Here is a 922,746-nt window from a genome sequence, read left to right on the forward strand (position 1 = left end):
GATGAGACGCTGACAGGCAAGCTGGAAGTGTACAATAATCTGGGCAAAAAAATGCTCTCGCATTATAACGATTTGTTCCTCGAGTTTAAAATGCATAGCAAATAAAAGGCATTCGAGTGAGATGTATCGGATAAATGTTTGTTTCATGCCCGTCCAACCCGCTAACGAATCTATCGTACCTTATTGGGCTGATTTGCTTGGGTTACGAATGCTAACGAACTTCAGCGAAGCTATTTTCCATTTAACAGGTGCCAAACGGCAAATAAGCTGCTATTTACGCAGGATAACGTCTCTCTGATTCGTTAAAACTCCAATTGGAGTAATTGACCGCCAATAGTGCGTGTATAGTTCGTTAGACTTGGAAAAGGAATAAACAGGGGTGCTGCTCGTCATTTCAATTGAATGACGAGCAGCACCCCTATATTTTTACCCTACCTCAGAGCAAATAGCTGAAGTAGGTTGTCTTATTTTTGTTTACACATTAACGGAGAGGGCAGAAATAATCTGTAGAAGCGAAGCGCTCGCCTTTATCGCAGGATTTTACCCTTTATAAAAAGGGAATCAAAAAAATCCGGCGATAACAGCGATCGGAAGATTATTCTGCACGCGGAGTGGTCTAGTGTAAACGCTATAAGATTTACATGCGCTTTTTGCGTCCCACAATGATCCACGCCCCACCCATAATCAGCACAATCGCCACGAACGGTTGAACAAAGGTTAGACTGTTCAGCATCGTGCCAATCGACATGACGGAGAAGAATAACAGGGAGATTACCGTCAGGATGTTGATCGGAATCAGCAGCCATTTGTTACGGCCACCAAACCAATACAATTCAAACAGACCTACCGCTACCGCAAGAATGAAGCCAGGCCACATTGTGCTCCAGTTGCCAAAGAGCATGGCGATCTGGCTGACAACACCTGCCGTAAGCAAGATACCCCCAGGAACCAGCAATCCAATTCCTCGTCCAATCATGGAGAAGTACAGCCAGTGGAAGAACAGCCCCAGCGGAATCACAAACAGGGTGGGCCAGAATGTGGCAAAGATCGTACCTGGACCGAGTGAACCTCCCTGGTTCAAAATCAGGTACACGCCCAGCAAAATAAGGACGGGCGCAAGGATGGTGCGTTTAGCCATGATATCTCTCCTTTTCAATACAAGATCAATTCCCGAACGGTCATGGAGTATGTTTTCTCGTTATTTACAGCATACCATGAACCTCAAAAGGGTATCCTCGGTCTTTGGAGTTAAACTGGACCTAGACTAAAGTCTAGGTACGAAATATGCAATCGAGATCAGTCCAATCAAAGGCTCCACAGAAACGTTCCGTCTAAGATGGCTGGATAAATTGATGGAGATGGGGATGAAGCAGGGTGGGCGGAAATAAACCCTATGACAACCCAGTCAGTGAATTCTAACCAACAATTTTAACGCTCCCATTCAGTAGCCATGCAGTTACCTATGCCATGTAGTTAGCTACGCGAAGAAGCCCACTCCGCGAAGAGTGGGCCTTTTTCTTTTATAAAAGAGGGTAATTCCTCACTTCACCACATCCGAATGCTTCTTGCCCCAGCTGTTCACGCCATCATCTTCGATAATGGAGATGGCCGCATCGGCGATGTCGGGATCTGTCATTAACTTCTCCTGAATACGGAACTTGATATCATCGGCATCAGCAAGGCTTAGCCCTTTCGTTAGCTCGATTAGACCCTCGACGTGGTAATAACGGCCTTCCTGAATAATGCGCATCATCTGGATATCTGCAACATGAGTGTCGGCCAGAATGGTCTGGGATACTTTGTCCTCAACATCCTGTGGAGCCGCTACACCAATCAGTCCGATCATATTGTCATAGCCGACACGGAAAGCGACAGCGATCATCAGGCATCCAATAATGGTCGTCACGATTCCATCGAGCAATGCAAAATTGGTCAGTGCAATGACAACAACAGAAATCAGGGCGAGTGTCGCACCGATTACTGCTACAACATCTTCGTAAAATACAAGGCGTGTTGGCGGTGCAGCGCGTCCTACATTTTTGATTGCAGCAGGGAACAGGGCCAGGCCTGACGCTTTGGGAGCGCGTGCTTCTTTGAGAATTTCTTTCATCGCTTTGATCAGAATGGCTCCATCGATCACAATGTTAAGCACCAGCACACCGATGTTAATCCAGAGACCACCCGAATGACCAACAGGATGCTGTAAGAGGTGAATCCCTTCATGAATCGTTTCATAGGCCATAATGGTCACAACGATAACGGCAATCATACAGAAAATGTTGATGACCCGTCCGAATCCGGTTGGAAAGCGGCGTGTAGGTTTTTTCTCGGACAGTACACTTCCGACAAAGACAAACCCTTGGTTGATGGCATCGGCCATAGAGTGCATCGCCGAGGCGAACATGGCTCCACTGCCACTGAATAGAAAAGCTCCTCCTTTGCACAGTGCAAGTACCGCATTACCTGCCATGGCTACGGCCGAGGAGGTGTTTCCCTTTTGACGAGAGACATCAAGCTCTCAGACTTTGGTTGTTCAGCCACTTCGAATGTTCCTCCCAGAAAGATATGATAGGTGTAGAAAGAGTAATCCGTCATTACAGCTTGTTCATTTCCACTAAATGTTATTATAGCTTGCTTTAGAGCCCCCAGCATTATGCAAAAAAGGTCATATCACTCCAAACACCCGTGCGGTTTCACACGAGTGTTTGGTTATTTTTATATATGGAGTTATATAAACTAATCAATCGATGTTCAATCAAATTTCCAGCAAGACAGGCTCAGGTTGCCATACTGATAGGCTTTGAACAGGAGTGATGCTTGCTTGTTCTGGTCTCCGGCGCCCATGGCGAGCAGCAGCGGCAAAAAATGCTCTGGCGTAGGCACAGCCGCTTGGGCGGATGGTGCGAGCTTGTCATAGGCAAAGAGGGATTCTGTATCCCAGCTCACCAGCTTGTCATGCAGCCAGTTGTCAAACGCCATGGCCCAAGGATCAGCGCCTGCGCTTTCCCAGTTTAACTGACGCAGATTGTGTACCGTTCCACCACTGCCAATGACGAGAACATCCTGCTCACGTAATGTGGCGAGCGCCTGTCCTACCCGATACTGCTGTTCACTGGACAGATAACGGTTTACAGACAGAGCAACAACCGGGATATCCGCATCCGGATAGAGCAGGCGAAGAACGACCCAGGCACCGTGATCCAGACCACGAACGGGGTCGCTCTCTACCGGAATCCCAGCATCCGCGAACAGACGCTGAATCTTCGCAGATGTCTCTTCATGTCCTTGTGCCGGGTATTTGATCTGATACAGCTCGGGTTGGAAGCCACCAAAATCATAGATGGTCTCGTAATTCGCTGCCGAAGAAACCAATTGGGTTGTGGATTCCCAGTGAGCAGAGAACAGTACGATTGCTTTAGGTTTCGGCAGTTCCTGTCCGAGCTTTTGCAGAAATTCAGTGTACTCATTCTCCTCCAGTGCGAGTGATGGCGCGCCGTGAGCGACAAACAGGGATGGCATCATTATGAATTCAGTCCTTTCAGGTCTTCGGCAGCCAGCTTGGCATCCGTCCGAAGCCATTGTTGAAATTGTTGATATAGATCGGGGGTGACTTGGTGCCCACCGTGATATGGAACATACGTAACGTTATGGGTGTGTTCACGGAAGAAACTTGCGTTATCCTCGCCAAGTTGCAGCGGGAAGAGATGATCCTGATCGCCATGCGATATGAATACAGATAAATCCGAGTTGGGCTGTAACTTGTATTCGTCTTTCACAAATTGCGGAATGTAACCACTCATAGCTACAATTCCCTTGATTGCATCTCCCATGATTAGCGAGAGCGTCATTGCCATAATGGCGCCCTGACTGAATCCGGCGATATAACGCCGTGCGGGATCCATGGCATATTTGGCGGACAAGTCAACGATTAGCTGCTGCAATCCCTGAACAGACGCGTCGAACAATTCCCGGACGGGATTGCCAATGCTTTTAATCTGAAAATAGGCGTAGCCGCTACCCTGAACAATGGGTCCCCTTATGGCCACGATAATAAAATCGGACTGAAGAGGCTCCATTAAACGAAGCATATCCTGCTCATCCGAACCCATGCCATGCAGGGCAAAGATCACGGGATAGTGTTGTACTGTATTGTAATCGGAAGGAAGCCGAACCTCGTAAGTCAATGAATAACTCAATGGAATCACCACCTGATCAGAAATGATAATCTAGATAAAGTTTGCTGATATAAAACTAATATTCTTATTGATGAACAAAATTTATCATGATTCCATTGTAGGGTCAATATTTTTTTTGTATTATGAAAATATGTTCCGTATAAGAAATCCTAGACAGGCATTTCCGACACGCCGTGGAATCTAAGGGAAATGACAGTGATTGATCCGTTTGGCAACCGGATTGTTTTTTATGAACCTGACGCAAAATAGATTGAAGAGTTGATATTTCTATAGAAGAGGAGGTTTTGCAACATGGATATCGGCCTAGCCATTCGTACGATCCGCAAACAGAAACAGATCACCATCATGCAAATGTGCGAAGGTACGGGGCTGTCCAAGGGGTTTATCAGCAACGTGGAAAATAATAAAACCTCACCTTCCATTGCCACACTCGAAAGTATCGCGGATTATCTGGAAGTTCCACTTCCTTACTTGCTGCTGTCACCAGAACAACGGATGAACGTGGTGCGCAAGGGTGAGCGCAAGGAAACAACTGCCGGGAGCGGGCAGATCAAGGTACAGCATCTAACGGCAAAGGGTGCCATGCGGATGTCCATTGTGGAGCTGCCCGCAGGTGCATCAACGGGGGTAAACAAGCATGCTGGAGAAGAAAGTCACCTGATTCTGCAGGGCAAGATTCGTGCAGAGCAGTGTGAGGATGTAGAGATTCTGGAGGCGGGGGATTCATTTAGCTGGAATGCCATCGTTCCCCATGAAGTAACCAATATTGGGGAGGAGCCCGCGGTGGTGCTGATCGCCGTGTCCAAGGAGCTGGATCTGGACCATTTGTGGGACGCATAAGCAGAGGATAATGGAATGAAGAAATGAGAGAAGTGACGCTGCATTAATCATAAGGGTAGAGAATCAGCGCGATGAATTGTATTCAGACACGATGGCTGCTGCTGAATATGTAAAAGGCCGCCCAGAGGTTTCTCGGGCGGCCGGATGGCGACGGATTGCATCATTAGAAATGGTTGCTTCCGTCATTCATTGTTCTTTATAAATGGTTCGACTACTCCTGCTTACTGCGGATTAGTTGTCCAGATGCCTGCGGCTTTAACAAATACACGGTCCGACAGCTTGAGCGTCGCCAAAGCCAGTTCAGCTACGTCCTCCGCTTGCATCATTCGGTCTTCGTCTCCAACTTTCAGTCCGGCATTGGTTGCCAGCTCTGTGTTCACCGTACTTGGTGTTAATGCAGTAACCCGGATATTGGATTTACGTACTTCCTGCATCAGGGATTCGGTCATGCCGAGCAGGGCGAATTTGGATGCACAGTAGGCTGAACCCGTTGCGAATCCACGCTCACCAGCAGTAGAGGCGATATTAATGATGCTGCCACTGCTTTCCTTGATCATGCTTGGCAGCACAGCACGAGTTACATAGTATGTACCCATGACATTGACATGCAGGATGCGCTCCCACTCTTCCGGGTCCATATCCAGCAAGGTGCCGAAGCTTGCGATACCTGCATTGTTAATAAGGATATCCACCGCGCCAAGCTCCATCTCGATAGCTGCTACGGCTGCCTCAGCCTGAGTGCGATCCGAAATATCCGCAATGGCACTGGTTACTTTCACACCATATTCTTGACTCAGCGATTGCTGGAGAGCCTCCAGATCGGAGGCCGTCCGAGCGATAAGTCCGAGATGTACACCTTCCTTGGCAAGTGCCTGAGCAATGGCACGGCCAATACCTTTACCGGCGCCAGTGATGACAGCCGTTTTATTTTTAAGTTCCATGTGGGTAATTCCTCCTTAGAATTGGACTAGCATTTAATTATACTATATTACCCACAGTTCGAATATTTGCTTCATCATAATTTAACATTATTGCTTGATCTTGATGCTGCCTGAGGTGGTGCGAGCTTTGATGACATCACGGCTTACCATAGGGGAATCAGGGATATTCACATCACCGGAAATAGCCTGTGCGTCAAATATACCGTCAAAATCGGGCGCTGCCTGTATGGAAATATCTCCTGACTGTCCCGATACATCCATTGAACCGGAGGAAGCTTGCTCGATCTTCACACTGCCGGAAGTGAATTTAACGTTTGCCGCACCGTTTAATTTCATAATTTTGGTATCCCCCGACTGCACACTGCGGGTTACATCGCCATTCATGCCATCCAGCGTGAAGCTTCCGGAAGTTTGTTTTACTTCCATAGTTCCCTCAATTGCCGTGGCTTTGATGTCCCCTGAAGCTAGATCCAGTTGAATGGTTGGTACATTTATGTCCTGAAGGTGAATGCTCCCAGACGTATTGTTAAGGTCCAAGGTTTTGGCATGCAGACCCTTCAAATCCAGATCACTGGAAGTAGAGACGATGCTGACGTCATCCAGCTGATGTCCTTCAGGCAGCGCAACCGTGATCGTTTGCTGCTGAGTATTCCAATAAAGGGTGAAAAATTGCAAACGCGGGCGCTCTTTCTGGTTTAACGTAAAGGTTCCATCCGTAATCGAGGCCTGTTTAAAACCTTCAATGGTGGCCGGGTCCCACTTACCATCCACTTCAATGTAACCATTGGAATCGGGACTTACTACGAATTCAATATCTGCGTTAAAGTTAGCGTTCATCATGATGTTGTGCAGCTCATCGTTTTTGAATTCCCAACGTTTGGAGTAGGCTTCTCTCTGATCTCCGAACTGAACTCCGTATATGGAGGTTCCGAGCAGGCCGATGCCGATACATAGTATCGCTAAAGCGATCCACTTTTTGGTGCTCATGGTTAGACATCTCCTTTCATCGTCTTTTGATTCCATCTTATATACTGAAGAGTGACCAGCTTAAAGGCTTTAAAAATCCATTTTGTCAAAAGGGCAAATAGAATGCCTATACCGAATACTCCAATCGAAACGAACATCTCAGAATACTCGAAATGGTCAAGATATAAGAAATCCACTGCTGCAGCGACCGGTGCCAATACCAGCAGCGACATACTGGCAATTGTGAGCCATACCGACCACAGCGTCAATCCTATTGGAATTGCCAGCATGATGTTCAGGAAAAAAGTCCGATTGCCGTGAAGAAGCTGCGTGCAGCGCGATTTCCTCTTTGCTGAGGACGCATTTCTTCGAATGTTGGCGCATAGAACGGATCAGATCCTGGCGTCTGTGCATCATACCGATCACCGAGCGCTTCTTTTGCAATCTCGATCGGATGCCCCAGTTCCCTTGAAATTTCTTCTTCCGGTCTTCCTTCTCTTAATCCCATCTCAAAATGCTGTTCATAATCAGCGAGCAGTTCAGCCCGTTCCAGCGGGTCCATCGGTCTCAGATGAATCTCCATTGCCTGCATGAATTGTTGTCTATTCATTGGGGGTACCTTCCTCTATAAGATTTGCGACATTGCGCACAAAATTATTCCATTCATTCGTGAGAGTCTTCATATAGTCACGACCAGTATCAGACAGTTTGTAGTATTTACGCGGTGGTCCTTCACTGGATTCTTGCAGGTAAGTCGTACAATAGCCGTCATTGACCAATCTTCGCAAAAGGGGATACAGTGCACCTTCCGCCACTTCAATATGCTGGGATACCGCCTGAGCCAGTTCGTAACCGTAACGATCCTGGCGGTTGATCAGCACGAGTACGCATAGTTCCAGCACCCCTTTTTTGAATTGAATATTAACATTCACTTGGGTTCCTCCTTGTTGCTCTATCCAATCACTAGTGTGTATTGTTCAGTAGTCGTGAATTCATCATAGCATCCGGTACTGTTTAATGCAAGGTAGTGATTTTAAAATAGTTCCTTGTCACGGTGTGCCGCAAATGGGACTAACTTCGATTTCTCGCTAATTCACTTATAAATCAGCATACGCAAAACCCGGATCGGTTACTTCCGTCTGAGGACGGATTCCGATCCGGGTCTATGGGATGAAGATATACAGCGATGGGGGTATCAGCTTTAATTTATTCTTGTGCGTCCAATACCGTAAGGTCTTCAACGGCAGGGCCTTCGATCACTTTACCTGCGTAATTGAAGCGTGAGCCGTGGCATGGGCAATCCCAGGAACGTTCGCCGGCATTCCATTCCACTTCACAACCCAAATGGGTGCAGGTGGTATCCACCAGAAAGAGTTTGCCAGTTGGGTCCTTGTAGGCGCCGGCCCGTTTGCCTTCATGGCGAACGACGGCTCCTTCATCGTTACCAAGTTGTCCCGTGTTCTTGTGAATAATGCCGACCTTGCCAGAGATCAGTTCCGTGGCTACATTGACATTCTCTACGAGGAAGTTTTTCACACCAGGGTCTACCTTGAACCTTGCAGGATCGAATACCGCTGCGTAAGAGTTGTCGCGTCCGGTAATCCGGTCCGTAAGGATGTGTCCAGCCATCGTTCCTGTGGTCATGCCCCATTTGGCAAAGCCGGTAGCCACATAGACACGTTCATGTCGTCCGGTAATGGGTCCAATATAAGGGACCTTATCGATGGAAATCAGATCCTGAGCTGACCAGCGGAATGGGATGTTGCGAATGCCAAATGTATCGGCCGCATAGCGCTCCAAATTTTCATAATGACCGACGGTACAAATGCCCTGCCCGGTTTTATGGTTCTCTCCTCCAAAGAGGATGTGTTCTTTCCCTTCATGAATGACAGTACGCAGTGAACGGGAGGGTTCATCGTCAGAGATATACATGCCACCTGTGAAAGGTTTCTGAGGTTCAACCATAACAGCATAGGATCGTTCAGCGTGCAGCCTTGAAAAATAAAATCCAGGGTCGTAGACCGGGAAATGGGAGGCAACGACGACATGTTCGGCCGTTACGGATGGACCATTCTCATAGGTCCGCACATGCAGTGAGGCGTCTTCCTCTACATCGGTAACCGTTGTATGTTCGAAGATGCGGACACCTTGCTTGACTGCGGATTCCAGCAGGTAATGCAAATAACGGAGCGGGTCAAAGCGGGCTTGTCCCGGCATCTTAATACCTGCTCTAGACGGGACAGGGATGGGAAGTGGATCGACCCATTCACCAGGAATATTTAACTTGCCATAGGCGGTCAGTTCAATCTCCAGCTTTTTGAGGTTTTCCTCGGATTGAATGTAGACATAGGCATCTTCCTCAGCCCACTGGCAATCGATTTTTTTCTCTTTACCAGATCGCGCATCCACTTGGCGGCTGTAGCATTACCTTCATAATACATGCGGGCCTGTTCCTCGCCAAAATGATGCAGTAATTCATCGAATATCACACCATGCTGCGCGGATACCTTGGCAGTGGTATGGCCGGTTGTGCCATCCAGTACTTTTCCGGCTTCAAGCACAACCACACGCCTACCCGTCTGAGCCAGTAAATAGGCTGTCGTAATGCCTGCAATGCCTGCACCAATGATGGCTACATCCGCAGTTGTATTTTCTGTCAGTTTCGGATATTCATTGAATGTGTTTGTGGCTCTCCACAGGGATTCCGGAATGGAGGGCAAACCTGTCGGGTCTGTTGATGATCATTCACTCGATTTCCTCCTTATATCTTGTTCATTAGTGCTTATGCTCAGCTTATAAATACGTCAAAACTATACTCTTATCCATGATTACCATACTGTGCCAGAATGAAACGATTGGCCTCATACTTTCCTGAGGAAAATTCACATTTTCCTGTGCAAGACCCCTGTTTTTTTTGCTAAACATGCTATATGATAGGTTTACCGAAACCGTTTTAGTAAATGAAGACAAGAGTTAACAGTGGACAAATAAATGCTTGTTTTATAAGGTTAAATCTTCGATTTATGAGGTCGGATACATTAAAATTACATCATAATTATGTCATGTTAATGTATTCGCTATCATTATAAATAAACCATTGAAAGCCCAAAGGAGAATTCCATATCATGACTAACCAAACGAAATATCCTTTCCAGGATACAACGCTTGAACTCGATACACGTGTAAAGGACCTCGTATCCCGCCTGTCGGAAGATGAGAAAATCGAATCCATGCTGCAATACCAACCAGCAGTAGAACGCCTCGGTATCGCAGCTTACAAACACGGCACAGAAGCAGCTCACGGTCTGGCTTGGCTGGGCGAAGCCACGTCCTTCCCGCAGCCGGTAGGGCTGGCGTGTACGTGGGATGCAGACCTGATGAAAGAGATTGGCTCCGTGATCGGAGACGAGGCACGTGTATTTTACAAACGCAATCCAGCCGTGAACGGTCTGACGCTGTGGGCACCTACGGTTGATATGGAACGTGATCCGCGCTGGGGTCGGAATGAGGAAGCCTACGGGGAAGATCCGGAACTTACGGCCGAGCTGACCACAGCTTTGGTTAAGGGTATTCAGGGTGACCATCCGAAGTATTACAAGGCGGTTGCCACATTGAAGCATTTCCTGGCAAACAATAATGAAGTGGACCGCGGCAGTGGTTCATCAAGCATTGATCCACGCAACATGCGAGAATATTACCTGAAAGCGTTCGAGAAACCGTTTAAAGAGGGTGGGGCGCAGTCCATGATGACCGCGTACAACTCCATTAATGGTACGCCAGCATTGTTGCATCCGTTCGTAAACGAGATTGTGAAGGGCGAATGGGGCATGGATGGCTTCATTGTGAGTGATGCAGGGGATGTCATGGGCATCAAGAACGATCATAAATACTATGATTCCCACACCCCTGGTACAGTAGAGTCTGTCAAAGCCGGCATTGACAGCATTACCGATGATGCGGATCTGTCGAAGCAGGCGCTGCGTGAAGGGCTGGAGCAAGGTACGCTCACGATGGAAGACATCGATCTGGCGTTGTTCAATACGTTCCGTGTGCGTTTCCGTCTGGGTGAATTTGATCCGGCTGAAGGCAATCCATATGCTTCGATTGGTGAAGAAGCGATGATGACGGAGAACGCGAAGGCTTTGTCGTTGAGAGCGGCGAGAGAACAAGTGGTATTGCTCAAAAATGATCAAGGCACACTGCCGCTGGATAAAACGAAATCCGGCAAAGTGGCTGTGATTGGTCAACTGGGCGGAACAGTCTATCGTGACTGGTATGCAGGCACCATGCCATATAGCGTATCCCCGCTTGAAGCGATCAGTTCCAAAGTAGGCGGCGACAAGGTTACGTTCAAGGATGGTAATGACCGTATTACATTGACTTCCGCGGCAAGCGGCAAAGTTGTCGGACTGGCTGAAGATGAGAAATCATCCATCATTGCTTCAGGAGATGCCGAGACATTTACACTGAGTGACTGGGGATTTGGCAGTTACACGCTGCAGGCGGAAAGTAATGGCAAATACCTGACGACGGATGAAGAGACGGTTACGGCATCAGCGGATGAAGTATATGGCTGGTTTGTAAAAGAAGTATTTCATCTGTTGCCACAACAGGACGGAAGTGTGGGACTGACCACTTGGAACGGCAAAACCGTAACTGCACCCAATGGCGGAAACGATGTGTTCGCCGTATCCGAAGAGTTGAAATCATTCGGTGCTACGGAAACATTCAAGAAGGATATTGTGGTGAATGGATTAGAGGAAGCGGTAGCAGCTGCGAAGGAAGCGGAGACGGCGATTGTATTTGTCGGCAACAACCCGCTTGTGAACGGTAAAGAAGAGATCGACCGTCCAAGCCTGGATCTGGCAGAATCCCAGCAGCGTCTGGTTGAAGCCGTTTATGCAGCGAACCCGAATACCGTTGTAGTTATCGTGGGAAGTTACCCGTTCACATCCAACTGGGTACAGGAGAACATCCCAGCTGTATTGTATACCTCCCATGCTGGACAAGAGCTGGGCAACGCTGTAGCTGACGTATTGTATGGCGATTATGCGCCAGCAGGCCGTCTGAATATGACGTGGGTGCAATCCGCAGATCAGCTGACTGATATCAGAGACTACGATATCATTCAATCTGGACGCACGTATCAGTATTTTGAAGGTGATGTACTATATCCGTTCGGACATGGATTGACGTATGCATCGTTTAAATACAGTAATCTGGAGTTGAATCCGTCCCAAACTGGAACTGAAGGCACAACTACGGTAACTGTGGACGTGACGAATACAGGGACGATCGCCAGTGATGAGGTTGTGCAATTGTACGTGCGTGCCGGACAGTCCCGTGTGAAGCGTCCGCTCAAAACGTTAAAAGGTTTCCGTCGTCTTCATATTGAAGCTGGAGCTACAGTGAAAGTCAGCTTCACGTTACCGGTTCAGGAGCTGGCAATCTGGGATGTAACCCGTGATCGTTATGTGGTTGAAAGCGGCACGTACAGCATTATGGTAGGCAAATCTTCCGCCGATATTCAGCTTGTTGCTGACCTGACGGTAGATGGAGAGATCATTCCTTCACGTAACCTTGGTGTGGCTACTCGCGCCGAGAATTACGATGCATACTTCGGTGTGGATCTGGATGAGAGCAAGGAAGGCGGAACATCTGTCCGTGTGATTGGAGAGCAGGGATGGATTGCCTTCAAAGATGCGGATCTGGGCAGTGCAGCAGCGCTTGAAGCTCGTGTATCGGCAGAACAGGCAGATGCGGTATTGGAAGTTCGACTGGGCGCACCTGACGGTGCATTGGCAGGACGCGTGGAACTGGCACAGGGCGAGGCCCAGCAGTGGTCCACGGTTAAGGCAGACCTCCAAGGTGCATCAGGTCAGCAGGATGTTTATCTGGTATTGTCCGCAGGAGTGCGTATCAGCTATTTCGAGATTCGTTAAACCTGCAGCCTATGGAAGTTGCAGCTCTAATAGCAAGTGCTCAGTTCGTTAAATAAAAACGCTAAAAAGGGATGTCCCCTTGTCATCTTCATGACTAGGGGGACATCCCTTTTGTTAATAAAACAACTTTTTCCAAAAGCCTAGGTGGCGAAATATCGAATTTAGATTGAGGAGTCAGCCGTTACCCGTTCTCTTGCTGTACGAGCAGCATCTACCATGATGCTTAATGCATCCACGACTTCGGCTTTACCACGTGTTTTCAGTCCACAGTCAGGATTCACCCAGAACAGATCGGCTGGCAGCACTTGAAGTGCGCGCTCGATCATATGCAACATCTCGTCCTTGCCTGGAACACGCGGACTATGGATATCGTATACACCGAGACCGATGCCTTTATCATACGTATTTTGCTCAAAGCTGCCTACCAGCTCCCCATGGCTGCGGGATGTCTCGATCGAGATCACATCCGCATCTAGGTCGCTGATGGCTTCAATAATATCATCGAACTCGCAGTAGCACATGTGAGTATGCACCTGCGTTGTTGGTTTCACGGTTGCTGTTGCCAAACGGAAGGATTCCACGGCCCATTGCAGGTACTCATCCCACTTGCTTCGTTTGAGTGGGAGTCCTTCACGCAGAGCTGGCTCATCGACCTGAATCATCTCAATGCCTGCTTGCTCCAGCGCTTCAACCTCGTCCCGAATGGCACGGGCAATCTGATAGGATACTTCGCTGCGCGGAATATCCGAGCGGACGAAGGACCAGTTCAGAATCGTTACCGGACCTGTGAGCATGCCTTTTACCGGTTTGCTGGTCAGTGTCTGAGCATACGCCGTTTCTTTCACCGTCATCGGTTCATTGAACAGCACATCTCCGTAAATGACAGGTGGCTTCACACAGCGTGAGCCGTAGGACTGTACCCAGCCATTTTTGGTAAAAGCGAATCCAGTCAGCTTCTCACCGAAAAACTCGACCATATCGGTACGTTCGAACTCACCGTGTACCAGCACATCCAGACCAATTTCCTCCTGAATGGTAATCCATTCCTGGATCTGTTCACGCACATAGGCATCGTATTGCTCCGCATTCCATTCGCCTTTGCGGAACAGGGCACGTGCCTTGCGCACGTCTGCCGTCTGCGGGAAGCTGCCAATCGTAGTCGTTGGCAGCAGCGGGAGCGGCCATTTTTGCTGCTGCAATTCGCGCCGCTCCTGGAATGACGCGCTGCGAAGCAGCTGCTCGTTGGCGTGCACCCCTGCTGGAGCGCCACTCAGGCGTGTCCGCGACTCGGACTCGCTTAGCAGGCGCACCGCTTCTGTGCTCGCCTGGGCGCGGCGGCTGGCTTCAGCCACAGCCGCTGCCTGGTCCGCCTGCTTCGCACCGCCGGACAACAACGTGCCGAGCGTCGCTATTTCTTCCAGCTTCTCGTCGGCAAAGGCCAGGGCATTGCGCAGTACCGGATCAAGCGCGCTCTCCTGAGCGGCAGTCACCGGTACATGCAACAGGCTGCAGGAAGGCTGAATGATCAGCTTGCCTTCGGCAGCGAATTCAGCCACCTGCTCCAGCAGCTTCGCCGTCTCTGCGAGATCGGCGCGCCAGATGTTGCGCCCGTCGATGACACCGGCGCCCAACCATTTAGCCTGCGGGAAGCCATGCTCCCGCAGGCTGGCCAGGTTGCCTTCATAGCCGTGGACCAGGTCCAGGCCGATTCCGGCTACAGGCAGTGCTGTCACGACCGGATAAGCTTCCACCGATTCGAAGTACGTCTGAAGCAGCAGCTTCAATTCCGGTGCGGCTTGTGCCAAGGCAGCATACACCTGTTGCAGCAAGGCTTCATCTTCGGAAGAGACAGCCAGCGTCAGAGCAGGCTCGTCGATCTGTACCCACTGTACGCCTTCGGCTTGAAGCTCGGCCAGAAGCTGGGCGTACACCGGAACGAGGCGTGTGACAATCTCCGCGAAGCGTTCCGTGTCATAGCCTTTGGCGAACCGTACATACGAGTACGGACCGACCACGACCGGTTTACCTTCCAGCCCAAGCTCCTGCTTTGCTTCGCGATAGGCGGCAAGGGGTTTATTTTCAAGCAATGCAAATGCAGTATCATTATGAATCTCCGGTACGATATAGTGATAGTTGGTGTTCAGCCACTTGGTCATCTCACAGGCCGTTGCCTGGTCATTACCCCGGGCCATAGCGTAATAGGTAGATACGGATACCGGTCCGCCTGTATGGTTAAAGCGCTCAGGAACGACGCCAAACATTGCGGATACGTCGAGAATATGATCATAGTAGGAGAAGTCGCCCACAGGAATCAGATCGAGCTGCTGTGCCTGCTGTTTCTTCAGATCCTGCAACCGAAGCGTGGTCAGTTCCTGATGAAGTGTGGATTCATCGATTCGACCAGCCCAGAAGGACTCCAGTGCTTTTTTCCATTCACGTCCCGCACCGATGCGAGGGTAACCGAGGTTGCCTGTCAGAACTTGTGCCTGTTGTTGCTGTGATTGCGACATGTAAAATTCCTCCTCATTTATAATGGTGAACTCATCATTCAGGTTGAAGCTATGGTGATGTGTTTCATTTGAAAGCATCAAAAAAAGGCGTTCCTTCCGATGTCATACCCTGAGAAACAGGCATCATGAATGACGACTGTGCACAAAGATAGAATGGGAAAGAACACCTGCTATAAGTTATTTTAGCGGTTGCTCTAACACCTCCCTATCTTCCGTAGGTCATGCGATGCTGTCGAAACAGGCAGGTCTCCTGGCTTACGGATCATGGTCTTGTACATGTCCTTCCCGGTGGATACACCAGTGGATTGTTTATGTACAGACTCCCCGTTTACAGTGGCGGGACCGCGACGGACTTACACCGTTCTTCCCTTTTAAGCCTGACCACGCCTGTAGCGCGGTTGGCACCTGTTTCCGTGTGCAGAAATGTGCGTACACATCTCCAGCTATGAAATTGGTGACCAAGTATAGATGATAGATTATATAATGATGCAATCGTCGTATACTTGCTTGTATGCTACCAATCATAGACGATAACCTACTAGCTTGCAACATATATCATTAATCCGATCGGAAATAAAAATGAGCCGTATGAAACCTTGGTTTAGTGACAGATTTGTCTCCTTAAAATGAAGTTTCAAAATGAACTGAATATCCACATGTTGTGGTAGATTCAACCCAATAAAAAAATCGTTACCATGTATCCATCTGCATGGTAACGATTGTGTGGCAAGCCATCGTTGCGGCTACATCAATGATGCGCTGATTGCGACTGCCGCGATAAGGAAGAGATACATCACGCTCAGCTGCAATATAAGGTCCATCAATAATAACGTCGCATAGGCGGGATAGTTCTGCTCGCGCAGGGTCGGCTACAAGTTCCTCATATACAAATCCGGTATAGGCCCATACCGTCAGATCAGGCCGTACCGCACGAAGCTGTCGAACCCAGGATGCACAATCTGCGGCAGAGAAAAAAGGATCGCCTCCGCATAACGTAACCCCTTCCAGCAAGGGATGCGCGGTCACTTCATGCAAAATCTGCTGCTGCCGTTCCTCCGTGAAGGGTTCACCCGCTCGGAAGCTCCAGGAGTCCGGGCTGAAGCAGCCCGGACAGGCATGTCGACATCCGCTAATGAACAACACGGCTCGCAGGCCCGTTCCCTCATTCACCGATTCGGGGATATAGCCATACAGATTCACCGATGTTTCACCCGATCCCGTACTTCAGCTTGCTTTGCCGTATTGAAGCGTACTTTGTAATCTCCGGTCAGGTATCCCGTCACCCGGCGCAGTCTCTGGAAATGCACCTGATTTTCATGAGCTTCACATCCGGGACATACTTCTCCGATTACGCCTTCATAACCACAGGCCGGACAACGGTCAATCGGGTGATTAATGGAGAAATACCCGATATCCTGGGCCAGCGCGTATTGCACGATTCGTTGGAAAGCCATGGTGTTGGCCCGTACATTCCCGTCGAGTTCGACATAAGAGATTGCCCCGGCATTACATAGCTTGTGGAAAGGAGCTTCCAATTCAATTTTGCGATAGGCCGGAAGGGTATGATAGACCGGAATGTGAAATGAATTGGTGTAATATTCCCTGTCGTTGACCCCCGCGATGCTGCCGTATCGCTCACGATCAAGCTTGGTGAATTTGCCGGATAGACCCTCGGCGGGCGTAGCGAATAAGGTGATATTCAAGTTATGCAACTCACTCATCCGGTCGCAGAACTCTCTCATCGTACGAATGATATTCAAGGCTTCTCGATGTACATGAAGGTCTTGTCCATGGTGACGGCCATATAGGGCGGTCATACATTCAGCAAGCCCGATAAAACCAAGGGATAACGTACCATGCTTCAACAGGTCAGCCACCGGTTCATTCGGAGCCAATTGTTCTCCACCTTCCCACACCCCTTCCCGCATCATAAAGTCCGATGCTTTGGCAGGCTGGTTAGTCTGAATTCGATAACGGTGCAGCAGTCCATCCGTAGCATTGTGCATGACGGATTCCAAAGCCATATAGAAGCCGGCCCGGTCAGCGATGGCTCTTGTTCCCTGGCAGATCCCATATCGTATGCCGAGCTTGACCAGATTGATGGTGTTAAAGGACAAGTTCCCTTTACCGCTTTGACGATTGCGTCCGAAGCGATCAGCCAGTGTGCGTGTACGACATCCCATTGTGGCAATGATCGTGTCGGGATCTTCCGGCCGATAATAGGGAAGGTTGAAGGAAGCATCCACATTGACAAAATTCGGATACATACGCCGGGAGGAGCAGGTCACAGCGAGCCGGAACAGATCGTAATTCGGATCTCCCTCAGATTGGTTTATGCCTTGTTTGCACTGGAAAATATGCTGTGGGAACACGGGCGTTTCCCCGTTACCGAGTCCACGAATGGTCGCTTGCAGCAACGACCGGGAGACAAGCCGGCCTTCGGCTGAAGTGCACAGTCCATAATTCAGTGAAGTAAACGGAATCTGTCCGCCAGCACGACTGCTCATGGTGTTCAGATTATGGATTAGCGATTCCGCAGCCTGTTCGGTCTCCAGTTCCGTTTCTTCACAGGCAAAGGCAAAGGCTCGTGGACATTTTACCTTCGCTTCATCACTATTCAGATGTAGCTGCTCATCCTCAATTCGGTTATTTTCCCCAAACAGCCGTTGTGCTTTCCGGTAATGCTTACGGAACGATCGCTTCACATAAGGTGCCAGATCCCAGTCGATTTTGTTGGCCGATACGCCGCCATACTGGCTGTTCTGCTGGGATTGAAAAATAATGGCGACCAGCGCCATGGCAGACATAATCGTCTGTGGTGTACGAACCGAACCATTGCCAGTATTAAATCCGGAGGCCAGCAGTCGGTCAAACGGGATGAATATACAGTTGGTCGTTCCAAGGGCATACTGATCCAGATCGTGTACGTACAGATCACCATTCTCCACAGCTAAAGCAAGGTCCTCTGGCAGCACATGACGCAGAGCATGCCACTTGGCCGTCTCCGAACCGAGCCTGCTCATCTTGCCGCTGAACGAGTCTCCGTTCAGATTGGCATTCTCCCTCAGCGTATCAGCGTCTTCTGCACCGATAATTCGTCTTCCCAGGTCAGATAGCAGATCAGGCGCAGGTGGAGAGGCATACTCAAGCATGTTCATATCAGATTCCTCCTAAAAAATGAGATTGTATAGGGATAATGTAAATTCATTGAACACTATATGTAGAGTTTCTTTATCCATTTATAAACTATATCTTGTTATTTGGGTGTGATAACCGTCACATAAGAGGAGCGCGTTGAACGTGGCGATTTTCTAGTCTGGCATGATAAAGGTTTTCAAAGGCGGAGGGTAAGCGTATAATTTCTTATTACCGTGTCAGTATAGTTGACGAAGCTAGAAATAAGGACAGAAAACCTGCCAGGTAAGCGGTTGCTAAACTTTCCTGTCATCGAATCATAACGTCCATAGCAGATTCCCGTACGTGGAATAAATTGGATTCGGGTATGTTTCCCTTTGATTCCTACAGTGTTAATCATATATGAATAGGTTGTGACAGCTGTTTCGGAACATTTGAACCCTCGTTAATCGATTGAATCATCATGTGCAATACGGATTTGAAATGCAGCCAAAACAAGAGGGGTGAGTCATGGGAACGGTAAGCATTACAAGGGGCTTCTATGAAAATATCCAGGAAGCCGCGTCCCATATTGTAGAAGTGTTAAGCGGCATATTAAAGGTGAACACTATCTTTGTTGCGACGAATGATGGCGTGACCAATGTTATTATGGAGGCTTTTAACCGAGAGGAACAGTTGATTGCCAAAGGCAGTGCGCTTCCATTTGAAGCTTCATATTGCAGCCTGGTATTGAGAGATAAGGAAGGCAGTATGGTTATCACGGATACATGCGAACATCCACTTACGGAATCGATGAACGTAACGAGCGAACTGGGCAATCGTTTCTTTGTGGGCATTCCGATTCTGCGGAGGTCAGGCGAAGCGTTCGGCACCATATGTCTGATGGACAATCCCGATTATGTGATCAGTGAAACGGATATGAAGACGCTGAAAGCTATGGCTGTTTTCCTGGGGTATGTCGTGGATCTGGAAGATACACTGCAGGTCCAGGAGCAGAAGCTGAGTGATTCGGAGCAACTACAGGAGCAGCTGCAGGCAGAGAAGGAACGTGCGGAATCCGAGGCAATGACCAAGACACAGATGCTGTCGCTGATGAGCCACGAGATTCGTAATCCGCTGAACGGCATTTTGGGATTGACGGATCTGATGCGTACACCGGATATGTCGGACGAGCAGACAGAGTATGTGAATATGATTGAGACTAGCGGTAACATTCTGCTCTCACTGCTAAACAACATGATGAGTTTTAACGTCAACGATGCAGGCAAAACAGTTGTACACGATGATCCATTTGATCTGGTAGCCACGATCGAGAATACCGTTTATCTCTATGTGGGACTTGCGCTTAGCAAGAACATTGAGCTGGGATTGAACCTTGATCTGAATGTATCTCAGGTTTACGTCGGGGATGAAATCAAGATCGGACAACTTTTGGCCCATGTCATTCAGTATGCCATAGATTCAACACGCACAGGATCAGTGTTGGTTACAGCAACCGTGGATGGTGGAGATGCAGAGGAAACGGGGACGCTTCGACTTCATGTGAAGTATACCGGTCGCATGCTGTCTTCGGACAAAAAGCTTAGATCATTTAACAATTTAGACGGAAATATAAGTACACAGAAGCTGGTGGGAACCAATCTCGGTTTGGCGGTCAGCCAAAACCTTGCCATCCTTATGAACGGCCGTATTCAGGTGCGTGGCCTGGGAGACAAGGAAACAGAATTCGAGATCTGCCTGCCGCTCCGCAGACATTGGGAACTGCCTCAGCTTGCCAATATTCAGCACCGACTGAGGGGCAATAAGGTGTTGCTTGCGAAGGATCCCGACATTTTGCAAGGGGCCTCCTCCCTGATGCGAAGATGGAAGATGGATGTGCATATGACCTCGTTTACAACCGAGGCGTACAACTGGATTCATGAGGGCTTTAAGCCTGACGTGGCCGTTGTGGATATGGGACTGCTGGAGGGCGGCGCTGTGGATTTTGTGCACAAGCTGAAGCACCTGATTACCGATTCACCGGTCATTGTGCTGATTCCGTATGGTATGCATATCGATCCGTATGAAGCGGAAGTCTTCGATGCGGTCCTGACCAAGCCGGTGAAGCAGGCTGAATTGTTGAATGCGTTAAGCATCATTGTGCATTAAGAAAATGAAAAAAATATATTAAATTAGGCGCACCTGTTAGGGGTGCGCTTTATTTGTTATTTGCAAGGAAGACGATCCTCGAACAAGCAGCTCCGAGTCGACTTTAAATACGCGTTTATCCTGAAATTCATTCGTATTCATCATGTCAATCATCTTCTCCATCAGGATGGCTCCCATCGTATACTTGGGCTGGTTCACCGAACTTAGCGTTGGATGAATGTATTTGCTGATTCGATTGTTGTCCACACCTACGATAGCCAATTGCTCGGGAATACGTATTCCGTATTCTGTACATGCCTTATATACGCCGAGGGCCATTTCATCATTGGCCGCATATACCGCGGAGAAGGACAGGCCTTTGTTAAACAGCCTTTTGATGGCCTCGTACCCGCCTTCCTCGTTGAAGTTCCCGTTCTCAATCAGTTCGGGACGAAATGGAATTTGATGCTTGCGCAGGGCTTTCAAATAGCCTTCAAGCCGCTCATAGCTGTCGATTGCTTCGGGATAACCGTTCAAGAACACGATATTTTGATGTCCGGCCTCAACCAGATGCTGAACAACTTCCTGGGAAAATTTCACGTTGTCAGTATATATACAAGGAATCTGATCATGTTCGATATATTTGCCAACGATGCCAATACGGTACCCCTTGTCCGCGAGATTGAATAATTCCTCATCCGCCAGCATGGGAGTGATAATGATGACACCGTCAATCGTCCGGTCCAGCAGCAAATTAAGATAATCGACTTCTCGCTCTTTCAGGTTATGGGCATCACATATGATGACTTTGTAATGGCGGGCGTAGGCGATGTTCTCAATGCCTTTGATTATTTCCGCATAATAGGAATTGTTGATATCCGGAACGATGACACCAATCGTCATGGTTCTTTGTGAACGAAGATTCTTGGCTGCTGCGTTGGGGTGATATCCCAATTGCTCGATGGCGCGCATCACCTTATCTTTGGTTTTGGTGCTAACCTTGCTATGCTGATTAATAACTCGTGATACGGTTGCCGGGGATACACCTGCAATGGCAGCGACATCAATGATTTTGACATCCATATGGTTCACAACTCCAAATAAGTGATTGACAATTCATTCAAATTCATTATAATTCCAATTGAAAACGATTACAAGATATAACCGATTGAAGCAATAATTGGGGATAATGTAGGAATAGAGGGTTTGTATTCAATTTAATGTAATCGATTTCATAAATCTCCTTCGTTGCGATAAATAGCGGTGCATCCATGAATCTTGCCACTTGTAGACCCGCTGTTTCTATAGCATTATGTTACCCGTCGTGAGTGCTGCATCCTGGTTCAGTCATACTTCAAGCTATGACCATTTAAGGGAGGCGTCAACATGTTGAAGAAGAGCACCATTATGCTATTGTGCAGCTGTCTGCTGCTCGGACTGCTGGCTTCAGCCGTAGGTTCTTCGAAGGCCGAAGCGGCTTTTGGATCAGGGGATTTCCTGAAAGCTAACGGGACGGTTGTCCGCAAAAATTCGGGTACAGGTAACGTGGTAAACCTGCGTGGAACCAATTTGGGTGGCTGGCTGCTGCAGGAAGAATGGATGACGCCATCCGGGGCGGTAGATGAATACACACTGCGACGTACTTTGACAAATCGTTTTGGAGAATCGGGTGCACAGAGCCTGATCAATGGATATCAGGACAACTGGATTCAGGCTGGCGATCTGGATAACATCAAGAACTGGGGCATGAACGTTGTGCGTGTGCCGATCTATTGGGAGGACTTTATGAACACCAGTGGTGTCATGAAACCTGATTCGGTCACGTTCCGCAAGCTCGACTGGCTCATTGATGAAGCGGGCAAACGGAACCTGTATGTGATTCTCGATCTGCACGGGGCACCGGGAGCAGCCTGTCCGTGGCATTCCTGCGGTCAGGAGAATTCCAACCAACTGTGGACCAACTCTACATACCAGAACTGGACCATTCAGATCTGGGAACGGATGGCAACACGTTACAAAGGCAATCCAACCGTTGCCGCGTATGACCTGCTCAATGAACCTCTTGTAACCATGGGTACAGGTGAAAATGCAGCTCAAATCAAGCAAAAGATGGATTTCTATGACCGCATGTACAAAGCGGTTCGTGCCAAGGATGCGGATCACATGATCATCATCGCGGCATTCTTCGACTGGTGGGCAGCTTCACCGCCAACGACTTATGGCTGGACGAATGTGATGTATCAGACGCATCACTATCAATTCACGGATTATAACAACTGGGATCTGACCAATTCAGAGATGGATCGCTGGTTGAAGGATATGGCGTCCTATCAGAAGAATTGGAATGTTCCGGTGTTAGCTGGCGAATTCTCGTTTGGTCAGGATGATCTGACCGAGAAGTGGCTGTCCGGTCTGAATGCACTGAATGCTTCGTGGACGAACTGGAGTTATAAGGTCAAAGGGGGCGGGACCTGGGGTTATTACAATAATAACAACAACCCGGCACCTAACCTGAATACGGACAGTGCGGCAACGATTGCTTCAAAATGGAGCAAGTTCACCACGGCGAACTTTGCTTCTAATACCACATTTCAGAATGTGGTCAAGAAACATACGGGCACAGCTCCGTTTACAGAGATCTGGTCCAGTCTGAAGGCCAATGCCAACGGTACGTTTGTCAGCGCAGAGAACGGTGGGGCGGATTCGCTGGTTGCCAATCGGGATACTGCCGGACACTGGGAACGGTTCAAAATCATCCAAAACTCGGATGGAACGGTATCCTTCCTGTCGATGAGCAACATTAAATATGTGCAAGCCGATCTGAATAACGGCGGGCGTTTGATCGCCTCGGCCACGTATCCATCTACATGGGAGAAGTTTACCCGTGAAGATTTGGGCGGGGGACTGGTTGCTTTTAAATCCGTTGCGAACGGTAAATATGTCAGTGCGGATCTGAATAACGGGGGCGTGCTGTACGCCAATCGGAACGCTGTGGGTGGAGCATGGGAACAATTTATCGTTACAGCTAACTGAGACAAACTAGGATCTCTCATAAATAATGAAGAAACGTAGTGTAGTGACCCGCATGATTGCTCCGCTTTTGCAGCGGAGCTTTTTAATATTCATCCATAACTATTTCCCAAATTCTGCTCCAAAGCCCTTTTAATCCGAGCCGAATACGATACAATAGAAAGGGAACTTCATCATTAATCAATTTAGAGGAGGATGTGCATTCAATGGAATACCGTAGATTGGGTGGAAGCGGACTGAAGGTAAGCGAGATCAGCCTGGGTAGCTGGCTGACATACGGAGGGTATGTGGAACGTGAAAACGCGGTGAAATCAATTGAAGCCGCATTCGATGAAGGCATTAACTTTTTTGACACAGCCAATGTGTACGAGCGGGGTGCAGCAGAAGAGCTGCTGGGGCAGACGTTGAAAGCGTATTCCCGTGATTCGTATGTGCTTGCAACCAAGGTTTTTGGCAAAATGGGTGACGGTCCAAATGATCAAGGGTTGTCCCGTAAACATATTAAGGAACAATGCGAAGCCAGCTTGCAGCGGCTGGGTGTTGATTATGTAGACATATATTATTGCCATCGCTATCATACCGAAACACCGATTGAAGAGACACTGCGAGCACTGGACGATCTGGTGCGTCAAGGCAAAGTGCTCTACGTAGGTGTTAGTCAATGGACGGCGGCACAGATGGAAGCGGCGCTGGGTACCGCTGATCGCCTGCTGCTGGATCATATCGTGGTGAACCAGCCGGTGTACAACATGTTCGACCGTTATATCGAAAATGAAATCATCCCGCTGGGCGAGCGCAAAGGAATTGGACAGGTGGTCTATTCCCCGCTGGCACAAGGGCTTTTAACCGGTAAATACACTTCGGTATCTGATATCCCCGAGAATAGCCGGGCAGCAAAGCTGGGCTGGGATGAAGGGAAAATTAACGGTGACCGGATCGCGAAGGTTCGCCAGTTAATTGAAGTAGCGGACAAGCTGGATCTGAAGGTTGGTCAATTGGCTCTGGCGTGGATTCTGCGCCAAAATAATGTGTCCAGTGCGCTTGTAGGCGCAAGCCGTCCTGAGCAGGTGAAAGAGAACGCAGCCGCTTCGGGTGTGAAGCTGGATGCTGCCATCGTTGAAGAAATCGAACAAATATTAGCTTAAGGCAAGCTAAACTACACAGGCTGTTCTTGAGCTGATAAATCAGAAAGGGATGTCCCATAGCCTGTATGGCTACTGGGACATCCCTTTTGCATTTGAAATTAGATTGAATTTGGGCCGGAAAGGGTGATGGAACGCAGTGGAATGGCACAGACTCGATTCCTGCCCGTATTCTTGGCTTCATATAGTGCACGATCTGCCTGTTCAAAGAAATCGTTATCATCCCGGTCGTCACAGTGATCCGGAAACACAGCAACACCGATCGAGATGGTCAGCCGGATCGTATTGCCATCCGGCAGGGCGAAGAGGTACTTCTCCACCGCTTGCCTGATCGACTCAGCAATCGCCATAGCCTGGTGATGACCACAATCGAGCAACAGAATAGCAAATTCCTCGCCTCCGTTGCGAGAAACGATATCGGCCGATCGGGCATGCTTGATGAGCAATTGCCCGAGCTGTTTCAAGACCGCATCGCCCGAAGTATGGCCGAAGGCGTCATTTACTTTTTTGAACCGGTCAATGTCGATAACCAACAGGGATAGTTTTTGCTTGTTCTCACGTGCCCGTTCCAGTTCCAACTCGAGTGATTTCTCAAATTGTCTGCGATTACTTAGGTTGGTTAGATGGTCGGTGGAAGCTTTTCGCTCCAGCAGGAACAACATTTCATTGGATTTATTAATGAATTCTGCGATGAAATAAATAAAGATTCCACCGACAAAGGAAATGGTTATCTGTAATGGATATACTTTCATTAAAGAATTCATGCTGGAAGTATTGAGCATCAGAATGACAAAGATCAGCGTCATACCCAGCAGGTTCATGGTAATAATTTTGGTTAATCTCGACCAAGGAGCATAGGCAAAATATACACCGGACAGTCCGATGATTGTCATGACGAAGGCTGCATCGATAGCAGCGGATGACATTCCAAACATGATAATACGCAGGATGGAGATGACGAGTCCCGAGATGACCGAAGCGAGTCCTCCTACATATACGGCTGCTGTGACGATAGCCAAATGACGCAAATCCACAATGGTAGTTTCATTCAAAGGAAAGGAATAATTCATCAGTACCGTTCCATAGATCCCGAACAGCAGACCACCGATCATCTGAACACGCATTGAGGGAAAGGGCACACGGATACGATAGAATTTGGCGATGATTCCGGACACATACATGAACGTGATCATGACACAGACATTAACGAAAAATGTGCTTAGCAACCAGCATCCCCCCTTTAGCGCACATTACTATATTTTAGCTGAAAAGCAGTGTGGTAGCGAACCATAATATCCCAAATGGAAGAGGGGGAGCTGTGAAGAGGCTTGGCTATGGCAATTCATGAATAAATTAGTCGGATATTGACTTCATTATACAATGAGATTTATACTTAATCTAAATCAAAATTGATTTTGATGTTTCTGGGAATCATAGCAGTCTGTAGATTGCTGTGTCATCTTATATACTATTGAATGGGTAAATAAAGGAGAATTGCTGGTGAGAACTCTAAATCTGACGATACAGCGTCAAGCCGTTTATGATGTCGTCCGTCATTCCGAAGACCATCCAACCGCAGCAGACGTGATGAATCGTCTGGTGGAGCAAGGTTATAATTTGGCTTATGGTACAGTATATAATTCGCTCCGATATTTGACGGATAAAGAATTGATTCGAGAGCTCAAGTTGGGCGAGACGGCGAGTCGTTATGATGCCCGCATGGACGATCATCAACATATTATGTGTGAAGTATGCGGCAAGGTGGATGAAGTTATGACGGAAGTTCCTCCGCAATGGATGAAGCAAGTTGCAGAGGAAACCGGGTATGCGATTGATCACGCTCATGTGGTCTTTGGAGGTGTCTGCGCAGAATGCAGAAACAAACGGGTCAAGTAAAAATCAACCTGTCCGGTCGTCGTTTGCCGATCCGGGTCAAGCCTGCCCTTGCCGATCCAGCTCCCCTCGTAGATAATTGTCCGATCACGAGACGGGTCATTCTGATCAGTCCGATGCCGGGTCAGGTACATGAACTGGTCAAGGCATTAACAGATAGCTGCTTCGATGTGCTGGTATTCCATCGCTGGGAGCCTGATTTGCATGAACGGCTTGTATTCGATCTGTTAATCTATGACCTGTCTGTTGCTGGAACCATCGATGCATTTGCCGGCATCAGCAGTCGACTGAACCGTGAAGCTGAATATGCAACACCCTGTCTGTATTTGGTGGGGGAGAAGATGATTGGCAGTGCCAGTGGCCCGATGCTTCAGGAGGAATTACTGGTTTGGCCGGCACGTCCGCAGGAGGCGTTATATCGTGTGCAGCGCATGATCGGCAATAGTCCTGCAGCACCGAAACGCGGATTTCTGCCTCAGGAGGGACAGCGTATCGGTTTCAAGGATTTATGGCTGGATCGTGAGCGGATGAGCGTGCACCGGAATAATGACCGCATTCATTTAACCAAGACAGAGTATGATCTGCTGCTGAAGCTGATTGACGCCAAAGGTGCAGTCATTTCTCGTGAGGAGATGCTCAGCGATATTTGGGAGACGGATTTTACGGGTGGAAGCAATGTAGTGGATGTTCATATTAAAAGCTTGCGCAAAAAACTTGGCGATAACGCGGCTTCGCCTCAATATATAGTAACGGTAAGAGGAGTGGGCTACCGCCTGGCGGATTAGTCCGCTTTTTTTGTGGGCAGATTATGCTGTTCATGTCACACGTATGCGGGTATCCACTAGATAGCGTAAATCAGACCCATCCAATCGAAATGGATCAATGCTCATCTTTCTCAAAGTTGATGTTCATATTTCATTCATGAAACGAACAAGAAACTCATCTGAATCTCATGTGAACCTCATGCAAGAGGCGAGTGGGACATGTTAGAATCATTTTAACAGTTAGATCAAGTCTAAATGTATATTTAAAGCGATGTCGAATATGATTTTAATAGAGTATATACAGCAGGCATGAGACCAACATGAGGAGGATAACGATATGACAGAACGCATGACAACCAATCAGGGCGCACCCGTAGGTGACAACCAAAACTCCCGTACCGCAGGAAGAAGAGGCCCGACATTACTTGAGGATTATCATCTGCTTGAAAAGATCGCCCACTTTGACCGTGAGCGTATACCGGAACGGGTCGTTCATGCGAGAGGTGCCGGTGCACATGGCGTATTTACACTGGAGCAGAGCATGAAGGCTTACACAACTGCAGACTTCCTGCAAGACCCTGGCACAGAGACGGACGTATTGGTGCGATTCTCCACAGTAATTCACGGCACAGGTTCCCCGGAGACAGCGCGTGACCCACGTGGTTTTGCCGTGAAGTTCTATACCCGTGAAGGAAACTATGATATCGTGGGGAACCACTTGCCTGTCTTCTTCATCCGTGATGCCATGAAGTTCCCGGATATGGTCCATTCCCTGAAGCCTGCGCCGGATACGAATATCCAGGACCCTGCACGCTACTGGGATTTCATGACACTATCACCAGAGTCGACGCATATGATGACCTGGTTGTTCTCCGATCTGGGTACGCCAGCAAGCTACCGTGAAATGGATGGATTCGGCGTACACGCCTTCAAATGGATCAATGCGCAGGGGCAAGTTCATTATGTGAAATACAAGTGGGAGTCAGCTCAGGGCGTACGAGGTTTCTCTCGTCAAGAGGCAGCTGAAGTACAAGGGCAGGATTTCAACCATGCCACCCGGGATTTGCACGATCATATCAAAAATGGTCAATACCCGCAGTGGAAGCTGCAGGTTCAATTGCTGAAGCCGGAGCAGATGGATGATTTCGCTTTTGATCCACTCGACCCAACGAAGACTTGGCCCGAGGATGTGTTACCGTTCCAGACCATCGGAACGATGACGTTGAACCGTAATCCACAAAATTTCTTCGCAGAAGTGGAGCAAGCAGCCTTCTCTCCAAGCGCTCTGGTACCTGGAATCGAGCCTTCCGAAGATAAATTGCTGCAGGGTCGCCTGTTCTCCTATCCGGATACACAGCGCCACCGGCTCGGACCGAACTATTTGCAGATTCCGGTGAACTGCCCTTATGCTCCGGTTCGTAATCATCAGCGTGATGGACTCATGAATGTGAGCCAGGACCCTTCTCCGGTAAACTATGAACCGAACAGCTCGGGCAGCAGCCCGGTGGAAGCACCGGAATACCGTGACAGTCAGGCTCCGCTGCAGGGTCATGTTACACGCGAGAAAATTGAGAAGACCGATAACTATACACAGTCAGGGGAATTGTTCCGTTCCTTCACGGCGGTAGAGCAGCAACACTTGCTCGATAATCTGATCAATGACCTGAAGGCAGTTCCGGAACAGACTCAGTTGCGTGCCTTGTGTCACTTCTTCCAGGCAGATGGACAGCTCGGTGGTCGTCTGGCTCATGGACTTGGTGTAGATATCTCCGCATTTATGCCATCACAGGATCGTAAATAAAGCACTTAAATTCATCTTTTTCAGAAATGAATAATTGATTTTATAACAGACCGGGTAGGACTGCAGAATAGCAGGCTTGCCCGGTCTTTAGACTTTTTTCACCTATAAACCGACCTTGTGCAATGAAATGATATTCTGAAATAGAAAACATATTTACAAATTATTTACAATAAATAGCTGACATAGAGGTTGACTTCTCGTTTGTTGGCACTACAATGGGTAGTGTGAGGGGTGTCTGAACATATGAGAATACACAATTTTAAAGTGGGTGAGCGTGGGCTGAATCGATTTTTCGGTCCGCTGGAGGCGAAGATCATGGACATTTTATGGACGCGTCCAGGCAGCAGCATTCGCGAAGTGCAAACCGCACTTGAACAAGATAAAGACGTTAATTTCAATACAGTCATGACGGTGATGAATCGCCTCGTGGACAAGGAGCTGCTCCGCAAGTCGCAGAAGGGCCGAACGTCACTGTACCATCCGGTGCAGAGCAGGGAGGAGTTTATGAACGACCAATCCAAGGAATTATCACATGAATTGGTGGATGAGTTCGGGGCACTTGCTCTGAATCATATGCTGGATGCGCTGGATGAAGCAGATGCAGGGTTGATAGAGCGTCTGGAGCAGAAGATTAAGCAATGGAAAAAGGATAGCGATTGACATGTGGAAGGCCCGCTCGAAGCTCTTGTTTACCGTCGGGTTTGGCATTCCGTTACTCGTGTTCATGCAGATGTTCATGTACGCGATGTACAAAATATTCGGTTGGGATATTCCGTTTAACCTGCTCTGGCTGTGCAATCACTGGATGAGCAGACTGGGCTGGTTATCCGTAGGCCATGTTCTTATGGCGCTGGTGATTCTGACGTTTGCTGGTACAGGCTGGTTGCTGCTGGATCGGATGATTAAGACATGTGCAGCGGTACGAAAGCTTCGGTCGATGGAGGATGGGATCATGTCTCGGAAACTGGAAGCGAGATACCGTCATCTGAAACAAGCCCGATTCATTGTGGTGGACAAGCCGTCACCGGTTGCATTTACGATAGGTCTTTGGAAACCCGTTATTGTACTTTCCACAGGGCTGCTCACTATGCTGGATGCTGAAGAAGAAAGAGCGGTTGTGTATCATGAGGTCCATCATCTGTGGCATCGTGATCCACTCAAGACGACATTGCTGTCGGTATTTGCCTTCATGATGCCGTATATTCCGGTGTTGAAGCATACGTCAAAACATTACAATATCATTAGAGAAATTCTGGCTGACAATGAAGCGATTGAACGGACAGGGAACGCCGCGGGCATTGGTAGTGCACTGCTTAAACTGATCCGGGCTTGCCCTGAACATTGGAGAATTAGCGAGACAGCTATTCAATCATCTTTTGCCGACACTTCGGTGAATGTGCGTATATCCCGTCTATTAGACCCGGAACAGGATGTTGCGCTGACGCTTCCCCGTTATGCGGTATTCATATCGGCTACAGTAATCCTGCTGCTGTCTGTCTTGTTTGTATGGTCCATTGGTTGAATTTAACGTTGAACTTAAACGCCAAGGAGGAAGATGAATATGAATCGAAGTGTGGAAATTGGACTGTTTTTCTCAAGAATCATGATTGGTCTCATCTTTGTATTGCATGGCTGGAGTAAATTCGAAGGTGGAATTAGCGGTACCGTCGGGTTTTTTGAAAGTATCGGCATTCCCGGTTTTCTGGCATCTGTTGTAGCGATCATTGAGCTGGTGGGTGGTGCAGGCATGATTCTGGGATTGGGAACCCGTGTATTTGCTGCATTGTTCATCGTCGTTATGGGAGGCGTTCTGCTTACTGCCAAAGTGGGACAGCCGTTCATAAGTGGTACCGAGCTTGATTACCTGCTGTTGGCAGGTTCATTGACAATGCTCTTCACAGGCAGCCGTTTTCTGGCGGTGGATCATCTCTTCTCCAGACAAGGCAACACTCGCCAGAATGTGAGTGCATAACGGGTCTAACATCCAATAGGGATGGAACAAGTTCATTTTATAAGCAGGTATATCTCATATCTCCTGTATAAAGCCTTTTCTCGCTAAACCGGATTACGTGTAATTGTATGCGTGAACCGTTCTAGCCGCGAAAAGGCTTTTTGTTTTGGACGACAAGCCCAACTATTTGGTACAATGAGAATAAGTATGCTACTAAGAAAAAATAAGAGAACCTGTAGGAGGGTGCGCTTTATGATAAACGTCATTCCATCCGATTCCCGCTCCAGCTTCGACCGGGGCTGGCTGCGCGGCAATCACAGCTTTTCCTTTGGTGAATACCAGGACCCGGAGAATACCGCGTTTGGACCCATGCGGGTAGCCAATGACGATGTAATTGCTCCTGGCCGTGGTTTTGGGGCACATCCGCATAGTGATATGGAGATTGTATCCATCGTGCTGAGCGGCAAGCTGCGTCATGAAGATAACCTGGGCAATGTGGCAGTTACATCATTTGGTGGAATTCAGCGCATGTCAGCAGGTACTGGCATGATTCATACCGAGCACAATGCTTCGGATACCGAAGAAGTACGTATATTACAGCTCTGGTTCATGCCATATACAAGAGGGCTGAAGCCGTCTTACGAGACGACCTCGTTTGATCCAGACGCACTTTCGGGAGCACTTGTACCCGTGGTATCGCCTGAAGGTGGGGCGCGTATCGCATCCATTCAACAGGATATGACCATCTATCTTGGCCGATTGGCTAAAGGCCAGACGTTAACCTATGAACAGGCAGAAGATCGCCGTATGTACATTTTTGCCATTGAAGGAGTGCTTGGCTTGAACGGAGAGCATCAGTTAACTGAAGGGGACACGGCTCGTGTGGAACAGACGACATCCATGAACCTGGATGCAAGCGAGGACGCCTTCTATATGTTAATTGATTTGCCCTAATTTACCGAAATGGAATGAAACTCCAAGATCCAAAGGAGGATGTACTTTATGACGCAGCAGGAATGGTTTATGGTTAAGCATGCAGTGACTGGGCGGGGCTGGTGAACAGTAAAACCGATTCGTTGTCCTATCGTTATCAAAGAGAGGGCACGGGATTTGTTTTTACCGTTACGGGTCTGGAGCAACAGGTGGTGGACAGCATTATGGAGCTCAGACAGGAGCTCAACGTGTTTCGCTTTGTACAGCGCAAGGATCAGCCCCTGGTGAAGCACTGGTATTACGTTCAGGGAGACCGGGTGCATTATGATGGAGAACGCCATACATTGACCATATATGCGGAATCTGAGATCCGCTATGTTCCTGAAGATTATTTTGCCGACTAAATGAATCATTAATGGGACCTTCCAATTGGAAGGTCTTTTTCCTTATATACAATTAAATTTGAATTATATGTGTTTCAGGTTGTTTTATGAAATTAAGGAAAAGAGAAGCAGAGAATGGTTGACATGACGAAATGAATATCGATATAATTATTTTAATTGATAATGAGTATCAATATCAAGTTGAACTAAGTAGAGCAGCTACAAGTGTTTTACGGCTAATGGTGAGGGGATTAGTAGAGAGATGAAGTTAGGCTATATGTTGATCGGACTGGCTTTTTTGTCTATCGTATACCTGTTTATTGGCAATTCAGACATTTCGCCTATGGATATTTTTCATTTGACCCCAGTCCAGCTTCAGGTGTTACAAGTCAGTCGTTTTCCCCGCTTAATCAGCATCCTTGTGGCGGGTATCAGTATGAGTGTCATTGGACTGATCATGCAGCAGCTGACACGCAACCGATTTGTTTCTCCAACAACGGCCGGAACAATGGACTCCGCCAGGTTGGGTATCCTTATTACTTTGATGTGGTTTCCTGGTGCTTCTCCACTGCAAAAAATGCTGGTCGCTTTTGCCTTTGCACTGGCTGGAACGCTAATCTTTATGCGGATACTGGAGAAAGTTAAATTCAAGGATACGATTTACATCGCTCTCCTTGGTTTGATGTTTGGCAATATTGTAAGCTCGGTCACGACTTTTTTTGCCTACAAAAACGATTTGATCCAGAACATGTCCTCATGGCTACAGGGGGATTTCTCCACAATTATGAAGGGACGTTATGAACTGATCTATATCAGTATTCCGCTGCTCATTATCGTTTATCTGTTTGCTAATCGTTTTACACTTGCGGGTATGGGCGAAGATTTCTCAACCAATCTTGGACTGGCTTATCGAAAAGTGGTTAATCTCGGGCTGATTCTGGTTGCCATGGTTTCAGCTGTCGTCATTATCACCGTAGGTACAATCCCGTTTCTCGGTCTTGTAGTACCGAATATTGTAACGCTGTATAAGGGCGATAACTTAAGGGATACATTGCCTCATACGGCAGTGCTCGGTGCGCTTTTTGTCCTGGTCTGCGATATTCTGGGTCAATTGATTATTTATCCTTATCAGCTGTCCATCAGTTTGACTGTGGGCGTTGTGGGCAGCGTGTTGTTCCTGTATTTACTGCTTCGAAGAAAGGCTTATGGATCATGAGAATGAAGTATACGGCAAATACCTGGAAGTTTGGCATTTTGATTGCAGCGGCAGTGCTGTTGATTGGTGTATTTCTGGTCATTCAATCCGGGGGCAACTGGGATTATATTCTGCCTCGCAGAGGAAAAAGATTCTTGCCATTGTGCTCACGGGTGCCTGCATCGCGTACTCCACTGCCATTTTTCAAACGATAACCAACAACCGAATTCTTACGCCTGGCATTATGGGGCTTGATTCCCTGTATATGTTGTTTCAGACCTTTGCCGTGTTTGTGTTTGGGAGCACGCATATCAGCTTTGTGAACAAAAATCTTAACTTTGCGGTATCTGTGCTGTTAATGACCCTGTTTGCTCTACTTCTGCATCAGTTTATGTTCCGTAGAGAACGGGGCGCAATATCTATTTGCTGCTGCTCGTTGGCCTTATTCTGGGTACGCTGTTTCAGAGCATGTCCTCCTTCATGGAGGTACTGATCGACCCTAATGAGTTCCTTGTGCTGCAAGGCAAGATGTTTGCGAGTTTTAACAATGTGAATACGGATCTGCTGATCATCTCCATGGTGGCCATTATTTTGATCTTGCTGTATGCACAGAAGTTTACCAAATATCTCGACGTACTGTCCCTCGGCAAAGATCACGCGGTTAACCTTGGGGTGGATTACCAGTACATTGTGAAAAGGTTATTGCTGGTTGTGATGGTTCTGGTGTCAATTTCCACAGCGTTGGTCGGCCCAATCATGTTCTTGGGGCTGCTGGTCGTGAATCTGGCGCATCAGTTATTCCGGACACATCGTCATAAAGTACTGATCTGGGGTTTCGGTCATTATCGCAGTAGTTTCATTAGTCGGTGGACAGCTCATTGTGGAACGGGTATTTACCTTTGCTACGACAGTAAGTGTCATTATCAATTTTGTAGGCGGTGTGTACTTCATCTATTTACTGCTAAAGGAGAATAAGTCGTGGTAGAAGTCAGAAATGTAACCAAACAATACGGCGGCGTCCGGGTAGTGGATGACGTATCACTGAATATTACCAAAGGGAAAATCACTTCATTTATCGGTCCCAATGGCGCAGGCAAAAGTACATTGTTGTCTATGATCACCAGACTGATCAGCAAGGATGCAGGACAAGTCCTGATCGAAGGAAAAGAGATCGAAGGTTGGAAGAACAAGGATTTGTCCAAAAAAATATCAGTCCTCAAACAATCCAATCACATAAATATCCGGTTGACTGTGGAGGACCTTGTGGCTTTTGGCCGTTTTCCTTATTCACAAGGAAGACTCACGGCAGAAGATCGGCAGTGGATTCAGGAAGCCATCGATTATATGGAGCTGGCTCCTTTCCGTAAAAAATATTTGGATGAACTAAGCGGTGGACAACGACAGCGGGCATATATCGCCATGGTTATTGCGCAGAACACCGAGTATATTCTGCTCGATGAACCATTGAACAATTTGGACATGAAACATTCCGTGCAAATTATGAAGGTGCTTCGCAAAATGGTGGATGAATTGGGGAAGACAATTGTTATTGTCATTCATGACATCAATTTTGCCTCCTGTTACTCAGACTATATCGTTGCACTCAAAGACGGGCGTGTCGTGCAGGAAGGTAAAACGGAGGACATCATTGATACGGATGTATTGCAGAAAGTATATGACATGCACATCCCTGTGCAATGGATTGATGGTCGTAAGATTTGTGTGTATTTTGCTTAAAAAGGTAAACCAATATAGAGAGAGCGAGAGGTGTCTATTTATGAAAAAGGGTTGGTTGTTTACGTTGCTTGTGGTGTTGTCGGTTGTTCTGGCAGCTTGTGGTGGAAGTAAAACAGCAGAAAATACAGGTGCCAGCAGTGGCACAGGATCAGAAGCGAATGCTGCAGCAGAACAGTCCAGTGATGAAATCGTCATTAAACATAAACTTGGCGAAACAACTGTGAAGAAGAATCCGGAGAAAGTGGTTGTGTTCGACTATGGTGTGCTGGATACTTTGGATCAGCTTGGGGTAGAGGTTGCCGGTGTACCTCAGGAGGGAGTTCCCTCTTATCTGGCAAAGTATAACGATGCAAAGTACACCAATGTTGGCGGTTTGAAAGAGGCTGATTTTGAGAAAGTAAATGCCATGAAGCCTGACCTGATTATCATCTCAGGACGACTGCAAGACTCCTATGAAGAGCTGAGCAAGATCGCACCGACCATTTATATGGCGGTAGATACAGAAGATTATATGAACTCCCTGACTTCGAATGTGAAGACGCTTGGAGAGATCTTTGGTAAAGAAAAAGAAGCAGAAGAGGCACTGGCATCGATTGATACCTCTGTTAAAGCTTTAAAAGATAAAGTAACGGCTGCTGGAAAAAATGCACTGGTTGTCCTGACGAACGAAGGCAAATTAAGTGCGTATGGTGCAGGTTCCCGATTTGGTGTCATACATGATGTGTTCGGTTTTACTCCAGCAGATGCAAATATTGAAGTATCCACCCATGGACAGAGCGTTTCATTTGAGTATGTTATGGAGAAAAATCCGGATTATTTGTTTGTGGTAGATCGGAGTGCGGTGGTTGCAGGTAATGGTGAAGCAACTCCAGCCAAACAGGTGATCGAGAACGATTTGGTCAAAAATACAAATGCCTTCAAAGATGGACACATTGTATATCTTGACCCCGATTACTGGTACTTGTCCGGTGGTGGTCTGGAATCCATTCAAGAGATGATTAAAGAAGTGGACGAGAGCATCCAATAAGTAAATGAAGATTGCTGCATACTTTGATTAGGCCTCAAAGGTCTCTGTTATTTAAACAGGGGCCTTTTTTTGTTGCCTGAATTAAAAAAATGATTGGATATTTTACAAAAAGACCACATAATTCCGTGTGATCTGGCACAAGCTACCTTGTATAAAAAAACAGGAACGGAGGGCGGCATATGGCGGATAAAACATCAGGGAAAGATGGTTCAAGGGATTCGGGAAAAAGAAGCATGTCCCTTTGGGGCTGCCGTCTCCCCCTATTTTGCGGCAGCCGATAGGCCTCTCACATGAAAGCCATATGCTGGCACTGGAAGACATTTTCTCGGATTGTTCGGATGTCATATTCCGCAATGTCAAAATTACACCTGAAGTGGAAGGCCTGCTGGTGTACATCGAAGGTATCGTGAATTCAGCAGATATTCAGGAGCATATGCTCCGTCCTCTGATTCGCGGCCTGATTGAGCAACGAACCGATGAGCCTGTTGCTCCTCTCGATGACACAAGAATCGCCTTGTCGCAGGTGAAAAAAGTGGATTCCTGGGCAGCCGCAGCGGAGGGAGTGCTGGAATCCTCCGCGCTGTTGTTAATCAACGGGAGCAAGGAGGCCTGGCTTTTCAACGTCAAGGGCGGTGTGCGGCGTGGTGTCGAGGAACCCCAGACGGAGTCGGTTATTCGCGGGCCACGTGAAGGGTTCACGGAGACATTGCGTGTGAACACAGCTCTGCTTCGTTTCAAGCTCAAAACACCTGCGCTTAAGATGTTAAGCATGACGATTGGAACTGAGACCAAAACCAATGTAGTGCTGACTTACATCGATGACATTGCCGATCCCAAGCTGATTAAAGATGTCAAGGAACGTCTCAACAAAATTAAAATCGATGGCATTCTCGAAACGGGATATATTGAGGAACTTATTGAGGATCATCCCTATTCTCCTTTTCCGCAGATGCATTATACCGAACGCCCCGATACAGTGGCAGGAAACCTGCTGGAAGGACGCTTTGCCATCTTTGTGGATGGCACTCCATTTGCCCTCATTGGCCCGATCACAATGTGGCAGATGCTGCAGGCCAGTGAGGATTATTATGAACGGTTCTTTATAAGTAATCTGTTGCGCTGGATTCGTTTTCTGTTTGTGGGTATCGCCCTATTTCTGCCGGCGCTCTACATCGCTATTACGACCTTTCATCAGGATATGTTACCAACAACACTGATCCTGAGTATTGCGGGGGCAAGGGAGGCTATTCCATTCCCTGCATTGGTCGAAGCCCTCATTATGGAGCTGTCCTTCGAGGCTTTACGAGAAGCGGGGTCCGGTTGCCCAAAACGGTAGGTCAGGCCGTCAGTATTCTGGGGGCTCTTGTCATTGGACAGGCAGCTGTTCAGGCGGGAATTGTTTCTGCACCCATGGTTATTATCGTATCCATGACAGGGATTGCTTCGTTTACGATCCCTCGCTTTAATTTTGCCATTACGGTTCGTTTGCTGCGTTTTCCTATCATGCTGCTTGCGGGGGCGCTTGGTTTGTATGGCATCGTGATTGGACTGGTGCTGATCTCCGTACATTTGACACAAATGACTTCCTTCGGCGTGCCGTATCTGACCGGTCTAAGTCCGTATAGCAAAAAAGATACCAAGGATATTGTCATCCGTGTACCTTGGTGGAAAATGATCCATCGTCCCTCAACGGTGCACCGTGACCAGAAGCGTATGAATGAGAAAATTAATGGCTCACCTGAAGCTGAGGAGGGGTGGTAAGCACATGTTCTTTATCCACAAACGGCATGCTGTGGCCATTATGCTCCTATGTACTATTTTTATATCAGGTTGCTGGGATCGGAAGGAGATTAATGATATCGCTTTTGTCATTGGTCTGGCTATCGATAAGGAGGATGGTAATTACAGATCCAGCTTGCAAATTGCTCTGCCCGGTCAATCCGGTTCCTCCGGGAGTGAGGGTGGCGGTGGAGGCACAAGTGGTGACAAATCCTGGTTCATGTTGTCCAATACAGCCAAAACGTTGCGCGGAACGTCTATTGAAGGTCAAAAAGCGCTCTCTCGTGAACTTTATTATGCCCATCGGCGTACGATATTGATTGGAGAGGAGCTTGCCCGTGATGGCGTTGCTTCTATGTTGGACTTGCTTACACGATACCCGTTGAATCGTTTCTCTGCTTTGCCGATTATCACCAAAGGCCCGGCATTCAAGGTACTGGATACCGATGCACCGATTGAGAAGTTTCCTTCCGAAATGGTACGGGAATTGTGCTTCTTGAATATGCGCAAACCGCGTACTCTCAAAACCTTTACGGATGCGATTCTTTCCGAAGGGGTGGAGCCGTTTCTACCTGTTGCCACGACCGTTGACAATGTGCCGGGCAACTGGAAGGACGTTAAGACGAACATCAAGTTGGATGGAATCGCTATTTTTAAGAAGGACAAACTGATAGGCATGATTGAAAAAGAGCCTGCTGGTGCACTTATACTGGCTATGGGTGAAGCTAACGAGCCTGAAATTATGGTCAAGGCTCCTCGAGGGAGTGGTGATATTTTTATTAAACTGAACGAAAACAACTCCTCATTGCACCCTCATATCAAAAATGGAAAAGTATCGGTGACGATTAAACTGTATGCCAAGGGAGTTGTTGTAGACAACGAGTCGAACTACGGCGACCTGCGAGAGCAAGAGATTAAGAACCTGAATCAAGCAATACATCAGAAAATCCAAGATGACATTCTGGAGGGGGTAAGGCTGATTCAGAAGAAATATCCTGCCGATATTTTGGGTTTGGGTCGCTCCATTCATCAGCAATTGCCCAAAGAGTGGGACAAGTTAAAGGATCGCTGGGATGACATTTATCCGGATGTGAAAGTTAGTGTGGAGCCACATATTGTTATTGAAAATGTAGGGGTTATCAACAAACCGTTTGGATTGCCTGAGGAGGATATCGTCCATGATTAAGCCGCTGCTGTTCACATATTTGGGTGTAGTCGTTGCCGTAATTATTATGGATTTCAAACATTTGAAGCAGGCAGCGGCTATTAATCGCTGGTTAGCCTACGGTCTGATCGTAATCAGCGCCGGGATTTGGTTTTATGTAACGCATTTGAGCAAAACAGTCTTTGTCACTACATGGCTTACCCATTTGATTCAGCGTTGGCTGCCGTTACCTTAAGGCTACTTCAACAAATTTCGAAGCTTGAAAGATAAGATAGAAAGGAGGTATTGCATGAATCAGGGAGTGACCGGTCGTCAGTTGGTGCTGCTCATCATGCTGCTCAGTATTACAGGTACGTTGATGCAGCCCCATGCGCAAGCCATTTACTATGCTGAACAGCATGCTTATTTATCCTACATCCCTGTGTTTTTTGTCACGGTAGCATCACTTTGGATGTTAAGCCGTGTTCAGCGCCGATTCCCCAATCAGGATCTGTTTGAATCGCTGGTGGGACGTTTTCCTTTTTTGGGGCGTGTGACAGGCTTGCTGTACATCCTGTTTTTTCTCTTTATATTTGCCCGTGATATCCGTCTCATCGGAGATTACGTAAGTATCACACTGCTAGAAACAACGCCTCTATCTATCATTGTAGTATCCCTGTTACTGATGGCTGTTTTTATCGTAAGGGGAGGGCTAGGATCCTTAATTGGCATGTCTGAGCTGTATGTTACGTTGTTTCTGCTAAATTCGTTGATATTGCCTTTCATGCTTATTCAGCAAATAAACATGGATAATCTCATGCCGTATTTTGACATCGATGTTGCCGGTGTTGGGAAGGGAAGCTGGTACATATTCTCCTTTTTCGGTGAGATGATTGCAGTCCCCTTTGTAATTAAAGGCAGTGATTTTCGATTCAAGTCGGTCTTGTGGGGGATTACGGTAGCGGCTCTGTTAATGATGCTGATTGTTGTCGAAACCATCCTGGCGGTGGGAGTGCCGATCGCATCCAGACTGGTGTATCCTTCCTACGAGCTTGCAAGGCAGCTGCAAATTAGTGATTTCCTTGATCGATTTGACCTTGCACTAGCAGCGGTAACTCTACCTACATTGATTACAAAGATCGCATTCGATCTGTATTTTGTCTGTTGGGGACTGAAGCGAATGATTCCGAAGGTTTCGGGTAAAGTGATGACGGGACCCGTGGCTTTGGTAGGTTTTGTATGTGCTTTCTGGTTTTTTAAAAATGCGATTGAGCTCTTTCGTTTTACAAGGGAGTGGACATGGATTGGGATTGTGTTCGAGGTGTTATTTCCCATCATACTCTTCGTGTTCCTTCGCCCCCGCAAAAAAGACAGGAATGATCAACGGGCAGGGGATAATCAGAAGCAAAAGCAGCAGCCAAAAGAGGATAAAAAGAAAGAGCAGCTCAGGAACGAGATGAGTCTGACAAAGGGAAACGTGAAGGACCACAGGGTGGAGAATTACAGCCTTCCTGATATATCCCATCAAAAATCGTTATAGATGAACGGCCGAAAAGCGGGGAAACTCGGTTTCCCTCCAAAGAAGTACCCTGTATACTGTAGTCAGACTGATGACATTCGGCTGAATAAACGGGGGAACATAGATGGCTCAACATTTGGCGGGTATACGCGTAGCACTGACAGGACCACGGAAATCCAAAGAGATGTCCTTGCTGGTTGAGAAAATGGGCGGTATTCCGCTTGTCCGACCTGCACAGGGAACTGTTTTTCTGGATGACCGTAATATTCGGGACGGACTGGTATCCTGGATATCGGACCCGCCAGACTGGACGGTATTGACGACGGGGATGGGACTGGATGCTATTTTTGATATGGCTGAGGATATGGAAATCGCGGATCAATTGCTGGACGTATTATCGGATTCCATGATTGCAGCAAGAGGGTACAAAACTGTTAATTCTCTGCGAAAGCGTAAATTGACTCCGCTGGTGCGGGATGATGATGGCAGCACAGACGGGTTGATTCGGGAGTTCGCTCCTCATGATCTTGCGGGAAAGAAGGTAATGTTGCAGCTGCACGGGGAGACGGCACCGAAGCTGGTCAGATGGCTGGAGGATCAGGGCGCTCAGGTTCGTCAGGTACTCCCTTATCGCCACGTCCCGCCGGAAGAGGGCGAACTGGAACAGCTATTAAATGAAATTTTGCGGCATGAGGTGCATGCGGTCGCGTTTACAAGTGGACCGCAAGTACGGTTTCTGGTCGAATATGCGGCGTCAAAGGGAAAGCTTGGACCCATGCAGGAAGCCTTCCGTCAAGGTGTGGTGCCCGCTTCGGTAGGCAGGGTTACGGCAAACGCGATGCGTGAAGAAGGTATTGAGGCGCTTGTGGTCCCGGAAGATGAGAAGATGGGGGCCCTCATTGTTGAACTGGGGCGTTATTACGCTGCCAGATCTGCGGACAAGGCTCAGCTTCTGCCTTAATATTGATCCCGCCTAGACTCATTTTGAAACATTAAATGAAACGTAATTAAGATGACGAAGTGTTTTCCGTTCTGATCCGACGATAGGGGTCAGAACTTTTTTGTTTCCTGTTTCTGTGAAGGACATTTTATATAAGCTGAACGACTCTGATGGATAGGGATTCTCCTGAGACTTTGGTCGTGAAGTTACTTGTACCCATTCATAATTAAAGGTTTTTGGATAATAATGTGGAATGAATTAAAGACAGATTAAGCTTGCGAGGGAGGGACAGCATGATGAAAACCGTATGTGTAACCGGGGCGGCCCGGGGACTGGGGTTGGCTCTGACGGCGCAGATGCTGAAGAGAGGTTATATCGTCTATGCGGCAGGATTGGACATGGAAGAGTCCAAAGGGATTCGTCTTCTGACGGATGCCTATCCGAAACATTTACGCGCCATCGAACTGGACATTGCGGATGATCTATCTGTAGCTTTGTTCACGGAGACACTTAAGCTGGATACAGAGCATTTGGATATGCTTATCAATAATGCGGCTATACTAGGAAGTATTACGGATCATATCCGCGGACCGTTAAACATGGCGGAGATGGCAGAAGTATTCAATGTAAATACCTTGGGGACATTGCGTGTGACTCATGCCCTGCTGCCCCTCCTTCTTCAAGGGACAAATAAGCTGATTGTCGATATATCTTCGGAGGCAGGCAGTATTGAGCAGTGCAGCCGAGATGGATGGTTTGCCTATTGCATGTCCAAATCTGCGCTAAATATGCAGGCCCGCCTGGTGCATAATGGTCTGAAGGATGAGGGTGGGCAGGTGATGCTGATTCATCCCGGCTGGGTACAGAGTTATATGAGCGGGGAATTGAATACCGCTGCAGATCTTACGCCAGATCAATCGGCTCAGTATATTACAGCACTCATTGATCGCCATAAGGAGTTTAGGGGAGATCAGCCCGCGTATGTAGATTACAAGGGGGACACCCTTCCTTGGTAATTCTGTTATAGGTAATTTGAAAGGAGTTTTTAATGATGGATCATCGTAAAAAAGCGTTATTACTTGGTGATTATACTCATCCGGACTGGCATCCGCTGCAAGGTGTGGACGCGGAGATCAGTCGGATTTTTCACGATACTATGACTGTGCAATGCAGTGAGAATCGCAACATGCTGCTGCAAGAAAATATAACCGGCTTTGATGTGTGTATCTGTTACATGGACGATTGGAAGGGGAAAGTCTCTCCACAGCAGACAGCAGGCTTATTGTCCTATGTTAGTAATGGTGGTGGACTGGTCATCATACATAACGGAATTTCGCTCCAAAATCGTTATGAGCTGAAGCAGATGGTCGGTGCCAAATTCCTGCATCATCCACCATATGCACCACTGGAGTTCACAGTAACGGCGGAGAGTCATCCGGTGACTGAAGGTATTTCGGGCTTTACGATGGAAGAAGAGCCTTATCAGTTCGAATTCGGTTCATTTGCCGAAACGAAAGTTCTGCTTGAGTATCAATCCGAAGAAGGGCCGAAGCCCGCAGCTTGGGCACATAGATATGGTGTTGGACGCATAGTTTACCTTATGCCGGGACATCATGTACCTTCTTTTGCACATGAAACCTATCGTCAGTTAATTTTGCAGGCAGGAAAATGGGCTGCGCGTTACGTATAGCCGGACCGTCTCTTTTGTGAGTAGGTGATTTAAGGGGTATACTATAGAGATCAACGAAGAGGAGGATGACAAGAATGAGCGATTTGTTCAAAAAGGCGATCTCGTTAGGGCTCGGTCTTACTGTTGTAAGCAAGGAGAAAATTGAGAAAACCGTGGATGATCTGGTCAAGCGCGGGGAACTTGCGCCCGGTGAATCCAAAGCGTTGGTCGAACGGCTGATGGAACGGGGCGATGAAGAGCAGGGCCAGTTCAAGAGAATGATTCACGAACAGGTCAAGCGTGTCCTTCAGGAAGTGGGCGTTCCATCCGAGAGTGATGTAACCAGTTTGGAACAGCGTGTTACCGTCCTTGAGAAAAAGCTTGCGGAACTGGGTCACACACCACAGCTTCAACCTGATGTATCCCCAGCTCCACTTGAAGTTCCTCCTCTCAAAGGAAACGAGATCGAGTAGATGGCTGTGCGAATCAAACATGTCGGCAGATACCGGGAAATTGCCATGGCGCTGGTGCGTCATGGCTTCGGTTATATGGTCGAGGAGCTGGGCTTGTTCCAGTTGCTGGCCATACCCCGGCGATGGATGTCGCGTGAGGCACCCACTACCAAAACACTGAGTGAGCGCATTAGACTTGTGCTGCAGGAGCTGGGGCCGGCTTTCGTCAAGCTGGGGCAACTCGCAAGCACAAGGGCGGATTTGTTGCCGGAGTCTGTCATCCGCGAACTCGTGAAGCTGCAGGATCAGGTCCCGCCGTTTTCCTCGGAGACGGCACGGGGTATTTTGGAACAGGAATTGGATACACCGCTGGAGGAGATCTTTTCCCGGTTCGAGGATACCCCTGTGGCTGCGGCTAGTATCGGACAGGTGCATCTGGGCAAACTTCAGAGCGGTGAGGCGGTAGCCATTAAAATCCAGCGACCTGGCATTTCGCGTATTGTTCAGCGCGATCTGGATATTTTACGAGAGTTGACAGCTATGGCGGAGAAGCGCTGGGATTGGGTGAAGCAATATCAGATCCCGCAAATGGTAGAAGAGTACGCCCAGGCACTGATGGCCGAGCTGGATTATACGATCGAGGGTCGTAATACGGAAAAGATTGCACAGCAATATCAGCAGGATAACAAAGTGAAAATACCGCTGATCTACTGGGATCAAACTTCTTCTCGTGTGCTCACCATGGAGTACATCGAAGGCATTAAGCTGAATGATCGTGACGAGCTGATTAAACGTGGGCATGATCTGAATAACATTGCGCAGAGACTGGTGGATTCGTTGTTGAACCAGATCTTCATTCATGGATTCTTTCATGCTGATCCACATCCGGGCAATTTGATGGTGTTGAAGGATGGCCGGCTTGCCTTTATCGACTTCGGCATGGTGGGCAGCCTGAGTGATGAGATGAAGCAGCATCTGGCTTCGCTCATTATCGGATTGATGCGCAAGGATACGGACAGCATGATCCGGGCGATTGAGAAGCTGGGCATGATGCCGGATGATATGGATTTGCGTGGGCTTCATAGCGATCTGGACAAGCTCCGCAGCAAATACTACGATATTCCCTTTTCCAAAATTAGCGTAGGTCAAGCGCTGAATGACCTGTTCGGCGTGGCCCAGCGACACCGGGTTGTGATGCCTGCCGACATTTTGCTGCTGGGTAAATCGCTGCTCACGATGGAGGGCGTCGTCGAACACCTTGATCCTACGTTGAGTATTGTGGATATGGCAGAACCCTTTGGTCGAAAGCTGATCAAGGAACGCTTCAATCCCGGAAGGATCAAGAATCGTCTGTTCCGCAGTGCTGCGGATATGGCTGAGAGTGTCATGGGTCTGCCTGGACAGCTAAGACAGCTCTCCTCCATCATCAGTAAAGGCAAGCTAAGGCTGGAGATCAGTGTACCTGAACTGGATGCGCTCATGCGAAGAATGGATCAGATCAGTAATCGGCTGTCTTTCAGTATTGTTCTGCTCGCATTTTGTATCATTATGGTCGGGTTGATCATCGGTTCTTCGATCAGTCACCAGTCAACCATGCTGTGGGATATTCCGGTCATTGAGATTGGATTCCTGGTGGCGATTCTGATGGTGGCCTTCCTGCTGTATTCGATATTCAAATCGGGAAGATTTTAATAACAACAAGACCCGTAAAGAGACTTTTTTTAAAGGATCTTTGCGGGTTATTTTTTTTGAAAGGGTGAGGTTTGTTTGAAAAAGATGCGTAGTAACTTGATTTTATCGTTTTTAACCGGCATTTTTGCGTATTATATCATTGCTAGGACCATAACCATGAATGCCATAATGGTTTGTCTAGCAGCTACAGGAATCTTAGCTATAATTTATCTGGTCATTTTTTTAATAAAGAAAAACCGTCAGGCTAAAGGATAGAGTCGAGTCGCAACAGATTTTTTGAGAAAAGTTTGTTTGAGAAAGAGTATCTTGGAGTAAAATAACGCAAGCTTAAGAAAATACGAGATTTGCTCCTGATTTTTCAGTTAAACTGTGTTAGTACATATCGCTTTCTATGTCTATAATAATAGGTCAGTACATTAACGGACCCGGTTTTTCTGAGAGGGAAAAACCAAGAGGCATTATGATCGGCTCACGATGTCTCGAAGGCAAGAAACCTGGAAGTAGCAATGGAATTACGTGGTGCTCACTGGAACGGATAATGACATGTTCCGACCTGATGTCGGATAATTTAGCTAAATCATGGGAAATCATGTAATTCAGGCACGTATAGATTCATTTTGCGGGAGGGTATTCCGCTGTTTTGTGCTGTCTGTCGTGGTTGATCAGTGACGAACCGTTCCATTGCAAATCAGGAGAAGACAAATTTGAAGTTATACACGTAGGAGGAACGGCAAGAGACATATGAATACGTTAAAACAACAATGGTTTGGTAACATTCGCGGTGACGTGCTGGCAGGCATTACGGTAGCGCTGGCGCTTATTCCGGAAGCCATTGCCTTCTCCATCATTGCAGGCGTTGATCCGATGGTCGGCTTGTACGCTTCCATTACAATTGCCATTGTGATCTCGATTGCGGGTGGAAGGCCAGGTATGATCTCGGCGGCAACGGGTGCCATGGCGGTGCTGATGGTCGGACTCGTCAAGGATTATGGCGTGGAATACTTGTTTGCCGCTACGATTTTGACGGGTATCATTCAGTTTATTCTGGGGATTTTCAAGGTTGGACGGTTTATTACGTTTGTGCCCCACTCGGTACTGACCGGGTTTGTGAATGCCCTGGCGATTCTGATCTTTATGGCACAGCTGACCCACTTCACAGGTGCGAATTGGATCATGTATGCGATGGTAGCGGTTACGCTGGCGATCATTTATATTTTGCCGCGTTTTTTCAAAAGCGTTCCGGCGCCCTTGATTGCTATTGTGATCATGACGATCATTACGGCGCTGTTACATCTGGATGTCAAAACCGTAGGTGATATGGGGAATCTCACGAGTACCCTGCCGATGTTCCATCTGCCCAATATCGACTGGTCCCTTAATACCCTAATGATTCTGCTTCCTTATTCGTTCACGCTGGCTCTGGTAGGTTTGCTGGAATCCTTGCTGACTGCAACGATTGTGGATGAAATGACCGAGACCAAGAGCAGCAAAAACCGGGAAGTGCGTGGTCAGGGGATTGCCAACTTTGTTAATGGCCTTTTCGGTGGCATGGGTGGCTGTGCGATGATCGGACAGTCGGTTATTAATGTGAAGTCAGGTGGCCGAGGTCGATTATCGACATTTACGGCTGGGGCTTTCCTGGCCATATTATTATTATTGCTCAGTGGTGTGGTGAAAGAGGTGCCGATGGGTGCGCTCGTAGGCGTCATGTTTATGGTGTGCATCGGTACGTTTGACTGGAGCTCCATCAAAAATATTGCGCGTGTGCCACGGGCGGAAGCTATCGTTATGGTCGTTACGGTAGCGATTGTGGTCTACACCCATGATCTGTCGATTGGTGTTATGGTCGGCGTTGTGCTCAGTGTGCTGCATTTTGGCTGGAAACAGACCAAGATTCGCGTGCAGGCCAATCAGGAACAAGGGCAGAAGGTGTATCGGGTTCACGGACCGTTCTTCTTCGGTTCATCCGCTCGTTTCGTTGATGAGTTCAATGCGGAGGCAGACCCGGAGGTGATCACGATTGATTTTGGAGGCTCACATATTTGGGATAACACGGCGGTTGTTGCCATTGGTAAAGTGAAATTCAAATACGCGAAGCTGGGCAAAACGGTGCATCTGCGTGGACTGAACGAGGAAAGCTCCCGTTTGCTTGAGAAGAGCGGATTTGCTACGGCACAAGGGCACGGTTCCTAATAACTTATACAGATGAACAAGTGAGCTTAATATGTAGATAAATGAATTTAGATGAGTCACATGGATGAATGATAAGGGGCTGTCCTGCAAGTCATGAAGGATCATGACGGGACGGCCTCTTTCGTTATCTGCATTTTCTCGTTAAATCAGCTTGGAATAACGTGGCTGGAATTCGTTACAATTTTAAAGGGTACCATCACCACAGTATAAGGTGTGTACGATTCGTTAACGCTTTAAACACAATGATCAGGGACAATTGTGGACAAATGCAGGAAAGTAACGTTCAATCCCCTTTTGTTTTGCTTGACTAACGTGTAAACTACAGGGTATGGAGAAGAAGAGCAACGGACCGATTGCTTTTTAAAAAATTCATTTCATAATCATGATTGATATACGGAAAACTAGTCTTGATTGAAGCCAAGTGAAAGCAATTATGAAATGGACTTATCTAAATGAATATACAGAGGTGTAACGATTGGCAAACTTTGAACAACTGGGCATTCGCCCGGAATGGTGCGAGATCCTGAAACATCAGGGCATCGCCGTGCCGACTCCGGTACAGGAGCGTTCGATTCCGGTATTGCTGGGTGGGCGCGATATTATTGCAGAGGCGCAGACGGGTACAGGGAAAACGCTCGCTTTTTTGCTGCCGATTATTCAGAAAATTAACGTATCCGACCGCTCGCCGCAAGCGCTGATTATTGCCCCTACGCGTGAGCTGGCGCTGCAAATTACGGAAGAAGCGAAGAAGCTGACTGCAAACGACGATAAGCTGCACGTTCTCGCGGTATACGGCGGACAAGATGTGGACAAACAGCTGCGCAAACTGCAAAACGGTACACAGATCGTGATTGGTACGCCGGGACGTCTCCTGGACCATCTGCGTCGTGGCACGTTGAAGCTGGACAATGTGAAAAAACTGGTGTTGGATGAAGCCGACCAAATGCTGCACATGGGCTTCTTGGATGATGTAGAGACTATCCTTAGTGAACTGCCACACAAACGGCAGACGATGCTGTTCTCGGCAACGATGCCGAAAGGCATTCGCAACCTGGCGAAGAACTACATGAAAGACCCGGAGGATGTGAAGGTATCCTCCAAGTCCGTGATTCCGATCAATCAGATTCGTCAGCAGGTGCTGGAGTGCACGGATCGTGGCAAACTTGAGGCACTTCGCGGCATGATTGATACGTATCGCCCGTACCTGGCGATTGTTTTCTGCCGCACCAAGCGCCGTGCATCCAAGCTGAATGAAGATCTGCGTGAAGCAGGTTATGCGAGCGATGAACTTCATGGTGATTTGTCTCAATCCAAGCGTGAGAACGTAATGAAAGCATTCCGCGACGCGAAATTGCAAATCCTCGTTGCTACGGATGTTGCGGCACGCGGACTGGATGTTGAAGGCGTAACGCATGTATTCAACTACGATATGCCACATGATGCGGAAAGCTATATCCACCGGATTGGCCGTACGGGTCGTGCTGGCGGCACGGGCCTTGCCGTGACATTTGCAACACAGCACGACAGACCTGAGCTTGCTCGTATTGAGGAAGGCACTAATCAGAAGCTCTCCCGTATCCAGTGGACAAGTGAAGGTCCGGTAGCATCAACTGGAGCAAATAGACGTTCCATCAACAGTCAGGGTGATGAAGAACGTTCTGGCGGACGCTCCGCCGGGACAGGCAGTGCCCGTCGCGGCGCAGGTCGTACTGGCCGCAGTGAAGGCGGACGTGGCGGACGTGGTGGTTCCCGCGGCGGTGAAGGCGGACGCAGCGGTGGTCGTAGTGGCGGCCGCAGTGGCGACGAGCGCAGCGCAGGCCGTGGTTCCGCGCGCAGCAGCGACAGCAGTCGCAGCACAGCGAGTCAAGGCGGGCGCGGTGCAGGTCGCAGCAGCGATGAGCGCAGCAGCGGCTGGGGCGGCCGTAGCGCCGACAAGCGCAGCTCCGGGCGCGGTAGTGAAGGCGGCCCAAGCAAGCAGGGGCGCGCAGGTCGGTCGGACTCTGCAGGACGCGGTCCAGCCAAGAGTGACCGCCGCGATTCTCGTCGCGGACGATAAAAGATAAAAACCTATGGCAGGTAGTCCTGGAAGAATGCCATACATTTTCCAAACATCAAAACACCTCATCCTAGACCTAAGGATGGGGTGTTTTTTCGTCGAAGCTTATATGATAAAAATGATACGATGTCACGCGTAATTCCATTACGCATGCAGGGGTGAACGAATTTCAGGTCGTCTATATACAGGGATTGAGTTTGCACTAATTTACGTTTCGAGTCCATATTTAACAGCTTTACACACGAGCATCTGCGTAAGAATCCCGATATTTCTCGTTATACACCCGACCCACTGATTCCGCCAGACCACCGCGTGCCTTACCCGGATACAATTCCAGAGTTTGATAGAGTCGCATGAAACGATCTTTGGGCATAAAGCGGGCGTAGCGGGTAATAAGACTAGGGAACAACTCAATATATTTACTTTTACGTACAGCCGCGGCGGCGACAGCCGTCAGGATCTGAATGCCGTTGTGCAGCTGCAAAATATTAACCTCGTATGTGGCGATATACCGGATCGCATCCTCGCGAATTAATTCCGGCTTCAGCCGTGCGATTTCACCGATATATTCAGCGAGCAGCCGCTCGAAGCTGCGCAGCAGCAGAGGCTTGAGCTGCAGGTCCATATCGCTGCGCAGCACGAAGGATTGCAGCAACGCAACCTGCTGCAGACGAATCCGGTCGTTGTAGACGAGTGAGCCGATCTCCCTGAGCATTTCGTAGGCGAGCGCTTCATCCTGCTTGCGCGCTTCTGCGACAAGGGCCCAATTCCGGTTAATGCCCTGACGAATCGCCTCCTCATCCTGACGAAGCATTCGTTTGAATTCTCGCTGCTGTTCGATCTGGAAAGATCGCTTTTGCATGAAGATCAGTCCAGCGAGGAGCAGCAGGGAGACGCTGGCCGCTGCCATGGTCTGATCAATCGTTTCGCCGAAATAAGTAGCAGCCGCACCAAGAATTACTGTAATGAACAGGTCGCGTACAATTCGACGTTTCACGCGGGAAGCGGCGCGTTCTTCGGCTGAGGTGAGTGTGCCCCGCCCACAGGCGGTACACTGGTCCTCCCAAAGACAGGTATACTGTCCGCACCGCTTGCAGACACGCAACTTTTGAAAAGCATGCGTCGTTCTTATAAAAGGCCTGATGGATACAACTTGTTTAGAACTCATGCTCAATCACGCTCGCCATTCAGAATAGTGTAGAGGGTTCGATCTGCATCTTCCCGGGAAACGGGTTTGCGCCGATGAAGCAGGAACGCAATTCCCTTTATCATGACAAAAAGAAACAATATGGCGAGGCATCCGTATGTAACCATAATCCGTTCCTTTCTATGGCTTGATCATTTTGCTTATATTATAAGATGAACTATTGTTTGCACACCCGAGTCAATTCGATGGCAGTACAACCTTTCTGCCCTCTCCGTTAACGTGTGATGCTTATATTCATTTTATAAACGATAATGTTTACGGATCAAGCGTCGTTATATTGCAGTTTACTGGCAATAACTATATCATATTTCCATAGTTGGAACTTTAGTGACAGATTAAGACGTGAGAACGTCGATTTTTGTCAGTCATTACAAAACTGTAACTGAAGATAGGGGTGCTTTTCAGAATTTATTAGTAGACTGTTAAGATTTCCTTAAGGCTTGACGCCTATAATAAACTATTCCCATTTTAATCTCAAACGTGAAGGAGTACACCTAATGCTGCGGACAAGCAAAATACGCTGGCTCAGCGGAACTCTGGTTCTGCTGGCAATTCTAACGCTGCTGCTACCTCAGGCGTTGCTGCCACATGCTGCAGCGGCTCAGGCACAGACAAGTGGAATCGATGCGGTACTTGTAGCCGATGTAAGTAATTCAATGAATACAAGTGACCGTGACAAGATCAGCAATGAAGCCATGAAAATGTTTATTGATATGCTGCCGGTCCAGGGGGACAAGGTAGGGATTGTTGCTTACACCGATCAGGTGGAGCGGGAAAAGGCATTGCTGGAGATACAGTCCGATGCGGACAAGAGCAGCCTGAAAGATTTTATTGATCAGCTGGGCCGAGGGCCCTATACCGATATTTCTGTCGGAGTGGCTGAAGCGGTGAATGTACTGAACCATGGAGCTGACAAGTCTCACTCGCCAATGATCGTGCTGCTGGCTGACGGCAACAATGATTTTAACAAAACCAAAGGCCGCACTCAGGCTCAGTCCGATGCGGATCTGGCAAAGGCCGTCAAGGAAGCAAAGGATCAAGGGATTCCCGTTTATACGATTGGACTGAACGCAGACGGTAAACTGAACAAGGATGCACTTGCAGATTTGTCTCAGCAGACCGGAGGCAAGTCCTTCATAACGGATACGCCGGATGACCTGCCGCAGATTCTGAGTGAAATTTTTGCGGATCATGCCAAGCTGAATGTGGTGAAGCTACCCTCCATTACAGGAAACGGCAGTTATCAGGAAGTTACCGTGAACGTACCGAACGACAGTGTACTGGAAGCGAATATTTCGATCATGTCTTCAAAACAAGTGCAGATCGAATTAACCGATCCTTCCGGCAAAGCCGTGGATCTGAATTCGGATGCAGCCAAGCTCTCGACTTCGAAGAGTTATTCCTTGGTGAAGCTGCTTAAACCCCAGGAAGGCGACTGGAAACTTCGGGTAAAAGGGGCTCCCAAAGACAGCATCGATATCAACCTGTTGTTCAACTATGATCTCCAGCTCGTCGTGGACCCAATTAAGACCAAGTCCTATACGAAGGGCGACAAAGTCGATCTGACAGCCAAGCTGGAGAATGGGGACAACCGCTGCAGGATAATGATCTGTATGCCGATATGAAGGCGGCACTGGTCGTAAACGATCTGGATACAGGCAAAAGTGCGGAACAACCGCTAGAAAACACGGGCACCGGGTTCGCCGGAACGTTTGAAGTGCCGGACAACCATAACTATGAGCTTGTTATCCGTGCAGAAGAGGACAGCTTCTACCGGGAAAGTGCTCCAATCACGATCAACGCGGGTGGAGCAGCCGGAAGCGGAAATCAACCTACGACTTCTGCTGGCGAACAGGATAAACCGTTCCCATGGTTACCCGTTATTCTTGGCGTGATTGCCCTGGTCGTTGTAGCTGTTGGAGGCTGGTTCCTCATGGGCTGGCTAAAACGCAAAAACCGCGGATTTGTTGGGCAGATGGTTATTGAAATTCGGGATGAAAACACAGGGGACAAGTCGTATCCGCAATATAAAAAGCTGGCCTCCTTCCGGGGCAGATTTCATTTGCATCAGCTGTTACAGCTGGACCCTGAATTGAAGGAAACCGAAAAATATGTATTTACACCCAGCAATGGGGATCGAATTATAATCCGTAATACCGCAGGCGGAACGTTGGAGAAATCCGGCCGTGCCGTTGATGCAAGCTCAGGCGTTGAACTGAAGAACGGTGACCGACTGAGCATCCCGCTGCAACAGGCGGACAAGACCATTTTAATTGAGTATCTGGTCTAAGAATGAATACCAATTTAAGTTGAACCAACCATTTACACGAGAACGTAGAGGACAGAAATAACCTGAAGAAGCGGAAGCGTTCGCCTAAAAGCTTTCTGAAAGAAAGCTACATCGGAAGCATACGCTATCCCCAGATTTTCACCTTTGTAAAATATAATTAAAAAATCTGGGGATAACAGCGATCGGAAGGTTATTCTGTCATCGGAGTGGCAAGTGTAATTATTTTGTAGTTCCAACTGTGTTAACCAAAGGGAGGACTTGGAATGAAACCGATTGTTAGAGAACATATTCAGCAACTGGATGTATCGCTTGGCGGAGGGATTGTCAGCGAGAAAATTAGAGTCGATACCATTGATAACCCGATTCTGATTATCGGCCTTGGAGGAACAGGTATCGATGCGCTGCTGCGTCTTAAATACCAGATTAACCGACGCTTCAAGCTGCCACAGGACCCGGTATCCAAGAAAAAAATGGACAAACCGTCCAACGTGGAATTTCTTGCTTTTGAAACGAACGAACAGGATCGCGCCAAAAAGTATAAGGGCATCGGACTTGATCCAATTAATGAATTCGTATTGCTGTCCAATGCCGAGATTGGTGGACTGCTTCAGAACCGCAGCGTATTGGAGCCGTATATTACGGACTGGTTGTCTCCGGAGCTGAGCATCACCGATGGCATGAACGGTGCCGCAGGGGTCCGTCAGGCTGGACGTTTGCTGCTGTTTACGAAGATTAACCAGGTCGTTCAGGCGATCGACAAAAAGATCAAAACCTTATCCGTAGGCACCAACAAAAAACTGATGGTGTTCCTGCTGACAGGTCTTTCCGGTGGTACGGGCAGTGGTTGCTTCCTGGATATTTCCTATATCGTGCGCGGGATTATCGAACGCGATCATGGCTCTGCCGGGATTGACCGCGTGAACACGCTTGGATATCTGTTCACCCCAGACGTGAACCTTTCCAACAAAAGCTTGAGTGAACACACTCGTGAGTACATCCGCAAGAATGGTTACGCTGCGCTCAAAGAGCTGGATTACTGGATGAACGTGGATAGCCGGGGAGAACGTTTCTCCCAGAAATACGGCAATATTCTGACAGTAAATTCACCGCTGCCGCCGTTCAACCTGTGTCATCTGATTTCCGCAACCAATACGGAAGGCAAACTGCTGGAAAACGCCTACGATTACTGCATGAACGTCACCGCCGAGAACATCACCAACTTCATGGCGAGTGAGGAAAAGCAGTCGGGTGAGGAGTTCGCCATCCACGACTATATTAGCAACATTCGTACGAACATTGCGCAGATGAACAAGGCTTACCCGGCGAACTATGATTACAACATTATCGGTGCATCCTCCGCGGTACTGCCGATTGAAGAGATGACGACCTATCTGGCTTACCGCATGTTCGACAAAATGAGCACCATGTTCTCCAAAGCGCCGAATCAGGAGGATACCGAGAAGTTTGCCCGCAAGCTGGGCATTGATCTCGAAAGTGTGGTCAAGTCCTTTGAAGCCCGCGTGCCGGAGCCGCTGCCAGGTTACCAGAATAGCGAGCGTCTGTCCTATGGCAATGTAGTGAAATCACAGGTGGTAAACATGGACACCGAACTGGAGCAGAACTTCCTGGCTCGTGCCCGTGAAGAATATATCAAGGCGAAGAAGCAGCTGCCGGGTGAGATTGCGGGTCAGTTCACCGAACAGATCCGGCGTATGTTTTTGCATCCCGAACAGGGTCCGTTCTATGTGTCCCGTCTGATCTACACGGAAAAAGGCTTCTGTGTACTGAAGATGATTCAGTCGTACATTGAAACCCTGCGTGAGAATGCTTTCCGCATTCCGCGTGATATTGAGGCCGCTCAGGAGCAGTCCGAAGAGAAACTCGGCGATGCGAAGAGTGCTTTTGTTTCCAAAGAGAAGAAGAAGAATGCTTATATTGAAGCAAAAATTCATGAGTACTGGCTGCACGCCGATGTGGAACGCAATGATCAGATGATCGAGTTCTACGAGGATTTGTACGAATTGCTGAATCAGGAAAACAGTCGCATTTATAATGTATTTACCGAAACGCTGAACGCGCTCAGCTCGATTTTCTCCAAAAACGGGGATATTCTCACACGCGGCGAAGAACAGTCCGATCACAAAGGCAACAAGACGTACTATTGGAACGTTGTAAGTGTACCGGATATCGTCAGTGTGGTAGATGGACTGCTGGACAAGCGCGATACGGATGACCTGATTCGCGACTTCTCGCGTGAATTGCTGGAGAACTCCAGCCAGTGGGTGAAGGAAAATGAGATCGATATCGTCAGCTCCATCTCTGATTTCCTGACTGAAAAATTCGGCGATCTGATTACCCGCTCGATGGAAGACTTCCTGGTTATCAAGTATGGACAGGACGAGTCGGTCGAGAAATTCGTGGAACGCTTCATTGCAGGCAAACTGGATGATGAGGCCGTTCCGGTGTTCAATCTGAGCAACAGCACAGGCAGTCTGCATTTCCCATCTTGGGGATTCGTATCGGTGCCAGCACAGGCGCCGGGCATTCTGAGAGGGATTCGCAACTATCAGAACAATGCGGTGGGCAAATCCCATTTTACCGTCAAGGAAAGTGAAGTGCGCAACCGGATCTTCTGGCTGAACACTCGCAACGGGGTACCCCTGTTTGTGTACACGCCGCTTAAAGTCTATGAGGAGAGCTATGAACGTACCATTTTGGACAAAGAAGGCATCGGCCGCCATCTGGTGCAAACCGAGAAGAATAACTGGACCTATCTGCCATCTCCGATCCCTGAAAAGTCATGGGGTGATGTGTACGAGAACGCTCGGGTGAAGCAATACAATGCCCGTGTGCGTACGGAATTCGAGCAGGCGATTGGATACAGGATTGTTACGGCCAAAACGATTGACGAAAATACAAGCAACCGTTACGCCGTTGTTACGACCGAACCGTTCGATCTGTCCGCAAAGCTGGGTGCCTACGACATGCGCCTGACGTCTACTACGCCGAACCTGGGTGAAGTGAAGCGTGCAGTTATGGAACTGAAACGTCTGCAATCCGAAGGATTGCCACGGGTGTCGGTGAAGGACATTTTCGGAAGTATTAATGAAGATATGGCCAAAGAAAACCTGGTACGTTCCCCGCAGCTAATCGCCCGGGTACGTGAAGAGCTGGCGAAGATGAACGCCATCTCGGCCAAAGTCGCCGAACTGGAAGGCATTCTCGCCCAGCACCAGGACGAGGAGCAGTGGTATGACCGCTTCATCGAAGCACTCTACACGGATACCATCGTGAAAAAGGGCGCGCTGTATGTCTATGACCGTGATCCGGAAGAAGACGCATGGGAGCCGTTCGCAAACCTGATGAAGAGCCGCAACTTTGCTGAATATGAAGTGTTTGGCAACTTCCGTGGACTGGCGGAGAAGGATCGCAGCACATTGCTTCGCAAAGCTTCCCGTCGTGATAACGACCTGACCGCTTCCGAAGATATCACGCCACTGCTTAGCAAGGTGGATGATCTGGCTGCATTGTTCATGGAATCCCGTGATCGCCTGGAATACGAGCGAGTGGAATTGGCGAACGGGGAAGACATCTACCAGTTCTACAGAACGATGTCATCGAAACTGAATGACATTCGCAGAAGGCTGAAGTAAGATGGCGGCCGGGATGGAGTTCAGCTCGAACAATGCCCTGAAGCGTAATCTGGAGAAGTATGCAGCCCAGTATGCAACAGAGCAGGAACGCCAGGGCAGTCTGGGTGATGGTCGCAGCAGTATCCATTACCCTGCTCTGTTCCTGTTCGTGGGTGATCAGGTCGCTCCGGCAGTATCTGCTGTTCAGGAGATCAACCGGCTGAAATGGGATAACGGAGAAGGCGTAGTGTACGTACAGATTGGGACGGAAGATCAGGATGATGACCGTCATCGGAACCATGACAGCAGCGGACGAATGAAGCATGATAATGATAACGGTGGTCAGCTTGACCACCGTGAACATAGCGATGACCGTCAATCATCCTATCCAGTTGGGCATCGTCCGGCTGAAGCTATGGATCGCAGCACGTTCGATGACGGTCAGGTGACCCGCCACGTGCTTCCGATATCCGGGGCACAGACCGGGCGACCTTCCAAGACACTTCGTAAGGATGTACATCGCAGTTTTCACGATTCAGATCAGGCTCTCTATGGTCTGAATCGCACCTTGCGACGGGTGAGTAATCGTATTGCTGAATACGGACGTTTGTATTCATCATTCGATCGGATCTACGTGACGGTCGTGACTCGGGCAGACGATCCATTAAATGTGTTGTTACCGGAGCTTACCAAGCTGACCGAAACGATATTGGGTCAATCCTTCAAATCGGTACAGACCGATCTGCATGTGCTGGTCAGCGAGATGGAGCAGGTCGATTCCTTTGGATATGCAAGTGCAGCAGGACTCGCTTTTTTGCGGGAACTGGATTACATGCAAGGGCTGGACTATACGTTCAGCGGTAATCTGCTGGTTACAGAGGACGGTATCTCTATTCCGGTCGTGCATCCTGCATCGCCATTGTTCGATCTCGTATATATTTTGTCAGACAAAAACGAGCGGGGAACCGGCGTACCTGGCGGGTGGATCGAAAATGCCGAGATCATTTGCCGAATCTGTCTGCTCAAGAACCGGAAGCAGGAGCCTGATAGCTCCGGTGCCGTTTCAAGCACTGGAGCCAACACCTATAACAATACATCGTTCAAAAACAATATTCGTACCACTTCGGATCAGCATGGTTATGCTAGTGCAGGTTTTGCCGAGATCAGACGGCCGAACAAACCGATTGCACTTGCGGTGTTGTATCACCTATATCGTTATCTGCTTGAACGGATGCGGCAGGAACCCGAGTGGAGCATCAAGGACAAGCTTGTCTTCTTTGGACTGGACGGGGCTTCGGTAGAGCGTAAAGTGGAAGGTATTCTTCCCGATGAGGACCTGGTTAGCGGCATGAGCGGCATTATGACGCATAACGTCAGCTTCACGGAACTAAAGCCGCTCTCACTGCGTGAAGCGGAGAGAGCGCTGTTCGGCCATGGGGCAGAGGCGTACTTCCGTGATAACGTGGTCCGTCTTGCCGAGGAACGAGTGCGTCAGCGCAGCACAGAAGGCTCGCTTCGTCGCCAAGCCGAGCATTCACGGACGGAGCATCCCGAGATTGGCTATTTTCAGTGGGCCGCCTGGAGTGACAACGGGTTCGGCAGTGTGCGTGAGGCCTTGCTTGGACTGATCCGGGATAAATCGGTGCAGCTTGAATCCGCACGTTCTTTGCTTGAGCAGCGGCAGCAGGAGCGGGTAGAGGATCAGTCGTTCAAACGGGCATTGTTCCGTGACAAACAAAATGTGCGCAACCTGATCGATTGTTTGCTGGAGCGCGTGTATGTACCCAAGGTTGAATTGCTGCGTCTGGAGAATGAATTGCAGCTGCTTCGTGTCTACGACACAGAGATGGAGCATCTGCATACGTTCAGTCAGAAGGTAACGGAGACACTGGCAGCGCTGGAACGTACCATGCGTGAGACCGCTCTAGAGAGCATCGCCGCAGCCGATGAGTACATCGGGCAGAACGTAATGGAATACTACGGCAAAGTGACGGAAGCGCTGATCGCCGATTTGGAGGCAAAGCGCGGACGGGATGTTTGGTTCGAAGACCGCTATATGGGGGATATGAACCGGCTTGCTACGGAAGGAAACGAGCGACTCCTGCAACGTCTGATGGAAGTATGTCATGCCATGCTGCTTACAGCAGATCCGCTCCGGGTACCTTTTGAAGAAGAGCTGCTGCTACGGGCGAATGTTACCATTACCTATGGCGACAAAAACGTACTGACCCGTGATGATCTGTTCCGCAGATTGTACCGTACACTGGAGGAGCAGGCGGTCGTTCGGGTAAGGGTATTCGACTATACGCAGGAACATCGTTATGAAGAAAAATATTTCTTTGGTGATCACCATAGTGCCTTCATGGACTACGCGGCGCATGCCGAAGAGACGTCACGTATTTATAAACTGGGTGTGGTATACGAAGAACGAAGCAGTGGTGTGGAGAAGCTGAATCTGATGGGAGGCTTCCATCTGGAAGACCTGATGGTGTATCGTAACGGCCGGGTGTATTACGATTCGTATACGGAGAATGGTTATGAGCTGCATCCCTCCGATCTGGCCGAGAAGCTGTCAACCATGCGCTAAAACATAAGGCCGTGTCTCTTATGGACGGAAGGGAGGTACAGATGGGGTTGAACTATGAGGGCGGGCAAGTTTAATTTTCATTGTTCCTTCATGGCTCAACGTCGATCTGTTTTCCGCTTGGGATACGGAGTCGTTCATTTTTGATTGCCCATCTTGTATTAATTCAGCCTACTCTTGGCTGGTTTGGAAAGGATGCATGCAAACATGCAGCGAAAAATCAATCTTCTCCTGGTCCTGTTCAGCCTCATTGGCGGAGCTGTGGGCTTTGCGGCTGGAGAAATCATGCTGCGTCAGTGGCTTGGAGAAATGCCTCGTCTATTGTTGATGGGATTATACTTTGGCGTGCTGGCGCTTAGCGTGGGATTGTTCTGCTTACTCGCAGAAATGATCTCGCCAAAGCTGAACGGAGCTTCCTGGAAGCTAAGATATTTGGGGCTGTCCTGGAAACTGCTTGTTCCGGCAACGCTGGCACTACTTTTTGTCGTCGGACTAGCCCTGCAATTGCTGTATCAGATTAACCCGGGCGGTGCAAAGCAAGTCAAAGATATTATACTGATGATCGATAATTCAGGCAGTATGAGTGATACGGACCCGGATAACGGCCGCTTTGAAGCAGCCAAAACACTGATCAGCCAAATGGAGAGCGATAAACAGGTAGCTGTGATTACCTTTGATGATCAGCCGCAGCTGCTGCAGCCGTTCATTCAGATGGACAGTGAAGCGGCCAAAAATGAGGTATACAGCAAGATTGACGGCATCGTGACGACCTCCGGCGGCACCAATTTCGATGCAGTGCTGCGCGAAGCGATGGAGCAGATTAAGGGCAAGCAGGACTCGAAACGCGGTACGGTGGCGATCCTGCTATCCGATGGATTTAGTGATGTAGACACATCCGGCATTTTGTCTGAGTATGCAAATGAACAGATTGCCGTCAATACGGTGGGTCTGAGTCTGGTAGACCCTTCTGGAACCGATTTGCTGCGTCATATTGCACAGCAGACGGGTGGTACGTACTATGATGTACCGAATTCCGGGGGCCTTAATCTCGCATTTCAGCAAATTTACGATACGATCGATGAACGTACACTGGTGACCGAACGTACAGGCATGATGGAGCACAGTACGTATCTGGCTATTTTCCGAGTGGCTGCCCTGCTTCTGATTGGCGTAGCGCTGGGCATATCGCTTGGGCTGGTATTCGATAACCGCCATTTGGCGGTCAGCTTCGGTATAGGTGGTGCCGTATCCGGTCTATTGGCAGGACTCCTGCTTGAATGGGGTCTGGACGGATCAGCGGTTGGTGATGCATTTGTAAGATTCGGAGCGATGCTCATCTTATCTGCTGTGTTAACCCTGTTCACCTGGATCATTCCAATCAAGGAGAATACACCGCGGAAGACTCGTGGGCGCCGCGAGGCTGGTGCAGGAGCCAATTCGGCGGAAGGATTCGGTCAGCGGGGAAGAGATACGCGCAGCAAAGGATTTTAACGTCTGGAGGTAGACGATAGATGCGTTTTACGGATGCAGAACCTTCAGCGCCCCTGATTCGCAGACTGACACTTGCAGTGGACGAGAGCCAGTGTACACTTCGCTGGCTCTGGCCAGATCGTGTGGAAGCTGTATATGTTGAACGGCTGGAGCTCGATATGATGAGCGATGATCGTACCGGGGAAGAGGCTGCTCAGGGCAAGCTGAAGCTATACACGAAAGAAGAATACAAGGCGAGTAATGGATATATGGATCGCATCACGGGTTTTGGTGCCATCCGGTACACGGTGTATGGCTGTCAGATGGAGGAAGATGGGCCAGTTCTCGTGCGTCAGCGTGATGGGGACAACACGGTGATTGCAAGCGCAGGCAAGGCGGATATTCGCTTTTCCATCCGGTACAAGAGCGGTTTTTTTCAGAAACGAAAAAGTGTGCTGATGACCATCACGGCCGAAGCACCTGTTCCGAAGGAAGCGCTCTGTTATGTCCGCAAGCAAGGCGGGGTTCCGTTGAACAAGGAAGATGGCACGGTGTACCCTTTTGTGAGTGATTTTGCTCCCGGAAGAAATGAGATGCCACCCGTCGAGGTAGCCAAGGACGATTACGTGAGATTGTTCTTCACGGACGGACCAAAGTATGGATCCGCCTATAGGCTTATATCAGATTAGATAGTTAGGAATCAAAAAAATCTGGGGATAACAGCGATTGGAAGGTTACTCTGCCATCGTAATGCGAGTGTAAATCAACTTTGTCTAACTGATCAGGGGAGGGGAGTGGCTATGAGCTTTTTTAGTCGGTTTTTGAAACGACAGCAGCCGGAGGAGCGGCCGTTGTTTTACGATATCGTATGTCCGTATTGCTTCAGCAAGTTTTCACCGGAGGAGGTTGTGTTCCGGGCTGCGCATCATCGCGACGACGATGAGGACTACGCACTTGGGGAAGATGCGAAGCTGAATCGGTATCGCGAACGGTTTGGACTGGATACGGTGTTTGATATGGAGGCCGTACTGGCTCCGCATGATGTACCTGAGGAACATCGCATCTATTCGGATAACATTGTGATGGGACTGAACGATCGGTATGGTGTTGTTACGCGGCGTCGGCTGTGTCCACAGTGCCATAACGAGCTGCCTGTCACGGCAGGCAAAGCACCAAGCAATATCATTTCCATTATAGGTGCATCACAGGTGGGAAAATCCGTCTACATGACTTCATTGATTCATACATTGCAGCATTACACTGCAGATCACTTTGATGCGGCCTGCATGCCGCTGAATGCGGAGATTAGTCGCCGGTTCCGTGCGGATTATGAAGAACCGCTGTTCGAGCGGGGCGATCTGCTGGATTCCACGCAGAAGGAGAAGCTGCAGGAGCCGTTTATTTTCCAGTTTGTATTCAAGGATGAAGATAAAGCTCCGCTGACACTGGTGTTCTTTGACGTTGCTGGTGAAGGTATGGTGGAGCAGGACTATCTGGGACTCCACGGGCAGCATATCAAGAACTCGGCAGGCATTCTGTTCATGGTGGACCCGCTCCAGATTCGTTCCATCCGGGACAAGATCCGCATCAACCTCGGCAATGAGCCAGGCGAGTGGACGCCAAGATACGATGAGCCGCGTGATGTGGTGCTGACGATGTTCGGTGACTTTATCGCTTACCAGGACAAAGCCAAGACGAATATTCCAACTGCCGTTGTACTGACCAAAAGCGACATGCTGCATTCCCTCAAGGATGAAGAGGGTGATTACATCAAATCCAACAGTAATGTGTTCCGCAACATGGTGCACCGCGACTGGTTCGACCTGACCGAATTCGAGAATATCGACGGGGAGATCCGACGGTTTATCGAGAAGGTGGACCGTCCGTTCAAAGGCACGATGGATGTGTACTTTAAGGATACGGCTTACTTTGCGGTATCTGCGCTGGGAAGCAATCCGGTGGATATGAAGCTGCAAGGTGTGGTCAGTCCAATCCGTGTCGATGAGCCATTCCTCTGGCTGCTTTACAAGCTGAAGTACATTGAGGGGAGAGTGGGATGATGCGTTCTTCCATAACCCCGCCGATTGAACAGCAGATGTACACCAGAGAGCGGCGCGGGGTGTTTCGCACAACGGAGGGGTTCGATACGGTTGCCGCATCGCCGGGACTGGACCCTTCTTTATCAAAAAAGTGCTTCATCCCTACTGCGTCTATGACGCTCCAGCAGAACTGACGGGCCGGAGTGAGAAGGATGAAACGAAGTTCCCACCGTCCATTCATCTGCTTCACCTGGAGAGCGGGGAGACGATCCTTGGGCAAAATGTGTACCAGTCCGCTGATTTTACCGGGCTGCGCAGTGCTTTTTTCGCTCATAACTATGTCTTGTCTCCCGAACGCTCGGAAGAGCAAATGAAGCAGGGCGGCTGGCTGGATGCTGTGTTCGCCACGTCATATGACATCGAGCAAGGAACAGTACTGCCTGCGCTTACTGAATTGCCGCGTACAGCTGGAGTGGGACAGGGGTCTGCCAGGGGGACAGGCTCGGGCTTCGGCACAAGCCCGGCTGGTGACTTCGGCCCAGGTTCATCTCCAAGCCAGATCCTTGGCGCTTTGAAAATGGACGAAGTGGTGTTCAAACGTCTGCTCTACGCCGTCATGCAGGCTGTAGCGACACGTCGGAAGGTATATATTGCGCTGGATGTGCCCGCTGAAGAAGTTACAGCCGGAGCCAAGGGGTTGCTGCGTTTGTTGTTTACGGCGCTGCCTTACGCGTTCCGGCGGCAGCTTGGCTTCATGACATTTGCCAAGGAGCCGCAGGCGAAGAAAGGCATCCACCTCCAATTTGTGGAGCGAGGCACTCTGCGTCCGAAGGACCGGAATACGGAGAAGGATTTCACCTTTGATCTGGTATCGGGCAGAGTTACCCATGCAGATGCATCTGTGGCAAAGCTTCCTTACGCGGAATTTGCCTGGTCTCTGCTGCATGAGCCAGCGGCTGCCGATCCATTTTATGCTTTTGCGGATGAGATGCTGTTCGGGATGGAACCGGGACGAGAACTCTCCATTGAAGCATACGGGGAACTTTCGATGTTCTATCGTCTGGAGCAAGGCAGAGAAGATATATACCTGAATAACAAAAGCGATGTCCTGAGTGGCTTGCTCACCTACTTGAAACCCGAAGGCGGAGCGAGGCAACGTGCACGTTTGAACGAGTTGTTCCTTACATTGCTCAGTCGTGAGCTGGACAGTGTAAAACGGGAGAATGTGCCTGAGGACTCGGTTGCTGCACGCATCGGAGAGTATTTCCGGGTCGCTGCGTCAGTCGTACAGTCTCGAATCGTGGACTATTTCATCTATGGCGTTAATAACGCCCGTTCGCAGAAACGAATCCGTGCTGTGCAGGAACTGTATGGCTTGCTGGATCGGGACAGCCTGTTAAGCCGTGCTTTCTTCGACAAAGTGCTGGCGAACGAATCACTGACCAAGCTGTTGTTCGAACCCTATCTGGATAATCAGCTGAAACGCACGGAATCTGCTGCCGATGTCGTGGAAGTGATCCAGAGATGGATTACATCACACTCGTCTGCCATCCACAATAGCTTCTTGGTGGAACGGACTGCAACCGAGCTGCGTGAACGTTTGTGCTCAGCGCCCAACCCTGTTCAATCTGCCAATGAGGCACTTAAGCGGGTTAGTGTATTGGATCGTGTATCAGTCGCAGGTTCAGTAGACACAGGGATTACCGCCCGGATTGGGCAATCTGGAGCTGCAGTCCGCGCTAACCGGAAAGGTGGACCTGAGTCCGCTGTCCAACCACCGGCATATCAGGAGGATTTAACCCGACTTGCCGATAAGCTGGCTTACGTCATTAATTTGTTTATGATCCAGGATCTTGATCTGGAGCGGGTTAATCGTGAACAGCTGTTAAGCATTGATATTTTGTTGCATGGAAACGAGGTTCGGGACTGGGCTGCTCGTCAGGGCTCAGATGTATCTGCACGTACAAACATGATGCTGGCAGCGAGAGCATGGCTAAGCGGTGAGGGGCGCAGCGAAGAGGAGCTGGAAGTTCTCTCCTTGGCTGAGCGTAATGAACTCCAGCGCTGGACGCGTCGCTGGCTTGTCTTGGAGCTTCGAGATCATCCAGGTACGACTGCGTTTGAAGCGCTGCCGCTGGCTTTCTATCGGGGTGGTAGCGGCAGCAACAGGCTCGATTATCCAGGCCTTATTGAATTTATCTACAGTAGTTCAGGACGTACAGAAGTGTTGTATCAATTTATGGAGTGGTCGGGGAATCAACGCTTGTTTATTCGCGGCTCTAACGCACACAAGGGATACGCGGATGCAATCGTGGCCTATTTCAAGGCCCACGATCGCGAGGCCTTTAAGTCCAAGTCAGCTTTCAAGCCCTATTATGCCAGAGCAAGCAAGACGATGAAGCCTGCCTACGACCGCGCCAGAACAGAGTTGTCGTCTCCGCTGGTACGCATGCTGACAGGTAAAAGGAAAAACCTTTTTCTAGGGTCGGTCATCGTCATCCTGATTCTTGGTATTGCCGGAGGTACGTATGCTTTGATGGGGAATAAGGCGGAGACGCCAGCAGCATCACCTCCACCAACACAGGAGCCCGTTGTTCCTGCTGAACCGGAGGTGCAGCTCGCAGATCAGATCGCCTACCTCGTTCCGGCATTCCAAGCGGACGACGGTACACAGACGCCTGCCCGGTTGGTTATCCGTTACCGAAACGAAACCGACAGCAACGCTTTGCAAACGGACACTCTCCAATGGAACTTGAAAGATGGTACTACGCAGAAGCTCAATGCTGAGGGAGAATGGGAGAGTTTCAACCGTAACGAGGAGCCGGATGGGGAAGGTGCAGCCGGAAACAGCACAGAGGGCACGTCTGAAGGAAGCTCCGCGGATTCTTCTACCCATACTGCGGATGACACTCAGCAGAGCGGAGAAACCGAGCAGGGGGCAGATTCAGCCACAACGGAGGGCACCACTTCAGATCCAGCAGCAGGGAGCACAGGAACGGATACGGGGACTGGCGCAGCTACGGACTCCACGGATAAAGGCACAGCGGAGGGAGCAGCAGGCGAAACGCCTTCAGATTCATCTCAGTCTACAGGAGCAGGTTCGTCTTCAGAGGAAAATCTGACTGTTGCCGAAGCAGACCGACTGTATCCTTATGGGCAGCAAGTAGAGCTTCCGGCCGATATCGATCTGGAAGACATCGTGAGTGTTCAGAGTGGAACGACCGTCATCAACCTCGTCCCGGAGCCTAAGCTCTGAGCGAGATTACTTGAATATGTGATTCATGCAAAATACAGCCACCTCGAAGAATTCGTAGGGGCTGTATTTTTGTTTTGTTCAAGCGATGGAGAAAAACATGTACAAATTGAAGCGATATAGGTCTATTTTTCACAATTCGGACACATTATTAAAATGTTGGGCACGAATGACCATGCGCAAAGCGATGTAATGCATGTACACGATGAGAAAAGCTCTCACATGAATGGTGGACAATCTGACTCATTTTTAGTAAAACACTTCAAAATAGCTCACAACCATCAAGGAATTTGGTATTTAGTGTTGACAAATGATAATGATTATCAGTATCTTTAGTGTATAAGATCTTGTTGCGCCGGAAATACGCTGAACTATAATTTCGTTTTCGTTGTCATAGCCGGAATACATAACCGGGATAAATGAGAGAGGGATGATCGCATGTTTCGTCTGGAGACGTCCAAGTTGGATATCGCTTATGAGGAAAGACTGATTGTTGATAATCTGAATATTCAAATTCCCCAAGGGAAAATTACAGCACTTGTTGGAGCCAACGGTTCAGGGAAGTCCACCATCCTGAAAACGATGGCACGGATCATGAATCCAAAAGCAGGTAGCGTATTGCTCGACGGGAAGTCCATCCATAAGCAGTCCACGCGTGAAGTAGCCAAGCAGCTTGCGATTTTGCCACAGAATCCAACAGCGCCCGAAGGACTTACGGTAACCGAACTGGTGTCCTACGGACGTTTCCCTTATCAAAAAGGTTTTGGGTCGATGCGTACTGAGGACAAACGCATGATTGAATGGGCCATCGAAGTGACAGGCATGACGGAGTTCCATGATCGTCCAATCGATCAACTGTCCGGTGGACAGCGTCAACGTGCCTGGATCGCCATGGCTCTGGCACAGGAGACAGATATTCTGTTTCTGGACGAGCCGACAACGTTCCTGGATATGGCTCACCAGCTTGAAGTACTGCAATTGCTTGAGCAGCTGAATGCTACAGCAAATCGTACGATTGTTATGGTGGTGCATGACTTGAACCATGCTTCCCGTTATGCGCATCACATGATTGGTATTAAAAAAGGTAAAGCCATCGCTACAGGCTCACCTGTAGAGGTTATGAACTCCGATGTACTTCGCGAAGTATTCAACATTGAAGCGGATATCGTGATTGATCCACGTTCAGGTGTACCGCTCTGCTTGCCATACGCCCTTGCGGGTGAACGCCAGCAATCCGCACCTCCAGAACAAGTGGTCATGAACAGTGCAATGGTTCATGCTGGAGGACGGACAGAGCAACGTGTTCGTCACGCGACAGGAATTTAATGAAACGGGCCATAGGGGTCCTCAACGATAGAATGAAGCCGCTGTGCATTATGCACGCGGCTTATTCGCATTCTAGGGGAGATTGACCAAGGTGGAGCCGCATGAGCGGTATGATTATTTTGGCTGCAAAATTCGACTCAAAAAGCCCTTGTCCATATTGGTGAAGGGAGTATGCTTCACGTATGAACTGGGGTCGGGTTTAATCGCAGATTTGGTAATTGTTCGTCTCGGGTCTATAATATGGAGACAGGTTGTGTGCCGTATTATTATTCGGTACAGTACATACAGCAGCCCAACCTACATCATACTCATGGGAGGAATCAGTCATGTCCGTATATTCGTATCAGGCGGTAACGACCGCAAATCAGGAAGTTCCACTCGATCTGTATCAAGGTAAAGTGTTGGTCATCGCCAATACAGCCAGCAAGTGTGGACTGACTCCACAATACGGTGAATTGCAGAAGCTCTATGATCGCTATCGTGATCAAGGTTTGGTTGTGCTTGGGTTCCCTTGTAACCAGTTTGGCGGCCAGGAGCCAGGGTCAAGTGAAGAAGCAGAATCATTCTGCCAAATCAACTATGGCGTTAATTTCCCGGTATTTGCCAAGGTCGACGTAAATGGAGAGGATGCTCATCCATTGTTCAAGTATCTGCGTGAGCAGCAACCTGGTGTTGGTGAAGACAACAGCATCCAATGGAATTTCACCAAGTTTCTCGTGAATCGTGAAGGTGAGGTTGTGGGGCGTGTTGAACCGAAAGAATCCCCGGAATCTATGACTGCAGAGATTGAAAAGCTGCTTGGCGTATAAAATATAACGAAGAAGCCTGCCTCCAGAATTGGAGGACAGGCTTTTTTTGTAGCATAAACAAGTTTCAAAAAGGGGAAACTGAAGTTAATTGAAGATGAATTATCAACGGCCGGCTGAAACGTCAAAAAAACCATTCTACAAATTTATTTTGATTAACCCCTTGTAATGTGAAATAGATCACATTATAATAAGTGTATAAAGTGAAATAAATCACATACAAGGTGTTCACTTAATAGTGAAATATTTCACAACTACAATGACGTTCATATTCAATTTCATATTTATATAATTCCAAGGGGGAACCTTATCATGAAAATCGCAGTTATCGGATGTACACATGCAGGAACAGCAGCCATCGTTAACACCGCCAAATTGTACCCGGATGCTACCATTACCGTGTATGAGCGCAATGACAATATCTCCTTCTTATCATGTGGTATTGCGCTGTATGTAGGTGGTGTGGTGAAAGATCCGGACGGACTGTTCTATTCTTCGCCTAACCAACTGGCCGAACTTGGTGTCGTTACCAAAATGCTTCATGAAGTGACGGCAGTAGATGCTGCAGGTCATAAACTTCAGGCTAAAAACCTGACAACCGGGGAAGAATTCGAAGATACGTTCGACAAGCTGATCGTAACCACAGGTTCATGGCCTGTTGTACCGAAGCTGGAAGGCATCGATATGGATAACATTTTACTTTGCAAAAACTACAACCATTCGAATACCATCATCGAAAAAGCGAAGGACGCCAAACGCATTACCGTGGTGGGCGCAGGATACATCGGCATCGAGCTGGTGGAGGCTTTCCAAATGAACGGCAAGGAAGTTACGCTGATCGATAGCGTGGACCGGATTCTGAACAAATATTTGGACCCCGAGTTCACGGATGCCATTGAAGAAACATTGACTGGACGCGGTATTAAGCTGGCTTTGGGCCAAACGGTGCAGAAATTCACCGGAGAGAATGGCAAAGTGAACAAGGTCATTACATCCAAGGGAGAATTTGAAACAGACCTCGTTATTCTGTGCATTGGTTTCCGTCCAAATACCGAACTGCTCAAAGGCCAAGTGGATATGCTGCCGAACGGCGCAATCATCGTGGATAAATATATGCAAACCAGCCAGAAAGACGTCTTTGCCGCTGGAGACAGCTGTGCAGTTCATTACAACCCAACGGGCAAAGCAGCTTACATCCCACTGGCAACCAACGCGGTGCGGATGGGTACACTTGTAGCCCGAAACCTGGTTCGTCCAACGACCCCGTACATGGGTACACAAGGCACATCAGGTATCAAAATATATGAGCAAAATATTGCAGGCACAGGTATGACGGAAACGTCTGCTGCTGACGAAGGTCTGGTCGTTGAAGCGGTAACGCTTGAAGATGCTTACCGTCCAGAGTTTATGCCAACAGCAGAGAAGCTGCTGCTCAAAGTGATCTATGAACAGGCTACCCGCCGCATTGTTGGTGCACAGATTATGTCACAGGCTGATCTGACACAGTCGATCAATACGATCTCTGTCTGCATTCAGAACAACATGACGGTAGATGAGTTGGCCTTCATCGACTTCTTCTTCCAGCCGCATTACAACAAACCGTGGAACTTCCTGAACTCGGCTGGTCTTCAGGCGTTGCCTCCAGTAGATGTAAAAACACCAGCAATGGTATAACGGATACTGCTGAGATATAGGAGAGTTGCCGCATCCTGCGGCAGTTCTTTTCTTTTTATTTTTTCTGAGATCGACCGAACAAGATAGAACGGAAGCATTAAAAAATGTAGTTTTCAGACTTTGTGATAAAAGTAACAAACCTCTCGAAACCTTCGCGATACAATGAACATATCAACAATAGAATTTGATTTATGATGTTCATGAACTGTGAAGGAGAGGATCGTTATGGCAGCAAAAACACCTCTTGAGGTTGCACAATATACGGCGCATACGGGGATGAAGAAAGCTCAAAATCCGGTGTCCTCCGTATTGATACTCAGTTTTCTGGCAGGCGCTTTTATTGCGCTCGGATTTCTGCTGGATATTCGGGTCATTGCCTCTGCTCCGGCCGAGTGGGGCAGCTTGGTTAATTTGATCGGTGCAGCAGTGTTCCCGGTAGGTTTAATATTGGTGCTGATTGGCGGCGGGGAATTGCTGACAGGCAATATGATGGCTGTTCCACTCGCGACGATTGCGCGCAAACTGTCCGCAGGCAGCATGTTGAAGAATCTCACCTTAGTAACGATAGGTAATTTCCTTGGGGCGATCTTTGTAGCCTATGCGTTTGGGCATGTGCTCGGTCTTACAGCAGAAGGTGCCTACTTGACCAAAGTAGTCGATATGGCTGGACACAAGCTGGACGACAGCTTCCTTCAGGCTTTTATATCGGGGATCGGGTGTAACTGGCTGGTAGCTCTTGCGGTGTGGTTATCCTATGCATCGGATACGATGAGCGGAAAAGTACTGGGCATTTGGTTCCCAACGATGGCTTTTGTGGCTATTGGATTTCAGCACGTTGTCGCCAACATGTTCCTGATTCCTGCGGCGATCTTCGAAGGGCATTATTCGTGGGGGCAATACGTCATGAATTTCATTCCGGTATGGCTTGGTAATCTGACGGGAGGGGCGCTGTTTGTGGCGGCTGCTTACTGGATGGTGTATCTACGCAAACATGAGCCGGAAGTACAGCCTGAGGTGGCAATGGCGGTGGCCCAGCCTGTAGAGACGGAAGCCAGAACGATGTGGAGCAAGCAGGCGTAGCGGCATTTTTCTGAGTAATCGAGTAGCGTTGTAACCGTGGTACAATTGCGAAAACGAGTGAAAAGACAAGTACAAAGACAAGTGCAAAGTAAACAGGAGAGGCGATTCTGATCTCGTTCAAGTCATGGCTGTCGGCTGTGATGAGCGGGAAAGGAGTCGTTTTTTTGATGTAAAAATATCCACACAAAATAAATTCGCCATGACAAGGTTCGGGGGAACGAAACCTGTTCATGGCGAATTTCGGGAGTGGTCCATGATATGGCATGAGGAGGAAGTGGGGAAACACTAGCCTAATGCCTTATTTTTAATTTACCCCTGAATTTCGAGATTGAATCAAGGGGAAATAAGATTTTTTTAAAATAATTTCGAGCAGCTGTGGCGGTGAAAAAAGACTGTTCTCTTTACGCGATTACCATGAAGAAGATATGATATGAAGATAGCTTTGAAGGGGGAGGGACTTGTATATGATCGATCAGGAGAATGGCGTATTCCCGGCGGTTTGCCCGCTCGATTGTCCGGATACTTGCGGCCTGCTGCTTCATAAGGAGAACGGCAAAATCGTGAAGGTAGCAGGCAATCCGGACCATCCGATTACCAAAGGCGCCATCTGTAACAAGGTCCGAAATATGACGGAGCGGGTGTATCACCCGGAGCGGCTGCAATATCCGATGCGACGCATCGGAGCCAAGGGGAAGGCCAGTTTGAGCGAATCAGCTGGGATGAAGCCATCCGCGAGATTACGGCGAAATTCAGTTCACTGTCAGATACCTACGGACCGGAGAGCATCCTGCCATACAGCTTCTATGGAAACATGGGCATTCTGGGTGTGGATGGCATGGATCGTCGGTTTTTCAATGCGTTAGGCGCGAGCAAGCTGGAACAGACGATATGTAACGCGGCCGGAAATACTGGGTGGAAATATACGATGGGTGCGAACCGGGGCACACTTCCCGAAGATACGGAGCATGCAGATGTCATTCTGGTGTGGGGAGGCAACATCGTCAGCACCAATATGCATCAGGTCGTTCTGGCCGAGAAAGCCCGCAAGAAGGGAGCCCAAATCGTCGTCATCGACGTTCATCGCAATCGGACCGCCCAATGGGGAGACTGGTTCATTCCACTCTACCCGGGTACAGACAGTGCACTGGCACTCGGATTAATGCATGTACTGTTCGAGCAGGGACTGACAGATGAGGACTTTATGCAAAAGTATACCGTCGGCCATGAGGCACTGCGTGATCATGTCGGCAGCTACACCCCTGAGCGTGTTGCACGTATTACAGGCGTACCGGAAGCGGACATCGTGAAGCTGGCTGAGCTGTATGGCAACGCACAGGCCGCCCATATTCATATCGGCAATGGCCTGCAGCATCACGACAACGGTGGCATGAACGTGCGCAGCGTAGCCTGTCTGCCTGCGATTACAGGTCAGTGGCTGAAGCGCGGCGGTGGCGCGATTCGTACCAATAGCTACGCGAGCACCAATAGCGATGCGTTGGAGCGTCCAGAGCTGCGCCAGAACCCGGAGCCGCGCGTGGTGAACATGAACCGGATTGGCGAAGCACTGCTGGAAGCGGAGCAGCCGATTCGGGCGTTGATGGTTTATTGCAGCAATCCTTTGGTGGTGGCACCGGATACCGAGCGGGTGGAGCGAGGTTTTGCACGGGAGGATCTGTTCACGGTTGTCCATGATCTGTTCCTGACGGATACGGCGAAGTACGCGGATATTGTACTGCCTGCGACGTCTTCATTTGAAACGACAGATCTGTATACGTCCTACTGGCATCAGTATGTCCATTTGCAAGAGCCGGTCATTGCGCCTTTGGGTGAGAGCAAGAGCAATGTGGAACTGTTCTCTTTGCTTGGGCGGGCGATGGGGTATGACCCGGAGATTTTCGGTGAGACACCGGAACAGATGATTGAGGAGGCACTTCAGGGTACGGGCAATCCCTACATGAACGGAGTAACATTAGAAGGGCTGAAGCAGCATCATTTTGTCAAGCTGGATATGTCTCCACATGATTCATATTTGGATCAGCTGCCTACACCTTCGGGGAAAATCGAGCTGTATTCGGAAACGATGGCTCAGCGAGGATTGCCTCCGCTACCTACGTACAGTGCACTGGTTGAAGGGTATGACGGGGAGAACCCGGCTGGACCTGCGGACGTCTATCCGCTGATGTTTCTGTCGCCACCGAATCATAATTTCCTGAACTCGACCTTTGCCAATTCGGCCAAACATCAACGCTTGGAGAAGATGCCGCTATTGCAAATGCACCCGGAGGATGCCGCTCGCAGACAGGTGGAGGACGGGGATACGGTGGTCGTATGGAATGACCGCGGCCGAATCGAATTAACCGCCAAGGTGAGTGAATCCATGCTGCCAGGAACGGTGATTAGTCAAGGCTTATGGTGGGATGGCAATGGCAAAAAACAGCGGGCAAACTCGCTCACGTCCAATCGACTGTCTGACATGGGCAACGGAGCTACATTCTTCTCGGCCACTGTCGAAGTGAAGCGTCAATGAATGTGCTTGCAGATCGGATCTTTTCAGGTAAGATGAACAATGGATAGATTGTAAGCAATGAATAGACCGAAAGCAATGAGTAGATCACAAGCAGAATGTAGAGCAAGATTCAAAATTTAGAATTCAAATGGCCTTCGCTCTGGCTAATCATGCCGTCTGGCGAGGGTCTATTTTTTATGGCAATATGCTTCTTGAAGGTACTAAGGAGAATAAACAAGATGATGAGATGGCTGGATACGTATCCAAAAGAAGTGAAAATATTTTTGCTGGCTAGTCTGGTCAATGCGACAGGCAGTGCCTTGATGTGGCCGCTGACCACAATGTATGTATTTGATGAGCTTGGGCGCACGATGGCGAACGCGGGGTTTGTCATTCTGATTCAGTCGCTGGGTGGTATCTTCGGTCAATTGCTCGGAGGTGCACTGTACCACCGGGTGGGGGTCAAGAAGCTGATCATCGGATCACTGGCGTTAAACGCTGTGGGGTTGTTTGCTCTGCCGTGGATCAGCGCGTATTGGGTTATATTTATATGTGCGATGGGCTGGATCGGCCTATTTAGTTCATTATCGCTGCCAGCGATTCAAGCCTTTATCGGCTTCCGGTTTGCGGAGCGACGCGGGGAATTGTTTAATGTGATCTATGTCGCCAACAATATCGGTGTGGCGATTGGTACGGCGCTCAGTGGTTTCCTGGCTGATTTTTCCTACCATCTCAGCTTTGTACTGAACGGGGTGACTTCGGCCGGGTTCGCGATCTTCTTCTGGTATTATCTGTCGCGGGCAGAACCGGATCAGGGCGAAGTGCATCTGACCAAGCGCAAAACGGTTCCCGATGGGCCGGGCGTCTGGGCGCTGCTGGGCAACACCAGATTATATCTATTTATGAGCCTGGGCGTGCTGTTCCTGCTATTTGGTAATTCCATCTGGAATACTGGTGTGTCTCCGTATATTATTTCCGAGGGTATGGAGAAAAGAATGTACGGTCTGCTCTGGACGCTGAACGGAGTTCTGATCTTCGTGGGACAACCCTTCACCAGTTGGGTCAAGCGTACGATGGCCCGTACATCGACTGCTCAGATGACGGCAAGTGCAGTGTTCTATGGCATGGCTTACATCGTCATGATCACCATGTATAGCTATCCGGGTATGGTGCTTGCGATGGTGCTGGCTACCTTTGGGGAAATGCTGATCTCACCTGCTACGCCGGCATTTATCTCAGAGCATGCGGGAAGATCGGCACCCTTCTACATCGGGATATCCGGTGGAATCGGTGCGGTCGGCCGGGTTATCGGGCCGTATGCCATGGGCGTCATGTACGACAAACAAGGATTGATTCCTGTAGCATGGCTGGCGACTGTCACGGCGGGTATTGCAGTGCTTGGTTTTGTACTGCATGCGGTGCTGAACCGCAATCGTGAAGTGAAGGAGTATGGATTGGACGCTTAGCCTCTTAGGCTAGGTGGTGTAAGGAAGAGAGAAGACAGGTGGAAGTGGAGGGAAAAGCCGCAAGGCCACTTTAATCTGTCTGATCATTCCGTAAATTTTGATTGACAAAAAAATCTTTTTATGCTATAATTTACATATAAATGTATTCCGTATATACTAAGGTTCTCCTGGCCAGGGGAATCTTATTTTTGTTTGTACGGGAGGATAAAACATGAAGCAAAATGAGTCCAGTATTACATCCCTGATTTCGGCTTTTGGCCGAGCCTACCACTGCCAATACGATACACCTCTTATTTTCGATGATTATATAGCCAAAGAGCTTATCACTCCGCAAGAGTTTTCGGATATCCGCGCGAATATGATTCAAGGCATCCATTATTTCAACCCGGAGATGGCTCACCAGTGCAAGGACGACCCGGATAAGATCCTAAAATGGATTACCCAAGTACAATTATCTCCAATAACACTGGCTCGGGCTGCCTATTGTGAGCATGTACTGCTGCATGAAGTCACGTTGGGATTGAAGCAGATTGTTATTCTTGGCGCAGGGATGGATACATTTGCTTTGAGGCATCCGGAACTGGAAGACACGCTGGAACTATTTGAAGTAGATTATCCAGCCACTCAGCAATTCAAGAGGGAGCGGCTGCATCAGGCCAAGCTGATCATTCCAGGCAATCTTCATTTTGTGCCAATGGATTTTACCCGTGAGCCTTCGTATGAAAGTTTGACTAATGGAGGTTTGGAGAAGCTGAAGACGCTGGTTACTCTGCTGGGTGTTTCGTATTATTTGACCAAAGAAAATCTATCCAACTTGCTCCGACATGTATTTTCGGATCTTCCAACGGGGAGCTCCATTGTGCTGGATTATGCAGATGAACATCTCTTTGAGGAAAAAGGAAGGTTTAACCGGGTTGAAAATATGGTGAAGATGGCTGCAATGGGGGCGAGCCGATGCAATCCTGCTTCACGTATGAGGAGATGGAGCGGTTGTTGGCGGATGCAGGACTACTCATATATGAGCATCTATCGCCGGAGGACATCCAGGATCGATATTTCAGCAATCGTACAGATGACTTGTCCGCCTTCGAAACAAACCATTTTATCCATGCGGTAAAAAAATAAGAATTTATTCCTGATGTGATCATCACAGAATAGGATCTGAATAAGGAAGGGATGTCCCATAGTCATGAACATGACGGGGGCATCCCTTTTTAGCGTTAGTACTGTCTAAGGAATTGAGCGCGTGTTATTAGCGCCAATTCGCAGGTCTGCGGTTTAACGAATGCAAGAGACGTGAGACGTTATTTCCACAACTTATCCAAACTGGGCTTGATGCAATCGACTATATGAGCCCTGGCGTGCCAAAAGTTCATCATGGCTGCCTTGTTCGGCTACACCGCCGTTCTCCACAACCACAATGCGATCCGCGTGTCTGATCGTTGCCAGTCGATGGGCGATAATTAGCGTTGTACGCCCCTGTGCCAGTTCGGATAAAGCCAGCTGAATGGCGGCTTCCGTTTCAGTATCAAGTGCGGAGGTCGCTTCATCCAGAATGAGGATCGGCGGATTTTTCAGAATCATGCGAGCAATGGATAGACGCTGCTTCTGTCCGCCGGACAATTTGACACCTCGTTCACCGATCAGGGTATCGAGTCTTTCCGGTTGGGATTGGACGAGCTCTTCCAGTTGGGCGCGGCGGATGGCTTGCCAGATTTCCTCATCAGGCGCATCCAGTTTGCCGTAGGCAATATTCTCGCGGATCGATCCGTCAAACAGGAAAATATCCTGCTGCACAATCCCGATATGGGAGCGCAGTGACTCCAGCGTCATATCTTTTACCGGAATCCCATCAATAGAGATATGCCCCGCATCCACATCGTAAAAGCGTGGAATGAGACTGCATAGCGTAGATTTGCCTGCACCCGAAGGTCCAACCAGCGCAACAGTTTGTCCTGCCTGAATCTCCAGATTGACCTGATCCAACGTAGGTTTGTGTTCGCCGTAAGCAAATGTGACGTTATGGAAGGCGATGTCGCCTTTCACATGTGAAATCGGTTTGGCTTGAGGCATATCATCTACATCGGGCTCGGCCTCCAGCAGTTCCAGGTAACGTCTGAAACCGGCAATGCCTTTGGGATAGGTCTCGATGACGGAATTGATCTGTTGAATCGGTCCAAGAAACACATTGGATAACATGACAAAGGCGATGAATTGTCCGTAGGTCATCCTGTCCTGAATGACAAACCACGTACCGCACACCAGTACAAACAGTGATACGAATTTCATCAGAATGAAGCTGAGCGAGGAATTCCACGCCATAATTCGGTAGGTGATCAGTTTGGTAAGGCGAAAGCGTTCATTATTTTCGATAAAACGTTTCACTTCATGCTTTTCATTGGCAAAAGCCTGAACTACACGAATCCCGCTCACATTGTTCTCTACGCGTGCGTTGTAGTCTGCAATATCCGCAAACATGCGTTTGAACGCTTTGGACATTTTGCGGCTGAAATAGAGGGACAGGAAGATCATCAGCGGCACGATGATGAAGGTCATGACAGCCAGTTGCCAGTTGATGCTAAGCATAATGCCGAAGGCCCCAGCCAACGTCATCAGGGCAATGAACAGATCCTCGGGGCCATGATGTGCAATCTCACCAATATCCATCAGATCGTTGGTCATGCGAGAGACGAGGTGCCCGGTCTTATTGTTATCAAAAAAGCGAAATGATTGCTTCTGCACACGCTGGAACAGTTCCCGCCGCATATCAGACTCGATGTTAATGCCAAGCTTATGCCCCCAGTAGGTAACTGCATAATGGAAAAGGAACTAAGCAGATAGATGCCCAGCAATCCGGCACAGGCTGCTAATATCATGGACCAGTTGCCTGCGGGAAGCAGCTGATCGACTACTTTGTTTACAGCTAAGGGAAACGCTAGCTCCAGCAGTGCAGCCAGAATGGCACAGGAGAAGTCCAATATAAAGAGTCCCCGATAAGGACGATAATAGGCCATGAAACGGCGAAGCATATGTAAGTCCTCCTCCATATAACGCAAATGCCCGGACAGACTCCATGGCCTGACCAGACACTTACACCCTTCATATGTTATTTACGATTTTGCTGTGCACGTTCTACAATCATATCGGCAAATTCTTCAGCCTGAGCCTGTATTGCAATCGGGTCGAAGTACCAGTAGCGATCTTCTTCCAGCTCATACACTTGATTGTTTTTCACAGCCGGGAGCGACTGCCAGATGGAGTCACCTTGGTAATTTTTATTGTTCTCCCCTACAGTTAAGAAGATATGGTCTCCGGCATAATCACCAACGACTTCCCGGGAAATCTCTTTCCATTGGGTATCGCCCATCAGCTCTTTCTTGGTGATTTCGAGTGGTGCAAGTTGCAAAGCACGATATACGGCCTGTCCACCACGACCAAAGTTGTCTCCGTAACCATAGTAGCTTTTGTCAGATACTTCGAGGATCGAGAAGGTCTCCTCAGGTTTAATGACTTCTTTTACTTTGGCGCGAGCGGCTTCAATACGTTCGTCATATGTTTTTAGCCAGGCTTCGGCTTCTTCCGATTTGTTCATGAGTTCTCCGAAGCCCCGAATTTCATCCTCTACATTGGTAAATGTACCGTAGGGAATGACCACGGTCGGAGCGATTTTTTGATAACTCTCAATTTCTTCGGCTTTATCAGAGTAGGTAATGATCAGATCCGGGTCCAACGCAACGACCTTCTCCAGGGATACAGCACCCCGATCACCAATGTTCTCTATGCCCTCCACCTGATCTGCGTAGAATGGATTTTCCAGATAATATTGAACAGCACCAACGGGTTTCACACCCAGTGCTAGCAGGTCACTTACGTACATGTCCGTAACAATCCGTTTCGGTTCAGCCGGAATTTCCACATCTCCACTTAATGACTTATAAATCCTTGTCGTATCCGAAGAACTGGTGTTTGTTTCATTCGAACCTGTGGTCGATTCTGAGCCCGCCGCTGTTGGTTCCGTTGTGCCCGAACCCGTACCACTGTTACAGGCAGCCAGGACCATGATGATGGCGAGCATAAGCAGCAAGCCGGAAAATCGTATTTTTGCAGCAAACATATCCTTGTTCCCCTATGTATAATCAATAATGATTATTATTCTCATTAATAACATAGAGGATGACGTAACATTTGTACATGGACATCTATGATGACTAATGCATGGACAAATGTGATGTGAGTTTGTGCATGATGTGCTGTAATTGCTCTATAACCGAGATCGGGTCGAATCCATAAAACATATCCGCATCAATCTCGTACAGTCGCCCTTCACGAACGGCACTCAAGGTGTTCCAGGACTCCTGAGCGAACAGGTTGTCCACAGCATTCTGCTCCGACGATTCCCTGGCATAATCAATAAAAATATGATCTGCCGCATACAAATGAATCTCTGTTAACGGAACATGGATGTAACCTGTGAGCAGCTGACCATCCTTCTCCATCCGTGCAGGAGGGGCGAAGCCCAGCGAATGATACAAAATATGAGAAGCTCGGCCCCACCCGTGGCCATAGATGTACGCTCCGCTCTCACCAATCATGAATATACATACTGCTGATCCACGTACGCCCATCATCTGATCCAGTGTACGATTGGCCTCTTGCTGAAGTGTATCATAGCGTTCTAACAGCGTACGAGCTCTGGCTTCCAGGCCCGTGATACGTCCCAAATGAATGAATTGCTCCTGCCAGTCGAGTTCTTCAAAGGGCATGAGAATGGTAGGTGCGATCTGACGTAATTCATTCATGCCGGAATGTGGTGCATAACCAAGAATCACATCGGGATGAGTGTCTGCGATTAGATCCGTATGATTAATAAGTTCATGCTCAGAATACTGTATGAATGGTTCTGACCCGTATTCAACTATTTTCGCTTCCATCCATTCCGCGACGGCACCCATATGAGGGATATGGCCCAGTGCGAGTAAGGACGCAGTATAGTTGTAAGTAAGACTTACGATTTTTTTTGGTGTTTTCCGATAGAGGGTCGGTGCGCAACCTACCGTTTGTTTAAATTTTCGACTTAGATAAAAGGTGTCTCTGTATCCCGTCAACTGCGCAAGTTCCTGTAATGTCGGATTAGCAAAAAGCAGCTGTTCCTGAGCGATTCGGATTCTTAGCCGGGTAACATACTCCACAAACGTAAGTCCGGTGTACTTCTTGAATTCTCGTGAAAAATGCTCTGGACTCACATTAACCTCTCTCGCTAATTGCTCCCGTGTAAAGGAGTGATTAACCTTTACATGGATGTGCGCGATGACGATGTCCAGCCAGGAATGATCTTCATGAGCCAAACGTTCAGCGTGATCACGTAACGTATCCAGTAACTGATAGAACAGCATATGAGGTTTGAATGGTCCGGATTCATTACGTTTCGAGCTGGACAGAACCAACTCGGAGATCAGCTCGGCAATAAGGCGGCTCGTAATGGGAACAGGATGTCCGAACGGCCAGTGCTTTTGTTCGCTATCTGCAAAATCAAAGGCCACTGCAATACCCTGAACCGGGGACAGAGAACCACGCTTGCTTTCATGCTGAAGCTGGGTTCCAGCTTGGCGTACGACAGCGGAGCCGGTATTTACCATCAATTGACCATTCGAACTGATCAATCTTGCCTGACCGGAGGTGATGACATAAAGAACATGCTTGCTGCTCCACAGTTCATCGATACCGGAGAAGGCTTCTCGATCATGGAGCTGCACCAGATGACATAGCCTGAACAGTGCTGGAGGGACAGTTGTAATTTGCTGCAAGCGGCCAGGGGTGTTCAGGGATAATTTATGAAAGCTTAGATCCAGGTTGCTCATAACATAACGAACTCCTTATAGAGGATTGGACTAATATGCAGTATAATACCACAAAGGTGTAATTGGGGACCCCCAAATCCTTCCCTTCACATATTTCTGTGAAAAATAGATAAAGAGGTTGAAATCGCTATCAACACCGACTATAATAAAAATGTCGAAACGTTTCAATTTATGGTTTACAGGCATATTCATTATGATTTATAATGAATTTCTCCCTTTAGTCCATTATTGAAATGCTAACAATCGACTAAGATATATCTACGATTAAAGGGTACATTTTACAGCGGGGATGCTTAAAAGACGCGAAGAGAGATTTTTTTTGAAAACACTTCGAAACGTTTCGATAAACAGGAAATAGATGTAACTCCTAATGGATAATGAATAGGAATGAGTGGTTGTTGCAACCATTTACAGTATAAAATGATAGGTAACAAGAAGTTGGAAGGAGCGAACGTGGAATGGCAACGATTAAGGATGTGGCAAAGCTGGCAGGTGTGGCGCTCTCAACCGCCTCTTATGCGCTGAACGGAGATAGCAAGGTCAGTGCCAAGACCAAGGCCAAGGTGCTGGATGCAGCACGAGAACTGAATTATCGCAAAAACGGCTTTGCCATGGACCTGAAGCGGAGCCGGACGAATACGATTGCGTTGATTCTTACAGATCTGTCGGGTCCGTATTACTCCGAATTGATTCGCAGCGTTCAGGATGTAGCGCTGGCTAACGGATATGATCTGATTGCTTGCAGCTCTATGGGAGGACGCGACTCCACAGCGGTTCGTTTCTTGCGAGAAAAAGAGTGGATGGCGCTATTATTCTGGCTCATAACATCCATGATGATATCCTGGTGGAATCTGCGGGAGATCGTTTCCCTATCATTGTGATGGATCGGCAGCTGACGAGTAACCATCTGGTCAACGTTTTGGTAGATGGGGAGCAGGGCGGTTACTTGGCTACACGTCACCTTATTCAGAAGGGCCATAAGACCATCGCCTATATTAGCGGGCCATCTAATTCTTATGATAATGCACTGCGTTATCAAGGGTATTTGCGAGCAATGCAGGAAGCGGGTCTTGAAGAAAAGTCCAAATGGCGTCTAAGCGGCAACTTTGTACGTGAGGGCGGATATAGTGCAACCAAGATGATGGTTATGCAGGGCGAGCTTCCGACTGCCGTATTTTACGGGAATGACGAGATGGCGATTGGTGGACTGAAAGCATTTGAAGAGAGCGGCATATCGGTACCGAATGATATTTCGGTAATTGGATTTGATGATATTCAACTGTCCGAATATGTTCTCCCTCCGCTTACAACGGTGCGACAGCCCAAGCATGAGGCGGGTTCATTGGCAGGACATTTGCTCTTCCAGATGCTGAATGGCGAAGCTGTGAATCCATCGTATACGTTAACCATTGATCTGGTGGAGCGAGAGTCTGTACGATCGGTAGAGGTGCAGTCGGGAAACCAGCCAGCATAGGAAGTGAACTGTCCGAGGCTGGATCTGCTAAAAGGCTGCTTTGTAGTAGTTTGAATCTTTTCTGTTGAGAGTTGAATGAGGGGGATCATCGTCCGAAGGGGCCAGTCAAAGGTCACTTCGCAGAGGCCCCCTATTCTTTTTCAGATTTATCGAAACGTTTCGATTTTATACTAATTGAAGGAGTGAAGAGTATGACAACGATGATTAATGAACCAATTCGGCTGACTGCCGGGGATTTATCCTTTACCTTTTTGAACAGTGGGGATCTGTATCAGGCCAAGTCCGGTACAACTATGTTGAATCAGCTGCTCAGCAACCAGATCGATGGATCTTTGAATAATCTGTACCTGCGTGTACACGAGGGGGAGAAGATCAGCTCGTTCCCACTGCTGGGTGTGCGTTCGAACAGCAAAGTGATCACAAGCCAGGCGCAATCCGGCAATCAACTGATCTGGGAAGGTACAGTGCAGCTTGAAGGCAAAGAACAAGGCATTGGCTATCAGGTCGTGTTTACAGCTACAACGCAAGGCGTCTGGTTCTGGGATGTGAAGCTCACAGGACAACAACATAACGTTGACGTGGTATATGGACAGGATGTAGGGCTTGCTGATCCAGGTGCAGTACGCAGCAATGAGGCCTATCTGTCGCAGTATATTGACCATACGGTGTTCGAGGATGAAGCGAAGGGATATGTGGTATGTTCCCGTCAAAACCAGCCTCAGGGCGGCGCTTTCCCATACATGCAGCAAGGTTCGCTGACTAAAGCAATCGGCTACTCCACAGACGGATTCCAATTCTTCGGTCTTTCCTACAAGGAGACCAATCAGCCTGAGAGCCTGAGCCGTAATACACTGGCAAATGAGACGTACCAATATGAATTTGCCTACACCGCGTTGCAATCGGAGCGCGTTAACTTGGACGGGGAAGCCCAAGTGGTCTTCTACGGACTGGCCAAAGCAGATCATCCTGCCGGAATCTCCGCACTGGAATTCGGGGATGAAGTGACAGCCGCATGGAACGAAGTACAAGCATTGACTGTTCAGCAAGGCGAGACGTTGGAACAGGTGAAACTGTCATCCTTCTTGGGTGAACCGCTTGCTGCGCTTGATTTGACACAAGATGAGATTAATGAGCTGTTCCCTGATCGTCATCAGGAAGAGCATAGCGGTGACTCGCTGTTGTCCTTCTTTACAGGCAGCTATGAACATATCGTCCTGAAAGCGAAAGAATTGCTCGTAGAGCGTCCGCACGGCCATATCCTGATGAGTGGTGGCAACGTACAGCTTGGTGCGCAGGTTATTACGACGACGTCGTATATGTACGGTATTTTCAACTCACAACTCGTTATTGGTAACACCAATTTTAATAAAATGATCAGTAATGCCCGTAACGCATTGAACGTTCCGAAGACGGCTGGACAACGCATTTATGTGGAAATGGACGGACAGTATCGTCTGCTGACCATGCCTTCCCTGTTTGAGATTGGCTTCAACTACGTGCGTTGGATCTACAAAACCGAATCCGATACCATTATCGTGACGAACTACACCGGGGCACACACCACTGAAGTGAGCATGAACGTACGCTCGACAAGTGGCAAAGCTTATCGCTACCTGGTAACCAACCAAATCACGATGAATGTAAATGAATACGAGTATCCGCTGCATATGACGCAGGATGGCAGCACACTGATCTTCAAGGCTGATCCACAAGCGATTAGTGCTGGAACGTATCCTGACCTGCAATACCGCATGTCGGTGGATGGAGCAGCCGTAAATGTTGGGGACGAAACGTTGCTGGCGAGTGGCATCCGCAGTGGATCAGCATCGCTGGTTACACTTAGTCTGGAAGAGAGTGCAGAATGGACGCTGAAAGTACAAGGCGTGTTGGAAGGTCAAGCTAACGAAGCAGACGGTTCTGTCGTAGCAGGATCCAGCCTTACTTTTGAAGAGGAAGTTCAGGCGTACCGCGAATTCTTCGCAGGCGTAATGAATGGTTTCCGTTTGTCTCGTGGTGAAGGCCAAAGTGCAGAGGATCTGTTCAAAGTGAACGCGCTGGCTTGGTGGTACACACACAATATGCTGGTTCACTACTCCGTGCCTCACGGATTGGAGCAGTACGGCGGCGCAGCATGGGGCACACGTGATGTATGCCAAGGTCCGGTTGAATACTTCATGGCCACGCAAAAATATGAGCAGGTTCGCGATATCATCAAAATGGTGTATACCCACCAATATGAAGATGATGGCAACTGGCCGCAATGGTTCATGTTTGACAAGTACTTTGCAATTCAGCAGGAAGAGAGCCATGGCGACATCATCGTATGGCCGCTGAAAGTGCTCGCGGACTACCTTACAGCGACTCGTGACTATGCGATTCTGGATGAGAAAGTGCCGTATACCGTTAAGCACAGCTTTGGATTCACGGAAGAAACGGCAACTGTATTGGATCACGCGAAAAAGAGATTGAATACATCCGCTCACATTTCTTGCACGATACATTCCTGTCTTCCTACGGGGATGGAGACTGGGATGATACACTCCAGCCAGCCAATGCACAGCTCAAACAATACATGGTGAGCAGCTGGACTGTTGCATTGACCTATCAGTCTGTCAATGTGCTTGCACAGGCACTGCAGCATAAGGATGCTGCATTTGCACAGGAGCTGGACGTTCTGGCTCAAGGCATCCGTGAAGACTTTAATCGGTACATGCTGGGTACGGATGTGATTCCAGGCTTCGTATACATGGAAGAAGCCGATCAGGCGAAGCTCATGCTTCACCCAACAGATACGGAGACAGGCATTCAATACCGCCTTCTGCCGATGACACGCAGCATGATCGGTGAATTGCTGAATGCAGAGCAAGCTGAATCACATTATGCGTTGATTCGTGAGCAGTTCCTGTGCCCGGATGGTGTACGCTTGATGAATCGCCCGGCTCAATATGCAGGTGGAGTGAGCAGTCACTTCAAACGGGCAGAGCAAGCGTCCAACTTCGGACGTGAGATTGGTTTGCAGTATGTGCATGCGCATATCCGTTACGTGGAAGCGATGGCGAAGCTCGGTAAGACGGATCAGGTGTGGAATGGTCTTGCCATGATTAACCCGGTCGGCATCGGCGAAGTTGTACCTAATGCGGAGATTCGTCAGGCGAACGCGTATTTCAGCAGTTCCGACGGCAAGTTCAACACGCGGTACGAGGCGCAGGAGCATTTTGACCAGCTTCGCAAAGGAACGGTACAGGTGAAGGGGGATGGAGAATCTACTCCAGCGGTCCTGGAATCTACATGAACCAACTGATCTCGAACGCACTCGGCATTCGTCAGGAAGGCGGAGATCTGGTTATTGACCCGGTATTGCCAGCTGAACTGGACGGTATGCAATTCGAATTCGAATATGCAGGAGAGCCGGTAACGTTTGTCTACCATCTGAACGAAGGTTCGGTTAACCGTGTAACAGTAAACGGCAAGGATATCCGCACCGAGCAAACAGCGAACCGTTACCGTCAGGGTGGGGCTCGCATCTCGCTGGATGAGTTCAAACAAGCGCGTAATGCTTCGGAGCGCACGATTGTTGAAATTTATGTGTAAATTCAATACAAGCTCGAAGCTTCACTAGAGTGGAAGGTCATCCTCCTTAACAGGCAGGGTGACCTTTTTTTATTTGAGAAGGATTCAGTGGCAGGTCCGGGGAACCCGTTACGATACGATGATCATTCTAACGCAAAGGAACGGCCAGCAACGTGTGCAGCAGCGTATTATGGCGTACATGCTTCGTCACATAGCCTGCGTCCTCCAGCGAGCCGCACAGCTCGTCCAGCAGCGGGAAATGACGTTCTTTTATCGTTTGCAGTGGCTCCTCATGACCTGCTACCTCAGCCTGTTCGATATACGTCTGGCGGTGAGCTGTATTCGCAAACATCAGGTCTGTCAGGCAAATCCGTCCTCGTCTGGTTAACACTCGCTGTATCTCCTGTAATGCCAACTGCTGCTGATCTGGGCTCAGATGATGGAAGGCGAAACTGGATACGACAAAATCGAAAGACTGATCGGCAAAAGGCAAAGCCAGAAAGTTGCCAAGCTTCACATGCATCTCTGGATGCTTGGTGCGGCATGTACGCAGCATCTCCCGGGATTGATCAATGGCGGTCATCGTTGCGCCTCGTTCTAACAATTTGCCTGCCAGATTGCCCGTGCCAGTCCCAATATCGAGACCTTTCTCGCCGGGTACAGGAAATATCCAGCTTGCTGTCTGCTCCAGTGCTTCGTCATAGTTGTCATATATATTGAACGCTCCTGCACCTACTCCTACTCCTACTCCTACTCCTACTCCTACTCCTACTCCTACTCCTACTCCCAATTCTTCCAATCTTGATTCTGCATCGTCTGGATACGTTGTAGCACTGTTTGGCTTGTGTGCTGTCCAGCTATTCTTCTGGCTGCGAACTTCATCATCATTAGGTTCTGGCATACGGTCATTCGACGCCTGTACCCGCTGATCATGGATGGCTGCTTGCCTATCATAATTCCAGCGGTCATGCCAGTTCTGCCGGGCTTCTCTGAGGCGGCGTGCACTGTCTGCAAGATCATGCAGATGGGTGACGTCCAGCGGCCCATCCTGACGGTTCAGGTCAATCATGCGCTGGGTCGTATCGAGCATGCGTTTTAGCTCGACCCACTGGGCATACATGACCGCCTGCTGCAGCTCCAGATATTCTTCCAGCCGCTGCTGATTGCCCTGGTCAATCTCTCCGAGCGCTTGGGTGATATCCTGAAGCGACATCCCGATTTCACGCAGGGCTGCAATGGTTTGCAGCCGCCAGATATCATTCTCGGTATATGTGCGATACCCGTTATTCGTCTGTTTGGCGGGCTGAATCAGTCCTTTTTCCTCATAAAAGCGAATGGCTCTCGCCGATATGCCAAGTCTGTCAGCGGCTTCCTTAATGTTCATCACGTACACCTCGAATCAAGTATATTATCGAATTAGTATAAACGATGACGTTACGGAAAGGTTAAGTGAAAATTTCATTCAACGAATTGAAATTTTAGTCAAGCCTGAGGCTATGCTACAATATATAGCAATGGAGCATTAGCATCGATATACCCTGCAAAATGTTCAATAAGAACCGAACAAGCCCTATTTTTGAACGCTGCTTCTCGCAGTGTTAATCACTAATGTACGAAAGGTTGAACTTTTATGCTTACCAGCCATACGTATATGATTCGGCTATCTGAGCTTAAGGATGCGGCGCAGCTGATGGAGCTGGATGCTCTGGTATGGGATAAATATACCTCTCCTGAGCCGCTCAACTGGCGATCAAGACAACAATACCTGCAGCATTGCCCTCCAGGCAGTCAGTTGATTGCCGTTCAGGGAGAGCGGGTATGTGGTTATGTGGGCTTTCATCCGGCGACAGGCATGCCTGTTAACCGTCATGTATACGAGATTAATATCGCCGTTCATCCCCATGATCGTCGCTGTGGTATTGCTACGGCCCTGATGGATGCCATGAAGCAATATGCCCTTGAACAAGGGATCACCAAGCTTAGGTTGCGGGTGTTATCCAGCAATCCAGGAGCCATTGCGTTTTATACACAGTGCGGATTCATGACGGAGGGCAGACTGATATCGGAATTTTATATCGCAGGCAAGTATGTGGACGATATTCTTATGAGTTATTTCATCCAGGCCAAAGGATAGAACAGCGTAGGAGGAGGAACAACAATGGACATGGGACTTCGGGGTAAAAAGGCACTGGTGCTTGCATCCAGTCGAGGACTTGGCAAAGCTGTAGCCGCTCAATTGGCGGCCGAAGGCGCTGACGTTATGCTCGCCAGTCGGAGCGAAGAAAAGCTTGCAGGGGTGAAGCAGGAGCTGCTGGCGCTTGGTGGTGGCGGACGTGTCGAATATTGTGCAACGGATGTGACAAGTAAGGAAGATATTGATGCCCTGATTCACAAGACAGGTGAATTGTTCGGTCAGATTGATATTTTGGTGAACAATTCAGGCGGCCCGCCTTCTGGAACATTTGAGTCATTGACCGATGAAGACTGGGAACGCGCATTTGAATTAAATGTACTTAGCTATGTCAGACTGATTCGCGGTGCACTTCCTTACATGAAGGAGAATGGCGGACATATCGTGAACATTGCCTCAACCTCTGTGAAGCAGCCCATTCCGGGTCTGATTCTGTCCAATACGTTCCGTACAGGGGTGTTCGGATTGGCCAAGACCTTGTCACAGGAGCTCGCACCATATGGCATTCTGATCAATACGGTTGCGCCGGGTCGAATCGGAACGGATCGGATACATGAATTGGATGCTGTGCGTGCAGAACAGAACGGAATAAGTGAGGAAGAGGTTGCCGAACAATTCCGTAAAGAAATTCCATTAGGACGTTATGGTCAACCCGAGGAGTTTGCCAAGGCGGTTGTGTTCCTCTTATCAGGAGCGAATACATACATTACAGGTACATCCCTTGTGGTGGATGGTGGTATGGTACGTGCACTCTAAGAAAAGATGGATCAGAAGATCTTAAGTTATACGTAAGTAAAAAATTTAAAAACAAGGTAAAGCCCCTCCTTATTCTCTACGTGTTGTGTAGAAGGAGGGGCTTTTATTTGATGTAAGCATTGTGTGTGGGAACGGCTTCCCTCACCACGTCGACCACATTAAACCAGGTGCACAGAGGGGTTGTGCATACCTAACTTATCAGGTCCGGACCGAATGGTTAAGCCGGGTCTTTGCTGCTGCTACTGGCTGATGTATCGGCTTTACCGGAATCGGGAGCAATCGTTGTTTTGGATTCTCCGTCACGTTTTGCCCCATGACCATGACCTTCCCGGTCTTCGGACAGTTTGCCGTTGATAAGGTCGGTAACCCGTTGAGTGATGTCGGCAGCGCGTTCATCGTACTGAGCTTGTGTAAGTTTTCCATCGGTCAGCTTTTGTTGCAGATTGGCTTTCTGTGCTGCAACAAGTTTATCGATAACGGTCTGCACGTCCACATTTTTGGCAGCTGCAATCTCGGCAATGGTGCTGCCCGCTTCGCGAGCTTCCTTCAGCTCGTCCGTTGTAATCCCAAGGACAGAGGCCAGCTCTTCGGTATAACGTTCTGCTCCCGGTCCGCCGAAACCGCCGCGTCCGCCTGCACCAACTTCCGACAAATTGCCATTAACAAGGTCCGTTACGCGCTGAGTGAGCGTAGCCAAACGCTCATCGAGCTGGGTTTGCGTAAGTTTTCCGTCGGTGAGACGCTGTTGCAGTTCCGTTTTTTGTGCGGCAACAAGTGTATCAATGACGGTCTGTACGTCCACATTTTTGGATGCTGCAACCTCGGCAATGGTGCTGCCTGCTTTACGGGCTTCTTTTAGCTCGTCGGCTGTCATTCCAAGGACGGAGGCCATTTCGTCCGAATAGCGGCCAAATCCTTGTCCATGAGCTCTCTTCCCATCTGCCGATTTAAATGTATGTGAATTCGATGTGGAGGCACTGTCGGTCTTCGTTTGACCGGAAGCACTTGCCACCGGATCTGCATTAGCCACTGAATGTGCAAACAACCCTCCGCCCAGTGCTATTGTCAAAGCCATCGTGCTGGTTACCATCACTGTTCTTGATGTTTTCGTTCTCTTCATGCGTGATCATCCTTCTTTCTTCAATAGGTTGATGTGGAGTGAATCCACAACGTTATCTTAGGCAATAACCATGAAGAGAGGCTGAACGTAACCTTAATTCGCGTTAAAAATTGGTCCTCTAACCAGAAATGCCCCTCACCCATGTTTGAAAATCTCACAGGCAAGAGGCATATTAATGTTCTCCGAATGATGTATTAGATTATGTAAGTCTATTTAGCGCAAAAGTTCCCATTCATGCTGCAGCATGCCATACACTGCATGGTTAACATAGCCCTTAGGCAGCTTCTCGGCCTGACGTATAACGCCTTCAAGGACAAATCCAAGTCGTTCAGGGATGGCCCGGCTTCGCTTGTTGTTGGTAGCAGAGCGAATCTCGACACGGTTCAGATCCAGAGTGACCAGAGCGTAATCCACCAGAACGCGGCATGCGCTGGTCATCAAGCCTTGACCTTCAAAGCCTTTGCCAAGCCAGTATCCGATGCTTACCGAACGGTTGGTCCAATTAATTTCATGGAAACCGATGATGCCTGCAAGGTCGCCCTTCAGCCAGACACCTGCGGTGAAACCACCGTTGTCAGCTCCCTGTTTCAATGCATTGCTGATAAAATTCGAAGTATGCTCAATCTCGGTAACGTGGTCCACCCACGGTAACCAATGTCTCAGCTGATCCCGCGAGCGGTCTGTGAGTTCGAACAACGGTTTGGTGTGCTCCATCGCAAGTGGGCGGAGTTCGGTATATTCATCCAATGAATAGGTAAACATGAGTGCAACCTTCTTTCTTTGAAATAATGGTTTATCGGGAAGTCTTCGGTAGCTTGCGCTCTAGTGAAAACAGGTCTTCTTCCATCGAGGCCATGCGTTGGTTCACCGTAGTACGGGCGTCACCCAGTGCCTGATTATATATGAAGGGAGCCAACTGGGTCATGAAAAGATCCAGCACACCCCAAGCTGCCAGATCGCCCAGTTCTTCGCCGCGTTCCTCTTCGAAATACGACTGGATGGTACGTATGGCTTCATCCTGTTGTTCTTTGGTCAGTTTTAGCGCGTTCAATGGGAAACCCTCCCTTAAATTCTGTTTTTCTATCATGCTACATGATTCGCGCGAACCCGTCAAAATGGTTTTGGGCCTATCTTGTGTCAGCCTGTCATGACTTTGGTGCCGTTATTTATTGAACTCGTCCCTCGTTAAAGGTATATTTAGATGAAACGCATTGTAAATGCTGAAAGTTCCAATCAATTCATGAAAGGTTTGATACCTGTGGACAATCGTACAACCCCACCTAACTTTATCAAAAATATTATTACCGAAGATCTCCGGTCAGGGAAAGTCCAGGAAGTCATTACCCGTTTTCCTCCGGAACCGAACGGTTATCTGCATATCGGCCATGCCAAAGCGATCTGGATTAACTTTGCACTGGGTGGCGAATTTGGCGGCAAGACGAATCTGCGCTTCGATGACACGAATCCGGTCAAGGAAGATGTGGAATACGTACAATCCATTCAGGAAGACGTAAAATGGCTCGGCTACGAGTGGAGCGAGAAACGGTTTGCTTCCGATTATTTTGATGAAATGTACAACCGCGCGGTCTTGCTGATTCAAAAAGGCAAAGCCTACATCGACGATCAAAGCGCCGACGAAATCCGTGCCATGCGTGGAACGCTAACCGAGCCGGGCAAAAATAGCCCATACCGTGACCGCACGGTAGAAGAGAATCTGGACCTGTTCACCCGCATGCGTGCAGGCGAGTTCCAGAACGGTGAGAAAGTGCTGCGTGCCAAGATTGATATGGCTTCACCGAACATCAACCTGCGTGATCCGGTCATTTACCGAATTTCGCATGCACATCATCACAATACAGGGGACAAATGGTGCATCTATCCGATGTATGCATTCGCACATCCGCTCGAGGACGCCATTGAAGGGGTAACGCATTCCCTCTGTTCCCTGGAGTTTGAGGACCAACGTCCATTCTATGATTGGGTTATTGCCGAATGTGAGATGGAGAATCAACCGCATCAATATGAGTTTGGCCGCCTGAACCTGTCGCAAATGGTGACAAGCAAACGGAAGCTGAAACTGCTTGTGGACGAAGGCCATGTGGATGGATGGGATGATCCGCGCATGCCAACGATTTCGGGTCTGCGCCGCCGGGGATATACACCGGAAGCCATTCGTGATTTCGTATACGAAACGGGAATTTCCAAAAACTATGGCGTCATCGATCTGCAAACGCTGGAGCACTTTGTCCGTGAAGATCTGAAACTGAAAGCTCCGCGTACGATGGCTGTCCTGCATCCGCTCAAAGTGGTCATTACGAATTACCCTGAAGGGCAAGTAGAATGGCTCGAAGCAGAGAACAATGTGGAGAATCCGGAGATGGGTAATCGTCAGATTCCATTCTCGCGCGAGATTTACATTGAGCGAGATGATTTCATGGAAAATCCACCGAACAAATATTTCCGTTTGTTCCCGGGCAACGAGGTTCGTCTGAAGCATGCGTACTTCATCAAATGTAACGATGTGATCAAGGATGCGGAAGGCAATGTGATCGAAATCCATTGTACTTACGATGTGGAGACGAAGAGCGGCAGTGGCTTCACAGGCCGTAAAGTCAAAGGAACGATCCACTGGGTAGAAGCGACCCAAGCGGTACCTGCGGAGTTCCGTCTGTATGAGCCGTTAATCTTGGCAGAAGCACCGGAAGCAGAAGTGGAAGTGGAAATAGCAGGGGCTGATAATGAAGTTTTGGAAGAACAACCGGAGAAAACGTTCCTGGATCAATTGAATCCAAACTCTCTTGAAGTAGTTCAAGGGTTTGTGGAGCAAGAGATGAAGGAGGCGAAAGCACAGGATAAATTCCAGTTCTTCCGTCATGGTTACTTCAGCGTGGATCCAAAACATTCCGAGCCAGGCCGTCCCGTATTTAACCGGGTCGTATCCCTGAAGAGCTCGTTCCAACTGCCAAAAGCATAAGATAAAGCATAGCGATAGAATACAAAGGTAGAGTATAAGATTTAAGGTCAATGCTACAGGTTAGGTGTATAAACCCAAACTTAAATCTATAAACGCAAAAGGCGTCTCCAGGGCAATAAGCCTGGAGACGCCTTTTTCTTTATTACTACTATTGTTAATCTTTTGTTTGATTGTTTGAACTTTTTATTTACACCATAACGGAGAGGACAGAATAAAGCTGGAGAAGCGGAGCGTTCGCCTTTATCTCCGAATTTTACCCTTATAGAAGGGAATCAAAAAAATTCGGAGATAACAGCGATCGGAAGGTTGTTCTGTCCTCGTAGTGCTCCAGTGTAAATCTTGCAAGGTTCAACCTTTGCCAACAAAAGATTACCTCTCACCCATTTCCGTCAGCACCGTTGGCTGATAACCATTGCGGCGGTTCGAGAACCACATGATCCCAAACCCAACAGCACCAATCAGGGAGAAGAATACTCCGATCTTATACATCACTTCAGCACCGAAGCTCTGGAACAGCCAACCGCCGAACAGGCCGGCAATGACACCGGATATGCCGCCCCAGGCCATCGTATACACGGCCTGACCAGACGAGCGGTACGGCCTTGGAATGAACAGCATCGTCAGCTGGGTCCCGACATAGAAATATCCGCCGAATGTAATGGAATGCATGAGCTGGATGAATACAATCTCCAAAGGATTGTTTGCCAGAGCCATGAGCTGCCAGCGGATGGCGAACAGCAGACTGATCCATATCAGCGATGCGAGAAGCATGCTCATTTTACGCTTGAGAAAACGGTCCAGGAGCAGGAACACACCGACTTCAAGTATGGATGATGAGAAGATGGCCCAGCCAACCATCTGTTTATCGCCACCCATCTCAACGATGTACAATGACATGAATGTACTGTTCATGGCGTTGGGTACGGATACCAGCACACCAAGCCCGATAAAGATCATAAAGTACGGATTAAACATGACTCTGCCGAAACGTCGAAAGCTCACTACAGGGGTATCTGAAGCGATCGGCTGTCTGGGTAGGAGCAAGGCAAAGATAAAGGCAATGACGATCATGAAGGCAAAGACAATCGATACACTGCCTGCACCCAGGCGGTCAATGAGCGGTCCGGCAGCTGCAGCGGTCAGAGCCCAGCCCAGCGATCCCCAAAGCCGGAACGTACCAAATTTCTGAGTAGTTCCATCAATATAACCGAGAATCAGGCTGTTGGTTTGAGCAAACAAAGGACTTTGAAAAAAATAAAAAAGATCATGGCTGTATAGATCCAGGCATACGTAGGCGCATAGAATACGGTCTGAGCAAGCACAAAGGTGCCGCCCATCATCATCATCAATATAATACGAATATTGCGTGATTTATCGCTCCAGAAGCCCCAGAACGGATTAGCGAACAAGGATACAAACGGACCAATCGCCATCAGACTGCCAATCTCCAATTTGGTCATACCGATTTCCTGCAAATACAACTGAAGAAAACCGGCGAAGATTGAAATGGCTCCATAAATGAAAAAGTTATATAGTTTCAGCGAAACCAAAGAGGGGTTGCCTCTTCCGGGTGCAGATCTGTCCAATAGAGCCATTCCTTTCAGGATCATATTCTTCAATGTATCATTTGTTGAAAGGGTATTCAATGTATAGAATACGTTTATAGAACGAGGAGGATGGCTGTGAGCACAATAGAATGGACAGGTATTATTTTGGCAGGCGGCTTATCCCGCCGTATGGGTTCCAATAAAGCATTATTGGAATGGAATGGTTCCAGCGTGCTGGAACAGGTTATCCAAGCGATGACACCGGCTGTGAATCGTATAATCGTTTCCGCAGGAAACAACACGACAGCGTACAACGCATTGCCCTACGACTGCGTTCAGGATGATTACCCGGGAAAGGGCCGCTCGCAGGACTGCATGCCGCGCTGGAAGCCTCAGAGACGGACTGGAACCTCGTTTGTGCCTGTGATATGCCGCTGTTAGAGCTATCCTTTTTCAAAGGCATGAAGAGGCTCACTGAGTCTGCTCAAGAGCATCATGCGATCGTTCCGCGATTGGCAGGGCGGGTTCATCCGCTTGCGGGTGCTTACCATAAACGTGTTCTCCCCGAACTTGAACAGCGCTTAACAGGGGACAGACTAAGAGTAACTGAGTGGCTTGAAGAGATGGGCTGCCGATATGTCGACGTGGACGAGCTGGAAAGCGCTGGCGTCCATGATGTGGCAATTCAGCTGAGCAATATGAATACCCCGGAAGACTATGAGTTTATTCGTAATCGATAGGACGCCCTAACCATGAGTCATTCATCATCACATTTAACATCTAGCCAATCACTTATACCTACCTCATTCCAAAGTGGTCCGCGAACTCTGGTGCACTGGGCCCGATTCGTTAGATATATCCTGAACCCCGTTGCGATACTGAAGTGGGCTCTGGCCAGTCCATCGTTTGAATTGCCGACTGAAGTGTGACAGATGGGTATAGCCCAGCTTCCATGCAATTTCACTCAAAGAGAGCTTGGGCTGTTCAATTAATACTTTGGCTTCCTGCAGCTTTATGCTGGACAGATACGCCCGTGGAGATTGTCCGTACACCTTGCGGAAGATCTGCAGCCCATATCCTGGACTGATGCCAAACGAGGATATGATTTGCTCCACTTTGACGGTGGATACATTGCCCTCCTTGATGCGCAGCTGCGTATGGAATGCTTGTTTGATGGCTTCTGCGATGGCCCCTGCATAATGCATCGCTGCTGGAGCTGGAGCATTAGGCGAAGCTTCAGATCGGTTGGACAACGGTTCACGATCCGCAGCCTGGGACAGCAGGGCAAATAGTTCAAACATGCGTGCCTGCATTATAAATTTGTCTGTGGAAGTGTATGCCTCCGATGTTCTGATCATGTTCATCCAGTTCTCCAGGACGGGACGCATTTGCATGTTATCTGTAGTGCCTGCCTCATAGATTCGGCTGTGATGGGACATCAGTTTCAGGGTAAATACAGGATCATCCACATTAAAATGAGCGCTGAAATACGTCATGCCCTCCGGTGATACACATTGGTTTGTATGCTTGAATCCGGGTGGAATGAGCAGAATGGAACCTTCCTCAACCGTATAGGTATACCCGTGAATCACGCTCTCCTGAGTACCCTTTATAATCAGCATCATTTCAAAGCCCGGATGGGACTCCTCCGGCATCGCCCAACCGTATGGAACTTGTTGGCTGTGCGCTCCATAGAATTTAATGTTACAGTCGATAATAGGCAGCCAGTGAGCCATTGTATGATGTGGCATTTCTCGAAGCTGTGATCGGATATCCATGAGATTCACCTCGGAAAAGGGTAAAAACTACTCGCTTTGTACAATCGGCACCCATAGTATACTTTATTATAATCAGATTAACGCCAACGATGGAAATCGTAGGACGGGTGAGCGTTTGAACTGATGGCTAAGCATCTAATGTACTTCAATAGATATTAATGTAAACGTTATCATTTATCAATTGAATTATTTCATTTTGTATAAATGCCAAGAGCTCCATACTTCCAGATGAAAAGGGGATTTTAATATGGACAAGTTATTATACGGGGTAGCCTATTATGATGAATATATGCCTTACGAGCGATTGGACAAGGATATTCAGATGATGAAGGATGCGGGCATTAATGTGGTACGGATTGCGGAATCCACCTGGAGTACGCATGAACCACAGAGTGGTGTCTTCGACTTCTCCTCCGTAGGTCGTGTACTGGATGCCATGCACGCAGCGGGCATTCAGGTCATTGTGGGCACGCCTACGTATGCTGTTCCGACGTGGATGGTCAAGGAGCACCCGGAGGTTCTGGCAACGACCGTGCAGGGACCCGGAAAATATGGTGCGCGGCAAATTATGGACATTACACATCCGACATACCTGTTCTATGCAGAACGTATCATTCGCAAGCTGATATCCCGTGTCAGCAAACACCCTGCCGTGATTGGCTATCAGACGGATAACGAAACGAAGCATTACAACACCGCTGGGGATAATGTACAATTGCAATTCGTCAAATATATGCGTAACAAGTTCAGCTCACTGGATGATCTGAACAAGGAATTTGGCCTGGATTATTGGAGTAACCGCATCAATAGCTGGGAGGACTTCCCTTCAGTTGTCGGTACGATCAATGGCAGTCTCGGAGCTGAATTTGCCAAATTCCAGCGCCAGCTGGTAACCAACTTTCTAGCGTGGCAGGTCGGGATTGTAAATGAGTATAAACAGGAAGGACAGTTTGTCACCCAGAACTTTGACTTCGACTGGCGTGGATATTCGTACGGCATTCAAGGGGATGTGGACCATTTTGCCGCATCCAAGCCTTTTGACATCACCAGTGTGGACATCTATCATCCGTCGCAGGATGAGCTGACCGGCATTGAGATTTCATTCGGCGGTGACGTCGCGCGCTCCACCAAACAATCGAACTATCTCGTACTGGAGACGGAAGCGCAGGCATTCTGGCACTGGGTTCCTTATCCGGGACAGCTTCGCCTTCAGGCGTTTAGCCACCTGGCCTCCGGAGCCAACATGGTCGCTTATTGGCACTGGCATTCCTTGCATAATTCGTTTGAGACGTATTGGAAAGGATTGCTGAGCCACGATTTCGAACCGAATCCGGTATACAACGAGGCCAAGACGATCGGCCGGGATTTTGCCAGACTCAGCCCGCAGCTGGTGAATTTGAAGAAAACAAATCGAGTAGCGGTGCTGTTCAGCAATGAGGCATTGACGGCGATCAAGTGGTTCGGGTTTAATTTTACCAGTGACAAAAAATACAACGACGTTATCCGCTGGATGTATGACGAATTATACAAAATGAACATAGGCTGTGATCTGATTGATCCGTCTGTTGAGAGTTATGAAGGCTATGATGTGATTGTTGTGCCTGCTTTGTACGCAGCTTCCGATGCCTTGCTTGAGAGGCTGAACCAATTTGTACTGGATGGTGGGCATGTCGTTTACTCCTTTAAGAGCGGGTTCGCCAATGAACACATTAAGGTTCGCTCTACCCGCCAGCCTGGACTGATCAGTGAGGCTTGTGGCATCCGTTACAACCTGTTCGTTGAGCCGAAAAATGTGTCGCTGCGAGATGATCCGTTCGAGGTTGGAGAGGAACAGAATCAGATTCACACCTGGATGGAGCTCATTACACCAACAACCGCTGAAGTACTGGCCTGGTACGATCATCCACACTGGGGTGAATATGCGGCAATTACCCAGAATGCCTATGGCAAGGGCAAAGCAACGTACGTTGGATGTTATACCAGCTCCGCGGTGATCCGCAAAGTGCTGGAGCGTGTTATGAAGGAAGCCGGACTATGGGGAACTGATCAGGAATTGGCTTTTCCAATCATCGTGAAGAGCGGAGTGAATGAGCAAGGCAATACGATTCGGTATTTCTTTAACTACTCCGATCAGGCGACTTCGTTCGTGAATGCCTACGGAGACGGAACGGAACTTCTGGCAGGAACAGCGGTGTCCGGAGGGCACAACATTGAACTGGAACCGTGGGGATTCTGCATTATTGAGCAATAATGGGAAATCATAAATGAATTGACAAGTCTGTTTTCAATGATTATAAAAAGAATACCAAGACCAAAGCGCCCTCGGCTTCACGCTGGGGCGTTTATCTTATTTTAGCTCATAGCTCAGGAGTGGATGCCTCGTGTTTACCGAATTATATCGGAAGCTTATTGATCCGTTCAAACGCAGCATTCGCAACAAATTAATCCTCACCATGACGTTTCTGGCCATTTTGCCCGTCATCGCTATGACGGTTGTAGCGGCCGAGAATACCCGCTCTTCCATGGAAGAAGAGATTATGGAAACCAACCGTGCGAATATGAATTGGGCCTCCATCTATTTGGGTGAACAATTCGCGCGGATGAACAATCTCATCTATTCCATTCAGATCAGTGATGAGCTGCATCAATACTTGGCATTGAATCAGGATGCTCCGGCTGCCAGCCGATTCGATGAACAGAAGGCGGTGTTCAACATGCTGAACAGTGTCTATTATTCGGCTGGCAACTATGTATTTGGTGTGGAATTATACCTGAAGGAACTGGATACGCTGTTCACCTTCAATTCAATGGAGAGCCGAATCAGATCAGTCCCGGACATTCCTTCGGCATATCATGAGCTTTTTGAGCAGCATAAGGACTTTACGATTATTAATGATCCGAATGATGCGGAGAAGTTTCATATGACCCGCAGCATGAACCGTTTCGAGGATCAGGCGCAGATCGGTGCAATCAGTCTGGAAGTCAAATGGGCCGAATTCAATCAGACGCTGGAATTGCTGGACAGCCGGGGAGATTATTCGGTGTACATCGCGGATAGTACGGGAAGTCCGGTCTATCAGCCCAACAAAGAGATACAGCCTTCAGCAGAAGCGCTGGAAAGACTCGCAGCTACGAAGGATAGTTCCGGTTTCATTCGAACAGCCAAGGAATATGTATTTTATCATGCCATTGACCCGTCAGGAATGCGGCTGATCAAAATTGTTCCTTCCCATGTCATCAATGAGAGTGCATTGGAAACGATGAAGTATGGTCTTGTTGTGGGCGGGTTGGCTACCGTAGTTTCGGTGTTGTTGGCAGCATTCGTGGCATGGCGAACATCCAAACCGATTGTTACTCTGGCGAATTCCATGAAGGGCATCCAACTGATCAAGGACAAGGAAGTGGTGCGCAGTGGTCGGGTGGATGAGATTGGCCTGCTGGAGAAAAATCTGCATGGTATGGCAAGTCGCATCCGGGAACATATCCGGGACAACTATCTGATGAATCTGGAGAAACAGACTGCTGAGCTCAAAGCGCTTCAGTCCCAGATTCACCCGCATTTTCTGCAAAACACATTGCAGATGATCGGAGGTATGGTGTACTCACAGAAGCCGGCAGATAGCTACAAAGTGATTCGTGCATTAAGTGAGATGTTCCGTTATATTGTCAGAGCGCCGGATGGTCTCGTGCCATTGCAGTCCGAATTGGATCAACTGGAACATTATATGCTCATCCAGAAGCAGCGTTTTGCCAGCAGGCTTGAATATAAACTGGAGATTGAAGGCGGGCTGGGTGACTGCTACATTCCCAAGTTGTCCCTGCAGCCGATTGTGGAGAATGCATTTGTCCATGGTCTGGAGAGAAAGCAGGGAGAGTGGAAATTGAACATTAAAGTTGTTCGACGGGATTATGAAGTAACCATCCGCATTTCCGATAATGGGTTGGGTATGGATCAAGAGAGGTTGGCCGAGATGCAATCCAGATTGTCCAAGCTGTCCCAGCAAGGGGACAGAGTATGGAGCTCGGGGACAAGCATTGGACTGGTCAATGCCGCATCACGCATCGTGATGCACTTTGGGCCTGAATACGGCATGAACATGGAGAGTGGGGAAGGACAGGGAACCAGTGTCACTGTTCGAATTCCTTGCCATACAGGAGGCGAGATCTCGTGAACAAGGATTATTATCGAGTGGTTTTAGTGGACGACGAGCCATGGAACAGAGATATTTTACGCAATTTGGGCACGTGGGATGAGCTGGGCATGGTGGTTGCAGGTGAAGCTGAGGATGGCGGAGAGGCGATACAGCTAGTAGAGCAGTACCAACCCCATATTATTATTACAGATATGCGTATGCCGGGTAGAGACGGTGTGGAGCTGCTCCAGACGCTGAGCGCACAATATCCGCATATCAAAGTGATTGTGGTCAGTGGATATGATGATTTCAATTATGCGAAACATGCGATTCATCACCGTGCCGCTGATTATCTGCTCAAGCCGGTGAATCCCGATGAATTGAATAACGTTCTGGCTAAATGTAAACGAGAATTGGAAAAGACCGAATCCGGACCGGAATCCTGGGAACCGTATCCTTCGGCTTTTTCCGGGGAATTCTCGCTGTTCCAGCATCAGGCACGCCTGCGTTTTAACGACTTGAACGTTCAGGGATTACGGGAGCTGTTCCAACAGCTGGAGCAACGGCTCGATACCAGTGGCATTCAAAGGCCTCAACAGCTTGGGCGGATCGCATATGAATTGCAGACGCTGCTGGGTGAGCTGTGTGTTTCCAATGGTTTATGCGAGCAACCTGTAGCGGCTGTGCTCCCGCCACCGGCTGCTCTGGCGTCCATCGGATCAGCTGTGGAGTGGGTATCCGCGCCTTACTATACTTCGTTGGAGCAGCTGATTGCGCAGCGCAAATTCAAGAACAAGCTCAACCTGGATGAGGTGAAGCAATATATTGAGCAGCACTGCATGGAGATGATTACGCTGGAGCAGCTGGCTCAGATCTTTTTTGTCAGCAAAGAATATCTCAGCAAGGTGTTCAAAAAGAATACGGCGTGAATGTGACCGATTATATCGTACAGTTACGCATGGCAAGAGCGAAGGAATGGGTGCTGGATGATCAGATTCCATTCAAACATATTGCCGAGATGACTGGTTATGAGGATGTATCGTACTTTTACCGGGTATTCAAGAAACACTTCGGCGTTTCCCCTGGCGAGATGCGGAAGGGACAGCCTCGTATGTCAGGTAACAGCCCCGAATAATTCATTCCCAGAGAGTTGATTACTGGATTAAGGTTTAAAATAATCCAATAAACGAGTCTAATTTTGTCCAATGAAGCGCTTTCATTTCGTGATATATAATGATCCTATGAAAGACAAACCAGTTACACCGGGAGGTCATAAGAGATGAAAGTATGGAAAAGCGTAGCAAGTGCGGTACTTGTGAGTGTTCTGCTCGCAGGCTGCGGCTCCAATGCGGGTACGGATGGTTCGACGGAGGGAGCTGCATCAGGCAGTACGGTATCCCTCAAAGTATTCATTGCACAGCCGCGGCTGAAAGAACATTACGATAAATATATAGAACAGTTCAAAGCCAAGGAGAAAGCCGAAAAAAATATTGAAGTCAACGTGCAGCTGGAGATGCCGCCAGCAGATAATGCGCCGCAGATTCTGAAAACACGACTGGCCTCCAATGATGCACCGGACGTGTTCGCCCTTCATGCGGTGAATGAGATTCCACCGTTTAGCAAAGCGGGTTATCTGGAAGACCTTTCGGGTCAGCCTTTTGTCGATAAATTACTTGATTCTGTTAAACCTTCCGTAACGGATGCTTCGGGTAAAGTCGTGGCTGTTCCTTTGGAAACGCTATCTTGGGGATACCTGTACAATAAGGACATTTTCAAAGAGCAGGGGATAGAGGTACCTACAACTTTGACGGAAATGAAAGCGGTCGTGGAGAAGCTGAAAGCAGTCAACATCACACCGTTTGAACTGTCGTACAAAGAAGCCTGGATTCCACAACTCTTCCTGCCACTTACCGTAGGTGCACTGACTCAGTCAGAACACAAGGACTTCTTGGATAAGATGAATCAGGATCAAGGTTCCTTCTCGGATATGAAAGCATTGTTCGACATCTTCGATCTCGTCAATGCCAATGGAACAGAGAAAGCGCTTGAAGTGGGCGGCGATGATGGTTCGGCAGCCTTTGCAACAGGCAAAGCAGCAATGTGGATTCAGGGACCTTGGTTCGCAGAGACCATCCTGAAGTCCAACCCGGACATCAACTTCGGCGTAGCTCCACTGCCGATCAATGACAATCCGGATGATACCAAAATCAATCTGAGCACATCGACGTCACTGGCCGTATCTTCCTCCAGCAAAAACAAGGAAGTGGCACTCGACTTCGTAAACTATGTTCTCGATGACAAGGATTCAAGTGCATTCTATGAAGCACTGAAATTCAATCCGGTTGCCAAAATTCATGACTTCAAAAGCTTCCCATGGGTAGACGATGCCCTGAAATATGTTAACGAAGGCAAAGCGTATCAGGATCCATCCATTCCTCAAGCGGTTAAGGATGAATCAGGCAAAGCACTGCAAGGTTACTACTCCGGACAACTGGATCAGCAGCAGGTGATTGATGCGCTAGACAAGGCGTGGAAATCCTACAACAAAGTCAACAAGTAAGCAGATGAAACGGCTGGGCAGAACGGTCATCGTTCCCCGTTTACACGAGTCTGCTTAGAGTGAAAGGGGGAGAACCAATGGCTACGAATGTGTTCAAGAAGTATCTGTCACTGCTCGTGTTCACTGCGCCTGCCTTTGTCATCTATGCCATTTTCCTGCTGTATCCCACATTTAGCGGTTTGTTCTACAGCTTGACGGACTGGAATGGTCTAAACCGGGATTACAGCTTTATCGGTCTGGGGAACTTCGTGGAACTGTTCAAGGAAGATCCCGACTTTCTCAATTCCCTGTGGTTCACGCTGAAATATGTGGTGTTTATGCTGATTTTGCAAAACGGGATTGCCTTGCTGCTCGCCGTGTTCATTGAGACACGGACGCGCAGCAAGGGGTTATTCCGGACCCTGTTTTTCATGCCGAATATGATCAGTACGATCATCAGCGCTTTTATGTGGACATTCATCTTCTCCCAGGTGCTGCCGCAGCTGGCCGAGAAGCTGGCCGTGTCCTTTCTGGATCAGCAGTGGCTGGGTGATCCTAAATTTTCATTCTACTCCATCCTGATCGTATCGCTCTGGAATGGTGTGGGGTATATGATGATCATCTATCTGGCAGCACTCCAGGGTGTACCGAAAAGTCTGAAGGAAGCGGCAGTTATCGATGGAGCCAACGCGTTCCAGGTACTACGTAATGTCGTATTGCCGATGATTACGCATGCCGTGACGATCTGTTTCTTCCTGACACTGAACGGAGCCTTCAAAGTATTTGAAGTCGTCTACGGTCTGACAGGTGGCGGTCCGGGCAGAGCCACTCAGGTCATTACGATGAATATCTATGAAGAGGCATTCTCCAACAATTTTAGATACGGATATGCCAGTGCCAAGTCGGTTGTGTTATTCGTCATCGTGCTCATCTTCACGCTCATTCAGATTACGGTGATGAAGAAGAAAGAGGTGGAAGCATGAGGATGCAACGAATTAACAGCTATCTGATTCGACTGCTGCTGGTGCTGGGCTCCCTCGTCGCTATGCTGCCAATCTACATGGCGATTGTGAACTCATTCAAAACACAAGGCGAAATGTTTCAGTCCTTTATTGCGCTCCCTACGACATTTCACTGGGAAAACTATTCGGATGCGTTTAACAAAATCAACCTGCTGGGCAGCTCCTTGAATTCGGCAATCGTATCCTTCCTGGGCATCGGCGGTATCGTATTCTGTGCTTCATTGGCCGGATACAAGCTGTCGCGTACCTCGGGCAGATTGAGCAACCTGATTTTCTTCCTGTTCGTGGCATCCATGCTCGTACCTTTTCACTCGATCATGATTCCGCTGACACGGGTTGCCAAAGGACTTCACGTTCAAGGAAGCACATACGGCCTGGCCCTGATCTATATCGGACTTGGTGTGAACATGGCGATCTTCCTGTATCACGGGTTTGTTAAGTCCATCCCGCGTGAATTGGAAGAGTCGGCACAGATGGATGGATGTAATGAGTTCCAGACGTTCTTCCAGATTATCTTCCCACTGTTGCTGCCAATTACAGTCACCATCGCCATCTTGGACTTCCTGTGGATCTGGAATGACTTCCTGCTGCCACTGCTCATGCTGACGGATGTGAATCGTTATACGCTGATTCTGTCCACCAACATGCTGTTTGGCGAATACAACAAGGAATGGCCGCTGATTCTGTCTTCCCTGGTACTTACCGCGATCCCGGTGGTTCTCATCTATGCGTTCTTCCAAAAGTTCATCATGGAGGGTATTGCAGAGGGTGCGGTAAAAGGATAAGAAAACCTGCGATCTGAATGTATCAGTCTCATTTATACTAAAACTCAAACAAACCGCCTTGATCAGAGGGATTCATTCCTTCCGGTCAAGGCGGTTTTTTCATTGCATTCATTTCATCATGCCATTAGCTTCTTGACTGCCTGTGCCAGCAAGTAGAGACCTCGCTCCATCTCATCCGGTGAAGCATAGGCGTAGGACAGACGAATATGGTCAGCATCCAGGCGGTCATAGAGATAACCCGGATGAATCAGCACATGATTGTCCAGACAGGCATGGAACAGTTCGCGAATGGAGAGTGGGTCAACCGTAAATCGGAGCCAGATATAAAAGCCCCCGGCGGGTATGCTCCACTCAGCAAGTTCACTGAAATCGCATTGCAGAAGATCAAGCATGAACTCTCTGCGTCTACGAAGTTCTGGTCGTAGACGATCCATATGCTGCGCATGGTATCCATCGGCAAACCAGAGCGCAGCAGCCTCTTGAGCGAGGGAGCTGGTGCCATAATCCGTCTGCATCTTGATGTCTGCGAGGCGACGGATGACCGGCTCTGGGCCAACCAGCCAGCCGAGGCGCAGACCGGGGCTCACCGCTTTGGACAGGGTGCCCATATGAAGCACCCGTCCTTCCTTGTCGCGCGCCTTCAGCGATGGCGGCGGGGGCTCGTCCAGCCACAGGTCGCTGTAGGCGGCATCCTCCAATATGGAGATGCCGGTGTTCCGCGCTGTGGCGAGCAGCTCTTCCCGGCGGCTGTCACTCATGACAGAGCCGGTAGGATTGTGGAAGCTCGGAATCGTATATAGCAGCGAGATGCGGTCTCTGTTGGTTGCATTCTGGACGGCATCTTCCAGACGTGGAATGTGCAATCCCGCGGCATCCATCGGAATGCCGCTCATTTTCAACCCGGCGGATTGAAAGGCATGAATGGAGTACAGATAAGATGGCTTCTCCAGCAGGATTGCCGATCCGCGGGGCAGGAGTCCAACTGAAATAAGGTGCAGCGCCTGGAGAGAGCCGGATACGATCAAAATGGAGTCAGGGGAGGCTTGTATGCCACTTGCTTGTAAGTAAACGGACAAAGCCTGTCGGAGCTCCAGACTACCCTGAGGTTCGAGGTAGTTTAATGTACGAGAACGACGGGATAGAGCATGGAGGATGTCGTTAAAAGCCTGCTGGGGCATCAGCTCAGGGGCAAGCTCACCTGTTCCAAGCCTGATAATGCCTGGCTGGAACTCAGCCCGGTTAATCTGCTGTACCTCGGGCAGATTGGGGTAATACCAGCCCTCTTCGATGGCTTCCTCCCAGTTGGGCAGGGCTCCGTGAGCAAGCACATGCCAGCCAGAGCCACAGACATATGTTCCGCCGCCATGCCTACCTTCAATCATGCCTGCGGCGGCCAGATTTTCCAAAGCAGTGACCAGCGTGCTGCGGTTCACACCCATGGATTGAGCCAATGTCCGTTGTGAAGGAAGTCGGTAGCCTGCTGTCCATTCCCCGGCCGTGATTTTCTCGCTGATATAGAATTCAATCTGTCGGTACAGAGGTAAGGAATGGGAGGGGTCCGGCTTCCAGTTACCCCCCTGTCGAGAATCGGAACGATTCATGGGCAGGTTCGCCTCCTTTATAGAATGAGTGATGGGATTTACGTTTTCTCTTATTTCGAACACTATATCATTTGGTTGGGTTCAATGCCATCCAAGTGGTTGGTTACGTCTGGCGTTATCCCATTTAATATGGAGACAAATATGAGGGGGATGAACGATGGGTGTAATTATTCACGCGGTGGTGCTGGCTTTTGGCCTGATCTTGCCACTCGGTGTACAAAATGTATTTATTTTTAATCAGGGTATGAGTCAGCGAAGTTATACGCGGGCGCTGCCAGCGATATTAACCGCAGGAATCAGTGATACGTTGTTGATTGGTGCAGCGGTCGGAGGGGTGTCGCTCATCTTGCTGCAATGGCCGCTGCTGGCGACTGTATTGTATGCAGGAGGGAGTCTATTTTTGCTCTATATGGCATGGAGCATTTGGAGGTCATCCGGGCCTGCGAATGGTTCAGCAGCAGTGCTGTCTGCGGGAAGGCAGATTGCCTTTGCTGCTTCCGTTTCCTTGCTTAATCCGCATGCCTTGCTGGACACGGTGGCCGTGATCGGCACCAGTTCACTTCAGTATGATGGACAGGCACGCATTTATTTTGCCATAACGGCGGCAGCGGTATCATGGATTTGGTTTCTGGGGCTTGCAGGTGCAGGCAGACTTATTGGGAGAACAGATCATACGGGGCAGGTCAGTGTTTTCTTCAATCGGTTGTCCGCTGTAGTCATGGTCGGAATGGCGGGCATGATGCTGTGGAAGCTGGCCTTCTCGTAATGGAGTGGAATGTTATGGGAAGGTATTGATTTTGAAAATAGAAAAGAATCCCCTCATGTTAAACGTGCGGGGGATTCTTTATATGCTTGCGTTATGCGCCAAATAAGTCTTCTATATTATTCCGCCTTTAACAGCATGGATTCAATGAATGCTTTGAGATCCCTGGATGCATTGTTCAGCTGATCAATCACCTCGCTGAACTCGGTGACGAGCTCGGCTTGCTGGTTGCTGGATTGGGCGATGGATGTAATCTCCTGTTCCATCTGACGAATGGAATGCTGTACTTCCTTCAAGGAACGTTCGATGTTCACTGTGGCTTCTTTGGTACCGGTCGATAATTTGCGTACCTCGGTAGCAACGACGCCAAATCCGGCTCCTGCTTCTCCTGCTCGTGCCGCCTCAATGGCAGCATTCAGGCCCAGCAGGTTCGTCTGCTCCGAAATTTCACGAATGAAGGAAGCGACCTTGGTGACTTCACTGGAGTTTTGCACAGCCATCCGTGTGTTGTCCAAAATTTGCGAAGATGATGCGGTCAGCTGCTGGGATTGGGCAGCTACGGTCTGTACCATTTCCGTCAATCTGCCACTGATGCCGCCGATCAGTTCTGTGAGATGCTCCAGTTGTTCCTCGTTTTTGAGTGAAAATCCAATTGCGAGGGCACCGACGATATGGCCTGCTTCATCGCGAAGCGGGGTGGCTGCCGAGTTGATAGGAGTACCATAAAACTTGGCATCGATACGATTGGCTGAAGTCTCACCATCTATAAGTGCCCGGCGCAGAGTAGGATCGTCCAGCGAGATGGGATCTCCGGCCTGAATGCCCAGATCGAGATCTTCGCTTCGTACGTAATACCGGAACTGCTCCATATCGGTAACAGCAATCATCAAATCATTTTCCTTAAGCATGATTTTAAAATACGGGCTTGCTGCCACAAGTGCTTCAACAATATTCAATCGAATCAACTCCTATTTATGGGTACGTATAATCTTGATGTATGGTATATACATCGTCACAATTACAGCATTCCTGAAGGCCCGGCGAGGGCATGGAGAGATTAATTTTATTTTAATCATGAAATCAGGAAAATCAATGAATCTTATTAGGCCATGGAATGATGAAGTGACAAAAAAAGCTACTGAGGGCCTTGGGTCCTTCAGCAGCTTGGGATATAACGATGATCCACACAAAAGTTACGTAAAGCAGGTCATGTTGTTTATGGATATTGGATTGTTCAGATACATGCAGATTAGTATCAATATGCATGTATCTAGAAGTAAAATGCTTGTTTATCCACCGATTTGGGACATGCGTCGTACCGTCGGCGTATGACTTTGCATTTTTTGCTCCAATGCCAGCGCCATTTCATGGTTCTTCGGTTTAGTGCCAAGAGCCTTGAGAAAGAGTGCTGCCATGGCATCGGGATCATCCACGAAGCGGCGAATATTGTATTCATCCGACCAGTACAAACAAGCTTTGATATGCCCGTCTGCTGTAAGGCGGAGACGGTTGCAGTTGTCACAGAAGTGGTCACTCACCGGATGAATCAATCCGAATGTACCTTGTGAACCGGCAATTTTCATATTCCGAGATGGACCATTCCCTGCCGGCCCCGCTGTACTTTCCACCGTCCAACCCGCTTCTGCACATACATCCGTAACAGCCTCCAGCGGCAAGTACGATTTGCGCCATGAATCGGAAGCCTGCCCAATCGGCATGTATTCAATGAAGCGCACATGCAGTGGCTGATCTATGGTCATGGCAATGAAATCCTTAATCTCATCATCATTGATGCCTTTCATTAAGACGACATTCAGCTTGATCGGAGCAAGTCCAACGGCCGTGGCAGCTTCTATGCCTTTCAGTACCTTGTTTACATCCCCGCCGCGAGTAATCATGGAGAAACGGCTCGCCTGCAGGGAATCCAGACTGATGTTAATCCGGTTCAGTCCGGCGTCTTTCAGAGCTCGCGCCTGTTTGTCCAGCAACAATGCATTGGTCGTCAAAGCAATATCTTCAATCCCGTCAATGGCCGAGATCATATTTACGAGTCTATGCAAATCTTTCCGTACCAGCGGCTCGCCTCCGGTCAGGCGGACTTTGCGCATTCCCATAGGAGCCAACACTTTGAGCACCTGGGCAATTTCCTCATAGCTCATAATTTGGTCATGCGGGGCAAATTCCATGCCTTCCTCGGGCATACAGTACACACAACGCAAATTACAGCGGTCCGTAACCGAAATACGGATGTAGTCATGTATTCTGCCAAAAGAATCCTGGAGCATTTCCATGCAGACCACCCTTTCATTGATTCAGATTGGAAAGCTTCTATATAAAATGAACCGACAAGGTCTAAACGAACAGTTGCATCAAATTTTAGCTATTTCTCCAATCCGCGTCAATGATGACGTCAGGTAATCGCGTTTTTATCGGGATGAGTCAGCTGGAATTGTCCGACAAGTTGTTGCAAAAAGACCGTGATAGCTTCTACATTGTGCGATGAATGCTGAACGTGCAGCATGTCGTTAATTAGTTCAATCATCTCGGTTTCTACCTCGGAAGATGTGGAACGGTTTTGGTGGCTAATGGCGGCGATGTTCTCCATCAACACCACAACCTGATCCACAACCTGTGTTCGTTGAGGTTCTTCAGCTGTAGCACTTTGGAGTAACTGGGAAGCAGCCTGAACGAGCGTGGTGCCTTCAGCGAGCACCTGATCGCCTTCCTTGATGGATTGCGAAGCTGCGCCTGCCGCTACAGAGATATTATCCAGAATCTTATGAATATCTTCAGTGGAGGAACGGGATAGTTCGGCCAGCTTGCGAATTTCACCGGCAACCACGGCGAATCCAAGTCCATGTTCGCCGACATGGGCTGCTTCAATGGAAGCATTCAGTGCGAGCAGGTTCGTCTGTGCCGAAATTTCATCAATGACAGCAAGTGCGCGGTAGATGTCCTGCATGGTCGCCATAAAGGACAGAATCGTATGATTGGTGTCGGATACGGCTCCCGAGATCTGGGTCATTTTATCACCGATGCGTTCCACTTCCTGGCGAGCAACATCGATTTGCTCTGTGGCAGACACTTCAAGCTGCTGCAGGGTGAGGCGCATTTCGTCGGCAGCTACTTTGGCCTGATCCAGATCCTCAAGCTGTTTGCGTATCCCTTGAATCATGGAGCCAAGTTTGAGATTTACACGTTCGGTCGTCCCTTGTGTAGTCTCCGTTGATGCCCGCATTTGGTGCTGGTTGTTCATCACATCCACGGTGGCAAGCTGTACCTTGAGCATGATTCCTTCAAGAGAGTCGATCATGTTGTTGATCCATTTTGCCAGTTCACCTGATTCATCCTGGGCAAAAGCGGATGTATCCAGACGCTGGGTCAAATCCCCTTGCCTTCGGCGTTGATTCGAATAAATCGGCTAATGCGGCGCAAATCCTCATGAACACGTCGAACTTGTTTTCGTTGCAGTTGGTTTGCAGTCAGGAATCCATAAATGACATTGAAGGCAGCGATGGCTGCTGCGCTCCATGCGCTTCCAGTCAGCGCATATACAAGTGCCGCTCCCGCAATGCCTGACAACAGGATGTACAGGCTGTGCTGTTTGAATTGACGCCACCCCATGCTGCGTATCCGATACACTTCCTCCAGATCGCCTTCACACATCATGCCCCACAGATCCGGACAGTGGGGAAGCTGGAACGTGATGCCTTTGCCAATAACCGAGATATGACGATAATCCGAATAGCCCGGGTAAGCTACAAACAGATTGGAGCCATTGCGAATGGTATTTGCTACACCGGGGTGCAGATCGTTGGTGGAAGGATCAGTAAACATCAGTTCCAATTCGGTATGCTCATTAACGGATACAACGCCCCATTCGGTGGTTACACCGTCTTTCAGATTCTCCCCATGGGTGAACGTATGATCCTCGAAACGGCTGCGGGACAAGGCTGTTCCGGGCTGTAGTTCGGGGCGCAATCTCGATTCGGCCATGAAGAGATAATCGTCCCCGGAATCGGGGTAGATGTGGCCTGATTCTCGCTGGATCAGATCGCCCAATACATCATTTGGCACACGATTGCACAGGGTGCCGATGCAGCGGCCATTTTCCATGATTGGTACGATAAACATCAAGGTTACATCATCGTGAAAAGTGGAAGAACGGGGTCCGATTTCTAGTGTGAGTGGATCAGAATAGGGGCCATACAGACACTTCTGACCGCTGCCATTTGCTTGGGTATAACGCAGCCCGGGACCCATCAAAGCCCCATCTTCGTAGACTTTTCCAATATGTTTCTTATATGTAGAAAATACAACCTGGTTTTGCTCGTTCAGCATAAAAAGCTCAGTACTATCAAGAGCGCGGGTATAACTTGCAGCGAACCATACGTCCAATGCCTTTACATCTTCCGTTCCTTGCAGCATCCCTTGCGGCTGAACGGACTGTACTTGCTGAAGCAATCGGTCCAGATGATTCCATTGCTCCTCAGCCCAATCCATCAAAAGCTGCCGCCTTGTCTCCGCGATCCCTTCAAAGATTTCCTCCACATCCTGCTGAATAGCTGCATTCAATCGATACGACCGCCACAGCGGCCACCCTTTTCTCCATCCCAACCAATCAAACATACGGACCACCCCGCTTTCTGATTTTAAAATTCCTTTGCGAAACTGTTGAATGGAATGATACAAAATGCTGTTATCAATGTTTATACAAGAAAATCAACAAGAATACGAGGGTATATGTCATATTTTCCGAATATTTATCCAATAAATGCAAATGATTATGCGTCTTTGTTTGGAGAGGGTTTTTCTATGTTCATGTGTTACCAAGGTAAATGTAAAACACCCCTTAGCCGGATATCAGAATGTACAAATCATTCTAATATGGACTAAGGGGTGTTCTAAGTTAGAAGCTCATCTTAATTCGGAATGGTGATCTAATTCGATCAACAGAAGGTGTCGTTAATCTTCGATTCTTTTCTTTTTGAACTTCATCAGGAACTCATACACGATTGGCACGATAACCAGCGTCAGCAGCGTGGAGCTGATCAGACCGCCGATTACGGTAATGCCGAGACCTTTCGAGATGATCCCTGCGCTTTCTTCGAGTCCTGTTACCAGTGGCAGCAAGGCACCAATGGTAGCCAGTGCTGTCATCAGAATTGGACGCAGACGTGTTGCACCGGCTTCCAGCAAGGCTTCACGGGTAGGCATACCCTCTTTTCCTTGTGAATAACACGGTCGATCAGAACGATGGCATTGGTGACCACGATCCCGATAAGCATCAGTCCACCCATCATGGCAGATACATCAAGCGTACCGCCAGCCACGAACAGGCCGACCATAATACCAATGATGGTAAACGGCAGAGAGAACAGGATGGCGAATGGCGCCAGTCCGCCGCCGAATGTAACAACGAGCACAAAGTATACAATCGCAATGGCAGCTACCATCGCAAGTCCAAGTTGGGTAAACGTGTCATTGATTTGTTCAGTTGTACCGCCAAATTTCACTTCAACACCATCAGGCAGATCGAGCTTATCGATGTTCGCCTGCAAGTTGGATGAAGCTTTTTGCACATCGGATGCCAAAATGTTGGCTGACACTTGAACGACGACTTTACCGTCAATACGCATGATGGAGTTCGGCGAGGTGCCTTCTTCCACTTTCGCGACATCTTTGATAGGTACTTCGATGCCGAGCGGCGAAGTCACTTTTTCATTTTCAATATCAGCAATGCTGTTGAAAGATTTTTTGTCTGTCTCTACATAGACTTTATACGTTTTGTTGTCGATATCCACTTCCGTGAGTACTGGACGTTCCCGCGCAGGGCTAAGCGCCATGGCCAGTTGGCCTGCAGTCAGACCCAGCGAGCTCAGTTTCTCCTGATCCGCGACGAGCGTGTACTGCCCGTAGGTATCGGAGAGTGTGGTGTCCGCTTTTTCAAAGGATTCGGTATCTGCTTCAACCAGTTTCAGGATTTCATCCGAGACAGGTTTGATCTGATCTACATTGTCACCATAGATAGAAAGGCTTAAGCTGCTGCCTCCCAGACCCCGGACATGTCAAGCTCACTCCAGGTTCCTACAGTAACTTCCTTCTTCAGACCTTCCACAAGCTGTTCTTTCACTTGAGTGAAATCTTTCGTATCTTCGTTGTATTCAATATAGAACAGGGCAGAGTTGGAGCTTCCGCCACCCATGCTGCTCAGTGGATTACTTCCGCCGATAGAATATTGCATTTTCTCCAGACCCGGCTGTGTCAGCAACCACTTCTCAGCTACAAGCGCTTCTTTCTCAACGTCTTCACGCAAAGCTCCAGTTTCCGGGCTGTACGTAATGGTCACATATTTATCCTGTTGTTCCGGCAGGAAACTTGCACCGATGAACGGGTACAGAAACAAACTGCCGACCAGCAGCAATACAGCGACGCCGACCGTAATGAGTTTGTGTGACAATGTCCAGTTCAGAAGGCGTTTGTAACCTTCCGCCATCTTGCCTGGTTTTTCATCATGATTCTTTTTGTTCTTCAGACCTTTGCGGAACAACGTATGTGCCAGCATAGGTACAATCGTAACAGCCACAATCAGGGACGCCAGCAAGGCAAAGACCATGGTCAGGGCAAATGGCATGAACAGCTCACCGACCATACCACTCACCAGTGCGAGCGGCAGGAATACCGCGATGGTTACGATCGTGGAAGAAAGGATCGGAATGAACATTTCCCGAGTGGCTTCCCGGATCAAATCACGGCCTTCTGAGTTTTTCTCCCTGGAGTGTCAGTCTGCGATAGATATTCTCGATAACGACAATGGAGTCATCGACAACCCGTCCAATCGCAACCGTCATGGCACCCAGTGTCATCATGTTCAGTGTAATGTCCATCATATTCAGTGCTGTCAATGCAATGAGCAAGGAGAGCGGGATGGATATAATAGAAATAATGGTGGAGCGAATATCACGCAGGAACAACAGAATGATCAAAATGGCGAACAAAGCACCAAACATCGCTTTGAACAACATCGTGTTTACGGAGTCCTGGATCGGTTTACCTTGGTCGAGCAAAACAGTCAACTCGGCGTTTTTGAACTGCGTCTGCAACTCTTCCGCTTTGTCTTTAACTGCCTTGACGACATCAACCGTGTTGGCATCATTGGACTTCACGATGGAGATCCCGATGGATTCCTTACCGTCTGTCCGGGAAATGGATTCCGCCTGACCAATGACTTCAATTTTGGCGATCTCGCTTAATTTAACCGTTGGAATTCCAGGTGCGTTAGCGGCACCTGAAGTGCTGCCGACACTGGCATTTCCGCCAGCGGTTTGTCCAGCAACCTGATCAGCACCTTGTGCAGAACCTTGAGCTGCTCCGCCAGCTTGTGCGTTGGCGCCTTGTGGTGCTGTGGCCGAACCACTGCCTGCTCCCGCACCGCTTGGTACAACCGGAATGGCGAGATTTTTCAGATCATCCAGATCGATGATATTGCCGTCAACAACAACAGCTTTCTGTGCTTTATCCAGTTCGAACAGTCCCAGTGGTACACGGACAGAAGAACCTTGAACGATGCCGTTGACTGTGTCTTCAGTCAAGCCTAGTTCATTCATTTTTTTCTGGTCAAACTTCAGTTGAACTTCCTTGACATACTGACCGGATACTTGGACTTGAGCTACACCGTCAATATCTTCGAGTGCAGGCTGGATATCCGTTTCAACCAGTCGAGTCAGTTGTTCCAGATCGCCGCCGTCCTTGTCGGACAAGCTGAGCGAGACAACCGGGAAGGAGTTGATACTGAATTTGGAGATGGTTGGTTTCTGTACGCCGTCAGGCAGCTGCACCTCATTCAGTGCTTCGCGTACCGCTGCTGTAGCGTTGTTCAGATCGGTACCATAATCAAATTCGAGAGTAATGGAAGAGGCATTCTCCATGGAGGTGGAGGTGAGTGTCTTAATTCCCTCAACATTTCTTAAGGTCTGTTCCAATGGCTTGGTGACATCCTCCACAATACCTTCCGGAGCAGCCCCTGGGTCAATGGCCGTAACATTCAGGAATGGCACATTGATGTTTGGAATGGTCTCCTGTTTCATCGTCAGTCCGCTGTACAAACCGGCGAAGGAAACGATGATGGTCAGAATCCAGATCGCAAACTTGTTGTTCAGTGAAAAATTGATAATCCCTTTCATACGGTGGTTTCTTCTCCTCTCTGTTCTCCCTGTATTTCTTTATTGTTGTGACGAGTCAGCCTGGATAAACCGGCTATACATGGCATCCATAATGTGCTGAAGCTCGGAGTGCAATGGCTGGATGACAGGAATGTGATCCAGATTGTGCATCATGCCCAGAATAATGGCACGTCGCGGTGTGAATTCCATCATCTCCTGTCTCAGGATGGCGATGGTCTCCAGCGCATCGTTGCGCACCTGCCCTGGAGGCATATCCGAAGTGATGATATCCTTCATCTGTTTGATGATGTGAATGGGATGACGCATCACTGTGGAATCTGTATCTGAATCGCTGCTCCATGCGGGCCAATGTTCCAAAGGAACCAATGGAGCAGGGCGTTGATCTAGCAATCCGCGAGCTGCATAATCGATCGTTTGCAGCATGTTGCTCGCCATCTTGGATACGGTAAGGGAAGGCATTTCCGTAAACCAGATTTTGACGTAGGAGAGGAACAGACCATGTGTAAGCAAAATAAGGTCTATGATATAGGGTTCAATCTCCGGTCCGTACAGATCCTCCAGTTTGTCCTTGAACCAGTGCAGGGTACGGATCTCCAAATCCTTGTGCTGCGGCTTGCACTTTTCCTTGCGATGCTGCTCTTCATCCATCATCATGCTGCGCATTTGCACGCGTAAAAATTCCTTCAGCTCGGATACATGGACAAGCAGTGTTTCAATCTGCTTATGCAGACGTTCTCTTGAAGTGAGCCCAGTTTCATGTTCAATCTGGGACATTTCATCCATGAGTGTGAATATGCAGTACTCCATCGTACTGGCCTCTAATTCCTCTTTCGATTTGAACATAAGGTAGAGGCTGCCTTTCGACATCCCGCATATCTCTGCAATCTCCTGCATCGAGGTTGCAGCACTGCCTTTGGCTGAGAACAGCCTGAGTGCTGTGGTAATAATAAGCTTTTTCTTTTCATTCATTTCATGGATAGGGTTCATTAACGATACATTCACCTCACCTGCGGAACTTACGAGTTCTTGAATTGACTTTATGGTCAAACCAAGTATAAACGATATGGACAATGGAATTCAAATGGGAGAAAAATGGAAAAAGAAGAGGGGATAACATAAGGGGTCTGGAGCATATTTACCGCGTCATGTAGACAAGATAGTAGCTGATAACGAGCGACGATATATTCATTGCAATAGGTATGATAATCACGAGTATCAAGGTTGGACGAGCAGACTAAGGTTGATGAGTTGCAAATGATCTATTTCAGGCTCCGCCCTTAAAAACATAAATAGCTAGAAGAATAATGGCTGCAAGAGCAATCAGATAAAAGGCTCCCACAGCGATCAGGAATATGTATCCGGTAAAAGAACCCATGCGCACGAACCATTTCTTCATCATCACGACATCCTTTCATACGTAACAGAGTGTAGGATGGTTTCCTATTTACATCATATCCCAAAAGACGACTTCCTGAATGAAGTCGTCTTTTTAATCATTAATTTATATGAGATTATTGAAGTGAAGTTAACAATCGCTGATAACGGAGAGTACGAAGCCGATAACTTTTACGTAATCAGTTTCAATCCAATTGCCGCCACCAAAATCATGGCTATAAACAGCAGCCGCTTGGCTTCCTTCCGCTCACCGAACAGGAACATACCTGTTAACGTACTGCCCACCGTGCCGATTCCAGTCCATACCGCATACGCTGTGCCCATGGGAATAGAAGTCATCGCATAGGATAACAGAGAGAAGCTGATCACGAAGGATACGAGCATGAGCACGATATAAGGCCAGCCCTTCCGGGAAGAAGCACCATTAATGCCGATGACACCAAAAATTTCACATATGCCTGCACCCACAATTGCTATCCAAGCCATTATGCTTCACCTCCTTTTGCCGATTGTTGATCTGTGACCAGTTTCAGTCCGACCACACCACATAGCAACAGGCCGATGAGCAAAACCTTGGCAAGCGAGAATGCTTCACCAAATAGCAGCATTTCGGTCAGTACCGTACCTGCGGTACCAATCCCCGTAAATACGGCATATACCGTGCCCACAGGCAATCTTTTGGAAGCAGCAATGATTAATCCAAAGCTGAGGATGATGGCCAGGGCCGTCAAAGCCCATTCCCACACATTGGAGGCGTGTTTCAGCCCACTTACCCATACAATCTCAATGAGTCCTCCGATAAATACATATAACCAGTTGCGGTTCATGATGATGAATCTCCTTTCGGCACAACGGACCGTGCCCCTTGTTTCAGATGATGAATGCCATGCCAGTAGACAGGCCAGGAAGCTTCAATCCGTCTCCTATATCGACGTGAACTTCCATAGATAATCTCAACCGTGATGCCATCGAGAAAAGTCATAAAAGCAATCGCAGCTTGTTCCGCCGGAACAGCCTGTAGTTCTCCCTTACGCGTCGCCCTTTGCAGCAGCCGTGACAGTGACCGCTCCATACCGTCCAGAAACGGGTACACCATATCCATGACTTCACTGTATAGCGAAAGCGGTGGGAAGTAGCACATACGCAGCATAAAGCGGGCAGAGGCGTTACAGTTATACTCTTGCTCAAACCATATCAGCAAACCCTTCAACCTTTGCTCCAGAGGGAGATTGGCGTGATCGCGGAAGTATTCCAGCGTTCGACGCTGAACATCCTTGAACGCATGCGCAAGGGTGTGCAAAAACAGGTCATCCTTGCCGCTGAAATGTGCATATATGGACGGTTTTTTAATCCCGACTTCGTCAGCAATAGCTCTTAAGGAGGCCCCTTCATATCCATCTCTTGCAAAATGGAACAGGGCTGCATCCCGAATCGAATGTGCAGTCATTATTATCACCTTCCTAACGGTCGTTAGGTAACCTATATTTTCACATTTTACTTTCGCTGTCAAGGCACAAAAAACGCCTGCACGATAGAGTACAGGCGGGTTTATGCTTGGAATTTCGTTTTCAATTAGAAGGTTGTTAAACCCAAAATCAGCTGCAGCTTATATACGATTTCTTTCAAAAATGTAGTCTTTTCCTGAAATTCATCCAGGTTCAGGGTGAACTCGGCATCTTCATTATTCCATATACGGTCAAAATAAGCGGCGATATCTCGAGTAAATGAGTTATCTGGTGGCGCAGCAACCCATAGATCATTTTCCAGATTATAATCATTCATGTTTCTGGGAGTGAAGTTGGTCGATCCTCCAAGAACGATATGATCTCCGGTCGCTTTGGCAATGTACATCATCTTGGTATGATATTGCTCCTTGGTTGTGTTGTACCAGCGAATCTTGATTTTGCCATCCGATTTATCATGCAACTCCGCAGCTACAGGGCGATTGGGAATGCCGGTCTTCTCCTGACCAAAGGCATTTTCGTTCGGATCGAGCACTAGCCTTATTTCGGTTCCCCGTTTCGAGGCTTCAAGCAGGGCGTCCAATACTTTGGGTGAAGCGATGTAGAACATGCCCATCCACAGGGTATCACCTTTTACCGTTTGCTTAATCTCGTTTAGCACGGCGTCATTTACTTTGCCCTCGGTCAGATAGCGAATTCGCAAATCCCCCTTATTCGGATCTGTGGGAGGAGCTGTATAGGATGGGAGCTTTCCTCCACCCGAGAAATTCAGCACAGCCTGCTCCGACTCAAGGATATCTCCAATAATCGGTCCGGTTATTTCATAAGCAATGTTGGAGTGGTAGGCACTGGCGTCATGAATATTACCTGAGGAGACAATAGCCGTCTTCTCGTTGACCACAACTTTGCGATGGTTGGCCTTCACATTGAGCAATTTAAGGTAGGAGCGTACAGTGACATCCGGGCCATCGGATGCCATCAGGTTCGGAATCCACCCTTTCCCGGATTGTCCAAACCACTGGAAGAAGGTGCGCCACACAGCGGAGTAGACAGGGGTGGAGTCGCGTAAAGGATCAACATCTGTAATGACCACGTGAATTCCTGCCTGTTTCATCTGCTCCAGTAACGGGTTGGGTGCAGAGTTATAGTTGGTGTTCACTTCATCCGTAATGAACCAGATGTCCATTTCCGGTTTCTGAAGTTTTTTGGCAACCAGGGTTTCCGTAAACTCGGTGCTGATGGGTGGAAATTGCTGACCCTTGTGCTGGTAGTTATTGAATAAAAACATATCAACCACCACGAACTGTTCCGCGTCCTCAACAACCTGAAGCATGCGCTGGAAGATCTGCTGTTCATGCTCCATCTGTCCATCAGCGGAGGGATAGGTCAGATCATGCAGAAATTGTACCTGATCCACACGGTATTCCGGACTTTCATAAGAAATGCCGGATGGTAACGGTTTATAGGTCTGGTAGAGCATGACGGCGATGAGCCATAGCACCAATAGTACGAGACCTGTTCGTATGTATGGAAATTTGCCGCGTGAAGACTTGCGGTCTGATGTCTTGCGGCGATTAGAAAACAACAATAACTCCCCTTTCTGAACTTGCTGACTTCTATTACCACCCGGATGACAACGTTGACGCAGAGAGCCTGAAGCAATATTTCATTTATTAGGTAGATGGAGATCCAAGAATAGGACGGATGCATCGACAGTAATATGAGTGTTGTGTATAATAAGCGTATTGTTTTTGTAGAATGTTCGGATTTTCATATACCTGACAATGACGGGACCAGGCTTCGTTTTTAACCTGTGAATTGGAGCTATTTCAGGAAAGAAAGTGGGTAATAAGGTGTATTCCATCAAACAAGTCGCTGCCATGTTGGGTATTCCAACGGTAACCCTCCGGGCTTGGGAGAATCGATATAGTGCGGTCACCCCTGAGCGGACGGAATCGGGTTATCGCTTATACACGGATGAGAATGTTGCCGATCTGCGCTGGTTGAAAGAACAGGTAGAACAGCATCAGACCAATATCTCCGAAGCGGTTCGTATGCTTAAGGTGAACAAAACCAACCCACCTCCTGAAGCTGCTGTGCCTACGCCGTTAACGGCCCCCGTACCCACGTTGGAAGAGGCATATGTACGTATAGCCGATCAGATCTATGACTCGTTATACAATTTCCAGGGGGAACGGGCCAATGGGCTGATTGATTTTGGCTTCACCATGTACGGATATGATTCGATGTTTTATCATGTGCTGGTTCCCATACTCGTTCGGGTAGGAGATGCATGGGAACAGGGCAGAGCTTCGGTTGCTCAAGAGCATTTCATGACACAGCTGATCTCGCAGCGCTTCTATCAGTTTTTCCATCTGTTCCCGATCTATCCGCATCTGCCTAAAGTTCTGGCTCTATGCCCGGAAGGGGAGCATCATCAGGTTGGATTATTGCTGTTCTCGCTGTTTATGCGCAAAAATGGTGCTGAAGTGCTCTATCTCGGAGCCAACACACCGGAAGAGGGGATATTTCCAATCATTCGAGAGCAGAAAATCAGATTGGTCTGCCTTTCGGTTACCAGCTCCGAACTCCTTGAGCGGTGCGATCAGCTTGTGGGTCGAATTGCGGACGAGTTCCCGCATATGCGCTTTGTACTTGGAGGTAAAGGGTATGAGCGTGCAGAGAACGCCCGTTACCCACAATGGATTATGCCCGAAGATTCAGCGGATTGGCAATCGTGGATGGAACGTGAGTATTTCACAGAGCGGCCGTCCGGATTAGGCTATTGAATGCCATGCTTCTAAAATGAGTCTAACAATAAAATGTATAGGTTCGTGTATACAGGACATCCTTTGACGCAAGAGCGCGAGGGGTGTTTTTTTTGCATTTCAATTATTATTTACGTATTTTGACCAGTGGGTCATTTTTTTGATTTACAAGGTCGTATAATATTTGTATTATATTTGTATAATGTTTTTGCGTTTACCCGCTTGAACTGCTTATGGGCGGTTTAATAGTAAGTTAGAGACTATAGTACTAGAGGTAGTTCCTAACATAGGAAAGGTGAGTGGCATGATACCGAACCAGCAACGCAAACGTGCAGCTGTCATTGGTGCAGGTCCGGGTGGACTTGCAGCGGCCATGTTATTGTCCGGCCAGGGGTATGAAGTAGATGTGTATGAGAAGCAGCCTGTGATTGGCGGGCGTTCTTCCAGACTGGAGCTGGGAGACTACCGATTCGACCGGGGGCAACATTTTGATGATGCCTCAGTTGATTGAAGAGATGTTCGAGGTGGTGGGACGCAAATTATCCGATTATGTGGAGATGAAAGAGCTGACTCCGCTGTACGCACTGAATTTCGGTGATAAGGTGTTTACGCCCTCCCGCAACCGTGAAGATACTGCTGCACAGATCAAGGAGCTTTTCCCGGCAACGAGGACAATTACCTTCGGTTCATGCAGGAAGAAGAAGTGAAGTTTGGCAAAGTCATGCCTTTGCTGCGCCGACCTTTCGGCAAGCTGGCCGATTATTTGCGAAGAGATGCCATGACAGCTCTGCCGAAACTGGACATCAACAATACGGTCTATGGCATCCTGTCCCGCTATTTTACCGATGAGCGTCTGCGCTGGGCGTTTACGTTCCAATCCAAATACCTGGGCATGTCTGCCTGGGATTGTCCGGGTACGTTTACGATTCTATCGTTCATTGAGCACAACTACGGATTATTTCACCCTACGGGTGGCGTCAATCGGGTATTTCAGGCCATGGCTGATGTAGTTGAAGAATATGGAGGACGAATACATACATCCTGTCCGGTTAAACAGGTCATGGTTCGCAATGGGCGAGCAGAAGGTGTGCTGCTTGAAAACGGTGAACGCATCGAAGCAGATCATGTCGTCGTCAATGCAGACTTCGCCCATGCCGTGAATCATCTGTTTGAACCAGGAGTGCTTAAGAAATATACACCGGAGAAAATGAAGCGTAAAAAGTACTCCTGCTCCACAGCCATGCTGTATCTGGGCGTGGACGGTGAAGTGGATTTACCGCATCATTCCATCTATTTCCCCGAGGACTATCGACTGAACGTGGATGAGATTACGAAGCACAAAGTGTTGTCTGCGGATCCGTCCCTCTATATTCATAACCCTTCCAGACTCGATTCGACGCTCGCACCGGAAGGGAAATCTGCTTTATATGTGCTGATGCCCACGCCCAACCTAACCGGAGACATCGACTGGGAGACAGAACGAGAGAATGTGCGGGAGGCAATGTTGAAGCGGATGGAATCGATTACTGAGTTGTCAGACATCCGCAGCCGTATTGAAGAATCGATGATGTTTACACCGCTGGACTGGGAAAATGAACTGGATGTGTACCGCGGAGCGACGTTCAACATGGCTCACAATCTCGGCCAGATGATGTATCTGCGGCCCCATAACCAGTTTGAAGAGTTAAAAAGGGTGTGGCTGGTAGGCGGTGGAACCCATCCGGGCAGTGGGCTGCCAACCATCTTTGAATCGGCTCGGATTAGCGTAAAACTCATTCAGGAAGAGGATGCTCGCAAGCGCTCGAAACGATCCTCGTATGTGAAAACGGCGGAAGCGGGAGGCCATTCATGAAACGGGCAGCTATTGTAGGTGCAGGTATTGGCGGCCTGACTTCAGCCTTGTTGCTGAATAAACAGGGTTGGGACGTCACCGTATATGAACGGGGTTCCAGAGTTGGTGGTCGTATTAGTTACGAACAGGAAGGCGATTACCGGATTGACCAAGGCCCTACGATCGTGCTTCTGCCCGAGATGCTGCTAGGCATTTTGGAGGAAGCGGGTGTGGATCGTTCGAAGATTGAGCTGCTGCGTTGTGATCCCTTGTACAGAGTGCACTATAGCAGCGGGCGTGTGATGACCAAAATGACGGAACGTAAACAGCAGGCCGAAGAGATTGAACGTCTCTTCCCTGGAGAAAGTCAGGGATTCTCAAAATTTATGAACGATATGGACACGTTGTTTCCGGCGGGACGGGCTGCGTTTCTGGAACGGGCTTTCCCTCGGAAAAGGGATTTCTTCACTCCTTCTCTGATGTCCCTGATGGGCCGATTGCGTGCTCATAAAAGTGTGCGTAAGGCTGTAGGTGATTATTTTCAACACGAGGAACTGCTGGATGCTTATTCGCTGCAAAGTCTCTATATTGGTGGATCTCCCTTTGGTACACCGGGCATTTACTCCCTGCTCCCTTATGCAGAACACGAATATGGCATCTGGATGGTGAAAGGTGGCTATGCTGCATTACCTGCCATACTGGAACAGGAACTGATATCACGTGGTGGCCGTGTCGTGCTGAATTCGGAAGTTACCGGGCTGAATATCGAAAAGGGGATATGCAAAGGTATAGAAACAGCCGCAGGCGCAGAAAATGTGGATGCAGTTATCTACAATGGGGATTTCCCCCACCTGTCGGGTCTGCTTGGTCAGACGCCTGAAGGTACACGCAAACGAAAGCCATATCGTCCCTCATCGGGATGTGTGTTGATCTATGTGGGCGTAGACAAAACCTGGGAGGATGCAACGACGCATCAATTTTTTCTGCCTCCAAGTCTGGACGGCAGTTTGCGGGAAGTGTTCGACCAGCGCCGCATTCCGGCGAAGTCCTCATTTTATGTATTTAATCCGGCTGCATTGGACGAAACGGCAGCTCCGCCAGGTCAGAGTGTATTGTACTTCCTCATTCCGGTGCCGGATGCCGATGGTGTCAACTGGTCTCAGGAGAGCGAGGCGCTGGCAGAGCGTGTACTGGAAGAAGCGGAACAACGTGGGTTTCCGGGACTTCGTGCAGCGATCCAGTGGCAAAAAATACGTACTCCCGCTGACGCTGAGCGCGACGGGCTGTATGGGGGGGCAGCTTTGGCATCGCACCCGTGATGTTCCAATCCGGTGTATATCGGCCGCAACCGAAGCCGTTCCCGGCGATCCGGGACGATATGCCGCAGGCGCGTCCGTACATCCGGGAGGCGGGGTTCCTATTGTAATGCAAAGTGCTCGCATGGCAGTCAATCAACTCATAAAGGAGATGGAAACATGAATGAAGCGATTTTGAACAGGTGTGAAGAATTAATGCAAAAGGGCTCGTCATCTTTTTATCTGGCCTTTAGAGGGCTGCCAAGTCCGCGCCGTGAAGCTGTTTACGTTATCTATGCTTTCTGCCGCATGATCGATGACAGTGTGGATGAGCCGGAGCAGTCGCCCTATACGATTCATGAAATCCGCAATCTGTTCAATCAGCTGGAAGAAGCGGAAGGGCATTTTATTTGGCCGGCATTACGATGGCTGTTTACGAGCTTCCCTCATTTGGACAAAGGGCCTTTCTTGCGTCAGATCGAAGGACAATTAACCGATCTTCAAGTGACGCATTATACAACGATGGAGGAACTGGAGCAATATTGTTATCTGGTTGCAGGGACTGTCGGCGAGATGTTGCTGCCTGTATTACGCGATGACAACGGTACAGAAGTGGCAATGAACGGCATTGCGCTGGGCAAAGGCATGCAGATCGTAAATATTATCCGTGATGTGGGCGAGGACCGGACACGAGCGCGTCGCTATGTTCCACTGGAGATGATGGAGAAGCATGGGTATTCGGAACAGGATTGGGTTGACGGTATTGTGGACGAGAGGTTCATAGCCATTGTGCATGAATTAAAATCAGCTGCGCTGAGCTGGTTTCGTATCGGTATGGACCGTCTGGATACGTATCCAGATGAAAGTGCATTTGCCATTGAGCTGGCGGCAGCCTTTTATTCAACCATTCTGCATGCCGTTGAGCGCAACGACTATGACGTGTATACGAAGCGTGCGTTCGTTAGCGATGAACTCAAACTGGAGATGCTGGGTGCCATTGTGAAACGTTATCCAAGGCTGGCTTATCAAGCTTCCCGCACGGCGGTATCCTGATGATTCAGGGCCTGTACTGGGCATGGTATATCATCGGAGCAACACTGATGCTGACGATCGGAGTGCCAGATGTACTGTCCTTCTCCAACGGTTTGTTTCTAATCTTCTATGCACTGTATGTGCTGGATCTGATCTATCAAGGACGGAAACGGACGCGGCTGTCCGACCAGTCAGTCATTTGGATGAAACCCGGACTCTGGCTGGCTTCCGCTATTATATGGCTGGGAGGCATGGGCGTGGAATGGGTCGGTGTGCATACACATTGGCCCTTTGGCGAATATTCGTATTCGGATTTCTTCGGAATCCACCTGTTCAGTGTACCCGTTACATTAGGCTTCGCCTGGATTGCAGTGGTTGGAAACTCGGCTCTGCTCAGTGGTGGCGGCTCCTCGTGGACGGGTAAACTGATTCGAGCGGTCAAGACCGGATTCTGGGCCATCGTACTTGACTTGGTGCTGGATCCGGTTGCTCATGCCAGAGGATTCTGGCAATGGCAGGCCCCGGGTGGATTCTACGGTGTACCCTGGACCAATTACATAAGCTGGTTTGTGATGGGAGCGTTCCTCTCCTTGTTTCTTCCGGCAATGCCTTCGGATCGAAGCTCATTGCTGCGTGCAAAATGGTTATATCAGCTGTTTATTCTTTTGTTTGGGCTGTTAGCTCTCAAAGAAGGAATTACAGGCAGCTTCATCATTGCTATTGTGGGAGTGCTTCTTGCTGAGGGGAGCTGGCGATATGATTCGCGCCGTAAAATCAAAACCGTTTAACCGGATTTTTTCCTTATACAATCATTATTACTTGCTGCGGAGACGTTTTCGCTCGTTTACGTTATCGGGGTCATTGGACCCCGGCTCTCGAATAATGGCTCACCCATGGACCCGGATCAGCCTGTCATCTATTTCATGAACCATAGCTCCTGGTGGGATGGTCTGCTGCTCTATCATGCATCGCAGCAGACTTCCCTGGGAGATCATTATGTCATGATGGAAGAAGAACAGCTGCGACAATATGCTTTTTTTCGCAAACTTGGCGCGTATTCAATCAATAAGGAGAATGCATCCGGCATTCGAACCTCCTTGCAATATACGACCGAGCTGCTACACTCCGGCAAAAGGGTCTGGATCTTTCCCCAAGGGGAAATTCTGCATCAGGATGCCAGACCCATCGAGTTTCGTCCAGGCATTGGGTTGCTGCTCCGCCGCTCCCCGCGCACCGTAGCGGTACCTGTTACCTTGTGTCATGGCATGGTGCAGCATGATTTGCCAGAAGTATCGATGCAGGTGGGTACACCTGTGAACGAAGATTGGAAGACATGGAAAAGTGAGGAGATTGCGACCAGATTGAGCAAGGTACTGGAGCAGCAGTTAAATGACCATAAATCAGAGCTGGTACGCATTGGGCAGGGGAGTTTGCCGGGGGCCTTTCCACTGATTCGCCATGTGAGTTCCACGAGTGAAAAATACGATGCGGCACGGAAGCGGGTGAACCGTTAGCAATGAGTGCGTCTGAAATAGGATGGATCATACTGACTTGTGTATTGGGCATTCAATTGGTGTTTGCCATATGGAACGTCTCCTGTCTGCCCAAAGTGCGTTCATTCAACGCAAGCGGATGGAAAGACAAAGACATGCTGGTCTCTGTGCTGATTCCTGCCCGTAACGAGAAACTGCATATCCAAGGGTGTCTGGAGAGTGTGCTTGCCAGCGATACAACCGGATTTCGGATGGAAGTATTGGTGCTCGATGATCGCTCCGAAGATGAGACAGCAGCCTTGATCCAGGTCATTGCAGACCGTGATCCACGTGTGCGTCTACTGCATGGTGTGGAGCTTCCCGCAGGTTGGATGGGTAAGTCTCATGCCTGCCACCGACTGGTGCAGAAGGCCAAGGGTGAATGGTTTATGTTCGTGGATGCCGATGTGCGCTTGGAACCTGCGGCGATTCGTCAGTCCCTTGCTGCAGGGTGTGCACAGGGCGGCGGCCTCGTAACAGGATTCCCCTATCAGGTGACGAAGACCTGGATGGAGAAGCTCGTTGTGCCCATGATGGTGTTCACCATCATCAGCCATCTTCCCATTTTCATGATACGCAGATCATCCCATCCGATGTTTGTAGCCGCTACAGGGGCGTTTTTGCTCATTCATCGTTCCAGTTATAAGGCCGCCGGCGGACATGCTGCGATCCAGGCCGATCTGGTCGATGATATGAGCCTGGCCAAGGCCGTTAAGCGTGCGGGACATCCCGTCATGCTGGCCGACGTTCATGACGTGACGAATACACGAATGTACCAAGATGGTACAGAAGTGTGGAACGGCTATAAGAAGAATATGTACGAAGGCATGGGGCGCAAAGATGTGCTGCTGTTAGGCACGATGCTGATGTATACATTGATGTACATTGTGCCTCCGCTCGGTCTGATCATCGGTTTGTTGTCGGGCAATGCTACGTCCGTTATCTATGGTCTTGTGGGAACCGTGCTCGGGATAGCAGTCAAAAGGGTATCGGATTACGCTGGAGGACAACCTTGGTGGCTTGCTTTCCTGCAACCGATTAGTATGGCCTGTGTCATTGCGATCGGCATAGCTTCTTGGCAGGCAGGTCGTTCCGGTAAGGGGTATGTATGGAAAGGTAGGCGGTACAATTGAAGGGGAACGTCATCATTATCGGCGGAGGATTTGGAGGTCTATCGTGTGCCATTCGGCTAGCTTCGCAGGGTGTACGGGTCACCATTCTGGAACGGCAGGATCGGGTCGGTGGAAAGCTGCAGCAGATCGAGCAGGATGGATATCATTTTGACCGGGGGCCGAGTACAATTACGATGCCCGCCAGCTTCCGTTCCGTCTTCGATCACGCAGGTGTAGAGATGGAAGATTATGTGCAGCTATATGAGCTGGAGCCACGTACGCGTAATCGTTTTGCAGATGGGACCGTGGTTGATTTGTCGGGCAATCGAGAGTGGATGAAGGAGCAGATTGCTGCCTATAGCCCGGAGGATGCGACCGGTTATGATGCATTTATGGATGAATCTGCTGCGCTGTATGCGGAAGCCAATCGTCATTTTCTTGGAAAACTGCTGTTGTCGCCCAAGGATAAATACAATCTTCGAATGCTTCGCAGTTTGCTGCGTGTACGACCAACAGTGAAGCTGGACAAGCTGCTGCGATCATATTTTCAACACCCGCATACCCTTGCGATGTTCGGCCGGTACGCAACCTATGTTGGATCATCGCCCTATCAGGCGCCTTCAATCTTTGCCATGATGGGACATGTGGAAGCAGAGGTGGGCATCTATGGGGTCAAGGGTGGAACCTATCAACTAATTGAAGCGATGACACGGCTTGCACAGGAAAAAGGGATACAAATCATTACTGGCACCAATGTCCGGCAAATTGTGGTCAGGAATGGTCAAGTGGCAGGCGTGGATACGGATCAGGGCTTCCGGGAGGCCGATCAGGTTGTTGCCAATGGAGATGTTCTCAGTGTCAATCGGCTGCTGCTTGCACCAGAATATCGTAAACAGATGAGCGATGCACGGATTAACAGGTATGAGCCTTCGATATCGGGGTTTGTAACATTGGCTGGTGTGAAGAGACAGTATGAATCCCTGCTGCACCATACCGTCTTTTTCCCGGAACGGTATGAACCGGAGTTTGACCATATTTTCCGCGACCGAAAGATGCCTGCCGATCCCACAATCTACATCTGTTATTCCGGTTATTCGGAAGAGGGCATGGCTCCAGCCGGAGCCAGTAATCTGTTCATTCTGGTGAACGCTCCATATTTGTCGGACTCATGGAATTGGGAGGAGCAGATGGAGCGTTATGGCGAACTGGTGTTGGAGAAGCTGGCCGAGCGGGGCATTAAGGGATTGAAGCAGTCGGATGTGCTGATCCGGTACACTCCGCAGCATATAGAACGGGATACACTCGCTCATCAAGGGTCGATCTACGGCATCTCGTCCAACTCGGTGAAGCAGACCTTCATGCGTCCCGGCAACAAAAGCAAGGATGTCAAAGGGCTGTGGTACGTGGGTGGAACGACGCATCCGGGCGGCGGAACACCGATTGTAACGTTATCCGGGCAGCTTGTAGGGGCGCAGCTTGCATCTGAAATCGGACGGTAAGATGTGGGTGAGGATTTCATATAACAGAATGGCTGATTTAGCTTCCATATATCTTCATAGTAAATATAAGGTGGGCCCTCGGAATTCAAGATATTATCGGGTTTCGGGCACCCTTTCCATAGCGGGGTCAGAACGGTATACTGGGTAGAGTTGACGCGTCGTGCATGAAAATCATTTATAATATAGATCCAATTCATATCAATTGTACGTTACATAATAAGTAAGAACTATTTCCGAGAATCTCACTGCTGCACTGGGCGAAACCCTAAACGGAACATAGCCGGAACTGGCAATTATCCTGTCCATCAGCACTATTCTCACATAAGGAGGTCTCATCATGAATGAACAAGAGCGAGCCGGCGAACGGCTGCTTCCCGAGGTGGCTACGGGAGAACGGAAGCTGGAGCATGTGCGCCTCTGTCTTGAGGAGAATGTTGCAGGAGAAGGAGTAACCAGTGGAATGGAGCGGTATGCTTTTCGTCATAACCCGTTACCTGAACTGAATTTTGACGAAGTAAGTATGGACACTTTTTTTATGGGCAAAAATGTGCGTACGCCCCTGCTCATCAGCTCGATGACGGGCGGAAGCAAAACCACGGGCGCCATCAACGAACGGCTGGCGCGTGTAGCGAACGCCAGAGGCTGGGCGCTTGGCGTAGGGTCGATCCGTGCTGCCGTGGAACAGCCCGAACTGGCGAGTACCTTCGATGTGCGGCGCTGGGCACCGGACATTCCGGTCATCGCGAACCTCGGTGCGGTGCAGCTGAATTACGGATTCAGCACTGCAGATTTCCAGCGGGCAGTGGATATTGCTGGTGCGGACATGCTCGTGCTTCATCTGAACAGTTTGCAGGAAATCTTCCAGCCTGAAGGCAATACGGATTTTAGCGGATTACTTCATCGAATCGAGGAGTTATGCCGTCAATTGGATGTGCCTGTTGGTGTGAAGGAAGTGGGCTTTGGCATCGATGGAGTGACGGCGCAGCGATTATACGAAGCAGGTGTGGCCTTTATCGATGTAGCTGGAGCAGGTGGCACCAGTTGGGTGCAAGTCGAGAAGTTCCGGAATTCCAATCCGGTACGTCGTGCGGCAGCAGAAGCTTTTGCAGACTGGGGCATTCCAACAGCGGAGTGCATTCAGGAAGTGAGAGCGCTGAACCCGGATGGTGTTCTGATTGGCAGCGGTGGACTATATAACGGTGTGGATGCAGCCAAAGCACTTGCGCTTGGTGCGGATCTGGCCGGATTCGGTCGATCTTTGCTCGAATCCGCAGTAGCTTCGGAAGAAGCGCTGGATCAACGGCTGGAACAGGTTGAGTTCGAACTGCGTACGGTTATGTTCGGGATTGGCGCAGGGCGGATCGAGGGTTTGCAGGGTACGCCACGTCTGGTGCAACGGCCTTAGATTGAGGGTTGAAATAGAGGTGCGAACCCTAAGCTCACACGATTTCCCTGGGGATTCGCACCTCGAAGTTTGTCGTAAATGACTTTTTTGTGCCCTTTTGGCAACACCAATGTTCGATTTAGACTGTTTTTTTATCATAAATGTAAATAAGATTTGTTGTAATTATTGGATACACGTAATAATGTCTAAATTTTACGACTTTATTACGTGTGTTTTCGCTGTCGCACTCTGTATGGAGTGCGTGGATTGAAATAACTGATGCTGTCATCACAAACTGATCATCAATGTAGTCGCACTCCGTATGGAGCGCCAATATAATTAAATTCTTAAAGCGTCATACATTTCTTATGCTCGTTTTACATAATCAGAAGTCAGAGCAGTAACACCAAAAAAACCGTCCAATGGTATTATCCCCTTTAAGTAGACACTTGAAAAAACCTTCATGTTATCATGAGGGTTCAAGTGACACTTGGAGGGGATATTTTTATGGCCAAAAAAGGACAAACATTTCAGACGTATACCGAAGAGTTTAAATTGAATGCAGTTAGATCCTATGTCGAAGGTTCTTCAAGTTACAAGGTGGTCGCTGATCGCGAAGGAATTCGAAACTGTTCACAACTGAAGGTGTGGGTAAAAAAATGGAAAAACGGGGAAGCGTTTGATGATCGAAAAAACAATGTTCCGAATCCAATGAAAGGACGTCCCCGTACTGCCTTTAGCAGTGTAGAAGAAGAACGGGATTACCTTCAAGCACAGGTGGATTATTTAAAAAAGCGGTATCCAAATCTAGTAAAGGAGAAGCGCTGAGCCAACGGGAGAACTACGATATCATAGACGAATTGCGCTGCTCGCATGGCATTACACGCCTATTATCGATTACAGGAATACCCCGTTCCAGTTACTACAAATGGCGAGCAACACAGCCGCAGCGAGACGCAAGACAAGACCGTGAGCGTGAGATCAAAGAACACATGATGGCTATTCATTTTGCAAACCGAGAGTTTGGTTATCCTCGCATGACAACGGCGTTGTGGGAGGCTGGTCTGAACGTTAATCACAAGAAAGTATGGCGAATCATGCGGGAACTATCGATACAATCGGTAATTCGTAAGAAGCGGAAGAAGTCCAGCTATACGCCATCTGTGATTTATCCGAATCGCCTGAAGCGCAAATTTCATGCCACAGCACCCCAGCAAAAAATGGTGACGGATATTACTTATATTTCAGATGGAAACACATTCGTTTACCTGTCTGTGATTCAAGACTTGTTCAACAACGAAATTGTAGCTTGGCAATTATCTAAACGGAACGATGTTCAGCTCGTATTGGATACGGTGGAACAATGGACAAAAAAGAGACGTTTCGGAAGCCGTGCTCCATTCGGATCAGGGCTTCCAATACACGTCTCAGGCGTACAACACACGATTAGAAGCATTCGGCGTGAAGGGCAGCCACTCTCGCAAAGCAACCTGCCTGGATAACGCATGCATCGAATCCTTCTTTTCGCATCTCAAGACAGAGAAGCTGTACCTCAACCAGTGTAATTCAGAAGTAGAGATTCGACGATTATATGTACAATTACAATTACCGACGTTTTCAAGCCAAACTCAAACAGCGCGCACCGATTGAATATCGATGCGCACTGGCAGCATAGCTTTTTTCATCTGTCTACTTGACAGGGGTAAGACCACCAAAGTAATAATGGACGGTTTTTTGGTTTCTCTTTGAAAGTAGAAGGTGAACTATATAGCCCATTCCCTGTCATTGCCCGAAGAGTGTTCACGATATTATTTAAGGTATCTAAATCAAGCCTTTTTGTTTTTCCTTCGCACAAATCATATATGAGGTTAGGTCTAACTTTTGCTTCCCTTGCTAGTGCATTTTTTGAGACGCCAGCTTCATCTAAAGTATAGCCTAATCTTATTTTATAGACATAGCAATTCCGCCTTTCACTTTAATCATAATCTAACGTTAAATGTTTCATTATGTCTTTAACTCAAGTGATTTGAACTTGCTTCGATTGTACTCGGCCCCTTTGAACAAGATCGAGAATTGTATATTTCCAAGGATGTGTCCTGAATGAACGCTATATATTTTTTTGTGAATGAAGGTAAATTATGGCTTCAGCATGTACAGAAGGTTGCACATATAGATCATTTTTATATTGATGGAGATAAATGAAATTTCCTATCACCATTGGAGCCATTCTGTACAACCATCGAAAATTGAAGATAATTATCATTATACCAAAAGTAAATTATTTACAAGTAAAATATTGATATTAAATTCAAAAATATAGTATAATTTTATTGAGCTGGCTTAACTTTTGCTTAAAGGCGGTGACCCCTTGAACTCAGTAACCACAATACGTGATTATTTAGAAGACTACTTAAAGAGCAACAATATGACTCTTAGTCGTTTTTCAGAGATATCTGGGATTAACTCTGGAACGTTGAGTGGGACGTTGAAAGGACTTCGTCCAATAGGCATGAAACAGTTGGATCAACTTACTGCGGGTATGGGTCTGTCTGAAGGTTATTTATATGAATTATACATAAATGAATTTTTGGTGCTTATAAGCCCGGATTGGCGACGACTTAGACCCTTTCTGTACCGTTGTGCGGAACTTGGCAAGATAGAGTATATGGAAAAAATTGTTGGTAAAATGATAGATAATCTATCTTACGCCTCCCTGTTGTTCGAGTTGGCCGAGCAGTTATATCATGAAGGGAAGCTGGAGGCATCAAAACCTCTATATCGCTGTGTAGCTGAAAGCGAGAAAATGCAACATTCGGAACGTTTGGCTTTAAGTCAGTATCGCCTGTTCACGATAGGGCTCTCCAATGATCAGATAAATAATCTTTCCCTAGCAACACAATTTGAGTTATTTGTAGATCGTCTTGACGAACCTTATCAGTTTGATGGATTGAACGACTTAATCAATGTATATGCTTCCTTACGTCGATGGGATAGGGTGAAGGGGTATGCTGAACAGTTACAGGTAAAAGCAATAATCCAATATGAGCTAAAGAAAACTAAAAGAGAAGTCGAAACGAAGACCAAAAAGAAGATTGTTTTTTACGTGTTATACTCTTATCTGGCACTCGCTGAGGTTTGTTATCAATATGAAGAATATGAAAAGGCGTTTCAGTATGTTTCTATGTATGCCGATTGTAGCTTGATTAAAGATCCTAGCGAAGAAGAAATGGTTGTTATTCATCAGTTTCGAGAATGGGCAGAGGGAAATTACTATCTGTTTAAAATATTGTCAGGTGAGACAGATGTAATTCAAGACTATTTAAATTACATCTCTAATAGGAAAAAAGAGGTTTTTCCTGCATTGTGTGCAATTGTGACTGCAGCGAACCGCTATGATATGAATATTGATTCAGTTCTTGAAGAGTATGAGCCTTATTTTGTTTATAAGGAACAGAGCAGCCGAAATCGGAAAAATTAATGAACAGTATACGAATGATCAATATGGTATTTTGCTGGCGGGATTAGGAACGTATTATCTAACGCATATGGACTATGATAGAGGTGTTGAATTTATCCGCAGGGGTATGGAATTTGCGATTGAAAATATGAATAAAGATGGTTTGCTTGACTGTTTAGGTCTGTTTGAAGATTTTCAGTACTTTACAACTGGACGTGGGGTTAAGCCAAGTGCAGCAGCGCTTATAGAGAAGATTCAGAGACTATATAATCTGGACAAGTTAAATAAAAAAACATAAATCTAATTAAGAAGTAATCGAACTTGGAGGTTAATAAATTTTTCCTCAAACTACACCCTTTCTTGGCAATGCTCCCTCAAGCAGACTAGATCTAGGCGCCTGCTGTGAAGGGCTTTTTTTTGTGAGGGTGTCTTTTGCCGTGTTCAGGATAATGATGCCCAATTACATTGCCACAAATATTATGACTAAAAGGTGTTGGAGTTCGCCTGATTTCCTACTAATTAGCAGAACGGACTAAAATGTTACAACAGGGAGGGGTGAATATGGATTGTGGTAAACTCAAGTTGCAGATCGAAGCTGCGAGACAAAAGCTTTATCAACTAAAGATGGACTATAATGGATATCTGCTTCATCCTCATGTTATAAAGCAGTCTATGGTCTTGGATGATCTCATTAATCAATACAATCAAGTTAAAATAAAAAAGCCGATGGGTTAATCCAATCGACTTTGGGCGAGAAACTTTGGCGGGTGCTCGCCCCTATATTTTAACATAAGTTCATGGAGCGAAGTACGCTATTACATACATTCTTCTTTTACAGTAATCTTTTCGTTGGTTACAGTTACATACGAGTTGCCAGACAAGTATTCGGTATATCCGCATGCGGTTTCGGTATAGATTTTACCACGGCTGTCCGTGAACTCCAGATAGATGGATGCTTCACCGGAAAGCCGCAACTGCGGAGCGAACTTCATTTTTTCACCGCTGGCTACACCTTTCTTTAAGGTGTGTATAGTACCCTCATTGTTTGTATTGAACGAATCAACGCCGCTGCTCACACGTGCTGTAATATTTGAAAGATCATAGTCGGACTGATTATGAATCGTGATCCTTAAATGTCTGAAGGGGTCCATCGCCTGATAACCCATAGAAATAACTAGTCCAATGAAGAGAATCACTATGGATAGGATGATTATTTTCCATTTTGAAAAGGGACGACGTGTATTCATAATTGATCTGCTCCTCTCTTTCATATAGATATAAACAGACTGAGGTTAGCAAAAGTTGTATAGAAATTTAGCTATGAACGTGGGAAGAGGGGGCCTCAATTATGGACTGCACATTAAAATGCGTGTTATAATAAGGGCAGAAGATGTATAAAATGCAAAGAGAGCCGTGATACCAACACGACTCCCCGCTGCAACAGCCGCTTTTAAGGGCGGTTCGGCTCCGGATTTAGAATGAAAGCCTAAAAATAGACCGCTTCCTTTTGCCGAGGGCGGTCTATTTCCGTTTGTTTGTAAGTATCAAGACAACAAGAGTCGCAAATGAAATCATTAGCGTCATCGCTTGGTGTACTTCCACGGGGCATCACCTCCCTTCCGAGAGGTTAGCCGAGACCGCCCATATTAGCCTTTCTGTTGCTTCAGTGATTATACCATAATCTTCTTTTTGTTGAATAGGATAACAAATGTTAGATAGGGTTGGACAGTGAAGACATCACCATAATTGTATACATATCTATTAATTTGGAGGGATATCCTGATGAAGCTAAACCCAATGAATCAAGAAGAATATGCTAATTTCCGTATTCGTTCGATTAAAGATTTTGCAGAAGAGAAAGTGGAAGCGGGTACTTGGGCTTCGGAAGAGGCGCAGGGACTTGCAGAGGCATCCTACGACAAATATTTGCCTGAAGGGCTGAATACACAGGGTGCTTACCTCTATAATTTGGTGCATGAAGTGGACGGGAATGTGGGTTATATCTGGTTTAACGTTACGGATAACCGCCGTGGCAAGGACGCGTTTTTGCTGGACATTGTGGTCGAAGATGCCTATCGGGGCAAGGGATACGGTACAGAGACGATGGAGGCACTTGAGAGGGAAGCCTTGAGTCTGGGCGTGGATCGCATTGGTCTGCATGTGTTTGGACATAATGTGCGGGCAAGCAGCCTGTATCGCAAGATGGGGTATGAGGTAACCGATCTGACGATGTATAAGGAAATCAAAGGGTAAACCTAAAAACGGATAATCTAAGCCAGACGTATGATCTACGCAAAACGAATCACCCGCAGTAACTGGGGATTTCGGGAAGCGGATGGTGCTCTGGTCGAATTGGCGAAGTTCCTTGATGCCTTGGGGTTTGTCATATATAATGTATAGGATTATCCATACCGAACAAGTAATCAATGAGGAGTTGTCATATACATGGCTTTGAAAGCTGGAATCGTGGGCCTGCCTAACGTTTCAGTAGAGATTCAATAGCCACGCCAAGCTATGCTCAACTCTTCACTATTGCTTATTGTAATGGTGTCTATCAGTTTACGTATCTCTTGCTTGGCCTTTAATCGATCTCCTGAAATAATATCCTTCAATGACTTGTTCGCTCTAACTTGTAATTCCGCTTCGTCTTTCTTCTGCTTGTCTCCTGTTGACTCACTCAATAGCTGCGTTAAAATCTCTCTTTCAGACTTCGCTTTTTCAGAAGCCAATTTTAAATCATGAGCAGAAATCAAATCCTCATTGTAAGCATCTAACTGTTTTTGCATCTTCTTATCGATTTTTTCTAGTTTAGCTTTGATTTGAGCAATGTCGTCTTTTGGGTTACTAGGTCTCGAAACTATTAGCTTAAGTTTGCCTGTGCCCTTGCTGGCTAATTCTTCGATTCTCTTCATCACCAATTCTTCTATTTCGTCACGTCTCACAAAATGATGGAAGCATGTGGCCTTTTTTAAATACCCGTCACACAGGTACTGATAATGTAAATTTTCACGATTGAGCTTTTTAGAAAAGCTTCGATTCATTTTGCCATTCATTTTTGAGCCACAATGTTTGCAGACTAACAATCCAGATAGCAAATAAGTTTCATTGCTAATATGTCTTCCAACTGTCTTGCGGCCCACAAATATAGTTTGAATTTTCTCGAAAACCTTAATATCAAGAATCGGATCGTGATGATCTTTAACTGTTATCCATTCTGAAGGGTCGCGGGTAATTGTTTTCGAATCCTTTTTGTATGTTTTGTTGTAAACAAATGAACCAACTAAAGTTTCTCTTTGAAGAAGCTCCCTCACAATTTTATCATGCCACTGATTTCCTTCTTTTGTTTTAATTCCTCGTGCGTTCAGTCGTTTGGCGATTTCACGAGGTCCTTTCCCATCAATTGCCCACTGGGCCATTTCTTTAACAATTAAAGACTCCTCTAAATTAATCACCATCTGCTTGTCAATAACACTATATCCAAAACAAGGTCTGGAAACGACTCTCTTTGAATTATTTACTATTGATGTCATATTATCACGCACACGTTCAGAAATACGCTCTCTTTCAAATTCAGCTACCATACCAAGCATTTGCAAGACTAACCTGCCAGCAGGGGTTGAGGTATCAAAACCCTCAGTGGCGGAAACGTAGTTATAACTGTATTTATTGAAATATTCATTTAAGTTAAGGATATCAACTAGTTTACGTGACAATCGATCTAATTTAGTCGTTATGACTATGCCGGGACCAGGCTCGGTTTTTACCCTTTGAAGCATTTCGGTTAGATGCGGACGGTTTAAGTTTTTAGCACTATATCCGTCTTCAATAAAGAAAATAGGATCATCCCAGCCCATAGCTCGACAATATGCAGACATTCGTTCTTTTTGCTCGGTCAGAGAGTTTCCTTTATCGGCTTGTTCATCTGTACTCACTCTTAGATAGGCAAAGACTTTCAAATGAAAAAACCTCCTCTATGCTAATTCCTTAACAGGCTTGAAATGCCCCATATAAACACCACAAACTTTAAATTCACCTGGGCTTAATTCCATCGTCGAATAATTCTTGTTTTCTGGATGTAATTGCATCAACGGTGACCCTTCTGTCCATTTTAGTCTTTTGAGCGTGCCATCTTCCTGATCGTTTATAATTGCTGCAACAATTTGACCATTAAAATCTGCCCATGATGCAGAACGCATGTATACAATATCGCCGTCTTCTATCCCAACTTCACACATGCTATCCCCTTTGACGCGAAGTGCAAAATCAGGTTGAGATTTATTCATAAACGGATATTGAACATAGTTCTCAATATTTTGTTGAGCTAAAAGCCCTTCACCTGCACATATAGTCCCAATGAGTGGCACTCCATCAGGGATGTAACCTCCGTTATCTACAGTAGTGAGAGAACCTGAAATATCTTTCGCTTGTACACCAAGCGCCTCAGCTACAGTTTGGATAATGCTAGGTGTCATCAATGTTTTGGCGTTTATGTAATCGGATATTGCACTGGTTGAGAGTCCCGTAAGGTCACTGAGTTGCTTTTGATTCTTTTTCTTTTTTATAAGTATTGATTTTAAATTCGCTGCGATTTCGCGCATTATCTCACGTTCCACTTCAGTTATTCGCTTTCTAGACACATTCATTCTCCTTTGTGAGCGGATTTATATCCGTATTATACGGATTTTATTATATGTTGTAAACAAAAGAATCCGGTTTTTCCGGTTGACAGTCCGGGAATCTCGGATTAAACTGTAAACACAGGAGGTGAAGACACCCGATGCCATTCAAGATCACGTTACGTGCAGCACGTGTCAACAGTGGAATGACAATGCAGGCCGTAGCCAATGCCATCAACAAAAACGTTGATACAATAAGCAAATATGAGTTGGATTCATCAAATATACCTCATGATCTTATGGTTGCGTTGCTGGAATTGTATAATGTGCCTTTTATGCATATTTTTTTCGGTAAAGAATCCGAGTTTCTCGGCCGTCGCAGGCGTAAGAATGATGAATCCGTCTCTTGAAAATCCGAAAGGAGGTGTAACCATGAAGACAGCTTCGAAGTTAAGGATCGTTTCTGAGTCAGTTTTGGGAGAAAACGGCGAGAAGTTGACCGTATCTCCCGAAGTACTACCTTCGTTAACTAATAACTGCAAACTTGCGATCACATCTTTGGCAACAGGGCAAGAATTCAAACTAATCCAAGGCACTGCGTAAAGGAGGAATCGCCATGCAATTATCAAACGTCATCGTTCCTTTGGAACAAAAAATGGTTGAGTTTAACGGGTCAGAGATTTTGGGAGTAAAAGCGTCTGATGGGAAAGTATACGTCGGAGCCCGCTGGGTTTGTGACGGGATTGGTTTGAGGGAAGGACAAAGAAACAATCAGTTAAGTAAGATACAGTCTGACCTTGTATTAAAACAGGGGGTACGAAAATTCATACTCCCAACTAATAGTGGAGACCAGGAGGTCACTGTTGTAGAAATTGATTTCCTTCCGTTATGGATAGCCAAAATCAGCCCAAACACTGTGGAGGGTGAAGTTCAAGGGAATCTAATTAACTACCAATTAAAAGCAAAGGATGTACTCGCAGCAGCCTTTCTACCTCCAACCTTTAATTTAGATTCACTGAGTCCTGAAATGAAAGCCGCTTTTCTTCTCGATGTAAAGGTCCAGAAGTTGGACACCAGAATAGAACATTTGGAGAACAACACAACAATTGATCACGGACAACTGTTAACGCTTCAAACGGCTGCCAACAAAGTTGTTACTGACTTACTTGGCGGAAGAGATACAGGAGCCTATCAAAACAATGGCTTGCGGAGCAGAGTTTACAAAGCACTCTGGAGGGATTACAAAGGTTACTTCAACATTAACTCCTATCACAACACACTCATAAAGAGCTTTGACAGAGCTTTGGAACACATTGAATCTTGGAAGCTCCCTGGTCAGCTACAACGCGAAATTGAAGAAAGCAATCGCCAGATGGCATTTTAAGAAAGGGTGAACAGGATGAACGAAGTGATAACAGAAAACACCGTTTCGTGGATTTTCCCCGGAGCGGTATCGCTCCAATCGTTACAACATTATCGCAAGACGTTGGAAAAAGATTTCTCCAATGCCGAGTATGATTATCCTGAAATTTACGGCATGCAAGCGAATACCATCATGAAGATGGATTGGCCGAACGAAAACAAATTTCAATACATTCAGGTCTTGGATGATGTGTATACAGAATTTATGGATAAGGCGGGACGCTTATGACAGATCAACGATTGCAGGAGCGTATTGAGATTCGTCAACGGATTATTGAGTTGGAACGGATGAAGGCGAAAGCACAGCCTGGTACGGGAGATTGGTTCGATGAAGACATTGAATACTTGAATTTCACATTATGGCTCCGGGAGGGACAAGCATGAACCAGAATACAAAGGATCGCCAACGTCGGGCTTTGAGAGCGCAAATGCTTCAGGCACGCACTAATATGCTTAAAACGGATGATGTTGAAAAGCTGGCGGACTATCGGTTGAAAATACTTCGGCTTGAAAAGCTATTAAAGCGAGTAGAAAGTCCTGTTGATGATCGGGAGTATACAACTCAAGGCATGACAGTAGGCCATTGCATGAATTGTGAGGTTTCAATATCACGGTATAGCATTTTGAAAGTGGAGGATAACGGATCAATGTTTTGTAGCGATGGATGCCGGGTGCATTATGACGAGCTTTGTGGGCATAAAAAAGCGGCTGCGTCTCGCGAACGCAACCGCCATTCAAACCACTTTTTCAATTCAATTAATGTAATTTTACCAAATACTCAGCGGCAAATCAAGTTGGGTTAAGGGAGGCGCAGTACATGACAGATTTCAGGCCATACCCTAAATCACAACAGGTAAAGAGTAAACGGGTAAAGCCGACACAGCGGCAAAAGGGAGATATAAGCCATCCAGTAGATGTCCTACTGAAAGAACGTTCTCAGGGAGTGTGTGAAGCGTGTGGTAAGGCTCGAGCAATTGATCGTGCTCATCTTACTGGACGTACTCATATTGACCACAGAACGCAAGTTTATGACTTGGCGCACCTTTGCAAAGAGTGCCACAAGATGTTCGACGGAACTGTCGAAGGCATTAGAATGCGGCGTCTATTGACGAATATAATCAATCACGCCTTGGAACTTCCGGGAAATTCCCGGAACTCCAAGGATACGAACGGAAGTGTTTTTGATGGCTGAACGAAGAATGCTTTCAAAAATTATATCGGTTAGCGAAAAAGTAAATAAGCTACCGGACATTTTTGATATGTTGCTTTTTACTTGGATGATTCCGCATGCAGATGACTTTGGTCGACTCGCTGGCTCACCATTTAAAGTGAAGAATTTGGTTGTACCAAGTATCAGGAGAATAGAAGAGGCTGATATTGAGGTTTCACTCGGACATTTGCAGGCGGCAGGCCTGATCTACTGGTATACAGCCGACAAAGACAAGGTGGTCCAAATAGTGAATTTCGAGGAACATCAGCAGGGTTTGCACAAGAGAACCAAGTCGAAATTCCCTGATCCACCTATCAATGATTCCGAGGCATTCCCGGAAGTTCCCGGAAAGTCTGAGGAAGTCCCTAAAATTCCCTCTGAACTGAATAGAACTGAACTGAATGGAACTGAACTGAATGGAACTGAAGAGAACAGAACCGAAGGGAATGGAAAAGAACAACAACATATAGCGAAAATCCTTCCTGATGATCCACTCTTCAGACCTCTTGGAACCGAAATAGATAGTAGTAGTTGTAGTAAACCTGATATTAATCTTTTTGATATTTTTGAAAGAGAAGGATTCGGGACAATTAGCCCGTTTACTTCTGACAAGATTCAAACATTGGAAAAAGATTATGGAGCACGATGGGTGCAAGAAGCTATGAAAATAGCGGCATTGAATGGGAAAAGAAAGCTTGTATACGTCGATGGTATCTTAATTAACTGGAAAGCTGATGGAATAGATGAACCGTGGACTAAAGAAGCTCCACCAGGCAACGGCGGGAACAAGTCGAAGGGTCGCAACGGTAAGCCGATCATAGATGTGGTTCAGCCTGAAACTGATCCTGACAAATCTGAATTATCAGATGAAGAATATGAACAAATGATGCGGTTTGCACAACAAATGCAAGCAAGTAAACAACAACAGGAGGTGCCACATTGACACTCCAAGGAAATAGAGGCATGGGATTTGAAGCAATCATAACTTTCTCTAATGAACGATATGACAAATTAGGACTGGCCGTAGTAAACAAACGGCCTACTCCGGTCAAAGTGGTAAAGGTCGCCGGAAGCACAGTCATTGAAGGGTATTACGAAGAACCATCAACGGTTGACTATGACGGGATTATCAAAACGGGTCGAGGAATTGCTTTTGAGGCAAAGTCGATAGCGAGCCTGGACCGGTTCCAACTCAAGAACCTTAAAGACCATCAAGTAGAGTATTTGTTGAAAGCTCACAAGATGAACGGAATATCATTCTTGCTGGTGGAGTTCCGTAAGCAGCATAAGACATATTTACTGCCGTATACGGTCCTCCGGTTCTTCTGGGATGCTTACAAACGGAAACAGGGTTCCAGTATTCACATCTCGGACTTCGACATTCACGCCTACGAGGTTCCAGACAGAGGGTACCCGTAGATTACCTTTGGGCAGTAGAACGTCACTGGCAGGCGTCTGGGTCATGATTATCGCCTGTTATGTATGTTCGTCGGATATGAAGGAGATACAGACGGATTTGTTCCGCTGCCCATTCTGTGGATTCGAGGCAAAGCAAATGTCCATATCGCAGGAAATTACTCAGGCTGATATTGAAGCAGCTGCCAAGAACGATATAAGCAAGTGGCAACTGATAGAACGGGTGAAACGGTATAACTGGGCGATTGAAGAAGCGGTGACGGATCCGGTACGAAAACATGAAAAGCATGGGAAATGGCCGGAGATAGCCAAGGCGAATGGCATACCAAAGGCGACCTACTATGCCAGATATAAGAACGGCTGGGATCATGAAAGAGCTGCAACCGAGAAGGTTGATAAAAAGAAAACGCCATATAGCAAGAGGGGTGTTACGACATGAGAAAAGAATCGGGCTGGTTGAGAGTAAAGGAAACGGCAAAAATCAACGGGATATCTTACAGCACTTATGTATATCGCATCTACAGCGGTCAAACACCTGAAGAAGCTGCATCGATCCAGACCAAGGAAATAGAGAGAAAACCAAAAACAATCCCTCCAGTACGTGAGGAGTACAAGTATAATGTCCCGGTTCCTAAAACCAGGGTAGAAGCATTGCAGCAAATAGACAAAATCATTGGGTCCGAATGTGATCCGTGTGAAATCAGAATTGCAATGACTCTTCGTAACAAAAATAACTCATCACCGCTGGAGAAAATTTGTAACGTCCAATGTCCTGTCGGGAAGCAGATACAGGATCTGAGTGAATATCTGCAAGTAGCTCCTAGAAAATCAGTCAAGGGGGGATGGACATGAATTACGAACATCGCGTTATTACTCCAAGGCAGTATGAAGTTGCGGCAGCGAATGGAATCCGAAACCGAGTTTTAGAGGATAGAGTCAGAAAACTTGGATGGTCCATGAAAGATGCAATCAGTAAGCGGCCAGGGAAAAATGTTAAACACGGAGATTGGCCGGATCGCGCGGAAGCGAATGGAGTCACCCGAGGCAGTTATTACAGACGAACCAGTCAAGGATGGTCACCCGAAAAAGCAGCTACGACTCCACTCAGGAATATGGTGGATAAACACGGGAAGCCAAAGCCGACATGGGAAGATGTGAAAGAACGTGCTGCGCGTAACAACGTGTCATACAGCACATTTATGCAAAGGTTGTCTGAAGGGGAGACGCCAGAAGAGGCGGTAACCAGACCGCCATTAACTCGCCGGGAGAACATGAAACGTCAGTTGGAAACAGGTCAAATTAAATACGGAGTTAGGGGATAGGGAGGGGATAGGCAACATGATAAAGATCCTCGAACTGTTTGGAGGCATTGGGGCGCCGCGTAAGGCGCTGATCAATCTTGGGATCGAGCATAAAGCGATTGACTATGTGGAGATTGATGAAAAGGCCGTACGCAGCTACAACGCGATGTATGACCGATTGCATAAGCCACAGTCTGTGGTCGGTTGGAACCTGCGGCCGGACATCCTGGTGCACGGTAGCCCATGCCAAGACTTTTCAAGGTCAGGTAAAAGATTAGGCGGTAAGGATGAGGACAAAACACGGTCATCGTTAATGTGGGAGACGCTACGAATAATCGGAAACATGGGTGAGTGGATGCCGAAAGTGGTTATCTGGGAAAACGTGAAAGGCGTACTGGACAAAGACATGATCAACAGCTTCAACAAGTATCTGCATCGGATGAACGAGCTCGGTTATGTCAACAGTTTTGAGGTTCTGAACGCTATGGACTTCGGCATACCTCAAGGCAGAGATCGGGTCTTCACTATCAGCATAATGGACGGTGCGCCTTTTGACTTTGGACGGCTGAAGAAAAGAGCCATGAGGCACATTAACGAATTTTTAGAACCAAACGTGACCGGAGAACAGTACCAGGTAAATATCCCGTCCATGTTAAGCCGGATCGAAGAATTCAATCCTGCAGTACGCGGAAAATATCGGCCATTGGATGTCATTGAGGATAGATGCTGGACCATATCCACAAGGCAAGACCGTTGCCCAAATGCAGGCATTATCAAGCAGGACAACGGGACATACAGATATCTGACAGAGCGCGAGTGCTGGAGGCTCATGGGCTTCTCTGATGAGGACTTTGACCAAGCGGCGGCCGAGTTCCCTTCTACTGCAGGAAAGCGAAATGCCACACTGTATAAGCTTGCCGGAAACTCAATTGTTGTGCAGGTGCTTGAAGCAATATTTGAGGCAGTATTGATACCAAGCGAGAAAGAAAGTCACTTTAACTCTACAACTGACGGACAGCTTCAGCTGATCATATAGCACCACATATCACAGAGGCCATAGGCCCACCAAAGGAGAGATAACACATGGCATGGATCAGTGTGAATGATAAATTACCAGAAACTTGTCAGAGAGTAATAGCCAGATTTGAAACGACTTACAAGGACAAACAAATTCCTCATGTAACTATTGCTGATTACATTGCTCCGCGCAGCGTACTGGAATCTGATTACATGGACGAAGACTTTGCTGGCGAAGGTGACTATGACGAAGAAAAGGATTGCTTCTGGACAGTATCTGGATGGTACGAGAGTAGCTATGAAGCGGATGTAAACTGGCGTTTAAGCCATGAAGTCACACATTGGATGCCACTACCGAGCATGAATATAGAGGTCTGAGGTCTCCGGGCCTCTTTCCCAGGGAGGGATATACAGATGATCAGGACAATTGAGACGGTTGGAAGATTCGTCATTCAGGACAGGAAGACGGGGCAGTATCTGCAGTACGATGGCACGGAGCAGGATCACCCGTATAACGATGTTGATACCACGGACGAAGCAACGGTATGGCAGACGCTTGAACACGTTTCATACGTGCTCTGGTGGTTTGTGGACATGGGTGGAGATTATCGGATCGTCAATCTTGGCACAAAGCAGAAATATGTGAAAGACAAAAAGCGCGGAATAGCGCATGTGTTGAGAGAGGAAGAACAGTCATGAGTGATGCAGATAAAGGATTGCATAACAAATATATGGTGATCAACCGTGAGACGGGTGAAGAGGCAGAAGGTGATTATTTTATTCTCAAGCCCGGAACGGACAGGGCGGCGCGTATGGCCCTCCTCGAATATGCCGCTAATACGGAAAACACGTTACTGGCAGTAGATTTATACGTTTGGGTCAAAAGATTGGAGGAACAAGGACATGAGTAAGCAGGAAGAAATCAAACAAGCGTTGGCGGCAGCTACCGTTACACCTGATTCGTGGATGGTATGGGACAAAGAAGAAGGATTGGTTTGCATTGATGAATATAGCGAGGCATTGAAGCAGTACGAGGAACAGCTTGAAGCGACAAAGGAGTTAGTGTCGTCCTATGGCGTAGAAGATGGAGAACGCGTGGTGTTGTCTAGGATTGAGAAACAAGCTTACATCACTCTTTATTCAATCGACGAACACTCTGATTTAGTTGCTGAATGGACTGAGTATGAACGGAAAAACACCGAAAATACAGAGTTGGAGAGGCTCCGCAAGAAGCTTCAAGAGGTACACACGTATCGCAAGAGCATGGTTAAGTTGATGAAAGATGTGACGGACATCCTTTCTATGAGCAACCCAGCTTCTCAGGATGTAGCACTGGAGCGCATCTATAGATGGTTGGAAGAGAATAAGCCGGTGGGTCAGGAAGGAGAGGGGAACCATGAACAGGAGGCATTACCTAAAAATATTACCTGAATACTTTCACGCAGTTATACAAGGTTCCAAACCATTTGAGGTTCGTAAGAACGATCGTGATTATCAGGTGGGTGATTTGCTAGAGCTGGAAGAATGGACGCCAGAGACGCAGTATACAGGCAATAGGACGTCCGTTGGAGTCACCTATATATTGAATGACCCTGAGTATGTAAAGCCCGGATACGTGATTATGGGCTTGGATTTAGCGCCATAAAATGCGGGGCCTGTGGGCCTCTCCCTACTAAGGAGGATATAACACATGACACAAACAACGACAGCGTTGACCCGGGAGCAAGCGTTGGCACTCAAGTCCGGAAATAATCTGGATCTGGTTGTAGCCATTGAAGTGATGGGACATGAACCGGGTGAATTCCGAGATGATTGGATCAAACTGGGGCCGAAATTTGAAGGTTGCCCGAAAAGATACAGCTCGGACATGTCCAAAGCATGGGAAGTAGAAAAGAAGATCAAGGAACTGAGGTTGCAGGCTAAATATTGTGAAGCATTAAAACGGGTTGTGATTGGCACGGGCGAGTATGTTGGAATGTTCGATTTCATCCATGCAACACCAGCACAACGTTGTAAGGCAGCTCTATTGGCTGTACTGGACCTATAAACCAAAACCAAAGGAGATAGATTACTATGAGATATTTCGAATTCAACGGCCCTTACTGGGCACTGATTAAAGCGGAGACAGAAGATCAAGCGATTGAAAAGTATAACGAGATCGTAGCAGATTACGATGAGGAAAAAGACGATGAAATCAAAGAAGTGGATCGTGATTATGCACTTGTGATTCATGCGAGAACTGAATCTGACGATGGCGGACCTGTAAGAAGTGTAACTGAAACACTTGAGGATTTTAATAAGCCAGAAGCAGAAATTTTAGCGATAACAAGCGAGCTTTGCTAGGTACTGGACATATAGGAGGGATAGACGTGCCAAACAACTTTTTAATATAGCTAGAAAATGAAATTCAACGTGCTAAAAATGAACGGAGAGAAGCACTTGAGAAACGCCACATGCAACAGACGCTTATCTCAGACGGGACTATCGAAGGATTAGAAGCAGCTAAGGGATTAGCAGAAAAACTCCTGTTAGACGGAAAGGGTTGATCACTCATGGCTGGCGGCGTTCTGTTCGGGACGTGTCAACGTTGCAATGAGTTTGTCTGGGAAGACGAAAATTGGGATTTTGTCGGTGAAGGAATGATCGAACACACTCGCTGCCAGGCAGAAGGAATCAAGACAATCAAAGTTACGGGCATTGTACTTGCGAAGGTTGTTAAGAACGGAGTTATGACGCTTGTAATGGATGTCGGAGAAGAAGAGGACGTTGAGGAATTGGCCGAAGGCGACCAATCGACTGAATAAACTTAACGAAGTGGAGGCCGTATCAAGATATTTTGGTCGGTCTCCCCAAATAGGAGGATATACAACCTCTACGTCATATACATTGAACAAACCATTAAACGGAGGTAGTAACCATGAGTGAAAAATTAGCAAATTACATCAATAGCATTTCTCCAGCAGCAAGCCAGTTTGTTAAAGATAAACTGGAGGACATCGAATTCAAAGATCAGTTTCGTGAGCCTGAACGTGAAGATATCGCTTGGTTGGATGTGGCCCGCCTGTTGCAAAGCATGCCAACACATGAATTGGCAGCGATCATCAAGTCACAGGCGGTAGAAGTGAGTTTCACGGACGATGAGCTCCGAGAAATATCAAGAGCCTTATTCAAGAATGTTGCAAACATTGAACGGGCGATTGAGTCCAAAAAAATAACTGAAGAAGATAGATCAGATATAAAAGAGTGGAAAAAGCACAACGATAGTGCGCAAACCAAAATCGAAAATCACTTCGGGTATGCTGTGTTGGCTCCCAAGGAAGGAGCGGAACAATGAGCCTGTATGAATTTGGAGCGAGAGCATGGGATACCGAAACTAAAGAGATGTCATACGAATTCTTAGATCGGAACTGGTTGAAGGTATGCATATGGTCACCGTACATGGTGTTGATGCTTAAATCCGGGGTGAAAGACAGCAAAGGTAAGGATTACTACGATGGCGACATCGTTAAAGTAAACAAGCTGAATTTTGAGAGCAGCGGTCCGTTGCCCGAAATTCTGGTCGTGAGGTTATACGGAGGCATGTTCCAGTTATTCAGAGGAAAGGAACCTTTAATGGGCCTTCATTTGGGGTATATAGCAGACGGAGAAGTGATCGGAAATATCTACGAAAACCCTGAATTATTGGGTGGGGAAGGAGCGGATACAGAATGATAGAGTGGCGTAAATACGATCCAACAGACCGAAGCATACCAAGTCATGTACCACACTTGGTTTATGACAAGCATAGAGGTGCAACGATTGCGGAACGTTCTAAAAGCTTCTTTCCAGGTCAGCATTACGATTGGATCGGAATAGGCAGTCATTTGCTCAAAGATGTAACGCACTGGTCGCCCATCAATAAGCCCGGGAGGAAGAAGCATGAGAAAATTCGGGTTAACTTATGACGATGCGGTAGATATCCAATCAAGCTTAATCTTAGGGCTTAAACTACAACGGAAATTTCATGACGCTAACAGCCATCATATGTCCTCCGCAGAAAAGAATACCGCAAAAATAGAATCCAAACGTGCCATGAAGAAAATCGCATTCCTCAACAGGTTCACCAATGCAAAGACAAAAGCGGAGATTCGGGAGATTGGGAAGTTGGTGGTGGAATGAACAACCGTGTAGCACTTCACATGAACGAATTGGAAGGTGCAGCTACTTCAGACCTGATTGATTTGATTGGGGAGAAAGACCAAGCGTTACAGGCCATTACTGAAGTTAACTGGCAGCTTACGTTTGAACGGGATCAAATTCAGCGTGAAGCTGCTTATTATAAAGCAAGATGTATTGAATACCAGATGGCTGAAAAACGGCGACAGCAAGCGGGTGGTGGAATCAAATGACCCAACAACTCGAAGCCAACACGTATTGGGAATGGACAGAAAAAGCAGTTGAGGAAAATAAGTTCCAAAGTATTGCGGCGGGAACACCTGTTTGGGATAATTATAAGAAGAAAGCACCAAAACGTTGGCTGGATGAAGGATTGATTCGCGAAGCAGGTAAGGAAATCTTACCTGAAGGACAAGCTGCATTTGATTTTGATTCATAGGGAAAGGGGCCATATATGGGGGCTGCGGTGTACCAAATGGAATTTTACGAGAGTGTAACAGAGACGGATAAGTTGATTGTTAGGTCCATGCTGCGTAGGTATCCGAAAATGAAGCTCACAGTGGATCTGTTGAGTGGTAAGGAAAGAAACGAGCGTCAGCAGGCTTTATATATAGATTGGAAGACGAAAGTGGAAGAAATCGAACTGGCTGTAAATTTGATCATGGATAAAGAAGTGAAAGAACTCATTGAATATCGTTTCATTAAAGGGCACCCGCGAAAAGCGGCTGTAGTGAAGTTCCGTCTTATTACCGACAGATCAGTTGATAGATGGATTGACGAAGGAATTGAGTCCATAGCAAGCACACTGAAACTCATGGGACCTATCTCATGAAAAACGTGTCTGTATCCTGTCTGCATTACGTCTGTTAACTGTCTGTACCACGTCTGTTCCATGTCCGCTTTGCGTCTGTATTTCAGTTATACACTAGGCACATAAGAAGGGAATTGCTTCCTTCCGGTGTGCCTAGTTCCGTTATCCCTAGGCGACTCGGCCGTGCTGTGGGATTATTCCTTAGCGATACCCTGATGGGTTAACTGCGATGGTATGGTGTGAGGTGGGGTTAGATGCCCTGAAGTCGCTCCGTCCGGGCGGCATATAAATACGGACTACTTTATGGCCTTTCAGGAAACGGTGGGTTCGAGTCCCAACAAGGCCGGATAAAATTTTCTTCATATTCTTTTGGAGTCATTCGGAGGGTTACCGGATGGCTCTTTTCTTTTCAACAAGGAGGTGTTGGCTGGTGAACGAAGTGCAACCTATCCGAGATCCAGCCAAGATCGAGGAGATAAAGGAATACTTGGGCGCTAAAAGTAAGAGGAACCGCATGATGTTCGTTGTTGGAATAAACACCGGTTACCGAATACAAGATATGCTTCCGCTTCGTAAGCGGGATGTCATAGGCGAGCACATCACATTAATTGAAATGAAGACCGGCAAAAAGAAAATGCTGCAGATCAACCCAGTACTCAAGCGCGAGCTTAAACGATATACAGCAGATATGAATGACGATGACTTTTTGTTTAAATCAAGACAAGGTAAGAACAAGCCGATCAAGCGAGACATGGCCTACAAGATATTGCGAGAGGCAGCTGAACATTTCGGAATGAAGGATATCGCCTGCCATTCCATGAGAAAGACATTCGGGTACATGATGTATCAGAAGACGAAGGATATCACGCTCATTCGTAAGCTGCTTAACCATTCATCCGATGCCAACGCATTCAGATACATTGGAATGGATCAGGACATGATGGATGCTGCTATGAATCGATTCGGCCTATGAGTTATTCATAATGCCGAACTTGTATAACTCAAAATTAATAAGCATCATAAACCCTTGATTTTATTGGGAAAGCGCAACGCGAACAGTTATACAAAATAATAAGATATGAATAACTCGATATTTATGCAGAAATCAATGCAATGTGACAGTAAATATAACGAAACAGGTGTGATAAACCCTTATTTTAAAAGGGTTATTTGTGCGTTAAATGGACTGAATATTTATACAAAAACAGAAACGGAGGAAGAATGATGGCTAAAGTCGATAGCATCAAGGTTGAAATCAACGTAGACACTCGTGAACTGGATGAAGCTATAGCTAAGGCAGAGCGCCTTAACACCTTACTTGAAAGAGGTAAGGAACTGCGAGATGAGGAACATCATGAAGATGAAGCTACAGCAAAGGAAAAGCTTCTCAATGCCTTACTTGAAATAGCCAAGGAACTACGAGGCGAGGAACAACATGAACCTGTACAAAACGATTGAACAGAAGCGGAAGTTCTACGATAGCGGTGAATGGAAGCGGCTGAGGGCAGAGGTTAAGCAGCGTGACAACCACGAGTGCCAGCCATGCAAACGAAATGGATTGGTCAGCATCGACACAAACGAATACAGCGAGTCGGCTCGCCGCAAGAAGATTCAGTTGGTTGTCCATCACATCAAGGAACTTGAGGATCATCCAGACCTTGCGCTTGATATAGACAACCTAGAAACAGTTTGTGTTGACTGCCACAACAAGGAGCATGACCGGGTGTTCGAACGGAACGTGAACAAGTGGGAAGGAGATGAGCGCTGGTGAACAATGAACATTGCATTAAGTGCGGCGTCAGGATAAATGAGAAACGCGGACCGAATGACAAACCGTCAGCTAGAATTGTTTGTGACAATTGCTGCAGTAAGGCTCCTTGCTCACAGTGCAACAAAGCCTTGGATGTTATTGGAGTAAGGACTGATGGACTGGAACTGCTTTGTGATGCGTGTAAGAGTTCTGTTCCGTTGTTGGTCATAGAAGTGAAGGATCTAAACAGCGTCCCAATTGTGAGACACAATGGTGTAGCAATCAATGGGATGGTCGTAATCGAGTATTTATATGGAACCAAGACACACGAGGTTGGCAAACATGAGTACACGATTGAACATATGATCAATCAAGGCAAAGACAAAGTTCCTTTGATTAGAAAATTGAAAGAAAAAATATTCGGATAACACCCCCCCGGGTCAAAAGGTTTGGCGATTCCCTGGGCTCGGGCACCGGAGGTGGGGTGTTCTGTCGGGTTTTTTGGGTGAAATTATAATTCTTGCATATTGGTCATAAATGGAAAATTAATAAAAGGGGGTGATTTTGTTGACTGATGCAGCCGAAAAGTTAAGAAGACAAATTGAACTGGATCTCATGAGGCAATTAAGAGCGAACGGGACACCGCCTTCTTATCACAAAGATTTGATTCAAGATTATTTATCTCTTTGGGATTTGAAAAACGAACTGATTGAAGATATTGAAACCATCGGAATTCAGATCAATGGCATGCACGGCAAGAAATCTAACCCTTCCATTGCCGACCTACACAAAACCAATGATCGTATGATTAAAATACTGGACGCCTTAAATCTGAATGTGCCAAAGCCGGAGAAAACAGGGGCAGGTAAAAAGGGCGGGACGAAAAGTGATTTGACATGATTCGGCAAAAGTATGTAGACGACTATATTCGGTTATTCCGTTCTGGAAAAGTTAAGTTCAACAAAGAACGAGAACAGCTAATTGAATACCTGGAGCGGGATGTTCTTTCCCGAGATGACTTGTATTTCGATGACGAAATGATTGAGGACTGCATTCGGTTCGCTGCGAAGTGGTATTTTCCTTTGCAACCGTTCCAGAAGTTCTTAGTTGCTTTCGTCTTTTTGTTTTTCCAAGAGTCGGATAGGGTGTTTTATCGGAAGTTCCTATGGATGATGGGGAGGGGCGGAGGCAAAAACGGACTCATTACTGTGATATGCCACTTTCTAATCAGTGATCTTCACGGAATTATGGAATACAACATATCCGTTATTGCTAACTCCGAAGAACAAGCTAAAACCTCCGTAGAGGAATCGGCCAAAACGATCAAGAGGGAATCAATGCTGCAGAAGCATTTTAAGGCTACAGCAACACAAGTTCTGGCAAAGGGCACGGATAGCATTTTTAAATTCAGAACGTCTAACGGAAACACGAAAGACGGTCTTCGAGACGGTGCGGTTGTATTTGACGAGATCCACTATTTCGAAGACAACTCGGACGTCCGGGTGCACATATCTGGTTTAGGTAAGAAGAAAAATCCACGAGAGTTCTACATCGGGACGGACGGTTATGTCCGTGACGGGTTCTTGGACAAATTCAAAGATAAAGCCAAGAAGGTTCTGAGTGGTGAGGCCAGAGTAAACTCAGTCTTCCCATTCCTCTGCAAACTGAACGATGAAAAAGAGGTTGATAGACCGGAGTTGTGGGAGTTAGCAAACCCAATGCTGAGCGAGCCGAGGAATGAGTACTCTCAGGGTCTTTATGACACTATCTATGAAGAATATGAAGACCTAGCGGACGATCCTTCAAACCGTGAAGAGTTCATGACCAAACGCATGAATCTACCAGTTACTGACCTGGAACGATCTGTAGCGAAATGGGAAGAGATTGCTGCAACAGATCAACCATTACCGGATCTGGAAGGCAAGGAAGCCATCGGGTGCATCGACTTTGCACAAATTCGAGATTTTGCATCTGTTGGTTTAGTTTTCAAACATGATGGAAAGGTGCCGTTTATCACGCACTCATTCACAAGAAAAGAATTTGTCGATAAGTATTACGGATACTCCATGAAACGAGTGGATAGCAAAGAGAAGTTTGCTCCGATAAAAGAATGGGAGTCCAAAGGGTTACTCACTGTTTTGAACGAGGAAATGATCAACCTGGAACATATCGTGAATTGGTTCGTCACAATGAGGATGAAATACAGCATCAAGAAAGTCATTGGTGATAACTACCGCATGGAAATGCTGAAACCTCTGCTTGAGGCTGTCGGCTTCGAGGTTGAGGTAATTCGTAGGCCGGAAGCAATTCACGGCCTCTTAGCGCCGCGTGTAGAGATGTATTTCGCCAAGGGTATGTTCATATGGGGTGACAACCCGTTGATGCGCTGGTACACAAATAACGTGCTTGTGACGATCAAAAAAGATGGTAACAAGATATACGGCAAGAAAGAACCGATCCGGAGGAAAACAGACGGTTTCCAAGCTCTTGTTTGCGGTTTGTATCGCTTTGAAGAACTGAGCGAGGAAGGTATTGATGATGCTTTGGATGCACTGGAGGCCTTGAACTTCTAGGAGAGGGGGTGTAAGAAGGAATGGGATTTCTGGATGGTGTGTTCAAACGTAACAGCGAGCTGGAAACCTTGTTTGATTTTGATATTTTATACGAATCCTCCAATCGGTCATATCTAAAAAGGATTGCGCTTGAGACATGCATTAACTTCATAGCCAGGACCATAAGCATGAGTGAGTTCAGGATTATGAAGAACGACAAGCGAATTATGGATGATTGGGATTATCTACTCAATGTACGTCCAAATACAGACCAATCCGCAGCAGATTTTTGGCAACAGTTCACGTACAGGCTTATCTATGAAAATGAGATACTTGTCATTTTGTCTGATAATGATGATCTTTTGATAGCGGACAGCTTTTCAAGAGAAGAGTACGCAGTTTATCCAGATGTATTCAAGGACGTTACGGTAAAAGATTACACATTCAAACGAACATTTAGGATGGATGAAGTCATCTACCTGACGTATAACAACGAGAAGCTAACCAAATTCATGGAAGGCATTTTTAAAGACTACACAGATTTGTTTGGACGAATGTTGGAAACTCAGAAAATGAGCAACCAAATTCGAGGAACTGTTGGTGTAGAAGCAAATCAATCACTTGACGAAAAAACTAGGAATCGGCTTCAAGAGTTTATCGATAAGCTATTTACTGCATTCAAAACAAATGTTGTGGCTCTTGTCCCGAAGTTAAAAGGGTTTGAGTACACAGAGGTCAACGACGGTTCTAATAACGGTAAATCGGTAGAAGAATTGGCGAAATTAAAACGAGATTTGACTGATGATGTAGCTAATATTCTTGGTGTTCCAAACTCATTGGTTCACGGTGATATGGCTGACTATGAAACGGCTATCAAGGCATATATCAGGTTCTGTACAAATCCTCTCAGTAAGAAGATCAGGGATGAAGTGAATGCCAAACTGGTGACCAAGAAAGAGTACCTGGGCGGGAAAAGAATTAATGTACACGGAATTGCAGACATGAATCCGCTTGAACTTGCAGAAGCGATTGACAAACTGCGTGCGAGTGGAACTTACAACGGAAATGAGATTAGAAAAATGGTCGGAGGCGAGCCGGTGGACAATCCAGCGTTGGATGAGTATGTGTTGACTAAAAATTATCAATCTGCGTCGGCTTCTAAAGATCGGGAAGGGGGTGACTAAAAAGTGAAGCATAAGATCAAAGGCGATATTTCAAGCTGGAATTCGAGCGTGTGGGATTTCAACTACATGATGAGAAGCATTGGGGAAGACGAAGAAATTGACCTGGATATTAACTCATACGGCGGGGACGTATTTGTCGGGATTGATTTGATGAACACGTTGCGAGCTCACAAAGGCAAAGTGACAGTTACTGTTACGGGTATTGCTGCAAGCGCGGCTGGTCTTATATGTATGGGTGCAGACGTAGTAAGGATGTATTCGAACACTCAATTCATGCTGCACCATGCATGGACAGTGGTTGCGGGTAACGCCAAGAAGCTGCGTAAAATTGCGGATGACTTGGACAGCATCGGTGAATCGGTTTTAGCTTCATACACCCATAGGTTGGATGAGAGTACAGCGAAGAAATTGTTGGACGAGGAAACGTACTTGTCCGCAAGCAAAGCTCTTAAATTGGGTCTAGCTGATGAAATTGTGGATGGGAAAGCGGAAGAAGTTGAATCCGGGATTTTCAAAGATCAGGCCGAGAAATTCAACAACAAAATCACACAAATCACAAACGTTGGCAACGCAGAGCCTGGAGCGGATAACGAACAAGTTAACGCCTTGAAAGCTCAATTGAGCACTTTGCAAACTGAATTCGAAGATTTTAAAAACAAGCAGCAAGGACCATTGCATGATCCTGGGAAACCGTCAGGAAATCGCAGGGTTCTTTTTTAATTTGAATGATGGAGGTCATTAAAAATGACAATGAAACTTAATCAGCATACTGACGCTTACGAAAACGCAAAACTGAACTATGCCAACGTGGTGAAGAATGAAGCATCAACAAACGAAGAAATTGAGACAGCTTGGGTTGCTATGCAGGATGCACTTGTAACGTCACTGACGACTCAAATCACAAACCAAGTGTCTGCTAACAATTTGGACAGCGTAGTACTGGCCCAACGAGGCGTCAACGTATTGACTGCGGAAGAAAAGAAATTCTTCAACGCGGTTGTACAGTCAGATGGATTCACAAATGAAATTATCCTACCTAAAACCATTGTTGAACGAATTTATGACGACCTGACAACCGAGCATCCACTACTATCGGTTATCAATTTCCAAGACCTTGGCACAGTCACACTTACGGCAATTACTTCTGAATATGAAGGCGCTGCTGTGTGGGGGCCTATCTTTGGAGACATCAAAGGTCAGTTGAATGCGGTATTTAAGCAAGAAAGTATCACTCAATCTAAATTGACAGCTTTTGTTGTGCTGCCGAAAGACCTTAAAAGGTTCGGGCCGACATGGGTAGAAGCTTACGTCCGTGCACAAATTACCGAAACTTACGCTGTTGCCCTTGAAAGTGCGGTCATTAACGGAGCAGGGCCAGTAAAGCATCAACCAATTGGACTGATCCGTGATTTATCTGCAGCTGTGGACCCTACAGCGGGACACGCCAAAAAAGCCATTGCCGGAACGTTGACGCTTACTGATGCTGCCAAAACAATTGAAGAATTTGCAGGAATCGGAGAATTGCTATCAGTAAAGCAAGATGGTAAGCCGCTGAATGTAGACGGGAAAATTGCATTAATCATTAACCCATCTGATTCTTGGAAAATGCGCGGTAAATTTACAACCAGGAACGCCACTGGTGCTTATATCACAAATGTTCCTTTCGACTTTCAAATCATTCCTTCCGTATTCGCTACAGCAGGCGAAGTAGTGGCCTTTGTAAAGGATCGCTATGACGCATATCGTGGTGGTGGTGTAGAGGTCACAGAGTACAAGGAAACCCTTGCTCTGGAGGATTGCAATCTGCATGTGGCTAAGACATTTGCTTTCGGTAAACCGCGTGACAATAAAACTGCAGTAATTTATACGCTTGATCTAAGTAGCGGCGTAGACACTCCTTAATTGGGGTGTCTAACTTTTTGAGGGGAGGGAATTGCATGAGTTTACAAGCTAAAGTAGTCAACCGGTTCCAAGAAAACGGTCACGATGATCGAATCTATCAACCTGGTGAGATTTATCCAGCAGAGGGGTATGAGTCCGATGATGATCGTATCTTTTATCTTGCGGAGATTCACCCGAAGTACAACAAGATTTATTTGGCTGAGGTTCAGGAGATTGAAAGTGCCGCTGGACCCGTGAAGGATTCGGCCGTAAAGGAACAGGATGATACCGAGAAGACGTTCCCGCATCATGTCGGGGGCGGAACCTACGAACTCTCCAACGGCGAGAAAGTGAAGGGGAAGGAAGAAGCCCTTGCTGCTGAATCTGCCCTGAAGGAGTGATTCTGGTGGCCGGAATTGTTACGCAAGAGGTTGTAAAGGAATTTTTGGACAGAATGCACCTGGATGACGAGGAAGATGGGAACCTGTTGAGGATTCTCAAAGCTTCGAACGATGACTTGGTAAGGGTTTGTGGTGATTACGACATCCAAACACATGAAGTTTTCAAAGAGCTGGTGTTCGAGCGCTCCCGGTACGTCTACAACGATGCTCTGGAGTACTTTAACATCAACTTTTTGACTCAAATCAACAATCTCATGTTGGACAAGGCTTTAAGCGAGGTTGATGCAGATGAGGGACAATAAATACAACGCCAACAGCCATAGCGGCAGATTCAACAAGCGGATCACAGTCATGGGCCCGGTTATTATCAAGGACGATATCGGGAACGAGTCAGAGGCGTTCAGTGAATTGCGCACGCTCTGGTCCATGGTCAAAACAACCAAGGGATCTGAATTCATGGCGGCAGCTCAAAACAACACAGAGCATGTCACTAGATTTGTGGTCCATTACTCAAAGGCGCTGGACGAGCTGTTTGCGGAAAAGAAAACGCGGATCGAGATCCGGTTTAAAAACGTGACGTACGATGTGAAAAGTATCATCAATGACGATGAGTTGAACATCACGTTCACCATTATCGCTGAAGGGAGGCTTTAAAGCATGGTCTCGCTTGATGATCTAGCGAACGAAATCACTTCAGCTGTAAAGGCGTATACGGAGGATGTTACAAGAGGGATAGAAAAGGAATTAGACAAGACATCAAAACAACTCACTAAAGAAATATCGGTGAATTCTCCGAAAAGCAAAGGTAAAAACAGCGGTAGATACGCAACCGGATGGACCCGTAAGAAAATGAACGAAGATGGCGCGGTAAAGTATATCATCCATAATAAAAACGCGGTAGCTTCGCTCACTTGTTGGAATTCGGGCACGCAAAACGAGGTGGTGGTCGCGTTCCTGGGAAACCGCATATTTTGCCTGCTTATGATCACGCAGAACCAGAACTCGTGAATAGAATTAAATCTATCGTCCGTAATGGAGGATGATGTGGATGAACCAAACAGAACTCTATCAAGGCCTTGAAGCGATTGGATACCCAGTCGCTTATTCGCATTTCAAAACAGAACCAAAAGCGCCGTATCTGGTATACCTATTTGCCTATGACGGTGATTTTATGGCCGACAATATAAACTTTCTTGAAGTACCTAATTTTCAGGTGGAGTTGTACACCGAAAAGAAAGATTTGGTGGCGGAAGCGAAAGTTAAAGGCAAACTCAAAGAAATGCAGTTACCATACAGCTCGGTCGAAACATATCTGGAAAGTGAAAAGTTGTTCCAGATGGTCTTCACAATTCAATTAATCGGAGGGTGAAATATATGTCAGAAAATAAAGTAACGTTTGGTTTGGACAAGGTACACATTGCGTTTTTCGATGATGCTGTTACCGAGCAGCCAGCTTGGGAAGTTCCGATTCCAATTCCTGGTGCAGTTCGTTGGGCGCCAGAGGCTCAAGGTGAGGCTTCTACCTTTTACGCCGATAACACTGCGTATTTTGTAGCAACAAGCAATAACGGTTATACAGCTGAACTGGAAATGGCCTTGATTCCTGATGAAGTCAAAGTCCGGATGTTCGGATGGAAAATTGACGATAACGGACTATTGGTGGAAATTTCAGATGGAATGCCTGAGAAGTTTGCTCTCTTGGGTCAGGTCTTAGGCGACAAGAGAAATCGCCGGTTCGCTTACTACGATTGCCAGGCGTCTCGGACAGCAAAAGAGTTGACGACCAAAGGTGAATCAATTGAGATCACGGGAGAAACGTTGTCGGTAACCGTATCGCCAATTGAATTGGATGGTGTGAACATTGTCAAGGGTGATCTAGAACTGAGTGCAACGAACGCTACACAGTTTAATTCCTTCTTTACGAAAGTTTACACACCAACATTCACCGCGGGGGAGTAAACGCCTCTAATGCCATGTTAAGCCCGTCTGACGATGAGGTGCAGCCGGGTGCAACGGGGGCGGATGACCTCGACTTATCCAAAATAGAGAATGGAGACGATGAAAATGCGTGAACTTACAATCGGGAACCAAACAGTACGGGTCAGAGCAACCGCTCTGGCTCTTCTTTACAAGAAAGAATTTAAGACGGATTTGCTTGGCGACATGATGAAAATGGTCGGTGGGGATTCGGACGGTGGTGAAGTTGACCCAACCAATATTGATATGCTATCTAATCTGCAAATGGTATGGGCCATGGCAAAAGCAGATTCTTATGGCAAAGAGTTTCCGAGTTTCGAGCCATGGTTGGCCTCTCTGGGCGACGACTTGGATTTATCCGACCCAGCGTTCTTGGTAGCGGCCTTGGAGGAAGCCACAGACGGCTTTTTTCGTAAAAACAACGGGGTCAAAGGCGGAGTCGCAACCTAACGAAGAATCTCGTCTGGAACTGGATCTAATAGCGATTGGTAAACGGGTTGGGCTCAGCTTTGAAGAGTTGAACAATCTGAGTTGTGGGGATCTAATTGATCTCGCTAAAAGTTTTACGGGCAACGACAAAAAAGACGATGGTCCAAGAGAAGCTACTCAGGCAGATATCGATGCCTTTTATGGCAAGTAGGAGGACGACCGAATGATGAAAGTGGAATGCAATGATGGTTGTGGTCAGGAGTTCGTGTTGATCAGCTATGGCAAAGAGAAAGTTACTCCGAAAGTGGATCGCGTGGGTTTCTCTTGTCCTCATTGCGGCCATGTATACACTGCTTATTATGAGAATGAGAAAATCAGGACATTGAATGCATTGATAACAGTTCTGATGGAACGTCCTGCAAAAGGCGGAATGACTGAAAAGCAAATTGAAGCCCTTGACATTCGTATCTCCAATATAAAGAAAAAGGTGTCTGTTGAGATGGAAAGGCTGAATAAAATGGTTGAATCAAAAACCTAAGCGATTTGCAACTTGTTATGACTGTGTGGTGATTTTATGGATCTAAAAGAAGCGAGATGCCCACACTGCGGGCATCTTTTATTTTATGCGAGGGTAGCGGATGTTGAAATCAAATGCATGCGCTGTAAACGTGTTGTGCAAGTGAAAATTAAGGAACAGAGCGAGCCGCACATTAAGTAGCGAGCCAATGCCTGCCTGGAACATAGGGTAGGTGGGCTGTGTGGCAGAAACCATTAAAGGGATTAACGTTGTCATCGGAGCGGAGACGTCCGGTTTGGGCAAGGCGCTTGCCGATGTCAACAAAAAATCAAGAGATATCCAGTCGGAGCTAAAACAGGTTGAAAAGCTCCTGAAGTTTGACCCTGGAAACACCGAGTTACTTGCTCAGAAACAAAAGTTGCTTGCCAGCTCCGTTAGTAACACTCAAGAAAAGTTAAGCCGATTGAGGCAAGTACAGGAGCAAGTTAATCAGCAATTTGCACGTGGAGACATTACAGAAGGTCAATACAGGGCTTTTCAACGTGAAGTGGCTAAAACAGAGCAAGAGCTTCAGAATCTGAATAATCGTTTGGAAGATACGACTCGTGAGATTGGCGATCAAGGGAAAAAAGTAAGCAAGCTTGGTCAAGATTATAAAGAATCGTTTGAACAGGCTAAGCAGGCAATGGGAAATTCCTTTGAGCAAATGAAAAAGGTTGGCGCGGGGATTACTGCCTTTGGGGGATTGCTTGCTGGAGCTCTTGGTGTCGCCGTAAAAAGCGCCGCAGACTTCGAGCAGGGTATGGCAAATGCTTATTCTGTTATGGATCCGGCTGAGGTTAGCAAATTCCGTGGTGAGTTAGAACAATTGGCGATCACTATGGGCGCAGATACCAAATACAGCGCAACCGAAGCGGCTCAGGGTATTGAGGAGCTTATCAAGGCCGGGGTAAAAGTACAAGATGTCATGAATGGTGGGCTATCGGGCGCACTCTCTTTGGCTACTGCTGGCGAATTGGAACTGGCGGACGCTGCTGAAATTGCCTCTACTGCTCTTAACGCTTTCAAAAGCGACTCTCTTTCCGTGCAGGATGCGGCCGACATACTAGCCGGGGCTGCTAATGCTTCAGCAACAAGTGTATCAGAATTAAAATTCGGATTATCTCAATCGGCTTCCGTTGCTGCATCGGTTGGTCTTTCTTTCAAAGACACTGCCACTGCACTGGCTGCATTTGCTCAAAATGGCCTTAAAGGGTCGGACGCGGGTACATCTCTCAAAACGATGCTTATGCGTTTGCAGCCAACTACAGCGGATGCGTATGCAACGTTTAAAGATTTGGGCTTGTTAACATTGGATACGTCCAAGGCAATGGAGTACTTGGCAAAACAAGGAATCAAGCCTGCGGAGATGAGCATTGATGGTATTACCCAGGCACTAGCGACGTACTTGGCGCGCGCTGATGGCGCAAAAACAGTTACAGGCAAGTATTTCAAAGAGGCCAAAGCCATGGCAGAGGCCAATGGTTGGGTGTATTCGTCATTTTATGATGCCAACGGTTCTCTGAAGGATATGTCCGAAATTGCTGGGCTCCTGAATGAAAAGATGTCCGGTTTGAACGACATGCAGCGGCAAGCGGCCATGAATACGATGTTTGGTTCAGATGCTATCCGTGCTGGTAACATCTTGTATAAAGAGGGTGCGGAGGGGATCGACGCTATGGCGGCGGCCATGGATAAGATCGATGCTCAAATGGTTGCTGCGCAGAAGATGGATACCCTTAAAGGCGCGCTTGAAGAACTGAGCGGAGCTATGGAGACGGCACAAATCACCATAGGGCAGGCACTTATCCCTGCATTGCGGACAGCAGCAGGCGTGATGCAATCTGTCGTTGACGTGTTTAACCGATTCCCGGAAGGCGTCAAAACGTTTATTGCTATTGCGGGGGCAATAACGGCAGCACTGGCTCTCATTGTTGGTCCGTTATTGATACTTATTGGTTTCATACCTCAGATTGCCGCAGGGTTAACGATGCTCACACCGATGTTCACTGCCCTGTGGGCGGCCATTACTGGTCCAATCGGCATTGTTGTGGCGGCAATCGCGGCTGTTGCGGTAGGGCTGACATACCTGTACAAAACCAATGAAACGGTGAGGGACGCGCTTAACGCAGCATGGACTGGCATTAAAGCAGCGGCCGAAGCTGTTTTTGGTGCGCTCAAGTCGTTTTGGGCAACGTGGGGCGGAGAGATCACCGGACTGTTCAACACACTTTGGAACGGCGTCAAGCTTGTCTTTAATACGGTGCTAAAAGCCTTGTCCGAAGTTGTGAAATCCATCTTTGCCGGGATTAAGTCATTCTGGGCCACGTGGGGCAATGACATTACGATATTCTTCAAAGCTACCTGGGCAGCTTTAACATTGATGTTTAATACCGTGTTCAAGGCTTATTTCGAACTGATCAAGTTTATCTTTAACGAGATTAAAGCGTTCTGGGATAAATGGGGTTCAACAATCACAGCTGCATTCAAAGGCGTCTTTGAAATCCTTAAGACTATATTCAGCACGACATTCAATGTGATTTTCACGGTCATTAAAACCATTTTCAATAACCTGAAGGCGTTTTGGGATACGTGGGGAGCCACCATTACAACGGTCTTCCGAACGGTGTTTAACGTGGTGAAATCCGTCTTCTCGGGTGCTTGGAATGCCATCAAGATTATTGTGGATACTGTGATCGGTGTAATATCGGGCATTATCAACACATGGTTGGCCATCTTTAAAGGTGATTGGGCAGGGGCGTGGAATGCAGCCAAGGGCGTAACCGAAACCGTCTGGAAGGGTATTGCAGGCATCTTCAAAAATGCGTTCAATACGATGAAAGATATCGGGAAGAACATCATTCAAGGTCTGGTGCAGGGTATCGCGAATATGAAGGATGTCGTTGTCCAAAAGGCTAAGGAAATTTCGGAAGCCATTGGCGGATTCTTCAAGAAGTTTTTCGATATTCACTCACCATCGAGACTCACAACCGGATACGGGGAAAACATCGGCCAAGGTTTGGCTAACGGTATCAGTAACAAATCCAAGACAGCAGCCAAGGCTGCCAAGGATACGGCAACCAAAGTCAATAAGGCTTTCAAAGATGCTTTTGCCACAGCCCAGTATAACTTCAAAATGGGCAACGTTGATACAGCCGGTTACGTGGCGGCCTTGCAAAAGATCAAAGACCAGTACGCCAAAACGTCTGCCCAGGTTCAGAAGGTCACGCTTGAGATTAAAAAGGCCCATGAGCAACAAACCAAATCGGCTGAAAAAGCGGCCAAGGATTCCTTCGCGGCTTCCAAAGCGTACATTGATGCCAGGGCTTCCACAGGAAAGGCTACACTCCAACAGGAACTAGCGATGTGGGAGAAGGTTCAGGCCAAATACAAAGCCGGGACCACGCAGTACATTGCAGCAGAAAAAGAAGCGTATAAAATCAAACAGGAAATCGCTAAAGCAAGCTTCGAGTCTTCAAAGGACTATATCGAGAAAGCGGCAGCGGCCAACGAAATGTCTCTTGCTCAACAGCTTGCTGCCTGGGAACGGGTTCAAGCGAGGTACAAGGCTGGATCTGCTGAATCAAAAGCAGCTGAAGAAGCGGCAGGCAAAGTTAAGTTGGAGATTTACAATCAACTGACTCAAGCCAGTGAGGACTTCTTAGCGAAAACCAAAGAGATTAACGCAAATGTCGCAGCTGAAGAGTTGCGGCTAAATGGCGTGTATGAACAGGCTGTAGAACAGCGAGCCAAGGCAATCAACGACTTTGCAGGATTGTTTGATGAGGTTGTTGCTAAATCGGAAACATCCGGTCAACAGCTACTGGACAACCTGCGGGGCCAAGTCGACTACTTGGCTACATGGGCATCAAATATTGAAACTTTGGCGGCGCGAGGAATAGACAAGGGCCTGCTTGAGGAATTGCGGCAGATGGGGCCAAAAGCGGCTCCTGAGTTGGCGGCACTGAACACACTGACAGACGAACAGCTTGCCGAGTATACAAACCTCTGGCAAACGAAGTCGGCAGAATCCCGAGCTATAGCGGTTCGGGAGCTCACCGGATTACGCGAAGATACCAATAAACAAATATCTCAGTTACGAGTGGATGCGGCAACGCAAATAGACGGACTCAAGGCAGACTTTGATGCAAAAGTTAAAGCGATACGAGTTGGTACGACAAACCAGTTCAATGCGATGAAGGCAGACTTGCCTACGATCGGGAAACAAGCGATGCAAGGGTTGCTTGATGGTCTGGCATCTATGCAGGGTGCGGTGCAGGCGAAAGCTAAGGCAATTGCAGATTCTGTCCGGACAACCATGCAAAAGGCGCTGGACATTCACTCTCCATCTCGTGAAATGGCGTGGATCGGGGAGATGGCTGGGGCCGGACTGGTTCAAGGTATGGCAAACATGATGTCAAACGTTCAGAATCAGGCGAGGGATATGGCACAAGCGGTTCAACCTTCCGTGGGTAATTCAAATGGAACAGATTCAACAGGAATGGGGCCCGTGACACTCAATATGGAAGGTATATTTGCCGGGACAATCTTTAACGTTCGAAGGGATGAAGATATCCGGGCAATCGCCAAGGAACTGGCTGCAGAAATGTTTATGATGGCTCAGCAGGCAACGAGAGGAACAGGAGGTGCAAGATAGTGCATGAAATGATATGGCTTGGCGGGAAGTCCAACATAGAGTTGGGCTTCTTGGTGCGTGGCACGTCCAAGCGCCCGGGTCTACCTGATACGGTGGATCGAACACTGAACATCCCTGGACGTAATGGACAATACAATTTCGGGGCTGATATCGGGGCAAGGACGTTCGTTTACGATTGTGCAATGATTACCAAGGACTATATGGCTCTACAGCAGGCCGTTATGGGTTTGTCTTCTCATTTAGTGGACAGCTACGGAAAACCTCGCAAACTCGAACTGAGACAGCGAGAGAGGCCAAATCAGGCGTTCGCGGTGCAACTGACGGGTGGTTTTGATCCTGACAGAATTATGGGACTCGGGATGTTCTCACTCTCTTTGATTGCCCATGATCCATTTGCTTATGGCTTGGAACAGATTGAAGAGACTTTAATCACGACATCACCGCACAAGCAGCAGATTGTCAGTCAAGGGAATGTCCGAACGGCACCATTGATTGTAATCACGAACCAAGGAACCGTACCTTTGAGCCATTTACGTATAACGAATGAATATTTATTAGAGGGGTGACACGCATGAACATATCCTTATACTTGGCAAATGCTATACTTAACCACGTTTTCAGAAACATTCCTTATACAAGTCCAGAGAATATTTATGTAGCCTTATACACTACAAACCCAACAGCGGCCGACACAGGCCAAGAAGTATCAGGCGGTGGATATACGAGGCTGAAAGTTGTTTTCGGTCCACCTGCTACTGAGGGAGGGAAACCAACCATCAAGAATGCGGCAGACATTGCTTATGCAATTGCCACTGCATCGTGGGGAACGGTTTCTCATATTGGCACACGAGACGCCTTAACAGGAGGCAATCTTTTGTACTTCGGTCCTTTAGAATCACCGCGTAGTATACTGGCAAATGACGTTTTCAAACTATTGACCGGAAACATTGTACAGACACTTAGTTAAGGAGGAATGACCAATGCTTGAAATCATGTACCCAGCTGCGGTCAATAGCAGGCAGACCGAGCTAGCGGCAGACATTAACGATAGCCAAACCAGTATCACGGTATTAGATGGATCTGTATTACCTCCAGCGCCCAACCAATTGACGATTGGGACGGACGAAGCAGCAGAAACGATACTTTACACCGGAAAGACCGGAAACGACCTAACAGGTGTAACTAGGGGGTTTGAGGGTTCGACTAAATCTTGGGTTGCGGGAACGAAAATAGCAAGATTCTTTACGGCATATGATCACGATACATTCCGAGGAAACATCACTGACCTGGATCAACGATTAAACAATATTGTAATACCTGATGCTTCCCTGACCGAAAAAGGGATTGTGCAATTGTCTGATGCTACTGATGGTTCTCGGAGCGATGTTGCAGCAACGGAGAAAGCTGTTGGACTGGCTTTTCAAGCTGGAGTTGAGCGGAAAGCGGAAGTGGTTGCCGCGCTTAACTCCATAGGTGTATCGGCATCCACATCAGAAACGTGGGATCAACTTATTTCTAAAATAGCTGCGGTTATTCGTGCAACGGGTTCAGCTACATCAGCACAAGTTTTGACCGGAGTTACGTTCTCGAATGGAACAGGGAATAACCGCGCTGGAACCATGGCCGATAATGGGGCTATTACAAAAAACATCACTAATCAAAACGAAGCGTACACAGTCCCCGAAGGTTATCATAACGGGGCTGGTATAGTACAGGCAATCATAACAAATTTAGCCGCAGGAAATATCAGGTCCGGCGTGTCCGTTGGCGGGGTGCCTGGTACGTTTACTGGTTCGATTTCTGCAGGAAGCGGCCCGATTTTCAGACGAACTAATTACGCGAATAACAATTCTAGTACACCGTACGAGGTGGTTGGCATTGTATTTAACTTGCCAGGGACAATACGAATCTCGTTTGACTTGTACACATCATCTACTAATGCTCGCGCCCAAATATATAAAAATGGGGTTGCTTTCGGCACACTCCGAAGCTCAAGCTCATCAACACCAACAACATATGTACAGGATATAACCTTTATTGCTGGTGATAAAATTTCTGTTTATTTATGGGCACTTGGATCATCTGCGTCGATAGAAAAGATAATTTATGGTACTAATCTTTTGACAATAACGCAAGAGTAGGAGGTTGACGGATGAAAATAGTTTTGGAATATAAAACTCAAGCTGAACGCGAACGACTCATTGCAGAGAATGCACATAAATTTCTCGTGGAAGAACGCAATATCATTGATGGGAATTTCTTGGTTTTTGCAGATGAAACCCCACCTGTCCCTATAGTATATGTGACTGTACCGCAAGAGGAGTTTGAATCAATCAAGCAAGATAGCACACTCCTGAAAGCACAGAGCAAAGCATTGTCTGACCGTGCCGAATTCACAGATGAAGTAATCGCAGAAATGGCGTTGGAGTTATACAAGTGATCCGGCGTTTCTTATTCTGGCTTCTTTTAAGCTTGGAAGGAGGTGATACCATGGTAGCTATGTTCTTTGCACAGCGTGTGATTCTGGGTAAAACCGAATACAGAACAATCCCTCCAACTCTTCGCGATCAAGTAAACGAGATCCTAATTGACAGTGGAGTTGAATTCTTAATTACGGAGTAACCGGCACGCCAATTATGGAGCGTGTTTTTATTTTGTCCAGAAGGAGGGAAGGCCGTGTTTAACCGGGGAGCATTTAACCGAATGGCATTCAATCGGCAGATATCCGTATTCGTCTTCGGTCGAGCGGTACTGAACGGAGTGGGAGGGTTAACCGCTTCTTCCAGTGCCGAAATGACAGGAACCGTGATTATGGACGGTGTGGGCGAACTGCATGCGGATTTCGTCCGTGAAATATCCAATGCGGCGAAGTTGGACGGTGAAGGCGGCCTTTCTGCTACCTTCATCCGTGAACGACTACAAAAAGCAATCATGCATGGGGTCGGTACACTGAAAGCAAACGGTAGCCGGTTCCATGTTGACTATATAGATTACGTTGGACCGATAAACCCAGGCGACCGGATCATCATTGATTCCAAGAACCTGAAGGTTACACATAACGGAAATAATGCCTTGTTCAATATGGATGGGAATTTCTTCGATTTGAATCTCGGCAACAATACAATCACGTATACGGACCCGGATACTGGCCGATCTGTGTTAATGCGGATTACATTCCAGGATCGATTCGTATAGGAGGGTTAACGTGTTCAAGATGATACTGGTCGATACTCAAGCTGATTTGTGCAGCAAATTCGAAAAGCATTTTAGTGGGATGGATCAAGTAAGTGTAATCAATGCTCGGTTCCAAGATGTTCAGGAATGGGACTGCGTAGTCACTCCTGCAAATAGCTACGGCATTATGGATGGCGGGTTTGATTACTATTTGGCGGAGTACTTCGGTCCGGAACTACAGCGTTCTGTCCGATCCGGGCTTTATGTTCATTATTCAGGAGTCCAGCCAGTAGGGACTTCAATGATTGTAGAGACCGGGAACGAAAAACATCCGTTTGTTGCCCACACACCGACAATGCGTTATCCCATGAGCATTCAAGGAACCATCAATGTGTTTTTGGCTATGAAAGCAGCCATGGAGGCTGTCCAAGACCATAACGATAACGTCAGAGGTGAAATTATTGACACTGTGTTATGTCCAGGTATCGGGACGTGTGCTGGTGGAATGGATAGTAATGCAGCGGCTTATCAAATGAGATTGGCCTATGACATGGTTTTCAATCCACCAAAGAGAATGACATGGGATGTAGTCAGAGAAATTGAAGGGAGGTTTCATGGGGGCTTATGAGAAGACCAGCATATGTAACAGTATATGACTTGCAAATGCGCAAGGTGGCGTATCTGGAAAATGCGTTTGATGTAAGTTATGACGCACCCATGAATGCCTTATGGAGCGCGTCTTTCACTCTTCCGGCTGATGATGCCAAGAACAGTGAGTGTCAACCACTTTACTTTGTGGAGATCCATGACGGGGATGAGAGATTGGAGTTATTTCGGATCTTACCGAGCCAAACACGGCGCGGATCTGATGGGGCGACAATCACATACACATGCGAGCACGTTCTGGCTACTTTGCTGGATGACGTGCTTTTTTTGTATCACACGGTTGGGAATCTGGGCGTGTATACACGAGATGTGATTCAGTACATCTTGTCCAAACAGCTTGTAAAGCGTTGGCAGCTGGGTACAATCCAGTTTGATCGTCAGTTTGAATACAACTGGGAGAATGAAAACCTACTGGGGGCATTGTTCTCCATTCCTCAACCTTTTCCAGATGAATATATGTGGACGTTTGATACAACCGTTTACCCATGGAAACTGAATCTGATAAAGCCGTCCGAACAGGAAGATGCATATATCAGGTACGGGGTTAACTTACAGGGCATCACACGCACTGTGGACCCGTCTAAGGTGTCTACTCGAATTTATGGACTTGGATATGGGGAAGGCGTAAATCAGCTCACATTCGCGGATATCAATGGCGGCAAGCCGTATATCGAAGCGGAGTCGGAGTACATCCAAAAATACGGGATCGTACAGACTATCTTTGTGGACCGGAGGTTTGAATATCCTGAAACGCTTCTGGCACGATGTCAAACGTTACTGGACGAACTGAAAGAACCAAGTGTGCAGTATACGGTAGATGCAGCGGAGATATACGCACTCACCAATGATCCGATTGACCGATTCGTTTCCGGGGCTATGGTTCGGGTGCAGGATGCTGACTTGGGTATTGATATCAAGTCTCGTGTGGTTAAAGTAAGCAAAGGCAATTTGATTGGTGATCCAGGAGCGGTAACGCTTGAGATTGCGAACAAGTCCCAGGACATTGCGGGGAGCATAGCGGAGCTGCGGAACCGGATGCATATCAGTGAGGTATATGCCCAAGGTGCTACCAACTACGATAGTCACGATTTTGCAGATAACTGTGATCCTACACATCCGGCTGTACTACGGTTTTGGCTCCCGGCAGAGACAGCCAGGGTGAACAAAGTAGCGTTGTCGTTCCGAGTAGAGCCATTCCGAGGATATAGCCGAGCTATTGAATCAGCGCCTTCAGTGTCATCGGGTCCAAGTACCAGAAATACAACAGCGAATGGCGGCGGAGAAACGCCAACGACTTCAACTCAGCCGTCTCGGATTGAATCGTCATCCACGTTGGATGATTGGGATCTTTTCGCCATCAACATTCCGGAATACGTAAACAGTGTTCTGGATCATAATCACGGCATTCCTGCTGGTACTTCGCTCATGAAAGCGGATGGAACACCAATCACATTCGTCCCATCTGGCGGGCACGGCCATTCATTGACTACCGATCATCGGCACAGCGTAACAATACCATCACATAATCATACGGTTTCCATAGCGCCACACACTCACAATATGGACCATACACATACCATACCTGCGCATTCTCATGAGATTGAGTTCGGGATTTGGGAGGGGCCTATACCTGAATCGGTTCAGGTGAGGGTAGATGGCGTTTTGGTACCGGGATTGAATACATCTGGCGAAGAAATAGATATTATCCCATTCCTTTCAAAAGATAATAGCGGAAAAATAAACCGGGGAGATTATCACGAAATCACAATAACCCCAGTTAATTCACTGGGGCGTGTCGTGGCGTCAGTCTTCACGCAGATATTCGCGCAAAGCAGAGGCGGCGGGGATTATTAAATTATTCCAGCTGCTTTCAGGTCGGATTCGCTAATGAGGATTTGGTTGCCTTTGTTTATTTTCAATGAAATAGGGTGCCCGTCTTCAGTATAAGCAGTGTAACCTTGTTCAAGTTTTGTGGAATCAACGGTGAACAGTACAGAGTCGCCTGACTTTACATCAAAGAGATCATGTGATCCGCTCTTTTGTTGCTGCACCTTGAGTGTGTATTTTGAAGCGATATCACGTAGGAATACCCATTCTTGCTCAGTTTCTGTAATCACTGAAACGTCTCCTTTCGAGTTAAGGCTGATTTGTTTGTTCTTGGCATCATATTTTACATCTGCATCAAGCAGACTTGCCACTTCGCGCACAGGTAAATAGGTTACACCATCACTGACGATAGGCGCGTTTTTTAGGTTTGCTTGCTCATTGTTTACAATGACTTTGAAATTTGAAATAACAGCTTGGATTGTGGATGGAGCTGCTGCAGCCAAGGTTGCCGATCCGATCATCATACCAACACCAAGAGTTACGACAGTTTTTACCAAAGACTTCTTCAAGGGGCATATCTCCTTTTAAATAGACTATAACATCTATTACGGTAATCACTGGTAAAAGTTTTATAGTATATCAAAATAAGGTGGTGGTGACCATGCTTGTATAACTGAAAATCTTAGTTTGCTCCCGGAGTGGTTGGGGGCTATTTGTATTTCTAAATTATTAGAGAGAGAAAGCGGGGGTTTCGGTATGCAAGAGGGGATGTCTAATGTCATTAAAATGGTATCCGCAGTTTTGGGGGCTGGCGCGGGATACCTCTTTGGAGGGTGGAATATCTTGATACATTTACTTTTAATTTTGGTGGTAGTGGATTGGTTGACGGGATGGGCAGCTGCTTGGATCAAGCATGAGTTGCGCAGCCGTGTAGGTTTTGAAGGTATTGCACGAAAGGCGGCCATTTTCCTTATCGTAACAATTGCCCACTATATAGATGCGGCATGGGGAAGTACTGGATACATCCAGGACGCGGTTGTTTTCTTTTATATTGCAAATGAGCTATTGTCTGTTATTGAAAATGCTGGTCGTATGGGTTTGCCTATGCCGGATGCACTCCGGAACGCGGTGAAAATATTCGAATCCAAATCTTCAGTTCCGACAAACCCGAACCTTCCAGATCCGCCGCAAGATGAAACTACTCAAAAACCAGCAGTCTAATATAAAGAATGGGGTGTTTTAAATCATGCGTAAAATATCAAATGCAGGAATTGCTCTGATTAAATCGTTTGAAGGATGCAAACTCACAGCGTACAAGCCAGTACCAACTGAAAAGTACTGGACAATCGGTTGGGGGCACTATGGGGAGGATGTAAAACAAGGACAGAAGATCACACAGGCGCAGGCTGACGCTATGCTAATTACTGACCTGGCTAAATATGAAGCTTATGTCAATAATCCGTCTTACGTGCCAGTTACGGATAAGCTCACACAGAATCAATTCGATGCGCTCACAAGCTTTTGCTACAACACTGGCCCGGGAAACTTAAAGCAGCTATGTAACGGTCGCACACTAGCCCAGATTGCCGCGAGCATCACCAAGTATAACAAGGCAGGGGAAAATGTCCTGAATGGTCTGGTGAAGCGCAGACAGGCCGAGCTCGACCTATTCAACTCGCCTGATGTGAAGAAGGCCGATGCGGATGACAAAGTAACAGCAATCGTTAATGGTAATCAAATCAAGGGCGCAGTTTTAAAGGATGGTACAGTTCTGATTCCCTTACGAGCTGCTGGCGACAATATTCCAGGTTCAAGGATCGGATGGGACCAAGTAACAAAAACAGCCACGCTTGATACTCCTTGACAATTCATTACCGCAACTACCTCACTAGATTTTCGTGATTTTTGCAACCGCAAACCTTCGACATATATAATTCCCAACAAGTTGGGAAGAACACATGGCGCCACTGGGCTTAATACTGGCGGCGTCTATTTTGTTATTGATAAAGAACGTATGTTCGCATATAATACAAACAAACGTACGTTCTTATCAATTGGAGGCGGAAGCATGAGTAAGAAACTTTCCGGTAACGGAGTCTATGAAGGGTCGAGGTTTATTATGCCCGAACATCTCGAAGCAATGTTACAGCAAGAGAGGGAACAACGGCGTAAAGGAAAACCAATTTTGGATGAGCAAGCTATCGAAGAAATTGTTCGTACTTTAGCTGAATCTTTCCACGAAAAAACAAAGGTCGATCTGGTTGTGTTTAGCCCGTTTGACGACGAACATTATAGTGGAGTTGTAATTGGTATTAATCAAAGCAGAGGTAAGGTCAACCTGTTGTTAGAAGATGATGAACGCCAAATACCGATTGCGGAAATAATCTCTGCAAACGTCTGAAATTGTATGAATTTGGCTATGGAATTGCCACTCCTTCCGGTATAATTAAAGTATACGCTTTATACTGCCGATAAAGGAGAAATGTAGGGTGTGGGAGCTAGTTTGGTTTCTGCTTTTTTCTATGATAGAGATGTTCGGGGCATTTTTGTTTATGATGCTCCTGTTTAGAGAAAACCCAAGAGAATACATCTGGCAAGCAGCTGTTGTTGCGGTTATTATGGGTCTTCAAAGTTACTACTTACGAGGAATTGATCTGGGGTTTGTAGCAGTAGTTATCAATATTTTGTTTTACGTGCTCTTGCTGGCAGCGGTGGTTAAGTTACCAGTAATTTGGTCAGCTATTATAGCATGCGTGGGATTCTTCCCATACGCTTTCGCCCAAGCTGCTCTCTTCGAATTTTTCCAAGGAGAACTACTCCAGTTGATAACCAGTATTCTTTTTATGACACTGGCGTACATACTGTACCGTTTTGGATTAGGATTCGAAGCTCCTTACCACCTTTTGAGATTCCGATGGGAAAAGGTATTGGTCGTGCTCGTGGTACTGGGTTCGTTTGCTCTTACAGCTATCACGATGTATCAAAATTCAGTATGGATTAACATTATATTCTTCGGTGCTGCGTCAGTATTATTCCTTTACTACGCAATTCGTAAAGAAAGGGAACAAACAAGTGATTGAGAATGCAGCCGGTCGAGTGGCTCGACATATTAAATCAGTAGTACCAAATCACCCAGTCCACGAAGAGGACATGCAGCACACGCTAATAATTATCATGAACACGGCCGCTGTTGTTCTTTTTACGTTAATCGGGGTGTTGTTTACGGACAGGGGATCAGAGGTCATAATGCTACTCAAATGCTTTGCGTTACTTCGGCTGGTCTCAGGCGGTCTACACCTTGAATCAAGTATGGGCTGTGCAATTGTAACGGCAGGAACAGCGACGTTGCTCTCTATAATAAATGCCAATACCACTTGGACAATTTCTCTAACGGCAATCAGCATGTTGATTGTCCTGAAATATGCTCCATCAGGAATCGAAAATCAATCTCGCATACCTGAGAGATTTTATCCTCTCCTTCCAGTAATATCTTTCATCATTGTTGCATCAAATCTATGGTTTTTATCGTCTATGGCTGCAATAGCATTTTTTGTACAAGCGTTGACGTTGGTTATAAATGAGCATTTCATGAAGAGGGGGTGACACACATGTTCAAAGTAGCTATGTATTCAGCAATCGCTTCAAGCCTTGGCGTTATTGCTGCAATTACAGTACTGCCTGCAAGTTTGGTATTCGTGAACAATCCGCGACCATCCAAACGACTGCTTAAAAAATAATGGAGGACCACATATATGGAACCTATATCATTGCTGGTTGATCCAAAGGGCAAGAAAGGTGTTACTGCCGTTAAGATCACTGACATACTGTACCTGTCTTATATTAGCGGGTACAGAAAGGTTGCATTCTATACTGCGGATGCGACGTATTACTTTACTGGAAGCAAAGAATACTGGACTGATGTACTAAACAACAGCGGGGCTCGCTTCGTTGGTGTGGATCGTACCAGCTCGGTCAACGCTGAGAAGGTTGCCCGGACGGAAGAAGATCCGCATTACGCCTATTTCGAAAAGTTTCGCCGGATAGGTGAGAAGAGATGTTGGTTGTCTAAAAGAGGTCATGCTGATCTCTTGAAAGAAATGAGCATGATTCGAGAAGAGGCTAAATCACAGTTTATGCCAGTATATCAATACAAAGAGGGGCTGCCATCATAGCAATGGCTGCCCCATTTTTTTAATGAAATATTATATCATAAACACGAACAAATATGTTGTCGAATGGTGGTGTCGAATGCAAAGAATTCAGCCGCCCAATTTATGTTTACACAAGGGTAATAATGGGATTTAATAGAGATGTGAGGTATGAAGATTTTGGGATTGATGTATGTTTGCTGGTTTATTTTTACCCAGGGTTAACTTTTATCCCGGGGAGGGGCTTTCGCCTCCGCCGTTCGCCTAGTCATCCCATTCGTGCAGTTCTTCCATAGTGCAGTTGAGTATTCTCGCTGCATGGGCTGCGTTTTGATATGAGAAAAACTTTTTCCCAGAGATGACTTGAGATATGAAACCGTCAGAAAGGTTCAATTCTTTAGCAAGATCAGTCGCTTTGATCTTGCGTTTGGCTAAAAGGTATGGCAAACGGCTCCTCCCAGGTTCGGGATGCATCCATTCACACCTCATATGCCTAAATTATTCCACTTAACTATTATAGGGGGTAGCAACATGAATATACAATGGCTAGAGCCCGTCATTAAAACAAGGTCTGAAGAAATTGCAGATAGTATTCTAAGTTCGGATGGTTCAAGTCATGATATCCTTTTGGAGTTGATTGCGAAAAGGGACCAGATGAGTGTCGATGAATTCAACTTTGAACTTGAAAATTTATTAATTGTACATACAAAGGCGATAGTTGAACGATCATACAGGGTCGGAGTACAAGAAGCGTTAACATTCAGAAACATGATGGTATAACATAAATGAGCGGCCCTGCATGTAAACAGGGCCGCTCATTTATTATTTTGTGAATGTGTTGTAAAATGAAACCTGACTGAATTCACAAGTAAAGGATGGTTATATAAATGCTCTCTCTGTTGGAATCGTGGGTCTGCCTAATGTTGGTAAATCCACACTGTTTAACGCAATTACACAAGCTGGTGCCGAATCGGCAAACTATCCGTTCTGTACGATTGACCCTAACGTGGGGATCGTTGAAGTACCGGATGAGCGTTTGGACAAATTGACAGAACTCGTTGTACCGAAAAAAACGGTACCGACGGCGTTTGAATTTGTAGATATTGCAGGTCTTGTTCGTGGTGCGAGCAAAGGCGAAGGTCTTGGTAACAAGTTCCTTGCCCACATTCGTGAAGTAGACGCGATTGTACACGTGGTACGCTGCTTTGTAGACGAGAACATCACACACGTCGATGGCAAAATCGACCCGGTAAGCGACATCCAGACGATCAATCTGGAGCTGATCCTGGCCGATATCGAGAGTGTCGAGAAAAAAATCGATCGCTCCAAGAAAAACATGAAGGGCGGCAACAAATCAGCTGCTCAGGAAGTGGAAGTACTGGAGAAAGTGAAGGCTGTTCTGTACGAAGACAAGCCAGCACGCAGCATGGAGCTTACCGATGACGAGCGTCTGATCGTGCGCGATCTGCACCTACTTACCCTGAAGCCTGTTCTGTACGCAGCCAATGTAGCTGAGGACGAAATCGGCGATGTGGCGAACAATGCCTATGTGCAAAAAGTAAGAGAATTTGCAGCTGCTGAAAATGCAGAAGTTGTGCCGATCAGTGCAAAAGTGGAAGAAGAGATCTCCGAGCTGGAAGGCGAAGATAAACAAATGTTCCTGGAAGAACTCGGTATCGAGGATTCCGGTCTGAACCTGTTGATCAAAGCCGCTTACAAATTGCTGGGTCTGTACACGTACTTCACAGCAGGCGTACAGGAAGTTCGTGCATGGACGATTCGCAAGGGTACGAAAGCACCAGGGGCAGCGGGTGTTATTCACACAGACTTTGAGCGCGGATTCATCCGGCAGAAGTCGTTTCCTACGACGATCTGGTTGCAGCCGGTTCCATGAACGGTGCCAAAGAGCGTGGACAACTTCGCCTTGAAGGTAAAGAGTATGTTGTCAACGACGGCGATGTTATGCACTTCCGCTTCAACGTTTAATTCATATTCAATCTACAATCAGATATAACGTTACCAAAAGCCCTGTTGTCTTCCCGTGAAGATCGCAGGGCTTTTTTATATTCTAATCCTGCTGCAGATCGTTACTTATGCTGGATTGTTTGTCATTGGTGGATATAATAAAAATGAGGCAAGCCAAGGGAGGCGGAAATGAGACATTATAACGGGAATTCATTATGTTTCGCCTTAGTTATAAAAGTAATATGGTTGTCTGCCCGGTGAACTATTGCTATCCAGAAGCATAAGAATATGCTATAATTAAGAGTCGTATACCTATGTTAAATTTCACGCTCGGCTTAATGAGTTGAAGCGGGTTTTCAACCGGGTACGCGATTTCTTTTATATAACTTAAAAGTAAAGGATTTGATGACGTTGTAGCGATGTTATACGTCGATCATAAAATGAATCTTTCAGTCAGGGATTTCTGTGAATTCCGTGCCTTGTGAAATATAAATGGTCTGATGATGCATGAAATGAATGCCTATCAGGATCGAATGAATGATGAATGCTGGAACGAAAATAATGCGTGAGGTGACTATATATGTTTGATAAATTACAGGCGTTAGCCGACCGTTACGAGAAACTCAGCGAATTGCTGTGTGACCCGGATGTAGCAAGTGACAACAAGAAGCTGCGGGAATATTCCAAAGAACAATCGGATCTCCAGCCTACCTATGAAGCGTACAATGAGTACAAACAGGTAAGCCAGGATCTCGAAGCTGCAAAAGAAATGCAGGGCGAGAAGCTGGACGACGAGATGCGTGAAATGGTCAAAATGGAAATCGATGAACTGAGCACTCGCCAGAAAGAACTGGACGATCTGATTCGTGTTCTCATGCTGCCAAAAGACCCGAATGATGATAAAAACGTCATCGTTGAAATTCGCGGAGCGGCTGGTGGAGATGAAGCGGCGCTGTTTGCAGCGGATTTGTACCGGATGTACACACGTTTTGCTGATACGCAAGGCTGGCGTGTGGAGCTGATGGACGTGAATACGAACGACTTGGGTGGCTTTAAAGAGGTTGTTTTCCTCATCAATGGACGTGGTGCATACAGCAAACTGAAATACGAAAGTGGTGCACACCGTGTGCAACGTATTCCTACAACCGAAATCGGCGGACGGATTCATACGTCTACTTCGACAGTAGCGGTTATGCCTGAAGCCGAAGATTTCGATATTGAAATTCACGATAAAGATATCCGTGTAGATACGTTCTGTTCCAGTGGTGCCGGTGGACAATCGGTTAATACGACGAAATCGGCTGTACGGGTAACTCACGTTCCAACAGGTATTGTGGCGACGTGTCAGGATGGTAAGTCCCAGAACTCGAATAAGGAAAAAGCATTGCAGGTTCTGCGTACGCGTATCTTCGATATGATGCGTCAGGAAGAAGAAGCGAAAATTTCGAGTGAGCGGAAGAGCAAAGTAGGTACAGGTGATCGCAGTGAGCGGATTCGTACCTATAACTTCCCACAGAGCCGTGTTACGGATCACCGGATCGGATTGACGATGCACAAGCTGGATCAAATTATGAATGGTGAGATTGCGGATATCGTGTCTGCACTGACGATTGCCGAGCAGACGGATATGATGGATAGAGGAGAATAATCTGTGACCCGCGCGCAGTTTGTCATGACGCCGGAACAGAGCTGTCGGGAAGCCTTCGTGGAGGCTTCCTCTTTTTGGAGAAGTGCGGCGTGTACGAGCCGCACAACAATGCCCGGCTGCTGCTGGAACATGTACTCGGCCGCGAAGGGGCCGAGTATTACATGATGCAGCCGGAGCCCTTTCCCAGCGAGCTTCGCAGCCGCTGGGAAGACGCCATCACGCGCAAGGCTGCGGGTGAGCCGGCGCAGTACATTATCGGCAGCCAGGAATTCTACGGGCTGCCGTTCGAGGTCACGCCGGCCGTGCTGATTCCGCGGCCGGAGACCGAGCTACTGGTCGAGGCTGTGCTGCGCGAAGCCGACCGCGTGTTTCCCGGCGGCGCTCCGCTCGCCGTCGACATTGGCACGGGCAGCGGAGCCATCGCAGTGACGATGGCTTCGCAGCGCCCGCGCTGGCAGGTAGGCGCCGGAGATATCTCGGCGGCAGCCCTGCAAGTGGCCGCGCGGAACGCGGCCGCGAACGGAGTACAGATCGACTTCCGCGAAGGCGATCTGCTGGCCCCGTTCGCCGGGGCACGGGTGGACATCCTGGTGTCCAACCCGCCCTACATCCCGGCGGCAGATATCGCCGGGTTGCAGCCCGAGGTGCGCGATCATGAGCCGCGCACGGCACTGGACGGCGGCCCGGATGGACTGGGGCCGTACCGCATCATGGTGGAGCAGCTTGCGCTGCTGCCTGCGCCGCCGCAGATCATTGGTTTTGAGCTGGGTCAGGGACAGGCCGGGGACATCGCAGCTCTGCTTGAATCAGCTGGATATTGGCCGGAAATTATCGTCGTCCCAGACCTTGCAGGCATTGAACGGCATGTATTGGGTGTTCGCACTTCGGAACAGGTGACGAAAATGTAAGGTTCCACGGGTTTTCTTTTTGCCGTGAAATCCTCTACAATGAGATATACCGAAGATTGCTGAATGCTTGGAGGAACATAACTACATGCTGCATAAATTCAAAAAAATAGACTATTCCATTGTTTTTATATTGCTCATTCTGATGGTCATCAGTATTTTGTCGATCTATAGTACCACCTTTGGCAGACCGAAGCTGGAGGGACTCACGAAAAGTGCAGTGTTGTATTATATTTTAGGCTTCGTGGTCTTTTTTGGGATGACGATGATCAATTACAAATTCATTATCAAAAATTATTTGTATATCTATGGCGTGGGTATGCTGCTTCTCATTTTCGTTATGTTCTTTGGTAAAGAATATTACGGAGCGAAAGGTTGGCTATCCATATTCGGAGTCAGTTTGCAGCCTGCTGAATTGTTCAAGCTATGCCTGATTGTGTTTTTATCGGCCTTTTTGGCCCGCAAGAAGAATTGTCCGCTTTATTTCGGACGTGATGTCATTCCAATCTCACTCTGTGTACTGCCGCCATTACTACTCGTATTACTCCAAAATGACTTGGGGAATGCGTTAAGTTATGTGGTCATTCTCGTGGGACTATTATGGATTGGTAATATTAAATTTACTCATGCCCTTATCGGTTTTATTATTGCTGTGGCTGCATTTATCGGTGGTATACAGGCTTATATTCATTATCATGATGAGATTGTGAAATTTCTGAAGGATGTTGGTCGTTCGCACTGGGCCGATCGTTTCGACCCATGGCTCGTGCCGGAACTGACCTCAAGAGATGTGCTCTGGCAGACGTATAACGCGAAGCTTGCGATCGGTTCTGGCGGCATTACAGGCAAAGGGTATTTGGAAGGAACAACGATTCAGTCCAATCGGGTGCCATTGGCATATGCCGATTCGATTTTTGTACAGATCGGGGAGGAATTTGGGTTTATAGGTGCCTCCGTGTTGCTGCTACTGTACTTTATTCTTATTCACAGGCTGGTGCTGATTGCGCTGGAATGTAAGGACAGGGCAGGGCCATATCTAATTGTCGGCATTATAGCGATGCTGCTCTACCAGATCTTTGTCAACATTGGTCCGTTCATTGGTCTGATGCCATTGACAGGGATTACGTTGCCGTTTATCAGTTCAGGTGGTACCTCAATTATGATCAACATGATTAGTATGGGGATTGTGATGAGTATCAAGGTGCACACGGAAGAGAACGAGGATATTCTGGGTTCCGCTGAACAACCTGGCATTACAGAAATGGTCATGAAGCTATTTAGACGCAAATCAACACAGCAGGAGCAGTAATTTTTATTCAAGGAAGAACCTTTTCCAAGAGAATACGATATATGTTAACCCTGGAATCAACAGATCGGAGCAAGATAGATCTGTGGGTTTCAGGGTTTTTCGTTATTTTGTTTGGCAGGTTTCCAATTTGTCTTCCAATTCTATACAATGGTAATATTGAAGACTACTGGAAAAAATTAATGGGTTGTTGAGCCTCAGGAGGATATGTGGTGCGAACATGCTGAGAATGCTGAAGAAGATGGACGGGGTTATTTTGTTTGTGTTGCTGCTGCTTATGGTTATGAGTGTGTTTACGGTGTACAGTGCCATTCAGTCCGATCCGAAACTTGGGAATCATCATATCAAAACCTTGCTGTTTTACGGGATTGGATTCGTAGCTATCATTGGTATTGGATTGGTCAATTATAAACTGTATATCCAATATGCATTTTATATTTACGGAGTCGGGATCGTGCTGCTGATTCTTGTCAATTTTGTTGGCGGACCTATCAATAATGCGAATGGCTGGATAAAGATTAATGAATATCTTTCTTTTCAACCGGCAGAATTGTTCAAAATGATCCTGATTCTGTTTCTGGCGCATGTATTGGTCAAAAGAAAAAATTCTACGCTTCGTTTCTGGAAAGACATCGTGCCTATTGGTTTATGGACGTTCGTTCCCTTTGCACTTGTAATGATTCAGAATGACCTGGGCAACGCCCTCGGATACATCGTGATTCTGGTTGCTGTGTTATGGATTGGGAATATCAAGCTGTCGCACGCATTAATTGCTCTTGCCATAGTGGGAATATCCTTTTTTGGATTCGTCAAAGCATATACGTCGTATCACGATGAGATTTTTACCTTTCTGGAAAAGGCGAACCGGGAGCATTGGGCCGAGCGAATTGATCCCTGGCTTGTACCGGATAAAGCCACATCGAAGGCCTCGTGGCATACGAAAAACGCCGGTCTTGCCATAGGATCGGGAGGCATAACAGGCAAAGGTTACATGCAGGGAACTTCCGTTCAATCGGGGCGTGTACCGTATACGTATTCGGATTCCATTTTTGTGGTTATTGCTGAGGAGTTTGGTTTTGTAGGCGGCTCTGTTCTGCTCTTACTGTATTTTATCCTCATCCATCGTATGGTGTTAATCGCCTTCCACTGTAGAGACCGGGCAGGACCTGTCGTGATTGTAGGTATTATCGGCATGCTGTTATATCAGGTGTTTGAAAATATTGGTGCTTTCCTCGGACTGATGCCGCTTACGGGCATTACACTGCCGTTTATAAGCTACGGAGGAACCTCGTTGCTCATTAATATGGCATGTATCGGGCTTGTGATGAGCATTAAATTGTATGGTCAGGAAGACGAGGACGAGCTTTTTATGGGAGAACAAAGACCTACCTTACTGGAACGCTTATGGAGTATAGTCAAAAAGGAAAAGACAACAGCGTAACTTTGAACTTTGGTATGATTCAATTCTGCCATGGACATCCATCATCCCATTCAGAGGATGTTGGAGTATGTAATGGAGCCGTATATGATTTATTTGCTATCCGATCTTTGCCTGCGCAGCTAGGTGAAGATCTTTTTTTGTTTTAAAAGTAAAGTAATCTTTGAATCTTGGATGGATACCAAATTTAATTTTTATTGACAAATATTTCAATTCTGTATTATCCTAATTTTAACTAGATTTAAAACGTATTTTAACAGACCCTTAACCCTGCACGACAGACAGTAATAAATACGTCAACTATGAGTATCAAACAACTCCCCCTCCCAGCACTCAGTCATGCTAAGTCGAATGTATTCGTCATTCGTTGGTGTACTCTTCCCTAAATCATCAGAATAAGTCAGCTAAATTGGAGATTCCTGTATTCTTTATACCTCCCAGGTCAATGTTCAACGTTCAATAATTCATTCTTATCATAGCTTGTTTGCTATTCTATAAAATCATCTATTGGTTCTGTGCAGAACGTCGATGGCTTGTTTATTCTTCAAAAGTGAAATCGATTTCAATTTTATTGTAAACGCTTACTTATATTTTGGTTCTCTCTGATTTGAAGCAGAAAGGATGAGAAGCTATGTGCGTTAACACGTACAGGTATGGATGCACAGCGGCGTTGATGAAGGAAGAGGTGAGAATTGCAGGGCGCGGCCCTCCTGTGAAGTGGGATACAGTCATAGGCCACGCTGCTGAATTTAAAAATTTAAACCCCGAAGGAGCGTTCGAAAATGAATATTAATCGAGTTGGTAAGGCCCCATCGATCGTAAAAGTGTTCATGCTCTTGTTTTTATCTTTAGCATTAATAGCTTCAACGATTGTCATTGGTCCTGCCAAGAAGGCAGGGGCTGCTCCACTCCCGAAGAAAATCATTGCTTATGTGGCGGGGTGGGCCAATTGGACCGCGAATGATATCAAGGCAGAGCAGCTCTCTCATATCAATTACTCCTTCGCGCTCATCTCCAACGGCAAAGCGACGATTACCAATACAGATCGTACCAAACTGCAGCTCATGGTTGGATTAAAATCCAGAAACCCTGACCTGAAGGTGTTATTGTCTGTCGGTGGCTGGGGAGCTAACGGTTTCTCTGACGCCGCGCTAACAGACGCCTCACGTACAACGTTTGCCGACAGTATTGTGCAACTGGTAACCTCCAATAATCTGGATGGCGTCGATCTGGATTGGGAATATCCTACTAACCCTGCTGCCGGTACAACTGCACGACCGCAGGATAAACAAAATTTCACACAACTGCTCTCGAAGGTTCGTGAGAAGCTGAATGCTCAAGGACAAATTAATGGAAAGCAATATCTGCTGACTATTGCCGCAGGAGCGAGCAGTAGTTATCTGAACGGTGTGGAAATCAATAATATCACGCCATTGCTGGATTGGATCAATCTGATGACTTACGATTTTCATGGAACCTGGGACGCAACCACAGGTCATCATACGAACTTGTCCGGTAGAGATATAAGTGTAACGTCTGCGGTCAATCTATTCAGAAACAGCGGTGTTCCCGCGAACAAGCTGGTCATTGGTGGAGCCTTTTACGGCCGGGCCTGGACTGGTGTCCAGAATTCAAATAATGGTCTGGACAGACCTGGTTCCGGTGGATTTGAACCCGATTACAACACGATTGTCAGCCAATATTTGAATAAAAACGGATATACACGGTATTGGGACAGCAGTGCCCAAGCTCCATATCTGTTTAATGGGAATACCTTTATCTCCTATGACGACCCGCAATCGCTCAGCCTGAAGGTACAATATGTGAAAAACAGCAATCTGGGTGGTATCATGTTCTGGGAGTACAGCAATGACCGATCTGGTGCGCTGCTTCAGGCCGTATATTCAGAGGTTACAGGTGGTGGTTCGGTGCAGCCGCCAAATCCAAGCGGGTACGCGTATTTGGTTGCACAAGCGAATCAGCAAATTGTCTCCGCCGAGAATAAGGGCAATGACCAGCTTGTCGCCAATCGGACAACGGCAGGAGACTGGGAGCTTTTTGAATGGATCACTAACTCCGATGGAACGGTGTCCCTCAAGTCCAAAATCAATAATAAATATGTCACAGCAGATGTTAACGTGGGTGGTGCTCTGATCGCCAAAGCCACAACCATTCAGCAATGGGAGAAGTTCAATCGTGTGGATTTGGGTGATGGAACAATTGCATTGCAAGCCCTCGCCAATAACTTGTATGTGACCTGTGATCTGAATAATGGCGGTAAGCTTGTAGCAAGCCGCAATTCGGTTGGCGGGGCATGGGAAGCTTTTCGGGTGAATAAGTAACTGAGAAGCAAGAGCTCCATGCAGCTTGATAACAAGAGGGTAGGCTAGAATTGAGATGGATCAAGGAAGTGCCAGCCGACAAGTGTTCCATGGGCAGGCGCTTCTTTGATTTTCGTCAGACATAAGGCATGCTAACGGTCCTTTCGTTTTAAGTCTGTCCATCCTATTTAAATTTTAGTAGATTTGTAATCTAGCAGGTTTACTTCGGTCTCTTCCGGGCATACTGATAGACATGAGAGAGTTACAGGGGCCGAGGGGGAGAACGGAATGAGCAGAAGAATCGTGAAACAAATTGGACTTATTATTGTATGTCTTATGATGATCATAATGATGTGGGAAGGTCAGAAAACCGATGCAGCTGTGGCGGCCACAGCAATTCCGGAACAATCCATTCGCTTGCGTATTCTCGCAAACTCGGATGCAGCGGGAGATCAGCTGGTCAAACGCGAGATTCGTGACGCGGTCGTTGCTCAGATGGGTGAGTGGGTAACTCAACTGGAGAATCCGCAAAGCCTGGATGAAGCACGTGGGGTCATTCGTCAGCATTTATCTGAAATTGAGGATCGTGTGGAGAAGAGCTTGCCAATCGTGGCTTAACCTATTCGTATCAGGTGGAACTCGGGGTTGTTCCTTTTCCAACCAAATTATATGGGGGTACCGTATATCCTGCTGGAGATTACGAAGCAGTACGGATAACACTGGGGAAAGGTGAAGGGCAAAACTGGTGGTGTGTGCTGTTTCCACCGTTATGCTTCATAGATGCAGGCACAGGTGATGCACTTGCGAAGCCTGCAACAGCATCTGCTGCTGCTGCTTCTGAGCCTGGGGATGCACAAGCATCTGTACAGGCAGCAACACCGGAAGCGCGTTTCTTCCTGTGGGATATGGCCGTCAAATTGTGGGACTGGGTAACGGGATTGTTTGCATAACATGCTGCTAGACATAGGCTTTATCAGGGGGCTTCGATTCAGGGAAGTGCCCCTTTGTCTTATTCTGGATTGGAGTCAAAGTCCCCGTGATGTTAATCGCTAGATAGAATTCTGACCGCATCCTTGGAAAGAGCAGATATGTTATAATTACAGGAATCAGCAAATATAAGCGAAGAAGGCAGCGCGCAAGCGCGTTTTCTTGCATAAACTACCTTACTGAAGTTTAGGAATGATGGATATATGACTAGAGAGAACGAACGATTGCATCAGTCTTTCATGAATGACATGGAGAAAGATGGAAGTATAGAGAAAATGGTTACGAGCATGTGGGACGTCAATGTATTGGTAACCAATGAGAATACTGAAGATGCGGCCAAAGGAAGTGTGTATAAAAAGGCCCTCGCTGACTTGCAGGATGCCGCAGCCTGTCTTCGTCAAGGGCAGACCGTAGCCTTCCCGACCGAGACGGTATACGGTCTGGGCGCTGACGCTCGCAGCACAGCAGCGGTGGAAGCTGTATTTGCAGCCAAGGGGCGGCCTTCAGACAATCCGCTGATTGTGCATATTGCACAGCGTGACCAGCTGGATTCACTGGTCACGGAAGTGAATAGCACAGCGGAGGCCCTCATGGCGGCCTTCTGGCCGGGGCCGCTTACGCTCGTGCTGCCGGTTAGGCCAGGGGCGGTATCCCGCGGGTTACCGCCGGTTTGGATACGGTGGCCGTGCGTATGCCGGACCATCCGGTGGCCTTGCAGTTGATCGCGGCGGCGGAATGCCCGGTCGCCGCGCCGAGCGCCAACCGCTCCGGGCGGCCAAGCCCGACACTCGCTGCACATGTGCGCGAGGATCTGGCAGGCCGCATCGGCGGCATCGTGGACGGCGGCCCCACCGGGGTGGGCGTCGAGTCCACGGTGGTGCAGGTCGGTGACGACGGTACCGTCACCATCCTGCGCCCTGGCGGCATTACGGCGGAACAGCTGTCCGCCGTTGCCGCCCGTGTCGCCACGGACCCGGCGCTGCTCGCCGAGGGGCCCGGTGGCGATGACAGCCCGGCGCCGCGCTCGCCGGGCATGAAGTACACGCACTACGCGCCCGCAGGTGCGCTGTGCGTGGTGGAGGGGCCGCCCGCAGCGGTGGCGGCCTGGATCAGCGCCGCCCTCGCAGAGGCGGCGCAGCGCGGGGAGCACACCGCAGTGCTGGCGTTCGCCGAGCACGCGGAGCAGTACCGCGCCGATGCCGTGTTCTCGCTGGGCGAAGCCAGCGAGCTGGAGGAAGCAGCGCGCCGGCTGTACGCTGCGCTGCGCAGCTGCGATGAGCAGGGAGCCACATATATTGTGGCTGAAGCCTGCTCGCGCGAAGGGCTGGGAGCAGCCGTCATGAACCGGCTGCTCAAGGCGGCAGGTCACCGACTCATACAGGTCGGTAACCAAAACTAACTAATACTACTGGTGCCTAACTTACGGGTTGCTCATCATTCTATAAAGTGTAGTCTGTCTTTCCCTTATGAAGGTTTGAAAAGGGCTATTCTACGCGTTTGTAATCCAAAGTTAAGGGGGATTCGTGTGGATTCTATAGTGAGCTCGGGGATAAGAGAATATGGCGAATACAAGCTAGATGATTTTCATATTGCTGATGTTACTATACCGCAGTCCAGGACGACACAAATACAAGCCTCAACACCTTCTTCTTTAGGCGTACTAAGAAAGTTTAATATACATCATGATAAATCAGGGCTTCTGTACGTAAAATCGGGTTACAGCAGAGGCGCTTTCTTCTCTATAGATCAACCTCTTTCAGAAAAGATAGCGTGCGAAATAGGTGAATTACTAGGTTTTAATGTGGTTCATTGTTAGTCAGTCCTTCAAACTCCCTCACCAGGAATTTGCTAGCTGTGATGTGATTACGGACAAAAAGGGGAAAGAGTTATATAAGGAACTAACGGCAGAGGGTCTGGATGATGGTAAGAAAAATATAGATCAGATGATTGTATTTGATTACATTATTCATAACACAGATCGGCATAAGAAAAATTTTGGATTCATAGTGGATAGGAAAGAAGGTAAATTTCCTTTTGCACCGCTGTTTGATCATGGTCTTGCTTTTTGTTCAGAGTTTAGTAGCTCTGATATTGCTAACGATGGTCAAGAAATTTTGGGATTTTCAATAGGTAAACCCTTTACCAATTTGAGTGGAGCTTTGGATTTAGTAGATAAAGATAGCCTACAAGGAATTAATCTTAATATTTCGATTGAAGAGGTCATTGCTGTAATTAACAAATATGCTCCGTTGATGTCATTTGACAGAGCAGAATTTATTAAGCAGTTTATCGCTAGGAGGTATAAACATGTCCAAGGTTTATTTTCTCAGGTATAAAAATGTTGTTATTGGACATTTTTCATTGGATGGAAAAAAATATACGCCAACAGTTGATGCAGGAAAATTAGGGGATGCGGGATACCCCTTTGGACTATATAAACTCACTCACACCAGTTCGGGTGAACTCTACATTGACAGAGATAAACAGCCAAGCTACGAAGATATTAAACTCTGGCTAAGTGAGCGTGTTTTCCCGAAAGAACGTCAAGGAGCCAATCAAATACTTGAATCGCTGGGTTTGTCCACGTATAACCCTTGGGAAATTGCGAAGAAGACTAATGCTATAAGTTTAAACGATTTTTATTGGATGAGTGACAAGCTGGAAGATTCATTCGAAAATATTAACGCTTATCATGCTTCTTTTGAGAACTTTAATGATTTGGCTGCGAAGTCGACACTACAAGACCCTGTAAAGAAAATTAAAGGTTTTGAAGATTTTGAGGAACCTAGGGAAGAATTGGCTATTAAATGGGTTGAGTAAGCAGGTATTGTAGCAAATCATAAATCATTGACGATATTTTATCGTGTTCTGAAGACAGACATTCTCAGGTTATGTTTAGGTCCTTGTCCGCATATGGTGTACAAGAACCTTTACGTGACTTGGGGGTATGGGGATGTGGGATGTGTCTGCCCATGTAGGGCAGTTGGTAACCATTTTGATCATGGCAGTCGCACTCGGACTCGACGCGTTCTCACTCGGCATCGGGATTGGCATGAAGGGCATTCGTCTGAGAGACGTATTGCGAATCAGTACCGTAACGGCCCTGTTTCACATCATCATGCCGCTCATCGGCATGTATACGGGCAAATATGTCAGTTCCCTGCTTGGTGACATTACGACGTATGCAGCTGGCGGTTTGCTGGTCCTGCTCGGTGCCCATATGATTTTGAACGCTTTCCGGGAGGGAGACACCAAACTGGTGGATCATCGCTCTCTGCTCGGTGTGATTCTATTCTCTCTGAGTGTCAGTGTGGATTCGTTCTCCGTTGGAGTCTCGCTCGGCATGTTCAGCAGTGATTTGGTGTTAACAGTGTTGGCTTTTGGCGTATGCGGTGGATTAATGTCCGTTATGGGTCTGCTGTTGGGACGGCGTGTGAGCCAGAACATGGGGATTATGGAGAAGCGGTCGGCGGAGCAATCTTGCTCGCTTTTGGACTTTTGTTTATATTTTAAAATATAACGTTAACTATAATTACAGCCTAGTGCAGTCTTCAATATATAGGTATGAGGTTCATTGGATCAGATGGAGTTTCAACATGATTCGACAACATTTGCAAAATGGGGAGGCTAACCACAATGAAACATATTTTGTTTGTATGTACAGGGAATACTTGCCGCAGCCCCATGGCGGAGGGACTTTTACGTAAACTGGCGTCTGAGCGTGGCATTCAAGTGGACGTTCGTTCCGCAGGTGTAGCCGCAACAACGGGCATGCCGATTTCCCGTCATGCGGAGGCCGTATTAAGGGATCACAACGTGGAGGGACCACCTCATTCGACGCTTCTAAGCGCGAACCTGGTTGGCTGGGCCGATCTGATTCTCACATTGACACGCAGTCATAAACAGCATGTCATGCAGGTTTTTCCTGACTCGGTACACAAGACATATACTTTGAAAGAATACGTGGAAAATGACGAGCAAGTCCTGAATGATCTTCAGGAACTGGACAGCCTGTTTGCGACATTGGAGATGAAACGTGCGCTCGGTCAGGAGATTTTGGCATCTGAACGTGAGCGGGCGATCGAGATTAGGCAGCGCATTCCGAGCTTTGACATTTCGGACCCGTTCGGCGGCAGTCGCGACGATTACAACATTGCCGCGGCAGAGATTCGGACCGCGCTCGACAGACTTTTGGACAAGTTGGAGTAATTGGAAGCCTTATTAAAACGGACATGGGATGTAAATTAGTCGTTGATTTTAAACGCAGGTTGTTTTATGATGAATGGGAAAACAGGGATCCGGTGTAACTGGCGACGAAGTGGGCACAACCACAATGGAGCACCGGAACGAACGGCCGGTCGCCTGGGCAAAAGAGCAATTCTGCGTTACCCGCAGACTGCTCTTTTTTTCGTCTTTCATCTGATTATTCGCTATAATAGTACCTGAAATGCCATGCAAGAATACGAAGGGCAGCCAAGAGGAAGCCAGGCATGATTTTATCGGGAGGCGATAGGATGACTATTGAATTAGATTCGGAACAACCCGGATTGCATGAACAGACTGCATCCATACTGCGTGAACTGGCGCTTGCCGGACAGCTTGGACCTGGACAGATGGTTGTGATCGGTACAAGTACAAGTGAAGTCGCAGGCAAACGGATTGGTACAAGCGGTGCAGTTGAAGTGGCGCAGCAGCTCCTTGCGGGTATACGCGAGGTGCAGCAGGAGTTCGGTTTTGATGTTGTATTCCAATGCTGTGAGCATCTGAACCGCGCACTGGTTATGGAGCGTTCTCTGCTTACACGTCTTGGATTGACTGAAGTGGGTGCAGTACCTGTGCCCAAAGCAGGTGGTTCCATGGCATCCGCAGCATATGGCTCGCTGACCGATCCATGCTTGGCAGAACATGTGCAGGCCCATGCGGGACTGGATATTGGCGAGACGATGATTGGCATGCACTTGCGGCATGTGGCAGTACCTTTCCGTACAGCCCTCCGCTACATTGGTGATGCCCGTGTAACTACAGCGTTGACCCGTCCCAAGTTGATTGGTGGCGAGCGCGCAGTGTATCGCATGGAAGAGCAACCGGATTCGACATTTTGTGACTAATTTTTACTCAACCAATTCACTTAGGGAGGAATTTAATCATGGAACAATTGCGCAAGAATGACCCGGCAGTACTGGAAGCGATGAATTTTGAACTGAAACGTCAACAGAACAACATCGAGCTGATCGCATCCGAGAACATCGTAAGCGAAGCAGTTATCGAGGCTCTTGGATCTGTACTTACGAACAAATACGCTGAAGGCTATCCAGGCAAACGTTACTACGGTGGTTGTGAACATGTCGATATCGTTGAGGACATTGCCCGTGACCGTGCCAAAGAACTGTTTGGAGCAGAACATGTCAATGTTCAACCTCACTCCGGTGCACAAGCGAACATGGCAGTATATCTTGCGGCTTTGAAACCAGGTGACACTGTACTGGGCATGAACCTTGCGCATGGCGGACACCTCACACATGGTAGCCCGGTTAATGCTTCCGGCTTGCTGTACAATTTCGTGGCTTATGGTGTACAAGAAGATACGTTCCTGATTGATTACGATGAAGTGCGCAAAGCCGCATTCAAACATCGTCCTCGATTGATCGTTGCAGGTGCAAGTGCATATCCGCGTATCATTGATTTTGAAAAGCTTGCTTCCATCGCCAATGATGTAGGCGCTTTGTTCATGGTGGATATGGCTCATATTGCAGGACTGGTAGCTGCAGGATTGCATCCAAGCCCAGTTCCACATGCGCATTTCGTAACAACAACAACACACAAAACGCTTCGTGGACCTCGTGGTGGTATGATTCTGTGCCGCAAAGCATGGGCAGCAGCGATTGATAAAGCGGTATTCCCGGGTTCCCAAGGCGGACCTCTGATGCACGTGATTGCTTCCAAAGCGGTAGCCTTCGGTGAAGCACTGCAACCTTCGTTCAAAACATATGCACAAAATGTGGTGAAAAATGCACAGGTGCTGGCTGAAACGTTGATTGCTGAAGGATTGAACATCGTATCCGGTGGTACAGACAACCACTTGATGCTGATCGACACACGCAGCGTGAATATCACAGGTAAGGAAGCTGAGCATGTACTTGATTCCATCGGCATTACCGTGAACAAAAATGCCATTCCGTTTGATCCGACCAGCCCGTTTGTAACGAGCGGAATCCGGATCGGTACACCTGCCGCTACTTCCCGTGGTATGAATGAAGAAGCGATGGTGGCGATTGGTAAGATTATTGCCAAAACATTGAAAAACCCTAAAGATGCAGCGAAATTGGACGAAGCCCGTGCGGAAGTAACTGCACTGACCGATCAATTCCCACTCTACACTGACCTTAAATACTAAAAAACATTGCACGTGCTGCTTGTATTTGAGGTGTTCTTAATGTAAACACTCAGACGGAGCAGACAGAATGAAGATGGAGAAGCGTAGCGTTCGCCTTTATCCCCGGATTTTCCCTTAATAAGGGGGTTCAAAAAAATCCGGGGATAACAGCGATCGAAAGGTCATTCTGTTTGCGGAGCATTGCTGTGTTTACATGCATTTGATCATCTCAACGACATAACATCACGAGCAAACAGGACCGGAAGACTCATTTTTCCGGTCCTATTTTTGTAGGATTCGGTTTTCTGTGATGATTAGGTGCCCTTTGATGGTGTAATTCGGTGTAGGTGATGATATAATATACAGGATTTATCGGGGCCTATGAATGATGATTAGGCATATTTGGTAATGCTGAACATGAAGAACATACCGGAGGGACAAATTAGATGGGAAAATTAGTAATATGTGATCACCCTTTGATTCAACACAAACTGACGTTTATACGCGACATGCGTACGAATACGAAAGATTTTCGTGAATTGGTGGATGAAGTAGCAACGTTGATGGCTTACGAGATTACAAGAGACGTTGAGCTGGAGACGATTGATGTACAGACTCCTGTAGCTGCAACACAAGGTAAAGTTATTTCTGGACGTATGCTCGGACTGGTACCAATTCTGCGCGCAGGACTCGGCATGCTGGATGGTGTTGTAAAATTGTTGCCAGCTGCAAAAGTTGGACATGTTGGTCTGTTCCGTGACCCGGAAACACTGCAACCGGTAGAATATTACACCAAGCTGCCTACAGACGTAACTGAGCGTCAACTGATTGTCATCGATCCGATGCTGGCAACGGGTGGTTCTGCCATTGCTGCTATTGACGTGCTCAAAAAACGCGGCTGCACACAAATCAAAATGATGAATCTGGTTGCAGCTCCTGAAGGAGTAAAAGCCGTTCAAGAAGCCCATCCGGATGTAGACATCTACGTTGCTGCGCTGGATGATCGTCTGGATGATCACGGCTATATCGTTCCCGGACTGGGAGATGCAGGAGACCGTCTGTACGGCACTAAATAAGCATATTGCATGCTGAATAGAAAAGGGGCTTTGCTTCAATGTCCAAGAAAATTAAAGTCATGACGATATTCGGGGTGCGCCCGGAAGCCATCAAGATGGCTCCGCTTATTTTGGAACTGCAGAAACATCCCGAATCTATTGAATCGATCGTTTGCGTTACTGCACAGCATCGTCAGATGCTGGATCAGGTTCTTGAGGTATTCGATATTCATCCGGACTACGATCTCGATGTGATGAAAGACCGCCAGACGCTGAATGAAATTACGATTCGTGTGCTGGGAGGTCTGGAGCCGGTTTTGCGTGAAGCAAAGCCGGATATCGTATTGGTTCACGGGGATACGCTGACAACGTTTGTAGCCAGCTATGCTGCGTTCCTGCAACAGATCCAGGTGGGGCATGTGGAAGCGGGCCTCCGGACGTGGAACAAGCTCTCTCCATACCCGGAAGAAATGAACCGTCAGTTAACCGGGGTGCTTGCTGATTTGCATTTTGCGCCTACGGACTGGTCGTCTTCCAACCTTGCCAAAGAAAATAAACCGGAGTCTAGTACGTATGTCACAGGCAATACGGTAACAGATGTGTTTCAATATACAGTACGGCAGGATTATAAACATCCGGTACTCGATTGGGCACAGGGCAAGCGTCTTGTGCTGATGACAGCTCACCGCCGTGAATCCCAAGGCGAGCCTCACCGTAACATTTTCCAGGCTGTCAAACGGATTGCCGACGAGTTTGAGGATATTGCCATCGTGTACCCGGTGCATCCAAGTCCTGCTGTGAAGGAGCCGGCTCACGCGATTTTGGGGAATCACCCCCGTATTCAACTTATTGATCCACTAGACGTGGTGGATTTGCATAACTTTTACCCGCATACGCACTTGATTCTGACAGATTCAGGCGGTTTGCAGGAAGAAGCACCTTCGTTTGGTGTGCCTGTTCTCGTTCTGCGGGACACAACGGAGCGTCCGGAGGGAATCGAGGCTGGAACACTGGAGCTGGTGGGTACCGAAGAGGAACATGTATATGAGCGGACCAGAGCTCTGCTTACAGACGAAACACTGTATGCAAGCATGAGTCAAGCGGCCAATCCTTATGGAGATGGACATGCTTCGGAAAGAATTGTCAATGCGATTTTGCATCATTTTGGTGTGAATAGTGAACGTCCGGAATCATTTCACAGAAAATTCAAAAAATAATTCATTTTTTCTGACGGATTTATAAAGGGTACAGCATACAGTTAAACTGTACGGTTTACGCGGGTTTATGGGCTCTGAGGGCCTGTAATCCCGTCGTTTTCCCCTTTAAAACACTAAAATCATTCAATTGACAAAGGCTCTCATCATTCAGTAAAATTAACTGGGATTGCAAGGGTGGCGTGGAAAATGGCCGATTCGAACAAACCAAATTCATCCCGTAACCATGATGATAATGTGTGGAAAGCAATGGGGCTCGTGACAGCTTTTGGAATCGAGATTGCCATTCTCGCTGTTGCTGGATATTACGTTGGCTCCTGGTTGGACAAGACCATCGGAGGTAACGGAATATGGATCGCCGTAAGCGTTCTCTTTTTCTTGGCGGCGGGCGGTGTAAGCATCTACTTTATCGCGAAAAAATTCATGGGGGAAAGTGATGAGTGAACTAACCAGATACCGCAGAATGATGACTGTTTTCATCATGTACTTTCTTATGATTTGTTTTCTCGCTGCGGCCTTTATGCCACGTGTGGAGACAATTGCTTTGGGACTGGCCCTGGGTACAGGAATTAGCTGGATAAATGCATTTTACCTGGGCTACAAAGTAAGGAAAATGTCGGATGATGCGGCAGAAGGTAACTTGAAGCGTGTGAACCTGGGATTTTTGACAAGAGCGGCACTCGCAGTGCTCGGTATCTTCATATCGATGCGCTTTCCGCAGTACTTCAATACATATGCGGTTGCAGGCGGTCTGGTCCTTGCACAATTTTCCTTACTGATTATAGGGATCGTCTATTCCCGCAGAGCAGAATGATGTTAGGTGCTGCAGCTTTCAAGTCGAGAAAGGGGTGAGAAAAATATGCATGAAGCTCCAATTATTATGCTTGGCGGATTTCGACTGGATCTATCGGTTCTGTTGATGCTGGTTGTAACAGGTGCACTTGTTTTTATTTTTGCTGTACTGGCAACACGGAGATTATCCGTTGAAAATCCCGGCAAGCTGCAAAATTTTATGGAGTGGGCAGTAGAATTCGTCCGCAATCTGATTTCCAGCACGATGGACATGAAGAAAGGGAAACATTTTATCTCTCTCGCTCTTTCCATGATTATGTTCATTTTTGTAGGCAACATGCTCGGTCTTCCGTTTCAGGCGGTAACCGCGGTGGATAGCGCAGAACATGCGCAGGTGTTCGGTCAACCGATTGTTACGGCAGTAGACGCGTTTGAAGAAGCGCATGCCAAGGACCCTGAAGCACACCCGCACGTTGAGCTGGCCTGGTGGAAATCACCGACAGCTGACTTGTCTGTAACGATGGGATTGGCACTCGTAGCATTCCTGGTGTCTCATGGACTGGGATTGTTCCGTAACACAAGAGGATATCTGCAACATTATCTTAAACCGTTCGCCTTGTTCTTGCCGATCAACCTGATTGAGACGGCATCCAAGCTGCTAACACACGGAATGCGTTTGTTCGCGAATATTTTCGCGGGCGAGGTACTGATTACAACGATCCTGAAGCTGACCACATTCAAAGTGTTTGGTGCCATTGCAGCGATTCCGTTGCTTATGGTGTGGCAGGGCTTTAGTATCTTTATCGGCGCAATCCAGGCATTTGTTTTTGTAATCTTGATGATGGTGTACATTTCACAAAGCATCGAGACGCATGACGAACATTAAGTTTCAAGCCCTACGAAGATTTCTTCACCAGGCTGAACAATAAAAAATTCGATTTAACATTTTAAGGAGGATATACAAATGGGAGCAATGGCATTAATCGCAGCAGCAATTGTTGCAGGACTGGGCGCGTTTGGCGCAGGTATTGGTAACGGTATGGTAATCAGCAAAACGGTGGAAGGGATTGCCCGTCAACCGGAAGCAAAATCCACTCTTCAAACAACAATGTTTATCGGTGTAGGTCTGATCGAGGTATTGCCGATCATCGGTGTGGTATTGGCGTTCATGTTCTATGGTATGGCTTAATTAAATCGATACAGGTTTGGCGGGGAAGGCCATAGCCATCCGCGCCTTCTTTTTAGGTAATGTCCGTTCTAACGGATGACGTTTCAAGGATACCTCCAGGAAGGAGTGAACAGATTGAGTTTCATATGGGAAAATACGCTTCTTGCGATGATTGCATTTGTAATTTTATATTGGCTGCTTAGCCGTTATGCTTTCGGTCCTTTGTTCTCCATTATGGAAAAACGTCGTGAACTCGTGATGACGCAGATGAATGAGGCTGCTCAGACTCGGGAACAGGCCATTGCCTATGTGGAGGAACAAAAACAAGCTCTGGAGCAAGCGCGCAAAGATGCTTACGACATTATTGAACAATCCAAACAAACGGGCGGCAAACAAGCCGAATCGATCCTGGCTGATGCGAAAGCAGAAGCTAATCGTCTCAAAGACGATGCTGTACGTGAGATCGAGAGTGAGAAGAACAAAGCGGTCGCAGCGCTTCGCAGCGAACTGGGTACAGCTTCCGTTCAAATCGCTTCCAAATTGATCAAAAAAGAAGTTGAGAACGGTCCTGCACAAGAGGAACTTGTGAACCAATACCTCAATGAGGTAGGAGGCCGACAATGAGCCGCGATACGATAGTTGCCAAGCGTTATGCGAAAGCATTGTTCGAAGTTGCTCTTCAGCAACAGCAGGTACTTCAAGTTGAACAGGAACTGCGTGCGGTTGTTAGTGCATTGACCGGGGATGCTGATATTGAAAAATTTATCGTATCTCCGAACATCTCTGATGAAGCCAAGCAGAATGTGCTTCATTCAAGCCTTGATGGCAAGGTATCCGAACCTGTCCTTCGCACCGTGCTGCTGTTGATTGAGCGCGGACGCGTTGAATTGCTGGAAGCTTTGCTGAATGATTATCTGAAGATCCAAGGCGAGTCGCTCGGCATAGCTGATGCGCGCGTCTACTCGACTTATGCATTGAATGATGAAGAAAAAGAAGCGGTAGCCCGTGAATTCGGTGGCCGTGTGAATAAAAAGATTCGTATCGAGAATATTGTTGATCCGACTCTGCTGGGCGGATTGAAGGTCGCCATTGGCGATACGATCTATGACGGCAGCTTGGCTGGCAAGCTCGAACGTCTTGAGCAGTCTTTTAACAGACGAGTACAGTAGATTGGGGTGAGGACACTTGAGTATCAAACCAGAAGAAATCAGTACATTAATTAAGAGCCAAATCGAACAATACAAGACCGATATCGATGTAGTCGAAGTCGGGACGGTTATTGAAGTCGGTGATGGTATCGCTCGTGTATACGGACTTGAGAACGTTATGTCCAATGAGTTGGTTGAATTCCCAAGCGGTGTTATGGGACTCGCCATGAACGTGGAAGAGAGCAATGTCGGTGTCGTTATCCTGGGACCTTACTATGATATTCGTGAAGGCGACCAAGTAAAACGTACCGGTCAAATCATGCAAGTGCCAGTTGGCGAAGCTTTGATTGGACGCGTTGTTAATCCACTCGGTATTCCTGTGGATGGCAAAGGGCCAATCGCAACAACGGAATTCCGTCCGGTTGAAGGTAAAGCACCAGGCGTAATGGATCGTAAATCGGTTCATGAGCCGATGCAAACAGGAATCAAAGCGATTGATGCCATGGTTCCAATCGGTCGTGGACAACGTGAGTTGATCATCGGTGACCGTCAAACAGGTAAAACATCGATCGCAATAGATGCCATCCTGAACCAAAAAGGCAGCGGCATGAAATGTATCTATGTTGCTATCGGTCAAAAACAATCTACAGTTGCACAAGTTGTGGAAACTCTTCGTCGTAAAGGCGCTATGGAGTACACAATTGTTGTAACTGCGGCAGCATCCGACCCATCACCGCTCTTGTACATCGCACCGTATTCCGGTTGTTCGATGGGTGAGTACTTTATGTACAAAGGTGAGCACGTTCTGGTCATTTATGATGACTTGACCAAACAAGCTTCCGCATACCGTGAGCTTTCCTTGCTGCTTCGTCGTCCTCCGGGCCGTGAAGCATATCCAGGTGACGTTTTCTATCTGCACTCCCGTTTGCTGGAGCGTGCTGCGAAGCTGAATGATGAACTTGGTGGTGGTTCTTTAACCGCACTGCCGTTTATTGAAACACAAGCTTCCGACGTATCTGCATACATCCCGACGAACGTAATCTCCATCACGGACGGACAAATCTTCCTTGAAGCTGACCTGTTCAATGCTGGACAACGTCCTGCGATCAACGTAGGTATTTCCGTATCCCGGGTTGGTGGTTCTGCTCAGATCAAAGCGATGAAAAAGGTTGCAGGTTCCCTGCGTCTCGACCTCGCTCAATATCGTGAGCTTCAAGCGTTCTCCCAGTTCGGGTCCGATCTGGACAAAGCGACTCAGGCCCGCCTGAATCGTGGTGCTCGTATGATGGAAATTCTGAAGCAGGGTGTGAACCAGCCTCTGCCTGTAGAACAACAGGTAGTCAGCTTGTACACAGCGGTTAAAGGATTCCTGGATGAAATTCCTACAGGTGATGTGACTCGTTTTGAGCACGAATTCCTCGCGTTCATGGAGAGCAGCCATCCTGAGATTCTTCAATCCATCCGTGATACCAAAGAATTGACTGCAGACAATGAGAATGCGCTGAAGGGTGCTATCGAGAAGTTCAGAAAGAGCTTTGCTGTCTCCGTCTAAATAGATGATATGCAGCTGCGGAGTTGTCTAACCGATTCCGCATGTCTGCATGCAAAACTTTGACGCTGTCCAAGTTTTGATAGGTTTACGAAGTAACTTTGACGTTGTCAAAGTAAGATTATGCTTACGATGTAGTTTTGACTTCGTCAAAACTTTAAGGTGGTGAAATCATGGCAAAAGGCATGCGCGAAATAAAGCGGCAAATTAAAAGCGTACAAAGCACCAAGCAGATCACCAAAGCAATGGAGATGGTAGCTGCCGCTAAACTGCGTAAAGCGCAGGAGAAAGCTGAGGCAGCCCGTCCTTATTCGGAGAAACTGAAAGAAGTTGTGGCTAGTATTGCTTCAAGCACGCAAGGTATTCAGCATCCGATGCTGGAGAGCCGTCCGGTTAAAAAGACAGCGTATCTGATCATTACATCGGACCGCGGACTTGCGGGCGGATACAATGCCAACGTTTTGCGTCAGGTCAATCTGACGCTCAAAGAGCGCCACAATTCTCAGGATGATTACGAATTATTCGTCATTGGGCGTAAAGGACGCGATTATTTCAGACGGCGCGAAATTGCGATGGCATCCGTTACAACGGATCTATCCGATTCACCAGCATTTGCAGATATCAAATCCATTGCACACGAGGCTGTTCAAGGGTTTGAGCTGGCTAAATTTGATGAGTTGTACATTTGTTATAACCGCTTTGTGAATGCGTTGACCCAGATTCCTACGGTAGAGCGCCTTCTTCCGATGGAGACACCTGAGGTAACTGCTGCGGAAGGACCAACGGCAAGCTACGAATATGAGCCTTCAGCGGAAGCTGTACTGGAAGTTTTGCTACCTCGTTATGCGGAAACGCTGATCTATGGTGCACTTCTGAACGGTAAGGCGAGTGAGCTGGGAGCGAAAATGACGGCGATGGGTAATGCAACCAAAAATGCATCCAAACTCATTAACGACTTGTCATTGACGTATAACCGTGCCCGTCAAGCGGCGATTACGCAGGAGATTACGGAAATAGTGGCAGGTGCCAACGCAGCACAAGGCTAACCGTTTTTTATTAATGAAGGCTTGCAGTGCAGAGATATGAGAGAACGGAACATTATTTCTGCAAAACTAGCAGGCTTGTAGGAGGGGAACGTTAAGATGAACAAAGGACGCGTTGTGAGCATCATGGGTCCGGTTGTTGACGTCGAGTTTGATCGCGGCGGTCTGCCGGAAATCCTCAATGCCATTACGATCACTACAGTAAGCGAAAGCGGCGTAAGTGTGAATCTTACACTCGAAGCTTCAAAGCATCTGGGTGACAACCGGGTACGTTGTATCGCGATGTCCTCCACGGATGGACTCGTTCGTGGTATGGAAGCCGTAGATACAGGAGCTCCAATCTCTGTACCAGTCGGGGAAGCGACACTGGGTCGTGTATTTAACGTACTCGGCGAAGCTATTGATACTGGCGGCACTGTAGCTGCTGCACATAAAAATCCGATTCACCGCTCGGCTCCTGCATTTGATGAACTGACTACCCAGGCTGAAATGCTGGAGACAGGAATCAAAGTTATCGACTTGCTGGCTCCTTACGCCAAAGGTGGTAAAATCGGTCTCTTCGGTGGTGCCGGTGTAGGTAAAACCGTAACGATTCAGGAATTGATCAACAACATCGCACAAGAGCACGGTGGTATCTCCGTATTCGCAGGTGTTGGTGAGCGTACACGTGAAGGTAATGACTTGTATCACGAGATGAGTGATTCCGGCGTTATCAACAAAACAGCAATGGTCTTCGGACAAATGAACGAGCCTCCAGGCGCACGTCTTCGTGTAGCCCTCACAGGTCTGACCATGGCGGAATACTTCCGTGATGAAGAAGGCCGTGACGTGTTGCTCTTTATCGATAACATCTTCCGTTTCACCCAAGCAGGTTCAGAAGTATCTGCCTTGCTCGGACGTATGCCTTCCGCGGTAGGTTACCAACCAACGCTGGCAACGGAAATGGGTCAACTGCAAGAACGGATCACTTCGACTAAAAAAGGTTCTGTAACGTCCATCCAGGCCATCTACGTGCCTGCGGATGACTATACTGACCCGGCTCCAGCAACGACGTTTGCCCACTTGGATGCAACGACGAACCTGGAACGTAAAATTTCCGAGATGGGTATCTACCCTGCGGTAGATCCGCTGGCATCCAGCTCCCGGATCTTGTCCCCTGAAGTTGTAGGCGAAGAACATTACAACGTAGCTCAAGGCGTTAAACGCATCTTGGCTCGTTACAATGAATTGCAAGACATTATTGCGATTCTGGGTATGGACGAGCTGAGTGAGGAAGACAGAGCGCTCGTTTACCGTGCTCGTAAGATTCAACGTTTCTTGTCCCAGCCATTCCACGTTGCTGAAGCATTTAACGGTATTCCGGGTAAATACGTTCCGGTTAAAGAAACGGTGCGCAGCTTTAAAGAAATTCTCGAAGGCAAGCACGACGATCTTCCGGAAGCAGCTTTCCTCTTCGTGGGTACGATTGAAGAGGCAGTGGAGAAAGCTAAAACACTGGTATAATCTGAATCCAGGATTGTCCTTATGAAGCGAGCTATCGGATAGTTTCAGGAGGGATGGAATTGAGCACCTTTTTGTTGGAAATTGTAACGCCTGAGCGTCTGGTATATTCAGAACAAGTGGATAGTATCACAGCTCGTGGCATTGAAGGGGAGCTGGGCATTCTGCCAGGTCATATCCCTATGGTTACACCTTTGCAAATTGCACCAATCTATATCAAAAACGGTAAAGAGAATAAACGCGTCGCTATTGGCGGCGGGTTTATCGAAGTCCGTAAGGATAAGGTTGTTGTCCTCGCAGAAAGTGCCGAATTCCCGGAACATATCGATGTGGACCGTGCGCGTGCGGCGAAAGAGCGGGCAGAACGCCGTCTTGGTAGCCAAAGCAATCAGGACCATTTTGATCACCGCCGGGCAGAGATTGCTCTGCAAAAAGCGGTTAACCGGATCAACGTATACGGCAAATAGACTGTTCATTGGAGCCTGGCGGCTTAGTCTGCCGGGCTTTTTTGAGTTTTCAGAGCGTTATCTTTTCCAGTTACAGTAAAATATACGGATGCAATCTTCAGCTGAAGCACGAAATTTAACGGTAAATAAAGTTAATTGTATTCACCGTTTATGGGCAGTTGAATAGAATGTAGGACTAAAGTCGTGGCGATAATGATCACTGTTGGAACCATTTTTAACGACGAAATTCCAAATTATTTCCGAGGAAATGACAGGATCGATATCGAAATAGCGCTCTTTTATGTCGTTTTAGTCACAAAATCCCGGCATTTTGAATTTAAAATATGATCTAAGTGGAAATCAATGTAATTGACAATGTATGATGAAAGAGCCTATATTCCATAGAGTCAGCAGATGCAGGAAGCTGCGTTGATGAATTCCATAGTCATTCACAGCCAAGTAGTTGCTGCTCCGTGATTGGGCATCCAGATTTCCTGAATAACAGGAGTAAGTCCGACAGTAAACTCAGTATGTTGTGTTCAAGTCATTCCATTGTTCTAACAAGTTATGAATGTCAGGCATAATTATGCTGATCGCTGCAACAAATGTGGAGGTAATGAATATATGGATACTGACCTGACGAATCAGTTGAACCAGACATTAAGTACGAATGGCTTAGTCTCAATTATCGTCTCTCTTTTATGTATAGCGTTGGCGTGGTGGGCTTTGCAGAATCTCAAGCTGGATTTAATTATCAGGCAGCCACGAGGAGCACAGGGAAGACTGTTACACTTATTGTTGGCCATTATACTGGGGCACGCTGTTTCAGGTTTTGTCATTGACTATTTGTCATGGACACAAATGTTGCGCAATTTGTTTTAATGTCGAGATGGTTGGTTAATCATCTGTTAGGTTCTTCAAGCAGTTCAATGTCGAATAACATCGATTAATTGTGTTAACAATTAGAGTATGAGTTGTCGGCAAAAGAAATTAAGTGAAAAGTGTGACGTGTAATTGGATGAATTTGAGATGTTTTATGTAAAAATGCTTGTATCGTACAATTCAACAATGTTATGATGGAAGTTAGGGAATTCACAATTGTTCACTTATTTTGTGGTTATAAACGGGATATCCGGTTGAATCCGGCTAATAATCATCCCAATCTGTCTGTTCAGATGCTTGCTGGCCTGTAGGCAGTATATTTACAAGTCGGAAGGCATCATGCAATGCACGTGGTATCATCGATATGGATCATAAACCAATTCTTTTCTGAATAGACATCAAGGGCATTATTTGCCAGGTTATGTCGAAATTCCACACACAGCAACAGTCTTTTCTATTACAGAAGGGCTCACGTATTCCGGAATGAAGAAAAGGGAATAAAAGCGCGGAGGGAACCATGATGAGCAAATTTATCGTCCGCGGTGGCAAAAGGTTGACCGGAAGTGTCAAAGTTAGCGGCGCTAAAAATTCTGTTCTTCCGATCATCGCTGCCTCTCTCTTAGGGGAAGAAGGACAAAGCGTTATTATTGACGCTCCTCCTCTAGACGATGTGATGACGATTAACAAGGTGTTGGAATCGCTGGGAGCGGGTGTTACATACCGGGACGAAGTGATTACCGTAAATGCGGAGAAACTTACTTCCTGTGAGGCACCGTATGAATGGGTAAGTAAAATGCGGGCGTCTTTTCTGGTCATGGGGCCATTGTTGACGCGTATGGGTCATACAAGAATTTCACTTCCTGGTGGATGTGCCATCGGTACACGGCCAATTGATCAGCATTTGAAAGGTTTTGAAGCCATGGGCGCTGAGATCAGCTTGGGCCAAGGCTATATAGAAGCTCGCAGCCAAGGACGGTTGCGTGGCGCGAAAATTTATCTGGATGTGGCTTCCGTTGGTGCCACTCAAAATATTATGATGGCTGCAACATTGGCTGAAGGTGTAACTGTTCTGGAGAACGCGGCAAAAGAGCCAGAGATTGTGGATCTTGCCAATTTCCTGAATGGAATGGGTGCCAAAGTGCGGGGAGCCGGAACAGGAGTCATCCGCATCGAAGGTGTGGAGAAACTGTCTGGTGTGAAGCACACGGTAATTCCGGATCGGGTTGAAGCAGGTACCTACATGGCTGCTGCTGCAATCTCCGGTGGCGATGTGTATATCGAAGGTGCGATTTCAGACCATTTGGGTTCTGTTATTGCGAAGATGGAAGAGATGGGTGTAACAATTCATCCTGACGAGAATGGCGTTCGCGTTATTGCGGATCGTCCGCTCAAGGCTGTGGATGTGAAAACATTACCATACCCAGGCTTCCCTACCGATATGCAATCCCAGATGATGGCACTCTTGCTTGCTTCTGAGGGAACCAGTGTTGTGACAGAGACTGTTTTTGAAAATCGCTTCATGCATGTGGATGAATTCCAGTTGATGAATGCGGAGATCAAAGTTGAAGGACGTTCGTCCATCATCACGGGTAATGCCAAGCTGAAGGGTGCCAAAGTGACAGCTACCGATTTGCGTGCGGGTGCCGCACTCATTATTGCGGGTCTTGTTGCCGAAGGTACAACAGAAGTAGGCGGTGTTCATCACATCGACCGTGGCTACGTCCATCTCGCTGAGAAGCTTAACGGACTCGGAGCCGACATTTATCGTATTTCGGTGGAAGAGCCTAAGCTGGATGCAGTTAAAGCATCGAACGAAAAAGTCGGGGAAGAAGTACCGATGTTCAAAGTACAACCGACCTGGGCTTAACGTCCACTGGGACGATGGTCGTTGCTCTGCGTAGGATCAATCACACATCAATCAGTGTGAATTGTGGTTACGAGAGCATCTCCCGTCAACTAATTTAAATTCGAAAGCTAAGCCATATGGCTTGGCTTTTTTTTATGTTCTACGATCCACTGAATCAGTACCTGATTCTATTAATAGCTGGTCCTAACTTATATAGCATAACATCATATTCTGTACCAATTCTGAACAGAATGAAAGAGCATGCTTTTAGTGGGAGGGGGCGTGCCCTATGTAACGGAATACCGCGACAGATCAACGTTTTTGAATAATACATAACAGGAGTAAGTTAGAAGTAACCACATATGGAATGCCTTCGTTTCTCTTAAATCAGGTTCTATCAGATCGGGCAGGCTCATACCCTAAACTATGGATTTGAACAAAAGGACCGGCACTTTGACCGGCCATGGACAACGGAGGGTTATATTAAAATGAAAGAAGCCCGTGTGCAGGTTAAGGTACCTCTTGTGCCTCGTCCACAAGTGAAGGAACCTGAAGGGAATGCTGGTTTCGGTGTGGAAAAGACAAGCTTGCTTCAACGAACATCAGAACTGTCCCAGAAGAAACGATACGAACATCTCCTAGACGGCCTGGCCCAAACAGGAGTCAGCCGGGCAAGCTGCAATGCGGGTACACATGCCCGTCATTGAATTGGACCAGTTTCGTCGTGTGAAGCGCCGACGAATGCGTACGTTTGGCCGAGGCCGCAGATGGGGCAAGAACAACACTCGCTGGCAGCCGGCAGCGGCTGTTTCTGCAGTACTGGCTCTCGCGTTGCTGATCCCCGCCATTCTGGTCTGGCCGCGGGCGAATGATCCTGTTAAACCGATCCCTGTCCCACCTGGTACAGGCAGTATAACGACTCCAGCACCTTCGCCAGCGGTGCCAGTAACCTACCCAGAACCTAAGGTGAGGGTGTACCTGTCTGCAACCGGTACGACGATGAACCTGCCACTTGAAGATTATGTTACGGGAGTGGTCGCTGCCGAGATGCCAGCTGAGTTCAGATTGGAAGCTCTAAAGGCGCAGGCCATTGCAGCCAGGACATTTATCGTAAGAAGGCTGGCGGCAAACGATACAAGCGGTGTACCTTCAGGAGGAGCCGATGTGACGGATACGGTGAGTCATCAGGTGTTTATACCACCTGAACAAGTAAAAGCGGACTGGACGCGCCTGGGGAAAGCGAAGGAATGGGAGAAGCTGCAGCAGGCTGTTCGTGAAAGCCAGGATGCCGTCATGACATATCAGGGCAAGGCGATTACCGCCTCCTTTTTCTCCACAAGTAATGGATATACGGAAAATGCAGAGGATGTATGGGCAACCCTGTACCTTACCTGCAAAGTGTAAGTAGTCCGTGGGATAAAAACCTGGCTCCAGGCTTTGAAGAAACGATTACAATGAAGCGCAGTGAGATTCTCCAGAAGTTGAATCTCGGGGCGAGCTCCATCCCGGTTACAGCTCAGCAGAGTGGCTCATGGATGGAAGTTTTATCTACTACAAAGGGCCATCGGATTAAGGAGATACAGATTGCAGGAAAAACGTTTAGCGGGCCAGAGGTTCGAAAGCTGCTTGGGCTGAGATCCAGCCAGTTCAGTTGGAAGACGGACGGGGATGAGGTTCAGCTTACAACCTATGGATACGGTCACGGGGTGGGTATGAGCCAGTGGGGAGCCAACGGCATGGCACAGGAGGGTCACACCGCGACCCAGATTCTCAAACACTACTACACCGGTATCTCCTTCGGACAGGCATCCAAGATGCTGGCATCGAAGTAGGAAACTGAAACGAATGAATATAAGGAGATAAGCAGTTGTTTAACAGTGATCTATGTAGGCTCTCCTTCTTCCCGGTTGGAGGGCTAACGAATCTCAAACATCTTATTAGGCCTTATGTTGAACAATAGAAATTCTAACGAATCTCAGAGAAGCTAATTCCGCAGAAAAGCTGCAATTACATCGAAATATCCCAGTAATCCAGAGAATAGCGTTTCTGAGATTCGTTATATGACCCAACGGACGTGAAATGCCGCAATAGCGCTGATCAGGTTCGTTAGATGCTTTTAGTAAAATCTGCTGGGAATAGTGTTCTTTTTTCAATAAAATGCACAGTGTTGTTAGGAAGTTTCCGGTAGTAGATTGCTCTCGAATTGTTGTGCGGTAGAAATAACCATTAGAGCGGCCTCTGCCGCCCTGCTCTTTCGCTTCTTGCTACTCTACCGGAACACTCTAACGATTCTCAGACATCTTATATCGCGAAATAGAGCTAATCTCATCCACCTATAATCACGTTAAATTGCTTTCATCAACTCATTTCATAGAAGGATCGGCCATTACAGCCAATCCAGGTTTCTCTACCGCCCCCCTTTCCGGAGCCTTCAAGACTTGGCTATATCAGGCTGATCATAGTTACACCGGAACGGAGAGTTCAGAAAAAACCTGTAGGAGCGAAGCGTCCGCCTTTACTCCCGGATTTCACCTTTGAAGAAGGTGATAGAAGAAATCTGGGAGTAACAGCGGTCGAAAGGTTGTTCTGAACGCGGAGTGGTCCAGTGTAACACCCCAATCTCGCCTTATATAGCACTCTTTGAAAGTTTCGTGAAAATAATTAGAGTCGCGCGTGTATAAAAGAGTTGCACCCGGTAACACTTGTTACTGAGGTGATCAAGATGAATGAACAAAACAAAAAAACAGTCCAAGAAGAAACTCCTAAAACAACTCAAGGAGTACCGGCTAGCCAGCCCTCTTCATGGAGAAGAGCAATGTCCAAACGTTGGGTCTTCCCGGCAGCCTACATCGCAGCAGCAGGCATTATACTAACCTTAGTGTGGGTCTATCAGGGCACAGGCAAAAAACGCTGAACTCGGATCCTACGAGTGGGGTAGTAGAAACAGGCGCATCGGGCACAGAAGGAACAGCGGTAAACGGAGAGCAGGAAAGTGTGGAAGTTGTTGCAAAGTCGGAGAATTTTGTATGGCCGGTAGCGGTTCCTTCAGAAGTTTCGGTAGTTAAACCTTTCTATGACAACGAAGCGTCTACGGAGGAACATGAAGCAGCGATGGTGCAGTACAATGACACATTTATTCCGAACACGGGTGTAGATCTGGCACGCGGGGATAACAAAACGTTTGAAGTCAAAGCAGCACTCGGCGGAAAAGTGACCCGGGTTGAACAAAACCCGCTGACAGGTCAAGTTGTGGAAATCACACATAGTGATAACCTCAAAACCGTGTACCAAAGCTTGGCTGACGTCAAAGTAAAACAGGATGATGAAGTGAAGCAAGGAGATGCAATTGCATCGGCTGGCGTCAATGAACTGGAAAAAACGCTGGGCAACCACCTTCACTTTGAAGTTTACGAAGACGGACAACCGGTTAACCCGCAAGGATATCTTCCGGAAAAATAAATGATTTTTATCGCAGCAACATGACGGGCAGAGGGAATTCTCCTCTGCTCTTTTTGTGCTTTTCAGAAAATAATGGGACCTTCGAAGCTTGTCACACCTTTAAACCGCGAATATATAGGCATGCTCCTCATATAATGTACCAAACTATCCACACAGTAGGGAGGCGGGAGCGTGCACGATTACATCAAGGAACGGACCATAAAAATTGGTCGCTGCATTGTTGAGACGAGGAATACGGTCCGTACCATTGCCAAGGAATTCGGCGTGTCAAAGAGTACTGTGCATAAGGATCTGACGGAGCGTCTGCCGGAAATTAACCCTGATCTTGCTGACCAGGTGAAACACATTCTGGAGTATCACAAGTCCATCCGTCATTTGCGGGGCGGTGAAGCGACCAAAATTAAATACAAAAAAACAAGCGGTAAAAAACGCGAGGTGCTGGCTTCGGCTAAATCGTAAGGACCTGCGGAAAGACGTAGGCTAAAAAGCTCACACATGCATTGAATCCCTCCCCTGAAGTATGATATGTTAAAAGCTGGTACAGGATCGAATTATGACATCTTATCAGCCCGATTTTTACATATATATGTTGCACTTTGTCGAACGAGCGGTGACGTGATAAGGGACTCTTTTTCACAGGATACGCTGACCAAATAATATCACTTTGGGGGCTCTTTTATGTTTAGCAAGGATATCGGTATTGATCTTGGCACGGCGAACGTGCTTATTCACGTGAAAGGAAGTGGGGTTGTCCTCGATGAACCTTCCGTCGTGACCATTGAAAGCGATACGAAGCGGGTCCTTGCTGTTGGGGAAGAAGCGCGTCGTATGGTGGGGCGTACTCCAGGTAACATTGTTGCCATTAGACCGCTGCGTGACGGTGTTATTGCGGACTTCGAAATTACGGAAGCAATGCTTAGACATTTCATTAATCGTGTGGGAGCAAGAAGCTGGCACAGCCGCCCGCGTATTTTGATCTGTGCACCAACCAACATTACTTCCGTGGAGCAGAAGGCTATCCGTGAGGCTGCTGAGCGCAGCGGTGCCAAAGAAGTATTTCTGGAAGAAGAGCCGAAAGCGGCAGCGATCGGTGCGGGAATGGATATTTTTCAGCCGAGCGGCAATATGGTCGTGGATATCGGCGGCGGAACGACTGACGTTGCAGTCCTGTCTATGGGCGACGTAGTCACCGCCTCTTCTATTAAAGTCGCAGGGACAAGTTCGACGAAGCGATTACCAAGTTTATCAAAGCCAAATACAAGCTCATGATCGGTGAACGTACAGCCGAAGACCTCAAAATTGCGATTGGTTCGGTACATCCGGGCGGACGTCAGACGGAGATGGACATTCGCGGACGGGATATGGTATCCGGGTTGCCTGTTACCGTAACGGTGTCGGGAAATGAAGTGCAGGAAGCGCTATGGGATTCCGTGCAATCCATCATCGTTGCAGCCAAGTCGGTATTGGAGCGGACGCCACCAGAATTGTCAGCAGATATTATTGATCGAGGTGTCGTGTTGACAGGCGGGGGTGCTTTGCTGAACGGATTGGATGAACTGTTGTCCAATGAATTGCATGTACCGGTATGGGTTGCAGAGGATCCGATGCATTGTGTCGTCAAAGGTACAGGCATTATGTTGAATAATTTGGATCAGGTGGTTAAGAAAAAGTTCTAATCTGCCGATATAAAAAGCAAAGGTTCGCCCAGGCTCGGGAGAAGAACGGACAAGCAGTTATCCTGTTATGCAGGACAAGCGCTTGAGGAGAGGGGTTAATACATGTTAAGAGGTCTGTACACCGCTACGGCGGGAATGATTACGCAGCAACGCCGCCATGACACCGCAACGCAGAATATCGTAAATATGAACACAACGGGATATAAACAAGTGAACAGCGTAAGCCGTTCTTTTCCGGAAATGCTCATTACGTTGGTAGGCGGAGATGCCAATCTTCCGACGAAGCGGCTGGGCAAGCTGAACACGGGTGTGTTCGCGGAAGAAAGTTTGTCCATGAATTTGCAGGAGCCATTATGGAAACTGGGCAAAAGAGTGATTTTTCCATTTCGTCCAATCTGGCCGTGAATGATCCACAGACAGGACAACCTATCTCGTTTGACGGTTCAGGCAAATTTGTACGGGCTGATGGTACAGTAACCTACCAGCCTCAAGCGTATTTTACAGTGCAGGATGCAGAAGGTAACACAAGATATACGCGTGATGGTCACTTCGAGGTTACAGGAACAGGACAGCTGTTGAGCTCAACGGGATCACAGATATTGGATAATAATGGACAACCCGTTGTGTTGACAGGTGCAGTAGACCAATTTAAAGTGGATGAGCAAGGTCGTCTTGTCAATGCAGAGACGGGTGTACCGACAGGAGTTACATTGGGAATCAGCGTCATCGATCAACCCAACCAACTGGTACGTCAAGGTGATGGTAATTTCAGCCTGAATGATCAGAATGGAGCAACTGCACGGATGTTGGCTGCCGGTGATAATGTGCAGATCCGTCAGGGCTACCTGGAAGGCTCCAATGTGGATGCATCACAGGCAACTGTGGATATGAACGCCGCATTCCGTGCATATGAAGCGAACCAGAAGGTCGTACAATTCTACGACCGTAGTCTGGATAAAGCGGTTAATGAAGTTGGGCGTGTATAACGCCGACATACCAATATAACCGCGTAGCGAAAAGCCAAACGCCCTTTGCGCAGCAAAGCAGAGAGGCTCACGCGAAGCGGTAATCCAAGCGCAGCGACGGTCTCGACAGTCCTTTGCGAAGCAAAGCAGGGAGAGACCCGCGGAGCGCAAAGCCTGAACGCAGCCGAGCCTATGCGAGGATTGCGCAGCAGTACCCTTAGCGTAGCGACGGTCTCGACAGTCCTTTGCGAAGCAAAGCAAGGAGAGACCACGCGGAGCGTAAAGCCTAAACGCAGCCGAGCCTATGCGAGATTGCGCAGCAGTACCCTTAGCGCAGCGACGGTCTCGACAGTCCTTTGCGAAGCAAAGCAAGGAGAGACCACGCGGAGCTACCCGCAGCATAAAGAGCGTGCCCAGCTGTGATTCAGCCATGTGAAACCATGGCGAGAATCATAGCTGGGCAGTCGCGGCGCACACATACCACCGTCACTTAGCAAGATCGTACCTTACTTACCTACTCCGCCTGTTTCGGGAGTCCAGAGGGCAGCGCCATCTGGGGCCCTCCCTACCAGGGAGTGTTTGGGAGGGTAGAACCAGGGGAGGGTAACCACCGAATGAATAATTCCATGATTAGTGCAATGGTCTCCATGACCGGAATACAGCAGCGTCTGGATGTCATTTCCGATAATATTGCCAACGTGAATACGGCAGGCTATAAGAGTAAGCAAGCAGCCTTCGAGGATGTACTGACCCGAGTGCAGCAGCAGCCGGATAAGTATAAGCTGGATGGACGCTCAACCCCAATGGGATATAATCTCGGGTTTGGCGTACGTTTAGCGGATGTGACAAAGGATATGACTCAAGGTACGCTCAATGAGACAGGCAACCCTACCGATCTGGCGATTGAAGGCAATGCGATGTTTGCCGTTGAAGCAAATGGTGAGAAAATGTGGACGCGTCAAGGCGCATTCCATTTTGTCCCTGATACAAGACCCAAAACGAATCCCAATGCACCAGACATGATGGTATTGGTCAATGGGGAAGGCCATTTTGCATTGGATCGTCAAGGTAATCGCATTACGGCACCGAATAACAGCAAGGTTGCTTTTGATGAAAAAGGCAATCTGTTGATCCGTCGTGGCAATGAAGCCAATGCAACGATTGGTGCCCAACTGCAACTCGTTGATATCGAGCGCCCGGAAGGGCTTGTGCAGTATGCAGATAACTTGTTTGGTCTGGATGCTGGTCTAACCGAAAATGATGTATTTGGAGCCAATGCTGCTACACGTGAAGCGACAGCTATGATTCGTGCAGGCTACATTGAACAATCCAACGTGGACTTGACCCAGGAGATGGCTTTGCTGATGCAAGGACAGCGAACTTACCAACTGGCGGCACGTGCGTTAACATCCAGTGATTCCATGGCGGGTCTCGCCAACAATATGAGAGCATAAAAGGTGAATGTGATGACAGATACACAGCAGCAGAACAGCAAGCCGGATAAGACGAAAGTCAAGAAGAAGAGTGGATGGCGCATCGCAAGATGGTTTCTGGTTCCGGTCCTGCTTGTTCTTGCCCTCGCTGGCGGATTGGTGGCTGGCTACGTGGTACTGGGCAAACAGGATATCGGTTCCGTATTGCAGTGGAGTACATGGGAACATGTATATGATTTGGTGTTCGCTCCGTAGATGAACGATATATGCGAAACTCCTGCGCAGGCAGGAGTTTTCTTTTGGCGTTGAAAACAGTATAATGATGGATGACGTTTCACAGCAAAAGAGGCCTCCCCTGCGAAAGACTTTCGTCATCGCGAAGAGAGACCCCTTATCTCAACCTTCACTACTGCAGTCATGAAGGATATAACTAGTGTTAACTGAAAATATGCTTTTCATACACAATTAAATGAAAACCACATTTATATGAGCATCGACTTGATCATGTTGGGGTTGACGGCTTCCGCACTAAAGTAAGTGGAGGGGACGGAATCGTTCAGAAGAAGCGAAGCGCTCGCCTTTGTCACCGAATTTTAGACCACTCTAAAATGTATCAGAAAATTCGGGGACAACAGCGATCGAAAGAACGATCCGTAACCGTAACGACCGCTATTGCGCTTGACGTCAGTCCATGATGGAGAATTCTCATATAAATGACCCTGAGAGGAGATTACACTGTGCTCGACATCAAACAGATTCAAGAAATTATTCCGCACCGTCCCCCATTTTTGCTGGTGGACAAGATTGTAGAGTTAGAGGATGGCAAACGTGCCGTTGGATTAAAAAATGTAACCATTAACGAACCTTTCTTCATTGGTCATTTTCCAGAGTATCCGGTTATGCCGGGTGTGTTGATTACAGAAGCACTGGCACAAGTTGGTGCAGTAGCCATTCTTAATCTGGAAGGCAACAAAGGCAAAATCGGCTTTTTGGCGGGACTGGATAATTTCCGTTTCCGTGGACAAGTTGTGCCTGGAGATACGTTGATGCTGGAAGTGGAAATTACGCGTCTTAAAGGTTCCATTGGTAAAGGCAAAGCTACAGCCAGAGTGGGCGACAAAGTGGTAGCTGAAGGCGAGATCATGTTCGCACTGTCTGACCCAAGCTAATGATTGTATAGTTCAGAACTCAATTGAATTTTATATAGAAGGAAGGGGTTTGCAGGAATGGAACAGTTAAGCGGAACAGCAGCACAAACATTGCAGCAGTGGTTGGAGGATGCTTCGATTGATGAAGCGACGAAACAGGAGCTTCGTGATTTGCAGGATCAGCCGAAAGAGCTGGAAGATCGTTTCTACAGAAATCTGGAGTTTGGTACAGGTGGATTGCGTGGTGTAATTGGAGCGGGAAGCAACCGGATGAATCGTTATACCGTGGGTCGTGCAACGCAAGGGTTTGCGCGTTATTTGCTGGAGCAACATGGCGACAAAGAAGGTAAGCCTTCTGTAGTGATCGCACATGACTCCCGTCATTTCTCACCTGAGTTCACACTGGATGCGGCCCTGGTTCTGGCTGGGAATGGCATTGTAGCTAAGCTGTTTACTTCCCTGCGTCCTACGCCTCAGCTTTCCTTCAGTGTACGTCATCTGCAAGCAACCGGCGGTATTGTGGTGACGGCAAGTCATAATCCTCCTGAATACAATGGCTACAAAGTGTACAACCATGAGGGTGGCCAACTGGTACCGCACGAAGCGGAGAAAGTCATCCAATACATTCAGGAAGTTCCTTCCCTCGCGGATGTGAAAAAGCTGACGCAAGAAGAAGCCGAAGCCCAAGGATTGCTCGTATGGCTTGGAGAAGAGGAAGATCAGGCATTTGTTGATACAGTTGCCAGCCTGAGTCTCAGTCGTGATCTGATTCAATCCGGCGTCGGCCGTGATTTCAAAATCGTCTTCACTCCTCTGCACGGAACAGGAAATGTGCCTGTAAGACGTGTGTTGGAACAAATCGGTTTCGAGCAGGTTCACATTGTAGCAGAACAAGAACAACCAGACGCTGAATTTTCAACTGTGAAATCCCCTAACCCGGAAGAACGCGAAGCGTTCACACTCGCAATGAAGCTGGGTGAATCCGTGGGTGCGGACATTCTGATCGGTACAGATCCGGATGCAGACCGCATGGGTGCGGTAGTTAAAAATAATGATGGCAAGTATTTCGTACTCTCAGGTAACCAATCCGGAGCCATCATGGTGCATTATGTGTTAAGCCGCTTGCAAGAGACGGGTAAACTACCTAAAAACAGCGCGGTTGTCAAAACGATTGTAACCAGCGAGATGGGAGCGGTCATTGCCGAGCATTACGGTGCAGAAGTGATGAACACCCTGACAGGCTTCAAATATATCGGTGAAAAAATGAACCAGTTCGAAGCAACCGGCAGTCATACGTTCTTGTTCGGTTATGAAGAAAGCTATGGCTACCTGGCAGGCAGCTACGCACGTGACAAGGATGCTGTCCTGGCGGCGATGCTGATTGCTGAAGCAGCTGCTTATTATAAAAACCAAGGCAAAACTCTCTATGATGTCCTGCAAGAGCTGTACAGCCAATTCGGATATTTTCTGGAGAAGTTGGAGTCCCGTACGCTGAAAGGCAAGGATGGCGTAGCTCAAATTCAGGCGAAAATGACCGACTGGCGTTCCAATCCGCCACAAGAAGTAGCCGGTATCGCTGTACAAGATGTGCTGGATTACTCCCTTGGCTTGGATGGCTTGCCTAAAGAGAACGTTCTGAAATATATTTTGGCAGACGGATCATGGTTCTGCCTGCGTCCTTCGGGAACAGAACCGAAGATTAAAGTGTACTTCGCCGTGCGTGGAGAGAGCTTGGAAGACGCGGAAAGCCGTATCGAACGTCTGGCAACTACAGTGATGACGCGTGTAGACGCACAATAAATACGAATGCAGTACTGAGCAAGAACATGAGAAAGCCTCTCCGCACCGTAAGGTTGGTTGGCGGAGGGGCTTTTCTTTTAGGTAAAAAGGGTGAATGTCTATGTCTATTTTGGATGAATTGCGGATAGATGCACGTTGGTTAACACAAGCTGTGTTTATCCGGTATTTATTCACTATATTGCAATGAAAATCATGAGCTGAACGTGTATTTGGTTCCAACACTTGAGGAGGTACATGTAGTGCGTCAAAAATGGCTTTATTGGAATACCGCTTCCCGGAAGTGGCTGTGGATTGTTGTCATTATCGGTTTGATTGCTTCCATCCCTGTCATCAGTGATCGGGTGCAGACGGAATCTTCCGCCAAAAAGGTGGAGCTTGTCTTCAATTATCGGGGTCTATTGGATATTTCGGCTTATCAGGCCCATCCGCAAGACTTCATGAATGAGCAGCTGACTCGTTTGAAAGATGCCGGAGTGACAACCATGGCGGTGTTCGAAAGTACACTGGATGAGTTGAAGAAGTCCCGCCGTCTGATGGTGTATAACGGGCAGGATATTGCGAATATGACTAAAAATGTCATTCCTTCTAACGATAATTACACGTATGTGCTGTTCACCAACGAGGAAAATGCACAAACGTATACTCCTATCATTGAACAAACGTTCGCCGATCGGGAGATTCCTGTGGTTCCATGGGAATATGAAGGTCGTAGCGGCTTAATATTGCAGACTCCACCGGAGAATGCGAACATGCAGCCTTTGCAGCCAGATCCAGTTGCCGTGAAGATGCTGCGTGATAAAGGATTTTACATTTTGCCGCGGATTTCAGACAGCGTTCCTTACAATCAGGAATCCATGGAACGCCTGCTTACCTTCTTCGAAGAGAATGGGGTAAAGCGCATCTTGTTTGATGGCGATGCTGTGAAAGGGTACAATGATAATGCAGAGATGAAGAGTCTCGATATGTTCGCTCAGTTGCTGAATAAGCACCATATTGGTCTGGCGGCTATTGAGAATTTGAAGAAACCACAATCCGGTTTTGAGACTCTCTCCTATAAAATTGACTACAATGTAACTCGTCTGTACTCCTTAAGTGACGGGGACGCCAATCTGGATGTAGACACTATTGCTGACCGTTTTGTTTTGGCTACCAAAGACCGCAACATTCGTATGCTCTATATGAATGCTTCGCCAAGTCGGAATACAGCCAAAGCCATGATCACCAATCCAATTGATAATCTAATCAATAGTTTGGGTGAACCTGGTCATGCGATTGAACGTATGGGGAAACATGGCTACGAACTGGGACAAGCTGAAGCGTTCACGGTTAAAGATTCTTCCATTCAGCGTTATGCCAAGCTGGTTGCCCTGATTGGTGCAATCGCAATGATTACGATTATGGTTTCCTATTTTGTACCACTGCTTACATTGCTGGTATTTGCTCTGGCTCTGGTGGGTAGTGCCGGTTTATTCTTGCTCAAACCGACGTTGCTGGAGCAAGGAATTGCCTTGCTGGTCGCAATTAGCGCGCCAACCATTGCGATGGTGCTCGCGGTTCGTACAGTGAACTATCAGCAACAGCGTCAGCCTGACGCTTCAGCGGGTCGTCGATTGGCACAAACGATATTCTTATATGTAAGAACGTCGATTCTTTCGTTCCTGGCGGTGCCTTTTGTCATCGCATTGCTGAACAGCATTACGTACAGTCTGGTGATCAACCAGTTCCGAGGCGTGAGCCTGTTACACTTTGCACCGATGGGGCTTGTTGCGATTTATATTTTGTTTTACCGTGGTTCGGGTACGTTCTCCATTAAACAAATTAAGGAGATTCTGCGTACACCGATTAACGTATTAATGGTTGTATTGGCATTGGTTGCTGCTGTGGTTGGATACTATTATTTGAGCCGTACAGGCAACTCGGGTTCGGTTACACCATTCGAGATGTTCCTGCGTACAACACTGGAAGATACATTCGGCGTGCGGCCAAGATTCAAAGAATTTATGCTGGGACACCCGCTGTTTATCGTTGGCGTGTTCGCCGCTTTAAAATATCGTAAAGTCATCTTTGTGCTCATTATTGCAGCAATTGGACAATTGTCCATGGTGGATACGTTCGCGCATATCCATACGCCAGCTGTATTGTCACTCATTCGTGGAGTGATGGGATTGGGACTTGGCTTAATCTTCGGTATCGTTGCTGTGGGTGTGTGGCAAGTAGCGGAAGGATGTTGGAAAAAATGGTCACCACTTCTCAAAAGTTAGTCATCTCGGGATATTACGGATTCAACAACAGCGGAGACGAAGCGGTACTTAAGTCAATCTTGACCGCGCTGGAAGAGGAGAGCCACAGATCGAACGTCACGATTGAGCCGATTGTGCTCTCCGGTGACCCGGAGTCGACCACTTCAATGTACGGTGTACGTTCAGTACATCGGATGAAGTTGAAGGAGGTTCGCGAAGCGATCAAGGAAAGTGATGGTTTAATTAGCGGAGGAGGAAGTCTGCTGCAGGATGCAACCGGACTGAAATCCATCCCTTACTACTTGGGTGTCATCAAACTGGCCCAATGGTTGAAAAAGCCAACATTTATCTATGCGCAGGGTATTGGACCTGTAAATCGCAAAATTTTTAATCCAATGATTCGTTCGGTCTTCAAGGCCTGCAATTATGTATCTGTGCGTGATGAACAATCCGCTGAATATTTGCGTGGGCTCGGATTGCAGTGGAATCAGATTCATGTGGTCCCTGACCCGGTGATGGGTCTGCCACTGCCTGAGGCTAAAACGGAAGATGCAAGTTCTGTGAAACCGAATATCGAACTTTCAAACTCAGCTGAAACTCCTTTTGAAGAATCATCTGAAAAATCTACTGAGCAAACAACTTCTACCGAGAAGATCGTGGTTAATGCTAAGGGAGCAAGCGTTCATACTAAACTCCCGGTGATCGGCATTTCCGTGCGTTTCTGGGAATCGGATCGTAAAGAGCTCACAGCCATTGCTGCTGGTTTGAAGAAGCTATGCTCCAAAAAGGCCGTTCACTTGCGCTTTATGCCATTTCACTTGCCTAATGATGAACAGGCTTCACGTTTTGTCATGGAAATGCTCGGTGATTTGGGTAACAAGGGCAGCGAAGTTAGCATTACCAAGGATCTCACTGATCCACAGCTAATGCTGCAGGAAGTCAGTAATTGTGATGTCGTTATCGGCATGCGTCTGCACAGTCTGATCTATGCAGCTTCACAGTATGTCCCACCCGTTGGTATCTCGTATGATCCGAAGATCGATCAGTTCATGCTGCGTTTGGATAGTGAATCCGTGGGCAGTACAGAAGCGCTGGATGCGGATAAACTGGCGAAAACGGTGGCTCACCTGTTGGATCAGCGTTCACAGTGGTTGAAGGAACATGAAGAAAGCATTACCGAATTGAAGCAGGAGGCCAGAGTGCCTGCACAGCAAATTATTAAATATTTAGGCCGCAAAGGGTGAAATAAGATGAATCAGACCGGACCAATACCTACCGTTTCGATCTATGGTATTCCTTTTTCCAAATTAACGATGAAAGAAACGGTGGAGGTTCTACGCCAAGCAGTGCTCACGAAGCAGCCGCACCAAGTCATCACAGCTAATCCGATCATGGTCATGGCCGCGCTGGAGAATCCGGCAATGATGAAGGTTATGCAGTCTGCTGAAATGATTGTTCCCGATGGAACAGGCGTTGTATGGGCTGCCAATTATTGTGGGGAGCCTGTGGCAGAACGGGTGCCTGGATTTGAGCTTTTACATGAATTGCTGCGTGTTGGAGAAAACTATCGGTGGGGCGTGTATCTGCTCGGTTCCACACCCGACGTGATTCAAGAAACGGCAGTTCGGTTACAAGAGCAATATCCGGCGATTCGAATTGTAGGTTATCGTGACGGTTATTTTGGTCCGGCTGAGGACGAGCAGGTTGTCGCTTCCATCCGTGAAGCTGCACCTGATCTTCTGTTTGTTGCACGTGGGGCAGATACGCAGGAACCGTGGATTCACAAGTACAAAGACGTGCTTCAAATTCCCGTTACCATGGGGGTTGGAGGCAGCTTTGATGTGATATCGGGGAGAACCAAACGTGCACCTAAAGTGTTCCAAAAGTTAAGACTGGAATGGTTTTACCGTCTGCTTCGCGAACCTAGCCGGGCTGGCCGAATGCTTGCACTTCCGAAATTCGCCATCAAAGTGATGCGGGACAAAGAAAACGTGACTAAAGTCCGTTAAAATTAGGCTATTACGCGTAAAATGCACGTTTTTGCTAAAAATTGAGGTTGGCATTTCGGCTGTGATCAGCGTATAATTCATTCCGGATTACATGTGTCGTACTGCTTGAATTAAAACGTTACACTGAGCAACTACGATAGCAAGGCAACCTTTCGATCGCTGTTATCCCCAGATTTCTTTTATTACCCTTTTATGAGGGTGAAATCAGGTGATAGCGTATGCTTTCGAAGTAGCTTTCTTTCAGAAAGCTTTCAGGCGAACGCTTCGCTTCTACAGGTTTTCCTTGCCCTCTTCGTTATCGTGTAACAAGTTTTCAAAAATGACTAACAAAACATTTTTATATATAAAAAGAGATCAGGGGATTTATAATTTCTTACAGGTATTATAATTGGGGGTCGAATGTTCAAATGGTAGCGATCTTTATCATTGGATTTATCGTGTCAATGGGACTGGCTCTTGCCCTGACACCACTTGTCAAAAAGTTCGCAGTCAGAATTGGAGCAATGGATACGCCGAATGCGCGTAAAGTGCACACTCGGATTATGCCGCGTCTTGGTGGTTTAGGAATTTTCCTGGCCTTTATTATTACGGTTGCTGCGTTGCTTCCTTTTGTGTCATCATGGTTTACTACAAGAGATATGAGCTTTGTCAGTGCTTTTCTGATTGGTGGCTCGATCATCGTACTGATTGGTGCGTTGGATGATCGTTTTGAACTGTCAGCCAAAGTGAAGCTGCTTGGACAAATTATAGCTGCTGCTGTAGTCGTATTCGGATTCAATATTCGCGTAGACTTCGTCAACATTCCTTTTCAGGATGCATACTCTTCATTGGAAGCTTGGGTGTCTATTCCGCTGACGATCCTCTGGATTGTTGGTGTAACAAATGCGATTAACCTGATTGATGGTCTGGATGGTCTGGCCGCCGGTGTATCCGGTATTGCCATTGGTACCATTGCTGTGATGTCCTTCCTGATGGGTAATATGATGATTGCCTTGATGTGCCTTGTGCTTCTCGGTAGTATTGTTGGATTCTTGTTCTTCAACTTCCACCCAGCCAAGATCTTCATGGGGGATACGGGATCGCTATTCCTTGGTTTCTCTCTGGCAATGCTATCCATGCTTGGTTTCAAACAAATTGCTGTCGTATCCTTTATTACACCGCTGATCATTATTGGTGTGCCGCTCTCGGATACCTTCTTCGCGATCATTCGTCGTGCGGTACAACGGAAACCGATTTTCTCACCGGATAAAGGCCACTTGCATCACTGCCTGCGTGAGCTTGGATTCAGTCATCGTCAAACGGTGCTGATCATCTACGGTATTGCCGCATTCTTCGGTGTACTGGCAATTATCCAATCTTCCGCTGCGATGTTCGAAGCCAACTGGGTAACATTCGTCGTGATCTGTATCATGATGTTCTTCCTCCAGGTCGGAGCAGAAGTCATCGGACTTGTAAGCAAAACCAGAAGGCCTGTTATTAACTTCCTGATGCGAATGCGTGTTAAGATGAACCCGGAAACCCGCTCGAAATCCTAAATAGAAACGCTCGTTTACTGATCTTATTGAATATTCTTTCAGACCCAACTCTTGTCCCTCGTGGACAAGGGTTTTTTTGTTTATTTTGCTGTTTTTACTAAATAATTGGAACCTTTCGACCGATATATAACGGTAACTGACTTAAAAAGAGGAGAGATGATACGTAATGCAACAAAAGAAACGGCCGTTGGCATGGATCATGTTGGTCGCTATGGTATTCTCATTGTTCCCACAAGGTCTATTCGGTGGTTCCGTTGCTTCGGCTGCCAACGCACAGACTACCTATTTTACACCAGACAATACTCTGATTAGTAACACATCTGATCTTAATTTGGATGATTCAGCTAATACGAGATTTCTGTCCCGGTCTTTGGCTTATCAAACGACTTCAGGGACAATTACAATAACAGGTGCTTATGCATTTGTATCAAAAGATACGATGCGGGTTAAAGTGGAGCAACTAAACTCCGTTGTAGAAGGCAATAAGACAAAATGGGAGCCAGATGCCACACGTTCCAATACAAGCACAGTTACTGCAAGCACCGCGGGTAATAATAAATTTTCCGCCAACAATCTTACTCTGTTCCCCGGGTTCAATCGGATCACGTTCTACGGTAGTCAAGGTTCAGTAGAGCGTTCAGATACGTTCTATGTACTCTATGATCAGGTTCCTTTTATTCAAGATTTTAAAATTTTCACTGATCCAAGCACGGGTTCTAACACATCGTATGGTCTAAATGAAGGATCGCAGACCGTTGTAAATACACAGTTCGTATCTGTTCAAGGTAAAGTGCAAAATGCGAATAAGGTCACCGTTTCTCTGAATGGAGAAGAAGAGCTTGATTCCTCTTTGCTTCAGAACGGGACATTTTTCACACCACAATTGAAGCTGAAGGCCGGATTGAACAATTTGAAATTTAAGATTGCGAATGGCTCAGATTCAGTGATTACCGAGCGTGCCGTCTATTATTATGACAAGGATCAGCCGTTCTCTACCCTCAACGTGATGTTAAGTACGACAGACAGTAAGTCCGTTCTGGATAATATACCAACGTTCTCTACAACAGCTGCACAAGCACAACTTGAAGTACAAGTGGTGTTGCCATACGCGGCAAGCAACAGCACATTCAAGGACGTGGGCTCGTTCACAGTGAACGGAACGACCATGACCTTTATTGATCCAACAGAAATTATTATTCCAGGTCCAGACGGATCTACACCGGAATATCGTATAGTAACGTTCACAACAACCAATGCATATCCGTTACAAACAGATGGAGCAACACCAGCAGTAATTCTCAAGAATCAAACGGTCAACGCTGTTGTTGGGTTTGGCAACTTCAGTTCCGGTTATCAAGGGAAGTTCATTTATGCTCCAGGGGTAAAAGCGATTACGAACATGTACTACCTTCCGGATTACAATGGTGGTGCAGTGACGAATAAAGTTGCTTTGAATAATGCACAGATTGACAAAGAAAGCTTTTATATTATGGTGGAATCCAGTCAGGATATTGGAGCAGAAGTGCCAATCGGAGAATATTTGCCTACGGGTGCAACGAAATTAACCATTGAGGCGCCTGTGTTTACAACTCCCCCTACGCTGACATCCAAGCAAGCTGTCTATTTGGTGAAAAATTTGGCCAATGGTACGCAAAAGATTCGTTTTTATTATTCAACGCCAGACCCATCGTATGATGTGACTGTATCATATTCATCTAAAAGTTATATTTATGTAGCTAACTTGTATGATGGACAGACCTATTCATTCAATTCTAAAGTAACGCAAACATTGAAGGTAGATGGTGAGTTTGTAGGATTTAGTACATTGCAATCTCCTCAATTTGTTGGCCAGTTATTGGTCAATGGTGTGAACACAACTGTTACAGGTTTTCCTGGAACAACAGATGGAAAGTTTTCTTTCGCACTTCAGATTGGCGGTACGAATGGTAATCTTGTGTACGGTGAAAATACAATTACCATTACAGGTACGGATAAGGACGGCGCTGGAAAGACGAAAGTAATCGAGAAAAAATTAAGGATTTATATCTCGGATAGTAATGTTTCCAATATTGATAAATTCATGCCGGTTCCTGTTCCGACGGATACTCGTCAGGATTTTACCAAGGCAGATGTTAGTCAGTATACACCTGAGGAAATGTCCAATATTTTTAAAGTTACAACGGACTTTATCATTAGGGACGGCAAATACGTAACGAGTGAAGAGAGATATGATCTGGTATTCAAAGGTGGCGGTGCACAGATCGCTAACTTGTACTTCGGTTCTAAGTTGATCTATACGTATAATCCAATGCCAGTCACAGATACAGCGGATACCAATAAGCAAACTTTAGATAGTCACATTTCTGATTTTGCAGGGAATCAGGATGAATTCATGGTTCGGATTCGTAACTATGTATTTGATACACCTGGCAGCCATGTATACACGTTAGAGTTAATTAACAGTACAGGTGCAAGAACAACACAACGACTTGAGATCGTAAGGGAGCCATCCTCCTATCGCATTCTTTCACCTGTAGCAACTGTAGGTGAGCAGATTGTTGTAAATAAAAACTATGTACACTTTGATATCGAAGCGGAAGGAGCTACGCAAGTTCTGATCGATAAAGAGCCTGCCATCAAACGTCCAGATATGAATGATCGCTTCGTTCTGAATTACGTGGGGTTGAAACAGGATAAGAGCAATGCTATCAAAATTCAGATTATTAGGGATGGCGCTACTATCAACGACACGATTAATGTGTTCTATACGGGCACAGTCGGAACAGATGCACAGTATATGACACCTAAAATTGCCAACAAATATTCGGTATTTAACAAGAAGGTTGAATTAGCCTTCCCTAAAGGCACCATACTTCAATCAGCTGCCAAGTCGAGCAGTGGTGTAGTCAAATTTTATCCTGACAACAAAATTCTGTTTGGTATTGCCGATCCGAAGGATGGCGTGCTTGAACGGAAAAATGACTATGGCTTTAATATCGGACAGGCTGATCCTCGCAGTACGGGAGGACTGACACCAATCACGGTGCCAACCATTTTGACAGAGTTGTTCAACTCGAATCTGACCACAAGTAACTTTGTGCCGATCTCGGAGACGTATTGGATCAACGGCGGAATTGGTGAGCTTGGAGATAAAGGATCGAGTGGGTACAAGCCTGGAACAGATGGTGTGACACCGTACTCGCTGGAAGGGAGCTTTACGCAATATCCAACAGAACGTGTCCTGGTTCCTTCTAACCGGGGAACGTTAACGCTTGCGTATGATCCGACTATTGTTGATGAAGTGGGTTCAACGATTACGGTATTCCGTTACACAGACAAAACCAACATTGGTGAATGGGTACCGATTGGCGGAGTAGTAGACACCAAGAAACATACGATTACAGTTTCCTTTGATGAGTTTGGCTATTACAAAGTTATGAAGCAAAGTAAAAGCTATCAGGATATCACGAATCATCCGTGGGCAAGAAATCTGCTGAATGCATTGTATTCCAAAGGGATCATGAATAACCTGCGTTTCAACGCGTTTGGTTCAGATGATCAGACGACACGCGGAGAATTCGCTACCTTGCTGGTTAAAGGTCTGGATATCCCATTGAACTATACCAATACACAGACCTTTACTGACGTGTCTCCTACAACCAAGAGTGATACGTGGGACTATGCCTCCATTGAAACGGCCGCGAGAGCAGGTATTGTAACAGGTTTGAGCGACGGGTATTTTGGAGTAGAGGACTCGATTACGCGTGAACAGGCTGCGGTGATGATTGCACGGGCAATGAGCAGCAAGCTTGCGGCCAACGATAGCAAATTATCTTCAGCTTTAGCGAAGTCGTTCCAGGATTCCACCTCCATTGAGTACTATGCTCGTCCATCAGTACAGGCAGTAACCAAAGCAAAAATTATGGAAGGTAGCCCTGTGCAGGTCACAGGATCTACCAAAACGTTGTACCAGTTTAATCCTAAAGGGAATTTGACACGTGCAGAAGCAGCCAAGATTGCTGTAGAATTGCTTAAGAAGAGCACGAAGTTATTCCCTAAAACATTGAGTTAATCTAGCATAGTTGAAATGATTTTAGGAAGGACCTGTCCCTTTTGCTAAAAGGGGCGGGTTCTTTTTATGACCAAGGAACATCTTGTATAGAATTCATTTATAATAGAAGAAATCTGTTTTTTACCAATAACTATTTTTGTAATTTGCTAGAGATTAAGATACAATAACGGTAAATACACAATGATCTAGAGGGTGAAGTTAGCTAATGAAACCGATTTATTCGAGAGCCCAATTGGGTTACATGAAGGCAAAGACACAGTTCGAGAAGCAGGCAGTCATTCTGGAGAAAAAGTTGGAAGATACACGTAAGACCGAAGAGATCTCTCAGGAAGTAATGGAAGGACTTGTACAGTCTACCGGCTTCCATGATGCGTATAACAGTCTGGTTCTGGCCGAGAATGAATTGATTGAATGGTCTCACACCACGATGAAGCATGAGAAGACATACCGGGAGAACAGACAGCCAATTGACGATATGTATCTGAGATTGAACAGTGATCCAAATATGCGTGCTCAAATTATTGAGCTGGCGATGAAGATCCGCTAAGTTATAGTCACTGATCCAAGAAGAGGGCCTTGAGGGCTCTCTTTTTTATTTTCAATTTTGTAGAATTTGTCGCTTCATCGTGGAAAATAACGGGTATAAATAAACGTTCACATCATTCCTTACACAGGGTGATTTCGAAGAAAACGTCATAAGTACATCCGCATTAAAGGTTTTGAACCCGTTATAGACCCGCACTGTATCAATACATAAATAAATTCAAAACTTTTTTTGGGGAATCCGCAACTTTTTGAAATCTACTGCGTTTAAGATGTAGAGTCGAAAACATTGGGCAACTTACCAAGAATGACCTCGTGAAGAATCTTGTCTATTTATTAGAAAAAATTTCTTTACGGCACGAGAGACCCATTGTATAATACGTAAGGTAGGATTAGGAAACTACTCTATTTACGTATGACTCTATCATTTATTCTTGTTTACAAGTTTCTGTGATATGCTCACAGACATCATTTATATTAACTTGCTCATAACTCTGGAAAGGGGGTGCGACAATAGAATGAGGAATACGAGCGACCCTATTAAAGAAAATTCCAATGTTATGAACGCCCAAGGAGGAGACAAAAAGGTTATGAAGAAAATTTTATCCGTAGCACTGTCTACAGCAATGGCATTCTCAATGTTTGCATCTGTAGCATTCGGTGACACAGCAGTAACACCACAACAACAGTTTGATGCATTGAAAGCAAAAGGTATCTTCAATGGTTACCCAGATGGCACAGCTGGTCTGGACAAAGAGATGACTCGCGCTGAGTTCGCAAAAGTTATCACTAAATTGTTGGGTCTGAAAGAGATCACTGGAACTCTTTCTTACAACGACAAAAACTACACAGCTAAGAACTGGGCTGTACCTTACATCGAAGCAGTAACTGCTGCGGGTATCATGGAAGGTAAAAACGTAGAGAAAAAAATCTTCGACTTCAATGGTAAAGTGACAGTAGCTGAAATGGCTACAATCTTGACTCGTGCACTTGATCTTGAAATCCCAACTGAAACTAACAACAATGCAGCAGCATGGGCTAAAGGTTATGTTCAAGCAGCGATCAACGCAGGTCTGATCGACGCTAACGCTAACTTCAGCGGCAACGCTTCCCGCGAATTGTTGGTAGGTGCAGCTTACTCTATCGATCAAGCTCAAAGCTTGAAAGTGGAATCTTACACAGTAACTGAAGCTGGTAAAGTAGTTGAGTTCAAAATCAGCGACGGCGAAACTGTAAAAGTAACTTTGGATAAAGCTCTCGAAGCTAACAAAGAAACTGAAGTGAAATTCACTTACAAAGATAAAGAGTTCACTGAGAAAGTTACTTATGTAGTAACTACAGCTACTAAGCTGGAAAGTGCAAGTGCTACTAACCTGGCTCAAGTAGTTCTGAACTTCGACGGTAAAGTTGACAAAAACACCGCAGAAGATGCTGACAACTATACTATTACCGAGCGTGATAGCAGTACTGCTAAATCTGTAAAATCTGCAGTTCTTTCTGCTGATGAAAAATCAGTGACTTTGACAGTTGCAACTGGTAGCGAAACTGGTTTCACTAACCAAGTAGCTTACAAAGTGAGCTTCAACAATGTTAAAGCTGGAGATAAAGTTTTGAGCGTTAAGGACCAAGAATTCACTCCAGTTGATTCCACATTGCCTGTTGTTGAGAGCGCTCAAGCTCTGGGTAACAAAACAATCCGTTTGGTGTTCAGTGAGCCAATCAAATCCGCAAACCCAGGTAACTTCCAAGTTGACGGAAACACTTTGGTTGGAACAACTAAAGTTACAGGTAACACTGTAATCGTTAAATTGTACACTGCTCTATCTGATGGTGCACACAAAGTGACAGCTACAAACGTTGAGGATTATGCTGGTTTCAAATCTTTGGCTAAAGAGTTGAGCTTTGATGTAGTTGCTGATACAACTGCTCCAACAGTTGCTGTAGAAAGTGCTACTTTCGAAGCAGTTACGTTGAAATTCAGCGAACCAGTTGACCCAGATACAGTGTTGGCTTCCAACATCTATTGGTTGCAAGGTTCTACTAAGAACTACGCTACTGGATCAGTACAACAAATTTCCGATGATACTTTCAAGTTCACATGGGCTAACAAGTTGCAATACGCAACTGATGTTTATGTGACTAACGTGAAAGATTACTCCGGTAATGCAATCGCTGCTGATACTAAAGTTGCAGTAAACCCTGTATTGGATCAAACTCGTCCAGAAGTTGTTAATGCTGAGCTGAAATCTGATGCTAAAACAATTACTGTGAAGTTCTCTAAAGCATTGGAAGCAGCTTCTGTAGCATCTAGCGACTTTGTGATCAAAGATGCTGATGGTAAAGAAGTAAGCAAATTGAAAACAACATCGGTTTCCGCTGATGCTAAAACTGTAACAGTTACTCTTGCTACTGCACTGACAGCAGGAAAAGCTTACACTTTGAACATTACTGGTGTTAACGACAACACTACATTGAAAAATGTAATTCTTCCTTACTCTAAAGAGTTGACAGCTAAAGATTCGACTGCTCCAGAGTTGGCTTCTAACACTGTAGTTAGAAATGCAACAAACAATACAATCACTGTAACCTTTAACGAGGCTATGGCAGTTTCTGGTGATGGTGCGGTTACTGATCGTGCTAAATATTCTTACTTCACCACTGAAGATGGATGGCAAGTGGTTCCTTCTTCCGTGAATATCAACGTTTCTTCTGATGGTAAGTCTGCAATTCTTGGTTTCCCGCAAAACATTCAAGTTTCCAAAGTTACAAAAGTAACAGTTCGCTTGGTTAAAGATGTTGCTGGTAACTACTTGAAGGATCTTACTTCTGGTGAGTTGGCTGTTGCTGATGCAGGTAATGTTACTTACAATGCTGCTGCTGCTACAGCTACAAACAAAATTGAAGTTGCATTCGATAAAGCTTTGCTTTCTAGCACAGTGACAGCTTCTGATTTCACTGTGAAAGCTGGTAACGCTGAACTTAGCGTAATTGGTGCAGCCTTGTCTTCTAGCAATTCTAATAAAGTTGTTCTTACGCTGGCTGATTCCACTAAGCTGAAAGAAAACGGTAAATTCGGTTCTGACAATTCAAGCGTTACTGTAACTGTTAGATCTGGAGCAACGACTTCTACTTCAGCTGGTGAAGTGATCAATGCTGATACTAAAACAGTAACAGATAGCATTGCAGCTACAATTGATTCTGTTAAGGGGTTAGCTAATGGTAACCTCCAAGTTACTTTCAATGAGAACCTTAAAACTGGTCAAACACTTGCAGACGTTGCAATTGACTTTGTTATCAAAAATGCTGATGATAAAGTGCTGGTTCCAGTTACTGACTACACAGTACAATCCATTAATGATGGTATCGTAACTATCAGTTTCACAGCTGATCAAAAAGGTGTGGCTGAAGTTTCTATCCCTAACCCAAGATACCTGAAAGATGCTTCTGATGTAGTTGTTGCATCTTCTGAGGCTAATCAAGTGGAACTTAAAGCGTTAGATGTTACAGCTCCTACTGCAGCTGATTTTACTAAATTGACTGTTGCAGCTACAGAGGTATCTGGTTCTGCTGGTGCAGTTGAAGCTAACGCAACTGTTAAAATCGTTGCTGATGGTGCTGCTGCAACTGCAACTGCTGTAGGTACAGCAACAGCTGCTGCTGACGGTAGCTTCGGAGCAATTACTGGTCTAGTAACAGGTACTGATTATGATCTTTATGTAATTGATGCTGCTGGTAATGCTTCCACTAAATTGGACATTACTACTCCTTAATTAACAGGTCATATATTTATTAGTTAAAAGGGTTAAATCTGATACTATATCAGATTTAACCCTTTTTTATAACTTCGTAACTTTCTCCCCTTCCCAAACGTTTATACTATAATAGCAACAAGCAACTTATGGGAGGTTTGGAAGTGAATCAAAAGAAAATGTTTGTGAGCTTGCTCGCAAGTGCGTTGTTAATCAGTTCAACAGCTGGCATCGCCATGGCAGCGAGCACAACTAATAAAACGGCTGCCACCAGTTCAAATAGCAGTACATCGAAGAAAACGACAACAACAACGCAGAAGGTTGTACATACCTTGGGTAACCTGTCAGCTGTTAAAGTGACAGCACGAAGTTCCGTAAGATTAACAGATGTCAATATCTTGGCTCAGGACGATGGTAATGTGGTTACGTATACATTGTCGTACAAGAACAATGACAGCACCCCAATGATGATGCTCGATTACTGGAGCAAAGTGAAAACCAAGGGTGGAACATCGTTCTCGCCCAAACTGATTGCAAAAGATCAGGAAAAGAAAACAGTCGCGCCTGGATCAACGGTTGACCTAACCTATGTCATGAAAGTGGGTCGCGAAGTGAAACTCAGTGATCTGAACTTCCTCATCGTGAAATGGGATTTCAGTCAAGCTAACTATGAACGTACGCTGGGTAAGTTTAACGTGCCCGCATCCTATAGCATTACGACACCCGTAGGCAAACCAAAGACAGTTCGTCTAAGCGACTCTGCTGTGAAGGTGAAAGTGTCAGGGATTAAAGTGTTTCCAGGTGAAGATAAGAATCAGTATGTGAAAATTGGCGTGAATTTAAACAATATCAGTTATAAATTGCTTGAAAATCCGAATATCAAATGGATTTTACGTACGCCAAGTGGTACGAACTATCCCTTAACTCCGGATAAAGACAGTACCAATGTTAGCATTCAGGCACAGGCCAATAAGGCACTTAGCCTGATGGCATCTCTCCCTACGTCAGTGAAGCTGCAAAAGTCTGAGTTGTTGCTTGTAGAAGAACAGGGTGAAGAGAAGAGTGTTCTGCCTGTTGCTGCTCTGCAATTGCCAGAGGCTAGCAAGACGAATGTAGAGGTTGCTGCCAATCAGCCAAACATCATTTCTGTTGAAGGACAACGACTGTCCACATTGCTTGAATCTGCCAAAGTCCGAATCGATGATGGTGAGTATAGTCTTAATCTTCAAATGAAGCTCAAGAATGAAGGCAAGAAAGCCATTAAGGTGCCGACGTATACCTTCGAGGTACGTAATACAGACGGAACAGTTTATCCGATCGAAACCAAAGCTTTGGATACATTGAAATTGAACCCAGGCGATATCAAGACAATTAAGCTGAGTGCAACCCTTCAGGGTGATGGTAATACAAGCAAAATCAAGCTGTATGTAATGAGTCCGGTAGACAAAAATGAAAGCACAGAATCCACCACAACGTCTTCTCCAACGAATGGATTTGTTTTCTCCTATCCTGTAGGTGTCTATGCGATTCCTAAATCGGTATCCAGTGGAGATGGATTGACAACCGAAATGGTCATTAAGAATAACAAAGGTACATTTGGTGTGTCTTTTGGATCGTTACAGCGGTTGCCGTGGCTTGATAGTGATATTATTGCTGCAAAAGTGACTATTCGTAATGCAGGTAACAAAACAGTTCAACTTCCTGAACTTGAAGCAATGTTTATGATTGATTCTGCTGAGATTGAAGGAGACAAGAAGTTAATCTACACACAAAGTGGCAAGTTACTTGGAGCCGGCATGACAACCGAGGCGTACCTGTTGACCAAGATTCCTTCTGAATTACGTATATCTCGTCTGGAACTTAGTCTGAACGAGAAAGTTAGTGAGGAAGAAACGAATGAATGGATTACGTTAAATACGTCCGGATTAATTCCACCGGTATCTTATGTTGGAAGTGGTAAGACATATACTTTGGGTACTGCTGATAAAGAGACCGAAATGGGTGTGCGGAGAACGATTCGTTATCCGGGAACGTCATCGGACATCGTATATACCGAATTCGAAATGACGAACAAATCACTGCGTCAAAGTGGTCTCGGTAAACTAGTAGGATACTTCAAAACATCGGATGGCCAATATTACAGGGCAACAGCGAAACAAGCAGAGCGTTTGCCTGGACCGGGTCAAAAGTCGATTGTTACGTTCTGGGTTAAAATTCCGAAATCCGTTACCTTCTCTGACCTGCGTCTAATTGTGGGTGAAGGTATTGCAGACAGCAAGTTTGTAACCGGTGAAGGGGAAGCGACTGCTTATGTGAATGCTCTGGCATTCGAAGTACCGCCAACTTCCATTAGTGTTCAAGGCACGCTGACCAATATTAATCTCTACCCTTACTCCTGGACTGCCAACAGTGTGAGAGCATATCTGGCAGGAAGTTCGTCTGTACAGATCGAGATGAATTACAGCTTATCCCGTAATGAAGAGATTGAGATGGGTGAGAACGAGCATAAGTTAATCCTCACTCTGACGGACCAAGCAGGTAAATCATATGAGAAAGAGCTGACTTTGGGAACCGATCTGAAAGTGGGAACCAACCAGACACTGAGCTGGAGCGTAGAAGACAGCTTCTTCGAGAAGTTGCGTGGTGGTTCGTATCGCTTAAGCGTAGATGATCAGTTCCAGGGACAACGTATTCGTCTTGCAGAGCAAAGCTACGGATATGACCTGACCAAACTTCCGAAGGAAGAGCCTGTTGATATAAGATAGATGCATAGATTCGAATAATCGTTAGATTTGTCCACAAAACCTCGTTTCCACCCAAACGGAAACGAGGTTTTGCTTGTCGCATCCCTACTTTTTCTCTATAGTTAAAGTTAATAGATTACCAGAGGAGGAAAATGATTCACATGAAACCTTATATGAAAGTATCCCTTGCAGCGCTCGCGATTGGTGTTGGCGTGTGGGTCGGGTCGGTATACAGCAATACAGCCATCGGTGCAGGTACAAGCCAGCCAGGAACAGCAGACGATCCGGTTGTAACGAAGAGTTATGTAGACCAACAGATTCAAAAGGCATTGGGTGGCGGTGCTAGCACAGGTTCTGGTAACTCATCCGGTAATAACTCCGGCTCTACAGGAACCGGGAACTCCGGTAGCACAGGTGGAGATACTTCGCTTCCTCCACTGGTATCAGGCGCATCTGATGCCGTTGAGATCGTAACCGTGAAGCCAGGTCAACAGCTAATCGGCAAGTCTGGCGCGGAGTTCATTGTACGTAGCGGTAAAGCTGTGATCGTCAGTGAAGGTACGAATGGTGTAGCGGATCTGACGGACGGGATTGACCTGACAAATGGACAGGCAGCGCCGACCAATCACCTGCTCTCTTTTCCAAGGGATGGACGAGGGATCACGGTATTGGAAGGAAACAAATACAGCTTAACTGTAATGGTTCGTGGTGGATATACTCTGAAATAGGATTTGTAGCTTTTAAAGGAATTATTCATTAGTTATACTTTTCATTTGCTCAGATTACCCAGTTCTAACAAACATTAATACGGCTAGCCAGCCTTGTTCCTGCTCACTCTATAACTGTAAAAAACCAAAACCGGAGGTGCAGGGATCATGGCTAGAAGAAACAGCAAAGTGGTGCCGGAAAGTCGTCAGATGTTGGATCAGATGAAGTATGAAATTGCTGCTGAGTTTGGTCTGAATGTGGGATATGGAGGTAGAGGTCTTGCTGGTGCAGATACCGAATTTGGTTCTGAATTGGGTGAGGTGAGTGATCACTCCTATGGCCAGTATAAAGGCTGGGGCCATCTGACTTCCCGTGAAAATGGGTCGGTCGGTGGAGAGATTACGAAAAGGCTGATTCGCCAGGCAGAGCAGCACTTATAGGGTGTTTTCCTTATCCCCATTTGTTTGACACGTCTTGACAAATACGTTAAGATGGCAGTTGAGGTACGCAGCCTTTTCCACTAGGGAAAGGTTGATTTTTTGTTGAGGCCATTACCTGAAAAATCCTTATCTTCGTAACTGCGGACCCTGCGTCCTTATTCCGCCCGGAAAGCTTTCGAGGGTACAGTGAACGAATCAACGTAAATGTTTTGTTCGGGCAATCGCCATACTACTGGTTATGGGAGGTTGAAACTTCAATGTCTATTAAAGGCCGACATCTATTCACATCGGAGTCTGTAACTGAAGGACATCCGGATAAAATTTGCGATCAGATTTCGGACGCCGTGTTGGACGCGTTCCTGGCGAATGATCCAAACGCTCGTGTAGCGTGCGAAGTTTCCGTGGCTACAGGCCTTGTGCTTGTCATCGGTGAGATCAGTTCAGCGTCTGAATACGTGGACATTCCGTCCATCGTTCGTAATACGATTAAGGAAATTGGGTACACTCGTGCCAAGTTCGGTTTCGACTTCAATACATGTGCAGTTCTGACTTCTCTTAACGAGCAGTCTGCTGACATTGCACAAGGCGTTAACGCAGCTCTGGAGAACCGTGACCCGGAACAAATGGCTCGTGAAACAGAGAATATTGGTGCTGGAGACCAAGGTCTAATGTTTGGTTTTGCAACCAACGAAACACCTGAACTCATGCCTTTGCCAATTGCATTGTCTCACCGTATCGCTCGCCGTTTGGCTGAAGTGCGTAAAAACGGTACATTGGAATATCTTCGTCCGGATGGTAAAACTCAAGTAACGATTGAATACGACGGTGACAAACCGGTACGTGTTGATACAATCGTCGTGTCTACTCAGCATGCTGAAGAGACCACATTAGAGCAGATCCAAAAAGACATCAAAGAACATGTAATCCTGCCAGTCGTTCCAGCTGAATTGCTGGATGAGCAGACTAAATATTTCATCAACCCAACAGGACGTTTCGTTATTGGCGGACCTCAAGGAGATGCAGGCTTGACTGGACGTAAAATCATCGTAGATACCTACGGCGGTTATGCACGTCACGGCGGTGGTGCGTTCTCCGGTAAAGATCCAACAAAAGTAGACCGTTCCGCAGCTTATGCAGCTCGTTATGTAGCGAAAAACCTTATTGCTGCAGGTCTTGCCGACAAAGTGGAAATCCAGCTCGCTTACGCGATTGGTGTAGCCAACCCGGTATCGATCAACGTAGATACATACGGAACAGGCAAAGTCAGCGAAGAGAAATTGGTTGAGCTTGTGCGTAACAACTTCGATCTTCGTCCAGCTGGTATCATCCGTATGCTGGATCTGCGTCGCCCAATCTACAAACAAACAGCTGCATATGGTCACTTCGGCCGAACAGACCTGGATGTTCCTTGGGAACAAGTGGACAAGGCGGACGTTTTGAAAGAGCAAGCAGGTCTGTAAGTTAACGATACAGTCATCAATAGAAGCCCTTGGTTCCGATAAGGAATCAGGGGCTTTTTGCATACTCAAATATCGAATTACTGAAAGGGTCAATAGACTAGATTAATATTCCTTTTATTCCCTTTTAGCTAAAAAAAAACTACGATATGACCGACATACATAATGAGGTCTGTATATCAGACATTAGGAAAAAATCAGATTGAGGGGGAAGGATGGGTGTTTATGAAAAATATGGCCCGTAAGGGATTAGCAAGTCTAATGATTCTGATGTTAATTACACAAGGCTGCTTCACGGGATGGTTGGGAATGGAGCCTGCATATGCTGCTGAAGATCTGGCGGGGAAAGGTATTAGCGCGACTTTACCTTTAGTAAATGCTACGAATGTAAGTACCTCGGCACCACTAGTGATTGAATTCATCAACCCTGTTAAGAAAGTAACAAATTCTAAAGAGACAATTACAATTCGAAGAGTCCAGGATGATTCCATCGTGGCAGAGATTGCTGTAAATAGTAGTGACGTTACTATTGTTCCAGACAATATAAACACAGATCCGGAACTTGGAAAAATGGTGAATATTAAACCATCTGAGTCATTACCTAATGGTAATTTATATGTCATGGTGGGTGGTCAGTCTTTTGTTTATGCGGATAATCAGCGCTTTGTGGGATTAAACAAGGAGTGGACTTTCCATACAGAGGGAATTGCTACAGCCTTACTTGTGGGACGAACTCCTGTTAATGCTGCTTCAGGTGTATCTCCTTCTGCGAATATTCAGCTTACATATAATCGAGCTGTAATAAATGGCGCAGGAAAAATGCAAATTTATCAAGGTAATACCTTATTCGAAGAGATTGATGCGAATTCATCTCAGATTAGTTTTAACGCTGACAGAACGACGGTAACCATTGATCCAGCGAGGAATTGGAGTAATAATAGTACGATATACATAGCTGTACCGGAAGGTTTTTTCCGAGATACACAGGGGAATGATATAAGTTCAATACAGCGAAGTGATTGGGGATTCAATGTTATCTCTGATCCGACAGCATTAACTGTGTCATCCCTGTCTCCTTCAAATGGAGCAGCTGGAGTATCGCTCACCAGTGAACTGACATTAACATTCAACAAAGAACTGGATACCGCTTATACCGGGTCAGCGATTTTGAAGAATACCAATGGGGGAACTGTGACGGCGACCACTCTCATCAACAGTTCGAACAATAGGCAGTTACGTATTATTCCACAAACGAGTCTGATGAGTAACACCACGTATTCTATAGATATTCCGGCTAATGTTTTCCGTGACAAATCCGGTAATCTCTTTACAGGCTTGACGGGTGCAAGCTCGTGGTCCTTCAGAACACTGGCATTGGATACAACGGCTCCTGTACTTAAGACAGCGAAGATGTACAGTAATACGATCATTCGGTTGACGTATGACGAGTTACTCTCAGGCCTTGATCCCTTTTCCTCAAGCTTCACAGTCACGGTTAACGGAGAGAATCGAAATGTAAGTACATCTTATGTTTCGGGAGATAGCGTGTATGTTGTCCTGGATACTGGTGTAGCGGTGGGACAAGTAGTGAGAATAGCCTACACTCCCGGAACTGGGACACGTAAAATTCAAGATCTGTCACTTAATGCAGCAGCAGCGTTTTCTGCAAGAGATGTGGAAAACGGTCTGGATTCCATCATGTCGAAGCCACGCGAAGGCACGGCATATACGAATACGATTAGTCTCTATTATCCAGAAACGGTATATGTCAATTCAAGTGAGGCATACAAACAATTTAGTGTGTCTGCGGACGGGGCACCAGTGGGTGTAAGTAGTATGTCTACCAATACTAGTTCACTTGTCACTCTTAACCTCAGTCGTGCGATTACGAATGGAGAAGTTGTTCGTGTGGCTTATCAGCCTACTGAGTGGCCGATAAAGGATAGCCGAGGGCAGGCACTTGCAGGATTTAGCGGGTTCTATGTGCGAAACAGTACAGATACGAAGCCACCTGAATTTCAGAATGCTGAGGTGAGTGGCAATAAGCTCTGGATTTACTATAACGAACCGTTAAACCGATTAAACAAGCCGTTAAACAGCCAGTATTCTGTACTGGTAGATGGAAAAGCCGTATTCGTTAAGGATCTGGAAATTGAGGATGATCTTGTGACGCTAACATTGGCATCACCTGTGACAAGCGCACAGATTGTGACACTCTCTTACGTTCCAGGTACGAATCGTCTCACAGACATGAATGGTAACCACGCAGGCTATTTGGAACTGGTTCCCGTGACATATACATATGGGAACGGAACCATCTTGTCTGGTGTGTTACAAGGAGATACTGTGCTGATTAACTTCCGAAATGGATTAAAAACAGAGGCATCTTTGTCTCCAGCACAGTTCAAGGTACAGCTCAACGGCACAAATTTCACCGTTAATTCCGCTTCTGCCTCAGGCACTGTTGTTATCCTGAAGTTATCCGGATCAGTGCCTGCATTAGCAGCAGGACAAACGGGTACAGTTAGCTACACAGCAGGAGGTGCAGTTGCACTCAGAAATGCACTGAATGCTGAAGTAGGGACATTCGGTCCACTGACATTGCAGCAAAGCACAGACTCCAATTCTACCGGTGGGAGTACTGGGGTGGAGGGACGTCCTTCTTGGCTCACTGAATGGAGCGCAGCGGAATCCGGATTTGGGCAAGCTATTTTTGTAATGAGTAGCGATACGGCAGCAGTACAAAGTGCGACCTCGCATAATAATCGTTCATCAAGACAATATATCATTGATGAGACGAAGCTTGGGCAGGCGTTTGACTACGCGTCTTCAATCCAAAAAATAGGTCAACCTGTATTGTTTGAGGTTCCAGCAACTGAAGAGAATGCATATGTAGGAATTCCCTTCCACAGGTTGTCTCAGATCGCTGCGAGCTACCGAACAGGCACAATTGGCATAAAGTATAAAGAAAGTATATGGAGTATTCCCTTGTCACAATTGAATCTGGTATCCATGGGACAAAGTGCGGGCATAACGACTTCTCCGGGTGCTTCTGTACTATACGTACAACTGGAGTCTGTTCCTAAACTTTCTTCAGGCACCCTGGAATATATGTTATCACGGTCCAACGCTCAAAGTTTGGCAGATGCAACAGATATATATATCACTCTATACAATGGAAATACCGGAAAAAATGTGGAGCAAAATATCAAGAGTCAGTATTCTATAAAATTACCAGGCAATACTTCAACGATTTTAACCGGATTTACAGCTGTTGATTCCAGCACAAACTCACTCTCTTATGTGCCAACGGCATATAGAAGTACATCAACTGGAATAGTAGCTAGAGGGTTGTTAAATGGTAATCAAACTGTGGCTCCAGTTACTCATTTGGTCAACTATCCGGATAAAAAGTACTGGGCATATAATACAATTAATGAGTTGGCCTCAAAATGGATTATTAGCACTGATTTGTCTTTATACAAACCTAATCAGAAGATCACCAGAGGTGAATTTGCAGAAATGGTTGCTAAAGGGTTAGGTCTTCAAGGGAATCTTGAAGCCGCCAAACGGTTTAGTGACGTTAAAGCCAAGAGTCCGACAAGTGCTTATATTGGTGCGGCAGCAGAAGCTGGCATTATTTCTGGAGTCAATAAAACTACATTTAAACCGGATAGCTTGATTACTAGGGAGCAGATGGCAATCATGATTATTCGGGCGATGGATTATGTGGGACAACCTGTATATCTTCAAACATCTAAGAAAGAAATATTATCTCCTTTTAAGGATAAAAAGGAAATTAAGTCCGAAGATGCGGTTGCCAAGGCAATTCAGGCAGGGGTCGTTCAAGGCGTTAGTTCAACAGAATTCAGTCCCCTTCAAAAAGCAACAAAAGTCCAAGCGGCAGTAATGCTAAAACGTATGCTTAACCGAATTGGATATATGTAAAAATAAAAAATGTTACATTTCTGAAGAAGAAGCATAGCAGATGTGAGTCTGGATCATATGCTTCTTTTTTTGCGTAGAAAATAAATAAGTCGTTATAAGCTTTATGAAAGAATCAAGAATATACATACGAGAGAAAGAATTTCCTTGGGGTGGTATCCAAATCTTCTAATGATTGAGTGCTAATATAGGATACAGGCGTAACTTTTTCCACAAAAAGTAGTCTATTAATAGAAGAGTATACTAGAAATCTCGCTATCTGCTGCCACGTGGTAGAGATCGTGATATCTAAGATTGATATACAAGATGGGAGAGACGTTTCAAACATGCTGGGGAAACAAGGGAAACGGCTGAACGACGTTAAGGGTAGCAAGGCGAAGAAATGGGCGATTGTGACGCTGGCAGGCGTGATCTGGATTGCACCGGTTCTGGGAGCGGGACAACAGGTGTGGTCGGGAAGTTCATGGCAGTCAGTAGCCGCTGCGGCATCTACAACGACAAGCAAATTAAGTGAAGAAATTCTGACTTCGGGTGCGAAGTTGATGAAATACAGTTATACAACAACACGTTCCGGCTCGAAGGTGAACGTATTGGCGGACGTCATTCAAGTGGATTTGCAGAATCCTTATGTGAAGCTGGACGTCATGACAGGCAAGGGCGGCAATCTGAACAGTAAACAAAGCACGGGTGGCATGGCCAAGGAAAATGGTGCAGTAGCCGCTGTGAACGGCGATTACTTTAATGTATCCGGGGAACTGGCACCGATTGGTGGACAGGTCTCGGATGGGGTCCTCGTGTCTACACCATCGGAATTGTCAGGCATGTATGCCCTCACCGTAACCAAGGACGGCAAGCCGATGATTGATGAATATTCATTCGATGGCACGGTGAAGGCAGACGATGGTTCAACGTTTGCTTTGCGTGGGATAAATAAGGAGGATTACACGGTCGAATCGGGCTCGGTGAAGTACAGCCATGCCAATTCGATGTATATTTATACACCGGCTTGGACGTCCACGAAGCGGCCTAATGATCCTTCTACCACACCAACTGAGGTACTTGTGCAGAACGGTGTAATTACCCAGATTTCCGATAAAAAGGCGTTAGACATGACGGTGCCGGAAGATGGGTATATTTTGCGTGCGCATGGAACGGCAGCGACATGGATTATGACTCACCTCGCAGTTGGGCAGACGCTGAATGCGGATTACAAGCTAAAAGCCAAAACAACTGGAGAATCCGTTGATCCGAGCAAACTGCAGATGATGATTGGTGGTCATACCATTCTGGTGAATGGTGGCAAGGCGGCAACGTTTTCCCGCGATATTGTAGCTTCCGGGATCGGTGGTGTTCGTGCCAGAACGGCAGTAGGGTATTCTCAGGATGGTCGATATGTCTACATTATTGCAGCGGAGAAAAACAGTAATAGCAGCGGCATGTCGCTGACTGAACTGCAATCCTTCATGACCAGCATTGGTGTATGGAAAGGCATGAATCTGGACGGAGGCGGCTCCACAACGATGGTAACTCGTCCGCTCGGCGAGGAGACAGCAGGACTTACGTTCAATACGGAGTACGGTACAGAGCAGCGTCAGGTCGTAAACACGCTGGGCGTGTTCTCTACGGCGCCGGAAGGCAAGCTGAAGGGCTTTGCCGTGAGTGGCAGCCAAACGTTGCTGGTAGGGCAAGAGGGCAAATATACAGCCAAAGGATACGACACCTACTATAACCCGATTGCGACAGGCGATATCAAAATGACGTGGAAATCGAGCAACAACGGCATCGTGAGTGTAAGTAATGGAACGATCAAAGGTTTGAAACCAGGTACAGCGACGCTGACCGCAACAAGTAACGGTGCTTCATCTTCCATTAAAGTAACCGTGCTGGGTGGCAGTGAACTGGCTTCACTGACAGCAGGATCTGGCTTGGGATCGCTCCAAGCGGGCACAACGATCTCCATTCCGGTGACGGCGAAGACCAAAGACGGACAAAGTGTAACGGTTCCGGCGGACTCGCTGACATGGGAATTTATCGGTTTCAAAGGTAAAGTGGCTGCAGACCAATTAACTGTATCTTCTGTGAATTCCGGTGCTCAGGTGGGTTATGCAATCGGTCGTTACGACGGTTACAGCACGGTGGTTGTGCTCTCCGCTGCGGCAAGTGAAACGATATGGAGAACTTCGAAAATGTAAGCTACCCGATCAACTTCACCACCAACGCAGCAGGTGTAACCGGATCGGCTTCCGTGACAGCTGGAACAGGTGAAAAAGCGGGCTCCAAGGTGCTGCAGCTGAGCTATGACATGACCGCGGGAATAGGTAAAATGTATGCTTATGCCCAACTGAACGGTTCCACTGGCAAAGAGGTATCTGCGACAGCTACATCCATGTCGATGGATGTTATGGGAGATAAGAGCCTGAACTGGCTGCGTGCTGAATTTACTGATGCCAGTGGCAAAACAGTTTATGCCGACCTCGCTAAAGCAATTGATTGGGACGGTTGGAAAAAGCTGAACGTGGACCTGAATGGGCTGAACATTGCTTATCCGGCGAAGCTGAAACGGGTTTATGTGGTGAATGTGGAAGAAGGTCAGGATGAGCGTGCGAAGACAGGCACGGTTGCTTTTGACAACATTGCTTTCACCATGCCATCCAAATCCAGTGAAGTAGGGTTGCCTACAGGAACTGCTTCGCTGGTGCTTGGACAGAAATCCATGACGGTGAACGGAACGAAAAAGGCAATCGACGCCGCACCTGTGCTGAAAAATGGAACAACCTATGTTCCAATCAAGCATGTATTGGATGCTTTTGGCGGACAGGCGAGCTGGGACAGCAGAAATCAACGGATTACTGTTGTGCGTGGTGGTAAGCTAATCGATCTGGTTGTAGGTCAGAAAGAATTCATTATTAATGGTAAAAGACAAAGCGCAACAGTCGCACCTTATGTATCTGGTGGCAGGACTTTAGTCCCTCTCAGACTCGTTTCGGAGCAGCTTGGACTGACTGTAAAATGGGAACAGAACACGAAGACCGTTACCATCTCATCGTGATATGGTATGATATATACCGGAAACGATAGAAATGGAGTCGAACAAACGTGGATTTACAAGCCGATGCCATAGACCGCGTCATAAAAAACGCCATTCAAGTCATGGAAAACAGTAAATATCAAATGTTTGAGATTATGGACTCAACCCGTAATGAGCTGAAAACGCTGAACGAGGAGTTGAAGTCGGTTCTGAAGGAGACGGCGGAAACGATCGAGAAAGTAGATCAATTGGAGCTGAACTACCGCCGCTCCCGGATCCGGCTAACCGAGGTTAGCCGTGACTTCGTCCGTTATTCCGAGCATGATATCAAGCAGGCGTATGAAAAAGCGACGCAGTTACAGCTGGATCTGATGATTTACCGTGAAAAGGAAATGTATCTGAAAGCCCGTCGGGATGATCTGCAGAAGCGTGCCAAAAATGTGGAAGCTTCGGTGGAGCGCGCCGAGACGATCGGTTCCCAGATGGGGGTTGTACTGGAGTATCTGTCGGGTGAGTTGGGTCAAGTGACCCGTATTATTGAATCCGCCAAAAATCGACAAATGATTGGTTTGAAAATAATTTTGGCCCAGGAAGAAGAGCGGAAACGCATTGCCCGTGAGATCCATGACGGACCTGCACAGATGCTCGCAAATCTAGTGCTTAGGACGGAAATTGTAGAAAGAATGCTCATAAAGCAGGATTTTAAGATGGTCCAGGCCGAAATAGTAGATTTGAAAGGCCAGGTTCGTTCGAGTCTTGGAGAAATGAGAAAAGTTATTTTCAATTTGCGTCCTATGGCACTGGATGACCTGGGATTGATTCCGACGCTTCGGAAGTACGTGCAGGATTTTGAAGAAAAACAAAAATCCGCTCGCTTTTTGAAACGAGAGGCAAGGAACATCGTTTGTCTTCCGCAATGGAGGCAGCGATCTACCGCCTCGTGCAGGAAGGTCTGTCCAATGCTGCAAAGCATGCTTATCCCACTTATGTTGTAGTGGAAATTACATACCAGGCTCAGCTCGTCAAAATTGTCGTGCAGGACAATGGGCTTGGATTCAAACCGGAGCTTCTTGCGAAGAAGAGCAAGGATCATACCCACTTCGGTCTGATTGGGATGAGAGAGCGGGTTGAACTGTTAGAAGGAAGAATAGAGATCGAATCCGCGGAAAATCAAGGAACCAAAATAGTGATTCATATCCCGACAAACGTGGATAAGGGAAAGGAGTAGCAGGATGGAAAACCGTGATACTGGTAAAGCATCAATTAAAGTTCTTTTGGCTGATGATCATCAGCTGTTCCGTGAAGGTCTGAAACGCATTTTAAATATGGAGGACGACATTGAGGTCATCGGCGAATGCGGCGATGGAATTCAGGTGCTCGAATTCTGTAATCAGGATAAACCGGATATCGTATTGATGGACATCAATATGCCGGTAAAAACGGGGTTGAAGCAACGGAGAAATTGCGAGAGCTGTTCCCGGATGTCAAAGTCATTATCTTGTCTATTCATGATGATGAGAGCTACGTGTTCGAGACGCTGCGTAAAGGCGCTAACGGATATTTGTTGAAAGACATGGAGGCCGAGTCCCTGATTAATGCGATTCGTTCCGTTCATGAAGGTCATGCATTCATCCACCCTAAAGTAACGGGCAAACTGATCATGCAGTTGCGTCGTATGACGTATCTTAATGAGACAGGGGCAATGAGCGAGGGGGCTTCGAAAGAGGCAGGCGTTAAATTTGTCGCTGGCGACAACAATCCGCTTACTCGTCGTGAGGCTGAAGTGTTGCGTCTGATGGCTGAAGGTAAGAGCAATAAAATGATTGGTGAGTTCCTGTTCATCAGTGAAAAGACAGTAAAAAACCATGTCAGCAGTATTCTGCAGAAGATGGAAGTGGACGATCGTACGCAAGCGGTTATCAACTCGATCAAATATGGCTGGGTTACGCTCTAATATACAATTGTAATTATGTAGTGTGTTGTTAACAAATATAGGCTTCTGTTTACTCGCGCCCATTCCAAGATATTGGACTGGTTAGCGGGTTAATGGACTTTATTACAGCAAATGATCAAAGTGTGAAGCTGTGTAGAACTTACGTTAGCTTCGGCATGAATGAGTGAACGACCTGGCCTGTCTTCTTCGTCCAGTGTCGATCAGAATGGAATATGAGCGTTCGGGATTTGCAAGTGTAACCCTTCAGGGGATGCAGCATATACTGCTGTATACAGGGATGTTCGCCATGGGTGAGCATGACCTTCCGAGGAGGTGCAGTTGCCATGGTTGCTCATCTGACTATGATTCTGCTCATATACTTCCTGGCGGCAATGGCCGTTCATGCCATGCACCAGCGCGATCTTTCTCGTCCGGACCCCGAAGGCTACGAGCAGATTCTGCTCATTCCTTCCAATCAGGAGCAGCGGATTGAAGGTATTGTAAGAGCGCTTTGCCGGGAATTATTTTACCGTGGAAAGAGCTTCACATTGACGGTTGTCGCTGATCGTACGGAAGCCGAAACGGTTCGAATCATTGAAAAGCTTATGCATAGGCAAGGAATGGAGTTATCCTACTTATCTGCTGTCCCTTCCGATATGGAGCAGGGGAATCAGACAGGGAATCGTTCTATTCGCCTTATCGATTTGCGTGAGCCGAAGCAGTAGTTGCTTTTTTCGGGTTAAAATCATTATCCGTACGAAATGCTGAGACAGACCGGCTAAAGAATGTCATCAGTCAAAAAGTACTTTTAATGAAGTCATACCTGCTTGCCAAGTTAAGCTTGGATTTCATAAGTTCGAGGTTAAAGATTACAGCGTATGCTGTAGTCTTTTTTGTCATTGTAGCCAAGCTTGCTGATAAATTAAATATGGGTTTTTATGCAATGTATGGTTATTGCAGGGTTTCTGTTCTTCTTTAGTTAACAATCAGAAGCTTTTTGAAATCAGAACTCTTAAGTTAAAAGTATAGACGGTACGGATTGGAAAAAGTTTCGCGTATTCAAAGAAAGATTATCATTAATAAGAGAATTGGTAAAAGGATATGATGAAGAGGATTTGGAATTACAATAACTTGTAACACAACTCGACGATTGATATAGTGGTAGTACAAATGGATATGATTTGATTGGGATGGACATGAAGCACATGCTCCGACGAAAAGTCGGGTTGGCATGTGCTTTTTTTTGCGTTTCGGGATATTGAAGCTGAGGGAGGAGAGCAGATGAAGGTTGGTTTATATGTGTGTCAAGTGAGAGAAGGGTGGAAGATGATTCTATCACTGGATATCCGAGTGGATGTGGCGTGGTGGCTTGAGGGGGTGAGCGGACAGCGGGTGTTGCGATGGTTGCTGTTAGGCAGGGAGCTGCCTTTAAGTCAGGCCTCATGGATGGTAGAGAATTTTGAGATGGAGCGAGGGATGGATCAGTGGGGAGGGGAGCATTGGAAGGCGTATATGCAGCGCAAAGTGGATGGGTACGAGCGGGCCTCCGGGGAACTGGAGCCTAGGGGAGAGATGGCGGGTAATGTAGGGAGTGCCGCTGAAAGAGGTGCGGAGGTGGGCGGGATGGCAGAGCCATATCCCGCGGGGAGTGGGCTCAGCTGGAGCGGGGCGCGGCCCTGCTGGCTGAGCGGCTTCGCGGCCGCCAATTGCTGGCGGCCGAGGCAGAGGCGCTGCTGGCGGACACAGCGCCGCAGCTTGCCTCGGTTTGGCGCGCGGCTGCGCAGCTCGCGCACCTATGGGGCGGCTGAGCATAGCAGCCGCCCTGAAGGCGCCTGCCACGCGGCGGCGACGCCTCGCGTGGCTTGGTCGCGCGCACAGCGCGCCCCGCTGCCGCCGATGCGGCAGCTTTGCCGGGCAGCGCGTGCCCTGCGCTGCCTGCGGCCTGGCGGCGTGCGCCTACTGCGAGGCATGCCTCGCGCTGGGGCGCAGCCGTGCTTGTGCGCTGCTGCTGCTTAGCGCAGCGCCAGGAGCCATGCCACGACGCGGTGAAGCATCGCGTCGTGGCATGGCCGTTGACCCCACCGAGGGCGGACTTGCCCGGTGGGGGTTGAGCCCGGCGCAGAGCGCGGCGGCTGCCGAGGCGCTGGCGTTTTTGGCCCAGTCATCCGCAGGGGATGGGCCGGGGCGGTTTTTGCTGTGGGCCGTGACCGGGGCCGGTAAAACCGAGATGATATTCCCTTTGCTCCAATACATATTGGAGCGCGGTGGACGAGCTCTTGTCGCTACGCCGCGGCGGGATGTCGTGCTGGAGCTTGCCCCTCGTTTGGCGAAGGCGTTCCCTAACATCTCGCTCGCTACACTATACGGAGGCAGCACCGAGCGCTGGAAAGACGCACAGCTCACACTCGCGACAACGCACCAACTGATGCGTTTTTACCAGGGATTCGATCTCGTCATTATCGACGAACTCGATGCTTTTCCCTATCACAACGATCCTATGCTCGCTCATGCTGCAGCCTCCTCGTGCAAACCTCATGGACACTTTGTATACCTGTCTGCTACGCCGCCAGCTCGGCTGCAGAAGGAAGCCGCTCAGGGGGACTCGCTCACGCCAGAGTACCGGTTCGTTTTCATCGCCATCCTCTTCCTGTGCCACACCTGATGAAAATGCCTACCGTCGCTGAATGTATTCGGAAGCGGGAGCTGCCCGCCACACTAAAAAAGAGCATTCAAACCTCCTTGCTGCGGGAAGCTCAATTATTTGTTTTTGTGACACGAATCGCTCAGATTGAGGCATTTGTAAATCTCATGCGTCGCATGTTTCCACAAATTCATATCGAAGGAACATCATCCCAAGATCCAGATCGTGCGAGCAAGGTTATTGCTTTTCGTGAACGGACCATACGTCTGCTCGTGACCACCACTATCTTGGAGCGAGGCGTCACCATTCCCCGTAGCGATGTATTCATTTTGGATGCGGATAATAGCCTATTTGACGAAGCGTCTCTGGTGCAGATGGCGGGCAGAGCAGGTAGATCTATGGATGATCCAGCTGGAAGAGTCGTCTTTGCATCATCCCGTCGTACACGTTCTCAGGTCCGAGCAGTGGCACAGATCCGAAAGATGAATACCATCGCCCGCCGCAAAGGATACCTGCACCCACCGTCTCATCCATAAATTCAACTTTGGAGGCTCACACTTATGCCCATCTGGCTAAACGATTTAACCGATTATTTGCACCAGCTTACCCATCGTCTGCATAACCTGCTCGCCCCACCAGGAGCAACTTGCCTGACCTGTGGAACCCGAGCGATCCTTTCAACAATTTATCCAGAGGTATGTACCCGATGTGTGCAGCAAATTCCGTGGATTCGTACCATTCGCTGCTTGCGCTGTGGTCGAGGAATAGGTTGCCCGGACTGCGTCCGACCACACATGCAAAACCGTTCTTTCATCCTCAACCGCAGCGCCGTTCAGTACAATGCTTTAATGAAGGAATGGATTGGCATGTACAAATTTAGAGGTCACGAGCGCTACGCGCCGTTATTAACATCTCTTTTGATTCAAGCATTTCAAGCAATGAGTGAGGAACTTAACCCTGTTTTGGCAAAAGAAACCCTGGCCCCCGCGGCTCGTCCCGCCACGCCTGCTCAATCTCATATGGATGCCAGTCCACATCCATATAATTCGAGTGCGTCAACAAACGCACTCGTTCACCGACCTAGCGGGGGCGATGTAAACAACAACGCGCCCGTTCACCGACCTGGCTCGCTTCAATCATTCAGCGCACCCGTACAATCTCCTGCCGTGTTTGCACCCGCAAATACACACGCGCAACACCACACCACATACGCGTGCTATACGCACGCTCATCCCGGAGCAGCACCACGCAACCGCCAGTCGCTGCTCCAAAACAACAAGCCGCGATGGCGGCCAGACGCGGTGACCTATGTCCCCGTCAGCAACGAACGCCTTGCCGAGCGCGGCTTCAACCAGGCAGAGCGGCTCGCATCAGGACTCGCCGCAGCCTATCGGCTGCCAGTTGTTGATCTGCTACAGCGCCGGATCAACACCACCAAACAAAGCTTCAAAACACGCGGCGAGCGCATCCAGACCATGCAGGATGCTTTCTCAATGCAGCCGGGTGGAACGGAGATAATGGCTGATCTCTACATAGCTTCAAATGAAACCATGCCAAAGAACATGTATTCACAGCCAGTTAATTCATACACGATTGGAAAAGAAGCCTCTTCACATATCACATCAACAACACAAGATTGGCGGTTAACTCCCTTACGCTTGTTACTGATTGATGATATTTACACAACCGGTAGTACCCTGGATGCCTGTGGACAGGTGATCTTAAAAGCTGGATTTTCTATGAACCTCCCAATAGAGATTTACACGCTGACTTTGGCCAGATCCTGACCTGAGTATTTGCATATTCACTTAATAGGTGGCTATGTGGTTATCATACGCAAGTTAGATAATGAAATAAAATTTATAGCTTTTATATACAAAAGGGAAAGTACGTTCTTGTATGTACAGAGTTATCACTTTTGTTTATTTTCATATACATACATATAATTTGTGTGTTGGTTGTTTAACGAAATTATAAGCATTAAATTAGACAAGAATATTTTTACATGTAAAAAGAGGAATTGTTTCTGCCATGTAGAATAGATAGTTCTGCCGTTCACCATAGGTGACAGCACAGGGAGTGGCAAAACATATCTTTTTAAGGGAGAACAACGGTGAGTGCAGGAAAAAGAAAAAATGGGTTTTACTTATGGACCGTCCGTTTACTAGTGCTGATGCTGGTATTCGGACAGTTTGGCGTGTACGGGGGAACCGTGCAGATGCCGCAACGAGTAGTGGTATTGTCTCATCGAGTAATGACTTTCAATATGTAATGACGAATAACAACGGTAAATTACAGGTGAACCAGAAGGATGTTAATCTTAGTTGGGTTAGATCCTACAACATTTCAACGACAGGTTACTCTTTTACAAGAAGGCAGTCCATCTTGGGATTCACCAGTGATATTACAAATATAAGCTTCGGATCGTATACATCCAAATATGCTGGACAGATCGACAATGCATTTCTAATTGATCTAAGTAAGGTTCGCGAGATCTCCACTGAAATGACATACAGACAATCCGGCATGGAAGTGGGGCAATGGACCATTTCGAACTATAATGTTTTGGGTCAGCTTACACCGGTTGATGTATACAATTATGATGTAAGGCAGTTAAGTTTGGTTGTTAATGCGGATACGGGGGAGGTCGTAGATTTCTATTCTGAACTGAACCCATATTATACACGCAAAGCGGAACCAGCCTCTTTTACCAAACAGTTGGTGGCCCCAGTAACGATTGACAACATGCCAGCTATTCCAGCTGGGATCACAGGAAAACAAAGTGAAAATACAGTTAACTTGAACTGGCAGCATGCACAGCAGGCCGTGCAATATGTAATTGAGGAGAATGGAATCATTAAGGGACCTTATTATGGGACAACCTTTGTCAGCAACGGATTATTGCCAGATACGTTGTATTCCTATAGAGTGCGTTCTCTTAATTCAATAGGTACAAGTGAATGGAGCTCTTTGTACGAGATCAAAACCTTGCTCCAACAACCGGTGATTTCGGCAAGCTCCCAGGAAGGTAAAAATATTATCCAATGGAACGCGGTTGATCAAGCTAGTCATTATCAATTAAAGATTGATGATGAAACGCCTATTGAGCTTGGCAATGTGACATCGTATGAGCACGAGGGTCTCGCAGCAAACTCAAGTCATACGTATACGCTAAAAGCTCTGTCTTCGAACAATGAGAGCGATTGGAGTAAAACCATAACGCAACTGGTAGTTCCGGACTCCGTCAGTGGTTTGAAAGTAACAGAAGCAACATTTAATAAAGTTGCACTATCCTGGACCGCTGTAAAAGGTGCGACAGGTTACGATTTAGAGATTGACGGTAACATCGTCGCTGTGACAGGTACCACATACAGCAAAACAGGACTCATTCCTAATACGGAACATACTTTCCGATTAAGACCTAAAAATACAGGCGGGGCAGGCAATTGGTCTGATCTGTTAACTGTGTCAACTCAATTAAGCACACCCGTACTGAAATCAAGCCCTTCACAGGAAGAAATTATTCTCGTTTGGCCTTCCATTGACGGTGCTACTTCATATGAAGTGGAAGCCGATGGAGTAATTGTTGGTAATGTTGTAGATCCGACATTTACGCATACCGGACTCACACCAGCTACAGCTCATAAATACCGTGTGCGTGCTTTGACAGATACCAATACAAGTGCATGGACAGCCGTACTGACTCAAAATACGTTACCAGGTTCTGTGGCAGGATTAACAGTGAATTCTGTAACCAATACGGCTATAGCGTTAAAATGGACAACTGTAACTGGAGCCACCGGTTACGATCTGGAAATCGACGGCATAATTGTCGCTGTCACCGGCGTTGCCTACACGAAGAGTGGTCTTGCAGCCAACACAGATCACACCTTCCGCATACGGTCGAAGAATGCCGCTGGTGTAGGAACATGGAGTGATTTAATCAGCGGAACCACGTTATTGAATACACCTGTTTTGAAAGCCACATCGGAAGAGACCGCTATTAATCTGACGTGGGCAGAAATAGCCGACGCTACGAAATATGAAGTAGAAGCCGATGGCGTGGTAGTGGGGACGGTGAGCGAACCTTCATACACGCACAGCAGTCTGCTCGCAGGAACAGCACATAAATATCGTGTACGGGCTTTGATCAATACCAACACAAGTGCATGGACAGCCATTTTAACGCAAAGCACATTGCCTACCTCTGTTACTGGACTGACTATTAACTCCGTAACGAATGTAACAATAGCTTTGAAATGGAATGCAGTAACCGGAGCAACGGGATATGACCTGGAGATCGATGGGACCGTAGTATCCACTACCGCTACTGCATACAACAAAAGTGGTCTTACAGCAAACACAGATCACACCTTCCGCATTCGTTCCAAGAATGCCGCAGGAGTAGGAACATGGAGTGATTTGATTAGAGGAACCACGCAATTGAACACTCCTGTGTTGAAAGCCACATCGGAAGAGACAGCCATTAACCTAACATGGGCAGAAATTGCCGACGCTACAAAATATGAAGTTGAGGCTGATGGTGTGGTGGTGGCCACAGTGAACGAACCATCGTACACGCATAGCGGATTGCTTGCAGGAACAGCACATAAATATCGCGTGCGTGCACTGACCAACACCAATACGAGTGCATGGACAGCTATTTTGACGCAAAGCACAATCCCAGCTTCCGTCAGCGGACTGACTATTAACTCGGTAACGAATGTAGCAATAGCATTAAAATGGAACGCAGTAACTGGAGCAACTGGTTACGATCTGGAAATCGACGGTACAGTTGTCGCTGTTACTGGCGTTGCCTACACGAAAAGTGGTCTCGCAGCAAACACAGATCACACCTTCCGCATCCGTTCCAAAAATGCCGCAGGTGTTGGAACGTGGAGTGATTTAATCAGCGGAACAACACAATTAAACACTCCTGTTTTGAAAGCCACATCAGAAGAGACGGCTATTAACCTGACATGGGTAGAAATCGCCGATGCTACAAAATATGAAGTAGAGGCTGATGGCGTGGTAGTGGCCACAGTGAACGAACCTTCATACACGCATAGCAGTCTGCTTCCAGGAACAGCACATAAATATCGCGTGCGCGCTCTGACCGACACTAATACGAGTGCATGGACAGCCATTTTAACGCAAAGCACATTGCCTGCTTCGGTTACCGGATTGACCATTAACTCCGTAACGAATGTGGCAATAGCTTTGAAATGGAACGCAGTAACCGGAGCAACGGGATATGACCTGGAGATTGATGGCGCGTTAGTATCCACTACTGCTGCTGCCTACACGAAGAGTGGTCTTGCAGCAAACACAAATCACACCTTCCGCATCCGCTCGAAGAATGCCGCGGGAGTAGGAACATGGAGTGAATTGATCAACGGAACTACGCAATTAAACACCCCGGTGTTGAAAGCGACATCGGAAGAAACGGCTATTAATCTGACATGGGCAGAAATCGCTGACGCTACGAAATATGAAGTTGAAGCTGATGGAGCGGTAGTAGCGACAGTGAACGAACCTTCGTACACACATAACAACTTGCTCGCAGGAACAGCACATAAATATCGCGTACGTGCTCTGACAGACACCAATACCAGTGCGTGGACAGCCATTTTAACGCAAAGCACAATCCCAGCATCCGTTAGCGGATTGGCTATTAACTCCGTAACAAATGTAGCAATAGCTTTGAAATGGAACGCAGTAACCGGAGCAACTGGTTACGATCTGGAGATCGACGGTACAGTCGTCGCTGTTACTGGCGTTGCCTACACGAAGAGTGGTCTCGCAGCAAATACAGATCACACCTTCCGCATCCGTTCGAAAAATGCTGCAGGAGTAGGAACATGGAGTGATTTGATCAGCGGAACTACGCAATTGAACACTCCTGTATTGAAAGCGACATCGGAAGAGACGGCTATTAATCTGACGTGGGCAGAAATAGCCGACGCTACAAAATATGAAGTAGAGGCTGATGGCGTGGTAGTGGCCACAGTGAACGAACCATCGTACATGCATAGCGGCTTGCTTGCAGGAACAGCACATAAATATCGTGTACGTGCTTTGATCAATACCAACACAAGTGCATGGACAGCCATTTTAACGCAAAGCACACTGCCTGCTTCCGTTAGTGGATTGACTATTAATACGGTAACAAATGCAGCAATAGCATTGAAATGGAACGCGGTAACCGGAGCAACGGGATATGACCTGGAGATTGACGGCACAGTTGTTGCTGTTACTGGCGTTGCCTACACGAAGAGTGGTCTTGCAGCAAATACAGATCATACCTTCCGCATCCGTTCCAAGAATGCCGCTGGAGTAGGGACATGGAGTGATTTGATCAACGGAACTACGCAATTGAACACTCCTGTATTGAAAGCGACATCGGAAGAGACGGCTATTAATCTGACGTGGGCAGAAATAGCCGACGCTACAAAATATGAAGTGGAAGCCGATGGCGTGGTAGTAGCGACAGTGAACGAACCTTCGTACACACACAGTAGTCTGCTCGGAGGTACAGCACATAAATATCGCGTACGTGCTTTGACGGACACCAATACGAGTGCATGGACAGCCATTTTGACACAAAGCACAATCCCAGCTTCCGTTACTGGACTTACCGTAAACTCCGTAACCAATACGGCTATTGCCTTGAAATGGAACGCAGTAACCGGAGCTACTGGATACGATCTGGAGATCGACGGTACAATTGTCGCTGTTACTGGCGTTGCCTACACGAAAAGTGGCCTTGCAGCCAACACAGAGCACACCTTCCGCATCCGCTCCAAGAATGCTGCAGGAATAGGAGCATGGAGTGACTTAATTAAAGGAATAACACAATTGAGCACTCCTGTAGTGAAGGGAAGCCCAGACAGGACCGGCATTCTATTAACATGGGATGCAGTCATCGGTGCCTCTACTTATGAAATTGAAGCAGATGGTCAAATCGTAGCGATTATAAATGATACAACCTTTATTCATTCCGATTTGCTACCATCAAGCCTTCATAAATATCGCATTCGTGCACTGAATGATCAAAATATAAGTGCATGGACTTCTGTACTAAGCATCAAAACATTGAATTAAGGATGTAAATCAGGGGTATAGGTTGCGCATACATGCACCTTATACCTCTTTTTATTCGCAAAGAGGCTATGGACTTGAAGTGAGAAAATAAGGTAATGTATAGTTATTATCCATTCGGAATAGGAAGTTTGAGAGGGGCGTTTTAACGATGAATCTGGGTAATTGTCCGCGTTGTGGCAAATTATATGCGTTGAATTTTCGGGATGTATGCTCGAATTGTATCAAGGAAATTGAACTGGAATACCAGACTTGTGTGGAATATCTACGCGAAAACAAAGGCACTAACATACAGGAACTATCTGATGCAACAGAAGTTTCAATTAAAAATATTACCAAGTTCATTCGGGAGGGACGGATTTCCATCGAAAACGCCCCAAATATGATGTATCCTTGTGAAGTGTGCGGAACCCTGATTCGTGAAGGCCATATGTGCGACTCTTGCCGGAATCGTTTGACGAAAGATTTGGCTGGTGCGGCTAGAGAAGTAGGTCAGAAGGATAACGGCAGCATAGGCGGACGAACCTATAATGCTGTCGACAAACTACGGGATCTATAGGAACGAGGGCTTAAATACAAGTTTTGCTATAACAAATGTTTTGGAACGTACCGATAAACTTATTAAAGATTATCGGTTTTTTTTATTATCCTAATCGTTCGACAACATAAAGATAATGTAAAAAATCCTAAGGTGGAAGGAAGTGCAATTCGTATGAAAATCAATGAACCGAGTAGAATTGGTGCAATCAATTCATATCAGAGGAACGTTGAATCCAATCAGCAGGCTGATGCCAAAAAGAGCCGCCGTAAGGACGAGGTATCCATTTCTCCGGAGGCGATGAAGATGCTTGAGGAACAAGGTCGTACACAGGATGCAGGACGTATACAGCGGATACAGGAACTGAAAGAACAGGTAAGTTCGGGAACTTACCAAGTGGACAGCAGCAAACTTGCTGACAAGTTACTGCCGTACTTTAAGTCTTTTGATAAGGAATAGGTGATCACGTAATGGCAGCACTGGACAGATTAATTGCAGTTTTGCAGCAAATGGAACAAAGTCACCGCGAGATGTTGGCACTCAGCGAGATCAAGAGACAGGTCATTGTCAAAAACGATGTGGATCAACTCATTGCTGTAATGAATAAGGAATCCAAGTTTATGAAACAGCAGGAACCACTTGAGAGTGAACGGTCGAGTGCAGTTCATGAACTGCTTCAGGAGCGGGGCATCAAATCGATGCTTAACCTGAATATCACAGAGATCTCCAAGCTGATCTTTGATCCGGCTGATAAACAGCGATTGCTTGAAGTCCAGAAGAAGCTAGCGGGAACATTGCAGGAATTGAAAGAAATTAATCAATTGAATCAAAAACTGATCGAGCAATCATTGATGTTTATTGATCTCTCAATGGACATATTTGCTTCTCGGCCGGAACAGGATGCCACATATCAGCATCCTGCTGATAAGAACGGTAATCCAGGGCGAATTGGTCTTTTTGATACACGTGCCTGATTAATTAGGGGGAAACAAGGTGACATCTACTTTTCATTCAATCGAAACGGCTAAACGCAGCTTGTTCACGCAGACGACAGCGCTTAGCACAACAGGACATAACGTGGCAAATGCCAACACGGAAGGGTACTCCAGGCAAAAGGTAAACATGCAGGCGTCCATCCCTATGGAGCCGTTTGCATTTTTGCACAGTACAACACCAGGACAACTCGGAACAGGGGTGGAGTTTGACTCCATTACCCGTGTGCGTGAGAAATTCCTAGACGATCAATTCCGTAATGAAAATACCAACTTCGGAAGTTGGTCCATTCAAAGAGATACGTTGGAGAAACTCGAAGCCATTGTGAATGAACCATCCGACACCGGATTTCGGACCGTAATGGATAACTTCTACAAATCCTGGTCGGATCTGAGCAAAAATCCAGAGGATGTTACTGCTCGTCGTATCGTGAAAGAAACGACTCTGGCACTTACAGATGCGATGAATCAGATTAGCCGCCAGTTAGGCGCGCTTAGCGAAGATCTGAATAGTAATATTGCTGTGAAAAGTAATGAGGTCCAGGGCTATCTTGGTAACATTGCGAACCTCAATAGTGCCATCGTGAAAGTTGAGTCTCTTGGTGATAACGCCAACGATCTGCGTGACCAACGAGATCTGATGACGGACAAGTTGTCCAAAATCATGAACGTTACTGTCACGGATTCTCCACAAGGCTATGCCATCCAGATGAATGGACAAGCACTTGTTACAGGCGGAGCCGTACAGGTCGCAGTAGATCCTGCTTTTCTGAATGCTGCGTACACAGCCGGAACGCTTACTAACGGCGAAGTTCACGGCATGATTAAATCCAGAGATACATTAGTCAGTGACTACCAGAAACAAATGGATGACCTGGCTAACACGCTTGCCAACGGAGATATTGAGATCACGCTTCCTGCCGGTTCTGTCTTGCCAGATAATACTGTACTGGATGGTGTTACATATACTGGTGCGGCGCGGACATTGGCTACAGATCTGAAGGTTACGGTTAAAGGCTTGAATGGTCTGCATCAGCTTGGGTATAGCATGGACGGAACCAATTCACCAGGAGTGCCGTTCTTTACAGCAGCTGGTGGTGGAACTACGATTACAGCTGGTAATATCTCATTGAATGCAGAGATTTTGGCCGATCCAAACAAGATTGCTACATCATTGCGGACTACGGATGCCTCGGGAACGGAGACCGTAATTAAAGGGAATAACACACTTGCTATTCTGCTTGCCAACCTCAAGGATACACCAATGAAGTCAGCTGATGGACTTCGTAATGCAACCATTGGTGCACAATTCAGTGCAATTGTAGGACAACTGGGGGTTCAATCCCAGGAAGCGGCACGTCAAACATCCAATTCGGAATTCTTGGTGGAACAGGTGGATACACGTCGCCAATCCGTCAGTGGTGTATCGTTAGATGAAGAGATGTCAAATATGATCAAGTTCCAGCATGCATATAACGCATCTGCTCGATTTATGACCACATTTGATGAATTACTTGATAAGTTGATTAACTCTACTGGGACAGTAGGTAGATAATAGAAAGGAGTGACTTAACAGACCATGAGAATAACGAATAATATGCTCAGTTCACAGCTGCTTTTGAACCTGAACCGGAATGCACAGCAGATGAATAACACCCAAACCCAGTTGGCGACAGGTCGTAAAATTAATAAACCATCCGACGATCCAGTAGGAATAACATACTCCCTTCGTTATCGTGCAGAACTTTCATCTAACGAGCAGTATCAGAAAAACGTAGACAGTGCTATATCATGGCTTGAGTTTAATGATACGGTTATGAATCAGGCGGGTAACGCCGTACAACGTCTACGTGAATTGACGGTACAAGCTTCGACAGGGACGAATCCTCAGTCCGCGCTGGACAGTATCAACGAAGAGGTTAAGCAACTTAAGGAACAGCTTATTGATATCTCCAACAGTAAGCTTAACGGAAAATATATTTTTAACGGCGAAACGTATGACGTCAAACCTTATGATTTCCCCTCGAACCCTGACGGTACATTAGATACAACCAATGCTGCTTCTGTTGTGACGGATAAAGGGAAGATTAACTTTATCGTAGGTGAAAGTGTTCAATTGCCTATTAACGTGAGTGGTAATGAAGTGTTTGGCACAGAGACGGAAGAAGATAACTTGTTCAACATCGTGAACAACATCATGAAAGCTCTCACAGAGGGAAATCAAAAAGAGTTATCCGATCAGTTGGACCATATTGATAGCCGTACCGACAAGATGCTTGCGATCCGTTCGGAGATTGGTGCCAAAACGAACCGGGTTGATCTGATGATGGGACGTTTGGATGATCTCGGCATTAACCTGACAGATCTGCAATCCAAAGTCGAGGATGCGGATTATGCGGAACTGGCGATGCAATCAAAGATTCAGGAAAACATCTATAACGCTTCCTTGTCTGCCGGTGCCAAAATTATCTCGCCATCTTTGGTGGACTTCTTAAGATAAAAAGGAGGAGTTAACGTTTGAGTACTCTTCCCGTTCTTCAGATTAGGACAACGCCGACTTTATTAAGTATTGATGCTGATCCAGGACAGTTCTCCATTCGTCAACCCAAAGCTGAGGTACAGTTGAACACCAGACCTGCCAAGCTAACGGTGGAGAGTCATCCGATGAGATTGAGTGTAGATCAGAGCAAGGCATTCTCTGCTTACACGGGCGGCAACATGATTGATATGAATGCACGGATCTATTCAGGCATTCAACAGATATTTCTGCAAAATATGGCTGAACGAGTTCAACAGGGTAATGAATTGGCTGCAATTCATAAGCCTGGAAATACCATTGCAAATATTATTGGCTCAGACTGGCAGGCGAGGCCATTCCCGGAAACGCGGACACCCGCTTCTTCTGGGAATGTGGAGACTCGTGTTTATACTCAGGCGCCGGATATCAACTTCACTCCAGCTGTCTCGGAAATGAATGTCATTGTGAATAGACCGGAGATTGAGTATAATCGAGGCAAGCTTGATGTCTATGTGAAGCAGTATGCATCGATTCAGTATACGCCACCTGCCATAGATATAGGATTCTAGTTATTATAAAGTAGAGCTATAGACGGTCTTGATCTTAGACATCTATGGCTCTTTTTGCATAAAACTTTCGCCAGGGAGGCGTTTATTATTCATATTCAGACAAGCATGTGGGGATCATTAGAGGTTAAAACGGAAGATGTGTATCAATTTCCTAAAGGTTTACCCGGATTTGAAGAGGAAACCGAGTTTGCTTTGGTTCCTTGGGAAGATACACCTTTCAGTTATTTGCAATCTACAAGAGAGCCGGGACTGGCATTCCTCTTGGTAAGTCCGTTTACTTTTGTACCGGATTATAGTTTTGAATTGGGAGAGGTAGATAAGGAAGAATTGGAGATTGAAGAGCAAGTGTCCGTATATTCTATGGTCACCATTCATTCACAGGCGAATAAATCAACAATGAACCTGCTTGCACCAGTAGTTCTTAACCCCGAGCGACATTTAGGTAAACAAGTCGTGCTCCATCAGTCTTCTTACGATACACGCCATCTGATCTGGGCAGAAGACGATGCCAAATCAGTGAAAGGTGGAGTGTAAATGCTGGTATTATCACGTAAAAAAGGCGAGTCTATTATCATTCAGGATCAGATTGAGGTGACTATACTCGCTGTAGAGGGAGATACAGTACGTATTGGAATCTCCGCACCCAAGCATATTGATATATTCAGACAGGAAATATATGCATCCATTCAAGAGGCCAATCGGGAGTCTGCAACCCCGCTTGCAGCCAATATTGAAGCCTTTATGGAACGTCTGCGAAATACAGATATCAAAAAAGATTAAAAATATTCCAATTTGCTATAAACAGTTGCTCACCTTCCGTCGATATATAATTTAGACGCTGCTTCGGCAGGGCGGCCGACCTTAATGTCGCGGCGTTTACCACAAGGATGTGGAACTAATTTATCTTCAGGGAGGAAATATCAAATGATTATCAACCATAATATTACGGCGTTGAACACTCACCGCCAACTGTCCACTAACTCTGCTGCTACTAGCAAAAACATCGAGAAATTGTCTTCCGGTCTTCGTATCAACCGTGCTGGTGACGATGCTGCAGGCTTGGCAATCTCCGAAAAAATGCGCGGTCAAATCCGCGGTTTGGATATGGCTTCCAAAAATGCTCAAGATGGTATCTCTTTGATCCAAACAGCTGAGGGCGCATTGAGCGAAACTCATAGCATCCTGCAACGTGTACGTGAACTTTCCGTTCAATCCGCTAACGGTACGAACACTGAAGAAGATCGTAAAGCATTGCAAAGCGAAGTAACACAATTGAAATCCGAAATCGACCGTATCGGCGATACCACTGAGTTCAATACGAAGAAATTGCTGAACGGTGCTTTGAAAACTGCTGGCGCTTCTGTGGGCAGGATTCTACAACTGGTACAATAGTTGCCAAACAAACAGCTGCTTCTTTGACTGGTGCTGCTGCAATGAACACAGCACTAGCAATTACGTCCGCTGACTTTAAGAGTGAAACTATTAAAATTGATGGTACTGATATTAAAGTCGATTGGCAAAACCTTTCCACAGATGAGCAAAACACAATCTTGGCAGGTAAAGGTACTGGTGCCACTGATTCGTCAATGAAAGCTGCTGCTGACCTGATCGTAAGCAAAATCAATGAAGCAATTGATGCATCCGGCGCAAACATTGCACATATTTCTGGTTATGTAGATGCTTCTTCGAGCCTTGTTCTGGAAAGTGGCTCTAAAGGAACAGATTCGGGTATTTCGATTGCTACAGCTAATCAACAGCTTGTAGGTAAATTCATTGGAGCTGCTGCGGCTAATACTGGAGCTACTGGTACTAGCACTTACAATGGCACTGATGTAGCAAATGGTGACCAATTCAACTTCCAAATTGGAGATACTAAACTTCAAGCAACATTGACGGGTGCTATTGATAGCACAACTACAATGGCAGCAGCAGCAACACAGTTGCAAACGGATATTAACACAGCAATTGCAGCTGCTAATACTGCAGCTGGAGCAACTAAAGACGGAGATTTCGGTTTTATCAAAGATGTTAAAGTAAATGCTCTGTCTGATGGTCGTTTTGAAATCGTAAGTGAGAGCGGTCCAATCAACCTGCAAGATTTGGCTGGTAAATCAACTGTCAAAGATCTGGGTCTTTCTCAAGCTCAAACTGATGCTTCAGGCAACGGTGGTGTTACATTCCAAATCGGTGCAAACAAAGGTCAAAGCATCACTTTCGGTGTGAATGACATGCGTTCCGCTGCTCTGGGTGTAGCTGGTGTAGATATCTCTACTACAGCTGGCGCTTCCAACGCAATCACTTCTTTGGATAAAGCAATCAGCTCTGTTTCCAGCGAGCGCGCTAAATTGGGTGCGGTTCAAAACCGTCTGGAACACACAATCAACAACTTGAACACATCTTCCGAGAACCTGACTGCAGCTGAGTCCCGTGTACGTGACGTAGACATGGCTAAAGAAATGATGGAACAAACGAAGAACAACATCCTTGCACAAGCTGCTCAAGCTATGTTGGCTCAAGCGAACCAACAACCACAAGGCGTTCTGCAATTGCTTCGTTAAGATTCACTTTAATACCGAAAGCTCCGGATTATTCTGGGGCTTTTTTTTGTTTTGCTAGGAATTCCCTAAAATAACGATGGACGATGACCGATATATATAATAAATCAAGCGTTCTTGGAGGATAGAGCACATGAATGTACAGTTTTCCTTCTCGGCTTCCGGAGCAGTTAACGGACAGTCTCGATCAGAAGCAGCTCCTGTTCAAAGTGCAAGCGAACAAATATCTTCAGCGTCGGCTATTAAGAATTATAAAGATTTAAGCACCAAAGAGAGCCAAGGTGCCAAAATTTCGGTTGCAGACGAGCAACTGATCAAAACGATTGAACGTGCCGTACAATCTTTGCAAGGCCCGGAGACCACCTTGGAAATCAGTGTGCATGAGAAGACCCATGATATTATGGTGAAAGTTATGAACAAAGATACAGGAGAACTTATCCGTGAGATTCCACCAGAGAAAACACTAGACTTGGTTGCCAAGATGATGGAGATAGCAGGTATATTGGTAGACGAGAAAATTTAATTATAGGAGGGATTTAATGGTTACTCGCATTAACGGCTTCTCAGGTATGGACGTAGATAGTATGGTTAAGAGCATGATGACTGCCAAACGTATTCCACTGGATAAACTCAATCAGGAAAAGCAACTGCTTGAGTGGAAACGGGACAGCTACAGAGAAATCAATAGTAAACTCGTAGATTTTCGGACAAATAAGTTGATCGATAAATATGGTAAAAGTGCTGCCTTGAATACGCAAAAAGCTGTAGTGGGTGGGAATGCAGATGCCCTTAAAGCCGAAGCTTCAGCTACTGCCAATGGCATTGATATGAAAGTTAGCATCACGCAAGTGGCAACCAAAAAGACAGTCGCGACTAGTGGGTTGGACAGGCCTGTAGCTAGCACCAAGACCTTAGCTGATTTGCAAATTTTACAGATGGATCCTACAGACGCTGCTAATATGACTGATGCTGATCGCAAACAATTATCAGAAAAAGAATTTAAGTTAACAATAAATGGTGAAAGTTTTTCTTTTACAGGAGGAAATTCTATCTCCACGATGATTGCTACCATCAACGGAAATTCAAAAGCGAACGTTACAGCAAAATACGATGAAATTTCAGGTAAATTAATTATTAACTCTAAAACAAGCGGCAAGGATGGGAAAGTAGAAATTGATCCAGATGCTAATACTAATAATACCGTATTAAATCTCTTTAATCCTAAAGACACTACCACCGACCTAATCAAACAGACTGTTGAAGGGAAAAATGCATTCTTATTTGTAAATGATAAGAAGTATGAGAGCGCAAGTAATACGATTACAATTAATGGTGTCCAGCTGACACTTGAAAAAACCACAGTAACTCAAGCTGATCCCGAAGTGATTCCAACAACAGGTGACACTCCAGTTACGATTACAACATCAAGTGATACTGACACTGCTTTACAGACCATCAAAAGTTTTGTTGAAGATTACAATTCTTTAATCACACTGCTTAATACCAAGTTAGACGAGAATAAATATCGTGACTTCAAACCGTTGACCGACGAACAAAAGACGGCAATGAAAGATACAGATATCACCAACTGGACTGACAAAGCTAAGAGTGGTCTACTGAAAAATGATGACATTTTAAGATCAGCTCTTTCTAACATGAGAGGGATTATATCGGGTCAAGTCGTCGCTTTGTCTGAGATGGGGATTACAATGGGATCCTACAACTCAGGAGGCAAAATTGTTCTGGATGAAGTCGTCTTGAAAAAAGCTTTGACTGAGAATCCTCAAAAAGCGGTCGATTTGTTCCAGGGCACAGGTAGTGAGGCGAATAATGGTATTTTTGACAAGTTGGCAGACAAAATATCAGGTTCGTTGGATAGTCTCGTTACACGTGTCGGAACCAGTAAATTCTCAGCTGATCTCACAGTCAGTTACAAAGAAGAAAGTGCTATGGGCAGGAAACTCAAAGAGTACAATACTAGAATTACTAATATGCTTACAATTCTAGAAAACACAGAGACACGTTTTTATAAACAATTCACTGCGATGGAAACAGCAATGAATAAACTCAGTTCACAGTCGGCCAGTCTATTCTCTACCACCAGCTAAGAGAAATTTTATAATAGAGGGTGACCTAATTGATTAAATCTCCTTATGAAAAATATCGTCAATCTTCCGTTCAGACTTCAACGCCAGCTCAACTGGTTATTATGCTCTACGATGGGGCAATCCGATTTGTAAAGGTTGGACTTGAGGGCCTGAATAACCAAGATATTGAGAAAGCAAATCTTAATCTGGGTAAAGCTCAGACGATTATTAGTGAACTTATGTCTACATTAGATCAGTCATACGATGTGTCCAAGAATCTTTTTGCTCTCTATGAATATACAAATTACCTTCTCATTGAAGCTAATATTCGTAAAAGCCCAGAAAAAGCCGAAGAAGCTATCGGGTATTTAATCGATTTAAGAGAGACATGGGTGCAGGCATCCAAGATCGCAACGGGTCAGACCGAAATTGCTCATGGATGAACTCATCCAGCAATTGGCTTCAATTACGGATGAAGTAATTGAACGCCTTGAAGAGATGACTTATGAGGATCTAGAGAACTTTGTAGAAGAGAGACAGCGAATCGTAGATCAAATAATGGAAGAGACTGGACAACATCCGCTTGACTCAAGACAAAAAGAGAAGGTTAAACAGATTCTTGCATTTGATGCCACCTTGCTTACCCGTATGAATGTACTCCGGCTTGAGGCCCAAGATTGGCTTCATAAGCGTAACCAAGCGAAAATGCAGCGTAATGTTTATGAGGCAGCTTATGCCCCTGATAGCATGCTTATGGATAGAAGGAAATAGCAGATAAATCAGTACAAGGTTTACTTTTTTGAGTTTTAAATTACAAGCTGTACTTGCCCAAAATTAGTTCCATGAAATGTAAATAGAGACACACTTGACTCTCTGCGTAAAATAGAAGTACCACCAACCACCCCACGCAGAGGAGAACAAGTTATGTCTCATACGTCTACTTTATCACAAGAAAACCATTGGAACAATCGCTTGGACGAGTGGAAACTTCCGCTTTATTTCTCCAAACCTGCACTTCACCACATCAAGCATTTCGTGGATGGGATGATTTCCACCGGTTTTACAGGAACGTTAACAGATATTCACCGGGAAAGCCTGCAAGAGCGAGATCGCCGGACGCTGAGTCATTTCTTATCTTATGGGAACTGGGATGCTTCTCACCTGAAACGCGTAGTTCAACGTGTCGCTTTTCAGCAAATTCAGGCGTTCGCTCGGCGAGAACGCAGCCCCATGTTTGTTATTCTGGATGATACCGTGTGTGAAAAAACAAAGCCTTCGTCACAGGCCACACACACGATTCAAGGTGCTTCGTTTCAACATTCTCACCTCCAGCGGCGACATGTTTACGGGCACGCTGTCGTTCAAACGCTGCTTCGCTCAGGGGATCAGGTATTTCCTTTTGCCACAGCGCGTTACGATCCACAAGGAAAAAGTAAAATTGAACTCGCTGGTGACATGATTCAGGCCGTCCCTCTGTCTTCCTGCCAAACCTACGTCCTGATGGATTTGTGGTATCCATCTGCTTACGTACTTCAAACCTGCGCGGAGCGCGGCTTTCATGTCATTAGTGGCTTGAAAACAAACCGGATTTTCTATCCGCAAGGCATCCGGCAATCGCTCCAAAGCTTTGCTTCGTACATCTCAAAAACGGATACCGATCTGGTGACCATCGGCTCCTCCGCTTACCGAGTATATCGTTATGAAGGCAAGCTTAACTTGGTAGAAAACGCCGTTTTGCTCCTGTGTTGGACCGAGGGAGAAGGCTTCGATCCCAAGCAGATGAAAGCTTTTCTAAGTACGGATGTTTCCCTAAATAATGAAGAAATATTGAGCTATTACAGCAAACGTTGGGCCATTGAAACCTATTTTCGTACGGCGAAAGTTCAGCTGGCCATGGATCGTTACCAGGTTCGTTCGGCTCAGGCCATTGACCGTTACTTGACCCTTCTTCTGTTTGCCGCGCTGTGTTGTACGTATCGTAGCCACGGAAGCTTGATTGACGGGATACATGGCTACCGCATTCAGAAAAAGCACGACATGATAGAATATATTTACAACCAAGCTCAGTGCGGAGCGACATTAGAGCAAATTAAAACGCGGCTTAGAGTCGCATAGGGGTACTGTCAGGTTTTTTAACTTACAAATATTTGAAGCGATTATTGGCAAGTACAGTTACCAGTTGGACTAACATGATCGTTCTAAAAAGAGGTGCCTTGTGGATAATTCCACAGGCTCCTCTTTTCAGAAAAACTATTTTCTTGTTCTGCACAATAATAATCAATAAATATTCGTAAAATCAATCAAATCGTCTTCTTCCTCATAATTAAACACTAATGTATGTTTCCCCAACCTGTAAGTCATTTCATATCCGCCGGCCGCTTCGTTATAATATTCATTATAAGGTTTACCTAGCCATAGCCGCACATTCTGTGGAGCGAGATTTTGTTTCTCGTTGTATAGTTGCAGAATGGCTATGCGTGACTTGGCATTAAGTTCATGCATATACGAATCAAAGCCAAGGCCAAATTGAGGATAGTAATAAAAGGCTCCCCATTCCCCGTTTCCACGAGACTCGGGTTTATTTAGTATACTTTGCACGGACTTGAGAGTCATTCCAATCCTGATGTCAGATCGACCTGGTAGCATGCCCTTTGATGCAGCGGCCTTAAGACTCTCCAGATAAGCACGATCCCCATCCCGGAGTTTGGCCAAGATGATTGATCCAGATAGCGGGTATCGTTGAGACGCAGCTCCAGCTTGCTGAGATTTAGCTTGAATGTATCGACTACATACTTGAACTGCAGATTGTTATAATATTTGAATTGAACTCTGAAGCCTGACAAACTGCGGATACCATTATTTCTTAGAGCCCAGTATGCGTCGGAAATCTTTTTGCCTTTATTGTCGGTGAATTTTATTGGTTGTAACACACCAGAACGGATTATATAAGTATGCACCTCATTAAAGTTGGAAGTTCCCCAATCTGTAAGCATTAACATGTCAGGCGTTCCTGCTTCTTTCCCTTTAATTGTATAATTCCACGTCTGAGGCAGAATAATGGTTTCGATGGGTAACTTAGTGGTTTGAACGGTTCCATACTTGGCTCCTTTTTTAGAAGCGCTGCACTATACGTTCCAGAATAACTTTTGTCGCCTGTTTTATTGTTTGTCCAATCATTAGGCTCCGTAAGGGTAGATTTTTGCTCGTCATCCGCGAAAATATAAACGGTGTAAGGCGTATGATTTGCATCCCGCAGTGTAAAGGTCAGGCGGCTTTTACTTTTGAGTTGCTCGGCAGAGATTTGTTTTTCCTTTGCAGCGGCAGTTGTTGGTAGAATTAGTAATGTGCATAAAGTGAAGCTGGTGAAAATTAGTATTGCTAGTAAAGTCCACTTTCTGTAATGCTTTGAATAAATCATCGTTGATTCTCCTTTGGCTATTCTAGTAAAAATATGTAATTTAAAACTTTATAAATTGTATCATTTTTGATGTTATACGCACAGTAGAGGAATTCCAATTTAATCTGTAATTAATACATAAAAATAGGCATATCACTAGTCTAATAACCTGATATATTAACAATACCCCATCGTTCCTCAAAATCCCCAATTAATCTACAAAAAATTCCAAGAAAACATTTACTTTACCAATTGACAATGGATAAGTTTGGATGGTATCATCTGAATTGTGGGCAGAGGTTAAGGCCGTAAGCTTCACTTCATTTGATGACGAAGGGAATGTTAGTGCATGCAAGGTAAAGTAAAATGGTTCAACGCAGAAAAAGGTTACGGTTTCATTGAAACTGAAGACGGCGGCGACGTATTCGTACATTTCTCCGCAATTCAATCCGAAGGATTCAAAACTTTGGAAGAAGGTCAATCCGTAGAATTCGACATCGTCGAAGGCGCGCGTGGACCGCAAGCAGCTAACGTAATCAAATTATAATCATCCGGACAATCCGACCTACATATATGGTTAGATGGTTACCAATTGAATTAACGCTAGCATCAGACTCCGGTTTTTCCGGGTCTTTTTTTGTTTTAATAGATTCGAAATTTGAGAATCAGCCGGAAACATTATTCTTATGAATTTGATAGATTCAACACATAGTTTGTATTCATTTTACATAATAGATTGAAGGAGCTCGGAAACGGTTAATTACATCATCAAGCGCCTATTAAGATAATCCATGTTAATGGATGATTATGCCTCAAAATGGAGAAATATCGCGAAATATGGCGGTAAGCCTATGTTGGCTGATGTGGCTTGAACAGATGTCATTATTCGGTCACCCGGAGTTTTTACATGGCGCTTACATTCGTGTTATAATGAAGTGGCAAAGGAAAAGGAGGAGTGCCCTATGAATTTAAGTATTCGAGGTCAACAAATCGAGGTTACCGATGCTTTGAAGGATTATGTCGACAAAAAGTTGAGTAGACTCGAGAAGTATTTCGATGCACCCCTTAACTCTGACGGTGCTGTTACATTGAGCACGACGAGAGGCTTGCATACGGTAGAGGTGACGATCCCTTTGAAAGGCATTGTGCTCCGCGCCGAGGATGAGAGTGACGATATGTACGCTTCCATTGACTCCGTGGTAGACAAGCTGGAACGTCAGATCCGTAAACACAAAACGAAAATTAACCGTAAGTTCCGTCAAGAAGGCAGCCTGAAAACGCTCTTCGTGGAAGATCCGACAGGCACAGTAGCTACTGCTGAACTGGATACGGATACGGACGATGATGATTTTGAAGTGGTTCGTACAAAACGGTTTATGTTGAAACCGATGGACGTGGAAGAAGCCATTCTCCAAATGAACATGGTCGGCCACAATTTCTTCGTATTCTCTAACATTGAGAATGAAGAAGTCAGCGTTGTGTACAAACGGAATGATGGAAAATACGGTTTGATTGAACAAGGTTAATGGACTCGGTGAAGATCTAACCTAGTTTTAATGACTGAACCTATGTGTGAAAAGAAAAAGTGATTACTTAATGATAACGAATAAAGACAGGGACACAATGGCTTCCTGCATTGGAATTGAAAAAACTAACAAGAGCCTTCATCCTTTATGGGATGGGGGCTCTTTGGCGCGCGGCGGGGCTGGAAAAAAGTCGCTGATGCAAGATTGTGAAACTATTTCCCGTGCTGCTGCGTCTAATAGATAGTAGGAATGCGACAGATCCGTGTAATGGGTATATTAAATTTTCATAGGCACGAAGATGTCAACGTTGATATAATTCTCAGATATGTTCTTTTTCTCAACATTGAGATTTTAATCCAAATTTACCACCAAAATTCGTTAACATGGCTTATCTAAATGGAAAATGAAATGTTAGAATTAAGGGCTTCCGCTAACGACTATGATTTTTTGCACTTAAACTCCATCGGAGAGGCTTCGAAAGTTCAAAGAAGTGTGCCGTGGCGTGTTGCGGCGACCCTTACAAACTGTTACAATTTATGCAAGAGAATCATTGTCCTGATGAGGAATTGTCAACGAATGATCGCTAATCATAATCAATGACAGGCACAGCACCATGAACATGATTCATAAGGCTCGGTATTCGGCTTATTTCTAATAACCGGATCCGGTTGAATACCGAATCAGCTTCATGAGGGAACCTTGGCAAGCCTGGAGTTGATTCATCGTATATTATTATTTCTTCATATAATTTGAATTTGATTTTTACACGGATGACGAAGAGGGCAGAAATGACCTGTAGAAGCGAAGCGTTCGTCTGAAAGCTTTCTGAAAGAAAGCTACATCGGAAGCATACGCTTTATCCCCAGATTTCTCCCTCTGAGAAGGAGGTAAAGAAATCGGGGATAACAGCGATCGGAAGGACATTCTGCCAGCTGAGTAATGGAGTGTAACCTTCAGTAAGCTCAAATTATATCGTTTGTCACCCCCGGGCAAGTGGATTCTTATCCATCCGATGGTGTCGCGTGGCGGCAGCAGGGGGTCTATTCTGTTTTGCACGAAAGGGGTATACCATGCTAGGACTTGTCAAAAAGATCTTCGGCGACATGAACGAACGTGATGTTAAACGTCTGATGAAGACAGTCGATGTGATCAATAAACTGGAACCACAATTTCAGGCTCTGTCTGATGAACAACTGAAATCCAAAACGGATGAATACCGTGCCCGCATTGAAAAGGGAGAAACAACAGATGAACTTCTTCCGGAGGCATTTGCAACCGTACGTGAGGCATCGCGTCGTGTATTGGGCAAACGTCATTATGACGTACAGATGCTCGGAGGCATTGCTTTGCATGAAGGCCGGATTTCAGAAATGAAAACGGGTGAAGGTAAGACACTGGTAGGAACACTCCCGGTATACCTGAATGCATTGATGTCCAAAGGTGTACACGTGGTAACGGTCAATGATTATTTGGCTCAACGGGATAGCCAGGAAATGGGACAAATTTATGAATTCATGGGCATGACGGTTGGGGTTAACCTGAGCGGTATGGACCATGCTTCTGAAACAACATGCGTATGCATGTGATATTACGTACGGAACCAATAACGAATTTGGCTTTGACTATCTGCGTGACAACATGGTGCTCTACAAAGAGCAGATGGTACAACGTCCATTGTTCTTCTGTATCATTGATGAAGTGGACTCCATTCTGGTCGATGAGGCACGTACGCCTTTGATCATTTCCGGACAAGCTCAGAAATCAACGGACCTGTATTATGCAGCCGACCGTTTCGTGAAACGGTTGGTTCCAGAAGAAGACTTTACGGTGGACATCAAGGTGAAATCCGTAGCGCTGACTGAAGCGGGTGTGGCGAAGGCGGAGAAAGCATTTGGTATTGAAAACTTGTATGATCATGCCAATGTTACGCTCAACCATCACATCGTACAGGGATTGAAAGCGAACGTAATCATGCGTCGTGACGTTGACTATGTGGTGAGTGATGAAGAAGTACTGATCGTCGATGAGTTCACAGGCCGTTTGATGGCAGGACGTCGTTATAGCGATGGATTGCACCAAGCGATTGAAGCCAAAGAAGGCATTGAAGTACAGAACGAGAGCATGACTCTTGCTACGATTACATTCCAGAACTATTTCCGGATGTACCGCAAACTTGCGGGAATGACGGGTACAGCGAAGACCGAGGAAGAAGAGTTTAAAAAAATCTACGGTCTCGAAGTACTGCAGATCCCAACCAACCGTCCGAACAAACGGGATGATATGGCTGATGTGGTGTACAAGAGCATTGATGGTAAGTTCAAAGCGGTTGTGGAAGAAATCGTGGAACGTCATAGCAAGAACCAGCCGGTTCTGGTTGGTACGGTTTCCATTGAGAACTCCGAGCGTCTTTCGGACATGCTGAAACGCCGTGGAATCAGACACCAGGTATTGAATGCCAAGTACCACGCTGAAGAAGCGGAAATCATCTCAGGTGCAGGTCAAGCAGGAGCGGTGACGATTGCTACTAACATGGCTGGACGGGGTACAGATATTATCCTGGGCGAAGGTGTCGCTGAAGTGGGCGGTCTTCACATCATCGGTACAGAGCGTCATGAATCTCGCCGGATTGATAACCAGCTGCGTGGACGTGCAGGACGACAGGGTGACCCGGGTTCCACACAGTTCTACCTGTCACTGGGTGATGAGCTGATGAAACGTTTCGGTGCAGACAATGTACTGAACATGATGGAGCGCCTTGGTTTTGAAGAAGACCAACCGATTGAGAGCCGGATGATTACCCGTGCGGTAGAGTCGGCACAAAAACGGGTTGAAGGTAATAACTTTGACGTACGTAAAGTCGTTCTCCAATATGATGATGTCATGAACCAACAACGTGAAATTATATATAAACAACGCCGTGAGGTGCTTGAGTCCGAGAATATCAAACAGATCGTTATGGATATGATCAAGCCTTCCATTGAACGTATCGTGGAAGCACATTGTAGTGACGATATCCCGGAAAACTGGGAACTGCAGGAAGTTGCCGACTACATGAATAGCAAATTGCTGGATGAAGGCTCAGTAACGAAAGATGACCTGTGGGGCAAGGAAGCCGAAGAGATTATCGACTACCTGTTTGAGAAAGTTCAGAACAAGTACAATGCACGTGAAGAGCGAATCGGTGAAGAGATGGTTCGTGAATTCGAGAAAGTGGTTGTGCTCCGCGCAGTAGATAGCAAATGGATGGATCATATTGATGCGATGGATCAATTGCGTCAAGGTATCCACCTTCGTGCCTACGGCGGTACAGATCCACTCCGTGAGTACCAGTTCGAAGGCTTCGAAATGTTCCATCAGATGATTGCTTCGATTCAGGAAGAAGTGGCAACCTATGTGATGAGAGCGCAAATCGAGAGCAACCAGGAGCGTCAAGCGGTTGTTGACGAAAGTCAGATCTCGACAAGCGGCGAACCTACGGAGAAACGTCCGGTAAAAGTGTCTGACCAAATCGGACGTAACGATGCTTGTCCATGTGGTAGCGGCAAAAAGTTCAAACACTGCCACGGTCAAGAGTAGTACAAAGCTCCTCTTATATACCCTGTGTATAAGTTGGATCTGAATTTTTTACACCATAACGGAGAGTGCAGAAGCAATCTGGAGAAGCGGAGCTAAAAGCTTTCTGGAAGAAAACTGCATCGGAAGCATACGCTTCGCCTTTATCCCCGGATTTTCACCTTTGAAAAAGGAAATCAAAAAATCTGGAGATAAGAGCGATCGAAAGATGCTATTGCAATCGGAGTGGTAAGGTGTAACGAATGCTGGCTCAACTTAAATAGAATGACATGAACGGCTCCTTGCAGCCGGGTATTCTAATTGATCAAGTGAAGGATGCATAACCTGTAATTGGTGCATAGTTATAACTATGTGACCATGATCATGGAGAAGAGGATTGCCGATAGAAAGGTGACCGAGACTCCAAGGTGAAGCATCAGATACTTGATCTGGAGGAATGCCCTGGATGCGGGGAGCTTATCTTAATGAAAAGAGGAATTGCACATGATCGATCCAAGCGTGAAGCAGGACCTGCGTGAAATAGGCAAGAAACTAACAAATCTTAGGGGGTCTCTTTGACTTAGATCTCAAGCAAGAGATGATTGAGAACTTCGAAGTGAAGATGTCCGCCCCGGATTTCTGGGATGATAATGATAAGGCACAAGCCTTAATCGCTGAGCTGAACGCGGTGAAGGGTTCTGTGGACCAGTACACCAAACTGCAGCAGGATTATGACGATGCGGTCATGATGGCAGAACTGGCTGACGAAGAAGGCGATGATGATCTGGCTGTGGAGATCGGTAACAGTGTGACAGCCATCGTGAGCAAGGTAGAAGAGTTCGAGCTACAGCTTCTACTGAACCAGCCGTATGACAAGATGAATGCGATTCTAGAGCTTCACCCGGGTGCTGGTGGTACCGAGTCTCAGGACTGGGGACAGATGCTGATGCGGATGTACACACGCTGGGCCGAGAAGCGTGGCTTCAAGGTTGAGGTGCTGGATTATCTGGCAGGAGATGAAGCAGGAATCAAGAGTGTCACATTATCCATCAAAGGGCATAATGCTTATGGGTATCTGAAAGCCGAAAAGGGTGTTCACCGATTGGTGCGAATCTCACCTTTTGACTCCTCGGGACGCAGACATACTTCCTTCGTATCCTGTGATGTGGTTCCTGAGATTGATGACACGATTGAATTGGACATTCGAACAGAAGATCTCAAGATCGATACGTACCGTGCGAGCGGCGCGGGTGGACAGCATATCAATACCACAGACTCAGCCGTACGGATCACTCACCTTCCAACTGGTGTGGTGGTAACGTGTCAGAACGAACGTTCACAGATCAAGAACCGTGAGCGGGCGATGACGATGCTTCGTTCCAAATTGTATGAACGTAAAATTGAAGAACAAAAACAGCATCTGGACGAAATCCGAGGAGAACAGTCGGATATTGCGTGGGGTAGCCAGATTCGCTCCTATGTATTCCATCCCTATAGTATGGTAAAGGATCACCGTACGAGCGTAGAGACGGGAAACACTGGTGCAGTAATGGATGGCGACCTCGATGGATTCATCGACGGTTATTTGCGCAGCCAGATTAAAGTAGAAACCGATTAATCAAAAGTTCCTGTATAGACCCGATACGTGTAGGCGTATGCTGGGTATATACAGGGGCTTTTTTTGAGCATATATACAAAAAAGGAGAGCACGATGACATGCAGCAGCAACAGCATTTACACAATAACCGCAAGAAGAGGCTAACTACCCTCATTCCCCTGAACGGTCCATGGAGAAATGTAGTGGATACCGTATCCATCATATTAGGTTCGTTTTTGATTGCCGTGGCCTTTAATTTATTTTTACTTCCGAATCAGATTGCGTCAGGCGGGGTATCCGGGTTATCGATATTAGGCAAACAATGGCTGGGGCTTGAGCCGGCATACACTCAGTGGGCTATTAATATTCCGCTTCTGATCGCGGGTTTTCTCCTGATCGGCAAGCAGTATGGTATCCGTTCTGTGCTTGGAAGTATCGTTCTGCCTTTGTTCGTATTTCTCACGAAGGACTGGGCGATTCCAACAACGAATCCGCTCCTAGGTTCACTCTATGGAGGAATTGGAGTTGGTCTCGGGATTGGGATTGTCTATCGGGGGAGAGGTTCAACAGGAGGCATGAGCATTCTTGCCAGGATCGTACAAAAATACAGTGGGCTGAGTTATTCCCTTTGTGTCGTGATGATGGATGCTACAGTTATTATTATGGCTGCCTTTGTACTGTCATTGGAACAGTCGCTTTTTGCTCTGATCGGGTTATACGTTACCGGAAAAGTCATTGATGCCGTCGAGATGGGGCTTGGTTACTCGAAGGTAGCTTACATTATTTCCAACCAGACCGAACCGATTACGAAGGTGATTCTGGATGATCTGGATCGCGGACTGACGAAGCTGGAGGCAAAAGGTGGCTACACCGACGATCAGCGAACCGTTCTGATGGTAGTCGTTGGACAGAATGAGGTGCCGAGACTGAAAGCCTTGATACGGTCCGTTGACCCGGGGGCTTTTGTCATTATTAGCAATGCGCATGAAGTATTGGGCGAAGGCTTTAAGCGCGAGGAAGTGTAAGGTACAGCGAGTAGGCATCTATAAATTAAACTTAACATTCACGTGATAACAGAGAGCAGTGTAAGCAGTTCGTTTAACTAACAAGAAAGTAAGCATATAATCAAAAAAAAGCAGGTACTCCTCCACCAGACATGGCTGGAAAGGAAGTACTTGCTTTTTGTTTTGTCTTTTGAACGAAAATCACTGTACTACTTACTGTATATCTACTATCACTATTATATCTACAGAATCGGAGACAACAGACGAGAAATGGCTTCTTTAAATTTGATCTTCACACTGCGTTTATTGTATTCATCAAGCGTTATCTCACGGGATACAAGAAGATCATGCTCAAACGTCTGCACAAGAGCAGTCGCAATTGCTTCATCATACATAAATGCATTTACCTCAAAGTTCAGGCGGAAGCTGCGGTAGTCAATATTGGCGGTTCCCACAGATGCGACCATACTGTCGATAATGAGTGTTTTGGCATGAATAAAGCCGTTATCGTATATAAATACAGTTGCCCCCACTTTTAACAACTCGCCGATGTAAGAAAGCGTAGCCCAATATACGAAGGCGTGATCCGGTTTATTGGGAATCATAATGCGAACATCAATCCCTGACAGGCACGCAAGACGTATGGCTTCAAATACACTGGCGTCCGGGATAAAATAAGGCGTCTGGATGAGAATGGAGTGTTTGGCACCATTGATCATTTTCAGATAACTGTTTTTGATGTGCTCTGTCTCAGCATCCGGTCCGCTGGATACAATCTGCATCGCAGTTGTTCCTGTACCCTCAATATGAGGGAAATGCGCCGGAACATAAGGGGTATCATGCTGCTTGGACGCTTCATTCCAATCCAGAAGAAAACGGGTCTGAAGCGCATGAACAGCATTACCCTGAATACGCAAATGCGTATCGCGCCAGTAACCGAACTTGGAATTCAAGCCGAGATATTCATCCCCTACATTAAACCCACCTGTATATCCAAGGTTACCGTCAATGATGACGATTTTGCGGTGATTTCGGTAGTTCATACGCAGGTTAATCAGACTGAATTTGGATGGGAAAAAGACTTCAACCAAACCGCCTGCTTCGCGCAATTCTTTGAAAAAGCGTTTGGATACCCGCCGCGAGCCCAGGGCGTCATACAGCAAACGAACTTTGACCCCTTCCCGCGCTTTGCGGATGAGTGCATCCCTTATTCTTTTGCCGAGTCGGTCGCCTCTATAAATGTAATATTGCACATGAACATGATCTTGCGCTGCTTCGATATCATCGAGTAACCTTTGGAATTTATCTGTCCCGTCAGTAATAATCTCGACCGCATTGTCTTCAGTCAACAGAGCATCGTTCTGCTTCAGGTTCATATAAATCATGTCCTGACTGCTCTCTGTGGCCTGATTACGGAACGGTGTTCGGTTGTCTTGCAGCTGTTCAAGCTGGGCGGCAATACGTTCTTCAAGCCCGAGCTTCTTGCGCTCTTTCCACTGGAAAAGCCGGTAGCGCGTCAGATTTTGCCCTGTTAATAGATAGAGTACAAACCCGAAAACCGGAATAAAGTTCAAGACGAGCAGCCAAGCCCAGGATGCACTTGCATCCTTTCGTTCGAAGAAAACGACCGCTGCTGCGAAAATAATATTCAGGCCCAGGAGTACAACAAGTAAAATGGATTCGATATGCACTGTAGTCCCCATGTCTCATAATGACCATCATGAATCCATTCATAAACCCTTCCTCGTATAGATTGATTATGAATTAGACCCTGGTTGTAATGTTTCCTATAATACGTATTTTAGCAGAAGTATACGGGTTCGTCCGCAGATGTTGGAAAGATATGTTCGGGATACAACATTATCCGTGTTAAATTGATGGTAGAGTGTTGTATTTATATAACTAGAGTTGTATAATAATACACAAATATGCATAGAAGCGACGGAATTGCTGTATGAACGTCCCTTGAGGGCAGGAGAACAGTTATAAATAACGCATACAACAGGATTGGGGGAGCGAGAGTGAATAACAAATTAAAAGTGGCGATCGTCGGTTCCACCGGCTACGGCGGGGTGGAACTGATTCGTTTTTTTCAGAACCATCCGCAGGTTGAAATTACTTCGGTAATCTCTTCATCCAGCAGTGGTGAGTCCATCGCAGATGGATTCCCGCATTTGACGGACGTGATTCTGAGGCCGCTCGACGGCGTAGACCCGGAAGAGATCGCAAGTCGTGCAGATCTGGTGTTTACAGCTACCCCGTCTGGTGTAAGTGCGAAGCTCGTTCCAAGCCTGCTTGAGGCTGGTCTTAAGGTCATTGATCTCTCTGGAGATTTCAGACTCAAGGATGGAACGGTGTATGAAGAGTGGTATAAACATCCGGCACCATCTGCTTCATTGTTGGAACAAGCGGTATATGGCATGGCAGAGGTGTATGGAGACGAAGTGAAGGGCAAGAACTTTATTTCCAACCCAGGCTGCTACCCAACGGCGACGTTACTTGGATTAATTCCAGCTGTTGAGGCAGGATGGATTGACCCTACCAGTATCATTATTGATGCCAAATCCGGCGTGTCGGGTGCGGGACGGGGAACAAGTCTGATGAATCATTATGCAGAAATGAACGAGAATTTCAAAGCATACAAACTCAATAAACATCAGCATATTCCCGAAATCGAGCAAGTGCTGGGCGATATCACTGGAACTCCAGTCACAGTAACATTCACAACGCAGCTGGTGCCGATGACGCGTGGGATCATGAGTACGATGTATGCCAATCTAATTGGCGAACACAGTGACCGTGAAATCGTTGATCTGTACCGCAAATATTATGAGAATCGGCCTTTTGTGCGTGTGCGTGAGCCGGGGATCTGGCCTTCAACGAAGGAAGTGTACGGATCGAACTATTGTGATATCGGATTTGCAGCTGACCCTCGTACAGGTCGTTTGACGATTATTTCGGTCATAGACAACCTGGTGAAAGGTGCATCCGGGCAAGCCATTCAAAATATGAACCTGATGATGGGATGGGAGGAGAACCTCGGGCTGAACATGACGCCGGTATATCCATAAGGGCTGAATAATTGGGGAGCGTCCAGACGCAATTCCGAAACCATGTGGGGAAGACGGATCAGGCAAAGCAAGCGGACAATCGGCATGCAGCCGAACGCATAACGGGGGATAACATATGGAAACGAATGTGGAGCAAAAGGCTTTTACGATAGTTGAGAACGGAACGATTGTAACCCCGCGCGGGTTCAGTGCTGGCGGATTGCATTGTGGTTTGAAAAAAACATCACGCAACGACATCGGAGCGATCCGCTGTGACGTGCCGGCAACTGCAGCTGCGGTGTATACAACGAACGTATTCCAGGCCGCACCTTTGAAAGTCACGCGTGAGAGCTTGAGCAATGGACGCCTTCAGGCAGTCATCGTGAACAGCGGGAATGCCAATGCCTGTACCGGACAACAGGGGAAGAGGATGCCTACGCCATGCGTACGGCGGCTGCACGTGAATTGGGCGTAGCGGAAGAGGATGTTGCTGTCGCTTCCACAGGTGTCATTGGTGAATTGCTAAAGATGGACGCTGTGCACTCGGGGATTAGCGGACTTCCGGCACGCTTGGGCAAGGAAGCAGGAGAAGCAGAGCATTTTTCCCAAGCTATTTTGACAACTGATCTGGTGAAAAAAGAAGCCTGCGTCGCCGTTGAGGTGAACGGCAAAACGATTACGATTGCAGGTGCTGCCAAAGGATCGGGGATGATTCATCCGAATATGGCGACCATGCTGGCCTTTATGACCTCGGACGCAGTCATTGGCGCAGAAGCGTTGCAGCGCCTGCTGCGCCAGGCGACCAATCATACATTCAACATGATTACGGTAGATGGAGATACGAGCACGAACGACATGCTGGTGGCAATGACAAGCGGTCTGGCAGACAACGAAGAGCTGACCACGGAACATCCGGACTGGGAAGCTTTTGCTGCTGGATTTACTTATGTGTGCGAAGTACTTGCCAAAGCCATTGCGCGTGATGGTGAAGGAGCAACCAAGCTGGTTGAGGTACAGGTAACCGGTGCGGTAAGTGATGAATCCGCGCAAGCCATTGCGAAGACTGTCATTGGATCGAGTCTCGTGAAATCCGCCATGTTTGGCGCAGATGCCAACTGGGGACGAATTATTGCAGCTGTAGGGCGCGCAGGACAGCCAGTGAACCCGGAGACGGTGGATATCCGTCTGGGCGATATCTCTGTACTCGCACAGTCTCGTCCGGTCGTTTTTGACGAAGAAGCAGCGTTGGCCTACTTGCAGACCGATACAGTACGCATTGTAGTCGATTTGCACCACGGCGAGGGAACAGCCATCGCTTGGGGCTGTGACCTGACGTATGACTATGTAAGAATTAACGCGGCATACCGCACGTAAAAGTATTTCGCATTTATTTTATTGAAGTTAACAGCTTCCCTATGAGAAGCTGTTTCGCAAATATATAGAAAATGTATAAGGATTGAACTTTATGTGGTAGTTGATAACTGGCGAAGGCAGTGGAGAAGACGGAATCGATTCTGTAGAAGCGTAGCGTTCGCCTTTGTCTCCGGGTTTTCCCCTCCAAAAGAGGGGATTCAAAAAACCTGGAGACAACAGCGATCAAAAGAACGATCCGGATTCGGAACGGTCAGCCACCGAATATCGCATCAATTAAGTGTTAAGCCCTTTAGAACTTTTTAAACGAAAGGAGTGCCCTCATGAATTCAACATTGCAAAATGAGAGTACCGGAGCTGAGGCAGGTGCCGAGAAGCAGACGTTTGTCATGAAATGCGGAGGCAGCACGCTGGCGGCGTTGCCTGACTCCTTTTTTGCAGATCTGCGTGACTTACAGTCCCAGGGAACTCAACCTGTCATCGTGCATGGCGGCGGCCCGGCAATCTCGGATAATTTAGCGAAGCTGGGCATTGAGACCGAGTTCGTGAACGGATTGCGGAAGACAACGGAACCTGTATTGGATGTCGTGGAGATGGTTCTCGCGGGGAGTATTAACAAACAAATCGTACGTCTGATCCAACGTGTGGGTGGACGTGCGCTGGGCTTGTCGGGTGTAGACGGTGGTCTGATCCAGGCGAAACCGGTTAGCAATCATGCAGAGATAGGCTGGGTAGGTGACGTAACGGGCGTTAACGCGGAGATTATTCAAGGAATCGTGGAAATGGGCTATATGCCAGTTATCGCGCCGGTTGGTGTAGATGCAACTGGTCAGCGTTATAACATCAATGCGGATACAGCCGCAGGTGCCGTAGCTTCCCATCTCGGAGTTAGCCGGATGATTGTAGTAACCGATGTCCCTGGCATCATGAAGACCGCAGGCGGCGAGAAAAGAGTATTGGCAACTGTCTCCGTACAGGAGATTGAGGATATGATTCAAACCGGAGAAATCTATGGCGGCATGATTCCAAAGGTGCGTGCAGCCATCGCTTGTATTCAAGGCAAAGTGCGTGAGGTCGTTATCGTAGACGGTAGCGAACCACAGATCCTGAGCCGTGTGCTTGGCGGAGAAACGATCGGAACCCGAATTGTGCGTATGCAATAATGCGAACTTGTGATAACCAGAGTAATCAACATTTTGTACACGAAGTTTTGTGAAGGGGTGCATAACACGATAACGAAGAGTGCAGAACCAATCTGAAGAAACAAAAATGCGAGAACGGAGAGGACAGAAACAACCTGAAGAAGCGGAGCGTGCGCCTTTATCACTGGATTTCCACCTTTAAAAATTTATTAAAGAAATCTGGGGATAACAGCGATCGGAAGGTTGTTCTGTCATCGAAGTGGGAGTATGCATATGTTCCGAAGGTGGACTGCAATCGAAGTGGTCTAGTGTTATGTTTTATTCACCTTAGGAGTGTACCAACAAATAAGGAGTGATAGGTGATGGCAAAAGGCAATGAACAGCCAGGTTCTGGCACAGCAGTAGCGGGCGTAGCAGCGGCAGGTGCAGCGGTACAGACAGATAGCTCTCTTTTCCAAACGTACGCGCGTTATCCAATCAGTCTGGTCAAGGGTAAAGGCAGCTGGCTATGGGATGATCAGGGCAATCGTTATCTTGATTTCATGTGCGGGTTGGCTGTAACGAGTCTGGGCCATGCACCGGAGAAAGTCGGAGCCAAGCTGAAAGCACAGATTGATGAGCTGTGGCATGTATCCAACCTGTTCCAGATTCCGGGTCAGGAAAAAGCAGCGGCTTTGTTGACAGCAAATACATGCGCAGACGCGGTGTTCTTTTGTAACAGTGGTGCAGAAGCGAATGAAGCGGCGATTAAACTGGCTCGTCGCTACCACCAGAAGGTAAAAGGCACAGGGCGGTACGAAGTCATTACATTTGCCCAATCCTTCCACGGACGGACACTCGCAACCTTGACAGCAACTGGACAGGATAAGGTGAAAGAAGGATTTTTGCCATTGCCAGCCGGATTTATAACGGTTCCTTTGCATGACACAGCGGCACTCGAAGCGGCAATCGGACCCAATACAGCAGCGATTATGCTGGAGATGGTGCAGGCCGAGGGTGGAGTACATCCGGTCAAACCAGAGTTTGTCCACCACGTTCGGAAACTGTGTGAAGAGCATGGACTGCTGTTGATTGTAGACGAAGTGCAGACGGGAATGGGACGTACAGGCAAACTGTTTGCGCATGAGCATTATGGCATTGAGCCGGACATTTTCACAGTAGCCAAAGGTATTGGCAGCGGCTTCCCTGTAGGTGCGATGCTGGGTAAAGGTTATCTGAAAGATGCGTTTACTGCGGGCAGCCATGCAACGACGTTTGGCGGTACACCGCTCGCTTCCTCGGTTGTCATTGCAACGATTGAAACGATGCTCGAAGATCAACTGCCAGAGCGTGCAGCTGAAATGGGCGAGTACCTGATGAACTCATTGCGGGAACGTATGGCAGGCAACTCATTTGTGAAAGAAGTTCGGGGATGGGTCTGCTTGTTGGGATCGAATGTGCTGAAGCGGTGGGAGACATCGTGCTCGCTGGTCAGAAGCGAGGTATTCTCTTTGTTTCCGCAGGACCGAATGTCATTCGTCTGCTTCCAAACTTGTATGTGAGCAAGGAAGAGATCGATGAGGCGGTATCCTTGGTAGCAACGTTAATTGAAGAGCATGTGGCGGCGAAGAACGCTTAATAAGACTTTATAAAACCTTTCTGACTCGGGGCCTTCACTGGCCTCGAAGCCAGAACAAGATGATGAATCCCTGTAGCCGCGCGGTAAACTAGCGGAAGATGAAAGTGAGCAGCCGGATGGCAAGAGCTCAACCTTCTACACTCTTCTGCCCATGCGGGTGCAGGGAACCGGAAATAAGGAGGACAAAATGAACATGACACAAACACAACAGACGGAGAAGGTCAAGAAGGTCGATCTTAGAGGCCGTGATTTTATTGAATTTACAGATTATACAGCGGAGGAAATTCGCTATTTGCTGGACCTTGCGATTGAGATTAAAGGCAAACATAAAAACGGCGTGCCGTATCAGCCACTCCAAGGCAAAACGATCGGACTCATTTTTGAAAAATCATCTACGCGTACCCGTGTATCCTTTGAAGTAGGCATGTTCCAACTAGGTGGTCACGCGCTCTTCTTGAGCAAAAACGATATTCAACTCGGTCGCGGCGAAACGACACATGATACAGCTAAAGTCTTGTCACGTTACCTGGATGGCATCATGATTCGGACCTTTGGACACCATAATGTGACTGAACTAGCAGAACATGCGGATGTTCCAGTTATTAACGGCCTGAGTGATGCAGCACATCCATGCCAGGTACTCGCAGACTTCCAAACCGTGCTGGAGCACAAAGGCAAGCTGGAAGGTCTGAAAATGGCTTATGTCGGAGACGGCAATAACATGGCGCATTCCCTGATGCTTGGTGCAGCCAAGATGGGTATGCATGTAGCAGTAGCGACTCCGGGAGGTTATGAGCCTGACAGCGAAGTGGTTGAGCAGGCGCGCAGCATTGCACAGGAGAGCGGCTCGCAAGTGACTGTAACCTACAGTGCACAGGAAGCTGTGAAAGATGCAGATATCGTGTATACGGATGTATGGGCAAGCATGGGTTTTGAAGAGGAACAGAAGGTTCGTGAACAAGCATTCGCCGCGTATCAGGTGGATGAGGAACTGATGAAAGGCGCGAAGCCGGATTATATGTTCCTGCACTGCCTGCCAGCTCACCGTGGAGAAGAAGTGAGTGCCGGAGTTATTGACGGTCCAAACTCCCTGATCTTTGATCAGGCGGAGAACCGGCTGCATGCGCAGAAAGCGTTAATGGCCGCGTTAATGAGCGAATAGACGCTGTTTGCCTGAATGGGTTGATTTTAGGCATAGATTTCGCGATGATAGATTAAGCAACTGAACTTGGGGAGGACCATTGAACATGGCTAAGGAAAAAATCGTACTCGCTTATTCTGGCGGGTTGGACACATCTGTAATTTTGAAATGGTTGAAAGAAACATATGATGCGGAGATTATCGCATTTACGGCGGATATCGGACAAAAGGATGAACTGGACGGCCTTGAGGAAAAAGCTCTCGCTACAGGTGCTTCCAAAGTATACATCGACGATCTGCGCGACGAGTTCGCCAAAGATTTCATCTATCCAATGTTCCAGGCAGGCGCCCTTTATGAAGGACAGTACCTGCTTGGTACAAGTATCGCACGTCCGCTGATCGCTAAACGTATGGTTGATATCGCTCGTGCAGAAGGTGCTACAGCGATTGCTCACGGCGCTACGGGTAAAGGGAATGACCAGGTTCGTTTTGAGTTGAACGCAGCTGCGTTGACACCAGACATTCAAGTCATCGCACCTTGGCGTCTGGAAGAATTCCGCAACCAGTTCCCGGGACGTGCTGAGATGATAGCTTATGCTGAAAAACACGGCATTCCGGTAACGGCGTCGGCGGCTAAACCGTACTCCACAGACCGTAACCTGCTGCATATCAGCTATGAGAGCGGTGTGCTCGAAGATCCTTGGTTCGACCCAAGTACGGACGAGAACAAGGACATGTTCCTGCTCAGCAGTGCACCTGAAGATGCACCGGATCAAGCGGAATATGTTGTACTTGATTTTGAACAAGGTAATTGTGTTGCACTGAATGGTGAGCGTTTAAGCCCACTGCAAGTGATGGAGCAACTGAACGAACTTGGTGGTAAACATGGTATCGGTCGTGTGGACATGGTTGAGAACCGCTTTGTTGGCATGAAGAGCCGGGGCGTATACGAGACACCGGGTGGAACCATTCTGTTTACTGCACACCGCAAAATGGAATCCATCACGATGGACCGTGAAGTCATGAACCTGCGTGACAGCCTGATCACACGTTACAGCACACTCGTTTACAACGGCTTCTGGTTCGCACCGGAACGTCTGGCGCTGCAAGCACTGGTAACGGAAAGCCAGAAAAATGTAACAGGTACCGTTCGGGTGAAACTGTATAAAGGCAACATCATTGGCGCAGGTGTGAAAAGCCCTGTCAGCCTGTACAACCCGGACATTGCCACAATGGAAGCTGATCCAACACAAGCATACGATCAAGGGGATGCAACGGGCTTTATCCGCCTGAATGCATTGCGTTTGAAAGTAAACTCCGGTGTGGAGCAAAACAAAAACTAATTTCATCTGCATATAGAGCATCACGATTATAACTGACAAGGCGGGCCGTTCTTGCACATCTGGCAGGAGCGGCTTTGTCCATGAGCGAAAGGGGAGCACTCACTGTGAGCAAGCTGTGGGGAGGACGTTTTACCAAACAAACCAATCACCTGGTTGAGGAATACACAGCGTCAATCAATTTTGATAAAGCGTTGGCCGAGGAAGATATTCAAGGAAGTCTGGCTCATGTAACGATGCTGGGCAAATGCGGCATTCTTCCGGCAGAGGATGTAGAAACGATCAAGGAAGGTTTGATCACCGTTCTGCACAAAATCCGCGCAGGCGAAGTGGAATTCTCCGTATCGGATGAAGACATCCACATGAACATTGAGAAAAACCTGATCGATACCATCGGCCCTGTAGGTGGCAAATTACATACAGGACGCAGCCGGAATGATCAGGTAGCAACGGATATGCATTTGTACTTGCGTGAGCGCGTGGTTGGATTTGTTGGCATGCTGCACTCGTTGCAGGAAGCGCTGATCGGACAAGCCAAAGATAATCTCGATACGATCGTACCGGGATATACGCATCTTCAACGTGCACAACCGATTCTGTTCGCCCATCACCTGATGGCGTATGTATCGATGTTCCAACGGGATGCGGAGCGTCTTATGGACAGCTACAAACGCATTAACGTTTTGCCGTTGGGTGCAGGTGCCCTTGCAGGCACAACGTTCCCGATTGATCGTCATTTTGTGGCGGAACAACTGGGCTTCGACGGTGTCTACGAGAACAGTCTGGACGCGGTCAGCGACCGTGACTTTATCGTGGAGTTTCTGGCAGCCGCTTCGCTGATCATGACTCATTTATCCCGTCTGAGTGAAGAACTGGTCCTGTGGAGCAGCACGGAGTTTGGTTTTGTTGAACTGGACGACGCATTCTGCACCGGCAGCAGCATTATGCCACAGAAGAAAAACCCGGACGTTCCTGAACTCGTTCGTGGTAAAACAGGACGTGTGTACGGCAACCTGATCGGTTTGCTGACCGTACTGAAATCTCTGCCGCTTGCTTACAACAAGGACATGCAGGAAGACAAGGAAGGCATGTTTGACACTGTGGCGACGCTGGAGGGTGCGCTTCAATTGTTCGCACCGATGATCGCAACGATGACGGTCAACAAAGGACGGATGCGTCAAGCGGTTAATCAGGATTTCTCGAACGCTACGGATATTGCGGACTTCCTCGTGGGCGAAGGTTTGCCGTTCCGCCAAGCGCATGAGGTTATTGGTAAAACGGTATTGTACTGTATCCAGAACGGCAAGTACCTGCTGGATCTGACAATGGATGAATTCCGTCAATTCTCTCCGCTGTTCGATGAGCGTATTTATGACGTGCTGCAACCGGAAGCGGTTGTAAATGCCCGTAATGTTTATGGCGGCACAGCTTCGAATCAGGTGGCTGAAGCAATTGCCCGCAGTGAGAAGGTGCTTGAAATGACAGAGCAATGGATTACCAATCGGGGTTAATGTCACATTTACTATAGTGAAAAAGAGTATGAAATGTAAAAGCAGGCCAGAGATTTATTCTCAAGGGCCTGCTTTTTGTGTATTACAGAGATCAGAAGCTTGTTCTGGTCATTGGAGTGCTAGTGTAAATATCATTAGTTGAACTTATAAAACTTATATAGTTATTCCCTGTACATATCCATGTAAAATGCAGTTGCTACATTTAAATTTCTCGACTAGACGCGTTTAGGTAGAGGCAACCATTTCAATACATTCTGAATCTTCTTGTCCCAATAGCCCCACTCATGTTCACCGGGTTCCTCCTCATAGGTCAATTGGAGATCGGTCTGGGAACAGGCTTCACGGAAGGACTGGTTCTGCTCATACAGGAAGTCTTCCGTACCACAGCATTGATAGAGCAATGGCCGAGGTCCACTGCTCGCATGGTTCTCCTTCAGTAGTTGCAGCAGATCGTTCTCCGAGCCTGCAATCTTCGGCCCAAAGATACGTTCCATTTCGGCCCGCCAGAGTGGGCTGGAATTCATATTATCCAAATGCGCTACCATGTCGAGCGCTCCCGACAAACTTGCCGCGGCAGCGTATTGATCCGGTTTCCGAAGCGCAAGCTTGAATGCCCCGTAGCCACCCATGGACAATCCGGCAACATAGTTGTCTTCACGTTGGTGAGATAGCGGGAAGAAGGAACGCGCGAGTGCAGGCAGCTCTTCGCTAATGAACGTCCAATAACGTCCACCCTCAGCCATATCCGTATAGAAGCTGCGATGAACCTGAGGCATCACAACGGCAATACCAAGGTCGGCAACATATCGTTCGATGGATGTACGGCGCAGCCAGATGGAGTCATCGTCCGATAGACCGTGCAGCAGATACAGTGTGGGATGCAGTCCTTGGCCCGATACGCTCTCCATACCAATCTGATTTTGGGTTTGTTGTGGCAGGATAACATGCATGCTGGTGCTTAGACCAAGCGTGTCCGAGTAAAAATTACATTGAATAAGTGCCATGTGTTAAATTAACCCCTTTCATAATTCATTGATGAAGGTCCTGAATTGAAACGAGAGGATGGATCTGGAGTGGAAATGGCTCCAAAGTGTCTGTAGTAAACAGGTTATACGTAAATCACTTTCGACGCAATAACAAGATCCACTGTAGAAACAAAGAAAATAAGCGCTTCCAAAATCATATGAATTTTTATGTGGGAACAGTAGATATGAACAGAAATCGGAGATTCCATTCACCATGTTGTTCGCTCTCTTTACAGCGTAACAATGTTATGTTACACTGTTTTCAACGTAAAGGGGGACCATATATGACGGATGATTTGATCTCCAAGAAAGAATTGCTGGACCTGACGGGCATCTCCTACGGCCAGTTATACCGCTGGAAGCGGAAGAATCTCATTCCAGAGGAATGGTTTATTCGGAAGTCGTCCTATACCGGACAAGAGACTTTTTTTCCAAAGCAACAGATATTACTGCGGATTGACAAGATTCTCAATATGAAGGACGGATTGTCTCTGGATGAACTGGCAGACGTGTTTTCACCAACTTTGGGTGAAGTGGAAATGTCCGCTGAGCAGCTATTGGAGCGAAACATTGTTTCGAACATTTCGCTCGAGCTGTTGAATGAAGCATGCCGGGAGCGGCCGCTGTATGCATTGGATCAGATCATGATGCTCTATGTCCTTGATAAGCTGCTAATGAGCGGGGATATTACCCGCCAGGAGGGTACAATGCTCATCGACGTCATGTCGGAGCATTACTATCGTTTCACAGGCAAACCAAGCGAGCTGGTGCTTATTCGCAAGATGGGTGTCCCTTTATTCATGCTGGTAACGGCAGGGACGGAGCTTTATTTTGACAATGGTGTGAAGGTTGTTCTTAGACAGCCCATGGGAACGTTTATGGAAGAGCTGAAACTCAAATTGGGATAAGGAGTGGGTCATATATGGAGGAACGTAATTTGCGAAACGATCTGAACGTAGCAGGTTTGAGCCAAACGGCAGGCGGGGAATTTCACCGGGTATCCATTGATGGCATGGCTAAGGTAAACGGTAACCTGGACTGTACCTCCCTTAATGTGAATGGAACATTGAAGATGCATGGAGCTTTGAGTGCAGAAAGTGCAACGATTAACGGCATGTGCACGCTGAACGGCCCTTTGAACAGTTCTCGTGTTCGTGTGGATGGCTTGACTACGATTAATGGAGACCTCCATAGCCCTGAGCTTGAAGTTAACGGGAAATGTACCGTACGCGGACGAGTGAATGGGGAACGAATCGATATTGGTGGCGTGATTGATATTGAAGGTGACGTACAATGCGAGTCCCTGAACGTACAGGGCAATATTAAAATCAGCGGCTTCCTGAATGCGGGAACGGTAGAGATCAGGTTGCATACATCCTCTTCGGCCAAAGAGATTGGTGGGGAGCGCATTGATATCCGTCGTAAGGAACAGACTGGCTTTTGGAAAAGTATTGGACTGGGCGGTACACCTTCATTCAAGACATCCTTGATTGAGGGGGATGAAATCGTGCTGGAAGATACCGAGGCAGATATTGTTCGTGGCAACAAGGTTCATATCGGTCGCGGATGTAACGTCAGAGTGGTCGAATATTCGGGTGAACTAGAGGTTGATCCAGATGCCAAGGTGGGCAGCAGTCAGCGAATTTAATTTTGATTTGGAGTGAAAGGGATGTGATCGACATGAATAATCATTTTGCCAGTTCAATGGATAAAAAACATGACATTAGCATCATCGGCGACGGCAGTTCTTCTGGTGGTGTATACGGAAAGATCAAGGTAGTAGGGGATGCCTCGTTTAATGATAAACTGATCTGTGATCAATTCAAATGTACCGGTACATCGGTCATATACGGATCTCTTGAATCGACAGATATCAAAATTACGGGAACCCTTACCCTGAAAGACCAGGCTGCTGCTGATAATGAAGATCAGGAGGGGCATTATGCTTCTAACCTGTATGCAAAAGCTGAACATATGAAAGTGGTAGGGGAGCTTCATGTATCAGGCGATTGTCAGGTGGAGGATATGAAGCTGAACGGCCGTTTTACGATAGCGGGTATGCTCAGCGCTGAACAAATGACACTCAAAATCATGGGTCCATCCGAGGTTAGGGAAATGGGCGGATCCATCATTTCAGTGAAGAGCGGCAAGGGCAAACTGTTCGAAGGTCTATTTTCGGGCAGAAGTCAGTACTTAAGGCAGGGATGATCGAAGGCGACGATATCGAATTGGAGTATACAGAGGCAGAAGTTGTTCGAGGGGATAAAATAAAAATTGGCCCCGGCTGCCGGATCGGCACGGTGGAATACCGCTCTTCTCTGCAAATTCATACGCTATCGGAAGTTTTGGTGCAAAGCAATCGGTCCTTGGACTGATTATCCGCCGTAACTTTTCGGATATACTAATTCAGTCATATGAATCGGTTGTGAATGGGAGAGATTGAGTACAATGGCTACACGTAAAAATAATATTGGATTGGTGCTGGCAGGGCTGCTGCTGAGCATACTGATGGCTTCGATGGACAATACCATCGTGGCAACAGCTATGGGCGACATTGTCGGGAAGCTGGGTGGGCTTGACAAGTTCGTATGGGTTACTTCTGCGTATATGGTAGCCGAGATGGCGGGTATGCCAATCTTCGGTAAGTTATCCGACATGTATGGAAGGAAGAAGTTTTTTGTTTTCGGAATACTGGTATTTATGCTTGGCTCCGCATTATGTGGAACGGCAACAACAATCGTCGAGCTGACGATGTACAGAGCTATTCAAGGTATTGGTGCAGGTGCACTGGTGCCGATTGCCTTTACGATTATGTTTGATGTGGTCGCACCAGAATCACGAGGCAAATTGGGCGGTTTGTTTGGAGCCGTGTTCGGCTTGTCCAGCGTATTTGGCCCACTGCTGGGTGCTTACATTACGCAGTATGCGACATGGGAATGGGTATTTTATATCAACCTGCCGCTTGGTCTGATCGCGTTTGTGTTTATTGCATTCTTCTATAAGGAATCGCATCAGCATCAATCCCAACAGATTGACTGGCTGGGTGCAATCACACTGATTGGTGCGGTGGTCTGTCTCATCTTCGGGCTTGAACTGGGTGGCAAAACGTATGCTTGGGGCTCGTGGCAGATCCTCGGTTTGTTTGCCGGATTCGTGGTGCTTGCACTGCTATTCCTGTTTGCAGAAACGAGAGCCAAGGAACCAATCATCTCGTTCGGCATGTTCCGCAACCGGGTGTACTGGTCTAGTAACGTCATTGGCATGTTCAGTGGTGCGGCGTTTATTACCGCATCCGTGTACATTCCGATCTTCATTCAGGGTGTTCTTGGTGGCAAGGCGACCAACTCTGGTCTCGTGCTGTTGCCAATGATGCTTGGATCCGTTGTGACGGCGTCCTTGGGTGGGGTCCTGATGACCAAAATCAAATATCGCAGCATTATGATTCCTACGCTGGCCTTGCTGGTGGTTGGTCTTGGCTTGCTGACAACGCTGGATGAAAGTTCATCTTTATGGACGATTCGTATATATATGGTGATGGTTGGTCTTGGTGTCGGAGCTTCATTCTCGGTACTCAGCAATGCAGCCATGAACGCGTTTGAACCGCAAAGACGCGGAGCAGCGAGCTCCACACTTAACTTCCTGCGTTCGCTGGGGATGACGATGGGCATTACGATCTTTGGTATCGTGCAAAGCCAAGTATTTACTCGCAAAATGAATGATGCCCTCGCCGGATCAGCGGCGGAAGCGGGTGGAACGGGTGCTCCTGCAGGCGGCGTGCCTCAGGGAGTGGATCTGAGCGATCCACATGCATTGCTGTCACCAGAGCTGAGAAAGGCGATTCCGCCTCAGGTGCTGGATGCCATTACGCACGCGCTGTCTTCATCCATCGTGCAGCTCTTTGCCTGGGCTGCGATCCCGGCTGCACTGGCGTTGATTGCTGCATTCTTCATGGGTAAGGAGAAGATGGTTATAGGTGAAGAGCAGGGAGAGTACACAGGCGGACATTAAAAAGGTCTGGTCTGATCCATACACAATATGAATCTGTAGAACAATTCTATAGAACTAATTAAGACACATCTCTGAGGAGCCCAAGTATGGGGAACGGGAGATGTGTCTTTTTCTGTTTGTTATTATTTTGCTGAGTTGGACCTATCCATGTGTATGTGTAGTGGCCCTCCAGTGGGAGAAAGTTTAAGGCTGCTTCGTGTCGCTGATCCCATCCTCTACGACAGAAGGCTCCTTGGGATCAGGGAGGTTGGTATGACCAGAGCGGGCAATCAGGCGGTTCTGGGCTTTGTACGTATCACGTGTAATGGTTTTGGATTCGACGACTTTGCCATCTACCCTTTTGGTGCGCAGTGTCTCCACAATATATCCGGGCTGACCATTCTGGAGCACCTGCTGGGCACCGTCAGGCAGCACATTGCTCGATACATATTTCACGGGAACACTTAACGTCTCAATCGTACGGGATTCCAGTGCATAACTGACGTTTTCCGGGAAGGTGCCGAAAAATTTAACTGTTAACCTCCCGCCCTCTACTTTGGCAAGAATGAGCAGGGACTTACCGGTATTGTTTTTGAACCGAAAATTGATCGAACCTGAGGCGAACGTGGCATCGAGTCCCTTTGGCAAATATTTGACGGGCAGGGAGTGATTGCGACGCTCTACAATGTCCAGTCCGGTTAAGAGAGCTGCATTATAGACTGTACTCGACACCTGGCAGATGCCGCCTCCAATGCCAGGGGTCAGCTGCCCGTTTACGATGACCGGGGCTTCCCGGAAACCGTAGTCTTCTTCGGCTTTACGGATGACCTTCTCATAATCAAATGTACCATTTGGCGGTAAAATCAAGCCGTTAACCGCTTGCGCTGCTGCACTGACGTTATGTATCCGGCCTTCACTACTGTTTCCGAGGCCAGTGGAGAACTGAATGATTTTCCGATCAATTCCCTCCTGGCGCAGCGAATTAAGGGTCACTTCAGGTTGCAGCGTATAAAGTGGCAGCTGAATCAGTAGAGGGTTCGGCTTCGTATCATGATCCAGTGCAGCGAAATCCCGGTGCAGTTTAGCCTGCATCAGGTTCCCGAGTTCATCCCAGGCGATCCGGCGGACGCCTTTTTCCGGGATGTATTGCACTTTGTCACTTGCGGTAATGCGGCGGACAGCGTCCGCAGGTGAACCGAAGGTTTCCTTTTCCCAGGCAGGATTAAGTTGTTCTTGCAGTGATTTTGAATTATACGTCAGCTTCAGGGACCATTCCTTGGTGAAATGATATCGGGCGTAGGCTCGCTCCCACAGATTGCCTTCGTCCAGCTGCTGTACGGCAGCCCGGAAGTCGTCAGCGCTGTAATTTGCACCCGTCTGGGCGGCGGTGAACGTCATCATTTTGGCTGCCGGATCGTCCACCTCAAGAGTAACTGGCCACTCCTTCAGTTGTTTCAATCGCGCATCCAGTGCTTGCTGCACCTCCTTGCGATTCATACCTTCCAACGACCATTCCCCAACACGCACATCTTTCGGTAGAGCAGGCTGGTTCACGTACATATACAGCAATCCATAGGACGCGGAACCGATCAAGAGGATAGAGAACAGAATAATGACCGTCAAATGTATTTTTTTCATATCCGTACACTCCTTTGTACTTCTGTTGTTCCGCAATTCGTAACACTTTCCATATATATGATCCTATGATGGAAAACTTTCGGGTACTCAATAGGTAACAAATTTGTTACAATAAAACTCATATGAATCCAAGCTTCACCATCGAAAATAGGGCGAAATGGATTTCTCCTGATGAAATTCAGGTCTTTTTAAAGGAAATGCCGGGATTGTGTCGAAATGATAATGGCTAACTATGCAACGGGAAGTGATGATGTGATAGAAATGCAGGACGTGTGGAAGACCTACGCCAATGGTACCCACGCATTACAAGGGGTGTCGGTGAAGATCGACCGCAATGAATTTGTCTATATCGTCGGTCCGTCCGGCGCAGGCAAATCGACATTTATGAAATTGATGTACCGTGAAGAAGTTCCGACCAAAGGACAAATATCCATTAACGGATTTAATATCGGGAAGTTAAAGCCACGCAAAATTCCTTATGTACGCCGGAATATCGGCGTTGTGTTCCAGGATTTCAGGTTGCTGCCACGCATGACCGCATTTGAGAATGTGGCATTTGCCATGGAAGTTATCGAAGCGCCGAAGCGTCACATCAAGAAGCGAGTGATGGAAGTGCTTGATCTGGTAGGGCTGCGCAGCAAGGCGAACCGTGAACCTTCGCAGTTATCGGGTGGGGAACAGCAGCGTATTGCCATCGCGCGTGCCATCGTGAACAATCCGTCTGTTATTATCGCGGACGAGCCTACGGGGAACCTTGATCCGGAGACGTCATGGGGCATTATGCAGCTGCTGGATGAAATTAATTTTCGCGGGACAACCATTGTGATGGCGACCCATAACAAAGATATCGTGAATACGATGCGTAAACGGGTTATTGCGATTGAACGCGGACAGATTGTACGGGATCAGATGAGAGGGGAATACGGTTATGAATTTTAGTACTCTCTTGCGCCATTTGCGGGAGGGATTCAAAAATGTATTCCGCAACGGCTGGATGTCCGTGGCCTCCATCATGTCCATTATCGTGTCACTGCTTATTCTGGGTGTGTTCATGCTGCTGGTGCTCAACGTGAATTCCATGGCCAACCAGGTGGACAGCCAGGTCGAGATCAGTACGTATCTCGAACTGAACGTGGATGAGAACCTGCGTAACACGCTGGAGCAGGAAATCAGTGCCATGCCTGAAGTCAGTGAAATTCGTTTTGTCTCCAAAGAAGAAGGACTCAAGGAGTTCCGTGAACGTCTGGGATCAAGTGCAGACAACGTGCTGAGCGGTTTCGATGTGGATAACAACCCACTGCCGGAGACCATTGAAGTAGAGGTCATTGAACCGGAAACCGTCACTTTTGTGGCGCAAAAAATCGAAGCATTGAACGATAAACATCCGGAGAAGCCGATCATGAAAGTGAACTACGGCAAAGAAACGGTGGAAGTGTTGTTCAAATTTACAAAGCTTGTTCGGAATATCGGATTTATTTTTGTCGGGGACTGGGTTTGATGTCCATGTTCCTGATCTCGAATACGATTCGCGTAACGATTCTGGCCCGGCGCCGGGAGATTGGTATTATGAAACTGGTTGGAGCCACCAACACGTTCATTCGCTGGCCTTTCTTTGTTGAAGGGGCATTGATTGGATTGATCGGTTCGGCGATTACGGTAGCGGTACTGTTCTTCGGCTACAGCCGACTGATGGCAACAATTGGTCAGGATGTATTCATGCAGATGCTTAATCTGATTCCACTCGGCGATATTTGGCTGCTGTTTGGAACACTCTTGATTGGACTTGGTGTGCTGGTTGGTATTTTGGGAAGTACATTGTCCATCCGCAAGTCTCTTAACGTTTAATCGAAAAAGAATGGCAAAGCAGGTTCACTACTGAACGCTGTTTGACGATATGTAGTAAAGACGGAGTCTTTAGTGTAAAGAAAGCAAAGAACATGCTGTTCACCACCTGTGCAGGTTGCTTTCTTGTGAAATCATAGGATGGGGGATCACATTTTGAAAAAACAGCTTCGCTGCTGGCTTTAACGTTATTGGCCAGTTTGACGCTTCAACCTTCTGACGGATATGCCAAGAGTAGCATTAGCGACATTGATCAGCAGATTCAGCAACTGGAGAGCAAGGCGGCTTCGGCCAAAAAGGAGCAGCAAAAGGCTGCCAGCAACAAAAAGGAAGCCCAGCATTACAAGAACAAGACCAATGCTTACTTGAAAGTGGTCATGGAACAGATCAATGTGGTTAGTGATGAGCTGGCAAACGTATCCTTGCAGATTGAAAATACGGAAGAGGATCTTCGGACAACGAAAAAAGATCTGCAAGCCGCAGAAGAACGTATCGTTGCAAGAGAGAAATTGCTTGAATCACGTGTACGGCTGATGTATACAGACGGTGCCGTTTCGTATCTCGATGTGTTGTTAACCTCAACAAGCTTCTCTGATTTTCTGACTCGTGCCGATTCACTAAAAACGATTGTGGATCAGGATCAGCATCTGCTGGATGAACACAAAAAGGACAAGCAGCTCGTCGTGGACAAAAAGGCAGAACTGGACGTGCAATATGCAGAAGCTAAGAGTCTATATGCGCAGAAGAAACAGCGCAAGTCCCAATTGAACGAGAAGGAACAGGAGAAGCAAGTGCTTCTCGCTTCCTATGATGCTAAAATTGAAGAATCGGAAGAGCTGACGCAAGAACAGGAAGACGTATTGATGCAGATTGCAAGCAAGCGTTCATCCCTTCTCCAAGAGAAAAACAAATTGCGTGAACAGCAAGCGGCCGCGGCCGCCAAAGCAAAAGCAGCAGCAGCTGCACGTGCGGCGGCAGCTGCGAAGGCGCCGACCAAGGTCAGCACAGGCAGCAGTGAGACCAGTGAGACCACGTATTCAGCGGGGAATGGCATTTTCTCCAAACCCGTATCCGGTGGACGTATTTCTTCTCCATTCGGTCGGCGTACACACCCTATTACGGGGGAAGTGGGAAAAATGCATAATGGTGTTGATTTCGCTGTTCCTGTGGGTACCTCAGTTCATGCTGCATCAGGCGGTATCGTAATCATGGCTGAGTGGTACACTGGATACGGCTATACCGTTATTGTAGACCATGGTGGCGGTCTTTGGACATTGTATGGTCACCTGCGTGAAGGCGGATTTAAGGTGAGCAAGGGAGATACGGTCAGCAAAGGCGATCTTATTGCCGAATCAGGCAATACAGGCAACTCTACAGGACCTCACTTGCACTTTGAAGTTCGGGATAATGGTACGGCAGTCAACCCAATGAATTATCTATAATAGATGGATTGCAAGGGAATGGAATAAACATATTCCGTACAAGCTAGGCATATACTAAGCTGGCATGTTCAGGGAATGTTTCACGGAACAATTGAATTTGACACGCTTCAATACTAAAGGCGGTGACAAACGGATGATGAAGAAAAGATCGGCCCTGCTGCTTGTCATTGTAGCCCTTCTTGGAGGCAGCCTGCTTACACTGGTGCTAATGAGTTCCCCAGGCCTAGCAAAGACGGCACCTGGTGAAGGATTGCTTGCCAGTGTAACTGGCACGGCACAGCAGAAGAACGATTTAAAGAAGATTGAAACCGCGATGGATTTGATCTCAAGCAACTATTATAAAGACGTGGATCGAACCAAACTCATTGATGGTGCGATCAACGGCATGATGGAATCCCTTGGTGATCCGTACTCCAATTATATGGGACAGGAAACAGCAGCCCAGTTCGAGGAATCGATTGAAGGTTCGTTTACCGGAATCGGTGCAGAGGTATCCTCTCAAGACGGGAATGTCGTCGTGGTATCGCCGATCAAAGGATCACCTGCCGAAAAAGCGGGTATTCGTGCGAAAGACATGATCATGTCCGTGAATGGTGAATCCCTGCAAGGTTTGGAACTGAACAAAGCCGTTAACAAAATCAGAGGTCCAAAAGGCAGTGAAGCGAAGGTGCAGGTTAAACGTGCCGGATCTTCCGAGCTAATTGAATTTGTCATCGTGCGTGCTGATATTGATTTGGAAACGGTCTACGCCCACATGGAGGATAACGGTGTTGGTGTGATTAGCATCACTCAATTCTCGCTGAATACTGGCGATCGCTTTAAGGAAGAACTGGCGAAGCTGGAGAAGCAGAACATGAAGGGCCTGATCATTGATGTACGGAATGACCCGGGTGGTGTTTTGCAGGTCGTTATTGATATTGCAGAACAATTTGTTCCCAAAGGCAAGGTTATTGTTCAAGTCGAAGACAAGAACGGTAAAAAGGAACAAAGCAAATCAAACGGATCAGGTAAATCCTATCCAATTACGGTTTTGATGAACAAGGGCAGCGCGAGTGCGTCAGAAATTTTGGCTGGTGCATTGCAACAGTCGGCAGGCGCAACGTTGGTTGGAGAAACTCCTTTGGTAAAGGAACCGTACAGACGAGTTATGATAAGCAGATGGGTGATGGCAGCTTGCTGAAAATCACCATCGCGAAATGGCTGACTCCGAATGGAGACTGGATTCATGAAAAAGGCATCAAACCGGATATTGCGGTGAACCAGCCGGATTACTTCTCGGTGGCACCAATCAATAAAGAAAAATTACCTTTGAAATACGACAGCAATAGCACGGATGTGAAAAGTGCGCAGACGATGCTGAGAGGACTTGACTTCAAGCCGGATCGTGTGGACGGATACTATGACCAGAAGACAGAAGAAGCGGTCAAAGCATTCCAGAAACAAAAAGGCATTCAGGCAACAGGCCAGATTGACGAGAAAACCGCGGAATCACTTGAAGCGGCTCTGATTGAACGCATTGCCAATCCTCAATATGATGCACAGCTGAAGCGCGCGATTGAAAATGTCTCAAAGGATATTTCATCCGCTGTGTCGAAACCATAAAGAAGGCTGATTTTCAGCCTTCTTTTTTCTGAACCGGCTGAAGGAGAGGAGTGACCATCCACAATGGAATGGGCTTGGCCATGGTTAACTACATTAGGGGAAGCATTGTTGCAGTTGTTTATTCAGCCGTTTTATTATATTGCGGTAATCTTGATTGCACTCGTTTATCATCGTCAACTATTGCAGGAACGTAAATTGTTCCACGTTCGTCTGCAAAGCTCGATAACACAGACCATTCGTGCAGTGCTCGGAGGTATTCTGATCGGTGTAATGGTCTCCATCGTGTCGCTGTTTCTCGGGGCACATCTTACACTGGGCAGCCTCATCTGTATATGGGCAGCAACGTTATTTCTGGCCTTATTCCGTATCCGATACTTATGTTTTGCTTATGCTGCAGGTTTGCTTGGTGTGTTGCAGTTTGGTTTAAATATGGCTTCGGGCTGGCAGCCCGCAGGATGGATAGGAACTGTCACCGAAGCCTTACGTGAGCTGGATATGCCTGCACTTCTTGTGCTCGCAGCTGTATTACATATCGGTGAAGCACTGATGGTTCGTATGCAAGGGGTATCTATGGCATCGCCGCTTCTCTTCGAAGGCAAACGCGGCAAGCTTGTCGGAGGGTACCAGCTGCAGCATTTCTGGCCGATTCCGTTACTGATCCTAGTTCCAGTTACGGGCGGGGCAGCATTACCATGGACCGCCTTAATCAGCGGAGGAAATGGCTACATGCTGGTTGCACTGCCGATTATGCTTGGATTCGGAGAGGTGACTCAAAGTATGCTCCCGGGAAAAAAGTTCAGATTTCCGCAAAGCGATTGCTGTTATATGGGACAGGGCTGCTTGTGCTCAGCCTTCTGGCTGCGTGGTGGTCTCCACTCATGATTGTTGCAGCTTTGGCTGCTTTCATTGGACATGAGTTCCTGGTGTGGTATAGTGGCTTCGAAGAACAAAACCGCAGCCCGCTGTTTGTTCACCCTGAGCACGGCTTGAAGGTGCTGGGTGTCATTCCCGATAGTCCTGCGGAAGACCTGGGGATTGAAGCAGGAGAGACCCTGTACAAGGTGAATGGCGTGCTGGTACATTCGCCTGAGCAATTACATCGCGCCTTGCGCATGAATCCGGCTTTTTGCAAGCTGGAGGTACGCAATCATCAGGGAGAGAGCAAGTTCATGCAGCGGGCGATCTATGAAGGCGAGCATCATCAACTTGGCGTCCTCATGGCTCCGGACAATCATGAAGCCTGGGCGCTCCGCTTGCGTCCGCTAACCCTGTTTCATATCGTAACTCTCAAGTTGTTTGCAAGACGTCGGAAAGACAAGCATGAGGTTGAAGCTCCACTGGCACTGCCGCCAGCTCCTGTGGGAGAGAAAAAGTCGATAGAGATGTAATAATTAAAGGGTATTTCCTCCGCCTAATGAGGCAGGGGAGATACCCTTTTTGCTACTTATTTTTCAACATGAAAATGGCGATTTGTGTCCGATCTCGCAAACTAAGCTTGCCGAGAATATCAGTAACATAGTTTTTGACCGTACCTTCGCTCAGAAATAGCTTTGCAGCGATTTCTTTATTGGACAGCCCTTCAGAGATAGCCTCTGCAACAGCTAGTTCCATACGAGTTAGGCCGTAAGAGTCAATGGTTTCATGGGTCTGAGCCGATGCAGCAGGGCGGAGCAGAGTCGCTAGCTTACGAGCAATATCAGGATGAATCAACATATCCCCGTTATGTACAGTCTTGATCCCTTGAATGATTCGGTCAGGTGGCACAATTTTGAGCAAATAACCGCTGGCCCCGTTTTGCAAAGCCTGAATAATATACTCATCATCGTCAAACGTGGTAAGCATCAGTACACGCACGTCAGGGAAGCGTGTCTTAACGATTCGGGTACCTTCGACTCCGTCACCATCGGGCATGCGAATATCCATAAGTACAACGTCGGCAGGTGTTCCTGACTCCAGCAGTTCGAGAGCTTCTCGTCCGTTGGAAGCTGTACCTGTAACGCTAATAACGGGATCGAGTCCAAGCAGGACTTTAAGACTTTCACGGATAAAGGAATCATCATCCGCAAGGATCAGCCGAATGGACTGAGGTTGGACAGAATGGCTCGGGTTATTTAATTCATTCAGGTCAGACATGAGCAAATCACTTCCTTTTTCATATCAGTTCAGCTTTGTTCGTTATGGGCAGTCGTGTAATCACCGTATAGGGATAGTCCGACTTGATTTCCAGTTTCCCTCCAACCAACTGTGTGCGTAGACGCATTCCTTCAAGCCCCATGCCGAGCCCTGTAAACGCTGCTTTTACACTCGGGTTAGCACGAGATCCTTCATGGCTTCCTTTTGTTTGTTCCTTCGCGGAAAGGGTATGGATCTTCCCATCGTTGCTGATAGACATACAGATCTCTCTTTCTCCAAATTCCAATTCCACCGTAATCGTAGTGGCATTTCCATGACGGAGGACATTGGTCAGGGCCTCTTTAGCATTTTTGTACAAGACGATCTGTATGCTGGGATAGAGTACATGTGAATGCCCACGCACTTCGTAACGCGTCTTCACACCCGTTTCCCGGCCAACGTCTTCCAACAGACGATCTAGTGCGTAGGCATCGGATATATAAGAGTTTGGCCGCAATTTGTGGAGCGTGGTTCGCATGTCATCCATACTGGCGGCCAATTGATCCCGAATCTGTCTCACCATTTCCGTGCCCTGTTCCGGATGTATAGGGAGGGTTAGAAGGGCTGCGTCAGACATCATTTTGGTGCGAATCAGGCGGTGACCAATGTCATCATGAAGCTGCCGGGATATTCGGGTACGCTCCTCAACCTGTGCAGCTCCTTCAAGTTGCTTCGTGAATTGCAGCAATTGCTCTCGTGCGTCCTGAAGCTCGTAATGTTTACTGCGCAGCTCATCATACACCTGTTCAAGCTGTCCCGGCTGCTCGCAGTTCTAGACCCCTGCCAAGAGAGTGTTGCGGTGATGAGCAGGAGCAGGTTACCTGTAACCCGAGCCATTGTCTCTTGGGTGAAGGTAAAAGGAATGGCAGTGTTTGTGTGAAGTATAAGCCATGCATGAAGCCCCTGTGGTGGGGCGTAATACCAATGTAACGCGATATTGCTGGCGATAAGCTGAATTGCGAGCATTAACCAGCGCTGGGCCCCATCTAGTCTGTACATGTACACATAAAGCGCAGATAAGGAGAGGAAAAACATAAATGGGCCATATAGAGCGATCAGCCAGCAGCTGAAAAGGATTTCGGCCACAAGCAGCAAACGCTGCATACCTGAACGGGTGAAATCTTTCCACACCGCGAGTCCAAGTGTAATGATAATATACAGCGTATAGCTATCTTCTTGTTCCAGGGGCAGCACCAGAATGTACAGGACCGAGGGAACTATAAGTAAACCGTATTGCAACAACCGCATCGGCATATGTCAGAGACATCCTTTATTTTAAAAGTGAAGGTATACCTTCCGGTAATCTATGTCGATTATATCATAGGCAGTTTTCTCATCCGAAGATGACTTAAGTCACCTTTGTTTCATGACCTTTCGTACCTTCGCAGAAGATCACAATTCGTTACAATACAGATATATAATTCAATGGTAGGAAGCTGGACGGAAGAGGAGTGCATAATCTATGGCTATGCTAGAAGTTGATCATGTAGTAAAACGATACGGCAGCAAGCTCTCGGTGGATCATTTAAATCTGAGTGTCGGTAAAGGTGAAATTTTTGGATTGCTTGGACCCAATGGAGCAGGGAAAAGTACCACTATTAGCATGATTGCCGGTCTTTTAAAGATTGATCAAGGTGAAATTCGGTTGGATGGCATATCGGTCAAGGAACGGCCGCTTGAAGTGAAACGCAAAATCGGGCTGGTACCACAGGATCTGGCTCTATACGAAACGATGACTGCTGCGGAGAATGTAACTTTTTTTGCCCGGTTGTACGGACTTCGTGGAAAGATGCTTAAAGAAAGAGTGCAGGAATCCCTCGAATTTGTAGGATTGCAGGACAAAGCGAAGGATACCCCATCCACGTTCTCTGGCGGGATGAAACGCAGGCTGAACATTGCGTGTGCCATTATGCATCGCCCGGATTTAATCATCATGGATGAACCGACAGTGGGTATTGACCCGCAATCGCGTAATCATATTTTGGAGTCTGTCCGCACGCTTAATCAGATGGGATCAACCATCATTTATACAAGTCATTACATGGAGGAAGTAGCTGCAATCAGCCACCGGGTAGCGATTATGGATCAGGGGCATATCATTGCCTGCGGCACCGAAGCAGAGCTGAGAGAACGGGTTGCATCCGAGGAAAAAATCGTTCTGACCACTTTGGGCGTCGGTCCCGCTGTTGTGGAGGAGTTAAAGCTTCACCCCCGTGTCCGGGCGGTAGAAGTATCAGACAATATATTGACCATTACGCTGCCATCCGCCCAGCAGGATCTACAGGATATGCTTTTCATTTGCAGCAAACATGAAATTTCCATCCAATCGCTCAAGGTCGAAGAGCCTGATCTGGAAACGTTGTTCCTCAATCTGACCGGACGTACGCTTCGGGACTAGGAGGATCTCAGATGAACATATGGCATATTTGCATCTTTGAGCTGAGACGGATTCTGAAAATTCGCTCGGTTCTGCTGAATCTGTTTATTCTGCCGCTGCTGCTCATCTTTATATTGGGTACTGCACTTTCCAGTACAATGGGCACGGCAAAAGAAGCCATTCCTGACCCTGTGAGAGTAGGAATCATTCAGGCTGAAGAAAATTCCGGTTCCGGTGCGATCAGCGAAGCTTTGAATACATTTGTGACATCCCCGGCGGTAGCCGACATGATGAAGGTACAGAACATTTCTACGGAGGAAGAGGCTGTAAGTGCACTGCGACGTGGTGACATTGATTTTGCCGTAGTTGTCCCATCCAATCTGGAGGAGCAGATCATGAATGGGGAAGAAGCGAGGTTGCAATGGATACTGGGGAGAGATGGCACGCTCAATGTTGTGGGTGAAACATTGTTTACCCGGTTTACGGATGAACTGAACAGGCAGGTCGCTATGGTAAACGTATTTGGTCCCGAAGTGGTCGCTGCCATGGCTTCCTCTTCTGAATCAGACGCTGCCAATTCCTCTTATATTGCTATAAGCAGCCCTGGAAAGGCCGGGACATCATACAGTGCCTCCCAATATTATGCAGCTTCTATGCTGGCTATGTTCATGCTATATTCTGGACTGACGACCAGCAACAGCCTCTTCGGCGAGCGTGATAAAAAAACGTTAACCCGTCTGCAGGCTGCCCCAATAGGCAATGGCGTTATCTTTGCAGGGAAAATTGCAGGAAACAGCCTGCTTGCCTTTATGCAGGCCATCATTATTGTACTGATGACACACTGGTTATACGGCGTAAATTGGGGTACACATCCATGGCTGCTTGTTTTGATCTGTGTGCTGATCACGCTGGCTTCCATGACTCTCGGCGTGATTGTCGCCCTGGTCTGCAAAAATGTTGCATCGGCAAGTGCTGCTCTACAGGGCATAATCATTGCGATGACGTTTATCAGTGGTGGCTTCACACCCATAGCGTCCGATTTTGTACAGCAGATTAGCGAATTTACGGTAAATCATTGGGCTCTTCAGAGTTTTTTGCAAATGATGCTTAATGCTTCACTAAGTCAGATTATGTACAATATCATGATGCTTGGTACGGTAGGTGCAGTATTATTGGTACTTGCGGCATTGATCTACAGAAAGGCGGGATACCGCTATGAATAGTCTGAATATTGCCTGGTTAATGATTAGACGCACACTTGGACGTAAGTGGGGTTTCATCACATTTCTCCTTCTTCCTTGTTTAGTCGTCACAGGGGCAGTTTCGATATTTGGGGGCAGCATGAAACGCGTGCAATTATTCCCTATATAAACGAGGATCATGGTGCGGCAGGTGCGATGATTGTGGATGAACTTGCCCGCAAGGAGGAGTATCTGCTCAAGCCAATGGATGATGTAGCGGAGCTTAAGGAAGCCATCGCCCAGCAAAAGGGGAGTTCCGGCATCATCATTCCGGCGCATTATACAGATGATCTGCTGCAAGGCAAGCAAACGAAAGTACAACTGGTAGAACTTCGTGTAAGTGAAAGCTCCTATACATTAAGAGCCGCGGTTGAAGGTTTGGCAGCCGGGCTGAAACAGTCTGCAACAGCAGTGTTGACTACAACAGGTAGTCCTGCTGGTGCGGCCCCTGATCCTGTATTAAACCAAGAGAAATTCGAACAGTTGTTACAGGAAACGAGCAAACATCAAATTTCGGGTGAAGCAACCGATCTTCACATTTATCCGAAACCGGGTCTGAACAATGTGACGGGATTTACAATCATGTTCATGATGGGTTTGCTTACAAGTGCAGTAGCCGTCATAATGGAGGACCGCAGGCAGCGTACGATGGCACGAGTCTACACAGCTCCGGTCCACGCCTATGAAATCGCGCTGGGTAATTTTCTGGGAAGTTTTGCGATCGGTTTGATCCAAATTGTCTTGGTGCTGGGGATTAGCCGATGGGTGCTTCATTACGATGCGGGAATTCCATTTGGTATCCATCTTCTCATCCTGGCCGCGTTTATGCTGGTTTCGATGGGGATTGCGAGTACGGTTGCCGGATTGATTCGTGAATCTAAAAATGCAAACATGCTGAATTCACTAATCATCACACCGACGTGTATGATTGGCGGCTGTTTCTGGCCACTGTCAATCATGCCGGATTATATGCAGAAACTCGCTAATTTTGTTCCTCAGAAATGGGCGATCCAGGCGGTTGAAACGATCTCCGCTGGTGGTACGATATCGGATATTGCCCTGCCGCTGCTGATTCTGTTTGGGATGGCAGCCATCTTGCTGACGGTGGGTTCTGCGATTCTTCGTCCAAGTCAGCCAGGCGTGGATGCATAATGTATGAAATCGGTTGTAAGTTGAAGGTGATCCATCAGGTGCCATTACCATAAAACGAAGAAAATAAATGATCTGCTGTTTAGCAATAGGAGATAGAAGTAAAACAAAAGCACGCTCTGCTGAATCGAATTCAGTAAAACGTGCTTTTTATAATAGTGCTAGGATGTTTCATACGAAATGTTGGCGATTAAGGCTGGAGTTGACGCAAGACGGTAATTTCCACACGTCTATTTTTTTGCCGTCCTGCGGCGGTGGTATTATCCCCAGTTGGGCGGGTGTCCGCGTATCCGGCATATTGAAAACCGTCAGGGTCAAGCTTTTCTTTGTCGATAAAAAATCGCAATACAGACAGTGCGCGTTCACCGGAAAGCTCCCAATTGTCTTTATAGGTAGCATTCGCCCCGACAGGAACGTTATCCGTATGGCCTTCAATGCTGACAACGGTGCTCAGATCACGGAACAGGCTTGCTAATTTGCTCAGCGTGGGGGCAGCATCGCTTTTGAGGGCTGCTTGTCCCTGATCAAACAGGAAGCGGTCACTGAGTGTAATGGAGATGCCCTGAGGCTTGTCCGCAACAAAAATCTGATTTTCCAGTTTGTTGTCCTCGATATACTGAGTAATTACATTGAAGAGATTTTGCAGTTCCAGTTCCTGTGATCTGAATTGCTCTTCCCGCTCCGTAAGTGGCTGATTATCATCTTCTGACGTACCTGTCTCGGAGCCGGAAGAAGATCCTTCGCCTTCTCCGGGTTCTTCTCCCTGAATCTGGGAAGGTGGATTTTTGATGATGGCTTGTCCCGCTGTACCGGCAATCCCTTCACCTTGGTCAAGCAGGGAATTGGATTGGTTAAATGTATTTTGCAATGATTGAGTAACAACATCATATTTACCAGAATCCAGATGGCTCATGGCATACATGATCACAAAAAAGATCAGCAGCAGGGTAATGAGATCGGCATAGGTAATCATCCAGCGATCTCGATGATCTCCAGGTTCACGTTTTCCGCGCCGTTTACTGCGCCGACTCATCCAATCCCTCCTTCACTACAGGACGTATAATCTGGCGGTGAGTGAGTGTGAAGGACTCCAGCCGTTTACGCACGAGCTGGGGGTTCTCCCCGTTCTGGATAGAAAGTACTCCTTCGAGCAGCATTTCCATCGTCTGAATTTCGTCTGCGCCACGGGATTTAATTTTGGACGCAATGGGTAAAAAGATAAGATTGGCACTGGCGACCCCGTACAGGGTTGCGGTAAAGGCAACAGCGATCGCTGGTCCGAGTCCTGTAGGATCGGTCAGACTGCCAAGTACCTGAATAAGTCCCATTACGGTACCAATGATCCCCATCGTTGGGGCATAACCGCCTGCTGATTCAAAGATTTTGGCATATCCATCATATTTTTGTTCGACGGAATCAATCTCCATCTCCATGATCTGGCGAACAACATCCTGATCTGTGCCATCGACAACCATCTGAATACCATCTTGCAAAAATGGATGCGGATGGTCCATCACTTTTCGTTCCAGTGCAAGTACGCCTGAGCGGCGAGCAATTGAAGACATATCTACAAGTTCTTCAACCCACTGGCTTGAGTCATTGTTATTACGCCCAAAGGCCATGCGGAGGGCGGCAGGAATCGTACGCAGCCGATGTGCAGGGAAACTGGCAACGACTGCAGCAATCGTTCCACCAAATACAATTAGAGCAGCCGTCTTTTGCATCAGACCGGATAATTGGCCGCCTTCCCATAAAAAACCACTAATGACTGCGGCAATCCCGGCAATAATGCCGATAAGTGTCGCAATATCCATAAATTAACCCACTCCTATCTTTACTTCGCGATTGCATCACTTGCATAGACTTGGTATAATTAAACGGGAACAAATATTCCTATTACTATAAGTTTTCCCATATGTAAATTCGGGGAACTTCGACAATATATAGTGACTATTATTTTAGACGATAGGGTGAGATACGGCAATGAGCGATATTATAATGAGCGACAAAACGTTCGAAATCGAGTCAGAGTTTTCTCCCAAGGTGATCAGCCTGTAGCCATTGAAGAGTTGGTGAAGGGTGTTCAGGAGGGGAAGAGATACCAGACGCTGCTGGGTGCAACCGGTACGGGTAAGACATTCACGATTGCACAGACGATTGCCAAGCTGCAACGTCCCACGCTGGTTATTGCCCACAATAAAACGCTGGCAGCACAGCTTGCAAGTGAGTTCAAAGACTTTTTTCCAAATAACATGGTTGAGTATTTTGTCAGTTACTACGATTACTTTCAGCCAGAGGCCTATATTCCCTCCTCGGATACGTATATCGAGAAGGATTCAAGTATTAATGAAGAGATTGATAAGTTGCGCCATGCGGCTACGAGTTCATTGTTTGAACGCAGGGATGTCATTATTGTAGCGAGTGTATCCTGCATCTATGGTTTAGGTTCGCCGCATTCGTATTCCAGCATGCTTCTGTCCTTGCGGGTAGGGATGGAGAAACCACGTAATCAGATTTTGTCGCGTCTGGTAGAGATTCAATATCAGCGAAATGACATTAACTTTGTGCGTGGCACGTTCCGCGTTCGCGGCGATGTTATCGAGATTTTCCCGGCATCGAAGGGTGAACATGCGATTCGGGTTGAATTGTTCGGTGATGAGATTGAGAAAATTACGGAGATTGACGTGTTAACCGGAGAACTGGTTGGCGAACGTGAACATATCGCTATTTTCCCGGCATCTCACTTCGTAACCCAAGAAGAAACGATGCGCGTCGCGCTGGTGAACATTGAGCGTGAACTGGAAGAGCGTCTTGAAGTGTTGAGAGAACAAGGTAAACTGCTGGAGGCTCAGCGACTGGAGCAACGCACACGGTACGATATCGAGATGATGAAGGAAGTCGGGTTCTGTTCAGGAATTGAGAACTATTCCGGACCACTGACATTCCGCGAACGTGGCGATACACCGTACACATTGATGGACTATTTTCCGGATGACATGTTGATTGTGGTCGATGAGTCCCACGTGACCTTGCCACAGATCCGTGCGATGTATAACGGTGACCAAGCACGGAAGACCGTACTGGTGGATCACGGTTTCCGTCTTCCATCTGCGCTGGATAACCGTCCGCTCAAATTCGAAGAGTTCGAGGGAAAGATGAATCAGATCATCTATGTATCTGCAACACCGGGTCCCTACGAGATTGAGCATACGGATACGATGGTACAACAGATCATTCGTCCAACGGGTCTGCTTGATCCAATTATTGAACTGCGTCCAACGAAGGGTCAGATCGATGACCTGATCAGTGAGATTAACGACCGGATTGCAAAAGATGAGCGGGTCCTGATCACCACATTAACGAAGAAGATGTCCGAGGATCTAACGGATTATCTCAAGGAGATCGGGATCAAGGTGCGTTATTTGCACTCCGAGATTAAGACGTTAGAGCGTATGGCGATACTGCGTGATCTCAGGCTGGGGGTTTTCCATGTACTGATCGGGATCAACTTGCTGAGGGAAGGTCTGGATCTTCCAGAAGTTTCTTTGGTAGCCATTTTGGATGCCGACAAGGAAGGCTTCCTGCGTTCTGAACGTTCACTGATCCAAACGATTGGCCGGGCGGCACGGAACAGCGAAGGTCGAGTCATTCTGTACGGTGACAAAGTGACGGATTCGATGGATAAGGCGATTAAGGAAACGGAACGCCGCCGCGCAATCCAGATTGAATATAACGAAAAGCATGGCATTACACCACAGACGATTCGGAAAAAAGTGCGTGATGTGATTGAAGCAACCAAAGTTGCCGAATCCAAAAAAGACTATCTTACAGGCGCTGCCGAGAAGATGTCGAAGAAGGATCGTCAGGCGCTTATTCAACGCCTAGAGGTAGAGATGAAGGATGCTGCCAAAAACCTGCAGTTTGAGCGTGCGGCTGAACTTCGCGATGCATTGTTGGAACTGCGCGCGGAGTAGCTCGTAAGGGCCGGTTGCAGGTTGTTTAGAGATAAGTAGAGGCACAGATAGTGAATATTTCGCTGCAAGGATAGATCTTCAACAAGAGAACGGCCGCGTGGCCGTTCTCTTGTTGAGTAAGGAAATCAATAATCTATCGATAATTAGGCATGTTGAAAACTTAAAATCAGGTCTATACTGATAGAGAAGTTGAAATTGGTTAAAAGGTTTATAGGAAAGCATTTGGAAGTTGTGTCCTTTGGAGCCGAGCCGAAGGTAATGGTGACCTCTCGTGAGCGAGGCAAAGCCGTGAGCGTCCCGGTGTTTAAGGGGAGCCGAGCCGAAGGCAATGGCGACCTCTCGCGAATGAGGCGGAGCCGTGAGCGTCCTCTCGTGGTAGAGGCAGCCGTCCAGGATACCGGCAAGAGCCGGAATCTTGGACGAAGCTGCGGGCACACAACAACCATTCACATAGCAAGACCCGACCATTCACCACGCACCGCCTGTTTCGGGTGTCCAGAGGGCTGCGCCCTCTGGGGCCCTCCCTTGGAAGGGAGGGTTTGGGAGGGATCGAAAAGCCTTTAATAAAGGTTGGAATTACAACATTGAGAGGATGAATACTATTGGCGAGCGAGAACATTGTCATCAAAGGCGCGCGAGCGCATAACCTCAAAAACATTGATATCACCATCCCGCGTGACCGTTTTGTCGTATTGACCGGTCTGAGTGGCTCAGGCAAGTCCTCGCTGGCTTTTGATACAATCTATGCCGAAGGACAACGACGTTACGTGGAATCATTATCGGCATATGCACGACAGTTTCTGGGGCAAATGGAGAAACCGGATGTCGATTCCATTGAAGGATTGTCGCCGGCTATTTCCATAGATCAGAAAACGACAAGTCGTAACCCGCGTTCTACCGTCGGAACCGTTACGGAAATCTATGATTACCTGCGTCTGTTATTTGCACGTGTGGGACATCCCCATTGTCCGGATCATGGCGTGGAGATCACCTCCCAGACCGTAGAGCAGATGGTAGACCGCGTGATGCAATATCCTGAACGGACCCGGCTGCAGATTTTGGCACCGATCGTTTCAGGCCGTAAGGGTGAACACAAAAGTGTGTTTTCCGATATTTCCAAACAAGGCTTTGTCCGTGTTCGGGTGAATGGGGAATTACGTGACCTGTCTGAAGATATCCAATTGGAAAAGAACAAGAAACACACGATTGAAGTCGTCGTTGACCGGATCGTGATTAAGGAAGATGTGCAATCACGTTTGGCCGATTCGATTGAGACTGCACTTAATCTGTCCGGTGGACAGCTGCTGGTAGATATTATGGGTGAAGAAGAACTGCGTTTCAGTTCCAACTTTGCCTGCCCAGTGTGCGGATTCAGCATTGAAGAGCTGGCACCACGGATGTTTTCTTTCAACAGTCCATTTGGGGCTTGTCCCGATTGTGATGGATTGGGCGTTAAAATGATTGTTGACCCGGATCTATTAGTACCGGATCGAAGTAAAACGATTGAAGAGGGTGCGTTTGACGCTTGGACAGGCGGTACATCCACCTATTATCCGCAATTCCTGAAGTCGGTATGTGAACACTTCAACATCCCGCAGAATGTGCCTGTAGAGGATCTTCCTGCAGAGCAGATGAACAAGCTGCTGCAGGGTACAGGTACGGAGAAAGTTCGTTTCCGGTACGAGAATGACTTTGGGCAACGGAAAGAAGCAATGGTTACCTTTGAAGGTATTGTGAATAACTTGGAGCGTCGTTACCGTGAGACAGCATCCGAAGGTATCCGAGAATTCATTGAAGGTTATATGAGTGCGAAGCCGTGTGGTTCTTGCAAAGGGCACAGACTGAAGCGTGAGAGTCTTGCCGTTACAATTAACGATCACAATATGGCGTATGTGACAAGCTTGTCCATTGGAGAAGCAGGTCGTTTCTTCGACTCACTGCAATTGAGTGAAAAAGAGCAAACCATTGCCAAACTGATTTTAAAAGAAATCAACAGCCGTCTTGGCTTCCTGGTGAACGTAGGCCTGGATTATTTGACCCTTAGCCGTGCTGCCGGAACGTTGTCCGGTGGTGAAGCCCAACGGATCAGGCTGGCGACACAAATTGGTTCCAGTCTGATGGGTGTACTGTACATTCTGGACGAGCCAAGTATAGGTCTGCATCAACGGGATAATGATCGTCTAATTTCTACACTCGCTCATATGCGGGATATCGGTAACACACTGATCGTGGTTGAACATGATGAAGATACGATGCTTGCTGCCGACTATATCATCGATATTGGTCCGGGTGCAGGTATCCACGGCGGCACTGTGATGTCCCAGGGAACACCGGAAGAAATCATGAATGACGAGAACTCGTTAACAGGTCAATATCTGAGTGGGCGTAAGTTTATTCCGGTACGTACCGAGCGCCGTAGTGTCGGGGACCGCTGGCTGGAAGTGCGCGGAGCGAAGGAAAACAACCTGAAAAACCTGAATGTAAAAATTCCGGTGGGTGTATTCACGGCTGTAACGGGTGTATCCGGCTCAGGTAAATCGACACTAATTAATGAGATTTTGTATAAAACGCTGGCTCGGGACTTGAACCGCGCACGGGTGCGCCCAGGTCAGCACAAAGAGATTCGGGGTCTGGAGCATATCGATAAGGTCATTGATATTGACCAGTCGCCAATCGGACGCACACCACGTTCCAACCCGGCTACCTATACGGGCGTCTTTGATGACATCCGTGATCTGTTTGCACAGACCAATGAAGCCAAAGTGCGCGGATACAAAAAAGGCCGGTTCAGTTTCAATATTAAAGGTGGACGTTGTGAAGCTTGTCGCGGGGACGGCATTATCAAGATCGAAATGCACTTCCTGCCAGATGTCTATGTCCCTTGCGAGGTCTGCAAAGGCAAACGGTACAATCGCGAAACCCTTGAAGTCAAATACAAAAATAAAAATATTGCAGATGTGCTGGGAATGACAGTAGAGGATGCAACGCAATTCTTCGAGAACATTCCTAAAATTCATCGCAAAATGCAAACCTTGCTTGACGTGGGGCTAGGCTACATTAACATTGGGCAGCCTGCAACAACCTTGTCCGGTGGTGAAGCACAACGTGTGAAACTTGCTTCTGAGCTGTATCGTCGCAGTACGGGTAAAACCATCTACATTCTGGATGAGCCAACCACAGGTCTGCACGTCGATGATATTGATCGCCTGCTGACCGTATTGCATCGTCTGGTGGATTCCGGAGAGTCAGTACTGGTGATCGAGCATAATCTGGATGTAATCAAAACAGCCGATTATGTCATTGATCTGGGTCCTGAGGGCGGAAGCGGTGGCGGAACCATTGTTGCGACAGGTACGCCAGAGGATATTATTAAAGTGGAAGCTTCTTATACAGGCAAGTACTTGAAGCCAGTATTGGAGCGGGATACAGAACGAAGCAAGACGCTACAATTGACGGAGTAGCTGCCCAAGGCTATCCTGAGAAAGTGGACATGGATCTACCTTTTCCGAGTAGTCATCTTTGGTAGTTCATTCAAACTAGCTGCAAGGCTATGTAGTACGGCTATAGGAATAAAATATTATCTAACCCTTCTTATTGCGAAGTGTGAGGCATCCATGTATCATCTGATGTTCTCGTCTTCCCAAGAGAAGGGTTTTCTGATATTGTGGCGTTTGGCCAATCTCAATATGACATGGGTGAAAGTGTTTACATATGCGATAGAGCAAGCATTCCATCAATCGACTGCCAAACTGGATTTTTTTCATTTTTCTGGATGATAGGGCTTGCATTACAGGCAGGGTACAGATAACATAGAGGAAGATATTAGGGTATGCGTTAGCATTCTGTATTTTGCATCACTTGAATCGGTTCTGGATACAAGTTGTAAATGAGAGTCTCATTTCAATTTACATCCTGCTGATTGGAATTCAATGATTGGGTTGTTGCAAAATGCATGTTCAACTATGGTGAGGAGGTCTGTCTATCCATGCTGTTTGCAGAAGCTGCCACGGCGAGTACTTCAAATTTTAATGCGTTTGATATTTTTGTCATCTTATTTACGATCCTGATTTTCATCGGAGTGGTACGCCTGATTCGTGCACCGAAGAAAAATTTGTTTGCTATCGGATTTGCAGTAGTCAGTCTGCTGGTATTTCTGTTGACCGACTATGCCATGATTACCGGTTGGTTTGGTTCATAGAGACACCGCTGAACTTATTTGAAAACAGCAAATAGAAGAACAGACAAACACTTTCCAGGGGAGTTTAGGAGGGTGTTTTTTTGTGTTTACAGAATGTGTGGAAATATGCGGGTTTTTTCTGTTGAAAAATAGGGCTTGAAGCGATTGTACAGGAATAATTTGTATGTTAAATTGAAGGATACCGGTATTGCAGATGGTAGAGAAAGAGATTCAGCAATGAGTCATATGGTTCGGTTGCATAACGGAAGATATATAGAGAGGGTTAGGTGAGAGAATGAGAGTGTTGGGGAAAAAGGGCGTAGCCACGCTGATGGCTGCTGTACTCTCGATCAGTGTTGCAGCAGCGGCTGGCGCAGCGGAGTCTTCATCAGGAATGCAAGCCAAAGTGGTAGATGGACAAGTATATGTTAGTTCAACAGATTTGGTCAAAGCACTCGGAGGAAGTGGTCAATATGATGCCAAATCCGGAACGTTTCAGTATAAGGGCAGTGAAGCAGTCCCAAAAGTAATTGAAAAAGTATCTCCGTCTGTTGTAGGCATCATCGGCAAATCTACTGAATTACAGGATGGCGTCACATCGGATCGTTATAATCTAGCTCATGGTACTGGCGTGATCATCCGCTCCAACGGCTGGATTGTGACGAATGCCCATGTGGTTGATGGGTTAACCGATCCGCTGGTTGTGACGACCGATGGCAATACATATAAAATCACCAAAACATACAGTGACCCGTTAAGCGATATCGCTTTGATCAAAATTAATGCCAAGTCTCTTCAACCGGCGACCTTTGCCAAAGCTTCACAGACAACCGTTGGAGAAACCGTTATTGCTATCGGTACACCGATATCCTTCTCTTTGCGTAACTCGGCAACAGTAGGCGTAATCAGTGGTCTTAATCGGGGAGTGGAGGCCACCTATCGATTGATTCAAACAGATACGGCCATAAACCCAGGCAACAGCGGCGGACCTCTGGTCAACCTCAAAGGCGAAGTCGTGGGTATTAACTCTATGAAATTTTCAGCAGTGGGTATCGAGAGCATGGGATTTTCGATTCCAGTAGATACCGTTCAATATATTATCAATCAGTTCTTTGAATACGGGAAAATCAAGCGTGCAAGCCTTGGCCTGCAACTGGAAGAGAGCTGGTCAGCGATTGTGGGCCTGCCTACAGATGATCCTTTGACGATTACCGGCGTACTGTCAGCTCAAGCGAAGAAAGCGAAAATCAAAGAGGGGGATGTGTTATACAGTGTGGCAGGCACACGTGTGTCCTCTGTGGTGGATATTAATGAGCTGCTCAAAAAGTATGTGCCAGGACAGAAAGTCAAACTGGTGATGCAAACGGAAGGCGATATTGTCACTCGTACGGTGGTCCTTGCTGATCGAGCGGATATCCAAGACGATGAAGATGAGCAGTTCCCTGTAGATGAAGACCAATAAAGCCCGGCGAGCAATCCGGATCCAGAGAGGACGAATGAACGGAATGAAGAAATCTTTTTTACGTGTGCTGAGCACAGGTATGTTAGCCGGGATGCTGAGTATTGGAGCGGCATTGCCTGCATGGGCATCCGATCTTACGACAAGCGAGCTGCGGATCACCGCAGGTAGTACGAGTGCCTACATCAATGGCAGCAAGCAGACAATCGCTAAACCATATAAATTCAAAGGGGTTACGATGGTTCCCGTCGGTGTATTTAAGAAGGCTTTTGGCAGCGAAATTCGACTGGAGAAGAATGATGTAGTCAAAGTCAAAGAAGGTCCGCATACCGTCACCTTAACGATTGGCAGTTCGATTGCCTGGGTGGATGGTATCAAAAAGAGATGGGCGCGGCCCCAAAAATGATGAACGGGGTGCTCATGGTGCCACTTCGCCCGGTAGCTGCGGGGATTGGCGCTACACTTGCCCCAAGCAGCTCAGGAGAGATGGTCATTCGTTTATTACAAACGGATGAATCGACGGATGACGACGAGGGCAGCATTAATCTGGATGAAGGCAAAACAAGAATTGGTAACAGTTATTATGGCTGGTCCATGAATTATCCATCCGACCTCATGATTCTGCAAACGGGTGAGCAGGAGCGCATGATGACTTTTGGCGCAGAGGACAGCAGTTATTATCTTGAAGTGTATGTGAGTGACCAGGATGTCAATCTGGACTCGGATGATTTGTTACAGCAACTTGTTCAGGAAGCCAAAGAGGCCGGAGATACAGTGCTTGATCGGGAATCGATTGCCAAAGGGAAAACCCCGTATGCCCGGATAGTGGTTAAAGATGCGGACGGTGTTTTATGGGAAATGCGTCAATATATCAAGGATGGTCGCCAATATGATGTATACCTCGCCGATTATGGAGCTCTGAATTACAAGGATCTGGGCAAACGTGCAGCGCTGCTCAACTCATTCCAACCTACGTATGTTCAGTCGGATCGTACGATTAAGGATCTTTCAACCGTGGATGAGGGTATGCGCGCTACCTGGAATGACGATTATGGCATTGAATTGAAGATTCCAGCAGGCTGGTCTATGGACAACACCCAGATGATATACGAAGCCAAGGATGGTGCATATCTGCAACTTCGTGTTACATCTGCACCGAAGGGTGCAACAGTCCAGGAGTGGAGCGGCCAACTGGACAAGTGGATGCGTGAGACGTTCACGCCTGAAAGTTATGAGCCGATCGGTTCGTATACGATGGATGTATCAGGCGAGACTGCCGAGGTGAATGAATTCCGTTATAACTTTGGCGATGGATGGCAGACGGAGTTCGATGTTCTTTTGCAAAAAAAACGGGTATCGTTACTATGCAGAGTATACGTTCCCTGAGGAGCAGACGAAGGACCGTGAATGGTTTAAGAGTATCATGAAGAGTGTTGAGATTGACTTTGATACGGTAGCCGATAATTTCGGACAGCTGGATGAAGACCCGTATTTGACAGATAAAACAAAATCCATCACACGAACATCCAAACGTTATCATTACAGTGTGGATATTCCACGTTACTGGACGCCGTACAATGACCGATTTGAGTATTCTCCTGTCGTTTATACGTTCACAGGGGGGCAATTCTCCATTGCCGCGAGTGAGGACAAATCCATTGAAATGACAGTCAGTCAACTTCGAGAGGCATATGCGGAAGCAACCAAAACACGTAAAAACTTCAAATTGATTAGCAGTGAGGAGATGACGTTTGCGGGTGTGCCTGCGTTTTCCTTCATCTATCATGAAGTGGACAATGGTGTGCCATATACCGGACGTCAGATTGTGTTTGAACAGAACGGAACGACGTATACGATAACAAGTGGGCTGAATGACGCCAACAAGACGGAAGTCCAGGCAGCAGCGCTGGAAAAAGCCGTGAACTCATTTACATTTATTAAATAATGCAAAATGCTGAAATAACAGAGATACATGTTGCCGGAGGGTCATAAGACCTTCCGGTTTATTATATTTTTATATCTATATAGATCCTTCGACTGAAGTGGTCGATGTAAACTGGAGCAAACATTTACACGATAACAGCGATCGGAAGGTTGTTCTGTCATCGGAGTGCCGAGTGTAAATATTTTTTAGATCAATGTATATAGTGTGCATCTATTGTTGTAGAGATGGAAATGAAAATGATAAACGGTTTTTTCAGGAAAGCGTAGAAGAGTCGTTGCAGAAGTGGTACACTATACTAGTTCAGGAGTTATGACTGCTGTTCTGAAAAATAAGAATGACTGTAGGCTTGGGAATCAGGCAATACAGACATAATGTATAGATATAGCGATACAGTGACAATGCAGGCGTATGGAATCAAGGTACAGGATTTAACGTACAGGGTACAGGGATGAAATCCGGCTATGCCGGTTATGGGGAGGATACACATGAAAACAGCAACAATACGAAGAGAAGACGTTGAGCTTCTGGCACCCGCAGGTGACTGGGACTGTATGCGTTCGGCGGTAGCCAACGGCGCGGATGCGATTTTCTTCGGAGTCGAAAAATTTAATGCACGGGCACGTGCGAACAATTTCCGTATGGACGAGCTGCCGGAGATTATGGCGTTTTTGCACAGTTATGGCGTAAAAGGTTTTTTGACCTTTAATATATTGATTTTTGAAAATGAATTGACGGATGCCAAAGAACTGATCGACGCTTGTGTCGATGCAGGTGTGGACGCCGTGATTGTACAGGATCTGGGCCTGGTCAAAATGATCCGCGAGATCTCACCGGACTTCCCGATTCACGGTTCAACCCAAATGACGATTACGTCACCGGAAGCGGTGGAGTTTACGAAGCCGTTTGATATGGAACGTGTCGTGCTTGGACGGGAGAACAACCTGAAGCAGATTCAGAAGATCGGAGAACAGGCGAAGTTGCCAATGGAGGTATTCGTGCACGGTGCGCTGTGTGTGTCCTATTCCGGGCAATGTTTGACTTCTGAAATGTGGGGCGGACGCTCCGCCAACCGTGGGGAATGTGCACAGGCTTGTCGTCTGCCGTACGACCTGATGGTGGATGGCGAGCATAAGCCGATGGGCGATGTAGCGTATCTGCTGTCTCCGAAGGATCTGGCTGCGATTGACTTGATGCCGGAACTGATCGAAGCGGGCGTAACTTCCTTCAAAATCGAAGGACGTCTCAAAACGCCGGAATACGTGGCCAACGTGGTTAGTAAATACCGCAAAGCGATCGACCGTTACTTTGATGGAGATAATACGCCTCCAAGTAAAGAAGAGGTTCGTGAATTGCAGCAGAGCTTCTCGCGTGGATTCACGCACGGTTTCCTGGACGGAACGAACAATAAACAACTGGTTGACGGTACGTTCCCTAAAAGCCGTGGCGTCTATCTGGGTCGTGTAGACCAAGTATTACGTGATGGTGTTGTCCTGAAGCTCGATGCACCAGTAAAACGTGGAGACGGAATCGTATTTGATGCCGGAGATCCGACGAAGAAGGAAGAAGGCGGACGTGTCTACGATGTACGTCGTAAAGGCGTGAAGCTTGAAGGCGAAGCGGAGGAAGGCTGGATCGTGGACGTCGTACCAGGCCGTAGTGACGTGGACCTGCGCCGCGTGAAAGTTGGCGACAAAGTATGGAAAACGAATGATCCGGCACTGGACAAACGTCTTCGTCAAAGCTTTGAAACCGAGAAGCCTTATCGTATCTTCCCGGTAAACGTGAAAGTCATCGGCAGCCCGGGGCAGCCGCTTAGCACCTGGTGGACGGACGTACAGAAGGGTACGACGGTCCGTGTGAATTCCGAGATGGAACTGGATATTGCCCAGAAGCGTCCTATGACGCACGAACTGCTCGAAGAGCAATTCGGACGTCTGGGCGGCACTGTATTCCAGCTGGAAGAGCTGGACGTCAACCTGCACGGTGACGTCATCATTCCGATGCGCGAGTTGAATAACATTCGCCGTCAGGCGGTGGAACAACTCGCGGGCGAGCGCCCTAAACCGCCCGTCTACGTGAAACGGGCGGTAGAAGTTTACGGCGATGCGGTTAAACCGGCATCGCCAGTCGCTCGCGGTCAAGCGGAGCTGACCGCGCTCTGCCGCAGCCTGCCACAAGTAGAGGCAGCGCTGGAAGCAGGCGTCGGCATGATCTACGCCGACTTTGAGTTTATCAAGCAGTTCCCGGCAGCAGTGGAAGCCGTTCGTGCCGCAGGCCGCAAGATTGCGTTGGCAACACCACGCATTCATATGCCTGGGGAGAACGGGTATCACAACAACATCCTGCGTTTGCAGCCGGATGCTGTGCTTGTACGTAATACGGGTGCATTGTACTTCTACTTGCGCCATCGGATGGAGAACCCGGATGCGAAGCACCCGGAATTGATCGGTGACTTCTCACTGAACATCGCCAACCACAAGGCAGTGGAACTGTTCCTGGAAGCGGGTTGCGACTGGATTACGCCTTCTTATGACCTGAACATTCAGCAAATGGTTGATTTGCTGGGACACTCCCGTACAAGTCAGACCGAAGTGGTTATTCATCAGCATCTGCCGATGTTCCATACCGAGCACTGTGTGTATTGTACGTTTATGAGTGAAGGAACAGACTTTACGAACTGTGGACGTCCATGTGAAGATCACCGTGCTTCTTTGCAAGACCGGATCGGCATGTCCCACCCTGTACGTGTGGACGAAGGCTGCCGCAATACCGTGTATAATGCGGTGGAGCAATCTGGTGCTGAATATCTGACCAACTTTATGGATCTAGGTGTATCCCGCTACCGTGTGGAATTCCTGGAGGAAACTCCAGAGCAGGTGCGCGAGGTTATTGATCTGTACAATCGTGCTCTGCGTGGCGAGATCAGTGGGACACAAGTATGGAAAACACTGAAAGCAACCAACCAGCTTGGCGTAACACGTGGTCAACTGGTGAAATAATAGACACCAGTATGCAAGGTTGCAACAATTATCACGACAATAAGTTGACATCTCAGATCATATTATTTTTCGATCCATAAATTGCCGCGACAGGCAACTGGCTTGAAGCAACCCCAATCTCTGCTTTACGGAGCTCTTGGGGTTTTTTCTATAAAAGAGACTTGAACTATACCGAGTTCAGATTTGTATGTGGTATCTTGTTTATCAGAGAATGTTTGCATCGGTGTATTGTTTATTATTGGCTAAGAAAGCTACAACACATGACATAGGAGGCGAAGAAGCGTGGCGCCATTCACGATGATGGATATCAAATTGCTGTGCGGGGTCACGGCATTCAAACGGGGAGAAGATTATAATTTATCTGGAAGAGTGACCAATCTGATTGTCAGCGAGGATGAGTGTCATTACGATGCTGTAGTTCGAGGGACCAAACGATATCAAGTAACGGTAGATCTGGATGAAACAGGTGAAATTGAAGCCTATTGCAACTGTCCTGCGTATGGCAACTATTATGACTATTGCAAGCATGTCGCTGCAGTCCTCCTGGCGATCAATGAACGGGGAAGAGGAACTGGGCGGCCATGCTGCGAACAATAAAGCGGACAAGAAGCAAGCCAAAAAGACTGAGGAGGGGAAAGGAAAGGAATTACTCAATCCAGTCATGGATTAATTTCTAATTCTGCTTTCGGCTACGACTCTGTTTCCAGAGTAGGCACACTGGTGGAAGAAAGTCATTGGGAACGTCCCGACTCTCTTCCAATTCAAGGCACCGTCGCGATTCTGACCTGAATCCACCCTCTGAACCTTTCGCTCAAGCAGGTCGACCAAGTTCTGCCCCTGGATGGGGAAGATCAGCAGATAAACCTTCGTACCGCACAGCGGATCAGATTCTTTCCATGTTTGCCAAAGAACGCAGCCCCTTGCATGCAAATGAGCGTAAATACACTGCGCCTGTGACCCGGTCTTCATTACGGGAGGAGCTGCAGTTCCAATTTATATGCAAGCTTGTGCAGGTTCACAAAGGCGGCGCCAAACTCGCGCTCGAACTGAAAGTAGGAAATAAACGCCTGTATGTCGTTCAGAAAGTGAAGCAATTCCTGAACTGCATTGAGAATGGTGAACCCATGTCGTTTACCAAGCTGTTTTTCTACGATCCGTCAATGCATTATTTTAGTCCCCAGGATCAGGCGATCCTGTCTATGCTTATTCGGATGAGGCAGAGTGAGGAAGCATACCGTGAGTCCATCTCGGGTTACTTGGGAGCTTCAGACGGCAGAGATATATTGATTGCTCCACTGGTCTGGAAGCCTCTACTGGATTTGCTGCTTCAGGCAGATAGCCGGATGGAGGGAACGGGGTTGGCGAATGGACCGCTCACTTTGGGTGAGGGGGCACTGCCTTTATTTTACCGTATTGCGCAGGGTACTAATGAAGGGTATCAGCTTGAAATTTCCGGATTGCGTGAGCTGATTCTTCTCCCAGCCTATGATGCTGCCGTGGTGGAAGGGCAATTGCATATGTTGGAGCCGATGCAGATGCGAAGTCTGGAGGATCTGAGCAGAGCGCTCACTTCTTATGGGATCAAGGAAAGTATCGATATTTCCGCTCAGCAGGTGGACGAATTCGTTCAGCATGTTGTGCCGGAACTGCGTACACTGGGGCATCTGTCCATCGACTCCCAGGTGAGAGAACGAATCGCAGAGCCGGAGCTTGCACCAAAGTTGTATATCGATTTCTATCGGGAACGGATTACAGCGCGTCTGGAGTTTGATTATGGTGTAATGGTGATTAATCCGCTGGCTGAATATTTGATTGATGAAGAAGAAAAAAGGTGATTTTGGTACGTGACCGCCATGCAGAGCGTAACCTTATCGACCGGCTAGATCGCTCTTTCCTGGAACGGGATGGAAGTGTATGGGCAAGTGAACGAGAAGACGCGATATATGATGTGATGTATCATCTGCTGCCGGAGCTTGAGAAGCAGGTAGATATCTATATCCCGAATGCCGTGAAGGCTATGGTGCAATCCTATCCGACACCGCCGAAAGTGCGGGCAGATCTGGGTAAAGGGTTGGACTGGCTGGAGATCTCATTCGAGATGGAAGGTGTAGATGAGCAGGAACTTCAGGAAATGATGCGTAACATCGTGGAAAAGAAACCGTATTTCCGTTTGCGCAGCGGTGTGTTTGTCTCTCTCGAAAATGAAGGGGCGGACAGCTTCGCACACATGGCGGATTCGCTTGGACTTGCTTCGGGCGACATCAAGAGCAGTCATATCCGCCTGCCTGCCGTTCGGGCTCTGCAGCTCCCTGGCCGGGACGAGGTTTCGGGACATGTGAAGTGGGGAAATTCCCTGAAACGTTTCCTGGATGATCTTCGTGATCCCGAGCGGATGGATTTTGCATTGCCGGATGCGCTTGCTCCTGTGCTGCGTGATTATCAGGCTAGTGGATATCAGTGGCTGCGTACACTCGCATTTTACCGATTTGGCGGCATTTTGGCCGATGATATGGGGCTTGGCAAAACGCTGCAAAGTATTGCCTATATCGCGGCAGAACTGAAAGAAAAGCCGCAACAGCACCATAGCAATCTTGATGATGCTAATCACATTGTTGATGGTGGAAATTTTGGAAGTAACATCCCGGATGAAGTAAAGGCCGGATTGTTGGATCAACATACTGCTCATCCTCCTGTACTCGTGGTTGCACCAGCTTCATTAACGTACAACTGGGCGAATGAATTTGCCCGATTTGCTCCGCATTTGCGAGTAATGATTGCAGCAGGTCAAAAAGATGAACGAGCCAGTATGCTCGCAGGCATGGATGACGCAGATGTTATTGTGACGTCCTACCCGCTATTGCGCCGCGATCTGGACACATATCTCGGAAGAACGTTTCATACGCTTATTTTGGATGAAGCCCAGGCGATCAAGAATTCTTCTTCGCAAACGGCTCAGGCTGTTAAACAGATTCAGGCACCACGTCGCTTCGCACTTACAGGAACACCCGTAGAAAACTCACTGGATGAGCTTTGGTCGATCTTTGAAGCGGTATTCCCGGGGTTGTTCCCTAGTTATCGCAGATTCCGGGATCTGCCTCCTGAGCGCATTGCCCGGATGGTCCGTCCGTTTATTCTCCGTCGTCTAAAGAAAGATGTGCTGGAAGAACTGCCGGATCGTATTGAAACCGTACAGCGCTCCGAGCTGAAGGACGAACAGAAGAAACTGTATGCCGCGTACCTGTCACAGCTTCAGGATGAGACATCCAAGGATATGGAAGAGAACGGTTTTCAGAAGAACCGCATCAAAATACTGGCAGGCATTACACGCCTGCGCCAGTTGTGCTGTCATCCCGCTCTCTTTGTGGAGGGTTATCAGGGAGATTCCGGGAAAATGGAGCAGCTGCTGGAGACGGTTCAGGATTGTCTGGCTGCGGGCAAGCGGATTCTCATCTTCTCCCAGTTCGCTAGCATGCTGAATTTGATTCGACAGACGCTCGCTGCACAGGGGAGAGATTTGTTCTACCTGGATGGTCAGACACCTGCACAGAGTCGGGTAGAGATGTGCCGCAGATTCAACGAGGGTGAAGCTGAGCTGTTTCTGATCTCGTTGAAGGCTGGCGGTACCGGATTGAACTTAACGGGTGCAGATACGGTTATTTTATATGACCTTTGGTGGAATCCCGCCGTGGAAGAACAGGCCATTGGACGCGCCCATCGTATGGGGCAGAAACAAGTCGTCCAGGTTATTCGTCTCGTTACGGAAGGGACGATTGAAGAGAAGATTCTGGAGCTGCAGCAGCGCAAAAAAGATCTGATTGCCGAAGTCATTGAACCTGGAGATGGAGGATCCACCACCTTATCCGAGCAGGATATTAGGGAATTGTTGATGGTATAATGAAGTCTAGCCATATTAGTTTTCGTTTCATCAAATATATAATTATTTCTCCACCAGAAGGGGTGATTCTAGCGTGCGTATTCGCAAAGCAATTATTCCAGCAGCCGGGCTCGGTACCCGGTTTCTGCCTGCCACGAAGGCGATGCCCAAGGAAATGTTGCCCATCGTCGATAAGCCGACGATTCAGTACATTATTGAAGAAGCTGTGGCTTCGGGCATTGAGGATATCATTATCGTCACAGGTAAAGGTAAACGGGCCATCGAGGATCATTTTGACTATTCATTCGAGTTGGAGCAGAACCTGGCTGGTAAACAGAAGTGGGATCTGCTGAATGAAGTTCGCAAGCCCTCCGAAATGGCAGACATCCATTATATTCGTCAAAAGGAACCAAAGGGCCTTGGACACGCCATCTGGTGTGCCCGCAAGTTTATTGGGGATGAACCTTTTGCTGTTCTGCTTGGGGACGACATTGTGGAGTCTAATCATCCCTGTCTTCAGCAGATGATCGAAGTCTATGATGAATTGCAATCACCGATCGTAGGCGTACAGCCAGTCGATTGGAGCGAAGTGTCGCGTTACGGGATTGTGGACGGAGAATTGGTATCTCGTACCGAAGATCGTGTGTACCGCGCGCGTCGTTTGATCGAGAAACCCAAGACGGAAGAATCACCTTCCAATCTGGCTATTATGGGTCGTTATATTCTGACGCCGGATATCTTCGATATCCTGGGTCAGCAGTCTGCTGGGGTAGGTGGAGAAATCCAACTGACGGATGCCTTGTCCCGTCTGAACGACCAGCGCCAGATTTTGGCCTATCACTTTGACGGCCTGCGCCATGATGTTGGGGAGAAGCTTGGTTTTATTGAAACCACGATTCATTATGCCCTTCAGCGCCCGGATTTGCGGGAGGATTTGTTGAAGTATTTGGAGCAGATTGTTCAGAACAAATAGAGAAATCGCTAGTAGTAAGCCCAGCCGAAAATTAAACACGGCTGGGTTTTGATTATTTTATGGAACAACGTATTGAAATATCATGATATAACCAGGCCAATGAACGATCACTTGCCTGATGCCCTACATATACATAGTTATTATGAAGAAATGCTGTTATTAGCAAAAACGGAGGGGTAACATGAAGGTGATTCCGCTGTTTATGGATGGCGCAGCTATATTGGAACCCAAGGTATATGGCGATCATCGGGGATATTTTATGGAAAGCTACAATGAGCGTGTTCTGTATGAGAATGGTATACATCATGTGTTCGTTCAGGACAATCAATCCCTGTCCGCCGAAGCTGGAGTTCTTCGCGGACTTCATTACCAGCTTCAACCGAGAGCCCAGACGAAGTTAGTCAGAGTTATATCCGGAGCTATTTATGATGTTATTGTAGATATTCGTCCCTCATCACCAACCTTCGGACAGTGGAAAAGTGTCATTCTCAGTGAGTATAATCAGCGGCAGTTGCTTGTCCCTCAAGGCTTTGCTCATGGATTTTGTACACTGGTGCCACATACCCAGGTGACATATAAGGTGGATGCATACTATTCCCCTGAACATGACCGTGGTATTTTGTGGAATGATCCTGCACTCGCGATTGATTGGCCTGTTACGGCTCCTACTTTATCAGAGAAAGACCAAAAGCATCCGTTACTCAAAGATGCAGAACTGAACTTTGACTAACAAAAAGACTTCTCAGGTACTTCTGTATCTGGAGGCAGAAGGAGAGAGACGGCATGAAACTACTCGTTACTGGTGGAGCTGGATTCATCGGCAGCAACTTTGTGATGTATATGCTTCGTGAGCATCCTGATTATGAAATTGTTAACGTGGATTCCCTAACTTATGCAGGCAATCTGGAGAATTTGCAATCCGTGGAATCCAATCCTCAATACACGTTTATCCGAGCGGATATCACTGACGTACAGCAGATGGAACAAATCATCTCCAAAGGAATTGACGTAGTGGTTAATTTTGCAGCTGAATCTCATGTGGATCGCAGCATTCTCTCCCCAGATATTTTTGTGCGTACCAATGTACTAGGGACTCAGATTTTGCTGGATGCGGCGAAGAAATATCAAGTTACCAAATACGTTCAGGTATCTACAGACGAAGTATATGGCTCACTCGGCCCCATAGGGTTGTTTACAGAAGAGACACCTTTGATGCCGAATAGTCCATACTCTGCCAGTAAAGCTGGTGGAGATTTGCTTGTAAGAGCGTATCATGAAACCTTTGGTTTGCCTGTAAACATTACACGTTGTTCAAACAATTATGGACCTTTTCAATTTCCAGAGAAGCTCATTCCTTTAATTATATCCCGTGCATTAAATGATGAGGCTATTCCTGTCTATGGCGATGGACTGAATATTCGTGATTGGCTTTATGTAGAGGATCACTGCAGCGCTATCGATTTGGTCATTCACAATGGCAAGATCGGAGAGGTTTACAACATTGGGGGAAATAATGAGCGGACCAATCTATATATTGTTGAGACTATTCTAAAACAACTGGGCAAGCCGGCCAATTTGATTCAATATGTTCAGGATCGGCCGGGGCATGACCGGCGTTACGGAATTGACCCGACCAAGTTGGGTACAGAGCTTGGGTGGAAGCCTGTGCACAATTTTGAGACAGGGATTAAGGAAACCATTCAGTGGTATCTGAACCATCAGGATTGGTGGACACAAATACAATCAGGAACGTATCAGGATTATGTTCAACTTCAGTATGGTAAGCGAATGGGTGATTCCTCAGAATGAAGTACAGAGTACTGGTAACGGGAGCTGCGGGACAGCTCGGATACGATGTTGTGAAAACATTTCAAGCAGGTGGTCATGATGTCATGGCCTGTGACAGGGATCAATTGGACATTACCGACCAACAGCAATGCAGAGAAACCATTAATGCATTCCAGCCTCACATTATCGTTCATTGTGCTGCATATACAGCCGTCGATTTGGCCGAAACAGATGAGGATATGGCATACACAGTCAATGTAGCAGGCACTAGAAATATTGCAGTTGCTGCGGAGAAAGTGAAAGCCAAACTCATTTATATTAGTACGGATTATGTATTTGATGGCACAGCAACGAGACCTTATCAGGAATTTGATGTGACAAATCCGCAGACTGTGTATGGCAAGTCGAAGCTTGCGGGAGAGAGACTGGTCGAGGGGCTCTGTACGCGATGGTTTATTATCCGAACATCATGGGTATTTGGAGTACACGGTAGCAATTTTGTCAAAACCATGCTGGAGCTTCTGGAGAAGCGTCCCCGACTTCAGGTGGTTCATGATCAACAAGGATCACCCACATATACTGTGGATTTAGCTAGACTCGTAAGTGAGCTTTCTTTAACTGAAAAATACGGTATCTACCATGCCTCTAATTCGGGAACATGCACATGGTATGAATTTGCTCAGGCCATCGCCGAAGAAGCAGCCAAGCAATCCCGATTCAAACAAAGCGCTGTTCTTGAGCCCTGTACCACCGAGCAATTTCCGCGTCCTGCTCCTCGCCCTCAATATTCCGTAATGGATCATCTCGCTATTCGTACAAATGGTCTGCAACCTATGAGAGCTTGGAGAGAGGCTTTGATCGCATTCCTGAATGAATTAAGTGTAGAGCAAGCCGATTAGGTAGGGCTTCTTATTCATCCGAATATTGTATCCCTAGATTTTACAGCCGCCTTCGGGCGGCTTTTTGTTTTACACCTCTCCAATCAGGGTAGTTAGCTATCAAAAAGGAAAAACCGCACATGCTTCGTCATATCATGATTATCATACTCTTTTCTTCCCTATCACCCTATTAAGGATGTGAACGCCATATGAAACGAATTGCCGCAGTCATTACACTACTCATCGTAACCGTGGGCACACTCTTTTTTGCCTATGACAGTCAAAGCGAGGAGCAGCACGATGGATTTACGGCCTATCGATTGATTGCCCATGCGATGGGCAGTATCCGTGAGCAGCCTTACACCAATGCCTATGAGGCGATGATTGCCAATTATGAGAAGGGCACACGTGTGTTTGAGATCGACTTTATGCTTACCTCGGACCGGAAAGCAGTAGCCAGACATGAATGGACCGCCAACATGAGCAAAATGCTGGGACAGGACGAGGAGTTACCCGAAGACAAACAGGCTGGGGCGCTGACACATGATGAATTTATGAATACGCCCATTCTGGGCAAGTACCAACCCATGGATGCCGACGGCATTATGGACGTATTGGCCAAGTACCAGGATATGTATATCGTGACCGATACCAAAGAACAGAAGGATGAGGATATTCAGCAGGTGCTGAAATCACTCGTGGACGCAGCCAAGCAACATGATCCGACAATCCTTAATCGGGTCGTTGTGCAGATCTATAACGAGCCGATGCTCGAAACCGTGAAAGAAATCTACGCATTTCCTTCTATTATCTATACTCTTTATGCTACGCAAGATACGGAAGCCCAGGTGGTTGATTTTGTACAAAAGAATGACATCGATGCCGTAACTATGCCGGAGTATAAAGTGAATCAGAATTTCGTTGCCAAGCTGAAGCAGGCAGGAGCCGTTACCTACGTGCACACCATTAATGACACCGACCAGGTGGCGAATTATGAGAAATGGGGCGTGTACGGCGTGTATTCGGATGTATTGACCGAGCAGGAATTGGATGATATGAACACACGTTTTGCCTGGAAGCCTTGAGATATTATATTTTGATTCAAATGGATACAGTGCTCCTACGAAAGACTGTTGAGCTCTACTCATAATATTGATGTTCGTAGTGGCACCTGCACCTGGTACCTAACTTGAATTCTTCTGTAACATCGCAATCGTATCTATTAAAATTACAGGCTTCTCCTGCAATTCCAGGGAAAAGTCTGTGATTTTTTGTTCCCCTTTTTATACGAACATTGACACTCAATCCCTGCTGACTTAGACTTAGTTTACAAGCTTTTTAGGATGCAGAAGAACCTCTGGAGGAATGTTCGTTGATAGACATGATTAAGCAGTGGAGACATGTATTTAAGCTCGACCCGGACCGGGAAATAACGGATGAAGCACTCGACCTAATTTGCATGTCGGGGACCGATGCCATTATGGTAGGGGGATCTTCGGGAATTACCTATGATAACACGGTGGACCTGATGTCCCGAGTACGTCGCTACGAGCTGCCCTGTGTGCTGGAAGTATCCGATTTGGAGGCCGTTGTGCCCGGTTTTGACGGATATCTGATTCCGATGGTACTGAATGCAACGGATAGCCAATGGATCATTGGACAACACCAGCAAGCCATTGAGCGTTACGGTTATCTGATTCCATGGGATCTGCTTATTGCAGAAGGCTATATTGTCCTCAATGCCGACTCCACTGTTGCCCGAATGACAGGAGCGGATACGGAATTGACGACTGATGCTGCGGTTGCTTACGCCCAGGCTGCGGAACGTCTGCTTAACCTGCCTATCGTATACATGGAGTACAGTGGGACGTTTGGAGATATGGAGCTGGTTGGAGAGACGCACAGACAACTCACCAAGGCGCATCTCATCTATGGCGGCGGGATTGATAGTTCGGAGAAAGCTGGACAAGCCGCTCAGGTCGCAGATACCGTTGTGGTTGGCAACATTGTGTACAGTGATTTGAACAAGGCGCTGGAGACAGTCCAAGCTGTGAAACAATCCGTTTAATCGGTTTAGTTTACCATTCCCCAATTTACCCTCCTGATCTGTTAAAATAGAACTTTGACCTTACTCATTAAACAATTTATATGAGCGCAATGTTGTTTTACACGAGAACGGATAGGGCAGAACCAATCTGAAGAAACGAAGTCCCTTTTTAAAAACTGAAAGAGTCATTACAGTTTTCTTGTTATTTTAACTATCTCTAAATTATAAGCTGACTATTTTTACACGCGAACGGAGAGGACAGAAATAAGCTGGAGAAGCGGAGCGTTCGCCTTTATTACCGGATATTCACCTTTAGAAATTTAATTAATAAAATCCGGGAATAACAGCGATCGAAAGTTAATTCTGTCATCGGAGTGGCAAGTGTAATTGTTAGTGACCTTATATCGATCTCAACCAACGAAAGGAGCATGCATGCATGCAACCTGTAAATATACATGATGCCGTTGCACGGCTTAACCCCCCCCAACGGCAAGCCGTCGAAGCGACGGATGGACCGCTACTGATAATGGCTGGAGCGGGTAGTGGCAAGACCCGGGTGCTCACACACCGGATTGCCTATCTGATTGCAACACGAAAAGCACCGCCATGGGGCATTTTGGCTATTACTTTTACGAACAAAGCGGCACGCGAGATGCAAGACCGGGTATCCCAACTGGTTGGCGGCTCTCAGGGCCGTGATATTTGGGTTTCGACGTTTCACTCCATGTGCGTGCGTATTCTGCGCCGTGACATAGAACGTATCGGATTCACCTCAAATTTCAGCATTTTGGACTCATCTGACCAATTATCTGTAATTCGTAGTTGTATGAAAGACCAGAACATCGATACCAAGAAATTTGAACCGAAAGCTGTTCAGTCGATGATGAGCACCGCGAAGAATGAATTGATCAGTCCGGAGCAATATGAGAAGCAGGCTGCTGACTATTTCGAAGGCATTGTGGCGAAGGTATATAAGATGTATCAGAAAAACTCAGAGCCAACAACTCGCTCGACTTTGACGATCTCATCATGGCGACCATTCAACTTTTCAAAGAGGTACCGGAAGTTCTCGACTTTTACCAAAAGAAATTCCAGTACATTCACGTGGATGAGTATCAGGATACCAACCGCGCGCAATACATGCTTTGCCGCATGCTCGCTGATAGTCATCACCGTATCTGCGTCGTAGGGGATAGTGACCAATCGATCTATCGCTGGCGTGGAGCGGATATCAGCAACATCCTGAATTTTGAGAAGGACTATCCTGAAGCAAGTACGATTTTGCTGGAGCAAAACTATCGTTCCACTTCAAATATCCTGAATGCAGCGAATGAGGTAATCGGCCTGAATACTGGGCGCAAACCGAAGAAGCTGTGGACGGACAAAGAGGGTGGCTCAAAGATCAAGGTGTACCGTGCGGATTCCGAACATGATGAGGGATACTTTGTAACCTCCGAGATTAGTAAAAATGTGAAGAACGGCAAATCCTATCAGAACCATGCCATTTTGTACCGTACAAACGCACAGTCCCGGGTTATAGAGGAAATTTTGATCAAGTCTGATATTCCGTATCAGATTGTTGGCGGCATCAAGTTCTATGATCGTAAAGAGATCAAGGATATTCTGGCGTATCTGCGCCTGCTTTCCAACCCTGACGATGACATCAGCCTAACCCGGATTATTAATGTGCCGAAACGCAGCATTGGTGATACAACGGTAGCGAAGCTGGCAGCTGCGGCAGGAGAACGGGGGATTTCAATATACCGTGTGCTTCAAGTTGTGGACGATCTTGGTTTTGCTGGTCGAACGCGGAATGCGTTGGTGGAGTTCTATGACATGATCGCCGCGCTGCATCAGATGGTAGAATATCTGTCTGTGACTGAACTAACCGAGAAGATTCTCGAGATGAGTCAGTACCGACTAGAGATGCAAAATGAAAACACGCTCGAATCCCGTGCACGGCTGGAGAACATTGATGAGTTCCTGTCCGTTACGATGGAATTTGAGAAAAATAATGAAGACAAAACACTCGTTTCGTTCCTCACCGATCTTGCACTGATTGCGGATATCGACAGCATGAACGATGATGAAGAGGATCAGAGTGACGCAGTTACCTTGATGACAATGCACAGTGCCAAAGGTCTGGAGTTCCCTGTCGTCTTTATCGTTGGTATGGAGGAAGGGGTTTTCCCGCACAGCCGGGCCTTTATGGACAACGAAGAGCTGGAGGAAGAGCGCCGGCTGGCTTATGTAGGGATTACGCGTGCGGAAGAACAACTCTTCCTGTCTTGCGCGCAAATGCGGACCTTGTTCGGACGTACAACTGCGAACCCGCCTTCGCGTTTCCTGGATGAAATCCCGGATGAGCTTAAAGAGGATACCTCAATGGCTCGTGACCGCTACCGTCGTGGTAGCAGCGCAGGTGGATCATATGGTGGTCGTGGACTTGGGGCAAGTGGTGGAAGTAACTTTGGTGGGGGCAATACGGCCAAGCTTTTCGAACAACAAAGCAGAAGTGGTTCCTCTGCTACCACATCCACGCCAACTTCGCGTGTGACCACAAGTACTTCCCGCCCAGCTTATTCTACGCCATCATCTGCGTCCAAACCCGCAGCTTCTAATGGAGAAGCAGGTTTCAAAGCCGGAGATAAAGTACAGCACGGCAAATGGGGGACAGGTACGATTGTTGGGGTGAAAGGCTCGGGTAATGACACGGAGCTTCAGATCGCATTCCCGGCCCCGGTGGGTCTAAAACGTCTGCTTGCAGGTTTTGCTCCAATTACCAAAGTGGAATAGATTTAAGAACGAAACATTCATGTTGCACAAGCTGTAATGTCAGCGGAGATCGAGTGCCATATGAATGTTCGTTCTACATAGATTTAAATTTTATTTACGGAGGGATGGCCCTATATGGACCCGATGCACCGGATGGAGCAACTCGTTACCGAGCTGAACCAGTATAATTATCAGTACTACACGATGGATCAGCCGCAGATCAGCGACAAGGAGTATGATCTTCTGTACGATGAACTGGTTACGCTGGAACAGGAGAGTGGCATGGTTTTGCCTGATTCTCCGACACAGCGTGTGGGGGGTGAACTGCTCAAAGGGTTTACACCGCATCGCCACTTATCTCCATTGTGGAGCTTGGACAAAGCCCAGAATATTGAGCAGCTGCGGAGCTGGAATACGCGTGTGCTCAAGCTGGTCAATGATTACAACACCAAAAATCCGGACAATCCGTTGCCTGAACCCGGCTATGTCATTGAACTGAAGTTTGACGGTCTGACCCTGAATCTAACGTACACGAACGGAGAGTTGGTTCAAGCCTCTACCCGTGGGAACGGAACCGTAGGTGAGGGCATTTTGGCTCAGGTTAGAACGATTAAGTCTGTCCCGCTCAAAATCCCTTATACAGGCGGCACGATTGAAGTCCAGGGTGAAGGCATCATGAATCTGTCTGTGTTGAATCGATATAATGAAACCGCAGCAGAGCCGCTTAAAAATGCCCGTAATGCAGCAGCAGGAGCGCTGCGTAACCTGAATCCGAAGACAACCGCTGAGCGGCGGTTAAACGCCTATTTCTATAATGTAGGTTATTCGGATGATATTCAGTTTGCCAACCATCAGGAGATGATGGATTTTCTCCGTGAAAATCGATTCAAAGTCAATCCATCGATTACGTATTTCCATGAGTTTGATGATGTGATGGACCAGCTTGCAGCGATACAGGAGAGCCGTGCCCAACTGGATTATCTGATTGATGGAGCCGTTATCAAAATTACAGACATGCGCACCCGTGAGGCACTGGGTTACACAGACAAATTCCCTCGTTGGGCGGTGGCGTACAAGTTTGAGGCCGAAGAGACTACGACCGTTCTCAACTCTGTTGTTTGGAATGTGGGTCGTACCGGCAAAGTGACTCCGCTTGCGCGGGTAGAACCGGTTGAGCTTGCTGGGGTAACGGTACAGAACTGCACATTGAATAACGTCGGTGACATTGAGCGGAAAAATCTGAAGTTTGCCTTGGGCACACGTGTCTTTATCCGTCGTTCCAATGATGTCATTCCTGAAATTCTGGGCAAAGTGACTGAAGAGAGTGATGGCGAGGAGATTGTGTTCCCTGAGCAATGTCCGGCATGTGGATTCCCGCTGGAACAGCGTGGAGCGCATTTGTTCTGTAACAACAAGCTGGCGTGCAAACCACAGACCGTAGCCCGCATTTCTCATTTTGCTTCCCGTGATGCAATGGACATCGAGACGTTCAGCGAGAAAACGGCGATTCAGCTGTATGATGAATTGAACGTGCGTGAGCCCGCTGACCTGTATACACTGCAATTCGATGATTTGGTTAAGCTCGAGCGGTTTGGTGAAAAGAAAGCAAACAACCTTATTGCTGCCCTGGAGCAGAGCAAGGATCGTGACCTCGCTTCGTTCCTATATTCACTGGGTATCCCGAATACAGGCAAATCAACTACACGCATGCTGGCTGATCATTACCGCGACCTGCATGCCATTATGAATGCTACGGCAGAGGAGCTCGTTGAACTTCCGGACGTCGGTGGTATTGTAGCCGAAAGCATTGTGACTTTTTTTGCAGATCCGTTTACACAGGCGGCGATTGAGAAAATGCTGAATTTGGGTGTGAAAGCCCAGGCGCCTGAGGCACCAGCAGCGATTGTGGAAGATTCCTTCTTCAGTGGCAAAACGGTCGTGCTGACCGGAACGCTGCATCAACTGACGCGGGAAGAGGCAACGCAACGACTGGAAGCGCTTGGAGCGAAGGTAACGGGCAGTGTCTCCAAAAAGACAGACCTTGTTATTGCCGGAGAGAAGGCCGGTTCCAAACTGGCCAAAGCTCACGATCTCGGCATACCTACCATTGAGGATGAGGACGAACTCGTACGTCTTTTGAATCAACAGGGATAGATCCTGAATGTGAAGTATGACTGGGTGATTTAGAACGCTTTGTCATCCAAGTGAATGATAAATAACTTAAAGACCCTGTAGAACGAATGAGTGGAACGGGGGTCTTTGGTTTACACGTATATTTAAACTTAACCTTACATCCGTATCAACTTAAATCAGGAACGCGCCTGGGAAGCACCCGTGAGCCATGCGTCCTTGTCGTATCCACGTTCTTCCCAGTAACCGATATGGTCGCTGTCGATCAGTTCAATGCGATTCAGCCACTTGACGGACTTATAGGCATACATCTGGGGAATGACCAATCGTACCGGACCGCCCAGATCTGCGGGGATCGGTTTGCCATCATGCATGACAGCGACCATAATATCATCCATCTGCGCCTGATCCATCGTAATGGCATCCGTATACACACCATCTCCAGAGTAGAACTTAACACTTTGCGCTTCGGGTTTAACTCCGGCTTGAGTCAATAGTTTTTTAAGGGATATGCCTTCCCAAGTATTCTTATATACAGACCAGCCTGTAACGCAATGAAAGTCACTAACCTGAACCGTACGTGCAAGCTTCACGAACTGTTCCCAGTTCCAGACTTGCGCCCGTTCAACAAGCCCATCGAGCCGGAATGACCAGTTTGCATTGGAAAAGGAAGGTATCGGTGTTACCGTATAAACGCGAAAATGACCTTCGGCTCCGCCTCCCACGGGTGGTGAAGAAGCAGGTAATGCTTGCGGTAAGGGCACCATGCGATTGGGGTCATTCTCCAGCATGCTATCAATGTTGTTGTCTATATTGAGGTTCCGTCCAACCCAAGATATAAAAGTAGGTCCCAAAGTCACAGCTAGCCCCACGCCAACAGCAGACCGAATAAATGCCCGCCGTGTATACACAGGTTGAGGTTTCTCAGTTTGATGGAGAGAACCATCCTTTGGGGTACGTAAAGATTCTGTAGGAGCTATCGCTGCTGGTGGCGTAATTTCATCAGGAGCATCAGTTGGATGAGCCATTTTTCTAGCTTCTGCTACTATTGTCGTTGTATTTACTGCGCGTCGTGCAGGGTCTTTTAACCACTTGGTTCGCGTGATGGAGTGGTAGATAATATAAGGCAGGCCAACCCAAGTCAGCAAATCATGAATTAGAAGCGCAGCGTTCGACCATCTCGGTCCAGCGATCTTGAACTGCCATAACACAATACCTGATAACAGCCACCCTACCAGCAGTGCAAGAACAACGATAGTATTTGCTCTCTGCCAAGGCCTATTGCGAAGTTGTTTCCAGTGCTTTCCTGCCAAAAGCAAGTAATATACTACGGGTGCCAGCATAGCTAGCCCGACGATAATATGCAGCCACTTTAACCATACGCGTCCAATCCCGAGTAACTCACGCCAGAAACCACCAACTAACATAAGACCTGTTACCGCGAGGATGACAACAATCCAGGCATTCCATGCATGAATGGAAACGAGCTTTTTACCATAACCCTTTCGAATGTCCTTCAGCCATTGTTTCATATGCCTTCACCCCATATAGGTTATTCATCCTTGTATCTTCAATATGAATAAAGCCGATTGTGATTTAGAAAGCGGTTCTGAATTAAGTATCATCGAGCAGCTGTCATAAACAATTGGAATGGAAGTAGCATTCATCCCTTAATCTATACTATATATACCGTATTATAGAGCGTTTGGATCACTTACATCAAAGGGAGTAGAGGAAAACACTTCTTATATATAAGTATCCTCTAAATAGTTATCTAATACTATTTGCGTAAAAGTAGATGGGCTATCCGTTTTTAGTAAATAGAATTATTCATTTGTTCAGTAAACCGAAAGTATCTGTATGTAAATATAGTCGATTCTTCTGGATTGATATAAGCTGTCGAATGCTGTAGTTAAGAGTTTCTTTATTTATGGTACTTGCGGATTATAAAGTATTTATATAAAGGTTATTAAAAAGTGCTTGCTAAATGAATTAGATCATGATATATTATTTCTTGTCGCCTCAAACGAATGATTGTCGAAACGCTTTGAACGCTGACGAAAAAAAAGAGTTGACGACTACTTGGTCAACATGATAAGATAAGATTCCTGTCCGGTTGACAAGCGTCAACACGAACGGACACAAGTTCCTTGAAAACTGAACAAATGGATAGTAACTTTTGATTCATAATGAATCGTCAGTTTCAAAATGAGCTTATCGCTCTTTTCAATACTTTATTGGAGAGTTTGATCCTGGCTCAGGACGAACGCTGGCGGCATGCCTAATACATGCAAGTCGAGCGGACTTGAAGAGAAGCTTGCTTCTCCGATAGTTAGCGGCGGACGGGTGAGTAACACGTAGGCAACCTGCCCTCAAGTTTGGGACAACTACCGGAAACGGTAGCTAATACCGAATAGTTGTTTTCTTCTCCTGAAGGAAACTGGAAAGACGGAGCAATCTGTCACTTGGGGATGGGCCTGCGGCGCATTAGCTAGTTGGTGGGGTAACGGCTCACCAAGGCGACGATGCGTAGCCGACCTGAGAGGGTGATCGGCCACACTGGGACTGAGACACGGCCCAGACTCCTACGGGAGGCAGCAGTAGGGAATCTTCCGCAATGGGCGAAAGCCTGACGGAGCAATGCCGCGTGAGTGATGAAGGTTTTCGGATCGTAAAGCTCTGTTGCCAGGGAAGAACGCTTGGGAGAGTAACTGCTCTCAAGGTGACGGTACCTGAGAAGAAAGCCCCGGCTAACTACGTGCCAGCAGCCGCGGTAATACGTAGGGGCAAGCGTTGTCCGGAATTATTGGGCGTAAAGCGCGCGCAGGCGGTCATTTAAGTCTGGTGTTTAATCCCGGGCTCAACCCCGGATCGCACTGGAAACTGGGTGACTTGAGTGCAGAAGAGGAGAGTGGAATTCCACGTGTAGCGGTGAAATGCGTAGATATGTGGAGGAACACCAGTGGCGAAGGCGACTCTCTGGGCTGTAACTGACGCTGAGGCGCGAAAGCGTGGGGAGCAAACAGGATTAGATACCCTGGTAGTCCACGCCGTAAACGATGAGTGCTAGGTGTTAGGGGTTTCGATACCCTTGGTGCCGAAGTTAACACATTAAGCACTCCGCCTGGGGAGTACGGTCGCAAGACTGAAACTCAAAGGAATTGACGGGGACCCGCACAAGCAGTGGAGTATGTGGTTTAATTCGAAGCAACGCGAAGAACCTTACCAGGTCTTGACATCCCTCTGACCGGTACAGAGATGTACCTTTCCTTCGGGACAGAGGAGACAGGTGGTGCATGGTTGTCGTCAGCTCGTGTCGTGAGATGTTGGGTTAAGTCCCGCAACGAGCGCAACCCTTGATCTTAGTTGCCAGCACTTCGGGTGGGCACTCTAAGGTGACTGCCGGTGACAAACCGGAGGAAGGTGGGGATGACGTCAAATCATCATGCCCCTTATGACCTGGGCTACACACGTACTACAATGGCCGGTACAACGGGCAGTGAAACCGCGAGGTGGAACGAATCCTAAAAAGCCGGTCTCAGTTCGGATTGCAGGCTGCAACTCGCCTGCATGAAGTCGGAATTGCTAGTAATCGCGGATCAGCATGCCGCGGTGAATACGTTCCCGGGTCTTGTACACACCGCCCGTCACACCACGAGAGTTTATAACACCCGAAGTCGGTGGGGTAACCGCAAGGAGCCAGCCGCCGAAGGTGGGATAGATGATTGGGGTGAAGTCGTAACAAGGTAGCCGTATCGGAAGGTGCGGCTGGATCACCTCCTTTCTATGGAGAATCGTTTCCTGTAACGGAAACATTCAAATAAGCAGGTTCTCAGAACCTGCGACAGCGATTCGTTTCGGTCCATCACTTCGGTGTGGATGAAATGAAAAGCAAAAACACAGTTACTTATCCATTTGTTCAGTTTTGATGGAATTTGAGGGGCCATAGCTCAGCTGGGAGAGCGCCTGCCTTGCAAGCAGGAGGTCAGCGGTTCGATCCCGCTTGGCTCCACCAAAGAATTTCGTCTATTTAGCTTGTTCTTTGAAAACTAGATATCGAAACGAAAATTGCGATTTAGAACATTCCTTTTAGGGATGAATGCTTGTTCGGTGCAAGTAACCGATCAACAATCATCCTAGCTGAACTTGTGTAAACAAGTGAAGTGTTTATAAGGTAGACTGCTATTGCGATGGTATCGAATGGGAGCGACTTTTGGATTTGCGTAAGCAAAACAAGGGAAGCTAGCAGTCGAAACCGGAGCAAAATGGTTAAGCTACTAAGAGCACACGGAGGATGCCTAGGCGCTAGGAGCCGATGAAGGACGTGGCGAACAACGAAACTGCCTCGGGGAGCTGTAAGCAAGCTTTGATCCGGGGGTGTCCGAATGGGGAAACCCAGCTGGGGTAATTTCCAGTTACTCATAACTGAATACATAGGTTATGTAGAGGCATACCAAGGGAACTGAAACATCTAAGTACCTTGAGGAAGAGAAAACAATAGTGATTCCGTCAGTAGCGGCGAGCGAACGCGGAGAAGCCCAAACCAGAGAGCTTGCTCTCTGGGGTTGTGGGACGTCTCACATGGAGTTACAAAGGAACCGGTTAAGTGAAGAGGTCTGGAAAGGCCCGCCAAAGAAGGTAAAAGCCCTGTAGTTGAAAGTTGGTTCCCTCCGAGACGGATCCCGAGTAGTGCGGGGCACGTGAAACCCCGTATGAATCCGGCAGGACCATCTGCCAAGGCTAAATACTTCCTAGCGACCGATAGTGAAGCAGTACCGTGAGGGAAAGGTGAAAAGCACCCCGGAAGGGGAGTGAAATAGAACCTGAAACCGTGTGCTTACAAAAAGTCAGAGCCCGTTTTAGGGGTGATGGCGTGCCTTTTGTAGAATGAACCGGCGAGTTACGTTCCCGTGCAAGGTTAAGGTGAAGAGCCGGAGCCGCAGCGAAAGCGAGTCTGAATAGGGCGACTTAGTACGTGGACGTAGACCCGAAACCGGGTGATCTACCCCTGTCCAGGGTGAAGGTGCGGTAACACGCACTGGAGGCCCGAACCCACGCATGTTGAAAAATGCGGGGATGAGGTGGGGGTAGCGGAGAAATTCCAATCGAACTCGGAGATAGCTGGTTCTCCCCGAAATAGCTTTAGGGCTAGCCTCGGAAAACAGAGTCGTGGAGGTAGAGCACTGATTGGGTGCGGGGCCCGCAAGGGTTACCAAGCTCAGTCAAACTCCGAATGCCATAGACTTACTTCCGGGAGTCAGACAGTGAGTGCTAAGATCCATTGTCAAAAGGGAAACAGCCCAGACCATCAGCTAAGGTCCCCAAGTGTGTGTTAAGTGGGAAAGGATGTGGAGTTGCACAGACAACCAGGATGTTGGCTTAGAAGCAGCCACCATTGAAAGAGTGCGTAATAGCTCACTGGTCGAGTGACTCTGCGCCGAAAATGTAACGGGGCTAAACACACCACCGAAGCTATGGCTTGATGCATTGCATCAGGGGTAGGGGAGCGTTGTATAAGGGTTGAAGGTGTACCGTAAGGAGCGCTGGACATTATACAAGTGAGAATGCCGGTATGAGTAACGAAAAGATCAGTGAGAATCTGATCCGCCGAAAGCCTAAGGGTTCCTGAGGAAGGCTCGTCCGCTCAGGGTAAGTCGGGACCTAAGGCGAGGCCGAAAGGCGTAGTCGAAGGACAACAGGTCGAAATTCCTGTACCACCGTAAGCCGTTATGAGCAATGGGGGACGCAGCAGGGTAGTGACGCGGACTGATGGATGTCCGTCTAAGCAGTGAGGCTGATGTGTAGGCAAATCCGCACATCGTAAGGCTGGACTGTGATGGGGAGCGAAAATTATAGTAGCGAAGGTCATGATCTCACACTGCCAAGAAAAGCCTCTAGCCAGGTGATGGTGCCCGTACCGCAAACCGACACAGGTAGGCGAGAAGAGAATTCTAAGGCGCGCGGAAGAACTCTCGTTAAGGAACTCGGCAAAATGACCCCGTAACTTCGGAGAAGGGGTGCCCCGGTAGTGTGAATAGCACGAGGGGGCCGCAGTGAAAAGGCCCAAGCGACTGTTTAGCAAAAACACAGGTCTGTGCGAAGCCGTAAGGCGAAGTATACGGGCTGACGCCTGCCCGGTGCTGGAAGGTTAAGGGGAGCGGTTAGGAGCAATCCGAAGCTGTGAACCGAAGCCCCAGTAAACGGCGGCCGTAACTATAACGGTCCTAAGGTAGCGAAATTCCTTGTCAGGTAAATTCTGACCCGCACGAATGGCGTAACGACTTGGGCGCTGTCTCAACGAGAGATCCGGTGAAATTTTAATACCTGTGAAGATGCAGGTTACCCGCGACAAGACGGAAAGACCCCATGGAGCTTTACTGCAGCTTGATATTGAATTTGGGTACGATCTGTACAGGATAGGTGGGAGCCTTTGAAGCATGAGCGCCAGCTTGTGTGGAGGCACCGTTGGGATACCACCCTGATCGTATCTAGGTTCTAACCTGGTACCGTAATCCGGTGCGGGGACAGTGTCAGGTGGGCAGTTTGACTGGGGCGGTCGCCTCCTAAAGAGTAACGGAGGCGCCCAAAGGTTCCCTCAGAATGGTTGGAAATCATTCGAAGAGTGCAAAGGCATAAGGGAGCTTGACTGCGAGACCTACAAGTCGAGCAGGGACGAAAGTCGGGCTTAGTGATCCGGTGGTACCGCATGGAAGGGCCATCGCTCAACGGATAAAAGCTACCCTGGGGATAACAGGCTTATCTCCCCCAAGAGTCCACATCGACGGGGAGGTTTGGCACCTCGATGTCGGCTCATCGCATCCTGGGGCTGAAGTAGGTCCCAAGGGTTGGGCTGTTCGCCCATTAAAGCGGTACGCGAGCTGGGTTCAGAACGTCGTGAGACAGTTCGGTCCCTATCTGTCGTGGGCGTAGGAAATTTGAGAGGAGCTGTCCTTAGTACGAGAGGACCGGGATGGACGTACCGCTGGTGTACCAGTTGTTCCGCCAGGAGCACCGCTGGGTAGCTATGTACGGAAGGGATAAGCGCTGAAAGCATCTAAGCGTGAAGCCCCCCTCAAGATGAGATTTCCCAGTATGTAAGACCCCTTGAAGACGACGAGGTAGATAGGCTGGGGGTGGAAGTGCAGCAATGCATGGAGCTGACCAGTACTAATCGGTCGAGGGCTTATCCAAGATATGCAGGTGATACATCGCGAATTTCGTTTCGGATCTAGTTTTCAGAGAATGATCTCTGAACAACCGCTGAACCATTCATCCACACAGCCGTGTCGGACCGAATGGAACGCGAACGCATTTGTTACACAAATGCTCGTTTGGTGGCGATGGCGGAGGGGTTCCACACGTACCCATCCCGAACACGACCGTTAAGCCCTCTAGCGCCGATGGTACTTGGACCGCAGGGTCCTGGGAGAGTAGGACGCCGCCAAGCGAAGAACCACTGCCGATGTTATTCGGTGGTGGTTTTTATTTGCGTTTTTACTATAAATCATAGGTGAAACGATTATAATATACGAATATATGTTATTTCCTGAGAGATGCCCGTGCATCTCTTGTTTGACTTTGTCCCGTTCCTCTGACACACTCATAATTGGATACATACATCACGTATCAGGACATGATTTGAAAGATATCATAACTTAGAGAACGGGGTGCAGGACGACATGGAAATTCAGAAATTGACGGTAGATGATTTTGAACCAGCTATGGCACTCTCCGAGTATGCTTTTCAAGTGGTAATGAGTGAAGAACAAACGGACAGGCGGCGGAGTCAATTTGATTCACAGGATATATGGGGTGTATTTGAGGAAGGGCAATTGGGTGCGAAACTTCACATTATTCCTTTTCAAACCTATATCCATGGGAGATCATTCGAGATGGGTGGTATTGCGGGTGTAGCCACATGGCCAGAATATAGACGCAAAGGCTGGGTAGCTGGGCTGTTGAAGCATGCGCTGGAGGAAATGAACCGTAATAAACAAAGTATATCGTTTTTGCATCCGTTCTCGTTTGCTTTTTATCGGAGGTATGGTTGGGAGACTTATGTTGAATTTAAACGATATAAAGTGCCTACAGCTCATCTGCCTGCGAAAAAGGCAACCCCTGGAACAATTCGGCGCGGTGATCCGGGACTCAACACATTAAAGGAAGTATACAGTGCTTATGCTGAGCGCTATAACGGAACTTTGATTCGGGATGATGCGAGATGGGAGAATTCTGTTCTCACTAATGGAGCCAACCAGAAGGCTGTATATTATGATGAAGCTGGTAGAGCGCAAGGGTATCTTTTGTATGAGGTTAAAGAAAGAAAGTTTAGCATTAGAGAGATCATTTATCTGAATGAAGAGGCTAGACAAGCCTTGTGGACCTTTATAGCTAACCATGATTCAATGATAGAGGAAGTTACCTTACAGGCACCAGCCAGTGATATGCTTGCTTTTCAATTGGATAATCCGCGAATTCAGCAGGAAATTGTACCTTTCTTCATGGCACGTATTGTCAGTGTGGAACAATTTATTTCACAGTATCCTTTTGCGAGTCAAGACTCACCAGTACAGATTAATCTTCAGGTAGAGGATGCCCATGCACCATGGAATGAAGGGGTATGGCAGTTGAATGTGGCGATGAACGGTACAGCTTCGATTTGGAAAACAACTGAGCCGGCAGCTAAAGATCAGACCGTTAAGGTAGACATTCAGGCGCTCACCGCGATGCTGATGGGTTATCGCAGACCTACGGAGATGGCTCAAATAGGCAGAATTGAAGGACCGACAGAAGCGATTAAGGCTTTGGAACAAGCGATCCCTAAACGGGAAACGTATTTACTTGATTTCTTCTGATGCGTTTTGACTCTCATGACGAGAGTTCTGACTCATTTTCATAGAGATTTAGCTTGCATAGCAATACGTTGCTAGTGTGAGGAAAATAGACTTCTCCAGCTCTTTTGGAGAGGTTTTTTTGTGTCAGCCGAATATTTCGTGTAAAATCGTAAAAAATGAATAGTGCTCCCTCTTGGCAAAACCACAAAATATGCTATAATGTATATAAAGTCAAAGAAAGTCAAAGTCAACTAAAGGTTAAATACTTACGTAGCTTTCTTTCTGCAATCCGGTGATGGGAGCCATTTTGAAGGTAGTACACATCAGCGGATATAGGCAATATTAAAGGACCTTCGAGCGTCCTTCGCTCTCCTGTAAACGACCATGAAAGATCAGTTTCGCTGTTTCCTTGATTGGTTAAATTGGTTAAATGGGTTGAGAAGGTGTACTCTGTAGGGGCGTGTGGGTCCTTATTGACTTAACGTTTCAGACAGTGGAGGATGATTGGATGCGTAATATCTCTGATATTATCGAACAATATCTGAAGAGTATTTTGCATGAAAGTCCCGAAGGAATGGTCGAAATTCAACGTAATGATCTGGCTGACCAATTTTCATGTGTGCCTTCCCAGATCAATTATGTCATCAGCACCCGATTTACACTCGAAAAAGGTTACCTTGTAGAGAGTAAACGTGGCGGCGGCGGTTATGTTCGCATACAGCGGATTGAATTGCCGGCTCACTCGGCTCTGCATAACCATTTGCACCATAGTATTGGAGATGAGATCGGGCAGACAGCTGCCGAAGGTCTGATTTACCAACTGGAAGAAGCACGTTTCTTAAGCAAAAGGGAAGCCGGGTTGATGCGGGCAGCTGTATCGAGAGAGATTATATTGGTCAAACTTCCTTACCGGGATCAAATTCGTGCCAGAATGTTAAAGGCGATGTTAATATCTTTGCTCGGTAAATGAAAACTATCGGGATCAAGGGGGTACATCATTGTGCTGTGCCAAGAATGCAACAAACGTCCGGCTACACTCCATTTCACCAAGATCGTGAACGGAGAAAAGACGGAATTCCATATTTGTGAGTCATGTGCTCGTGAAAAAGGGGAAATGATTCCCGGAACATCCAATGGTTTTTCCATTCACAACCTATTGTCCGGGTTGCTTGATTTTGAACCCTCAGGCAAGAATGGAAGTGCGGGAGCTACACCTGCGCAATCCCTTCGTTGTGAAGAATGCGGCATGACCTATTCACAGTTTAGCAAAATCGGCCGCTTTGGCTGTAGTTCATGTTATAAATATTTTGACAGTCGTTTAGACCCGCTATTCAAACGGGTTCATGGCAGCACTTCTCACGTGGGTAAAGTGCCTGCACGAGCAGGTGGTCGCATCAAGGTCAAAAGACAGATTGCTGATTTGAAACGGGATCTTCAGGAGAGCATCACGCAAGAGGAGTTTGAAGAAGCAGCTCAAATTCGTGATCAGATCAGGGAACTTGAAAAAGAAATAGCTCAGGAGTAAAGTTTGTGATGAGTAGGAGGGATGCGTAATGTCTAATCTGCGTTTTACAGAGAAGGCGCTCAGCGACTGGATGCGTAGTGATGCGGCTGATTCCGAAATTGTGATTAGCAGCCGGGTCCGGATCGCACGCAACCTGCAGCATTATCCGTTTCCGATGCTGGCTTCCAATGAGCAATCGGAAGAAGTGCTGAATAAGCTGAGCGAGGTACTTCAATACGACGACGTTCATGCCTTTGGAGATTTTCATACCCTGGATCTGACTGATATCGATGACCTTGACAAACGGGTACTGGTGGAGAAACATCTGATCAGTCCCAGTCTTGCGAACGAATCCAGAAATGGTGCTGTTATTCTCAGTGAGGATGAGTCTGTCAGTATTATGATTAATGAAGAGGATCATCTTCGTATCCAGTGCCTCTATCCGGGGTTCCAGGTGAAAGAAGCCTGGGAGAAAGCTTCCGCCATAGATGATGCTTTTGAAGCGCATGTGGATTATGCTTTTGATGACCGCAGAGGATATTTAACCAGCTGTCCTACGAATGTAGGTACAGGTGTAAGAGCATCTGTCATGATGCATCTGCCCGCTCTGGTGATGACACAGCAGATCGGCCGCATTCTAAGCGCAGTCTCCCAAGTCGGACTGACTGTACGAGGAATTTACGGTGAAGGCAGTGAGGCGATGGGCAACCTGTTCCAAATCTCGAACCAGATCACACTGGGGCAGACAGAACATGAAGTCATCGATAACCTGCATAGTGTTGTGTTACAAATGATCGGGCATGAGCGTACCGCCAGAGAGCGGTTAATTACCGACTCCAGATTGCGGATTACCGACAGAGTTATGCGTTCTTACGGCATTCTGTCCCATGCAGCTATCGTCGACTCAAAGGAAGCTGCACAGCGTCTGTCTGATGTTCGACTTGGTGTAGATCTCGGCTTGTTGGACGGCTTGTCCATAACCGTGATGAACGAGCTGAATGTGATGACCCAGCCGGGCTTTTTGCAGAAAACATTTGGGGAAGACATGCGGACAGATGAGCGTGACATTTATCGTGCTCAGTTGATCCGTGATACGATTAGTGCAGCCAATCAGTCTTAGGCTAACAAGAGTTATTAACAAAGGTTTCACGTCGCATCTGCGGCTTTATATAATAAAGCATTTTATAATAAATGCTGAATGATTTTATTCGCAGCACGGCTGCAAACAAAAATGATATGAAGAATACGGCGGGATTCTTTCAACAGCCCCCGTTTTATCCAAAACCATGGAGGTGCAGGAGATATGATGTTTGGAAGATTTACGGAACGTGCCCAAAGGTGCTCGCATTGGCGCAGGAAGAAGCTGTCCGTCTTGGTCATAATAACATCGGTACAGAGCACATTTTGCTCGGCCTCATTCGTGAAGGCGAAGGCATCGCAGCCAAAGCGCTGATCGGCCTGGGACTCGGATTGGAAAAAATTCAAGATGAAGTAGAAACGCTGATTGGCCGTGGCCAAGAGCAACCTACGAACATTGCATATACGCCTCGTGCGAAAAAAGTAATTGAATTGTCTATGGATGAAGCCCGTAAATTGGGTCATACCTATGTAGGCACTGAGCACATCCTGCTCGGATTAATTCGTGAAGGCGAAGGGGTTGCAGCACGTGTGCTGAACAATCTCGGTATCAGCCTGAACAAGGCACGTCAACAAGTGCTGCAACTGCTGGGCAGCAGTGAAGCCGTATCCAGTCATAATGGAACCCCTGCCAATGTCAGCACACCAACGCTGGACAGTCTGGCACGTGACCTCACGGCTTATGCGAGAGAGAACAACCTGGACCCGGTTATTGGACGTAGCAAAGAAATTGAGCGTGTCATCCAGGTACTCAGCCGTCGTACCAAGAACAACCCGGTACTGATCGGTGAACCAGGTGTAGGTAAAACAGCGATTGCTGAAGGACTTGCACAAAAAATTATCGCCAACGAAATTCCAGAGACTTTGCGTGACAAACGTGTCATGACCTTGGATATGGGTTCCGTTGTTGCAGGTACAAAGTATCGTGGTGAATTCGAAGATCGTCTGAAAAAAATTATGGATGAAATTCGCCAAGCGGGTAACATTGTCCTGTTCATCGACGAATTGCATACCTTGATTGGTGCAGGCGGAGCGGAAGGTGCAATCGATGCTTCGAACATTTTGAAACCGGCTTTGGCCCGTGGAGAATTGCAGTGCATCGGTGCAACAACACTGGATGAATACCGCAAATATATCGAGAAGGATGCTGCTCTGGAGCGTCGTTTCCAACCGATTACGGTAGATCAGCCTTCTCCAGAAGAAGCAATTCAGATCTTACACGGCTTGCGTGACCGTTACGAAGCGCATCACCGGGTTAAAATTACCGATGAAGCGATTGTACAGGCGGTTAAACTGTCTGATCGTTACATTACAGACCGTTTCCTGCCGGACAAAGCGATCGACCTGATTGATGAGGCGGGTTCCAAAGTAAGATTGAACTCTTACACGATCCCACCAAACCTCAAACAACTGGAAAGCCGTCTCGAAGATATCCGTAAGGAAAAAGACGCAGCGGTACAAAGCCAGGAGTTCGAAAAAGCAGCAGCTCTGCGTGACACGGAACAAAAAATCCGTGAAGAGCTGGATGTAACGAAGAACCAATGGAAAGAAAAACAAGGCCGCACGGATTCGGAAGTAACGCCTGAGGATATTGCGCAAGTGGTAGCCAACTGGACTGGAATTCCGGTGAACAAGCTGAAAGAAGAAGAGACACAACGTCTCATGACTTTGGAATCGATTCTGCATGAACGTGTCATTGGCCAAGATGAGGCTGTGAAGTCCGTCAGCCGTGCAGTTCGTCGTGCCCGTGCTGGATTGAAAGATCCAAAACGTCCGATGGGTTCATTTATCTTCCTTGGTCCTACTGGGGTAGGTAAAACCGAGCTGGCTCGAGCGCTTGCAGAAGCCATGTTTGGAGATGAGAATGCAGTCATCCGGATTGACATGTCCGAGTATGGCGAGAAGCATTCCACTTCAAGACTGGTCGGAGCGCCTCCGGGATATGTGGGATACGAAGAAGGTGGACAGCTGACAGAGAAAGTTCGTCGTAAACCTTACTCCGTCGTCCTGCTCGATGAAATCGAGAAAGCACATCCGGAAGTATTCAACATCTTGCTGCAAGTCCTTGAAGATGGCCGTCTGACTGATTCCAAAGGTCGCGTCGTGGACTTCCGTAATACGTTGATCATCTTGACATCCAATGTCGGTGCAGAAGCGATCAAACGTAACTCTACACTGGGCTTCACAGCAGTTGTGGATGCAGGTGCGGATTACGATAACATGAAGGGTAAAGTGATGGATGAGCTGAAGAAAAGCTTCCGTCCTGAGTTCCTTAACCGGATTGATGAAATTATCGTGTTCCACTCTCTTGAAGAGAAACACATTGCTGAGATTGTTACCCTTATGAGTGAAGAGCTTCGTAAACGGCTGCGTGAGTATGAGGTCGACTTCGAGCTCACTGACAATGCCAAGGATTTCCTTGCCAAAGCAGGCTTTGATCCAGCCTATGGTGCTCGTCCGCTTCGTCGGGCGATCCAGAAGCATATCGAAGACAAATTGTCTGAAGAGTTGCTCACAGGTAATGTGGTCAAAGGAGATTCGTTGCTTATTGACGAAGAGAACGGAGCATTGTCTGTAACGAAAAAGACGTTGTAGTTCCTTCCAATGAGGAAATCGAAACAAAATAAGTGACCCTTAATCAGTTTACTGATTCTGATGCATAAAACAAAAATCCTTCCTGGCTTTAGCTGGGAAGGATTTTTTGTGTTTTTGGACCAGTTAGAGCCCGAAAGCTCTGTTGTTTATCAAAACGACATTTGAACTGCTACGAACATGTGTAAAGTTTGCGATAATCCTTTACGAAAAATCTCAAACAATGGTAAACTTTTATTAACCCTACACGTCAGGGCATATAGGGCAAAATTCGTCGAAAAATGCAAAATGCTGTTATAAAATAAATCCTAGGAGTGCTGAAGTGGCCAAAGTTAAAACCAAGTTTCAGTGTACGGAATGCGGCTATGAAGCCCCCAAATGGTACGGCAAATGTCCGGGTTGTCAGTCTTGGAATTCAATGGTGGAAGAAACCGAAACGGTGGTCAAAACACAAGGGAGAAATTCCCCTCTCTTTGAGAGTAAAGATAAGCCACTTCCCATCATAGATATAGATAGCGGTCAGGAACCGCGTGTACAGACTGGAATTGAAGAGCTGAATCGGGTTTTGGGCGGCGGAATTGTTCCGGGATCTCTCGTTCTGGTGGGCGGAGACCCGGAATTGGAAAATCAACGTTGATGTTGCAGACATCTCATGCTTTGACCCATTCAGGTTTGCGTGTGTTATATGTCTCGGGTGAAGAGTCAGTCAAGCAAACCAAATTGCGTGCTGACCGTTTGGGTGCGCTGTCTCCTGAGTTATATGTATTGTGTGAGACCAATATGGAGCGGGTCGAGGAAGCGGTGGAGCAGATCCAGCCGCATTTTCTTGTCATCGACTCCATTCAAACTGTATATCTGCCAGAAGTCACCAGTGCACCCGGCAGTGTAGCTCAGGTAAGGGAATGTACGTCACGGTTCATGCGGATCGCCAAAGGCCGAGGCATTGCAACCGTGCTTGTGGGGCATGTTACGAAAGAAGGCGCCATTGCCGGTCCACGTATGCTGGAACATATGGTGGACTGTGTTCTTTATTTTGAAGGAGAGCGGCATCATACGTATCGCCTTTTACGTGCGGTAAAGAACCGTTTTGGTTCGACCAATGAGATTGGCATTTTTGAGATGGGTGAAGAAGGACTTCGTGAAGTGGGTAACCCTTCAGAACTCTTCCTGTCGGAACGTCCGCTTGGTGTAGCGGGTTCTACGGTAGTTGCCAGCATGGAGGGCACACGTCCTCTGCTCGTGGAATTGCAGGCGCTCATCTCGTCTACACACTTTCCTTCCCCACGTCGCATGGCCACAGGGATAGACCATCACAGGCTGAACCTCATTATTGCTGTACTTGAGAAAAGAATGGGCATGTTTTTGCAAACACAGGATGCGTATCTAAATGTAGCTGGGGGCGTGCGGCTGGATGAACCAGCTATCGATTTGGCGGTTGCGGTCAGCATTGCATCCAGTCTGAGGGATGTACCGACCAAACCGGATGACGTCGTCTTTGGCGAAATCGGTTTGACGGGTGAGGTTCGGGCTGTTTCACGGGCTGAACAACGGGTGAAAGAAGCTCAGAAATTGGGCTTTAAGCGTGTTATTTTACCAGAAAAAAGCTTAAAGGGCTGGAAACATCCTCGCGGGATACAACTGATCGGTGTGAATACCGTGGCAGATGCACTAGCGGTTGCTTTAGATTAGGGGGCATAACAAGATGAAAGATTCGAGCCAACTGGATAATATGAACGAATTGTTAAGGCTGATCGCACCAGGTACACCTTTCCGCGAAGGTCTGGAGAACGTGCTGCGCGCCAAGACGGGTGCACTGCTGGTTGTAGGATACAGCCCTGAAGTGATGGAAGTGGTGGATGGAGGATTCTCGATTAACTGTGATTTCTCTCCGAACTATCTGTATGAACTCGCCAAGATGGACGGTGCCATTATCCTTAGCGAGGATTTGAAGCGTATTCTATACGCCAATACTCAGCTCATTCCTGACTCATCCATCTCTTCATCTGAGACGGGGATCCGTCACCGGACGGCTGAGCGTGTCGCGAAACAAACAGGTAAATTAGTCGTATCTATATCGCAGCGCCGGAATATTATCACCTTATATCAAGGAACACTACGGTATTCCCTCAAGGAAATCGGGGTTATTTTGACCAAAGCGAATCAAGCGATCCAAACCCTGGAGAAATACAAAGCTGTATTGACACAGTCCCTTACGAATCTGAGTGCCTCCGAGTTCGAGGAACTGGTCACGATTCCTGAGGTGGTGAATGTCATTCAGCGTACAGAAATGGTTATGCGCATCAAAACGGAAATCAAACGTTACATTCATGAACTCGGCAACGAGGGACGTCTGATCTCCATGCAGATGGAGGAACTCGTTGGTACAACGGAAGAGGAAGCCTGGTTGCTGTATAAGGACTATGCCCGTGTTGACAGTGATGACAAAATCCGTGAGATTATCGTGGGTCTGAAAAGATTGTCGGACGATGAATTGCTGGATGCACATCATATTGTACGTCTGCTGGGATACCCTTCGTCAGCGGCTACCTCCGAAGATTCGGTTGCGCCTCGCGGATATCGGGTATTAAATAAGATCCCCCGCCTGCCGAATGTCATTATCCATAACCTGGTGGGTCAATTCGAACAATTGCCTCATGTCATTATGGCTACAATTGAAGAGCTGGACGAAGTGGACGGGATTGGAGAGGTACGCGCCGGACTATTAAGGAAGGTCTCAAGCGTTTGCAGGAGCAGATGTTTATTGACAGACAGATGTAAGGGTTTGCCTATAACGGCTTGAAAATAATGAGGTGAAACAACGATGTTAACCAGATTCATTCCGAATCTCTTTACCTTGGGTAATCTGTTTCTTGGAATGATGGCAATCCTGCTTGCAATTGATGGGAATTATAGTTTGGCTGCTATTTTGGTCATTATTGCGATGTTGCTTGACGGCCTCGATGGTCGTGTAGCACGGGCACTGAATGCCCAGAGTGAATTTGGTAAAGAGCTGGATTCTTTGTCTGACATGGTGTCATTTGGTGCAGCTCCGGCCCTGATTATATTCATGGTCTCGTTTCAGGATGCAACTCCGGTTCTTGCCTGGATCGCAACCGCAAGCTTTCCCATTTGTGGTGCCATCCGTCTTGCCCGGTTTAATGTTCGCCCCGGTATCCCCGGGTACTTCACAGGCTTGCCGATTCCAGCAGCCGGAGGTGTACTGGCTACACTGTCCCTGTTTAACAAGGATATCGGTCCTGTAAGTATGATGATTGCGACGCTGCTGTTATCATATCTGATGGTAAGTTCGCTGAAATATCCCAATTTCAAAAAGGTTGGTCTGCCGCGTAAAGCGATCTGGATTGCACCATGGGTTATCGTCTTTGCGGTAGTGGTGGCGGTCATGTTCCCAGAACAACTATCCAAATTGATCTTTATTCCACTTGTGTTATACGCTCTATATGGAATGAAGCATAATGTGCGGACGGCAGCCTCACGTAACCGCGCCAAAAAGCGTAAAGAAGAGAAGTCTTCACGTCCTTCCGATCGCTAGGCATTCCATCATTCTGGAAGTCGGTCGGTGTCTCCTATATCCAAACAATACAAAGAAAGCACGTACGCTCCTGAACGGAGAATGCGTGCTTATTTTTGTTTTCCAAATCTATAAGGTAACTTAACCATTTGCAACGAAATACGTATTGTTTACGACAAATTGAACATCCCTAACGTCGAACATTTCTGTGACTCGTGATTTACGACTTCTTCCATGTTGATGTCCAGCAGATTGCAGAGAGCCGACATATAAAACAGGTTCCGCCCCAGTTCAGAGCTGATCACCTCTTTACAATTCTCGCACAATTCACCTTCCACATGCGTTTCCAGCAGCCCTTTGGATTGAGCGATATCGCTCTCCGGGGCATATTTCTGCTTGGTGGCGTGCAGCTCAATGCAGCCGCATTCGGTAATGGCCTTGGATACGGCACGATTGACAGAAGCTCCGGCTTGTCCCGTTTTGGACAGTACATCAATCAGGCTGCGATGACGCAGCAACAGCTCGGAAACTTGATCCTGAAAAGCCTGTAAACTTAGCGTACTCATTTTGCTACTCACCTCGGGATATGAATTGAATTCATTATATGCCAATAATTTACCTTCTTTCAACTGACGATTTCAACATTTCCAAAAAGTTCTTGTAAAGCGGGATTAGCAATCCGGGAATTGGATCATACTGGATATAAAGATGAAGATATATTGAAGGAGGTGCAGGGACTTATGTGGAAAAAAGGCATTTTAACTTTTACAGGATTGTGCGGTGCATGGTTCGGCTACACGGCATATCATCTGGCAGGAAAATCTGTCCCTTGGATGGCTGAATGGATTCAGTCAGCAGGACTGTTAGGGGCTGGGGTAGCAACGCTATTAGGAGCAGTAATGTTTATGTCTGTATGCAACATCGGTGGAACATTAATGGCAACCAGACTGCAGAATGGGATTGATTCTCTAGCAAAGGTGCCGATGAATGAATTGGCTGCAGGTGCCGCTGGTACCGTTGCTGGTTTACTGATAGCCTTGCTTTTATATCCTTGTGTGGCATGGCTGGGGACGGCTGGAGAAGTGCTGCAGGTGGCACTGACGGTCGTAAGTAGCTATGCAGGCTATATGCTTGCCATGGCAAAGAAAGACGATCTGGCGGCATTCTGGATGTCAGGACGCTGGGGTCATCCCGAGGTGGACGAGGAAAGACGTCTGGAAGAGCACAAAATTTTGGATACCAGTGTCATTATCGATGGTCGCATCGCAGATATATGCAAAACCGGATTTATTGAGGGCACGATTGTAATCCCGGAATTCGTTCTGGAGGAATTGCAGCACATTGCTGATTCATCGGACTTGCTCAAGCGAAACAGAGGACGCAGAGGGCTTGATATACTGAATAAAATTCAGAAGGAATTGGATGTTAAAGTACTCATCTACGAAGGAGATTTCGAGGAAATTTCCGAAGTGGACAGCAAACTGGTCAAGCTCGCCAAGGTGCTTCAGGGTAAAGTCGTCACCAACGATTTCAACCTGAACAAGGTCTGCGAATTGCAAGGAGTATCCGTGTTAAACATCAACGATCTTGCCAATGCTGTTAAGCCGGTGGTATTACCGGGTGAGGAGATTATGGTGCAGATTATCAAGGATGGCAAGGAGCATGGTCAGGGTGTAGCTTATCTGGATGATGGCACAATGATTGTTGTGGAAGGCGGACGCGAGTATATCGGCATGATGATGGAAGTGCTGGTGACCAGCGTGCTGCAGACGTCAGCAGGACGAATGATTTTTGCCAAGCCGAAACTGTTGGAAAAAGCCCAATAAAGCGGTATGATGGGTAGTGTATCGTTTAACGATATTTTATATCGAAAGTTAGATATTTTGTATCTTAAGACGATAAACTGACAGACAAGGCAGGGATTGCGGCATGGATAAAGGGTGGGGCGTTGTCATTGTGGCAGCAGGTCGAGGGACCCGGATGGGAACGACCGAGAGCAAGCAGTTTCTGCTGCTGCAGGACAAGCCCGTTTCATACATACGCTCGAAGTGTTTGCGGCTTTGGACGAGGTCAGCGAAATGGTGCTGGTCACAGGATCTGCCGATGTTGAACGCTGCCAGGATTGGGTAAAAGAATACCGACTGGAATCACGTGTCCGTGTCATCCCCGGAGGGAAAGAGAGACAGCATTCTGTCCACGAAGGCCTTAAGGCACTGGGGACGGATTGGGTCCTCGTTCACGACGGGGTACGCCCTTTTATAAACCGTGAGCAGATTATGGGGTGTATGAAGGCGGCCATGTCGGGTGGAGCAGCTGTACTGGCCGTTCCAGTGAAGGATACGATCAAACAAGTCAATGCGGAGGGAATCGTTACGGCGACGCCTGACCGCAGCAGTCTGTGGAGCATTCAAACCCCGCAGGCTTTTCGTCTTTCTTCCCTGGTGCTCGCATACGAATCGGCGGAACGGGACGGATTTCTCGGAACGGATGACGCGATGCTGGCTGAACGCCAGGGAATGTCGGTCAAGGTTGTGGAAGGCAGTTATACGAACATCAAATTAACGACACCGGAAGATTTGGAATACGCTGCGTTTATCCTGGGGGAGAGAAGAAGCGATGATACGTGTAGGACAAGGATTTGATGTACACCAGCTGGTAGAGGGACGCCCATGCATTATTGGCGGGGTGACGATTCCTTATGAAAAAGGACTGCTGGGCCACTCGGACGCAGACGTGCTGCTGCATGCCATTAGTGATGCTATTCTTGGTGCGCTTGCGCTTGGGGATATTGGCAAACACTTCCCGGATACCGATCCGGAGTTCAAGGATGCCGATAGCCTGAAACTGCTGGAGCATGTGTGGCAGTTGGTGAAGGATCGCGGATACCGTCTGGGGAACATCGATTCAACCATTATTGCACAGAAACCGAAGATGGCACCTTACGTTCCGCAGATGGCCGAGATTATTGCCAAGGCACTGGAAGCGGATGTAACTCAGGTGAATGTCAAAGCGACAACAACAGAGCAACTGGGATTCCCCGGACGGGAGAGGGCATAGCAGCCCAATCGGTTGTTTGCCTTGTTCGCGTGTGATATTATCAACCAATTAGAGACGGAGGGGATATTATGAGCACCGAAGTTCGCGTGCGTTACGCGCCAAGTCCAACGGGACACCTGCATATCGGGAACGCCCGTACAGCGCTGTTTAACTATTTGTATGCCAAACATAATAACGGCAAATTCATTATTCGTATTGAGGATACGGACGTGAAACGCAACATTGCCGGTGGTGAAGAAAGCCAGCTGAAATACCTGAAATGGCTCGGAATCGAGTGGGACGAAAGTATTGATGTCGGCGGAGAGTACGGACCATATCGTCAGACGGAACGTCTGGACATCTATCGTAAATATACGCAGGAATTGCTGGACAAAGGTCTGGCTTACCGCTGTTATTGCACAGAAGAAGAGCTGGAACAAGAACGCGAGGAACAGACAGCTCGTGGAGAAACACCGCGTTATTCGGGCAAACACCGTGATCTGACACCGGAGCAACAAAGTGCATTTGAAGCGGAAGGCCGTGTGGCAAGTATTCGTTTCCGTGTACCGACAGAACAGACATATACGTTTGATGATATGGTAAAAGGTACAATCTCATTCAACAGCAAGGAATCCGGCGACTTCGTTATTGTGAAAAAGACGGCATTCCCACGTACAACTATGCAGTTGCTGTGGATGATCACCTGATGAAGATCTCTCACGTCCTGCGTGGAGAGGATCACATCTCTAACACACCGCGTCAACTGATGATCTATGAAGCGCTTGGCTGGGAACCTCCGCAATTCGGTCATATGACGCTGATCGTGAATGAAAACCACAAAAAGCTGAGCAAACGGGATGAGTCTGTTATTCAGTTTATTGAACAATATGATCAGCTCGGCTATTTGCCGGAAGCAATGTTTAACTTCATCTCCCTGCTTGGCTGGTCGCCTGAAGGAGAAGAAGAGATCTTCTCGCAGGAGCAGTTAATCTCCATTTTTGATACGAAGCGTCTGTCCAAGAGCCCGGCGGTATTTGATACCCATAAGCTGGCTCACTTGAACAACCATTACATCAAAAATGCGGACCCGGATCGCATTGCCGAAATGGCGATTCCCCATCTGCAAAAAGCGGGACGTATTCCGACTGAGCTGTCTCCGGAACAGAAAGAATGGGCATATACGCTTGTTCACCTCTACCAGGAACAGATGAATTCTGCCTCCGATATCGTGGAATTGTCGGAAGTGTTCTTCCGTTCCCACATGGAGCTGGAAAGTGAAGGGGCCGCTGTACTGGCTGAAGAGCAGGTGCCAACCGTTCTGAAAGCATTTGCTGATAAGGTACAGGCAAGCGACGAATTTACACCAAGCAAGATGGCTGCGCTGATCAAGGAAGTTCAGAAGGAGACCGGATTTAAGGGCAAACAGCTGTTTATGCCAATCCGTGTTGCTCTGACAGGACAGACTCATGGCCGCGATCTAAACCAAACGATTGTATTGCTTGGTCGCGATACGGTTATTGATCGATTGCATGCTCAGGTTAAAGGCGCGTAAGAGTACCCCTGTTTTAGTCTGCTTTGGACTTAAGGGTGGAGCTTCGTTCAGACCGATATGAAGGAAGATTGTTGTCAGTCCATAACCTTTTCGCTATAATAGCAACACAAAGGTTAAATGGTATGATTTTATCATTCATCATAAAAACAGCAAAGACCGGGAGAAGTAGGCTGAACCGGACAGATTCAGAGAGGATGGTCCTGCAGTAGAGAACAAGATTCTTTACTGCGGTGGCTGTGAGCCATCCGCTGTCCGCCAGTCGAAATGCACCCGTGAGCTGCACAGCCGAATCCGGCCCCGCCTCTTGTTTTGTAGAAGAGAGGAAAACGTCAGGATAGGTTGTGACGGTTGGTTCCCGTTACGGAACTGTTGAGGGTTCATTCTTGTGCTAGGATATGAAGCAGCTATAACAGGCTGCTCAGTTCTTGTATGTTAAGGCATGAACCGAGCAGAGTGGGACCGCGATAAACGCCTCTGCAGCTTAAATAGCTGCAGGGGCGTTTTCTGTTTAGGTCGAGTCGGAAGTACACTACCATGAGGGCCGCGCCATCCGGTAAGCCGGAGGACGAAGACCTGAACAAGAGGGGAACGAGCATGTTCAAGAAGATCAGATCAGATATCCAGGCGGTGTTTGAAAACGATCCGGCGGCCCGGGGTTGGTTTGAGGTTGTATTTACCTACTCGGGGCTGCATGCGATATGGGCGCACCGGATGGCACACTTTTTATACAAGCGGAAATGGTTTTCTTTCGCCCGCTTCATTTCACAGGTCAGCCGTTTTATGACAGGCATCGAAATCCATCCTGGGGCTACCATTGGCAATCGGCTGTTTATTGACCATGGCATGGGAGTCGTAATTGGGGAAACGTGTGAAATTGGGGATGATGTTGTCATTTATCAGGGGGTAACGCTTGGCGGAACGGGTAAAGAAAAAGGGAAGAGACATCCGACAATTGGCAATAATGTGGTTATATCATCCGGGGCGAAGGTGCTTGGTTCCTTCAGTGTGGGGGATCAAAGCAATATTGGTGCGAACTCGGTTGTGCTGAAGGAAGTCCCCTCAAACAGCACCGTTGTAGGCATACCGGGCAGAATCGTGAAGCAGGATGGGCGCCGGGTGGACCGTCTGAATCAACAGCTTCCCGATCCGGTCATCGACTCCCTGCGTAGCATGCAGCAAGAAATCGAACGATTGCGTGAAGAAGTGCGTACTTTGCAGAGTACCCGTGAAAGTGAGTCTTCCCGTGGTACAATAGAATAATGATGAAAACGGATGAAAGGAAAGTGACTATGACGCTTCAAATTTACAATACGATGAGTCGTACCAAAGAGAATTTTGTTCCTCAAGAGCCAGGAAAAGTGAAAATGTATGTGTGCGGGCCAACGGTATATGATTACATTCATATCGGAAATGCACGTCCGGTTATTTTTTTCGACACGGTTCGCGGATACCTGGAACAGACCGGTCATGAGGTGAACTATGTCGTGAACTTCACGGATGTCGATGACAAGCTCATTCGTAAAGCCGAGCAGCTTGGGACGGATGTTCCTCATGTCGCCGAGAAGTTTATTGCGGCTTATTACGAAGACCTCGAAGGGCTGGGTATTCCAAAGGCAAGCAGTAATCCTAGAGTGACGGAAAACATGCCGCTCATTATTGATTTTATCCGTGAGCTGGTTGAAAAGGACTTTGCCTATGAAAATGGCGGTGATGTATATTATCGCACAGGCAAATTCGCAGAGTATGGCAAACTGTCGAAGCAAAACCTTCAGGAATTACAGTTTGGAATTCGCATTGGTGTAGATGAGCGCAAAGAGCACCCGGAAGACTTTGTGCTCTGGAAAGCTGCGAAGCCGGGTGAGATCTTCTGGTCCAGTCCGTGGGGGATGGTCGTCCAGGCTGGCATATTGAGTGCTCTGCCATGGCACGGGAGTATCTGGGGGACACGCTGGATATTCACGGTGGAGGACAGGATCTGCAGTTCCCGCACCATGAGTGCGAATGCGCTCAATCCGAGGTGTTGACGGGCAAACCGCTCGCAAACTACTGGATGCATAATGGATTTATCCGTATTGATAATGAAAAAATGTCGAAATCACTCGGTAACGGTGTGCTTGTTAAAGACCTTCGAAATCAATACAAACGCGAAGCCATTCGATACTTCATGTTGTCTACTCACTATCGCAATCCGTTGAACTTTACGGAAGATACGATGGAGCAGGCGCAGAACAGTGTAGACCGGATCGCCAATAGCGTGGGCAACCTGAAACATCGCTTGCAGGCTGTAAGTGTGGACCAGGCTGTGTCGGAAGAGTTCGCTGCTAGGCTGGAGCAAATTCGTCAGCAGTATCATCAAAAAATGCAGGATGACTTCAATACGCCTGATGCAATCACGGCGCTGTTTGAGTGGGCTGGGGAAGCTAACCAACTGCTGCAGCAAGATGTGGTTAATGCTGCGGACATTCGTGCCCTGTTGGAATTGTTCAGTGAGCTGAATGCGGTGCTTCGCATTTATACCGAGGCGGAACCAGAACTCTTGGACGAAGAAATTGATCGTCTAATTGAAGAACGTAACGAAGCACGTAAGACCAAAAACTGGGCACGTGCTGATGAAATTCGGGATGAACTGTCTGCGCAGGGTATCTTGCTTGAGGATACGGCTCAAGGAATGAGATGGCGGCGCAAATGAGCGAGGAACAACTGAATAAGTTGTCTGAATCTGTCGAGCATGTCGAGCAACCGAAGGAACAACAGCCAGATGAACAGTCTCTGCAAGTTGACCAAGGGGGATGGTTTCCTTATCCCCATCTCGGCCTGCACGGTTGATTCCACCTATTGCTCTTGCCTATATTGGGGATGCGGTATATGAGGTAGCCGTACGACAGTATCTGTTATCTAAAGCCAACATGCGCCCCAACCATCTGCACCGTAGTGCGACAGGCTTGGTATCGGCGAAGGCACAGAGCCGTATTCTCACAGGTATTGAGGCTGAGCTGACCGAGGAAGAACGTGACATTGTCAGACAAGGTCGTAATGCCAAGTCCGGCAGTATTCCCAAAAACGCAGACGTTTTGGAATATAGACATGCCACAGCTTTAGAGTGTCTGATCGGTTACCTGTATAGCAGTGGTCGGCATGATCGCATGATTGAACTGATTCGTCAGGGTATCGAGCATGCCGAACAAAATTCGCAATTACCTACAAAATAATACTAATTACAACAAAATCGCTCTGTAAGGTACGCTGATCATGGCGTAGTAAATTACAAGGCGTTATAGAGAGGATCGAATAAAGATGGAAGAAGAATGGATCGCCGGTAAGCACTCCGTGACGGAGGCGCTGCGTTCAGGCCGGACCATTAATAAAATATGGATTGCAGATACCGCGCAAAAACATCTGACTCAACCGATTATCACGGAAGCGAAAAAACTGGGTATTGTCATTCAGCATGTAGACAAGCGTAAACTGGATCAGACGGTCCCGGGCGTTCAACACCAGGGAGTGGTGGCACAAGCGGCACCTTACGCTTATGTGGAGGTTGAAGACATTCTTGCTGCAGCGGCTGCAAAAAATGAACATCCATTTTTGATTTTGCTGGATGAGATTGAAGATCCTCATAATCTTGGATCGATTTTGCGGACGGCCGACTGCACAGGTGCCCATGGTGTCATTGTACCCAAACGGCGCTCAGCTGCAGTTACAGTGACCGTATCCAAAACATCTGCAGGTGCGGTAGAGTACGTGCCAGTTGCTCGTGTAAGCAATCTCGGTCAAACCATCGATCGTCTTAAGGAAGAGGGCGTGTGGGTTGTGGGTACGGATGTTGCTGCTCAGGAGAGCGTGTTTGGGAACGGAGTCTTTACAGGCCCGGTAGCCCTCGTGATTGGGAACGAGAACAAAGGGATGGGACGGCTCATTCGTGAAAAATGTGATGTGCTGATCAAATTGCCGATGCAAGGACAGATTAATTCCCTGAATGCTTCTGTGGCAGCGGGGGTTGTCATGTATGAAGTGCTCCGCTCGCGCCAAGCGCAGGACTAGAAGATATGGCTGATTCCCGTGATGTGCTTCTTGTAGACGGGTACAACATGATTGGTGACTGGCCGGAGCTATCCCGATTGGCGGAGAGTGGGCTGGAGGAGGCCCGCAACAGGCTTCTCTCTCGTCTAGCCGACTATCAGGCATTCTCCGGCTTGAGAGTCATTGTTGTTTTTGACGCCTACCTCGTGCCTGGACTCGGTAAATCCTTTACACAGAGCAAAGTACAGATCTTTTTCACAAAGGAAAGAGAGACGGCAGACGAATGCATTGAGAGACTCGTTCGGGAACTAAGCACGCGAAGACGCCAAATCTATGTGGCTACAAGTGATATGGTAGAGCAGCATGTTATTTTTGGACAGGGAGCTCTGCGTGTATCCGCAAGGGAATTGCTCATCGAAGTAGAGCAGAACGAAAAAGAGTTACAGAAACGTCTGGAAGAAGATCAGGCTAAAGCAACGCGAAATACGCTCGGCGGGAAGTTAAGTCCGGATGTTTTGAAGCAGTTTGAGCGATGGCGCCGGGAATAACAGCACGGTTTTACAGAAATTAGAATTTTGAAACTCTTGACAATTATGTTATTGATGTTCTTTTTTAGGCAGAGCGTGGTTGACGGTGTGAGGTACCATCATATATACTGATCCTATATTTCATAGAGTAGAGTAACGGGGTACCTTGCGTTGCAGCCGGAGGGATTGTCTGTGAGTGTCGACCTCAAAGATATCATGTTATCCAAGTATGATTACCAAAGTGACGAAGACATTGTCGAAGCGGTCCGTGAAGGTGAAAGCGAAGCGCTGGAGTTTTTGATTAACAAATATCGTAACTTTGTACGCGCCAAGGCAAGATCTTATTTTCTGATTGGAGCTGACCGGGAGGATATCATTCAAGAAGGAATGATTGGACTCTATAAATCCATTAGGGATTTCAAAGGGGACAAGCTCGCTTCTTTCAAAGCTTTCGCCGAGTTGTGTATTACACGACAGATTATTACGGCAATCAAGACAGCAACACGTCAGAAGCATATTCCGCTTAATTCTTATGTATCACTGGACAAGCCTATTTATGACGAAGAGTCCGATCGTACGTTACTCGATGTGATTTGTGGAACACAGGTCAGCGATCCGGAAGAGCTTATCATCAATCAGGAAGAGTTTGTGGGCCTGGAAGATAAGATGTCTGAGATTCTGAGTGATCTGGAACGTAAAGTATTGATGTTGTATCTGGACGGGAGATCTTATCAAGAGATTGCAGTGGATTTGGACAGGCATGTGAAGTCCATTGATAATGCACTTCAGCGCGTGAAGCGCAAACTTGAAAAGTACCTGGAAGTTCGAGATAATTGAACACATGTTGTCGTTGACGGAAAAGGCTCGGGGTTTGAGTCTTTTTTGCTGCCTTAAGTTTATAAAGTAAAAGAATGATTATACTAGTAATCGCTTGGTCCATGCAGGAGAAGAGAAAAACAGAGATGCGAAACCAAATGTGTTGGCAAGGAACTTTTACCCACTGATGAGAGGCTAATCTTTCATTGACAGGGTTATACCCATATGATAAAGTGTTTTAGGTAGGCCTAAATTCGCGGCTTTTTTTTAGGATCAATTTAGAGACTCCGCTTCAATGTGGAAGTCTTCGGGAGGTGTACATCATGCGGGTAATTATTACTTTGGCTTGTACGAATTGCAAACAAAGAAATTACACTACGACGAAAAACAAGCGTAATCACCCCGACCGCATGGAGATGAAGAAATTTTGCAAGTTTTGTAACGAGCAGACTTCTCATCGCGAAACCAGATAGTTTTTTGGAGGTGTAGTCGGCGTGAAACGTAGTTTCAAATCTCTGATTTCCTTTTTCTCTGAAAGCTGGGCTGAACTTAAAAAAGTTCGCTGGCCTAATCGTAAAGAGCTGACCAACTACACATTGATCGTTCTTGGTACTGTTGTGGTTATGACGCTGTTTTTTTGGGTCGTTGATATCGGCATCTCCGCTGTGATCGAAGCGATTATTTAAGAAGGGTCCCAGGTGGCTTGATATGGAAAAAAGATGGTACGTCGTTCATACCTATTCAGGGTATGAGAATAAGGTCAAAGCCAATTTGGAAAAACGCGTAGAGTCCATGGGCATGGAAGACAAGATTTTCCGCGTTCTTGTTCCTATGGAAGAAGAAGTGGTGAACAAAGACGGTAAGAAAAAAACCGTTATGCGTAAAGTTTACCCCGGTTATGTCTTGGTCGAAATGGTCCAGACGGATGACTCTTGGTATGTTGTTCGCAACACACCAGGTGTTACGGGATTTGTCGGTTCGACAGGTTCCGGGTCCAAACCAACAGCCTTGCTGCCTGAAGAAGTGGAACAAATTCTGAAGCATATGGGCATGGTTGAGCCGAAGCCTAAAATTGAATTCGATATTAAGGAATCCGTACGTATTAAAGTTGGTCCTTTTGCGAATTTTGTGGGCTCCGTGGAAGAAATCTTGGTAGACAAAAGCAAGTTGAAAGTGCACGTGAACATGTTTGGACGGGAAACACCGCTTGAGTTGGAATACACGCAAGTGGAGAAGATATAGTTTCTTCAAGTTTCTTGTGGGAGGGCTGAGAGGCCCGTTAACCACTATTTTGCAAGGAGGTGTCAATCATGGCAAAAAAGGTAATCAAAATGGTAAAACTGCAAATTCCAGCAGGTAAAGCGAATCCAGCGCCTCCGGTAGGTCCAGCTTTGGGTCAAGCAGGTGTCAACATCATGGCATTCTGTAAAGAGTTCAACGCTCGTACAGCCGATCAAGCGGGATTGATTATTCCTGTTGAAATCACAGTATTCGAAGACCGTTCCTTTACTTTCATTACTAAAACTCCACCAGCAGCAGTTCTGTTGAAAGTGGCAGCTAAAGTAGAAAAAGGATCCGGCGAACCGAACAAGAAAAAAGTAGCTACCGTTAAACGTGATGCGGTACGTCAAATCGCGGAACAAAAAATGCCTGACCTGAATGCTGCTGACGTTGAGTCTGCAATGCGTATGGTCGAAGGTACTGCCCGCAGCATGGGTATCACCATCGAAGACTAATTTTTCATCTGAAACATGGCTTCGTAAAGCCGGCCGATTCGCGGCCGGTTGATGTGGGAGGTATATCCGCTAACACCACAAAGGAGGAATATAACATGGCTAAACACGGTAAAAAATACCTGGAAGCTGCCAAGCTGATTGACAGCGAAGCAACTTACGAGCCTTCAGAAGCTGTAGAGCTTGTGAAAAAGGCAGCCACTGCAAAATTCGATGAAACGATCGAAGCAGCAGTACGCTTGGGCGTTGACCCACGTAAACAAGACCAGGCAGTACGTGGTGTTGTTGTCTTGCCACACGGCACAGGTAAAACACAACGCGTATTGGTATTTGCAAAAGGTGACAAAGCGAAAGAAGCGGAAGCGGCTGGCGCGGACTATGTTGGTGATGCAGACATGATCAACAAAATCCAACAAGGTTGGTTCGAATTCGACGTCTGCGTAGCGACACCGGACATGATGAGTGAAGTAGGTAAATTGGGCCGACTGCTCGGCGGTAAAGGTCTGATGCCTAACCCTAAAGCCGGAACGGTAACTTTCGATGTATCCAAGGCTGTTCAAGAAATCAAAGCCGGTAAAATCGAATATCGTCTGGATCGTGCAGGTCAAATTCATGCACCGATCGGTAAAGCTTCTTTCTCTGCAGAGCAACTGAATGAGAACCTTAAAGCTCTCATGGATGCTTTGACTCGTGCTAAACCGGCGGCAGCAAAAGGTGTTTATCTGAAGAATGTAAGTCTTTCTTCCACGATGGGCCCTGGAGCACGCGTGAACGCAGCATCTTTTAGATAATATCACTTGACAGGCTTGTCCTGTTCTGATAATCTATAAAAGTTGTGAGTCCGAGTGACTGACCGTTGACATTTGAATATGCTTACCGTAGACAGTAGGTGCCATTTTGGCTTAATTTCCTGCCGAGGTGTGATTATAGAACTTAGAACGATGCAAATCGGTTATGAGTATATATCAAGCCTTCGTGATTCTACGGAGGCTTTTCTTAATGGGATAAATTTGATCAGGAGGTGTACAGTTTGGCAAACGCAAAAGTGATTCAAGCAAAACAAGAATCCGTTGATGCAGTAACAGCAAAATTGCGCGAGAGCGTTACTAGCGTTGTTGTTGACTATCGCGGTTTGAACGTTGCCCAAGTAACTGAGCTGCGTAAGCAGCTTCGTGAAGCCGGAATCGAATTCCAAGTGCTGAAAAACTCGTTGCTTCGCCGCGCAGCAGCTGCAGCAGAACTGACAGAACTTAACGAAGTACTGTCAGGTCCTAGTGCAATTGCATTCAGCGTAGACGACGTAGTGGCTCCAGCCAAAATTCTGAACGACTTCGCGAAAAAGAACGATGCACTGGAATTGAAAGGTGCAGTCGTAGAAGGTCGCGTAATTGGAGTAGAAGAAGTCAAAGCATTGGCAGAATTGCCATCCCGCGAAGGTCTCCTCTCCATGCTCCTCAGCGTGCTTCAAGCGCCAGTGCGCAACTTCGCGCTTGCGGTTAAAGCTGTTGCTGAAAAAGAAGAACAAGGCGCGTAAGCAACTTGATCTGAACGCTGCTTAGCAGTGATGAAATACAAAAAAAATAATATTATATATGGAGGTTCAATCATGAGTAAAGAGCAAATCTTGGAAGCAATCAAAGGCATGACTGTACTGGAACTGAATGATCTCGTTAAAGCAATCGAAGAAGAATTCGGCGTAACTGCTGCAGCTCCAGTAGCTGTTGCAGGTGGCGGAGCTGCTGCAGCTGAAGCTGAGCAATCCGAGTTCGACGTAATCTTGACTAGCGCTGGTGCTTCCAAAATCAACGTTATCAAAGCAGTTCGCGAAATCACAGGTCTTGGCCTGAAAGAAGCAAAAGAAGTAGTTGACAACGCTCCAAAAGCGTTGAAAGAAAAAGTTAGCAAAGAAGAAGCAGAAACGGTTAAAGCTAAGCTTGAAGAAGCAGGCGCTACAATCGAAGTTAAATAATTTGGCTTTCATTAGCTAAATGAACAAAACAACAAACCCCTTGACTTATATCAAGGGGTTTGTTGCTGTAATTGTAAATGGAAAGTGAGTGAGGACATGTCCAATCATTATTATTCGGACAAACCGCAGGTGGCACATGACAGACGGGCTACAGAAGCGGAGCTACGCGGATGGAAATTACGACTCGTTACGGATGCAGGGGTATTTTCCAAAAACGGAATCGATTACGGCAGCAGAGTGCTGATTGATGCTATAGAGTTGCCTGCTGGAGCTCATGTACTGGATGTGGGTTGCGGGTATGGGCCAATTGGTCTTACAGCAGCTAAACTTGTACCGGATGGACATGTCACCATGATCGATATCAATGAGAGAGCCGTTGAGCTTTCCAAGGAAAATGCAAAAGCGAATGGTATAACGAATGTAACGGTTATGCAAAGCAATCTTCTGGCTGAAGTTGAAAAGGAAGACTTTGACGCGATTCTGACAAATCCTCCGATCCGTGCGGGTAAGGAAACCGTGCATTTGATCTTTGAACAGGCGTATCGCCATTTGAAGGTGGGCGGGGCGTTATGGATTGTCATTCAGAAAAAGCAGGGAGCACCTTCGGCAAAAGCGAAGCTGGAATCTCTCTTTGGACGAGTGGAGGAAGTAACGAAGGATAAAGGCTACCGAATTTTCAAAGCGGTAAAATTGGAAGAGACGCCTTTAGGCTAAATCCTGATTTGTAAAGTAAGCAGGGGAGCATTTTTTTTGCAATAGGACTATTGACTTGAAATTCAGGTCGTGGTATTATTGTAAAATGTCAGTATTAAGATGCCCTATTTGGCTTTAGCTAACTAAAAATGTCAACCTTTTTTACGCCGAACGGGCTTATTATGCCAACGTTTGGCGTATAATATGTACATTTTGGGCAAACTGGGGATAAGTATGTTTTGGAAAGACATCCGCCGATCAAAGTTGCTCTTTTTTCGAACGACATTCGAGTAAGGGCTTTTCTTTATTTGTGGATGCATTGCTTTGCTCTGTATGTGTACCATTATAAGGTTACAAACAGAGGTTCGCAACGAAATTTTTAAAGTGAGTAGACATTGAGGGGTGAGTTTAAGTTGGCAGGACATCTTGTTCAATATGGTCGACGCACTCGGCGCAGTTATGCACGAATTAACGAGATACTCGAAGTTCCGAACCTGATTGAAATCCAACAAAAATCTTACGATTGGTTTTTGGAGGAAGGGTTGCGCGAAATGTTCCAGGATATCTCGCCGATCCAGGATTTTACAGGTAACTTGATTTTGGAATTTATCGACTACAGTCTCGGTGAACCGAAGTATACAGTAGATGACGCGAAAGAGCGCGACGTTACTTATGCAGCACCGCTTCGGGTCAAAGTCCGGCTCATTAATAAGGAAACCGGCGAAGTCAAAGAGCAGGAAGTATTCATGGGAGATTTCCCGCTGATGACCGACACCGGCACATTTATTATTAATGGTGCGGAACGGGTTATTGTCAGCCAGTTGGTTCGCTCTCCTAGCGTTTACTTCAGTACCAAAGTAGATAAAAACGCCAAAAAAACGTATACCGCTACAGTTATTCCTAACCGCGGCGCTTGGCTCGAACTGGAGATGGACGCGAAGGATGTTGTTTACGTCCGGATCGACCGCACACGTAAAATACCGGTGACGGTTCTCCTGCGTGCACTTGGTTTTGGCACAGACGCTGAGATTCTGGATCTGCTCGGTAATGACGAATATATCCGCAACACGCTGGACAAAGACAATACGGATTCTACGGAGAAAGCGCTGATTGAGATTTATGAGCGTCTTCGTCCGGGCGAGCCGCCAACGCTTGATAATGCGAAAAGCTTGCTCGTCGCTCGTTTCTTTGATCCAAAACGTTATGACCTTGCTAATGTGGGTCGTTACAAAATCAACAAAAAGCTGCACATCAAGAACCGTTTGTTCAACCAACGTTTGGCTGAGTCTCTTGTGGATACCGAAACCGGTGAAATCATTGCCGAAGCAGGTCAAATGATAGACCGTCGTCTGTTGGATGAAATCATGCCGCAACTGGAGAAAAGCGTTGGTTTCCGCACATATCATGTGGCTAACGGCGTTTTGGATGCCAATGATATCCCGATGCAAACGATTGATGTGTTTTCACCGATTGAGGATGGTAAGGTCGTTAAACTGATTGCCAATGCTAATATTGATAAATCAGTGAAGAACGTTACACCAGCTGATATCATTTCATCTATCAGTTACTTCATTAACCTTTTGCATGGCATCGGAAGCACAGATGATATCGATCACCTGGGTAACCGTCGTCTTCGCTCGGTTGGTGAACTCTTGCAAAATCAATTCCGTATCGGTTTATCCCGTATGGAACGTGTAGTTCGTGAGAGAATGTCCATTCAGGATGCTAACGTAATCACGCCTCAGGCTTTGATTAACATACGTCCTGTTATCGCATCCATTAAAGAGTTCTTCGGTAGCTCCCAATTGTCACAGTTTATGGATCAAACGAACCCATTGGGTGAGTTGACGCATAAACGCCGTCTGTCCGCTCTCGGACCAGGTGGTTTGACGCGTGAGCGTGCCGGCATGGAAGTCCGTGACGTGCATCCATCCCACTATGGCCGGATGTGTCCAATCGAGACACCAGAGGGACCAAACATTGGTTTGATCAACTCATTGTCGACATTTGCCCGTGTGAACGAATATGGTTTCATTGAAGCTCCTTATCGCTGGGTAGATCCGAAGACTGGTGTCGTAACCGAGCAAATCGATTACTTGACAGCAGACGAAGAGGACAACTATGTAATCGCTCAAGCGAATGCGAAGCTGAATGAAGATAGTACATTTGAAGAAGAAGCGATCATTGTACGTTACAACAAGCAGTCGGATAACATCCTTACGATGCCGAGTGAACGCGTTGACTACATGGACGTATCTCCTAAACAAGTTGTATCCGTCGCTACGGCGCTCATTCCGTTCCTTGAGAACGATGACTCCAACCGTGCGCTCATGGGATCAAACATGCAGCGGCAGGCCGTTCCACTCTTGATTCCAAAAGCACCGCTTGTCGGAACAGGTATGGAACATAAAGCCGCGAAAGATTCCGGTGTATGTATTGTCTCCAAATATGACGGGATTATTGAACGTTCTTCTGCGAATGAAATTTGGTTGCGTCGTATTGAAGAAGTCGATGGTCAAGAAGTTAAAGGCGATATCGTTAAATATAAATTACACAAATTTATGCGTTCGAACCAAGGAACATGCATTAACCAACGTCCGATTGTCAAAAGAGGTGCTGTTGTCAAAGCTGGCGACATCCTTGCAGACGGTCCTTCGACGGAAATGGGTGAATTGGCACTGGGACGTAACGTCGTTGTTGCTTTCATGACTTGGGAAGGTTACAACTACGAGGATGCGATCCTGCTCAGCGAAAAACTCGTGAAGGAAGATGTCTACACATCGATCCATATCGAGGAGTATGAGTCTGAAGCACGTGATACTAAGCTCGGTCCTGAAGAGATCACGCGTGACATCCCTAACGTTGGGGAAGAAGCGCTGCGTAATCTGGATGAGCGCGGTATTATCCGTATCGGTGCAGAAATCAGTGCTGGTGACATTCTGGTTGGTAAAGTAACACCAAAAGGTGTAACAGAACTGACTGCAGAAGAGCGTCTCCTTCATGCGATCTTTGGTGAGAAAGCACGTGAAGTACGTGATACTTCCTTGCGTGTACCTCACGGTACTGACGGTATCGTAGTCGATGTAAAAGTCTTCACCCGTGAAAATGGTGATGAACTGCCTCCAGGTGTTAACCAGCTCGTTCGTGTCTATATTGCTCAAAAACGGAAAATTTCCGAGGGTGATAAAATGGCCGGACGTCACGGTAACAAAGGGGTCGTGGCCCGTATCCTGCCGGAAGAAGATATGCCTTTCCTGCCAGACGGTACACCAGTTCAAATCGTTCTTAACCCGCTGGGCGTACCTTCCCGGATGAACATCGGTCAAGTGCTTGAAGTTCACTTGGGTATGGCAGCCATGCAGCTCGGTATTCACGTAGCTACTCCTGTATTCGACGGAGCGAAGGAGTATGACGTCTTCGATACGATGGAAGAAGCAGGTATGCAGCGGAATGGTAAAACCGTTCTGTACGACGGTCGTACGGGAGAAGAGTTCGAACGTGAAGTTACTGTTGGCGTCATGCACATGATCAAGTTGGCGCACATGGTTGACGATAAAATCCATGCTCGTTCCACAGGTCCTTACTCACTCGTTACGCAACAGCCTCTGGGTGGTAAAGCCCAGTTCGGTGGACAACGTTTCGGGGAGATGGAAGTATGGGCGCTTGAGGCTTATGGTGCGGCCTATACACTGCAAGAAATCTTGACTGTTAAGTCCGATGACGTTGTAGGTCGGGTGAAAACATATGAGTCCATCGTCAAAGGCGAGAATGTTCCGGAACCAGGTGTTCCTGAGTCATTCAAAGTATTGATCAAAGAGCTGCAAAGCTTGGGTATGGACGTTAAGATTTTGAGCGAAGATGAGCAAGAGATTGAAATGAAAGAAATGGACGATGAAGATGACGCTGCGAGCGATAAGCTCAGCCTCAACCTTGAGGGTACAGAGGTCGGAGCGGAGTAACCGCTTCGGGCGCATGATGACCGGCGCTTTTCATCAGGCTCGCGTCTTGCTCCGGCTTCGGCCGGAGGGGGCGTAACCTAGAATACAGGACTTGGTTAAGGAGGGTTGCTCCTTGTTGGACGTCAACAATTTCGAATACATGAAGATCGGGCTTGCTTCCCCAGAAAAAATTCGTTCTTGGTCCCGCGGAGAAGTGAAAAAACCGGAAACGATCAACTATCGTACGTTGAAACCGGAAAAAGAAGGGCTGTTCTGCGAAAAGATTTTTGGCCCTACAAAAGACTGGGAATGTCATTGCGGTAAATACAAACGCGTCCGTTATAAAGGCGTTGTCTGTGATCGCTGTGGCGTTGAAGTCACACGTGCGAAAGTACGCCGCGAACGGATGGGCCATATTGAGCTCGCTGCTCCGGTATCGCATATCTGGTACTTCAAAGGTATTCCGAGCCGCATGGGTCTCGCTTTGGATATGTCTCCAAGATCTCTCGAGGAGATTATTTATTTTGCATCATATGTAGTAACTGATCCAGGAGAAACTCCACTGGAGAAAAAACAGCTGTTGTCCGAGAAAGAATACCGCAGCTACCGTGAGAAATACGGATATGGGTTCCAGGCTGGTATGGGCGCAGAAGCAGTTAAAAAATTGCTTCAAGACCTTGATATAGACAAAGAGCTTGAATTCCTTAAGGAAGAGCTCCGCACTGCTCAAGGACAACGTCGTAACCGTGCTATCAAACGTCTGGAAGTAATCGAAGCATTCCGCAACTCGGGTAATAAACCTGAATGGATGATCATGGATGTACTTCCTGTTATCCCGCCGGAACTTCGTCCGATGGTACAGCTGGATGGTGGACGTTTTGCAACGTCTGACCTGAATGACCTGTATCGCCGTGTAATTAACCGGAACAACCGTCTGAAACGTTTGCTTGATTTGGGCGCGCCAGACATTATCGTGCAAAATGAAAAACGGATGCTGCAGGAAGCTGTTGATGCATTAATCGACAACGGCCGTCGTGGACGCCCTGTAACAGGTCCTGGTAACCGTCCATTGAAATCTCTCAGCCACATGCTGAAAGGTAAACAAGGACGTTTCCGTCAGAACTTGCTCGGTAAACGGGTTGACTATTCTGGTCGTTCCGTTATCGTAGTTGGACCTTACCTGAAAATGTATCAGTGTGGTCTGCCTAAAGATATGGCACTTGAACTGTTCAAGCCTTTCGTTATGAAAGAACTTGTAAATAAAGGGCTTGCCCACAACATCAAGAGCGCTAAACGTAAAGTTGAGCGCGTAAGTCCTGAAGTATGGGATGTTCTTGAAGAAGTCATCAAGGAGCACCCGGTTCTTCTGAACCGTGCCCCTACGCTTCACCGTCTCGGTATTCAAGCATTTGAACCGATTCTTGTTGAAGGTAAAGCAATTCGTCTTCACCCGCTCGTATGTACGGCATACAATGCCGACTTTGACGGTGACCAAATGGCCGTGCACGTTCCATTGTCCGCTGAAGCTCAAGCGGAAGCACGTATTTTGATGCTTGCATCAGGTAACATTTTGAACCCGAAAGACGGTAAACCGGTTGTTACCCCTTCCCAGGATATGGTGCTTGGTTCTTACTACCTGACCATGGACAACAAGGAAGAAAAGGGAACAGGTATGATCTTGCGTACGGTTAACGAAGCTGTGTCCGCGTACCAACGTGGTACTGCAGGATTGCATGCACGTGTAGCCATCCCGGTTAGAGCGCTTGGCAAAACAATCTTTACCGAAGAGCAACAAGATGCAATGCTGCTGACTACCATCGGCAAAATCATCTTTAATGAGATCTTCCCGGCAAGCTTCCCTTACATCAATGATGCAACTCGTGCGAACCTTTACCAAGGTACTGCAGAGCATTCATTTGTTTATGAGAAGGGTGCTGACCTTAGAGAAGCGATCATGAATGCTCCTTTGGCTGGTGGTGTCGGTAAAGAATATCTCGGTTCTATCATCGCGCGTTGTTTTGAAATTTATCATACAACGGAAACTGCCGTTATTTTGGATAAAATCAAACAACTCGGATTCACATACTCCACTCGTGCGGGTATCACTGTAGCGGTGTCGGATGTTATCGTTCCACCTGAGAAATTTGAAATCCTTAGACAGTCTGAGGAAAAAGCACAAATCGTTACGAACCAGTACCGTCGTGGTCTGATTACGAACGAGGAGCGCTATGACCGCATCATTGATATCTGGTCGAAATCGAAAGATGATATCACCGAGATTCTGATGAAATCGATGGATCGTTACAACTCCATCATGATGATGGTTGACTCTAAAGCACGGGGTAACAAATCGCAAATTACCCAATTGGGCGGTATGCGTGGTCTGATGGCCAACCCGTCTGGTCGAATCATTGAACTCCCAATCAAATCGAACTTCCGTGAAGGTCTGACGGTACTCGAGTACTTTATCTCGACTCACGGTGCCCGTAAAGGTTTGGCCGATACGGCCCTGCGTACAGCGGATTCAGGTTACCTGACTCGTCGTCTCGTAGACGTGGCACAAGACGTGATCGTGCGTGAAGATGATTGTGGTACTGATAAAGGCTTTACGGTAAGTCGTATCCAGGATGGTAAAGAGGTTATTGAGGATCTCTACGACCGTATTGAAGGCAGATACTGCTTCGAGACTGTTCGTCATCCGGAAACAAAAGAAATTATTGCACACCGCAATGAGCTGATTGACTCTGATAAAGCTGAAGCAATCATCAAAGCTGGCGTAACCAAACTGCAAATCCGCTCCGTACTTAGCTGCCGTGCCCGTCACGGTGTCTGCAAGAAGTGTTATGGTCGCAACTTGGCGACTGGTAAACACGTGGAGATCGGTGAAGCAGTTGGTATTATTGCAGCACAATCCATTGGTGAGCCAGGAACACAGCTGACAATGCGTACATTCCACACCGGTGGTGTAGCCGGAGACGATATTACGCAAGGTTTGCCGCGTATCCAGGAGTTGTTTGAGGCTCGTAATCCTAAGGGTCAAGCAACAATCAGTGAGATTGACGGTGTTGTCAAAGAAATTCGCGAAGCGAAAGATCGTCGCGAAATTGAAATTCAAGGTGAAGCAGAATCCAAAGTTTACTCTGTTACCTACGGTTCCCGTGTACGCGTTAGCGAAGGCATGGAAATTGAAGCAGGCGACGAGTTGACAGATGGTTCTATCGATCCAAAAGAAATGCTGCGCATTAAAGGCGTACGTGGCGTGCAGAACTACATTTTGCAGGAAGTACAACGCGTATACCGTAACCAAGGCGTAGAAATCAATGACAAACACGTTGAAGTTATGATCCGTCAAATGTTGCGTAAAATCCGTATCGTCGATGCAGGGGACACTACGTTGTTGCCAGGATCGTTCGTGGATACGCATGAGTACGAAAGAGCTAACAAGACAGCGATTCTGAGTGATAAAGAGCCTGCGGTTGCGAAACCAATCCTGCTCGGTATTACGAAAGCATCCCTGGAAACAGACTCCTTCCTCTCGGCGGCTTCGTTCCAAGAGACTACACGTGTACTGACAGATGCAGCGATCAAAGGTAAAGTCGATCAGTTGCTCGGTCTGAAAGAGAATGTAATCATCGGTAAATTGATTCCTGCAGGTACAGGTATGCACCGTTACCGCAGCATCAAATTTGCTGAGCCGGAAGATGGTCAATCTTCAGTAGAAGAACTTGAACCAGTTTCGGTTGATTAAGATATTCAACTAGATTCATCGTTACCATTAGGTTGAACTAGAGTTTTGTACGCCGGGAGGCGACGGCTGTTTCGTACAGAAGGATGTTTCCCGGTGTGGCAAAACTTTTAAATAAAATGTTTTAGGATTAGCATTGACATTGCTTACGCTAGATGCTAATATATCAAAGGTGCGTGAGTAGCTGATTGTATTTGGTCCTATTCGGAGGAATGAACAATGTCTAATGAAAAAGGTCTGCAAGATGCTCATGTCAAAATAGGTACCAAACAGACCACGCGGATGGTTCAGACAGGTATGGCTTCTGAAGTTTATGTGGCTGAAGATTGTGATCCGCAGCTTACTTCCAAAATCATTGCCTTGTGTGAACAACACAATGTGAAGTGCACGAAAGTGGACACAATGAAAAATCTCGGCAAAGCTTGCGGGATTGGAGTAGGAGCAGCAATGGCTGCTGTCGTAAAATGATACGGTAAGGAACGTTTTTGTCCGAGAACTTTTAGGGATTCTCCAAGGCAAAAACTTTTCATTTGTCTTTTTATGAACCGCCTGGGTCTGTGGACTTAGCATAAGAGGTTTATAAAGAAACATGAACAATTGAGGAAGGGGGTGGCAATCACATGCCAACTATTAACCAACTGGTACGTAAAGGACGTCAAGCTAAAGTTGAAAAGTCCAAATCACCAGCTTTGCAAAAAGGGTTCAATGCTTTGAAACGTGAATCAACTAACATCAGTGCCCCACAAAAACGTGGTGTCTGCACTCGTGTAGGTACAATGACTCCACGTAAACCAAACTCTGCACTTCGTAAGTATGCCCGTGTTCGTTTGACGAACCGTCTCGAGGTAACTGCTTATATCCCGGGTATCGGACATAACCTTCAAGAGCACAGTGTTGTGTTGATCCGTGGAGGTAAAGTTAAAGACCTTGCAGGGGTTCGTTATCACATCGTTCGCGGAGCTCTTGATACTGCAGGCGTGAACAACCGTATGCAAGCTCGTTCGAAATACGGTGCTAAACGTCCAAAAGCTAAAAAAGCCTAAAATATTATAAGTAGCAGTCCTGAATATCTTCTGGGTTAATCCCAGGAGGTGTAGGATGTGCTCATGAAGAAAGAAAGGGGGATATCCATGCCACGCAAAGGTCCAGTTACGAAAAGAGACGTGTTGCCAGATCCGGTATACAGCAGCAAGCTGGTTACTCGTTTGATCAACCGCATCATGCTCGACGGAAAACGCGGTGTTGCTCAAAGCATTCTGTATAATGCGTTTAAGTTGATTCAAGAACGTACGGGTAATGACCCGATGGAAGTATTTGAAGCAGCAATCAAGAATATCATGCCAGTCCTGGAAGTTAAAGCTCGCCGTGTCGGCGGTGCCAACTACCAAGTACCAATCGAGGTAAAACCAGAGAGACGTACTGCTTTGGGATTACGTTGGCTCGTGAACTACTCCCGCAACCGCGGTGAGAAAACAATGGAAGAGCGTTTGGCGGCTGAGATCATCGACGCTTCCAACAACACAGGCGCTTCCGTTAAAAAACGTGAAGATACGCACAAAATGGCTGAAGCGAACAAAGCGTTTGCTCACTACCGTTGGTAGGATTCGGTTCACAATAATAACTTCAATTTTGAAGGGAGACCCATTTCATGGCAAGAGAGTTCTCCTTGAAAAATACACGTAATATCGGGATCATGGCTCATATTGATGCGGGTAAAACCACGACAACTGAGCGGATCTTGTTCTACACAGGACGTACGCACAAAATCGGTGAAGTACACGAAGGCGCTGCGACAATGGACTGGATGGAACAGGAACAGGAGCGCGGAATTACGATTACTTCCGCTGCGACTACCGCTGCTTGGAAAGGCCACCGCGTTAACATCATTGATACCCCGGGACACGTTGACTTCACTGTTGAAGTTGAACGTTCCCTTCGTGTATTGGACGGAGCAGTTGGTGTATTCAGTGCGAAAGAAGGCGTTGAGCCTCAGTCCGAAACCGTATGGAGACAGGCTGATAAGTACGGCGTACCTCGTATCGCTTATGTAAACAAAATGGATATCATCGGTGCTGACTTCCTGAACGTTGTCTCTGACATGCGTGATCGCCTTCAAGCGAACGCAGTTGCGATTCAACTTCCAATCGGTGCTGAAAATGATTTCAAAGGTATCATTGATATCGTTGCACAAAAGGCTCATATGTACAAAGATGACCTGGGACAAGATATCGAAGAAACTGAAATTCCTGCGGAATTTGCTGATCAAGTTGCAGAACTCCGTAACGAATTGGTTGAGCGTGTTGCTGAACTCGACGAAGATTTGACAATGAAATACCTGGAAGGCGAAGAAATCACTATTGATGAGATCAAAGCTGCCCTCCGTAAAGGTGTAGTTGATGTTAAGATCTTCCCGGTTATCTGTGGATCCTCGTATCGTAACAAAGGTGTTCAACTGATGTTGGATGCTGTTATCGACTACTTGCCGGCTCCAACAGATGTTCCATCTATCACGGGTCATCTTGAAGATGGAACTGAAGCAATTCGTAAGTCATCCGATGAAGAGCCTTTCTCCGCATTGGCCTTCAAAATCATGACTGACCCTTACGTTGGTAAATTGACATTCTTCCGCGTTTACTCCGGTGTTCTTCAATCCGGATCTTACGTATTGAACGCAACTAAAAACAAACGTGAGCGTATCGGTCGTATCCTTCAAATGCACGCGAACAGCCGTCAAGAGATCACTGAAGTTTACTCCGGTGACATTGCAGCTGCCGTAGGTTTGAAAGATACAGGTACAGGTGATACACTGTGTGATGAGAAAAACCCGGTTATCCTGGAGTCAATGAACTTCCCTGATCCGGTTATCGAAATCGCCGTTGAACCTAAAACCAAAGCTGACCAAGATAAAATGGGTGTTGCTCTCGGTAAGTTGACAGAAGAGGATCCAACTCTTCGTGCTCATACTGACGAAGAAACAGGCCAAACAATCTTGGCAGGTATGGGTGAGCTTCACCTTGATATCATCATCGACCGTATGCGTCGTGAGTTCAAGGTTGAAACTACTGTGGGTAAACCACAAGTAGCTTACCGTGAAACATTCCGTGCACCAGCGCGCGTTGAAGGTAAATTCGTTCGTCAATCCGGTGGTCGTGGTCAATACGGTCACGTATGGGTTGAGTTCGAACCTCTCGAGGCGGGTACAGGCAGCCAGTTCGAAAGTAAGGTTGTCGGTGGTTCTGTTCCAAGAGAATACATTCAACCAGCTCTTGCAGGTATCGAAGAGCAAATGAAAAACGGCGTTATCGCAGGCTTCCCGCTTGTTGACGTTAAGGCTACAATCGTAGACGGATCTTACCATGATGTCGATTCCAACGAGATGGCATTTAAAATTGCCGGATCGATGGCGCTGAAAGCTGCGAAAGACAAATGTAAGCCGGTTCTGCTTGAGCCAATCATGAAAGTAGAAGTAACCGTTCCAGAAGAGTATATGGGTGACGTTATGGGTATGCTTAACTCCCGTCGTGGCCGCATCGAAGGTATGGATTCCCGTAGTGGAGCCCAAATCATCCGTGCTAAAGTACCTTTGTCTGAAATGTTCGGATACTCTACAACTCTTCGTTCCGGTACTCAAGGACGCGGCGTATTCTCCATGGAGCTCTCTCACTATGAAGAAGTTCCTAAGAGCATCGCTGAAGAGATTGTTGCTAAAACAAAAGGAACCGAGTAGTTTTCTCTCATTGGATGAAAGTGCATAAGAGTCATGTATTCTTTGCACTTCATTTAGTGAAAACATAAAATTATAATTTTAAGGAGGCCACGTTCAAATGGCAAAGGCTAAATACGAACGTAATAAACCCCACGTTAACATTGGTACTATCGGTCACGTCGACCATGGTAAAACAACTCTGACTGCTGCAATCACAACTGTATTGTCCAAAACTTACGGTGGTGCAGCAATCGCATTCGATCAAATCGATAAAGCTCCAGAAGAGCGCGAACGCGGTATCACAATTTCTACATCACACGTTGAGTACGAAACTGATACTCGTCACTACGCTCACGTAGACTGCCCAGGTCACGCCGACTATGTTAAAAACATGATCACTGGCGCGGCACAAATGGACGGAGCTATCTTGGTAGTATCCGCAGCTGATGGCCCAATGCCACAAACTCGTGAGCACATCCTGCTCTCCCGTCAAGTAGGCGTACCTTACATTGTTGTATTCTTGAACAAATGTGATATGGTTGAAGACGAAGAGTTGTTGGAATTGGTTGAGATGGAAGTTCGCGACCTTCTTAACGAATATGAGTTCCCAGGTGATGATACTCCAATCACTCGTGGATCCGCTCGTGAAGCTCTGCAAAACCCTGATGGTGAGTGGGCTCAAAAAATCGTTGAGATGTTCAAAGAAATCGATACGTACATCCCACTGCCTGAGCGTCAAACTGACAAACCTTTCTTGATGCCTGTCGAGGACGTATTCTCTATCACTGGTCGTGGTACTGTTGCTACAGGTCGTGTAGAGCGTGGTACTGTTAAAGTCGGCGAAGAGATCGAAATCGTTGGTATTACTGAAGAAACTAAAAAATCCGTAGTTACGGGCGTTGAGATGTTCCGTAAATTGCTGGATTCCGCTCAAGCGGGTGACAACATCGGCGCATTGCTGCGTGGTGTTGATCGTACTCAAATCGAGCGTGGACAAGTTTTGGCAAAACCGGGTTCTGTTAAGCCTCACACAGAATTCACAGCTCAAATCTACGTTCTGACTAAAGAAGAGGGCGGACGTCACAAACCTTTCTTCACTGGTTACCGTCCACAGTTCTACTTCCGTACAACTGACGTAACAGGCATCATTAACTTGCCTGAAGGTACTGAAATGGTAATGCCTGGTGATAACATCACTGTTACTGTTTCCTTGATCTCCCCAATCGCGATTGAAGAAGGAACTAAGTTCTCCATTCGTGAAGGCGGACGTACAGTAGGTGCCGGTTCCGTCGCAAGCATCCAAAAATAATTCAGCTTAACGCTGAGTAAGCATATGCAACAGTGTACTGGAACGAGTAACATTGTATTGTAACGAAGCTTCGGAAGAGTTCTTTATCCGACATCGGATAGAGAACTCTTTTATTATGTAAATGATTCGGAACCTGCGTCATCAGGTTTAAACTTTCATTCGGAATTGTAAAGAAAGATTGGTTAAGGCAGCTAGTATAGAGTAGGAAAACAGCACATTAAACAAATTCATTTCACTCGAAAAGATTAGTTTAAATGTTTTTCTTAATTATGCTTGCAATACGCCCATCTTTTCTATATAATAATGAATGTTGTTCTGTGACGTTGCGATGATGTGAGAGGTTACTGGCACACCCGGCCCCTTTGCCATGGGACAGTGGCTAGAAAATTTTCACGGAGTATGTCCGATAAAAAATTGGGCGATAGAAGGAGGGACTAAAATGGCAAAGCAAAAAATTCGTATTCGTTTGAAAGCTTACGACCACAGAATTCTTGATCAATCCGCGGAGAAAATTGTTGAAACAGCAAAACGTTCGGGTGCTGGTGTATCCGGTCCGATTCCGCTTCCTACTGAAAAACAAATCATTACTATTCTTCGTGCGGTGCACAAGTACAAGGATTCTCGGGAACAATTCGAACAACGTACACATAAACGTTTGATCGACATCGTTAACCCGACTCCACAAACTGTGGATGCCTTGATGCGCTTGGATCTGCCGTCCGGTGTAGATATCGAAATTAAATTGTAATATAAGCTACAACAAAGACCATGTATAAAGGAAAAGAGGTGTCAACATGAAAGCAATCTTAGGAAAAAAACTCGGAATGACTCAAGTATTTACTCCTGAAGGTAACGTCGTTCCAGTAACGGTTATCGAAGCAGGCCCTTGTGTTGTTTTGCAAAAGAAAGACATTGAGAACGATGGCTACGAAGCAATTCAAATCGGTTACTCCGATAAGAAAGAGAAAAATGCTAACAAGCCAGAAGCAGGTCACGCTAAAAAAGCGAACACTGCCCCTAAGCGCTACGTTCGTGAAGTTCGCGGTATCAACATCGCAGAATATGAAGTTGGCCAAGAACTGAAAGCTGACATTTTCGCTGAAGGCGAATTCGTTGACGTAACGGGTGTTTCTAAAGGTAAAGGTTTTGCCGGCGTTATCAAACGTTGGGGACAAAGCACTGGACCTATGTCACACGGTTCGCGTTACCACCGTGGCCCGGGTTCAATGGGTTCGATCCAAGCTAACCGCGTTCCTAAAGGCAAACGCCTGCCAGGACACATGGGACATGATACTGTTACAATCCAACGTCTTGAAGTAGTTAAAGTAGACGCTGAGCGTAACGTGTTGCTCGTGAAAGGTTCCATTCCTGGACCGAAAAACAGTCTCATTAAAGTTAAAGAAACGGTGAAAAAATAACCACTGAAGAAAGGAGGAACACAAAATGCCAAAAGTATCAGTTTACAATGTAGATGGTAGCCAAGTAGGCGAAGTTGAATTGAACGATGCGGTTTTCGGAATTGAGCCGAACCAACACGTTCTGTACGATGCAGTTCTTATGCAACGCGCTTCCCTTCGTCAAGGTACCCACAAAGTAAAAGGACGTTCTGAAGTACGTGGCGGTGGACGTAAGCCTTGGAAACAAAAAGGTACAGGTCGCGCTCGTCAAGGTTCAATTCGTTCACCACAATGGAAAGGCGGCGGTATCGTATTTGGTCCAACACCACGGAGCTATGCGTATAAACTGCCTAAGAAAGTTCGCCGTTTGGCGATCAAATCAGCCCTTTCATCCAAAGTGCTTGACAATGACATTATCGTTTTGGACGCTCTCACGTTGAGCACGCCTAAAACTAAAGAATTCGCAGCCATCTTGAGTAACCTCAAAGTGGGACGTAAGGCTTTGATCGTAGCTCCTAGCTATGATGATAATGTAGCTCTTTCCGCACGGAATATTCCAGGCGTGAAATTCGTAGCTGCTGACGGCATTAATGTTCTTGACGTGCTTTCGCACGACAAACTGATCATTACGAAAGAAGCAGTTCAGAAGGTAGAGGAGGTGCTCGCGTAATGAAGGATCCTCGTGATATTGTAAAACGTCCGATTATTACGGAACGTACTGCTGACATGATGAATGACTTGAAATATGTATTTGAAGTCGATATCCGTGCAAACAAAACCGAGATCAAGAAAGCCGTGGAAGCTATTTTCAACGTAAAAGTGAAAAACGTGAACACGCTTCGTGTTCCAGCTAAGCCAAAACGGTACGGACGTTATTCCGGATATACTAGCGAATGGAAAAAAGCGTTTGTAACGCTGACACAAGACAGCAAAACGCTTGAGTTCTTTGAAACTGTATAATTGAATTTTTGAAGTAAGGAGGGAAACCCAGTGCCAATCAAAAAGTATAAACCAACTTCCCCGGCAAGACGGAACATGTCCGTTTCTACATTTGAGGAAATCACCACAGATCAGCCGGAGAAATCGTTGTTGGCCCCATTGAGCAAACAAGCAGGCCGCAACAACCAAGGTAAAATTACAGTTCGTCACCATGGTGGTGGACACAAACGTAAATACCGTATCATTGACTTCAAACGTACTAAAGATGGAATACCGGGCCGCGTTGCTACGATTGAGTATGACCCGAACCGTACATCTAACATCGCTCTGATTCACTATGCTGATGGTGAAAAACGTTATATCATCGCTCCTAAAGGTTTGAAAGTTGGAGATCAAGTATTCTCCGGACCTGAATCAGACATCAAAATCGGAAACGCATTGCCACTCGAAAATATTCCAGTAGGTACTGTTATCCACAACATCGAGTTGAAACCAGGTAAAGGCGGACAATTGGTTCGTGCTGCTGGTACAGAAGCTCAATTGCTTGGTAAAGAAGAAAAATACGTTTCAGTTCGTCTCTCTTCCGGAGAAGTTCGTCGTATTTTGAAAGTTTGCCGCGCAACAATTGGATCTGTTGGTAACCAAGACCACGAGCTTATCAAAATCGGTAAAGCCGGTCGTAGCCGTTGGTTGGGTAAACGTCCTGAAGTTCGTGGTGTAGTAATGAACCCTAACGATCACCCACACGGTGGTGGTGAAGGTCGTGCTCCAATCGGACGTAAATCGCCAATGTCACCATGGGGTAAACCTACTCTTGGTTACAAAACGCGTAAGAAAAATAAAGCTTCTGATAAATACATCATTCGCCGCCGCACGAAGTAATACACACTGTGCATAACTTCGTGAGGCATCTGCGGATGCATAATAGCTACGTTTGAAGGGAGGATCTCCACATGGGTCGCAGTTTGAAAAAAGGGCCATTCATTGATGGCTACATGCTGAAAAAAGTAGAAGAGATGGAAGCATCCGGTAAGAAACTCGTTATTAAAACCTGGTCCCGTCGTTCTACAATTTTCCCGCAATTCATCGGACACACATTTGGCGTATATGACGGTCGTAAACACGTACCAGTATACGTAACTGAGGACATGGTCGGACACAAACTGGGTGAGTTCGCTCCAACCCGTACGTACAAAGGCCATACTGATGATGATAAGAAAACAAGAAGATAAATGAACATCTTTAATGTTTGAGAGGAGGTTACACAATGGAAGCAAAAGCACATGCTAAGTTTATCCGGATTGCTCCTCGTAAAGTTCAACTCGTTGTTGACTTGATTCGCGGCAAGCAAGTAGGTGAGGCGGTTGCCATTCTCCGTCACACTCCGAAATCCGCTTCTCCGATTGTTGAGAAGTTGCTTAACTCCGCGATTGCAAATGCGGAACATAACTATTCTTTGGATGTTAATAACTTGGTCATTTCGCAAGCTTACGTGAACCAAGGACCGACAATGAAACGTTTCCGCCCTCGTGCAATGGGACGTGCAAGTCGTATTAACAAACGTACTAGCCACATCACTTTGGTGGTATCTGAAAAGTAGAAGGAGGGGAAATGTGTGGGCCAAAAGGTAAATCCAGTCGGACTCCGTGTCGGAATTATCCGTGACTGGGAATCTAAGTGGTATGCAGGTAAAGACTTCGGCGATCTTTTGATGGAAGACGTGAAAATTCGTGAATTCCTGAAAAATAAATTGAAAGACTCCGCTATGTCTCGTGTTGAAATCGAGAGAGCGGCTAACCGCGTAAACGTAACGATTCACACTGCGAAACCAGGTATGGTTATCGGTAAGGGTGGTTCGGAAGTTGAAAATCTTCGTAATCAAATTACGAAAATCGCAGGCGGTAAAAAAGTACACATCAACATTTCTGAAATTAAGAACCAAGACCTGGACGCGATCCTGGTAGCTGAAAGCATTGCACAACAATTGGAACGTCGTGTTTCTTTCCGTCGTGCTCTGAAACAAGCTATTCAAAGAACAATGCGCTCTGGTGCAAAAGGTATTAAAACTCAAGTGGGCGGACGTCTTGGCGGTGCTGAGATCGCACGTTCGGAAGGCTACAGCGAAGGAACTGTTCCACTGCACACGCTTCGTGCCGACATCGACTACGGTACAGCAGAGGCTCATACTACTTACGGCCGTATCGGCGTAAAAGTATGGATCTATCGTGGAGAGGTTCTTCCTACGGCTAAGAAACAGGCTGCTAAGGAAGGAGGCAACTAATCATGTTGGTACCAAAACGTGTAAAACACCGTAAGCAACAACGTGGACATATGAAGGGCCAAGCTAAAGGCGGAACTACGCTGAACTTTGGCGAGTATGGTCTGCAAGCTACGGAACCGGCTTGGATTACGAACCGTCAAATCGAAGCGGCTCGTATTGCGATGACTCGTTACATCAAACGTGGTGGTAAAGTTTGGATCAAAATTTTTCCAGACAAACCAATCACTCAAAAGCCTCTCGAGGTTCGGATGGGTAGCGGTAAAGGTAACGTAGAAAAATGGGTTGCAGTTGTGAAACCAGGTAAGATCATGTTTGAACTTGCTGGTGTACCGGAGGATGTTGCACGCGAAGCAATGCGTCTTGCCGCTCACAAACTGCCAATCAAAACGAAGTTTGTGAAACGTGAAGAATTGGGTGGTGAAGCAAATGAAAGCTAGTGAATTTCGCAACCTAACCTCTGCTGAAATCGAGCAAAAGATTGCCGGATTTAAAGAAGAACTCTTTAACCTCCGCTTTCAACTCGCTACCGGTCAGCTGGATAACCCGACTCGAATCCGTGATGTGCGGAAAGAAATAGCTCGTGCTAAAACCATTATCCGTGAAAGAGAATTGGGAATCGGTTAATTAGGGATCGGATGTCTAATCCGTCCGTAATCAGGAAGGAGGCCAACAATGAGCGAAGAACGTAACGCACGTAAAGTGCAAACAGGTAAAGTAGTCAGTGATAAAATGGATAAAACGATCGTTGTTGCTGTAGAAACTTACAAAAAACACGACTTGTACCATAAACGTATCAAGGTTACTAAAAAATTCAAAGCGCATGACGAAGAAAACACTGCGAAAATCGGTGACACTGTGAAAATCATGGAGACTCGTCCGCTTTCGAAAGATAAACGCTGGAGACTTACTGAAGTCGTAGAAAAAGCGATTATCATCTAATGCATCAGCAGCATAGCTGAAAGGAGGAATACTAAATGATTCAACCATTTACACGTTTGACTGTGGCTGACAACTCCGGTGCGAAGGAACTGATGTGTATCCGCGTACTCGGCGGTACGGGACGTCGTACAGCTCAAATCGGTGATCTGATCGTTTGTTCTGTAAAACAAGCAACACCAGGCGGCGTTGTCAAAAAAGGTGATGTAGTTAGAGCGGTTGTCGTTCGTACGAAACGTTCTGTACGTCGTAAAGACGGTTCCTACATCGGTTTTGATGAAAATGCAGCGGTTGTTGTAAAAGACGACAGAAGCCCACGTGGAACACGTATTTTCGGACCTGTTGCTCGTGAACTCCGCGAGAAAGACTTCATGAAAATCGTTTCCTTGGCCCCAGAAGTTATCTAAAGCTTAATCTCGTGATGTTAGAAACAGGAGGTGTACGAAATGCCAAGAGTGAAAAAAGTTCTGGAATCCCATAACAATAAACTTCATGTTAAAAAAGAAGATACAGTTATGGTGATCAGCGGTAAAGACAAAGGTAAAAAAGGCCGTGTCATCGCTGCTTATCCTCGTGAGAACCGTGTCCTTGTGGAAGGTGTTAACATGATTAAAAAACACCAGAAGCCTAACCAGCAAAATCCGCAAGGCGGCATTATCGAGAAGGAAGCTCCGATTCACGTTTCCAACGTAATGCACATCGATCCAAAGAGCGGAAAAGTAACCCGTGTAGGTTACAAAGTGTTGGATAACGGAAAGAAAGTGCGCGTTGCTAAACGTTCCGGAGAAATTATCGACTAATTGAACCGAATGAGAAAGGAGGTCTATGATTCATGGCAGCAAGAATGAAAGAACGTTACCTGAACGAAATTGCTCCTGCTTTGATGCAGAAGTTTAACTATACAACGGTAATGCAAGTGCCGAAAATCGAGAAAATCGTTATCAACATGGGTGTGGGCGACGCTGTCCAAAACTCCAAAGTGTTGGATTCCGCAGTAAACGATTTGCAATTGATCGCAGGTCAAAAACCTGTAATCACTCGTGCTAAAAAATCTATTGCAGGTTTTAAACTACGTGAGAACATGCCTATCGGTGTGAAAGTAACATTACGCGGCGAGCGCATGTACTTCTTCCTCGATAAATTGCTCAACGTTACGCTTCCTCGTGTCCGCGACTTCCGCGGTGTATCGAGCAAAGCTTTCGACGGACGTGGTAACTATACACTGGGTCTGAAAGAACAACTGATCTTCCCAGAGATCGAGTATGATAAAGTAGACAAAGTCCGCGGTATGGACATTGTCATTGTTACAACGGCGAAAACAGACGAAGAGTCCCGTGAGTTGCTCACGCAACTGGGAATGCCTTTCGTAAAATAATGTTACTATAACGTTTCCGGGTGTCTGGAAAGACTCCCTTTTCTCCGAAATTATTTAGGAGGTGTCAGGCTAAGTGGCAAAAACTTCGATGAAAGTTAAACAACAACGTACACCAAAGTTTAAAGTACGTGCTTATACACGCTGTGAGCGTTGCGGACGTCCACATTCGGTACTGCAGAAGTTCAAAATTTGCAGAATTTGCTTCCGTGAATTAGCTTATAAAGGCCAGATCCCTGGCGTGAAAAAAGCAAGCTGGTAAAAAGTCCTGAACGGGAAGGAGGTTAACTCACAATGACTATGTCTGATCCAATTGCAGATATGCTTACTCGTATTCGTAACGCGAACACAGTTCGTCACGAAACGGTAGAAATGCCTGCTTCGACAATGAAAAAACAAATCGCCGACATCCTGAAGCGTGAAGGTTTCATCCGTGATGCTGAAGTTATCGACGATAACAAACAAGGGATTATCCGTGTTTTCCTGAAATACGGTCAAAATAACGAGCGTGTTATTACTGGTCTGAAAAGAATCAGTAAACCTGGTCTTCGTGTTTACACGAAAAGCAACGAAGTACCTCGTGTACTTGGTGGTCTGGGTATCGCTATTATCTCGACATCCAAAGGTATCATGACGGACAAAGAAGCTCGTCAATCGAAATCCGGCGGAGAAGTCGTCTGCTACGTTTGGTAATATAACGTCACAAGATAGGAGGTGCAACATATGTCTCGTATTGGTCGCAAACCAATTACAGTACCAAGTGGTGTGGACATCACACTGGACAACACCGTTATTACGGTAAAAGGACCTAAAGGATCTTTGACTCGTGAACTTCATAAAGACATGAAAGTAACGGTTGAAAACAACGAAATTACAGTTGTGCGTCCTTCCGATAACAAAACTCACCGTTCTTTGCACGGCACAACGCGTAGCGTTGTAAACAACATGGTGAGTGGCGTTACTGAAGGATTCGCAAAATCTCTGGAGCTGGTTGGGGTCGGATATCGTGCAAGCAAATCCGGAGATAAAATCGTTCTGAACGTTGGCTACTCTCACCCGGTTGAAATTACACCGGAAGCGGGAATCGAGTTCGAAGTTCCTTCGAACACGAAAATCATCGTTCGCGGAATCGATAAAGAGCGTGTAGGTGCTTACGCTGCTAAAATCCGTTCCGTTCGTGAACCTGAGCCGTACAAAGGTAAAGGTATTAAATATGAAGGCGAGCGTATCATCCGTAAGGAAGGTAAAGCCGGTAAGAAGAAATAAGATTTTTCTTGCCGCCTTTGCGCGGTTTTCGGCTTGCTTGCTTCTTGTGTTTCTAATATACCCCGTGGCTTCTGGTTTGAAGCCAGCGAGGTAACCTGAAAGGAGTGAATCCCTGAGATGATTACGAAACAAGATAAAAACAAGGCTCGTCTGAAAAGACACCTGCGTGTTCGTAAGAAAATCCAAGGAACGGCAGCACGTCCTCGTTTGAACGTATTCCGTTCTGGTAAACATATGTATGCTCAAATCATCGATGATGTAGCTGGTGTTACGATCGCTTCCGCGTCTACTGTAGACAAAGAATTGAGCGGCGACATCCAAAACGGCGCATCTGTTGAATCTGCTCGTAAAGTTGGCGAACTCGTTGCTAAACGTGCGAAAGACAAAGGCGTTTCAAACATCGTATTTGACCGTAGCGGTTATCTGTACCATGGTCGTATCGCAGCATTGGCTGCAGCGGCTCGTGAAGCAGGACTTGAGTTTTAAGATATTTTTAAAAAGGAGGTTAACGACTTGCGTGTAGATCCGAATACTTTGGAACTGTCTGAAAGAGTTGTAAATATTAATCGCGTAGCTAAAGTAGTAAAAGGCGGACGCCGTTTCAGCTTTAGCGCACTGGTTGTAGTCGGCGACGGCAACGGCTGGGTTGGAGCTGGTATCGGTAAAGCGGGCGAAGTACCTGATGCAATTCGCAAAGGTATTGAAGACGCTAAGAAAAACCTTGTACACGTTCCACTCGTAGGAACTTCGATTCCTCACTTGGTAACAGGTAAGTTCGGCGCAGGACGCGTCCTGTTGAAACCAGCATCTGAAGGTACTGGTGTTATCGCTGGTGGTCCTGTACGTGCGGTTCTCGAACTTGCTGGTGTAGGTGACATTTTGACAAAATCTCTGGGTTCTTCGAATTCCATGAACATGGTCAATGCGACTTTGGAAGGTTTGTCCCGTTTGAAACGTGCTGAAGACGTGGCAAAACTGCGCGGCAAATCCGTCGAAGAGCTTCTGGGTTAAGGAGGGAATCTCATGGCTAAATTAGAAATTACCCTCGTCCGCAGCTTGATCGGACGTCCGGAGACGCAAAGAACAACTGTGAAAACATTGGGCTTGCGCAAAATCAACAGCAAAGTGGTTCAAAACGACAATCCTGCCATTCGTGGTATGATTAACAAAGTAAGCCACTTGGTCGCTGTTAAAGAAGTAGAAGTTTAAAAAAGGGTTAATCCCACAAATCTTTAAGGAGGTGCAACGAACGATGAAGTTACATGAGCTTTCACCATCTCCTGGATCCCGCAAAGAACGTAAACGTCTTGGTCGCGGTCCAAGTAGTGGTACTGGTAAAACATCAGGTCGCGGTCACAAAGGACAAAATTCTCGTTCCGGCGGTGGTGTTCGTCCAGGCTTCGAAGGTGGACAAAATCCATTGTATCGTCGCTTGCCAAAACGCGGTTTCGTAAACCCAACTCGCAAAGAATACGCAGTTGTGAATACTGAAGACTTGAACAGTTTTGCTGAGGGTACTGAAGTAACTCCAGAATTCTTGATGACGAACGGCGTAGTTAAAAACGCTAAATCCGGAATCAAAATTCTGGGTAACGGTGAAGTCACTGTGAAGTTGACTGTTAAAGCTAACAAGTTTTCTCAATCTGCGGTGGAGAAAATTGAAGCTGCCGGCGGTAAAACCGAGGTGATTTAATGTTCAAGACCCTAAAGAATATCTGGCGGGTTGAAGATCTGCGCAAAAGGGTATTATTTACCCTTTTTGTACTGATCATTTACCGCATCGGATCCTTCGTTCCAGTACCTGGGGTTAACAAAGAGGTTTTCGAAGCGACAAATTCTGCGGGTAAAGAAGTTTTTGGACTTCTCAATACGTTCTCGGGTGGAGCGCTCTTTCAGTTCTCGATATTTGCGCTCGGGATCGTGCCTTACATCACTGCGTCTATCATAGTGCAGCTGCTTTCCATGGACGTTATTCCTAAACTAGCGGAGTGGGCAAAGCAGGGTGAACAAGGTAAGAAGAAATCTGCACAACTGACCCGTTATTTAACGGTAGGTCTGGCATTGATTCAAGCGTTTGGTACGTCGATCGGATTCAACCGCTTATACAATACAGAAATGGTGCCTAACGCAACATTTGCAGATTATATCTTGATCGCGATTGTACTTACGGCCGGTACTTCATTCCTAATGTGGCTTGGTGAGCAGATCACCGAGAAGGGCATAGGAAACGGGATTTCGATCTTGATCTTTGCGGGTATCCTATCAACGGTGCCTAATATTATCAAACAAACGATCGAATCCGACTTTATCCAAGCTGATCAAATGTTCATGAACATTCTTAAAGGGGTAATCGTAGCAATTGTTATTGTGCTGATTATCATAGGTGTCATTTACATTCAGCAGGCGATTCGGAAAATTCCGGTACAGTACGCTAAACGTGTCGTAGGTAACAAAATGTACGGTGGACAGAACACACATATCCCGCTGAAGATTAATGCAGCAGGTGTTATCCCTGTCATCTTTGCTTCATCTCTGTTGATGTTCCCATCGATCATCGCAAACTTCTGGGCTGATCGTACATGGGCACAGTGGATCGGAGCCAATCTCACTACTCACAAACCTCTGGGTATGTTACTCTATGTAGTGATGATTTTCGGATTCACATTCTTCTATACTTTTGTACAGATGAATCCACAGCAGATGGCTGACAACATGAAAAAGAACGGCGGTTACATCCCAGGCATTCGTCCGGGTAAAGCAACCGAGAAATATCTGACCCGTGTCATGACTCGTTTGACAACGGCAGGTGCCATCTTCTTGGCAGTAATTTCCGTTCTGCCTGTAATCTTGGGGGCACTTTCTGGTTTGCCTCAATCCGCGCAAATTGGAGGAACTTCTCTCCTGATCGTTATCGGTGTTGCGCTGGATACGATGAAGCAAATCGAAAGCCAATTGATCAAACGCCACTACAAAGGTTTTATCAATAAATAGGCAATAGGTACCGGTCAAGCTAAGATTTACTTGCCGGCACCTATTGTGCTGTTTGTTGATGTAGGGTAGTCTTGGAGGGAGTGACATAACGTGAACATCCTATTCATGGGCCCTCCGGGGGCAGGAAAAGGAACGCAAGCAGACGTCATTGTGAAAGAGTTCGGTATTCCCCACATTTCAACAGGCGATGCATTTCGTCTCGCGATTAAGCAGGGAACTCCCATTGGCCTGAAAGCCAAGGAATATATGGATCAAGGATTGCTCGTACCAGATGATGTAACCATTGGCATCGTTGAAGAACGTTTGCAGCAGCCTGATTGCAGAGAAGGATTCCTCTTGGATGGATTTCCAAGAACCCTGTCTCAAGCAGAAGCGCTCGATGGCATTCTGGATCGACTGAACTCAGGTCTCGATCATGTAATCAACCTGAAAGTGGACCGCAACAAATTGCTGGCCCGTTTGACGGGTCGTCGCATTTGTAAGAACTGTGGCGCCACTTATCATGTCGTGTTCAATCCGCCCAAGCAGGAAGGTATTTGTGATAAATGCGGCGGTGACTTGTACCAGCGCTCTGATGATAATGAAGAGAGCGTAGGCACACGTCTCGACGAATATATCAACAAAACAGCACCACTCCTCACATTTTATGAGAACAAAGGCCTTCTTCGTCAAATGGACGGAGAGCAGGATATCGATCAAGTTTCTCATGAAATCGTGTCCCTGCTGCGAGGTTAATTGAATGATCATTGGTAAGTCCGAAACGGAACTGGGCTTGATGAGGGAAGCGGGGAGAATTGTTGCGGAAACGCATCGTCTCTTGGCAGAGCATATCGCTCCCGGTATTACGACTGGAGAACTTGACCATATGGCCGATCAATACATCCGCAGTCAAGGAGCTGTGCCGTCTTTCAAAGGTTATAACGGTTTCCCTGCCAGTGTGTGCGCTTCAGTGAATGAAGAGTTGGTGCATGGATTTCCCGGCAAACGAAAGTTGAACGAGGGCGATATCGTTACGTTTGACATTGGCGCGCAGTACCAGGGTTATCACGGAGATTCCGCCTGGACTTATCCAGTCGGCCGTATTTCCGAAGAAGCCCGTCGTCTTCTGGACGTTACCGAGGCTTCGTTATACGCAGGTCTGGCGCTGGTAAAACCGGACGTTCGCTTGTTTACAATATCTCATGCGATTCAGAAATATATTGAAGATGAAGGGTTCTCGGTAGTACGTGAATATGTCGGTCATGGCATAGGAGCGAATCTGCACGAAGAACCACAGATTCCGAACTATGGTCTTCCTGATCGGGGACCACGGCTTAAAGCGGGCATGGTGCTGGCCATAGAGCCGATGGTTAACGCAGGTAGACGGTATGTGAAAACGTTGGAAGATAACTGGACTGTCGTCACTGTTGATGGATCGTTATGCGCCCACTTTGAACACACCGTAGCAGTTACACCGGAAGGCATGGAAATTTTCACAAAACTGAATGCGTAGGTGATAAGGCATGAACAATCAGTCTAATCCGCAGCTCGGTCAACTTGTGAAGATCCGTAAAGGCCGCAATGCGGACCAAGCCGCAGTAATTGTTGCTATAGCGGACAGTAAGTTCGTATATATTGCGGATGGGGACAAACGTAAGTTTGATCAACCCAAGAAGAAGAATATTCTTCATCTTGAGCTCCAGCCGATGATTAGCAGCGAGGTCGTAAACAGTTTAAACGAGAGTGGTCGGGTGACAAACGGAAAGCTCCGCTATGCGGTTCATTCGTTTCTGGAATCCACCAACATTCAAGCTGAAGAGAAAGGAGACTGACTAATGGCCAAGGAAGATGTCATTGAAGTGGAAGGTACGGTTCTCGAGCCGCTACCGAATGCAACGTTCAAGGTTGAGCTTGAGAACGGTCATCAAATTCTCGCTCACGTTTCCGGCAAGTTGCGGATGCACTTTATCCGTATCCTGACTGGAGACAAAGTGGTTGTTCAGTTATCACCTTATGATTTGACAAAAGGTCGTATAACTTACCGTAAATAGTAGTAGACAGTTGCAATGAACTGTGAAGCTTATGAAGCGGGTTTTGCCCGGCAAAACTTGCGAAAGCTTCGAAGCCGGTTTTACAATAGTAAAACAAGGTCAATGCTTACGAAGAGGGTTTTGCTAAGCAAAACTTTGAGGAGGTAATTCACATGAAGGTAAGACCTTCGGTCAAGCCGATTTGCGAAAAATGCAAAGTCATTCGCCGCAAAGGGAATGTTATGGTTATCTGTGAAAATCCGAAACACAAACAAAAACAAGGTTAAAGAAGGGGGTGTAGCGTAAAATGGCACGTATAGCTGGTGTGGATTTGCCACGTGATAAGCGCGTTGAGATCGCCTTGACTTATATTTTCGGAATCGGTAAAACGACTTCCCAGAAAATTCTGAGCACAACAGGCATCAACAAGGACACTCGTGTCCGTGATTTGACGGAAGATGAAGTCAGCAAATTGCGGGAAAGTATCGACAAAGAGGTCAAAGTAGAAGGTGACCTGCGTCGTGAAATCTCTTTGAATATTAAACGTTTGACGGAGATCGGTTGTTACCGTGGAGTTCGTCATCGTCGTGGTCTGCCTGTTCGTGGACAACGTACGAAAACGAATGCTCGTACTCGTAAAGGTCCTCGTCGTACTGTAGCGAACAAGAAGAAATAATAAGGGGGATAAGAGAAAATGGCTAAACCGAAAAAAGTCGTACGTACTAAACGTCGTGACCGTAAAAATATTGAATCTGGCGTGGCACATATCCGCTCCACGTTCAATAACACTATCGTTACCATTACGGACCCTCACGGAAACGCAATTTCGTGGGCAAGCTCCGGCGGCCTCGGATTCAGAGGTTCCCGTAAATCGACTCCGTTTGCTGCACAAATGGCTGCTGAGACTGCTGCCAAAGCTGCAATGGAACATGGGATGAAAGCCGTTGAGGTTATGGTTAAAGGACCAGGCGCAGGCCGTGAAGCAGCGATCCGCTCTTTGCAAGCTGCTGGTCTTGAAGTTAACCTGATCAAAGACGTAACTCCAGTCCCGCATAACGGATGCCGTCCTCCAAAACGTCGTCGTGTCTAATGAGATTTGCCCCTGCGTGTGGTATATTTCCGGCACAATCTGCTAATAATGGTTGTTTAGGCATACTACTACATGTTTTCGCAAGAGAAGGTAAATGTTTCATAGAGGACCGACGTTTTGAAGGAGGGGTATTGCAGTGATTGAAATCGAAAAGCCGAAAATTGAGACGGTAGACGTCAACGATGATGGCACCTATGGGAAATTCGTAGTAGAACCGCTGGAGCGCGGATACGGTACGACGCTTGGAAACTCGCTTCGTCGTATCTTGCTCTCCTCACTGCCGGGTGCGGCAGTGTCTTCGGTTCAAATCGATGGCGTTCTGCATGAATTTGCTACAGTTCCTGGCGTTATGGAAGATGTAACGGAGGTTATTCTTAACCTGAAAGCTTTGTCGCTCAAAATTCACTCTGACGAGGAGAAAGTGCTCGAGATTGATGCTGAAGGCGAAGGAGCAATTACGGCGGGAGATATCCGTGCTGACTCCGATGTGGAGATCCTTAACCCGGATTTGCACATTGCTACGCTCGGACCAGGTTCGAGACTTCACATGCGTATTTTTGCCAATCGCGGTCGCGGCTACGTCCAGGCAGATCGGAATAAACGCGATGACCAGCCGATCGGCGTCATCCCAGTCGATTCCATCTTCACCCCGATCAGCCGCGTTAACTACGCTGTGGAAAATACGCGTGTCGGCCAAGTAACCAACTATGACAAGCTCACGTTGGAAGTTTGGACTGACGGAAGTATTCGTCCTGAAGAGGCTGTAAGCCTTGGCGCTAAAATTTTGACCGAGCACTTGATGCTCTTCGTGGGTCTTACAGACGAAGCGAAAGACGCAGAGATCATGGTCGAAAAAGAAGAAGACAAAAAAGAAAAAGTACTCGAAATGACGATCGAAGAGCTGGATCTCTCTGTTCGTTCCTACAACTGCCTCAAACGTGCTGGTATTAATACCGTGCAAGAGCTGACCACGAAAACGGAAGAAGACATGATGAAAGTCCGTAACCTCGGACGCAAGTCTTTGGAAGAAGTTCAAGAGAAGCTTGAGGAACTCGGTTTGGGACTCCGTACAGAAGAATAGACAGCCGAGTGCTTGAAGTGAAGGAGGGAAAACAATGGCATACCAAAAGTTGGGCCGTAATTCCAGCGCACGTAAAGCTTTGTTCCGTGACCTGGTAACCGACCTGTTCTTATACGAACGCATTCAGACAACTGAAGCGAAAGCAAAAGAGGTTCGCTCTATTGCTGAAAAACTGATCACTAAAGCGAAAAAGGGAGATCTTCATGCCCGTCGCCAAGTGGCAGCTTATGTTCGCCGCGAAACAATCGATGGTGAGCAAGATGCAATCCAAAAACTGTTTAGCGAATTGTCCGGTCGTTACGCTGAGCGTCCAGGTGGGTACACTCGTATCCTTAAACTGGGACCTCGTCGTGGTGACGCTGCGCCTATGGTTTACTTGGAACTGGTTGACCGCGCGTAAAACAGATGAGATGAGGAAAGGGGACAGAATCACTGATTCTGGATTAACCCTTTTTTTCTCTTCATTTCGGAATTCGTGCTGTAGTAGAAGCTCCGAAAGGGGCTTCTTTTGCTGTTCGGGATAGGCACATGTATAGTATGGAACAAAGGTGTGGTAATGATGCGCAACTTATGTATGACGTTAACTTATGATGGCACTGCCTATTACGGCTTTCAGGTTCAGCCGGGAGGGAACACCATCCAGGACCATCTTGAAGATGCCATTCGTGCTTTGACCGGTGAGAAGGTTAAAATTACGGGATCAGGCAGAACGGATGCTGGCGTCCACGCTCGCAGACAGATCTTCAATTTCCCTACGGAATCCCAGATCCCGATTGAACGATGGTGTATTGCGCTCAACTCCAGATTACCTTCGGATATTATCGTTATTGATGCGGCTGAAGTACCACACGATTTTCATTCTCGCTATGCAGCGAAAAAGAAAACGTATCGGTACACCGTCAATGCGAATCAATTCCCGGATGTATTCAACCGGAGGCTGCAATATCATCATCATGCCAAGCTGGACATTGTGGCAATGCAGGAGGGGTTGCGTCATTTTATTGGTACGTACGATTTCACCTCCTTTGCTTCACGCAAGTCTCAGAAAGAGAATCATGTACGTTCGGTATACGATGCATGGATAGAAGTGGACCGTTCAATGTGTAGGGACCATCCGCGCGATCAGGGTGTCATTCACATCTATGTGAGTGGTAACGGCTTTTTGCAGCATATGGTTCGTATTATTGTAGGTACCTTGCTGGAGATCGGAGAGGGCAAAAGGAAAGCCTCTGATGTACCGAATATGATTGCTGCTTGTAATCGTTCTGCTGCAGGACCTACTGCAGTTAGCTGCGGTTTAATGCTCTGGGACCTCGAATACAGAAAAGATTAAATTTGCGAAGTGAAATGCTTAATTAACACTTGCGATTTAAGCTCCTATCATGTAATATAAAAGTTGTGTTTTCTTAATGGCTTTCCCACAGCCCCAATTAAGAGGGTCACAACGAAAGAACTATCCATCAACACCTAAAAGTTATCACTTAATGAACGAAGATAAATGAATATAATGATGTTGAACATTTTAAGGAGGAACTTTTCATGCGTACCACGTACATGGCGAAGCCTAACGAAGTTGAGCGCCAATGGCACATCATTGATGCCGAAGGCAAAACGCTCGGACGTTTGGCGAGCGAAGCAGCTGCTTTGATCCGCGGCAAACATAAGCCACAATTCACTCCACATGTGGACACTGGCGATTTCGTTGTTATCATCAATGCAGAGAAAATTGTATTGACTGGTAAAAAAATGCAAGGTAAAAAATACTACCGTCACTCGATGCACCCAGGTGGTTTGAAAGTAACTACAGCTGAAGAGATGGTTAAAAACAAACCGGAACGTATGTTGGAGTTGGCTGTTCGCGGTATGCTTCCTAAAACTCGCATGGGCGAGAAAATGAAGTTGAGACTTAAAGCGTACAGAGGCACTGAGCATCCACATGCAGCACAAAAACCAGAAGTTTATGAACTTCGCGGTTAATTAAAAGGAGGACAGTTTCATGGCACAAGTACAATACTATGGGACAGGTCGTCGTAAACATTCGGTAGCTCGTGTTCGCCTTGTACCGGGTGAAGGACGCATTGTCATCAATAAACGTGATATTAATGAATACTTCGGTTTGGAAACACTCAAACTGATCGTAAAACAACCACTGAACCTGACAGAAACACTCAGCAACTATGATGTTCTTGTTATCGCTCATGGTGGCGGAATCTCCGGTCAAGCCGGCGCGATCCGTCACGGTATCTCCCGCGCTTTGTTGAAAGCAGATCCGGAATACCGTGCTTCCCTGAAAAAAGCAGGATTCCTGACTCGTGACCCACGGATGAAAGAGCGTAAAAAATACGGTCTCAAAGCCGCACGTCGCGCACCACAGTTCTCCAAACGTTAATATGCATTACAAGCCTTTGGCCTCGGCCGAAGGCTTTTTTATATTCTATAAACCCATTAGGCTACAATGATCTTTCTTTACTCCAGCTGAGGTTGTGGATTAGCTTCAGATTCTTCTGTAGCTATGTGAAAGTATCTCCCTACAATCCAATGAATTAGAACCACCCCATCTCATCATCTCAGCTCATTATGACGGACTGCGAATTGCATTCCTTCTTCCTCCAATCAAACCCTTCAGCAAATGCAATTCTCCGACATTCATTAACCTATTTCTTGAATTTAGACTTCACCATGTTTGTAATTAATCATTTTTCATCCCCTATTTTCATCAGTATTTCTTATGGTTTTGATAAAGGTCCCTTACAATTGATGAATAAGATCCATTATCTATTTCATTAATAAATTCACCTTTCCCTTTGATATCCCCAAGGATCTATAGAGTTGTTCTATACTTCGAATGATTCACTTGTGACGATAAATCCAGCAGTGGCAACGTTTTTCAATCATGAATGACTAAGATGAGGTGAGATATGATGAGATTACAGATGGATGATTTTATCTGCTAATCATTTTAAAGGATAATCAACACCAAATTATTTTCAAAAAGAACAACAAAAAATTGGGCTAAAACTGATGTATTTTACCATATGGCAGGCATTGACATCCACCATGAAAGATTTATACTATACATAATTCATATTAGATTAGTCGGCTTTAGTGATTGTTGAAATGCAGAATGGGGGAAATGCAGACATGAACTTGTTGGAGAAAGAAGAACTTGCACGGACGAAAGCTGAAGAGTTGGAAAACGCAAGTCCAGAGGATATTATTCGTTATGCTATTGAGACGTTTCCAAATATCACTTTTGCATGCAGCTTCGGTGCGGAGGATGTGGTACTTGTAGATATGCTCCAGAAGATCAGCCCATCCACAGATATTTTTTATCTGGATACCGATTTTCATTTTAAGGAAACATACGAAACTCGTGACAAAATGAAAGAGAAGTACAATCTTGATTTTGTACGTGTTGCACCAAAAATCACTCCTGAAGAGCAGGCAGCTAAACATGGAGAACAATTGTGGAAGTCGGATCCGAATGCTTGTTGTAATATTCGGAAGGTTGAACCACTGACCCGTATCTTATCCCAATACGATGCTTGGATTACCGGTATTCGGAGAGATCAAGCACCGACGCGTGCAAATTCCAAAAAGGTAGAATATGATGCTAAGTTTGGACTTATGAAGTTCAACCCGATTGCACATTGGACTTCAGAGGATGTATGGGACTATATTCGTGCCAATAATGTCGTATACAATCCACTGCATGATCAGAATTACCCGAGTATCGGTTGCGAATATTGCACACGTCAGGTTATGCCTGGAGAAGATCCACGTGCGGGACGCTGGTCTGGGAATGATAAAACAGAATGTGGTCTTCATAAATAATTCAGTTCAGAGTAAGTTTGGATAAAGCATTGAATTCACTCTTAATGATATAAAAAAATGGAGAACAGGGAGCTGACAAGATGACTTCGATTCTGCCTCATGGAGGTACGCTGATTCAGCGTGTCGTACAAGGAGAAGAACGGGAACAATTATTACGAGAGAGTGAGAAATTGTCCTCTTTACGTATTAACAGCTGGACAATTTCGGATTTGGATCTGATCGGCGTGGGTGCGTTCTCCCCGCTTCAAGGCTTTATGACTGAAGAAGACTATCTTTCGGTTATATCTCGTATGCGTCTTGCTGATGGAACAGTCTGGAGTATTCCTATTACCCTGGCTGTAGGCGAGCAACAGGCTGCATCGCTCCAGATTGGTGAGACGGTGGCACTCATTGGTGATGATGATGGGGTAACCTATGGATTGTTGGAAGTGAAGAGCTTATACCAGGTAGATCAGGGTGAAGAAGCACGTCGTGTCTTCAAGACGGATGACCCAGAGCACCCGGGCGTGAAAAAACTGCTGGAACGACCTGCAACGTATGTAGGAGGTCCAATTCAAGTGCTGAATCGCCCCAAACCTGCCCAGTTCGAACAGTTTTACTTTGATCCCGCTGAGACACGGAAAACGTTCCAAGATAAGGGCTGGAAGACGGTTGTCGGTTTTCAGACACGTAATCCGGTCCATCGTGCCCATGAGTACATTCAGAAGAGTGCAATGGAGATTGTGGACGCTCTGTTCTTAAACCCGCTTGTAGGCGAAACGAAGTCAGATGACGTACCTGCTGATGTACGTATGAAGAGCTATCTGGTTTTGCTGGAGAACTATTATCCAGCTGATCGTGCTTTCCTCGGTGTATTCCCGGCGGCTATGCGGTATGCTGGTCCAAGAGAGGCCATTTTCCACGCGATGGTACGAAAAAATTATGGTTGTACTCACTTTATCGTAGGCCGCGACCATGCAGGTGTGGGTGATTACTACGGAACGTATGAAGCGCAGGAGATCTTTACTAACTTCACACCAGAAGAACTGGGTATCACGCCGTTGTTCTTCGAACATAGTTTTTTCTGTACCAAATGTGGCAACATGGCATCAAGCAAAACCTGCCCGCATGATAAAGAACACCACATGGCTCTGTCTGGCACCAAAGTACGTGGCTTGCTGCGAGATGGCCAATGCCCTCCACCTGAATTTACACGCCCTGAGGTAGCTGAGGTGCTGATTGAAGGAATGGCTGAGCAAGTCCGCTCCTAACGGTATATTTGTCCATCTTGTCCCATATAGATGATTAGAATCATTTATAGGGACGAGGTGGTTTTTTTATGCGTAAAAATATGGGGAAGAAGCACTTTGTGGTCTGGATCAGGTTACGCACCATGAAGAGGGTCATGTTAAGCCTCTGTTTGCTTGCCATGTTTGTGGCAGTGGTCACGTATGAGCTGCCGTCCTCCAAAATGTCCGGTTACTGGGGGTTGCCATTAGCAGGTAAAGTCATAGCCATTGATGCAGGACATGGTGGCCCGGATGGGGGAGCAGTAAGTAAGCAGGGAGTCATTGAGAAAGATATCAATTTATCGATTGCGTTGTACGTACGAGATTATCTGCAGCAAGCAGGAGCCTTAGTTGTGATGACCCGAGAGATAGACACCGATCTGGCAGCTTCAGATACCAAAGGATACTCCAAACGCAAGACGGAGGATCTGAAACAACGAGTAAGAAGAATCGAGGACAAACAGGCGGATCTCTTTATCAGCATTCATATGAACAGTGTTCCTTCGAACCGCTGGAGTGGTGCACAAGTTTTTTATACACCCAATCATCCCGATAATGAAGGATTAGCCAACCTGCTTCAGCAAGAAATGATTCGTAATCTGGAAAATACAGATCGAATTGCGAAAACGGTCAATACCGTTTATTTGCTCCAGGCACTAAAAATTCCCTCGGCACTTGTGGAGGTAGGTTTCCTTTCTCACCCTGAAGAGGCGCGTCTGCTTGCAGATGAATCCTATCAGCGCAAAGTGGCCGCATCCATCTACAACGGAATTCTCCGTTATTCCTCAGGAGAACGTCCTAAAAGTTAGTCACAATGAGAAAGGTAATGATATAATTGGTTCAGCATACCTAATTACATGCCAATAGATAAAGCTGAGGTGCTGTCTGATGTTATCAAAAGAACAGATACATGAACTATTGCAGCCATTGCAGGAACCGCAATTGGGCGTAAGTTTGACAGAACTGCAGTGGGTCCGTGATGTCATGGTTAAAGAAAATCATGTTGCTCTAACTATGGTGACGCTGGAGAACCGCACAGAGGATACAACTGCTCTAAGCGATGCCGCGCGCAACCTGCTGTCCCAACACGGAGTGAATGATGTACATATTCGTCTGCGTGCAGCGTCTGAGCATGAGCGTGAGAGCCTGAACATAGGACAAGCGGATGAGGAGGACAATCAGGACGAAGTGCTTGTCAAAGGCCATGCAGCAGGGCTGGACGGGCATGAGCTGTTAAGTCCTGAATCCGGTGTTCGTTTTATTGCTGTGGCTAGTGGTAAAGGTGGCGTCGGTAAATCGACGGTAACCGTTAATTTGGCTGCCGCTCTGGCACGCCAAGGCAAGAAGGTTGGTCTGATTGATGCAGATATATATGGCTTCAGTGTACCTGATATGATGGGCATTGAGGAATATCCGGTCGTTGAGGACGGAGTTATCCAACCTGTTGAGCGTTTCGGCGTAAAAGTCATGTCGATGGGATTTTTTATTCGGGAGAATAACCCGGTCATTTGGCGTGGACCCATGTTGGGCGGATGCTGCGCCAATTCTTTACCGATGTAAATTGGGGAGAGCTGGATTATATGCTGCTTGATCTGCCTCCGGGTACGGGGGACGTCGCACTAGACGTACATCAGATGCTGCCACACAGCAAAGAAATCATCGTAACAACACCGCATGCAACCGCTGCTTTTGTAGCTGCACGTGCTGGCGCCATGGCCATTCAGACGGAACATGAGCTGCTGGGCGTCGTAGAGAACATGGCTTATTATGAATGCAGCAAATGCGGCGAAAAAGATTATGTATTTGGTCGGGGCGGTGGTGGTACTCTTGCCGAGAGCCTTCATACAGAGCTGTTAGCACAGATTCCATTGGGAGCGCCGGATAATCATATCTCGGAGCCTGATTTTTCGCCATCCGTGTATAAAGCAGAGTCAAGCATCGGTGCGATCTACGATGAGGTGGCCCAGTCTATTGATGCCAAGTTTTAATTTTTCTAATAACGTAAAATATAAAATGGCCCACATCCAATGGATGCGGGCTTTTTTCAACATGATAACTTTAACATTAAATGATTCTATGCTTCTTATGATCAACCATTACTTCCGTCGCCACCACTGTTGCCATCACTACTACCGCCGCCGCCTCCGCCATCTCCGCTGCTGTCTTTGCTTTGGCCTTCCTGTTTCCCGCCTTGTTCTGTTTTGGGTTGAAGCTCATCCTGGACTACTTTTTTAAGCAAAGTCAGCACTTCCATCCGGAACAAAGGATTTTGCATGACTTCCTGCATAACGGTCATCGTTTGTTTACGATATTCTGGCGTTTTGGTCATGTCCATGAACATCTTGGATACTTCCGGAGACTTCATCACATCGCCAATGGATTTTTGATACGTTGGATCTTTGATTAATTGCATATGCAGTTGCTTGCTTTGGGAGTTGATTACTTTGGCGAATTCACCTGCAAACTGTGGATCCGTCATAATTTTCTCGAATTCCTTCTGGTATTCAGGAGCCGTGAGGGTATCTTTTACAGCTATACGTATTTGTTCTGAAGATTGCATAGGCATTAACATTTTCATACCCACTGTTCCAGATCCACCGCCTGAAGCACCACTTTGTCCAGAACCACCGCCACCACCACCAGAAGAACTTTGTCCAGTGAGAGCTTCCTCGACCGCTTTTTTGCCTTCGTCGCTTTTGAGAATATCCACGACCATCGTTTTCATCTCTTTATAACCGCCCTGAGGAGGCGAGTAATTCTGATCTGAGCCACAGCCGGCGAGCATGACGGAAAGTCCAAGTACGACACAGCATAACTGCCACAAAGGCCGTTTCATGTGCACAACCCCTCCTTGATTAGATACTGGATGTAGTATGTGATGGGAAACCGCTAAATATGTTGAATGATGATGGTTTTTTGCTGTGAAGGTTGGTAAAATAAACTCTCGGGGGTGGAAAACATTTGAATTTACGTAAATGGTTTTTCCTATTTTGGTCAGCTTTGCTTATTGGGGCTGCAGGATCATTAGTGACGGGTCTAATTATGATGTTGGTTAATGGAGAAAAAACGAATGGAATGACCGATTTTTTAATTTATCTCCTCATCTTGTTTGGTTCCGGTATTATGATTAGCGTGTATTCGCAAATGGGTTTTTTCGCATACTTGATATTGAACTATATGGGCAAAGGTGTATTTTCGAAACGCAGTTGGCAAATTGTACAGATTGTTCTAACGGTTTTGGCTTTGCTTGATGTCATGTTTTTACGGTTGTTCGTCGGTGGGGAAGAGAACGCCTATCCGATATTGTGCTTGGAATCATTATTTTGGCAGCTGGAATTGTTACCGCTTACGTAAAGGTGAAGCAGACACATATTTCGGCGCTGGTGCCTACACTCTTTTTCATGGTGGCTGTTACTGTAGTAGAGACGATCGGTGTGTTGCGAATTGATGTGAATGCGGCTACCATCTTTATTGTGGTTCCTTTGTTAATCTGTAATGCATACCAAATGCTGATATTGCACAGGCTGGTAGATGGGTCGGTGGAGCAGCGGGTGAGTCGAAAAAACGAGCAGATACAAGAAAGCCATGCGTAGCAATTTATCTTACAAAAAACGCCAAAAAGAGCTAACCTGGTTAGCTCTTTTCATTTATGGCGCTTCAGTGCCTTTTTGCCATGAAATGTCCTGAAGGTTATTATACAGTTGCAGCAACGGCCACGGCCGCATTACTGTGTTCGTTTACTGTGCGCTGGCCTGATCACGAACTTCCGTACCTTTGACACTTGAATGGTTGAGCAGCTCGGAAACCGTCACGAATTCATACCCTTGATTTTTTAACTTGTCGATAATGACGGGTAAGGCTTCATGCGTTTGTTTCGAGGAATCACTGGCGTGCAGCAGCACGATATCACCCGGATGTGCCTTGCTGACAACACGATCAACGATGGTCTGTACACCAGGGTTCTTCCAATCCTGCGAATCAGTGTCCCATTGGACAACTTGGTAATTTAGACTGCTGGCTACCTGGAGAACACGTTTGTCAAAGTCTCCATTAGGCAGACGTAGCAACTTCGGTTCTTTTCCCGTTAAATCGGTTAAAATACTATGAGCTGTCAAAATTTCCTTGCGGATTTCCTCTTCAGTCAGACTGCTGTAGTTATCATGTCTGTGGCCATGGCTGCCAATCTCGTATCCTGCGTCTTTGATGGCTGTTACAATCTCGGGGTGTGTCTTACTCCAGGGGGAGGACAAGAAGAAAGTAGCCTTCTGCACTTTATTATCTTGGAGAACCTTCAGAATAGGCTCTGTCCTTTTATCTCCCCAGCTAATGTCAAAGGTGAGTGCAATAACCTTCTTATCGGTTGGAACGCTGTATACGGCGGATGGTGCGTCCTCCGAGAATACAGAAATATTGCCGCTCTCCAGATAAATAATCCCGATAGCAAAGACGGCAGCAACCAGCACAATCAGGAAACGTTTGATCTTTTTGCCGCTAAATACATAGAACGAGTTCATTTCAATAAGCGCCCCTCTCCCATAAGAAATGCTTGTTTACTCTCCAATGTATGCTCGTACCTCGCAGTTATTCGTATCAGACGTTTGTTTGTCCAACATCTTGGTTTCACAGGAGGATATTATGTTAAAATTCAGTACATTTCTTAGAGCGTTAAGTTCCATTCGTGGTGCATTAATCTGGTCGATCGTATTGTTTGTTATTGGAATAGGCACGGGATGGGTGAGTACAGGACCACTTGAGGATATATTGTTGAACCAAATTGGGGACTCCGGGAGATTAGTGAAAGGCTGGAGCAGGGGAGCAATGTGCAATGGAACTTCTTCCTCTTTATCTTTTTCAATAATGCGATCAAAAGTGTACTCGTAATCTATGCCGGTATCTTCTTTGGCATTCTGCCAGTCGTTTTCCTGTTGATTAACGGAATGGTTATCGGTTTTCTGGTACACACCACAATGAACTATGGGGCCAGCTTCTTTGATATTGTTGTAAAAGGACTTCTTCCACATGGCATTATTGAAATTCCGGTCATTATTATCGCTTGTGCCTTTGGTCTAAGATTCGGTGGGCTGGTTCTCAAAAGCCTTATTCAATTTGGCGGGGCAAACGAAATACGATTAGCAGCCAGTGGAGTACGTTTATGCGCACAACGGTAACTGCATCCTTCTGGATTGTTATTTTGCTTCTTGTTGCAGCGATTATCGAAAGTACACTTACCTACAGCCTAGTGCGAGGATAAATTTGTATGGGATGACATTCATAAATTTTCAGAAAGTTGACCATAACAATAAAACGGGTTTCAGTAGCAACCGCAAAAGGACAAACAAAGATGATCCTAGGTTTGCTACTAAAACCGGCGCTGTCCGATATATAGCCTGAATTAAAGGGGCTCGAATATGACATACAAGGGGACACGCCATTATCCATATGCAGAAAAAGGAGAACTCTAATGCTTGGTATGCTGTTTAACGAGAAGGAATGCAAGGAACTGGATTATGTATTGCGCAAAGAGCTCGATGAAATGTTGTTCGACCTAAGTGACAACCGTCTCGATCAAGAAATTAAATACGCCATTGCGAGTCGCTACAAGACTGTGTTCCGTATGTATGCACGCTTTGCGCCACCTAAAGAGTTATCCAAATATGCTAGAGGCGGTAAATTAAAAAAGTCGAAGCCCTAATGCTGCGGTCAGTGGAATAATTGAAGTTCACCAATATAAGAGAGGTGCGGCCCGTAAAGTAAAGCCAGCGCTGTACCTCATACATTATGAATTACGAATAGATTGAACCAGCTTTGAAAAGGGATATGAAGCAATTTGTCGAAAAAGGGTTGACCTTTTTTGTTCAATATGATAAATTAATTTTCGTTCCTTTTTTAAGGAAAAGTTAACCGGAACAAGCGCTGGAATAAAGCGATGAAAATTAAATCGAAAAAAGTGCTTGCAAAGTAAACTTAAACATGATATATTATAAAAGTCGCCGCTGAAAATACGGTGACATGAAAAACCGAAACAAATTGAATGTTTGATCTTTGAAAACTGAACAACGAGTGAGTAACGATCTTGCTTGCAAGATCGACGCTGAGAAATCGGTACACGTCTTCGGACGGTATGATTTCGAAGCATAAATGAGATTTTTAATCTCGTCAGTTTCAAAATGAGCATATCGCTCTTTTCAATACTTTATTGGAGAGTTTGATCCTGGCTCAGGACGAACGCTGGCGGCATGCCTAATACATGCAAGTCGAGCGGACTTGAAGAGAAGCTTGCTTCTTCGATAGTTAGCGGCGGACGGGTGAGTAACACGTAGGCAACCTGCCCTCAAGCTTGGGACAACTACCGGAAACGGTAGCTAATACCGAATAGTTGTTTTCTTCTCCTGAAGAAAACTGGAAAGACGGAGCAATCTGTCACTTGGGGATGGGCCTGCGGCGCATTAGCTAGTTGGTGGGGTAACGGCTCACCAAGGCGACGATGCGTAGCCGACCTGAGAGGGTGATCGGCCACACTGGGACTGAGACACGGCCCAGACTCCTACGGGAGGCAGCAGTAGGGAATCTTCCGCAATGGGCGAAAGCCTGACGGAGCAATGCCGCGTGAGTGATGAAGGTTTTCGGATCGTAAAGCTCTGTTGCCAGGGAAGAACGCTTGGGAGAGTAACTGCTCTCAAGGTGACGGTACCTGAGAAGAAAGCCCCGGCTAACTACGTGCCAGCAGCCGCGGTAATACGTAGGGGCAAGCGTTGTCCGGAATTATTGGGCGTAAAGCGCGCGCAGGCGGTCATTTAAGTCTGGTGTTTAATCCCGGGGCTCAACCCCGGATCGCACTGGAAACTGGGTGACTTGAGTGCAGAAGAGGAGAGTGGAATTCCACGTGTAGCGGTGAAATGCGTAGATATGTGGAGGAACACCAGTGGCGAAGGCGACTCTCTGGGCTGTAACTGACGCTGAGGCGCGAAAGCGTGGGGAGCAAACAGGATTAGATACCCTGGTAGTCCACGCCGTAAACGATGAGTGCTAGGTGTTAGGGGTTTCGATACCCTTGGTGCCGAAGTTAACACATTAAGCACTCCGCCTGGGGAGTACGGTCGCAAGACTGAAACTCAAAGGAATTGACGGGGACCCGCACAAGCAGTGGAGTATGTGGTTTAATTCGAAGCAACGCGAAGAACCTTACCAGGTCTTGACATCCCTCTGACCGGTACAGAGATGTGCCTTTCCTTCGGGACAGAGGAGACAGGTGGTGCATGGTTGTCGTCAGCTCGTGTCGTGAGATGTTGGGTTAAGTCCCGCAACGAGCGCAACCCTTGATCTTAGTTGCCAGCACTTCGGGTGGGCACTCTAAGGTGACTGCCGGTGACAAACCGGAGGAAGGTGGGGATGACGTCAAATCATCATGCCCCTTATGACCTGGGCTACACACGTACTACAATGGCCGGTACAACGGGCAGTGAAACCGCGAGGTGGAACGAATCCTAAAAAGCCGGTCTCAGTTCGGATTGCAGGCTGCAACTCGCCTGCATGAAGTCGGAATTGCTAGTAATCGCGGATCAGCATGCCGCGGTGAATACGTTCCCGGGTCTTGTACACACCGCCCGTCACACCACGAGAGTTTATAACACCCGAAGTCGGTGGGGTAACCGCAAGGAGCCAGCCGCCGAAGGTGGGATAGATGATTGGGGTGAAGTCGTAACAAGGTAGCCGTATCGGAAGGTGCGGCTGGATCACCTCCTTTCTATGGAGAATCGTTTCCCGAGTGGAAACATTCAAATACAAAATCTAGCCAGGTCGGCTAGTTACTCACTCGTTGCTCAGTTTTGAGAGCTCAAACTCTCAAACGTTTGGTGGCGATAGCGAAGGGGTTCCACACGTTCCCATCCCGAACACGACCGTTAAGCCCTTCAGCGTCGATGGTACTTGGACCGCAGGGTCCTGGGAGAGTAGAACGCCGCCAAGCGTAAACCCATTACGGGTTTCAATATGATATATAATGTGGGCCCTTAGCTCAGTTGGTTAGAGCGCACCTCTGATAAGGGTGAGGCCGGTGGTTCGAGTCCACCAGGGCCCACCATGTATACCTTAAAATCTAATATGGGGCCATAGCTCAGCTGGGAGAGCGCCTGCCTTGCAAGCAGGAGGTCAGCGGTTCGATCCCGCTTGGCTCCACCAACAAGATTTTACAAGCTTGTTCTTTGAAAACTAGATATCGAAACGAATTTTTGCGATTTAGAACATTCCTTTTTAAGCTGAACTTGTGTTAAACAAGTTTCAATAAATAGTGAAAACTGCATTGCGATGGTATCGGATGGGAGCGATTTTTGGCTTTGCGTAAGCAAAACAAGGGAAGCGAGCAGTCGAAACCGGAGCAATTATGGTTAAGCTACTAAGAGCACACGGAGGATGCCTAGGCGCTAGGAGCCGATGAAGGACGTGGCGAACAACGAAACTGCCTCGGGGAGCTGTAAGCAAGCTTTGATCCGGGGGTGTCCGAATGGGGAAACCCAGCTGGGGTAATTTCCAGTTACTCACAACTGAATACATAGGTTGTGCAGAGGCATACCAAGGGAACTGAAACATCTAAGTACCTTGAGGAAGAGAAAACAATAGTGATTCCGTCAGTAGCGGCGAGCGAACGCGGAGAAGCCCAAACCAGAGAGCTTGCTCTTTGGGGTTGTGGGACGTCTCACATGGAGTTACAAAGGAACCGGTTAAGTGAAGAGGTCTGGAAAGGCCCGCCAAAGAAGGTAAAAGCCCTGTAGTTGAAAGTTGGTTCCCTCCGAGACGGATCCCGAGTAGTGCGGGGCACGTGAAACCCCGTATGAATCCGGCAGGACCATCTGCCAAGGCTAAATACTTCCTAGCGACCGATAGTGAAGCAGTACCGTGAGGGAAAGGTGAAAAGCACCCGGAAGGGGAGTGAAATAGAACCTGAAACCGTGTGCTTACAAAAAGTCAGAGCCCGTTTTAGGGGTGATGGCGTGCCTTTTGTAGAATGAACCGGCGAGTTACGTTCCCGTGCAAGGTTAAGGTGAAGAGCCGGAGCCGCAGCGAAAGCGAGTCTGAATAGGGCGATGTAGTACGTGGACGTAGACCCGAAACCGGGTGATCTACCCCTGTCCAGGGTGAAGGTGCGGTAACACGCACTGGAGGCCCGAACCCACGCATGTTGAAAAATGCGGGGATGAGGTGGGGGTAGCGGAGAAATTCCAATCGAACTCGGAGATAGCTGGTTCTCCCCGAAATAGCTTTAGGGCTAGCCTCGGAAAACAGAGTCGTGGAGGTAGAGCACTGATTGGGTGCGGGGCCCGCAAGGGTTACCAAGCTCAGTCAAACTCCGAATGCCATAGACTTACTTCCGGGAGTCAGACAGTGAGTGCTAAGATCCATTGTCAAAAGGGAAACAGCCCAGACCATCAGCTAAGGTCCCCAAGTGTGTGTTAAGTGGGAAAGGATGTGGAGTTGCACAGACAACCAGGATGTTGGCTTAGAAGCAGCCACCATTGAAAGAGTGCGTAATAGCTCACTGGTCGAGTGACTCTGCGCCGAAAATGTAACGGGGCTAAACACACCACCGAAGCTATGGCTTGATGCTTTGCATCAGGGGTAGGGGAGCGTTGTATAAGGGTTGAAGGTGTACCGTAAGGAGCGCTGGACATTATACAAGTGAGAATGCCGGTATGAGTAACGAAAAGATCAGTGAGAATCTGATCCGCCGAAAGCCTAAGGGTTCCTGAGGAAGGCTCGTCCGCTCAGGGTAAGTCGGGACCTAAGGCGAGGCCGAAAGGCGTAGTCGAAGGACAACAGGTCGAAATTCCTGTACCACCGTAAGCCGTTATGAGCAATGGGGGGACGCAGCAGGGTAGTGACGCGGACTGATGGATGTCCGTCTAAGCAGTGAGGCTGATGTGTAGGCAAATCCGCACATCGTAAGGCTGGGCTGTGATGGGGAGCGAAAATTAGAGTAGCGAAGGTCATGATCTCACACTGCCAAGAAAAGCCTCTAGCCAGGTGATGGTGCCCGTACCGCAAACCGACACAGGTAGGCGAGAAGAGAATTCTAAGGCGCGCGGAAGAACTCTCGTTAAGGAACTCGGCAAAATGACCCCGTAACTTCGGGAGAAGGGGTGCCCCGGTAGTGTGAATAGCACGAGGGGGCCGCAGTGAAAAGGCCCAAGCGACTGTTTAGCAAAAACACAGGTCTGTGCGAAGCCGTAAGGCGAAGTATACGGGCTGACGCCTGCCCGGTGCTGGAAGGTTAAGGGGAGCGGTTAGGAGCAATCCGAAGCTGTGAACCGAAGCCCCAGTAAACGGCGGCCGTAACTATAACGGTCCTAAGGTAGCGAAATTCCTTGTCAGGTAAATTCTGACCCGCACGAATGGCGTAACGACTTGGGCGCTGTCTCAACGAGAGATCCGGTGAAATTTTAATACCTGTGAAGATGCAGGTTACCCGCGACAAGACGGAAAGACCCCATGGAGCTTTACTGCAGCTTGATATTGAATTTGGGTACGATCTGTACAGGATAGGTGGGAGCCTTTGAAGCATGAGCGCCAGCTTGTGTGGAGGCACCGTTGGGATACCACCCTGATCGTATCTAGGTTCTAACCTGGTACCGTAATCCGGTGCGGGGACAGTGTCAGGTGGGCAGTTTGACTGGGGCGGTCGCCTCCTAAAGAGTAACGGAGGCGCCCAAAGGTTCCCTCAGAATGGTTGGAAATCATTCGAAGAGTGCAAAGGCATAAGGGAGCTTGACTGCGAGACCTACAAGTCGAGCAGGGACGAAAGTCGGGCTTAGTGATCCGGTGGTACCGCATGGAAGGGCCATCGCTCAACGGATAAAAGCTACCCTGGGGATAACAGGCTTATCTCCCCCAAGAGTCCACATCGACGGGGAGGTTTGGCACCTCGATGTCGGCTCATCGCATCCTGGGGCTGAAGTAGGTCCCAAGGGTTGGGCTGTTCGCCCATTAAAGCGGTACGCGAGCTGGGTTCAGAACGTCGTGAGACAGTTCGGTCCCTATCTGTCGTGGGCGTAGGAAATTTGAGAGGAGCTGTCCTTAGTACGAGAGGACCGGGATGGACGTACCGCTGGTGTACCAGTTGTTCCGCCAGGAGCACCGCTGGGTAGCTATGTACGGAAGGGATAAGCGCTGAAAGCATCTAAGCGTGAAGCCCCCTCAAGATGAGATTTCCCAGTATGTAAGACCCCTTGAAGACGACGAGGTAGATAGGCTGGGGGTGGAAGTGCAGCAATGCATGGAGCTGACCAGTACTAATCGGTCGAGGGCTTATCCAAGATATGCAGGTGATACATCGCAAATTTCGTTTCGGATCTAGTTTTCAGAGAATAAACTCTGAAATGTAAGGCTAAGCTATGCGTTTGGTGGCGATGGCGGAGGGGTTCCACACGTACCCATCCCGAACACGACCGTTAAGCCCTCTAGCGCCGATGGTACTTGGACCGCAGGGTCCTGGGAGAGTAGGACGCCGCCAAGCGAACTCTTTCATCCTACATAGAAAACAGGCTCTGCATGTTAACGTTGTATGATGAATTGCATTTGCCCTGCAAATGCATATTATTCCCTGATAGCTCAGTTGGTAGAGCACTCGACTGTTAATCGAGTTGTCACAGGTTCGAGCCCTGTTCGGGGAGCCATTTGCTCTCATAGCTCAGTAGGTAGAGTGCATCCATGGTAAGGATGAGGTCACCGGTTCGATCCCGGTTGAGAGCTTTGGAAATGGGGCCCGTTGGTCAAGGGGTTAAGACACCTCCCTTTCACGGAGGTAACAGGGGTTCGAATCCCCTACGGGTCATAGCTATATTTATTAGCTTAAAAAAGGGATGAGAATCCCAAAGGTTCGTCGGAGGATTAACTTCGTTAGCAACTGCTTCGCAGTCTCGAATGAAGTGAGAGTATCCCCTACGGGTCATAGGATGGAGGCTTAGCTCAGCTGGGAGAGCATCTGCCTTACAAGCAGAGGGTCGGGGGTTCGATCCCCTCAGCCTCCACCATTTAACTTAATGGGGATTAGCCAAGCGGTAAGGCAACGGACTTTGACTCCGTCATGCATAGGTTCAAATCCTATATCCCCAGCCATTTAGTTTTTAGTTTGAGTCATTAGCTCAGTTGGTAGAGCACCTGACTTTTAATCAGGGTGTCGAAGGTTCGAGCCCTTCATGACTCACCATCATATGCGCGTGTGGCGGAATTGGCAGACGCACTAGACTTAGGATCTAGCGTCTTTGACGTGGGGGTTCAAGTCCCTCCACGCGCATCCTTTATAAGCGGACGTGGCTCAGCGGTAGAGCATCGCCTTGCCAAGGCGAGGGTCGCGGGTTCGATTCCCGTCGTCCGCTCCAATATTTTGCGCCCTTAGCTCAGCTGGATAGAGCGTTTGACTACGAATCAAAAGGCCGGGAGTTCGAATCTCTCAGGGCGCGCCATTATTTTCATAAGTATCGGGATGTAGCTCAGCTTGGTAGAGCACCTGGTTTGGGACCAGGGGGTCGCATGTTCAAATCGTGTCATCCCGATTTTTATTTGCGGGTGTAGTTCAATGGTAGAACTTTAGCCTTCCAAGCTAATAGCGTGGGTTCGATTCCCATCACCCGCTTCATGTTACATTGAAAGGTCTCTGTTTACACAGAGGCTTTTCTTTTATTTATAGGAACAATACCTCATTATAATATCAATCTTCCCCTCTACTCATTTGATAAGTGTAAGAATACCTCTAACCTCTTCATTATTTCTGCTAAAAGAAGCAAAAAATTATAAATACACTCTTTAATTTATTGCATCACTGTGATAAAGTATACAAAAGCTTGCTTTGCCGGTCATGTTTCTTTATGTTTCGTCTGGTTTGTAACAATGGAATATGTAGATATGAACCCAATCAGGTACAATGAACATTCTCAGTCTAACTGTATATTTATGAGGAAATAAGTATAGGTATGAGTGATTCGAATGATGAAAAGTGCGTGAAAAGGGTATCATGCGACAGCATCAGACCATTAATCGAAGCAGAACAAGAAAATGAATAATAAAGCGTGTTTTTGTGCTGTAAATCAGGGTAAATCCCCATTTTTACTAGTAGAAAAATAAAGATTTTCGTACCATTTTATTGTATGATGTTATGAAGGTGTCAAATTTACGTGTACGAATGGAACGATCAGATGGGAGGATAAGCATGACTGAAACTATGGTAACCGCCAGCAAAAGCCAATCCAACAACCTGCTTCGGCGAGACGTGCGGTTCCTGGGCAATATACTCGGAGAAGTTCTTGTCCATCAAGGAGGCACGGAGCTTCTAGATATCGTTGAGAAGATTCGGGAAACGAGCAAATCGTTGCGTGCAGAGTTCTTGCCAGAACTTTATGCAGAGTTCAAAACGATGATCCAGGAATTAGACTCGGAAAATCGCCATCAGGTGATTCGAGCTTTTGCGATTTATTTTCAATTAGTTAATATTGCTGAACAAAACCATCGGATCCGGCGTAAACGGGATTATGAACGTTCTGCAGGAGATTCTGTTCAGCCAGGTTCGATTGAAAAAGCAGTACAGGATCTGAAGGAACGTGGACTGTCTCATACGGAAGTAGAGGATATTCTAGACGATTTATCGCTGGAACTGGTGATGACAGCTCATCCAACCGAAGCTATGCGTCGGGTTATTCTGGACATCCACAAACGGATATCCGAAGATGTCATGTCACTTGATAATCCTACGCTGACGTTGCGTGAACGTGAACAGTTGCGGGAGAAGCTGCTGAACGAAGTCATTACACTATGGCAGACCGATGAGCTTCGTGACCGTAAACCGACTGTGCTCGATGAAGTGCGGAACGGAATGTATTACTTTCATGAAACGTTGTTCCATGTACTTCCGGATGTATACCAGGAGCTTGAACGCTGCCTGAATAAATTTTATCCTGACCATGACTGGCATGTGCCGACGTATTTGCGGTTCGGTTCCTGGATCGGTGGAGACCGGGATGGAAATCCTTCGGTAACTTCAGATGTAACATGGCAGACCCTGTTGATGCAGCGGAAGCTCGCTTTGCGTGAGTATCAACGGATTATGATTGAACTTATGGGGCATCTCAGCTTCAGCACGAACATCATCAGCGTATCGGATGAGCTGGTGCAGTCTATTGAGCAGGACCGTAGTTGTGTAACCTTGAAAAAAGTGGATATGTGGCGGAACGAAAAAGAGCCATACCGCATCAAATTGGCTTACATGATTGCCAAGCTAAACAATGTTTTGGATGAGAACAAAGTAGGACAGCCAGACCGCTATGACAATGCTCAAGGACTGATGGATGATCTGATGATTATTGATCGCAGCCTGCGCCATCACTTTGCCGATTACGTAGCCGATACGACTATCCGCAAAATGATCCGTCAAGTGGAGCTGTTCGGATTCCATACAGCTGCATTGGATGTGCGCCAACACAGTAAGGAACATGAAAATGCGATGTCGGAGATTTTGGCGAAGATGAACATCGTAGAAGATTATGCTCGTCTGACGGAGGATGGCAAAATCGATTTGCTGGCTCGTTTGCTGGATGACCCTCGTCCGCTGACTTCCCCTTATCACCAATACACAGAGGGGACCAAAGAGTGTCTGGACGTATTCCGTACGATCAAGCGTGCACAGAGCGAGTTTGGGACCGGTTGTATCACAAGTTACCTGATTAGTATGACTCAAGGGGCAAGTGATTTGCTCGAAGTTATGGTATTTGCTAAAGAAGTAGGTTTGTTCCGCAAAGAACATAACGGTGAAGTGGTATCTACGCTTCAAGCAGTTCCATTGTTTGAAACGATTGATGATCTTCATGCCGCTTCGGAAATTATGCAGAAGCTGTTCAACCTTCCGGTTTACCGTGCAAGTGTAAGCGGGCGGAATGAACTGCATGAAATCATGTTGGGTTATTCGGACAGCAACAAGGATGGCGGGGTTGTTACAGCGAACTGGGAGCTGCGTGTAGCGATGAATGCCATTACCGCTGTTGGTAATGAACATGGCGTTAAACTGAAGTTCTTCCATGGACGCGGCGGAGCGCTTGGACGTGGAGGTATGCCTCTCAACCGCAGTATTCTTGCTCAACCACCACATACTATTGGCGGGGGCATTAAGATTACAGAGCAGGGTGAGGTTATCTCTTCCCGTTATTCCCTTCAGGGAATTGCATACCGCAGTCTTGAGCAGGCCACATCGGCTTTGATCACAGCTGCGCTGAACGGTCTGGAGCCGCAAGAGTCGGAATCGGAGCAACAGTGGGACAGCATTATCAAGGATATTTCCGAAGTATCCCTGACGAAATACCAAGATCTTATTTTCCGTGATCCAGACTTCTTTACCTTCTTCAAGGAATCGACACCGCTGCCTGAGGTGGGAGAACTAAATATTGGTTCACGCCCATCCAAACGGAAAAACAGCGACAAGTTCGAGGATCTGAGAGCGATCCCTTGGGTATTTGCCTGGACCCAGAGTCGTTATCTGCTTCCCGCATGGTATGCGGCAGGAACGGGACTGCAAAGTTACTATCAGGATAAGGAAGATAATCTGAATGTCCTGAAAGAAATGTATGAAAACTTCCCATTCTTCCGTACACTAATTGATACGGTGCAGATGGCTGTTGCCAAAGCAGATCTGGTCATTGCGAAGGAATACTCGGCCATGACTTCCAATAAGGAAGCACGTGATCGCATCTATGGTCAGATTGAATCGGAATTCAAGCTTACCAAAGAGCTGATTCTGAAAATTACCGGAGAAGCTGAAATTTTGGATGATGTACCGGTGATTCAAGAGTCGATCCGACTTCGTAATCCGTATGTCGATCCTTTGTCCTACATGCAGGTCCAACTTCTGAGTGAGCTCAGAGACATGCGTGAGCGCGGCGAGGATGACACAGAACTACTGCGTGAAGTGCTGCTGACGATTAACGGTATTGCTGCAGGACTTCGGAATACGGGCTGATCGTTAAGCTGCTTAAGAATTAATGAAATGAACTTTACAGCCATGTAGACAGCAAAAAGCTTAATTCTTTCCTCAGCTTGGGTGAGAGATGAAACGGGACTCCTTCTGGAGTTCCCGTTTTTACTGTTTTTGGCGGATATTTTCCGGCACAGTCTTGATTTTTGACCAAAGTTGATTTACGATTTGATTGGTGAATTACAAGTGTGGACGGGTATCAGAAGGCGGAAGACCCATCAGCATGTCTGGGGGAATAAGGGTGGACAATTTGGAGAACAGGCTTGTTAAGCTGGTACTGAAGGGTGACCAGCGAGCCTTTGCAGAAATCGTTGAATTATACAAGGACAAGCTGTTTCATCTGGCATACCGGATGCTGAACAATCGTCATGAAGCCGAAGACGTTGTACAGGAGACGTTTTTGCGTGTGTTTCGCAATATGGAGAAGTATGATCCGAACCAGAAGTTCTCAACCTGGATTTACCGGATTGCAACCAATCTGTGTATTGACCGTTTACGACGGAAGAAGCCCTCTTACTCATTGGATGCAGAGCTGAATGATCAGGAAGGATCCGACGGTTATGCGATGCTTCCCAGTGATGATCGTACACCAGAGAGCGAAGCACTTTTGTCTGAGACACAGACACTTATCCGTGAAGCGATTGACAGTTTGCCGGCCAAGTATAAATCAGTCATGATTTTGAGATATTTACAGGACTTGTCGCTACAGGAAATCAGTGATGTGACAGGTATGCCCGTAACAACGATTAAGACTCGTGTTCATCGGGGTCGTGATTTTTTGCGTAAAAAACTGGAGTATAAGTTGTAAATGTAAAACGTCTTTATTTTGGGCGAAATTATTTGAAACATATCCGAAACGGATACGTATGTAATGTATGCAAGTCTTATGCGTGCTTTTTGGCAATGCAAGGACTAAGTGATCTAAGAAAGGATTGGCTCTCATATGGATTGCAACTCGGCCGTCTCTTTAATGCATGAATGTTTGGATGAGTCGTTGTCCCGGCCCAGAAGGTTGACCTGAAAAGTCACCTTGTGACCTGTCCGGATTGTCGCATGCGCTTTAAAGAGTTGGAACAGACGGAAATGCTACTCTTTGCCATGAAACACTATTCACCGTCTGCCTCGGATGAGCTGACCAATCGAATTATGAATGCTCTGCCCCAGCCCAAGAGACAGCAAGTATGGCTCAAATGGGTCAAAGGACATCCCGCGCTGACGGCGGCAGCCTTCTTTTTGGTCGTGATGCTCTTTAGCGCCTGGAATTTCTGGAATCAGAATAACGAAATGGTCGTTAAGGGAAATAATCTGGACCAGATCGTGATTGAAGGAAACACGGTTATTGTTCCGGAGGGTAAGTCCATTGCTGGCGATCTTACGATAGAGAATGGAACTGCCCAGGTGTACGGTGATGTAAATGGCAATCTGACGGTCATCGACGGACAGCTGTATCAGGCTTCAACGGCGCATATTTCCGGTCAGGTGAAAAGTATTGATCAGGCGCTGGACTGGTTCTGGTACAAAATAACCAATATGGTAAATGAAGTGGCATACCGCTAATATAGGGTGACTTCTTCAATGGTATATACCAAGCAGGGTACCTCCAGATTGCTGGGTACTCTTTTTTATCTTATGAACTTTGTAATTTATGGGATTTGTGTTGTTTCTGCGCAGTTTGTGACTCCCGTAACTTGCAACCTGAACGTTAACGTTATAACCTAGATACTAAAGAGAACATACTACTACATATAGATAAGCATTTTGCATAAATTCAAAGAGCGTCCTTCAATCAGCAAAATATAGATCGAAATGGTTCAATTCGTTTATATTTTGTGCCTGGGAGCGAGCTTGAATCGAATGATGCAAAAATGCGAGATAAGGATTATTTAAATCCTAATGGGTTAATATGAGATCAGGGTTTACTCATCAATGGGGATAGCGGGGGCTGGCTTATGAACTATTTTGCTGACTTAACGTGGAAAGAGTCCATTAAGGACGTTATCGATATATTGATCGTTACCTATATTATGTACAAACTGATTTTGCTCGTGCGAGGCACCCGTGCGGTTCAACTGCTAAAAGGTATATTGTTTCTTGTGGTGATCTGGGCACTAAGTACGTGGCTAAATCTCTATACGCTCAAATGGCTGATGAACCAGATGTTTACGTTTGGTGTCGTTGCGGTCTTTATTATCTTTCAGCCGGAGCTTCGCCGTGGTCTGGAGCAATTGGGCCGTGGCAAGCTGTTTGGACGCTCGGCAGCGGCAAGTGACGAAGAATTAACGGTGTTAATTGGTGAGATCATTAAGTCCGTCAATTATTTGTCACGGCGAAAAATTGGTGCATTGGTTGTATTCGAACGCGAAACCGGCCTGAACGATTACACGGAGTCCGGGATCCAGATGCAATCACTGGTTAGCTCGGAGCTGATGATTAACATTTTTATTCCGAATACACCGCTCCATGATGGAGCCGTCATTATACAGGGCAAACAGATTTCGGCGGCAGCCTGTTATTTGCCATTGTCCGAGAATCCGTTTATCAGCAAGGAGCTGGGAACGCGTCACCGTGCAGCGATCGGGATTACTGAGGTGGCAGACGCGATCTGTCTGGTTGTTTCAGAGGAGACGGGACAAGTGTCTCTTGCAATGAATGGACAGGTCGTCCGGGATATCAAGGAAGAATCGCTGATTGCCAAACTGTACGAAGAACTGCGTCCAACATCCAATCTAAGTAAAAAGAATGGTTGGACTACCTTCTGGAAACGGAAGGGGGGCGTAAAAATGGATAAATGGTTTAACAATAACAATTTTGCGAAGATTCTAGCCTTAGCGGTGAGTTTGTTGCTCTGGTTCATGATACATCTGGATGAAGTACCAACTACGCCGACAATCTCAACTGGGACGACCAATAAGGTTGTGGAGCGTACCGTGCCTATTCAGCCCTATGGGCTCGACAGCAACTCCTACGTCCTTACTTCATTAAGTACGGATGAAGTACGTCTGGAGATTAAAGGGCAGCGCTCGATGTTAACTTCAATTTTTACGAATGATGATTATAAAGTGCTAGTGGATCTGAGTCAGGTGAAAGATGGGTCCAACACGTTACCTTTAGTACCGGATCTGCCTTCCGGAGTTGAAGTGGTGAGCATGGAGCCTTCCATGGTTACAGTCAACGTGGAAAAACTGGGCACCAAATCTTTCGACGTGAATATTGTACCCGAAGGAGAACCTTCCGCCGGATACAGTGCTGGAACGCCTGTTGTTGAACCTTCGGGGCCAGTTAAGGTAACTCTGCCGGAAGGGCAGCTTGACGCCGTAGCGAAGGTTCAGGGCAGTGTGAGCGTGAAGGATGCGAAGGATGATGTGGTTCAGAAAAAGGTGAAGCTTCAGGCATTGGACGCCGAGGGCAAGGTCATTGAAAATGCGATTGTTACACCAGAGACCGTTGAAGTTCGGATTCCGGTCAGGCAGCCCTATACAACTGTACCCTTAAGAATCAAATATTCAGGACAACTGCCGGAGGGGCTGGTGCTCTCCACGGTTGAGCCAAGCGTGAAAGAAGTCTCGGTTTACGGTACAGAGGATGCTCTTGCGGGTATACAGTCCTACGACCAAGTAACCCTTGATCTTACACAGTTTGATGAGGCAGGAACATCGACAGTTAACGTGGACTTGACGCCGCCTTCCGGTTTTGAGAAAATCGAGCCTAGTTCGATTCAGCTTAAGGTGACGGTATCGCCTTTCGATGAGCTTCAGGAGACGACCAAAGTCTTTCCGAACGTACCCATTACGCTTACTGGCGCCGGGAACGGGCTGGAAGGGACATTGGTTACTCCCAAAAGCGGTGGCTTAAATATTACGCTTAAAGGTTCTTCAACGATGCTTGAAGGTCTAAGTAGCGATGATATTAAGTTGACTGCGGATCTTGCTGGACTTACGGTAGGCACGCATGAAATAAAGCTTGAGGCTGACTTGCCTCGTTTTGCCAAACTGGATGAATCATCAGTTGATCTGAGCGCTACCGTCAAGATTAGTGAAAAGGCTGATGATACGACGGTTGCTCCCGGCGAGGATCCGAAGGATGAAGGGACGATAGGGCCTGATCCTTCACCAGTCGAAGTTGAGAATGGGGATACCGAAACTGCTCCTGGAGAAGAAGAAACAGAATCGAATACGGACAATCAGGAGCAGAGCCCGCAGGGGAATACCAATCGAGGTAACTCTAATAACAGCGGCAGCAGCAATAGTGGCTCCAACCCGTAAAAGAAAATGTTCAGATCAAAATTTTAAAATAACGTTTATGCTCTTATATGATGCGAATAGAAGGAGTTAGATCATGGGGAAATATTTTGGTACAGACGGTGTAAGAGGTGTTGCCAATAAAGAGTTAACGGCGGAGCTGGCTTACAGCATCGGACGCTGTGGTGGTTATGTGCTTGCAGGTGGTGTGGAAAGACCAAAAGTGGTTATCGGTATGGATACCCGTATCTCGGGGCTGATGCTGGAATCCGCACTGGTTGCAGGTTTGCTATCCATTGGCGCCGATGTAATTCGTCTGGGCGTTGTATCCACTCCTGGAGTGGCGTATATTGCTCGTCTGCTGAAGGCCGATGCGGGGGTAATGATCTCGGCTTCCCACAATCCGGTTGAGGATAACGGAATCAAATTTTTTGGCGGAGATGGCTTCAAGCTGTCGGATGAGACGGAGAACCGGATCGAAGAACTGATGGATGCAGAAACGGATCAATTGCCGCGTCCTGTAGGTGGTGGTTTGGGAACCGTGACCGTGGATGAAGAATCCCGTTATCGTTATTTGGACTTTCTGAAAACAACTGTAAATGAGTCGTTCTCAGGACTCAAAATTGTTCTTGACTGCGCTAATGGAGCAGCTTATGAGCTGGCACCCAAATTGTTCAGAGAACTTGGTGCAGAAGTCATTGCTATTGGCGCTGAGCCTAACGGCCTGAATATCAATGAGCAATGCGGATCAACTCACCCGGAGAATTTGAAACAAGAGGTGCTGAAACATAAAGCGGATCTGGGTCTTGCTTTTGACGGGGATGCGGATCGTCTGATTGCTATTGATGAGACAGGTGCTGAGGTTGATGGTGACTTTATTCTGTGCATCTGTGGTGATGCGATGAATCGTGCAGGCAAGCTGAAAGACAGTACCGTGGTATCTACTGTAATGAGTAACATCGGATTCTACAAAGCAACGGAGAAACTGGCACTGAAAACAGCAAAGACTGCCGTAGGTGACCGTTATGTGATGGAAGAAATGCGCCGTGGGGGTTACAACCTGGGTGGAGAGCAGTCCGGTCATGTTATTTTCCTGGATTACAATACAACAGGCGATGGCATGCTGACAGCGATTCAGCTAGTGGATACCTTGAAAGCTTCCGGTAAAAAGCTGAGTGAACTTAAGGCGCTGATGACCCAGTACCCACAAGTATTGGTGAACGTGCGTGTTGAAGATAAGAGCAAATACGAGGGCAATTCTGCCATTGAGCAAGCGATTGCTACAGTAGAGCAACAGCTGGGCGATAATGGACGCGTACTTGTTCGTGCTTCCGGGACTGAATCCCTGATCCGTGTTATGGCGGAAGGACCAGATAAGAATGAACTTGAACAATTCGTGTCTCAAATTGCAGATGTAGTGCAAAAAGAACTGGTATAGAACCTGATCGATAGGTTTTACAGACACAGTTGCATGAAGGGAATCACTGTCACATAAGGCTTAATCTAACAGGGTTTATTCTATATAAACCCATATTCCTACGTCCCGGCCTAGTGAGACCATGGGTCTGTTTATCGGGTCGGGATTGTGGGTAAATATGCCGAAATTGTCACAGGTACTTTGCTCCATTGCAAAATGAACCTGACGTGCATATAATGAGTGGAGTCGTCATTCAGACACAGAAAGTGAGGATCGTAAGGTACTAGTTACACAAGCGCCAGAGCTTGAAGTTGCGCGGGAAGGATTTTGATCGGTACGAATCTTGAAGCATAAGAGACTACTGAGCAGGATCGACGGCAATCAAGCTGACGAGGTGGAGGTGTTCGGATTGTTCGGCGGGGACCTCCCGGTGATGCACCAGAGCCGTAAACCGGATTGCGGAAAATGGATAGGTGACTGTTCACACAACGCGCCGGTAGGTGCAGAATCAACTAAAATTAAAATGAATGTGCGCGAAGAGCGTGAACAGTGCGCGGACGGGAAAATGATGTACATTCATGATTGCATCTAATAACAGCTTATGACTGCGGAGCGGCAAGAGGCTGCTCTGATCATTGATAATTGAATAGTTGAAAAGTATTCATGATACGTTAGGCAATCATTTTCATTTTTCTGATATGCCGTGCCAGCCTGTTTCTCTTCGTGACACAGTATTCATATACAATCGGAGGAACTAAACTATGTGCGGTATTGTTGGATATATTGGTAATAAGAACACTCAATCGGTATTGATCGAAGGATTGAAAAAGCTTGAGTATCGTGGTTATGACTCTGCAGGTATTGCGGTATTTACGCCGGAAGGTCTGCAAATTTCCAAAGCTCTGGGACGTCTTGCGAACCTTGAAGCCAAATTGGAGGGTGCTCCGCTGGTAGGTAATGCCGGAATCGGACACACTCGCTGGGCTACTCATGGTAAGCCATCAGATGAGAACTCCCATCCCCACACGGATGAGAGCCAGAAGTTCTCTGTTGTTCATAACGGAATTATCGAGAACTATCTGGATCTGAAAGACGAACTGATTGCTCAAGGCCATACTTTCACATCCGAGACAGATACTGAAGTTATCTCTCACCTGATTGCACGTGAATACGATGGAGATATCGTTAAAGCTGTGCAAAAAGTGATCACATTGATGCGCGGAGCGTTCGCGCTGGGTGTTCTGACAGAGTATGAGCCTGAGAAACTCGTAGCTGTGCGTCAAGCAAGCCCACTGATTATTGGTATTGGTGAAGGCGAGAACTTTATCGGTTCCGATATCCCGGCAATTCTGGAGCATACACGCAATGTGTACATTCTGAATGACGGTGAAATGGCTGTTTTGACACATGATGCTGTCGAATTGATGACGATTGAAGGCAACTTTATTTCTCGGGAAATGATTCATGTCGATTGGGATGCTGTGACCGCAGAAAAAGGCGGATTTGAGCACTTCATGCTGAAAGAAATTCATGAGCAACCAAAAGCATATCGTGATACAATGCTGGGTCGCATCGACAATGAAGGCAAAAAAGTTCAACTTCCTGAGTTGAAAATGACAGAAGAGCAAATTAAAAATATTCGTAACGTTCAAATCATCGCTTGTGGTACGGCGTACCATGCAGGTCTGGTTGGACGTACTGTAATTGAGCAATTGGTGCGTATTCCGGTAGAAACAGATGTTGCTTCTGAATACCGCTATCGTTCCCCGATCGTGAGCAAAGATACACTTGTAATCGTAGTGAGCCAATCCGGTGAGACAGCAGATACCCTTGCTGCACTGCGTGAAGCACAGTCTAATGGTGCGCATGTACTCGCCATCACAAACGTTGTGGGCAGCTCCATTGCACGTGATGCAGACGATGTAATCGCAACGCTGGCAGGACCGGAAATTGCGGTAGCCTCCACCAAAGCGTATACTTCGCAATTGATCGCGTTCAACCTGCTGGGTCTGTACCTTGCGCAAGTTCGTGGAACACAAACAGCAGAAGAAATTGCGCACACGCTGGCAGCAATGCAAGCTCTGCCTGAGCAAGTGGAATCCATGCTGGAGCAAGCGGAAGCCATTAAAGGATATGCAGAACAAATCTCCAAACATGAACATCTCTTCTTCATCGGCCGTGGTCTGGACTATGCAGTAGCACAAGAAGGTTCGTTGAAGTTGAAAGAGATCTCTTATATTCACTCCGAAGCGTATGCTGCGGGTGAGTTGAAACATGGTACGCTCGCATTGATCGAGGACGGTATCCCTGTCATTGCTCTGGCAACACAGGAGAACGTTCTGGAGAAAACCGTGAGCAACATCAAAGAAGTGAAAGCACGTGGCGCAGACGTACTGGCAATTACGTACGAAGAGCACGTAGCACCATTGCTGAAATCCGTTGACCAAGCGTTTGCTATTCCTAAGACGCTGCCACTGCTTAGCCCGGCTCTGTCTGTTGTAGCATTGCAATTGCTTGCTTACTACGCTTCCCTGGCCCTTGGTCACGATGTGGATAAACCCCGTAACCTGGCGAAAAGTGTAACGGTTGAGTAAGGGATTATTCTTTAAGTTTAATGTTGTAAGTTTAAAATAAAGTCGCGACGTTTGTAAAAAAGATGCGATGTTTAAAACAAAGTCGCGATGTTTATAAAAAAGTTGCGAAGTTTTACCCCTTTGGATATGATTGTCTAAAGGGGTGTTTTTGTGGCGAAAAGAAAAAGAACATCTAAAGTCGATAAGTGGATTAAAGAAGGTAGAGGAACTGGAAGTGGGGCAGATTATCAACCATGGCTAAAAATTCAAGATGTTTCCTCATTAGGTCGGTCAACGAGGTTAAAAGGTATAAAAGCCGGCAGACAATATGAGTTTTTATCGGATTTGGAACGAAATTACTTTTATTTGACTGAATTTTCCGATGTTGTCTTAGATATTCGTGAACAATTTCCTTTATTACCACAAGAAGAGACGATTGTCATTGCGGAAGAGCTTGGAATTAAACACCCAACTGATCCAAAAACAGGCGATCCAATTGTTATGACAACGGACTTTTTATTAACAGTTGATAAGGGTCAAGGTGTATTTGAAGTCGCTCATACTATCAAAATGAAAGATAAGTTACTAGAAGAGCGTGTGTTAGAGAAATTCGAAATTGAACGGGAATACTGGGAGCGTAAAGGTACTAGTTGGGGTATTGTAACAGAAGAAGAAATCGATAAGACTATGGCTAGAAATATTAGTTATATCCATGATTACTTTGATATTCGTAGCTATGATGTATATCGAGAAATGGCTAACCAACATATAGAAGATTTATCAATGTCTCTTATGAATCGTCTATTGAATAATTCGCAAAGTATCCGGGAAATTACTAGTGAGTTTGATGCAGATACACACTTGCCTTTTGGAAGTGGTGTTACGTTGTTTTATCATCTGCTAGCTAAAAAAATAATGGTTACAGATATGTACAAGCCAATTGATTTAGAGCAACCAATTGATGTTAAGTATATTGATGAAAGTAAATTGGAGAAGGTGAAGTACGGATGATTTATATTAATCAGGTATTTCAATATGTAACAGATTCAAAAAGAATTCGGGTAATAGATATGGAAGAACCGCATGTCTATATAGTTAATATTGACACCAACAGTGCTATGCCACGCAAAGAGCTATACTCTAGTCTAACCACAGATATCAAGCAAGGTGAACTGTTAGCGATTAGTGATCCTTATGCAAAGGTGATTTCCGAAGATGATTTAACAGAGGTGCAGATTCGTAAGCGTGAAGAAGATTGGGGAGATATACAAAAATACTGTGTCCCCAATATGCCAGATTTGCTCCAAAAGCAAGGAAGAGAAAGCAAGATTCGTGAAATCGTTCAAGAGAGCAACTTAGGCAAGACAAAGGTTAAAAAGCTACTAACTCGATATTGGCAGCGTGGCATGACCAAAAACGCCATGTTACCTGACTACTCTAATTCAGGTGGTAAAGGTAAAACGAAAGCTTTAACGAAAGAAAAAGTTGGTCGTCCTAGAAGAGTAAATATAAATAATGAATATCAAATCGGTATTAACATTACAGAAGAAGTAAAGGTCCAAATTGAACACGTTATCAATAAGTACTACAGGAAAAAGAATAAATACTCTTTAAAAGATGTTTATAATTTTATGCTACGTGACTTCTATTCTAATCGCTATAAGGAAAACGGTGAGCTGAAATACCGTATTTGGGATGCTACCCGAACCCCCTCATATCATCAGTTTTACTATTGGTTTAAAAAGCTTGAAGATCCGAAAAAGATATTCAATTTCGTAAAAGTACGAAAGAGTATGAGTTGAAGCATCGCCCGATTTTAAGTAATTCTAAATTGGAAACAAATGGTCCTGGAACTAGATTTCAGATTGATGCAACTATTGCGGATATTTATTTAGTTAGTTCGCTTGATGTAAATAAAGTAATTGGACGACCAGTTATTTATGCGGTATTAGATGTGTATTCACGTATTATCACAGGTCTCTACGTTGGACTAGAAGGTCCATCATGGGTTGGTGCAATGATGGCTTTAGATAATATGGTTGCAGACAAAGTAGAATTTTGTAAGCAATATGGAATTGATATAACTCCTGAGCAATGGCCAACACATCATTTGCCTGAAATAATTATTGCTGACCGAGGTGAGTTTGAAGGTTATTCGGTAGACAACTTAATTAATAATCTTAATATTAAAATTGAGAATACTACGGCTTACCGTGGAGATTTGAAAGGGATTGTTGAAAGAAAGTTCCGTACGTTTAACGGAAAGGTAAAGCAAAAGGCACCTGGAGCAATTCAAAAGGAATTTCGAGAGCGTGGTGATCAGGATTATCGCTTAAATGCTACGCTGAATTTAAAGGAATTTACGTCTCTTATTATCACAATGGCGCTGCATCACAACCAAAAAGTCATTGAAAAATACCCTGTTGAAAAAGAAATGGTTGCTGAAGAATTAGTACCAACGCCAATTAATTTATGGAATTGGGGCATTCAAAATCGCAAAGGAAGGCTAAGAACAATTGATAGAAATATTCTTCGCTTGAACGTGCTACCACGAGGAAAGGCGACAATTTCAAGGGCTGGCATCAAGTTTAAAAATCTCTTATATGGTTCTCAAAGAGCGATTGAAGAAGATTGGTATTTGAAGTTGAAAAATAGAAGTGTAGAAATTGTTTATGACCCCCGACACGTTGAAAAAATCTATATTCCACACGATGACGGAATGGACTTTGAGACGTGTGTTTTGTTAGAACCAAGTCAGCAATATAAAGAAGATTTCTTAGAAGAAATTGTATTCCAACAGCAACTCCGGAATGAACTAGAGGAAATAGAACGTACAAATCAAATTCAACACACCGTAAATACTGATGCAGCAATGGAAGAAATTATTAAAAAAGCTGTGAGGAACAAAAAACAATCTTATAACCAACCAACGAGTAAGAAAGCCAAAATAGCTTCTATTCGTGACAACAAGGATGTTGAAAAACAATTAAATCGTGAATCTGAAAAATTTGATTTATCGCCTAATAAAGTTAGTGAATCAGCTGAAGTAATCAACTTCGCTACAAAGAGAAAGTCGATGAGACACCACCGAAGAAATTACCCTCACGCCTAATGCAAAAACTAAAGAAGAAACGAGATGAGGAATTTGGGAAAAACAAATGACATGGTTGTCTTAAAAGGGGAGTTTAAGAAAGGCGTCTATAAGGAACAACCTTTAAGTGAATATACCAATAATCCTTTCATCGAAGCCCTTCCACCGATTTTTAGTGAGGATGATGTGCTAGAAAGATTTATGGTGACTCCCCGAATTAGCGAGCAAGATAAATTAAGTGCAACGAATATTCGTTATCACGTATTAAAACGTGTAAGGAACTTTATACAGCCGTTGCCGATTCACTTTGAGGTTGAGCGTCGGTTATCCACCCTGATTCGGCGAGGTTATTTAGCACGAAATCCATTAGACATAACATTTTTAGAGCGTGTTCGAGTGTTGCATGAATTACGTGAAGAGGAAGAGCTTGCACATAAGCATATCAAGGACCGTTTAAATTATATTCGCTCTACAGCAGATAGTTTATCAATTATAGGTATCTCTGGTATAGGCAAAACCACGGCAATTGAACGCTTGCTGCTCATGTATCCGCAAGTGATTAAGCATGAAACTTATGAAGGACAATCTTTCAATCGTACACAAATTGTTTGGCTTAAAATCGATTGTCCATATGATGGTAGTTTGTCAACGCTTTGTAAAAGTTTCTTTAAGGCAATTGATGATTTACTAGGTACGAGATATTTAGAAAAATACGGTTATTTGAATCGAGTCACATCGACAATGTTGTTGCACATGACCTCACTGGCGAGTATGTATGGCATTGGTGTTTTAGTCATTGATGAAATACAACACTTACTGCATTCAAAAAATGATCAGGAAGAAATGCTGAATTTTTTTGTAACACTGTCTAATACAGTTGGTATTCCCACGGTCTTAATTGGCACTTCTAAGGCACAAAAGCTATTTAAGGGGAACTTCAGGCAGGCTAGACGGGCTGCAAGTGATGGAGCTATTATTTGGGATCGTATGGCGGAGGATAGTGAAGAATGGGAGTTCTTCCTTGAAACGCTTTGGGAATTACAGTGCTTAAAATCCTATTCCGAGCTTACAGAGAATACGAAAAAGGCATTTTACTATGAGTGCCAAGGAATTACTGCTGTCGCTGTCAATTTGTTTATTCTAGCACAAGAACGAGCTTTATTCGATGAAAATAACCCGAATGAAATAATTACTCCACAAGTATTAAAAAAGACTGCTAAAGAAGATATGCAAACGATTCAACCAATGATGACAGCGATTCGGACGAACAATTTAGCTGACATGATGAAATATGAAGATATCATGATCAATCTGGATGAAGTCATGCTGAATCATAAGCGAAACACAGAAATAGCAGGACGTATTCAGGAGGCGTTTAAAGAGCGCAAAAATACAATCGAGTATAAACGACAAGACACGATTGAAAACTTAAGTGTTGAAGTAGCAGCCCTGGGTATTTTTGATAGTTTGAAAGATAAAGACATTAAAAAAATCGTACAAAAAATTGTTGGGGAAAATCCATTTGATATAGACTTTCATCAACTAAAATCAGATGTAATTCAGCAGGCGATTAACTTAAATCAACAAAAGAAAGATAATAAAGCAAAGGAAAATATGAAAAAGGCAGAGGTTCTCCCATTACTTAAGCTAAGAAAGCGAGCATTAGACAAAAAACAACATCCTCATGAACTATTGAAAGCAAATGGGTACATTAAAAATCCTTTGGAAGAATTCTATTAGGAGGTAATTCAATGCTGCCATTCTTTACGGATCCATATCCAAATGAGTTGATTTATTCGGCGATTGCACGTTATCACTTTTACAGTGGAAATATTGATTACAAAGATACGTTGGAAGAGGTATTTCAAAGTCGCTCTGTGATTCCGAGTGTAGAGATTGGCAGCCATTTTCATGCCTTGGTCCAACAGATGGGAAATCATTATTCGGTAGAGAAGTTGTTAGCGAAACATACCATTTACCCGTTTTATGCCCCGTTCCTTTCCAAACAACGACAGCAAGAGATTATGCAGGACGTCCAAGGTGATGGCAAAGGTCTTTACACAAGGCTAGGTATGGTTTCAGGAGGTATTTGCAAAAAAGATGGATTATACTATTGTTCACAATGCGCCCAGGCTGATATTGATAAATATGGTGAACCATACATACATCGGGAACACCAATTGCAAGGTATAAATTTGTGCGCACATCACGATTTACAACTGAAGAAATATCCAGATGATTTCACCGAACAAAGTAGAATCAAATTTATTCGGTTTGAGGCAAAAAGAATGGATTTTTCAATTTTAGAGGAAGTTAAGTCCCTTGATAATACTGATATTCAAGTAAAGTTAGCAAAAATGGCATATCGACTATTAAATATTGATATAAATGCAATTTCACGCAAGGATATTTTTAAAAGGTATCGATTGCTTCTTAGAGAAAAGAATTTAATTACTACGGCAAATCGAATAAGGCAAAATGAGTTATTTGATACATTCCAAGCAAGGTTTCCAATAGGGTTCTTAGAAAAGTATGATTCAGGGTTAAAACAGGAAAATGAGTACAATTGGTTAAAGGTATTAACTCGTAATGAGGAACGTCATGTACATCCTTTTCGCCATTTGTTGTTTCTATACTTTTTAGAAAAAGATGTAGAGAAGCTTTTGCATGTTGGAGATGATGCAGGTTCATTTGGTACAGGTCCATGGCCATGCTTAAATAAGGCTGCTGATCATTATAAGCAACTGGTAATCAAAAATGTAACGATTACTAGAGATTTTAAATCAATTTCTCCTATTGGGACGTTTAAGTGTTCTTGTGGCTTTATTTATGCCAGAAAGGGTCCTGATAAATCGAACGAAGATATATATCGCATTGGTCGTGTAAAAGCATTGGGAGATACTTGGAAAGCAAAATTAAAAGCTTTAGCAAACGGAGAGGGTCTAAGCATAAGGGCCAAAGCCGAAATACTCGGGGTTGATTCTAAGACAGTGAAAAAATATTCATCTATGGACGGGCAAAACAAAAAGGCCAAAAGTAAAAAAACTTCTCCATTGTTACTACGATACCGTGAGCAACTACTTAAAGGAATAAAGCAATATCCTAATGAATCAAGAACTCAAATTAGAGGACGCTTTCAAAGGGAATATACCTACTTGTATCGCCATGATAAGGAATGGCTATTTAAACAGTTGCCTAGAATTCGGACAATGGGGAAACCAAAAGCAATTGTGGATTGGGAAGCCCGTGATCTTGAATATTTATCAAAGGTGAAAGAGCTTTACAAAGAACTTATTATGCTAAATAAGCCTGTTCGAATTACTATTTCGATTGTTGGAAAACGTCTTGGAATATTATCGAACTTAGAGAAGCATCTTCATAGGCTGCCACAAACTAAACAGTTTCTTGATGAAATCACAGAAACGGCACAGCAATTCCAAATCCGACGATGTTGTAAAATTATAGACCAAATGTTGCAGAAACAAGAACCTGTTAGTTTATGGAAAGTGCAACGAATTGGTGCTGTGAAATCACATCATTTTCGTCAAATAAGACCACATATAGGGTCATATATACAAATGAAACAGGAAGTGGACGATTATGAGCGCACAACAAGTTAAAATTAAATGGCCATTTGGAAAAGACGAAAAGGTAAAGCTAATATGGATTGGAGATCCTTTTCGGTATGACAATAAAATAATGCTGCATGCGTATTTTCGGGCAAGGGGAGTCACAATGAAAATACTATTGGACTGGGGTACGTTGCCTTGCTTGGCTATCCAACATTATTATAGCGATGGAGTAATTACCACTAGTCAGCCACCGCAGGGTGCCAAGGAGGTAGATATTACAATTTATCCTAATAGAGTGCATTACTATGAGAAGCCATGGAAAATCCAAGGAAGCTATGACCCTGCAACCTCACGCAGTTTCATATTTTCCTTTGATAGCAAGCAAGTCATTCTGCCATTCATTGAAGTGTTACGTAGTATATTAGCACCGAACGGCTTTCTTTTATATCGCTTGCTTGAATCAAATTCATTTCCTCAATTTTTCACAGAAACATATGAAACAAATAGGATTCATCTTAGCTTTTCATCACTGTATGAATTAAAATACACCAAAACAACTTTCATTTATCAATTGGTTTGGCTATTAACGAATCGTGATTTACGTCAGGTCTATGAAAGCATCGCCTTTACATGGTTGCAAGAACAGTCATTGAAATTCGAATGGAACTTTACACAGCCAATTATTGTCACTGCACGTGTAAAAGAGGACAATAATACATGGACTGTACTACAAATTGTAAATGTAAAAAATAAGCATATTCCTTATGAAAATATCTCGATTTCACATCCGGAAATACAACATTCAGAGAAGTCAAAAGAAGCGAAGAAATATACATATCGTTCCCTAAACAAAAACGATGATGAAGAAGGCTTTACATTAGACGAGCAAGTAGATGGATCCACGGAGGATTTTGATTTAGTACAGATGAATCAGTTGAAACATGAATATACATCGGTGCCAATAGTCAAACGAATAAAACGAGGTTCATCCAAGCAACGTTTGGAAGAGGACGAAAATACAAAGAGGTACTATGGAGAGAATAATTCTATTCATTCTACAGCAGATAGTGGCGGACAGCAATTGGCAAGGGGTTTAGAACATCAAATGCTACATGAGATTAAAGCCCAAGGGGAGCTACAGGAATTTATTAATGTCTTGAAAGTATTGGAACAGTATCCAGAGATAAAAGCAATTAGAGCATTTACCGATGTATTACCAGAGGTCCTAGGAGAACGAAAATTTACAAAGCTAAGCGATGGTATTGCAAAGAGACGTTATGTAATTGCTGAAGTATATGTGGTACATGGCAGTCGATTCAATATTATTGAGGTAGAACGCGAAACCCGTTCTTTATCTACTCTTATTTTATATTCTCCCTCAAAACAAGACTGGAGTACGATTTATCATAATCTGCTTATAAATCTTGTAAATGCTAGCGGAGCATGGTCCAGAAAATCTTTAAAAACTATTGAAACTAGAGGAATAAAAATTGTTAAATGCAAACATAGCCGTAAAGGAATAAGACATAGATCAAATATGTTGTTAAACAAATTAATGTAACAATTCGATTATATTCATAAGCAGAGTTGTTTAACCGAGGACACTTTTGACTAGACAGAATTAGAGATGTAAGAATTAAATATAACGAGGGGGAGCTTAAATGTCTAAGGCATTAAGAGAGTTTAAGCAATTTATAAAGAAAAATGTTGATGATTTATCTAATTATGAGATAAAGCTGGCGAAGAGAGCGTGAAGAGGCAACGAAGTCTTTACAGAAGTATAAAGATCAAATTTCTTTAAAGGACCTGTATACAGCTATTTTACAAAATGAAGATAAATTTCAAAATATCTGCCCTGCATGTGAATCAGAATTGTATATAGATGGTGAACTCGCTGTTCCTTTAAATCCTTTTGATAAGCAGTATTTTTAAATGCAACAATCGGGCCATTTAGGGTAATACCAGCGTCCATGCAATCAGGGAAAAAGTAAACTATGAAATGACAGAAAGTATTATACACAGTATTTATACACTATTATTTTAACCCCGTCCCTACTCAGAACGGGGTTATGTATGTTTGCAATTTGAACATTAAATAACTTTATTGTCTTTCAACAGCTTAACGTTGTAAATATGCGTTTATCTTAACCATTCAAAACGAGTGACTTTACAGTATTCAATGTAAAGTTATTCGTTTTTTTATTTCTTTAAAAACTATATAACCATACTAATTTTTATAGTATTTATAGTAAATAAAGAAAGGCTGAATATTACATCCCAAATGAGTCAGCTACTCGAATTAGAGTAGAATCCTACTTACAATGAGAGTGCTGAGGTATACGCCATCGAAGCCAGGCTTTATATTGAGCAGCGGACATGATAGCCTCGTTTGGCAGAGCCAGCTGCATTAAGCTGGTTCTCTGGCGCAAGTTTCATGGCCGCAGAGGCTCGATGTCAAGCCATCTGAACGTAACCGATAGCCCCAGTGGATTAAATATCCGCATTACTTAACAAGACATAAAAAATGATCATCTCGTGTAAACCAACATTTACATTAAATACATGTAAATGATGTGAGAACCGTTGATATTTCAATAGTTCTCACATCGAAGTTAAGATAAGCGCGTTTTGCTTATGGTACCCCTAATTTGACTAACTTTGATTCCTAACTTTGTAATAGTTCAGAGAATAAAAAGTGTATTATATGCATAGTCAAACGTCGAGATTCTCCTTTATATGGATAGATATGCATATACATTGATGGATTAAAGTTCGCTTCAATAATCCCATAAGCATTTTTATTAGCTGCAGGAACTTCTATATTTTCAATAATCAAATCGATACCACTAATTTTAGCTCCCAGTGCAGATACCGCATCCACTGCTATTTTTTTATAGTCATCGGGAATTTGATCTGTCACATCAATCGAATCTCCGCCTGTACTAACATTAGAATTTTCACGCAGATAGACGATTTCACCATTTTTTGGAATCGAATTCATTTGATAACCTTGGCCTTTTAGCATAAGTTTTTCCAAGTCACCTAATTGTATAGTTTCTAAAGGTGTCCTATGGTCTTTTCCTCTTAACGGATCACGATTCTTTTCAATGACTAACTCTTCGATTGTATGTTTACCATCGCCTTTAACATTCGCAGGAACTCGTAATAAAACCGCCTGAACTTTATCATGTAACACAAAAAATCGATATTCTGTTCCATAGAGAAACTCTTCTATTAGTACAGAAGAATCTTCTTTAAATGCGAGTGTGATTGCTTTTTGATAATCTTCGTAATTTGCCTCGTCTTTGAAGATTGATATTCCCAATCCATAGTTTGTTGTTTTCGGTTTTACAACAAAAGGTTTAGCAGAAAACATATTATAAGAATTTAAAGCATGTTCTATATCATTAAATTCCTCACCTGTTGGTACACGTAATCCATGTTGTTGAAGAATTTTCTTTGTTACTGTTTTATTTTCCATAATTAAAGGGGATACATAACTATCTTTACTTGTCATATTACCATTTTTCACATATTCAACATGATCTTTTAATTGAAGCTTCAAAAATTGATCTTGCCGATCCAAAACTTCTACCTTTATTCCTTGCTGTAAGCAATCAAACATTAAAATCTGAGTGGACAACTCCAAGTCAGTAAATCCTGTTAATTGATATGGCTTATCCCATGATTTTTTATAGTTTTCTTTCGCAATACACGTAGCCACTTGACCTTGACTGCTTTTTTCACTCTCTTTATAAAGCCTTCCAGCTAAAGTCTTACTTGGGTCCATTAGCATCTCTCTCAGGTTAACAAATAACGTATCTGAAATAGTCAAATCTAAAATTTCTGCTAAATGTTCCATTTCATCAATCATATTTTTAGCATCTACTTCAAATTGTGTATGCTCTAATGGATGCTCAAGAGCCACTACATCATTGTAAGAATCACCCATTTTTACCCACTCATCACAATTATTACCTTCTTCTTTCCATAGTAAATAAAATAAGAAAAGATGTAGAAATTCTGCTTGTTCATAGCTAATTCCATTCGTTTCAAAAGGATTTAAATCTATATTTCGCAATTCAAGATAACTAACACCATGAGCTTCTAAATCTGAAACATGATGTCCACCTCTTAAACGGACAGATGCATAAAATTCTTTTTCTTCTGATAGAAGCCCTCTTTTAACCATCAAAGAAAGATCTGATATATAGTTCTGTATACTACTATAAGACACTTGAACATCATCAGAATTAGTATAACCAAATTTACTGCTTCTAATGCTTCTTATTGCCCTATTCAAAGAATCTTCTTCAAAAAAATTCTTTTCGCTACTAGGAGAAGCTCCATAAAAATAAGTTACTAACCATCGATAGTGTAAATAGTTTCTTGTGACTTTTAGATAAATCTCTGTTTTAAACTGTAGATAATCTTTTATCTCCGATTGTAAGTTAAATAACGCTTGGATTAACTCATCGCCGAATTCAAAGTTAAAATGAACACCACAAAGCATTTGTTTACGACGGCCATAAGAATTGGATAAAGATTGACGATATAGAACATTTTCAACATTTTTCAATTTCGCAATAACAATATCTTCTTCTTTTTCTGGTAACTGTGGTGGCATGCTTAATGGCCAAAGCATTTCATGATCACCCATAGAACGATAAGCAACATCATGGATGGCTGCTAAGTAATTAAACAGTTCCTCTAATGTCTCAGTAACAGGTGTGATTAATTCCATCTGTGTTTCTGAAAAATCCCGCTGAATATACGGGTGTTCATCTCTTATCGATTTAGGATGATCCGTTTTAGCTAAATTTCCTGATAAGTCAACTCGATTACTTTCTTTTTCAATCCCATAACGGGCTTTTAATAAGTATGGTTTAACACGGTCATTGACTAATATTTTTTTAATATCCATATTAACTATACCTCCTTATTCTCTTACCTTTTAAAAACAATCAAAAACATCCACAATCTAATTAAATGTGAATATTTACCGTTCCGAATCTTATTTGTTAAAAAGCATCATCTTAATTGCTTCATATGGAATTCGAAATGTTCTTCCAAGAATGTAGAGATGAAGAAATAGCTATGATCATAACCTTTAACTTGCTTATAGTTTATTTCTACGTTATTTGCTTGGGCATTTTCTAAGAAAGTCGTTTCTTCCAATTGTTCTGGATAAAACTGATCTGCAGTTCCTTGTGTAATAAGAATAGGGAGGGTGTCAGTTGCTTTAATGAGTTCTGAAGCATCCCATTCTTTCCAAGAAGCTTTGTCTTCACCTAAATAAGTTGAGAAAGCTTTTATTCCCCAAGGGACTTGACTAGGACTTGAAATAGGAGAAAAAGCAGAAATCGCTTTGAATCTTGCAGCATTTTTCATCCCAATTACTAAAGCACCATGACCTCCCATTGAGTGGCCCATTATACTTTCTTTTCCTGAAAATTTAGGTACTAAAGTGGACGTAATACCTGTTAACTCCTCTGTGATGTAAGTATACATATGATAATTCTTTGCCCATGGATTTTGTGTTGCATTTAAATAAAAACCGGCACCTTGTCCGAGGTCGTATGCATCATCATCAGCAACGTTTTCTCCGCGCGGTGAAGTATCAGGAATAATGACTGCCACTTGATATTTTTCAGCCAATCTTTGAAATCCACTTTTTTGACTAAAATTATCATCTGTACAAGTTAATCCAGATAGCCACCAAATAAGAGGGATTTTTTTCTTTTCTTTATTTGATGGTAAGTAGATACTAAATGTCATATCACATTGTAAAACTTTTGAATAATGGATGTACTTACGTTGTTCCCCATCAAAAGAGCGTTGTTGTTCAATTAGTTTAAGACTCATTTATTTCACTCTCCATTCTCCATTTGTTTATATTGTACGGATTGATTTAACTAATGAAGTAAACCAAATGCCTTATTGATATCCATACCCATAATTACATAATAAAATGCAATCTACAATACTGACGTTTTTGTCACTATGCTATAATAGTAAAAGAAAGGAGCATTACTGTTAGAAAACTTTAAGACAACTTGTAAATAAGAAGCCCTATTGGTATGATGCGGAGATTGCTTCTATAGAAAACTTAACCTGAGCATCAAACAAGGCAAGGATTAGAATTCTTAATATGCGAGAATTTCCGGAAAACCAAAAGGACATTCTAATATCGTTTCGACGGTTTAAACCGTGATATATCAATACTTATAGAGAGAGTGAATATAATTGGAAATTAATTATAAAGATAAAACTTATTTTACTGGAAAAGATTTGGCTTTATCAGTTATAGGTGGACGTTGGAAAATAGTGATTATATGGTGTTTGATGCAGGAGTCTCCATTAAGGTTAAGTGAAATGCAAAAAAAACTTCCCGAAGTCAATCAACGCATGTTAATTAGACAGTTAAGGGAATTAGAAGATGATAACATAATTACTAGAACTGTATATCCCGTTGTACCTCCTAAAGTTGAGTATCAACTAAGTGAAATTGGTTGTCTCCTAGAATCTGTTGTAACTTCAATCTGTGAGTGGGAGATATTTTTAGCGACTCTTTAGAAAGAGACGCTAATAAAACAGAGATTGAATAACATCTATGTATACTTAGCATGGGTGTAAGAAAGAAAGAACAGGCATTAATTTTTCAGTTCGCGTACCTATCCATTACACTTTTGGTTATTATGACATATTTGTCAGTATGGTAATTTGAATTACGATATGTAATCATGGAAATGTAAACAGCATAGTGTTTCACATTTTTTACGTATTAATGTGTCCATGATGACAAATATGTCAGTATTGTCAACGGTATATTGATATGTAATTATGGGTATGGTAACGCTATAAAACAAAAGAAAGAAGGGTTTCATTTGAAAAGTAAAGCAGCCGTTGCATTTAAAGCGGGAGAACCGCTTCAGATTGTAGAAATCGATGTAGAGGATCCAAAAGCCGGAGAGGTTTTAGTAAAGATACTGTACACTTCAGTCTGTCATACAGATGCTTATACATTATCAGGGGATGATCCAGAAGGCGTATTCCCTGCCGTTTTAGGTCATGAAGGCGCTGGTGTTGTAGTAGCCGTAGGTGAAGGAGTTACTTCAGTAGAACCAGGAGATCATGTTATTCCACTATACACGGCTGAATGTGGGGAATGTAAATTCTGTCGTTCTGGTAAACAAACTTATGTAGTGCTGTACGAGAAACTCAAGGTAAAGGTTTAATGCCTGACGGAACAACTCGTTTCTCTTATAATGGAGAGCCTATTTATCATTACATGGAACAAGTACATTCAGTGAATATACAGTCGTTCCTGAAATCTCTTTAGCAAAAATTGACAAAGAAGCGCCACTTGATAAAATTGGTCTATTTGGATGCGGTGTGACTACAGGTATTGGCGCTGTACACAACACAGCAAAAGTGGAAGAAGGAGCTGTGACAGCCGTATTTGGTTTAGGAGCCATTGGATTAGCCGCTATTCAAGGATTGGTTCAAGCAAAAGCAAGCCGAATTATTGCTGTAGACTTAAATGAAGATAAGTTTGAATTAGCTAAAAAAATGGGCGCAACTGATTTTCTAAATCCTGCTAAATTTGATAAACCAATCCAAGAAGTCATTGTTGAAATGACGGATGGAGGAGTAGATTATAGCTTTGAGTGTATTGGAAATGTTGAAGTAATGAGGTCTGCTCTTGAATGTTGTCATAAAGGTTGGGGTGAAAGTACTATTATCGGTGTAGCAGCTGGAGGGAAAGAGATTCATACGCGTCCATTCCAATTAGTAACGGGTCGAGTATGGCGTGGTTCTGCCTTTGGCGGCGTGAAAGGCAGAACGCAGCTTCCAGGAATGGTTGAAGATTATATGAATGGTGAAATCGATATCGATTCGTTTATCACACACCACTTAAACTTTACAGACATCAATGAAGCATTTGATTTGCTTCATAAGGGTGAGTCAATCCGTACGATGTTAACGTATGAAAAATAATGAATATATTCAAGGAGGAAAACATATGACTACCACTAAATTACATCCAAGATTAGATAACGGGATTAATGATTATCCAGAAGTAAAAGACTTTGCAGGAGGAACACTAAAGTGTCTTTGTGAATCCAATAAAGTAGAAGTCAAGGTAGATTCACAAACAATGCACAACCATGCATGTGGTTGTTCTAAGTGTTGGAAACCAGAGGGTGCCAATTTTTCTTTAGTAGCTGTAGCACCTCGTGACAAAGTTCATGTCATTAGAAACGGCGATAAGTTAGAGATTGTTGATGAAACAGCTACAATTCAAAGACATTTTTGTAAAGAATGTAAAGCACATTTATTTGGTCGTATAGAAAATAAAGATCATGCATTTTATGGTTTAGATTTTGTTCATACAGAATTATCAGAGGATAAAGGGTGGTCTGCACCACAATTTGCAGCATTTGTTTCGTCTGTAATCGAAACAGGTACACCGGCTTCAAAAATGGCTGATATCCGAAAAGATTTAAATGATATTGGATTACCTACCTATGATGTCCTATCACCTGAGTTAATGGATTTAATTTCTACTAAAACTGCTGAACTGAATGGCACATTGAATGAATAAAAGTTATATTTTAATGTAGTAATTAAGAAATAATAAACTAGTTACATGTGCTTTCTGTTTTTATAAACTAGCGGTTCTTCATTAATCGTAAAATTGTTAGTTTATAAAAACTATTGTCGTCAAGAGTCCTTTTAAACTCAAGTTTCGCTTCAATCTCACATATTTTAAAGAATTCTGCAGATTGAAAAGATATGCAAAGGCACTTACTCTATTTCAGAGTAAGTGCTTTTGTATATTCATTATTTAGGGTGTGGGTCTAAATCAACCTCTACCGATAGAAAATCTAACTGCAAAAGTAGCAATTGAAAAACTAAGAAATTCCGATGAAGAGATAATAGAGATCGTAACAGACGATGATTCCACTTGGTATATCATAAGAAGCGAGAATGACGGTATTTCGATAGCCGATGAAAATCTTAAACAAATGATTGGTTCAAACGGCTGGGAATTTGAAGCGAAAGAAGGCTCAGGTCTGTTCTTTGAGAAAGAGGATGAACAATTAACTGTTGCTACACAAATGTGGATTAAAAGATACGTTCTTGTTCAGGTACAAAATAAATATATAGAACTTTAAAACATTAGGCTAACGTGCGCGAGATTGTAGAGTAAACTCTTGTGACATACGGAAGAATTTATCAAATCGTAGGAATATATTTTGATTGAGATCAATTTTTGTGTTTCACATCAATTTTTGATAGGATTGAACATTCAAGCACGTAATCGTAATTTATTTGAGTATTTACACATTATTGTATAGTAATAACATTAGAAAAAGGAGATTGAGCGATGATGACTACTTATGAAGAAAATGTAGCTAGTTTTGATAAAATCGATTCCGAAAAAGCACAGGCATTGGTAAAAGGGGAATCCGAAGCCTTAATCTATATTGGAAAGGCTGTTTGTCCTTTTTGTCAAATATTCGTTGAAAAACTAAAAAAAGTTGCTGAGGAAACTGATACTACTATCTACTATGTAAATAGTGTGGAAAAATCTGATATGGAAGGTATTACGGCCTTCCGTAATGAATACGACATTCCAACGGTTCCTGGTTTCGTTTTTACTAATGGTGACACAATAAACGTGAAATGCGATTCATCCATGTCAGAAGAAGAAATCAAAGCTTATATGAATAAATAATTCAATTGCAAACAGTGATCTTCTGCAATCGGGCGCTATTGTGGAACGTCAAGGGTAGAAAGTGATCAAACTTTATTTTAAAAAGTGTAAAAAGTGTATACTAACCCACAAGAAAAGAATCCATTTTGATCAATCATTTTTTCAAAACGGATTCTTTTTATTTGCCCGAAAAATGAGCTTTTGCGGGAACTTTTGATCAAACTTTATTTTAAAGCTACACAAGGAGGTGGAAATATCGCCATCTCTTTCACGTGACGTGCAGGAACTCGCACAGAGGACGCTGATTCCAATCAAGAGCTGGCTGCTGGCCGTTCACATACACATTTTAAAAACATTAACCAATCAACGGGACATCACAACGGGAGTGCTGTTCCACGGTCGTCTTGAGCAGAAGGATGGTGACCGCGCCCTGGGCTTATTTCTTAATACACTGCCATTTCGCATGCAACTGGACGGAGGAACCTGGGCCGCCATTGCGGAAAAAACGTGGGAAACTGAAAAGGAGATGCTGCAATATCGCAGATACCCTATGGCCCAGATCCAACAGGATACCGGAAACGGCAAGTTATTTGAGACATTCTTTAATTTCACTCATTTCTATGTATCCGAGCAGAAGCTGGGTTCCTATGGGAGGCTGCACATTGTTGAGGAGCCAGGATACGCCGACAACAGTTTTCCATTCGGAGCAGAATTTTCTCTGGATGGAGAAAGCGGTGAATTAAGGCTGGCGCTCCGTTGGGATCAGGTGTTGTTCAGCGATGAGCAAATGAGCCGAGTTGCCGGATACTATCAGATGGCGCTGCGTGCAATTGTTCAACATACCTATGAGGTTGCGGATCACGACACCTTACTGTCTGTTGAGGAAATTCAGGAAATAGATAGCTGGAATCAAACGGAAAACCATTTTCATCAAGTCCATCTGCTGCACAAGTTATTCGAGCAGCAAGTGGAGAGCACCCCTGAGCAGCTTGCTCTTGCTTATCAAGGTCAACGCTTAAGCTACCGTGAGTGTAATGAACAAGCGAATCGGTTAGCTCATTATTTGCATAAACTTGGAGTTGGGCCAGATGTGAAAGCAGGTATATGTTTGGAACGATCCACTCAACTGGTCACCAGTCTGATGGCTATTCTGAAGGCAGGCGGCGCCTACGTACCGATTCATCCGCATCATCCGGCAGTTTTCGTTCAGGAACTTATTCAGGATGCTGATCTTAGACTTGTCGTAACAAGCGAACAGTGGGCTTCCTTATTTGAAGGATACGCTGGAACGGTTCTGTATATGGAACGGATTCATGAGGAATTAGCCATCGAATCTGCCTCGAATCCCAATGTCCTGTGCCTGCCCGAGCAGCTTGCATACATGATTTATACCTCCGGCTCCACGGGAAAACCCAAGGGGGTGTTGATCGAGCATAAAGCGATTGCCAACCGACTTCTCTGGATGCAGGAAGAATATCGATTAACCGGGACGGATCGGGTGCTTCAGAAAACACCGTTTACATTCGACGTCTCCGTATGGGAATTTTTCTGGCCGTTGATCACGGGAGCGGGATTAGTCATTGCAGAGCCTGAAGGGCACAAGGACCCGGAATATCTGATTAAGCTCATTCAGGAAGAAGAGATTACAACGATTCATTTCGTGCCTTCCATGCTGCATGCTTTTTTGGCTCAACGAGAAGTAGAGCAATGCACTGCACTGAAAAGGGTCATTTGCAGCGGGGAAGCACTTACGCATATGTTAAAGCAACTATTTTTTGAAAAGCTGTCATGTGAACTGCACAACCTGTATGGACCTACGGAGGCTGCTGTTGATGTAACCAGTTGGTCGTGCAGACCGGAAGATATAAACGTTCCAATCGGTTATCCAATTGCAAATGTCTATCTGCGGGTACTCGATGAACAAATGTCGCCTGTCCCTGTTGGTGTGCCTGGTGAGCTGTATATCGGCGGCGTCTGTCTGGCACGCGGATACCATCACCGACCAGAATTGGATGCGGAGAGATTTATACTCGACCCGCTCCGAACCGAGCCGAATGCACGCCTGTACAAAACAGGGGATGAAGTCAGGTATCTTCCGAACGGGGCTATTGAATATATGGGTCGTCTGGACCAACAGGTCAAAATACGTGGTCATCGTATTGAAATAGGGGAGATTGAGGCCAGATTGGGCGAACATCCCGGCATTGCGGAATGCGTGGTGTACACAACCAGTCACAGTAGGCAGCATGTGCAGCTAGTTGCTTGCATCGTGCAAAGAAACCCGAATGTTCCGCTGGATCGCAAGGACTTGTATAGCTTCTCAAAAAACTGTATGCCTGAGTATATGATCCCTGGTCACTGGATGTTCATTGATAAAATGCCGTTAACGACTAGCGGAAAAATAGACCGGAAGGCGCTCCCGCAGCCAGATACGAGCCCTGTGGCAGAACTGAATGATGCATTCCAGCCACCAAGGAATTCCTGTGAGCACCAATTATCGGATATTTGGAAACAGGTTCTTCAAGTCGCTGCTCCAGGCATCAGGGACTCATTTTTTCACCTAGGCGGTAACTCATTGCTTGCGATTCAGCTCATGGCCAGAGTAGAGCAGGCGTTTGAACGCAAGCTGCCATTATCAACGATTCTGGAGCATGACACGATCGAACGGTTAGCCATGCTGCTGAGTCAGGCTCCGGCAGGGGAGTCAAAACCATCATCTCTTGTTGCCTTAAATGCTTCAGGTTCCCGAAACCCCCTTTATTGCATTCATCCTGTAGGTGGAAGCATCGTATGTTATAACGCTTTTCCACAGGCTTTGGGAGCGGAATGGCCTGTTTACGCCATTCAGGACGAGCATTTGAACGGAACCATGAACTACGACATGCCAGAGCGTTCCTTTTCTTCGATTAAGGATATGGCTTATCAGTATATTGCACGGATCAGGGATGTGCAGCCAACAGGACCCTATGCCTTGTTAGGTTGGTCATTCGGCGGTATTGTGGCGCATGAAATGGCTTGCCAGCTTGAACAGGTAGGAGAAGAGGTCGAGATGCTGATGCTGCTTGATGCAAGGCTAAGGTCTCATGAAGAAGCAGCGTTTGAGCTTTCGGAGAACGAATGGAAGGAACATTTCCTGCAGGACATTACAGGCGTACAAATGATAGGGGATCGTTCAAATGAGCAAAAAAAGACTGGAGTCCCGATGAAGAGCATCTGAATCATTTCTATACTCTGTTCAAATCCAATTACAGGGCGATGCAAGAGCATGTTCCCCAATGGTTTGGTGGCGCGTTAACCTGGTTCAGGGCCCAAGAGGAGGAACAGGCTCTGTCTATGGAGGGTGACTGGAGCAACTATGCCAAGCAGGTAGATAGCATCATGCTGGACGGGGATCACTATTCCATGATGAATCCCTTGAATGTTGCACGGATTGCAGCGTATCTGAAATCCTATACCCATGAAGCGAAGGAGTCGGTCTGATGTCAGCCCAATTGCGATATATAACGCTTAGAAATAGCGACGGACAATATTCTATCTGGCCTGTGGAGAGAGAGCTTGCATATGGCTGGGAATACGCGGGCTTTGAAGGAACAGTCGAGGAATGTCTGAAGCAGATTGAAGGCGTCTGGACGGATATGAGGCCGGTAAGCTTGCAGCCCAATCCTTCATATGTCAGCGATTTAGCGAAAGAGGCATGTATTCAGGAAATTTCGGAAAGGGAGCCAGCCCCGTTTTGGAGCGGGAGCATCATCCCCTTGAATCCGTCTTCCTGCATCCATCACTTGTTCGAACGCCATGCACAAGCGAATCCTGATGGTGTTGCACTGACCTATGAATCTAGACATATGACATACCGTGAACTGGATGAAGCTGCCGAAGCTCTCGCAAACAGGCTGGCAGAGTTTGAAGTTGGCCCTGACAGCATCGTTATGGTTCTTGCCAATCGTTCTTTGGACCTCGTGATTTCGCTATTAGCAATCCTAAAGGCAGGGGGATGCTACTTGTCGCTTGAGACAAGTATCCCGCAGGCAAGGCTGAATTTTATCCTTGAAGATGCTTCGCCCTGCCTGGTTATTACTCAAGGCTGCTTCAGTGAGCGGTTCGAAGAACATTCGATACCTGTACTGCTGCTGGATCATGACAAACAGACGTTTGCTTCGGCCCCTAGGCGAGAGAGGGCAGAAGTGACACCAGAGCACTTGGCTTATATCAGCTACACATCAGGCTCGACAGGCACGCCGAAGGGCGTATGTGTACCGCATCGGGCGGTTTCTCGTTTAGTCGATAATGCGAAGGATTTCTCGTTTACACCCAATGATGTATTTTTGCTTGTTTCACCGGTCGCTTTCGACGCTTCCACGTTTGAACTTTGGTCTCCTCTCACCAATGGCGGGCGACTGGTTATCTACGATAGCGGAATGATACGTCCGGACCTGCTATCTGAAACGATCCGAACGGAGGGAGTAACGACGGTATGGCTAACAGCGGGATTGTTTCAGGTAATGGTGAATTCCTATCTGGATATGTTTAAGGGGCTTAAACATGTGTTGGCAGGTGGGGATGTGATCTCGTCTGCACACCTTGAGCTGCTTCTGGCAACCCATCCGCATCTGACGTTCACTAATGGATACGGTCCAACGGAAAATACGACATTCTCGACCTGCTGGACCACTACGACGATGACCACCCACCCTACTGTCCCGATTGGTTCACCGATCAACGGAACGTGGGCAATCGTCTGCGATGAAAATCTGAATCCGATGCCCCCGGGCAGGAGGGTGAATTATACGTTGCCGGGGCAGGTTTAGCGAGAGGATATCTGAATAATCCGGCAGAGACGGCGAGCAGATTTGTGCCGAATCCATGGAGCAAAACGGCCGGGGCCCGAATGTTGAGAACAGGGACCTTGCCCGGTGGTTTGAAGACGGAGGCTTGGAGTTTATCGGTCGTGCAGATCGACAGGTTAAAATTCAGGGATACCGAGTAGAGCCGGATGAAGTCGAAATGGTCATCACCAAACATAGAGATGTTCAGGCTGCCGTGGTTACAACTCAAGAGGACGGATTGGGGAACAAGCGTCTGCTTGCATATGTTGTGACCAATTCTTCTCCAGATGAGGAATCCAGGAAGCTGACCGGGTTGTATGAATACCTGTGTCAGCAGTTGCCTCCTTACATGGTTCCATGGGCCATCATGCCGCTGGCGGAAATGCCGTTAACGCCGAACGGGAAGGTAGACAGGGGGCAATTGCCTGCGGCTGTGCGCTCTCCTCGCAGATTGGGCACACCCTATACTGCCCCGAGAAATGCGATGGAATCGGAACTTGTCAGACTATGGGGAGAGAACTTGTTGGTGGAGCCTGTGGGCATTCACGACAACTTCTTTTCACTTGGCGGCGACTCGCTGATCCTGTCTGAACTGATCGTTAATATGGAGAACTTGCTGGAAACGGTCATACCTGCCCGCTTCCTTTATCTGAAGCCGACGGTTGCGGAGCTTGCTGTCATGATTGAGGATAGTAAACCGGTCACACAAGGCTAACTCAAGGAGGATGGATACATGCCAACAACCAATGCCCCGAATACATCACAAGTGAATTTAGCCGAAGTCGATTTGCTCGACCCTCAGTTATATAGCCATGGAGAGCCTTACGCTGTATGGGACGTTATGCGCCGTGAGGCGCCTGTTCATTGGCAGCAGGTTAATGAGGAACTGGGATTTTGGTCCATTACGAAGCATAGGGATGCCATTCAAGTTTTAAAAGACTACAACACATTTACATCGGAACAGGGCAGCTTGGTGAACCTGCTGGGAACAAAGGACCCGGCCGGTAGGAAGCAAATGGCGGTCACAGACCCGCCGCGTCATACCCAGATTCGCCGCCCGCTCCAGCGCGGGTTCAATCACAATTCAATTGACAAACATGAGGAACAGATTCGCAAGACCATCGGCAGATTGTTATCTCCTTGCTTGGAACCGGACGGAGTAGATTTTGCCCGTGCCATGTTCGAGATGTCCATTGCCGTGAGTGGATGCATGCTGGATCTGCCTGAAGAAGATTGGCCGATGCTGACGCAGCTTACCACGATGGCCATTGCTCCTGATGATGAAGAATACATGTTGGCAGAGGGGAGTACCGCCACCCTGCAACGTGCCCATCGGGAGTTGTTTGGTTACTTTCTGGACATCGTTAGTGAGCGTCGACGCTCTCCAGGTGAAGACTTGATCAGCATTATGATGAATGTGGAGATGGATGGAGCCAAGATAGATACGGGGGCCGTGATTTCCAACTGTTACAGTATTTTGCTTGGAGCGACGGTTACTACACCCCATGCTGCGAGTATCTCTTTTTGGAACTGGTCAAAAAGGATCTGTACAGTGAGTTTGCCTCCCACCCGGAATGCATGGACAGTGGGCTCGAAGAAGTATTTCGCTGGTCTTCTCCAGCGAGTCATTTTATGAGATACGCGACGCGTGATGTTGAAATCAGGGGAACGCAAATTAAGGAAGGCGATGCTGTTGTTGTGTGGCTCGGCTCAGCTAACCGCGATGAGGATATCTTTGCCGATCCCTATACCTTCGACATTCGGCGAACGCCTAATCCGCACATTGCCTTTGGCAGTGGCCCTCACCATTGTATCGGTCACAAAACTGCGAAGCAGACGATGACCATGCTGTATGAGGAACTATTCGCGAATTATGAACGCTTTGACATCCTGGGCCCCATCGAATATTTGGGCTCCAACTTTATTAGTGGCATCAAACATATGCCTGTTCGCGGGTATGCCCGAAAATCGTAAGGAGTGGATAAGCTTGGAATACGTTATTGAAGAAGCGGTTCAAAACAATCCATGGCTCCTCAGAGAGCCGTCCCCATTTGCCAAAGCACGTTTGTTCTGTGTACCATACTCCGGTTGCGGTGCAAGCATGTATCGCCACTGGCCTGAATTCATTGGCAAGATCGAAGTATGTCCGATCCAGCTTCCAGGTCGAGAGAACAGATTTCATGAACCTACTTATTCATCCTATGAGGAGCTGGCAGAGAATTTTAATGAAGCACTACGCCCTTATATGGATCGTCCCTTTGCGTTTTTTGGCCACTGTGGGTCGGCGTTACCCAGCTATGAGGCTTCCGTTCAATTGATGCGTAATGGAGGGCCATTGCCGTCACACTTGTTTATATCATCCCAAGTCGCACCCCATGAAGGCCCCTATGGCAGGTTTCTGGAACTGGATGATCAGGAACTTGCAGTGGAGATCGAATTGCTCATTCATAAAATGGGGGAAAGGCTTTGCCTGATATTGTCGAGCTGAACACAGGAATCATGCGTTCTGATCTGGAAGCAAATCGCAGTTATATACAAAGTTGCCCTGAGACTCTTCCTTTTCCGATCACGGCTATCGGCTGGAATAGAGATAAAGAGGTGAACCCGTCCCTATTAGGTGGCTGGAAAGAATACGGACAAGCGTCCTTCAAAGTGCTGGATGGGGATCATCATGATTTCCTCCAAGCCCCGATGGAGTTGCTAAGTACCATTGCCGAAGCGATGAGGCGTTATATTTAATCGCATGAAATGAACATCATGCTTTTAGTCTGGAGGAGACGGTATGTCTGATTTTGCCAAGATTGAACTTCGCAGCGATACCTTTACTCTGCCTACTCCTGAAATGCTGGAAGCCATGGTTCAGGCTGAGCTTGGGGACGATGTGTACGGTGAAGACCTTACTGTAAAAAAGCTGGAATTGAAGGCAGCGGAAATGCTGGGAAAGGAAGCGGCCATTTTTATGCCCAGCGGCACGATGGCTAACCTTGCTTCTATCATGGCCCATTGCCCACGTGGATCAAAGGTACTCGTTGGTGATGAGTCGGATATTTATATTTATGAAGCAGCGGGGGCGAGTGTTTGCGGAGGGATTATGTACGAACCAATCAGGACCCAAGCGGATGGGCGTCTTGATCTTGAAGACCTACAAAAGGCAATTCCCCGGGACCCGGAAGACCCGCAATTTGCTTTGCCGGGATTGCTCTGCCTGGAGAATCCCCATAATCGCATGGGCGGACGAATATTACCACTGTCTTATCTGGAGGACATTCGAGCATTTGCCAAAGAGCATCAAATCCCTGTGCACATGGACGGTGCTCGAATCTGGAATGCCTCTGTAGCAATGGGGATACCGGCAGCCGTAATTGCCGATTACGCCGAATCCCTTCAGTTTTGTCTTTCCAAGGGCTTATCTGCTCCCATTGGCTCCATGGTTGTTGGCAGTGAGACGTTTATCCAAAAGGTATACCGAATTCGCAAAATGCTTGGCGGAGGCATGCGACAGGCAGGAATAGTTGCGGCAGCGGGACTAGTCTCCTTAAACAAAATGGTATCGCGGCTAGCGGTAGATCATTCGAATGCCAAACGGCTCGCGGAAGGGTTATCGTCCATTCCGGGTATTGCGTGTGAGCCTCAGACTGTAGAGACCAATATCGTTTTTTTTCGCGTAACCGACCCCCGATTTACGTGGCAGAGCTTTGTACAGAAATTACATCAAAAAGGAGTACACGTCGATGAGCTTGGACATGGCCGTATTCGCGCAGTGACTCATGTAGGAGTCAACTCGCAGCAGATTGAGGAGGTCTTGCATCATATAAGGGATACACTGGCATGAACAATTAAGGGAGGGGAATGGCTTGGAATTTCCGAATGCTTGCCTTCATGAGCTTTTCGAACAGCAGGTCGAGCGGACTCCGCGGCATATTGCGGTCCTCATGAATGATTCATGCCTTACATATGAGGAATTAGACAGACAGTCCAATCGGCTGGGACATTATTTAATCCAAAAGGGGTAGGCCCCGATATACCCGTAGGCGTCTGTATGAATCGCTCGCCAGAGCTGATTGTGGTATTACTCGGGATATTAAAAGCTGGCGGTGCTTACGTGCCGCTCGACCCGGAAGCTCCATATTCCCGCAAGCAACAAGTATTGATCGATGCAGGAGCTCGCTGTTGTATCATCGATCAAGTCGGGCAGCCCGATACTTCATACATTGCAGAGGAGATGCTTGTCCTCGCGGCCTTCTTCGAGGAACTCAAGAATCAGCCTGACAGCTCGCCGCGTACCGGGGTTCGTCCTGATCATCTTGTCTCTGTTTATTATACTTCAGGTTCTACCGGCAAGCCGAAAGGTGTTGCCAACATGCATCAAGGCTGGGTGACGGCGCTATTGTCCATGCAGCAGGTCTTGCAGCTACAGCCTGGAGAGACCGTTTTGCAGAAAACGACACTGACCTTTGATGATGCGGCGCTGGAAATCTTTTGGCCGCTGCTTGTCGGGGCAGAATCGCACTTCTTGAGCCAGGATTGCATCGGGACCCTGAGGCGATCGTAGAGGCTGTCATACGATATGACGTCGCTTTCCTTGTTCTAGTCTCGAGTATGCTTGGCCGATTGCTGGATGTGGTTACGTCGCAACAGGTCCAAAGAATGACACACTTGAGGGGTTGCTTCGGAGGGGGCGAGGCACTTCCAGCACAGATGGGGCGCCGATACATGCAGCTTCATATGCCCGGTGACTTATACAATCTTTGGGGGGCAACGGAACTATCTATTGGTTCCACGTTGCATCGCTGCACGATAAAGGACTTCTCGGCAGAGGGCCAAATTTCCATTGGAACACCTTTGAGTAACAGCAGGGTCTATATTCTGGACCACAGTTTACAAAAGGTAGCGACTGGCATGACCGGTGATCTTTATGTCGCGGGTCAAGGCTTATCAAGAGGATATGTCAATGATCCCGAACGAACGAACTTGGTGTTCATCAAAGATCCGTTTGTTCCAGATGAACGAATGTATCGAACGGGGGATCAGGCCTATTTTCACGAGGATGGAAGCATTGGGTTTGTGGGACGGTCCGATCATCAGGTCAAAATTCGCGGCATTCGTGTTGAACTTGGTGAGATTGAATCCGCGTTGATCGCCGAACCCCACGTTAAAGAAGCTGCGGTGCTGCTACGCGAGGACATTCCCAATATCCAGCGCCTGACGGCATATGTCGTATTGTACCCCGACCAGTCAACAACGGCGGGACAAATCAAGGAGGCCTTACAGGAAAAGTTACCTGCTTATATGATCCCGCATTTTATTATGCTGCTGGATGAGCTGCCGCTGAACAGCAATAGCAAGCTCAATCGTCTCGCCTTGCCCATCCCATCGGTTGCTGTTGGCGACTCTACGACAGAGAATGAACCGAAAACAAAGATGGAAATTTTTCTCGCTGAAACGTTCGCGGACGTCCTACGGCTTGAACGGGTCGGACGGAAGGATGACTTTTTTGAAGTTGGGGGAGATTCGATTTCTGCTTCAAAGGTTATGAGTCTGCTTCGTTCCTGCACAGATCCGAACCTGCCGCTGACATTGATCTTTGCCCAAAGAAACGTGCAGGATTTAGCCAGATATCTTGAAGATCGTGGGTACCATGGCGAGAATTTGAATACACAGACATTGTTTACTTCCAATAAATTGGCCGATCAAAAGCTGGAAATGTCCTTTGCCCAGGAACGTCTCTGGTTTGTACAGCAAATGGAACCGCTTGATCCGGTTTATAACGAGCCTTTGGCTTACCGACTGGAAGGTGAAGTGGATACCCGGGCGATGCATGAGGCGTTGCTCGAATTAATACGCCGGCATGAGGCGTTGAGAACAACCTTTACCGTTGTAAATGACCAACCCGTACCGATCATTGCTGAAGAACTGGAGCTACAGTTCCCGATCATTCCATTGGAAATGGGTGCAGAGGATCATCTGGAAACGCTCATTCAGCAAAGACTGAGCGAGGAAGCACGCAAGCCTTTTGACCTGGAGCAGGGACCTTTGATCCGAACGGTTCTGTTCAAGCTTGAAGAGGGTAGCCATATTCTCTTCATCAATATGCATCATCTGATAACAGATGCCTGGTCGAACGTGATTTTCCTGGATGAACTGAACATTCTGTACAAAGCTTACCTTGATTACAAACCAAGTCCGCTATTGAAGCTACCCCTGCAATACTCCGATTATGCTGTATGGCACAAGGAATGGATTCGGGAGAATGGTCTTCGGAAGCAGCTTGATTTCTGGAAAAACGAACTATCGGGAGAACTGCCCATTTTGCAGATACCAACCGATGAACCTAGACCGCCTATTCAAACCTTTGCAGGGGATAAAATACATTTTACACTTCCAGAGCAGTGGATGCCGCGCATTCAGGCGCTTGGCCGGCAGACGGAAGCATCCGTATATATGATTTTGCAGGCCGCTTTTAGCCTCATGCTTCATCGTTACTCCGGTCAAAAGGATATCGTTGTCGGGTCACCCATAGCAAACAGGAATCAGCATGGACTGGAGCAAATGATGGGCTTTTTCGTGAATACGGTAGCTATACGCAGCCAATTTAAGGGTGAAGACAGCTTCCGTGTCTATTTGCAAAAGGTGAAAGAACGGTGCCTCAACGTCTATGAGTATCAGGACATACCGTTCGAATTACTGGTTAGGGAGCTGCAACCTGAACGGAATCATGCCTATTCTCCGATTGTTCAGGTCATGTTCGCTTATCAAAACCAGTTAGAGGAAAGGCTGGAGCTGGGTGATCTGACTGTGCATCCAATCGAAGTCAACAGCAAGGTTTCACGATTTGATCTGACCCTTTTTGTGAAGGAAGCAGCTTCCGGACCGTTGTCATGTACGTTCGAATATAATACTCGACTGTTCAGAAGAGCAACAATAGATCGAATGATCAAGAGCTTTACATCCCTGATGGAAGCGATTTTGGGTGATCCAGAGCAGAGCATAGCCAGGCTGCCTCTGTTATCGGCGGATGAGCAGCAGCGCATGCTTTATGCGTGGAATGATACTTTTGCAGCGTTTCCTTCTGAGGTATGCCTGCATGAATTATTTGAACGTCAGGCAGGTGAAACTCCCCAGCTTATAGCGGCAATCTATCAAAATAAAATGTTAACTTACGAGGAACTGGAGAAGCGCTCGAATATGCTTGCGAACTACCTGTTGCTTCACCATCTTGGAGAACGAAGTGTTGTAGGGGTTTGCGTAGAGCGATCATTGGAGTTGGTAGTCAGTCTGATGGCGATTTTAAAAGCAGGCGCTGCTTTCGTTCCCATCGACATGGAACTGCCTTCAAGCCGAATTCGGCACATTTTGCAAGATGCGGATGTGAAGGTATGTCTCATCCAGGAACATGCAAGGGAGAAGCTTGCTATGGACGGAGTTGACCTCATATGTCCCGATTCGGAGTGGGATCTCATCAAGCAGCAGCCAACAATTAGACCTTTACGCAACGTTACAGCGGAATCGCCTGTGTCGGTGTATTATACCTCGGGCTCTACCGGCAAGCCAAAGGGACTTATCAATGTTCACCGGGGCTGGGTAAATCGAATGTGTTGGATGCAGAAGCACTTTAAGTTGCAAGCAGGGGAAACCGTTCTTCAGAAAACAACGTTGACCTTTGACGATGCAGCAGTGGAGTTCTTCTGGCCTTTGATCTCTGGCGGACGTGTGGCACTGCTTGAGCCTGGTTTCCACCGTGATCCACGTTCAATTATTGAAGCGTGTATTCAATATGAGGCTGTTCACGTTCAATTCGTGCCAAGTATGCTGAATCTGGTACTGGATGAAATCACGTCTGATGATGAGCGGCGACTCCGTAAGCTTCGCAGTACGATCTCGTCCGGGGAAGCGCTAACAGCAAACACAGTTAAACGCTTCTTCGCCAAGCTGCCGGGTACGCTTAATAACACTTGGGGTGCTACGGAGGTGTCGATTGACTCCACGCTTCATGTAGCAACGAGCGAGGATATGGAAGCCGAAGGGGCTGTGTGTATCGGCAAACCGATTGATAACAACCGCTGTTACGTGCTGGATGATTATTTACAGCCGGTCCCACCAGGAGTTAACGGTAAACTGTATCTCGCTGGAGTAGGGCTTGCTCAGGGCTACCTGAATATGGCGGACCGAACGGCTCAGGCATTTGTTCCAGATCCATTCGTTCCAGGAGAACGGATGTATCATACAGGAGACCTCGGCTTTTATCGTCCCGATGGCTCTCTCCAGTTTATAGGGCGTGCCGATAATCAAGTGAAAATACGCGGCATGCGGGTGGAACTGGGGGAGGTTGAAGCGGTGCTGCTGCTTCATGAAAATGTAAAAGAAGTCGTCGTGCTTGTGGATGAAGACTCATCTAACATCAAACGTTTGGTAGCTTATGTTGTGCCTTTGGATACCTCCGCAGATATAAGTGAGGAACTTCGCCAAATGGCAAAGGACATGCTGCCTGATTATATGGTTCCTTCCTTTATCCTGCTGCTTGATCGGATGCCTCTGAATGCGAACGGAAAGATAGACCGAAGCCAGCTTGCCAAGCCTGAACGACTCAGCCACTATGCTCCTGCCAGCTTCGTGGAGCCTCAAACTCAGATGGAGGAGTACCTTGTAGGAATCTGGCGTGAGCTTTTAAATATGGAGCATATTGGTGTAGAGGATCATTTCTTCGACTTGGGTGGACATTCCTTGCTGGCTACACAAATTGTCTCCAGAGTTCGCCGTCAATTGAAGCTGGAGGTTCCATTACGTGAAGTGCTGCTACATCCAACCATCAGGCAGTTTGCATCCAGAGTGGAGGAGTTTCTCTACGAGCAGATTCAGCAGATGAGTGACGAAGAAGTAGAAGCTATGATGAGATCCTGACCAGTTGTGCAAGAAAAGAATACTAAGGCTTGGGGGAAGCTGTTTGATTTGCACAAACATGATCGAGACGATAGGCAATACACCCTTGGTGCAATTAAACCATAATCGGATCATCGGTGGTAATGTCTATGCCAAGCTGGAATTGATGAATCCCTTTGGGATGAAAGACCGCGTAGCCAAACAAATTATTTTGGAAGCGAAGTATAGTGGGCAATTGCAGGATGGAGCTCCCATTATTGAAAGTTCGTCCGGAACAATGGCTTGTGGCGTTGCAATGGTTGGGACCTGCCTGGGGCATGAAGTTCATATTGTTACCGATCCGCGAATGGACCAGATTACTCTAGCCAAGCTGACAGCGTTAGGCTGCAAGATTGATATTGTGGAACAGATGGGCACAAACGGATGGCAGAGCGCACGATTGCAGCGACTCAACGAATTGATGAAGGAGCTTCCGGGGGCCTACTGGCCCAGACAATATGAAAATTCCAACAACCCTGCTGCATATCGTGAGCTTGCTCATGAGGTCATGAATGATCTTGGACGTGTAGATTACCTGGTTGCTTCTGTTGGAAGTGGCGGGTCTATGACAGGAACAGCCCGTGCACTCAAAAGGTACAACCCAGATCTCAAGGTGGTGGCGGTCGATTGTATTGGCAGCGTTATTTTTGGACAGCCTGATTGGCCCCAACGTTTGCAAGGCGGGCTGGGCAATTCCCTAATTGCACCAAACGTGGACCATTCGATCGTTGACGAAGTGCACTGGCTGAACGACGAAGAAGCGTTTGCTGCAACGCTTGCTCTGGCAAGAGAACAGCAGATTTTTGCTGGAAATTCCTCTGGTTCGGTCTACGCGGTAGTCAAATGGCTACAGTCTAATGTGCCTCAAGATACGAATATATTGGCCATTTTTCCGGACCGGGGAGACCGTTACGCCAGTACCATCTATAACAGGGACTACAGAAAAGAAAAGCAAATTGATGCTTTGCGCTTGCCTGAGGGACCGCAGTTTGTTCCTTATCAGACTGTCGTCCATTCGTGGTCCTACGCTAGGCTCTCGGGAGTGATGCACCGTGTCTAGACTGGTGTTTATTGAAGCAAACACGACAGGTACAGGAATGCTCGCCTTGACTCGTGCAGCAGGTTGGGACTTGACCCCGTATTTTATACCAATAATCCAGATAGGTACGCCGGATTAAAGGAAACGGGATGTCAGGTTCATGTGTGTGACACGAATGATTTGAATCAGTTGCGTAAACACCTTGCAGAGACGATTGATCCTTCGGGAATACAGGGGATAACGACAACCAGCGAGTTTTACTTGGAGCAGGTGGCTGCGCTGAGCGCAGAGTACGACCTTCCAGGGAATCCCCTTGAAGTTATTCACAGGGTACGAAACAAAGCAGAGACGCGCAGGAGACTTGCACAGGCAGGTATGCTTCAGCCCCCCTTCAAGGTGGTTCGCCATGAATCAGAACTGGCTACCGCACTGAAAGATATTGGTCTTCCCTGTGTAATCAAGCCAACAGAGGATAGCGGCTCAAATGCAGTTCGTCTCTGTATTAGTCTTGAAGTGGCTGAACAGCACGTGTCTAACATCCTTTCACATAAATTTAATGTACGCGGTCAATTAGCACCGAAGGAAGTTCTGATTGAGAGATATATCGTGGCTCCTGAATATAGTGTCGAGACGATTAGCTGGCAGGGCAAAACGGATATTATCGGTATTACTCAAAAGTCGCTTACAGGCCTTCCTTTTTTCGTAGAAGCAGGACATCTATTTCCGGCAAAATTAAGTTCAGTGCAATCCGACACGATCATTCAGACTGTGCTGCATGCCCTTGAGATCATCGGATTTCGTAATGGAGTTGCACATACCGAAATCAAATGGACGGAGAAAGGCTGCTCTATTATTGAGATTAACGGTCGTTTGGCAGGAGGGATGATTCCGGAACTGATTCGTCTCACCACAGGGGTGGATATGTTGGAGCAGCAAATATTATGTGCTTTTCGCGGCCCTACCATTCAACAGGTAAAGTATGAGGGTGCAGCCGGCATCCGGTTTCTAATGTCAGATACGGAAGGGCGGGTTGAGCAAATTATCGGCAAAGATCAGGCAATACGGATAAGTCATGTGAAGGAAGTTAAAGTTAACGTTCTTCCCGGGGAGCGTGTAACTCCTCCACAAAATGCCTATCACCGTCTAGGCCATGTTATTGCTGAAGGGAGCACCTTCGAGGAAACGGTTGGGACTCTCGATCATGCCATGAAACTTATTCAGATCATAGTAAAGTAATTAAGCGTGTAGGAGGACTTCATGAGTAAAATTTCGTTGGGTTTATTGAAGCAGAATGATTTTAGGAATTTCTGGTTGGGACACACGGTTTCGTCATTTGGTGTTCAGATTACGACCGTGGCTATTCCCCTGATTGCAGCACTAACCATGCATGCATCACCGCTTGAAATGGGATTTCTGACTGCAGTCGAATTTTTACCTTTTTTGCTAATCAGCTTGTTTGTTGGTGTGTGGGTGGACCGCAAGCCTAAACGTCCGATGATGATCGCAGCTGACATTGTTCGTGCTGTTGCACTCATTGCTATTCCTGTTGGAATCTTCATGGACATATTAACGATGCCCTTGCTTTATATCATTGCAGCAATCGTCGGTATAAATACGGTTATTTTTGAGATTGCTCACGTTTCGTATCTGCCTACGGTTGTCAAGAAAGATGAGTTGGTAGAGGGGAACAGCAAACTGGAGTTTAGCAGTTCTAGTGCCACAGTTGTAGGGCAAAGTATCGGCGGGGCACTGATTCAGATATTCTCAGCCCCCTTCTCTATTCTATTTAATATCGGCACATATCTGGTATCAGCCGTATATCTTGCTCGTATTAAAAAGCAGGAGGATGCAGTCGAGGTACCAGAGGGGTCCAAACAGAACATGGGAGCTGAAATTCGTGAAGGAGCAAAATTTGTTTTTCATAATAATATCCTGCGCGCTATTTTGATCGGAACAGTCATTTTTAATCTGTTTACCTATGTAATAGAACCTATTTTTATTTTGTATATTTCACGGACCTTGGCACTGGCCCCCGTCTATATTGGCTTGATCTTTTCGATGTCCGGTGTAGGTGCCTTGCTCGGAGCTTTTATTGCTGGTCCCATGGTGAAAAAACTGGGTATTGGTAAAACGATGGTGACTTCGTTGTTTCTTGCAGGTCTTGTCTCACTGGTTATTCCTGTAGCTACATTATTGCCTACCTTACCAGCCGTCATCCTCATCATGGTGATGTACATGATTGATGCTGCAATGGTCATTGTGTATAACATCAACCAGCGTAGCTTGAGACAGGGCATCACCCCGCAAAATTTACAGGGAAGAATGAATGCCTGCATGCGGATGTTTGGCATGGGTGTAGTTCCGATTGGCGCGGTGCTTGGAGGTTGGCTTGGAGGAATTATTGGTACGACGCCCACCTTGATTGTGGGGGCAATTGGACTGATGGGTTCATCTATTTTTATCGTGTTTTCATCGGTCCGAACCATTACAGAGCCTACGGGTCCGGATGTTACTTCATATGGGGGGTGATTGCTGAATCATTTGCAAGCCGGTCAGAGGCAGGAGAGTACAACAATTTTTCGATTTTGAAAATCAACTAAATACATGCTCTGAGGAGGATTTAGTATGCGTGGAGATTGGGATTGGGATAACTGGAAGGCACAATTTCGCAATCGGATTCAAACGGTTGAGGCGCTAAAAGAAATGATCCAATTAAGTCCTGAAGAAGAAAGAGCGATTAAAAAAAGTGAAGGGCTGTACCGTTGGGCCGTCACTCCATATTACGCTTCGTTGATGGACCCTACAGATTCCAATTGCCCAATTCGCTTACAAGCTCTGCCAACGGTTGACGAGTTGATGCCTAATATGTATTCCGACGTTGACCCCGTGGGAGATATGAAATATCGCAAAACGAATCGTATTGTTCATAAGTATACGGACCGAATTGTCATGCTAGTTACAGAGCAATGCTCCGTATATTGCAGACATTGCACGCGCAAGTATCATACGACGGATGTAAACGGGACTTATTTTGAGAAGCAGGAAGCGGAATCCTTTGAAGAGGATTTCAAATACATTGCAGAACATCCAGAAATTCGCGACGTACTATTAACCGGCGGAGATCCTCTGACCTATTCCGATGACAGGCTCGAGCATATCATTTCACACCTCAGAAGTATTCCACACGTCGAAATTATTAGAATTGGGACAAGGTATCCCGTTCTCCTTCCTCAGCGCATTACGAAAGAGTTTTGCGAAATGCTGGAGAAATATCATCCGGTTTGGCTGAATACCCACTTTAACCATCCGAAAGAAATTACGGAGGAATCGGCGAAAGCCTGTAATTTGTTGTTGAAGCATGGTGTTCCGGTACAGAATCAGTCCGTTCTGCTTAAAGGTATTAATGATGATCTGGAAACGATGAAAGCATTGCTCCATGGCCTGTTGAAGATTCGTGTAAGGCCTTATTATCTCTATCATTGCGATAATGTGACGGGTGTTTCTCACTTTATGACTCCGCTGGAAAAAGGGATAGAAATATTGCGTGGACTTGTCGGACATACGACCGGATTTGCAGTCCCAACGTATGTTGTGACAACCATCAACGGTAAAATCCCGATTTCGCTCGATACCATTGTCGAATACTCAGAAAAAGGATTAACGCTGTTGAGCTATGAAGGGAAAGAGACGTTCATTCCTTATCTTCGACCGCAGGGGGCAGTTAGTTCCAAAACATAATGACTATTTGAACACCGCTCAAATCCATCCAGGGTTTGAGCGGTAGTTCATCATTGAAAGTAACGGATAGTGGGCGAAAGCAATATCATTGTGGGAGGGTTCGATATGTTACTAACAGCCGAGCAAGTTGAGAGCTATAACCAGCAGGGGTATTTGTTTCTGGAGTCAGCAATTCCGAAGAATATATTAAATAAGTTGAATGCAGAAATTCCAGTTGTTTTTGCCGAAGATTCCCCAAGGAGAGTCTTTGAGAAAGATAATCGAACGATTCGCTCTATTTATGCCCCTCACTTCACGAACAACACCTTTGATCAGCTCAAATCCTACTCGAGGCTATTAAATCCGGTGATGCAGCTCCTGAATAACGAAGTATATCTACATCAATACAAAATTAATGTAAAAGCGGGCTTGGCAGGTGAAATGTGGAACTGGCATCAGGATTATGTATATTGGGAAAAGGAGGACGGGATTGCTACGCCAGAATTAATTAATGTAAGCATTTATCTGGATGAAGTGACGGAGTTCAATGGTCCGCTGGCTATCATTCCGGGCTCCCACAGATTGGAGAACATGGACACGGTGATCAGTGGATCTGAAGCTGAGTCAGATGAAGCTTGGCAGAATCATTTGAGCGTTGATTTAAAGTACACACTGGATAAGCCCTTACTACGCAAACTGGTCAATGCTTACGATATTGTTGCCCCTAAGGGGCCAGCGGGCTCTGTACTGATTTTTAACCCATTAGTGGCTCATGCATCAGCGCCTAATATTTCTCCATTTGATCGCAAACTGTTAATTATGACGTATAACGCGGTGAATAATTTGCCTCAGATTGAATTAACACGTCCTGATTTTCTTGCTGGTCGTGATTTTAATGCATTAGAGGTTTTGGAACATGAAGAATGGAAAGAGGAGTTGCTTGAACAGCAAGGTTCCGTTTTCTAATTCTATACCTGCTTAATTCGGGATATAAGTTCAGAATGTGGAATGTTGCTTTTCCAAAGTATGTCTCTACAAAACGTCTATAGACACTGTGTGCAAATACAAACTCAACTTTGTTTAGGAGGTATAATTTGGTGTTGTTAATCAAACCGCATGAACTGAATTTTATACGTAAACAGCTTAGTTATTTGATTCAAACGGTTTATTTCGTAGGTGATTACCGGACATTGAGAGCAACTGAGGAAGAAGTTGAATATAAGATTGGGGAGGTCATCCAGCACCTGAACCCTGAAATCAAAGATCTGTTTAAGAACATTAGACGATTTCGCGGACAAGATGAGGTTATTCAACTGCTGGAGTCGCTGTCCCCTTATATAGAGAAGTTTCCCATAATAACGAATAAACAAGTGCGAAAGCTGTTTCCAAAGGCCAAATCATTTAGTATTCCAGATTTTGACAACCTTAAGAATTTGATGCTGGATTATGTGGGATGGAAGGATATTTCCTCAAATTCCTTGTATATGATGTATCATGAGCAAGGAAAATTGTATACGCTTGAATGCCGTTACACCGCACTTTTGGGAAGGAAAACGTGCTTTTGCCATTTGTGTAATCAAAGCCGTACCGGCAGCCAAATTGGATTGGTCACAACCAAACGGCGGAATGATCTAGTGACGGGAAACTATATGTGCCTGGATAGTGAACAATGTAACCATGATATGACGGATGCGAGTAAACTTAGAGAATTTTTAACGTATGAGAGAAAATATGCAAATAAGAATGAGCATTAATACATTCCATGTCAATCCTCATAGAACAGCCTGTACGGAGACATAACTCTTCCAATGAGGCAATCTTTTTAATGGTGCCATAAATTGGCGCCTTTTCTTGTTGTACTGAACAGTATAACGAAAACTGGAAAACTAACGCCAGCAGTCGTACCGACGTCAGTTTGGAATATAGCTCTTTTTTCATTGTCAGAAGTCTACGCACAAGCCCTGCAGATTTAAACCGAAACAATAGAGTATAAACCGTTCTGCAACGAAATACTCCCAGTCTGTCCAGTTTCAACTTTTACCTCCGTGGCAAAAACACCAGGCATACGCCCGTCTGGGAACCAGGGCATCTCTTTGTCGATGACAATAAACATACCTTCTGCGTCACCGATGGGGGCAAATTGCTTTCCGTCTCCGGCAAAGGGTTCAAGTTGATACTGTCCATTCATTGTACTTATTGTATTGGGTACATCATCGACGGGCAGGCCGATCTCGCTAATGCACAGCAGCTGCCCAGAACCAAAGGCTTCGTCGACTGCATTATCCAACGAATGGTGAGCGATGAACTCCATTAAATTGCCGCTTGGGTCATAGAAATAGAAAGCTGTTGCATCCCAGTAGGGGAAGTAGAACTCATCCTTATCATCTTTGGAAAGCAATGAGATGTTTCGATCTTGAACCCACTTCTTGGCTGCAGCAAGTTGGTTTGTCGGAATTGTAAATGCCACATGATAGAATGGCTTATCCTGTCCAGGAGCTTGCTGAAATGAAAGAATCGAACCTCCAGTGCGGAACGATACAACCGCTGTATTCTCCTTCAGTAGCTCCAACTCCAATAACGTACCGTAAAACTTCTTCATTGCCTCCATTTGATCTGTGAGCAAGCCCACCTCTTTTATTTGCATTCAAGTCACTCTCCCTTTGAACTTATCCTTGATTAAAATAATCAATGGTTTTCTCGATAAATGCCTTGGCAGATTGGGTCAGGTAGCGATCGGAACGATGAATGACTTCAAAGTGACGGTAAGGGGCATCGTCCGTAATCCGAATGATGCGAAGTGTTGGTTCATTCATCGCCTTGATTAGTGGATAGGGCAGCACAGTTCCGCCAACATTCGCTTTGACCAGACTAATGATGGAGGTAGCCGAGCTCGTCTCCATAATCGTATTCAGAGTAAACCCATATTTGCGGCAATAGCCATCAACCAGTTCTCTGCCTGTGAATCCTTCGGGGAACATTACCGTTTGAATATCGCGTAATTCCTTGAGTCCAATCTCTTTCCGTTCGGCCCAGACATGGTTCTCAGAAACGACGAGTACATATTCTTCGCTGCATAAAGGGATGCGGACAAGACGGTCATCAGGAGCAGTCGTTAGCTCGATACCGATGTCTACTTCGTTATCCAGCACTTGATTCAATACATAAATCGAAGAAACAACCTTTAATTTGACCTTGGGAAAACGGGCGTGAAAGTTTACAAGCAAAGGAGTAAGGCGGTAGTCCAAATCGGACGGAAGGACTCCAATCACCAGCTTACCTCGTTGATCATTGCGGAATTCAGCTAACGCATCCTGGGTATTCTGTAAATGGCGAACCATTTGTACACAGTGCTCCAGAAACAGCGTTCCCGCCTGGGTCATCACAATCTTTTTGCCCACCCGGTCGAACAAGGGGACACCCAATTCATCCTCCAAGGCTCGAATCTGTTGGCTCAAGGTAGGTTGAGAAATGCCAATTCTATCTGCTGCTCGTGTGAAATGGAGCTCTTCACAAACAACGATAAAGTTCTCCATTTGACGGATTTCCATATGTTTTCCCTCTAATCATTGGTTTTTATAATCATTTTAATAGAAACTATTGCATTGTTCAATCATCATAATACTTCTATACTAGTCTTGCACTACAATAAGAACTACAGGGTGGATCAGTAGTGAATGCAACCATATAACCATACATGAGGTGATCATAGTGAAACTGTTTTATATTGTCCTGGCGCTTATTCTGGCTTCATTGAATTTGCGACCATCCATTACATCCATTTCTCCATTAATGAGTACCATACAAAGTGATCTGGGTATAAACGGAATTACCGCAAGTCTGTTAACTACGCTTCCCGTATTATGTATGGGCATATTCGCTCCATTTTCCGTAAAGTTAAGCAGGAGGTGGGGGAATGAGGGTGCGATCGTGTTGGCTTTAATTCTCATTGGAGTAGGTACGGCACTGCGGTTGTTCGTGGGTGCAACGCCTCTGATGATGTTTACTTCTTTTCTATCCGGAGTAGGGATTGCTTTGGCAGGACCGCTGTTGTCCAGCTTTATCAAGCAATACTTCCCCACACGAGTTGCTGTCATGGTGGGTATCTACTCTACAGCAATGGTCGTGGGAGCCAGTATTAGTGTGGGGTTATCAGTCCCCCTTCAAAATATTCTGGGTGGGTCGTGGAAAGGTTCACTTTCGCTGTGGGCATTACTTGCCGTCATTGCTTTGCCGATCTGGGTGAAATTAGCCTTGTCAGCAAGAAAGGTTCGACAATCCGGGCAGATTTCTGCCCTGAACGTTGAAGCTCTTCCGGTGAAAAATAGTCGAGCATGGATACTGACGATGTTCTTTGGTTTGATGGCAGCGATTTTCTATTCCTTAACGGCCTGGCTTGCACCCGCGATCCAAAGCCAGGGATATACGAAAGAGACTGCCGGCAGCATCCAAACATTATTTACGTTGATTTCATTACCATCTACTTTGTTGATTCCGATGCTGGTACATCGATACCAAAGACGTGTGTTCTGGCTTGTAGGGTGTGCGTTAATGGAGTTAATTGGCATCTTGATGCTGAACCTGTCCGTCAGTCCTTGGCTGGCCGCGATCCCACTCGGCATTGGTGCCGGGGACTGTTCCCAATTGCATTGATGCTGCCTATTGATGAGACGAATAACGCTCAGGAAGCCAGCGCATGGTCAGCGATGACTCAATCCGGCGGCTATATTCTGGGCGCGCTTGGTCCGCTGGGGATCGGCTGGCTACACGATGCCACGGGCAGCTTCATCCAAGCGTTCTATGGTCTGGCTATCATCATTGTGCTGCAAATTATGGTTCAGTTGGCAATTGGCAATAAAAAAGCTCTCCAGCGGTTCATGATAAACGAAAGTTCTGACCGCCAATGATCCAAAGTAAAATCATTAGTTTAACTTATATCATTTGTAGCGATAACTAAACATGATCGAGCAAATCCAGATAGTGCTGTCTTAAAGACTCTTTTAATGTGTCGGGTTCCATGATCTTGATGGATTTGCCGAAGCTTGCGAGATAACGAATGATGAATTCAAGCTCATGGGCTTCATACGACCCGACAAGAGTCATCTCTCCAGAATCGTTGATAAGCTGCATGGAAGGAAACTGTTCTTGCTGGAACAGCTCGATCCCGTCTTCATTAATCAGGCATTTGAATAGGATGGCGTCTTCTGATGGTTTCCATAACGAATGGGCATCCTGTAGATTCAGTTCATTAATATGAGTTATAGGTTCGATGTCTGTCATCTGAGGTGATGTGATACGGTCACAGCGGAACACACGGTACGCCTGTTTATCCAGATCATACGCTTGGCAATACCAGTAGCCTTTCATGGCATAGAGGGCAATTGGCTGAATGGTGCGGATACTAGGCCTAGGGTTTGGTTTGTCGGGATTAGAGCTGTGATGTGGGTTGCTGCTACTGCGAATGTTCTGATACGTAATTTGTATCACTATATTCTGAACAGCAGCCATCAATAGAAACTCCAAATGCTCACTATCCCGGATTTGCTCGGTGTGCCGGAAAGAGACACGATGTTGGATTCGCTCGATATCCTGTCTCTGGTTATCGGAGAGGGCGCTTAGAAACTTCTCGTGAATGGAACGAAAAGACACCTGAAAGGGCAAATTGGTAAAGCTTCGCAAAGCCTGCATGGCAAAGTAGAGGGCATGAAGCTCACTCGTATTAAACGAAATAGGTGGCAGCTGCATCTGCTGAAGCAAACGATAACCGCCGTAACGTCCGTACTCAGCATAAATAGGTGCACCGATTTCCTCCAATGATTCGATGTCTCTTAATGCGGTTCTCTTGGATATCTGAAACTCCTGCATAAGATCTTGCAGGGTGAAGTGTTGTTTTTGATTGATAAAGCGCAGCATCTGGTTCATGCGTTCTGATTTTTTCATAAAAATACCTCTCAATGGTGCCATATGTTGGCACCTTTTATCGTTATAGTAAACAGTGTAATCCAATCAAACGAAGGAGGCAATACAGATGAACTTTGAAGTGATCCCGTTTCTGTCGATGAATGGAGACGCTGCGGCAGCCATTGCTTTTTATGAGAAATACCTGGGTGCTAACGTGTTGTTTAAGAAAAATTATAAAGAGATGAAGGAAATGAACCCGGGGTTTGAATATCCTGAAGGCCAGGATGAATATATTACACATTCGGTGCTTCAGATCGGGGTAAACAAATTGATGATTGCTGAGGAGGAAATGGATAGGGAGCGGCCGTGGCAGTTGGGAAACAGCACTTCACTATGTATTCAATCGAAAGACAAAAGTACAATGACTGAGCTGTATCATTCTCTTGTGCAACATGAAGAGGTTAGGGTGCTGGTGCCTTATGAACAAAACGAGTTTAGTCCAGGGTATGGAATTGTCCGTGACCCGTTCGGAATCGTCATTCAATTATGTGTGACGGTGCATGATTTTTAATTAAGGAAAAATGAATCCGTAATGAGCCTGCAGGATGTATATCCTTTGGGCTCATTTTGAATTCTTTAGAAGCTGTCGTTTTCTCTAAACTCTAAACTTCCTGCAAACGTGAGGCGTCCAGCTTGGCCAGACGTTTCATCACTTTCTTAAGCATCACGGAAGCTTTGACGCGGAGGGGAAGGTCCGGGGAGATTTCGATGCTGTACGCTCCGGCGAGAATCTGCTCTTTGAGCTCGGCAACCGATCCGCAAGGACGATCCAGCACATTGTATACACTGCCGTATTGCAGGCATTGGTGGGTATCACTTCCGGCAGTGACCGGTTTGCCGAGGGACTGGGCGAATGGATCAACCTGATTGCGGCACGTCTCGATGCCGTATTCATACATGTCCTTGGCGTTCAGATCAAAGGCGTCCAGACGTCCCAGCAAATCACGATCCAGCTGATACAGCGGAGTGGATTCGCGGAAAGGGTGTGCGCCAATCTTGAGCAGGGGCCAGGCTTCGGCCAAATCCAGCAGTTCGGCAAAAGGAATGAATGAACCTTTGGCCGTATATTGCTCCAGGCCGCTGCGGACGGCAAGGATATGTTCTTTTTGACCCATCAGCAAAATATGTCCTGTCTCCTGAATGTCCACTTCCATGCCGGGAAAAATGCGCAGCCCGTCTGCATCATAGTACTCTCCGTTATAAGGATAGAGACGATCCAGTGTCTCGTAGACATCGTAGAAGTTGCGGGTATTAAAATGCTCGGTTAGCGCGAGAGCTTCGAGCCCGCTGGCTTTGGCTTCGCTGACCATTTCGGTGAAGTAATCGACCGAGAAGTCAGAGTTTTTGGATAGTTTGCCGTGTGTATGAAGATCAATGCGCATAAAAGACACTCCTTTATTCCATGAATGGTTAATGATATAAATTTGAATTACAGAATTTCATTTTGGATTACAGTATTTCGTAATGCCCACCGAGCCAGAACAGCAGTGCAACATAGATGGCCGATCCGGCGAGAAATCCGAGGTCACGCGAGGTGATTTTCAGATGGGCCAGCTTTAGACGTTTGGACTCGGGATGCTTCATACCGTACGAGAAACCACGTGTCTCCAGTGCTTCTACGGTTGTACGGGAACGCTTGGCGGTAGCCAGCATTAGCGGGAAGAAGGACACAACGAACAGCTTCATATAATAAACAACAAGCCGCCAATAGAGCAATCCGTGCCGGGAGGGAACTTGACCCCGTAGTCTGTAGGACAGCATGATATTGCGGAATTCACCGAACAGCACCGGCAATATGCGATAGGCATAAGAGAGGCTGAAGGAGAAGGTTGCAGGCATGCCGAGCGCAAGTAATCCATCGCCGATGCGTTCCGGGTCCATGCCCGAAAAGACGGTGATACTCGCCAGTGAGACGATGGACAGCTTCAATGTCAACAGCAGCAGAGGGAATGCAGATTCCAGATTGCCACCGAAAAACAGCGAGATAATGAACATCCATCCGACTTGACCGATCAACCCCAGGCAGAGAATGATAATGATAAAGGGTGCGGCTCTGGACAATATGGTGGTAGTCACCATCAACAGGAACATGCCAAGCAGCACAGTCCCGTTATGAACAAACCAGGGAACGATGGCAAAAAGAGATACCAGATCAGCATGGCACGGGGATCAATCCGCGACAGGCTGGCATGCCCGCTGCCATATACGGTATTCATCAGCTCAAGCTGAATGCGTTCAATGGAAATTTTGTCAAACCAGTTGCGGACAAGCTGCATGATGCACATCCTCCTTGGTGATTGATTGATTCAACAGGCTATCAACAAAAGCATCGGTTGTCGGTGAAAGTGTTGACAGTCCCATCCGGTGCGAAAGCTCCATGATCTGTGTAAGCGCAAGTCCGGAGCGGCGCAGAAGGGATTCATCTGCAAATACGTCCGCAGGTGTACCGTCTGCTTCCACCTGGCCATTGTGAAGCACGATAACACGAGTAGCCCATTGGGTAACCAGCTGCATGTCATGCGTGGCAATGATGGTTGTTCGTACATGCTGATCCAGCTCATCCAGCACACCGATCAGTTCTTCGCGGGTGGCGAGGTCCAGATTGGCGGTGGGTTCATCCAGCAGCATGAGTGAAGGCTTCATCGCTGCACCAATGGCAAGTGTGACCCGCCGTTGTTGTCCACCACTGAGAAGTCGTGCATCCCGCTCTTGCAGTGGAGTAAGCCGGAAACGCTCCAGTACGTGTGCAATCTGCTGCTCAGCTTCAGGGATGCGCCGGCTTTTCAAGAAATACGCGACCTCTTTGCGGACACTGTCTTCGATAAACATTTCGGAAGAGTTCTGAAAAATATAAGCTACCTTGCCCGCCAGCTGCTCCAAAGAGGAACGGTGGGTAACTTCACCCAGAACGCTGACGCTACCTTCCTGTGGTAGGCTAATACCAGCCATCAGCTTCAATAATGAGGATTTGCCGGCACCATTGTTGCCAATTAAGGCAATCCGTTCTCCTTCATGGAGTGAAATATTAACACCGCGAATGACCTCATGTTCTTTTTTGCCCAGTCCTCTGTAACGCAATCGGGTCTGATGAAACTGTACAATAGGAATCAATGGTTCAGCAGCCGAGGCGGGCGTTGGGCGCTCGGTATTTACAATCCGATTGGAAGTATCGCGTGCCAAGGTTGAATAAGATGAATGTTCATTTTGCAAAGAACCGAATGGAATGGACGAGTAGTGCTCGGCAAAATAAACCTTGGCTTCTTCCACAGTGACCGGGAAACGTTGGGCTGAACCTGAGAGGCCTGCCTCTTTTTTGCTCCCTGCGATAACTCAGCAGCCTGAATAGCTGCACGCGTCACCTCAGGAGGCTGAATGCCAAGCCGCTCCAAATCGGCGATTCGATTCAAACCTTCCTTAACCGGAAGATTCCACAAGACACGACCCTTGTCCATCAGGACCACATCCGCACAGAAGTCGGCGATAAATTCAGTATGATGTTCAATGACGATTATCGTCTTGCCATATTCGGTATTCAATCTGGAAAGGCACTCATAGATGAGTCTTGCATGCTGCGGGTCAAGCTGTGAGACAGGTTCATCCACGATCAGGATATCCGGGTCGAGCGACAGGGCCCCAGCCAGAGCGAGCAGATGTTTCTGACCACCACTCAACTCCCAGATGTATCGATTATGAATGGCATCCAGACCACACATGGCAAGTGCACGTTCGCCGAGCTCCCGATAGTTGGGCAGTCCGTAATTGAGAGGTGCAAAGCAAGCCTCGTCCAGGACGGTAGGCCGCACGAGCTGATTGTCGAAGTCCTGATAGACGTAGCCGATCTTTCTGGACAGATCTGCAACACTTCTGCCCTCGGCAGGTACGCCAAGCACATGGACTTCACCGGAGAAGTCACCCGTATAGAATTGGGGGATAAGGCCGTTGAACAACTTGCACAGGGTTGATTTGCCGCACCCGTCGCCCCCGATAATAGCTGTGAAACTGCCTCGCTGTAGTTCTAGTGAAGCTCCGTTCAGGACAGGCTCTTCCGAGCCAGGATAGGTAAAAATGACATTTTGAATGGAAATGGCGGAATCCGGTGCAGTAATATGGTCAGATGTGGGTAGGACATTATGCTTATGCATAGGGTCTGTTCTCCGTACCTGGGCCACCCTTGTTCTTGTTGCGTCTTGACCGCATGATTAAAAGTGTTACTACGGCGACCAGGGTCGCAGCACCGATGCTGATCCAGATCGAAGCAGAACCGTACTGATCTTCGTAATCCGTCTCCCACACTGCGAAATTGATGTCCATCTCGGACAGAGATTCCGCGCCAAAGGCCACTGCGAGCAGCAGCACACCGATGAGGATCAATTTTGGACGAAAGAAGCCAATGCCTTCATATTTCATACCTGGATTACGAGGCTTGATGCCGAGCAGCGGTTCAATTTTGCCGTAGAGCAAAGGAACCAGATACAGCGTCGGCAGAAGAGCGAACAGGATACCTGAGAACAGTACGTCATTCAGAAAGCCAACCCCTTCGATCAGTACAACACTTTCCGCAAGTCCAGGAACTGCTTCCAGCTGCTCCACACCAATCCACACTTTACCGATATCCACCAGTGAACTGAGGAACTGATGAATAATGACTCCCGTCATGGCTGCGATTCCAACCTGTCTGCGATTGCGAGGATCACTGACCATACGTCCTGCCACATACATGGCAAAGGAAAAGGTAATGAATTTCTCCAGCTCGCCCAATCCGCCGAATTGACCCAGCATCAGCTCACCGAAGATCACTTCGCCAAGAGCTGCACCAAGAGCGGCAATCATAGGGTGAAACAAAATGCAGAGTGTCAGCGGAATGAAAGCAAAATATTCAACGGACAATTCAATGGGGCCCAGCTGAAGCTTGGGAATAAGCTCTGTGAACATGTTGGACAAACCGTACAATGACATGGAAAGCACAAATACCATCATTTTCTGTGAAGACGTCAGCGTATAACGCTCAGTCATCTTCTTCATCGTTACATACCTCCCTGAAAGTTGGTGATCATCATAGCCACAGTCTAGGGGCGGAGTATTAACGGAAAAGAAGACATTTGTAAATCGAATGTAATTTTTATTACACAATAATAAATTGATGAAAAAAATATTACATACATAAACGACTTCCTCTTCGTTCAACTGATATACTAAGTGCAGAGCGAGAAAAGGAGTGCATACGGAATGAATTTGTTTACTCATAAAGAACAGCTGTCACCAGGGCAGCTAAAAATTGCTGATTTTGTTGAACGCAATCCGGAGGAAATCCTATTCATGACGGAGCAGGAGATTGCGGACAGGCTGGGGGTTAGTATTGCAACAGTATCCCGTTTCTGGCGGGCAGTAGGATATGACAATGCCAAAGCATTCAAAATCCGGCTTCGTACATCCGAAGACACCACACCTGCCCTCAAATTAAATAAAACAATCTCCCGCATGGATACGGACAGCCTTCCCGTTCAGTTGCTGGAAGCCTCCGTCACCCATTTGCAGGAGACGTTGTCTCATATGAAGCAGGGAGATCTGGAGCAGGCAGCCGCCATCCTTGCAGAAGCACGAAGAGTATATATCTATGCCCCAGGGCCATCCGCAGGTTTGGCGGAGTTATTGTCCTTTCGGCTGTCCAGATTCGGATTGACGGTCATCCATCTGGCTGGTGGGGGTCATGAATTATTGGAATCACTAATGCATATGCAGCAGGAGGACGTGGTACTGTTGATGTGCTTCACAAGGCTGCTTCCCGAAGCAGAGGTCATTCTGGATTATGCCAAAGATACAGGCAGCAAAGCCGTACTTGTGACAGATCGCGAAGACCTGTTATATGGATTGACGACGGCGTTATCTTTTTATGTCAGCAGAGGGGAACTTGGCGAATTTCATTCCATGGTTACTCCACTTCTCTTAATGGAGCAATTGGTGTTGGCAGTGGGATTGATGCAGAAGGAGCATGCACTGTCCAAGCTGGAACGCTTAGCTGATCTCCGTAGTCGGTACGCGGATAAATTGCCGAGAGGCTAATGGATGAACAGGTAACGTAATGCACAGAGATGCATACAGATCACAACATAAATATGGAATGTTATACCCCTATTAGGGGCGGTTATACCGCCTCTTTTTGTGTTAGAATCTGCTGATGAAAAATAATGTTTAGACGGGTGGGTTATGGGGTATAAAAAGGCAAGCCGTAACCTAATTGTTGAAAATTGATTTGGGAGTGATCCAATTGACTGCAATTGGAGTATACAATAATAGAGTCGTCTCTATTCAGTTGGATACATAATTGCAAAACAGCAGGAACTGCCAGAAGGAGAACGGTTTAATCACGGGAAGAAGTCAGGGAGTGGGGATCGCTTTGCCTATAGTAGATGTGGAAAAGAAAGATGTTGTCACCGATGCGCTGGTCATCAAGGCCATGGAGAAAAGCCTGGCCATGATTCGATTCGATCTGGATCGACGGGTTACTTATGTTAATGAAGTGTTTGCCCAGACGATGGGCTATACGGTAGCTGAGATGTATGGCATGCAGCATCAGCAGTTTTGCTTCAATGAATTTGTGAACAGCCCCGAGTATGAGGCATTCTGGAGTAGTATGCTTAACGGTACCAGCTTTCAGGACAAGATTGAACGCAAGGATGCAAAGGGCAATTCCGTATGGCTTGAGGCAACGTATATGCCTGTCTATGATGAATTGAATCAGAACATAGTGGGTGTGTGCAAAATAGCTACAAACATTACTACCCGTCAGAACAATATTTCAGCTGTCGTTAATGAATTGAAGACGATGTCACATGATCTGAACGAGCATGCTGATATCGGCATTGAGCGAAGCCGTGAGCTGATGTCCAGTATCACGTATATATCTGAAGTTTCCACCCAGAACCGAGCAACACTGACTCATTTGCAGGAACAGGCACGTTCGATCCAGGGAGTTGTTAAAACAATTCGCGAAATTGCGTCGCAGACCCAGCTTCTGGCCCTGAATGCTGCGATTGAAGCTGCACACGCTGGCGAGTATGGACGCGGGTTTGATATTGTAGCGAAGGAAGTACGGAAGCTTTCGGCCATGGTCGAGAATTCCATTAATGAGATTCGGGATAGTGTGAATGGGATAACGAAAGAGATTACGAACATCTCTGGCGGAACACAGCAGGTTGAAGGGTACGTGGAGCGAAGCCAGCAGCAAATCGAGGTGGCGTTGAATGATTTTACAACCATTGCGGCATCTGCACATCTACTGGACACAAAGGCCCAACACGTAACCAAAATCGTATAGATAAGGTAAACTCCATTAACCCTATAGGGAAGCAGTGCTGATCGAGGCATCTGCTTTTTTTGTTGTTCAAAAAATCGGGAATTATTGTGAGCAGTCAAGGTAACAATACTCAATGATACCAAGAAAGTCTAAATAATGGGGTGAGACAGATGTGGGCGAAAATATTCTCTTATGTGCCGGAGTGGTCTACTTGGGACAGGCCTTTTTATTATTTTTGATGCCAATCTTGTTCTTGAAAGGATTCCAGTGGGTGCGTTCATCCTTAAAGAAAGGGACCTTTTCGAATAAAGATCAACAAAATCGGGATGCTGACTCCAATCCTTCTACGGGCGAAGAGACAGGAAGTTACGCAAATATAAGGCTTACCGGGAAGTATGCTACGGATCTGATTAGTGTAAAAGAAACGTTTGGTCAAAATGCAGACGTACATATACGGGAGTTTACGATAAGGGGAACCAATACGCCCGCGACTGTCATGTACGTGGATGGTTTGGTAGATCATGATCTGATCGATACGCACCTCATCACACCCCTTATGACTGAGGGGGTACCCGAAACAGAGCGGGAAACATTTCAACACCCCGAAAATGCAAATGAACTCAAAGCTTATATAAGCAGTCAGCTGCTGCCTGTTAGTGAAGTTCAGGAAGCGGAGACGTTGCAACAAGCGGCACGGGCAGTTCTTATCGGCAAAAATGTATTGTTGATTGACGGGATGCCAGGAGCTCTTCTTGTCGGATCAGCAAAAGGGAAAACCCGGAGCCTGGAAGAGCCGCTATCTGAAGCGCTGCTTCGCGGGCCAAGAATCGGCTTCACCGAACGGCTGAGTGATAATACCGGCATACTACGGCTATTCGGAGGTAACGAGGCTTTGTTTATGACCAAGCATCAGGTTGGTACCCGGATCAAAAGGGATCTCGTCATTGCGTATATCCAAGATATTGCAAGTTCCGATCTTGTCACTGAGGTGGAGAAAAGAATCCAACGCCTGGACATGGATATGATGCTGGAATCAGGTTATGTGGAACAGTTGATTGAAGACGATGAACTGAGCCCCTTTCAACAGGTTCAGAATACAGAGAGACCCGACCGTGTAATCAGCGGGTTGTTGGAAGGACGCGTAGCCATCTTACTGGATGGAACACCCTTTGCATTAATTGTGCCGTCGACCTTCAGCATGCTGCTTCAATCCCCCGAAGACTATTACGAGCGCTGGATTCCGGGAACGTTTCTGCGTATGCTTCGTTTCCTGGCGGCCATGCTTGCCCTGCTCGCGCCTGCATTGTATATCTCCTTTATCTCTTATCATCCGGGTCTGATTCCAACGAAGCTTGCTCTAACCATTATTCAAACCAGACAGGGCGTGCCTTTTCCCTCTATTATTGAGGCGCTGATTATGGAAGTCTCCATTGAAATTTTGCGGGAAGCGGGAATTCGACTTCCGAAGCCGATCGGACCTGCGATGGGCATCGTTGGCGGTTTGATTATTGGAGAGGCCGCGGTGAAGGCCGGTATGGTCAGTCCATTTCTGGTGATAGTTGTGGCCGTTACTGCGATTTCTTCGTTCTCGATCCCTTCATATAGTGCGGGGATTACACTGCGTATATTACGTTTTTTTGGAATGTTCAGTGCGGCGGCCTTCGGATTGTTTGGGGTAGTCATGTTTTTCTTGCTGCTCTGCAGTCATCTGGTTCGGTTGAAAAGCTTTGGAGTTCCTTACGTCACCCCGGCGGTGCCGTTCAGCCTGTCGGATTGGAAGGATTTCGTTATTCGGGTACCCTTACGAATGATGAGGCAGCGCCCAAGCATGATGCAACCAAAAGACCCTGATCGCAAAAAGTAGGCATATCCGATATTCAGGAGGTGGATCATGAATCCTAAACAGGATCAGCTGACGACAGTTCAAGCCGCAGTCTTTATCATCAATCACATGCTCGGTGCAGGAATACTTACACTTCCCCGAACTACGGTAACGGTGGTCAAAACGCCTGATGTGTGGATTTCAATTATATTGTCCGGTCTGTTGGTTATGCTGCTGGGTATAATCCTGGTGACCCTGTGCCGAAGATTCCCAGGGAAGACCGTTTTTCAATTCACTGAGGAAATCACAGGGAAGTGGATTGCTTATATTTTGGGAGCTGCGATCATCCTGTATTTCCTTGCCATCTCTGCCTTTGAAATCAGGGTGATGGCTGAAGTCACCCGATTATATTTATTGGAGGGAACCCCGGTGTGGGCCATTGTCATGGTGTTTATGTGGGTCGGCTTTTATTTGATCTCAGGAGGGATCAACTCCATGGCGCGTTTGTATGAGATCATTTTACCCATTGCGCTTATTCTTTTTGTACTGGCCATTTTTCTGAGCAGCAGTCTGTTTGAGATCAATAATTTGAGACCTGTGCTGGGAGAGGGGATTATGCCGGTGTTTAAAGGGCTGAAATCTTCGATGCTTGCCTATACGGGTTATGAAGTCATGTTTGTGGTGATGGCATTTATGAAAAATCCGGAGAAGGGCAAGAAAGCCATGTTATGGGGAATCCTTATCTCTATGGTGATCTACCTCATCACATTGGTTATGGTTGTTGGCAGTTTATCTATTGAAGGCATGAGAACAAGAACGTGGCCAACACTTGATTTGATGCGCAGCTTTGAGATTGAGGGATTGTTCTTTGAACGGTTCGAATCCCTGCTGCTGGTTATTTGGATTATGCAAATTTTCTCTACGTTTACCATCACGCATTATGCCGCTTCTCTTGGATGTTCGCAATTGTTCAAGAAAAAAATGCTGCCTTTTCTGATCATTCTGCTCCCGATCAGTTACATCACTGCTATGCTTCCGCAGAACGTGGACGAAACGTTCAAACTCGGCAACTTTTTGGGGGATGCATCCATTTATTTGTTTGGTATTTTGCCACTATTGCTTCTGTTGTTGAGCATGTTACGAAAGAAAGGAGGCAAATACAATTGAACAGGATCAGAAAGACATTAACCATTTTGTCAACGGCGCTGCTGGTTTTTGCCTCAGGGTGCTGGAGCAGCAAAGAGATCGAAGATTTAAGTGTTTATGTGGGTCTGGGACTGGACGTCGCTGAGGAATCGAAATTTGAACAGGACATTAATAAACAAGGAGGTCATTATCCCAAAAACAATGTATTTACATCTACCGTACAGATTGTCCCACGAGTTGGGGGAAACAGGAAAATCAAAGCAGTTCCAGTGGTTCTTCCGGCGGACAAACCTTTTTGAATGAACAGCTTACCGGAGATTCCCTTTTTCAGATCTTTCGTCAGTTTGCTCTAAGAAGAGACCGTCCACTCATTGGTCATCATTTAAAGGTTATTGTCGTTTCCCAAGAGTTGTCGAATAAATATAGTCTGGAGCAGCTGCTTGATTTTATTTTGCGGGACAATGATATCCGACCCAGTTCCCTTATTCTGGTGAGCAAAGGACGCGCTTTGGATGCTCTTAGCTCCAAGGAGCCGGGAGAAATCCCAGCCTTTTATCTGAGAGGGTTGGTGAATAATGCATATCGTAACAATAAAATTCTTCCTCCTGTATCCCTCGCGAAACTTGATGGCAAAATGCAGTCAGGATCAAGCTTTTTGCTGCAAAATGTCCTTACTGCTGATGGGGAGCATAAATTCTCAGGAGCAGGCGTCTATAAAGGGAAAACGAAAAAGTGGATCGGCAGCTTAAATCAGGTGGACCTTCAAGGATTGTCCTGGATCACTGGGGAGGCTAAGGGAGGGGCCTTAAAATCGTATGCACCGAAAAAGGGACATACGATAGTCTATGAAATCAAGTCTACTAAGAGCAAAATTGTGCCAAAAGTCCACGGAGATGACATTTCTTTTCATGTAAAGGTTGAATCAGAAGGTCAGCTCATGGAAGATTGGAGTTCTCCGGAAATTCCTGCGACGGAAGAGTACATTAATGAATTGGAGGTTCAGTTCGCTGGTGCAGCCAAAGAACAGATGCAGCAGGTTATGAACAAAATGCAGCACACCTATCGGGTGGAAGTGGCCGGATTTGGAGAGCAGTTGCGGATCAAATATCCGAAGGTATGGAAAAAGGTCAAAAAAAATTGGGATGAAACCTTTAGTCAGATTCCCGTGACCTATGATGTGAAAATGAAAATCACAGATTATGGATCATCGATAGATTAAAGATGGGGTTGGAGATTTCCTTTATCCACAAATGGATGATGATATTTAATAGTTGACACAACCATGATAGATCGCTATATTTATAAAAAATCATTTTCTTATCCAGAGAGGTGGAGGGACTGGCCCTTAGAAGCCTCAGCAACAGATCTGAACGATACTGTGCTAATTCCAGCGGGTGAACAGCCTGATAGATAGGACGTTTGTTTTTATTTGTCAGTAACGGCGCACTCTTCAGGAAGAGTGTGTCTTTTTGTTGTTCTGGATGAAGAAGCAGGGGAGCAGGCATGGATAACAACAAAGATACTGGGCATTTTCAGCGTAAAATGCAGGCACGACATGTAATTATGCTCTCACTTGGTGGAGTCATTGGTACAGGTTTATTTCTTAGCTCTGGATATACCATCCAGCAGACCGATCGGCACGATTCTATCTTACCTGATTGGAGCGATTGTCGTTTATCTGGTCATGCTCTGTCTTGGTGAGCTGTCCGTTCATATGCCGGAGACAGGGGCGTTTCATAGCTATGCGGCAAAATACATCGGACCAGCAACAGGATACACCGTGGCCTGGTTGTATTGGTTAACCTGGACGGTTGCCCTCGGTTCCGAATTTACAGCAGCCGGACTGCTGATGCAGCGCTGGTTTCCTTCCGTGAATGTATGGATCTGGAGTGCGCTCTTTGCGCTCATGATCTTCCTGTTCAACGCGCTGACGGTCAAATTTTTTGCGGAATCGGAGTTCTGGTTCTCATCGGTTAAAGTCCTTACGATTGTGGTCTTTATTATTCTAGGAGGCGCAGCCATGTTCGGTATTATCCCAATGGCTGATTCGGAACCTGCACCATTTCTAACTAATATTACTGCATCTGGTTGGTTCCCGAACGGGGCTACTGCGATACTAATGACGATGCTTGCCGTAAACTTTGCGTTCTCGGGCACGGAATTGATCGGGATTGCAGCCGGGGAGACCGAGAATCCGGAGAAGACCATTCCAAAAGCAATCAATACCACGTTGTGGCGTTTAATACTCTTTTTTATTGGAACGATCGTTATTCTCTCTGCGTTATTGCCGATGTCGGATGCCAGTGTCCTTGAAAGTCCATTCGTGGCCGTGATGGAGCGAGTTGGAGTACCCTATGCAGCAGATATTATGAACTTTGTCATTCTGACGGCAATTCTCTGCTGCCAACTCGGGTCTGTATGCCTCTTCGCGGATGTTGTGGTCACTCGCGGATAAAAAGACGATCTCTCCGTGGTTTGCCCGGTTGACCAAGCGTGGTGTACCGCTGAATGCACTTCTGATTAGCATGGTTGGGGGCGGTCTGGCCTTGCTGTCCAGCATTATTGCCCCGGGTACTGTGTATATTACGCTGGTGTCCATCTCAGGCCTCGCGGTTGTCGCCGTGTGGATGAGCATCAGCGCTTCACAGTATATGTTCCGCAGGCAATATATTCGAGAGGGTAACTCGGTAAAGGACCTGGTTTACCGAACGCCGTTTTATCCGGTGGTACCGATTATTTCGTTTGTATTGTGCCTGGCTTCATGCATAGGTATCGCCTTTGACCCGACACAGCGTATTGCGCTGTATTGCGGGGTTCCATTTATCGCACTATGTTATGCAGCGTATTATCTGACAGAACGTGCGAACAAGAAAAGAGGACAAGTACATGACGCAACCAACGCAAACTAATCCCATAGAACAAATATTGTGCCAATATCCGGTGATGATTTTGGATGGTGCACTGGCAACCGAATTGGAACAGCATGGCTGTGATCTGGATGACCCGTTATGGTCAGCACGTGTACTGCTGGAGAATCCGGACGTGATTTCCCAGGTGCATGCTGATTACTTCCGTGCGGGAGCGGACTGTGCTATTACATCCAGTTATCAGGCGACTGTGGACGGCTTTAGCAAGAGAGGCATCGGAGAGCAGGAGTCGCTGGAACTGATAAGCAAGACAGTGAAACTCGCTGCGCGAGCCCGAGATGAAGTCTGGGCTGAAGTGCAAGATAGGGGGAAGTTAGAGAATTTAGAAGCTAACGAGTCAACCGATAAGAAACATACGGCAGTGGTAACGGAGAAAAGGGTATTGGCTCGTCCGCGTCCGATTGTTGCTGCATCGGTTGGACCCTGATGGGGCTTATCTGGCAGATGGTTCGGAGTATGTCGGTCACTACGGTGTCTCGGACGAAACATTGAGCGCGTTTCATCGTCCACGGATTGCAGCACTGCTGGAGGCAGGTGCGGATATTCTGGCTTTTGAGACGATCCCATCCTTGCAGGAGGCGCAGGTATTGGTTGCTTTATTAAAGGAGTTTCCCAACGCCTATGCATGGATGTCTTTCTCTTTGAAAGACGGGAAAGCAATCAGTGAGGGTACACCCTTGGAAGAGTGTGCTCGCTTACTTGGTGCTGAGCCTCAGATTGCCGCGATTGGCTTGAATTGTGCGCCGATGGAATTCGTGACAGAAGCGGTCGGTATTTTGAGTCAGGCCAGCGATAAACCGGTTATTGTCTACCCTAACTCGGGTGAAATCTATGATGCAGTAACGAAGACGTGGAGCGGCCAGGGTACTTGTGGCAGCATGAGCGATGCATCGGAGCAGTGGGTTGCGGCGGGGGCCAAGATTATTGGCGGCTGCTGCCGGACTACACCCTATCAGATTGGTGAACTGGCGAAGAAGTGGCGGAGCCAAAGCTGAGAACATGAGAGGTTAAGTTGCAGTTATGAACGTGCAGTTCTACACTTTCTAAATGCAAAGAGCCCTTTCATATCCTTTAACGGATTTGAAAAGGCTCTTATTTGTGTTGTTTGTTAAAGGAATACAAACTATAAACTGTTTGAGCTGGCTTCCATCCCCAAGGTTATTCAAATCGAGACGAATGGTACCCGCATCGGATTTAACCGAGGATTTCCCATCCACTTCTAATTCCGCAAGATCAATGGATCCTGCGCATGTTATGCCTCCTTCATTCTTCATACGTTTTGTATTATTCAACGACCAGAATGCGTGGGGAAGCATCACGAATCACTCTGGATGATACCCAGGAGCCCAGAGCTGCTGCAAGAATGCTCATGCATGCAAATAATAGTATGCCTCCCCAGTTCAGGATGAGGGGAATCTGTACGATTCCGTATCCGGAGAGGACCTTTTCAAGCAGAATTGGCAGCATATATACACCTACGACGATTCCAAGGATTGCCCCAATTGAAGAAAGAGCTGCAACCCCCAGCGCAACGGACAACCGAATTCTTCGGGATGTCATGCCTATGGACTTGTAAATTCCGTAGGTTTTACTTTCTTTGCGAATGCTGATCCGGCAGGTACTGAAAATGATAATGAACGTAACCAGAATAAACAACAGACCGATGAGAGCCATAGGGTAAATGAGAATGCTCGCAGCTTCTGCGTAAACAGAATCAAGCAATGTCTTCTGTGTGACAATTGAAGCGGAATCCTTGAACTGTTCGTTTAACTGTTGGGCAATGACATCTGCCTGTGCCGGATCATTGACATTGATAAAGGCTACGTCGACATCCCCATAGTCTGGATTCACACTTCGCACGGCATCTGCGGTAATGCGCCCGGATACGGACATGTTGGAGATGGCCTGATAGATCCCCGTAATCATGAATGTACGTTTTTCACCCTCAATGTAGAGGTCAATCAGGTCGCCCAAGTCCTTGTTCAACATGCTTGCCACACTTACACCAATCGAAATTTCATTTTCTCGCTCAGGGTTGGTACCTCTCAACGTTTCGAATCCTAGCTCCTGATAGCTCCCATCAAGAACACTCAGATAGAGGCTGGTGGATTGGCCAGCCATGCCCGCTGACGATTCGGGACTGACAATTCCCGTGATGTTGCCTTGCCAGCCCATATTTTTAATACGGGAATCCTCTTCAAGGACTTGCTTTAGCTCATTCTTGGGAAAGGTGGCTTTGTTCACAACGACGGCTGCAATGTTTGCATTGTCATAACCCCATTTTGCAGCTGTCTGATCAATTCCGGTAATGCTGGTCAGTACAACATATCCCAGGACAAGCACAGAGGCAGCCATGGTGGTTAACAACAGCATCAGTATGGAGCTTTTGGTATTCTTGATCAGATTGCGTATGCCAATAACGGCGGCAACAGGCAGTCGGGCAAATCCAACCCGGCCCGCGAGCGGGGAATTCATTCGGCGTGCCAATCGGGTGTTGTCCGTTTCCGACATACCATAGCGAATGGCCTGCACGGGTTCAATCCGGCGTGCCTTTTTGGCATACAACACAACGAATAAGATGACCAGAGCAAATAGCAGTATGCCGATCAACATGGCGGCTCCGATGCCTTCCATCGGTATATCATCATTGCCAGCTCGAAGAGAAGAAACAGAAATATGGATAATGAACTTGGATACAAAAACGCTTAGCGCAACGCCTGGAAGAACGGCGATCAGGGAAAGCAGCGTATATTGAATGACGTATGTACCAATTGTTCTTCCAGAGGTCAGTCCCAGTGATTTGAGGATACCTATCGTTTTGTAATTGGCTAAGATGGCATCAGAAATGGTAAATCCAATAGTGATGAGGGCAATAACCATCATGACGGCCCCCAGGAAAATCATAATGAATCCAATAATCTGATTGATGATCAGATAGAAGGAAGAGATGCTCTCAAACTCCATCTTGGTTTCCAGAAATGGTGCACCCGTATCGCTGGCATAACGCTCCCAATAGCTGGAATTCGTTTGATAATCATCAAAATGTATGCCCATCATATGATTATCTTTTCCTGCGAGTGCCTGAAAATCACTCTGGTAGTCTGTACTGTTCATCCAGATCCTTGCCGTATTAGTGAAAGGTGCCCCATAAGGCACATCGACTACAATCCCGGAAACGCGAAGATCAAGGGTGGTCGACCCGGTCTTGAAATTAACGGTATCTCCTACAGCCATATCATAGCCATTCGCCATGGAAGTGGGAATCCATATCGTCCCCTGTGCTGGAGCAGAGCTCTGTGTACCGCTTGAGAAGACCAATTCATCCACAGCCCATGGTGGTGAAGGGGGATTCATCATGTATAGATACAGGTTGGGAATATCTGTGCCTTTGAAAGTGATGCCAGACAGCGTACGGTAAGTCAGCAGAGGTGACACCTCAACTCCGTCCTGGGCAGCCCACCAGTCATGCACGGCTGTAGGGTCATTCAGCCCTTTATCGAACGTCAGTATTTGATGAGACCCATTGGTTCGGTTGTGCATTTCGTTAAATAGGTTACCTGTATTGGCCAGAATGATGACCGCAGTGGATACCAGTAGGGTCGACAGCAAAATGAGCAGGGTGATGAACCCGTTTTGTATTTTGTTTTTGTTCAGGTAGGAGAGGCTCAGTTTCAACATGGCAGCCATAAATTACTCCTTTCCCGATACAAACGCGAAGACCATTGATTCCCGATCCTGGATCTGGTGTTCGTCATATTTGTCAAACTCGAGGATACCACCAACCTTGCCATCCCGGATAAAGATCAGACGATCAGCCCGGCACGCTGCCTGGATATCATGCGTAACCATGACGACCGACTGTCCCTTCCGGTTGATATCGGTCAGGATATCCAGTACCGCTTTCCCGTGGTCATAGTTGAGGCTCCCGGTAGGCTCATCCGCAAAAATAATGTCCGGTGAATTAATCAGTGCGCGTGCGATTGCTGCCCGTTGCTGCTGTCCTCCCGATGTTTGGGAGGGAAGGCGGCTGTTCTGTCCATCAATATCCATTGCCTTCATGAGATGGGAAGTACGCGCCTTGATCTCATTTCTTTTACTACCGGCAATATATCCAGGTAAAGCAATGTTGTCCTGAATGGAAAGGTCCGGTACCAGATTAATGCTCTGATAGATGTAACCAATTCTACGAGTACGGAATTCGGACATTTCCCTTTCACTGTAGGCATCAATGCGCTGATCCCGGAAGTAAACCTCCCCGGCTGTCACTTGGTCCAGTCCGCTCAGCAGATATAACAGCGTGGATTTGCCTGAACCGGAATTGCCCATGATGACCGTGAAGTCCCCTTCGTAAATATCAAGATCGACATTTCGTATGGCGTGGTATTGTTCACTTCCAGTATTGTATGTTTTGCACAAGTTTTGAGCCCGGATAATGTTTGTTTTGGTCAAGCGGATCACTCCCCACTGCAGTATACGATTCATTCTAAGGGGAGGATGTTGAGGAAGAATTATCAAATTATGAATAAAGTATTACAGTGTGCTTTGGGTGAGACAATGGAAATTTCACTTAACTGCTCAGCAGATCGGAAGATTGAACTGAAACTGAGTACCCTGACCTTCTTTGCTCGAAAAGGAAATATGTCCCCCGTGCGCTTCGATAATGCTTTTGCAGATGGACAGACCGAGGCCGGTTCCTTCATGTACATTCCTTGAGGACGATGAGGAATTTCCCCTGAAATACCGCTCAAATACAAAAGGCATATCTTGTGCTCTTATTCCCTGCCCCGAATCAGAAATACTGAGCCGGAATTGTCCCGAATCCAGTACTGTATTAATGCGAATGGAGTCTCCCGGAACAGTATGTTTGAGCGCATTGGATACGAGATTGGATAAAACCTGTTCAATTCGTATGGGGTCCATTCGTATGAGCACATTGGGAATGTGCACAGGTTCCTCATAATTAAGGCCGTTCAATCGTACGATATGTCCGATGGGCTTCAACATGGCTTCGAATGCAGAAAGGCTGTACATTTCACGCGGCTCCACCGAAATCTGGCCCAGCTCCTGCAAGGCATGTACAAGCAGGTCCTCAACGAGACGAGCTGTTTTGTCCGTATGAGTACGCATGATCTCCATATACTCCATCAGCGTCTCCTCATCGGAGCACAACCCTTCAAGAATGGCTTCTATGTATACTTTTACAGTTGTAATCGGAGTTTTGAGTTCATGGGATATATTCGTAATCAGTTCTTTTTGTGCCTTCTCCTGTCTAATATGCTGTTCACTCAAATGCATAATTTCGGTGCGCATCAGATCCAGCATGGCGTACAGTTCGCCCATTTCATCTGTCCGGTTGTACTGGATCTGCTCATCATACTGTCCCTTGAGAATGAATTCAGCATGTTGCTTCAGCTGCTGGATAGGGGAGAGCACTCGTTTTCTGATCTTACGTTTCATAACGATCAGTAGAAGCCCCAGAATGAGCGAGATCATAAATAGGGTTCCCAGGACAAAAAAAGTGAACGTAGAGGACTTCTGAACGATGACAAGCGACTGCGGAATCGTAAAAATGGCGTTACCGATTTGTCTGCCCACCGGGCCGTCCATTACAGGAAAAGCGATGTTAAGTGAATTGCTCCCATCCATAGCTTCTAAAGCATGATTCAGATCATAATGCAATTCAGATCGCAGATTAATCTTTCTGCCCTCGAAGGAAGGAGTGGAGGATAGCAGCACCGTTCCGTCCAATCCGACATAGTCGAAATCAACCCTGCTTTTTTCGGCGAGGGAACGCAACTGTTCCTTGATATTGGAATCATTCAATTGATCATGGGTTTGCTCCAGTTGAAGCAGAATGGGGTTAACCCTGAGTCGAACCTGATTGATTGCCAGATTGGACTCACCTGAATGTCTGCCTATAAGCAAATCAAGAAAGAAAGCGAGGCTGCATCCAATGAGAATAAACAGGAGAGTTAATGACGTTTTGAGCCAACGTTTGGTCCAGGTGTGTAGTGACATACAGTCGTCTCCAATCCCACTTATTCATGGTTGAATTTATATCCGACGCCCCATACTGTTTTCAGAACAGAAGGGTTGGAAGGGTCTGCTTCGATTTTTTCTCTCAATCTTCGTATGTACACGGTAACCGTATTTTCATCTCCATATTCGGCATATCCCCAAATCGCGTCAAGTAACTGGGATTTGGAAAAAACTTGATTCTTATGGCTTGCCAGATAAAACAACAGCTCAAATTCCTTGGCGGAGAGAGAACTTCATCCCCATTGAGGGTAACCTTATAGGCTTTCTTGTCAATTTCCAGATTAGACAAACGCAGCAGGTGAGTGAGATCATGTTCTGTACTCAGACTGTCATATCGTCTAAAGTGGGCATTGATTCGGGCAAGTAATTCGCTCAGGGAAAAAGGTTTGGTCATATAGTCATCCGCTCCGAAATCCCAGGCCGAGCACCTTGTCCGTGTCACTTCCCCTTGCGCTCAAAATGAGAATAGGAATGTTGTTTCTCCGGCGAATTTCCCGGCATACATCAATTCCGTCCATATCCGGAAGCATGATGTCCAGAATAATATAGTCCGGCTGCAGAATGTCCATCATCTGCAACCCGTCCTGACCGTTACCGGCTACTGCTGCTTCATACTGGTTCTTGGTCAAATAGTCTCCTAAAATGCGTGAAATATCATGTTCATCCTCAATGATGAGAATTTTACGTTTAGATTCCATTGAAATCTCTCCAAATTGTAGATTAATAGATTATAAGATTGAGTATGTATGAATCTATAAGAATACTATATTTAACTATACAGGTTTGTGGTTGTAGCGTCATGTGAAGTAGGAGATTTTTTTGGAAGAAAGTAGCAGATGAGGAATCGGCTGCTTTCTTCCTGAAGTAAGGAGAGAATCCAGTCACAACTAACACTTATAAATGCTCCAGATCAATGGACTGATGGGCCTGGGATTTGAGATATTCAGCCGGAGACATCCCAAAATGAGACCGGAATACCCGGTGGAAATAGGAATAGCTTGCAAAGCCGCATGTTTCGGCAATATGCTCCAAGGTCATATCACTGTACTTCATACGCTCCAAGGCAGCGTTCAGCCGAATCTCAATCGCATACTGGATCATCGTTTGGCCGTAGTGCTCCTTGAACAATCGCACCGCACGAGACAGGCTTAGTCCTGCGTAGCGGGCGGCTTCTTCGAGTTTGAAGGTCACAGTGGCATGCTCTTCAATGAATCGTTTCAGCTTCAGCGTCGAAGAAACAGATCGATCCGTCTGAATATTCTCCTTGATGGCTCGATCGATATACAGGCACAAGCCCCGCAGCAGTGCGTCACTCAGTTCTATATTTTCCTCCAGTGGTCCACGACGTTTCTCCAGGAGCATGTTGCGCCAGAGGCTCACCAATTTATCATCCAGTCCGATGTGACTCACGGTGGACCGATGGTGACGCTTCCACCAGCTTTCAATCCACGTCCCTTCACAGAACAAATAATAGTCTCCGCTGGACAACCTGCCCTCCTTGTGAGGTTCTTCAACAACGAGATGATAGTCGTCCCCGGGTTTGAGCAGCAGTAAATCCCCGCCAATCATCTTATATTCTTCATCTTGTACATATACCTTGCAAGAGCCCTCGGTTTGCAGACGGAACAGATACGTTTGCAACTCGCCCTTCATATTGTGGTTAAACGCCTTATAGTGATAGGAATAGTCACAGATCAGTATTGAGGTTTCCAAAAGAAGTAATCCTCCAAATATAAAAATTTGATCAGATAGTTCATGTTCTGACGATATTGTATATGTTCATTCTAGCCTGTTTTGCGTTAGGATGATACCAGATAGAGCAATGAAAGCAAATTTGAGAGCAGAGGTGTATCTAATATGAAAAAACTTAATATTGGTTTGCAATTGTTTACGCTCCGTGATGAAACTGCAGCAGATTTCCGTGGAACTTTGCGTAAGGTAGCAGAGCTTGGTTATGGAGGTGTCGAATTCGCCGGATATGGCGACATTCCTGCCGAAGAAATGAAAGCGCTGTTGGATGAGCTTGGACTGAAAGGTTTCAGCAGCCACGTTTCATTACATGCGATGCGTGAAGATTTACAACAACAAATCGACTACCTCAAAACTATTGGTGCTCAATATATGATCTGCCCTTACTTGATGCCTGAAGATCGTCCAGAGAATGCAGAAGGCTGGACCAAACTGTTTAATGAATTGCAACAATATGGTGCAGAAGCGACCAAACAAGGTCTAATCTTCGGTTATCATAACCATGATTTCGAATTCCACGGTCAGGTTGGCGACGAAAATGCCTTTGATGCGATGTTTTCTCAAACGACACCTGAAGCGGTTCAAGTGGAAATGGACGTATGTTGGGTACAATTTGCCGGACAAAATCCGATTGAGTACATCAATAAATATGCAGGCCGCTTGCCGCTGCTTCACTTGAAAGACTTCAGCAAAGACGAACAGGGTCAGATGAAGACTTTGGAACTGGGACAAGGTTCGGTTAATCTGCCAGCTGTTATTGAAGCAGCTACAAGTGCAGGTGTAGAATGGCTGATCGTGGAACAGGACGTTTGCCAGAATCCACCGCTTGAAAGCGTAGCCAACAGCCATAACTGGTTGAAGCAGAATTACCTGAACCAATTCTAATTTATTTGTCAAAGGGGACATTTGTACATGAGTAAAATTAAAGTTGCTGTATTCGGCTGTGGAGCCATTGCCGAGCGCAGACATATTCCAGAATACGCTGCCAATGAGAACGTAGAACTTGTCGCTTTTGCCGATCCGATCGTGGAGCGTGCGGAGAAGATGGCCGAAACTTACGGAGGTAAAGCTTACTCCAGCTACGAAGAATTGCTTGCAAGCGAAGAAGTGGATGCAGTCAGCGTTTGTACGCCGAACTACCTGCATGCCTCAATGGCCATTGCTGCTGCGAATGCCGGTAAGCATGTATTGGTTGAAAAACCGATGGCGGTTACAACCGAAGAAGGCGAGCAAATGATCGAAGATGCCAAGAAAAACGGTGTGTATCTGATGGTTGGACACAACCAGCGTTTGATGCCTCCGCACATAAAAGCCAAAGAAATTTTGGATTCCGGCAAACTCGGCAAAGTTCTGAATTTCCGTACTTCCTTTGGTCATCCGGGTCCGGAAGGCTGGAGCGTAGACGGTGCAGAAAGCTGGTTCTTCCGTAAAGAAGAAGCGATTATGGGTGCCATGGGTGACCTGGGCGTGCACAAGTCGGACTTTATCCGTTATTTGCTGGATGATGAAGTGTCCGAAGTTGCTGGTTTCATCAGCACGCTGCATAAGGAAAACACCAAAGTGGACGATAACGCAACTTGCCTGCTGCGCATGAAGAGCGGTGCTATCGGTACGCTGGTTGCCAGCTGGACACAATACAGAGCAGGAGATAACAGTACGGTTCTGTGGTGTGAAAATGGTGTGATGAAGATCGGAACGGTTGAAGGCGACGAGGTTATTGTTGAACTGACTAACGGAACGGTTGAGACATACAAAGTCGGTGCGATGGCTACAAACGAGAAACAAGTACCAAGCGGCGTGATTGATGCTTTTGTAGAGTCAATTGTAACGCAAACCCCTCCAAGCATTTCCGGTGAAGAAGGTCTGCGTTCCCTGCAAGTCATTCTGGCAGCATTCGAATCCGAGAAGACAGGTCAGATTGTGAAGCTGTAATCGTTACGATATTATCGTCATTACTTTAAAAGTTTGACTATTTCATATTAAAAAGGGGCTTACCTTCAGAAAAATATTTCTGATAGGTAGTCTCTTTTTATTACTTTTTTCATGATAATCATATATGTAGAATACAAGGGACCGACCACTCCGCTATATTGCGGAATAGTCAGCCCCTTGACCTTTAAGGTTGAATCACAGCGCATATTTGAATTAAACGCTTGGTTTTACATTACTGCCTAGGTCCAGCCAATCCAGTTCCTCACGTGTCAATGTGATACGTGAACCTTCGTCACAGGACAGAAGCTCTTCCCGATTTTGAGCGCCAATCAGCGCACAGGTCGGAAATGGTTGGTTTAATACATAAGCAAGTGCAATCTGAATTGGTGTGGTATTTTTGGACTCGGCCAATTGTTCCGCCCGATGCAAACGTTCCCAGTTGCCGTCACTGTAAAATACACGAACCAGATCTTCATTATCCCGTACTTCAGGTGTGAATCGTCCGGTAAAGAAGCCACGAGCCTGAGATGACCAGGACAGCAAAGGAAGCTTGGTGCGCTCATGCCATGCCAGCGTTTCTTCGTCTGCCGATACACAGCCTGCCCAGAACGGTTCGTTTGCTTTGGCAAGACTGAGATTCGGGCTGCTGAATGTGAAACCTTTCAGACCATTAGCGGCTGCATATGCGTTAGCTTCCTCCAGCCGCTGCCAGGTCCAGTTGGAGGCGCCGATCGCGCCGATTTTACCGGATTCAATATGTTCGTTCAGCGCTTCAAGGATCACACCAACGGGGATGTTTGGATCATCCCGATGCAGGGCATAGAGCTCCACATGTTCGGTTTGAAGCCGTTCCAGACTGGTAAGAAGATCGCTGCGGATAGCATCAGCGTTAACACGTGGACCCTTCTGATCGTGATGTGCACCTTTGGTCAAAATAACGATCTCGTTACGGTTACCCCGTTCCTGCATATAACGTCCGAGCACTTCTTCACTCTGCCCGCCACAATAAATATGCGCGGAATCAACGGTATTACCGCCAATCGCCAGGAATGCATCCATGTTCGTAGCTGCTTTCTCATAGGAATCATTGTAAAAATAATCGGTTCCTTTAATCAATCGGGAGATCGGTTTCCCTGCACCAGCAATTTCAATGTATTCCATAATTCAGTTCATCCCCTTTTCTTATAGTGTGATTCGTGTACGTTCTTCTGCCGAGCGAAGACAAGCTTCGAGTACTTTCATATTGGCTACAGCATCGGATGGAGCGAAGCGCAGAGCCTTACCTTGAAGCACAGCTCGTGCCATGTCGTCCCCTGAAGGGAGTAGTGGTTTACCTGTGGGACTTCAATTTCTTTACGCTCGCCGTCAACAATTACGAAGAAGTTGGAGCCGCGGTCTGGATTGCTGATATAAGCAGATGGTACCTCGATGATGCCATCTGAACCAAGCACCTCCAGTGTGTTGCGGAAGGCAGCCCACATGCTGCTATCAAAGGTGACGCCAATATGATTGTCGAATTCAAGCAAGCCGGATGCCATCATATCCACATGACCATGCTCGGGAGAAAACATGCCAATGACGGTCGCGGCCGAAGGCTCCTGACCAAGCAGCAACCGTGCTGCACTGATGGAATAGCAACCGATGTCATACAGAGCACCGCCGCCCCAATCACGCCGGAAACGGACATTGCCCGTCGAGCCGGAACTGTTGAACGAAAATGTACTATGAATGCCGCGGACTTCACCAATTTCTCCGCTGGCGATAATATCCTTAATCTGATCATAACGTGGATGGTGTCGGTACATGAGTGCCTCGGAGAGATGAACACCGGCGTCTTCGCAGGCTTGCACCATCTCCTGAGCTTCCTGCTCCGTCAGGGCAAGGGGCTTTTCACACAAAATATGTTTACCAGCTTCAGCGGCACGGAGTGTCCACTCCCGGTGCAGATGGTTCGGAAGCGGAATATAGACCGCATCAATGGAATCGTCAGCAAGCAAAGCTTCATAGCTGCCATAAGCTTGAGAAATGCCGAGTTGGTCAGCGGTTTGTTTCGCTTTTTCTTCATCCCGGCTGGCAATGGCGGTCACTTCATTCAACTCGGATTGCTGCAAACCTGGAATAACGGATCGTACGGCAATGCTAGCGCTACCAAGAATTCCCCAGCGCAATTTTCGATCTGAATTCATTTGTTGTTTCCTCCTATGAATGAATGTATATTGTGATTATATGTAATAGATGAATGAATGAAAATGATAATATATTGAAGTGAGTTAACACAATATTGTTTAGAAAAGAGAATAGGCCATGATGAGACAGACGGTACTGCTAACCTTGCAGGATATTCCCTATTTTTGTTATCCAGAGTCCGTTGGACTTTATGTCGACCACCCCGAGCACACTGTGTTACGGGAGGCTGGCGCACTGAACAACTTCAATATTCACTATGTGGCTGCGGGCAAGGGGTACGTGGAAGTGGATGGGGTAGTGCATGAGCTTCGTGCGGGTCAGGCTGTACTGTATTTCCCGCAACAGCGGCAGCATTACTACAGTAGTGAGGATGATCCATGGGATGTGCGATGGGTTCATTTTTACGGTGAACGTCTGCATGATTATATGATTGAGCGGGGGTTGCATCGCAATCTGTTGTGGACGCTGCGGCAGCAGGCTCCATGGGAAGAAGCACATATGGCTCTACTGAATGAAGCTGAGCAGAACCGGATGCTGCGTCCTGCCCAACTATCTACCCTGACCTACGCTGTGTTGGCCGAGTTCGTACAGCATGCTGTTCCACTGAAAAGCACACGCACAAGCAAGGCTGAAAGTCGTATCCTTGGACTGCTTCCACAGATGCAGCAGGAGGCATGCCAACCGTTTTTGTTGCAGGATTGGGCGGATATGGCGGGTGTGAGTTCGTATTACTTTTGCAAAATGTTTAAGAGTGCTGTGGAGATGACCCCGATGGAATTTATAACCCGTTCGCGGTTACAGATGGCAAAGCAGTGGCTGCTGGAACGGCCTACGGCCAACATTGGACAGATCGCTGAGGAGGCGGGGTATCCCAATGCCAGTTATTTTAACCGCCAGTTCTTAGCCCATGAAGGCATGACTCCAACGGATTATCGCGGGCTTTATCACATTTAGATGTTATGATGTTCATTTATTTGATTATGCGGGAACTTACGACGTTTGACAGAGCGTTCAATCAAGTCTATTATAGATAAATTAAATCCGTATATAATGAGGTGCCCTCATGAAATATTCGAAAGCTACAAACTATGCCCTGCATACCATGCTTTTCCTGGTTGCGACCGAACCGGAACAACTGGTCAGTGTACATCAGTTAGCTGAGATGCAGAAAGTATCTCCAACCTACTTATCTAAAATATTGACCAAGCTGGTCAAAGCCGGCATGATCGAATCGACTTCGGGTGCCAATGGTGGTTATCGGCTTAGCCGGAAGAATCCGGACCCTTCTTTTCTGGAGATTATCCATGCGATTGAAGGACAGGCTTCCCTGTTCGAATGCTCGCAGGATCATAACGAAGGCTGCCTGATTCAGCAGGTGATGGTTCGTGCGGAAGAAGAGATGGAGAGTTATTTACACAATAAAAAAATGTCTGAGCTGGCTGCCCAGATGAAAGCTGCACATTCCGTATAATATATTTGCTTACATCTTAGATTTCTGGAGGGACAACACATGAGCCAAACAACCATCACAGGACTGGAACAACTGCTTGCACTGGAAAACATTCGGAACACCAAAGCGCGTTATTGCCGTTATATTGATACGAAGCAGTGGGATACGTTGGGTGAGGTGTTTGCTCCGGATGCCGTAGCTGATTTCAGTACAGAAGGCAATCCAATACCGGTATTAACCGGCCGTGACACCATCGTTCAAGTATTCCGGGATCTGGTGGATGTTGCCGTAACTGTGCATCACGTACATAGCGCCGAAGTTGAATTTGTATCCGAGAATGAAGCCAAAGTCATCTCCCCAATGGAAGATTGGGTGACATTCCCCGAAGGCAATGACAATAAATCCTTTCACGGATTTGGACACTATCATGAGACTTTTGTCAAAATGAATGGTCAATGGCTCATCCAGCATACCAGCCTGAAGCGTCTTCGTCTGGATCTGTTTGAATAATGATTGTATTCATATAAGCATATTAAAACGATAATAACGAAAGCCCCAGGAGCGCAAATGCTGCGTCCTTGGGGCTTTGCTTTGTTTCAAGCCTTTCCGTTAGCTTTATTCGCGGCAACAGTTCGTAGAGGGAAAGACTGAAATTCCGGGATTCATCGGGAGCATCTTCTCCAATCGGTCGATGTGCAATTTCCCGTTCTCCAAATTAACGCCATCCAACTCGTCAATGTGGTCCGAAATCCAATGTAATCTTTGAAGAAGTGATTCAGTCCGTTCTTCAAGATATTCCTTCGCGGACAAGCTAACGGCAAGCTTTGTAGTGTTAGGATCGCTTACCTTTTCTTCCGGAACCAATTTAACCGGCTTCGAAGGGTCACGGCGAATCCTTGATTCCGACACGGCCCACTCAAAAAAACGTTTCAGGGTATTAAGCCGCCGGTTTCAATTCCATTATTTTTTGTGCTGCTTCCCGATATCGCGTTAATGTTGGAGTAGCCACATCTTCAATTCGAAATATAATCTCTTCCTCTTGGTGGTCGGCGGTCTCAAACCAGCCGATGAAATGTTTTAGATCGCTTGCATACTCTTTTAGTGTTTTGGGATTCAAATCTTCGTGGGTCGTGAGAGCATAAATGAAGTCCTGAATCGTTTGCTCGCCCCATTCTGAAATCCTGATCGCCTCTCTCATATCAGACAGAGCATCAAGCTCAATAAAAGCAGGCAGAGATATTTCCACTGGCTTCAGTCCTCTAAAGGAAGCTGGCCTTGTTCAAAACTTGTCGCCTATAAGTTGAGACATTTCCTGCTGACTTGGCTCAAACATCAGGGCATCGATGACGCAATCATACAACCCTATTCCGGACATGAAAGCCGGAAGTATTGGAAATCTATTCAAAGCTTGCAATCACCGATGCCCAGCAGGAATATAACGAGGTCATTAATAAATTTCCCATTTGATTACATCTACTTTGCCCTAGGTGACAGCTACGCTGGTACTACCCCTATACAGCCAATACAATCCTCCAAGCGAAACCAAGATTTGGACGGATACGATTCCACAAGATGCGAACAGTTCCAATTATACGCTTGGAAAAGTCCCCTATGATCTGTTTTTGTTGGATAATCGCCATCTTGAGGGAGAAGCAAATCAATGGGTTAGAGAAAAACTACCGTTGCTGAGCCTTGGGGCTCAACTCATCCCCGGCCACCCCGTATACCCCGTATACTTTGATACCTCCCTGCTGGAGCAGTTCGACATTATGTTCCACATTCGTAAAACAAACCCGTCCCACATCAAGTAAAGGTAGGACGACAATCCCTTCCTGGGCAATCTGGAAGGGGGGTGTTCAGTTTAGTTTCGGCATGCCCCGTGGACATGATCATGATCTTACCTGCCGGAAATGTCATATGACATTTTTACACTGGTACTGTTGACGGAAGATGCCGTACGCTGAGGATATTATACAGAGAGGAGCGGTGAACCTTATGAAATCAGGTTTCATCCAGAATGGTTATTTTTTATTATTAACTTTCGTTACAGGATTGTTTTACTTTTGTTTTTACATGGTTGCTCTGTCATTCAGTTTAAGTCTTTCCTTTACGGTCATCGGCATTCCACTAGTTACACACGTATTGCGAACGACGGCAACCTTCATCCAATTCGAGCGCACGCAGACGAAAATTTATACCGACATTACGACGGACGTTTACGACAGAAATGGAGCAACGGGCTCATCCGTTTGGGCGCAAGCCAAAGCAGAGCTTAGGGATGGCCGCAACTGGTCCGCCGTCTTTTGGTTAATGCAGAAGTTCGCGATCGGACTCATCAGTCTCGTCAGTGTAGCCATTTTCTATGTAGCACCACTTGCACTCCTGTTGGCGCCGCTGTTGTATCGTTACATTGATATGAATTTCATTTTCATGCAGGTAGATACGTTGGCGAAAGCACTCATTATGATGGTTGTGGGACTGATGCTTGCCGCAGTAAGTTTCATGCTGTCAGGTCGGTTGGCAAAAATAATGGGAGGTTATACGCGCTTCATGATTCGGCAGTTGAACCGATAGCTGTTTTTACCCGGCCTTCGTGCAGGTGCCACACCGCAAACAGCAAAAATGTGCACGGCATGAAGGTTTGGTCTATAATACTGTGGAAACAAAACAGAAAACGGCTTAGGGGTTGATCGACATTGTTGGAGATGGTTAAGCAGTGGGTTTGGTATGATTGGATTATGCTGGCGCTCCGCCTTATAGTTAGCATTTCGCTCATCCTCACGACGAGTATAAATGTTCAGGAAAGTTTAACGTTGCCTCTATGGAGCGTTATTTTTTGGGAGCTTGCCGCTCTCTCCATTCCGTGGTTTTGTTTGATGTTCAACTACAAGTATTACTTGCTCACGGAAATACTGCTATTTGGCGGGCTATGTATCTATTTAACCTCATTGTTTCCGGAAGCTTACCTTACCTATCTTATATCGGCGTTTCTTATTGCCGCGAACAGCGCCCATAGGTCCTATCGTTGGATGGCCCCAGCAACGGTCCTTGTGATACCTGGCATTTTCTATGTGATTGCGCCAAGCAACAGCTATTGGCTTATGGTCACCTACTATGGGCTTGCTTATGTGATGGGATTCGCTTTTCATTTGTTGATTGTTAATTATCGGCAAAATGAAACGATCCGCAAGCAAAATGCGGTGCTTGAGCAATACATGTCCCAAATCGAGCGCATTACACTGGCAGAAGAACGAAACAGACTGTCGAGGGAACTTCACGATACAGTCGGCCATGCCTATACGTCCATCATTATGGGGATGGAAACGTTACGCCCCGAGCTGGCTACCGAAACGGGGATACAGCGGCTGGATGACTTGCTTGAGTTGGGCCGCAAAAGCATCGAGGAAGTGAGGGGCTACTTGCATCAAATGGAGTCTCCTCAGCAGTTGCTTTCCCTGGTCCAGTCTCTGCAAAAGCTTGCCGATGAATTTCGGGAGCATGCCCAGGTCGATGTAAGCTTTCGGGCGTTTGGAGAGGAGTACCTACTGTCCCACCAAGCGAAGATGGCGTTCATTCGCTGCTTGCAGGAGTCGCTTACGAATGCGGTTCGTCACGGCCAAGCGACGGAAATTACCGTTTCTCTGCACTTCGAGCAGCAATATACGAGGCTAGAGGTGCAGGACAACGGAAGTGGGCTGGAGGAATGGCGGGAGGGTTTCGGCATGAACGCGATGAAGGAACGGGCGATGAATTTGCAAGGTCAAGTGTCCGTCTATACAAAGCCAGGGGACGGGACGCTTGTCATCTGCACTTTGCCGCGACAAGCGGAAATGGCCGACGAGCTTATTCGCTTGTTGATCGTTGATGACCAGCCGTTTATTCGGGAAAGTCTGCGGACGCTGCTCGACAGTTACCCAGATTTGAACGTAGCCGATTTGGCTGAGGATGGCAAACAAGCCGTCGAGCTGTGCGGACGCCATCAGCCCCACGTAGTGCTTATGGATTTGGATATGCCGGATATGGGCGGAGCCGAGGCAACTAAAATGATCAAGCAGCAATGGCCGCATATCCGCGTATTGATTTTTACGACGTTTCAGGATACGGAGCAAGCGTTGGACTTGCTACGAGGCGGCGCGGACGGCTTCCTGCTGAAATCGGCCGAACCGCTCGAGTTGGCCGATACGATTCGGCTTATTCATCGGGGAGGCACATTAATCGATCAGAGGATGTCCCATAAAATATTCGATAACCTCGATGGTAGCATCGAATCGCCGCAATCGAAAGCCGCCGCCGACTATGGCCTGACGGCCAGGGAAATAGAAATATTGCAGTTTGTTGCCAAAGGGCTCCGGTACAAGACGATAGCGTCCAAGCTGTATTTGTCGGACGGCACGGTCCGAAACTACGCCTCCTCGGCCTATTTAAAGCTAGGAGTGCGTAACAAGGAAGAAGCCGTCCAGAAAGCGTTAGAAATCGGGATAGTCGAATAGTGAAAAGGTAACCATAGGAGAAGCAGACTGCACTGGTTATGAATGGATGCGACATGCCAATCCGGTAACGATCGGGGAACTGGAAAAAGCGTTAGCTCAATTGCAATCGAAACAGTCGCCGAAGCAGCAGGGACGAAATGGCGATCTTTTTAACGAGGTCATACACCATGAACACCAACATCAAAATCCCCCGGAATTAAACTAAGAAGCGCCTCCTTTGGCGGAATTGTATTAAGGGGGCGTCACTTGCAAATCAAAGCCTGTTGGGGGATTTTTTTTCGTATGTAAATAATTCGGAAATGGTAACACTACGATATCCCCTTTCCACAAGCCCGGGCAATAGTTCTTTAAGGGGTATCTCCAACAAAACGCGGAAAACGTACGCTAAGGCATAATTATTTGGTACAGCCGCTATACGCGTTAAAACAGGTCACATTTGAAAAACTAAATATCAGAGTGTGACCTGTTTTTTGTTTCACCTGTTTTATTATCAAACTAAGTATTGAGTAGAAGGAAATCTCGTTACCAACATCCGTCTTATTCGAGTAACGTAACGTGTTTCGGTTATACGGATGTTAAAATAAAGTTTTCGAGGCCTCGGCTGTAAACGGCACTAACTCTTTCACACGCCCGTTACGTATCTTCTCTGCCCAAGCTGGATCAACCAGTAAAGCCCGACCCACCGCTACCAAATCGAATTCTTCCCGTTCAAGCCTCTCGATCAATCCTTCGATATTGACATTTTGAGCTCCTTTCCCTTCTGCAAAAAAACTAATAAACTCTGCATCAAGACCGACCGCCCCGACCGTAAATCGTTGGTTTACCCGTCAGTTTCTTTGCCCAACCTGCAAGATTGAGAGAGGAGCCTTCGAATTCTGGTTCCCGGAAACGGTGGGATGAACAATGGAATATATCGACTCCAGCTTCGGAATTACGTCCGTTCCGGTGACGTATCCATTGTCGGTAGCCGTCAACTGGAGAAGCTGCTGCGTGGACAGATCAATACAAAGGTCATTCAGGAGAACTACGATGATGTATTGCGGCTTGCGCATTCCATCCGGGAAGGAACGGTTTCGGCATCACTGATTATGGGGAAACTCGGATCTTATGCTCGCCAGAACAGTTTGGCAACTGCATCCGTGAAATGGGACGAATCGAGAAAAATATCTTTATTATGGATTACATTTCAAGTGAAACACTACGGCGGAAGATCAATCGGGGGTTGAACAAAGGAGAAGCCATGAATGCATTGGCCAGAGCAATCTTTTTTGGCAAACACGGCGAGCTGCGAGAACGTGCTCTGCAAGATCAGCTCCAGCGAGCCAGCGCATTAAATATCCTCATCAATGCAATTAGTGTATGGAATACTACAGTCATCACCTGCAGAATAAAAACACAAGCCGGATTTCCTTAGCGTACGGAATTTCCGGCTTGTTTGAATAAATTTTCGCTTAGCGTACGTTTTCCGCGTTTTGTTGGCGGGACCCGTATAGGCAGGAAGATTTCTCGCTCCCCACTTTGGCAATATTTTACAGCTTGCGGGGCATTCCTCCTTGACCGTTGCTCGACGAGCGTGAAAGGCGAAGATCGACCTGATCAGCTCTCAGCCTCCAGAAGAACTCCAGAAGCGCCGAAGAGGCCCAAGCACGTTCGAGTGTCATTCGATCGTACTCGGGCCTAAGAAGATATTCCTTAATTGGGATCAGGCAGCGCTGTTCGTGCCTTCCGTAATCGGGGGCCGCATTCTTTGAATCAAGCACATAAAGATGCCTCCCACGAGTAACATCACCGCGACAATCCAAGTATAGTACAGAGCCGCGCTTCCTTTATAATCGGTTAAGAGGAACGAGAAATCAAAGAGAATATTCGTTATTCCATGGGCTACAACAGCAGGCCATACGGAGCCTGTCTTCAGAGTCAACCATGCGAATGTGAACGACATGCCGATGCATGCTAGCGGCATCAAGACAAGTGCCCCTAGCAACGGCGCGCCATTAAAGGTAGCTCCCGTAAGGGTAACCCCGAAATGCCAGTATCCCCATACGATGCCCAGAATCACAATCCCTTTCACGGAACCGAATGAAGCGATCATCCGGCTTTGCGCATACCCTCTCCAGCCCAACTCTTCGCCAAGCGCGAACAGGCAAGATTTAGCTACGACCACGAGGATCGTGACGAGGAGATTCAGCGTGAAGCTGTCCGTCATAGCCATAAGCTTGTAATCTCCCCATCTGACGCTGCCCTCGAATAATAGAGCCGAGCCTGCGATGGTAATGACAAACGTTAGGATGGGAATTGCAGCTGCCATAATCAAATCATAGGGGCGGCATAATCGTAAACCAAGCGTTCCGGGCCGCGGCGTCTTGCCGAGCAAGGTGAATACCACGGCAGCTATGCCTGGCACCCACATCATTAAGAGGATATTTTCGGGGGTGTAAGCCGCCCTGATCACCGCTTGCATAATGAAAGTAATCCCAAGCGTTATCCCCAGATAATAGACAATCGTTCGTTTAAGCGGCATCATTATAGCCTCCTAATCCTAAGAGTAATGTACAGAAAGAAAGTTCCAATAGAACAAGTAAGCCGTATAAAGGAGCGTAAGCGCGGCGATCCCAACGTTTACAGTCTTCCATCGGTCAAGCTCCTTGGCAGTAAAGACTCGAATCAAGAAATAAACAGCTGCGGCCGACGACATAAGAGGCATAGAAGCGACGACGACCTGATAGAACTGCGAGTATCCGTATAAAATCTCTCCATTCCCATACATGAACTGGACAATGAAGAATATGCTCTGAAGGAGAGCGATGATTGGAATGACGACAGAGATGCTGTGCGATTGCTTCCGCCATTTCCGTATTGCGTACCTCACGATCCATAGGAGCGGAATAAGCGTGAACAAAACGCCGGGTACCACATACAGCGCCAACAAGACGGATCCCGACTCAAAGGAAGCCGTGCGCGGGATTGAGAAGTACATCGGCCCTGTTAGCGTCCATCTCCCCTGTTCTTTATGAAAGTACAGCTGTTCCTCCCCGCCGACTTCTTGGAAGAACCTTTCATCTACTTGGGTAAACTCTTTCCTGAGCATCTGTTGCCCGTCGTTCTGGAATAAGCCGGTCACCACTAATGTTCGATCGTCTTTTGCTTCAACCGTATAGGGTACGCTGCCTAGCAAGCGAAGCCCCTTGGCCCAGCCATGCTCCGCTGCCAAGTGCAGCTCGTATCGTCCTTCCAGTTCCTTGATCGCACTCCCTGAACTTTCAAAGGGAGGAAGCGGATTGCGGTCTACTTTCGAGTCGATCGTTTGGGATATGGCATGAACGACTTTCCCGTGCATTTCCATCCCGCTATCTCCAGTGTTGGCGGTAATGAAGATACCGATCGAATGGGAAGGAATGAGCACCATTTTCGAATTAAATCCGTCAATTCCTCCATTCGCCCACAAGTAGGGAACTCCATTCACCGTCTCTGATCGAAAAAAACCATACCCAATCCCGTACATGCGTTCATGAGAAGAGAACTCCTTCGCATGCATCATCTGAACCGTCTCCGGTTTAAGCAAGGACTGACCGTGGAAATAGCCTTTGGACAAATGCGCGATCATGTAGGGGGCGAAGTCATTCGGCGTCATATTGACGGCTCCTGCCCCGGGAAAATGAATTCCCGAATAAGGAACCACGTGATAACCGTTATCCGTATAAGTATAGCTCTTGGCCAACTTGGTCCGATCCTGCGGGAGATTCAAGTTCGCGCTGCTCATGCCGAGTGGCTGGAACAAGCGTTCCCGCATGTAATCATTCAAGGGAAGTCCGGATACTTGTTCAATCACACTTCCCACAAGCCCTATCCCGGCATTGCTGTATAGGAATTTACTTCCGGGGGCAAACACCGTCGGCTGCCTCTCCAAATACGTCCGAACCGTATCCGTCGACCATTGCGGGGTCAATCCTTGGCGATTATCTCTTTCATACGTGATTACATCCAGACCTGCCGTATGCGTAAGCAGGTGATGGAGTGTAATTGGGCCGTAATTTCCATTAACCTGGTAATCCTTCAGGGCTGCATTGATATCGTCATGCAACGAGAGCTTTCCCTCCTCGACCAGTTGCATAGCCGCCGTAGCGGTGAGGGATTTGGTTAAGGAACCTAGCCGAAACAGCGTGCTTTCCGGGTTAACGGGCACTTGTTGTTCCAGATCGGCGAAGCCATACCCTTTGCTATACATGATGTGTTCTCCTTGTGTAATGACAACCGCTGCGCCGGGAATATGAAGCTTGCTCATTTCCTCCTTCATGAGAGGATCAATCAATTGTTCCAACACTTCTGTGGAGAACGGCGAAGCCTCATTCGCATTAGTCTGTGGCATGCATAATAGGAATAACAAGCAAGAAGTTAGTAGAGCAGCCAACCATTTCCGTGTATCCGACATATTCATCATCTTCACCTTTCGTTTTTGAGCGATGGATTTCGCCAGGTTGTAGCGATAAGGTTGAGTATGAGGTCGAACTTGTCATTTTGGGAAGTTATATACTGTCATCGTATTCGTGACATCGCTTCATGGGGGCACATGCTATAACGGTTGACAGCTAAATCCGGAAATGAGGTGTTCATCCTTATGACAATAGCCAACCGATGGGCATGGTTCGATTGGGCAATTTTCACGATCCGCTTCATGTGGTGGATCACGATTGTCATCGGGCTTGTTCGATATCACGATCGTTTGCCGTACCCTGTAATGGCGATGCTATTCCTTTCGGTTCTTGCGTTTGTTATTCCTTATTGGTTTTACCGGTATTCCACCGGCGCTTATTTGATTGCTGAGATCGCGCTGAGCGGGAGCCTTTACATTGCTGTAAACTACTATTTTGAAGCGACCCAATGCAGTTTGTGATTGTCGCCTTTGCGTGGGATTCCATAGCAAGGAACGAAAATACCGTTGGGCGGGGCCTGCTACGATTCTTCTTGTTCCCTTTCTCGCATGGAATACCGCTCGTTTTGATTTCGATGGCATCGCTTTTCAAGCCATCTCGTACCATTTGGGAATGTACGGATGCGGTTTCGGTTTTCAATTGTTGGTTCGTATGCAAAAGCAGAGCCTGATTATTAAGGAACAGAACCAAATTTTGGAGCAATATGCGAGTCGAGTGGAGCAAATAACGCTGCTTAAGGAGAGAGACAAGATATCCAGAGAGCTGCACGACACGATCAGACAGACAATGACATCGCTAATTATGGGCATGGAGACGCTTCGGTCTCGCTTGCCCGATACCGAAGTAAATCGACTGGACACTCTGCTTCACATGGCGCGCCGCGGTTTGAATGAAACCGGGGGGATCGTTCACAATTGGGCGCAAACCACCGGGGAATCGTTAACGACCTTGGAGCCCTCGTTTCGCGAATTGATCGAGCAATTTCAGCAGTCAACAGGGTGATCGTCAAGCTTTGCATCTACGGCAAGGAATATGAATTAAGTCGGTCCCGGAAACTGCCCCTGTATCGTTGCTTGCAGGAAGCGCTGACCAATGCCGTGCGCCACAGCAGTGCTTCACTTATACAGGTGGAATTGTACTTTGAAGAAGCCCAAATCCGAATGCAGGTTGAAGATAACGGGAATGGAAACAAGGATATTGAATTCGGATTCGGGTTGCAATCGATGAAAGAGCGGCTTGAAGCCCTAGATGGACATTTATCTCTTCATTGTCTGGATGAAGGAGGTGTAGCGGTTATTTGCTGCCTGCCTCATCAGGCGGTTCTTCTACAAGCAGCAAGCATTCGCATACTTCTCGTTGACGATCAGCCGATCATCAGAGAAAACTTGCATTTACAACAACAGCAGGATATGCAAGTCGTTGGGCTCGCCGGAAACGGGCAGGAAGCGCTCGACATGATTCCAAACGTGAATCCCGATGTGGTGCTGCTGGACTTCCGAATGCCTGTATTGGACGGACCGAGTACGCTGCGAGCGATACGTGAACGATGTCCCGCCTTACGCGTCATTATGGTGACAACTATTGAAGAGGCTTCGCAGGCCACCGATACGCTCAAGAACGGTGCCAACGGTTACTTGTTGAAATCCGTTTCCCCTATTGAGTTAGTGGAGGCGATAAGGGTCGTCCACCAAAGGGAAACGCTGATTACCCGGTCCATCGCAGATGTCCTCTTCAAAGAGATGAAATTGCAGCAGGAAGAACTGGATGGACTGCGTAAATTGCAAGGGCGCGTGTGCCCTTACGGGTTGACGGAGCGTGAGCGGGGAATTCTGGCATCCCTAGTGAAGGGGCTTCGCATAAAAGCGATTGCGGAAAAATATTTCTTTCCGAAGGTACCGTTCGTAATTGCACTACAATAATTTATGCCCAGCTGGGTGTGAATAACCGGGAAGACGCGGTAAGGAAAGCGCAGGAGGAAGGACTTGTCGTTTAGGCGGGCCATACAAATGAAGTGAATTTGAACGGCATCATGATCTACCCGGCTTCAGATAAGGTGGATCGTGATGTCGTTTTTACGCTATCCAATAAATCTGCCCAAACGGGTGATCCGCGATGTACCGCCATTTGCGGGGTAGCGACTTTCCACGATCGCTTTCCAAAAGACGAAACCAGTTCCGGCCCTCGAAGACGAGTGAAAACAGAATTTTTGAAACACGGCCAAGCTGGAATAACCGAATGATTTGGAAATACCAGCCTTACGTAGCAAATGGCCTACTTGCAGGGTGGAAAACACGGCTAAAAAGCGACTTTTCGCCTGTTCAGACAAGGAATTAGGGTGTACCATAGGAGTTACGCATCTTTTTTTGTTTGCATGGTTGCTGGACACTTCCATGATATCAAACAAGAAGGGTGTTTTTCTGTCAAGAGCGGACTTTTTATGTCATCGAATCCTGCAGTACAAATTGATGGTGCCGATTTTCAAGCTGAGAAAGTTGAGTTACTATAAACCATATAAATCTCAGGGAAGAACTTTATATGTGCAGCAGACTTCTTTTATTTGTGGTAACGGTAGAGCAACGAAAATACGACGCGTCGGCCTTGCTATTAAGCTAAAGGGCACAATTAAAGCAGTGCCGTAATCTAGGTCTTTCGAGTTCCCTAGTCCGTCACTGCTTTTTTACGAGTCTAATTCAGTTTGTTGGGTGATCATGTCGTTTGAGCTTAGAATAAGGAGAAACGCCAGGGATCAGAAGGAATCCCTGGCTTTACATATGAAGAATCTGCTAAAAGATGCTTGTGAAACTGACTCATATTACGCGGACATTCTTTTCCGTGATTGCATTCTCAGATACACTTGGGAGAAAACAATAGATGCCAGAGCAACCACGGTCATGCCCCAGAAAATGTTGGTGTAAGCTGATGATAATGGCATTTGCTGCATTGCAGTCAATGCTACACCAGTTACCGCAACGCTAAATGCACCGCTGAAGAACTGGCTAAGCTGGAACAGTCCCATGCCAGCACCGACCTGATCCATCGTCAGATTGCCTGACAATTCATTGGATACGCTGGTTGTCAGTGCAGAGAAGCCTACGCTAAGCAGAATATACACGGCCATAATGGCATAGATACTATCGTCTGCAAATAGAGCAAACAGTCCTGCAGCAGCGAGCAGCAACCATGGTGCGAACTTGAGCAGTTGTGTATTGCCATGCCGGTCAATCATGCGGCCGATCCGATTGGATAACAGCATGGATACAATTGCACCCGGGAAGATGACGAGCCCGGATTGGGCCGGAGTGAGGGCATACAGGTGTGCCAGAATCTGTGGCAGCAGGAACAGCGTTGAGAAGTTGTTAATATACGATACAATCCCCAGTGAGCTGAGCATCATATATTTTTTGTTTTTGAACAGGGCCGGTTGAACAAAGGGATCAGCCGCACGGCGAATACGCAACCAGAACAGAACCAGTGCAGCCGCACCAATAACGAGGGTTAACCATTCACGCGAAGTCAGGAATAGCAGGATACCGGTTGTTCCGATGGCCAGTAACAGCGCGCCGAGCAAGTCGAATGAACCCTTTTGCGGTTTCTCACTTGGAAGCAGCCTGAAAAATACAGGGATCAGAAACAAGGTTAGTCCGGTAACGATAAACAAATCATGCCATCCGAGAAATTGTGTAATACTGCCCCCGATCACAGGTCCGAGTCCAAGACCCAGTGAGCTGGCAGACATGACAACAGCCATGGATTTACCCCGGCGGTCACTTGGAATGTAACGAGTAATAAGCACGATGGCGAGCCCCGGTACAGAAGCTGCACCCGCAGCCTGAATCAGACGTGCAATGAGCAGGAAGATAAAATGGTTACTGAAGAAGCCAAGGACGGATGCCGCACCAAGCAAGGTAAGACCGGTCGTAAACAGGGTGCGAATTGGTACAAAATCCGATAGACGTGAGAACGTAATTGAGGAAATAGCAAAAACGATGGAATAACCGGTGACAATCCAGGAAGAAGAGACAGATGAAAGCATAAATTCGGCTGCAATTTTGGGCAATGCCAGATTGAACATCATCGTGTTCATAACGACAAGTACAACCGTGAAGCCCAGCAGACCTACGATTAAGCCTTCCTGTATTCCTGCTGTCCGTTCCCCAGATGATGCAGCTGCGGTGTTGTTCATAAAAACCTCCCAGATTAATGTGTATTTCGCAACATTTCAGAAACGGAGTGTAACATTTGCAAAATGGGGTATGTGTGAGTCCCATGCCTGACAGCAAGGGATACATAAACGAAATAAGTTTATAAGTTCGATTGGTATCGAACATTAGAAATATATCATGGAACTGTGTTAAAATACAATGGATAGTCTGAAAAAAAGGAGACTACAACGATGAAGATTTTACACCATCCCCAAGTGGAGGATATTGAACTTTCCTCCGTATTGTACGCTTTAAGTGATCCCATCCGTCTAGGGATTGTAACAGAAGCAGCCAGAAATGGTGAGCAGCCATGCAGTCATTTTCGTGCACCTGTTGTGAAATCCACGATGTCACACCATATTCGGACCCTGCGGGAAGCCGGAGTCATTCGAGTGAGAGTGCAAGGTACACAGCATTTCCTGACGCTAAGATCCGAGGATCTGGAAGTGCGTTTTCCTGGTCTGTTGCAGCCGTTGTTACAAGCGGCAGCTCAGTCTGAAATACATGAATCCTAAAAAATGTCCTTTCTTCAAGTTGAAGAGGGGACATTTTTTATATGTGGCATGTTCCATACTGCTGCGACATTCTATGTCGTACCACTTCCTCTATAATAACGGTGAACACACAAACCATATCGAAAAGAGGTTCACATACGTTGGCAAAAACAAAAAGAGGACGCGTCCTGTGGAATCTACCATCCCGAGGAAGAGGAACATGCCCGGTGTGCAGCAGCACCCGGATTAAATTGTTATATTCGCAAACCAAAACAGATGGTACGAGTCTGAAAGTATGCAAGAAATGCTCCAAAGCTGTGCAGTCCAGAGTGGACAAGGTAACCGTATAATATAACAGGCCTGTTCTTCGGAACGGGCCATGTCTTTTGGTATAATACAATTACGAAATACGGAATGAGATAGGGGGCGGGGAAATGAGCAATATGCATCGTATTCACTGGTTTGACGAGCAGATTCGGAGTGGACGTTTTCCGAACAGCAGCTGGCTTGCACGTGAATTTGAAATATCCCGGCGTCAGGCCCAGCGTGATATTGAATATATGGCGATTTCTCTGCGCGCCCCCCTGGTGTATATCGCAAAATATCGGGGTATTGTTACGAGGATCAGACCTACCGACTGCCCCATTTATATATGACGCAAGAAGAGCAGCGGGTGCTTAAATATCTGGCACATCGTTATCGGCATTACAATTATGATCAGTCGGATGCGGTGAAACGTGTGGCACATTTGCTGGAGCGTTTTACACTCGAGGAACAGCAGACGGAGAGCAGTCAGCTTCCTGTGTTTAAAGCAGATCCGCAGCAGCTTCAGTTCTTTGAGATTTTGTCCCATGCGATTGTCGAATCCCGCCAAGTACATATCCATTACAGAGATCATGCCGGAGAACGGCAATTTACCTGGTGTCCATTGAAGATGCTGTCCCAGTTCAACGCCGATTACGTGGTTGGTTATGAAATGGACCCTTTACAGCAAACGGCCATCCGGCTGGAGGGCATGATTCATGTGCAGATGACGAACGAGACGTTTCAGTGTCAGACAGACGGGTTGCTGGGTTCATGGGAAGAGGCGCTGCCTGTCCGTAAACCGTTTGTCGCTGAGATAAGATTGAGAGAAGTGCGGCAAACAGAGCAGTGGCATGGATATCGGATTCGAGAGAAGCAAGGTCAGGTTCACTGGATTGAATTTTATGATACGGATGCTTTCCTACAGCATTTGTTCATTAGCGAGTGGGAGGAACTGTTGTCTCCAACGTGGCTTAGACGAAAGTTTCAGCAAAGTGCTGAAGGAATAATCGACAGGCTTGCAATAAGCGCAAGGCAAACGTGAATTAGAACAACCATGGAGAGGGGATTTTTTTTGACTGAAGTTGTGTTAGACAACCTGATCATGAAGCGGGAGTCCAAATCGTATGTGGATAGCCTGCACGCTGTATTGACCCATGCGGGTCTGTTTCAGGGTTCTAAATATGGGCTCGCTGGATATACGGGGATGGCATTCAAACTTTCGGTACACCGCAGATTGCTGCATTTGTCGGTTACAGCCTACGGTCAATGGGGCGAATCCCATCGCCAAGGAATCGATAATTTGGGATTATTCACGATTAGTGATGGAGGACGGACACGTCATCCCACCTTCGAGTATTACCAGCAGGATGCGGTGAATTGGGTGAAGCGCAGTCTGGATGGGGGCATCGGGGTGATCTACTGGATTCCGGAATTTGGTGTCATTCACGGGTATGATGACAGTGATCGCATCTTTTATGTGCAAGACGGCTGGAGCAAGGAACCTCAGATTTTGCTGTATGACAATTTCGGACTAAACTTCACCGGGTTCTGGTATTGTCAGGTTTTTGGTGAACAGGTACATATCCCCGAACAACAGATGCTGCTGGAATCTTTGAGATTGGCGATTGAGGATTGGGATATACCTTTCAGGCTGCTGCCTGATCAGAATATCGCTTCGGCAGACTGGCGTATGATGTGTGGGTGCAAGCCCTTCGAAGTGGAGATTACGATGAATCGGGTGCTGCTTATATTTTGGAATCCTATTGCCAGTCCCGAACTGAAATTCAGATGTACTTGCAGAATGCGCGCGGAATATGGACTGAACTGGACCAGGCCTATGCATGCTATGAACAGCTTGGAGCATTGATTATACAGATGAAGGGATACATGATTCAGGGGCATAACAGATGGATCATGCAGGCAGACGCCACAGAGAAGCTGGCACAGGCTTTATTGGAAGCGAAGACATTGGAAGACCAGGCTGTTGATTATTTTCGCTTGATCTCCCTAAAGTATCCTGACCGTAAACGGTCTACTGTGCCCCGGTGGGGTGCACACTCGGCAAGGTAGGAAGGGAGGAGTAGAGGATGGGGAGCAAAATACTGCCGGATTGGATTCATTTTATACAGAGCAGCAATTCTGCACGTGAACACATATCATGGAACGGAGCGGGCTCCTATATAGATGCGATGTACCGGATTCTGATGCATAAACAGTGGACGGATTTACCGCGTCACATGATTGCGGGGATGACCACAAGTGTGTTTCGATTAGTAGTAGATCGGGGTCTAACGACAGAATCGATTTCGGCATACAACTGGATGGCTGAGAATTTTGTAGCTGCGGATTTCATTGGCGTCACGACCGGACAACACGGGGGCTTTTCGTTCGAGCTGACCTTTCCGCTCTATCAGAAGCAGGCCCTGCTGGATATCAAAGCTTCCATTGACCGGGGGTCGGGGCCATTCTATGGCATGATCAGTTTGTCATTTGCACGGGGTATGATGATGGGGAGCAGGTACTGTTTATCTGTGAAAGTAAAGGAAATGAAATTGTTCGTCTGCCCTATGATTCTTTTGGTCGGAACAGTACACCATACTGGTACTATCAGGTGCTTGAATCTCATACAACCGTAGACGTATGGGAAGTGTGCAAAGAATCATTAATTCAGGCTGTATACAAATGGGAGACCCATGATTATATGCTGCCACCCCAAGATTACGCCTGTGGACCTGCTGCATATGCAGCCATTGCTGCTGCCCTGCAATCTGGAGTATATGAAACCGATCAAGCCGCCAAGGTCCTGCGCTATTATGCTAATTCAAGACAGGATATGGCCGCCTATGTTGTAGAGCTTGGGCATTTGTCCAATCAGATGAATCATGTGGTGCGGGAGTATGCGTTACTCGCAGACTTATATGCACAGATGATGGAGAAGGTTGAGGATTCACCAGCATGGGATGCGAAGGAGCCGGGGCTTGTACTGAGGGTAATCAACCTGATCAAGCAGGTGGGGAAACGGAACAGCGTGCCATCGATGCCATTAAACAGGCCTTCCCTGAGACAATTGGTAACCGTTTTGAGGATATCGGATTAAGATGAATGGAACCGTTTTACCGTAAAATAGAAATACCGGATAAGGCTATAAGCCTATCCGGTATTTTTTCGTGTTTTTGCACCATCGAAGTCCATTGCTCATCTTATTTCAACCTTTACAAGAAAAAATAACCATAAATTCGATTTTGGGGTAATATGCAGCTACCTTCGTTCCGAATATTATAATAGATGGTCTTTTTTGGATGGAGGATATTGAAGGACAACAGGGGGCGGGAGTATGGTGCATAATCCGGAAACCATTCAGGAATGTATCGAAAAGGCAAGACAAAGGCTCCACCAGATTGCAAATTCTCATAAAGAACTGTGGCATCCGGAAGTCATTCGTCAATCGATGGTTCTGGATGAACTCATTAATGAATATAACAACGCTATTCGCGGGAAATCATCCCGAAGTAAATAAATGCGTTATGAACCTCGGGATAAATTATGTGAATTTATGCGAATGCATTCAGTATACGAACCCTATTCTTTTACAGCCCCAAGCACAATACCTTTTACAAAGAATCGCTGCAAGAACGGATACACGAGCAGGATTGGCAGTGCCCCGATAAAGATCTGGGCTGCGTTAACGGTACGCTGCGACATGTTCTGAAGCTGTGTTGCATCGACATTCATGTTGGAGAAATCCTGCTGTACGATAATGGTTTGCATCAACGTAGCGAGCGGGTATTTGGCTGCGTCATTCATGTAGATCAGTCCGTCGAACCAGGAATTCCATTGCCCCACCATCGTGAACAGGGAGATCGTCGCAATGGCCGGCATGGATACGGGCAGATAAATACGGAACAGTGTGGTGATATGGTTGGCACCATCGATGAACGCTGCTTCTTCGAGCTCTTTGGGCACGTTACGGAAGAAGTTCATCATGAGAATCAGGTTCCAGACCGCCACAGCCCCAGGTAAAATCAGAGCCCACAGGGTGTTGATCAGTCCCAGCTTTTGAATCAGGATATAGGACGGGATCAGTCCGCCGCTGAACAGCATCGTGAAGATGAAAAACCACGCGTACAGCGAACGTCCCTTAAAATTCAAACTCTCTTTAGATAGAGGATATGCCGTCAGGGTGACCAGCACCATGCTGAGCAGCGTACCGAACACGGTACGTTGCACCGAGATCCAGAGTGCGCTGAGAAAGTTACTGTTACCGAACGTTTTGGTATAGGCATCGACGGTAAAATCAATCGGCCAGAGCGTTACCAGATTGGCGGAAGCTGCCGCTTTACCGCTGAAGGAAACCGCCAGAATGTGGACAAGCGGCAGCACACACAGCAGCGAGACGGCCGCGATGAAGAACAGGTTGAAGCCGTTAAATATACGGTATCCGGTCGTTTTGTGATACACCTTAATTCCTCCTTAGAAAATGCGGTAATTGGCGATTTTGTAAGCCATCCGGTAGGCAGTAATAACGAGGAACATGGCGACAAAGGATTTGAACAAACCAACCGCAGTCGCAAAGCTCATTTTGCCATTCAAAATACCCATCCGGTAAACAAACGTGTCAATAATATCGCCTTTATCATATACAAGTGGATTGTACAGGTTGAAAATCTGGTCAAATCCGGCATTAAGAATATTCCCCAGTGATAGTGTTCCCACGACAATAATCATCGGCACGAGTGCAGGCAGCGTAATGTGCAGAGTCTGCTTAAGCCGTGTTGCCCCGTCAACTTCGGAAGCTTCATACAGCGCAGGGTTAATGCCTGCGAGGGCTGCAAGAAAGACAATGGTACCAAATCCAAATTCCTTCCATACATCACTGATAACCACGGTTACACGGAACCAGTCGCCATCGCCAAGAAGAAGATCGGTTCAATGCCAACAGCCGCGAGCACCTGGTTAATCAGACCGCCTTCGGGAGAGAGCATGTCTAGCAGGATGCCGCCCAGTACAACCCACGACAGGAAGTGGGGCAGGTATACCAGCGTCTGCGAGAACCTTTTGAACGTGGAGTTCCGTACTTCATTCAGCAAAATGGCAAACACAACCGGGGCCACGAGTCCGGCCACAATTTTTATGGCAGCGATCAGCACCGTGTTCCAGATGACCTGAACACTGTCCGGATATTCGAACATGAATCGGAAGTTATCCCATCCTACCCATTTGGAACCGGTGAATCCCAGCCATGGTTTGAAATCCTGAAAAGCAATAATAATGCCGCCCATAGGCACATAGGCGAACAGCAATGTGAGCAGTACCGAAGGCAGCAGCATCAGATGCAGCGGCCAATTGCGTTTGAAATTCCAGCGGGTACGTTTGCGTGGATTGTGTGTTGCCTGCCGCACCGGCGTATTGGTCGTTAGTGGTTGTTCCATAGCCATCAGGTCCCTCCTTTATATCGTCCAGCCTCTGTCATGAGGCCAGTCAGCCTCTGCAAAAAGTGGAGCAACTGAATTATAGCAATGGAAACGGGTGAGCTATAGAACAACATTTCAAGGCGGATGTTGATTTATTAACTTGTTGATATAACAACACATAAAGGGAGGAAGCAGAGCACTATTCAATAAAAATGAACATCAAATAGAGAAGCTGACCGAGAGGCTGAAAAGGGCTTTATGCGAAATTCAGTATAGATATGTAAGGGGTTTCAATATAAAATAGGACTTCGATATGTATCTTTACTTTAACCGGGACAGGGTGAAGCAATGAAATTTACAGTATTCTCAAAAACAGTTATGTTGCTGGTCTGCTTGCTGGTACCCATCTTGTTGCTCTACACCTACGCCAATCAGGCGAACGTGGACATGATCGTCGAGGAGAAGCAGCAGTCCAGCTTGAACCAGTTCAACTATTTTAGCTCTCAGGTAGATAAAAATATTGAGCAGCTTTCGCTCTACGGGCTGACATTACTGCGCGATCCAAGTATTTTGCATTATCGTTACATGACGGAATCGACCAGCCAATATGAGAAAAATAGCATCTATCTCGATATTCTCGACAAATTGTCGCTGTACCAGTCCACCAGCCGCTGGAAGAACGATATTACCATTGTTCTGCCTCAGGCAGAATTGGTTCTATCCACCAAGACAAGTCGAACCGTATACAATGAGAACATGTTGAAGTTTCCCCAACCTGGACAGTGGCAATTGGATCAGGGGAGCTTCACCTACTTCTTCACGGATAATTATGAGTGGAGTGCAAAACCGGTGACTACGGGTGTTCGAACCGTGATGGAGATTAATTTTGATCCAATGAACATTGTAGCCATGCTGGACGACTTCAAGGAGGCCCAAGGGGGAGATCCCTTTCTATTCGTACCGGGCAATGAGCCGTTATTGAATCGAAGTGCGGACCCTGAGCTGATCCAGGCCATCATGGAGGACATGCCGATAAACGCGCTGGGCAGTGAAGGCAACCATCAGCTGGAGGTGGGGGCAAGCAGTACTTGGTCAGTTATGTGCTCTCCAAACAGCTGAACGGAATCTATGTTAACCCGGTTGTGCTGGATGATTTGCTTACCCCGATGGACAAGAGTCGAAATATGTTTATTACTTCCATTTTGCTGCTGCTCGTGCTCAGTATTGGTGCTGCACTGTTGTTATACCGAAAGGTACAGGTGCCGATCCAACGTCTCATGAGAGGGCTTCAACAGATTCGCAAAGGACAGCTGTCCACACGAATTCCGGTCGATCACTCCCGTGATGAATTCGCGTATCTGACGCAGAGCTTCAATCACATGGCCGAGCAGATTCAGGAGCTGATCGAAAAGGTATACGAGGAACGCATCCGTTCACGGGAAGCAACGTTAAAGCATCTGCAATCACAGATTAATCCTCATTTCCTATACAATTGTCTGTTTTATATTAAAAATATGACGCAGCTCGGCAACCGCGAAGCGGTTATTGCCATGTCGCTCAGTCTGGGAGATTACTATCGCTACATCACACGTGATGAGAACGATATGACGACCGTGGAAGAGGAGATTCGGTTGCTTGACAATTATTTGTCCATCCAACAGATGCGTACCAATCGTTTGTCGTATGAGATCGCTGTACCGCAAGAGCTGATGCAGCAGCACATTCCAAGGCTGCTGATCCAGCCTATCGTGGAGAATGCAGTCATTCACGGCATTGAACCGATGGAGGGTAGCGGTCACATCGTGGTTACAGGCATGGTAGCACAAGAGCAAATGGATGGAAGGCAATACACACGATACAGTCTGTTTGTTGATAACGATGGTGTTACTTTGACGCCGGAAGAGATTGCTGGTCTTGAACGAGAAATCAATGAACCGATGGGTGAAGAGATTGGCACGGGTACCTGGAATGTACACCAGCGGCTCGTTACACGATATGGTCATTCTTCGGGGCTTCACTTTGCATCGATCCCTTATGGGGGGCTCAGTGTAGAAATACGATGGTTTGAGGAGGAATATCCTAATGATGAATCTAATGGTCGTGGATGATGAACATTCAGCGGTGGAATCGATTGCATCCTCCATACCGTGGAGGGAACATGGGATTGGACAGGTGTATAAGGCGTATTCAGTTAAAGAGGCTTTGCAGCAAATGACGGCCCATCAAATTCATATTATCATCACCGATATTCGTATGCCGGGCTTGTCCGGTCTGGATCTGGTGAGTCATATTCGGCAAAAGTGGGAGCGGACCAAATGTATCATTTTATCTGGACACGCATCCTTTGATTATGCAAAGCAGGCACTCCGTCATGGAACAGTGAGTTATCTGCTGAAGCCAGTGCGGGATGAGGAACTAATTGAAGCCGTGCAGCAGGCCTCCGTCCAGATTCGGCTGGAGGGAGAGAAACAATTGATGCATCAGCGCGCTATGTATTCGGTGAGAGAGCATTTACCGGAGAAGCGGGCTGGATTAATGAAGGATGTGCTGCTGGGGCACAAATTTGCAGAGAGTGAACTTGTGGAAAAGCTGGAGCAATTGGAGATTGGTTTCCGCCCTCAGGACAAAATGCAGCTGCTGCTTATTCGTTATGATGATCCGCAGCCAACGCACAAGGCATTCCGATTAATGAAATACGCTATCTCCAATGTGGTGGAGGAGATCTTTGGCAGCAGCTATCATCTCTGTCATACGGACGATGCCTATGATGATCTCGTTTTCATGGCTAGCCCCAAACAGGCACAGTCTGAACCGGAAATCTTAATGGGACGGCTTGGAGAACGATTACTTCACAGTGTGAAGCAGTATTTAAACGCGACGATCTCCCTGTCCGTTAGCCGGATCGGTCGTTTTCCAGAGCAGGTTCCGCAGCTGTACCATCAGGCAGTTAGTGCCTTGCGCAAGCAGGCGGAAGCGGGCAAAGGACTGCATCTCAATGCGGCTGCCGGCTCCCATGGGGCAACATTGAAATCACTTGCCGCACTGTATGAGCCACCTGGACTGACTTCATTGCTGGAAGCAGGACGGATGGAGGATGCAAACCGCAAGATTGATTCGATTTTCGCCGAGTTATCGGATAGTGTGTTCCCGGAGCATGTGTATGTTGCTTTTCACTATCTAGCAGCGGCTTTCTCATACATGGCTCATCGGGAGGGCAGACAGTTGTCCGATGTCCTTGGTGAGCAGTATCAGCAGCTGTTGAAGGATGGTTACGGTGTGTCGCTTCGCAGTCTGGAAGCATGGACCCGGAGTGTGATGGAACAATGGGCTCAAAGTGCAACCGATACGGGCCAGGAAAGTGGATCAAGCATGATTAGACAGGTCCAACAATGGATTGACCATCATCTGGGCGAAGATCTTTCCTTGCAGGTCATTGCAGGGGAGGTACATCTGCACCCGGTATACTTATCTAAAATGTATAAACAATCAACGGGTGAAGGCATCAGTGACTACATTATTCGTTCCCGGATGGAACGTGCTGTCCACTTGCTGAAGCATACGGCAATGAAGATCTATGAAGTCGGCCAGGAAGTGGGATACAACAATACCCCTTATTTTATTCAAGTATTCCGCAAACATTATGGATTGACCCCGCAGGATTTTCGGAACGGTTAACAAATCAATATGAACATTGAAATTGTGATATATGTTTGCATCCCCGGCTGCACTATCCTTTTCATGTAAGGGTATTCAAAGCGATTGAGGAGGGGTTTCATGTATAGAAAAATGATGACTGCATTGCTTGCACTGACGATGGTTGCCGTAACGGCATGCAGTTCGGGGCAAAGGAAGAACCGTCCAAGGAAGCGGCTGCGCCACTTGCGCTGCAAGACGGCAAGTATGAACCTGCGGTTCAAATGAGCTATTTGCGAGCCTGGAATGATGATACAAAGTTCAAGAACGGAGAGACTGCACAGAACAACGTGCACACCAAATGGGCCAAAGAACGTCTGGGCATCGACCTGACTACACCTTGGGCTGTGTCGGTGACCAACGATGCTTTCTACACGAAGCTTCGCCTCTCCCTGTCGGCTAACGAAGAGCTGCCGGATATCGTCTCCATCCGTGGTGACTACAATCTGGTACGTGAGTTGATTGAGTCAGGTAAATTCGCCGATGCAGGTGAATTGTTCGACAAGTATGCATCCGACACATGGAAAGGGGCTGCCGAATCCGCACCGGAAGAATGGTACCCGTACATGTACGAAGGTAAACGGTATGGTATTCCGATCTTCGACTATGCCTACAACGGCGACCCGGTTATGTTTATCCGTGAAGACTGGCTGAAGAAGCTGGGGCTGGAAGAACCAAAAACGATCGATGAGCTCGTTACGGTAATGGATGCATTTACGAATAAAGACCCGGATGGTAACGGGAAGAAGATACGTACGGTCTGACAGTCGGCATGAAGATTGCCCTCAATACGTGGATGAGTGAATCCGGCTGGATCTTCGGAATGTACAATACGATGCCGGGGCAGTGGAATGTGAATTCAGAAGGAACACTGGAATATGGCTCAATTCAACCAGGTGTGAAAGAAGGACTTGCTACGATGAAAGACTGGTTGTCCAAAGGCTATCTGCCGAAGGAAGCCGGCGTATATGACGAGATCAAGGCAGCCGAACTGTTTACAGCAGGCAAAGCCGGAATCATTGTGGGACCACACTGGATGCCGAACTGGCCGATCGATGATGTGAAGAAAAATGTGGACGGCGCTACCTACAAAGCAATCGCTCTGCCAACTGGACCAACTGGCGAGAGCCATCACCACGGTTCAGGTGCGAGCAACGGGGTTGTGTTGATCAATAAAGATATGGCCAACCCGGAAATTTTCTTCACATATCAAAATTATTTGTTCGATAACTTCGCTAATCCAGAAGTGGGTGGGGAGTTTGAGCATGGCTTTGCCCAAGGATATGACTTTGATATTGTAGATGGCAAAGTGCTTGGTGAAGCTGATTTGAAAGACGGCGTATCTCCGCTGAAGTACACACTCACTTATGATGGTGCACGGATTCCCAACCTGATGATGGATACCCTGGCTGAACTTGCTTCGGGTAAGGAGCCTGAAACACCATTTGAGAAAAATACGAAAATTGCCAACAAACCTGAAGTGTTCGCTGCGGCTCAAGTCGTGGTAGCCCATAAGGATGATGCAATCAAGAACAAATTCACGGGTGCACCTACGGATACGATGAAAATGAAGAAAGACGCACTCGACAAGCTGGAGAAAGATACGTTCAGCAAAATCATTTATGGTCAGGTTGGCATCGATGAATTCGACGCGTTTGTGACGAAATGGAAATCCATGGGCGGCGATGAAATCACAACTGAAGTCAATGAATGGTTCAAAACAGTCAATTAATACCGTGAATGGTTTACGAGATGAATCATACTAAAGTTATAAAAAAGAATCGTAATATTTCGTGAATACACCGGATATGGGCGGAAAATCGCCTAATCCGGTGTTTTTGTCTTGGTCTGCGGGATGCACAGACAGGGCAGGAGAGAGGATCATTCTTTTTCTAGCGAACAACCGTGCGTAAGACTTATTGTTCCGGGTGAGCTTGAGAGAGTAAAATAATAGGTGGAACTACGAACGTAGATACGTATTTTATATAGATGGTATGCGAAGTTATCAGAGATTAGTAAGAACTTTTGGGCAGAAGACCTTAGTGGACATCAGCAGACATTAGATCAATGGGAAGGCGGTCGAGAGGATGAGTACACTCTATGATCAGGCAATGGAAGAGATGATTGCGGTAATTCATGAATGGTTTGAGGAACAATTGAAGCGGAATGACCTGGAAAAGGCTGTGAAGCGAACAACGCTGCAAATGGGGATCTTTAATGATATTTTGCTGGATTACAGACCTGGAAGGACCACGATAGACAGTGTGGATCTTGGATTGGATGAAGGATTCAAATCGAAGAATCCAGGTCCTTTTACCGAGGAACAGGTGCGAAATGAAATCCAGCCCAAGCTTGTAGAAGTCGTTCAAGAGAAATTGGATAAGTTGGCGGATACAGCGTTGATCGACTATCGGTTTACCTTTCGCGGGAAATTCCCCACGACAGAAGGAAAGCTTCAAGTGACCATGCTCGAATATATCAAAGAAGGGAAAAGGCAGCAGCTGCTTGAGCGCATTCATACATACGTAGACCAAAAGCTGCTGAAAGGTTCATATCCAACAAAGCCGTTGGAATCCTTTTTCTGACACGTCATCTGCTTGATCCAAAATTGTTTCCTGAACTCAACGTAGCGTGGACTATAGCGCAATATGATCGAATACAGGAGTTAAACAAAGGGCGTCAGGAAGCTCTGGCGGAGCATCGTGGTGATATTATCCGTGCGATAACGTCATGGGCGGAGAATTATTTTTTGCCACAATACTTTGATGTACAGCCTTCAGCGTACAGCGCCAATGTATATACACTCAAGCCAGGTGCTTCTTTGGAGGAAGACGAGGCTCATAGTGAGCATGAGAAGCAGGCGGCACAGCCTATTGATCTGCTGCTATATGCAGCCGTAATGATTCTTCGTTATGAGCCTAGTTACAGTAAACCGAAAGGCCTTACTTTCTTGGAGCTGGCCAAACAATTGGGCAGCGGCCGTGCGGTTCGCATGATGACGGAAGGTAGCGGAACCTATGCCAAGGAAGATATTTATGTGAAAAATGAGCTGGTGGAGTTCACCGCGAACGATGTGTTCTCTATTATTACCATCCACATTCGCAAGGAAGAAGCAGCTGCCTACGAACAGGCCATTGCTTTTATCATCCGTCTGTTGAAGCAGGGCTTCCCAAAAAGCTACAAGATCAAGCTCAAATCCAGCGTGAAGCAATACCTGCCGATTAAAGGAATCGCGAAGTCGGATACGCATCGCTTTTTTGCTAACGCATTGGCATATCCAGAGCTGTTACCGCTTCTTGAAGAATATGCACGTGAAGCCATTGAGGAATTCGAATTTTACGAGGATACCGAAGGTGAGAAGAGCTGTATGCCAGGCAGCTATGCAACATTCGGACTTGGGCTGACAGATGAGCGGTATTTCCCTTTGGTTGAATATTACATGGGCAAAGTAGATGATGAGCATCAGCTGGTACAGGATAAGTTTACCGCTGCCTTTACTGAGACACATGGTGTTACGGTTAATTCTATACCTGCGTTAGTTGCTTGCTTGCGCCGTTCTACGGATTATCTGAAGCTGAAGATCCAGCCGGAACTGGAAAATGAAGAGAAGCTTGAGCCTTTGGTGAAACAGTTGCAAAAGCTGGAGTATTATGAAGTGGAGCGAGCGCTATATCCGATCTGGGGCAAGGTGGAGAAGCTTGCAACGCTGGCCCGCAAGGCCGATGGAAGACGGAAAGAATTGCTGTTAGAACTGTTAAAGGCGGCTGGGAAATAAGGGTATGCCCGTGAGGGCTTTAAGGTAGTTGAGGGCAAAAATGAAAGGTGGGAGAGTGCGTGGAAGCATTAAATCGGGAGGCATGGAAAGGATTATCTGCTCAGGAAAAAGAGGAACTATTGCGTGGTTTGGTTAGTCATTTTCCCGTAGGTATGCAGTATAAAGGATTAGAGACATTTGAACGATACGGTCAGGGAATCGAGACAGGTGTATTTTCATATGATGAGCAGAAATTTGTGTTTGTGCCTGGTGATCGGGTAATACTCGGGTGGAATCGCTGGCAGGATGGGATGAACGACGAGACTTCCGCGGATTTGCTGGAGACGGTCAGTGAGTATGGTGTGGAGGATGTGGATTCTTTTTTATGTAGCCAGATGTCTCCTGTGAGAGAAGTCCATATTGCGCCCATGTTAGTGGAGTGCAGCAACCATTCCCTTGGCTGGATTGAAGTGACGGAAGCTGAAGCGGTAGCGCAGGAGAATGCCTGTTTTACAGAAGAATTGGAGAAATTTAAGCTGTCCGATCTGAACCAATATGAACTGCATCAAGAATTCCGTCTGGTTCGTCAAGGTGAGGCAGTGCAGATTTTTTGGTTCAATGAAGATTTGACGCTGGAGTACCTCATTGAGGAAGAAGAAAAATCGGGTTTTGGTTTATTAACTGAAGATGAGTGGGAGTATCTGTATGGCGGTGGCTGCCGCACATTATTTCCATGGGGAGACAGCTTTGACTACACGATGAAATTAAAGCATTTTGGGAGCCTCGAGGGATTGGAGGGAATCATGGATGAATCGGCAGAGCCGGGCCCTTCCCTATTAGGAGAGGATGATCGACCATATGATCTGGAGCTGCCTAACTTTTTTGGTATCCAGTTTGCAGGAGATCCCTATACGTATGAACTTACGCTTGATGCATCTGGAACCATGATGCCCAAAGGTGGCGACGGTGGCGCAATGATCTGTGGTGGCATGGGACCGTTGGTCGGTTTTCTGCCCGCTGCAGCCGTATACTATCGTGATGGTAATGCTGGTGAGTTGGACTGGGAGGAAATGATTGATTATATGAACTATCGGAGAGTGATCCGTTTAGGCGATTTGGCAAGGTGAATTTTATAGTGGACAAATTAGTAGGGGGACGGTGTCATTTGTTGTGCCTCTATGCATTTTTTGGGTAAATATAATCATGTTAATCACCCCAATATCAGGAGCGAGGGCGCATTGAGTGCAGTTGTATAACCTTTTACAATAAAATGATAGACCTTTTCCATAACATGTTTAACCTATACTAAGGAAAAGAGGGAATATCTTGCCTTCATATACATCGTTTGAATGTTCCGGCCGAGAGGCCTTGTTTCTGTTTCAACTGATGAATATTCCCGAAGCGGACCAGCTTATCAGAGATCTGAATGATCCCCATTGGAGGGTAAGCAGGCGGAGTGCATATATAAACAAGTTGTTAACCGTCTGGTTAAAGATAGTGTCATTGAAGTAGAAGGTGGACAAGTCACTATAGATCCGCAAGTACATAACCTGCTGATGGGGTGTAAGCTCAGTAGTGCAGTTACCCGACTTGATCTGCATATTGCGGATGGTGAATCGTCCGTGATTTATGGTTTTTTGTCAGGCATGCAAATTGTTGAATGGGTATGGACACCCACACGGGATCAGGCGTTACTGTCTACTTTCGAAGAATTGCAGGATCTGTTCCAACTCATGGGAAACCGGATCGAGTTGCCCGATACGGCAGAGGAAATGATGCGCACACCCATTCAGGCAGAAACGTTGCAGCAACTATCCGCGTTACCGATTGGATCGGACTTCGAGACCATGCAATCGATTCTACAGCAGGACCATCATCTCAATGAATCGTTGATCAACGAGCTATCCCATGCTTTTTCGACGATCCGGAGAAGGGGGCAATTTGACGTGTACACTCGTGGCACGGAGGGTAAGTCGCAAACCATTTATTTTCTGGGCAGTACCGATGGCAATTGGTTATTCCTGGAAGGTAACGATACAGATCTGACCGCATTCAAGGTGACCGAAGAAGAGTTGGTGCAGAGTCTGTTTTGCTAACGACACGTTCATTATCTATGTTGCCTGCGGTTTAAACAGGTGGAAGCATCTTCTTAAGTCGAAGGAGGAAGTCCAGTTGACCAAAATTATCATGAAAGCGGAGTACCTGAACTCCCTCGCACAGCAGATTGAACAAGTTACCGCACAACTGCAGCAGGTAGATGGCGCTCTGCAACGTTCCATTCAGGGTGCAGCCTGGCAGTCTGGGAATCGTCAAACCATCATTGGGTTATACCAGACACACCAGCAGCGGTTTCAGAGCGCTGGAGAGAATATGCACCAACTGGCGGCATTTGTGAAAACCACCCGTGAGCGAATGGAACAAGAGGATCAGTCAGGTGGTACATTTGGGCTGACCGGAATTAATCCAATCGCTCCATTTGACGGACCAGGAAGCACGGTAGGAACACTGACGGGAGCCGCGGCTGTTGCCCGGTTGGGATATCGCGTGAAAAATGGCTACATGGTCAAGCCGCAGCTGGACCGGAATACGCCACGTATTTTGGTTCGTGAAAGCTACGATTCGGTCAAAGATAACAAGATTGTGAACGGAAGACCCAGAGACTACAAAATTCACTATGTCCGTGACATTGAAGCCAAACTTACCAATGGAACCGCTACCCCGCAGATTAAGGAAATAGCCTCTATGTTCAAGCCGGGTTATGCGGTCAAATCTGCATTAACGGACAAGCTGGGATGGGCAAGTGTTGGCATTGATGTTTTCACAGATACCCAGGAGAACATTAGCCATAATGCATCTAGTGACAAAATTGCTGGAGATATCATCGGTAATGTTGTTGTCGGCAGCGCAACAACCGTTGGCGCAACACTCCTGACAGCGGCTATTCTGCCTGCAGCAGCACCTGTGTTGGCAGTAGGCGCAGTTGGTTTGGGCGTATCCGTAGGCCTGACTTATCTTGCGGAAGGGGTAACGATGAATATGGATCTGGATGGGGATGGGAAGGATGATTCTGTGAAGGATGTCGTTAAGCATGGTGCGAAGAAAGCCTGGTCTACAGTAGCGGGGTGGTTTAAATAAATGGCAAGCAAAAAACGTAAAAATTCAACGACCGGTACCACGGTTTCTGCAATGTATGAAGGAACGTCCTATCACCGGGAGACATTCGAAAACTATCTGGCTGTATATGCGGTAGAGGGCATTCGGTTCAGTGTGGGTACGCTGGTACTTTTCTTTCTTAACATATTTCTGTTGATTCCCGTGTTCAGTGTTCCGTTCCAACCCGTATACGCTTATATTCTCCTGCCGCTGCTGGTGGTGATGAATGTGTGGGCCGTCGCCTTGATCGTAACACCACGAAGGTTGCAGCTGAATTATGTCCTGTTTCGGGGTGTGTTTGGGATCGTCTGTTCTTTGGGCTTTATGATTATTGTGCAAAAGTTTGCATACGGCATGTTGGGCTTCACAACGCCGTGGTACGCCATTGCATCGTTTGTCTTATATGGATTTGCCTTATATCAGTATGCGAAGTTTCATTTGCGTAAACTGCGACAGTCCCCTCACCGAAAAAAAGGGGAAATGGGCTCCAGAATGCCAGTCGCTATGTTAACGATGTTAACGGGAGCTGGATATCTTCTGGCCAACATTTCACTGGCTTTTATTACGCAGCAGACCGTAGCTGTTGTGCTCATGTGTGTGTACATTATGCTGGCTTTTGTCGTATTTCACTTTATTATGGATGTACACCGATACTACTGGCTTCGCCGGGTGTTGAACAAGTCTGATGAAGTTCATGCCAATAAAAACATAAAATGATAAAGGAGGGCGATCACTATGGAAAAAGAAACATCCACTTTACTGCCCAATGGCTCCGTCGTCCTTTTAAAAGAAGGCACCAAAAAGTTAATCATCTATGGACGCAAGCAAATGTTGATGACGGAAACACCACGTCAGTTCGATTATATTGGCTGTTTGTATCCGGAAGGGTATATCAATGCGGATTATACGTATGTATTTAATCATGAAGATATCGAAGAGATCATTTTCAGGGGTTATGCAGATGAGGAAGAAGAGGCGTTTGCTGTAAGTTTGAGTGAATCATAGAAATCTCAAAAAGCCATGGCCTTGAAAGAATGATAAATCATCATCTTCGGGTACATGGTTTTTTTGATGCGATGTGATGTGACATGTGTTTTGCTTTATCGGGACTGATCCACTTCACGAAAACGGGTCGCCGTCTGCTGAAGACTATTGCTTGTCTCCTGCAATCCACGCAAATAATGGCTTATAGACGTTATGCTACCATTTATTCGTTGTAAAAACTCACGCTGGCGCTCACCTTCCCACTGACCTTCAGACTGGTCAATTATCGTTTTGAGCTGCGCAAGGATATCATGTCCGTTCTGCGAGGCCTTGTTGAATTCACCCGCAAGTTGCTGCAGTTCCTCCGGGGATAGATCGATCCGCTGGTCCATTATGATCTACTCCTTATCTTTTCTTCTGTTAAATGCAGTATACTTCATTATAACGTTATTCAATATGAAATGAATCTGGACAAAAGCCTTGTTTTTAGAATCATAGCGATCATTTGGAATAGGACAAAGCACACATCGAATCTGTCCCGCATCAGGAAGAACAGAATGATGTGTGTTGGTTATGTTGTATGATTTCAGTGTGATTCCTTAATTTTAAATTCGAAATTATTTCACTTTTTGCACAGATACCGCCATTTGCTCCAGCTGTGTGTGAGTTAATGCGTTTTTTGGCGAGCTGAGCGTCACATAGCGATCATCCAGTTTGAATGTCAGCATGTCGGTTTGATCCGGTGTGTACCATTTGGCGGTAACGCCGTTGGGCAGTTTTACATTTTTGCCGTCATAGCTGAAGGAGTAGTCTTTGGGTGATACTGTCACGTTCATGTGATTAAAAACAAAGTTTACACCATCCCCGCCAGCACCTACACTTTTAAACGTATCCCCGGCAATCATATGTTGTGGTGCGTAAGCAGTCTCAAATCCTTGGAATTTTGCAAATGCTTTGCGGATGGCAGCCGACTGTTCTTGTGTATATTTCACATCAGCGAACCCGGTAACGCCCTGATCATTGCCTTGTACCTTTTGTACAGATACTGCCACTTGCTGCAGCTGAGCCTGAGTCAGCTTATGATCCGGTGAGCTAATCGTAACGTAACGATCATCCAGTTTGAACGTGAGCATACCCGTTTGATCTGGTGTGTACCATTTGGCTGTGACGCCATTGGAGAGTTTTACGTCTTTGCCATTATAACCGTCCGAATAATCTCTTGGAGACACACCCACTTTCATATGACTGAACGTAAAGCTTACGCCGTCTTCTCCAGCTCCTACACTCTTGAACGTATCACCTGCAATCATTTGCTGAGGAGCGTAAGCTGCCTCGAAACCATCGAACTGTGCAAATGCCTTTTGAATGGCTTCTTTTTGCGCTGCGCTATAGGATACGTTGTTCAGCGTGGATGGGTTGCTTGTAGCCTCACCGATAATGACCTGTCCTTTTTTGCCGTCATACGATACAGGTACATGCAGTGCATCAGCAATGGCCCGTACAGGCAGATAAGTGGAATTGTTGTAAGTGATTGGAGCCAGTTTGTTGCCATTGCCATCCGTTGGTGAGTACGCCGCACCGTCTACATTGAAGCTGATACCATGGTTGAGATATGCCGAGATTTTCTCCAATTGAGTGCCAGCGAATACACCCGTTGCTCCTGTTAAAGTCATGCCCAATACCATCATCGTTGCTGCAGATTTCTTCAAGTTTTTCTTCATCATATTTCTCTCCTTTAAATTGTGTTATTTATAATGGCTTGCTGTCCTTATGGCTTTATATTACCCGCTGAACATATCCAGAATAATTCTGAATTATCTCCAACTTGTAAACATGTGTATGGACGCGGCAAAATATCATTTTGCCTAATTTAGAGAATCATTAAGAGTCAGGAAATGAGGGAAGTCATGACAAACATCGATTTTGTGGCAGAGCATTACGATATTGGGAATATTCTAGACTGCCATTCCATACGACAAGGAAATAGTTCAAAGGCGATGCTCGTTCAGGCTTCATACGGGAAGTTCGTACTGCGTAAACTGAGGGATGAACAACAGGCGTGGACTGAATATAAAATGTATCAGGCATTGGCATCCGCAAATATCGCCCCATCCATGGTACATGCCAAAGACGGCCTTCCATTTATCACGGACAACCATGAAGTCTTTAATCTACAGACTTATATAGAGAATGCCCTTCCCCGTAACCAGATTAACTTGGATTTCATTCGGATAGGTCGGTTGATCTCTCTTTTCATCGTGTGACGAGTCATCTTGAGATTACCGAACAGGCAGATCGCTTCGCGTTACCCCGATTATGGAGTGAAGTTTCCAGAGAAGTAACCACATCAATATCTGAATGTATACGTTCTCTGCAACAACATACAGAGCATTGCATGGAATACAAGGATCACTATAAAGCAATCATTCACGGGGATCTTGGCATTTGGAATTTGTTATTTACAGAGGAGAGCATCCACATTATTGATGTTGGAGAAGCAAGGAGAGGGGATATTCATTTTGATTTGGCAGCCACGCTGAGTTCCTCCGTTTTTACATCTGTTACAGAGAGAGAAGCAGGAGAGATTGTAGCTGACTTTGAGCAGGGATATACTCAGGGAGGTAATTCTTTCAGCAGGAAAATTCTTTACGAACAAATGCATTTGTGGGTGGTACGAGGACTCTTGACCGTCATAAGAGAGAGGGGGATGGTTCGCCAAACCATCCCATATGTACAACGAAACCTTCAATTACTCGAAAAGTTCAAACATGTACTTTGCGGAGAGTAAGGTTATTCAGTTGAATAAATACAGGACGAAACCGCCTATGCCGAGAACGATGGCACCCACGTATACATAGGTAAGTTTGCTCAGATTTTGCTTGGTCCTGCGATCATACTCGGGGTTGCTGGTCTGATTCGCTTTCGAATTCCCGATGATCATTGTAGCAATACCACCGAACAGGGCAATACCAATAATTAAAATATAGGGCAGCAATGTCATGCGATGACCTCCTTCATTGAAATCAATCGTTCTGTTCATTGTACTTCAGGTTTACCTTGGATGTAAGCTTTTATTGATAAATATAGGAAAATAAAGTTCTTCTCTTACAGTATATATATAGCGCTGAATGGAGCGGATCACTATAATTTTAAAATTTTAAATTTGAGATAAACCTTGTTGTGGCGCGCATTCGCGGCTTTCCTGGACGGAGGCTGCGATTTTTTTGCCCAGAGAGGTGATCCAGATGGAAGAACTCTACGTTACACCCTATGAAGACGACGACGAGGAAACAAAGGATAAACAAAACTAACCGAGGAGTGAACACGTAATGAAAATGAAAATGAAGAAATTTATCGCACCCATGCTGAGCTTGACGTTATTGATGCCGGGAATCGCCGGGGCTGCTTCAACACCACAGACACCGATGGCTACGATGAAAGCAAGTGTTAATACACCTGCTGCTGACCTGAGAGCGAGCTTGGATCATCTGTTATCCGAACACTTTGCACTCGCTGTAACCGCAATGGCGAAAGCATATGACGGAGCAAAAGATGCGGACGCAGCTTATAAAGCACTCGACCAAAATGCATTGGATATGCAGCCGGCTATCGCTTCCCTTTACGGTGATGCAGGAGCCAAAGAATTCGAACGCATCTTCCGCGCTCATAACAAATATACAGACGATCTTGTGAAAGCAACTAAAATGGGCAACCAGGCTGGGATCAAACAGGCACAGGATAACATCAATGGTTTTGTAGAAGAATTCTCTACATTCTTGAGCACAGCAACCGAAGGAAAATTGCCAAAAGCAGCAGCCAAAAATGCTTTGAAAGTACATGAAGATCTCGTGCAAAAAGTATTTGATGAGTATGTCGCTGGTGACTACGCAGATGCATATAAAGCGTATCGTGAGGGCTTCAAAGAAATGTTCGATGTGAGTAAAGCACTTTCCACAGCAATCACAACACAAATGCCTGAGAAATTCGAGAATAGCAAAGCAGATTCACCAGCAGCTGATCTGAGATCCGCATTGAATCACTTGGCTTCCGAGCACTTTGCTCTGTCGGCTCTGCAAATGCAAGAGCAATATGATGGTCGCACAGCAGCATCGAATGCACTGGTTACAGCTGAAGCTGGAAACACAGCGGATTTCAAAGCAGCGATCGCTTCCATTTACGGTAACGACGGTGCAAGTGCGTTCGAGGAAATTTGGGTAACCAACCATGTGAATGCACAAAGCGACTATGTAACAGCCGTTAAAAACAATGATGCAGCGGCTCGTGCAGCTGTCGAGAAACGTATTGACGGATTCACGACGGAGTTCGCGACATTCCTGGATTCCGCAACTGCAGGTAACCTGCCGAAAGCTGCTGGACAACAAGCACTGACTACACATGAGAAGCAAGTGCAGCAAGTATTGGATCAATACGCTGCGGCTAACTACGAAGGTTCGTACACCACCAACCGTGAAGGATTCAAAGTTATGTTTGGTGTAGGTCAAGCCCTTGGTAATGCAATCGTGACGCAATTCAACGACAAATTCCAAGAGCAGCCCATGACACCGACAATGCCCGGAACAGATACAACTACTGTATGGATGCAACTGAACAGCAAAATGCTGAAAATCAATGACAAAACAACCAATATGGACACAACACCAATGCTCTGGAAAAACACAACCTACATTCCACTGCGTTTCCTGAGTGAAGGAATTGGTGCAACTGTGAAATGGGATAAAAAAGCACAACAAGTAACCGTAATGGCTGGTAATGATACGCTGAAATTCTGGGTGAACAACAACGTTATGGAAGTGAACGGCATGAAGAAAAATGTAGGTGCAACGGTCTTTGTAAACAAAGATGGACGTACGCAAGTGCCACTGCGTTTCATCGCTGAGCTTCTTGGCTGGGATGTAAAATGGGCTCAAAAAGATGGTTCCATCACACTGACTAAATCCATGTAATCGCTATTTATAAAAGAAGAACGAAAAGGCTGCCCCATACGGCAGTTTTTTTCGTTTCAGCGGCTTCACTTGGACGCAAAAAGACCACATCAAAATATTCAAATATTTGGTATAATCAGGGGAGTCAGCAACCTCACCGCAACGTGTATATGGATCACGGTACGGTTATGGACTGTACATAATTGTAACACTAGCCCGTTGGAGTCATGTATGTTGTATTATTATTCGGTATGATCAAACAAGAAAAGGGGGTTCAAGCGGATGGACACAGCTTCAAAGCCTGAGGGACGGGCAAAAAACATTGATACCCGTCTGTTTATTGCCTGGGCTGTATCAGTCATTGCGACTGGAGGCAGCCTTTATTTTAGTGAGATTAAGGGATACATCCCCTGTGATCTGTGCTGGTTCCAACGGATCTTTATGTATCCGTTAACGATTTTACTGGGCATTGCCTACTTCAAGGATGATGTGGGCATCACCAAATATGTTCTTCCACTTAGTTTCATTGGGGGCGGAATCTCGTTATATCATGTAACGATTCAGCGTATTTACTCCGCTACGGGGAGTTCAGTGGCATGCGGACAAATTCCGTGTTATACCGATTACTTGAACTGGTTTGGTTTTATTACGATACCGTTACTTGCACTGATCGCATTTATCATCATTATTGTGATGCTGTGGGGAATTGGAAAAACACCAAAATCTTCTTCATAAGAAAGGACAGATAATTGATGAGCGGACAAGTCCGTTGGTTCATGCCCTTCATCATTCTGACCCTCCTGATTGCGGGATGCTCCTATGAGGAGCAGTCCCAGTCTGGTGAGATGCCGGAGATGATCAAAGTACAGTTGGTGGTCCCTGACAAAGCTTCTCTCCATAAGCCTGTGACCTTGCAGGTGAAGCTTACTCAGGGTGAAGTGCCGGTAAGCGATGCGGATCAAGTTCAATTCCAGATATGGGATGAGCTTGAGGATGCCCCGGCAGTCTCGCCTGAACTAGGAATGATGACAGAGGATAAGCTGGAGGAACAAGGCGCCTTGAAGGCAAGCGAGGTAGAGAATGGTCTGTATGAGGTGCAGTATACTTTTGAGCAGGCAGGTACGTATGTGGTTCAGGCCCATGTGACACATGGGGCCATGCATAGTATGCCCAGAGCGAAGATCCAGGCGAAGTAAAGAGCAGACTGGTGTGCGGATTGGTTCGGGCTGAAAATACGTATATAATTATTAAGATATGAAGAATGTTGTAGGAAAAGAGGCTGTTATGGCAACAATTCATGATGTTGCACTCAGAGCTGGGGTTTCGGTAACCACCGTCTCGCGTGTATTAAACAACCGGGGTTATATCAGTCAGAAGACACGGGATAAAGTGTACCAAACCATGAACGAACTGAATTATCGTCCCAATGAAATTGCCCGTTCTCTGCTGCGCAAGCAGTCAAATGTAATAGGTTTGATTATTCCTGATGTGTCTCACCCGTTTTTCGGAGAACTGGCAAACTATATTGAGTATCATGCATACCGGAACGGGTTAAAAATGATGCTGTGCAACTCACACATGGACCCTTCCAAAGAGCGAGAATACGTGGAGATGCTCAAGGGTAACCGGGTCGATGGAATTATTATGGGAAGCCATACGCTCGAAGTGGATGAGTACATGAATCTGCATTCTCCCATCGTTACATTGGACCGACAAATCAGTACTGACATCCCGTTCATCTCATCTGATAATTATCAAGGTGGGGTTATGGCAGCCGAATTGCTGCTCTCCAAGGGCAGACGACACGTGGCGCATATCTGCGGCAATCTAGGGCTGCAAATGCTGTCTAATCGCAGAACTACAGGTTTCACGGACACACTGAAGGCACATGGAATCCAGCCGGTCATGATCCATGAAACCGACCTGAATGTGTTCAGTCAGCATCAGTATACCGAATTGGTCGGAAAACTGCTTGCTCAGCATCCCGAAGTGGATGGACTGTTCGTAACCAGTGATCTGATGGCCATTCATGCCTTGAAGCAAATCGTGCTTCATGGTCGCAAAGTTCCCGAGGATATCGCAATTGTTGGTTATGACGACATCCAGGCGGCGGGTTACGCGATGCCAGGAATTACAACCATAAGGCAGCCAATGGAGGCCATGGCTGAGCTAGCCGTAGAGTTGATCCGAGGCCAGATCGCTGAGGAGGAAATCGGGATGGAGCATATATTGCCAGTCACACTGGTGGAGAGAGAGACGACCTAAACAAGGTCGTTTTTTGCATGCTTTTATGCGTCTATACATTCTAATAATTAATGGGAAGGTAACTTATTTATTTTATGTCAAACGATTGACATGTCAAACCTTTGACACTATAATCATTTTTGTAAGCGGTTCCTTTTATAATATTGAACGGGGGCAATAACAGATGAAAAAAGAATGGAAATGGATGAAATTATCAGTCTTATCATTGGTTATGGTAGTTATTCTTTCGGCATGTGGCGGTGCCAAGTCAGGAGCGGGAACGGAGTCATCGTCCGCATCCGGTGATAGTGTCAAAATTACACTGCTGAATTCCAAAGCAGAAATAAACAGTCAGTTGGAGCAGGCAGCAAAGGATTTTCAATCTGAGAACCCTAATATAACACTGGAAATCGTACCTGTAGGAAGCGGGCAATCTCCTTTTGAGAAAGCCTCGGCGCTCTATGCATCTGGCAATCCGACAACAATGATGATGCTGGATACAGGGGATGTTGAGAAATTCAAGGACCGTGTTATGGACCTTACCTCTGAAAAGTGGATGAAGGATGCCGTCGAAAATAGCACCACGGCAACAACATTTGAGGAGAAAAACTATGCATTTCCACTCTCCATTGAAGGATATGGCTTCATCTACAACCAGAAGATACTGGATCAGGCCGTAGGCGGCACATTTGATCCCCAATCGGTGCAAACCACTGCACAGCTCGATGAATTGTTTCAGAAGATTGCATCAACCGGAAAATCACCCTTAATTGTATCACCTATGGATTGGTCGCTTGGCGCCCACTATCTGGCACTTGCATATGGCGGACAGTCTCCGGATCGCGCCAAAGTGGATCAGTTCATAAGTGATCTGAAAGCAGGTACAGTGGATTTGGCTTCCAACGCTGTATTCAATGGCTTGATGGATACGTTCGATCTGATGAAGACCTATAACATCGACAAAGCCTCCCCGTTGTCCGGGACGTATGAGCGTGGACCCGAAGTACTGGGTAAAGGCGAGGTTGGCATCTGGTTTCAAGGCAACTGGGCATGGCCGCAAATTCACAGCTTTGATACCGCGGATGGGCAATATGGCTTCCTGCCGGTTCCTATAAGCAACAATCCCGATGATTTTGGCAACACGCAAATTTCTGCAGCCGTATCCAAACGCATTCTGATCGACAAAGAAAAAAGCACACCAGCGCAGCAGGAAGCTGCGAAAAAATTTCTGGACTGGATAGTCTATGAGGCTAAAGGTCAAGATTTCCTGGTGAATCAGGCCAGCGTCATTCCTGCATTCAGCAATATTACACTTGAACCGGCTGATCCGCTGGGCAAGTCGATTAGTGAATACATTAAGGCAGGCAAAATTGAGGAATCGATGAGCGCGCTTCCAGCTGACCATTGGTCCAAATTGGGTGCTTCCATGCAGAAATATTTGGCTGATGTGATTGACCGTAATGGACTCGCCAAAGAAATTCAAGATTATTGGACCAACGTGAAATAAACTGAAGCAGCGTTAGGGCATAGATAAAAGCAACTCTTTATCTGTTGTCCACCGGGTTTTGGATGCTTCACATAGAGAATGGTAGGGATTTCGGGGACACTGGTCGGGCGGGAGATCAACTTTCCGCGCCCGCTTCGTCTTCGGGCAACCGACTGTATACACCCTGGGATAGAGTGGAGGATAACGATGCTTACCGAAAAAGGATTTTGGACCCGATTGCGCACCCGACTAATTTTTACGGGTCCAACACTATTTGCGTTTGCAACGGTCATGATTATTCCGTTTCTGTACGGGATTTATCTGACGTTTACGGATTGGGATGGTATTGCTGTTGAGCAAAGTCTTGTGGGCTGGGACAATTATATCGGCGTGTTCAAGGATACCGTGTTCTGGAAGTCATTCGGGATGACTCTGGAATACGTATTTATTACCGTGGTGTTGACCAATGGCGTGGCATTTCTACTTGCTTACGCGGTAACACGTGGTATGAAGGCACAGGGCTTGTTCCGGGCTGGCTTTTTTCTACCCAATCTGGTCGGCGGAATTGTGCTTGGATTCATATGGCAGTTTATCTTCAATCAAGTACTGGTTTTTGCCGGTCAGAAAATGAACATTCCGCTGTTCGGAACATCATGGTTATCGGACCCTGATAAAGCGTTCTGGGCACTAGTTGTCGTTACCGTATGGCAGTACGCAGGATATATGATGGTGATCTATATTGCAGGGCTGATGAATGTGCCCAAGGATGTCATGGAAGCGGCCAGTATTGATGGAGCAAGCAATCGCAGAATGCTGGCACGGATCGTTTTGCCACTTATGGTACCGTCGTTTATCGTATGCATTTTCCTGTCCCTCCAACGGGGCTTTATGGTCTATGATCTCAATGTCTCCCTCACTAGCGGAGGACCCTTCAAAAGCACAGAAATGGTATCCATGCATGTGTATGAACAGGCCTTTCTGGCACGTGATTACGGGCTTGGTCAAGCAGAGGCGTTTGTACTGTTTATTCTAGTCGCTACGATTACATTACTCCAAGTCTATTTCAGCAAGAAATTGGAGGTGGAGGCATAATGGCTGGACAATCGCGCTTGTTGGGCTGGGCCAAGCTGTTTTTATTAATTGTAGCGATGATGTTGTTCATTTTTCCGTTTCTGCTGCTCATTACGAATTCATTTAAGGCAAATCAGGCCATAACTTCAGATCCACTGGGCCTGCCAGTGTCCGTTCAATGGGATAATTACGTTAGTGCCTTCGATAAATGGGGTATATGTCTGCCTTCGGAAATTCTTTGCTAATTACGGTGGCAGGTGTGTTACTGATTGCAATGCTCGCTGCGATGACAGCTCATTATTTTGTACGGCACAAAAGCAAGCTGAACCAATATCTTTTTTTTCTGATGGTGGCAGCAATGATTATTCCTTTTCAGGCAATCATGATTCCACTCGTGAAAATATATGGTTCACTGGGGATGCTGGACAACAAATGGTCACTTATCTATATGTATATCGGCTTTGGCAGTCCACTCGCCGTCTTTATTTATCATGGCTTCATCAAGAGCATCCCGCTGGAACTGGAAGAAGCGGCTCTAATAGACGGCTGTGGCCGAGTACAGACCTTCTTTCGCATCGTATTGCCGGTGCTCCTACCAACAAGCGTTACGATTACCGTGCTGAACGTCCTGTGGATCTGGAATGATTTCTTGTTGCCCTCTCTGGTACTGACTTCATCCGAACAGCGGACACTACCGTTATCCACCTTTTATTTTTATGGTACCTATACGGTTGATTATGGTCCATTAATGGCTGGTTTGGTGCTCACCTTGCTGCCAGTGCTAGTCGTGTATCTGTTTGCACAGAAGTATATTATCCAAGGCGTGATGCAGGGGTCCATCAAATAATTGGTTTCAGATTGATTGCAGTAGAGAGACAGGAGTGATAGACATATGAATCAGGAATCATACTTGAAACGGGAAACAGAAACAAAACAAGACACGGACAATGAACTACTGGAAATATCGCATCCTGCACAGGGAACTTATACACTAGCCCGCTCAAATGCGTATATCAGGGAACAACGTCAAAAGGTTAATCCGGCTTACCGCCTGGCATATCATTTGATGCCTGAAGTGGGCTGGATGAATGATCCTAATGGTTTTGTATACTACAACGGGATGTATCACATGTTCTATCAGTACTATCCCTATGCTCCGGTATGGGGACCGATGCATTGGGGACATGCGGTGAGCAAGGATCTGGTTAGCTGGTCTTATCTCCCGGTGGCGTTAGCTCCGGATCAGAGTTATGACAGTGGAGGGTGCTTCTCAGGAAGTGCTCTCGTTCAGGGCGACAAGCTGCTGCTTATGTACACGGGACATGTCGTGACTGGACCAGACAAAGACAATGATTACAGGCAGACGCAGAATATCGCTGTATCGGACAATGGCGTTGATTTTGTCAAAAGTGTGCTGAACCCGGTCATTGGGCTGGATCAGATTCCAGAGCATACAAGTCCGAGGGACTTCCGTGATCCCAAGGTGTTTGAACGAAATGGGATTTATTATTGTGTGCTGGGTTCAAACGACGGGGCTGGCCGAGGTGTAATTCTGTTATATCAATCCACCAATCTGGAAAAATGGAGCTACGTCAACGTCATGGCGCAAAGCGACGGTACACTTGGAGACAACTGGGAATGTCCCGATTTATCTCTCTTGGAGGCCGAGATATTTTGATCATGTCACCGCAGCGGATGCCCGCTCAGATGGATAATTATCGAAATTTACATTCCACGGTTTATATGATTGGTACATTGGATGAGAAGCAGGGTGTACTGGAATATGAGCAATATGATCCACTCGATTACGGGTTTGATTTTTATGCACCGCAGACAACGGACGATGAGCAGGGCCGACGCATCATGGTGGCGTGGATGGAAACATGGGAAACGGATATCCCAACGCAGCATGGTCATCATTGGGCAGGAGCGATGACGCTGCCACGGCAGATCGTTCTGAGAGGAGAGCGATTGTTCTTTCTGCCGATCGCGGAGCTGAAGCAATATCGCACAAACGAGATCAAGCAACAGAACATCCATTTGGACGGGATACGTGATTTGGATATGCCAGGAGACCGCTATGAACTGTATGTTGTTTTTGAATCGGGAACGGCAGAGAACTTTGGATTGAAATTACGTGTGGGTGAGGGGAAGAGACCGTTATCACCTATCAGGTGGAAGAGCGTAAGCTTCGTCTTAATCGGGATCGTTCGGGAAATGGCCTCGGAGGTGAACGTGCTGCAGAAGTGGAGCTGAATGACGGCAGGCTGGAGCTGCGAATTTTTGTGGATGTCTCATCGGTTGAAGTATTTATTCAAGGCGGGAGAAGGTCATGACAGCGCGTATTTATCCGGGACCGGACTCAACGGGAATATCAGCATTTTCCTCCGGTAACTGCACGTTGTCTGAAGTATTCAAATGGGATCTGAAGGTTTAAATGGGATCTGAAGGTTTAAATGGATAGGAACTGTTCCCACGCGGATTGCTGCGTCAGGAGCAGTTCTTTTTGCGTAAACGAGAACTTTCCAATGAGTTGAGTATGGTTTAAAATTTGACCTTGACCTTGAATTATACTTCAAGGTTTATCCTTGGTGTATTACATCAAGTTGGAGGTAGAATAATGAGGATTTTAGAATGGATATTGGTACTCATCACGATATTAGCTACGGCACTTATGCTGGCGGCTCCTAAGCGCCGTGCGTATTCCATGGGGATGTTTTCCGCTCTCGTGCTGGCAGTGCTGCTGCATGGCATTATCAATCATTTACGAGTGCAGATGCTGCCTACCTATATCGTGTTGCTTGTACTTATAATTCTGTGGAGCGTTCAATTCGTAAGATGGGGACGCCGTAGACACTATTCTCACCATGCACCCCAGAGCACGTTGAAATCCAGACGTCGCTCATGGATCACAACGTCCCTGTCCTCTGTTCTGGTGCTGGCTCTCAGTGCAGGTTCCATAGTGTTGACGTCGTTTTTCCCTGCGTTCACGATGCCTGAACCAACAGGTTCATTCGCCATAGGCACCTTTTCTCAGCAGCTAACGGATGAATCCCGCGAAGAGACCAAGACGGCTGAAGCGGGTGATAAGCGTGAGCTTATGATCAATGTTTGGTATCCTGTAGATCAGGAAACGGCCAAAGGATTGCCGCTAGAACATTATCCGGCCGAGTTGGGAGAGGCGATCAGTCTCGTATTTGGAATTCCACCGATGGTGTTCAGTTACCTGGATACGATTCCCACACATGTTGTTAAGGGTGCTGAGGTATCTGCCGCACAGAGTAAATATCCAGTATTATTGTTCTCCCCTGGAGTGCGCTCAGCACGTTTTCAAAGTATGACCGCGATTGAGGAACTTGTAAGCCATGGCTACATTGTTGTTGGGATCGACCATCCGTATACATCTGCTCAAGTGACATTCCCGGATGGACATATTGCTTCATATGAGCCAGATCCTGACTATCCAACGTCAGAGGAGCTATATCAACATAATATAGAAGGTGTTGGTATTCGTGCAGCCGACGCAAGCTTTGTACTGGATACACTCACCCAGTGGAATACACAAGATCCGAATCAGCTGCTCGAAGGCAAGCTTGATCTGGATTCTGTCGGTATTTTTGGTCACTCCTATGGTGGTGCAACAACAGCGGAAGCGTTAGCCCAGGATGACCGTTTCAAAGCAGGACTCAGTTTGGAAGGCGGATTCTGGGGCAGTGTTTCTACGACAGCTTTGAAACAGCCGTTTATGTATATTATGTCAGGAGAAACAGCCAAAAGCCTGGACCCAAGCGTAACCGAGAGAGACAAGGTGTTCTATCCCGAGTTTGAACCGGATTTGGATTACGTGATGTCACACAGCTTGAATGATACGTATTACTTAACCGTGGATGGCTTTTTCCATCAGAGTTTCACGGATATCTCCTTAATTTCACCCAAGATGTTTGCCAAGGGCATGACGCCGGAGCATAATGTGGACATTACCAGATCGTATACATTGGCATTCTTTGACCGTTACTTGAAGGGAGAAGAGGAGCAACCATTGCTGGAAGGGCCGTCAAACCATTTTCCGGAGGCCACCTATGATATGAAGTATACCAAGCTGCGCAGCAAGCAGGAGGAATAATGCATAGAAGGATGGAGGAGTAGGCATGAAAACGATGACAAGAGGAGAGTTGGCCAAACGTACGGGTGTAAGCATGGCAACACTTCGATATTACGAGGACAGCGGGATTCTGCCTGCTCCCCGTCGTTCATCCAACGGATACCGTGTGTATACCGAAGATTATCTGGTTAAGATCAAATTCATTAAGGATGCTCAATCACTGGGTTATTCATTAAAGGAAATAAAGGATACGTTACAGCTGCTCAGTCAGGAGGATGTGGAGAGCGAAGCACTAAAAGAACTCGTTCGTGACCGAATTGAAGAGATTCAACTGCATATCGATAACCTGCAGCAGATGCAGACGCTTCTTGCCGGGTTGCTTCTGACGCCAGAGCATGATATTCACAATTATATTGAATCTTTCCGAATCAATAGGGAGGAGGGGAATACGTAAGGTGACTTCATAATGTAACTTCATAATGTAACCCTGTAAACAATTAACACCTTCGAAGAATTATCTCTGACGCGTCCGGCGTGAGAGATATCCTTGAAGGTGTCTTTGTTGTTCCAACCATCCCGAAATTGATTCAAAACAAACCTGCTTCACGCAGAAAATGGTGCACAATTGCCGTCTGATACTTGATCCGTTCCGAACGGTTCAGACTCCAGCAGGTTTCTACCGTAACCGAGCGCGCTTGAAGCAGGCGAGCTGCGGCTGTTCGTGCTGAACCGGGCAATTCGTGTTGCTTCAGGTTGAAGTGTCTGTCACGAATGGGAATTGACCGATTCATTCGCGCTATTATTCGTTTGCATACCGGAACAGCCCGGCTGCCAGGATTGGTAATCAAGGTTTGTCCCAGTACCTGTGAACTGCGTTGGGATAATCCGTTTGCTTCATGCAGGTCCAGCCACCAGGCAGGCCCATATTGACGGGCAAGCCCAAAGACAGCGGAAGCAAGCGGATGTTTGGCTTTGCCAGAGAGATGCCGCGGGAACGTGCGGTTTAAATCAGGTTTTCCTCGGCTGTTGTTCCGATAGGCCTTCTGATTCACCCGTGGCACAATAATGAGGATTCCGCGAACCACGTGTCGTCGTCCTGTCATGCAGTCATTAGCCAGCTTCTGCGCAGCGGCCATGCTTGCGGTTTCGTTCCCGTGAACTCCTGATGTGATCATGATGACGGGTCCGGGCTTCGTGCCTCGAACGATGTAATAGGGAGTGGCGTGTGCACTGGATGCAGCAAGTGTGTGTTTGGTAACAAGCATGACACTTCACCTCCAATATTACAGTACGTCATGTCCTTCCCGCATGTAACGGCATTTGAACAGGCCCTCATCCAGATCCTAATAAAATAGGCCAGTCAGTACACCCGATGAATAATATCCTCAAAATCCGGTTCTTTCATCTCGACATCTTCAATCTGGCCCCATTGCTCGAGCTGTTTCAGAATGTCCATCGTGCTCCACTCTTTACGATTAACTTCGACGGTGACGACTTGGCCTTCTGCCCCTGTAATCTGAATGGCGGACGATATGATATCCGGCATATGAAACGAACCCCGATACGTCACCCGGATAAGCGTTGGCAGACCGATGGTGTCACGTAGGGAGGGAATTGAGCCGTCATACGTAAGTTGGCCGTGATTGATTACCATCACCCGACTGCATAGCTGCTCAATATCGTCCATGTCATGGGTGGTCAGCAAAATCGTTTTGCCAAACTCTTCATTTAATGTACGAAGAAATTGACGAATGTTCCGCTTCGCATTCACATCTAGTCCAATCGTCGGCTCATCGAGAAAAAGTAGTTCCGGATCATGCAGCATGGAAGCTGCGAGATCGGCACGCATTCGCTGACCAAGCGAGAGCTTGCGGACAGGCGTGGCCCAGAATGATTCAAGATCCAGCAGCTCGGCGAACTGGCCCAATCGTCTCTTTTTGTCCTCGGGACGGACTCCGTACATCTCGGCCAAAATATCATACGAATCCTTCACAGGCAGATCCCACCAGAGCTGGCTGCGCTGTCCAAACACCACACCTAGACGTCCAACCGTGCGGCGTCTTTCCTGATGTGGATTCATGCCACCGAGCAACACCTCACCCGAGGTTGGATGGAGGATACCCGTCAGCATTTTGATCGTGGTGGATTTGCCAGCCCCATTCGGGCCGATATAACCAACAAACTCTCCTTTGCCAATATCAAAGCTAATGTCTCGCACCGCTTCCTTGGACAGATATTCGCGTGAAAACAAGGTGCGAAGCCCGGAGAACCGGCCTTCGCGTACCACAGGAGTTTTGAATTCCTTTTGCAGATGGCGCGCTGTAATCATGGTCATGACGATATTTTCCCCTTAGCTACCCGTACTTTGATATTTGGTTAAACCGAATTTCCAGAAACGCAGACTTGCGGCCAGGCTCAGGATGGCAACTACGACAATCGCAACAAGAACCCATGCTCCTAATTCCCCGCGAAGCAGATAGAGTGACGGAACATAGTTGACAAAACCCACCGGGATTACGGTCAGCAATATGCCGGACATCCATTTGGGATATAACGTCAGCGGATATTGGGCAGCCGTACGGGCCGCATCCTCGGTGATGGTCTGCAGCTCCTCAATGCGTGTGGTCCAGAATCCAAGCGTTGCCGTGGCCAGCCCAATTGAAAAAAGAATAATGGACCCGGTCAGGATGATGAGCAGAGAGAAGGGGATGACAGTCCAGCCGATCTGTCCGCTATGCATCATGCCCGCCAGCGACCAGCAAAGAATAAACCCGCCTTGTAACACCTCACCGGCCATAATGCGAAAGTTTTGGGGCAGTAACGCCAGCAATACGGGCATGGGTCTGGTTAACAGTTGATCGAGTTCGCCGCCGACCAAATATTTTTCCAGATGATGCACTTCGTTGCCAAATGTTCGATATAACGTCTTGGATAGGGTCATGATCGCGAAGAGGTAACCAATTTCATGAAGGGACCAACCTTTGATGGCTCCGAATTTGTGCAGCACCAGGGCAACCATTAGAAACTCGGAGATTTGAATCAATGCGGCCAGAACGGAGGCCATGATGAAATTGAACTTGTATTGCATCCGACTACGGATGCTCGTTCGAATGAGCATTTTATATAAAGTGAACCAGGAAGTGGTCTTCATCCGCCCTGCACCTCCACTTTACGGCGCAGTACCTGGGTTATCGCCAGACAGACGAACGTCATGAGGACACACCAAATCAAGGTTCCCCATAGCAAGGAGCCGTTTTCGTAACCCAGATAGATCCGGGTTGGGACATAGAGCAGGAAAGGATAGAGTGATAACCAGGCGATTCGTTCCAGCCAGTCTGGCAGCCATTCCAGCGGGATGAAGAAACCTGCGAGCAGATTCATCATGGCGTGATTGCCCCAATGCAGCCAGGAGGACTCCGTAGTCCACATCGCGGTGGCGCCAATAATGTAATTCATACAGATGGATAAATAGGATGCGCCGGCAAGACCAATTGCGGTAAATAGCAGGGTTGAAGCTTCTGAGGGCCATTGCAGAGAAAATACGATGGAGAAGAGCAGGTAAATCGGAATGCTTTTGTACACGAACTGGTAGGCAATCTGCCCCCATTCACGTGCCATCAGGTGGGTGAATAGATGAACCGGCCTCATGAGATCAAGCGCGATCTGCCCTGTCCTGACCGTGAGTGGAATACCCAGTCCATTGGTGAGAAAACCTGAGATCCAGAGAGAGGATTGCGTAAACGCAATGTAACTGATCATCCCCTGTGTCCCATATTCTCCGAGAGAGTGGTCAGCCCCGATGCCGATCCAGAGGCAGGCGTACATGTAACCGAACATGGCGCTTGCCAGGTTATGTACCATGTGAGCTCCGCGGTATTGCAGGTTCCGGGAGTAGGCTTTGGAAGCCAGAGTGAAATAAAGCATGTGACACCTCCGATAAGTTGGTTGAACGGCGGTTCCGTTCACTTCAGTCAAGGCGAAAAGAGAGAAGGACAACAGCATACCAATTTATTCCTTCACAGGCAAGACATTTTTTTGGCATATACCGGAAGAAATGAGGCTGTTCAACAATGCGCCACAAGACAGCGGTTTGTCCGTTCCTTTATAATTGAGGGGCAAGAACGCAAACGTTTACAATATAAACTATTCAAATTATAAATAATCCGCCGGGCATGTGCCTGACGATTGAGGATACAGCTTCAACAATCCGGCAAGAGAGAAGGTTGGAATGAGGAAAATTGCATGGGTCACCGACAGTACGAGCACACTCGATCCGCTATTTGCTGAGCAGAATCATGTTTACATCGTACCTCTGCGCATTGTATTTGGAGAGGAATGTTACCGGGAGACGGAAGATATTTCATCGGAACAATTCTATGAGAAACTTGGTGAGGCATCACGGGCAAGCAGTTCACAGCCGCCGATTGGTGAATTTATTGAACTGTATGAGTCGTTGAAAGACCAGTACGATGAGATTATTACTATTCATTGCTCCACTGCACTTAGCGGAACACTGCACACTTCGATGCAGGCTGCCGAGATTGCAGGTGTGACGATTACCGCCATTGACTCCAGAGCAGGTGCGTATCCGTTGCGGGAGATGATCTTGCAAGGATTGGAAAGGCAGAAGCAAGGCTGTACGGCATCCGAGATCAAAATTCATATCGAACAGATGATTGATAACATGTCCTTTTACCTCATCCCGGCCAGTCTTCAGCATCTTCACCGCAGTGGTCGTGTGTCGGGGACCCAGCTTATCCTTAGCCAATTGTTGAAGATTCATCTGCTCTTACGATTCGAAGAGGGCAAAGTGGTTGTGAATGAGAAAATTCGTACGTTCAAACGGGCCAAACAGCGCATGCTGGATGTGCTCAAGGTGGATATGGGGAAAGTGAAGCATGTATGCATCATGCATGCGAACAATCAGGAAGAAGCTGTTACAATCAAACAGCAGATTGCAGATTTGCTTCCCCGCTTAAAGACGGAAATTATGCCTTTTATCCCTGTGGTAGGCATTCATGCAGGTGCGGGAACGATCGGACTGTGCTGGATACGCAGCGAGACGGTATAGGATTTGTTTATTAGACCTGGCAGGTGGTTCACTTTGAAACATAAAGTGGCGATCCGGCCGGGTTTTTCGTATTTCATTGCCAATTCATGCAAACTGTGAGGTAATAAAGGAAAACGTTCATGTTGGAGGGAAGCTCGTGTCAAGTTATCGCTTGCTGCTTGTTGAAGATGATCGCTCAATTAGTGAGATGGTTGGTCCTTATTTGGAAAAAGAGGGCTATGACGTCTCTTATGCATATGACGGATTAGAGGCAGAACGCCAATTCAGCCAATCCCAGCCAGGCTATGATCTGGTCATCCTGGATCTGATGCTGCCGCATAAAAGCGGTATGGAAGTGCTTCAGGCCATCCGTGCCGTCAGTCTGGTGCCTGTTCTCATCCTGTCTGCGAAGGACGGGGAGGTGGACAAAGCCCTTGGACTTGGGTTCGGCGCTGATGATTACTTGAGCAAACCGTTCTCGTTGATTGAGCTGACCGCCAGGATCAAGGCGGCTATTCGGCGTGCCAATTATAATGCACAGTCTGAGATTACAGCTCCTCCAAAGTCCCAGCGCATTGAGATTGGCGGCATTACGGTCGATATGGAGACGTATGAGGTGGAGCGGGATGGGACACCTGTAAGGCTTACCTCCAAGGAATTTGGCATTCTCAAGATGTTTGTAACCCATCCCGGCAAAGTATTTACCAAGGCTCAGATTTACGCTTCCGTTTGGAACGATCACTACTATGGTGACGAAAATATCATTAACGTTCATATGCGCCGTCTGCGCGAGAAACTGGAAGCTGATCCTTCAGAGCCGCGATACATCAAGACGCTGTGGGGAATTGGTTATAAGCTGGAGGTGGACCCGGGGTGACGCTGCTCTTTGCTGTTTCTACCATGATCTTGGCTTTTATCGTTATCCTACTGAGCGTAAGGATGCATAAACGCAGTAAAGATCTGTCCTACATCCATGAGAAATTAACGGCGATTGTGAAGCAAGGGAGCTTTGAGCGCCTGCTTGTGTTTAATAGCGATGCTCAAATCAGCCAGCTTCTCAAGGATGTCAACGAGCTGCTGGATTATGCCCATCGGGCCAAAGCGGGTTATGCCAATCAGGAGAAGGAAATGCGCAATATGCTCTCCAACATCTCACATGACCTGAAGACACCGCTAACGGTCGTGCTCGGTTATAGTGAAACACTCCTGCACAGCCCTTCCATAACAGATCAGGAACGCGTGATCATGACTGGCAAAATTCAGGATAAGGCGCAGGAGGTGCTGCGTCTGATTCATTCTTTTTTTGACTTGGCGAAGCTGGAATCTGGAGACACCGAGCTTGCACTGACAAAGGTTAATGTAAGCGAATTGTGTCGAGTGAAGATGCTTTCTTTTTATGAGATGTTAACGAATCTGGGTCTGCAAGTGGAGCTGGAGATTCCCGAAGCAGATATCTTTGTGAGAGCCAACGAAGAAGCACTGGACCGTGTACTGGATAATCTGATTACCAATGCTATGAAATATGGAGCGGATGGCAAGATGCTTGGTCTTTCACTCGATTATTCGACAGGGGAGCAGGTAAAGCTTAGCGTCTGGGACCGGGGTAGGGGCATTCCAGAACAGGAGCACAGCCGTGTATTCGAACGCATGTATACGCTGGAGGATTCCCGTAATCGTCTCTATCAGGGTAGCGGACTGGGGCTGACCATTACGAAGCGGCTGGTGGAGCGAATGGGTGGGAGCATTGATTTGCGCAGTGTTCCTTATGAACGAACGACGTTTTCGGTTGTTTTAAAACCCTTTTAGGTGCATTCAATAAGGATTTCGTTAAGCTTAAGATTTTTGTAAGATTTGAGTAATAAAAAGAAGACTTTTCTCTTTACAATACAGATATAAGAACCTGTCAGGGACGAACGTAAAGGAGAATAAGAACATGACATATATTGCGCGGACGATAGGTGTGACCAAAACCTATGCAGGGACAGAGGTTGTATCCAACGTCAATATGAATATCAAGCAAGGAGAGATTTACGGGTTTCTTGGTCCGAATGGAGCTGGAAAAACGACTGTGATGAAAATGCTGACCAATCTGGTCAAACCGACTGTAGGGGAGATTGAATTGTTCGGTGAGAAGCTGACCCCAACGTCCTATGAACTGCTGAAGCGTATGGGCAGCATCATTGAATATCCTTTTTTCTATGATCATTTGTCCGCGAAGGAGAATTTGGAGCTCCATTGTGAATACATGGGATTCTACAACAAAAAGGTCATTGACAACATGATGGAAAATGTAGGGCTGAAGGACACGGGCAAGAAGCCGGTACGAGACTTCTCTTTGGGGATGAAACAGCGTCTGGGCATCGCCCGTGCGCTTATCACAACACCGGAACTGCTCATTTTGGATGAACCGATTAATGGGCTCGACCCCCTAGGTATAAAGGAGATGCGCGATTTATTCAAACGTCTCAGCTCCCAGTATCGGATTACTCTGTTAATCTCCAGTCATATCCTTGGGGAGATCGAACAGATTGCGGACACCGTTGGGGTCATTCGGAATGGACGTCTGGTCGAGGAAGTATCAATGGACAGCATCCGCGGCAGCCATAGCGAATACATTGAACTGCAAACGCTGGACCCGCGTAAAGCGGCCTATGTCCTGGAGCACCAATTGGAGTTGAATAATTATAAAATGGTCAATGACCAAACCATACGCATCTATGATCCAGGTATCGCTCCATCGCAATTGACAGGTAAGCTGATCCAGCATGGCGTTGAGATTGAATCCATTTTCAAAAGGGCACATTCATTGGAAGAACACTTCATGAACTTAATGAAGGGGGATGAGGACGTTGCTTAAACTAATCCAGCTGGAACTGCGCAAACATCGGTTTGCCCGGAATTTCAGAACCGCAGGTATTGCCGTTCTCGTCCTGATCCTGTTTCTATTCCTGATTGGGTACACCGATTTGGGTGCTGAAGATTATGCCTTTGCCGATTACTCCGTTTCCTTCATGTTAATCGATACGTTCGCCAGAGCTGTTTTTATTATCTTTGGCGGTGCGCTCATAGCGAAGCTGATTATCAGTGAGTATCGAAATAAAACGATGAATGTCATGTTTACCTACCCGATTAAACGGCATAAAATCATTGCTGCCAAATTGATTATAGTGTTTGTGTTTACTTTCATGATGATTTTATTAACCGATGTGCTGATGGGGGCATTATTAGTTGCGGTAAACCAATTCTATGACTTCATTCCCGATACGTTGACGATGCGTGATGCATGGGTACTGCTGCTGAAGTATGTCGTCAGTTCCCTCTCCGCTGCAGGCATGGCCCTGATTCCCTTATTCTTCGGGATGCGTAAACATTCGGTCACGACTACATTGGTGTCATCCATTTTGCTTGTTATGGTGGTATGTTCGGGCTTTAACGGGCCTACGTTTTCAATTAACACGATTATCGTGATTCCCCTGACATTGGGGGCCATAGGAATATGGGTTGCTTCACTGTCCATGTTCAGTCTGGAGACAAAAGATATGAACTGAATTCCTCTGGAAACCATACTCCGTATGGCTTCAGATGCCATTGACATCCGCTCGTACAAGGGATAGGATAATGTCAACTGAAGGACGAAGGAGAATGCAACTACCATGACGATTCCAAAAACATTAACAATAGCTGGTTCGGATACGAGCGGAGGCGCAGGGATTCAGGCAGATTTGAAAACTTTTCAGGAGCTTGGTGTGTATGGCATGACGGTGCTGACTACTGTTGTGGCGATGGAGCCTGACACGTGGGATCACCAGGTCTTTCCTGTTGAATTAAATGTAGTAGAGGCACAGCTGCGTACCGTTCTGGATGGTATCGGTTTTGATGCAATGAAGACGGGCATGCTGGGTTCTGTAGACATCATTGAATTGGTTGCGAAGCATATCCGCCGGAGTGGATTGCCACAGATTGTTATCGATCCGGTAATGGTCTGCAAAGGTACGGACGAGGTGCTGCAACCTGAGAATACAGAAGCGATGATTGAATTCCTGTTGCCGGGTGCTGATCTGGTTACCCCGAATTTATTTGAAGCATCGCAGCTGGCGAAAAGCGGACTGATCCGCTCCAAGGAGCAGATGGAAGCTGCGGCAGCTGTCATTCACGCTCACGGGGCGAAGCATGTCCTGATCAAGGACAGAGGCGTTATTAACCCGGGCAAAGCGATGGATCTTCTCTATGACGGAACGAACTACGAATGGTTTGAAGCCGATGTTGTTGGCTCCGGATACACACACGGTGCAGGCTGCACCACATCTGCGGCTATTACCGCAGGTTTGGCGCGCGGTCTGACCGTGAAAGAGGCTGTTCGTGAAGGTAAAGCCTTCGTGACCAAAGCGATTGCTGGCGGATTCCCGCTGAACCGCTTTGTTGGCCCAACATTGCATGTGGCACACCGACTGGAGCATCAAAGCTAAGCGGTGCGCACGTGTAGTGTGTAATCGCGGAGAAAAAGCGTGGTTTCAACTTGAGTAGCTGTCAATGAGCAGGATGTTGCTCGTTGACGGCTTCTTTTTTGCGGCTGCTTATAAAATTTAGTAACTTCTGGTATATATTAATCGTATATAAGATGGAGTCCGTTCCAGAACATGGATGGACACACGGACGACACATGGAATCGTTATGTTATCAACAGAATGCTAAAAGGAGAGTCGGTCATGGTCAGAACAGTGCTTCTGGTGGAAGACGAAAGCCGCATTCGTGAGATTGTGGCCGATTATTTCATAAAAGAACAATGGAATGTGATTGAAGCAGAACATGGGGTTGAGGCGCTGGAATTGCTGGCAATGCATGAAGTGGACCTGGTCATTCTGGATGTGCTGATGCCCGAAATGGATGGATGGACCCTATGTGGGCATATTCGTTCTCAGTCTACCGTACCTATTATAATGCTGACTGCGAGATCGGAAGATGATGACAAGATTCATGGCTTTCAGCTTGGTGTGGATGATTATGTAACGAAGCCTTTCAGTCCTCGTGTGCTGGTGGCACGTGCAGAGACATTAATGAAACGGGTAGAGGGTGCAGTTAGCAGGGAGCAGGGCGTAATCCGGTTTGGACATGTAACGCTCGATCCCTGGGCTCGTCGGCTTGAGAAGGATGGAGCTGAGGTGGAGCTTGCACCCAAAGAGTATGATCTGCTGCTGTATTTAACTCGTAATCAGGGAATTGTATTGTCCCGTGATGCCATCCTCAACCGGGTATGGGGATACGACTTTGATGGGGACTCCCGTGTTGTGGATACCCATATTAAGAAACTGCGCAGCAAACTTGGCGATGAAGCCAAGTGTATCCGTACCGTCATTGGTACCGGCTATCGATTCGAGGTTGAGGCATGAGACGTAACGGTGTAACGATGAAGCTGTTTCTGGTCATGGCCGGGTTCCTTCTCCTTCTATATGGAACCACGGTGATTGCCCAACTGGTCTGGTTCCCGGACTTTTACCAACATCAGAAGATTAGCAGTATCAAGAAAAATCTGACCAAATTCGAGCAGCAATATTCAGCTGGACGTTGGAATGATGTACAGCTGGCCAAGGAAACCGGGAATTTCATGCGACAGAATCAATCGCATCTGGTCATCCTGACGAATACGGGCAAGCTGGTCAATGATCCGTTCCACATTACATTGCTCCGTGAGGACGGCACTCAGGTGAAGGTATCCTTGTCACTGTTTATCAACAGTGAGAATGCAGGCTGGATTGCTTCCCATCTCAAATATGGACAGCAATTAACGGTAACAGGTCCAGCCAGTGGGTTGACGGAACCGATGGTTTATCCATTTAAGATCAAAGATACCAGCTCTTCTGTGTGGGGAACAGAAAGTTTTCAGGAATTAGCTGAACCGGTACAGGAATGGTCAGGGGTATTAACGGATGTGGTTCTTCCTAATCTGGCAACCTGGAGTCAAAGGCAGGGCTTGCTTGTGCAGGCACTGGACAGCCGCTTCCCGCTGGCTAAGGAAGATCAGCAGAGTCTGGCCAATGGTAAGATGATCAATGAAGAATGGACCGATAGCTGGAGCGGTGTACGAAATGTGCTCACCATTGCACCTGTACACAGCTCAGGACCCCAGCAGCAACTTATTTTTTCGCTGACATCACTGCAAGAAATGAGAGAGGCCAGTAAAGCGACGCAGCTATTCTATGCGTATTTCGGTATTGCTGCATTTGTACTCATTGTATTCCTTTCCCTGCTCTTGTCCCGAATTGTCACTAAACCCTTGCTCGCTCTGAACCATGTTGCCAAAAAAATGTCGACCCTTGATTTCACCGTGAAATCACCGATTCGCCGCAATGATGAAATTGGCAGCCTTTCCGACAGCCTGAACGCATTATCAACGACACTGGGTCAGACCCTGGAAGAGCTAAGGCAGGCTAACAGCCAGATGCGTACGGATATGGAAATGAAGCAGCAGATCGAACAACGGCAGCGTAAATTTTTTGCCGATGCGTCTCACGAGCTCAAAACCCCGATTAGCATCATCAAAGGGTACTCCGAAGGGTTAAAGGATGGTGTAAGTGAGGGCAAGCGAGAGCGATATATTGAGATCATTGCCGATGAAGCTGTGAAAATGGAAACGATGGTAGAAGAGATGCTGGATCTGGTACGGCTTGAATCCCAAGCGGTTAGGCTGAATACCGATGCGGTGGCTCTTGGAGATATGATTGAGGATATTGCGGGACGTCTTGGGCCGCAGTTAAAGGATAAAGGGCTGGAAGTTGTGCTTGTATCTACCACAGAACAGTCTGTGGAAGGGGATCGCAGCAAGCTGGAGCAAGTGATCTACAATATGATGATGAACGCCATACGCCATGCCGTTCCCCATACCGATATTTTGATTGAGATCAGCAGGCCGGAAGGGCAGGTTCGAATCTCGATTGAGAATAAAGGGGAGCGGATTTCGGAAGCCGAACGCCAGTATATCTGGGAAAGGTTCTACCGGGTGGAGCGTTCACGTAATCGTAAAATGGGGGGAACCGGGCTGGGCCTGGCCATTGCGAAGCAAATTCTCGATCTGCACGGATGCAGCTATGGCGTAGAAAATACGCCGGATGGAGTCCGTTTTTATATTGTTTTTCCTAATGCTTAGTACGAAAGGGAGTCAAGTCTATGAAATCTTTACCGTCCATTCTAACGTTGGGCAACCTAACTTCAGGTATGCTGGCTGTCATAATGGCTATCCATGGCGAGTTTGCGCTGGCCGTGACGCTGATTTGGGTAGCGATGTTCTTTGATCTGTTTGACGGGTTCGCTGCCCGGAAATTGCATTGTGAAGGGGAGTTCGGCAAAGCGCTGGATTCACTTGCTGATGTTATTTCGTTCGGAACAGCCCCTGTGCTGATCCTGTATTTGAACTCTATGTACGAAGTAAGTACGCTGGGGATGGCTCTGACAGCACTATTCCCGGTATGTGGTGCATTGCGTCTCGCCCGTTACAATTGCCAGAAGACAGCAAGCCATGGTTTTGTTGGCATGCCGATTACGTTTGCAGGCGGTCTGATGTCCTTTTTTGCGCTCTGGAGTCCTTATTTCACTCATGGTGTAGCCTATCTTGTCATTATCGTATTATCCGGTCTTATGGTTAGCCAAATCCGATTCCCGTCTCTAAAACAAGTGCTAGCCCCCATGAGAAGGATATTGTGGAGCCGAAATAAGGAGCGAGTCAGTATGGAATTTGCAAGAGAATTTATTGGTCAATATGGTTATTTCGCAATTTACGGACTGCTGGCTCTTGGCGTGATTGGCATGCCTATTCCGGATGAGGTGATGATGACCTTTGTCGGTTATCTCGCCTCCATCTCGGTGCTGAATTATTCGGTGTCCATCGTCGTCAGCTTTGGCGGAGCGTTCACCGGAGGACTTCTCAGTTACACCATTGGCAAAAAGGCAGGTCGGCCACTGGTTGAGAAGTATGGTAAGTGGGTCGGAGTCAACGCCAAACGGCTCGGCAGGGTAGAGTCATGGTTTTTGAAATACGGGTACTGGTCCATCATATTGGGATACTTCATTCCAGGCATTCGTCATCTGATGTGCTGCTTCTCCGGGATTAGCCGTATGGCTATGGGGCGTTATGTTCTGGTCTCCGGCATTGGGGCGTTTATATGGTGTGTTGTCTTTATATCCATCGGTTTTTATGTAGGGGTGCTAACTTAAAATGGGACAGCCTGTTATGAACAGGCGAGGATAAAGACCTTTTGTATGTAAGGGGTCTTTTTTTGTTTCCACATGAATCAACTCTATGGAAAATATAAAAAAAGCCCACCGTGGAATTTCCACGGCGAGCTGGTACATAACATTTCGTTTTACCCACTTAAATGCGAGTCTTCAATGCCTTGTTCAACACGGGCTTCGCCTTTTTTACGAGCAAAGGTGATTTTGAGCAGAGGTGGCGTAACCAGTGTTGTAATGATAACCATAATAACCACACTAGTGAAATATTCAGGATCCAGTAATCCGGAAGCGAGTCCGGTGGAGGCGATAATAAGAGCAACTTCCCCCCTGGAAATCATACCTGATCCAATAGCCAAGGATGAGGCCCGATCAAATCCAGTCAGCCGTGCACCCGCTCCTCCGCCGAGAAGCTTGGTAGCAATGGCGATGAGACTGATGACAACAATGAACCAGATCTGTGAACCGACACCCTCAAAAGTAACATTCAAGCCAATACTTACAAAGAATACAGGGACAAAAATGCTGTAAGCGATCGGCTCAAGTTTGGTTTCGACTTCATGTTTGAAGTTGGTTTGGGAGATGGCGATACCCGCCGCAAATGCACCGATAATCCCGGCAACACCCATCCACTCCGCAAAGTACGAAAATCCGAAACAGATGATCAGGCCCGCGGTGATAACGGTTTCCGTAACCTTCAGCGGGGCCATCCATTTCATGATGCGTGGAACTAGGAACCAGCTGGCAGCGATAATAATAATAAAGAACAGCAGCTTTTTACCAATGAGAAGAGGGATGGATGTGTCTCCAGCACCTGTTCCGAGCAAACTCATCATTACAGCGAGAATGACCACGACCAGGACATCATCTACAACAGCTGCCCCCAGAATCGTAGTGCCTTCACGTGAGCCCAACTGATCCATGTCCTTCAATGTCTGGACAGAGATACTTACGGATGTTGCACAGAACAAAAGTCCAAAGAACAATGCATGTGTCTGCGACATGCCGAAGGCTATTGCGGAACCGTAACCCCCCATAAAAGGTAAAATAATACCCCCAACGGCTACGGCAAAGGCCGCCTTCCAGTTTTTCTTCAATTGCTCCAAATCGGTCTCAAGTCCGGCAATGAACATGAGCAGCAATACCCCAATTTCGGCCATATAATGGATGAAATCATTCGGTTGAACCCAACCGAGCAAAGCAGGTCCGAGAATGACACCAACGATCAATTTACCCAATACGGACGGTTGACCAAGTCTTACCGATAAATCTCCGGCTAACTTGGTGAAAATCAGAATTAGCGCAAGAACCAAAATAAATTCCATAGATGTGCTCCTCTCCAGCAGTAGCGTTTATAGGATTACCTGTCCAAGGGGGATCATTCCAAGCTTAAAGAACAAAAAAAGGCATAAAACAGCGCTTGTAAAAGTGCCGCTTTATGCCTTAAAAAAAGACAAGGAGGGCCCTTGGTGACAGGCTCCTCCAGTTCAACGCGTATGTGTTTAATTGCATTAATTATACCACAAATACAGGATGGGGTAAACCGGTGAAGGCGAGCTTTTAATGAAAATGGCCTTAAGAGGGCACTTTAAAGGAACCTGACAAGGCTTTTTGTTCAGAGTGTTGTCACTTAACAGTCGAGATATGGCAAGATATAATGAGATAGAACATAGAAGTTAGGATATGAGGAGGATTTTTCATTGGGCAAACAGGACAAAGGGGACCCGAACATTCAATCCAATCAGATTGCCCCGACCAGTAATAAAAATTTCGCAGGTCTCATTATTACCATTTCCATTCTCGCCAACGTCATTATTTTATTGTTGTTCTTTGCACCATCTATCGGATACAAAGGCGATGTGGCCTTTGACATTACAATTTTGCCGCGGTTTAACGCCGTTTTCAACAGCTTTACCTTTATCTTTCTGCTCGCGGCACTAATTGCCATCATCAAACGGAATGTAAAACTGCACAAAAGGTTTATCCTTGCTGCATTCACAACGACGCTTTTATTTTTAGTTACGTATTTGTCGTTTCATTATCTGTCTCCTGAGACGTCCAAATACGGCGGGGAAGGTATCATTCGTTCCATCTATTTCTTCATTCTGATTTCGCACAGCATATTGGCAGCCATCATTGTACCGCTTGCTCTGTTCACTCTGGTATGGGGCTGGACGAATCAATTGAAGAAACACCGTAAAATTGCTCGCTGGACGATGCCAATCTGGCTCTACGTTAGTTCAACGGGGGTAGTTGTGTATCTGATGATGGCACCTTACTATTAATCATTTCACATATCATGGGCATATCCGGCTCGCCTTGCGGGTAATGGTTTCATGGAAGGAGGATTCACGCTTATGTACAGAGTTGTATTGATTCGCCATGGACAGAGTATGTGGAACGTGGAGAACCGTTTTACCGGTTGGACGGATGTGGATCTGACGACCGATGGATACGGAGAAGCACGGAAAGCGGGAAAGATTCTGAAGGAACAGGGTTTTGATTTTGACTACGCCTATGCTTCGGTACTTAAACGCTCCATTCGTACATTGGATATTGCACTCGATGAGATGGATCGGATGTGGATTCCGATTACGAAGACGTGGAAGCTGAACGAACGTCACTACGGGGCACTGCAAGGACTGAACAAACAGCAGACTGCGCTGAAGTATGGCGAGGAGCAGGTGATGGAGTGGAGACGCTCCGTCAGCATATCTCCCCGGCCCTGGACGAAACAGATGATCGTTATGTTCAGGATCAGGACAAATATCAACGGTTGGGCTGTACCATCCCGCGTACCGAAAATTTGATGGATACATCGAAGCGGGTGCTGGAGTACTGGAATGCAGAGATCAAGCCGGTTGTATCAGCAGGCAAAAGGGTGCTAATCTCCGCGCACGGCAATACGCTCCGTTCACTCGTCATGCATCTGGACCAAATGTCCGAGGCGGACGTAATGGCGCTTAATATTCCGACAGGCATACCGTTGGTCTACGAACTGGATGAAGATTTGCATCCGATCGGTCACTTTTACCTGACTGCGGATGGCTCTACGTACAAACATGAGGAAATGACTCATGTCGCGCCACCGTCCGATTGATTGAATGCTAAGCCAGCACGTTAGAAAATGGCTCCTGAATTCTCAGGGGCCATTTGTTTTAAGTTATAATAGGCCATTCTTTAATTTTAGAGATGGCATCTGACGTTTCGTTTTTCTCCTACAGGGTAAATTCAAGCAAGACACAATGTACATTAATCCTGAAGGAGGATCAACATATGTCTAAGAAAAGTGGAATCATTGTAACAGCTATTGGAGCAGGCGTGACGTACTTGATGAGGAACAAACAGGCAAGGGATAAGCTGTTCACTACGGTGTCAGGACTGATGAAAAATTCAAGTTCATCTTCTAGACCGACTTATGGAAGCAAAACAGGTTCACGTGTGGATGTAAAATAGATTTTGGTATAGAAGACTTTGCATGAAAAGCCCGGAGCTGGTACGGTCCCGGGTTTTTGTGTGCGCTCATATGTCATATGCGATTTTTGCCAGCAAGAATGATACAATGGAAACTTGCAGAACGTATGGAAGGGGATGTGCAACTTATGAAGAAAAATCGTCTGGGTTCGTCCGAACTCATGGTTGGTGAAATTGGGCTTGGCTGTATGTCGCTTGGAATCGAAGCGGGACCTGCCGTCGCCTTGATTCATGAAGCATTGGATCGTGGTGTTAATCTTCTGGATACCGCTGACCTCTATGATGCGGGAAAAACGAGGAAATCGTGGGACAGGCCATTCAGGGCCGCCGGGATCAGGTGATTGTGGCAACCAAAGTTGGCAATCGTCGCCTACCGGGGAAAGAAGGCTGGTCATGGGACCCTTCCAAAGCCTATATCAAACAGGCTGTTCGAGACAGTCTGAAACGGCTGCAGACGGATTATATTGATCTGTATCAGCTGCATGGCGGTACAATGGATGATCCAATCGAAGAGACGATTGAAGCCTTTGAGGAACTGAAGCAGGAAGGGCTTATCCGGTATTACGGCATATCCTCCATTCGTCCTAACGTAATTCGGGAATATGTGCAGAGGGCTTCCATTATCAGCGTAATGAATCAATACAGCGTAGCAGATCGTCGGGCTGAAGAGGAAGTATTGCCTTTATTGGAGCAAAAGGGCATTAGCGTTATCGCTCGTGGACCCGTCGCAAGTGGGGTTCTCGCCGATTCTGGTGCTGCCAAGGCAGATAAAGGTTATCTGGATTATACACCAGAGGAGTTGCATTCCATACGCCAAGGACTGAGCCGTTTGGTTACAGACAATCGCAGCATGGCTCAAACGGCCATTCGCTATGCACTAGCGCATCCTGCTGTTGCCGCTGTTGTGCCAGGAGCCAGTTCGAGAGAGCAGTTGTTGCATAATATCGCAGCCTCGGAATCAGCAGCACTTACGGATGCGGAGATTAACGAAATACGGGAGCTCAGCCCCGCTAATCTGTACAAGCAGCACCGCTAAACGTTGGCAGCCTATTTTCAATTGTAACTATACGAGGTACAATGAAGGTCAACCATGAAGAATCAAATAAGGGAGAGAAGACATATGGATAGAATTCAAAGTGAGCAACAATATCGCGATACAATTAATTCTGACGGGCTTACCGTCATTAAATTTGATACAACCTGGTGTCCGGATTGCAAAAACCTGGATCGTTTTATCGGGGATGTTATCGACCAGCATGCGGATAAAACCTTCTATGCCCTGGATGCAGAAGAGTTCCTTCCTTTTGCTGAAGAAAACGGTGTACGCGGCATTCCAAGTCTGCTGGTATTCCAGAACGGCAAGAAAATTGCGCATCTGCACAGCAAATGGGCAAAAACGCCTGCTCAAATCTCGGAATACCTGCAGACTTTGGAGTCCAAGGTATAAGCGGAATCAGTTTGTTTAGATCGCATTAGTTATACGAAACACACACCTCCTATCGCTGATAGGAGGTGTTTTTGATGTTGGGGCGAGGAGGAAGGATGCTGTTCACAAATGAATCGAATTGTTGAGAGTTTGTTAAGAACGCTCTCGTATAATGTTCAGGATAAACAAATATTGGGGTGACAGAGACGGAGATGAGCAATACGATTCTTAAAGAAATGCATCAATTGAGCCATGAGGATGACCTGAGATACCTTTTATTGATGAGAGGTGTGAAACAACTGTTGGAAGAAAGAAAGCGTAATAGGAAGCATATTATTAAAAGAATCAGGGATCTAAAGAAATTAAATAAAGTTCAGGCCAGAAAGTGGTCCTGATTTTGTTTAGTACATAAAAATGGCGACCAGGTTCCGTAGGGAAACAGGTCGCCATTGGCTTTTTGGTTACATGAATTGAAGATAGGGTTACATCATTAAAATGATAAAGAATACGGCTGCCAGCACGAAGCGATAAACAGCAAAGACGGTCAGGCTCAGTTTTTTCAAAATGGACAGGAACGTCTTGATGGCAAGCATGGCCACGATAAATGCGGCAATGAATCCAATCGCGAAGATCGGGAGATCGCTGCTGTTCAGGTGATCGATACTTTTGTACAGATCATATCCTGTGGCTCCAATCATAATCGGCACAGAGACCAGGAATGTAAATTCCGCTGCTGCAACCCGGCTTACTCCTGCGAACAGTCCACCGGAGATCGTCGAACCGGAACGGGAGAAGCCTGGCCATAATGCGAGAATTTGAAAAAGCCCCACAACAAACGCCTGTTTATACGTAATATCGTCTACATCATGGGTTGTAATGCGTTCGCTGCGGTGACTCCAACGTTCAGCGACAATCATCAGAATACCACCTATAACGAGACTGTACAGTACCGTCTGTGCACCAAACAGATGCGCTTTGATCCAGTCCCGGAATACAAGTCCAATGACCACGGCAGGAACCATCGCCAAAAAGATATGTATGAGATTCAGACGGGAGGTGTAGCTCCTTTTGCCTCCGGTGAAGCGGAACATATCAATGAATTTGTTCCAGTACAGCACAACGACAGCAAGTACAGCTCCGAGTTGCACAACCACCTCAAACGTTTTGACTGACTCGTTGTCCTCCGATAATCCCAGCAAGTGGGCAGTCAGAATCATGTGTCCGGTCGAGGACACGGGCAAAAACTCAGTCAAACCTTCGATGATGCCCATAATAATTGATGATATAAAGTCCAATTCTCTTCCTCCTTGAAATGCAGATGACAGCATAAAGGCTGTCCTGCGTGACAATGCCCGTTCATTTGAACAAGGCTATCATCTATTATGATCACAAATGCGCTCAACTTCAACTTATGCTTGTAATGAATTGTTTAAAACTATATTGACAAAAACCTAGTTATCCAATAGGATATACATTAACTGACTGACTGATCAATCGGGAGGGTAGGCAAATGTCTAAAAACAATCATTTGGAACCCGGAGAAGAACGCCGGGACCAAATTATACGTATAGCGATGGAGCGTTTTGCAACCCAGGGCTATCATCAGACCAAAATTTCTGATATCGTCCGCGAAGCCGGTGTAGCGCAAGGCACCTTTTACTGGCACTTCAAAAGCAAGGAAGCCATTGCCTCGGAGATTGTGTTAACCGGCAGGGAGGAGCTGCTTGAAGCGATCGGGCAAGGTTACCGCAAAGATGCCGGATCGGTTGAGGATATGGTGAGAGCTTCGGAACGGCTGTTCACCGACCTGTTTTCCTTTGCAGCGGACAATCGTTACTTTATGGAATTGTTGCTCAAAGGCATCGTGTCGGAAGAGTCGGTACGTCGTTTGGTTGAAGAGACACGGGGCGCGGTAGAACAAGCATTTCGTCACAACATGCAGCGGGCCATTGAACTGGGCATGCTGCCACAGTCCATGGATGTTCCGCTCCGCGCTGCGCTGCTGGTTAGCATGATTGAAGGTATGATTACGCGCTGGCTGTTTGGCTCGGAAGAGTTGCACAGCGAGTTCTCATCAATGACCGCAACAACGCTCGCTGCGGAGGCGGCAAGCTTTGAGTTTTACGGACTGCTCGGTATTTAAAGGTGTGATGGCCCCGGTGGTTTATTTTCAATAACGGGATTAAATATTCACATGATTAAGCCAGCAGCAGGGAATAATGGGTACAACTGTAGTTAGAGAACTAAGGAAACATAAGTTTCAACAAGACATGACTAGATGGATGAGAGGAAGTTAATGACATGAATAAAACATATGGAATGAAATCACGCAAAGGCTGGACTTTAACAGCTCTTCTGCTTATGACCGTGCTGGTACTGAGCGCTTGTGGCAGTAAAGCTACGGATAATGGAAGCAGTAATGGAGCACAGGCGAATAATGAACTGGAGCAGATCAAGTCTGCTGGCGTCATTAAAGTGGGCATGATGGGCACATACGCACCATACAACTTCCTGAACGATAAGAAAGAAATGGATGGCTACGATGCAGATATCGCACGTGAGGTTGCGAAGCGTCTTGGGGTTAAGGTTGAATTTGAATCCCAGGAGTTCTCCGGGCTGACACCAAGTCTGCAAGCCAAAAAGCTGGATGCCATCATCAGCCAGATGACGATTACCGATGATCGGAAGAAAGTACTGGATTTCAGTGATCCGTATATTACAAACCAAGTCAAAATCATTGTGAAAAGTGATAACAATGATATTACCAAGCTGGAAGATTTCAAAGGAAAAACGATTGGTGTAGGTCTGGGTACGAATGATGAAACATATCTGCGTAATGAAGTGTTGCCAAAAGTGGGCGACTTCACGATTAAAACCTATGACGATGTGATCTCTTCACTCAAAGATCTGAATGCTGGACGGATCGATGCCACAATCAACAACATGTATGCGCTGAAACCCATTGTAGATGCCAACGGCTTCAAAATCAAAGCCGTAGGTGAACCGATTAAGAGTGACCAGGCAGGTATTGCTGTGCGCAAAAACAATCCGGAACTCGTAGCAGCACTGAATGATGCGCTCAAAGGAATGAAAGATGACGGTACGTACAATACCATCTTCAAAAAATGGTTTGGTGAAGAGCCTGCGCAATAATGAACCGGCAGGGCGAAGGGAAGTTTGATCGATGGAATTGGTATTTGAAAATATCCCCTTCTTTCTGAAGGGGGCGTATTACACGCTGTATGTAACTGTAATCTCCATGTTTTTTGCCTTTATCATCGGGGTGCTCGTCGCTATCGCGCGTCTGAAAGGTCCGATGTGGCTCAGGATGATCGCCCGTTTCTACGTATCCATCATGCGGGGAACCCCGCTGCTGGTGCAATTATACGTTATTTATTATGGGCTGGTCGATTACGGTGTAACCCTGGGCTCACTCACGGCAGCCTGTCTCGGTCTTAGTCTTAATGCAGGTGCCTTTCTGTCCGAGACGTTCCGCGGAGCGATTCAAGCTGTACCGAAAGGGCAGACGGAAGCTGCATACGCAACGGGAATGACCCCGGCTCAAGCGATGAGACGGATTATCTTCCCGCAGGCTGTTCGTATTGCCATCCCGCCGATGGGCAACACGTTTATCGGCATGCTGAAAGAAACATCCCTTGTGGCAGCTCTTGGGGTTACGGAGCTGCTTCGCTCGGCACAGCTGCTGGTCGCGCAATATTACGTTAATATGCCGTTTTATCTGGCGATTGGCGTGATCTACTGGATCATGAGTATCGGCTTCTCGGCCATTCTGGAACAAGTGGAGCGCCGGCTGGCCCGGGCTTACTGATAGGAGGGGAGAAGCGATGATTACAACGACAGGATTGACCAAACGTTTTGGGAAAAATGAAGTTCTCACAAATATAGATCTGCATGTCGATGCAAAAGATATTGTTGTACTGCTGGGACCCAGTGGATCAGGCAAAAGTACGTTACTGCGCTGTCTGAACGGTCTGGAAGAGCTCTCCGGCGGGAAGATTGAAGTCAATGGAGTGGTGGTAGACAGTACCGACTCGCAGCGAATCCAGCGGTCAAGGGTACTGGAAATCCGCCGACAAACCGGTATGGTATTCCAGCAGTTCAACCTGTATCCGCACAAGACGGTGCTTGGCAATGTGATGGAAGGTCTCGTGACAGTGAAAAAAATCAAGCGGGACGAAGCAGCCGAACGCGGCCGGATTCTGCTGGATCGGGTCGGGCTGTCGGACAAGCAGGATGCATATCCATCCCGTTTGTCTGGTGGACAACAGCAGCGTGTGGCGATTGCTCGCGCACTTGCTATGGAGCCTGAAGTGATGCTGTTTGACGAGCCTACCTCAGCCCTTGATCCTGAACTGGTGGGAGAAGTACTCTCCGTTATGAAGGAGCTGGCACAGGAAGGCATGACGATGCTGGTGGTCACGCATGAATTGAAGTTTGCCCGGAATGTGGCGAACAAAATCGTCTTTATGGCGGATGGATCGATCGTGGAAGAAGCAAGTCCACAGGCCTTTTTTGAACATCCAACGCAGGAGCGTACACGCAGATTTTTGCAGCAAATTACTGAATTCTAAGAATTTTCAGAGATAAGCAGACTGAGTGAAGGGGACGGAATCGATTCTGAAGAAGCGTAGCGTTCGCTTTTGTCTCCAGAAGAACGATCCGTACCCGGAACGGATATCTGAAGAGCGTAAACTATTCTAAGAAAGAAGGATAAACATCATGAATGTAACAACTGTATGGAAAGGCAAACGCGCGTTTACTTCCGAAGGACCCTCTGGCTACGCGGTTGGCATGGATGCCACAGCTGCCTATGGTGGTGACAGCAAGGGTGCTACACCCATGGAATTGTTACTGGCGGGTCTCGGAGGCTGTATGGGGATTGATATCACGATGATTCTGGACGCTTTCCTGGACAAAATTACTGGCATTGAGATTGAAGCACAAGGTACACGCAGTGAAGGCATGCCAAAAGGTTTTACTGCCATTGACCTGATCTTCAAAGTAGACGGCGATATCCCGGATTACCGGATCTGGAAAGCCATCCAAATGGCTGAAGAGAAGTATTGTGCAGTTTCCGCTTCGCTGAGCGCAGATATTCATCCCAAGCTGATTTTGAATGGGGTAGACACTCCGCGTCCATAATGCAAATGTGAAAACTCTATACTTGAGAGGCACTTCCAATCATGGGAGTGCCTTTTTGGCTTTTTTTATACCTCATCGGTCAGTAAGAAAAAGTCAGTAAACAGGTCAGGCAGGCTGTTGAGCCAGGTCCCAGATGCCCATAATTTCCGTGATGGCCTGATCAAGCGTTGCAAAAGGGACGCCGTCCCGGGCTTGTGTAGAAATACCTTGCATAAAAGTATCAAAAACAGTAGTCAACATGGATACATCAGTAGAGGCTGGCAGTTCACCGATCTCCACAGCACGCTGGATGCATGCCTGCAGACGGCCGCGAGTCAGCTTTCTTTTCTCAGCGACGATATCACGAATATGATTGTTTCTGGAAGAACATGTGCTGGCTGACAGCACAATTAAACAGCCGGATGGATGAGCGCTGTCTGTTTGCATTTTGGCGGTACTTTTTAAAGTTGTTTCAATCGCTTTCCTTGGAGACAGCGTAAGATCCGAGAAGCTTTCCGTTACGCGTCCAAACGTACCCATATATCGTTCTACCGCTTCTTTATACAGAGCTTCTTTGGACTCAAAGGCCGCATAGAAGCTGGCAGCAGAAATATCCCCATGGCCGCTCGCAGCTGAAGCAATGAGGTGGCCTCGAATCCTTGTTCCCAAAAGAGCATCATTGCCTGCAATAAGGCTTCTTCCCGATCAAAAATGCGCGGACGTCCGGTTCTTGCCATAAGAGATTCCCCTTGTTTTTCTTAATTATATACTAATCGATCCAAAAGTCGTTGACAAGGTGAAGGGGGGTGGATAATATAAGGAATGATCGATCCATAATTTGATTATTGTCCTATATTATCTGAAAAGGAGCTGCACAGATGTCCGATAGATATTCTCTACGCTTCCCGTGGTTAGGACTGCTAGCCTTGGCTATGGCTGGCTTTATAGCCATCATGACTGAAACACTTCCGGCGGGGTTGCTGCCACAAATCAAGGAAGGACTGCAGGTCTCTGAGGCAGGGGCAGGGCAGCTTGTCACATTTTATGCAGTTGGATCGTTGATTGCCGCCATACCTGTGGCCGTGCTGACAAGAGGCTGGCGACGCCGACCGCTTTTACTTCTAGCGATTATCGGTTTTCTCGTCTTCAACACCATTACAGCCCTCTCGTCAAACTATGTACTGACACTTGTCGCTCGTTTTTTTGCCGGTGTTGCAGCAGGTGTCTCCTGGGGCCTAATTGGCGGTTATGCGCTGCGGATGGTGCCTGATCATCTCAAGGGCAGGGGCATGGCTGTTGCGATGATCGGTACACCGATTGCCTTATCGTTCGGTGTTCCGGCAGGTACACTGCTGGGTTCCTATATGGGCTGGCGCTCGGTATTTTGGCTAATGTCATTGCTGGCGTTTGTACTGATTTTCTGGGTGCTCTGGAAAGTACCCGATTATCCAGGACAGTCTGCTGATCAACGCATTTCTTCATTAAAAGTGCTGCTGACCCCAGGCGTAATTCCCATTCTGGCGGTCGTACTGACCTGGATGCTGGCTCATAATATTCTGTACACGTATATTGCTCCTTTCCTCGCCGATGTTGGTCTGGAATCAAAGGTCGGACTCATGTTACTTGTGTTTGGCCTGATGGCATTGGTGGGCATCTGGATTACAGGCTTTCTGATCGATCGGTGGTTGCGTATGCTGGTTCTCATCAGTCTTGCGGGTTTTGCGCTGATCGCACTTGTATTGGGCCTTTGGAGTGAGCACGCTGCCGTTGTCTTTGGTTCTGTTGCGCTGTGGGGTCTGACATTTGGTGGCGCGGCTACACTGTTGCAGACCGCGCTTGCCCAAGCAGCCGGGGAGCAGGGTGTGGATATCGTTATGCCGATTAATACGACCGTCTGGAATCTGGCTATTGCCATTGGCGGATTGGCGGGAGGTGTACTGCTGAATCAATGGGGAGCTTCGTCTTTTTCCTGGGCTATTCTGCTTCTATCCCTTGTGGCTCTGATTGTTGCGCTGCGTGCCAAAGGACATGGATTCCGCTCAACACGCAGCCGATAAGCTTCTGACTTCCTTCCTACATTAGAATGACCTATATAAGCATATGGTTTGTTTTATCATTCAACATACAGCCTTTTTTTCGGAGCCCTCTTGCAGGGCTTTTGCTGTTATGTGGTATGATAAATTGGAAGGGCAGGCGTAATATGTACTGACCTTTATATGTAAGCGCTTATAAGCGACGGAAGGTGCAGATATGTTTAGAAGGCTCATACGAACATCCAATAATCTTAAATTAAAGCATAAATTGCTCATATCCTATGTACTTGTCGTCATGATTCCGGTACTGATTATTGGACTTGCTGTAACCGGATACTTTCGCAAGCAGGCGCTGGACAATGCCATTGGACAGACGATCAACAACGTGGAAAAGGTCAAGAGTCAGACCGCCACACTGCTGCGTGTACCCACAGATATTTCCAACATTTTGATGTTCAACAATGAACTGAAGGAAATTGTGAACAAACGATATCAAAGCGTTGTGGAGCTGACTTCGGCTTACCTCGCGTATAAAGATTTTCAGGAATATAAGCGTCTGTACCGTGAGGTTGCCGGCATTCGGTTTTACTCGACCAATCCGACGCTGATCAACAATCTGGAGTTTATCCCGGTGGACGAGCAGACCCAAGAGAGCTATTGGTATCAGAAGGCGTTGGAAACGACCAGTATCGGCTGGTTTTACATCCCAGACAAGGGAGATAATCCTGTGCATAAGCTCAGTCTGGTACGCAAAGTGCCTTTTGCCGAATATCGGACCGAGGGTGTGCTGATGATTGTGATCAATCAGGATGAGTTGAATGGATTATTACGTCAAGAACCGTTCGAGACGTTGATTACGGACGAGCAGGGTTATGTGGTTGCGGCCAAAAATACCGATCTGGTGGGTAAAACGTTGGATGAACTGGACTTTGGCGTAGATTTGCAAAATCAGGCAAAGGGCACAATTGAAGCTGATTTTCAAGGAGAGCCATCCAACATTGTCATTGATGAGATCAGTCCTGGATCAAGCATGAATAGCCTGAAAATCATTTCGGTATTTGCCACCAAAAATATCGTCAAAGATGCCAATACGATTAGCATGATCGGTATGCTTTTCATTACGCTAGTGCTGGTCATTGCCTTGCTGCTTGTATATATCATTTCATTTCTCACGTCGAACCGATTGTTACGCTTGAGTAAACATCTGAACAAGCTCGCGCTGGGTGATCTGAATGTCACCTCCCGTATTGACGGGAATGATGAGATCGGACAGCTGTCGAGGCAGTTCAATTACATGGTGAAGAGTATTAATGAACTGATGACACAGGTGGTAGAGGCAACGGAACAGAACAATCAATTGGAAATCGCACAGAAAGAGATTAAACTGAAAATGATGGCCAGCCAGATCAATCCTCATTTTTTGTTTAATGCACTGGAGTCGATCCGCATGAAAGCCCATATCAAAGGGGAGGCGGAGATTGCCAATATCGTCAGGCTGCTGGGCAAGCTTATGCGTAAGAGTCTAGAGATTGGTAGCGGCAAAACGACGTTCAGAGCCGAACTGGAGATGGTACGTTCTTATCTGGAAATTCAGAAATTCCGTTACGGCGACCGTCTTGCTTTCCAGATCCATATCGACCCGGAGGTGGAGAAGATGTACATCCCTCCTTTGATCATTCAGCCTCTGGTTGAAAATGCGATTGTGCATGGTTTGGAAAATAAAGAGGGCACGGTCCGTGTGAGTATAGATATTCGTTTGGTGAAAGATGAAGTGCAGGTGCGTGTCGATGACGACGGGGCAGGCATTACGCCGGAGCGTCTGGCTGAAGTGATGCAGTTCATCTGTGGACCGGAAGAGCAGGAGAAGAGCCGGATCGGCATGCGTAACGTACATCAACGTTTAACGTTGACCTACGGCGAGCCATACGGATTACAGATCAAGAGTGTGTACGGGGAAGGAACAGAGGTTTCTTTCACCTTGCCAGCAGGAGGAGACCAGCATGTATAAAGTATTTTTGGTAGATGATGAACCGAGCATACGTGAAGGATTGACAACGATTATTGATTGGGAACAATACGGCTTTCAAGTGATCGGCACAGCTGCCAGTGGGCGTGAGGCCATCACCCGCTTCGAAGAGCTGCAACCGGACCTGACGATCATTGATATTCGCATGCCCGGCATGACCGGACTGGATGTCATTGAAGAAGTGCGGCAGACCCATCCGGGTTCGCACTTTCTGATCCTGAGTGGATACGCCGATTTTGATTATGCCAAAAAAGCTATCAGTTTTGGCGTGGATGGATATCTGCTCAAGCCAGTGGATGAAGAGGAGATTATCAGTGAGCTGGAGCGGATTTCTGTGATGCTGAAACGGGAGAGGGAAACACTGGCCCGCCATGCTGGTGAGGATACAGCCTACCGGGAGCATCAAATAGAAGCGTTGCTTTTTGATAGCCTGGAAGGTGCAGGCACGATGGAAGCAAATGCGCTAGGGTTGAATTGGCCGCAGTATCAGGTTGTGCTGCTGGAGATGCATGCCGAACCTGATTTACAGCGTGGTAGTGTGGTGAAACGCAGACTGGCGGAAGCTTTTGACCAGAAAGATCGGGGTATTGTGTTTTCATTCCATTCCGGACTGGGACTGCTATGCAAAGAGCCTATTTTGACTGTACAGTCTGCTCACAGTTTATATGATGAATTGAAAGTCATGCTGGAAGAATGGAATATTCACATGTACGCGGCAGCAGGTCAACCTGTGAATTCCACAGCAGACATCGCACATTCCTATACTCAGGCCAACGGAGTATTAGGCGGACGTTTTCTGTTTGCGGAACAACGCGTGATGTTATGGAACGAAGAGGAGAACAGCGAAGGTGTGTCTGGGCCCGTTGTAGTGCTTGGGGAAGAAAGTGGTGAACCGGATGAAGCAGAATTGGCAGACAAGCTGTATTATGCGCTCGACATTCGGAGCAGTGAGTCCGTAATGCGTGTGCTGACGGAGATGGAAGAACGCCTGGTTCCGCATCACCAGACAGAACAAGCGATTAAGACGGCGTTCTCCCAAGTGTTTTCATTGGCGATTAACAAACTTGCAGCAGCCAATCAGCATATGCAATCCATTATGCAGGAGCATTCCGTTCTCATTACGGAGGTTTACCATCAATTAACGCTGTTGGATCTCAAAGGGATGGCCGCTGAACACCTGAACCGGCTTATTCAGCGCATGGGTGGAGGCAGCAAGGATACGGTACTGAAACAGATGATTGAGTTTATCCGTCGTAATCCCGGCGAAAATCTCAAGCTGGAGGTACTCGCAGAGGTATTTAACTACAATAGCAGTTATCTGGGCAAGCTGTTCAAGAACCATACCGGGAATATTTCAATGCATTTCTCGATAAGGTTCGAATGGAGAAGGCAAAGGAACTGCTCGATGAAGGGTTAAAGGTTCACCAGGTTGCCGCAAGAGTAGGGTATGCCAACGTGGATTATTTCCACGGCAAATTCAAGAAGTATGTAGGGGAATCACCTTCCGCATACAAGCATGCTAGAGAGCTTGCCAGATCACAGTCTAAGGACTCTTCAGGAGAGCCGGAACAGGAGTAGGCCATGATTTAGTGGAGGTGCTTCTGTCGCTAGGCATTTCTCCAAATTAGTTATAAAACGTTTTCGAACATAAAGTCTCTATTTGAAGGACCATTGAGGTCCTTTTTTCTTTTCAATTTGTGCAAAGTAAACGATTTCTATAAAACGTTTTCGAAAATTACCATTTTCAAATTAAATTCCCTTTTAATTTCATTAATAAATAATAGACAGCGTCATTATCACTAATTTTATAGATATAATATCGGATTTTATAGGGGGATATCTAATTTTTATATGATTTTCTCTAAAATCCAGCTGGTATTTTGAAAACGCTCTATCAGGTATGATTATTTTATAAAACAGAGGAGGGGGAACGGAGATGGAAACGCTAACAAATAAATCCGCTTCCGCGAAAAGAAGCAGTGACCCCAATCCGCCAACACAAAAACGGCGGAACAGAATTTGGGACAGCATGAAACAGCAAAAGTATCTCTATCTCATGTCATTGCCATTCGTAGTTTGGGTTTTTGTATTTAACTATCTGCCGCTATGGGGATGGACGATGGCTTTCCAAAATTATAAACCGGCCAGATCGTTCGGCGATCAACAGTGGGTTGGTTTTAAACACTTTGCAGAGCTGTTCAGTGATGATCGATTCTATCTGGTACTTCGAAATACGCTTGCAATGAGCTTGATGGGACTGGTTATCGGTTTTATCGTGCCGATTTTCTTTGCGATTCTCTTGAATGAGATGAGAGGCATGTTCTTCAAGCGTGCCGTGCAAACGGTATCATATCTGCCTCACTTTGTATCCTGGGTCGTTGTGGCAGGGATTATTACCAAGATGCTCTCCACCGATGGAGGGATTATCAATGACCTTTTGGTAAACCTAAACATTATTGACCAGCCGATCCAGTTCATGGCCAAGGGGAACCTGTTTTGGTACATTGTAACCGCTTCAGATATGTGGAAGGAAACGGGCTGGAACGCCATTATCTATCTCGCAGCCATTACGGGTATTGACCAAGAGCTCTACGAAGCCTCCCGTGTGGATGGAGCGAACCGCTGGAGACAAATGTGGCACATCACGCTGCCAGGCATACGGACCACGATTTCCGTACTTTTCATCATGTCGATCGGGCATCTGATCAGTATCGGTTTCGAGAAGCAGTTCTTGCTTGGCAACAGTCTGGTCACCGACTACTCGGAAGTTCTGGATCTATACGCGCTCAATTATGGTTTGAATATGGGACGATTCTCGTATGGTACAGCCATAGGCATATTCAACTCCGTTGTCAGTATCATCCTTCTGTTTACAGCGAACGGATTGTTCAAAAAATTCACCAAAGAAAGCATCATGTAGGGAGGGGACGACATTATGGCGAACAAAGCATTCAATGCTACTCGGGGCGATAAGCTGTTCGATATATTCAACATCCTCGCGATGACCCTGGTGCTGATTGTAACACTGTATCCATTCCTGAACGTACTGGCTATCTCGCTCAATAACTCTACAGATACCGTACGTGGTGGAATTTACTTGTGGCCTCGCGAATTCACATTGCAGAACTATAAAACCATTTTCCAATACGAAGGATTGCTGCAAGGTTTGCAGATTTCCATTCTGCGTACCATTGTAGGTACATTGCTCGGCTTGATCAGTTCCTCAATGATTGCATTTACACTGAGTCGGCCTGACTTCAAACTGAGAAAATTTGTTTCGACTACACTTGCACTCACGATGTATTTCTCCGGTGGTCTGATTCCGGTGTACATCCTGATGCGTGACCTGAACCTGATCGGTACATTCTGGGTATATGTATTGCCAGGCATGATCAGTGCGTTTAACGTGTTCATTATCCGTTCCTTCATTGATGGCCTGCCATATGCATTGCAGGAATCTGCGAAGCTGGATGGTGCGAATGACTTTAAGATCTATTACAAAATCATTTTGCCGCTCTGTAAACCGGTACTTGCAACCATCGCGTTGTTCCTGGCTGTAGGCCAGTGGAATGCCTGGTTCGATACGTACCTGTATAATGGTTCGAAGGCTCATCTGACAACGCTCCAGTACGAGCTGATGAAAGTACTGCAAAGTACACAGCAAGGCTCGGGAGCCGGGCGTAACGCCAATGACATGGCACAGCAGATGACACAGATTTCACCGGAATCCATCAAGATGGCAATTACGATTGTTGTTACCGTTCCAATCCTGATTGTGTATCCGTTCCTGCAGAAGTATTTTGTGGGCGGTATGACATTGGGTGCAGTAAAAGCATAAGCAAGTCTGTACAGGTTGCCACATAGAGCGGCCGTACATTTATACAAGAAGCATCAGGATGCCCGAAGCGCAGCCATTTGGCCTGCGCTTCACCGTATAGGGCTGCGGAGTGGCATTCATGAAGCTATAGACAGGGACAAAAAAGTCCCGAATAGACAGACATATGAAACGGGAGGATTACCATTATGGCAAGAAACAAAATGAAGATTGCACTGGCTCCAGTGCTTGCGATGTCTTTGCTCGCAGGTTGCGGTGGAGGAAACAGCGGCGATACGTCGTTTAAGGACACAAGCGGGGATACATCTCCAATTACTTTTGACTTTTTTAGCGTAGATCCCAGTCCGAACTGGAACGGTATGAAGGATGAAGTGGGGAAAGTCCTTACAGAGAAAACAGGAGTAACCCTTAACGGTGAATTTGCCGTCAGTGGTGGTCAGGATAAAGTATCCTTGATGGCAGCAAGCGGAGATTATCCGGATATTGTGTCACCCAAAGGAGAGCTAAGCAAGCTCGTGGATGCTGGGGCCATGGTCGATCTGACTGATCTGATCGAGCAATATGCTCCCAATCTGAAGAAGCTGTATGGTAATTACATGGACCGGCTGAAATATAGCAACGAAGATCAAGGAATTTATGTACTGCCTACGTATTATGCGGTAGACCAGAAGTATTTTGATGCAGGTGGCGGATTTGGAATTCAGCAGCGTGTATTGAAAGAGCTGGGATACCCTGAAGTACGTACGCTCCAGGATTACGAAAATGTATTGAAGGCATATAAGGAGAAACATCCAACGATTGACGGACAACCAACGATTCCGTTATCCCTGGATGCGGATGACTGGAGAATTATGATTACCGTAACGAATCCGGCATTCTTAGCAACAGGCGCGCCCGATGATGGCGAGTACTACATTGATCCTGAGACATATGAGGCAAGTCTGCATTACAAACGTCCGGAAGAGAAAGAGTATTTCCGTTGGTTGAACCATATGTACGCAGAAGGACTGCTCGATCAGGACAGCTTTGTACAGAAAACGGATCAATACAAATCCAAAATTGCAAGTGGACGTGTGCTGGGCGTCATTGACCAGGATTGGGGTTATTCCGATGCGGAGAACGCATTGAAAGCAGCGGGTAAAGACGAAGCTACCTATTCACATTTCCCAGTAACACTGTCTAAAGATATCAAGGATCATTCCTTCCAGGACCCTGGTTTTGTATCTGGCTGGGGTGTAGGGATTACAACATCGAATCCGGACCCGGTTCGTACAATCAAATTCTTTGATTACCTGGCTTCTGAGGAAGGTCAAGTGCTGATGAACTGGGGTATTGAAGGCAAGCAGTACGAAGTGAAAGATGGCAAACGTGTGATTCCTGCGGATGTGCTGGACCAAAAAACGAACAATGCTGCCGTATTCCAGAAGGAAACAGGTATTGGCCTCTACACCAATATGTCTGGTCACTATGGAGATGGTGTCAAAGATTCAACGGATAACTATTACACAACGAATTTCCCTGAACAGATTGTAGCGGCCTATTCCGATGCGGAGAAAGAGACACTCAAAGCATACGGAGCAACAACGTGGAAAGATCTGTTCCCAAGTGAAGATGAGTTCCCGGTTAAACCATGGGGAGCAGCGTACAATATGCCGACTCCAGGTGACTCAAATTACAACGTTATTTTCCAAAAAACACAGGATATTATCCGTAAACGGATCCCAGAAGCAATCCTCAGTTCACCAGAGCAATTTGATGCCATCTATGACGGTATGATTGCTGAACTTAACAAAGCCGGAGCAGAGGACATGGAAAAACAATACACTGAACTTGTCCAAAGCCGTGTTCAATTGTGGAGCGGTGAAGAGAGCAAATAATGCGTTTTAGCCGACTGATTTTTTTGAAAGAAAGGGCCCAGGAAACTGGGTTCTTTTTTATACCTAAAACGTTTTCCGAAAAACGTTTTCAATTTTGTGAATTCACTATTGACAAGGACTTTTAGAGGGATTATTATTCAATTATGAAAGCACTTTCATTACTGGTTTATCAGGACTTGTACATGAATCTCTTCAGTCAGAATAGGTAAGGAATAGCATCCCGAATTGTTGAATTGAGTGTGGGTTTTTCACTTCATTTAGAAAACGCTTTTTATGTTATGAAATCAAACGTTTTACAATCAGAATCACCCGATATCGGTATGTGCAGGTCAGCCTGTTCTACAATAGATAGCTTCATTTTATCCATAAGGGGGATTACACATGAAGGGCAAAACACCAAAAACATTCGCAATGCTTCTGTTAGCCAGCGCTCTTGCCATTACAGCAGGATGCAGTGGTAGCGGAGGAGGAACTACGGCTTCAGAGACACCAACGGACACTGGGGATACGACCAGTCCAATCACCTTTACGTTCTTTGGTGCTGACGCAAGTCCAAACTGGAACAATATGAAGGACGCAGTCGGCCAAGAAATTACGAAACAAACAGGTGTTACAATTGAAGCGGAGTATGATGTGAATAATGGTGGCGACCAGAAGATACCTTTGATGGCTGCCAGCGGTGATTACCCTGATATTATCTATCCTAAAGGTAACTTGTCTAAGCTTGTGGATGCAGGTGCGATGCTTGACCTGACAGATCTGATTGATCAATATGCACCAAACCTGAAGAAAATCTATGGGGACCAGATGAACCGTCTGAAATACAGTTTGGAAGATCAGTCCATTTACACGATCCCAACAAACATGGGTGTAGATAATGTTGCGTTTGATGCTACAGGCGGATTCGAGATTCAGCAAAAGGTATTGAAAGAACTTGGCTACCCAGAAGTAAAAACACTTGAGGATTACGAGAAAGTTCTGAAAGAATATTATGCAAAACATCCAACCATTGACGGACAACCAACCATTCCGCTGACGCTGAATGCCGATGACTGGAAGATTATGATTACGGTAACGAACCCGGCCTTCCAGGCAACAGGTGGACCGGATGACGGTGAATATTACATTAACCCTGAAACGTATGAAGCGGTGCTGCACTATAAACGTCCAGAGGAGAAAGAATACTTCCGCTGGTTGAACAAAATGTACAATGAAGGCATTCTCGACAAAGATACATTTGTGCAGAAGGACGATCAATACAAATCCAAAATCGCTAGCGGTCGGGTACTGGGGCTGATTGACCAGGAATGGAACTATGGCGAAGCTGAGAATGCATTGAAATCAGTTAACAATGGCGAGAATACGTACGCTCACTTCTCTGTATCCCTGAACAAGGATATTGTGGACCATACATTCCAACCAACCGGATTCGATGGATATGGCATCGGTATTTCCACAACTGCGAAAGACCCTGTACGTATTATCAAATTCATGGATTGGCTCGCTTCGGATGAAGGCCAGGTGCTGAGAAACTGGGGTATTGAAGGCCAACATTACAACGTTGAAAATGGTAACCGCGTTATCCCTGCTGATGTGCAGGATCGCAAAGTCAATGACAACTCGGCGTTCACCAAAGAAACAGGTATCGGAATGTACAACATCTTCAGTGCTAGATATGGCGATGGTGTCAAAGATTCCACAGGTAACTACTACACAACGAACTTCCCTGAGCAGATCCAAGCAGGTTATACTGCCGCAGAGAAGGAAACATTGAAAGCCTATGGCATTACAACGTGGAAAGATTTCTATCCTTCTGAAGATGACTTGAAGCTGAAAGATTGGGGCGCAGCATATAACATGCCTGTACCTTCCGATACGGATTATAACGTAACGTTCCAGAAAACGCAGGACATTATCCGTAAACGTATCCCTGAAGCCATCCTTGCCAAACCAGAGAACTTCGACAAAGTGTATGATGATCTCCTGGCTGAACTTGATAAAGCAGGTGCGGTAGACATGGAGAAACAATATACCGTTTGGATCAAGGAACGTGTATCTCTCTGGACAGGTAAAGACGTGAAATAATACTGAAAACAAGGCAGGATAAATGATCATTTTCAAATCAAAATGGGTCCCTTTAAAGCCCTTATAAAGGGGCCTTTTTTGTTGTTGACGAAAGGGGGTGAATAGCATATAATCGTTAATGTAAGCACTTTCAGTAAGCGTTTTAAATTATTTTCCGAAAACGTTTTACGAATGTTAGAAGAGAGTTTTCATGAGTTAAGTTTTTGATAAAAAAGAGTACAAATTTAATTTTTAGTAAGCGCATACAGAAATGTGTCTTACGGCGGTATCCTCAGGCCTTAAGCCTGTTATACAGATAAAACCTTCATAATAATAGGGGACTAGACAATGAGAGGCAAAATGAAAGGCAATACACCCAAGACGTTTGCAATGTTGATGCTCGCAAGTGCAATGCTGGTTACAGCTGGCTGCGGAAATTCGGGAAGTAAAGAAGCCTCCGAGTCCAGCGGAACCGAACCCGTCACCATCACATTCTTTGGTGCGGATGCAAGTCCAACCTGGAACAAGATGCAGGATGCAGTTGGTAAAGAGATTACCAAGCAAACAGGCGTTACAATTGAAGCGGAGTATGATGTAAACAATGGTGGAGACCAGAAAATTGCACTTATGGCGGCTAGCGGCGAGTACCCTGATATCGTTTTTCCAAAAGGTAACTTGTCTAAACTGGTAGATGCAGGGGCAATGATTGACCTGACGGATTTGATTGAGGAGCATGCTCCAAACCTGAAAAAAATATATGGGGACCAGATGAACCGGCTGAAATACAGTTCGGAGGATCAGGCCATTTATACAATCCCAACGAATATGGGTGTTGATAATGTTGCTTTTGACGCAACAGGCGGATTTGAAATTCAGCAAAAAGTATTGAAAGAGCTTGGATACCCTGAAGTAAAAACGCTTGAGGATTACGAGAATGTATTGAAAGAATATGTGAAAAAACACCCAACAATTGACGGGCAGCCGACCATTCCATTGACGCTGAATGCTGATGATTGGAAGATTATGATTACGGTAACGAACCCGGCCTTCCAAGCAACAGGAGCACCGGATGATGGAGAATATTACATTGATCCTGAGACGTATGAAGCTACGCTCCATTACAAACGTCCAGAGGAGAAAGAATATTTCCGCTGGTTGAACCATATGTACAATGAAGGACTGCTGGACAAAGATACATTTGTCCAAAAGGATGACCAATATAAATCTAAAATTGCAAGTGGACGTGTACTCGGTCTGATTGACCAGGAGTGGAATTATCAAGAAGCAGAAAATGCACTCAAATCAGCGGGCAAAGATGACAGCACATATGCTCACTTCTCTGTATCCCTGAACAAGGATATTGTGGACCATACGTTCCAGCCAACCGGATTTGACGGATATGGCATCGGCATCACAACTTCGGCCAAAGATCCGGTACGCATTATCAAATTCATGGACTGGCTCGCTTCGGACGAAGGTCAGGTGCTGAGAAACTGGGGTATTGAAGGCGAGCACTATAATGTAGAAAATGGTCAACGGGTGATCCCTCAAGACATCCAGGACCGTAAAACCAATGACAACTCTAACTTTACCAAAGAAACAGGAATCGGAATGTATAGCGTGTTTAGTGCGAGATATGGTGATGGCGTGAAAGATTCCACGGATAACTATTACACAACGAACTTCCCTGAGCAGATCCAGGCTGGATATACTGCGGCAGAGAAAGAAACGTTGAAAGCATATGGCATTACAACATGGAAAGAATTCTATCCTTCTGAGGATGATCTGCAACTGAAAGACTGGGGCGCAGCATACAACATGCCTGTACCTTCAGGCACAGAATATGAGGTAACGTTCCGAAAAACACAGGATATCGTGCGCAAACGTATTCCTGAAGCTGTTCTTTCCAAGCCAGAAGACTTCGATAAAGTATATGATGGTTTCCTGACTGAACTGGATAAAGCAGGTGCAGTCGAAATGGAGAAACAGTACACCGTTTGGGTTAAGGATCGTGTGTCCCTGTGGACAGGAAAAGACGTAAACTAACAGAAGTTTAAGTAACCAGATTGATATACAAAATAAGGCCCTGACCAAGGGTCTTTTTTTGCTGTTCATGTGATGTTTAACATTGACGCAAAATTCGAAATCCAATATAATTTTCTTACTGTAAGCACTTTCAGTTAATCGACACTTGGGTCATGCCTTTAACACAGGTTCAGGCCAATTTTTATCGGAAAATATGTGTTTTATTGCTTGTAACGAAAACGTTTTAGTTACCAAACAAAAAATAGCTGATTCATGAACAGGAGTTATCTATGTCCCCATTCAATGAGAGAACAAAAGAAAACCGTCTGTGGTATCGTCAGCCGGCCACTCGCTGGGAAGAGGCACTGCCTATCGGGAATGGTCGCCTCGGAGGTATGGTGTATGGCGGAGCAGCAGATGAACAAATCCAGCTTAATGAAGATACATTGTGGTCCGGATTTCCACGTGACACCATTCAGTACAGCAGTCAGCGTTACCTGAAACAGACCCGTGAACTAATCATGTCTGGTCAATATAGCGAAGCTGAAGAATTGCTGAACCGCGAAATGCTCGGACGAGATGTGGAAGCGTATCAGCCGATGGGTCACTTTAAACTGCAGCACGCTGAACTGGATGAGATCCCATATGATGAATTTGAGCGGGAGCTTAGTCTCCACACCGGAATTACAACGACGAAATATTCATATAAAGGGACTCGTTATGTACGTGAGGTATATGCCAGTGCACCGGATGACCTCATGGTCTGTACCATCACTGCCGATCGTGAGGGAGCTGTTAATGTCAGCGTTACGCTGGACAGTCCACATCCGTATAACGTGCAGACTTCGGACGATGGACTTACACTGTTTAGTCGCTGTCCGAGTCATGTTGAATCGAATTATTTCAGGGATCATCCAGAGTCTGTCATCTACGAAGAAGATCGGGGAACGGCTTATGCTGTGCAATTGGCCGCGACCGCGACGGGCAAGAAAGTTGAAGTGTCGGTTAAGGACGGGAGACTTCATGTTCAGGGAGCAGATCGGGTTATTTTTTACCTGGCAGCAGTGACCTCCTTTGAACGCTACGATGTGGCGCCTGTGAAGGATGACGTGCTGCTGGAGCAGGAATGCAGAGAGGTAATCAGCAAAGCGATGACTCATGGCATGAAAGCACTTCGGGAGCGACATGTGATGGATCATAGTGATTTATTTTCAAGAGTATCTATTGATCTCGGCGCATCAGCGAAAGAAGAATTACCTACAGATGAGCGGTTGCGAGCTTATCAGGCTGGAGCTAATGATCCCGGTCTGGAGGCCCTTTATTTTCAATACGGCAGATATCTGTTAATGGGTAGTTCACGTGAAGGAAGCCAGCCTGCCAATCTGCAGGGAATCTGGAACCATCAGGTGGAGCCGCCCTGGCACAGTGATTACACAATTAACATCAATACCGAGATGAATTACTGGCCGGCAGAAGTATGCAACCTGAGCGAATGCCATGGGCCACTGTTTGGCTTGTTGGAGGATCTAAGCGATACGGGGAGAAGAACAGCACGCATCTTGTACGGGGCGCGTGGCTGGACAGCCCATCATAATGTGGATATCTGGAGGACATCCACGCCTACAGGGGGGACGCAAGTTGGGCGTTCTGGCCGATGGGCGGTGTGTGGCTGACTTCACATTTATGGGAGCATTATCTGTTTACTCGCGATCAGCAATTCCTCGCAGAACGTGCGTATCCAATCCTGAAGGAAGCGGCACTCTTCTGTCTGGACTGGCTGGTAGAGGGACCGGACGGATATCTGGTTACAGCTCCATCTACCTCTCCAGAGAACAAGTTCCTCACCGAGGATGGTGAAGCTCGCAGCATCTCCATGGCTTCGACGATGGATATGACTTTAATTCGTGAGTTGTTCGATCGATGCATTGAGGCAGCTCAACTGCTCGAAGTGGATCATCAACTGGCGAATGAGTGGAGCGAGGCACGCAGCAAACTCTATCCATTCCGTATCGGAAGTGAGGGGCAGCTGCAGGAGTGGTTTAAGGATTTTGCTGAATCCGAACCTGGGCATCGTCACGTCTCCCATCTGTATGGTCTGTATCCGGGGAGCAGATCAATCGACTGGATACACCGGAACTGGTGGAAGCAGCACGAGTGTCTCTTGAACGTCGCATCGAACGAGGTGGCGGGCATACGGGTTGGAGCTGTGCCTGGTTGATCAATCTGTATGCGAGGCTGCTGGATAGCAAGCTGGCGCATCAGTTTGTCCGTACGCTGCTGGCCCGATCCACGCATCCCAATCTGTTCGATGATCATCCACCGTTCCAGATTGATGGCAACTTTGGTGGTACTGCCGGTATTGCAGAGATGTTGTTACAAAGCCACTTGAGAGAATTACATCTGCTGCCAGCACTACCTGAGAACTGGGTCAGTGGCAGTGTGAAGGGGCTTCGAGCACGTGGTTCATACACAGTGGCAATCGAGTGGACAGATGGCAGACTCTCAAGCGCCGAAATTAAGGCAGATTACGATGGTTCGGTAACCATTCGAAGCGCATTTCCACTGCATGTGGAAGGAAACGACAAGGCCAAGGCGCAGCTTACACCTCAAGGTGATTATGTAGTTATTTTAACCATGACCGCAGGACAGAGGATCCGCGTGTCATCATGAGACGGAGGAGTAAACGATGACAATTTTTCAATTTCCACAAGATTTCCGCTGGGGAACAGCAACAGCTTCTTATCAAATAGAAGGTGCAGCGCAGGAAGGCGGGCGCGGGGTGTCCATCTGGGATACGTTTGCTCGTACGCCTGGCAAAGTGTTTAATGGAGACAATGGTGATGTGGCTTGTGATAGCTACCATCGCTACGAGGAAGATATCGAGCTGATGAAAAAGCTTGGTATAAATACCTATCGGTTCTCCATCGCCTGGCCGCGTATTGTTCCGGATGGAGACGGCGAGATCAATCGGGAAGGGTTGGACTTCTATCATCGATTCGTGGATAAGCTGCTTGAAGCGGGAATCGAACCTTTCTGTACGTTGTATCATTGGGACCTGCCTCAGACGCTGGAGGATATTGGAGGATGGGGCAACCGCAGGACGGTGGATGCGTTTGTCAAATATGCTGAAGTCATCTTCAAGGAGTTTCCGGAAAAATCAATTTTTGGCTAACCTTCAACGAACCCTGGTGTATTGCGTTTCTGTCCAACCTGCTCGGTATTCATGCTCCTGGCAACAAGGACCTGCAAACATCGATTAATGTTGCTCACGGACTGTTGGTTGCCCATGGTAAAGCCGTTCAATCGTTCCGTCGCTTGGGAACAACAGGACAGATTGGTATTGCTCCCAATGTATGCTGGGCTGAGCCTTACAGCAAATCTCCGGAAGATCAGGCAGCGTGTGATCGGGCGATTGCACTGAATACAGATTGGTTCCTGGATCCGATCTACAAAGGAGCTTATCCACAATTTATGGTTGACTGGTTTGAAAAGGCTGGTGCAACTGTCCCGATTCAGGAAGGCGATATGGAAATTATCTCGCAGCCCATTGATCTTCTAGGAATTAACTACTACACCATGGGAATCAATCGTTTCAATCCTGAGGCGGGTGCATTGCAATCCGAAGAGGTCGATATGGGACTTACCAAGACCGATATTGGTTGGCCTGTGGAATCACGCGGATTGTATGAGTTCATGCACTATTTGCAAAAATACGGAAATGTGGATGTTTACATCACAGAAAATGGTGCTTGCATCAATGATGATTTGGAGAACGGTAAAATAAATGATGATCGCCGAATTGCATATTATGAGCAGCATTTGGCGCAAATTCATCGGATTATCAACGATGGGATCAACCTGAAAGGCTACATGGCTTGGTCTTTGATGGATAACTTTGAATGGGCGGAAGGATACCGTATGCGCTTTGGTCTTGTGCATGTGGATTTCCGTTCCTTGGTCAGAACACCCAAAGAAAGCTTCTATTGGTATCAGAATGTCATCAAAAATAATTGGTTGGAAACTCGAATTAAATGAAATAATAACATTTGGTTAATGGTTAGATGCAGGATATTTATGTTTACTCAGAAGAAAAGACGGTGGCTTCGGAAAATCCGAGGCACCGTCTTTTTTATTTTATTTCAGCAAAGACCCTTAATGTTCATAAAGGTTTCATAAGGTCTGGACTGTTTCATGTTATGAGACGAGCGATTTTGGGTTATAAGAAGTAAGTAGAAGTGATCTGATCCTTGTCAACAGCCAAAATACAAATAAAGTGTCCAAATTGCGAAATAAATTTGAACATTTGTTGACTAAAAATCATACTGATGTGGTATATTGGTATAAGGAAAGCACTTACAAAAAGGGAAAAGGAAGTGTTTACTATGGCATCGAAGACAGCAATGGTAAGCCAATTGGAGCGCAAAGATAAAAATATGCGGCGTGCGGTGTTAACGATGACAGTTCTGGCTTGGATTGCTCTTATTACGGGAGTAGTTATGTGCCTGATCAACCTGAATGATTTTAATGATCGCAACCTCGGATTAATGGTCGGTATCGGTTTCTTGGTTGGCAGTGTATTTATTTATGTTATTGCCAAATCGATTGGACTTGTTCATACACGCCGGGAAGACGAAGGCGCCGATTAAATAATCCTGCGTTAATTCGTTCATAATAAGACTGGATGAGCACCCGGAATCCCAGTCAATAAAGCCCTTTGCGGATTCGTTGATCATGTTCAACGGGACTGCAAAGGGTTTTATTTTGTGACTTGAAGTGTAAAGATTACAATGAGGAAATATCAAGTATGCAAGTGATTTGTGAGAAAAAATTCACACATTTTAGGTGTAAAATCGACAAATTTGTTAACATGAACAAAAAAGTTGCTCATTTCTGATATCTTTAGAAGGAAGAGAGTAGTATACTGTTTTTTCAGTATGAGCGAATTTAAGGAGAGGGGATCAAGATGAACAAGAAACCTAGGTCGCTAATTCGGATAATCATTCCGGTTGTCCTGACGTTGGTTACAATTGCATTGATTGTCTGGCCAATGCTGGCAGGCGGGCAGTACGTTGTTCTGGATCCGAAAGGGCCTGTTGGCGCTTCGCAGAGAGATTTAATTGTCATTTCGACAATTCTGTGTGCAGTCGTTATTGTGCCTGTATTGATTTTGTCTGCAGTAATTGTATGGCGTTACCGCGACAAACCGGACAATAAATCTGCATATGAGCCTAACTGGTCTCATAGCACAAAAGCGGAGGCAATTTGGTGGACCGTTCCGATTATTATTATTGGATTGCTGGCGGTTGTAACGATTCGCTACACCTATGATCTGGAACCTTCGAAGCCATTGGCTTCCGAGAAAGCACCGGTTACCATTCAAGTTTCTTCACTGGACTGGAAATGGCTGTTTATGTATCCGGAGCAAGGTATTGCAACGGTCAACACGTTGAATATCCCGGCAGACCGGCCCGTTAAATTTGAGCTCACCGCGGATTCACCGATGAACTCGTTCTGGATCCCGCAGCTTGGTGGACAGATTTATACGATGTCGGGTATGGCGATGACCTTGTACTTGCAAGCTGATCATGAAGGTCAATATTGGGGTTCAGGTGCCAACTTTACCGGGGAACACTTTGCCCAAATGCGCTTTGATGTCAATGCTACTTCGGAAGAAGACTTCGACAAATGGGTGAAAGAAGTGAAGCAGCAATCTCAACCGCTGACGCAAGAGACATATAAAACTCTGGCGGAACCGGGAACAAGCAATGTAGCTTATTATTCTTCCTTCCCAGAAGGGCTGTTCCAGGACATCGTGACCAAGTATGTTGTTGACGGTCAAAGTGCCCACAGCAAACATGGTGGAAGTTCGGATGAAGCTTCAGGTACCAAAGAAATTACTACGAACGGCGTGGACAAGAGTGCTAACTAAAGATTCGAAAGGAGGCCCCCAATGTTAGAGAGACTTAAGGAGTTTGCATCGGAGTTTTTCGTTACCGGTGATCCGCTGATTTATGGTGCGGACGTGGCGATCGGAATTACGATGATTACCATCGTAGCGGTGCTGACTTATTTCAAAAAATGGGGCTGGCTCTGGCGTAACTGGTTAACTACCGTCGATCACAAAAAGATCGGTATTATGTATATTATTGCTTCCATTATCATGCTTTTCCGTGGTGGTGTGGATGCACTGATGATGCGTCTTCAGCTAGCTATGCCTAACATGGATTTCTTACATCCCGAGCATTATAATCAGGTCTTTACGACTCACGGTACGATCATGATCCTGTTCATGGCGATGCCGTTTATGTTCGGTTTATTTAATGTTATTGTACCGCTTCAAATCGGGGCAAGGGACGTTGCGTTCCCGTTCCTGAATGCATTGAGCTTCTGGTTATTCTTCCTGGGAGCAATGCTGTTCAACCTGTCCTTCGTTATCGGTGGCTCACCGGATGCAGGCTGGCTCAGTTATCCGCCTTTATCGGAGCTATCGCATAGCCCGGGGGTGGGACAGAACTTCTATATATGGGGTATTCAGATTTCGGGTATCGGTTCCCTGGCTACCGGTATCAACTTCCTGGTTACCATCATTAAAATGCGTGCGCCAGGCATGAAATGGATGAAAATGCCGATGTTTACATGGTCGGTATTCTCCACTTGTATTATCATTCTGTTTGCATTCCCAATCTTGACCGTGACACTTGCTTTGCTCTTCCTCGACAGGTTTGCGGGGCGCATTTCTTCACACTTGATTTGGGCGGTAATCCGATGATGTATATCAACTTGATCTGGATGTGGGGTCACCCTGAGGTATATATTGTGGTCTTGCCGGCATTCGGTGTGTTCTCCGAGATTGTAAGTACATTCTCGAAGAAAAAATTGTTTGGTTACAAATCGATGGTATTTGCGATGCTGATCATTAGCTTCCTGTCCTTCTTTACATGGGCGCATCACTTCTTCACGATGGGTTCGGGAGCGGACGTCAATGCATTCTTCGCCATAACAACGATGTTGATTGCCATACCAACAGGGGTTAAAATATTTAACTGGCTGTTTACGATGTTCAGGGGTAGGATACGCATGGATACCCCGATGTTATGGACATTGGCATTTATACCATGCTTCATCGTCGGTGGTATGACGGGGGTTATGTTGTCCGTTGCACCTGCTGACTTCCAGTTCCACAACAGTTACTTCCTGATTGCCCACTTCCACCAAGTATTGATTGGTGGCGTAGTATTCGGATACTTTGCAGGTCTGTACTACTGGTGGCCTAAAATGTTCGGATTCCAACTCCCGGAAAAACTGGGCAAATGGGCTTTCTGGACTTGGAATATCGGTTTCTATGTCTGCTTCATGCCGCAGTACGCTGTCGGTTTGATGGGGATGACACGTCGTCTGAGCACCTATGGCTGGGATACCGGCTGGTGGGAACTGAACTTTGTATCCACAATCGGGGCATTCCTGATGGGTGTCGGATTCTTGTTCCAGGTTGCACAAATCGCAGACGGCGTTCGGAAATACAAATCACTCAAAGCATCCGGCGATCCATGGGGTGGTCGTACGCTCGAGTGGTCAATTCCTTCACCTGCTCCTGAATATAACTTCGCCATTACACCGCGCGGAGATGATATTGATGAGTGGTGGGAAGAGAAAGAACGTCGTGCTAAAGGCATCTATCCACCTGAACAGCCGCTTGAGCCGATTCATATGCCTAAAAATTCCGCGATTCCGTTCATCATGTCTATATTCTGGTTCATCGCCGGTTTCGGCTTTGTATTCGGATGGCTGTGGATGGCAATTCTTGGACTCGCTGGCGTAGGGATCTGCATGATCGCTCGTTCATTCTCATACGATACGGATTATTATATTCCGGTTGACGAAATTAAGCGTACCGAAGCGTCGTTAAGGGGGTCGGTATAAATGGCTCAAGCAGCCGCAAAGCACGGTCATGACCATACACACGATCATGACCATGGTCACCATGACCCGCAAGAATTAAAAATACTCGGATTCTGGTTCTTCCTGATTTCCGACGTTATCCTGTTCTCCGTATTGTTCGCAACCTTTATTGTGTTGCGTGACAATTCGGCGGGCGGACCGGTGTTGTCTGAATTGATCAAAATGCCTGGCGTTATTGCCGAGACATTTATCTTGCTCACAAGTTCATTTACAAGTGGACTTGCGGTTCTTGCCATGAACCAAGGCAAGGTGAAGCAATTAATCAGCTGGCTGGCGGTTACAGCTGTTCTGGGTGCGAGCTTTATCGCCCTGGAAGTAATGGAGTTTGTTGAGTTGATTCATGAAGGGTTCAGTTATACAACGAGTGCATCTTCTGGTGCGTTCTTTACCCTCGTGGGTACTCACGGACTTCACGTATCGCTCGGTCTGATCTGGATGATCGGATTGATGCTGCAACTGAAAAAACGTGGAATTACCGATGTAACTCGCGGTAAAATCAACGTAATCAGCTTGTACTGGCACTTCTTGGACGTCGTCTGGATTTTCCTCCTGTCGATCGTCTATCTGATGGGGGTGATGTAGATGGCAGAGCATAACTCACATGAGTCCCATGGGCACGAACAGCATGGTTCACTCAAGTCCTATGTCATCGGCTTCATTCTGTCCGTTGTTCTGACCATTATCCCTTTGGTAGTGGTACTGAATGACATGATGGGCAGAACAGCAACGCTGAGTGTCGTTCTGGTAACAGCAGGACTTCAGTTTGTGGTTCAACTCTTCTTCTTCATGCATATCCGTGAATCGGAGAAGCCGCGTTGGAATGTAATGGCTTTGATCTTTGGTCTGTTGATCATGTTGACCATCGTTATTGGTTCCATCTGGATCATGTTGAACAATACAGTTGCACATTAAGTTGTATTGAATCTTTATCGAAATGTTTTTGCAATAGATTAACGGATCTCCCGACTTTAGTTAAAAGGTCGGGAGATTTTTTTTACCCATTTGTTTATACTGATTGCGGGTAGATTAAGGAAGGAGACTTTCCGCGTTTATAAAAGATGAGAATATTGTCGAAAATAGTTCTTGATTTTTTTTCTTGAATCCGTATACTCAGAAATATAAGTAATCCGAAACGTTTTGGAGGAAAGCAATTGGCTACAATTAAAGACATATCACAAATGACGGGATTTTCGATTACGACTGTATCCAGAGCATTGAATGGGTACTCGGACGTCAGCGATAGTACGCGCAAACTGATTAAGGAAGCCGCCGAAACCCTGAACTATAGTCCAAATGGTCTAGCGAGAGGCCTGGTCATGAAGGAAACCAAAACGCTGGGGTTGCTCGTATCAGGCATGACGTACAAAAACATCGATAACAACTTTGTTTTCGAAGTGCTTTGCGGTATTAATGACAGCGCTGCCAACTCAGATTATGATCTGATCTTGTTTAGCACGAATACAGCGAAGCAAAAGATGAAAACGTACACACAGCTGTGCAGGGAACGAAAAGTGGATGGTGTCATTCTTCAGGGAGTGAAAACGGATGATCCATATTTGCAGGAAGTATTGGACAGTGACATTCCTTGTGTATTGATTGATATACCCATTCACAGTGAGTATGTTGGTTTTGTATCAACAAATCATAAACAAAGTGCACAGGCTGCTGTAGAGCACCTTATTGGTTTGGGGCATCGGCAGATTGCCATGGTGAACGGTTACCCCGAGGCTTTTGTATCCAAGGAGCGTTATGAAGGATATTCCGATGCAATGCGCAATGCAGGATTAAGCCTGAAGCCTGAATGTATTGTAAACGGGAATTTTACGGAAGAGGAAGCACAGCAACAAGCTTCTGAATTGTTAAAGGCTTACCCGGAAATTACCGCAATCTTTTGTGCAAGCGACATGATGGCTCTGGGTGTAATGAAGGCTGCGAATGAACTAGGCATCTCTATACCGGATGAATTGTCTATAGTTGGATTTGACGACATTCCAACAGCCGCCTATTTTCAACCACCACTCACGACCATCGGACAGAATATGTATCAGTTGGGACATGAGGCTGCAAACCTGCTGATGGGCATGCTGAAATCGGAAGATAGCCCCAAATTTAATATTTTGCAAAATGAATTGGTTTTGAGATCCTCGACAGCCAAACCAGGTCGCTGAGTTTAGCTGAGAATACGTTCGCGAGGTATTGCAAAATGAAATGAGAAGAGAAGAGCACCGAAATGTTTTATTATATCCGAAACGTTTCGGTATTATTTTCACTCTAATCCAAAACGTTTCGGATACAACATAAGATAGACATAGGGGGAATACAAATTGCTGAAATACGATGCAGGACAAGGAGAATGGAGTAACTGGCTGGTAACTGAAACGGGGTTTGATCCGGCTCATCAAGGGAAAGGCGAGGCTGTGCTTTCACTTGGAAACGGCTACATGGGGCTTCGCTCCGCAACGGACGAAAATTATGTTGGACAGGTACGGAACTGGTTCGTGACTGGAACGTTCAATAAATTTGACGAGCATGAAGTAACAGAACTCCCCAATGCAGCAGATGTGACGGAGCTTTCAATCACTCTTAATGGGGAAACCTTCAGCTTGGAAAAGGAAGAACGATTAGCTACAGTCGTCAACTGAATCTCAAGAACGGTGAGCTGACCCGTAATGTAGTCTGGCAGAGCCCGACAGGAGAAAGCTTTGATCTTCAATTCCGCCGCTTTGTTTCCTTGAGCAACCGTCATCTGGTTGGTTCATCCGTAAGCATCAAGCCACTGGATGGACAAGCGCATGTTCACATTGCGTCCGGTATTAATGGACAATGGACGAACTCGGGTGCGCAGCATTTCACGGAAGGCGAAAAACGGATATTTGAAAAGACTTATATTCAAATGACGTCAACGACGACACAATCGGCAGTTGATTTTGTAACCAATACGGTGCACCACTGGCAGCTGAATGGTGAAAAGGTTGAGCCGGAATTGCGTCAAACGATGGGACGCCGCAAGGTAGGTATTGAAGGCACATTGACCGTGGAAGCCGGACAATCGGTGACACTGGAGAAAATCTCGAATGTGCATACCAGCCGTGATCTGGTTTACAGAGACGGTGGATATTCACTGGAGCAAATGCGTGAATCGGCGCTGACAGAGCTGAAGCAGGAATCACAAAAAGGGTATGATCAGCTATTTCGTGAAAGCGCTAACGCCTGGGCGGATACCTGGTCCACGTACAACATTGAGGTGGACAGCACAAGCGGATATGACCAGCTTGCCATTCGTTTTGCCATTTACCACCTCGTCATTATGACACCTGCTCATGATAATCGCATGGGAATCGGCGCCAAAGGGTTAAGTGGCGAAGGGTACAAGGGACATTCCTTTTGGGATACGGAAATCTTCATCCTTCCATTCTTCATCTACAGCAACCCCAAGATCGCAAGATCCTTGCTGGAATATCGATATCAGGGGTTGGATGGAGCCAGAAGCAAAGCCAAGGAGAACGGATTCGAAGGAGCCATGTACCCATGGGAAGCTGCCTGGATCGAAGATGGCGAAGTTACACCGGTATGGGGAGATGTAGATATCGTAACCGGCGAACAGACGAAAATCTGGTCGGGCTTCATTGAACAGCACATCACCTCCGATATTGCTTATGCCGTTTGGCATTATGTGCAATCTACCGGGGATGAAGCGTTTATGGATCAATATGGTTACGAGATCATTTTTGACACAGCAACGTTCTGGGCCAGCCGTCTGGAGTGGGATGAGGCCAAGGGCCGCTATCACATCAATGAGGTTGTTGGACCGGATGAATATAAGGAACATGTGGACAACAATGCATTCACTAACCATATGGCTCACTTTAATATGGAGCTGGCCATTCAATATTTTGAGAAGCTTCAACAGGAGAAACCAGAGTTGCTCAAGGCATTGTCGGCGAAGCTTGATCTGACATCTGCTCGGGAAGCATGGAACAAGCTGGACCAGATGTATCTGCCAGGGCCAAATGAGCAAGGACTTATTCCACAAGATGATACTTACTTGCAGAAGAAAGTCATTGATCTTACTCCTTATAAAAATCAGACCAAAGTCGCCAGCATCTTCAATGACTACAACCTGGATCAGGTTGGTGAAATGCAAATTTCGAAGCAGGCTGACATCATGATGCTGTTCTTCCTGCTTGAGAATAAATTCGAACCGGATATCAAACGTGCCAACTACGATTACTACGAGGAAAAAACGTTGCATGATTCCTCATTGTCCCTGTCGACGCACAGTATCCTTGCCAGTGACTTCGGTAACCGTCCGCTCGCTTACGATCTGTTCCGTCGGGCGTCCGAGATTGATCTGGGACCGCATATGCACTCTTCGGATGCAGGCATCCACTCCGCTTCTCTGGGCGGAATATGGGAATGTGTTGTGATGGGATTTGCCGGAGTTCGTATGTTGGATGGTCAGCTTCACCTCGATCCAAAGCTGCCTGAGTCCTGGAGCAGCCTGAAATTCCCGCTCTACTGGCAAAACCAGTTGTTGCATATCACAATCACGCCCGAGGGTATTCTAATCGAGAGTGATGCAGAGGAAGAAATTTCTCTCCTTCTGTCCGGTCAGCAAGTTACTTTCAGCAAACGGTTTCAAACCTTGGTTTAATATAAATCCATGTGGGAGGTCATTCAAATGAAAAAAGGGTCCGCAAGTTTGGTCATGATGCTTGTTTTGGTTTTGGTATTGTCTGCTTGCTCTTCAGGTGGAAGCAACAGTGCGGAGGGAGGCAAAGCAGAAAAAGTGAAGCTTACCTTCTCGGTTTGGGGAGATGTCAACTCCGGTGCGGATGAAGTAAAACTTGCTGAAGAGTTTAATGCGGCACATCCGGATATCGAAGTGAAGTTTGAGCCAATTCCAAGTGAAGGTTATGGAACGAAGCTCACTACATCCCTGGCAGCCGGTCAAGCACCAGACGTATTTCTGGTTGGTGAAGGCGACTACTACAAATACGTTGATAAAGGTGTAATTGAACCACTTGATGATTATCTGAGCAAAGATACTTCTTTTAATCTGGATATTTTCCAAAAGGATCTGATTGAAAATATGAAAATCGAAGGCAAGCAATACTATTTGCCTAAAGATTTCAACCCACTTGCCCTGTGGTACAACAAACGCATGTTTGACGAAGCGGGAATCCCTTATCCAACAGATGAGTGGACATGGGATGACATGATCGCAACTGCACAAAAACTGACCAAAAAAGATGGTAATAAATATACGCAATTCGGATTCAATGCTGGTAAATGGGAATATCCAATCTATACGTACCTTTGGGATTACGGTACAGACATCGCGAATGAGGATGGAACGGCTGCTGAAGGTTACATGAACAGTGACAAAACGATTGCGGCAATGGATCAATACGTTTCCTGGTCTCAAGGAGATAGCCGTGTATCCCCGACACCACTGGATTCCGAAACACTTGGCGGAGATTCATCGATGTTCATGACAGACAAGCTCGCCATGATGATTACAGGTCGTTGGATCAAGGGTGATCTCGACAAATCCGATGTTCAATATGGTTCTGCACTGATTCCACAAAATACGGACGGTACTCGTTCAAGCATCATCGCAAGTGCGGGTTGGGCGATTAACGCAGCTGGTAAAAATAAAGAAGCTGCATACGAACTCGTGAAATGGCTCTCGGGCACAGATGCACAGAAGCTTCGCTCTGCGAACGGTAAAGTATTGCCAGCAACTGTGAAAGAACTGGACGAAGTCAAAGCCAAAGAAGTAGCAGACAAACCGGTCATCGAAATGATGGATTATGCTAAAAAACCGGTAACCATGCGTTCTACAAACGGACCTGTGTTTGTTGAAGAATTCACCAAGGCACTGGAAAAAGTGCTGCTTGGCAAACAGGATGTCAAAGGCGCTCTGGATGAAGCTGCGAAGAATGTTGACAGCAAAATCAAGTAAAAACCATGCGGGTGAGTCGGCGGCCATGCTGATTCACCCTCTTCATCAAGGAGGCAGCTATGCGTAATTCTAAATCCGAGCGTGCCGGGTATTGGTTCATTTTACCTTGGCTTATAGGCTTGTTGCTCTTTACCATTGGTCCAATGTTGTTTTCCCTGCTGCTGGCTTTTAGCAAATGGGATATTATTACCGGCGTAAAGTCGATCGAATGGGTCGGTCTGGATAACTTCAAAACGATGTTCCATGATGAGCTGTTCTACCAATCGTTGAAAGTTACCTTTATTTTTGCGTTGGTATCCGTACCGCTGTATCAAGTAGCTTCTCTGCTAATCGCCTTGCTGCTGAATATGCGGAACAGAGGCATGAAATTTTTCCGATTGATCTATTTCATGCCATCTGTTATTCCGGCTGTAGCGGCATCCATGATGTGGATTATGATTTTCAATCCGGAATATGGGATTCTGAACCGTGCGCTTGGCTTTTTCGGAGTACAGGGGCCGGCTTGGCTTCAAGACCCGAGCTATGCACTGGGCGCACTGATTGTCATGGGGTTGTGGGGTGTCGGCAACACGATCATCATTTATTTGTCCGGCTTGCAGGGAGTTCCCGAAGAGCTGTATGAAGCTGCCAATCTGGATGGGGCGGGACCATTTCAAAGGTTCTTCAACATTACATTGCCTATGATTTCTCCAACGGTTTTCTTCAACGTTATTATGGGTATCATCGGCGGATTCCAGTATTTCACACAAGCATTTGTTATGACCAACGGGGGACCGCTTAACTCGACCCTGTTCTACAACTTGTACCTGTACAATAAAGCTTTTACCGATTTTGAAATGGGTTATGCTTCGGCACTCTCTTGGGTATTGTTCATCATCATTCTGGCGTTTACGTTGCTGGTCATCCGCAGTTCTTCGATGTGGGTCTATTACCAGGGCGATAACGAAAAGGATTGAGAGGAGGACAAATGATGAATCAAGCAACGACACGGAAACCGGTCTACTCGAAACTATTCTCTATGCTCATGCTTCTCGCTGGTGCGGCCGTCGTGCTGATCCCGCTGTTATGGACGTTTGCAACGTCTCTTAAAACGCCTGCCGAGGTGTTCAAAGATGATTTTTTTCCGGCTGTATGGATGTGGTCCAACTATAAAAATGCCGTTCTGGCCATCCCGTTTTTTACATTTTTGAAAAATACGCTGATTATTCTGATTCCGGTATTAGTCGGTACCGTGTTCTCGTCTGCCCTATGTGCGTATGGTTTTGCCCGGTTTAATTTCCGCGGCAAACGCACGCTGTTCCTGGTGCTGCTGGCGACGATGATGCTGCCTTCGCAGGTAACGATGATTCCGATGTTCATCATGTTCAAGGAAATCGGCTGGGTTGATACATTTTTACCACTCATTATTCCTGCATTCTTCGGGGGCGGGGCATTCAACATCTTCCTGATCCGTCAATTCATGCGCGGTATTCCGCGGATCTCGATGAGTCCGCTTTTGTGGACGGAGCCAACAAAATGCAGATTTTCACCAAAATCATGCTGCCGTTGTCTATGCCGCCGCTGATTGCTGTTTCTATCTTTACCTTTATGGGTGTATGGAATGACTTCCAGGGACCGCTCATTTATCTGAACTCCAGTGAGAAATATACGCTGGCTCTCGGATTGTCCATGTTCAAAGGGCTTTATAACGTGGAATGGAACATGCTGATGGCTGCGACGATGCTGATTATGCTTCCACCACTTATTGTATTCTTTGTTGCACAAAAATACTTTATTGAAGGCATTTCCATCTCTTCTGCAATCAAGGGCTAATCGTCCATATTACAGAAGAGATAAGCGGTGAGCCAAACCGCAGAGGAGGACAACCATGGCCACATTAACAAGCAGACATCCATTTAATTTGTATTATAACGCAGGTGAATACGTAAAAATTTGCGGTACCCAGGACGGATATTTTCCTGATTTCGGGCATCATATGGCTAACGAAATGGGCGGTGTATGGCTTCATCCGATCAAGCTGCTGGACGGTTTCTGGCTGAAGGTAACCGATCTCGATCGCAACATTGCCGTATGGGCAAGGGCAGACGGATTTACAAGCGAATCATGGGTGGAAGCCGTTTCGATTATGATCATGGTTTGAGTCACATTCCGGTATCCATCGAACGCAGTCAATTTGCCCCTGATTATGAAAAAGGCATGGTCGCAGAGTATGAGATCAGCGCTTACGGCAAAGGAACAACCCGGCTCAAGCTGGAACTGCTGTCACGTACCGATCTACGTCCGGTCTGGTATTCCGATGAGATCGGAATCATCCCAGGAGTGGGTGAAACGGCAGAAGCCATTTCTTCACGCAAGGTCATCGTAAAAGATGACGCCCAAGACTGGTATGCCATGATTGGCAGTGACCTGCCGGGAACGGAAATGACAGTTGGGCCTGAGATTTATGGACCGGAACTGACGGCAGGCAAAGGCACAGGGATTTCTTTTGTAACAGAGTGCTCGCTGGAGGAGAAGGATGTGTTCCGCTTCCGGTTATTTGTTGCCGGGTCAGAGTCGTCCCGTGAAGCTTGTGAGCAGACTTATGCAGTCATTGAACGTGACCACGTTCGTTTGAAAGAGCAGAAGCAGCAGTTCTACGATAAGCTGGATCAGCGCTCAGTGCTTACCATTGAAGGTGAAGATGAGCTGAACGAGCAATTTGCCTGGGTGAAGCGCAATAATCAGTGGCTGGTACAGCAAGTGGACGGAATCGGTCGCGGATTGACGGCAGGTGGACCCACGTATCCGTGGTGGTTCGGCTGTGATAGTACGTATGCGCTTCAGGGTGTGCTTGCTACGGGAGACCATCAATTGGTGCGTGATACGCTGAATTTGTTGCTGGAGAAATCGAAAGAAGCAAATGGTAATGGACGTTTTGTGCATGAAGTGACTACGATCGGAGCCGTATCTAATCGCGGAAACACGCAGGAGACGGCACACTATATCGCCTTTGTATGGGAAATGTTCCTGTGGACGGGGGACGATGCACTTCTGCGCGAGCATTACGACTACTGTATTCAGGGCATCGACTGGCTGCTGGACGAGATGGATCCGGACGGAGATCTGTTCCCTTCCGGTTACGGTATCATCGAGATTGCCGGCTTGAATATGGAGCTGATTGATAGTGCCGTATATACAGCGAAGGCTCTTCAGGCGCTAGAGCACATGAGTCTCTATTTGGGTGAAACGAAGCGGCACCAGACCTATCAAAAACTCGCGGAACAAGCGGTACGCGCGGTGAATGATGTGTATTGGTCCGAAAAAGATAGCCTTTATGCGGATGCGGTTGCACCTATTTCCGATATTGTGCCCAAGGTGGATTACATGGTTTCTCTCGCTGAAAAGCAGGGGATCACAGACTACCGGGAGTACGTGGAAGGATTGTTGGCTGATGCGGGAGACGATCAGAATGATCGTGGCTGGCTGCTGAACAAAAACTGGGTTATTGTTACGCCGATGGAAGCGGGAATTGCCGATCAGGATAAAGCACAGCGTGCTCTGGAAGCGATGCGGAACCGGGACTTCATCGGTGAATACGGTACTTATCTTGCTGCCATGTATCAACAGGGTACGATGACAATCTCTACCGGAGCGCATGCCGTTGCCGAAGCGGCTTACGGGCATCCGGATCACGCGCTGGATTTGCTGCGCCGGATGGGGAAAAGCTTCTCACGTGTACTGCCGGGTTCGTTCTCGGAGATGTCCCCGGACTACGGCTGTGTAGTGCAGGCATGGACGATCTATGCATTTGCCGTGCCTGTAGTACGGCATTTCTTCGGAGTTCAGCCGGAAGCACAAAAGCGCCAGTTGACGATATCACCTGTATTGCCACAGGCGTGGGCTGACAAGAAGTGCAGTCTGGAGCATCTGATGGTAGGCGAAGCAGAGTTCAATATTCATTTTGAATCCCGTGAGGGCAAACGGGTTGCGAGCATTTTCAACGAATCAGGCTGGACGGTCGTTCTGGACTGGAAGGGTGAGAGACGGGAAAGCAACGAGAAACGAATTGAATGGCAACTATAATGTTCAACTAAACATTTACACGATAACGGAGAGGGCAGAAATAACCTGAAGAAGCAGCGCGTTCGCCTTTATCCCCGGATTTTCCCTTCTGAGAAGGATATCAAAAAAATCTCGGGATAACAGCGATCGAAAGGTTGTTCTGTCATCGTAGTGGCCAGTGTAAATAACTTTTAGTTGAACTTATCTAGAGCAATGACATGGGGAGGAACGGAAAGATGAAAGGGAACGGAGCACTTCAAGCCGTTATTTTTGATTTGGATGGTGTCATCACCGATACGGCAGAGTACCATTATGTTGCATGGAAGCAGCTTGGAGAAGAGCTGGACATCCCGTTTGACCGCGAGTTCAACGAGCAGTTAAAGGGCATTAGCCGCGGGGAATCGCTGGAGCGCATTTTGCGTCTGGGTGGTAAAGAAAATACGTATTCGGCAGAGGAAAAGGAAGAATTCGCAAGCCGTAAAAATGAACATTATGTATCGCTGCTGGACTCGCTGACACCGGAACACACCTACCCTGGAATTCGGGAATTGCTGCTTGAGCTGCAAGCCTCCGGCATTCCGGCGGTCATCGCCTCCGCGAGCAAAAACGCACCCCAAATTTTGAAGGCGCTGGAGCTGGATTCGCTGTTCCGGTATGTGGTACATCCGGATTCGGTACCACACGGCAAACCCGCACCTGATCTGTTCCTGCGAGGAGCAGAAGAAGTGGGTGCTGACGTGAAGGCCTGCATCGGCATCGAGGATGCGCAGGCGGGCGTTGAGGCCATCAAAGCCGCAGGCATGATCGCTGTGGGTATTGGCGAAGAAGCTGTGCTCAAAGGTTCCGGAGCGGACGTGGTGTTGAAGGATACGACACAGCTAACGCTGTCTTTTCTGGTAAGCACATTGAGAGAGACTCGCTGAAAGAAGTTTAATGAAGTAAAGTAATGCGAGAAAGGGGAGATGCAGCATGAACCGGGCGTGGTGGAAAGAAGCCGTTGTGTACCAGGTCTACTGGCGGAGCTTCCTGGATGCGAATGGGGATGGCATCGGGGATTTGCAAGGCTTGATGCTCAAGCTCGACTATATCAAAAGTCTAGGTATTGATGTCATCTGGCTTAATCCGATTTATGAATCACCGGATAAAGACAACGGGTACGATATCGCTGATTATTACCGCATTATGGCGAAAGCCGGAACGATGGAGCAGTTTAAGCAGTTACTGGACAAGGTCCATGAACTGGGCATGAAGCTCATTATGGATCTGGTGGTCAATCATACATCAGAGCAGCATGCATGGTTTGCGGAATCGCGTTCATCCGTCGATCATCCGAAACGGGACTGGTATATTTGGAAGCCGGGTAAGACGGATGGCCCGCCGAACAACTGGCGTTCCTATTTCGAACCGTCGACATGGACTTATGACGAGCGGACAGGGGAGTATTATTTCCATTCCTTTGCCAAGGAGCAGCCTGATCTGAATTGGGAAAATGCTGAACTGCGTCAGGAGATTTATCGGATGATGCGTTTCTGGCTGGATCAGGGCATTGACGGCTTCCGCATGGATGTCATTAATTTGCTGGCCAAGCTGGAAGGCTTCCCGGATGCGGAGCACCCGGAGCATATTGATTATCTGGGCAATAATCCGGGCATTCATGAATATTTGCAGGAAATGAACCGGGAGGTTCTCCAGCATTATGACATCATGACTGTGGGGGAAATTCCGTTTGTCACACCAGAGGATGGCCTTCTGTATGTGGGGGATAACCGGAAAGAGCTGCATACATTATTCCACTTCCAGGTGGCAGATGACATGCCTACATGGGATCTGGCACGGTACAAGGAAATTCAGGAGAGCTGGTACGAAGCGTTCCGCAATGAAGGATGGAACTCCCAGTTCCTGAACAATCACGATCACACACGACAGGTTTCAAGGTACGGCAATGATGGACAATACCGTGTGGAATCAGCCAAACAACTGGCGACCATGATTCATACCCTTCCGGGCACACCGTACATTTTCCAGGGAGAGGAGATCGGCATGACGGGTGTCCGGTTCTCTTCCATTGATGAATATCATGATATTGCCATGAAGAACAAGTATAAGGAAGAGATAGGCAAAGGCCGTGCGCCAGATGAAGTGCTTCGCAGTCTTCAGCCGCTGAGCCGGGATAATTCCCGCACACCAATGCAGTGGGACAGCACCAAGCACGCCGGGTTTACCGAAGGTCAGCCTTGGATGCAGGTGAATCCCAACTACGAAGAAATTAATGTGGAGCGGGATTTGGCCGCGCAGGACTCCATATTTGCATATTATCAGCAACTGATCGCCCTGCGTAAAACGCACGCGGTTATGGTCTATGGAGATTATCGTGACCAATCGGCAGGGGAAGAGCATGTATATGCCTATAGCCGCAGTCTGGATGGAGAGACATGGCTTGTCATTCTCAATCATTCGGATCAGGAGCAGTCCTATCGTCTGCCTGCTTCATTCGCTGATCGAACCACGAGTGCCCGCTTGGTCATTGGCAATCTGAATCGGCCAACCTCTGATGAGGTTAGTACTGGCACCCTTCGTTTGCTTCCTTACGAGGCACTTATTTACGCCCTATAAACCATCGCAAGTTAACTTAGCCTGACGGGGATTTCCCCGTCGGGTTCTTTTTTATAAAAAAAGGTACACAAAAGATACACAATGAACTAAAATAAACTTATATGAACATTATCTGACTCACGAAAGGAATGGATAAATGATGCAAAACCGATATGCTGCACACCCGAATGAAGTAAAAACGTATGATACTGCCCGTCTGCGCGAGGAATTCCTGATGGAGCAGCTGTTTGCAACAGATGAATTGGTGACGGTATACTCTCATGTAGATCGTTATATTGTAGGAACGGCTGTACCTCAAAGCAAGGATATCGCACTTGAAGTGAATCTGAAGGATATCGGAACGAACTTTTTCCTGGAGCGTCGTGAAATCGGTATCATTAATGTTGGAGGCCACGGAACCGTGACAGCTGACGGTCAAGGATACGAGATCGGTGCAAAAGAGTGCCTATATATCGGCAGAGGTGTAAAAGAAGTTGTATTTAAGAGCAACGGCAACGAACAGCCGGCCCAGTTTTATTTTGTATCCACACCTGCGCACCATACGTATCCTACGCAAAAGGCAACCCAGGAGCAGGCTCAGCCGAACCATCTCGGCAGCATTGAAAGCTCTAATGAACGGACGATTTATCGCTATATCCACCAGGGAGAAGGCGGGATCCAGAGCTGCCAGCTGGTGATGGGCATTACGGAACTCGACAAGGGCAACATGTGGAACACCATGCCTGCACATACCCACAACCGCCGTTCCGAAGTATACTTGTACTGGAACCTGCCGGAAGATGGCGTCGTATTCCACATGATGGGCGAGCCAAACGAAACACGGCATCTGGTTGTACGTGACCGTCAGGCCATCATTTCCCCAAGCTGGTCCATCCATAGTGGTGTCGGTACGAGCAGCTATACCTTCTGCTGGGCAATGGCTGGTGAAAACCAGACGTTCGAGGATATGGACGGCGTGGCAATGAAGGACCTGAAATAATAAATTACAAATATCTTTTTTAAGTTGAACTCAAGAAGACACGAGAACGGAGGGGACAGAAAGGACCTGAAGAAGCGAAGCTAAAAGCATTCTGGAAAGAAAGCTGCTTCGGAAGCATAAGCTTGTCTTTATCACCGGATTTTCCCCTTGAAGAAGGGGATCAAAAAAATCTGGGGATAAGAGCGATCGGAAGGTTTTCTGTACCTGAAGTGTTATGTGTTAAACTTGTTACCTTAATAAAGATGTATAGGAAGTTGATCTGTGATGAATCCATTGAAAAGACATGAAAAAATTATGGAGGCTCTGCTGGAACGGCAGGAAGTCACCGTCAGTGATCTGAGTGAGCTGCTGCAGGTGACGGGCAAAACTGTACGAGAGGATCTCGATAAGCTGGAAAGTATGGGATTGCTCGTACGTGTCCATGGAGGTGCGATGCTGGCTCAGAACGACCAGTATGGTATTCTTACGAGTCGTGGAGCAACGGAAAAGCATCATTCCGAGAAAACGGAGATTGCCGAGCGAGCTCTTGCGTATATCCGCCCAGGAGATATTGTTGCGTTGGACGGCGGAAGCACCACACTGGAGATGGCGAAGCGCCTGGACAATCAATCGATTACTGTGGTTACCAATGATCTGTTCATTATTGCGGAGCTGACCAAAAAGGAACAGGTGCGGCTGGTTGTGCCAGGCGGAGCAAGAGTGCGCAATATGCTGGTGGGAGACGATACGGCGGCCTTCATTTCCGGGCTTAACATTCATAAAGCGTTTATCTCAACGACGGCACTTCATCCTGAATTTGGACTTTCCATATACACAGGAGATCTGGTTCCACTGAAAAAAGCAATGATTTCTGCTTCTCAGCAGGTCTATGGCGTCGTGGATCATTATAAATTTGGACAATTTGCCCTTCGGACCTTTGCACACTGTTCGGAGCTGGATTGCATCATCAGCGACAGTCGTCTGGATGAGGAAACAGCAGCCCTATACAGGCAAAATGGCATCGAAGTGGATTATCAGAGCTGACCTTCAGTTCCACAGTGGTTACGTGACTGCCGAAGCTGAAGTACAGGGTTTGTATACCAATTAAGCATGCGGAGGAATCATTCATGAACCCATTTGATTTAAGCGGACAAGTTGCACTTGTCACTGGTACATCGGGAGGACTGGGGCAAGGAATGGCGATTGGCCTTGCTGAAGCCGGGGCAGATGTTGTGCTGGTGTCTTACTCCAATCCATCGGAAACAGCGCGTGCCATTGAAGCTCTCGGACGTAAAGCCTATGTGATTGAAGCTGATTTGAGCCGTGAGGATGAACTGACCGGGGTGTTTGAGAAGGCATTAGCCTTTCAGGGAAGAATCGATATTCTGGTCAACAATGCGGGAATTATTCGTCGCACGCCTGCAGCTGACCACGGACAACAGGATTGGCATGATGTCATTGGTCTTAACCTGAATACGGTATTTTTCCTGAGCCAATTGGCCGGCAGACATATGATTGAACGCGGGAGCGGCAAAATCATCAACATTGCATCCATGCTGTCCTATCAGGGCGGAATTAACGTACCGGGATACACGGCCAGTAAACATGGGGTAGCCGGTTTAACGAAAGCACTCGCGAATGAGTGGGCAGGTAAAGGCGTTCAGATCAACGGGATTGCACCAGGCTATATGGAAACAGACAATACAACTCAGATTCGCGCCGATGAAAATCGTTACCGTGACATCACGGCACGGATTCCGGCTGGTCGCTGGGGAACACCTGAGGATCTGAAAGGACCGGTGGTATTCCTGGCATCGGCGGCTTCGGATTATTTGAATGGTCACGTACTGAATGTGGATGGCGGCTGGATGGCTCGTTAAACCTGCGAGCGTCCGATTGCAAAGGAGGCAGTGACATGAAACTTGGTATTCTTGCGCATACGTTTGGCAAACAGCCTACAGCACAGCTTGCACAGACCATCGCGGATAACGGATTTAATTCGGTACAGCTGGCATTAGCCAAGGCGTTGTCGGATGTGGATTCAGGCAATGGCAAGCTGAGCCCTGGACTGGCGAATGAGATCGGAGATCAATTCGCACAGCGCGGGGTCAAGATTGCAGTACTGGGTTGCTACATTAACCCGATTGATCCTGATCCGGTGGCACGTCGTGCAGACATGGATCGATTCAAGGAACATTTGCGCTATGCCCGGGATTTTGGTTGCAGCATGGTGGCAACGGAGACCGGCGGCCTGGATACGTATCACGATACTCATCCGGATGGATATGAAGAAAAGGCGTGGTCGGTGCTGCGGGAGACGGTAGAGGAACTGGCGGAAGAGGCAGAAAAGTGGGGCGTTCATGCGGCGATTGAGCCTGTGTCAACCCATACGCTGCATACGCATGAACATATGATCCGCCTGTTTGAAGAGATTCCTTCATCCAATCTAGGCATGCTGTTCGATCCTTGTAATCTGATCAAACAGCCGCATGTGGCTAACCAGTCTGCATTCCTGCGTGAAGTGATGGAATCCCTGTATCAGCGCATCATTGTCATCCATGCCAAAGATGTGGCTTTCAATGCGCAAGGGGAGAAGTTCAATCCTGTGCCCGGCGAGGGCATTTTAGATTATCCGTTATTTTTTGAACTGTTAAAGACCTATAAACCACACATCGATATTTCACTAGAAGGGGTAACGGCGGAAGAAGCTGTTCCAGCGGCCAAGCATTTACGTGAGATATGGAATGGGGTTTCGGGTATAAACGGTAATGAGTGAGGCATCAGTCCAGTAGATGATAGTTGCAAACAATTCGGAGAACCTTTGCGGGAGCAAAGGTTTTTTTGGTATAGCGTTCGTAAGCCATCCATAATTAACATTTCTCATCGGAAAAATCGGAAATAATTCTTTTCAAAAGCGACATCTTGTGAGAGAATATGGAAAACATACGCCATCATGCCATGACATCTAGGGATTTGCCAAACCGTATAAGTTAAGGGAGGAAACAGATTTATGTCAAACGAGCGTGAGCTTTCATTTGAAACATTGGCAATTCATGCAGGCCAGGAGATTGATCCGACCACCCATGCACGTGCTGTACCGTTGTACCAAACAACATCCTACGGATTCCGTGATACGGAGCATGCAGCCAATCTGTTTGGATTGAAAGAGTTTGGCAACATCTATACCCGTCTGATGAACCCGACCACGGATGTGTTCGAACAACGTATTGCTGCGCTTGAGGGAGGCGCTGGTGCTTTGGCTACTGCTTCCGGTCAGGCAGCGATTACGTTCTCCCTCTTAAACATCGCAGGTGCCGGAGACGAGATTGTTTCCGCAGCAAGTCTGTATGGGGGAACGTACAACCTGTTCTCAACCACACTACCGAAACTTGGCCTGGATGTAAAGTTTGTAGATTCCAGCGATCCGGAAAATTTCCGGGCGGCGATTACGGATAAGACCAAAGCATTGTACGCGGAAACGATCGGTAATCCGCAAGGCAACGTACTGGACATTGAAGCCGTGGCAGCTATTGCTCATGAACATGGCATTCCTTTGATTGTAGACAACACATTCCCAAGTCCATATCTGCTTCGTCCAATCGAGCATGGAGCTGATATTGTCGTTCATTCGGCCACCAAATTTATTGGCGGTCACGGTACATCCATTGGTGGTGTTATTGTGGACAGCGGCAAATTCGACTGGAAAGCGAGTGGCAAGTTCCCGGGACTGACAGAACCGGATTCCAGCTACCATGGCGTGGTGTATACGGACGCCGTTGGACCAATTGCATATATTATCAAAGCTCGTGTGCAATTGCTGCGTGACTTTGGTGCTACGATCTCACCTTTCAATTCATGGTTGCTCATTCAAGGACTGGAGACTCTGCATCTGCGTGTAGAACGTCATAGCAGCAACGCGCTGGCTGTGGCGCAATATCTGGAGAAGCATGAGGATGTGGAATGGGTCAGCTACGCTGGTTTGCCAAGTCACCCTTCCTATGAGCTGGCACAGAAGTATTTGCCGAAAGGCCAGGGAGCCATTCTGACCTTTGGTATCAAAGGCGGCGTTGACGCGGGTCGCAAATTAATTGAGAGTGTCAAACTGCTCTCTCACCTTGCTAACGTGGGTGACTCCAAGTCACTGATTATCCACCCGGCAAGTACGACGCACCAACAGCTGACAGAAGATGAGCAGACTGCAGCAGGCGTTAATCCGGAGCTGATTCGTTTATCTGTGGGTACAGAGAATATTCAGGATATTATTTACGATCTGGAGCAAGCCATTAAAGCAAGTCAGCAATCAAGCGTTAGTGTTTAATTCATAACGTTAATAAATTAAATTCACACGGGCCGCTTGTCCTTATGGACGAGTGGCTTTTTTTATTTTATACCGAAGGTGGGGAATACCCATTTACAAATGCAAAGCACAGGCATATAATAAAGCAAAAGTTGTATTGGGTAAAAATAATTGCATAAGTACAAAAATGATTATCATTCTCATTTGATTGCCATGCTGCTGCGGGATTCCCGCAGCAGCATGTGCCATTTTTAGGGCATTAACAATGGCTCTCATTCTCAATACGACAACATTCAGGGAACATGGCTGCATTAAAAATGCAGTCCACAACCCCATATTCAGAAAGGATTGTGATTCATATGCAAGCAGTACACCAACCCGTTCAAACGAAAGCAAAAGCTGAACAACGTTCAGCGAATACACCCGGTCCGGGCCGGGGACGCAAACCGGACTTTCGGGCCATGCTGCGCAACAAGGAAATGCAAGCTGCTCTGGGTAGTGGGCTTTTGATGCTCATGGCGTGGGCAACAGCATCGTGGTCCGATCCCGTATCCGTGGTGTTATATATTGTTGCTTATGCGATAGGTGGATGGACCAAGGCCAAAGAAGGTATAGAGACATTGGTCAAGGATCGTGACCTCGATGTGAATCTGCTCATGATTGCAGCATCGCTCGGAGCGGCAGCCATTGGCTACTGGAATGAAGGTGCCATGCTGATCTTTATTTTCGCGTTAAGTGGTGCCCTTGAAAGTTATGCGACGGAGCGCAGTCACAAGGATATTTCTTCGCTGCTGGCGCTCAAGCCGGAAACAGCGCTGCGGATTGAGGATGGGAACATGAATCTAGTATCCATCGAAGATTTGCAGCCTGGCGATCTGTTATTGGTCAAACCAGGCGAGTTAGTTCCGGCAGATGGCGTGGTGTTTCGTGGGAGCTCTTTTATCAATCAGGCCTCGATTACAGGAGAATCCTTACCGGTGGATAAAGCCGCTGGTGACGAAGTATTTGCAGGTACTGTGAACGGCGAAGGTGCTCTGTATGTGGAGGTAACTAAATCCGCTGAAGGATCGTTGTTTGGCAAAATCATTAAACTGGTGGAAGAGGCGCAGACGGAAGTGCCAGATTCCCAACGCTTTATTGAGCGATTCGAGGGGATATACGCCCGTATTGTTGTCGCTGTAACGTTGTTGGTCATTGGGGAATGCCGTTATTGCTTGGCTGGACATGGAATGACGCATTTTACAAAGCCATGGTCTTTCTGGTGGTGGCTTCACCTTGTGCACTGGTCTCTTCCATAATGCCGGTCATGTTATCAGCCATGTCCAGCAGTGCGCGTCGCGGTATTCTGTTCAAGGGTGGTGCTCATGTGGAGAACATGGCCCAGACCCGGGTGGTTGCTTTTGATAAAACGGGGACGTTGACGATGGGCACACCACAAGTAACAGACATTGTAACCGCAGAGGGCTATGATCGGGCACGGCTGCTAGGTGCGATAGCCGCCATTGAGAACCTTTCGATGCATCCGCTGGCTCGTGCCATTGTGGAACAAGCGACCAAAGAGGACATCGTACTGCCGATTGCCGAACAGGTTCAGGCTCTGACAGGCTGGGGAATTGAGGGAAACGTAGACGGTGTTCTCTGGAAAATTGGCAAAACGGACGTCATTGATTCAATGGGGTCGGAGAATGTGATATACGGAAACGACAATCAGAATGGATTAGGCGAGCAAGCGGTGAAAGACGCTTCTGTATGGAAGGATATTCGCTCCCGTCTGGAGGGAGAAGGCAAAACGGTGTCGGTTGTAACAGCGAACGGGAATTGGCAGGACTAATTGCGTTGAGGGATACAGTTCGGCCACAAGCGGCCGCCGCGGTGAAGAGGCTGGAAGCCATGGGCGTGAAAGTAGTGATGTTGACAGGCGACCGCCCTGAATCAGCAGCAGTGATCGCCCGTGAAACAGGCGTGAGCTTGGTATATGCAGGTTTGCTGCCCGAAGGTAAAGTGAAACAGGTGCATTTGCTTCGTGAACAGTATGGGCAAGTGCTGATGGTTGGGGATGGCGTAAATGATGCGCCTGCACTTGCGGCGGCAACGGTTGGTATGGGCATGGGTGTATCGGGTAGTGGCACGGCACTGGAAGTGGCGGATGTGGTGCTGATGAATGACAATATTGAAGAGATCGCCTGGGTGATCAGGCAGGCTCGACGGGCACAGCGGACGGTGAAGCAGAATATGTTTTTTGCCATTACGGTTATTCTTGCGCTGATTGCGGGCAATTTCCTGCAGGACGTTGCATTGCCATTGGGTGTGGTAGGCCATGAAGGCAGCACAATTCTGGTTATTCTGAACGGGTTGAGATTGCTGCGCTAATGAGAAGAGATAAGAAGAAGTTTACGTCTGGGACGGTGCTTCCTCAATTAATGAAGCTTAATTCAGCGTTTGAATCTCAAGTCAACGGGTAATGATTCAAAAGAGAAGATTCTAGATGGGCGTTCTGAATGGAACAGAATTATAGAGCGTTTATTCTATTGAAGATTAACCATATAAAATTTTAATCGCACAGACTGGCCGTTTGCCGCTGTAACGATTTGACGATGAGGGAGCTGTGCAATATGGGGCGTTACGTACAAGTAGAACCGAATGTGAGTATATTTGTTGAAGAAATTGGTGAAGGAACACCGGTTATCTTTTTGCACGGCTGGCCCGTCAATTATAAAATGTTCGAGTATCAATTAAATGTATTGCCGAATCAGGGTATTCGTGCGATTGCCATCGATTTCAGAGGTTACGGCAAATCGGATAAGCCTTCGACAGGGTATGATTATGACCGCATGGCGGACGATGTTCGTGCCGTGATTGATGACCTGCAACTGACGGATGCTGTACTTGCAGGCTTCTCCATGGGTGGAGCGATTGCCGTGCATTATATGGCCCGCCATGCGGGACATGGTGTATCCAAGCTGGCGCTATTGTCAGCGGCGGCACCGGTGTTCACACAGCGCGAAGGTTATCCGTATGGATTGCCTCCGGCGCAGCTGACCGAGCAGATTATCGAGCCGATCTTCGCAGATCGTCCGAAGCTGCTGGAGACGTTTGGCGGTATGTTTTTCGCGAAGCAGCACAGCCAGTCGTTCATGGATTGGTTCCATGCTTTGGGCATGGAAGCCTCATCTTACGGCACGATTAACAGCGCGATTGCCCTGCGGGATGAGGATTTGCGCGGGGATCTGAGTTCGATTCAGGTACCAACAGCCATTTTGCACGGAAAAAAGGATGAGATCTGTCCGTTTGAGTTCGCCGAAGAGATGCATAAGGGCATTGCCGGTTCTCAATTGATTGCTTTTGAGGAGAGCGGTCATGGGGCGTTCTATGATGAATTGGAAAAATTCAATGCCGAATTGATTCGATTTATCAAATCCGGATTGTAATGGTCAACCGATCTTTACAGATCGTTCCAACGATTTCATTCAATCTTCATTTGTGAACAAAAAAAGAACCTGGAAGTTCAGCGAGCCGCTGTCCTTTTAGGTTTTTTTTGCCGTCCATCGTTGTGTTCATGTGAGGGCTGTCCCTTCATTAGAAAAGTTCAGTCAGGCCAATCATCGTGATCAGTCCGAGCAAAAAGGAAACCGTTGCCGCCCGCGCATTGCCATCGCCGTGGCTTTCGGGAATCAGTTCCTTGTACACGATGAACATCATTGCACCCGCTGCAAAGGCAAGACCATAAGGGACCAGACCGGATACCAGACTACTGAGTGTGTAACCAATCATGGCTGTAACAATTTCAACTGCACCCGTCAGCGTGGCGATGCCGAGCGCCTTGAAGCGACCAATGTTCTGATTGACAAGGAAGAGGGCAACCAGGAATCCTTCAGGCGCATTCTGCAATCCAATGGAAAAGGCAATCAGATTGCCAAGTCCTGCGTCACTGCTCGCGTAGCTGACACCTACCGATAGCCCTTCGGGCAGGTTATGCATGGTGATGGCTGCAATGATCATGAAGGCTTTGGCTTCAATTTTGAAAGGCATCTTCTCGGGATTTTCAAGATCCACATGTGGAATCTTCATCTCAAGCACAAGCAGGACCATGCTGCCGAGCATAATACCGAGGGCTAGTACGAACAGATTGGATTGCCCGAGCGCTTCCGGAATGAGATTGTACACCGAGGCAGAGGTCATGATGCCTGCTGCATAGGCAAGCAAAATATCACGCAGACGGTGGGTTACTTTGCGCATAAATAGAATAGGTATGGCCCCAAGGCCGGTAGACATGGCTGAGATAAAGCTGCCAATGAGTGCATCGTTCATGCTTCCATTTTCCCTCCTGATGAAGACTTCTTCATAATCGCTGCCGAGCATTGACACCGTACATAAAAGCGCTCATAATGAACAACAGATTAGAATGATTATAAATTAGAATTCCGTTTCTGCATAGGTTAATTGTCATAATAGGCAGGTCAAGTGGACATGATCTAGGCTTTTGTTCTAGTGTATGCAAAAGCAATTGCTTTTGATGCCGGAGAGCCTGACCTTTTTGCAGAACCCGGGGAGGAACTATACATGTATAAATCAATTATTATTGGAACAGGCCCTGCAGGGCTGACAGCAGCAATCTATCTGGCACGTGCTAACTTGAATCCACTCGTTATTGAAGGACCGCAACCTGGTGGTCAACTGACAACAACAACCGAAGTGGAGAACTTCCCAGGTTTCCCTGACGGCATCATGGGTCCTGAACTGATGGACAATATGCGCAAACAAGCAGAACGCTTCGGTGCAGAATTCCGTACAGGCTGGGTAAACAACATCGATATGAGCGAGCGTCCATTCAAGGTTCAGGTTGAAGGTATGGGTGAGCTTGTATCGGAAACCTTGATCCTGTCTACAGGCGCTTCTGCTAAATACCTCGGTATTCCTGGCGAAGAAACGAATGTGGGCCGTGGTGTCAGCACTTGTGCGACATGTGACGGATTCTTCTTCCGCAACAAAGAAATCATCGTTATTGGCGGTGGCGACTCCGCGCTGGAGGAAGCGAGCTTCCTGTCCCGTTTCGGTTCCAAAGTAACCCTGGTACACCGTCGTGAGGAATTGCGTGGTTCCAAAATCATGCAGGATCGTGCACGCAGCAACGAGAAAGTGGAGATGGCATTGAACCGCACCCCTCTTGAAGTGCTGGCTTGCGACAACGGCGTAACTGGATTGAAAGTATTGAACAACGAAACAGGTGAAGAAGAAATCATCCCGGCTAGTGGTGTATTCGTAGCGATTGGTCACACACCAAACACCGGATTCCTGGGCGGACAGATCACAACCGATGAGCACGGTTATATTCTGACTACACCGGGCACCTCCGAGACGAATATCCCAGGCGTATTTGCTTGTGGTGACGTACAGGATACCCGTTACAAACAAGCGATTACAGCAGCAGGTAGTGGATGTATGGCTGCGATGGATACAGAGAAATATATTGAAAGCTTGGAGCACAGCGCAGTAGTCCTGTAAGGGAAGAGCTGTATATATCAATAGATTAGTCTATAAAAAACAATATGAGGTGAATAAACATGGAAAACGTAATTGTATACACATCAACCAACTGCCCAAACTGCAAATCGGTAAAAAGCTTCCTGGCTGACAAAGGCATCTCTTATGAAGAGCGCAACATCGAGACAAGCGACGAGTTCGCCCAACAAGTATGGGATATGGGCGTACGTGCCGTGCCTCTGACTGTTATTGGTGAACACCGCATTCTGGGTATGAACAAAACCCAATTTGCCAAAGCGCTGGACGCTTAATTTACCCTTATAGGGTAAGTTCAAGTCACATGGAGCTATTCCGGTTCGCGCGAGCCGTTTGAATATATATTGGGGAGCCTTGGTCCAGTTCAGGACTGAGGCTTCTTTTATTTGAATTAGGTAGTTCATCACACTGAATGGTCTAGTGCAGTTCAACCCGTCTGTATGATGAAAAAACCCCTTTCACAGCTACAACAGAGCACATGTTTCATGAACTCTTTTGTGGATGTAAAAAGGGATTTGACATTAAAACCATACCTATTTTATCTAAAAAAGATACTCATAAAGGTCTGAAATACAACATACACCAGTACGCCTGACAGCATGTACATGAAACCAGCCTTCTTTTTGCTCTGAAACAATCGAAGTATGCCAAGGCTGAACAGCGGCGCAAGCACGATCAGGAACAGGAGTACGGTGACAAACATTTGCGCCGAGATATCTGAAGTATCCACGTAGGTCACGAATTTTCACTCCGTTTCGTTATCGGAATTAACATAGCGACATTCATGCCGCGATGACAAAAATCACATAACCCTATTATACCTCTGGATTTCTTTAACAAAAAGGGAGGAAATGGGGCAAAATGATGTCAATTTTCATCGATTATTAGACGGAAACTCTTATTTTACCTAAAAATTGGGAAATGGCTGAGTAAGCGGCACCAACACGCGTGGACTGACTACCCAGGGCTGCCCATTCAATCTGCAAACTGCGGCGGTGATAGGGCAACGTACGCTCCTCCACCACTTGTTTCAGTGCCGTTTCAATCCATGGTCCTGCTTCAGAAAGAGGGCCACCGATAATGATACGCTCCGGGTTGAAGCTGTTGACAATATTGGTGATGCCCACGCCTAGTTTACGACCGATTTCTTGGTACAGCTTCAATACATCTTCATGGCCTTGCTGTGCATAATCAATCAATTCCCGTGTAGTATGTGCAGGCAAAATCAACTGATGATCGGGGTGCTCATAAGCTTTCTCCGAAGCATATAACTCCCAGCAGCCACGATTGCCACAGGAGCAAGGTCTGCCCTCTGCTTCAATGGACATATGGCCTGTTTCTCCCGCATATCCCCAGGCTCCTTTGTACAGCTCGCCATCCACCATAATGCCTGAACCAATCCCGATGCCTGCGCTGATATAAATCAGATGACGTACTCCAATGCCTGCACCAAAATTTAATTCTCCATGCGCACCTGCATTGGCTTCATTATCGATTGTCACTGGGAGCTCGAACGCATCTTCCAGCATGGCACGCAGGGGGACCTTCTCCCACCCCAGGTTGGGCGCAAACAGCACCGTTCCTTCCTCGTCCACCATGCCCGGCACTCCAATACCCATGCCGATCACGCCGTGAGGGGAGGGAGGGGCCGCATATATCAGATGTTCTGCGGCAAGCTTCAACTGTTCAAATACAGAGGACACATCATGATGTTCCAGCTTAACGGCGTACTCTGTGATAATATGACCTTCCAGATCGGTAAGCACACCCTTTAAGTGGGTCACGCTGAGCTCCAAGCCTACGGCATATCCCGCTGTACCCCGAAATAGCAGCATCAAAGGTTTGCGTCCACCGCTGGATTCCCCAGGCCCAATCTCCTGCAAGAGCTCATCATTGATCAGATCAGCAACCAGATTGGATACCGTGGCTTTATTCAGTCCTGTAATCTCGGATACCCGAGCACGGGAGAGGGGAGCATGACGACGAATCGTATCCAGGACGATCGACTTGTTTATTTTTTTGACCAGCATCTGGTCTCCGGTAATTTTCATATCCATAAGGCACTCCTATTCTTCTATAAAAGGGTTCAGACCCGTTATCCGTAAACAAGCTATTCGACTATTATAGCGTAAACAAACGCGCAAAAAACATTTTTATTTTTACTTTGTTTAACCAATAGACAAAGTATAACCGATGTGATAGGATAACGTTGTAAACGATTACTTTTAAAACTATTGAGGAGGCATTCTACATGGCCTATTTTGAATCCGTTAATAAAATTGCATTTGAAGGTAAAGATTCCACGAATCCATTTGCTTTTAAACATTATAATCCGGAAGAAGTTGTCGCTGGGAAATCAATGGAAGAGCACTTCCGTTTCGGCATGGCTTACTGGCATACATTAACAGCGGGTGGTAGTGACCCGTTTGGTGCGGAAACTGCTGTTCGTTCTTGGGATAAATACTCCGGTCTGGACCTCGCGAAAGTACGCGTGGAAGCGGCATTTGAATTTTTGGAAAAAATGAATCTCCCGTTCTTCTGTTTCCACGATGTGGACATCGCACCGGAAGGCAACAGCCTGCGTGAGTTCTACAGCAACATTGATACGATCGTAGACCTGATTGAAGGTCACATGAAATCCAGCGGCAAAAAACTGCTCTGGAACACAGCGAACATGTTCTCCAACCCGCGCTTTATGTTTGGTGCAGCTTCCACTTGCAACGCAGACGTGTACGCTCATGCTGCAGCGCAAATCAAGAAAGGTCTGGAAGTGGGTAAACGTCTGGGCGCAGAAAACTATGTGTTCTGGGGCGGTCGTGAAGGTTATGACACATTGCTCAACACAGACATGCAGCTGGAGCAAGACAACATTGCCCGCATGTTCCACATGGCAGTAGACTACGCGAAGGAAATTGGCTTTGATGCACAATTCCTGATCGAGCCTAAACCGAAAGAGCCAACCAAGCACCAATATGACTATGATGCAGCAACTTCCATTGCATTCCTGCAAAAATACGGTTTGGACAAACACTTCAAACTGAACCTGGAAGCTAACCATGCTACACTGGCTGGTCACACCTTCGATCACGAGATCCGCGTTGCCCGCACAAACGGCATGCTCGGTTCCCTCGATGCCAACCAAGGCGACATGCTGATCGGTTGGGATACAGATGAGTTCCCGGTGGATATGTACGATGCTACATTGACTATGTATGAAGTATTGAAAAACGGCGGTATCGGCCGTGGTGGTGTGAACTTCGACGCCAAAGTACGTCGTGGTTCCTTCGAAGCAGACGATCTGTTCCTGGCACACATCGCTGGTATGGATACGTATGCTAAAGGTCTGAAAGTAGCAGCGAAATTGATTGAAGATCGCGTGTTCGATGACTTCATCGAAAAACGCTATAGCAGCTTCAGCGAAGGTATCGGTGCAGATGTGGTTGCGGGTAAAGCAACACTGGCTTCCCTTGCAGAGTACGCGCTGAACAACGAAAGCCCACGCAAAAACCAATCCGGACGTCAGGAATTGCTGAGAGCGAAACTCAACCAATACATCCTGGCTGACTAATAGAAGTCAAGCAAAATGCAGGATGAAGGGATATCAGCCTACCTGAGAATACTCGGGTGTGGCTGAAACAGATCTTCGCCTGCACTGTGCGGGACCAGCTTGTACCACGGAACGCCTGAACAAGCATGACATTCGGACCGTCCCCGACTTTCCCCTGGGAAGGCGGGGACGGTTTTTTGATTAAACAAACTAAACGGTTTTTAAATTTTTGATATAAATGAATAATTTGCATGCAGAACGGAGTGAGCAGAAAGGACCCGAGGAAGCGGAGCGTGCGCATTATCCCCGGATTTCTCCCTTGCTAAAGGGTATAAAGGAAATCCGGGGTAACGGCGATCCGAGGGTTTTCTGATCACGGAGTGGCCACATGAGCATCAAGGTTTCATTTATATAATCCTGTTACAAACGAGAGGAGTTAACTCATGAGTTACGTAATTGGTGTCGATCTGGGAACAAGCGCAGTTAAAACTGTGCTGGTTAACCGTGAAGGGAAAGTAGCGTTTGAAGCATCCGAGGCTTATCCGTTGTACCAGCCCAAGGCTGGATACAGTGAACAAAATCCCGAGGATTGGGTAGAGCAGACGATTCTTTCGCTACGCAAATTGCTGGAAGTGTCCGGTGTACATCCTTCGGAAATCGAAGGACTGAGCTTCTCCGGGCAGATGCATGGATTGGTACTGGTGGACGCCGAGGGTAAACCGCTGCGTAATGCCATTCTGTGGAACGATACGCGGACAACGGCTCAGTGCCGCCGCATTGAGAAGGTGCTGGACGGGAAACTGTTAAGCATTGCCCGCAACCGTGCACTCGAAGGTTTTACACTGCCCAAAATCCTCTGGATACAGGAGAACGAGCCGGAATTGCTGCAACAAGCGGCCCTGTTCCTGCTGCCGAAGGACTATGTGCGATATCGCCTGACAGGTGATTATGCCATGGATTATTCGGATGCAGCGGGCACATTGCTGCTGGACGTTGCAGGCAAGCAGTGGAGCACAGAGATCGCGGAAGCTTTTGAACTGCCGGTATCCTTGTGCCCACGTCTTGTAGAGTCATTTGAGGAAGTGGGCACATTGCTGCCTGAGATTGCGGAGCAAACAGGACTTGCAGCGGCAACCAAAGTATTTGCAGGTGGTGCGGACAATGCATGTGGAGCCATTGGCGCAGGCATTCTGAGTGAAGGACAGACGATGTGCAGCATCGGAACGTCCGGGGTTGTGCTTTCCTATGAAGAGCGTAAGGATCTCGATTTCGAAGGCAAAGTGCACTTTTTTAACCACGGCGAGAAAGATGCCTTCTATATTATGGGGGTAACCCTTGCGGCTGGATACAGCTTGTCCTGGTTCAAAGATACATTTGCTGCGGACAAATCATTTGATGTACTCTTGCAGGGCATTGATGCGATTCCTGCTGGAAGCAACGGATTGCTGTTCACGCCTTATATTGTTGGTGAGCGTACGCCGCATCCAGATGCAAACATTCGCGGCAGCTTTATCGGCATGGATGCCGGACATAAGCTGGAGCATTTTGGACGTGCTGTTATGGAGGGCATTACGTTCTCGCTGCGTGAATCCATCGATATTTTGCGTAATGCTGGCAAAACAGTAAATGAAGTGATCTCCATTGGTGGAGGCGCCAAAAACGAAGCCTGGCTGCAAATGCAGGCCGATGTTTTCAATGCAACTATTGTGAAATTGGAAAGTGAGCAGGGACCAGCAATGGGCGCGGCGATGCTGGCAGCTTATGGCTGTGGCTGGTTCCTATCCTTGCAGGAATGTGCGGCGGCGTTCATTCGTCCAGCCAAATCCTATGCCCCAAATCCGGAAACGGTTGCCGTATATGATGGACTGTTTGCATTGTATCAGGGTGTATATGGGCAAACACGCAGCTTGAATGATCGACTGGCAGCATATCGTTGATTATTCAGACTTTTTCCAGATCGACATCTCACCAGATTGACATCTCAATAGATCATTAAATATTAAACCAATGAAATAGTTTATTAGGGAGGCACCTGCCAAAGCGGGTGCCTTTTTGTTGTTGCTCGTGAAGAGGCACATATCATATGCTCAAGTTTCTTAAACGTCATGAAAGGTCTACATGCCAGACATAACCCTCTTCCAGACGCGCATAGATTAGATATTGAGCTTAACAGGGGTTCAGCCAAATTAAACAGCCATATCACATCAGTTATAACGCGTGACAGACTCAGCCTGGAGGTGGGGATTTGGAAGATTGCGAAGGAACCACGAGGCCGCATGTCACCTTGTCCATGATTGTCCGCAATGAGGAACACAGGTATCTCAGACAGGCGTTGGAGACTCACCGGCCGTGGATTGATCGTGCGGTGATTATTGATGACGGCAGTACGGACAATACCGTTGCTTTATGCCAGGAAATGCTAGCGGGTATTCCCCTTACGTTGATTGTGAACCCGGCTTCTCTGTTTGCAGATGAGGTGAGTTTACGCAAGCAGCAGTGGGAGACCACGGTGGCTACCGGACCGGAATGGATTTTGAACCTGGACGCGGACGAAATTCTGACGACCGATTTTGGCATTGTTCGGAATCAACTGTTGGGTGGGACCGAGGACGCCATTTATTTCAGGTTGTTTGATATGTGGAGCGAGACGCATTACCGGGATGACGAATATTGGCAGGCTCATGCGTATTATCGGCCGTTTCTGGTCCGATATCGCCCGGAATGGAGCTATGAATGGAAGGAAACTCCGCAGCACTGCGGCCGTTTTCCACTAACTATTCAGCATTTTGCCTATGGATGCCATTCCCCTCGGGTGAAGCATTATGGCTGGGCACGTGCAGAGGACCGAATTCGTAAATACGAGCGTTACCAGGCATTGGACCCGGATGCGAGATATGGCTGGAAGGAACAGTACGAATCTATTTTGGATACAGAGCCAAGACTCCTGCAATGGTCGGAATAAGGGAAGGAGGACAATCCATTTGAAGAAGGAAAAAGAAAAAGGTAAAGAAGAGCCAAAGGAAAAGATTCTTATCGCAAGTCCTGTTCGGCAGACGGCTGGGGTACTCCGTGAATATCTTCAGTCCCTAGAATCGCTTGAGCGAACGACGGTAACGACAGACTATCTGTTTGTGAACGACAATGAAGAGGAAGCAGCATCCAATATGCTCCGTGAGTTTGTACTCCAGCATGAAGGGATTCTTATCGATGCAGATGTGAAGGAAACGGATGCCAACCAGGGAAAAGGAATATACAACAAGGACGAGGGTGGGCATTATTGGCGGGACGAACAGATCTGGCGGGTAGCAGGTTTGAAAAATCGTATATTGGCCTATGCCCGTGATCATCAGTACGATGCTGTATTCCTGATTGATTCCGATCTCGTACTGCACCCTCGGACATTGGAACAACTCGTATCCAGCGGGAAGGAGATTGTCTCCAATATTTTTTGGACACGATGGCAGCCGGGAACAAGGGAAATGCCGCAAGTCTGGTTGCAGGACGAGTACGCGCTATTCCGCAAGAGAGGCAACCCGGTTACAGGAGCGGAAGTTGAGGACGAGAATACACAAACCGATACGTTTCTGAGGCAATTGCGTACCCCGGGTTGTTATGAAGTGGGGGACTTGGCGCGTGCACCCTTATTCGCAGGAACGTTCTGGAGGCCGGGGTTTCCTATGACCAGATTCCCAACGTATCTTTCTGGGGTGAAGATCGTCATTTTTGCATTCGTGCTCAGGCACTGGGCTTCCGTTTATACGTGGATACCCATTTTCCCGCCTACCATATCTACCGACTATCGGAATTGTCAGGGGTAGCTGCTTTTAATCGCAGAGCTATACGTGGTGAGGAATCGATCAGTATTTCGCTGTGTATGATTGTCAAAAATGAAGAGGCCTCCCTTGCCAGATGTCTGGACTCGGTTAACGGAATCGCTGACGAGATTGTGATCGTGGATACAGGTTCCACGGACCAGACACGCCAGATTGCAGCTCGTTATACGGAACGCATCATCGATTTTGAATGGGTGGATGATTTTGCGGCGGCAAGGAACTTTGCCTTTGAACAGGCAACAAGTGAATATATATTATGGCTGGATGCAGATGATGTGTTTGAACCGGACGACCGGGTGAAGCTCATTGAACTGAAGCGTTCCCTGGACCCTGCTGTGGACAGTGTCACGATGGATTATCATCTGTCCTTTACGGCGGAGGGTAAGGTGGCATACAGTCTGCGACGGAACAGACTGGTGCGCCGGGATCGGAATTATCGCTGGATTGGTGCAGTACATGAATATCTGGAAGTGGCCGGTCATCTGCTGCATAGTGATGTGGCAGTCACGCATAAGAAGGATAAGGAATACACGGATCGCAATCTAAAGATTTATCGCAAACGCGAACAAGCAGGGAGGAATTCTCCCCGCGTGACTTATATTATTTTGGCAATGAACTGAAAGACCACGGGCATTTTGAGGATGCAGTGAACTACTACGTGAAATTCCTGGACACCGGGCTGGGATGGGTGGAGGATCAGATTGCAGCATGCCAGAAGATAGCGGATTGCGAGGCAGCACTTGAACATTCGGAAAAGGAAGTCTCCGCATTGCTGAGATCCTTTGCCTTTGATTTGCCGAGGGCAGAGATTTGCTGCCGATTGGGTGGATATTTTGCCGACCGTACGGATTATCGCAAAGCTTTATACTGGTATGAACAGGCGACCCGCGCCATACGCCCGACGGATCCGATGGTCGTATTGAACGAAGCTGCTTGGACATGGATGCCGCATTTACAAATGTGTGTGTGTTATGACCGGATGGGCAATCGGGCAAAAGCGAAGGAGCATAATGATATTGCTTTGACGTACCATCCCACACATCCGAGTATGCTGTATAATGAACGTTACTTTAAGGACCTGGAGAAGGACAGTATTCTGGAAAATGCATAGAGCATGTATATATGTGTGGCAGCGTAGGTATAGGCATTAGTAATACAGTTAAATATGACGATAACCTCCTTTTATGAAGAAGAGGTGGACGCAAAGTGCCACTTTCATAAAAGGAGGTTATTGACGTCTTAGGACTATAGGGGTTATTGTAGATATATTAAGTCTATTATAGAGGAGGAAATCACATGAAATATACTAAAGCTACCAACTACGCCCTGCACACGATGCTTTTTCTCGCGGCATCCAAATCAGATAAACCAGCGGGTGTGCAGCAGCTTGCAAAGTGGCAGAACGTTTCACCTACCTATCTGTCCAAAATTTTAACGATATTGACAAAGGAGGGCATGATTCATTCTTCATCTGGTGCCCATGGCGGATACACACTTCAGGAAAAGTGGGAGGAACTTACGTTTTTGGACATCATACAGGCCATTGAGGGTAAAACATCTTTATTTGATTGCTGTCGCCATCATAAACAGGGATGTTTGATTCAGGAAACGATGATTCTTGCGGAAGGGCAGATGGAAGAAGTGCTTAAAAATCAGAAATTATCTTCTATTGCCAGTAAAATATCAATGGTGCAATGAATATTTTTTTGTACATATAATAGATATAATTTGTCTTTTATATCTTTGAATAAATATTGCTTACGAGTGTAACCGGAAGATTTGCACTCTACACTTTATAAATTAAGGAGACTGAAATGAATTCATTCATCATTTATTTATTGGCATTAGGAGCTTTTGTTGTAGGTACAGCCGAATTTGTCGTCTCTGGCGTCCTGGATATCATCGCCCGTGATCTGCAGGTATCCATCTCCTTAGCGGGACAATTGGTCACCGCATATGCGTTATCTCATGCCTTAGGAGCATGGGCGCTGGTCATGCTGACTTCCAAATTTCAACGTAAAAAAGTGCTTCTCTATTCGCTGCTCATATTTATCGTGGGCAATATCATTGCATTCTTTAGTCTGAACTTCGGCATGCTTATGTTCTCTCGCATCGTATTGGCTACGAGTGGTGGTCTGTATTTTGTCATAGCCACGAACTATGCCGCAAGGCTGGCCCCTCCAGGTAAGCAGGGTAGCGCCATTGCAACCGTCATTACAGGATTTACCGTATCATTGGTATTGGGTGTGCCGATCGGCACTTTCATTGCTGCCTATATGGATTGGCACTATGTTTATATCATGATTGCAATCATCGCATTTATTAATTTCATGCTGTTGTATCGATTTATTCCACAAATGGAGGGCAACCCGCCTCTCTCGCTGAAGCAACAACTATTGATTATCAAAGATAAAAAGGTGATAACCGGATTATTAACGACTGTATTCTGGATTCTGGGCTACACCTTGGTATTTGCCTATATCGCTCCACTTTTAAGTTCGGTAGCCGATTTTTCGATTGAGATGATTAGTACCGCGTTACTCGTATTGGGTGTATTTGCATTCATAGGTTCTCGTCTTGGTGGTTATGCGGTAGATAGATGGGGACCTGTTCGCACGATTCCAATCAGTTTGATTATTCACGCTGGCGCCCTCTTTATTTTACCAATCACAGCAGGCTCCACCATAGGTGTTCTTCTGACCATTATGATTTGGGGCACCGCTGCCTGGATCACAACTCCTGCGAATCAGTTTTATTTGATTACATTGAGACCGCAGTCTTCTGAAACAGTCCTGAGTTACAATACGGCAGTAATGAACATAGGTATGACTCTTGGTGCCGGATTGGGAGGTGTGATTGTGAAATATAATTCCGTTCAGAATTTGGGGTGGATTGGCGGTGTGGTCTTGCTGCTGGCACTGGCGATTGCCCTTGTTTCCTTCACGTTGACTACAAAGCCAAGTTCAAACTCAATGTCTCTATAAAGGGTGGGGTGAATATTGGATCAAATGATTACATCCAGGGGACGATATGCTTTACAATAGTGACTAACGGAAAAGCGGTGATAACGAATACTTGTCTTCGGCTGCCGAATCTATGAAACAAGGGGAAGTTGGCATGAATCTGACGGAAGTATTATTAGAATCGAGACTGGTAGCCATTGTTCGTGGTATTAGCAGGGAATCTGCTCAGGCAGCAGGGCAGGGGATGACAGATGGGGGAATCCGTCTGATGGAAGTGACGCTAAACACAGCCGGTGCACACGATATTATTGCAGACTGGCGCGTACGACATGAGGGTAAGGCTTATATTGGAGCAGGTACGGTACTGAATGTGCAGATGGCGAAAGAAGCCGTTGCAGCGGGTGCCCAATTTCTCGTGTCTCCGAATGTCGATCTGTCAGTTATTGAATATGCTGTAGAACATGGAGTGGAGATCTGGCCGGGGCAATGACGCCAACGGAGATTGTTGCTGCATATGAAGCAGGAGCCAGAGTGGTGAAGTTGTTCCCCATGGCGAGTCTGGGCATTCCATATCTACGTGAAATCAAAGCCCCACTGAATCATATTCCGCTGCTTGCAACAGGAGGAGCCACTCTGGATAACATTGCAGATTATTATGCTGCGGGTGCCGCAGCAGTGGGCCTTGGAAGTGCACTTCTGCCACGAGAAGCTCTTGCAGCAGGGAATGATGAGCAGATTGCTGCTTGCACACGTGCATTTGTGGACATAGCGAAAATCGAAGGTTGAACCAGAATACCAACCGAACGGAAGTGGACCAGACACATCGGGATATATGTAAGGAGAGATTCTGTATCCATAGATAATATAAGAAGTGATGTGGATTAACGTCCTGTTGATCTTGATGCCGTATGATGGAGTTAGCCAGAAAAACGGAGAGGAGTGACACCAGTGAAAGCTAAAACGATGATTGGCGGGATGATTGCTGTTGCCGCGGTAACTGCGGGTGGTTTATGGAAGGCAGCCGTAAATAGTCAGACCCCCAAAAAGATTCCGATTACGCTCACACCGCCCATGCCATTTGAGGATATAACCTTTGAAAGTGGTGGCGGGAGAGTTCATGGCTGGTTCATTCCGGCTGGAGCTCATGTCCCGAAGCCTTGGCCGCTGGTTATTATTGCACATGGATGGGGCTCCAACCGATCACGTGTCCTCCGTTATGCACGTCCCATTTGGGAAGCAGGTTACGCTCTCTTTATGTACGATGTTCGAAGCCATGGAGCCAGCGATCCGGTTAAAGCGGCTTCAGCCTACCTGTTCCGCGACGATCTGCTGTCAGCCTTGCGATATACATCGTCACGGCCGGAAATTGATTCTGCGGCGATCGGTGTGCTTGGACACTCCTTGGGCGGTCTAGGGACGATCCTTGCTGTGACGGAGGGCATTCCTGTATCCGCAGTGATTACAGACTCCATGCCATCCCAATTCGAGGTTATCGTCAGTGCGGAGCTGAGACGGCGACGCCTGCCTCTGTTTCCGTTGGCGCAGTTGATTCCGCGAATCTGGTTCTGGCGGCTTGGTGAATCTCTGAAAACGTATCGCCAGCGCGATCCCGTGATGCTGCTGAATGAACGGCGCAAGGGTATGCAGCTGCCGATGCTTATGGTACATTCCAAAGGGGATAACTTTATTCCACCAAGCGAACTTGAATATTTTATGTCCAAAGCGGATCCGCCCGTAGAGCATCTATGGGTCAATAGCGGAGGGCACAGCTGTTCAGAAGAAGATCCTGCGTTCTGGAATACGGTGATTCCGTTTTTGAAAAATCATGTACAGGTGCAGGCTCAGTCCAACGAATCTGTTCTACCGAACGTCAATATAGAGAAAATTCAGCCTACTTAATGCTCCGGCTGATCGTTGAAACGCCAACCTGGTTGGCGTTTTTTGCTTTTTCTATACAATATGCAGAAATTCACATTTGTAAAATTGTTGGGAAAATGACGATTAAAAAGGAAGCTTATGGTATCATAGAATAGACTGGCAATATTCATGCGAGGTTTATTTTGCATGCATCCTTGTATGAAATTGAAGGGAGAGGTCCAGATTTGAGTTTTGATTGGAATTTTAATGGACGATTCAAAATGTTCACAGCCAAAGCGGCTACAGCGGCCATGGCAACATTGCTTCTGGCATCACAGACACCAGGGTTTGCAGGCAGCGCGTCGGCAGCGACAGCGGAACGGGTAACAGAATCCGCTGCGGGGAAACGGAACAACCACTTGGAGTAACAGACAACGAGGTGCCTGAAGGAGCCAAAATCTCCTCCAAACAAGCCAGCGAGAATATACTGAAATTATTTCCATTGCTAAAAAAGGCGACGATCTCATCCGCACGATTTGATTCACCGAACTCTTTTCCACCACCGGATTACAAGGCGTGGGATATCGGATTTCAAATCGTCGAAGGAAACCATACGATGGGATTCAGCGCAACGGTACATGCGGGCACAGGGGAAGTGTTAAGTGTACATTTGCCGTCTGAATTACTGGATAAGCAATCAGCAGATTCTGAAGTCAAATTGACCAAAGACGAGGCTGAGAAGCAGGCAGAAGCATTACTGTACAAAGCCATTCCCGGATTGAAAGAAAATGATTATGCTTCTCTCGGAGATCAGTATCAATCCACTGCACAGCAATCTTTGTTCGGCAGAACGGAGTATCGCTACGGTTACCAACTCAAGCACGAAGGGTTGTTGTCTGAGGCAGAGACGATCTACATAAGTGTGGATGAAAGTGGCCTAGTGACAGGCTATTCAAGAAGTACAACTGAAGCTGAATATCCTTCATCGAAGTCGGCAGCATCGGAAGAAAAGGCCAGACAACGATTTGAGGAGCAGTTTGATGTACAGCTTGCTTATATCTCGAATGATCGTCTATCTTCGTTTAAAGGACAACAGTACTATCTTGGTTATATGCCGAAGAATTCCAGCATGGTTCCGCTGGAGGCCAATACTCTGGAGCCGATTAACGCAATGACTGGAAAAGCTATCGGTGACGATTCTATACAACTGAATAAATCTTTAAAAGGAAGTATAGCTCCTTTTGTCGCGGCGAAAGGCCAGAAGTTAAACGCACAACAGGCCGAGAACATCATTAAAAAGAATTTCGATATTCCAAAAGGCTACAAGTTGGAGCATAGTCAGTTAAGCAAAGGCGAGTATGGGAGTCCAAACAATCAAGTCTGGAGCCTGAGCTGGAGCAATCGAAATGCGAATGTATCCTACATGTTCATGCGAGATATTTCAGCACAGGTAGATGCGCTTACTGGACAGATTTATAGTTACAGCTTGTATCAACGGGTGGAGCCGGGTGCTGCGCAGGAGAAACCAGCGGATGAGAATGAGACTAAGTCCGTAACCCGGACACAAGCCGAGAAGCTTGCCATCAATAAGGTGATTGCACTGGTTCCCAATGCATCGGAAGAATTCCGGTTGTCCAGCGTGCTTGAATTTGAAGGTGCACGTACATTTATGTTCCAGCGCTATATGAACGGAATTGCAGTTATGGATGATACAGTACAGGTACAGGTCCTGAAGGATGGGGCCATTAACGAATTTTATACAAGGATTGCTGCAACGCCTGAACAATTGCCTAGAGACACCGAACCAGCCATCAGTTATGAGAAGGCAAAATCGACATATCTGGAAGCATTTAAGTTGATACTGGCTTATTCACGCTACGGAGGTTATGCGATGAGTAGCGGACAGGTCGTTCCCTCGGGCGTAAACCTGGTTTACCAGCCTACACGAAATGAAAATTCGGTTACCGCCAGCTATGAAGTACTTGATGCTAACACTGGAGAATGGAAGTTCTTATACGGTACAGGAAGTGTCGCAGCGAATGTTGAACCTAGTGATATTTCCGGTCATGTAGCGGAGGCTGCACTTCGGAACATGACCCAACATGCCGTAATTCTTGCAGATGAACAGGGACGTGTATTCCCGGATCGGGTCATCACCAAGGGAGACTGGTTTACCTATCTGGCAAGAGCAGTTAATCCGAATATGGATATGTACTACAGTGGTAACGGGAGTGGCAATCTATATGCTGACATCACTCCGGAGAGCCCTTATTACCAAGCTGTGCGGACATTGATCGATCAGCGATGGTTAGCGGGTGCCGACCCTGAAACGAAGCTAAATCCTGAAGAAGAGATGACTCGTGAAGAGTTGGCAGTATTGCTCGTGCGCATTTTGCGCTATGAGAAATTAGCTGGATTCTACACATTGCCATCGGACCTTCCCAACCTGGCAGATGCCAATGCAGTCAACAACAAAGGCGCTGTCTCTCTTAGCATCAAGCTGGGATTACTGCCTTCAATTGAAGGTCGCTTCATGCCTGCACGTAAAGTGACGGTTGCGGAAGCGGCGCAGGTATTGGAACGTCTGGCCAAGCTTCAGGGCAAGACGGATACCTTTATGAGCGGCAATCGCTTATATTGAGCAGAGTTTGTTTTGTTGCATAAATACCCGGAAGCGTCATATGATGAGATTAACGGGTAGGTTAGGTTTATTTTGCTGAAGACAGAGGGACCTTCTGCGGAGGGTCTCTTTTGATGCTTTTCGACAAAACTAGAAGCCTGCCGTCAATCCCTTTTGTGATACAATGAGGCATGAGAACTTTGCAAAGAGAGGTGGTATCCTTTCATGGGCAAGCACGGAAAACGAGTGATAACCCTGCTATTGGCTGGCTGTCTCGTCGCTGTGGCGCTGCCACATGCAGTCGATCTGGATCAGCTATACGCGGCGTCGGGAACATCGGACATATCCACGAATACGGATCTGCGTGAGACGTTGCTTACCGCGATGTCCCAGCGAACGGAGGAACTTGTTTTTACATACAAAGGCAATGTGAAAGGCCTCAAGAAACAGTTGCAGAGCTCCATTGACGAAGCAATGACCAGTGATCCCTATATTCAATATACCGTTAAAAGTTACGCATTTAACTATAAAGGCTCCAATGTATCCGCAGAGGTACATGTGAAGCTGGCATATCGGGAAACCAAAGAACAGACCGATTATGTGAACCGCAAGGTGACCAATGTGCTGAAAGAAATTATTGTGCCGGGTATGACGAATCATGAGAAGGTCAAAGCCATTCATGACTGGATTGTGCTTAACCTTTCCTACGATACATCCTTGCAGAAATATACTGCATACGACGGACTTGTTACCGGCAGCACCGTATGCCAAGGATATTCTTTGCTGGCTTATCGCATGCTGGAGCAGGTGGGTATAGATAACCGGATTGTGGAAGGAACGGCTGGTGATCAATTACATGCCTGGAATCTCGTCAAGCTGGACGGCAAGTGGTACCATATGGACACGACATGGGATGATCCTACTCCTGATCGCAAAGGGAAGGTAAGTCACAGTTATTATTTGCTCAGTGATAATGAGATGGCACGTGACCATGTCTGGACAGCTAAAGGCAAGTATCCTGCTGCATCTGCCCCCTATCGTGAAGCTTTGCAAACGTTGATGAAGGCAGGAGGCAGCAAAGCAACCGCGTATCAGAAGCTGTATCATGCGCTGGAATATTCGCTATACGACGAAAGCGATGCGATTAGTGGTCATTCCGCGCTGAAAACAAAAGTTCAGAGTGTGCTTAAGGATGGCGGAACCTCGCTGACTTTCAGATACAAGGGTACTGAAACAGGACTAGTAGAGGATTTGCAGGATTTGTATCAGTTTGGCATGAAGTCGATATCGTATTACGTGTCCAACATGCAGGATACCGTCGATCTGCGTGTGAAGATTACCTGGACCATGTGACAGCAGCTGGAATGATGAATTTAAATGTGTTTTAAGACAGGGGCGCTTCGTTGAGAAGCGTTCTTTTTGTGTTAGAAGAACGTCGATTAGGGCGTTGTCTATTTTTTGTATATGTCTCTTTGCTATTCTTTTTGTTGGTGTATGCCAACATTACGCAAGAGGAGGATTTGCAAAAAATGAACAAAAAAGTGAGCATGGTGATCATAGCTTTGTTGCTGATCACACAAATGATGCAAGGATGGATGTTTACACCAACCATGCATGCTCAGGATGATATGACAGCAATTGTAACTATGGATACAGCATCAGAAGAAGGTTCTGTTGAGCCTGTCGCGGGGAACGGTGATAATGGAGTATCAATGGATTCTCCCGAGTCTAATGAATCTGCGGAAGTCATAAAGGAAAATTTAATTACAAGTGTTCAAATGTATAATCAAATACCGGAGTACGATGGAAATGGAAATATGAATATAAAAGGGGAGCGTATCGAAGATATACGACCTAGCGTTAAGGATGAGGTGGCTGTGGTCTTCACATGGGGGCTTCCAAACGATACCCATACTTATAGTGATGGTTCCACTTTTACTTTTCGTTTACCAGACAAATTCAAAATTGGATCGCAACTAAAAGGGAATTTGGATGGTGGAGTTGGGGAATATGTCGTCAATCCGGATGGAGAGATCACGTTTACGTTTAATGACCGTATCGTAGGTGAGAAGCTGGAGGGGAATTTCTACGTTTGGATCAAATTCGATGAAAGCAAGATGGATGGCGGCTTGAAACAGCCAATAGACTTTAGTTCCGTTGGACAAGGCATCATTAATGTGCATTTTCTGAATACAGCCATAGATAAACTCACGAAATCGGGGATCGCAAATAAGAATAATTTCAACTCGGATGAGATTGAATGGACTGTCGATTTCAACCAGGGAGAGAAGGGCATTAACAATACCGTTCTGAATGACACGCTCGCGGCAGGTCCACTTAAGGGGAATATAGAGATTCGCGAATTGCATATTCAACTAGACGGATCTGTCAAAGAAGGAAGTACAGTTAGAACAGAAACTCAGTTTCCGATCGCTTTGGGGAATATTGATAAGGCATACCGCGTGAAGTATACAACGAGTATCAAAGCACCAACAACTGCACCTTTTACGAACGTTTTGTATGAAAATAAGGTGGTTCTTACAGGTGATCAGAGCGAACATGATGAAACTGACATTGGTAGCGTGAGGGTGAGTTTTAATGAGCCTTTGAAAAAATCCGGACAAGAAAGTGCATACAATCCAGTGACCCAGACGATCACATGGAAAGTGCAATACAATTACAATCAACAAGGGATTATTCAGGCGAACGCATGGATTGAAGATCGTTATGACACAACGAAACATGAGTTGGTTGATGGTTCGGTAAAAGTACATCAAGTAGACATCGACGGTGATGGCAAGCCAGCGGGTACTACTTTAGTGAATTCCAATGAATATACACTCACAGGAGTGGGGACAGGCTTTGATGATGGCTTTAAATTACAATTTAAAAATGACATCACCAAGGCTTATGAAATTGAATATCAAACCAAAACGATAAATCGCGTCTATACAGATGCTACGGTAACGAATACGGTCAATATGTATGACGGTACAGAAAAGAAGGCAAAAAGGACATTCAGGAAATCATTTTTGCGAAAAGTGTTCAAAGTGAAAATTTTAATACCAAGGAGATCGAGTGGAAGATTGTTCTGAACCGTGATCTGAAGGAGATGACGGATATCGTCATTACGGACAATTACGCAGGAAGACATATGAAGCTCATTCCGGGCAGTCTTCAAATTAGTGGGGATCAAAAGGATCGGTTTGAACTTGAGCCAGTAGCTGATCCAGATGATATACATTTTGAAAAAGGGTTCTCTATTCAATTGAAGGCTGACGGTATGATTAATAAAGAGCATGTGATCACTTATAAGACCAGCTTTGATCCAACGGCAGGTATGCCAACTAACAATGAATATCGTAACCAGGCTACTTTGAATTGGAAGGAGTCGAATGTACCACAAGCTTCGATTACCAAATCGGCTGTAGTCAAACCCCAAGATTACACGATACAGAACGGCAACAAGAAGGGCGAGTACAGCGCGAAGGACAAAACGATTACCTGGACGATTGATGTGAATTATAATTTATATGATATCCAGAACGCTATTCTTAAGGATGCGTACACAGGTAATCAATCTTATGTAGAGGGCTCTTTGAAAGTAAATAAGCTCACACTAGCGGGAGCGAATAACGTCATTGCCATTGGTGACGAAGTTGCACTGTTACCTGGGCAATTCAAATTGAACTTGGACGGTAAAGGTTTTGCATTAAACCTCGGAAATATTGGAAAGTCAGCCTATCGGGTTGTGTATAAAACCAGTTTGGATGGGAATTTTGCAGTAGAGGGTACCTATTCCAATCATGCTGTCTTGACGGATGGTGAGGGGGAGAGGTACGATTTGAGAAGTCAGTGTCGGCCATACCTGAACACGGTGGCGTCTACGTACACAAAACAGGACAGCAATTAGGTTCAAGTGATAAGGCTGCCTGGACTGTAAATATCAACCCAAGCCAATCTTATATAGCCGCAGGTTCCGTATTAACGGATACGTTATCAGATAATCAGATTCTACTTGCAGATACGTTAAAGTTATATGCGACCGATCTGCCTGCGAACAACTCAGGGAATGTGTCCACCAAAGCTGGTTTGGTTGATGTTGATGAGTATGAACTGATTGTGGAAGGCAATACATTTACATTTACCTTTAAGAATGAGATGAAGACTGCTTTTATATTGGAGTATCAATCCTTTATTAATGCCGATAGCGGGGAAAGAATAGGAAATAAAGTTGAATTCGCAGGTCAGTCCTCCTCGGTAACGGGATCAGATCATCAGACAGGCATTCGAGTTTCCATGGCCGGAGCTGGTGGTGGAGCATCTACAGGTGTCGGTAAAATGAAGATCTATAAAGTAGATGATACAGGTCTTCCGCTTGAGGGAGCGATATTCGCCATCTATAATGCGTCCGGAACGACGCTTCTGGAAACGTTGAAACCAACAGATGTCAATGGAGAGGTCCAGACCTCCAGAAAATACAGATTTAACGATCAAACCAATGGTCTGCCATACAAGTTAAAGGAAGTATCTGCACCGAATGGCTATTTGATTGATCCGGAGTATGGAGCTTTCACAGGGAAAACCATTGATTTCAAAGACCCGGATCAACCCTTTGAAATTAAAAATGAAAAAATTCGACAGGGCTTCGAATTAACGAAAGTGGATTCTGAGGATTCATCGAAGACTTTGAAAGGTGCAACATTTGAATTGTATTTGAAGAATGGTCTGTCCCGAGATAAAATTGCGGAGTTAACGACAGGTGATGATGGAAGGATCGCCAAAGGAAATCTCGAACCAGGGGACTATGAATTGATAGAAAGGGAAGCGCCTGCGTACTATCAATTGGATGCAACACCAGTTCCGTTTACAATTGCAGCGAATCAAACCCGGATACTCACCCTATCTCATACGAATGTGCAGGGCTCGGGTGGCAAGCTGGTCGTTACAAAAGTGAATGCCAAGGATCAGTCCGTATTAAGCGGAATTGAATTTGAACTGCTTGACAGTAACGCGGATGTGATTGCCAAAAAAGTGACGGATCTTAACGGAGTGATTGAGTTTGACAGCTTGCCGTATGGCCCCTATACATTGGTAGAGACCAAGGCAGAAGGTTTCGTTATTGAACAACCTGAAACGGCTGTACCGATTACCAAACCAGTAACTTTATTAACGATTGAAAATAAAGAAAATGACCGTTCTGTTCAATTGATTAAATTTAATTCAGGCAAATCGCAACATCTGCAAGGAGCCGTTTTTGAATTGCGTGCTCAAAGTGCTCTGATGGATGCCAACGGTGTTTGGGAATTCAAAGTGGTTACAGGCATTGATGAAGCCAAACTGACTACCAATTCCAATGGTGAGATTGTTCTGAGAGACTTGGAACCCAATAAGTATCAGCTGGTTGAAATAAAAGCACCAACAGGGTATAGATTGGACCAAACGCCAGTTGAATTTGAGATTACAAATAAACAGACGGAAACTGTAGTGGTGGAAAAGACGAATATCGCCATTCCCGTACCGGGCGGGCCAAATGAGCCTTATAATCCGGGAACGCCAAGTACAGGGACACCGAATCCTGGGACGTCAACGCCAGATCCATCAACTCCGGACACAACGGTTCCAGGCACGGTGGTAACGCCTGAAACTTCAGAACCAGAGGATGGAACCGACCAGGGGACGGATCCGGATAGGGGAGAGTCCCCTTCCAAACCAGGAGATTCGACTGTTGTTGACGAAGAGGATCCTTCAGCTGTTGGCAATGCTGGCGATGCTACCAGCCCAGGAGCGGATCATACATCCTCCCCTGCAGATACGAATGTTGCAGGAGCAGAGGAAGGGAAGGACGGTTCTTTCCTAGGCATGTTGCCTAAAACAGGAGAAGAGAGCACATGGGGATACACTCTTGTAGGGACTCTTATGATTATTCTCGGCAGTATGGGATACTTGTATCTCCGTCGAAGACAACAGATGAATCCGTAGACGGGAACATGTAACCTCGGATATTTCTTAACACCTACAACAAAACACCCCCAGCACAAGCGTTTCGGAGATTCAGAATCACCGCGCGCTTGCCAGGGGTGTTTTTGGTTTTTTACAGCATGTTCATGTTTAAGACAGGTCACGCTGAGCAACCTCTGAAGTCACTTGGACCGCTCTTATAATCAGCCGATGTGTTGGATTTACTAATGGATCACAGGTAATCAAGGTCAGCACCTGTCCCAGATGCGGGTCCTCAAGTACGGACAAGTCCGTAGGCTCCACAACGGATATCTGATCCACTTTGTATTGGATATGGGTCTGATCTGCCAGAGTGACTTTAATCCAGTCACCAATCTCCAATTCTCCCATTCGGTTGAACAGGCGTCCTTTTTTGTGAGCACGATGGGCGGCTATCGCTGCATTTCCTTCAGTCCCGATGCGGGCCGTCTCCACAAGATGCGTTGCTGCAACCTTCATATTGTTTTCGGTTGCATCCTCCAGAATGGGCAGCTGCACATCAATTTCATCAATTGTAATAACCCCCAGTGCATGAGGATAACCTTCCTGTTCTTTGTCTTCGGTATCATCATCGATTGAGGCAGGATCCTGTCTGGCTTGTTCAAAAGATTCATTGATTTTAGTTAGGTCGAGTTGTAGCTGTTTCAGCTCATCCATAACTTCCGCTTGCTGCCAGTCAAAATACTTTTCCTGCAGAAGAGGCAAGAAAAGAAGTAAGATCCCCAGAACAACAAGCATGGAAAAAAAGAATTTCATTGTACGTGTACCCCTTTTGTCCAAAAATAGATTAACTGTTCTATTGTAAACATAGGGACATATACAAAACCTGGACAAATCAAACAGGCAGCCTTTTCTTACATAGAAAGAAGGAAGGCTGCCTGTTTATTTAATTGGAGTAACCCAATGCTGATCAATATCATTGCTTGGATATAATCATTCTGAAGATGGAGTAAAATCACATTCCTGTAGCGGTACGACTTTTGTTTTCTTAACAAATTTATAACCCAGCCATAATACCAAGAACAATGGAACGCTCAAGTAAGCGACGAGGGCTCCGCTCCAATCGATCTGATCGCCCGTGAACGCCTGATAGTTCTGTCCAACAATGACGATGATACATAATACAAAAGCAAAGATCGGCCCAAATGGGAACCAGCGTGCACGGTAGGGCAAATCGTTCAAATCCCGTCCCTGAGCTACATAAGCACGGCGGAAGCGATAATGGCTGATGGCAATGCCAAGCCAGGTGATAAAGCCACACATACCGGATGCATTAAGCAGCCAGGTGTATACAATGCCATCACCGAAAAGGGAGGCTAGAAAAGCAAGCATACCCACCGCTGTAGTCAAGAGCAGGGCATTCATTGGAATGCCCTTTTTGTTCAGCCGACCGAGAAAGCGAGGTGCTTTGCCATCTCGAGCAAGAGCATACAGGACACGACTTGAAGCATACATGCCCGAATTCCCGGCTGACAGTACAGAGGTCAGAATAACGGCATTCATGACAGAAGCAGCAATGGCCAGACCTGCCTTTTCAAAGACAAGGGTAAACGGACTGACTCCGATATTGTTCAGATCACCTTTGAGCAGATCCGGATGTGTGTAAGGAATGATCAGACTGATGACAGTAATCGCCAGAATGTAGAAGATCAAAATGCGCCAGAACACTTGCCGAATAGCACGAGGGACATTTTTACGCGGATTTTCGCTTTCACCGGCTGCGACGCCAATGAGCTCCGTTCCCTGGAAAGAGAACCCGGCGGCCATAAATACACCGAGAACCGCGAAGAATCCGCCATGGAATGGTGCGTCACCTACTGTGAAATTGCTGAATCCAACCGCTTCTCCGCCAATAATGCCGAAGATCATGAGCACACCAACGGTAAGGAAGATGATGACTGTAGCGACTTTGATAATGGCGAACCAGTATTCCGACTCTCCATATCCTTTGACGGACAACACATTCAGGGCAAAGATTAATACGAGAAACAACAGACTCCACAGCATGGATGAACTGTCAGGGAACCAGTATTTGATGAGTACGGTTGCCGCAGCGAGCTCTGCCGCAATGGTGACTGCCCAGTTGTACCAGAAGTTCCAGCCCATGGCGAACCCAAGGGCCGGATCGACAAAGCGGGCCGCATACGTATTGAATGAACCGGAGTCAGGCATGAAGGTAGCCAGTTCTCCTAGACTGGTCATTAGAAAGAAAACCATAATGCCGACGGCAGCGTAAGCAATCAGTGCACCGCCGGGACCTGCATTGGAAATGGCGGTTCCACTTGCGAGGAACAGCCCTGTACCAATGGAGCCACCGAGTGCAATCATGGTCATATGCCGTGCGCGTAGTCCTTTTTTCAGGGTGGGCCCTGTTGTGGTTTGGTTGTTGCGATCTTGCATGGAAACACTCCTTCTTTCAGCGTACTAATGGGTTCAGAACAATGGCAAATAACACAAAAGACCGCAGGCATTAGCCTGCGGTCTTTATATCAATTGTCCGCACCTCGTCCCGAATGTTTAAGATAGCTCAACACAGAAGAAATCATACCCTCCGAGAAAGGTATCCTTCATCTGTGACAGTTCTGCACCTTTCGGCAACAGCCCCAGCCGCGCTGGACAACGTAAGGAACGTCCTGCGGGCTTCGGCGGGTGCACCTTTCGGCTGAATTCATAAGCGGCTCCTTAGCGCCTCCTTCAACGTACTGATCGCACCCGCGACCTCTACCTCATCATCATGGATGAGGTGTATCTATTGTCTATGAAGTTATAAATCACAGAACGTAACGCTCCATGTTCTGTTTGGTAAACAGACAATTAGTATAACCCCCATGGTATTCCAGTGCAATAACAATTGTTGGATATGAATCCAAAGGACTATTCTGACGGTTTGTTACGCCCGGCCATCTGCTGCCATACCGTTCCGGCTGCCTGTTCCCGGATTCGATCCGTTCCAGTGCCATTTTGGCTTGCAGGCTAACTTCAAACTCAGGGTCATCTGCTGCCTTCCGCAGTGCTTGCTCTGCTTCTTCGGTCCCCACTTCGTACAGGAAGCGGGCTGCACGCCAGCGTACAAGCTTGCTTTTATCGGATAACGTAGCTGTCATGGCTGCCGTTGCTGCGGGATCACCGATGTCGGAGAGGGTATCTCCGGCAGTTCGGCGTACAGCAGGCGAACTATCCTGTAAAGCTTCGTACAGCAGTTCCATCGCTTCCGGTGTACGGATGTCACCGAGATATACGACAGCCAGTCGGCGTATCTGCATTTTACTGTCATGGAGTGCATGGGCTACAAGTGGCAGACGTTCTGCTGTAGGCTCCATACCATCAAATGCAGCATAACGTACATTCCAGTCCTCACTATTTAGAGCCTCTTCAAGTTCGGCCCCATCCAGCTGGCGGCGACGTTCCACGAACTCTTCCGCATTGGTGCCGTGTTCAATGGCTTGTTGGATCACTCGTTCCAGACGTTCTGGCGGATATGCTGCTTCCAGCTCCTGTTCCACTTCTCTTGCAATTTCAGGCAATTCCCGTAGCGAACGCCATAATCACTCAGTTTCCGTTCCTTGATCAGCGTTGCACTGGCGACTTCAGTAACCGCTTTGACGAACCGATCCGAGAGCGAGATTCGTTCTTCCTTCGCGCCGGCTTTGACCCGAATTTGCATCGGCACGCCTCTGAAGAATTGAACGAATACCTGTGCTTCACCGAAGTGCTCACCAGAGGCATCTTCAGATTCAATCCAATCCAGATCAATTCCCTGCTGCCCCAGACGACTTTGAACTTCGCCAAGAATGACGGACCAGTCCGCATTTCCCTTGCGGTCGAGCGCTACGAAGTCAGTCGTATGGAATACACTTTTTACTCCGGGAATATGTAGCATCTGGCGAATAAACGCCGGAGCAGACCGTTCGTTATCCAGTGTATATGTTCTGCGAATCCCGTCCTCCAGACGTTCATCCAGATGCAGCATCATTGTATTGGGACTGGGTGTTGGTTCAATGGAAACAATATTCATCGGTTCATAACCTCCTGTACCGGATTCATACTTAAAGTTCCCGCAATGGGCACGGGCATATCCCTATTTTACATGAATTACTGCAAACTGCGAAATGGGTAATGAACCTTACAGCGTTTGTGAAGATGTACGAAGATAGTTAACACTTCTTTTATGTGCGAACACGAACATTTTTAAATGAAGATTGGCACAATAAGACAAGAGAATGAACTGGAGGTAATCGTTATGGAACCCATTACCGTACTTTCGGACGGAAGTCGTGGTATTGATTATGATCATATTATTGAATTGTTGAATGAATGGATAACAGACGAGAAGAGGGAGTCAGCAATTAAGACAGAAAAAAATGTGGAAAGCATGGTCGGGTCGAAATGGGGAACAGCCCGTTATTGTATTGTGGATTATCAGGACGCCGGGCAAGCCGTTTCAGCAGCGAATGCCATCCGGGCATTTGTGCCTCAGATTCCTTTACTGATGATAACAGATTTCCAATCCCTGATTCGCAAGCGCCATTTGCAGCTTATCACGGGCACCGGTCTGATGAAGTTGATTCTCTGGCAAGAGAAAGAACCCGAAGGACTGATCATGGAAATCCAGCGGTGGCTGTATTCTGTTGCCTGCAAATCAAAAACAGCTCTGCCCTCAACCCGGTCGATGAGACGATGACAGAGAGAGGACATGAGCCGTTATGTTATTTCGCCGTGTACTAAATGACGTATTTATATCCCGTTCCCCAAACCGTCTTGATATACCGTGGATTTTTGGGGTCGGGCTCAATTTTTTTGCGCAGACTGGAGATGTGCACATCGATTGTACGGTCAAGATATGCCCGCTCTGAGCCCTTAATTCGATCCATAAGTTCATTGCGGGTAAATACCTTGCCGGGATTCCGGTACAATTCCTTCATAATCTCAAACTCGATATGCGTAACCTCGATTTCATGACCATCCACAAACAAGGTTCGTCTGTACTCATTCACACTGACATGTCCAGCGACTTCAGCAGGCTTGTCCTCTTTTACCGGTTTGTTCGGGTAGGCAATTGCCGACCTGCGGAGTAAAGCCTTCATGCGGGCATCCAACTCTTTCAGACTAAAGGGTTTACATAGAAAATCATCCGCACCATTATGCAATGCTCTGAGCCGATCATTCAGCATGGTGCTAGCTGAGATCATGAGTATGGGCACAGTGGAGTGCTGACGAAACGCATCAACCAGATCATTGCCATCCGTTTCAGGCAGCATCAAGTCAGTTACTACAATATCAGGCTGGAATCGTGGAAAAAGTTGAAGTGCTTCGCGTGCATGATGAACCCGTTCAGTTATGTAACCCTCCTCCTCAAGAAAGAAAGCAATCATGTCGGCCAGATTTTTCTCATCTTCTATAAGAAGTACTTTAATAGCCATTGAGGTCACACTCCTGATGAAATGAATTTGTTAAGAAATTTCTAGAAATTTGTCGTAATTTTGTGAGGGAATACTGCAAATTTTTTAATGTTTGTATTCCAGAATATAGGATGCATATGTAGAGAATTCTATAGAGTTCGAGCCAAACCTCAGTATTTTACCATGAATGTAGCTTATTTGCCGATCATTAAAAATTTCCCAAAGCTACATGGAGAGGTAATTACAGTATAATGTATCAGACCGATGAAAGGGAAAAAAGTCGATTTTACGAGCTTTATTTTACGGGAGGAACCAACGTTGTTGTTGAATACAAACATAGAAATCAGTCATGAGGGCAACTACCTATGGACTACATAAAGGCTAGCAAGGTGTTAGATTGGGTGATAATCAAACTCCGTATTCCGTGGCTGGGCACTGCCATACTTATTAGCCTTGGGACGCTGGGAACGATATTTCCCTTAACTTTATTTTATGGTGTACAGCTAATGTTCGGCATAGCCGCAGCTTTTATTGCCCTGCGCTTACATGGGGCTATTTACGGATTCATTACCTATATAGGGATCAGCTCTTTGGGTGTGTTATGCACAGAATTGGTCCCTAACAGCTTGTTTATGATCGGAGCTCATTTCATCGAATTGATCTGGATGCTGGTGTGGCAGATACGCTCGAAAAATGGAAGCATCATAAAAGCCAACGCCGTATTTTGGGTTGTGATGTTACTGCCAGTGATTTTTTACGGATATTTCATCATGGGCATCAGTCTTGACGAATTAAAGTATGGCTATATGCATGTTGCTGTAATCAGCATGGTTAACGCGCTGATTGCAGGCATAGTGGTGGACTTCTGGATTATAAATGGTGAACTGAAGTCGAAACGAACAGGAACCATTCCGCTCACGAGAATTGCTTTTAAATACGTTGTAGCCTTTGTAGTCGTTGTTTCCCTTATCCTGTTGTCCGCGGATAGTCGCAGACAATTGGGGCAAATAAATGATACCATCATGCTGAATCTGAAACATGCTGCCAATGCAGTTATCAAGGATTTGAATGAACAATATTTAACCAATGAGAACATGCAGCAGACCATGGAGCGGTATCATCATCTGCTGGACGTAAACGTCATTATTCTGGATTCCAATGATAGGGTCATTGCTTCAGGGCTGGATACACTTCGGGTAGGAGAACATCTGGATTTCAATAAATATCGTTTTCTGAATCCAGGGGAGAACAGCATTTTATTTCGCTCCGGTGATGCTTATTACAGTGATGTGCTTACTCACTGGAAAGAGGCTTCGTTTATGTATGAAGCAGATATGACTACAAGTACAGCATACCGAGTATTCGTTGAGACCAGTTCAGCCCATTATTATACACGGATCGAGTCGATCTATCTGACCACACTTCAATCGTTGTTTATCATTTTCGTGGTTTCCATGATTGTAGCCGCTCCGCTCAGTCGAAAAGTGGTAAGTCCATTGAAGCGCCTTACACGCATGACTGGGTCTCTGCCAAGGCTGTTATTTCGTAATGGCAAAATGGAGTGGCCGACCAGTCATGTAACAGAAGTACAGATTTTGATTGGCAATCTGCGCAAAATGGCCGATGTGCTCCTTGAACAATTCGAACAGATTCGCCAGGACAAGCACACCCTGGAAGATAGAGTCAAAGAACGAACAAAAGAGCTGAAGAACAGTGAGGAGATCAAACGAGCGATTATTGATTCATCCATCGATGCCATTATTGCTGTGGATTCGAACGGACTGATTATCGAGTTTAATCCCGAAGCCGAAAGAATGTTTGGACTGAAACGGGAAGAAGTGTTATTCGAGAAGGAAGCCATATCCCTATTCCAGGGAGCGAGCTATATGGAAATCAAAAAAATGCTGGAAAGATTTGAGTTTATTTTGGGTAAACGGCATGTCATTGTGGAAGAGATTTCAGGCATACGCCGGGATGGTTCAGTTTTTCCGATTGAGTACAAAATTGTAGAAATTCAGTTGGGCAATAACGAAACGCTGTATAACTTGTTTATCAAGGATATTACCGAGCGGACAAGAGCTGAGGAAGAACGTGTACGTCATGCGCTGGCCTTGGAGAAGCTGAATGCTGAACTGTTTCACGAAAAAGTTGCCATTCAGGAGCAGCGGGACATTAGCGAGCATTTCATAGAATCCGTTCGGGAAGGTCTGGTCATGTCTGATCGGTCTGGCACCATCACGATAGTGAACAGAAGAATTGAAGAAATGTTTGGCCTCGGAGATTTTTCAGGCAGGTCCATTGAGGATCTAGCCAATGCGATTGACACCATGGTGTTAACCCCCGATTTCAATTTGATGGAGCAGACGCGTGCATTTCTGGATGGGGAACAGGCTTTTGTTGAAACTGAATTTATATTCAATGATGTGGAAAAAAGTGTATTTTCCCTGTACATGAAGCAAGTGGATGTTCCCGGTAAAAACCATGGATTTCTGCTGGTGTTCCGTGATCGTACGGAGGAAGAACGTCTGAACCGGATGAAAAACGAACTGATCAGTGTGGTCTCGCATGAGCTTCGTACCCCTGTAGCGACCATTATGGGCTATGTGGAACTAATGATGATGTATGATCTTCCTGCTTCACAGCGTCAGGAGTTCATGGAAACCATATCCTCGGAAGGTTCGCGGCTGAGTAGTCTGCTGGATGATGTACTTGATATTCAACGTTTGGACAATGATGGCATGACCTACCACAAGACCTATGTACCTTTGCTTGAACTGGTTGAGGGTGTTGCTGAGCAATGGAATATGCAATCCATTCAGCGCATCTATGTGCATGCATTTAATGGAGATTTTTTTGCTTATGCCGACCAGAACCGTATGGTTCAGGTACTCCATAATTTGATTGGTAACGCGGTCAAGTACTCGCCTGGAGCAGACCGAATTGATATTACGCTGTGGGAAGAAAAAGAATGGTTATGCATCGATGTACGTGATTATGGCATAGGTATTCCAGAGAACGTGCAGGACCTACTGTTTACGAAGTTTTATCGTGTGGACAATTCGGATCATCGCCAGATTGGCGGGACGGGACTGGGGCTTTACATTTCGCGCAAAATTGTAGAGGATCACCAGGGTACGCTAACCTTTATATCCGCGCCGCTCAAAGGAAGTACGTTCAAGGTTCGATTGCCCAAGCAAGACGAACTCGTGTAAGGCAAGAGAAAGTCTTTATCGGAAAGGATGCTTTCATCCTGAAATCGATAGGGCTTTTTTTGTTTTTCAAAATTTCCCGGATAAAAAAACAACTTCTTTTGCAAACTGTCTATAGAGCCAATAATTTGCATTGCATGCAAAAGGAGGACGGCAGGTCTATGTTCCGTAAACAAGAGAAAACCCTTATTATCGTCTGCTTGGTCGCAGCCGTGATTGTGCTATATGCCGTTGTCAAAAGTATTATCCGGATCATGAGTTATTGAGTTATATCGTCATCTAGACGGTATGAAGTCGTACATAATGATTATGTGAAAGAGGAGTGTAACCCCATGTCATCCCTGGACCCTGTTCTACTCAGCCGGATGCTTACCGGTCTTACCCTGTTTGTGCACATCATTTTTGCCTCCATCGGTGTAGGTGTTCCACTCATGATTGCCTTGGCTGAATGGCGCGGATTGCGCACCAATGATATCCATTACACCTTGCTGGCGCGCAGATGGGCGCGTGGTTTTGTCATTACCGTTGCCGTGGGTGTGGTTACAGGCACCTCCATCGGTTTGCAGCTCAGCCTGCTGTGGCCGATGTTTATGCGAGTAGCGGGGCAGGCGATTGCCTTGCCACTGTTTATGGAGACGTTCGCCTTTTTTGTGGAGGCGATCTTTCTGGGCATTTACCTTTACACATGGGACCGTTTCAAAAAGAAATATACGCATATGCTGCTGCTTATTCCGGTGGCGTTGGGTTCCTCTGCCTCTGCGATATTCATCACAACGGTAAACTCTTTTATGAACCAACCTCAGGGGTTTACCCTGATTAATGGCATCATGAAGGATATCCATCCGATTGCCGCGATGCTGAATCCGGCTACCCCAACGAAGGTATCTCATGTGCTTGCCTCTTCGTATACCTTAAGTGCAGGGGTTCTCGCAGGTATCGCCGCGTTCAGTCTGCTGCGGGGGCGGAACCATGTCTATTATAAAAAAGCACTTAAACTCACAACGGTATGTGCGCTCGTATTTGCGGTCAGCACGGTCATGATCGGAGATTCTTCCGGTAAATTTCTGGCGAAATACCAACCGGAGAAGCTGGCCGCCGCGGAGTGGCATTTCAAAACAATGACGAAGGCGCCGCTGGTCTACGGGGGCATTCTTGACGAGAACAATGAAGTGAAATACGCCATTGAGATTCCCTATGCACTCAGCATATTGGCGGGAAACAGACCCGACACGGAAGTGAAAGGGCTGGAAGAATTTCCGGCCGATCTCAGGCCGCCGTTGTCCATTCACTATATGTTTGACCTGAAAGTGACGACTGGCGTGATTATTCTGCTGATCCCGGTGCTCTATGTAATCCGTCGCTGGCTGCCGGGGCGCAAGCCTTATCCCAAATGGCTGCTGCTCGGTATCGTCCTGCTCGGGCCGCTGGCCATGATTGCCATTGAACTGGGCTGGATGTTTGCCGAGGTCGGCAGGCAGCCCTGGATATTGCGCGGTTACATGAAGGTGTCGGAAGCCGCAACAACGTCAACCTCCGTGGGGTGGATGCTGATTCTGTTTATTCTGCTGTACCTGATCCTTTGCTTCTCCGCGATCCGGGTACTCAGCAAGCTGTTCCGTAACAAGGAAGCAGAGAAGGAACTGGAGTCTCTCGGCCTGGAAGGAGGGATCGTGCATTGAGTTTTGAAATTGCAGGCATCGCGATCTTGTGGACGTTTCTGTTTGGATATCTGATCGTGGCTTCGATTGATTTTGGAGCCGGATTTTTCAGCTTTTACAGCATATTAAGCGGACACGAGAACAAAATTCATAACATTATTCAGCGCTATCTCTCCCCGGTGTGGGAAGTGACGAATGTGTTTCTGATCTTTTTTGTTGTCGGTCTGGTCGGATTTTATCCGGATAGCGCCTTTTATTACGGGACAGCGCTGCTTGTTCCAGGTTCATTGGCCATTGTGCTGCTTGCCATCCGGGGCGTGTACTACGCCTATAATACCTACGGGAACCATGGGCAGAACAGCCGGATCTACATGGCATTGTACGGAGCAACGGGATTGCTGATTCCGGCGGTATTTTCCACCATTTTGGCGATTTCCGAAGGTGGAATTATTGAGCAGGTGGGTGATCAGGTATTTTTTCGCTGGCGTGAGTTTCTGACGAATCCGTATACCTGGTCTGTTGTATTGCTTGCTTTGGTAAGCGTGCTGTATATCTCTGCGATGTTTCTTTCCTACTACGCCAAGCGGGCGGAGGATGAGACTGCGTTTGAAGTCCTGCGGGAATATGCGCTCCTATGGAGTCTGCCTACGATCTTTGCCAGCTTTCTGGCATTTTTGCAGATCAACAAACAAAATCCAGCACACTTTGAGCAGATGTTGAATATCTCTTGGATGTTCATCGCATCTTTTATCTGTTTTGTGATCGCCGTCTCGCTGGTATGGAAACGTAAATATATGGGCTGGTGCTTTATCGCTGTCATGCTGCAGTTTGCCTTTGCCTGGTACGGCTATGGGCGCTCGCATCTTCCATACATTCTGTATCCGTACATTAATATTTACGACAGCTTTACGAACAAGACGATGGGTATTGCGCTTATTACGGCGTTCAGCCTTGGACTGCTGGTGCTCATTCCTTCACTCGTGCTCATTATGAAGCTGTTTCTGTTTGATGCCAATTATGTGCGCGGTAATGCTGGTAAAAAGAAAGGATGAGTCCGTTCATGCTTCCCAACATGCTGTTCATCATGCTTCCCAGGTTGCTTCTCAGCTCTGACGCGGGAGTGACGGGGATTCCCGGTATAACGGGGTTGAGTTTTTTTGAGACCTTTACGATTATGTACGCCCCACCACTGATCATTGTGGCTGCAATTGCGTTTTTGTTTATCTATTTGGCGAAATGCAAAAATCCAAGGGATTGATTCGTTGGTACGTACTTTCCAATTCGGGGTAATCTTTTGTTAAGATACAGAGGAGGGGAGGAGGGCCCTTTCATGCCGAAAATCCGTTATAACAACATTGATAATGTAAGTACGGACAAAACGCTGAAGGAATTCAAGCAATGGAGGGAGCAACGGCGCAACAAAGTTAAGGATTATTCCTACACCGTGCCCAAGCACCCGCCTGAACTGGATTATCTGCACGCCAACCGGGCTGAAACCACGATTACCTGGATTGGACATTCCACATTTTTTATTCAATATCATGGACTAAACATCGTGACAGACCCGGTCTGGGCCGAAAAAAATGGGATTTCAGCGCAGACTCGGTGCTCCTGGCATTCCGATTCACGATATTCCGCCACTGGATATTATTTTGATCTCACATTCCCACTATGATCATTTGCATCTCGCATCGCTGCGGAAATTGGTCACGGCCAAGACGCTGCTCATCGTTCCTGATGGATTGAAGCGCAAAATGGTGCGCAAAGGATTCCATCGGTGTCATGAGATGAAATGGTGGGAACATATTACGCTTGGCGGGGTCAAAATAACCTTTGTACCTGCGCAGCACTGGACGCGCCGAACCTTATTTGATACCAACACGTCCCATTGGGGCGGTTATGTATTGGAACAGCATCATCCCGCAGTTGTCCCGTCTGAAGAGACTGCTGCGACGAGCCAAGACCGTGCTCATGAAAATTCCCGAGCAGTTGGAACGGATGATCCATCAGAAGCATCAGCATCAGCTGCTAATCCTCCCGGCGGCCCGCCTGTTATTTATTTTGTGGGGGATACAGGATACTTTCAGGGATTCAAAACCATTGGTGAACGCTTCGACATCGGTATCACCCTGATGCCAATCGGCGCATATGAGCCCGAGTGGTTCATGACATCCCAGCATGTGACGCCGGAAGAAGCGCTGCAGGGCTTTGTAGAAACAGGTTCTCAGCTTATGGTCCCCATGCATTATGGAACGTTTAAGCTGGCGGATGATACACCCAAGGAAGCACTCGATCGAATGGAAGCGGAACGAGAACGACTGGGAATCAACCCAGAGCGAATTCGGGTGCTGGGGCATGGTGAGACACTCCGCATCCGGCACGAAGAAAGTAAACAAGACTAACAAAAGTGAGCTAGATATGCTAATGTAAGGGTATACCCGCATGAACGGTACATTTACCAAATCTTTAGCGATTAAAAAGCGGCCAATTTTCGAATTTGCCGCTTTTTTGTGTTATAATATGGTGCCAGAATAGGCTACGGGATATTGAATCCATGATTGAATTAGTTGCTATTCATGCAGTATGCAGAATATTAAATAAAGGATGGTATGCTTAATGATTAGTACAAGCGGCATCACGCTCCGCTACGGAAAACGTGCACTTTTTGAAGATGTGAATATCAAGTTCACGCCAGGCAACTGTTACGGTCTGATCGGCGCCAACGGAGCCGGCAAATCAACATTTTTGAAAATTTTGTCCGGTGAAATTGAATCGAACTCGGGAGAGGTGCACATCACCCCGGGCGAACGCATGGCCGTTTTGAAGCAAAACCACTTTGAATATGATGAGTATCCGGTTCTCGAAACGGTAATTATGGGCCACAGCCGTCTCTATTCCATCATGAAGGAGAAGGACGCATTGTATGCCAAAGCGGACTTTACAGAAGAAGATGGATTGCGCGCAGGTGAGCTTGAAGGTGAGTTTGCTGAGTTGAACGGCTGGGATGCTGAGCCGGATGCAGCGGCACTCCTGATCGGTCTGGGTATCGAACGTGACATGCATGAGAAGAAAATGGTTGATCTGAGCGGTAACGAAAAAGTTCGTGTCCTGCTGGCACAAGCATTGTTTGGTCGTCCAAACAACCTGCTGCTCGATGAGCCTACCAACCACTTGGATCTCGAATCCATTCAATGGCTGGAGAACTTCCTCATGGATTATGAAGGTACTGTTATTGTGGTATCCCATGACCGTCACTTCCTGAATAAAGTATGTACACACATCGCCGATATCGACTTTGGTAAAATTCAGCTGTACGTAGGTAACTACGATTTCTGGTATGAATCCAGTCAATTGGCTCTTGCTTTGCAGCGTGATGCCAACAAGAAAAAAGAAGAGAAGATTAAAGAGCTGCAAGCCTTTATTCAACGTTTCTCTGCGAATGCTTCCAAATCGAAGCAAGCGACTTCACGGAAGAAACAGCTCGACAAAATCACGTTGGATGACCTTCGTCCATCGAACCGGAAATACCCGTTCATCAACTTCAAGCCGGAGCGTGAAGCGGGTAAACAATTGTTGACCGTTGACCGCATCAGCAAAACGATTGATGGTGTGAACATGCTGAATGATCTCAGCTTTGTGGTGAATAAAGGGGATAAAATCGCCTTTGTTGGCCCGAACGGTAATGCCAAATCGTTGTTGTTTGATATCCTTATGGGTGAAACAGAAGCGGATAGCGGCGAATACACTTGGGGATTACGACAACCCAGGCTTATTTCCCGAAAGACAACTCCAAGTATTTTGACGGAGTAGATATGAGTCTCGTAGATTGGCTGCGTCAATATTCCAAGGATCAGGATGAAACGTACCTGCGTGGATTCTTGGGTCGTATGCTGTTCTCAGGCGAGGAATCCCTGAAGAAAGCAAGTGTACTCTCCGGGGGCGAGAAAGTCCGCTGTATGCTGGCAAAAATGATGCAAACGGGCGCCAATGCTCTGATTCTGGATGAGCCAACGAACCACTTGGATCTCGAATCCATTACCGCACTGAACAACGGTATGATTGATTTTGACGGCACCATGCTGTTTACATCGCATGACCATCAGTTCATTCAAACCATTGCTAACCGGATTATCGAAATCACGCCAAATGGCGTCATTGACCGTCAAATGAGCTATGATGAGTATCTGGAAAGTGACGAAATTAAAGAATTGCGTAACAAAATGTATCCAGTAGAAGCTTAAGATAAGCTAATCTGTCTACATTGCGTATGGTGAACTAAAAGAACCGCAAGCTCTCCAGTGGAGGGCCTGCGGTTCTTTTTGGTCATACAGGGTGATCCTGTAACCTTAGAAACATCTCATACAAGAGCTTCTTACGGTCTATGACCCGCCAGTACGGCGGCGTTGGTTGTTAGGCTTTTTGTTGTTCTGGCTCTTCATTGCTTTGGGGCCGCCTTCAAAATAGGCACTGGATTGGTTACCTGTGTTTGCCTGTTCTTTCTTCTGCGCCAGTTTTTGGCGTATAGCATCCTGCAAACTGACTTTTTTCGGTTCAGTATTATCGCTCATCGTTATTCCCTCCCGGTCTTACAGTAAGCCGTCCGAATTGGACGGGATGTACTCATTTTATACGTTTTACAAAAGCCCCACAAGGGCAACCTGATAAAATGCTGAAATCCTTCACTTTTTTGACTGGACCAACATTTTTTCTCTTCGTCTACAGCCCTGCGGTCTGGCAACTTTGTTTCGGCTCCCCTACAGCAATGCAGCTTGGCAACACTGTTTCTATAGACCCACACAGGACGCATTTGGTAACATGGAACAACCGTAATACGAAACGTTAAAGGAGTGTCGCCCGGTTTGAACGCCTATGAAGAAATACGCAAAGGAGAGCGCGGGGCTTGGGTCAGTATTGTGGCCTACCTGGTCTTGTCTGCTTTTAAGTTGATCTGCGGATATTTATTTGCTTCCAGTGCTTTGCTGGCAGATGGTTTCAATAACCTTACAGATATTGTTGCGTCTGTTGCTGTATTGATCGGACTTCGCATATCCCAGAAGCCGCCTGATTCCGATCATGCCTATGGTCACTTTAGAGCGGAAACGGTCGCTGCCCTAATTGCTTCATTTATTATGGCCATGGTTGGCCTGCAGGTATTGGTTGAAGCGGTTCGTTCCTGGTATGAAGGGAACTTTGTTGCACCGAACCTGTGGTCAGCAGCGGTTGCGGTTGCCTGTGCACTGGTGATGCTGGGCGTATATCGTTACAATCATCGTCTTGCCAAACAAATTAACAGTCAGGCCCTGATGGCTGCAGCCAAAGATAATCGATCGGATGCTTGGGTTAGCATCGGGGCTGCAATCGGAATCATCGGTGCACAATTCGGTCTTCCTTGGTTGGACAAAGTAGCTGCAATTGCTGTAGGTCTGTTGATCTGTAAGACAGCATGGGAGATCTTTCGGGATTCAACACATCGTCTGACAGACGGATTTGATCAGAAAGACCTGACCGATCTAAGATCATCTGTGGCTCGGGTGCCTGGTGTAGAGATGATCAAGGACGTGAAGGCGCGTGTGCATGGTAGTCATGTATTGGTGGATGTGGTTATTGAGGTGGATGGAGGACTGAGCCTGATCGAGGGTCATCAGATCTGTGACCGGGTCGAAGAGCGATTGAAACGTTCGCATAATATTATGCATGTACATGTACATGTGGAGCCTAAGATGAAAGAAGGAACCACGGGAAGCCCTTGAGACCGGGATAGACAAACCCGAAATAAACGCTTATGAAATGAAAAGAGGACAGCCGCTGCCTGAGCGCTGTCCTCTTTACTTATCTTTACTTATCGTTAGAACGATTATACGATACTATTGAATAGCAACGTGGATCCAAGCTTTGCCTTTCCACGTATATACTTGTACCCACTGACCGCCGTCGAATCCATCTACAACTTCACCTGTTGTATCGATGATTTGGGAACCCAGTGCACCGATCGGCTTGCCATTAGGTGCGTCATAGAACCATGTGCGCTCCAACAGGTTGAGCAGCATCGTAGGGACGAGAACCTCATCTCCTGCTTTTACAACAGGTTCATCAAACATTTTGTCGTTCGTTGTTGGAGTTGTAGTTTCTGTAGTTGTTGAAGTACCCTCCGTACCCGTGGTGTCCACTGTTGTGCCAGTTACAGTCTCAGCTGTGCCTTCTACAGTGTCTACAGCAGGTTTGTTCACTTCAACCGCAGGCGTTGTTGTGGTTGCCTGTGTTCCAGTTTCTGGAGTTACCGTCCCGGTAACCGCTTCCTCAGCACCTGCGGCAGCAGCCATGGAACCCATCAAAGTCAGAGCAGCGGCAAAACTTACGATTTTTTTCATTTGTTTTTCCTCCTCGGTTAGGTATGTAGTTTGTTGTCCTGTGTTAAAAGTAACCAAGCGAGCTCACTTGTGAAACACAAATTATAACAATATTTTCTTGGTTTCTCCAGTGTCAACTGGAGCATAAGTGGGTATAAGGAGAGCCTATATATATCATACTTCAGTGGGAGAAAACCGGGTTGACTACGTCATAATGGTTCTGTTTTTTTATGATCTAATCGGGGAGAGGGGGTGGAATAGACGAGAAGGGAGCGTAATACATAATAGAGATAAGTCGTAATTTGCTTTGGGCATCATTGTTGCTAAAAAGATGCTATGAACGCACAAAAGCCTACCGGCTTTTGCAAGCGCGATAGGCTTTTGTATGTATCGTGTGCTGTTCATAAGGGGGAAGCCCCATTCATCGCATTCGGCTGCGTCCCGTAATCAGGGAGATGACGAACAGTACAACAAAGATGAAGAAGAGTACTTTGGCAATAGAAGCAGCTGCTTCAACAATACCGAAGAATCCGAAAATACCTGCAACAAGAGCAATAATTAGAAATAGTACCGACCATTTCAACATGGGTATCATCCTTTCGTTTATAGAACTTGGTAGCGAGAAGTGTTCGTCTCACTGCCGTGTGTAGTTGTTCTTTAACCGAGGCCTTTCGGGTTGAAACATTGTGATATTTTACCAGGTTGTGCTGATTTCACAGTTCATCTTCTATTTGTTTCGCCTCGGAATTGGTCGGGTAACTAAGCAATAACTAAACCGATTTATACTGGAAAGTGAGGTTCTTTTATGATCTATCAAATTAGTGTGGCTTTAATTGCAATTGCATTTGCAGTACTTGTATTCTTTTTAATTCGTACCTTGAAGTCCGCTCAGGGTTCACTCGACAATGTGTCACAGACACTGCAGGAAGTTCAAAAGACGATTGATGAGCTTAGTTATGAAGTAAAACAGACGGTAAGGCATGCCAATGATATTACAGTTGATGTGCAGCACAAAATGAAACAAATTGATCCTGTTATGGAATCTGTACAAAATTTGGGAGAAGTACTGAACGAAGTGACGGAAGCTGCTAAGCAGGTATCATCCACGCTGATGGCCAAGTTTCAGACGAAACGCAGCAGCAGTGAACAGAGCAAACGATCAGAAGTAGCAAATGTAGTACAGACGCCGCCTGCTACATCGACAGATCGGACACTGCAATCCTATGAAGCTACATATCATGAAGATGCCAAGGGCGCAAAAAGCTGGCTGAAATATGTGGATGTAGCCGCTAATGTATGGCAACGTATGCGGAAATAGCATGACCGTTTTGTAATCAAAGAAGTCTTCAGAGCGGTGATGAACCTGAAGAAAGGGTGAGAATCATGATGAAACTACTGCTTGTTATGTTTAGCGTAATTTCTCCCTTTTCCGTTCAACCGGCAGCGGTACCCGCTGCTCATGATATGCAATGGACGGTAGCGAAAGAGGAGACACCAGAAATAGTTCTGGCTGCTGATCGTTCCGGAACTGTCCAGCATTTTCGGACTCTGAATGACATTTCTCTGGATGACAGCATCGATGATATTTTAGCCAATAAAGGTCAACCGGTTCATAAGGAACATGATCCCTATCTGGGTTGTCCGGAGTATGAATTCAAAGATGTAACCGTTGGGCTCTGCGAAGATACAGGAGTGGTCAATTATGTGCATATTGATGCTTACGAGAAACGTCTGAAGCTTAATCAGGAGTGGATTGATATGGATATTGAGGACATTCGGGATGCTTTGGGCAAGCCGTATTATGTAGCAGAGGATGGAGAAGTATTCCTTCGGGGAAGTCAGGCGCTGAAAGTGTATATGAAGCCAGGCTCCAATCAGATTGAAGGAATAGATCTCTTTGATGAATCAGTTTCCTAGGAGTGGTTAATCCAGAAACGTTTCAGTCCCATACCATATGGTTATATATTAAGTAGCTCGATAAAGAAGATCAATCAGAGGAGAGTGGAAACGATGAATTCAACCAATGCGCAAGCTTATGCAAAAGTGGTAGAAAACGGAGTCCAAGCGGTAGAAGCGGTGAAAGAATTGCAGATTACCGGATACCTTGCTGATCATATCTTCGTTCTGGCCCATGAAAAGGATCGTACAGATCGGATTGCCGATACGGCCGACGCCAAAGAGATTGGTATTAAGGAAGAAGGCTTATTTGATTCCATGGCGAATCTGTTCCGCTCCCGTGGCGATGAACTCCGGGCCAAAATTGTTTCGATGGGCTTCACCGAAGCTGAGGCAGATTTTTATGAGAGTGAACTCGATAAAGGCAAAGTGCTTGTGATTGCCAAAAAGAAAGAATAGCATAGCCGATACAAACGTAAGCTGGAGCCTTCTGACAAGGGACAAGCTTCAGAATCGAGTATTTTGTTTGAATCAAAGAAGTTTTACAGTTGATGATGCAGAATGCTTAACCAAAAACATAGATAAGGAATGGGGATATCCCCATTCCTTATCTATGTTTTTGCAAGTTTGGAAGCGGGATCAGAACGCAGCAAAAACAGGGTGACAAGCGGGGGAATTCTCCTACGATGGTGCCATTTACTGATAGAAGTTTTTTGATAATACGATTATAGTTAGACTAGGAATTATTATGTCTACCGCTGTCTTGAATGCGAAATTTGTATAATTAAGGTTGTTAGCGGACCTGATAAGAATCGACAAACCCGGACGCCACAGATAAGGAGATAGAAATGAGAATACTTATTGTTGACGACAATCCGACGAATGTCATTATCATTCGAGAAATTCTGAAAAAAGAAAACTATCGTGACATTGTAACGGCAAGTTCTGCCATGGAAATGTTTGAAGTTCTAGGGATTGGGGAGGAAAACAATGAACTTCGTCCCAAACCGTCGGATATTGACCTGATTTTGCTAGATATGATGATGCCGGAGATGGATGGAATCGAAGCATGCAGCATTGTGCAGAAATTTGAGAATCTCAAGGACATACCTATTATTATGGTTACTGCAATCGGAGATTCCAAGAAATTGGCCGAGGCGCTGGATGCAGGGGCATCCGATTACGTGACCAAACCAATCAATAAAGTGGAACTGATGGCCAGAATCCGTCTTGCGCTTCGTCTGAAGCAAGAGAAGGACTGGCATAAAGAGCGGGATCAGCGGATTCAGGATGAGCTGAAACTTGCGGCGATGGTACAGAATGCCGTGTTAAGCCCTGCTATTGAAGATCCGCTATTTCACGTTAATGCCATTTACAAACCTTCGTTTGAACTCGCGGGTGATCTTTACTCTTGGTATCCGCTTGGTGAAGGCAGATATGGAGTTCTGCTGCTGGATATGATGGGGCATGGAATATCTTCATCACTATTTACGATGTTTATTGCTTCCGTGCTGAAAGACACCGTTACAACGTATGTAGACCCGGAGAAGGTCATTCAGGAGCTGAATCGTCGCTTTAATCAGCTGCATCTGGAAAAGCAGCTGGTGCAGTACTATTTTACAGCGATCTATCTGGTCGTAGATACCCGAATGAAGCGGATTGACTACGTGAATGCAGGTCATCCACCAGCACTCTTTTTCCGTCATGATGGAAGTGTGACCACGTTTGACAGCGTCTGCTGTCCTGTCGGTTTGTTCGACAAGATGGATATTGAACCACAGACGATTCACTATGAAGGTGACGGGCACATTGCGCTGTATACGGATGGATTAACCGAAGCCGTTCAGGGCGACCAGGAAATGCAGCAGGCATTTCTGAAGGAACAACTGGCGGGCTCCCACCAATGGGATGAAGCGGCCATGCAGGCATTATTCTTCGATGATGAAATTCCGCAAGAGCGGGATGATGATAAATGTTTGGTCTGGATTACCTTAAATAAAGGGGGCGAAGCTGAATGAAAATCAGAAATAAACTGCTGATCGGCTTTACCGCTCTGATGGCCATCTTGATCGTGCTTACGTTTGTGAGCTACGAACGGCTGAACAGCAGCAATAAACAGGTTGACCAAATGTATCAGGAGCGATATTTAAAGGTCAGATACACCTCATCCGTACGTGGAGAGGTTAATGATATCGCGAAAGTGCTGGCTAACTTGTTGCTTAACCCGAATAACTCAACCGGCACTGCAGAAAATGAGCTTAAGGAAATGCAGGAACGGGGAGAAGGTTACCTTAAGGAAGTTCGTGAACGGGCTGACAGTGCGTCGGAGCATCAACTGGTTGACCGTGTGAATGTGGCTTGGAATTCTTATAATTCTTATGCTGGCAGACAGGTCAGCTTGATGTCTCAAGGACGTGCGGAAGATGGTAACAACTACAGGAATTCAACGGGTCTTGCTGTGCAAAAGGAAGCTGTGGACAGTCTAAATGCACTTTCCCGTTTCCAGGATCAGGAGATTGATAGCGAAATTAAGGCTGCTAATGCAGCATATACACGGGCAGTTCAGATTACAGTAGGCATCATGATTGCGGGGCTACTGCTTGCTCTCGGGGTTATTATGTGGGTACTGCCTAGTATTACGCGTGGTCTGAATACGGTGTCGATGATGATTACCAGTTTTGGTAAAGGTCGCTATCGAACTATTCGTCGTATACAGGTGAAGTCCACCGACGAGATTGGGCAGATTGCCAGTGTGTTCAAGGATGTCTCCAATGATTTGGAAGAGAAACTGGAAGTTGAGAAAGCTTATTTACAAGCACAGCAAGATCAGAACTGGATGAGTTCCAACATAGCCAGAGTTCCGGAATTGCTGCGAGGTATTGGCTCCATTCGCCAGATCTCACAGATGTTTATCAGTGAATTTACGCCTGTACTTGGAGCTCAACTGGGCGTCGTATATCTGATCGATGAAGAGAAGCATCCGGACGAACTGAGACGTTATGGTGCTTATGCGTTTGAAGAGAATGAAGATGTTGGCAAAGAGGTTTACCGTATCGGAGAGGGATTAATTGGACAAGCCGCATTGGATATGACTCCAATAATCATGGAAAAAACTCCGGAGGATTATGTGAACATTGGATCAGCAACGGGATCATCGCGTGCTTCGGGTGTGATGATCTATCCTGTCGTATTTGAAGATGAACTGATTGGTGTGGTCGAGACTAGCTTCGTTTGAAGGGTTCACGAATCTGCATACACAGCTGTTCTCGCAGCTGATTATGAATCTGGGCGTCATTCTTAACAACGTTCGCCGCCGTTTGCGGGTGGAGGAACTGCTTCGCGAATCCCAGGCGCTTACGGAGGAATTACAGGTTCAATCTGAAGAACTTCAGACCCAGCAGGAAGAACTGCGTCGTTCCAATGAAAATCTGGAAGAGCAGACGGGGGCCCTTAAACGTTCGGAAGAGCTTCTTCAGCGTCAACAGGAAGAATTGGAGCACTTCAATACCGAACTGATTGCCAAGACACGAGCATTGGAAGAACAAGTTCGTGAAGTGGAAGAGAAGAACGACGAGATTGAGAAAACGAAAACACAGCTGGAACAGCAAGCCATGCAATTGTCGATGACGAGCAAGTACAAATCCGAATTTTTGGCAAATATGTCGCATGAACTTCGTACGCCACTTAACAGTCTTTTGATTCTGTCCCAATTGTTATCGGAGAACAAGGATGGAAATCTGAGTGTTAAACAGCAGGAATATGCTCAAACGATCTATATGTCGGGTGCAGATCTGCTGAAAATGATTGATGAAATTTTGGATCTGTCCAAGGTGGATGCGGGCAAAATGGACATCAACTATGAGACGGTTCGCATGGAAGAACTGACCAGCTTTGTTCAACAGAATTTCGGCCCCATGGCGAACAAAAAGAACTCGGCCTGAACATTGAGTTCGACAGCAATTTGCCGGAATGGGTATATACCGACAGCCATCGCGTGAAGCAGATTTTGCGGAATCTGTTGTCGAATGCGTTCAAATTTACCAACCGGGGATCGGTAAGCCTGATTGGACGGAAGATGAAAATGGAAGAGCTTCCTGGATACTTGAATACGAATCAGGAATATGTAGGCTTTACCGTGAAGGATACCGGAATCGGAATTCCTTCGGACAAAACGGATTTGATCTTTGAAGCATTCCAGCAGGTGGATGGTACAACGAGCCGCAAATATGGAGGAACGGGCCTTGGACTGTCCATCAGTCGCGAACTTGCTCGCCTGCTTGGTGGCGCCATTCAGGTCGAATCAGCCGAAGGTGTGGGCAGCAGCTTTACTCTGTACCTGCCGGATAATCACGAAGAAGAGATTCAGGTGGACGAAGCTATGACAGAAGCTGCTGCTTCTTCTGAGATCGAACAGTCTGCAAGAGAGACGTGGACGATGCGTTCAGGCAGACAGAAGGTCCTTACATCGGATCCGGATAGTAATTCGTTTATGAAAATGCCTCAACCCGACTCACCTGTACTTGCCCAGCTGGAAGATGATCAGAAGAACCTGATGGAAGGCGACAAGATTCTCCTTATCATTGAGGATGATGTGAATTTTGCGCATATTTTGATGGATATGGCGAGAGGCAGAGGATTTAAGGCGATTGTGGCGCTTCAGGGAGACAAAGGACTCGAAATGGCCCGTCAATATTTGCCGGATGCGATAATCCTTGATATTCAGTTGCCTGTCATGGATGGCTGGGCAATTCTGGGCGAACTGAAAAGCAGCTCCGCGACACGTCATATCCCGGTACATGTGATTTCGGTAATCGATGATATGAAACAAGGTTTGATGATGGGAGCCATTGCTTATCTGAAAAAACCTTCCAGTAAAGATTCGCTGGATAAAGCTTTCTCGCATATCGAATCCTATACAGAGAATCAATTGAAACGTCTGTTGATTGTGGAAGATGATGAAATACAGCGGAAAGCAATCATTGAACTGATCGGCCACGATGATGTTGCAATTACGGCAGTGTCCACCGGCAGTGAGGCCTTGAATGAATTGCACAGTCAACGCTATGACTGTATGGTACTGGACTTGATGCTGACAGATATGACCGGATTTGAATTGCTTGATCAGATTCGGGACGATCAATATTTGAATGATCTGCCGATCATTATTTATACAGGCAAAGAACTGGACAGTAAAGAAGAGATGAAGCTTCGCAAATATGCGGAGTCCATTATCATCAAGGACGTGAAATCACCTGAACGTCTGCTCGATGAGACGACCTTGTTCCTGCACCGGGTAGAAGCCAACCTGCCGGAAGACAAACGTCGAATTCTGCAGAAACTGCATAACAAGGAAACCTTGTTTGAAGGTAAGAAAATATTGCTTGTGGATGATGACATCCGTAATGTATTTGCCCTTTCAAGTGTGCTCGAAGGTTATCGGATGGATGTGACATTTGCAGAGAACGGCCGTGAAGCTCTGGAGATTCTGGATAAGAACCCGGAAATCGATCTGGTGTTAATGGACATGATGATGCCGGAAATGGATGGTTATGAGGCCATGACGCGGATCAGACAAATACCAAGATTCGAAAAATTGCCAATTATCGCCTTAACCGCAAAAGCGATGAAAGATGATCGTGGCAAGTGTATTGAGGCTGGAGCATCCGATTATGTGAAAAAACCGATCCAAACGGATCAATTGTTATCCTTAATGCGGGTATGGCTGTATTCGTAACCCAATAGTTTGGGTAATGAAAGACAATACATCTAATACGCAAGTAACAAATGAAGAAGTGGAGAGAAAATATGACACCGTGGAAACCTACCGAGGCGGAGGCAGAATCGATCCGCATACCGCAAGATGAAGAGCGTGAGCTGATCGAGATCGAGTTGCTGTTGGAAGGTATGCACCGTTTATATGGATATGATTTTAGAAACTATGCGTTGCCTTCATTAAAGCGCAGAATCTGGCATTATGCACATGCCGAAGGCGTTAAGACCATTTCCGGGTTACAAGAACGGGTGCTGCATGACCGTTCTGCGTTTGATCGTTTTGTACAGAACTTGTCCATTCCCGTGACGGAAATGTTTCGTGATCCTACGCTTTTCCGAATGTTTCGCGAACAGATTATTCCGATCTTAAGAACATATCCGTATATCCGAATATGGCATGCCGGCTGTTCCACAGGAGAAGAAGTCTATTCCATGGCGATTATGCTGCACGAGGAAGGACTGTATGACAAGGCAAGAATATATGCGACAGATATGAATGATCGCTCTTTGCAGCAGGCCAAGGAAGGCGTATATGGCATCGAGAAAATGAAACTATACACTACAAATTACCTTGAAGCCGGGGGCACCCGTGCATTCTCAGAGTATTACACAGCCAAATATAATTCTGTTATTTTTCATCCTTATTTACGCAAAAATATTATTTTTGCCGAGCATAATCTGGCAACAGACCGTTCATTTAACGAGTTTAATGTGATCTTTTGCCGCAATGTCATGATTTATTTCAATGATGAACTGCGGAACCATGTGCACGGACTTTTTCATGAAAGTTTGAGCCACTTTGGCATCCTTGTTCTGGGTTCTAAAGAATCAATACATTTTACGGAATTCAGCGATGCCTACGAGCCGTTAGACCGGACGGAAAAAATATACCGGAAGATTAAATAGGGGGTTAGGCTTAGTCATGGGGCTCAATGAACCAATCCACATATTATTGGTAGATGACCGCCCCGAGAACCTGCTCGCTCTCGAAGCGGTTCTGGAATCGGAACAGTACAAGCTCGTCAAGGCAACCTCCGGGGAAGAGGCGCTCCGCTGTTTGCTGAAAGACGAATTTGCGGTCATTGTGCTTGATGTGCAGATGCCTGGGATGGACGGAATTGAGACAGCAAAATTAATCAAGGCGCGTGACAAGTCCAAGGACGTGCCGATCATTTTCATCTCTGCCAATAGCAGAGAGGCAGAGCACTTATTTGCAGGTTATTCCGCGGGGGCCATTGATTATATGGTCAAACCGTTTATTCCTCAGATTTTGAAGTCCAAGATCGAGGGCTTTGTGGAAATGTTTATCACGAATAAACGTTTGAAAACACAGACCATGCTTCTGCACCAGAAGACGCAGGAACTGGAGAAGATGAATCAGCAGCTCATTCAGGCCAAAGAGGAAGCGGAAATCGCTGCAAACGCGAAGACCGAGTTCCTTGCCATGATGAGTCATGAGATTCGCACACCCATGAATGGCGTTATCGGTATGGTTGATCTGTTGATGGAAACGGAGCTGAAGGAAGATCAGAAGGAATACGTGGATATTGTACGTCGTAGTGCGGATGCACTTGTTACGGTGATTAACGATATTCTTGATTTTACCAAGATGGAATCCGGAAAAATGGAACTGGAAGAGCATCCGTTTGAACTTGTTTCCTGTATTCGTGAAGTACTGAAACTGTTTGCGGCAGAAGCCGGCAAAAAGAATATTGAGCTGGAATATTTCCTGGAAGATTCGGTACCTCAATTGATCTATGGAGATATGGCAAGGCTGCGTCAGGTTTTGTTGAATTTGATTGCGAATGCCATCAAGTTCACGGACCATGGCGGTGTGTATCTGATCGTATCCGTTAATGAAGAAAAGGACGGGCGAATGACGCTGGAGTTTGCTGTAAAAGATACCGGAATAGGTATAGCTCTAGACAAAGTCGACCGCCTGTTCCAGCCGTTTTCCCAACTGGATACATCCATGACGCGCAAGTATGGAGGAACCGGTCTGGGGTTGGCTATATGCAAAACGCTTGTTGAAATGATGGGTGGACAGATATATCTGGATACGACGGAGATGCGTGGAGCAACGTTTGTATTTACCATTCAGGCGCAGCGTTATGTCGAAACTGAGCTCACGAATGGTATGGGGGAAGATCAGCATACGGATATTAAAAATTATGAAATGCATCCAAGCGTATTAATCGTCGATGATCACCCCATTAATCAGAAACTAATGTCCATCATGCTGAGCAAGCTTGGACTCATTGCAGATATCGCCGAGGATGGCAAGAAGGCACTGGATATGGTGTTGGCGAATCGCAACTATGATTATATATTTATGGATTTACAAATGCCTGTGATGGATGGATTGGAGTGTACTCGCCGAATTCGTGAGAGCCTGCCTCAAGACCAGCAGCCGGTTATTGTAGCGATGACCGCTAATGTCATGGATGGTATTCAGCAGCGATGTTCCACTGTAGGTATGGACGATTACATCAGCAAACCTGTGAAAATGGGCAATGTGAAACAGAAGTTGTCCCGATTTCAGGAAGAAAGGCGATTGTTCAAATCCAAAACATCGGCCATAAATCAGGCCAATTGAAATATTTGCTAATTCGATTACTGTTTCATATGTGCTGTAGATGGGTTATTAGGTAAAGAAACCATTGATCAGGAGAGAGATGTCTAATGAATACAAACAAAAATGAAAAATTCAATGCAAGAACAGAAACACTTGATGGTGTGTGCACGGTGTATCTGACTGGCGAACTGGATTTGTCAGTTGCTCCTGAATTCCGTTTGGTGATGGAGCCACTCGTGGACAATAAGGAACAAGATTTGATTATTAACATGCAGGATCTGAAGTACATCGATAGTACAGGGATTGGTATCCTGTTATCTGTTCTGAAAGCACGGCATGGAATGGAAGCTCGCTTTGAAGTACAGGAAGTTCCTGCGCAAATTCAGAAACTTTTTGATATGACGGGTATTGCCAAATTCTTTGTCTCACAGAAGAATTCCCAATAGGAAAGGATCGAAAAAGGAATGAATGCAGAAGTTCAAAGAGTCACCCTTAATTTACCGGCGACAGCTGATTACGTTGATATTGTAAGACTCAATCTATATGGTGTTGCGTCCAAAATGGGATTTTCTTATGAGGACATTGAGGATATGAAGGTTGCTGTATCCGAGGCCTGTAATAACTCAGTATTGTATGCTTACTCACACGAAGGCGGCATGGTAGAGGTTGTGTTCGAAGTGGATAGTGACACGCTAGCCATTACCGTCAAAGATGAAGGTGCCAGCTTCGAGAACATTAACCCGGCGGTATCCCGCGCAGGCCTTCATGACAAAGAACTGTCTGATGCCCAAATCGGTGGACTTGGATTTTACCTGATGCAAGCTCTGATGGATGATGTCAGTGTGGAAAGTGAGACGGGCAAAGGTACGAAAGTAGTACTCGTAAAACGTCTTGCAAGAAGTGAGGAGAAAGTATGAATGAAAAAGTGACTCCCCCAGAGTCCATGTCTGAAGCTATAGGTTTGATCTGGGAATACCAGCAGACCCAGGATAACGAAATTGCAACAGTTCTTATCCGCAAATATGAACCGATGGTGAAAATGGCAGCAGGTAAAATTGCGCGGAACCGACCCGATCTATATGAAGATTTGTATCAGACCGGGCAGATGGCTCTAATTCGTTTGCTTAAGCAATACGATATCAATCTGGGTATTCCGTTTGAACCTTATGCCATGAAGAGTATGATTGGTCATATGAAAAATTATTTAAGGGACAAGTCATGGTATATTCAGGTGCCCCGCAGAATTAAGGAAAAGGGAGCACTTGTCCAGCACGCGATTGATGAATTGACAGTGAAGCTGGAGCGTTCACCAGGTGTGAACGAGATTGCAGAATACCTGGATTTAACCCCTGAGGAAACCATCGAAGTCTTGGCTGGTCGGGAATGTTACCACTATGTGTCACTGGATTCTCCGCTTTCACAGGATGAGAGTGCAGCCACATTGGGCGAACTGATCAGTTCAGATGTAAATGACTTCGATTCGGTCGAGAAGCGGATGGACTTGCAGCAGGCATTGGGACAGTTGAAGGAACAGGAACAAAAGGTGCTTATTTTGGCATTTCAGGATGGTCAGTCGCAGCGGGCAATTGCTCAGAAACTGGGAGTATCCCAAATGAGTGTATCCCGTATCCAGAAGCGAGCCACTGAGAAATTAAAACAGATTATGTCGAACGCCTCTTTATTATGAGATGCAGATCGGTGATGATATTGAGCACGGCATAAAGAAGGACACGTGATTCCAATGGAATGCATACGTGTCCTTTTTTGGGATGCGTGCCCAGAGGCACGCATGATCTTGTTGGTGAAAGTCCAACCCAAGGAGGGGCCAAGCCACCTTGGTAGCTAGGATGCTTGCATATGGCGAAATCCGTGTGCAAAAGCGCATCGACAAAAGTACCTGTCAGAGACAGGGCGAGCAACAAGCCAGGCCGCAACATAAAGTGAATCCTGCCGCGTCGTCAAAAAGGCCCTGCAAGGGGAAAAGAAGGTGTCGAGTCTCGATCACATAGACGAAGGCCAAGGAAGCTGTGTAGAACTTGGAACAACAGTGAAGAACCTTCCGGCGTAGAGGGAGTGGCATGGCTTGAAAGATCATGCAGTGAACTGGGGAGACCCTCCCCCACTCGGATTTTTTTTTTTAGGAATTCGTAAAGAGACACTCTATAAGTCCAAAAGACGAAGTGAAACGTCTGTGGGAAGGGAGTCCGAGGGGCTCATAGTACCGAAGAACCCAAGGACAACATAACCTTGGGGAGGGAAGGAGCCCTGCGTTGTTTATGCTTTTGGAGGAGGTACGAGTGAGTGAATGCCAATCGGCTAACAACACCAAAGGAAAAAGTTCAACAACTCCAAGATAAGCTAGGTCATGTGGCCAAGGAGAACAGCAAGCGTAAATTCCATGCCTTGTACGACAAAGTCTACCGGTGGGATGTCTTGTACGAAGCCTGGAGACGAGTGAAAGCGAACAAGGGAGCGGCAGGTGTAGATGCCATAACGCTGGCAGATGTGGAGGAACAAGGAGAAATGAACTTCCTCAAGGACTGCGAACGAGCGTTGAAAGAAGGCAACTACCATCCGCAGCCTGTACGGCGGCACTATATCCCAAAGAAAGATGGGAAGCAAAGACCGCTGGGCATACCCACCGTGCGCGACCGAGTCATACAGATGGCAACGAAACTCGTGATTGAACCCATCTTTGAAGCGGATTTTGAGGACGTATCCTTTGGATTTCGCCCGAAACGAAGTGCGAAAGGAGCGCTGGAACGAATTCGGAAAGCTTGCAACCGCAAAGGGAATTGGGTAGTCGACGTCGATATCCAAGGTTACTTCGATAACATTAATCAAGAGAAGCTGATGAAATTGGTGCAGATGCGCATCAACGACAGGCGGATACTGAAATTAATACGGAAGTGGCTTCAGGCGGGAGTGATGGAAGAAGGAAACGTAAGGCGCTCCGATTTAGGAACGCCGCAAGGTGGTGTGATCTCACCGCTTCTGGCGAATATCTATCTGAACTATTTTGACCGACTATGGGAGAAACATGGAAGAGGTCTGGGAGAACTGACAAGGTATGCAGACGACTTTGTAGTAATCTGTAAAACCAAAAAGGACGCCGAGCATGCGTATGAACTCATAGGCAAAATTATGGAACGTCTGGAGCTAACCCTGCACCCGACCAAAACTCGCATTGTAGGTCTATGGACAGGAGACGAGGGATTCGACTTCTTAGGAATGCACCACCGAAAAACGAAAGCAGAAACTTCGCAAGGGAAGGTATATTATACCACGCAGCAATGGCTAACCAAAAAGGCGGAAGAACGTATTCGTGGAGTCGTTAAAGAGCGACTGTCTCCACCGAGTATGCGATCCAGATCGTTCGCGGAACATGTGAAATGGCTCAATCCGAAGATTCAAGGGTGGAGAAATTATTACTACACGAACTACAGCCAAAAGAGACTAGCTAAGCTGGACTGGTATATTTTGCAACGGTTAACACGGTGGTACGCGAAGAAGAGACAACGCAGAAAATGGATGGGTTCAGTATCTGAGGTTAAATATATCGCCGGCCAATATGGACTAAAAACGCTGTTGTAATTTGCATGCCCATGAATGACGAACATCGGAAAGCCGTATGAGGGAAAACCTCACGTACGGTTTGATGAGGAGGGGCTGGGTTTTGCCCAGCCTTTTACTCTAGCAATGATTTCTCAATGAACAGTATGAATGCAGGAGTGGATGTTAGTGATTGTGGATAAAGTCAAACTGGAAGCGCGTCGGGACAAGGCTACCTATTCAGACCATTGGGAATGGTGGGACTGGGTGGCACCGGATGAGGAAAGTATGGCAGAAGCCTTGGAGGAACTAACGAGCGAATTTCCAGAAATGCAGTACTGGCTTCGCAAAATACCGGCGGTAGAGTCCAATTACCTCTCTGTCCGCTTCATGAACGGCACGGAGCCCGTCATATTCGGGTCATTATTATATGCGGTCAAGAATGAAAGAGACGATCAACGTAAAGATAATCAGATGTTTTTCTATGTGGATCAAGAAAGACTGGTTACCTTGAATGTAGATGACAATACCAGAGGGATTATGAATACAGGTGAACGTGCAGCCATGTTGCAACAATGCAATGAAGCCCGGGACGGCATGTTTGTGCTGTTTCGAGCCATCTTGCATTATTACCATGTGGGCATGGATCAATTTGAGATGAACCTGCGTGATTTGGAGCGGACGATGGAATCCCGCAATGCACGAACGCTGATGGATCAGATTCTTGCTGCCCGATTTGAGTTGCTATATTGGAGTAACCTGTTCATCCCGTATTCCGAATTGATGGCCGCCGCCAGGGAGGCTTATCTGGACGAGCTGAAGGAGAACCGATTTTTTCAGCAGCTCCAGCACCGGATCGAACGCATGGAGCGTTTGTTCAAACATTATGAGAAAGAGATCGATACGCTGATTTCCATTGATAATGCGATTTCAGGGGTGCGTGGCAATGAGATCATGAAGACATTGACCCTCGTTACCTCGGTATTCACGCCCGCAACGGCTGCTGGAGCCATATGGGGAATGAACTTTGAGAATCTGCCTTGGATCGACAAAACCTGGGGGTTGTACTTGTCCTTGTACTTATCATCATTAGCATGGTCGGCATGTATGTATGGATGATGATGAAAGGCTGGACAGGGGATCTGCTCAAAGTAAAGTCCTCCCAGCCGTCAGTTAAGGAAACAGAGAAACGTGGCATTGGTAAACGAAGGCATTGACTTGGGAAGCATCACATGCTTCCTTTATTTTTTATAATCTTCAATGTATCCCAATAAGTCAGCAATGTATTGTCCTACAATCGGCATATTCACGAATTGACTAAGAATAAAGGCGAGCAGACCAAGAACAACAAAGGTCCCTACGGTCAAACCCAAACCACGTGCCATACCGGCTGTAAAATTGGTAATGATGCGTTTTTTGGGACTGCTGTAATTTTCGATAATATCCTTGATTTGAGATTTTTCCAGACTGTCAGCAATTTGATCCAGCCTTGTGTTCAGACGTTTTACCTCATGACGCAATTCAAAAGGGTGCTCACTGGTATCATACTGTTGTGCGGGTTTTCCTCCGGTAATGGGCGTATTGCCGTTCATTGTGACTTTACTCATGTTCTTCCTCCTTTAATCTCGCGGTGTGGATAAAAAATAGCCAGCTGGAATACAGCTGGCTATTGGTCACTCGATCACAAGCCTTACAGGCTGGTCGAGTTTATTTCTTTACGTGTATCTTCCTTGGCTTCTACAGAAGCAGCAGCCACTTCTTCTGTCGCCTTGGTTGCTTCATTCGCTACATCAGAGGAAGCTTTTCTCACGGAATCCATGACGTCATTACGTCCTTGGTTTACTGTTTTTGCAATATCAGAAGTTTTGGAAGAGACCGTTTTAGCCAGTTCGGAAGCTTTATCACCTACAACTGCTGCAACTTCTTTCGTGCGATCCGTAACGATGCCCACTTTCTCGGAAAGGTCACCACGCAATTCGCGTCCTGGTTTAGGGGCAAAGAGCAGCGCAGCTGCAGCACCCAGCAAACCTCCGATGAAAATACCTTTGGCGAAATTGGAACCGCTTTGTACAGGATATTGCTCTTCTGCTTTATTCATGTCAAATCACTCCTTCTTCAAATTTAAAAAACGGATACGAAACAACGAACACCTTGTTGACCGATCAGGCAGCCTGTCTGAACAGTCTGGACGCAAGCCCCAGCAAGAAGACAAAGAGCGCTGTTCCAATGATGGCAGGAATGACGGCGAAGTTGCCGATGACCGGCCCCCAGTTACCCAGCAAAAGTGCTCCTAGCCAGGCGCCGACAAATCCGGCAATCATTGCACCGATGATTCCTCCAGGCATGTTGTGACCGGCAAGTGCATCACCGATTACACCAATAATGACTGCCATCACAATGCTGATAATGATACCCCACATAACAACCGCCTCCTTTATACTTGATGTAGGATGTTGTCTGTTCGCGTTTGCTTACTTCGTATATAAACGCCGTGCTTCCAGGTGAAACAATCAACGTGTGGAGAAATGATATGGAAAATATAGGATAATGCAATTCAGAAGGAGCGCTTAATCCCCTGAATCATACAGCAGATCCAAGCCAGTCCGGCAGCAAATCCGGTGAAAACATCGGTTGGATAATGTACGCCAAGCATGATCCGGCTAATACCGATCAGGAATATAAATGCCATTCCGCAAAGGACAGGCAGGGCAACTCCAGACAACCGTTGCTGTCTTTCAATCGCCCATATGACAAATAACATGCCGTAAAACCCCATTGAGATCATCGCATGACCGCTTGGAAAACTATATCCATGAACGATCAACAGATGTTCCAGTTCAGGTCTGCTGCGTCTGAATATTTCCTTCAATAAGGTGTTCAGAATCCACATCATGGCAAAACTGCTGAGTAACGCATATCCATATATGAGGAAACGGGGACGGCGCTGCAGCAAGAAAAGGATTGAAAAACCGACAGCTGCCATGGCAGAAAGGTTAAAAGAACCGAGCGCAGTAATGAAAGAAATGAAAGGCAGCAGATAAATACGTGATTCCGAGTTCAGATAGACCAGCTGCTGGATACGGTCATCCAATGAAAGGATAGCATCATTACCAAGCAACGCTCCCAGAGCCGCCAGCAAGAAGACGACCGAAACGCTGGCTATCATTCCAACACCAGCCCACTTGAGCAGTGGGCGTAATGATGAATTTTTGCGATTTAACCCGGATGAGGATGAATGCGTTTTGCGCTGCATAAATGAGTGTCTCCTTCAGTGATGGTAGTAGGTAGATAAAGATTGATAAAGGATTACCCGAAATGTCTGTCGAAAAAACTGTAAAAACGTCGCTTTTGTACTATACTATTTAAGATATCCCATGCGGCGTCGTGACGCAAAGCAGAGATGAATTTGGGAGTATAAAGGAGAGAACTCGCATGGAGAGTGCCCTGTTAATTAAAGAATACCGTGCAGGCGTTATGGAATGCGCCCATTACGGACACATAAGCATTACGGATGAGAACGGCAAGATTGTATATTCAGCTGGCGATCCTCATTTTAGAGCGTTTACCCGTTCATCTGCCAAACCTTTTCAGGCCATTCCGGGATTCGGGCCGGTATTGCCGGGCATTATGGTCTGACAGCTCAGGAGATTGCCATCATGTCTTCCTCGCACCGATCGGAACCGATTCATATTCAGGTGCTGGAGCAGTTGGAAAGCAAAATAGGATTGGGAGAAGAATGCCTCATATGTGCACCAAGTTATCCCCTGAATGAAGAAAGCCGGAATCAATGGCTGCGTGCTCAAGGAGAAAAGCGTCGTATCCTCCACAACTGTTCCGGTAAACATCTGGGCATTCTCGCATACACTCAGATGAAACAGGCAGACTTGGGTAGTTATGCAGAGCCAGAACATCCAGTACAGCGTGAAATTCTGGAGACCATGGCCTACATGGCAGGTATTGAAGAGAAAGAGATTAAACTTGGGACGGATGGCTGCGGCTTTCCGGTATTTTCATTGCCGTTATCGGCATTGTCGAACGCATACTTGAAGCTGGCTTGCCCGGATCTGATTGAAGATCCATCTACACGCTCTGCGGTAGAGAGCATCACTGGAGCCATGAACGAATATCCGCTAATGGTAGGAGGAACCGGACGCGTGGACTCCGTGCTGCTTGAAGACAGCAACATTGTAGCCAAGGGCGGCTTCAAGGGTGTGTTTGGTTTTGCTCTGAAAAAGGAACGCCTTGGAATCACGTTCAAAGTGCTTGACGGTTCGGAAGAAGAATGGGCCTGGATTGCACAATCCATCTTGGAGCAGATTGGATATAGCAATCGAAAAACCATCGAACGACTGGCAGAGGTATATCCACCTGATATTCGGAACGACGCGGGTAAAGTTGTGGGGCGGGCAGACAGCGAATTCAAGCTTCACTCACCTGAAGAAAGCGTATAACCTGAAGCAAGGGGCGTGATTAGAATTCCCGGGCCACGGGTAAAGATGACATACCAACTGGTATTGATCTATAGAATTCTAAATATACACGCATGAACTGCTGCGAAGATGTGGCAGCTCTAAACCTTTGGAGGTGGATGAATATGATTAAAGTAGTGACATCGGAAGAAAGGCACACGTCGGATCGAGGTTGGATACACAGTGAATTCAGCTTTTCCTTTGCGGACTATGATGATCCAAGCAATGCCCACTTTGGTTGTCTTCTGGCTCATAATGACAACACACTGATGCCGCAGGAAGGCTTTAAGAGACATCCACATCATGACTTGGAGATTGTTAGTTATGTGATATCAGGTACGTTGAAACATACGGACAGTATGGGAACAGAGCAATTGCTGGAACCGGGAACAGTTCAGGTCATGAGTGCGGGGACCGGGGTCGAGCATTCGGAGACTAACCCCTCTGAGGATGAACCTGTACGTTTTTTACAAATGTGGTTTTTGCCATCCCAGCGCATGCTCAAACCCTCGTATACCAATCGTCGCCTGGAGGATCAGGAGCATCTGAACCGTCTTTGTCCGATTGTATCGGGACAAGGGGGAGAGGCAGCCGAGGGAGCATTACCGATTTCACAGGATGTAACTTGCTATCTATCCCATCTGGAATCCGGCAAAAAATTAATGTACCCTCAACATGAAGACAGGCGTACACATCTCTTCCTGATTAGTGGTCATATCGAGATTGTATGTTCAGATGGTAACTTCAATCTCAAGCCGGGTGATGCTGCACGGATCCGTAAGAGCTGTGATCTGCAAATTACAGGTACAGGCAGCGAGACTGCTGAATTTGTACTGGTGGACTTGCCTTGAGGAAAAGGGTGTAACTTATACCGATGGAATAGGGTTTAAAACATGAAGCAGACTGTCCGGTAAGGATAGTCTTGGAATATAACAACCGCAAGAGGACCTGATTCCACTGTGACGTGGAAGGCAGGTCCTCTTTGTACGGGTTGATTTACCTTCATAGCTTTACCTTCATAAAAAGAGCCGCTCAAAGTTCTATGAACAATGTCGCCTAGGATTTACGAAGGTTACCCAGTTCGGAAGCGACAGCTTCCACTTCAGAAATACTCAGATGTTCCTTGCCTAGGACCATCTCATACAGGTCAAACAGATCTTCATACTTGTCGAGTGGGAAAGCTGAAGCCTGCATGGCAGCTCCACTGGCCATCCGCAGCTTCGTTTTGATCGCTTCAATCATATATTCCATGTTGGCTGCGCTTGCTTGCGTTAAATCCATCGTTATGTCCATCCCTTCCATATCGGAAACTGTTGTCATTGTATCATGTTTGGACAGGCACAGGCCAATGCTTTTGCGGCGTAACGAAGCATCGGGTAAAATGAGGAATACAACAATAGAGCTTCAGGTAGGGAGTACATGTGTAAAGGAGGGAAAAGAGATTGACAGTGTACAAGCGGGAATTGGTTCGCCATCAAAGCAGGGAAGCCCGCAAAAATGTGCAGGGAGAAGATTTGGTATTATTTTTCAAGCACATCTACCAACTTCATTCACCCGATGAAATTACCTTTGTCTGTATCGGGACGGACCGTTCTACCGGGGATGCACTGGGCCCGCTGACAGGGAGCCTGCTGCAGGAGTACGGAGTGAACCACGTGATCGGGACACTGGCTTCACCTTGCGATGCCGATACGCTGGAGAAGAGGCTGGCGCTTGTCCCGTCCCATCATGCCATCATCGCTATTGATGCTTGTCTGGGTCCAAAACAGGCAGAAGGTACATACTATCTCGCGGAACATGCACTTATTCCGGCCCGATCGGTTGGCGGCAAGCTGCCGCCGGTTGGTCATTACAGCGTGGCTGCTGTGGTGAATGCGAATGGACCGAGACCTTATTCCATTCTTCAGATGACCTCGCTGCATTTCGTTATGGGGATGTCTCGAACGATTGCTGAGGCGGTATCCGAAGCAGTGAAATACAGACAAACGTTTCATAAATGAGTTGCAGGCTTAATAATATACAACTTGAATGAATTTAATTTGCGCAGAGAGAGGGATTTAATATGGAAAAAGTGATGTGTGACGGAACGACGATTTGTTATGCCGAACAGGGTAAGGGAGAAGCACTCATTTTGCTCCATGGATACTGCGGAAGTTCATCCTATTGGGATGAAGTTGTGCCTGAGCTTGCACGCAGCTATCGTTGCATCGTACCCGATCTGCGTGGACATGGCAAAACGGACGCGCCTGTAGGTAGCTATACCATCGATCAGATGGGCAATGACGTATTGCAATTAATGGACGAGCTCAAGGTGGATAAGGCTGTCTTGCTCGGTCACTCTATGGGTGGATATATCGCACTCTCCATCGCACAGCGCCACCCGGAACGATTGAATGCCTTCGGCTTGATTCATTCCACAGCGTATCCGGATAGTGAAGAGGGCAAGGAAAAACGCCTTCGTGCAGTATCCACCATTCAGACGGAAGGCATGGTTCACTTTGTGGATGGGCTTGTTCCCGGTTTGTTTGCACCAGAACATGTGGATTCGCTATCAGCGCAAGTGACACGTGTGAAAGAAATCGGTTACCAGACGGCGCCGCAAGGGGCAACTGGAGCTGCATTGGCTATGCGGGAACGGCCGGACCGCCGTGATGTATTGTCCGCTACACCACTTCCTGTTCTGCTGGTTGCCGGCGAGAAGGATGCCGTCATTCCGCCGGAACGTACATTTACAAGTGACAAGCCACATATTACGCAAGCTGTGATTCCTGGAGCAGGTCATATGAGCATGTATGAAGCTCCGGAAGAATTAATTCAGGTCATTAAACAATTTTTGACGGGATTATCGAAGTAATTTACTGAAACATGAATAGTACCAGATATTTCGCCTTCTTTGCGAAGTGTCTGGGCCTTGCTAAACCCCTGCAACGTTCGCTCAAGAACGGCAGGGGTTTTATTTGTTCAGGTAAGAGCATGGGGGCATTCACCATGTTTTGGCTTTTTGTCATGGCATGAATTAAAATGATGAGAATGGATCATGTAAATGAAACTGGAATGTACACGATCGAACGATGAGGGGGCATATAGCATGTTCAGGAAAGATTATCTGCTCCGTATGATGGAGGAAATGACAGAAGCGATCGGCAAGGTATTTACACTCAAACAACAGCGAAAACACACGGAGGCTCTGTCCGAGTTGGACGAGCTGCTGCGCAGGCAGTTTGGCCTGAATTTATCGTTGCTGAACTCACTGCCTGCCGAGGATGTTATTGAGATGTTCCGTTTTCGCGGCGTCATTGAAGTGGACAATCTACAGCAAGCCGCCAGGCTGATCGAAGAAGAGGCGTACATTTATAATGAAAAGTCCATAGTAGAGGGCATAGATGATCATGAAAAAATGGAGTCAGAGGATGAAGCACTTATTCGTCTGATGAGATCACTTCATTTTTACCTGTATGCACTGAATCATGGGGCTAATCCGAAGCTGCTGGATGCACCAGAGCGTGTAGAGGGCATATTGGAGCAAACGAAAGCATACGAACTTCCGGCACGAACGGAAAAGCAGCTTGCCTTGTATCGTGAACAACAGGGGCGTTATGATCAGGCAGAGAATAGCTGGTACAGACTGTTGCAGGTAGACGACAGTCATCCAATTCATTATCGGGGTGAGGTGCAGGCTTTCTATGAAAGGTTAAGACAACTGGAAGATGAGCAACTGCAGCAAGGGGGCTTGCCTCGCGAGGAAGTGGAAGAGGGGCTTGCCGAGCTAAATCGTTAAACCCCCTGAATACGCACCTTAACTTGGAGAGGGAACGGAATTGTGGTATGGTAACGGTTGACCAAACCAAACCGAAAGTGAGATGTACCCCCGTGGATTCATTGCGAAAGCTTATACAAGACATCTTTGAACAGAATTCGCTGATTACAGCGACCTGGAGCCAGCTGCGCAGACGGGACAATGTCTCGTATACCAAAGTGCAAGTCAAGCCGGTAACGCTCAAGAATCAGTTGCATTATCAATTCGCATTTCATTATACCAACAAAGTGCTGCACGAGAATTTGACTCCGGCTGAAGCGGCAGAACGCATGACTTTGCTATGCGAGGAGACGTTTCGTCAAGGACTGCTCTGTACAGCAGACGCGGACTATCAAATTTTGATCAGCAAAAAATATAAAGTGTCCATCTTGACCAAGTCAGCTTCCAAGACTGCGGTGGACCTCTCGCATAATCGTAAAAAGCAATATGTGCTGGAAGATGGAGTTCCCGTTTCTTTCCTGGTCGAGCTGGGAATTATGAGCGAGGAAGGCCGAGTTTTGGCCCGCAAGTACGATAAGTTTAGACAGATTAACCGTTTCCTCGAGATGGTACAGGATGTCATCCCGCATTTGCCAGAGGGCCGTCCACTTACGATTGTTGATTTTGGGTGTGGGAAGTCGTATCTGACCTTTGCTTTATATCACTATTTGTCTGTACAGCAGCGCAGATCGCTCAAGATTATTGGTTTGGACTTAAAAGCCGATGTTATTGAACACTGCAATGATCTGGCAAACAAATTGCATTACGGTGACCTGAAGTTCCTTGTGGGAGACATCGCTGACTATGACGAGCTGAATGAAGTGGATATGGTCGTGACGCTGCATGCCTGCAATACAGCAACCGATGCTGCTTTGGAGAAAGCCGTTCGTTGGGGGCTTCCGTCATTCTGTCTGTACCGTGCTGTCAGCACGAGCTGTTTGACCAGATTGAATCCAGCGTGATGAATCCGTTGTTGTCACACGGTATTTTGAAGGAACGTTTCTCCGCATTGGCAACGGACGCCATCCGGGCGAAGCTGCTGGATCTGATGGGATACAAAACGCAGCTGCTCGAATTTATCGATATGGAGCATACGCCAAAAAACATATTAATCCGTGCAGTACGCGGTCAGGCCGGGCAGACAGCTGACATGTGGAATGAATATACCGCATTCCGTGACTTCATTCAGGCAGATCCTTATTTGGAGCGGGCTTGTGCGGACCTGCTTCCAGGTGGGGGCAAGTTGAAAGAAACTGTTCCGAACGATGGAGCAGATTTAAGCCAAGAGAATTCAAATGGGGAATCCATTAAAGATGTCACCCAAGATCCTAGCCGCTGTGATCACTGTTGAATCGTTGATGCAGATCGTCTGCCATCGTCCTTGACGGGACATACTGGTAAGAGGGTCCCGTGAAAACAACATAAGGTGCCAGAGGCATGTAATTAGGCAGAAGACCCTAACGGGAGCTTCTGCCTTTTTTGTTTTTTAGTTGGAATTTGGATGAATACGATGACGTGTGAAAGGAGGTAGACGCATGGAGGAAGTAAAATCGGATAAAAAGGTTAAGTGGAGTAAGTCAGATGATAGGGGCAGCCTGGACAAGATAGAAAAGGTGGACCGAGCAACTCAGGGAATAATGTTTTCCCGATTATTAGAGCCAGCACTAACGATGATGCTTGGTTTAATCCTGGTGGTTTTACTGTTGGCAGGGTGTCTACGCAGGGGATTGTTTTATTTTACGGACGTATACCCCATGGTGCTGATGGCATCAGGCAGTGCACTTATTTGGTTGATCCTGTTCATGATGTGCTTCAACGCACCGAAGACAAATGGGAAACCAGGGATTTCTCAGTGGTTGAATACCCTCAAACGATTGTATGTGGCCCTTATGCAGTACGCTCATCTCCACTGGATGTTTTGGCCCTTGGCTCTGGCAATTTGGTTTGGCCTGCATGCCTGGATAGGCTCTGTCAGCGTACAGGGAAGCTTGGATGAGATGCTGCGCTGGAGCCTGCTGGCGATATTTGCGTTGCTAACAGTGATGCTGGCCTCGCGCGCGAACGGAGCGCGATGGTTTGCCTGCGGCTGGCAAATGGCAGGTGGCCTGCTTGTGCTAAGCGGCGTGCTTGCCGCGTGCGGTGTGCTGCCGCTGCCTTATGGGGTCATGCGAACCGCTGACCCCGAGATCAGCTCCGCCGGAGCCCGGCTCGGCGGATTGCTGCAGTACCCCAATGCGTACGGCGCCGTTGCCGGCATGTACGCATTGGAGCGGCTGGCTGCCGCCGCGCGAGCTGTAGCCCGGCCGCTGTCGGCCGGGCGGCTCATCGCGGCAGTGCTGCCGCTCCTCCCTGCGCAAGCCGCGCTCCTCCTGAGCGAGTCGCGCGGCGCCTGGCTGGCGACCGGCTGCGCCGCGGTCGCCGCCTTCGCTTTGCAGCGGCGCGGTGCCCGCCTGCCGCTGCTGCTGGCCACGGCCGCGCCACTGGCGTGCGCGGCCTGGCTCTACCGCCAGCTGGCTGCTGCCCAGCTGGCGCCTGCACCCGTGCCCGGCCTGCTGGCACTGGCCGGGGCATGGGCAGCTGCGCTGCTCGGCACGCTGCTGCTGTGCCGTTTGTGGCACAGCGGCGCTCGTGCACGCGCCGCTGCCCTCACGGCCACGGGGCTGGCGGGGATCACCGCCGCAGCCCTGGCCGTGGCCTCCACCGCCGACCGCATGGCGGCTGGTGTCGGCACAGGGTTGTCCCGCCTTCAGATGTGGCGGGACGCCCTGAAGCTCTGGACCGAGGCCCCATGGATGGGCCACGGGGAGAGACATGGCGCAGCATGTTTCGCGCCATCCAATCCTCGCCTTATGTCGGAGGCGAGGTCCACAACGGCATCCTTGATCTTGCCCTCGATGCAGGCATAATCGGGCTGTTGCTCATCGCTGGCTGGTTCTTTTCCACCCTGCGAACCATGTGGAGGCAGGCTCCTCAGCTGATGCCTTCAATTATTGTTTTTGGCCTCCATGGTGCAATGGACTTTGACTGGAGCTTCACCTTCCTCTGGATGATGTTCATTTGGCTAGGGGGCTGGGCACTATCGTCGCAAACTGTACAGGAGGCCGCCGCTTACAAAAAACGGCCCCGCTTTTTCCGTCAGTTGAATCCGTGGCCTCAACTGATACTAGCAGGACTGTTCGTCATTTTTTGGCTTGGCGGGACAGCTTGGTTTGCTGGAAATCATTTGGCGGCAGATCAACAATACCGTCTAGCCATTTCCAATGATGCAGGAAGTGCTGAACGCAAGACGCTGCTTACGGCGGCGTACAAGTTTAACCCCTACAGACCGGATATCGCCATCTCCCTGTCTCGTACGCTTCCTGCGAAAAAGGCTGAATTAATGTTAGTGCAGAGCCTGTCCTATTCTCCAGTTTACCCCCAACTCTACGGAGAGCTGGGGCAGTTGGCTGCTCGATCGGGTAGAGGAGAGTCAGCCGGGAATTATTTTGAACAAGCCATAGCCCTCAATCGTTTTGACGCCTCCAGCCAGTCCCTGGCTTTATATTGGATGGAACAGGCATCACGGAGGGAGCTGGCGGCAGGCTATGCTGAGCGAGGAAGGCAGACCGCTTCTGCCGGAGTAAGATTATACGAACGTTATAGACAGCTGGCTGAAGAAGTGGCGGCAGGGAAGGCGAGAAATGATCGGCGCTTTGGTCTTAATGAAGTGGCATTACGTTATGGGGATAATCTGCTTATCCTTGCTTCTAATCCACTTGCTTCAGAGGTGAGCAGAAAGTATCCCTGAACATCTAACCTCACGCAACGTCGATGTTGAACTAAATCCATGAAAACGAATGATTCAACATGTAATGGGATAAACAATTCACATTTCCACCGAAAGTAGTTGTTTTACGGCTGCATTCAGGTTCAATTCAGGTTCTATTCAAATTCAACATCTAGCCCTATGCTGCACATAAACTGTTTGGTTACCTGTCCATTACTCCGAATCTACAGGCGATATCCGCCAAACGCTTCCTTGAAGGCACCTTGCAGCGGTTCTACCTCCACACCCCATAGAGTCGCAATCTCAGCGCTGACATCGGCGTTCCACCATTCGCATAATTTTTTGCGATTATCCCGGTTTTCACCGATCCAGAGCAGATTGGCGATAACTTTCCCATAATACAATTCTTCTGCCTGCTTCATCCGTTCTGGGGAGATGTATACCTTTAGCTTTTTGGCTGTTCGATACAGCTCTTTGCTGCATGCCCTTCGGATCCCTCGGGCAGAAGGCAGTTTCTGGCCTGGGGTGCTATGTTTTACCGGGGGAGTACCGGGTGCTGATTTGGGTGACATCTTCTCACGCTCCTCTCCCGATACCATATGCAAACGGCCGCCTGCGGGACACTATCCCAAACGGGTGAAGTAGCAACAGCTACAGGCCTGTGATAAAATAGGGACGAACATCCATGGTGCGAAGGGCACTGCCAATCAGGATGAAGAAAGAGGGTCGAGATGGACGTTATTCATAACATTGTCAATCAATTATTTGATTGGATCCAAAGCCTTGGATACTTTGGAATTATGCTTGGACTAATGCTTGAAGTTATTCCGAGTGAAATTGTACTGGCATATGGAGGTTTTCTCGTTTCACAAGGCCATATTAATTTTTTCGGTGCAATGATTTTTGGTACCGTGGGCGGTGTCATAGCCCAGCTATTTATTTACTGGATTGGCCGTTATGGCGGAAGACCTGTACTTGAACGCTACGGAAAATACATACTGATCCAGAAAAAGCACATCGACCATTCCGAAGAGTGGTTCCGCAAGTATGGGACAGGTGTCATTTTCACAGCGCGTTTTGTTCCAGTCGTAAGACATGCCATATCGATTCCTGCCGGCATATCCAAAATGCATACGGGTCGGTTTATTTTGCTGACAACACTCGCTGTTATACCTTGGTCTGCATTGTTTATATATTTAGGGATGATACTTGGAGATCAATGGCAACATATCAACGAAAAGGCGGCACCTTATATTATGCCGATTCTGCTCGTTGCTCTGGCACTTATGATTATTTATGTACTTATTAAATGGATGAATGTTCGTAAAAAGAAGGGAAGTGTCTAGTTATGGGAAAACCAAACTTGTCTCACAAATTCGGTAAAGGTCTGCCGCCGAAAGAATTCATTGAGAGCATGACGAAAAACCAAAGTGAGTTTCAGGCAAACTATGACAGCTTTGTATGGCCGAACGAGGATGATCGTGAATTTTTCGAAAGCCTGAATCACCGCGATGATTTGCGTGTGTTAATTTTGGCTGCTGACTGGTGTGGCGATGTGGTACGCAATATTCCGGTCGTGTTCCAGGCGTTGGAAATCTCGGGCATTCCGACAGAAGTTCTTATTATGGAAAATCATCCTGAAGTGATGGATGAGTTTCTTACGATGGGCGGACGCTCTGTACCTGTTGTTATTTTTGCAGATACAGGCGGACATGTACTGGGCCAATGGGGGCCTCGTCCGCAACATGTGCAAGAGGTTATGATTGAATTCAAACGTCTCAATCCGGACCGTGAAGCGGCAGATTATCAGGATAATTTGGCTGTTGCGCGTCAAGAGATCGGGAAACGTTATGGGGAAGGAACGGAGTCAAATGCAGCCATTATTCGTGAGCTGCGTGAACTGATTTCGGGTTACTGAGCCGCTATGCTTAACATTCGTACATTTTCATTGGGACTGCTCCAGACCAATGCGTATCTGTTGCAGGGTGATGATCCTGATAAAGCTGTAATTATTGACCCGGAATGAATCCGGGACCGTTGCTCAAAGCCATTCAGGGCCTGGAGATTGAAGCGATCCTGCTGACTCACGCGCATTTTGATCATATGGGCGGCGTGGATGAAATTCGCAAATTGAAAGGCTGTCCTGTTTATTTGCATGACTTGGAGAGTGACTGGCTCACAACGCCGAAGTTGAATGGTTCTTTGAACTGGCCGCAGGCTATCCCACCGCTTTCGACAGAACCAGCTGAATATGCCATGGACGAAGGGCAGACTCTGAATTTTATTGGTCACACGTTCAAAGTGTATCATACACCGGGACATTCACCAGGCAGTGTAAGTCTGTTATGTGGTGATGACCTGTTTGCAGGTGATGTTCTGTTCCGTATGGGTGTAGGCAGAACGGATCTTACTGGAGGCCGTGAACGGGATTTGATTGATTCGATCCAGAACAAGTTGTACACCTTCGCGGATGAGGTCAAAGTATATCCAGGTCATGGTCCCAAAACGACCATCGGTTATGAAAAGAAGAACAATCCATACGTCTCTGCCAGATGATCCGACAATTTATGTGAAGAATGTCTGGACAAGTGACAACTTTTTCATTAGAATAGCAATTAGTTGTTACAAGCGATAAAGCACCATCTAACTGAGGCAATAAAAAGAAACACCCTAACTTGCGAAGCACGCAGACTGTGGTCTATACCCGGTTTGCGTTCTTTTTTGTTTTCAGCCTCTTTTATATCCAAGACACATCCCGTTTAACCCTACATACAGATCAATGACTAGCTTCTACAGAAGATCGTTCTTTTCCATTTAGCAAGTCGAATCATAATAAGCTTGAGCTTTAATAATAGTCAGAAGAATCATGGAATAATAGCTAAGGAGAGCGAGGAAATAGAAGTGGAGAAAAAGCGAGTTATCCAGTTGGGACAACGTGCCGAGCATCTGATCATCGAAGAAAACCTTCGAGCAATGGAGAATGGCAAAATAGAATCAATTCCCCAGCGTCCTCAACTACATAGTTACATCAGTAATGAGATGAATCAAATCAAGGATCAACAGCAAAATATATGGAGAAGTCGTTTATTAAACAGCGGTGCCCACAACCAACCGTGGTTCGACAAACTGCAAGATTACCGAAATGAAGTCTGATTGCCCGGGAAATTGTCGGCTTCAGATTTTTTTTGGATTGAATTGAACGTTTCTGCAGAGCCTGTCGTAATAACATAAGACTTAGCGGAGAGCAGGTGACAATCCAGATGGAGGCAGCCGAACTGGAAGAAGTACAGAGGGCGATACAGGGAGATGACAGTGCACTGGCAGAACTGCTCCAGCGTCACTACGCTTTTGTGTATAAGTATCTTGTCAAAGTAACGATGGACCCTAACGTTGCGGAGGAGACGGTGCAGGATACGATGATTCGATGTATGGAAAATATTCAAAGGTACGATGGTTCGTCTGCCTTTTCGTCATGGATGATTACGATTGCGACCCGGATATATATTGACAAGACGAGGCGCAGGCGAAGAGAGCAGATCTGGCTGGAGGCCGTTCGCAACCAAGCTGTAAGAAAGTTGCGATGGCAATTCGAGAGTCGGAATGAAAAATGGACGGATGTCATGGATGCCATGACAAGGTTAACGCCTGAGCATCGCATAGCCGTTCTTTTGAAGCATTATTATGGATATGGATATGATGAAATTGGTGAAATGCTGGGTATTCCATCCGGAACGGCGAAGTCGCGTACAGCCTATGGTCTTCGCCAATTGAGAAAGGAGCTGGGATGAGCATGAGCAGATCTGAAGAACAGGATGAACAAGAAATTCTGGCACGGATGCAACAACAGATGAAAGTGCTTGATGATGCTTATGAGCCTGTAAACATCCCTTCATTAGCCTCACTTGAAGCCAAAGTTAAGGAACGAAGGCAGCTAAGAAGGCGAGCCAATCGGATCGAATTGATTTTGTTCTGGATTGTGGGACTGTTCATTGTCGCCTTTGGTGCATTATTGTTACATTCGGCTCCGGCGCTATATTTGGGTATTCAGGCTGCTAGCTTGGTCGCAGCGATTGCCGTGGCAGCCATCTGGTCAGGGCGACGCCGGAAGGAGACGACTCATCATGAATGATTTTCATTATTCATTAGAAGAGATTCCGCTCGTATGGCTTATTCTACTTGCCATTGTACTGCTTGTTCAGGGAACATGGATCTTTCGGGATGCACGCAGGCGCGGCCGCTTTCCCTGGTTATGGGGATTGTGGGAATTACCAGTTTCCCGATGCCTTTGATCATATACTGGTTTGTTGCTGTTCGTGCAGACAGCAGGCCCCTAAGCAATCGAAAAAATAATAACATTATGCAACTAAAAAAAGATTTTGCACAAATGTTTTGTTTAATTCTAGTAATCGTAGACAGCGCTATTCTTTTCTAGTAGACTATACAAATAATAAAAAGATAGACTACCAGGAGGTTAGACGATGCTGCGATTAGGAGAGAAGGTTGTCATCGTCGCGGATGCGTTTGAGCAGAATCTTCCTGTGGGGAATATGGTTTCATCATCGCTTATGACCGGAATCCGGACAATGCGTTCGATTACGTTCTTCGAGTGCCGCAGGTAAATCGGAACTTTTTTGTTCCATCCGGCGACGTCGATCTGGAAGAGGTTCTGCTGAAGCAGGAAGCTGAGCGGGTCGAGCGGGAAGCGTTGATAGATTACGCCCTTGCGACACACAATGAGAAACTGTTTCATCATCTGATGAACGGAGACTTTCAAGCTGTGGAAGAGGAAGAGGAAACCGCGAACGATGTTATGTCACAGGCGGATTTTATAAAGCAGGTTAATCTGCGTGCATGGATTTAGAATTTGAAGAGTCGGCTGATGCCGGCTCTTTTTTGATTAGATTTAGAACGGTTGAACTTTGAAGCGTGTGTAAACTTGATATTGCATGTGGTAATTTTGCTAAATGGGTTTTGAAATATGCATTACAGGAGGACTCCACCGTTGTGGGGTTATTTTGCATATTCGGCAACTCGAGTCGTATGCATTGAATTGTCGAACTATCTCACCTATAATGAAAAAAGTTATCTTGGGACTTTAGCCCGTTAAACGAACGATTCGTTTTCGGCGGTTTCAGGAATCAGAACGAATGAAGGAGGCATCCGGAAATGAGTATTTCGAATAATGACGTTCAGCATGTGGCCAAGCTGGCCCGGCTTAATTTGACTGCTGAAGAAGAGCAAACCCTGACAGGGCAGCTGAACGCGATTTTAAAATATGCTGAGAAGCTGAATGAGTTGGACACTGATGACATTGAACCTACCACTCACGTGCTGCACGTCAGCAATGTGATGCGTGATGATGAGACGAAGGAAAGTTTGTCAATTGAACAGGTGATGCGCAATGCACCGGAAGAAGAAGACGGGCAGTTCAAAGTGCCTGCAGTAATGGAATAACGGATAACCGGAAGGAGGACGAATTACGTGAGTTTATTTGAACAATCGTTGCCGGAGATACATAACAAGCTGCACGCCAAGGAGCTGTCGGTAAGCGATCTGGTGGATCAGGCATATCAGAACATTGGTGCACGTGAAGAGAAGGTTAAGGCTTACTTGGCACTGGATGAAGAACAAGCACGTGCTCGTGCACGTCAACTGGATGATCGACTCGTCAGTGGCGAGGAGAAAGGGTTGCTTTTCGGTCTGCCCGTCGGCATTAAGGATAACATCGTGACAAACGGACTTCGTACAACATGCGGCAGCCAGTTTTTACGCAACTTCGACCCGGTATATGATGCAACGGTTGTCGAGAAGCTGAAAGCGGCGGATACCATCACGATCGGAAAACTGAACATGGACGAATTTGCCATGGGCGGCTCCAATGAAAATTCAAGCTTTTACCCTGTACGTAACCCATGGGCACTCGATCGTGTTCCAGGTGGTTCCAGCGGTGGATCGGCTGCTGCTGTGGCTGCTGGAGAAGCTTATTTCACATTGGGATCAGACACAGGGGGCTCTATCAGACAGCCCGCTTCCTATTGCGGCGTTGTCGGTTTGAAACCTACCTACGGACTCGTTTCACGTTTTGGTCTGGTTGCATTCGCATCCTCCCTGGACCAGATTGGACCTTTGACGAAAAATGTCGAGGATTCTGCCTATGTGCTGCAAGCCATTGCTGGTTATGATGCCAAAGATTCGACATCCGCGAAAGTGGATATCCCGGATTACTTGAGCGGACTGACAGGGGATGTCAAAGGGCTTCGTATCGCTGTTCCGAAGGAATACATTGGTGAAGGCGTTGATCCGCAAGTAAAAGAGACCGTTCTTTCTGCCTTGAAAGTCCTCGAAGGACTCGGCGCAACATGGGAAGAAGTATCCCTTCCGCATACCGAATATGCGGTGGCAACGTATTATCTTCTCGCTTCATCGGAAGCTTCTTCGAACCTGGCTCGCTTCGACGGCGTGCGTTATGGTGTTCGTGCAGACAATCCGGAAAACTTGCTGGATCTGTATCACCAGTCCCGCAGTCAAGGTTTTGGTCCCGAAGTAAAACGACGCATCATGCTTGGAACCTATGCGCTCAGCTCGGGTTACTACGATGCGTATTATTTGAAAGCCCAGAAAGTGCGTACGTTGATCAAACAGGACTTCGACGACGTATTTGCCAAATATGATGTCATCATTGGACCAACTGCGCCAACAACGGCATTCAAACTTGGTTCCCAAGTTGATGACCCACTTACCATGTATCTCAATGACATTCTGACCATCCCGGTCAGCTTGGCTGGTGTACCTGCAGTCAGCATCCCTTGCGGATTCTCGGATGGCCTACCTGTCGGCATGCAGATTATCGGTAAAGCCTTTGATGAAACGACCGTACTGCGCGTAGCACATGCGTTTGAACAAAATACGGAATTCCACAAGCAGCGTCCGCAGCTGTAGACTGCCAGGAACGGAGGAATATAGAAATGTCCGCATCTAAATATGAAACGGTCGTTGGGCTAGAAGTCCATGTCGAGTTGCATACAAACTCCAAAATCTTTTGCGGCTGCTCCACTGCCTTTGGAGCTCCGCCCAATACACATACTTGTCCGGTCTGTCTCGGACATCCAGGCGTATTGCCTGTATTGAATCGCCAAGCTGTAGATTACGCGATGAAAGCAGCCATGGCCCTTAACTGCACCATTGCTGATGTCAGCAAGTTTGACCGCAAAAACTACTTCTACCCCGATTCTCCGAAAGCTTATCAGATCTCACAATTTGATCAACCAATTGGTGAGAACGGCTGGATCGATATCGAAGTTAACGGTGAAACGAAGCGAATCGGCATTACGCGTCTTCATCTGGAAGAAGATGCAGGGAAGCTTACCCATGTTGACGGCGGCTATGCTTCATTGGTCGATTTCAACCGTGTCGGTACCCCTCTGGTGGAGATTGTCTCCGAACCTGAGATTTCTTCCCGGAAGAAGCGCGTGCATATCTTGAAAAATTACGTGCCATCATGCAGTACTGTGATGTGTCTGATGTGAAGATGGAAGAAGGCTCCCTGCGTTGTGATGCCAACATCAGTTTGCGTCCGCATGGACAGGAGAAGCTGGGCACAAGAGCCGAACTGAAAAACATGAACTCCTTCCGCGGCGTTCAGCGTGGTCTGGAATATGAACAGTATCGCCAAGCGGAAATTTTGGACGACGGCGGTGAAGTGGTTCAGGAAACTCGTCGCTGGGATGAGGCTCAAGGGAAAACACTGTCGATGCGTGGTAAAGAGCAAGCGCATGACTATCGTTATTTCCCGGACCCTGATTTGGTAAAGCTGCATATCGATGCAGCTTGGAAAGAACGGATCAGAGCTTCCATTCCGGAGCTTCCGGACGAACGTAAAGCCCGTTATACTGCTGACTATGGTCTGCCTAATTATGATGCAGAGGTTATTACGTCATCCAAAGCGGTCGCTGATCTTTTTGAAGACAGTCTGAAATACACCAAGGATGCCAAAGCCGTATCCAACTGGATTATGGGCGATTTGCTCGGTTATTTGAATACAAGCAACCTTGAATTGACTCAGGTGCCACTGACTGGCCAAGGTCTGGGTGAGATGATTGGATTGCTTGAAAAAGGTACAATTAACAGTAAGATCGCCAAAACGGTATTCAAGGAAATGCTGGAGAGCGGCAAGCTTCCACAGCAAATCGTTGAAGAAAAAGGTCTGGTCCAGATTAGTGACTCAGGTGCCATTCTCGCCATTGTAGAGCAGGTTGTTGCGAACAACCCGCAGTCCGTGGAAGATTACAAGGCTGGCAAGCAGAAAGCCATTGGTTTCCTCGTTGGTCAAGTCATGAAAGAAAGCAAAGGCAAAGCCAATCCGGGACTGGCCAACCAACTGCTTACAGATGTACTGAACCGCTAATCCATCCGGTGAGGCCGGACAGAAAGAGGCTCGTCCCTGTGACAGCCTCTTTTTGTGTTAGGGGTACAGGTTTGATTTCGTTGTCCTGGATTCAGTGATGTACAAAGGAGATGAGGAAGGTATGAAGATTCAATCGTTGTCTTTGAACGATGTGGAGATGGTAGGTCAGTTGTGGCGGTTACAGCATGTGTCTTATCGGCTTGAAGCGGAAATCATCGGATTTCAGGAAATTCCGCCTTTAATGGATACGATGGAGACACTGCAGAATTGTGGAGAGACTTTTTACGGCTATCTGGACACGGATGGCGAATTGCTTGGTGCGGTTGCAGTGGATGAGGAAGAGATCAATACATTGACGATTACACGAATGATGGTGCACCCTGAACATTTTCGTAAAGGAATTGCTGCTGCTTTGATGACGTATGTGTTTGAACAGCATTCGGATCTTCCGCGTTATATCGTTTCTACAGGAACGTTGAATCAACCAGCCGTCCAATTGTATACCAAATTCGGTTTCAAACCCGTGGAAGTTGTACAGATTGCACCGGGAGTGGAATTAACGACATTTCATAAGAATAAAGATTAATGATGTAAACAACGTGGAGGAGGAGTACCGGTTTTGGGCAATCCCTGGTTGATAGATGAGTGGCACATTTTATTGCGATTATTACTGGCTATGCTGCTTGGGGGGCTTGTAGGCCTGGAGCGGGAACGTTCCAATCATGCTGCCGGTTTGCGTACCCACATTCTGGTATGTCTTGGATCTGCACTCATTATGATGTTATCTGTTTATGGTTTTAAAGATTTTGCCAATGAATTAAATGTTAGGATTGATCCGGCCCGTTTGGCGACAGCTGTTATTACTGGCGTTGGGTTTCTCGGAGCCGGCACGATTCTTTTTACCGGAAAGTCGATTACCGGACTGACAACGGCAGCTTCCATTTGGGTGGTGGCAGCCATCGGACTGGCAACAGGCGCGGGATTCTTTTTTGCTTCCATCGTGTCAACAGTCTTGGTATTGCTTAACCTCTGGGTTTTCAATAAGTTGGAGCTTAGGTATATACGGGGAAACAAACTGCATGTCGTTACGCTTCATACCTTGTCTGAGCCCGGCTTTCTGGAACAGGTATCTTCATTTCTGGAGCAGGAGAAGATCAAAATCCGTAAAATAACGGTTAATGAGCAGGATTTGGCTTATGCAGAAATGATATCGGTTGAACGCAAAATTGAAATTGTGCTGCATGTTTACATGCCACATGAGTTCAGTGCAGTACAGCTTGTATCCAAATTAAGACAGTGGGAACATGTAACGAAGGTGTCGGTCGAATAAATGAATTAAACCCTCTGAAGCCCTTAGTGCCGGAGGGTTTTTGCTCATAACCATATTTCTTCCAGTTACTCTCCCGGCTCTTTAGGGTACTATCTAACCAAATGCATGAAGAGCGGGAACATCAGCCCGGAAGAAAGGAGTCGTTTATGAATCGGAAACGTCAGTCGAACATTCATTCCAGCGGAACGCGAGGAAAACCTGTCCGAAATCGGACTCACAAGTTTATTGCCGGGTTGCTAAGTGCGGTTATTCCCGGTCTGGGCCATATCTATCTCCGACTATATATGAGAGGTCTGACTTTCATGATGCTTGTGCTTCTGGACCTGTCAGCACTCTTGTACTTCTCATCTATTGGAATACAGATCAATGTACCATTGCTTATCCTGCTGGCATTGTTTATTCCGGTGATTTACTTTTACAATGTATTCGATGTATTACAGTCTGCGGACTGGGTGATGATGCGCAGAAGAAGAGCGATTACTCACAATAGCTCGGACAAGCCGATCCCTAATGAACGTTCTGCAGGGGAAGCTATGATGGTGTGGGAGAGAGGCATTTCGTTTGGGCTGCTTCTTATTGTAGGGGGATCGCTGTTAGTTTTGTTCTTTCGCAAACCGCGTTGGTTTAAAGAGCTAATCGCTGTGTATGGCGGATACACTTTTGCTGTTCTGATGATCGCAGGAGGACTTATCCTTTTTGGACGAGAAATCTGGGTCATGCTTCGCAAGAAGAAAATCTAGTGTGAACTATTCAAGGAGGGATAGCCATGAACCGTAAAGTCCGGGTCGGCCGCTATACGGCTGCCGCTTTAATCATAGCTGTCGGTGTGCTGTTGATTTTGGATAAACGGTGGGGAACGGACTATGTATATGAGATGGTCGACTGGTGGCCCCTCTTGCTCGTAGTATTGGGTATGGAATACATACTGTTGTTCTTAGTAACACGCAGAAGAGGGAATTTAGCTTCAGATCAAGGTGACAAAATTAAAATGCGCTTCAGACCCGATGCGAAAGGTATCCTGACTTCCCTTCTCCTGACAGCCTCTGTATTTATCGTTACAGAGCAGGATCATTACATGCATTTGTGGAACAGGGTGAGTCTTAACCTGGGAGCGGCATCTATGGATTATAGCCAGGCAGCAGGGTACATGGAAGATAAGGGTACGATTCGGGTGCCTGTAGGTATGGATACTTCGGACATTATTGTTGAGGGAGTGAACGGGGATATCTCGGTACAGCGAGGGGACACGGAAGAGATTGAAGTGCGCACGGTAGTTTGGGTAGATCAGACAACCGAAGTACAGGCCAAAGCTGTGGCAGACGCTTCCTTTGTTGAGACGGACGGGACAAAAGTAATTCATATCAAGACGACAGGCAAAACGTATGGAGAAAACGAGAAAACACAACCACGGATGAATATTACCATAACGATCCCGGATGATCGTCGTTTCAATCTCGATATTCGAACGTCTAATGGAGCCATATTACTGAATCGTCCGGAAGCCATTAGTACCATTTTTGCTGAGACAGGGAATGGACGTATACGAATTACGAATGCCGTAGGTGATATTTCGGGTAAAACACTGAATGGTGATGTCATTGTGGCAAATGCGATCGGAAATGTGGACTTGAACAGTAATCGAGGGGATATGAAGGCCCGTGGAATTTCTGGAAATGTGAATCTGACTACACAAGTCGGAAGTATTAGCATCACCGACTCGGTTGGAGAGATCACAGCGGATACCAGAAACGGAAGTATTAATGTAGACGGCGCAAGTTTGGCGGTCAAAGCTCAGTCCCTCAATGGAAGCATAAGCATTGTATCCGCCAAAGTAGGCGGTGACTGGGACATTTATAGCGCTGTAGGTGCGATTAACATTCTGCTTCCGGAGCGTGGGGATTATAGCCTTAGTGGTTCCAGCAGTTATGGAGATTTGCAAACGGATCTGCCGTTTACCGTGAAGAATAAAACGATTGAGGGCCAGCTTGGTGAAGGAGAGTATACGGTTAAAGTTGAGGGGAACAGCGACCTCACTATTGATCGTAATCCTGCAGTGCCTCCTGTTGGGACGAATACACTGGATTCGGAAAATACGGATGATAACTTGGAACAAATGACCGAAGACGGACAGAATTCCCAAGACGAAACGTCTGAAGTTCCCTGACTGGCGCGTTGACAATAAACTTGCAATCGCCGTACAATAAATATAAACTGGCAAGGTTACACGGCAGGGGAAATGTAATGCTGTTGTTCCAGCCGAGGATCAACTCTGAAAGAAGAGACAACATGATAATGCTTTTGTCTCGACAGAGTAATGAAAGGTAAGGCGGTGGGTTTTATGGCAACACGTGTCCAACATGCGTTGGAGCATCTGAAAACGACCGGTGTCCGTATTACACCCCAGCGTCATGCCATATTGAATTATCTGATGGAATCCATGGGGCATCCGACAGCCGATGAAATTTACCGTGCGCTTGAACCCCAGTTTCCCAGTATGAGCGTGGCGACTGTATATAACAATTTGAAGATGTTTCTGGAAGCGGGCATGGTCCGGGAGTTGACATACGGAGATAACTCAAGTCGCTTCGATGCCAATGTGACGGATCATTACCATGTTATCTGTGATAAATGCGGCAAGATTGAAGACTTTAGTTATCCTTCGCTAAAAAGCGTGGAGCTTCAGGCGGAGTCAAGTACAGGCTTTGAAGTACATGGTCACCGACTGGAAGTATATGGTGTTTGTAAAAGTTGCAGGGATTAAGAGAGTTGAATTACAATATTAACGTGCAGAATTCAGTTTGGATTCTTCACGTTTTTTGTTTTTAGGACGATAGAATGTATATAGCTCTCAGCAGGTTAGATATTTCATGATTCAGTATGATTGATTAACGGAGGTAGACGTTTGAGTAGAAAAAGCAGATATACACGTCAGAAGCGCCGCTCGTTCTGGCCTGGATTTTTGGCTGCCTGTGTTATTGCAGGCGGTGCTTATTGGCTAATAACGAATGTTTGGCTTAGTCAGAGTCACGAAGACCCCGACTGGATTGGCATGAATCAACCTATTTTTGTGGACGGACAATTGATGGATGGTGAGGCTGCAGGAACGGGAGATCAGCTTAAGTTGCCTGTATCGGTGCTGCAAGAGGCGATTGATTCCGGAATACGGTACGAAGCTGACACAGGAGATATCATTATTGCATCACCGCAGCGAGTGCTTCATATGAAGGAAGGTAGTACGAAGGCAGAACTTAATCATCGAGATTATCCTATGACGGTTAAACCGGAGGTCGTTGGGGAGAAGCTTATATTCCGCTCAAACCACTCAAAGAAGTATACGGATTAGCTATACAGGAAGATGCTACAACGGGTGCAGTGATATTGATGCGTGGAGGCGACACCATTCAGTATGCAGAGATTGATACCTTGTCTTCCAAGGCAGACAAAACGGTTCCTTTGTATAAGCGTGGCGGAGCATCTTCTCCCATCATTGCCGATATGGAGCAGGACGCACGAGTAAGAGTTTGGCAAACGGGTGATGACCAGAGCTTTGTGCAGTTGGATAATGGTTATGCCGGTTATGTAGCTAATAAATATGTCACCCTTACGGAGAAAAGGAGCTGGACAAGCCCGCATTCACACTGACCGCAGCGGAGAAAAAGTGGCAGAATAAACCGGTAAACCTGGTTTGGGAAGCCGTATACAATCGACAGCCTGATGTGGCTTCGATCGGCAAAATGCCTGGAGTCAACGTCGTCAGCCCCACGTGGTTCCATATTACAGATGGACAAGGCAACGTAAAAAGCAAAGGGGATAAAGCCTATGTCAACTGGGCTCACCGTTCCGGTATGGAAGTGTGGGCCTTGATGGATAACAGCTTTGACCCGGATATTACGAAAGAAGCCGTGGCCTCATATGAGACACGTACGCATATTATTGAGCAGATGCTGGAATATGCACAGACTTATCATTTGGACGGCATTAACATTGATTTTGAAAACGTCTATACAGACGATGGACCGAATATCACTCAATTTGTCCGCGAAATCAAGGCGATGGCGCGTATACATGGCTTGATGCTCTCGGTTGATGTGACGCCGAAATCGAACAGTGAGATGTGGTCCGCTTTTCTGGATCGTCGCTCGTTAGGCTCTTTTGCCGATTATATTGTCGTTATGGCATATGATGAGCACTGGGCCGCAAGTCCAAAGGCTGGTTCGGTTGCCTCGCTTCCATGGACCGAATCTTCTATGAGACGGATCCTGGAGGAGGATGAAGTACCCTCGAACAAATTGATTATGGCTGTACCGCTATATACTCGAATCTGGACGGAAGAGGCCAATGATCAAGGAGAAGTGAAAGTGTCTTCCAAAGCTGTAGGCATGAGTACTATCGCAGACCTGATCAAGGAAAAGAAACTCAAACCTGTCTTGGATAAACAAAGCGGACAGAATTATGTGGAATATTCCGAGGATGGGGCCACCAAGAAAATATGGATAGAAGATGCCGTCTCGCTTCAGGCACGTGTTGATTTGGTTGCTTCGCTGAAATTGGGAGGCGTAGCTGCATGGAATCGAAGCTTTGCCGATGCATCCGCATGGGAGACGCTCAAACAGGCAGGGTATTCGAAATAGACCTGAAATAGCTGTACTGAACTTATATCAATTATTTTAAAAGTTTTTCTGAATTCAAAAAAGGTCCGGTGAAGATACCGGGCCTTTTTCTGTCTCAGGGCTTTGATGAAAAGAACATCTAGCTGTTGGAACTCACGCCATGATCTGTGTCGGTAGGGGATGGAGGTGTGGAATGCGCTTTCAGCTGTGAACTTGTTATATTGGCCTGATTAGGGTCCAGGGTAAGGATGGTGTGACAGAACATACAACGATCCGTCTTGCCGAGCATTTTGGTTAACTTGCCACATTCCGGACAGTCCACTTGTACAGCGCTTGTGGAAAGCATACCAGCCCAGAAATAAATGGCCAGACTAGCCATCATGGCAATCAGTCCGATCACCAGTCCCACAGCGGCAAATACTTTACCCGCGTGTCCCCAGAACACAATTCCGGCAGTTCCCAGTACCATTAGGCCCATGCCTAGCATGGTAAGTAGTAGTCCCCAAGTGCGAAAAGCATTAATTTTTGCTGATTTAAAAATCATGAAAAATGCTCCTATCGTATGAGTAGTATCGGACCTGGATAAGAAGGAAACTTTAGTCAGCATGTAGAATTACATTATAACTGACTTGGCGCTTATCTGCCATGAATTGTATGGAGGGAATCGTGGAACTAAAGAACCTTGCTTTTTTGTCCGAACAGTCGGAAGAGACAGGGGCAGTTGGGGCTATCGCTTATTCCCACCCGGGAGATCGATTCCACGGCTCCCTAATCCAGGATTTTGAATTGCTCGTACTTGTTGTTCATAATACCGACCAGTTGATATCCAAGGTTGGACACTACAAATATGGTGATGTTCGTTATCAAATGATCTATGTCAGTCGTCATGAATTGCAGAGCAGTGTAATTACGGGGGATAACAATAACATCATGCAGTGTCTGATTGAAGGCGAGATCATCTGGGAAGCGGATAATGCCTTGAGCGATTTGAGAGAGGAACTATCTGCTTTTGGAACCGAATTACGTGAGCAAAAGCTGCTTCATGAATTCGCCAGTTTTTTAAAAATGTATGTGGAAGCCAAACGTTACATTCAAGAGGGTCATGTTGTAGATGCCTACTACAATGTGCTTGAAGCACTGGGGAACTGGGCTCGAATTGTACTCATTGAGCAGGGGATTTACCCGGATCATGCTGTCTGGACACATGTACAGAGTTTGGATCGTGCTTTGTGGAAGCTATATCAGGAGCTTACAGTAAGTTCGGAGACGCTGGAACAGAGAGTTGAGCTTGTACTGCTTGCTTGTGAGTTCTCAGTGATGTCCAAAATGAGCGACTGCTCCGGATTGCTTCTACGTGTGCTGGGAAGTCGAAGGGAACCGTGGAGTATGGATGAACTTGTCCATCATCCGCAGTTGAGATTTGTACGGGAGGATCTGCCGCTCATTCTTCGTAAGCTGGTATTTCGTTCTATAGTAAAAGAATCGGCAGGTTGGCCATCCTTTATAGGTGGAGATGGACGGGAAATCCGTTATTGGGTTGAGGGGTGAATACTCGTAAAGCCGACCGCAAAATGGTAAATAACGTAGGAGGGGAAACCTTCCTTTTTTGTTTGTTTAATAATTTATAAAAAGAAGTTGACTCTTATTCAGGAAATATGATACATTATATTTCGTTCCTCAAACGAGCTTATCGTCAACAAATGATAAATTCTGCACAGGAAATCGTGAAGAGCTAAAGCTTCAAAAAAAGAAATTAAAAAAAAGTTCTTGACGAAAACAAACGAAATGTGTTACATTATTTAAGTCGCCGCCGAAAACGTGGTTGAGACGAAAAAGAGTAACACAAATCAAGTTTGATCTTTGAAAACTGAACAACGAGTGAGTAACGATCTTGCTTGCAAGATCGACGCTGAAAAATCGGTACACGTCTTCGGACGGTATGATTTCGAAGCATAAATGAGATTTTTAATCTCGTCAGTTTCAAAATGAGCATATCGCTCTTTTCAATACTTTATTGGAGAGTTTGATCCTGGCTCAGGACGAACGCTGGCGGCATGCCTAATACATGCAAGTCGAGCGGACTTGAAGAGAAGCTTGCTTCTCCGATGGTTAGCGGCGGACGGGTGAGTAACACGTAGGCAACCTGCCCTCAAGTTTGGGACAACTACCGGAAACGGTAGCTAATACCGAATAGTTGTTTTCTTCTCCTGAAGAAAACTGGAAAGACGGAGCAATCTGTCACTTGGGGATGGGCCTGCGGCGCATTAGCTAGTTGGTGGGGTAACGGCTCACCAAGGCGACGATGCGTAGCCGACCTGAGAGGGTGATCGGCCACACTGGGACTGAGACACGGCCCAGACTCCTACGGGAGGCAGCAGTAGGGAATCTTCCGCAATGGGCGAAAGCCTGACGGAGCAATGCCGCGTGAGTGATGAAGGTTTTCGGATCGTAAAGCTCTGTTGCCAGGGAAGAACGCTTGGGAGAGTAACTGCTCTCAAGGTGACGGTACCTGAGAAGAAAGCCCCGGCTAACTACGTGCCAGCAGCCGCGGTAATACGTAGGGGCAAGCGTTGTCCGGAATTATTGGGCGTAAAGCGCGCGCAGGCGGTCATTTAAGTCTGGTGTTTAATCCCGGGCTCAACCCCGGATCGCACTGGAAACTGGGTGACTTGAGTGCAGAAGAGGAGAGTGGAATTCCACGTGTAGCGGTGAAATGCGTAGATATGTGGAGGAACACCAGTGGCGAAGGCGACTCTCTGGGCTGTAACTGACGCTGAGGCGCGAAAGCGTGGGGAGCAAACAGGATTAGATACCCTGGTAGTCCACGCCGTAAACGATGAGTGCTAGGTGTTAGGGGTTTCGATACCCTTGGTGCCGAAGTTAACACATTAAGCACTCCGCCTGGGGAGTACGGTCGCAAGACTGAAACTCAAAGGAATTGACGGGGACCCGCACAAGCAGTGGAGTATGTGGTTTAATTCGAAGCAACGCGAAGAACCTTACCAGGTCTTGACATCCCTCTGACCGGTACAGAGATGTACCTTTCCTTCGGGACAGAGGAGACAGGTGGTGCATGGTTGTCGTCAGCTCGTGTCGTGAGATGTTGGGTTAAGTCCCGCAACGAGCGCAACCCTTGATCTTAGTTGCCAGCACTTCGGGTGGGCACTCTAAGGTGACTGCCGGTGACAAACCGGAGGAAGGTGGGGATGACGTCAAATCATCATGCCCCTTATGACCTGGGCTACACACGTACTACAATGGCCGGTACAACGGGCAGTGAAACCGCGAGGTGGAACAAATCCTAAAAAGCCGGTCTCAGTTCGGATTGCAGGCTGCAACTCGCCTGCATGAAGTCGGAATTGCTAGTAATCGCGGATCAGCATGCCGCGGTGAATACGTTCCCGGGTCTTGTACACACCGCCCGTCACACCACGAGAGTTTATAACACCCGAAGTCGGTGGGGTAACCGCAAGGAGCCAGCCGCCGAAGGTGGGATAGATGATTGGGGTGAAGTCGTAACAAGGTAGCCGTATCGGAAGGTGCGGCTGGATCACCTCCTTTCTATGGAGAATCGTTTCCTGTAACGGAAACATTCAAATCGCAGACTAGATCTGCACAAACTTACTCACTCGTTGCTCAGTTTTGAGAGCTCAAACTCTCAAACAGCTTGCTTTTGCATGGAGCTTGTTCTTTGAAAACTAGATATCGAAACGAAATTTTGCGATTTAGAACATTCCTTTTAGGGATGAATGCTTGTTCGGTTCAAGTAACCGATCAACAATCATCCTAGCTGAACTTGTGTATAACAAGTTTCAATAAATAGTGAAAACTGCATTGCGATGGTATCGGATGGGAGCGACTTTTGGCTTTGCGTAAGCAAAACAAGGGAAGCGAGCAGTCGAAACCGGAGCAATTATGGTTAAGCTACTAAGAGCACACGGAGGATGCCTAGGCGCTAGGAGCCGATGAAGGACGTGGCGAACAACGAAACTGCCTCGGGGAGCTGTAAGCAAGCTTTGATCCGGGGGTGTCCGAATGGGGAAACCCAGCTGGGGTAATTTCCAGTTACTCACAACTGAATACATAGGTTGTGTAGAGGCATACCAAGGGAACTGAAACATCTAAGTACCTTGAGGAAGAGAAAACAATAGTGATTCCGTCAGTAGCGGCGAGCGAACGCGGAGAAGCCCAAACCAGAGAGCTTGCTCTCTGGGGTTGTGGGACGTCTCACATGGAGTTACAAAGGAACCGGTTAAGTGAAGAGGTCTGGAAAGGCCCGCCAAAGAAGGTAAAAGCCCTGTAGTTGAAAGTCTGTTCCCTCCGAGACGGATCCCGAGTAGTGCGGGGCACGTGAAACCCCGTATGAATCCGGCAGGACCATCTGCCAAGGCTAAATACTTCCTAGCGACCGATAGTGAAGCAGTACCGTGAGGGAAAGGTGAAAAGCACCCCGGAAGGGGAGTGAAATAGAACCTGAAACCGTGTGCTTACAAAAAGTCAGAGCCCGTTTTAGGGGTGATGGCGTGCCTTTTGTAGAATGAACCGGCGAGTTACGTTCCCGTGCAAGGTTAAGGTGAAGAGCCGGAGCCGCAGCGAAAGCGAGTCTGAATAGGGCGATGTAGTACGTGGACGTAGACCCGAAACCGGGTGATCTACCCCTGTCCAGGGTGAAGGTGCGGTAACACGCACTGGAGGCCCGAACCCACGCATGTTGAAAAATGCGGGGATGAGGTGGGGGTAGCGGAGAAATTCCAATCGAACTCGGAGATAGCTGGTTCTCCCCGAAATAGCTTTAGGGCTAGCCTCGGAAAACAGAGTCGTGGAGGTAGAGCACTGATTGGGTGCGGGGCCCGCAAGGGTTACCAAGCTCAGTCAAACTCCGAATGCCATAGACTTACTTCCGGGAGTCAGACAGTGAGTGCTAAGATCCATTGTCAAAAGGGAAACAGCCCAGACCATCAGCTAAGGTCCCCAAGTGTGTGTTAAGTGGGAAAGGATGTGGAGTTGCACAGACAACCAGGATGTTGGCTTAGAAGCAGCCACCATTGAAAGAGTGCGTAATAGCTCACTGGTCGAGTGACTCTGCGCCGAAAATGTAACGGGGCTAAACACACCACCGAAGCTATGGCTTGATGCTTTGCATCAGGGGTAGGGGAGCGTTGTATAAGGGTTGAAGGTGTACCGTAAGGAGCGCTGGACATTATACAAGTGAGAATGCCGGTATGAGTAACGAAAAGATCAGTGAGAATCTGATCCGCCGAAAGCCTAAGGGTTCCTGAGGAAGGCTCGTCCGCTCAGGGTAAGTCGGGACCTAAGGCGAGGCCGAAAGGCGTAGTCGAAGGACAACAGGTCGAAATTCCTGTACCACCGTAAGCCGTTATGAGCAATGGGGGACGCAGCAGGGTAGTGACGCGGACTGATGGATGTCCGTCTAAGCAGTGAGGCTGATGTGTAGGCAAATCCGCACATCGTAAGGCTGGACTGTGATGGGGAGCGAAAATTAGAGTAGCGAAGGTCATGATCTCACACTGCCAAGAAAAGCCTCTAGCCAGGTGATGGTGCCCGTACCGCAAACCGACACAGGTAGGCGAGAAGAGAATTCTAAGGCGCGCGGAAGAACTCTCGTTAAGGAACTCGGCAAAATGACCCCGTAACTTCGGGAGAAGGGGTGCCCCGGTAGTGTGAATAGCACGAGGGGGCCGCAGTGAAAAGGCCCAAGCGACTGTTTAGCAAAAACACAGGTCTGTGCGAAGCCGTAAGGCGAAGTATACGGGCTGACGCCTGCCCGGTGCTGGAAGGTTAAGGGGAGCGGTTAGGAGCAATCCGAAGCTGTGAACCGAAGCCCCAGTAAACGGCGGCCGTAACTATAACGGTCCTAAGGTAGCGAAATTCCTTGTCAGGTAAATTCTGACCCGCACGAATGGCGTAACGACTTGGGCGCTGTCTCAACGAGAGATCCGGTGAAATTTTAATACCTGTGAAGATGCAGGTTACCCGCGACAAGACGGAAAGACCCCATGGAGCTTTACTGCAGCTTGATATTGAATTTGGGTACGATCTGTACAGGATAGGTGGGAGCCTTTGAAACGTGAGCGCCAGCTTGCGTGGAGGCACCGTTGGGATACCACCCTGATCGTATCTAGGTTCTAACCTGGTACCGTAATCCGGTGCGGGGACAGTGTCAGGTGGGCAGTTTGACTGGGGCGGTCGCCTCCTAAAGAGTAACGGAGGCGCCCAAAGGTTCCCTCAGAATGGTTGGAAATCATTCGAAGAGTGCAAAGGCATAAGGGAGCTTGACTGCGAGACCTACAAGTCGAGCAGGGACGAAAGTCGGGCTTAGTGATCCGGTGGTACCGCATGGAAGGGCCATCGCTCAACGGATAAAAGCTACCCTGGGGATAACAGGCTTATCTCCCCCAAGAGTCCACATCGACGGGGAGGTTTGGCACCTCGATGTCGGCTCATCGCATCCTGGGGCTGAAGTAGGTCCCAAGGGTTGGGCTGTTCGCCCATTAAAGCGGTACGCGAGCTGGGTTCAGAACGTCGTGAGACAGTTCGGTCCCTATCTGTCGTGGGCGTAGGAAATTTGAGAGGAGCTGTCCTTAGTACGAGAGGACCGGGATGGACGTACCGCTGGTGTACCAGTTGTTCCGCCAGGAGCACCGCTGGGTAGCTATGTACGGAAGGGATAAGCGCTGAAAGCATCTAAGCGTGAAGCCCCCCTCAAGATGAGATTTCCCAGTATGTAAGACCCCTTGAAGACGACGAGGTAGATAGGCTGGGGGTGGAAGTGCAGCAATGCATGGAGCTGACCAGTACTAATCGGTCGAGGGCTTATCCAAGATATGCAGGTGATACATCGCAAGTTTCGTTTCGGATCTAGTTTTCAGAGAATAATCTCTGAAGCATATTCCCTGATAGCTCAGTTGGTAGAGCACTCGACTGTTAATCGAGTTGTCACAGGTTCGAGCCCTGTTCGGGGAGCCATATGGAGAGGTGTCCGAGCTGGCCGAAGGAGCACGATTGGAAATCGTGTAGGCGTCACAAGCGTCTCGAGGGTTCGAATCCCTCTCTCTCCGCCATAGTAAGGCCCGTTGGTCAAGGGGTTAAGACACCTCCCTTTCACGGAGGTAACAGGGGTTCGAATCCCCTACGGGTCATATTTAACTTCAAAAAATGAAGTTGATTTTCACAGCAGTTTTATGATAAGATCATAAATGTGTTGTTCGGAGGCTTAGCTCAGCTGGGAGAGCATCTGCCTTACAAGCAGAGGGTCGGGGGTTCGAACCCCTCAGCCTCCACCATATTACTTTTAATAACGACGCGGGGTGGAGCAGCCCGGTAGCTCGTCGGGCTCATAACCCGAAGGCCGCAGGTTCAAATCCTGCCCCGCAATTATACTTTCTTTCAAGAAAGTGATCTGGAACCGTGGTGTAGTTGGCCTAACATGCCTGCCTGTCACGCAGGAGATCGCGGGTTCGAATCCCGTCGGTTCCGCCATTTTAATCTTTACATGAGGAAGCTGTTCACTAAATCTGCTATATGGCACCGAACGCCCTAGATAAAGTGTAACGTTTCAAGATTAAACTTTATTAAGGCTCGGTAGCTCAGTCGGTAGAGCAGAGGACTGAAAATCCTCGTGTCGGCGGTTCGATTCCGTCCCGAGCCACCATTTTTATCACAACTTAATACGCCGGTGTAGCTCAACTGGTAGAGCAACTGACTTGTAATCAGTAGGTTGGGGGTTCAAGTCCTCTCGCCGGCACCACTTATGGAGGATTAGCGAAGTGGCCAAACGCATCAGACTGTAAATCTGCTCCCGTACGGGTTCGGTGGTTCGAATCCATCATCCTCCACCAGTTTTTAGGGGCATAGTTTAAAGGTAGAACAACGGTCTCCAAAACCGTTGGTGTGGGTTCAATTCCTGCTGCCCCTGCCAATTAACTTTTAAGAACAATTTGTATTATGGCGATCGTGGCGAAGTGGTTAACGCACCGGTTTGTGGATCCGGCATTCGGGGGTTCAATTCCCCTCGATCGCCCTTTTGTTTTTTGGGGATTAGCCAAGCGGTAAGGCAACGGACTTTGACTCCGTCATGCATAGGTTCAAATCCTATATCCCCAGCCATTATGCGGACGTGGCTCAGCGGTAGAGCATCGCCTTGCCAAGGCGAGGGTCGCGGGTTCGATTCCCGTCGTCCGCTCCAAAATGTGGCGCCATAGCCAAGTGGTAAGGCACAGCTCTGCAAAAGCTTTATCCCCAGTTCGAATCTGGGTGGCGCCTCCAGTATATTTTCACAAAAACATCATATGCCGGCGTGGCGGAATGGCAGACGCGCTCGACTCAAAATCGAGTGGGAAACCGTGGAGGTTCGAGTCCTCTCGCCGGTATTCAAGCAAGTAAAAGCTCATTAGATGCAAAATCTAATGAGCTTTTTTATTTGCAGATATTATTTGGATTATAGTTTGTAGAAGGAGAAGGAAATATTTTTGTTTATGTATTGACGCATACCACTAATAAGTATATTGTAGACATGTAAAGTCTTTTAATTTATTTCGTTTAATCGTGGATATTGAAGCTCCCTTAAATTCACATAAAGAAATGTTTAACCAAAAAGAAATTATTCTTTTTGAAATTTTATATTTTATACAAAGAAATGGAGTGAAGTAACATGTCCGAGGAAAAACAGGTATCTACGCATTCTGATATTTTATTTGATCTTTCTGTATGGGAAGAGGCGTGGAGAAATCAGTCCACAACTTTAAAATACAATATGAAAAACGCAGCGTTTTACGCGACAGAGGCATTTGAACAATGGGCCAGAGAATATCATCAACAGTCGTTTACTGAGAAGGGAAAGCAGCGAACCGACCGCATCATAGGCTGGATTGAAAATCAGGGAGTGGATTTTAACGATTTATCCATATTAGACATTGGAGCAGCATCAGGAATCTTTACGATCCCTTTTTCAATCAAAGGAGCGACCGTTACAGCTGTAGAGCCATCAGAACTGCTCAATTCATTAATGAAAGAAGCAATTCCTCCCTCCTTGCAATCCAGTATAGATATTGTGTCAGAACGGTTTGAGGAAATATCGATTCACGATAAGGGCTGGGAAAAGAAATATGACTTCGCATTTGCTTCCATGTGCCCGGCCATGTCAGATTGGGAAACAATTGAACAAGCAATCAGCACTGCTCGAAAGTATGTTTATATCAGCACAATGGCTGGGCCAAAAGAAGACACATTAGTAGATGAGCTTAAAGAGGTACTAGGTGTCTATCCGTCCTACAGTCAGGGGACATGGTTTATATACAACAGCTGCTGTACCTGAAAGACTATTCCTACACCACCTTGATTACTAAAGAAACAAGTTATTTTGAGATGTCTGTGGAAGAAGTCGTTGATAAGCTTCAGGAATGGCTAAGCACGCACGAATTGCCAACGGATGAAGGTTCACTTGCCCTAGCTGAGCAATATATCAGAGACACGTATAAAGAGGGAGTGGTTGCATTCTCACGCGGAGGGAAGTTTGGTAAAATCCTGATTCAATTGGAGCAGCCGAATATGAAAGTGGTACGTACCAAAGACCAGTAAAATATTTGAGCAGTATATGTGATTCTTATTTATTACATTCAATAGTAGTTGCAAGGGAGCCGTTTTACAGGCTCCCTTTTGTATGATCATATATAGAACAACTTTCTATGGCTAAATTATAGCAGTACATCTTTCATAGTTAGATTAGATAATCCGTCTATTTCATCCTCATAAGAGCTGCTTACTGCTTCATGGATACATTTGACTTCTGCTTACGTTCCCGGTATTGGCCGGGCGTAATCCCTTCCCATTTTCGAAAAGAACGGATAAAGTTCTGCGGGTTGTTATAACGAAGCCGTGCGGCGATATCCTTGACCGTTAACTCGCTTTCGTCGAGCCACTTTTTAGCCATAGTAAAGCGGTATTTCGTCAGATACTCACTGAATGCACAGCCTGTTTCCTTGCGGAACACACTACTTAGGTAGTTCGCGTTGTAGTGAAGTCTGGATGCACATTCCTCCAACGTTAGATCTTTATCGTATTCTTGTTGAATCATGGCAATCATTTTCTCGGATATGTGCTGATATTGGGCGTACTGTCTTTCCTTCAAGATGAGAATGATCGGTATGATGATATGTTCTGTAAACCATTGCTCAACCTCAGCTGCGTACTGAAGACCATGAAGTTCATTGAAAATAGACCCATGGCCTTTGGAGATCTGCCCCAGTCGTATACCGGATTCCTGCATCATCTGTAAAATATGTGTTAACAATCGGGTAAGGGCTACCTGATATTCTTCCGGTGTGCATTCCAAGCCAAACAGCACTCCAAGCAACTGATGGAGATGAGAGAGGGCCAGGGCTTCATCGGCGTTTTGGATACTTTGAATCAGCGTATACTCCAGTGATTCGGGATAAGGCAGCGCCCAATGCGAAGTATGGTTATCTATTGTCTCAAATTGAATGATAATGCCTGCCCCCAGCTTCATTCGATGTTTAAGCGCTTCAAGGGCCTCCGTATAAGCCTGCGGTATGTGAAATGGGGAGGCGTGGGGCTGACTAAAGCCAATGCTTACCTGAAGACTAAGGCTCTCACTGATCTGATGTTGGAGTTGTTCCGTTAACGTATACAGATGCTGTGAAAAACGAACACGATCTTGTTCAGCGGTACCGATGATTGTAACTACAGCCTGCTCGTATACCACAGGAAGTAACTGTTGTTCCGCATGAATACTCTCCTCCAGTATATTCTGAACGGCAAACAGCAACAGATCACGATCCTTGGCATTATATTTGGTATGATTCACGAGATCGGCCTGGACTGCAATGACGGCTATTTGTTGCCACTCTTGAAGCTGCGAACCATAACCATTGTCTATGATCATGTCATGAAGAGTCGACGGTGCAATTTTGCCCAGGACCAGGTTAATTAGAAAATGAGTGCGGATCTGCAGCTTATATTGATTTAATTTGTTTTCAAGCTGGGATTGGGATGCGGATAGCTGGGAAACGCCGGCTCTGATTTGCTCGAATTCATCCATATGAAGTGCAGACTTGATTTCAAGGCGATCTTTAGGTAAGCGTTTGTCACCGAGTTGTATAAGAAGTTTGCGAATCGGAATATGCATTTGTTTCGAACCAATCCATGAGAGCAGCACTGAAAGCACTAACAAGGCAGCACTGATATATATGGTGTGTAACCCAATCCGAACATACTCGTGAGTTAGAATATTCGTAGGCGAAATGAGAATATATGTCCACCCTTTTAGAGCAGAATGCGTATAGAACAGCGAGTAATGTGTATCTGCAATACGTACCTCCCGTTGGCCTGAAGAGGCAGCAAATCCACGTATGGATAACAGCTCACTAAAATTGGTTCCCGATTCGCTATCTTTTATTCCTGCTGCAGCCACTGGTTGACCTATATATTTGGGATCGGGATGGACCATGATCCGTTGTTCACGATTCAAAATGATGAGTCCGGCGGCAGCGTTGTCTGGAGAATCCTCTTCCAGTGGTTTTTGCAGTGTACATGCAGGAATTCCCGCAATCAGGGCAGCATCAGAAGCATTTACATTGGGTATCGATCTGGCAAGTGCAATATGGTAGATGCAGCCTGAATGCACTGCGCGTTCATTATTGTTAAACACGGATGAAGGTGTAAGCTGCCAACCGGACGTAAGTGTGTTCGATAACAAGTCTTTCATAGGCAAAGCCATTGGAAAATCAGCATTAAGGTAAAGGCCAGCATGATCGATAAGCCAATCCTGTGTCTGATTTACGAGTGTAATATCCATTAGAGGCTCCCATGATCTCATATTCTTGAATTCAGTCTGTAACTTCTCGGCAAACAAAGGACCGGTGCCTTGTACCGACGAAGAGGAGGACAGAGAATGGAGCGTGTCCGGTGACCGAACGGCCTGATCGAGCATATAGCTTACGGTTGCAAGTTTGTGCTCCACATTGGTTTGCATTTGGATTAACAGTTGTTTATTGGCTTGAGCACGATGCAGCTCCGTTTGTTTCGAAGAATACATAAAAGCGGTGACTCCAGTCAACAGAATGGGCAAGGTACTTAACAGAATTCCGAAGACTTTCATTTTATGTAGATAGCTGAATGATCGCACAGGTCCACTCCTGACTTTTGGATTAGTAACACTTCCTATTTTAGAAAACGCTTACATATATAATAATCTAAATTTTGTTTATTTGGATAAAAAAGTAATAAAAATCTTTGGGGAATTGAGATGAGGAATAAGGTTCAAAAATGTATTTCGGTTTGTCTGACTTTTATGGAAGGTGTAATGGGAAACGTCAGTTGAGGAAGAACGTAGATAAGAGGTATAGACGTCATATTTATACGGGGTGAGACGGGTTCGAAGAAAGCTAATAGAGATATCTAAGGCATTTATTCGGTACAGTAGTCGTTGGTCTGATCCAGGGACAGTCAAAGGTCCAACCTGATCCCCGACCTGAGTCTAGGATGAAAAACCGTCCACGGTCTGTTTTGAAAAGTCGCAGTTTACCCTAGAATAAGGACATAAGGTTAAACAAGAAACAAACGAACTAACAAACACACAAATCAAAATTAATGAACCGAAAGGGTGGTGAACAATAATTATGAGATGGAATAAAGGAAATGGCTGGGCGATTGTACTGATCGCACTGGGTGCACTCCTCCTTTTCGGAAAGTTAACTCCTCTACTTGGACATTTAATGGGTTATCTCATTCCGATTCTGATGATTGCGCTTGGGTATTACGGAGTTAAACGAGGAAATGTACTGATTGGATGGATTGTTCTCTTCATCGGTATCCTCTCATTGCTGGGTAAACTGGCCTGGCTGATCGGACCGATCATCGCGATTGGGTTAATTATCTTCGGATTCTCCATGTTGAGTAATAATCGCAGTCGTCGTGGCCGTTACTAAGCTTTCACGATTATGAAAAGGAGGACAGAACAAAATGAGTGTATTTCGTCGAATGCGGGATATTACCGTAGCTAATTTGAATGAACATTTGGAGCAAAGTCAGGATCCAGTCAAACTGATTGATCAGTTTCTGGTCTCGACCCGCCAAGACATCGGTGAAGCCGAGAAGCTTCGTCATCAATATGCAACCCATACCAGACAAATGAAACAACAAGCGGATCAGGCAGCAGGTATGGTACACAAACGGGAAGAACAAGCTTCCATGGCTCTGAAAGCAGGCGAGGAGCATTTAGCTAAACTGGCTTTGCAGGAGAAAATCCTCCACGAGGAAAAAATGGAGCAATACAATGAATTGTATGCACAAAGCAATGCGGCCTTACAGGAGCTAGATGAACAGATCGACCAGCTGAAAGTGGAGTATCAGAATGTATACAGCAAGCGCCAATATTATTACGCTCGTATGCAGACGATCCAATTGCAGCAACGAATGAATCAGAGAGGTCATTACAACGGTCAGAATGTACCCCGTATGTTCAACCGACTGGACGACCAGGTTTCTGATCTCGAATATGAGGCACAAAGTCTCCGGGATTTACGGCGTATGAGTCAGGATGGGGCAGGAACTTCTGGCACTATGTCATCCTCTACGCTGGATAAAGAACTGGAGCGGCTGAAACAAAAGCTAAACAATGACAGAAAGGAGTAGACACATGAATAAACTTTACCGCTCATCGCGCAATCGTATGCTGACAGGTTTGATCGGCGGCATCTCTGAAAACCTTGGATTTAGTTCCACGCTGCTGCGTATCATTTTCTTCATCAGTATTTTCGCTACGGGGGTACATCATTGCTGATCTACTTCATCGCTGCATTGGTAGTGCCAAAAGAATCCCAACACGCTGATCCATACACTTATGGTGCTGATCACGTAAGAGGATACAAGTAAACGAAAGGAGTAAGCACATGAGCAAATTATACCGCTCAACGCGTGACCGAATGATGACCGGCTTGATTGGCGGAATCTCTGAAGCCATCGGCATGGATTCCACGCTGCTACGGATCATCTTCGTCATCAGTATCTTCGTCACTGGCGGCACGTCGTTGTTAATCTACTTCATCGCAGCACTGGTGGTACCGAAAGAACCGTATCCACCTTATGATCCATACGGCCCGGGCCCCGGTCCTGGTAGAGGATACAACAACTACGATCATGAGCCGCCAAGAGGTCCTTTCCAAAACAACCGTAACCAAGGTCCTGGAAACTTCGGTCCGGGCCCAGGCTACAACAGCAGACCTCAGTCTGGCCCACGTTCTTACGACAATAACGCTTACGGAGCAGGGTCACAGCAAGAGAGTGAACTTGATTCCATGATGAAAGATATTGAGAAAAAAGCATTGAAAAAAGAAGTGGAAGAGCTTCGCCAAAAATTATCTCGTTACGAGAAGGGAGAAAAGTAAAATGGGAGTATTTAAACGGATTAAGGATATGACTAAAGCGTCGGTAAATGATATGTTGGATAAAGTGGAAGACCCGATTGTAATGTTGAACCAGTACTTGCGTGATATGGAGGCTGAAATTCATGAGGCAGAGGTAACCGTCGCCAAACAAATGGCGAACGAGCGTCGCATGAAACAACGTCTGGACGAAGCAGAGCGCACATCGGTACAACGTGAGTCTCAGGCAGAGGCTGCACTGGCTAATGGTCAGGAAGAAGTGGCACGTAAATTGCTGGAAGAGAAAATCTACTTCGATCAAAAAATCACGGAGTACAGAGAACTTCATGCACAGTCTGAAGCTCAAGCGAAAGATTTGCTGCAGCAGCTGCATGACATGAAAGATGAGTTCTATAAAATGCGTAACAAACGTAATGAACTCGTATCCCGTGCACAAATGGCGAAAGCCAAAAAACAAATGTCTCAAATCAACAGCTTGCACTCCATTGAGAGTGGTGGCGCATCCCTTGGATTCCACCGCATGGAAGAGAAAATCATGCAAATGGAAGCAGAAGCTGATGTGATCCGCGCACCTTATCGTAATACACAATCTACGTACACCAATCCTGTTGATACTGAAAAACAATTCAAAGTGGATCAACAACTGCAAGCTCTGAAAAACAAAATCGGCAATGGTGCCAAGAATGAAACGGGCGGTACTTCAAAAGAATAACTGTTCGCTCAGCAGACAATATGATATTCTATAAATCGTGAATAAAGAACGGTTTCTAGAACAAAGGTTAAGCCATACAGGTGTTCAATGCCTGATATGGCTTTTCCGTCGAATTGGGAAGATTAACTTACAGAGGAGGTGCGGCAGAGATGAATAAGAAGGGTCAATGGCTTGCTGTTGTAATCATTGTCATCGGCATGCTCATGTTACTGAACCGAAATATTAACCTGCTAACCGTCGCCGCACTGATTCTGTTAACGATAGGTATGGTACAAGTTCGAAAGGGTGACACACACAAAGGCTATCGATGTCTGGGTATTGGAGCCGCTCTGCTGCTGCTCGATAATCTAATGATTGTATTTTTGATGGTACTCGCTTCACTGGCCTATTTTTATTCCAAAAATAAAAAGATTCATCTGCATGGGAATGTCATGCGCAAACAAAATTTTATGGCTCGTTACTATTGGGATCAGACACCTTGGACATTGCGAAGCATGAGTCTATGGCATGCCTTGGGTGAAGTTAATGCGGATTTGTCCCTGTCCATTCCGGAAGAAAAACAAACGATTGTACTTTTGCAAGGTGTTATGGGAAATGTTCGTCTGACGCTGCCTGAAGATTATGGTGTTGAGATTGAGGCGACGGTACTTTTTGGGCGGATAAGTGTCAATGGCGAACAGGATAGTGGCATGATGAACAAATTGGTATGGAGAACTCCTGGATATGAGTCCAGTGAACATAAAGCAAAATTTGTCATTTCTTATATTGTTGGCGACCTAAACATCAGTAATCCGTAATAAGTTAAATAGGTGAAGAAGGAGGAGACCCGGATGAAGACAAAACGACATACCGACATGGTAACCCGAAGTATGGGTGAAGGGATCCTCCTTGTTTTCATTGTGCTCGTTGTAATCTTGTATGTATTGTATACATATGGTTATCTTGCCCCGTTTGCAGGGTGGAGGCATCTGATTCAATCGGGCCTGGCCTTGCTGCTACTCTTGATCGGTATGGGTGCGGCGTTTGGATTCTATCAGAGTTATCGGGTCAAACGAAGGCTTGAACTGTTGCGAGAGACGCTGCTGCAATGGGAAAGGGGTCACTCTCACGTACTGTGCCGGACCTCGGCATTGATGATGTCGGCCGATTAAGTGAACAGCTTGGACGAATCGGCAAAAAGTGGGAAGATCAGGTCTCTTCTCTGCAAAGACTGTCTACCAATAATGCGCAGCTGGCTGAACAGGCCAGAATAACGGCCATTGTGGAGGAACGGCAGCGGCTGGCACGGGAGTTGCATGATGCGGTATCGCAGCAGCTATTCGCTATTTCAATGACCGCTACAGCGGTTGGACGCAGAATGGAAAAGGATTTTGCACGTGCCCAGCGCCAGGTGGCCCTGATTGAAGAGATGGCGTCGGTAGCCCAGTCCGAGATGCGAGCGTTGCTGTTGCATTTACGACCTGTCTATCTGGAGGGCAAACATCTGGAGCAAGGTTTGCGTGATCTGGTGATGGAGTTAAAAACAAAAGTACCTATGGATATCGTGCTCGAAATGGATGAAGAGATTCATTTGATCAAAGGCATTGAAAATCATCTGTTCCGTATTATTCAGGAAGCGATGTCCAATACATTACGTCATGCAAAGGCGGAAAAGATGGAAATTCGGATTCAGCGCCGGATGGATGCCATTCGGGTACTGATTCGTGATGATGGTCAGGGATTTGATCTCGACGATCAGAAACAGGCTTCCTATGGTCTGACCAATATGCGTGAACGTGTAACTGAAATTGGCGGAGCCATTCAATTTGTAACGGCGCCGGGCAAAGGGACACGAATTGAGATTACAATACCTTTGATGAACGATGAAAGCGAGGAAGAACATGTCAATGGAGATGGGAATAGAGACGGAAGCGGAAACGTCGATCAAAGTGTTGCTCGTGGATGATCATGAGATGGTACGCATTGGCCTCGCTGCGGTACTGGATACCGAAGATGGTATTGAAGTGGTGGGGGAAGCTGGCAGCGGTGAGGAAGGCATCCGACTGGCACAGGAGTATAAACCTGATGTAGTCCTGATGGATCTTGTGATGGAAGGAATGGACGGGATTGAAGCCACCCGGCAGCTGCTCAAAATGTATCCGGAATGCAAGGTCATTGTGCTGACCAGTTATCTGGATGATGAAAAATGTATCCGGTCATTGAGGCAGGAGCTTTCAGCTATCTGCTGAAAACATCCAGAGCCAATGAGGTAGCAGATGCGATCCGTGCTGCAGCTCGGGGGCAGTCGGTTCTGGAGTCACAAGTGGCTTCCAAAATGATGAATCGTTTCCGACAGCCACAGGCAGCCACACCTGCTCATGAGGAATTGACTGATCGGGAGATGGATGTACTTCGGTTGGTTGCCAAAGGTAAGTCAAACCAAGACATCGCAGATGATCTGATTATTGGAATCAAGACGGTCAAGTTCCATGTGACGAACATACTTGCCAAACTTGGCGTGGATGACCGTACACAGGCAGCCATTTATGCATATAAGAATGGACTTGCGGAGTAGGACGTGAAGTGCTCGTTTTAAGCATGCTCCATTGGATATTAGAGTAGTTCAGGGAACGAAGTGAACCGAGGGAAATCGCATGCGGAAGCATTGTTCTACCCATGCTTTGTTATTAGAGGTCCGATCAGCCAGGAAAGAGGGGTGATGGGGCTTTTTTTGTATGTCAAAAAGAAGTTTAGCAAATGAGGAATGGGGGCATGCTGTTGATAGATTCATAGAATGCAAGAAAGAGCGGAGGATTCGAATGTTAAATCGATGGATGACGGCAGGCATACTGGCATTGGCAATCATTATACTTGTAGGCATGACTCATGTGTACGCTGAAAAGACGGAATCCGAAGCAGACAAGCTGGAGCAATTGATAAAGACCGCAGATACAGCCATTGATTATGTGGAGCGTCTAGTCATCAAATGGCAAGGTGAAGGCCATGGAGACGCAAAGGAGCAAGCGGAACTGCTCGCTCACCAGCTGGGCTTGCAACAGCCTGAACGCGTTCTTCAGACAGGGCATGATGTGTATCGCAGTGAGCGGGTTGCTGATGCTCATCAGGCAGGTATTCTGGTCAATGTTGTCGTTACAGGGGAAAACGAATATTACGCTATCGTTCAGTTATCAGGCAATGAATATACAGACCGGCGTTTATTGACCGCATTACATGAACAGGTATCCCAGTTGCTTACAGACTCAGGAATGAAGGCAGCATGGAATTTCGCTGTACAAGGCACAGAGGCAACAGTAAGTGACGCCAGCGGTCAAGTGCAGCATATCGAGGAACAATTGTCTGGAGATATGGACATGCGAGCGTTAGAACGTTATACGGATAACAGCACTGCCAGCGTATCTTATGAGGCATCGGATCTGCCCATAGCGATCAGGAGCGGTTCGCATCACTTGAACATGCAGCTGGCGGTACACCAGGATGACGAGCAAGGAATTAATCGAGTTACAATAGGTTTCCCGGTAATCACGATTGAATATTAATACCATATTAAAGCGAATTTATAAGCTTGATCATGAATTTTTATAGATGAAATTTCCATGAATAGTGGAAAAATATTGATAAAATTTCTCGGGAAAATTAGTGCAAGCCTGTGGGCTTTATGCTAAAATGGCATCACATCCAAGAAGGAAATTTGCTGGTAATTGACGGTTGTATGTTGCGTATATAACACCATTACATAGCTCGGGGAGAGTATGGAGATGTCTTCCCGGAAAGAAAGAGGAGCCCATGGTCGAAAAACAAATGCAAGATGAAGTGCAGACACCAGGTGCAGTATTTTTCATTTTTGGAGCAACGGGTGATTTGGCCCGCCGGAAGCTGTTTCCGGCGATCTACAGTCTCTACCGCGAAGGCAAGTTCAGCCGAAGACTTTGCGGTTATTGGCGTAGCACGTCGTCCGAGGTCACCAGAAGAATTCCGGGAAGACATCTATGAATCCATTAAAGAGTTCTGTCGCTATCCAGCGGGGAACCTGATGAATGGAATGCTTTTGTCGAACATTTTGAGTATAAATCACTAGATATCAAGAACGTGGACGGGTTCAAAGAATTGCGTGAGCAGACTGAGCGTCTGGAAGCGAAGTTTAATACACCGGGTAACCGCCTGTTCTATCTGGCGCTGGCACCTGAGTTGTTTGGTAGCGTCTCATATAGTTTACGTGATGGCGGAATGCTGGAGAGCCACGGATGGAATCGACTTGTGATTGAGAAACCATTTGGATATGATCTGCAATCTGCAGAGCATCTGAATGAGCAGATCCGTGAAGTGTTCCGTGAGGAAGAGATTTATCGGATTGACCACTATCTGGGCAAGGAAATGGTGCAGAATATCGAAGTGATACGCTTTGGAAATGCCTTTTTCGAGCCGCTTTGGAACAATAAACATATTGCCAATGTTCAGATTACCTTGGGTGAGACGGTCGGTGTGGAAGAACGCGGTGGGTACTACGATCACTCGGGTGCATTGCGCGATATGGGACAGAACCATATGCTGCAGATGCTGACGATGATTGCTATGGAGCCGCCAAGTCGTCTGTTCCCGGAGGACATTCGCGATGAGAAGGTCAAAGTACTGCGTTCTCTGCGTGCGTTTACCTCTAACGAAGAAGTGAGCACTAACGTTGTGCGCGGGCAGTATACCGAAGGGGAGTATCGCGGAAAGCAGCTTCCCGGTTATCGTCAGGAGGACAAGGTTGATCCGGAATCCAATACGGAAACGTACTTTGCCGCACGTGTATTTGTGGATAATTTCCGCTGGGCCGGTGTGCCATTCTATATACGGACAGGCAAGCGTCTGCCGGTGAAAACGACGGAGATCGTGGTTGAATTCAAATCCATGCCGAGCAACGTCTATCTGGGCAAAAAGTACAAGCTGGAGCCGAATTTGCTCGTGATTCGGGTAAATCCGATGGAAGGCATTTATATTAAAATCAATGCCAAGAAGCCGGGTTCGGATTCCGAGATTCAGCCGCTTGCAATGGACTTCTGTCAGAGCTGCATGATTGGAATCAACTCGCCGGAGGCGTATGAACGTCTACTGCATGATGCAGCAGAAGGAGACTCCACTTATTTTACCCGTTGGGATGAAGTTGCTACAGCATGGTCCTTCGTTGACCGGATCGCGGCGGCTTGGGCAGAGAACCACGGAGAGCTGCGCACGTATCCAGCAGGTACGTGGGGGCCGGAAGCGACTGGAAAACTACTCGAGCAGGACGGGTTCCACTGGTGGCCGGTGAACGGTCAGGACGAGGACAGCGTCGTCTGGCAAGTGAACAATTAAATGCTGAGTTAAGGCTTGGGAAGGACGCGATAAGCGAACTTTCCAGGCTTTTTTTGTGATGGAGACATGAGAGTATAAAAAGGTTAAAATAATTAAAATTAAGTTGTTGACAAAAAGTAAGTATATAACTTATACTCAACAAAGAGATAAAGAAATTACGCAAAGACATACGAAACCCGATGAATCCATCGGCTAAGTAATCATTCATGAGATAAAGTGTGAACCAGGTGAAGGGGTTACGAACTACATCATGAGGAAAAAAATTTAGCATAATATCTTTAATCTAAGAATACTATTTTGTATATATTGAATGGAGGAAAAGAAAATGTTGGATGTAGGATTGTTGTTGATTCGTTTGGTGATTGGATTGTCGTTCATGGCGCACGGGGCTCAGAAACTGTTTGGATGGTTTGGGGATACGGCATCAAGGGAACAGGTGGATGGTTTGAATCGATGGGGATGAAGCCCGGCGCATTGGTAGCACTGCTGGCAGGTTTGGCTGAATTCGGCGGTGGATTGCTGTTGGCTCTGGGTCTGCTTACACCGGTAGGCGGCATTCTGATTGCTCTGACTATGGTCATTGCCATTGTGAAGGTTCATGGTGCGAATGGATACTGGTCCACACAGAACGGGTTTGAATATAACCTCGCAATTCTGGTAATTGGTGTAGCACTGGCTTTGACAGGTGGAGGACAATACGCACTGGACGCATTAATTTTCTAAGAGTGAGAAGCGAAATGAATAATGAGTACCTGGATGCCATAATGATGGCGGAAGGGTGCTCTTTTTTGCAATCGGAAAAGAGATGAATCTGCTGTACGTAATCGGTTATTTTCGGTAAAGATTATGGTACAATAGGAAAGTTGGATTATAATTCAGGTCTACGGCATGAATGGAAGCACAATGCTTAGGGAGGATGAACTCCGTTGTAAATGTGTAAAATTAACATAGGATGCTAAATGCCTAGTGAGCGAAATGCGAAATGTACAATCAACCGGCATAGCCGGATTGCATAAAGATTGAATGGCAGACCGGCCTCGCCGGATTAACGTGAATGAACGGACGAAAGGGATAGAATCTATGAGCAAAGCTGCAGATAACCTTCTTCAACAGGAAGTGGACAAACGCCGGACGTTTGCCATTATCTCTCACCCGGATGCGGGTAAAACGACATTGACCGAGAAACTGTTGCTGTTCGGGGGCGCGATTCGCCTTGCCGGTACAGTAAAAGCTCGGAAAGCAAGCAAACATGCAACAAGTGACTGGATGGAAATTGAGAAACAACGGGGATATCGGTAACCTCTTCCGTTATGCAGTTTGATTACCTGGGTCATCGCATTAATATCTTGGATACACCGGGTCACCAGGACTTCAGTGAAGATACGTATCGTACACTGACAGCTGCCGATAGCGCGGTCATGTTGATTGACGTGGCAAAAGGCGTCGAGGCGCAAACGATCAAATTGTTCCAGGTTTGTGCGAAGCGCGGTATTCCGATCTTTACATTCATCAACAAGCTGGACCGTGAAGGACAAAGTCCATTTGATCTGATGGAAGAACTCGAAAACGTACTGGGGATTCGCTCCGTACCGATGAATTGGCCGATTGGTACAGGTCGTGAGCTGTGTGGTGTGTATGACCGGATGAAAAGTCAGGTGGAGTTGTTCCAAGGGGACGATCACTCGACGATTAAAGTTCAAAAGGTAGAAGGTTATGAAGATCCGATCATTCGTGAGATGGCAGGAGATTATCTGCATGATCAACTGTGTCAGGACCTGGAGCTTCTGGATGTTGCAGGAGACCAGTTCGATATGGAGAAGGTACAGCGCGGTGAACTGACCCCTGTATTCTTCGGTAGTGCGATCAATAACTTCGGCGTGCAGACGTTCCTGGAGAACTTCCTGCAGCTCGCACCGAAGCCGGAACCACGTCGCAGCACAGCGGGTGAGATTGAGCCGACGAATGAGAAATTCAGCGGTTACGTCTTCAAAATCCAGGCAAACATGAACCCGGCACACCGGGATCGTATCGCATTCCTGCGGATCGTATCCGGTAAGTTCCAACGCGGTATGAGTGTGAAGCATAATCGTGTGGGTAAAGAGATCAAACTGTCACAGCCACAGCAATTCTTGGCACAGGATCGGGATATTATAGAAGAGGCTTATGCAGGGGATATTATTGGTCTATTCGATCCGGGTATCTTCCGGATTGGCGATTCATTGAGCCAAGGCAGCGAGGTTATTTTCGACGAATTGCCTACGTTCTCACCTGAGATTTTTGCCAAAGTTACCGTTAAAAATGCATTGAAACATAAACAGTATCAAAAAGGGATTGACCAGTTGACCGAAGAAGGTACGATTCAGGTGTTCAACACGGTGAGCTTCGACGAGACATTGCTCGGCGTAGTAGGTCAGCTGCAATTCGAGGTATTTGAATACCGGATGAAAGGCGAATATGGGGTAGACGTGCAGTTACAGCGTATGCCTTATCAATTCGCTCGCTGGATCGTGGACGAGAATCTGGACCCAAGTAAATTCCGGATCAACTCCGCTCTGGTGAAAGATAAAAAGGGGAACTATGTTGTACTGTTCGAAAATGAATACGCGATGAGAACCGCAATGGACAAAAATCCGACAGCGAAATTCCTGGAGACAGCTCCATAAGCCGATTTTTCCTACAATACTAAAGACAGCAGAAGAAAATGACCTAAATTCCTGATTCGAGGGGGTTAGGTCATTTTTGTCGTTCAATTTTAGCTCTATGTATTACTCAGGCTTCAAGTAAAAGGGAGAAGAGAGAATAACATTCAGTCATCATTCAGTCTGCTCTCAGGTTAAATTCAGTTTGGCTGCCGATGAAATTGGAGTGTACGGTACGGCTACTCATTTATGTACACAGAGAGAGGAGAACTATTTGTCACTATCCATTAACAGGCATGCGATCACAACGTCCTATGATCATTCAGTAAAGGCAAACGAAAACAAGTTAAATAGCCTGGACTACGACACTGCACAAAGAAAGGCCGCTGATTCACTTGAATTAAGTAAAGAATTTGCAGAATATGCCGGAGGGGTACAGTCCCCACTCTCAACAGAAAACTACAGCAGAACGTACAATCGAAGCGAGGACGCGTTTATACTGACTACGGATCAACAGAAATCACTGTTATCTGATCTGCAAAGTTACCTGACTTCATCGGGCGCTTCAGCAGCAACAGATGACAGTGCTGACAGCACGGTGAACCCGTTGGTTTCAATATCTGACTTGTTATCCAGTCAGGATCTCTCAGCAGCAACGGACGAGGATATATCCGATCTATTTGATCAGGTAGCTGAAATGCTCCAAAGTCAACGTCCTGAACCTCCACCCGCAAATGATTCGTTGCGTTCGGATCGCAATGGAACACCTCCAATGATGCAAGCTATGGGAGGGATTATGCCGCCATTTGCATGGAATATTCAAGACACTGCTAACGAGGAAAATGAAGATAGCACATTGAACAATAAGCTTACTGTGGATGAACAGAAATCTTTGCTGCGTGAGTTGCAAAATCTCATTTCCAGCGTGGGATCAGAGTCAGCATCTTCGGGTGAGGATGAAGAAAATGATCTGATTTCTGCACTTAAGAACGTATGGGGAAATACGGACACCACCACTGCTGGGGATGAAGAAATATCGGCATTGTTTGATAAAATCGCTAAATTATTTAATTGATCATCTTTTTCCAGCGGCGACTGATTTTCTTAGGAGCATCAGACATATACAAACAAGGTACAGCTTCCTGAGTTTTTCTCAGTGGCTGTACCTTGTTTGGGTTAGGGGAGCCTAATTAGTCTACGGGGGATTAATTACCTTGCTCTTGGAGCAGGGTATGATCCAGACCAATGAGACAAAAGCTTTCTTTTGCAGACAGAACAACGTGATGATGGTACCTTTCCCTCCAAGGCTTCAGTTAACTGATGGGTTGAACGGGAATGGTGTGCAGATGCTCCTGCGCGATTTGGATTAATTCTTCCTGCTTCGCAGGTTCGGTGTTCTTCCAGATCATTTCGAAAATGGCACCAAGTCCGGGTAATGCTGCTTCCGGTCCATCTACAGAACCTTCGATCATCTCCCGGAGCTGATCATCACTTTTGTCATGAACCTTATGAACAATCGCTTCACGCAGGCTTAATGTAATTGGCATCGCAAGTCCCTCCTCGTATATTCGGCTGCTCTAATACTGTTCCCTAGGAAGCGTGAGCGCATTCAAGTTTATTGGGCTTTGTGGTATACTACGAAGGATATTTAAGTGAATATTCACCCCTTAATTGAAAAGCGACTAACAATAGATGCGTAATGCTGAAGTGCAGCGGGAGGTTAGACCCTAATGGCAAAGAAACAATATGCCGTAATTGGCATGGGACGGTTTGGTTCAAGTGTAGCCAATGCGCTGAGCGGTATGGGATTCGACGTACTGGCAATTGATGCGGACGAGCAGCGGACACAGGAAATGTCCAATGTGGTGACACATGCCGTATCGGCAGATTCAACGGATGAAGAAGCGCTGCGGGCGCTGGGCATACGGAATTTTGATGTCGTCGTTGTGGCGATTGGTGAAGATATTCAGTCGAGTATTCTTACGACCCTTATTCTGAAGGATATGGGTGTGCCTGTTCTCATCGTAAAAGCACAAAATGAGCTTCATGGTAAAGTATTGCAGAAGATCGGTGCGGACAAGGTCATTTACCCTGAGCGGGATATGGGACTGCGTGTAGCCCATCATCTGACATCTCCCAATATTCTTGATTACATTGAGTTATCTGAGGATTACAGCATTCTGGAGATGAGAGCGTCTGAGCAAATGATTGGTAAAAATCTGCTGGAGCTCAATATTCGTGCACGTTTTGGATGTAACGTAATGGCGATCCGCAGTGGAAATTCGATGAATATCTCTCCGTATGCCGAGGATCGGATCGAGGATGGGGATGTGCTGATCATCGTTGGTCACAAGGACCATTTGACGAAAATGGAGCTGGCGTATCCAAAGTGATAAGTCTAATGATGGGATGATGGAGCAATCTTTAGGCGGGAAATTTTAATTCGTCATGTAACATGTTGATAAAAAATCCCGCAGACGGGAAGGATGGAAAGATGGATATTGTATCACCGCAAAATACACGTGTGAAGGAATGGGCACAGCTGCTGGAGAAAAAGCATCGTACCCGTCAACATAAATATATTATTGAAGGCATTCATCTCGTACAGGAAGCGCTGCGTGCCGGGGCAGATCTGGAATGTGTCGTTTACGATGGGGAGCAGGGTGTACCCAAGGAACTGGCTGGACTGGAGGCTCCACTTCAGCGTGTGGAATGGGTCAGTGTATCTCCTGCGGTTATTGCCAAGTGTACGGATACGATGACACCCCAGCCTGTATTTGCCGTTGTACATAAAGGTCGTGAGCCGCTGCAAAGCTTGTTGTCTTCTTCCAAGGGGTTAGTCGTGGTATTGGACAATGTGCAGGACCCTGGTAATGTAGGAACGATCATTCGCAGTGCGGATGCAGCAGGAGCGGCAGGTGTAGTGCTCGGTGCGGGTTGTGCCGATGTCTATAATCCGAAAACGATTCGTTCGACGATGGGGTCATTGTTCCATTTGCCAATCGTAGAAGGACAGTTAGAATCATTGCTGCCTGAAGCGAAGGCTGCGGGTGTAAAGTTGGTTAGTACGTCTTTGCAGGCAGAGTATTCCTGCTACAGCTATGACTTTACACAATCAGTGTGGCTAGTGATCGGTAATGAGGGAAAGGGCATATCAGAATCCACGGCACGGCTGGTGGATGATGCGATTACGATTCCGATGCAGGGACAGGCTGAGTCGCTTAATGCCGCGATGGCAGCCACGATTTTGTTGTTCGAGGCGATGAGGCAGCGGATGTTTAACTAACTAATAATTCCTGTCTAATTTTATTTTTACTGTCCCTAACTAAAATTAACTGTCCCCAAACCACCAAAGACTGGAATCTGGTTGTCCCAACCATTTCTCCAGTCTTTTTCTCATCCCTGAGACCATCACAGCAGGGATTTCCCATCCAAATCCCGAATAGATAATCTATCAGAACCCAGTCTCCTCAAGCTTTTGGCTAAGCGCGGATGGTTTTACTCAGGCATTTCCCATGCTCTTCCGCAGGCGTTTTAAATGCCGATCTTTGTTTTTCTCAGGCACTTCTCTATCCCTTCAGGGACACGAATTATTAGTTGTTTTCGTTCACAATTGAACCAGTTTCTTTCCAGTTTTCAGGTCTTTTTCTCAGCGTTTTTGGGACAGTTATTTTTATCTCGGAAATGGCGGTGAAGCCTTGTGGGGTAAGGGATTGGGGGATTTGGAGGTGGGGACAGTTATTTTTAGTTTTCTACAAAGTAACAAGATTTTTAGTGGCAGGAATAAAGGGATGCTGACTTGCCCTATAAATCATTGGAAAAAAGCTTTTGTGAAGTTCGTTTATCCTGAAAAAGTGGATATCGCAAGCGGTAGTTAGATTGATAATCAAACGATGCTAAAGACAAGGTAAGGTGAGACTGGTGCTTCTAAGTGAATTGCTTTCAAATGAGAGATCAGGATATGTCTAAATCGATAAAGTTGGTTCGGCATCAAGATTCAATTATGATACCAAATATCTTTATAAGCGTGGCATGCTTGATTTTTATCAAAGCATTCAAAGTAAGGATAGGTTTGGTAATTGCGATTATCTCATTTCGTTTTCGGGATATGAGCAGTCGAAAGCAATCTACATTGGGGCTTATCAAGTAATTAGCAAGTCAACATTTAATAGATCAGTGGCAAAAGTTCCTCCTGATTACCCGTATATGGAGGTATTAGAACAACCATTATTCATTATGAAATCGAGAAGATTGATCTACTAAATGAATTAACTGATCGGCTGGTTATTGATTGGGGAGCATTGACGAGGGCTTGGTATCAGTGGCTAAAAAAGACAATCCGAAGCGAGTAATTGAAATACTTCCTGCTGGATATGTTAAGGAATTCCCAGGCTTTGAAGAAATAATCTTAATTTTTGCGAGATTCAAACGATTGTTTATAGTCCTAACCGAAATAGATCATGGCACACCATGCTATCCTCTGTTGCAGGTGTCTATTTAAAAACTGATATGACTGATGGAAATCAATATGTAGGATCGGCATCAGGGAAACTGGGCATTATGGGGCGCTGGAGAAGCTATGCAGAAACGAAACATGGAGGAAATATTAGATTGATATCATTGTTAGAGGAAGAGCCAGATCGTTATAACCAATTTTCAATACTCAATTTTATGGGCACTCCCTAAATAAATCATTAACACAAACTGAGATTGTTGGCTTTGAATAGATATACAAGCAGAAGCTGGGGTCACGGTCATTTGGTTTGAATGGGAACGGATTCTTAGGGATGTTTTTAATCTGGTTGTATCATATAATCTAAATATAACTGTTGTATTTAGATTTGATTATATCAGATTTTGTGTTTTGATTTTTACAAAACACTATGATCAGCTCCTTGTAGGAGAACAAAAAATGGAGGGATAAAATGAAAGCAATCAGACTGAAGCGATTTAAAGGATTTGAAGATTCTAATTGGATTCAATTATCAGGTATTTCTCTATTGTTTGGTCTGAACTCATCAGGAAAAACAAGCATTTTAAATGCACTATTTATGCTAAAACAGAGTCTCGAAAATCCTGCTTTTGAAATTCCCTTTACTTTTTCGATGAGAAAAGGGGTAGACATTGGTACGTATAAGGAAGCTATACATAATGGAATTATAGACAATACAAAACCAATCGAGCTATGGTTCCGTGTGGATATAAGTGAGGAGGTTGAGGCTCATAAGGTGTCAGTAAACACAACAGAGCTTGAGATAAGGATTAAAATAGGGTTTATTCAAAAATATGAACAGTTAGTGGTTTTGAGTTTTTATGTTGAAGATGCAATCAATAATAAAAAAATATTTTCTTATCATATCAATCCAAGAAGTTTTGATTATTTCATAACCGCTGATATCGACGATCCTTATTTATTAAACGATTTAATTTCAGATGGGGTGGAATGGGATAACTTTTTGCCATATATAGATATCCCTGAATTGAAAGAAAATACTGTGAAACTTTTGCTTGATATTGTAAGAAAGAAAACCTCTACTTTCTTTGATACCTTAGTACATATTGGTCCCCTACGTAGTGAGTTTGGAAGATTCCATCAATTTTCTGGTGAGCGACCTAATTCAGTTGGTATAAGCGGAGAAGAAGCTTTGAAAATGCTATACTTAGATAGACATAATAAAGGGGAATTAACGAAGAATGTTCAGATGTGGTTAAAGCGGATGTTTAACTATGACTATCATTGGAGTTCTTACAAGGGGCTTTTTGAATTATTATTTAAAACAAAGGATGGAGGGAGTGTAAACGCTAAAGATGTCGGATTTGGGGTCTCGCAGATATTGCCAGTTATAATCCAAGGGTATTACCCAATTAATCAGTGTATTGTTATCGAACAACCCGAGATACATTTACATCCAAGAGCACAAGCCGAACTTGCGGATTTGTTTCTGGATATTATTGAGAAGACAAACAAATCTATGTTAATAGAAACCCATAGCGAACATATTTTACTTAGGCTTAGAAGAAGGATAATTGAAAATACATTGAAAAAATATACTGAGCAAGCAACTGAGAATAAAGAAGGTATCGAGAATAAGATATCAATAAACTTTATAGAGTACAAAAAAGAAAGAGCCAGCTTTCATATATTAGTATAAATGAACTTGGTGAGTTTAAGGGGAGCACAAAAGGTTTTCATGAATTCTTCGCGGATGATTATGAAGAATCGTTCAGCATGCTCCAATCATTAGCTGAAATAAAAAAGGTAATGAAAAACGTGAGTGGGAGTGTCGATGGGAATTGAAAATAGTAATCGATACAAATATTTTATGCAAGGGATTCCAGGATAAGGATATTGATATTGTTACAATGATTCTAAACTTCCGAACAAACGAGAAAATTGCTATTGGACTTGATTTAGATGGTCTTATGTTAGGAGAATATACAAATGAAGTTGGTAAAGATGAGTTTTACAGAAAGTGGATAACTCATTTTACGAACACCAATAGAATTCATTATCAAGATGGAAAACTCCAACGTAAAATAAAAAATGAACTTCTTAAAAGAGGATTTCATGAAGAAAGTGATCAAACCTTTGTTGCAGTTTCGTTGAAGTTGGATAAGGTGATAATTACCGAAGACAGTGATTACGGGAAAGGGAAAGAGGCAAAAGCGAAAAATCATATGCATGTACTTGATTATATGACAAATCAATTAGGTATGAAAGTGTTTGATTCAAAGGAAGCAAACGAAGAATTTTAATTTAAGAAAGAAATGGAATAATTTATTCTTAAACTCTCAATTAGCCGACAATTTGTTGTATAGACTTGCACTAAAGTGCGCAGATAGCCTGCAAAGTCTGTCACTATTCACTTAGAGTTTGTCACCAAGCCGAGGAAAATCAGGTATCGACCCCTGATATTCGCTCGGCTTTTCATTTTAAAGCAGGAGGCAGTTTAGGGAAATGCAGGAGAATGTAGAGTTTTTCTCAATTCTTCTCAAATCACACTTCAGAGTCTTTTATTGGGCGATTCAGAGCTTCTCAGGCGGTGTAACTATATAAAAATGATTAGGTCTGTGGAACAAACGACAGGGAGTGAGTTCGTGCAGTTGATAAGAAGAATAACCGACAGTGATTTGATTGGTGGCGCTCTTGAATTCATGGATACCGCATCACGTTATGCCTCAAGAGGTGTATTAGTGGACGACAAGCTTCATGTTGCTATGATGTACATGTCAAAAATTAACCTTTATAAGTTACCTGGCGGGGGAATTGATGAAGGCGAAGAGATCAGAGATGCGTTTCTACGTGAAATAAAGGAAGAGACAGGTTATGAAGCTGAGATTATATATGAATTGGGTTACGTCGAGGAGCATAAGAACAAAAATAATTTTATGCAACAATCCTACTGTTTTGTAGCAAAAGCGCACAGCTGCGTAAGTAACGCGATGCTTACTGAAAGTGAAACACAGCTTGGAATGATAGTTGAATGGATGACATTTGAGAAAGCATTAGAAGTAATGAACAGCTCAGAAAAAATTTGCTCTGATTATTCAACCCAATTTATGATTGTACGGGAAAAGGCTATTCTTGAAAAAGCGGTTGAAGTATTAGCGAACCTATATGGGTGAGGGATATTTGAAGAATGTAAGGTAGCGGATGAGAATGACAAAGGTTGAGAAGATCTACTTACAGGAAAAAGAGCAAGCCTTAAAAGAACAGGCATGTGATTTTGCCAAAAAAATGCTGAAGGACCTTGATCCAGATAAAGGTGCTGAGATCACTGGTCTTCCATTGAAGGGGTTGAGGGTTAATCCCAAGGCTTCTTTTTATTTGCATAGCTTATTTTGGAGATGATATTTCATACGAAGATCGATAATGCTGGAATTCCAACAGACGAGGCGAAAGCCGTCAATTATGAGGCAAAACAACTTTCGGAATACAATAAACCTATATATAGGGACAAAAAGTTCTTCTATGGGTTTTACGCATGTCATCTTCGGAAGTAAGTTGCGTATTCATCAAAGGGTTCCGATCATCTATAAAAGTTATGGTGAACTCATTCTAATTTGGAAACATGCCTACGCTATGGTTACATTGCACGCAACTATAGGGTTGTTCAAGGCGTTCATCTGATAAGTATTCTGCAATTAGACTCTAAAGACATAGGGTTCAATAAGAAGCATTTGCGAAAAGACTTTTATGCACTCTTCAATGAGTGGTTAACCAGTAAAATTTACCAAAGGTAACCAAGACTGATTTGAATCACTACTCATGGTTTTCACCTATCAAGAGGTGAAAAGTAACAATTCCTCTTATTATCGAATTCAAATCCCGATGGTAGAAGTTTTGGGTTGTACTCTCATGATCGTGATGAAACAGCAATTTCCCGTCTTTCGAAACCCAATCATACCAATAACCCTTAGTAAGATGTTCAGTAACATATAGCATGGTATCGTCGATAAATATAATCGTTGCCCTCTGAATCTCCTCCGAACTCGGCTCTCCTGACTTGCCTGTATTTCTCACTGACTTTATGGCAAATGAAAATTCCTTTGTTAAGCCTTCAAGATCGGTTAACTTCTCCAATCGTTTTCACCCCTCCGTCTGATCGTTATACCATGTATAATCCTATTTTGAGCATAAAGCAAGATGGAGTTTGGATTTATTTTTCAATGTGGTTACAATTGCAACACCATCCAGTTTTTATTGACGGAATTAATATGCTTGTGTATGTTCATATCAAACAAATCTCCAAGCTTTTTAGGAACGGGTGATTTATGATGCATCTTCCAAAAGATTATTTGGATGACCTTTTAGTGCGTATGACATATCATTCTTGTGCAATAGAGAACAATGTCATCACGCTTAGCGAAGCTGTTTCCATCCTACTTTATCGAGTGATTCCTGGTAAAATTTCAGTTCATAAAGTTTATGAATTAGAAAATCATCGGTTAGCTTTCAACTATATTATAGAGAATATCGATCAAGAACTTACGATATCATTAATTCACGACATTCATTCTTTATTATTGGATCGGCTTAATCACGAAAGAGGTCGATTTAAATCCCAGGAAAATGCGATAGTCGGGGCGTCAAACCATACAGCTTCTCCCAAAGAAACGCCTTCTCTCATGGATCAGTGGCTTCTAAATCTGAACAATCAAATTCAACAAGCGAATTCATCTGATGATATCATTCTTTTGATTTGTTCCAGCCATATCGAATTTGAACGAATTCATCCGTATGTCGATGGTAATGGACGAACAGGTCGATTGCTCATGATGTTTCTGTTGTTACAAAATCAAATTGCACCTCTTGTCATTCAAAAAGAGAATAAATACGAATATTTTCAATTTCTTGAAGAGCAAAATACAGAAGGGTTTACGGTTTATGCTGTTTCAACCATAGAGAAAGAGAAACAGCGATATCAAGCATTCCTGAATTCACTTCCTAAGGAGTAATCAAGGGAGATGGCACGAGCAGGCGTGTAAAGAATTTATAGCCATTGTGGTGGGTAGGGCAAATTAGGACATTGAGAATGGGGAGGAGCGATATCTATGGTTAATTATTATAATCATCAGCAAACCGTTAAAGAGTCCATAGTTGCATTCATGCGGCAAAAAGGGTACTCAAGATCAACGTTTGCAAAGTTAACGAATATACCCAGAACGGCGATTGATCAATTATTACTGCAAGGTGAAGAAAATATTGATATATCGACATATAACGCTTATATATTGCAAATCAATCAGAGATTTAATTTCGCGGAGGGAAATCTCTTAAAAGTAACACCTAAGCCCAATTTGTTACCGACTAAACTTGTTCAACCAGAAAAAAATGCGAGAACACAAGAAGTTTTGGACGGCTTTAACGGTTTGGAAGAAATCCTTGATATTTTTCAGATGTATTTAAAGAAGAAATGATTGGGATTATGAGATGACTGAATGTTGAGAAAAGCCGCATTTGAATATTTGTGGCGAAAAGTCATATCTTGAATTTCGTAATATTCAAAGGGGCAAAAATACTGAAGATTGTGAAAATATAGGGATGTGTAATTGATAAATCCAATTTTAGTAGCTGTACCGTGTATAAGAAAAGAGAAGCAGACTTCACATTAATATGTCTATTTGAATCGGCTATTTTTTAACAGAGGTCAACACATTGAACAGATTAAAAGGATATTTGAATGCGTCTAATCAGTTAATAAGTCCTATTGTAAATACTCATTACCATGAATTTTCGATGGTTCACCAATGAACCTTTGTGACACTAAAATGACCCCTAATACAATCTTCTATCATCCAAAAGAAGTTATTAGCATTTTCAAAGTCATTCTCAATACAGCCAGCAACGAACTGATGACAGTTGTCCCATATTACATTATATGAGCGCCGAAATCAAGCATGGATTCTGCTTGGGATTTGATAGAGTAATCACTAAGTACATTGCCAGCTCTATCACAGGCAACATAGATTTGACAGAAAGGATTACTGTTATAAAACTCCTGATAATTCACTTCTTCGATTCGTCCGCTTCCGTCGAGTTTGATTATACGCTGATGTCCAATGTAGATCCCAGTATGTTCGGCTGGACCAAGCTTTCGATAAACTATCGAACCAGGTTTTGGTATTACATCTCCCTCCAGCACCGTAATAATTCGTTTCAACAAAGGATTAGAAAAACTCATTTCAATGCCTCCTATCTGTCCTTATTGATTTTTTTGTAATTCTATTATTTTTTCGCTTCTCTCGCTCTTTATACTTGTGACCGTAGTAATTTATAGTAAAACTAACGAGAATGGGAGTTGGAACATGACTTTAAAGGACAAAATAATCAGCTATCTGAAAGACAAGGACGGCTTAACTGATCGCGAGATTACTAATGCTATTTTAGGTGTGAACGAACCACAACAGGCAGTAAACCAGATATGTAGAGCATTAGTGAGCAAAGGAATCATTAGGCGGGTTAATCGTAGAGATGGGCTGATTGGCAATTACATAGTCGTTCAGGGCGTGCACATTCAACCACCTTCATTCGTTCAGGTAAAGCATACGACCGAGGCTTCCGCAGTGTTCAAAGAAGATCATCTCAAGCAGATATTGAAGGATTATTTGCATGCTGATGGATGGGAAACGCAGATTGCATGGGGAGAACGCCTGGGATTGATATCAATGCGATTCGAGGAACAGAGCGATGGATTTTGGAAGTCAAAGGGTTAGGGTCATTAAGTGCAATGAACGTAAATTACTTTTTGGGAGTCCTGGCAGAAACGCTTCAACGAATGGATGACCCGAATGCAAAGTATAGCATTGCGTTACCCGACGTGAAGCAGTTTCGGAATCTTTGGAATAGACTTCCATTGTTAGCGAAGAAGCGGACAGGGATAACGGCAATATTCATTGATGGACAGGGTAAAGTCCATCAATGTGAAACCTAATAAGTTCAGTAAATGAAGGAGAATATTTAAGATACGAACTGCTTGGGTGCTAAAATATATACTTTTTAGAACTTCGAACAAGTATATACCCAATGTTAATGAAGAAGGAATGACAAAGGAGTATGCATTATCCGCAGGATAAATTGGATGATACGATAAGATAGTTGGTCAATATTCTTGAGAAGGTGCTAAAGGTAATGGGACTCGAATTGTATTTAGGAAATAGTGTTAACCTAAACCGCTGAACAAGCGGTTTTTCTTTTTGAGGTGATCTTGTATAATAAAAAAGTAAGAGTGGAGTAATAATAAAGTATAAGCAGATTTGTGCGAGGTGGTTAATTTGGAACTGAAGCTTTTCTATAAAACCCAGAGGGAACTCGCCACGGCGTTAAACGAGATTGTTAATGCTTATTGGGATAATAGCGTAAGCGAAGACTCGCTAATGCAGTATATATCGAATATTTACATAAACAATCCGAACAAGATTTTAAAACATGAGCAGTTTACAACTATACTCAAACAACAATGCGGGAAACGACGACTGGAAGTTGTCGAACGGGTACTATTGCTGACTGGAATGATGAAGGAACAAAATACTATTGGCGTAAAAGCAGGGAGATAAACCATGACTATAGAATTAGGTTATAGTGTAACGATAACTGGTGCATCGTTCCTATTTTATGAATTAAAGCAGGTCGTAGGACTTAAAATACTGGGATTAACGGAATCGCAAATAAAAAAAAGGTAGCAGAGGAAAATCTATTTCAATATCAGGTCAAATCAAGTATTAAAAGAAGTCTGCCATCGGTATTGCGAAGAGCAGGCGTACTCGATGAAGCACTCTGTCATATGGTTTTGGAGCATTCATTAGAGTCAGGGAAGATCATCAATTTGTATGCCATTATGAAAACGGACAGGCTCTTCTTTGAATTTATGACTGAAGTTATCCAAGAAAAGTTTAATTCTGACAATTATCTGTTGGAGAAGAAAGACCTCAATTTGTATATTGCTTCAAAGGCTGAGCAAAATGCTGGGGTAGCGGCTTGGACAGAACAAACGATTACCAGACTGAAGCAAGTATATGTAAAGGTTCTACATGATTCAGGACTCCTGAGGGACAAGAAGTCTGGTGAATTAAGCAGACCTATGATGGATGAGGAATTGAAACAGCACTTGATTCAAATCGGAGACATTGCTTATGTTCGAGCAATGGGTGAGGTATAGCGTATGGCGAATATTAAAAGTAGGCTTGATAAAATAATACCGAAGATCAGGGAAGATAAATTCATTGAGGGCAGAGGCTTGGGAAACGAAATTAGCTTCTATGTGTTTGATTACGAGCCTGAGAACGAACTGCTGGTTCGAGATTATATCCCTCACGTGTTGAAGGAGTTCAGTCACGAAGGTTCTGGACGCAAACTCATTGAGTTCGATTTATATAAGATGCTCATTGAGATTGCCAAAGAGAAACGAATCTATGACCGAATTCCTCAAATGGAAGAAAAACAGGGCAAGGATGCCTTGTTTAAAGCGATGGCTAACTTTGCAAAGCCTGAAATCTTTCTGCAAAAGATCAAGGATCAGATGCAGGATCACAATGTCGTACTCATCACAGGTGTGGGTAAGGTATATCCATTTGTACGTTCCCACAATATATTGAACAACCTTCAGGAAGTTTTGGACAAGACTCCTGTGATTATGTTCTTTCCAGGAAAGTATGATGGACTTACATTACGCTTATTCGATCGTTTTAAAGACGACAATTATTATAGAGCATTCCGTTTAGTGGATTAAACCAGAGGGGAAGACTTGTGTTAATCAAAGACATGTTCGTGAAAGACATTGAACGAAGTATTAAAGGTGTAATTAAGGTCGCTCAAACCGATGAAAATAACATTTATCAGGAACTCGATGAGTATGTCGTGACACGGGAACTCAATAAGCACTTATCTAAGTTTTATGAGAATTATCAGCAAGGCATCGATGGAAATACAGATAAAATGGGCGTTTGGATTTCGGGCTTTTTTGGTTCGGGTAAATCGCACTTTTTAAAGATACTTGCTTACTTGCTTGAGAACAAGATGGCGAAAGATAAACGTGCAGTCGATTTCTTTGCCGATAAAATTCAAGATCCAATTGTTCTCGCTAATATGAAAAGAACTTCTAACGTGGAAACAGAGGTTATCCTGTTCAATATTGATTCGAAAAGTTCATTGGATAACAAGTCTAAAGAGGATGCCATCCTCCGTGTATTCACGAAAGTCTTCTACGAGCATATGGGTTTTTATGGTGATATCCCTGGTGTGGCAGAGATGGAAAAGTACCTGACCAAAGAAGGTGTGTATGAGGACTTTAAGCGTGAGTTTAAAGAGGCGGCAGGTGAAGAGTGGGTTGACCGTAGAAACACCTTCTATTTTGACGCTGATTATGTAATCGGAGCATTGACAAAGGTTACTTCGATGTCCGAAGATACTGCTCGAAACTGGTTCGAGAATGGTGTAAATAACTTTGAGATCAGCATCGAAAAATTCTCGAAGGACGTAAAAGAGTACATCGCTCAGAAGGGGAGCAACTTCCACCTCATTTTCCTGGTCGATGAGATTGGTCAATACATAGGTGACAGTAGACAACTGATGCTTAACTTGCAAACGTTGGCGGAGGATCTCGGAACGCATTGCTTAGGCAAGGTGTGGATTATGGTCACTTCGCAGGAGAGTATTGACAGTATTGTGAAGGTGAAAGGTGATGACTTCTCTCGAATTCAAGGACGATTCGATACAAGACTATCCCTTTCCTCTATATCGGTAGATGAAGTTATCAAGAAACGGATTCTTGATAAGAAGGAACATGTTGCTGATAAATTGAAACTTCTTCACCATGAGAAGAGTGCTACTCTCAAGAACCTGATGAGCTTTAAGGATAGTACGGCGGATTTGCGTGGCTTTGAAAATGATCTGGAGTTTGTTGATGTTTATCCGTTTCTTCCATATCAGTTCAAGCTCCTCCAGAACGTTTTCGAGCAAGTACGTAAACATGGTAGTTCAGGGAAGCACTTATCTGAAGGGGAGCGTTCCATGCTCTCTGCATTCAAGGAAGCTGGATTGCGGTTTAAGGATGCTGAAGAGGGTACACTCATCCCGTTTTATGCTTTCTACGATACAATTAAGGAGTTCCTGACCCCTACAATCGCAAGGGTTATTGAAGGTGCATATGAGAATCCAGTATTAAAAGACGATCCGTTTAACATGGATCTGCTTAAAGTGTTGTTCATGATTAAGTATATTAAAGAGCTTCCTGCGAATATCGACAATGTTGCTACGCTCATGGTTACACAGATCGATGAAGATAAGTTGGCTTTAAAGGATAAAATTAAGGTTTCACTCCGAAAACTGATATCCCAAACGCTTATTCAGAAAAACGGTGAGTTCTACTTGTTCTTGACGGATGATGAGCAGGATATTAACCGTGAGATCAAAGCAATGAAGATTGAAGAGGATGTCATCAAGCGGGAGCTTGCCAATTATATCTATCAGGACTTATACGATGACAAGAGATATCGTTACTCGGCACAATACCAATTTCCATACAATCAGAAGATGGATGAGAAGAATATCGGAAATCAAACATCAAGTATTGGCATTAATATTCTTTCGCCGCTGTCGGATCACTATGCCAAATCAGAACAAGAATTGATGCTCATGTCTTCTGGAACTGGTGAGATGATTCTAAAGATGGGTGCGAATGGAGCATATGTGGAGGAAATGGAGGAAGCGCTCAAGATTGATGAATATCGGAAGAAGAAAAATCTGAATCAACTTCCAGGTAACATTCAGAACATCTTAAACAATAAAAGGGATGAGGCTATTGATCGCAGACGCAGAGTGCGAGATATGCTGGAGGAAGCCATCAAAGACGGCTTATTTTACATCAATGGTAATAAAGCTGAGATCAAGGGTTCGACGGTGAAAGAGCGAATTAACGCTGGATTCCTTTCATTGGTCGAAAATGTGTATACGAAACTTGGATATGTGAAGAACTTCTTGGAATCAGAAAAGGATCTCATCTCGATTTTGAGAAGAAATAATGAGCAATTGACCATTGATGGTAGATTGTCGAATGCAAATGAGCTGGCAATAAAAGAAGTCATGGACTTTATTAGCTTGCAGGATAGCATCCAGAAACAAGTCAGGGTCAAGGGGTTATTGGATCGTTTTAAGGATAAACCTTATGGGTGGAAGGAACTCGATATTTCTGGTTTGATAGCGGAGTTGATGAAGGAGCAACGAATTCGCTTACGTCTCAATTCCGAGTATTTGGGACCTGAAGACGGTAATACCGTCAACGCTTTGACCAAAACAAGCGAGATTGATAAGGTTATTGTTGTAAAGAGGGTTATCGTTGCCGAGTCATTATTGAAAGTTGCGAAGAACATCTGTAAGCAAGTGTTCAACAAAACGGATGTTGCTGATGATGAGGATGGTCTGATCAAGGATATTCGTCATCTGATTGATCAGCAAATAACCGAGATTAAAGCACTCAAAAACCGTTACGAAGGAAGAAAGTATCCAGGCGGTAGTCTCTTGGATCGTGGACTTGAATATTTCGGTGAGTTTACGAAAGGCTTAGATAACGTCTCATTTTTCACGAAACTTCGTGATCTGGAAGATCATCTTCTGGATTGGGAAGAAGACGTTACGTATGTAAAAAGCTTCTTTGCTTCCCAAAAAGAAATTTTTGACAAAGGACTCCATGCAATTGAGAAATACAAAGAAAACGATGTTTATTTATCGGGTGACGAGATCAAGGGTTTTGCAGATAAACTGCAAGAGATATTAACAGAAGTACAGCCTTATCGAAAAATAAAGGATATTCCTGAACTTGTCAATAAAATTGATGAACAAATTCAAACGGTGCTTGAGGAGAAGAAAGTAGCGGCGAAAAGTGTTATTCAATTAGATTTGAATCATCTGACATTGCGTGCGAATGAAGATGGCGTGTCTAAAGAGACGAAAGAACGAATTCAAGCTTATTATGAGAACTTGTTTAATAGTATGAATGAACTTGTCGACATCTATAAGGTGGATGCAACAATAACACAAAGCTCAGCATTTAAAGACAAGCAAGAACTCATTATTAATCGTGAAATTCGTGAGTTTGAAGAGAATCAACCAGTGGAAACACCAGTTACAGGAGGGGGCGGAGGAGATAAACCGCCAGTTATAATAAAGCCTGTTTCTCAGAGAGAAAGAGTGAAAGTGAATGATCTGCTTGCTACTAAGACCTTGCGTACAGAAGCAGAAGTAGATATGTTGCTGGACACATTGTCTGCTAAGCTGAAACAGATTATAAAAAGCAATAAACAAATCGAATTTATTGATTAAATACATGTGCCGTGGTCTAAGTCCACGGTATTCTTACTTTGCACACACTCTAATATAGGTCGGTGAAAAGCACAGATGAACAAGACAGCACTGAAAAACTTTGCAACGAATGCTCGTAAAGAACTGATTGAGAAAGTAAAAGCAAAATCTTTTAAGATAGGGATTACGGAAGAAAATATTAAGAAAGCTCAAATTGAAAGCTCGGATGTCATCTATATTGACGATAAACAACTATCTGCGACGGAGAAAAAGCAACGGGAGAAACTTATTTCACGGATAAAAGAAATTGGGTACAAGCAGGTAATAGAAGAAGTGGCTCATAACTGGTTTAACCGCTTAATAGCGTTACGGTTTATGGAGGTGAACAACTATCTTCCTACAAAGGTAAGAGTATTGTCTTCCAGCAATGCCGATAGTACTGAACCAGACATTATTAAAGAGGCATTGACGGTTGATCTGGATATTGATAAAGAGTTGGTATATGAACTGAAGCTAAGTAATAAGACAGAAGAACTTTTTAAATATTTAGTTATTAAGCAATGTAACAGTTTGAACAAAGCTCTTCCGTTTATGTTTGAGACGATTGATGACTATAAAGAAATCCTCTTTCCTGAAGGTTTGTTAATGAAAGAATCATTCCTTCGTGAAATGACAGATACTACACTCATTTCAGAGTCAGATTGGGAGCAGGTTGAGATTATAGGATGGCTGTACCAATTTTATATTTCAGATAAGAAGGATCAGGTTTTTTCAGATCTTAAAAAAAGTATAAAAATCAGTAAAGAGAATATCCCAGCGGCTACTCAACTATTTACTCCTCAATGGATTGTTAAATACATGGTGGAAAACACCTTAGGTCGGCTTTGGTTCGAAAGTTATCCAGAGAGTGCATTAAAGTCAGAATTGAAATATTTTATAGAGGAAGCAGAACAAGAAGATGAAGTAAAAAGGAAACTTGAAGAGATGCGATATAAAGGTGTTAATCCAGAAGATATTACCTTTTTGGATCCATGTTGCGGAAGTGGCCATATCCTTGTTTACGCATTTGATATTTTTTATGAAATGTATCTTGAAAAAGGCTACACTAATCATGAAATTCCAAAACTTATTTTGGATAAAAACTTGTTTGGTTTAGATATTGATAATCGAGCTGCTCAATTAGCTTCTTTTGCAGTAATGATGAAAGCAAGAGAAAAATCCCGCAGAGTTTTTGGGCAAGATATCAAATTGAATATTTTTGCAATTCAAGAAAGTAATTGGATCACAGATGAAGTGATAAGTTTTATAGAAGACGGGTTGGATATGCAGGATGAGAAAACAATTACTCTGAGAAGAGTATTAGAACATTTAAGTGAGAGCTTCATGGATGCTAAGGAATTTGGATCAATTATTAATGTTCAATCGCTTGATTATAGTCTCTTAGAGAAGAGAATAGAAGACTTAGAAAAAGAGCCGCTTGACTTAATAAAGATGGTTATCAGACAAGAATTATTGGATAAATTTCCGAATTTAATCTTGCAAGCGAAAGTTTTAGCGGGGAAATACGATGTGGTGTGCACAAACCCCCCTTACATGGGTAACAATGGGATGACCACAAAGCTTACAAACTACTTAAAGAAGAACTATCCTGACACCAAATCCGATATGAGTACAGTATTTATGGAGAAGGCAATTCTTCTCTGTAAGGATACAGGTATATTTTCGATGATAAATATTCCTGTGTGGATGTATTTGTCAAGTTATGAAAAATTGAGAGATAGTATTATTAAAAATAATACAATAATAAACATGCTACATTTTGGCAGAGGGATCTTTGGTTCGGATTTTGGAACTACTGCATTTGTTATTTCAAATGTAAACTTGAAGAATTATAAAGCAACGTACAGAAGATTATATCGAGATAAGGGAACAGTTGACAATATTGAACAAAAAGAAAAGTGGTTTTTTGAAAAACAGGGACATTTTAGCATAGAAAAAGAGAGCTTTATGCAAATCCCCTCAAGTCCAATAACCTATTGGTTAAGCGAAAAAATTAAAGGCTTGTATAAGTATGAATTAATCGATAAAAAGTTTGAAATTAAAGAGGGCGTCGGTACAAGGAATGATGATATATTTCTGAAGTACTTTTGGGAAGTTCCCTTCAATAATATAGATAGACAAAAAAGATGGATTTTTACAGATAAAGCTGGTTCTTATAGAAAATGGTATATGGGATTTAGCTATGTTATGGACTGGGAAAATGATGGAGAGCGAATAAAGAACTATAGAAATCCAGATGGTTCTTTAAAATCAAGACCTCAAAACCTTCAATTTCTATTCAAAGAGGGTGTAACTTGGGGAAAGGTAGGTCTTGGAAAACCAAGTTTCAGATGGAGACCATCAGGTTTTGGATTTAATGATGCCGCTCCTACAATATTTGGAGAAGATTCATATCTACTATTAGCACAGTTAAATAGCAAATTATCTGAAATAATGTTGAAAATACAAGGTGACACTGTAAATATTACTTCTGGAGTTTTGAAAAATTTACCAAACTTAATCAATAGTAATATAAATAAAGATAGTTTAAGAGGGTTGATTGAAAGTTGTATTAATATTTCAAAAATTGACTGGGATGCATATGAAACATCCAGTGAATTTAGAATTCACCCTCTACTAAACAATCGAAAGTATAAAAAAATTGAAGATGCATTAATTGATTGGGGAGATTCCATTGAAAGAAGATTTGAAGAATTACGGGAAAATGAGGAAAAAATAAATAGTATTTTCATCGAGTCCTACCAACTAAAGGATGAGTGTTCATCGCATATAGATGAGGCAGATATTGCTTTAAGTAGAATTAATCCTAAAAGGGATGTTGAGTCCTTCATTTCATATTTTGTTGGTTGTATTTTTGGGCGGTACTCTCTTGAGGAAGAAGGGCTTGTTTTTGCTGGAGGCAGGTTTCAGCCAGAGAAATACCAAATATTTGCGGCAGATAAAGATAATGTTCTGCCCATTCTATCTGGCTCTTATTTTCAAGAAGACATTGTGTCAAAGTTTATAGAATTTGTAGAAATTACATTTGGCAATGAAAAACTATCCGAGAATATCGAGTACATCGCTAATTTACTCGAAAAGAAGGACGGGGAAACTGCCAAAGAAACATTAAGGAGATACTTTATCAACGAATTTTTTAAGGATCATCTACAAACATATAAAAAGAAGCCGATTTATTGGTTCTTCACTTCTGGTAAACAAAAAGCATTCAATTGCTTGATCTACATGCACCGTTACGACAGATCTACTTTATCAAGGATTCGAACGGATTATCTGCATGAACTTCAGATTCGAATGGATGCAGAGAAAAAAACACTCCTTGATATTATCAACGGAGACGGTACGACAAAAGAAATCGCCAATGCGAAGAAAGATCTGAAGTCACTTGATCTGAAGATTGATGAACTAAGAGCATATGATGAAAAGCTTCACCATATGGCAGACATGCAAATCGAGATCGATCTGGATGACGGTGTTGCTGTGAACTATGCCAAGTTTGAAGGATTAGTCGCTCCAATCAAATAATTTGGGTACAATGGGGATATGCCATTATTTTTGGTATATCCCTGTTTTTAGCCTGATGAAAAAGGTGTTGATAAATCGTGAATATGGATGAAGTTACAAAGGCACTGCAAGATGCTTTTCTTCTACCGCTCAATGAGGGCGAACATCGAAAAATCATCTTCTGGTTCGATAAAGACCTGGAGTTTGCTGAATATATACATGAGATTTCCCTTGAGAACGTCAAAGTGCATACGTTGACTGAGGGTAATAACTTCTATACTAAGGTGTTGCTCGAAGAAGAGGATCCGACCTCGAACTATTTGATTTATTCCAACCTGGACATGAGTATGGAAGACAATTGGTTGTTGGATACAATTCTGTACTCAAAGACGTTCTATGCGGATAGGATATCCCTCATCATGAATGAACTGAACATCGATACTTCTCTTCGCAGTTCAGTAAAGAAATACGAGAAGTTCTTTGGGAGTAAGGATCGGATTAAGAAATTCAAAGGGTTAGAGGTTAAAGCGAATTCTGAAGGAACAATTGAACTAATGATGATGAGTACGTTATGCAACATCAAGACTCCTGACTTTGAGGATGTTCTAAAGGTTGTACTGATGGATTTAATTGATGACAGAGAGAATAAGCATCTGGATTCGATTGCGAAGTATGTAGGGTTAGAAGTGTTTTGGAATGCGGTAGCTGAGCGGTATGGCTATGAGCAAAGTCAAAAGTCACTTAAAACGCTGTTTATCCATTTGACGGTCACTGCACTTAGCCATGCGGTTAATGAGGAACGTCTTTCACTGGTTAAAGGCTACATTGCTACTCGAAATAAGTCCAATGCTTTGGTGTTCGTTGACCACTGGATGCATCATAAAACGGATTATCATCTGTATGACCAATATGCAGAAATCGCTGAGAAAGAAATCAAGCTATCGGATATCGTAAATCAGCTCCCTATTGAAGAATTCAAGGCGGCGGATATATTCCCATATTTCGATAAAGCAATTATCATTTATATCGCCAATAGTCTGGAAGATCGACTTGAGGATTATGATGCATATACGAAGCTAATTAACCTGCGGAGAGCGAAGCATTACTACGAGCGATATCAATCCATTTATGAAGCCCTCTACTACACCGTTAAGATGTTCGAGTTTCATAAGAAATACAGCATGGGTATTCCGAAAACGCAAGCAGTGGATATGTACCGAGCTTATGTGAATGACTATCACCAAATGGACATGTTCTATCGGAAATTCTATGTTGCATACGATAATGATTCGAACAGCGAAATCTTGAAGAAGCTCAAAGTGATGGTTGAGAACCTATATACGAACTGGTATATGAGCGAATTAAGCTCGCACTGGTCCGCCGCTGTGCACGATGAGTTAAAATCGAGCTGGGTATTACCAGGTATTCAAAACCAGAAGGATTTCTATAGAAGCTTTGTTTCACCGAAAATCTCTAATGGTGATCGAGTATTTGTTATCATATCGGATGCTCTGCGTTATGAGATAGCCTCAGAGCTTACGGACAAACTTAACTCGGAGACGACAGGAGCTTGTGACATTCAACCATTGTTAGGAGTCGTACCTTCTGTTACGAAATTAGGGATGGCTTCACTTCTTCCACATAAGAACCTGGAGATTGATCTAAATGGTAATGTGCTGGTGAATGGAAAGTCTTCAAGTGGCATCGACAATCGTATTGGTATTCTCCAAGGGGTTGTAGCCGAAAGCACAGCGGTTCATTTTCAAGAGCTGAAGAATATGAATAAGGCTGGTCGCAGGGAGGCATTCAAGGGTAAGAAACTGGTCTACATTTATCACGATAGCATTGATGCAACAGGAGATAAGGCATCGACCGAGGTCTATACGTTCACAGCGGCGGAGAAAGCCATTGATGAGTTGTACGATATAGTTAAAATCATTAAGGATGATTTGAGTGGTACGAACATTTTTATCACTGCGGATCATGGTTTCGTATATCAACGGGATGCTTTGGAAGAGAGTGACAAGATTGAAAAGGAAGGCATTCAAGCCTTCGAAGTTAAACGCAGACATCTATTCTCGCAAGAAAAAGGGGAACGAAGCGGTCTTCTTGATATTAATATGGATAGCCTGATTACAAACGAACATCAGATTACGACATATGTGCCTAAAGCAACCATTCGCTTTAAAATTAAAGGAGCGGGGCTAATTTTGTACATGGTGGAGCCAGTCTTCAGGAAATCGTTGTGCCGCTTATTCAATTTAAAAACATTCGAAGCGGACAGAAGAACAGTCGAGAAATTGAGAAGGTGGACGTTAAACTCACAAACACCACAAGAAAGATCACGAATAGTCTATTTAACCTTACTTTCTTCCAGACGGAGAAAATAGAGGACAAACGAGTTCCTCGAACAGTGAAGATCTATATGGTGGATGATGCTGATACCGTGATTAGTAACGAGGAAATGCTCATCTGTGATCGAACATCAGATAAACCAGACGAGCGTACATTTAAGCTTCGCTTTGCATTAAAGTCAATACCATATGACAAGAATAATAACTATTATCTTATCACGAAAGACATCGAGACGAATATCATCATTGAAAAAACACCATTCACAATCAATTTGGGTATAGTTAGCGATTTTGATTTTTAGAGGAGGGGAGGAGACCGAGTGGAGTCAATAAATGAAGTACAAACACTCGATTTAGACCGCAAGCTCAATGATGTGTTTTCAGGCAGGGTTGTTCGGAAGGACTTAACGAAGCTTATGAAAGAAGGAGCAAATGTCCCTGTGTATGTACTTGAATATTTGCTTGGCATGTATGCGGCGACAGATGATGAGGATAACATTCGAGAAGGAATTGAGCGGGTCAAGAAGATCCTCTCAGAGAATTTTGTAAGACCAGATGAAGCAGAAAAGGTCAAATCGAGAATTCGGGAACTCGGTCAATACTCCGTTATTGATAAGATAACGGTAACGCTCAATGAGAAGATTGATTCATATGTGGCAGAGTTCTCTAACTTGGGACTAAAAGGGGTTCCGATATCGCCGAACTATGTCAAAGAGTACGACAAGCTCTTGGCAGGCGGGATCTGGTGCATGCTAAAGATGGAATACTTCTTCGATGAAGAGGTCAAGAACAGCAATCCGTTTAGCATCAGTAGCTTGAAGCCGATTCAAATGCCGAACATGGATCTGAACGAGGTGTTTGAGGGCAGGAAGAGCTTCTCGAAAGAGGAATGGATCGATGTACTTATTCGCTCTACAGGTATGGAGCCAACCCAACTTGAGGACAGAGTGAAGTGGCATCTACTACTTCGGCTTGTACCTCTTGTTGAAAACAACTATAACATGTGTGAACTCGGTCCACGGGGGACGGGTAAATCTCATGTGTATAAAGAGATATCGCCTAACTCGATTCTCGTCTCTGGTGGACAATCGACGGTTGCTAACCTTTTTTACAACATGTCTTCGAAAAAAGTAGGACTTGTTGGAATGTACGATGCGGTGGCATTCGATGAAGTAGCGGGTATAACCTTTAAGGACAAAGATGGTATACAGATCATGAAGGATTACATGGCATCGGGATCATTTGCACGGGGAAGAGAAGAGAAGGCGGCTTCTGCTTCCATGGTATTTGTAGGTAACATCAACCAAAGTCTTGACTCACTGATCAAGACATCCCATCTATTTGCACCGTTCCCTGAAGCGATGGCGAATGACTCTGCATTCTTTGATCGGATGCATTATTATCTCCCAGGCTGGGAAGTACCGAAGATGCGACCTGACTTCTTCACAGATAAGTATGGCTTCATCGTCGATTACATGGCTGAATATTTTAGAGAGATGCGGAAGCGTTCGTTTTCGGATGCTCTGGATCGGTATTTTAGGCTGGGTAATAACCTGAATCAACGTGATGTTATTGCAGTGCGTAAAACGGTATCAGGGTTGGTGAAGCTTCTGTATCCAAACGGGGAGTATACGAGAGACGACATCGAGGAGATCTTGAAGTATGCTCTCGAAGGTAGAAGAAGGGTCAAGGAACAGCTCAAAAAAATAGGTGGGATGGAGTTTTACGATGTCCATTTCTCCTATATCGATAAGGAAACAATGAGCGAAGAATATGTGTCAGTGCCAGAACAAGGCGGTGGAAAATTGATCCCTGAAGGAATGGGTAAACCAGGACATGTATACACGGTTGGTCATGGAGATTCTGGCATGATCGGGGTTTACAAATTGGAGAACCAAGTCGTTTCGGGGACAGGGAAGTTTGAGAAGTCGGGTGTCGGATCCCATCGAGGAGCGAAAGAGAGCCTGGATACCGCCTTCCGCTACTTCACTGCAAACAGTAAGAGTATCAGTGGCTCGATTAGCACGAAGACCAAGGATTATTTGATGCATATTAGTGATATGCAAGGCATTGGTTTGACAGATGAATTAGCGATTGCCGAATTGATTGGACTATGCTCAGGTGCATTGGAGCGACCCGTTCAAGAATCAATGGTCGTGCTTGGTAATATGACTGTTGGCGGTACAATTGCTAAAGTCGAGGAGTTTGCTAATACTCTTCAGATTTGCGTGGATGCAGGAGCGAAGAAAGTTCTAATTCCCGCCTCCTCTGTAGTAGACTTTCAAACGGTTCCTGCTGACCTGCTGATAAAGGTTCAACCTGTATTTTACTCGGATCCTACTGATGCTGTGTTTAAAGCTCTGGGAGTTGGATAAGCTTAACATCATTACCGAGCTTGATATGGTTCTGCTTACACCATTACCTATACCCACTTAGACAGGAAGGAAAGGTGTTTTGATCTTTGTTAGACAAAGGGGAAACGATATACCGATTACAGTCCATCTATTTGCTTGATGGTAAAGTAGAAGAGTTTGGGAAACAGTGGGGTAGAACAAGACTGAAATAGCAAGTAAAATGATTGCGTTGTCAGCTTATGATCAAATCCAAGTCCATGAAATCGACTGAAATGAGAGTCGTCAGGGTGTTGGAAGGGTGGTTTTCTGGTAAAAAGCAGTATAAACACAAATCTCCCTTTACTTCCTCACTCGCTATTTGATCCGATATCAAGGAATGAATCGGGGAAAGGAAGGGAAATTAATAGGAAGTACCGAGTTTTCGTCTGAATTAGGCGATTCTTCGGTACTTTTCTTTTTAAATGCGAGATTTTAGTAGGAGGAGTGGTAGATAGATCGACATCTTCATCTGTAATCTGTGTTCAGGCGAGGAGGTTTGGATATTGTGGGAATCTTTAAAAGAGGCAAGGGAAACCGCTCAGGATTATGTGACACGAAATTATAAGGACGCTATCAAAAGCATGCCCAGTTGACTATATTTCAAATTCCAATATGCAAACAACTTTCATTGCCAACAACAATGCTCAAACAATCTATCTGTTTGTTTATCGGCTTCTTTATATGTAGGGTTGCATAATAAATTCATAAGAGTTATGAACATGTTACCGAATATGTGTGAGGATGTTCATAACTTGTTCATAACATATATGAGGATGTATGAACATGTTTCATACAATGTGTGATAAGTTCTTATTTACTTTTGATGCTGATTTGTGATAAAATTAATATTTTTTATTTTGATATTGACTTTTTTCGAGCGTTTAAGCTAAGATTACCCTCAAAATAGGGGGTGAGTGAACCATGACCATCACGATCAGCATCAGTAGTACAATTAGCGGCTCTGGCAAGACGACAGTCGCCTACATGTTTGCACAGTTGTTAAGTACCAATTACAAAGTGCTGGCGCTTGACTTATGTGGACAATGCAACTTTACGGAGGTGTTATTGCACGATAATATAGTGAACAAAACGGTTTGTGATGCATTCGAGACTGGGGATGTTATTTCGCATATCACACCTATAACTAAAAACCTTCATGTGTTGCCTGGTGACATGTGGGTCAATGGGATTCCAACGAACCTCTATATCCAAGGTTTTAAAACAACACAGATTGTTGTCGTTTTGAGAGATTTGCTAAATCGCGCAAAAAATGATTATGATTTCATCGTTGTAGATTGTCCAAGCATATGTGCTGACGAATTATTCAATGTATCTCTATCCATCTCCGATTTTGCAATCATGACTTACTCCCCAAATAATTTAAACTATATCAAGAAATGGTTGGACAGAATTAGGTATGTGCAAGACGAATTAAACCCGAATCTCAAGATTGGAGGCATTTTGCGAACGAGATTCAACCTTATTGAGGATTCACACAAATTTTATAAACAGGAAGTGTGTCGGCTATATCCTGATTATTGTTGGAATAGCGTTTTCCCCAACTCGCCTCTTTTCGCCAATATCGACTCTCACTCTATTCAGAAATCACAAGTAGCCACTGCTTTTAAGCCTGTTTTAGATGAAATGATTCTTCGACTTTTGAAGACTCGAACTGGAATTGGGTTATGGTAAAAGTAAATAGAAAAAAGCCTCAGAAAAATACTAAGTACGATATGAAGACTACTTTAATCGGGCGAGATCAACTTGAAATATCAAAAATGGCGTTAGAACTTTTATTAAACCCTGACCACAGTTGTACTTGTTTAAAGTGGAAGAGGAAAGAATAAAATAAGGAAAATAAACTATTTCGCTGACAAATCAAGAGTCGGATGAATAAGATAGGTTGATCCAGTGTTGATGTGTCAACTACTCTAATAATGCTTTATGCCCAATCTAACAATCTAATTGGGCATGCATTTGCAATTACAGCACAGCATCACAACATGAAAACCATGCTTCTCGCGAGCGAGAAGAGGCTCCTACGCCCAAAGGCGTGGAGCCTTTTTTTTGCAATATTCGAGAGAAGGTTATAAATCCTCCTTCAAAATCTATGATGCTATCATCTACGGGATAAGGGGCTTCGTTTCTACGGGTGACATCTAATTTCGCATCTTCCTTCGGAAATCCGCTCAATAAGATTCACCATGCTCTGTTGTGCTCGCCCTCTGGCGACCGTTCGGCCTTGTGGCACTCACTGCAAAACAGAGCCGTAGAAACTCGCCCCTCGGGAAAAGCCGTTGCCCCATTTGCCAATGGGACAAGTGTTTCTTCGAAACACAAAAAGGCATTGCCTCATTTAAGATGAGGCAACAAAGCATGTTGTCGCATAAGTTCGCCGCGACAAGCTCCTCTCCGAGACGCAAATGCCACACTGTCCATCTACGATGGTCAAATAAATATTGTCGCCGCGAACTAATCATTCATACAGCAAAAGGAGGTGCAAGCAATGGCAAGAAGAAGCAAACCACTCGTTACCCAATTTTTCAACCGAGATCGGCTCGCATTTACGGCAATGAACAAAGTCGGTCATGTCTCTTCCGATCATCTCCGCTCTTGCGGCTTAGCTGATAGACGTATACAAAACCTTATACGAGATGGTCTTATCGAGAAGGTTGCGTATAAGAGAAAGGGAAAAGCGATTATTGTTTTAAGCTTAGCAAGCTTGGACGTGAAAGTGCCGCTCGCCTATGGGCTTTGGGTTGTGCATACCATGCTCAAAGCCCTATTCATGATTTAGCAATCGCTGAAAAATATTTTAGCTTATCAGAAGAGTCGAGAGAAAGCTGGAAAACGGAAACTCTAATTCGTAAAGAGTTTGAAGATCGCATCTCCGAACTGCGAAGAGAGGGTAACGAAGTGGAAGCAAAGCTGTATCAAGATATGCTCAAAGAGAAATTAATATCAATGCCAGATGGCTTATATATCAATAGCGCGGGAAACGAAGTAGGGGTTGAAATTATCACCAATTCGTATGGGATCGAGGAAATGAGATCTAAAGAAACATTCGTCAGCATGCTTGGATGCCATTATGAACCAATCAGAGTTTGAGAGGAGGAATTAAAATTATGACTATATCGAATGCTAATAAACAAACGGTTTGCGAGAAGTATCGAGTATACCTTGAGATTATCTACCGTTTCGGCAACAAAGTAATGCTGATGAAGCAACTCTTTCATTATGCTCAAACGATACGCATGGCAAGAAGCTTCTCGGCATTTTACGGCTCGATAACTGAACTTATTAATAACGATGTTTTAAGAAAAGAGTCATTCACGGCTTTCGGCAAGAAAACCCAACTCCAAATGCTTGTCATGAAGAAATATGCTATCCGTTTTTTAGAGGAAAAGCCAGACAGCTACAGTGTTGCATCAGTCAAGAAAGCTTTGGGAAATGAAAGGATTTTGATCAGCATTTTTAAAAACCAATATATTTTGAACAAAGTTATCCCACGCATTCAAAAGGAATGTACAAGGGTAACGCTTGGAACAATCATTGATCTATTGGAACGTGACAACAGCACGATTTTATACAACAAGAATCAAGGGCTTTCCTTCCTGGAAAAAATGAAAAATGAAGCAACCCTCCAAAAGTATTTGGACATGCTATCGGTCGAACAAGATATCAATAAAATGCAGAAAATCAAGCAGAGAATGGGACAGGGATTGAGGAAAGGATCGAAAGCATCGGACGGGAAAGGGAGGGGGCGACTCTATCTTCCTGAAGTGTCCTCAATGGATCGCATTGATAACATTGCTAAGCGAAGCCAGGATTTAAGCAAGGAAGAAAAAGTTCATCATTATACACTTGATACGATGCTCTCGTTTAATGCATACATCGCACAAATTAAAGTTAGCGAAGGTCAGGTTAAGATCACAGCTCTTATTTTTGATATTTTCAACAGGTCAAACGTATATAAAGTAGCCACGCATATCGCATGTATGTACCATATGTTCACTCGCTTTTTCGAGTGTCAGATTGAGCTGAAGGTGGGCGTCGTATCCATTGACGAGTTTGCTTCCAATCATCTAAAGTCGCAGGCTGAATCGGTAACTATCGACTTTGTTTCAAAAGAGCGAAGAGACTCAAGACTTACTCATATTTTAGAGAAATGGCATATTGATCGATTTAATCAGGAGAAAATTGAAGTACAATTTGTGGACTATGATATCACAAATCAGTTTTTAGATGGTATTAAGCATGCGAATCTTTTGAGGCGTTAACTTGAATTTGATGTTGCTTATACAGGGAATACCGTGATGAGGATCGAAATAATCGGGGATATACCGATTTTCGATCCTCTTATAGTATTTAATCCTTTCAACATACTGAGTTATGTCTCTATAAATTCATTCAATAATTTTACGGCTTGTTCAAATTTTATGATTGTTTTCCTCGTCTTCTCCGCAGGGATTTTGTCGATTGTGCCCAGGAAGCGTTTATGCTTAGTCTGTTTTTTCGTCGCTGGAAGATGGAATGAAAAATCACTGATTTTTATCAAAAGGAAGTGGCTTGTGGTTTGTTCACAGATCTCTTTCTGCTCTCGTCGATAAAAAGTAACTTCAACCAGTTCAGCGGTTTCAAGATCATATTCGATATCAGAACCGACAATTTCATCTGTGTCTAACCATTCAAATCGCGAGTGTACAAGCTTTTGAGTATGAACCCCCAAAACTTCAGCGATTCCGTTAACGATACACTTTTTTAGTACTTTCTCTTTCAAGGCGTATAGTTGGTTTTGACGTGTCTTAGCTCTACTTACAATATTGTGATTACCCCAATCATAATTTAATTCTTTTGTATCTCTACTTTTCTTCGCCGACTTATTGACTACATATAGTGATTCTGCAATCGTTTCAGGCGTAATTTTTATTTTGTCAATCTTCGCCACTCTTCTTTTGATTGGACGTGTCAACGAAACATTGTACAAGTTGAATTCCCTCGTAGCACCGTGTTGGCGTACTTTTATCGTTGCCTGAAAGTCAGTCTCATCAAGAGGCTTTAATCCCAGTTCCTTTAATTGGGTTTTCGTTTTCAGATGCTCAGGAACTTTCGACCAGCGTACAAATTTCTGTGTTTCGACTGTTGAGATCAATTCTCTCATCTCCTTTATGCGTTTGTATAAGTGAGCTGTTAATATATCCGTCCAGTAAGCAGTGCTACCGTTGATTCAACGGGATACCCCAGAATCAAACCTGTCAAAACGTGGTCATGATTTTTCTTTCCTGGATCTCCATAATCAAATCCCTCAAGGAACCATGCCAAATCAACATCTTCATAGCTTAGAATGATATCCTCATCCTTTTTGGAAAGAAGATCGTAGCCGAGTCTTTTGCTAAAGAGCTGGTACGATTCGATCACTTTGTTCAAATTGAAATGATTCTTCATCTTGCCTTTGTTTGCCACGCCGATTTCATACTGAAAGTTCGGATGACTGTTATCGGACACTTTCCATACCAAATCAGTCTGATTCACTTTATGAAGAGTTTCTTCCAATTCTTGTGATGCTAATGGCCAAAAGCCAGTTGGTTTCAATCCAGTCCTAATGGCATCAAATAGGCGATCATAGGTGTCAGTTCGCTCTCCGTTTGGAAACCTGATTGAATATCCGCCACAAAAGAACAAATTGTGCCAACGAACCATAGGAGAATAAAACGGGATATTCGAAACCTTGGGATATTTATACCTCAGCATGGAGTGTCCATTACCCATGACCACCATATCAGAAGTTTCTTTGTAATCTCTCCGATAGAAACCAGAAAGTCCAATTCCCTGCTCATTCCGATATTTCCCCTGAATTTCAGAGCTGTTTGAAACCCATCCTTCAACAGCAGTTAATGTCTTCACGCCATACCAGCCCCCTTTTAAATGTTTATTTTTACTTTTCGAATTTGCTTTTGACCTATTAAACGATGAATATGGCATTCGGTTGCACCTGTCCAAAAAAAAATCTTTGTTTTTCCACTTTAATGTAAATGAAGAAAGCCATCCCCTTATTTTTATTTCATGCTGATATAATAGCAATAATGGGTCAGGCTGATTCAGCAGAGGGAAAGTAGGAGGGAAGGTAATGGATGGCGTACAAAAGATTCGTGACACAATAGCTGGCTATGAGAAATTGCTCAAAATCATTGAGGATAATACAGACAAAGATAGTATCTGTAGATTGACAAAAAAGAAATAACTAAGTTATATGGGTTGTCATATACAGGAACATGCAAGAAGTTAGGATTCCTGCTGAGATACGGACTCTTGAAGGTAATCAACGGAGGATTTTTACTAACCGAGAAGAACGTGGTTCAAGATACGCCACTGGCACTGTTACCGAAGATTTTAGTGTTAATGGCTAATAAACCTGAAGTGTATGACAGTTTCAAGCAACAAGCAGAGCTGTTATCTGTTTCGATGGAGGATGTCCAGACGGCATGGGGATTTTATTCGTACTTCTTCGGATCGAAGTATCCGCAAGAAGAAGAACTAATACAATTAAAAGAAATAAATTCTCACACTCAGTTGAGTCATAATTGAGGGGATAGAGAGCCACTTCTCCGATGAAGCAGATCAATCAATTCGGAAGCGCTAATATCAAAATTATTGACTGCCATCCCATAGATCTTAATATTTTTCAGATGCTCCGACATATTCAATCCCCTCTCGATATTTGGAAATGATTTTAGCACTATGGTGCTCAATTACATGATACATTCCTATACTGTTTACAAGGTAACACCTTCTAAATTATGGTTGACCGTCTTTAGGTTTAGCTGTATGATTGTGCTCAAAACAATGTTAAGCGAGGTGCAATACAATGCAAGGACCATTAATCGATTATATCTGCATAGATTGTGCCAAGGGTCAGCCAAATTAGGCTGACTTTTTTTATGTCGTTATGAACGCAACATCATTGAAACGAGGAGGAGTATTAACATGGGACAATATCTGCAAATGGGAATTTGTCATCAAATGCTGATCAGAAAAAAAGAAATTGAGAAAACAACGATTGAGAAAATCAAAAATGAACTTGGCAAATTGGTTGATTTGGAACTCTTTGATTTCGAGGAATCAGAGGAGAATGTCTCCTTTATCATCAAGGAATCGGTTGTGCAAGAGCAGTTGCATATGTTTTTAAGCGAGCAGTTCTCACTTTATAATCAGAGTTATGCGGAAGATTTTTCTGAACTCCTTTCAGAAATTGAAAAAAGGAAATCGCTTGTTGAAATTATTGAGCTGGCGGAAGAAAAGGAATTTCGCTTTTTCCAGCAAAACAATGTGTACGATAGTATCGAGATTTCGTCATGGCAAACGGCTCGGGTTGATACCTCATTGTTTGCAATTTTCATTGAAGGCAAACTACTGATGGAGAGTTACAATAGTTTTCTTCATTATTTGGAGGAGCTGATGCGTGCGAGCTCCAGTCAAGCCATATCGGGTGCATTTCGAGCTTTCATAAATTGAAAGGGATTAGACCTATTTGAGTTATGAATTAACGGAACTTTTACTATATTAACAATATATAAATCGAGAAGAGAGGGGAGTTAACATGTTGAAAAAATGGATGATAAACCAAAAAGGATACGTCTCGATTGAGACTGTGATCGTTGCTGGTTTGGTTATTGCATTGGGTGCATTTGCGATGCAAGAGTTTTATACTGCGGCACAGAATGTAGTAGGAGCTTCATTAGACAAAATGGACGTGGAGGACGTCATATTAAAGATAAGCATTGTTGGTGGCATTGAAGAGGTTGAACTATAAGGGGAGAAGTCTGTTGACCATCAAATACGATCGCTTCAAAAACAAATTAAACACTTAGGCTAATTGATGCCTGAGTGTTTTTTTAATGTTCTAAAGGTAACGGTATTAATTTTAACGAATTCAATCCAATTCAGTATTTTGCTTTGCTTGTAAGTCTGCTAACTTGCGGATCTGCTCCAGAGCAAAATCTTGAAATTCGGGTTGCAATTCTTTGAAAATAGCAATCGCCTCATCAAGTTTCTTATTGGATTGCCATTCGCTTAGAAACATATCGCCTTCTCCCGAAGCAAGCCATCGTTCGTCAACGCCATAACGTTCGCAAATGTGTTTGATCATCAATTCTTTTATCGGAACTCTATTATACTCAAGATTTGAAATGACATCTCGGCTGACTCCAAGTCTTTCGCCAAACTCGCGCTGACTCATTTTTAGGGCTTCGCGGATAGCCTTGATTCTGTCGTGCATAGACACACCTCCACTGTTAACTACAGATAATCTAAATGTACAACACAAAAACAACGTAGTCAACACAATAAAAACCCAAAAAAAGAGTTTACAACACAAAATAAAAATGGTAGATTGTGTTTATAACACAATTTGGGAAGTGGAGGTGCGTTTTTGACTCCAAAAAATAAGCAGGCAAAAAATATTGCCGAGCTAAACTCGCTTTTTAGCACGCTTGATGACGCAAATCAAGAATATGCATTGATTTTGTTGCAAACTCTGCGATTCTCTCAACAGTATTATGAGAGACAGAACGTAGGGAACATGAAGGAGAGAGAAATGGGGAAACATAAAGGTATAATCGCTACAAGCTTAGCAATATCCCTACTGCTGAATGCGGGAATAGCACATGCGGGTAGCCAGACTGGAAGCGTGCAAGAAGTCATTATTGTGTACAAAAATGCAGATGGAAAGAAAGCCATAGTCGATGAAAGTGTTGATATTAAACACGAATTCGAAACGATTCCCGCAGTAGCCGCTACGGTAACGAGTGCTGATTTACATGAATTGGCGAGTGATCCGAATATTGCGTATATCGAACGAAACACTAAATTCCGAGTCACTGGTGGAGATATCAAAGTTACTTCCATCCCAGCGGAGCAAAGCCAATGGAACTTCCAAGCTATTCAACCTACGAAAAGGTGGGATGAAGGCTACACAGGAGCAGGCGTTAAAGTTGCAGTTATTGATACGGGCATTTTCGCGCACAGCGAATTAACGATTGCAGGCGGCGTTTCGACCGTAGACTACACGACAAGTTATAACGATGATAGAGGGCATGGTACTCATGTTGCTGGTATTATCGCCGCTAAAAGTGGAAATGGCGGTATAGTAGGGATCGCACCTGACGCTCAAATCTATGCCGTGAAAGCCATAGGAGCAGACGGCGAAGGAACGATACTTGACGTACTTGAAGGAGTTGAATGGTCTATTCAGAATGGAATGGACATCATCAACATTTCCCTTGGTATGGATACAGATTCGTCACTCTTTAAAGAAATGATTGATAATGCCTACGACGCAGGAATCGTTATTGTGGGAACGGCAGGGAATGAGCAAGAAGGAATACCTTTAGATACGTACACCATACAATATCCAGCAAAATACGATAGTGTCATTGCAGTTGGGGCAGTAGACAATCTGAATCAACGCGGAGGTTTCTCTTCTGTTGGTGAGGAAGTCGAACTTGCGGCTCCAGGCGTTGATATCATTTCAACGTATGTGAAAGCCGATGGCACTGGCGGTTATGGTAAATCAAGCGGTACTTCACAAGCGGCCCCACACGTAACAGGTATGATTGCTCTGTTGATGCAAAAATATCCAACCATGAGCAATGTTGAACTACGTGAGGAAATTAAAAAATATGCCGTTGATCTGGGAGCACCAGGACGAGATATTGAGTACGGATTTGGTTCGCTGTCATTCAACAAGGATGTTACTCCTCCTGCGGAAGTAATGAATCTTGCCATTAGTGATAAAACCGAAAACAGCATCTCACTTAGCTGGAAGAATCCACAAGATGCAGACTTCGTAACGAATAATATTTTTGCGAACAATGTAAAAGTTGGTACGACAAATGGCGAAGTGTTTACGCTGGAAAACCTGCAATCGAATACTTCTTACACCATTGCGGTCAAATCTTTGGATCAAAACGGAAATGAATCGGCTGGTGAAGTGGTTGTAGCGAAAACAGATGCAGACGTTACTGCACCCGCGGAAGTAAGTAACCTTGCTGTTGCTGAGAAAACTACAACATCAGCAAAAATAACATGGACAAACCCAACTGATTCAGATTTCCTGAGAGTTAATTTGACTCAAAACGGAACGTCAGTGGGGAGTGCCACGACTACGGAACATGAGTTTACAGGTCTGACTCCAAACACGACTTATGTGTTTGATTTTAAAACCGAAGACGCATCGGGTAACGTATCCGCTGGTCAATCCCTAACAGTGACGACAGATGATCTCCCTGTTGCTGACACAACGGCTCCTGATGAAGTTTCTGGACTGAGTATTGGCGAAGTGACCACAACGTCTGCGGAAATCGCTTGGATAAATCCAAGCGATGCAGATTTTGAAAAGGTTAACCTCTACAAAGACAGTGTTTTTGTTGGGGATGTTTCTGGAACACGGTATGTATTTACTGGATTGAATCCAAGCACAAACTATGAGCTTAAAGCGAAAACGGTTGATGCAAATGGAAATGAATCTGCGGGTCAAATGGTCACTGTAACAACAAAGGACAATCAACCTGTAGTGGATACAACCCCTCCAGCAGATGTAAGTAATCTGACGGTTGGAGAAGTGACTACCACGACAGCAGCAGTATCATGGGTTAATCCAGGCGATCCAGACTTCGTTAAATCGAATGTCTATTTAAACGGAACACTCGTTGGTGAAACACCAGGAACAAGTTATGTATTCAATGGTTTGACTGCGGATACGAACTATGTCCTTCAAGTGAAAACAGTAGATGCTAATGGCAATGAATCGTCTGGTCGTTATGTTATGACCAAAACGAAGGCTTTGCCTGACACAACTCCGCCAGTTGATAACACGGCTCCAGCCGAAGTTGCCAACTTTACGGTGGTCGGAGAGACGAATTCTTCCATTGATGTTTCTTGGACAAATCCATTAGATGTAGATTTTGCGAAAGCAAACGTCTACTTAAATGGAACGTTTGTTTCTAACACAACGAACCCGTTCTTCAAATTCGTTGGTCTGACAGAGAACACGGATTACACGATCGTTGTGAAAACGGTAGACATAAATGGTAATGAGTCCATCGGTACTTCAATTGTGGGCAGAACGCAAGCAACACCTGTTGTAACGCCACCAGTTGACACAACGGCTCCTGGCGAGGTTTCGAGCTTGGAAGTTTCTAATGCGACTGTTAATACCATTCGTGTTCGGTGGGTAAATCCAATAGATGCAGATTATACGAAAGCAAATGTCTACCTAAATGGAACGTTTGTTTCTGACACAACGAACTCGTTCTTCGAATTCGCTGGTCTGACAGAGGATAAAGCTTATACAATTGTTGTTAAAACAGTAGATGCAAACGGAAATGAATCCATCGGTACTTCGATTGTAGGCAGAACGCAAGCAACACCTGTTGTAACGCCTCCAGTTGACACAACTGCTCCTGCGGAAGTAACGGGGTTGATAACGGACACTATAAGCCAAACAACGATCACAGCACGTTGGATTATTCCAACGGATAGCGATTTTGCAAAGGTGAAGCTGTTTGTTAACGGAAACTTTGTTACTGATACTACAATTTCGTCCTATGAGTTTACGGGATTGGTTGCAGATAAACCTTATACAATTGTTGTAAAAACAGTTGATGCAAGTGGCAATGTTTCTGCTGGTGTTACGCTTGATGCAAGAACTCAAGCCGCTCCTGTGGCAACGCCTCCAACGAATTCGATAGACCCAGCCGAAATTGAAGATGTTCCTATGATTCGAACACAAACTCCAGAAGTTAATACTGAGATTGATGTAGTGAAAAAAGCTCTTGGGAAAGCGGAGGAATCGCTGACTATCATTGATTTCGTTGGTGCAAAGTCAGCAATTGACTCCATGACTGACATAGAGAAACGTGATGAGTTTCAAAAGGAATTGGAGACACTCAAAAAAGAGCTGAAAATCGAAGATCTTCCAACGAAAAGGAGCTTCGCAATGTCGTTCCAGTTGGTATCAGTTTACAAGTTGCAATGAAGAGTGAGAACTACAGGTACATTAATGAAGCTTCTATTCAACCAGGAAAAAATATCTTTGTTTTAAACAGCAAAGGCGAGTTGGTTGAGAACGTGAAATTTCATGTATTGTTCAATCGAATCTTTGTTACTCCGCTGAATGGTAAGTTCGATTCGAAAGAAACGTTCACGATCATTCTCGATACGACAATGAAGGGCAAAGCGAGTAAAGACTCGAATGAAAGCTTTGAACTGAAAAACCCGTTGATGTTGGAGTTTACAATTCGATAAGCACCAGGGGGAGTTGTTAATGCAACTCCCCCATAATATAGAAATGGAGCGTACATAATTATGTTTAAAAAGCAGTTTAAGCTCCTCACAATCGCACTATTTATCGTGCTCGTCGCAACATCGATTCCACAAAGCGTGGATGCCGCTGAAAAAGTTACTTTTTCGGATGTGAAAAAAGGGGCATGGTACGAATCAACGGTGGATTGGGCAATTTCGAAGGACATGATTAAAGGATACGAGGACGGAACGTTCAAGCCAAACAAGAGCGTAACCGAAGCTGAATTCTTGACGATGATGCTACGTGCGTTTGAACCAACGCTTTCGTCTTCAAAATCGGAGAATTGGGCAGAAGTGTACTACAAACGTGCTAAAGAGCTGAACTACCCTGTAAAAAGCTATACGAACATTGCTTCGAGGAATAAAGTGATCCTCCGTCAGCAAGTAGCAGAATTGATATCCTCGACAGAAGGCGTGAACTTTAGTGGTAACAATGCGATTCACTATCTGCTTGCATTCGGTCTTGCAGAGGGCAAGAATCCAAATGAAGTCTCCATCAAAAGCTTTGAAGGCGATAACGGTTTGACTCGTACGGAAGCCGTACAGTTCGTTAAAAACTTTGTGGATTATGGTATTGGTGGTCTGCTACAAAGACCGACTGAGCCATCGAATCCAAGCGAATTGCCGTCATTACGTCTTTAACCTCAAACGACTATCTACTTTCTTGTACCGTGGAGTAGATTTGTTGGCTCTTGCGATTTGGATTATTACTTAAAGTAACTATTTTATTGGGGGATACTATGAAAAGAAAAGCAGTGCCAACCTTGTTGATATTTTCTGCTTTATTCATCACGATCTGTTCACCTGTCTCAGCATCTACCGTCTTCCCAGATGTGGAAAAGCATTGGGGAAAGGAAACAATACAATGGGCATTGGAACACGACATTGCCAAGGGATACGAGGATGGAAGCTTTAAACCAAACAACTTGGTAACAGAAGCGGAGTTTCTCGCTATATTAATTCGAGCCTTTCAACCCGAAATTAAATCCGATGAGAATGGGCAATGGGCGAATAATTACTACAAGTTTGCCGATCAATTGAGCTACCCTAATTCAAAGGAAGGGGATAATCGCACACGCAACCGTGAAATGACTCGGGTCAAGGTTGCTGAACTTATATCAGCTACGCAAGGAGTGCATTATAGGGGAGACGAAGCTGTTAGATACATGCTTGATAGCGGTCTTGCCAAAGGTAGTAATCCTGCTCAATTGTCTGTTGAAGGTTATAGCCCTAAAGGGTATTTAACGCGTGCCGAAGCGGTGCAGTTCATCAAGAACCTGTTAGAGCAAGGAAAGGGGAAGTTATTAAAAAGCCCTCTTAATCCTTCGGATTCATCTTTTTTGCAATATATTCCTATCACCTCAACTAAGACATCGAATCCATCTCGTCTGAATATAAATGGAGATCCAGTGGCATCGATCTTAGGGGAGCCTTTCTACCTGGCAGAAAACACATATATACCCGTTGAACCAATTGTACGTGGCATGGGTGACAAATTCTTCTGGATTAATCAAGCTGAAAGTGGATATATCGAGAAAAACGATGGATCTAAAATCAGTATTTATGAAAATAAGGGCGCAGCACTTGTAAACAACAAATCTATCCCCGTATCTAAAAAAATTATTACCGATGGTTCAAATTATGAACCGTATACACCGATGGTGGTCAACAACAAGCTATTTGTTCCTATCGATTTTTTGACTGAGGTTTTGGGGTATCCAATTCAAACCTCAGTCAGGGAAGCAATGCCTGTCGTTCATGTAGGAGAACTAAACAAAGAGTCGCAATTCGTAGGCGACTATGAAGCAACACCTATTCCTAAGCCAAAGCCGTTGCCAGAATGGAAGCCTGATCTTCAATTTCTTCCCCCTGCGAATTGGATACCCCCGCAAATTGTATCAGTTGCTACCAACGACCACCGTAGAAACAGTAAAATACTGGATGCGGAACTTGGTTTCACAGATGGACGCTCTTTTAATCCCTATGGGAAGAATGCGTATTCGAACTATCCTCTCACGGTCATTTACTTGGGCGACAATTCGAAATACATGTATGATATCCAATTCACAAGCTGGTATGGGTCAAAAACAGAAGCAAACAATAGCAACAAAATACCTTATGTCTCGCGCGAACTTTTTAAAATGTTTCTTCCTCATGAGCATATGAAGTTGTTTACGATTATGTCGGATGGGTTCGATGGAAAGGATGTATCTAAACATCTAAACAAGCCTTTTAAATTGGAAGGTCGCGAGATTAGAATTACAGAGGGTACAGGTCACAATGGTACAAGTTGGGTCACTGTTTCAATCGGCAAGAAATAAAGAGAGATTAAGATGATGGATTGGTTTCAATGGAGTTATAAAAGTAACAATATAGAAAAAATGTTTTTTATATACATTTAAAAATAATATAATGTATCTATAACAACCTGTTTGAGATGCCTACAATGATTATCGTCTATTTGCGAAATTAAAACTGTGTCATTTTAAAGCGCTCGGTCAGAAGACGACTGAGCGCTTGATTTATTTAATAGAGTTTGCATCTAAACATTATAAAAATGAATAAAAGGGAGAGGAAGCAGTGGATTACCAACATCAATTTATAAAAGTCATTGCCGATGAAGAAGAGTGCGTATTTATCATCCCGATTGCCATATTGAAACAAGCGAACATTGCTATTGGAGACAAGTGTATAGTCGTTGCTGAGCAAAACAAGATAATCATCAGGACAGCGGAGAATGATAGCTGATGAAAACGATATGTGTATGCGGAGGACTGTCTCGGTTGCAATATAAGAACGAGCAAGGGCGAATAAAGGATAAAGTCGTTACAATATACAATGTGCCTGAATACTATTGCGCTGATTGCCAAGAAGCATTTACAACGGGTCCTGATAGCTTGAGATTTGCCCAGAGAGTTAGAAAAGCCGTTGAGTCGGGGGCTGAAGAGCTTGAGTTCTGAAAGGGGAAGAGGAGGATGCAATTTGATCAAGAGGAATTCGGCGAGTATCTGGAGCAAATGTGGGAGTATCTATTTGAGACAAACACGATCAGCCAGATTATAGCCAAGATTAATACTAATCATCGAGCCAGACGCTTTCTTGCTATGTATTTGCTGAAGAATCGAGAGACGTTTCATTTGTATTATCAGATGAGAGAAGAGCTGGGTATCGGCTATATTTTTGACATTATCATTTCCGCTTTATTTCATGAAAGAGAAAAAAGGCCAGTGAAACAAGAGTTGATCGATCTTTTGCAGATTAGCTTAAATATGGCTAATCAACAAGTAGAGGGCTATCCACTGAAGGAATTCAATAAGGACTTGAACTCCTTTTTGACATTTTGGCGGAAGAGGACTGGTGGATGGGAGCATCTTCGTAAAAGTTAAGAACAACTTCACAACTTTTATGCAAATATTCAGAACTTGTATGAATGAATGCGTACAAACGGTGTATAACATCTTAAACAGAAGCTCAAACAAGGTTCGACACAAAATCCATATATTGCATTAACTATTCCATATAAAATTAAAGAAAAAAGGGAAAGTGGAGGGGATTAAAATGAAAAAAATAAAAATTGTCGCATCGTGTCTAACAGCAATACTGTTAATGTCAGCAAGCGTACAGACAAGTTCAGCGGCGGAGACCAAAAACGCATACACGATTGAGGTTAATGGAACGACTCTAACACAACAAATGGTAGTAGCTGAAGGGTTTGATAGCCTCAGTGTCCCTATTGCTCCGATAGTCAAAGCAACTGGAGACAGCATTAAATGGAACAATAATACTCAAACGGCTATAATCCGTCAAAAGGATGCTGTTATAGAGATTTCAGCAAACAAAACTACTATAAAGTTAAATGGAAAGAGTGTACCCCTTGTCACCAAAACGATGAATAATGTTATTGTTCCGAGCGGAGAAAAATCATCTATTATAGATGGAAAACTCTACGTTCCATTGGAAGCGGCAAAGACCGTTTTTGGCTATGATATCAAACTGATTGGTGCGGAGACTAAGAAACTGGATTTGTCATATCCTGTGCCATCAGAATGGGTCTTGCCGCAAATGAAATCATCAGCAACAGGCGACTATCAGACAAACAGAAAGATCTTGGAAGACGAGTTGGGATTCCAGCGAGGAATTTGGTATAACCCCTATGGGCAGGATGCATACGAAGGTTTAGGAAAAGTAAGAGTGGGTCTTGCGGAAGGAGCTATCGCTAATATCGATTTTCTTGCTTGGTATGGTGACAAAAATCAGGAGAATGTTAGCAACACTATACCGTATGTCAGCCGCGAACTATTCCGCTTCTATCTGCCGAAAGAATACGATAAGCTCTTTAAGGTTATGAATGATGGATACAACGGAAAGGATATCTCCAAATATATCAACAAATCTTTTATGCTTGACGGACGCCAAATAACAATCATCGAAAATGAACAGAGCGTTACCGTTAAAATCTCGAAAAAATAAAGAAATATAATGATGGAAGAGGCGGACATCCGTCTCTTTTTTTGCGATTTTCATTATTATCTTTGCTCTAAGTGCGTAAAAGAGATCAGACGGTATAGCGCAGCAAATGTGTTTCTCAAAAGTACTAAAAAATTTAGACTAAAAGTAGAAGGAGGTCGATTACAAATATGAGGAGACGAAAACTATGGAAAATTGCGGGGGGATTTGTGTTATTTAGTTTGATAGCGGGATTATTAATCTATCAGTATAATCAACCAAATCAGATTCAGAAGGCATTTGCCTTCGGCGGTGATCTCGTCACTGCTCATTGGGATGATGGCACTGGGAAGATAGTCAGGGATATCAGCGAGCCGCCAGTATATCTTACCTACAATAACTCACCGCAAAAAAATTATTATGACTCCATAGGTATCACGAAACTGTACGAGGAGTACCACAAAAACAAATTTCTGTGGTACAGCCCAACAGAACAAGTGCCTGCACTAATGAGGAATTCGAGCACTGATCACTCATTAATCTATGAGAACAATTTGGTGCGTAACGGGACGGATTACGCCTACCTGGTACGACAAGGTGCAACAGGAATATGGCAAAACATAAAGCTTGGCAGCATGGATCCAGGGTATCAGACAAGGGATCACTACAATGGAGATAACAGTGGGACGACTACCATCGTTAACACTAACAAGTTGGGTGCATACTTCGGAAAAAATTATGAGTTTCGCCACCTCGGCGTATCGGATGCTGGAATTCCAATCAGCAATCCTTATTTTCCGTCCGATGTGCCGTCAGGTGATCACGAATCGGATTGGAACCCGCTCGAAAAAAGCTGGTGGAACTATCCCTGGAGGGCTGTTGAGGGCCATCCTGCTAAAACAACAGCATCTGCATGGGATGTTTCTCCAGATGAAGACCCCGAGGGATTTGAGCAAAAGGTGCAATGGTTCATAAAATATCTCTTGCCAGCGAACGAAAATCTGAGAAGGTCAGGTAAGAGTGAAAGAGAAGATGCTACGTTTTACGCAAAAAAGTTTAGTCTGATCAATAGTCCTGAGCTGTCAACAGGGATTGTAACTGCATGGCACGGAAGCGGTTACTATGCGACCTTTGTTTTGAAATCCCCACCTCGAAATAATTTGAGAGTTGTGGAATTTAAAATTTCGGATAAAAAAACGGGTAAAGTCGTTGGCTTGATGACTGCTGATGCAAATAATAACGACAACATCTTGAGAAAATGGGAAATTAACAATCAAGAGGTTGCTGTAGGTGATACATTAGTCATTACAGCTAAAGTTAAGAACATGGTTCAAGCAAACTTTGAGGGACGTAAAACAAAATATACACCTGTTCGAATGATTCAGATGGCTTCTTTTGACGAAGACTCTCTAATTCTTGGTAAATGGAATACTGCCATAACTGAGGATGTCATTCCTGGAGTGAATGCTGATCCAGCAACTCGAATCAACGGTATCGATGTAGGTCAGGTTGTTACTTTTGATAAAACGAAGGACGATTCATCTGGAGAAATTCTACAATGGGAATTCAAAGTACCTACTGACGTAAAAAAACAATTTGTTTTGGGTGCTGAGGTTTCTCCAGGATTCAAGCTCTACAATGACAATATCTACACAGGTGACGACGATGGGCGACTTCGATTCAAGATTAAAGAAGAAGATATCGGACTTGTAGAAAGTTCTATCGAGCTTCTTGATAATCAAGGAAACGTTACTAACGATGTTGTTCCAGGGATGACTCATGGTGTGAGAATCACAGTGAAAAAAGTCACTGGTAACAAACTGGTTGGTGATCCAAACGATTATTACAACCCATATGCGGCTGTTTCTATCGCTCTCAACGATACAGGAACCGTCTATATTGACCATGACAAGGTTTCAGCAACGAAGGCGTTAACCTTTAAAGGGGATACGGCAGTAATCGAGATTAGAGATGCGATTACACCTCTTGTACCGAGCATTAAGGCGGACTTCCAAATCCACTGGTTCAACGCTTCAGCAAGTTTCGGTAATCAAAGTTCTGACCCTTCGAATGATAAAGCATCAAAAGTATGGAGATCCACCAACAATCTGAGCGTAAGCAATTTCACAATTGTTCCTACATCAGTTATCGGTCCATCTTCTACTTTGAATGAGACGCTGACATTCGAATTCATAGCATCGAACATTAACCCTGAAAACTCGGATCGAGATGTTGAAATTGAAATTCGAGATCGGAATGGTAGAGTTGTTAAGGAAGAAATAGTTACACTTCCAGCAAACGTAGATTATCCATTCTCATGGACTGTACCCAATGTATCGCTTAGTGCGGGATCAAATGGTATTTCAAATGCCTTTACAGTAGAGATTAACCCACCACCGAGGCGGATAATTGAAACATCTACAAGCACAACAAATCCTTATGCTGACAACATCGATACGAGTGCAGTAATGGCATATATGACGGATTCTAACCCAGAGACTTGTTTGGTCGTAAACAATCGCAATACTTGGTCAGAAACTCACTATATCCATGATCGTGAAGGTTATCGATATTACTGGTCAAACCGTTGGGGATCGGGTAGTTATTGCATCACAACCTATGACAATACGTGGACTGATACAAGAAACTATTACGAGGAATACAAGATAACCAATGTAATGTTCCGAAGCAAACTGACGAAAGATAAACTCGGTGGAGATGGTTGGGTTGATATCTTAGCTCGACCAGATCAAGCGAAAGTAAAAGCTGGATATGGATTTGAGATTAAATATATCGTTAAGTTCGATACAAACACGTATCGTAACTCTCCTAAAGGGTGGCCTGGCGATTGTTCGTTTAGAACAGTAACTCGTCAGTACGGCGGAACTGTAACAGCACCTACCACTCTTAGTGTTCAAATGCCATTTGCCGATAAGTTTGGGAATCACGTTAAGTACAGCTTGACGAGTCCAGCTCAATCAGGTTCATGGGATAATCTCAGCCAAGTCTATGAAATGCCAATGCATAATGCATTCAACATGAAAAACACAAAGGAAGTTTTTGTAAACGAGAGTGCTAAAGATGGTTCCTACAACATGGTAATCAGCACCTACCGTTACTTCTACGGAAGTTCATACAAGCCAAATCAATCGCAGTACTTGTGTGATCAGAAAACGATCCAAATTCATGTCATTGGTGCAAATTCAGACGACATCAAGTCTCATATAACTTCTTGATAAAAATTTTAGAGAATCTCCAGCTGGAGATTCTTTTTTTTTTGTGAAATTAAATCCATATAAAATCATTACACATAAAAGGCGACTTTATTGAACATGATTCACAGATAGTTGAACGCATTTGAGGGGATTTCACCATTAGAGTAATAACGAATTGCTTTTCCTTTGTTTTTCGCATATTCAATCTCTCTTTTTGTGCTACTCCCAATATAACGATTGACATCAATGACGAATATTTCATCAGAAAGATCAATTTTTCTGAAATGAAGATTCCCAAGTAGTTCAGCTTGTTCCTCAGTTATCTCAAATCCTTCACTCTGCTCAAAGAAGGCGAGGCTGATTACAATATTTCCTTGAAGAGTAAGAAATGCATTAGCATGTTCGAATTGTTCTTTAAACTTTGTCGAGCCACATAAAGTTATTATTTTCATAATCATTTCCTTTCATAGATTTCTTCGCTAAAGTATCTTTTCATTAAGCATTGCGTTTAGAAATTCAAATACATATCAATTCCCTTTAGTACTCCCTGCAATTTTGAGTATTTCATCCATTTCCTCGCTCAAGGCTTCCCAACGATAATAATCAATTGGATCTTCCAAATCTCCCTCTGCCATACCCTCGAAGGCTTCTTGATAAGTCCTTTTACCGTACCTCATTTGCAATTCAGCCACCTCTTGAATGATTTCGAATAATCGCTCTTGAGGGGTTTGTTCTAATTTCTTTTTCTTCTGATAATTCATTTGCATCCGTATAGAGTAGACCGCATCACGCATCAGTTCGACTGCATGTTTAGGAATTTTGTTCTGAGAACCGTTGTCTAAGCATTCCAACCCTTGTTTAATATACTTATTGAGAGTAACTTTCGATACATTTAGCAATTCTGCGGCATCTTTTGGTTTTAAGAGATAGTCATCACGATATGCGAACTCGATACGGTCGCCACCAAGATCGTAATACCACGTTTCAAAGTCCACTTTGAATTTTCCGAATTCCAAATCGCTTGCAGGAAACTCCATTTCAAATAATCGTTCTAACCATTTGAAGATGGTTTTTTTATGTTTAGGAGACAGCAAATATTCTGTCGTATACATAAAATTCTCAGTTTTTAGATTTATACCTACCAGTTTATCAGAGAACATGGTGGATAGACTCGCAATGGTTTTCGTTATAATGTAATCCGTTTCCTTCTCGATGACAAGCACATTCTTTTCTTCGTAGGCAAGCTCGATTTGCTTACATGTATGTTCATAAACATCTTTACGCATATGTTTGATCTCCTCCTCACAACTATATTTTATCATTTAGTTAACGTTTATCAAATATCATTAATTTGTATTATATAAAAATTGTTAATCTGTGTATATGAGTCGATAAACTTCGACAAAACAAAAGACCTCCTACTTACATTAGGAGGTCGTTACCGTTGTCATTGATTGCCATCTCAAGGCAGTATCTCGTCCATGACTTCGACAGGGATATTCCACCGATCTTTCATAATTTCCATTAATTGAGGGGCTGAAAATCCAAGCTCATCCGCCGCTTCGACTGGATGAAAAAACTCAAACAAAAACTTGAATTCTGCCTCAATCTTGTGAGACTCGTCCTGTACCCATTCCATGAACTCATCGGTTTCAATTTCGTTATCAAAAGGATTGGCACCTTCGTTAAATCCGAAAAATGTGCTCCCAATTTGCTCATTAGCCAAATTGTAAATACCAAATTCCATATCATATTTATCAAAATTAATTGATTGCAAAAAAAAGAATTTATCCTTATACATTACCAATTTTTCCATTTCGAAAAACCTCCATATAAAATATGTTCTTCTTAAATTTCTCGATTTTGAGCCTCGGTGATCCTCCTTGAAGTTGCTATTGTTGATACAAGTAATTGCTCATCCTTTGTTGTTTTTAACTCTATATTATAAGCATTTTCCGCAACATAATTCGATTGCATGCCCTTTATTTTGCATAAAATATATAAACAAAAAATCAAGGGGGTGCTGCATATGTATGGGCATCAAATCTATCGGCTATCTACGAATGATAGAGCTAAATTTTTAAACGGAGAGTTGAAGAAAGAGGAATATCGGGAGCTAAATCAACTGGTAAGTGATCTGATGGTTGACGAGGCTGATCTGAGAGAGGATATGGCGGATACAGGTTGGTACTACATTGTGGAGCTAAATCGTTTTGTGAAGATCGAAGCTAACCAAGCATCTTAACACTGATTAATGGTCGGACTTGCTTGTAGGCATTAATAGTTATCAAATCAGTTGCCCTCGACTACAACATAAAAAAACAAAAAGAGAGGCTTTCAACACTCCCGCCAAAGTTGTGTCCACGCAAGCACTCTCTTCGTTCACTTATGAAATAATTATACTACGCTCAATCAGGAAATATAATCTTGAAAATGTTTGAGACGGTTTAATGTTAAATAGAAATGTGGATGAAAGAGAGAATGGGTCAGTTGAAGCCTCCTGTGCAAAGGGGGCTATTTTGATGAAAGAAATGAAGATTTTTAACCAAGTGCCAGTCTTGACGGATGGGCAGATAGACAAGCAAGCAGAGAAACAGATCCGTTTTATGAAGGCAGTACATCCGCAACTTGCGGACGAACATTGGAATGAGGGAAGAGTCGAGCTTAGACCAGTCAAGCGCGATCCATCAATAAGAGAGTATCTACGGAGTTTCGGAACATGGAACCTCGGTGAAAAGGATACCTCCGAACTAAAAAAGTTTCTCCAGATTGTAAATGGCAAAGGAGTGGACTTATACTTTTCGAGCTTTGCGTTTGACTATCACTTGGAAGTTTTCAAGAAGGATGGGAAAAAGTATGAAAAAGGAAAGGTCAATAATGAAAATGCCTTGTTTACGAGTATTTTGGCAATGGATTTTGACGGCATAACGGCAGAAGAATTTCATTCTCAAAAACAACGGCTAATAGAATTGGGCATTGAGACAATTGATATTTTTTCAGGTCACGGGTTTCAGAGCTTTATACTGCTAAATCATAGGGTCACGGATAAAGACATCTACAAGAAATTTACCGCTCTGATGTTGGCAAAAGGTTTCAAGGTTGATGAGGCATTACAAGATCCTGCCAGAGTCCTTAGGATGCCATACAGCTTTAACTGCAAGGCTCTCGATTCTAAGAGCAAATATTACAGCGCGACAAAACCAGAGATTGTTCCAACGACAGAAGTATCATGGACGGAGAAGCGATATCACATTACTGAGGTTTTCGAGAAGCTGAACAGTCTGCCCGATGTGATTAAGCAGATAGAGCCTTTGAGCGAGATTCAGGTAAAATCTATTCCAACTACACCGCTAATCGATACAGACAAGAGAGGAAAAAGGAGAGAAACAAACGGGAGATTGAAGTGGTTGGGGAGATAAAGGTTGAAACCCTTAAAGCTGTTTACAATATGCTGGACTTCGAGCGGCTTCCTGATGCCGTACAAAAGATGCTTGCTGGAAGCCAGGAAGGGTTGCGGAATAAAGTGATGATGTTCATCATTCCGTTTTTGCGGAACAGCCTTGGCTTAAATATCCAGACGATTAAAGACGTTATGGTTTGTTGGGGAGAAAGATGTTCACCGAGTCTGGATGCATCCCACATTTTCAAAGAGACAGACAGAATATATGCAAAAGACTTTAAGGGCAAACATGGCAAGTATACGGAGGAGCTTCGCGGTGCATATGGGTATTTAGAGTTTGAAAATTATACAAAAAAAAACAAACTCATCATTTCGAATGACTTTTTCGATGATCTAAGCGTTCTATCTGATTGTGCAACACGGATTTACTTGGCTATGAAGCTTGGAGAAAGCCTGGAGGGAATCAAAAACTTTAGTAAGTTGGACATCCAAAGGTACGCTCAAATTTCCGAGAGAACTCTGGAGCGAAATATGAAGGAGTTAGTTTTAAAAGGACATGTCACTAAACGCAGAGGGAATCGTAGAGCTGGCGAAAGGTATGTTTATTATTTAAGTCCCTTCTTTAATTCCGTTTCTGGCTTTACTACTCTTGAGAATGCAACGGTTAAATTGATGCTGAATGATCTTACTGATGGTGAGTTAAAATTGTACAGCTTTCTGAGCAAAATTGTATCTCAGAAAGGAGCTGATTGCTGGGCAAGTCAAAAGTACATCGCTCAAAAAATTGGTAAGAAGGGCCATGATTCAATTTCCAAAATGACAGCGAGTCTTCACAAGAAGGGGTTCATTGCAAAAAAGACAATAGAGAGGAACGGGATCAAGCATTCAATTTATAATTTGAATTTCTAATACATCAAACCTGTAGCAGATTTAAGCTCCAGGTTTTTTTGTTTTCTATCAATTTTCAACCGTCATCTATTCACATACTTGGAGGAGTCAAAAACCCTTGGTTTATAAGGGGTTTCAGGTTTTAACCGTCATCTATTCACAATAATAATAGAAACAGGAGAGGAGCGAAGTGAGAGGATGCGAATAAGAAAAACAATACTTAAAACTGCATTACAACATTGAATCAATTTAATAGATGCAAGACTTGTTTTTGATAGCTTGCATGCATATAAGGTATAAACCAATTATCAAGGAGGCATATGTATGCAATTTCATTCAGACGAGCACAAAAGACGATTCAATGATTTATGCGAAAGAGACAAAACGAATATCAAGGACATTGAACGGTGCTCACTCTTTTACATTTTCTCAGGAACAGAACTGTTGTACAAAAATATCGAAATGCTTTACGACTTTGAGGATCATACTATAAGGCTGGAGGCTTACAATCAAGCTTTCCTAACTGGCGGCACTCGTAGCTTGATTGACCTGGCATTTAGTCTATACGGCTCGGAGGCGGAATGCGAGGTTCGCTTTTTGTTTAATACCCTTGATGACTGCAACAGCGTACTTGCATTGCAGGCAATTAAGTATCGATTTCAAATTCCAGTTAAGATCGTTGATTTGAAATAAAGCAGAAGAAACATTAAGATGGCGAGGGAGCTACCGACAAATTTATACTCAATCACTATAAGGATTTATTTACTTGACTCAAAGTAATGGAGTATAATGAAGGCAACTAAATCGAATATTTCAAATCGGAAGCACCGATCTTACCTTAAGGGGGGGGGATCTGTGCTTTTTTATTTGTTTGAAGGGAGTTAAAGGGCAGGAATCGGACTAAACAGATCGTTGATTTAAGGAGGGGAATGAAATATGGAACCAGAGAAGCTACTTTTGACAGTTCGGCTAATGGTGGGAGGCGGTTTATTGTTTTTGGACCAGAGTATTTACAAAATGTATGGTCATGATCTGCTAAACAGACCTTTTATGCAAATTGCTTTCTTTCTCATGTTTGTTGCGACTATGCATATGTTTCAAAAATTGTCGCTTTTTCAACTTGCTTTGGAGATGTTAAAGGATCTTTATCGCCTATATAGAGGCAGTCGTAGTAAGGATTGATAATAAATCTCTCTACATTACACAACTCAATTGACGACGGCAACATGATTAATTGGGGTATGGAAAGTGGGGAAATTAGTAGGTCAATCAAGTTGATAAGTGAACAGTATTCGAATAACATTCATGCCGCCATTGGCGTAGATGATAGACTAAAAGTATAAATGCATTAATGGACAACTTATCTGTTGGAAAAATCAGTATAGGGCTACAAAGGAGATCGAATCCGAGAACAATGGAGTTGTTCTCCTTTTTATGCTGTTACAAAGGAAACTGTATTACAAGAATCAGATGAAACTAAGCTGGAAAAGCAGTAGGGTTTATGAACAATCGTTAACCGTCTCTCCATAAAATTATAATCAATCCTATTGGCTACTATGATGTAGGGTTAAAAACAAATCAGGGTTCCTAACAGGAATAATAATGGAGGGCTAACATGGACGGAAACATAATAGGGGAAAAGAGTGAACAAGGAACAGGCGGTTCTGATAAATTCGCACTTTTGATTAAGCATTATCGAAAGTTGCGCAATTTTTCGTTGAAGGATCTTGAAAATGCCAGTGGTGGGTCAGTTAGTGCGGGCTATATCCACAGACTCGAAAGTGGAGCGCGAAATTCTCCGAGCATAAGCAAGATACTTGCGCTGGCTAAGGCATTGCGGATTAGAAATGAGGTATTGGTTCCAACCTTGTTTTATGAATTAGATGAAGAGGACAGATCATTTTCTTTGTCGGAAGTGTTGATTCAGAATAGCTATTTTTTAGGGAGTGGTATGCTTAGTTCTGAAGCTAAACAGTCGCTTATACGTATTGTTGAGTTTATTGATCATGCCGAATGGTCGCCGACATCTAAAATGAGAGAGATGTATCAGCTATCGGAGATAATTGACGATTTTAAACAAGCCGTAAGCTAAACAGTGAGAAGTGGGGAGCGGGAAAGTGGCTCCTTTTTTTTTGAATTTTTGATCAGTCTATGGAGTTAATATTTAAACTCTATTGCATTGGATGAGTAGCAATGGAAAGCGTGAAATAGGAAGATATTGTTTTAGCAATTTGATATAATCAAAATGACGATGGAGGTGAGCCAACTTGATTTTTGATCTCTTTTCCAAAAGAGGAAAGAAGCCTGATACAGAGATGTTTATATACGACAATTTCCCCGCAGAATTTCGAATTCAGGTCATACATTTATGGTCTGATGCTATTGGCAGGTGGTATCATGAGACTAATTTTTACGGAGAGACGCATACCAGCCCATCTAATAAGATCTGGCTCCAAATTCATAAGCAATTGTGTAAAGAGTATGGCATCTTTTCTCTCAGCGAACAGGGCGATAATCCATATACTCAATGCCAATATTTTATCCAAAATGCTACTACGGAACGAGTTTTGGATATTATTGAAATGAGTTTCTTATGGATCGACGAGGTGGTGCGAAACTGGAATGATTCAGTTTTGCAAAATGCTAATATAACGCAAAGAGCTGAGGATGCTATTGATGAACTCAATCAGCGTTTCCGTGAACATGCTATTGGTTATCAGTATATCAAAGGGCAAATTGTCAGAGTTGACTCGGATTATATATACAAAGAAGCTGTTCAGCCAGCAATTAGTATGTTGTCTGAAGAAGGATTTGAAGGGGCATCTCAGGAGTTCATGTCTGCTCACGAACACTTTCGCAAGGGAAGACATAAAGAAGCAATTTCAGATGCTCTGAAGGCTTTCGAGAGCGTCATGAAAACGATTTGCAAGCGCAAAGGATGGGAAGTTCGAGAAAATGCTACAGCAAAACCTCTGATAAATACACTATTTCAAAATGGATTGCTATCCATAAGTCTCCAAACACAATTTAGTTCTTTAAGGGATACACTGGAAAGCGGATTACCTACCATTCGTAACAAAAACAGTGGTCATGGGCAGGGGGAAAGTATAGTTCATTTGCCTCCTCACTTAGTTGCATATGCGTTACATCTCGCGGCTACGAACATTGTATTTCTAATTGAATCTTATAAGTCTTTAGATTGAAAAAGTAATAAAAATCCAATACAACAGGAGAAAGGTGAGGGAACAGTTTGTTTCCTTGCTTTTTCTGTAGCAATAGAGTTTACTTTAAAACTGTATTGAAATGTCTCTTCTGAGCCGATATAAATGTAAATAATATTTTACAATAATCGGAGAGTATATGGACATCTACAGCATTTTCACGGGTGGAAACGTAAAGCCCAATACAATCGCAAAGAACATTATTCGACAATATTTGCATAATACTGATCGCATACAGCAATTTCACATCAGGAGCCATATAAACAACAAGGATTTCTCTGCTATAACGACAACGCAGGAATTCGAGCACTACATCCAAAGCCAGAATGCTTTTGGCAAAGTGTTTACCAATTTGAACATGGAGGAAGATGAGTGGTATTACTGCGATTTTATAGCTGGCAATGATGCCTGGATCTCAAAAGATGAGACAGGGGTCTACCGCTATTTCTCAAAGGCACGCTGGGGCGGTACAATTAGCCTGAACATCTTTGATATGGTCGAAATAGTCTTTGGAAGAACTGATGACGCGGAGAACGCATTCCAGAGCGCTCGAAGCCTACTCGCCAACTTGTTTGGGTTGACACTAAAGGACGAATGGGTGCTACAACAAGCTCAAAAGTATCAGAGCAATCTGCAATACATACGTGGAGAAAGAAAGGATCTGGAGCAAGCGTATCCCGCAGTGTTTCAATTCATTCAAAAATACTATGCCATCTTAGAGTATTTCAACGATCATCAGGAGGATAAATTATATCGGGTCTTCAGTTACGAAAATCAGCATGTGTTTTTCTCCGCAACCAATCGAATTAAGGAAAGATTGAAAATTAGTCAATCAACCGTGACCAGATCCATTAATATGCTCACGCTATTAGGATTAATTATAAAAATTCATCATCAAAAACTACCAGGTCGAATGCTCGAAATATCAGATGCGATTTTGAGTTATCGGATCAATCAGGGCTATGTAGGAGGCAAAAGAATCACTTTTTATATGATCCCTGATTATAGTAATGAAACATTGGAATTCGCAGAAAAAGTCGTACTATCATTGCAAGCCGCTGGTGCATGGGGAAGTCTGCTAACAAAAGAAAAAGTAATTAAGCACTTTGGAGAAGCTAAAGCGAATCAGGTGTATTTGGCGGAATACACTGCAAAGAAAGTTAATTCAGCAGACAATTCGAAATCGATTGTTGAAACAGAAGACCTATCATTTGACTTAGAGGACGATCCTATTCCATTTTAACAATAGCAAAATCATATAATTCAAACTATAGTCATCGGTTTAACTCGTTAAAGTTGTGTATCCTATGTTTGGATGAATGCTATCTTATATCAAGCATATTTCCCTGAGATGGGATGCTTAGTTTTAAGCTTATCACAAATGAGGAGATTGCATAAAAACTAAGGTTTACGCGTAGGCGAATATTGAAACTACGTTTTTCGCTAAGCGTCCGTAGGGACGCACACATAGAAGATTGCGAAGTAGCATAACACTTTTATTTGTATTTTAGCTTGATAAATTAAAGACATTTTATATATGCAACCATTTATTTACATTTCATTTCGCAAACCCACTCAAGGCGCACATTTTCCACGACAAAAAGAGAGGAAATCTCCTCTCTCTCCTCGTAAACTACCAGACACTTTTTAATGCGACTGCAAACGAAACGATCTCGACCTTTTTTCCTTTTAATAGAACATATCGAACCGATTCCCAAGCTATCAGCATAGATATCATTCCCCAGCCACGTATCCTAATATTGCCGTTATCTGCCCATAGCTAAATCCAACAACAACAATTGCAATCAAGTAAAATGTCAAGCGTGGCTTTCCCCGTTTAAATACCTTCCTAAATACACTCAGCCACTTTCTCAATCCACTCGTTTCATTCGTCCAATTTTTATGTTGACGGAAAGCTCCCCAAAGCGGTAGAAGAACAACTGAGTAAACTGTTACATACAGCAAAACGTCTATTAGAATTGATACAATGAACGCCAAAATCGAACTCAAAAATGCGATGCCTAAGATATAACCTAATGTGTTTTTAATCATGTCAACACGCTCCTGTTTTTAATTTTGCCTTGTGCACATCTCACTGCCTAACTTCCTGCCCGTCCTTTAGATGAATACAATCATTTCCCATTTGTTTATAAGTCTCTATATGATAGATTTCTGAGTTGCATATAATCGTGTTTTGATCAAAAGAACGTGATAATCATCGGTTGTTGATTAGTTCGCTATGGGGTATAATGTTGCCAAGAACACCGAAACCAACTATGAATGCATTGGATATATGCTGTTTCCTTTTAAAAAAAAGGAGACTCGTCGCATATAGGCAATGCATTTTTTTGTGCTTTAAAAAGTAGAAAGAAGGTTGATAAACATGGATAGATGTAAAGTTGTCAGGTTTAATTCGGGCGAAGGTCTAAAGACAGAGGTTGTACTTATTTTAGATTTTTATATAGAAACAAGAAGGCTTCAAAAATTAGTAAATAAGTTATTGGCGACTCCCTTCTTATTGCCAATCAAAACAATTGATTTTATTGACAAAAATATTGGAAAATTCGCTGAATTCTATTATGGAGAGGTCAATAGTTTGGCTGAAATACAGTTCATCAATCCTAATAATTTTGTTATCTCTTTCGAAAATGATAACATTCACAGTTTCCTTGAAGAAGAGGAGTTGAATCAATTTGGAATAAAAAGTGTTGAAGAAATGTTTGAGGGAGACACGATCAATAACTTAGTTTTAACCAATTATAGTTACGGTCAAAAATATCCTGAATCGACGGAGGCCTATCTTATCTCTCTGAAACTGAAGGGTGGGGAGGGAGAACATGTCTAAATTTAACTACGACATATCTGATGCTAAGCTACAACGATTCATAAAAGAAGGAAGAGGTCAGGGGCGTGGGGCAGAATATCAACCATGGCTAAATGTCCATAGCATTGCATCTCGCGGAAGAGTCAGTAGGGTATCTGGCTGGAAAACGGACAGGGTACATCATTTTTTAACAGACAATGAGACGCGATACTTTTACTTATGTGAGTGGTCAGATGCAGTAATTGACATTCGTGAGCATTATCCCCTCATGGATTTGTATGAGATGACAGACATTTTAGATGATGACTTAACGAAAAAACTAATGGATCGCAAAACGGGTACTCCACATATTTTAACGAGCACGTTTTTATTAACGATGAAAAACGAGCAGGGGCAAGAGCGAAATTTTGCACGCAACATCAAAGAGGCGAGGGAATTTGAAAAAAACTCAGTCATTGAACGTTATGAGGTCATTCGCCGATATTGGCACAAAAAAGGTATTCCCTGGGCACTGATCAGTTCTTCTGAAATCAATGCCGTGCGAGCAAAGAACATTGAATGGTTACACGCCACAAGAAGACTAAGTGATTGGGGCTACTCGGAGCAGCAGATTGCAGGCGAGAGCCAATTATTATTGGAGTTGTTGAGTGGTAAGCAAGGATCGATAAAAAATGCAATCGATCGCTTTGATAGTCAATTCTCAGAAGACCAAGGGAAAGGATTATTACTGTTCAAGCATTTACTTGCCAGAAAGAGAATCAAAATCGATATGGATGAGACTATTGATCTTAACCACTCTACTGAATACATCGAGATTGCTAACTATAAAGGAAGTGATATATTTGCCCAGGATAGCTGTTAATACAATGCTCCAATATGGAGGAGATCCAAAGCAAATAGAAAGAATTTTGTGGATCGATGCTGGACGAGTCCATTGCTATATCATTAACATCTTCATGAATCGATTCCCTGAACTACGATTGATTGAGGATATAGAGAGAGGAATACAGGAAGAAGTGATTCATGTGGTCGCGGATCAGTGGTTCTCTCTCGTATGCGAGGAGCTTTTATCTGCAAAGGCAAGGGTTCAAATGGAGGATGCTTGGGCGAGCATCAATCAATTAGTAGATCATGAGCCAGCCATATTCGACACGGCTTCTCGTATGAAGCTAATCCAAAAAGCATCGGACTTTTCAGGAGTCAGCACAAAAACTATTGGACGATACCTGAAATCATTTTGGGTCAAGGGCAAGGTCAAATACGCTTTGGCTCCATCGTTTGATAAAAGAGGAGGCGCTGGAAAGACGAAAGCTTCAGGTCAAGCCAAACGGGAAGGCCGCGAAAATACAGCCAGGATACGGGAATTAATGTTGACGAGGAGGTTGAACGTATATTTCGAGTCTCATTAAAAAAATATTATTATACCTCGAAGAAAGCACCGCTCACGTTTGCTTTTCAAAAGATGATTCAGGAGTTCTATAGTCAGGAGCATAAAATAGAGGATGGCATAAAGATGCCTATTATCCAAGGTGCTAATGAATTGCCGACATATGCGCAGTTTAAATACTTCTTCCAGAAGGAGAACAGCATCAAAAAGGAAGTCTCAACGAGGTTTAGTTCGAAAAAATATGAGTTGCTTCACCGTCCTGTGTTGGGGAGTGCAACGGCAGAAACTATTGGACCAGGGTCACGCTACTTGTTCGATGCGACTGCTTTCGATGTATATTTGGTTTCAAGAATTAATAGGAACTGGATAATTGGACGTCCCTACCTCGTATACACCCAGGATGTCTTCAGCAGATGCATCACTTCGATCCATGTCACTTTGGAAACAAGCTGGCTCTCTGCGGCAATGGCAATTGCAAATTGTTGCGAAGATAAAGTAGAGTTTTGCAAGCAATATGGAATCGATATCCGACCAGAAGAATGGGAGGCAAAGCACCTACCCGAAACCATTCTTGGGGATCGCGGGGAACTCTTTACGAAAGATGCAGAGACCCTTATAAGTAATCTGCATGTCAAGATTGAGAATACCTCATCGTATCGTGGGGATTTGAAAGCAATTCTTGAGCGACATTTCCGAACGACAAATGATTTGACGAAAATGATGTTGCCTGGGATCATCAATCCTGATTTTAGGCAGAGAGGTCCTTCCTCACGCGATTATCGATTGGATGCAAAATTGGATTTATACCAGTTCACCCAGATCATCATCCGATGCGTGCTCTATCATAACAACCACTACCTGCCGAATTATCCTCGCGAGGAAATGATGATCAGCGATGATGTAGAGAGCATCCCATCAAAAATCTGGCAATGGGGTGTGCAATATAGATCGGGAAAATTGAGAGAAGTTTCGAAGTCAGTTGTCTTACTAAACCTGCTTCCAACTGCTGAATGCCTGGTGACTTACCAGGGGTTAAAATTCAAAGGCTTGTTTTATAGCAGTCATACGGCACTTAAAGAGCGGTGGATGGAAAAAGCGCGCACGGGAACCTGGAAACTTTCTGTGAGCTACGATCCACGAAATCTCGGGACGATATATCTACGGGGAGTGGGTGACAATGGGTATGAACCTTGCTATCTGTTAAGCCAGTACAATCAATATAATGGTCGCACTCAGGAGGAAATTGAGTATTTGCAGGAGTTTGAGCGGATGCAAAAGGCGCAACATGCAGAAAAAGAGCTACAACCTCAAATTGATCTCATCACACACATCGAAGCTATTGTACAGGAAGCGGAAAAGCAAACGAAAGAGCAATATGTCTCGGGTACAAAAGCTGAAAAACTTCGTGGAATTCAAGACTATCGGAATTTTGAAAAGCAACTCATGCGAAATGAGGAATCCATACACGCTCAGCTTGGGTTCGGAAAATCAATGAATTCTAAAGACAATGTGGATTCCGCTGGCAACATTGACTATTTTAATGATTTCGATTTGTTGAAAAAGAAACGAGGGGAGGAATAGCATGAATGAATGGATACAGATTCCTAACGGGGCTTTGGCACAAGTAGCTCAATATTCACCGCAAATCGTGAGTCAATACAAAGACAACGCAATGATTGAGGCACTGCCCTCTATCATGTCTAAAGAAGAAGTAGTTCAAGCCCTGAGTAGTTACCCTCACTTTGATAAGGAAGAACGCTATGCCGACAGTCATTACCGCTTTCACATGATCCAGCAACTGCTTGGCTATTTTCAGGTGATGCCTCTTCACATTGACCTTGAAAATCGAATATCGAGACTGATTCGGCAGGGCTATGTCAATCGAAACCCTATACAGCCTACCTATGCGAGCCAAATGGTTCAAGGATATGCAGATATTCAAAGGGGGCAAATCCATCAAAACATACAAACTTCTTCTTCGGGACTGACCATTGTTGGCGTAAGTGGTATGGGGAAGAGCACGGCTATCAATCGCATTCTCTCTATGATGCCACAAATCATTAGTCATTCGGAGTACAATGGTGTTCAATTAAGCGCCTATGAGGTTGTATTTCTGCGTTTGGAATGCCCTCCAGACGGCTCAATTAGAGGGCTAATTAATAATTTTTTTGTAGAGTTGGATCAGCTCCTCGGGACAAATTACATGGATCGCTTTGGCAAAAACACTAAATTATCTGCCGCCTCTTTGATGCCGATTGTCGCCCAAATCGCAAGGGGCTGTAACTTAGGGCTTCTTTGCGTAGACGAGATCCAAAACTTATCCGTAGCAAAAAGTGGCGGTGCGGAAAAAATGCTCTCCTTCTTTGTTACGTTATCGAATTCTATAGGTCTTCCAACTATCCTAATTGGAACTCCCACCGCTCAATCCCTTTTCTCTGATTTCCGTATTGCACGACGAGGTAGTGGCCAGGGTGACGTTGCCTGGCTACCAATGAAGAAATCTGAGCCGAGTTGGAGGCTTTTCATCGAAGGGATTTGGGACCATCAGTGGGTTCGGAATCCAACGGAATTAACAACAGAGTTGAATGATACGATATATGAAGCGAGTTGCGGAATAACGGACATTGCCGTTAAAATTTTTATGTTCTCTCAGATACGTGCGATAACATCAGGGACAGAAACGATAACCCCACAGATCATCAAGGGTGTCGTTAAAGATAGCCTGAAATTAGTTGAGCCGATGTTGAACGCGCTTCGCTCAGGCAACCTGAACGGCATTGCCAGGTTTGGCGATATCAATATTGCTCCAATCGATGGATTTATAGCGGCGGAGCAATCCAAGCTGGATTTAGGAAATTTGCTTCAAACGTTTCAGAAAACACAAAAAGAACAACAGGTGCAAGCTGAGCGATTGAAACAGGATGCCGTAGTGCGATTAACACTATTAGGGGTTCCAGAAAAAGATGCCAAACATAATGTCGGCAAAATCCTCTCGGAAATGCCACGTGTCCAAACCGTTCAAGAGGTTGTACAGGAAGCTTATAAGCTTCATCTTGGTCTAATTGAAGATATGCAAGCTACAAGCAAGACACGACCGCAAATCGAAGATGAACGTGATTTGCGGAAGTTGGTTAAGGCAGGAAAGGAGAATGGTTTAACTGCCTATCAGGTGCTTAAAGATGCTGGATATATTGCATCAGACTTTTCAATAGACGCTGGAAGTGAAATCGAATGATGCTTCAATTTCCGATTCCTTACGAGGACGAATTATTGCATAGTTTGCTTGCCAGATTTGGGATTCGAAGTGGCAACATAAGTAAAAGGGCTATCTTGATGGACATATTCGGAACAGATAGCTTCACAGCCTGCTTGGAATTGCAACCAGGCATCAGCAATATAGTATCAAATTTACCTGTTAGCTCAACAATATCAACCAATCAACTTATTCTCCACAACTCAATGTACCTCTTTTATACGGCTTTTCGAGATGAAGAGCAGGCGCACGCCATATATGAGAGTATGCTTGATGAACATGGGAGGGATCTGCATAATGCCATTGGTTTGATGTCGTCAGCTATAAAGCCACATACTCATTTCCAATACTGTGTATTGTGCAATCAATTAGATATGGAGAGACATGGTGAATACTATTGGAGGCGAATTCATCAAATTCCAGGCGTTCGAATTTGCATCAAACATGGCATATGGCTTTCTGAAAGCTCGGTTTTGATGAGAGAAAGAACGAAGTATGCATTCATAGCTCCAACACAGGATCATTGCTCTGATCATTCTGTTCAAGAAATTGCTGACAAAGAACTATTGAGTCAATACAGTTGCATCGTGAACAACATTGAGAAGTTGCTCAATTTCAAATACCCTCATCGTCCAATGGATTGGTTTCATAAACACTATATAAATCAGTTGATGCGGAAAGGCTATGCCTCTAATAAGGGAAGAACTGATTATAAGCGGTTAAGAGCAGAATTTGTTGATTTTTATGGAGTTGAACTGCTGGAAATTCTCCAATCATCAGCAAATGGCGATAGTAGTTGGTTAAAGCTAATTTTCCAAAAACATCGAAAAGGATTCCATCCTATTCGTCATTTACTGGTTATGCAATTTTTGGGACTGACACTGGAGGAAGTTTTTAATAGCGATCCATCTGAAATAGATGGTCATGAGAGTAAAACATCTCTGCCAAAGAGAGAAATTATGAAGAAAACAATGACTGAAGAATACAGAAGGCAAGCTAAAAGGGAGAGACGAGAAGTATGGTTGCAAATGCGAAATGATTATCCTCATCATGGTAGATTGGAGTTGAGGAAGCTTAATCCCAAGGTGTATGCGTGGCTCTACCTGTATGACCGAGAATTTCTTATGGATCACATGCCCGAAAAGTTGCCACCGAAGGCTGGTACAACACGTCATGATTGGGAAAAGAGAGATTTAGAAGTTCTTGAAAAAGTTGCTGAGATTGCAGAACAGTTGATGAGTGAAGGAGGGAAGCCACGCCGCATCACTTTGGAAAGAATACAGGAGATCATAGGTAGCAAATGTTTAATGCCTAAACATTTAAAGAAGATGCCACGTACTCGAACCTTTCTTGAGCAGGTGGTAGAAGATGCTGAAGCGTTTCAAAAACGTAGAGTATTGTGGGCAATCGGGGAATTGAAGTCGAACGATGAATCACTAACTTTAAACCAAATAAAGATTAAGGCAGGGGTAAGTAACGTGAAACACATAATAGAAGAGTTTGAGTTCAACAGTGTATATTGAGTTTGACACGGAAGTTTTACAGAGTCTTAAGTAAATCACTGGACAAAAATGAGGTAAAATAGTAAAATCATATACACATACGAGAGGAGTGGTGTTTTTTGGAGACTGTTACCTTGCACGATTTTAATGAGAAGAGAAAATTGGTTGAGTGTTTTGTAAACGGAACTGGAGTGAACAGTGAAAAAAAGTATGCAGATAATAGTATAACCAAAAATAAGTATAGAAACTCCAACTCCGATGAAGTTAATCAACTTGTATATGAAGTATTTAAAGATATGTATATCATTGATACTTATAGAGAAAATGGGTACGAGCATATACGGCTTTACTCAATTTTTAACAAACACTTGTATGTAATCCTGAGAGAAAGCACATTTCAGGAGCAAATTGATAGAGCTGATGATGAAAATACAAGTATTCATTACTTGTATGCTTATGCTATGAAAAACAAATACTTAATTAATGAACCTCTTCCAATAAGAGGTCAATTAGAAATGTTTGAAGGGGAAATAGTTTCAGCAAGAGATGTCCTTATTCAAAATAAGGCTAATATTGTAATGAAAAATATGGACGTAGAAGTAGTTCAACTTATTACCTACAATGTGGTTCATGGAAAAGTTATCTCAGCCAAGAGCAGGGTTCTTCATCCAGATATTGTTTTAACCCCAATTTATGAAGAAGACTTAAGTCATTACATTGTTGGGTACAACAACGAAGATGATACTGTTGGTTTTGTAGTTGAATCAAATTATTCAGATTTTTCAAACCAAAAACAGGATCAGGAAATTCAAAACTTACTCAAACTTAAAAGTATACACAAGGATCAAGATGAGTGAAAAATAAATTCTGAGAAAGGAGTTAGCTATGGCTATCGTAAGTACCTTTAACAAGGACAGATTAAAATCAGCAAGAGTATTCTTAGGATTTACGATATCCGAGTTGGCGGAACTCTCGGGTGTATCTAAACAGGCGATTTCACAATTTGAGAATGGTAAAACTAAACCTACTTTAGAAACACTCATGAAGTTAATGTATGTTCTTAAGTTCCCAAGGGAGTATTTCTATGAATCAGATACCCTTGAGGAAATACTGGTTGGAAACACTTTTTTTAGATCGTTAGTATCAACATCTAAAAAGGAACGATTATCTCAAATTGAAAAAACAAGATACTTTTCTAAACTTTGTGATTACCTTGAAAAGTACATTGATTTTCCTTTAATAAACTTGCCTAATGTCAGCGACCTGATTAACTTACCTGAGAATAAATTAGATAACCCCAGTGTTTTGGAACGTGAAGATATTGAAGAAATTGCACTTTCATTAAGAAAATATTGGGGAGTTAACGAAGACCCGATATCTAATATTGTATTCTTGTTAGAGAAAAATGGATTCGTAATAACTTCGTTGGCAACAGATACTTATAAAATTGATGCTTTTAGTCAAAGGCAAATGATTAATAATCGCGAGAGATACGTGATTATTCTTGGAGACGGGAAGCAATCAGCAAGTAGGAGACAATTTGATACAGCTCATGAATTAGGACACATGCTTCTTCATAATTGGAACACTGACTACAATGACATCTATCTTGAGGAACATCGATTAATTGAGCATCAAGCAGATTCATTTGCAGGAGCATTTCTTTTACCAAAAAATGCATTTTTGAAAGATCTTCATTATCCCAATAATCTTAGCTTCTATATTGACTTAAAGAAAAAATGGAAAGTATCTATTCAAGCGATGATAGTTAGAGCGTTTCACTTAGAAGCGATTAACTACAATCAGTACACCTATCTTATGAAGCAAATGAATCAAAAAAATATGCGGAAGAAAGAACCTCTGGATGATATTCTTAGCGTTCCGAGACCAATGTTAATTAATAAAGCGGTGGATATGCTACTAAAGGCTAATATATTAAGACCGAAGGATATCATTGAAGCTGATGGATTAAATCTTACACAGGAAATTGTTGAATATTTGCTTAATCTTCAAAAGGGAACTTTGAATGAAGAGAAGAAGGACAATGTTGAAGTCTTATTGCAGTTTCGAAATCAACATGAACTAAATACTTTACCATAGACGGTAAAAATAATAAAAAATAGAGCTAAGCGTATTCAATTCATCTCACAATACGTTCAGCTCTATTTTTGTTGTGAGTCCAAGTAGTAACTCAACATATATTCCGAAAAGATACCTTTTCGGAATATATTATTGAGAAAAGTAGGAATATGGAACTGTTTGTCGAATAACTGTAGACAATAGATTTTTATTATTTAGAACTTATCATTGTTTAAACAAGGGGGAGATTACATTGATTTTTGAGTTATATGATGGTGTAATTTCAAATAAATTATATAGGAAATTATTGAATTTTGAGAAAAAGGGGCTATTAGTATTAAAATTTAAAGAAAATCAAATTCATATTAATGTTATAAATGATTTGGATAAAGGAATTGTTGAAAAAATTGAAAATTTAAAAAATATTTTAGCGAAGAATTATTTATTCAAGGGATATCCCTTGTTCTTTTTTGGTATAAATGAAATCGCAGAAATTGATAAGAAAATAGAAAAAATTCATTTGAATGAATTGAATTTTATTTCAAGTTATTTAATATCAAGAGTAGAAACTACAAAACAGTTTCCGTTTTTAGCAATTCCTTTGTCGGTTATCATCCCTATTCTTAATGTTAATGATAGTATTAATTTTATGTCATTTATTTGGGTTGTAGGTATTTTGTATGTGATACTCGGTTTTTACACTGTGAAAAGTGTTAGAAGAATAGGAATTGATGCAGGAATTATAGATAGAATTAAAAAAAACAACCAGTTCCATAAGAAACAAAGCTGAGATAACGTTGTTTGGATCAATGGAAGAGTGAATTCATGATGGGTGTAGAAGCATGTTCAAAACTAAATGGCGTAACTACGACTAACTTTAAAAAATTGCGGATCGGGATTTGAAAACGAAAAAAGAGAAAAGCATTTTCCCAGTCTTAACGTATATGGGATTAGTAACTTAGAATTTCTTAGTTTTGGTAAGACTAATAAGAACAGAAGACATCGTGAACGATTCTTTGCTTTCTAAGTTAGTTGAAATACATTGATACATAAAACTCTCGCCAAAGTTCAAAGCGCAACGCCTCTTAGTGGTTTCGAGATATTTAGCTACTAAAGACGAAGTACAAACATTGTATCTAATCGTAATTATAAGGTAGATTTAAGATTATTCTTGTCAGAATATACTACATGAAGTATACCACAAATCTCCTTTTATTAGGGGATGTTGCGGTCTTTTTGCGTTTTCGAGAAAAATTGGAGGATAAGGAAAATGAAATGCTGTATGTTTTGTTCTAATCAAGTTGAGATACTTTTTAATCACATGATGAATGATGTTGGATCTCTGTGTTTGGAGTGTTACATGAAGATTCAGGGCACATGTTCAGTCTGTAGTAATAGTTTCATGCCAAGCGAAGTGAAAGAGGACGCGACGTACAACGTTAGGGCAAAATTTATTGGAATGGGTGAAAGGAATATAATTGTATGCGACAGTTGTTATGTAGAGGTTCAGAAAAGGTTTCCTGGAAAGATTGGATGAGCCACGAAGATCAAGGGATTAGGTCATTGAATGTTTGGATAAGACTGATAATAACTATGTCACATTACTCTAATTACTTACTCAGAAAATAAAATTTTCTATAATGAAAAATGAGTTGTGATTGAAATTATAAATGAGATGGAGAGTAATGACCTTAATTGATGAGACAAGAAGATCAGAGATGTTAATCACAGAGGGAAAGAATAGGTTCTTTAACGTAATGAATGCGAAATGTTCTGGCTGAAACTCTTCAAAGAATAGAGGATCTGAATGCGAAGTATAGTATCGCTTTGCCTAATCTGAAACAATTTCGAAACATTTGAAATTGTATCCCGATGTTAGCTGAGAAACGAACTGAAATTACTCTATATTTATAGATGTTGCAAGTGAAATCAATGAAAGCAAGCCACAAGTTGTTTAGTTGAACATCATGGAATTATTCATTTTAAATACCCCAGACTGATTCAGTCTGGGGCGGGGGATGAGTTAAAGTAATTGTTTTCTCTTTTCATCGCTCAGTTTTCCTTGAATTACATCGTAAACATACAAGGGAATCTCAAAATTATTTTGTTTCATGTACCAGAGTAAACTATTTTTTATAATTGAATCCATTATTATAGCATCTAAGCAATTCAAAATGTATAAAGGATTAAGTCGAACTTTAGATCCTGTCGATTTTGAAATCTCATAATTAATTGCATTAAAGTTTTTGTCGAGTTCAAAGTTCTCATCAACCGCTTTATTAATTATAGATGCAACATATACTATATAAGTTTGAATGAGAGCAGGATCAAAGGTGCTGTTGAACGTTCGAAATTCAATAGTTTTAGATTTTTTAGAAAGGTTGCTTAAATTAAGCCCTACAAATCTCCCAGCATATAGATTTGTAAGAACATAATCTTTATCTTCATCATTTTCTATTTTTGTTAGTACCTCGTTAATAGAGTAAACCCTACGATATAATGATTTGTCTGCGATAATTAACGGCACTGCATAATGTTCGATTCTTTTTTAGGAATTGATTCATTTGTTCCAGCAGAAAGTAAATAGGTGAGGGGTTCCATATTGCGATATATATTTCTTAAATTTATCCAGTGCCTTCCTTGAGAAAACGCTTTACTTCCAACGTGAACATGAAAAGCGCAATCTTCATCCGTAATAGCTCCAATGTCATTTAGTCTCTTACAAATGAATGATATTTGTGACCAATGCACTTCTAAGTCTTGTAGTACAGGAGATATTATTTCATAAGCCCCATTTGTTTCTTTGCTAAGTTTCCAACCATCTACTGATTTTGCTTGATCTCTTTCTAACACTTGCTGTTCATAACACAGTTTATTTTTTAAAAGTGACTCAAGTAAATCATTTACTTTTGATTCATCCACTTTAAACTCTATCTCGATACCAAAAGTTATGTGAGGAAAATCAATTTTGGGTTTATAAAACGGATTGAAGCCCTCCAATCTATCATTGATTTGGGATAGTAACGAATTTTGCTTATCGGTACCATAAAACTCATCCTTCTTACGCAATAAGCTTTTTAATTTCTGAAATATACTAATTATGACCAAGTCTCCTTAACTATGGGATATTCTATTTTATCGGCATAATTATTGAGGGTATTAATACAAGACTGTACTGTATAACAAAGCAAAGAGGATAACTGAAACTGCTTCTCCAACGAAGGAAATGTTTGATCTTTTGGTAAGCCTATTAGATGAAGTGATTTCAAGTGATTTTAAAGCGAATTTCTCCGAGCATTCCTTTTATCTGGAACTATTGGATAACTTGTCATTACATTCACTTTTAATCCTAAAGGATAATATGAATTGGCCTACACAAATCGTTACGACAGGTGGGGGAGACATGTACAGGGTAATGCACAACAGAATGATTGGTATATAGATTTCATAGTTGATTATAGCAGAAAGCCTTCTTTTGAAAATTATACATCAACTTCATTGCATTTTGTTGAGCTGGTGATTCGAGAGTTACACACAAACGGACGGACTTATTTCAATTAATCAAAATGGTAGAAATCATGTTTTTTAACATTGCAAGGAGAGGGCTTGCTAAAGTATATTACATAATAGTTTGTAGTCTTCATGTTCCTTTATTGAAATTATTGATTTATTCAATCAAGATAACTTTGTATTATTCAGATTCCATAGAAGACACACTTACCTGAGTGTGTTTGTTAAAAAAAAATGATAGCTCGCCATTTTTAAATCTAAGGCTTTTTTATGTTACAAATTTTATTAGTGATTTCAGCAGATTTTTAAAGTGAAAATACTAAATCACGGGGGAGGCAACCTCAAAAGCACTAAAAGGAATGAAAATCCTCAGAAGGTTGTTCGGTCTTACGTAAAAAAGCGAGGCTTCCCTCGCTTTAACATTGCATCGCTGGTTTTCGAAGATCTTTCTGTTGTTACTCTTTAGCTGACCAAGAGATACTCCTCCTATAAAGAAGACCTAATCTTTTAAATGGAATTAATTAGTAGTTTATGTTAGATGATAACGTCTCGAATACCAATAATACGATTCGCATCAATATTTACGGATTCATTTAGATAAATCATCGGATTCCGAGGGTCTGCATAGTGGGAAATTACGAAAAGGAGTCTTTCAACAAGTTGATGTAAAAAGTAGGTGTGAATATTTGTATGATCCTCCAATGAAATCGTCGAAACATCGATTTCATTGATGAAGGCTTTGAATGTAATAACAGAAGGTCTCGAACGTTCAGCCCACGCATCAACAAGCTCATCACTGACTTTAGAAATAAACTCTGGACATTTAAGCATTTCTTCAATATTATTGTCTTCTTCGGCTTTTTCGTTGAACATGAAACCATTAATACGACGGTCACGATTCATACGATAATCCAAATAGGGTGAAGATTTGGGAACATCATTAACCAGAAGTTTAAGGTGTCCATTTTCGTTCACCAGAGGTGTAATTCCGAATTCAAGCATAAAAGATTTGAATGGGGTATCCAAGCGGAACAATTCTTTTAAACTTAGCATTCCGTATTGATAGAAAGACTCTCTATCGATGATAGGAGTAATATGGCTTATAAGGACAGCATCTATATAGATGTCTTCTGGAACCAAATTAAAATACTCCAGGATATCATCCACACATAGATTCTCGTAGTAGTAGCCACCATCCTTCATCTTAACTCGATAACGCTGAGATTGGAGAAACTCTACAAATTCAGCATGTGATACGCCAAGAATGTTTTTTGCAGATTCAAATTGCGTGGTAAGAGATGTTCCGTCCAGTATATTTTCCATGATTTATGCTCCTTAGATTATGACGTATTAGAACGTGCCAACGTTAAGTAGTAGTCTCTCGAATTTCAATAATGCGATCAGCTCCGATGCTCACATTCTCTTTCAGGTATACCATTGGAATGTCCGCATCGTGATCTGTTACCGCAAAGAGTAGTCGTTCTATTGCTTCGCATAAGAGGTAGCAACGATTATGCTTTGGGTCGTCCGTGGAAAAGGGATAAGACGATTCATCCAGTTCACTTAGCAACACCCTAAAACATATTACCGATGGTTTTGCCCGTTTCACCCATTCTTCAATAAGTATTTGGTTTCGGAGAATATCTCTGCTTATATCTGAGATAAATTCAGGGCATTTCACCATTTCGGATACATTTCGATCAGATTCGGGGCTGTCGCCAAATAAGAAGCCATTGATACAACGGTCACTTATCATCCGCATATCGAGATGATTTGATGATCTTGGCTCACCATTCAGGAGAAGTTGAAGAGATCCATCTTCATGGACAACAGGTTCGATTCCATATTCAAGCATAAATGACTTAAAGGGTGTTTCGGTGAGAAACAGATCCTTGAGACTCAACATTCCGTGTTGGTAGAAAGATTGGTCGTCGATGATAGCAGCTACATGACTTACGGTAATTGCATCAAATTGGATGTCATCGGGAGTCTTTTGGAAATAATCGAAGATTACGTCAGGTGTTAAATTGTCGCAGTACGTTGTAATTTCTTCATGTCGCACTCGGTAACGCTGAGATTGGATGAAAGAAATAACCTCAGCAGTTGATACACCGAGGATATTGGCTACAGACTCAGATAGACTTGAAATTGAAATTCCGTTCAATATTTTCTCCAAGTAAATACCTCCTCCTATTTATTACTCACATTCGGTTAAGCTCATTTGATTTCTTCTTCTGATTTCATACGGGACACGAACGTTGTTACCCGTAAACAAAAAGAGACTGGTTATTCCTCCTTATGATAAAGAAGGATAATTTTTGAATGCAGTCCTTCAAGGTAGAAGGGCAAGGAACTGAAATCTGGTTTGGTCGGAGAATCCTTATTTCGTGCTGAAATCACAACGTTTTGATTTCTCTTGCTTCCTCTTTTGAATAAATAAAAGGGAATGTTTTCCATTTGTGTTTTTTTCACTCTGGGGCATGAAGAGATCATTCCCTTTCGTGAAATGAGGCGTTTAGGTCATCAAATTAGAAGAAATCATTTCCTGTGCCTTTTAATGAAGTCTCATCCCGTTTAGGCGTTTTGTCTGTAATCAATATTTCATTTTAGATCGATTAATAGATTGATTCCTCATACCATTAATTATGAATCTTGCATACTGCTTAGGAATGATAATCGTCAGTTATCAGCAGGAAAACTTGCAAAATGATCAAATGTCTCACGAACAACAATAACTTTTTTATAGTGCGCTTCATTGTCGCTAAATACCTCTTCGCCTACTTTATTAGAGGAAAGCTCATTGTGAGGAAACGTTGTTACTTTATGAACTTGATCGACGCTGAACATCTATTGATTTGCTCCTCTAAGTTAAAGAGCTTGTCTACATAAAGGAATGGAACATACGTGCGCTTAGAGAGATGAGGATGCCGAGCGTTAGTCAGGAATTGGTCCCCGATTCTCACTCGGCTCGCTAAAAGGTAATTAGACTCTGAGCTAAATTAGATTGCCGATTACATTTTTGAGAGTTAGCTAATTTGATATGGGGTCTGGGTGATTCCTAACCTCTTTCGGTTATTCAAATTCATATTGTGTTTTGACATCAAGTTTCAAGTCTTTGAGAACCTGTTCCGCAGATTGATAAATGTAATTCTGGTCAAGTTTCTCGATCAAGTTTATGCGAATGTCATCGTCATCAAAACCAAACACCGATATTACTTGGAAGCCAGAGGCTCCCGTACGTTTAGCTGTTTCGTAGTCGGGATGTATGGTAATTCGATAGATATCAGAATCAAACTCCTCCTCCTCAAAGTCTTCATCGTCATCACCCAGTAAGAAGGAGTATTCATCTTCCTCTAATGATTCTGAAAATGATTTGAAATCTTTTTGAAGCACCCAATTACCAAACTCTGTAAGTACAATCTGAGTAGAGTCAGTTAGTATTTCCTCGATTAATTCTAAGAGGATCTCAGTATACAATGCGGAATTTTGTCTTGATTTTTTTAGAAAACGTAAATTGAGATGCCCGTGGTTGTTCGCAAGGTCGTATAGTCCCTCAATGTGCTTAACATGTTCCTCGTTATGTTCTCCTGCGGCTAACTTGTACAAATAAATTCTGTTTGAGATAGGAAACACATAGTTTTCTGGATGTTTCGGATTGCTTCTCATAGCATTTAATATGTCCATGTTGTCAATCCGATTGTAATGCTTATACCGCTTTCTTTCCATATCTGTGGGATCACTATAGTTTGAAATCCCGAATTCCTTAAATGATTCATGATGGCGGTAGGAAGCTTGAATATCTTCGGTAAGAAAATGAATTTGCATGGCACGCACATAGTTTTCACGATAAGTGTAGAGATTCGAAAAATTGATGAAATCCTCGATAAGCGGTTTGAGATAGTAGCGGCTTATGTCTTCTAATTCATCAATATTGGAAACTATCATTGAAGAGGTTTTTACAAGTTGATTCCATAGATTAATAATGTACGAGTAATACTTTTTTGTGAGCTTCGTTTCATCTTGAATAACCTCGGATATTTTTTTCGTTAAACCAGCATCTTTTATTCGATGAATTTCGCGAATAAGTCTGTTTACTTTGTAATGCATTGATAATTCCCTCCACCCTTTCTGTTTTTGGTCAATATGTAGAAAATATTCAATAAAAGGGGCGATAGCGGTGTTACCATTTAACGCCAGAGTTTTCAGGTGAGAAAGTATTGTACTGTAATACGTTGGTGTTAGTGTTGTTTTTAAATTTTCGATATTGTTAATAGTTTGCCTGGTTACTCCTAATACATTGGCTAATTCTTGTTGCTCAATTTCAGCAACCATCCGAATTTTTTTTAAGTTTTGTTGAAAGATTAGAAGTTTAGTCATGTTTCACCCGTCCTTTCGATTTGATGATACCACTTCGTTTTACCTGAGTCAAAAGATAATTTTACATGTGTAAAAAAGAAATTTTCTGAAGAAGTGTTTTTATATTAGATAAAGGGTAGTTTATCGTGTTGCAAGGTGAATGTTAATAAATGGATTGAGGAAAGACAGGTACTTTTAGTCAGCGAAAACGAAGTAAAGAAAAAAGTAAAAACGTATAAGAAAGGTATCCGAGTATTCAAGAACCAAAGGAATTATGCTCTTGTTGACGATTGAATCACAATTAAGTGCATTTTCTATTTTCAAAGATTCCTATACTTACCTTCAAATTATCTCTGAAGAAAGAAAAGTCTCAAAATCGCTAAGATGCTGAAATCAAAACCACTTTGTAACTTCCTTTTAACTAACTAATAATTCCTGTCTAATTTTATTTTTACTGTCCCTAACTAAAATTAACTGTCCCCAAACCACCAAAGACTGGAATCTGGTTGTCCCAACCATTTCTCCAGTCTTTTTCTCATCCCTGAGACCATCACAGCAGGGATTTCCCATCCAAATCCCGAATAGATAATCTATCAGAACCCAGTCTCCTCAAGCTTTTGGCTAAGCGCGGATGGTTTTACTCAGGCATTTCCCATGCTCTTCCGCAGGCGTTTTAAATGCCGATCTTTGTTTTTCTCAGGCACTTCTCTATCCCTTCAGGGACACGAATTATTAGTTGTTTTCGTTCACAATTGAACCAGTTTCTTTCCAGTTTTCAGGTCTTTTTCTCAGCGTTTTTGGGACAGTTATTTTTATCTCGGAAATGGCGGTGAAGCCTTGTGGGGTAAGGGATTGGGGGATTTGGAGGTGGGGACAGTTATTTTTAGTTTTCTACAGGATGGTTTAGCCCATGAATAATTTACTTCAATATCGTATAAGTGAAAGATATAAGCTTATTCCAACTCGAACGATGAGTGAGGAATAGGCTTTTTTTGCTTGGTCATGGAAAGTTGAAATAAATAAATCGAACGATATGGAGCTGGTATGCCAATATTATAGTGTAAGGAGGAAGGGGATGGATAATGAGTGAGGCGGAAAAGTACATAAAACTTGTGGATTTAACCCGGGCTGGGGACTATGAAGCTTATGGCGAGTTATATGAGCTGACGGTGATGGATGTGTATCGAACTGTTCGTTTTCTGATTCGTGACCCTTCTGAAGCTGAAGACTTGGTACAGGAAATCTATATTCAGGCATACAGGTCATTAGAGCGTTACGATTCGGAGAGAGCGTTTCGTCCATGGTTAATGGGTGTGACGATGCGGCAGGTCCGAAGTTACCGGCGTAGACGATTGACGCAGTTTCGTTTTAACAAGCGGATGGAGAAGTCTGATACGGGGCTGGAGTATGATTTTTCCGGTGAATTAATCAACAAACTCGCAAATCGTCCTCTGCTCGAACAGGTGCACCGATTGCCGTACAAGCTGCAGCAGGCCATCACTCTTCACTATTTGAACGAGTACACACAAGAGGAGATTTCATGCATATTGGGAATTCCACTAGGAACGGTGAAATCACGTATTCATGCGGCATTAACCAAGCTGAGGCAGAATCAGAAGTTAAATCCGGGTATTCGGGGAAAGGTGGAGGAACTGCATGAATCTAGATGAACAGTTGCGAGCATCCTTCCAGGAAGACACGAAAGATTGGAACATTCCTGAGAGAACAAAACATAAAGTCATGAATGCGATTCGAAGTGAATCACGTCTCAAAAACCATCGAAAAAAATGGCTAGTTACTATGCTGCTGGCTGCTGTACTCATCATTCCTACGGGAGCTTATGCGGGGTATACCTTTCTTGTTGACGGAATGTATGGTTCACAGCAGAATATATCAGCGGTGGGTGGAACATCAGAGGATTATATGAGACTGGAAGCAAAGCTGCAGACAGCCAAGGCATATTTAAGCGCAGAGGAATTCAATCAATTTATGGGTCTGATGAAGCAAATGGGGCAAATGGCTTTGAAGTATGCGGATCAAAAAGGTGAGCTGCACCCCGAGCAATGGAGTGTCACAGAACAGATGGAGTTTAAACGTCTTACTGCAGAACTGGAACCTTTTTTCGAAAAGTTGGAAGCAGCAAGTGTAGACTCTCCAAAAGAACCTTTAGCCCAAGAGCAATTTTGGGAGGAACAGTTAGCAATGGCAGAGACGAAGTTTTCCAAGGAGCAGTTTACCGAGTTCAAGCTGTTGTATGAACAGATGAAGCAATATGAAGCCATGGTGATGGATCAGGATGGAAGCATTCATGAAGATCGGTTGTCTGCAAAGCAGAAGGAAGAACTGCAGCAGGTACGCGAGCAGATTTATCCCTTCTTGGAGAAGTTGGGACTGGATGTACGCCAGCCGGGCGAGTAACTTAACAATGTTAAGGAAGCGGAGGAGCGAAGGAAGCCATTCCTTTTGCTCCTTTCGTTTTGTAGGATATCTTCTTATCTGCTCTGCACATTAAGTCGATACTGATGCGGCGTGGTGCCTGTTGCATTGCGGAAAACTTTGCAAAAGTAAGATGGGCTGGACATACCTACACGGTGGCCTATTTCCGGAACAGTATGTGTGGTGCTCGTGAGTAACACGCAAGCATGCCGAATACGGGTGGCCTGAGCGTAAGCAACGATGGTGGTACCGGTAGCTTTTTTAAATATATGGGACAGATGATAAGGCGAGAGATGCAGAGTGTCTGCGATATCTTCCAGACGAAAAGCTTCATTGAAATGCTCTTCAATCCACTGCATGACAGCTTCGGCATGAGGATGCAGAACGGGAGGACTTTTGGGAGCGTATTAGAGCTGGGATACTGCCTGTCTTTCCAAAGGTAGCGAAGCTGTGCGAGCAGTGCAAGTAAAAAGAGTCGTGTATCTTCTTCCGCTTCATGTGGAAGCAACGTAGGCAGAATATCGGCAAATTGCTCAATCATCTGAACTAGCGGGGATGAAGCGGCAAGACGGATCGGTTGAAGCGGAGAAGTTTGCCCGAGAAGGTCCATTGTAAAACGATTGGAAACGGCAAATTGCCGAGAGTGGGGATTCAGCAGGTGCGGCTCATACATTAGTACGCTGCGAATAAAGGGATGCTCTTTCGTGACTTGAATCAGAATCTGATGCAGTTGAAATGGACGGAAAATCACCAGTGTACCCGGTTCGAGGTGGAATGCCTGTCCCTCTGTTATCAACTGTCCATATCCATCATGAATATACGTGATCTCTATCTGTGAATGAGCGTGAAAAACCTCTCGAAATGCAGTCGTGGAGGTACGACGGTATGCCAAATTAAATTGATCTTCGGTGATGATGGGCATTAGGAATGCCTCCTCTTCAAGAGCGCAATATAGTTTTATTTTATCACAAGATGAACGCATAAAAGCGCTTTATTATTGTGTATTGTGAAGGGAAAAGGGAGGTATGCATCGATGTTGAAAGTGGCCATTATTGGAGCAGGCGCAATCAGTACAGCGCATATTACAGCGTATTTGGCATTTCCTGAACGATGCCAGATCGTAGCTGTAGTGGATATGTACGCGGAAAAAGCACAGAAGCGAATTAACGATTATGGATTGGAGGGGGCACAAGCTGTTACCGATTACCATGAATTACTGGATCAAAACATTGATTTGGTCTCGATCTGTACCCCTCCGTACACACATGCACCGATCACATGTGATTTTCTTCATGGTGGTACGCATGTGTTGGTCGAAAAACCCATGGCCTCTTCCCTACAAGAAGCGGATATGATGCTGGAAGCGGCACAAGAGAGTGGTAAGTTGCTGTCAGTTGTGGCGCAGAATCGTTTTACGACACCGATGATGAAACTCAAAGATGTGCTGGATAGCAAACTTATGGGTCCCATTGTCCACGTACAGGTCGATTCGTTCTGGTGGCGAGGCCATAGTTATTATGATCTGTGGTGGCGTGGTACATGGGAAAAAGAAGGCGGCGGTTGTACACTTAATCATGCGGTCCATCATATTGATGCCATGCTTTGGATGATGGGTCCCCCTGTGGAATTGCAGGCCATGATGGCGAATACGTCACATGATAATGCCGAAGTAGAGGATATTTCCATGGCGATGCTTCGTTTCCAAGAAGGAGCACTTGGTATGATTACCAGCTCCGTGGTACACCACGGAGAGGAACAGCAGTTGATTTTTCAGGGCAAAGAAGCAATGGTATCTGCACCTTGGAAGGTCATTGCTTCAACGGCTCGGAGTAACGGATTTCCGGAATCGAATACAGAACTGGAACAACAAATTCAGAAACTCGCTGACGAATTACCTGATGTTATTCATGCAGGACATGCCGGGCAAGTGGAGAATGTGCTAGACGCGATTGTGACTGGATCACCCCTTTTGGTGGATGGACAAAGTGGTCGAAATACGCTGGAGTTGATCGTAGGGATATATAAATCGTCCAGTACTGGAGAGAAGGTAACTTTCCCTTTGAAGGTGGAGGATGCTTTTTATACAAGGGAAGGGATGATGCAACATGCGGTGCACTTTTATGAAAAAAAGAAGGCGGTGGAGAACTTCGAGGATTTGAGTATTACCCTGGGGGGCAAGTTCGAGTCTTAGTTGTATAACATCAAATGAGGCCAGATCCACAGATATTGTGAGATCTGGACTCATTTGATGGAATTCTACTCACAAAACAAAATCAATACACCCGATTTTTCCATCCATTCAACTTCGCGATGGCTTCCAGATAATAATAATCTCCATAGATCAGGGAAACATCGATGAAGGAATTGCCGCTGCCTGTGGCGTGCAGCAAAATCGATTCATGCTCTGGCTGATCCCAGACCGCATAGTTCTCTGTTAAGGAGCGCAGAATTCGTTCGGCTGCATCTGCGTAGAGGCGTTTTTCGCCTTCAGGAACGACGGCGGCCAGCTCCAGCAGACCGGATGCGGCGATTGCTGCGGCAGAGCTGTCCCGGGATTGACCATCCAGAGAAGGAAGTCTGAAATCCCAGTAAGGTACATGATCCTCTGGCAGCGCAGCAATAAAGTAATGTGCAATCCGTTTCGCTGTGTTCAGGAAACGCTCATCCTGGGTATAACGATACGTATTAGCGAATCCATATAACCCCCATGAGGTACCACGACTCCAAGAGGATTCAGGAGCATATCCCTGTCCGCCAAAACATTCAATATAACGACCATCCTCCGGGTCAAAGGAAAGGATATGTTTGGTTGATCCGTCTTCACGAACACCATATTGCATCGTCGTCTCTGCATGACTAATGGCAATATGTTTGTAGCGGGGGTCTCCCGTCACTTCTGAAGCCCAGAACAACAAAGAGATATTCATCATGCAATCAATGATTGCCCAGCCATATTTGTCTTCATTCCACGCATGAATGAATTTGCCTGCTGGATTATAGCGTCCTGCAAGGAAATTGGCTGCTTCCAGACCACGTCTACGTGCGTCCTCATCCCCTGTAATTTTGTGTTTGATGACAGCAGTTGAGAGAAACTGGAAACCGACATCATGATGAAGCTCTGCGGTCGGTTTTATAAACCATTGCTCCAACGTTTCATCCCACGACCATGCCGCCTCCCGATAGCTTTCCTCTCCTGTCATATCGTACATAATCCACAGCATACCCGGCCAGAAACCTGAAACCCACCAATCGGTATTGATGTTATCATACTTGCCATCATCGCCGGCAAAATGAGGACATTTATCCCTAATATTATTTTTCAACTCGGGCAATTTGTTTTCCAGCTTCTGCATGACTTCCTGCCAATATGTCGTAGTTACAGTGGATTCTGCCTTGGCCATGAGATAACCTCCTTAGGTTTAATTAGAAAGTAAAGATAACGCTTTCCTATAAGGAGATTATATCTTTTTAAAAACCTTAAAAGTTGTGTTAGGATATGAAGAAATGTTGCTCTGTTGTCATTGTGAAGAAGGGGGAACGAGAGTGTTTGAACGTGTGGAATTCGAAGGGAATACTTTGGTATGGGATTATCAAATTAAATCGGTGAAAGACTTCAAAGGATACTATCATTGGCATCAATGTGGGGAAATCCTCTATGTCCATGAAGGGCAAGGCATTGTGGTTTTGAATAATCATACCTATCCCATTCGTAAAGGCATGCTCTTCTTTTTTCAGCCATATCAGCTGCATCATGTCTATGCCGAGGTTCATCCAGATACTCCGTATGAAAGGAATATTTTCTATGTAGAACCGATTGTAATGGATCGATATTTGGAAGCGTTCCCCCATCGCCGTGCTTTTTTTTCGAGGTTGTGGAAAGGAAGAAATCAACAGCAGGTTTTTGATTTAAGTTCATCTATGGATCAGCTGGATTGGGTATACAGAAGTTATCACCAGTCACGCAGTCGGGTTGGGGGAGAATGGGAGGAATCGGTGCTGTTTTTGCTACAACTATTGAATGTTATGGATCAACAAAATGATGGGGAACAGGCGAGTCAACCACACTTGGTCGAATCACGTCAATTAAGGCATGCGGAGAAGATGATGCATTGGATTGAAGAGCACTACATAGATGAAATCAGACTGGATCATATGGCGAATGATATTCATTTATCCAAGTCTTATGCTTCCCGTATCTTTCAGCAAGAAACAGGAAGCAGTATTACGGACTACGTCACAGCCCGAAGACTCAAGCAGGCTTATCTTCTGCTGGAAACGACAACTCTTCCCGTTGATGAGGTTGGCAGACGGGCTGGATTTCCCAATGGATCTTATTTCATTCAATTATTTCGCAAGTCGGCGGGAACCACTCCGCTACAGTATCGGCAGCATTTTGAACGCAGCAGCAGACATTAAATCACATGAGGGTAACTGCTGATGTTAATAAAAGTTGCGTCAGTAGTGCTACAGCCACTTATCGGCCCATCGTTCCACGGCGCTTAATGCGCGCCCCAGTTCTGTGCCTTTGCGGGACAACATATATTCTGTCCGAACAGGGCGCTCCGTAACCACATGACGCACGACCAGTCCCTCTTCCTCCAGTTCCTTCATCCGTTCATTAAGTACCCGTTTGCTCAGGTCCGGGATATAAGCGTGAATTTCACTGAATCGTTTGGGTTCTTCCATTAATGTATGAATAATGAGGGCTACCCATTTCCGGCCAATGATCTGATAAGACTGTTCCACCTTTTCGCATATTTGCTTGGCATTCTCATCATCGCTCATAATAAGTGCTCCTTTGGTTTAGTTATGCTTATTATAGCATTAGTATACTTATTGTAACCTGAGTGTCCACAAGCCCTATGTGTAAAATGTCACATACCAATTGTTCTTAATGTTACCACATAAAGCGTTAACATTAAATAAAAACCCTATAAACACTGGTGTTCACAGGTTGGACACGATTGTTGACGAATTGTGACGACAGGTGTAATATGGGTAACGTCAATTCAATTGGTTACAATTTATAACCTTGATTAAGGTTGTGGAGAGAAGGAATGTTCCATGTTTAATTCAGGTCGGATACACAAGCGGAGGTAAGGCGGGGAACTCCCCCACTAATTCCGTCTTTTGTCATGCTTGGATTTGAACATTTTGCATCATCATATACTATACTGCACAGATCACAGGAGGCACTCCAATGGACGCAATGACATTTGTCCTCTTCGGGGCAACAGGCGATTTAGCCAAACGCAAGATTTATCCTGCACTATATAATTTGTACATCGATTCAAAAATGCCAAAATCCTTCTCCGTTATCGGTCTTGGACGGCGCGAATTGTCGGATGCTGACTTCCAAGCGAATGTTGAAAAGTCACTGCATACCTTCTCCCGTCAAACACCGGAAGAAGAAGCTCAGGTTCGCGATTTCATTGGAGCTTTCCGTTATTGTTCTTTAAATAATACGAAGCTTGAAGATTACACCAAATTGCTGGAACTGGTTCAGAAGCGTGAACAAGAGCTGAATATTCCCGAAAATCGCATGTTCTACATGTCGGTAGCACCGGAATTCTTTGAGCCCATCGCCCTGAACATTCAAGAAAGCGGCTTGGGTAACACCAAAGGCTGGAAGAAACTCATCATCGAAAAACCATTCGGACACGATCTGCAATCTGCGCGTGAACTGAATGAGAAACTCAGCAATACTTTTGCAGAAGAAGAAATTTACCGTATTGACCATTTCCTTGGTAAACCGATGGTACAAAATATTGAAACTCTTACCTACGCAAATCCGGTCATTCAGGCTTTGTGGTCCAACCGTTACATTGCCAATGTACAGATTACGGCGAGTGAAACGGTTGGCGTGGAAGAACGTGCCGCGTATTACGACCAAAGCGGTGCCCTTCGTGACATGTTCCAAAACCATATGCTTCAATTGCTGATGATGATTGGTTTGCATCTGCCAAAACGCTGCACACCTGAAGAAATTCAATTCAAAAAGCAGAAGATCGCTGAAGCTCTTCGTCCATTGACGAAAGAGAATATCGCATCCGAAGTCGTTCGTGCCCAATATGGAGCAGGCGAACTGCAAGGTACTCCTGTTGTTGGATATTTGGACGAGCCTGGCATTCCAGCTGGTTCTCAGAACGAGACATATGTTGCCGCAAGACTGTGGATCGATGATCCATTCTGGAGCGAAGTTCCAATTTACATTCGTACAGGCAAACGCCTGGCTGAAAAATCGACCAGAATTGTTGTTGAATTCAAGGCTCCACTCAAAACAGGTCATGAATCCGAAAATACAACGGAGCCTAACCTGCTGACGATTGAAATTGGTCCGAAGGAAAGTATCTCGCTTCAATTGAATGCGAAAAACCCACTCAACCAAGGCGAAGTGGAACCAATGCATATGAACTTCAACTCAGGTGAGCGCAACATTCCAGAAGCTTACGAAAACCTGATCTTTGACGCAATGCGTGGCGATTCTACATTCTTCGCTCACTGGAACGAAGTTGAACTGGCTTGGCAGTGGGTACAACCGATCCTGGAAGCATTCCAGGAAGGCAGTGTGCCACTGGATACGTACAGCGCAGGTTCGCAAGGACCTGAGTCAGCAGATCGTCTGATCGCAGAGAACGGCTACCGTTGGTGGTAAGTGAAACGAAAAAGTGAGCATATGAAAAAATAACGTACAATTCGTTTTGCTCGATAATATGCAAATTTTAATAAAGTACACCGTTCCAATTTTGCATAAGTCCTTCCGGTAATACCCGGAAGGCAGCGAAAATTTTTGATATAGATTAGCGGCTCAATCTAAATCAGTTCATAACAATTACGCGCGAGTAGTGAAGGGGACGAAATCGATTCTGAAGAAGCGAAGCGTTCGCCTTTGTCTCTATATTTTAAGAATTAACATTATTAATCAAAAAAAATGGAGACAACAGCGATCGAAAGAACGATTCGTAACCGGAACGGCTGCTGCGCCACATGGTTAAGCACTTATTTTGGAATTGGCCAGATAAAATTAGAAATGTTCATAACAGGAGGAACTTAGCAATGAAACTTGGACTTATTGGATTAGGTAAAATGGGATTGAACTTGGGTAGAAACCTGATTGACCACAAGCATGAAGTGGTTGCTTTTGACCTTAACGCTGAAGCTGTAAATGAAATGAAAGAATACGGCGCAACAGGTGTATCTTCCTATGCAGAAATGGTGGCTTCCCTTGAATCCCCACGTGTATTGTGGATCATGGTTCCCCATAACGTGGTTGACGCTGTACTGGCTGAAGTAAGCCCACTGTTGTCCCAAGGCGACATCATCATTGAAGCGGGTAACTCACACTACAAAGAGTCCATCCGTCGTTACGAAGAAATGAAACCTAAAGGCATTCACTACATGGATGCTGGTACATCCGGTGGTATGGAAGGCGCGCGTAATGGCGCATGTTACATGATCGGTGGCGATCCTGAGGCTTGGGCAGTAGTTGAGCCTGCGTTCAAGGATACTTCCGTTGAAAATGGTTACCTGTATGCTGGTAAAGCAGGTAGCGGTCACTTCCTGAAAATGGTTCACAACGGTATCGAGTACGGTATGATGGCTTCCATTGGTGAAGGCTTCGACGTATTGGAGAAAAGCGGCTTTGATTTCGACTTCGAAAAAGTGGCTCGTGTATGGAACAACGGTTCCGTTATCCGTTCTTGGTTGATGGAATTGACAGAGCGTGCATTCTCCAAAGATGCGAACCTGGATGAAATCAAAGGGGTTATGCATTCTTCCGGTGAAGGACGTTGGACAGTTGAAACAGCATTTGACCTGCAAACTGCTACGCCAGTTATCGCCTTGTCCCTGTTGATGCGTTATCGTTCCCTGGAAACAGACACATTCACAGGTAAAGTTGTCGCAGCATTGCGTAATGAATTCGGCGGCCACGCTGTAGAAAAAAATTAATTCATATATAACTGTTAACATATACGGATAATCGGGTAATGATAAGTATAGCTGTTTACAAAATTCATCAAGTGGAGGGAACATATCATGAAATTTTTCTTGGATACAGGTAATGTTGAAGAAATCAAACGGATCGAACGTCTTGGTCTGGTAGATGGAGTCACCACCAACCCGTCTTTGATTGCCAAAGAAGGTCGCGTATTTAAAGAAGTGATTCAGGAGATCTGTGGCGTTGTGAAAGGCCCGGTCAGTGCTGAAGTGATCGGACTTAAAGCCGAGGATATGTTGAAGGAAGCTTATGAAATTGCTGAGTGGGCACCGAATGTAGTGATTAAACTACCGATGACCGAAGATGGACTCTATGCTTGTCATGAACTGACTCAAAAAGGAATTAAAACGAATGTAACGCTGATCTTCTCTGCAGCACAGGGTCTGATGGCGGCGAAAGCTGGTGCAACGTACATCAGTCCATTTGTTGGCCGTCTGGATGATATTGCGGTGGATGGCATGAAGCTAATTCGAGATCTGCGTCTCATTCTGGATACGTACGATCTGCCTTCCGAAATTATTGCAGCAAGCATTCGTAATATCAAACATGTGGAGGATGCAGCACTTTCCGGTGCGCATATCGCCACTATTCCGGGCTCGCTCCTGCCAACATTGTGGAAACACCCACTGACTGACAGCGGCATTGAGCGCTTCCTCAAAGATTGGGAATCCGTTCCGAAATAATAAAATGTGGACAGTGGCCTGAATTTCTCAGAGCCATATTCCATAAAAAAGCCTTCCGTTTTGCAGACCAAATCTGCTGGCGGAAGGCTTTTTTGGTTGTGCATGATGATATCCGCGTACGAGCAGGTGCTGTCCTTCTTTTCGGAACAACAGTGCATAAGGATAGTATATAGCCTATAGCTCATCCCGCAGGGGAGGGACGCCCGATGATGAGAAGACGATGGCGAAGCCGAAGACGCCGCAAGCCGCCAAGTGGCAGGCGCAAAATGTGGTTGATTATCGTATTGGTAACAGCGTTCTGTTTGATGCAGGGTTTTGCTTATGTCGATAAGAAAATGAAACCGCCCATCATGCATCTGGCCAAGATCAGAGTAAAGCAAATTGCAACGGAAGCGATCAACAAGGCCATTACAGCGCAGGTTTCCGAAGGCAAATCCACCGAAGGACTGATCGACTGGAAAACCGATACGGCTGGGAAAGTGTCCGGATTTATGCTGAATTACGATGAGCATATGCGGATCACCGCTAGTACGATGAACATTGTGCAGTCCACTTTGCAGAACGTGCATATGTTAAAAGAAAAAATTCCGCTGGGGCAGGCGTTGGGTAGTCCGGTACTGGCCTCCTTTGGTCCAAGTATACCGGTTCGTATTGAGCCTCAGGGAGCCGTTAAGGTGGATCTGAACACACGTCAGCAGAATGCGGGAATTAACATGATTCTGGTGGAAGTGTACATTCACATCATTGCCGAAGTAGCGGTGGTGGTGCCCTTTGACATGGAACCTGAGACCGTTGATACGGAAATTCCGATATCCTACCTGCTGGTAGTAGGCGATGTGCCAATGTACTACTACGATAATCAGGGCAAGCCGGTGGGCAGCAACGGCAGCAATGCACCCGCTATAGCACTGCCATCAGGTCAGACGGGTGTGTCCAGTGGTCATGGAGGGACGCCTAATTCAACCTCTCCCAATCAACAGCAGGCTCCAGCAAACGGTCTGAACGGAAATGGACTGGAGGTTGAGCCGGATTTGTCAGATCCAAATGCGGGATTGCAGCTTGACGTGGATGTGAACCACTAATGAATCAAAGGCAAATATTGAATAAAAAACGGGGCCTCTATAATGGAGGTCCCGCTTTTCATTAAACATCATTTATTGTGAAATATGCAGTTTCATCATTTATCCAGATTTAGCTCATTGGTTTTTGTCTTTCTTCTGTTTACGTTCTTCCTGCTCCCAGTGCCTCAGATGCGGATAGGGGTCGAATGACCATTCGTGTAACCCACTGTCCCGATAGATGCCATAATGCAAATGAGGAGGGAACTTGCCCTGGGTACCCGGTTTTCCATACCCTGAGCTGCCTACCCAGCCCAAAATCTGACCAGGGGTAACCACTTCGCCGATATGAGCGTTTTTATCAAAACCCGATAAATGAGCGTAATAGTGGTAATGGTTGTTCAAATCACGAATGCCGATACGCCAGCCGCCAAACGGATTCCAGCCTTTGATTTCCACAACGCCGTAACAGGTGCTGCGCACAGGCAGTCCATGTGGTGCAAAAATATCCGTGCCTTCATGAATACGGTACCCGCCCCAGCTGCGTTTGGTGCCCCAAGTGCTGCGATACGAATAGTTGGTTCCGAGCGGGACGGGAAAGGCGTGTCCAAACAGATTGAGGCTGTCAAAATGCTCATATAATTTCGCGAATTGCTGAATGCGCTGCACAGCTCTGGAGTTATGATAATATTCCCACAGAGCGATGTTGAAGTCCTCCGGCTTGGTCCCATAATTCTGAATAATGGAGGCCATGCTGTAAAGTACATCCAGATCGTTATTGGCATCTGCTACACCGTCACCGGAACCGTCACGACCATACCCATTAAAAAAGACAATTGAACCCGGATGTTGATCCGTCTCGTCAGGATTTAGCCAGCCTCTCCAGGCTGGGGAGGTCATGAATATGCCAGTCAGCCTTTCCGGGTGTTTACGATCCTTCGGATGTGCACGCGAGATCGTTCGTTCATATTGATCGATTGCCGCGAGCCTGTACCAGGGAATGTGGGTCATCTGACCAATGCTTTCATACAGATGTCGGCGCGCAGCGAAAATGTCCTCTGGTTTCTGCTCTACAGCCTGAGGTTTGGAATCAGCGGCGGTGGGTTCACCGTAAACATCAACAGGCAAGAATGGGAGAAGCAGTGTGCCTGCAAGCAATGTTTTGATCCAAAAGGAATAAGTTAACCGCGATGTAAAGCCATCTTGCACAGGGAAGCAGCCCCCTTTCCATTGAGATGATGCACATGGTGCCCGATGAACCAAGCTATAACCTAGCGTTCTTCAAAAGTCTTCATTTTATCCATGTAAGACATGAATGCACAAGATGTGACAAATGGGGTTTTTCCAACGCTTTCATGGTATAATATGTTCCGAGCAACAGCCTAACTTCAGTAGAAAGAAGGTTTATGCATTGGCTAAACGTGTTAAAGAACCGAAACCGGACTGGATTCGGATCAAATTGACAACCGGCGATAACTATCAGGAAATGAAAACGATGATGCGTTCCAAAACGCTGCATACAGTATGTGAGGAAGCACGGTGCCCGAATATTTACGAATGTTGGGCCAATCGGACGGCTACATTTATGATTTTGGGCGACATTTGCACACGGGCATGCCGTTTTTGCGCGGTGAATACCGGCTTGCCAACGGAACTTGATCTGCAGGAACCAGAACGCGTGGCAGAAGCAGCAGAACAGATGAATCTTCAGCACTGCGTAATTACGAGTGTAGCGCGTGACGACCTGAAGGATGGAGGAGCAACGATTTTTGCAGAGACGGTAAAGGCGGTTCGTCGTCGTTTGCCTTTATGCAGCGTAGAAGTGCTGATTCCGGACTTTTTGGGTGATCGGGATTCCTTGCAGATCGTGATGGATGCCAAACCGGACATCTTGAACCATAACATCGAGACAGTAGAGCGGCTATCGGACAAAGTCCGTGCCAAGGCGAAATACAAGCGTTCACTCGAACTGCTTGCTCGTGCCAAGGAAATGCAGCCAAATATCCCAACGAAATCGAGCATCATGCTTGGTGTAGGTGAGGAATATCATGAAATTTTGCAAACGATGGATGATCTGCGTGCTGTGGATTGTGATATTATGACGATTGGTCAATACTTGCAGCCATCAGAGAAGCATCTGTTTGTGGAGAAGTATTATCCGCCAGAAGAGTTCGCGGCATTGAAGCAGGAAGGACTGAAGCGAGGATTCAGCCACGTCGAATCCGGACCTATGGTCCGCAGCTCCTACCACGCCCATGAACAAGTGAAATCCGCTGCGAAAAATACGGAAAAATCAGCATCTCACGCATGATGGAGGAGACAGGTTTGGAAGAAGAAAAAAGTTCAGAACAGATTCAGGAATCGGTTCAGGAGCCTGTACAGGACAAACCCCAAGAACCGGTTATTGTTCAAATCGGCGGAAAGAATTATGAAATTGTGCAGAACCACAAAGACGGCTGGAATCCTGAAGTCTTCCGTGACCGTTACAGCGAAGTGCTGGAGCGGTACGATTACATTATTGGGGACTGGGGTTACAGCCAGCTGCGGTTGAAAGGTTTTTACCGGGACAACCATCCTAAAGCAACGAAGGATTCCACGATCTCCAGCATGGTGGACTATATCAATGAATATTGCAACTTTGGCTGTGCGTACTTTGTACTTCAGAAGAGCAAAGATCAGCCTCAAGCCAAAGCAAAAAGCGGTTCCTGAAAAGGACCGCTTTTTCTTTTGCATATGATTAGTCCAAAAAAGCTGTACGAACCCTGTTCCAAAACGGATAGGGACGGAAACGGGCAAAGCTGACCTTATGGCGGGCCACCTGACAGCGTACCGATATGAGATCTTCCACCATAACGTTTACGTGGTCAATGGTAAGCAATAACCGCTGATCCTTGCGTGAGAAGATATCACAGTGATGGTGCTTGGGCAAAATAACCGGTGAACCCAGCGTCCGATAGACGCGGTTATTGATTGAAGCGATCTCGGCGATTTGAATAGCCTCGATCGTGGGATGCACCATGGCGCCGCCAAGCGCCTTGTTGTATGCCGTACTGCCCGAAGGTGTAGATACACAAATTCCGTCTCCCGGAACATCTCAAACGTAACGTCGTTAATGTCGACCTGCGCGACGACTGTACCGTCTACACCTTTTAACGTAAATTCGTTCAGTGCGATATAAGAGGTGTTGCCCGACTTTTTACGAATCTCAAGCTCCAGCAGCGGATACTCCACAATTCGGGGTTTGAGTCGTTCGGGGTCTCCTTTACCACTCATCAATCGAACCAATTCACGCAATTCTTCCTTCTTCCAATCGGCATAAAAGCCGAGATGGCCTGTATGAACCCCAACAAAAGCAATGTCCGGGATGCGGTCGATGAAATTGTGAAATGCTTGCAGCATCGTACCATCGCCTCCGATGGAGATGACAATCTCCGGCGATTCTGCATCCAGCTTAAACCCTTCCTCTTTGGCCAGCGCATGAAACTGCTGACTGAGATCAATCGATAACTGGTCTCCGCGGTCTTGAACATAGTATCTCAAGATGAAAGCTCCTTTGTGGTCATTATACTACCGATGATAATCAATTCCAGAGAAGAACACAATGTCGGATTGATATTCATTTGAATATAAACGCACTGGAAGGCTCATTTTTTCATACGTCGGGGTAAGAAAAAGGGACTCATCAGAGAAAGCATCAGCAGTAAAAGGATTATGCCTCCCCATACAGCCGCCCCTGAAAACAGGATCTGTCCCCAGTCTGGTGTATACAAAGATAATTCCGGCATGACACCGGTTTGGAACAAAACAGGCGATTCCAAATCACCCATCATCGGTATCCATAGCAAAAGTACAAGTATGGGTGCAATCAGAGCATGGATGGCTCTGGCAAACAGAAAGGGTCCATATCTCATTGGAGTGCTGCTCAGGACACTCATAATTTGGGCATGAACGGATAATCCTCCCCAGGAAAGGACGAAGGCAGCAGCAGCAGCTTTATACACGAGTGGAATGGATATGCCGGCCCCCCCTGCTTCTTTGGCTCCCAAAGTGACTTCGAATAATCCGCCTACAAGGCTATGGGATAAGGCTGGGGGAAATCCCGTATATAGAAGCAATTGTTCCGTAATCGCATATAATCCGCCGAGCCATCCGGTTTGCACGAGTAACTCCATCATGACGGAGAAGAATACAACTAACCCTCCTACGATAATAATAAGGCGAAGGGATGAGGAGATGGCTTGGCGCAACAATTCACCAAATGCCCGTCCATCCGCCTTTCTTGCCTCGTGCATTGCATAAATGGCTCGGATCAGCCTGTTTCTGTGAACCTCTTTGGAGGCGGAGGGAGAATCGATAATTGACGGTTGTTCCTTAACAGAGTCGCCGCCATGGAACCGCATAAGCAGGCCCACAAGAAAAGCAGCACCATAATGCGATGTGACCAGTATTGGAGCGATAGCAACATTATGAAAAAACCGACCGATACGGCTCCAATCATGAAAATGGGATCGGATGATGTGGTGAAGGCAACGAGGCGTTCACCTTCTTCCCGAGTAACCAATTTTTGCTCCCACAATTGTGCGGTCAATTTGGCTCCAGTGGGATAACCGGAAGCACAGCTGACGGCAAACACAAAGCCGCCGCTCCCGGGAACACGAAATAGCGGACGCATAAGTGGATTTAAGAGGGTACCCAAAAAATGAACAATGCCGAATCCGAGGAGCAGCTCGGATAGCACCAGAAAGGGAAAAAGGGAGGGGAAAAGTACGTCCCACCAAATGGATAGTCCACGAACACCTGCATGCCAGGTTTCCGCCGGAAACAGCACCATCAGCACACACAGGATCAGGAGAGCTAGTGGGATCAGGACATGGGTGATTCGTTGTGAAGCGGCCATGAATTCTTCTCCTTTATTTTTGGAATGGTCAGTGTGCAGCAGAGCGTTCGTGCTTTTGCCATCAATATATGAGACAAAGCGGACAAACAGTACAAATTAATGTTTAGAAAGCGCTTGCAAAAGTGGCTGTGTTTTTAAGAGATGTATGCTAAAATAATAAAAACGCCTGAACGTCACCTCATATGTTCTAGAAGGTGGAATTAAATCGGATGGAGTGATGATTATGAGTCTTGTCACCGGAATCCTGGTTTGTGCTTTTGTTTATGTTATACGTGCCTCGCTTGTGCGCTCTGAAGAAGAGGACTGGCGAAGTTATTAATGAAATATCTGGTGCGCCAAACCTCACGTTTGGCGCTTTTTTTGTGCCTTCAGTACGAGATAGACCTGTACGAGTCATGGCTATGTGGAACCATAACCCTTTCATGTTATATAGGACTTTTGGGATTTTTTTGATAGAATGAAGATAAAGGCGTTCTTGGCCTTGTTCTTGAATCTCCTTTCATAATTAAGCATGGGAGTGTAATATATGTCAAAATTCGACACTGAAAGGAGGGGAAACAATGAATCCTAGTTTGAGCATCTACGACAATCTCGGTGGGGAGGCAGGCGTTCGCGCACTGGTTGAAGCTTTTTATCCGATTGTTCAGCAGAATGAGAAGCTGGCACCTCTTTTTCCAGAGAATATTCAGCCGGTAATCGACAAGCAATACATGTTTTTGTCTCAGTTCTTCGGTGGACCAGCATTATTTTCCGAGGCTTTTGGTCATCCAATGATGCGTGCCCGCCATATGCATTTTGAAGTGACGGTTGAACGGGCAGAAGCTTGGCTCGCATGTATGGATCAAGCGTTGACACAGGTCGGTGTGGAAGAACCGTTGCATTCTTTCGTCCTGCAGCGATTGTCGGGGCCAGCACATCATTTTGTGAATACACCTTAGTTCCGATTACACGCATATGGGAGAGGGATGGACGGAGTGGAATTAGAGCCCCTGTATAAGGTAAAGGTGAAATGTCATTATTGCGAGACCGAGTATGACACCTCACGCGTAAGACCAAGCTTGAAACGGCCATACCGGACGGATTCCGATTTTTGTGCTTACTACAAGCGGGAGAATCCGGATTTCTATGTTGTACGAATCTGTCCGACTTGTGGATTCGCTTCGACGGAGAATTCGACAGAACAATTAAACGATAAACAGCGCAAGGATTTTAAGGAGCAAATCGGCAATCGCTGGGTGAAACGAGACTATAGCGGTGCGCGGACACTTGAACAGGCGATGGATTCATACAAGCTTGGATTGTTGTGTGCTCAGGTTATTCAGGAGAAAGATCGTGTCGTTGCGGGTCTGCTGCATCATATTGCCTGGCTTTATCGGTATATGGAGGATCATACCCAGGAAAACCGCTTTCTCGAATTTAGCCTGGATGCTTACGTAAAGGTTTTTGAACGGGAAGGCACTGGCGGTAATGAAGCCAAGCTGTTGTATCTGCTGGGGGAGTTGAATCGCAGGGTAGGTCGTTTCCATGAGGCTGTAAATGGTTCGGCCGAGTCATTCATGACAAGCGCATTACCGATGCTGCCATGATTCGTTCTTCACGGGAGCAGTGGGCATTGCTGCGGGAACAGATGATTTCGGGCAAAATGGAGCTGCCAGCTGAAATGATTGAAGCAGACAAAGAGGCTACGAAACGTAGCCCCATTTGATAAGTGACAGTTGTTCTCTAATTGCGGACAGGACGACTGGATAGCAAGTAATCACTATCGTTGTCGACGACAGTCATACTGGTATTACAACAAGGAAAGACCAGCAATTTCTTTTTGCCTTCACGAATGCGTACAAGCTCCTTCGGTTTGAGTGGCAGCAGTACATTGTTCGCATGGCAGTACGGACATTGCTGTACATAAATGTCCCCCATTACAATATCGTAAGGCCAGCTGTTTTCAAAGGGAATCATTCTTGCTCGCCTTCCGTAGAGGCAGGTTTAGCCGCTTCTTGTTTGGCCAGTTCGGCGATTTTCTGCATCAGGATATGCTGCGGCATATGCATCAGATGTTCGAGGGGAACACCCAGAGATTCTGCTAATTTGACGGCTGTGTCAGCCGAGACTTGTAAAGGTTTCATACGATGACCTCCTGAAATAGCTTAAACTATTTCTCTAGTATAGAGATATAGCGCTTATAAAACCAGTTCTAATTCAAGGTTAATTATACATTCTACTGAGAGAGGGGCCTTATTTAAATGAAAACACCATTACAACCCGTCTGGGATCTGGAGTCCATTTTTAGTGGAGGATCTGCCTCCAAATCTTTCGCTGCTTATTTAATTGAGCTGGAGCAGGATGTACGCAAGCTGCAAGTCCTTTTGAAGGAAACACCTGCGCCCAAGTCGCTGGAAGAAACAAATGCGTTCGACCCGATCCTGGAACTGCTGCAGAGCTGTTATATGCGAATTTCGGAAGGGTCTGCATTTGTCTCCTGTCTTTCTTCACAAAACCAAAATGATAAAAAGGCAATTCAGCTTCAGGGAACCATGAGTTCTCTTGGCGCGATGTTGAACAGTACCAAGTCCCAATTCGATAATGTACTTAGCCAGACGACAGACTCGGTGTGGGAAGCATGGATTGCCCGGGAGAATATTCAGCCGCTTGCCTTTGCACTGAACGAGAGCCGTACGCAAGCTCGTGAGAAGCTGTCTCCGGAGCTTGAAGGACTTGCACTTGATCTCGGCGTAGATGGTTACCATGGCTGGGCAAATTCTATAACACCATTGTAAGCAAGGTTAACATTCCATTTGAACAAAATGGTGAAACGGTAATGCTGTCTGCAGGTCAGGCTGCCAACAAGCTGAGCGACAGTGACCGTAATGTACGCGAAACTGTATTCGCTAACTGGGAACAGGCTTGGACTGATGTCGAAGACTTCTGCGCAGATACATTGAATCATCTCGCTGGCTTCCGTCTCAAATTGTATGAGAAGCGTGGTTGGGATGACATTCTCAAAGAACCATTGGCGATTAACCGGATGTCGCGTCAGACGCTCGATACGATGTGGAACGTAATTAATGGTGCTAAACCTGCATTGGTTCAATATTTGGAACGCAAGGCGAAACTGCTCGGTGTAGAGAAACTCAGCTGGAGTGACGTTGATGCACCAGTAGGCAAGTCGGGTGGAAAAGTCACCTATGATGAGGCGGCCATCAATATTGTTGATCAATTCGCCAAGTTTAGTCCCAAACTTTCCAAATTTGCAGAGATGGCGTTTGAGAAACGCTGGATTGAAGCAGAGGACCGTCCTGGCAAGCGTCCAGGAGGATTCTGTACTTCATTGCCACTCAGCAAAGCAACACGTATTTTCATGACCTTCTCTGGGACGCCGTCGAATGTGTCGACACTTGCCCATGAACTCGGTCATGGCTATCATCAGCATATTATGGAAGAGCTGCCGGCCTTGAATCAACGATACGCCATGAATGTGGCGGAGACGGCATCTACCTTTGCTGAACTGATTGTAGCGGATGCCCTGGTTCAGTCCGCAACGGATGAGCAAGAGAAGCTCGCTCTGCTTGAAGACAAGATTCAACGAAGTGTTGCGTTCTTCATGAATATTCACGCTCGTTTCCTGTTCGAGAATCGGTTCTATGAGCAACGCAAAAAAGGTTTGGTGAATGCAGATGAGCTGTCCAAGCTCATGGTGGAGGCACAGCAGGAAGCGTTCTGTGGTGCACTTGCATCCGATCATCCGCATTTCTGGGCATCCAAGCTTCATTTCTATCTGACAGGTGTACCATTCTACAACTTCCCGTATACGTTCGGATATATGTTCAGTGCAGGCATCTATGCCAGAGCGCAGGAAGAAGGCACGGCATTTGCCGATAAATACGATGATTTGCTGCGGGATACGGGCCGAATGACGGTAGAAGAACTGGCTCAGAAACATCTGGGTACGGATCTCACGCAACCTGATTTCTGGCAAAATGCTGCGAACCTGGTCATTGCCGATATTGATCAATTTCTTAAGATGACAGAATCCGCTAAATAGGATGCCTATATATGTAACGGGGCTGCAAAACTGTGTAAACGCACACAGGTTTGCAGTCTTTTTTGTCCTTTTTTTATATTTGTCTTCTGCTAAATAATTTGTCGCAATTAAGAGAAATAACTCGCTTGAAGGACGCAAAATGGCAATTAATTGTGCAAATTATAGTTATATTTACCCAAGTTTGTTTGTCTTTGTTGAATGACCACATATGTTGTCATATAATGAGTCGTAAGTCCTTGTTTTGTAGGATGAAGTGCACAAAGGAGGAGCGTTATGGTAAAAATTGACCAGCTTTCATTAGCACGACAATTGGATTTGGTGTTCAAAGAGCTTGATCATGAATTATCAGGTTTAGATTCAGGTGTAGTTTTTGTGCAAATACGAAATAATGTTATTGGGAAGTTTGGAATTCGACATAATCCGATAACCGGACGTGATGGTCAAATGGAAGTGGAGGACGGTGGATTAAACGAAAACCAGCGCTCTTCTTTCCGTGCAATGGCACTGGAGACTTTAAAATTCAAGCGTAATTGGACTCATGGAGAAATTGCATATGACTTTACAGTAAGACAAGGGATGATTTTGGTTGATGCCACGATGGAGTCCAACTATAATATGGCGAACCTGATGATTCGTTATCCTAGAACCAATACATACATGGATTCAGGCATGGAGTCGACTTCTTAATTGTGATGAGCACACAGGAAAGCGGCACTTCCGAGGAAGGCCGCTTTTTGTTGTTGCATATACGAGCGCGAATTACGAGCTTACGAACGACCCGATAATTGCTGCTCAGCGATTTGGACCAGACGTTTAGTGATGTAACCACCCAGAGAACCTGTCTCACGGGAAGTGTAGTTACCGTAGTAACCGTCTTGGGGAATTGTTACACCCAGCTCTTGTGCAGCTTCCATTTTCAATTGTTGCAAAGCTGCAGTAGCTTGAGGAACAACCAAATTGTTTGAAGAATTTCTATTTCCTTGGTTTTGACCTCCGTACATGTGTGTCACCTCCTTATGGCTTGGTGATGTTAGTATGGTTAGAGAATAAGGAAATATGCATGATATGGAGTAAGGTAAAATTTGGATAAACAAGATGAGAGATAACATGAAAAAAGCCGACCCAGTATGGATCGGCTACGCAAATAAATGGTAAATAAAGGGGCAATATCCCATAGAAAAATCTTGAGAGTACAAGATTATTTCTCGGTTGGCGGAACAATCTCAATACGTGTAAAAAGCTCAACGGGCTGTTGAGGTTCCAAACGAATCAGTCCCGTTTGCTCATCTGTTAAATGCAAATTGGGTGCATCAGGGAGCCAGGTGTAGGGTTCAATGCACAGAAATTGATCGGATTCGCCCTTTGTGAAGAGGACCCAATGTTTGAAAAATGCTTCATCTGCTGAATATTTCAACATATATCCGTCCTGCCTGCGCAAGTGAGCTACCGCGGATTGTCCTTCTGCAGCTTTCAAAATAGTATCCCAGTTTCGTCCTTGCATGTTCATGGCTTCGTTCAAAGCTGACCATTCACCGAGAGGTTCAATCTCTCCTGTGGGAAGTTGCTCTTCATTCAGGCCGTAGATTCCGGAAACAGGAAGTTGAAGTGTCCATTCGGCAGGTTTGCCGTCAAGCAGAAACCATGTATGATATCCCATTCCAAAAGGAGCAGGAGTGGAGCTCAGATTGGTTACTCGCAGACGCTGGCTTAACACAGCGTTTTGCAGTCTGAACGTCATCTCAAGCTTCAGAGGAATTGGAAATTGAGCCATCCAATGCTCTTCATTTTCAGTTAATAATTCCGTTGTAATTGCACAACCGTCTTCATCTTCTTCGATGTCGCTGACACACCAGGACTGGCTGCGGTGGAGGCCGTGAATATGGTTGTCATTGGCCGTATTCTGATCGAATTGGTAATGGACTCCCTCATAATCGAATTGTCCTCGATGAATGCGGCCTGGCGGAACCAGCAGCGGAACGCCGAAGTGATACGGCTTCTGCAAGTAAAAAGCAAGTTCATCTTCTTTCGGACTGCGAACGACTTCGCGGCCCTGCACGAGATCGCGAATCGAAATAATATTGTTTCCAAGACGCGGCAGCAGGGTAATCTCCAATTCACGGCTATGTAGGATATACGTGTCGTAACCATTCCATTGGCCTTTGGTCACTTGTTTCATATCGATGCTCCTTTTCCCACTTGAAATCTGTCTGCAAACGGCTATGCCTATCTGCCGTTGCAGGCGTGTCATTGTGTACATGCCACTTATCCGATTAGCATTCCGAATGAATGCTGGTGATCAGGATAAGCAATTCCATCATAACAGATTTCGGCGGAGTGGGTAAAAAAAGCTCTTTCCATTTTGACATTCTGGTCTCGGCGCATTAAGATGGAATTCTGAAAGCTGTGTTTTATCCAACGAATAATAATTAAAACGATGACAGGGATAAGTAAGTCATGAGAACTCTCTTCAGAAAGCCGGTGGGTGATGTGAACCGGTGGGAACTCTTTACCGAATGGACCCTTGAGTGCTGATTTGAACAGGCGCAGTCTGATCTTAGACTATCCATAGTAGAATCGGACGTATCCTCCACGTTACGGAGAAATGAAGGCATTTCTTCCACATGATCTAATCAGGTCTAGAGGAATGGAGAAATGCGAATAAGGGTGGCACCACGGTCTCACGTCCCTTGCGGATGTGAGGCCTTTTTGCGTCCGCTGAGAATAGAAGAATAGCTGGATGCCGCCAAAGGTTTAGAAATATACCCATTTGGTCATCCATAACTAGACACAGGGAGGCGTTATGTGAAATGAAAACAGTACTTTCCGGAATTCAGCCAAGTGGCAAGCTCACATTGGGCAACTACATCGGGGCAATTAAAAACTTTGTGAAATTGCAGCATGACTACCAATGTCACTTTATGGTAGTTGATCTTCACGCTGTAACAGTAGCTCAAGAGCCGGCAGCGCTGCGTGAGCAGTCCGAGGCGGTAGCTGCATTGTTTATTGCAGCTGGAATCGATCCTGCGAAATCTAATGTGTTTCTGCAATCCCATGTACCCCAGCACGCGGAATTGGGCTGGTTGATGACCACTCTGACTTCGATGGGTGAACTCGAACGCATGACTCAATTCAAGGACAAATCCTCCGGTAAAGATTCCGTTGGCGCCGGACTATTCGTATATCCTTCATTAATGGCTGCTGATATTTTGCTGTATAATGCTGACCTTGTTCCAGTAGGCGAGGACCAGAAGCAGCATTTGGAACTGACACGCGATCTGGCAGGACGCTTTAACCACCGTTATGGGGAGTATTTCACGATTCCAGACCCTTATATTCCACAGGTGGGTGCTCGTGTAATGTCTCTGGACGATGCTTCTTCCAAAATGAGCAAAAGTAATCCCAATGCAGGCAGCTACATTGCCTTGCTTGATCCGCCGGATGTGATCCGCAAAAAAATTAGCCGTGCCACAACGGATTCCGGTACTGAAGTTGTATATGATCCGGCAAACAAACCTGAAGTCAGCAATCTGATGAGTATCTACGCTGAATGCGCAGGCCTGACCTTGAAGGAAGTAGCGGAACGCTATGAAGGCAAAATGTATGGTCCGTTCAAAAAAGAACTGGCTGAAGTGGTAGTATCCGTTATCGAACCTCTACAGGAACGGTATCGTGAGATTCGCGAGTCTGGCGAATTGGCCGATATTCTAGAAACCTCAGCTCGTCGTGCAGAAGCGGTGGCTTCTCAAACACTTCATGCAGTTAAAGATCGTATGGGGTTTGTTCCTAGACGTACGCTGTAGTAGAACGAGGCAAGTGGCCTAAAGTAAATGAATTGTTCACATACTAAAGAGGAGCCCTGACAGGGCTCCTCTTTAGTATCGTTTCGTACTACCTAACCTAGAAGTTTGAAGTTTACAGGGTCAAGAAGTGGTTTCCGAAGTGGTCCGACCTTCCCGACGCTCTTTCTTTGCGCGAATAACGAATCCCCAGCCGATGTTGGCAACGGATACGACAAACAGCAGCGAAGCCAACCAGCCAGAGTACGAGATCATGATCGCCGTAACCGCTAACAACATAATCGAAGAGAATGCAAACCATAATGATAAACCCTTGCTCATTGGGAAAAACCTCCATACAAATATTTAATGAGATTCCGTATAACCTGAAGCGTACGAGCCATAATAACCTTGCAAGCTTGCAATACATTACAGACACAGATTGAAGGGAGATTTTAAATATGGCTCAAGGATCTCGTTCTAACAACTTGGTGGTACCTCAAGCAAATTCAGCACTGCAACAATTGAAAATGGAAGCTGCACAAGAACTGGGTGTAACTATTCCACAAGACGGTTACTACGGTAACTACACTTCCCGTGAAACAGGATCTCTGGGCGGGTACATCACCAAACGTCTGGTACAAATCGCTGAGCAGTCTTTGGCTGGGTCTGGCAAATAATTCATTATAACCAAACAGCAACAAGCAGAAGCCCGGAGCGGAAACGCTCCGGGCTTTCTCGCGCATCAGTTCCTATGTCTGATTGTGCCCTTCCATGCACCTTTCGTCAAGAGCGTGCGGATAAAAGTTTTTTATCCATTTTCTCGTCACTTAACCATCCGACATACGTATCAATCGTCTCGAAATTTCGGTCCATAACGACCACAGCGACAAAGGGGTACTGTTTGCGGTGTCGATAACGCACATCTGCCCAGCGTACCTTATATCCTGCTGGTAATTCTTCCACCTCTGCGACAGCATAGGACGTGAAGTACAGAAATGCAGTGACTTCAGGAGATTTGCGTGAGGCGGCAACAGCGGCATGAGTGGAAGATGAAGCATGGAGATTCCAGGTTAGGACGGAATGATCCATCTTGCCAATCTCATAACTGCCGTCTGCATATCTTTTCACTACATGCCATCGGTTCCAGGATATCGTAGGGATCACCATATAATGAGCCTCAGCATTATATTTGTCGATTCGCTTCACCTGTCTAACAGCCATAGCACGTGCTATCGTGCGCCATACATAATACAAGCCAATCAAAATATACAGTGAAACAAAGAGTGGAGCAGGGGCGATCAGATCGAAGGCCCATAACAAAATGGCCAGCACATGTGTAGTAAACAGAAACGGATCAAAAATATGAATGATGTTCCAGGCAATCCAGCGTTCTGTAAAAGGTCGTGCTGCCTGGGTTCCATAGGTATTGAACAAATCCGTAAAAACGTGAACGCATACGGCGACAGCAGTCCAGGCCGCGACGTGTCCAACAGCGACACCGGGAAAGATCAGTGCAATGACGCCGGTGATGAGTAGAACCCATAACAGGAGAAATGGCAGTGAATGGGACATGCCCCGGTGATTCCGGATATAGAGCGAGTTGCTTTTGAGACGCAACGCAGTATCGATGTCAGGGGCCTGCGAGCCTGCAATGGTGCCAACCATGACCGCGGCTGCAAGCATGGGACTCGTCGCGACAACAGGATCGACATAAGCCAGACCGGCCAAACCAATCCCCATGACAAAATGTGTAGAAGTATCCATAAACGTCTCCTTTGTGTGGTGTATCGTTAATGCGTATTGCCTCTCTATCTAGGTGATACCCATATATAGTGTATATTATCCGCCTACCGGGAAGCAAAACACCTAATTTCCAAAGATATGACAAGAACCTGCTCAATTGACAGCAATTGTACGATCATTGTCAAACTCTTTTTCCTTTTCCTGTGATAAACTTTATATCGGAGGCAGAGAGAGAAACCTCCATGAGATCAAAAGCAAGGGGGATCTGCAAGCGTGGACAATCCATTGAGATACCAGGCTTCTTCCGATTCGGCATCACGATCTGCGCCTCCGACGAAATCGGGGACTTGGAAAGATTTTATCCATATTACGAAACCGGGCATTCTTCGAACCAACCTTATTGCGGTTTTTGGTGGCTTTTGGCTTGCATCCCAGTGGGACATCGACTATGGCAAATTGATGCTGACCCTGCTCGGAACGGTACTGATTATGGCTTCTTCTTGTGTATTTAATAATTACTTTGACCTTGAACTGGATCTCAAAATGGAACGTACTCGCAACAGGTCCTTGCCAACAGGACGTTTAACACCCAAAGTTGTTCTATCCTATGCCATTATATTGGGTGTGCTTGGATTATTCGTACTCTTTTCCTTTTCCGGGGCACTTGCCGGATTATGCGGCATGTTTGGCATGTTTGTCTATGTGATTATGTACACCCTCTGGTTGAAGCGTTCGTCGACATGGAGCACCTCCATTGGTGGTCTGTCTGGTGCTATGCCGCAGTCATCGGGTATGTCGAGGTAACCGGACGTTTGGATCTTGGCGCTTGGCTGCTTCTGGCCATGTTGTTTCTATGGCAGCCTCCACACTTCTGGGCGCTGGCGATCCGCAGGGTGGAAGATTATCGGGCTGGCGGATTTCCGCTATTGCCGGTTGTGAAAGGTATTGAACGGACCAAGATTCAGATGATTCCATATCTGGTTTTGCAGATCTTTGTCCCGATTCTCATGTATGCCTACGGGTACGCAGGAATCTTCTATCTTACCGTTTCACTGATACTTTCTGTGCTGTGGCTGTACTACGCACTCATAGGCTTTCGTGCAAAAAATACAGATGCTTGGGCCAAAAAGGTATTCCTTTACTCCATTAACTATCTATCCTTGAGTTTTATATTGATGATTCTGGATACAGTGCACAAATAAGCAGCATGAAATACTGTAAAAACAAATACATGGGCACATGTCCGCGGAACCGTTACAATAACATGGGAGCCCATTGTCGGTTGGGTTCTTCGTATACATATGCATCAGAGTGGTGTGGGAATGAGGAATTATCATAAAAATCAGGATTCAAGAGTCCATGAATTTTATCGAAAACCGTTAAAGTTTTATGTATGCGTATTCATATGATCTGATATCGGAAGGGACGATAATGATGCTGGAAAAGTATAAATGGACGTGGATGCTGCTAGGGCTTGCACTGATTATGGCAGTGTATTTAATGTGGGGCACCGTATTCGCCAGCAAGGAAAAATTACCCGAAATTCGGGAGATTCAATCCTTTTCAATGGAAAATGTGGATGGAAGCACAATATCTCTGGATGATACCAAAGGCAAGGTGCGTTTGTTCTACTTTTATTTCACCAGCTGTCCAGATGTGTGCCCAATTACGACGTTTACGTTATCTCAGGTGCAGGACCTGTTGAAAGAGGACGATACCTTTGGCAAGGATGTTTCGTTTGTGTCCATCTCGTTTGACCCGAAAGTGGATACCAAGGAGAAAATCAAGGAATTTGCAGATCGATTCCACGCGGATTATGAAGGCTGGTACTTCCTGCGGGGGATATGGATAAAACGAAGCAGCTCGCCAAGGACTCATTCCAGATCCTCATTGAGGGTGAGAACAAGGATGATTTTGCCCATATGAACATGATTGGACTGGTGGATCGGAATAACCAGCTGCGGAAGGTATACAACGCGTTTAATACAGAGGATGTTGAACCCGCAGTCATTGCGGAGGATATACGCAATCTGATCAAGGAATAAATGTGTTCATCATGGACAAACCAAATAAAGAGGCTGCTTCTTGGGTTGAATGAATACCCAGGAGCAGCCTCTTTCTGTTTTTCTAAAACGAGGGGAATTCAGGATATTGGATATACGATTCTAATCCTGCTTTCTCCAGCTGGGCGATAATGTATTCGTCAGGGGTTCCTTCCACACCCGCATAACCGCGGCGCGTATACATCTGTACAGCATCCGGGAAGGCATCTCGGAGAACACCTCTGATTTTCTTGCCTGAACTGTCATTATCCATAAATAAGTAGACCTCATCATAACCAACCTGTTTGCGCAGCGACTCAAGCTTGAGCGAATTCAGTGTTCCAAACGTGCACAAAATGTTGATTTCGGGTCCTACAAGACGTTTTAGTTTGCTGCGGTCATTCTTACCTTCCACAATGACATGAATAGGCATCATATTCACCTCTTGATCGAGAGCTTATGTCGACATTCCCCGGGAAATGTTGCAGCGAAAATCGACTGGATTATATAAAATGGACCTTCTAATTTTCACACGAGCGACACCTGACAGAAACACCTCTGATTTCTAACTTTTTTTCACATCTGAAGGGAATGCCTAACCAACAGTGGCCGTTCCGGTTACGGATCGTTCTTCCGATCGCTGTTGTCTCCAAATGTTCTGAATTTACTCTTCAAAGGTATAACATTTCGGAGACAAAGGCGAACGCTACCGCTTCTTCAGAATCGATTCCGTCCCCTTCACTACTATCTTCCACTGATCATCCATTCCTAATTTAAGAAAGAGAAATCTTGAAGATGAAGAAGGTTATGCTCCAGAAGTCACTTCGTTCGTGTGTAAAACATCAGTCCATTTTATATAGTTTAGCTGTAAATGGGGGAATGATGCAAAGCCAAGAAAAAACAAGCTTTTCTGTTGTCAAAGGGTCAGATATAGATCATCATCTTGATACGGTTAACCAAGTATGCTTTTGGGATCAGACAGGGAAGCTTCACGTCTGGCTGTGAAGTAAGGGAGCAGCATGATACCAATCATCAATAATACAAAGGCAATGAAATATGGAGACAGACCCACACGCAGCTGCCCTGCGGTGATCGGACCAATAAAAGAGCCGATGGAGGTAGCAATGGATTGCAATGAGAAGATGCGCCCCAGCTTGTTTCCCCGCTTAAGCGGATAAAGAGTGTTGCCATGGCAGGGAAAATAATTCCTTTAGACATCCCCAGAACGAAGAGTACGGAAGACAACGGAATCTGTGGTATCGCCGCCATAGCAAAGAAACATAAAGACATCAGCAGCACACCCGCAATCAACCGCAGTTTGGGGGAATATCGGTTGAGAAACAGCATGCTTAGGGTAAATAATGCTCCAATGCTGATAATAGAAAACAAAAGTCCGGTAGACATCATGGACGAATGTCCGCCTCCGCGCAGAGGCAGTTCAAAAAATAGGATTCCTTGGGCACAAGCAATGACAAGAGGCAGAGCAAAGTATCGCCAGGATACAGGCAGGAACTTTCTTTTCTCTTCAACTGGGTTGCTAGGCTTGGCGGGCTCGGTCACTTTTTCATGTTGAACTTCAGGAACGCCTTTGGGCATGGATAACCATGCGATAACGCCAGACAGAATGAGCAGATAACCTAGACTTGCAAAGGTGGCGGAAAATCCAAGAGCTCCGACAATTAGTGCGCCTGCGGCGGGGGATACCACGGATGCGAGTGTATGTACAACGCCATGGCCTGACATATACTTGCCTTGCTTAATCGGATCACTTGATAATTGTGCAAGCAGTGCGAGACAGGCTGGAGACAGAAAAGCAAGTACAAATCCGCTGATGGCCCGCAGGGCGAGCAGCTGCCAAGGCGTGTGAATTTGTGCTTGAATAAGCAAAATGATCCCTGCGCCCAGCAAACTGAATACAATGTAACGACGACTGCCATGTTTGTCGATTTGGGTTCCGGCGATCAGATTGCCTGGGAGATGAGTCAAGGAATAGATGCCCATCATCCAGCCGATGAAGGTAGGGGCTGCCCCGAGCGAGATAGCGAAAGGGGTCAAAATTGGATACTGGGCGTGCAGATCAAAAACAGCAAGGAACAAAAATAGATATAGCCAGATGGCCGTTTTCACATAAGCCCCTCCTTGTTAAGCGATGCATATTCAATAACTGGTCATGACATGTTCCCCGTTCCTTGGACAGAACCTCATGGTACTACTTGTACGCCCGGCGGGACGAACTTAGACCGTTTATTTTTACATAGGAGGGCTTAGCTGACAGCAGCTTCGGAAATCATGTATAATATTCGGGAAGTGTTAATAATCAACTCTAATACGGAAGGTGTAGTCATGAACATAGAAGTAATCAAAGAGTTTGTGATGCAGAACTGGCTGGTGATCGTGGTTGCGTTGATCATTTTGTTCTTTGTTCTGAATGTGGTCAAAACCGTATTGAAATGGGCGATTGCCATCATCATTATTGCGGCTCTACTGATATACAGCGGCATCTCCATCGATCAGATCAAACAGACAGTTACTGATGTACAATCGAGTACAATGGACACATTGAAGAAGGAAGCGACCAGCATGATGCTCAAGGAAGCTTCCAAAGCGACATACATCAAAGGGCAGGATGGTGCATACACCATCACAAGCCCCAATGTGGAGATTAAAGGCAGAACGAATTCGGATAAAGTCGATGTTACATTTCGGGGGATCTCACTGGGTGAATGGAAGGTCGACAATGAAACGATACGAACTTTTGTCAAACAGGCACAGGAGAACGGAACAGCACCGACTTCGTAGTAAAGGAGGAATGGATACGTGCTGCAAAATTGGCTGGACAGTCTGAAAGAATTCAATGGCATAACGATTATGCTGTTGCTGATTGTGGCCGCTTCATTGCTTCAGGGATGGTCCAGAGGTGCTTCGCGTTCTGCGGGAAGACTCTTTGGATTCCTCATGGATGGCATTATGGCGGTCATCGGTATTCTATTATCCATCGGTTTAACATTATGGCTTGCGCCATATGTTCAGCAATGGTTGTCTGTGCATGTCGCAGACATGCCAAACCGTGAGCTGAACCGGTGGGAACAGATGTATTATACATTGATTACGGCCATCGCTGATTTTCCGCTCATGCGGTTTGCCGTGTTGTTTGTGCTTAGTTATGGCTTCATCCGCTTGCTTCTCGGCTTGCTCTCTTCCCTTATTTTCCGAAGAAGATACAGTTCAGCAGAGCAAGAGAGCAGACCAAAAGGATTTTTCAGCCGCTTTACGGGTGCTGTGATTGGTACAGTCATTGGCTCCGTGCGCGGGATGATTGTGATTGCCGTACTGTTCATGATAGTCAGTCTCTATCCGGGCAGCATGTTTAGTCGATACGTGGAGGCTTCGCCCATTTATATGCAAGGAGCCAAATCGGTCATAGAGCCATTATCCGGTACATTTATCAAGGACAAGCTGCCCGTGTTTACCCAAGCCGTCCAAAAGGAACTGGGCGCCATCCTGCAACGCAAGTATGAAGTCGTTGACCATAACATTCCTGCGGATATTGAATCTGCGGCAAAAGAAATTGTGAAAGGCCAAACGACAGATGAAGCCAAAGCCAGGGCATTATATGACTGGGTAGGTTCTCGCATTCAATATGACTATGGTAAAGTGGATGACTATGAGCAAAAGGGCATATGGCACGAGCAGACGCCGCAAAATACATTTGATACACGTGAAGGCGTATGTATTGATTACGCTCGTCTATATGCGGTCATGGCTCGTTCACAGGGGCTGGAAGTCAAAGTGGTTACAGGCCTTGGTTATAACGGGCAGGGTGGATATGGTCCACATGCCTGGAATGAAATATATTTGAGTGATTCGGAAAGCTGGATTCCGCTTGACCCCACGTGGGCAATCAGTGGCGATTGGTTCAATCCTCCTAACTTTGCCGATACCCATCTGAAAGATCAATCAGCTTAACATTACGCCGGACAGGGTCCGGGAGATGACGACGTTGCCAGGTTATCATGCCGGGGCTGTATAGTCTGGACGGTATGCATCAAGTCATGAAAGAGGTAGGATGAATGAACAATCATTCAAAAGAGAAGGACGAACTTACGGACAAGCGGCGCTTCAGTTACCGGATGAACGTATTTTTCTTCGCTTCCTTTGTTATTTTTAGCGTTATTATTGTGCGGCTGGCATTTTTGCAATTCGTGGAAGGGCCTGAGCTGAGTCAGGAGGAAGCGAGCAACATTACCAAAGATGTACCGCTCGCTCCCGTGAGAGGCACTATCTATGATTCCACGGGCGAGGTGAAGCTGGCTTACTCCAAGCCGATTCAATCCTTGTATCTGACCTTATACAAAAATTATGGGGATGTGGATGGCAAGCCTAATCCGAATATAGCGGAAGTGGAGGACATCGCCACCCGGCTGCATGATGTTTTTGAGCAGTATAAGAAAAAGATTCCGAGGCCCTTACGGTCGATAACATCTTAGAAGCCATGGATCTCAATTCGCGTAAAGCAAACGGGTTCATGCCACGTCTGATCAAGAGTGATCTGTCCGATGAGGAAGTAGCCTATTTTCTGCAGCACAAGGATGAATTCAAGGGAATTCAGATTGTAGAGGAAAGTGTGCGCTACTATGATCCGGATACGGTAGCTGTGCAGACGATTGGTTATCTCAAAAAGTTCAAAAGCTCCAAAACACTCAATAAATACAAAGAGGTCGATGAGGCCAATAAAAAGCAAACTGACCCAGGTCTTGTATATACCGAAAATGAGTTTGTTGGCTTTGATGGACTGGAACTGCAATATCAGGATGTTCTGCGGGGGAAAAGCGGTTATAACTCCGTTGATGTTGATTTGCGGAACTTGCCTGAAGGTGTAGCAGGCTCTACCCCACCCGAAAAAGGGTATGACCTAATTACAACCATTAACAAAAATGTTCAGGTGAAGACAGAACAGGCGATAATGGATCAACTAAGCTGGCTGCATACACATCAGGTCTCCGGTAAGCTGCATCCCAATGCAAAAACAGGTTTTGCAGTCGCAATGGAAGTGGATACAGGGAAGATTGTTGCTGCTGCCAGTATGCCAGATTACGACACTAATGTGTGGAGAACTGGCGGTATAAGTACTGAAGATTACGATAGAATAAAATATATTTATCAAAATGGTACCATTCGTGGCTTCCCGCCAGACGATTCGGGTAAACGGGCGGAATCTGTTGTATTGCTTGGTTCCACAATCAAACCGCTCAGTGTATTGATTGGTTTGAAGGAAGGTTTCTTCACTACAAATACAGTTTATTCAGACAGAGGTTCAACGACTTTTGGTGGGGATAACCGCAGAGTACAGAACTCCTCCGGTCACGTGTATGGTTCGTTAACTCCTCGTGATGCGATTCGTCATTCTTCTAACGTGTTTATGATTGACGAAATTGGTAAGAAGCTGTACTCCAAGTATGGCGCCAAGGGAATTGGCGTATGGGATAAGTACATGGAGCAATTCGGTCTTGGTGTGTCTACAGGGGTAGACTTGCCTAATGAGAAGTCTGGTCTCAAAGAATATGAGAATGAATTGGAGAGTTCTTTAACACGTCTGGTATATGCCTCCTTTGGACAACAAGGGAAGTATACAACAATGCAGCTGGCACAGTATGCTACGATGCTAGCGAATAAAGGAAAACGAATGCAGCCACAATTAGTCAGTGAGTTCCGTGATTCAGAAGGCAATGTGGTTGAGAAAATGAAACCGAAAGTGCTCAGCACAGTCGATTTTAATGATGCTTACTGGAATGAAGTACAGCGGGGCATGGCAACCGAAGTAACAGCGTTTAGTGGATTCCCTTATGACTTTGCAAGAAAAACAGGTACATCCACACAGTTAGTCGGAGGCAAATTGGTGGATAACGGGGTATTTATCGCTTATGCACCACGTAACAATCCGAAGCTGGCTGTAGCTGTGGTTATCCCTGAAGGGGGCTTTGGTTCGAGCAGTGCGGCTCCGGTAGCTCGTGCGATCTTCGATGCGTATGACGAGGAGTTTGGTCTGGACGGTGTACCAAAAAAAGATAAAAATAAAGAATCAAATACACAGTAATGTGAGTCTTTGAATCCAAAGAGAGGACCCTTTCGAGGGGCCTCTCTTTTACGTTTTCCAGGACTGAGAGTCCTTTTGCTCATAAGCTGATGCAAATCAATATGTAACAAACATCGTGCATGCCACGTTTTTATAATAGAATGAAAATTTATTTCAGGATTAAAGAGATTAACGATATGTCTGTATTGACATCGTCTCGAAAGAATCCGCATATGTCTCTTCTGTTTACGAAAATGTAACCAAAATCTGGAGGACATGGCAGTTGACCTTTGATAGACTTGTATGAAGAAAGGATGTTATTTGAGTTGAATGATGCAAAACGTGCTGATCGATTAATCTACTTTTACATAAGAACGGAGAGGTTTATCCCATGTTTAACCGATTGAGGAAAAGGAAAATGTCCAATGAAGATCCGCCGGTCAACAAGCCGTCTAGTGTAAGAATGAACATGTTTTTTTTCGCTGCGTTTGTTATATTTAGTATCCTTATTTTCAGGCTGGCTTTTGTGCAATTTGTCGAGGGACCTGAACTGACTTATATGGAGACCAGCCGTAATACTAAAGATATTCCGCTTGCACCTGTGCGTGGCCCCATCTATGATGCGACAGGGAAGGTCGCGCTCGCTTATTCGGAGCCTGTGCAGTCCCTTTATGTGTTGTTGTATGAGGATTATAGAAATGATGACCGCAAGCAGGAAGCGCAGGAACTTGCTGATGAACTGGCGGCTGTATTTAAGAAGTTTAACCCGGGGACAAAGAACAACCAGATGCAGAAGAGATTGTGAGGCGACTGGATTTGGATTATCAGAAGACATTTGGATATGTACCAAGGTTGGTCAAATCCGATTTAACAACCAAAGAGATCGCCTATTTCATGGAGAAAAAAGCGGAATTTCCGGGTGTTATGGTCCTTGAGGAAAATGTCCGAAAATACGATCCGGATGGGGTAGCCGTTCAGGTGGTCGGCTATACAAGAGAATTCAAGCGGGCACCGGACACCCTTAAAAAATATAAAGCCATTCGTGAATCTGCAAGTACCCTGCGTGACCCGGGTCTTGTTTATCACGAAGAAGAGAAGGTAGGCTTTGACGGATTGGAACTGCAATATCAGGAGGAACTTCGTGGACGTAGTGGCTACCAGTCCATTGATATTGATGCACGCAATTTGCCAGACGGAACGATGAATCTGACCCCACCTGAAAAGGGGTATAGTCTAATTACAACCATCAACAAGGAGATTCAGATGGTTGCACAACAAGCTATTACAGATGAATTGAGGAAGTTGCCTAAGGCCATTACGGGATATGCGGTAGCCATGGAAGTGGATACAGGCAACGTAGTGGCTATGGCGAGTATGCCGGACTATGATCCGAATGATTGGGACTATGACAAGATCAAGTATGTATTCCGCAACGGAACCACGGAGTCGTTCCCTCCTAATGAATCAGGTAAAAAGGCCGAGTCCGTTGTTTTGTTGGGTTCCGTTATTAAGCCTCTTAGTGTACTAATTGGATTGAAAGAAGGTTTGTTCAGTACAGGGCAAACCTATTATGACCAAGGCTATGCTACATTAGGTAAAGATGGAAGAAAGGTTAGGAATTCACACTCGGCATTTAACGGCTCTATTACGGCTAGAAGAGCGATTGAAAAATCTTCCAATGCTTTTATGATCGATATGGTGGGTAAGGGCCTTTATAACAAATATGGGGCGACCAAGGGTGTAAAAGTGTGGGACGAACATATGAAAGAGTTCGGTTTGGGAGTATCTACAGGAGTGGATCTTCCGAAAGAGTATCTAGGTACTTTGGAATATAATAGTAAAAATGACGAATCAGGTCTTACACGTCTCGCGTTTGCCTCATTTGGACAGCAAGGTAAATATACAACGCTTCAACTCGCGCAATATACCACAATGCTTGCGAATAAGGGTAAACGGATGGAACCTCATTTGGTAAAAGAAATTCGTGACGCTGATGGCAATGTGGTCAAGAAAATCAAACCAAAAGTGTTAAACGAGGTTGATTTTGCTGATGCATACTGGAATGAAGTGCATAAGGGCATGGTCACCAGAGTAAGTTCGTTTGAAGGTTTTCCCTACGATTATGCGAGAAAAACAGGAACCTCGGAGCAGGGAACAGGACCGAACAAGAAGGAAAACGGGGTGTTTATCGCATTTGCACCACGGGATAATCCGAAGCTGGCTATAGCCGTTGTTGTACCCGAAGGTGGTTTTGGATCGGTCAGTGCATCTCCGATTGCACGCAAAATTTTCGATGCATACGATGAAGTTTATGGCCTTGATGGGACTCCAAAAGGGAAGAAAGATCAGGCGAAAGATACAGAGTAACGTGAAGCAGCGCAGAAGAATTAGGACAGATAAGCAAAAAAGACAAACAAGCTAATTAAATGGCCATCATACTCATTTGGACAGGCAGGGGAAATTATCCCTTGCCTTTTTTTTTGCATCAGCTAAAATTTGCACAAGGGAAACATTATTAGTCGTGTATAAATTTTAATACCTTGTACAACAAAATTAGATTAGGACAATTATGTTAGTAGAGGGAAAGGGGAGATTTAGATTGTTAATGGTGAAGATGAGGAGCATTCAGAGAGGTTTGATGACGCTTGCTGCTGTTGTATTGGTGATCGTACTAACGGCCTGCTCAAGTACAGCGGAAACGGAAGGCAGTGAGGGGAAGGTACAGGTTACAGCCACAACAGGCATGATTGCGGATGTAGCGCGTGAGGTCGGAGGGGCATATGTTGACGTAACCGGGCTGATGGGCCCCGGTGTCGATCCTCACTTGTACAAGGCTTCGCAGGGAGATATTCGGAAGCTGGAGCAAGCGAAAGTCGTTTTTTACAACGGACTGCACCTCGAAGGTAAAATGACAGACATTTTGGAGAAAATGTCCAAGAGCAAAATAGTAACGGCTGTATCGGAGAAAATTCCGGCGGATGAATTGCGATCAGGAGAAGATACAGGCGGCACCGAATACGATCCACACGTTTGGTTTGATGTCAGCCACTGGATGCATGCGGCAGAGGCTGTGCGCGATACACTCGTGGAAGCAGATCCGGAACATGCAGAGGAGTACAAGACCCAGGCAGAGCAATATCTAGCGAAACTGGAAGCATTGGATAACGAAGTGCGGAAAAAATCCAGGAGATTCCGGAAGCCAGTCGAGTATTGGTTACGGCGCATGATGCCTTTAGTTACTTTGGCCAAGCCTATGGCATGAAAGTGATGGGGCTTCAAGGAATCAGTACAGCAGCCGAGTATGGTGCGAGGGATGTTAGTGAGCTGCGGGATTACCTCGTGGATAACCATATCAAGGCTGTATTTGTAGAATCCAGCGTACCGGCAAAGGCAATGGAAGCGATTATTGCCGGGGCAGCCGAAAAAGGACATACGGTAAGCATTGGTGGAGAACTGTTCTCGGATGCAATGGGTGCTGAGGGAACGGAAGAAGGAACGTATATCGGCATGATTCGCCACAACACTAAGACGATTGTAGAAGCATTAAAGTGATAAATCATATAAGAGAGGAGTAAAAGAATATGAGTGAAGCAATTTTATCGGAAAAATCTCAGTCACAACCTAGTGCTAACCATTTGCAGGGAACGCAACCTACATCAGCTCCTCTTAGTGTTCGGGATCTGGCGGTAGCTTACCATAAAAAACCGGTGCTTAGTGGGGTATCTTTTGACATTCCAGAAGGTCAGTTGATTGGCATTTTGGGTCCCAATGGGGCCGGGAAATCAACCTTGATTAAAGCCGTTCTGGGACTAGTTCCTAAAATGCACGGTAAGGTGAAAATTTTTGGTCAGTCCTACCGAGAACAACGTCGCCGGATCGGCTATGTGCCTCAGCGGGAATCCGTGGATTGGGATTTCCCGACTCACGCGCTCGATGTTGTCATGATGGGGCGATATGGACATCTGGGCTGGTTCCGTCGTCCAGGCAAAAAAGAACGGGATCTGGCAGCTCACTGCCTGGAGCAAGTGGGAATGGGCGACTATATGCACCGCCAGATCAGTCAGCTGTCCGGCGGACAACAGCAGCGTGTCTTTCTGGCACGGGCACTGGTACAGGATGCCGATCTGTATTTCATGGATGAGCCATTTGCAGGCGTGGATGCCACAACGGAAAAAGCCATCATTTCACTGTTGGAACAGTTGAAGAAGCAAGGCAAGACCGTACTGGTTGTTCACCATGATCTGGCGACAGTAGAGGAATATTTTGATCATGTGTTACTCCTCAATGGACGGCTGGTTGCAGGTGGACCAACGAATGAAGTATTTGTACCGGATACTTTGCAAGAGACGTACGGAGGCCGGATCGCGATGATCGGAAGCCGGACGGAGAAAGGCCAGGTGTAGTGCATGTGGAACTGGATTGTAGCTATCGTGTCCGACCCCAATACACGCTGGATATTGCTTGGCTGCTTATTGCTTGGATTCAGTAGTGGAATTATAGGTTCCTTTACATTTTTGCGTCGTCAGAGTCTTATGGGGGATACGCTGGCTCATGCAGCTCTGCCAGGGATTTGTATCGCGTTTATGTTGACGGAAACCAAATCCGTAGGATTATTTCTGTTCGGTGCGCTCGTCGCTGGAATTGTGGCGACCTTCGGCATATCGTGGATTACACGGAATTCCCGGATCAAGCAGGATGCGGCGATGGGGATTGTGCTGACTGTATTTTTCGGAATTGGCGTAGTGTTGCTTACTCGGATTCAGCACAGTGCCAGCGGTAGTCAAAGTGGACTCGATAAATACTTGTTTGGTCAGGCCGCATCCATGGTGATGACGGATGTGTATGTGATGGGCGGTGTCTGTCTTGTATTGTTGATTGCCTGTCTTGCATGGTTCAAGGAATTCAAGCTGGTGAGCTTTGACCCGGGCTTTGCACGGGGGATGGGACTGCCAGTTGGCATGCTGGAACAACTGATTCTGCTGTTGACCGTTATAGCGGTTGTTGCGGGGATTCAGGCGGTGGGTGTGGTGCTTGTCGCTGCTTTGCTGGTGACCCCTGCAGCAGCGGCCCGCTGCTGGACGGACTCGCTCTCGCTTATGGTAGTGTTGGCCGGCGTATTTGGAGCACTGAGCGGTGCGACAGGTACGATCTTCAGCACACTTGTGCCTAATCTGCCAACTGGGCCTGTGACGGTATTGGCAGCTACAGTATTATTTGCCGGCTCCGCACTGCTTGCCCCGCGTCGTGGAATATTAGCTCGCCGTTTGCGCAGCATTCAGGCGAAGTCCACTTATTTGAGAGAAGAGCGTGCTACACTCCAGACACTGTCTGCACAGCGAGCACAGCAGGAACGGGGTGAACTGTAATGGCAACGTTCTGGATTATATTAACGGCCATTCTGGTATCCTCTGCCTGCGCTATTCTTGGCTGTTTCCTGATTCTGCGGCGGATGGCTCTGGTCGGAGATGCGATCAGTCATGCGGTTCTCCCGGGTATAGCGATTGCTTTTCTGTGGAGCGGGTCACGTGATTCACTATGGATGCTGCTCGGTGCAACGGTATTTGGATTACTGACGGTATTCTTCATTCAAAGCTTGCAGGCTGGAGGACTATCGTCTGATGCTTCCATTGGGATTGTGTTTACGGCGCTCTTCGCAGTGGGTGTCATTCTCATCAGTCTCAACGCCCAGCATATCGACCTGGATCTGGACTGCGTATTGTTCGGTGAGATCGCTTATGTGCAGTGGGATACCCTGACCTTTGGGGAACGGATGTAGGACCTAGGGCGGTCTGGATGCTTGGCATCACGCTGCTGGTGATCCTTGTTGTGATCGGATTGTTCTACAAGCAATTCAAGCTGTGTGCCTTCGATCCGGCGCTGGCTGCGGCTTGCGGCATTCCGGTGGTGCTGTTTCACTATCTGCTTATGGGGCTCGTCTCCATGACATCGGTGGCTTCATTTGAAAGTGTAGGTTCCATTCTCGTTGTTGGCATGCTCATTGTACCCGCGGCGACGGCTTACCTGCTCACGGATCGACTGGGCAAAATGATTCTGTACAGCGTGCTTGTAGGAGCAGCTTCCTCGGTTGGAGGCTATATCATGGCTTACGCACTGGATGCTTCTATTGCAGGCTGCATGGTGGCGGTAGCCGGCATTCTGTTTGTCTTGGCCCTGCTGTTGTCACCCAAGCATGGTATTGTTTTCCGATATGCTCGTCGCAAATTCGCGGCACGTTAATGGATAAAGCGTAGAAGCCGCCTGCATTGCAGGCGGTTTTTTCATGGATTCCGACACTATTTATCTTGTGGGGGACAGGTCTACGACATGGAACAGACACCTGCTGCAATGTTGCAAAGGTTCACCCACATCGCGGGTTACTTTGTTGCAGGCCGACGATCTGTGGTAAAATGTCGTTAGCTGTGACGTCCGGAGCATCCGCCTACGCGAATGCCGGGCGATCTTTTTGTGAGAGTATGTTAGATAGGGAGAAGTAGAGAGACCATTAAGGAGGTAATACAGCATGAGTGAACTAAAATACAAATTGCTTGCATTGGATATGGATGGAACACTGCTCAACGATAATCACGAAATTACACAGGAAACCGCCAAATGGATTCAGATCGCCATTCGCCGGGGAGTGCATGTGTGCCTTTCAACAGGAAGAGCTGTTTTTCATGCGATGCCTTATGCGGTACAGCTTGGGCTGGAGACCCCGATGATTACGGTCAATGGCAGTGAAGTCTGGAAAGCTCCGCATGATTTGCATATGCGCCATCTAATGGACCCGTCACTGATCCGCAAAATGCAGGAGATTGGCGAAAAATATAATAGCTGGTACTGGGCATACTCCGTTGAAGAGCTGTTCAACCGTGATCGCTGGACAGACAATATCGAAGGTCTGGAATGGCTGAAATTCGGATTCAATACCGAAGTGGATGAAGTCCGTCACCAGATTATGATGGAGCTGCAACAAATGGGCGGCCTGCAAATGACGAACTCCTCACCTGTTAATATTGAGATTAACCCTGGCGGTGTATCCAAAGCGAGCGGTGTAGCTGAAGTCTGCAAGCTGCTGGGCATAGAGATGTCCGAAGTGGTCGCTGTTGGAGACAGCTTGAATGATCTGGCTGTCATTGAAGCTGTGGGTCTTGGGGTTGCCATGGGCAATGCGCAGGAGCAGGTGAAGGAAGCGGCTGACCTGATCGTAGCGAGCAATAACGAAGATGGCATTGTCGAAGTCATCCGTGAACATATTTTGAAGGGGGAATAACCTTTGCTTGCAACCGTTGGCTGGATTTTAATTGTACTGCTGTTTGCGGTAGGCATGGCCGGAACGGTATATCCCATACTGCCTGGTGCTATCGCGATTTTCTTCGCGTTTCTGGTCTATGGCTGGTTCTTCAGCTTTGATCCGTTCGGTGTATGGTTCTGGATCATCCAGATATTGATCGTAGTTGTGTTGTTCGTGGCTGATTATGTCGTCAGTGCCTGGGGTGTGAAGAAATTCGGCGGCTCCAAATTATCAACGACACTCAGTACGATTGGTGTCATCATTGGTCCATTTGTCATTCCGGCGTTCGGACTGGTATTGGGCCCGTTTATCGGTGCTTTTATCGGGGAACTAATCGGTGGGTCTTCACCTTCCAAAGCTTCCAAAGTCGGATTTGGTTCCGTGGTGGGGCTGTTTACAAGCACCGTCATGAAAATTATTTTGCAAATCGTCATGATCGTCCTGTTTATTATCTGGGTCGTAAGATTCGCATAGACGTTCGGGAGTCGTTTCATCTGGATGCACGTCGGTGTGGGGAAAGAAGGGGAATTGGCTTGTCTAAGAAAGAAACATTCATTAAGGGGACGCTCATTCTGGCGGCCGCTGCACTGATCGCGAGGGTACTCGGATTGGTACAACGGGTGCCGCTCGAGCATATCCTCGGCGATATCGGTAACGCATCGTTTACCATCTCCAATACGGTATATTTAATGCTGTTAACTGTAGCTACAGCGGGTATACCAAGCACGCTTAGTAAAATGGTGTCGGAACGTTATGCGCTGGGACGCGCAAGTGAAGCACAACAAATCTACCGTGCAGCCCTGATCTTTGCGGCTGTAGCCGGGGTAGTCATGTCTGCTTTATTGTGGTTCGCGGCACCTTATTATGCGACGTACGTGTCCAAAGTGCCGGAATCGGTGAGCGCCATTCGAGCCCTGGCTCCAGCGCTCCTGCTCTTTCCAGCCATCGCCATGATGCGAGGATATTTCCAGGGTCGCGGCAACATGACGGCAGGCGGGATTTCACAGATTGTGGAGCAGTTTGCACGCGTGGGTACAGCGATTATCGTGGCGTTTGTTATGCTGCAATGGAATTACGATGATCAAACGATCGCCGCGGGGGCTTCATTTGGGGGCGTATTCGGAAGCATCGGTGCGTTTGGCGTCATGCTGTACTTCACCTTAAAGCTTCGCAAAAATGACCGTGCAGCGCAATTGAATTACGAGCGTGTAGAGCAACTGCCTATGCGGGGCATCTACAGTGATATATTCAAACTTTCGATTCCAATTGTATTATCTTCACTCGCTGTTCCGGCAATTAACTTTATCGATTCATCGCTGGTAGTTCCGCTCCTTAGCGGTCGTATTGGACTGGAAGAAGCGACAGGTGTACTTGCGATCCTCGGTGCTAAGGCCCAAAGTATCGCAGGCATCCCGCCGATTCTGGCTATCGCTCTGAGTCAATCGCTTGTGCCAGTCATTTCAGCAGCTTTTGCACGTAAGGATGAGGTTCATCTGAAAAATCAGGTGACGCTTGCTTTGCGCATTTCGATTCTGACAGGAATGCCAATCGTTATCGCGCTGTGTGCGGCGGCGTATTCCGTTAACGGCTTACTGTTCACCAGTCCAGACGGGACACCCATCATTACATTGCTGACGTTCGGTACCATTTTCCAAATTACGATGATGACTACCAACTCTATTTTGCTTGGGGTGGGCAAACCACGGATCACCATGATCAGTGTGGCAGCAGGTATCGTGGTCAAACTTGTAGCGAGCCTGATTCTGGCTCCGATCTTTGGCATCTACGGGATCATTATTGCGACCGCATTGTGTTTCCTGGTTATTACGTACCTGAACCTGCGGGTGCTTCGGAAAATTGTTGATTTCTCAATCATGGGAGATCGCTGGAAAGGGTTCATCATTACCGTACTGCTTGCGGCGGGTGTTGGTTTTGCGGCCAACTGGGCCGGGAACTCCATCTTTGATTTATTCCTGCCAACACGTGTATCTTTCCTCGTTACCTGTCTGTTTGTGGGTGCTCTTGTGGTGGTTGTGTATCTGGTACTCATGGTTGTTCTGCGTGTGCTCCGTAAAGACGAGCTGGGCAGTTACCCTCGTATTTTGCAAAAAATACTCCGTCCGCTCATGCGTCTTCAACGTGGAGCCGGGCAACGTGGATAACTATTCAGCATACAATTCACAACTTCGTTATCTGTTTGAAATAAGTACAAGCTCTGTCTGCTATTATAGTGGACAGGGCTTTTTTGTATGTCCAAGATGGCTGAATTAAGAACCTAATCGATAAGGGTACGCGTTCCACTTTCTAGACGATGTCCTTGTATGGGTGACCGCACTTAATGCGTCAAGGTTTGGGCATCATGGGCCAACGCGGTTTTCAGCATCCCATACCGATGTTCATGGCTCATCTCGAACAACCATGGGCGGCGCGGGATTGTGAGATGACCGAGACAGTCGCGATTTTGCAGCCAATCCTGCCTTGTTATCGGTTCATATGGCGTATCACCCCATACGGCCAGCAGTTCAGGACTATATAACCGTTGTCCTTCCGCCAGCCATTCTTGATCCAGCAGCTCCTGGCTATATAACTCATCTTCTCCGGCTTCATCTTCATGTGCGGTGAACAGACCGGGCCAATATTCAGCACGTGAACCATGGTGAGGAACCGAGCGCGCAAACTCCAGCACCTGTGTGAAAACTTGCTCGACTCCAAACAGCATCGCATATAAACCTTTGCCAAACATAATTCGCTCATCCAGCTTGCCAAAATGTTCAATTACCCGGCCTGCAAGCCCCTTTTCTCGTCCTAGTGGGAAAACGATATGATTCAACCCAGCCAGATTATGCAGATGAAATGAGGGTTTGGAGAGCACTTCTTTTTGAAAATAGGGATGCTGCACCACCCGGCTCTCGATATAGTTCTGCTCATTAATAATTAACGCCACACACAGCAGCGAGCTGCATCGCTCCAGCCAAAATCGTTCCCAGAACGGTGTCATGAACGCCGATACATGAAAATGGGACAACAAATGAAAACAGCTTCGGCCGATCCGGCGGCTGTTCATATACAACAGAAGCTGGGGATACGCATCCTGGAAAATGAGTGCATTACAACGCTCAAGTAATCGGTACATGTGCTCACGGTCGGTTTGATTTTGCAGATTGTGCATAAGATCACTCTGAAGATCGGTCATATGATATCCGCCGTTGCGGGACACCATATGGGCAAGCAGGGCCCAATGCAGCTCTGGATACTGTTCATAACATTCCAGATATGCTGCTGTGCGAGTAATGTTACTGCGGTTGTTTTCCTGCGTTAAGGTTTTAATCTCTTCCAGAATAATGCAGTCCTCTTCACAGACCAGTGCACTGAGCTTATTTCGGGCAAAAGTACTCTCGTTGCCAGGCAGAAGGCGCTCCACCTCAGTTTGTAAGGCAGCAGCCATGTCAGAGTCCCAAGCCATATCACGCAAGGGATGACGAAGCTGTGCAGAGGCCTGCCAAGCCGCCTGTTTACCCCGCCACACTTCCCGGGCCGCACCTGGGATGGATCGAACCATATGCAATATCGACCCGTGATGGGCAGACTCGGAGGCATTCGTTTTAATGGAAGTCATGACATGACATCCTTTCCTGATCATCTGTATACAGTTTGTTTTTTAATGCTGTTGATTTAAGTATGCGCTGAATATTTGACTTCCACTCCGCAATTTGCTTCACTTAGAGAATAAGACAAGGTATAGAAAGGAAGATGCTGTGATGGAAAAGATAACATCCAAACCGGAATTCGATGTGGCGATCCAATCTTCGCGTTTAACTGTAGCCGTATTTAAGGCGGATTGGTGTGGTGATTGCAAGTTCATCGATCCCTTTATGCCTGAAGTTGAAGAGCAGTTTGCACGTGAGCTGACACTGGTTGAGGTCGATGTGGATCAGGTGGGGACAGTGAGCGAAGAGCAAAATATCCTTGGTATTCCAAGCTTTGTAGCTTACACGGATGGCCGTGAACTCGTTCGATATGTGAACAAACTGCGCAAGTCGAGAGAAGAGATTGAGCAATTCCTGCAGCGTGCAGTTGAGGTATATAACACGATTCATCAATAAAAAGTATGACAGCTTCACTATGTAAAAGGTTATAATTAAAGGAACGCCATTTCTCTTGAAATAGGGAAGTGGCGTTTGTATTTTTAACATTTTTCGGGGAAGCTAGTGATGTACATAGGTCCTAATAAATGGAGGGTCAGTTTTTCGACAGACGTTAACATTTTGTCACAAAGCGCGACGTCAATGACACATTTATCCGGTATAATGAATTTAGTTGTGAAATAAGTGTCAAAGTATCGAATCAAGCGGAGGATGTAGTTCTTCGCCATCTTAAACCAACAGCGGGTGAGAAAAAAATTGAAGCACTTAACCTTGTTTAAATGGTTAACCGTATTAACCTGTCTTGTCATGTTTCTGGCTACATTTGGCGGAGGCGTTGTAACCCGAACGGAATCAGGCCTCGGCTGCGGTGCAGAATGGCCTTTATGTAACGGAAAACTTGTGCCTGCGCACACTGTTGCCTCACTTATTGAATTTTCCCATCGCGCTGTAAGCGCACTGGCAGGGCTGTTGTCCATAGCCTCTTTTGTAGCATTTTTACGGTTTGGCAAATCACGCCGTGACCTGCAATTGTTTTCATTGTTAACGCTGATATTTGTTATCGTCCAGGGAATTATGGGGGCCTTTGCCGTCGTTTTCTCCCAATCTTCCGCAGTCATGGCACTGCATTTCGGCTTTGCACTGATCGCCTTTGCCAGCTCCTTGATGATGGCGCTTGGTATTCGGCAGGAGGTTCGCCACGGTGGATTGGAACGACTCAATCGATATCCGCGGGTCAGTAAAGGTTTTCGTAATCTGGTGTGGTTCTCTACGATCTATACGTACCTCGTGGTATATACTGGGGCATTCGTGAGCCATACGGATTCGGCAGGAGGCTGTTCCGGCTTTCCGCTCTGTAACGGACAGATTATTCCCGAGCTCTCGGGAGGCGTGGCGGTTGCTTTCGCTCACCGGGTTGCGGCTGTTTCATTAGTGATTGTCATTGCAATCCTCGGTCATTTTGCGTATCGCAAACATCCGGATAACACAGAGCTAAGAGCGTTAGGTGTCATTTCTGTTGTGCTGGTTCTGTTGCAAGTGGTCATTGGTTTTGGACTGATGCTTACGATGAATCGCCCGGAAGTGTACATGTTCGTGGCGCTGGCGCATATGCTCGATATTGCCATTTTATTCGGTGTACTAACCTATATGAGTTTCCTGGTGTACAAGTTGCATCGGCCCGTTAACCGGTTCTAATATATCCGAATTATTGTCGTTCAGGGGATGAATCCAGTGAAGTTCACCATCCGATGATGTACATCATTGGACAGGTGAACTTTGTTTGATGTCAGGCGTGTCAGGGCACCCTATTGTAAGCAGCGGTCATACGTTTACTCTGATTCCGATTTTGTTTAAATATGATGAATTATGATTATTTTGATGATCTGCAGAGTGGAAAGAGGAGGCTATATATGCTGCGAACGTTGCTGGGTGAAAAGCCGCGTAAAAACGAAGGGATACTGAAGGATGCAATAGAAGCGATGGCGGATACGCTTGAGTTATTTCAGCGACAGATGCATGTGGACCATGATCCAACCCATGATTATCGTAAACTGTATGTGTGGACCCAGGGACTCATCTCCTCGCTGGATGAGCTGGAACAGAGCTGTTTTGCTGCTTCCCATTTTCGTCAGAAAGTCAAAGCAGGCTCTACGGATGATATGACGTTACCCGAAAAAGCGGAATATGCCCGTTATGTCTACTTCTATAAGGATGGCTTCATCCGATGTTTTGCCATTCTGGATAAGTTAGGTACAGTGTTGAATGAAATATTTGAGCTAAATACGACCAATGTTAAAACCCATTTTTCTTATTTTACCGTATTAAGACAGTTCGGATATGACAAACTGCATCATGATCTTGCCAACGAACTGATCCAGATTAAAGACTCTTACCGTGAGCCAATGAGCAAATTGCGCAAACGACGAAACATGGAGATTCATTACATGAACTCCGAAATGCAGGATGATCTGTGGCAGCTGCACCAGACTCTGCAAGGGAAAGTGAAGCTGGAGGATCTGGATCAGCATCTCTTGGAACTCCGCCAGGGTGTGGATATGGTATGTGAGACGTTAAAAGCAGCCTATGGCTACATCAACAAGAAGTGGCATAAGCAAGGAATAACTCAATCCGGAAAGTAATTAGTTTGAAATATTTCCCTTTGACAAATCGGAATACTTGGATTATACTGAGTTCCTGATCGACAGTTAGATGGAATTAACATTTATGACATTAACATTATAACTACTGAACTTATAAATTAAATATTTCTTATCGAGAGCGGCGGAGGGACAGGCCCGATGAAGCCCGGCAACCGATTTATAACTGCATGACAGCTGTGTCATTCTTTATAGATGTTAGGTGCTAATTCCTACAAAATGTGTGCAAGGCACAATTTTGGCAGATGAGAAGGTATAATCTTTCACGTGAAGAGCCCTTTTTGTTTCTGCAAAAGGGGCTCTTTTTTGTACATCGAAGGGGAGTTTTCCTTTCATTCGGGTAAAGATACATGTAAGCAGTGGGAAGGAGCAAGTAATTTTGATTGAATTAAAAGGTTTAACCAAGACGTACGGTAAAGGTTCAAAAAGTACGACGGCCTTATCGGATCTAAATTTGAATATCCGCAAGGGTGAAATATTCGGAGTTATCGGTCATTCCGGTGCAGGCAAGAGTACATTGATCCGTTGTATCAATTTGCTCGAACGCCCGACGGCCGGCGAGGTTTGGGTGGATGGAATCAATTTAACCAGTCTGGGCAAGACCGATTTGCAACAACAACGGCGTAAGATCGGCATGATTTTTCAACACTTTAATCTGTTATCCTCAGCTACGGTATATGACAATGTGGCTTTTCCTTTGAAGCTGGTCAATACTCCCAAGGATGCAATGGATCGGAAAGTGAAGGAAATGCTCGCATTGGTTGGACTGGAGGACCACAGCAATAAATATCCGGCCCAACTGTCAGGTGGACAGAAACAAAGGGTGGGTATTGCGAGAGCACTCGCGAGTGATCCAAACGTGCTGCTGTGTGATGAAGCTACATCGGCACTTGATCCCCAGACAACTGATTCGATTCTCAAGTTGTTGCTGGATATTAATGAAAAGTACAACCTCACCATTGTTCTGATCACCCATGAGATGCACGTGATTCAGAATATCTGTGATCAGGTGGCGGTTATCCATCAGGGAGGCATCGTGGAGCAAGGGCCGGTGACGGAAGTATTCCTCAAGCCGCAGCATGCAATTACGCGTGACTTTATGATGCGGGACCATGAGGTGGGGATAGCATTGGAAGAGACTGCTCTGGCGAGTGCAGATGTTTCATTGCAGACGGACGGATCTTCTAAGCTTGTGAAAATATCCTTCCTGGGCAATAAAACCTATGAGGCGATTTTGTCCAGAACGGTTCGCAAAACAGGAGTGGATTTCGCCATTTTGCAAGGCACCATTTCGACGATCAAACAAGTTCCTTATGGGCAGCTGACCGTTCGGTTTGAGGGACAGTCGGATGAGATTAACCTCACCATTCATGAGTTAATCGCCCAGGGACTTGATGTGGAGGTGCTTCGTTAAATGGATTTTTCAACAGTGCGTTGGGAAGAAATCGGTAAGGCTTCAATTGAAACACTGCAAATTCTGGGAGCATCGGGACTGTTCACGATCATCATTGGTTTGCCGCTGGGCGTATTGCTGTTCATGACAGCAAGGTCGGCTTCAATCAAGTCTCAAGTGGTGTACACTATACTTTCGTTTATTGTAAACATTCTGCGATCCGTGCCATTTATCATTCTGATTGTTGCACTCATTCCGTTCACGCGTTCACTGGTCGGCACAGCTACAGGCGTACTGGGTGTTATACCACCGCTCGTCATTGCCGCTGCTCCATACTTTGCCCGGTTGGTGGAAACTACACTGCGTGAAGTGGATCGAGGCGTCATCGAAGCGGCGCAGGCGATGGGAGCTTCAACCGGACAGATTGTAAGGCGTGTGCTTCTGCCAGAGGCACTGCCGGGTCTGTTAGCCGGAATTACCATTACCATCGTTACCCTTGTCTCCTACACGGCGATGGCGGGCATGGTTGGTGGTGGAGGGTTGGGAACATTGGCAATAAATTATGGCTACTATCGATATCAGAATGAAATTATGATTATAGCTGTTGTATTTATGGTTATTCTGGTGCAAGTGCTTCAGATGGCTGGCGATCGTTTGGTTAAATGGTTCACCAGGAAATAACACATATATAGCATTTGCCTGATTCGGTATCGACTTGGTGCAAAATGCAAAAAAATTATTGGAGAAGGGGTTTTACACATGAAAAAATGGTCTTTTGCTCTACTAAGCATTATGCTGATTGCGGTTCTTGCGGCTTGCGGAAACAACAAGGATTCCGACAGCGGCGCTGACAATGCTGGAGGCGCACCGCGCACCGTCGAATTGAAAGTGGGAGCATCACCTACACCACATGCGGAAATTTTGGAAAGCATCAAGCCTGAACTCGAAGCTGAAGGCATTCGCTTGCAAATCGTGACTTTCAATGACTATGTTCAACCTAACCAACAACTTGAAGATAAACAGTTGGATGCGAACTTTTTCCAACACCAGCCTTACCTGGATACAGAGAACAAAGAACGTGGTTTTCACCTCGTTGCTGTAACACCTGTGCATGTTGAGCCATTTGCTGGCTACTCCAAAAAAATCAAATCATTGGATGAGCTGAAAGACGGTGCCAAAGTAGCGATTCCGAATGACCCGTCCAACGGTGGACGTGCACTGTTGTTGCTGGCCAAAGAAGGCTTGATTACGCTCAAAGATGACACCAATATCGTTTCAACGATTCAGGATATTACAGCCAATCCAAAAAACCTGGATATTATCGAGCTGGATGCAGCCATGATGCCTCGTCAACTGGATGAAGCAGACCTGGTATTCATCAACGCCAACTACGCGCTGGAAGCCAATCTGAACCCGGAGAAGGATGCGTTGTTAATCGAGGACCTGCAAGGTAACCCATATGCAAACATCCTCGTATCCCGTGAAGATAACAAAGATGCAGATGCCATCCAAAAACTGGCTGCAGCCCTACATTCCGAAGAGGTTAAAAAATTCATCAAAGAACGTTATCAAGGTGCTGTAGAACCTGCGTTTTAAGCTAAACGATTAAGTTGAAATTTAATGGTAGACCCGGCTCCACTTCTTATGGAGCCACTACAAAACGCCCTGCCTTCTCTTTGTAGAGAAGGCAGGGCGTTTTGTTTTGTACGTTATGTTAAGCGCTTCGATGTAGAGCACTTTAAGTACTTTACTTTATAAGATTTAACGTTTATTCGGATCAGTATCCGAACGTCCATCTGTCTGTTGGCTGTCATAGTCTGTGGACTCCTGTCCGGCAGCATGCTGTTGGTAAGCTTCTTCAGCAGGAGATAGCGAATTCTGATCTCCTGGGTCAGTATCCTTTTTGCGGCCAGTCAGCTTGCGACGAATCCATCCAAAAGCGCCAACAATGGCGGCTACGATGACAAACCACCCCTTTTTAAGCAAGAGCAATAAACCGACTTTCTTGGCTACAGCCACACCAGCACCACCGAGAATCAGACTGGTTAGGCCAAGTTCAGATTTTTTGTCTACGGATGCATCAAACTCTTCATACGTGTTTCCTTTGGTCACGTTGAGCTGATTAAGCACGGAGCTTTCAAACTGTTTGCGGTTTTCTTCAAAATTAGCACTATCCGTAACGAGAATAACACCGATGTACCCTTCGCGGGTGAGTACGTTCACATTGTAATTGACGAGTTTTGCCTGCTCTGCATCCTCAAGACCAAGAGAATAGATCAGTTGATGCTTGGTGCTGTCATAGGCGGGCTCAATCTCCCATCCGGTAATAAACAGCTGATTTTCGGGTGTGGTTTTCTCATTTTGCTCTTCTGTACCTCGTTTGTAGCTATCGAGCAGTTCATCAGCATCCAGATCGTCCTTTTCACTGTCATCGACATGGCCGGTATCGTTATATTCAAAGATAACATACCAGTTGGAGTTTTCACCGGCGCCATAGATACTTCCAATTTCCGTTCCGTTGGGGAAGGAGTCCGTGTCCTTCAGAAACCTTTGGGTGTTAGCTGCATCGAGATAGGAGAGATTTTCAGCTACGGTTAATGTTGCTTTGTTATCAAGTACTACATTTGACGGCCCATCAATCCATTGATAATCTTCGGTGGAACTATTGCTTTCACTTTCTGCAGATGCTGTGGTCGAGAATGGAGCTTGAAATGAGGCGACAAGCAAAATTGCGAGTAGAGAGGCTAACCATCTTTTCATTTACGTTATATCCCTTTCGAAGGTGTCATGCAATGTAGTCATTTACATGAACATATGTATTGTGTCGTTATATTCATAAGAAAATAAGGACTTATCGACATTACCATAGGCATCCGGGCCAGACAAGGGAAATATGGATATAAAGGGTTAATTTTGCTTCAAAAGACCTAATTCAATTTATTTAAGTTATTTGAAAGATAAGTATTTAGTCCTTAAATTACACTTTCTTGCAAATGGTACAGATTGGTGGGAAACGCGAGTTGTGGGGAATGATAAATCTTTTATACTGGATGAGTGACTGCTCTTTGAAGAGGGGGATGAACGTGAAGGGAAAGATTGCCCTCATAACGGGAAGTGCCAAAGGTCTTGGTAAAATGACAGCTCTCCGTCTGGCGGACCAGGGGTGCCATATTGCCCTGAATTACGTACACAGTCGTACGGAAGCCGAGGCATTAGAGGCTGAAATTATAGCCAAGGGTGTGCGGTGTATTGCCGTCCAGGCCGATATTTCCAAGACAGAAGAGATCACCATGCTGGTTGCACAGGTCGAAGAGAAGTTAGGCAGCATTGATATTCTGGTGAACAACGCCGGTCCGTTTGTCCGTGAACGTCGACTATTTGCCGAGTATTCGGAAGCTGAAGTTCAGATGCTTGTGCAAGGAAACCTGCTTGGACCGATGCTGCTGGATCAGCGTGTATTGCCGGAAATGCGGCGCAAGCAGTGGGGCAGAATTATACATTTTGGCTTCAGTCATGCGGGAGAAGCAAGATCATGGCCTCATCGAGCGGTGTATGCTGCGGCGAAGGTAGGTCTCGTTTCATTTACAAAGACACTTGCTGTGGAGGAAGCTCCTTACGGCATTACGGTTAATATGGTATGTCCGGGTGATATTCGCGGTGCCAACAAGGAAAAAACGATTGATGAGATGGCAGGAATTACCGACGAGGAAACGCCAAGAGGACGTCCCGGAAGTGGTGAAGATATTGCGCGAGTGATCACCTATCTGTGTCTCGATCATTCCGATTTTATAACAGGCAACATTATGGATGTATCTGGAGGACTTGATCCGATTCGTCCCAACATCCTGCGTGAGGATGGCGAAGTGCGGACTTAGGCGTGAAATGCAAGGATAAGGCATAATCAGGTTCGATGAAAAAAGGGACTGCCTTCATTTGCACAAAAAAGAGCCCTCCGCTTCATGCGAAGCGAAAGGCTCTTGAAGTTTATTTCGTGAAGGATTGATTAGAATACTTGTACGACTTCTTCGACACCTTCAACTTCTTCAAGAAGGGCGCGTTCAATCCCGGCTTTTAAGGTAATGGTGGAGCTTGGGCAGCTGCCGCAGGCACCGACCAGTTTCAGCTTAATGATGCCGTCCTCCACGTCGACCAGTTCCACGTCACCGCCATCGCGTTGCAGGAACGGACGAAGTTTGTCAAGCACTTCAGATACCTCATCGTACATGGTGCTTTGTGCGTTTTCGCTCATTTTTTTCAACTCCTTTCCTCACTATATTATATTACAAATGGCCATAAAATAAAATGGTCAAACAAAGCAGGTGAACCTACATGAGACCGATTATTGAATTTTGTGCCAATAATATGCATTTTGGCACAGATGAAGTCATGGATCAACTGGAAGAAAATCCAGACTATGATGTGATAGAATACGGCTGCCTCAGCAATTGCGGCCAATGTTACATGACTCCATTTGCACTGGTGAATGGCGAGCTTGTCATTACCGACAAAGTGGAGGATTTATATAACGCAATATTGGCCAAAATTGCCGAAGCTGATGCCTGGAGCGAGCTTGATCTCGATTAACCGAGATGACGCTTGGACATCCAGAGCACGCCACTTTTTAAAATACGAGGCACACGTCCCATCATAGACGTTTTGCCCATCAGCCCAAACCCAGCCTTCTTGCCGAGTGCACCGAGTGTGCCACGAAGCTTGAGTGGCTGCGGATTGGGCTTTTCGCCTTTCCAGAGGGCATGCTGAATATGAGCGATTTGTTCGCCCTGTACTTCGGCAGCTTGACCGCTTGGTGCATAAGGCACGCTGGCGCAGTCACCTACAACATAGACATCAGTATATTCTGGAATTTGATAATATTCGTTCAGTACGACACGACCTTGTGGGTCCTTTGTCACATCGAGATCCTGTACGACTTTTACGGGCTGAATTCCGGCAGTCCAGACTACCGCATCCGTTAGAATTTCTTCATCCCGGTTGAAAATGGCATGTGGTTCAACATGTGAAATGGCGATATGTCCACGTGTCTCGACCTGGTGTTCGTTAAACCACTCATGAACATAAGCGGACAAACGCTGCGGGAAAGCGGATAATACACGTTCACCACGGTCCAGGATGCTAATGTTCAGATCCGGTCTGCTCTCACGAAGCTCGGCAGCCATCTCAACGCCGCTCAATCCACCGCCGACAATATGCACGTTACCATACGCTTTGACTTCGTTAAGACGAAGGTAGGTTTCCCGTGTTTTGCTGAAGCTTTGAATGGTACAGCTGTATTCCTCGGCTCCCGGCGTATTGTGGAATCGGTCTGTACATCCAAGTCCAATTACGAGCTTGTCATATTCCAGCGGGTCCTGGCCTTCAAATTCAATCTGACGCTGTTCCAGGTCAATCGAAGTTACTTCTCCGTAACGGTAAGTGACTTTGTCGCTCACTGGAAACTGGATGCGCAGGTCATAGTCGGATACGGTCCCTGCTGCGAGTGCGTAATATTCTGTCTTCAATCCTTGGAATGGGCTCCGGTCCACCAACACGATTTGTGTATCTGACGGGATTTTGCCTTCCAAAAGTTCTTTAATAATTGTGAGGCCACCATAGCCGCCTCCGAGAATGACGAAATTTTTCATGACTTGGCTTCCTTTCTGCATCAGTCCCATGTGAACGGGGCTGTAACCTGTGGAGCAGCTATGCAATAACATAGCTGCTCCTTTTGTTTTTTATTTGAAATGATTGAAAATAGGAATTTAAAATTACGGATATGCTCCAGCAATTCGCACCCCTCCATTCCAAACGGCTCCCGGGTAGCTTGAAAGTCGACTGCTGGAGTGATGCTCTTGTTACATGCTACTCGTACACTTGAATTTCATTGTAGAACGTATCGCGCTCCACAGGAATACGCCCAGCACCCTTAATTAACCATATAAGCTCTTTGCGGGTGAGACCTTCAGGCGTTAGTGCGCCTGCTGCATGACTAATCCGTTCGCGAACGATCGTGCCGTGTGCATCCGAAGCACCGAATCCAAGGGCAACTTGAGTCAGCTGTGGACCGATGTTGATGAAGTAGGCTTTGATATGATCGATGTTATCAAGCATCAGACGGCTGATCGCAATCGTTTTGAGATCCTCGTAAGCGGAGTTACGACGCATGATACTCGCGTTTTTGCTTTTCGGCTGCATGGATAGAGGGATAAAGACCATGAATCCGTTCGTCTCATCCTGAAGCTCGCGAATTTGTGCCATATGGTTTACACGGTCCTCATAGGACTCAATGGATCCATAAAGCATTGTAGTGTGCGTGCGCATGCCCAGATTATGAGCAGTACGGTGCACTTCCAGATAGCGGTCAACGTTCGCTTTGTCCACACGCATTTTTTTACGGTATTCATCGGACAAAATCTCTGCGCCGCCGCCGGTCAGTGATTTCAAACCTGCCTTTTGCAGCTCCTGTAACACTTCCTTGATGCTCAGTCCGCTGATACGAGTGAAGAAATCAATCTCGGCAGCCGTGTAGGCTTTCAGCGTAACATCCGGATATTTTTCGTTTAAAGCACGCAAGGAATCGACATAATATTGAAAAGGAACATGGTTGTTATGTCCGCCTACAATATGGAACTCGCGTACACCTGGGTGAATATGCTGTTCTACGTAATCGATCATTTCCTGACCGGACAACGTGTAAGAACCATCTTCGCCTTGATCTTTGCGGAAGTTACAGAAAGCACAGTGGGCTTCGCATACGTTGGTAAAATAAAGGCTCATGTTTTCAATAAAGTAAACCTTCTTGCCATTCTTACGCAGGTTGACCTCATTGGCCAATTGGCCCAAAGTCAGCAGATCATCCGATTCATACAGATAAACGCCATCTTCTACGTTCAGCCTTACGCCGTTCTGTACCTTCTCAACGATTTCAGCCATTCTTTTGTCTGTGAACGGTGTTACCAATGTAGACATGTTGTATCCTCCTATTCTTAACCGGAATCGAGTTGGGTTGTAGGACTTACTTACAGAACTACATAGAAAAGATGCGGTCATCTGCCGCCATCTTATGTGGACTAACTCTTATTTACCCGGTGCAGCTTGTGCTGCGTACGTAAAACTAATTTTTTCATGTAAACGAGTCTTGTGACTCTATATGCATTGGGGACTGCGTGCAGTCTCGAAATGTGAAAAAAATTACAACTCCATATATGCCCATCACCTGAATAAGTCATGACAAAATATCGACATTTCAAAGCGATCACCTACCCATTATAAACCTCGTGTCCCGGGGGTTCAATACACTGGGAAGAAAAAGGAGATAAGGGGGAACGCGGAAACAGGCAAAGATGACTTGAGCCCCTTGACGGGGTGGAGTATAATTTAAGGGAGAGTTAACGAAAAGGAGAGTGACCTGGCATGATTAGCATCAGCGAAACGGCTGCAGACCGATTGAAAGAAATGCTTGCACAGCAAGAGGCACCTGGTATGTTCTTGCGTCTTGGCGTAGCACCGGGCGGTTGTACCGGATTTTCGTACGCCATGGGCTTTGACGATAAAGAGTCCGATGAGGACCTCTATATGGATATTCAGAATATGAAGGTTGTTGTAGAGAAGGAAAACCTGAAATATTTGAATGGACTCGAAATTGATTTTGAAGAATCCGGCATGTCCGGCGGTTTCACCATCCACAACCCGAACGCAGTGGCAACCTGCGGCTGTGGATCATCCTTCCGTACACGTGAAGAAGCGGGCGTACCTGATAAAGATTGTTAATCATGGTGAATCAAGACCTCTATAGCGGATTAGTCTCGTACTAATCACGTTATGGAGGTTTTTTTGTAAGTTGACAAGTTATGTTGTAACTAATATAGTTACATTATAAAGTTTATAAATACGAACCCAAAGGAGAGATTAAGATGAAAATTGGAATTATTGGCGCGACAGGCAAAGCGGGAAATTTGATTTTGAAAGAAGCGTTGGATAGAGGGCATGAAGTGACAGCAATCGTTCGGAATGCATCCAAGGTGGAAGATAAAAGTCTGAATGTACTTGAAAAAGACGTATTCGACCTCACGGCAGAGGATGCCAAATCATTTGACGTCATCGTCAATGCATTCGGTGCGCCAGCCGGGAAAGAGAATCTGCATGTGGAAGCAGGACAAGCCTTGATTAATACTCTGAAAGATGCTCCGAATACTCGACTGATCGTTGTTGGCGGAGCAGGAAGCCTGTTCACGGACGATTCGAAAACACTGCGTGTAGTGGACTCTCCAGGATTCCCTGATGCGTACAAAGCAACTGCGACGAATCAGGGAAAAATTTGCAGGATCTGCAAGCTTCCTCTGGGATTCAATGGACATTCCTGAGCCCGGCGGGCTTCTTTAATCCAGAGGGTGTTCGGACAGGGAAATACCAAGCAGGTAATGATGTCATTCTGGTCAATAGTGAAGGCAACAGCTACATCAGCTATGCTGACTATGCTATTGCTTTGGTGGACGAGATCGAGAACCCGCTGCATAAAAACGAGCGCTTTACGGTTGTAGGCGAAGCGAAGTAATTGATTCGAACTAAAAGAGATGGAAAATGGACGCCAATCCTTACGAGATTAGCGTCCATTTTTTTGTATCGTTATGAAGTTGGTGTACGTAATCCGGATATACTGAACGTAGTCCTCTTCAGACTGCCTAGTGTGGTGTAATATCATCTGTATTTGGATTCTCTATTAGTTCTGCCGACTCTACCGACTCTATACTTTCCATACCATCCATGGCATCTACGAGTCCTACAGCCAATGTAGTGACTGCCGCAGCGGCAATCAGATTCTTGGCCCCGAGCTTTACTCTTTCCATGTCCTCGTCTTTCATGCCGACAAAAACATCTTTGCCACCGTTATACACATACTTCGCTGATACCACTACACCTTTCGCTGTATTGGTAACGGCTCCTCCAATATCGGAAAGTCCAGCGTCTAATGCTGTATTGTCTTTTCTGATCACACCACTGGCCATATCATATGTACCGCTGGCAAGTTGGCCTACTGTCTTCCCTGTATTAATCGTAGCTTTCTCTACGCCATTCCCAATTTCTTTGATGAATGGGCTTCCTGCAAGTTCCCCAGCCACTCTGACGGTGCCGCCCAGTACTTTCCCAGTAACTTCCCCAGCAAACTGACCCAGTTCTTTTAAAAATCCCATACGTTTCCCCACCTTTAGAATAAGTGTGCTGTCTGAATCTTTTATCTTATTATATAAGTATATGAGCGAAAAGACTATTTACGTTCAGACCACATTGAAGTGTTAAACAACACATGAAGCCTTCAAGAGGGCTTTCTAGACCAAAAAAGATGCTGCTCCTATTAGAAGCAGCACCTTTATCATTTATTACCCCAAATTCCTACTAAACACATTTTAGAAGTATCCTACAAGCAGCGAGCGTAGTGGAGGGGACGGAATCGATTCTGAAGAAGCAAAGCGTTCGCCTTTATCCCCGGATTTTGTCCTATGGAATAGGACATTCAAAAAAATCCGGGGATAACAGCGATCGAAAGAACGATCCGTAACCGTAACGCCACCCGCTGCTCATCAGATACTTATCTCCGTGTTAGTCGACAAATCCTTCCAACATTACGGTCGGCAAGCCATTAGACTGCCATGCACCTTTGCTGTAACCGCCGTTGTAACCCGGCGTTGCTTCAGGCTCCCAGTAGAATACACCTTTACCTTTGCTGCTCGGCAGATTGCGGAATTGCGTTTTCATCGCTGCGACAAAACTTTTACCAGCTGCCGGTTGGGTGTTATCCATCCCGATCTCCGATACGATAATCTCTTTGCCATACCGGTTGATCAGATCCTTGGCATTGTTTACCGCATTGGTGACAGCCGTGTTCCAGCCGGAGGCGGAAGGATAGAGGGACATGGCAATCATGTCAAAGTTGGCACCGTTATCGATCAGGCCACCGATATTCCATACAAAGAGGGCATTATCATCCCCGCCTGCTAGGTGAACGATCGTTTTGGTGCTGGTGCTGATGGACTTCACGGCATTATGACCCGTGTTCACCAGCCACGCATAATTTTTCATGTTGGTGGATGCTTTCCCATCTTCCCATAACATACCGTTGCTTGTTTCGTTACCGATTTGTACCCAGTCCGGGGTTACGCCTTTACTCTGCATGGCTGTCATAACTTCACGCGTGTGATTCCATACAGCATCCATCAGCTGCTGGAACGTGTAGTTTTTCCACGCCGCAGGTTTGGTTTGTTGACCCGGGTCAGCCCAGGAATCACTGTAGTGCAGAGTGAGCATGACGCTCATGCCTGCATTTTTGGCACGCAGGGCCAGAGCTGCTGCACGATCCTTGTTCATGTAACCGTTACCATAATCATTCGAAGGATTAACAAAGACACGAATACGAACGGAGTTGATCTGGTAATCATTTTTCAAAATATCAATAATATCACGCTGTACGCCGTTTTTGTCTTTCCATTTGTAACCTTGCGCTTCCATTCCGGGAACCCAACTGATGTCGGCCCCTTTGGCGAAGCTTGGTGCTGCATTGGCATGCTGGCCTGTGGGCAGCATAATAGAGGTGAATAACAAAACAAAGACCAGAGCGATGGATGTATTGAAACCCCTTACATTTTTGAACATTACAATATGCCTCCTCGAATATGGGTTGAGTTGCAACCTAATTATATCGGGCATCCTTTGCTCAACTACAGGGTTCATTTCCAATATTTTGGTTGTTTTTTCAACCTCTGCGAAAAAAGACAAAACAAAAAGCCGTCCGAAGACGGCTTTTCTACCCGTGGCGCTTTTTGAAACCTTGATCCGTATCCCGCGCCTCCACCAGCATCAGTTAAATTAAGCTAGTGGATCGGGTAAGGGACACGTTCAACATGTGATTAGATATGTTGACGCACCTCCTTTCCTTGTGCCAAGAGTATACAACACTCTTTTCCGGAAAGCTAGTCTTTTTTCATATTTACGTAAAATTATTTTTCGGTTTGGAACATCGTAATATCCCGGTCATAATGACTTTTCGTACCGTTATCGTTGCGAATTCTTACGCTGTCTTCGCTGATCCGCTCCACGATGCCACGGCCTACTTCACAATAGACGCCCGCTGGATCTTCCTGCCATGCGGTTACCGTGCATTGGGATAGTGCAGCCGTGAAAAACTCTATATTTTTTTGTAACGTTCTAGGTTTGTTCGATTTCATTATATACTCCTTTAACAAATGCAATTTTGGATGATGGATAGCAACCGGACAATTTACACTGTACATCACTTTACTCTGTCTCCTGCTCTTTGTAAAGGGATGGAAAAAGTTATCGCTATGAGGTATCATTTACATAAATTTTACATAGCGTTTACACTTTGATGACGCTTGTAACCAATCACGAATAGTACAATTAATTATATCAGAATATTGATTCAAAAAAGATATGCAACACATTCGGAGGCCATACATGCATAGAGATGTCAAAACAGGTAACTACGTTAACCGTGATTTAAGTTGGGTTGAGTTTAATCGTCGTGTGCTCCAGGAGGCGCAAGATCCAACAACACCACTGCTGGAACGCATGAGGTTTCTTGGCATTGTCGCCAGTAACCTGGACGAGTTCGTAAGTGTAAGGGTAGCGGAGACGAAAGAGAAGATCAAGGCTGGATTTACGCAAAAGGATTTTACAGGTTACACCCCTTCGGGTTTGTACCGCAGATTGATTAAACGAACGGGGACCATGGTCGCCGAACAATATAAAACCTATCGTGAGCTCATTCGTCTTCTTGCCAAGAAAGGCGTCAATTTTCAGGAATACACAGATCTGAATATGACCCAGCAGCGAGCAATGGACCAGTATTTTCATGAGATCATTTTTCCGGTATTAACACCGATGGCTATTGATCAGAGTCGCCCATTTCCACTGGTACACAACAAATCTGTATATCTGTCCGTGATGCTGCAGAAGGAAGAAGAGCAGGAGGGGGAGCCGTTTTTGGCTATTGTGCAGGTGCCTTCCAATATTCCTCGGGTTATTCCTGTACCTCTTCGGGCGAATAGTAAAAAGAAAACGTTCATTTTGATCGAAGATCTCATCAAACATCATATTCATACCCTTTTCAGCGGATATGTTCCACTGGCTGTACAGGAATTCAGGGTGACCCGCAATGCGGATCTTTTCATTAATGAAGAAGAAGCGGAAGATTTACTTGAAGCAATTGAGAAGGAATTGCGGCGCAGACGCCGGGGAGCACCGGTACGACTGGAAGTGTGTACGGATTTCCGGCCGGATGCATTGCTTGAACTGCGGGAAGAGTTCGATATTCAAGATCCTGTGTACGAAATTGATGGACCTTTGGATCTGAGTTTTCTGGCCGGGTTTGTGGATAGTCTGGAAGGCTTCTCTCATCTGAAATACAGTCCGGTGCAGCCTGTCTATCCTCTGGAGTTCCTTCCACGGGAAAGTCACTTCGAGCTGCTGCGTAAACGGGATGTGCTCGTTCATCATCCATATGAATCCTTCGAACCGGTAACGGACTTTATTGTAGAGGCTTCGGAAGATCCGCGCGTCATGGCGATCAAAATGACGTTATACCGGGTGAATGGGGATTCCCGTCTCATTCCTGCACTGGCTCATGCTGCCGAGAGCGGTAAACAAGTGACCGTTGTGGTTGAATTGAAAGCCAGATTTGATGAAGAACGAAACATTGCATGGGCCCGCACGCTGGAGAAAGCAGGCTGTCATGTGGTTTACGGATTGGTTGGATTAAAGACTCATGCCAAGATCATTCTTGTCGTACGCAGAGAACAGAGTGGTCTAAGAAGGTACGTGCATGTTGGAACAGGTAACTACAATGAAAGCACAGCCAAAGTGTATACCGACGTGGGACTGTTCACCTCCAATCCCATCATTGGCGAAGATGCATCGGAACTGTTCAATGAGATTACCGGATATTCCGGACCCAAAGCATTGCAGGCATTCCGGGTCGCCCCAGACGGCATGAAGGACGAACTGTTCGCGCTTATTCGACGGGAAGCAGAGCATGCCTTGAAGGGAAGACCATCCAGGATTATTGCCAAAATCAATTCCTTATCCCATCAAGATATCATTGATGAATTATATCTGGCATCTCAAGCCGGAGTACAGATTGATCTGATCGTGCGCGGTGTATGCTGCTTGCGTCCTGGTGTAGAGGGACTTAGTGAGAATATTCGTGTGATCAGCATCGTGGACCGGTTCCTGGAACACTCCAGACTGTTCTATTTTGAAAATAGTGGGAACCCGGATGTGTATCTGTCCAGTGCAGACTGGATGACCCGCAATTTGAAGCGAAGAATTGAGCTGATGTGTCCCGTGTTTGATCCAGAGCTGAAGAAGATGCTGGTGGACATTCTGAACCTGTCTCTGAACGATAATGTGAAAGCAAGAGAGCTTATGCCTGGCGGCAATTATGTATTTGTACAAAATGAAAAACCCCCGCTGAGAAGTCAGACGGAGGCGATGGGGATTATCCCTTGGAAGCCTGCTGAATGGAGTGTGTTAACGTAACTCCCCAAGCTTCCTGCAAATCTTTGACGGCCTCTTCGAGGTCGCTCAGTTCCAGTAACGGCTCGGCTGTACAGATGAATTGCATCTGCAGCGAGTCGTTTTCTTTTGCTGCCTTTATGGCAGTGATACTTTCAGCTCGATTGATCGCTTCAGTTACGCGCAGCAGTGAGCCCAGGCGATGGGCATGCCGTTCATCTGAATCCTTTAGAATGTCCTTGTGCTTTTGAAGCAGCTGGGGCGTTCTTTTTTTGGATGATAATCGGCTGCAATGGCACTAAGGATCGTCTCCCGGTGAGAGAGTCCGTAGATACTCGCATTCATAATCCAATAGGCCGAGTGCTGGGGATAACGGAAATAGTTAATCTGTTTTCCAGCCATGTGCAGCATACAGGTCGTATACAGGATCCGGGCATCTGCTGGATCGGGGAACTACCTTGTAAAGCAGTATACAGGGTAAGCGCATCCTGGTGGATCCGATTTAGACGTTTCTCCGGAATCGGTGGGCCAAAATGGATGAAGTTGCGAATGCTGTCCTTCAGCGCGTCTGGCACGACCGGCTGACCTGCAGCCAGGAGATCCCTTAGCAAACCATCCCGTAACCCCGCTCCGCTCACGACATAACGATCTCCCTGGATGATCTGGAAGACCGTGCGCAATATGAGAACACCTGGCACAATAATGTCTGCACGATCCTTGGCAAGACCGGGTACTTTCTTGCGTTGTGCCGAGGTGAGATGTGGCAAAGAACGAGCGATATTTTCCATCTCTTCTGCACCGATTTCATAATGATGTGTAACCGGCAATGAATACTGCGTTCTCTTCTGTTCAACTTTGGCTAGGGTACGCATCGTGCCGCCAAGTCCTATGAGAGGTAGTCCGGGATGTTGTCTGACCCAGTCCTGGTCACTTAATGCCTGGATAACTTCATTACAGAGGGCGGTCGCATTAGCTTCAGTCCACTGATCTTCTCCGCCATAACGGGCGTGTGAGTTCACAGCTCCGATAGGCAGAGAGATGCTGTGCAGTCGTTTTCGATCGCGGAATACAGTGATCTCGGTACTTCCTCCGCCAATATCCACGACATAACCATCCGCCAGATCAATCGATTGAGTGACACCTAGGAAGCCGTAATAGGCTTCCTTATCGCCGGATACACATTCAATCGTAAGTCCCGTCTCGGCTTCCAGCCAACCTATAATTTCTGAAGCATTGCCTGCATTCCGAATGGCCGCTGTTGCTGCCGCACGGATGAGCTTGGCTTGATAAGCTTCGCAGGTAGCCCTGAATTGTCGCAAAATTGTGATAGCCTTGTCCAGTGAATGTCGCAGAATCGTTCCGTCTTGTTCAACCACATTGCTTAGACGAGCTGCATATTTGTCTTCATGAATGATGCGATAGGCTCTATCCGAATCGAGTTCATAAATAACCAGACGTATGGAATTGGAGCCGATATCGATGATTCCGAGTATTTCGTTATGTGTCATAAGCATCTCCTTCTACAGAGGTTAATCTACCCGATTCTCAGCAAGGCTGCCATGGCTTCTGGTGAACCCGGAGGCGTCGAGGTGAAGGGCGTGGTCAGCATGACCACTATAATGAAGACGATAAAGCAGGCAAACAGAATACAACTTACAGCAAAACCGCGATTGCTTTTCTTCATAAACAGTCGAATACCTGTAACGAATAGAAGCACCGTAATGGCTACCAGAACGATAGAAATGGCAAAATAGGCTACACCATACAGTGATTTGAAAAATGATTCCATGTCTTCTGAACGCTCCTTAGATCCTCATATTTAAGCCTCTCCAAACCATTCCTTAGTAGCATACGATAGATTGATGCGTTTGAAAAGCAAACCAGGCGCTTGTTCCCGCCTTGAAACAAGCTTATGGACTTTTTCCACGGAAAAGGGGCCCCAGCCTTGGACAGACATCCAAGAAAGCACGGCTCCAGTTGAGTATGTATAAGGAAGGACTATTGTTCAGGAAAGGAGATCAACCCATGTCGAGACAGCTTGCAAGCAAATGGCTGAAGACAGCGGCGCTGTTGAAATATCCGGTAGCCGCTGTCCACATTCCACAGACGAAGACGTTCAACTCGGGGAATCTGCTAAACATGCTTAGTCATTACGGAATGGTGTATATCAAACCTGTTGTCGGTGGTGGAGGTTACGGTGTCATTAGAGTATCAGTAAGTGGAGGAGCCTACCGGTACACTCATATGAAAATAACCCGTTCTTTTACTCATTTTAATCAAATGTACCGCTCTCTAATCCGCGTAAAAGCTAGACGGAGATACTTGATCCAGCAAGGCATTCATTTGGCGACCATTCAAGGCAGACCTGTCGATTACAGAGTCAAAGTCGTCAAGACAGAAAGAGGCTGGGTATTCCGTTCGATGGTGGGACGGCTCGCTCGTCCGGGATTGGTCGTGACCAATCTTAGCAAAGGAGGAACGATGCTGTCCGGCAGAAGAGCACTCGCTCTGTCACTGCCTCATATTTCCGGAAAATATAAACGTCGAGAGATGCGTTCATTGACACTCACATGTACACGGATCATGGAAAGTCAGTTCCCTGGTGTGGGGCAGCTCGGTTTCGATTATGGACTGGATCATTCAGGCAAGATATGGATTTTGGAAGTGAACACCAGACCACAATGAAAATGGTGAAAAAAGCTAAAAAAATCCAAAGAAAATCCGATAGTAATATAGAAGGAAACTAGGTGGAAAACGTTTGGAATTTAACAATTAAGGGTAATTTACTCGCATCAACTCTTGAAACTATGAATTTATTCTAAAAAAAATGCTATGATAATCGTTCTGTTCGATAAGCTTCGATCCTGTGTATAAATACTATCCACACTATCCACGTTGATCAATCAACATTTTTACCATTTATCAACAAACTATACACAGGATTTCCACATAACGTTGTGGATAACAAGAACGCTTGTTCTCTTTATAAATCTCTGATATGATAGTTTTGAGGAAAAAAAAGGAAAGGTTGTGGCGGGAAATGGCTATGTTATCCGATGAGATGTTATTGGACTCCTACCATAAGGCGATTGAGTTGGATCTCGAACGAGATTTCATCGCACTGCTGTTGGCAGAAATCCATAAGCGCAAACTGGGTACCGACGTATCTGCCATTCTTCACTAGAGATCCTCATTTGCAGGCAATGCTACAGTTTTCCGGACATGTCCCATAGATTTACAGGCCATAGTGTGCTTGTCTGACATTGGTGACAGTACATCATATGATTGCAAACGTTTTCGGATTCGTCTGCCGTGTCAGAGGAAGTGTGAATGGCGTAGGGGCTGTATGGTCCGGTGTAATCGTCCAATTTGCCGCATTCTGACAGTCCCTGAAGGCAGTGGGGACAAGCCTGCTCCGGTACAACCAGACCGTTACACAGCGGGCATATATAAGACAAGGGTATCCCTCCTGATGTTGAATTCATTCAGGAGTAAGATACCCTTTTTTGTGTCTTTTATATTCTATAAGATTCCATAAGGAATTAGCGCTTCATGTTACTGCTGTGTCCTGGAGACAGCTTGGCGTCTGGATCGAAGTATACCTTGGCATTGTTGACTGCGGTTGGCGCTTCACCGAATCCGACAGCAATCAGCTTCAGCTTGCCTGGATATGTTGTAATATCTCCGGCAGCATAGATACCCGGAATCGAGGTTTCCATGCGGGAATCGACCACGATGGAATTGCTGTCAATTTCGATGCCCCATTCTGCGATAGGTCCCAGGGAAGAGACAAAGCCAAAGTTGACGATGACATCATCCACTTCAATTTCCTGTGTTTCCTTGGTTTTGACGTGAGCCAAAGTAACCTTGGTAATACTGTCCTCACCGTGAAGTTCGGTAATTTCGGTAGGTGTAACGATGTTCACCTTGGAATTCATCAGGTTTTCGACACTGTGCTCATGCGCACGGAATTTGTCGCGGCGATGGATCAGGGTTACTTGCTCAGCGATCGGCTCGAGCATGAGCGCCCAGTCTACAGCGGAGTCACCGCCACCGCTGATCAGTACTTTTTTGCCGGCAAAGGCGTTCAGATCACTGATGAAATAGTGCAGATTGGTTTTTTCGAATTTGGCAGCACCCTCAAGCTCCAGACGACGGGGTTCGAATGCACCCACACCGGCAGTGATAATTACGGCTTTGGCGTGATATTCATTCACATCGGTTTTTACGACGAAGTGACGTTCTTCTAGTTTCTCTACCGAAACAACCTTTTCCTCAAGACGGATGTTCGGGTTAAAATGGCTCATTTGCTCCACCAGATTATTCACCAGTTCCTGAGCGGTCACCTTCGGGAAACCGGCTACATCATAGATGAATTTTTCGGGATAGAGGGCGGCAAGTTGTCCACCAAGTTGTGGCATACTTTCAACCAGAGTAACGGATGCCTGACGCATCCCTCCGTAAAACGCGGCGAACAGACCCGCAGGGCCGCCACCAATAATAAGTAAATCGGTCATGTCATGACCGGCAGTTTGTGCAGTCAAGAATCAACAACACCTTTCTTATTTTAATAGGTAGTTAACAGAAATAATGAAGCCGGGTACGTTTTTGTACCCAGCGTTTGTTGCTGAACTGTCTTTCTCATTATAAACGGTGTAAACTGGGTTGCAAAGTTGGCAGTATGATGAAACTGGGAACAATAGATGAAGATCAGGTGAGAATAGGATGAAATTGGAAATGAAAGGTTATGAAAAATAACAAAAAAAACCTTGATATTTGCCAGAAATACAGATATCCTTGACCTGTACTATGTGTTTTTTTGTCTAATTTAGCCCCAATTTGTAATGTGAAGACAATACCCGCGTTTTGTTGAATCTTGTGTATAATTTCACAATTTTAATCGATAACTTGCATGCAAAAAGTTCAAATAAATTCGCGAAGTTAACATTTGTCGTCATAATGGATAAGACCTCATCAATATGGGTAAGTAAGAGCCTTTTTACAACAAAACAAACGAACGGTTGATGCGAACGAAACCGGAAGGGGTACAGACATGAGCAGCATTCCCAAAATCGTCATCCTCGGCGCGGGCTATGGCGGGATTCTGACAGCCCAGCGGCTGCAGAAGGAATTGAACTATAACGAGGCCGATGTCACATTGGTGAACCGGCATGATTATCATTATATCACCACACATCTACATATGCCGGCAGCCGGCACAGATACGATTGAACATGCAAGGGTCCCGATATCGAAGCTGATTGACGAGTTCAAGATTGATTTGGTCAAGTCTTCGGTGAAGGAGATCCGGCTGCAGGATCGGAAGATCATTCTGGAGGACGGCACGTTATCCTATGATTATCTGATTATTGGATTGGGCGGGAACCGGAAACCTTCGGTATTCCGGGTATGCTCGATCATGCGATGACCATTCGCAGCATTAACTCGGTCCGAATGATTCGCGAGCATATCGAATATCAGTTTGCCATGTACAAAAACGATAATAAACGTAACCGCATTCGTTTTGTCGTGGGTGGAGCTGGCTTCAGTGGTGTCGAATTCGTGGCGGAACTTGCGGATCGCATTCCTCAGCTTTGCAAGGAATTCGACGTGAATCCGAAAAACGTACACATCTATAATGTCGAAGCAGCACCTTCAGCTTTGCCGGGCTTTGACCCGGAACTGGTTGAGCATGCAATGAACGTGTTGAAGAAAAAAGGCGTTACTTTCAAAATCGGTGTTCCGATCAAGCAATGTCTGCCAGACGGTGTCATTGTGGGTGAAGGTGAAAAACTCGATGCAGCAACGGTCGTATGGACCGGCGGTATTCGTGGAAACGCCCTGCTTGAGCAGGCAGGCCTTGAAGTGATGCGTGGACGGGTGAAGGTTGATGAGTTTTTGCGTGCCCCAGGGCATGAGCACGTCTATGTTATCGGTGACAATTCACTGGTGTTCAACAATGAAGGGCGCCCATATCCACCAACCGCGCAGATCGCAATGCAGCAGGGTGTTAACTGTGCCAAAAACGTTGTCGCTGCCATCCGCAAGAAGCAGCCAAAACCTTTTGTATTTACAAGTAAAGGTACGGTCGCGTCATTGGGGAAAGGTGAAGCTATCGCTGTCGTAGGCGGTAAGAAGTACAAGGGCTGGAAAGCGGCTCAGCTGAAAAAGCTGGTGGATCTCCGGTACTTGTTTATCATCGGTGGCATTCCTTTGGTACTGAAGAAAGGGCGGTTTTTTGGATGAGACATTGCAGTGTTCAGGTCAGAGGACTACTCACGCGAGAAGAACTGGATCGGTACAACGCCCTGATGCAAGTCGGTGGTTATCTGGAGGAACAGGATCAGTATGATCTGGCTTACATCGTTCAGAAGGAAGTGGATATTCTCATTTTGCCTGCCATCGAGCGGCTTAAGGAGAAGGGACGTGACCGTGACAGAGCAACAGCTGAATTTCTGGAGTCTCTGAAAGCGGTTGATGAAGAGGATCAGGATTAAGAGGATTAAGCAATCACGTTATCCCAAAGAACCTGAGTCATCCATTTAATATTGAACATTTCATATTCATTCGAAAAAAATAAAGCACCGCTGACCCTGTTCTTGGAGGGATCACGGTGCTTTTTGTGATTTATACGATTACAGCTTGAGCATGTCTTCCAAAGTTTCTTCGTTCAGGAGGCTTCCCACATAGAAAGAGCCGAATTCGCCATAACGGGCACTGACTTCATCAAAGCGCATCTCGTAAACGAGCTTCTTGAACTGAAGTGCATCATCCGCAAACAGCGTAACGCCCCATTCCCAGTCGTCAAAACCAACGGAACCGGTAATGATCTGTTTCACTTTGCCTGCATAGCTGCGACCAATCATGCCGTGACTGCGCATCATTGTACGACGCTCATCCATGGACAGCATGTACCAGTTGTCGTTCAACTCGCGTTTTTTGTTCATCGGGTAGAAGCAGATGTACTGCCGCTGTGGCAGTACGGGTTTGAGACGGGCGATAATTTCCGGGTTCTGCATCGGGTCTTCGCCCTCTTTGCTGAGATAGTTACTCAGCTCCACTACGCTGACGTAAGAATACGATTTGGTCGTGTACTGGGCAAACATCGTTTTGTTGAAGGCATTCTCAACGGCCTTCAGATCTTCCAGCGTTTCACGCAAATGCATCATGACAAGGTCGGCTTTTTGGCCCACAACCGTATACACGACTGTGCTCCCTTGGGAGGAATTCTCGACTTCCTTCCATTCTTTCCAGAATTCCTCCAGCTCGTCCAGTGCTACGGCACGTTCCTCATCATCGGCTGCTTTCCAGGCGGCCCAGTTAATCGAGCGAAAATCATGCAGGGCGTACCAGCCCTCCAGTGTTGATGCGGCTTCGTTCATGAATTGTATTCCTCCTGCAATGTATATTTCCAAATCCGGTAAGGGACGGTTGAATGCGTTATCGTCTTTATTGTATCCCAACAGGAAGCAGAAGGGCAAATGAAGTGAAGCTGATTATAGGGAAATTTGTCCAGAAAGTTCGTTGCTTCGCCACATTTTTTGCGGTACACTATCTACTATCCGTAGTAAGAGAAACCCGAGTCAGTGAAAGAAGAGGTGAACGTCACCCGATGCAGTTTATACCTGTGCTGGTTTTGATGGTGTTATTTTTCGTTATGATGTTTGGTATCGGTTTCATTCTGAATATGCTGATGAAGACAACCTGGTTTCCTTCCTATCTGTTCATTATTGTTATTTTGCCTGTTGTCGTGTATTCCTTATGGGATCATACGGCATCACTGATGTCGCATCTGGGTTCTTTCCATATTGTTGACTATATGACGGGCATAGCTGGACTTGCTGGAGCGGTCATCAGTGGCTGGGCCATTCGCAAACTTCGTCTCGGCGGGTACAAAATGTTTTAATCAGCTAGCCAGAGGGCAGCAAATGCTGGGCTGCATTGTCCGTAAAGGTCTTGCCTTTGTCGTAAACGCTTACGAGCGCAAAGGGAAGGCTTTTTGCCATGCAGCAAAAAAAGTGTGCATTATTTTTCGGACATGTCTCATATATATCTGGATAACATTTCTCCATAGATTTACTTGTTTTCTATGGCTGTAGCTTTTATAGTAATCTAGCAACTCTGCGAAAACGTGAATGCTGTCGACCTAGGACGAAACGGAACGAGAACAGGTCCGTTTTTTACCTGTTTTTGAACATTTGAGGATCCGACATTTATGATAGAATAGATAAACATACTTTTGGGGAGAAGGAGATCAAGCTATGCGCATGAAGAATTTGCATCATTATACTGAACATCATCGCTACTGCGTGTACAGGGAGTTTGGACTTAGCGCCCTGGATGACCGTATGCTTACCGGAGCGTATCAGCCAATGGTAGGTGCCTTTGCGGTTGGCTTGTATCGACTGCTGTTTCAGCATCTTCCCGGTGAACAGGTCGGTTATTCGCCACTTGAACAGCAACGGAGGCTGTTCATGACGCTTGGACTCGAGCCAAGCGAGAAAGGACGCAAGTATTTAGTGGAGCAGGCATCCAAGCTGGAAGCCGTGGGATTATTGCAGACTTCACGGCTGTATATTCCGGAAAATGACGATTACATTTACGAGTATGAGCTGCAGCCCCCGCTCTCCCCGGCAGAATTTTTCCGCACACAGCATTTGACACTGCTGCTTCGTGACAAAATCGGCAAGTTCGCCGTACTTTCACTACGTTCCGGTTTTTCGGCGATAGAGAGTGGTGACGCGCCTTACCCAGCAGCGAATAAAGAGAATATTTCCGTTCCTTTTTACGACATATTTGAATTGAACACCCATGTCATTGATTACGAACTGGAACAGGCCTTGTCGGAAGTGTCAACTTCGGCACAGCGCAACGGGCTCAATGGGGCAGCCGAAGAGAACAGCCTGAATTATGCCGACATTATATTGCGTTTTCCGCGTGAGTCGGTCAATCGTCGTCATGTGGAGCAATTACGGTTCGATCATGAACAGCTCGGCATTGTGAATTATGTGGTGAACAAGTTCAATCTTAGCGTACAGGATGTGTGTCGTTTGCTGGATGAGGATGATATCTTCAACCCACAGGGACAGCTCGTGCTGGATGATCTTCAACACAAGGCGAGCCTGCAGTTCAGACAAACCAAGAAGCGACATGAGCAGCAGACCGTACAGGCAGCGAAGGTTGTTGCCCTAAGACAGCACATGGAGGAGCCTGAGCGGAAAGAGGACTCCGGTGAACCGCCTGTCGAACATGTGGTACAGATGGAATACTACGTCGAAGTGCCTCCGCAATTTTCGACCAAGTGTGATATTCATCAATACAATATGATGCTGCGTAATGAGCCCTATACCCGATTGCTTCAGACGTTTTTCCCTGGTGCCGTACCGGACAATCTGGTGGACATCTTTGAGAAAATCGACCTCAGCTACAAGCTGCCTGGTGAAGTGATCAATGTACTGATTCACTATTTGATGGCATTGCTTGTATCCGGCGGTGAGCAAAGAATTAACCGTAACTTCGTTGAGGCCATTGCCTCTAATATGCTGCTAAAGCAGGTGAATTCCTACGAGAAGGCGGTACAGTACATTCGTGACCAAGCCAAGGTCAAAGGCAAGCAGGCTGCTGGTGCAGCTGGAACCCGTTCCCGTACATACGGCAAAGGAACCAAAGCCAAACCCGAAATTCCGATTGTACAAGACATAGGTGCCGAAGGCGATGCAGTGTCCGAAGAAGAGTTCGAAGAGATGATGAGGTTTGCCCAACAGATGCAGGCAAGCAAACAAAAGGGAACTTCATAACTTTCATAATATAGAATCAAGAGGCGAGTCCCTAAATCAGGGAGACTCGCCTTTTTTGCTAAATGATCATTTTTTACGTAATGGGACAAGGTGTAGATGAGTTATATTTTCTCAAGGAAAAGAGGAGGACTCCCGATGGCGAAATGGGATAACATGCTTTCCATGCTCTGGATGCTTCGATCCGGAAGAAAGCTCACCGCCGCGCAAATCGCGGACAGTTTGGAGATCAGCGTCCGCACGGTGTACCGATATATCGACGCGTTATGCGCCAGTGGCGTGCCGGTCGTTGCAGAATCGGGCCATGATGGTGGCATTCGTATACTGGAAAGTTTCAAAGAAACGCCATTGTTCTTCAACTCCGTAGAGTTGAAGGCGCTTGTGGATGCCTTCAAATTTGCCCAAGGCGCTGGCTATCCGTATGTGCAGGAACTTGAATTGGCGTTGAAGAAGGTGGAGAACGGACTACACGAGGAGCAACGCTACGATCTATCCCGCCAGACGAGCAGCTTGGATGTGGTTTCTTCAGCGCGTCCGCCTTCAGTCGTTCCGTTGTTGCGGGACTTGGAACAGGCGGCAAATGACGGGCGAACAGTTCGGATTACCTATCGCAAAGCAAACGCGGAACAGGTCAGCGAACGTGAAGTTGATCCGTATGGGTTAGCGTATAACAGAAACGATTGGTACGCTGTTGCGTTCTGCCATCGGTCACAGGCGATGCGGACGTTTCGCGTCGACCGTATTGAGCGGCTGGAGGCAACCGAGGCGAGGTTTGACAAGCCGGAGCGCTTCTCTGCGTCCGACTTTTTTGGCGAACAGTCCAACCAGAGACGGGAGGCGGACGGACCGCTGGCTGTGATATGCATTGAGGGAGAGCCCGACACGTTGAATGCGGTATGCGGCCACTGGCATCTGCGTCACTATTTGACGGAACGGACCGATCGGGAGGCACGGTTCCTGCTCGATGTTCCGACAATGAACAAGTACCTTCCGACATATCTGATGTCATTCGGTACGTCCATTCGCATCCGGGAACCACTTGAACTGAAGCAGCGGATTCAGGAAATGGCATACCATATCGCCAAACATCATGAAGACGATCCCAATTGAGATTTGTTTTAGAAGAATGGAGGGGAAAATGGGGGATATATCAAGCTGGATCAGATTAAAGCTAAAAGCGAGACAACCACAAAACAAAAAGTTTTATCAATCGGGTACATAATGCTAATCGGAATTATTATGGGTGTAGCAGCCAAACTTGTTGATGCTCCAGGAATCAATCCTATATTTGACGATATCGGTGGCCGCTTGGCTGTATGGGTATTTGTTGCAACACTTATATCAGTTTTTAGCTACTCGCCTAAATGGGCCGCTGTTCACATATTTGCTTATTTTGGGTCGATGCTGACGGTGTATTATGTGTACACAGTGCTCTTCCTACATTTTTCTCCTGAGAGGGCTATGGTTTTCTGGGGATATGTGCGGTGGGATCTCCGATCTGTGGTTATATCATGTGGCATGCACGTGGAAATGGTCTGTTTTCTAATGTTGTTGCAGCACTTCCAATTACCTTAATACTGTCAGAAGGATTTCAATTACGTCACGCGTACTTACCCATTCATACTCATTACTATTTAATTCCATACCTTATGACAATATATCTAATCATGAGTGTTGTTTTGCTGCTGGTCATTCCGACCAACAAAATACGACTTTTACCGATTCTATCCATAGCGCTCATAATTTCTTTTATTATGATCTATTTTAATGTTTTGGGTCGGATATTTGGTGGAATGAACGGCGTATTGTAGGGTAGTATGCTTTCCATCCTTTACCATGACCTTTTCCTTGGCGTATGGTGTAATCTGAGTATCTGCCAGTGATGACTGGATTCTGCTGGCCAATGGCAAAATCAAGAACGTAAATAGGGTGAAATTAAAGAAACACAGGTATAAACTAAAGAAAAGTTCCGGGTGACAAGTTAATGTCAGAAGGCAGATGATATACTTTAGACAGGAAAACAGCATCGGGGGAACATGCGACTTGAAAATTGTTAGCGTTTACAAAAATTTCTTTAAAAATAATATGTTTATGAAGATGCTGTTCATCTTCTCCATGATATCAATTGTAACGATTATTACCTTGTCCTATATCATTTTCCTGTCAGTGTCCGACGCCACGATTCGCCGAGAGCTGGCGATCCAGAAAGCGGCCATGGAAAGTGTCGACCGTTATATTCACCAGCAGTATGAATCGGTGCAGAACATGGTAAGGGACATGCATCAGAATGAGGCGCTGTCAGCCAATATTACCTACTTGATGAATCACACGTACGCCGAGTATGTACAGCATCTGACAAATGGCTATTATGCGAATCAGGATGATTACTCAGCTGATGTATTGAAACATTTTCAGAACATCATGGATCGCAATTCGGATATCAATCAAGTGATGTTATACAGTGCAGAGCAGCAGGATCTATCCACCTTCAACCAACATAAACAGTTCAGAAAGCTGGATACCAATGTGGCTCATTCCTACATTCCTGACGTGATGGCGATGGAGACACCGAATATTAGCGCGCCAAACTATTGGATACGTAAAGAAATCAATCAATGGGACCCGGCGCTGTATGCGATTCGTGTGCCTATCAACAATACACAGACCCTTCGAAATTTGGGACAGTTCCTCGTTTTCTTCGACTCTGCGGGCATTGGCAATGCTCTTGATAGCTATGAAAGTAACCTCAAGGGAGAGATTGTGGTGCTGTCAGCCAAAGGTACGGTATTGTTTGATTCCAACAGTAACTATTACGGCAAGAAGTACCCATATATAGATGTGGCCGATTCCCTGTTTGATCAGACCGACATGGATTCGATGAAAAAGGAACGGAACATGTATGTGAACAAGTTTGTCTCGGCGGATCAGGGGTATGTGGTTGTTGGCACGGTTCCTGTGGATGAGATGGCCGAGGCCTATGCAGGTACTCGGAATACCATCGTTTCGATTAGCATCATATGTATCCTGTTTGCGGTATTGGTTCCGGCATTTTTCATTATTAATTTTGCCAAACGTACCCGCAGAATCATTCGTTTCACGCAAAAGGTGAAATATGGAAATCTGACAGCACGCATCGATGATACCCGTGACGATGAGCTGGGACAGATCTCGCACAGCTTCAATGATATGCTGGATGAACTTAATCAGTATATTGAACGCGTCTACAAAGCCGAGATCAAACAAAAGGAGACTGAACTGGTTGCACTCCAGGCTCGAATTAATCCCCATTTTCTCTATAATACGCTTGAGGTCATTCGGATGAGGGCAATCTCTCAGGGGCGAAGGATGTTGGAGAGATGATTTACAGTTTATCCGTGTTATTCAAGAGCCTCGTTCAGCAAAAGAAAAACTATACACTGAAGGATGAGATGGAAGCTTGCCGTTTATATCTGGAGTTGTTTCGAATCCGGTATAAGGACATTTTCATGTATTCGATTCAGTTGGACCCCGTTCATAATCAACATCCGGTGGTCAAGCTATCCCTGCAGCCGATCATTGAGAATTATGTGGTGCACGGCATCCAGACAGAACGTTCGGATAATCAATTATCGATCGTTGTTGAAGAGCTGGATGATGTGTTGCAGGTTGAGGTCAGAGATAATGGCAAAGGTATTGAACCTGCACGTCTGACTGAAATTCTCGAAGAACTGGAGCGTCCGGAAGAATCGGGCCAGATGTTCGGACTGCGAAGCGTGCACACCCGTTTGCGTTTCCTCTATGGACCGGAATTCGGCATCACGATCGAGAGTACACTCGGAGAAGGAACCCTGATCAGGGTACGTTATCCTCATACAGAAGGGAAAGGTATTTAATATGTACAAGGTATTTATTGTGGATGATGAACCGTTCATCATTGAAGGGTTGTACGATATTTTGGATTGGTCGTCTTTTGATATGGAAATTGTGAGCCATGCCGGTAATGGACAGGCCGCTTTAAACGCCTTGTCGGCGCAGCCTGTTGACATTCTGATTACGGATATATCCATGCCCTTCATGAATGGTCTGGATCTGATTCGGGCAGCAAGGCAAGTGCAGCCTGATATCAAGGTGATTATTCTTAGCGGTTTCAATGAGTTTGAATATCTGAAAGAAGGCATGCAGCTGGGGATCGAAAATTACCTGCTCAAACCGATCAATGTGGAAGAGCTGGAATCGACGCTTCGAAATACGGCTTCGAAGCTGGACCATGCGTTGTCTCCTCAAACGGATGATGCTTATGGTGTTCAAATTCTGAAAGACAATATTCTTCACCGATGGCTGACGGGACAGATCGCGGCTACGGAATTCGAGGAACGAGCACAGTTCTTGAACCTTTCGCTGGATGCACCAGATGTTGCAGTAGCTGTATTGCGAGCAAAAGGGGAAACATCCGGCATGTTCGAGCGAGTGGAGGAAATGCTGAAGGATAAGTCCTATGTGAATATATTTCATGACATCGATGGAGATATCGTCATGGTTGCCAATGTGCATGCAGGCGAGGACGAGAAAAAGGAGTTTATGGGTTGTCTTGAGGCATTGTCCGCTGCGCTGTGTGAGACACATCCTACTGTTCTGATTGGGGCAGGAAGTCTGAAGCGCGGACTTCACCATGCTCCTGCAAGCTATCAGGAGGCAAAAAAGGCACTCCAGTATGTGATGATCTATCCCGACCTTAAAGTGATTGATCATGCCATCTTGGACAAATGCGGAAGCTCTGCCTCTTCCTTCTCCATTGATTGGAAGGAGTACGCGAAGCTCATTCTGTCTCGCAATACAGAGCTGCTTGCTGAGCGAATTCGGCTTGATTTTGAACAGCATCGCGACGGGGTCACTCCGGCTGAGTTGCAGAACATCGCATTGGAAGTGGTCATTCGCTTCAAGATGGAGCTGGAAGGTATCAAACATTCGGATGAATCAGCCATTTACCAACGGGGACTTCGTCTTGTGCTGGACAGCGGAACCTTTGATGAACTTGTGCAGGCGTTGCAGCAGGTGGGTACGGAGACGATTCAGTCTCTGCTTCAGGATCTAAAGAATCCAATCGTCAACCAGGTGCTTCAACATATTGACAAACATTACGCAGAAGAGCTTTCCCTGAAGCTGCTGGGTGCTCACTATCATTTGCATCCGGTATATTTGGGACAATTGTTCCACAAGGAGACGGGTGAGACGTTTGCCGAATATATCAACAAATACCGGATTGAACGTGCCAAGGAACAGCTGCGCAATTCGAATCTGAAAGTACATGAGATCGCAAGGAATGTCGGGTACTGGGAGACAGGATATTTCTATAAACAGTTTAGGAAATATGTGGGAATACCACCTACCGATTTTAAGGTTTTTGGATAATTTCCAGTGGAGTATCAATTGGACCATTGGACTGACATGGATGAGACATTCTGAGGACAGAAGGGCATGCAGTGCGTTGGTGCCAAATGTTACTCAGCATGTCTTTTTTATGTAAGCGATTTATTCAAATAGGTACTAATTAATGAATTCGTACTGATTTCTCTTTAATTTGTACCTCGAAAACTTAAGTTTATCTTCTTTTTGAAAATGCTTTCATTCGATAAGGTTAAAGCAGTTAGTTTGTAGAGCTAAAGGGAACACGAAAAGGGAGGATCAAGGAAATGAGTAAACAAAGAAAAAGTTTTTCTCTCGTACTTGCATTATTGATGGCGGTTACACTTGTTCTTAGCGCCTGTGGAGGAAGCAAGGATGCGTCAGAATCAGGGGGAGCAGGTGAGGATCCTGTCGAGCTGATCTGGTATACCATCGGTACTCCTCAGAAAGATGTTAATAAAGTGATGGAAGAAGTCAGCAAGTACACCAAAGAAAAAATCAATGCCACAGTTACGATGAAGATGGTTGACTGGGGCGACTATCCGCAAAAGATGCAAGTTAACGTGGCATCCGGCGAGCCAATGGACATTCTGTTTACTTCATCCGGCGGATTCGATTATGTTCAAAACGCCAGAAAGGGTGCATTCCTGGAACTGGATGACTTGCTCCCTAAATACGGACAGGATCTCATTAAAACCATTGATCCTGCATTCCTGAGCGGTTCAAAAGTAGACGGACACAACTACGGAATTCCAGCTAACAAGGAGCTGCCTCAACAAGAGGTATGGCGTTTCAACAAAACGCTGCTTGAAAAATACAAAATGGACATCTCCAATATTCGTACGTTAGACAGTCTGGAGCCTTTGCTCAAAACAATCAAGGAAAATGAGCCAAGCGTGACTCCATTTGGAATGGATAAAAATTTCGTTCCTTATGTCCCTTATGACTACGTCATTCAGAATTTGCCAATGGCAATCAAACTGGATACAACGGATTACAAGATTGTGAACATTCTGGATACTCCGGAAATGAAAGCAGCTCTCAAAACGATGAGCAAGTACTACAAAGCTGGTTATGTATCGCCAGAGGCTGCAACAACAGGTTCGACCAACGACCTGACTACATCAGGCAACTGGTTCCTGGACCGTGCACAGACACAACCGCTCGCGGACAATCAATGGTCGGCAAGTTACGGATATCCGGTAGTTTCCACACCAGCGAGTGACGCGATCATCACGAACACGTCTGTACAAGGTTCGATTATGGCTATCTCAGCCAACTCCGAATATCCGGAGAAAGCAATGGAGTTCCTGAACCTGTTGAATACAGATCCAGTGCTGCGCAATATGGTTGATTCCGGTATTGAGGGCGTTCACTACAAAAAAGTGGATGACACGCACATGGAAAATCTGGCTGAATCCAAAAACTATGATATGCCTTCTTACTCCCTTGGTAACAACATGTTGTTGTATCTGAACAACAATGACCCGGATAACAAATGGGATGAGTTCAAGAAGTTTAATGCAGAGGGTGTAAATTCTCCAATTCTGAGCTTTAACTTTGACTCAAGTAACGTGTCGTCGGAACTGACTGCCGTACAGAATGTCAAAGAGCAATACTGGGCCGCATTGATGACAGGTACGCTGGACCCAGAGAACAATTTGGAGCAAGTGATTGAGAAGTTCAATCAAGCCGGACTTGAAAAAGTGATGGCTGAAGCCCAAACCCAGCTTGATGCCTGGAGAGCGGCAAATAAGTAAGGGTAAATTCAGGGATCGGGCCGCTGCTTGTTGCGCCCGATCCTTTTTCATTCAAGCCTGAAGGAGGATCTCCATATGACCGCATTTTTGAAAAATCTGATTAGAAACCGAGTCATGCTGTTCATGGTGCTGCCAGGCGCCATCTGGTTCTTCTTCTTCTCCTACTTGCCATTGGTGGGTACAGTAGCAGCATTTAAGCAATATCGCTTTAGCCGCGAAGGCTTCTGGGCAAGTCTGATGAAGAGTGAATGGGTGGGTTGGGATAACTTTAAATTCCTGTTCAGCACGAACGATGCCTGGCTTATTACCCGCAATACGCTTTTTTATAACATCGCCATTATTGTTCTGGGGCTGGTATTCGCTGTAGGTTTGGCAATTCTGCTCTCGGAGCTGGTTAATAAACGGTTGGCCAAATTGTATCAGACAGGTATGTTCCTACCGTATTTTCTATCCTGGGTCATTGTTGGATACTTCGCGTTCAGCTTCCTGAGCATGGACCGGGGATGTTGAACCAAATTATTGGATGGTTCGGCGTGGAGCCGATTCAGTGGTATTCGGAAGCGAAGTACTGGCCGTATATCCTGGTGTTCGTCGCTTTATGGAAAACCATCGGGTACAACAGCATCGTCTATCTCGCTTCAATCCTGGGGATTGATCGGTCACTGTATGAGGCAGCGATGATCGACGGTGCAAACAAATGGCAGCAGATTCGCAATATAACGATTCCATTGTTATCCCCTATCATCATTATTATGACCTTGCTGGCCGTTGGCCGTATCTTCTATGCCGACTTTGGTCTCTTCTATCAGGTTCCGAGGGATTCAGGTACGTTGTATTCTGTCACAAATGTTATTGATACGTATGTGTATCGCGGCTTGAAAACGAGCGGTGAGATTGGCATGAGTACAGCTGCCGGATTGTATCAATCCGTTGTGGGCTTTGTACTTGTTATCATTTCCAACTATGTTGTACGCAAAATCGATAAAGATAGCAGCCTATTCTAGGATAAGGGAAAGGAGTGAACCACTGTGGCTCAACTCGTAAAAAAACGCGACTTCCATCATGTATCCAATGGCTGGAACGTAATTATGAACATCATAGCGGGTCTATTCGCTTTAATTTGTGTATTTCCTTTTGTGTTTGTGGTCATCATCTCGCTCACGGACGAGAAGGTACTGGCCCGTGACGGGTACCGACTTATTCCCGCGGAGTGGAGTCTCGCAGCCTATCAGTTTGTCTGGCAGAGTGGAGATACGCTGCTGCGAGCGTACGGGGTAACTATTCTGGTCACGGTACTGGGTACCATTGTCAGTTTAATTCTAATGTCATTGTACGCCTATGCGATTTCCCGCAAGAGCTTCCGTTATCGGAGATTTTTCTCCATATTTGCCATCCTGACCATGTTGTTCAACGGCGGGATGATTCCAACCTATATGGTCGTATCCCAGCTTCTTGGATTGAAAGATACCTTATGGGCACTGATCCTGCCACTTGCAATGAATGCCTTCTATATCATGATCCTGCGTACGTTCTATTCAACCAGTGTACCGGATGCGGTCATTGAATCGGCAAAAATCGATGGAGCCGGAGAATTTTATACGTTTTTGAAAATTGTCATTCCATTGTCTCTGCCGGGGCTGGCGACGATCGGTTTGTTTAGTACGCTCGGTTACTGGAACGATTGGTTCAATGCGCTGTTATATATCGATAATCCGAACCTCGTACCGCTGCAATCCATGCTGATGCGGATCGAATCCAGCATCCAGTTCATCCAGCAGAACTCGGCGAACAGCTCGATGAGTCTGGCGGCGATGCAATCCATTCCGCAGGATACTTCACGGATGGCTATGGTGGTTCTCGCCACATTGCCGATTATTTTCGCTTATCCGTTCTTCCAGCGTTACTTTGTACAGGGTCTAACGGTCGGAGCCGTTAAAGAGTAACCGAATCACTTCTACAGATGGAGGCATCGAAGGATGATGATATATAAGGATAAAAGCAAATCGGTGGAAGAGCGAGTAGAACATCTGCTGAGCTTAATGACGACGGAGGAAAAAGCGGGTCAACTCATCCAGCCCTTTGGCTGGCAGACCTATACGAATGATGAGGGAAACATCACGCTGAATGAATCCTTTAAGCAGCAGGTGGAAAACGGGGGCGTAGGCTCCCTGTATGGTGCGCTTCGTGCAGATCCATGGACGGGTGTTACGCTTGAAAATGGACTGTCTGCCAGAGAAGGGGCAGAAGCCGTAAACCTCATTCAGCGTCATGCTGTAGAGCATTCCAGACTGGGGATTCCCATTCTGATCGGAGAGGAATGCTCACACGGACATATGGCGATTGACGGTACAGTCTATCCGGTTCCCCTGCTCTTGGGCAGTACCTGGAACGTGAACCTGTACCGTGATATGTGCCGGGCGGTTGCCCGTGAGACACGTGCTCAGGGCGGTGCGGTAACATATTCCCCGGTACTGGATGTTGTACGTGATCCACGCTGGGGACGTACCGAGGAATGCTTTGGTGAAGACCCATACCTTATTGGCGAACTGGCTGTTGCATCCGTGCAAGGACTTCAGGGCGAAAGTTTGGACCAGGAGGATGCGGTAGCGGCTACACTGAAACACTTTGTCGGTTATGGAAGCTCGGAAGGTGGACGCAATGCGGGACCGGTGCACATGGGCTGGCGTGAACTGCTGGAAGTAGACCTGTATCCGTTCCGAAAAGCTGTTGAAGCAGGCGCTCAATCCATTATGCCGGCCTATAACGAAATCGACGGTATCCCGTGTACGGTTAATACGGAATTGCTGGAGGATGTTTTGCGAAAAGGCTGGGGTTTTGACGGTCTGGTCATTACGGACTGTGGTGCTATCAACATGCTCTCCAATGGGCATGATGTGGCAGCCGATGGATTGGAAGCATCCGTACAGGCCATCCAGGCAGGTATTGATATGGAAATGTCCGGTGAGATGTTTGGACAATATCTGGTGCAGGCGATCTCGGAAGGCAAGCTTGAAATGCATGTACTGGATCAGGCTGTCCGCCGCGTGCTGGCGCTGAAATTCAAGCTGGGACTATTCGAGAAGCCTTATGTGGATGCTGATCGAGCAGCAGAAGTCATCGGCAGCGCAGAGCATATTCAACTGGCACGCCAATTGGCAGCAGAAGGTGTGGTCCTGCTCAAAAATGAAGCTGCAGCTCTGCCTCTGTCGACGGCAACAGCAGGCCGAATTGCTGTCATTGGTCCTAATGCAGACCAAGCCTACAACCAGTTGGGCGATTATACATCCCCCAACCAAAATCCAAAGTGGCTACGGTGCTGGATGGCATCCGCAGTAAGCTTGCCGTTAGTAAGAATGGGCACGTAGGGGAAGGCTCTGATGGAAATTCGAATGGTGAAGTTGAAGTGCTCTACGCACCGGGTTGCCGCATCAAGGGCGATTCAAGGGAAGGGTTCGAGCACGCGATAGAAACTGCACGTCAGGCCGATACAGTCATCATGGTCGTTGGGGGCTCAAGCGCCCGTGATTTTGGTGAAGGAACGATCGATCTGAAGACCGGTGCTTCCAATGTGTCGGATAATTCATGGAATGACATGGAGTGCGGGGAAGGCATTGACCGTATGATGCTTGGACTTGCAGGAGTACAACTGGAGCTGATTCAAGAGATTCACAAGCTCGGCAAAACACTTGTCATTGTTTATATTAACGGTCGTCCGATTACCGAGCCTTGGGTAGATGAACATGCCGATGCCATTCTGGAAGCATGGTATCCAGGCCAGGAAGGCGGACATGCCATTGCGGACATTTTATTTGGCGATGTGAATCCGTCCGGTAAATTGACAATCTCCATTCCGAAGCATGTGGGTCAATTACCGGTCTACTACAATGGTAAACGATCACGCGGCAAGCGATATTTGGAAGAGGATTTGGAGCCTCGTTATCCATTCGGATATGGCCTTAGTTATACTACGTTTGATTACAGCGAGCTGAAGCTGAGTACGAAATCGATGACAGCAGACGAGATGGTTACCGTATCCGTGGATGTCACCAATACAGGGGCTTGCAGAGGTGCAGAAGTTATTCAGATGTACGTATCCGATGTGGTCAGCCTAGTGGCTCGTCCAGCCAAGGAATTGAAGGGGTTTGCTAAAGTGAAATTGGAACCCGGAGAGACGCAGACTGTAACCTTCCATATTGGAGCTGAGCAGCTGCAATATATCGGTCGTGATCTCAAGCCTGTCGTTGAGCCAGGACAATTCCATATTCATATCGGAAGACATGTGAATGATACGCAGTTCACCGAGCTGACGGTAGAGGGGGCGTAAGGAAATGGAACGCATCAGACGATTTATTCGCGAGTTATCCGAACGTCAGTGGCTGGAGCAAATGGAGCTGCGAAGCTGGGACATCACTCGCGCTTATTATAAAGTACCAGGACAATATGAAGATCAGAAGGCCTATCCGGAAGGAGAGGGATTGGATCGTTTCCCGAGCGAGCAGGGAACGACCTATTTCTTCCGTACGCGTCTGGAAGTTCCTGCCTCCTGGCAGAAGGAACCTTACGGACTTGTATTTGAATCCGGTGGAGAAGGCTTGCTGCGGGTGAATGGACACTCCTATCAGGGGCTGGATCGCAATCATACGTATGTAACACTCGATCCTTCCCGAATAGGGGCACAGCCCGACCTTGAGATTGAGTTATTTGATCCGGTGCCTGAGCCTGTCGATCCATTAAATCAGCAAGCGGTTATTCAACCGCCGATTACATCGATCCACAGCTTGTTGGTGCGACCGAATGAACCTGTCCGCAGCCTGATGTACACGGTCACGATTGTGCGTGATTCCGCGGTGCTGCTGCCAGAAAGTGATTTCCGCCGTGTGCGCCTGCTGGAAGCGATCTATCGAGCGATGGATCAATTTGTTGGACTGACTGAAGAGGCTGTCAAGCAGGGAAATGGCATCTACAGTATCGAAGAAAGATTGATTCATGAAGTGCGTGAGATTGGTGGAAACGCCGAAGGCTTGGAGCATATGGTGGGGCAATCGCACATCGATATTGCCTGGCTATGGCCTGTACGTGAGACGGTGCGGAAGACCAGTCGTACATTCTCCACGGTGGATGCACTTATGAATGAATATCCCGATTATATGTATTCACAGAGCCAGCCTTTGCTCTATGCTTTTCTGAAGGAACATGATCCCGAGCTGTATGAACGGGTGAAGAAGCGCATTGCTGAAGGACGATGGGAACTGGTTGGCGGTATGTGGGTTGAGCCGGATCTGAACATTCCGAGCGGGGAATCTCTGATTCGTCAGATGTTATACGGTCAGCGCTTTTATATGGAGGAGTTCGGCAAAACATCCCAGATTGAATGGCTACCAGATACATTTGGTTATTGTGCTTCCCTGCCTCAGATTTTGAAGCATGGGAATGTCGAGTACTTTATGACGACCAAGCTCGGATGGAATGATACGAACGTGTTCCCATATGACCTTTTCCACTGGGTAGGCATTGATGGAACGGCTATCCTGTCGTATCTCAATCATGGTGTCAACGAGCACACGCTGCCGAAGGATATTCATGATCATTGGCAGTCTTACCGCGAGAAGGCGGCGCATCCTGAGCATATGCTTCTGTATGGGCATGGCGACGGCGGTGGTGGCGTAACACGAGAGATGCTGGAGTATGTGGACCGTTCGGAGTTGATGGTGGGACAGCCGAAGAATGGGTATAGCACGGCCGGAGCCTTTTTGCCGGAATCGAGAAGGCACAGCCTGATCTTCCAAAATGGCAAGGCGACCTGTATTTGGAGCTTCACCGGGGTACCTATACGACTCATGGCCGCAATAAGCGCAACAACCGGAAGGCTGAGGTGCTTTATCGTGAAGCGGAGCTCTGGAACACCCTTGCACTATCGAATATGGATGCACAGCAGGAAGCGGAAGTACGCTCTTCCCTGCATGATGGCTGGAAGCTGATCTTGCTGAATCAATTCCATGATATTATCCCTGGTTCGGCCATTACGGAATCCTATGTAACTTCGGATGAGGAGTATGTTCAGGTATTTGAGTTAGGTAGAGCAGGATTGAATCAAGGGGTTGCGGCATTGACGAAGGAGATTAACACGCAGGGGCCTGAGGGTTCTGTTCCCTATGTTGTGTTCAACAGTCTCGGCTGGACTCGAAGTGCAGTCATTCAACTTCAAATGCATGATGGATTTGATCGTTACGTCATAGATGAAGAGGGCCAGCGTTTGCGAATGGATCGGGAGGATGGACAAATTTCGATCCTGGTAACCGACATTCCAGCGTTTGGGCATAAGACGATTTGGCTTGTACTGGAAAATGCAAGAGAAACGAATGTACGGGAAATGGCGAGCATTGCCGGCCAAAAGAATTTTACAGATACATGGGAAACCGCGTATTACCACGTGCAGTTTAACGATCGAGGCGAGATATCTCGCTTGTGGGACAAGACAGCAGAACGCGAGATCCTGAAGCCGGGTGAACGCGGCAATCAATTTCAATTTTTCCATGACCGTCCGACGCTCTGGGATGCTTGGGATATCGACAGCCGTTATGAGGCCCAGGTTGCTGGAGAAGCGGAGCTTGTGGAGAAGAAACTGGTGCTGGCAGGCACGACGAAGGATGTACTTCGCTTCCGCTGGAAAATCCATCAGTCGGAAATCACGCAGGACGTTATATTCTATCATGACCATCGACGGATCGATTTCAAGACCCATGTGAGCTGGAATGAAGATCATAAATTGCTCAAAGTAGGTTTCCCGATCGATGTAGTGACTTCCAAAGCAACCTATGAAATTCCATTCGGTGCATTGGAGCGTCCGACCCATCGCAACACGAGTTGGGAGCAAGCTCAGTATGAAGTGTGCGGACACCGCTTCGCAGATGTCGCGGAGCACGGATATGGCGTCAGTTTGCTTAATGACTGCAAATACGGATACGACGTACAGGGAAGCACGATTCGCCTCTCCTTGCTGCGTGCACCGAGATGGCCTGACCGAACTGCGGATCTTGGAGAACATCACTTTACCTATTCCCTGTATCCACATGAAGGTGACTGGAGAAGTGCACATACCGTGCGTCAGGCAGCTGAATTGAATCATGAAGTGCCAGTGCAGCAGGTGGACCAGAACGAAGGTGTACGCCCGGCAACTGGAGCATGGATTAAATTCGATGGCAGCCATGTCATCTTGGATACGGTGAAACCGGCTGAGGGAGGACACGGTACAGTGCTCCGTTTCTATGAATCTTCAGGCATACGTGAACGGGTGACGCTGCAATGGCCGCATGCATTTGAGCAAGCCTATCACTCCAATGCTTTGGAAGAAGCAGGCGAACCGCTGGCCAGTACCAATGGTCAGATTACTTTGTCCTTTAAACCTTACGAAATAAAAACCGTGCTACTACGGTAAACCTTTTTGAAATACTCTGAGCTATGTATGTTCAGCTCTTTATTCACACGTTAACGGAGAGGACAGAAATAACCTGAAGAAGTGAAGCTAAAAGCTTTCTGAAAGAAAGCTACATCGAAAGCATATGCTTCGCCTTTATCCCCGGATTTTACCTTCTGGAGAAGGGAATCAAAAAAATCTGGGGATAACAGCGATCGGAAGGTTATTCTGTCATCGTAGTGGTTAGTGTGAATGTTCTCAGCTGATCTTTTACAGCTACACCATTCAATTTGTTAAGGAGTGCACTCATTCATGGAACAATTCAGACTACCCAAAATACCGATGCCACCTGTTGCATTGCCACAAGCCGTTCAGGCTGTAATGGAAGAAGCGGAGCAGAAGCTGGCGCACAGACCGAAGCTGCTTCAACTATTCAAGAACTGTTTTCCCAATACGATTGAAACGACAACGAAATTAATGGATGACGGCACGACCTTTATCATCACTGGCGATATTCCAGCTTCCTGGCTGCGTGATTCCGTGGAGCAAGTGGTGCACTATATTCCGTTTGCGAAGGAAGATGCAGATCTGCAACGTATCATTGGCGGTTTGATCAAGCGCCACATCCAGTACGTTCATATTGATCCGTATGCCAATGCCTTCAATGAGACAGCCAATGACTGGCACTGGAACACAACCGACGTGACGGAGATGTCACCTTGGGTATGGGAGCGCAAATTCGAGATTGATTCCCTGTGCTTTGTTATCCGTCTGGCTTATTTATATTGGAAAGAAACCGAATTGACGGATATTTTTGATTCCAGCTTCAAAGCAGCAATGCTCAAAATCGTGGAGTTGTTCCGCGTGGAGCAGCATCACATGGAGCAATCACCATATAGCTTTACCCGCAATAACGGCATTGCTACGGATTCGATCCGCAATAATGGACGAGGCATGCCTGTCAATTACACAGGTATGATCTGGTCTGGATTCCGTTCCAGTGACGACGCGTGTGATTTTCACTACAACATCCCTGGCAATATGTTTGCCGTTGTTGCCCTGCGTCATATGCAGGAGTTCGCGGAGTGGGTGTTCCGTGACATGGCACTTCTGCAGGAGCTTAAGGATCTGGAAGCTGAAGTAGATCATGGTATTCAGCTTTACGGGATTTACCGTCATCCTGAATTTGGCCCGATCTACGCGTATGAGACGGATGGCTTCGGCAACTACTGCCTGATGGATGATGCGGGTACACCTGGACTGATGTCCATTCCTTACCTTGGCTATGTCACAGCGGATGATCCGATCTATCAGAATACGAGACGTTTTGCGCTCAGCAAAGAGAATCCGTTCTATTATGAAGGCAAAGTTGCCAAAGGAATCGGCAGCCCGCATACACCGCCGGATTACATCTGGCATATGGGTCTGTCCATGCAGGGGTTAACGGCCCAGTCTGCTGAAGAAAAGCTGGAGATTATTCGGATGCTGGAAGCAACAGATGCGGATACAGGGTATATGCATGAAGGTTTCCATGCAGACGATCCGACGATATTCACAAGAAAATGGTTTGCCTGGTCCAACAGCCTGTTCTCCCAGTTGGTCTATAAATCCATGAAGGATGGCCTGCTATGAGTAGCGCACAGGTGAAGGGAACCAAGCTGATTATTTTCTCTGATCCAGCGTTTCCGGTGCAAGGCACGTTGCCAACGCAAGATGCTCTTGATTCATGGAATGCGTCCGAAGAAGTCATCGTTGCAGGCGCGGATGAATTGGCTTCGGTTTTGAGCAGGGCGGCAGGCGAAGGGTGTTTCGTGAATCTGCATGCACCCTATTTTCCAAAATCGGCTTGGACCGAAATTGCAGCTTTTCTTCATCAGGGCGGAAGCCTGATCAGCGTTGGTGGCGCACCATTTAAGCGTCCTGTTCGTCAGGAGAATGGGACATGGGTTTCCGAGTCGGAACAAACGGCATATCACCAGGAACTTTACATTCATGAGGCGTTACAGGTATCCGCAGCCAAAGTGGATTCACTAACTTCATCCGAAGATATTCCGCTCCTTGCAGGTAAGGAAGGAATGTTCGAAAGTGCGGATACGTGGAACCTGGTACCTCATACAACCAAAACTAGCGATTTACCACATCAGATGGGTTCTTCAGGTCCGATGAGCACGCAGATTTCTTCGCTGCTCCGAGGCTATAGCAAGGATGGTCGCAGCATCGCTGCCCCGATCGTATTGTGGGAAAACTCCCGCAGTACGTTTGCCAGTTCCCGCTGGTTGTTTGTGCACCTGCCTCTGACAGCTATCTTCTGGGAACAGAACGGAGCAGCTGAAATGGTGAATTGGGCACGGTATTGCGCCAAAGGTGTAACCGAGCTATCTCTGAAGCCGAACTATGCTTCGTATGAACCGGGTGAACGAGCTTCACTGATTCTCCAAACCCAAATTCTACAGCGTGCGGGCAGCAGACGAAGTGAGCCTGAGGTGTGGACGTTTGATTTGACGGTTGAACGGGAGAATCGCACCAATGGCACGGTAGAGAAGGTATGGAATCATCACCTGGAGATGGAAATTTCCGGCGAGCAGCGTTTTGAACGCATTCTTCTTCCGGTTTCAATCGAGAGCGGGCTGTACCGCATCGTGAGTCGTGTTCAGGCACCAGATGGAGAAGTTCGCATAATGCGGCAGGGTTTCTGGGGGCAGGACGCGGCCTTGTTGGCAGAAGGTGAAGTTATTACACGCAGCAGAGATTATTTTATCAAAGACGGGCGTCCGCTGCCTGTTGTTGGTATGACCTACATGACCTCTGACGTGGCACGGAAATTTCTGTTCTTGCCCAATGCAGATGTGTGGGATCGGGATATGGCACAGATGGCGAAAGCGGGCATTAACTGGATTCGGACCGGGATCTGGACTGCCTATCGCAACATGATGCAGGTGGATGGACACATGTCCGAGGATGTACAACGCGCCATTGATGCGTTCCTGTTAACGGCAAAACGGCATGGCCTTCAAGTGACGTTTACCTTTTTCTCCTTTACACCTGAGACGTGGGAAGGAACGAATCCGTATCTGGACCCGCAGAGCGTAGATGCACAGAAACGATTCATCCGCAGCATTGTCAGTCGTCACAGACATTCCACACATGTGGACTGGGATTTGATTAATGAACCGTCGATGTTTGATCCGGTGCGCATATTCTCGAATGGTCCACGTTCGGCACGAGATTTGTATGAGCAGCAGGCGTTTATCGAGTGGCTTCAGCAGCGTCATCAGACGATTGAAGCGCTGCAAGAGGCATGGAACATGTCACCTAAGCAGCTCCCGGACTTTACGGCAGCAGTCATTCCAGAGCCGGAAGAGATCAATTTCGATGTTCAGGATATGCACAAGGCTAAAAAGGGAACACGCTGGCTGGATTACTGTCTCTTCTCGATGGAGATGCATAATGTTTGGGCAAGAGAGCTTGTAGGCACGATCAAGGATCTCGTTCCTGATCACCTGGTTACCGTGGGACAGGATGAAGCTCTTGGAGCACAGCGGCCTTCACCGTTCTTCTATGAACAGGAAGTGGATTATACAACGGTGCATTCCTGGTGGCTCAATGATGATCTGATCTGGGACGGTATTTTTGCCAAAACACCACATAAACCGAATCTCATTCAGGAGACAGGCATCATGTATGTGGAAACGCCGGATGGCCGGGCCAAACGCACAGAGGAAGAGCTTCACAGCATTCTGGAGCGTAAATACGCTTATGCCTTCTCAACAGGTGGTGCCGGAGCCGTGCAGTGGATCTGGAATACCAACTTCTATATGGATAATGCCAATGAATCTCATATCGGGGCGCTGCGAGCGGACGGTACGGAAAAACCTGAGGCCGATGTGTCTTATGACTATGGACGATTTATGGAACAGATTCGGGACTTGTTTACCGATCGTGAGCTGGAGGAAGTTGCAGTAGTCTTCCCGTATTCCAACGACTTCTCGAACCGTGCCCTTGCTTACGATGCAACAACGAAACTTACCCGTGTGATGGCTTATGAGTTAAAGCTGCCGTTCCGGGCTGTATCCGAGTATCATCTGGAAGCTTTGAAGCAGCAGCCACCGAAGCTGATCATGGTTCCGAGTCCGCACAACATGGACAACGGTGCGTTAAGCGAGCTGCTGAACTTCGCGGAGAAGGAAGGAGCTACGCTGCTTATTACCGGACCGCTCGGTTTGGATGCCTATTGGAAGAGAAGTGAACGGGCAGATCACCTTGTAGGCGAGCGCAGTCTGGGCAACGTACAGCGAGAAGAAATGCTAAATATTAACGGGGTGAATCACCGCGTCACGTATGGTCGTCGCCGGATTGCCGAGGTGGCAAAGGAAACGTTGCTTCATGCGGAGAATCATACACCTGATGAAGTAGTATTACTGCCATTAGGCAAAGGCAAATTGATCTGGAGTCCGCTGCCGCTGGAGTTGAATGGCCGGGATGAGCCGCTGGCAGACCTGTATCGATATGCGTCAGAAGTGGCTGGCATTGAACATGAGCTAGAATGGATATCTGGCGGTGATCTGGCAGGGATTTATGGCCGGAAGCTGAGCTTCCCGAAAGGAAATCTGTACGTATTCGTGTCAGAGTTTGCTTGGGATCATGAGGTGAAAGTCAGAGATAAGCGTACAGGAGTTCTGTATACGTTCCTGTTGGAGAAAAATCGCTCTGTGCTGTTTGCCACAGATGCTGCCGGACAGCTGCAAGCTGTGTATCGTCCGGATGAGGTAGAGATTGTACAACAAGAGGTAGAGGGGAATAATTCAATGACTAAACCGACAAGCAAATCGAAGAGAGCACATATTATTTCTCATACGCACTGGGATCGGGAATGGTATCTGCCGTATGAGAAGCACCATATGCGATTGGTTCAACTGGTGGATTCATTACTGGATCAGCTCGATCAGGGCCCTGATTTCAAAAGCTTTTATCTGGACGGCCAAACCATCATCATTGAGGACTATCTCCAGGTTCGACCTGAGCAGAAGGAGCGGCTGGAGAAGCATATTCGTGATGGACGAATTGTCATTGGACCATGGTATATCCTGCAAGATGCCTTCCTGACCAGTGGTGAAGCCAACGTTCGTAACATGCAGGTCGGGCATCGGGATGCAAAGCGTTACGGAACACCTTCAAAGATCGGATATTTCCCCGATACCTTTGGACTGGTGGGACAGACACCACAGCTTATGCTGCAATCGGGCATCGATAATGTCTTCTTCGGGCGAGGCGTGAAGCCAACGGGCTTCAACAACACGGTGTCTGACGCTGGATACGAATCCAGTTTCTCAGAGCTGATGTGGGAAGGCCCGGATGGATCGAAGGTGCTCGGTGTTTTATTTGCCAACTGGTACTCCAACGGGAATGAGGTTCCGGTGGACGAAGCTTCGGCTCGCAAATTCTGGGAAACCAAGCTCGCAGACGCAGAGAAATATGCATCGACAAATGAATTGCTGTACATGAACGGATGTGATCACCAGCCGATTCAGAAGGATCTGCCTGAAGCCATCCGTATGGCTGAACAGTTGTATCCCGATATCGAGTTTGTTCACTCCAACTTCCCTGACTATCTGTCCGCCTTGAAAGAATCTGCGGTTCAAGAGCTGTCTGTTGTAAAAGGAGAGCTGCGCAGCCAACGTACCGATGGCTGGGGCACTCTGGTGAACACAGCTTCGGCTCGCGTTTATCTGAAACAAATGAATCAGTTGGGACAGGCCATGCTGGAAAAGGTGGCTGAGCCACTGGCTTCGTTCGCGCACCTGTTGGGTCATCCTTATCCTCATGATCAACTCACTTATGCCTGGAAAACGTTGATGCAGAATCATCCGCATGACAGCATCTGTGGCTGTAGCGTAGACGAGGTGCATCGCGAGATGGTTACACGCTTCGATAAGAGCCGTCATGTCGCTGAGGCCCTGATTGAGGACAGCACCAGCCAAATCGCAACAGCGGTAGATACTTCAACCTTTGAACGCTTTGGTGAAGAAGCGCGGCCTGTGGTTGTGTTTAACACATCGGGATGGGAGCGCAGCGGTGTGGTTCAGGTAGAACTGGATGCGGCCCGTCTGTACTTCCGTGAAGGCTTCTCATTGGAGGATATGGCTGCCAAAATGAACGCCATTGACCTGTCAGGCCGTATATTGGTGGATGAAGAAGGTAAACCAGTTCCTTGTACGGTAGAGGATTTGGGTCTGCAGTTCGGCTATGATCTGCCAGATGACCGATTCCGTCAGCCCTATAGCTGTCGCCGGGTCAGCATTACGTTTGAAGCAGGGAACGTGCCTGCACTTGGTCTGAGGACGTATGCTTTGGTTCGCATGAACAGCAATGCTTCGAGTGATTTAAATGCTGTCGCTGGAGAGTCTGTAGATACCAATGCGACTTCATCTACACTGCTGCGTGGTGAACGTGGCATGGAAAATGAATATTTGATCGTAAATATTGCAGACAACGGTTCATTTACACTCACAGATAAACGGACAGGACGGACGTACAAGGATCTTGGCGTGTATGAAAATGTCGGCGATATCGGCAATGAGTACATGTTCAAACAGCCAGAGAATGAAGTGGCATTGACTACGAAGGATCTTCAGGCAGAGATTCGGGTCATCGAAGATGCGCCTTACAGAGCATCCTACGAAATTGTTCATCATTGGGAGATTCCTGAGTCCGCGGACGAAGTGCTTGATCGTGAGCAGCGGGAACTGATCTATTACCCGCATCGCAAAGCGCAGCGTTCCAAGCAAATGGTGACGCTCAAGATCCGAACCATTGTGTCGTTGAGTCGCAGTGGAAAAGGCGTCAAGCTCGAAACAACCTTCAACAATCAGGCGAAGGATCATCGGGTGCGGGCACTCTTCCCGACGGATCTGACAGCGGCTGTTCATCACGTGGACTCGATGTTCGAAATTGCTGCTCGTGATAATACGCCTGCACCGGAATGGCAGAATCCGAGTAACACTCAGCATCAGCAAAGTTTTGTTGATGTGAGCGAGGATCAGGCTGGATTGGTTGTAGCCAATCTGGGTCTGAATGAATATGAGGTTCTTGAGGATGGACGGAATACAATTGCCGTAACATTGCTTCGTGCGGTGGGAGAGCTTGGAGACTGGGGATTGTTCCCGACACCGGAAGCTCAGTGTCTCGGAGAGCATTCCTTCCAGCTGGAGATCATCCCTCATGACGGGAACGGAGCTACCTCCGGAGCATACATTGAAGCATACCAGTTCCAGATTCCATGGACTATGGCTCAGACGGACGTACACCCGGGTTTCCTGACGCCAAGCAACACACCGTTTGAGTGGCAAGGGGACGGTCTTGCGTTTTCTTCACTGAAGGTGAACGAGGATTCGGGTGATCTGATGTTACGTTGGTATAACATGAGATCTAATACGACGGAATTGAAATTTGCTGCTTCGGAGTCCATCCCGCAAGCATTGGCAGACGCATATCAGAGCAACATTCTGGAGGAAGAGACAGGCAAGCTGAATGCTTCTATTATAAATGAATCCTCGGCTGCTATGATTAGCAAGGAATGGGCTTTGCAGGCGGGACCTTGCGAGATTGTTACCGTGGGGTTGCGTCGTTAATTTGGCAAGCGTGATCGGATCCATTCTTTGTGTAGAGTCTACCTGAAGTTCAACGGACTGTCATGGAATGGATAATGTTTTTTCCAGCTGAAAATGTTGAGTTATTCCTCAAGTTTATATAGAATGAACAGTAGCATTACAAGCGATCGAAGGTTACCCTGCCATCATGATGGTCATCGTAAAATTTAATTGTTCATTCTATATTGAAACTATTAAGGAGGCTTGAAGCCATGGAATCCTTGGGAGGACTGCTTCAGCAGCTGAATCCTTCCTTTCGTGAACAGTCGCGGCGGATTGCGGCGGAATTGATGGAAGATCCGTACGTACGCGAATTCCGCGCAGGTCATCCTGAACTGAAAGATGCACAGCTTATGACCGATCTGAGCAAGCTGTATCAGTATGCCAAAGATTCGAAGAACTGTGCGAATTGTCCGGGGCTCGACAACTGTCCTAACGATTTCCAGGGTCACTTTTGCAAACTGGAAGTAGAGCATTTTAACGGTAAACCCGAAATTATAGATAAAAAAGCACCTTGTTCCAAACATATCGCCCGGCAAAACGAGCATGTTATCAAGCAGAGAATCCGCAGTTTCTATGTGGACGAGCGTGCGCTCAATGCAGGATATAACGATGTGGAAATTATGGGCAAGGATCGGATGCGTGCTCCGGCGGTGAACCAGGTTCTGCGTTATATTAACGAGACCAAGGAGAATGGATTGTCTCCGCAAGGACTGTTTTTGGAAGGATCATTTGGAACGGGCAAGACGTTTCTGATGTGTTATCTGCTGCATGAACTCGCGGTTGTGGGCCACACAGGTGTCATTATCTACATGCCTGACTTTGTGGAGGATCTGAAATCCATGATCAGTGAAGGAAACAAGCTGAAGGAAACGACGGATATTCTGAAAAGCTGTGATCTGCTCATCTTTGATGATATTGGGGCAGAGAATCTGAACCCATGGGTTCGGGATCATGTGATGGGTTCCATTCTGAATTATCGTATGAATCGCAAGCCTACATTTTATACGTCCAACTACAACTTGGATGGGCTGGAGAAACATCTTAGCTTCACCAGCAGGGACGGCGAGGAAATGAACAAAGGCCAGCGTTTGATGGACCGGATTCGTCCGTTTGTGGATGTCATCTCGGTTCGGGGTGAGAATCAACGGGGCAAACGTTAATCCCTATTATGTCACCGATCTGATCTGATTATTTTTACTCATACAGTCCCAAAAAAAGCCTGGCTTTCGCATTGTCGCGAAAACCGGGCTTTTCTGGCCTGCGTGCAGCCTGAAGATCCTATTCGGTAATAAATTTGAAGATAACCATTCCGAAAAAGATGACCGTCATCAGGCCGGCCATGCCAGTAACACCCGCTATAAGATCAAACAGATCGTTACGGGGTTCCTCGTTCACATGTTCACGCGGGTCGTTGATTCGCACATTTGCATCCATGGTATTGCCTCCTTATGGGGATTACAGCTTGCCCTTTTTGGGAGCTGAAGCCCGGAGTAATTTTAGTATACTTGGAAAAGAAAGCGTTTGTAAAGATTTTGCAGTGATCCTGCCAAGTTCTTCAATTGTGAAGATTTGATGTTGGGAAGATGAACATTGATGCGTTCATTTCACAAGTTTAAAGTACCTGTGTTATACTGGAAGTGTCGTTCACGACGTTACAGGTTAAAATAAACCGTAAGTATATATAAGGAGGACAATTTCATGGCTATTGTTAACGTATCCGATCAATCCTTTAACGCTGAAGTCGAAGGCGAAGGAACGGTTCTTGTTGATTTTTGGGCGCCTTGGTGTGGTCCTTGTAAAATGCTCGCTCCAATCCTGGAAGAGCTGTCCACTGAAGTTGGCGATGCAGTGAAAATTGCTAAAGTCAATGTGGACGAAAATCCGGAATCTGCTTCCCGCTTCGGCGTAATGAGCATTCCAACTTTGATCTTCTTCAAAGACGGTCAACCAGTTGATAAAGTGGTTGGTCTGAACTCGAAAGATGCTCTCAAAGGAATTATCGCAAAACATCAATAAGTTACCAGGCTTACACATACGCCTCCGGTTATGCGCCGGGGGCGTTTTGCGTCGAAACCTTTTATATAGGACAATATAAAGTATAATTATTTTTACACGATAACGTAGAGTGCAGGACCGATCTGGGGAAGCGTAGCGTTCCCATTTATTCTAAGACTTTTCCCTTATATATTATTGGATCTAATTATTTACACAGTAACGGAGAGGACAGAAAAAACCTGGAAAAGCGGAGCGGTCGCATTTATCACCGGATGTTCCCTTTGAAAAAAGGGGAATCGAAAAAATCTGGGGATAACAGCGATTGGAAGGTTGTTCTGTCATCGTAGTGTCAGTGTGAAATATCTTTTAGTTCAATTAAAATAGAAAGGAACTCATAGAAAATCCGGGATAATGACGATCGAAAGATGGTACTGCAATTGGAGTGGTACAGTGTAACCTTTTATTTATACTTTTTTCAGGAAGGAGGACCCACCGAATTATGGATGAATTCCTTACAAACGTACAGGAACAGGAGAAGGCACTGGAGCAGATCCGCCACAAGCTGGCTTTGCTGCCCGACATGTCCGGCTGTTACCTGATGAAAAACAGTGAAGGTACCATTATTTATGTAGGTAAGGCCAAAGTGCTGAAGAATCGCGTAAGATCTTATTTTATCGGCAGTCATAATGGGAAGACCCAGCGCCTGGTGTCCGAAATCCGTGATTTCGAATATATCGTTACTGGCAGTAACATGGAAGCGCTCATTCTGGAGTGTAACCTGATCAAAAAACATATGCCGCGGTATAACGTGCTGCTCAAGGATGACAAGACATTTCCTTACCTTAAAATTACGAATGAAAAGCATCCCCGGCTCGAAGTGACCCGGCGTGTGCTCAAAGATAAAGCCAAATACTTCGGACCTTATCCGAACTCGTATGCGGCACACCAAACGAAAAAGCTGCTTGACCGGATGTATCCGCTGCGCAAATGCGGCGTAATGCCAAAGGAAGTTTGCCTGTATTACCATATGGGTCAGTGTCTGGCTCCATGTGTTCAAGAAGTGGGCAAGGAGCAGTATGATGAGATCTCCCAGGAGATCAGTTCCTTTCTGAGTGGCGGGCATGAAGAGATCAAGAAGGATTTGCAGCGCAAAATGCAGGAAGCGGCTGAGGATCTTTATTTTGAACGTGCCAAAGAGCTTCGGGATCAGGTTATCGCCATTGACGCGATGATGGAAAAACAGAAAATTACGATGGCGGACGCCAGAGACCGCGACGTATTTGGTTTTGCCATTGATAAAGGCTGGATGTGTGTCCAGATTCTATATATGCGTCAAGGGAAAATGATCGAACGTCACGTCTCAACATTCCCGTTTTACGGTGAGGCATACAGTGATTTTATGTCTTACGTGACCCAGTACTATAGTGATAATCCAGCATTGCCGCAAGAAATTTTACTGCCGGAAATGCCGAAGAATCTGGAAGATGGTGAAGTCAACGAGGATGCTGTATCTGATGCTGATGGAGCGCGATCTGCGGCCGTGACAGCTGAGTCAGAACAGACAGCACGGTTAACACAAGATTCAATTATGGAGCCACGTGTTGCCGAATCCCGTGCATCTTATGGAGATATCCAGCCAGAGGTAGATTCAGAAGAAGCTGCGATGGTCATTCAGGACAACGCTGTTGCTGAGGCGGATGTATTGGCTGATAAACAGGCCCCAGGCCTCGAAGATCCTTCTCAGGTCGCAGCTGCATTGCAGGAATGGCTGGAAATCAAAGTCCACATCCCGCAGCGTGGGTTGAAACGGCAGATGATTACGATGGCGGTAGATAACGCACGCGTAGCGTTGGAGGAGAAATTCCGTCTGATCGAGCGCAACGAAGAGCGAACCTCAAAGGCCTCGGAAGGCTTGGGACGTTGGATTGGCCTGGATCAGCTGCGCCGGATCGAAGCGTTTGATAACTCAAACATCCAGGGAACCAACCCGGTATCTGCGATGATTGTATTTACCGATGGCAAACCGGATAAGAAAGAATACCGCAAGTATAAAGTGCGCTCGGTAGAAGGGCCAGATGATTATGAAACGATGCGAGAAGTTATCCGCCGCCGTTACGAGCGGGTGCTGAAAGAAAACTTGACCCAGCCTGACCTGATTGTTGTCGATGGAGGCAAAGGCCAGATTTCGGCCGCCGTGGACATTTTGGAGAATGAATTGGGATTGTTTATTCCGGTATGTGGATTGGTGAAGGATGCGAAGCACAAGACCTCGCAACTAATGATCGGCAATCCGCCGGAAGTCATTTCCTTGCCACGTGACAGTCAAGAGTTCTACCTGTTGCAGCGGATTCAGGAAGAGGTCCACCGTTTTGCAATTTCGTTCCACCGGGAGCAGCGTGGAAAATCGATGGTGACTTCCCGTCTGGATGCTATTCCAGGGATCGGTGAAAAGCGGCGCAAGCTGCTGCTGAAGCATTTTGGCTCTTTACGCAAAATAAAAGAGGCCAGCGTCGAAGACTTCCGGCCTCTATCTATTGGTGACAAGCTTGCGAATCAAATTATTGCAGCACTTCGTGATGAGGAGTCGTAACATACGGCTTCTTTTTTTGTTTGGATTCAATTTGTAAATGACATAACCAACGATCCCCGGAAGTACAATCCAGAAGAGTCCGGCGGAGATGTTGAGCGCATCACCCATGAAGATCAGGCTGAGCCCCATCAGCAGGCTATCAAAGATAACATGTGCGAATACAACGGCGATGAAGCCGTGCCGCAGCATGATCAGACTGAACAAGAGTCCAATGACTGTCAGCTCAATCGGACGTGTAATGACGGGATAGATGGGATACAAGGTGTGACCCAGTGCCCAGATCAATGTTGGGATGAGGCAGGCAATGAACGTATTGCGTACTACCTTCTGCATCATGCGAATTCCGAACAAACGATAGACCGTTTCCTCACCAATCCCGGCCATCCAGGCCATAATCGGGAAGATCCAGGCATAACTCATGTTGTACGTGGACTGATCAGCCGATGTTGTCGACCAGCTTCCAATACTCCGCTCCAAAATAAAGAACAGTACAGATTGCACACCCAGCAGAATCAAGGCCCATAGGTAACCTGTATACATACTGTGCAGCACATATTTTCCGTATCCGGGCTCTTTGGCGCGAGGCCAAGGATTCAGACCGATTTTGCGCCACATGCCGTCACCGGCAACGAGCGACAGATAGATGGTTGCACTCATGACCAGAGTGATCCCCGCCTGCATGACCATCAGGAAGGTCAGCATAAAGTTAGATAGCCCTTGCGCCTGAAATAGCGGCATCATGTTCAGGGTTCCAATAACGGAAGCCGCAAAGTATACCAGAGACAGTACGATTCCGCGTTTGAACGACGTGTGTGCTCTCGTCAGAATACTGTAGATGATCGCGAGCACGCCCAGCACAAAGGTCAGAAAAGCATAACCACCGTAAGTCATCCAGTTGGCTTGGCGGGTCTGATTTTGTACATAATCGGTATGGGAGACAGGGACCGAGAAAACCGATTCAAAGGAGCGGACGGCTCCGTCTTCAAACGTAAAGTTCAGTTCCAGCTTGGAATCTCCAATTTGCTTTTCATTATCCGTGTATTTCAGTCCCGCTTCTTCTTCACGGGTGTCGAGCTGAAGTTTCGGTACATTATACCCGAATTCGCCAAGAACTCCAGCGGCTAGCTGCTCTTTCTCATTTAAAGAAAGGTTATCTTCGGCTAAGCGTTGGGCAGCATTCACTTTACTTTTGTCCTGCTCAGCCTCGATGGATGCATACAGGGAAGAAGGGAGCTCGCGCTTAAAGGCGACCACTTTTCCTGTTCTCATATGTACGTCAACATTCAAATAACCGCCTTTGTCCTGATCGGGCAAACGAACGCGGTACACATCGTATGGATAGGTTGTTTCCCATTTCTTGTTATAGGTTTCTAACTGTTTGGTTTTGGCCATATACCCATAGATATCGGAGTGGGTTTGGTATGTCACTAACTCGTTTCCAGTCTTCGTCGGCAGGGTATAATCGGGTAGAGAAGCTGCAAAAGACCGAGCCGACTCCGCCGCTTTCTCCTTGCTTATAAAGGATGTAGACTGGATATCAGTCGTTTGCGATGAGGTGGCAGGGAAGATTTGAAAAACAAAAAACAGAATCAGGCCAATCGCCGCAAGCAACCCTAAACGCTTGAAGTTAGCTTTGAGTACCAAAGGCTGCCCTAAGGGATTCATTTAATATTGTTCCTCCTTTATTAATATGGATATTAAAGTAAAGATAGCACAGCCCAAGCCCCGAATGCCAATGGTGAAACGAGAAGCGGTGCAAATGCATGAAAACGAATGAAAATGATCGAAACAATATGATCTATCCGTCGCCATATCTGAGTTTTTCCCTTTTTGACGGAATTCGATGCTATTTACACAAAAATCGTTTTGTATACAAACGCCTCAGCGCTTATAATTTTGAATCAAATGTCCAATATTCCGCATGTCTTTAGGCTAACAAGGGAACGAATAGAATGTATTCCAACCTAATGTTATGTGATTCAACGATAATTCATACATGTTTACGCTCCGAAATGGAGCTTTCCAAGTGCTTGGGTATAACGAAGAGCGTTATGGAAAAGCGCTTCGGAGAAAGGCTCCACGTTGTGGAGTCATTTTCTTTTTGGCAGAGGTGGATGATACTTAAGTGAAAATGAATGTTCAATGGATGCGGCTATCGCCACCCCGAATTCTGGTCCTCGGGTTCGCAGGTATTATATTGCTTGGGACACTTCTGCTGATGCTTCCGGCATCCAGTCGAAGCGGGGGCAGCCTTCCTTTTATTGATGCGCTCTTCACCGCGACTTCCGCAGTCTGTGTAACAGGGCTGGTTGTCGTGGACACGGGAACTCACTTTTCGACGCTGGGTCAGGTCGTGATTGCAATCCTGATTCAAATTGGCGGACTCGGCTTTATGACGATGTCGACACTGGTGGCGATTGCGTTCAAACGACGCATCTCTCTGCGTGAACGGTTGATTTTACAGGAAGCGATGAACCAGAGCACGATGGAAGGGATTGTCCGTCTTATTCGCAAGGTTGTGGTCTACTCGCTCATACTGGAAGGCATATGTGGCACGTTGTTTGCCATTCGCTGGTCGTTTGATATGCCGGTAGGGCAGGCCATATATTATGGATATTGGCATGCCATCTCCATGTTTAACAATGCTGGGTTCGACATGTTTGGAGAATTCCGCAGCTTAACCGGGTATGTGTATGATCCGCTCGTTAATTTTACAGCTATGTTCCTGATTGTTTCCGGCGGCATTGGCTTTGTTGTTCTGTCTGATCTGGTAGAGTATCGGAGAACGAAGAAGCTGTCGCTGCACTCCAAAGTGGTGCTGCTGACGACAGGATTGTTAATCATATTTGGTGCACTGGTTATTTTTGTATTTGAATTCAGCAATCCCCGTACATTAGGTGGCCTGAACTGGGGTGGCAAAATATTGGGTTCATTTTTCCAGTCCATCACGCCGCGAACAGCTGGTGCTAATACGTTAGACATCGCCGGGCTGAGGCAGGCAACGCAATTTTTCATCATTATATTAATGTTTATCGGGGCTTCTCCAGGTTCCACAGGAGGCGGGATCAAAACGACCACCTTTATGATTATGATCGGGGCTGTTGTCGCGATGATTCGTGGGAGGGAAGATATCGTCTTTTTCAGGTACCGACTCTTACAGGAACGGATTTTTAAAGCATTGACGATTACGCTCCTCGCACTGTTGCTGATTATCGCGGTTACGATGGTGCTCAGTACAACGGAAGACAGCAGTTTTCTGACGATTTTATTTGAGACGACATCAGCTTTTAGTACGGTTGGTTTGTCTATGGGACTTACGCTGAAGCTGACCACGATCGGCAAGATTTTGATCTGTTTCACCATGTTTGCAGGGCGTCTTGGGCCGATTACACTCGCGTATGCACTTGGACAGAAAAAGGGTAAAGAATTGTACAGGTATCCGGAAGGCAAAATGATTATTGGATAAGGGGTTCGTGAAGAACAATGAAAACACAGCAGTTTGCGGTGATTGGGCTTGGGCGCTTTGGCTCCAGCCTGGCACAGGAATTAATGGAACTTGGATATGAAGTGCTGGGTATCGATAAAAATGAAGAAGTCGTCGATGACATGAGTGAATTGGTCACCCATGCCGTCGTCGCGGATTCGACGGATGAGGAAGTGCTGCGCTCCCTGGGCATCCGCAATTTTGACTGCTGTATCGTTGCCATCGGGGCGGATATCCAGACCAGTATTCTAACTGCCATTTTACTGAAGGAACTCGGTGTGAAAACTGTTGTGGCGAAAGCTATTTCGGTTCTTCATGGACGAGCACTGGACAAGCTGGGGATCGATCGTGTCGTTTATCCAGAGCGTGACATGGGAATCCGGGTTGCCCACCAGCTTGTTACCCCGAATCTGCTGGATTATATCGAATTGTCCGATGATTACAGTATTGTGGAGATGAAGGTTCCAGCCTGTCTGCATAATAAAACGCTATCCACGCTAAATGCACGAGTGCGCTTTGGTTGCAGCATTGTAGCTTTGCAAAAGGAAGCCGGGGTCATTATTGCCCCGACTGCACTGGACTCGCTCCAGATGGGTGACATTATGGTCATTATCGGTATGAATGATGACATTGATCGGTTTGAGGAAGAAGTGATCAGCCAGGAGAGCTGATTCCTTGAAACGGAAAGATGACTGCTGAGCGTGGAGCTCAGCTAATATATGAATGCTAAGGCGTCGTAGTCCTCCGTGAGGGCAGCGGCGCCTTTGCTGTAAAGAGCGCAGCCGTTTCCCTGACCCACTGTCTGGAGGTTTGGCTGAGGTTTTCCTTTTCCCCGTAGATCATGCAGGTCGTACGCCGTGTCTGTTGCAGCTGAGGCAGATATACAGAGACGAGATCATTATCCGCAAGCAATTGAGGGCGGAGATATGACTTGGGAAGCAGTGCTGCGGCTTTGCAGGTAGGCAGAAGGCGGACAATCGCTTCAAAGGAATCAATCTCCATGCGAATATCCGGCATCACGGCGCAGCGCTGGAAGAGGTCATCGGTTAATTTGCGGTACCATGTCCCTTTGGAGAACGTAATCATCGGCAGGTCCTGCAAATGCTCCATTCCGGCCTCCTTGCCAGACAATGGATGCGTCAATGGTACAACCAGCTCCAGATGATCATCGAAGAGCGGCACACAGTTCAGACCGGCCTCGCTAATCGAAGACGCAACGATGCCCACATCCGCTTTTTTATCCCGGACAAAAGAGACAATTTCATGTGTTTTTCCTGTCACCAGCTTAATCTCCGCATTAGGATGTTTCTCCATAAAGGCATTAACCAGCGGAGGCAATGTAGTTTGAAGGGTCGTCAGACTGGCTCCAAGCGTAATTGAGCTTTGCTCTTCGTCCTTATACTGCGCCAGCATGGTCAGAAATTTCTGCTGCTGCTGTTTCTGCTCTATCGCGAAAGTGTAGGCGACCTGACCTACGCTGGTTAATTCGAGTCGTTTACCACGGCGATGAAAGAGCGCCACTCCGAGTTCATCCTCCAATTTGGCGATTTTGCGTGATAGTGCGGGCTGTGAAAGATTCAGCAATTTCGATGCACGGTTCAGACTGGACTGCTCCACAACCGCCGCAAATGCGTTTAATTCCTCGAACATGAGCACTAACCTCTTTTCTAATGAAGGTACTTTGCGTGAGGCATCTCCTTGTCAAATATTTCTCCATGTTGTATGGCCTGCACGACCGATGTTTATAACTTATACCTATAGGTTATAACATTTAATAATTATATTGCAATTCCCTTATAAGAAAAAAAGGAGTAACATGAACCGTGACACAAGTTGTTCACACCTGAAGAAAACGGAACAATTTGTCGAACCTTTCCTTGGGGAAGGTTTGTGTCATGATATGTGAAATTATTTATGAAAACGTTGTATTTAGCGAAAGGGGATCGACATTTTATGAAAGGGTTTTACTCCAGAAAGCTGCACTCCTTGCTTGGCGTCATTCCGCTCAGTCTGTTTTTTGTTGAGCATCTGGTGACGAACTTCTCGGCAGTTGAAGGCGGCAAAGAAGGCTTTAACGGTGCTGTTGCATTTCTGAACAGTCTGCCACTCGTCATTGTTCTTGAAACGCTTCTCATCTGGCTGCCGCTGTTCTATCACGGTGTATATGGTTTGTACATTGCCTATCAGGCCAAGCCAAACGTGGGACGTTTTGGCAATGAGCGCAACTGGCGCTATACGTTGCAGCGCGTCAGCGGTGTTATTACGTTTGTGTTCGTTATCTGGCACATTTGGGAGACTCGTTTCCAGGTTGCGCTGGGGAACGTTACACACGAAGAGCTTGGCGGTGTCATACATGACATCGTGATGAATCCGGTGACGTTTATTTTATATCTGATCAGTGTGGTTGCGGCATCCTATCACTTTGCCAACGGCTTGTGGTCGTTCTTGGTTAGCTGGGGATTACCGTCGGTCCGCGTGCGCAGCGTGTATCTTCCTACATCTGCATGAGCTTGTTTGCCATCGTAGCCATCATGTTTATTGTATCGCTGCTTGCTTTCCGGAGCATGGATTTCCAGGTAGCGACTTCAATGATTGACGCAGTTAAGACAGTTCTGATTTAAGCATTTAGACTTAAATGCTGACTTATAAGGGAGTGAACAGCAATGGCATCATCTAATATAATTATTGTGGGCGGCGGTCTCGCGGGGTTGATGGCGGCGATCAAATCGGCTGAAGCCGGAGTCCATGTTCATTTATTTTCACTGGTTCCTGTTAAAAGATCGCACTCCGTATGTGCCCAAGGCGGCATCAACGGTGCGGTAAATACCAAGGGTGAGGGCGACTCCCCGTGGGTACACTTTGACGATACGGTATACGGCGGCGACTTCCTCGCGAATCAGCCTCCGGTCAAAGCAATGTGTGAAGCGGCACCAGGTATTATTCACCTGATGGACCGGATGGGCGTAATGTTCAACCGGACACCGGAAGGTTTACTTGATTTCCGTCGTTTCGGCGGCACGAAGCATCACCGTACAGCGTTTGCCGGTGCAACAACAGGACAACAATTGCTCTATGCGTTAGATGAGCAAGTACGTCGCTGGGAAGCAGCGGGTCTCGTTACGAAGTATGAGAACTGGGAGTTCCTGCAGGCTGTTGTGGATGACGAAGGCACCTGCCGCGGGATTGTAGCACAGGATCTGAAAACGATGAAGGTACAAACGTTCCCGGCAGAAGCGGTTATTCTGGCGAGCGGCGGCCCTGGCATTATTTTTGGTAAAACAACCAACTCGGTTATCAATACAGGTACTGCCGCAAGTGCGGTGTATCAGCAAGGTGTAAATTACGCGAACGGTGAGTTCATTCAGATTCACCCGACAGCCATTCCAGGCGACGACAAGCTGCGTCTGATGTCCGAATCGGCTCGTGGTGAAGGTGGACGGATCTGGACGTATAAAGACGGTAAGCCTTGGTACTTCCTTGAAGAAAAGTATCCGTCATACGGGAACCTTGTTCCTCGTGATATCGCGACGCGCGAAATTTTCAGCGTGTGCGTGGATATGGGCCTTGGCGTCAACGGCGAGAACATGGTATACCTCGATCTGTCACACAAAGATCCGAAGGAGCTGGATGTGAAGCTCGGCGGAATCATTGAGATTTACGAGAAGTTCATGGGTGATGACCCACGCAAAATTCCGATGAAAATCTTCCCGGCAGTCCATTATTCCATGGGCGGCATGTGGGTAGATTATAACCAAATGACCAACATTCCAGGACTGTTCGCAGCCGGTGAATGTGAATACCAATATCATGGTGCGAACCGTCTGGGTGCGAATTCCCTGGTATCGGCAATCTACGGTGGTATGGTGGCTGGACCAAAAGCGGTTGAATATATCAAAGGACTCAAAAAATCGTCCGCAGATATCAGTTCTTCCGTGTTCGATGGTTATACTAAGCGCCAAACCGATAAGTATGAAGGCATCCTGAACATGCAGGGCAGTGAAAACGCCTATGTCATTCACAAAGAGCTTGGCGAATGGATGACAGCGAACATGACCGTTGTACGCTACAACGATAAACTGGAAGCTACTATCGGCAAGATCAAGGAATTGAAAGAGCGTTACGGCAAAATCAATATGTACGACACTTCAGGTTGGAACAACCCGGGCGCGGCATTTACCCGTCAGCTGTGGAACATGCTTGAACTGGCAGAAGCGATGACTCTGGGCGCACTGCTGCGTAACGAAAGCCGCGGAGCGCACTACAAACCGGACTTCACCGAACGGAACGACGAGGAATTCCTGAAAACCACGATCGCAAGCTGGTCGAAGGAAGGTCCAAAAATTTCGTACGAGCCTGTAGACGTTTCCCTCATCCCACCACGGATCCGGGACTACTCGAAAGATTAAGTAAAGCGAAATCTTGGCCTATTAATAAAGTTAAAGACGTAGCACCTTAACGGAAAAGCAGTAGACAAATAGAGGCGAAGCGTAAGCGGAGCTTCTCAAAGTTACTGCCAACCAGAATGAATTATTGCAACTTTCAGTAAAGTGACTCCATAAGCACGACGTAGCGGAGGAGACGGAAATGTCCTGAAGAAGCAGAGCGTTTGCGATGCTTTAGAAATTAAATACTGCATCCAGCATGAATGGATTGCAGTTTCCAGCAAAGCGACCCCACGTGCACAACGTAGCGGAGGAAGCGGCAATGCCCAGAAGAAGCGAAGCGCTCGCCTTTATCACCAAATTTTAACCCTGTTAAGGGCTGATTCAGAAAATTTGGGGATAACAGCGATCAGAAGGGCATTCCGCAGCCGAAGCGTCACCCATGCGCGGAAAAGATCACTTTGCGCATAAGCAACACCAATCATCGTCACCAAAGGAGGGGACAACGATATGGCGGACACAGCTACAGCCAAAAAAACCGTCAAGTTTATCATCACCCGTCAGGACAGCCCGGAGTCATCTTCGTACAACGAAGAGTTTGAGCTCCCGTACCGTCCCGGCATGAACGTTATTAGCGCCCTGATGGAGATCCAACGGAACCCGGTTAATACGGAGGGCAAGTCTATTGCCCCGGTCTGCTGGGAATCGAACTGTCTCGAAGAAGTCTGTGGAGCATGCTCCATGGTCATCAACGGCAAACCGCGTCAAGCGTGTGCAGCCCTGATTGATAAGCTCGAACAACCGGTTCGCATCGAACCGATGAAAACCTTCCCGGTGGTTCGTGACCTCGTCATTGACCGTACCCGGATGTTTAACGCCCTGAAACGGGTTAAAGCTTGGATTCCGATTGATGGTACCTATGACCTTGGTCCAGGTCCGCGGATGCCGGAGAAGAAGCGTCAGTGGGCTTACGAGCTATCCAAATGTATGACATGTGGTGTATGCCTCGAAGCATGCCCGAACGTGAATGAAAAAACAGACTTTATCGGTCCGGCTGCTCTTTCTCAGGTACGTCTGTTCAATGCTCACCCAACAGGAGAGATGAACGCCGAAGACCGCCTGGAAGCACTTATGGAAGATGGAGGTATTGAGGGCTGTGGGAACTCGCAGAACTGCGTGCGCTCTTGTCCAAAAGGTATTCCATTGACTACTTCCATTGCCGAAATGAACAAACAAACGACCAAACACATGTTCAAACGCTGGTTGGGCGTGTAATCTATTCATAAAAAATGCAGAAATTCAATCTGCACCATTAGAAGAAGTCGTGATCCTAGGCGGATGTAGCCCAAGAACACGGCTTCTTTTTCTGTATACTCAGAGGAACCGGGCTAGTCATGCAGAATATGGTATACTAAGGAGATGGATTTGGAGCGGAAGAAGGAGGGGGACGCATGGGAGAAGCACCACGTGAGGGCAGCAAGATCTCGCCGCCCCGGCGCTCACAGTATGGATCTGATTCGGAGAACCCCATTTTCCCAGGAGAAGAAAAGGATCACGATCCCTCCCGGCGCAGTTTTTTGCTGCGCATGATCTTGATGACGGCGAGTGCCAGTTTGCTCACAGGAGGATATGCCTGGTTATGGGAGCCGCGTCATTTGGAAATCAAGCACGTTGAATTGAAATTACCCAAGTTTCCAAAAGCATTCGAGGGACTGCGTGTGATTCAGTTCAGTGATGCTCATCTTGGATTCCATACGGGGCTGAAACAAATGGAGAAGCTGGCTGAAACGATACGGGAACAGCAGCCTGATCTGATTTGTTTTACTGGAGATATGGTTGAACGGGAAGCAGAACCGATGCGTGAATGTATTCCTGTACTTGCCTCGATGCAAGCGAAGTATGGCAAATATGCCGTATTAGGGAATCATGATTATCGTGGCCAGCAGCAGCATGAAGTGGAGCTGATGTTCAAGGAGGCTGGATTCACGTTGCTCCGAAACAGCCATGTTCTGATTGAACGCGGGGATTCACGTATTGCGATAGCAGGTCTGGATGACGCGCTTACGGGCAGACCTGATCCTCTTGCAGCAATCAAGGGATTGAGTAGAGAGGTCTGGAAACTGCTGCTTATGCATGAGCCCGATTATGCAGACATTGCAGCACCTTACGGTTTCGGACTACAGCTCTCCGGACACAGTCATGGCGGGCAGGTGCGTTTTCCATGGATTGGGGCGCTGACTACACCGAGAGGTTCACTCAAGTATATTCAAGGGTTATATTACGCAGGGGATAAGCATATGCCAGTCTATGTGAACCGTGGCTTTGGCATGACCCAACTGCCGATCCGCTTTTTGTGCAGGCCGGAATTGACTGTTTTTGAGTTAAAGGGTTAACAACATAAAGAATATAGAGCATAGAGGGAGGTTAGCCAGATGGAACGAATTGCGATTGTATCCGATATTCATGGCAACATGACTGCTTGGGAAGCGGTATTAAACGATATTCGGAGTCGCGGATTGAAGCGAATCTTTTGTCTTGGCGACCTCGTTGGCAAGGGACCGGACCCGGTACAGGTTGTGGATCTGGTAAGAGAGACATGTGAGCAAGTCATCCGTGGCAACTGGGATGAGCTGGTTGCAGTTAATTCGGACAATGAGAATTTTACTTGGCAAGCGAAGCGGCTGGGTAAGGAGCGATTGACATATTTGAAGAGCTTGCCGTTTAGCCACCAATTAGAGCTGAGTGGTCGGAAGATCCGCCTAGTGCATGCATCTCCCCAAAGTGTATATCACCGCGTACAGCCGTGGGATGAGATGGAGAAGAGGTTAGCCATGTTTGATCCTCCGGCAGACGAGCCTGAGCTCGGTGTGGCGGATGTCGTAGGATATGGGGATGTGCATAACGCATACTTGCAATTTCTGAATGGCAAAATGTTGTTCAATGCAGGCAGCGTGGGTAACCCGCTTGATTTGACCCAGGCTTCATACTGTATTCTTGAAGGAGAGAACAGCAGTGATCGGAACACGCCATTTAACCTTCAATTTGTAAGGGTACCTTATGATATTGAACAGGAAGTACAGACTGCTCAGCAGGCCCAGGTGCCCTCACTTGATTTCTATATCCGAGAGCTTCGTACAGGTGTCTATCGCGGGCTGCAAACGGATTAGTGATTTCAGGAATAAATTGCTGTAATGAATTGGCATACTAATGTTCGGGCTACTGAGCGGAGTGTAGTTGAGTATATTGATGTATCGTCGTTTATCCATGTATTCTATTTGCGCCGGATCATCCTCAGAGCATGCTTGTCTTACCGGACTAGAACCCGTTAGGCAAAAGGAGCGATTGTCATGCTGACCCGAAAAATGCTGGGCCAAGGATTGCCTGCTTTGTTGACAGAGCGCCTTGTTCTTCGATCATTACGTCAGAGTGATTACAGCACGTTGTCGGAGCTGTTTTCCGACCCGCAGGTGATCCGTTATGTAAACAGGGGAAGTCAGCCCACGCCAATCCGGGCTCGGCGATTATTGAATCAGATTCGTAGCAGCAGCGCCAAGCTGGATTCACTGCATTACGGCATCTGCTGGAAAGGCAGTGAGCAGATCATTGGCATCACTTCATTCCAACATTGGAATGACAAGAATGGTACCGCACAGATTGGATACATCTTGAACAGGTCCTGCTGGGGCAAGGGAGTCGCGACTGAGGCAGTGCAGCGTTTGCTGGAATTCGGTTTTGCCGAGCTTAACTTGTCCAAAGTGGAAGCCCGCTGTTACGAGGCAAATGTTTCATCCGAACGAGTGCTTTGCAAGAGCGGCATGAGTTATGAACGAACCCTGCCCTCGTTTGTTTTGAATCATGAGGATGGTGAGACGCCGGATACTCTGCTGGATGTTAAGGTGTATAGTCTATGTCGTGAACAACATGTCCGTTCTCATTGGGAAAATCGCCTGCAAACGTTGGTATCCGACAAGCGCGAGTAACATAGAATAAAATGAAACAGCAGAGGGTTGAAACGAACTTCAATCATTTGTTACACAAATGAAATATAGCTGCAATTGAACTCTAACAGACAGCGGGTAAACTTATCTCATGACCCCCTTTTTGATAATAGATAATGCTGTTGGGACCCGCTGTTTGCGGGTTCATTTTTTTTATATTAGGAAACGAACCGAAAACCCCCACAGCGTGCTGATTCACGCCATGAGGGTTTTATTGTGATGCTCTATGATTAAAACGGTACAACTTGCATCTGTTTTTGTTTGAAGTATACCCATTCCGTAAACCCGATCTCTTGCAGACGTGTACGAACGTCATCTAGTTCATCGGCAACACGCTGTGGTTTGTGGGCATCCGATCCGAAGGTCACCTTCACTCCGTAATGATGCGCACGCTCCAGAATGGCATCTGACGGGTACCAGCCACCACTAAGCTTGGTTTTACCCGACGTATTAATTTCAATGGCCACATTCGATTCTGCAATGACCTGCAACGTTTCGTCAATGGCTTGATCCGCGATAATGTCCGAGAAAGGTGGATAATTTCCTTTCATCGCATCAATATGTCCAAGGATCTGGAACATGCCGCTCCGGGCTGACTGCCGAATCAATGCATAATAACTTTCTTTCACTTCCACCTTACGTGCATCGCTTAAACCATTCCAGCGGGTTTTGTTGAAAATGCTGACATCTTCTGTGTGATGAACTGAACCAATAATATAATCAAAAGGATATTGCCCCAGCGTACTGCGATACAATTCGGCATGAATAGGGAAATAATCGGATTCGATGCCAAGCAGCACATCAATTTTGCCTGCGTATTCTTCCTTCAGAGCAAGTACTTCTTCCACGTAATGATGCAATTCCGACTTGCCCATCGCAATCCGGGAAAAGCCTGCTCTGCGTCACTGCCAAAGTAAGGTGTATGATCCGAGATACCGATGACCTGAAGTCCAGCTTGAATACCTGCCTCAATATAGTCGCGAATATTGCCGTCCGCATGACCACAACGAAAATGATGGGTGTGAAGATCAAATTTCATATGGAAATCCTTCCTTTCTCATGGCTCATTTATCATTCTGAACTGATGAACTGGGTCTCCGGCATGCCTTTGAGATCGCTCAGGAATTGCTGCATGGCCGAATTGAGATAACGACTTGATTTGTAAATGACTCCGACAGGGTGACTGACCTCAAGTTCACTGAGTGGAATCATGCGCAGTGTGCCTTGCCGCAACTCATGGGCAACAGATTGTTTGGATATAACGGCAGCCCCGAGATTAATCTCAACCATCCGTTTTACTTCCTCGCTGCTCGACAACTCCATGACGATATTGGGCTCAATGTTATGTTTCTTAAAAATGCCTTCCGTAAAGCGACGCCCCACCGTATCCGGGGATAGCAAAATCAGAGGTGTGCTGCGCAGGACATCCACCGCAGCATGCTTTTGCTTCGCCAGCGGATGGAATGGAGACACCACAAGTTCGAACGTATCATAATACAGCACGGACGTATTCAGGTTAGGATTACGCTCCGTGAGATAACCGATACCGATATCAACCATACCATTCTCGACCTGGGTATAGATCTGTGAGGAGGGCAGGGATTGGATACTGGTCTTAATAAGTGGAAATTGATCCTGAAAGTAAGATAACACCCGTGGCAAAATCTGAATGGCAATGGACGTCGTTGTGCCGAGTCTGATATGTCCCTGAGGGGTCTCATCGAGATCCATCAGCTTTTGTTTCAGCTCACCCACGATATCCAGCATACGTTCGGCATGTTGCAGAAACACCTGTCCACGATCGGTGAGGGTTACCGGCTGGTTACGATCGACAAGAACGGTCCTGAATTCATCCTCCAGGCTTTTGATTTGGGCCGAAACGGCAGGCTGGGTCAGATTTAGAAGTTCTCCGGCTTTGCGGAAACTCATCGTTTTCGAGATCGTAATCAGCGTCTCCAGTTGACTGATATTCATGTATGGCCTCCTTGCACGTAAAATGTCTTCTGTCTATCCATAGTGGAATCCCGTAACTGGTCATTGCTTGCGTTCCTTAAATTATAGGTGATTCAAGACAGCAGGGCAATGAAGGGGACATCATGGATTTGGGGAGGTCCATAAGAACGAGAAATTAATTTTATTTCAAGAAAATAAAATTTTTAATATTTTAAGAAACAGTAAAAAAGTCCTAAATACCAATTGCCATGCCCCTCCGTGGCAATTGGTGTTCCAACAGATGCGAAAAGCCTTATTTTTTCGCTAGAATCAGCTATAAACATTTACCCCGTGGATGACGATAAATTATAGTACACATGCCTTACCGAATTCTTGGTGAATTCTTGTACGTGATAAAGTATAATAAATTTATTGAATATGGGACTTTTGGTGTGTGACCAATAACCCAGTGTAAGGGGGACATTAGACAGTGAAAGCGGAAGTGATTAATCCTTTCCTGGAATCCGCACGGAACGTATTCGAACAGCTCATCCAGGTTTCGCCTTCCACCGGGAGTCTTGGCGTGAAAAATGTGGAGTACATTGCAGACCATGTCTGGATCGTGATCGGAATGACTGGACAACTGAGCGGAAACATTGTGTTTGGAATACAAGAGTCGGTTGCATTGAAAATTGTTTCTGCCATGATGGGCGGTTTTGTCATTACAGAAATGGACGAAATGAGTAAAAGTGCTATTTCGGAACTTGGCAATATGATTAGCGGCAATGCAAGTACCATCCTGTCTAATCAGGGTGTCGTTGTTGATATTACACCTCCACAAGTGATGAATTCTGAATATGTGGCTTCCTTTAGTGCAACGAAGGCGTTGAGCATTCCTTTGCTGATGGACGGAATTGGTGAGATGGATATTCAAGTGATGATCTCGTAGAATAGAACCATACGCCTCTAGGGGCAATATGTGTTCAATACGGGAGGACATCGGGTATGCTGAAAGATCAGGTTGTTTTTATCACAGGTGCGTCGAGCGGAATTGGTGCGCTCTGTGCGCAGATGTTGATAGAAGAAGGAGCCATCCCGATTCTGGCTGCCCGCTCGCGGGACAAGCTGGAGGAGATTGGTGCTTCGCTGAAAGGGCAACACGAACTACTCACGTTAGATGTAACGAATGATGAGCAGGTTCAGACAGCCGTGAATGCGATGTTGCAGAAATACGGACGAATCGATATTTTGCTGAATAACGCGGGTTACGGAAAATTTGCGGCGATGACGGATATGTCTGTGCAGGAATTCGATGAGATGATGGACGTGAATTACATGGGCATTGTCCGCTGCACCAAGGCAGTGTTGCCGCAGATGCTGCAACGGGGCAGAGGACAAATTGTAAATGTAGCTTCCATGGCTGGCAAGATCGGAACGGCAAAATCCGCTTCATACACGGCGACCAAACATGCCGTACTTGGCTTCAGCAATGCCCTGCGCCAGGAACTTCGCAAAACCGGAGTCACGGTAACGACCATTAATCCCGGACCTATCGATACACCGTTCTTCCAACGGGCGGATCCCTCCGGTAACTATGTTAATAATGTACGCTGGATGATGCTGAAGCCGGAAGAGGTTGCGGGGCATATGATCCGGGCGATGAAGAAGCGCAAGGAAGAAGTGAATCTGCCCAGACTGGCTTCGGCTGGTGTGTGGCTATATCAGCTATTTCCGCGTCTTGCTGACAGGCTGTCGCACGGTGTAATGAATCAGAAGTAAGATGCAACAGTGGGCATCACATATCGGATGAAGAAGGGCTCCGCCGAGGGGCTTTTCTTTTTTTGTCTGTAAAGGTATGTTTCGTGAATAAGATTTGGTCCGCAGGCTTTTTTCGCATATAATGAAAGGTAATGTGATGACAGGCTTCGGTTATATTAGTACAAGCAGGGCTAGAGCATCGAAACGAATAAATTTAAAGGATGGACATACATGACGAATCAAACATTTGCTTCAATTGGCGTAGAACAGGATCTTGAGGCTGTACTCGCCAGACATGGCATCAATGAACCTTCACCAGTGCAGGCACAGACGATACCGGTTATTCTGGAAGGTCGCGATGTGGTTTCAAAATCTCAGACGGGAACAGGCAAGACGCTCGCCTATCTGCTGCCACTGCTGCAATCCATCAAAAGTGATGTAAAAGGCACACAGAAGCTCATTATAGCTCCGACGCAAGAGCTGGCAATGCAGATTGTACGCGAGGCACAGCGGTATGGAGAAGAACGTAAAATCGGCGTTCTGGGTCTAATTGGCGGTGCAGCGGTAAAACGTCAGATCGAAAAGCTGCGTGAACATCCCGAACTGGTTGTGGGAACGCCAGGACGACTGAAGGAATTGATCACGCTGAAAAAGCTGAAAATGCACAACGTCTCCACAATCGTTATTGACGAGGCAGACCAGGTATTCCAGCTCGGCGGAGTAAGCGACGTGGACTTCGTATTGCGCAGTGCCCTGCGCGACCGTCAACTCATTTTCCTGTCCGCAACGATCGATGAACATACCGCTGGACTCGCGAAGCGGGAGATGAAAGAGCCGGTACAGATCGGAATTGAACCGGACCGGGCAACCGCCGCGGGACTTGAGCATTTTTATTTTGTGGAAGAAAACCGTAACAAAATCGATATGCTGCGACGTTTGGTTAGACAATATAACCCGGATCGCGCCATCGTCTTTGTGAATGCTACCGAGGATATTGGCGAGGTTGAAGCGAAAATGAATCATCTGGGCTTCTCTGCAGCTGCGCTGTATGGAGACGCCGACAAAGTGACACGCAGCAATGTGTTATCCGCTTTCCGCAATGGCAAACTGCAACTGCTGATCGCGAGCGAGGTCGCAGCCAGAGGACTGGACATTGAAGGCTTGCCGATGGTCATTAACTATGACCCTGCATTTGATTCGGAACACTATGTTCACCGCGCAGGCAGAACAGGCCGGATGGGTCGCAGCGGCATCGTGTTGTCGATCGTGGATGAAACGCAAATTTTCATTATGCGCAAGTTTGCGCGGGAACTTGGAATCGAATTGCCGGAACGTGTATTGTTCGGGGGAAAGTGCTCGAGGCTGATCCGCGCCCGGATACCCGGCCTGAAGGGCATTCCTTCTCCAGAAAACCAGGGCAGTCCCGGGATCGTAAGCCTGGTCAGGCCAGCCGTAATGGTGGCGCCAGAACTGCTGTATCGAACCAACGCTCGACGGGTGGCAAGCCAGCTGGCAATGCAGGCAGAACTGAACGGGACCAGGATCGCAAGAACAAGGGCGCTCCCAAATGGAGCAAAGGCAAAGAGCCACGCGCTGAAGAATAAAACCTGACGAAAGAGGTGCAGGGATAGATGGAAAACGTTCAACCGCCCGTATTGAAAATCAACGGGCTAAGCGGAGGTTACAGTGCCAAGCGGCCGGTCCTCCACGGCATCGATCTGGAAGTTGGACGCGGAGAGATGGTCGGACTGATCGGATTAAACGGTGCTGGCAAAAGTACAACGATGAAGCATATTTTAGGGTTAATGACCCCTCAGCAGGGTGAAGTGAGGGTCATGGGCAAGAAGCGGGACGAAGATCCACAGGTATATCAATCTGCCATGGCCTTTGTACCTGAATCTCCCGAGCTGTATGACGAAATGACGGTCATGGAGCATCTGGAGTTTACAGCCAGAGCATACGGTGTTTCGGAGGCTGATTTCAAACAGCGTACGGAGAAGCTGCTGAAATTGTTCCGCATGAATGAGAAAAGTACCAGTCTGTCCACCCACCTGTCCAAGGGTATGCGGCAAAAGGTCATGATTATGTGTGCTTTTGTGGCAGGTCCGCCACTCTACATCATTGATGAGCCTTTCCTGGGACTTGACCCACTCGGGATCCGCTCTTTGCTTGATTTTATGCTCGAAATGAAAGCGTCGGGATCTTCCATTCTGCTCAGTTCACACATTCTGTCCACCATTGAAAATTACTGTGACCGTTTCATTGTTCTACACCGGGGACAGGTCATTGCTCAAGGGACGCTGAATGAGCTGCGTGCTCAATTCGGGGAATCGAATGCCACGCTGGAGCATATGTTCTATTCCCTTGTACAGGGCAGGGATTAAGCATGGATCTCAAGCAGCTATGGAAGCAAAGACGCACGGGATTCTGGAATGGAATTCTTCCTTACCTGGGTTATGTCATTCAGAGCGGCGTAGCCATGGTGTTCTTATTTCTTGTCATTGCGTTCTCCGCCTGGTATACATCGTTTGTACAGCATATTCCGGCGGGATTCCCGATTCGCTGGATTACGCTGCTGTTGCTGGCACCACTGGTGCTGTTTAGCAGCTATCGTACATATCTGCATCCGGCTGACATCGTATTTTTACGTCCGCAGGAATATCGGATGCACGAATATCTGAAGAACAGCTTCGCCCGTGGCATCATCTATAAAACTCTGGGCATGCTCTTCATATTCATTACGCTGTGGCCGCTCTATGTTCGAGCGGATCAGGATGCAAGGCCATTTGGCTGGTTTATCCTGCTGCTGCTGCTGTGGAAAGGGCTGTCCAGCTATGGGGCATGGCAAGAGCTGCGCATGGTGCAGATTGGTGCAGCCAGAGGATATCGTCTGCTCCGATGGGCACTTGCTGTGCTTGCGGTTGCCGCTTGGTTGTGGCAGCCTCCACAGCGCAGCATCTGGTTCCTGCTGCTGCTGGCTGTTGTCTATATCGTTGCCCTGCGTATTCCTCTGAAACATCGGGTTTCATGGGAACGTCTTATCCAGGTAGAGCAGGGCCAGGCTGGACGAGTGATGCGAACGTTGGGCTGGTTTGTCGATGTACCTTCATCAGGCCAGAAAGTAACTTCTCGCCGCTGGCTTAGCAAATGGGGGAGTGGCCTCCCCTGGAATGCAGGGAAAGCTTACCGCTATCTGATTACCAAAACATTTATCCGAACTGAAGTGTTCTCGATTGTTGTACGCCTGGTCGTACTCGGAATGTTGTTGTCCTGGTGGACGGCAGGCAGTTATTTCGGTATAGGTGTCTACCTGTTCTTCCTGCTGCTTGCAGGTGTTCAACTGGGTGCGCTGCGTCGCAGTCATAGTGAGTCGTTCTGGATTATGATATATCCTATCTCGGGAGAAAGTCGTCGTTCCCAGGTGCTGGGCTTCATCTCGAATCTGCATGCAATGGTTGCCTTACTTATGTGGGTGCCGATGCTCGCTGCGGGAGTGAGTGGACTAGGCATGACTGGAGCGGCATTGGTCCTTGGCGCGCTGGTAATCTACTTGATGCGACGTTCTCAGGGCAATAAGTGGTTGAAGGAAGAAGAGGATGAATGAACGGTCGAGCATCTGCCAGTAAGCAGTCATTGGCGATGCCGATCAGCAATTCTATTGAAACATAACAGAAAGACGGGTATTCCGAGCTGTATCTCGGAATACCCGTCTTTCTGTTAGAATCAGCTTACCTTGTTCCGACTCATGTTGAGGACGTATGGACTAACAGAGGAACGATTTAGTGATAATGACGAGCAAGATAAACAGAACGAGAATGGCACCTGTATTTGTAAATCCTCCTCCGAAACCGCCGCAACCATAACCGCCTCTTGTTTCTTCAACAACTCCAGACATTGGTCATTCCCCTTTCAAGTGGTGTTAGGCACGCCCTTGCGTACATCGTATATTATGTACCGTGGAGGTAGGCTGATTGGGCCGTTGCCCGGTACAGCTTCAAAATCATCGTTTTGGGCATTTGCCCCGGCCCAGACAGCCATGCGTTTTCAGAGTGAACACAAAACACCCCTTTGTATCGAGAGATATTCATCAGGATACAGAGGGATGTTCATATTTGTCAGGAAACGCAAGCTAGTTCGTTTCCTGACTTCTTTATTTAGATAAGCATTTTACTGCATATGATCTAGTTCGTCTGAAGATCCAGAACTCCGCGATAGATCGTATCAAACAGATCTTCCAAGCCGGATTCTTCAATACAGGAGAAAGCAATTCGCAGATCGGACTCACCCAGTGCAATGGTACCGACGCCATATTTCTGTAGCAAATGGGTCCGGAGTTGCTCTGCACCCACATCTTTCAGCTTCAGACACATGAAGTAACCGGAGTTGAATGGGTAGTAATCCCATACCTCACCGTATTTACCGCTATCAAGAATGGCTTTTACTTTGTTGGCGCGGCCTTTCATGATTTCAAACTTCTCCAGCTTCTGTGCTTCGAACTCAGGTGCTTTCAGTGCATCCAGTACAAACGTTTGGGAAGGATGCGGACCACTGGAGATGGTTGCACGGATAATACCCAATGTTTTCTGCTCCAGTGCATGCAGAACCGCAGCGTCTTCATGAGCATACGTAATGAATCCAACGCGGAAGCCCCATACAAATTCTTCCTTGGTGGCACCGTCAACTTTGACAGTCAGGACACGTGGGTGAAGGTTCGCCAGTTTACCAAACAGGGATTCGTGAATGGAATCTTCGAAGAAGAGACCAAAGTAGGCATCATCGGTTACAGCAACGACGTTTACACCAGCCTCCGCCGCTTGACGAATCGTGTCCACGATTGCATCCGCTTCTTCAGCTCCAGGCGTATAACCTGTCGGGTTGTTCGGGAAGTTGAGCAGCACGATGGCTTTGCCTTTATCCTTCTGCGCAAGCAACGCTTCAAGTAGGCCTGCACTGTTGAAATTCAATTGATCATCGAACAGGGGATAATGAACCAACTGGCCGTGACGGCGAATTCCGAAAGTCAGCTCATAATTTTCCCAGTTTTTATCCGGATATATAACAGCGTCCCCTTCTTCAGCGAACAGGTCGGCTACGATACTTAGTCCATGAGTTAATGCGTTAGTTACAATCGGATTACCAAACGTTTTACCTTCAAGGGAAGGTGTTTCCTTCAGCATCTTGTCTCTCCATACGGTCCGCAGCTCAGGCTTCCCTGCAGGCGGAGCGTAAGGGTACAAATCCTTCGGTTGGTATGCAGACAGCTTATCCTGAATAACAGCTAAGTGCATCGGCACACCGCCCTCCAGAGCGATACCAATCGTAGCATTGTAGGTTTTGGCCAGACTTGCTGCTTCAGCAGACTGACTCAAGATACCTTCTTTTGGAAAATAGATTTCTTTGCCGAGCTGCGACAGCATGGAGTAGACGTGACTGCTGCCTGCCTGAATACTTTCGTTCAACTGTTCAGCCAGTGGATTCATTCTTTTCATCCTTCCAAGTCTTTGTGATTCAACTGCCTAACATTATAACACCTTGCCTTCCCCCGTCACGGAAATAACGCATAATGACAGTTTTATCACTTCACCGCGTTGTTGTAGATGTTTTTGAGTTAGGTTAATGTCACTTCTTTCGTTCGATTCTACTATGGAAAATGAGTATTATTCCTGATGAAAAGGACAGTATTTCCGCATCATTTCTGCGGTTTCCGCATCTCTTCCTTCGTTACGCTGCTCCAGTTCACCACTAATATGATCAAAGCGTTCGGCTGTGAGGTTCTGTCCAAATTTGAACTTGGCACTCATCCGTTCCGGAACAATGCGGACCACAGCAACAGCTTTGAGTTGTCCCTTGTATCGGGGATCAGCTGCATCAATGGGGATATATCCGCCCTGCGGCTGGAGTTTCTCCATGAAACGTTGCAGAACCTTACCTTTGATATCCAGATCCTGAAGCGGCTCTGCCTGACCGGATGCCATTACACTTTTGAAAAGAGGTTGCCGGACAGGCCAGCTCTGGATCACTGAAATAAGATGGAATCATGGAAAACTCTTCGGCCACTGTAAAGCTGACCGAGGAATCCTGTTTGATCTGCTTCATTTTCTCTCCGGCAAGACTGCCGTGGAAATAAAAACAACCGTCCATATATACGAAGTTTAGCGGTGTTACCCGTGGCTGCCCGTCTGGACTGACCGTTCCCAGAAAACCAAAGGAGCATTGCTCCAGAAAGGTTATCATTTCCTGCTCTTCATCTACATTGAATTCTTTTCTTCTCACTGGTGTTCCCCCTTGAATGGCAATGTGTATTAGATCGTTGTACCTTAGCCATAACAATAGAACCTGCATTGACATATAAAAAGATCCAATTTACATTCACTTTAGTAGACCAATTTATTTGGAAAAGGGGTGCACGATGGAATTATGGCTGCCCATGGATTCATACGAGCTTCAACATCGTTACAAATACGAGGCGTTGTACCATGCTTTGCGTGACGCCATTCATGCAGGAATGCTGGTTGGTGGCACAAGACTGCCTTCCACCCGAGAGTTAGCACGTCAGTATGAAATGTCACGCGGCTCCGTAGCCCAGGTGTATGACATGCTGCTCGCTGATGGCTATGTGCGGGCACATCGGGAAGAGGGACTTTTGTTTCGGACACATTAACGGCACAGGAACATGCGGGACAGGAAGCGATCCTTCCACTTTCTCCATGGGGAGAGCGGGTGAGCATGCTGAATATTCATAATCAAAATGAAAAACCGTCATCTATTGAACGGGAGAAACCGGTCATCAACTTCCATGTACAGCGCATGCCTGCCGAGCACTTCCCGCAAGCGGAATGGAAAAGTGCTTTGGCCGCCGTTCATCGCAGCAGTGGATCACATGAACGAAGTGGTACTGCTGGAGACCTTGAGCTGCGTGAGGCCATCGCGTCACATCTAAGATGGACACGCGGCATCCAGGCTGATGCATCACAGATCGTGTTGTTCAGTGGTTCCATGCAGGGCATCACCCTGCTGGCACAGCTGCTTATCCCAGAGGGGGCAGCTGTTGTATTGGAAAATCCGGGTTATCAGGGGATTGCCCATGCGGTGAAGTCCTGTGGAGGGACGATTATTCCAGCGGAGGTTGATAGCGGGGGAATTATTCCGCAGCGCTGGGAGGCACAGACGTTATTTGTGACCCCAACCCGTCAGTTTCCTACAGGAGCAGTCCTTGGTTTGGACAGACGGAGAGCCATACTTGAATGGGCGTCGGAGCGCAATGCCGTCATTATTGAAGATGATTATGACAGTGAATTTCGCTGGGGTGGCAGACCGATTGAACCGCTCAAAGTACTTGATCGTGAACAAAGGGTCATCTATGTCGGATCGTTCTCACAAACGATGGTTGCATCCTTCCGGCTGGGCTATGCGGTTCTTCCGCCAGGTCTGGTGCAGCCACTGATCGCTGCAAAAGCACTGTACGAACCGGTTCCTCCTGCCCTTCTGGAGCAGCGTGCACTTGCGAAGTTTATGACCCGGGGAGGATATTTGCGCCATCTAAGACGGTTAACCCGTCTGTACGGGGAACGGCATGCTTTTTTGTCAGTGAGATGAAGCGGGAATTACCGGAACCCTTCATCATGCAGCCTGGGGATGCTGGATTGCATATTTATGCTGCCTGGAAAGGGAGTATCGACAGTTATGAACGGTTCAAGGCACAGGCTCTGGAAGAAGGTGTCGTATTCCGAGATGCGGTGCGTTATCGGCTGACTCCAGGTCTTCCGGCTGTGTGTTTTGGCTTTGCACATCTGGAGAAAGAGGAGATTCAAGAGGGGATAAGGCGAATGCGGTTAGCATGGGAGAAGTGCACATTTTCGTTTCGGTGAATTCCGCTGTATAATGGAATAAGGCGTTTCGCTCCAGCAGGAGCAGGAATCATATATATACACATATCGCATCATTATTGATGCCTTATGCAAAAGAGATTAACTTTCAAGGGGGAGTGGCGACATGCTGCAGGCATCGCCGTCATCTTTTGTTATTTTGCCCGCCGTCGCCAAAATTGTCTGCGAACCGGGATGGAAGTGGCAGAAGCGGGAAAAACCGATGCAAAACTATGACTTATTTTACGTGTGGAGTGGTGAGGGGACCGTGGTGCTGAACGATCAGCCATATGAAGTGGGCAAGGGAAGCTGTTTCCTGTTCAGGCCAGGCGATCATCCTACTGCAACACATAATAAGCAAAAACCGTTGGTACTTACGTATATTCATTTTGATATCGATATACCCGTTAATGATGTTCCGCAGTCCTACCGTGAAGTACTGGAAACGGTCGAATTCGAGCATTTGCTGGCTCGGTATGTACGGCTGTTCTTATCCGATGTATATGGGCGTGAGGAAGAAAGTCGGCTGATTCTGAAACAGCTGATGATTCATTTGCTGCGCGCGGACACGGAAGCTCCTGTGGAGAAAAAGGTGAGCAACCAGTTATCTGATGTCATCCAGGAGGTTGCTAACTATGTACGCCAGCATCCGGGGATAACACATCGCGTGGAAGACCTCGCTTCCAGAGCTGGATTATCGCCTCGATACTTCTCGATCAAGTTCAAGGAATTGATTGGTTCGTCCGTGCAATCCTATATCATTCGCATGCGCATTGAGCGGGCTGAGCATTTGCTGGTGCATACCGGCATGAATGTGACCGAAGTGGCAGATGCCCTTGGGTACCGGGATATCTTTTTCTTCAGTCGTCAGTTCAAGCAATATACCGGCAAAAGTCCGTCCGAGATTCGATAGGGCCTCTTTGTCGGGTAGAATATGGCAACGTTTCAATTCTGGGAAGCAGGGGTAAGTATGTAGCATTCCAGACGATCGAAAGGGGGAACTTGTGATGAACGGAAAACGTCGGGTCCGCAACCGGGGATGCTCTATAAAGGGCTTTAATCTTTTCCGGAACCGCCTGCGCCGCAGCAAACCGGCAGAGGAAATGCAGGACGTATGGTTTTAAGAAATGGTCAGAAAACCAATATGACGAAGCATAGCTTCGTATTGCATGTATACATGGAATGAGAACGGATGTCATCTTGGCTTCTACATAGATCTGAAGCAGATAATTGGATTCTTTGATCAACCAAAGGTACTCATAGCCTGGACACTTTACCCTAAAAAGGTGTTCCGGCTGCGAGTACCTTTTTATATAGGCAAATGTTCTGTGTGTAATTTCTTTCTGTATATTAGAAATTAAAAAAGATGACTCCTGTTATTCAGGAATCATCTGCTCATTGCTCATTGGACGGGTTTTAACCGACCGAGCAATTCTCCCATTTTGACGGAATCACCAGGCTGCAAGCCCGGTTTCGGTTCGAATGTGCCGCTCTGCGTCAACAGTACGACGGTGGAACCGAATTCAAAATATGCGAGATCATCGCCTTGTGCCCAGGAACTGACATCCGTACCGGCGTACTGTATACTGCTCACATTCATTGCGCCTACCTTCACGACAGCAACTTCTCCAAAATCATGGGCAATATACGTAATGAGCCGTTCGTTTCGACTCAGCACCGATTTCATATGGGTCAGGCCAAAATCATTTACCGGATAAACCTTGCCCTTAATATGTTCACTCTCCATTCGGCGACCGCTAACAGGCGCATGAATGCGGTGATAGTCGCGAGGACTGAGGTATAGGACAAAAGCATAGCCGTGCTTGTACTTCTCCAGATGCGGTGAGTGGTTTAATAATTCAGCAAGTGTATAATTTTGTCCCTTAACATTCAGGAGCGTTCCAGCAGATATCGGACCGGCTGCCGTGATTTTGGCATCTACCGGACTGATCAATGCATGTTCTGAAAGTTCAAGCGGGCGCATGCCCGGTTTAAGTTTACGGGTAAAGAAATCATTCAATGAACGATATTCCTTCCAGTCTTTTTCAGCTTCCTGAACAGGGATGTCGTAGGTCCGGACAAAATAAGGGATAAATGCCTTGCTTCCTCGGCTTTTGGAGAAGGCTCCCACAGTCCGGGAGATCCATTTGCGAGAAGAAAGCTCGGTCATTAACCGCAACAGCGTTTTTGCCATGAATATCCCCTTAGGGTTAGTGCGAACTTCAAGGCCGGCAGGACCGGCCGTTCTGCATAATATTGACACAGAATGCCCGCGAAATCAATATAGGCTCCTATCGTACGTCTGAGGTTGCCGCGGTATGCGCGAATTCTGTTCCAGCAGCAGACGTCCATAAGCCATCGGTTGTCGGTAACTGGTCTTCCAATGCTCCGTCATCCCGGCCTTTCGGAAACCGTAGCGTTGATCCCTTCCGTTGCATTCGATAAAATAAATCCGCCCGTTCTCTGTTATCCCCAGATCAAGTCCAAGGTCCGCAAGATGTGGCAAGCTCGAGGCCAGCGTCCGTGCGATGCGGAGTCCCACAGACTTGATTCTGGCCTCCAGTTCTAGTAGATGCCAGTCGGATTCCTCCGAGCCAAGAGCTTCAGCCAGCGTCATGACTTTGCTGCCTTGGGCGATATTCGTGACAAACGTATGAGCCGGAGCTACCTTGGCGAATATGCCCGTGATTCCCCACAAACCGTCACCTCCACGTTGCACCGATACCCGCAGATCTACGGGTCTTCCTTCATAACGAACCAGAGGTATGCGCTCTTCAATAAGATAGGCATGACGAAAAATACGGCGAAGGGTAGCTGAGGGCAGTTGTCCCTTATTCAGTCGAAAGGTAGCCCATCCCTTGCGTGAAGTTCTTGTCTCACAAGTGAGTTTCCATTGACCATCCTTTTGGAATATCCGCATAATGCCGTGACCAATGCTTCCGCTGCAAGGCTTGATCACCAGATCATCGTAATGTTCCATCATATAGGCCAGAGAATCGGGTGTAGCTTTGACCGCACGGGGGAGATGCTGCCTGAGATCGGGGTCCTGATAAAGCATCTCGTGAATGTGATCTTTGCGGTATCGATTGCGAACATTGTATACCTGTATGCCCTGCAACAGAAGTTGGGTCACCTGGTGCTGCTCCGTACGGCGAAGCTGGAGAGCCCGATTATGAATAACAGAAGGCAATGGCATCCTTTGACGCACGTATATACCCTCTTTTTTACATAAGCCATACAGGTTTTGGTATCCGAATCCACGTCTTCCAGCCGCAAAAAACAAGGGATTAATCCATAACAGGCCGCTGCCTGTTCAACATTCGCGAGTGATTCCTGACCCGTCCTTCCAGCCGGTATCCCCCGGTACATGCGTGAATCGAACAGAATACCGATCGTTTCTTGTAGCATGACCGTTCCTCCTTCAATGTTATCGCGACCATGGATCGTCCATCCATGAAATGCCGGCCTGTCAACGCCTGGTTGGATATCACGATAACGCAGACCGGAATCATGATGCTTCGATAGGCACCAATGAGTTCTCATACCAGCCCTTTGCATTCTATAGATTTATGCAAAATGCTTACATGATATCGTATGACATTTCCGGGTCAGGGGCGTGGACAGCCGCCTTACATAAGTGAACGGGTACAGCCTATTTCAGCAGACCGCATTCCAATAATGCATATTTTGAAGCTTGTACATCCACGTGCTGTAATTGGCAAAAGTCATGAATTGTAGTGGCAGATGCCCAGACTGGAGCATATGATGCCGGAGACGAACGTCAGAGGAAGGAGCAGGCTGTATGAGTAAAAAGGGCAATAAGAAGATTCCTACGCCGAAACTGCGGCATGTGAGTCCAAAATTTAAGGAACTGGATCTGACCAATCGACGGTCAGACACAATGAGCTCAGGTTTCACTTCGAATAGGGAAGCGCGCGTGAATGCAAATAAACGGGATTCGAGGGCCATTCAGGAATCAGAAGAATTCCTATTCGAATCAACGGAGCTACCTGCTACAACGAACGAGCTGGAAGACCTAAAAATCGTAGCCAAAATCATTAAGCCGGAACCCGTAGAGTCTGATAACGAGGAAGTCGTCGAGACACAAGATAGCCTGGAAAAGCAGATTCAGGTCAGCAGCGTGGCTCCGCATGTTCTAGAAGAAGAAAAGGACGTCAACAAGCAGGAAATCACAAGCAGGGATCGGCTGCAGATCCTGAACCAGAACCAGATGCCGGGTCATACCGGACACTATATCTACACGGACGACTTGAGTGAATTTGCTGTTACGGAGAGCAAACTGGCTCCTTTCTCTGTGGATGCCTCCAAGCTGAAACCGGATGCGGTAGGCAGTGAAGCATTGCAGGATTATGCGGTGACCAGCATTCACATTGCAGACGGGGCAATTGTTTCCGCTAAACTTGCGGAAGCGTCTGTATCCGAAGAGCACTTGATTGACGGCTCCGTATCAGGTCACAAAATACGAAATGCTTCTATTGCAGGCGATAAAATCAGGGATGGCAGCATTACTTCCCAGAAGCTTGGCAACCAGGTCATCGATTCAGCCAAAATTGCCGACGGTTCCATCGGCACAAGACATCTCAGCCGAATGCTGGTTACGGAAGAATTAATCAAGAATCATGCCGTAACTGGAGACAAGATTGCGATTAGCGGCGTGGATACAAGGCATCTCACGGGAGGAGCGGTGCATACCTCTAAACTGGCTGACGATGCGGTGACTACATCCAAAATTCGTGAAGGTGCTGTCACAGGCAGCAAAATCGAAGAACAATCTATCGAGTCTCACCATATCCAGGCAGGTGCTGTTAAACAGATGCATCTGGCAGAAGGGGCTATTGGTCGTTCACAACTATCTATTGGCAGTATTGGGAGTGACCAGATTGAGGATGGATCCATACAAACAAGACATTTAGCTGAGGGTTCGCTAAGCGGAAGACATCTGCTGGACGGTTCCATCGGTTCAAGCCAGATCCGCGCTTATGCAATTGGCAAGGAGCAGATTGGAAACGGAGAAGTAGGCAGTGAACATTTGACGGACGGTGCTGTAACCAGCAGCAAACTGGCAGACCAGTCGGTTGGAACAGCTAAATTGCTGGAACAGTCGATTACAGCCTCCAAGATTTCTGATCAGAGCGTCATTTCTTCCAAAATCGCGGATGAAGCTGTACAGGGCAAACATCTTGCCAAAGGGTCCATTCGTGCGGAACACATTGCGAACCGGGGAATCACGCCCGTACATGTGGACAATTCCGCAATTCACTCCATTCACATTGCAAGTGGAAGCATCGAGGCAACTCATCTGTCTACCGGAAGTGTGTCCGGAGATGCTCTCGCGGATGGCGTGGTATCTGAGCGGCATCTGGCAGAGTCAGCTGTAGGTACGTATGAATTGCAGGATGCTGCAGTTATAGACGCCAAGCTCGCGGATGGAAGTGTGACAACAGAAAAACTTGGAACGGCTTCGGTTAGCAGCAGAGCGCTTGCCCGGGGAGCGTCGTATCCTCGCATCTTGCGAGCGGTGGAGTCACAGGTACACATCTGGCTCCAGGCAGCGTGGGTTCCGAGGCCCTGAGACCTTATGCAGTGAAATCGGAACACCTGACAGAACATGCAGTAGGTGTACCTCATCTTCAGCCAGGCAGTGTTGAAACGGATGCAATTGCACGGGCAGCCGTCACAACAGACAAATTGGCTCCTGGCAGTGTAACTTCAGCCCAGATGGCAGGCGGATCCATTTTTCCACCTCATCTTACAGATCATGCGGTTACCTCCCCCAAGCTATCACCAGAGAGTGTTGCCACGGATAAACTGGCGGATTTTGCTGTCACGTCAGCCAAACTGGCAGACGGCAGCGTGACTTCTTCCAAAATTATGGCAGAAAGCATTCACGCCAAACATATTCCAGCAGGAACCATTCGCGGTTATCACCTGAAGCAGCATGCCGTTTCACTGGAACATTTGTCGGAGGAAGTACGTTCTCCAGAATTATTCGCTGATGGGAGTATTACTGGCAACAAACTGCGGCATCGGTCCGTAACAGTAGACCATTTGGCAGCAAATGCGGTGTCCGGTACTGAATTGCAACAGGTATCGGTAGGCAGCGAGCATCTGCAGCCATCCGCTGTGCAATCCGTTCATCTGGCTGATGGAAGTGTGAAATCGGATCATTTGGGTACGGGGGTGGTGAATTCACAGCATCTGAAACCCGACATCATTCATGAGGAACATATTGCTGAACAGGTAGTCACATCCCATCACTTGGCACCTGGATCTGTCGAAACAGACCATCTGGCACCTTTATCCATTACAGCGGCTCATCTGCAGCCAGGTTTGATCAGTGGTTTGCACCTTCAGGCAGAGTCGACAAGTGCGGTTCACCTGCAGCAAGGAGCTGTACATTCCCGTCATATTCAAGATGGTGAGATTCTTCCTCATCATATCCATGAACGCAGCATCGGTACGTCTCATCTGGAAGAAGAAGCAGTAAGTACGATTATATTACAGGATGAATCGGTAACACGCTCCAAACTGGCGAGTGGTAGTGTTGATGGCAGCAAATTAGCCGCAGGGGCAGTATCGGCTGCCCACATGGCAGACGAAAGTGTGCAAACCCGCCATATCCAAGAAGGTGCAATCCTTGCTGGTCATATTCAAGAACGCAGCATTGGCACACTCCATTTGGAAGAGGAGTCGGTAAGTGCAGTCCATTTGCAAAATGGATCTGTTACGAGTGCCAAACTGGCGGATGGCAGTATAAACGGAAGCAAGTTATTCGAAGGTACTATATCGGGGATTCATATCGCATCGGAAAGTGTGCAATCCGGGCATATTCAGGCAGGTGCCATCCATGCGGGTCATATTCAGGAGCGCAGCATTGGCACACCCCATCTGGAAGAAGAAGCAGTAAGTGCGGTTCATCTGCAAAATGGCTCCGTAACGAGTGCCAAACTGGCTGATGGCAGTGTAAACGGCAGCAAGCTGCTCGAAGATACAGTGTCGGGGATCCATATCGCTTCCGAAAGTGTGCAGTCCCGCCATATCCAGGAAGGAGCAATCCTTGCTGACCATATTCAGGAGCACAGCATTGGCACGACCCATCTGGAAGAAGATACAATCAGTACGGTTCATCTGCAAAATGGGTCTGTAACGAGTGCCAAACTGGCCGATGGCAGTGTGAGCGGCAGCAAATTACTTGAAGATTCGGTGTCAGAGGTCCATATTGCCAATGGAAGTGTGCAATCCCGTCATATCCAAGAAAGAGCGATTCATGCGGACCATATTCAGGAACGCAGCATTGGGATCTCCCACCTCAAAGCGGAATCGGTAAGTGCGATTCACCTGCACAATGGCTCCATAACAATTGCCAAACTGGCCGACGGCAGTGTTAACGGCAGCAAGTTGCTTGAAGGAGCGGTATCAGCTATCCACCTGGCAGACCAAAGTGTGCAATCTCGGCATATTCAGGATGGAACGATCCATGCTGATCATATTCAAGAACGTAGTATTCGCACAACCCATCTGGAAGAGGAAGCAGTAAGCGGGATCCATCTACAAAGTGGGTCCGTAACGAGTGCTAAACTGGCCGACGGCAGTGTAAACGGCAGCAAATTGGCTGACGGCGCGATAACATCCGCGCATCTTGCAGACTGCGCCATCGATGGCAGCAAACTGAGTGAACAAAGCATTACATCCAATCACTTGAATGCGGGAATTGTAGGCCCGGCGCATTTGAGCGAAGAGATATGGAATGCGATTCGCCAGTTCAGTGGAGAAACGCTGGAGCAGCTGGCAGCGATCAAAAGACAAGAAGCATTGCTTCAGACAGAGAGCGAAGCAGTACAGCCTTCACAGCAGGCCCTGGTCGAGGCACTGCCGGGTGCTGGTCTGGAGGAAACACAAATTCACCAGACATCGAATCAGGAGCTGGAGGAACAACAAGAGCAGGCAGCCCAAACGGACCAGCTTGGAGAACCATTGGCAGCTGCTTCAGTGACGACAGAGGAGGTAGTTCAGGCTCAGCAATCACAGCTTGAATTGTCACAGGAGATCGGTGGAACTACGGAGTTTATATTGAGTGAACAATCGATTACACAGGAACATTTGTGTGATGAGGCGGTGGGCAGCGAGCAGCTGCAATCCGGAGCCGTTCAGGCCAAACATCTGGCATTCCAGCCTGTACGGAGTGTCAGCCGTCAGCCTGTCGTGCAGCAGTTCGGTATGGAGGCTTTCCTATTGCCTGAGGATGAAGAATGTGTGGAAGTATCGGTAGCCTTTGAGGAATCGTTTATATCGGAGCATTATGTGATTGTAGCCATGTGTAATGATCGGGGATTTCAGGTGTCGCTGCTCTCCCAGAGTGAAGATGAAGCTGTACTGGAAGTGTCACGTACTGGAGGTTCCAAACACACGTATGGATTGTTATCATGGATTGCCGCCGGGCCTTCCGTGTAAGCGTGCGGGATCACGTGCCTTCATCTTCAAAGACAACTGTGGACGAAGGAGTACACATGTTCAAATAGACAAAAGCGGTTCCCGGATTTGTCCGGGACACCGCTTTTTTTCATATATAAGCTTGCTCCGTTCGGACGATGAGGGGTGCCTGAACGAGTGAATATGAGTTCAACAACAAATGGATTCTTACAGTCCTACGGCTTGATAAGCTTTGGTAATTGCAGTAACCTCGGCGGAAGTTGCACCGTACAGATCTTTGGCTGCTTGGATGGTAGCTGTTTTTGCCGCAGCAAATTTGGATGTTGGTGTCAGATAGTTCACGAGTGTGCTGTAGAAGATTTGAATGGCTTTATCGCGTCCAATTCCGGTTACAGTGACACCGTTATGCGTGCCGCCTTGAACTGCAAGATAGTATGCTTTGTTGATGATACCGCTGTTGGTATGAACACCACCGTTGTCAGCTGTTCCGGTATAACGGTCACTGTATTTGTCAGGTTGTCCATACAATGTAGGGTTGGACATGGAGCGCAGTGCATCGCCTGCAATGTTAGGTGTGTAAATGTCGTCACCGATCAACCAGTTTTTGCTCTGAATGGTATTGCCGAAGATATCTGCGAAGGCTTCGTTCAGTGCGCCTGGCTCATTGCGGTACTCCAGGTTGGCTGTGTTCTCAATGACACCGTGAGTCAATTCATGACCTACTACGTCCAGATCACCGGACAGGGAAGTGAAGGTTGTACCATCTCCGTCACCAAATACAATCTGTACCCCGTTCCAGAAGGCGTTATTGTAGTTGGAGCCGTAATGTACCGTGGATTTGACCAGCAAACCGTTGCCGTCCAGACCGTTACGGTTGAATTTGTTTTTGTAGAAATCATACGTGGCGGCAGCATAGGCATGGGCATCTACTCCGGCATGATCAGTCCATACATTGTCGGAATCCGTCAGGAGAGTACCTGGAATGGTGGAGCGATTGCTTGCGGTGTAGGTTTCGATCCCTTTGCCGCGAGTGGTATCTTTCAGTTGGAAGGTACTGCCGGATTGGGTGGTTGTAAGAGTCTTGGTATCACCAAGTACACCTGTACCTGTTCCTGTTGCGAAGTTGATGAGGTCATATTGAGATACGATACTGCCGTCAACGGCATTCACGAAATATTTGGTACGCAATGGGGCTGGTTCAAGCACATTGACTTCAGTAATGTAAACAAGATAGGTTTGGTTGTCCTCTTCATTGTGGTAAATGTTCAACTCGGCTTCAGGGGTTTTCTGTGGTTCGCCAAGCTCTCCAACGCGGGAAGTGGCTTCTTCCGATGCAATCTTGATCGCATCCTCTGCACTGATTTCAGCGACGCCGTCATTAGGGATGGCTTGTTCTTCAATCGGTGGAAGATCACCAAGTGCGGATGAAACCTGTCCTGTTTTGTCCAGGTGGATCGTTTGCTCGGCACCGTAAACTGGAATTCCTTTAATGTACTGCTTCAGGCGGAAGTGCCGTACACCAGAGGTGTCTGTCGTTCTTTTAATAATTTTGAGTTGGGATTTCACGTCGGAATTCTGGAATTGGTCCTGTTGACCAAGGAAATTGAAGATTGTTTCGTCGGAGCCGCTGTTCAACTGGATACCCTCCTCAGAGGCATATGGGGCCTGCAATGGAATGGACTGATCAGACAATGGAGCTGCAGCAGCAGCAGATACGGAAGCGAGCAAAAGAGCTCCTCCAAGAATTGTTGGCATAACTTTAGCAAATTTCATAGTAAACTCTCCCATTCTCAATATGATTTTTTGGAAAACAAATAATTATGCCAATCTCGGTTGGAGTTCCGTCTGCAACTTGGGCAGCGCGGAGCGTGAGGCTGAATCTGAAATGTGGAATATGACAAGAAACGATAAGGAACAAAATCGGCAGAGCCTGTATGCCTGTGGTTGGGTGTAAAAGGAGTACCGTTTATCCGGTTCAGCTATGAGGCTTAATCGTTCATTGTAGTTCCTCAATCAGAAGCCAGGGGTCTTGTCCACTTGCGAAGCAGAAGATGTTCTTACGGAGCCGGGGTGTTCGTTCCGGGTTCACATAACCAAACCTGAATTACGTATTTGAACGGCATCACTCCTCTCAAGGTACATGCAGCAAACGCTAAAACAGTCTCCCGGATCATCCTGCTGCGAGCAGAATTAACCGAAGGTCAATTATCAGGATAAAAATAGAAATCGAAAGGAACACATGTTCCTTCTTAGGATTTTTTTTGTAAATCTACTTCTTGCAACGTATATTATCACAATGTAAAAGGTTGGAAAAGATGCAATTTTAAATTTTTTTTGAAATTGTGTCTGAAGTAGGGGAGCTGTAGCGGATTTCGAATATTTTGGCGAATATTGTCTGAATAAATGGATTGACTGAGCTTGATGGCGGACAGAACCTGCTCGGTTCAAGGACATACGCCGTTTCCACTGCTCCATGAATACATAGAATAACGTGTACTCCCTTTGCATGCCGATGATGTACACCCGGGAGGTGACTGTGTTGCAAAAACGCGGCAATACCGCTTTTGTTGCAGCCAAATCGAATCTGGCACAAAGAAAAGCGCAACTAAAGAAGCGTCGTCTGAAATCTGCATACAAAAAGGGTACAAAGGCCTATACGTACGTGATTTCACCCAAGGACCAAACGAAATGGCCAGCATTCGGAGATGAGCATGCGATGAGAGAGACACCTGCACAGGATTCGACGAACTCGCATAAACCACTGCTTTCGGTCATTATACCTGCCATGAATGAAGCGCGAACCATTGGTGCAGTCGTCCGTCAGGCGCTGCGTATATGCCGTGATGCTGAAGTGCTTGTTATTGTGAATGGTTCAACGGATGGAACGGCAGCGGCGGCAAAAAGGGCAGGAGCACAGGTGCTTCGTTATGCTGAAGCTTTGGGACATGATGCAGGAAGAAGAATCGGTGCAGCGGCAGCTCGTGGCAGGGTGCTGTTGTTCACGGATGCAGACATTCTAATTCCGGCAGAACATCTCGCGCCATATGTGCGAGCGATACTGGATGGGACGGATGTGGCACTTAATGATTATAACGGGCCGGTGGCGCGCACCCCTGTTCACCCTGTGATAGAGGCCAAACATGCGCTGAACAGCATGCTAGCCAGACCTGATCTGCAAGGTGCTTCCATGACAGCCATTCCGCATGCATTAAGTCGCAGGGCACTTGAGGTAATGGGTACGGAAACACTGGAGATTCCACCGTTGGCACATGCAAAGGCGGTTATCAGCGGGTTGAAGGTGCGTGCTGTCCATCATGTGCCTGTGGGCAAAATGAATGCAGTTCGAGTCAAGAAACGAAACGGACCTGATCCGCTCAGTCAATTGATATGGAATGATCATCTGACAGCGATCAAGTGGATAACCGATACGCTTGGCCCACGTGGAGGGCATTCCGACCTGCAGCGTGTTCGTAGCCTGACGAGGTGAGCATGCTGCATAAATCAAGAAAGCGGCTTCGTCAAAAGAGGCAACATGCTGGAGGTGAGGAAATGAAGGAGCGTTCAGGGGGCGTCCGTCGTCAACGGAAAGCAGGCAGACGAACAACAAGGAACAGAACGAGAACCATGGGCAGGAAGAGCCTGTCTAAATCGCCGCTAAAGAGTTCAGCAGCGAGTAGATCGATAACGAAAAGATCCGTATTGCATGAAGCATTCAACGCAGGGCAACGGTCCGGACGCAAGGCGCTGCACAATGAGCAATCGATTGAACAACATGTACGTTCGACATGGCAGGAGCATGAGGCTGCGATTTCAGCGGAATTAAGGGGCTATCCTGCTGCAATGCAGGCAGGGAAAGCTTTCATGCAGGGGTATGCTCATGCTGCTGGACGTCCATTGAATATCATACCACTTGCCCTTAACAAACCTGCCGCTGCGGTCGTCTGTGCCTGTAATGAGGAACTTACGCTGGGGCAAGTGCTCGTACAACTGAAACGGTTACCGCTGACGGATATCGTTGTGGTATTGAATGGAACAACAGACAACAGTCTAATGCAGGTGCTTGAACAGCCTGGTATCACGCTCGTATATGAACCTGACCGGGCGGGACATGATGTAGGCCGTGCACTGGGGGCCAAGATGACGGAGGCGGAGACCCTTCTTTTTGTGGATGGGGATATGGTCGTTCCGGCAGAGCAACTCGCCCCGTTTCTGTATGCAGTGGACCGGGGGATGATGTGGCACTGAATAATCTTTCATCCCTTTTGCCTCCATTTGCCCGCCAGGATGAAGTGAGCCGGATCAAAGCATATCTCAACCGTGTGCTGAACCGTTCGGATCTGGGTTCCAATTCGTTGACGGCCGTACCCCATGCCCTCTCGCGCAGGATGATCCAGATCGTAAAACCACAGGCCCTGGCCGTTCCTCCCAAGGCGCAAAGTCTAGCCATTCAGCACGGATTAAAAGTGACAGCGCCCAGTCAAGTCGATGTCATTCGTTCCAATCGTCTGCGTTCCACCAATACGGGCAGCGGCAACGAAGTGGCCCGATTGATCATCGGCGACCATCTGGAGGCGATTGCAGCCTGGCTGGATATGGGCGGCAATACGTCACATGCCCGGTCCATTTCCCGTGTCGAAGTGGCCTACAGGAGGAATGCCAGATGACACTGACGAGTATCATTATTCCGACGTACAATGGGCTGGACCTGCTGAAGCCATGTATCGATGCCATTCGAAAATATACTGATCATCATACGTCATATGAAATTATCGTTGTGGATAATGGTTCGATTGACGGAACGGCAGCGTATTGTGCCCAGGAACGAATTCGTTTTGTCCGGCTGCCGGATAATCGGGGTTTCCCGGCGGCTTGCAATGCCGGGCTCCGTGCAGCCTGTGGTGATGAGCTGTTGCTGCTGAATAATGATGTAACGGTTACCGCCCGCTGGCTTGAAAACTTGCGGGCTGCCCTCTACAGTGATGCCAACATTGGCATTACAGGTCCGATGACCAACTATGCAAGTGGAATCCAGCAGGTGGAACTGGAGTTCCGGGACATGGCCCATTTTCAAGAACTGGCTGCTGCCAACAATATAGTCGATGCTTCCAGGTGGAAGGAAGTCAGACGGATTGTCGGCTTATGCATGCTCATTCGGCGAAGTGTGATGGAGGACATTGGTGTGCTTGACGAAGCCTATTCGCCGGGACACTATGAAGATGACGATTATTGCTACAGGGCCTGTCAGAAAGGGTATCGTTTGCTGGTATGCGGGGATGTACTTGTACATCATCGCGGCAGCGCGAGTTTCCTGAAGACCGATCCTGTGGCATGGAAACAGTTGCTTGAGCGCAATCGATCCATTTTTATCAACAAATGGCATGTCGATCCCCTTAAATATATTGAGACATCCGATGAAGGAGGGATAGTGGAATGAAAGGTGTAATTCTTGCAGGCGGAACCGGAACACGACTGTATCCTCTGACCCGGCTGATTAACAAGCATCTGATTCCAGTCGGCAAGCACCCGATGATTATGTATGGCATCGACAGACTCCGCCAGGCAGGCATAGAAGAAATATTGATTGTTATCAACAAACATTCCGCTGGCTTATACACGGATTATTTGGGCGGTGGAGCAGATCATGGCGTCAAGCTCACGTATCGGATTCAGGAAAAAGCAGGCGGAATTGCTGAAGCATTGGATCTGGCGACTTCGTTCATCCTCCCTGGAGAAAAATTTGTTGTTCTGCTGGGTGACAATCTGTTTAGCGACGATTTGAAGCCTTATGTGGACCGGTATTTGCAGCAGCCTGCGGGTACGGCTCGTGTTTTGCTTAAAGAAGTGGACGATGCACGGCGGTATGGGGTGCCGGTGTTTGATCCACAACATCCGGAACGAATCTCATACATTGAGGAAAAACCGAGCGATCCGAAGACCTCTTATTGTGTTACTGGCATATATATGTATGATGACCATGTATTTAATCTTATCCAACGCATTGCCCCTTCGGCACGCGGTGAACTCGAAATTACAGACGTGAACAATCATTATGCAGCGGCTGGAGGACTGGAATACGATATTTTGCAAAAATATTGGAGTGATGCAGGGACGTTCCAATCGCTTCAGGAAGCAGCCATCCGCATGAAGGGACAACTGCCCTAAAATATATGCGCCTGATGCTGCCGCTGTGAGAGGTCCCTTGAGAGCAGAACAACCTGCGCCGGAGCCGGAAGAATGCTCCGGCGCTTTGTGCAGCGGCGGCACTCCTCGTGCATGCCAAGGGAGGGAATGCCGTGAGAGCAGCAAAACGCAGCGACAAGAGTAGGAAGAAGACACCGGGCAGTCATGCCGGACCCTGGCACGTATCTGTGGGAGTGCAGCCCAAAGCGGGCTCAGATCACGGATGGGGAAACAAAGGCTTGAAGCCAAGAGCTGTGGAGCTCGTAGGAATAGAGCACAAGCTTTTTGCAGAACCGAAAGGTAAAGCCAGTGGGCGTACCGGTGTAAGACGTCGTGGGAGCGCAGGAGCGCGAGCACGAACAGGGGCAAAAGCAGGCGAAGCCCGCGGCAGTACAGGTGCGCGAGCAAAAACAGGCGAGCGTGCAGGCGTGAGCCGTGGTAGCAAAGGTGCGCGAGCCAAAGCGGGCCAGCGCGCAGCTGCAGGCCGCGGGCATGCTGCGCCGCGCAGCGGGCGGGCCGCAGTCGCCCGCCGCAAACCGCGCACGGCTGCGCAGCGTGCGGCCAGGCCAGCAACGCAAGCCAGCACGCCAAAGGCGCTGCCTGCCAGCGGTGCTGGCCCCGCCCCGCAGCAAGCGACACACCGGCACGATGGTGTCGCTCCCGCGGGGCGGGAAAGCGCTGCCGCGCATGCGGGCAGCGCAAGGGCACTTGCGCCTGCGCAGCTGGCTGCAGCGCCCGAGAGCGGCTACGCCGAGGGCTTCCGCGACGGCGTGTTCGCGGGCGGGGAGGCGCTGGTGGCGCAGCACATCCCGCCTGATCATATTCTGCCTGCCGTGGCGGCGGCAGATCTGATCGAGGCGGGATTCCGCCAGTATGCGCCTACCCTGACCCGGCTGGCCAGCCCTCATGAGATGGCTGGCCAGATCCAGAGGGCGCTGGATGCGCAGCGCCCTCTGTCCGTCGTTCGCCTCGGAGATGGCGAACTGCTGACCCTGGCAGCCGATACGGTGCTGCCAGGTGAACAAGTGCAGGAGCTGGCACCGTTTCTGCCTTATGCAGGGGTGCCACGCTCCACACCGGACATCCGCGCTGAGCTCGCGGAAGCCATTCAGGGCGCCGATTGGGTAGGCGTACCCATCTCGCGTGCGCCCACTTTTCAAGGGCTGTTATTTCCAGTATTTCGGCATTTCGGCATTGACTGGTCTCGTCTGAATCTGACCAGTTCCACGATTAACTACAGCCTGCATCAGTCGGGTCTGTTGTTGCCCGTGATACATGGCCGCCGGGTGCTGCTGATTGGAAGCCAGGCTGCTGAGCTCGGAGCGTTGTTGAACGGTCGTGGCGTTCATGTGACAGGTATCATCGGTGCAGTGGAGGGGGTTGCGGATATCCCGAGGGTGATGCAGCAGACTGCGGAGCATTCTTTCGATATCGCTCTTGTAGCGGCAGGAATTCCAGCCGTCATTCTGTGTCGCCGAATCGCTGGTGAGCTGGGGCGGGTTGCCATCGATTTTGGACATTTGGCTGACAAATTGGTTATAGGAGAGCTTCAGCTCTAAGGGACGGTCTGGTGCGATGTTCATCGTAACGCGCATTGGGATGAGGGGAAATGGAGGAAGCAACATGAGCACATCAGGCAGACGTTCAAAGCAGCGGGAAGCAGCGTCATCTGAAACCGTTGTTTTGCACTCAGCTCGAAGTCGTAGTGGAAGGAAAACCAGACGTCAAGGCTCAGGTAAACGGGCAGCCAAGAACGCAAAACTGTATAAGCAGGGCTACCGTAGAGGCTATGATGAGGGCGTGAGGCAGGGAGAAAGCTCATTCGGGCTGGTATTCGAAGGGGTAAGCATTATTATTCCGACGTACAACCAGCGCGAATATGTCCTGCAATGTGTGTCCAGTATTGAAAAGCATACACCTGCGCCTTATGAAATTATTGTTGTGGATAACGCGTCCAAAGATGGCACGGCGGAAGCCATGCTTCGCAAAGGTGGCATGGTAAGGGTCGCTGCACTGGATAAGAATCGTGGTTTTGCCGGCGGTGTCAATCATGGACTGATGATGGCGAGAGGCCGACACATTGTCGTGCTGAACAATGATACGCTGGTCACTCCAGGCTGGCTGGATAACATGATGTCCTGTCTTAACAGTCATCCCGAGATGGGGGTCGTGGGCCCGGTTACCAATTACATTGGTGGAGATCAGCAGATCGAAGTCCCATACACAGATGTGGAGGAGATGTGGTCTTTTGCAGCGCAGCATAATCGTCCGGATGCCGGTAAGCATCGGGAGACCGATAGGCTGGTCGGATTCTGCTGGCTGTTCTCTCGGGAATTGCTGGAGCGGGTAGGTTATCTCGATGAAGGCTACGCTGTGGGTAATTTTGAAGATGACGACTGGATCATCCGGGCGAGGCTGGCGGGATACAGGCTGGCGGTAGCCGGGGATGCCTTCATACATCACTACGGAAGTGTAAGCATGAAGGCGCTGGAAGAACAGGATTATGTAGCGGTGAATAAGGATAACGAACAGTTTTACACTCGAAAATGGGGAGATCCCCATGCACTCGTTGCCGAAACTTCCCGGCTCTCGCTGCATTCAAAGGTGTCGACCGGTCAGCAGGAGAGCACGACACCCCTTGGTAAGACGGACTCCTCTGACCTGAGACAGCGCATTTCCACCAAGGGCAGCAGCGATGTAATGCATAAGCTGAGACGCAGCACGGACTTTTACCCGGAGGGCTGTTTCATCACGGATATCAAGGGCGATGTTTACCGACTGATGCATAGACAGCGACGCAAGCTGAACATTCCCGTACCACGCGGCATTTCTCCCGTTCTGGTTGCCAAACCGGACCTGCTCGGCGTACCTGCAGGTGAGCCACTGGTATCTGGGGGTGAGGTGCAGGGCTGGCCCTTTGCAAGAAGCCATGTTCATGCTCAACCGGTTGAAGGCAACCGCGATGCGCTGGAGGAAGGCATGATTATTGCCGCAACGAATGAGCGGGATGTGTGGTATCAGATGAGTGGCAATAAACGTAGGAGGTTTGTAACCCCTTATGCTGCGGAACGATGGGGCGTGCAATCCGGGCATGTCGTTCATGTATCCGCTAACCAATTGCGTTCAATCGAAGAAGGCTGGCCCATCATTGCTTCTCCCCAGCTCTTGAACGAAGATTTGTAATGACGGGGTCCGGCTGCCTTGTATATCGGTTCGACAGCATGATGCGGAATGTGATGTACAGCGTATCGTTACGCTATACATCCTTTCCGCATCCGAACTTTACATAAATTACGAATTATGAAATGTAACGACTTTTTTCAAATTTAAAATTTAATCTTTCTATCCTCTTATAGGTTTATTCTATTGGCAGATCCATTGACGCTTGAAGAGGTGAGGAGTACATTTATAGCCATAATTCTTATTTAACAGATAGGAATAAATGGTCTGGGTGGTGATCCATCCTGATCTGACAATGAATCAATCAGGAGGTATGCAGATGTCTTCTACATCGAAAAAAGTAGTGCTTTGGAGCAAAACAGGCTGTCATTTCTGCGGGGAGGTCAAGGCATTTTTAACGGCCCGCAACCAGCCTTTCGAGAACATCGAAGTACAAGGCAATGATGTGCTGAGGGATGTGCTTGAAGCCAAATATGGCATTCGCCATGTACCTGTCATTGAAGTGGGTGGAGATGGCAAGTATGAAGCATTGCTGGAGCCCGATCTGGAGAAACTGGCGGAACTTCTCGCCAGGCCGATGAAGCAGTAGTCTGACCGGACGTGGCGGATCTCTTGATAAAGCAGTTTCCGGCTGCTGGCTGCTGAAGGCTGTCATTTCAGTTTGCAGCAGTCGGGACTTTTAAGACATCGTATCCTCATATTCAGATATCCAATCCTTATATAGAAAAGTTCTATAAGTAACGCTGTTGACCGATGTGCGGGGCAGTGATAAGCTTTGTGAAATTAAAACTGACCAAACTCATAGGAATAGTTTACTTTTGTTTTTCATTCGTAATCCATATCAGATCGGACTTAAGAACATTTCTTGATATATCCTAATCCAAGGAAGGCGGAATAGTTATGACGGCTCAGCGCAGTTTGAAATTTGGAGCGATTGTCCACGGTGTAGGAGGCAGCATGACGACTTGGAGACACCCGGAGATCCAGCCGGATGCCAGTGTGAATTTTGAGTTCTACAAACGACAGACGTTGAAAGCGGAGGAAGGCAAATTCGATCTCGTTTTTATCGCTGACGGTCTTTATATTACCGAGAAATCTATACCTCACTTCTTGAATCGATTTGAGCCCATCAGTTTATTGTCCGCCCTGGCCGCGATTACGTCACGGATTGGTCTGGTTGGAACACTGTCCACCTCCTATAGTGATCCATTCACAGTCGCCAGACAGTTCGGTTCTCTTGATCTGATCAGTAATGGCCGCGCTGGTTGGAACGTTGTTACTTCCCCGCTTGAAGGTTCGGCCAAAAACTACAGTAAAAGCAACCATCCAACCCACCCGGAGCGTTACCGAATTGCAACGGAATATTTGCAGGTAACCAAAGGCCTGTGGGATTCGTGGGAAGACGATGCCTTTGTAAGAGACAAAGAGAGCGGTGTTTTCTTCGATCCATCCAAGCTGCACACACTCAATCATGAAGGAGAGTTCTTCTCCGTACAGGGTCCCCTTAACATTGCTCGTTCACGGCAGGGGCAGCCGGTCATTTTTCAGGCAGGTTCTTCTGAAGATGGCAAGACTCTTGCTGCCAAGGAAGCGGATGCTGTCTTCACGGGACATGATTCAATCGAGGATGCACAGGCCTTTTACAAGGATGTCAAAACCCGTGCAGCTGCTTATGAACGTTCCGCACAGGATATTGTCATTTTGCCAGGAATTAATCCGATCATTGGACGGACAGAAGAGGAAGCGGAACAGAAATATCAGGAAATTGCCAGCCTGGTCACCATCGATAAAGCACTGGACTATCTGGGACGTTTCTTCGAGCACCATGACTTCTCCCAATATCCGCTGGATGAGCCATTCCCTGAGCTGAATGGCATTGGCAGCAACAGCTTCCGCAGCGGTACGGACAAAATCAAGCGGGATGCCAAAGAGCAGGGATTGACGCTGCGCGAAGTAGCCCTGCGAGCTGCAACACCGAAGAGCAAATTCCTCGGAACACCGGAGCAGGTGGCTGATCAGATTCAGGAATGGTTTGAAGCGGAAGCGGCAGATGGATTCATTATTCATTCCGAACTGCCGAGTGGATTGTCCGATTTTGTAGAGCTCGTTGTTCCGATTCTGCAAGAGCGCGGCATCTATCGCACTGAATACGAGCATGACACATTGCGCGGCAATCTCGGGGTGCCAATTCCGGTGAATCGTTACACGGCTGCCCGGGAGCAAGTCGGAACCGAGGCGTAAGAAACTGGGGAGCTGGAAATCGGCACAGTCAAGGAATGAAGCGTAAATTAGTAAATCAATAATTCAATGAATCAATGACACCTGTATACACAGAGGGGAAGCTATATGAACAGGTCTATCTCATGGATGAAATATATGGCATTGGCGGCAGTAGTGGTGCTGGTATTATCCGGTTGCGGAGCGGCAAGTAACTCGAACAGTACAGTCCAGGCTTCCGGTGGGGAGCAGTCCGGGCAAGCAGAAGGTGGGAGCCTGACCTACGCACTCGCCACATCTCCGGATACGCTGGACCCGCATCGAAGTGGCCTTGCCGTAACCGTACGTGCGATCCGGACGATCTATGATAATCTGGTGGTCCAGCTGCCGGATGGTTCCATTAAACCTTGGCTCGCCAAGGAGTGGAGTGTATCGGAGGATGGCAAAAGTTATACGTTCAAGCTGCGTGAAGATGTGAAGTTCCATGATGGCACACCATTTAACGCGGAAGCCGTGAAGTTCAATCTGGACCGGGTGATCGATCCGGCCACCAAAGCCGCCAATTCCCTTGCCTTGATCAGACCATATAGCTCCTCGGAGGTCATTGATGAATACACCATCAAGGTGAATCTGGAACAGCCTTCGCAAGCCTTTCTCGGCAACTTGAGTCAGGCCCTGCTAGGGATTGTGTCTCCAACAGCTGCCAAGAAATACGGTGACCAACTGGGCAAAAACCCGGTAGGGACTGGTCCGTATACCTTCGTGAAATGGGATGAAAATGCGGATATCGTTGTCGCCAAGAACAAGGATTACAACTGGGCTCCGGAAACCGTTGAAAATGAAGGTGCCCCTCATTTGGATACGATTACGTTCAAAATTGTACCGGAAGAAGCAACGCGCATCGGCAGTGTACAGAGTAAGCAGGTACTTGCCGCCGAGACTGTTCCGCCGCAAAATATTGCTGCGTTGAAGAACGATCCGAACCAGCAATTGCTGCAGGCGAATACCGTTGGTTTGCCGTATACCCTCTTCTTCAATCTGCGCAAAGCACCTTGGGATGATGTGAAAGTCAGACAGGCGGTGCAATCTGCGGTTGATGTGGAATCCATCGTGAAGACATTGTATCTGGGCAACTATGAACGAGCGTGGTCTGCACTGTCTCCAGGAATTCTCGGTTACGATGCTTCCCTGGAAGGAAGTATCCATCCGGATATTAACAAGGCCAATCAGCTGCTTGATGAGCAAGGCTGGGTCAAGGGAGCAGATGGCATTCGTGAAAAAGACGGTAAGAAGCTGACCCTGCATTATGTGGACGGTTCGCCGAACCGGGAGAAGCGTAACGACATTGCTGCGATTATTCAGCAGCAGCTCAAGCAGGTGGGTATAGCTGTTGAAGTTGAAATTACGAAGGATATTGCTACGGTCGTCTATCAGAACTGGGATTATGATCTCTACGGCAACAGCCAGGTCAACTCTGATCCGAATGCACTCTATGCTTTCTATCATACGAGTGCAGAAGGTGAACGCCCGACGCTTTCCGGCTTATCCGATCCGAAGATCGATAAGCTGCTGGAACAAGGAGCGGTGGAGACTGATCCCGATAAACGAGTGGATATCTATAATCAGATTCAGCAGTATCTGATCGATCAGGCTGTCATTCTGCCGATCTATGTGTTCCCTTATACGGTGGCTGCATCCAAATCGGTGCAGGGCATCAAGTTTGATTCACTCGGTTATCCGCTCTTTAACGATGTTCGGATTCAGCCCTAACACGTACCATCAATGATGTAGACAGGAAGGAGACGACCCGGTATGGTTCAAATGATACTGACAAGACTTGCTACATCGCTTCTGGTTATTTTCGGAGCTTCGGTGCTGGTGTACTGCATCATGTATCTGCTGCCGGGTGATCCGGTCCTGCTCATGCTGGACCCGTCATCGGCAACACCCGACATGATTGAGAACCTGCGGGTTCAGCTTGGTCTGGATCAGCCGTTTTACATTCAGTTTGCCAACTATTTCGGAGACATGCTGCGCGGGGATTTCGGCAAATCCATGATCAATTCCGACCCGGTTCTGCCCAAAATACTGGAGCATTTCCCTGCCACACTGGCGCTGACCGCGCTCAGCTCGATCATAGCGATAACCATCGGCATTACGCTCGGTGTACTGTCTGCCATTCATCGTAATGGCGTGATTGATTTCATCGCCCGCCTCGTTGGATTGTTTGGCATCTCCATGCCGACCTTCTGGACCGGCATTCTGTTGATCCTGTTGTTCTCTGTCCAGCTGGGCTGGTTCCCGGCAATGGGTTCCGACGGATTCAGTTCATTGGTGCTGCCTGCTGCAACACTGGGCCTCGTTGGTGCGGGTTTTATTGTACGTATGGTGCGTAACAGCATGCTGGAAGTGGTGAACGAACCGTTTATCGTAGCATTGCGAGCGAAAGGTCTTTCACAGCGAACCATTATGTACGGTCATGCGCTGCGTAATGCGCTGATTCCTGCGGTGACGGTCATCGGCATGTTGATTGGTGATCTGCTCGCCGGAACCGTCGTGGTGGAAACGGTCTTTTCCAGACAGGGTATCGGCAGAATCATCGCGGATGCGTTGATGGCCAAAGACCTGCCAGTCGTGCAGGGCGTAGTCTTTTTCACAGCGATGATCTATGTCGTGTTGAATTTACTGGTGGATATCTCTTATGCGTACATTGATCCCAGAGTTAGGCGTGCAGTCCGAACATGATGAACGTGATGGCGGATGGAACAGCTTGAAACATCTGAACGCGTAGTGAGGAAGGAGGAGTCTTATGAGCATGAAACCATTGGTGTGTGACAAAAAAGGTTGGACCGGCAGAACAGGGCGTTTACGCCTGTGGAGCCGCCGTCCCCTGCGTCACCGCGTCTCATTCGCGGTATCCCGTTTATTCTTTTATTCAGCGTTGCTGGTTGTGGTATTTACCGTCACTTGTGCGATTGTGCCGGGCTGGATCGCCCCCTATGATCCTACTCAGATGATGACGGATGCCATTCTGCAGGCTCCCTCTGCTGCGCACCTGTTTGGGACCGATTATTTTGGCAGGGATATCTTCAGTGTAGTTGTGCATGGCAGCAGGGATTCACTGCTGATTGGATTTGCCTCGGTGCTGGTGGGTGGTCTTGTGGGCAGTGCCCTTGGCATTATTGCGGGGTATGCAGGAGGGGTTTTGGACACCATCACCATGCGGGCCGTCGATATTCTGATGGCTGTTCCAGGCGTGTTATTGGCATTGTCCGTTGCGGCAGCACTGGGACCTGGACTGCTTAACATTGCACTGGCTGTTGCGGTATCCTCCATTCCGGGGTATGCACGGGTGATGCGTGGGCAGGTCATGTCCGTTAAAGGTTTGCCTTTTATTACAGCTACACGTTCACTTGGGGGCTCCAATGCCCGTATTTTCTGGAAACATGTACTGCCTCATTCGTTGTCACCATTGCTGGTTATGGCGACGCTGGGCGTAGGGACCTCTATTCTGACAGGCTCCGGGCTCAGTTTTCTCGGACTTGGCGTGTTGAAAGAGATTCCGGATTGGGGAGCGCTGCTCTCGCAAGGAAGAGGTTATTTGACGGTTGCCTGGTGGATCTGTACGTTCCCGGGACTCGCAATTACCATGTTTGTGCTGGCGGTTAATCTGATTGGAGACGATATTCGCGATCGGCTCGACCCCAAAGTAAAAGGAGCGGCTTGACCGCTATTCCAAGGAGGAATCATGATGTCACATGTCGTTATTATTGCCGGAGCGCCTACCAAACGTTCACGTCTGACAGGCCTTACGGAGTACAGCAGCAATAAATTAAGAGAGGCGGGCATTACCGTTGAGGTGATTCATGTGGCTGACCTGCCAGCGGAGGATCTGGTGCAGGCCAAGTTTGATAGCTCATTCATTCGCGATGCACTCGCTGTTGTTGAAGCCGCGGATGCAGTCATCGTGGCGACCCCGGTATACAAAGCGTCGTACTCAGGCGTGCTGAAGCTGTTCCTGGATCTGATTCCACAGGAAGGACTGCGGGGCAAGCTGACTCTTCCATTGGTCATCGGCGGCTCAATCGCCCATCTGCTCGCTATCGATTATGCATTGAAGCCTGTTCTGGCAGCACTTGGCGGCAGACATATTCTCGGCGGGGTATATGCGGTTGATCAGGGGATTGATCGACTCGATGATGGTAAATACGTACTTTCGGCGGATATTACTACGCGTTTGGATCGTTCCCTGGAAGAATTGATATTGACTCTGGAAAACAATGGTATTACGATATCCTAAAACCAAGTAAATTCATTGGATAAATAGATATAGAAATTGAACTATACATTTACACAAGAACGTAGAGGACAGAAAAAACCGTAAATATTCTTTGTTCAATTTGTATATAAACTGGATTTGGGGGGCGCTTATGAATATTGAGAACATTGAAGCATTTGTATACATCAAT

756 protein-coding genes, 29 tRNA genes, 9 rRNA genes, 110 pseudogenes, 5 riboswitches and 2 other annotated features (2 of these 911 cut by a window edge) are annotated in these 922,746 nt (G+C 46.4%); of the genes and pseudogenes, 735 read left to right on the forward strand and 169 right to left on the reverse strand.

The window, feature by feature from the left end; genetic code table 11:
* Positions 1-105, forward strand: the end of a protein-coding gene (locus tag ACTWJ7_RS04360; protein ID WP_301880304.1) for an ABC transporter substrate-binding protein. 969 nt of this gene lie to the left of the window's left edge; the window shows 105 of its 1,074 coding nt (coding positions 970-1,074); its start codon lies off the left edge, out of view; the stop codon is at positions 103-105.
* A 532-nt stretch (positions 106-637) separates the two neighbouring features.
* On the opposite strand, the gene ACTWJ7_RS04365 is transcribed toward ACTWJ7_RS04360, so the two are convergent.
* From ACTWJ7_RS04365 to ACTWJ7_RS04380, 4 genes are all read right to left on the reverse strand, one after another.
* A complete protein-coding gene (locus ACTWJ7_RS04365) occupies positions 638-1,138 on the reverse strand; it encodes a hypothetical protein (protein WP_079347824.1) in 501 nt (166 codons plus the stop codon).
* A gap of 402 nt (positions 1,139-1,540) precedes the next feature.
* Positions 1,541-2,470 carry a cation diffusion facilitator family transporter gene (locus ACTWJ7_RS04370; RefSeq protein WP_443145158.1) on the reverse strand — a complete coding sequence of 310 codons (930 nt, stop codon included), beginning with the start codon at positions 2,468-2,470 and terminating at the stop codon, positions 1,541-1,543.
* A gap of 281 nt (positions 2,471-2,751) precedes the next feature.
* Positions 2,752-3,522, reverse strand: a complete 771-nt coding sequence (locus tag ACTWJ7_RS04375; protein ID WP_301880302.1) for a dioxygenase family protein — start codon at positions 3,520-3,522, stop codon at positions 2,752-2,754.
* Positions 3,522-4,205 carry an alpha/beta hydrolase gene (locus tag ACTWJ7_RS04380; protein WP_443145159.1) on the reverse strand — a complete coding sequence of 228 codons (684 nt, stop codon included), beginning with the start codon at positions 4,203-4,205 and terminating at the stop codon, positions 3,522-3,524. Before ACTWJ7_RS04380 ends, ACTWJ7_RS04375 begins: the two co-directional genes overlap by 1 nt.
* Positions 4,206-4,487: 282 nt before the next feature.
* Here ACTWJ7_RS04380 and ACTWJ7_RS04385 point away from each other — a divergent pair, with 282 nt between their 5' ends.
* The gene (locus tag ACTWJ7_RS04385) at positions 4,488-5,036 is read left to right on the forward strand and encodes a helix-turn-helix domain-containing protein (RefSeq protein WP_301880300.1); all 549 of its coding nucleotides are present in this window, start codon (positions 4,488-4,490) and stop codon (positions 5,034-5,036) included.
* Between the two features lie 221 nt (positions 5,037-5,257).
* Here the strand turns inward: ACTWJ7_RS04385 and ACTWJ7_RS04390 are convergent, their stop codons facing one another.
* The 5 genes and pseudogenes from ACTWJ7_RS04390 to ACTWJ7_RS04410 all read right to left on the reverse strand — a co-directional run bounded on the left by ACTWJ7_RS04390 (position 5,258) and on the right by ACTWJ7_RS04410 (position 9,663).
* Positions 5,258-5,977 carry a 3-ketoacyl-ACP reductase gene (locus tag ACTWJ7_RS04390; RefSeq protein ID WP_079347818.1) on the reverse strand — a complete coding sequence of 240 codons (720 nt, stop codon included), beginning with the start codon at positions 5,975-5,977 and terminating at the stop codon, positions 5,258-5,260.
* A gap of 87 nt (positions 5,978-6,064) precedes the next feature.
* Entirely contained in the window at positions 6,065-6,964 is a 900-nt protein-coding gene (locus tag ACTWJ7_RS04395) for a DUF4097 family beta strand repeat-containing protein (protein WP_301880299.1), read from the reverse strand.
* A gap of 274 nt (positions 6,965-7,238) precedes the next feature.
* Positions 7,239-7,553 (reverse strand): DUF1700 domain-containing protein, encoded by a 315-nt coding sequence (locus ACTWJ7_RS04400; RefSeq protein WP_443145160.1) that lies wholly within the window; start codon positions 7,551-7,553, stop codon positions 7,239-7,241.
* The gene (locus ACTWJ7_RS04405; RefSeq protein ID WP_024632829.1) at positions 7,546-7,875 is read right to left on the reverse strand and encodes a PadR family transcriptional regulator; all 330 of its coding nucleotides are present in this window, start codon (positions 7,873-7,875) and stop codon (positions 7,546-7,548) included. The genes ACTWJ7_RS04400 and ACTWJ7_RS04405 overlap by 8 nt, the downstream gene beginning before the upstream one ends.
* 274 nt (positions 7,876-8,149) lie before the next feature.
* A pseudogene (locus tag ACTWJ7_RS04410) lies at positions 8,150-9,663 on the reverse strand (FAD-dependent oxidoreductase).
* A gap of 405 nt (positions 9,664-10,068) precedes the next feature.
* Between ACTWJ7_RS04410 and ACTWJ7_RS04415 the strand changes: the two are divergent.
* Positions 10,069-12,885, forward strand: a complete 2,817-nt coding sequence (locus ACTWJ7_RS04415) for a glycoside hydrolase family 3 C-terminal domain-containing protein (protein ID WP_301880296.1) — start codon at positions 10,069-10,071, stop codon at positions 12,883-12,885.
* 161 nt (positions 12,886-13,046) lie between these two features.
* On the opposite strand, the gene metE is transcribed toward ACTWJ7_RS04415, so the two are convergent.
* The 3 genes from metE to ACTWJ7_RS04430 all read right to left on the reverse strand — a co-directional run bounded on the left by metE (position 13,047) and on the right by ACTWJ7_RS04430 (position 18,553).
* A complete protein-coding gene (metE, locus tag ACTWJ7_RS04420; RefSeq protein WP_301880295.1) occupies positions 13,047-15,395 on the reverse strand; it encodes a 5-methyltetrahydropteroyltriglutamate--homocysteine S-methyltransferase in 2,349 nt (782 codons plus the stop codon).
* Positions 15,396-15,618: 223 nt separating this feature from the next.
* Positions 15,619-15,819, reverse strand: a riboswitch (cobalamin riboswitch).
* A 266-nt stretch (positions 15,820-16,085) separates the two neighbouring features.
* Positions 16,086-16,595, reverse strand: coding sequence for an anaerobic ribonucleoside-triphosphate reductase activating protein (nrdG, locus tag ACTWJ7_RS04425; protein ID WP_301880294.1), 510 nt, complete (start codon positions 16,593-16,595; stop codon positions 16,086-16,088).
* Positions 16,592-18,553 (reverse strand): anaerobic ribonucleoside triphosphate reductase, encoded by a 1,962-nt coding sequence (locus tag ACTWJ7_RS04430; protein WP_301880293.1) that lies wholly within the window; start codon positions 18,551-18,553, stop codon positions 16,592-16,594. Before ACTWJ7_RS04430 ends, nrdG begins: the two co-directional genes overlap by 4 nt.
* 487 nt (positions 18,554-19,040) lie before the next feature.
* Here ACTWJ7_RS04430 and ACTWJ7_RS04435 point away from each other — a divergent pair, with 487 nt between their 5' ends.
* On the forward strand, positions 19,041-20,678 hold the full coding sequence (locus tag ACTWJ7_RS04435; protein ID WP_079347804.1) for a histidine kinase dimerization/phospho-acceptor domain-containing protein: 1,638 nt from the start codon (positions 19,041-19,043) through the stop codon (positions 20,676-20,678).
* A gap of 36 nt (positions 20,679-20,714) precedes the next feature.
* Here ACTWJ7_RS04435 and ACTWJ7_RS04440 read toward each other — a convergent pair whose 3' ends face one another.
* Entirely contained in the window at positions 20,715-21,740 is a 1,026-nt protein-coding gene (locus ACTWJ7_RS04440) for a LacI family DNA-binding transcriptional regulator (RefSeq protein ID WP_079347802.1), read from the reverse strand.
* Positions 21,741-22,043: 303 nt separating this feature from the next.
* On the opposite strand from ACTWJ7_RS04440, the gene ACTWJ7_RS04445 reads away from it, so the two are divergent.
* A complete protein-coding gene (locus tag ACTWJ7_RS04445; protein WP_143805435.1) occupies positions 22,044-23,690 on the forward strand; it encodes a cellulase family glycosylhydrolase in 1,647 nt (548 codons plus the stop codon).
* A 203-nt stretch (positions 23,691-23,893) separates the two neighbouring features.
* Positions 23,894-24,832: an aldo/keto reductase family protein gene (locus ACTWJ7_RS04450; protein ID WP_024632820.1), complete on the forward strand. Its 939-nt coding sequence runs from the start codon at positions 23,894-23,896 to the stop codon at positions 24,830-24,832.
* 98 nt (positions 24,833-24,930) lie between these two features.
* Here the strand turns inward: ACTWJ7_RS04450 and ACTWJ7_RS04455 are convergent, their stop codons facing one another.
* Positions 24,931-26,055, reverse strand: a complete 1,125-nt coding sequence (locus ACTWJ7_RS04455) for a GGDEF domain-containing protein (protein WP_301880292.1) — start codon at positions 26,053-26,055, stop codon at positions 24,931-24,933.
* A gap of 274 nt (positions 26,056-26,329) precedes the next feature.
* Here ACTWJ7_RS04455 and ACTWJ7_RS04460 point away from each other — a divergent pair, with 274 nt between their 5' ends.
* The 23 genes and pseudogenes from ACTWJ7_RS04460 to ACTWJ7_RS04570 all read left to right on the forward strand — a co-directional run bounded on the left by ACTWJ7_RS04460 (position 26,330) and on the right by ACTWJ7_RS04570 (position 49,957).
* Positions 26,330-26,725: a Fur family transcriptional regulator gene (locus tag ACTWJ7_RS04460; protein ID WP_024632818.1), complete on the forward strand. Its 396-nt coding sequence runs from the start codon at positions 26,330-26,332 to the stop codon at positions 26,723-26,725.
* A complete protein-coding gene (locus ACTWJ7_RS04465) occupies positions 26,701-27,507 on the forward strand; it encodes a winged helix-turn-helix transcriptional regulator (RefSeq protein WP_024632817.1) in 807 nt (268 codons plus the stop codon). The genes ACTWJ7_RS04460 and ACTWJ7_RS04465 overlap by 25 nt, the downstream gene beginning before the upstream one ends.
* A 316-nt stretch (positions 27,508-27,823) precedes the next feature.
* A complete protein-coding gene (locus ACTWJ7_RS04470) occupies positions 27,824-29,287 on the forward strand; it encodes a catalase (RefSeq protein WP_301880291.1) in 1,464 nt (487 codons plus the stop codon).
* 243 nt (positions 29,288-29,530) lie between these two features.
* Positions 29,531-29,947, forward strand: a complete 417-nt coding sequence (locus tag ACTWJ7_RS04475) for a BlaI/MecI/CopY family transcriptional regulator (RefSeq protein WP_024632815.1) — start codon at positions 29,531-29,533, stop codon at positions 29,945-29,947.
* A gap of 1 nt (position 29,948) precedes the next feature.
* Complete coding sequence (locus ACTWJ7_RS04480) at positions 29,949-30,809, forward strand: M56 family metallopeptidase (RefSeq protein WP_301880290.1); 861 nt, start codon at positions 29,949-29,951, stop codon at positions 30,807-30,809.
* Positions 30,810-30,848: 39 nt separating this feature from the next.
* Entirely contained in the window at positions 30,849-31,259 is a 411-nt protein-coding gene (locus ACTWJ7_RS04485; RefSeq protein WP_301880289.1) for a DoxX family protein, read from the forward strand.
* 231 nt (positions 31,260-31,490) lie between these two features.
* Positions 31,491-32,192, forward strand: coding sequence for a pirin family protein (locus ACTWJ7_RS04490; protein ID WP_301880288.1), 702 nt, complete (start codon positions 31,491-31,493; stop codon positions 32,190-32,192).
* Between the two features lie 101 nt (positions 32,193-32,293).
* Positions 32,294-32,575: a hypothetical protein gene (locus ACTWJ7_RS04495; RefSeq protein ID WP_443145161.1), complete on the forward strand. Its 282-nt coding sequence runs from the start codon at positions 32,294-32,296 to the stop codon at positions 32,573-32,575.
* 241 nt (positions 32,576-32,816) lie between these two features.
* Positions 32,817-33,770 (forward strand): ABC transporter permease, encoded by a 954-nt coding sequence (locus tag ACTWJ7_RS04500; protein WP_301880287.1) that lies wholly within the window; start codon positions 32,817-32,819, stop codon positions 33,768-33,770.
* 2 nt (positions 33,771-33,772) lie between these two features.
* Positions 33,773-34,734: pseudogene (locus ACTWJ7_RS04505) on the forward strand (iron chelate uptake ABC transporter family permease subunit).
* A complete protein-coding gene (locus tag ACTWJ7_RS04510; protein ID WP_301248209.1) occupies positions 34,728-35,486 on the forward strand; it encodes an iron ABC transporter ATP-binding protein in 759 nt (252 codons plus the stop codon). Before ACTWJ7_RS04505 ends, ACTWJ7_RS04510 begins: the two are co-directional and overlap by 7 nt.
* Before the next feature lie 40 nt (positions 35,487-35,526).
* Complete coding sequence (locus ACTWJ7_RS04515; RefSeq protein ID WP_301880286.1) at positions 35,527-36,513, forward strand: siderophore ABC transporter substrate-binding protein; 987 nt, start codon at positions 35,527-35,529, stop codon at positions 36,511-36,513.
* A 301-nt stretch (positions 36,514-36,814) separates the two neighbouring features.
* Positions 36,815-38,274: pseudogene (locus tag ACTWJ7_RS04520) on the forward strand (spore germination protein).
* Between the two features lie 4 nt (positions 38,275-38,278).
* Positions 38,279-39,478, forward strand: a complete 1,200-nt coding sequence (locus ACTWJ7_RS04525) for a Ger(x)C family spore germination protein (protein ID WP_301880285.1) — start codon at positions 38,279-38,281, stop codon at positions 39,476-39,478.
* Entirely contained in the window at positions 39,471-39,692 is a 222-nt protein-coding gene (locus ACTWJ7_RS04530; protein WP_301880284.1) for a hypothetical protein, read from the forward strand. The genes ACTWJ7_RS04525 and ACTWJ7_RS04530 overlap by 8 nt, the downstream gene beginning before the upstream one ends.
* Positions 39,693-39,746: 54 nt before the next feature.
* Positions 39,747-40,976: a GerAB/ArcD/ProY family transporter gene (locus ACTWJ7_RS04535; protein ID WP_443145162.1), complete on the forward strand. Its 1,230-nt coding sequence runs from the start codon at positions 39,747-39,749 to the stop codon at positions 40,974-40,976.
* Between the two features lie 103 nt (positions 40,977-41,079).
* Positions 41,080-41,916 (forward strand): uroporphyrinogen-III synthase, encoded by an 837-nt coding sequence (locus ACTWJ7_RS04540; RefSeq protein ID WP_301880282.1) that lies wholly within the window; start codon positions 41,080-41,082, stop codon positions 41,914-41,916.
* Positions 41,917-42,188: 272 nt separating this feature from the next.
* Entirely contained in the window at positions 42,189-42,911 is a 723-nt protein-coding gene (locus ACTWJ7_RS04545) for an SDR family oxidoreductase (RefSeq protein ID WP_024632801.1), read from the forward strand.
* 35 nt (positions 42,912-42,946) lie between these two features.
* Positions 42,947-43,585: a ThuA domain-containing protein gene (locus tag ACTWJ7_RS04550; RefSeq protein ID WP_024632800.1), complete on the forward strand. Its 639-nt coding sequence runs from the start codon at positions 42,947-42,949 to the stop codon at positions 43,583-43,585.
* A 74-nt stretch (positions 43,586-43,659) separates the two neighbouring features.
* A complete protein-coding gene (locus ACTWJ7_RS04555; protein ID WP_024632799.1) occupies positions 43,660-44,037 on the forward strand; it encodes a phasin family protein in 378 nt (125 codons plus the stop codon).
* A complete protein-coding gene (locus ACTWJ7_RS04560) occupies positions 44,038-45,708 on the forward strand; it encodes an ABC1 kinase family protein (RefSeq protein WP_079347775.1) in 1,671 nt (556 codons plus the stop codon).
* 741 nt (positions 45,709-46,449) lie between these two features.
* Entirely contained in the window at positions 46,450-47,901 is a 1,452-nt protein-coding gene (locus ACTWJ7_RS04565) for a SulP family inorganic anion transporter (protein ID WP_301880281.1), read from the forward strand.
* Between the two features lie 475 nt (positions 47,902-48,376).
* Positions 48,377-49,957 carry a DEAD/DEAH box helicase gene (locus ACTWJ7_RS04570; protein WP_301880280.1) on the forward strand — a complete coding sequence of 527 codons (1,581 nt, stop codon included), beginning with the start codon at positions 48,377-48,379 and terminating at the stop codon, positions 49,955-49,957.
* 235 nt (positions 49,958-50,192) lie between these two features.
* On the opposite strand, the gene ACTWJ7_RS04575 is transcribed toward ACTWJ7_RS04570, so the two are convergent.
* Positions 50,193-51,125: a hypothetical protein gene (locus ACTWJ7_RS04575; RefSeq protein ID WP_301880279.1), complete on the reverse strand. Its 933-nt coding sequence runs from the start codon at positions 51,123-51,125 to the stop codon at positions 50,193-50,195.
* Between the two features lie 536 nt (positions 51,126-51,661).
* Here ACTWJ7_RS04575 and ACTWJ7_RS04580 point away from each other — a divergent pair.
* The 15 genes and pseudogenes from ACTWJ7_RS04580 (at position 51,662) to ACTWJ7_RS04650 (ending at position 76,415) form a co-directional block, all read left to right on the forward strand.
* A pseudogene (locus ACTWJ7_RS04580) lies at positions 51,662-53,454 on the forward strand (vWA domain-containing protein).
* A 263-nt stretch (positions 53,455-53,717) separates the two neighbouring features.
* Complete coding sequence (locus ACTWJ7_RS04585) at positions 53,718-57,107, forward strand: tubulin-like doman-containing protein (protein ID WP_301880277.1); 3,390 nt, start codon at positions 53,718-53,720, stop codon at positions 57,105-57,107.
* A 1-nt stretch (position 57,108) separates the two neighbouring features.
* A complete protein-coding gene (locus tag ACTWJ7_RS04590) occupies positions 57,109-59,673 on the forward strand; it encodes a transcription initiation factor TFIID (protein ID WP_301880276.1) in 2,565 nt (854 codons plus the stop codon).
* A 204-nt stretch (positions 59,674-59,877) separates the two neighbouring features.
* Positions 59,878-61,161: a vWA domain-containing protein gene (locus ACTWJ7_RS04595; RefSeq protein WP_079347761.1), complete on the forward strand. Its 1,284-nt coding sequence runs from the start codon at positions 59,878-59,880 to the stop codon at positions 61,159-61,161.
* A 20-nt stretch (positions 61,162-61,181) separates the two neighbouring features.
* The gene (locus ACTWJ7_RS04600) at positions 61,182-61,829 is read left to right on the forward strand and encodes a beta-mannanase (RefSeq protein ID WP_301880275.1); all 648 of its coding nucleotides are present in this window, start codon (positions 61,182-61,184) and stop codon (positions 61,827-61,829) included.
* Between the two features lie 111 nt (positions 61,830-61,940).
* Positions 61,941-63,200 carry a TRAFAC clade GTPase domain-containing protein gene (locus ACTWJ7_RS04605; protein ID WP_024632789.1) on the forward strand — a complete coding sequence of 420 codons (1,260 nt, stop codon included), beginning with the start codon at positions 61,941-61,943 and terminating at the stop codon, positions 63,198-63,200.
* A complete protein-coding gene (locus ACTWJ7_RS04610) occupies positions 63,197-63,373 on the forward strand; it encodes a GAP1-N2 domain-containing protein (protein ID WP_443145163.1) in 177 nt (58 codons plus the stop codon). The genes ACTWJ7_RS04605 and ACTWJ7_RS04610 overlap by 4 nt, the downstream gene beginning before the upstream one ends.
* Positions 63,298-66,435: a GAP1-N2 domain-containing protein gene (locus ACTWJ7_RS04615; protein ID WP_443146341.1), complete on the forward strand. Its 3,138-nt coding sequence runs from the start codon at positions 63,298-63,300 to the stop codon at positions 66,433-66,435. The genes ACTWJ7_RS04610 and ACTWJ7_RS04615 overlap by 76 nt, the downstream gene beginning before the upstream one ends.
* A 435-nt stretch (positions 66,436-66,870) precedes the next feature.
* The gene (locus tag ACTWJ7_RS04620; protein ID WP_079347755.1) at positions 66,871-67,758 is read left to right on the forward strand and encodes an ABC transporter ATP-binding protein; all 888 of its coding nucleotides are present in this window, start codon (positions 66,871-66,873) and stop codon (positions 67,756-67,758) included.
* A gap of 326 nt (positions 67,759-68,084) precedes the next feature.
* On the forward strand, positions 68,085-68,567 hold the full coding sequence (locus ACTWJ7_RS04625; RefSeq protein WP_024632786.1) for a glutathione peroxidase: 483 nt from the start codon (positions 68,085-68,087) through the stop codon (positions 68,565-68,567).
* A gap of 309 nt (positions 68,568-68,876) precedes the next feature.
* Positions 68,877-70,238 carry an FAD-dependent oxidoreductase gene (locus ACTWJ7_RS04630; RefSeq protein WP_079350277.1) on the forward strand — a complete coding sequence of 454 codons (1,362 nt, stop codon included), beginning with the start codon at positions 68,877-68,879 and terminating at the stop codon, positions 70,236-70,238.
* Between the two features lie 225 nt (positions 70,239-70,463).
* Positions 70,464-71,318: a formate/nitrite transporter family protein gene (locus tag ACTWJ7_RS04635; protein WP_024632784.1), complete on the forward strand. Its 855-nt coding sequence runs from the start codon at positions 70,464-70,466 to the stop codon at positions 71,316-71,318.
* Positions 71,319-71,782: 464 nt separating this feature from the next.
* Positions 71,783-73,845 (forward strand): annotated as a pseudogene (locus ACTWJ7_RS04640) (molybdopterin-containing oxidoreductase family protein).
* A 221-nt stretch (positions 73,846-74,066) separates the two neighbouring features.
* Complete coding sequence (locus ACTWJ7_RS04645; protein WP_024632782.1) at positions 74,067-75,290, forward strand: MFS transporter; 1,224 nt, start codon at positions 74,067-74,069, stop codon at positions 75,288-75,290.
* A gap of 211 nt (positions 75,291-75,501) precedes the next feature.
* Positions 75,502-76,415: pseudogene (locus ACTWJ7_RS04650) on the forward strand (class I SAM-dependent methyltransferase).
* Between the two features lie 192 nt (positions 76,416-76,607).
* Here the strand turns inward: ACTWJ7_RS04650 and ACTWJ7_RS04655 are convergent.
* The 3 genes and pseudogenes from ACTWJ7_RS04655 to ACTWJ7_RS04665 form a co-directional block, all read right to left on the reverse strand.
* Positions 76,608-78,319 (reverse strand): annotated as a pseudogene (locus ACTWJ7_RS04655) (ABC transporter ATP-binding protein).
* Between the two features lie 77 nt (positions 78,320-78,396).
* Entirely contained in the window at positions 78,397-79,404 is a 1,008-nt protein-coding gene (locus ACTWJ7_RS04660) for an iron-hydroxamate ABC transporter substrate-binding protein (RefSeq protein ID WP_301880260.1), read from the reverse strand.
* Positions 79,405-79,498: 94 nt separating this feature from the next.
* Entirely contained in the window at positions 79,499-81,148 is a 1,650-nt protein-coding gene (locus ACTWJ7_RS04665; protein ID WP_301880259.1) for an ABC transporter substrate-binding protein, read from the reverse strand.
* A 458-nt stretch (positions 81,149-81,606) separates the two neighbouring features.
* On the opposite strand from ACTWJ7_RS04665, the pseudogene ACTWJ7_RS04670 reads away from it, so the two are divergent.
* Both ACTWJ7_RS04670 and ACTWJ7_RS04675 read left to right on the forward strand, forming a co-directional pair.
* A pseudogene (locus tag ACTWJ7_RS04670) lies at positions 81,607-82,622 on the forward strand (LacI family DNA-binding transcriptional regulator).
* Between the two features lie 191 nt (positions 82,623-82,813).
* A pseudogene (locus ACTWJ7_RS04675) lies at positions 82,814-86,213 on the forward strand (GH36-type glycosyl hydrolase domain-containing protein).
* A 127-nt stretch (positions 86,214-86,340) separates the two neighbouring features.
* Here the strand turns inward: ACTWJ7_RS04675 and ACTWJ7_RS04680 are convergent.
* A complete protein-coding gene (locus ACTWJ7_RS04680) occupies positions 86,341-87,576 on the reverse strand; it encodes a methyltransferase domain-containing protein (protein WP_443145164.1) in 1,236 nt (411 codons plus the stop codon).
* Between the two features lie 246 nt (positions 87,577-87,822).
* On the opposite strand from ACTWJ7_RS04680, the gene ACTWJ7_RS04685 reads away from it, so the two are divergent.
* Both ACTWJ7_RS04685 and ACTWJ7_RS04690 read left to right on the forward strand, forming a co-directional pair.
* Positions 87,823-88,326 (forward strand): GNAT family N-acetyltransferase, encoded by a 504-nt coding sequence (locus ACTWJ7_RS04685; protein WP_079350285.1) that lies wholly within the window; start codon positions 87,823-87,825, stop codon positions 88,324-88,326.
* A 24-nt stretch (positions 88,327-88,350) separates the two neighbouring features.
* Positions 88,351-89,139, forward strand: coding sequence for an SDR family oxidoreductase (locus ACTWJ7_RS04690; RefSeq protein WP_079350286.1), 789 nt, complete (start codon positions 88,351-88,353; stop codon positions 89,137-89,139).
* A 217-nt stretch (positions 89,140-89,356) separates the two neighbouring features.
* On the opposite strand, the gene ACTWJ7_RS04695 is transcribed toward ACTWJ7_RS04690, so the two are convergent.
* From ACTWJ7_RS04695 to ACTWJ7_RS04705, 3 genes are all read right to left on the reverse strand, one after another.
* Entirely contained in the window at positions 89,357-90,259 is a 903-nt protein-coding gene (locus ACTWJ7_RS04695; RefSeq protein WP_079350287.1) for a hypothetical protein, read from the reverse strand.
* 213 nt (positions 90,260-90,472) lie between these two features.
* Complete coding sequence (locus ACTWJ7_RS04700) at positions 90,473-91,021, reverse strand: GNAT family N-acetyltransferase (RefSeq protein WP_024632770.1); 549 nt, start codon at positions 91,019-91,021, stop codon at positions 90,473-90,475.
* Between the two features lie 31 nt (positions 91,022-91,052).
* Positions 91,053-91,310, reverse strand: a complete 258-nt coding sequence (locus ACTWJ7_RS04705; protein WP_143805566.1) for a DUF2164 domain-containing protein — start codon at positions 91,308-91,310, stop codon at positions 91,053-91,055.
* A 189-nt stretch (positions 91,311-91,499) separates the two neighbouring features.
* Here ACTWJ7_RS04705 and ACTWJ7_RS04710 point away from each other — a divergent pair, with 189 nt between their 5' ends.
* Positions 91,500-93,233 carry a glutamine--tRNA ligase/YqeY domain fusion protein gene (locus tag ACTWJ7_RS04710; protein ID WP_143805571.1) on the forward strand — a complete coding sequence of 578 codons (1,734 nt, stop codon included), beginning with the start codon at positions 91,500-91,502 and terminating at the stop codon, positions 93,231-93,233.
* Between the two features lie 369 nt (positions 93,234-93,602).
* On the opposite strand, the pseudogene ACTWJ7_RS04715 reads toward ACTWJ7_RS04710, so the two are convergent.
* Positions 93,603-94,843: pseudogene (locus ACTWJ7_RS04715) on the reverse strand (MFS transporter).
* A gap of 126 nt (positions 94,844-94,969) precedes the next feature.
* On the opposite strand from ACTWJ7_RS04715, the pseudogene mobA reads away from it, so the two are divergent.
* Positions 94,970-95,520: pseudogene (gene mobA, locus ACTWJ7_RS04720) on the forward strand (molybdenum cofactor guanylyltransferase).
* 63 nt (positions 95,521-95,583) lie between these two features.
* Here the strand turns inward: mobA and ACTWJ7_RS04725 are convergent.
* A complete protein-coding gene (locus ACTWJ7_RS04725) occupies positions 95,584-96,558 on the reverse strand; it encodes an AraC family transcriptional regulator (protein ID WP_301880253.1) in 975 nt (324 codons plus the stop codon).
* 247 nt (positions 96,559-96,805) lie between these two features.
* Between ACTWJ7_RS04725 and ACTWJ7_RS04730 the strand changes: the two genes are divergently transcribed.
* The 7 genes from ACTWJ7_RS04730 (at position 96,806) to ACTWJ7_RS04760 (ending at position 105,037) form a co-directional block, all read left to right on the forward strand.
* Positions 96,806-98,809 carry a beta-galactosidase gene (locus ACTWJ7_RS04730; RefSeq protein ID WP_301880251.1) on the forward strand — a complete coding sequence of 668 codons (2,004 nt, stop codon included), beginning with the start codon at positions 96,806-96,808 and terminating at the stop codon, positions 98,807-98,809.
* 130 nt (positions 98,810-98,939) lie between these two features.
* Positions 98,940-100,730, forward strand: coding sequence for a sensor histidine kinase (locus ACTWJ7_RS04735; RefSeq protein ID WP_301880250.1), 1,791 nt, complete (start codon positions 98,940-98,942; stop codon positions 100,728-100,730).
* Positions 100,727-101,620, forward strand: a complete 894-nt coding sequence (locus tag ACTWJ7_RS04740) for a response regulator (protein WP_443145165.1) — start codon at positions 100,727-100,729, stop codon at positions 101,618-101,620. Before ACTWJ7_RS04735 ends, ACTWJ7_RS04740 begins: the two co-directional genes overlap by 4 nt.
* Complete coding sequence (locus ACTWJ7_RS04745) at positions 101,617-101,826, forward strand: helix-turn-helix domain-containing protein (protein WP_443145166.1); 210 nt, start codon at positions 101,617-101,619, stop codon at positions 101,824-101,826. The genes ACTWJ7_RS04740 and ACTWJ7_RS04745 overlap by 4 nt, the downstream gene beginning before the upstream one ends.
* A gap of 144 nt (positions 101,827-101,970) precedes the next feature.
* Positions 101,971-103,251: an ABC transporter substrate-binding protein gene (locus tag ACTWJ7_RS04750; protein ID WP_301880249.1), complete on the forward strand. Its 1,281-nt coding sequence runs from the start codon at positions 101,971-101,973 to the stop codon at positions 103,249-103,251.
* Between the two features lie 77 nt (positions 103,252-103,328).
* A complete protein-coding gene (locus ACTWJ7_RS04755; protein WP_301880248.1) occupies positions 103,329-104,213 on the forward strand; it encodes a carbohydrate ABC transporter permease in 885 nt (294 codons plus the stop codon).
* On the forward strand, positions 104,210-105,037 hold the full coding sequence (locus tag ACTWJ7_RS04760; protein ID WP_024632759.1) for a carbohydrate ABC transporter permease: 828 nt from the start codon (positions 104,210-104,212) through the stop codon (positions 105,035-105,037). Before ACTWJ7_RS04755 ends, ACTWJ7_RS04760 begins: the two co-directional genes overlap by 4 nt.
* 116 nt (positions 105,038-105,153) lie before the next feature.
* On the opposite strand, the gene ACTWJ7_RS04765 is transcribed toward ACTWJ7_RS04760, so the two are convergent.
* A complete protein-coding gene (locus ACTWJ7_RS04765; RefSeq protein ID WP_301880246.1) occupies positions 105,154-106,638 on the reverse strand; it encodes an aminotransferase-like domain-containing protein in 1,485 nt (494 codons plus the stop codon).
* 157 nt (positions 106,639-106,795) lie between these two features.
* On the opposite strand from ACTWJ7_RS04765, the gene ACTWJ7_RS04770 reads away from it, so the two are divergent.
* Positions 106,796-107,404 (forward strand): LysE/ArgO family amino acid transporter, encoded by a 609-nt coding sequence (locus ACTWJ7_RS04770; RefSeq protein WP_301880245.1) that lies wholly within the window; start codon positions 106,796-106,798, stop codon positions 107,402-107,404.
* 116 nt (positions 107,405-107,520) lie between these two features.
* On the opposite strand, the gene ACTWJ7_RS04775 is transcribed toward ACTWJ7_RS04770, so the two are convergent.
* From ACTWJ7_RS04775 to ACTWJ7_RS04825, 11 genes and pseudogenes are all read right to left on the reverse strand, one after another.
* Entirely contained in the window at positions 107,521-108,357 is an 837-nt protein-coding gene (locus ACTWJ7_RS04775) for a methyl-accepting chemotaxis protein (RefSeq protein WP_301880244.1), read from the reverse strand.
* Positions 108,358-108,690: 333 nt separating this feature from the next.
* Positions 108,691-109,692 (reverse strand): GTP 3',8-cyclase MoaA, encoded by a 1,002-nt coding sequence (gene moaA / locus ACTWJ7_RS04780; RefSeq protein WP_301880243.1) that lies wholly within the window; start codon positions 109,690-109,692, stop codon positions 108,691-108,693.
* A 119-nt stretch (positions 109,693-109,811) separates the two neighbouring features.
* Complete coding sequence (locus ACTWJ7_RS04785) at positions 109,812-110,786, reverse strand: methyl-accepting chemotaxis protein (protein ID WP_443145167.1); 975 nt, start codon at positions 110,784-110,786, stop codon at positions 109,812-109,814.
* The gene (locus tag ACTWJ7_RS04790; protein ID WP_443145168.1) at positions 110,783-112,030 is read right to left on the reverse strand and encodes a hypothetical protein; all 1,248 of its coding nucleotides are present in this window, start codon (positions 112,028-112,030) and stop codon (positions 110,783-110,785) included. Before ACTWJ7_RS04790 ends, ACTWJ7_RS04785 begins: the two co-directional genes overlap by 4 nt.
* A gap of 336 nt (positions 112,031-112,366) precedes the next feature.
* Positions 112,367-115,584 (reverse strand): annotated as a pseudogene (locus tag ACTWJ7_RS04795) (efflux RND transporter permease subunit).
* A 39-nt stretch (positions 115,585-115,623) separates the two neighbouring features.
* The gene (locus tag ACTWJ7_RS04800) at positions 115,624-116,571 is read right to left on the reverse strand and encodes a TetR/AcrR family transcriptional regulator (RefSeq protein WP_301880241.1); all 948 of its coding nucleotides are present in this window, start codon (positions 116,569-116,571) and stop codon (positions 115,624-115,626) included.
* 277 nt (positions 116,572-116,848) lie between these two features.
* Entirely contained in the window at positions 116,849-116,983 is a 135-nt protein-coding gene (locus ACTWJ7_RS04805; protein WP_256984792.1) for a hypothetical protein, read from the reverse strand.
* A gap of 167 nt (positions 116,984-117,150) precedes the next feature.
* Entirely contained in the window at positions 117,151-117,465 is a 315-nt protein-coding gene (locus ACTWJ7_RS04810; protein ID WP_024632751.1) for a DMT family transporter, read from the reverse strand.
* Entirely contained in the window at positions 117,465-117,806 is a 342-nt protein-coding gene (locus tag ACTWJ7_RS04815; protein WP_024632750.1) for a DMT family transporter, read from the reverse strand. Before ACTWJ7_RS04815 ends, ACTWJ7_RS04810 begins: the two co-directional genes overlap by 1 nt.
* On the reverse strand, positions 117,803-118,426 hold the full coding sequence (locus ACTWJ7_RS04820; RefSeq protein ID WP_301880237.1) for a TetR/AcrR family transcriptional regulator: 624 nt from the start codon (positions 118,424-118,426) through the stop codon (positions 117,803-117,805). Before ACTWJ7_RS04820 ends, ACTWJ7_RS04815 begins: the two co-directional genes overlap by 4 nt.
* Positions 118,427-118,551: 125 nt before the next feature.
* Complete coding sequence (locus ACTWJ7_RS04825) at positions 118,552-120,027, reverse strand: phospholipase D family protein (RefSeq protein ID WP_301880235.1); 1,476 nt, start codon at positions 120,025-120,027, stop codon at positions 118,552-118,554.
* 268 nt (positions 120,028-120,295) lie between these two features.
* On the opposite strand from ACTWJ7_RS04825, the gene ACTWJ7_RS04830 reads away from it, so the two are divergent.
* From ACTWJ7_RS04830 to ACTWJ7_RS04885, 12 genes and pseudogenes are all read left to right on the forward strand, one after another.
* On the forward strand, positions 120,296-121,231 hold the full coding sequence (locus ACTWJ7_RS04830) for a MerR family transcriptional regulator (RefSeq protein WP_079350303.1): 936 nt from the start codon (positions 120,296-120,298) through the stop codon (positions 121,229-121,231).
* A 283-nt stretch (positions 121,232-121,514) separates the two neighbouring features.
* Positions 121,515-123,062: pseudogene (locus ACTWJ7_RS04835) on the forward strand (phytoene desaturase family protein).
* Positions 123,059-124,360 (forward strand): phytoene desaturase family protein, encoded by a 1,302-nt coding sequence (locus tag ACTWJ7_RS04840; RefSeq protein ID WP_443145169.1) that lies wholly within the window; start codon positions 123,059-123,061, stop codon positions 124,358-124,360. Before ACTWJ7_RS04835 ends, ACTWJ7_RS04840 begins: the two are co-directional and overlap by 4 nt.
* Positions 124,361-124,516: 156 nt before the next feature.
* Complete coding sequence (locus ACTWJ7_RS04845; RefSeq protein ID WP_079350306.1) at positions 124,517-125,389, forward strand: phytoene/squalene synthase family protein; 873 nt, start codon at positions 124,517-124,519, stop codon at positions 125,387-125,389.
* Positions 125,389-126,156 (forward strand): carotenoid biosynthesis protein, encoded by a 768-nt coding sequence (locus ACTWJ7_RS04850; RefSeq protein WP_079350307.1) that lies wholly within the window; start codon positions 125,389-125,391, stop codon positions 126,154-126,156. Before ACTWJ7_RS04845 ends, ACTWJ7_RS04850 begins: the two co-directional genes overlap by 1 nt.
* A gap of 105 nt (positions 126,157-126,261) precedes the next feature.
* Positions 126,262-126,882 (forward strand): lysophospholipid acyltransferase family protein, encoded by a 621-nt coding sequence (locus ACTWJ7_RS04855; RefSeq protein WP_443145170.1) that lies wholly within the window; start codon positions 126,262-126,264, stop codon positions 126,880-126,882.
* Between the two features lie 2 nt (positions 126,883-126,884).
* Complete coding sequence (locus ACTWJ7_RS04860; protein ID WP_301880233.1) at positions 126,885-128,033, forward strand: glycosyltransferase; 1,149 nt, start codon at positions 126,885-126,887, stop codon at positions 128,031-128,033.
* Entirely contained in the window at positions 128,030-129,511 is a 1,482-nt protein-coding gene (locus ACTWJ7_RS04865; RefSeq protein ID WP_301880232.1) for a phytoene desaturase family protein, read from the forward strand. The genes ACTWJ7_RS04860 and ACTWJ7_RS04865 overlap by 4 nt, the downstream gene beginning before the upstream one ends.
* A gap of 337 nt (positions 129,512-129,848) precedes the next feature.
* Entirely contained in the window at positions 129,849-130,916 is a 1,068-nt protein-coding gene (gene fni / locus ACTWJ7_RS04870; protein ID WP_301880231.1) for a type 2 isopentenyl-diphosphate Delta-isomerase, read from the forward strand.
* 486 nt (positions 130,917-131,402) lie between these two features.
* A complete protein-coding gene (locus ACTWJ7_RS04875) occupies positions 131,403-131,723 on the forward strand; it encodes a transposase (RefSeq protein WP_367620525.1) in 321 nt (106 codons plus the stop codon).
* A 23-nt stretch (positions 131,724-131,746) separates the two neighbouring features.
* Positions 131,747-132,397 (forward strand): IS3 family transposase, encoded by a 651-nt coding sequence (locus tag ACTWJ7_RS04880; protein WP_443146342.1) that lies wholly within the window; start codon positions 131,747-131,749, stop codon positions 132,395-132,397.
* An 89-nt stretch (positions 132,398-132,486) separates the two neighbouring features.
* Complete coding sequence (locus ACTWJ7_RS04885) at positions 132,487-132,570, forward strand: hypothetical protein (protein ID WP_367620546.1); 84 nt, start codon at positions 132,487-132,489, stop codon at positions 132,568-132,570.
* A gap of 6 nt (positions 132,571-132,576) precedes the next feature.
* On the opposite strand, the gene ACTWJ7_RS04890 is transcribed toward ACTWJ7_RS04885, so the two are convergent.
* Positions 132,577-132,840 (reverse strand): helix-turn-helix domain-containing protein, encoded by a 264-nt coding sequence (locus tag ACTWJ7_RS04890; protein ID WP_301880634.1) that lies wholly within the window; start codon positions 132,838-132,840, stop codon positions 132,577-132,579.
* A gap of 423 nt (positions 132,841-133,263) precedes the next feature.
* Between ACTWJ7_RS04890 and ACTWJ7_RS04895 the strand changes: the two genes are divergently transcribed.
* The 3 genes from ACTWJ7_RS04895 (at position 133,264) to ACTWJ7_RS04905 (ending at position 135,087) form a co-directional block, all read left to right on the forward strand.
* Entirely contained in the window at positions 133,264-134,373 is a 1,110-nt protein-coding gene (locus tag ACTWJ7_RS04895) for a transcriptional regulator (RefSeq protein ID WP_443145171.1), read from the forward strand.
* On the forward strand, positions 134,333-134,650 hold the full coding sequence (locus ACTWJ7_RS04900; protein ID WP_443145172.1) for a hypothetical protein: 318 nt from the start codon (positions 134,333-134,335) through the stop codon (positions 134,648-134,650). Before ACTWJ7_RS04895 ends, ACTWJ7_RS04900 begins: the two co-directional genes overlap by 41 nt.
* A 263-nt stretch (positions 134,651-134,913) precedes the next feature.
* Complete coding sequence (locus tag ACTWJ7_RS04905) at positions 134,914-135,087, forward strand: aspartyl-phosphate phosphatase Spo0E family protein (RefSeq protein WP_094938876.1); 174 nt, start codon at positions 134,914-134,916, stop codon at positions 135,085-135,087.
* Between the two features lie 80 nt (positions 135,088-135,167).
* Here ACTWJ7_RS04905 and ACTWJ7_RS04910 read toward each other — a convergent pair whose 3' ends face one another.
* The gene (locus ACTWJ7_RS04910; RefSeq protein WP_079350313.1) at positions 135,168-135,599 is read right to left on the reverse strand and encodes a hypothetical protein; all 432 of its coding nucleotides are present in this window, start codon (positions 135,597-135,599) and stop codon (positions 135,168-135,170) included.
* A 274-nt stretch (positions 135,600-135,873) separates the two neighbouring features.
* A complete protein-coding gene (locus ACTWJ7_RS04915; RefSeq protein ID WP_367620545.1) occupies positions 135,874-135,954 on the reverse strand; it encodes a putative holin-like toxin in 81 nt (26 codons plus the stop codon).
* Positions 135,955-136,134: 180 nt separating this feature from the next.
* Here ACTWJ7_RS04915 and ACTWJ7_RS04920 point away from each other — a divergent pair, with 180 nt between their 5' ends.
* Positions 136,135-136,605, forward strand: coding sequence for a GNAT family N-acetyltransferase (locus tag ACTWJ7_RS04920; RefSeq protein ID WP_079350314.1), 471 nt, complete (start codon positions 136,135-136,137; stop codon positions 136,603-136,605).
* A 242-nt stretch (positions 136,606-136,847) separates the two neighbouring features.
* Here ACTWJ7_RS04920 and ACTWJ7_RS04925 read toward each other — a convergent pair whose 3' ends face one another.
* Together ACTWJ7_RS04925 and ACTWJ7_RS04930 are read right to left on the reverse strand one after the other, a co-directional pair.
* On the reverse strand, positions 136,848-138,308 hold the full coding sequence (locus tag ACTWJ7_RS04925; RefSeq protein WP_301880229.1) for a recombinase family protein: 1,461 nt from the start codon (positions 138,306-138,308) through the stop codon (positions 136,848-136,850).
* Positions 138,309-138,323: 15 nt separating this feature from the next.
* Complete coding sequence (locus ACTWJ7_RS04930) at positions 138,324-138,989, reverse strand: LexA family protein (protein ID WP_301880228.1); 666 nt, start codon at positions 138,987-138,989, stop codon at positions 138,324-138,326.
* A gap of 140 nt (positions 138,990-139,129) precedes the next feature.
* Between ACTWJ7_RS04930 and ACTWJ7_RS04935 the strand changes: the two genes are divergently transcribed.
* The 53 genes from ACTWJ7_RS04935 to ACTWJ7_RS05195 all read left to right on the forward strand — a co-directional run bounded on the left by ACTWJ7_RS04935 (position 139,130) and on the right by ACTWJ7_RS05195 (position 171,381).
* On the forward strand, positions 139,130-139,378 hold the full coding sequence (locus ACTWJ7_RS04935) for a helix-turn-helix domain-containing protein (protein WP_301880227.1): 249 nt from the start codon (positions 139,130-139,132) through the stop codon (positions 139,376-139,378).
* 22 nt (positions 139,379-139,400) lie between these two features.
* Complete coding sequence (locus ACTWJ7_RS04940; protein ID WP_301880226.1) at positions 139,401-139,571, forward strand: hypothetical protein; 171 nt, start codon at positions 139,401-139,403, stop codon at positions 139,569-139,571.
* A 13-nt stretch (positions 139,572-139,584) separates the two neighbouring features.
* Positions 139,585-140,352 carry an ORF6C domain-containing protein gene (locus ACTWJ7_RS04945; protein WP_301880225.1) on the forward strand — a complete coding sequence of 256 codons (768 nt, stop codon included), beginning with the start codon at positions 139,585-139,587 and terminating at the stop codon, positions 140,350-140,352.
* A gap of 15 nt (positions 140,353-140,367) precedes the next feature.
* Positions 140,368-140,619 carry a hypothetical protein gene (locus tag ACTWJ7_RS04950; RefSeq protein ID WP_301880223.1) on the forward strand — a complete coding sequence of 84 codons (252 nt, stop codon included), beginning with the start codon at positions 140,368-140,370 and terminating at the stop codon, positions 140,617-140,619.
* A complete protein-coding gene (locus tag ACTWJ7_RS04955) occupies positions 140,616-140,774 on the forward strand; it encodes a hypothetical protein (protein ID WP_180287166.1) in 159 nt (52 codons plus the stop codon). The genes ACTWJ7_RS04950 and ACTWJ7_RS04955 overlap by 4 nt, the downstream gene beginning before the upstream one ends.
* Positions 140,771-141,193 (forward strand): hypothetical protein, encoded by a 423-nt coding sequence (locus ACTWJ7_RS04960; RefSeq protein ID WP_301880218.1) that lies wholly within the window; start codon positions 140,771-140,773, stop codon positions 141,191-141,193. Before ACTWJ7_RS04955 ends, ACTWJ7_RS04960 begins: the two co-directional genes overlap by 4 nt.
* Before the next feature lie 381 nt (positions 141,194-141,574).
* Positions 141,575-142,543 (forward strand): DnaD domain-containing protein, encoded by a 969-nt coding sequence (locus ACTWJ7_RS04965; RefSeq protein ID WP_301880214.1) that lies wholly within the window; start codon positions 141,575-141,577, stop codon positions 142,541-142,543.
* On the forward strand, positions 142,540-143,019 hold the full coding sequence (locus ACTWJ7_RS04970; protein ID WP_443145173.1) for a Holliday junction resolvase RecU: 480 nt from the start codon (positions 142,540-142,542) through the stop codon (positions 143,017-143,019). The genes ACTWJ7_RS04965 and ACTWJ7_RS04970 overlap by 4 nt, the downstream gene beginning before the upstream one ends.
* Positions 143,020-143,026: 7 nt before the next feature.
* The gene (locus ACTWJ7_RS04975; RefSeq protein WP_301880648.1) at positions 143,027-143,455 is read left to right on the forward strand and encodes a hypothetical protein; all 429 of its coding nucleotides are present in this window, start codon (positions 143,027-143,029) and stop codon (positions 143,453-143,455) included.
* Positions 143,452-143,868 carry a zinc-finger domain-containing protein gene (locus tag ACTWJ7_RS04980; RefSeq protein WP_301880209.1) on the forward strand — a complete coding sequence of 139 codons (417 nt, stop codon included), beginning with the start codon at positions 143,452-143,454 and terminating at the stop codon, positions 143,866-143,868. The genes ACTWJ7_RS04975 and ACTWJ7_RS04980 overlap by 4 nt, the downstream gene beginning before the upstream one ends.
* Entirely contained in the window at positions 143,865-144,338 is a 474-nt protein-coding gene (locus ACTWJ7_RS04985; protein WP_301880208.1) for a hypothetical protein, read from the forward strand. Before ACTWJ7_RS04980 ends, ACTWJ7_RS04985 begins: the two co-directional genes overlap by 4 nt.
* A gap of 16 nt (positions 144,339-144,354) precedes the next feature.
* The gene (locus ACTWJ7_RS04990; protein WP_301880207.1) at positions 144,355-145,353 is read left to right on the forward strand and encodes a DNA cytosine methyltransferase; all 999 of its coding nucleotides are present in this window, start codon (positions 144,355-144,357) and stop codon (positions 145,351-145,353) included.
* Between the two features lie 47 nt (positions 145,354-145,400).
* Positions 145,401-145,712 (forward strand): DUF551 domain-containing protein, encoded by a 312-nt coding sequence (locus ACTWJ7_RS04995; protein WP_301880206.1) that lies wholly within the window; start codon positions 145,401-145,403, stop codon positions 145,710-145,712.
* Between the two features lie 36 nt (positions 145,713-145,748).
* Entirely contained in the window at positions 145,749-146,033 is a 285-nt protein-coding gene (locus ACTWJ7_RS05000) for a hypothetical protein (RefSeq protein ID WP_301880203.1), read from the forward strand.
* On the forward strand, positions 146,030-146,245 hold the full coding sequence (locus ACTWJ7_RS05005; RefSeq protein WP_301880200.1) for a hypothetical protein: 216 nt from the start codon (positions 146,030-146,032) through the stop codon (positions 146,243-146,245). The genes ACTWJ7_RS05000 and ACTWJ7_RS05005 overlap by 4 nt, the downstream gene beginning before the upstream one ends.
* Positions 146,238-146,765 carry a hypothetical protein gene (locus tag ACTWJ7_RS05010; protein WP_301880198.1) on the forward strand — a complete coding sequence of 176 codons (528 nt, stop codon included), beginning with the start codon at positions 146,238-146,240 and terminating at the stop codon, positions 146,763-146,765. The genes ACTWJ7_RS05005 and ACTWJ7_RS05010 overlap by 8 nt, the downstream gene beginning before the upstream one ends.
* Positions 146,731-146,979, forward strand: coding sequence for an ASCH/PUA domain-containing protein (locus tag ACTWJ7_RS05015; protein WP_301880197.1), 249 nt, complete (start codon positions 146,731-146,733; stop codon positions 146,977-146,979). The genes ACTWJ7_RS05010 and ACTWJ7_RS05015 overlap by 35 nt, the downstream gene beginning before the upstream one ends.
* Positions 146,980-147,024: 45 nt before the next feature.
* On the forward strand, positions 147,025-147,381 hold the full coding sequence (locus ACTWJ7_RS05020; protein WP_301880195.1) for a BC1872 family protein: 357 nt from the start codon (positions 147,025-147,027) through the stop codon (positions 147,379-147,381).
* A gap of 26 nt (positions 147,382-147,407) precedes the next feature.
* Positions 147,408-147,677 (forward strand): hypothetical protein, encoded by a 270-nt coding sequence (locus ACTWJ7_RS05025; protein ID WP_301880194.1) that lies wholly within the window; start codon positions 147,408-147,410, stop codon positions 147,675-147,677.
* A 209-nt stretch (positions 147,678-147,886) separates the two neighbouring features.
* On the forward strand, positions 147,887-148,138 hold the full coding sequence (locus ACTWJ7_RS05030) for a hypothetical protein (protein WP_301880193.1): 252 nt from the start codon (positions 147,887-147,889) through the stop codon (positions 148,136-148,138).
* Positions 148,139-148,251: 113 nt separating this feature from the next.
* The gene (locus tag ACTWJ7_RS05035) at positions 148,252-148,668 is read left to right on the forward strand and encodes a hypothetical protein (RefSeq protein ID WP_301880192.1); all 417 of its coding nucleotides are present in this window, start codon (positions 148,252-148,254) and stop codon (positions 148,666-148,668) included.
* Complete coding sequence (locus ACTWJ7_RS05040; protein WP_301880191.1) at positions 148,665-149,045, forward strand: YopX family protein; 381 nt, start codon at positions 148,665-148,667, stop codon at positions 149,043-149,045. The genes ACTWJ7_RS05035 and ACTWJ7_RS05040 overlap by 4 nt, the downstream gene beginning before the upstream one ends.
* Positions 149,042-149,278, forward strand: a complete 237-nt coding sequence (locus ACTWJ7_RS05045; RefSeq protein ID WP_443145174.1) for a hypothetical protein — start codon at positions 149,042-149,044, stop codon at positions 149,276-149,278. The genes ACTWJ7_RS05040 and ACTWJ7_RS05045 overlap by 4 nt, the downstream gene beginning before the upstream one ends.
* Positions 149,253-149,492, forward strand: coding sequence for a hypothetical protein (locus ACTWJ7_RS05050; protein WP_301880189.1), 240 nt, complete (start codon positions 149,253-149,255; stop codon positions 149,490-149,492). The genes ACTWJ7_RS05045 and ACTWJ7_RS05050 overlap by 26 nt, the downstream gene beginning before the upstream one ends.
* Positions 149,489-149,722, forward strand: a complete 234-nt coding sequence (locus ACTWJ7_RS05055; RefSeq protein WP_301880187.1) for a hypothetical protein — start codon at positions 149,489-149,491, stop codon at positions 149,720-149,722. Before ACTWJ7_RS05050 ends, ACTWJ7_RS05055 begins: the two co-directional genes overlap by 4 nt.
* Complete coding sequence (locus tag ACTWJ7_RS05060; RefSeq protein ID WP_301880186.1) at positions 149,719-149,928, forward strand: hypothetical protein; 210 nt, start codon at positions 149,719-149,721, stop codon at positions 149,926-149,928. Before ACTWJ7_RS05055 ends, ACTWJ7_RS05060 begins: the two co-directional genes overlap by 4 nt.
* Before the next feature lie 27 nt (positions 149,929-149,955).
* A complete protein-coding gene (locus ACTWJ7_RS05065) occupies positions 149,956-150,321 on the forward strand; it encodes a hypothetical protein (protein ID WP_301880185.1) in 366 nt (121 codons plus the stop codon).
* A 409-nt stretch (positions 150,322-150,730) separates the two neighbouring features.
* The gene (locus tag ACTWJ7_RS05070; protein ID WP_301880184.1) at positions 150,731-151,273 is read left to right on the forward strand and encodes a site-specific integrase; all 543 of its coding nucleotides are present in this window, start codon (positions 150,731-150,733) and stop codon (positions 151,271-151,273) included.
* Between the two features lie 248 nt (positions 151,274-151,521).
* The gene (locus ACTWJ7_RS05075; RefSeq protein ID WP_301880183.1) at positions 151,522-151,758 is read left to right on the forward strand and encodes a hypothetical protein; all 237 of its coding nucleotides are present in this window, start codon (positions 151,522-151,524) and stop codon (positions 151,756-151,758) included.
* Positions 151,736-152,071, forward strand: a complete 336-nt coding sequence (locus ACTWJ7_RS05080) for an HNH endonuclease (RefSeq protein WP_301880180.1) — start codon at positions 151,736-151,738, stop codon at positions 152,069-152,071. Before ACTWJ7_RS05075 ends, ACTWJ7_RS05080 begins: the two co-directional genes overlap by 23 nt.
* Positions 152,068-152,478: a hypothetical protein gene (locus tag ACTWJ7_RS05085; RefSeq protein WP_301880178.1), complete on the forward strand. Its 411-nt coding sequence runs from the start codon at positions 152,068-152,070 to the stop codon at positions 152,476-152,478. The genes ACTWJ7_RS05080 and ACTWJ7_RS05085 overlap by 4 nt, the downstream gene beginning before the upstream one ends.
* 187 nt (positions 152,479-152,665) lie before the next feature.
* Positions 152,666-152,950 carry a hypothetical protein gene (locus tag ACTWJ7_RS05090; RefSeq protein WP_301880633.1) on the forward strand — a complete coding sequence of 95 codons (285 nt, stop codon included), beginning with the start codon at positions 152,666-152,668 and terminating at the stop codon, positions 152,948-152,950.
* The gene (locus ACTWJ7_RS05095; RefSeq protein WP_301880177.1) at positions 152,947-154,623 is read left to right on the forward strand and encodes a terminase TerL endonuclease subunit; all 1,677 of its coding nucleotides are present in this window, start codon (positions 152,947-152,949) and stop codon (positions 154,621-154,623) included. Before ACTWJ7_RS05090 ends, ACTWJ7_RS05095 begins: the two co-directional genes overlap by 4 nt.
* 20 nt (positions 154,624-154,643) lie before the next feature.
* The gene (locus ACTWJ7_RS05100; protein WP_301880175.1) at positions 154,644-155,786 is read left to right on the forward strand and encodes a phage portal protein; all 1,143 of its coding nucleotides are present in this window, start codon (positions 154,644-154,646) and stop codon (positions 155,784-155,786) included.
* A gap of 3 nt (positions 155,787-155,789) precedes the next feature.
* A complete protein-coding gene (locus ACTWJ7_RS05105; RefSeq protein ID WP_301880173.1) occupies positions 155,790-156,506 on the forward strand; it encodes a head maturation protease, ClpP-related in 717 nt (238 codons plus the stop codon).
* A gap of 24 nt (positions 156,507-156,530) precedes the next feature.
* Positions 156,531-157,688, forward strand: coding sequence for a phage major capsid protein (locus tag ACTWJ7_RS05110; protein WP_301880172.1), 1,158 nt, complete (start codon positions 156,531-156,533; stop codon positions 157,686-157,688).
* A gap of 35 nt (positions 157,689-157,723) precedes the next feature.
* Positions 157,724-158,068, forward strand: coding sequence for a hypothetical protein (locus tag ACTWJ7_RS05115; protein WP_301880170.1), 345 nt, complete (start codon positions 157,724-157,726; stop codon positions 158,066-158,068).
* 53 nt (positions 158,069-158,121) lie between these two features.
* The gene (locus tag ACTWJ7_RS05120) at positions 158,122-158,370 is read left to right on the forward strand and encodes a hypothetical protein (RefSeq protein WP_440176127.1); all 249 of its coding nucleotides are present in this window, start codon (positions 158,122-158,124) and stop codon (positions 158,368-158,370) included.
* Positions 158,357-158,722: a phage head closure protein gene (locus ACTWJ7_RS05125; protein WP_301880167.1), complete on the forward strand. Its 366-nt coding sequence runs from the start codon at positions 158,357-158,359 to the stop codon at positions 158,720-158,722. The genes ACTWJ7_RS05120 and ACTWJ7_RS05125 overlap by 14 nt, the downstream gene beginning before the upstream one ends.
* A gap of 3 nt (positions 158,723-158,725) precedes the next feature.
* The gene (locus ACTWJ7_RS05130; RefSeq protein ID WP_443145175.1) at positions 158,726-159,076 is read left to right on the forward strand and encodes a hypothetical protein; all 351 of its coding nucleotides are present in this window, start codon (positions 158,726-158,728) and stop codon (positions 159,074-159,076) included.
* 40 nt (positions 159,077-159,116) lie between these two features.
* Positions 159,117-159,437 carry a hypothetical protein gene (locus ACTWJ7_RS05135; protein ID WP_301880164.1) on the forward strand — a complete coding sequence of 107 codons (321 nt, stop codon included), beginning with the start codon at positions 159,117-159,119 and terminating at the stop codon, positions 159,435-159,437.
* A 5-nt stretch (positions 159,438-159,442) separates the two neighbouring features.
* Positions 159,443-160,027 carry a major tail protein gene (locus ACTWJ7_RS05140; protein WP_301880163.1) on the forward strand — a complete coding sequence of 195 codons (585 nt, stop codon included), beginning with the start codon at positions 159,443-159,445 and terminating at the stop codon, positions 160,025-160,027.
* 105 nt (positions 160,028-160,132) lie between these two features.
* Positions 160,133-160,495 (forward strand): hypothetical protein, encoded by a 363-nt coding sequence (locus tag ACTWJ7_RS05145; protein WP_443145176.1) that lies wholly within the window; start codon positions 160,133-160,135, stop codon positions 160,493-160,495.
* Positions 160,496-160,697: 202 nt separating this feature from the next.
* Positions 160,698-161,012 (forward strand): hypothetical protein, encoded by a 315-nt coding sequence (locus ACTWJ7_RS05150; protein ID WP_301880161.1) that lies wholly within the window; start codon positions 160,698-160,700, stop codon positions 161,010-161,012.
* 36 nt (positions 161,013-161,048) lie between these two features.
* Entirely contained in the window at positions 161,049-161,192 is a 144-nt protein-coding gene (locus tag ACTWJ7_RS05155) for a Com family DNA-binding transcriptional regulator (protein WP_367620536.1), read from the forward strand.
* Positions 161,193-161,232: 40 nt separating this feature from the next.
* Positions 161,233-165,687: a phage tail tape measure protein gene (locus ACTWJ7_RS05160; protein WP_301880159.1), complete on the forward strand. Its 4,455-nt coding sequence runs from the start codon at positions 161,233-161,235 to the stop codon at positions 165,685-165,687.
* Positions 165,688-165,695: 8 nt separating this feature from the next.
* Entirely contained in the window at positions 165,696-166,253 is a 558-nt protein-coding gene (locus tag ACTWJ7_RS05165; protein ID WP_301880632.1) for a phage tail domain-containing protein, read from the forward strand.
* A gap of 5 nt (positions 166,254-166,258) precedes the next feature.
* Positions 166,259-166,654, forward strand: a complete 396-nt coding sequence (locus ACTWJ7_RS05170) for a phage tail fiber protein (RefSeq protein WP_301880157.1) — start codon at positions 166,259-166,261, stop codon at positions 166,652-166,654.
* Positions 166,655-166,667: 13 nt separating this feature from the next.
* On the forward strand, positions 166,668-167,828 hold the full coding sequence (locus ACTWJ7_RS05175) for a phage tail protein (protein ID WP_301880156.1): 1,161 nt from the start codon (positions 166,668-166,670) through the stop codon (positions 167,826-167,828).
* A gap of 11 nt (positions 167,829-167,839) precedes the next feature.
* Complete coding sequence (locus ACTWJ7_RS05180; protein WP_301880155.1) at positions 167,840-168,127, forward strand: hypothetical protein; 288 nt, start codon at positions 167,840-167,842, stop codon at positions 168,125-168,127.
* Between the two features lie 236 nt (positions 168,128-168,363).
* Complete coding sequence (locus tag ACTWJ7_RS05185) at positions 168,364-168,882, forward strand: phage distal tail protein (protein ID WP_301880153.1); 519 nt, start codon at positions 168,364-168,366, stop codon at positions 168,880-168,882.
* Between the two features lie 19 nt (positions 168,883-168,901).
* Positions 168,902-169,489, forward strand: a complete 588-nt coding sequence (locus ACTWJ7_RS05190) for a macro domain-containing protein (RefSeq protein ID WP_301880631.1) — start codon at positions 168,902-168,904, stop codon at positions 169,487-169,489.
* On the forward strand, positions 169,486-171,381 hold the full coding sequence (locus ACTWJ7_RS05195; RefSeq protein WP_301880152.1) for a phage tail protein: 1,896 nt from the start codon (positions 169,486-169,488) through the stop codon (positions 171,379-171,381). The genes ACTWJ7_RS05190 and ACTWJ7_RS05195 overlap by 4 nt, the downstream gene beginning before the upstream one ends.
* Here the strand turns inward: ACTWJ7_RS05195 and ACTWJ7_RS05200 are convergent.
* On the reverse strand, positions 171,378-171,923 hold the full coding sequence (locus ACTWJ7_RS05200; protein ID WP_301880149.1) for a stalk domain-containing protein: 546 nt from the start codon (positions 171,921-171,923) through the stop codon (positions 171,378-171,380). The two genes, ACTWJ7_RS05195 and ACTWJ7_RS05200, sit on opposite strands and share 4 nt — an antisense overlap.
* 187 nt (positions 171,924-172,110) lie before the next feature.
* Between ACTWJ7_RS05200 and ACTWJ7_RS05205 the strand changes: the two genes are divergently transcribed.
* The 7 genes from ACTWJ7_RS05205 to ACTWJ7_RS05235 all read left to right on the forward strand — a co-directional run bounded on the left by ACTWJ7_RS05205 (position 172,111) and on the right by ACTWJ7_RS05235 (position 175,526).
* Complete coding sequence (locus tag ACTWJ7_RS05205; RefSeq protein WP_301880148.1) at positions 172,111-172,575, forward strand: phage holin family protein; 465 nt, start codon at positions 172,111-172,113, stop codon at positions 172,573-172,575.
* Between the two features lie 25 nt (positions 172,576-172,600).
* Positions 172,601-173,218 carry a glycoside hydrolase family protein gene (locus ACTWJ7_RS05210; protein ID WP_301880147.1) on the forward strand — a complete coding sequence of 206 codons (618 nt, stop codon included), beginning with the start codon at positions 172,601-172,603 and terminating at the stop codon, positions 173,216-173,218.
* A 204-nt stretch (positions 173,219-173,422) separates the two neighbouring features.
* Complete coding sequence (locus ACTWJ7_RS05215; protein ID WP_301880146.1) at positions 173,423-173,755, forward strand: YolD-like family protein; 333 nt, start codon at positions 173,423-173,425, stop codon at positions 173,753-173,755.
* Between the two features lie 88 nt (positions 173,756-173,843).
* Entirely contained in the window at positions 173,844-174,434 is a 591-nt protein-coding gene (locus tag ACTWJ7_RS05220) for a hypothetical protein (protein ID WP_301880145.1), read from the forward strand.
* Between the two features lie 70 nt (positions 174,435-174,504).
* Positions 174,505-174,957, forward strand: coding sequence for an accessory gene regulator B family protein (locus ACTWJ7_RS05225; RefSeq protein ID WP_367620535.1), 453 nt, complete (start codon positions 174,505-174,507; stop codon positions 174,955-174,957).
* 5 nt (positions 174,958-174,962) lie between these two features.
* Entirely contained in the window at positions 174,963-175,091 is a 129-nt protein-coding gene (locus ACTWJ7_RS05230; RefSeq protein WP_101749467.1) for a cyclic lactone autoinducer peptide, read from the forward strand.
* Between the two features lie 15 nt (positions 175,092-175,106).
* Positions 175,107-175,526: a LytTR family transcriptional regulator DNA-binding domain-containing protein gene (locus tag ACTWJ7_RS05235; protein ID WP_301880141.1), complete on the forward strand. Its 420-nt coding sequence runs from the start codon at positions 175,107-175,109 to the stop codon at positions 175,524-175,526.
* 240 nt (positions 175,527-175,766) lie between these two features.
* Here the strand turns inward: ACTWJ7_RS05235 and ACTWJ7_RS05240 are convergent, their stop codons facing one another.
* Positions 175,767-175,949, reverse strand: a complete 183-nt coding sequence (locus ACTWJ7_RS05240; protein ID WP_301880140.1) for a helix-turn-helix domain-containing protein — start codon at positions 175,947-175,949, stop codon at positions 175,767-175,769.
* A gap of 84 nt (positions 175,950-176,033) precedes the next feature.
* Here ACTWJ7_RS05240 and ACTWJ7_RS05245 point away from each other — a divergent pair, with 84 nt between their 5' ends.
* The 74 genes and pseudogenes from ACTWJ7_RS05245 to ACTWJ7_RS05610 all read left to right on the forward strand — a co-directional run bounded on the left by ACTWJ7_RS05245 (position 176,034) and on the right by ACTWJ7_RS05610 (position 265,088).
* The gene (locus ACTWJ7_RS05245; protein ID WP_301880137.1) at positions 176,034-176,282 is read left to right on the forward strand and encodes a hypothetical protein; all 249 of its coding nucleotides are present in this window, start codon (positions 176,034-176,036) and stop codon (positions 176,280-176,282) included.
* A gap of 103 nt (positions 176,283-176,385) precedes the next feature.
* Positions 176,386-177,488: pseudogene (gene ychF / locus ACTWJ7_RS05250) on the forward strand (redox-regulated ATPase YchF).
* 559 nt (positions 177,489-178,047) lie between these two features.
* Positions 178,048-179,115: a peptide chain release factor 1 gene (prfA, locus tag ACTWJ7_RS05255; RefSeq protein ID WP_443145177.1), complete on the forward strand. Its 1,068-nt coding sequence runs from the start codon at positions 178,048-178,050 to the stop codon at positions 179,113-179,115.
* Between the two features lie 24 nt (positions 179,116-179,139).
* Positions 179,140-180,023: pseudogene (gene prmC, locus ACTWJ7_RS05260) on the forward strand (peptide chain release factor N(5)-glutamine methyltransferase).
* Positions 180,024-180,108: 85 nt separating this feature from the next.
* Positions 180,109-181,329 carry an FtsW/RodA/SpoVE family cell cycle protein gene (locus tag ACTWJ7_RS05265; RefSeq protein WP_443145178.1) on the forward strand — a complete coding sequence of 407 codons (1,221 nt, stop codon included), beginning with the start codon at positions 180,109-180,111 and terminating at the stop codon, positions 181,327-181,329.
* Between the two features lie 217 nt (positions 181,330-181,546).
* Positions 181,547-182,767, forward strand: a complete 1,221-nt coding sequence (locus tag ACTWJ7_RS05270) for an FtsW/RodA/SpoVE family cell cycle protein (protein ID WP_301880133.1) — start codon at positions 181,547-181,549, stop codon at positions 182,765-182,767.
* 779 nt (positions 182,768-183,546) lie between these two features.
* The gene (locus ACTWJ7_RS05275; protein WP_301880132.1) at positions 183,547-185,106 is read left to right on the forward strand and encodes a glycosyl hydrolase family 18 protein; all 1,560 of its coding nucleotides are present in this window, start codon (positions 183,547-183,549) and stop codon (positions 185,104-185,106) included.
* Positions 185,107-185,373: 267 nt separating this feature from the next.
* Positions 185,374-186,035: pseudogene (spoIIR, locus tag ACTWJ7_RS05280) on the forward strand (stage II sporulation protein R).
* Positions 186,036-186,275: 240 nt separating this feature from the next.
* A pseudogene (locus ACTWJ7_RS05285) lies at positions 186,276-187,471 on the forward strand (L-threonylcarbamoyladenylate synthase).
* 126 nt (positions 187,472-187,597) lie between these two features.
* A complete protein-coding gene (locus ACTWJ7_RS05290) occupies positions 187,598-187,888 on the forward strand; it encodes a hypothetical protein (RefSeq protein WP_301880129.1) in 291 nt (96 codons plus the stop codon).
* 43 nt (positions 187,889-187,931) lie between these two features.
* Positions 187,932-188,408 (forward strand): HipA domain-containing protein, encoded by a 477-nt coding sequence (locus ACTWJ7_RS05295; RefSeq protein WP_301880128.1) that lies wholly within the window; start codon positions 187,932-187,934, stop codon positions 188,406-188,408.
* A complete protein-coding gene (locus ACTWJ7_RS05300) occupies positions 188,380-188,892 on the forward strand; it encodes a hypothetical protein (protein ID WP_079350320.1) in 513 nt (170 codons plus the stop codon). The genes ACTWJ7_RS05295 and ACTWJ7_RS05300 overlap by 29 nt, the downstream gene beginning before the upstream one ends.
* A gap of 133 nt (positions 188,893-189,025) precedes the next feature.
* A pseudogene (locus ACTWJ7_RS05305) lies at positions 189,026-189,585 on the forward strand (manganese efflux pump MntP).
* A 123-nt stretch (positions 189,586-189,708) separates the two neighbouring features.
* Positions 189,709-190,281: a low molecular weight protein arginine phosphatase gene (locus tag ACTWJ7_RS05310; protein WP_079350321.1), complete on the forward strand. Its 573-nt coding sequence runs from the start codon at positions 189,709-189,711 to the stop codon at positions 190,279-190,281.
* An 84-nt stretch (positions 190,282-190,365) separates the two neighbouring features.
* Positions 190,366-190,447, forward strand: a riboswitch (ZMP/ZTP riboswitch).
* A 139-nt stretch (positions 190,448-190,586) separates the two neighbouring features.
* Positions 190,587-191,180: a TIGR01440 family protein gene (locus ACTWJ7_RS05315; RefSeq protein WP_301880125.1), complete on the forward strand. Its 594-nt coding sequence runs from the start codon at positions 190,587-190,589 to the stop codon at positions 191,178-191,180.
* Positions 191,181-191,218: 38 nt separating this feature from the next.
* Complete coding sequence (gene glyA, locus ACTWJ7_RS05320) at positions 191,219-192,466, forward strand: serine hydroxymethyltransferase (RefSeq protein ID WP_301880124.1); 1,248 nt, start codon at positions 191,219-191,221, stop codon at positions 192,464-192,466.
* 425 nt (positions 192,467-192,891) lie between these two features.
* Complete coding sequence (upp, locus tag ACTWJ7_RS05325; protein ID WP_024632725.1) at positions 192,892-193,521, forward strand: uracil phosphoribosyltransferase; 630 nt, start codon at positions 192,892-192,894, stop codon at positions 193,519-193,521.
* Between the two features lie 38 nt (positions 193,522-193,559).
* Positions 193,560-194,717, forward strand: a complete 1,158-nt coding sequence (gene wecB / locus ACTWJ7_RS05330; protein ID WP_079350323.1) for a non-hydrolyzing UDP-N-acetylglucosamine 2-epimerase — start codon at positions 193,560-193,562, stop codon at positions 194,715-194,717.
* A gap of 186 nt (positions 194,718-194,903) precedes the next feature.
* On the forward strand, positions 194,904-195,158 hold the full coding sequence (locus ACTWJ7_RS05335) for an AtpZ/AtpI family protein (RefSeq protein ID WP_079350324.1): 255 nt from the start codon (positions 194,904-194,906) through the stop codon (positions 195,156-195,158).
* Complete coding sequence (locus ACTWJ7_RS05340; protein WP_079350325.1) at positions 195,151-195,528, forward strand: ATP synthase subunit I; 378 nt, start codon at positions 195,151-195,153, stop codon at positions 195,526-195,528. The genes ACTWJ7_RS05335 and ACTWJ7_RS05340 overlap by 8 nt, the downstream gene beginning before the upstream one ends.
* A gap of 45 nt (positions 195,529-195,573) precedes the next feature.
* Positions 195,574-196,392 carry a F0F1 ATP synthase subunit A gene (atpB, locus tag ACTWJ7_RS05345; RefSeq protein WP_024632721.1) on the forward strand — a complete coding sequence of 273 codons (819 nt, stop codon included), beginning with the start codon at positions 195,574-195,576 and terminating at the stop codon, positions 196,390-196,392.
* 78 nt (positions 196,393-196,470) lie between these two features.
* Positions 196,471-196,695: a F0F1 ATP synthase subunit C gene (gene atpE, locus ACTWJ7_RS05350; RefSeq protein WP_017691934.1), complete on the forward strand. Its 225-nt coding sequence runs from the start codon at positions 196,471-196,473 to the stop codon at positions 196,693-196,695.
* A gap of 114 nt (positions 196,696-196,809) precedes the next feature.
* On the forward strand, positions 196,810-197,298 hold the full coding sequence (gene atpF / locus ACTWJ7_RS05355; protein WP_079350326.1) for a F0F1 ATP synthase subunit B: 489 nt from the start codon (positions 196,810-196,812) through the stop codon (positions 197,296-197,298).
* On the forward strand, positions 197,295-197,843 hold the full coding sequence (locus ACTWJ7_RS05360; protein ID WP_079350327.1) for a F0F1 ATP synthase subunit delta: 549 nt from the start codon (positions 197,295-197,297) through the stop codon (positions 197,841-197,843). Before atpF ends, ACTWJ7_RS05360 begins: the two co-directional genes overlap by 4 nt.
* 16 nt (positions 197,844-197,859) lie before the next feature.
* On the forward strand, positions 197,860-199,374 hold the full coding sequence (gene atpA, locus ACTWJ7_RS05365) for a F0F1 ATP synthase subunit alpha (protein ID WP_024632718.1): 1,515 nt from the start codon (positions 197,860-197,862) through the stop codon (positions 199,372-199,374).
* 170 nt (positions 199,375-199,544) lie between these two features.
* Positions 199,545-200,417 (forward strand): ATP synthase F1 subunit gamma, encoded by an 873-nt coding sequence (gene atpG / locus ACTWJ7_RS05370; protein WP_024632717.1) that lies wholly within the window; start codon positions 199,545-199,547, stop codon positions 200,415-200,417.
* A 96-nt stretch (positions 200,418-200,513) separates the two neighbouring features.
* Positions 200,514-201,917 carry a F0F1 ATP synthase subunit beta gene (gene atpD, locus ACTWJ7_RS05375; protein WP_024632716.1) on the forward strand — a complete coding sequence of 468 codons (1,404 nt, stop codon included), beginning with the start codon at positions 200,514-200,516 and terminating at the stop codon, positions 201,915-201,917.
* A 59-nt stretch (positions 201,918-201,976) separates the two neighbouring features.
* On the forward strand, positions 201,977-202,381 hold the full coding sequence (locus ACTWJ7_RS05380) for a F0F1 ATP synthase subunit epsilon (RefSeq protein ID WP_079350329.1): 405 nt from the start codon (positions 201,977-201,979) through the stop codon (positions 202,379-202,381).
* A 603-nt stretch (positions 202,382-202,984) separates the two neighbouring features.
* Entirely contained in the window at positions 202,985-203,242 is a 258-nt protein-coding gene (locus ACTWJ7_RS05385) for a DUF1146 family protein (RefSeq protein WP_024632714.1), read from the forward strand.
* Between the two features lie 520 nt (positions 203,243-203,762).
* On the forward strand, positions 203,763-205,109 hold the full coding sequence (murA, locus tag ACTWJ7_RS05390; protein ID WP_024632713.1) for a UDP-N-acetylglucosamine 1-carboxyvinyltransferase: 1,347 nt from the start codon (positions 203,763-203,765) through the stop codon (positions 205,107-205,109).
* 467 nt (positions 205,110-205,576) lie between these two features.
* On the forward strand, positions 205,577-205,795 hold the full coding sequence (locus ACTWJ7_RS05395) for a hypothetical protein (protein WP_443145179.1): 219 nt from the start codon (positions 205,577-205,579) through the stop codon (positions 205,793-205,795).
* A 340-nt stretch (positions 205,796-206,135) separates the two neighbouring features.
* Positions 206,136-206,920, forward strand: a pseudogene (gene spoIID, locus ACTWJ7_RS05400) (stage II sporulation protein D).
* An 890-nt stretch (positions 206,921-207,810) separates the two neighbouring features.
* Positions 207,811-208,547, forward strand: a pseudogene (locus tag ACTWJ7_RS05405) (peptidoglycan DD-metalloendopeptidase family protein).
* 171 nt (positions 208,548-208,718) lie between these two features.
* Entirely contained in the window at positions 208,719-209,006 is a 288-nt protein-coding gene (spoIIID, locus tag ACTWJ7_RS05410) for a sporulation transcriptional regulator SpoIIID (RefSeq protein WP_024632710.1), read from the forward strand.
* A gap of 219 nt (positions 209,007-209,225) precedes the next feature.
* A pseudogene (locus tag ACTWJ7_RS05415) lies at positions 209,226-210,223 on the forward strand (rod shape-determining protein).
* Positions 210,224-210,325: 102 nt separating this feature from the next.
* A pseudogene (locus tag ACTWJ7_RS05420) lies at positions 210,326-211,209 on the forward strand (flagellar hook-basal body protein).
* A 593-nt stretch (positions 211,210-211,802) separates the two neighbouring features.
* Positions 211,803-212,642 (forward strand): flagellar hook-basal body protein, encoded by an 840-nt coding sequence (locus ACTWJ7_RS05425; protein WP_024632707.1) that lies wholly within the window; start codon positions 211,803-211,805, stop codon positions 212,640-212,642.
* A gap of 12 nt (positions 212,643-212,654) precedes the next feature.
* Positions 212,655-212,876: a DNA-directed RNA polymerase subunit beta gene (locus tag ACTWJ7_RS05430; RefSeq protein ID WP_301880107.1), complete on the forward strand. Its 222-nt coding sequence runs from the start codon at positions 212,655-212,657 to the stop codon at positions 212,874-212,876.
* Positions 212,877-213,358: 482 nt separating this feature from the next.
* Complete coding sequence (gene fabZ / locus ACTWJ7_RS05435) at positions 213,359-213,790, forward strand: 3-hydroxyacyl-ACP dehydratase FabZ (RefSeq protein ID WP_024632705.1); 432 nt, start codon at positions 213,359-213,361, stop codon at positions 213,788-213,790.
* A 57-nt stretch (positions 213,791-213,847) separates the two neighbouring features.
* Complete coding sequence (locus ACTWJ7_RS05440; RefSeq protein ID WP_024632704.1) at positions 213,848-215,569, forward strand: phospho-sugar mutase; 1,722 nt, start codon at positions 213,848-213,850, stop codon at positions 215,567-215,569.
* Between the two features lie 239 nt (positions 215,570-215,808).
* A complete protein-coding gene (locus ACTWJ7_RS05445) occupies positions 215,809-217,830 on the forward strand; it encodes a DUF5693 family protein (RefSeq protein WP_301880106.1) in 2,022 nt (673 codons plus the stop codon).
* A complete protein-coding gene (gene csaB, locus ACTWJ7_RS05450; protein ID WP_301880105.1) occupies positions 217,806-219,053 on the forward strand; it encodes a polysaccharide pyruvyl transferase CsaB in 1,248 nt (415 codons plus the stop codon). Before ACTWJ7_RS05445 ends, csaB begins: the two co-directional genes overlap by 25 nt.
* A 6-nt stretch (positions 219,054-219,059) precedes the next feature.
* Positions 219,060-219,818, forward strand: coding sequence for a WecB/TagA/CpsF family glycosyltransferase (locus tag ACTWJ7_RS05455; RefSeq protein ID WP_079350337.1), 759 nt, complete (start codon positions 219,060-219,062; stop codon positions 219,816-219,818).
* 407 nt (positions 219,819-220,225) lie between these two features.
* The gene (locus ACTWJ7_RS05460; protein ID WP_285075797.1) at positions 220,226-221,353 is read left to right on the forward strand and encodes a glycosyltransferase family 4 protein; all 1,128 of its coding nucleotides are present in this window, start codon (positions 220,226-220,228) and stop codon (positions 221,351-221,353) included.
* A gap of 166 nt (positions 221,354-221,519) precedes the next feature.
* On the forward strand, positions 221,520-225,425 hold the full coding sequence (locus ACTWJ7_RS05465) for an S-layer homology domain-containing protein (RefSeq protein WP_301880104.1): 3,906 nt from the start codon (positions 221,520-221,522) through the stop codon (positions 225,423-225,425).
* 205 nt (positions 225,426-225,630) lie between these two features.
* Entirely contained in the window at positions 225,631-225,972 is a 342-nt protein-coding gene (locus tag ACTWJ7_RS05470) for a hypothetical protein (RefSeq protein ID WP_076332560.1), read from the forward strand.
* A 586-nt stretch (positions 225,973-226,558) separates the two neighbouring features.
* The gene (locus ACTWJ7_RS05475; protein ID WP_301880103.1) at positions 226,559-229,738 is read left to right on the forward strand and encodes an Ig-like domain-containing protein; all 3,180 of its coding nucleotides are present in this window, start codon (positions 226,559-226,561) and stop codon (positions 229,736-229,738) included.
* A gap of 143 nt (positions 229,739-229,881) precedes the next feature.
* Positions 229,882-232,482 (forward strand): hypothetical protein, encoded by a 2,601-nt coding sequence (locus ACTWJ7_RS05480; protein ID WP_301880102.1) that lies wholly within the window; start codon positions 229,882-229,884, stop codon positions 232,480-232,482.
* A gap of 140 nt (positions 232,483-232,622) precedes the next feature.
* Positions 232,623-233,189: a hypothetical protein gene (locus tag ACTWJ7_RS05485; RefSeq protein ID WP_301880100.1), complete on the forward strand. Its 567-nt coding sequence runs from the start codon at positions 232,623-232,625 to the stop codon at positions 233,187-233,189.
* 147 nt (positions 233,190-233,336) lie between these two features.
* The gene (locus ACTWJ7_RS05490; RefSeq protein ID WP_079350342.1) at positions 233,337-233,609 is read left to right on the forward strand and encodes an alpha/beta-type small acid-soluble spore protein; all 273 of its coding nucleotides are present in this window, start codon (positions 233,337-233,339) and stop codon (positions 233,607-233,609) included.
* Positions 233,610-233,866: 257 nt separating this feature from the next.
* Positions 233,867-235,069: a methionine adenosyltransferase gene (gene metK, locus ACTWJ7_RS05495; RefSeq protein ID WP_024631631.1), complete on the forward strand. Its 1,203-nt coding sequence runs from the start codon at positions 233,867-233,869 to the stop codon at positions 235,067-235,069.
* A 222-nt stretch (positions 235,070-235,291) separates the two neighbouring features.
* The gene (locus ACTWJ7_RS05500) at positions 235,292-239,014 is read left to right on the forward strand and encodes a SwmB domain-containing protein (RefSeq protein ID WP_301880629.1); all 3,723 of its coding nucleotides are present in this window, start codon (positions 235,292-235,294) and stop codon (positions 239,012-239,014) included.
* 323 nt (positions 239,015-239,337) lie between these two features.
* Positions 239,338-242,060 (forward strand): annotated as a pseudogene (locus ACTWJ7_RS05505) (stalk domain-containing protein).
* A gap of 47 nt (positions 242,061-242,107) precedes the next feature.
* Positions 242,108-243,267: pseudogene (locus tag ACTWJ7_RS05510) on the forward strand (sensor histidine kinase).
* A 4-nt stretch (positions 243,268-243,271) separates the two neighbouring features.
* Positions 243,272-243,993 (forward strand): annotated as a pseudogene (locus ACTWJ7_RS05515) (response regulator).
* A 323-nt stretch (positions 243,994-244,316) separates the two neighbouring features.
* Positions 244,317-244,697: a hypothetical protein gene (locus ACTWJ7_RS05520; RefSeq protein WP_301880098.1), complete on the forward strand. Its 381-nt coding sequence runs from the start codon at positions 244,317-244,319 to the stop codon at positions 244,695-244,697.
* Positions 244,698-245,663: 966 nt separating this feature from the next.
* Positions 245,664-247,149: pseudogene (locus ACTWJ7_RS05525) on the forward strand (helicase-related protein); the annotation flags it as partial.
* Between the two features lie 24 nt (positions 247,150-247,173).
* The gene (locus tag ACTWJ7_RS05530; RefSeq protein ID WP_443145180.1) at positions 247,174-248,400 is read left to right on the forward strand and encodes a ComF family protein; all 1,227 of its coding nucleotides are present in this window, start codon (positions 247,174-247,176) and stop codon (positions 248,398-248,400) included.
* 292 nt (positions 248,401-248,692) lie between these two features.
* Positions 248,693-253,717 carry a fibronectin type III domain-containing protein gene (locus ACTWJ7_RS05535; protein ID WP_443145181.1) on the forward strand — a complete coding sequence of 1,675 codons (5,025 nt, stop codon included), beginning with the start codon at positions 248,693-248,695 and terminating at the stop codon, positions 253,715-253,717.
* 148 nt (positions 253,718-253,865) lie between these two features.
* Complete coding sequence (locus ACTWJ7_RS05540; protein ID WP_053779525.1) at positions 253,866-254,273, forward strand: TIGR03826 family flagellar region protein; 408 nt, start codon at positions 253,866-253,868, stop codon at positions 254,271-254,273.
* 153 nt (positions 254,274-254,426) lie between these two features.
* The gene (gene flgM, locus ACTWJ7_RS05545; protein ID WP_053779526.1) at positions 254,427-254,711 is read left to right on the forward strand and encodes a flagellar biosynthesis anti-sigma factor FlgM; all 285 of its coding nucleotides are present in this window, start codon (positions 254,427-254,429) and stop codon (positions 254,709-254,711) included.
* Between the two features lie 11 nt (positions 254,712-254,722).
* Positions 254,723-255,226, forward strand: a complete 504-nt coding sequence (locus ACTWJ7_RS05550) for a flagellar protein FlgN (protein ID WP_301880037.1) — start codon at positions 254,723-254,725, stop codon at positions 255,224-255,226.
* Positions 255,227-255,245: 19 nt separating this feature from the next.
* The gene (gene flgK, locus ACTWJ7_RS05555) at positions 255,246-256,799 is read left to right on the forward strand and encodes a flagellar hook-associated protein FlgK (RefSeq protein ID WP_301880036.1); all 1,554 of its coding nucleotides are present in this window, start codon (positions 255,246-255,248) and stop codon (positions 256,797-256,799) included.
* 24 nt (positions 256,800-256,823) lie between these two features.
* A complete protein-coding gene (gene flgL, locus ACTWJ7_RS05560; RefSeq protein ID WP_301880035.1) occupies positions 256,824-257,744 on the forward strand; it encodes a flagellar hook-associated protein FlgL in 921 nt (306 codons plus the stop codon).
* A gap of 17 nt (positions 257,745-257,761) precedes the next feature.
* Positions 257,762-258,331: a DUF6470 family protein gene (locus tag ACTWJ7_RS05565; protein WP_301880034.1), complete on the forward strand. Its 570-nt coding sequence runs from the start codon at positions 257,762-257,764 to the stop codon at positions 258,329-258,331.
* 105 nt (positions 258,332-258,436) lie between these two features.
* Positions 258,437-258,865: a flagellar assembly protein FliW gene (gene fliW / locus ACTWJ7_RS05570; RefSeq protein WP_301880033.1), complete on the forward strand. Its 429-nt coding sequence runs from the start codon at positions 258,437-258,439 to the stop codon at positions 258,863-258,865.
* Positions 258,866-259,111: a carbon storage regulator CsrA gene (gene csrA / locus ACTWJ7_RS05575; RefSeq protein ID WP_301880032.1), complete on the forward strand. Its 246-nt coding sequence runs from the start codon at positions 258,866-258,868 to the stop codon at positions 259,109-259,111. It abuts the gene before it with no gap.
* Between the two features lie 144 nt (positions 259,112-259,255).
* Positions 259,256-259,684 (forward strand): annotated as a pseudogene (locus ACTWJ7_RS05580) (flagellin N-terminal helical domain-containing protein); the annotation flags it as partial.
* A gap of 80 nt (positions 259,685-259,764) precedes the next feature.
* On the forward strand, positions 259,765-260,889 hold the full coding sequence (locus ACTWJ7_RS05585) for a flagellin (protein WP_443145182.1): 1,125 nt from the start codon (positions 259,765-259,767) through the stop codon (positions 260,887-260,889).
* 130 nt (positions 260,890-261,019) lie between these two features.
* Positions 261,020-261,409, forward strand: coding sequence for a flagellar protein FlaG (locus ACTWJ7_RS05590; protein ID WP_301880030.1), 390 nt, complete (start codon positions 261,020-261,022; stop codon positions 261,407-261,409).
* A gap of 16 nt (positions 261,410-261,425) precedes the next feature.
* The gene (fliD, locus tag ACTWJ7_RS05595; protein ID WP_301880029.1) at positions 261,426-262,994 is read left to right on the forward strand and encodes a flagellar filament capping protein FliD; all 1,569 of its coding nucleotides are present in this window, start codon (positions 261,426-261,428) and stop codon (positions 262,992-262,994) included.
* A 29-nt stretch (positions 262,995-263,023) separates the two neighbouring features.
* Positions 263,024-263,416, forward strand: coding sequence for a flagellar export chaperone FliS (gene fliS, locus ACTWJ7_RS05600; protein ID WP_301880027.1), 393 nt, complete (start codon positions 263,024-263,026; stop codon positions 263,414-263,416).
* A complete protein-coding gene (locus ACTWJ7_RS05605; RefSeq protein ID WP_301880026.1) occupies positions 263,409-263,744 on the forward strand; it encodes a hypothetical protein in 336 nt (111 codons plus the stop codon). The genes fliS and ACTWJ7_RS05605 overlap by 8 nt, the downstream gene beginning before the upstream one ends.
* A 153-nt stretch (positions 263,745-263,897) precedes the next feature.
* The gene (locus ACTWJ7_RS05610) at positions 263,898-265,088 is read left to right on the forward strand and encodes an IS701 family transposase (protein WP_301880025.1); all 1,191 of its coding nucleotides are present in this window, start codon (positions 263,898-263,900) and stop codon (positions 265,086-265,088) included.
* Between the two features lie 162 nt (positions 265,089-265,250).
* Here the strand turns inward: ACTWJ7_RS05610 and ACTWJ7_RS05615 are convergent, their stop codons facing one another.
* Genes ACTWJ7_RS05615 through ACTWJ7_RS05625 form a run of 3 tightly spaced genes read right to left on the reverse strand, consistent with a single transcriptional unit; the run spans position 265,251 to position 266,391 of the window.
* Complete coding sequence (locus ACTWJ7_RS05615) at positions 265,251-265,619, reverse strand: hypothetical protein (protein WP_443146343.1); 369 nt, start codon at positions 265,617-265,619, stop codon at positions 265,251-265,253.
* Complete coding sequence (locus ACTWJ7_RS05620; RefSeq protein ID WP_443146454.1) at positions 265,583-265,972, reverse strand: hypothetical protein; 390 nt, start codon at positions 265,970-265,972, stop codon at positions 265,583-265,585. The genes ACTWJ7_RS05615 and ACTWJ7_RS05620 overlap by 37 nt, the downstream gene beginning before the upstream one ends.
* Positions 265,966-266,391, reverse strand: a complete 426-nt coding sequence (locus ACTWJ7_RS05625) for a hypothetical protein (RefSeq protein WP_443145183.1) — start codon at positions 266,389-266,391, stop codon at positions 265,966-265,968. The genes ACTWJ7_RS05620 and ACTWJ7_RS05625 overlap by 7 nt, the downstream gene beginning before the upstream one ends.
* A 328-nt stretch (positions 266,392-266,719) precedes the next feature.
* Between ACTWJ7_RS05625 and ACTWJ7_RS05630 the strand changes: the two genes are divergently transcribed.
* From ACTWJ7_RS05630 to ACTWJ7_RS05650, 5 genes and pseudogenes are all read left to right on the forward strand, one after another.
* A complete protein-coding gene (locus ACTWJ7_RS05630; protein WP_024631599.1) occupies positions 266,720-266,917 on the forward strand; it encodes a cold shock domain-containing protein in 198 nt (65 codons plus the stop codon).
* 415 nt (positions 266,918-267,332) lie between these two features.
* On the forward strand, positions 267,333-267,896 hold the full coding sequence (hpf, locus tag ACTWJ7_RS05635) for a ribosome hibernation-promoting factor, HPF/YfiA family (protein ID WP_024631598.1): 564 nt from the start codon (positions 267,333-267,335) through the stop codon (positions 267,894-267,896).
* 1,070 nt (positions 267,897-268,966) lie between these two features.
* Positions 268,967-271,472 (forward strand): annotated as a pseudogene (gene secA / locus ACTWJ7_RS05640) (preprotein translocase subunit SecA).
* Between the two features lie 480 nt (positions 271,473-271,952).
* Positions 271,953-273,066, forward strand: a protein-coding gene (prfB, locus tag ACTWJ7_RS05645; RefSeq protein ID WP_301880022.1) for a peptide chain release factor 2 whose coding sequence is annotated in 2 segments (ribosomal slippage) — positions 271,953-272,024 and positions 272,026-273,066 — 1,113 coding nt in all. Because the reading frame shifts where the segments join, the coding sequence is not laid out codon by codon here.
* 98 nt (positions 273,067-273,164) lie between these two features.
* Positions 273,165-274,070, forward strand: coding sequence for a YitT family protein (locus ACTWJ7_RS05650; RefSeq protein WP_024631595.1), 906 nt, complete (start codon positions 273,165-273,167; stop codon positions 274,068-274,070).
* A 221-nt stretch (positions 274,071-274,291) separates the two neighbouring features.
* Here the strand turns inward: ACTWJ7_RS05650 and cls are convergent, their stop codons facing one another.
* Positions 274,292-275,740, reverse strand: coding sequence for a cardiolipin synthase (cls, locus tag ACTWJ7_RS05655; protein ID WP_079350370.1), 1,449 nt, complete (start codon positions 275,738-275,740; stop codon positions 274,292-274,294).
* 330 nt (positions 275,741-276,070) lie between these two features.
* Here cls and argC point away from each other — a divergent pair, with 330 nt between their 5' ends.
* The 7 genes and pseudogenes from argC to argH all read left to right on the forward strand — a co-directional run bounded on the left by argC (position 276,071) and on the right by argH (position 285,221).
* Complete coding sequence (gene argC / locus ACTWJ7_RS05660) at positions 276,071-277,120, forward strand: N-acetyl-gamma-glutamyl-phosphate reductase (protein ID WP_301880020.1); 1,050 nt, start codon at positions 276,071-276,073, stop codon at positions 277,118-277,120.
* Between the two features lie 115 nt (positions 277,121-277,235).
* Positions 277,236-278,473, forward strand: a pseudogene (argJ, locus tag ACTWJ7_RS05665) (bifunctional glutamate N-acetyltransferase/amino-acid acetyltransferase ArgJ).
* 320 nt (positions 278,474-278,793) lie between these two features.
* Positions 278,794-279,633: an acetylglutamate kinase gene (gene argB, locus ACTWJ7_RS05670; protein ID WP_301880019.1), complete on the forward strand. Its 840-nt coding sequence runs from the start codon at positions 278,794-278,796 to the stop codon at positions 279,631-279,633.
* Positions 279,634-279,974: 341 nt separating this feature from the next.
* A pseudogene (locus ACTWJ7_RS05675) lies at positions 279,975-281,230 on the forward strand (aspartate aminotransferase family protein).
* Positions 281,231-281,423: 193 nt separating this feature from the next.
* Positions 281,424-282,392, forward strand: coding sequence for an ornithine carbamoyltransferase (gene argF / locus ACTWJ7_RS05680; protein ID WP_301880016.1), 969 nt, complete (start codon positions 281,424-281,426; stop codon positions 282,390-282,392).
* 85 nt (positions 282,393-282,477) lie between these two features.
* A complete protein-coding gene (locus ACTWJ7_RS05685) occupies positions 282,478-283,713 on the forward strand; it encodes an argininosuccinate synthase (protein WP_079350374.1) in 1,236 nt (411 codons plus the stop codon).
* Between the two features lie 104 nt (positions 283,714-283,817).
* Positions 283,818-285,221, forward strand: coding sequence for an argininosuccinate lyase (gene argH, locus ACTWJ7_RS05690; RefSeq protein WP_079350399.1), 1,404 nt, complete (start codon positions 283,818-283,820; stop codon positions 285,219-285,221).
* 215 nt (positions 285,222-285,436) lie between these two features.
* On the opposite strand, the gene ACTWJ7_RS05695 is transcribed toward argH, so the two are convergent.
* Positions 285,437-286,225, reverse strand: a complete 789-nt coding sequence (locus ACTWJ7_RS05695) for an alpha/beta hydrolase (protein ID WP_301880015.1) — start codon at positions 286,223-286,225, stop codon at positions 285,437-285,439.
* 305 nt (positions 286,226-286,530) lie between these two features.
* Here ACTWJ7_RS05695 and ACTWJ7_RS05700 point away from each other — a divergent pair, with 305 nt between their 5' ends.
* The 5 genes from ACTWJ7_RS05700 to ACTWJ7_RS05720 all read left to right on the forward strand — a co-directional run bounded on the left by ACTWJ7_RS05700 (position 286,531) and on the right by ACTWJ7_RS05720 (position 290,254).
* Complete coding sequence (locus ACTWJ7_RS05700; RefSeq protein ID WP_301880014.1) at positions 286,531-287,154, forward strand: YhbD family protein; 624 nt, start codon at positions 286,531-286,533, stop codon at positions 287,152-287,154.
* Between the two features lie 14 nt (positions 287,155-287,168).
* On the forward strand, positions 287,169-287,894 hold the full coding sequence (locus tag ACTWJ7_RS05705; protein WP_301880013.1) for a polymer-forming cytoskeletal protein: 726 nt from the start codon (positions 287,169-287,171) through the stop codon (positions 287,892-287,894).
* Between the two features lie 32 nt (positions 287,895-287,926).
* Entirely contained in the window at positions 287,927-288,454 is a 528-nt protein-coding gene (locus ACTWJ7_RS05710) for a hypothetical protein (RefSeq protein ID WP_443145184.1), read from the forward strand.
* Positions 288,451-288,621, forward strand: coding sequence for a hypothetical protein (locus ACTWJ7_RS05715; RefSeq protein WP_443145185.1), 171 nt, complete (start codon positions 288,451-288,453; stop codon positions 288,619-288,621). The genes ACTWJ7_RS05710 and ACTWJ7_RS05715 overlap by 4 nt, the downstream gene beginning before the upstream one ends.
* Positions 288,622-288,694: 73 nt before the next feature.
* Positions 288,695-290,254, forward strand: a complete 1,560-nt coding sequence (locus tag ACTWJ7_RS05720) for an MDR family MFS transporter (protein WP_301880011.1) — start codon at positions 288,695-288,697, stop codon at positions 290,252-290,254.
* Positions 290,255-290,437: 183 nt separating this feature from the next.
* Here the strand turns inward: ACTWJ7_RS05720 and ACTWJ7_RS05725 are convergent, their stop codons facing one another.
* The gene (locus ACTWJ7_RS05725; RefSeq protein ID WP_301880010.1) at positions 290,438-291,871 is read right to left on the reverse strand and encodes a VanW family protein; all 1,434 of its coding nucleotides are present in this window, start codon (positions 291,869-291,871) and stop codon (positions 290,438-290,440) included.
* A 252-nt stretch (positions 291,872-292,123) separates the two neighbouring features.
* Between ACTWJ7_RS05725 and ftsE the strand changes: the two genes are divergently transcribed.
* From ftsE to ACTWJ7_RS05750, 5 genes and pseudogenes are all read left to right on the forward strand, one after another.
* Positions 292,124-292,810, forward strand: a complete 687-nt coding sequence (gene ftsE / locus ACTWJ7_RS05730; protein WP_024631580.1) for a cell division ATP-binding protein FtsE — start codon at positions 292,124-292,126, stop codon at positions 292,808-292,810.
* A pseudogene (gene ftsX, locus ACTWJ7_RS05735) lies at positions 292,800-293,716 on the forward strand (permease-like cell division protein FtsX). Before ftsE ends, ftsX begins: the two are co-directional and overlap by 11 nt.
* A 188-nt stretch (positions 293,717-293,904) precedes the next feature.
* Entirely contained in the window at positions 293,905-295,155 is a 1,251-nt protein-coding gene (locus ACTWJ7_RS05740) for a murein hydrolase activator EnvC family protein (protein ID WP_443145186.1), read from the forward strand.
* A 133-nt stretch (positions 295,156-295,288) separates the two neighbouring features.
* Positions 295,289-296,757, forward strand: a pseudogene (locus ACTWJ7_RS05745) (S41 family peptidase).
* 63 nt (positions 296,758-296,820) lie between these two features.
* Positions 296,821-298,145: pseudogene (locus ACTWJ7_RS05750) on the forward strand (PDZ domain-containing protein).
* Positions 298,146-298,197: 52 nt separating this feature from the next.
* On the opposite strand, the gene ACTWJ7_RS05755 reads toward ACTWJ7_RS05750, so the two are convergent.
* From ACTWJ7_RS05755 to ACTWJ7_RS05765, 3 genes are read right to left on the reverse strand one after another with little or no spacing between them, the layout of a single operon-like run.
* Positions 298,198-298,890, reverse strand: coding sequence for a response regulator (locus ACTWJ7_RS05755; protein ID WP_301880007.1), 693 nt, complete (start codon positions 298,888-298,890; stop codon positions 298,198-298,200).
* Between the two features lie 19 nt (positions 298,891-298,909).
* Positions 298,910-299,617 carry a sensor histidine kinase gene (locus tag ACTWJ7_RS05760; RefSeq protein ID WP_443145187.1) on the reverse strand — a complete coding sequence of 236 codons (708 nt, stop codon included), beginning with the start codon at positions 299,615-299,617 and terminating at the stop codon, positions 298,910-298,912.
* Positions 299,521-300,183: a hypothetical protein gene (locus ACTWJ7_RS05765; RefSeq protein ID WP_443145188.1), complete on the reverse strand. Its 663-nt coding sequence runs from the start codon at positions 300,181-300,183 to the stop codon at positions 299,521-299,523. The genes ACTWJ7_RS05760 and ACTWJ7_RS05765 overlap by 97 nt, the downstream gene beginning before the upstream one ends.
* A 208-nt stretch (positions 300,184-300,391) precedes the next feature.
* On the opposite strand from ACTWJ7_RS05765, the gene ACTWJ7_RS05770 reads away from it, so the two are divergent.
* The 3 genes from ACTWJ7_RS05770 to ACTWJ7_RS05780 are packed head-to-tail and all read left to right on the forward strand — an operon-like array spanning position 300,392 to position 303,699.
* Entirely contained in the window at positions 300,392-301,327 is a 936-nt protein-coding gene (locus ACTWJ7_RS05770; RefSeq protein WP_301880004.1) for an ABC transporter ATP-binding protein, read from the forward strand.
* 11 nt (positions 301,328-301,338) lie between these two features.
* Positions 301,339-302,529: an ABC transporter permease gene (locus tag ACTWJ7_RS05775; RefSeq protein WP_301880002.1), complete on the forward strand. Its 1,191-nt coding sequence runs from the start codon at positions 301,339-301,341 to the stop codon at positions 302,527-302,529.
* 45 nt (positions 302,530-302,574) lie between these two features.
* On the forward strand, positions 302,575-303,699 hold the full coding sequence (locus ACTWJ7_RS05780) for an ABC transporter permease (RefSeq protein WP_443145189.1): 1,125 nt from the start codon (positions 302,575-302,577) through the stop codon (positions 303,697-303,699).
* A 187-nt stretch (positions 303,700-303,886) separates the two neighbouring features.
* Here ACTWJ7_RS05780 and ACTWJ7_RS05785 read toward each other — a convergent pair whose 3' ends face one another.
* Positions 303,887-304,729, reverse strand: coding sequence for a flagellar motor protein MotB (locus ACTWJ7_RS05785; RefSeq protein WP_301880000.1), 843 nt, complete (start codon positions 304,727-304,729; stop codon positions 303,887-303,889).
* Complete coding sequence (locus tag ACTWJ7_RS05790; protein ID WP_301879999.1) at positions 304,713-305,510, reverse strand: flagellar motor protein; 798 nt, start codon at positions 305,508-305,510, stop codon at positions 304,713-304,715. The genes ACTWJ7_RS05785 and ACTWJ7_RS05790 overlap by 17 nt, the downstream gene beginning before the upstream one ends.
* A 169-nt stretch (positions 305,511-305,679) precedes the next feature.
* Here ACTWJ7_RS05790 and uvrB point away from each other — a divergent pair.
* The 19 genes and pseudogenes from uvrB to ligA all read left to right on the forward strand — a co-directional run bounded on the left by uvrB (position 305,680) and on the right by ligA (position 332,739).
* A pseudogene (gene uvrB / locus ACTWJ7_RS05795) lies at positions 305,680-307,670 on the forward strand (excinuclease ABC subunit UvrB).
* 602 nt (positions 307,671-308,272) lie between these two features.
* Positions 308,273-311,131 carry an excinuclease ABC subunit UvrA gene (gene uvrA / locus ACTWJ7_RS05800; protein WP_024631566.1) on the forward strand — a complete coding sequence of 953 codons (2,859 nt, stop codon included), beginning with the start codon at positions 308,273-308,275 and terminating at the stop codon, positions 311,129-311,131.
* A 524-nt stretch (positions 311,132-311,655) separates the two neighbouring features.
* A complete protein-coding gene (locus ACTWJ7_RS05805; RefSeq protein WP_024631564.1) occupies positions 311,656-311,868 on the forward strand; it encodes a hypothetical protein in 213 nt (70 codons plus the stop codon).
* A 274-nt stretch (positions 311,869-312,142) separates the two neighbouring features.
* Positions 312,143-313,309: a S1C family serine protease gene (locus tag ACTWJ7_RS05810; RefSeq protein WP_301879997.1), complete on the forward strand. Its 1,167-nt coding sequence runs from the start codon at positions 312,143-312,145 to the stop codon at positions 313,307-313,309.
* A gap of 43 nt (positions 313,310-313,352) precedes the next feature.
* Complete coding sequence (locus tag ACTWJ7_RS05815; RefSeq protein WP_443145190.1) at positions 313,353-313,712, forward strand: stalk domain-containing protein; 360 nt, start codon at positions 313,353-313,355, stop codon at positions 313,710-313,712.
* Complete coding sequence (locus ACTWJ7_RS05820) at positions 313,691-314,692, forward strand: hypothetical protein (protein ID WP_443145191.1); 1,002 nt, start codon at positions 313,691-313,693, stop codon at positions 314,690-314,692. The genes ACTWJ7_RS05815 and ACTWJ7_RS05820 overlap by 22 nt, the downstream gene beginning before the upstream one ends.
* The gene (locus ACTWJ7_RS05825) at positions 314,637-315,251 is read left to right on the forward strand and encodes a PsbP-related protein (protein WP_443145192.1); all 615 of its coding nucleotides are present in this window, start codon (positions 314,637-314,639) and stop codon (positions 315,249-315,251) included. The genes ACTWJ7_RS05820 and ACTWJ7_RS05825 overlap by 56 nt, the downstream gene beginning before the upstream one ends.
* A 485-nt stretch (positions 315,252-315,736) precedes the next feature.
* The gene (locus tag ACTWJ7_RS05830; RefSeq protein ID WP_079350028.1) at positions 315,737-318,250 is read left to right on the forward strand and encodes a U32 family peptidase; all 2,514 of its coding nucleotides are present in this window, start codon (positions 315,737-315,739) and stop codon (positions 318,248-318,250) included.
* 282 nt (positions 318,251-318,532) lie between these two features.
* On the forward strand, positions 318,533-318,847 hold the full coding sequence (locus ACTWJ7_RS05835; RefSeq protein ID WP_443145193.1) for an SWIM zinc finger family protein: 315 nt from the start codon (positions 318,533-318,535) through the stop codon (positions 318,845-318,847).
* 137 nt (positions 318,848-318,984) lie between these two features.
* A complete protein-coding gene (locus ACTWJ7_RS05840; RefSeq protein ID WP_443145194.1) occupies positions 318,985-320,085 on the forward strand; it encodes an SNF2 helicase associated domain-containing protein in 1,101 nt (366 codons plus the stop codon).
* Positions 320,082-322,145 (forward strand): DEAD/DEAH box helicase, encoded by a 2,064-nt coding sequence (locus tag ACTWJ7_RS05845; RefSeq protein ID WP_443145195.1) that lies wholly within the window; start codon positions 320,082-320,084, stop codon positions 322,143-322,145. The genes ACTWJ7_RS05840 and ACTWJ7_RS05845 overlap by 4 nt, the downstream gene beginning before the upstream one ends.
* Before the next feature lie 73 nt (positions 322,146-322,218).
* Entirely contained in the window at positions 322,219-323,097 is an 879-nt protein-coding gene (gene galU, locus ACTWJ7_RS05850) for a UTP--glucose-1-phosphate uridylyltransferase GalU (RefSeq protein ID WP_079350030.1), read from the forward strand.
* A gap of 181 nt (positions 323,098-323,278) precedes the next feature.
* On the forward strand, positions 323,279-323,827 hold the full coding sequence (gene rfbC, locus ACTWJ7_RS05855) for a dTDP-4-dehydrorhamnose 3,5-epimerase (RefSeq protein WP_079350031.1): 549 nt from the start codon (positions 323,279-323,281) through the stop codon (positions 323,825-323,827).
* Positions 323,828-323,880: 53 nt separating this feature from the next.
* Complete coding sequence (gene rfbB, locus ACTWJ7_RS05860; protein WP_079350032.1) at positions 323,881-324,906, forward strand: dTDP-glucose 4,6-dehydratase; 1,026 nt, start codon at positions 323,881-323,883, stop codon at positions 324,904-324,906.
* Entirely contained in the window at positions 324,903-325,784 is an 882-nt protein-coding gene (gene rfbD / locus ACTWJ7_RS05865; protein WP_301879995.1) for a dTDP-4-dehydrorhamnose reductase, read from the forward strand. Before rfbB ends, rfbD begins: the two co-directional genes overlap by 4 nt.
* A gap of 188 nt (positions 325,785-325,972) precedes the next feature.
* Positions 325,973-326,848 (forward strand): phosphatidylinositol-specific phospholipase C/glycerophosphodiester phosphodiesterase family protein, encoded by an 876-nt coding sequence (locus tag ACTWJ7_RS05870; protein WP_301879994.1) that lies wholly within the window; start codon positions 325,973-325,975, stop codon positions 326,846-326,848.
* Between the two features lie 296 nt (positions 326,849-327,144).
* Positions 327,145-327,831, forward strand: a complete 687-nt coding sequence (locus ACTWJ7_RS05875; protein WP_443146344.1) for a heptaprenylglyceryl phosphate synthase — start codon at positions 327,145-327,147, stop codon at positions 327,829-327,831.
* 415 nt (positions 327,832-328,246) lie between these two features.
* A pseudogene (gene pcrA / locus ACTWJ7_RS05880) lies at positions 328,247-330,606 on the forward strand (DNA helicase PcrA).
* Between the two features lie 114 nt (positions 330,607-330,720).
* Positions 330,721-332,739, forward strand: a complete 2,019-nt coding sequence (gene ligA, locus ACTWJ7_RS05885) for an NAD-dependent DNA ligase LigA (protein WP_301879992.1) — start codon at positions 330,721-330,723, stop codon at positions 332,737-332,739.
* A 155-nt stretch (positions 332,740-332,894) separates the two neighbouring features.
* Here the strand turns inward: ligA and ACTWJ7_RS05890 are convergent, their stop codons facing one another.
* A complete protein-coding gene (locus ACTWJ7_RS05890) occupies positions 332,895-334,247 on the reverse strand; it encodes a molybdopterin-dependent oxidoreductase (protein ID WP_301879991.1) in 1,353 nt (450 codons plus the stop codon).
* A 702-nt stretch (positions 334,248-334,949) separates the two neighbouring features.
* Here ACTWJ7_RS05890 and ACTWJ7_RS05895 point away from each other — a divergent pair.
* From ACTWJ7_RS05895 to pssA (ACTWJ7_RS05950), 12 genes and pseudogenes are all read left to right on the forward strand, one after another.
* Positions 334,950-336,499 (forward strand): 16S ribosomal RNA (locus ACTWJ7_RS05895).
* A gap of 155 nt (positions 336,500-336,654) precedes the next feature.
* A tRNA-Ala gene (locus tag ACTWJ7_RS05900) sits at positions 336,655-336,730 on the forward strand.
* 252 nt (positions 336,731-336,982) lie between these two features.
* A 23S ribosomal RNA gene (locus ACTWJ7_RS05905) occupies positions 336,983-339,906 on the forward strand.
* Between the two features lie 139 nt (positions 339,907-340,045).
* Positions 340,046-340,162: ribosomal RNA gene (gene rrf / locus ACTWJ7_RS05910) — 5S ribosomal RNA — on the forward strand.
* The 16S, 23S and 5S rRNA genes sit together here with 1 tRNA gene alongside, the layout of an rRNA operon.
* 232 nt (positions 340,163-340,394) lie before the next feature.
* The gene (locus ACTWJ7_RS05915) at positions 340,395-341,570 is read left to right on the forward strand and encodes a GNAT family N-acetyltransferase (RefSeq protein ID WP_301879990.1); all 1,176 of its coding nucleotides are present in this window, start codon (positions 340,395-340,397) and stop codon (positions 341,568-341,570) included.
* Positions 341,571-342,057: 487 nt separating this feature from the next.
* Positions 342,058-342,519: a CtsR family transcriptional regulator gene (locus ACTWJ7_RS05920; RefSeq protein WP_024633618.1), complete on the forward strand. Its 462-nt coding sequence runs from the start codon at positions 342,058-342,060 to the stop codon at positions 342,517-342,519.
* Positions 342,520-342,549: 30 nt separating this feature from the next.
* Positions 342,550-343,074 (forward strand): UvrB/UvrC motif-containing protein, encoded by a 525-nt coding sequence (locus tag ACTWJ7_RS05925; protein ID WP_079348920.1) that lies wholly within the window; start codon positions 342,550-342,552, stop codon positions 343,072-343,074.
* Positions 343,075-343,102: 28 nt separating this feature from the next.
* Positions 343,103-344,173: a protein arginine kinase gene (locus ACTWJ7_RS05930; RefSeq protein WP_301879989.1), complete on the forward strand. Its 1,071-nt coding sequence runs from the start codon at positions 343,103-343,105 to the stop codon at positions 344,171-344,173.
* 183 nt (positions 344,174-344,356) lie between these two features.
* Positions 344,357-346,785 (forward strand): annotated as a pseudogene (locus ACTWJ7_RS05935) (ATP-dependent Clp protease ATP-binding subunit).
* 319 nt (positions 346,786-347,104) lie between these two features.
* Positions 347,105-348,471: pseudogene (radA, locus tag ACTWJ7_RS05940) on the forward strand (DNA repair protein RadA).
* Positions 348,472-348,484: 13 nt separating this feature from the next.
* Positions 348,485-349,560, forward strand: a pseudogene (disA, locus tag ACTWJ7_RS05945) (DNA integrity scanning diadenylate cyclase DisA).
* Between the two features lie 43 nt (positions 349,561-349,603).
* Positions 349,604-350,335 (forward strand): CDP-diacylglycerol--serine O-phosphatidyltransferase, encoded by a 732-nt coding sequence (gene pssA / locus ACTWJ7_RS05950; protein WP_301879988.1) that lies wholly within the window; start codon positions 349,604-349,606, stop codon positions 350,333-350,335.
* Between the two features lie 149 nt (positions 350,336-350,484).
* Here the strand turns inward: pssA (ACTWJ7_RS05950) and ACTWJ7_RS05955 are convergent, their stop codons facing one another.
* Positions 350,485-350,880, reverse strand: a complete 396-nt coding sequence (locus ACTWJ7_RS05955; protein WP_024633611.1) for a hypothetical protein — start codon at positions 350,878-350,880, stop codon at positions 350,485-350,487.
* Positions 350,881-351,054: 174 nt separating this feature from the next.
* Between ACTWJ7_RS05955 and ACTWJ7_RS05960 the strand changes: the two genes are divergently transcribed.
* From ACTWJ7_RS05960 to ACTWJ7_RS06270, 63 genes and pseudogenes are all read left to right on the forward strand, one after another.
* Entirely contained in the window at positions 351,055-352,140 is a 1,086-nt protein-coding gene (locus ACTWJ7_RS05960; protein ID WP_079348926.1) for a PIN/TRAM domain-containing protein, read from the forward strand.
* 103 nt (positions 352,141-352,243) lie between these two features.
* Positions 352,244-352,956 (forward strand): annotated as a pseudogene (gene ispD / locus ACTWJ7_RS05965) (2-C-methyl-D-erythritol 4-phosphate cytidylyltransferase).
* Positions 352,931-353,406 (forward strand): annotated as a pseudogene (gene ispF, locus ACTWJ7_RS05970) (2-C-methyl-D-erythritol 2,4-cyclodiphosphate synthase). The pseudogenes ispD and ispF overlap by 26 nt, the downstream one beginning before the upstream one ends.
* A gap of 33 nt (positions 353,407-353,439) precedes the next feature.
* A pseudogene (gene gltX / locus ACTWJ7_RS05975) lies at positions 353,440-354,902 on the forward strand (glutamate--tRNA ligase).
* Positions 354,903-355,496: 594 nt separating this feature from the next.
* Entirely contained in the window at positions 355,497-356,162 is a 666-nt protein-coding gene (gene cysE / locus ACTWJ7_RS05980; RefSeq protein ID WP_079348929.1) for a serine O-acetyltransferase, read from the forward strand.
* Positions 356,163-356,191: 29 nt separating this feature from the next.
* Positions 356,192-357,591 (forward strand): annotated as a pseudogene (gene cysS / locus ACTWJ7_RS05985) (cysteine--tRNA ligase).
* A pseudogene (locus ACTWJ7_RS05990) lies at positions 357,576-358,111 on the forward strand (Mini-ribonuclease 3). Before cysS ends, ACTWJ7_RS05990 begins: the two co-directional pseudogenes overlap by 16 nt.
* 85 nt (positions 358,112-358,196) lie before the next feature.
* Entirely contained in the window at positions 358,197-358,943 is a 747-nt protein-coding gene (rlmB, locus tag ACTWJ7_RS05995; protein WP_024633603.1) for a 23S rRNA (guanosine(2251)-2'-O)-methyltransferase RlmB, read from the forward strand.
* A gap of 5 nt (positions 358,944-358,948) precedes the next feature.
* Complete coding sequence (locus ACTWJ7_RS06000; protein ID WP_024633602.1) at positions 358,949-359,470, forward strand: NYN domain-containing protein; 522 nt, start codon at positions 358,949-358,951, stop codon at positions 359,468-359,470.
* A gap of 171 nt (positions 359,471-359,641) precedes the next feature.
* Positions 359,642-360,286: an RNA polymerase sporulation sigma factor SigH gene (sigH, locus tag ACTWJ7_RS06005; RefSeq protein ID WP_024633601.1), complete on the forward strand. Its 645-nt coding sequence runs from the start codon at positions 359,642-359,644 to the stop codon at positions 360,284-360,286.
* Positions 360,287-360,588: 302 nt separating this feature from the next.
* On the forward strand, positions 360,589-360,738 hold the full coding sequence (gene rpmG / locus ACTWJ7_RS06010; protein WP_072735843.1) for a 50S ribosomal protein L33: 150 nt from the start codon (positions 360,589-360,591) through the stop codon (positions 360,736-360,738).
* Between the two features lie 21 nt (positions 360,739-360,759).
* Entirely contained in the window at positions 360,760-360,951 is a 192-nt protein-coding gene (secE, locus tag ACTWJ7_RS06015) for a preprotein translocase subunit SecE (RefSeq protein WP_024633600.1), read from the forward strand.
* A gap of 22 nt (positions 360,952-360,973) precedes the next feature.
* Positions 360,974-361,507: a transcription termination/antitermination protein NusG gene (gene nusG, locus ACTWJ7_RS06020; RefSeq protein WP_024633599.1), complete on the forward strand. Its 534-nt coding sequence runs from the start codon at positions 360,974-360,976 to the stop codon at positions 361,505-361,507.
* Between the two features lie 68 nt (positions 361,508-361,575).
* On the forward strand, positions 361,576-362,001 hold the full coding sequence (gene rplK, locus ACTWJ7_RS06025) for a 50S ribosomal protein L11 (RefSeq protein ID WP_024633598.1): 426 nt from the start codon (positions 361,576-361,578) through the stop codon (positions 361,999-362,001).
* 95 nt (positions 362,002-362,096) lie between these two features.
* On the forward strand, positions 362,097-362,789 hold the full coding sequence (gene rplA / locus ACTWJ7_RS06030; RefSeq protein ID WP_024633597.1) for a 50S ribosomal protein L1: 693 nt from the start codon (positions 362,097-362,099) through the stop codon (positions 362,787-362,789).
* A 67-nt stretch (positions 362,790-362,856) separates the two neighbouring features.
* Positions 362,857-363,005 (forward strand) — a sequence feature (ribosomal protein L10 leader region).
* Positions 363,006-363,028: 23 nt separating this feature from the next.
* Positions 363,029-363,532: a 50S ribosomal protein L10 gene (rplJ, locus tag ACTWJ7_RS06035; RefSeq protein WP_079348932.1), complete on the forward strand. Its 504-nt coding sequence runs from the start codon at positions 363,029-363,031 to the stop codon at positions 363,530-363,532.
* Positions 363,533-363,604: 72 nt separating this feature from the next.
* Complete coding sequence (gene rplL / locus ACTWJ7_RS06040; protein WP_079348933.1) at positions 363,605-363,967, forward strand: 50S ribosomal protein L7/L12; 363 nt, start codon at positions 363,605-363,607, stop codon at positions 363,965-363,967.
* Between the two features lie 96 nt (positions 363,968-364,063).
* The gene (locus ACTWJ7_RS06045) at positions 364,064-364,681 is read left to right on the forward strand and encodes a class I SAM-dependent methyltransferase (RefSeq protein WP_301879982.1); all 618 of its coding nucleotides are present in this window, start codon (positions 364,064-364,066) and stop codon (positions 364,679-364,681) included.
* A gap of 392 nt (positions 364,682-365,073) precedes the next feature.
* Positions 365,074-368,619 (forward strand): DNA-directed RNA polymerase subunit beta, encoded by a 3,546-nt coding sequence (gene rpoB, locus ACTWJ7_RS06050; RefSeq protein ID WP_024633593.1) that lies wholly within the window; start codon positions 365,074-365,076, stop codon positions 368,617-368,619.
* A 112-nt stretch (positions 368,620-368,731) separates the two neighbouring features.
* On the forward strand, positions 368,732-372,346 hold the full coding sequence (gene rpoC / locus ACTWJ7_RS06055) for a DNA-directed RNA polymerase subunit beta' (RefSeq protein ID WP_024633592.1): 3,615 nt from the start codon (positions 368,732-368,734) through the stop codon (positions 372,344-372,346).
* 216 nt (positions 372,347-372,562) lie between these two features.
* Positions 372,563-372,811: a ribosomal L7Ae/L30e/S12e/Gadd45 family protein gene (locus ACTWJ7_RS06060; RefSeq protein WP_024633591.1), complete on the forward strand. Its 249-nt coding sequence runs from the start codon at positions 372,563-372,565 to the stop codon at positions 372,809-372,811.
* A gap of 152 nt (positions 372,812-372,963) precedes the next feature.
* Positions 372,964-373,386 (forward strand): 30S ribosomal protein S12, encoded by a 423-nt coding sequence (gene rpsL / locus ACTWJ7_RS06065; protein WP_017692070.1) that lies wholly within the window; start codon positions 372,964-372,966, stop codon positions 373,384-373,386.
* Positions 373,387-373,473: 87 nt separating this feature from the next.
* The gene (gene rpsG / locus ACTWJ7_RS06070; protein WP_024633590.1) at positions 373,474-373,944 is read left to right on the forward strand and encodes a 30S ribosomal protein S7; all 471 of its coding nucleotides are present in this window, start codon (positions 373,474-373,476) and stop codon (positions 373,942-373,944) included.
* A gap of 47 nt (positions 373,945-373,991) precedes the next feature.
* Complete coding sequence (gene fusA, locus ACTWJ7_RS06075; protein WP_024633589.1) at positions 373,992-376,070, forward strand: elongation factor G; 2,079 nt, start codon at positions 373,992-373,994, stop codon at positions 376,068-376,070.
* Between the two features lie 97 nt (positions 376,071-376,167).
* A complete protein-coding gene (tuf, locus tag ACTWJ7_RS06080) occupies positions 376,168-377,358 on the forward strand; it encodes an elongation factor Tu (RefSeq protein ID WP_024633588.1) in 1,191 nt (396 codons plus the stop codon).
* 439 nt (positions 377,359-377,797) lie between these two features.
* On the forward strand, positions 377,798-378,106 hold the full coding sequence (rpsJ, locus tag ACTWJ7_RS06085) for a 30S ribosomal protein S10 (protein WP_017692074.1): 309 nt from the start codon (positions 377,798-377,800) through the stop codon (positions 378,104-378,106).
* Positions 378,107-378,152: 46 nt separating this feature from the next.
* Complete coding sequence (gene rplC, locus ACTWJ7_RS06090; protein WP_053779208.1) at positions 378,153-378,776, forward strand: 50S ribosomal protein L3; 624 nt, start codon at positions 378,153-378,155, stop codon at positions 378,774-378,776.
* Between the two features lie 25 nt (positions 378,777-378,801).
* Positions 378,802-379,425, forward strand: a complete 624-nt coding sequence (gene rplD / locus ACTWJ7_RS06095) for a 50S ribosomal protein L4 (RefSeq protein WP_017692076.1) — start codon at positions 378,802-378,804, stop codon at positions 379,423-379,425.
* Positions 379,425-379,715 carry a 50S ribosomal protein L23 gene (rplW, locus tag ACTWJ7_RS06100; protein WP_024633586.1) on the forward strand — a complete coding sequence of 97 codons (291 nt, stop codon included), beginning with the start codon at positions 379,425-379,427 and terminating at the stop codon, positions 379,713-379,715. The genes rplD and rplW overlap by 1 nt, the downstream gene beginning before the upstream one ends.
* Before the next feature lie 30 nt (positions 379,716-379,745).
* A complete protein-coding gene (gene rplB / locus ACTWJ7_RS06105; RefSeq protein ID WP_024633585.1) occupies positions 379,746-380,576 on the forward strand; it encodes a 50S ribosomal protein L2 in 831 nt (276 codons plus the stop codon).
* A gap of 71 nt (positions 380,577-380,647) precedes the next feature.
* Complete coding sequence (gene rpsS, locus ACTWJ7_RS06110; protein WP_024633584.1) at positions 380,648-380,926, forward strand: 30S ribosomal protein S19; 279 nt, start codon at positions 380,648-380,650, stop codon at positions 380,924-380,926.
* A gap of 35 nt (positions 380,927-380,961) precedes the next feature.
* On the forward strand, positions 380,962-381,294 hold the full coding sequence (gene rplV, locus ACTWJ7_RS06115) for a 50S ribosomal protein L22 (protein WP_024633583.1): 333 nt from the start codon (positions 380,962-380,964) through the stop codon (positions 381,292-381,294).
* Positions 381,295-381,309: 15 nt separating this feature from the next.
* Positions 381,310-381,975 (forward strand): 30S ribosomal protein S3, encoded by a 666-nt coding sequence (gene rpsC, locus ACTWJ7_RS06120; protein WP_024633582.1) that lies wholly within the window; start codon positions 381,310-381,312, stop codon positions 381,973-381,975.
* Positions 381,976-381,977: 2 nt separating this feature from the next.
* Complete coding sequence (gene rplP / locus ACTWJ7_RS06125; RefSeq protein WP_024633581.1) at positions 381,978-382,412, forward strand: 50S ribosomal protein L16; 435 nt, start codon at positions 381,978-381,980, stop codon at positions 382,410-382,412.
* Positions 382,402-382,599 (forward strand): 50S ribosomal protein L29, encoded by a 198-nt coding sequence (gene rpmC / locus ACTWJ7_RS06130; protein WP_017692083.1) that lies wholly within the window; start codon positions 382,402-382,404, stop codon positions 382,597-382,599. The genes rplP and rpmC overlap by 11 nt, the downstream gene beginning before the upstream one ends.
* A 48-nt stretch (positions 382,600-382,647) precedes the next feature.
* On the forward strand, positions 382,648-382,914 hold the full coding sequence (rpsQ, locus tag ACTWJ7_RS06135; RefSeq protein WP_024633580.1) for a 30S ribosomal protein S17: 267 nt from the start codon (positions 382,648-382,650) through the stop codon (positions 382,912-382,914).
* A 35-nt stretch (positions 382,915-382,949) separates the two neighbouring features.
* Positions 382,950-383,318: a 50S ribosomal protein L14 gene (gene rplN, locus ACTWJ7_RS06140; protein WP_024633579.1), complete on the forward strand. Its 369-nt coding sequence runs from the start codon at positions 382,950-382,952 to the stop codon at positions 383,316-383,318.
* 39 nt (positions 383,319-383,357) lie between these two features.
* Positions 383,358-383,711, forward strand: coding sequence for a 50S ribosomal protein L24 (rplX, locus tag ACTWJ7_RS06145; RefSeq protein WP_024633578.1), 354 nt, complete (start codon positions 383,358-383,360; stop codon positions 383,709-383,711).
* A gap of 32 nt (positions 383,712-383,743) precedes the next feature.
* On the forward strand, positions 383,744-384,286 hold the full coding sequence (rplE, locus tag ACTWJ7_RS06150; RefSeq protein WP_024633577.1) for a 50S ribosomal protein L5: 543 nt from the start codon (positions 383,744-383,746) through the stop codon (positions 384,284-384,286).
* Between the two features lie 73 nt (positions 384,287-384,359).
* Entirely contained in the window at positions 384,360-384,545 is a 186-nt protein-coding gene (locus tag ACTWJ7_RS06155) for a type Z 30S ribosomal protein S14 (protein ID WP_013312154.1), read from the forward strand.
* A 32-nt stretch (positions 384,546-384,577) separates the two neighbouring features.
* Complete coding sequence (gene rpsH, locus ACTWJ7_RS06160) at positions 384,578-384,976, forward strand: 30S ribosomal protein S8 (RefSeq protein WP_017692088.1); 399 nt, start codon at positions 384,578-384,580, stop codon at positions 384,974-384,976.
* Positions 384,977-385,006: 30 nt separating this feature from the next.
* On the forward strand, positions 385,007-385,549 hold the full coding sequence (rplF, locus tag ACTWJ7_RS06165; RefSeq protein ID WP_024633576.1) for a 50S ribosomal protein L6: 543 nt from the start codon (positions 385,007-385,009) through the stop codon (positions 385,547-385,549).
* A 117-nt stretch (positions 385,550-385,666) separates the two neighbouring features.
* Positions 385,667-386,035, forward strand: a complete 369-nt coding sequence (gene rplR / locus ACTWJ7_RS06170) for a 50S ribosomal protein L18 (protein WP_024633575.1) — start codon at positions 385,667-385,669, stop codon at positions 386,033-386,035.
* Positions 386,036-386,062: 27 nt separating this feature from the next.
* Complete coding sequence (gene rpsE / locus ACTWJ7_RS06175; protein WP_024633574.1) at positions 386,063-386,560, forward strand: 30S ribosomal protein S5; 498 nt, start codon at positions 386,063-386,065, stop codon at positions 386,558-386,560.
* Between the two features lie 12 nt (positions 386,561-386,572).
* A complete protein-coding gene (gene rpmD, locus ACTWJ7_RS06180; RefSeq protein WP_024633573.1) occupies positions 386,573-386,758 on the forward strand; it encodes a 50S ribosomal protein L30 in 186 nt (61 codons plus the stop codon).
* A 43-nt stretch (positions 386,759-386,801) separates the two neighbouring features.
* Positions 386,802-387,242 carry a 50S ribosomal protein L15 gene (gene rplO, locus ACTWJ7_RS06185; protein WP_024633572.1) on the forward strand — a complete coding sequence of 147 codons (441 nt, stop codon included), beginning with the start codon at positions 386,802-386,804 and terminating at the stop codon, positions 387,240-387,242.
* Positions 387,242-388,540 (forward strand): preprotein translocase subunit SecY, encoded by a 1,299-nt coding sequence (secY, locus tag ACTWJ7_RS06190; protein ID WP_024633571.1) that lies wholly within the window; start codon positions 387,242-387,244, stop codon positions 388,538-388,540. Before rplO ends, secY begins: the two co-directional genes overlap by 1 nt.
* Positions 388,541-388,630: 90 nt before the next feature.
* Complete coding sequence (locus ACTWJ7_RS06195) at positions 388,631-389,275, forward strand: adenylate kinase (protein ID WP_024633570.1); 645 nt, start codon at positions 388,631-388,633, stop codon at positions 389,273-389,275.
* Positions 389,276-389,279: 4 nt separating this feature from the next.
* Positions 389,280-390,032: a type I methionyl aminopeptidase gene (map, locus tag ACTWJ7_RS06200; RefSeq protein ID WP_285080656.1), complete on the forward strand. Its 753-nt coding sequence runs from the start codon at positions 389,280-389,282 to the stop codon at positions 390,030-390,032.
* 10 nt (positions 390,033-390,042) lie between these two features.
* Positions 390,043-390,351, forward strand: coding sequence for a KOW domain-containing RNA-binding protein (locus ACTWJ7_RS06205; RefSeq protein WP_024633568.1), 309 nt, complete (start codon positions 390,043-390,045; stop codon positions 390,349-390,351).
* Between the two features lie 3 nt (positions 390,352-390,354).
* Positions 390,355-390,570 carry a translation initiation factor IF-1 gene (gene infA / locus ACTWJ7_RS06210; protein ID WP_017692098.1) on the forward strand — a complete coding sequence of 72 codons (216 nt, stop codon included), beginning with the start codon at positions 390,355-390,357 and terminating at the stop codon, positions 390,568-390,570.
* Between the two features lie 152 nt (positions 390,571-390,722).
* Entirely contained in the window at positions 390,723-390,836 is a 114-nt protein-coding gene (gene rpmJ, locus ACTWJ7_RS06215; RefSeq protein ID WP_003333770.1) for a 50S ribosomal protein L36, read from the forward strand.
* Between the two features lie 20 nt (positions 390,837-390,856).
* Entirely contained in the window at positions 390,857-391,225 is a 369-nt protein-coding gene (gene rpsM / locus ACTWJ7_RS06220) for a 30S ribosomal protein S13 (protein ID WP_024633567.1), read from the forward strand.
* An 18-nt stretch (positions 391,226-391,243) separates the two neighbouring features.
* On the forward strand, positions 391,244-391,639 hold the full coding sequence (rpsK, locus tag ACTWJ7_RS06225; protein WP_017692100.1) for a 30S ribosomal protein S11: 396 nt from the start codon (positions 391,244-391,246) through the stop codon (positions 391,637-391,639).
* Between the two features lie 136 nt (positions 391,640-391,775).
* Positions 391,776-392,720 (forward strand): DNA-directed RNA polymerase subunit alpha, encoded by a 945-nt coding sequence (locus ACTWJ7_RS06230; RefSeq protein ID WP_017692101.1) that lies wholly within the window; start codon positions 391,776-391,778, stop codon positions 392,718-392,720.
* A 34-nt stretch (positions 392,721-392,754) separates the two neighbouring features.
* Positions 392,755-393,120 (forward strand): 50S ribosomal protein L17, encoded by a 366-nt coding sequence (gene rplQ / locus ACTWJ7_RS06235; RefSeq protein ID WP_017692102.1) that lies wholly within the window; start codon positions 392,755-392,757, stop codon positions 393,118-393,120.
* A 159-nt stretch (positions 393,121-393,279) separates the two neighbouring features.
* Complete coding sequence (truA, locus tag ACTWJ7_RS06240; protein WP_079348936.1) at positions 393,280-394,053, forward strand: tRNA pseudouridine(38-40) synthase TruA; 774 nt, start codon at positions 393,280-393,282, stop codon at positions 394,051-394,053.
* Between the two features lie 206 nt (positions 394,054-394,259).
* The gene (gene rplM, locus ACTWJ7_RS06245) at positions 394,260-394,697 is read left to right on the forward strand and encodes a 50S ribosomal protein L13 (RefSeq protein WP_024633564.1); all 438 of its coding nucleotides are present in this window, start codon (positions 394,260-394,262) and stop codon (positions 394,695-394,697) included.
* Between the two features lie 19 nt (positions 394,698-394,716).
* Positions 394,717-395,109, forward strand: coding sequence for a 30S ribosomal protein S9 (rpsI, locus tag ACTWJ7_RS06250; protein ID WP_024633563.1), 393 nt, complete (start codon positions 394,717-394,719; stop codon positions 395,107-395,109).
* A gap of 752 nt (positions 395,110-395,861) precedes the next feature.
* Positions 395,862-396,554 (forward strand): phosphoadenylyl-sulfate reductase, encoded by a 693-nt coding sequence (locus ACTWJ7_RS06255; RefSeq protein WP_301879962.1) that lies wholly within the window; start codon positions 395,862-395,864, stop codon positions 396,552-396,554.
* Positions 396,555-396,634: 80 nt separating this feature from the next.
* On the forward strand, positions 396,635-397,804 hold the full coding sequence (gene sat, locus ACTWJ7_RS06260) for a sulfate adenylyltransferase (protein WP_301879961.1): 1,170 nt from the start codon (positions 396,635-396,637) through the stop codon (positions 397,802-397,804).
* 68 nt (positions 397,805-397,872) lie between these two features.
* Positions 397,873-398,631, forward strand: a complete 759-nt coding sequence (gene cwlD / locus ACTWJ7_RS06265; RefSeq protein WP_024633560.1) for an N-acetylmuramoyl-L-alanine amidase CwlD — start codon at positions 397,873-397,875, stop codon at positions 398,629-398,631.
* Between the two features lie 79 nt (positions 398,632-398,710).
* Positions 398,711-399,810 (forward strand): annotated as a pseudogene (locus tag ACTWJ7_RS06270) (P-loop NTPase).
* Positions 399,811-399,911: 101 nt separating this feature from the next.
* Here ACTWJ7_RS06270 and gerD read toward each other — a convergent pair.
* A complete protein-coding gene (gerD, locus tag ACTWJ7_RS06275) occupies positions 399,912-400,658 on the reverse strand; it encodes a spore germination lipoprotein GerD (protein ID WP_301879959.1) in 747 nt (248 codons plus the stop codon).
* Positions 400,659-400,783: 125 nt separating this feature from the next.
* On the opposite strand from gerD, the gene ACTWJ7_RS06280 reads away from it, so the two are divergent.
* Both ACTWJ7_RS06280 and ACTWJ7_RS06285 read left to right on the forward strand, forming a co-directional pair.
* Positions 400,784-401,176 (forward strand): KinB-signaling pathway activation protein, encoded by a 393-nt coding sequence (locus ACTWJ7_RS06280; protein ID WP_443145196.1) that lies wholly within the window; start codon positions 400,784-400,786, stop codon positions 401,174-401,176.
* Complete coding sequence (locus ACTWJ7_RS06285) at positions 401,146-401,415, forward strand: KinB-signaling pathway activation protein (protein WP_443145197.1); 270 nt, start codon at positions 401,146-401,148, stop codon at positions 401,413-401,415. Before ACTWJ7_RS06280 ends, ACTWJ7_RS06285 begins: the two co-directional genes overlap by 31 nt.
* Before the next feature lie 144 nt (positions 401,416-401,559).
* Here the strand turns inward: ACTWJ7_RS06285 and pdaB are convergent, their stop codons facing one another.
* Positions 401,560-402,336: a polysaccharide deacetylase family sporulation protein PdaB gene (gene pdaB / locus ACTWJ7_RS06290; RefSeq protein WP_301879957.1), complete on the reverse strand. Its 777-nt coding sequence runs from the start codon at positions 402,334-402,336 to the stop codon at positions 401,560-401,562.
* Positions 402,337-402,642: 306 nt separating this feature from the next.
* On the opposite strand from pdaB, the gene ACTWJ7_RS06295 reads away from it, so the two are divergent.
* The 32 genes and pseudogenes from ACTWJ7_RS06295 to ACTWJ7_RS06450 all read left to right on the forward strand — a co-directional run bounded on the left by ACTWJ7_RS06295 (position 402,643) and on the right by ACTWJ7_RS06450 (position 430,280).
* The gene (locus tag ACTWJ7_RS06295) at positions 402,643-402,990 is read left to right on the forward strand and encodes a stage II sporulation protein M (RefSeq protein WP_443145198.1); all 348 of its coding nucleotides are present in this window, start codon (positions 402,643-402,645) and stop codon (positions 402,988-402,990) included.
* Between the two features lie 293 nt (positions 402,991-403,283).
* A complete protein-coding gene (locus ACTWJ7_RS06300) occupies positions 403,284-403,514 on the forward strand; it encodes a hypothetical protein (protein ID WP_017692114.1) in 231 nt (76 codons plus the stop codon).
* A 501-nt stretch (positions 403,515-404,015) separates the two neighbouring features.
* A 16S ribosomal RNA gene (locus ACTWJ7_RS06305) occupies positions 404,016-405,566 on the forward strand.
* A gap of 105 nt (positions 405,567-405,671) precedes the next feature.
* A 5S ribosomal RNA gene (gene rrf, locus ACTWJ7_RS06310) occupies positions 405,672-405,788 on the forward strand.
* Positions 405,789-405,825: 37 nt separating this feature from the next.
* Positions 405,826-405,902 (forward strand) — tRNA-Ile (locus ACTWJ7_RS06315).
* A 22-nt stretch (positions 405,903-405,924) separates the two neighbouring features.
* Positions 405,925-406,000 (forward strand) — tRNA-Ala (locus ACTWJ7_RS06320).
* Positions 406,001-406,204: 204 nt separating this feature from the next.
* Positions 406,205-409,128, forward strand: a 23S ribosomal RNA gene (locus tag ACTWJ7_RS06325).
* Between the two features lie 83 nt (positions 409,129-409,211).
* A 5S ribosomal RNA gene (gene rrf, locus ACTWJ7_RS06330) occupies positions 409,212-409,328 on the forward strand.
* Between the two features lie 84 nt (positions 409,329-409,412).
* A tRNA-Asn gene (locus ACTWJ7_RS06335) sits at positions 409,413-409,488 on the forward strand.
* A 3-nt stretch (positions 409,489-409,491) separates the two neighbouring features.
* Positions 409,492-409,564: transfer RNA gene (locus tag ACTWJ7_RS06340), tRNA-Thr, on the forward strand.
* Positions 409,565-409,574: 10 nt separating this feature from the next.
* Positions 409,575-409,646, forward strand: a tRNA-Glu gene (locus tag ACTWJ7_RS06345).
* Positions 409,647-409,769: 123 nt separating this feature from the next.
* Positions 409,770-409,845: transfer RNA gene (locus ACTWJ7_RS06350), tRNA-Val, on the forward strand.
* Between the two features lie 10 nt (positions 409,846-409,855).
* A tRNA-Gln gene (locus ACTWJ7_RS06355) sits at positions 409,856-409,930 on the forward strand.
* 15 nt (positions 409,931-409,945) lie between these two features.
* Positions 409,946-410,021 (forward strand) — tRNA-Lys (locus tag ACTWJ7_RS06360).
* Between the two features lie 6 nt (positions 410,022-410,027).
* Positions 410,028-410,108 (forward strand) — tRNA-Leu (locus tag ACTWJ7_RS06365).
* Between the two features lie 10 nt (positions 410,109-410,118).
* Positions 410,119-410,193 (forward strand) — tRNA-Gly (locus ACTWJ7_RS06370).
* A gap of 7 nt (positions 410,194-410,200) precedes the next feature.
* Positions 410,201-410,277, forward strand: a tRNA-Arg gene (locus ACTWJ7_RS06375).
* 16 nt (positions 410,278-410,293) lie between these two features.
* Positions 410,294-410,367 (forward strand) — tRNA-Pro (locus ACTWJ7_RS06380).
* A 9-nt stretch (positions 410,368-410,376) separates the two neighbouring features.
* Positions 410,377-410,447: transfer RNA gene (locus tag ACTWJ7_RS06385), tRNA-Gly, on the forward strand.
* A gap of 573 nt (positions 410,448-411,020) precedes the next feature.
* Positions 411,021-413,813: a phosphoenolpyruvate carboxylase gene (gene ppc / locus ACTWJ7_RS06390; protein WP_301879956.1), complete on the forward strand. Its 2,793-nt coding sequence runs from the start codon at positions 411,021-411,023 to the stop codon at positions 413,811-413,813.
* Between the two features lie 256 nt (positions 413,814-414,069).
* Positions 414,070-414,636 (forward strand): RNA polymerase sigma factor SigW, encoded by a 567-nt coding sequence (sigW, locus tag ACTWJ7_RS06395; RefSeq protein WP_017692117.1) that lies wholly within the window; start codon positions 414,070-414,072, stop codon positions 414,634-414,636.
* 135 nt (positions 414,637-414,771) lie between these two features.
* A pseudogene (locus tag ACTWJ7_RS06400) lies at positions 414,772-415,385 on the forward strand (zf-HC2 domain-containing protein).
* A gap of 392 nt (positions 415,386-415,777) precedes the next feature.
* Positions 415,778-416,602, forward strand: a pseudogene (gene cdaA, locus ACTWJ7_RS06405) (diadenylate cyclase CdaA); the annotation flags it as partial.
* A 78-nt stretch (positions 416,603-416,680) separates the two neighbouring features.
* Positions 416,681-418,090: a CdaR family protein gene (locus tag ACTWJ7_RS06410; RefSeq protein WP_443146345.1), complete on the forward strand. Its 1,410-nt coding sequence runs from the start codon at positions 416,681-416,683 to the stop codon at positions 418,088-418,090.
* A gap of 73 nt (positions 418,091-418,163) precedes the next feature.
* Positions 418,164-419,504 carry a phosphoglucosamine mutase gene (glmM, locus tag ACTWJ7_RS06415; RefSeq protein ID WP_301879951.1) on the forward strand — a complete coding sequence of 447 codons (1,341 nt, stop codon included), beginning with the start codon at positions 418,164-418,166 and terminating at the stop codon, positions 419,502-419,504.
* 322 nt (positions 419,505-419,826) lie between these two features.
* Positions 419,827-420,075: a hypothetical protein gene (locus tag ACTWJ7_RS06420; RefSeq protein ID WP_301879949.1), complete on the forward strand. Its 249-nt coding sequence runs from the start codon at positions 419,827-419,829 to the stop codon at positions 420,073-420,075.
* A 169-nt stretch (positions 420,076-420,244) separates the two neighbouring features.
* The gene (gene glmS / locus ACTWJ7_RS06425; RefSeq protein ID WP_301879947.1) at positions 420,245-422,077 is read left to right on the forward strand and encodes a glutamine--fructose-6-phosphate transaminase (isomerizing); all 1,833 of its coding nucleotides are present in this window, start codon (positions 420,245-420,247) and stop codon (positions 422,075-422,077) included.
* A 150-nt stretch (positions 422,078-422,227) separates the two neighbouring features.
* Positions 422,228-423,067 carry a heteromeric transposase endonuclease subunit TnsA gene (locus ACTWJ7_RS06430; protein ID WP_053522644.1) on the forward strand — a complete coding sequence of 280 codons (840 nt, stop codon included), beginning with the start codon at positions 422,228-422,230 and terminating at the stop codon, positions 423,065-423,067.
* Positions 423,064-425,218: pseudogene (locus tag ACTWJ7_RS06435) on the forward strand (Mu transposase C-terminal domain-containing protein). Before ACTWJ7_RS06430 ends, ACTWJ7_RS06435 begins: the two are co-directional and overlap by 4 nt.
* Positions 425,193-426,887, forward strand: coding sequence for an ATP-binding protein (locus tag ACTWJ7_RS06440; protein ID WP_443145199.1), 1,695 nt, complete (start codon positions 425,193-425,195; stop codon positions 426,885-426,887). Before ACTWJ7_RS06435 ends, ACTWJ7_RS06440 begins: the two are co-directional and overlap by 26 nt.
* Positions 426,888-426,898: 11 nt before the next feature.
* On the forward strand, positions 426,899-428,767 hold the full coding sequence (locus ACTWJ7_RS06445; protein WP_443145200.1) for a TnsD family transposase: 1,869 nt from the start codon (positions 426,899-426,901) through the stop codon (positions 428,765-428,767).
* Positions 428,748-430,280 (forward strand): Tn7-like element transposition protein TnsE, encoded by a 1,533-nt coding sequence (locus ACTWJ7_RS06450; RefSeq protein ID WP_443145201.1) that lies wholly within the window; start codon positions 428,748-428,750, stop codon positions 430,278-430,280. Before ACTWJ7_RS06445 ends, ACTWJ7_RS06450 begins: the two co-directional genes overlap by 20 nt.
* Positions 430,281-431,384: 1,104 nt before the next feature.
* Here the strand turns inward: ACTWJ7_RS06450 and gshAB are convergent.
* Positions 431,385-433,643, reverse strand: coding sequence for a bifunctional glutamate--cysteine ligase GshA/glutathione synthetase GshB (gene gshAB, locus ACTWJ7_RS06455; protein ID WP_443145202.1), 2,259 nt, complete (start codon positions 433,641-433,643; stop codon positions 431,385-431,387).
* Between the two features lie 107 nt (positions 433,644-433,750).
* Complete coding sequence (gene fghA / locus ACTWJ7_RS06460) at positions 433,751-434,584, reverse strand: S-formylglutathione hydrolase (RefSeq protein WP_443145203.1); 834 nt, start codon at positions 434,582-434,584, stop codon at positions 433,751-433,753.
* Between the two features lie 381 nt (positions 434,585-434,965).
* Here fghA and ACTWJ7_RS06465 point away from each other — a divergent pair.
* The 23 genes and pseudogenes from ACTWJ7_RS06465 to ACTWJ7_RS06575 all read left to right on the forward strand — a co-directional run bounded on the left by ACTWJ7_RS06465 (position 434,966) and on the right by ACTWJ7_RS06575 (position 458,695).
* Positions 434,966-435,327: pseudogene (locus ACTWJ7_RS06465) on the forward strand (winged helix-turn-helix transcriptional regulator).
* A gap of 279 nt (positions 435,328-435,606) precedes the next feature.
* A pseudogene (locus ACTWJ7_RS06470) lies at positions 435,607-436,720 on the forward strand (S-(hydroxymethyl)glutathione dehydrogenase/class III alcohol dehydrogenase).
* 25 nt (positions 436,721-436,745) lie between these two features.
* On the forward strand, positions 436,746-437,327 hold the full coding sequence (gene gfa / locus ACTWJ7_RS06475; RefSeq protein ID WP_443145204.1) for an S-(hydroxymethyl)glutathione synthase: 582 nt from the start codon (positions 436,746-436,748) through the stop codon (positions 437,325-437,327).
* 250 nt (positions 437,328-437,577) lie between these two features.
* A complete protein-coding gene (locus ACTWJ7_RS06480; protein ID WP_443145205.1) occupies positions 437,578-437,901 on the forward strand; it encodes a hypothetical protein in 324 nt (107 codons plus the stop codon).
* A gap of 212 nt (positions 437,902-438,113) precedes the next feature.
* Positions 438,114-438,464 carry a hypothetical protein gene (locus ACTWJ7_RS06485; protein ID WP_064617367.1) on the forward strand — a complete coding sequence of 117 codons (351 nt, stop codon included), beginning with the start codon at positions 438,114-438,116 and terminating at the stop codon, positions 438,462-438,464.
* Positions 438,465-438,690: 226 nt separating this feature from the next.
* Positions 438,691-441,660, forward strand: a complete 2,970-nt coding sequence (locus ACTWJ7_RS06490) for an amino acid adenylation domain-containing protein (RefSeq protein WP_443145206.1) — start codon at positions 438,691-438,693, stop codon at positions 441,658-441,660.
* Positions 441,661-441,698: 38 nt separating this feature from the next.
* Positions 441,699-441,923, forward strand: coding sequence for a thioesterase domain-containing protein (locus tag ACTWJ7_RS06495; protein ID WP_443145207.1), 225 nt, complete (start codon positions 441,699-441,701; stop codon positions 441,921-441,923).
* The gene (locus ACTWJ7_RS06500) at positions 441,923-443,251 is read left to right on the forward strand and encodes an AMP-binding protein (protein ID WP_443145208.1); all 1,329 of its coding nucleotides are present in this window, start codon (positions 441,923-441,925) and stop codon (positions 443,249-443,251) included. Before ACTWJ7_RS06495 ends, ACTWJ7_RS06500 begins: the two co-directional genes overlap by 1 nt.
* A gap of 55 nt (positions 443,252-443,306) precedes the next feature.
* Positions 443,307-443,984, forward strand: a complete 678-nt coding sequence (locus ACTWJ7_RS06505) for a phosphopantetheine-binding protein (protein WP_443145209.1) — start codon at positions 443,307-443,309, stop codon at positions 443,982-443,984.
* A gap of 18 nt (positions 443,985-444,002) precedes the next feature.
* Positions 444,003-444,905 (forward strand): hypothetical protein, encoded by a 903-nt coding sequence (locus ACTWJ7_RS06510; protein WP_443145210.1) that lies wholly within the window; start codon positions 444,003-444,005, stop codon positions 444,903-444,905.
* Positions 444,902-445,243 (forward strand): cytochrome P450, encoded by a 342-nt coding sequence (locus ACTWJ7_RS06515; protein ID WP_443145211.1) that lies wholly within the window; start codon positions 444,902-444,904, stop codon positions 445,241-445,243. Before ACTWJ7_RS06510 ends, ACTWJ7_RS06515 begins: the two co-directional genes overlap by 4 nt.
* Before the next feature lie 13 nt (positions 445,244-445,256).
* Positions 445,257-445,757 (forward strand): thioesterase II family protein, encoded by a 501-nt coding sequence (locus ACTWJ7_RS06520; RefSeq protein WP_443145212.1) that lies wholly within the window; start codon positions 445,257-445,259, stop codon positions 445,755-445,757.
* Positions 445,736-446,008: a thioesterase II family protein gene (locus ACTWJ7_RS06525; RefSeq protein ID WP_443145213.1), complete on the forward strand. Its 273-nt coding sequence runs from the start codon at positions 445,736-445,738 to the stop codon at positions 446,006-446,008. The genes ACTWJ7_RS06520 and ACTWJ7_RS06525 overlap by 22 nt, the downstream gene beginning before the upstream one ends.
* Positions 446,009-446,051: 43 nt before the next feature.
* The gene (ltaE, locus tag ACTWJ7_RS06530; protein WP_079350201.1) at positions 446,052-447,101 is read left to right on the forward strand and encodes a low-specificity L-threonine aldolase; all 1,050 of its coding nucleotides are present in this window, start codon (positions 446,052-446,054) and stop codon (positions 447,099-447,101) included.
* Between the two features lie 189 nt (positions 447,102-447,290).
* A pseudogene (locus tag ACTWJ7_RS06535) lies at positions 447,291-448,831 on the forward strand (non-ribosomal peptide synthetase); the annotation flags it as partial.
* Between the two features lie 180 nt (positions 448,832-449,011).
* Positions 449,012-452,167, forward strand: coding sequence for a non-ribosomal peptide synthetase (locus ACTWJ7_RS06540; RefSeq protein ID WP_443146346.1), 3,156 nt, complete (start codon positions 449,012-449,014; stop codon positions 452,165-452,167).
* Between the two features lie 58 nt (positions 452,168-452,225).
* On the forward strand, positions 452,226-453,245 hold the full coding sequence (locus ACTWJ7_RS06545; RefSeq protein WP_079350272.1) for a cysteine synthase family protein: 1,020 nt from the start codon (positions 452,226-452,228) through the stop codon (positions 453,243-453,245).
* Positions 453,238-453,363, forward strand: coding sequence for a hypothetical protein (locus tag ACTWJ7_RS06550; protein ID WP_443145214.1), 126 nt, complete (start codon positions 453,238-453,240; stop codon positions 453,361-453,363). Before ACTWJ7_RS06545 ends, ACTWJ7_RS06550 begins: the two co-directional genes overlap by 8 nt.
* 23 nt (positions 453,364-453,386) lie before the next feature.
* A complete protein-coding gene (locus ACTWJ7_RS06555; protein ID WP_443145215.1) occupies positions 453,387-454,460 on the forward strand; it encodes an ATP-grasp domain-containing protein in 1,074 nt (357 codons plus the stop codon).
* A 21-nt stretch (positions 454,461-454,481) separates the two neighbouring features.
* Entirely contained in the window at positions 454,482-455,753 is a 1,272-nt protein-coding gene (locus tag ACTWJ7_RS06560; RefSeq protein ID WP_079350198.1) for an MFS transporter, read from the forward strand.
* Positions 455,754-455,849: 96 nt separating this feature from the next.
* Positions 455,850-456,962, forward strand: a complete 1,113-nt coding sequence (gene blsG / locus ACTWJ7_RS06565; RefSeq protein ID WP_301879928.1) for an arginine 2,3-aminomutase — start codon at positions 455,850-455,852, stop codon at positions 456,960-456,962.
* A gap of 105 nt (positions 456,963-457,067) precedes the next feature.
* Complete coding sequence (locus tag ACTWJ7_RS06570) at positions 457,068-457,907, forward strand: phytanoyl-CoA dioxygenase family protein (RefSeq protein ID WP_301879927.1); 840 nt, start codon at positions 457,068-457,070, stop codon at positions 457,905-457,907.
* A 131-nt stretch (positions 457,908-458,038) separates the two neighbouring features.
* A complete protein-coding gene (locus tag ACTWJ7_RS06575; RefSeq protein ID WP_179132856.1) occupies positions 458,039-458,695 on the forward strand; it encodes a FusB/FusC family EF-G-binding protein in 657 nt (218 codons plus the stop codon).
* A gap of 215 nt (positions 458,696-458,910) precedes the next feature.
* Here ACTWJ7_RS06575 and ACTWJ7_RS06580 read toward each other — a convergent pair whose 3' ends face one another.
* Both ACTWJ7_RS06580 and ACTWJ7_RS06585 read right to left on the reverse strand, forming a co-directional pair.
* Positions 458,911-459,585: a VOC family protein gene (locus ACTWJ7_RS06580; protein ID WP_301879925.1), complete on the reverse strand. Its 675-nt coding sequence runs from the start codon at positions 459,583-459,585 to the stop codon at positions 458,911-458,913.
* A gap of 22 nt (positions 459,586-459,607) precedes the next feature.
* Positions 459,608-460,489, reverse strand: a complete 882-nt coding sequence (locus tag ACTWJ7_RS06585; RefSeq protein ID WP_301879923.1) for a LysR family transcriptional regulator — start codon at positions 460,487-460,489, stop codon at positions 459,608-459,610.
* A 160-nt stretch (positions 460,490-460,649) separates the two neighbouring features.
* On the opposite strand from ACTWJ7_RS06585, the gene ACTWJ7_RS06590 reads away from it, so the two are divergent.
* Together ACTWJ7_RS06590 and ACTWJ7_RS06595 are read left to right on the forward strand one after the other, a co-directional pair.
* The gene (locus ACTWJ7_RS06590; RefSeq protein WP_443145216.1) at positions 460,650-461,591 is read left to right on the forward strand and encodes an MFS transporter; all 942 of its coding nucleotides are present in this window, start codon (positions 460,650-460,652) and stop codon (positions 461,589-461,591) included.
* Positions 461,588-461,845: a hypothetical protein gene (locus ACTWJ7_RS06595; RefSeq protein ID WP_443145217.1), complete on the forward strand. Its 258-nt coding sequence runs from the start codon at positions 461,588-461,590 to the stop codon at positions 461,843-461,845. The genes ACTWJ7_RS06590 and ACTWJ7_RS06595 overlap by 4 nt, the downstream gene beginning before the upstream one ends.
* Before the next feature lie 46 nt (positions 461,846-461,891).
* On the opposite strand, the gene ACTWJ7_RS06600 is transcribed toward ACTWJ7_RS06595, so the two are convergent.
* Positions 461,892-462,878, reverse strand: a complete 987-nt coding sequence (locus ACTWJ7_RS06600) for a helix-turn-helix transcriptional regulator (protein ID WP_301879921.1) — start codon at positions 462,876-462,878, stop codon at positions 461,892-461,894.
* A gap of 88 nt (positions 462,879-462,966) precedes the next feature.
* On the opposite strand from ACTWJ7_RS06600, the gene ACTWJ7_RS06605 reads away from it, so the two are divergent.
* Positions 462,967-463,410, forward strand: coding sequence for a VOC family protein (locus ACTWJ7_RS06605; protein WP_301879920.1), 444 nt, complete (start codon positions 462,967-462,969; stop codon positions 463,408-463,410).
* Positions 463,411-463,501: 91 nt separating this feature from the next.
* On the opposite strand, the gene ACTWJ7_RS06610 is transcribed toward ACTWJ7_RS06605, so the two are convergent.
* From ACTWJ7_RS06610 to ACTWJ7_RS06630, 5 genes and pseudogenes are all read right to left on the reverse strand, one after another.
* Entirely contained in the window at positions 463,502-464,281 is a 780-nt protein-coding gene (locus tag ACTWJ7_RS06610) for a PHP domain-containing protein (RefSeq protein ID WP_079350189.1), read from the reverse strand.
* Between the two features lie 67 nt (positions 464,282-464,348).
* A pseudogene (locus ACTWJ7_RS06615) lies at positions 464,349-465,175 on the reverse strand (energy-coupling factor transporter transmembrane component T family protein).
* A complete protein-coding gene (locus ACTWJ7_RS06620; protein WP_443145218.1) occupies positions 465,150-466,166 on the reverse strand; it encodes an energy-coupling factor ABC transporter ATP-binding protein in 1,017 nt (338 codons plus the stop codon). Before ACTWJ7_RS06620 ends, ACTWJ7_RS06615 begins: the two are co-directional and overlap by 26 nt.
* Positions 466,049-467,041 carry an energy-coupling factor ABC transporter ATP-binding protein gene (locus tag ACTWJ7_RS06625; protein WP_443145219.1) on the reverse strand — a complete coding sequence of 331 codons (993 nt, stop codon included), beginning with the start codon at positions 467,039-467,041 and terminating at the stop codon, positions 466,049-466,051. Before ACTWJ7_RS06625 ends, ACTWJ7_RS06620 begins: the two co-directional genes overlap by 118 nt.
* A complete protein-coding gene (locus tag ACTWJ7_RS06630; RefSeq protein WP_079350186.1) occupies positions 467,034-467,921 on the reverse strand; it encodes a cell division protein FtsQ in 888 nt (295 codons plus the stop codon). The genes ACTWJ7_RS06625 and ACTWJ7_RS06630 overlap by 8 nt, the downstream gene beginning before the upstream one ends.
* 204 nt (positions 467,922-468,125) lie before the next feature.
* Between ACTWJ7_RS06630 and ACTWJ7_RS06635 the strand changes: the two genes are divergently transcribed.
* The 8 genes and pseudogenes from ACTWJ7_RS06635 to mmuM all read left to right on the forward strand — a co-directional run bounded on the left by ACTWJ7_RS06635 (position 468,126) and on the right by mmuM (position 477,083).
* Positions 468,126-468,959, forward strand: coding sequence for a MurR/RpiR family transcriptional regulator (locus ACTWJ7_RS06635; protein WP_079350185.1), 834 nt, complete (start codon positions 468,126-468,128; stop codon positions 468,957-468,959).
* Positions 468,960-469,353: 394 nt separating this feature from the next.
* Positions 469,354-470,214, forward strand: coding sequence for a methyl-accepting chemotaxis protein (locus tag ACTWJ7_RS06640; protein ID WP_079350271.1), 861 nt, complete (start codon positions 469,354-469,356; stop codon positions 470,212-470,214).
* Between the two features lie 151 nt (positions 470,215-470,365).
* Positions 470,366-472,057 carry a spore germination protein gene (locus ACTWJ7_RS06645; RefSeq protein WP_443145220.1) on the forward strand — a complete coding sequence of 564 codons (1,692 nt, stop codon included), beginning with the start codon at positions 470,366-470,368 and terminating at the stop codon, positions 472,055-472,057.
* A 27-nt stretch (positions 472,058-472,084) separates the two neighbouring features.
* Entirely contained in the window at positions 472,085-473,182 is a 1,098-nt protein-coding gene (locus tag ACTWJ7_RS06650) for a spore germination protein (protein ID WP_301879914.1), read from the forward strand.
* The gene (locus ACTWJ7_RS06655; RefSeq protein ID WP_443145221.1) at positions 473,179-473,460 is read left to right on the forward strand and encodes a hypothetical protein; all 282 of its coding nucleotides are present in this window, start codon (positions 473,179-473,181) and stop codon (positions 473,458-473,460) included. Before ACTWJ7_RS06650 ends, ACTWJ7_RS06655 begins: the two co-directional genes overlap by 4 nt.
* Positions 473,457-474,380, forward strand: a complete 924-nt coding sequence (locus tag ACTWJ7_RS06660; protein WP_443145222.1) for a Ger(x)C family spore germination protein — start codon at positions 473,457-473,459, stop codon at positions 474,378-474,380. Before ACTWJ7_RS06655 ends, ACTWJ7_RS06660 begins: the two co-directional genes overlap by 4 nt.
* Positions 474,381-474,475: 95 nt before the next feature.
* Positions 474,476-474,578: riboswitch (SAM riboswitch) on the forward strand.
* Between the two features lie 86 nt (positions 474,579-474,664).
* Positions 474,665-476,070: pseudogene (gene mmuP / locus ACTWJ7_RS06665) on the forward strand (S-methylmethionine permease).
* Positions 476,048-477,083 (forward strand): annotated as a pseudogene (gene mmuM / locus ACTWJ7_RS06670) (homocysteine S-methyltransferase). The pseudogenes mmuP and mmuM overlap by 23 nt, the downstream one beginning before the upstream one ends.
* A gap of 289 nt (positions 477,084-477,372) precedes the next feature.
* Here mmuM and ACTWJ7_RS06675 read toward each other — a convergent pair.
* The 5 genes and pseudogenes from ACTWJ7_RS06675 to ACTWJ7_RS06695 form a co-directional block, all read right to left on the reverse strand.
* Entirely contained in the window at positions 477,373-479,775 is a 2,403-nt protein-coding gene (locus tag ACTWJ7_RS06675; RefSeq protein ID WP_301879911.1) for an ABC transporter permease, read from the reverse strand.
* A gap of 3 nt (positions 479,776-479,778) precedes the next feature.
* Entirely contained in the window at positions 479,779-480,537 is a 759-nt protein-coding gene (locus tag ACTWJ7_RS06680; protein WP_301879909.1) for an ABC transporter ATP-binding protein, read from the reverse strand.
* Positions 480,538-480,663: 126 nt separating this feature from the next.
* The gene (locus ACTWJ7_RS06685; RefSeq protein WP_301879908.1) at positions 480,664-482,106 is read right to left on the reverse strand and encodes a sensor histidine kinase; all 1,443 of its coding nucleotides are present in this window, start codon (positions 482,104-482,106) and stop codon (positions 480,664-480,666) included.
* 20 nt (positions 482,107-482,126) lie between these two features.
* Positions 482,127-482,825, reverse strand: a pseudogene (locus ACTWJ7_RS06690) (response regulator transcription factor).
* Between the two features lie 196 nt (positions 482,826-483,021).
* A complete protein-coding gene (locus ACTWJ7_RS06695) occupies positions 483,022-483,840 on the reverse strand; it encodes a helix-turn-helix domain-containing protein (protein WP_079350174.1) in 819 nt (272 codons plus the stop codon).
* A 144-nt stretch (positions 483,841-483,984) separates the two neighbouring features.
* Here ACTWJ7_RS06695 and ACTWJ7_RS06700 point away from each other — a divergent pair, with 144 nt between their 5' ends.
* Together ACTWJ7_RS06700 and ACTWJ7_RS06705 are read left to right on the forward strand one after the other, a co-directional pair.
* Positions 483,985-484,761 carry a sugar phosphate isomerase/epimerase family protein gene (locus tag ACTWJ7_RS06700; RefSeq protein WP_301879905.1) on the forward strand — a complete coding sequence of 259 codons (777 nt, stop codon included), beginning with the start codon at positions 483,985-483,987 and terminating at the stop codon, positions 484,759-484,761.
* A gap of 27 nt (positions 484,762-484,788) precedes the next feature.
* A complete protein-coding gene (locus tag ACTWJ7_RS06705) occupies positions 484,789-485,808 on the forward strand; it encodes a Gfo/Idh/MocA family protein (protein ID WP_301879904.1) in 1,020 nt (339 codons plus the stop codon).
* A gap of 213 nt (positions 485,809-486,021) precedes the next feature.
* Here ACTWJ7_RS06705 and ACTWJ7_RS06710 read toward each other — a convergent pair whose 3' ends face one another.
* Both ACTWJ7_RS06710 and ACTWJ7_RS06715 read right to left on the reverse strand, forming a co-directional pair.
* The gene (locus ACTWJ7_RS06710) at positions 486,022-486,969 is read right to left on the reverse strand and encodes an aldo/keto reductase (RefSeq protein ID WP_301879902.1); all 948 of its coding nucleotides are present in this window, start codon (positions 486,967-486,969) and stop codon (positions 486,022-486,024) included.
* Positions 486,970-486,990: 21 nt separating this feature from the next.
* Positions 486,991-487,994, reverse strand: a pseudogene (locus ACTWJ7_RS06715) (Gfo/Idh/MocA family protein).
* A 118-nt stretch (positions 487,995-488,112) separates the two neighbouring features.
* On the opposite strand from ACTWJ7_RS06715, the gene ACTWJ7_RS06720 reads away from it, so the two are divergent.
* The 3 genes from ACTWJ7_RS06720 to ACTWJ7_RS06730 all read left to right on the forward strand — a co-directional run bounded on the left by ACTWJ7_RS06720 (position 488,113) and on the right by ACTWJ7_RS06730 (position 489,955).
* Entirely contained in the window at positions 488,113-488,949 is an 837-nt protein-coding gene (locus tag ACTWJ7_RS06720) for an AraC family transcriptional regulator (RefSeq protein WP_301879899.1), read from the forward strand.
* A gap of 109 nt (positions 488,950-489,058) precedes the next feature.
* On the forward strand, positions 489,059-489,466 hold the full coding sequence (locus tag ACTWJ7_RS06725; RefSeq protein ID WP_076291179.1) for an Rrf2 family transcriptional regulator: 408 nt from the start codon (positions 489,059-489,061) through the stop codon (positions 489,464-489,466).
* Positions 489,467-489,505: 39 nt separating this feature from the next.
* Positions 489,506-489,955 carry a nuclear transport factor 2 family protein gene (locus ACTWJ7_RS06730; RefSeq protein WP_301879894.1) on the forward strand — a complete coding sequence of 150 codons (450 nt, stop codon included), beginning with the start codon at positions 489,506-489,508 and terminating at the stop codon, positions 489,953-489,955.
* Between the two features lie 88 nt (positions 489,956-490,043).
* Here ACTWJ7_RS06730 and ACTWJ7_RS06735 read toward each other — a convergent pair.
* Both ACTWJ7_RS06735 and ACTWJ7_RS06740 read right to left on the reverse strand, forming a co-directional pair.
* A pseudogene (locus ACTWJ7_RS06735) lies at positions 490,044-490,285 on the reverse strand (hypothetical protein); the annotation flags it as partial.
* Positions 490,286-490,382: 97 nt separating this feature from the next.
* Positions 490,383-490,691, reverse strand: coding sequence for a hypothetical protein (locus tag ACTWJ7_RS06740; protein ID WP_301879891.1), 309 nt, complete (start codon positions 490,689-490,691; stop codon positions 490,383-490,385).
* A 265-nt stretch (positions 490,692-490,956) separates the two neighbouring features.
* Between ACTWJ7_RS06740 and ACTWJ7_RS06745 the strand changes: the two are divergent.
* From ACTWJ7_RS06745 to ACTWJ7_RS06755, 3 genes and pseudogenes are all read left to right on the forward strand, one after another.
* Positions 490,957-491,256: pseudogene (locus tag ACTWJ7_RS06745) on the forward strand (erythromycin esterase family protein); the annotation flags it as partial.
* 184 nt (positions 491,257-491,440) lie between these two features.
* On the forward strand, positions 491,441-492,019 hold the full coding sequence (locus tag ACTWJ7_RS06750) for a sensor domain-containing protein (RefSeq protein ID WP_301879890.1): 579 nt from the start codon (positions 491,441-491,443) through the stop codon (positions 492,017-492,019).
* A 122-nt stretch (positions 492,020-492,141) separates the two neighbouring features.
* On the forward strand, positions 492,142-493,935 hold the full coding sequence (locus tag ACTWJ7_RS06755; protein WP_179132855.1) for a helix-turn-helix transcriptional regulator: 1,794 nt from the start codon (positions 492,142-492,144) through the stop codon (positions 493,933-493,935).
* A 575-nt stretch (positions 493,936-494,510) separates the two neighbouring features.
* Here ACTWJ7_RS06755 and ACTWJ7_RS06760 read toward each other — a convergent pair.
* Positions 494,511-494,862 (reverse strand): annotated as a pseudogene (locus ACTWJ7_RS06760) (FMN reductase); the annotation flags it as partial.
* A 44-nt stretch (positions 494,863-494,906) separates the two neighbouring features.
* On the opposite strand from ACTWJ7_RS06760, the pseudogene ACTWJ7_RS06765 reads away from it, so the two are divergent.
* Positions 494,907-495,328: pseudogene (locus tag ACTWJ7_RS06765) on the forward strand (Tn3 family transposase); the annotation flags it as partial.
* Positions 495,329-495,637: 309 nt separating this feature from the next.
* Here ACTWJ7_RS06765 and ACTWJ7_RS06770 read toward each other — a convergent pair.
* Together ACTWJ7_RS06770 and ACTWJ7_RS06775 are read right to left on the reverse strand one after the other, a co-directional pair.
* Positions 495,638-496,459, reverse strand: a complete 822-nt coding sequence (locus ACTWJ7_RS06770) for a CPBP family intramembrane glutamic endopeptidase (protein ID WP_079350166.1) — start codon at positions 496,457-496,459, stop codon at positions 495,638-495,640.
* A gap of 15 nt (positions 496,460-496,474) precedes the next feature.
* On the reverse strand, positions 496,475-498,364 hold the full coding sequence (locus ACTWJ7_RS06775; RefSeq protein ID WP_443145223.1) for a serine hydrolase domain-containing protein: 1,890 nt from the start codon (positions 498,362-498,364) through the stop codon (positions 496,475-496,477).
* A gap of 186 nt (positions 498,365-498,550) precedes the next feature.
* Here ACTWJ7_RS06775 and ACTWJ7_RS06780 point away from each other — a divergent pair, with 186 nt between their 5' ends.
* The 3 genes from ACTWJ7_RS06780 to ACTWJ7_RS06790 are packed head-to-tail and all read left to right on the forward strand — an operon-like array spanning position 498,551 to position 500,284.
* Entirely contained in the window at positions 498,551-498,826 is a 276-nt protein-coding gene (locus ACTWJ7_RS06780; protein ID WP_443145224.1) for a hypothetical protein, read from the forward strand.
* A 13-nt stretch (positions 498,827-498,839) separates the two neighbouring features.
* Positions 498,840-499,367 carry a sensor histidine kinase gene (locus ACTWJ7_RS06785; RefSeq protein ID WP_443145225.1) on the forward strand — a complete coding sequence of 176 codons (528 nt, stop codon included), beginning with the start codon at positions 498,840-498,842 and terminating at the stop codon, positions 499,365-499,367.
* Complete coding sequence (locus ACTWJ7_RS06790; protein ID WP_443145226.1) at positions 499,364-500,284, forward strand: ATP-binding response regulator; 921 nt, start codon at positions 499,364-499,366, stop codon at positions 500,282-500,284. Before ACTWJ7_RS06785 ends, ACTWJ7_RS06790 begins: the two co-directional genes overlap by 4 nt.
* Before the next feature lie 204 nt (positions 500,285-500,488).
* On the opposite strand, the pseudogene ACTWJ7_RS06795 reads toward ACTWJ7_RS06790, so the two are convergent.
* Both ACTWJ7_RS06795 and ACTWJ7_RS06800 read right to left on the reverse strand, forming a co-directional pair.
* A pseudogene (locus ACTWJ7_RS06795) lies at positions 500,489-500,709 on the reverse strand (IS4 family transposase); the annotation flags it as partial.
* 468 nt (positions 500,710-501,177) lie between these two features.
* On the reverse strand, positions 501,178-502,548 hold the full coding sequence (locus ACTWJ7_RS06800) for an MFS transporter (protein WP_443145227.1): 1,371 nt from the start codon (positions 502,546-502,548) through the stop codon (positions 501,178-501,180).
* 210 nt (positions 502,549-502,758) lie between these two features.
* Here ACTWJ7_RS06800 and ACTWJ7_RS06805 point away from each other — a divergent pair, with 210 nt between their 5' ends.
* From ACTWJ7_RS06805 to ACTWJ7_RS06845, 9 genes are all read left to right on the forward strand, one after another.
* Positions 502,759-503,082 carry an ArsR/SmtB family transcription factor gene (locus ACTWJ7_RS06805; protein ID WP_079350162.1) on the forward strand — a complete coding sequence of 108 codons (324 nt, stop codon included), beginning with the start codon at positions 502,759-502,761 and terminating at the stop codon, positions 503,080-503,082.
* A 140-nt stretch (positions 503,083-503,222) separates the two neighbouring features.
* Positions 503,223-503,411 (forward strand): hypothetical protein, encoded by a 189-nt coding sequence (locus ACTWJ7_RS06810; protein WP_072735590.1) that lies wholly within the window; start codon positions 503,223-503,225, stop codon positions 503,409-503,411.
* Between the two features lie 84 nt (positions 503,412-503,495).
* Positions 503,496-503,717, forward strand: coding sequence for a hypothetical protein (locus tag ACTWJ7_RS06815; RefSeq protein WP_443145228.1), 222 nt, complete (start codon positions 503,496-503,498; stop codon positions 503,715-503,717).
* A gap of 17 nt (positions 503,718-503,734) precedes the next feature.
* Complete coding sequence (locus ACTWJ7_RS06820; RefSeq protein WP_443145229.1) at positions 503,735-504,409, forward strand: WYL domain-containing protein; 675 nt, start codon at positions 503,735-503,737, stop codon at positions 504,407-504,409.
* 30 nt (positions 504,410-504,439) lie between these two features.
* Positions 504,440-505,234: a hypothetical protein gene (locus ACTWJ7_RS06825; RefSeq protein ID WP_443145230.1), complete on the forward strand. Its 795-nt coding sequence runs from the start codon at positions 504,440-504,442 to the stop codon at positions 505,232-505,234.
* 8 nt (positions 505,235-505,242) lie between these two features.
* Entirely contained in the window at positions 505,243-505,437 is a 195-nt protein-coding gene (locus ACTWJ7_RS06830) for a hypothetical protein (RefSeq protein WP_443145231.1), read from the forward strand.
* A gap of 17 nt (positions 505,438-505,454) precedes the next feature.
* Positions 505,455-506,003: a hypothetical protein gene (locus tag ACTWJ7_RS06835; RefSeq protein WP_443145232.1), complete on the forward strand. Its 549-nt coding sequence runs from the start codon at positions 505,455-505,457 to the stop codon at positions 506,001-506,003.
* 65 nt (positions 506,004-506,068) lie between these two features.
* Positions 506,069-506,464, forward strand: a complete 396-nt coding sequence (locus ACTWJ7_RS06840; protein ID WP_443145233.1) for a hypothetical protein — start codon at positions 506,069-506,071, stop codon at positions 506,462-506,464.
* Between the two features lie 237 nt (positions 506,465-506,701).
* Positions 506,702-506,884: an aspartyl-phosphate phosphatase Spo0E family protein gene (locus tag ACTWJ7_RS06845; RefSeq protein ID WP_301879886.1), complete on the forward strand. Its 183-nt coding sequence runs from the start codon at positions 506,702-506,704 to the stop codon at positions 506,882-506,884.
* A 62-nt stretch (positions 506,885-506,946) separates the two neighbouring features.
* Here the strand turns inward: ACTWJ7_RS06845 and ACTWJ7_RS06850 are convergent, their stop codons facing one another.
* Positions 506,947-507,825 (reverse strand): carbohydrate ABC transporter permease, encoded by an 879-nt coding sequence (locus tag ACTWJ7_RS06850; RefSeq protein WP_024631475.1) that lies wholly within the window; start codon positions 507,823-507,825, stop codon positions 506,947-506,949.
* A 12-nt stretch (positions 507,826-507,837) separates the two neighbouring features.
* Positions 507,838-508,694 (reverse strand): annotated as a pseudogene (locus ACTWJ7_RS06855) (ABC transporter permease).
* Between the two features lie 432 nt (positions 508,695-509,126).
* Here ACTWJ7_RS06855 and ACTWJ7_RS06860 point away from each other — a divergent pair.
* The 11 genes and pseudogenes from ACTWJ7_RS06860 to ACTWJ7_RS06910 all read left to right on the forward strand — a co-directional run bounded on the left by ACTWJ7_RS06860 (position 509,127) and on the right by ACTWJ7_RS06910 (position 520,383).
* The gene (locus ACTWJ7_RS06860) at positions 509,127-509,897 is read left to right on the forward strand and encodes a hypothetical protein (protein WP_443145234.1); all 771 of its coding nucleotides are present in this window, start codon (positions 509,127-509,129) and stop codon (positions 509,895-509,897) included.
* Positions 509,867-510,886 carry a sensor histidine kinase gene (locus ACTWJ7_RS06865; protein ID WP_443145235.1) on the forward strand — a complete coding sequence of 340 codons (1,020 nt, stop codon included), beginning with the start codon at positions 509,867-509,869 and terminating at the stop codon, positions 510,884-510,886. The genes ACTWJ7_RS06860 and ACTWJ7_RS06865 overlap by 31 nt, the downstream gene beginning before the upstream one ends.
* The gene (locus ACTWJ7_RS06870) at positions 510,861-512,453 is read left to right on the forward strand and encodes a response regulator transcription factor (protein ID WP_301879885.1); all 1,593 of its coding nucleotides are present in this window, start codon (positions 510,861-510,863) and stop codon (positions 512,451-512,453) included. The genes ACTWJ7_RS06865 and ACTWJ7_RS06870 overlap by 26 nt, the downstream gene beginning before the upstream one ends.
* A 155-nt stretch (positions 512,454-512,608) precedes the next feature.
* A complete protein-coding gene (locus tag ACTWJ7_RS06875; RefSeq protein ID WP_443145236.1) occupies positions 512,609-513,235 on the forward strand; it encodes an extracellular solute-binding protein in 627 nt (208 codons plus the stop codon).
* An 8-nt stretch (positions 513,236-513,243) separates the two neighbouring features.
* Complete coding sequence (locus ACTWJ7_RS06880; RefSeq protein ID WP_443145237.1) at positions 513,244-514,203, forward strand: hypothetical protein; 960 nt, start codon at positions 513,244-513,246, stop codon at positions 514,201-514,203.
* A gap of 388 nt (positions 514,204-514,591) precedes the next feature.
* Positions 514,592-516,246, forward strand: a pseudogene (locus ACTWJ7_RS06885) (DUF6138 family protein).
* A gap of 59 nt (positions 516,247-516,305) precedes the next feature.
* The gene (locus ACTWJ7_RS06890; protein ID WP_301879882.1) at positions 516,306-517,352 is read left to right on the forward strand and encodes a hypothetical protein; all 1,047 of its coding nucleotides are present in this window, start codon (positions 516,306-516,308) and stop codon (positions 517,350-517,352) included.
* Positions 517,353-517,661: 309 nt separating this feature from the next.
* On the forward strand, positions 517,662-518,321 hold the full coding sequence (locus ACTWJ7_RS06895; RefSeq protein ID WP_443145238.1) for a hypothetical protein: 660 nt from the start codon (positions 517,662-517,664) through the stop codon (positions 518,319-518,321).
* Positions 518,322-518,397: 76 nt separating this feature from the next.
* Positions 518,398-519,360, forward strand: a complete 963-nt coding sequence (locus tag ACTWJ7_RS06900) for a hypothetical protein (RefSeq protein ID WP_301879880.1) — start codon at positions 518,398-518,400, stop codon at positions 519,358-519,360.
* Complete coding sequence (locus tag ACTWJ7_RS06905; RefSeq protein WP_443145239.1) at positions 519,361-520,095, forward strand: hypothetical protein; 735 nt, start codon at positions 519,361-519,363, stop codon at positions 520,093-520,095. It abuts the gene before it with no gap.
* Between the two features lie 18 nt (positions 520,096-520,113).
* Positions 520,114-520,383 (forward strand): DUF4176 domain-containing protein, encoded by a 270-nt coding sequence (locus ACTWJ7_RS06910; RefSeq protein ID WP_301879869.1) that lies wholly within the window; start codon positions 520,114-520,116, stop codon positions 520,381-520,383.
* A gap of 95 nt (positions 520,384-520,478) precedes the next feature.
* Here ACTWJ7_RS06910 and ACTWJ7_RS06915 read toward each other — a convergent pair whose 3' ends face one another.
* Both ACTWJ7_RS06915 and ACTWJ7_RS06920 read right to left on the reverse strand, forming a co-directional pair.
* Positions 520,479-520,754, reverse strand: coding sequence for a WXG100 family type VII secretion target (locus tag ACTWJ7_RS06915; protein ID WP_053780166.1), 276 nt, complete (start codon positions 520,752-520,754; stop codon positions 520,479-520,481).
* 225 nt (positions 520,755-520,979) lie between these two features.
* Entirely contained in the window at positions 520,980-522,086 is a 1,107-nt protein-coding gene (locus ACTWJ7_RS06920; protein WP_301879867.1) for a stalk domain-containing protein, read from the reverse strand.
* A 183-nt stretch (positions 522,087-522,269) separates the two neighbouring features.
* Here ACTWJ7_RS06920 and ACTWJ7_RS06925 point away from each other — a divergent pair, with 183 nt between their 5' ends.
* Together ACTWJ7_RS06925 and ACTWJ7_RS06930 are read left to right on the forward strand one after the other, a co-directional pair.
* Positions 522,270-522,626 (forward strand): hypothetical protein, encoded by a 357-nt coding sequence (locus tag ACTWJ7_RS06925; protein WP_443145240.1) that lies wholly within the window; start codon positions 522,270-522,272, stop codon positions 522,624-522,626.
* Positions 522,623-523,150, forward strand: a complete 528-nt coding sequence (locus ACTWJ7_RS06930) for a phosphotransferase (protein ID WP_443145241.1) — start codon at positions 522,623-522,625, stop codon at positions 523,148-523,150. Before ACTWJ7_RS06925 ends, ACTWJ7_RS06930 begins: the two co-directional genes overlap by 4 nt.
* A 6-nt stretch (positions 523,151-523,156) precedes the next feature.
* Here the strand turns inward: ACTWJ7_RS06930 and ACTWJ7_RS06935 are convergent, their stop codons facing one another.
* Positions 523,157-523,363 carry a hypothetical protein gene (locus tag ACTWJ7_RS06935; protein ID WP_024631462.1) on the reverse strand — a complete coding sequence of 69 codons (207 nt, stop codon included), beginning with the start codon at positions 523,361-523,363 and terminating at the stop codon, positions 523,157-523,159.
* Positions 523,364-523,697: 334 nt separating this feature from the next.
* Here ACTWJ7_RS06935 and ACTWJ7_RS06940 point away from each other — a divergent pair, with 334 nt between their 5' ends.
* The 11 genes and pseudogenes from ACTWJ7_RS06940 (at position 523,698) to ACTWJ7_RS06990 (ending at position 534,662) form a co-directional block, all read left to right on the forward strand.
* Positions 523,698-525,326 (forward strand): copper amine oxidase N-terminal domain-containing protein, encoded by a 1,629-nt coding sequence (locus tag ACTWJ7_RS06940; protein WP_301880622.1) that lies wholly within the window; start codon positions 523,698-523,700, stop codon positions 525,324-525,326.
* A gap of 261 nt (positions 525,327-525,587) precedes the next feature.
* Positions 525,588-526,040 carry a disulfide oxidoreductase gene (locus tag ACTWJ7_RS06945; RefSeq protein ID WP_024631460.1) on the forward strand — a complete coding sequence of 151 codons (453 nt, stop codon included), beginning with the start codon at positions 525,588-525,590 and terminating at the stop codon, positions 526,038-526,040.
* Between the two features lie 17 nt (positions 526,041-526,057).
* Positions 526,058-526,501 (forward strand): FixH family protein, encoded by a 444-nt coding sequence (locus ACTWJ7_RS06950; RefSeq protein ID WP_024631459.1) that lies wholly within the window; start codon positions 526,058-526,060, stop codon positions 526,499-526,501.
* A gap of 88 nt (positions 526,502-526,589) precedes the next feature.
* On the forward strand, positions 526,590-527,570 hold the full coding sequence (locus tag ACTWJ7_RS06955; RefSeq protein ID WP_079350147.1) for a LacI family DNA-binding transcriptional regulator: 981 nt from the start codon (positions 526,590-526,592) through the stop codon (positions 527,568-527,570).
* A 163-nt stretch (positions 527,571-527,733) separates the two neighbouring features.
* Positions 527,734-529,056, forward strand: coding sequence for an ABC transporter substrate-binding protein (locus ACTWJ7_RS06960; protein WP_301879866.1), 1,323 nt, complete (start codon positions 527,734-527,736; stop codon positions 529,054-529,056).
* Positions 529,057-529,242: 186 nt separating this feature from the next.
* A complete protein-coding gene (locus ACTWJ7_RS06965) occupies positions 529,243-530,127 on the forward strand; it encodes a carbohydrate ABC transporter permease (protein WP_079350146.1) in 885 nt (294 codons plus the stop codon).
* Positions 530,127-530,953, forward strand: a pseudogene (locus ACTWJ7_RS06970) (carbohydrate ABC transporter permease). Before ACTWJ7_RS06965 ends, ACTWJ7_RS06970 begins: the two are co-directional and overlap by 1 nt.
* 273 nt (positions 530,954-531,226) lie before the next feature.
* Positions 531,227-532,362: pseudogene (locus tag ACTWJ7_RS06975) on the forward strand (glycoside hydrolase family 32 protein).
* A pseudogene (locus ACTWJ7_RS06980) lies at positions 532,281-532,543 on the forward strand (GH32 C-terminal domain-containing protein). Before ACTWJ7_RS06975 ends, ACTWJ7_RS06980 begins: the two co-directional pseudogenes overlap by 82 nt.
* Positions 532,544-532,726: 183 nt before the next feature.
* Positions 532,727-534,229: an alpha/beta hydrolase gene (locus tag ACTWJ7_RS06985; protein ID WP_301879863.1), complete on the forward strand. Its 1,503-nt coding sequence runs from the start codon at positions 532,727-532,729 to the stop codon at positions 534,227-534,229.
* Positions 534,230-534,254: 25 nt separating this feature from the next.
* The gene (locus ACTWJ7_RS06990; protein WP_301879862.1) at positions 534,255-534,662 is read left to right on the forward strand and encodes a MerR family transcriptional regulator; all 408 of its coding nucleotides are present in this window, start codon (positions 534,255-534,257) and stop codon (positions 534,660-534,662) included.
* A gap of 133 nt (positions 534,663-534,795) precedes the next feature.
* Here ACTWJ7_RS06990 and ACTWJ7_RS06995 read toward each other — a convergent pair whose 3' ends face one another.
* The 4 genes from ACTWJ7_RS06995 to ACTWJ7_RS07010 form a co-directional block, all read right to left on the reverse strand.
* A complete protein-coding gene (locus ACTWJ7_RS06995; protein WP_079350141.1) occupies positions 534,796-535,473 on the reverse strand; it encodes a succinylglutamate desuccinylase/aspartoacylase domain-containing protein in 678 nt (225 codons plus the stop codon).
* Between the two features lie 95 nt (positions 535,474-535,568).
* On the reverse strand, positions 535,569-536,537 hold the full coding sequence (locus tag ACTWJ7_RS07000; RefSeq protein WP_301880621.1) for an ABC transporter ATP-binding protein: 969 nt from the start codon (positions 536,535-536,537) through the stop codon (positions 535,569-535,571).
* A gap of 21 nt (positions 536,538-536,558) precedes the next feature.
* Positions 536,559-537,359: an ABC transporter permease gene (locus ACTWJ7_RS07005; RefSeq protein WP_079350140.1), complete on the reverse strand. Its 801-nt coding sequence runs from the start codon at positions 537,357-537,359 to the stop codon at positions 536,559-536,561.
* A complete protein-coding gene (locus ACTWJ7_RS07010; protein WP_301879860.1) occupies positions 537,356-538,132 on the reverse strand; it encodes an ABC transporter permease in 777 nt (258 codons plus the stop codon). The genes ACTWJ7_RS07005 and ACTWJ7_RS07010 overlap by 4 nt, the downstream gene beginning before the upstream one ends.
* Before the next feature lie 304 nt (positions 538,133-538,436).
* On the opposite strand from ACTWJ7_RS07010, the gene ACTWJ7_RS07015 reads away from it, so the two are divergent.
* The 10 genes and pseudogenes from ACTWJ7_RS07015 to ACTWJ7_RS07060 all read left to right on the forward strand — a co-directional run bounded on the left by ACTWJ7_RS07015 (position 538,437) and on the right by ACTWJ7_RS07060 (position 547,463).
* The gene (locus ACTWJ7_RS07015; RefSeq protein ID WP_079350139.1) at positions 538,437-539,279 is read left to right on the forward strand and encodes a DegV family protein; all 843 of its coding nucleotides are present in this window, start codon (positions 538,437-538,439) and stop codon (positions 539,277-539,279) included.
* Between the two features lie 187 nt (positions 539,280-539,466).
* A complete protein-coding gene (locus ACTWJ7_RS07020; protein ID WP_052016671.1) occupies positions 539,467-540,135 on the forward strand; it encodes a response regulator transcription factor in 669 nt (222 codons plus the stop codon).
* Positions 540,136-540,158: 23 nt separating this feature from the next.
* Positions 540,159-541,064: a sensor histidine kinase gene (locus ACTWJ7_RS07025; RefSeq protein WP_079350263.1), complete on the forward strand. Its 906-nt coding sequence runs from the start codon at positions 540,159-540,161 to the stop codon at positions 541,062-541,064.
* A gap of 127 nt (positions 541,065-541,191) precedes the next feature.
* A complete protein-coding gene (locus ACTWJ7_RS07030) occupies positions 541,192-542,115 on the forward strand; it encodes an ABC transporter ATP-binding protein (RefSeq protein ID WP_079350138.1) in 924 nt (307 codons plus the stop codon).
* Positions 542,108-542,806, forward strand: a complete 699-nt coding sequence (locus tag ACTWJ7_RS07035; protein ID WP_179132852.1) for an ABC transporter permease — start codon at positions 542,108-542,110, stop codon at positions 542,804-542,806. The genes ACTWJ7_RS07030 and ACTWJ7_RS07035 overlap by 8 nt, the downstream gene beginning before the upstream one ends.
* A 105-nt stretch (positions 542,807-542,911) precedes the next feature.
* Positions 542,912-543,724: a bifunctional hydroxymethylpyrimidine kinase/phosphomethylpyrimidine kinase gene (thiD, locus tag ACTWJ7_RS07040; protein ID WP_024631442.1), complete on the forward strand. Its 813-nt coding sequence runs from the start codon at positions 542,912-542,914 to the stop codon at positions 543,722-543,724.
* 240 nt (positions 543,725-543,964) lie between these two features.
* Positions 543,965-544,645, forward strand: a complete 681-nt coding sequence (locus tag ACTWJ7_RS07045) for a response regulator transcription factor (protein ID WP_024631441.1) — start codon at positions 543,965-543,967, stop codon at positions 544,643-544,645.
* Positions 544,642-546,399, forward strand: coding sequence for a sensor histidine kinase (locus ACTWJ7_RS07050; RefSeq protein ID WP_301879859.1), 1,758 nt, complete (start codon positions 544,642-544,644; stop codon positions 546,397-546,399). The genes ACTWJ7_RS07045 and ACTWJ7_RS07050 overlap by 4 nt, the downstream gene beginning before the upstream one ends.
* A 20-nt stretch (positions 546,400-546,419) precedes the next feature.
* Positions 546,420-546,899, forward strand: a pseudogene (pssA, locus tag ACTWJ7_RS07055) (CDP-diacylglycerol--serine O-phosphatidyltransferase); the annotation flags it as partial.
* Positions 546,900-546,977: 78 nt separating this feature from the next.
* On the forward strand, positions 546,978-547,463 hold the full coding sequence (locus ACTWJ7_RS07060; RefSeq protein WP_024631438.1) for a DedA family protein: 486 nt from the start codon (positions 546,978-546,980) through the stop codon (positions 547,461-547,463).
* Between the two features lie 149 nt (positions 547,464-547,612).
* Here the strand turns inward: ACTWJ7_RS07060 and ACTWJ7_RS07065 are convergent, their stop codons facing one another.
* Positions 547,613-548,803, reverse strand: a complete 1,191-nt coding sequence (locus ACTWJ7_RS07065) for a cation:proton antiporter (RefSeq protein WP_301879858.1) — start codon at positions 548,801-548,803, stop codon at positions 547,613-547,615.
* Positions 548,804-549,178: 375 nt separating this feature from the next.
* On the opposite strand from ACTWJ7_RS07065, the gene ACTWJ7_RS07070 reads away from it, so the two are divergent.
* From ACTWJ7_RS07070 to ACTWJ7_RS07090, 5 genes and pseudogenes are all read left to right on the forward strand, one after another.
* Positions 549,179-549,763, forward strand: coding sequence for a DUF420 domain-containing protein (locus ACTWJ7_RS07070; protein WP_285079698.1), 585 nt, complete (start codon positions 549,179-549,181; stop codon positions 549,761-549,763).
* Between the two features lie 72 nt (positions 549,764-549,835).
* Positions 549,836-550,578 (forward strand): annotated as a pseudogene (gpmA, locus tag ACTWJ7_RS07075) (2,3-diphosphoglycerate-dependent phosphoglycerate mutase).
* A 176-nt stretch (positions 550,579-550,754) separates the two neighbouring features.
* Positions 550,755-550,934 carry a hypothetical protein gene (locus ACTWJ7_RS07080; RefSeq protein ID WP_301879856.1) on the forward strand — a complete coding sequence of 60 codons (180 nt, stop codon included), beginning with the start codon at positions 550,755-550,757 and terminating at the stop codon, positions 550,932-550,934.
* A gap of 146 nt (positions 550,935-551,080) precedes the next feature.
* Positions 551,081-551,988: pseudogene (locus tag ACTWJ7_RS07085) on the forward strand (aldo/keto reductase).
* Between the two features lie 84 nt (positions 551,989-552,072).
* The gene (locus ACTWJ7_RS07090) at positions 552,073-552,399 is read left to right on the forward strand and encodes a thioredoxin family protein (protein WP_301879854.1); all 327 of its coding nucleotides are present in this window, start codon (positions 552,073-552,075) and stop codon (positions 552,397-552,399) included.
* 461 nt (positions 552,400-552,860) lie between these two features.
* Here ACTWJ7_RS07090 and ACTWJ7_RS07095 read toward each other — a convergent pair whose 3' ends face one another.
* Positions 552,861-553,649, reverse strand: a complete 789-nt coding sequence (locus ACTWJ7_RS07095; protein ID WP_256984517.1) for an undecaprenyl-diphosphate phosphatase — start codon at positions 553,647-553,649, stop codon at positions 552,861-552,863.
* Between the two features lie 239 nt (positions 553,650-553,888).
* Here ACTWJ7_RS07095 and ACTWJ7_RS07100 point away from each other — a divergent pair, with 239 nt between their 5' ends.
* The 5 genes from ACTWJ7_RS07100 to ACTWJ7_RS07120 all read left to right on the forward strand — a co-directional run bounded on the left by ACTWJ7_RS07100 (position 553,889) and on the right by ACTWJ7_RS07120 (position 557,541).
* A complete protein-coding gene (locus ACTWJ7_RS07100) occupies positions 553,889-554,521 on the forward strand; it encodes a TetR/AcrR family transcriptional regulator (protein WP_301879853.1) in 633 nt (210 codons plus the stop codon).
* A 176-nt stretch (positions 554,522-554,697) separates the two neighbouring features.
* Positions 554,698-555,531: a substrate-binding periplasmic protein gene (locus ACTWJ7_RS07105; RefSeq protein ID WP_301880620.1), complete on the forward strand. Its 834-nt coding sequence runs from the start codon at positions 554,698-554,700 to the stop codon at positions 555,529-555,531.
* Positions 555,532-555,562: 31 nt separating this feature from the next.
* Positions 555,563-556,207 carry an amino acid ABC transporter permease gene (locus ACTWJ7_RS07110; RefSeq protein ID WP_301879852.1) on the forward strand — a complete coding sequence of 215 codons (645 nt, stop codon included), beginning with the start codon at positions 555,563-555,565 and terminating at the stop codon, positions 556,205-556,207.
* Between the two features lie 16 nt (positions 556,208-556,223).
* Positions 556,224-556,970: an amino acid ABC transporter ATP-binding protein gene (locus ACTWJ7_RS07115; protein ID WP_079350127.1), complete on the forward strand. Its 747-nt coding sequence runs from the start codon at positions 556,224-556,226 to the stop codon at positions 556,968-556,970.
* Positions 556,971-557,118: 148 nt separating this feature from the next.
* Entirely contained in the window at positions 557,119-557,541 is a 423-nt protein-coding gene (locus tag ACTWJ7_RS07120; RefSeq protein ID WP_053780142.1) for an OsmC family protein, read from the forward strand.
* Between the two features lie 105 nt (positions 557,542-557,646).
* Here ACTWJ7_RS07120 and ACTWJ7_RS07125 read toward each other — a convergent pair whose 3' ends face one another.
* Entirely contained in the window at positions 557,647-558,189 is a 543-nt protein-coding gene (locus ACTWJ7_RS07125; protein ID WP_443145242.1) for a TetR/AcrR family transcriptional regulator, read from the reverse strand.
* Positions 558,190-558,398: 209 nt separating this feature from the next.
* On the opposite strand from ACTWJ7_RS07125, the gene ACTWJ7_RS07130 reads away from it, so the two are divergent.
* The 34 genes and pseudogenes from ACTWJ7_RS07130 (at position 558,399) to ACTWJ7_RS07295 (ending at position 600,644) form a co-directional block, all read left to right on the forward strand.
* Positions 558,399-559,577, forward strand: a complete 1,179-nt coding sequence (locus tag ACTWJ7_RS07130) for an MFS transporter (protein WP_301879848.1) — start codon at positions 558,399-558,401, stop codon at positions 559,575-559,577.
* Between the two features lie 193 nt (positions 559,578-559,770).
* Positions 559,771-561,561, forward strand: coding sequence for a sensor histidine kinase (locus ACTWJ7_RS07135; RefSeq protein ID WP_301879847.1), 1,791 nt, complete (start codon positions 559,771-559,773; stop codon positions 561,559-561,561).
* Positions 561,554-562,996 (forward strand): response regulator, encoded by a 1,443-nt coding sequence (locus tag ACTWJ7_RS07140; protein ID WP_443145243.1) that lies wholly within the window; start codon positions 561,554-561,556, stop codon positions 562,994-562,996. The genes ACTWJ7_RS07135 and ACTWJ7_RS07140 overlap by 8 nt, the downstream gene beginning before the upstream one ends.
* Positions 562,960-563,157: a helix-turn-helix domain-containing protein gene (locus tag ACTWJ7_RS07145; protein ID WP_443145244.1), complete on the forward strand. Its 198-nt coding sequence runs from the start codon at positions 562,960-562,962 to the stop codon at positions 563,155-563,157. The genes ACTWJ7_RS07140 and ACTWJ7_RS07145 overlap by 37 nt, the downstream gene beginning before the upstream one ends.
* Positions 563,158-563,515: 358 nt before the next feature.
* Complete coding sequence (locus tag ACTWJ7_RS07150) at positions 563,516-564,499, forward strand: ABC transporter permease (protein ID WP_301879844.1); 984 nt, start codon at positions 563,516-563,518, stop codon at positions 564,497-564,499.
* Between the two features lie 15 nt (positions 564,500-564,514).
* Complete coding sequence (locus ACTWJ7_RS07155) at positions 564,515-565,417, forward strand: carbohydrate ABC transporter permease (protein ID WP_024631420.1); 903 nt, start codon at positions 564,515-564,517, stop codon at positions 565,415-565,417.
* A 185-nt stretch (positions 565,418-565,602) separates the two neighbouring features.
* A complete protein-coding gene (locus ACTWJ7_RS07160; protein ID WP_301879842.1) occupies positions 565,603-567,291 on the forward strand; it encodes an ABC transporter substrate-binding protein in 1,689 nt (562 codons plus the stop codon).
* A 381-nt stretch (positions 567,292-567,672) separates the two neighbouring features.
* A complete protein-coding gene (locus ACTWJ7_RS07165; RefSeq protein WP_301879840.1) occupies positions 567,673-569,376 on the forward strand; it encodes an ABC transporter substrate-binding protein in 1,704 nt (567 codons plus the stop codon).
* A gap of 327 nt (positions 569,377-569,703) precedes the next feature.
* A complete protein-coding gene (locus tag ACTWJ7_RS07170; RefSeq protein WP_442952279.1) occupies positions 569,704-571,401 on the forward strand; it encodes an extracellular solute-binding protein in 1,698 nt (565 codons plus the stop codon).
* Positions 571,402-571,670: 269 nt separating this feature from the next.
* Entirely contained in the window at positions 571,671-573,053 is a 1,383-nt protein-coding gene (locus ACTWJ7_RS07175; RefSeq protein ID WP_443145245.1) for a glycoside hydrolase family 95 protein, read from the forward strand.
* A pseudogene (locus ACTWJ7_RS07180) lies at positions 573,035-573,693 on the forward strand (glycosyl hydrolase family 95 catalytic domain-containing protein); the annotation flags it as partial. The gene ACTWJ7_RS07175 and the pseudogene ACTWJ7_RS07180, both read left to right, overlap by 19 nt.
* A gap of 54 nt (positions 573,694-573,747) precedes the next feature.
* Positions 573,748-574,050, forward strand: a complete 303-nt coding sequence (locus ACTWJ7_RS07185) for a glycoside hydrolase family 95-like protein (RefSeq protein WP_443146347.1) — start codon at positions 573,748-573,750, stop codon at positions 574,048-574,050.
* A gap of 16 nt (positions 574,051-574,066) precedes the next feature.
* A pseudogene (locus ACTWJ7_RS07190) lies at positions 574,067-575,415 on the forward strand (GH1 family beta-glucosidase).
* A 347-nt stretch (positions 575,416-575,762) separates the two neighbouring features.
* Positions 575,763-576,026, forward strand: coding sequence for a hypothetical protein (locus tag ACTWJ7_RS07195; RefSeq protein ID WP_024631414.1), 264 nt, complete (start codon positions 575,763-575,765; stop codon positions 576,024-576,026).
* Between the two features lie 317 nt (positions 576,027-576,343).
* Positions 576,344-577,309: a ubiquinol oxidase subunit II gene (cyoA, locus tag ACTWJ7_RS07200; protein WP_024631413.1), complete on the forward strand. Its 966-nt coding sequence runs from the start codon at positions 576,344-576,346 to the stop codon at positions 577,307-577,309.
* A 21-nt stretch (positions 577,310-577,330) separates the two neighbouring features.
* A pseudogene (locus ACTWJ7_RS07205) lies at positions 577,331-579,300 on the forward strand (cbb3-type cytochrome c oxidase subunit I).
* A complete protein-coding gene (cyoC, locus tag ACTWJ7_RS07210; protein ID WP_079350094.1) occupies positions 579,301-579,921 on the forward strand; it encodes a cytochrome o ubiquinol oxidase subunit III in 621 nt (206 codons plus the stop codon).
* Positions 579,922-580,251 carry a cytochrome o ubiquinol oxidase subunit IV gene (gene cyoD, locus ACTWJ7_RS07215; RefSeq protein ID WP_064640613.1) on the forward strand — a complete coding sequence of 110 codons (330 nt, stop codon included), beginning with the start codon at positions 579,922-579,924 and terminating at the stop codon, positions 580,249-580,251.
* 239 nt (positions 580,252-580,490) lie between these two features.
* On the forward strand, positions 580,491-581,507 hold the full coding sequence (locus tag ACTWJ7_RS07220) for a LacI family DNA-binding transcriptional regulator (RefSeq protein WP_301879836.1): 1,017 nt from the start codon (positions 580,491-580,493) through the stop codon (positions 581,505-581,507).
* Positions 581,508-581,663: 156 nt separating this feature from the next.
* Positions 581,664-583,993 (forward strand): annotated as a pseudogene (locus tag ACTWJ7_RS07225) (glycoside hydrolase family 65 protein).
* Between the two features lie 27 nt (positions 583,994-584,020).
* Positions 584,021-585,307, forward strand: a complete 1,287-nt coding sequence (locus ACTWJ7_RS07230; RefSeq protein WP_024631407.1) for an ABC transporter substrate-binding protein — start codon at positions 584,021-584,023, stop codon at positions 585,305-585,307.
* A 59-nt stretch (positions 585,308-585,366) separates the two neighbouring features.
* Positions 585,367-586,263: a carbohydrate ABC transporter permease gene (locus tag ACTWJ7_RS07235; protein ID WP_024631406.1), complete on the forward strand. Its 897-nt coding sequence runs from the start codon at positions 585,367-585,369 to the stop codon at positions 586,261-586,263.
* A gap of 179 nt (positions 586,264-586,442) precedes the next feature.
* Positions 586,443-587,119: pseudogene (locus tag ACTWJ7_RS07240) on the forward strand (carbohydrate ABC transporter permease).
* Between the two features lie 55 nt (positions 587,120-587,174).
* Positions 587,175-587,447 carry a hypothetical protein gene (locus ACTWJ7_RS07245; protein WP_443145246.1) on the forward strand — a complete coding sequence of 91 codons (273 nt, stop codon included), beginning with the start codon at positions 587,175-587,177 and terminating at the stop codon, positions 587,445-587,447.
* On the forward strand, positions 587,411-589,369 hold the full coding sequence (locus ACTWJ7_RS07250; protein WP_443145247.1) for an alpha-L-rhamnosidase-related protein: 1,959 nt from the start codon (positions 587,411-587,413) through the stop codon (positions 589,367-589,369). The genes ACTWJ7_RS07245 and ACTWJ7_RS07250 overlap by 37 nt, the downstream gene beginning before the upstream one ends.
* Before the next feature lie 215 nt (positions 589,370-589,584).
* The gene (gene pgmB / locus ACTWJ7_RS07255) at positions 589,585-590,271 is read left to right on the forward strand and encodes a beta-phosphoglucomutase (RefSeq protein ID WP_443145248.1); all 687 of its coding nucleotides are present in this window, start codon (positions 589,585-589,587) and stop codon (positions 590,269-590,271) included.
* A 46-nt stretch (positions 590,272-590,317) separates the two neighbouring features.
* A complete protein-coding gene (locus tag ACTWJ7_RS07260; RefSeq protein ID WP_301879833.1) occupies positions 590,318-591,961 on the forward strand; it encodes a glycoside hydrolase family 13 protein in 1,644 nt (547 codons plus the stop codon).
* 139 nt (positions 591,962-592,100) lie between these two features.
* Positions 592,101-592,940 carry a 5-dehydro-4-deoxy-D-glucuronate isomerase gene (gene kduI, locus ACTWJ7_RS07265; RefSeq protein ID WP_024631400.1) on the forward strand — a complete coding sequence of 280 codons (840 nt, stop codon included), beginning with the start codon at positions 592,101-592,103 and terminating at the stop codon, positions 592,938-592,940.
* A gap of 264 nt (positions 592,941-593,204) precedes the next feature.
* Positions 593,205-593,963 carry a DeoR/GlpR family DNA-binding transcription regulator gene (locus ACTWJ7_RS07270; RefSeq protein ID WP_079350087.1) on the forward strand — a complete coding sequence of 253 codons (759 nt, stop codon included), beginning with the start codon at positions 593,205-593,207 and terminating at the stop codon, positions 593,961-593,963.
* Positions 593,964-594,046: 83 nt separating this feature from the next.
* Positions 594,047-594,799, forward strand: coding sequence for a 2-dehydro-3-deoxy-D-gluconate 5-dehydrogenase KduD (kduD, locus tag ACTWJ7_RS07275; RefSeq protein WP_053779016.1), 753 nt, complete (start codon positions 594,047-594,049; stop codon positions 594,797-594,799).
* Between the two features lie 35 nt (positions 594,800-594,834).
* The gene (locus ACTWJ7_RS07280; RefSeq protein ID WP_443145249.1) at positions 594,835-595,695 is read left to right on the forward strand and encodes a sugar phosphate isomerase/epimerase family protein; all 861 of its coding nucleotides are present in this window, start codon (positions 594,835-594,837) and stop codon (positions 595,693-595,695) included.
* Between the two features lie 234 nt (positions 595,696-595,929).
* The gene (locus ACTWJ7_RS07285) at positions 595,930-597,237 is read left to right on the forward strand and encodes a homocysteine synthase (RefSeq protein ID WP_079350085.1); all 1,308 of its coding nucleotides are present in this window, start codon (positions 595,930-595,932) and stop codon (positions 597,235-597,237) included.
* A gap of 338 nt (positions 597,238-597,575) precedes the next feature.
* Positions 597,576-599,586: pseudogene (locus ACTWJ7_RS07290) on the forward strand (heavy metal translocating P-type ATPase).
* Positions 599,587-599,828: 242 nt separating this feature from the next.
* Positions 599,829-600,644, forward strand: coding sequence for an alpha/beta fold hydrolase (locus ACTWJ7_RS07295; protein ID WP_079350083.1), 816 nt, complete (start codon positions 599,829-599,831; stop codon positions 600,642-600,644).
* 148 nt (positions 600,645-600,792) lie between these two features.
* On the opposite strand, the gene ACTWJ7_RS07300 is transcribed toward ACTWJ7_RS07295, so the two are convergent.
* A complete protein-coding gene (locus ACTWJ7_RS07300) occupies positions 600,793-601,524 on the reverse strand; it encodes a ZIP family metal transporter (RefSeq protein ID WP_053779008.1) in 732 nt (243 codons plus the stop codon).
* Between the two features lie 252 nt (positions 601,525-601,776).
* Between ACTWJ7_RS07300 and trxB the strand changes: the two genes are divergently transcribed.
* A complete protein-coding gene (gene trxB, locus ACTWJ7_RS07305) occupies positions 601,777-602,718 on the forward strand; it encodes a thioredoxin-disulfide reductase (protein ID WP_301879830.1) in 942 nt (313 codons plus the stop codon).
* A 59-nt stretch (positions 602,719-602,777) separates the two neighbouring features.
* The gene (locus tag ACTWJ7_RS07310; protein ID WP_024631391.1) at positions 602,778-603,008 is read left to right on the forward strand and encodes a glutaredoxin family protein; all 231 of its coding nucleotides are present in this window, start codon (positions 602,778-602,780) and stop codon (positions 603,006-603,008) included.
* A gap of 263 nt (positions 603,009-603,271) precedes the next feature.
* On the opposite strand, the gene ACTWJ7_RS07315 is transcribed toward ACTWJ7_RS07310, so the two are convergent.
* Positions 603,272-603,472 (reverse strand): hypothetical protein, encoded by a 201-nt coding sequence (locus ACTWJ7_RS07315; protein ID WP_286456155.1) that lies wholly within the window; start codon positions 603,470-603,472, stop codon positions 603,272-603,274.
* A gap of 145 nt (positions 603,473-603,617) precedes the next feature.
* The gene (locus ACTWJ7_RS07320; protein WP_079350102.1) at positions 603,618-604,784 is read right to left on the reverse strand and encodes an ROK family transcriptional regulator; all 1,167 of its coding nucleotides are present in this window, start codon (positions 604,782-604,784) and stop codon (positions 603,618-603,620) included.
* A gap of 200 nt (positions 604,785-604,984) precedes the next feature.
* On the opposite strand from ACTWJ7_RS07320, the gene xylA reads away from it, so the two are divergent.
* The 15 genes and pseudogenes from xylA to ACTWJ7_RS07395 all read left to right on the forward strand — a co-directional run bounded on the left by xylA (position 604,985) and on the right by ACTWJ7_RS07395 (position 623,535).
* A complete protein-coding gene (gene xylA, locus ACTWJ7_RS07325; RefSeq protein ID WP_024631388.1) occupies positions 604,985-606,301 on the forward strand; it encodes a xylose isomerase in 1,317 nt (438 codons plus the stop codon).
* 422 nt (positions 606,302-606,723) lie between these two features.
* The gene (xylB, locus tag ACTWJ7_RS07330; protein ID WP_301879829.1) at positions 606,724-608,217 is read left to right on the forward strand and encodes a xylulokinase; all 1,494 of its coding nucleotides are present in this window, start codon (positions 606,724-606,726) and stop codon (positions 608,215-608,217) included.
* A 308-nt stretch (positions 608,218-608,525) separates the two neighbouring features.
* Complete coding sequence (locus ACTWJ7_RS07335) at positions 608,526-609,242, forward strand: glycosyltransferase family 2 protein (RefSeq protein WP_301879828.1); 717 nt, start codon at positions 608,526-608,528, stop codon at positions 609,240-609,242.
* A 19-nt stretch (positions 609,243-609,261) separates the two neighbouring features.
* Positions 609,262-610,098, forward strand: a complete 837-nt coding sequence (locus ACTWJ7_RS07340; protein WP_443145250.1) for a hypothetical protein — start codon at positions 609,262-609,264, stop codon at positions 610,096-610,098.
* Between the two features lie 56 nt (positions 610,099-610,154).
* Positions 610,155-611,224, forward strand: a pseudogene (locus tag ACTWJ7_RS07345) (glycosyltransferase).
* 185 nt (positions 611,225-611,409) lie between these two features.
* A complete protein-coding gene (locus tag ACTWJ7_RS07350) occupies positions 611,410-611,811 on the forward strand; it encodes an Rrf2 family transcriptional regulator (RefSeq protein WP_301879826.1) in 402 nt (133 codons plus the stop codon).
* Between the two features lie 116 nt (positions 611,812-611,927).
* Complete coding sequence (locus tag ACTWJ7_RS07355; protein ID WP_301879825.1) at positions 611,928-613,097, forward strand: MFS transporter; 1,170 nt, start codon at positions 611,928-611,930, stop codon at positions 613,095-613,097.
* Positions 613,098-613,230: 133 nt separating this feature from the next.
* A pseudogene (locus tag ACTWJ7_RS07360) lies at positions 613,231-613,862 on the forward strand (bifunctional 4-hydroxy-2-oxoglutarate aldolase/2-dehydro-3-deoxy-phosphogluconate aldolase).
* A gap of 162 nt (positions 613,863-614,024) precedes the next feature.
* Positions 614,025-614,975 carry an alpha/beta hydrolase gene (locus ACTWJ7_RS07365; RefSeq protein WP_301879824.1) on the forward strand — a complete coding sequence of 317 codons (951 nt, stop codon included), beginning with the start codon at positions 614,025-614,027 and terminating at the stop codon, positions 614,973-614,975.
* Positions 614,976-615,178: 203 nt separating this feature from the next.
* Positions 615,179-615,361: a hypothetical protein gene (locus ACTWJ7_RS07370; protein ID WP_443145251.1), complete on the forward strand. Its 183-nt coding sequence runs from the start codon at positions 615,179-615,181 to the stop codon at positions 615,359-615,361.
* Positions 615,362-615,372: 11 nt separating this feature from the next.
* Positions 615,373-617,574, forward strand: a complete 2,202-nt coding sequence (locus tag ACTWJ7_RS07375) for a YcdB/YcdC domain-containing protein (protein ID WP_443145252.1) — start codon at positions 615,373-615,375, stop codon at positions 617,572-617,574.
* Positions 617,575-617,778: 204 nt separating this feature from the next.
* On the forward strand, positions 617,779-618,906 hold the full coding sequence (locus ACTWJ7_RS07380; RefSeq protein WP_301879822.1) for a transglutaminase domain-containing protein: 1,128 nt from the start codon (positions 617,779-617,781) through the stop codon (positions 618,904-618,906).
* Between the two features lie 176 nt (positions 618,907-619,082).
* Positions 619,083-620,648, forward strand: coding sequence for a collagen binding domain-containing protein (locus tag ACTWJ7_RS07385; RefSeq protein ID WP_443145253.1), 1,566 nt, complete (start codon positions 619,083-619,085; stop codon positions 620,646-620,648).
* Positions 620,649-620,656: 8 nt separating this feature from the next.
* A complete protein-coding gene (locus ACTWJ7_RS07390) occupies positions 620,657-621,466 on the forward strand; it encodes a collagen binding domain-containing protein (protein WP_443146348.1) in 810 nt (269 codons plus the stop codon).
* Positions 621,409-623,535: an MSCRAMM family protein gene (locus tag ACTWJ7_RS07395; RefSeq protein WP_443145254.1), complete on the forward strand. Its 2,127-nt coding sequence runs from the start codon at positions 621,409-621,411 to the stop codon at positions 623,533-623,535. The genes ACTWJ7_RS07390 and ACTWJ7_RS07395 overlap by 58 nt, the downstream gene beginning before the upstream one ends.
* A 129-nt stretch (positions 623,536-623,664) precedes the next feature.
* On the opposite strand, the gene ACTWJ7_RS07400 is transcribed toward ACTWJ7_RS07395, so the two are convergent.
* The 3 genes and pseudogenes from ACTWJ7_RS07400 to ACTWJ7_RS07410 all read right to left on the reverse strand — a co-directional run bounded on the left by ACTWJ7_RS07400 (position 623,665) and on the right by ACTWJ7_RS07410 (position 627,568).
* Positions 623,665-624,309: a class D sortase gene (locus ACTWJ7_RS07400; protein WP_301879820.1), complete on the reverse strand. Its 645-nt coding sequence runs from the start codon at positions 624,307-624,309 to the stop codon at positions 623,665-623,667.
* Between the two features lie 177 nt (positions 624,310-624,486).
* The gene (locus ACTWJ7_RS07405; RefSeq protein ID WP_301879819.1) at positions 624,487-625,953 is read right to left on the reverse strand and encodes an amino acid permease; all 1,467 of its coding nucleotides are present in this window, start codon (positions 625,951-625,953) and stop codon (positions 624,487-624,489) included.
* A 115-nt stretch (positions 625,954-626,068) separates the two neighbouring features.
* Positions 626,069-626,285, reverse strand: a riboswitch (Lysine riboswitch).
* 142 nt (positions 626,286-626,427) lie between these two features.
* Positions 626,428-627,568 (reverse strand): annotated as a pseudogene (locus tag ACTWJ7_RS07410) (virulence factor).
* 225 nt (positions 627,569-627,793) lie between these two features.
* Here ACTWJ7_RS07410 and ACTWJ7_RS07415 point away from each other — a divergent pair.
* Positions 627,794-628,234 carry a hypothetical protein gene (locus ACTWJ7_RS07415; RefSeq protein ID WP_079350070.1) on the forward strand — a complete coding sequence of 147 codons (441 nt, stop codon included), beginning with the start codon at positions 627,794-627,796 and terminating at the stop codon, positions 628,232-628,234.
* 40 nt (positions 628,235-628,274) lie between these two features.
* Here the strand turns inward: ACTWJ7_RS07415 and ACTWJ7_RS07420 are convergent, their stop codons facing one another.
* On the reverse strand, positions 628,275-628,973 hold the full coding sequence (locus ACTWJ7_RS07420) for a response regulator transcription factor (protein WP_301879818.1): 699 nt from the start codon (positions 628,971-628,973) through the stop codon (positions 628,275-628,277).
* A 380-nt stretch (positions 628,974-629,353) separates the two neighbouring features.
* On the opposite strand from ACTWJ7_RS07420, the gene ACTWJ7_RS07425 reads away from it, so the two are divergent.
* From ACTWJ7_RS07425 to ACTWJ7_RS07455, 7 genes and pseudogenes are all read left to right on the forward strand, one after another.
* Positions 629,354-632,164: an ATP-binding protein gene (locus tag ACTWJ7_RS07425; protein ID WP_301879817.1), complete on the forward strand. Its 2,811-nt coding sequence runs from the start codon at positions 629,354-629,356 to the stop codon at positions 632,162-632,164.
* Positions 632,165-632,493: 329 nt separating this feature from the next.
* Positions 632,494-633,840, forward strand: a complete 1,347-nt coding sequence (locus tag ACTWJ7_RS07430) for a cytochrome ubiquinol oxidase subunit I (protein ID WP_024631374.1) — start codon at positions 632,494-632,496, stop codon at positions 633,838-633,840.
* Entirely contained in the window at positions 633,837-634,871 is a 1,035-nt protein-coding gene (locus ACTWJ7_RS07435; protein ID WP_024631373.1) for a cytochrome d ubiquinol oxidase subunit II, read from the forward strand. The genes ACTWJ7_RS07430 and ACTWJ7_RS07435 overlap by 4 nt, the downstream gene beginning before the upstream one ends.
* Before the next feature lie 32 nt (positions 634,872-634,903).
* On the forward strand, positions 634,904-635,077 hold the full coding sequence (gene cydS / locus ACTWJ7_RS07440) for a cytochrome bd oxidase small subunit CydS (protein WP_443146349.1): 174 nt from the start codon (positions 634,904-634,906) through the stop codon (positions 635,075-635,077).
* Positions 635,078-635,149: 72 nt separating this feature from the next.
* Positions 635,150-635,494 carry an MBL fold metallo-hydrolase gene (locus ACTWJ7_RS07445; RefSeq protein ID WP_443145255.1) on the forward strand — a complete coding sequence of 115 codons (345 nt, stop codon included), beginning with the start codon at positions 635,150-635,152 and terminating at the stop codon, positions 635,492-635,494.
* Positions 635,403-636,221, forward strand: a complete 819-nt coding sequence (locus tag ACTWJ7_RS07450) for an MBL fold metallo-hydrolase (RefSeq protein WP_443145256.1) — start codon at positions 635,403-635,405, stop codon at positions 636,219-636,221. Before ACTWJ7_RS07445 ends, ACTWJ7_RS07450 begins: the two co-directional genes overlap by 92 nt.
* 214 nt (positions 636,222-636,435) lie before the next feature.
* Positions 636,436-638,060 (forward strand): annotated as a pseudogene (locus ACTWJ7_RS07455) (ABC-F family ATP-binding cassette domain-containing protein).
* Positions 638,061-638,198: 138 nt separating this feature from the next.
* Here the strand turns inward: ACTWJ7_RS07455 and ACTWJ7_RS07460 are convergent.
* A complete protein-coding gene (locus ACTWJ7_RS07460) occupies positions 638,199-638,387 on the reverse strand; it encodes a hypothetical protein (RefSeq protein ID WP_024631370.1) in 189 nt (62 codons plus the stop codon).
* Between the two features lie 291 nt (positions 638,388-638,678).
* On the opposite strand from ACTWJ7_RS07460, the gene ACTWJ7_RS07465 reads away from it, so the two are divergent.
* Entirely contained in the window at positions 638,679-639,569 is an 891-nt protein-coding gene (locus ACTWJ7_RS07465) for a cation diffusion facilitator family transporter (RefSeq protein ID WP_079350065.1), read from the forward strand.
* A 114-nt stretch (positions 639,570-639,683) separates the two neighbouring features.
* On the opposite strand, the gene ACTWJ7_RS07470 is transcribed toward ACTWJ7_RS07465, so the two are convergent.
* The gene (locus ACTWJ7_RS07470; protein ID WP_079350064.1) at positions 639,684-640,187 is read right to left on the reverse strand and encodes a hypothetical protein; all 504 of its coding nucleotides are present in this window, start codon (positions 640,185-640,187) and stop codon (positions 639,684-639,686) included.
* A 400-nt stretch (positions 640,188-640,587) separates the two neighbouring features.
* Positions 640,588-640,752: a DUF1328 domain-containing protein gene (locus tag ACTWJ7_RS07475; protein WP_017692264.1), complete on the reverse strand. Its 165-nt coding sequence runs from the start codon at positions 640,750-640,752 to the stop codon at positions 640,588-640,590.
* Between the two features lie 219 nt (positions 640,753-640,971).
* Between ACTWJ7_RS07475 and ACTWJ7_RS07480 the strand changes: the two genes are divergently transcribed.
* The 12 genes and pseudogenes from ACTWJ7_RS07480 (at position 640,972) to ACTWJ7_RS07535 (ending at position 655,080) form a co-directional block, all read left to right on the forward strand.
* The gene (locus ACTWJ7_RS07480; RefSeq protein ID WP_024631367.1) at positions 640,972-641,484 is read left to right on the forward strand and encodes a DUF948 domain-containing protein; all 513 of its coding nucleotides are present in this window, start codon (positions 640,972-640,974) and stop codon (positions 641,482-641,484) included.
* Positions 641,485-641,549: 65 nt separating this feature from the next.
* Positions 641,550-642,083, forward strand: coding sequence for a hypothetical protein (locus ACTWJ7_RS07485; protein WP_079350063.1), 534 nt, complete (start codon positions 641,550-641,552; stop codon positions 642,081-642,083).
* A gap of 93 nt (positions 642,084-642,176) precedes the next feature.
* Positions 642,177-642,521, forward strand: coding sequence for a general stress protein (locus tag ACTWJ7_RS07490; RefSeq protein ID WP_301879813.1), 345 nt, complete (start codon positions 642,177-642,179; stop codon positions 642,519-642,521).
* Between the two features lie 389 nt (positions 642,522-642,910).
* A complete protein-coding gene (locus ACTWJ7_RS07495; RefSeq protein WP_024631364.1) occupies positions 642,911-644,080 on the forward strand; it encodes a PP2C family protein-serine/threonine phosphatase in 1,170 nt (389 codons plus the stop codon).
* Positions 644,077-647,796 (forward strand): annotated as a pseudogene (locus ACTWJ7_RS07500) (response regulator). The gene ACTWJ7_RS07495 and the pseudogene ACTWJ7_RS07500 overlap by 4 nt, the downstream one beginning before the upstream one ends.
* A gap of 71 nt (positions 647,797-647,867) precedes the next feature.
* On the forward strand, positions 647,868-648,740 hold the full coding sequence (locus tag ACTWJ7_RS07505) for a CheR family methyltransferase (protein ID WP_301248852.1): 873 nt from the start codon (positions 647,868-647,870) through the stop codon (positions 648,738-648,740).
* Between the two features lie 16 nt (positions 648,741-648,756).
* Positions 648,757-650,430, forward strand: a complete 1,674-nt coding sequence (locus ACTWJ7_RS07510; RefSeq protein ID WP_079350059.1) for a response regulator — start codon at positions 648,757-648,759, stop codon at positions 650,428-650,430.
* A gap of 86 nt (positions 650,431-650,516) precedes the next feature.
* Positions 650,517-650,855 carry an STAS domain-containing protein gene (locus tag ACTWJ7_RS07515; RefSeq protein WP_063566600.1) on the forward strand — a complete coding sequence of 113 codons (339 nt, stop codon included), beginning with the start codon at positions 650,517-650,519 and terminating at the stop codon, positions 650,853-650,855.
* Between the two features lie 18 nt (positions 650,856-650,873).
* Positions 650,874-651,326, forward strand: coding sequence for an anti-sigma B factor RsbW (gene rsbW / locus ACTWJ7_RS07520; protein WP_062325833.1), 453 nt, complete (start codon positions 650,874-650,876; stop codon positions 651,324-651,326).
* Positions 651,323-652,096 carry a sigma-70 family RNA polymerase sigma factor gene (locus ACTWJ7_RS07525; protein WP_024631358.1) on the forward strand — a complete coding sequence of 258 codons (774 nt, stop codon included), beginning with the start codon at positions 651,323-651,325 and terminating at the stop codon, positions 652,094-652,096. Before rsbW ends, ACTWJ7_RS07525 begins: the two co-directional genes overlap by 4 nt.
* A 614-nt stretch (positions 652,097-652,710) precedes the next feature.
* Positions 652,711-654,003: a group II intron reverse transcriptase/maturase gene (ltrA, locus tag ACTWJ7_RS07530; RefSeq protein WP_301882399.1), complete on the forward strand. Its 1,293-nt coding sequence runs from the start codon at positions 652,711-652,713 to the stop codon at positions 654,001-654,003.
* 147 nt (positions 654,004-654,150) lie between these two features.
* On the forward strand, positions 654,151-655,080 hold the full coding sequence (locus ACTWJ7_RS07535) for a magnesium transporter CorA family protein (RefSeq protein ID WP_443145257.1): 930 nt from the start codon (positions 654,151-654,153) through the stop codon (positions 655,078-655,080).
* A 122-nt stretch (positions 655,081-655,202) separates the two neighbouring features.
* Here ACTWJ7_RS07535 and ACTWJ7_RS07540 read toward each other — a convergent pair whose 3' ends face one another.
* From ACTWJ7_RS07540 to ACTWJ7_RS07555, 4 genes are all read right to left on the reverse strand, one after another.
* Positions 655,203-655,568: a DUF5665 domain-containing protein gene (locus ACTWJ7_RS07540; protein WP_024631356.1), complete on the reverse strand. Its 366-nt coding sequence runs from the start codon at positions 655,566-655,568 to the stop codon at positions 655,203-655,205.
* 83 nt (positions 655,569-655,651) lie between these two features.
* On the reverse strand, positions 655,652-656,059 hold the full coding sequence (locus ACTWJ7_RS07545; RefSeq protein ID WP_301882591.1) for a YtxH domain-containing protein: 408 nt from the start codon (positions 656,057-656,059) through the stop codon (positions 655,652-655,654).
* Between the two features lie 64 nt (positions 656,060-656,123).
* Entirely contained in the window at positions 656,124-656,381 is a 258-nt protein-coding gene (locus ACTWJ7_RS07550; RefSeq protein ID WP_024631354.1) for a GlsB/YeaQ/YmgE family stress response membrane protein, read from the reverse strand.
* A gap of 134 nt (positions 656,382-656,515) precedes the next feature.
* On the reverse strand, positions 656,516-657,214 hold the full coding sequence (locus tag ACTWJ7_RS07555) for a phosphatase PAP2 family protein (protein WP_301882590.1): 699 nt from the start codon (positions 657,212-657,214) through the stop codon (positions 656,516-656,518).
* Between the two features lie 179 nt (positions 657,215-657,393).
* Here ACTWJ7_RS07555 and ACTWJ7_RS07560 point away from each other — a divergent pair, with 179 nt between their 5' ends.
* From ACTWJ7_RS07560 to ACTWJ7_RS07570, 3 genes are all read left to right on the forward strand, one after another.
* On the forward strand, positions 657,394-657,597 hold the full coding sequence (locus ACTWJ7_RS07560) for an asparaginase (protein ID WP_443145258.1): 204 nt from the start codon (positions 657,394-657,396) through the stop codon (positions 657,595-657,597).
* 20 nt (positions 657,598-657,617) lie between these two features.
* Positions 657,618-658,412, forward strand: a complete 795-nt coding sequence (locus tag ACTWJ7_RS07565) for an asparaginase (RefSeq protein WP_443145259.1) — start codon at positions 657,618-657,620, stop codon at positions 658,410-658,412.
* A 143-nt stretch (positions 658,413-658,555) separates the two neighbouring features.
* Positions 658,556-659,281 carry a pirin family protein gene (locus ACTWJ7_RS07570; RefSeq protein WP_024631351.1) on the forward strand — a complete coding sequence of 242 codons (726 nt, stop codon included), beginning with the start codon at positions 658,556-658,558 and terminating at the stop codon, positions 659,279-659,281.
* A gap of 205 nt (positions 659,282-659,486) precedes the next feature.
* Here ACTWJ7_RS07570 and ACTWJ7_RS07575 read toward each other — a convergent pair whose 3' ends face one another.
* Positions 659,487-659,711, reverse strand: a complete 225-nt coding sequence (locus ACTWJ7_RS07575) for a DUF1128 domain-containing protein (protein WP_024631350.1) — start codon at positions 659,709-659,711, stop codon at positions 659,487-659,489.
* Positions 659,712-659,878: 167 nt separating this feature from the next.
* On the opposite strand from ACTWJ7_RS07575, the gene yyaC reads away from it, so the two are divergent.
* The 6 genes and pseudogenes from yyaC (at position 659,879) to ACTWJ7_RS07605 (ending at position 666,013) form a co-directional block, all read left to right on the forward strand.
* Positions 659,879-660,430, forward strand: a complete 552-nt coding sequence (gene yyaC / locus ACTWJ7_RS07580; RefSeq protein ID WP_052016667.1) for a spore protease YyaC — start codon at positions 659,879-659,881, stop codon at positions 660,428-660,430.
* A 62-nt stretch (positions 660,431-660,492) separates the two neighbouring features.
* Positions 660,493-661,284 (forward strand): alpha/beta fold hydrolase, encoded by a 792-nt coding sequence (locus tag ACTWJ7_RS07585; protein ID WP_094939154.1) that lies wholly within the window; start codon positions 660,493-660,495, stop codon positions 661,282-661,284.
* Positions 661,285-661,518: 234 nt separating this feature from the next.
* Positions 661,519-662,208, forward strand: coding sequence for a DUF6483 family protein (locus tag ACTWJ7_RS07590; RefSeq protein WP_301882588.1), 690 nt, complete (start codon positions 661,519-661,521; stop codon positions 662,206-662,208).
* Between the two features lie 92 nt (positions 662,209-662,300).
* Positions 662,301-663,577: pseudogene (locus ACTWJ7_RS07595) on the forward strand (class I SAM-dependent methyltransferase).
* A 184-nt stretch (positions 663,578-663,761) separates the two neighbouring features.
* Positions 663,762-665,132 carry a hypothetical protein gene (locus tag ACTWJ7_RS07600; protein WP_443145260.1) on the forward strand — a complete coding sequence of 457 codons (1,371 nt, stop codon included), beginning with the start codon at positions 663,762-663,764 and terminating at the stop codon, positions 665,130-665,132.
* Entirely contained in the window at positions 665,048-666,013 is a 966-nt protein-coding gene (locus tag ACTWJ7_RS07605; protein ID WP_443145261.1) for a hypothetical protein, read from the forward strand. Before ACTWJ7_RS07600 ends, ACTWJ7_RS07605 begins: the two co-directional genes overlap by 85 nt.
* 203 nt (positions 666,014-666,216) lie before the next feature.
* Here the strand turns inward: ACTWJ7_RS07605 and ACTWJ7_RS07610 are convergent, their stop codons facing one another.
* The gene (locus tag ACTWJ7_RS07610) at positions 666,217-666,564 is read right to left on the reverse strand and encodes a dehydrogenase (protein ID WP_301882586.1); all 348 of its coding nucleotides are present in this window, start codon (positions 666,562-666,564) and stop codon (positions 666,217-666,219) included.
* A 159-nt stretch (positions 666,565-666,723) separates the two neighbouring features.
* Here ACTWJ7_RS07610 and ACTWJ7_RS07615 point away from each other — a divergent pair, with 159 nt between their 5' ends.
* The 19 genes and pseudogenes from ACTWJ7_RS07615 to ACTWJ7_RS07705 all read left to right on the forward strand — a co-directional run bounded on the left by ACTWJ7_RS07615 (position 666,724) and on the right by ACTWJ7_RS07705 (position 680,357).
* Complete coding sequence (locus ACTWJ7_RS07615; protein WP_024631343.1) at positions 666,724-667,338, forward strand: DedA family protein; 615 nt, start codon at positions 666,724-666,726, stop codon at positions 667,336-667,338.
* A gap of 2 nt (positions 667,339-667,340) precedes the next feature.
* Positions 667,341-667,910 (forward strand): thioredoxin family protein, encoded by a 570-nt coding sequence (locus ACTWJ7_RS07620; RefSeq protein ID WP_079350052.1) that lies wholly within the window; start codon positions 667,341-667,343, stop codon positions 667,908-667,910.
* Positions 667,911-667,916: 6 nt separating this feature from the next.
* A pseudogene (locus ACTWJ7_RS07625) lies at positions 667,917-668,548 on the forward strand (MBL fold metallo-hydrolase).
* Positions 668,549-668,893: 345 nt separating this feature from the next.
* Entirely contained in the window at positions 668,894-669,145 is a 252-nt protein-coding gene (locus tag ACTWJ7_RS07630; RefSeq protein ID WP_024631340.1) for a hypothetical protein, read from the forward strand.
* Positions 669,146-669,252: 107 nt separating this feature from the next.
* Entirely contained in the window at positions 669,253-669,780 is a 528-nt protein-coding gene (sigY, locus tag ACTWJ7_RS07635) for an RNA polymerase sigma factor SigY (RefSeq protein ID WP_301882581.1), read from the forward strand.
* A gap of 2 nt (positions 669,781-669,782) precedes the next feature.
* A complete protein-coding gene (locus ACTWJ7_RS07640) occupies positions 669,783-670,121 on the forward strand; it encodes a YxlC family protein (protein ID WP_301882580.1) in 339 nt (112 codons plus the stop codon).
* Complete coding sequence (locus ACTWJ7_RS07645; RefSeq protein WP_443145262.1) at positions 670,114-670,281, forward strand: hypothetical protein; 168 nt, start codon at positions 670,114-670,116, stop codon at positions 670,279-670,281. Before ACTWJ7_RS07640 ends, ACTWJ7_RS07645 begins: the two co-directional genes overlap by 8 nt.
* A 189-nt stretch (positions 670,282-670,470) precedes the next feature.
* A pseudogene (locus ACTWJ7_RS07650) lies at positions 670,471-670,853 on the forward strand (ATPase).
* Between the two features lie 305 nt (positions 670,854-671,158).
* Positions 671,159-671,446 (forward strand): Asp-tRNA(Asn)/Glu-tRNA(Gln) amidotransferase subunit GatC, encoded by a 288-nt coding sequence (gene gatC, locus ACTWJ7_RS07655; protein WP_024631335.1) that lies wholly within the window; start codon positions 671,159-671,161, stop codon positions 671,444-671,446.
* Between the two features lie 27 nt (positions 671,447-671,473).
* Entirely contained in the window at positions 671,474-672,931 is a 1,458-nt protein-coding gene (gatA, locus tag ACTWJ7_RS07660) for an Asp-tRNA(Asn)/Glu-tRNA(Gln) amidotransferase subunit GatA (protein ID WP_301882576.1), read from the forward strand.
* 26 nt (positions 672,932-672,957) lie between these two features.
* Positions 672,958-674,396: pseudogene (gene gatB, locus ACTWJ7_RS07665) on the forward strand (Asp-tRNA(Asn)/Glu-tRNA(Gln) amidotransferase subunit GatB).
* 121 nt (positions 674,397-674,517) lie between these two features.
* Positions 674,518-674,982 carry a GNAT family N-acetyltransferase gene (locus ACTWJ7_RS07670; RefSeq protein WP_301882574.1) on the forward strand — a complete coding sequence of 155 codons (465 nt, stop codon included), beginning with the start codon at positions 674,518-674,520 and terminating at the stop codon, positions 674,980-674,982.
* A 33-nt stretch (positions 674,983-675,015) separates the two neighbouring features.
* Positions 675,016-675,726: an MgtC/SapB family protein gene (locus tag ACTWJ7_RS07675; RefSeq protein WP_024631331.1), complete on the forward strand. Its 711-nt coding sequence runs from the start codon at positions 675,016-675,018 to the stop codon at positions 675,724-675,726.
* 146 nt (positions 675,727-675,872) lie between these two features.
* Complete coding sequence (locus ACTWJ7_RS07680; RefSeq protein ID WP_024631330.1) at positions 675,873-676,466, forward strand: hypothetical protein; 594 nt, start codon at positions 675,873-675,875, stop codon at positions 676,464-676,466.
* A gap of 26 nt (positions 676,467-676,492) precedes the next feature.
* Positions 676,493-677,890: a DUF4097 family beta strand repeat-containing protein gene (locus ACTWJ7_RS07685; RefSeq protein WP_079350044.1), complete on the forward strand. Its 1,398-nt coding sequence runs from the start codon at positions 676,493-676,495 to the stop codon at positions 677,888-677,890.
* 174 nt (positions 677,891-678,064) lie between these two features.
* Positions 678,065-678,487 carry a peroxide-responsive transcriptional repressor PerR gene (gene perR, locus ACTWJ7_RS07690; protein WP_024631328.1) on the forward strand — a complete coding sequence of 141 codons (423 nt, stop codon included), beginning with the start codon at positions 678,065-678,067 and terminating at the stop codon, positions 678,485-678,487.
* 141 nt (positions 678,488-678,628) lie between these two features.
* Positions 678,629-679,069, forward strand: a complete 441-nt coding sequence (locus tag ACTWJ7_RS07695; protein WP_443145263.1) for a stalk domain-containing protein — start codon at positions 678,629-678,631, stop codon at positions 679,067-679,069.
* A gap of 38 nt (positions 679,070-679,107) precedes the next feature.
* Entirely contained in the window at positions 679,108-679,368 is a 261-nt protein-coding gene (locus ACTWJ7_RS07700; RefSeq protein WP_443145264.1) for a hypothetical protein, read from the forward strand.
* A gap of 74 nt (positions 679,369-679,442) precedes the next feature.
* Complete coding sequence (locus ACTWJ7_RS07705) at positions 679,443-680,357, forward strand: glycosyl hydrolase family 18 protein (protein ID WP_443145265.1); 915 nt, start codon at positions 679,443-679,445, stop codon at positions 680,355-680,357.
* 118 nt (positions 680,358-680,475) lie between these two features.
* Here the strand turns inward: ACTWJ7_RS07705 and ACTWJ7_RS07710 are convergent, their stop codons facing one another.
* Positions 680,476-680,880, reverse strand: coding sequence for a YgzB family protein (locus ACTWJ7_RS07710; RefSeq protein ID WP_301882570.1), 405 nt, complete (start codon positions 680,878-680,880; stop codon positions 680,476-680,478).
* Between the two features lie 122 nt (positions 680,881-681,002).
* Here ACTWJ7_RS07710 and ACTWJ7_RS07715 point away from each other — a divergent pair, with 122 nt between their 5' ends.
* The 20 genes from ACTWJ7_RS07715 to ACTWJ7_RS07810 all read left to right on the forward strand — a co-directional run bounded on the left by ACTWJ7_RS07715 (position 681,003) and on the right by ACTWJ7_RS07810 (position 689,933).
* Positions 681,003-681,884 carry a nucleotidyltransferase-like protein gene (locus tag ACTWJ7_RS07715; protein WP_301882569.1) on the forward strand — a complete coding sequence of 294 codons (882 nt, stop codon included), beginning with the start codon at positions 681,003-681,005 and terminating at the stop codon, positions 681,882-681,884.
* A 463-nt stretch (positions 681,885-682,347) separates the two neighbouring features.
* Positions 682,348-683,897, forward strand: a 16S ribosomal RNA gene (locus ACTWJ7_RS07720).
* A gap of 356 nt (positions 683,898-684,253) precedes the next feature.
* A 23S ribosomal RNA gene (locus tag ACTWJ7_RS07725) occupies positions 684,254-687,178 on the forward strand.
* A gap of 69 nt (positions 687,179-687,247) precedes the next feature.
* Positions 687,248-687,323, forward strand: a tRNA-Asn gene (locus tag ACTWJ7_RS07730).
* A 3-nt stretch (positions 687,324-687,326) separates the two neighbouring features.
* A tRNA-Ser gene (locus ACTWJ7_RS07735) sits at positions 687,327-687,418 on the forward strand.
* 6 nt (positions 687,419-687,424) lie between these two features.
* Positions 687,425-687,496, forward strand: a tRNA-Glu gene (locus ACTWJ7_RS07740).
* Between the two features lie 68 nt (positions 687,497-687,564).
* Positions 687,565-687,640, forward strand: a tRNA-Val gene (locus ACTWJ7_RS07745).
* An 18-nt stretch (positions 687,641-687,658) separates the two neighbouring features.
* Positions 687,659-687,731: transfer RNA gene (locus tag ACTWJ7_RS07750), tRNA-Met, on the forward strand.
* Between the two features lie 27 nt (positions 687,732-687,758).
* Positions 687,759-687,836: transfer RNA gene (locus ACTWJ7_RS07755), tRNA-Asp, on the forward strand.
* 96 nt (positions 687,837-687,932) lie between these two features.
* A tRNA-Phe gene (locus ACTWJ7_RS07760) sits at positions 687,933-688,008 on the forward strand.
* Positions 688,009-688,028: 20 nt separating this feature from the next.
* Positions 688,029-688,104: transfer RNA gene (locus ACTWJ7_RS07765), tRNA-Thr, on the forward strand.
* Between the two features lie 5 nt (positions 688,105-688,109).
* Positions 688,110-688,195 (forward strand) — tRNA-Tyr (locus tag ACTWJ7_RS07770).
* 6 nt (positions 688,196-688,201) lie between these two features.
* Positions 688,202-688,275 (forward strand) — tRNA-Trp (locus tag ACTWJ7_RS07775).
* A 29-nt stretch (positions 688,276-688,304) separates the two neighbouring features.
* Positions 688,305-688,377, forward strand: a tRNA-His gene (locus ACTWJ7_RS07780).
* Between the two features lie 11 nt (positions 688,378-688,388).
* Positions 688,389-688,463: transfer RNA gene (locus ACTWJ7_RS07785), tRNA-Gln, on the forward strand.
* 4 nt (positions 688,464-688,467) lie between these two features.
* Positions 688,468-688,542: transfer RNA gene (locus tag ACTWJ7_RS07790), tRNA-Gly, on the forward strand.
* Positions 688,543-688,548: 6 nt separating this feature from the next.
* Positions 688,549-688,622, forward strand: a tRNA-Cys gene (locus ACTWJ7_RS07795).
* Between the two features lie 25 nt (positions 688,623-688,647).
* Positions 688,648-688,726: transfer RNA gene (locus ACTWJ7_RS07800), tRNA-Leu, on the forward strand.
* A 281-nt stretch (positions 688,727-689,007) separates the two neighbouring features.
* On the forward strand, positions 689,008-689,670 hold the full coding sequence (locus ACTWJ7_RS07805) for a class I SAM-dependent methyltransferase (protein ID WP_443145266.1): 663 nt from the start codon (positions 689,008-689,010) through the stop codon (positions 689,668-689,670).
* A complete protein-coding gene (locus ACTWJ7_RS07810; RefSeq protein ID WP_443145267.1) occupies positions 689,640-689,933 on the forward strand; it encodes a hypothetical protein in 294 nt (97 codons plus the stop codon). Before ACTWJ7_RS07805 ends, ACTWJ7_RS07810 begins: the two co-directional genes overlap by 31 nt.
* Positions 689,934-690,114: 181 nt before the next feature.
* Here ACTWJ7_RS07810 and ACTWJ7_RS07815 read toward each other — a convergent pair whose 3' ends face one another.
* Complete coding sequence (locus tag ACTWJ7_RS07815; RefSeq protein ID WP_301881212.1) at positions 690,115-692,499, reverse strand: helix-turn-helix domain-containing protein; 2,385 nt, start codon at positions 692,497-692,499, stop codon at positions 690,115-690,117.
* Positions 692,500-692,992: 493 nt separating this feature from the next.
* Here ACTWJ7_RS07815 and ACTWJ7_RS07820 point away from each other — a divergent pair, with 493 nt between their 5' ends.
* The 13 genes and pseudogenes from ACTWJ7_RS07820 (at position 692,993) to ACTWJ7_RS07880 (ending at position 704,516) form a co-directional block, all read left to right on the forward strand.
* The gene (locus ACTWJ7_RS07820) at positions 692,993-693,301 is read left to right on the forward strand and encodes a LiaF transmembrane domain-containing protein (protein ID WP_079348972.1); all 309 of its coding nucleotides are present in this window, start codon (positions 692,993-692,995) and stop codon (positions 693,299-693,301) included.
* Between the two features lie 34 nt (positions 693,302-693,335).
* A complete protein-coding gene (locus ACTWJ7_RS07825; protein ID WP_024634155.1) occupies positions 693,336-694,007 on the forward strand; it encodes a PspA/IM30 family protein in 672 nt (223 codons plus the stop codon).
* Positions 694,008-694,011: 4 nt separating this feature from the next.
* Entirely contained in the window at positions 694,012-694,155 is a 144-nt protein-coding gene (locus ACTWJ7_RS07830) for a PspC domain-containing protein (protein WP_443145268.1), read from the forward strand.
* 109 nt (positions 694,156-694,264) lie between these two features.
* The gene (locus ACTWJ7_RS07835; RefSeq protein WP_024634153.1) at positions 694,265-694,759 is read left to right on the forward strand and encodes a PspC domain-containing protein; all 495 of its coding nucleotides are present in this window, start codon (positions 694,265-694,267) and stop codon (positions 694,757-694,759) included.
* A 1-nt stretch (position 694,760) separates the two neighbouring features.
* Positions 694,761-695,468: a PspA/IM30 family protein gene (locus ACTWJ7_RS07840; protein WP_024634152.1), complete on the forward strand. Its 708-nt coding sequence runs from the start codon at positions 694,761-694,763 to the stop codon at positions 695,466-695,468.
* 149 nt (positions 695,469-695,617) lie between these two features.
* Positions 695,618-696,265 carry a cell wall-active antibiotics response protein LiaF gene (liaF, locus tag ACTWJ7_RS07845; RefSeq protein ID WP_024634151.1) on the forward strand — a complete coding sequence of 216 codons (648 nt, stop codon included), beginning with the start codon at positions 695,618-695,620 and terminating at the stop codon, positions 696,263-696,265.
* 33 nt (positions 696,266-696,298) lie between these two features.
* Positions 696,299-697,413: pseudogene (locus ACTWJ7_RS07850) on the forward strand (sensor histidine kinase).
* Positions 697,355-698,022, forward strand: a pseudogene (locus ACTWJ7_RS07855) (response regulator). Before ACTWJ7_RS07850 ends, ACTWJ7_RS07855 begins: the two co-directional pseudogenes overlap by 59 nt.
* Before the next feature lie 244 nt (positions 698,023-698,266).
* Complete coding sequence (locus ACTWJ7_RS07860; protein WP_301881213.1) at positions 698,267-699,004, forward strand: YwmB family TATA-box binding protein; 738 nt, start codon at positions 698,267-698,269, stop codon at positions 699,002-699,004.
* A gap of 262 nt (positions 699,005-699,266) precedes the next feature.
* Positions 699,267-700,802, forward strand: a pseudogene (zwf, locus tag ACTWJ7_RS07865) (glucose-6-phosphate dehydrogenase).
* 325 nt (positions 700,803-701,127) lie between these two features.
* Positions 701,128-701,525 (forward strand): annotated as a pseudogene (locus ACTWJ7_RS07870) (DoxX family protein).
* Positions 701,526-701,882: 357 nt separating this feature from the next.
* Positions 701,883-703,465: pseudogene (locus tag ACTWJ7_RS07875) on the forward strand (peptide chain release factor 3).
* 250 nt (positions 703,466-703,715) lie between these two features.
* Positions 703,716-704,516: a hypothetical protein gene (locus ACTWJ7_RS07880; RefSeq protein WP_301881217.1), complete on the forward strand. Its 801-nt coding sequence runs from the start codon at positions 703,716-703,718 to the stop codon at positions 704,514-704,516.
* 238 nt (positions 704,517-704,754) lie between these two features.
* On the opposite strand, the gene sspI is transcribed toward ACTWJ7_RS07880, so the two are convergent.
* Positions 704,755-704,988 carry a small acid-soluble spore protein SspI gene (sspI, locus tag ACTWJ7_RS07885; RefSeq protein ID WP_024634144.1) on the reverse strand — a complete coding sequence of 78 codons (234 nt, stop codon included), beginning with the start codon at positions 704,986-704,988 and terminating at the stop codon, positions 704,755-704,757.
* Positions 704,989-705,171: 183 nt separating this feature from the next.
* Here sspI and ACTWJ7_RS07890 point away from each other — a divergent pair, with 183 nt between their 5' ends.
* The 6 genes from ACTWJ7_RS07890 (at position 705,172) to ACTWJ7_RS07915 (ending at position 711,293) form a co-directional block, all read left to right on the forward strand.
* The gene (locus ACTWJ7_RS07890) at positions 705,172-705,834 is read left to right on the forward strand and encodes a potassium channel family protein (RefSeq protein WP_192270703.1); all 663 of its coding nucleotides are present in this window, start codon (positions 705,172-705,174) and stop codon (positions 705,832-705,834) included.
* Positions 705,835-705,935: 101 nt separating this feature from the next.
* Positions 705,936-706,727 (forward strand): TrmH family RNA methyltransferase, encoded by a 792-nt coding sequence (locus ACTWJ7_RS07895; RefSeq protein WP_443145269.1) that lies wholly within the window; start codon positions 705,936-705,938, stop codon positions 706,725-706,727.
* A gap of 1,639 nt (positions 706,728-708,366) precedes the next feature.
* Positions 708,367-709,593, forward strand: coding sequence for an AAA family ATPase (locus ACTWJ7_RS07900; protein WP_443145270.1), 1,227 nt, complete (start codon positions 708,367-708,369; stop codon positions 709,591-709,593).
* Positions 709,594-709,735: 142 nt separating this feature from the next.
* The gene (locus tag ACTWJ7_RS07905) at positions 709,736-710,197 is read left to right on the forward strand and encodes a hypothetical protein (RefSeq protein WP_443145271.1); all 462 of its coding nucleotides are present in this window, start codon (positions 709,736-709,738) and stop codon (positions 710,195-710,197) included.
* Positions 710,198-710,539: 342 nt separating this feature from the next.
* Positions 710,540-711,067, forward strand: coding sequence for an NUDIX hydrolase (locus ACTWJ7_RS07910; protein ID WP_443145272.1), 528 nt, complete (start codon positions 710,540-710,542; stop codon positions 711,065-711,067).
* 34 nt (positions 711,068-711,101) lie between these two features.
* Positions 711,102-711,293: a hypothetical protein gene (locus ACTWJ7_RS07915; protein WP_443145273.1), complete on the forward strand. Its 192-nt coding sequence runs from the start codon at positions 711,102-711,104 to the stop codon at positions 711,291-711,293.
* A 411-nt stretch (positions 711,294-711,704) separates the two neighbouring features.
* On the opposite strand, the gene ACTWJ7_RS07920 is transcribed toward ACTWJ7_RS07915, so the two are convergent.
* Positions 711,705-712,025: a hypothetical protein gene (locus ACTWJ7_RS07920; RefSeq protein WP_443145274.1), complete on the reverse strand. Its 321-nt coding sequence runs from the start codon at positions 712,023-712,025 to the stop codon at positions 711,705-711,707.
* Between the two features lie 191 nt (positions 712,026-712,216).
* Between ACTWJ7_RS07920 and ACTWJ7_RS07925 the strand changes: the two genes are divergently transcribed.
* Positions 712,217-712,900, forward strand: a complete 684-nt coding sequence (locus ACTWJ7_RS07925; RefSeq protein WP_443145275.1) for a Fic family protein — start codon at positions 712,217-712,219, stop codon at positions 712,898-712,900.
* A 96-nt stretch (positions 712,901-712,996) separates the two neighbouring features.
* A complete protein-coding gene (locus ACTWJ7_RS07930) occupies positions 712,997-713,362 on the forward strand; it encodes a hypothetical protein (protein ID WP_443145276.1) in 366 nt (121 codons plus the stop codon).
* A gap of 452 nt (positions 713,363-713,814) precedes the next feature.
* Here ACTWJ7_RS07930 and ACTWJ7_RS07935 read toward each other — a convergent pair whose 3' ends face one another.
* Complete coding sequence (locus ACTWJ7_RS07935) at positions 713,815-714,126, reverse strand: hypothetical protein (RefSeq protein WP_443145277.1); 312 nt, start codon at positions 714,124-714,126, stop codon at positions 713,815-713,817.
* Between the two features lie 124 nt (positions 714,127-714,250).
* Here ACTWJ7_RS07935 and ACTWJ7_RS07940 point away from each other — a divergent pair, with 124 nt between their 5' ends.
* From ACTWJ7_RS07940 to ACTWJ7_RS07995, 12 genes are all read left to right on the forward strand, one after another.
* Positions 714,251-714,658: a MarR family transcriptional regulator gene (locus ACTWJ7_RS07940; RefSeq protein WP_443145278.1), complete on the forward strand. Its 408-nt coding sequence runs from the start codon at positions 714,251-714,253 to the stop codon at positions 714,656-714,658.
* Between the two features lie 549 nt (positions 714,659-715,207).
* A complete protein-coding gene (locus ACTWJ7_RS07945) occupies positions 715,208-715,498 on the forward strand; it encodes a TIGR04540 family protein (RefSeq protein WP_339179331.1) in 291 nt (96 codons plus the stop codon).
* A 164-nt stretch (positions 715,499-715,662) separates the two neighbouring features.
* Positions 715,663-716,100 carry a DUF1819 family protein gene (locus ACTWJ7_RS07950; protein WP_443146350.1) on the forward strand — a complete coding sequence of 146 codons (438 nt, stop codon included), beginning with the start codon at positions 715,663-715,665 and terminating at the stop codon, positions 716,098-716,100.
* Between the two features lie 3 nt (positions 716,101-716,103).
* Positions 716,104-716,670, forward strand: a complete 567-nt coding sequence (locus tag ACTWJ7_RS07955; RefSeq protein WP_443145279.1) for a DUF1788 domain-containing protein — start codon at positions 716,104-716,106, stop codon at positions 716,668-716,670.
* A 17-nt stretch (positions 716,671-716,687) separates the two neighbouring features.
* On the forward strand, positions 716,688-720,257 hold the full coding sequence (brxC, locus tag ACTWJ7_RS07960) for a BREX system P-loop protein BrxC (protein ID WP_443145280.1): 3,570 nt from the start codon (positions 716,688-716,690) through the stop codon (positions 720,255-720,257).
* 75 nt (positions 720,258-720,332) lie between these two features.
* Positions 720,333-723,821, forward strand: a complete 3,489-nt coding sequence (gene pglX / locus ACTWJ7_RS07965; protein WP_443145281.1) for a BREX-1 system adenine-specific DNA-methyltransferase PglX — start codon at positions 720,333-720,335, stop codon at positions 723,819-723,821.
* Positions 723,822-723,904: 83 nt separating this feature from the next.
* Entirely contained in the window at positions 723,905-726,190 is a 2,286-nt protein-coding gene (gene pglZ, locus ACTWJ7_RS07970; RefSeq protein WP_443146351.1) for a BREX-1 system phosphatase PglZ type A, read from the forward strand.
* A 284-nt stretch (positions 726,191-726,474) separates the two neighbouring features.
* Positions 726,475-728,529 carry a protease Lon-related BREX system protein BrxL gene (gene brxL / locus ACTWJ7_RS07975; RefSeq protein ID WP_443145282.1) on the forward strand — a complete coding sequence of 685 codons (2,055 nt, stop codon included), beginning with the start codon at positions 726,475-726,477 and terminating at the stop codon, positions 728,527-728,529.
* Between the two features lie 939 nt (positions 728,530-729,468).
* On the forward strand, positions 729,469-730,239 hold the full coding sequence (locus ACTWJ7_RS07980; protein ID WP_443145283.1) for a ParA family protein: 771 nt from the start codon (positions 729,469-729,471) through the stop codon (positions 730,237-730,239).
* An 814-nt stretch (positions 730,240-731,053) separates the two neighbouring features.
* Entirely contained in the window at positions 731,054-731,344 is a 291-nt protein-coding gene (locus ACTWJ7_RS07985; protein WP_443145284.1) for a hypothetical protein, read from the forward strand.
* Between the two features lie 119 nt (positions 731,345-731,463).
* Positions 731,464-731,655 (forward strand): hypothetical protein, encoded by a 192-nt coding sequence (locus ACTWJ7_RS07990; protein WP_443145285.1) that lies wholly within the window; start codon positions 731,464-731,466, stop codon positions 731,653-731,655.
* A gap of 17 nt (positions 731,656-731,672) precedes the next feature.
* Positions 731,673-732,827 (forward strand): hypothetical protein, encoded by a 1,155-nt coding sequence (locus tag ACTWJ7_RS07995; protein ID WP_443145286.1) that lies wholly within the window; start codon positions 731,673-731,675, stop codon positions 732,825-732,827.
* A 110-nt stretch (positions 732,828-732,937) separates the two neighbouring features.
* Here the strand turns inward: ACTWJ7_RS07995 and ACTWJ7_RS08000 are convergent, their stop codons facing one another.
* Positions 732,938-733,699 (reverse strand): hypothetical protein, encoded by a 762-nt coding sequence (locus ACTWJ7_RS08000; RefSeq protein ID WP_443145287.1) that lies wholly within the window; start codon positions 733,697-733,699, stop codon positions 732,938-732,940.
* Between the two features lie 38 nt (positions 733,700-733,737).
* Complete coding sequence (locus tag ACTWJ7_RS08005; RefSeq protein ID WP_443145288.1) at positions 733,738-734,451, reverse strand: hypothetical protein; 714 nt, start codon at positions 734,449-734,451, stop codon at positions 733,738-733,740.
* 405 nt (positions 734,452-734,856) lie between these two features.
* Between ACTWJ7_RS08005 and ACTWJ7_RS08010 the strand changes: the two genes are divergently transcribed.
* The 3 genes from ACTWJ7_RS08010 (at position 734,857) to ACTWJ7_RS08020 (ending at position 736,357) form a co-directional block, all read left to right on the forward strand.
* Positions 734,857-735,132 carry a hypothetical protein gene (locus ACTWJ7_RS08010; RefSeq protein WP_443145289.1) on the forward strand — a complete coding sequence of 92 codons (276 nt, stop codon included), beginning with the start codon at positions 734,857-734,859 and terminating at the stop codon, positions 735,130-735,132.
* Between the two features lie 399 nt (positions 735,133-735,531).
* Positions 735,532-736,059 (forward strand): hypothetical protein, encoded by a 528-nt coding sequence (locus tag ACTWJ7_RS08015; RefSeq protein WP_443145290.1) that lies wholly within the window; start codon positions 735,532-735,534, stop codon positions 736,057-736,059.
* A gap of 85 nt (positions 736,060-736,144) precedes the next feature.
* A complete protein-coding gene (locus tag ACTWJ7_RS08020) occupies positions 736,145-736,357 on the forward strand; it encodes a hypothetical protein (protein ID WP_443145291.1) in 213 nt (70 codons plus the stop codon).
* 120 nt (positions 736,358-736,477) lie between these two features.
* On the opposite strand, the gene ACTWJ7_RS08025 is transcribed toward ACTWJ7_RS08020, so the two are convergent.
* A complete protein-coding gene (locus tag ACTWJ7_RS08025; protein ID WP_443145292.1) occupies positions 736,478-736,822 on the reverse strand; it encodes a helix-turn-helix domain-containing protein in 345 nt (114 codons plus the stop codon).
* A gap of 153 nt (positions 736,823-736,975) precedes the next feature.
* Here ACTWJ7_RS08025 and ACTWJ7_RS08030 point away from each other — a divergent pair, with 153 nt between their 5' ends.
* From ACTWJ7_RS08030 to ACTWJ7_RS08065, 8 genes are all read left to right on the forward strand, one after another.
* Positions 736,976-740,581, forward strand: a complete 3,606-nt coding sequence (locus ACTWJ7_RS08030; protein ID WP_443145293.1) for a S8 family serine peptidase — start codon at positions 736,976-736,978, stop codon at positions 740,579-740,581.
* A 92-nt stretch (positions 740,582-740,673) separates the two neighbouring features.
* Complete coding sequence (locus tag ACTWJ7_RS08035; protein WP_443145294.1) at positions 740,674-740,850, forward strand: hypothetical protein; 177 nt, start codon at positions 740,674-740,676, stop codon at positions 740,848-740,850.
* Positions 740,851-740,910: 60 nt separating this feature from the next.
* Entirely contained in the window at positions 740,911-741,549 is a 639-nt protein-coding gene (locus ACTWJ7_RS08040) for an S-layer homology domain-containing protein (protein WP_443145295.1), read from the forward strand.
* A gap of 98 nt (positions 741,550-741,647) precedes the next feature.
* Positions 741,648-743,228: an S-layer homology domain-containing protein gene (locus ACTWJ7_RS08045; protein ID WP_443145296.1), complete on the forward strand. Its 1,581-nt coding sequence runs from the start codon at positions 741,648-741,650 to the stop codon at positions 743,226-743,228.
* A 259-nt stretch (positions 743,229-743,487) separates the two neighbouring features.
* On the forward strand, positions 743,488-743,655 hold the full coding sequence (locus ACTWJ7_RS08050) for a hypothetical protein (RefSeq protein ID WP_443145297.1): 168 nt from the start codon (positions 743,488-743,490) through the stop codon (positions 743,653-743,655).
* A gap of 227 nt (positions 743,656-743,882) precedes the next feature.
* Positions 743,883-744,293, forward strand: coding sequence for a hypothetical protein (locus tag ACTWJ7_RS08055; protein ID WP_443145298.1), 411 nt, complete (start codon positions 743,883-743,885; stop codon positions 744,291-744,293).
* Between the two features lie 172 nt (positions 744,294-744,465).
* Complete coding sequence (locus ACTWJ7_RS08060) at positions 744,466-745,377, forward strand: stalk domain-containing protein (RefSeq protein WP_443145299.1); 912 nt, start codon at positions 744,466-744,468, stop codon at positions 745,375-745,377.
* Between the two features lie 167 nt (positions 745,378-745,544).
* Positions 745,545-748,589, forward strand: a complete 3,045-nt coding sequence (locus ACTWJ7_RS08065) for an Athe_2463 domain-containing protein (protein WP_443145300.1) — start codon at positions 745,545-745,547, stop codon at positions 748,587-748,589.
* A 101-nt stretch (positions 748,590-748,690) separates the two neighbouring features.
* On the opposite strand, the gene ACTWJ7_RS08070 is transcribed toward ACTWJ7_RS08065, so the two are convergent.
* The 3 genes from ACTWJ7_RS08070 to ACTWJ7_RS08080 all read right to left on the reverse strand — a co-directional run bounded on the left by ACTWJ7_RS08070 (position 748,691) and on the right by ACTWJ7_RS08080 (position 750,384).
* Positions 748,691-749,020, reverse strand: a complete 330-nt coding sequence (locus ACTWJ7_RS08070; protein ID WP_443145301.1) for a hypothetical protein — start codon at positions 749,018-749,020, stop codon at positions 748,691-748,693.
* Positions 749,021-749,095: 75 nt separating this feature from the next.
* Positions 749,096-749,854, reverse strand: coding sequence for a helix-turn-helix domain-containing protein (locus ACTWJ7_RS08075; RefSeq protein WP_443145302.1), 759 nt, complete (start codon positions 749,852-749,854; stop codon positions 749,096-749,098).
* A 176-nt stretch (positions 749,855-750,030) separates the two neighbouring features.
* Positions 750,031-750,384, reverse strand: a complete 354-nt coding sequence (locus tag ACTWJ7_RS08080) for a hypothetical protein (protein ID WP_443145303.1) — start codon at positions 750,382-750,384, stop codon at positions 750,031-750,033.
* Positions 750,385-750,597: 213 nt separating this feature from the next.
* On the opposite strand from ACTWJ7_RS08080, the gene ACTWJ7_RS08085 reads away from it, so the two are divergent.
* The 8 genes from ACTWJ7_RS08085 (at position 750,598) to ACTWJ7_RS08120 (ending at position 757,320) form a co-directional block, all read left to right on the forward strand.
* Entirely contained in the window at positions 750,598-750,813 is a 216-nt protein-coding gene (locus tag ACTWJ7_RS08085) for a hypothetical protein (protein WP_443145304.1), read from the forward strand.
* Positions 750,814-751,090: 277 nt separating this feature from the next.
* Complete coding sequence (locus ACTWJ7_RS08090; protein WP_443145305.1) at positions 751,091-751,987, forward strand: hypothetical protein; 897 nt, start codon at positions 751,091-751,093, stop codon at positions 751,985-751,987.
* Positions 751,972-752,877, forward strand: coding sequence for a helix-turn-helix domain-containing protein (locus ACTWJ7_RS08095; protein ID WP_443145306.1), 906 nt, complete (start codon positions 751,972-751,974; stop codon positions 752,875-752,877). The genes ACTWJ7_RS08090 and ACTWJ7_RS08095 overlap by 16 nt, the downstream gene beginning before the upstream one ends.
* 303 nt (positions 752,878-753,180) lie before the next feature.
* A complete protein-coding gene (locus ACTWJ7_RS08100; protein WP_443145307.1) occupies positions 753,181-753,549 on the forward strand; it encodes a DUF6075 family protein in 369 nt (122 codons plus the stop codon).
* Between the two features lie 243 nt (positions 753,550-753,792).
* Positions 753,793-754,038, forward strand: a complete 246-nt coding sequence (locus ACTWJ7_RS08105; RefSeq protein WP_443145308.1) for a hypothetical protein — start codon at positions 753,793-753,795, stop codon at positions 754,036-754,038.
* 433 nt (positions 754,039-754,471) lie between these two features.
* Positions 754,472-754,948 carry a helix-turn-helix domain-containing protein gene (locus tag ACTWJ7_RS08110; protein WP_443145309.1) on the forward strand — a complete coding sequence of 159 codons (477 nt, stop codon included), beginning with the start codon at positions 754,472-754,474 and terminating at the stop codon, positions 754,946-754,948.
* A gap of 175 nt (positions 754,949-755,123) precedes the next feature.
* On the forward strand, positions 755,124-756,059 hold the full coding sequence (locus tag ACTWJ7_RS08115) for an STM4504/CBY_0614 family protein (protein ID WP_443145310.1): 936 nt from the start codon (positions 755,124-755,126) through the stop codon (positions 756,057-756,059).
* 157 nt (positions 756,060-756,216) lie between these two features.
* Positions 756,217-757,320, forward strand: a complete 1,104-nt coding sequence (locus tag ACTWJ7_RS08120) for a hypothetical protein (protein WP_443145311.1) — start codon at positions 756,217-756,219, stop codon at positions 757,318-757,320.
* Positions 757,321-757,811: 491 nt separating this feature from the next.
* Here ACTWJ7_RS08120 and ACTWJ7_RS08125 read toward each other — a convergent pair whose 3' ends face one another.
* The gene (locus ACTWJ7_RS08125) at positions 757,812-758,129 is read right to left on the reverse strand and encodes a hypothetical protein (RefSeq protein ID WP_443145312.1); all 318 of its coding nucleotides are present in this window, start codon (positions 758,127-758,129) and stop codon (positions 757,812-757,814) included.
* 331 nt (positions 758,130-758,460) lie between these two features.
* On the opposite strand from ACTWJ7_RS08125, the gene ACTWJ7_RS08130 reads away from it, so the two are divergent.
* The 9 genes from ACTWJ7_RS08130 to ACTWJ7_RS08170 all read left to right on the forward strand — a co-directional run bounded on the left by ACTWJ7_RS08130 (position 758,461) and on the right by ACTWJ7_RS08170 (position 767,912).
* Positions 758,461-758,922, forward strand: coding sequence for a hypothetical protein (locus tag ACTWJ7_RS08130; RefSeq protein ID WP_443145313.1), 462 nt, complete (start codon positions 758,461-758,463; stop codon positions 758,920-758,922).
* Positions 758,915-759,763: a TnsA endonuclease C-terminal domain-containing protein gene (locus ACTWJ7_RS08135; RefSeq protein ID WP_443145314.1), complete on the forward strand. Its 849-nt coding sequence runs from the start codon at positions 758,915-758,917 to the stop codon at positions 759,761-759,763. Before ACTWJ7_RS08130 ends, ACTWJ7_RS08135 begins: the two co-directional genes overlap by 8 nt.
* Positions 759,744-760,310 carry a hypothetical protein gene (locus ACTWJ7_RS08140; protein ID WP_443145315.1) on the forward strand — a complete coding sequence of 189 codons (567 nt, stop codon included), beginning with the start codon at positions 759,744-759,746 and terminating at the stop codon, positions 760,308-760,310. Before ACTWJ7_RS08135 ends, ACTWJ7_RS08140 begins: the two co-directional genes overlap by 20 nt.
* Positions 760,311-760,414: 104 nt before the next feature.
* Positions 760,415-761,869, forward strand: a complete 1,455-nt coding sequence (locus ACTWJ7_RS08145) for a Mu transposase C-terminal domain-containing protein (protein ID WP_443145316.1) — start codon at positions 760,415-760,417, stop codon at positions 761,867-761,869.
* Between the two features lies 1 nt (position 761,870).
* Positions 761,871-763,523 (forward strand): ATP-binding protein, encoded by a 1,653-nt coding sequence (locus ACTWJ7_RS08150; protein WP_443145317.1) that lies wholly within the window; start codon positions 761,871-761,873, stop codon positions 763,521-763,523.
* Positions 763,520-765,064 carry a TnsD family Tn7-like transposition protein gene (locus ACTWJ7_RS08155; protein ID WP_443145318.1) on the forward strand — a complete coding sequence of 515 codons (1,545 nt, stop codon included), beginning with the start codon at positions 763,520-763,522 and terminating at the stop codon, positions 765,062-765,064. The genes ACTWJ7_RS08150 and ACTWJ7_RS08155 overlap by 4 nt, the downstream gene beginning before the upstream one ends.
* A gap of 98 nt (positions 765,065-765,162) precedes the next feature.
* Positions 765,163-765,900, forward strand: coding sequence for a hypothetical protein (locus ACTWJ7_RS08160; RefSeq protein ID WP_443145319.1), 738 nt, complete (start codon positions 765,163-765,165; stop codon positions 765,898-765,900).
* A gap of 28 nt (positions 765,901-765,928) precedes the next feature.
* A complete protein-coding gene (locus ACTWJ7_RS08165) occupies positions 765,929-767,143 on the forward strand; it encodes a helix-turn-helix domain-containing protein (RefSeq protein WP_443145320.1) in 1,215 nt (404 codons plus the stop codon).
* Between the two features lie 232 nt (positions 767,144-767,375).
* Positions 767,376-767,912 carry a hypothetical protein gene (locus ACTWJ7_RS08170; protein WP_443145321.1) on the forward strand — a complete coding sequence of 179 codons (537 nt, stop codon included), beginning with the start codon at positions 767,376-767,378 and terminating at the stop codon, positions 767,910-767,912.
* A gap of 1,233 nt (positions 767,913-769,145) precedes the next feature.
* On the opposite strand, the gene ACTWJ7_RS08175 is transcribed toward ACTWJ7_RS08170, so the two are convergent.
* The 6 genes from ACTWJ7_RS08175 to ACTWJ7_RS08200 all read right to left on the reverse strand — a co-directional run bounded on the left by ACTWJ7_RS08175 (position 769,146) and on the right by ACTWJ7_RS08200 (position 775,009).
* Positions 769,146-769,649, reverse strand: a complete 504-nt coding sequence (locus tag ACTWJ7_RS08175; protein WP_443145322.1) for a hypothetical protein — start codon at positions 769,647-769,649, stop codon at positions 769,146-769,148.
* Complete coding sequence (locus ACTWJ7_RS08180) at positions 769,640-770,230, reverse strand: amidoligase family protein (RefSeq protein WP_443145323.1); 591 nt, start codon at positions 770,228-770,230, stop codon at positions 769,640-769,642. The genes ACTWJ7_RS08175 and ACTWJ7_RS08180 overlap by 10 nt, the downstream gene beginning before the upstream one ends.
* 936 nt (positions 770,231-771,166) lie before the next feature.
* Positions 771,167-771,955: a hypothetical protein gene (locus ACTWJ7_RS08185; RefSeq protein WP_443145324.1), complete on the reverse strand. Its 789-nt coding sequence runs from the start codon at positions 771,953-771,955 to the stop codon at positions 771,167-771,169.
* Between the two features lie 43 nt (positions 771,956-771,998).
* Positions 771,999-772,808 carry a hypothetical protein gene (locus ACTWJ7_RS08190; protein ID WP_443145325.1) on the reverse strand — a complete coding sequence of 270 codons (810 nt, stop codon included), beginning with the start codon at positions 772,806-772,808 and terminating at the stop codon, positions 771,999-772,001.
* A gap of 503 nt (positions 772,809-773,311) precedes the next feature.
* Positions 773,312-773,479 carry a hypothetical protein gene (locus ACTWJ7_RS08195; protein WP_443145326.1) on the reverse strand — a complete coding sequence of 56 codons (168 nt, stop codon included), beginning with the start codon at positions 773,477-773,479 and terminating at the stop codon, positions 773,312-773,314.
* A 225-nt stretch (positions 773,480-773,704) separates the two neighbouring features.
* Positions 773,705-775,009, reverse strand: a complete 1,305-nt coding sequence (locus ACTWJ7_RS08200) for a helix-turn-helix transcriptional regulator (RefSeq protein ID WP_443145327.1) — start codon at positions 775,007-775,009, stop codon at positions 773,705-773,707.
* A 1,061-nt stretch (positions 775,010-776,070) separates the two neighbouring features.
* On the opposite strand from ACTWJ7_RS08200, the gene ACTWJ7_RS08205 reads away from it, so the two are divergent.
* Positions 776,071-776,658, forward strand: coding sequence for a sigma-70 family RNA polymerase sigma factor (locus tag ACTWJ7_RS08205; RefSeq protein ID WP_301881223.1), 588 nt, complete (start codon positions 776,071-776,073; stop codon positions 776,656-776,658).
* Positions 776,645-777,406 carry a DUF3600 domain-containing protein gene (locus ACTWJ7_RS08210; protein WP_301881224.1) on the forward strand — a complete coding sequence of 254 codons (762 nt, stop codon included), beginning with the start codon at positions 776,645-776,647 and terminating at the stop codon, positions 777,404-777,406. Before ACTWJ7_RS08205 ends, ACTWJ7_RS08210 begins: the two co-directional genes overlap by 14 nt.
* Before the next feature lie 74 nt (positions 777,407-777,480).
* Here ACTWJ7_RS08210 and ACTWJ7_RS08215 read toward each other — a convergent pair whose 3' ends face one another.
* Positions 777,481-777,783 carry a helix-turn-helix transcriptional regulator gene (locus tag ACTWJ7_RS08215; RefSeq protein WP_443145328.1) on the reverse strand — a complete coding sequence of 101 codons (303 nt, stop codon included), beginning with the start codon at positions 777,781-777,783 and terminating at the stop codon, positions 777,481-777,483.
* Positions 777,784-777,899: 116 nt separating this feature from the next.
* A pseudogene (locus tag ACTWJ7_RS08220) lies at positions 777,900-778,406 on the reverse strand (AraC family ligand binding domain-containing protein); the annotation flags it as partial.
* Between the two features lie 51 nt (positions 778,407-778,457).
* Between ACTWJ7_RS08220 and ACTWJ7_RS08225 the strand changes: the two are divergent.
* On the forward strand, positions 778,458-779,615 hold the full coding sequence (locus tag ACTWJ7_RS08225) for a Gfo/Idh/MocA family protein (RefSeq protein ID WP_301881227.1): 1,158 nt from the start codon (positions 778,458-778,460) through the stop codon (positions 779,613-779,615).
* Positions 779,616-779,697: 82 nt separating this feature from the next.
* Here the strand turns inward: ACTWJ7_RS08225 and ACTWJ7_RS08230 are convergent, their stop codons facing one another.
* Entirely contained in the window at positions 779,698-780,825 is a 1,128-nt protein-coding gene (locus tag ACTWJ7_RS08230) for a glycoside hydrolase family 88 protein (protein ID WP_301881228.1), read from the reverse strand.
* A gap of 142 nt (positions 780,826-780,967) precedes the next feature.
* Here ACTWJ7_RS08230 and ACTWJ7_RS08235 point away from each other — a divergent pair, with 142 nt between their 5' ends.
* A complete protein-coding gene (locus ACTWJ7_RS08235) occupies positions 780,968-781,840 on the forward strand; it encodes a helix-turn-helix domain-containing protein (protein ID WP_179132773.1) in 873 nt (290 codons plus the stop codon).
* Positions 781,841-781,888: 48 nt separating this feature from the next.
* On the opposite strand, the gene ACTWJ7_RS08240 is transcribed toward ACTWJ7_RS08235, so the two are convergent.
* Positions 781,889-782,209: a winged helix-turn-helix transcriptional regulator gene (locus tag ACTWJ7_RS08240; RefSeq protein ID WP_024632671.1), complete on the reverse strand. Its 321-nt coding sequence runs from the start codon at positions 782,207-782,209 to the stop codon at positions 781,889-781,891.
* 415 nt (positions 782,210-782,624) lie between these two features.
* On the opposite strand from ACTWJ7_RS08240, the gene zwf (ACTWJ7_RS08245) reads away from it, so the two are divergent.
* The 4 genes from zwf (ACTWJ7_RS08245) (at position 782,625) to yunB (ending at position 787,188) form a co-directional block, all read left to right on the forward strand.
* Positions 782,625-784,079 (forward strand): glucose-6-phosphate dehydrogenase, encoded by a 1,455-nt coding sequence (gene zwf, locus ACTWJ7_RS08245; RefSeq protein WP_285078490.1) that lies wholly within the window; start codon positions 782,625-782,627, stop codon positions 784,077-784,079.
* A 401-nt stretch (positions 784,080-784,480) separates the two neighbouring features.
* Positions 784,481-785,374, forward strand: a complete 894-nt coding sequence (gnd, locus tag ACTWJ7_RS08250; protein WP_301881233.1) for a phosphogluconate dehydrogenase (NAD(+)-dependent, decarboxylating) — start codon at positions 784,481-784,483, stop codon at positions 785,372-785,374.
* A gap of 87 nt (positions 785,375-785,461) precedes the next feature.
* Positions 785,462-786,106, forward strand: a complete 645-nt coding sequence (gene fsa / locus ACTWJ7_RS08255; protein WP_024632668.1) for a fructose-6-phosphate aldolase — start codon at positions 785,462-785,464, stop codon at positions 786,104-786,106.
* 206 nt (positions 786,107-786,312) lie between these two features.
* On the forward strand, positions 786,313-787,188 hold the full coding sequence (gene yunB, locus ACTWJ7_RS08260; RefSeq protein ID WP_301881234.1) for a sporulation protein YunB: 876 nt from the start codon (positions 786,313-786,315) through the stop codon (positions 787,186-787,188).
* Positions 787,189-787,302: 114 nt separating this feature from the next.
* On the opposite strand, the gene ACTWJ7_RS08265 is transcribed toward yunB, so the two are convergent.
* On the reverse strand, positions 787,303-788,322 hold the full coding sequence (locus tag ACTWJ7_RS08265; RefSeq protein ID WP_443146352.1) for a M23 family metallopeptidase: 1,020 nt from the start codon (positions 788,320-788,322) through the stop codon (positions 787,303-787,305).
* Between the two features lie 253 nt (positions 788,323-788,575).
* Here ACTWJ7_RS08265 and lipA point away from each other — a divergent pair, with 253 nt between their 5' ends.
* Both lipA and ACTWJ7_RS08275 read left to right on the forward strand, forming a co-directional pair.
* Entirely contained in the window at positions 788,576-789,475 is a 900-nt protein-coding gene (gene lipA / locus ACTWJ7_RS08270; protein ID WP_024634402.1) for a lipoyl synthase, read from the forward strand.
* A 14-nt stretch (positions 789,476-789,489) separates the two neighbouring features.
* Positions 789,490-789,873, forward strand: a complete 384-nt coding sequence (locus ACTWJ7_RS08275) for a YutD family protein (protein WP_236642253.1) — start codon at positions 789,490-789,492, stop codon at positions 789,871-789,873.
* 28 nt (positions 789,874-789,901) lie between these two features.
* Here the strand turns inward: ACTWJ7_RS08275 and ACTWJ7_RS08280 are convergent.
* Both ACTWJ7_RS08280 and ylbJ read right to left on the reverse strand, forming a co-directional pair.
* Positions 789,902-790,704: pseudogene (locus tag ACTWJ7_RS08280) on the reverse strand (NAD kinase).
* A gap of 104 nt (positions 790,705-790,808) precedes the next feature.
* Positions 790,809-792,061: pseudogene (gene ylbJ, locus ACTWJ7_RS08285) on the reverse strand (sporulation integral membrane protein YlbJ).
* Positions 792,062-792,621: 560 nt separating this feature from the next.
* Here ylbJ and ACTWJ7_RS08290 point away from each other — a divergent pair.
* Positions 792,622-792,999: a globin domain-containing protein gene (locus ACTWJ7_RS08290; protein WP_024634405.1), complete on the forward strand. Its 378-nt coding sequence runs from the start codon at positions 792,622-792,624 to the stop codon at positions 792,997-792,999.
* 36 nt (positions 793,000-793,035) lie between these two features.
* Positions 793,036-793,766: pseudogene (locus tag ACTWJ7_RS08295) on the forward strand (DUF2225 domain-containing protein).
* A gap of 17 nt (positions 793,767-793,783) precedes the next feature.
* On the opposite strand, the gene ACTWJ7_RS08300 reads toward ACTWJ7_RS08295, so the two are convergent.
* Positions 793,784-794,017: a hypothetical protein gene (locus ACTWJ7_RS08300; RefSeq protein WP_024634407.1), complete on the reverse strand. Its 234-nt coding sequence runs from the start codon at positions 794,015-794,017 to the stop codon at positions 793,784-793,786.
* Positions 794,014-794,184 carry a YycC family protein gene (locus ACTWJ7_RS08305; protein WP_079348954.1) on the reverse strand — a complete coding sequence of 57 codons (171 nt, stop codon included), beginning with the start codon at positions 794,182-794,184 and terminating at the stop codon, positions 794,014-794,016. Before ACTWJ7_RS08305 ends, ACTWJ7_RS08300 begins: the two co-directional genes overlap by 4 nt.
* A gap of 117 nt (positions 794,185-794,301) precedes the next feature.
* Between ACTWJ7_RS08305 and ACTWJ7_RS08310 the strand changes: the two are divergent.
* Both ACTWJ7_RS08310 and ACTWJ7_RS08315 read left to right on the forward strand, forming a co-directional pair.
* Positions 794,302-796,100, forward strand: a pseudogene (locus ACTWJ7_RS08310) (M3 family oligoendopeptidase).
* Between the two features lie 273 nt (positions 796,101-796,373).
* Positions 796,374-796,787: an O-methyltransferase gene (locus ACTWJ7_RS08315; protein ID WP_079348952.1), complete on the forward strand. Its 414-nt coding sequence runs from the start codon at positions 796,374-796,376 to the stop codon at positions 796,785-796,787.
* Between the two features lie 80 nt (positions 796,788-796,867).
* Here the strand turns inward: ACTWJ7_RS08315 and ACTWJ7_RS08320 are convergent, their stop codons facing one another.
* Both ACTWJ7_RS08320 and ACTWJ7_RS08325 read right to left on the reverse strand, forming a co-directional pair.
* Positions 796,868-797,101, reverse strand: coding sequence for an alpha/beta-type small acid-soluble spore protein (locus ACTWJ7_RS08320; protein ID WP_079348951.1), 234 nt, complete (start codon positions 797,099-797,101; stop codon positions 796,868-796,870).
* 197 nt (positions 797,102-797,298) lie between these two features.
* Entirely contained in the window at positions 797,299-798,276 is a 978-nt protein-coding gene (locus tag ACTWJ7_RS08325) for an aldose 1-epimerase (protein ID WP_301881245.1), read from the reverse strand.
* A 249-nt stretch (positions 798,277-798,525) separates the two neighbouring features.
* Positions 798,526-798,791, forward strand: a binding site (T-box leader).
* Between the two features lie 116 nt (positions 798,792-798,907).
* Between ACTWJ7_RS08325 and trpS the strand changes: the two genes are divergently transcribed.
* Complete coding sequence (trpS, locus tag ACTWJ7_RS08330; protein WP_024634308.1) at positions 798,908-799,900, forward strand: tryptophan--tRNA ligase; 993 nt, start codon at positions 798,908-798,910, stop codon at positions 799,898-799,900.
* Between the two features lie 120 nt (positions 799,901-800,020).
* Here the strand turns inward: trpS and ACTWJ7_RS08335 are convergent, their stop codons facing one another.
* On the reverse strand, positions 800,021-800,218 hold the full coding sequence (locus ACTWJ7_RS08335) for a hypothetical protein (protein WP_079348948.1): 198 nt from the start codon (positions 800,216-800,218) through the stop codon (positions 800,021-800,023).
* 119 nt (positions 800,219-800,337) lie between these two features.
* Between ACTWJ7_RS08335 and ACTWJ7_RS08340 the strand changes: the two genes are divergently transcribed.
* Positions 800,338-800,556, forward strand: a complete 219-nt coding sequence (locus tag ACTWJ7_RS08340; RefSeq protein WP_024634589.1) for an alpha/beta-type small acid-soluble spore protein — start codon at positions 800,338-800,340, stop codon at positions 800,554-800,556.
* 106 nt (positions 800,557-800,662) lie between these two features.
* Here the strand turns inward: ACTWJ7_RS08340 and ACTWJ7_RS08345 are convergent, their stop codons facing one another.
* Positions 800,663-801,643: a metal-dependent hydrolase gene (locus ACTWJ7_RS08345; protein WP_301881248.1), complete on the reverse strand. Its 981-nt coding sequence runs from the start codon at positions 801,641-801,643 to the stop codon at positions 800,663-800,665.
* A 252-nt stretch (positions 801,644-801,895) separates the two neighbouring features.
* Here ACTWJ7_RS08345 and cyoE point away from each other — a divergent pair.
* From cyoE to ACTWJ7_RS08360, 3 genes and pseudogenes are all read left to right on the forward strand, one after another.
* Positions 801,896-802,824, forward strand: a pseudogene (gene cyoE, locus ACTWJ7_RS08350) (heme o synthase).
* 229 nt (positions 802,825-803,053) lie between these two features.
* On the forward strand, positions 803,054-803,548 hold the full coding sequence (locus ACTWJ7_RS08355; protein ID WP_443145329.1) for an SCO family protein: 495 nt from the start codon (positions 803,054-803,056) through the stop codon (positions 803,546-803,548).
* Positions 803,545-803,667 (forward strand): hypothetical protein, encoded by a 123-nt coding sequence (locus ACTWJ7_RS08360; protein WP_443145330.1) that lies wholly within the window; start codon positions 803,545-803,547, stop codon positions 803,665-803,667. Before ACTWJ7_RS08355 ends, ACTWJ7_RS08360 begins: the two co-directional genes overlap by 4 nt.
* Positions 803,668-803,749: 82 nt before the next feature.
* Here ACTWJ7_RS08360 and ACTWJ7_RS08365 read toward each other — a convergent pair whose 3' ends face one another.
* Together ACTWJ7_RS08365 and ACTWJ7_RS08370 are read right to left on the reverse strand one after the other, a co-directional pair.
* The gene (locus ACTWJ7_RS08365) at positions 803,750-804,097 is read right to left on the reverse strand and encodes a toprim domain-containing protein (protein ID WP_024631255.1); all 348 of its coding nucleotides are present in this window, start codon (positions 804,095-804,097) and stop codon (positions 803,750-803,752) included.
* A gap of 519 nt (positions 804,098-804,616) precedes the next feature.
* Positions 804,617-805,791, reverse strand: a pseudogene (locus ACTWJ7_RS08370) (MFS transporter).
* A gap of 216 nt (positions 805,792-806,007) precedes the next feature.
* On the opposite strand from ACTWJ7_RS08370, the gene ACTWJ7_RS08375 reads away from it, so the two are divergent.
* The 11 genes and pseudogenes from ACTWJ7_RS08375 to ACTWJ7_RS08425 all read left to right on the forward strand — a co-directional run bounded on the left by ACTWJ7_RS08375 (position 806,008) and on the right by ACTWJ7_RS08425 (position 819,190).
* Positions 806,008-806,463, forward strand: coding sequence for an ATPase (locus ACTWJ7_RS08375; protein ID WP_301881251.1), 456 nt, complete (start codon positions 806,008-806,010; stop codon positions 806,461-806,463).
* Between the two features lie 69 nt (positions 806,464-806,532).
* Positions 806,533-807,630: a transglutaminase domain-containing protein gene (locus ACTWJ7_RS08380; protein ID WP_443146353.1), complete on the forward strand. Its 1,098-nt coding sequence runs from the start codon at positions 806,533-806,535 to the stop codon at positions 807,628-807,630.
* A 104-nt stretch (positions 807,631-807,734) separates the two neighbouring features.
* Positions 807,735-809,758: pseudogene (locus tag ACTWJ7_RS08385) on the forward strand (peptidoglycan D,D-transpeptidase FtsI family protein).
* A gap of 370 nt (positions 809,759-810,128) precedes the next feature.
* Positions 810,129-812,104: pseudogene (locus ACTWJ7_RS08390) on the forward strand (peptidoglycan D,D-transpeptidase FtsI family protein).
* A gap of 238 nt (positions 812,105-812,342) precedes the next feature.
* Positions 812,343-813,289: pseudogene (locus ACTWJ7_RS08395) on the forward strand (metal ABC transporter solute-binding protein, Zn/Mn family).
* A gap of 29 nt (positions 813,290-813,318) precedes the next feature.
* Complete coding sequence (locus tag ACTWJ7_RS08400) at positions 813,319-814,140, forward strand: metal ABC transporter ATP-binding protein (protein WP_024631248.1); 822 nt, start codon at positions 813,319-813,321, stop codon at positions 814,138-814,140.
* A gap of 3 nt (positions 814,141-814,143) precedes the next feature.
* Positions 814,144-815,103 (forward strand): metal ABC transporter permease, encoded by a 960-nt coding sequence (locus ACTWJ7_RS08405; RefSeq protein ID WP_301881258.1) that lies wholly within the window; start codon positions 814,144-814,146, stop codon positions 815,101-815,103.
* Positions 815,103-815,974 (forward strand): annotated as a pseudogene (locus tag ACTWJ7_RS08410) (metal ABC transporter permease). The gene ACTWJ7_RS08405 and the pseudogene ACTWJ7_RS08410 overlap by 1 nt, the downstream one beginning before the upstream one ends.
* Before the next feature lie 283 nt (positions 815,975-816,257).
* Positions 816,258-817,007 (forward strand): Cof-type HAD-IIB family hydrolase, encoded by a 750-nt coding sequence (locus ACTWJ7_RS08415; protein WP_079347710.1) that lies wholly within the window; start codon positions 816,258-816,260, stop codon positions 817,005-817,007.
* 54 nt (positions 817,008-817,061) lie between these two features.
* On the forward strand, positions 817,062-817,502 hold the full coding sequence (locus ACTWJ7_RS08420) for a DUF456 domain-containing protein (RefSeq protein WP_052016655.1): 441 nt from the start codon (positions 817,062-817,064) through the stop codon (positions 817,500-817,502).
* A gap of 59 nt (positions 817,503-817,561) precedes the next feature.
* On the forward strand, positions 817,562-819,190 hold the full coding sequence (locus ACTWJ7_RS08425) for a putative polysaccharide biosynthesis protein (RefSeq protein ID WP_094937506.1): 1,629 nt from the start codon (positions 817,562-817,564) through the stop codon (positions 819,188-819,190).
* Between the two features lie 173 nt (positions 819,191-819,363).
* Here the strand turns inward: ACTWJ7_RS08425 and ACTWJ7_RS08430 are convergent, their stop codons facing one another.
* Complete coding sequence (locus ACTWJ7_RS08430; protein WP_301881262.1) at positions 819,364-820,644, reverse strand: DUF2515 family protein; 1,281 nt, start codon at positions 820,642-820,644, stop codon at positions 819,364-819,366.
* 142 nt (positions 820,645-820,786) lie between these two features.
* Between ACTWJ7_RS08430 and ACTWJ7_RS08435 the strand changes: the two genes are divergently transcribed.
* The 6 genes from ACTWJ7_RS08435 to ACTWJ7_RS08460 all read left to right on the forward strand — a co-directional run bounded on the left by ACTWJ7_RS08435 (position 820,787) and on the right by ACTWJ7_RS08460 (position 826,318).
* Positions 820,787-821,131 (forward strand): thioredoxin family protein, encoded by a 345-nt coding sequence (locus tag ACTWJ7_RS08435; protein WP_301881263.1) that lies wholly within the window; start codon positions 820,787-820,789, stop codon positions 821,129-821,131.
* A 297-nt stretch (positions 821,132-821,428) separates the two neighbouring features.
* Positions 821,429-822,367, forward strand: coding sequence for a COX15/CtaA family protein (locus tag ACTWJ7_RS08440; RefSeq protein ID WP_024631240.1), 939 nt, complete (start codon positions 821,429-821,431; stop codon positions 822,365-822,367).
* Between the two features lie 215 nt (positions 822,368-822,582).
* A complete protein-coding gene (locus ACTWJ7_RS08445) occupies positions 822,583-823,311 on the forward strand; it encodes a Cthe_2314 family HEPN domain-containing protein (protein WP_301881264.1) in 729 nt (242 codons plus the stop codon).
* A gap of 127 nt (positions 823,312-823,438) precedes the next feature.
* Positions 823,439-823,581: riboswitch (SAM riboswitch) on the forward strand.
* 127 nt (positions 823,582-823,708) lie between these two features.
* Positions 823,709-824,743, forward strand: a complete 1,035-nt coding sequence (locus tag ACTWJ7_RS08450) for a methionine ABC transporter ATP-binding protein (RefSeq protein ID WP_024631238.1) — start codon at positions 823,709-823,711, stop codon at positions 824,741-824,743.
* Positions 824,744-825,403, forward strand: a complete 660-nt coding sequence (locus ACTWJ7_RS08455) for a methionine ABC transporter permease (protein WP_024631237.1) — start codon at positions 824,744-824,746, stop codon at positions 825,401-825,403.
* 78 nt (positions 825,404-825,481) lie between these two features.
* Positions 825,482-826,318: a MetQ/NlpA family ABC transporter substrate-binding protein gene (locus ACTWJ7_RS08460; RefSeq protein WP_024631236.1), complete on the forward strand. Its 837-nt coding sequence runs from the start codon at positions 825,482-825,484 to the stop codon at positions 826,316-826,318.
* A gap of 165 nt (positions 826,319-826,483) precedes the next feature.
* On the opposite strand, the gene ACTWJ7_RS08465 is transcribed toward ACTWJ7_RS08460, so the two are convergent.
* Entirely contained in the window at positions 826,484-827,482 is a 999-nt protein-coding gene (locus ACTWJ7_RS08465; RefSeq protein ID WP_301881265.1) for a DUF2167 domain-containing protein, read from the reverse strand.
* 323 nt (positions 827,483-827,805) lie between these two features.
* On the opposite strand from ACTWJ7_RS08465, the gene ACTWJ7_RS08470 reads away from it, so the two are divergent.
* On the forward strand, positions 827,806-828,597 hold the full coding sequence (locus ACTWJ7_RS08470) for an SDR family oxidoreductase (RefSeq protein WP_301881266.1): 792 nt from the start codon (positions 827,806-827,808) through the stop codon (positions 828,595-828,597).
* 128 nt (positions 828,598-828,725) lie between these two features.
* On the opposite strand, the gene ACTWJ7_RS08475 is transcribed toward ACTWJ7_RS08470, so the two are convergent.
* Positions 828,726-828,971, reverse strand: coding sequence for a NifU family protein (locus ACTWJ7_RS08475; protein ID WP_024632664.1), 246 nt, complete (start codon positions 828,969-828,971; stop codon positions 828,726-828,728).
* 80 nt (positions 828,972-829,051) lie between these two features.
* Here ACTWJ7_RS08475 and ACTWJ7_RS08480 point away from each other — a divergent pair, with 80 nt between their 5' ends.
* Positions 829,052-829,306, forward strand: coding sequence for a YuzB family protein (locus tag ACTWJ7_RS08480; protein WP_053783252.1), 255 nt, complete (start codon positions 829,052-829,054; stop codon positions 829,304-829,306).
* Here the strand turns inward: ACTWJ7_RS08480 and ACTWJ7_RS08485 are convergent.
* Positions 829,303-830,364 carry an NAD(P)/FAD-dependent oxidoreductase gene (locus tag ACTWJ7_RS08485; protein WP_301881267.1) on the reverse strand — a complete coding sequence of 354 codons (1,062 nt, stop codon included), beginning with the start codon at positions 830,362-830,364 and terminating at the stop codon, positions 829,303-829,305. The two genes, ACTWJ7_RS08480 and ACTWJ7_RS08485, sit on opposite strands and share 4 nt — an antisense overlap.
* Before the next feature lie 217 nt (positions 830,365-830,581).
* Complete coding sequence (mqnE, locus tag ACTWJ7_RS08490; protein WP_301881268.1) at positions 830,582-831,688, reverse strand: aminofutalosine synthase MqnE; 1,107 nt, start codon at positions 831,686-831,688, stop codon at positions 830,582-830,584.
* Positions 831,689-832,132: 444 nt separating this feature from the next.
* On the opposite strand from mqnE, the gene ACTWJ7_RS08495 reads away from it, so the two are divergent.
* Both ACTWJ7_RS08495 and ACTWJ7_RS08500 read left to right on the forward strand, forming a co-directional pair.
* Complete coding sequence (locus ACTWJ7_RS08495) at positions 832,133-832,489, forward strand: HesB/IscA family protein (protein ID WP_024632660.1); 357 nt, start codon at positions 832,133-832,135, stop codon at positions 832,487-832,489.
* Positions 832,490-832,632: 143 nt separating this feature from the next.
* Positions 832,633-833,273 (forward strand): annotated as a pseudogene (locus ACTWJ7_RS08500) (NAD(P)-dependent oxidoreductase).
* 127 nt (positions 833,274-833,400) lie between these two features.
* On the opposite strand, the gene ACTWJ7_RS08505 reads toward ACTWJ7_RS08500, so the two are convergent.
* The 3 genes from ACTWJ7_RS08505 to ACTWJ7_RS08515 form a co-directional block, all read right to left on the reverse strand.
* Entirely contained in the window at positions 833,401-833,910 is a 510-nt protein-coding gene (locus ACTWJ7_RS08505) for a hypothetical protein (protein ID WP_301881271.1), read from the reverse strand.
* 406 nt (positions 833,911-834,316) lie between these two features.
* Positions 834,317-835,366 carry a glycoside hydrolase family 53 protein gene (locus ACTWJ7_RS08510; RefSeq protein WP_443145331.1) on the reverse strand — a complete coding sequence of 350 codons (1,050 nt, stop codon included), beginning with the start codon at positions 835,364-835,366 and terminating at the stop codon, positions 834,317-834,319.
* Between the two features lie 344 nt (positions 835,367-835,710).
* Entirely contained in the window at positions 835,711-835,938 is a 228-nt protein-coding gene (locus ACTWJ7_RS08515) for a hypothetical protein (RefSeq protein ID WP_024632656.1), read from the reverse strand.
* A 250-nt stretch (positions 835,939-836,188) separates the two neighbouring features.
* Here ACTWJ7_RS08515 and ppk1 point away from each other — a divergent pair, with 250 nt between their 5' ends.
* Positions 836,189-838,270 carry a polyphosphate kinase 1 gene (ppk1, locus tag ACTWJ7_RS08520; protein ID WP_301881272.1) on the forward strand — a complete coding sequence of 694 codons (2,082 nt, stop codon included), beginning with the start codon at positions 836,189-836,191 and terminating at the stop codon, positions 838,268-838,270.
* A gap of 204 nt (positions 838,271-838,474) precedes the next feature.
* Here the strand turns inward: ppk1 and ACTWJ7_RS08525 are convergent, their stop codons facing one another.
* The 3 genes from ACTWJ7_RS08525 to ACTWJ7_RS08535 are packed head-to-tail and all read right to left on the reverse strand — an operon-like array spanning position 838,475 to position 840,035.
* A complete protein-coding gene (locus tag ACTWJ7_RS08525) occupies positions 838,475-838,657 on the reverse strand; it encodes a hypothetical protein (protein WP_443145332.1) in 183 nt (60 codons plus the stop codon).
* Positions 838,588-839,754: a Ppx/GppA phosphatase family protein gene (locus ACTWJ7_RS08530; RefSeq protein WP_443145333.1), complete on the reverse strand. Its 1,167-nt coding sequence runs from the start codon at positions 839,752-839,754 to the stop codon at positions 838,588-838,590. The genes ACTWJ7_RS08525 and ACTWJ7_RS08530 overlap by 70 nt, the downstream gene beginning before the upstream one ends.
* A 26-nt stretch (positions 839,755-839,780) precedes the next feature.
* Positions 839,781-840,035, reverse strand: coding sequence for a hypothetical protein (locus tag ACTWJ7_RS08535; RefSeq protein WP_285078467.1), 255 nt, complete (start codon positions 840,033-840,035; stop codon positions 839,781-839,783).
* Positions 840,036-840,271: 236 nt separating this feature from the next.
* On the opposite strand from ACTWJ7_RS08535, the gene ACTWJ7_RS08540 reads away from it, so the two are divergent.
* Together ACTWJ7_RS08540 and ACTWJ7_RS08545 are read left to right on the forward strand one after the other, a co-directional pair.
* Entirely contained in the window at positions 840,272-840,931 is a 660-nt protein-coding gene (locus tag ACTWJ7_RS08540; RefSeq protein ID WP_301881274.1) for a YheC/YheD family protein, read from the forward strand.
* A 355-nt stretch (positions 840,932-841,286) separates the two neighbouring features.
* Entirely contained in the window at positions 841,287-841,430 is a 144-nt protein-coding gene (locus ACTWJ7_RS08545; protein ID WP_024632651.1) for a sporulation histidine kinase inhibitor Sda, read from the forward strand.
* Between the two features lie 22 nt (positions 841,431-841,452).
* Here ACTWJ7_RS08545 and ACTWJ7_RS08550 read toward each other — a convergent pair whose 3' ends face one another.
* Together ACTWJ7_RS08550 and ACTWJ7_RS08555 are read right to left on the reverse strand one after the other, a co-directional pair.
* Positions 841,453-841,704: a hypothetical protein gene (locus ACTWJ7_RS08550; RefSeq protein WP_285078465.1), complete on the reverse strand. Its 252-nt coding sequence runs from the start codon at positions 841,702-841,704 to the stop codon at positions 841,453-841,455.
* An 84-nt stretch (positions 841,705-841,788) separates the two neighbouring features.
* On the reverse strand, positions 841,789-842,763 hold the full coding sequence (locus ACTWJ7_RS08555) for an NAD(P)/FAD-dependent oxidoreductase (protein ID WP_211754064.1): 975 nt from the start codon (positions 842,761-842,763) through the stop codon (positions 841,789-841,791).
* Between the two features lie 536 nt (positions 842,764-843,299).
* Here ACTWJ7_RS08555 and ACTWJ7_RS08560 point away from each other — a divergent pair.
* Positions 843,300-844,492: pseudogene (locus ACTWJ7_RS08560) on the forward strand (NAD(P)/FAD-dependent oxidoreductase).
* Positions 844,489-844,743: a hypothetical protein gene (locus tag ACTWJ7_RS08565; RefSeq protein ID WP_024632648.1), complete on the forward strand. Its 255-nt coding sequence runs from the start codon at positions 844,489-844,491 to the stop codon at positions 844,741-844,743. The pseudogene ACTWJ7_RS08560 and the gene ACTWJ7_RS08565 overlap by 4 nt, the downstream one beginning before the upstream one ends.
* Positions 844,744-844,881: 138 nt before the next feature.
* Here the strand turns inward: ACTWJ7_RS08565 and hemQ are convergent, their stop codons facing one another.
* Positions 844,882-845,628, reverse strand: a complete 747-nt coding sequence (hemQ, locus tag ACTWJ7_RS08570) for a hydrogen peroxide-dependent heme synthase (protein ID WP_285078464.1) — start codon at positions 845,626-845,628, stop codon at positions 844,882-844,884.
* 230 nt (positions 845,629-845,858) lie between these two features.
* On the opposite strand from hemQ, the gene ACTWJ7_RS08575 reads away from it, so the two are divergent.
* The 14 genes and pseudogenes from ACTWJ7_RS08575 (at position 845,859) to dnaI (ending at position 871,405) form a co-directional block, all read left to right on the forward strand.
* On the forward strand, positions 845,859-846,152 hold the full coding sequence (locus ACTWJ7_RS08575) for a YuiB family protein (protein ID WP_024632646.1): 294 nt from the start codon (positions 845,859-845,861) through the stop codon (positions 846,150-846,152).
* A 355-nt stretch (positions 846,153-846,507) separates the two neighbouring features.
* Positions 846,508-848,043 carry a helicase DnaB gene (locus ACTWJ7_RS08580; protein ID WP_024632645.1) on the forward strand — a complete coding sequence of 512 codons (1,536 nt, stop codon included), beginning with the start codon at positions 846,508-846,510 and terminating at the stop codon, positions 848,041-848,043.
* A gap of 135 nt (positions 848,044-848,178) precedes the next feature.
* Positions 848,179-849,150, forward strand: coding sequence for a helix-turn-helix transcriptional regulator (locus tag ACTWJ7_RS08585; protein ID WP_301881279.1), 972 nt, complete (start codon positions 848,179-848,181; stop codon positions 849,148-849,150).
* A 933-nt stretch (positions 849,151-850,083) separates the two neighbouring features.
* Positions 850,084-851,912: pseudogene (locus tag ACTWJ7_RS08590) on the forward strand (sensor histidine kinase).
* A gap of 1 nt (position 851,913) precedes the next feature.
* Positions 851,914-853,428 carry a response regulator gene (locus ACTWJ7_RS08595; RefSeq protein ID WP_443145334.1) on the forward strand — a complete coding sequence of 505 codons (1,515 nt, stop codon included), beginning with the start codon at positions 851,914-851,916 and terminating at the stop codon, positions 853,426-853,428.
* A 281-nt stretch (positions 853,429-853,709) separates the two neighbouring features.
* Positions 853,710-855,182 carry an ABC transporter substrate-binding protein gene (locus ACTWJ7_RS08600; protein WP_285078461.1) on the forward strand — a complete coding sequence of 491 codons (1,473 nt, stop codon included), beginning with the start codon at positions 853,710-853,712 and terminating at the stop codon, positions 855,180-855,182.
* 75 nt (positions 855,183-855,257) lie between these two features.
* Positions 855,258-856,186: pseudogene (locus ACTWJ7_RS08605) on the forward strand (ABC transporter permease).
* A gap of 84 nt (positions 856,187-856,270) precedes the next feature.
* Complete coding sequence (locus ACTWJ7_RS08610) at positions 856,271-857,125, forward strand: carbohydrate ABC transporter permease (protein ID WP_236642230.1); 855 nt, start codon at positions 856,271-856,273, stop codon at positions 857,123-857,125.
* Positions 857,126-857,158: 33 nt separating this feature from the next.
* Positions 857,159-859,506: pseudogene (locus ACTWJ7_RS08615) on the forward strand (glycoside hydrolase family 3 N-terminal domain-containing protein).
* Positions 859,507-859,510: 4 nt separating this feature from the next.
* Positions 859,511-862,617 (forward strand): annotated as a pseudogene (locus ACTWJ7_RS08620) (alpha-mannosidase).
* 291 nt (positions 862,618-862,908) lie between these two features.
* The gene (locus ACTWJ7_RS08625) at positions 862,909-864,228 is read left to right on the forward strand and encodes a glycoside hydrolase family 125 protein (RefSeq protein WP_301881284.1); all 1,320 of its coding nucleotides are present in this window, start codon (positions 862,909-862,911) and stop codon (positions 864,226-864,228) included.
* Positions 864,229-865,772: 1,544 nt separating this feature from the next.
* Positions 865,773-866,177: pseudogene (locus ACTWJ7_RS08630) on the forward strand (beta-galactosidase); the annotation flags it as partial.
* Positions 866,178-867,401: 1,224 nt separating this feature from the next.
* Positions 867,402-870,224: an alpha-mannosidase gene (locus ACTWJ7_RS08635; RefSeq protein WP_301881287.1), complete on the forward strand. Its 2,823-nt coding sequence runs from the start codon at positions 867,402-867,404 to the stop codon at positions 870,222-870,224.
* Between the two features lie 230 nt (positions 870,225-870,454).
* Entirely contained in the window at positions 870,455-871,405 is a 951-nt protein-coding gene (gene dnaI / locus ACTWJ7_RS08640; protein WP_079347662.1) for a primosomal protein DnaI, read from the forward strand.
* A gap of 118 nt (positions 871,406-871,523) precedes the next feature.
* On the opposite strand, the gene ACTWJ7_RS08645 is transcribed toward dnaI, so the two are convergent.
* Positions 871,524-871,679 (reverse strand): YqzM family protein, encoded by a 156-nt coding sequence (locus tag ACTWJ7_RS08645; RefSeq protein ID WP_094937839.1) that lies wholly within the window; start codon positions 871,677-871,679, stop codon positions 871,524-871,526.
* Between the two features lie 264 nt (positions 871,680-871,943).
* Here ACTWJ7_RS08645 and trxA point away from each other — a divergent pair, with 264 nt between their 5' ends.
* Both trxA and uvrC read left to right on the forward strand, forming a co-directional pair.
* Positions 871,944-872,261 carry a thioredoxin gene (gene trxA / locus ACTWJ7_RS08650; RefSeq protein WP_017692451.1) on the forward strand — a complete coding sequence of 106 codons (318 nt, stop codon included), beginning with the start codon at positions 871,944-871,946 and terminating at the stop codon, positions 872,259-872,261.
* 478 nt (positions 872,262-872,739) lie between these two features.
* Positions 872,740-874,830, forward strand: a complete 2,091-nt coding sequence (gene uvrC, locus ACTWJ7_RS08655; RefSeq protein WP_024632631.1) for an excinuclease ABC subunit UvrC — start codon at positions 872,740-872,742, stop codon at positions 874,828-874,830.
* Here uvrC and ACTWJ7_RS08660 read toward each other — a convergent pair.
* On the reverse strand, positions 874,768-876,495 hold the full coding sequence (locus ACTWJ7_RS08660; RefSeq protein ID WP_443145335.1) for a CPBP family intramembrane glutamic endopeptidase: 1,728 nt from the start codon (positions 876,493-876,495) through the stop codon (positions 874,768-874,770). The genes uvrC and ACTWJ7_RS08660 overlap by 63 nt on opposite strands.
* 466 nt (positions 876,496-876,961) lie before the next feature.
* On the opposite strand from ACTWJ7_RS08660, the gene ACTWJ7_RS08665 reads away from it, so the two are divergent.
* Positions 876,962-878,296, forward strand: a complete 1,335-nt coding sequence (locus ACTWJ7_RS08665) for a TrkH family potassium uptake protein (protein ID WP_301881469.1) — start codon at positions 876,962-876,964, stop codon at positions 878,294-878,296.
* Between the two features lie 17 nt (positions 878,297-878,313).
* A complete protein-coding gene (locus ACTWJ7_RS08670; RefSeq protein ID WP_024632628.1) occupies positions 878,314-878,985 on the forward strand; it encodes a potassium channel family protein in 672 nt (223 codons plus the stop codon).
* A gap of 55 nt (positions 878,986-879,040) precedes the next feature.
* Here ACTWJ7_RS08670 and ACTWJ7_RS08675 read toward each other — a convergent pair whose 3' ends face one another.
* Positions 879,041-879,964 (reverse strand): LysR family transcriptional regulator, encoded by a 924-nt coding sequence (locus tag ACTWJ7_RS08675; protein ID WP_024632627.1) that lies wholly within the window; start codon positions 879,962-879,964, stop codon positions 879,041-879,043.
* A gap of 303 nt (positions 879,965-880,267) precedes the next feature.
* On the opposite strand from ACTWJ7_RS08675, the pseudogene ACTWJ7_RS08680 reads away from it, so the two are divergent.
* The 6 genes and pseudogenes from ACTWJ7_RS08680 to ACTWJ7_RS08705 all read left to right on the forward strand — a co-directional run bounded on the left by ACTWJ7_RS08680 (position 880,268) and on the right by ACTWJ7_RS08705 (position 886,676).
* Positions 880,268-880,935 (forward strand): annotated as a pseudogene (locus ACTWJ7_RS08680) (succinate dehydrogenase cytochrome b558 subunit).
* A 42-nt stretch (positions 880,936-880,977) separates the two neighbouring features.
* Positions 880,978-882,720 carry a succinate dehydrogenase flavoprotein subunit gene (gene sdhA / locus ACTWJ7_RS08685; RefSeq protein WP_024632625.1) on the forward strand — a complete coding sequence of 581 codons (1,743 nt, stop codon included), beginning with the start codon at positions 880,978-880,980 and terminating at the stop codon, positions 882,718-882,720.
* 486 nt (positions 882,721-883,206) lie between these two features.
* Positions 883,207-883,971 (forward strand): succinate dehydrogenase iron-sulfur subunit, encoded by a 765-nt coding sequence (gene sdhB / locus ACTWJ7_RS08690; RefSeq protein ID WP_024632624.1) that lies wholly within the window; start codon positions 883,207-883,209, stop codon positions 883,969-883,971.
* 176 nt (positions 883,972-884,147) lie between these two features.
* A complete protein-coding gene (locus tag ACTWJ7_RS08695) occupies positions 884,148-885,089 on the forward strand; it encodes a metallophosphoesterase (RefSeq protein WP_301881291.1) in 942 nt (313 codons plus the stop codon).
* A gap of 39 nt (positions 885,090-885,128) precedes the next feature.
* On the forward strand, positions 885,129-885,863 hold the full coding sequence (locus ACTWJ7_RS08700; RefSeq protein WP_301881292.1) for a metallophosphoesterase family protein: 735 nt from the start codon (positions 885,129-885,131) through the stop codon (positions 885,861-885,863).
* Between the two features lie 180 nt (positions 885,864-886,043).
* Positions 886,044-886,676 carry a GNAT family N-acetyltransferase gene (locus tag ACTWJ7_RS08705; RefSeq protein WP_079347650.1) on the forward strand — a complete coding sequence of 211 codons (633 nt, stop codon included), beginning with the start codon at positions 886,044-886,046 and terminating at the stop codon, positions 886,674-886,676.
* Between the two features lie 248 nt (positions 886,677-886,924).
* Here ACTWJ7_RS08705 and ACTWJ7_RS08710 read toward each other — a convergent pair.
* Together ACTWJ7_RS08710 and ACTWJ7_RS08715 are read right to left on the reverse strand one after the other, a co-directional pair.
* Positions 886,925-887,733, reverse strand: a pseudogene (locus ACTWJ7_RS08710) (histidinol-phosphatase).
* A gap of 32 nt (positions 887,734-887,765) precedes the next feature.
* Positions 887,766-888,668 carry a LysR family transcriptional regulator gene (locus ACTWJ7_RS08715; RefSeq protein ID WP_024632619.1) on the reverse strand — a complete coding sequence of 301 codons (903 nt, stop codon included), beginning with the start codon at positions 888,666-888,668 and terminating at the stop codon, positions 887,766-887,768.
* A 448-nt stretch (positions 888,669-889,116) separates the two neighbouring features.
* Here ACTWJ7_RS08715 and ACTWJ7_RS08720 point away from each other — a divergent pair, with 448 nt between their 5' ends.
* From ACTWJ7_RS08720 to ACTWJ7_RS08740, 5 genes and pseudogenes are all read left to right on the forward strand, one after another.
* Positions 889,117-889,575, forward strand: a complete 459-nt coding sequence (locus ACTWJ7_RS08720) for a chemotaxis protein CheX (RefSeq protein WP_024632618.1) — start codon at positions 889,117-889,119, stop codon at positions 889,573-889,575.
* A 56-nt stretch (positions 889,576-889,631) separates the two neighbouring features.
* The gene (locus ACTWJ7_RS08725) at positions 889,632-890,405 is read left to right on the forward strand and encodes an SDR family NAD(P)-dependent oxidoreductase (protein ID WP_024632617.1); all 774 of its coding nucleotides are present in this window, start codon (positions 889,632-889,634) and stop codon (positions 890,403-890,405) included.
* 210 nt (positions 890,406-890,615) lie between these two features.
* Positions 890,616-891,988 (forward strand): annotated as a pseudogene (locus ACTWJ7_RS08730) (DEAD/DEAH box helicase).
* 27 nt (positions 891,989-892,015) lie between these two features.
* Positions 892,016-892,768 (forward strand): ABC transporter ATP-binding protein, encoded by a 753-nt coding sequence (locus tag ACTWJ7_RS08735; RefSeq protein ID WP_301881299.1) that lies wholly within the window; start codon positions 892,016-892,018, stop codon positions 892,766-892,768.
* Positions 892,769-892,770: 2 nt separating this feature from the next.
* On the forward strand, positions 892,771-893,988 hold the full coding sequence (locus ACTWJ7_RS08740) for an ABC transporter permease (protein WP_079347642.1): 1,218 nt from the start codon (positions 892,771-892,773) through the stop codon (positions 893,986-893,988).
* Positions 893,989-894,147: 159 nt separating this feature from the next.
* Here ACTWJ7_RS08740 and ACTWJ7_RS08745 read toward each other — a convergent pair whose 3' ends face one another.
* The 3 genes and pseudogenes from ACTWJ7_RS08745 to ACTWJ7_RS08755 form a co-directional block, all read right to left on the reverse strand.
* On the reverse strand, positions 894,148-894,279 hold the full coding sequence (locus ACTWJ7_RS08745) for a YjcZ family sporulation protein (RefSeq protein ID WP_218671893.1): 132 nt from the start codon (positions 894,277-894,279) through the stop codon (positions 894,148-894,150).
* A gap of 286 nt (positions 894,280-894,565) precedes the next feature.
* Positions 894,566-895,864 carry an aminotransferase class I/II-fold pyridoxal phosphate-dependent enzyme gene (locus ACTWJ7_RS08750; RefSeq protein WP_301249003.1) on the reverse strand — a complete coding sequence of 433 codons (1,299 nt, stop codon included), beginning with the start codon at positions 895,862-895,864 and terminating at the stop codon, positions 894,566-894,568.
* 177 nt (positions 895,865-896,041) lie between these two features.
* Positions 896,042-896,657: pseudogene (locus tag ACTWJ7_RS08755) on the reverse strand (pyridoxamine 5'-phosphate oxidase family protein).
* A gap of 136 nt (positions 896,658-896,793) precedes the next feature.
* On the opposite strand from ACTWJ7_RS08755, the gene ACTWJ7_RS08760 reads away from it, so the two are divergent.
* From ACTWJ7_RS08760 to ACTWJ7_RS08775, 4 genes are all read left to right on the forward strand, one after another.
* Positions 896,794-897,045, forward strand: coding sequence for a GntR family transcriptional regulator (locus tag ACTWJ7_RS08760; RefSeq protein ID WP_443145336.1), 252 nt, complete (start codon positions 896,794-896,796; stop codon positions 897,043-897,045).
* Between the two features lie 65 nt (positions 897,046-897,110).
* The gene (locus ACTWJ7_RS08765; protein WP_443145337.1) at positions 897,111-897,980 is read left to right on the forward strand and encodes an aminotransferase-like domain-containing protein; all 870 of its coding nucleotides are present in this window, start codon (positions 897,111-897,113) and stop codon (positions 897,978-897,980) included.
* A gap of 26 nt (positions 897,981-898,006) precedes the next feature.
* The gene (locus ACTWJ7_RS08770) at positions 898,007-898,252 is read left to right on the forward strand and encodes a hypothetical protein (protein ID WP_443145338.1); all 246 of its coding nucleotides are present in this window, start codon (positions 898,007-898,009) and stop codon (positions 898,250-898,252) included.
* Between the two features lie 124 nt (positions 898,253-898,376).
* A complete protein-coding gene (locus tag ACTWJ7_RS08775) occupies positions 898,377-899,162 on the forward strand; it encodes a helix-turn-helix domain-containing protein (RefSeq protein WP_079347636.1) in 786 nt (261 codons plus the stop codon).
* A 489-nt stretch (positions 899,163-899,651) separates the two neighbouring features.
* Here the strand turns inward: ACTWJ7_RS08775 and asd are convergent, their stop codons facing one another.
* Both asd and ACTWJ7_RS08785 read right to left on the reverse strand, forming a co-directional pair.
* The gene (gene asd / locus ACTWJ7_RS08780) at positions 899,652-900,443 is read right to left on the reverse strand and encodes an archaetidylserine decarboxylase (RefSeq protein ID WP_079347634.1); all 792 of its coding nucleotides are present in this window, start codon (positions 900,441-900,443) and stop codon (positions 899,652-899,654) included.
* Positions 900,444-900,527: 84 nt separating this feature from the next.
* The gene (locus ACTWJ7_RS08785; protein ID WP_443145339.1) at positions 900,528-901,457 is read right to left on the reverse strand and encodes a YheC/YheD family protein; all 930 of its coding nucleotides are present in this window, start codon (positions 901,455-901,457) and stop codon (positions 900,528-900,530) included.
* 594 nt (positions 901,458-902,051) lie between these two features.
* Between ACTWJ7_RS08785 and ACTWJ7_RS08790 the strand changes: the two genes are divergently transcribed.
* Both ACTWJ7_RS08790 and ACTWJ7_RS08795 read left to right on the forward strand, forming a co-directional pair.
* Positions 902,052-903,842: a hypothetical protein gene (locus ACTWJ7_RS08790; protein ID WP_443145340.1), complete on the forward strand. Its 1,791-nt coding sequence runs from the start codon at positions 902,052-902,054 to the stop codon at positions 903,840-903,842.
* An 11-nt stretch (positions 903,843-903,853) separates the two neighbouring features.
* Complete coding sequence (locus ACTWJ7_RS08795) at positions 903,854-906,721, forward strand: WIAG-tail domain (RefSeq protein WP_443145341.1); 2,868 nt, start codon at positions 903,854-903,856, stop codon at positions 906,719-906,721.
* 186 nt (positions 906,722-906,907) lie between these two features.
* Here ACTWJ7_RS08795 and ACTWJ7_RS08800 read toward each other — a convergent pair whose 3' ends face one another.
* Positions 906,908-908,473, reverse strand: coding sequence for a M4 family metallopeptidase (locus ACTWJ7_RS08800; protein WP_301881306.1), 1,566 nt, complete (start codon positions 908,471-908,473; stop codon positions 906,908-906,910).
* Between the two features lie 766 nt (positions 908,474-909,239).
* Here ACTWJ7_RS08800 and ACTWJ7_RS08805 point away from each other — a divergent pair.
* The 5 genes from ACTWJ7_RS08805 (at position 909,240) to ACTWJ7_RS08825 (ending at position 912,862) form a co-directional block, all read left to right on the forward strand.
* The gene (locus ACTWJ7_RS08805) at positions 909,240-910,187 is read left to right on the forward strand and encodes a glycosyltransferase family 2 protein (RefSeq protein ID WP_443145342.1); all 948 of its coding nucleotides are present in this window, start codon (positions 909,240-909,242) and stop codon (positions 910,185-910,187) included.
* Positions 910,188-910,249: 62 nt separating this feature from the next.
* Positions 910,250-910,945, forward strand: a complete 696-nt coding sequence (locus tag ACTWJ7_RS08810; protein WP_443145343.1) for a glycosyltransferase — start codon at positions 910,250-910,252, stop codon at positions 910,943-910,945.
* The gene (locus ACTWJ7_RS08815; protein ID WP_443145344.1) at positions 910,936-911,364 is read left to right on the forward strand and encodes a hypothetical protein; all 429 of its coding nucleotides are present in this window, start codon (positions 910,936-910,938) and stop codon (positions 911,362-911,364) included. The genes ACTWJ7_RS08810 and ACTWJ7_RS08815 overlap by 10 nt, the downstream gene beginning before the upstream one ends.
* Entirely contained in the window at positions 911,361-912,134 is a 774-nt protein-coding gene (locus ACTWJ7_RS08820; protein WP_301881310.1) for a glycosyltransferase family 2 protein, read from the forward strand. Before ACTWJ7_RS08815 ends, ACTWJ7_RS08820 begins: the two co-directional genes overlap by 4 nt.
* On the forward strand, positions 912,131-912,862 hold the full coding sequence (locus tag ACTWJ7_RS08825; RefSeq protein ID WP_024632601.1) for a sugar phosphate nucleotidyltransferase: 732 nt from the start codon (positions 912,131-912,133) through the stop codon (positions 912,860-912,862). The genes ACTWJ7_RS08820 and ACTWJ7_RS08825 overlap by 4 nt, the downstream gene beginning before the upstream one ends.
* A 235-nt stretch (positions 912,863-913,097) precedes the next feature.
* On the opposite strand, the gene ACTWJ7_RS08830 is transcribed toward ACTWJ7_RS08825, so the two are convergent.
* On the reverse strand, positions 913,098-913,466 hold the full coding sequence (locus ACTWJ7_RS08830) for a hypothetical protein (protein ID WP_301881311.1): 369 nt from the start codon (positions 913,464-913,466) through the stop codon (positions 913,098-913,100).
* A gap of 208 nt (positions 913,467-913,674) precedes the next feature.
* Here ACTWJ7_RS08830 and ACTWJ7_RS08835 point away from each other — a divergent pair, with 208 nt between their 5' ends.
* From ACTWJ7_RS08835 to ACTWJ7_RS08875, 9 genes are all read left to right on the forward strand, one after another.
* A complete protein-coding gene (locus tag ACTWJ7_RS08835; RefSeq protein ID WP_301881313.1) occupies positions 913,675-914,439 on the forward strand; it encodes a GT-D fold domain-containing protein in 765 nt (254 codons plus the stop codon).
* Between the two features lie 64 nt (positions 914,440-914,503).
* Complete coding sequence (locus ACTWJ7_RS08840; RefSeq protein ID WP_301881314.1) at positions 914,504-916,063, forward strand: glycosyltransferase family 2 protein; 1,560 nt, start codon at positions 914,504-914,506, stop codon at positions 916,061-916,063.
* A gap of 316 nt (positions 916,064-916,379) precedes the next feature.
* Positions 916,380-916,649 carry a glutaredoxin family protein gene (locus ACTWJ7_RS08845; protein WP_301881315.1) on the forward strand — a complete coding sequence of 90 codons (270 nt, stop codon included), beginning with the start codon at positions 916,380-916,382 and terminating at the stop codon, positions 916,647-916,649.
* A 311-nt stretch (positions 916,650-916,960) separates the two neighbouring features.
* Positions 916,961-918,301 carry an LLM class flavin-dependent oxidoreductase gene (locus ACTWJ7_RS08850; RefSeq protein ID WP_301881318.1) on the forward strand — a complete coding sequence of 447 codons (1,341 nt, stop codon included), beginning with the start codon at positions 916,961-916,963 and terminating at the stop codon, positions 918,299-918,301.
* A gap of 105 nt (positions 918,302-918,406) precedes the next feature.
* Positions 918,407-920,047 carry an ABC transporter substrate-binding protein gene (locus ACTWJ7_RS08855; protein WP_301881319.1) on the forward strand — a complete coding sequence of 547 codons (1,641 nt, stop codon included), beginning with the start codon at positions 918,407-918,409 and terminating at the stop codon, positions 920,045-920,047.
* A gap of 42 nt (positions 920,048-920,089) precedes the next feature.
* Positions 920,090-921,022 (forward strand): ABC transporter permease, encoded by a 933-nt coding sequence (locus ACTWJ7_RS08860; RefSeq protein WP_079347613.1) that lies wholly within the window; start codon positions 920,090-920,092, stop codon positions 921,020-921,022.
* A 64-nt stretch (positions 921,023-921,086) separates the two neighbouring features.
* Positions 921,087-922,004 (forward strand): ABC transporter permease, encoded by a 918-nt coding sequence (locus tag ACTWJ7_RS08865; RefSeq protein ID WP_301881320.1) that lies wholly within the window; start codon positions 921,087-921,089, stop codon positions 922,002-922,004.
* Between the two features lie 24 nt (positions 922,005-922,028).
* Positions 922,029-922,577, forward strand: coding sequence for an NADPH-dependent FMN reductase (ssuE, locus tag ACTWJ7_RS08870; RefSeq protein ID WP_301881470.1), 549 nt, complete (start codon positions 922,029-922,031; stop codon positions 922,575-922,577).
* Positions 922,578-922,707: 130 nt separating this feature from the next.
* Positions 922,708-922,746: the beginning of a LysR family transcriptional regulator gene (locus ACTWJ7_RS08875; protein ID WP_301881321.1), read on the forward strand. 834 nt of this gene lie beyond the right edge of the window; only the first 39 of its 873 coding nucleotides appear in the window; the start codon lies at positions 922,708-922,710; the stop codon falls past the right edge of the window.

Origin of the sequence: Paenibacillus sp. 1A_MP2, assembly GCF_052244825.1 — a bacterium.
Taxonomy (GTDB): domain Bacteria; phylum Bacillota; class Bacilli; order Paenibacillales; family Paenibacillaceae; genus Paenibacillus; species Paenibacillus vandeheii.

Excerpts from the sequence above, each read along its gene's own strand:
- ACTWJ7_RS04365 (WP_079347824.1), bottom strand. The coding sequence starts at position 1,138 with ATGGCTAAACGCACCATCCTTGCGCCCGTCCTTATTTTGCTGGGCGTG.
- ACTWJ7_RS04370 (WP_443145158.1), bottom strand. The coding sequence starts at position 2,470 with ATGGCAGGTAATGCGGTACTTGCACTGTGCAAAGGAGGAGCTTTTCTA.
- ACTWJ7_RS04375 (WP_301880302.1), bottom strand. The coding sequence starts at position 3,522 with ATGATGCCATCCCTGTTTGTCGCTCACGGCGCGCCATCACTCGCACTG.
- ACTWJ7_RS04385 (WP_301880300.1), top strand. The coding sequence starts at position 4,488 with ATGGATATCGGCCTAGCCATTCGTACGATCCGCAAACAGAAACAGATC.
- ACTWJ7_RS04390 (WP_079347818.1), bottom strand. The coding sequence starts at position 5,977 with ATGGAACTTAAAAATAAAACGGCTGTCATCACTGGCGCCGGTAAAGGT.
- ACTWJ7_RS04395 (WP_301880299.1), bottom strand. The coding sequence starts at position 6,964 with ATGAGCACCAAAAAGTGGATCGCTTTAGCGATACTATGTATCGGCATC.
- ACTWJ7_RS04400 (WP_443145160.1), bottom strand. The coding sequence starts at position 7,553 with ATGAATAGACAACAATTCATGCAGGCAATGGAGATTCATCTGAGACCG.
- ACTWJ7_RS04415 (WP_301880296.1), top strand. The coding sequence starts at position 10,069 with ATGACTAACCAAACGAAATATCCTTTCCAGGATACAACGCTTGAACTC.
- metE (WP_301880295.1), bottom strand. The coding sequence starts at position 15,395 with ATGTCGCAATCACAGCAACAACAGGCACAAGTTCTGACAGGCAACCTC.
- ACTWJ7_RS04430 (WP_301880293.1), bottom strand. The coding sequence starts at position 18,553 with ATGAACATGCTTGAGTATGCCTCTCCACCTGCGCCTGATCTGCTATCT.
- ACTWJ7_RS04435 (WP_079347804.1), top strand. The coding sequence starts at position 19,041 with ATGGGAACGGTAAGCATTACAAGGGGCTTCTATGAAAATATCCAGGAA.
- ACTWJ7_RS04440 (WP_079347802.1), bottom strand. The coding sequence starts at position 21,740 with ATGGATGTCAAAATCATTGATGTCGCTGCCATTGCAGGTGTATCCCCG.
- ACTWJ7_RS04445 (WP_143805435.1), top strand. The coding sequence starts at position 22,044 with ATGTTGAAGAAGAGCACCATTATGCTATTGTGCAGCTGTCTGCTGCTC.
- ACTWJ7_RS04450 (WP_024632820.1), top strand. The coding sequence starts at position 23,894 with ATGGAATACCGTAGATTGGGTGGAAGCGGACTGAAGGTAAGCGAGATC.
- ACTWJ7_RS04465 (WP_024632817.1), top strand. The coding sequence starts at position 26,701 with ATGCAGAAACAAACGGGTCAAGTAAAAATCAACCTGTCCGGTCGTCGT.
- ACTWJ7_RS04470 (WP_301880291.1), top strand. The coding sequence starts at position 27,824 with ATGACAGAACGCATGACAACCAATCAGGGCGCACCCGTAGGTGACAAC.
- ACTWJ7_RS04475 (WP_024632815.1), top strand. The coding sequence starts at position 29,531 with ATGAGAATACACAATTTTAAAGTGGGTGAGCGTGGGCTGAATCGATTT.
- ACTWJ7_RS04480 (WP_301880290.1), top strand. The coding sequence starts at position 29,949 with ATGTGGAAGGCCCGCTCGAAGCTCTTGTTTACCGTCGGGTTTGGCATT.
- ACTWJ7_RS04485 (WP_301880289.1), top strand. The coding sequence starts at position 30,849 with ATGAATCGAAGTGTGGAAATTGGACTGTTTTTCTCAAGAATCATGATT.
- ACTWJ7_RS04490 (WP_301880288.1), top strand. The coding sequence starts at position 31,491 with ATGATAAACGTCATTCCATCCGATTCCCGCTCCAGCTTCGACCGGGGC.
- ACTWJ7_RS04500 (WP_301880287.1), top strand. The coding sequence starts at position 32,817 with ATGAAGTTAGGCTATATGTTGATCGGACTGGCTTTTTTGTCTATCGTA.
- ACTWJ7_RS04515 (WP_301880286.1), top strand. The coding sequence starts at position 35,527 with ATGAAAAAGGGTTGGTTGTTTACGTTGCTTGTGGTGTTGTCGGTTGTT.
- ACTWJ7_RS04525 (WP_301880285.1), top strand. The coding sequence starts at position 38,279 with ATGTTCTTTATCCACAAACGGCATGCTGTGGCCATTATGCTCCTATGT.
- ACTWJ7_RS04530 (WP_301880284.1), top strand. The coding sequence starts at position 39,471 with ATGATTAAGCCGCTGCTGTTCACATATTTGGGTGTAGTCGTTGCCGTA.
- ACTWJ7_RS04535 (WP_443145162.1), top strand. The coding sequence starts at position 39,747 with ATGAATCAGGGAGTGACCGGTCGTCAGTTGGTGCTGCTCATCATGCTG.
- ACTWJ7_RS04540 (WP_301880282.1), top strand. The coding sequence starts at position 41,080 with ATGGCTCAACATTTGGCGGGTATACGCGTAGCACTGACAGGACCACGG.
- ACTWJ7_RS04545 (WP_024632801.1), top strand. The coding sequence starts at position 42,189 with ATGATGAAAACCGTATGTGTAACCGGGGCGGCCCGGGGACTGGGGTTG.
- ACTWJ7_RS04550 (WP_024632800.1), top strand. The coding sequence starts at position 42,947 with ATGGATCATCGTAAAAAAGCGTTATTACTTGGTGATTATACTCATCCG.
- ACTWJ7_RS04555 (WP_024632799.1), top strand. The coding sequence starts at position 43,660 with ATGAGCGATTTGTTCAAAAAGGCGATCTCGTTAGGGCTCGGTCTTACT.
- ACTWJ7_RS04560 (WP_079347775.1), top strand. The coding sequence starts at position 44,038 with ATGGCTGTGCGAATCAAACATGTCGGCAGATACCGGGAAATTGCCATG.
- ACTWJ7_RS04565 (WP_301880281.1), top strand. The coding sequence starts at position 46,450 with ATGAATACGTTAAAACAACAATGGTTTGGTAACATTCGCGGTGACGTG.
- ACTWJ7_RS04575 (WP_301880279.1), bottom strand. The coding sequence starts at position 51,125 with ATGAGTTCTAAACAAGTTGTATCCATCAGGCCTTTTATAAGAACGACG.
- ACTWJ7_RS04585 (WP_301880277.1), top strand. The coding sequence starts at position 53,718 with ATGAAACCGATTGTTAGAGAACATATTCAGCAACTGGATGTATCGCTT.
- ACTWJ7_RS04590 (WP_301880276.1), top strand. The coding sequence starts at position 57,109 with ATGGCGGCCGGGATGGAGTTCAGCTCGAACAATGCCCTGAAGCGTAAT.
- ACTWJ7_RS04595 (WP_079347761.1), top strand. The coding sequence starts at position 59,878 with ATGCAGCGAAAAATCAATCTTCTCCTGGTCCTGTTCAGCCTCATTGGC.
- ACTWJ7_RS04600 (WP_301880275.1), top strand. The coding sequence starts at position 61,182 with ATGCGTTTTACGGATGCAGAACCTTCAGCGCCCCTGATTCGCAGACTG.
- ACTWJ7_RS04605 (WP_024632789.1), top strand. The coding sequence starts at position 61,941 with ATGAGCTTTTTTAGTCGGTTTTTGAAACGACAGCAGCCGGAGGAGCGG.
- ACTWJ7_RS04610 (WP_443145163.1), top strand. The coding sequence starts at position 63,197 with ATGATGCGTTCTTCCATAACCCCGCCGATTGAACAGCAGATGTACACC.
- ACTWJ7_RS04620 (WP_079347755.1), top strand. The coding sequence starts at position 66,871 with ATGTTTCGTCTGGAGACGTCCAAGTTGGATATCGCTTATGAGGAAAGA.
- ACTWJ7_RS04625 (WP_024632786.1), top strand. The coding sequence starts at position 68,085 with ATGTCCGTATATTCGTATCAGGCGGTAACGACCGCAAATCAGGAAGTT.
- ACTWJ7_RS04630 (WP_079350277.1), top strand. The coding sequence starts at position 68,877 with ATGAAAATCGCAGTTATCGGATGTACACATGCAGGAACAGCAGCCATC.
- ACTWJ7_RS04635 (WP_024632784.1), top strand. The coding sequence starts at position 70,464 with ATGGCAGCAAAAACACCTCTTGAGGTTGCACAATATACGGCGCATACG.
- ACTWJ7_RS04645 (WP_024632782.1), top strand. The coding sequence starts at position 74,067 with ATGAGATGGCTGGATACGTATCCAAAAGAAGTGAAAATATTTTTGCTG.
- ACTWJ7_RS04660 (WP_301880260.1), bottom strand. The coding sequence starts at position 79,404 with ATGTTTGCTGCAAAAATACGATTTTCCGGCTTGCTGCTTATGCTCGCC.
- ACTWJ7_RS04665 (WP_301880259.1), bottom strand. The coding sequence starts at position 81,148 with ATGAGCAACCTGGATCTAAGCTTTCATAAATTATCCCTGAACACCCCT.
- ACTWJ7_RS04680 (WP_443145164.1), bottom strand. The coding sequence starts at position 87,576 with ATGAACATTAAGGAAGCCGCTGACAGACTTGGCATATCGGCGAGAGCC.
- ACTWJ7_RS04685 (WP_079350285.1), top strand. The coding sequence starts at position 87,823 with ATGCTTACCAGCCATACGTATATGATTCGGCTATCTGAGCTTAAGGAT.
- ACTWJ7_RS04690 (WP_079350286.1), top strand. The coding sequence starts at position 88,351 with ATGGACATGGGACTTCGGGGTAAAAAGGCACTGGTGCTTGCATCCAGT.
- ACTWJ7_RS04695 (WP_079350287.1), bottom strand. The coding sequence starts at position 90,259 with ATGAAGAGAACGAAAACATCAAGAACAGTGATGGTAACCAGCACGATG.
- ACTWJ7_RS04700 (WP_024632770.1), bottom strand. The coding sequence starts at position 91,021 with ATGTTTACCTATTCATTGGATGAATATACCGAACTCCGCCCACTTGCG.
- ACTWJ7_RS04710 (WP_143805571.1), top strand. The coding sequence starts at position 91,500 with ATGAAAGGTTTGATACCTGTGGACAATCGTACAACCCCACCTAACTTT.
- ACTWJ7_RS04725 (WP_301880253.1), bottom strand. The coding sequence starts at position 96,558 with ATGGATATCCGATCACAGCTTCGAGAAATGCCACATCATACAATGGCT.
- ACTWJ7_RS04730 (WP_301880251.1), top strand. The coding sequence starts at position 96,806 with ATGGACAAGTTATTATACGGGGTAGCCTATTATGATGAATATATGCCT.
- ACTWJ7_RS04750 (WP_301880249.1), top strand. The coding sequence starts at position 101,971 with ATGAAAGTATGGAAAAGCGTAGCAAGTGCGGTACTTGTGAGTGTTCTG.
- ACTWJ7_RS04755 (WP_301880248.1), top strand. The coding sequence starts at position 103,329 with ATGGCTACGAATGTGTTCAAGAAGTATCTGTCACTGCTCGTGTTCACT.
- ACTWJ7_RS04760 (WP_024632759.1), top strand. The coding sequence starts at position 104,210 with ATGAGGATGCAACGAATTAACAGCTATCTGATTCGACTGCTGCTGGTG.
- ACTWJ7_RS04765 (WP_301880246.1), bottom strand. The coding sequence starts at position 106,638 with ATGAATCGTTCCGATTCTCGACAGGGGGGTAACTGGAAGCCGGACCCC.
- ACTWJ7_RS04770 (WP_301880245.1), top strand. The coding sequence starts at position 106,796 with ATGGGTGTAATTATTCACGCGGTGGTGCTGGCTTTTGGCCTGATCTTG.
- moaA (WP_301880243.1), bottom strand. The coding sequence starts at position 109,692 with ATGGAAATGCTCCAGGATTCTTTTGGCAGAATACATGACTACATCCGT.
- ACTWJ7_RS04790 (WP_443145168.1), bottom strand. The coding sequence starts at position 112,030 with ATGTTTGATTGGTTGGGATGGAGAAAAGGGTGGCCGCTGTGGCGGTCG.
- ACTWJ7_RS04800 (WP_301880241.1), bottom strand. The coding sequence starts at position 116,571 with ATGAACCCTATCCATGAAATGAATGAAAAGAAAAAGCTTATTATTACC.
- ACTWJ7_RS04805 (WP_256984792.1), bottom strand. The coding sequence starts at position 116,983 with ATGATGAAGAAATGGTTCGTGCGCATGGGTTCTTTTACCGGATACATA.
- ACTWJ7_RS04810 (WP_024632751.1), bottom strand. The coding sequence starts at position 117,465 with ATGGCTTGGATAGCAATTGTGGGTGCAGGCATATGTGAAATTTTTGGT.
- ACTWJ7_RS04815 (WP_024632750.1), bottom strand. The coding sequence starts at position 117,806 with ATGAACCGCAACTGGTTATATGTATTTATCGGAGGACTCATTGAGATT.
- ACTWJ7_RS04820 (WP_301880237.1), bottom strand. The coding sequence starts at position 118,426 with ATGACTGCACATTCGATTCGGGATGCAGCCCTGTTCCATTTTGCAAGA.
- ACTWJ7_RS04840 (WP_443145169.1), top strand. The coding sequence starts at position 123,059 with ATGAAACGGGCAGCTATTGTAGGTGCAGGTATTGGCGGCCTGACTTCA.
- ACTWJ7_RS04845 (WP_079350306.1), top strand. The coding sequence starts at position 124,517 with ATGAATGAAGCGATTTTGAACAGGTGTGAAGAATTAATGCAAAAGGGC.
- ACTWJ7_RS04850 (WP_079350307.1), top strand. The coding sequence starts at position 125,389 with ATGATTCAGGGCCTGTACTGGGCATGGTATATCATCGGAGCAACACTG.
- ACTWJ7_RS04855 (WP_443145170.1), top strand. The coding sequence starts at position 126,262 with ATGGACCCGGATCAGCCTGTCATCTATTTCATGAACCATAGCTCCTGG.
- ACTWJ7_RS04860 (WP_301880233.1), top strand. The coding sequence starts at position 126,885 with ATGAGTGCGTCTGAAATAGGATGGATCATACTGACTTGTGTATTGGGC.
- fni (WP_301880231.1), top strand. The coding sequence starts at position 129,849 with ATGAATGAACAAGAGCGAGCCGGCGAACGGCTGCTTCCCGAGGTGGCT.
- ACTWJ7_RS04875 (WP_367620525.1), top strand. The coding sequence starts at position 131,403 with ATGGCCAAAAAAGGACAAACATTTCAGACGTATACCGAAGAGTTTAAA.
- ACTWJ7_RS04885 (WP_367620546.1), top strand. The coding sequence starts at position 132,487 with ATGTACAATTACAATTACCGACGTTTTCAAGCCAAACTCAAACAGCGC.
- ACTWJ7_RS04905 (WP_094938876.1), top strand. The coding sequence starts at position 134,914 with ATGGATTGTGGTAAACTCAAGTTGCAGATCGAAGCTGCGAGACAAAAG.
- ACTWJ7_RS04910 (WP_079350313.1), bottom strand. The coding sequence starts at position 135,599 with ATGAATACACGTCGTCCCTTTTCAAAATGGAAAATAATCATCCTATCC.
- ACTWJ7_RS04920 (WP_079350314.1), top strand. The coding sequence starts at position 136,135 with ATGAAGCTAAACCCAATGAATCAAGAAGAATATGCTAATTTCCGTATT.
- ACTWJ7_RS04935 (WP_301880227.1), top strand. The coding sequence starts at position 139,130 with ATGCCATTCAAGATCACGTTACGTGCAGCACGTGTCAACAGTGGAATG.
- ACTWJ7_RS04940 (WP_301880226.1), top strand. The coding sequence starts at position 139,401 with ATGAAGACAGCTTCGAAGTTAAGGATCGTTTCTGAGTCAGTTTTGGGA.
- ACTWJ7_RS04945 (WP_301880225.1), top strand. The coding sequence starts at position 139,585 with ATGCAATTATCAAACGTCATCGTTCCTTTGGAACAAAAAATGGTTGAG.
- ACTWJ7_RS04950 (WP_301880223.1), top strand. The coding sequence starts at position 140,368 with ATGAACGAAGTGATAACAGAAAACACCGTTTCGTGGATTTTCCCCGGA.
- ACTWJ7_RS04955 (WP_180287166.1), top strand. The coding sequence starts at position 140,616 with ATGACAGATCAACGATTGCAGGAGCGTATTGAGATTCGTCAACGGATT.
- ACTWJ7_RS04960 (WP_301880218.1), top strand. The coding sequence starts at position 140,771 with ATGAACCAGAATACAAAGGATCGCCAACGTCGGGCTTTGAGAGCGCAA.
- ACTWJ7_RS04965 (WP_301880214.1), top strand. The coding sequence starts at position 141,575 with ATGGCTGAACGAAGAATGCTTTCAAAAATTATATCGGTTAGCGAAAAA.
- ACTWJ7_RS04980 (WP_301880209.1), top strand. The coding sequence starts at position 143,452 with ATGAGAAAAGAATCGGGCTGGTTGAGAGTAAAGGAAACGGCAAAAATC.
- ACTWJ7_RS04985 (WP_301880208.1), top strand. The coding sequence starts at position 143,865 with ATGAATTACGAACATCGCGTTATTACTCCAAGGCAGTATGAAGTTGCG.
- ACTWJ7_RS04990 (WP_301880207.1), top strand. The coding sequence starts at position 144,355 with ATGATAAAGATCCTCGAACTGTTTGGAGGCATTGGGGCGCCGCGTAAG.
- ACTWJ7_RS04995 (WP_301880206.1), top strand. The coding sequence starts at position 145,401 with ATGGCATGGATCAGTGTGAATGATAAATTACCAGAAACTTGTCAGAGA.
- ACTWJ7_RS05000 (WP_301880203.1), top strand. The coding sequence starts at position 145,749 with ATGATCAGGACAATTGAGACGGTTGGAAGATTCGTCATTCAGGACAGG.
- ACTWJ7_RS05005 (WP_301880200.1), top strand. The coding sequence starts at position 146,030 with ATGAGTGATGCAGATAAAGGATTGCATAACAAATATATGGTGATCAAC.
- ACTWJ7_RS05010 (WP_301880198.1), top strand. The coding sequence starts at position 146,238 with ATGAGTAAGCAGGAAGAAATCAAACAAGCGTTGGCGGCAGCTACCGTT.
- ACTWJ7_RS05015 (WP_301880197.1), top strand. The coding sequence starts at position 146,731 with ATGAACAGGAGGCATTACCTAAAAATATTACCTGAATACTTTCACGCA.
- ACTWJ7_RS05020 (WP_301880195.1), top strand. The coding sequence starts at position 147,025 with ATGACACAAACAACGACAGCGTTGACCCGGGAGCAAGCGTTGGCACTC.
- ACTWJ7_RS05025 (WP_301880194.1), top strand. The coding sequence starts at position 147,408 with ATGAGATATTTCGAATTCAACGGCCCTTACTGGGCACTGATTAAAGCG.
- ACTWJ7_RS05030 (WP_301880193.1), top strand. The coding sequence starts at position 147,887 with ATGGCTGGCGGCGTTCTGTTCGGGACGTGTCAACGTTGCAATGAGTTT.
- ACTWJ7_RS05035 (WP_301880192.1), top strand. The coding sequence starts at position 148,252 with ATGAGTGAAAAATTAGCAAATTACATCAATAGCATTTCTCCAGCAGCA.
- ACTWJ7_RS05040 (WP_301880191.1), top strand. The coding sequence starts at position 148,665 with ATGAGCCTGTATGAATTTGGAGCGAGAGCATGGGATACCGAAACTAAA.
- ACTWJ7_RS05045 (WP_443145174.1), top strand. The coding sequence starts at position 149,042 with ATGATAGAGTGGCGTAAATACGATCCAACAGACCGAAGCATACCAAGT.
- ACTWJ7_RS05050 (WP_301880189.1), top strand. The coding sequence starts at position 149,253 with ATGAGAAAATTCGGGTTAACTTATGACGATGCGGTAGATATCCAATCA.
- ACTWJ7_RS05055 (WP_301880187.1), top strand. The coding sequence starts at position 149,489 with ATGAACAACCGTGTAGCACTTCACATGAACGAATTGGAAGGTGCAGCT.
- ACTWJ7_RS05060 (WP_301880186.1), top strand. The coding sequence starts at position 149,719 with ATGACCCAACAACTCGAAGCCAACACGTATTGGGAATGGACAGAAAAA.
- ACTWJ7_RS05075 (WP_301880183.1), top strand. The coding sequence starts at position 151,522 with ATGATGGCTAAAGTCGATAGCATCAAGGTTGAAATCAACGTAGACACT.
- ACTWJ7_RS05080 (WP_301880180.1), top strand. The coding sequence starts at position 151,736 with ATGAACCTGTACAAAACGATTGAACAGAAGCGGAAGTTCTACGATAGC.
- ACTWJ7_RS05090 (WP_301880633.1), top strand. The coding sequence starts at position 152,666 with ATGAGGCAATTAAGAGCGAACGGGACACCGCCTTCTTATCACAAAGAT.
- ACTWJ7_RS05095 (WP_301880177.1), top strand. The coding sequence starts at position 152,947 with ATGATTCGGCAAAAGTATGTAGACGACTATATTCGGTTATTCCGTTCT.
- ACTWJ7_RS05100 (WP_301880175.1), top strand. The coding sequence starts at position 154,644 with ATGGGATTTCTGGATGGTGTGTTCAAACGTAACAGCGAGCTGGAAACC.
- ACTWJ7_RS05110 (WP_301880172.1), top strand. The coding sequence starts at position 156,531 with ATGACAATGAAACTTAATCAGCATACTGACGCTTACGAAAACGCAAAA.
- ACTWJ7_RS05115 (WP_301880170.1), top strand. The coding sequence starts at position 157,724 with ATGAGTTTACAAGCTAAAGTAGTCAACCGGTTCCAAGAAAACGGTCAC.
- ACTWJ7_RS05120 (WP_440176127.1), top strand. The coding sequence starts at position 158,122 with ATGCACCTGGATGACGAGGAAGATGGGAACCTGTTGAGGATTCTCAAA.
- ACTWJ7_RS05125 (WP_301880167.1), top strand. The coding sequence starts at position 158,357 with ATGAGGGACAATAAATACAACGCCAACAGCCATAGCGGCAGATTCAAC.
- ACTWJ7_RS05130 (WP_443145175.1), top strand. The coding sequence starts at position 158,726 with ATGGTCTCGCTTGATGATCTAGCGAACGAAATCACTTCAGCTGTAAAG.
- ACTWJ7_RS05135 (WP_301880164.1), top strand. The coding sequence starts at position 159,117 with ATGAACCAAACAGAACTCTATCAAGGCCTTGAAGCGATTGGATACCCA.
- ACTWJ7_RS05140 (WP_301880163.1), top strand. The coding sequence starts at position 159,443 with ATGTCAGAAAATAAAGTAACGTTTGGTTTGGACAAGGTACACATTGCG.
- ACTWJ7_RS05145 (WP_443145176.1), top strand. The coding sequence starts at position 160,133 with ATGCGTGAACTTACAATCGGGAACCAAACAGTACGGGTCAGAGCAACC.
- ACTWJ7_RS05150 (WP_301880161.1), top strand. The coding sequence starts at position 160,698 with ATGATGAAAGTGGAATGCAATGATGGTTGTGGTCAGGAGTTCGTGTTG.
- ACTWJ7_RS05155 (WP_367620536.1), top strand. The coding sequence starts at position 161,049 with ATGGATCTAAAAGAAGCGAGATGCCCACACTGCGGGCATCTTTTATTT.
- ACTWJ7_RS05165 (WP_301880632.1), top strand. The coding sequence starts at position 165,696 with ATGATATGGCTTGGCGGGAAGTCCAACATAGAGTTGGGCTTCTTGGTG.
- ACTWJ7_RS05170 (WP_301880157.1), top strand. The coding sequence starts at position 166,259 with ATGAACATATCCTTATACTTGGCAAATGCTATACTTAACCACGTTTTC.
- ACTWJ7_RS05175 (WP_301880156.1), top strand. The coding sequence starts at position 166,668 with ATGCTTGAAATCATGTACCCAGCTGCGGTCAATAGCAGGCAGACCGAG.
- ACTWJ7_RS05180 (WP_301880155.1), top strand. The coding sequence starts at position 167,840 with ATGAAAATAGTTTTGGAATATAAAACTCAAGCTGAACGCGAACGACTC.
- ACTWJ7_RS05190 (WP_301880631.1), top strand. The coding sequence starts at position 168,902 with ATGATACTGGTCGATACTCAAGCTGATTTGTGCAGCAAATTCGAAAAG.
- ACTWJ7_RS05195 (WP_301880152.1), top strand. The coding sequence starts at position 169,486 with ATGAGAAGACCAGCATATGTAACAGTATATGACTTGCAAATGCGCAAG.
- ACTWJ7_RS05205 (WP_301880148.1), top strand. The coding sequence starts at position 172,111 with ATGCAAGAGGGGATGTCTAATGTCATTAAAATGGTATCCGCAGTTTTG.
- ACTWJ7_RS05210 (WP_301880147.1), top strand. The coding sequence starts at position 172,601 with ATGCGTAAAATATCAAATGCAGGAATTGCTCTGATTAAATCGTTTGAA.
- ACTWJ7_RS05215 (WP_301880146.1), top strand. The coding sequence starts at position 173,423 with ATGAGTAAGAAACTTTCCGGTAACGGAGTCTATGAAGGGTCGAGGTTT.
- ACTWJ7_RS05225 (WP_367620535.1), top strand. The coding sequence starts at position 174,505 with ATGCAGCACACGCTAATAATTATCATGAACACGGCCGCTGTTGTTCTT.
- ACTWJ7_RS05230 (WP_101749467.1), top strand. The coding sequence starts at position 174,963 with ATGTTCAAAGTAGCTATGTATTCAGCAATCGCTTCAAGCCTTGGCGTT.
- ACTWJ7_RS05235 (WP_301880141.1), top strand. The coding sequence starts at position 175,107 with ATGGAACCTATATCATTGCTGGTTGATCCAAAGGGCAAGAAAGGTGTT.
- ACTWJ7_RS05245 (WP_301880137.1), top strand. The coding sequence starts at position 176,034 with ATGAATATACAATGGCTAGAGCCCGTCATTAAAACAAGGTCTGAAGAA.
- prfA (WP_443145177.1), top strand. The coding sequence starts at position 178,048 with ATGTTTGATAAATTACAGGCGTTAGCCGACCGTTACGAGAAACTCAGC.
- ACTWJ7_RS05265 (WP_443145178.1), top strand. The coding sequence starts at position 180,109 with ATGCTGCATAAATTCAAAAAAATAGACTATTCCATTGTTTTTATATTG.
- ACTWJ7_RS05270 (WP_301880133.1), top strand. The coding sequence starts at position 181,547 with ATGCTGAGAATGCTGAAGAAGATGGACGGGGTTATTTTGTTTGTGTTG.
- ACTWJ7_RS05275 (WP_301880132.1), top strand. The coding sequence starts at position 183,547 with ATGAATATTAATCGAGTTGGTAAGGCCCCATCGATCGTAAAAGTGTTC.
- ACTWJ7_RS05300 (WP_079350320.1), top strand. The coding sequence starts at position 188,380 with ATGTCCAAGGTTTATTTTCTCAGGTATAAAAATGTTGTTATTGGACAT.
- ACTWJ7_RS05310 (WP_079350321.1), top strand. The coding sequence starts at position 189,709 with ATGAAACATATTTTGTTTGTATGTACAGGGAATACTTGCCGCAGCCCC.
- ACTWJ7_RS05315 (WP_301880125.1), top strand. The coding sequence starts at position 190,587 with ATGACTATTGAATTAGATTCGGAACAACCCGGATTGCATGAACAGACT.
- glyA (WP_301880124.1), top strand. The coding sequence starts at position 191,219 with ATGGAACAATTGCGCAAGAATGACCCGGCAGTACTGGAAGCGATGAAT.
- upp (WP_024632725.1), top strand. The coding sequence starts at position 192,892 with ATGGGAAAATTAGTAATATGTGATCACCCTTTGATTCAACACAAACTG.
- wecB (WP_079350323.1), top strand. The coding sequence starts at position 193,560 with ATGTCCAAGAAAATTAAAGTCATGACGATATTCGGGGTGCGCCCGGAA.
- ACTWJ7_RS05335 (WP_079350324.1), top strand. The coding sequence starts at position 194,904 with ATGGCCGATTCGAACAAACCAAATTCATCCCGTAACCATGATGATAAT.
- ACTWJ7_RS05340 (WP_079350325.1), top strand. The coding sequence starts at position 195,151 with ATGAGTGAACTAACCAGATACCGCAGAATGATGACTGTTTTCATCATG.
- atpB (WP_024632721.1), top strand. The coding sequence starts at position 195,574 with ATGCATGAAGCTCCAATTATTATGCTTGGCGGATTTCGACTGGATCTA.
- atpE (WP_017691934.1), top strand. The coding sequence starts at position 196,471 with ATGGGAGCAATGGCATTAATCGCAGCAGCAATTGTTGCAGGACTGGGC.
- ACTWJ7_RS05360 (WP_079350327.1), top strand. The coding sequence starts at position 197,295 with ATGAGCCGCGATACGATAGTTGCCAAGCGTTATGCGAAAGCATTGTTC.
- atpG (WP_024632717.1), top strand. The coding sequence starts at position 199,545 with ATGGCAAAAGGCATGCGCGAAATAAAGCGGCAAATTAAAAGCGTACAA.
- atpD (WP_024632716.1), top strand. The coding sequence starts at position 200,514 with ATGAACAAAGGACGCGTTGTGAGCATCATGGGTCCGGTTGTTGACGTC.
- ACTWJ7_RS05385 (WP_024632714.1), top strand. The coding sequence starts at position 202,985 with ATGGATACTGACCTGACGAATCAGTTGAACCAGACATTAAGTACGAAT.
- murA (WP_024632713.1), top strand. The coding sequence starts at position 203,763 with ATGAGCAAATTTATCGTCCGCGGTGGCAAAAGGTTGACCGGAAGTGTC.
- ACTWJ7_RS05395 (WP_443145179.1), top strand. The coding sequence starts at position 205,577 with ATGAAAGAAGCCCGTGTGCAGGTTAAGGTACCTCTTGTGCCTCGTCCA.
- ACTWJ7_RS05425 (WP_024632707.1), top strand. The coding sequence starts at position 211,803 with ATGAATAATTCCATGATTAGTGCAATGGTCTCCATGACCGGAATACAG.
- ACTWJ7_RS05430 (WP_301880107.1), top strand. The coding sequence starts at position 212,655 with ATGACAGATACACAGCAGCAGAACAGCAAGCCGGATAAGACGAAAGTC.
- ACTWJ7_RS05440 (WP_024632704.1), top strand. The coding sequence starts at position 213,848 with ATGGAACAGTTAAGCGGAACAGCAGCACAAACATTGCAGCAGTGGTTG.
- csaB (WP_301880105.1), top strand. The coding sequence starts at position 217,806 with ATGGTCACCACTTCTCAAAAGTTAGTCATCTCGGGATATTACGGATTC.
- ACTWJ7_RS05455 (WP_079350337.1), top strand. The coding sequence starts at position 219,060 with ATGAATCAGACCGGACCAATACCTACCGTTTCGATCTATGGTATTCCT.
- ACTWJ7_RS05460 (WP_285075797.1), top strand. The coding sequence starts at position 220,226 with ATGGTAGCGATCTTTATCATTGGATTTATCGTGTCAATGGGACTGGCT.
- ACTWJ7_RS05465 (WP_301880104.1), top strand. The coding sequence starts at position 221,520 with ATGCAACAAAAGAAACGGCCGTTGGCATGGATCATGTTGGTCGCTATG.
- ACTWJ7_RS05470 (WP_076332560.1), top strand. The coding sequence starts at position 225,631 with ATGAAACCGATTTATTCGAGAGCCCAATTGGGTTACATGAAGGCAAAG.
- ACTWJ7_RS05475 (WP_301880103.1), top strand. The coding sequence starts at position 226,559 with ATGAAGAAAATTTTATCCGTAGCACTGTCTACAGCAATGGCATTCTCA.
- ACTWJ7_RS05485 (WP_301880100.1), top strand. The coding sequence starts at position 232,623 with ATGAAACCTTATATGAAAGTATCCCTTGCAGCGCTCGCGATTGGTGTT.
- ACTWJ7_RS05490 (WP_079350342.1), top strand. The coding sequence starts at position 233,337 with ATGGCTAGAAGAAACAGCAAAGTGGTGCCGGAAAGTCGTCAGATGTTG.
- metK (WP_024631631.1), top strand. The coding sequence starts at position 233,867 with ATGTCTATTAAAGGCCGACATCTATTCACATCGGAGTCTGTAACTGAA.
- ACTWJ7_RS05500 (WP_301880629.1), top strand. The coding sequence starts at position 235,292 with ATGAAAAATATGGCCCGTAAGGGATTAGCAAGTCTAATGATTCTGATG.
- ACTWJ7_RS05520 (WP_301880098.1), top strand. The coding sequence starts at position 244,317 with ATGGTTGCTCATCTGACTATGATTCTGCTCATATACTTCCTGGCGGCA.
- ACTWJ7_RS05530 (WP_443145180.1), top strand. The coding sequence starts at position 247,174 with ATGCCCATCTGGCTAAACGATTTAACCGATTATTTGCACCAGCTTACC.
- ACTWJ7_RS05540 (WP_053779525.1), top strand. The coding sequence starts at position 253,866 with ATGAATCTGGGTAATTGTCCGCGTTGTGGCAAATTATATGCGTTGAAT.
- flgM (WP_053779526.1), top strand. The coding sequence starts at position 254,427 with ATGAAAATCAATGAACCGAGTAGAATTGGTGCAATCAATTCATATCAG.
- ACTWJ7_RS05550 (WP_301880037.1), top strand. The coding sequence starts at position 254,723 with ATGGCAGCACTGGACAGATTAATTGCAGTTTTGCAGCAAATGGAACAA.
- flgL (WP_301880035.1), top strand. The coding sequence starts at position 256,824 with ATGAGAATAACGAATAATATGCTCAGTTCACAGCTGCTTTTGAACCTG.
- fliW (WP_301880033.1), top strand. The coding sequence starts at position 258,437 with ATGTGGGGATCATTAGAGGTTAAAACGGAAGATGTGTATCAATTTCCT.
- csrA (WP_301880032.1), top strand. The coding sequence starts at position 258,866 with ATGCTGGTATTATCACGTAAAAAAGGCGAGTCTATTATCATTCAGGAT.
- ACTWJ7_RS05585 (WP_443145182.1), top strand. The coding sequence starts at position 259,765 with ATGAACACAGCACTAGCAATTACGTCCGCTGACTTTAAGAGTGAAACT.
- ACTWJ7_RS05590 (WP_301880030.1), top strand. The coding sequence starts at position 261,020 with ATGAATGTACAGTTTTCCTTCTCGGCTTCCGGAGCAGTTAACGGACAG.
- fliD (WP_301880029.1), top strand. The coding sequence starts at position 261,426 with ATGGTTACTCGCATTAACGGCTTCTCAGGTATGGACGTAGATAGTATG.
- ACTWJ7_RS05605 (WP_301880026.1), top strand. The coding sequence starts at position 263,409 with ATGGATGAACTCATCCAGCAATTGGCTTCAATTACGGATGAAGTAATT.
- ACTWJ7_RS05610 (WP_301880025.1), top strand. The coding sequence starts at position 263,898 with ATGTCTCATACGTCTACTTTATCACAAGAAAACCATTGGAACAATCGC.
- ACTWJ7_RS05615 (WP_443146343.1), bottom strand. The coding sequence starts at position 265,619 with ATGCTACCAGGTCGATCTGACATCAGGATTGGAATGACTCTCAAGTCC.
- ACTWJ7_RS05620 (WP_443146454.1), bottom strand. The coding sequence starts at position 265,972 with ATGTTAATGCTTACAGATTGGGGAACTTCCAACTTTAATGAGGTGCAT.
- ACTWJ7_RS05625 (WP_443145183.1), bottom strand. The coding sequence starts at position 266,391 with ATGATTTATTCAAAGCATTACAGAAAGTGGACTTTACTAGCAATACTA.
- ACTWJ7_RS05630 (WP_024631599.1), top strand. The coding sequence starts at position 266,720 with ATGCAAGGTAAAGTAAAATGGTTCAACGCAGAAAAAGGTTACGGTTTC.
- hpf (WP_024631598.1), top strand. The coding sequence starts at position 267,333 with ATGAATTTAAGTATTCGAGGTCAACAAATCGAGGTTACCGATGCTTTG.
- ACTWJ7_RS05650 (WP_024631595.1), top strand. The coding sequence starts at position 273,165 with ATGCAGCAGCAACAGCATTTACACAATAACCGCAAGAAGAGGCTAACT.
- argB (WP_301880019.1), top strand. The coding sequence starts at position 278,794 with ATGAATTCAACATTGCAAAATGAGAGTACCGGAGCTGAGGCAGGTGCC.
- argF (WP_301880016.1), top strand. The coding sequence starts at position 281,424 with ATGACACAAACACAACAGACGGAGAAGGTCAAGAAGGTCGATCTTAGA.
- ACTWJ7_RS05685 (WP_079350374.1), top strand. The coding sequence starts at position 282,478 with ATGGCTAAGGAAAAAATCGTACTCGCTTATTCTGGCGGGTTGGACACA.
- ACTWJ7_RS05695 (WP_301880015.1), bottom strand. The coding sequence starts at position 286,225 with ATGGCACTTATTCAATGTAATTTTTACTCGGACACGCTTGGTCTAAGC.
- ACTWJ7_RS05700 (WP_301880014.1), top strand. The coding sequence starts at position 286,531 with ATGACGGATGATTTGATCTCCAAGAAAGAATTGCTGGACCTGACGGGC.
- ACTWJ7_RS05705 (WP_301880013.1), top strand. The coding sequence starts at position 287,169 with ATGGAGGAACGTAATTTGCGAAACGATCTGAACGTAGCAGGTTTGAGC.
- ACTWJ7_RS05710 (WP_443145184.1), top strand. The coding sequence starts at position 287,927 with ATGAATAATCATTTTGCCAGTTCAATGGATAAAAAACATGACATTAGC.
- ACTWJ7_RS05715 (WP_443145185.1), top strand. The coding sequence starts at position 288,451 with ATGATCGAAGGCGACGATATCGAATTGGAGTATACAGAGGCAGAAGTT.
- ACTWJ7_RS05720 (WP_301880011.1), top strand. The coding sequence starts at position 288,695 with ATGGCTACACGTAAAAATAATATTGGATTGGTGCTGGCAGGGCTGCTG.
- ACTWJ7_RS05725 (WP_301880010.1), bottom strand. The coding sequence starts at position 291,871 with ATGAAAAAAATACATTTGACGGTCATTATTCTGTTCTCTATCCTCTTG.
- ACTWJ7_RS05755 (WP_301880007.1), bottom strand. The coding sequence starts at position 298,890 with ATGTCTGACCTGAATGAATTAAATAACCCGAGCCATTCTGTCCAACCT.
- ACTWJ7_RS05765 (WP_443145188.1), bottom strand. The coding sequence starts at position 300,183 with ATGCCGATGCGGTTGTTGCAATACGGTTTACTTATAGTTCCCTCGGTC.
- ACTWJ7_RS05770 (WP_301880004.1), top strand. The coding sequence starts at position 300,392 with ATGGCTATGCTAGAAGTTGATCATGTAGTAAAACGATACGGCAGCAAG.
- ACTWJ7_RS05775 (WP_301880002.1), top strand. The coding sequence starts at position 301,339 with ATGAACATATGGCATATTTGCATCTTTGAGCTGAGACGGATTCTGAAA.
- ACTWJ7_RS05785 (WP_301880000.1), bottom strand. The coding sequence starts at position 304,729 with ATGAGTCGGCGCAGTAAACGGCGCGGAAAACGTGAACCTGGAGATCAT.
- ACTWJ7_RS05790 (WP_301879999.1), bottom strand. The coding sequence starts at position 305,510 with ATGGATATTGCGACACTTATCGGCATTATTGCCGGGATTGCCGCAGTC.
- ACTWJ7_RS05805 (WP_024631564.1), top strand. The coding sequence starts at position 311,656 with ATGCTGTTTGCAGAAGCTGCCACGGCGAGTACTTCAAATTTTAATGCG.
- ACTWJ7_RS05810 (WP_301879997.1), top strand. The coding sequence starts at position 312,143 with ATGAGAGTGTTGGGGAAAAAGGGCGTAGCCACGCTGATGGCTGCTGTA.
- ACTWJ7_RS05815 (WP_443145190.1), top strand. The coding sequence starts at position 313,353 with ATGAAGAAATCTTTTTTACGTGTGCTGAGCACAGGTATGTTAGCCGGG.
- ACTWJ7_RS05820 (WP_443145191.1), top strand. The coding sequence starts at position 313,691 with ATGGGCGCGGCCCCAAAAATGATGAACGGGGTGCTCATGGTGCCACTT.
- ACTWJ7_RS05825 (WP_443145192.1), top strand. The coding sequence starts at position 314,637 with ATGTTCTTTTGCAAAAAAAACGGGTATCGTTACTATGCAGAGTATACG.
- ACTWJ7_RS05830 (WP_079350028.1), top strand. The coding sequence starts at position 315,737 with ATGAAAACAGCAACAATACGAAGAGAAGACGTTGAGCTTCTGGCACCC.
- rfbC (WP_079350031.1), top strand. The coding sequence starts at position 323,279 with ATGAAGGTGATTCCGCTGTTTATGGATGGCGCAGCTATATTGGAACCC.
- rfbB (WP_079350032.1), top strand. The coding sequence starts at position 323,881 with ATGAAACTACTCGTTACTGGTGGAGCTGGATTCATCGGCAGCAACTTT.
- rfbD (WP_301879995.1), top strand. The coding sequence starts at position 324,903 with ATGAAGTACAGAGTACTGGTAACGGGAGCTGCGGGACAGCTCGGATAC.
- ACTWJ7_RS05870 (WP_301879994.1), top strand. The coding sequence starts at position 325,973 with ATGAAACGAATTGCCGCAGTCATTACACTACTCATCGTAACCGTGGGC.
- ACTWJ7_RS05875 (WP_443146344.1), top strand. The coding sequence starts at position 327,145 with ATGATTAAGCAGTGGAGACATGTATTTAAGCTCGACCCGGACCGGGAA.
- ligA (WP_301879992.1), top strand. The coding sequence starts at position 330,721 with ATGGACCCGATGCACCGGATGGAGCAACTCGTTACCGAGCTGAACCAG.
- ACTWJ7_RS05890 (WP_301879991.1), bottom strand. The coding sequence starts at position 334,247 with ATGAAACAATGGCTGAAGGACATTCGAAAGGGTTATGGTAAAAAGCTC.
- ACTWJ7_RS05915 (WP_301879990.1), top strand. The coding sequence starts at position 340,395 with ATGGAAATTCAGAAATTGACGGTAGATGATTTTGAACCAGCTATGGCA.
- ACTWJ7_RS05920 (WP_024633618.1), top strand. The coding sequence starts at position 342,058 with ATGCGTAATATCTCTGATATTATCGAACAATATCTGAAGAGTATTTTG.
- ACTWJ7_RS05930 (WP_301879989.1), top strand. The coding sequence starts at position 343,103 with ATGTCTAATCTGCGTTTTACAGAGAAGGCGCTCAGCGACTGGATGCGT.
- pssA (WP_301879988.1), top strand. The coding sequence starts at position 349,604 with ATGTTAACCAGATTCATTCCGAATCTCTTTACCTTGGGTAATCTGTTT.
- ACTWJ7_RS05955 (WP_024633611.1), bottom strand. The coding sequence starts at position 350,880 with ATGAGTACGCTAAGTTTACAGGCTTTTCAGGATCAAGTTTCCGAGCTG.
- ACTWJ7_RS05960 (WP_079348926.1), top strand. The coding sequence starts at position 351,055 with ATGTGGAAAAAAGGCATTTTAACTTTTACAGGATTGTGCGGTGCATGG.
- cysE (WP_079348929.1), top strand. The coding sequence starts at position 355,497 with ATGTTCAAGAAGATCAGATCAGATATCCAGGCGGTGTTTGAAAACGAT.
- rlmB (WP_024633603.1), top strand. The coding sequence starts at position 358,197 with ATGGAAGAAGAATGGATCGCCGGTAAGCACTCCGTGACGGAGGCGCTG.
- ACTWJ7_RS06000 (WP_024633602.1), top strand. The coding sequence starts at position 358,949 with ATGGCTGATTCCCGTGATGTGCTTCTTGTAGACGGGTACAACATGATT.
- rpmG (WP_072735843.1), top strand. The coding sequence starts at position 360,589 with ATGCGGGTAATTATTACTTTGGCTTGTACGAATTGCAAACAAAGAAAT.
- nusG (WP_024633599.1), top strand. The coding sequence starts at position 360,974 with ATGGAAAAAAGATGGTACGTCGTTCATACCTATTCAGGGTATGAGAAT.
- rplK (WP_024633598.1), top strand. The coding sequence starts at position 361,576 with ATGGCAAAAAAGGTAATCAAAATGGTAAAACTGCAAATTCCAGCAGGT.
- rplA (WP_024633597.1), top strand. The coding sequence starts at position 362,097 with ATGGCTAAACACGGTAAAAAATACCTGGAAGCTGCCAAGCTGATTGAC.
- rplL (WP_079348933.1), top strand. The coding sequence starts at position 363,605 with ATGAGTAAAGAGCAAATCTTGGAAGCAATCAAAGGCATGACTGTACTG.
- ACTWJ7_RS06045 (WP_301879982.1), top strand. The coding sequence starts at position 364,064 with ATGTCCAATCATTATTATTCGGACAAACCGCAGGTGGCACATGACAGA.
- ACTWJ7_RS06060 (WP_024633591.1), top strand. The coding sequence starts at position 372,563 with ATGTCTAATGAAAAAGGTCTGCAAGATGCTCATGTCAAAATAGGTACC.
- rpsL (WP_017692070.1), top strand. The coding sequence starts at position 372,964 with ATGCCAACTATTAACCAACTGGTACGTAAAGGACGTCAAGCTAAAGTT.
- rpsG (WP_024633590.1), top strand. The coding sequence starts at position 373,474 with ATGCCACGCAAAGGTCCAGTTACGAAAAGAGACGTGTTGCCAGATCCG.
- fusA (WP_024633589.1), top strand. The coding sequence starts at position 373,992 with ATGGCAAGAGAGTTCTCCTTGAAAAATACACGTAATATCGGGATCATG.
- tuf (WP_024633588.1), top strand. The coding sequence starts at position 376,168 with ATGGCAAAGGCTAAATACGAACGTAATAAACCCCACGTTAACATTGGT.
- rpsJ (WP_017692074.1), top strand. The coding sequence starts at position 377,798 with ATGGCAAAGCAAAAAATTCGTATTCGTTTGAAAGCTTACGACCACAGA.
- rplC (WP_053779208.1), top strand. The coding sequence starts at position 378,153 with ATGAAAGCAATCTTAGGAAAAAAACTCGGAATGACTCAAGTATTTACT.
- rplD (WP_017692076.1), top strand. The coding sequence starts at position 378,802 with ATGCCAAAAGTATCAGTTTACAATGTAGATGGTAGCCAAGTAGGCGAA.
- rplW (WP_024633586.1), top strand. The coding sequence starts at position 379,425 with ATGAAGGATCCTCGTGATATTGTAAAACGTCCGATTATTACGGAACGT.
- rpsS (WP_024633584.1), top strand. The coding sequence starts at position 380,648 with ATGGGTCGCAGTTTGAAAAAAGGGCCATTCATTGATGGCTACATGCTG.
- rplV (WP_024633583.1), top strand. The coding sequence starts at position 380,962 with ATGGAAGCAAAAGCACATGCTAAGTTTATCCGGATTGCTCCTCGTAAA.
- rplP (WP_024633581.1), top strand. The coding sequence starts at position 381,978 with ATGTTGGTACCAAAACGTGTAAAACACCGTAAGCAACAACGTGGACAT.
- rpmC (WP_017692083.1), top strand. The coding sequence starts at position 382,402 with ATGAAAGCTAGTGAATTTCGCAACCTAACCTCTGCTGAAATCGAGCAA.
- rpsQ (WP_024633580.1), top strand. The coding sequence starts at position 382,648 with ATGAGCGAAGAACGTAACGCACGTAAAGTGCAAACAGGTAAAGTAGTC.
- rplN (WP_024633579.1), top strand. The coding sequence starts at position 382,950 with ATGATTCAACCATTTACACGTTTGACTGTGGCTGACAACTCCGGTGCG.
- rplX (WP_024633578.1), top strand. The coding sequence starts at position 383,358 with ATGCCAAGAGTGAAAAAAGTTCTGGAATCCCATAACAATAAACTTCAT.
- rplE (WP_024633577.1), top strand. The coding sequence starts at position 383,744 with ATGGCAGCAAGAATGAAAGAACGTTACCTGAACGAAATTGCTCCTGCT.
- rpsH (WP_017692088.1), top strand. The coding sequence starts at position 384,578 with ATGACTATGTCTGATCCAATTGCAGATATGCTTACTCGTATTCGTAAC.
- rplF (WP_024633576.1), top strand. The coding sequence starts at position 385,007 with ATGTCTCGTATTGGTCGCAAACCAATTACAGTACCAAGTGGTGTGGAC.
- rplR (WP_024633575.1), top strand. The coding sequence starts at position 385,667 with ATGATTACGAAACAAGATAAAAACAAGGCTCGTCTGAAAAGACACCTG.
- rpmD (WP_024633573.1), top strand. The coding sequence starts at position 386,573 with ATGGCTAAATTAGAAATTACCCTCGTCCGCAGCTTGATCGGACGTCCG.
- rplO (WP_024633572.1), top strand. The coding sequence starts at position 386,802 with ATGAAGTTACATGAGCTTTCACCATCTCCTGGATCCCGCAAAGAACGT.
- secY (WP_024633571.1), top strand. The coding sequence starts at position 387,242 with ATGTTCAAGACCCTAAAGAATATCTGGCGGGTTGAAGATCTGCGCAAA.
- map (WP_285080656.1), top strand. The coding sequence starts at position 389,280 with ATGATCATTGGTAAGTCCGAAACGGAACTGGGCTTGATGAGGGAAGCG.
- ACTWJ7_RS06205 (WP_024633568.1), top strand. The coding sequence starts at position 390,043 with ATGAACAATCAGTCTAATCCGCAGCTCGGTCAACTTGTGAAGATCCGT.
- infA (WP_017692098.1), top strand. The coding sequence starts at position 390,355 with ATGGCCAAGGAAGATGTCATTGAAGTGGAAGGTACGGTTCTCGAGCCG.
- rpmJ (WP_003333770.1), top strand. The coding sequence starts at position 390,723 with ATGAAGGTAAGACCTTCGGTCAAGCCGATTTGCGAAAAATGCAAAGTC.
- rpsM (WP_024633567.1), top strand. The coding sequence starts at position 390,857 with ATGGCACGTATAGCTGGTGTGGATTTGCCACGTGATAAGCGCGTTGAG.
- rpsK (WP_017692100.1), top strand. The coding sequence starts at position 391,244 with ATGGCTAAACCGAAAAAAGTCGTACGTACTAAACGTCGTGACCGTAAA.
- rplQ (WP_017692102.1), top strand. The coding sequence starts at position 392,755 with ATGGCATACCAAAAGTTGGGCCGTAATTCCAGCGCACGTAAAGCTTTG.
- truA (WP_079348936.1), top strand. The coding sequence starts at position 393,280 with ATGCGCAACTTATGTATGACGTTAACTTATGATGGCACTGCCTATTAC.
- rplM (WP_024633564.1), top strand. The coding sequence starts at position 394,260 with ATGCGTACCACGTACATGGCGAAGCCTAACGAAGTTGAGCGCCAATGG.
- rpsI (WP_024633563.1), top strand. The coding sequence starts at position 394,717 with ATGGCACAAGTACAATACTATGGGACAGGTCGTCGTAAACATTCGGTA.
- ACTWJ7_RS06255 (WP_301879962.1), top strand. The coding sequence starts at position 395,862 with ATGAACTTGTTGGAGAAAGAAGAACTTGCACGGACGAAAGCTGAAGAG.
- sat (WP_301879961.1), top strand. The coding sequence starts at position 396,635 with ATGACTTCGATTCTGCCTCATGGAGGTACGCTGATTCAGCGTGTCGTA.
- cwlD (WP_024633560.1), top strand. The coding sequence starts at position 397,873 with ATGCGTAAAAATATGGGGAAGAAGCACTTTGTGGTCTGGATCAGGTTA.
- gerD (WP_301879959.1), bottom strand. The coding sequence starts at position 400,658 with ATGAAACGGCCTTTGTGGCAGTTATGCTGTGTCGTACTTGGACTTTCC.
- pdaB (WP_301879957.1), bottom strand. The coding sequence starts at position 402,336 with ATGAACTCGTTCTATGTATTTAGCGGCAAAAAGATCAAACGTTTCCTG.
- ACTWJ7_RS06300 (WP_017692114.1), top strand. The coding sequence starts at position 403,284 with ATGCTTGGTATGCTGTTTAACGAGAAGGAATGCAAGGAACTGGATTAT.
- ppc (WP_301879956.1), top strand. The coding sequence starts at position 411,021 with ATGACTGAAACTATGGTAACCGCCAGCAAAAGCCAATCCAACAACCTG.
- ACTWJ7_RS06410 (WP_443146345.1), top strand. The coding sequence starts at position 416,681 with ATGATACATCTGGATGAAGTACCAACTACGCCGACAATCTCAACTGGG.
- glmM (WP_301879951.1), top strand. The coding sequence starts at position 418,164 with ATGGGGAAATATTTTGGTACAGACGGTGTAAGAGGTGTTGCCAATAAA.
- glmS (WP_301879947.1), top strand. The coding sequence starts at position 420,245 with ATGTGCGGTATTGTTGGATATATTGGTAATAAGAACACTCAATCGGTA.
- ACTWJ7_RS06440 (WP_443145199.1), top strand. The coding sequence starts at position 425,193 with ATGAGGAATTTGGGAAAAACAAATGACATGGTTGTCTTAAAAGGGGAG.
- ACTWJ7_RS06445 (WP_443145200.1), top strand. The coding sequence starts at position 426,899 with ATGCTGCCATTCTTTACGGATCCATATCCAAATGAGTTGATTTATTCG.
- ACTWJ7_RS06450 (WP_443145201.1), top strand. The coding sequence starts at position 428,748 with ATGAGCGCACAACAAGTTAAAATTAAATGGCCATTTGGAAAAGACGAA.
- gshAB (WP_443145202.1), bottom strand. The coding sequence starts at position 433,643 with ATGGATATTAAAAAAATATTAGTCAATGACCGTGTTAAACCATACTTA.
- fghA (WP_443145203.1), bottom strand. The coding sequence starts at position 434,584 with ATGAGTCTTAAACTAATTGAACAACAACGCTCTTTTGATGGGGAACAA.
- gfa (WP_443145204.1), top strand. The coding sequence starts at position 436,746 with ATGACTACCACTAAATTACATCCAAGATTAGATAACGGGATTAATGAT.
- ACTWJ7_RS06485 (WP_064617367.1), top strand. The coding sequence starts at position 438,114 with ATGATGACTACTTATGAAGAAAATGTAGCTAGTTTTGATAAAATCGAT.
- ACTWJ7_RS06495 (WP_443145207.1), top strand. The coding sequence starts at position 441,699 with ATGCAAGAGCATGTTCCCCAATGGTTTGGTGGCGCGTTAACCTGGTTC.
- ACTWJ7_RS06500 (WP_443145208.1), top strand. The coding sequence starts at position 441,923 with ATGTCAGCCCAATTGCGATATATAACGCTTAGAAATAGCGACGGACAA.
- ACTWJ7_RS06505 (WP_443145209.1), top strand. The coding sequence starts at position 443,307 with ATGGAGCAAAACGGCCGGGGCCCGAATGTTGAGAACAGGGACCTTGCC.
- ACTWJ7_RS06510 (WP_443145210.1), top strand. The coding sequence starts at position 444,003 with ATGCCAACAACCAATGCCCCGAATACATCACAAGTGAATTTAGCCGAA.
- ACTWJ7_RS06515 (WP_443145211.1), top strand. The coding sequence starts at position 444,902 with ATGAGATACGCGACGCGTGATGTTGAAATCAGGGGAACGCAAATTAAG.
- ltaE (WP_079350201.1), top strand. The coding sequence starts at position 446,052 with ATGTCTGATTTTGCCAAGATTGAACTTCGCAGCGATACCTTTACTCTG.
- ACTWJ7_RS06540 (WP_443146346.1), top strand. The coding sequence starts at position 449,012 with ATGGAACCGCTTGATCCGGTTTATAACGAGCCTTTGGCTTACCGACTG.
- ACTWJ7_RS06545 (WP_079350272.1), top strand. The coding sequence starts at position 452,226 with ATGATCGAGACGATAGGCAATACACCCTTGGTGCAATTAAACCATAAT.
- ACTWJ7_RS06560 (WP_079350198.1), top strand. The coding sequence starts at position 454,482 with ATGAGTAAAATTTCGTTGGGTTTATTGAAGCAGAATGATTTTAGGAAT.
- blsG (WP_301879928.1), top strand. The coding sequence starts at position 455,850 with ATGCGTGGAGATTGGGATTGGGATAACTGGAAGGCACAATTTCGCAAT.
- ACTWJ7_RS06570 (WP_301879927.1), top strand. The coding sequence starts at position 457,068 with ATGTTACTAACAGCCGAGCAAGTTGAGAGCTATAACCAGCAGGGGTAT.
- ACTWJ7_RS06580 (WP_301879925.1), bottom strand. The coding sequence starts at position 459,585 with ATGCAAATAAAAGAGGTGGGCTTGCTCACAGATCAAATGGAGGCAATG.
- ACTWJ7_RS06585 (WP_301879923.1), bottom strand. The coding sequence starts at position 460,489 with ATGGAAATCCGTCAAATGGAGAACTTTATCGTTGTTTGTGAAGAGCTC.
- ACTWJ7_RS06600 (WP_301879921.1), bottom strand. The coding sequence starts at position 462,878 with ATGAAAAAATCAGAACGCATGAACCAGATGCTGCGCTTTATCAATCAA.
- ACTWJ7_RS06605 (WP_301879920.1), top strand. The coding sequence starts at position 462,967 with ATGAACTTTGAAGTGATCCCGTTTCTGTCGATGAATGGAGACGCTGCG.
- ACTWJ7_RS06610 (WP_079350189.1), bottom strand. The coding sequence starts at position 464,281 with ATGCGCATTGATCTTCATACACACGGCAAACTATCCAAAAACTCTGAC.
- ACTWJ7_RS06625 (WP_443145219.1), bottom strand. The coding sequence starts at position 467,041 with ATGCATAAGCATAATGTCCTACCCACATCTGACCATATTACTGCACCG.
- ACTWJ7_RS06630 (WP_079350186.1), bottom strand. The coding sequence starts at position 467,921 with ATGAAGAAGATGACTGAGCGTTATACGCTGACGTCTTCACAGAAAATG.
- ACTWJ7_RS06635 (WP_079350185.1), top strand. The coding sequence starts at position 468,126 with ATGAATTTGTTTACTCATAAAGAACAGCTGTCACCAGGGCAGCTAAAA.
- ACTWJ7_RS06640 (WP_079350271.1), top strand. The coding sequence starts at position 469,354 with ATGGAGAAAAGCCTGGCCATGATTCGATTCGATCTGGATCGACGGGTT.
- ACTWJ7_RS06650 (WP_301879914.1), top strand. The coding sequence starts at position 472,085 with ATGAATCCTAAACAGGATCAGCTGACGACAGTTCAAGCCGCAGTCTTT.
- ACTWJ7_RS06675 (WP_301879911.1), bottom strand. The coding sequence starts at position 479,775 with ATGGCTGCCATGTTGAAACTGAGCCTCTCCTACCTGAACAAAAACAAA.
- ACTWJ7_RS06685 (WP_301879908.1), bottom strand. The coding sequence starts at position 482,106 with ATGTCACTACACACCTGGACCAAACGTTGGCTCAAAACGTCATTAACT.
- ACTWJ7_RS06700 (WP_301879905.1), top strand. The coding sequence starts at position 483,985 with ATGAAAAAACTTAATATTGGTTTGCAATTGTTTACGCTCCGTGATGAA.
- ACTWJ7_RS06705 (WP_301879904.1), top strand. The coding sequence starts at position 484,789 with ATGAGTAAAATTAAAGTTGCTGTATTCGGCTGTGGAGCCATTGCCGAG.
- ACTWJ7_RS06710 (WP_301879902.1), bottom strand. The coding sequence starts at position 486,969 with ATGGAATACATTGAAATTGCTGGTGCAGGGAAACCGATCTCCCGATTG.
- ACTWJ7_RS06720 (WP_301879899.1), top strand. The coding sequence starts at position 488,113 with ATGATGAGACAGACGGTACTGCTAACCTTGCAGGATATTCCCTATTTT.
- ACTWJ7_RS06725 (WP_076291179.1), top strand. The coding sequence starts at position 489,059 with ATGAAATATTCGAAAGCTACAAACTATGCCCTGCATACCATGCTTTTC.
- ACTWJ7_RS06730 (WP_301879894.1), top strand. The coding sequence starts at position 489,506 with ATGAGCCAAACAACCATCACAGGACTGGAACAACTGCTTGCACTGGAA.
- ACTWJ7_RS06750 (WP_301879890.1), top strand. The coding sequence starts at position 491,441 with ATGAAATCAGGTTTCATCCAGAATGGTTATTTTTTATTATTAACTTTC.
- ACTWJ7_RS06770 (WP_079350166.1), bottom strand. The coding sequence starts at position 496,459 with ATGATGCCGCTTAAACGAACGATTGTCTATTATCTGGGGATAACGCTT.
- ACTWJ7_RS06775 (WP_443145223.1), bottom strand. The coding sequence starts at position 498,364 with ATGTCGGATACACGGAAATGGTTGGCTGCTCTACTAACTTCTTGCTTG.
- ACTWJ7_RS06780 (WP_443145224.1), top strand. The coding sequence starts at position 498,551 with ATGACAATAGCCAACCGATGGGCATGGTTCGATTGGGCAATTTTCACG.
- ACTWJ7_RS06800 (WP_443145227.1), bottom strand. The coding sequence starts at position 502,548 with ATGAACAACACCGCAGCTGCATCATCTGGGGAACGGACAGCAGGAATA.
- ACTWJ7_RS06805 (WP_079350162.1), top strand. The coding sequence starts at position 502,759 with ATGAAGATTTTACACCATCCCCAAGTGGAGGATATTGAACTTTCCTCC.
- ACTWJ7_RS06815 (WP_443145228.1), top strand. The coding sequence starts at position 503,496 with ATGAGCAATATGCATCGTATTCACTGGTTTGACGAGCAGATTCGGAGT.
- ACTWJ7_RS06830 (WP_443145231.1), top strand. The coding sequence starts at position 505,243 with ATGAAGGGATACATGATTCAGGGGCATAACAGATGGATCATGCAGGCA.
- ACTWJ7_RS06835 (WP_443145232.1), top strand. The coding sequence starts at position 505,455 with ATGGGGAGCAAAATACTGCCGGATTGGATTCATTTTATACAGAGCAGC.
- ACTWJ7_RS06840 (WP_443145233.1), top strand. The coding sequence starts at position 506,069 with ATGCTGCCACCCCAAGATTACGCCTGTGGACCTGCTGCATATGCAGCC.
- ACTWJ7_RS06845 (WP_301879886.1), top strand. The coding sequence starts at position 506,702 with ATGGTGCATAATCCGGAAACCATTCAGGAATGTATCGAAAAGGCAAGA.
- ACTWJ7_RS06860 (WP_443145234.1), top strand. The coding sequence starts at position 509,127 with ATGAAATTTACAGTATTCTCAAAAACAGTTATGTTGCTGGTCTGCTTG.
- ACTWJ7_RS06870 (WP_301879885.1), top strand. The coding sequence starts at position 510,861 with ATGATGAATCTAATGGTCGTGGATGATGAACATTCAGCGGTGGAATCG.
- ACTWJ7_RS06875 (WP_443145236.1), top strand. The coding sequence starts at position 512,609 with ATGCAGTTCGGGGCAAAGGAAGAACCGTCCAAGGAAGCGGCTGCGCCA.
- ACTWJ7_RS06880 (WP_443145237.1), top strand. The coding sequence starts at position 513,244 with ATGAAGATTGCCCTCAATACGTGGATGAGTGAATCCGGCTGGATCTTC.
- ACTWJ7_RS06905 (WP_443145239.1), top strand. The coding sequence starts at position 519,361 with ATGGCAAGCAAAAAACGTAAAAATTCAACGACCGGTACCACGGTTTCT.
- ACTWJ7_RS06910 (WP_301879869.1), top strand. The coding sequence starts at position 520,114 with ATGGAAAAAGAAACATCCACTTTACTGCCCAATGGCTCCGTCGTCCTT.
- ACTWJ7_RS06915 (WP_053780166.1), bottom strand. The coding sequence starts at position 520,754 with ATGGACCAGCGGATCGATCTATCCCCGGAGGAACTGCAGCAACTTGCG.
- ACTWJ7_RS06920 (WP_301879867.1), bottom strand. The coding sequence starts at position 522,086 with ATGATGAAGAAAAACTTGAAGAAATCTGCAGCAACGATGATGGTATTG.
- ACTWJ7_RS06925 (WP_443145240.1), top strand. The coding sequence starts at position 522,270 with ATGACAAACATCGATTTTGTGGCAGAGCATTACGATATTGGGAATATT.
- ACTWJ7_RS06935 (WP_024631462.1), bottom strand. The coding sequence starts at position 523,363 with ATGACATTGCTGCCCTATATTTTAATTATTGGTATTGCCCTGTTCGGT.
- ACTWJ7_RS06940 (WP_301880622.1), top strand. The coding sequence starts at position 523,698 with ATGAAAATGAAGAAATTTATCGCACCCATGCTGAGCTTGACGTTATTG.
- ACTWJ7_RS06945 (WP_024631460.1), top strand. The coding sequence starts at position 525,588 with ATGGACACAGCTTCAAAGCCTGAGGGACGGGCAAAAAACATTGATACC.
- ACTWJ7_RS06950 (WP_024631459.1), top strand. The coding sequence starts at position 526,058 with ATGAGCGGACAAGTCCGTTGGTTCATGCCCTTCATCATTCTGACCCTC.
- ACTWJ7_RS06955 (WP_079350147.1), top strand. The coding sequence starts at position 526,590 with ATGGCAACAATTCATGATGTTGCACTCAGAGCTGGGGTTTCGGTAACC.
- ACTWJ7_RS06960 (WP_301879866.1), top strand. The coding sequence starts at position 527,734 with ATGAAAAAAGAATGGAAATGGATGAAATTATCAGTCTTATCATTGGTT.
- ACTWJ7_RS06965 (WP_079350146.1), top strand. The coding sequence starts at position 529,243 with ATGCTTACCGAAAAAGGATTTTGGACCCGATTGCGCACCCGACTAATT.
- ACTWJ7_RS06985 (WP_301879863.1), top strand. The coding sequence starts at position 532,727 with ATGAGGATTTTAGAATGGATATTGGTACTCATCACGATATTAGCTACG.
- ACTWJ7_RS06990 (WP_301879862.1), top strand. The coding sequence starts at position 534,255 with ATGAAAACGATGACAAGAGGAGAGTTGGCCAAACGTACGGGTGTAAGC.
- ACTWJ7_RS06995 (WP_079350141.1), bottom strand. The coding sequence starts at position 535,473 with ATGCTTGTTACCAAACACACACTTGCTGCATCCAGTGCACACGCCACT.
- ACTWJ7_RS07000 (WP_301880621.1), bottom strand. The coding sequence starts at position 536,537 with ATGATTACAGCGCGCCATCTGCAAAAGGAATTCAAAACTCCTGTGGTA.
- ACTWJ7_RS07005 (WP_079350140.1), bottom strand. The coding sequence starts at position 537,359 with ATGAAGACCACTTCCTGGTTCACTTTATATAAAATGCTCATTCGAACG.
- ACTWJ7_RS07010 (WP_301879860.1), bottom strand. The coding sequence starts at position 538,132 with ATGCTTTATTTCACTCTGGCTTCCAAAGCCTACTCCCGGAACCTGCAA.
- ACTWJ7_RS07015 (WP_079350139.1), top strand. The coding sequence starts at position 538,437 with ATGAGGAAAATTGCATGGGTCACCGACAGTACGAGCACACTCGATCCG.
- ACTWJ7_RS07020 (WP_052016671.1), top strand. The coding sequence starts at position 539,467 with ATGGTTGGTCCTTATTTGGAAAAAGAGGGCTATGACGTCTCTTATGCA.
- ACTWJ7_RS07025 (WP_079350263.1), top strand. The coding sequence starts at position 540,159 with ATGATCTTGGCTTTTATCGTTATCCTACTGAGCGTAAGGATGCATAAA.
- ACTWJ7_RS07030 (WP_079350138.1), top strand. The coding sequence starts at position 541,192 with ATGACATATATTGCGCGGACGATAGGTGTGACCAAAACCTATGCAGGG.
- thiD (WP_024631442.1), top strand. The coding sequence starts at position 542,912 with ATGACGATTCCAAAAACATTAACAATAGCTGGTTCGGATACGAGCGGA.
- ACTWJ7_RS07045 (WP_024631441.1), top strand. The coding sequence starts at position 543,965 with ATGGTCAGAACAGTGCTTCTGGTGGAAGACGAAAGCCGCATTCGTGAG.
- ACTWJ7_RS07050 (WP_301879859.1), top strand. The coding sequence starts at position 544,642 with ATGAGACGTAACGGTGTAACGATGAAGCTGTTTCTGGTCATGGCCGGG.
- ACTWJ7_RS07060 (WP_024631438.1), top strand. The coding sequence starts at position 546,978 with ATGGAATTTGCAAGAGAATTTATTGGTCAATATGGTTATTTCGCAATT.
- ACTWJ7_RS07065 (WP_301879858.1), bottom strand. The coding sequence starts at position 548,803 with ATGGAATTTATTTTGGTTCTTGCGCTAATTCTGATTTTCACCAAGTTA.
- ACTWJ7_RS07080 (WP_301879856.1), top strand. The coding sequence starts at position 550,755 with ATGTCTAAGAAAAGTGGAATCATTGTAACAGCTATTGGAGCAGGCGTG.
- ACTWJ7_RS07090 (WP_301879854.1), top strand. The coding sequence starts at position 552,073 with ATGGATAGAATTCAAAGTGAGCAACAATATCGCGATACAATTAATTCT.
- ACTWJ7_RS07095 (WP_256984517.1), bottom strand. The coding sequence starts at position 553,649 with ATGGGCATCATCGAAGGTTTGACTGAGTTTTTGCCCGTGTCCTCGACC.
- ACTWJ7_RS07100 (WP_301879853.1), top strand. The coding sequence starts at position 553,889 with ATGTCTAAAAACAATCATTTGGAACCCGGAGAAGAACGCCGGGACCAA.
- ACTWJ7_RS07105 (WP_301880620.1), top strand. The coding sequence starts at position 554,698 with ATGAAATCACGCAAAGGCTGGACTTTAACAGCTCTTCTGCTTATGACC.
- ACTWJ7_RS07110 (WP_301879852.1), top strand. The coding sequence starts at position 555,563 with ATGGAATTGGTATTTGAAAATATCCCCTTCTTTCTGAAGGGGGCGTAT.
- ACTWJ7_RS07115 (WP_079350127.1), top strand. The coding sequence starts at position 556,224 with ATGATTACAACGACAGGATTGACCAAACGTTTTGGGAAAAATGAAGTT.
- ACTWJ7_RS07120 (WP_053780142.1), top strand. The coding sequence starts at position 557,119 with ATGAATGTAACAACTGTATGGAAAGGCAAACGCGCGTTTACTTCCGAA.
- ACTWJ7_RS07130 (WP_301879848.1), top strand. The coding sequence starts at position 558,399 with ATGTCCGATAGATATTCTCTACGCTTCCCGTGGTTAGGACTGCTAGCC.
- ACTWJ7_RS07135 (WP_301879847.1), top strand. The coding sequence starts at position 559,771 with ATGTTTAGAAGGCTCATACGAACATCCAATAATCTTAAATTAAAGCAT.
- ACTWJ7_RS07140 (WP_443145243.1), top strand. The coding sequence starts at position 561,554 with ATGTATAAAGTATTTTTGGTAGATGATGAACCGAGCATACGTGAAGGA.
- ACTWJ7_RS07145 (WP_443145244.1), top strand. The coding sequence starts at position 562,960 with ATGGAGAAGGCAAAGGAACTGCTCGATGAAGGGTTAAAGGTTCACCAG.
- ACTWJ7_RS07150 (WP_301879844.1), top strand. The coding sequence starts at position 563,516 with ATGGAAACGCTAACAAATAAATCCGCTTCCGCGAAAAGAAGCAGTGAC.
- ACTWJ7_RS07155 (WP_024631420.1), top strand. The coding sequence starts at position 564,515 with ATGGCGAACAAAGCATTCAATGCTACTCGGGGCGATAAGCTGTTCGAT.
- ACTWJ7_RS07160 (WP_301879842.1), top strand. The coding sequence starts at position 565,603 with ATGGCAAGAAACAAAATGAAGATTGCACTGGCTCCAGTGCTTGCGATG.
- ACTWJ7_RS07165 (WP_301879840.1), top strand. The coding sequence starts at position 567,673 with ATGAAGGGCAAAACACCAAAAACATTCGCAATGCTTCTGTTAGCCAGC.
- ACTWJ7_RS07170 (WP_442952279.1), top strand. The coding sequence starts at position 569,704 with ATGAGAGGCAAAATGAAAGGCAATACACCCAAGACGTTTGCAATGTTG.
- ACTWJ7_RS07175 (WP_443145245.1), top strand. The coding sequence starts at position 571,671 with ATGTCCCCATTCAATGAGAGAACAAAAGAAAACCGTCTGTGGTATCGT.
- ACTWJ7_RS07185 (WP_443146347.1), top strand. The coding sequence starts at position 573,748 with ATGTTGTTACAAAGCCACTTGAGAGAATTACATCTGCTGCCAGCACTA.
- ACTWJ7_RS07195 (WP_024631414.1), top strand. The coding sequence starts at position 575,763 with ATGGCATCGAAGACAGCAATGGTAAGCCAATTGGAGCGCAAAGATAAA.
- cyoA (WP_024631413.1), top strand. The coding sequence starts at position 576,344 with ATGAACAAGAAACCTAGGTCGCTAATTCGGATAATCATTCCGGTTGTC.
- cyoC (WP_079350094.1), top strand. The coding sequence starts at position 579,301 with ATGGCTCAAGCAGCCGCAAAGCACGGTCATGACCATACACACGATCAT.
- cyoD (WP_064640613.1), top strand. The coding sequence starts at position 579,922 with ATGGCAGAGCATAACTCACATGAGTCCCATGGGCACGAACAGCATGGT.
- ACTWJ7_RS07230 (WP_024631407.1), top strand. The coding sequence starts at position 584,021 with ATGAAAAAAGGGTCCGCAAGTTTGGTCATGATGCTTGTTTTGGTTTTG.
- ACTWJ7_RS07235 (WP_024631406.1), top strand. The coding sequence starts at position 585,367 with ATGCGTAATTCTAAATCCGAGCGTGCCGGGTATTGGTTCATTTTACCT.
- ACTWJ7_RS07245 (WP_443145246.1), top strand. The coding sequence starts at position 587,175 with ATGGCCACATTAACAAGCAGACATCCATTTAATTTGTATTATAACGCA.
- ACTWJ7_RS07250 (WP_443145247.1), top strand. The coding sequence starts at position 587,411 with ATGGGTGGAAGCCGTTTCGATTATGATCATGGTTTGAGTCACATTCCG.
- pgmB (WP_443145248.1), top strand. The coding sequence starts at position 589,585 with ATGAAAGGGAACGGAGCACTTCAAGCCGTTATTTTTGATTTGGATGGT.
- ACTWJ7_RS07260 (WP_301879833.1), top strand. The coding sequence starts at position 590,318 with ATGAACCGGGCGTGGTGGAAAGAAGCCGTTGTGTACCAGGTCTACTGG.
- kduI (WP_024631400.1), top strand. The coding sequence starts at position 592,101 with ATGCAAAACCGATATGCTGCACACCCGAATGAAGTAAAAACGTATGAT.
- ACTWJ7_RS07270 (WP_079350087.1), top strand. The coding sequence starts at position 593,205 with ATGAATCCATTGAAAAGACATGAAAAAATTATGGAGGCTCTGCTGGAA.
- kduD (WP_053779016.1), top strand. The coding sequence starts at position 594,047 with ATGAACCCATTTGATTTAAGCGGACAAGTTGCACTTGTCACTGGTACA.
- ACTWJ7_RS07280 (WP_443145249.1), top strand. The coding sequence starts at position 594,835 with ATGAAACTTGGTATTCTTGCGCATACGTTTGGCAAACAGCCTACAGCA.
- ACTWJ7_RS07285 (WP_079350085.1), top strand. The coding sequence starts at position 595,930 with ATGTCAAACGAGCGTGAGCTTTCATTTGAAACATTGGCAATTCATGCA.
- ACTWJ7_RS07295 (WP_079350083.1), top strand. The coding sequence starts at position 599,829 with ATGGGGCGTTACGTACAAGTAGAACCGAATGTGAGTATATTTGTTGAA.
- ACTWJ7_RS07300 (WP_053779008.1), bottom strand. The coding sequence starts at position 601,524 with ATGAACGATGCACTCATTGGCAGCTTTATCTCAGCCATGTCTACCGGC.
- trxB (WP_301879830.1), top strand. The coding sequence starts at position 601,777 with ATGTATAAATCAATTATTATTGGAACAGGCCCTGCAGGGCTGACAGCA.
- ACTWJ7_RS07310 (WP_024631391.1), top strand. The coding sequence starts at position 602,778 with ATGGAAAACGTAATTGTATACACATCAACCAACTGCCCAAACTGCAAA.
- ACTWJ7_RS07320 (WP_079350102.1), bottom strand. The coding sequence starts at position 604,784 with ATGAAAATTACCGGAGACCAGATGCTGGTCAAAAAAATAAACAAGTCG.
- xylA (WP_024631388.1), top strand. The coding sequence starts at position 604,985 with ATGGCCTATTTTGAATCCGTTAATAAAATTGCATTTGAAGGTAAAGAT.
- xylB (WP_301879829.1), top strand. The coding sequence starts at position 606,724 with ATGAGTTACGTAATTGGTGTCGATCTGGGAACAAGCGCAGTTAAAACT.
- ACTWJ7_RS07350 (WP_301879826.1), top strand. The coding sequence starts at position 611,410 with ATGAAATATACTAAAGCTACCAACTACGCCCTGCACACGATGCTTTTT.
- ACTWJ7_RS07355 (WP_301879825.1), top strand. The coding sequence starts at position 611,928 with ATGAATTCATTCATCATTTATTTATTGGCATTAGGAGCTTTTGTTGTA.
- ACTWJ7_RS07380 (WP_301879822.1), top strand. The coding sequence starts at position 617,779 with ATGGGCAAGCACGGAAAACGAGTGATAACCCTGCTATTGGCTGGCTGT.
- ACTWJ7_RS07385 (WP_443145253.1), top strand. The coding sequence starts at position 619,083 with ATGAACAAAAAAGTGAGCATGGTGATCATAGCTTTGTTGCTGATCACA.
- ACTWJ7_RS07400 (WP_301879820.1), bottom strand. The coding sequence starts at position 624,309 with ATGAAATTCTTTTTTTCCATGCTTGTTGTTCTGGGGATCTTACTTCTT.
- ACTWJ7_RS07405 (WP_301879819.1), bottom strand. The coding sequence starts at position 625,953 with ATGCAAGATCGCAACAACCAAACCACAACAGGGCCCACCCTGAAAAAA.
- ACTWJ7_RS07415 (WP_079350070.1), top strand. The coding sequence starts at position 627,794 with ATGGAACCCATTACCGTACTTTCGGACGGAAGTCGTGGTATTGATTAT.
- ACTWJ7_RS07420 (WP_301879818.1), bottom strand. The coding sequence starts at position 628,973 with ATGGCTATTAAAGTACTTCTTATAGAAGATGAGAAAAATCTGGCCGAC.
- ACTWJ7_RS07430 (WP_024631374.1), top strand. The coding sequence starts at position 632,494 with ATGTCATCCCTGGACCCTGTTCTACTCAGCCGGATGCTTACCGGTCTT.
- cydS (WP_443146349.1), top strand. The coding sequence starts at position 634,904 with ATGCTTCCCAGGTTGCTTCTCAGCTCTGACGCGGGAGTGACGGGGATT.
- ACTWJ7_RS07445 (WP_443145255.1), top strand. The coding sequence starts at position 635,150 with ATGCCGAAAATCCGTTATAACAACATTGATAATGTAAGTACGGACAAA.
- ACTWJ7_RS07450 (WP_443145256.1), top strand. The coding sequence starts at position 635,403 with ATGGGATTTCAGCGCAGACTCGGTGCTCCTGGCATTCCGATTCACGAT.
- ACTWJ7_RS07460 (WP_024631370.1), bottom strand. The coding sequence starts at position 638,387 with ATGAGCGATAATACTGAACCGAAAAAAGTCAGTTTGCAGGATGCTATA.
- ACTWJ7_RS07470 (WP_079350064.1), bottom strand. The coding sequence starts at position 640,187 with ATGAAAAAAATCGTAAGTTTTGCCGCTGCTCTGACTTTGATGGGTTCC.
- ACTWJ7_RS07475 (WP_017692264.1), bottom strand. The coding sequence starts at position 640,752 with ATGTTGAAATGGTCGGTACTATTTCTAATTATTGCTCTTGTTGCAGGT.
- ACTWJ7_RS07480 (WP_024631367.1), top strand. The coding sequence starts at position 640,972 with ATGATCTATCAAATTAGTGTGGCTTTAATTGCAATTGCATTTGCAGTA.
- ACTWJ7_RS07485 (WP_079350063.1), top strand. The coding sequence starts at position 641,550 with ATGATGAAACTACTGCTTGTTATGTTTAGCGTAATTTCTCCCTTTTCC.
- ACTWJ7_RS07490 (WP_301879813.1), top strand. The coding sequence starts at position 642,177 with ATGAATTCAACCAATGCGCAAGCTTATGCAAAAGTGGTAGAAAACGGA.
- ACTWJ7_RS07495 (WP_024631364.1), top strand. The coding sequence starts at position 642,911 with ATGAGAATACTTATTGTTGACGACAATCCGACGAATGTCATTATCATT.
- ACTWJ7_RS07505 (WP_301248852.1), top strand. The coding sequence starts at position 647,868 with ATGACACCGTGGAAACCTACCGAGGCGGAGGCAGAATCGATCCGCATA.
- ACTWJ7_RS07510 (WP_079350059.1), top strand. The coding sequence starts at position 648,757 with ATGGGGCTCAATGAACCAATCCACATATTATTGGTAGATGACCGCCCC.
- ACTWJ7_RS07515 (WP_063566600.1), top strand. The coding sequence starts at position 650,517 with ATGAATACAAACAAAAATGAAAAATTCAATGCAAGAACAGAAACACTT.
- rsbW (WP_062325833.1), top strand. The coding sequence starts at position 650,874 with ATGAATGCAGAAGTTCAAAGAGTCACCCTTAATTTACCGGCGACAGCT.
- ACTWJ7_RS07525 (WP_024631358.1), top strand. The coding sequence starts at position 651,323 with ATGAATGAAAAAGTGACTCCCCCAGAGTCCATGTCTGAAGCTATAGGT.
- ACTWJ7_RS07540 (WP_024631356.1), bottom strand. The coding sequence starts at position 655,568 with ATGAGTAAAGTCACAATGAACGGCAATACGCCCATTACCGGAGGAAAA.
- ACTWJ7_RS07545 (WP_301882591.1), bottom strand. The coding sequence starts at position 656,059 with ATGAATAAAGCAGAAGAGCAATATCCTGTACAAAGCGGTTCCAATTTC.
- ACTWJ7_RS07550 (WP_024631354.1), bottom strand. The coding sequence starts at position 656,381 with ATGTGGGGTATCATTATCAGCATTGTGATGGCAGTCATTATTGGTGTA.
- ACTWJ7_RS07555 (WP_301882590.1), bottom strand. The coding sequence starts at position 657,214 with ATGCAGCGCAAAACGCATTCATCCTCATCCGGGTTAAATCGCAAAAAT.
- ACTWJ7_RS07560 (WP_443145258.1), top strand. The coding sequence starts at position 657,394 with ATGGAGAGTGCCCTGTTAATTAAAGAATACCGTGCAGGCGTTATGGAA.
- ACTWJ7_RS07565 (WP_443145259.1), top strand. The coding sequence starts at position 657,618 with ATGTCTTCCTCGCACCGATCGGAACCGATTCATATTCAGGTGCTGGAG.
- ACTWJ7_RS07570 (WP_024631351.1), top strand. The coding sequence starts at position 658,556 with ATGATTAAAGTAGTGACATCGGAAGAAAGGCACACGTCGGATCGAGGT.
- ACTWJ7_RS07575 (WP_024631350.1), bottom strand. The coding sequence starts at position 659,711 with ATGGATTTAACGCAAGCAAGCGCAGCCAACATGGAATATATGATTGAA.
- ACTWJ7_RS07585 (WP_094939154.1), top strand. The coding sequence starts at position 660,493 with ATGGAAAAAGTGATGTGTGACGGAACGACGATTTGTTATGCCGAACAG.
- ACTWJ7_RS07590 (WP_301882588.1), top strand. The coding sequence starts at position 661,519 with ATGTTCAGGAAAGATTATCTGCTCCGTATGATGGAGGAAATGACAGAA.
- ACTWJ7_RS07600 (WP_443145260.1), top strand. The coding sequence starts at position 663,762 with ATGGAGGAAGTAAAATCGGATAAAAAGGTTAAGTGGAGTAAGTCAGAT.
- ACTWJ7_RS07605 (WP_443145261.1), top strand. The coding sequence starts at position 665,048 with ATGTTTCGCGCCATCCAATCCTCGCCTTATGTCGGAGGCGAGGTCCAC.
- ACTWJ7_RS07610 (WP_301882586.1), bottom strand. The coding sequence starts at position 666,564 with ATGTCACCCAAATCAGCACCCGGTACTCCCCCGGTAAAACATAGCACC.
- ACTWJ7_RS07615 (WP_024631343.1), top strand. The coding sequence starts at position 666,724 with ATGGACGTTATTCATAACATTGTCAATCAATTATTTGATTGGATCCAA.
- ACTWJ7_RS07620 (WP_079350052.1), top strand. The coding sequence starts at position 667,341 with ATGGGAAAACCAAACTTGTCTCACAAATTCGGTAAAGGTCTGCCGCCG.
- sigY (WP_301882581.1), top strand. The coding sequence starts at position 669,253 with ATGGAGGCAGCCGAACTGGAAGAAGTACAGAGGGCGATACAGGGAGAT.
- ACTWJ7_RS07640 (WP_301882580.1), top strand. The coding sequence starts at position 669,783 with ATGAGCAGATCTGAAGAACAGGATGAACAAGAAATTCTGGCACGGATG.
- ACTWJ7_RS07645 (WP_443145262.1), top strand. The coding sequence starts at position 670,114 with ATGAATGATTTTCATTATTCATTAGAAGAGATTCCGCTCGTATGGCTT.
- gatC (WP_024631335.1), top strand. The coding sequence starts at position 671,159 with ATGAGTATTTCGAATAATGACGTTCAGCATGTGGCCAAGCTGGCCCGG.
- ACTWJ7_RS07670 (WP_301882574.1), top strand. The coding sequence starts at position 674,518 with ATGAAGATTCAATCGTTGTCTTTGAACGATGTGGAGATGGTAGGTCAG.
- ACTWJ7_RS07680 (WP_024631330.1), top strand. The coding sequence starts at position 675,873 with ATGAATCGGAAACGTCAGTCGAACATTCATTCCAGCGGAACGCGAGGA.
- ACTWJ7_RS07685 (WP_079350044.1), top strand. The coding sequence starts at position 676,493 with ATGAACCGTAAAGTCCGGGTCGGCCGCTATACGGCTGCCGCTTTAATC.
- perR (WP_024631328.1), top strand. The coding sequence starts at position 678,065 with ATGGCAACACGTGTCCAACATGCGTTGGAGCATCTGAAAACGACCGGT.
- ACTWJ7_RS07700 (WP_443145264.1), top strand. The coding sequence starts at position 679,108 with ATGCGTGGAGGCGACACCATTCAGTATGCAGAGATTGATACCTTGTCT.
- ACTWJ7_RS07710 (WP_301882570.1), bottom strand. The coding sequence starts at position 680,880 with ATGATTTTTAAATCAGCAAAAATTAATGCTTTTCGCACTTGGGGACTA.
- ACTWJ7_RS07805 (WP_443145266.1), top strand. The coding sequence starts at position 689,008 with ATGTCCGAGGAAAAACAGGTATCTACGCATTCTGATATTTTATTTGAT.
- ACTWJ7_RS07810 (WP_443145267.1), top strand. The coding sequence starts at position 689,640 with ATGGTTTATATACAACAGCTGCTGTACCTGAAAGACTATTCCTACACC.
- ACTWJ7_RS07820 (WP_079348972.1), top strand. The coding sequence starts at position 692,993 with ATGAGATGGAATAAAGGAAATGGCTGGGCGATTGTACTGATCGCACTG.
- ACTWJ7_RS07825 (WP_024634155.1), top strand. The coding sequence starts at position 693,336 with ATGAGTGTATTTCGTCGAATGCGGGATATTACCGTAGCTAATTTGAAT.
- ACTWJ7_RS07830 (WP_443145268.1), top strand. The coding sequence starts at position 694,012 with ATGAATAAACTTTACCGCTCATCGCGCAATCGTATGCTGACAGGTTTG.
- ACTWJ7_RS07835 (WP_024634153.1), top strand. The coding sequence starts at position 694,265 with ATGAGCAAATTATACCGCTCAACGCGTGACCGAATGATGACCGGCTTG.
- ACTWJ7_RS07840 (WP_024634152.1), top strand. The coding sequence starts at position 694,761 with ATGGGAGTATTTAAACGGATTAAGGATATGACTAAAGCGTCGGTAAAT.
- liaF (WP_024634151.1), top strand. The coding sequence starts at position 695,618 with ATGAATAAGAAGGGTCAATGGCTTGCTGTTGTAATCATTGTCATCGGC.
- ACTWJ7_RS07860 (WP_301881213.1), top strand. The coding sequence starts at position 698,267 with ATGTTAAATCGATGGATGACGGCAGGCATACTGGCATTGGCAATCATT.
- sspI (WP_024634144.1), bottom strand. The coding sequence starts at position 704,988 with ATGCCAATTACATTAAGCCTGCGTGAAGCGATTGTTCATAAGGTTCAT.
- ACTWJ7_RS07890 (WP_192270703.1), top strand. The coding sequence starts at position 705,172 with ATGGCAAAGAAACAATATGCCGTAATTGGCATGGGACGGTTTGGTTCA.
- ACTWJ7_RS07895 (WP_443145269.1), top strand. The coding sequence starts at position 705,936 with ATGGATATTGTATCACCGCAAAATACACGTGTGAAGGAATGGGCACAG.
- ACTWJ7_RS07900 (WP_443145270.1), top strand. The coding sequence starts at position 708,367 with ATGAAAGCAATCAGACTGAAGCGATTTAAAGGATTTGAAGATTCTAAT.
- ACTWJ7_RS07915 (WP_443145273.1), top strand. The coding sequence starts at position 711,102 with ATGACAAAGGTTGAGAAGATCTACTTACAGGAAAAAGAGCAAGCCTTA.
- ACTWJ7_RS07925 (WP_443145275.1), top strand. The coding sequence starts at position 712,217 with ATGATGCATCTTCCAAAAGATTATTTGGATGACCTTTTAGTGCGTATG.
- ACTWJ7_RS07930 (WP_443145276.1), top strand. The coding sequence starts at position 712,997 with ATGGTTAATTATTATAATCATCAGCAAACCGTTAAAGAGTCCATAGTT.
- ACTWJ7_RS07935 (WP_443145277.1), bottom strand. The coding sequence starts at position 714,126 with ATGAGTTTTTCTAATCCTTTGTTGAAACGAATTATTACGGTGCTGGAG.
- ACTWJ7_RS07940 (WP_443145278.1), top strand. The coding sequence starts at position 714,251 with ATGACTTTAAAGGACAAAATAATCAGCTATCTGAAAGACAAGGACGGC.
- ACTWJ7_RS07955 (WP_443145279.1), top strand. The coding sequence starts at position 716,104 with ATGGCGAATATTAAAAGTAGGCTTGATAAAATAATACCGAAGATCAGG.
- pglX (WP_443145281.1), top strand. The coding sequence starts at position 720,333 with ATGAACAAGACAGCACTGAAAAACTTTGCAACGAATGCTCGTAAAGAA.
- pglZ (WP_443146351.1), top strand. The coding sequence starts at position 723,905 with ATGGATGAAGTTACAAAGGCACTGCAAGATGCTTTTCTTCTACCGCTC.
- ACTWJ7_RS07980 (WP_443145283.1), top strand. The coding sequence starts at position 729,469 with ATGACCATCACGATCAGCATCAGTAGTACAATTAGCGGCTCTGGCAAG.
- ACTWJ7_RS07985 (WP_443145284.1), top strand. The coding sequence starts at position 731,054 with ATGGCAAGAAGAAGCAAACCACTCGTTACCCAATTTTTCAACCGAGAT.
- ACTWJ7_RS07995 (WP_443145286.1), top strand. The coding sequence starts at position 731,673 with ATGACTATATCGAATGCTAATAAACAAACGGTTTGCGAGAAGTATCGA.
- ACTWJ7_RS08015 (WP_443145290.1), top strand. The coding sequence starts at position 735,532 with ATGGGACAATATCTGCAAATGGGAATTTGTCATCAAATGCTGATCAGA.
- ACTWJ7_RS08020 (WP_443145291.1), top strand. The coding sequence starts at position 736,145 with ATGTTGAAAAAATGGATGATAAACCAAAAAGGATACGTCTCGATTGAG.
- ACTWJ7_RS08025 (WP_443145292.1), bottom strand. The coding sequence starts at position 736,822 with ATGCACGACAGAATCAAGGCTATCCGCGAAGCCCTAAAAATGAGTCAG.
- ACTWJ7_RS08040 (WP_443145295.1), top strand. The coding sequence starts at position 740,911 with ATGTTTAAAAAGCAGTTTAAGCTCCTCACAATCGCACTATTTATCGTG.
- ACTWJ7_RS08045 (WP_443145296.1), top strand. The coding sequence starts at position 741,648 with ATGAAAAGAAAAGCAGTGCCAACCTTGTTGATATTTTCTGCTTTATTC.
- ACTWJ7_RS08055 (WP_443145298.1), top strand. The coding sequence starts at position 743,883 with ATGCAATTTGATCAAGAGGAATTCGGCGAGTATCTGGAGCAAATGTGG.
- ACTWJ7_RS08060 (WP_443145299.1), top strand. The coding sequence starts at position 744,466 with ATGAAAAAAATAAAAATTGTCGCATCGTGTCTAACAGCAATACTGTTA.
- ACTWJ7_RS08065 (WP_443145300.1), top strand. The coding sequence starts at position 745,545 with ATGAGGAGACGAAAACTATGGAAAATTGCGGGGGGATTTGTGTTATTT.
- ACTWJ7_RS08070 (WP_443145301.1), bottom strand. The coding sequence starts at position 749,020 with ATGAAAATAATAACTTTATGTGGCTCGACAAAGTTTAAAGAACAATTC.
- ACTWJ7_RS08075 (WP_443145302.1), bottom strand. The coding sequence starts at position 749,854 with ATGCGTAAAGATGTTTATGAACATACATGTAAGCAAATCGAGCTTGCC.
- ACTWJ7_RS08080 (WP_443145303.1), bottom strand. The coding sequence starts at position 750,384 with ATGGAAAAATTGGTAATGTATAAGGATAAATTCTTTTTTTTGCAATCA.
- ACTWJ7_RS08085 (WP_443145304.1), top strand. The coding sequence starts at position 750,598 with ATGTATGGGCATCAAATCTATCGGCTATCTACGAATGATAGAGCTAAA.
- ACTWJ7_RS08090 (WP_443145305.1), top strand. The coding sequence starts at position 751,091 with ATGAAAGAAATGAAGATTTTTAACCAAGTGCCAGTCTTGACGGATGGG.
- ACTWJ7_RS08100 (WP_443145307.1), top strand. The coding sequence starts at position 753,181 with ATGCAATTTCATTCAGACGAGCACAAAAGACGATTCAATGATTTATGC.
- ACTWJ7_RS08105 (WP_443145308.1), top strand. The coding sequence starts at position 753,793 with ATGGAACCAGAGAAGCTACTTTTGACAGTTCGGCTAATGGTGGGAGGC.
- ACTWJ7_RS08110 (WP_443145309.1), top strand. The coding sequence starts at position 754,472 with ATGGACGGAAACATAATAGGGGAAAAGAGTGAACAAGGAACAGGCGGT.
- ACTWJ7_RS08120 (WP_443145311.1), top strand. The coding sequence starts at position 756,217 with ATGGACATCTACAGCATTTTCACGGGTGGAAACGTAAAGCCCAATACA.
- ACTWJ7_RS08125 (WP_443145312.1), bottom strand. The coding sequence starts at position 758,129 with ATGATTAAAAACACATTAGGTTATATCTTAGGCATCGCATTTTTGAGT.
- ACTWJ7_RS08130 (WP_443145313.1), top strand. The coding sequence starts at position 758,461 with ATGGATAGATGTAAAGTTGTCAGGTTTAATTCGGGCGAAGGTCTAAAG.
- ACTWJ7_RS08135 (WP_443145314.1), top strand. The coding sequence starts at position 758,915 with ATGTCTAAATTTAACTACGACATATCTGATGCTAAGCTACAACGATTC.
- ACTWJ7_RS08145 (WP_443145316.1), top strand. The coding sequence starts at position 760,415 with ATGCCTATTATCCAAGGTGCTAATGAATTGCCGACATATGCGCAGTTT.
- ACTWJ7_RS08150 (WP_443145317.1), top strand. The coding sequence starts at position 761,871 with ATGAATGAATGGATACAGATTCCTAACGGGGCTTTGGCACAAGTAGCT.
- ACTWJ7_RS08155 (WP_443145318.1), top strand. The coding sequence starts at position 763,520 with ATGATGCTTCAATTTCCGATTCCTTACGAGGACGAATTATTGCATAGT.
- ACTWJ7_RS08165 (WP_443145320.1), top strand. The coding sequence starts at position 765,929 with ATGGCTATCGTAAGTACCTTTAACAAGGACAGATTAAAATCAGCAAGA.
- ACTWJ7_RS08185 (WP_443145324.1), bottom strand. The coding sequence starts at position 771,955 with ATGGAAAATATACTGGACGGAACATCTCTTACCACGCAATTTGAATCT.
- ACTWJ7_RS08195 (WP_443145326.1), bottom strand. The coding sequence starts at position 773,479 with ATGTTCAGCGTCGATCAAGTTCATAAAGTAACAACGTTTCCTCACAAT.
- ACTWJ7_RS08200 (WP_443145327.1), bottom strand. The coding sequence starts at position 775,009 with ATGACTAAACTTCTAATCTTTCAACAAAACTTAAAAAAAATTCGGATG.
- ACTWJ7_RS08205 (WP_301881223.1), top strand. The coding sequence starts at position 776,071 with ATGAGTGAGGCGGAAAAGTACATAAAACTTGTGGATTTAACCCGGGCT.
- ACTWJ7_RS08210 (WP_301881224.1), top strand. The coding sequence starts at position 776,645 with ATGAATCTAGATGAACAGTTGCGAGCATCCTTCCAGGAAGACACGAAA.
- ACTWJ7_RS08215 (WP_443145328.1), bottom strand. The coding sequence starts at position 777,783 with ATGCAGTGGATTGAAGAGCATTTCAATGAAGCTTTTCGTCTGGAAGAT.
- ACTWJ7_RS08225 (WP_301881227.1), top strand. The coding sequence starts at position 778,458 with ATGTTGAAAGTGGCCATTATTGGAGCAGGCGCAATCAGTACAGCGCAT.
- ACTWJ7_RS08230 (WP_301881228.1), bottom strand. The coding sequence starts at position 780,825 with ATGGCCAAGGCAGAATCCACTGTAACTACGACATATTGGCAGGAAGTC.
- ACTWJ7_RS08240 (WP_024632671.1), bottom strand. The coding sequence starts at position 782,209 with ATGAGCGATGATGAGAATGCCAAGCAAATATGCGAAAAGGTGGAACAG.
- zwf (WP_285078490.1), top strand. The coding sequence starts at position 782,625 with ATGGACGCAATGACATTTGTCCTCTTCGGGGCAACAGGCGATTTAGCC.
- gnd (WP_301881233.1), top strand. The coding sequence starts at position 784,481 with ATGAAACTTGGACTTATTGGATTAGGTAAAATGGGATTGAACTTGGGT.
- fsa (WP_024632668.1), top strand. The coding sequence starts at position 785,462 with ATGAAATTTTTCTTGGATACAGGTAATGTTGAAGAAATCAAACGGATC.
- yunB (WP_301881234.1), top strand. The coding sequence starts at position 786,313 with ATGATGAGAAGACGATGGCGAAGCCGAAGACGCCGCAAGCCGCCAAGT.
- ACTWJ7_RS08290 (WP_024634405.1), top strand. The coding sequence starts at position 792,622 with ATGAATCCTAGTTTGAGCATCTACGACAATCTCGGTGGGGAGGCAGGC.
- ACTWJ7_RS08300 (WP_024634407.1), bottom strand. The coding sequence starts at position 794,017 with ATGATTCCCTTTGAAAACAGCTGGCCTTACGATATTGTAATGGGGGAC.
- ACTWJ7_RS08305 (WP_079348954.1), bottom strand. The coding sequence starts at position 794,184 with ATGAAACCTTTACAAGTCTCGGCTGACACAGCCGTCAAATTAGCAGAA.
- ACTWJ7_RS08315 (WP_079348952.1), top strand. The coding sequence starts at position 796,374 with ATGGTAAAAATTGACCAGCTTTCATTAGCACGACAATTGGATTTGGTG.
- ACTWJ7_RS08320 (WP_079348951.1), bottom strand. The coding sequence starts at position 797,101 with ATGTACGGAGGTCAAAACCAAGGAAATAGAAATTCTTCAAACAATTTG.
- ACTWJ7_RS08325 (WP_301881245.1), bottom strand. The coding sequence starts at position 798,276 with ATGAAACAAGTGACCAAAGGCCAATGGAATGGTTACGACACGTATATC.
- trpS (WP_024634308.1), top strand. The coding sequence starts at position 798,908 with ATGAAAACAGTACTTTCCGGAATTCAGCCAAGTGGCAAGCTCACATTG.
- ACTWJ7_RS08335 (WP_079348948.1), bottom strand. The coding sequence starts at position 800,218 with ATGAGCAAGGGTTTATCATTATGGTTTGCATTCTCTTCGATTATGTTG.
- ACTWJ7_RS08340 (WP_024634589.1), top strand. The coding sequence starts at position 800,338 with ATGGCTCAAGGATCTCGTTCTAACAACTTGGTGGTACCTCAAGCAAAT.
- ACTWJ7_RS08345 (WP_301881248.1), bottom strand. The coding sequence starts at position 801,643 with ATGGATACTTCTACACATTTTGTCATGGGGATTGGTTTGGCCGGTCTG.
- ACTWJ7_RS08355 (WP_443145329.1), top strand. The coding sequence starts at position 803,054 with ATGATGCTGGAAAAGTATAAATGGACGTGGATGCTGCTAGGGCTTGCA.
- ACTWJ7_RS08360 (WP_443145330.1), top strand. The coding sequence starts at position 803,545 with ATGAACATGATTGGACTGGTGGATCGGAATAACCAGCTGCGGAAGGTA.
- ACTWJ7_RS08365 (WP_024631255.1), bottom strand. The coding sequence starts at position 804,097 with ATGCCTATTCATGTCATTGTGGAAGGTAAGAATGACCGCAGCAAACTA.
- ACTWJ7_RS08375 (WP_301881251.1), top strand. The coding sequence starts at position 806,008 with ATGAACATAGAAGTAATCAAAGAGTTTGTGATGCAGAACTGGCTGGTG.
- ACTWJ7_RS08380 (WP_443146353.1), top strand. The coding sequence starts at position 806,533 with ATGCTGTTGCTGATTGTGGCCGCTTCATTGCTTCAGGGATGGTCCAGA.
- ACTWJ7_RS08400 (WP_024631248.1), top strand. The coding sequence starts at position 813,319 with ATGAGTGAAGCAATTTTATCGGAAAAATCTCAGTCACAACCTAGTGCT.
- ACTWJ7_RS08405 (WP_301881258.1), top strand. The coding sequence starts at position 814,144 with ATGTGGAACTGGATTGTAGCTATCGTGTCCGACCCCAATACACGCTGG.
- ACTWJ7_RS08415 (WP_079347710.1), top strand. The coding sequence starts at position 816,258 with ATGAGTGAACTAAAATACAAATTGCTTGCATTGGATATGGATGGAACA.
- ACTWJ7_RS08420 (WP_052016655.1), top strand. The coding sequence starts at position 817,062 with ATGGCCGGAACGGTATATCCCATACTGCCTGGTGCTATCGCGATTTTC.
- ACTWJ7_RS08430 (WP_301881262.1), bottom strand. The coding sequence starts at position 820,644 with ATGACTTCCATTAAAACGAATGCCTCCGAGTCTGCCCATCACGGGTCG.
- ACTWJ7_RS08435 (WP_301881263.1), top strand. The coding sequence starts at position 820,787 with ATGGAAAAGATAACATCCAAACCGGAATTCGATGTGGCGATCCAATCT.
- ACTWJ7_RS08445 (WP_301881264.1), top strand. The coding sequence starts at position 822,583 with ATGCTGCGAACGTTGCTGGGTGAAAAGCCGCGTAAAAACGAAGGGATA.
- ACTWJ7_RS08455 (WP_024631237.1), top strand. The coding sequence starts at position 824,744 with ATGGATTTTTCAACAGTGCGTTGGGAAGAAATCGGTAAGGCTTCAATT.
- ACTWJ7_RS08460 (WP_024631236.1), top strand. The coding sequence starts at position 825,482 with ATGAAAAAATGGTCTTTTGCTCTACTAAGCATTATGCTGATTGCGGTT.
- ACTWJ7_RS08465 (WP_301881265.1), bottom strand. The coding sequence starts at position 827,482 with ATGAAAAGATGGTTAGCCTCTCTACTCGCAATTTTGCTTGTCGCCTCA.
- ACTWJ7_RS08475 (WP_024632664.1), bottom strand. The coding sequence starts at position 828,971 with ATGAGCGAAAACGCACAAAGCACCATGTACGATGAGGTATCTGAAGTG.
- ACTWJ7_RS08480 (WP_053783252.1), top strand. The coding sequence starts at position 829,052 with ATGAGACCGATTATTGAATTTTGTGCCAATAATATGCATTTTGGCACA.
- ACTWJ7_RS08485 (WP_301881267.1), bottom strand. The coding sequence starts at position 830,364 with ATGAAAAATTTCGTCATTCTCGGAGGCGGCTATGGTGGCCTCACAATT.
- mqnE (WP_301881268.1), bottom strand. The coding sequence starts at position 831,688 with ATGTCTACATTGGTAACACCGTTCACAGACAAAAGAATGGCTGAAATC.
- ACTWJ7_RS08495 (WP_024632660.1), top strand. The coding sequence starts at position 832,133 with ATGATTAGCATCAGCGAAACGGCTGCAGACCGATTGAAAGAAATGCTT.
- ACTWJ7_RS08505 (WP_301881271.1), bottom strand. The coding sequence starts at position 833,910 with ATGGGATTTTTAAAAGAACTGGGTCAGTTTGCTGGGGAAGTTACTGGG.
- ACTWJ7_RS08510 (WP_443145331.1), bottom strand. The coding sequence starts at position 835,366 with ATGTTCAAAAATGTAAGGGGTTTCAATACATCCATCGCTCTGGTCTTT.
- ACTWJ7_RS08515 (WP_024632656.1), bottom strand. The coding sequence starts at position 835,938 with ATGAAATCGAACAAACCTAGAACGTTACAAAAAAATATAGAGTTTTTC.
- ppk1 (WP_301881272.1), top strand. The coding sequence starts at position 836,189 with ATGCATAGAGATGTCAAAACAGGTAACTACGTTAACCGTGATTTAAGT.
- ACTWJ7_RS08525 (WP_443145332.1), bottom strand. The coding sequence starts at position 838,657 with ATGCTGCACATGGCTGGAAAACAGATTAACTATTTCCGTTATCCCCAG.
- ACTWJ7_RS08530 (WP_443145333.1), bottom strand. The coding sequence starts at position 839,754 with ATGACACATAACGAAATACTCGGAATCATCGATATCGGCTCCAATTCC.
- ACTWJ7_RS08535 (WP_285078467.1), bottom strand. The coding sequence starts at position 840,035 with ATGGAATCATTTTTCAAATCACTGTATGGTGTAGCCTATTTTGCCATT.
- ACTWJ7_RS08540 (WP_301881274.1), top strand. The coding sequence starts at position 840,272 with ATGTCGAGACAGCTTGCAAGCAAATGGCTGAAGACAGCGGCGCTGTTG.
- ACTWJ7_RS08545 (WP_024632651.1), top strand. The coding sequence starts at position 841,287 with ATGGCTATGTTATCCGATGAGATGTTATTGGACTCCTACCATAAGGCG.
- ACTWJ7_RS08555 (WP_211754064.1), bottom strand. The coding sequence starts at position 842,763 with ATGACCGATTTACTTATTATTGGTGGCGGCCCTGCGGGTCTGTTCGCC.
- ACTWJ7_RS08565 (WP_024632648.1), top strand. The coding sequence starts at position 844,489 with ATGAGACATTGCAGTGTTCAGGTCAGAGGACTACTCACGCGAGAAGAA.
- hemQ (WP_285078464.1), bottom strand. The coding sequence starts at position 845,628 with ATGAACGAAGCCGCATCAACACTGGAGGGCTGGTACGCCCTGCATGAT.
- ACTWJ7_RS08575 (WP_024632646.1), top strand. The coding sequence starts at position 845,859 with ATGCAGTTTATACCTGTGCTGGTTTTGATGGTGTTATTTTTCGTTATG.
- ACTWJ7_RS08580 (WP_024632645.1), top strand. The coding sequence starts at position 846,508 with ATGCGCATGAAGAATTTGCATCATTATACTGAACATCATCGCTACTGC.
- ACTWJ7_RS08585 (WP_301881279.1), top strand. The coding sequence starts at position 848,179 with ATGGCGAAATGGGATAACATGCTTTCCATGCTCTGGATGCTTCGATCC.
- ACTWJ7_RS08595 (WP_443145334.1), top strand. The coding sequence starts at position 851,914 with ATGTACAAGGTATTTATTGTGGATGATGAACCGTTCATCATTGAAGGG.
- ACTWJ7_RS08600 (WP_285078461.1), top strand. The coding sequence starts at position 853,710 with ATGAGTAAACAAAGAAAAAGTTTTTCTCTCGTACTTGCATTATTGATG.
- ACTWJ7_RS08610 (WP_236642230.1), top strand. The coding sequence starts at position 856,271 with ATGAACATCATAGCGGGTCTATTCGCTTTAATTTGTGTATTTCCTTTT.
- ACTWJ7_RS08625 (WP_301881284.1), top strand. The coding sequence starts at position 862,909 with ATGGAACAATTCAGACTACCCAAAATACCGATGCCACCTGTTGCATTG.
- ACTWJ7_RS08635 (WP_301881287.1), top strand. The coding sequence starts at position 867,402 with ATGACTAAACCGACAAGCAAATCGAAGAGAGCACATATTATTTCTCAT.
- dnaI (WP_079347662.1), top strand. The coding sequence starts at position 870,455 with ATGGAATCCTTGGGAGGACTGCTTCAGCAGCTGAATCCTTCCTTTCGT.
- ACTWJ7_RS08645 (WP_094937839.1), bottom strand. The coding sequence starts at position 871,679 with ATGGATGCAAATGTGCGAATCAACGACCCGCGTGAACATGTGAACGAG.
- trxA (WP_017692451.1), top strand. The coding sequence starts at position 871,944 with ATGGCTATTGTTAACGTATCCGATCAATCCTTTAACGCTGAAGTCGAA.
- uvrC (WP_024632631.1), top strand. The coding sequence starts at position 872,740 with ATGGATGAATTCCTTACAAACGTACAGGAACAGGAGAAGGCACTGGAG.
- ACTWJ7_RS08660 (WP_443145335.1), bottom strand. The coding sequence starts at position 876,495 with ATGAATCCCTTAGGGCAGCCTTTGGTACTCAAAGCTAACTTCAAGCGT.
- ACTWJ7_RS08665 (WP_301881469.1), top strand. The coding sequence starts at position 876,962 with ATGAATGTTCAATGGATGCGGCTATCGCCACCCCGAATTCTGGTCCTC.
- ACTWJ7_RS08670 (WP_024632628.1), top strand. The coding sequence starts at position 878,314 with ATGAAAACACAGCAGTTTGCGGTGATTGGGCTTGGGCGCTTTGGCTCC.
- ACTWJ7_RS08675 (WP_024632627.1), bottom strand. The coding sequence starts at position 879,964 with ATGTTCGAGGAATTAAACGCATTTGCGGCGGTTGTGGAGCAGTCCAGT.
- sdhA (WP_024632625.1), top strand. The coding sequence starts at position 880,978 with ATGGCATCATCTAATATAATTATTGTGGGCGGCGGTCTCGCGGGGTTG.
- sdhB (WP_024632624.1), top strand. The coding sequence starts at position 883,207 with ATGGCGGACACAGCTACAGCCAAAAAAACCGTCAAGTTTATCATCACC.
- ACTWJ7_RS08695 (WP_301881291.1), top strand. The coding sequence starts at position 884,148 with ATGGGAGAAGCACCACGTGAGGGCAGCAAGATCTCGCCGCCCCGGCGC.
- ACTWJ7_RS08700 (WP_301881292.1), top strand. The coding sequence starts at position 885,129 with ATGGAACGAATTGCGATTGTATCCGATATTCATGGCAACATGACTGCT.
- ACTWJ7_RS08705 (WP_079347650.1), top strand. The coding sequence starts at position 886,044 with ATGCTGACCCGAAAAATGCTGGGCCAAGGATTGCCTGCTTTGTTGACA.
- ACTWJ7_RS08715 (WP_024632619.1), bottom strand. The coding sequence starts at position 888,668 with ATGAATATCAGTCAACTGGAGACGCTGATTACGATCTCGAAAACGATG.
- ACTWJ7_RS08725 (WP_024632617.1), top strand. The coding sequence starts at position 889,632 with ATGCTGAAAGATCAGGTTGTTTTTATCACAGGTGCGTCGAGCGGAATT.
- ACTWJ7_RS08735 (WP_301881299.1), top strand. The coding sequence starts at position 892,016 with ATGGAAAACGTTCAACCGCCCGTATTGAAAATCAACGGGCTAAGCGGA.
- ACTWJ7_RS08740 (WP_079347642.1), top strand. The coding sequence starts at position 892,771 with ATGGATCTCAAGCAGCTATGGAAGCAAAGACGCACGGGATTCTGGAAT.
- ACTWJ7_RS08745 (WP_218671893.1), bottom strand. The coding sequence starts at position 894,279 with ATGTCTGGAGTTGTTGAAGAAACAAGAGGCGGTTATGGTTGCGGCGGT.
- ACTWJ7_RS08750 (WP_301249003.1), bottom strand. The coding sequence starts at position 895,864 with ATGAATCCACTGGCTGAACAGTTGAACGAAAGTATTCAGGCAGGCAGC.
- ACTWJ7_RS08760 (WP_443145336.1), top strand. The coding sequence starts at position 896,794 with ATGGAATTATGGCTGCCCATGGATTCATACGAGCTTCAACATCGTTAC.
- ACTWJ7_RS08765 (WP_443145337.1), top strand. The coding sequence starts at position 897,111 with ATGCTGAATATTCATAATCAAAATGAAAAACCGTCATCTATTGAACGG.
- ACTWJ7_RS08770 (WP_443145338.1), top strand. The coding sequence starts at position 898,007 with ATGCAGCCTGGGGATGCTGGATTGCATATTTATGCTGCCTGGAAAGGG.
- ACTWJ7_RS08775 (WP_079347636.1), top strand. The coding sequence starts at position 898,377 with ATGCTGCAGGCATCGCCGTCATCTTTTGTTATTTTGCCCGCCGTCGCC.
- asd (WP_079347634.1), bottom strand. The coding sequence starts at position 900,443 with ATGGCAAAAACGCTGTTGCGGTTAATGACCGAGCTTTCTTCTCGCAAA.
- ACTWJ7_RS08790 (WP_443145340.1), top strand. The coding sequence starts at position 902,052 with ATGAGTAAAAAGGGCAATAAGAAGATTCCTACGCCGAAACTGCGGCAT.
- ACTWJ7_RS08800 (WP_301881306.1), bottom strand. The coding sequence starts at position 908,473 with ATGAAATTTGCTAAAGTTATGCCAACAATTCTTGGAGGAGCTCTTTTG.
- ACTWJ7_RS08810 (WP_443145343.1), top strand. The coding sequence starts at position 910,250 with ATGAAGGAGCGTTCAGGGGGCGTCCGTCGTCAACGGAAAGCAGGCAGA.
- ACTWJ7_RS08820 (WP_301881310.1), top strand. The coding sequence starts at position 911,361 with ATGACACTGACGAGTATCATTATTCCGACGTACAATGGGCTGGACCTG.
- ACTWJ7_RS08825 (WP_024632601.1), top strand. The coding sequence starts at position 912,131 with ATGAAAGGTGTAATTCTTGCAGGCGGAACCGGAACACGACTGTATCCT.
- ACTWJ7_RS08840 (WP_301881314.1), top strand. The coding sequence starts at position 914,504 with ATGAGCACATCAGGCAGACGTTCAAAGCAGCGGGAAGCAGCGTCATCT.
- ACTWJ7_RS08845 (WP_301881315.1), top strand. The coding sequence starts at position 916,380 with ATGTCTTCTACATCGAAAAAAGTAGTGCTTTGGAGCAAAACAGGCTGT.
- ACTWJ7_RS08850 (WP_301881318.1), top strand. The coding sequence starts at position 916,961 with ATGACGGCTCAGCGCAGTTTGAAATTTGGAGCGATTGTCCACGGTGTA.
- ACTWJ7_RS08855 (WP_301881319.1), top strand. The coding sequence starts at position 918,407 with ATGAACAGGTCTATCTCATGGATGAAATATATGGCATTGGCGGCAGTA.
- ACTWJ7_RS08860 (WP_079347613.1), top strand. The coding sequence starts at position 920,090 with ATGGTTCAAATGATACTGACAAGACTTGCTACATCGCTTCTGGTTATT.
- ACTWJ7_RS08865 (WP_301881320.1), top strand. The coding sequence starts at position 921,087 with ATGAGCATGAAACCATTGGTGTGTGACAAAAAAGGTTGGACCGGCAGA.
- ssuE (WP_301881470.1), top strand. The coding sequence starts at position 922,029 with ATGTCACATGTCGTTATTATTGCCGGAGCGCCTACCAAACGTTCACGT.